Genomic DNA, 909,886 nt, shown 5'->3' with positions numbered 1-909,886 from the left:
AGCAGGTGCAGGGAGGTCGCGGCGACGACGCCGCCCTGGAAGCCGCCGCCGGGGCTGAGCTGGCCGTGGGCGACGACGTAGAGGCCGGTGAGCAGGGCGACGGGGAGCACGGCGAGGGCGTAGCGGCGCACCGGGAGGGCAACAGGCTCGGGTTCGGGGCGGGCGCGGTGTTCGTCGCGGGTCTGGCGCAGCAGGACCACACAGCCGAGGACGGCCGCGAACAGGATGCTGATCTCGCCTAGGGTGTCGAAGGCCCGCTGGTCGAAGTTGATCGAGGCGATGGTGTTGGCGGTGTGCCGGGCGAGGGACTCGCGCACGGCCCGGTCGCCGTACGGGTGCCGGGTGCCGCCGAAGGCCGGCAGATCGAGGCAGGCGGCCACGAGCAGCGCGGCGAGGGCGCCGCCGCCGACGGCCACGAGCCACAGCCGGGCGCGCCGGCTCACTCCTGGCGCTCCTCGCCTCGGGCGCGCCGTCTGACCTTGCGGACCGTCAGCAGCAGCAACAGCGGGGTGAGCGCGGAGCCCACGGCGAGCTGCGACAGGCCCACGTCGGGCGCCTGGAGGACGGTGAACAGCACGGCGAGGACGACGCCGAGGACGGACAGCACGAGCGCCTGGCGCTCCGGGTCGCGGACCGCGACGGCCGTGGTGGCGGTGGCGCCGACCAGCAGGAGGACGACGGCGATCACGGCGTCAGCCACGGCCGGCCCCGGGGAACCCGCCGGACAGCGCGCGGGAGGCGACGACGTTGCCGGCGATCAGCAGCGCCCCGATCACGAGGAGCTTCACCATGGCCCGGCTCGGCCCGGTGGCCGCGCACACGATCCCGACGACCACGGCGCCGAACCCGGCGACCACCCAGGTCACGCCCCAGGCGCGGGGCGGGTCGTCGGCCAGTTCGCCGGCGAGCAGCCGGGCGAAGACGAGGGTGCCGACGGGGCCGAGCAGCGCGAGCACCAGGGCGAGATCGACGTACGACGGCCGGGTGTATCCCTGGGAGAGCAGCAGGAGGGCCGGGCAGGCCAGCGCGGTCGACATGTTCTGGGCCACCACCCGGCGGCGCAGCGGGCCGGTGGCGACTCCCCACAGGGTGGTGCCCAGGCCCGCGCCGAGCGCGACGGTCGCGGCGAGGATCCAGCCGTTCACCGGGCGCTCACCACCCGCCGGGCGGCGGTGGCCGCGAGCGCCGCCACGCCCGCGGCGCTCGCGCCGACCACGCGTTCCAAGGTGTCCACGGTGCTGATGAGGACCAGCCACAGCGCGGCGAGCACGCACCACCAGGCCAGGGCCTCGGCCGCGATGAGGAGTGTCGTACGCCGGTTCATGCGCCACCTCCTCGGGACCTGCCGGCACGGCTTGCGCGCCATCCAAACACCGTCCCGGGGACGGGTGGCGGCGGCGCGCGCGGGTCTCAGCCCGGAGTGCCCCGCCCGTACGAAGGGAAACCGCGGGCGTCCACGACCGGACCGGGCGGCACCGCATTCTCGGCGGGTTCGGGGGTAATCGCCTTACGACACAGGGAAGTTGAAGACTGGAGGATCGCATGGCCAGAGCAGCGCTACGTCCGCGTTCCGCGTTCCGCCTGCGCACCTCCAAGTCCGACAAACCCGACCCCGAACCGGCAGCCGAACCGCGGCGCAGCCCCCTCGCGGTCGTCCGCCGCCTGGTGGCGATGGTGGCCGCGTTCGCCTTCATGGTCGCGTTCGCGGTGGTGCTGGCCCGGCTGACCCTGGAGCCGTCGCCCGCGTCGGAGGCGCTGACCCACACCAATCTGCACCCGGGCCGCTCCCTGCGGGCCTATCTCGACCAGCCCGAACTGCGGGACGCCGTCAAGCAGATCGGCGGCAACCTGCTGCTGGGCGTTCCGTTCGGCGTCCTGGTGCCGATCGTTGCGCCGCGGACGCGCGGGGTGCTGCGGGTGCTGCTGCTGACGGCCGTCGTGATGCTGATGGTGGAGTTCGCGCAGGGCGCGCTGATCACGGGGCGGGCCTTCGACATCGACGACGTCATCCTGAACACCACCGGCGCGCTGATCGGGTATCTGCTGCTGGGGCGGCGGCTGAGCCGGGCGGTGCACCGCTGAGGGTCAGCGCGTCGACAGCTGGACGATGGCCACGGTGCCGACCACCACGATGAGGGTGCGCAGGACCGCCGGACGCAACCGGCGGCCTGCCGCGGCCCCGATCTGACCGCCGGCGGCGGACCCGACCGCGAGCAGCGCGACGGCCGTCCAGTCGAAGTCGGCGGCGAAGAGGAAGAAGAGCGCGGCGACGGTGTTCACCAGGGCGACGAGGACGTTCTTGACGGCGTTGAGGCGTTGCAGACCGTCGTCGAGGCGCAGGCCCATCAGGGAGACGTAGATGATCCCCTGGGCGGCGGAGAAGTAGCCGCCGTAGACACTCGCCAGGGTCAGCCCGACGAGCAGCGGCGGACCGCCGTCGGCCCGCACCGCGGTCCGGCCGGTGCGGGCGCGGCGGTCGCGGAGCTGTCGGCCGATCAGCGGCTGGAGGGCGACCAGCACGAGCGCGAGGCCCACCAGCACGGGCACGATCGTCTCGAACGCCGCGGCCGGCAGGACCAGCAGCAGCATGGCCCCCGTCAGTCCGCCGAGCACGGCGCCGGCGCTCCACTTGAGCACCCGGCCGCGCTGTCCGGCGAGTTCCCTGCGGTATCCGATGGCGGCGCTGATCGAGCCGGGGACCAGGCCGAGCGCGTTGGAGACGGTGGCGGTCACCGGGGGCAGGCCGGTCGCGAGCAGCACCGGGAAACTGATGAGCGTGCCCGACCCGACGGCGGCGTTGACGGCACCGGCGCCGACGCCCGCGGCGAGGACGGCGAGTATCTCTCCGAGGCCTTCCATGGGGCGATCTTAGGAACCGGAGGCTTCGGCGCCGGCCGAAGTGTCCCGGCAACGGGGGCCACACCTTTCAACTCCTGGTCCGTACCAAGGTATTGACGGGCTCTTATCTCACTTCTTAAATCAAGAGGCGACGCCTTCACCCCCACCTCTGAAGGGAGAGCCGTGGCAGCCCCACGCCTGCTCCGGAAGTGCCTGCTCGCCACCCTGTCAGCCGTCCTCATGGCCTCCGCCGCCACCGCGCAGGCGCGCACGGAGGAGCCGGCCGCGGCAGCCGCGGCGGTGGTCTTCTCCGACACCTTCGACGGCCCCGCCGGCGCTTCCGTCGACACCTCGAAGTGGCAGATCGAGACCGGCGACAACGTCAACAACCACGAACGGCAGTACTACACGGCGGGCAACCGGAACGCGGCCCTCGACGGCCAGGGCCATCTGGTCATCACGGCCCGCCGCGAGAACCCCGCCAACTACCAGTGCTGGTACGGCACCTGCCAGTACACCTCGGCCCGGCTGAACACCTCGGGGAAGTTCACCGCGCAGTACGGGCACGTCGAGGCGCGCATGAAGATCCCGCGCGGGCAGGGCATGTGGCCGGCGTTCTGGATGCTCGGCACCCCGGTCAACTGGCCGGACTCCGGCGAGATCGACGTCATGGAGAACGTCGGCTTCGAGCCCGCCACCGTGCACGGCACGATCCACGGCCCCGGCTACTCCGGCTCGGGCGGCATCGGCGCCGCGTACTCCCTCCCGGGCGGGCAGGCCTTCGCGGACGCCTTCCACACCTTCGCCGTCGACTGGGCACCGGACTCGATCACCTGGTCCGTGGACGGCACCGTCTACCAGCGGCGCACCCCGGCCGACCTGGGGGGCCGCACCTGGGTGTTCAACAAGCCGTTCTTCCTGATCCTGAACCTCGCGGTCGGCGGCTACTGGCCCGGCGACCCCGACGGCTCCACCGCCTTCCCGCAGCAGCTGGTGGTGGACCACGTCTCGGTGACCACCGGCGACACCGCCACCGGCGCCGCGATCAGGGGCCTCGCCGGCAAGTGCGTCGACGTCGCCGGCGCGAACCCCGCCAACGGCACCCCCGTACAGCTCTACGACTGCAACGGCACCGCCGCCCAGCAGTGGACCGCCGGCGCCGACGGCACGCTCCGCGCGCTCGGCAAGTGCCTGGACGTGACGGGCGGCGGCACCGCGGACGGGACCGCCGTACAGCTCTACGACTGCAACGGCACCGCCGCCCAGCGCTGGACCGTCACCGCCGCGCACGACATCGTCAACCCGCAGGCCGACAAGTGCCTGGACGTGACCGGCAACAGCTCGGCCAACGGCACCCGGCTGCAGATCTGGACCTGCACCGGCGGCGCCAACCAGAAATGGACGGTCGGCTGACCGTCAGGGCCGGTGCCGGGTCCAGGTGAACTTGTCGCCGCCCACCCAGCGGACCACGTCCGGGTCGTCCAGGTCGTGGACCGTGATGCCGAACGCGGCGGCGGCCTCCAGGACGTCGGTGACGGTCTTCGCCTCACCGACCACTTCTCCGTCGATCTCCACGATGCGGAACGGCGGCGTTCCGGGCTGGACCCCGAGCACCAGGATCCGCGGATGGGAGATGTGCGGGCTCGCGACTTCGGTCATGCAATAGAGCGTAGAACGCATTCCGGATCGGCGAACCGTACGGGATCCGTACGAGTTGTCCTGGATGTCCCGAAGGGCTCGCCGTGCGCTCTCCTGCGGGCCGGGGAACCCTGGAAGGGACCGCGGCCGAGGAGGTGGCGATGGAGCCCGTGGCGGCGCTGGACCGGATCGCCTTCCTGCTGGAGCGGTCCCTCGCGCCCTCGTACCGGGTGCGTGCCTTCCGTACGGCCGCCCGGGTGCTGGCCGGCCTGCCCGAGGCGGAGCTGCGCGAGCGGGCGGCCGCGGGGACGCTGGAGGCGCTGAAGGGAGTCGGCCCGAAGACCGCGCAGGTGGCGGTCGAGGCGCTGGCCGGGCGGGTGCCCGGATACCTCCAGAAACTGGAGGACGAGGCGGCGAAACGGCCGGCCGTCCGGGGCGGCGAGGAGCTGCGGGCCCAGCTGCGCGGCGACTGCCATCTCCACTCCGACTGGTCGGACGGGGGCAGCCCGATCGAGGAGATGGGCCGGACGGCGGCGGAGCTGGGCCACGAGTGGGCCGTGCTCACCGACCACTCCCCGCGCCTCACCGTGGCCCGCGGCCTCTCCCCCGAGCGGCTGCGCGAGCAGCTGGACGTGGTGGCGGAGCTGAACGCGAGCTGGGCGCCGTTCCGGCTGCTCACCGGCATCGAGTGCGACATCCTCGACGACGGCTCGCTCGACCAGGAGGAGGAGCTGCTGGAGCGGCTCGACGTGGTCGTGGTCTCCGTGCACTCCAAGCTGCGCATGGACGCCCGCTCGATGACCCGCCGCATGGTGGCCGCCGTACGCAATCCGCACGCGGACGTCCTCGGGCACTGCACCGGACGCCTGGTCACCGGGCGCGGGCGGCCGGAGTCGGAGTTCGACGCGGACGAGGTGTTCGCCGCGTGCGCGGAGTCCGGTACGGCGGTGGAGATCAACAGCAGGCCTGAGCGGCTCGACCCGCCCCGCCGGCTGCTGCGCCGGGCCGTGGCCGCGGGCACGCTCTTCTCGATCGACACCGACGCGCACGCACCCGGGCAGCTCGACTGGCAGATCCTCGGCTGCGCCCGCGCCGAGGAGTGCGAGGTGCCCGCCGAACGGGTGATCACCACATGGTCGCTGGAGGAGCTGCTGGCCTGGACCCGGGAGCGCCGGACGCCGTCCCGAGTGATCGGCTCGTGAGGTGGTACCCGTGCGGTGAAGCGAGGAAAGGACGGGGCGCATGGAACGGGCGGCCGTGTTCGACGTCGACGGCACACTCGTCGACACCAACCATCTGCATGTGACGACCTGGTGGGAGGCCTTCCGCCAGGCGGGACACCAGGTGCCGATGCACGCCGTGCACCGTGCGGTGGGGCTCGGCTCCGAGGATCTGATCGCGCATCTGCTCGGCGACGACCGGGACAAGGACCAGGACGAGCAGCTCAGTGCCGCGCACAAGGCCCTCTACGGCCAGTACTTCGACCGGCTGCCCGCGCTGCGGGACGCCGGACGGCTGCTGCGGCGCCTGGACCACGACGGCTGGACGGTGGTGCTCGCGACCTCGGCCGGCGGTGCGGAGCTGTCCGCGCTGCGCCGCGCGATCGGCGCGGACGACGCGATCAAGGCGACCGCCAGCGCCGACGACGTCACCGAGGGCAAACCCGCCCCGGAACCGGTCGAGCACGCCCTGGAACTGGCGGGCGTCCCCGCCGAGCGGGCGGTCTTCGTCGGCGACACGGTCTGGGACATGCAGGCGGGCAGCCGGGCCGGGGTGCGCTGCGTGGGCGTCCTGTGCGGCGGCATCCCGCGCGCCGACCTCGTCGGGGCGGGCGCGGAGGCGGTCTACGACGACCCCGCCGACCTGCTCTCCTCGCTGGCGGACAGCCCGTTCGCCTGACTCCCGTTCGGCCAGTGACGCACCTCACGCCATAACGCGACAGCCCGGGGAACACCCAAGGGTGGTTGCCCGTTGAACGACACGTGGGTACGGACGGGACAGTGTCCCCGGGCCTCACCTTTTGCCCACAGGGACGATCGTTCGGCTGAAGCCCTGTGGAGCCTTTCGCCGAGAGGCGACCACCGTCCGTGCCCACCACAGACCGCCCCGACCGTGATTCCCCCGTCCGGTCGGGGCTTCCTCTTGCCCGATGCCCGTACCGGTCCGGCGCGCGCTTGACTTCGAGCGCACTCCAATTCGTAGCGTTCCGAGCATGAGCACTGCACAGCACAAGATCGGTTCGGGATACGACGCCCACAGCACGGCCGACGACGTCCTCGCCGGCATCGACCTCTCCGGGAAGCTCGCGGTCGTCACCGGCGGCTACTCGGGACTCGGCCTGGAGACCACCCGTGCGCTCACCAAGGCGGGCGCCCGCGTGGTCGTCCCGGCCCGCCGCCCCGACACCGCCCGTGAGGCCCTGGCGGTCATCGACGGCGCCGAGGTGGACACGCTCGACCTCGGCGACCTGGACAGCGTCCGCGCCTTCGCCGAACGCTTCCTCGCCTCCGGCCGCACCATCGACCTGATGATCGACAACGCCGGGATCATGGCCTGCCCCGAGACCCGGGTCGGCCCCGGCTGGGAGGCCCAGTTCGCCACCAACCACCTCGGTCACTTCGCCCTCGTCAACCGGCTGTGGCCGGCGATCGCGCCCGGCGGCGCCCGCGTGGTCTCGGTGTCCTCGCGCGCCCACCACTTCTCCGGGATGCGCTGGGACGACGTCCACTGGCGGCAGGGCTACGACAAGTGGGAGGCGTACGGCCAGGCGAAGACCGCGAACGTCCTGTTCGCCGTCCACCTCGACCGGCTCGGCGCCGACCAGGGCGTGCGCGCCTTCTCCCTCCACCCGGGCGGCATCCACACCCCGCTCCAGCGCCACATCCCCAAGGAGGAGATGATCGAGCGCGGCTGGATCGACGAGGACGGCACCCTCCTCAACCCCGGCTCCTTCAAGACCCCGGAGCAGGGCGCGGCCACCCAGGTGTGGGCGGCGACGTCGCCGCAGCTGGACGGCATGGGCGGGGTCTACCTGGAGGACTGCGACATCGCCGAGCCCGCCGTCGACGGCGATGTGAGCGGCGGCGTCAAGGCCTGGGCGACCGACCCGGAGCAGGCGGCGCGCCTGTGGGAGCTGTCGGCGGAGCTGACGGGCGTGAACGCCTTCTAGGCAACCTCAGTCGTCCTCTCCCGCGGCCGCGGGGTCGGGTTCCTCGCCGACGGTGTACGTGTCCTTGACCTTCACCTCGGAGACCCCGCGGCCCTCCGGGAAGACCCGCCGCCAGTCACCGATCACATGGAGCTCGTCGGTGCCCATGGCGCGGACGACCGTGAGGCCCTCCTCGTGGGCCTTGAACGCCTTCATCCAGAGGTTGGCGAAGGCCTGCGAGCGGATGAGGTGCATCCAGTCGGGGCGGTACAGCTCCCGGTTGTAGTTCGACTCCCCCATGGTGGAGACGAACTTGGAGTACATCGCCTTCACGTACTCCAGCGTCACGTCGTCGCCCTCGGCGATCGCCCGGTCCCGGGCCTCCTTCAACGCGACCCGGAACTTCTCCAGCAGGCCCTCGGTGGCGCCCGAGGTGAACGACTCGTGGATCTCCGGCGGGTCGCACAGCCCGTACTTCGGCCCCGACAGGCGCAGCAGCAGCCGCAGGGTCGGTTCGGTGACCCAGAGCGGGCCGGGCTCGTCGCGGTTGCCGATCGGGTTCGGCAGCTCGGCCTCGTGGTCCCAGGCCGGCGGGGTGATCAGATGGACGCCCGCGCGGCGGCGGTCGTGGTCGAAGCCGGTGGAGTGCTCCAACTGGCCGATCGGCAGATGGGTCTTGAGCGCCGACAGGTACGCGCCGTTGATGTCGAGCGCGGTCACCTCGTGCAGGCCCGGGGGGAGTTCGGTGCGGGCCCACTTGGGGCGGGCCTCCCAGATGCGGTCGGCGCCCCGGGCGGTCTGCTTGCGCAGGATGTCCGGGATCCAGGGGTGCGCGACGACGTCGTACCGGCCGCCCTTGCGGGTCTCGTCCAGCAGCGCCATGGCGTCCGGGATGGCCTTCTTCACCAGCGCCGCGGTCGCGGCCTCCAGGTCCCCGCCGTGCTGGGCGAGGGCGCCCGCGACGGCGGAGGCGATGAGGTCGGGTTCCTGGGAGGCGGCCTGCATACGGCGTCCTACGGGGACGACGCGGACGGGCTTGGCGGCGTGGGCTGGCTTGGTGGCGTGGGCGGGCTTGGCGGCGTAAGCAGGTTTGGCGGCGTGAGCGGGCTCGGTGGCTTGGGCGGGCTCTTTCTCCGGCTCGGGTTCCGGAGCGGGCGCCGCCGGTGTCGTCGTACCGCAGTCGGCCGGATCGAGATGCTGCGGGAATCCGGCGACCTCTTGGTGGGCGGGCGTGCCGCACAGAACGCAGGGCCGGGGCGCGGCGAGGGCCTCGACCTCGTCGGACTCGACGTCGTCGGACTCGCCCGTCTCGTCCTCGGCGGTCGCGGGCTCCACGTCCTCCTCGGCCGCCGCCTCCTCCGACCGGTCCGCCAGCTTGGCCTGGGCACCTTCCAGGAAGTACGCGTACTTCTCGCGCACCTCCCCGCTCGGGTCCCGCCCCGCCTCCCAGCCGCCGACGGTCGAGGGGCTCACCCCGAGGGCCTGGGCCACCTGGGCGCGGGAGAGGCTGAGGCCTTCGCGCAGGGCGCGCCGTACGTCGACCGGCGGCAGCGGCACTTCCTGGCGGGCGCCGGCCAGCAGGGCGTCGATCGCGTCGAAGTCCGTCATCGGGCCACCGCCCTCGGGCCACCGGCGCGGCGCTTGCGTACGGGCAGGGTCTCGCAGGCCCGGGTGGGTCCGGCGAGGAGGTCGAGGACGTCGATGCCGAAGTGCGCGGCGAGCGCGTCGCAGTCGGCCAGGCTCCAGGCGGCGCTGCCGGACTGGCGGCGGCTCACCTGGGCCTGGCTCACGCCGAGCGCGACGGCGACGTCCGCCTGTGACTCACCCGTCGCGTGCATCAACGCGGCCACCGACGACCTCACCCGTTCTCCCAAGGACAGTCCCACCCCGCCAACCCTACCCGGCCTCATGCGTTCATCGTATGAAGCATGCCATTGGCGCATGAGCGCGTCGGGTGCGGCTGCCCGGGTACTCGGGTGCTCCCCCGCAGCGCAGGCCCGAGAGGAGCCGAAGGTGAGCAGCACAACGGGCAGCAGGATCGTCGTCACGGGCGCCACCGGCAACGTCGGCACCAGTGTGGTGCGGCTCCTGTCGGAGGATCCGGACGTCGGTTCCGTGGTGGGGCTGGCGCGTCGGGCCCCTGAGTGGTCGCCGCCGAAGACGGACTGGGTCACGGTCGACCTGTCCGCCGAGGAGACGGATCTGGCGGCGGAGTTCACCGGTGCGTCCGCCGTGGTGCATCTGGCCTGGGCGTTCCAGCCGACGCACGATCCGGCGGCGACCTGGCGCACCAACGTCCTGGGGTCCATCCGGGTGTTCGAGGCGGTGGCCGCGGCCAAGGTGCCGACGCTGGTGCACACGTCGTCGGTCGGTGCGTACTCGCCGGGTCCGAAGGACGAGGCCGTGGACGAGTCGTGGCCGACGCACGGCTGGCCGGACGCCGCGTACTGCCGGGAGAAGGCCTATCTGGAGCGGGCCCTGGACACGTTCGAGCGCGACCACCCGGAGGTGCGGGTGGTGCGGATGCGGCCGGCGTTCCTGTTCAAACGGGAGTCGGCGAGCGAGCAGCGCCGCATCTTCGGCGGCCGTTTCCTGCCCGGGCCGCTGGTCCGCCCGGAGCTGCTGCCGTTCCTGCCGGACATCCCGGGCCTGCGGGTGCAGGCCCTGCACACGGACGACGCGGCCAAGGCGTACCGGCTCGCCCTGCGCTCAGAGGCCCGAGGCGCCTTCAACCTCGCGGCGGAGCCGCTGGTGGACGCGGAGCTGCTGGGCGAGCTGCTCGGCGCCCGCCCGGTCCGCCTGCCCCGCACCGCGGCCCGCTCGGCGATCGCCGCGGCCTGGGGCCTGCACCTGCTGCCCGCCTCCCCGCACCTCTTCGACGCGGTCCTGCGCCTGCCCCTGATGGACTGCACCCGCGCCCGCACAGAACTCCGCTGGCGCCCGGACCACACGGCGACCGAGGTGCTGGAGGAGTTCCTGAAGGGGCTCCAGCAGGGAGCCGGCGCGGGCACGGAGCCGATGCGGGGGCGCAAGGCGGGCTGAGCCCGTACCCGCCCCGCACGGGCTGACGGCCGCCCTCAGCCCGAGGGCTCCTGCGGTTCCGGATGCTCGGGGTGGACGTTGGTGGAGTGCGGGGCGCCCTGGCGGCCCGTGCCCGCCTCGTCCGTGTCGGGGACGTCGGTGGCGGGTTCGTCCTCGTCGGACAGGTCGGGGGTCGCGTCCCAGCGGTCCTCGCCCTCACCGGCCACCTGGTCCGGCAGATCCCTCGGGACGGGTTCGCCGTCCGGACCTCGGCGGTGCTTGTCGGCCATGGCGTCCTCCCTTCGCGTCGTACGGAGACACGCGAGTACCTCCGCCGGTCGCCGGTGAAACCCGGTGACCGGCCCGCGGGCCTCAGTGCGGGGCAGCTCCCCCAGGTGACCGGCGTACGGGCCGTCAGTGCGGACTCCGCTCCTCCAGGGCCGTGCGCCAGGCGGGGTGCGGGCCCTCGGGGGCGGGTTCGGGGCGGCGCCCGCCGCGGGCGAAGAAGTCCGCCAGCGGCAGGATCGCGGCGCCGACGGTGACCGCGTCGGGGCCGAGCCGGCCGAGGTCGATGGTGACCTTCTCGGCCGGGTGCCGCAGGGCGTACGAGGCCGCGTGGCGGCGCACGGCGGGCAGGAAGCGGGTGCCCAGCTGGAGGCCCGCCCAGCCGCCGATGAGGATGCGCTCGGGCTGGAAGAGGTTGATCAGGTCGGACAGGCCCGCGCCCAGGTACTCGGCGGTCTCCTCCAGCACGGCCAGCGCGACCGGGTCGGCGGCGCTGTCGTCGGCCGGGTAGGCGGCGGCGAGCATCGCGGTCAGTGCCGTCTCCTCGTCGGTGCCCTCGGGGGGCCGGCCGCCCTCCTCGCGCCAGCGGTCGAGCAGCGACTCGGCGCCCGCGTACGCCTCCAGGCAGCCGAGCGCGCCGCACCGGCAGCGGCGGCCCCGCACCCGTACCGTCAGATGCCCCCACTCGACCGCCCGGCCGTTCTCCACCTCGGGCGTGACCAGGCAGGCGCCGACGCCGGAGCCGAAGAGGACGACGACCGCGTTGTGCGCGCCGCGTCCGCCGCCGAACCACATCTCGGCCTGGCCGAGGGTCTTGGCGCCGTTGTCGATGAAGTAGCGGACGGTGTCGGGGAGTCGGGAGGTCGAGCGCAGCAGTGCCTCCAGCGGGACCGCGTCCCAGCCGATGGTCTGGCCGTGCACCACCGCTCCGCGCTCCGGGGTGCGCTCCACGATGCCGGGGACACCGATGCCGACGCCGAGGAGCTGCTCGGGGGCGATGCCCGCGTCGGCGAGGACCTCGGCGACGCCGTCGCGGATGTGGCCGACGATGACCTCGACGTCGTAGCGCTGCTGGGTCAACGGCCGTTCGGCGCGGGCCAGTTCGGTGAGGGTCAGGTCGAACAGCTCGACGCGGACCCGGGTCTCGCCGACGTCGACGCCGATCATGTGGCCGCTGCCGGGGGCCACGCGCAGCAGGGTGCGGGGGCGGCCGCCGTCGGAGTCGACGCTGCCCGCCTCCTCCAGCAGGCCGTCGGCGACGAGATCGGCGACGACGTTGCTGACCGAGCCGGAGCTGAGGCCGGTCGCCGGGCCGAGTTCGAAGCGGCTGAGGGGCCCGTCGAAGTAGAGCCGTTGCAGCACGGCTGTCCGGTTGGCCCGCCTCAGATCGCGTACCGTACGCCCGTTCCGCCCCGCCATGTGGCTCCCCTCCGACCCCTGTCCGACCTGCAACATACCGCTGCGGGGGCACGGAAGGCGACTTTCCCCACCCTCTTAATTCACGATGTGAACTATGACGGGGGCCTCCGGGGTGGTGCCGTCCGGGGTGTGGCCGGCCGACGCGCGGTCGTCACCGACGCCGCTGGCGGTGCCCGCACCCTCCGGGGCGCCGTAGCGGGCGAGGGTGTGCCAGACCATCTTCAGGTCCTGGAGGTCGTGGCCGCCGGTGCGGGCGGCGTCGCCGATGAGCCTCGGGTCGATGTGGCCGCCCTCGGCGATCCGGGCGCCCAGTTCCGCGTACTCCTCACCCCGGTAATGCGCGCGCCGGCGCAGCTCCGGCACGCTCAGCCGGTATCCGGGGTGCCACTCGACGGGGCAGGGCAGCAGCCGGGCCGCCGCCTCGACGGGCGTGCCGCGGTAGCAGGCGTCCAGCACTAGCGCCTCCACGTCCCCGGCGAGGGTGACGCCGCCGTGGATCTGGGCCTCGATGTAGTCGTTGAGGGCGTCCTGGTCGTCCGCCTCGGCCAGGGCGATCAGGGACATCCCGGCGGCCACACCGAAGTGGGCGGGCTCGGCGGCACTGTCGGGGTAGCAGAAGGTGGCCCGGGGCAGCGCGGCGCCGGTCAGCCGGAAGTGCGAGGAGCCGAACCGCGGGGCCGCGCCGACGACCTGCCGGCGAAAGTTCAGCGCGCCGTACACGGGCCGGTCGTGCGGCGCGGCCTCGTCGTAGGCGCCGCCGAAGATGCGGCTCTCCCAGCGCCAGCGGTCGCCGCCGGGGTGCGCAGTCAGGCCGCCGTTGCTCGTGCCCGTCACGAACTGGGAGTGGTAGGTGCCGTCCCGCAGCAGCGCCTCCAGGATGGGCAGCCCGCCGGTCAGCCGGTCGGGGTGGAAGTTCAGCGTGATGCGTACGTCGGGGTCGACGGCCGGCCCCGACGACAGTGCCGCCACGTGCCGCAGCGCCGCCCGCGCCCGGGGTGACCGAACGCCCTCGAAATTCACTGGCTCCTCCTCGGTGGGGTCGACTACCCTGGCAGAACCTAGGGTCACTAGGCAATTCGCCCCCACATTTCACCTAAAGCAAGACTCCCAAGGAGGCTCTTCCATGAGATCACTGACCGAGCACGACATCCGCAATGCTTTCGTCAACTGCTCCAAAGGAGAGGCCAAGCGCCTGGCCGTGCCGCGCGATCTCGACGAACGCCCTTGGGACGACCTGGACTTCCTCGGCTGGCGAGATCCCGGAGCGCCGGACCGCAGTTACCTGGTCACCGAGCGGCGAGGGCGGCCCGTCGCCCTGAGCATGCGGCTCGCGTCCGCGCACCGCGGCTTCCTGCACCGCAGCATGTGCTCGCTGTGCCTGACGACCCACCCGGGCGGCGGCGTCGCGCTGATGACCGCCCGCAAGGCGGGCGCGGCCGGCCGCGACGGCAACTCGGTCGGCCTGTACATGTGCTCCGACCTGGCCTGTTCGCTCTACGTCCGGGGCAAGAAGGTGCCGCAGAGCACGCTGCGGATCGAGGAGAGCCTGACGCTGGAGGAGCAGATCGCCCGCACCACGGGCAATCTGTCCGCCTTCCTCGACAAACTGGACGCCTGACTCAGTCCAGGGCGCCCACGGCCAGCACGATCTTGCCGCGGTTCGCCCTGTTCTCCAGCCGCTCGTGCGCCGCGCGCGCCTGCGCGAGCGGCAGCACCGTCTCGACCGGCACGCGGTAGACGCCCGCGGCGACCCGGTCGGCCAGTTCCCGCAGGTCGGCCCGGGGGTCGTAGCCCTGCAACTGCCGGTTGGTGAGCTGGAAGCCGTGGATCGTCACGTTCTTCGGGTAGAAGTCGCGGGTGTCGATCGTGCTGGGCTCCAGCGCCACGTTGGCGAGCGCGACGACCCGGCCGCCCTGCGCGACCTGGCGCAGACTCCGGCCGAAGGACGCGCCCCCGACGGTGTCGAGGACGACCTCGGCACCGCGCCCGTCGGTCAGCCGCAGCACCTCCTCGACCTCGGCGTCACCGGGGTGCACGGAGGTGTCGACGACGGCGTCCGCCCCGAACTCCGCCGCCCAGGCGGCCTTCTCGGCCGATCCGGCGAGCGCGATCACCCGGGCCCCCGCGTCGGCGGCGATCTGCACGGCCGCGGTACCGACCCCGCTCGCCGCCGCCTTCACCACCACGGTGTCGCCCTTGCCGACCTGGGCGAGATGCCGTACGCAGTACCAGGCGGAGAGCCACGCGACGGGCAGCGCGGCCGCCTCGACCAGGCCCACGCCGTCGGGCAGCACGACCACCTGGGTGGCGGGCACCACAGCCAACTCGGCATAGAAGCCGGGGGACTTCCCGGCGTCCAGGGCGACGACCCGCTGCCCGACCGCGAGCCCCTCCACCCCCTCCCCCACCTCGGCGATCACACCGGACGCCTCGGCGCCCGGAATCAGCGGGGGCTTGCCGGCGCGATGGTAGACACCCCGCCTCACGAGGGCGTCGGCGCGGTTCACGCCGGCCGCCGCGACCCGTACGAGCACCTCCCCCGGTCCCGGCACCGGCTCCGGCACCTCGACCTCGACCAGCACCTCGGGCCCGCCGAACTCGTCGATCCGCACCGCACGCATACCCCACCGCTTTCACACGTCGCTGACACCACTTGAACAGGTGTCACCCTGCGACACTGGTTCAAGGGGTGTCAAGGGCTGGTCCGCTGCGGGTAGGCTCGACGTCGTGACCGCCCACAGCCCCGACCCCGATCTCGTCTTCCCGTTCATCGGGGGCCGCCCCTGTCTGAACTTCGTCGCCACGCTCGGCAAACGGCACGCCACGCCCAAGGAGCGGCTGCCGGACACCGCCGCCCTGGCGCGCTGGCTGACCCAGGCGGAGCTGGCCGCGGGCGAGGAGCCGGTGCGGGTGAGCGCGCGGGATCTCGCGGACGCCCGGCTGCTGCGCGAGGCCGTCCATCGCTTCGTGCGGGCCGCCATGGCGGGGCAGGCGCCGGACGCGGCCGACGTCGAGCTGATCAACGCCACGGCGGCGCGCCCGGATCTGGCCCCCCAGTGGGGCGCGGTGCGCTGGACGGCGAGGCATCCCGCGCGCGCGGCCCTGGCCACCGTCGCGCGGGACGCCGTACTGCTGGCGAGCGGGCCGCTGATGGCGCGGGTCAAGGAGTGCGAGAACCCGGAGTGTTCCCTGCTGTTCCTCGACGACTCCCAGGCCCGGCGGCGGCGTTGGTGCTCGATGGAGCGGTGCGGCAACCTCGCGAAGATCGCCGGCTACCGGTCCCGCAGCCGGGCCGTCGGCAGCGCCTGACCTCGGGGGTTCAGGGCTTCCAGTGCGGGTCGCGGCCGAGGAAGGCGAGCAGGGACTCGGCCTGGCCGGCGCCGGCCGGCACCTGCCGGGCGGGGGCGAACACCTGGTAGGAGTCGCGGAGATGGTCCACGAGGTGGTCCGCGAGCGGCCGGATGCCCTCGGCCAGCTCCTCCGTGAGCGGTAGGTCCTGGCCCGTCGCGACGGCGATGTCCCAGGCGTGCACGGCCGCGTCCATCGCGGCCGCCGCGGCGGCGAACGGCAGGGGCAGCGGGCCGAGGGGCGTGGGCACCGCCTCGCTGTCCGCGGGCAGCCCCGCGTACGCGGCCGCCACCATCCGCAGCACCTCGTCGAGCTGCGCGGACGGGTCCGCGGCGAGGGCGTCCTCGGGGTGGAAGGGGTCGGAGTCGGGGCGCCCGCCGGTGATCGCGAGACCGTAGCCCTGCTGGTCGATCCGCGCGTGGTTGAGCACCTGGCGTGCCGTCCACTCGCTGCACGGCGTCGCCGCTCCCCAGGCCCCCGCCGGCACCCCCGCGACCACCTCACGGAGATAGTCGTGCGCACCTGTGAGAACCTCGAACCCTCGGGTGTCCGCCATCACTGGTCTCCCCTCTTGCCGCCGACCTGCTGGTACCAACAATCTAGGCATCCTTGCGGACAGCTACGGTCCGCAATGGGTACCACCCCGCACATGTGGAAGAGGAACAGCCTGAGGATGCTGGATGTACGTGAGTGGATGACGTCCCTGGTGCGCTTCGTGAAGCGCCGCAGGGACCCCGCGGTCGTCCATGCGCTGCGGTCCGCTGCCGCGGCGACGATCGCGTACGTCATCGCGCTGCGCCTGAGCCCGGAGCCGGCCCCGCTCACCGCGCCCCTGACCGCGCTGCTGGTCGTCCAGGTCACCCTCTACGCGACGCTCACCAACGGCATCCGCCGGGTCAACTCCGTGGTGGCCGGTGTGCTGGTCGCCATCGCCTTCAGCCTGCTGGTCGGCCTGACGTGGTGGAGCCTCGCGCTGCTGATCCTGGCCTCGCTGGCGGTGGGGCATCTGGTGAAGGTCGACGAGTACGTGCCCGAGGTGGCGATCAGCGCGATGCTGGTCCTCGGGGTGACGACGGTCGGGGACACCGCGTGGGCGCGAGTGCTGGAGACCCTGATCGGGGCGGTCGTCGGCCTCGGCTTCAACCTGCTGTTCGCGCCGCCGGTGTGGGTGGACGAGGCGGGCGAGTCGATCGAGGGGCTGGCCCGCCGGGTACGGCAGTTGATGCTGCGCATGGGCGAGGAGGCCGCGGGCCGCACCCCCGTGGAGCGCGCGAGGCAGCGGCTGCACGAGGCACGCCAGCTCGACCACGACATCGTCGAGGTGGACGCCGCGCTGCGGCAGGCCGAGGACAGCCTGCGGCTCAATCCGCGCGTCCGTGAGGGGCTGCTGCACCGGGTGGTGCTGCGCACCGGCCTGGACACGCTGGAGATCTGCACGGTCGTGCTGCGGGTCCTCGCCCGCACCTTCGCCGACCTCGCCAAGGAACGCGACCCCGAGCCGCTGTTCGGCGCGCAGTCGGGCGCCGCCGTGGACCAGTTGCTGTCCGAGATCGCGGACGCCATCGTCAGCTTCGCGGTGCTGGTCACCGCCCATGTCAGCCAGAGCGCCGAGTCGGCCGAGGAGCGGCTCGCCTCCGAGCTGCGGCAGGCCGCGGCCACCCGCGACAAGCTCGCCCAGCTGCTCCTGGAGGAGGTGCAGCGCGACGCCCGCCAGTGGCAGCTGCACGGGGCGGTGCTGACCGAGGTCAACCGCATCCTCGACGAGCTGGACACCGAGCACCGCTCGCGGCGGCTCCTGGAGGAGCTGGACCGCACCTCCCAGGAGCAGCGCGAACGGCTGCCGCGGCTCACCAAGTTCCAGGAGCGCGTACGCAGGAACCGGCTCGCTCCCGCCAGGCGCTCCAGGTGAGGTGACCGACAGTGGCGTGCCCGTGTTTGCGTACGGGACGCCGTCCGGGTCATGGTGGCTTGCGACCGAGCAACCGACCTGAGGTGCGTGCATGGGCAGGGGCGACTGGAGCAGGCGCCGGTTCGTCGGCGCGCTCGCGGGGACGGCCACGGTGACGGTGCTTTCCTCGTGCGACGACGCCGGGCCGGAGGCGGCCCGGAGCCCTCGGTCCGTAGCACCGGAGGCAGGTCCGAGCACCGCCACCACGGCACCCTCCCCCACCCCGTCCGGCCCCCGCCCCCTGGCCCTCGGCACGTACACCTCCGTCGAGGACGGCGGCACCGGCATCGCCTTCGCCACGTACGACACCGAGACCGGCGAAGTGACCCGGGGCGGCACGCTCACCGGCGTCGGCGACCCGTCGTATCTCGCCCTGCACCCCGACGGCCGCACGCTGTACGCGGTGAACGAGCGCGAGAAGGGCGCCGTGACCGCCGTACGGCTCTCCGACCGCGAGGTGCTGGGCAGCCGGAGCACCGGCGGCGGGGCGCCCTGTCATCTGTCGGTGCATCCTGGTGGACGCTGGCTGCTGAGCGCGAACTACGGCGACGGCAGTGTGGCCGTGCATCCCCTCGACGCCTCGGGGGCGATCGGCGAGCGCGCCGACCTCGTCACGCACTCCACACCCGAACCGGGGCCGGGGCAGGAGGGCCCGCACGCCCACCAGTTCGTGACCAGCCCGGACGGCCGTCATCTCCTCGCCGTCGACCTGGGCACGGACACGGTCTACACGTACCGCCTCGACGAACGGACCGGACGGCTCACCCAGGTCGCGCAGGCCCACACCCGGCCGGGGGCCGGTCCGCGGCATCTCACGTTCCATCCCGGCGGCCGGTACGCCTACCTCGCCAACGAGGTCGACAACACCGTCGCCGTCTGCGCCTACGACGCCGACACCGGGCGCCTCACCATCGGCGGGGCGCAGTCCACGGGGACCGGCTCGGGGACCAGCTATCCGGCGCAGTTCGCGGTGACGCCGGACGGCCGGTACGCCTACCTCGCCAACCGCGGCCACAACAGCCTCACGCGCTACGCGGTGGAGGCGGACGGCGCCCGGCTCAGGCTCCTCGACACGGTGCCGGTGGCCGGCGACTTCCCGCGGCAGATCGCCCTGTCGCCGGACGGCACGCTGCTGTTCGCGGCGAACCAGCGGTCGGGCACGGTGAGCGTGTTCCGCGTGGACACGGGCAGCGGTCGGCTGCGGCTCGCGGGCAGGCCGTTCGCGTCACCCGTCGCCGTCTGTGCGCTGCCGCTGTAGCGCACGCGGGCAGGAGGCCGAGGCGGCCTGGCCGAGCAGGACGTGCATGCGCTCGGTGAGCTGTCCGACGTCGTCGGCGGGCCGGTGGAAGGGCAGGCGTACGTCGCCGTGGGCGCGGGCGCGTTCGATGCGCAGGGTCAGTCCGTGCCGGTCGATCGCGACGGGCTGGACCTTGACGGCGCCGTGCAGGCTGTCGGCTTCGACGAGCCGGGTGAGGCGCTCGACCGCGTCGGAGTGGCAGTCGGCGAGATGCGTCAGCAGCCGGGCCTCAGCCGTGGCCAGGGGGTCGGGCGCGGCGGCGGCGAACTCGTCGAGGCCGACGACGACGGCGCCGGACGGCTGCCGCAGCACGACCCGGGTCGCGGTGAACGCCAGCCGGTCGTCCTCTGGGGCGAACCAGCCGGCGAGCCACAGCCGGGCCCGGATACGGTTGCGCACGGGAACGGGCGAGACGTCGGCGAACTCCAGCACGGCGGACGGCTCTCCGCGCGGCGCGCAGATCGCGGCCGCGAGCAGCGCGCTGTCGTCCGGGACGTCGAGGTGCACCCGGCCGTCCTCGGCGACCGTGTGCGCGCCGACGAGCTCCTCGCGACCGCCGTCCGCGGTCACGGCGCACGACCACGCGGTGGCGAGCACCGAGCGCGCCCGCTCCGCCGCGGAAGGCGCGGCCGCCCAGCTGTGGCTGTCACCCATCCCAGCACCCATTCCAGACCTCCTTAGGTAAGCCTTGCCTAACCTATCGGAGATCGGGGTGCACGCCAACCACCACCCCCTGCCCCTTCGCGAAAGTTCAGACGCCGAGGACGCCCAGCAGCGCGCGAGCACACAGGTCGCGCACCTGCTCCCGGGACAACTCCGAACCTCTCAGCCACTCCAGACAGACCGCCGTGATGAACGCCAGCCAGCCGCGCACGGCGAGAGTGGTCTCGGGCCGCGCCTCGAACCCGGCGCCGAACTCGGGGTCCGCGGCCAGCGCCGCCAGGATCTGGCGCTCCTGCGCGGCCAGCGCCTGCTGATAGACCTTGCGCACGGCCTGGTCCCCGGCCGCGTCGGCCCGGTGGAAGGCACGGAAGCCGTGCGCGTGGGCCTCGACGTACTCCAGGAACGTGTCGAGCCCCGCGGCCAGTTGCTCGCGCACCGGGACACCGGGGACCGCCGCGGTCATCCGCAGCATCCGGCCGCTCTCGCGCTCGACGACGGCCGCGAAGAAATCCCGCTTGGTCGGGAAGTAGTGGTAGAGCAGCCCGCGCGAGACACCGGCGATCTCGGCGACGCGCTCGATCCACACGTCGTCGTACGGGCTCTCCGAGAACAGCCGCGCGCCGACGGCGAGGAGTTGCTCCCGGCGCTCCTCGGTGCTGAGCCGGCGGCGGGTGCGCTCCCCCTGGTTGGCGGCCATGACCGCACCTTATCCCGACCACGGTTCCTTTACTTGACGCCGGTTCAACAGCGGGACCAGACTTGAGCACGTTATTGAACCGACGTACAACACGCCCCAACCCGCCCCCGTACCAAGGGAGATCGCGTCATGGCGGAGACGAGCAACCAGGCGGCGCTGCCGAAGGGGTTCCGCAGCGCCGAGCAGGGCTGGCCCGAGCTGCACCGCATCCCGCATCCGCCGCGGCGGCTGCCCCTTCTCGGCGATGTGCTCGGGGCGAACCGGCGCACCCCGCTCCAGGACTCCCTGAAGTACGCCCGTCAGCTGGGGCCGATCTACCGGCGCAAGGCCTTCGACCGGGAGTTCGTGTTCGTCTGGGGCGCGAAGTTGGCGGCCGACCTCGCGGACGAGACGCGGTTCGCGAAGCATGTGGGGCTCGGGGTGGCCAATCTGCGGCCGGTCGCCGGGGACGGGCTGTTCACGGCGTACAACCACGAGCCGAACTGGCAGCTGGCGCACGACGTGCTCGCGCCTGGCTTCAGCCGGGAGGCGATGGCGGGCTACCACCCGATGATGCTGGCCGTGGCCGGGCAGCTCACGGACCACTGGGACGCGGAGCTGGCGGCGGGCCGCACGGTGGACGTGCCCGGCGACATGACCAAGCTGACACTGGAGACGATCGCGCGGACCGGTTTCGGCCACGACTTCGGCTCCTTCGAACGCTCGCGTCCGCATCCGTTCATCACCGCGATGGTGGGCACGCTGACCTATGCGCAGCGGCTCAACTCGGTGCCGTGGCCGGGGTTGTTGCGCCGGGCGGGCCGGCGGAACGAAGCCGACATCTCCTATCTGAACCGCACGGTCGACGACCTGGTGCGGGAGCGCCGCAAGACCGACGGCGGCGACGGGGATCTCCTCGACCGGATGCTGCGGACCGCCCATCCGGAGACCGGTGAGCGGCTGTCCGCGGAGAACGTCCGCCGTCAGGTGATCACGTTCCTGGTGGCCGGGCACGAGACCACCTCGGGCGCGCTGTCCTTCGCCCTGCACTACCTCTCCCGCCACCCCGACGTCGCGGCGCGCGCCCGCGCGGAGGTGGACCGGGTGTGGGGCGACGTGGAGTCACCCGGCTACGACCAGGTGGCCCGGCTCCGCTACGTCCGCCGGATCCTCGACGAGTCGCTGCGGCTGTGGCCGACGGCGCCCGCCTTCGCCCGGGAGGCCGTCGAGGACACGGTGCTGGCCGGGGAACACCCGATGCGACGGGGCGCGTGGACGCTCGTCCTCACGCCGATGCTGCACCGCGACCCCGAGGTGTGGGGCGCGGACGCCGAACGGTTCGACCCGGACCGCTTCGACCCGAAGGCGGTACGGCAGCGCGCCCCGCACACCTTCAAGCCGTTCGGCACAGGCGCGCGGGCCTGCATCGGCCGCCAGTTCGCCCTCCACGAGGCCACGCTGGTGCTGGGCCTGCTGCTGCGCCGCTACGACCTGCACGCCGACCCGGCCTACCGGCTGCGGGTGACGGAGCGGTTGACCTTGATGCCGGAGGGATTGCGGCTGGGGTTGGAGCGGCGACGGGTGGGGGTGCCGGTTGGCTTGGGGAGTGAGGCGAACTCGGGGGTTGGGGCGGCCTCGGGGACCGAGGCGGAGGTGGCGTCGGGGGCGGAGGCGGAGGTGGCGTCGGGGGCGGAGGCGGAGGTGGCGTCCGGGGCGGAGGGGCGGTGCCCGGTGCACGGAGTGGGGGACTGAGGCTGGGGCGGGGGTGCCGGTTGGCTTGGGGGGTGAGGCGAACTCGGGGGCCGGAGCGGGGGTACCGGTTGGCTTGGGGATTGGGGCGGCCACGGAGGCCGAAGCGGCCTCGGGGGCCGAGCGGGCGGAGACGGCACAGTCGGCGGAAGCGGGGGCTCGCGGGGCCGAGAGCCCGGGTGCGGGGCCGCGGTGTCCGGTGCGCGACGTGCGTGACTGATACGAGGGACGGGGCCGCGGCCGCCGGGCACGTCCGGAAGCCGGGGCGGGCTCGGCCGGGGCCGGCGGGTCGCCTGGGTGTGGGCGGTGTGACCCCCGGACGGCCGGCAGGCACGCCTGGGTACGGGCGGCCGGACCCCGCCGCGGTGGCTCATGCGTCCGCGGCCCCGTCCGGCCTCACCCGGCGTCCCGACGCCGACCGGCCTCAGATGGGCATCCCGGTTCGGCGGGACTCAGATGGGGATTCCGGTCCGGGGACTCAGCCCTGCGTCCAGTGCCCCGGGCGCGTGACCGACGTCGGCAACCGGGTGCCCGCGCTGCCCCGTGCCGCGTTGACCTGCGGCTGGGTCAGGAAGAAGGCGTCGGTGAGGTCCGCGTCCGTGAGGTCGGTGTCGCGGAGGTCGGCGCCGATCAGGTCCGCGCCGCGCAGGTCGGCGCCGGTGAGGTCGGCGGCGATGAGGTAGGCGCCGCGGAGGTTCGCGCCGCGCAGGTCGGCGTTGCGGAGGCGGGCGCCCATGAGGTCCGCGCCCCGGCGGTCCTTCTTCTTGCCGCGGGTGCCGGCCCGGACCAGTTCGCTGGTCCGCAGCAGGAGCACGTTGACCTCCTGGCGATGCGCGCCCACATCCAGGGCGCCCAGCTCCTCGGGGCCCCGGAGGGTGAGTTCCTCCGTCCGCTCCAGCATGCGGCGCAGGTCGGCGTGGACCGGGCGGGCGGCGGGGAGGGTGAGCGCCTCCGTGAGATACCAGAGCAGTTCGTGCAGCTGGCGCACGACCGGGAAGACGTCGAACATGCGGCGCGCGTGCTCACGCCCGCCGGTCCGCCAGTCCGCGCCGCCGAAGGTCACCTGCGAGACCTTCTGGCCGGCGCCGAAACAGTCGTAGACCGTGCAACCGGTGAAGCCCTGCTGCCGCAGCCGGGCATGGATGCCGCACCGGTGGTCGTCCTGGAGGTTGGCGCAGGGCTTGCCGGCCGGCTTGTCCACGGCGAAGTCCGTCGAGGCCGTGAAGGGCAGGGCGACGCAGCACAGCCCGAAGCAGTTCCCGCAGTCCCCGCGCAGGGCTGTGTGATCTTGCATGTGTCCAGGATACGGAACGAAAACTCACCGATGAATTTTCCGCGGTGTGGGGGTCTCCACATACAGAAGAAAACAAACTCGGCTACCACTGAGATGCAGCCGACGGAAGCAGGAGCCACACCGCATCGAGGAGAGACGTCATGTGCAGCCACCAGCCCGCGTGCCCCACCGCCGAGAGCCCCGACCACCACGCCGCGGTGATCGTCTCGGCCCACCCCGAACAGGGCTGGAGCCTGCTGTGCAACGGCACCATCGTCTTCGACGACACCGGTGAACTCCTCCCGGACGGGCGGGCGGTGAGCCCGCACCGCCCGGTCGGCGCGACGCTGGTGGCCGCCTGACTCAGCCCTCGGTGCCCGGCACGTCGAGACGGGCGAGCCGCTCGGGGTCGGCCAGGATGTGCAGTTCGGTGATCCGGCCGTCCACGACGGTGACGCCCATGACGGAGAGCAGCTGCCCCTCCTGCGCGTTGAACACCCCGATCGCGCCGTTGACCAGCGCCAGCTCCGCGAACTGCGCGAACTGCCGGAAGAGCATGGCCTGTTCGGCGACCGGCCTGGCACCGCGCACCAGCTTGGACACCGCCGCCCCGCCGACCAGCGCACCGGAGTCGGCCCGCAGCACGACATCCGGGTCCAGGACCGCGAGCAGGGCCTCGAAGTCCCCGCCGCGGGCGGCGCTCATGAAGGCCTCGACGACCTGCCGCTGCCGCCCGAGGTCGGGCTCGGCGGACGGGGCGGCGCCCTTGACCCGGCGCCGGGCACGGCTGGCGAGCTGCCGGGTGGCGGCCGGAGTCTTCTCCACGATCGCGGCGATGTCGTCGAACGGCACGGCGAACATGTCGTGCAGCACGAACGCGAGCCGTTCGGCGGGCTCCAGCGTCTCCAGGACGACGAGCAGGGCGAGGCCGACGGAGTCCGCCTGGAGCACTTCCTGCTCGGGGTCGATGCGCGACAGGGGTGTGAGGAGCGGGTCGGGGACGAAGGTGTCGTCCAGCGGGTCCTCGCGGCGCGTGGTGCGGGAGCGCAGCATGTCGAGGCAGACCCGGCCGACGACCGTGGTGAGCCAGCCCCCGAGGTTGCGGATGTCGTCGGCCTCGCTCCGGCCGAGCTTCAGCCAGGCCTCCTGCACAGCGTCCTCGGCCTCGGCGAGCGAGCCGAGCATCCGGTAGGCGACCGCCTTGAGATGCGGCCGGTACTCCTCGAAGCGGTCCGCCAGGACGTCGGTGTCGGTCATGTTCTCCCCCGTTGTCATCGTCATCCGCTGAACAGCGTCGGCTGCTCAACTGCTGTCATCTGCTGAACAGTTCGAAAGCCACGGCAGGTGTCCCGCCGAAGCGTTCCGCGGTCTGCTCCGCCACTCCGGTGAGGAATGTGCGGGCGTACGTCTCCGGATCCTCTGTCGTCAACGCCTCGATGTACGCGCGGTGTTCGAGGAGCGAGCGCACCGCGCGTTCCATGCCGGGCGTCGCGTCCACGGCGTGGGTGGGTGAGGACGAGCCGGCCACGGCCACCCAGCGGACGCCGTTCCACGGCTCCAGGCCCTGTTCCGTCAGCTCTGGGAAGATCCAGCGGTTGCCCGCGTCGCCGGCCGCGTCGAGTGTGGCCCGGCCCACCGCGACATGGTCAGGGGTGTTCCAGGCGACGCCTCCCCAGGTGTCGCGGTGGTTGAGGGTGATCACCAGCTCGGGCCGGTGCCGGCGGATCGCGGCGGCGATGTCGCGGCGCAGGGCGAGGCCGTACTCGATCACGCCGTCCTTGTGGTCGAGGAACTCGACCGTCGACACCCCCACGACCGCGGCACTGGCCCGCTGCTCCTGCTCGCGCAGCGGGCCGCACTTCGCCGGCTCCAGGGTGTCGATGCCCGCCTCGCCACGGGACGCCAGGACGTAGGCGACCTCGCGTCCGGCGTCGGTCCAGGCGGCGATCGCCGCGGAGCAGCCGTACTCGAGGTCGTCCGGGTGGGCCACGACGGCGAGGGCGCGCTGCCAGTCCTCGGGCATGGGCTGGAGCTGAGTGATCGTCGGCTCGGTCATGCCCGCACAGTAACGTCACACCTCGTCGCGCGTCAGCGCCAGCAGCCGGTCGAGGACGCGCGGGCCGCCGGCCCGGACGCCGTCGTGCTCGAACTCGTCGGTGACCCAGGTGCGCAGGCCGCGGATGGCGCGGGCGGTCTGGAGGGAGTGGGTCGTGTCGACGTACATGTCGTCGTGGTAGACCGCCGCGGCGACCGGGACCGCGTTGGCGGCGAGGCGGGCGCTGTCGTAGAGCGGCTTCCAGTCGGTGCGGGCGGCGAGGAGTTCGGCGGTCTCCCGCAGGGGGCGCAGGGCCGGGTCCGTCTCGAACATCCAGGGGTGGATCGACTCGCCGGTGAACAGCAGCGGTCCGTCGCCCGTGAGCGTCTTCGCCGCGTCGAACTGCGGGAACTCGGCGCGGACGCGTTCCGCCGACCATGCGGTGGGGCGGTCGTCCTGGCCGTAGATCGCCTCGTGGACGAGCGCGTAGAGGGGATGGCCCGCGAACGACAGGAGGCCCTGGACCTCTTCCTGGAAGGCGTCGGAGAGAGCCGGGCCCTGCGGGGTGCGGACGAAGGCCTCTTCCAGGAGGAAGTGCAGGCGGTGGCTGCCCTCGCCGCCGCCGAGGAGGATGCCGAGGGACTGGAAGGCCTCGACGGTGAGGCGATAGCCGTTGGGGAGGACCACCTCGTGGTTGAGGAGGTGGTCGGCGATACGGCGGGCGCGCTCGACGTCCTGCGGGTAACGGGCGTAGTGGGCGGCGACCTTGCGCTCGATGCGCGGGTAGGCCGCCCGGTAGACGTCGTCGGCGTGGGCGTCGAGGGAGGGCAGGCCGCCGGTGATCACGGCGGCGCTGAGGCCCTCGGGGGCGGTCGAGAGGTAGTTGACCGCGCAGAAGCCGCCGAAGCTCTGGCCGAGGACGGTCCAGGGGGCGCCGCCGGTGAGCTGCGGGCGGATGGTCTCGCAGTCGCGGACGATCGAGTCGGAGCGGAAGTGCGTGAGGTAGTCGGCCTGTTCGGCGGGGCCGCCGCGCAGCGGGAGCGTCTGCCGGTTGGCGGGCGTGGAGTGGCCGGTGCCGCGCTGGTCGAGCAGGAGGACCCGGAACTCCTTCAGGGCGCGGCCGAGCCAGGCCGGCCTGCCGACGAAACGGTTGGCGCCGAAGCCCGGGCCGCCCTGGAGATAGACCAGCCATGGCAGGTCCTGCCGCGCCTTGTCACCGGCGACCACCTCACGGGCGTAGAGCTCGATCGTCTCCCCCTCGGGGGTGTCGTGGTCGAGCGGCACGGTGAAGTGGTGGTCGGTGAGGACGACGCCGGGCTGGCGGTAGGTCGCGGTCAACGGGGCTCCCGGGACGGACGGACGTGCGGACGCGTCCCAGTTCAGCACATGCCCGTCCGATATCCGATGCCTGGGATCATGAAATCGGACTGAACGGCGGATCAGCGGGCGGACAGGCTGGAGCGGCGTACGACCAGTTCGGGCTGGAGCACGACCCGGCGGTGCTCGTGCCGGCGCGGCGCGGTCTCCGCTTCCGTCTCCTCCAGCAGCAGTTCGGCGGCCAGGGCGCCCATGGTGACGGCGGGCTGGCGGACCGACGTGAGCGGGACGGCCGCGGCGGCGGCGAACTCGATGTCGTCGTAGCCGACGATGGCGAGGTCGTCGGGGACGTTGATCCCGGCCGCGTACATGGCCTGGAGGACGCCCAGGGCTAGCAGGTCGTTGGCGCAGAAGACGGCAGTGGGGCGGTCGGCGAGGCCGAGCAGGCGGGCGCCGGCGTCGCGGCCCGCGGCGACGTCGAGGCGCTCGGTGGGCAGCTCGCGCAGCACGTCGGGGCTCAGGCCGGCCTCGGCGAGGGCGTTGAGGGCGCCGGTGCGGCGGTCGCGGACCTGGTTGAAGCCGGGCGGACCGCTGACGTACGCGATGGTGCGGTGTCCGGCGTCGATGAGATGCCGTACGGCCAGGGCGCCGCCGGCGACGTCGTCGACGGAGACCGAGCACTCGGTGGTGCCCTCGGCGACCCGGTCGACGAGGACGAAGGGGATGCCGTGGCGCCGGAAGCTCTGGATGTTGCGGCCGGTCGCGTCGGCCGGGGTCAGCAGCACGCCGCGGACCCGCTGCTCGGCGAAGAGCGAGAGGTACTCGGCCTCCTCCCCCGCGCTCTCCGCGCTGTTGCAGACCATCACGCCGAGCCCGGCGTCGCGGGCGGCCCGTTCGGCGCCGCGCGCGACGTCGACGAAGAAGGGGTTGCCCATGTCGAGGACGAGCAGCCCCATGATCCGGCTGCGTCCGGCGCGCAGCTGGCGGGCGGACTCGCTGCGGACGTAGCCGAGCCGGTCGATCGCGGAGAGCACGCGCGCGCGTGTCTCGGTCGCGACGGAGTCCGGGCGGTTGATGACGTTGGAGACCGTGCCCACCGACACTCCGGCGGCGCGGGCCACGTCCTTGATACCCACCGACTGGGCCATCGGACAGGAACCTCCAGGTGAAAGAGGGGCGGCGGGCAGGCCATCACATTACCGGCACGCCGCCCCGAATCGATCCCGGTCAGGCGGGCAGCGCGAAGTCGACGACATGGAGCGCCGACGGCGTCGTACCGGTGGACTTCTCCTGGTACATCACCGACAGGACGTTGTCCTGGGCGATGCGCGTCTCGTCGATCACGACCTCGCCGAAGGCGTTGAGGCCGCTGCCGTCGTACAGGAGCGTCCAGTCGGTGTGGCCGGACGCCTTGGAGGCGCCGGCGATCCGGCCGAACGGGAAGATCGCGTAGGCGTTGTCGTACTTGTCCAGGACCAGTTTGGTGCGCTGGCTGGAGTTGAGCGGGACCGGGATCTCGGTCTTCTGCCAGGTGCCCGCGGAGTTCTTGCGGACGTGGAAGGCGCGGCCGTTGGCGGTGCGGTCGGTGACGTAGTTGGTGGTGCACTGGCCGAAGCGGCCGGGGACGTAGCTGATGATCGCGTGCGGCAGGCCGGCGGAGTCGGTGAACTGGCTCTCCTGGTTCATCAGGGAGTGGTCCGGGTTCAGCGCGTCGATCACCAGGCCGCTGTCGGTGACGGCGACCTTGTCGGCGCCGCCGGTGGTGCCGACGACGGTGCCCGCGTTGTTGCGCCAGGTGCGGCCGCGGTCGTCGGAGTAGACGTAGCCGGTGTCGTGGTTGGTGATGCCGCCGGAGGAGCACATCACGGCGCCGTTCTGCTCACGCCAGGTGAAGAAGGAGTGCAGCCGGCCGTTCCTGTCGTAGTCGATGCCGTGCAGATACATGTTGCGGGCCGTCGAGGAGCCGTGCTCGCTGGTGTAGGTGCCGGTGGAGCTGGACCACTCCCCGAGGTCGGTCCAGGTCGAACCGTCGTACTCCGCGAGGGCGTTGCGGCCGTTGCCGGAGACCGCGACCCGGTAGCTGAGCTGGAGCTTGCCGTCGGGGGTGGAGATGAACTGGGGGTAGGTGAACTGCGACGTGAGGGCGAGACCGTCGAGCGTGGACTGGGGCGCGCCGAAACGGGCGGCCGTCCAGCTCAGTCCGGACGGGTTGTCCATGAGGCCGGCGACCGACTTGACGTAGGTGAAGCCGTCGCTGTGCGAGTCCATGTTGAGGTGGAGGCGGCCGTCCACCTTGGAGACGCCCATGGAGATGACGTTGTGGGAGTCGCTCGCCTTGAGGGTGTGGCCGACCTGGACGGTGGACCAGGTGCTGCCGCCGAGGACGCGGCGGCCGACGACGGCGTTCTTGTCGGCCGTGTACCAGACGGCGTACTGGTAGCCCTTGTAGGTCAGCAGGCCGTTCTTCTGGAACGAGTTGTTGTTGACCAGGCCGTCGTAGGACACGAAGAAGACGGCCTGGCTGTCGAGCGTGGTGGTGCCGGCCTTGGTGACCGAGGGGCCGGGGACGGCGGCGCGGGCGGTGCCGCCGGTGAGTGCGGAGGTGGACATGGCGGTCACGATGGCACCGGTGAGCAGGGTGCGTCTTCTCATGGCGCGGCTCCAGATGATCCTGAGGGGGAAGTCAGGCGAGGTGGAACACTTCGGTGAGCGGTTTCATGGCCTCGTCGGGGCGGGCGCCGTCCAGCGACTCGAAGAACGGCGCCATCTCCCGCTGCCAGCGGGCGTTGACCTCGGTGGCCTCCATGCCGGCCTGGGCGGCGGCGAAGTCCTCGGTCTCCAGATAGCCGACCAGCAGGCCGTCCTCTCTGAGGAAGAGCGAGTAGTTGTGCCAGCCGGTGGCCGAGAGCGCGTCCAGCATCTCCGGCCACACGGCGGCGTGCCGCTCGCGGTACTCGTCCAGGCGGTCCGCACGGACCTTCAGAAGGAAGCACACGCGCTGCATCAACGACCCTCCAGGGCCTAGAAGTTGAACTGGTCGATGTTCTTGGCGTCGAACACGGTCGGCTTGCCGAGGTTGATCACGCCGTCCTTGCCGATGGTGTACGTGGTGTCGCCGGCCTTGAAGGTCTCGCCCTCCTTGCCGGTGATCTGACCGGACGCCAGGGCGACGGCGGTGCGGGCGGCGAGGTCGCCGAGCTTCGCCGGGTCCCACAGCTCGAAGCCCTCGACGGTGCCGTTCTTGACGTACTTGCGCATGTCGTTGGGGGTACCGAGGCCGGTCAGCTTGACCTTGCCCTTGTACTTGGAGCCCGACAGGTACTGGGCGGCGGCCTTGATGCCGACGGTGGTCGGGGAGATGATCCCCTTCAGGTTCGGGTACTCCTGGAGCAGGCCCTGGGTCTGCTGGAAGGACTTCTGGGCGTCGTCGTCGCCGTAGGCGACCTTGACGAGCTTGATGTCCTTGTACTTCGGGTCCTTCAGCTCCTCCTTCATGAAGTCGATCCAGACGTTCTGGTTCGTCGCGGTCTGCGCGGCCGACAGGATCGCGATCTCGCCCTTGTAGCCGATCTGCTCGGCGAGCAGCTGCACCTCGGTGCGGCCGAGGTCCTCGGCGGAGGCCTGCGAGACGAAGGCGTTGCGGCACTCCGGCTTGGTGTCGGAGTCGTAGGTGACGACCTTGATGTCGTTCTTCATGGCCTGCTTCAGCGCGGTGCACAGGGCGCCCGGGTCCTGCGCGGACACGGCCATCGCGTCGACCTGCTGCTGGGTGAGGGTGTTGACGTAGGAGACCTGGCCCGCGGTGTCGGTGGCGCTGGAGGGGCCGACCTCCTTGTAGCTGGAGCCGAGCTCCTTCAGGGCCGCCTCGCCGCCCTTGTCGGCGGAGGTGAAGTAGGGGTTGTTGACCTGCTTGGGCAGGAAGCCGACGGTCAGGCCCTTCTTGGTGGCCGCGTTCGGGTCGGCCTTGGCGGTGGTGGCCGCGGAGGCGCCCTCGTTCTCCACGTCCTTCTTGGTGGTGCCGCCACAGGCGGTGAGCGCCAGGGCGAGCGAGGTTCCGGCGGCGAGGGCCGCGCAGGCACGGCGGAGGGATGACTTGCGCATGGCGAGGGTTCCTTTGGAAGAAGGGTGAGTGGAGATACCTAAGGGGCGCGGGGAACTACGCGAGCAACCACAACGAGCCCGCAGTCTCAAGACGGCCTACGACGTGAGCCTTCGTGCCCTGGCCACTGCGATCTGCTTGGCAACTCGCGGCCCAAGCACGGACAGCACCAGCAACACACCCGTGACGACGATCTGCGACTGCGCCGAGACGTCCTGGAGGCTCATCACGTTCTGCAAAGCCCCCAGCAGGAACACCCCGGCAATGGCCCCGCCGAGCGTCCCCTTGCCCCCGTCGAAGTCGATGCCACCGAGCAACACTGCCGCGATGACGGACAGTTCAAGCCCGGTCGCGTTGTCATACCGAGCGGACGCGTAGTGCAGCGCCCAGAAGACGCCGGTGAGCGAGGCCATCAGGCCCGTCACCGTGAACAGGATGAGCTTCTGCCGCTTGACACGGATGCCGGCGAACCGCGCGGCCTCCTCGCTCGCGCCGATCGCGAACGTGGCCCGCCCGAACGCCGTGGCGTGCAGAACGATCACGGCGATCACGAGCAGCACGAGGAAGGGCACGAAGGCCCGCGGGACGAACGTGTCGCCGATCCGGCCGGCCGCGAAGTCCAGGTACTGGGTGGGGAAGTCGGTCACCGAGTCGGAGCCGAGCACGATCTGCGCGATGCCCCGGTAGGCGGCGAGGGTGCCGATGGTGACGGCGAGGGAGGGCAGCCCGAGCCGGGTGACGAGCAGGCCGTTGACGAGGCCGCAGACCACGCCGAGCAGCAGGCAGATCGGGATGATCGTCTCGATCGTCATGCCCTGGTTCCACAGGTAGCCCATGACGGCGCCGGAGAGTCCGGCGGTGGAGGCGACGGAGAGATCGATCTCGCCCGAGACGACCAGAAGGGTCATCGGGAGGGCGACCAGGGCGATCGGAAGGGTGTTGCCGATCAGGAACGACAGGTTGAGAGCGTTCCCGAAACCGTCGACCGTTCCGAAGGACAGCAGGAGCACGACGATCAGAACGGCACCGACGACCGTGTCCCAGCGGACGGCTCGCGTCAGAGACTCAGGCATGGCGGGCGTTCCTCTTCTTCAGGGCCGAGGCCACGCGCAGCGCGACGATCCGGTCGACCGCGATGGCGAGGATGAGCAGGATGCCGTTGATGGCGAGCACCCACACGGAGCTGACGCCGAGCGCGGGCAGCATGCTGTTGATGGAGGTCAGCAGCATGGCGCCGAGGGCCGCTCCGTAGACGCTGCCGGAGCCGCCGGTGAAGACGACGCCGCCGACCACGACCGCGCTGACGACGGTCATCTCGTAGCCGGTGCCGGTGCCGGAGTCGACGTTGCCGAACCGGGCCAGGTACATCGCGCCGGCGAGACCGGCCAGGGCCCCGCAGAAGGTGTAGGCGGCGAGGATGCGCTTGCGGACCGGGATGCCGGCGAGGCGGGCGGCCTCGGGGTTGGAGCCGAGGGCGTAGAGCTCGCGGCCGCTGCCGAAGTGCTTGAGGTAGTACGCGGTGACCACCAGGACCACCAGCGCGATCAGTGCGAGGTAGGGCACGGCGGAGATGCCGCCGGAGCCGAAGTCGATGAAGCCGTCCGGGAGGCCCGCCGCGGTGATCTGCCGGGAGCCGACCCAGATCGAGTCGATGCCGCGGATGATGTAGAGCGTGCCGAGGGTGACGACGAGGGCGGGCACCTGGCCGAGGCTGACCAGGAGGCCGTTCAGCAGGCCGAACCCGATGCCCATGAGGACGGCGAGGGCGATCGCCACGACCGGGTTCCCGCCGCCCTGGAGGTAGTCGCCGGCGGCGAAGGCGCTGATGCCGAGGGTCGAGCCGACCGACAGGTCGACGTTCCGCGTGATCACGACCAGGGACTGCCCGGTGGCGACCAGCACCAGGATCGTCGCGTTGAGCAGCAGGTCCTTGATGCCCTGTTCGGACAGGAACTCGCTGTTGCCGGCCTGGGTGATGACGATCATCACCAGGAAGACGACCAGGATGGCGAGTTCGCGCATCTTGAAGACGCGGTCGACGAGCCGGGTGCCGCTGGACCTGGGCACCTCGGCGACGGGCGCCTTGTCGGGGGTGGTGACCGTCATGCGGCGGCCCTCCGCAGGACAGGGGACGTCGTGGTGGGCCTCATGCGGCGGTCCTCCCGGTGGCTGCGGCCATCACGGTTTCCTCGGTGGCTTCGGAGCGCGGGATCTCGGCGGTGAGCCGGCCCTCGTGCATGACGAGCACGCGGTCGGCCATGCCGAGGATCTCGGGCAGGTCGGAGGAGATCATCAGTACGGCGACGCCGTCGGCGGCGAGTTCGCTGAGCAGCCGGTGCACCTCGGCCTTGGTGCCGACGTCGATGCCGCGGGTGGGCTCGTCGACGATCAGCACCTTGGGGCCGGTGGCCAGCCACTTGGCGAGGACGACCTTCTGCTGGTTGCCGCCGGACAGGGTGTTGACCGTGTCGGCGATACGGGCGTACTTGACCTGGAGCTTGACGGCCCAGTCGAGGGACCGGCTGCGTTCGGCGCCGCGGTCCATCAGGCCGGCCTTCACGGTCGTACGAAGTCCGGTGAGGCCGATGTTGCGCTCGATGGACATGTCCATCACCAGGCCCTGGGCGCGCCGGTCCTCGGGGACGAGGGCGAGGCCCGCGGCCATGGCGGTGGAGGGGGCGCCGTTGGTCAGTGGCTTGCCGTCCACGGAGACGTCGCCCGCGTCCCAGCGGTCGATACCGAACACCGCCCGGGCGACCTCGGTGCGGCCCGCCCCGACGAGCCCGGCCAGTCCGACGATCTCTCCGCGCCGCACCTGGAAGGAGACGTCGGTGAAGACACCCTCCCGGGTCAGGCGGTTCACCGTCAGGGCGACCTCGCCGGGGCGTACCTCCTGCTTGGGGTAGAGCTCATCGAGGTCGCGGCCGACCATGCGGCGCACGAGGTCGTCCTCGGTCATGCCGTCGATGGGCTCGCTGGAGATCCAGGCGCCGTCGCGGAGGGTGGTGACCCGCCGGCAGATCTGGAAGATCTCCTCCAGGCGGTGGGAGATGAACAGGACGGCCGCGCCCTGTTCGCGCAGGGTGCGCACGACGCCGAAGAGGCGGGCGACCTCGCTGCCGGTGAGGGCGGCGGTCGGCTCGTCCATGATCAGGACGCGGGCCTCGAAGGAGAGCGCCTTGGCGATCTCGACGATCTGCTGGTCCGCGATGGACAGGCCGCGCGCGGGGCGGTCGGGGTCGAGCTCGACGCCGAGGCGCCGCATCAGGGCGGCGGTGGCCGCGTGGGTGGCCTTGTGGTCGATCCGGCCGAGGGCCTTCCGGGGCTGACGCCCCATGAAGATGTTCTCGGCGATCGAGAGGTCGGGGAAGAGCGTGGGCTCCTGGTAGATCACGGCGATACCGGCGTCGCGGGCGTCACCGGGGCCGTGGAAGACGACGGGCTCGCCGTCGAGGAGTACCTGACCGGCGTCCGGTCGGTGCACCCCCGCAAGGGTCTTGATGAGAGTCGACTTGCCCGCGCCGTTCTCGCCGGCGAGGGCGTGGACCTCACCGGGAAACAGCTCCAGGGAGACGTCCCGCAGGGCGCGTACGGCTCCGAAGGACTTCGAGATGGCCTTGAGCGCCAGCACCGGGGCCGGTCCCGCGTCGGACGGGTGGGTCATGAGGGACTCCTCGACAACGCCCGGGGACTGCCCTCACGGCGTCGTGAAAGGTTTCAACTTGGTTGCCGGGACGTTAGGCACGGCGCCCATGTCACGTCAATGGGTTCGTGTCGAAAAAATTTCGAGACTCATAGGTCACAGCCGGGTCACGGGCAACAGCCTTGGTCGCAGGGGTTGACACCTCACCAGGCGGCTCATACTTTCCCGTCTTGAATCGTTTCACAGTGAACCTGTTCGGAAACCCTTCGGACCCGACGTCACAGGAGCCCTCAAGTGACCGAGCTCGCCGCGGTGAAGGCCGCGCTCAAGACACAGGCAGTCGAGACGCCGTCGTGGGCGTACGGGAACTCGGGAACGCGCTTCAAGGTGTTCGCGCAACAGGGCGTCCCGCGCGATCCCTGGGAGAAGCTCGACGACGCCGCACAGGTGCACGCGTTCACCGGGGTCGCGCCGACCGTGGCGCTGCACATCCCGTGGGACAAGGTGGAGGACTATGCGGCGTTGGCGAAGCACGCGCAGGAGCGCGGGGTGAAGCTCGGCGCGATCAACTCCAACACCTTCCAGGACGACGACTACAAGCTGGGCAGCATCTGCCATCCGGATGCGGCGGTGCGCCGTAAGGCCGTCGATCATTTGTTGGAATGCGTCGACATCATGGACGCGACCGGGTCGAGGGACCTGAAGCTGTGGTTCGCGGACGGCACGAACTATCCCGGGCAGGACGACATCCGGGCCCGCCAGGACCGGCTCGCCGAGGGCCTCGCCGAGGTGTACGAGCGGCTGGGTGACGGGCAGCGGATGCTGCTGGAGTACAAGTTCTTCGAGCCGGCCTTCTACTCGACGGACGTGCCGGACTGGGGCACCGCGTACGCCCACTGCCTCAAGCTCGGCGAGAAGGCGCAGGTCGTGGTCGACACGGGCCACCACGCGCCGGGGACCAACATCGAGTTCATCGTCGCGACGCTGCTGCGGGAGGGGAAGCTCGGCGGGTTCGACTTCAACTCCCGGTTCTACGCCGACGACGACCTCATGGTCGGGGCCGCCGATCCGTTCCAGCTGTTCCGGATCATGTACGAGGTGGTGCGCGGGGGTGGGTTCACGCCCGAGGTCGCGTTCATGCTCGACCAGTGCCACAACATCGAGGCGAAGATCCCGGCGATCATCCGGTCGGTGATGAACGTGCAGGAGGCCACGGCGAAGGCGCTGCTGGTCGACCGGGATGCGTTGAGCGCGGCGCAGGCTTCCGGGGATGTCCTTGAGGCCAACGCCGTGATCATGGACGCGTACAACACGGATGTGCGGCCGTTGCTTGCGGAGGTGCGCGAGGAGATGGGACTCGACGCGAACCCCATCGCCGCGTACAAGCGGTCCGGGTGGGCCGAGAAGATCGTGGCCGAGCGGGTTGGGGGGCAGCAGGCCGGGTGGGGGGCGTAAGCGTCTGCCTGGTTGCTGTCTGACGCGGGGGGCGGGCCGGATGTGGCTGGTCGCGCAGTTCCCCGCGCCCCTAGGGAAACCTCCCCACTCTTCTCCAGATAGGAACTGAAAGTCATGGCTACCCATCACGAAGCCGCCGCCCTGCTGGCCCGCTCCCATCGCCTGGGCTCCGACCCCCGCAACACCAACTACGCCGGTGGCAACGCGTCGGCGAAAGGTATCGACAGTGACCCCGTCACCGGGGGTGATGTGGAGCTGATGTGGGTCAAGGGGTCCGGTGGGGATCTCGGGACGCTCACCGAGGCGGGGCTTGCCGTGTTGCGGCTGGACCGGCTGCGGGCCCTCGTCGACGTCTACCCGGGTGTCGAGCGCGAGGACGAGATGGTCGCCGCGTTCGACTACTGCCTGCACGGCAAGGGCGGAGCCGCCCCCTCCATCGACACCGCCATGCACGGGCTCGTCGACGCCGCCCATGTCGATCATCTGCACCCGGACTCCGGGATCGCGCTCGCCTGTGCCGCCGACGGCGAGAAGCTGACCGCGGAGTGTTTCGGCGACACCGTGGCCTGGGTGCCGTGGCGGCGGCCCGGGTTCCAGCTGGGGCTGGACATCGCCGCGATCAAGGAGGCCAACCCGCGGGCGATCGGTGTCGTCCTGGGCGGACACGGGATCACGGCGTGGGGTGCGACCGCCGAGGAGTGCGAGCGCAACTCGCTGCACATCATCCGTACCGCCGAGAAGTTCCTGGAGGAGCGCGGCAAGGCCGAGCCCTTCGGGCCGGTGATCGAGGGGTACGAGGCGCTGGGCGAGCGGGAGCGGCGGGAGCGGGCCGCCGCGCTCGCTCCCCATGTACGGGCCATCGCCTCGCAGGACCGGCCCCAGGTCGGGCACTTCAACGACTCGGACGTGGTGCTGGAGTTCCTGTCCCGTGCCGAGCACCCGCGGCTCGCCGCGCTGGGCACCTCCTGCCCGGACCACTTCCTGCGCACCAAGGTGGCCCCGCTCGTCCTCGACCTGCCGCCGGCCGCCCCGCTGGAGGAGGCGATCGCGCGGCTGAAGGAACTGCACGCCGCCTACCGCGAGGAGTACGCCGCCTACTACCAGCGGCACGCCCTGCCCGACTCCCCCGCGATGCGCGGTGCGGACCCGGCGATCGTGCTGATCCCCGGTGTGGGCATGTTCTCCTTCGGCAAGGACAAGCAGACCGCCCGGGTGGCCGGCGAGTTCTACGTCAACGCCATCAACGTGATGCGGGGCGCGGAGGCCGTGTCGTCGTACGCCCCGATCGAGGAGTCCGAGAAGTTCCGGATCGAGTACTGGGCACTGGAGGAGGCCAAGCTTCAGCGGATGCCGAAGCCGAAGCCGCTGGCCACCCGGGTGGCGCTGGTGACGGGTGCGGGCAGCGGGATCGGCAAGGCGATCGCGCGGCGGCTGGTCGCCGAGGGTGCGTGTGTCGTGGTCGCCGATCTCAACGGTGACAACGCGGCCGCGGTCGCGGAGGAGCTGGGCGGGCCGGACAAGGCCGTCGCCGTGACCGTCGACGTGACCTCCGAGGAGCAGATCGCCGAGGCCTTCAAAGCTGCCGCGCTCGGCTTCGGCGGGGTGGACCTGGTCGTCAACAACGCCGGCATCTCCATCTCCAAGCCGCTGCTGGAGACGACGAGCAAGGACTGGGACCTCCAGCACGACATCATGGCCCGCGGCTCCTTCCTCGTCTCGCGCGAGGCGGCCCGGGTGATGATCGCGCAGCAACTGGGCGGCGACATCGTCTACATCGCCTCGAAGAACGCCGTGTTCGCCGGGCCCAACAACATCGCCTACTCCGCCACCAAGGCCGACCAGGCCCATCAGGTGCGCCTGCTGGCCGCCGAGTTGGGTGAGCACGGCATCCGCGTCAACGGCGTCAACCCGGACGGCGTGGTGCGCGGTTCCGGGATCTTCGCCGGTGGCTGGGGTGCCCAGCGGGCGGCCGTGTACGGCGTGGAGGAGGAGAAGCTGGGCGAGTTCTACGCGCAGCGGACCATCCTCAAGCGCGAGGTGCTGCCCGAGCACGTCGCCAACGCCGTTTTCGCGCTGACCGGTGGGGAGTTGACCCACACCACCGGTCTGCATGTCCCCGTCGACGCCGGCGTCGCGGCCGCCTTCCTGCGGTGAGCGCGCCCGTGAAGTCGTACTCCGCGGTCGACCTCGGCGCGTCCAGCGGACGTGTCATGGTCGGCCGCGTCGGCCCCGACAGCCTGGAGCTGGCGGAGGCGCACCGGTTCGTGAACCGGCCGGTGCGGGTGCCGGAGGGGCTGCGGTGGGACGTTCTCGCGCTGTACGCCGGGGTGTTGGACGGGCTGAAGGCGGCGGGGCAGGTCGACTCCGTCGGCATCGACAGCTGGGCCGTGGACTACGGCCTGCTGGACGCCGACGGGGCACTGCTCGGCAACCCGGTGCACTACCGCGACTCCCGCACCGAGGGTGTCGCGGAGAAGGTGTGGGCGACCGTGCCCGCAGCCGATCTCTACGCCGCGACCGGGCTCCAGTACGCGCCCTTCAACACGCTGTACCAGCTCGTCGCCGAGCACGTCACCGGCGCGGAGCGGCTGTTGCTCATCCCCGACCTGCTCACCTACTGGCTGACCGGCGAGCAGGGCACCGAGCTCACCAACGCCTCGACGACCCAGCTCATCGATCCCCGGACGCGCGACTGGTCGTACGACATCGCCTCCCGGCTGGGGATCGACCTCGGGCTGTTCGCGCCGCTGCGGCAGCCCGGTGACCCTGCCGGGGTGCTGCGGCCCGAGGTGCTGGAGGGGACCGGGCTGAGCGGGCCGGTGCCGGTGACCACGGTGGGTTCGCACGACACCGCGTCCGCGGTGGCCGCCGTCCCGGCCGCGGCCGGCGAACGGTTCGCGTACATCTGCACCGGCACCTGGTCGCTGGCGGGGCTCGAACTCGACGCCCCCGTGCTGACGGAGAAGAGCCGGGCCGCCAACTTCACCAACGAGCTGGGGCTCGACGGTACGGTCCGGTATCTGCGCAACATCATGGGGCTGTGGCTGCTCCAGGAGTGCGTACGGGCCTGGGGCGAGCCGGAGTTGGGGGCGCTGCTCCTCGACGCGGCGAAGGCGCCGGCGCTGCGGTCGGTGGTGGACGCCTCCGACCCGGTGTTTCTCGCGCCGGGCCGGATGCCGGAGCGGATCGCCGAGGCGTGCCGTGCCTCGGGGCAGCCGGTGCCTCGGACGCCCGGGGAGACCACGCGCTGCATCCTCGACTCGCTGGCGCTCGCGCACCGCAGGGCGATCGAGGAGGCCCAACGGCTTGCCGACCGTCCCGTCGACGTCGTCCACGTCGTCGGCGGCGGCACCCGCAACGCGCTGCTGTGCCAGCTCACCGCCGACGCCTGCGGGCTGCCGGTGGTGGCGGGCCCGACGGAGGCCGCGGCTCTCGGGAACGTGCTGGTCCAGGCGCGGACGCACGGGCTGGTCGGCGACCTCGCGGACGGGCGGACGCTGCTCACCCGTACCCAGCCGCTGACCCGGTACGAGCCCCAGGGTGACACGGCGCCGTGGCGCGCGGCGGAGGCCCGGCTCGCCACAGGGTGAGCGAGGGTCTCCCCTCGGCCGCGCGTCCGCATTACCCTGCACTCATCCGATGATCGATCACAAGGAGCCGCGATGCGTGTCGCCCTGTTCCTGACCTGCGTCAACGACACGCTCTATCCGGACACCGGGCGCGCCGTGGTGAAACTGCTGACCAGGCTGGGCGTCGAGGTCGACTTCCCGATGGCCCAGACCTGCTGCGGGCAGGCCCACTACAACACCGGATACCGGCATGAGACGGAGCCGATGGCCCGGCATTTCTCCGATGTCTTCGGGGAGTACGAGGCGATCGTGACGCCGTCCGGTTCGTGCGGGGCGATGGTGCGGGAGCTGTATCCGCGGCTGGGTGAGCGGGCGCGGGCGGAGGGGCGCGGGGACGGGCTCGCGACCGCGCTGGCGCCCGTGGTGCCGAAGACCTACGAGCTGACCGAGTTCCTGGTGGACGTGCTGGGGGTGACCGACGTGGGCGCCTGCTACCCGCACAAGGTGACCTACCACCCGACCTGTCACGGACTGCGCGGGCTGGGGCTCGGCGACCGGCCCCGGCGGCTGCTCCAGGCCGTGAAGGGGCTGGAGTTGGTGGAGCTGCCGGGGGCGGAGGAGTGCTGTGGTTTCGGTGGCACCTTCTCCCTGAAGAACGCCGACGTCTCGGCGGCGATGGGCGCGGACAAGGTGCGCAACGCCGAGTCGACCGGCGCCGAGGTGCTGTGCGCGGCCGACAACTCCTGTCTGATGCACATCGGCGGGACGATGGCCCGGCTGAGCACCGAGATGCGGCCGGTGCACATCGCGGAGATCCTGGCGAGCACCGAGGAGGAGCCGGCGGCATGAGCGGCACGTTCGTAGGAATGCCGGCCTTTCCGAAGGCCGCGCACGAAGCCGTCAACAACCCGACCCTGCGCGGCAATCTGCGGCATGCCACGCACACCATCCGCGCCAAGCGCGAGAAGGCCGTCGCCGAGGTCTCCGACTGGGCCGAGCTGCGCGAGGCGGGCAAGCGGATCAAGGACCACACGCTGCGCCATCTCGACGACTACCTCGTCCAGTTGGAGGAGTCGGTGACGGCGGCGGGCGGCATCGTCCACTGGGCGGCCGACGCCGACGAGGCCAACCGGATCGTCACCGAACTGGTCAAGGCCACCGGCGAATCGGAGGTCGTGAAGGTCAAGTCGATGGCCACACAGGAGATCGGGCTCAACGAGGCGCTGGAGGCGGCGGGCATCCACGCCTACGAGACCGATCTCGCCGAACTCATCGTGCAGTTGGGCAAGGACCGGCCCTCGCACATCCTCGTTCCCGCCATCCACCGCAACCGGGGCGAGATCCGGGACATCTTCGCGAAGGAGATGAGCGAGTGGGGGCGCCCGGCCCCCGAGGGCCTGACCGACACGCCCGCCGAACTCGCCGAGGCCGCCCGCCTCCACCTCCGTGAGAAGTTCCTGCGTGCCAAGGTCGGCGTCTCCGGCGCCAACTTCATGGTCGCCGAGACCGGCACCCTGGTGGTCGTGGAGTCCGAGGGCAACGGACGGATGTGCCTGACCCTGCCCGAGACGCTGATCTCGGTGGTCGGCATCGAGAAGATCGTGCCGACCTGGCGGGACCTGGAGGTCTTCCTCCAGACCCTCCCCCGCTCCTCGACCGCCGAGCGCATGAACCCGTACACGTCGACGTGGACCGGCACCACCGACGGCGACGGACCGAAGACCTTCCACCTGGTACTGCTCGACAACGGCCGCACCGACACCCTCGCCGACGAGGTCGGCCGCCAGGCCCTGCGCTGCATCCGCTGCTCGGCCTGTCTGAACGTCTGCCCCGTGTACGAGCGGGCCGGCGGCCACGCCTACGGCTCGGTGTACCCGGGGCCGATCGGCGCCATCCTCAGTCCCCAACTGAGGGGCACGGCAAGCGAGATCGACGCCTCGCTGCCGTACGCGTCGTCGCTGTGCGGTGCCTGCTACGAGGTGTGCCCGGTCGCCATCGACATCCCCGAGGTGCTGGTGCATCTGCGGGAGCGGGTCGTGCAGGGCGGCGAGGTGACCCGCGAGGGCAACAAGGTGGTGCTCAAGCCGGCCAAGGGGCATGCCGCCGAGCGGGCGGCGATGCGGGCGGCCCGCTGGGCGTTCGCGCGTCCCGGCGCGGTGCGCGCGGGCCAGCGTCTCGCCTCCCGCACCCGTCGGCTGCATCCGCGCCGTCTGCCGCTGCCGGGGCCCGGCAAGGCGTGGAGCGAGACACGGGACCTGCCACCTGTTCCCGCGGAGCCGTTCCGTGACTGGTGGCAGCGGACTCAGGGCGGTGCCAAGTGAGCAGCAGGGAACGGATTCTGGGCCGGGTGCGGCGCGCGCTGGCCGACGCCCCGGGCGAGGACACGCCGATCGAGCGCGCGTATCTGCGTGAGCATGGTGATCGCTCCGTCGAGGAGACCACCGATCTCCTCGCCGAGAACCTCGCCGACTACCGTGCGATCGTGCACCGTTGCTCCCCGGACGACCTCGCGGTGACGCTCGCCGGGATGCTGGCCGCGCGCGGCGCGAAGACGGTGCTCGTGCCGCCGGGACTCGACCCGGCGTGGCTCGCGGACGCCGACGCCGAGCAGGTCCCCGACCGGCTGGAGAGCACCCCGCACGAACTGGACCGGATCGACAGCGTGGTCACGGCCTGCGCGGTGGCCGTCGCCGAGACCGGCACGATCGTGCTGGACGGCGGCCCGGACCAGGGCCGCCGCCGGATCACGCTCGTGCCCGACCACCACATCTGTGTCGTCCGGGTCCCGGACCAGGTCGTCGGCTCGGTGCCGCAGGCCCTCGAACGCCTCGACCCGGTCCGCCCGTTGACGTGGATCTCCGGTCCTTCGGCGACCAGCGACATCGAACTGGACCGGGTCGAGGGGGTGCACGGTCCGCGCACCCTGGAGGTGGTGCTGGTCGGCGCTCAGCCCAGCGCTGAGGCCAACTCGTAGCGCCCGGAGGGAAGTCGGTAGGAGGCGGTGCCGTCCGCGAAGTCCAGGAACCGCACACCCCGGACGCGTGCCAGCGGGGTGCGGCCCTCGCGGACGGTGTCCGGGTCGGACGCGGGGATGAGCAGGGTCGCGGTGCTGTTCGCGGGCACCGTGGCCCGGTAGGTCAACTCCCCGCCCCGGACCGACCATTGGCTGACGATCTCGCCGTACGGCGAGAGGTGCGAGCCCTTGACCCGGGTGATCCTGCCGGTCGGGTCGAGATGCGGCCTGAGGAAGAAGTGCCGGAAACCCGGGTGGGCGGGGTCCTTGGCGATCCCGGCCATGCTCTCGTACATCCACTCCATGATCGCGCCGTAGGAGTAGTGGTTGAACGAGTTCATCTCCACCGGCCCGAAGCCGTCCTTCGTCGAGTACGAGTTCCAGCGCTCCCAGACCGTGGTGGCGCCGTTCCTCACCGAGAACAGCCAGGACGGCATCGCGTCCTGGTGCAGCAGCCGGTACGCGAGGTCGGCGCGGCCGGCGTCGGTCAGCACCGGCGCGAGCACGTTCACGCCGAGGAAGCCGACGGAGAGGGTGTTCTCCGGGTAGTTCACCCGGGTGCTGTCGGGGTGGGCGGCCTTGTAGGCGGCGTCGTTGCCGATGTTCTCCGCCAGCATGGTGATCAGTTGGCGGCGCTGGGCCTCGGTGTCGTGGAAGCCGAGTTTGAGGATCCACAGCAGCGCGGTCTGGGTGTTGTCCTCGGTCTTGGTGGGGGTGTCGCCGGGGGTGGGCGGCGGGTCGCCGAGGCTGGAGCGGACGGTGAGGGTGCCGTTCTCGGTGCTCAGGTACTTGGCGATGAAGGCCCGTTTGATGCGGGCGAAGAGCTCGTCGTAGGCGCGGCCCTCGGCGGTGCGGCCGGTGGCGCGGGCCATGTCGGCCATGAGGCGGGCGCTGTAGCCGTAGTAGACGTCGCTCATCAGCTGGGTGCCGGTGTTCTGGAAGGCCAGCCAGTCGCCGAAGATGGCGCCCTGTCCGGCGTAGGTGTCGCCGGTGCGCCGCTGGATCCAGTCCAGGTACTTGGTCATCGCCGGCCAACTGCGGTCGATGACGGTCGGGTCGCCGGACATCTGCCACACGGTCCACGGCACGACGACTCCGCAGTCCGCCCAACCGCTCGCCGGGACGGGGTGGTTGTAGCGGTTGCCGGGGGCGACCCAGGTGAACTGGGCGCCGTCCTGGCCGTAGATGCGCTGCGAGTCGATGAGACTCTCCTCGAAGTGGCTGAGGAAATTCACCGCGTCGGCGTTGTAGAGGCCCGTGTTGGAGAACAGCTGGGTGTCGCCGGTCCAGCCGAGCCGCTCGTCGCGCTGGGGACAGTCGGTCGGCACCCACAGGTAGTTGCCGCGCTGGCCCCAACGGACGTTGCTGATCAGCTGGTTGACGTCGGCGTCGTCCGTGGTGACCGCGCCGATGTCACGGATGGCGGAGGTGGCGACCCGGCCGGTGAAGCCGGTCAGGGTCACGGTGTCGGTCGTGGTGACGGACACGTAGCGGAAGCCGTAGAAGGTCAGGGAGTCCTGGTGGGTCTCGCCCTCCGGGGCGCCCTTCAGGATGTAGGTGCTGGTGGCCTTGGCCGAGCGGAGGTTGGCGCGGTAGACGGAGCCGACCGGGCCATCGGCACCCGCGCTGTCGTCGTTGAGCATCTCGCCGGGCTTGAAGGCGACTTGAGCACCCGCAGGGCCGCGCAGCGCGTAGCGGGGGACGCCGACCATGTTCTGGCCGAGGTCGATGACGGCCGTCTCGCCCGGGCGGAGGGTGACGGGCAGGGTGGCGGCCTTGCGGTGCTCGCCGGTGTACACCGTGACCGACTCCGGGGTGCGGTCCCACTCCGGGATCAGCCGGGCGCTCTCGCCCGGGTAGGCCACGAGCCGCGAGTCCGGGAACTCGGCGGCGAAACCGTGCTCCTCCACACCGGCCCAACCGGCCGTGTCGAAGCCGTTCCCGGTCCAGCCGGGCAGTTCCTTGCGGGCGTCGTAGGTCTGCCCGTCGTAGATGTCGTCGGCGCGGTAGGGACCGGTGTCCGTGGCCTTCCAGTCGGCGCCGGGAGCCGTCACCACGGTCTGGGTCGAGCCGTCGGTGTACCGGATCAGCAGCTTGGCCTTGAGGGCGAGCCGGTTGCCGTCCGCCGAGTAGTACGAACTCGCCTCCGAGACCCGGCTGTTGTACCAGCCGTTGCCCAGCACGGCGGCGAGGGTGACCTGCCGCTCCCCCGCGACGAGGGACGTGACGTCGTAGGTCAGGTAGCTGACGCGGGCGTCGTAGTTCGTCCACCCGGGGGTGAGCAGCTCGTGGGTCGATGACGTGCCGTGCGGCACCGCGACCCGGCGGCCGTTGACGTAGGCGTCGTACACGCCGAGCGCGGACACGTACAGGCGGGCCTCGCGCACCCGGCGGCCGGTCAGCTCCGTCTGTCGCCTGAGGAGGGGCGCGCCGGGGCTGTTCGGGGCCTTGCCGGCCATGGTGATCCAGCGGGCGCCGTCCCAGCCGGTGACGCCGTCGGTGCCGAGGAGGCCGGTCTCGAAGTGGGCGGCCGGGGCGCCCGGGAGCGCGCGGCCGGTCTCGTCCCAGACCCGCACGGTCCAGTGGTAGCGGGTCGAAGGGCGCAGCTCGGGTCCCGCGTAGCGCACCGCCACCGAGTCGGCGGACGCGACCCGGCCGCTGTTCCACACGTCCGCGTGGCCGGCGGTGAGGCGGTCGGGGGTGGAGGCCACCAGGATCTGATACGCCGTCTGGCGTCGGCCACGAGTGGCGGAGGCGGTGCGCCAGCCGAATCTCGGCCGGGGGGCGTCCACGCCGAGCGGGTCGGTGCGGTGCTCGACGGTGAGGCCCTCGACGGTGTCGCGGTCCCCGGCCGGTGCCGCCGAGGCCGGTCCCGCACCGGCGGTCCCGCCCGCCATGGCCACCGGTACGGCACCCAGCGCCGTGGTGAGCACCGTCCTGCGGCGCACCGCCCTGCCGTTTGTGCTGTCGTTTGTGCTGTCGACTCCGTCTGTCATGCCGTTGTCCCTTCGGCGTTCGGAGTTGTATCGATTCAGCTCACTCGGCGGTTGAAGTTAGTGGCGGATGGGACGGGTGTCTACCGCCGCAGCGTCGCGAGTTCCTGCCAGATTCCAACAGAACCGCCCAGCTGCGATGCATGGCGTGAAGTCGATTTTTGAAACCGTTCAAAACTGGAATCGCCAATTCACCAACCGGTGGGACCCTGCTGGAGGGCGTGATCGGACGCGCGCCCTTAGCGTGAGGTCATGATCCGGTTCGAGCAGGTCAGCAAGCGGTATCCGGACGGTACGACGGCCGTGGACGACCTCAGCTTCGAGGTGTCCGAAGGGGAACTCGTCACGCTCGTGGGCCCGTCCGGCTGCGGGAAGACGACGACCATGATGATGGTCAACCGGCTGATCGAGCCGACCTCGGGCCGGATCTTCGTCGACGGCGACGACATCTCCACGGTCGACCCGGTACGCCTGCGGCGCCGCATCGGCTACGTGATCCAGCAGGTCGGGCTCTTCCCGCACCGCACGATCCTCGACAACACGGCGACCGTGCCGGCGCTCGTCGGCTGGAAGAGGACGAAGGCGCGGGCGCGCGCCGCCGAACTGCTCGACCTGGTGGGCCTCGACCCCAAGCGGTACGGGCCGCGCTACCCCGACCAGTTGTCCGGCGGCCAGCGGCAACGGGTCGGCGTGGCGCGGGCGTTGGCCGCCGATCCGCCGGTGCTGCTGATGGACGAGCCGTTCGGCGCCGTCGACCCCGTGGTGCGGGAGCAGTTGCAGGACGAGTTCCTGCGGATGCAGGCCGCCGTGCGCAAGACGGTGCTGCTGGTCACGCACGACATCGAGGAGGCGGTGCGGCTGGGCGACCGTATCGCCGTGTACGGGCAGGGCCGCATCGAGCAGTTCGACACGCCCGGGGCGGTGCTGGGGGCGCCGGCGACGCCGTACGTGGCCGAGTTCGTCGGCGCCGACCGTGGGCTGAAGCGGCTGTCGGTCACCGAGATCGAGGCCGCCGACCTGGAGCAGCCGCCGCTGGCCCGCCTGGACGAGCCGACCGGGGAGGCGGCGCGACGGCTCGGGGCGGAGGGGGCGCGCTGGGCCGTCGTGCTCGACGACAGCGGCACCCTGCACGGCTGGGTCGGCGCCGACGACCTCGCGGCGGACGGGACGGTCGGTGACCACGCGCACCGGATGAACGCCTGGGTGCCGGTCGGAGCGCCTCTCAAGCAGGCCTTCGGCGTGATGCTCCAGCACGACGCCGGGTGGGTCGCGGTCCTTGACGGGGCGCGCTTCCTGGGCGTCCTCACCCCGGCGAAGCTGCACGAGGCGCTGCGACGGTCGGTGGACGCGGACGCGCTGGGAGTGGCGCGGGATCAGGTGCGGTTCGATTCGGTGGCGGACGCGTAGGCGGAAGCGGACGGGCCCGGCCGGCACACGCAAGGCAGGCCGACACACGAAAAGCAGGCCGACACACGAAAAGCAGGCCGACATACGAAAGGCAGGGAGTTCATCAACTCCCCGCCACTATCAACCTATAGCGCACTGGGGGGCTTGCCGCAAGGCCCCCCTCATGCCGCAGAATCTCCGGCCTGACCGCCTGGACCAGCGGAAACGGGAGTGTCGAAGTGCGTGTGTTGCTGATGTCGTACGGGTCGCGTGGGGACGTCGAACCGCTTGCGGGGCTGACGGCGGCGCTGCGGGAGCTCGATGTGGAGGTGCGGGCGTGTGTGCCTCCGGACGAGGAGCTCGCGGCGCTGTTGACCGGTGCCGGGGCGGAGGTGGTGTCGTTCGGCTCGTCGGTGCGGGCGCTGGTGACGGGGGCGCGGGGGCCGTCCCCCGATCTCGCGTTCAAGGTCGCGGCCGAGTTGGTCGCCGGTCATTTCGGGGAGGTCGCCAAGGCGGCCGAAGGGTGTGACGCGCTGCTGGCGACCGGCCTGATGCCGGCCGGGGCGCGGTCGGTGGCCGAGCATCTGGGCATCCCCTACGTGCTCGCCTGTTTCCATCCGTGCGGGCTGCCGTCGTCGCGGTACGCGCCGCTGAAGCGGCCGGGCAAGCCGAACCCGCCGGGCGTGACCGACCTCAAGGAGCTGTGGCGCCTGGACGCGGAGCGCGTGAACGCGCTGTACGGCGAGGCCCTGAACACCCACCGGGCCGCCCTCGGGATGCCGCCGGTGGACAACGTCCGCGACCACGTCCTCACCGAGCGGCCGTGGCTGGCGGCCGACCCGGCGCTGGGCCCGTGGCAGGAGATGACGGACCTCGAACTCGTGCCGACCGGCGCGTGGATCCGGCCGGACGACCGGCCGCTGCCGGCCGACCTGGAGGCGTTCCTCGCCGCCGGTGCGCCGCCGGTGTACGTGGGGTTCGGCAGCATGGCCATGCATGCCGCGAGCGATGTCGGACCGGTGGCGATCGAGGCGGTCCGCGCGCAGGGCCGCCGGGTGCTGGTGGGGCGTGGCTGGGCCGAGCTGGCGCTGGTGGACGGCCAGGACGACTGCTTCGCCGTCGGTGACGTCAACCACCAGCTGCTCTTCCCCCGGGTGGCCGTCGTCGTCCATCACGGTGGCGCGGGGACGACCACGACGGCGGCGCGGGCGGGCGCTCCGCAGGTGATCGTGCCGCAGGTCGCCGACCAGCCGCTGTGGGCGGCCCAGGTGGCCGAACTGGGCATCGGCGTGGCGCACGACGGTCCGAAGCCCACTCTGGAGTCCCTGTCGGCCGCGTTGGAGACGGCGCTGTCCCCGGAGACCCGCGAGCGGGCCGAGGCCGTGGCGGGCAGGATGCGCACCGACGGGGCGATGGTCGCGGCGAAGCTGCTGATCGAGGAGATCGGCCGGGAGAGGCCGCCCGTGCCGGCGTGAGGGACGCCGGTACCGGGCCGGTGCGGTCGTCCGTGGTGTCCCGAGGCTGTCGCGAAGGGCCGTTGTCAGTGGGCCGTCCTAGGCTCGGGACATGAGAGCTTCGGGAACGTTCAAGGTCGCGGACTTCACACCGGCCCCGGTGCCGGCGCCGGGCATCGAGACGGCGGTGCCGGTCGGGGTCGCCACGATGGAGAAGACGTACGAGGGTGAGGTCGCGGGGCGCTCGGCGACCCTGTTCACCGCCGCGTACGACCAGGGCACCGGGGTCGGTACGTATGTCGCGATGGAGTCCTTCGAGGGCTCGCTCGGCGGCCGAGCGGGCGCGTTCAACTTCGCCCACTCGGCGACGACCCTGGGCACGGACCGAGAGAGCGAGTTCTTCGTGATCGTCCCGGGCAGCGGCACGGGTGCGCTGGCCGGGATCACCGGTTCGGGCGGCATGGCGATCGACGCGGACGGCACCCACCGGGTGTGGTTCGAGTACGACCTGGACGCTCAACGGACGTCCGACGCCTAGCCCTTGCCCGACCCGATCCCAACGGCCCTCTGCGACCTACCCCTTGCTCTGCCGCCGCGCCGCGTCCCGCCCCAGGATGCCGAACGCCCACCGTTCGTTGAAGCCCGCCACGAAACCGACGGCACACCAGAAGCCCCAGAAGTCCGTGCCCTTGACCGGGGACCCCGGCTTCCCGGGCGCCGGGCAGATGTCGGCCGCCGTGGCGGGCACCTCGAAGATCGGCACGATTCCGCCGCTGAACAGGAAGTACACGGCCAGGGCGAGCACCCAGCCGACGAACACCCGGTAGAGGCCCTCGTGCCGCATGCTGCGGGCCATCTGCCCCGGGACGGCCACGCCCTCCCGGCCGTCCGTCTGCCGCCGCGCCAACTGGTCCGCGCTGCCCCGCAGCCGTACCAGCACACTGAGCACCGCGCCGAACGCGCCGACCCCACCGCACACCACGGCACCCAACAGGCTCCAGCGATTGGTGCAGTTGAGGGTGACGTCGAGCGCGCCGAGCAGACCGACGCCGCCCAGCAGCGGCACCGCGAGCAGCACGAGGCTCGCGGCGGAGCCCAGGCCGAGGCCGATGTTCAGGCCCCGGCTGACGGCCGTCGCGCTGTCCTGCGCCAGTCGGCCCCGCAGGTCGGCGATCTCCTGGTCGAGATACTCGGTGAGGTGCTCGTTGGGCTTGGCGTCGCCGAGCCGTGGGTCGCTCAGCGCGTTGCCGAGCACCCGCAGCACGGTGACGCGAGCCGACACTCTCGTGTGCGGCTCGAAGGCGCTCTGCGAGGCGCCGTAGAGCAGTTGAAGCTGAAGCTGCTGTTCGGGATAGAGATCACCGAACTGCACATAGGCCCGGTCCAGTCCGACCGGCACCACATCCATGAGTCCCTCGGGCCGCAGCTCGCTGTCCGCCCGGACGACCGATGTACGCGTTCCCCGCCACCACGGGTGACGGTATCCCCCGTTGTCCCCCATGGACTCGGTGTACCCGCCCGGGCGGGCGTCGGGAAGGCCCGCCGCCGCACCAGTACGGTCACCGACGTCACGGACCCGTCACGTCAGCTGAAGACGATCGGGCAGCCGCGGCGCAGGGAGTGCTGGGCGGCGCGGAGGTAGAGGGCGACGTAGAAGGCGGCGTCCAGGTCCTCGGCCCAGGGGCCGGGGCGGGCGGCGGCGGTCTCCTCGGCCTGCCCGTCGAGGAACCAGTTGGTCAGGTCGAGGTTCGCGCGCGAGACGGGCGGCATCGGCGGCAGCCCGATCGCCGCCGCCAACCGCTGGGCGAGGGCGAGGACTTGGGGCGCTCCCGCGACCACGGTCATATCGGTGTAGGCGGAACCCACGGGCAGTTCGACCGTCTCGTCGAGCGGGACCGGCACCAGCACCGACCAGCCGCAGAGCGTCTCCTCCTCGTCGCGGGTCAGATGCGCGCGGCACAGCTCGACGAAGCCGTCCATGGAGGGGCTGAGCTTCTCCCCGAACTCCAGCCCCCTCCATGCCGCCGGAACCTCGTACGCCGGCAGGCCTCGCGCGGTCAGCTTCTCGTCGAGGGCGGAGGCGATCTCGCCGTACCCGCCCTCGTACTCGGCGCGCCAGTCCGCCGCGCCGACATCCACCAGATAGACACCCATGGCGGCAATCTACGACGCCCCACTGACACTTCACTTCAGCAGCCCTTTGTCCTCCAGATAGGCCCGCGCCACGTCCCGGGCCAACCGCCGCCAGCTGTCGACCTGTTGGTTCATCGACGCGAGGTCGGCCGTCGTCAGGACGTCGTTCAGTCCGCCCAGCGCCTTGGTGACGCCCTCGCTGCCGGCGCGGGCGCGGTTGACGACCGGCACCACGTAGTCGGCGTTCTGGAGATGCTTGTCGTCGGCCAGCAGCACCAGCCCGAAGTCGCCCAGCGTGGCGTCGGTCGTGGTGGTCAGCACCATCTGGTCGTGGCCGCTCTGCACGGCCCGCTTGGCCTGCGTGGTGCCGACCCCCTTCGGGTCGACGCCGGTGATGTCGATGCCGTAGGTCTTCTTCAACCCCGGTTCGCAGTACGGCCGTTGGACGCACTCGTCGCCCGCGGCCAGCCGCACCTTCAGTCCCGAGGCGCCGAGGTCGCTCAGGGTCTTCAGGTCGTGCTCGCGGGCGTACGCCGCGCTCACCGCGAAGGCGTTCTGGTCCACGGCCCTGCCGGGGTCGAGGACCGTCAGACCGCGGGGCGTGGCCAGCCGGCGCAGGGCGGTCATCGTGGCGTCGAGGTCCGGTGAGCCGACCGGGGCCGCGTCGGCGCCGTTGGTCTTGGCGTTGAGCCAGTCGGCGAAGGTGGCCGCGTATTCGGGGACGACGTCGATCTGGCCGGACTCCAGGGCGGGTTCGTACAGTTCGCGGTTGGCGACGGTCAGCAGGGACGTCCGGTAGCCGGCCTGGTCCAGCAGCAGGGCGTACATCTGGGCGAGCAGGTCGCTCTCGGTGAACCCGGCGGAGCCGATGGTCAGATGGTGACTGTCGCCGGGTGCGGCGGTGACGGCGTCCTGGTTCTCCAGGGACGGGCCGGTGGAACAGCCCGCCAGGAGCAGCGCGACCAGTACTGCCCACAGCCGCCTCATCGGCTGCCCCTCGCCCAGTGCGGCGCGAGCCGTTCCGCGATCTCGAAGACGCCCTCGACGATCAGCGCGAACGCGGCGACCAGCACCGCGCCGGCCACCACCTGCGGCGTACTGGCGAGGTTGAAGCCGGCCGTGATGATCCGGCCCAGTCCTCCCCCGCCCGCCAACGCGGCGATCGTGGCGGTCGCGACGAGCTGGACGGCGGCGATCCGGACCCCGTTGAGGATCATCGGGAGCGCCAGGGGCAGTTCCACCTGGACCATCGTCTGCCGCCCCGTCATGCCCATGCCGCGCGCGGCCTGGACGACGCTCCGGTCCACCTCGCGCATGCCGACGTACGCGTTGGTCAGCAGCGGCGGCAGGGCGAACAGGACGAGCGCCACGACCGTGGGGCCTTCTCCCCAGTCGCCGATCGGGGTCAGGAGCAGCAGGACCAGCACGGCGAAGGTGGGGACCGCGCGGCCGATGTTGGAGATGTTGACCGCGAGCGCGCCGCCCTTGCCGAGGTGGCCCAGCACCAGGGCGATCGGCAGGGCGATCAGACAGCTGATCACCAGGCAGACGACCGTGAGGACGAGGTGTTGCAGCAGCCGGTGCCAGATGCCGTCGTCGCCCGCCCAGTGCGCGGAGTCGGTGAGCCAGTCCCAGGCGTCGGTGAGGGTCGTCATCCGCGCGTCGCCCTCGTCCAGGGGGTGAGCAGGCGCTGCACGCCGAGGAGCAGGACGTCGGCGAGGATCGCGATGACGACGCACAGGACGGAGGCGGTCAGGACCTGGGCCTTGAAGTAGGTGTTCATACCGGCGTAGATGAGGTTGCCGAGTCCGCCGTGGCCGACGATCGCGCCGACCGTCACCAGCGACACCGCGGACACCATGGCGATGCGGAGTCCGGCCATCGCGGCGGGCAGGGCGAGGGGGAGTTCCACGGTGAGCAGGAGGCGGATCGGACCGTAGCCCATGCCCCGCGCGGCCTGCCGGGTCTCCTCGGGAACGGCCCGCAGGCCGGCCAGGATGTTCCGGACCAGCAGGGTGAGCGAGTAGAGGACGAGGCCCGCGACGACCAGGCTCGCGGAGAGCCCGTACACGGGCAGGAGCAGGGAGAACATCGCCAGGGACGGGATCGTGTAGAGGATCGTCGTGACGGCGAGGACGGGTCCGGCCGCCCAGCCCCAGCGGCGCGCCAGGACGGCGAGCGGCAGGGCGATGACGAGGCCGATGAGCACCGAGACCGCGGTCAGTTGGAGGTGCTGGACGACGGCGTCCATGAGGATCTGGCGGCGGGTGCTCAGATACTCGCCGCAGATCCACTCGTTGCGCGCGAGGCAGTCGTCCGGGGGCGCGGTCATGGGGCCATTGGACCGGGCCGGGCCAGGGGTCGGCGCGTTGTGGTGACCCGTACGGGGTGGTGCTGAGTACACCCTCGGATACGGGTTCTGCGCCCCGTGTGGCCTGGCCTTCGTCTCCGTAGCTTCGTTGGCGGGGCACACGGGGTGTCCGACCGAGAGGTGATGACGATGTTTCGCACAGGCTCGCGACGCAGGCACGACACGGGACCCGCCGCCGAGGCGCTGCGGCTGGTGAAGGTCAGCAAGACCTACGGCAGCGACGACAGCGCCGTGACCGCCCTGGACGGGGTCACGCTCGGGCTGGCCCGGGGCACCTTCACCGCGGTGATGGGGCCGTCGGGATCGGGGAAGTCCACGCTGCTCCAGTGCGCGGCCGGACTCGACCGGCCCGATCACGGCATCGTGGTCGTGGACGGCACCGAGCTGACCGGCGGCACGGAGGCGGAGCTGACGAAGTTCCGGCGCGGGCGGGTCGGCTTCGTGTTCCAGCAGTACAACCTGTTGGACACGTTGACCGTCGCGCAGAACACGGTGCTGCCGCTGAAGCTGGCCGGGCGGCGCTTCGACCGCGGGCGGGCCCGGGAGATCCTGACCCAGGTCGGGCTCGGCGACCGGCTGGGCCACCGCCCCGACCAGCTGTCCGGCGGTCAGCGGCAGCGGGTCGCGATCGCCCGGGCGCTGGTCTGCGAACCCCGGGTGATCTTCGCCGACGAGCCGACGGGCGCTCTGGACACGCGCAGTGCGCGCACGGTGCTGCGGCTGCTCCAGGAGGCGGTACGGGTGCACGGGCGGACCGTGGTGATGGTGACGCACGACCCGGTCGCGGCCAGTTACGCCGACTCGGTGCTGTTCCTCGCGGACGGCCGGCTGGCCGGTCAACTGCACGCGCCGACCGCGGACGCGGTCGCCGAACGTCTCGCGCACCTGGGCGACGACGTGACGGCGGGGGTGTGAGCGATGTTCGTACTGGCCCTGCGGTCGATCCGGCGACGGCCCGGACGGTTCCTCGCGACGCTGCTGTCCGCCTTCCTCGGCGCGGCGATCATCATGACGTTCAACTCGATGCACGACACGGCGGCCGGGAGCGGCGTCGACTCGGTGAGCTCGAACACGCTGACGACCGCGGCGAGCGTGGTGGGCGGTTACGGCTCGCTGCTGGTGTTCTTCGCCGTCGCCTCCACGCTGACGGTGAACGTCCGTCAGCGGGCCGCCGAGCTGGAGCTGCTGCGCTGCTCGGGGGCGACTCCGGCGCAGCTGAAGCGGATGGTCGTCGGTGAGGCACTGGCCGTCGCCCTGGTGGGCGCGGCGCTGGCGATCGGACCCGCGATGCTCGGCGGGCGGGCGCTGCTGGAGGTGTTCCAGGACAGCGGGCAGGTGGCGGAGTCGGTGGACTACTCGTTCGGCCCGATCGCGCTGCTGACGGGCGTCGATATCACCCTGGTCGCGGCGGTGGGCGCCGCGTTCCTCGCCGTGCGGCGGGCGACGCGGGGGCAGCGGCGACGGGGCGGGGCGCGGACGGTCCTCGCGTACGCCGCACTGGCGACCGGCACCCTGGCGGTGTGCAGCACCTTCCTCATGAAGGCGACGGACGAGGCGCTCATGGCGCCGCCCGCGTACGGGGCGATCCTGCTGTCGGTGGGCTTCGCGCTGCTGTCGCCGCGGCTGCTGAAGGGGCTGCTGGACCGGCTGGCGCTGTCCGGGGCGAGCGGCTGGCTCGCGGTGCGCAATCTGCGGGAGCGGGCCGGGGAGCTCGCCGGGATCCTGATGTCGCTGATCCTGTTCACGGCGGTGGCCACGACCACGCTCACCGTGCAGGCCGTGGAGAGCGACGAGGTCGCGGCCTCCGGGCTGGTGAAGTCGGTGGACGCGAAGAACCTGGAGACGCTGAACTTCACGGTCGTCGGGATCATCGTGGTCTTCGTCTGCGTGATGCTGGTCAACTCGCTGTACGCGGCGACCACGTACCGCAGCCGGGAGTTCGGCCAGCAGCGGCTGGCGGGTGCGACGCCCGGTCAGGTGCTCGGCATGGTGGGCGCCGAGGGGCTGGTCCTCACGGTCGCGGGGGTCTTCTTCGGCACGGTCGCGGCGCTGGCGGGGATCGTCCCGTTCACCATGGTCCGCAGCGACGGGGTGCTGCCGGGGCAGGTCGTCGGCATCTGGCTCGCGGTCGTGTCCGTCGCGGCGGCGGTGACGGTGGGGACGGGCCTGGCGACGGCCCGGAAGGTGCTGCGCACACCGGCGACGGAGGCCGTGGCGCTGGCGGCGTGAGCGGTGTGCGGGCGAGGAGGGGCGGCTGCTTCGGTGGCCGCCCCTCCTTCTGCGCCTCGGGACACCGGGTGACAGGAGCGGTGAACAAGCGCTTAGATAGGTGGACCACCGCATGGTCCAGGAACCTCGCCACCGCCCAGGAGGCCCCGTTGTTCACTTCCGTCGACGACGTCTCCGCACGCCTCGCCGAGACCGGCTACCTCGCCTCGCCCGCGGTCGCCACCACCGTCTTCCTCGCGGACCGCCTCGGCAAGCCGCTCCTGGTCGAGGGCCCCGCCGGGGTCGGCAAGACCGAGCTCGCCAAGGCCGTCGCCGAGATCGCGGGGGCCGAGCTGGTGCGGTTGCAGTGCTACGAGGGCGTCGACGAGTCCCGGGCGCTGTACGAGTGGAACCACGCCAAGCAGCTGCTGCGCATCAGCGCGGGCCGCGACGAGACCTGGGACGAGACCCGCACCGACATCTTCAGCGAGGAGTTCCTGCTCACCCGCCCGCTGCTGACGGCGATCCGGGGCGACGAGCCGAAGGTCCTGCTGATCGACGAGACCGACAAGGCGGACGTCGAGGTGGAGGGCCTGCTCCTGGAGGTGCTCAGCGACTTCCAGGTGACGGTGCCCGAACTGGGCACGATCACCGCCACCCGGCGCCCCTTCGTCGTGCTCACCTCCAACGCGAGCCGTGAGCTGTCCGAGGCGCTGCGCCGCCGTTGTCTGTTCCTCCACATCGGCTTCCCCGAGGAGGAGTTGGAGCGCCGGATCGTCCGGCTGAAGGTGCCCGGCCTGGACGCGGCGCTGGCCGAGTCGGTGGTCCGCGTGGTCGGTGCGCTGCGCGCGATGGACCTGCGCAAGGTGCCGTCGGTCGCGGAGACCATCGACTGGGCGCGCACCCTGCTCGCGCTCGGCGCCGACGCGTTGGACGAGACCGTCGTACGGGACACCCTGGGCGTCCTGCTCAAGCATCAGGACGACGTCCTGAAGGCGGCCGCGAAGCTCGACCTGGACGCGCTGTGACCACGCCCGTCGCCGAGCGGCTCACCTCGCTCGTCGCCGCGCTGCGCGCCCACGGCATCCGGGTCGGGACGGGCGAGACCGTGGACGCGGCCCAGGCCATGGCGGCGCTCGGGTTCGAGGACCGGGAGCTGCTGCGCGAGGGGCTGGCCGCGACGCTGCTGCACGGCACCGCCCAACGGCCGGTGTTCGACCCGGTCTTCGACCTGTACTTCCCGCGCGGTGTCGGCGCGCCGGAGCCCGGGACGGCGGACCGGGACGACCTGCGTGACCGGCTCGCGGCAGCGCTCGCGGCGGACGACGAGGCGCTGCTGGCACGGCTCGCGGCCGAGGCCGTCGACGGCTTCGGCGGCTACGGCTCCTCCCCCGGCTCGGACGGCTGGTCGTCGTACCAGACCCTCGACCGGGTCCGCCCGCAGACGCTGCTCGCGCGGGTCCGGGCCGACGTCCGGGCACAGAACGGGAGTTCGGGGTTCGCGGACCGGCTGCTCGACGACGAGATCCGGCGCCGGATCGAGGCGTTCCGGGGGCTGGTGGCGACGGAGGCGCGGCGGCGGGTCGCCGAGCGGCGCGACCGGGACCAGATCGCCCGCCGCGCGGTGGCGCCGACGGCGGACCGGGTCGACTTCCTGTTCGCCGGGAAGGACCGGCTGGCCGAGCTGCGCCGGACGGTTCAGCCGCTCGCCCGGAAGCTGGCGACGCGTCTCGCCGCCCGCCGGCGTCGGGCCGCCCGGGGCAGCATCGATCTGCGGCGGACCCTGCGCGGCTCGCTGTCCACGGGTGGGGTGCCGATGCGGCCGGTACTGCGCCGGCGCCGGCCGGCCCGGCCCGAACTGGTGCTGCTGTGCGATGTCTCGGGCTCGGTGTCCGGGTTCTCCGACTTCACGATGCTGCTGGTGCAGGCGCTGCACGACCAGTTCAGCAAGGTGCGGGTGTTCGCCTTCGTCAACCGCATCGACGAGGTGACGGGGCTCCTGGAACACGGCGCGGCCGACGCGGCGGGACTCGGCGCCCGTATCCAGGCGGAGGCGACGCTCACCGGCTGGCACGGCAGCAGTGACTACGGCGTCGCCCTCGGGGAGTTCGCGGAGCGGCACGGCGACGCCGTCGGGCCCCGTACGACGGTGTTCGTCCTCGGTGACGCCCGGACGAACATGAGCGACCCGAACCTGGCGGCCGTCCGGCACATCACCGAACGGGCCCGCCGAGTCTACTGGTTGAACCCCGAGCAGCGCTCCCAGTGGGGCACGGGCGACTCCGCGGCGCCCGAGTACGCCGAGCTGGTGGAGATGCACGAGTGCCGCAACGTACGGCAGTTGGGCGCGCTGGTCGGACGACTGCTGCCGATCTAGCCGGCAGCAGCCCTTCTTCCGTCCGGCGGGCCGCGCCCGTCACCCCTCGGCGGGCTTGGCGTACTCGTTGGCCATGCTTCCCGCGAAGTCGTAGACCACGCACTGCTCGTCGCCGACCACCCAGGCGTCGTGGCCGGGCGAGATCACGAAGACGTCGCCGGGTCCCACCTCGGTCTCGCCGCCGCCGTCCATGACGACGTGCATGCGGCCCTGGACGACGTAGCCGTTGTGGTGCACTTCGCAGCTCGTGGTCCCGGCGAGGGGTGCCACGGACTCCGACCAGCGCCATCCCGGTTCGAAGGTCCCCACCGCGAAGTCGAGGCCGGTGAGGTGGACCGCTTCCAGATGGCCTCGGGGGAAGTCCCGCCGCTCGTCCGGCTTGTCGAGGGTTTTCGTCTCCAGCATGTCGGCTCTCCCTTCACCACACGCCCCACTCCATCGTCCGCCTGTCCACTCGGCGCCGCCATTCGAGTGAGGCGTCACTCCCCCGCGGTGCCGCAGAGCTCGGCGAACCGCGCCGCGTCGACGTTCCCGCCGGAGACGATCACCCCGACGCGGCGCGGCAGCCCCGCCACCCGGCCGGACAGCAGCGCGGCCAGCGGTGTCGCGCCGCTCGGCTCGACGACGATCTTCAGATGCTCGAAGGCGAAGCGCATCGCGTCCCGGATCTCGTCGTCGGTCACCAGCGAGATCCCGTCGACCAGCCGCTGGTTCACGGGGAAGGTCAGCTCCCCGGGGATGTGGAGGGCCTGCCCGTCGGCGATGGTGCGGGGCACCGGGATCTCGACGCGCCGCCCCGCCTCCAGCGACCTCTTGGTGTCGTCCCCGGCCTCCGGCTCGACGCCGACGATCCGGACGCCGGGATGCAGGCCCTTGGCCGCCGTGGCACACCCGGCGATCAGCCCGCCCCCGCCGACGGGCACCAGCAGGGCGTCCAGCCCCCCTGTCTCCTCCAGGAGTTCCAGGGCGGCCGTGCCCTGCCCGGCCATGACGTGCGGATGGTCGTACGGCGGGATCAGGGCGAGCCCGCGCTCGGCGGCCAGGGCTTCGGCGATGGCCACGCGGTCGCCGGTGTAGCGGTCGTACGAGACGATCTCGGCGCCGTAGCCGGCGGTGGCGGCCCGCTTGGCGGGCGGGGCGTCCTCCGGCATGACGATCACCGCGGTGCTGCCGAGCTCACGGGCGGCGAGGGCGACCGCCTGGGCGTGGTTGCCGGAGGAGTAGGCGGCGATCCCGCGGGCGAGCTGCTCGGGGGTGAGGCGGGAGGCCGCGTTGTAGGCGCCGCGGAACTTGAAGGCGCCCACCCGCTGGAAGTTCTCGCACTTGAGGAAGACCTCGGCGCCCACGCGCGCGTCGAGCGTGCGCGAGCGCAGTACGGGGGTGCGGTGGGCGACGCCCTTGAGCCGGTCGGCGGCGGAGCGGATGTCGTCGAGGGTGACGGGCGGGGGCGTGGCGGTCACGCGGATCCTCCGGGAGTCGTGGCGCGGGCCTGGGAGAGGTAGCTGTAGGCGGAGGCGCGGGAGATGCCGAGGCGGGCGGCGACCTGCTCGATGGCCCGGCGCACGGCGAATACGCCGCGTTCGTCGAGGCTGCGGAACAGCGCGAGCCGGCCGGCGCGGTCGAGCGCGCCCCACGGCTGGTGCCGGTGGCTTTCGAGGATGACGTCGACGACGGAGTCGATGTCGTCGCCGAAGGTGGTGACCGGCAGTTCGGCGGGGGCGGGGGCTGAGGCGCCCCGGGCCAGGGCGCCGAGCAGGGCGTGCGCCTCGCTGACCGCGGTCACGTCGAGGTTGACGCACAGGGCACCGAACACGGTGCCCGTGGAGTCGCGCAGCACCATCGTGGACGACTTGACGGTGGTGCCGGTCCCTGTGCGCGTGACGTAGTTCAACTCGTCGCGTGCCTCGTCGCCGCGGGCCACGATCCGCAGGCCGATCTCGCTCATCGCCCCGCCCACCGCGCGCCCGGTCACCGATCCGGCGAGGGCGACCACGGACTTCTCGGGGTTCCGGTAGTCGTGCAGCACGACTTCGCACAACGGCCCGAACGTCGCCACCAGCCCGTCGACGACCGGCGTCAACGCGGCGACGATCGCGTCCCGCTCGGCTTCCAGGGCTCGCTCGGACGTCATGACGTACTCCCGGTTCTCGCGACCGACCAGCACGCCTAGACTACGGGTCTAACCCCTGGACGTACAGTCCAATACGCTTCACCGCACCCGTCCGCGTGGCTTCAACGGCAACGGGGGCAGTTCCGGAGCCGGCAGCGGCGCCCCGTCGTACCCCTTCACCTCACCGAAGCGCGATCCCTCCATCCAGTCCCGGCGCGCCTGCTCGATCTCCTCCTGGGACCGTCCGATCCAGTTCCAGAACATGATCAGTTCCTCCTCGAACGGCTCACCGCCCAGCAGCATCAGACCCGCGTCCGACGCGGCGCGCAGCGGCAGTTCGGTGCGGCCGCAGCCGAGGTAGAGCATGGAGCCGGGCAGGACCGGGACACCGTCCACGTGGGCCTCGCCGGACATGGACAGCACGGCGTACTCGAAGTCCGGTTCCAGCGGGAGGCGTACGTCCGCGCCGGCGGCGAGCGCCAGGTCGGCGCCGACGATCGGGGTGTACGTCGTCCCGGGCGAGGTCGCGCCGTCGAGGTCGCCGAGGATGAGGGTGGCGGTCAGGCCGGGCGCGCTGATCTGCGGCAGCTCGGCGTGGTGCTCGAAGCGCGGGTCGGTGTGGCGGTGGCCGTCCGGGAGGGCGACCCACAGCTGGGCGCCGTGCAGGAACCGGGCGTGCGACTTGGGGCTCTCCTCGGAGTGGCTGATGGCCCGTCCGGAGGTCATGAGGCCCAGTTCGCGCGGGCGGATCGTCTGGAGGCTGCCGGTCGAGTCGCGGTGCAGGACCTCGCCCTCGTGCAGCCAGCTGACCGTCTGGAGGCCCATGTGCGGGTGCGGGGGCACCTGCATGCCGGGCTCGTCGGCGATGTCGTCGGGGCCGTAGTGGTCGACGAAGCACCAGGCGCCCACCATGCGGCGCCCCAGGTTGGGCAGCAGTCGACGGACCTCGCTGGACTCGCCGAGTTTGACGGTGCGCGGGCTGAGGAGTTCGCGAACAGGCTCCGCCACCACGAAGCCGCGGCCGCCGCACAGGGCGGGAGCCGCCTCGCGATCAAGATTGCTCATGCCGCCCAACCTAGCCCTGCGGACGGCGTCGCGTCAGTCCGTCGTCCGGGCTGGGGACGCTTCCAAAAATAGTAGCCATGAACATAGTAGCTATAGACATAGTAGCCATGTACTGTATCCGTCATGAGCAAGGAGTACGAGAAGGCGACACCCGGCTTCCTGGTGTGGCGACTGTCGATGAAGTGGCGGACCGCGGTCGACCGCGCCGTGGCCCCGCTGGGCCTCACGCACGCGCAGTACTCGCTGACCGCGTCCCTGTACGGCATGCAGCGCGCCGGCGAGCGCCCCAGCCAGCGGCGCCTGGCCGACCGGACCGGCCTGGAACCGCTGTACGTGTCCAAGCTGGCGCGCTCCCTGGAGTCGGCGGGCCTGATCGAACGCACCCGGGACCCGCGCGACCCGCGCGCCGTCCAGCTGGCGCTGACCGAGCAGGGCCGCGACACCACCCGGCAGGCCATCAAGGTCGTCCAGGGGCTGCTGGAGCAGCTCCTCGCACCGCTCGGCGGGCTCGACAGCCCACGCACCCGGGAGTTCAGCGCCGAACTCGCGACACTGCTCGACGCACCTCTCGATCCACTCGCCGGCATCAGTGAGTCCGACAAGGAGCAGTCATGACCACCACCACACCTCCCCTGCTGAACCCGCGCGTCATAGCCCTGGCGCACTACGCGGCCCGAGCGGTCCTGGAGCAGGTACTGGCCCGCCACGACGTGACGTTCCAGCAGTCCGTCTCCCTCCGCCTCGCCGCCGTTGCCGACGGGCCGATGGAGCGGGAACACCTCGTCGACGGTGTCGTCGGCTCGCTGAAGATCGACGCCGCGGAGGCCTCGGCCGTCGTCGACGAGCTGATCGCCGCGCAACTACTGGCCCCCCAGGAGCCCTCACGGGTGCGGATCACGGACGCCGGACGGGAGCTGTACGACACGACGTCCGCCGAGACCGCCCCCATCAGCGCCCGCGTCTACGCCGACATCCCAGTGGAGGATCTCGCCGTCGCCGGACGGGTGCTGACGCTCATCACCGAGCGGGCGAACACCGAACTCGCCACCCTGAACGGTTAGTGGAATATTCAATCACCGCGCTCCGTTGACGGCGTCGAAGGAGGTCAGAGTGGACATGACGTACTACGACCACGGAACGCCGGCGGAGCGCTGGGAGCGCGCGCGGATGTTCTTCGACGCCAAGGACTACGCCGCCGCGGCGCGCGTCCTGGGCAAGCTGGTCGAGGAGGTGCCGGAGCAGACCGGACCGCGGCTGCTGCTGGCCCGCTCCTACTACCACTCGGCCCAACTGCGCCGTGCGGAGGCGGAGCTGCGCATCATCGTGGAGCGCGACCCGGTGGAGCACTACGCCCGTCTGATGCTGGGCCGCACGCTGGAGCGGCAGAGCCGGCACGAGGAGGCCGAGCCGCATCTGCGCCTCGCGTCCGCGCTGGCCGGCGACTTCGACGAGCTGTAGACGAACCCGCACCACCTGACCGGGGCCCGGTTCCGTGAAAGGAACCGGGCCCCGTCGTCGTACCCGCGTCAGGCGTGGCTCTGCCGCCGGTGCGCGATCTCGCCCAGCACGACGTCGACGACGAGGAACGCGGCCAGCGGAATGCCGAGCAGCGGCACGAAGTAGCCGAGGACCGCGATGACCGCGACGCACGGCAGCAGGATCTGCGGGGGCACCTTCTGCCAGGCGCCGCGCGGGATCGGACGGCCGAAGGCGTTGCCGCGACCGCGCATCCACCACATGCGGTAGCCCCACACGATCAGCAGGATCAGGGAGAGCGCCACGAGCATGAGGACGATCTGGTTGCCGAGGCCGAAGAGGGTGCCGGTGTGCAGGTCGATGCCCCAGCGGGTGAGCTTGGCGAGCACCGGGTAGTCGTCGAACCGCAGCACGTCGGTGACCTGGCCGGTGGCCGGGTCGACGGCGACCGCGTCCTGCTTCTCGGGCCAGCCGCGCTGGATCTGCTTCACGACGTACGCCGACGACGCGTCGGCCGGCGGCACGATCTCGACGGGATCGCCGAGGCCTTCGGCACGGGCCGCGGCCAGGACCTTGTCGAGGCCGACGCCGTGCTCGGCGGCCCCGGTCGAGGTGGCGGCGCCGTGCCCGGAGTGGTCGCCACCGGCGGCCGCCGACACCGAGGGTGTGGTCTGGCCGAGCGAGCCGCGCAGGTCGTCGATGCTCGCGCCGGCGTAGGTGGACCAGGTCAGACCGGTCACCGACAGGAAGAAGAAGCCGAGGGCGGCCCAGGCGCCGACGGTGGCGTGCAGCCCGAGCGTGCGGCGCCGCCCTTCGGTGCCGCGCACCTTGCGCCGGGCCCGGCGCCGGGTGAACCACAGCACCAGGCCGGCCCCGGCGATGACCCACAGCCAGCTCGCCGCGAACTCCGAGTAGAGGCGGCCGGTTTCGCCGAGGTGCAGATTGCGGTGCAGCTCGGAGATCCAGGTGCGCAACGGCAACGCGCCCGTGGAGCCGTACTGTTCGAGGGCGCCCTCGACCTTGCCGGTGTACGGGTCGACGAAGACGGCGAGGGTGTGGTCGGCGTCGACGCCCTTGACGCCGGACAGCAGGACCCTCGTGGTCGCGTCGTCCGTCGGGGAGGGCCGGACGGCCGCGACGGAACCTTCGGGGTGGGCCTCGCGGGCGGCGGTGACCTGCTCGGATATCGGCAGCTTGGCGTCGCCGACGGCGGAGACGGTCATCTCGTCGGCGTACAGGATCTTCTCGGCCTGGAACGAGGTGGCGTACAGGAATCCGGTGACCGCGGCCACCAGCAGGAAGGGCGCGACGAACAGCCCGGCGTAGAAGTGCAGGCGCAGCACCAGCGGGCGCAGCGGCGCCCAACTGCCGGGTTTCGGCGGCGGGTCGGCGGCTTTCGGGGTCTCGTCGGCGGTCGTCGGGGGAGCGGAGGTCATCGGCGGTGTACTCCGGAGGGTGGGGACGTGCGTGGCTTGTTCCGGTCGGTGCAGTAGTCGGAGGAAACCCGCCCTGAGTTCCCGGAGGTTGAAGTGGTCTGCGTCACACCGGTGGACGGCATGGCATCCTGGCGCGATGGCAACTCCCCCTGATGACCTGCCCCTTGCCGAGCTGGTCGAGGAACTCCTCGCCACCGGCGGCCCGCTGCCGATCGTGGCGGCCGGCGATCCGGTGCTGCGGCGCGGCACCGAGCGTTTCGAGGGCCAGCTGGACTCCGCGCTGCTGGCCCGGTTCGTCGAGGCGATGCGCGTCACCATGCACGCGGCCCCCGGCGTGGGCCTCGCGGCGCCGCAGGTGGGGGTGCCGCTGCGGATCGCGGTGATCGAGGACCCGGCGCCGGTGCCGGACGAGGTGCGCCTCGCGCGGGGGCGGGTGCCGCAGCCCTTCCGGGTGCTGGTCAATCCGTCGTACGACGGGGTCGGCGCCGTGCGGGCCGCGTTCTTCGAAGGTTGTCTCAGCGTGCCGGGCTGGCAGGCGGTCGTGGAGCGGTTCGACCGGGTGCGGCTGACGGCCGAGGACGAGCACGGGCGGTCGGTGGACGAGGTGTTCTCCGGGTGGCCCGCCCGGATCGTGCAGCACGAGACGGACCACCTGGACGGCACGCTGTACCTGGACCGGGCGGAGCTGCGCTCGCTGTCCTCGAACCAGGCGATGGCGGAGCGCTGGACCCAGCCGACCCCCAGGGAGGCGGCTGCCTCCCTGGGGTTCCGGCTGCCGGAGTGACGGTCAGCTGTCCACGAACGGCTCCGGCTGCCGGGCGGAGGCTCAGCTGTCCCCGAACGGCTCCGGCTGCCGGGCAGGGGCTCACTAGCCCCGAAAGGTCACCAGCTGCCGGGCACAAGCTCACCCGCCCCCGAACAGTCACCGGCTGCCGGGCTGAGCGTCAGCTGTCCCGGAACGTCTCCAGCAGGCGCAGCCACACCTCGCTGATCGTCGGGTAGGCCGGGACGGCGTGCCACAGCCTGCCGATCGGCACCTCGCCGGCGACGGCGACGGTCGCTGAGTGGATGAGCTCGCCGACGCCCGGGCCGACGAAGGTGACGCCGAGAAGGATCTCGCGTTCGAGGTCGACGACCATGCGGGCCCGGCCGCGGTAGCCCTCGCCGTACAGGCCGGCGCCGGCGACGTTGGCGAGGTCGTAGTCGACCGCGCGGACGCGGTGGCCGGCCTGTTCGGCCTCGGCGAGGGAGAGGCCGACGGCGGCCGCCTCCGGGTCGGTGAAGACGACCTGGGGCACGGCGGAGTGGTCGGCGGTCGCGGTGTGCGCGCCCCACGGGTCGGCCTGGACGTCGGTCCCGGAGGCGCGGGCGGCGATGGCGGCGCCGGCGATGCGGGCCTGGTACTTGCCCTGGTGGGTGAGGAGCGCGCGGTGGTTGACGTCGCCGACGGCGTAGAGCCAGTCGGTGCCGGTGACGCGGAGGCTGTCGTCGACGTCGAGCCACGAGCCGGGTTCGAGGCCTACGGTGTCCAGGCCGATGTCGTCGGTGCGCGGGGCGCGACCGGTGGCGAAGAGGATCTCGTCGGCCTCGATGCGGTCGCCGGCGTCGGTGACGGCCACGACGGTGCCGTTCTCCCGGGTCACCGACTGGACCGAGGTGCCGGTGCGGACGTCGACGCCCGCCTCGGTGAGCGCCTCGGCGACCAGTTCGCCGGCGAAGGGCTCCATGCGGTTGAGCAGCCCCTTGCCGCGCACGAGGAGGGTGACCCGGGAGCCGAGGGCCTGCCAGGCGGTGGCCATCTCGGTGGCGACCACTCCCCCGCCGACGACGATCAGCCGGCCGGGCGCGGCCTTGGCGCTGGTGGCCTCGCGGCTGGTCCAGGGCTTGACCGCGTCGAGTCCGGGCAGGCCGGGCAGCACGGCGCGGGTGCCGGTGCAGACGGCGACGGCGTGCCGGGCGGTGAGGACCTTGTCGCCCACGGTCACGGTGCGCGGGCCGGTCAGGCGGCCGTGGCCGCGGTAGAGGTCGGCCCCGATGCTGTCGAGCCACCGGATCTGGCCGTCGTCCTTCCAGTGGGAGGTGTACTCGTCACGGCGGGCGAGGACCGCGGCGGTGTCGAGGGGGCCCTGTACGGCGGGGGCGAGGCCCGGCAGTCGGCGGGCGTCGGCCTGGGCGATGACCGGGCGCAGCAGGGCCTTGCTGGGCATGCACGCCCAGTACGAACACTCGCCGCCGACCAGTTCGCTCTCCACGACCGCGGTGGAGAGGCCGGCCGCGCGCGTGCGGTCGGCGACGTTCTCCCCCACGGGCCCGGCTCCGAGCACCACTACATCGTAGGAGGAGTACACAGTGGATTCCGTTTCCGTCATAGGGGCCAGTCTGCTGGGTGGTGTGCGCTCGGGCCACATGGGTACGCGCGCGGAATACCTACCCGGCAGGCCGTGTTTGTGCGCATGGCTAGGCCCCGACATCAGGAAGAGGGATGCACGCCATGAGCAACACCGTGGAGCTCACCAAGGAGAACTTCGACCAGACGGTCACGGACAACGACTTCGTCCTGATCGACTTCTGGGCGTCCTGGTGCGGGCCGTGCCGTCAGTTCGCGCCCGTGTACGACAAGGCCGCCGAGGAGAACCCGGACCTGGTCTTCGGGAAGGTGGACACCGAGGCGCAGCCGGAGCTGGCCGCGGCCTTCGGCATCCAGTCGATTCCCACGCTGATGATCGTCCGTGACCGGGTGGCCGTGTTCGCGCAGCCGGGCGCGCTGCCGGAGGCGGCCCTGACGGACGTGATCGGTCAGGCCCGCAAGCTGGACATGGACGAGGTCCGCAAGGCGGTCGAGGAACAGCAGGCCAACGCGGAGCACAACGGCCAGTAGTGCGGCGGGACTTGCCCTGGGGTGCTCACCGCTCCAGGGGAAGTCCCGTGTAGTTCGCGGCCAGTTCGGCGGCGGCGTGCCGGGACGCGGTGATCCGCCGCAGCCGGGCGAGCTGGAGCCGGTCGTCGAAGGGGTCGGCGTCCGGGCGGGTGTGCAGCATCGTCGTCATGTCGTACGAGAACCGGGTGGCCTGCCAGACCCGGGCGAGGCAGGACGCGGAGTAGCGGTCGAGGAGTTGCTCGGAGCCGGTGCGGTGCAGTTCCGCGAAGGCGCGGGCGAGCAGCCGGACGTCGGAGACCGCGAGGTTGAGGCCCTTGGCGCCGGTCGGCGGGACGATGTGGGCGGCGTCGCCCGCGAGCAGGAGCCGGCCGTGCCGCATGGGTTCGTGGACGTAACTGCGCATCGGGGTCACGGACTTGGCGGTGATCGGGCCGCGGTTCAGCGTCCAGTCGGCGTCGATGGCGAAGCGCGCGGCGAGTTCGTCCCAGATGCGGTCGTCGGGCCAGTCCTCGGGGTCGGTGCCGTTGGGTACCTGGAGGTAGAGGCGGGACACCTGCGCCGAGCGCATGCTGTGCAGGGCGAAGCCGCCTTCGCCGCGCGCGTAGATCAACTCGTCGCAGGACGGGGCGACATCGGCGAGAACGCCGAGCCAGGAGTACGGGTAGTCGTGGGCGTACGTCCGTCCCGTCCCGGCCGGGAAGGTGTCGCGGGCGATGCCGTGGAAGCCGTCGCAGCCGACGACCCAGTCGCAGCTCAGAGTCTGCTCATGGCCCTCGTGCCGGAACCGTACGACGGGCGTCCCGGACTCCGGCTTCTCGATCGTGAGCGCCTCCGCCTCGAACAACAGCGGCGGCCCGTCGGCCAGTTGGAGCGCGACGAGGTCCTTCACGATCTCGGTCTGGGCGTAGATCGTGACGGTGCGGCCGCCGGTGAGGACCGGGAAGTCGATGTGGTGGCGTTCCCCGTCGAAGCGCAGCTCGATGCCCTGGTGGACCAGGCCCCGCGCCGCCAGCCGGTCGGCCGCGCCGCACGCGCGCAGGGCGTCGACCGTGCCCTGCTCCAGCATCCCGGCCCGCTGGCGCCGCTCGACGTAGTCCCGTGCCCTGGCCTCAAGGACGACGCAGTCGATGCCCTCTTGGTGCAGCAGACGGGCGAGGAGCAGTCCGGCGGGGCCGCCGCCGATGATGCCGACCGTCGTGCGCATGGGCCCACCTCCCGTGGCTGCGACCCAGATTGTCAGCTGGACTCGCGGTGCACCACCGTGGCTTCCAGCACCTTGTGGGTCTCGGGGGCGGCGGCGGGGTTGCGCACCGCGCGGTCGACGAGTTCGGCGAGGTCGCGGCCGGAGGGCAGCTCCAGGCGGACCGTGCTGAGCCGGGGACGCAGCAGCCGGCCGAGCATGAGGTCGTCGGCGCCGATCACGGCGGTCTCGCCGGGGACGCCGATCCCCTGGTCCAGCAGGGCGCGCGTCAGCAGCATCGCGTACTCGTCGTTGTACGCGAACACCGCGTCGAGGCCGAGCTCGCGCCAGCGGGCGGCGAGCCGGGCGCCGGCCTCCTCGGTGTACGCGAGGGGCAGGTCGGTGACGGTGGCGTCGGTGCCGCGCAGGGCGGCGCGGACGCCGGCGAGGCGGGGCTGCGAGAAGGCCTCGAGGCCCGTCTCCTCGGGGACGACCACGCCGATCCGGCGCCTGCCGCGCTCGTACAGATGGCGTCCGGCGCGGTGGCCGACGACCTCGTGGTCCATGAGCAGGGCATGGGCGCCGTCGACGGTCTCGGGGCCGAGGGTGACGACGGCCCGGGCGCCGGAGCGCTTGAGGACCGCGACGCCCTTCGGGCCGAGTCCGGCGCCGGGCACCAGGACGGCGACGGGCCGCAGCTCGGCCCAGGCACGGGCGGCCTCGTCGCCGTGGAGGCCGACGCTGCCGTGCTGGACGACGGTGTAGTCGAGGCGGCTGAGGGCCCACTGGAGCTCGTTGATGAACTGGCCGTAGAGCCGGCCGACGGGGATGGTCGGGGCGGGCATCAGGACCAGGCGGCTGTGTCCGGCGCGCAGGCTGCGGGCGGCCGCGTGCGGCACGTATCCCAGCTCCTTGGCGGCCTCGTGGACCCGGCGGCGGGTGGGTTCGCTGATCCGGACGGCGCTGGTGTTGTTCAGGACGTAGGAGACGGTCGCGCGCGAGACGCCTGCCAGGCGGGCCACATCGGCGCTCGTGGGCACGGAGCGCGGTGCGGGGGCCCCGGGGGCGGGCGTTTTCGGTATCTGCACCATGACGTACGGCATCTTTGCAGAACCTGTGGAGACCGCTCCCGGCGGGGCTCTCAGGCGGGCGGCGCGGTCCGGGTGACCCGGGCGACGAGGTCGGTCCAGCCGGCCTCCAGCCGCTCCATGGGCATCCCGCACTCCCTGGTCAGGTGATGGATCTGGGCCGGGTCGAGGTACGCCAGCAACGTCCGGGCCAGCAGCTCGCAGTCGGCGTCCGGCACGATCTGGCGCAGCAGGATCGCCACATGCATGCCCATGGCCCGGTACGTGGGGTGGGAGTACCGGCGGGTGGGCTCCGGCTCGGCGGCCAGCTGGAGGTCGAGCTGCTCCTCCAAGCGGTACAGCAGGGCCATGCCGAAGGCGCGCAGCCGCTCCAGGGGCGGTGCGCCGGGCCCGAGGGGCGGCGGGCCGCTCATGAAGTCCGCCTGGAGCTGCCGCGCCGAGTGGTCGAGCAGCGCCATGAGCAGTCCGGTGCGGTCGCCGAAGCGGCGGAAGACGGTGCCCTTGCCGACCTGGGCGGCGGCGGCCACGGCCTCCATGGTGACCCCGGCCGCGCCGTGCTCGGCGATCAGTTTGGCGGCGGCCTCCAGCAGCCGGGCCCGGTTGCGCGCGGCGTCGGCGCGCAGGCACTGCTCCTCCTCGCGGGTACCGAGCTGGAACAACTCGGTCTCCCGAAGAGGATCTTGGGACCGCGGGAGCGGTGGCAGATCGGCGGACATGACGACAGCGTAAAGCATCGGGAATGAAACTGGACCGCGGTCCGGTTAGGGTGATACACAATAAACGGACCCCGGTCCGGATTGTGACGGCAGTGTTTCAGCATCCCTGGAGTTAGCATGTCTGTTCGTATCCTTGCGCTCGTCGGCAGCCTTCGCGCCGGTTCGCACAACCGTCAGCTCGCCGAGGCGGCCGTCAAGTTCGCTCCCGAGGGTGCGACCGTGGAGCTCTTCGAGGGCCTGGCCGACATCCCGTTCTACAACGAGGACATCGACGTCGAGGGCAACGTCCCGGCCCCCGCCGCCAAGCTGCGTGCCGCCGCCCAGGCCGCCGACGGCTTCCTGTTCTTCGTCCCCGAGTACAACGGCACCATCCCGGCCGTCCTGAAGAACGCCATCGACTGGCTGTCCCGCCCGTACGGCGCCGGCGCCTTCGGCGGCAAGCCGGCCGCCGTGGTCGGCACCGCGTTCGGCCAGTTCGGCGGCGTGTGGGCGCAGGACGAGACCCGCAAGGCCCTGGGCATCGCCGGTGCCAAGGTGCTGGAGGACGTCAAGCTCTCCATCCCCGGTTCCGTGGTCCGCTTCGCCGAGACCCACCCGGCCGACGACACCGAGGTCGCCGAGCAGCTGACCGAGGTCGTCGCCCGTCTGCACGGCCACGCCGGCGAGACGGTCGCCGCCTGATCGTCCGCACACCTCGCGGGGGCCGGAGCCGCTGAAGCTCCGGCCTCGTCCGCACCACCTCGCAGGGGGCCGGAGCCGTCGAAGCTACGACCTCCTCCGCACCACCTCGAAAGGGGCCGGAGCCATTTGGCGCTCCGGCCCCTCGCGCATGCCCTTCGGCACCTCAGGCGACCGCCGTCGGGGCCAGTTCCCTGAGCTGGGCCAACGCGGCCTCCACCGCGGGACGCTCATGGCCGCCGCGCCGGGTGCAGGTCAGGAACCTGCGGTGCGGGTTGCGCGTGCACGGCACCCGGGTGATGGGCAGGTGCGGGGTGAGCTGGGCCAGCCGCGGGATAAGGGCGACGCCGAGCCGATGGGCGACGAGCTGGGCGGTGACGTTCCAGTCCACGGCTTGGTGCACCACCTCGGGGCTGAACCCGGCCTCCCCGCAGGCGGAGATGACATGGGTACGGCAGGGGCTCTCCGGCACGGGCGCGATCCAGTCCTCGTGCGCCGCCTCCGAGAGGTCGACGCGTTCCCTGCCGGCCAGCGGGTGATCGGCGGGCACGACGAGGTCGAACGGGTCGTCCAGGAGCGGCCGTTGATCGAAGCGGGCGTCGCTCAGCGGCGGGTTGGACGGGGTCGCCTCCACGATCGCCAGGTCGGCCTCCCCCTCGAAGAGCAGGTCGAAGCTCTCCGGCACATCCGCCTCCCGGATACGCACGGCCAGCCGCGGATACCGCTCCTGGAGCCGGACCGCCATCGGCGCCAGCAGCACCGAGATCGCCACCGGGTACCCGCTCACCCGCAACGGCCCGGCCGGGGCGCCCCGTTCGGCACGCAGATCGAGCTCGGCCTGCTCCCAGCGGGCCTGGATGGCGTCGGCGTGCGTGAGCAGACTCTCGGCGGCCGGGGTGAGACGTACCCCCCGGCCCTGCGGTTCGAGGAGGTCGACGCCCAGGTCGCGGGCGAGCTGACGGATCTGCTGCGAGGCGGCGGACGGCGTGAAGTGCAGGGCGCGGGCGGCCGCGGTGACCGTGCCGTAGTGCGCGACCGCTCGCAGGACATGAAGCCGGCGCAGGTCAATCATGAAGCCCACGCTTCAAGGTGCCGTCCAGAAAGTCAACCTGGACGTGTACGAAAGCGATGCCGCACCCTGGATCGTGTCGCGACGGTCCCATCCGCGCCGGCCAACCGGCCACGACGTACGAGGAGTTCCCATGACCAGCACGACCCGCACCGGCTGCCCGCACTGCGGATGGCCGGACGACGCCGAGCCGTTCCAGGTGGTGTCCCGGCACGCGACCGCCGCGGGCAGCACGCTGTGGACGCGGTGCGGCTGCGGTTCCCTGCAGGTCCGCACCGTCGACGACCGCGGGACGCGCATCGTCTCGCGCAGCGGCCCCGCCCAGTAGTGCTGCGCCGGGTTCAGTCGAGGCCGGCGAGCCGCTCGACGGCCTGGGCCGCGAAGCGCTCGATGAACGCCGCCGGTTCGGCGGTCCGGGGCGAGAGGATCACCGTCTCGATGCCGAGTTTGGTGTAGCCGGTGATGTCCCGGGTGAAGGCGTCCAGATCGCCGGTGGCCAGCGCCTCGCCGGAGTAGGCGACGGTCTTGCGGATCGTGTCGTAGTCGCGGCCCTCGGTCTCGCAGTGACCGCGCAGGACGTCCAGCTTGTGGGCGACCTCCTCCGGGGTGGTGGTGAAGAGGTTGCAGGCGTCGCCGTACCGGGCGACCAGCCGGAGCGTCTTCTTCTCACCACCGCCGCCGATCATGATCTCGGGGCGCGGGCTGCTGACCGGGGCCGGGACGCACAGGGTCTCGGCGAGCCGGTAGTGCTTGCCCTCGAAGGGGCCGTTCGCCTCGGGGTCCCACATCTGGAGGCAGATCCGCAGGGTCTCCTCCAGCCGCTCGAAACGCTCGGCCACCGGCGGGAACGCCACCCCGAGGCCCGCGTGCTCCCGGTCGTACCAGGCCGCGCCGATCCCGAGGGTGGCCCGGCCGCCGGACAGCACGTCCAGCGTGGTGGCGATCTTGGCGAGCAGGCCGGGGTGGCGGTAGGTCACCCCGGTGACCAGGGCGCCGAGCCGCACCGTGGAGGTACGGCCGGCGAGATAGCCGAGGGTGGTGTAGGCCTCCAGCATCGGGTCCTCGGCGCCGCCGTTGAACTCCATCTGGAAGTAGTGGTCCATCACCGACAGCCAGCTGACCCCCGCGGCCTCGGCGGCGGCGCCCGCCGCGCCGAGCTCGGCGGCGAGCGCCGGGCCGCCTCCGGGGTGGTCGAACCGGTTGATGTGCACGCCGACCCGCATGGCGGTCTCCGTTCCACTGGACCTTCGTCGTCCTTGCCGACGCTAGAACTTCGAGCGCTCTCGAAGTCAAGGGCTACGACCGGGCGACGCGCTCCTCCCGCTGCTCCTGCTTCTTGGAGGCGCGCAGGCTCGTGAAGGTGGTCACCGCGAGGACGAGCACGATGAAGCCGAGGGAGAAGGGGATGCCGATCTCGGGCACGTGCACGCCGGACTCGTGCAGCGCGTGCAGCAGCAGCTTCACGCCGATGAAGCCGAGGATGATCGACAGACCGTAGCTGAGGTGGACGAGCCGCTTGAGCAGGCCGCCGATGAGGAAGTACAGCTGGCGCAGGCCCATCAGGGCGAAGGCGTTCGCCGCGAACACGATGTACGGCTCCTCGGTGAGCCCGTAGATCGCGGGGATGGAGTCGAGGGCGAACAGCAGGTCCGTGGAGCCGATGGCCAGCATCACCACCAGCATCGGGGTCATCACCCGCTTGCCGTTCTCCACGATCCACAGCTTGGTGCCGTGGTAGCGGTCGGCGACGCCGAAGCGCTGCTCGACCGTCCTGAGCATCTTGTTCTCCTCGTACTCCTCCTCGTGATCCCCCTTGCGGGCGTCCTGGACCAGCTTCCAGGCGGTCCAGATCAGGAAGGCGCCGAACAGGTAGAACACCCAGGAGAACGCCGAGATGACGGCCGCGCCGACCGCGATGAACCCGGCGCGCAGCACCAGGGCCAGCAGGACGCCGACCATGAGCACCCGCTGCTGGTACTGCGAGGGCACCGCGAACTTGGACATGATCAGGACGAAGACGAAGAGGTTGTCGACGCTCAGCGACTTCTCGGTGATGAACCCCGCGAAGAACTCCCCGGCCGGGCCTCCCCCGCTGAAGGCGAGCAGACCGAGCCCGAAGAGACAGGCGAGCAGGACCCAGACGACGGTCCAGACACCGGCTTCCTTGACGGACACGTCGTGCGGCTTGCGGCCGATGAAGAAGTCGACGGCGATCAGCGCGCACAGGGCGGCGACGGTCACCAGCCAGGTGGTGAGGGAGACGTTCACGTGATTGCTCCTGGGGCGGGTGGGGCCGCGCGGGTGGGGCCTTGACAGCGTTGTCTCAGGTTCCGATCCCTTCCACCACCGGAAGGTGAACAACGGGTCACGACCTGGCAAGATCGGCGTTCACGCCGGTGCCACCCGCCGTTCGGCGGACAGGTTCCGCCGGACGGCGGCATCCACAGCGCGGGACACGAGGCCAATGATGGGCACTCGAGCCGCCGCATCCCCGCGTGAGGAGAAGAAATGAGCCTGGTCCCGCCGCCCTTCGATCCCGAGCTGGCCGCCGCCCTGGAACTGATCAAGGACGTGATCTCCCCCGGCCTCACACTCGACCAGATCGACGAGATACGCCAGGGGCCCGGGATCGCGCTGCTCGCCGAGCTGGACCTCACCCTCGACGGCTTCTTCGAGGTCGAGGACCGCAAGGTGCCGGGCCCCGAGGGCGCCCCCGAGATCTCGCTCCTGATCTGCCGCCCCACCGCTCCGCCCGCCTCGGGTCCGCGGCCCGTCGTCTATCACGTCCACGGCGGCGGCATGGTCATCGGCACCAACAGGGTGGGCGTCGACGTCCCGCTGGCCTGGGCGAAGGAAGTGGACGCGGTCGTGGTGTCGGTCGAGTACCGGCTGGCTCCCGAGCATCCGCATCCCGCACCGGTGGAGGACGTGTACGCCGGGCTGGTGTGGACGGCGGAGCACGCGGCGGAGCTGGACGCCGATCCGGAGCGGATCGTCATCGCGGGCGCCAGCGCGGGCGGCGGCCTGAGCGCGGCGCTGGCCCTGCTCGCCCGGGACCGCAAGGGGCCGCGGGTGATCGGGCAGGTCCTGATGTGCCCGATGCTGGACGACCGCAACGACACTCCGTCCGCCCACCAGATGGCGGGCGTCGGCGTCTGGGACCGTACGGCGAACGAGACCGGCTGGACGGCCCTGCTGGGCGAGGCGCGCGGCGGCCCGGACGTCCCCGCGTACGCCGCGCCGGCCCGCGCCGAGGACCTGTCCGGCCTGCCGCCCGCCTTCCTCGACGTGGGCTCCGCGGAGACCTTCCGGGACGAGGTCGTCGCCTACGCGTCCCGTATCTGGCAGGCGGGCGGGGTGGCGGAGCTCCACGTCTGGCCGGGCGGCTTCCACGGCTTCGACGGCTTCGCCCCGCAGGCGGCGGTGTCCCAGGCCGCCCGGGCGGCTCAGCTGCGGTGGCTTCGACGGTTGCTGGAGAGCTGAGGGGAGGCGGTTCGCCTCCCCCTCCTCACGCCCCCGGCCCTCCCCATTCCGCACCCTCATCCCGCACCATGGACCCATGAAAGAGCTGGCCGGGCGCCTGACCGCGCTGGACCCGGATGCCGGGGCCGCGGTGCAGGTCATCGCCTACTTCGATCGGCTGGCCGAGTCGCGGGCCGGGCTGGAGGCGTTGGTGCGCGGCGCCGCCGTGCTGGCCGGGGTGCCCGCGCGGCTCGTCGACGGGGAGCGGCGGGTACAGGTGCGCATCGAGGCCGACGGCACCCGGCGGGACTCCCCCATGCCGCCGGACCCGGCGTGGCCGTCCGCCGCGCTGTCGCCGGGCGGCGTTCCCGCGCTGTGGCTGGAGCGGGCCGGGGCGGAGCCCAGCGTGGTGGACGCGGTGATCCTGGAGCGCGCCGCCGGTGCCGTACGACGGGTGCTCGACCGTACGCGGGGACGGGCCCCGGCGGACGATCCCGCGTTGGTGGAGACGCTGCTCGACGCCACGGCCCCCGAGTCGGCGCGGCTGCACGCGGCACGCCGGCTGGGCCTGGCCCCGGAGGCACGCGCGCGTGCCCTCGCCCTGGCCGACGGTCCGCCCCGGGTCGTCCCGGAACAGACGCCGGACGAACCGCCCGCTGGGCGAGTCGGCGGCGCAGGTCCGGGCGTCCCGCCCGCGGGAAGGGTCGGCGCAGGTCCGGGCGTCCCGCCCGCGGGAATTGTCGGCGTGGGCCCCGCCGTCCCGGTGCTCCGGTTGCCCGAGTCCTGGGGGGCCGCCCGTATCGCGCTGCGGTTCGCCTCGGAGGAGCCGGGTCGTCGTGTCGTGCACGCCGAGGAGCTGGGCAGCCTCGCGCTGCTCGCCGACCTCGTCGCTCCCGGCGCCGAACCCCCGGCCGACGTACGGGCGTTGGAGGCGGCCGCGGGCACGGCACCCTGGCTGCTCGCGACGCTGGACGCGGTCGCCTCGACGACGAGCCTCAGGGCGGCCGCGACGGAGATCAACGTCCACCACTCGACACTCCAGGACCGCCTGGCCCACGCGGAGCAGCTGCTGGGCTGGCCGGTCCGCACCCCGCAGGGCCGCTTCAGACTGCAACTGGCGCTGACACTGCGCCACTTGGCCCGCGCCTAGTTCCCGGTGCGAAGCTCCTCGTGACAGGCTGGGAGCATGTTGGGCGGACCGGCCGAGTACCCAGAGCTCTGGGCCTTCCTGGAATCACTGCGCCTCGGCGAGTTCCTTTCCGGCACCGTCGCGGCGATCGAACCGTTCGGTGTGTTCGTGGCGCTGGACGACGGCCCCGCCCATCCGGTCTTCCCCGGCGTCGGGTTCGTCTCCGGCGCCGAACTGTCCTGGCACCACTTCGAGGCGGTCTCCGATGTCGTGCGGGTGGGACAGCGTGTGTCGTGCGAGTTCCTCCAGTTCGACACGTGGAACCTGGAGGCCCGCCTGTCCTTGAAAGCCGGACAGCCGGACCCCTTTCAGGCCTTCGCCGACACCGTCACCGTGGGGCGGACACTGTCCGGCCAGGTCACCAAGCTGATCCCGTTCGGCGCCTTCGTCCAGGTCGCCGACGGGCTGGAGGGGCTGGTTCACCTGCGGGAGCTCGCCTGGACACCGGTGGAGACCCCGTCGGACGTCGTGCGGGCCGGCGACGAGATCACGGTGGTCGTCACCGGGATCGACCGCGAGCGCCGCAGGATCACCCTCTCCCGGCGACGAGTCACCGGAACTCGTGGACGACCTCGATCTCCCCGATGATGTGGGCGTTGAACTCGTCCAGCTCCTCCGCCGGTACCCACAGCTCCAGGATCGTCCGGCCGCCCGCCTGCTGGACGGGGTAGCGGCGCACGAACTCCGCGTCGACCTCGAAGCGGGTGACGTATCCGACGCCGCTGTGCTTGACGTTCCAGTCGCGGGCGATCTTCACGGCGTAGTCCTCGTTCAGGACGGGGTAGAAGATCGGCTGCTCGGGCAGTCGGGGCGGCCACGCGCGCCAGTTCAGCTCGCGCACCAGGGCCAGCTCCTCGGGGCCGGTGGGGCGCCAGAGGGTGGTCGTGGTGGGGCGGGGGCTGGTCATGGGTTCACTTTCGGTCGGGCAGAGCTGGGCCGAGTCGACACTCGACGGTCGTTGTCGTGAACGTATCCGCTGATCAGGCACCTGGGCACATTATTTTCGTCACCACATACCCGCGTTTGCACTTAACCCGCGTCTGCAACTACAGTCGCCTGCATGAGTAAGCCCTTCCCCACCGTGACCCTCAACAACGGCATCGAGATCCCGCAGCTCGGCTTCGGCGTCTTCCAGGTCCCCGACCCCGAGACCGCCGCCGCCGTCACCTCGGCCCTGGAGGCCGGCTACCGCAGCATCGACACGGCGGCGATCTACGGCAACGAGGCGGGTGTCGGCCAGGCGCTCGCCGCGTCCGGCATCGCCCGCGACGAGCTGTTCGTCACCACCAAGCTGTGGAACGCCGACCAGGGCTACGACGCCACCCTCAAGGCCTTCGACGCGAGCCTCGCCAAGCTGGGCCTCGACTTCGTCGACCTCTATCTGATCCACTGGCCCACCCCCGCCCGTGACTTGTACCGCGAGTCGTGGCGGGCCATCGAGAGGCTGGCCGGCGAAGGGCGTGTCCGTGCCGCGGGCGTCTCCAACTTCCAGCCCGCCCATCTGAGGCGGCTGCTCGACGGCAGCCCGCTCGTCCCGGCCGTCAACCAGATCGAGCTGCACCCCGGCCTCCAGCAGCGTGAACTGCGCGAACTGCATGCCGAGTCGGGCATCGTCACGGAGGCCTGGAGCCCGCTCGCGCAGGGCGCGGTGCTGGGTGAGCCGGTGCTGACGTCGATCGCCGAGCGGTACGGCAAGTCGCCCGCCCAGGTGGTGCTGCGCTGGCACCTCCAGCTCGGGAACGTCGTGATCCCGAAGTCCGTCACCCCGTCCCGTATCCGCGAGAACGCCGATGTCTTCGACTTCGCCCTCACCGACGAGGAGATGACGGCGATCGCCGGACTCGACCGGGGCCTGCGGACGGGTCCGCACCCCGACACCCTCAACTAGGGACGTCCCGACGCGCGGCCCGGACAGGTTCCGGGAGGAGTCGCCGCTCAACGCCCTGGGCAAGGTGTTGGAGGACCGATCGCGATGAGGCTGGTCGCGCCACCGCGGGAGAGGAGAAGCATCGTGACGACCCACCACGCCGCCGACCTGACGACGGACCCTTCACCGGCACCGATAGAGCGACTGGACGAGGAGATCATCGCCCTGCTGGCGCGTCGCCGCGCCATGGCCCAGGAGCTGCCCCCTCCCGCGCGTGCCCGCGCCGTGGACCCCGAGTTCGCCGAGACCGTCAAGGAGATCACGGACCGCTACCGCCAGGAACTGGGCGGCGCCGGCGAACTCGTGGCCCGCGCGGTGATGGTGCTCTGCCATCCGAGCCGCCGGTCGTGAGCACGTGAGAGGGGAAGGGACGCGTACGGGACCGCGCGTCCTTCCCACGAGTCCGTCACGGCCGGTGTGTGGTGCGAGCCTCACCGGGGGCGGGTTGGCAGGGGCGGAAGCCGGGCCGTACAAATGGGCCGCATGAGCGTACCGAAGCTGCCCCTCGCCGGGATCACGGTCGTCAGCCTGGAACAGGCCGTCGCCGCGCCCTACGCCACCCGGCAGCTGGCCGACCTCGGGGCCAGGGTCATCAAGGTGGAGCGCCCGGGCGACGGCGACTTCGCCCGCCGGTACGACACGACGGTGCACGGCCACTCCAGCTATTTCGTCTGGCTGAACCGCTCCAAGGAATCGCTCACCCTGGACCTCAAGGACCCTCGGGGACTGGAGATCCTGCACCAACTCCTCGACGACGCCGACGTCTTCGTACAGAATCTCGCCCCCGGGGCGACCGACCGGCTCGGCCTCGGCACGGACGCGCTCGCCGAGCGGTACCCGCGGCTGATCCCGTGCACGATCTCCGGGTACGGCACCGACGGACCGTGGGCGGACCGCAAGTCGTACGACCTGCTGGTGCAGTGCCAGACGGGGCTGGTGTCGCTGACCGGGACGCCCGAGGAGTCGGCGCGGGTCGGGATCTCCGTCGCGGACATCGCCGCCGGGATGTACGCCTACACCGGCGTCCTCGCCGCCCTCTACACGCGCGCCACCACCGGGAAGGCGCACGCGGTGGAGGTGTCGCTCTTCGAGGCACTGGCCGAGTGGATGAGCCAGCCGGCCAACTACACCCGCTACGGCGGCTCCCAGCCCCCGCGCCTGGGCACCCAGCACGCCACCATCGCCCCGTACGGCGCCTTCACCGCCGCCGACGGCAAGGACGTGCTGTTCTCGATCCAGAACGAGCGCGAGTGGGCCGCCCTGTGCGCCGAGTTCCTCGGCGACCCCGGGCTGACCGAGGACCCGCGCTTCGCCACCGGTTCCGACCGGGTCGCCCACCGCGACGCGATCAACGCGATCGTCGCCGAGCGCTGTGCCCGGTCCGACGCCGCGGAGATCCTCAAGGACCTGGAGGACATCGGGATCGCGTGCGCCGGGGTCAACGACGTGGCCGCGTTCCTCGACCACCCGGTGCTGGCGGCCCGCGGCCGCTGGCGCGAGGTGGACGTGCCGGGCGCCACCGTGCGGGCGCTGCTGCCGCCGGCCGACCTCGCGGGGCTGCCCGCGCGCATGGACCCGGTACCGGCCGTCGGTGAGCACACGGAGGCGATCCTGGGGCAGTTGGGCCGTACCGCCGACGACATCGAGGCGCTGCGCGCCGACGGTGTGGTCTGAGCCCCCGGTCAAGTCCCGGCGAGGGGCGGGCGGGTGGCGGTCCGCTGTTCGAGGCGTTCGAGGGCGATGTCGGCCCACCGGAGGTTGCCGCGCTCGAAGGCCATGCCGCCGAGGAGGGTGAGGTAGGGGCCGATGCGGTCGGCCTCGGCGAAGTACTCGTCCTCGGTCCGCCCGGCCAGCATGCGTTCCTGCATGCGCTCGTAGCGGGCCAGCTTGGCCGCGGAGCGTTCCCTGCGCTCGGCGACCGCTTCCCGTACGGCACGGATGTCGTCGCGGTCGGCGATGTCGAGGCACTGGACCTTGACCATGAGCTCGTCACGGATGGCCGTCGGCTTGGCGGGCGCGTGGGCGACGTAGGACCGCAGGACGTCGAGCCCGGCGTCGGTGAGGGAGAAGAGCCGCTTGTTGGGGCGGCGTTCCTGCTGGACCACGCGGGCGGAGACGAGCCCTTCGCTCTCCATGCGCTCCAGCTCGCGGTACAGCTGCTGCGGGGTGGCCATCCAGAAGTTGGCGACGGAGGCCTCGAAGCCCTTGGCGAGGTCGTATCCGGAGGCCTCGCCCTCCAGGAGGGCCGCCATCACCGCGTTGCGCAGAGCCATGCACTCAACCTAACAGCCGGTTCGATCAGTCCAGGGCGAGGACCGGGAGCAGCTCGGGGCGCTTGGCCCGCCGTCCGTCGCCGGAGGACCGGCCCCGCACCCGCCGTGCCAGCCACGGCCCCAGGAAGGAACCGGCCCAGCGCAGTTCACCGCCGAGCGCCCGCAACCCCGAGGCCGCGCGCGGGTCGGCGGGCAGGTCCCGGGCCCAGCTGTCGTCGCTGCCCGGCAGGGCGAGCGCGTGGGCGACCGCGGCGGCGATCCGGGCGTGCCCGAGGGGACTGGCGTGCAGCCGGTCGGGGCTCCACAGGCGGGGGTCGGTGACGACCGGGGGGTCGGCGGTCTCGGCGACCAGGACGCCGTGCCGGGCCGCCGCCTCCCGGATGCGGGCGTTGAGGGCGGCGACGCGGGGGCCGACGGGGCGGGCCAGCGGGGTGATCCGGGAGGCGTCGGGGAAGGTCAGCGTCGCCACCCGGGCGCCCTGGCCGGTGAGCGCGGCGAACATCGCCTCCAGGTGTCCGGCCACCTCGTCGGCGTCGAAGCGGGGCCGCAGCAGGTCGTTGACCCCGGCGACGACCGTGGCCAGGTCGGGCTGCAACGCGAGGGCGGGCGCGAGCTGTTCGGCCCGTACCTGTCCGGCGAGGCGTCCGCGGACGGCGAGGTTGGCGTAGAGCAGTCCCGGCGACTGTCGTACGAGCTGCTCGGCGAGCCGGTCCGCCCACCCGCGCAGTCCCTGTACGTCGTCGCCGTCGCCGAGCCCTTCGGTCTGGCTGTCGCCGAGGGCGACGTACCGCGCGTACCGGCTGTCCTCCATGATCGCCTCGCTTCGTCGTCGAGCATCACTGAACTACACACCTACTCGCATTATTGACTATAGAGGGCCGGTGCGGGCACGGAACCGCCCCGTTCGGACGAGGTCGCGTTGCGCGGGGACCTGTGCTGTGCTGGAAGCAGTCGCGGGAGAGCACGCCGATGCGTCACAGCCGTCCGTCCGTCGTCCCCTCCGCTCCGCCGGTCGCGCCGACCGGAGCGGGCGGCGGGCTGCTGCCGGCGAGGGATCTCGCGGCCGCCTGGTTCCTCGTGGTGCTGATCGCGGTGCCCGCCTGGGTGCTGACGATCGGCCAGGCCCGGGACATGGGCGTCGAGCCCGGCACGATGGGGATGGCGCTGCCGCTGTTCCTGCTGCTCTGGGTGACGATGATGGCGGCGATGATGCTGCCCTCCATGGCGCCGGTGGCCATCACGTGGGTCCGGGGCATCGGCCGGCAGTCCTCCGGCTGGGTCCGTACCGCCCGTACCGTCGCGTTCATCGCGGGATACCTGCTGGTGTGGACGGCGTTCGGGCTGCTCGCGTACGTGGCCCTCGCTCTCACCGGCAGCCTCGTCGACGACCACCCCACCGCCGGCCGCTGGATCGGCGCGATCGCCTATCTGCTCGCGGGCCTGTACCAGCTCGGCCCGCTGAAGTACGTCTGCCTCCGGCACTGCCGCGACCCGCTGAGCCATCTCGTGCGTTACTCGGGCTTCCGGGGTCCGGTCCGTGATCTGCGGGTGGGCCTGCACCACGGCGCCTACTGCGTCGGCTGCTGCGCCGGGCTGATGGTCGTCCTGGTGCCGCTGGGCGTCATGAACGTGGCGGCGATGGCCGGGCTGGCCGTGGTGATCTTCCTGGAGAAGCTGTCGCCCCGGGGTGTGCTGCTGGGGCGCTTCGTGGGCGTCGCGTTCCTCGTCCTGGCCGTGCTCGCGCCCTTCCAGGACTGGCTGCTGCCGGGACTGCGGGACTCGATGCCGGCGATGGACGACGGCATGTGATCCCTCGCGCGTGACCGGGCGGGTTCCCTGCGCGGGGCGGGAGGTGCAAGCTGGAAGGGAGACCGTCTCCCGATCCCGGGACGACCGGACTCGGCACACGCGGTCTCGCCACTCCGAGTGAGCTCCCCGGGGCTCGGCAGGAGGGAAGCGAGATGACTGAACAGGCCACCACCACCGCGCCGCGCTGGCATCTGACCGGCGACTGGTTCGACGTGTGCAAGTGCGCCATCCCCTGCCCGTGCACGTTCGCGCAGCCCCCGACGTACGGCGACTGCGAGGGCGTCCTGGCCTGGCACATCCGGGAGGGCAGCTACGGCGACGTCCGGCTCGACGGCCTCAACGTCCTGATGCTCGGCTCCTTCACCGGCAACGTGTGGGCCGGCGAGCACACCGACCCCTACGCCGCGGTCTTCCTCGACGAACGCGCCGACGAACAGCAGCGGGCCGCGCTCGGTGCCGTCTTCGGCGGCGAGGCGGGCGGCTGGCCCGCGCAGTTCGGGGAGATGTTCCACCCCGAGATGCGCGGCATGGACGTGGCCCCCGTGCACATCGAGGTCGACGAGGACCTCGCCACCTGGCGGGCCGAGGTGCCGGGCCGGGTCACGGCGGTCGCCGAGGCCCTCGGCGGCCCCACCACCCCTGACGGCGCCCGCGTCCAGGTTCACAACGCTCCTGGCGCCGAGGTCGGTCCGGGCCAGGTCGCCACGTGGGGCCGGGCCACCACCGACCGCGCCAACGCCTTCGGCTTCTCCTGGGACCGCTCGGGGAAGTCGAGCAAGCACTTCCCGTTCGACTGGAGCGGCCCGGACTGACCCGGGTGGGCCGACCCGTTCCCTGGATCAGCTCGGCTCAGCTCAGCGCGGCGACGCCGTACGACGCTCCCAGCGCGGCGGCCAGTGTGCCGAGCAGGAGGCACAGTGCGGTCTCCGGGACATGGGGCTGGAGGTGGGCGCCGAGGTAGCCGCCGATCAGGCCGCCGAGGCCGCAGGCCAGGCCGAGGGACCAGTCGGGGGCGACATCTCCCGAGCCCGTCAGGGACAGCAGGGCGAAGGCGCCGGCGCCGGCCAGCGAGGTCACGAAGGTGGAGGCCAGCGCGGCCGGTGCGACCTGGGCGACCGGCAGTCCGCGGCCGACCAGGAGCGGGCCGAGCAGCGAACCGCCCCCGATGCCGTAGACCCCGCCGACGATCCCCACCGCCAAAGCGAGACCGGTCACCGTGCGTGGGGACGGCATCGCCGCCGCGGTGACCCGGGCCGGACGCAGGGTCCTCGTGATCAGCCACAGGCCGAGCGGCAGGAGCAGCAGCGCCACCAGGACGCGGAACACACCCGGCCCCGGCACCGCGAAGACCCGCACGACAGCACCGATCAGCACCCCGGGCAGCGTGCCGGTCACCAGCAGCCGCGTCAGCGGACCGCGCAGTCGCCCGGCCCGGTGGAAACGCACCAGCGCTCCCGGCCCGGCCACCACGTTGAACAGCAGGTTCGTCGGCGTGACGGCCGGGCTGGGCACGCCGAACACGCTCAACTGCACCGGCAGCAGGAACACCGCGCCGGACACCCCCACGGGCGAGGTGACCACCGCGATCAAGAGCCCGGCGACCAGCCCGCCGATCTCCGGCTCTCCCAACCGTGCCCCCTTGCCGAGCCGCGCCCCCTACGAACACCGGACACCCTGCCCCAACTGCCTCCCCCGGCGCACCCTCACCTACCCTGAGACCTCGAAAGGGCGGGGAATCGACGATGTGGGCGCGGCGGCGGACCGGAGCCGTGGTGTGGGGCCTGGTGGTGGCCCTGGCCACGCTGCTCGGCGTGGCCTGCCTGTGTGCCCGGGGCGCGCCGCCGTCGGCCGGGCACGCCCCCACGACTGTCGTCCTCGACATGCCGGACCAGCAGGTGCGGGAGCACGTCTGCGTCTCCTCCGGCCACGACCGGTGCGGCGGCAAAGCCGTCGTCGGCAAGCCGAGCACCGCACCCGGCCCGCACCCCCAGCCGCTCGCCCCGCCGAGCCGCGTGGACACCCGGCCGGCCCTCGCCGTGCCCGCCCGCGCCCCGTACACCGCGGAGCCCCGCGCCCCCGACCTCCACGCCCTCCAGGTGCTGCGGACCTAGACCGGACGCCGATCCCCGTCCGTCCACCGGCGTCCGCCGGTCTCCGCTGCCCACAAGGGACTTCACCATGGCTTCCGCAAACTCCAAGAGCACCAGAACGAACCCGAAGAAGAACAGGAACTCCGCCGCCTCCAAGGCCGAGGCGCGCCGCGCCCGCGTCGAGGAGCAGCGCCGTGCCGAGCAGGCCCGCGAGCGCCGCAACCGGATCATCACCGTCACCGTCTCCGCCGCGATCCTCGCCGGGCTCGTGGGCGGCGGCTGGTATCTGCTCGACGCCGCCGACGCGAAGGAACAGGCCCAGGCGGCGCCGGTCTCCGGCGAGAAGACGTGGGCGAAGCTGAGCCAGACCCACGTCGACACCGCGGTCGACTACCCGATGACACCGCCCGTCGGCGGCGACCACGCCCCCGTCTGGCAGAACTGCAACGGCGACGTCTACACCGACCCGATACAGAACGAGAACGCCGTGCACTCCCTGGAACACGGCGCGGTCTGGATCACGTACAACGACAAGGCCTCGGACGCGGACGTCAAGGCGCTCGCCGACAAGGTCGCCAAGACGCCGTACACGCTGATCAGCCCGTACCCCGACCAGTCCTCGCCGATCACGCTCTCCGCCTGGGGCCACCAGCTGAACGTGACGAGGAAGTCCGATCCCCGGGTGTCCGAGTTCCTGGAGAAGTACGTCCAGGGCAGGCAGACCCCGGAGCCGGGCGCCGCCTGTACGGGCGGCAAGTCCGCGTGAGCACGGCCGCCTGACGCCCGGACGGCCGGGTGCCACGCCACCCGGCCGTCCGGGCATGCTTGCCCCCTCCTGCGAAACCCGCCACCACCACTCAGGGAGATGACACCGGTGAGCGACGACAGCCCCCGCACGTACGCTCCGCTTCCGGACCGCCCGGACGACCGCCGTGCCGCCTTCCACCGGCACGTGGCGGAACTCATCGAACTCCTCGGCGCCGAGCCGCCCGCCCCGGCGGGCAGTGACCGGGAGTGGGAGCACGAGGCACGCACGATCGTCCGGCGCACCCTGCGCGCGGCGGAGGCGCCCCCGGAGGGGCTCTTCGAGCAGCTGGTCCGCACCGGGGTGCACGACCCGAACCCCAGCTTCAACCGGCAGTTCATCGAACCGGCCGTCCGTCTCTACGGCCGTCGACGGGTGAAGGCGGCGCTGATCGACGTGCTGCGCACCGGAAGCGACGCGGAGCGGGCCGGAGCCGCCCGCGCCTGGTACTGGACGGGGGTGCCCGTGCGCTGCCTCGACGGGGAGACCCGCGTCATGACGCCCGAGAGCCGGGCCGAGGTCGACTCGGTGGCCGATCTCGGGGCCGAGTGGCAGGAGGCGGCGCTCCGGGAGTTCATCGCCAACGAGGACCTCGACGTCCGCCGCTGCCTCCTCCCGGGCCTCGTCCTGAACGCGCGGCGTCGACCCACCGAGCTCCAGGGCCTGGTGGCCGAGGCGGTGCGCATCGCCCGCGGCCATCCGGACGCATACCTGCGGCAGCGTGTCGAGATCCAGGTCGGAGAGTAGGGGCAGGGGCCACTCATGCCGCCCCGGGGCGGCCGCTCAGGCCCGGCAGCGCAGCATCACCAGCGGTGGGTGGGCGAGCAGGTCCGTCCAGAACTCCTCGCCGAACTCCCGGATGCCGGCCTCGGACACGCTCAACGGCACCCACTCGATCCCGCCGAACCCGGCCGCCCGCAGCGACTCCTCGTAGACCTCGCGGCGCGGGACCGTGCCGAGGATGCTGATCGGCTCGGGTTCGAGGAGGGCGGTGACCCTGCACCGCGGACCCGCCTCCGCCTCTTCGCCCGTCGGCTCGCAGCGGAAGCCGTACGTGTCGAGGGACGCGCAGTCGAAGCGGTAGTCGGGCCGCTGGCAGAGCACGAAGAACGCGCCGCCCGGCACCAGGTTCCGGTGGATGTTGCGGCACATCCGGTCCAACTCGGCGATGCTGTCCGCATAGTTGAGGCACTGCACGCCGAGAGCGACATCGAACTTCGGCTCCAGCGGCGGCAGTTCGGCCACGTCGCCCACCTCGTAGCGCACGCCGAGCGGTTCGCGCCGCTCGATGTCCCGCGCGGCGGCGATCATCTCGCCGGAGATGTCGACCCCGAAGACGTCCGTGGCGCCGCGCCGCTTGAACTCCCGGCTGTAGAAGCCGGTTCCGCACGCCAGATCCAGAACCGACTTGCCGCGCACGTCCCCGACCAGGGCCAGGAAGCTGGGCACTTCGCCGAAGCGCGTCAACGGCAGGGCCTTGAACCCCTCGAAGGCCTCACCGATCGCGTCGTACTGCTGGACGGTCATATGTCTCCACCTTCCGCTGCGGATCGTCCGCACGCGGCAGCGAGTCTCCCTCCGCCCGGTCCGGCGCCCGTACTGGCGGATGACACGAAGAAGCCGGCCGCCGACGCTCGTATCACCCAACACGTCCGGGAACAGGGATCGGCCCCGCGGGCGTTGAAGGCGGGGTTCTGTCCCGACTCCGAGGTGCGGTGGTCAAGTGATGAAGGCGGTACGGTTCCACGCGTACGGCGAGATCGACGTGCTCCGCGTCGAGGACGTCCCACGCCCGTCCCCCGGGCCCGGGCAGGTGCTCGTCGAGGTCCGCGCGGCCGGCATCCAGCCCGGCGAGGTGATGATCCGCAGAGGCGCGCGGCACGGCCGCTGGCCGGCGACGTTCCCCTCCGGGCAGGGCAGTGACCTGGCCGGTGTGGTGGTGGAGCTGGGCCCCGAGGTGCGCGGTTTCGCGGTGGGCGACGAGGTGCTGGGTTTCACTCATCGGCGGGCCAGCCACGCGGAGTTCGTGGTGGTCGACGACGTGAACCTGGTCTCCCGGCCGCAGGGGCTGGCCTGGGAGGTGGCCGGGTCCCTGTACGTGGCCGGAACGACCGCGTACGCCACCGTGTTCGCCGTGGACCCCGGCCCCGGGGACACCGTCGTGGTGTCCGGCGCGGCGGGCGGCGTCGGGTCGCTGGCCGTGCAGTTGGCGCGGCGGCGGGGCGCCACGGTGATCGGGCTGGCGAGCGGACGCAACCACGCCTGGCTGAAGGAGCGCGGGGTCGTCCCGGTCGCGTACGGCGAGGGGGTGGCCGATCGGGTCCGGGAGGCGTCCGGCGGGCGGGTCGACGCGTTCATCGACACGTTCGGCGACGGATATGTGGACCTGGCGGTGGAGTTGGGCGTGCGGCCCGAGCGGATCAACACGATCCGTGACTGGCAGGCCGCCGCCAGGGTCGGCGCGCGGACCTACGGCGAGGGCTCGGCGGCCTCCGCGGTCGTCCTCGGCGAACTGGCCCGCCTGGCCGCCCGCGGGGAGCTGGAGGTCCCGGTCGCCCGCACCTACCCGCTGGAGCAGGTGCGGGAGGCGTTCCAGGACCTGGAACAGGGGCACACCCACGGCAAGATCGTGCTGCGCCCCTAGGGCCCGTCCGGCGGTCAGGCCCAGGCCGTCACCGGGGTGAAGGAGCTGTCCTGGCGGAACAGGGCCGTGCCGTCCGAACGCTCCACTCTCAGTTGGTAGTTGTAGTGGCGCAGGTAGTAGCCGGGGTAGTTGTACGACTCGAAGCGGAGCGAGCCGGTCGTCGTGCCCGTGCGGGCGATGAAGGTGGCGTCCTTGGCGAACGTCGAGGTGCCGTCGTTCGCGTCGAAGCGGGACCGGAAGTCCCAGTGGCGCAGGTAGTTGCCGGACGAGTCGCGGAAGGAGTAGCCGTTGGAGTCGGCGAGGCCCGCGACCACCGTGAAGGTGGAGGCCGTCTTCTCGGCGGAGGTGCTGGAGCCGGTCACCACCGGCAGGTTGAGCAGGGCGGACTGGTTCTGCCAGTAGCGGGTGGTGTAGTTGGCGGACTGGAAGGAACGGGTGACGTTCTTCGCGAGGGCCGGGCCGCCCGAGACGGTCTCCTTGATGACCGTGAAGTGCCGTGCCGTACCGGAGATCGCGGGCAGAGCCGTCGGCGCGGACCAGGTGGCGAAGGTGTCGTAGCTGTCGCTGTAGTAGTAGTTGCCGTCGCCGTAGCCGTCGAAGAACAGCCGCCAGGCCCCGTTGTCGAGCTGCACCAGCGCCGGGCCCTCGCGGTAGCTGCCCCAGCCCGCCCAGTCGCCGGTCTTGGAGATGGTGTAGGGGCCGGTCAGGGACGAGGCGGTGGCGTACTCGATGTACTTGGTCGTCTCGTTCTTCGTGAAGGCATGGTAGGTCGAGCCGATCCTCACGACGAACGTGTCGATGTGGTTCGCACCGATGCCGGACAGGGCCACCGGTGAACTCCACGCCGTGAGCGCCGCGTTGGTGGCCCTCAGCCGATACGGCGTGAAGATCCACTCGTCGCTGGTGAGCGAGCAGGACACGATGACGTTGACACTGCCGTCGCTGTCGACGAACCACTCCGGCGCCCATGCCCGGGACAGGTTGGCGATGGGGACCGTGTAGTCGTACAGGAAGGTCCAGTTGACCCGGTCGGAGCTGCGGGCGAAGCCGATGGTGGTGCTGACGTCCTGCCAGGTGTGCGTGGTGTAGGTGATGTAGTAGTAGCCGTCGGTGTGCTTGAAGACGCTGGCGTCGCGGATCCTGTTGCTCGGCGGGGTGTAGGCGGACGCCTGGACGAGCCGGAAGTCGGTGGCGTCGTCGGCCTGGTAGACGTTCACCGTGCCGTCGTCGCTGTTGAGGAACGGCACGATCGTGTAGCGGGTGGCGGAGCCGCTCGGCGGGGCCGCGGCGAAGGCCGCGCCGGGCAGTTCGCCCAGCAGGACGGCCGAGGCGGGCAGGGCCGCCATGGCGCGCAGCAGGGTACGGCGTGACGGCATGGGGGGTCGTGTGGTCACGGGCGGCTCTCTCTCGGACAGGACGCGGCTCAACGTCCGGAATGCCGAACAAGGTTCGGAAAGTCGATCAGAAGGTAGGGGTGAGGCCCGTGCACGTCAATGGTTTGCGCACGACCTGACGTGCGCCGTGAGGCAGCTGTGGCGAGCGCCGAACGGCCGCCCCCGCGAGGGGTGTTCCGGCGAAGCGCTTACAGACGTTACCGTTCGGTAGGCAACGTCACCGGAGGTGTCCCGTATGACGCACGACCGTTCCGCCGGCCTGGTGGAGACCGCACGCGCGCTGGCCGACGGCACCGTCACGGCACGGGGGCTCGTCGAGCGGACGCTCGCCAGGATCGAGGCCGAACAGGGCTCGCTGAACGCCTTCCGGATCGTGCGTGCGGAGGCCGCCCTCGCCGAGGCCGACGCGGCCGACAAGGAACTCGCGGCCGGGGTGCGCAAGCCCCTGCTCGGGGTGCCGGTGGCCGTGAAGGACGACATGGACGTGGCGGGCGAGCCCACCGCGTTCGGCTGCCGGGGCGAGTTCCCGCCGGTCGCCGAGGACGGGGAGGCGGTACGGCGGCTGCGGGCCGCCGGGGCCGTCGTCGTGGGCAAGACCAACACCTGCGAGTTCGGGCAGTGGCCCTTCACCGAGGGGCCAGCCTTCGGGGCCACCCGCAACCCGTGGAACGCGGACCACACGCCCGGCGGGTCATCGGGCGGTTCGGCCGCCGCCGTCGCCGCCGGACTCGTCCCGGCCGCGCTCGGCTCCGACGGAGCGGGATCGGTACGCATCCCGGCGTCCTGGACCCATCTCATCGGCATCAAGCCGCAGCGCGGCCGCATCTCCACCTGGCCGCGCGGCGAGTCCTTCCAGGGCATCACCGTCAACGGCACCCTGGCTCGTACGGTCGCCGACGCCGCCCTCCTGCTCGACGCCGCCAGCGGCAACCACGCCCTCGACCCGCACCGCCCGCCGTCCGTCGACGCCTCGGCCGCCGCCCGCCGCGACCCCGGCCGCCTCCGTATCGCCCTCGCCCTGAAGCCCCCGTTCACCGCCCTGCCGGCCCGGCTCCACCCGGCGGTACGGGCCAAGGTCGTCCAACTCGCCGATCAGCTGGCCGCGTTGGGCCACACGGTCGAGGAGGCCGACCCGCCCTACGGCCAGATCGGGCTCACTTTCATCCCACGCGCCACCGCCGGTCTCGCCGAGCGTGTCGGCGAGGCGCCCTTCCCCGCACTCCTCGACCGGCGCACCCGCGACGCCGCCCGGCTCGGCCGGCTCCTCGGCGGGGCACCGCTGCGTGCGGCCCGGCGGGCGGAGGCGGTCCTGCACCGCCGTATCGGCGGCTTCTTCAGGTCGTACGACGTCGTCCTCGCCCCCACCACGGCCGCTCCCCCGCCCCGCATCGGCTCGATGCTCCCGCTCAGCGGCTTCGCCACCGACCGCGCGATGATCGCGGCCTGCCCCTACGCCTGGCCGTGGAACGTGCTGGGCTGGCCCGGCGTCAACGTCCCGGCGGGGTTCGTGGCCGGCGGCCTGCCGGTGGGGGCGCAGTTGCTCGGTCCGGCCAACAGCGAGCCGCTGCTGATCTCGCTCGCCGCGCAGTTGGAGGCGGAGCTGCGCTGGCACGAGGCGTGGCCGCCAGTGGCGGTCGACGCCGACTCGTCCGCCGCGTGACGCCGTCGGGCCCGTACCCTGTGACCATGGACGATGCGTCGATGGTCGGGCTCATGGGGCGGGTCACCGGAACGGTCGGGCCCGGGCTCGTCGGCGAGGTGATCGTCCGGGTGCGCGGCGGCGCCGAGCACTTCCTCGCCTATCCGGCCACCGGCAGCGACCGCATCGAGCGGGGCACGGTCGTCATGGTGGTGGAGTACCAGCCGCCGAGAACGGTCTACGTGCAGGCGGCGTACGACAGTTGAGCAGGCTTTGTCGCAGGTGAGAGCCGTTTGCGTCAAGGTTGCGACAAGAGTTCGTCAGGGTCTGTACCCCGACTGCGCCGAGGCGCACACTCCCTTCGTTCGGTGCCGAAAGGGCACCATGCAAAGGGGGCGTATGCCGATGGTCATCGGCGTCGTTGCGGGGATCGCGGTAGGTGCGGTCCTCGTTCTGATCGGTGTGTTCAAGATGATGTGGCGGGTGGCCGAGCCCAACGAGGCGCTCATCATCTCGGGTTCCAAGCACAGGACCGAAGGCCTCGAAGAGGGCATGGGATTCCGGATCGTCACGGGGCGCGGCACGCTGGTGCTGCCCGGCGTGCAGGCGGTGCGCAAGCTGTCCCTCGACCTCAACGAGACCGAGCTGCACGTGGACTGCGTGACCCACCAGGGCATTCCGCTGAAGGTGCGGGGGGTGGTCATCTTCAAGGTGGGCGACGACTTCGTGTCGATCGCCAACGCGGGGCGCCGCTTCCTCGACCAGCAGAAGCTGATGTCGGAGCGGGTGCACAACGTCTTCGCCGGTCATCTGCGGTCCATCGTCGGCGGGTTGACGGTCGAGGACATGATCCGCGACCGGGAGAAGCTGACCGGGCAGACCCGGGCCGCGTGCGGCACGGAGATGGAGAAGCTGGGGCTGATCGTGGACTCGTTGCAGATCCACGAGATCGAGGACCCGACCGGGTACATCCAGAACCTCGCGATGCCGCACGCCGCCGCCGTCCAGCGGGACGCGCGGATCGCGCAGGCCGAGGCGAACCGGCTGGCCACGGAGGCCGAGCAGCAGTCGTTCGCGCGGATGGCGGAGGCCACCCGGGACAGCGAGATCCTCCAGGCCGGCTACCAGGCCGAGCGCGACAAGGCCGCCGCCAAGGCCCAGCAGGCCGGACCGCTCGCGGATGCCGCGGCCCGGCAGGAGGTCGTCGTGCAGATGACCCGGGTCGCCGAACTGGAGGCGCAGCGCACCGAGCAGCAGCTCCAGGCGGACGTGCGCAAACCCGCGGACGCGAGGGCGTACGAGAAGCGCACGATCGCCGAAGCCGAGCGCGACGCGCGTATCTCGGCGGCTCAGGCCAAGGCGAAGGAGACCGAGCTGGCCGCCGCGGCCGAGGCGACGCGGGTCAAGACGGCCGCGGCCGCCGAGGCCGAGGCGACCAAGGCGCGCGGTACGGCGACGGCTGCCTCGACCCGCGCCACCGGTGAGGCCGAGGCCGCCGCGGCCCAGGCCAAGGGCCTCGCGCAGGCCGAGGCGACGAAGGCCAAGGGACTCGCCGAGGCGGAGGCCATCAAGGCGCGGGCCGCCGCCCTCGCCGAGAACCAGGAGGCCGTGGTCGCCCAGCAACTCGCCGAGAACTGGCCGGAGATCGTGCGGGCCGGGGCGTCCGCGTTCGGGAACGTCGACAACATGGTGGTGCTCAACGGCGCCGACGGCATGGCGGACATGTTCGCCAAGGCGCTCACCATGGGCGGCACGGGCCTCGGCCTGGCCCGCCAGCTGCTCGCGTCGATGAACCAGAACGGTCAGGCACCGGCCGGGACTTCGTCCCTGAACGGGCTCGCGCCGCAGCCGCCGGCGCAGAAGGTGTCGGTCCAGGAGGACTGACGCAACGGCTCACGGGGGCACCCTCTAAGGTGCCCCCGTGACTGCGTTTACCGATGAGAACGTCCCCGGCCGCTTCGGCGCCACCGCCACCACCGAGGCCGACCCCCGCGAGGTGGGCCGGGTGCGCACCGAGTACTCGCCCGCGCGCGACGGCGACCCGGACCCCGGGGAGATCGTGTGGACCTGGGTGCCCTTCGAGGAGAACGACGGGCGCGGCAAGGACCGGCCGGTGCTGGTGGTGGCCAGGGAGGCGGCCGGGACCTTCCTCGCCGTGCAGTTGTCGAGCAAGCGGCACGACGGCGACCGCGAGTGGGTGGCGATCGGGAGCGGGCCCTGGGACCGGTCGGGCCGCGACTCGTGGGTGGACGTGGACCGGGTCCTGCGGCTGCACGAGGACGGCATGCGCCGTGAGGCGTGCGCGCTGGACCGCGGCCGGTTCGACCTGGTCAGGAGGCGGCTGCACGAGCGCTACGGCTGGACCTGAAAGCACGTTCACCACGGCTGGACCTGAAACACCTTCGCTACGGCTGGACCTGGAACACCTTCGCTACGGCTGGACCTGGAACACCTTCTCGAAGGCGCCGCGCACCACACCGCCGGGCGTGCGGTCCAGGACCCCGAAGACGACGTGCTCGAACGCCGTGTCGAACCGCCCTCCGGGGGCCAGCAGCGCGTGGAAGGCACCGGCCACCTGCACCGGGTCGTTCTGGAACACCCCGCACCCCCATGCCCCGAGCACCAGCCGCCGGTACCCCTCGGCCGCCGCCACCTCCAGCACCCGCTCGGCGCGGACGGCGAGGGCTCGCGGCAGCTCGTCGGCCCGCTCCGGCGCCGTACGGCGGACGACACCGGCGTTGGGCGCGGCGGCCGTCAGGAAGCCGCAGCGGTACGGCTCGTCCAGGAGTCGGCCGCGGTCGTCGCGGAAGACGGGGACGGCCGGTGAGTGGATGACCCGGTCCGTGTAGAAGGGGTCGCGGTGGGCCCGGTGGTGGTCGTAGAAGTCCCGGGTCTCCCGCACGCACGCGTACAGCGCGGAGGCCCGGCACAGGGCCTCCTCCTGGGCCTGGGCGCCGTTGAGATAGCCGCCGCCCGGGTTGCGGGCCGAGGCGAAGTTCAGGACGGCCGGGGCGCCGCCGAGCCGGCGCGCGGCCTCCAGGCTGCTCTCGCCGGTGACCTCGACGAACAGCTCCGCCGGTGTCCAGGACGGCACGGCCACCGGCTCCGGCCCGTACAGCCGCGTCGCCGCCCGGGCCGCCTCGGTCGCCGCCGCGATGGACACCTCGCGCCCGTCGGAGGCGCGGTAGAGACCCGCCTCGACGATCTCCTCGGTCTGCTGCGCGATCCCGCGCAGGCGCGCGCTCAGGGCGCCACCCCCGTGGGCGCCTCGATCGCGCGCGCTGCGCGCTTCCCCGTCGTGCTCATGCACGCATCGTGGGCGATGCTGGTCATACGGTGCAACGGAGTTTCCCCGCCTCGAGAACGCCCAGGAAACACGCAGGAAACAGAGATCCTCGGCCCCGAATGCGCGAAAGTGCACTCTTGTGCGAATCGCCGCGAGGGTTTTGGGTGGGACGAGCAATGCCGGTCCGGCCAACATCATCCGGGCCGGTGGCATGGTGGAATCTCAGGAGGATCCCGACATGTCCGATTCGGTTACCGACTGTAGCGACTGTACGGAGCCCCGCACCGCTCTGTCCGCCGCCGAGGTGGAGGCCCTGGTCAGGGGCATCTGCTTCAAGACCGGACCGCCCCGCACCGTCGGGGTCGAGGTGGAATGGCTCGTCCACGAGCTGCGCACACCGCAGCTCCCCGTCACAACCCGCCGACTCGAAGCGGCCTACGCCGCCCTGCGGGCCGTGCCCCTGAGCTCGGCGCTCACCGTCGAGCCCGGCGGCCAGCTGGAGCTCAGCTCGCCGCCCGCCGCCTCCCTCATGGAGTGCATCGGCACCGTCTCCGCCGACCTCGACGCCGTCCGCACGGCGCTCGCCGGGCACGATCTCGGCCTCGTCGGCCTGGGCCACGATCCCTGGCACTCGCCCCGCCGGTATCTCCACGAACCCCGCTACGACGCCATGGAGGCGTGCCTCGACCGCACCGGTCCGGCCGGCCGCGCCATGATGTGCACCTCCGCGTCCGTGCAGGTCTGCCTGGACGCCGGCTACGAGGAGCCGGGCCCGCTGGGGCACGGGCGGCGCTGGTGGCTCGCGCACCAGCTGGGCGCGGTCCTGGTCGCCGCGTTCGCCAACTCCCCGCTGGTCGGCCGCGAACCCACCGGCTGGCTCTCCACCCGGCAGCTGCTGTGGATGGAGATCGGCGCGGGCCGCGCGGGCGCGCCCGCGCTGGACGGCGACCCCCGCGCGACCTGGGCGCGGCATGTGCTCGACGCCCCGGTGATGTGCATACGGCGAGACGACGGCGCCTGGGACGTCCCGGACGGCATGACCTTCCGGGAGTGGACCCGCTCCGGCGTGCCGAGGCCGCCGACCCGCGAGGATCTCGACTACCACCTCACCACCCTGTTCCCGCCGATCAGACCACGGGGCCACATCGAGCTGCGCATGATGGACGCCCAGCCCGGCGAGGACGGCTGGATCGTGCCGCTGGCGGTGACGACGGCGCTGTTCGACGACCCGGAGGCGGCCGAGACCGCCTACCGCGCGGTGAAGCCGCTGGCGGAGCGGGCGCAGGGGCTGCCCGCCCCGCACAACCCGCTGTGGCTGGACGCGGCACGCACCGGCCTCGCCGACCCGGAGCTGCACGAGGTGGCCGTGCAGTGCTTCACGGCCGCCCTGGACGCCCTGCCGAGGCTCGGCGCAACCGTCGGGGTCCAGGACGCCGTCGCCACGTATCTGGAGCGCTACGTCCGCCGGGGCCGCTGTCCCGCCGACGACCTGCTGGACCAGCTGCGAGGCACGGACCCCGCCGACGACCTGCTTGTCGGCGCCCTTGAGGGCCGCGTCGGTCCGGACCGGCGTCACGGCAAGGACCCCGCCTCCGATCCACTGGACCGGTCGCACCGCAACAACCTCGCCGACGGACCACTGGACCGGCCGCACCGCAAGAACCCCGCCGACGACCCGCTGGACCGGCCGCACGGGAAGGACCTCCGCACATGACCGACGACGCCGAGACGCTCCGCGTACGGGCGCTGACCACTCTCACCACGGCCCGCGACCGCACGACGCTGCTGACCAGCTGCGTCGACGACCCCGACCTCACCGCCCAGCACTCGCCGCTGATGTCCCCGCTGGTGTGGGACCTCGCCCACATCGGCAACCAGGAGGAGCTGTGGCTGCTGCGGGGGGTCGCGGGCCGGGAGGCGATGCGCCCGGAGATCGACGGCCTGTACGACGCCTTCGAGCACCCGCGCGCCGAACGGCCCAAGTTGCCGCTGCTGCCGCCCGTCGAGGCCCGGCAGTACGCGGCGGAGGTGCGCGGCAGGGTCCTGGACCTGCTGGAGTCGACCGACTTCCACGGCACCCGGCTCACCGAGGCCGGTTTCGCCTTCGGGATGATCGCCCAGCACGAACAGCAGCACGACGAGACGATGCTGATCACCCATCAGCTCCGCAAGGGCCCCCAGGCCCTGACCGCGCCCGACCCGGCCCCGGCCCCGCTGTACACCGGTCCGGCCGAAGTCCTCGTCCCCGGCGGCCCGTTCATGATGGGCACCTCGGACGAGCCCTGGGCGCTGGACAACGAACGCCCCGCGCACCGGCGTGAGGTGGCGCCGTTCTGGATCGACACCGCTCCGGTCACGAACGAGGCGTACCAGGAGTTCATCGAGGACGGCGGCTACTGGGTCGACCGCTGGTGGTCGCCGGCCGGCTGGGCGCACATCCGGGAGCACTCGATCGACGCCCCGCTGTTCTGGCGCCGGGACGGCGACCAGTGGCTGCGCCGGCGGTTCGGCGTCACCGAGGTGGTCCCGCCCGACGAGCCGGTGGTGCACGTGAGTTGGTACGAGGCCGAAGCGTACGCCCGCTGGGCGGGGCGCCGGCTGCCGACGGAGGCCGAGTGGGAGAAGGCCGCCCGGCACGACCCGACCACGGACCGCTCGATGCGTTACCCGTGGGGCGACGCCGACCCGGCGCCCGAGCACGCCAACCTCGGCCAGCGGCATCTGCGCCCGGCCCCGGCCGGCAGCTACCCCGAGGGTGAGTCGCCGCTGGGGGTACGCCAGTTGATCGGCGACGTGTGGGAGTGGACGGCGAGCGACTTCCTGCCGTACCCGGGCTTCCGGGCGTTCCCGTACAAGGAGTACTCGGAGGTGTTCTTCGGCCCCGAGTACAAGGTGCTGCGCGGCGGCTCGTTCGCCGTGGACCCGGTGGCCTGCCGGGGCACGTTCCGCAACTGGGACTACCCGATCCGGCGGCAGATCTTCTCCGGCTTCCGCACCGCCCGGTCCGCGGAGGGCGTCTGATGTGCCGTCACCTGGCCTACCTGGGGCCCGAGGAGCCGCTCGGCAGACTCCTGGTGACGCCGGCGCACGGCCTGTACCGGCAGTCGTGGGCGCCGCGGCGCCAGCGGTACGGTACGGTCAACGCCGATGGTTTCGGGGTCGGTTGGTACGCACCGGGCGACCCGGTACCGGCCCGCTACCGGCGGGCGGGCCCGATCTGGGCGGACCAGTCCTTCGCCGACCTCGCGCGAGTCGTCCGCGCCTCCGCCCTCCTCGCGGCGGTCCGGGACGCGACGCTCTCGGGCGCGGACGCCGAGGCGGCTGCGGCCCCGTTCGCGAGCGGGCCGTGGCTGTTCAGCCACAACGGCGCCGTCAAGGGCTGGCCCCGCTCCCTGGCACCGCTGACGGAGACCCTTCCGGCAGCGGACCTGCTGGCGATGGAGGCCCGCAACGACTCGGCGTTCGTGTGGGCGCTGGTCCTCGCCCGGCTCCGGGCGGGCGACGAGGAGGGGCAGGCGCTGGCCGACACGGTCCTGGAGGTCGCCGAGGCGGCCCCCGGGTCCCGGCTGAACCTGCTGCTCACCAACGGCGAGTCCATCGCCGCGACCGCCTGGGGCGACACGCTCTGGTATCTCGCGAGCCCCGGCCGCAGCACGGTCGTGGCCTCCGAGCCGTACGACGACGATCCGCACTGGCAGGAGGTCCCCGACCGCACCCTGCTCGCGGCCAGCGGCACGGACGTGCTGCTCACGCCGCTCAAGGAACCGTCCATGGAACCACCGAAGGAGCCCCGCACGTGAGTCCGTTCCTTCTCACCCGCACCCTGCCCGAGGACGCCACCGAGGCCGCCCTGCGCGCCGACGTCCTCAACGGCCTGACCCGCACCCCGAAGACGCTCCCGCCGAAGTGGTTCTACGACGCCCACGGCAGCGAACTCTTCGACCGGATCACCGAGTTGGAGGAGTACTACCCCACCCGCGCCGAGCGCGAGATCCTCGTCGCCCGCGCCGGGGAGATCGCCGCGGCGACCGGGGCCCGCACCCTGGTCGAACTGGGCTCCGGCTCCTCGGAGAAGACGCGGTACGTCATCGACGCGCTCACCGAGCTGCACACGTACGTGCCGGTCGACGTCAGCGAGAGCGCGCTCACCCAGGCCGGTCACGCGCTCATCGCCGAGCGGCCGGCGCTGAGCGTGCACGCGCTCATCGCGGACTTCACCGCCGAACTGGCCCTGCCCGAGACGCCGGGCCCCCGGCTGGTCGCCTTCCTCGGCGGCACGATCGGCAACCTGCTGCCGGCCGAGCGGGCGGTATTCCTGGCCTCGGTCCGCGCCCTGCTCTCCCCCGGCGACGCCCTGCTGCTCGGCACGGACCTCGTGAAGGACGAGAAGGTGCTGGTCAGGGCGTACGACGACGCGGCGGGCGTGACGGCCGCGTTCAACAAGAACGTCCTGACCGTCGTCGACCGCGAGCTGGGCGCCGACTTCGACCCCGGCGCCTTCGACCATGTGGCGCTGTGGGACGCGGAGCACGAGTGGATCGAGATGCGGCTGCGGTCCCGCACCGCACAGACGGTGAAGATCCCGGCGCTGGACCTCGCCGTGGACTTCGCGGCGGGCGAGGAGCTGCACACCGAGATCTCGGCGAAGTTCCGCAAGGAGGGCGTGCGGTCCGAACTGTCCGCCGCGGGGCTTGAGTTGTCCCACTGGTGGACGGACGAGGAGGGCCGTTTCGCGTTGTCGCTGAGCCGGGTGCGGTGACGGACGGCTCGCGCTCGGCCGTCGCCTGGGGCACGGTGGTTCCATGACGAATCACACCTATCGGGTGACCGAGATCGTCGGCACCTCGCCCGACGGCGTCGACCAGGCGATCAGCAACGGGATCAGCCGCGCCTCCCAGACCCTCCGCAACCTCGACTGGTTCGAGGTGACGCAGGTGCGGGGCCAGATCGAGAACGGTCAGGTCGCGCACTGGCAGGTGGGCCTGAAGGTCGGCTTCCGCCTGGAGGAGTCGGACTGAGCGTCCGCTCTCAGGTCCGCCCCTCCCGCTCCTGCGCGTTCTTCAGCGCGGCGGAAGGGGCGGTCCAGCGGGCCCGTACCACCGTGAAACCGGCCTGCTCGGCGTCCGCGCAGACCAGTTCGTCGTCGTCGACCAGCACCCGGACGTCCCGGGTGCGACCGAGGCGGCGGAGGGTCTCCAGCTTGGTGCGCCGGGCGGGCCTGCGGTCGTTGTCCCGCCGCATGTAAACGCGGCCGTCGGGCAGCCCCTGCGCGGCCAGCCAGTCCCGCGTGTCCTGGCGGCAGCGCTCGGGCCGGCCGGTGAGGTAGACGACCTCGCACTCCGCCGCGTGCTCCAGGACCAGCGCGATGCCCTGCGGGAGGGGCGGGTCGGCGGGCGCGGCGGCGAAGAAGCCGTCCCAGTCGCGCGGCTGCCGTTCCAGGAAGTGCTGCCGGTGGGCGGTGTCCGCGAGGGTGTTGTCGAGGTCGAACACGGCCAGGGGGCGCTCGCTGCTGTCGGTCACGGCACTCACCCTAACCAAGAAGCGCCAATTGTTAATGAGATCCATTTTCATGTAGCGTCCTCGGTGCTCGCTGCCCCACCGAGGAGGTCCCTGTCATGGCTGTCCCCAAGCGGAAGATGTCCCGCAGCAACACCCGCCACCGCCGCGCGCAGTGGAAGGCGGCCACGCCGTCGCTGGTGCCCGTCACGATCGACGGCGTACGTCACCTCGTACCGCAGAACCTGGTCAAGGCGTACGAGCGCGGCCTGCTGCGCCCCGAAGGCTGAGCGCCCGATGCCTCCCCACGACCGCCTGCCGGTCACCGTCCTGTCCGGGTTCCTCGGGGCGGGCAAGACCACGCTGCTCAACCATGTGCTGGCCAACCGCGAGGGCCTGCGGGTCGCCGTGATCGTCAACGACATGAGCGAGGTCAACATCGACGCCGCGCTGGTGCGGGGCGGCGAGGCCGCGCTGTCGCGCACCGAGGAACGCCTGGTCGAGATGACCAACGGCTGCATCTGCTGCACGCTGCGCGACGACCTGCTGGAGGAGGTCGACCGGCTGGCCCGGGAGGGCAGGTTCGACCACCTGCTCATCGAGTCGTCGGGCATCTCCGAACCCCTGCCCGTCGCGGCCACCTTCGCCTTCGCCCGCGACGACGGGGCCACGCTCGGGGACGTCGCCCGCCTGGACACCATGGTCACGGTCGTGGACGCGGCCAACTTCCTGCCCGAGCTGGACAGCGGCGACGAACTCGCCGAGCGCGGCCTCGCGCCCTTCGAGGACGACGAACGCACGGTGAGCGATCTGCTCGTGGACCAGATCGAGTTCGCGGACGTCCTGGTCCTCAACAAGCTCGACCTGGTCGACGCCGACGCCGCGGCCCGCCTGCGCGCGACCCTGCGCCGCCTCAACCCCGTCGCCCGGATCGTCGACGCCCGCCACGCCCGCGTGGACCTCGGACAGGTCCTGGGCACCGGGCTGTTCGACCTGGACCGCGCACAGCAGGCGCCGGGCTGGGTCCAGGAGCTCAACGGCGAGCACGTCCCCGAGACCGAGGAGTACGGCGTCTCCTCCACCGTCTTCCGCTCCGAACTCCCCTTCCATCCAACCCGGTTGTGGGACTTCGTGACGCAAGACCTCGACGGCGGCGCCCACGGCCGCGTCCTGCGCTCGAAGGGCTTCTTCACCCTCGCGAGCCGCCCGCTGGTGACGGGCCTGTGGTCCCAGTCGGGCTCGGTGGCCCGCTTCGAGCCCTCGGCGGCACGCGACGAGGAGGCGCCGTACGCGCAGGAGCTGGTGTTCATCGGCACGGGCTTGGACCACGCGGGTCTGCACAGGGCACTCACGACCTGCCTCATGACGCCGGACGACTGCGCGCCCTTCCCTGACCCCTTCCCCGCATGGGACACGTACGGGATCGACGACTCCTGCGAGCACGAGCACACCCTGACGGCCTGAGACAGAGACGGAGACGGAGACGGCCGGCGGAATACCGGACCCCCGCACAGCGTCATGACAGAGGTGAGCCTCAGCCAGCAGACCGTCCGGTTCTCCGTCCTCGACCGTTCCCGCACCCGCGAGGGGCACTCGAACGCCGAGGCGCTGCGGGACACCGTGCGGTTCGCGCGGGAGGTGGAGGCGCTCGGCTATCACCGGTTCTGGGTGTCGGAGCATCACGGCGTGCCCGGTGTCGCCGGTTCCGCGCCGACGGTCCTGGCGGCGGCCGTGGCGGCGGCGACGGGGCGTATCCGGGTCGGCACGGGTGGTGTGATGCTGCCGAACCACCGGCCCCTGGTCGTGGCCGAACAGTTCGGCGTGCTGGAGTCCCTCTTCCCCGGCCGCATCGACATGGGCCTGGGCCGCTCGGTCGGCTTCACGGACGGCGTCCGCAAGGCGCTGGGCCGCGACAAGGACGACGCCGACGCCTTCGCCGCCCAGCTCGACGAACTGCTCGGCTGGTTCACCGGCACCTCCCCGACCGGGGTCCACGCCCGCCCCGCGGAGGGCCTGAGCGTCCCGCCCTTCGTCCTCGCGATGGGCGAGGGCGCCGCCATCGCCGCCCGGGCGGGCCTGCCGATGGTCATCGGCGACCTCAGGAACCGCGAGAAGATGCGCCGCGGCATCGACCACTACCGCGCCCACTTCCGCCCCTCCCCCTGGGCGAGCGAGCCGTACGTCGTCATCTCCGGCACGATCGCCGTGGCCGCGACTCCCGAGGAGGCCCACCACCTCCTGATCCCCGAGGCCTGGTCGATGGCCCACTCCCGCACCCACGGCACGTTCCCGCCCCTGCCCCCGGCCGACCGCGTCGCCTCCCTCCCGATGTCCCCCAGGGAGCGCGGCTTCTACGAGTCCGGCCTCACCGGCCACATCGCGGGCACCGAGGACCAGGTCGCCCACGAGCTGGAGACGGTACTGAAGGAGACGGCCGCCCAGGAGGTCCTGGTCACGACGAGCACGTACGACCGCGACGCCCTGCTGGACTCCTACCGACGGCTGGCCTCGATCGTCTCCGACTAGAGTTCCCCCTCATGCGCACCCCACATGACCCGTATGTCCGTGTCCGCGGTGCCCGGGAGCACAACCTGAAGAACGTGGACGTCGACATCCCACGGGACGTGCTCGTCGTCTTCACCGGGGTCTCAGGGTCCGGGAAGTCGTCGTTGGCGTTCGGGACCGTGTACGCGGAGGCTCAGCGGCGGTATTTCGAGTCGGTGGCGCCGTATGCGCGGCGGCTGATCCATCAGGTCGGGGCGCCGAAGGTCGGGGAGATCACCGGGCTGCCGCCGGCCGTGTCGCTGGAGCAGCGGCGGGCCGCGCCGACGTCGCGGTCGTCGGTCGGGACGGTCACCAACCTGTCGAACTCGCTGCGGATGCTGTTCTCGCGGGCCGGCGACTACCCAGCGGGGGCCGAGCGGCTCGAGTCGGACGCGTTCTCGCCGAACACGGCCGCCGGGGCCTGTCCGGAGTGCCATGGGCTGGGGCGCGTGCACCGGACCAGTGAGGAGCTGCTCGTACCCGACCCCTCGCTGTCCGTCCGGGACGGGGCGATCGCCGCCTGGCCCGGGGCCTGGCAGGGCAAGAACCTGCGCGACATCCTCGACGCGCTCGGGTACGACGTGGACCGGCCCTGGCGTGAACTCCCCGCCGAGCAGCGGGAGTGGATCCTGTTCACGGACGAGCAGCCGGTCGTCACCGTGCACCCGGTGCGGGACGCCGAACGCATCCAACGGCCCTACCAGGGCACGTACATGAGCGCGCACCGGTATGTCATGAAGACCTTCTCGGACTCCAAGAGCCCGACCCTGCGGGCGAAGGCGGAGCGGTTTCTGAGCAGTGCGCCCTGTCCGGCGTGCGGGGGCAGCCGGCTGCGGCCGGAGGCGCTGGCGGTGACGTTCGCGGGGCGGACCATCGCCGAGCTCGCCGCCCTGCCGTTGACCGATCTGGCCGGGCATCTCGTCGCGGACGGTGAGACCGCCCGTGTCCTCACCGACGACCTGCGGTCCCGTATCGCCCCCGTCCTCGAACTCGGCCTCGGCTACCTGAGCCTCGACCGGGCCACCCCCACCCTCTCCGCGGGTGAACTCCAACGCCTGCGCCTGGCCACCCAGTTGCGCTCGGGCCTGTTCGGTGTGGTGTACGTCCTCGACGAACCGTCCGCCGGACTCCACCCGGCCGACACGGAGGCCCTTCTCACCGTCCTGGCGCGGCTGAAGGCGGCGGGCAACTCGGTGTTCGTGGTGGAGCACCACCTCGACGTCGTGCGGGGCGCGGACTGGCTGGTGGACGTGGGGCCGCTCGCCGGTGAGCACGGTGGCCGGGTGCTGCACAGCGGACCGGTGGCGGACCTGGCCTCGGTCGAGGAGTCGGCCACCGCCCGGTATCTCTTCGACCGCTCGCCCGTCCCGGTGCGTGAAGTACGCAGCCCCGGCGGGCAGTTGAAGGTCGGCCCCGTCTCCCGGCACAACCTGCGCGCCGTGACCGCGGAGTTCCCGCTCGGCGTCCTCACCGCCGTGACCGGCGTCTCGGGTTCGGGCAAGTCCACGCTCATCGGGGAGATCACGGAGGACCTCGCGGGCGTGGGCCGGCTCGTCTCGGTCGACCAACGGCCCATCGGACGTACTCCGCGCTCCAACCTCGCCACCTACACCGGCCTGTTCGACGTCGTCCGCAAGGAGTTCGCGGCGACGGAGGAGGCCCGTCGGCGCGGCTTCGGTGTGGGGCGGTTCTCCTTCAACGTCAGCGGCGGGCGCTGCGAGACCTGCCAGGGCGAGGGGTTCGTCAGCGTGGAGCTGCTGTTCCTGCCGAGCACCTACGCCCCGTGCCCGGACTGCGGCGGCGCCCGCTACCACCCCGAGACCCTCGAAGTGACGTACCGGGGGCGGAACATCGCGCAGGTGCTGGACCTCACCGTGGAGTCCGCGGCGGACTTCTTCGCGGACACCCCGGCCGTCGCGCGCAGCCTGCGCACCCTGCTCGACGTGGGCCTCGGCTATCTGCGCCTCGGCCAGCCCGCCACCGAACTCTCCGGCGGGGAGGCACAGCGCATCAAGCTCGCGAGCGAACTCCAGCGCGGCCGCCGCGGCCACACCCTCTACCTCCTCGACGAGCCCACCACCGGCCTGCACCCCGCTGACGTCGACGTCCTGATGCGCCAACTGCACGGCCTCGTCGACACCGGGAACACCGTCATCGTCGTCGAGCACGACATGTCGGTCGTCGCGGGCGCGGACTGGGTGATCGACCTGGGCCCGGGCGGCGGCGACCAGGGCGGGCGGATCGTCGCGGCCGGACCGCCGACCGAGGTGGCACGCACGGAGGGCAGCGCGACAGCGACCTATCTGGCCCGCGCCCTGGGCTGAACTCCCTGCGCAGGCCCCACCGGCGGTGGCAGCACGACAGCCGCCCATCTGGCCGGCGTCCTGGGCTGAACAGGCCTCAGCGCTGGGCTCCCGGTCTCTCCTCCAGCACCGCGTACGCCGGGCCGCCCGCGTGGTGCAGCCGCCAGAGGCGGTCGGCGACACGGTCCGGGTCGTGGGTCCGGGCGGGGCCGGTCAGCGCCAAGTGGGCGACGTGCAGCGGACTGTCGGCGAGCGACTCGGCCAGCAGCGCCACGTACGCCCGCTGTGCCGATCCGACGACCGCGCTCGCCGCCCGCTCCGGATGCGCGTGCGCCGCCTCGGCGCCGTCGGTGACGAACAGCAACGTGCCGCGTCCGGCCGTCCGCATGGCGGGCAGCACGGCCTGTACGGCGGCCGCGGCACCGACGACGTGCGATGCCGACGCCCGCTCCAGCTCGGCCGCTCCGGTCTCCGGCACCGACTCGCTCAGGACCGCCCCCGGCGCTGGGCCGAAGCACAACACCTCTGCGGGGCCCTGCCGTTCGGCGAGCACCGTCAAGGCTCGCGCGAGTTCGACGGGGTCGCTCGCGTCGGCCGGGTACGACTCCGTCGCGACGGCCTCCGCGATCAGGTCCAGGGTCAGCGCGGCCAGCCGGGCGGGGTCGGGGGCGACGAGACCCACCGGGTGCCCGGCGCGGGCGAAACGTCGGGCCACCGCGGCGCCGACCCCCGGCCCGGCGCCGACGACATGGACCGGTCCGGGGTGTGCGCTTCTCATGTCCACTCCCTCGATGGCGAGTTCGCCGGCACAGGCATGGCCTGCCGAGGAAGAGTCTCAGGGTGGCTCACGGGTGTCGACCGGCCTGCGGTACCTACACGTTCTACGCCACCAACGCCGAGTGGATCCAACCCGGTTGAGACGTCGCTCCCGGCTGCACGGCCAGCGCGAGCGAGCGCCGGTCGGGGTGGCTGCCGTACGGAATGGCCTCCCGTATCTCCACCTCCGCCACCAGCCCCCGCGCCGACACCACCCGCCACACCGAGGCGAGCAGACTGTCCTCGCCGACGAACGCGGGCGCGGTGCTGGCCGTACCGCCGTCCAAGCGGTAGCGCAGCCGCACCGGCTGGACCGGGACCCGCGCGTCCAGGGCGGCCTGGAAAGCGGCGCGGCGGAAGGTGCCCTGGGCGCGTCCGCACCAGGTGCTGCCCTCGGGGAAGACGCCGACCGCCTGGCCGGCGCGCAGCACGCGGGCGATGTGGTCGACCGTGTCCGGGAGGGCGCGCAGCCGGTCCCGGTCGATGAACAGGACCCCGCCCCTGGCGGCGAGCGCGCCCGCCACCGGCCACCGCCGGATCTCGGCCTTGGCGACCATCCGCGCCGGGCGCACGGCGCCGAGCAGCGGGATGTCCAGCCAGGAGATGTGGTTGGCGACCAGCAGGGTGCCGCCGGTGGGCGCGGCGGTGCCGGTGACACGGACCCGGACCCCGGCGGCCCGTACGATCCACCGGCACCACCGCCTGACCACCTCGGCGGGGATCCGCCCGCCGAGCGGCAGCAGCGCGACCCCGGCGAGCACCAGGGCCACGACCGCCACGAGCCGCAGCACGGCACGCGGTACGGCCGTGGCGGACCCCGTCGGCTCCACGCACGTCCCCGGGGTGCAGGGCGCGCTCGGCAGCCAGACGCTCATCAGGCCGGCACGAGGGAGAGGAAGTGCCGCAGATAGCGCGGGTTGACCCGGCGCATCGACAGCAGCACGTACAGGTCGGCGACCCCGAAGTCCGGGTCGTGGGCGGGCTCCCCGCAGACCCAGGCGCCGAGCCGGAGGTAGCCGCGCAACAGGGCGGGCAGCTCGCCGCGTCCGGCGGCGGGCTCGCCGGGGACCCACGGCAGCAGCGGGCGCACCCGGAACTCCTCCGGCGCCAGGTGCTTGGCCCGCACCCGGTCCCAGGTCGCGGAGGCCAGTGCGCCGCCGTCGGCGAGCGGGATGGAGCAGCAGCCGGCCAGCCACTCGTGGCCGCGGTCGATCATGTAGCGGGCGATGCCGGCCCAGATGAGCGAGATGACGGCGCCGTCCCGGTGGTCGGGGTGCACGCAGGAGCGGCCGACCTCGACCAGGCCGGGGCGCAGCGCGTCGAGCGGGGCGAGGTCGAACTCGCCCTCGGAGTACAGGCGTCCGGCGATCGCGGCCCGCTCGGGCGGCAGCAGCCGGTAGGTGCCGACGACCTGTCCGGTGCTCGTGTCGGTGACGAGCAGGTGGTCGCAGTAGGCGTCGAAGGCGTCGACGTCGTGCCCCGGCTGGGGGCTCGCGAGCAGGGCGCCCATCTCGCCGGCGAACACGTCGTGCCGCAGCCGCTGGGCGGCGCGCACGTCGGCCTCGTCACGGGCCAGGGAGACGGTGTAGCGGGTGGGGGTGGCGGAGAGGGGCGGGGAGTCCAGAGCGGATACGGCGGTCATGGCTCACTCCAGGTCACGGGCCGGTCGGCCTGAGGGGAAGAACAGGCCGGCGGGAACGACCTGCGCGTACCTGTTCTTCCGATGCCGTCTGGCCGGTACATGACCGGGGGCGGGAGCCGGGATGTGGGGTTGTTGAACGCCGTGGTCCGTGACCGTCACGTGGCCGGGACGCAACCTTCCAGCCAGTAGCGCGTCTCCGCCTCGTCGAGGACGCGCTCCAGGACGAGGTCTCCGGTCATGTTCGGGAAGAACCGGCCCGAGGGCCAGCTGCGCTCGTAGGCCGGCGGGTCCAGGACGAGCAGGCGTACGCCGTCGACGACGGGGATGTCGGCCGGGGTGCCCTCGTTCCACACCCACTCCCCGCCGGGTGTCATGAGGTTGAAGGAGCCCACGGTGTGCACCTGTCCGGGCGCGTCCCGGCACACGGCGACCTCCTGCGGCGACGGGGCCCGGCCGGGCACGTGACCGCCGCCGACGAGGAGGTCCGCGAGGAGGGTGTGCAGCTGGAAGTTGTCGCCTATGCCGCCCATGCGCATCCGGTAGCCGGTGCCGGACGGGCGGTGCAGGACGACCAGCGGTTCGTCGTCGAGGACGAGCAGCGCGTACTTCAGGCACTTGAACTGGTGCCCGGTCGTCTCCTCGACCGCGGTGACCGCCCGCACCAGCCGGGCGCGCAGCGACCTGTCCAGCGCGGTGCGCACGCCGGGGTCGTTGAGCAGGGCGAGGCAGGCCATCTCGAACTGGGGCAACGACAGCCAGGCCAGGGCCGCTTCGGGGCCCACCCGCTCGAAGAGGGCCGGGTGGGCGTCGCTGTCGTCCGGGTGGGGGTGGTCGCCGCCGCCGGTCTCCTGCCAGCGTTCGCAGAACTCCCCGATCTCGGCGAGGGTTTCGGCCAGCTCCACGAAGACATACGGGGCGCAGGGCCGCGGGTCCGCGCCGCGTTCCACGCACGCGCCGACGATCACCGCCACGACGCCGCGCGGCCCCGGCGGCACCTCGGGGAGCAGCGCGGCGAGCCGGGGTGCGGCCTGCGCGGTCTCGTGCGGGCCCGCCTCGCCGAGGCTGCGGTGCAGCTCCTGGAACGCGCGCTCGGCCCCGTCCGGGTCCTGTCCGCGCACCGCGGTCTCGAATGCGGTGACGGCCTCGAGGAACCGCTCCCCCGTCTGTGTTCCGAAGATCATGCGCACAGGCTATCGAGGCCGGGAACGCGAGACGGGGCCGGGGAGCACCACTCCCGGCCCCGCCCGTCCGCACCCTGTCGGCGAACGTCCTTGTGCGGTCTGCCTCTTGGCGACCTCGCCAGTGACCGGCGGGTCTACCTCTTGGCGACCTTGCGCGTGGCCCGCAGCCACTCCTTGTTCATGCTCGTGATCGACATCAGCGGGATGCCCTTCGGGCAGGCGGTCGCGCACTCGCCGGTGAGGGTGCAGCCGCCGAAGCCCTCCTCGTCCATCTGCGCCACCATGTCCAGGACCCGCGTCTCCCGCTCGGGCGCCCCCTGCGGCAGCACGTTCAGGTGGTTGACCTTGGCGGAGGTGAACAGCATCGCCGCCCCGTTGGGGCACGCGGCGACACACGCCCCGCAGCCGATGCACTCGGCGTGCTCGAAGGCGAAGTCGGCGTCCGGCTTGGGCACCGGCGTGGCATGCGCCTCCGGCGCGGCACCCGTCGGCGCGGTGATGTAGCCGCCCGCCTGGATGATCCGGTCGAAGGCCGACCGGTCCACGACCAGGTCCTTGATCACCGGGAACGCCGACGCCCGCCACGGCTCGATGTCGATCGTGTCGCCGTCCTTGAAGGACCGCATGTGCAGTTGGCAGGTGGTGGTGCGCTCGGGCCCGTGGGCGTCGCCGTTGATGACGAGTGAGCAGGCGCCGCAGATGCCCTCGCGGCAGTCGTGGTCGAAGGCGACGGGGTCCTCACCGCGCAGGATGAGCTCCTCGTTGAGCGTGTCGAGCATCTCCAGGAAGGACATGTCGGAGGAGATGCCGTCCACCTCGTACGTGGACATGGCGCCTTCGGCGTCGGCGTTCTTCTGCCGCCAGACGCGCAGGGTGAGCTTCATGCGTAGCTCCGCTGGGTGGGGTGGACGTACTCGAAGACCAGGTCTTCCTTGTGCAGTACGGGAGATGAGCCGGTGCTCGTGAACTCCCAGGCGGCCGCGTAGGCGAACTCCTCGTCCCGGCGGGCCGCTTCGCCGTCCGGGGTCTGGGACTCCTCGCGGAAGTGGCCGCCGCAGGACTCGGCGCGGTGCAGTGCGTCGAGGCACATGAGCTCGGCGAGCTCCAGGTAGTCGACCACGCGATTCGCCTTCTCCAGCGACTGGTTGAACTCCTCGCCGGTGCCGGGGACCTTGATGCGCCGCCAGAACTCCTCGCGGATCTGCGGGATGCGCTCCAGGGCCTTGCGCAGTCCGGCGTCGGTGCGGGCCATGCCGCAGAACTCCCACATGAGTTCGCCGACCTCGCGGTGGAAGGAGTCGGGGGTGCGGTCGCCGTCGACGGCGAGCAGCAGGTTGAGCCGGTCCTCGGTCTCCGCCAACACCTCCTGGACGACGGGGTGTTCGACGCTCACCTCGCCCTGGTCCGGGTTGCGGGCGAGGTAGTCGTTGATGGTCGCCGGGAGCACGAAGTAGCCGTCGGCGAGCCCCTGCATCAGCGCCGAGGCACCGAGCCGGTTCGCGCCGTGGTCGGAGAAGTTGGCCTCACCGATCGCGAACAGGCCGGGGATGGTGGTCTGGAGGTCGTAGTCGACCCACAGCCCGCCCATCGTGTAGTGCACGGCGGGGTAGATCCGCATCGGGACCTGGTACGGGTCCTCGTCGGTGATCCGCGCGTACATGTCGAAGAGGTTGCCGTACTTGGCCTCGACCGCCTTGCGGCCCAGGCGCTTGATGGCGTCGGCGAAGTCGAGGTAGACGCCCTGCCCGCCGGGTCCGACCCCGCGCCCCTCGTCGCAGACGTTCTTCGCGGCGCGGGAGGCGATGTCACGGGGGACGAGGTTGCCGAAGGAGGGGTAGATGCGCTCCAGGTAGTAGTCGCGCTCGTCCTCGGGGATCTTGTTCGGCGGCCGGTCGTCGCCCTTGGCCTTCGGCACCCAGATCCGGCCGTCGTTGCGCAGCGACTCGCTCATCAGCGTCAGCTTGGACTGGTGGTCGCCGGTGCGCGGGATGCAGGTGGGATGGATCTGCGTGAAGCAGGGGTTGGCGAAGTACGCGCCGCGCCGGTGGGCCCGCCAGATGGCGGTGGCGTTGGAGTTCATCGCGTTGGTCGACAGGTAGAAGACGTTGCCGTAGCCACCGCTGGCGAGGACGACGGCGTCCGCGAAGTAGGTGGAGATCTTCCCGGTGATGAGGTCCCGGGCCACGATCCCGCGGGCCCGCCCGTCGACGACGATCAGGTCGAGCATCTCGGTCCGCGGGTGCATCTCGATGTTCCCGGCGGCGATCTGCCGGCTGAGGGCCTGGTAGGCGCCGAGCAGCAGCTGCTGACCCGTCTGGCCACGGGCGTAGAAGGTGCGCGAGACCTGCACACCGCCGAAGGACCGGGTGTCGAGCAAGCCGCCGTACTCCCGCGCGAACGGCACGCCCTGCGCCACGCACTGGTCGATGATCTCGACGGAGATCTGCGCGAGCCGGTGCACGTTCGACTCCCGGGCCCGGAAGTCGCCGCCCTTGACGGTGTCGTAGAACAGCCGGTGGATGGAGTCGCCGTCGTTGCGGTAGTTCTTCGCCGCGTTGATGCCTCCTTGCGCGGCGATGGAGTGGGCGCGGCGCGGGGAGTCCTGGTAGCAGAACTGGACTACGTGGTACCCCTGTTCGGCGAGCGTGGCACCCGCCGAACCACCCGCCAGCCCCGTCCCCACCACGATCACGGTGTGCTTGCGCCGGTTGGCGGGGTTGACCAGCTTGGCCTCGAAACGGCGCTTGTCCCAGCGCTCGTTGACCGGGCCGGACGGGGCCTTGGTGTCGACGACCGGTTCGCCGGTCGCGTACTGCGCGTAAGAGGTCATGTTCAGCTCACCACTCCGGTCATGACGCCCACGGGTACGGCGATGAAGCCGGCCGTGAGCAGCAGTGCGAGGACGTTGGCCGTGGCCTTCAGGGCGCGGTCGCGGGTGCGGCTGCCGGCGCCGAGGGTCTGGGCGGCGCTCCAGAAGCCGTGCCGGACGTGCAGGCCGAGGGCGAGCATCGCGACGATGTAGATGACGTTGCCGTACCAGGTGGAGAAGGTGTCCACGACGTTCTGGTAGGGGTGCCCCTCCTGGAAGCCGCCCGAGTGCACAGTGCCGGTCGTCAGGTCCAGGATGTGCCAGACGATGAAGAGGCCGAGGATGATGCCGCCCCAGCGCATGGTGCGGGTCGCGTAGCTGGCCCGCGGCTTGCCGTGGACGTACTTGGTGGGTCGCGCCTTGATGTCGCGGCGGCTGAGCTGGTAGGCGGAGACGGCGTGCGCGACGACCGCGACGACGAGGACGACGCGGATGACCCACAGCGTCCACTCGTAGTGCATGAACGGCTCGCCGAGGGTGCGCAGCCAGTGCGCGTAGTGGTTGAACTCGCCGGCCCCGAAGAAGATCTTCAGGTTCCCGATCATGTGGACGACCAGGTACGACAGCATGATCAGCCCGCTGACGGCCATCACCGTCTTCTTGCCGACGGAGCTGTCCCACACGGTGCGTGCCATGGACGGCCGTCGGTCCGTCCGCGTTGCCAGTGCCATGTTCATGAACGCTAGGGCCGTGCGGCCCCATCGGTCCAAGACATGGTCCGCCTTGTTTCCATAGGCTGTGGCTATCGAGCGGTTATCGTACGGCCATGCAGTTCACGCAGCTCCAGTACTTCGTGGCGGTCGCCGAGACCAGGCACTTCACCCGGGCCGCGGACCTGGTCCACGTCGCCCAGCCGTCGCTGTCCCAGCAGATCAAGGCGCTGGAGCGGGAGCTGGGCGCGGACCTGTTCCTCCGGGCCCGGGGCAACATCACCCTCACCGACGCGGGCGAGGCCCTGCTCCCGCTCGCCCGCCGCATCCTGGCCGACGCGGACACCGCCCGGTACGAGGTGCAGGAACTGGTCCAGCTGCGCAGCGGCCGGGTCCGCCTGGGCGCGACCCCCAGCCTGTGCACCGGTCTCCTCCCGGACGTCCTGCGCGCCTTCCACGACCGCTATCCCGGCATCCGGCTCCTCATCGAGGAGGGTGGCTCCCACGACCTGGTCCGCGAACTGGCCCGTGGCGCCCTGGACCTCGCGCTGGTCGTGCTCCCGCTCCCGACACCCTCCCCCGCGCTGACGACGGTGGAGCTGCTGCGGGAGGACCTGGTGGTGGTCTCGTCCCCGGAGGCTCCCAAGCCGGGCGACGGCCGCCGCACCGTACGCATCGCCGACCTGGAGGGCGAACGTCTGGTGATGTTCCGGCACGGCTACGACCTGCGCGAACTGACGGTCGCCGCCTGTCGTGCCGAGGGCTTCGAGCCGGACTTCGCGGTGGAGGGCGGGGAGATGGACGCGGTGCTGGGGTTCGTGCGCGCGGGGCTGGGGGTGGCCGTCGTACCGCGCATGGTCGCGGCGCGTTCCGGCCGGGGCCTCCGGGTCACGCCGCTCGCCCGTCCCGGTCTGCACCGCACGATCGCCTTGGCCCACCGCAGCGACGTGGCACCGCCGCGCGCCGCACGGGAGTTGCAGCGGATGCTGCTCGAAAGGTGACGGCCCGCTAGCGCGCCCTACGCTCCGCCGCTGCCTGCCGTACGGCGTCCAGCGGGATCCTCGCCTGTTCGCACAGCGTGGCCAGGTCGAAGTAGATCGTCTCGCCGGCCATGAGGCCCTGCTCGAAGGGGACGACGTTGGCGAAGGGCACCTCGAAGGAACCTCCACCGGGCGGAACCCCGAGCCAGTCGCCCCGGCTCGTGCCGCGCAGCGTCCCCCACACCACGATGACCTGGTCACCGAAGGCGATGCCCTCGTCCTGCGGAGTGAGGTCCGGGAAGGCGATGAAGTACTGCTGTTCGTACGCGGCTCGCACCGCGTCCCGCCCCTGACTGCGCAGCCCCAGGGCCTGGGTCTCCAGGAAGCAGTCGTCGACGAAGGTCTGGAGGATCGAGTCGATGTCGCGCGCCGCCTCGGCCTCGCGGTGGGCCTCGAAGAGGCGACGCATGTTGGTGACGTCCATGTCCGCGCTCCCTCCGCTCAGGGTGCCGGTGGCCCCTCTTCGATCGTAGGAAGGGGGACACCGGCCAGCCACCGCAACGGTTCACCGGACAGCCACCGCACGGATCACCGCGCGGCCACGGTCCTCACCCCGTCGCGTCCACCAGCGCCAGCTGGTGCAGCCGCTCCGGCGGGCCGGGCCGGGCGTAGTACCAGCCCTGGGCCGTGTCGCAGCCCAGTATCCGCAGCTGCTCGGCCTGGGCGCCGGTCTCCACGCCCTCGACCGTGACCGCGAGGTCCAGGCTGTGCGCGAGCGAGACGATGCCCTCGACGATCTTCAGGTCGACGGGGTCGGCCGGGAACTGCTGCATGCTCTGGGTGAAGGAGCGGTCCAGCTTGAGGATGCTCACCGGCAGGCGGCGCAGGTTCGCCAGGTTCGAGTAGCCGGTGCCGAAGTCGTCCAGGGCGATGTCGACGCCCATCTCGGCCAGCCGGCGCAAGGGCTTGAGCAGGTCGTCGTCCGCGCCGATCAGCGCCGACTCGGTGACCTCCAGGCAGAGCGCGTCGGGCTCGACGCCCGTGCGCTCCAGGATGTCCACCGTGTCCTGCACCAGGCCGGGGTGGGTGAGCTGGCACGGCGAGAGGTTGACGTTGATGCGCATCGGCCCTGCGTCCGCGTGCCGCTCGCGCCAGTCACGGGCCTGCCGGACGGACTGTTCCAGGACCCAGCGGCCCAGCGGGACGATCAGACCGGTGTGCTCGGCGAGCGGGATGAACCGGTCGGGGCCGAGGACGCCGTGCTGCGGATGCAGCCAGCGGACCAGGGCCTCGGCGCCGCGGACGCTGCCGTCGCCGAGGTGGACCAGCGGCTGGTACTCGATGAAGAACTCGCCCCGGTCCAGGGCCGTGGGCAGCGCGGTCGTCAGGCCGTGCCGGGTGATCGCCCGCGCGTCCGCCTCCGCGTCCGCCAGCTCGAAGCGGTTGCCGCCCGAGGCCTTGGCCCGGTACATCGTGATGTCGGCGCTGCGCAGCACCTCCGCCGCGCTGCGCTCCCCGGCCGGGCCCTCGACGATGCCGATGCTGCCGCGCACGGTCAGCTCACGGCCGTCGACGCTGACCGGGGCGACCAGCGCGTTCATGATCCGCGAGGCGAGCTCGTCGACCCCGCGCTCGGTGTCGGTCCCCGTCGTCAGCGCCACGAACTCGTCACCGCCCAGACGAGCGACCATCTCACCGGGCGCGGTCGTGCAGGACTGGAGCCGGTCGGCCACCTCGACGAGCAGCCGGTCGCCGGCCGCGTGGCCGAGGCTGTCGTTGATGGTCTTGAAGCCGTCGAGGTCGAGGTAGCACAGCCCGAACCGCTGACCCTTGCCCGCGCCGAGCGCCTTCTCCAGGCGTTCGAAGAAGAAGGTGCGGTTGGGCAGGCCGGTGAGCGCGTCGTGGGTGGCCTCGTAGCGCAGCCGGAGGTTGAGGAGCCGGCGCTCGGTGGTGTCCTCCATCAGCGCCAGCTGGTACTGCGGGTTGCCGTCCGCGTCGCGCAGCAGGGAGACCGTGAGGTTGGTCCACAGGACCGTTCCGTCAGGGCGGGAGAACGCCTTCTCCACGTGGTAGTGCTCGCGGTCGCCGCGGACGAGTTCGTCGTAGAGGGTCCAGGTCTGCGGCGCGTCCTCGGGGTGGGTCCACTCCGCCACGTTGCGGCCCAGCATCGCCTTCTCGGTGATGCCGAACATCCGCAGCAGCGCCTCGTTGACCTGGAGGATGTTGCCGTCGAGGTCGGCCATGCCGATCCCTATGGCGGCGCCCTCGAACACCGCGCGGAAGCGGGCCTCACTCGCGTGCAGCGCCTCGGCGACCACGCCCTGCGCCTTCAGCGCGGCCGCGGAGATCGCCTCCTGCTCGGCCAGCGTCCGCTCACGCAGCGCCTGCGCGAACCCGGCGGCCATGGCGTGCTGGATACGGGAGGCGCGCACCCGCAGGTCCTGCTGGTCGCCGTCGCCGCCGCAGTACAGCACCAGATAGGCGTCGACGCAGTCCAGCGTCCGGCTGAGCGCCTCCGGGTCGGTGCAGTGCACCGTGACGAGCGCGGCGCCGACGGCCCTGCCCTCGTCGGCGTCGAAGGTCCTGGCCCGCAGCGCCTCGCTCAACCGGCGGGCCAGCGGCAGGAGTTGTTCCTCGAACTCGGGCCGGGTCGAGGACGTCGTGGTCACCGGGAACACCGCCCGGCTCCAGATCGTCGCGAACCGGCGCAGTCTGTCCTCCGGCCCGTCCGGCTCGGCGATCACGCGGTACGCCCCACGCCGGCGAACCCGGAGAACGCCCAGGGATCCTCGTCCTCAGGGTCCCAGGTCTCCGTCTCCGGCCGCCAGTGCGGCATCGGCACCAGTCCCGGTTCCACCATGTCGTACCCCTCGAAGAACCGCGCGATCTGTTCGCGCGAGCGCATGATCAGCGGGTTGCGAATGTCCTTGTACACGTCCACCGCACCCCCGGCCCGCTCCGCGGGCAGCGGGATTCCCTCGTACGAGGCATGCGTGAGCACCAGCAGGCTGCCGGGCGCGAGCGCGTCGCGCAGCTCGGCCACGGCCTCGTACGGGTCGTCCTCGTCTTCCACGAAGTGCAGTATGGCAACGAGAAGCAGGGCCACCGGCCGGTTCAGGTCGATCAGTTGCTGTACTTCGGGGCTCGCGAGGATCTCCTGCGGCTTGCGCAGGTCCGCCGCGACGACGCCCGCGCGCTCGTTCCCGGCGAGGACGGCCTGGCTGTGGGCGACGGCCACCGGGTCGTGGTCGACGTAGACGACGTGCGCGTCGGGCCTGGCGGCCTGGGCCACCTCGTGGACGTTGCCGAAGGTGGGGATGCCCGAACCGATGTCCAGGAACTGGGAGATGCCCTGCTCGGCGGCGAAACGCACCGCCCGCCGCATGAACGCCCGGTTCGCCTGCATGATCTTGGGCAGTCCCGGCATGAACTCCATTGCCTTGCGAGCGGCTTCCCGGTCGACCTCGAAGTTGTGCGAGCCGCCCAGGTAGTAGTCGTAGATCCGCGAGACACTGGGCACCGAGATGTCGATGCTCCGTGGGGCCCAGGCGGGACGCTCCATCTAGCTCTCCAAGGCTTCAGGCGATCCGGTGTTCGAGCTGAGGCTACTGATCGCCTGCCAAACGAGCGAGCTGAAACGGAAATTGACCGTCCGTTCCCGGTCACTGCCTGCGGCACGTGCCGAGTTGACGTTGCCACAGAAGCGGTGATTCACGGCAAACCGGTCCGCCCCCTGTGTGCGGTCACAGGGGGCGGACCGGTGGGTCGCGCACGCCGGCCGTTCGTCCGGCATTCTCGCTGAATCCTCGCGCCTCCCTTCCGCGATGCGTCACTGACGGGAGTCGGGCGGTCAGCCCTGGGGAGTTGACCTTCGGGTCGGCCGGGAGGGGCGACCCTTCTTCCTGCTCACTGCTTCGGCGCGCCGACCGGCTTTCCGTCGGGCGAGACGGCGTACCAGGTGCCGCCGACGCCCTGACCGTTGGTGTCGCCCGGCTCCTTGTCCTGGGCGAAGGTGTAGATGGGCCAGCAGTTGATGGTCTGCTGCTTGACCCCGTCGGGCCGGGTGAAGCTCATCAGGCCCTTCTTCTGGACACCCTTGGTGTCGTTCGCCCCGACGGGGCCGACGGCCGGCCACTTCTCCAGGCAGGCCCCGGTGCACCGGGAGATCGGGTCGGGCCAGGCGGTGTCCTTCAGGAAGCGGTAGACCGTCATGCCGTTCTTGTCGACGACGATCTCGCCCAGGTTGGGGTCCTCGCGGGTGGACAGTCCGGGCAGCGAGGCCAGCGAGGCCTTCTTGCCGGTGGGGGCGAGCGCGTACCACTTGCCGCCCACGCCCTGACCATTGACATCGCCCGCGTTGACGTCCTTCGCGTAGCGGTACGCCGGCCAGCCGGCGATCGTCAGCTGCTTGCTGCCGTCGGCGCGGGTGACCTCGCCGAGCAGCGCCTTGTCGATGCCCTCGCCGGCCGAGGCGTCGTCGGCCGGCACCGGGGGCCAGGTCGTCGCGCAGTCGCCGTCGCAGTTGGACTTCGGCGGCTCGGCGGTGTCCGTGTCGAAGCGGTAGAGGGTGAGTCCGGCGTTGTCGGTCAGCACCTTGCCGAGCTCGGGGTTGGTGACCACGGCCAGCTTGCCCGCGGACTTGGCCGGGGACTCCGGGGCGCTCGCCGAGGGGCTCGCACCGGCGTTGCCGATGCCGGAACCGATGCCGGAACCCGCGTTTCCGTAGTCACCCGCCGCGGCCGTCGCGCCCACGTTCTGACTGCTCGCGGACGGGGCTGCTTCCTGGCCGCACGCCGTCGTCAGCGCCAGCACCGCCGCAGCGCTCGCCACGAGCGATGCACTCCGCCAGGAGGTCTTCATCGTCAACTCCCCATATTCGTACCGGTGTTGCAGCGCCCTGCTGCGCTGCCGCACGACCATGGGTACGGACGGAAGTGGCTGTTGTGTTCAACCGGGGCACATTTTTCTTTCCGGAAGCTGTGACAGCGGTCCACCGCGAGGCACGAAAACCCCTCCTCAAACCCCTGCGCGGCTCGCTCACTCCTTCGGGGCAATCACCCGCCACCCCAGCCCACGCCGGCGCGTTCTGGGTTCATGATCTGCGTCGTGCATCGACCCGAACCGGCCCAATACGCCTCTGCCATACGGGTGTTGACCGCCCTGGCTCTGGCATGGCTGTGCGTCGGCGTACCGGCCGGCACCGCGCGGGCCGACGCCTGCGCGTCCGCGTCGACCGGTCCGGACGGCACGGTCGCGGTGGCGGTCGCCGGCAGCGGCCTGACCTGGCCCACCCCGCCGGGGTGCCCCACGCCCACTCCCCCGCCGTGCCCCACGCCGACACCGACCCTCACCCCGACCCCGACACCCACCCCGAAACCGACCCCGACGCCCACGCCCACTCCACCCAAGCCGACCCCCACACCGAAGCCCCCGCCGAAACCGACGCCGCCACCGCCGGCCCCGCAGCCCGCGGCCCCCGCACCGCGCCCGACACCCACGCCCACGCCCACCCCTACACCGACCCCGACGCCCGAGCCGTCGCCGAAACCGACCCCGCGACCGACTCCGACCCCGACCCCGACCCCGACTCCGGTGACCTACCCGGCGTACCACGCACCGGCCCCGCACCGAACCGCGCACCACAGCACCTCGCCGCTCACCTTCGTCCTGCTCATCGCGGTGCCCGCCATCGCCGCCGTCGCCGCGCTGCGTCCGCGCTGATCCCTGGAGGCCTCCCTTGCCGGAATGGCTTGTTCTCACCCTCGCGATGCTGGCCGCCTGTGCCGTGGTGGTCGTCATCGTCGTCGTCCGCCACGGGGCGGCGTCGGAAGACGAGGACCCCGACGAGACCCCGGACGTCATCGAGTACATGACGATGTGGATCGGCGTGGTGTACGCCATCGTCCTGGGCCTGGCCATCGCCGGGGTGTGGGAGGGTCGCAGCGCGGCCCAGGACCACGTCCAGGCGGAGGCGGTCGCCCTGCACGAGGTCTCGGAGCGGGTCCGGGTCTACCCGGCCGACGCCCGTGACCGTATTCGGGAGGATGTCAACGCCTATGTCGGACACGTCGTGAACACCGAGTGGAAGACGATGGCAGACAAGGGCGAGGTCACCGAGCGCGGCACCCAGCTGCTGGAGAAGCTCCGCCAGGACGTCACCGACTACGAGCCGGCCAACGACTTCGAGGCCCAGGCCTACCAGCCGCTGGTCGACCAGGTGGCCGCGGCCGACACGGCGCGCACCTCCCGGACCAACGCGATGGGCGCGACGATGCCGGGGGTGGTGTGGTTCGGGCTGATCACCGGGGCCGTCATCACCATCGGCATGGTCCTGGCCCTCCAGATCCGCAGAACTCCGCGCGAGCTGATCCTCGCCGGGCTGTTCTCCGCCCTGATCGCCTTCCTGCTCTTCCTGATCTGGGACTTCGACGCGCCCTACAGCCGGGGCATCACGGCTTCCGCAGAACCGTTCCTGAACCTGTTCCCGAACATCAAGGGCTGACAGCCCCTCACCTGACGGGCACCCAGCGGGGACGCCGCCACGCCGTCGGCGTCCCCCGACCGGCCCACAACCGTGCCCCATTCGCCCGACAGCGTTCGCGCAGGTGTGCGCACCTTCCTAGCGTTCCGATCATCGAGGTGCATTTCCGGCAAAGGCGGAAAAGGTCCGCAGCTGCTCCTCGGGGACCCGGAGGACTCACCATGCGCGCGATACGCGTAGCTTCGGCCGCACTGCTGGGCGTAGGCGCCCTCGCCCTCTCCGCTCCGGCCGCCGTGGCGTCCGGCGGCGGCAACATCACGCCGTTCGGCTTCAGCGTCATGCCCTCCACGATCGCCGCGGGCGGCCAGGTCACCCTGCAACTGGACCGGGACAGCGGCGGCTGCACCGGGTCCGCGACCGTCAGCTCGGGGGTGTTCGACACGATCACCATCCCGGGCAACCGCTCGTCGGCGACGGCGGTGGTCGACTGGGACGCCAAACCGGGCGCGGTCTACAAGGTGACGTTCTCCTGCAACGGCGTGAGCGGTTCGACGGAGCTGACCATCGCCACCGGCCGCACCACCCCGACCAACCCGACGCCGTACCCGTACCCCGACCGCGGGGTGCACGCCGGCGAGGGCGGCAGTGTCGCCGGGTTCGACCTCAAGGAGATCGGACTGGGCGCGGCGCTCATCGCCGGGTCGGTCGGGGCGGCGTACCACTTCTCGCGGCGCCGCACCGGCGAGGACGGCGCCTGACCGCACCTCGGCGGCACCGCACAGGCCTTCGCCCCGGACCTTGGAAGAGGTTCCGGGGCGAAGGCCTGTGCGTGCGGTGCGCGTCCGCGCGGGAAACGGCGATCAGATCCGCTTCTCGGAGCGGCGGCGCATCCAGAAGAGCCCGCCGCCGATGACGGCCGCCGCGACGAGCCCGCCGCCGATCGCCATGTCGGTCGGGGTGGCACCGGTGGAGCTGCTGCCGCCGAGACCGCCGCGGACGCCTCCGATGACCGTGAAGACGCCGTTGAACGTCTTCGTCTGCCCCTCGCAGGTGGTCGTGACGTTGTACGAACCGGGGTTGGCGTTCGCGTTGACGGTCACGGTCGCGGTGGAGGTGTTGCTGTTGCCGCCCTGCGAGACGAGCTGGGTGGTCGGGAAGGCGTTGGAGCTGATGGTGCTGCCGGCCATCGTGCAGGCGGAGCCGCCGGTGACGGTGAGCACCAGCTGGCCGCCCCGGGCGATGACGCTGGGCGCGGCGCTGACGCTCGTGGGCTGGCTCCAGGCCGAGGCCGTGGGGGCGGCGAGCCCGACGGCGGCGATCGCGGCGCCGGCGGCCGCCAGGGCACGGGTAGTACGCATGTGATCCTCCGCGGAAGGCGCCCCGGGAACCGTCCCCGGTGGATCGGCGAGAAAACGCCTCCCAGAAAGACCCTCAGATGCCGTGCACGCGGGCGCATTTCGGCGATGGTCCGTCCTGGTGAGAGGACACGCCGACCGAAAAGCGCACAATCGGATATTGCCGCAGGTCACGGACCGTCAGAAATTTCCTGTGACCGTCAACTCGGATGGCGCACCCACACCGGTGGCGGCCACCCGTTCGCCTTTGCCCCGTCGCCGGTTCCGGGCCGGGCACTTAGCGTGCTCGTATGCGCGAATGACGTGGCGACGGCCGCGTCGAGAGGGGAATGCGAATGTCTGCGTCCGAGCTGGCCGATCTGGCCGAAGAGGAGGAGCAGCGGAAGAGGCGCGCTCCTTGGGGCGTGATAGCGCTTGTTCTGCTGACCGGCCTCGCGCTCATTCGGAACGGTTCGGGAGAGTTCGACGTGGGTCCGCCGCAGCCGGCGACGGCGGCTGCGGCGGACAGTCGTGTGCCCGGGACCTTCTCCGGGTCGGCGGCGCCGCTGTCGTTCTCCGAGCCCGAGCGGGTACGGATTCCCGCGATCCAGGTGGACGCGCCGGTCATGCCCGTCGGTCTGGACACCGAGGGCTGGGTGGGCGCGCCGCCGCCGGAGGACCCGAACCTGGCCGGCTGGTTCACCGGCGCGGTCTCGCCCGGTGAGAAGGGCACCGCCGTGGTGGTGGGCCATGTCGACAACAAGTCGGGCCCCGCCGTGTTCTACGGGCTCGGTGCGCTGAAGAAGGGAAATCGCGTCGAGGTGCGGCGCAAGGACGGGAAGACGGCCGTTTTCGAGATCTACGGCATCGAGGTCTTCGAGAAGCAGAACTTCCCGGGCGACCGTGTCTACGGCTCCAAGGGCACTCCCGAACTGCGGGTCATCACCTGCGGGGGCGGTTTCTCGAAGCAGAACGGTTATGCCGGGAACGTCGTCGCGTTCGCCCGCCTGGTCGAGGTCCGCTGAGCGTTCCCCGACCGGGCGGGCCGGCGATCCGGCTTATGCGTAATGCCGTCTCGGGACGGTGACGTGATATCCGGAGTCCAGGAGTTGCGGCAGGTATTCACGCAGCGCCCGGACGCTCTGGGAGCGGTCGCCCCCGGCGTCGTGCGAGAGCACCACGACGCCGGGGGCGGCGCCGTTCTCGACGCGTCGCTCGATGGTGCGGGCGCCTGGGGTGGTCCAGTCGAGGGTGTCGACGGTCCAGGCGAGGGGTTCCATGCCGAGTTCGGCGCCGAGCTGGAAGGCGGCGCGGTTCCAGGCGCCGTAGGGCGCGCGGAACCACTGGGGGCGTTCGCCGTAGGCCTCCTCGATGACGTCGCTGGTGCGTTCCATCTCGGAGCGGATGCGGCCGCGGCTCAGGCGGGTCAGCAGGGGGTGGGACCAGGTGTGGTTGCCGACGATGTGCCCCTCGTCGGACATGCGTTCCAGCAGGTCCTTGTTGTTCACGGCCATCTCGCCGCAGACGAAGAACATCGCGCGGACGTCGTACTCGGCGAGGGTGTCCAGGACGGCGGGGGTGTAGCGGGGGTCCGGGCCGTCGTCGAAGGTCAGCACCATGGTCCGGCCGCGGCCGTGCACGCGCAGCAGCGGTTCGCGGCGGACCGGGGTCCGGCCGGGGGCGGTGCGGGGCGGGCCGTATCCGGTCAGGGGCTGGAGCCGGTAGGCGGAGGGCTTGAGCGGGCGGCGGGCCGGGGGGCCCGCGGCCGGGAGCGGGGGCTTGACCGGGTCCTCGCCGCCGAGCGCCGCGAACAGCCCGGCGGTGCCGGCCGCCCCGACGGCGGCGGCACCGGCGAGCAGGGCACGGCGTCGGGTGAGCAGCCGGGTGAGCAACTGATCCTTCGTCATGACTCATCAGTCGCCCCAACCATGGCCGACGCACCAGGACAGCACCGGTGCGGCGGCAGGAATACACCCGCCCGGCCTATGACGGACCGTCAGTGGCGGCGCACGAGCGGGAACGGGAGGGTCTCCCGGATCGTCAGCCCGGTGAGGAACATGACCAGCCGGTCGACGCCGATGCCGAGCCCGCCGGTGGGCGGCATGGCGTATTCGAGGGCGTCGAGGAAGTCCTCGTCGAGCTCCATCGCCTCGGGGTCTCCGCCGGCGGCGAGCAGCGACTGCGCGGTGAGGCGGCGGCGCTGTTCGACGGGGTCGGTGAGTTCGGAGTAGGCGGTGCCGAGTTCGGTGCCGAAGGCGACGAGGTCCCAGCGCTCCGCGAGCCGCGGGTCGTCCCGGTGCTGGCGGGTGAGCGGGGAGACGTCGGTCGGGAAGTCCTTGTAGAAGGTGGGCAGCTGCGTCTTCTCCTCGACGAGGCGTTCGTACATCTCGAGGACGACGTCGCCGCGGCCGTCGTCGGGGGTGTACGGCACTCCGGCGCGGTCGCACAGCCGGTGCAGCCGGGCGAGTTCGGTGTCGGCGGTGACCTCGTCGCCCAGGGCCTCGGAGATCGCGCCGTAGACGGTCTTGACCGGCCAGGGACCCGAGATGTCGTACTCCCGCCCGTCCTTGCGGGCGACGGGTGTGCCGAAGGCGGCTGTCGCGGCGCCCTGGATCAGCTCGCGGGTGAGGTCGAGCATCACGTCGTAGTCGGCGAAGGCCTGGTAGGCCTCCAGCATCGTGAACTCGGGGTTGTGCTTGTAGGAGACGCCCTCGTTGCGGAAGGTGCGGCCCATCTCGAAGACCTTCTCCAGGCCGCCGACGCAGAGCCGTTTCAGGTACAGCTCGGGGGCGATGCGCAGATACAGGTCGAGGTCGTAGGCGTTGATGTGGGTGGTGAAGGGGCGGGCGTTGGCGCCGCCGTGGATCTGCTGGAGCATCGGCGTCTCGACCTCCAGGTAGCCGCGGTCCAACAGGCCCTGGCGCAGGGCCTGTACGGCGGTGGAGCGGGCGCGGACGACGTCGCGGGCGTCGGGACTGGCGACGAGGTCGAGGTAGCGCATGCGGACCTTGGTCTCGGGGTCGGTGAGGCCGCGGCGTTTGTCAGGCAGGGGGCGCAGGCACTTGCCGATGAGCTGCCAGGAGGTGACGAAGACGGTCGGTTCGCCCTTGTCGCTGGCGCCGGCCGTGCCGGTGGCGGTGATGTGGTCGCCGATGTCGGTGTCCGACCTGAAGCGGTCCACGCCGTCCTGGGTGAGGGCCAGTTGGTGGTCCCCGGACCAGTCGCGCAGCGTGACGAAGACGATGCCGCCGAAGTCCCGCACCCGCATGATCCGCCCCGCGACGGTGACGTGTTCGCCGTCGCGGATGTCGGCGAGGGCATGGGTGCGGGCGGGGATGCCCACCGGGTAGGGGTCGATGCCCTCGGCCCTGAGGCGGGCCAGGGTGCGGCGGCGGACGCGGGCCTGTTCGGGCAGGCCCGCGTCCGGATCGGCGGCCTGGGCCTCGTCCCCTCCGGCGAGGCCGAGCGCCGACAGCGACGGCAGGCCTTCGGTGGTGGCCGGCCGCGGCCCGGCCTTCGGGTGCCCCTTTCCCCAGAGTTTGCGCAGCGACGGTACGGAGACGAAGCCCTCGGCGATTCCGGAGGCGAGACCGATGCGGGCGAGGGCGCCGGTCTCGCCGTAGCAGATGAAGCGGGGGTACCACTCGGGCTTGTACTTGGCGTTGGAGCGGTACAGGGCCTCCAGTTGCCACCACTTGGAGAAGAACAGCAGCAGGCGGCGCCACAGGCGCAGCACGGGTCCGGCGCCGATGCGGGCGCCCTCCTCGAAGACCGAGCGGAAGACGGCGAAGTTGAGGGAGATCCGGCGGACGCCCAGTTTCGGCGCTGCGGCGCACAGTTCGGCGACCATGAACTCCATGACGCCGTTGGGAGCGCTGCGGTCACGGCGCATCAGGTCCAGGGAGACGCCGTCGCCGCCCCAGGGCACGAAGGAGAGCAGGGCGAGCAGTTTGCCGTCCTCGCCGAGGGCTTCCACGAGGAGGCAGTCGCCGTCGGCCGGGTCGCCCAGGCGGTCCAGGGCCATGGAGAAGCCGCGTTCGGTCTCGGTGTCGCGCCAGGCGTCGGCCTTGTCGACGATCTCTTCCATCTCGGCGTCGGTGAGGGCGGCGTGGCGGCGGATGCGGCAGTGGGCGCCGGTGCGGCGGACCCGGTGCACGGCCTGCCGGGTGACGCGCATGTCGCGGCCGTTCAGGTCGAAGTCGGCGACGTTGAGGATCGCCTCGTCGCCGAGTTGGAGGGCGCCGAGTCCGGCGCGGGCGAAGGCCTTGGCGCCGTCCTCGGAGGCGCCCATCGCGGCGGGCGCCCAGCCGTGCCGGCGGGCCGCGTCGAGCCAGGCGGCGATGGCGTGCGGCCAGGCCTCGCGGTCGCCGACGGGGTCGCCGCTGGCGAGGCAGACGCCGGCTTCGACGCGGTAGGTGACGGCGGCCTTGCCGCTGGCGGAGAAGACGACGGCCTTGTCGCGGCGGGTGGCGAAATAGCCGAGGGAGTCCCGGTCGCCGTAGGCCCCCAGCAGGGCGCGGATGCGGTCCTCCTCGTCGCCGTGCAGGGCGGCTTCCATGCGCTGGGAGCGGAAGAGGGTGGCGGCGGCGTTGAGCAGCGCGAGGGCGCCGAAGAGGCCGAGCAGGAAGTACAGGGCGCGCGGCGGGCCGCCGTCGAAGGAGCGGCCGGAGACCAGGCCGCCGCAGACCCGGTTGGCCGCCCAGAGCAGCCGTTGGCCGCGCGGCAGCGTGCCGGGGAAGAGTTCGACCAGGCCCCAGCCGACGAGGATGCCGAGGACCAGGCCGAGGATCAGCACCCCGACGGCCCGGCGGACCGCGCCCCGGCGTGAGTCGGCGTAGAACTCGCCGCGGGCGACGACGAGCAGGGCGAGGGCCAGGCAGCACACCACCAGGGACGGGATGGAGTCGGCGTACAGGCCGACGGCCACACCCAGCGCGTCGACGAGGACGAGCAGGCCCAGGTAGACGACCACCAGCCACCAGGCGACCCGTTTGCGGGCGGCCGTGGCGCCGGCGAGGAGGAAGAGGAAGACGGCGTAGGCGAGGTTGGCGCTGACCGGGACGATGAGGACGTCGAGGAAGCGCACGACGGGACGCAGCGGTCCGCGCAGCGGCGGAATGAAGGCCAGCAGCAGACAGAGCAGTCCCAGGGCGCCGAAGAAGGTGGCGAAGCCTTCCGGGACCCTGCTGAGGTGGCCGCTGCCGGGCCGTCGTATCGGGCCCCTGGTGTCCTTCGCCGCAGCGGCCTCGACGGTGGCGGTCATGTTCCGACTGTAGGAACTGCCCGGCGACCTCGCCCGTCGGACGGTCCCGCATGGCGGCGGGCCCTGTGCCGTCCGATAGCCTCCGTGCCGTGACGGAACAGCACTCGCCCCAGTTCGAGCGGGGCACGGACGGGCCGAAGGTCATCGTCGTGGGAGTGGACGGCTCCGATTCCTCCCTCCGGGCCGCGGCATATGCCGGTGGCCTGGCCCGCCGCCAGCACGCGCTCCTCGCCGTCGTGTACGTACGGCCGGTGATGGCGGCGGGTGCGGCGATGGGCGCGCCGGTCGCCGAGACGACCGACGAGATCGCCGAGGACCTGGTCGCCCAGATCAGGGAGGCCACCGAGCGCACGAAGGGGATATTCGACGTGCGCTGGGAGTTCCACACCTTCCGCGGCGACCCGTACAGCGGCCTGGTGAAGGCGGCGGACGAACTCAAGGCGGACGCGGTGGTGGTGGGCGCCTCGGAGCAGGCGGGACACCGGATCGTCGGCTCGGTCGCGGTCCGCCTGGTCAAGGCCGGGCGGTGGCCGGTGACGGTGGTGCCGTAGCCGGCGGCCGGCCGGCTCAGAGGCCGCCGAGGAAGTCCAGCAGGAGGCTGTTGAACTCCTCGGGCTTCTCCAGGTTCGGGAAGTGCGCGGCGCCCTCGACGATGACCGAGCGGCCCTTCCGGGCGGTGTGGGCGTAGAGTTCCGCGTCCGCGATCAGGTCCGGTGAGTCGAGCGCGCCGTTGACCATGAGCACCGGTATGTCGAGCTTGCGCACCCGGGGCCAGGTGTCGGTCATGGGGACGTGCCAGTTGCGCTCGCCGGGGGTGTGCTTGGCGATGGTGTGCAGGGCCATCTCGCGCAGCCGGTCCTGGATGGCGGGGTCCGTGTCCGCCGCCTCGCGGAAGGGGCCCGCCATGGCCCGCAAAAACACCTTCAGCCAGGCCTCGATGTCGCCCGAGTGCAGGGTGCGGGCCGACTCGGCGACGATCTCCCTGGTCTTGTCGTAGCTGTACTCGAAGTCGCTGACCGAGGCGCCGCTCAGCACGGCCCCCCGGACCAGTTCCGGGTACTCGATCGCGGTGTCGCCGGCGATCGCCCCGCCCATCGACACACCGACCAGGACCGCGGGACCGGCGTCGAGGTGCTTGAGCAGGCAGGCGAGGTCGTCGGCCCAGCGGAAGGGCTCGCTCGCGTTGGCGGACCAGCCGTGACCGCGGACGTCCGCGGCGACGACCCGGTACCCGGCTTCGACCAGGGCCGGGGTCTGGGCCTCGAAGAGGCGGTGGTCGACGTAGCCGGAGTGCAGCAGGACCACGAGGTCGCCGCTGCCGGTGTCGCGGTAGGCGAGGTCGCCGTCGGTGGACGGGAAGAAGCTCAGTTCCGAAGCAACTGTCATGACAACCAAGGTGTCATCTTTCGGCGACTTTGACAACCGGGTTGTCATGATGAGCGGGTGCATGATGACTCCGTGAACGACGACGACACCCCGCTCTCCCCCGACGACCTCGGCGACCGTGTCTCCGAGGTGTTCGATCTGATCGGCGCGCTCTACCGGCGCGGCCTGCGCAAGCTCGAACAGGCCGAGAAGGAGGAGGGAGTCTCCGTCGGCGTCCGCTCCGTCCTCGTCCTGCTGCGCCGCTACGGGCCCATGACGGTGCCCCAGATGGCCCGGATCATGGCGCTGACCCGGCAGTTCGTGCAGCGGATGGTCAACGACGCGGTGACCGAGGCCTGGGTGGAGGTCACGCCGAATCCCGCGCACCAGCGGTCCTCACTGATCCGGATCACCTCCGAGGGCGAGGCGGTGATCGACGCGATCCTCGCCCGCGAGCACGCCCTGAACCGGCAGGTCGGCGGGGACCTGACCGAGGCCGAGCTCACGGCGTGCAGGCGCGTACTGAAGGAGATGCTCCGGACCTTCACCGACCCGGACTGAGCTACTCCCCCATCGTCAGCCCGTCCTTCGCCGCCCCCCGGCTCAGCACCACCTCCCGGATGCGGTCGCGCACGCCGCTCAGTTCGGCACCCCCCTCGATCGCCTTGTTGAGGTTGACCACCCGGCCGGCGTCGATGTCGAACAGCTGCGGAACGAACTCCGCCTTCCGCACCTCCCAGCGGCCACCCGGCCGCGTCGGCGGGGCGAAGGTGAAGCGGCCGATCGTGGACTGGTTGCCGCGCGGGTCCTGGGCGCCCTCGTAGTTGAACATCTCGCCGGCGATCTGGTCGCCCATGCCGTAGATCACCCAGGTGCCGTTGACCTTCTCGTAGGCCTGCGGGATGTGGGCGTGGGTGCCGAGGATCAGGTCGATGTCGGGGCGGTCGCCGGTGCGGGCGGCGGTGAGCGAGCGGGCCAGCGTGAGCTGGCGGTCGTCGGGGGCGTCCTGCCACTCCGTGCCCCAGTGCACCGAGACCACGACCACGTCGGCACCGGCCGCCCGGGCGGCCCGCGCGTCGTTCACGATCTTGTTCTCGTCGATGAGGTTGACGGCCCAGGGCTGACCGGCGGGCAGCGGATAGCCGTTGGTGTCGTAGGTGTAGGAGAGGTGGGCGACCTTCGCGGCGCCCGCGCGCAGGATCGTGACCGTGCGCGCCTCGTCCTCGGTGCGGGCGGTCCCGGCGTGCCGTACGCCCTCGCGGTCGAGGGCGTCGAGGGTGCGGCGGATGCCGTCGGCGCCGTCGTCGAGGCTGTGGTTGGAGGCGGTGGAGCAGCCGTCGTAGCCGGTGGCGGCGAGACCCTTCGCGACCTCGGGCGGGGACTTGAAGGCGGGATAGCCGGTGTAGTCGCCGTTCGCGCCGTAGACGGTCTCCATGTGACACAGCGCCAGATCGGCGCGGGAGACGAGCGGTTCGACGCCGGAGAGCATCGGGCGGAAGTCGTAGCCGGTGCCGCCCGCGTCGAAGCGGGCGCGGTCGATGATGGAGGAGTGCGGGAGGACGTCGCCGGAGGCGACGAGCGTGAAGCCGCGGGCGGCGCCGGCGGCCGGGGCCGGGTGGCCGCTGCGGGCGGGCGGACCGGGTTTCTCGTGGCCTTGGGCCTGGCAGGCGGCGCCCGCGGCGAGGAGCGCGGTCAGGGCCAGCGCCACTTGTCGACTGCGTGCAATCATCAGCTCACCCCACTGTGATCATATTTACCCACAAATAGGTACGGAGCTGAGCACAGCCGCAAACTGACCGGCGGTCATTTCAACCGTTGGGCGAGGCGGAGGGGACCGTTCGTCGTACCGTTCGTCGACGCGATCGACCGCCCGCCGCAGATCCGCGCGCACGCCCTGTCCCTCACCGTCACCCTGCGATGCCATACGGCCATGACGGCCGGAACCACGCTCACGAACGGGACGACCGCCGAGCACGAGCTCGCCGCACTTCAGCGGGAGCACGGCCGGCCTCTCTTCGCGCTGCTCCTCCGGCTGTGCGACGGAGACCGGCAGCGCGCCGAGGACCTGGTCCAGGAGACCCTCGTCCGCGCCTGGCAGCACCCCGAGGCGCTGCGCGCCGACGACTTCGACTCCGTACGGCCCTGGCTGCTGACCGTGGGACGGCGGCTCGCGATCGACGCGCGGCGGGCCCGGCAGGCACGCCCGGCGGAGGTCGGGGACGCGGTCCTGGAGAACGCGCGGGTGTGCGCCGATCACGCCGAGCGGGCCGCCGCGGCCCTCGATGTGCGCGAGGCTGTGAAGACACTCACTCCGGAGCACCGTGAAGTCCTGGTGCTCGTGTACTTCCAGGGGGCGAGTGTGGCGGAAGCCGCGGAAACCCTCGGAATTCCTCCCGGTACCGTGAAGTCCCGCGCGTACTACGCGCTGCGCGCCCTGCGCCGAGTCCTTCCGGGCTACGCGGCCGACCTGCGATGAAACTCATGGTGAAGCAAAGCCTTCGCAAAGCGCCTTGCTGAGGACCATGGTTGAGTAATCGGCTGTCTTCATCCGTGTTCCCGGATGGGGGCCTGGCGCAGGATTCGCACCAGCCGCCGCGCTGCAGGTGGGAATCCTGCGCCAGGCCCCCAGGCCCGGCGACGGGCGACGCGCACGCACCGGAGGAAGGCAGGAAGGGATGCTGCACAGAGGTCAAGAGAGCACGGACGGCGCCGGCGGCGGTGAACTCACCGTCCCCATGGCCTGGTTGTACGCCGAGTACATCGCCGACGAGCTGCTGCGGACCGGCGATCTCATGCCGCCGACGTCCTTCGAGTTCCGCGCGGGCCGGGACGCCCTCGCGCTGACCATTTTCCTGTCCGACACCGACGGCGAGCTGTCCGGCATCCGGGTCGTCTCCCAGCTGGAGACGTGGCTGTCGCTGACGGCGTACGACCAGCCCTGGCAGGACTGGGTCCGTGACCGCATGGCGCGGCTCACGGCCGAGGCCCACGACCGCGGCGGGCCCGCGCCTGATCTGGACCTCGCGGAGGCGGCCTGGCGCTGGCTCCAGGAGACCGAGCTGCTCGCCCCCGATCTCAACGCGGTACCGGGCGGCGGCCCGGTGATCGGCGAGGACGAGGGCCCGAAGGTGTGGACGCCGGCCTGGCAGCTGGGACTGCCGCTGGGGCATCTGGCCATCCACCTTTTCTAGCCACACCCTGCCCGCGTTCAATCCGTCCCGGACTTTTTTCGAACGGGACCAATCCTCGTACCCGGCCGCTCCGAATCCCTTGGTTGCGATTCTGTCTGGGGCTTGAGTGATTCGGCGGTCCGGTGCGTACCGGTGGGAGCAAGGAGTAACCCCACCCGCACCCAACGGCACGAGGATTCCGCATGAGGTCCCAGGAGAGGCATCGCGACGTCGCCGCGTACGCGCTCGGCGTGCTGGACGAGGCGGACGCGTTCCGTTTCGAGGACCACCTCATGGAATGCCCGAGGTGCGCCGCGGACGTCACCGAGTTCGGCCCGATCACCCGGCAGTTGCTGCTGTACCGGCGTTCCACGCCGCAGTTCGTGCACCCGATGACCCAGCCGGGCCCGCGGCTGCTGGACCGGCTGCTCTCGGAGGTCGGGGCACGGCACCGGGCCGGACGCCGGCGCTTTCTCTGCGCGGTCGCGGCCACCGTCGCCTTCGCGGTGGCCGGACCGGGGCTCGTGGTCCTCGCGGGCGGCGGCGAGAGCGCCGTGCGGATCGACGCGACCGACGCGCGGTCCGGCGTCTGGGCACAGGTGACCGCCGAGGACTACACCTCGGGCAGCCAGCTGGAGCTGAAGGTGAAGGACGGGGCGGGCCCCCGCACCTGTCGTCTGGTCATCGTCGGCACGAACGGCTCCGAGGAGACCGTCACCACCTGGAGCGTCCCCCGCCACGACGCCCGCGAACTCACCATGCAGGGCTCGTCGTCACTGCACCCCGACCAGATCGCCCGCTACGAGGTGCGCTCCTCGGACGGCGAGCATCTGGTGACGCTGAAGTCCCGCTGAGCCCGCGCGAACGCGGGGCCCGCTTCCCGCGTCTCAGGAGCGACACGGTCCGTCCGTCGGCTCCTGGGGGAACACATGCGTGCACACTTCGCGCGAACCGCCGCCGTCCTCGTACCACTCGCCCTGTTCGCGGCCGGGTGCGGCAGCGAGCGGGCCGACACCGGCGCCCGGTCCGCCGAGCCCGGGGACCGCGCACGTGAGGTGGCCGCCGCGTGGGACGGTTCGAAGGCCGCCGAGGTGTGGCGCGCGGGGTACTACCCGCTGTCGGACGTCGTCCAACTCCCCGAGCACGCCTTCCGCAACGAGGACGACAAGATGGCGTACGCCGCCGGGAACTACGTCCTGGACGCCGAACTGCCCACCGGCTCACCGGAGAAGGGCAAGGTCGAGTGGGAGAGCGGGAGTTCGCTCAGCCTGCCGCTGGTGGACGCGCGGAAGGCGTACGACAGTGTCGCCCGCGGTGGCGACGACGGACCGCATCTGACCGTGACGGCGGTGAAGCTCGGCAAGGCGACCCTCGTCACCAGCCGGGGACCGGCCACCGTACCGGCCTGGCTGTTCACCCTGGACGGTTACGACACCCCGCTCAAACGCGTCGCGTTGGAGCCCTCGGTCCTGCCGGAGTCACCCATCGAGCCGCTCGGGAACGCCACGGACGATCTGATGGAACTCCAGCAGCTGGTCGAGGTCGGCCGGGACGGCCGGTCCGTCACGGTCCTCGCGGGGCACGGCGCCTGCGACGACGGGGCCGCCGTGGCGGTACGGGAGACGGCCGGCAGCGTGGTGCTGTCGGGGTCGATCGTCGGGGCGAGCGACGGTGACTGCACCGCCCAGTTGCTGTTCCAGAAGGTCACGGTGAAGCTGAAGCGGAAGCTCGGCGACCGGGTCCTGCTGGACGCCTTCACGGGCGCGCCGGTCGCCCAGCGCCGCGTCCCCACTACTTGAGCAGCCGCGACATCCTGCGGTCCGCGAGCGGCTTGCCGCCGGTCTGGCAGGTGGGGCAGTACTGGAGCGAGGAGTCGCTGAAGGAGACCTCGCGGATGGTGTCGCCGCACACCGGGCACGGCTCGCCGGTGCGGCCGTGGACGCGCAGGCCGCTCTTCTTCTCCGCCTTCAGGCGCCCGGCGGCCACACCGTGCGAGCGTGCGACGGCCTCGGTGAGCGTGTCGCGCAGGGCCGCGTAGAGGCGGGCCGTCTCCTCGGGGGTGAGGGACGCGGCGAGTTTGAACGGGGACATCTTCGCCGCGTGCAGGATCTCGTCGCTGTAGGCGTTGCCGACCCCCGCGATGAGGCTCTGGTCGCGCAGGGCGCCCTTGAGCCGGCGCCGTTCGGTCGCCAGGAGTCCCGCGAGGCGCGCCTCGTCGAAGTCGTCGGCGAGCGGGTCGGGGCCGAGCCGGGCCACGCCCGGGACCTCCTGGGGGTCGTGGACGACGTACACGGCGAGGCGCTTCTGCGTCCCGGCCTCCGTCAGGTCGAACCCGGCGCCGGTCTCCAGGGCCACCCGCAGGGCGAGGGGGCCCTTGCCGGGGCGGGGCATGCCGCTGGGCAGCTCGTCCTTCCAGTGCAGCCAGCCCGCGCGGGCCAGGTGGGTGACGAAGTGCGGGCCGCCGTCCGTGACCAGGTCGAGGAACTTGCCGTGCCGGCGCACCGCGGTGACCTCGCGGCCTTCCAGGGCGGCGAGCGGTGGATCGTACGTCTTCAGGACACTGATCGCGACGGGCAGCACCCGGACGATCTCGTGGCCGACCAGGTGCTCGGTGAGGAAGTCCTTGAGCGCTTCCACCTCGGGGAGTTCCGGCATACGTCCAGGGTGCCATCCCCCGTCACGCGCGTCCCGGGACGACGAACTCGCACCACACGCACTTGCCGCCGCCCCGCGCCTCCACACCCCACACGTCCGTGAGCAGGTCGACCAGGAGCAGACCGCGTCCGGACACCCCCGACTCGCCCGCCTCCCGGCGGCGCGGCAGGGCGCTGGAGGAGTCCTCGACCTCGACCCGCAGCCGGCGTTCGGAACCGGCCAGAACCCGCAAGGTGACGATGGCGGAGCCCTCGGTGTGCATGAGGGCGTTGGTGATCATCTCGTCGGCGACCAGCTCGATCTCGTCGGCCCGGTCGCCCGAGCCCCAGGCCCGGACGGCGGCGCGGATCATGTGCCGGGCCTCGGCCAGCGCCTCCGGGTCGCCGGGGGCGACGTGCTGCTGGAGCCGTCCGCCGGACTGGGGGGCGTCCAGGCCCCGGCGGCGCAGCAGGAGCAGGGCGACGTCGTCGTCGCCGCCGCGCTCCTCGGCCACGTCGATGAGCTTGTCGGCGAGGTCGCGCACGTCGGCGGGGCCGGAGCCGATGAGCGCGGTGAGGGTCTGCATGCCGTCGTCGAGGTCGGCGCCGGGCTGTTCGACCAGGCCGTCGGTGCAGAGCAGCAGGGTGTTGCCGGGGTCGAGTTCGATGGTGGCGACGGGGTATTCGAGGCTGCCGAACTCGGCGGACAGGCCCAGCGGCAGCCCGCCCTCGACGGGGACCCGGCGGCAGCTGCCGTCGGCCTGGCGCACCAGCGGGTCGATGTGGCCGGCCCGGACGACCTGGACGACCCCGGTGGCGAGGTCGGCCTCGGCGTAGAGGCAGGTCGCGAAGCGGTCGGTGTCCAGTTCGTGGAGGAAGACGGAGGCGCGGGCCATGACGGTGGCGGGCGTGTGGCCCTCGGCGGCGTAGGCGCGCAGCACGATCCGCAGCTGGCCCATGACGGCGGCGGCGTGGGTGTCATGGCCCTGGACGTCGCCGATGACCGCGCCGACCCGGCCGCCGGGCAGCGGGATGAGGTCGTACCAGTCGCCCCCGATGTCCCGGCCGAGGGAGCCCGCGGCGGAGCCGGCGCGGTAGCGGACGGCGACGTCGGCGCCGCGCACGCTGGGGATGGTGCGCGGCAGCATGGCCTGCTGGAGTCCGGTGGCGAGGTCCTTCTCCTGCTCGTAGAACATGGCGCGTTGCAGGCTCTGCGCGATGCTGCTGACGAGGGCGACCAGGACGTTGCGGTCCTCGGGCGAGAAGCCGCCCCGGTCGCTGTAGAGCAGGCCCATCGCGCCGATCGGTCTGGCCTGCGCGATCAGCGGCAGGTAGGCGGCGGCGGTGATGTTCAGGCCGGTGAGGTGCGGCCACAGCAGCGGGTAGCGCTCGGCGAACTCCTCGGGTGACTCGATGAAGCGCGGGGTCAGGGTCCGTACGACCTCGCTCATCGGGTACTGCTCGTCGATGCCCGTGACGTCGGTGCCGGGCACGAAGCTGCCCGCGGGGCCCTCGGCGATCAGCCGGATGCGGCCCGCCTCGACCAGGCCCATGACCAGGCTGGTGGCGCCCAGGTGGGTGAGGCCGTGGGTGTCCTTGAGGACCTCGATGACGTCGTCGACCGAGCGGGCGTAGGCGAGGGCGGCCGTGGTGAGCTGGACGACGTTGGTCTGCTCCTGGCGGGCGGCGTCCTGGCTGGCCTGTTCGCGGCGGGCGGCGAGGTCGTCGAGTTCCTGGGTGGCGTCGCGGACGATGCCGACGATCCGGCGCGGGCGGCCCGTCTCGTCACGCCGGATGTAGCCCTGGGTGTGGGTCCAGCGCAGCGAGCCGTCGCGGCAGCGGATGCGGAAGTAGGTGCCGTAGTTCTCGCTGCCGTCCTTCATCGCCTGGGAGACCAGGGTGTCCAGCCGGTAGCCCTCGGGCGCCGGGACCCGGATCGCGAGGGTCTCGGGGTGGCCGTCGTATTCGTCGGGGCGCAGGTCGAAGACCTCGTGGGCCTGCGCGTCCATGTGGAACAGACCGGTGTCCAGGTCCCAGTCGAAGCTGCCCATGCGGTTGAGCGCCAGAATCGGGTCCGGGTGGGCGGGCCAGTCGTCCGGGAGTGACAGGGCGCTCGCTCCCCGATCAACCATGGGCCCACCTTGCCAGGATTTGTCCGATTCTTCGACTGGGGGCTGACTGAGGACGGTCCGTGGGGCACCGCGGGCGATCAGCCTCCGACGCCCCGGGCGATCAGCCTCCGACGCCCCGGGCGATCAGTCTCCGAACACGTCCGTGGGGCTGTCGAAGATGCTGTCGGTGGCGGCGGGCTCGTCGGCCCCGGTCGGCTCGTCGGGGCTGTCCGGGATGAGCCCCCCGCCGTCGGGCAGGTCGGGGGTGTCCGGGACGGTCTCGGGGCCGATGTCCTGCCCGGTGTCCGTGGGCTGCGCGGCCGAGGGCACACCGGGGACGGTCTGGGTCTCCGGCGCGGTCGTCGGGGGCGGCGCCGTGACGGTGGCGGCGGGGCAGGCGGAGGCGGGGTCCTGCGGGCCGGGGGGCGCGGTGACGGGTGTGCCGGGAGTCGCGGTGGCGGGGTCCTGCGGGCCGGGGGGCGCGGTGGCGGGCGTGCCGGGGGTGACAGTGACGGTCGCGGTGACGCAGTCGGGCGTCAGGCGCTGTTCGTCGGAAGGGGAGGCGTGGTCCTCGCTCCTGTCGGGCGTCAGGCTCACGCTCGGCCCGGTCGTCGAGGCGCTGGTTGTCGGGGGTGGCGTCGGGGTCACCGGCTCGGGCCGGGGTACGACGTGGTCATGGCGTACGTCGTGGCCGCAGCGCCGCTCGATCCAGGTGTGGTCGACGACGTCGAGGATCGTGATGTGGGTGGCGGCCTGGGGCGCGGGGGTCACCACGATCACCCGGTCGGGCCGGTAGCCGGACCAGGACTGCCCCTTGGTCCCGGGGTTCGAGCTGCGCACCGCCGAGGGCGTCAGCGGGTTGCCGCAGGCGCAACGGACCCGCGGTACGCCCCGGTTGTCGACGAGGACGGCGGTGCCGGTCTGGAGGACGGCCGGGAAGCTGGTGGCCTGTCCGGCCCGGTAGCCGTGGTTGGTGACGCGGGTGTCCGCGCGCAGCACGACCGAGGTGAGGGAGCGCAGATAGGTGGGGATCGAGGCCTGCGCGACGCCCGCGACCTGCGCGAAGGCGCGCCCCTTGGCCGGGTCGGCGGCCAGGTGCGCGATCTGCCGGTTCACGTCACAGCTGCCGGTGCGCGCGGTGCCGCCGTAGAGGCCGGGTGTGGCGCCGGAGACGGCCCGGACGCCCGACCGCTGTGGTTGCTGTGCTTGCTGCGGTTGCTGCGTTCGGGTGACGGACGTGGGGGTGGCCGTCGCGGTCGCCGTGGACGCGGTGAAGGGGTCGGGCCCCTGGGCCGCGACGGGCTGGAGGAAGAGTTCCCCGCTCGCCTGGGTGTCGTTGCCGCCTGCGCAGCCGGCGACGATCAGCGCCGCCGAGAGCGCGCAGGACGTGACGAAGGTTCCGGTGAAGGTACGCACCGTGGTCTCCCGCCTCACATGCCGGGCAGTTCGTCACCATTGTTTGCTTCACTCACTTGGGTTACGCAAGCGGAGGTGCGGTACACGGAGAGTGACCTAGGCTTCCCGCGCGACAATGGCAGGGAGGAGCACCTGGCCGTGGACTGGTTCACCGCATCCGACTACTGGCTGAGTCGGCTGGTCTTCCAGCGGGCTCTGGCCGGCGTGTATCTCGTCGCGTTCCTCACCGCGGCCCTCCAGTTCCGCGCACTGCTCGGCTCACGCGGGATGCTGCCGATCCCCCGCTACGTCGAGCGGATGCCCTTCAAGGCGGCCCCGAGCCTGTTCCATCTCCACTACTCCGACCGCTTCTTCGCCGCCTGCGCGTGGACGGGCTGCGCGGTGTCGGCGGCCCTGCTCGCCGGCCTGGACTCCCGACTCCCGTTGGGGGCGGGCATGCTGCTGTGGCTGCTGCCCTGGCTGCTGTACCTGTCGATCGTCAACGTCGGCCAGACCTGGTACGCGTTCGGCTGGGAGTCGCTGCTGCTCGAAGTCGGCTTCCTGGCCGTCTTCCTGGGCAACGACGACGTGGCGCCGCCGGTCGTCGTGCTGTTCCTGCTGCGCTGGATCCTGTTCCGGGTGGAGTGCGGGGCAGGGCTGATCAAGATGCGCGGGGACGCGTGCTGGCGGAAGCTGACGTGCCTGGACCACCATCACGAGACCCAGCCGATGCCGGGCCCGCTGAGCTGGTTCTTCCACCATCTCCCGCGCCCGCTGCACCGGGTCGAGGTGGCCGCGAACCACATCACCCAACTCGTCGTCCCCGTCCTCCTCTTCACCCCGCAGCCGGTGGCCACGGCCGCCGCCGTGCTGATGGTCGTCACCCAGCTGTGGCTGGTCCTGTCGGGCAACTTCTCCTGGCTGAACTGGATCACCATCGTGCTGGCCCTGTCCGCGGTGGAGTTCCCGTACGACGCCCCGCCGACGCCCGACGCGCCGCTCTGGTACGAGATCGTCGTCCTGGCCGTCGCGGCGCTGCTCGTGTACCTCAGCTACCACCCGGTGACGAACATGGTCTCCCGCCGCCAGATCATGAACCGCTCCTTCGACCCGCTCCATCTGGTCAACACCTACGGCGCGTTCGGCAGCGTCAGCCGCATCCGCTACGAGGTGGTGGTCGAGGGCACGGCCGACGACGTGCCGCGGGCGGACTCGGACTGGCGGGAGTACGAGTTCAAGGGCAAGCCCGGGGACCCACGGCGCTGGCCACGCCAGTTCGCCCCGTACCACCTGCGGCTGGACTGGCTGATGTGGTTCGCGGCCCTGTCGCCCGGCTACGCGGGGTCGTGGTTCGGGACCTTCGTGGAGCGGCTGCTGGAGAGCGACCGCGACACCCTGAAGCTGCTCCGCCGCTCCCCGTTCCCGCCCGACGCCCCGCCCCGCTATGTCCGCGCCCGCCTCTTCCGCTACCGGTACACGAGTTGGCGTGAGCTGCGGGAGACGGGCGCGTGCTGGGAGCGGACGTACGTGCGGGAGTATCTGCCGCCGACTCGGCTGGCGGGGGTGGCTCAGCGGTCGTAGAGGCGTTTCAGGGCGATGCTCAGGACGGCTCCGCCAGCAGTCCCGTCTCCCGCAGCTCCTGCCAGAAGGCGTCCGGTACCGGGGTCGCGAACTGGTCGGCGCCGTCGTGGACTTCGGCCGCCGAGCGGGCCCCGATCAGCACACTCGTGACGGCGGGGTGGGCGGCGCAGAAGGCCAGGGCGGCGGCGCGCAGGGTGATGCCGTGCCGCTCGGCGACCTCCTTCATGCGCAGCGCGCGGTGCAGCACCTCCTCGGGCACCTGGGTGTAGTTGTACGTCGCCCCGGGTTTCGGGTCCGCCAGCAGACCGGAGTTGAAGGCACCGCCGACGACGACGGAGGTGCCGTTGGCGAGCGCGGCGGGGAGCAACTCGGTGGCCGCGCTCTGATCGAGCAGGGTGTAGCGGCCGGCGCACAGCACCACGTCGACGTCCGTGTCACGGACGAAGCGGGTGAGCATCCCTGCCTGGTTCATGCCGGCGCCTATCGCGCCCACGACGCCCTCGGCGCGGAGCTTCTCCAGGGCCGGGTAGCCCTCGCGGAAGGCCTGCTCGGCGTGGTCGTCGGGGTCGTGCAGATAGACGAGGTCGACGCGGTCGAGGCCGAGACGTTCGAGGCTGGCGTCGAGCGTGCGTCGGATGCCGTCCTCGGTGAAGTCCCAGACGCGGCGGTGGGTGGCGGGGACGGCGAAGCCGTCCGCCAGATCGTCGCCGCCGTCGGCCGACGGTTCCAGGCGGCGGCCCACCTTGGTCGAGATCAGGTACGCGTCGCGCGGGTGCTCGCGCAAGGCCGCGCCGAGGCGGCGTTCGGACAGGCCGAGGCCGTAGTGGGGTGCGGTGTCGTAGTAGCGGATGCCGCGGTCCCAGGCGGCGGTCACGGCCGCGTGCGCCTGCTCCTCGGGGACCTCCGAGAAGAGGTTGCCCAGGCCGGCGCCTCCGAAGCCGAGCCCGCGCGGGGTCCTCACCGGCCCACCGGACGCAGTCGCAGGCCCTGCACGCCGCCGTCGACGGCGAGGGAGGTGCCTGTGGTGGCGCCGGAGAGGGGGCTCGCCAAGTAGGCGATGGCACCGGCGACCTCGTCGGCGGAGACGAGGCGGCCGATGGGCTGGCGGGCCTCCAGGGCGGCGCGCTCGGCCGCGGGGTCCGGGGCCTTGTCGAGGAGGCGGCCGATCCACGGGGTGTCCGCCGTGCCGGGGTTGACGCAGTTGACGCGGATGCCCTCGCGGACGTGGTCGGCGGCCATGGCGAGGGTCAGTGAGTACACCGCGCCCTTGGTCGCGCTGTAGAGGGCGCGTTGCGGGAGGCCCGCGGTGACGGCGATGGAGCCGGTGTTGACGATCGCCGCGTGGGACGACCGGCGCAGATGCGGGAGGGCGGCGCGGGTCACCCGGACCATGCCGACGACGTTCACGTCCAGGACGCGGTGCCATTCGGCGTCGTCGTTGTCCTCGACGGTGCCCTGGGCGCCGATCCCCGCGTTGTTGACCAGGACGTCGAGGCCGCCGAGCTCGGCGACGGCGGCGGCGACCGCCTCGCGGACGGAGGCGTCGTCGCTGATGTCGGCCCGGAACCCGAGCAGGGGCTTGGTCACGGGCGACGGGTCGAGGTCGAGGACGGCGACCTGGGCGCCGCGCGCGGCCAGGAGTTCCGCGGTGGCCCGGCCGATGCCGGAGGCGCCGCCGGTCACCAGGGCCTTGAGACCCTCGAAGTCGGTCATGCCGCGTGTCCCTTCGTGTTCGGTTCGCCGGCGAGATCTTCTGCCCAGAAGGCGCCGTCCGGGAACGTGTAGCGCGCGATCGACTCGGGCCGCATGGCGGCCGAGAAGCCCGGCGCGGTGGGGGCCGTGTAGTGACCCTCGCTGATCACCACGGGGTCGAGGAAGTGGTCGTGCAGATGATCGACGTACTCGATGACACGGTCCTCGGTGGTGCCGGTGACGGCGACGTAGTCGAACATCGACAGGTGCTGGACGAGTTCGCACAGGCCCACGCCGCCCGCGTGCGGGCAGACCGGCACGCCGAACTTGGCGGCGAGCAGCAAAATCGCGAGGTTCTCGGGGACGCCGCCGACGCGGGCGGCGTCGATCTGGACGACGTCGACGGCGCCCGCCTGGAGGAGCTGCTTGAAGACGACCCGGTTCTGGACGTGTTCGCCGGTGGCGACCTTGACCGGGGCGACGGCCTTGCGGATCGCCGCGTGGCCGAGGACGTCGTCGGGGCTGGTGGGTTCCTCGATCCAGTACGGGTCGAACTCGGCGAGGGCCTTGGTCCAGCGGACGGCCTCGGCGACGTCCCAGCGCTGGTTGGCGTCGATCGCGATGCGGATGCCGGGGCCGACGACGGCGCGGGCGACCCGGCAGCGCCGCAGGTCGTCGTCGAGGTCGGCGCCGACCTTCAGTTTGATCTGCCGGAAGCCGTCGGCGACGGCCTCGGCGGCGAGGCGGGTGAGCTTGGCGTCGTCGTAGCCGAGCCAGCCCGGGGAGGTGGTGTAGGCGGGGTAGCCGCGTTCCAGCAGCGTGCCGATACGTTCCTCCGCGCCCGTCCTCCCCCGGCGCAGGATCTGGAGCGCCTCCTCCGGTGTGAGGGCGTCCGTGAGGTACCGGAAGTCGATCTGGCGGACCAGCCACTCCGGTTCGGCGTCGGCGAGCAGCCGCCACAGGGGTTTCTCCGCGCGTTTGGCGGCGAGGTCCCACACGGCGTTGACGACCGCGCCGATCGCCATGTGCATCACGCCCTTCTCGGGACCGAGCCAGCGCAGTTGGCTGTCGCCGATCAGGTCGCGGTTCAGGGTCCCGGGGTCGGCGCACAGCTCCTCGACGGACCGTCCGACCACGTGGTGCCGCAGGGCCTGGATGGCGGCCACCTGGACCTCGTTGCCCCGCCCGATGGTGAAGCTGAAACCGTGCCCCTCGTGCCCGTCACCGGCGTCGGTGCGCAGCACGACGTACGCGGCCGAGTAGTCGGGGTCCGGGTTCATCGCGTCGGAGCCGTCGAGCTCGCGCGAGGTCGGGAAACGGATGTCGTGGGTCTCGAGCGCGGTGATGCGAGCAGGGGGGCCGGGGGTCGGTGACACTGAGGGCCTTTCGGTCGGGGTCCTGGGAACGGTGCTAGTCCTGGGCGCGGCCGGTGGTGACGCGGGCGATCATGAGGGCGAGGAGGATGATGCCGCCGTAGATCGCCTGGATCCAGAAGGACGGCACCTGGGCGAGGGTGAGCAGGTTCTGTACGACGCCCAGCAGGAGTACGCCGGTCAGCGCGCCGAACATGGTGCCCCGGCCGCCGTCGAGGCTGATGCCGCCGATCACCGCGGCCGCGAACACGGTGAAGATCATGTTGTTGCCCTGGTTTGCGCTGATCGCGCCGACGTAGCCGGTCTGGATGATCCCGCCGACCGCCGCGAGGGCACCCGCGACGACGAACACCCCGAGCATCACGCGCTCGACGCGGATGCCGGCCGCGCGGGCCGCGTCCGCGTTGCCGCCGATCGCGTACAGGGCGCGCCCTACGCGGTGGTACTTGAGCACGAACCCGGCGACCGCGAAGGCCGCCGCCGCCAGCCACACGGACATCGGGATGTTCAGGAAGGTGGTGGTGGCCAGGGAGTAGAAGCTGTCCGGCATGCCGAAGAGGGTCTTGCCCTTGGTCGCGCCGACCAGCAGACCGCGCAGGACGATCAGCATCGCGAGCGTCACGATGAACGCGTTGAGCTTGAACTTGACGACGAGGACGCCGTTGAAGGCGCCGACCGCCGCGCCGACGAGGACGACGGCCAACAGGGCGAGGGCGGCCGGGAGTTCGGTGCCCCAGCCGGACTGGGCGGCGGGCAGGACCAGGAGCGCGCCCACCGCAGGGGCGATGCCGACGACGGACTCCAGCGACAGGTCGAACTTGCCGGTGATCAGCACCAGCGACTCGGCGAGCACCACCATGGCGAGCGCGGCGGAGGCGCCGAGGATCGAGATCAGGTTGCGTTCGGTGAGGAAGGAGTCGTTGACGACCGCGCCGAGCACCATGAGCAGCAACAGGGCGGGGACGAGGGCGAGTTCGCGGGCGCGGCGGAGCAGGACGGTGCGGGCGGCCCGGGCCTCGGGAAGGTTGATCGCCTTCACCGGCGGAGCCTTGGTGTCAGCCATGGTGGTGGTCCACTCCTTCGATGGAGGCGATCAGCTCGTGGTCGCGCCAGCCGGCCGCGTGCTCGGCGACCACGCGGCCGTGGAAGAGAACGAGCACACGGTCGCAGCGGCGCAGGTCGTCGAGTTCGTCGGAGACGACGAGGACGGCGGTGCCGTCGTCGCGGGCGCTGTCCACGTGGGCGAGCAGCGACTCCTTGGACTTCACGTCGACGCCCGCGGTGGGGTTGATGAGGACGAGGAGAGTGGGGTCGGAGGCGAGGGCGCGGGCCATGACGACCTTCTGCGCGTTGCCGCCGGACAGGTCGGAGACGGGCTGGTCGGGGCCCTCGGTGTGGATGTCGAGGCGGTCGATCAGCTCGGCGGCGAAGCCCCGTTTGCGGTCGCTGCCGACGAAGCCGAAGCGGCCGAGCCGGTCGAGGACGCTCATGGTGGCGTTGTCGCCGATGCTCATGCCGAAGACCAGGCCCTGGCCGTGCCGGTCCCGGGGGACGCAGCCGACGCCGGCGCGCAGGGCCGCCTGGACGTCACCGAACGGCAGCTGTTTGCCGTCGAGTCGAGCGGTGCCGCTGGTCGGCGTGTGCAGTCCCGTGAACGACTCCGCCAGCTCGATCTTCCCGCTGCCGCTGATGCCGGCCAGCCCGACGACCTCGCCCCGCCGGACGGTCAGGTCGATGTCCTGGTAGGCGTCGGAGGTGAGCCCCCGGGCGTCGAGCAGGACGGGGGCCTTCTCGTCGACGTCCCTGCCGCGCACGGCCTGTTCGGTGACCGTCTCCCCCGCCATGGCCTCCACCAACGCGGCCCTCGGCAGGTTCGCCACGGGTGCCGTGGTGATCCAGCGGGCATCGCGCAGGACGGTGACGGTCTGGCAGACCTCGTAGACCTCCTGGAGGTGGTGGGAGATGAACAGGAAGGTGACGCCGGACTCCTGGAGGGCCCGCATCCGGGTGAAGAGCCGTTCGATCTCGCGGTTGTCGAGTTGCGCGGTCGGCTCGTCGAGGACGATGAAGCGGGCGCCGAAGCTCAACGCCCGTGCGATCTCCACCATTTGGCGGTCCTCGACCTTGAGGTCGGAGGTACGGGCCTCGGGGTCGACGTGGACGTCCCAGGTGCCGAGGAGTTCGGCGGCGTCCCTGCGGAGGGTGCGCCAGCTGATGAATCCGCGGTGCAGGGGCTGGCGGTTGATGAACAGGTTCTCGGCGACGGTGAGTTCGGGGACGACGGTCGGCTTCTGGTAGACGCAGGCGACCCTGCGCCGCCAGGCGTCCCGGTCGGCGAGCGCGGGTGCCGGTTCGCCGTCGAAGCGGACCGTGCCCTCGTCGGGCGACTGGAGGCCGGTGAGGATGCTCACCAGCGTCGACTTGCCGGCGCCGTTGCGGCCGACGAGGGCGTGGGACTCACGCGGCAGGACGGTGAGCCGGCCGTCGGCGAGGGCGGTCGTGGGGCCGTACCGCTTGACAATGCCCTGGGCTTCTACGAGTGCCGTGGTCATGTGACGGTGTTGCCCCACAGGTCGGGGTCGTCGACGTTGTCCTTGGTGACCAGCGGCGCCGGCAGCTGGTCCTCCAGGATGCCGTTGGGCAGCTTGACGATCGTCGAACCGTGGTCCGTGGGGCCGGGCTCGAACGTCTTCCCCTGCATCGCGGCCTTGATGTAGTACATGCCGTACTTGGCGTAGAGGTCCGCGGGCTGGGAGACGGTGGCGTCGATCTGGCCCTTGCGGATGGCGTCGTACTCCTGCGGGATGCCGTCGTTGGAGACGATCGTGATGTGCCCGTCCTGTCCGGCCGTTTTGAGCATGCCCTTGGACTTCAGGGTCTGGAGGGTCGGCGCGAGGTAGACGCCGCCGGCCTGCAGGTAGATGCCCTTGATGTCGGGGTTGGCGTTCAGCAGGGTGTCGAGCTTGGAGGCGGCCGTGTCGGACTCCCACTTGGCGGGGATCTCCAGCACCTTGAGCTTGGGGAAGTTCTTCTTCACACAGGCACGGAACGCCTCCGAGCGCTCCCGGCCGTTGACCGAGGCGAGGTCGCCCATGATCTGCACGACCTTGCCGGAGGGGATCTGCTTGCCGAGGTACTGGCAGGCCTTCTCGCCGTAGGCGACGTTGTTCGCGCGCACGACCATGGCGACCTTGCCCTTGTCGGGGGCCACGTCGACGGCGACCACGGGGACGCCCTTGCGTTCCGCCTGGTCCAGGCCGGCTTCGATGGCGGCACTGTCCAGCGGGGCGACGACCAGGCCCTCGACGCCCTGGTTGAGTTCGGTGTTGATGTCGGTGATCTGCTGCGAGGGGTCGCTGTTGGAGTTGACCGTCTTCAGCGCGTCGACGCCTTCGGACTTCGCCATCTTCGGGACGTAGTCGTTGTACGACTGCCAGAACGGCGAGGTCAGCAGGGGCAGGATCACCCCGACCTTGCCGTCCCCGTCGCCTCCGGCGCTGGTGGAGCCGCCGGTGTCCTTGGTGCTGCCGCATGCCGTGAGCGCGAGGCCGGCGCAGGCGGCCGCAGCCGTCGTACGCACCGCCCACGCGGATATTCGCCTGTTGTGCCATCCGTTCCGCACTGTCCTGCGGGGCATCTCTCAGCTCCTCATCGAGCGTGATCGAGCAGTTGCCCGCATATTTATCAGACCACTTCGCCTCCACAACACCCTTCGACGCCGAATTTTGCCGCGTTCGAGCCATAGTGGTCGGACCACTTCGGTGATTAGACTTCCGCGCACGGCAAGTGGAGGAGTGGTGGCGTGGAGGAGACCCCGCAGAAGGGCACGGTGACCCAGCGGGCGATCGAGCAGATCAAGGCGATGATCGCCCAGGGCAGTCTGGAGCCCGGGCAGCGGCTGCCCACGGAACGGGATCTGGCCGTGCAGCTGGGGATCTCGCGCAGCTCGATGCGGGAGGCGATCCGCGCGCTCACGGTGCTGGGCGTGCTGGAGGCCCGGCACGGTTCGGGCATCTACGTCACGCAGCTGGAGGCGGGCGACCTGCTGGAGACGTTCGGTGTGGTGGCCGATCTGTCCCGGGGGCCGCGGCTGGTGGAGCTGCTGGAGGTGCGGCGCATCCTGGAGTCGACGGCCACCGCACTGGCGGCGGCCCGGATCACCCCGGACCAACTGGCCGAGGTGGAGAAACACCTCACCGCGATGAACGCCACCGACGATCCCGAGGTGATCCTCGCCCACGACCTCGCCTTCCATCGCGAGATCGCCCTGGCCGCGGGCAACGAGACCATGGCCGCGATCCTGGAGGGCCTGTCCTCACGCACCTTCCGGGCCCGGGTCTGGCGCGGCTACCAGGAGGAGGGCGCCTTCGAGCGCACCCGCCGGGAACACGCGGCCATCCATCGCGCCCTGGTCGCCCACGACCCCGAGGCGGCACGGGCCGCGGCGGCGGCGCATGTGGGCGAGGTGGAGCAGTGGCTGCGGTCGCAGATCACGGAAGCCTAGGCGAAGGCAACGGTTCAGTCGCCTGAGAAGCCGAAGATCCCCAGGTGGGTCGGCTCGGCGCCGGTGTGCAGGACGACGTACAGGCCGGTCCATCGCATGCGGCACTCGTCCAGGAGTGTCCCGGCGGGACCGGGCCCCTGTCCGAGGGCGGCGTAGTCCCGGGTCAGCGCCGCCCGGAACTGGGCGGGTGTGGGGTGCTCGGTGCCGAAGTGGTGTCTGACGCGGTCGGGCGCGAGCGGGCGCAGGGTCCCGTAGTCCTGGGCGTCACGGTCCGAGGGCGCGGCGGTCGTGTGGACGACCCGGTCGATGTCCAGGATCGTGTGCGTCCCCTCCTCGCCCATGAACTCCTCGTCCTCCCAGAGTTCCTCGATGCTCCCGTACGTGTCGTCGTCGCCGTACTCCTCCTGGAACACCTGCGCGTGCAGCGCCTTCAGGGACTCCTCGACGGTCCCCTTGAACGGCGTGACGTAATCCCAACCGCTGGCACCCATGGGCGCCCACCTCCCGATGCGACATCCGCAAGATCGATGCCACCTTAGGGGTGGGCACTGACATCGGCGGTCACGGAGGCTAGCCGGGGAGCACCCGTGCCAGTCCCGCGGGCAGCTTGGTCCACCAGTGGGCGTAGCGGCGGTAGACCGACGGGTCCCGGTCCGCCAGGAACGCCAGCAGGACGCGCGCCTCCTCGGCCAAGGCGTCCCACGTCGCGTCCGGGAGATCATGGAAGGCGGTCGCCTCGATGCCGCCCGCCAGGGGGCGCCAGACACCGGCCACGTACCCGTCGACCAGCAGCGTCGGCAGGACGTCGCCGTTGACGCGGGTCACCAGCTTGCGGTAGTCGGGCGGGATCACCCGGCCGCGGTCGTCGTACGCCAGCAGGACGCTGTCCCACATGGGGAGGAGGCGGGGTGGGGCGGCGGTGTCGGCGGGTGGGCGCGGGCCGCCCTGGACGTCGTACAGCGTTCTGCCCTCGGGTCCGGCGATCACCTCCAGTGTCTCCCCGAGTTCCTTCAACGCCGTCCGGACGCGCGCCCGTTGGACCATCGCGAACTGGGCGATGTCCGCCGCCGACGCGGGTCCGAAGCCTTCCAGGTAGCGCAGGACGAGGGTTCGCAGCGCCGCTTCCGGCGCCGGCTCGCCGGTGAAGCGGCCTTCGGGGGCGGCGATGTACGACGGCGCGTACTCGAACGACCAGGGTCCGCCGGTCGGTACGTGCACCAGCGGGGCGTACGAGCGCAGTCCCCACCACGCGCCGTCCTTCTTCTCCGCCCCCACCCGCTCCGTCAGCCAGCCCGCCAGGTCGCCGTTCGAGCGGGGTTGCCGCCCGGCGAACTCCAGGAAACCCGGCTCCAGTTCGGCGGCGTCCGCCGGGGTGAGCCCCGCGGCGGCGAAGCGGTAGCCGAGCCGGGAGGCGTACAGCGTCGGCTGCATCGCCTCCCGGACCGTGCGGTAGTCGTCGCGGTGGACCGTGTGCAGGGTGATCCGCAGGAGGGTCGCCTTGACGAGCGTGCGGTCGGCGAAGGCCGCGTCCAGCTCGGCCGGGTCGAAGCCGTCGAGCCGGTTCCACAGCGCGAGATACGGCGACGCCGGCTGCTGCGCCTGGAGGGCGAGGAGCCGCCGCACGGCATCGGCGACTCCCAGCGGCTCGCGGCGCAGCAGCAGCTGGCGGGCGAGGGTGGCCCGGTTGAGTTCCCGCGCGCTGATCGTCGGGGGGCTCGTCGAGGTGCTCGTCACACCCCGGATTCTGCCCTCCGCAAGCGCAGGGTGACGAGCTGGAAGGGGCGCAGGCGCAGCGGGACGCGGTTGCCGTCCCGTTCCGGGGTTTCCGGCAGGGGCCGCTCCAGGAGGTCCGTCGCCGTCACGTCCGCCACCTCGAAGCCGGCGGTCAGGGTGGCGCGCACCCGCCCGCCGTGGGCCTCGTGCAGACGGACCACCACATCGCCGCTGCCGTCGTCGGCCAGCTTCACCGCGGTGATCACGACGGCGTCCTGGTCGACCGTGACCAGCGGCGCGACCTCGCCGGCGCCGGTGAGCCGTCGTTCCGGCAGGTTGATCCGCCAGCCCTCACGGACCGCGTCGCCGATGTCCGCGCCGGGGATCAGCGCGTGCCGGAAACGGTGGACGCCCTGGTCGGTCTCGGGGTCGGGGAAGCGCGGGGCGCGCAGCAGGGAGACCCGGACGGTGGTGGTCGTACCGCCGTCGCCGTCCGTCCGTACCGTGCGGGTCACGTCGTGGCCGTACGTCGAGTCGTTGGCGACGGCGACGCCCCAGCCCGGTTCCTCCAGGTGGACGAAGCGGTGGTTGCAGGCCTCGAACTTGGCCGCCTCCCAACTGGTGTTCGTGTGGGTGGGGCGGTGGAAGTGCCCGAACTGGGTCTCCGACGCGTACCGTTCGGCGTGCACGTCCAGCGGGAACGCCAGCTTCAGGAACTTCTCCGTCTCGTGCCAGTCGACCTCCGTGACAAGGAGCAGCCGCCGCTCCCCCGGTGCGAGGGACAGCAGTTGGGTGACGCGGGAGGAGCCGAAGGTGCGGACGATCCGCACGCCGGTCCCGCCGTCGGCGACGACCTCGTCCGCGGCCGTCAGGTCGGTGACCGTGTTGCGGTAGAACTCGTCGACGTCCCAGGCGTCCCACATGTTCGGGAAGTCGGGGTGGAGTTGCAGGAGGTTGGCGGCCGTGCCCGGGGCGATGGTCTCCCGGTCGGCATCGATGTCGTGGGCCGAGACGACCAGTCCGTCGCCGTCGATCTCGATGCGCAGGAGGCCGTTGTCGAGGATGTGCCCGCCGGCGGGGCGCGGGGTGATCCGGGTGCGGCCTTGGACGGCCGGGGTGGCGGCGCCGCCCGCCGGGACGCCGGCACGGGTGTGCGGGGTGGCGTTGAAGACCAGCTCCCGGTCCCCCTCTCCCGCCAGGCTGCGCTGGGCGGCGTCGATGATCGCGGTCAGTTCCTCGGCGATCCGCTCGTACGTCTTCCGCGCCTCGCGGTGCACCCAGGCGATGGAGGAGCCGGGCAGGATGTCATGGAACTGGTGGAGCAGGACCGTCTTCCAGATGCGGTCCAACTCCTCGTAGGGGTAGGGGAATCCGGCCCGCACGGACGCGGTCGCCGCCCACAGTTCGGCTTCCCGCAGGAGGTGTTCGCTGCGGCGGTTGCCCTGCTTGGTCCCGGCCTGGCTGGTGAGAGTGGCACGGTGGAGTTCGAGGTACAACTCCCCGACCCACACGGGCGGTTCCGGGTACTCGGCCTCGGCCTTCGCGAAGAACTCCGCCGGGGTCTCCCACACGACCGTCGCCGAGCCTTCCAGGTCGCGCAGCCGGGCCGCCTTGGCGATCATCTCGCGGGTCGTGCCGCCGCCTCCGTCGCCCCAGCCGGTCGGGGCGAGGGAGTGCCGGGCGACGCCCTTGTCCTTGAAGTTGCGGGCCGCGTGGGCGATCTCGCTGCCCTTCATGGAGCAGTTGTAGGTGTCGACGGGCGGGAAGTGCGTGAAGATGCGGGTGCCGTCGATGCCCTCCCAACGGAACGTGTGGTGCGGGAACTTGTTCGTCTGGGACCAGGAGATCTTCTGGGTCAGCAGCCACTTGGAGCCCGCCGCCTTGATGATCTGCGGCAGACCGGCCGCGAAGCCGAAGGTGTCCGGCAGCCATGCCTCGTCGTTCTCGATGCCGAACTCGTCGAGGAAGAACCGCTTGCCGTGCACGAACTGACGGGCCATCGCCTCCGAGCCCGGCATGTTGGTGTCCGACTCCACCCACATGCCCCCGGCGGGCACGAACCTCCCGTCCGCCACCGCCTTCTTCACCCGCGCCCACACCTCGGGCCGGTGGTCGCGGACCCAGGCCCACTGCTGGGCCTGCGACATGGCGAAGACGAACTCCGGTTCGTCCTCCAGCAGCGCGGTCATGTTGGAGGTCGTGCGGGCCACCTTGCGCACCGTCTCGCGCAGCGGCCACAGCCACGCCGAGTCGATGTGCGCGTGGCCGACCGCGCTGATGCGGTGGGCGGAGGGGGCGGCGGGCTCGGTCAGGACGGTCTCCAGGCGTACCCGCGCCTGCGCGGCGCTGCCGTTCACGTCCTGGAGGTCGACGGCGTCCAGGGCCCGGTCCACCGCCCGCACGATGTCCCAGCGGCGCGCCGAGTCCATCGGCAGCTCGTGCATCAGCTCGCCGAGCACCTCCAGGTCGAGGACGAGCTGCCACACGGTCTCGTCGAAGACGGCGAGGTCCATGCGGGTGAGCGTGTACTGGGGCTCGCTGCCCGCGGTCTCCTTGTCGCCCAACTGCGTGGGCAGGAAGGGGTGGTAGTCGAGGATGACGGGGTTGGAGGCGGCCTCGACGTGCAGCCGCACCTCCTCGCCGCCCTCGACGGGCGCACCGATCCTGACCCACTGGTTGCGCGGGTTGAGGCCCTTCACCGGGGTGCCGTCGGGCCGGTAGACCAGGCCCTCGCACTGGAAGCCGGGCATGTTCTCGTCGAAGCCGAGGTCGAGGAGGGCCTCGACGGTCTTCCCGGCCCACGTCTCCGGGACCGTCCCGGAGACCCGGAACCAGCTGGTCCCCCAGGGAGCGCCCCAGCGGGCGCCGACCTCGATCGGTACGGGCTCGGCCGCCAGCCCTTCGGCGACCGGCACCGGCTCGCCGGGGGCGTGCCAGACCGCCACCTCCAGCGGCACGGACTCGGGGTACACGGCGGGGCGGATGCGCTCGTCGAGGACACGCTTGAGCCGGGCCTCGACCAGACGGCGGTCGTCATGCATGAGGGCACTCCAGGTGAGGGTGGTGGATTACCAGGTGTGGGTGACGGAGACGGGCGCCGACGACGTGTACAGCTCCCCCACGGCCCGCAGTTCGAACCGCGCCGCCCGCTCGCCCTGTTCGGGCTGGAGGCCGCCGACGAAGTACGCGCTCTGGCAGGTGCCGCCCAGGAAGCGCCGGGTGCCGTCGGGGAGGACGCGGTGCAGGGTGCAGTGGCGTACGGCGCCGGGGGCGGGGTTCCAGGCGAGGCGCAGGTCGCCGCCGGACGCGGCGGTCACGCGGAGGCCGGTCGGAGCGGCGGGGGTCTCGACCGCGTCCCTGACGGCGATGCCGCCCAGCCGCCACCGCACGGGGCCGCCCTCGGCCGCGGTCAGCCGCACGCCGAGCGCGTGGATCGTCCCGGTCAGGCCGGTGAGCCGTACGGTCGCCGTCTGCCAGTCGTTGACCGAGTTCACAGGCAGATAGACGTACGGCGGTGTCGACCCGGCAGAACCGGGCTCACCCGTCGCCACCGCGAGCTCGACGTTCACCGCGCCCGCATCCGTCCGGTGCGTCAGCTCGACAACCGTGTCGCCACCGATCGGCAGCCGTGTCGCATACACGTCCAGCACCGTCGGCGCGTCCAGTTCACCGTCCACCAGCACACTGCTCCCACCGCGCCACGCGTCCGCGAAGTCGAAGCCGACCGACGGCCGCGCGCCACCGCTCCCGTCCCCGCCCTCCGTGCGGACCACCCACTGCCGCGACGGCAGCCGGTCCTGGAGGCCGAGGTGGTTCCAGGGCCTGTCCGAGGTGACCGTGCCCTCCTCATACCATCGCAGCCCGTGCCCGGTGTTGAACACGCTCGCGAAGGGCACCGCGGTCACCGTCGACCGGTCGGCGACGGACACGGCCGGCGCCCGCCAGGAGTCCGTCGCGTCCGGCTGTGACGGGTCGAGTGAACGGCCGCTCCAGAAACGGTCGTCGGCCGCGTGGAAGTCCTCGGGCGTACGGGTCGCGGGCAGGTGGTTGCGGGTCCACTCGGGCCGGTACAGGCCGAGCGAGGTGATCTGGGTGCGCCCGCTCGGCACGATCGCGTCCCAGTTCACCGACTTGTTCCAGCCGCTCGCCTCCACGTCGACGCCCGCCCACAACTCGTAGCGGCTGCGCCCCAGTTGCTCGGCGCACGTCCCCGAGGAGGCGAGGCTGCTCGCCGTCCAGCGGAAGTCCACGAACATGTCGTCGGCCGCCTCGAAGAAGGCCTGGTTGCTGCTGTTGAGGGCGCCCTGCCAGCTCACCGACCCGTTCACCGTCATCGAGTCGTACCAGGTGACCCGCTGTCCCCTGGCCGCCGCCAGGGACTTGAGCTCCCGCACGAAGCCGAGCATGGCGGCCCCGAGCGCGCTGTCCCCGCCGCCGGTCTCGGCGTTCACGAACCACCCGTCGAAGCCGTACGCGGCGGCGACGGCCACGAGCCGGTCGGCCAGCGGGTAACGCCCCGCCGCGTCCTTCTGCACCAGATCCCGCGTCCACCGCAACTGCCCGCCGTACGCGACCGGCGGCAGGAAGACATTGCCGAGGACGGGCACACCGTGCCGATGCGCGGCGTCCACGATCGGCGCGTTCGGCGCCAGGATCAGGCCCTCGCCCGACGAGCCGCCCCAGAACACGAGTTCGTCGACGTACGCCCAGTGCGCGAACGCGTAGTAGTCCGCCGTAGCCGCACCCTGCGAGGGGTTGCTCGACGTCGGCCCGAACGACACCAGGGACTGGATACGGGCCTGCCCGGAGCGGGCCGTCGGGTTGGCCGGGGTCGGCGTGAAGCGTGGGGCGAGCGGCACGGACGCCGCGTTGAAGGCGAGGTCGGGGTCGTCGGCGGCGCGCCAGGACTTCAGGCTGCGCCAGGTGATGCCGGTGCCGGGGCTGCCGGAGGGCAGGGAGTCCGGGTACCAGTAGGACGCGTACGGCTGGAGTGCGGCGGCCGCTTTCGGGGCCGCCGTGGCGCGCGACGCGGGCAGCATGGTCGCCGCGGCCGCCGCGAGCAGGACCGTGCGTCTGGTGGGGTTCACGAGCGGGTGCCTCCTTGTGGGGTGGGGAGTACCTGGTCGGACGTGACGGTTTCGGTGATGCCGCGGGCGGCGAGGTGGTCGGCGTCGGCGGCGCGGGTGTCGAGGACGGTGGTGGGCCGGGCGCCCTCGGCGACCAGCCGGAAGAAGGCGTCGTAGACCGGTCCGCCGGGGGCGCACAGGGACCGTCTCGACGGGTGCGCGGGGACGACCAGGGCCGTGGTGCGCGGGGCCGGGGCGTAGGTGTGCTCGCGCGCCGCCCTCGCCAGGACGTGCGCGAGGTCCTTGGGACGACGGTCGTTGGTGAGGAGCCCGAGCCCGTATTCGAGCGGCGGGAAGTCGGCCAGTTCCCGTGACACGTCGTGCGAGCACCACCAGGTGATGCCCCACAGGTCGGGGCAGTCCAGGGCGCCCGCGACGGTCGCCTCGGTGAAGGCGGCGGCGTGCTCCGGCGGGACCAGGGGCGCGGGGGCGCCCACCTCCTGGAGCCAGACGGGGCGGTGCGGGTCGTCGGCCCAGGCCTTGCTCAGCTCGACGAGGTAGGCGGCGTGGTGTTCGGCCGGCACGGAGGTACGGCCGTGCCGCTGGGCGGTGCCGTTGAACACCCAGGAGTGCACGGCCGTGACACCGCCGAGGCGGGCGGCCTGGGCCGGGGTGAAGGGCTGGTCGTCCTGGTACCAGGTGGCGTCGTACTCGGCGTGCAGATGCAGCCGGCCCGGCGCGCCCTCCTCGCACGCGGCCAGCAGCCGCGTCAGCCAGGCGTCGATCTGGTCGGACGTGGCCCGGTCGGGGTCGGGGTGGGGGCCGGCGGAGAACTGGTTGATCTCGTTGCCGAGGGTCATGCCGATGAAGTTGGGCCGGTCGGCGAGCGCGGCGGCGAGCGTCCGCAGATAGGCCGCCTGGCCCTCGACGACGTCCGGGTCGGTGAACAGGTTGCGCCGGTGCCAGGTCCTGGTCCACGCCGGCACGAAGTCGAAGCTGCTCAAGTGCCCTTGCAGGCCGTCGACGTTGACGTCCAGGCCGCGTTCGGCGGCGGCGTCGGCCAACCGCACCAGCTGGTCCACGGCGGCGGGACGGATCAGGGTGCGGTTGGGCTGGAAGTACGGCCACAGCGGAAAGACCCGGATGTGGTCGAGGCCCAGCGCGGCGATCGAGTCGAGGTCGGCCCGGACGGAGTCCAGGTCGAAGTCGAGCCAGTGGTGGAACCACCCTTCGCTGGGGGTGTAGTTGACGCCGAAGCGCACGGCAGAAGGCATGCGGGTCCTTGGGACGGAGGTACCGGAGTCGGGTCAGCCCTTGACCGCGCCCTCCCCCACCCCGCGGAAGAAGTACCGCTGGAGGCAGGCGAAGAGGGCGATCAGCGGGGCCACGGCGATGACCGTGCCCGCGGCGACGAGGCGTTCGTCGTTGGCGAAGGTGCCGTGCAGATAGTTGAGGCCGATGGTGAGCGTGAACTTGGACGGGTCGCTCAGCACGATGAGCGGCCACAGGAAGTCGTCCCAGGCGCCCATGAAGGCGAAGATCGCGACGACGGCGAGCGTGCCCTTGACCGAGGGGACCGCGATCCGCAGGAACCGCTGCCACACGTTGGCGCCGTCGACGTAGGCGGCCTCCTCGATCTCGTACGGCAGGTTGAGGAAGGCGTTGCGCATCAGCAGGACGTTCATCGCGCCGATGCAGCCCGGCAGCACCACCCCGATCAGGGTGTTGTTCAGGCCGAGCTCCCGCATGGTCGTGAACTGGGCGATGATGATGCCCTCCACCGGCACGAGCATCGCCAGGACGAAGGCGAGGGTGGCGACCCGGCGGCCCCGGTAGCGCAGGCGGGCCAGGGCGTACCCGGCGAGGGCGGCGCCGACGCAGTTGGTGACGACGTTGGCGGTGGCGACCTTCAGGGAGTTGAACGCGTAGTCCCAGACGGGAATGGTCTCCGAGACCCGTGCGTAGTTGTGCAGGGTGGGGTGCCGGGGCAGGAAGGTCGGCGGGGAGCTGTAGATGTCCTCGGTGGGGCCCTTGAGGGAGGTCGCCAGCTGCCACAGGAACGGGCCCACGGTCAGGGCGAGTACGGCGAGCAGCAGCACGTACCGGAGGACCAGCTCCCCTGTGCGTACTCGGGTCATGACTCGCTCCTGCGGTCGGCCCGCAGCACGAGCAGCATCAGCGCGACGGTGACGACGAAGACGACGACGGAGATCGCGGAGGCGTAGCCGACGCGTCCGGTCAGTCCGGTGCCGGTGCGCTGGACGAGCATCACGAGCGTGGTGTCCTCGCCCGCCGGGCCGCCGCTCGGGCCCGCCATCAGGTACACCTCGGAGAACACCTTGAAGGCGGCGACCGAGGACAGCGCCCCGACCAGGGCCATGGTCGAGCGGACGGCCGGCACGGTCACCGTGACGAAGCGGCGCACGGCACCGGCCCCGTCCACGGCCGCGGCCTCGTGGAGTTCGCGCGGGACGTTCGCCAGCGCCGCCAGATAAATGATCATGTAGTAGCCGAGGCCCTTCCAGACCGTGACGGCCATCGCGCTCATCAGGAGCAGCCACTGGTCGCTCAGGAAGCCGACGCGGCCCACGCCGATCGTCTCCAACAGCGAGTTGACCAGGCCGCGTTCGTCGAGGAGCCACACCCAGATCAGGCCGACCACGACGATCGAGGCGACGACCGGGGTGTAGAAGGCGGACCGGAAGAAGGTGATGCCGGGGATGTTCTTCTGCACGAGCAGGGCGAGCAGCAGCGGCAGGATCACGAGGGCGGGGACGACTCCGAGGACGTACAGCGCGCTGTTGCGCAGCCCGATCCAGAACATGTCGTCGTGCAGCAGCTCGCGGAAGTTGGCGAGCCCGACGAACTCGCCGGGGATCAGGGTGCGTCGGTCGGTGAAGGCGTTCACCAGGGTCGACACGAACGGGTACAGGATGAACGCGCCGATGACCAGCAGTCCGGGCGCGGCGAACAGCCAGGGGCTGGTGGGCAGTTGGCGCCGGACACGCACCGCACGTGTCCGGGGCCCGGTCGACGGCATCAGCATGACTAGCCCTGCTGCCGGAGCAGCGTGTCGCAGGCCTTGACAGCGTTGTCGAGAGCTTCCTTCGGGCTCTCCTTGCCCTGCAACGCCTTGGCGACCTCGTTGCGCAGCGCCGTCTTCATCTGCTCGCTGAACAGCACCGGCGTGTAATTGACCGCGTTCTTCAGCGACTTGGCGGCGGCCACGCGCACCCGCGTCTCGTCGGTCCCGTCCTCCTCGGTGAAGTACGGGTCGTCCAGGGAGCCGGCGGTGCTCGGGAAGATGGCGACCTGCTTGGCGAAGGACATCTGGTGCGCGGCGTCGGTGACGTAGTGCGCGAAGGCGACCGCGGCGGGCTTCCTCTTGCTCTGGGCGTTCACCATCACGCCCATCACGTACATGTTGACGTGGCCGGTGCTGGTGATCTGGTCGGTGATGCCGATGTTCTTGTACAGGTTGGGCGCCTGCTTCTTGAAGTTGCCGAGGTCGAGGGCGCTGCCCGGGTTCATGGCGACGGCCTCGGTGAGGAACTTCTTGCCGGACGATTCGGGGGTGGCGGTCAGCGCCTGCGGGTCGAGGGCCTTGGCGTCGTACAACTCCTTGTACTTCGTGAGGAGTTCGACGCCCTTCGCGTCGTTGAAGGCGAAGGCGGTGCCGGCCGGGTTCATGAGCTCGACGCCGTAGCGGCCGAAGTCCTCGATGGTGGGGACGTTGGCGAGGGTGGAGACCTCGCCGTCGCTGTTCTCGGCGATCCGGAGGGCGTCGGCGAAGAGTTCGTCGTACGTCTTCGGCGGCTGGTCGGGGTCGAGGCCCGCCTTCTTGAACAGGGACTTGTTGTAGAACAGCGGCCCGGTGTTCAGGTACCAGGGGAAGGCGTACGTGCCGGTCATGCCCGGTATCCGGTGGCTGGCCCACGCCCCCTCCAGATACTCCTTCCGGTACTGCCCGGCCGCCTTGTCGAGGTCGAGCGCGAGGCCGGCCTTGGCGAGCGGGGCGACGAGGTCCGGGGAGACGTTGACGACGTCGGGCAGGGTGCCGCCGGCGGCGTCGGCGCTGATCTTGTCGGCGTAGCCCTCGGCGGGCTGGTCCACCCACTTGACCTTGGTGCCGGGGTACTTCTTCTCGAAGTCGGCGATCAGCCCTTCGAAATACGGCTTGAAATTGGCCCTGAGGTTCCAGGTCTGGAAGATGATGTCGCCCTCGACCTTGCCGGAGGCGTCGGTCGAGCCTCCGTCGTCGCCTCCGGAGCCGCAGGCGCTCAGCGGCAGGACGAGACAGACGGCGGCGGCGACCAGGGCTCTGCGGGAAACGGGCACGGCGAACGGCCTCCTTGGGCAACGGGTCGGTGCGGCGGAGTCGGGTCGGTGGGTCGGCCGACGACGCAGACCCTGCACGCCCCGCGGAGGGCCCGTCAATAACTCGCACAGGGCTAATCTCATTAGTGACTAATGCGGTTTAGCTACTTGAGTGCTGAACCGCATTAGTGCATGCTGGCGCGAAATCCTTCGCAGGAATGGGGAAGCACGTTGTCAGGCAAGCGCTCACCGGCCCGCCGGCCCACGATGAAGGACATCGCGCGGCATGCCGGCGTCTCCCAGAGCGCGGTCTCCTTCGCCCTGAACGGCCGGCCCGGGGTCTCCGAGGACACCCGCGACCGGGTGCGGCAGGTGGCCGAGGAACTGGGCTGGCGGCCCAGCACGGCGGCCCGCGCCCTGTCCGGCGAGGGCGCGGCCACGGTCGGCTTCGTGCTCGCCCGCCCCGCGGACACACTCGGCGTGGACTCGTTCTTCCTCCAACTCGTCTCGGGCATCCAGGAGGTGCTCGCGGAACGCCATCTCGGGCTGCTCTTCCAGGTGGTGGAGGACATCGCCGACGAGTGCGCGGTCTACCGGCGCTGGTGGGCCGAGCACCGGGTGGACGGGGTCCTGGTGGTCGACCCGCGCACCGCCGACCCGCGCCCCGACCTCCTCGACGAACTCGGCCTGCCCGCCGTGGTGATCGGCGGCGCGCCCGACGAACGCCACCCCGGTCTGTCGACGGTGTGGGCGGACGACGCGGGCGCGATGGCCTCGGTGGTGGACGGGCTCTACGCCCTCGGCCACCGCCGGATCGTGCACATCGCGGGCCTGCCCGGCCTCGCCCACACCGAGCGCCGTATCCGCACCCTGCGCGCCGAGGCCGAGCGGCGCGGCCTCACCGGGGTGCGGTCGGTGACCACCGACTACTCCGACGCCGAGGGCGCCGCCGTCACCCGCCGGGTCCTGGAGTCCGCCGACCCGCCGACCGCGCTGATCTACGACAACGACGTGATGGCCGTCGCCGGCGCCGCCGCCGCGACCGAACTGGGCCGGTCCGTGCCGGCGGACGTGTCCGTGGTCTCGTGGGAGGACTCGGCGCTGTGCCGCATGGTCAAGCCGTGGCTGTCCGCACTGTCCCGGGACAGCGTCGAGTTCGGCCGCACGGCGGCCGGAGAACTGACCGCACTCCTGGACGGCGGCCCGGCACGGACCGTACGGGTGCCGGTACCGCAACTGATCGAACGGGGCAGCACGGGCGCGGCCCGGGAGCCCTGACGGGGCGGTCCCGAGATCGCCGGCGTTCCGGTGATCGTCCCGCTCAACTACCTCCTCAGCCTCGCGACTTGTACAGCCCGAACGCCGCCACGTGCACCGCGCCCCGGGCCGCGGTGACCCTCAGCCGCCACCGTCGCGCCCGAACCGCAGCCGGCAGCAGCAGAATCCGGCTCGCCCCGACCGTTCCGGCCGTCACGACCTCCCGCCAGCCGCCGTCGCGGTACGCCTCCACCACGAAGCCCTCGATCTGCTGACCGTGCCGGATGTCCTCCGCCAGCCGGACCCGGTCAACGGCGCGGGCGGCACCGAGGTCGACGGTCACCACGCCGTCCGAAGTGGTCGTGCGGGCGCCCCGTGCCAGATCCTCCGGAAGTTCCCGGTCGATCCGCTCCCGGAACTCACGCAGCCGGGTCACATCGGCGGCGGGCAGCAACCCGTCCGTGTCCGGCGGGACGTTGAGCAGGAGCACCGCGTTGCGGCCGACGGACCCGAAGTAGATGTCCGTCAACTGCTGGACGCTCTTGGGCTGTTGGTCGGGGTGGTAGAACCAGCCGTCCCGGATGGACACATCGCACTCCGCGGGCCACCACTGGAGGTAGTCCGTCGTCGGCTGGGCGGCGACCAGCGCGGCCCGGCTGCCCTCGTCCGGCGTGTCGTAGGACAGCGCCCAGTCGGTGCGCCCGTACTGGTTCTCCTTCACCGGGACGACACTCCACTCGTCCTCACGGGCCAGCCCGCTCTCGTTGCCGACCCAGCGCAGGTCGGGGCCGGTGACGGCGATCGCCGCGTCCGGGGCGAGGGCACGGACCAGGGTGTACCAGCTGTCCCAGTCGTAGCTCTCCACCTTGTCCGGCGGGATGTGGCCCTGGGCGCCGTCGAACCACACCTCGTCGACCGGGCCGTACTCGGTGAGGACCTCGTAGAGCTGGTTGAGCATGTGGGCGCCGTAGTCGGTGGCGTCCAGCGTGTAGGTCGCCGCAGGTGTGCGGTCGTCGCCGTCGACGAGCGTGGGGACGGTACGGGTGGCGCGGGCGCTGCCGTTGGCGTAGACGCCGTGCAGGTACTGGTTCTCGTCGGCGGGCGAGATGTAGACGCCGACCTTGACCCCGTACCGGCGCATCGAGTCGGCGAACGACCGCAGCACGTCGCCCCGCCCGTCCCGCCAACTGCTCGAAGCGACGGTGTGGCCGGTGTAGCGGGACGGGTAGAGGACGAAGCCGTCGTGGTGCTTGACGGTGAGGATGGCGAGCCTGAAGCCGCCGTCGCGCAGGGCTCTGGCCCACTGGTCGGTGTCGAGGCCGGTGGGCTGGAAGACGTCGGGGTCCTCGTCCCCCGTGCCCCATTCCAGGCCGGTGAAGGTGTTGACCCCGAAGTGCAGGAAGGCGGTGCGTTCCAGCTGCTGCCAGGCGATCTGCCGTGCGGTGGGCCGGACTTGGGAGGCCTTGCGGACGAGCTCGTCGGGGGTGTCGTCACGGCCGACGGGGATGCGGTACGCGGGCTCGGCCGGCAGTGGGGTGCCGTGCGCCGAGACGGTGGTGAGGCCGGTGGCGACGAGGGCGGAGACCGAGCCGGCGACGAAGGTGCGTCTGGAGACGGTCATGAGGTGTGGGCTCCTCGGGTCAACTGCCATACGGCGGGCGGGTGCTGGTCGGGCGGGTACTGCACGATCCGGCCGTCGCCGGTCGCGCTCATCGCCATCTGCGTGATGACGTTGACGAGGCGGTATCCGCCCGCGGTCTCCTGCACCTGCCAGCGCTGCAAGGTGTTCGAGGCGGCGCAGCTGTCCCAGGTCGCCTGGACGCCCGGCTGGAGCGGCACGTTGAGGGTGAGCTTGCCGCCGCTCACCGCCAGGCAGCCGGACGGGCCGCGCAGGGTGACATAGCCGTCCGCGGTGCGCGCGAGGTGGGCGTCGAAGGTGACGCCGCCGGTCCTGAAGGTGTACGACCCGTCCGGCACCGGCACCGAGGTCAGGTCCCGCCGTCCGGGCGCGTGCCCCACGGCTGTGCCGCGCGCGGCGAACTCGGCGTACGTGGCGTCCGGGTGCGGGTCGCCCCAGGTGGCCTGGGCGATGTGGCGCAGGGCGGGCCAGAGTCGTACGGCGACCTCGTTCTCGGTCTCGCCGCGCCCGTTGTCCGGCCACAGGCTGATCTTCGCGCCGGTGACGCCCTGGGCGGAGGCGAGCTTCTCGCCCTCGAAGCTGCGCGGGTCCCAACTCTGGTCGTACAGGCCCTCGGTGTCGCTGTGGAAGCCGCCGCGGATGAGGTAGAGGGAGTAGGAGGCGTTCATCAACGGGTAGCCCGCGGCGATCAGTTGGCTGGGTCTGGTCGCCACGTTCAGCCAGTGCTCGACGGTCGTGCCCGCCGTCACCGGGACGGTGTTGGCGCCGGTGAGCCCGTCGTTCCAGATGCGCAGTCTCTTGCCCTTGCCGGCCGCGTAGGCGTGGACGCGGTTGACGAAGTCGATGAAGGCGTCCTGCGGGGTGGCTCCGGAACCGTACTTGTCCTGGGCGTACTTGAGGATCTGCGGATACTTGGCGAAGTCGGAGCCGAGCATGTACTCGTCGGCGCCCATGTGCCAGGCCGGTGCCTTGAAGACCTGCGCGTACTCGTCGATGAGGCTCGTGTAGTAGGCGAAAGCGGCGGGCTGGGTGATGTCGAGCCGCGAGGGCTGCCTGGCACCGTCGGAGTCGGTGAGCTGGAGGTCCGGGCGGTTCTCGATCCACGGGTCCATGTGGCCCGGGGAGTTGATCTCCGGGACGATCTCGACATGGTACTTCTCGCCGAGGGCGACGAGCCGGCGTATCTCGTCCTTCGTGTAGTAGCCCCAGGTGTCGGCCTCGGGATGGGCGTCGCTCTTCACCTTCAGCTCCAGGAGCAGCTGGTTGAGCTTGTGGTACGCCATCTCGCGGACCAGGTTCTCCAGCCAGGGCAGGGAGACGTGGATGTAGCAGGCGCAGACGCCGACGCCCCGCTCCTTGTAGCGCGGTACGTCGACGGCCCGTCCGGCGGGGACACGGCCGCCCTGCGCGAGGAGTTGCAGGAGGGTGCGGGTGCCGTAGAAGGCGCCGGTCTCGGTCGCGCCGGTCACCGACAGGCGCTTGCCGGCGCGGAGTTCGTATCCCTCGGTGCCGAGCGACTTCCTGGCCGGCCGGATGTCGACAACGATGTCTCCGGTGCGCGCCGCGCCGCCGACCACCGGGACGGTGCCGTGCCCGGCCGCCCGCAGATCGTCGGCGAGAGTGTCGGCGACACGGATCTCTGCGGGACTGTCCGCGACGAGCCGGGCGCCGGGCCCGAAGCCATAACCGCCGGACTCCGGGGTCCAGTCGGTGAGGGCCGGGACGGTGACGGGCGGCTTCTCGGCCTGCTGACGCGCGAGGGCCGGAACAGGCGACAGGAGCAGGGCCAGTGCCGCGGCGACACCCACGAACCGGCGTCTGGGAAACGTACTCACACGCCCCTCCAATTCATCGGATGGCTGATCATTGGACGACCCCCAGGACGTGTCAATGGGACTGAGAGTCAGCCAAGTTGAGCCATTGATCGGATGACCTGCGGGTCTTCGGGAGTCGTCGCGCGAAAAGTCCAACAACAGCGGCGCGATTGTCCAAGAGCGTCGCCCTCTCGACTCCGCGACCGAGCCGGGGCACAGTTCTCCCTACATACTCGCCAGTACGAGGAGAGACCCGTGACCAGCTGGACCGGCCGGAGCGCCGCCGAGATCGCCGCCGCCGTGCGGGAGAAGCGGGCCACGCCCCGCGAGGTGGTGGCCGAGCACCTCGCCCGGATCGAGCGGCTCGACGGCCGCGTCGGCGCCTTCCGGACGGTACGGGCCGAGGCGGCGCTCGCCGAGGCCGACGAGGTGGGCGCCCGTGCCGACCTGGCCGAACTGCCCCTCGCCGGGGTGCCGGTGGCCGTCAAGGACAATCTCGCGGTGCGCGGCGAGTCCAAGCGCGTCGGCTCGGCGGCCACGCCCGACACACCGTCGGAGCAGGATCATGTGACGGTCGCCCGCCTGCGTGCCGCGGGCGCGGTGGTCGTGGGCCTGACGAACGTGCCCGAGCTGTGTGTCTTCGGTACGACCGAGGGCGTGCACGGCACCGCCCGCAACCCGTGGGACACCTCGCGCACGGCGGGCGGCTCCTCCGGCGGCAGCGCGGCCGCCGTCGCCGCCGGCCTGGTCCCGATCGCCCTCGGCAACGACGGCATGGGCTCGCTGCGCATCCCGGCGGCCAACTGCGGCCTCGTCACCATCAAGCCGGGGCACGGCGTGGTTCCGGCGGGCGTCAGCGACGGCGACTGGTTCGGCATGTCCGAGAACGGCCCGCTGGCGACGACGGTGGAGGACGCGCGGCTGATGCTGGGCATCCTGGCGGACGCCGAGTTCGTACGGCCGCCCGACTCCGGGATGCGCAAGGTCGCCGTCTCCCTGCGCAGCCCGCTCGCCGGCATCGCGATCACCGCGCCCTACAAGGCCGCGGTCCGGGACGCCGCCGAGGTGCTCATGAAGGCCGGCCACCAGGTGCGTCGCGCCGACCCGTCGTACCCGATGTCGCTGAGCCTCACCTCGCTCGCCCACTGGACGGCGGGCACGGCGGAGGACGCCCAGGGCCTGGACGGCTCCCTGCTGACCCGGCGGACCCGGGTGCACGCGGCGGTGGGCCGCCGTTTCGTGAAGAGTGTCGGCACCGGCAAGGCCCGGGAGGAACTCCGCCGCCGCCTGGAGCCGTTCTTCGAGGAGTACGACATCCTGCTCACCCCGGCGCTGGCCCGCCGCTCCCCCGCCTCGGCGCCCTGGCACGAGCGCGGCTGGCTCCGCAACATCCTCGCCAACACCACCTACTCGCCCATGACCCCGCCGTGGAACCTCACCGGCTGGCCTGCGATGGCGGTCCCGTTCGGCACCCTGCCGTCCGGCGCCCCCACCGCCGTACAACTGGTCGGCCGCCCGGGCACGGAGGCGGTGCTGCTGGAGACGGCGGAGCAACTGGAGAACCTGCACCCGTGGCAGCGGACGGCACCGCTGGCCTAGGGCCTGTCCGGCGGAGCAGGTCGCGGGAAAGCAACGGTGTCGCGTCGCGCGGCAGGCGCCACCGTCGCAACAGGCCCTGGGCGCGCGGTACTCGGCCGGAAAGGCGACGCCCGGTTCCCGTTCGGCGTCGGCCACGTCGGTCTCGGTCAGTGGCGGTGACATCGGCGCCGGCTACGGCGCCCTGTGCCGCGTCCGCGGCCGGTGACCGGCCGCGGTTCCTCTGAGCGGCATGGGCGTGCGGGTCGCACGCCCATGCCGTCGGCGATCGCGAAGGGGACCGACCGCGTCAGTCCACGCTGGGCAGGATGTGGGGCTCGGCCAGGTCGTCTTCGTAGCCCGCGAGGCGGATGGGGGCGGACCGCGCCCACACGTCGAGGCTGCCGAGCTGGCCGGGCCTGCGGCCGGCGCGCTCGGGACGTTCCTTGGGGCGTTGCTCGCGATTCGTCTTCTCCGGTGTCACCGCGCACTCCTTATGTGTCGGGTCACCCTCGGGGCGTACCAGCCAGGATGCGGCCTGGCGCCGGACGCCCGCTCGGGTCTGAGTCAAATCAGTTCGGACGCGGTGGCGCCGGTAACTCTGGTGAGTGCAGGCCGTGGTGACCGGCTTGCCCCAGGACGGACCGTGGGTGTGGGTGGGACCCCGTACTGCTGTCCGTCCGCTACAGATTAACCAAATGAGCGGAGCGCCGCTCGATGGGGCTGAAAACAAGGGGTAACCATTACAAGTCCCCTGTGTTCATTGGTTCCTTTATGCAGGCATTTACCCCGATATGCCCTGTCGGCAAGCTCACCCGTTCGGCCTACATCCCTGTCGACTGACGGTCCGTCATGAGACGGTACGCCGATGACGTCGTCGTACGGACTGGACGGGAAGGCCGCCGTCGTCACCGGTGGGACGCGTGGGATCGGGCGCGAAGTAGCCCGGCAGCTGGCCGACGCCGGGGCGCTGGTCTGTGTGACGGCGCGGGACGCGGCGGACGTCCGGCGGACCGCCGCCGAGCTGGGCGGCGTCGGGGTGGCGGGCAGTGTGGCCGACCCCGCTCATCTGTCGGAGGTGACCGACCTCGCCCTGCGCGCGTTCGGACGGATCGACGTCGTCGTCAACAACGCGGCGACCAACCAGCCGTACGGCCCGCTGATGGACGCCGACCCGGACGCCTGGCGCACGGCGTTCACCGTCAACATCGAGGCACCGCTGCGGCTGGTGCAGTACGCGTGGCGGGCGTGGATGCGGGAGCACGGCGGCTCGGTGATCAACGTCTGCACGGAGGGTGCCACCCATGTCGGGCCGAACGTCGGCGCCTACGGCACCAGCAAGGCGGCGCTCCTCCACCTGACGCGGCAGCTCGCCGGGGAGCTGTCCCCGCGCGTCCGCGTCAACTCCGTCTCGCCCGGACTCGTCCGCACCGAGATGGCCCGTTTCCTATGGGAGCCGGGCGAGGCGGAGGTCGCCGCGGGGCTGCCGCTCGGCCGGATCGGGGAGCCGGCGGACGTGGCGCGGGCCGTCGTGTGGCTGGCCTCCGACGCGGCCGAGTGGATCACCGGTGCGGATCTGCTGGTGGACGGCGGGACGCGGGTCAGGGCGGCGCACCCGGGCGGGTACGCCGTCCACGACCGGCTGCGGTCGTACCCGCCGCCGCAGCCCTGAACAGGCTCTTTACGGGAAGAGCGCGATCCCCATGAGGACGATCAGCACGATGAACGCGACGAGCGCGATCGTGCCCCAGGTCCAGGGGTGTTTGTAAGGATCGTGGGCGCCGCCGCGGGGCCGGTCCTCAGGGAGGACGGGATGCGCCGGGCGGTCGCTCGCGTAGAACTGCTCGTCGGTGAGGTAGTGGTTGCGCGGGTCACCGAGAGCGCGCGGATCGATGTGGTGCGGACTGGCCATGACTCACTCCTGGCGCGGTGGTCACCAGGGTCCGGGTTCCCTTCGGGCGCCACGTGACACGTCACGGCCGGCGCGTCACCACTTCCCGGGCGCGTAGTCCTTGAGGAAGACGCCGTACAGGTCCTCGCCCTGTTCACCGCGCACGATCGGATCGTAGACCCGCGCCGCGCCGTCCACCAGGTCCAGCGGGGCGTGGAAGCCCTCCTCGGCGAGGCGCAGCTTGTCGAAGTGGGGGCGCTCGTCGGTGATCCAGCCGGTGTCGACGGACGTCATGAGGATGCCGTCGGTCTGGAACATCTCCTGGCCGCTGGTCCGCGTGACCATGTTCATGGCGGCCTTGGCGGCGTTGGTGTTGGGGTGGCCCGCGCCCTTGTAGCCGCGGCCGAAGACGCCCTCCATCGCGGAGACGTTCACGACGTAGGCCCGTCCGCTCGCCGCCTTCTTCGCGGCCTCGGCCATGCTCGGGCGGAGCTTGCTGATCAGGATGAACGGCGCCGTGTAGTTGCACAGCTGGGTCTCCAGCAGCTCCACCGGGGAGATCTGCTCGATGGTCTGCACCCAGGTGTTGGTGTCGACGACGTCGGGGACGAGGCCGCCCGCGTCGATGGCGGTGCCGTCGAGGTGCCTGGCGACGCTCGCGTTGCCCGCGACGAGCGCGAGGTCGGCGACCTGCTGGGCGTCGAGGCCGGAGATCCCGGCGGGCAGCGAGGCGAGGCCGTCGACGGCGCCGGAGCCGAAGGCGCCGATGACGTGGTGGGCGGGCAGCTCACCGGCGGGCAGCGGGGCGCTCTCGCCCTCGACCAGGGCGGCGTACGCCGAGGGCAGGCGCCGTACGGTCTGGGTCGCGTTGTTGACCAGGATGTCGAGCGGGCCGGCCTCGGCGACCTGGTCGGCGAGGGCGACGGCCTGGGCCGGGTCGCGCAGGTCGATGCCGACGACCTCAAGGCGGTGCATCCAGTCCCCGGAGTCGTCCATGGCCTTGAAGCGGCGGATGGCGTCCTTGGGGAAGCGTGTGGTGATGGTGGTGTGGGCGCCGTCGCGCAGCAGCCTGAGCGCGATGTACATGCCGATCTTGGCGCGGCCGCCGGTGAGCAGGGCACGCTTGCCGGTGAGGTCGGCGCGGACGTCGCGCTTGGCGCGGTTCAGCGCGGCGCAGTCCGGACAGAGCTGGTGGTAGAAGTAGTCGACTTCCACGTACCGGGTCTTGCAGGTGTAGCAGGAGCGGGGGCGCTGGAGTATCCCGGCGATCCTGCCGGCCTCGGTGACGGACGACGGCAGGATGCCTTCGGTCTCGTCGTCGATGCGCTGGGCCGAGCCGGTCGCGGTGGCCTCGGTGACCGCCTTGTCGTGGGCGGTCTTGGCGGCCCGGCGCTCCTGGCGGCGGCGCTGCTTGACCGTGCGGTAGATGCCGGCGGTGGCCCGGCGCACGGCGATCGCGTCGGGGTGGTCGACCTCCAGCTTGTCGAGCTCGTCGAGCACGCTGAGGCAGACGGCCAGCCGCTCGGGGTCGATCCCGGGGCCGTACACGACCTCGTCCACGGCCTCGTCCGTGATCGCCGAGCCGTCCTCTGTCACCGTCATCGCGCTGCCGTTTCCCTGCTGCCCCGTGCGGCGCTCCGACCGCGTCCGCTTTCGAACGGGGAATTCTACGGAGCGCCGGGCCGGTCCTCCAAAAAACGTGAGGGTCAACCCTCGCAGGCGGTGATGAGCGTCTCCACCTCCTCGGTGAGAGCCCTGGCCAGCAGGTCCAGATCCGGTACGGCTTCCGCGTCGGCGACCAGGCCGTAGTGGACATGGCCGCGGTACGTGGAGACGGCGATCGCCAGGGACTGGCCGCGGGCCAGCGGGGCGAACGGGAAGACCTGGGTGACCGGGTTGCCGCCGAGCTTAAGGCCGAGGCTGGGCAGCGGCACGCTGGTGACGAGGATGTCGAACCAGAGCCGGGCGGCCTGGCTGACCAGGGGTCCGCCGAGCCGGTGGCCGAGCGCGGGGACGTGGTCGGCGAGCAGGGCGACGGCACCGGCGCCCCGGTTGGGCCCGGCGTCCTTCTTGCGGTCCATGGCCGTGCGGACCGTGTCCAGCCGGGCGAGCGGGTCGGGGTCGTCGACCGGGAGCCTCACCAGGTAGCCGGAGAGCCGGTTGCCCTGCGGGTGTGCGGTGCGCGGGCGGCGCTTGGAGACGGGGATGAGGGCGCGGGGCGCGACGCCGTCGCTGCCGTCGCCGCGCTCGTCGAGCCAGCGCCGCAGGGCGCCCGCGACGACGGCGATGAGGACGTCGTTGACGGTGCCTCCCCGGATCTTGCGGACGCGGTGCACGTCGTCGAGGTCGATGACCACGCCGGCGGTGCGACGGGTGCCGCTCGGCTCGGCGGTGAGGGCCGCCGAGGAGCGCACGCCGACCGTGGAGAGCGCGACGGACGCCCCGATGTCGAGGGCCCGGCCGACGTCGGAGACGGCGCCGCGGACCAGCCCGGGCAGCTTGCGCACATCCGGGAGGAAACCCTTCGACGGCTCCTCGGGGCGCGGCTTGCGGGCCGGCAGGTCCATCGGGTCCAGGATCGCCGCGGCCAGCGTCAGGGCGCGCAGACCGTCGGCCAGGGCGTGGTGGAACTTGAAGAGCACGGCGAAGGAGGCGCCGTCCTCCCCCGGCAGGACATGCGCCTCCCACGGCGGCCGGCCGCGTTCCAGCGGGCGTTCCATGAGCCGGCCGGCGTCGGCGTGGAAGTCGGCGGTGGGCGCGTGCAGCCGGACGTGGTCCAGGGGGTCGAAGTCGGGGGCGGGCTCGCGCGTCGCCCCTCCGAAGGACAGCGGCTGCCAGACGTCCCGGATGCGCATCCGCAGGCCGGGCACCGCGACGGCCCGGGCCGCGAGCAGGTCGGCCGCGTGGGCGCCCGCGGTGGGCGAGTGCGCCGAGAAGACGCCGAGGGCACCCAGGTGCATGGGGTGCTCGGCGGACTCGATGTTCCAGAACGCCAGGTCGAGAGGGGCGAGCAGATCTGAAGTCAATGGCTTGCCTCGCGTCGACGACGGGTGAGCAAGCAGTCAACCGCCCTCGGGCGATTACGGTCAAGTACGATCAAGCTACGCACAGTTAACAGCAGATTAAGTCCGGCCCTCCGCGCCCCAGGGTTCACAGGCGCACCGGATGCCGAGCTCAGGACACCCGCTGGCCCTTCCCGAGTGCGATCACCCCGCCCTTGGAGACCGTGTAGAGCTCGGCGTCCCGCTCCGGGTTCACCCCGATCGTGGCGCCCGGCGGCACCTCCACGTTCTTGTCGAGGACCGCGCCCCGCACCACCGCGCCCCGACCGATCTTGACGTTGTCGTGCAGCACCGACCCCTGTACGACCGCCCCCGGGTCGACCACCACCCCGGGCGACAGCACCGACCGGGTGACCTGCCCCCGGATGAGGCAGCCCGCGCTGATGATGGACTCGCTCGCCATGCCGCCGGCGTTGAAGCGGGCCGGGGACAGCTGGCCGGAGTGGGTGTAGATGGGCCACTGCCGGTTGTAGAGGTTGAAGGCGGGGCGCTCGGCGATGAGGTCCATGTGGGCGTCGTAGTACGCGTCCAGGGTGCCGACGTCCCGCCAGTAGCCGCGGTCGCGGTTGGTCTCGCCGGGGACGTGGTTGGCGCTGAAGTCGTACAGCTGGGCCTCGCCGCGCTCGGTGAGCTGGGGCAGGATCGAGCCACCCATGTCGTGCACCGAGTGCTCGTCCTCGGCGTCCCGCTGGAGGGCCTCTATCAGGGCCTTGGTGGTGAAGATGTAGTTGCCCATGGAGGCGAACACGCACTCCGGGTCGTCGGCGAGACCGGGCGGGTCGGCGGGCTTCTCCAGGAAGCGGTCCACCGTGAGCCCGTCCGAGCCGGGGGTGATCACCCCGAACTGCGAGGACTCCGAGCGCGGGACGCGGATGCCGGCCACCGTCACGCCCGCGCCGCCCTCGATGTGCTGGGTGAGCATCTGGCGCGGGTCCATGCGGTAGACGTGGTCGGCGCCGAACACCGCCACGTACTCGGGCCGTTCGTCGTAGACGAGGTTGAGGGATTGCAGGATCGCGTCCGCGCTGCCCAGGTACCAGCGGGGGCCGAGCCGCTGCTGGGCCGGGACGGGGGTGACGTAGTTGCCGAGCAGGCTGGACATCCGCCAGGTCGTGGTGATGTGCCGGTCGAGCGAGTGCGACTTGTACTGCGTCAGCACGCAGATGCGCAGGATGTCCCCGTTGACGAGGTTGGACAGGACGAAGTCCACCAGGCGATACGTTCCGCCGAAGGTGACCGCGGGTTTCGCGCGGTCACCGGTCAGGGGCATCAGGCGCTTGCCCTCTCCGCCCGCCAGTACGATCCCGAGCACCGAAGGTCCACCACGACGCATGGTCGCTCCCCTCACCCTGGTTGTGACCCATGCCTGCCCCTGCCCGGGGCGCACTACGCCTGTTTGAGGATCTCCTCGTAGAGCCGCACCGTCCGCCGGGCGACCGCGTCCCAGCCGAACTCCCCCACCGCGCGCTCCCGTCCGGCCTCGCCCATCCGCCGGGCGCCCTCCGGATCACCGAGGACCGCGTCCAGCGCGCGGGCGAGGGCGGGCTCGAAGTCGTCGTCCACCGGGACGAGCAGCCCGGTCTTGCCGTCGTCGACGACCTCCGGGATGCCGCCGATCCGCGAGGCCACCACGGGAGTTCCGCACGCCATGGCTTCGAGGTTGACGATGCCGAGGGGTTCGTACACCGAGGGACAGACGAACACGGCCGCGTGGGTGAGCAGTTGGATCACGTCGGGGCGGGGCAGCATCTGCGGGATCCAGTGCACGCCCTCGCGGACCCGGCTCAACTCCTCGTACAGCTCCCGGAATTCACGGTCGATCTCCGGGGTGTCCGGCGCTCCGGCGCACAGCACGACCTGTGCGGCGGGGTCGATGTCGCGCACCGCGCGCAGCAGATGGGGCACGCCCTTCTGGCGGGTGATGCGGCCGACGAACAGCACGAAGGGCCGGTCGCGGTCGAGGCCGATGCGGGTGAGGGCATCGGTGCCGTGGTCGGGGCGGTAGAGGGTGGTGTCGATGCCGTTGTGCACGATGTGCACCCGGGCCGGGTCGAGGGCCGGGTAGCAGGCGAGGATGTCCTCGCGCATGGCTCCGGAGACCGCGATCACCGCGTCGGCGGACTCGATCGCGGTGCGCTCCGCCCAGCTCGACAGGGCGTATCCGCCGCCGAGTTGCTCCGCCTTCCAGGGGCGCAGCGGCTCCAGGGAGTGGGCGGTCATCACATGCGGGATGCCGTACAGGAGCTTGCCGAGGTGGCCGGCGAGGTTGGCGTACCAGGTGTGGGAGTGGACGAGTTCGCGGCCTTCGAGGCCCGCGGTCATCGCGAGGTCCACCGAGAAGGTGCGCAGCGCGTCGTTGGCGGTGTCGAGCACGGACCAGGGGCGGTGGCGCAGCACGCCCACTCCGCGGCCCTCGCCCCAGCAGTGCACCTCGACGTCGGCCAGGGCGGCCAACTCCCGGGCGAGGAACTCGACATGGACGCCCGCGCCGCCGTACACGTCCGGCGGGTACTCCCGGGTCAGCAGTCCCACTCGCACCCGGAACCCCCTGTTCTCAGCGCCTGGTTGCCCTTCATGGTCACCCAGATGCGGCGCGCGGGGAAGAGCGCGGGGGTCGTGTGAAGCAACAGTCGCCGCAGACGCCTCCGCCGGGGACCCGGTAGTAGAGGCAGCAGCTGCGGCGCCGGAAGGCGGTGCCGGCGAGAGTGCCGGTGCCGGCGAGGAGGGGGTGGGCGAGGAGTTCCGTGGTGAGGGCCCGGGTGCGGGCGGCCACCTCGGTGCGGCCGTTCGCGCGCGCCCAGCCCGACAGCTGGCGGGCGGCACCGACGAGCGCGGAGGCGGCGTTGCCGCGCAGCAGGCCGGGGGCGAGGCGGTGACGGGCCCGCAGCGCCGCCGTCAGCGGCTCCAGGTGCCCTTCCAGGACGACCGCCGCGAGGGTTCCGGCGTCGCCGGGCAGCGCGTGCACCTCGGTGAGCCACAGGTCGTCGGGGGCGCTGCCGTCGGCGTCCCAGCGCACCAGCCGGGCGTCGAGGTCGGGGACGCGGCCGTAGAGCACGGCGCAGCCGAGGGCCGCGGACCACAGGCGGGCGGCGAGGCCCTGCTGGGCGATCGAGGCGGCGATCCGCAATTCCGGCGCCTGAAGGGAATCGGCCACCTTGCGGATACGAAAAGTCACGGATTCTTCGTAAACGTCCGACTTTTGGATGTCGTACGCCCGTGCGAGGGTCGGCAGCGTTGAACGCGGCGGCGCACCCGTGCGTAGTAGGAAGAAGCCGCCGAGCGGGCGGAGGGCGGCGAGATCGGCGTCGAGGTCCACGAGGAGCAGTAGTACCAAGGCCCCTAGGGGGCGGCATCAGGGGGCGCGGGGCAGTGTCACCCACCCTGGGGAGGACTGACCCTCCGTAGTACTCCATCGGCAGTAGGACCCATTGCGTGCTCAGGTACGACGACGGGAATGGCATTCCACGGCATCGTGTTGCACATGGAAGCCGACCGTTCGCCGCGCCGGGGTCACCAGCCCCGCTTCACGCAGAGGAGCTGCTGATGAGCGCCCTCGCGTTGTCCGTCGTCCTGTCGCTCGTCTCTGCCGTCGCCTACGCGGGCGGGGCGATCGTCCAGGAGCAGGTCGCGGTGTCCTCCCCCGAGCAGCAGTTCGCGCCGCTGCGCCGGCCCAGCTGGTGGGCGGCGGTCGCGCTGAACGGCCTCGGCGGGCTGCTGCACGTCGTGGCGCTGGCGTTCGGCCCCCTCAGCCTGGTCCAGCCGCTCGGCGCCCTGACCATCGTCTTCGCCCTGCCCATGGCCGCGCTGTTCGTCGGCCGCAAGGCCGGGGCGACCGCGTGGCGCGGCGCGATCATGGCGACGGTCGGTCTCGCCGGTCTGCTGTCCCTGGTCGGCGCGTCCGACGCGCAGTCCCTGGACACCGCCCAGCGGGTGGCCGTCGCGACGGTCACCGGCATCGCGGTCGTCGCCCTGATGATCGCGGGCCGGGCGGCCCACCGGCACCCGGCGGTGCGCAGCATCCTGCTCGCCACCGCGTCCGGTATCGCGTTCGGCATGTCCTCGGTGTTCACCAAGACCGTCGCGGTCGACTGGACCGGCGGCGTCTCGGCGGCCGACGTGCCCTCCCTCGCCGTGATCGGCGTCCTGGCCACGGCCGGCATGCTGCTCTCCCAGGCCTCCTACCGGGGCGCCGGGCTCGCGGCCCCGCTGGCCACGCTGACCGTCGTGAACCCGGTGGTCGCGGCCGTCGTCGGCATCACGATGTTCGGCGAGACCTTCCGTCACGGCACCACCGGCACCGCGCTCGCCCTGAGCTGCGGTGTGGTGGCGGCGGGCGGCCTGATCCTCCTCACCTCGGAGCGGATCGCCCGCACCGAGTCCGTACCGCAGGAGCCGGTGCGGCTGCCGGCCCAGTCCGGGGACCCGGAGCCGGCCGCGGACCCGCGGGCGGACGAGCTGCGGGTGCAGGTGCCCGCCTCGGCAGCGGAACTGCTCGCGGCCCTGCCTGGGCAGGCCCGCGAAGAGGTCCTGGTGGCGGCGGCCGACACGGCGGTACGGGAGGACGACCTCGTCGCGAGGGCCGAGGCGGCCCTGGAGGACGTCCTCGTCCCGGCACCGCAGCCGGACGACACCGCCGCCCCGGACACCGAGGAGCGCCCGATCTTCTACGTCGGGCCGCTCTACGGCGCCTCCTACATCCCGATGCCAGTCCTCGACCGACACCGTACGAGGGTCAAATCCTGAGGGGCGGGTCCTGATCCCGGGATCAGACCCTGACCCCTCCGGCCCGGAGATAGGCGACCGGGTCGACATCGGTACCGAAGCCGGGCCCCGTCCGCACCTCGAAGTGCAGATGCGGGCCCGTGCTGTTGCCCGTGGACCCCGAGCGCCCGATGCGCTGTCCGGCGCTCACGCTCTGCCCGGTCTTCACCGAGATCGCGGAGAGGTGGGCGTACTGGGTGTAGCGGCCGTCGGAATGCCGGATCACCACCTGGTACCCGAACGACCCGGCCCACCCGGAGGCAACCACCCGCCCGGCGGCGACCGCCTTCACGGACGTGCCCGTGGGGACGGCGAAGTCGACGCCCGTGTGATAGCCCTTCGACCAGGCGGAACCGGCCTTGTGGTACGGGGTGCCGGTGGGGGCGTCGACCGGGGCGACGAGGCGGTGACCGGTTTCCTCGGTGTCCTTCGCCTTCTTCTTCTCGGTGGCCGGCCTGGTGGACGTCTGGGTCGTGACCGTGGCCGCCTTGCCGCGCAGGCTGAGCCGCTGCCCCGGCAGGATGAGGTCCGGATCGGCGCCGATGGCCTTCCGGTTGGCGGCGTACAGGCCGCGCCAGCCGCCCTTGACGTCCTCGCGGTCGGCGATGCCGGAGAGGGTGTCGCCGTGGACCACGGTGTACATCTCGGCGGAACCGGCCCTGGACTGGGGCGTGGTCTGCGGCTGTACGTCCGGGACGGCGGCCTTGGTGCCCCCGGCCGGATGGATGTCGGGGGTGTCCCCGCCCCGGGTGAGCCCGGCCCGCACCGAACACACCGGCCAGGCGCCCGGCCCCTGCCCGTCCAGCACTTTCTCCGCCACGGCGATCTGCTGGTCCTTGGTGGCGAGATCGGCGCGCGGGGCGTACCGGGTGCCGCCGAAGGCCTCCCAGGTGGACTGGGTGAACTGGAGCCCGCCGTAGTAGCCGTTGCCGGTGTTGATGCTCCAGTTGTTGCTCGACTCGCAGGCGGCGACCTTGTTCCAGGTGTCCACGTCGGCCGCCTGGGCGGTGCCGGCACCGATGAGCGGGATCGCCATTGAGGCACCGCCGGCCGTGACGGTGAGCGAGGCGCGGTTGATCCTGTTCGGCTGATACCGGCGGTGCCGGCCGCGTACGGCCATGGAGCTCCCCCTACGACGTACGTCAGGAGGGCCAAAAGTAAGCGCCCCGAACAGGCCATGACAAGACGGCAATCGGCCGCCTCTTGCCGAATGCTGTTCCCGCAAAGGGCTGTTGAGGGGCGCACCGACGGTTACACTCCGTCCCGTCTGGGGGACTGCGCAGGTGAACGGGGCGGCGGTGGAGTACGAGTTCGACGTGTTCGTCAGCTACAGCAGAAGCGCGGGGAACGTCTGCGAGTGGGTCTGGAACCACTTCTATCCGGCCCTCAAACGCTGCCTGGAGGACGAGATCGGCAAGGCCGACATATTCATCGACCGCCAGCTGGACGAACACATCGGCAAGCCGTGGCCCGACCAGCTCGCGCACTCGCTCGGCAGGAGCAAGCTGCTGGTTCCGGTGCTGTCCGCACCCTATTTCCGCTCGCCCTGGTGCACGGCGGAATGGGCGACGATGGAGAAGCGGGAGGAACAGGTCAACGACAGCGGGCTGATCTTCCCGGTGGTCTTCGCGGACGGCACGAGTTTCCCGGCCGCGGTGCAGCAGCGCCAACTCCACAAGGAATTCAAGAACTACAACGTGCCGTACCCCAAGTACGTGGAATCCGCGGCGTATCCGCACTTCCACCAGGAGGTACAGCGCCTCGCGGAGCTCATCGCCGTCCGCCTGGGAGAGGTCCCCGAGTGGCGCGCCGACTGGCCGGCCCTCAGACCACCGCCGCCTGGCACGCCCGTCCGCGGCCGACTCCCCCGCTTTGGAGCATGATGAACGCCGGACAGATCGTGACGTTCTACTCCTACAAGGGTGGGGTGGGCCGCAGCTTCGCGCTCGCCAACACGGCGGTGGTGCTGGCGCGTTGGGGCTATCGCGTGCTGTGTGTGGACTGGGACCTGGAGGCACCCGGGCTGTCGTACTACTTCGACAGGCATCTGACCGAGCCGCCCCGGGCGGGCCTGCTGGAGATGATCGAAGAGGCCCGTACGGCGCCGGACACGGCCCGCGCGACCGCCTTGCGGCACCGCACCCCGGTGCGGTTCCCGGAGGGCGCCCGCCTGGATCTGATCACCGCCGGCCGCAAGGACGACGACTCGTACATCTCGCGGCTGCAACAGGTCGACTGGGAGGCGCTGTACGAGAAGCACGACTTCGGCGCGACGCTGGAGACGTGGCGGGAGGAGTGGATGAGGCAGTACGACCTCGTCCTGGTCGACAGCCGCACCGGCATCACCGACTCCGGCGGCATCTGCACCGCGCAGGTCCCCGACGTCCTGGTCTTCGCCTACACCGCGAACGACCAGAACGTGGACGGGGTGCTGCAGATCGTCGACCGAGCCATGAAGGCGCGGGACGGGCTGCCGTACGACCGGCCCCGGCTGCTGACCGTGCCGCTGCTGAGCCGGTTCGACGCGCAGCCCGAGTACAAGGAAGGGGAGAAGTGGCGGCGCAGGCTGGCCGACCGGATGGAGCCACGGCTGCGGGACTGGGCGCCGCGCGGCAGCTCTCCCGGAGAGTTGCTCCAGCGGGTGACGATCCCCTACTTCCCCGTCTGGTCCTTCGGTGAGCTGCTGCCCGCACTCAGCGAGAGCCCCCGCAACGCCGAGCAGGTCACCTACAGCATCGCAAGCCTCGCCGCGCTGCTGGCACGCCGGCTGGAGGACGCGGGCCTGCTGATCGAGAACCGCGACTCCTATGTGGAGGGCGCTGAGCAGGCCGCGCATCGGGACTTCGAAGCGGACGTGTTCATCAGCCACACCCGCGCGCAGTCAGCGCTGGCGCGGGCGTTCGGTGACCTGTTGCGGGAGAACGGCGTGACGAGCCGGACCGCTGCGGACAACCTGGAAAGCCGCGCCGACTTCATCGACCGATGTCGTCACCTCGTCATGATCGTGGACGAGACGGGCGAGGACCCGGTCCAGAACCGTGACACCAGCCTCTTCCTGCGCCGCTCCGTCAACGCGGCGACCGAACGGCTCACCCTGCCGGTGGTCACCTCGTCCGCGGCCATCGCACAACTGCCGCGCCTCGCCGCCTCCTTGCAGGTGTTCAACCTGGAGGACGGCAGCCTGTCGCAGGCCGCCCGCGCCATCGCCGCGCGCATCCGGCAGGACTCCCACAGTCTGCGGCCGCACTCCTCCCGAGGCGGCGGCTACGACGTCTACCTGTCGTACGCCTCCGCCGATTCGAACTGGGCCCTGGCACTCGCGGAGAACTTCAAGCGAGTCGGACTCACCGTCTTCGTGGACGTGTGGGAGCTGCAGCCGGGAGACCATTGGCCGTCGCGGCTGGATGCCGGTCTCAACAGCGCCGACACGGTGGTGGCAGTGGTGAGTCCGGCTTGGATCCAGTCGGAGCACGCTCGCCGCGAGTACGACCTGGCCATGCAGAAGGAGGGACGGCAGCGGGTGATCCCCGTCCTCGTGGGCGATGTCGTCCCCCCGTCGCACATGGCCGAGCTGGTCTACGTCGACTTCCGCCACGTCGAGACACCGCGCGAGTACCTGGGCCAGGTCCAGTCGCTCACCCGGAAGATCCTCCACCTGCGCGACGACGAACCCGTCCCGTCCAGCGGCTCCGTCGTCCTCCCGGACACCCTGTTCTAGGTGGTGAACACGACAGGGCTCCCGAGCCGTATCTGCGTAGGCTGCTAACCAGCACGAGCGGCAGCACCGATAACGACCTACGCGATCCACCGGATCTTTGGGAGCAGACGGTATGAGCACTACAGCGCAGATCGGCGTCACGGGCCTCGCGGTCATGGGCAGTAACCTCGCCCGCAACTTCGCCCGCAACGGCTATACGGTCGCGGTGCACAACCGGACGGCCTCCCGTACGCACGCCCTCGTCGAGGAGCACGGGAGCGAGGGCGACTTCATCGCCGCCGAGACCGCCAAGGAGTTCGTCGCCGCCCTGGAGCGGCCGCGCCGGCTGGTCATCATGGTCAAGGCCGGTGACCCGACCGACGCGGTGATCCAGGAGTTCGCCCCGCTCCTGGAGCCCGGCGACATGATCATCGACGGTGGCAACGCGCACTTCGCCGACACCCGGCGCCGCGAGCGCGAACTCCGCGAGAAGGGCATCCACTTCGTCGGCACCGGCATCTCCGGCGGCGAGGAGGGCGCGCTCAACGGGCCCAGCATCATGCCCGGTGGCTCGAAGGAGTCGTACGACTCGCTCGGCCCGATGCTGGAGAAGATCTCGGCGAAGGCGAAGGACGGGGCGCCCTGTGTGACGCACGTCGGTGCCGACGGCGCCGGGCACTTCGTGAAGATGGTGCACAACGGCATCGAGTATGCCGACATGCAGCTCATCGGTGAGGCGTACCAGCTGCTGCGCGATGTCGCCGGCTACTCGCCCGCCCAGATCGCGGAGATCTTCCGGACCTGGAACACCGGCCGCCTCGACTCCTACCTGATCGAGATCACCGCCGAGGTGCTGTCCCACGTGGACGCGGCCACCGGCAAGCCGTTCGTGGACGTGGTGGTGGACCAGGCCGAGCAGAAGGGCACCGGCCGCTGGACCGTGCAGATCGCCCTCGACCTCGGTGTCCCGGTGTCCGGCATCGCCGAGGCCGTCTTCGCCCGGTCGCTCTCCGGCCACGCGGCGCTGCGCGAGGCGTCCCGCGGCCTCGCCGGGCCCTCGGCCACGCCGCTGAGCGAGGCGGAGGCGGGCGCGTTCGCCGACCGGGTCGAGCAGGCGCTGTACGCCTCGAAGATCGTGTCGTACACCCAGGGCTTCCACGAGATCGCGGCCGCGCGCGAGGAGTACGACTGGGACATCGACCTCGGTGCCGTCTCCGCCATCTGGCGCGGCGGGTGCATCATCCGGGCCGCGTTCCTGGACCGCATCCGCGCCGCGTACGACGCCCGGGCCGATCTGCCGAGCCTGCTGTCCGACGAGACGTTCGCCCGGGAGATCGCCGACGCGCAGGACGACTGGCGCGAGGTGATCGTGGCGGCGACGCGCCAGGGAGTGCCTACGCCGGGCTTCTCGGCGGCGCTCGCGTACTACGACGCGCTGCGCGCGGAGCGGTTGCCCGCGGCGCTCACGCAGGGGCAGCGGGACTTCTTCGGAGCGCACACGTATCGGAGGACGGACCGGGACGGGTCGTTCCACACGCTGTGGGGTGGCGACCGGTCGGAGGTCGGCGCCTGAGGGGCAGGGCGGTTTCGGTGGTACGGCGGGAGCGGCTGAGCGGGGGTTGATCGCGCAGTTCCCCGCGCCCCTCGGGGCGTTCAGCCGCCCTCCGCTGTCACGTGCCGTCCCTCAGCTCAACGGCGGGCCCGGTTCCGGGTTCGGGACCGGTTCCGGGCCCGGCGGGATCGGGGACGGTGACGGGTCCGGGGTCGGCTGCGGCCCCGGGCCGGGTGGAGGCGTCGGGGGCTGCGGCGGCTCCGGCGTCGGTCCCGGGCCCGGTGGTGGGGTCGGGTTCGGGGGCTGCGGGGGTTCCGGAGTCGGGCCCGGGGTAGGCGGCGGACCCGGGGTCGGGTCCGGGTGGACCGGGTCCGGGTAGGGGGTCGGGGGATTCGTCATCGTGTCCTCCAGCCAGGTGGGACGTCGGCTCTGGACTTCTCCCCCGCCTACCCGGTCCGCGGCGGGCCAGTCACCCGTACGGCGGGATCAGAAGCCGTCCGGGTGGGCCCTCAGCCACTCCTTCGCCGCACGCAGCAGCTCGGGGGCGGCGGCCGGGGCCTCGTCGGGGTGGCGCTCGGCCCACTTGACGACGTACGGGCACAGGGGTGCCACGACCACGCCCTCGCGCGCGGCGATGGTGTAGAGCTCGCGGGCCAGGGAGCCCGCGATGCCCTTCCCCTCGTGGGCCGGTTCCACGATCGTGTGGACGGGGACCAGGGCGCGCTCCGGTGCCTCGAGGACGAAGTACTGGATGTGGCCCACCACTTCGCCGCCGCCCACCGCCTCCAGGCGGCCGGCCGGCCGGTCGTCGCGGATCTCGATGTCGTCGCTCATGGGCACGCTCCTGGTGTCGGCCGTCTCTGGCTCAGGCCGGTACGGCCTGCGGGCTGCGCTCCTGGTCCGAGCCCGGCACCGGCTCCGAGGGGTCCGCGCCCAGGGCCACGATGCGGTTGTCGTGGTCCACGTGCACGACCCGGGGTTCCAGTGCCCGCGCCTCGGCGTCGGTCACCTGAGCGTAACTGATGATGATCACCAGATCACCGGGGTGGACGAGATGGGCGGCGGCCCCGTTGATACCGATCACCCCGGAGCCGCGCTCACCCTCGATGACGTACGTCTCCAGCCGGGCGCCGTTGGTGATGTCGACGATGTGGACGAGTTCACCGGGCAGCAGGTCGGCGGCGTCGAGCAGGTCCGCGTCGATGGTCACCGATCCCACGTAGTGCAGGTCGGCCTGGGTGACGGTGGCGCGGTGGATCTTGGACTTGAACATGGTGCGCAGCATGTTGGACTCCCGAAAGACGGCTCCCTGCCCGCTTTTTGCAGGTCAAGGGCGTTCTCCGGAGCGTACAGCCATTCGCGTGCCCGGTCAGCCGTCCCCAGGTGTTCCGGGGCTCACACCGACTCCTGACGGCACCTGCTGTGACGGCCGCCACTTCCAGTGATTTACTAGGACGTCCTAGTATTCTTTCGTCCCGCTCCTCTCCGCCCCGCCCGGGAAGGCCCCCATGAGCGCTCTGCATCGACCCGTGCACCCCGTCCGCCTGGTCACCGCTTCGGCGCTGTTCGACGGGCACGACGCCTCGATCAACATCATGCGGCGCATCTTCCAGTCCCAGGGCGCCGAGGTGATCCACCTCGGACACAACCGGTCGGTGCGGGAGATCGTCGACGCGGCGCTGGAGGAGGACGCGCACGGCGTGGCGGTCTCCTCCTACCAGGGCGGGCACGTCGAGTACTTCGAGTACCTGGTCGAGTCGCTGCGCTCACGGGGAGCGGGGCACATCCGGGTGGTGGGCGGCGGAGGCGGCGTCATCGTGCCCGACGAGATCGCCCGGCTGCGCGGGAGCGGGGTGACCATCTTCTCCCCGGAGGACGGGCAGCGGTTGGGCCTCGCCGGGATGGTCAACTCGGTGGTGCGGGACTGCGACTTCGACCTCTGGGACGGCGGGCCGGCCGATCCGGCCGCCGTGCTCGCCGGTGACCGGTTCGCGATCGCCCGCGCCATCACCGGCGCCGAACTCGGCAAGCTGCCCACGGGATTCCTGGAGCGGCTGCGCGCCGCCGCGGACCGGGTCGTACCGGTGCTCGGAATCACCGGCACCGGCGGCTCGGGCAAGTCCTCGCTGACCGACGAACTGGTGCGCCGGTTCCGCGTCGACCAGCAGGAGAAACTGCGGATCGCGGTGATCGCGGTCGACCCGACGCGCCGCCGTGGCGGTGGCGCCCTGCTGGGTGACCGGATCCGGATGAACTCCCTGGACGGGGACCGGGTGTTCTTCCGGAGCCTGGCCACCCGCGGCAGCCACGAGCTGCCCGGGCACCTGTCCGAGGTGATCGACGTGGTGAAGGCCGCCGGGTTCGACCTGGTGATCGTCGAGACGCCGGGCATCGGCCAGGGTGACGCGGCGATCGTGCCGTTCGTCGACACCTCGCTGTACGTGATGACGCCGGAGTTCGGCGCCGCCTCACAGCTGGAGAAGATCGACATGCTCGACTTCGCCGACGTCGTGGCGATCAACAAGTTCGAGCGGCGCGGCGCCAAGGACGCGCTGCGCGACGTGGGCCGCCAACTGGTCCGCAACCGCGAGGCGTTCGGCATGCGGCCCGAGGACATGCCGGTGTACGGCACCTCGGCGGCGACCTTCAACGACGACGGCGTGACCGCGCTCTACCAGCATCTGCGGACCGCCCTGGCCGAGAAGGGGCTGCCGCTCGTCGAGGGCGCGCTGGCACCGGTCGACGTGCGCCACTCCTCGGGCATCCGGCAGGTGGTTCCCGCGGACCGGGTGCGCTACCTCGCCGAGATCACCGACACCGTCCGCGCGTACCACGCGGAGACCGGGCGGCTGGCCGAGGCTGCCCGGCGCGTGCAGCGCCTGGAGGCCGTCAAGGGCGAGCTCGTCGCGGCGGGCTCCGACGCCGGGAACGTTCAGGCACTGCTCGACGACGCCCACAAGCGGCTCCCGCTCGACGTGCGGGAACAGATCGACCACTGGCCCGCTGTCGTCGCCTCCTACTCCGGCGACGAGCAGGTCGTGACGATCCGCGACAAGGAGATCCGCACCCGGCTCACCCGCGAGTCCCTGTCCGGCAACCGGATCCCCCGCGTCGCCCTGCCTCGCTTCACCGACCACGGCGAACTGGTGCGCTTCTGGCGCGCCGAGAACCTGCCGGGCCGTTTCCCCTTCACGGCCGGGGTCTTCCCCTTCAAACGCGACGGCGAGGACCCGGCACGGATGTTCGCCGGCGAGGGTGACCCGTTCCGCACCAACCGCCGCTTCAAGATGCTCTCCGAGGGCCAGCCGGCCACCCGGCTGTCCACCGCCTTCGACTCCGTCACCCTCTACGGCCGCGACCCCGACGAACGCCCCGACATCTACGGCAAGGTCGGCACCTCCGGTGTCTCGGTGGCCACCTTGGAGGACATGAAGGCGCTCTACGACGGCTTCGACCTCGTCGCGCCGACGACCTCGGTCTCCATGACCATCAACGGACCCGCGCCGACCCTCCTGGCGTTCTTCCTCCACACCGCGATCGACCAGCAGATCGAGAGGTTCCGCACCACGGAGGGCCGGGACCCGTCGCCCGAGGAGGCGGCCGAACTGCGCGCCCACGCACTCGCCACCGTGCGCGGCACGGTGCAGGCGGACATCCTCAAGGAGGACCAGGGCCAGAACACCTGCCTGTTCTCCACCGAGTTCAGCCTGCGGATGATGGCCGACATCCAGGAGTGGTTCATCGCCCACCAGGTCCGCAACTTCTACTCGGTGTCCATCTCCGGCTACCACATCGCCGAGGCCGGCGCGAACCCCATCAGCCAGCTCGCCTTCACCCTGGCCAACGGCTTCACCTACGTCGAGGCCTACCTCGCCCGGGGCATGCACATCGACGACTTCGCCCCCAACCTGTCGTTCTTCTTCTCCAACGGCATGGACCCCGAGTACTCGGTGCTCGGCCGGGTCGCCCGCCGGATCTGGGCGGTGGCGATGAAGGAGAAGTACGGCGCGAACGACCGCTCCCAGAAGCTGAAGTACCACGTCCAGACCTCGGGCCGGTCCCTGCACGCCCAGGAGATGGACTTCAACGACATCCGCACCACGCTCCAGGCGCTCATCGCGATCTACGACAACTGCAACAGCCTGCACACCAACGCCTACGACGAGGCGGTCACCACCCCCACCGAGGACTCCGTGCGCCGCGCCCTGGCCATCCAGCTCATCATCAACCGCGAGTGGGGCCTGGCGATGAACGAGAACCCCCTCCAGGGCTCGTTCGTCATCGACGAGCTCACCGACCTCGTGGAGGAGGCCGTCCTCACCGAGTTCGAGCGGATCAGCGAACGCGGCGGTGTGCTCGGCGCCATGGAGACCGGCTACCAGCGCGGCCGTATCCAGGACGAGTCGATGCTCTACGAGCAGCGCAAGCACGACGGCACTCTGCCCCTCATCGGCGTCAACACCTTCCGCAGCCCGCACGCCGACACCGCCGAGCCGGCCGTCGTCGAACTCGCCCGCGCCACCGAGGAGGAGAAGCAGTCCCAGCTGGAGCGCGTGCGGGACTTCCAGGCCCGCCACCACGAGGGCGCCCACGCCGCCCTGACCGCCCTCAAGGAAGCGGCGGTCAGCGGGGAGAACGTCTTCGCCGTACTCATGGACGCCGCCCGCGTCTGCTCGCTTCAGCAGATCACCGAGGCGTTCTTCGAGGTCGGCGGCCAGTACCGCCGCAACGTCTGACCAGGGACCGGACAACAGACGGACACCGTCACCCGGCTGGGAGCCGTCGGCCGGCTGGGAGCCGTCGGCCGGCCGCCGCCGATGTGCCGGTCCGCGGTCAGCCGAACAGGCGCCGCTGGATCTCCCGCCGGTAGTCCTCCAGGGTCCGGTCGAGGTGGACGGCCGTGGCCTCCGCGGCCTCGTCCGGCCGGCCGTCGCGAATGGCCCGGTAGATCGCCTCGTGCTCCTCCACCGCCGCCGCGGTCCCCTCATTGAAGCTGTCGTGAATGCCGATCGCGCTGGACTGGCGCTGGAGCCGGCGGGCGTCGCGCACCGCGCTGCCGAGGAAGGTGTTGTGGGAGGCCGCGGCCAGCGCCGCGTGGAAGTCGTCGTCGGCCTGGTTGAAGACGTCGACGTCACCATGGACGTACCCGTGCCGGCACTGCTGCATGGCGACCTCGATGGCGCGCAGTTCGGCGGGCGTGGCCCGGGTGGCCGCGAGTCTGGCGGCGGCCATCTCCTGCACCCTGCGGAACTCGAACAGCATGAGCACGTGGTCGAGGTCGACGGGCCGGAAGAAGCCGCCCCAGCGGCTGGTGATCAGCATGCCCTCGTCGTCCGCGACGAACAGTCCGCGTCCCTTGTGCGCCCGGACCCGGCCGAGCGCCGAGAGGATCTTCACCGCTTCGCGGACCACCGCTCGACTGGTGTCCAGCTGCTGGGCCAGGTCGTTCTCCGTGGGCATCCGGTCGCCGGGGACCAGGCGCGACTCCGCGATGAACTCGAGGATCCGCTCCGCCACGATCTCGTATCCGGGCCGGTAGTCGCGCCGCTCGTCCGCGCCGTTCACCACTGCTGGCACGGCGGGCGTGTCGTTCATATGTCCTGCCTCCGGGTGACTGCGACGAAGGTGGCTGATCAGGTTTGAAGCCGGTGCTCATCGTACCTCAGGCCAGTATGAGTCGTACTCATTTCTCCCGAGCTTGATCACGACGTTCGGGCAACTTGCCACCTTTCATTCGTATTTACCCAGGTTAAGCCGCCACGGGAGCAGCCCTGACGCACCCGCTGGACTCTGAAAAAAGCCGTACACACCCCTTGACGCGCCCTTCGATGTGGCGGCTAATTTCATCCGCAGCGGCAATGACAGAGCCGTCAGCCTCACGCAAACCGAGTGGAGTCGCACATGTCCGTCTACAGGCCTTCGGTCGCCCGGGAGACAGGGACCAGCAGGAGACGTGCCGCGTTGCTGGCCGGCTGTGCCGCCACGGTGCTGTTCACCATGACCGCGTGTGGCGGCGGCGGGACCGGCGGCACGACCAACAAGGACGGATTCGCCCAAGCCGCCCAGAACGACGGGGCGTTCACCGTCTGGGTGGACGCGACCCGCATGGACGCCGCGAAGCTGTACAAGGCGTCGCACCCGGGCGTGAAGATGGACATCGTCAGCTACGACGGCGACGCCAACGGGTCCAACTACCTCCAGACGAAGGTCCAGTTGTTCAACCGCACGGGCAAGGGCTGGCCGGACGTCGTCTTCAGCTCCCAGAACAACGAGGCGAGCTGGGCCGTCGACGCGGGCTTCGCGGCCCCGCTGAACAAGGGCCTGATCCCGCAGGCGACCCTCGGCGGGTTCGCCAAGGGCGCCAACGACGTCTGCACGGTCGACGGCACCCTGTACTGCCTGCGCAACGACCTCTCCCAGGCGGTGCTCTGGTACAACGCGCCGCTGCTGAAGAAGTTCGGCTACGCGGTCCCGACGACCTGGGAGGAGTACCAGGCGCTCGGCGAGAAGGTCGCCAAGGAGCACCCCGGCTACCTCGTGGGCGACGCGGGCGACTCCTTCACCCCCGAGATCTATCTGTGGGCGAGCAAGTGCGGCGCCAACCACATCACCGGCCCCAAGGCCGTGTCGGTGAACACCACCAGCGAGGCCTGCACCAAGATGGCCAAGCTGTTGGACGTACTGATCAAGAACAAGTCCATGTCGATCACCGGCGTCTTCAGCACCGACTTCGCCAAGAACAAGGCCGACAAGGTGCTGCTGATGCCCGGCCCGGCCTGGTACGGCGGCGCGGTGTTCAAGGACGGCCTCAAGACCCCGGCCAAGCAGATCGCGGTGGCGCCCATACCGCAGTGGCAGGGGGACAGCTCGCCGTCCACCGGCAACGTCGGCGGCGGCACCTGGCTGCTGTCCAAGCACTCCGCCCACATCAAGGCGGCCACCGACTTCCTGAAGTGGGTGACCACCGACAACGCCTACCAGGGCGAGAAGGCCCCCGGCTTCCCGGCGTACGCGCCCGCCGCCGAGAACTGGCTGAAGGCTCAGGCCGCCTCCGGGTACTACGCCAGTGACCTCACGGCCCTCAAGGACGCCTCCTCGCAGGTGTGGTCCGAGTGGGGCTCGGGCCAGTTCAGCCAGGAGGCGATCTGGGCCGCCACCGTCAAGCCCGGCCTGACGCAGGGCAAGACCATCGAATCCCTGCTGCCCGCCTGGCAGGACTCGATCGTCAAGTACGCCAAGTCCAACGGATACAAGGTCTCCCAGTGACCCTCACGCACTCCTCGGCCGACTCCGCCCGGGGGCGCCCTCGCGGCACCTCCCGGCAGAGTCGGGCCGGCGTGGCATTCGTCGCCGGCTACACACTGCTGCTGCTCGCCTTCGGCGTCCTTCCGACCTGTTACGCGATCTACTTCGCGTTCACCGACGCCGGAGGCACGTTCACCGGGTTCTCCAACTTCGTCACCACGGCACAGGACTTCCGCTTCGTCGACTCCCTGGGCCATGTGGCCCTGTACCTGGTCTTCTGGCTGTTGTCCCTCGTGGTGTTCGTGGTGGTCCTGGCGCTGCTCCTGCACCGGCTGTCCGCCGGGCCGGTCAGCCAGGCACTGCGCTTCCTCTACTACATCCCCGGAGCCCTCGCGGGCGCCGCGAGCGTCCTGGTGTGGCTGTTCATGCTCGACCCGACGGTCAGCCCGGTCAGCTCCCTGCTGGAGACGCTGGGCTTCCACACCTTCGGCGAGGTCATCGCCCCCGGGAACCTGGCGCTGCTGTTCACGATCATCGCGTTCTGGACCGGCGCGGGCGGCTGGATCGTCGTCATGTACGGCGCGCTCAACAACATCCCCAAGGACGTCATGGAGGCCGCGCGCATCGACGGCGCGAACGGCTGGCAGACCGCCTGGCGGGTGCAGATCCCCATGCTCCGCAAGTGGATCGTCTACATGGTGATCCTGGCCTTCGCGGGCGGCGCCCAGCTCTTCGTCGAGCCGCAGCTGCTCTCCCTCGCCAGCACCGGAGTGGCCGGCCGCGACTACTCGCTCAACCAGCTGACGTACGACTTCGCCTTCCAGATGAACAACATCAACGGCGCCGCCGCGGTCTCGGTGGAGCTGCTGGTCGTCAGCCTGTCGGTCGCCGGTGTCTTCGTCGCACGATCGGGGTTCTTCGATGCCGACTGAGACCCGCCCCACTCCCCCTCTCACCGCCCCGGGTGCGCACGTGCCGAGCCGAACCCGGCACGGTGAAGCGCGGCAACGCCGCCGGCCCCCGCGGAACGTGGCCTCCCGGCTGCTGGCGGGCTCGGTGCTCACCGTCTTCGTGGTGTTCTTCGTGCTGCCGGTGGTCTGGCTGCTGCTCGCGGCGACCAAGACCGACCAGCAGCTCGTCCACGACAACCCGCTGTCCTTCGGGTCCTGGCACGCGCTCAAGGCCAACTGGCACGCGCTCACCGCCTTCCAGGACGACGCCGTCCTGCTGTGGCTGCGCAACTCGGCCGTCTACGCGGCGATCTCCCTCGTCATCACCCTGTGCCTGGCCGTCCCGGCCGGCTACGCGCTGGCGATGACCGAGTTCCGCGGCCGGCACACACTGCTGATCGCGACCCTCGTCGTGATGCTGATGCCGAACGCCACGCTGGTGGTGCCGCTGTTCCTGGAGATCAACGCGGTGCATCTGATCGGCACGATGTGGTCGATCATCCTGCCGTACTCGTTCTACCCGTTCGGCGTGTACCTGACGTACATCTACTTCACCACCGCCGTGCCCAAGGACCTCCTGGCCGCGGCGCGGATCGACGGCTGCTCCGAGTTCGGCGTCTTCCGTCATGTGGCGCTGCCGCTGGCGACGCCCGTCATCGCGCTGGTCGGGTTCTTCAGCTTCGTCGCCAACTGGACGAACTACTTCCTGCCGTACGTGATGCTCCCCGAGAGCGACCAGATGCCGATCCAGGTGGGCGTCGGCAGTCTCCTCAGCAATGTGCCCTCGTTCAACCCGACCGTCGGCACCCTCGCGATCGAACGCCCGCAGCTGGCACTGGCGACGCTGGTCGCCATCACCCCCGTCCTCGTCGTGTTCCTGTTCGCCCAGCGCTTCCTGGTCAGCGGAATGCTCGCCGGCGCCACCAAGGAGTAACCGCTCTCATGCCCTTCAGCCCGCACCCCGACGCCTCCGGCGACTCGACACCCGAGGTCCAGGCCACGGTCCCATTGCTCGAACCCCCTGGCTGGGCCGTCGCCCAGCGCGCCCTGTTCGACCTGCTCGACCACGCCTGGCGGCGCTTCGCCCGCGACTTCACCGGCCCGGACGGACGCCTGAACTACACCAGGCGACTGACCACCCGCGACGGTGTGGACGATTTCTACGAGGTCTTCTTCAACTGGCCCCAGCTCTACCTCCTCGGCGGCGCCGACGACCTGCTGCCCGCCAGCGAGAGGCACTGGGAGGGCGTCACCAGGCAGCTGACCGAACTGGACATGCTGCGTGACGAGTACGAGCGCGGCTACGACTGGTTCCACCAGGGCGAGAGCCTGCTGCTGCTCTACTTCCTGTGCATGGCCGCCCCCGACCGGTGGGCCGAACGCGCGCTGCGCTTCGCCGAGTTGTACGTCGACCCCGCCAAGGGCAACTACGACCCCGAGCACCGCATCATCACCCGCCCGCACAACGGCAGCGACCCCGAGCGCACCGGCCTGTTCGACGGTGACGTGTACCCGTGGCTGCCCAAGGAGGCCGAGACCTACGGCTACCCGCTCGACTGGCTCCCCGAGGCCCAGGACGGTCCGTACCCGCTCTCGGCGGACCCGCGGCTCGGCGACCAGATGCGGGACCGGATGGGCGTCGGCGACACCGCGCTCAACCTCGCCGCGGCCGGACTGGTCCTCAACGCCTGGATCCTGACCGGCGAGGAGCGCTACCGGGACTGGATCGTCGAGTACGTCAGCGCCTGGCGCCGCCGCACCGAGGCGAACGGCGGTCTCCTGCCGGACAACGTCGGACCGGACGGCGTCGTCGGCAGCCTGCTGGAGGGCCGCTGGTACGGCGGCCACTACGGCTGGTCCTGGCCGCACGGCTGGCACAGCGTCGGTCACGCGGCCTGCGTGGCGGCGCTCGCGGCGGCGACGGTCACCGGGGACGACGACCACCTCTCCCTGGTCACGAGCTCGCTCGACGCCCTCATCGACCGCGGCAAGGTCATGCCCCACTCGGAGGCCGACTCCAGCCTGCCCTCCAAGTGGGCGGTCGAACTCGGCCCGGACCGGGACACGCCCACGCTCCATCTGCCGTTCCGGCACAACGACTCGGGCTGGTTCGACTACAACCCGGCCACGCCCCCCGTGCCGGTGGCCCTGTGGCACCACACCTCCTCGGACGCCGACCGCGCCCGCCTGGAGCGGCTGCGCGAGGCCGACGGCGTCGACTGGCGCACGGTGCGGCCGTTCCGCGCCAAGGAGGAGTCCGGTCACGAGAAGGCGTGGTACGCCTTCCTCGCCGGCGAGGACCCCGGCTACCCCGAGCGGATCCTCGCGACCGCCCAGGCCCAGATCCGCCACCGGCTGCGGCGCATCGACCGCTACCGCGACCTGGACGTGCCCGAGGCCGACATCCACGTCTGGCAGCAGAGCAACCCGGTGGCCACCGAGGCCCTCGTCCAGCTGACCTGGGGCGGTCCCCAGGTGCTCTACAACGGCGGCCTTCAGCAGGCGCGGCTGCGCTACCACGACGCGGACGCCCGCCGGGCGGGCCTCCCCGCGGACGTCGCCGCCCTGGTCACCTCCATAGACCCCGAGGCGACCACCGTCGAACTGGTGAACCTCGCCCCCGAGACGGACCACACGGTCATCGTCCAGGCCGGCGCGTTCGCCGAGCACACCATCACCGGCGTCCGCCACACGACCTGCGAGGACGACGGCTGGATCGGGGACATGTACGACTACGGTCACACCGAGCCGGTGGTATCCGAGGCCGAAGTCCCCTACAACGGACCGTATCTGACGGTCCGGCTGCCCGCCTCCACGCGCATCCGGCTCACCCTGAGGCTGGGGCTGCGGACCCGCAGACCCAGTTACCGCACACCGTTCGACGCGTCCAACTCCCGTGACACGACAGGGGAATCGGCATGAAGCGCATCGCCCAGACCATCAGGCTCCGGCCCGAGCACCGCGAGGAGTACCTCCGGCTGCACTCCGCCGTGTGGCCCGGCGTGGAAGCCGCCCTGCGCCGGGCGAACATCCGCAACTACAGCATCTTCCTCCACGGTGACGTGCTGTTCGCCTACATGGAGTACCACGGCGAGGACTTCGAGGCGGACATGGCGTCCATCGAGGACGACCCCGAGACCCAGCGCTGGTGGAAGCTCACCGACCCGTGCCAGGAACCCTTCCCGGACCGGGGCGAGGGCCGCCAGTGGAGCGAGCTCCCCGAGATCTGGCACCTGAGCCCGCCCAGCGACGACACCACCGCCTGAGCCGACGTGGATACCCTTGTGAACACACCCTTGCTGATCGACGCCCACCACCACCTCTGGGATCTCTCCCAACGCGCGCAACCCTGGCTCGACGACCCCGCCGTGGCGTCGATCCGCCGCACCTTCACCCCCGAGGACCTCCGCTCCACCGCCACCCACCCCGTCGCGGGCCGCCGGCTGCACGGCACGGTGGTCGTCCAGTGCATCGCGGACGTGCCCGAGACCGAGGACCTGCTCGCGCTCGCCGAGCGGGAGCCGCTGATCCAGGCCGTGGTCGGCTGGACCGACCTGACCTCCCCGGCGGTCGGTGACGTGCTCGACAAGCTCCTCGCCGGGCCGGGCGGCCGGTATCTGCGCTCCCTGCGCCACCTGGTCCAGGGCGAGACCGACCCCGACTGGCTGCAACGACCCGATGTGGAACGCGGGTTGGGGGCGGCCCGCGATCGCGGACTGCGCTACGACGTGCTCGTGCGCGCCCATCAGCTCGATCAGGCGGTCCGGCTCGCGGAGCGCTTCCCCGACCTGCCCCAGGTACTCGACCACGCGGGCAAGCCGGACATCGCCCGGCAGGACTTCGCGGAGTGGGAACGCCGGATCCGGCGGCTGGCCGCACACCCGCACGTGGTGTGCAAGGCCTCCGGGCTGATCACCGAGGCCGACCACACCCGCTGGACCAACGCCGACCTCCGCCCCGTCTGGGACGTCCTGGTCTCCGCCTTCGGCCCCGAGCGGCTGATGTTCGGCTCGGACTGGCCGGTCGCCAACCTGGCGGGCGGCTGGAACCGGTGGGCCGCCACCGTGGACGAACTGGTCACCGGCTGGAGCGACAGCGACGTCCACGCGCTCCTCGCCGGCACCGCCACCGCGTTCTACGGCCTGGCCTCCGCCGCCGGAGCGAGCGACACGACGACCCGCACGACGACGTGACCCCGCCGGGCCCCGGCGAGGTGGAGCCGGCCCCCGCCTACGTGGGTATCTGCGGGACCGACCTGCACATCTTCCACGGCGACATGGACGCCCGGGTCGCCGCGCCCGCCATCCCGGGGCACGAGATGGCCGGCCGTGTCGTACGAGGGCCCGGCTCCGGTGGCGCCTTCGCCGGCGGCTCGGCCCACGTCCGATGCTGAACGACCCTCTCAGGAGCCTCTCTTGCACCGCCGGAAGATCCCTCACACCCCCGTCGAGATCACCGAACTCGGCTTCGGCGCCTCGGTGATCGGCAACCTCTACCGGGTGACCGAGCCGCAGGACGCGGCGGCCGCCGTCGACGCCGCCTGGGACGCGGGCGTCCGCTACTTCGACACCGCACCCCACTACGGCCTCGGCCTCTCCGAACGCCGGCTCGGCGCCGCCCTGCGCGACCGGCCCCGCGACGAGTACGTCGTCTCGTCCAAGGTGGGCCGCCTCCTCGTCCCCAACGAGCACCCGCGGGGCGTCGACGACCAGGGGTTCGTCGTGCGGGACGACCTGCGCCGGCAGTGGGACTTCAGCCGTGACGGCGTACTGCGCTCCCTGGAGGAGACGCTGGAGCGCACCGGCCTGGACCGCGTCGACGTCGTCTACCTCCACGACCCCGACGAGCACTGGCGGCAGGCCGCCGACGAGGCCATGCCCGCCCTGGCCGACCTGCGCGACCAGGGCGTGATCGGAGCGATCGGCGCCGGCATGAACCAGTCCGCCATGCTCGCCCGCTTCCTGCGCGAGACCGCCGCCGACGTGGTGATGCTGGCCGGCCGCTACACACTGCTCGACCAGTCCGCCCTCGACGACGTCCTGCCCGCCGCACGGGAAACGGGCAAGAGCGTCGTCGCGGTCGGTGTCTTCAACTCCGGCCTGCTCTCCCAGGACCGGCCCGCCGAGGGCATGAAGTACGACTACCGGAACGCCCCGACCGACCTGGTGCGGCGGGCCCGGGCCATCGCCGAGGTCTGCGAGCGGCACGGCACCACCCTGCCGGCCGCCGCCATCGCCTTCCCCTTCGCCCACCCCGCCGTCGTCAACGTCACCCTGGGCATGCGCACCGCGGAACAGGTCCGGCGCAATGTCGGACTGCACGCTCGGGCCGTCCCCGACGGCCTCTGGGCGGAGCTGCGTGAACAGGGCCTGATCAGGGCTGACGTCACTCCGCCGCCGTCGGCCGCCGGGACAGCTCCGTCGCCGCGGTGACGTCCGTGATCGGGCGCAGCCGGTAGGTGTAGGTGTAGTCGCGGTCGGCGAAGAGCTTGTACTCGTCGTGCGTGTGGGCGCCCCAGCTGTCGTCGCCGCCGACTCCCATCTGCCGGTGGTTCACCCGCAGGACGACCTCCTCGCGCGGGGTGAGCTGGTAGTCGTGGCGGGCGCCGACCGAGAGGTCCTCCGGGGTGAAGTGGGAGGCGTTGACCTCCAGCAGCGGCTCGCCGCTCACCAGCAGGCCGGTGCCGTCCCGGCCGGTGAGGGCGGCCCAGCGGACGTCGGTCTTGTTGCCGTTCTCCTGCGGGCGGATATAGGAGGTCCACTGGTCGGCGACGGGGCCGGAGTAGAGGCCGACGTCGGTGCCGTCGTTGCGGTCCCAGTGGTTCTCCTCGGGGCCCCGGCCGTAGTAGTGGATGCGGTCCAGCCGGCCGGGGAGGAACAGGAGCGTGCCGATCTCCGGTATGTACGGCAGTGAACTCGCCCCCGGGTGCAGGGTGTTGTCGACCTTGATCTCTCCGTTGCCGAAGACCGTGTAGGTGGTCGTGTACGTCGATTCCGTGGTCGTGGGCAGCGTGCCGCCGACCTTGATCCTGACCGCCCTGTCCCGTACGGCGGTCACGGTCACGTCGGTGACCTTGCGGCGGGCGCCCGCGTCGCGCCAGGTCTGGTTGCGGGTGTGCTGGCCGTTGCCGTGGTCGTTGTCGGTGGGCGCCCGCCAGAAGTTGGGGACGGGACCGGAGGCGATGAGCCGGCTGCCGCGGGCCTTGTACGACGTGATGATGCCGGTCTTCTTGTCGACGGTGACGGCGAAGTCGGCGCCGGTGACGGTGACGGCCGTGGCGCCGTCGTCGTAGGTCAGCGTCGGGACGTCGTCGAGCGGTACGGGGGTGACGGCGGGGCTGCCCGCGTCGAGCGGGAGTTGGACCTTGGCCACCTCGAAGCCGGGCCCGGCCCACGGCGTGCGTTCCTTGGTGGTGAAGGACAGCTCCAGGAAGTACTCCGTGCCGGGCGCCGGGTCGGCCGGCAGCCGTACGGGGACGGTGATCTCCTTGCTGGACAGGGGGGCGACGTCCAGCTGGTCGCGCGTCAGCCTGCCGCGCCGGACCGGCTCGCCGTCCGCCACGAGCGTCCAACTCCCGGAGAATTCACGGAGGTTGGTGAACAGGTACTCGTTGGTCAGGGTCACCGAGGCCGCGTCGCCGGTGGCGTTGATCGCCTGGTAGATCCGCTTGATCTCCGCCGCCTTGCCGGTGTGGCCCCGGTCGGCGGTGATGATGCCGTCGGCCACGAAGTTGCCGTCGTTGGGGTTGTCGCCCCAGTCGCCGCCGTACGCCAGGAAGGTCTTCTCGCGCGGGCGTTGGGCCGTGAGGCCGACGCTCGCCGCGTCGAACCAGAACCGGACGCCCTCGTCACCGGGGCCCCGGCTGTCGGAGGCCAACTCGGCGGCGCTCAGGGCCCGGGCGTAGACCCGCGCCCTGCGGATGGTGCCGCTGAACTCGCGGGTGATGTTGTCGACGTCGGTGGCGAGGGCGAGCGGCGCGGTGTTGCTGCTGGGCCGTCGTGTGGTGGTGCGGGTGGCCCGGACCGTGCCGTCGACGGACAGGGTCAGGGTGCCGGCCTCCGCGTCGAAGACTCCGGCGACGTGGTGTTCGCCGCCCGTCCAGTCGCTCGGCAGGGCCCAACTGGTGGACACCCACTGTCCGCCGCCGTAGATGAAGAACTCCAGGTTGCGGCCGTTCTGCTTCAGGGCGTACTGGGTGTCGCCCTTGGCGATGATCGGCTGGTGGTAGCCGAGCACCTGCGGGGTGAACCAGGCTTCCAGGGTGAGGGAGCCGGTGAGGTCGAGGCGGTCGTCGCGGGCGAAGACCGTGCCACCGGAGAGACCCTTGGCCCGGTCGAACGAGCCGCTGGGGGCGATGAGTTCGCCGCGTATCGCGCCGGGGCCTTCCTCGGTGAACCGCTGTCGCGCGGGCGTCGGCCAGTACAGGGACTGGTCCACGAAGTCCCAGATCCAGCCGCCCTGGAGGACGTCGTGAGCGCGGATCACGTCCCAGTACTTCTTGAAGTTGCCGTTGGAGTTCCCCATCGCGTGGCAGTACTCGATCATGACGTACGGCCGGGTGTCCGCGGTGTCCTTGGCGCGGGCCTCGACGCGGGCGGGGCTCTCGTACATCTCGGAGCGGATGTCGCTGACGCCCGGGCTGTCGTCGCCCTCGTACTGCACGACGCGGGTCGTGTCGTAGGACTTGATCCAGTCGTGCATGGCGACGAACGTGCTGCCGGCGCCCGCCTCGTTGCCGAGGGACCAGATGACGACCGAGGCGTGGTTCTTGTCGCGGTGGACCATGTTCTGGGCGCGGGCGACGCAGGCGGCGGACCAGTCGGCGTGGTTGCCGGGGTACTCGCCGCGGATGCCGTGGGTCTCCAGGTTGGTCTCGTCGACGAGGTAGAGGCCGTACTCGTCGGCGAGTTCGTACCACTGCGGGTTGTTGGGGTAGTGCGAGGTGCGGACCGAGTTCATGTTCATCCGCTTGATGATCTTCATGTCCCGGATCATGTCGGCGCGGGTGAGGGCGGTGCCGCGGTCGGGGTGCATCTCGTGGCGGTTGGTGCCGCGGAACGACACCGGCCGTCCGTTGATGCGCATCAGGCCGTCCTTGAGCGCGAACTCACGCAGTCCGACCCGGTGGGAGAGCGTCTCGGTGACCTGGCCCGAAGGGTCGCGCAGCCGCAGCACCGCCGTGTAGAGGTACGGGTGTTCGGCCGACCAGAGGCGCGGCTCGGGCACGGCTCTCGCCGCCTGTACGGTCGCGTCCTCGCCGACCGCCTTCACGTCGGCGGACTGCTGGAGCGGCCGGGACCAGACGGGGTGGCCGTCGGCGTCGTACAGCTGGGTCTCGACGGTGTAGGCACCGGCGTGGCCCGCCGCGTAGGCGCGGACGCTCGCGGTCACCGACAGGCGGGCCGCGCGGTAGTCGTCGCTCAGCGGGGTGTCCAGCTTGAAGTCGCGCAGGTGCACGGACGGCGTCGAGTAGAGGTGGACCGAGCGGAAGATGCCGCTCAGCCGGATCATGTCCTGATCCTCCAGCCAGTCGCCGTCGGAGTAGCGGTAGACCTCGACGGCGATCTGGTTGGTACCGGGCCTGAGGTGGTCGGTGATGTCGTACTCGGCGGGGGTGAAGGAGTCCTCGTGGTAGCCGACGAGTTCGCCGTTGATCCACACGTAGTGGGCCGACTTCACGCCCTCGAAGTGCAGGAAGGTGCGCCGCCCGGACCAGCCGCGGGGCACGGTGAAGGTTCTTCTGTACTGGCCGACGGGGTTGTAGCGGGTCGGCGCGGCGGGCGGCTGCGGCTCCTCGCCCAGGCCGTTGGGGCCCCAGTAGGGGTAGGTGATGTTGACGTAGATCGGGCGGTCGTAGCCGTGCTTCTGCCAGACGGACGGGACCGGGATGGTGTCCCAGTCGCTGTCGTCGACGCCGGTGGCGTAGAAGTCGGGGTCGCGGTCGTCGGGGCGCTCGGCGTAGGCGAACTTCCACGTGCCGTCGAGGCTCAGCCGGTACGGCGAGTCGGTGCGGTCGGCGGCGAGCGCCTGGCCGAGGGTCGCGTACGGCATCAGGGTGGTGTGGGGCGGCTGGGTGCCGAGCCGGAAGACGTCGATGCGGCCGTTCCACTCGGGGGACTCGGCGGCGGCACGGGCCGTGCCGGCGGTCCAGGAGGGGAGGGCCAGGGCGCCGACGAGGGCGGCCCCGCCCTCCAGGAGCCGGCGGCGGCTGACGGGCGCCCAGGCGGGGGACTCGGAAGTGTGCGACATGACCGTTGCCTTCCTCACTACGGCCGGGTGACCGTGCGGCTTTGAGGGAGCGTCAGATCCTGTTCGGTGATGTTGGGAAACCGAACGCACACTAGGTTGTGAGTCAGATGGTGGCAATGATGCTGTCGAGCTTTGTGTCCTTCTGATCGTTGTCATGGCCGACCTTGGCCGAATCCCGTTCCTCGAACTGGGTCCGGTGCAGCTCGGCGTAGCGTCCGCCGGCCGCCAGCAGCTCGTCGTGCGTGCCGCGTTCGACGATCTGCCCGGCCTCGACGACGAGGATCTGGTCGGCCGCGCGGATCGTGGAGAGCCGGTGGGCGATGACGATCGCGGTCCTGCCCTCCAGCGCCTCCGTCAGCGCCTCCTGCACCGCCGCCTCCGAGGTGTTGTCGAGGTGGGCGGTGGCCTCGTCGAGGATCACGACACGCTGGCGGGCCAGCAACAGCCGGGCGATGGTCATGCGTTGGCGTTCGCCGCCGGAGAGGCGGTAGCCACGCTCGCCGACCACGGTGTCGAGGCCGTCGGGCAGGGACCGTACGAGAGCGTCGAGGCGCGAGCGGCGCAGGGCGTCCCACAGGTCGTCCTCGGTCGCGGTGGGGCGGGCCAGCAGCAGGTTGGCGCGGACCGTGTCGTGGAAGAGGTGGCCGTCCTGGGTGACCATGCCGATCGTCGCGCGCAGGGAGCGGGCGGTCATGTCGCGGATGTCCTCCTCGCCCACGCGCACGGCGCCCTCGTCGACGTCGTACAGGCGCGGCAGCAACTGCGCGATGGTCGACTTGCCGGCGCCGGAGGAGCCGACGAGGGCGACGGTCTGGCCGGGTTCGGCGCGGAAGGAGATGCCCTTGAGGACCTCTTCGCCGCCGCGGGTGTCGAGCGAGGCGACCTCCTCCAGGGAGGCCAGGGAGACCTTGTCGGCGGACGGGTAGCCGAAGCGGACGTCGTCGAACTCGACCGCGACCGGGCCGTCCCCGAGCTCGCGGGCGTCCGGCTTCTCCTCGATGAGCGGCTTCAGGTCGAGCACCTCGAAGACCCGCTCGAAGCTGACCAGCGCGCTCATGACCTCGACGCGGGCGCCGGCGAGGGCGGTGAGCGGGGCGTAGAGCCGGGTCAGCAGCAGGGCGAGGGAGACGACGGCGCCCGGTTCCAGGGTGCCGCGCAGGGCGAACCAGCCGCCGAGGCCGTAGACGAGCGCGAGGGCGAGGGCGGAGACCAGGGTGAGGGCGGTGATGAAGACGGACTGGGCGGTCGCCGTGCGCACGCCGATGTCCGCCACCCGCCGCGCCCGGGCCGCGAACTCCTCGGACTCCTGCTCCGGGCGGCCGAACAGCTTGACCAGGGTGGCGCCGGGCGCGGAGAAGCGCTCGGTCATGCGGGTGCCCATCGCCGCGTTCAGAGCGGCCGCCTCGCGCTGCATGCGGGCCATCCGGCTGCCCATGCGGCGGGCCGGGATCACGAAGACCGGCAGCAGGGCGAGCGCGAGCAGGGTGATCTGCCAGGACAGGGTGAGCATGACGGCGAGCGTCAGCAGCAGGGTGACCAGGTTGCTCACCACTCCGGAGAGGGTGTTGCTGAACGCCCGCTGCGCCCCGATGACGTCGTTGTTGAGTCGGGAGACCAGTGCTCCCGTACGTGTCCGTGTGAAGAACGCGACCGGCATGCGCTGCACATGATCGAACACAGCCGTCCGCAGATCGAGGATGAGTCCCTCCCCGAGCGTGGCCGACAGCCGTCGTCCGAGGATGCCCAGGGCCGCTTCGGCGACCGCGATGAGCGCTATGAACAGGGCCAGCCGGACGACGGTGCCCTCGTCGTCGCCCGTCACGATCGCGTCCACGACATGGCCGGCGAGGACCGGGGTGGCGACGGCGAGCAGCGCGGTGGCCACCCCGAGCACCACGAACTGGGCGATGCGGGTGCGGTGCGGGCGGGCGAACGCGCCGATGCGGCGCAGCGTCGCGCGGGCGAAGGGGCGGCTCTCCGTCTGCGCGTTCATCACGCTGTGCAGCTGGGTCCAGGCTGTGGTTTCCATGCTCATGGGAGCGAACGTAGGACCTCAAGCGTTGTTGAGGTCAACGTTCCCGAAAGAATCTCTCCCCGTACGTCCCCCTCCCCCGCCGCGTCCCGCTCCCCGAAGGATCCGATGACCGTCAGCAATGCCCCGTCCCCCCTGCCGCAACCCGCAGTTGGTGCGGCGCGGAAAACCTCTCCGGACGTGAGTCCCCGCCGCGTCCCCCTCCCCCTTCCCGGTCGCAGAGTCCGGCAGATCCTGTGTCTGCTGCCGCTGCTGCTCGTCTCCGTGGTCGCCGTGCAGCACCGCTCGGTGCTCGCCGAGGGCTTCGGTCATCTGCGGTCCGCCGAGTGGCCGTGGCTGCTGGTCGCGGTCTGTGCCACGTGTCTGACGTGGGTCGCCGCGGCCTGTACCCGGCAGGGCGCGGTGGTGGAGCGGCTGCCGAAGCGGCGGTTGCTCGCCACGCAGTTCGCGGCCGGTGCCGCCAACCATCTGCTGCCGACGGGGCTCGGCGCGAGCGCGGTCAACCTGCGGTTCATGACGGTGTGCGGGGTGCCGCTCGCCCGCTCCTCCGCCGCCCTCGCGCTGTATCTGCTCGCGGAGTCGATCGGCCGGCTGGGTCTGCTGGCCGTGCTGCTGCTGACGTTCCCCGACGCGCTGAGCCTCGGTTCACTCCTTCCCGAGCAGGCGGTCGGCGCGCTGCTGCCCGCGCTGGGGGCGGTGCTGCTGGTGGCGGCCGTGGTGCTCGTCCTCGTACGTCGGGTACGGACGACCGTGACGGCGTTCCTGCGGACCGCGCTCGGCGAGCTGCGCGAGGTGCACACCCGGCCGTGCCGGGCGCTGGCGCTGTGGGGCGGGTCGTTGGCCTTTCCCGCGCTCCAGGCGGCGGGGCTGGCCGCGGTGGGGCAGGCGCTGGGGCTGCCGGTGCCGCCGCTGCACATGGCGGTGGCGTACCTGGCGGCGACGGTCGCGGTCGCCCTGGTGCCGACACCGGGCGGGCTGGGCTCGGTGGAGGCGGCGCTGGTCGTGGCGCTGGTCGCGGCGGGCGGACCGGCGGCGGTGGCGACGGCGGTGGTGCTGGCCTACCGGATCATCACCGTGTGGCTGCCGCTGCTGCCGGGGGCGCTGACGCTGGGGGCCCTCGTGCGGCTGAAGATCATCTGATCGACCGCGCCCGAAGATCGTCTGCGGTACAACGGCCGCATGGACATCACCGCTCTCTCCGAGGTCCTCGACCAGATCGAGGACCGCGCCCTCGTGCACCACGGCTACACCGACTACATGCGGGACTACGAGGTCGTCGTCCACATGACGGCCGATCCGCGCACGGGCATCCCGCCGGCTCATCTGCGCTATCTGTTCCGGTACTGCGTGGAGGCGCGGTGCGAGACGTCCCTGGAGCCCTGGCTGTGGAAGGAGTCGCTGGACGACCGCCTCATCGACCACGGAACGGCCGAGGGTCTCGACGGCTACGTCTGGGGTGTGAAGTGGCAGAACGTGGAGAGGATTCGGGTGCTGCCCACGTCGGACACCGCGCACCGATGGGCCCGGGAGCTGGGGATCGACTTCCACGCGGTGCGTATCGAGCTGAACGCGCATGACCTCTCCCTGGTCTTCTCCGATCTGGAGATCACCGAACTGCCGGGGGACTGGGAGAAGTAGCCTCGGCCGGGCCCGTCGCCGTCAGGAGGCCCACGATGTCCGTCCGGACCGAACGCAAGGGACCCGTCACCACGGTCGTCCTGTCCCGCCCCGAGGCCCGCAACGCGGTCGACGGTCCGACCGCCGCCGAACTCGTCGCCGCCTTCCGCGAGTTCGAGGCGGACGAGGCGGCGCGGGTGGCGGTGCTGTGGGGCGAGGGCGGCACGTTCTGCGCGGGTGCCGACCTCAAGGCCCTCGGCACCGAGCGCGGCAACCAGGTGACGGAGGACGGCGACGGCCCGATGGGCCCCACCCGGCTGCGGCTGTCCAAGCCGGTGATCGCGGCGGTCGCCGGGCACGCGGTGGCGGGCGGTCTGGAGCTGGCACTGTGGTGCGATCTGCGGGTCGCCGAGGAGGACGCCGTGTTCGGTGTCTTCTGCCGCCGCTGGGGCGTTCCGCTGATCGACGGCGGTACGGTACGGCTCCCCCGGCTGATCGGCACCAGCCGCGCCCTGGACATGATCCTCACGGGACGTCCGGTACCGGCCCCCGAGGCCTACGAGTTCGGCCTCGCCAACCGTGTCGTCCCCACCGGCACCGCCCGCACCGCCGCCGAGGAACTGGCCGCCGAGCTCGCCGCCTTCCCGCAGGCGTGCCTGCGGGCCGACCGGGCGTCCGTGCTGGATCAGGAGGGCCTGGACGAACCGGCCGCCCTGCGCGGCGAACTCGGCCATGGCAGGGGCGTGTTGACCCAGAGCCTGGAGGGCGCGGCCCGGTTCGCGTCCGGGGCGGGGCGGCACGGTTCGTTCAAGGACGCATGACCTCGGCGCCGGCCTGGACACCCGAAGGACGCATGACCTCGGCGCCGACCTGGACACCCGAAGGACGCATGACCGCGGCGGCGGCCCGGGCACCCGAGCGGGCGGCCCTGGCCGCCCGCTCCCCCGGGTGCGTCAGGCCTCCGGCGGCGAACACCCCGGGCCGTGACGTCGTCCCGGCGTCGACGGTCAGCCCGCCCCGCCGCACCAACTCGTTCTCGGGCACGAAGTCACCGGTGAACACGACGGTGTCACAGGCGAGTTCGGCCGTACGGCCGTCCCGGCGCCGGACGCGGACGCCCGACAGGCGTCCGTGGCCGAGGAGTTCGGCGACGACGGTCCCGGTGAGGAGCGGGACCCGGCGACGGAGGCGGGCGTCCTGGGCACGGACGAGGGACGCCTGGGCACGCTCGGCCTCGGTGACCAGGGCGACGACCTCCGCTCCCGCCGCGCGTACGGTGTCGGCGGCCCGGTACGACACCGGCTCCGCGCCCACGATCACCGCACGGGTGCCGATCCGCTGCCCGAACAGATGCACCGCCTGCTGGAGTTCACCGGTGGTGTAGACGCCGGCGGGGCGGGTCCCCGGTACCAGGCGGGCGGCGCGGGGGCGTTCGCGGGCGCCGGTGGCGAGAATGATCGCGCGGGCCTCGATCGCCTCCGCGCCGCCCGGGCCGACGGTGCGCAGCGCGAGGGGGCCCGCCCAGTCGAGGGCGCTCACGCCGGTCCGTACGACCGCCCCGGCGCTCAGTGCGGTCTCGACGAGCCGTCGGGCGTACGCCCGACCGGTCAGGGGACGCCGCCAGGAGCCGAAGCCGCCGTGCGCGCAGTGCCGTGGCACTCCCCCGGCCCGCTGCTCCCGCTCCAGTACCTCGACCCGTCCGGCGCCGGAGGCGGCGAGTCGGGCGGCGGCGGTGAGCCCGGCGGGGCCCGCGCCGACGACGAGGACGTCGACCCGCCGCGTCACCCGCGGGCCTCCTCGAACAGCTGTCGCACCGCGGCCCCGCAGTAGAACCCCTGACAACGCCCACCCCGCGCCCTGGTCCGGCGCCGGAGTCCGTCGAGGCTGCCCGGCGGGACGGTACTGGCGAGGGCGTCACGGATCTCGCCCCTCGACACGCGTTCGCAGTGGCAGACGAGGGTGCCGTACTCCGGGTCGGCGGCGATGAGGTCGGGACGTTGGTACGGGCGCGGGAACGCCTCGCCCAGGTTGGGCACGCGCACCGGCTCCAACGCGCGTGACGGCCCCAACTCCAGTCCGTTCGCTCGCAGTTGGCCGACCACGTACTCGGCGATGGCGAGCGACGCCGTCAGCCCGGTCGAGCGGATGCCGCCCACCGTGAGGTACGCCTGCTCGGGGTGGGCCGTGATGCGGTAGTCGTCGTGCTCGGTGGCGGCCCGCAGGCCGGCGTAGACGGCGGTGACCTCCTCGTCGAGCAGCTCGGGCAGGATGCGGCGGCCCTGTTCGCGCAGGCGTGTCAGGCCGTCGGCGGTCGACTGGGTGGCCCGTTTGTCGTCGAGGTCCTCGGCGGTGGGGCCGAGCAGGACGTTGCCGTACACGGTGGGCGCGACCAGGACGCCCTTGCCGAGTGCGGTCGGGACGGGCAGCAGGATGTGCCGGACGAGGGCGCGGGCGAACTTGTCGAAGACGACGAGCTGGCCGCGGCGCGGGGTGACGGTGAAGTCGTGGTGGCCGAGGTCGCGGTCGAGGGTGTCGGCGTGCAGGCCGGCCGCGTTGATGACCCAACGGGTGCGCAGGTCTCCCCGTTCGGTCGACAGCAGCCCCTGACTCACCTTCTCCACACGGCAGTTGAGGTGCAGGTCCACGCCGTGCCGGACGGCCTGGGTGGCGTACGCCAGGGTCGTCGTCCAGGCGCAGATGATGCTCTCGCCGGGGACGTGGAGGGCGCCGAGCGCGCCGGGGCCGAGGTGCGACTCGCGGTCGTACAGTTCGGCCGGTCCCAGCAGGCGGGTCTCTGTGCAGTCGTTGCGTGCGGCCTTCTCGGCGAGGCGGGGCAGTTCGGCGCGTTGTGCCTCGTCCCAGGCGACGAGCAGGGCGCCGACCGGTTCGACGGGGATGCCCGACTCGGCGGCGTACTCGGCGAGTCGGCGGGAGCCCTCGCGGACCAGCCGGGCCTCCAGGGAGCCGGGGACGGCGTCGAAGCCGGTGTGGAGGATGGCGGTGTTGGCCTTGGAGCTGGCCTGGCCGACGTCGTCCTGCGCCTCGACGACGGCTGTGCGCAGCCGGGGATGGCGGGCCAGTTCACGGGCGAGGGCGCTGCCGACGACTCCGGCACCGATGACGATCACGTCGTACGGCGTGCCGGGCAGGGGTCCGTGGGTGGTGACCGTCATGCGGGGGTCCGGTCGAGGAGGGCGGTGACCTCGGCGCGGAAGCGGGCGCGGCGGTCGGCGGCCTCGTCGGCGGTGATCCGCGGCTCGTGGACGGCGGCCGGTTTCCAGTCCGGCAGGGCCGTGGCGGCCGTGCGGCCGGGCTCCGCGCCGAGGCGGGCGAGGGCGGCGACGCCGAGGGCGGTGGCGTCGGGCAGGGCGGACACCTCGACGGGGCGTTGCAGCAGGTCGGCCTGGGTCTGCATGAGCAGGGCGGAGCGGGTCAGGCCGCCGTCGACGCGCAGGGTCTCCAGCGGGGACTCCAGGGCGTCCACGAGCTCGGCGACCTGCGCGGCGATCCCCTCGCACAGCGCCCGCACCAGATGGCCCGCGGTCGTGTCGAGGCCGAGCCCCGTCAGCGAGCCGCGCAGGTCACCGCGCCACCAGGGGGCGGCGAGGCCGGCCAGCGCGGGCACGAAGGTGACCCCGCCGCTGTCGGGCACGGAGCCGCCCACCGCGTCGAGGTCCGCGGCGCCCTTGATGACGCCGAGGTCGCTGAGCCAGCGCACGGCGGACGCGGCCGTGTACACCTGGCCGTCGAGGCAGTAGCTGGTCCGGCCGGCGAGGTTCCAGGCGACGCAGCTGACCAGTCCCGAGCTGCCGCGTCTGGGGGTGTCGCCGGTGTGGGCGAGCAGGAACGCGCCGGTGCCGTAGGTGCATTTGGCGGCGCCGGGCGCGGTGACGCGCTGGGCGAGGAGGGCCGCCTGCTGGTCCACGGCCAGTCCGGTGACCGGGATCTCCTGACCGAACTCCTGTGCCGTGCCGACCGGTTGGGCGTTGCCGACGATCCTCGGCAGTCGTTCGCCGGTGAGTCCGTACAGGTCGAGGGCGCGGGGTGACCACTGTGCGCGGTCCAGGTCGAGGAGTTGGGTGCGGCTCGCGGTCGCCGCGTCGGTGACGTAGGCGCCGGTGAGGCGGTGGACGAGCCAGGCGTCGGTGGTGGTGACGACGCCCTCGCGGGTCAGGTGACGGCGGATCCACGCCATCTTGGGGGCGGCGAAGTACGGGTCGAGCGGCAGGCCGGTCAGTGCGCGCAACTCGTCGGCGTGCGGGGCGAGTTCCGCGCAGACGCTCTCGGCGCGGCGGTCCTGCCAGACGAGGGCCGTGGTGAGCGGGCGGCCGGTGGCGGGGTCCCAGGCGAGTACGGTCTCGCCCTGGTTGGCCAGACCGAGCGCCACCACGGGTTCGCGGGCCTCGGCGAGGGCGCGCCGGCCCGCCTCGACGACGGACGCGTACAGCTCCTCGGGGTCCACCTCGACGAGACCGCCGGACAGGTACCGCGGGCGCACCTCGGCGAACCCGGTCCCGATCACTCCGCGTTCGGGGCAGACGACGAGCGCCTTGGTGCCGGACGTGCCCTGGTCGACGGCCAACACCGGACCGGTCATCGAGCCCCTCCCTCGGCGATCACCACGGCGCCAGCCTGCCGCCGCCCGCCGCACCGCGTCAAGCGACCTCAGCCGTCGGTGAATCTTCAACCACCGTGACCCTCAACTCCCTTTCAGATCAACGGAGTTCGAAGAGATCGGGAAACCGGAGGAGATGCGGAACCACCGCCTCTATAGTGGCCGCCGACCGGCACGAGCTCCTCGACCGCCGCCCGGAGGAGGGCTGTTGTTACTCCACCCTGCCGTCCCGCCCCGTCCGCCGACCGGGACGGACGGCTGATGGCCAGAGAAGGAGCACGCCCCGGCTACGACCCCGCCGGCCACGACGCCGCCCTGCGGGCCACCCTCCAGGAGGTGCGCACCGGACGCTGGATGTCGATGCGCCGGCTGCTCGGCGAGACGACGGCCTGGTGGCAGTGGACGCAACGCACCCAGGTCCTCGCCGCGGCCGCCGCGGGCACCGACGTGGTGCGGACCTGGCTGGCGGAGGAGCCGTACAGCGTCCCGGGCACGGTCATGCGGGCCAGGGTCGCCGTCGAGCGGGCGTTGCGCGCCCACCGCGAGCAGCACGCCCGGACCCTCGACCTGTGGCGGGAGGCCTGGCAGGCGAGCCACACGGCGACCCAGGCGGCACCCCAGGACCCGGTCCCGTGGGTGTGCCTGCTGGCGCTGGCCCGGCTCGACCGGGAGCGGCGCTGGGAGGAGCACCGGCTGGCACCGCCCGGGCCGATGCTGCCGCCGGGGCCGTGGGGCCTGCTGGCGGAGGCCGATAAGCGGGACCCGTACAACCGCGAGGCCCACCACCGGATGCTCCAGTTCCTCTACGAGCACGGCACCTCGGGCCGGCTCGCGGAGGCGGTCGGCTACGCCCACTGGGCCGCCGACACCGCGCCGCCGGGCTCGGCGCTGCACGTCCTGCCGCTGTACGTCCGGGTCGAACGCTACCGGCGCTCCGGCGGCCGCGACGCCGCGCTCGACCTGCACTGGGTCGCCGAGGACGCCACCCGGGAGGCACAGCGGGCGCGGTACGCCTGGTTCGAGCAGACCTTCGAAGCCGAGCGCTCCCCGCTGGACCTGAACCATCTCGCGCACGCCCTGTGGGGCGCGCTCCAATTCCCGGAGGCGGCCCGGGTGTTCGACGCGCTCGGCCCGTACTGGACGCCCCTGCCCTGGGCGTACCGCAGCCCCGAACCCGGTGACCGCGGGCAGGCCCTGGAGGTGTTCCTCCAGGCCCGGGCGCGCTGCCGCCCCGCGTGACCCCCCACCACCCCGTCCTCTTCCGGAGGTTTCCGCATGTCCCGTACCAGCAACGGTCCGTCGACACCGCACGACGAGGAACAACGCCTGCGGGAACTCGGCTACCGGCCCGTCCTCGCCCGCCGCATGGGCGGCTTCGGCAACTTCGCGATCAGCTTCTCGGTGATCTCGATCCTGTCCGGCTGCATGACCCTGTACGGCTTCGGCCTCGGCGCGGGCGGCCCCGCGGTGATGCTGTGGGGCTGGGCGGGCGTCGGCCTGTTCGTGCTCTGCGTGGGCCTCGCGCTCGCCGAGGTCACCAGCGCCTATCCGACCTCCGGCGCCCTGTACTACATGGCCGACCGGCTCGGCGGGCGCCGCTGGGGCTGGTACACCGGCTGGCTCAACCTGCTGGGCCTGCTGGGCGCGATCGCCGGCATCGACTACGGGGCGGCCCTGTTCACCGGGGCGTTCATGAACCTCCAGTGGGGCTTCGAGCCGACACCGGAGAAGACGATGCTGATCTTCGTGGTGATCCTGCTGCTGCACGCCGTGCTGAACCTGTTCGGTGTCCGGCTGGTCAGCCTGCTCAACTCCGTCAGCGTCTGGTGGCACCTGGCCGGTGTCGCCCTGATCGTCGGCGCGTTGGCGATCGTGCCCGACCACCACCAGTCGCCGTCCTTCGTCTTCACCGAGTTCGTCAACGACACCGGCTGGTCAAGTCCCTTGTACGTGGCGGCGATCGGCCTCCTGCTCGCCCAGTACACCTTCTCCGGCTACGACGCCTCGGCCCATCTGTCCGAGGAGACCTCCAACGCGTCGGTGTCGGCCGCGCGCGGCATCGTGCGCTCCATCTGGGTCTCCTGGATCGCCGGCTTCGTCCTGCTCATGGGGCTGACCTTCGCCATCCAGGACTACGACGCCACGCGGGCCACCGACACCGGGGTGCCGCCCGCGCAGATCCTCCTCGACGGCCTCGGCACGGACGGGGCGAGCGCGCTGCTCGTCGTGGTCATCGTCGCCCAGCTGTTCTGCGGCAACGCCGAGGTGGCCGCCGCCAGCCGCATGGTGTTCGCGTTCAGCCGGGACGGGGCGCTGCCGGGCTCCGGGCTGTGGCGCAAGGTCAGCGCCCGCACCCAGACACCGGTCGCGGCGGTGTGGCTGTCGGTGGTGGTCGCGGGTCTGCTCGCGCTGCCCTCCCTGTACTCGGCGACGGCGTACGGCGCGGTGACCGCCATCAACGTCATCGGCATCACCCCGGCGTACGCCATTCCCGTGCTGCTGCGGCTGCGCGCCGGGGACCGTTTTCAGCCGGGTCCGTGGAGCCTCGGCAGGTGGAGCAGGCCGATCGGCTGGACGGCGGTGACGTGGGTGGCGTTCGTGACGGTCCTGTTCTGCCTGCCGCAGTCCTCGCCGGTGACGGTCGACACGATGAACTACGCGTCCGTCGCCCTGGCCGTCGTACTGATCCTGGCCACGGTGTGGTGGTACGCCGCCCGTCGTTCGTACGGAACTCCCACCACCGCCGCCTACTCCGACCAGGAACAGGCCGAACTGGCCGAGGGCATCGTCTGAAACCCCGCCGTCCGGCCCCGCACCGGCTACGAACTCCTGTGCCCGATACGGCAGGATGAGCGGTCGCGTCGACCACGGAACCCGCGCGGTCGGCGCGAGCGCACATCCAGCAACTCGAACAGGTGGCAACGTGACGGCATTTCAACGGGATCTCACCATGGACGACCTGGTCGTCGCCGGAATCCCCGTGGTCGCGGGCTTGGTGGCGGCGTTCCTGCTGCGCATGGTGCTCAAGTGGCTCGGCAAGCACGCCGACCGCACCAAGTGGACCGGTGACGACGTCATCGTGGCCGCGCTGCGGACGGTGGTGCCCTGGGGTGCGATCGTCGGCGGGATCGCCATCGCGGCGGCCGCGCTGCCGCTGCGGTCCGGGTTCCAGCGCAACACCAACAACGTGCTGACCGTAGTGATGATCTTCGTGGTCACGGTCGCGGCGGCCCGGCTGGTGGCCGGTCTGGTGCGGACGGTCACGCAGTCCCGCTCCGGGGTCGCCGGCTCGGCCACGATCTTCGTGAACATCACCCGGGTGCTGGTCCTGGCCATCGGCTTCCTGGTGGTGCTCCAGACGCTGGGCATCTCGATAGCGCCGATGCTCACCGCCCTCGGCGTCGGCGGTCTGGCGGTCGCCCTCGCCCTCCAGGACACCCTCGCCAACCTCTTCGCGGGCATCCACATCCTCGCCTCCAAGACCGTCCAGCCCGGCGACTACATCCGGCTGAGCAGCGGCGAGGAGGGCTATGTCGAGGACATCAACTGGCGTCAGACGACCGTGCGCGCCCTCTCCAACAACCTGGTCGTCATCCCCAACGGCGAGCTCGCCAAGTCGAACATGACCAACTTCATGCGTCCCGAGCAGCAGTTGACGATCCTCGTCCAGGTCGGTGTCGCCTACGACAGTGACCTGGAGCAGGTCGAGCGGGTCACCTGCGAGGTCGTCACCGAGGTGATGACGCAGGTCGAGGGCGCCGTCCCGGAACACGAACCGCTGGTCCGCTTCCACACCTTCGGCGACTCCCGTATCGGCTTCACCGTGATCCTCGGCGTCGGCGAGTTCAGCGACCAGTTCCGCATCAAGCACGAGTTCATCAAGCAACTCCACAAGCGCTACCGCCAGGAGGGCATCCGCATCCCGGCGCCCGCACGGACGGTGGCCCTCCAGCAGGGGTCGGTGACGATCCCGCAGCAGCGGGTCGCCGAAGAGGCGGGCGAGGTCACCGCCGCCCGCCTCGACTGACGCGACGTCTCAGAGCGTGGCCGAGTTGTCGTGGTGGCCGCTCGGCCGGCTCTGCGGGCGGCGCAGGGACGAGGTCACCGGCGTGACCGTCCAGTCAGGGTGGCCGGGCATGCGCGGGGTCTTCGTGCCGTAGAGCCACTCCCGCAGGAAGCCGGACTGGTCCTGGCCGGAGATCTCGGAGGCGACGGCGATGTAGTCGGCGGTCGACGCCGAGGAGTTGCGGAAGCGGTCGAGGAAGGTGCGCTCGATCGAGGCGAACACCGTCTCGCCGACCTGCTGGCGCAGCGCGTACAGGACGAGGACGCCGCCGAGGTAGCGCTGGTTGTCGAAGAGGTTGGCCTCGTTGGGGGCCGCGACCGGGCCGGAGGACTGACGCCACAGGTCGCCCTTGGCGTAGGTGTCCTTCATCCGGGCTTCCATGGTGGTCAGGCCGATCGAGTCGGCCCAGCCGCGCTCGTAGCGGTAGAGCAGCCCGTAGAAGTCGGCGTGGCCCTCGTTGATCCACAGGTCGGCCCAGGTGGCGGGGCTGACACTGTTGCCGAAGTAGGAGTGGACCAGCTCGTGCATCATGTGCGAGCCGATCTTCGGCTCGGCCTGGAGCAGGTAGTTCGGCTTGTAGAGGGTCAGGGTCTGGGTCTCCAGGCCCGTGAAGTCGAAGGCCGTCGAGGAGTCGTTGTTGCACGGCAGCAGGCCGTACGTCTCGAAGGGGTAGGCGCCGAGCCGCTGCTCGATCCAGCTCACCAGGTTCGGGGTGAGGGCGAGCGCGGGCTCCAGGGCCTCGGCGCGGGCGACGGGGACGACGTCCCGCAGCGGCAGGCCGTTCGGGCCCTGCCGGTCCTTGACCACGTAGTCGCCGACCGTGACCTGGACCAGCTCGGTGGCTATCGGCTCCCGGGAGCGGTAGCTGTACGCGGTGCGCCCGTCGCCGAGGTCCTCGGTACCCGTCAGGGAGCCGTTCGCGACGCCCTTCAGGCCTGCCGGGACGGTGAGACGGAAGGTGAAGTCCGCCTTGTCCACCGGGTGGTCGTTGCACGGGAAGACGGTGTGCGCCGAGTTCGGCTGGGGGCAGACCGCGAAGCCGTCCGGGGTGGGCACCCAGGCGGTGTGCGCGAGGGTGCGGCGCGGGTCCGCGGAGTACGTCACGGTGACCGTGGCCCGGCAGCGGGCGGGCAGACAGCGGGCCGGGGTGATCCGCAGCTTCTCCTCCGCCTGCTCGAAGGCGGCGGCCCGTCCGCCCACGGTCACCGTGCGTATGTCCAGGCCGAGCGCGTCCAGGGAGAAGCGGGTCAGGGCCTCGGTGGTGGTGATCCGCAGGGTGACGGTGGCGTCGACGAGCCTGGTCGTGGCGTCGTAGGCGAGGTCCAGGTGGTAGGACGACACGCGGTAGCCGTCGTTGCCGAGGGCCGGGTAGACGGGGTCCCCCAGGGTCTCCGGGCCCGCGACGCCGCTCCTGGCGGCGGCCTGCGCCGGGGCTCCCCCGATGGTCAGGGCCGCGGCGGTACCGATCAGGGCGGCGGGTGCCGTCACTCTGGTGCGATATCTCATGGTCCGCTTTCGCTCGGGCGGCCGGGTGGTCGGTCCGGCCGCCGAATGGGTGTGATCACCCTCCATCACTCAAGATCGGGCGTTCGGGTTGCATGAGAAGGCACACGAAATCCGACAGCGCGTGCGAGGACCCCTGTCGAGCCGGGCTCGGTCACGAGATATCTTGATGTCGAGCAATGTTGCAGACGTGGAGCGGAGCACCCGGTGACTGACTCGACCATCATCTATACGCACACTGACGAGGCCCCGGCCCTGGCGACGTATTCCTTCCTGCCGGTGGTCCAGGCGTACGCCTCGCAGGCGGGTGTCGCCGTGGAGACGCGGGACATCTCGCTGGCCGGCCGCATCATCGCGGTGTTCCCGGAGTACCTGACCGAGGACCAGCGCATCCCGGACGCCCTGCACGAGCTGGGCGAGCTGGCGAAGACGCCCGAGGCCAACATCATCAAGCTGCCGAACATCTCGGCCTCGATCCCGCAGCTGAAGGCCGCGATCGCCGAGTTGCAGGCGCAGGGCTACGCGCTGCCGGCCTACCCGGACGACCCGAAGACCGACGAGGAGCGGGACATCCAGGCCCGCTACGACAAGATCAAGGGTTCCGCCGTGAACCCGGTCCTGCGTGAGGGCAACTCCGACCGCCGCGCCCCCGCCTCGGTCAAGAACTACGCCAAGACGCACCCGCACCGCATGGGCGCCTGGTCCTCGGACTCCAAGACCAACGTCGCGACCATGGGGCAGAACGACTTCCGCTCCACCGAGAAGTCCGTCGTGATCTCCGAGGCCGGCTCGCTGCGGATCGAGCTGGTCGCCGAGGACGGCGCCACCACGGTGCTGCGCGAGTCCGTACCGGTCCTGGAGGGCGAGGTCGTCGACGCGTCCGTGCTGCACGTGGCCGCGCTGCGCGAGTTCCTCACCGCGCAGATCGCCGAGGCCAAGGCCCAGGGCGTGCTGTTCTCCGTGCACCTGAAGGCCACGATGATGAAGGTCTCCGACCCGATCATCTTCGGTCACGTGGTGCGCGCGTTCTTCCCGAAGACGTTCGCGAAGTACGGCGAGGTCCTCGCCGGCGCCGGTCTGTCCCCGAACGACGGTCTGGGCGGCATCTACAAGGGCCTGGAGACGCTCCCGCACTTCGGCGAGGAGATCAAGGCCTCCTTCGACGCCGAGCTCGCCGAGGGCCCGGCCCTGGCGATGGTCGACTCCGACAAGGGCATCACCAACCTGCACGTGCCGTCCGACGTCATCGTCGACGCCTCGATGCCGGCCATGATCCGCACCTCCGGCCACATGTGGGGCCCGGACGGCCAGGAGGCCGACACCCTCGCGGTGCTCCCGGACTCCTCGTACGCCGGTGTCTACCAGGCCGTGATCGAGGACTGCCGCGCGCACGGCGCCTACGACCCGTCGACCATGGGCTCCGTCCCGAACGTCGGCCTCATGGCGCAGAAGGCCGAGGAGTACGGCTCGCACGACAAGACCTTCGAGATCAAGGCGGCCGGTACGGTCCGTCTGGTCGACCAGGCCGGCAACGTGCTCATCGAGCAGCCGGTCGCCGAGGGCGACATCTTCCGCGCCTGCCAGACCAAGGACGCGCCGATCAAGGACTGGGTGAAGCTGGCCGTCACCCGCGCCCGCGCCACCGGCGACCCGGCCGTGTTCTGGCTGGACGAGACCCGCGCGCACGACGCCAACCTGATCGCCAAGGTCAACGCGTACCTGCCGGAGCACGACACCGAGGGCCTGGACATCCGCATCCTCGCCCCGGTCGAGGCCACCAAGCTCTCCGTCGAGCGCATCCGCCGCGGCGAGAACACCATCTCCGTCACCGGCAACGTGCTCCGCGACTACCTGACCGACCTCTTCCCGATCCTGGAGCTGGGCACCAGCGCCAAGATGCTGTCGGTCGTCCCGCTGATGGCGGGCGGCGGCCTGTTCGAGACCGGCGCCGGCGGCTCCGCGCCGAAGCACGTCCAGCAGCTGGTCAAGGAGAACTACCTGCGCTGGGACTCCCTCGGCGAGTTCTTCGCGCTGGTCCCGTCCCTGGAGCAGTACGCGACGGCCACGAACAACCCCAAGGCCAAGGTCCTCGCCGACACCCTGGACCGCGCCACGGCGACCTTCCTCAACGAGGACAAGTCCCCGACCCGTCGCGTCGGCGGCATCGACAACCGCGGCAGCCACTTCTTCCTGTCCCTGTACTGGGCGCAGGAGCTGGCGGCCCAGACCGACGACGCCGACCTGGCGAAGGCCTTCGCGCCGCTCGCCGAGACGCTCGCCGCCAACGAGCAGAAGATCGTCGACGAGCTGAACGCCGTCCAGGGCCGGCCGGCCGACATCGGCGGCTACTACCAGCCCGACCCGGCGAAGGCCGCGGCGGTCATGCGCCCGTCCACCACGTGGAACGAGGCGCTGGCGTCCCTGAGCTGACGCACCCCCGCTGAACGACGTCCGCCCCGGTCGGCAGCTGCCCGGCCGGGGCGGACGTCTGTCCGTGGAGGCCCGCCCGTACGGCCAAGAGACTTCCGGTACGCAATTGCGTGCGCCACATGTCTCGACTCAACTCCTCGCGGGTACAAGTACGTTCAGTGCGAGGCACAATTGCGTCGAGCAATACTCCGCGGCGCCGATTGCGAGGGGTGAGGCGATGGCCACGGCAGGGGGGCCCACGGTACGACGGCGTCAACTCGGCGCGGAGCTGCGGCGCTTGCGAGAACAGGCGGGCAGGCGGATCGAGGATGCCGCCACCCACCTGGAGTGCTCGATGTCGAAGATCAGCCGGGTGGAGACGGGCCAGGCGCCGATCAAGGCCCGGGACGTGCGCGACCTGCTGGAGTGGTACGGGATCGCCGACCCGCAGCGCATCGAGACCGTGATGCAGATCCACAAGGACGCGCAGCAGCAGGGCTGGTGGGCCCACTACGGCGACGTGCTGCCCTCGGGCATGGCCACCTACGCGGGCCTGGAGGCCGACGCCCAGGTCCTGAGGTCCTACGAGTCGATGGTGGTGCACGGCCTGCTCCAGACCGAGGACTACGCGCATGCGGTGATCGCCGCGTTCCAGCCCAACCGGCCCGACGAGACGGACCAGTTGGTGCGCTTCCGCAAGGAGCGTCAGGCGCTGCTCACCCGGCAGCCCGACCCGCTGGAGCTGTGGGTGGTGATGGAGGAGAGCGCGCTGCGCCGGCCCGTCGGCGGCAAGGAGGTCATGACCGCCCAGCTGCGCCACCTCGCGGAGGTCACCGCCCTGCCCAACGTCACCCTCCAGATCATGCCGACGTCCAAGGGCGCCCACGCGGCCCTGTCCGGCGCCTTCTCCCTCCTGGAATTCGAACCGCACACCCCCACGGTCGTCTACGTCAACTCCATGGCAGGCAACGTCTATCTGGAGAAGGAACGCGACGTCCGCTCCTTCATCCAGACCTTCGACCTGCTCCGGGCCGCGGCTCCGGACCCGCAGGAAGCGGCCGTCCTCCTGGAACAGATCACAAGGGAGATGCAGGACTCATGAACCCGCACGCCATATGGCACAAGAGCAGCTACAGCGCGGGCAACGGAGCATGCGTCGAGGTCGCCCTCATCGAGGGGGCGGTCGCGGTCCGGGACTCCAAGGACACCGGCCTGCCGGTGCTGGCCTTCACGCCACAGGGGTGGCGCGCGTTTCTCCGAGCGGCCGGCGACGACCGCCCGCACCGAAGCTGACCGACCGACCGGCCAGGGGGGCTGCCCGTGTACGACGTCTTGTCCGCTCAGACCACCGCGTCCGACTCGTTCTACGCGGCGGACACCGTGGTGGCCGCGGCCGGGGTCGTCGCCACCGTCGTCGTCGGCTGGTTCGGGATCTGGGCCGTCCTGCACGTGGCACACCCCCGGCACCGGCTCACCTACACGGTCACCTGCGCCCCGCTGGTCCCGGGCGTCCACGACGGGAGCCTGGTCATCAGCCACAACGGCACCCCGCTGGCCGACCCGCACATGGTCACGGTGGTGCTCACCAACCCCGGGCGGCGGGACATAGCCAGCAGCGCCTTCGACCGCGGCGAGCCGTTCCGCATCCGGCTCGCCGTGCCGTACGCGAAGCTGACGACGACCGCGTCCGAGCCCAGCGACGCCCAGGCGCCACCGGCCCGGGTGCGCGACGCCGAGCTGCGCATAGGCCCCGGGCGCCTCGGTTCCGGGACAACGGTCACCTACCAGGTACTCGTCGACACCGTCCCCACCCACGAATGCCGGCACTCCCTCCTGGACGTCCAGGTCCAGTGCGTCAACGCCTCCTCGCCGAGCATGGTGTGATCGTGCTCCACACCGTCCGCGACGCCCCTGGAGCAGCCGCATGTCCTTCGCCGCATCGCCCTTCGTGCTCCGGACCGGCGCGGCCCGCTCCCCCGTGATCCTGCATGTGCCGCATTCCGCGCGGGGGATACCGGCCGACGTGCGCGCGGGCATCGTGCTGGACGACGCCGCGCTGGAGCGGGAGCTGGACCACATCGTCGACGCGCACACCGCGGAGCTGGCCGAGCGGGCGGCCGGGCTGTCGGCGGTGACGCCGTGGCGGTTCGTGAACCGGCTGTCGCGGCTGGTCGTCGATCCCGAGCGGTTCCCGGACGAGCGGGAGGAGATGCTCGCCGTCGGGATGGGCGCCGTGTACACGCGAACCACCGACCGGAAGGTGCTGCGGCCCGCGGACACCGACCCCGAGCCGCTGCTCGCGCGGTACTTCCGGCCGTACGCGCGGGCCATGACCGAGGCCGTCGCCGAGCGGCTGGCCGCGGCCGGACGGGCCGTGATCGTCGACGTGCACTCCTATCCCAGCGCGGCCCTGCCCTACGAGCTGCATGGCGACGGTCCGCGACCGCCCGTCTGCCTCGGCACGGACGCCTTCCACACGCCGCCGGAGCTGCTCGCCGCGGCGCGGAAGGCCTTCGGGGAGACGGGGGTGGACAGTCCGTTCAGCGGGACGTACGTGCCCCTCGCGTTCTACGGACGTGATCCGCGGGTCTCCGCGCTGATGGTGGAGATCCGGCGGGACACGTACATGACCGAGCCGGGCGGGCCCGCCGGTCCCGGCCTTGAGCGGCTCGCCTCGGCGCTCGCGGCGCTCGTCGACGCCGTGTCCGGCTGACCTCCGGCTGGAGCACTCCCGCGCGACACCCGGCCGTAGCGCGGTGAGGGTGGAGGGCATGACCGAGGAGACCACCACGCTGACCGGCCCTCCCGTACGGGAGTGGCCCGCACTCGACCTGGCCGGGACGGAGTTCGACCCGGTGCTGGCGGAGCTGATGCGGGAGGGGCCGCTGACCCGGATCCGGCTGCCGTTCGGAGTGGGGTGGGCGTGGCTCGCCACCCGCTACGAGGACGTCCGGCAGATCACCAACGATCCGCGGTTCAGCCGCACCGCCGGCATGGACCGCCAAGTCACCCGGCTCGCCCCGCACTTCAGCCCGCAGCCGGGCTCCCCCGCCTGGGCCGACCAGCCCGACCACAACCGGCTGCGCAAGGCCGTGGCCGGAGCGTTCACGGTCAGCGCGATGAAGCGGCTGCGGCCTCGCGCGCAGGAGCTCCTCGACCCGCTGGTGGCGGGGATCGTACGGGACGGTCCGCCCGCCGATCTCGTCGAGCGGGTCCTCGAACCCTTCCCGGTGACCCTGATCTGCGAGGTCATGGGGGTGCCCGCCGCCGACCGGCCCCAGATGCACGCCTGGGCGGCGCAGATCGTCTCCATCAAGGGCGGGGCCGAGGCGTCCGCCGAGGCCAAGAAGGGCATGTTTGGCTGGATCGCGGACACCGTCCGGGCCCGCGCGGACAGTGCCGGCGACGACGTGTACTCGCTGATCGGCGCGGCCCTGCGGCGGGGCGAGATCAGCGAGGCGGAGGCGGTCGGGCTGGCCGCGCCCTTGCAGATCGGCGGCGAGGCGGTCACCCACAACTGCGGCCAGACGCTGTACCTGCTGCTGACGCGCCCCGAGCTGATGGAGCGCATGCGGCACCAGCCCGAGGCGCGGGCGACCGCCCTGGACGAGCTCATGCGCTACGTCCCGCACCGCACGGCGGTCGGGCTCGCCCGGATCGCCCTGGAGGACGTCGAGGTGGGCGGGCAGCTGATCCGCGCGGGCGACCCGGTGTACGTCTCCTATCTGGCCGCCAACCGTGACCCGGACGTCTTCCCCGACCCGGACCGCATCGACCTCGACCGGGACCCCAACCCGCACCTGTCCTTCGGCAACGGCCCGCACTACTGCACGGGCGCGGTGCTGGCGCGGCTCCAGATCGAGCTCATGGTCGGCACGCTCCTGGACCGGTTGCCCGGGCTGCGGCTCGCGGTCCCGGCCGACCAGGTGGCCTGGCGCCGCAAGACGATGATCCGCGGACCGCAGTCCCTGCCCGTCACCTGGGGATGAGTCAGACCGTCAGCCAGTCGGTGACGATCGCCTCGCCGCCGGTCCGCAGCCGCAGTGCGAAGGGGCCGGCGGGCGGTCCGCCGTAGGTGAAGCGCCCCATGGCGTCGGTGGTCAGCGGGGCCCCGGTCTGCGGCCCGCTGAGCACCTCGACCGACGCCTGCTGGGGCGGCAGCACCTGCCCCATCAGGCCCTCCCCCGTGACCTCCACGTCCACGGTGACCTCACCCGCGCGGAAGGTGAGCATCCGCGGCACGTCCGTGGCTCCCCTGACGGGGATGGCGTCCACGACCGAGTCGAAGGTCAGCTCGGCGATCCGGGCGTCGAGGTCATGTAAGGCATAGGCCTCCACGGCGATCTGCCGCAGCTGGGCCGGTACCGGGTCGAGGATGCCGGCGGCCCTGCGGAGCTCCTCCTCCAGCAGGTCCGCGTCGGCGTCCTGACCGTCGTAGGCCTCGTCGAACGTCTCGTCGTCGTCCATCTCGTCCCTCACACCGCCCCCCGTGCCTCGAGTCGGGCCCGCAGCCGGCGCAGACAGCGCTGGCGCAGCGGTCCGATGCTGCCCACCGCGATGCCCAGCGCGGCGGACACCTCCTGGTAGCTCGGCGGCGGCGACGCCATCAGGATGCGCAGCAACTGCCTGCACCGCTCGCCGAGTTCCTCGAACTCCTGCCACAGATGCCGGACGCGCTCGCTCTCCACGGCCGCCTCCTCGGAGTCGAGGAGGGACTGCTCCGGCGTACGGTCCTCGCTGACCCGGTCGAGCAGCTGCGGATCGTCGGTGGGCGTCAGCCGCCTTAAGCTCTTCAGCACCTTCAGGCACTCGTGCCGCGCGGTGCTGGCCAGCCACGCACCCGCCTTCTGCGGTTCACGGATGCGGCCGAGGTGCTGGGCGAAGCGGAACCACACGGTCTGGTACACCTCGTGCGCGTCGGCGTCGCTGAGCCGGTGCGCGCGCACCACGGACCACACCAGCGGGCTCAGCCCTTCCACGAGCGCCTTCCAGGCCGCCGCGTCGCCGTCGACGGCGGACTGGACCAGCGCGCCGACATCTGCTCGGTCCACGTCCCCACCCCTCGTGTACGGCAAGTCATCGTACGCCGTGGAGGGGGCGAGTTCGGCCCTCATGCCCCAGGAGGGAGCTGTACGACCGTCCCCTGGCGCCAGGTGGGCGGAATGAGCGCCGGTACGTGCGCCCCGCGCACTTCCGCGAACTCGGTGTTGGCGGCGAGCAGTTGCCCCCGCGCGGCTCGCGGGTCGGTCTCCTTGTGGGCGGTCATGTGGGCCGCGACCAGGGCGGCGGCGGCCGGGGTGGCGAAGGAGGTGCCGCTCCAGTGCGCGTACCCGTCGAACATCACCTGGTCCGGCTTGGCGGAGCTGCCGTCGTCGCTCAACACGCCCGTGTGGCGGGGGTGTTGGCAGGTGCAGAGGTAGGTGAAGTTGAAGCGGCAGGCGTCGTAGGTGGAGTGCTGGTAGACGTACGGGATCGGCGCGTCGAAGCCGGTGAGGGTGCTGGTGAGGCGCTCGCCGGGGGCGTAGGCGTTGACCCAGGAGCCGTGGTTGCTGAAGCAGGCGCCGTGGTCGCCGTCGGTGCGCAGGGCGCCGATCGACAGGACGCTGTCGGCGTAGTCGGGCAGGGAGGCGTAGGCGGCGGGCCAGAAGGGCGTCGCGCTGGCGTTGTTGCCGGCCGCGGCGACCAACAGGGTGCGCTGCTGCCGCAGTTCCCGCATGAAGGCGTCCACGCCGAGCAGGCCGTCGGTGCGGCCGTTGGAGGTGCCGGCGGACAGGCTGATGATGTCGGGCCAGCCGTCCCGGTCGACGGCGGCGAACAGGGCCTCGCCGAAGTCGGATTCGAGGATCGCGCCGGCGTCGTTGAGGGTGTTGCGCACGGTGATGTTCGTGTTGGGCGCCACGGCCGCGAGGATGCCCGCGATGAACGTGCCGTGCCCGACGTAGATCTTGAGGTTGCCCTGGTCGTCGGTCTCGGTGCCGTGCAGATCGCCCTGGACGTGCGAGAGCAGCGGGACCAGGGTGTGGTCGTGGGTGAGGCCGTTGTCGATGACGAGGACGCCGACCGCGGTGCCGGCGTCGTAACCGGCCTCCGCGGGGGCCGGGTTGGTGCCGCCGGTGAGGGGGGCGGGCACGGGCTCGTCGCCGGGACAGGAGTTGACCGCGATGGACACCACGTGGTTGCGGCTGACGAGCCGGCGTCCGGCGCGCCCCTCGGGTTCGCGCATGGCGCGCAGGGCGTTGGCCACGGCACGGTCGGCGCGGCGGTCGCCGTGGCCGGGGTCGCCGACCTGGATGCGGGTGATGCCCGAGCGGTTGGTCTCCGGGCCCGCGCGGCGGACCTGGTCGCCGCTGAGGCCGGTGGCCGCGGTGAAGTGGTCGCGGACGGTGTTCTCGACGAGAGCCGCCTCCTCACCGTCCCGGGCGAGGACCACACCCTTCTCGTAGATGAACTCGGCCGCGTCGTCCGGTCCCATCGCGAGGGGGACGTCGGGCATCGAGCGCTGGATCTGGTCGAACTGCTCCGGGAATCGCTGAGGTGCCATGGCGTGTCCTCCCACTTGAGCGACGGTCGTCAGTCAGAGTCTCGGGGCCGGCGATTGATACAGCGCCAAACCTGTGTGGCACCCGACCCGGAGCACTACCATCCGTGGAGTGACAGCGGGAAGCGACTCGGTTCTCGAACTGCTGCCCATGGTGTTCGCCGCGCCCAAGCAGGCGGTGGCGAGGGCAGAGGAAGTACTCGGCTCCGCTCCCTCACCGCTGCACGCCTCCGTGGCCCACCAGGTGATCGGCATCTGGCAGCGCGACTGGGGCGACATGAAGCTCGCCCTGCACCATCTGCGGCGCGCCCGCGATCTCGCCGTACGCGCCGAGTCGACCGACCGGGAGGGCGACGTGCTGGCCGCGCTCGGCGTGGCGCTGGTGACCGCGGGCCGCACCCGGCAGGGCCTGGACGCGCTGGAGCGGGGCGTCACGGTGAGCAGCGGGCACACCCGCGCCCGGGTGCTGTACCGGCGCGCCTACGCCTCATGGGTGCTCGGCCGGCACCGGGAGTCGCTGGAGGACGTACGCCGGGCGATTCCCGTGCTGCGACAGATGGACGACGTGATCTGGACGGCGCGGGCGCTGACGCTGCGCGCGACCGTGCATCTGGCGGTCGGTGCGGTGGAGCGGGCCGAGGCGGACTTCGCGGCGGCCGAGTCGCTGTTCGACACCACGGGCCAGGAGCACGACAAGGCGGACGGGGTGGAGAGCCGGGGGCTCGCCGCCTTCCGGTCCGGCGACATCCCGGCGGCGCTGCGGCTGTTCGACGAGGCCGGGGACCGGTACGCCAAGCTCGACACGCCCTCGTTCATGCTCTACATCCGGCGCTGCGAGGTGCTGATGGCGGCCGGTCTCGCGCCGGAGGCGCTGGCCGAGGCGGACGCGGCGATCGCCGTGCTCGACGGGATCGGCGGACAGTCCACCCTCAAGGCCGAACTCCTGCTGGCCGCGGCGCGGGCGGCCCGTCGCGCGGGCGATCCGCACACCGCTATCGCGCGCGCGGCGCTCGCGGTGCGGCTGTTCGCCGCACAGCGGCGGCCTTGGTGGGAGACGCACGCCCGGCTGGTGCTGGTCGAGGCGCGGCTCGCCGCCGGGCGCGGCTCGGGACGGCTGGTCGCCGACGCGGCCGAGGTAGCCGAACGGCTCGCCGGGTTCGGCGCGCCGGCCGCGCCGGAGGCGTCGCTGCTCGCGGGCCGGATCGCGCTGCGCCTGGGCTGGACTGCGGACGCGGAGCGGCATCTGGCCGTCGCCGCCCGCAGCCGGCACAGCGGTCCGCCGCTGGCGCGGATGACCGGCTGGGCGGCACAGGCGCTGCGGGCCAGGGCGGCCGGGTCGCAACGGGGCGTGCTGGAGGCCTGTCGCCGGGGCCTGGACGTGCTCGACGATCACCGGATGACGCTGGGCGCCTCGGAGTTGCGGGCCCGGGCCACCGAACAGGGCGCGGAACTCGCCGCGTTGGCGCAGCGGGCCAGCCTCGACTCGGGCCATCCGCGCCGGCTCCTTGTGTGGAGCGAGCGCTGGCGGGCGACCGCGCTGGCGGCGCCGCCGACCCGCCCGCCGGCCGACCCGGAGCTGCTCGGCGATCTGACGGCGTTCCGGGAGATCGCGGCCCGCGCGGAGGCCGCCCGTATGGAGGGCCGGCCGATCCCGGCGCTGGAGCGTGAACAGCGGCGTCTGGAGCGGGAGATACGTGGCAGGACCCTGCACATCCGCGGGGACGCGCCCGGCTTCGGCAGCCGCTTCGACCCCGGCAGGCTGCTGGAACGCCTCGGGGACGACGTGCTGCTGGTCGAACTGGCCGTGCTCGACGGGCGTGTTCAGGTGCTGCTGTGCGGGCAGGGGCGGGTGCGACGGTTCGAGGCCGGACTGCTCGCCGAGGCGGAGACCGAGGCGGAGCACGTGCAGGCCGGGCTGCGACGGCTCGCCCACCCCGGGGCGGAGGCGCGGCTGCCGGTGGTGGAGGCCATGGGTGGCCGTCTGGAGGAGCTGCTGCTCGGCCCGGCGGCGGCGCATCTGGGCTCCGGTCCGGTCGTGGTCGTACCGCCGGGCCGGCTGCACCGGGTGCCGTGGGCGCTGCTGCCGTCGCTGCGGGAGCGGGTGCTGAGCGTGTCGCCGTCGGCGAGCAGCTGGCTGCGGGCCCACGAGACCGAGCCGCCACCCGGGGGACGTCACGTGCTGGTGCGCGGGCCGGGGTTGGCGACCGAGGGCGCCGAAGTGCCCGAACTGGCGGGCCGGTACGGCGGATCGACGGTGCTGGAGGCGGACGAGGCGCGCGTGCCCCGGGTGTTGGAGGAGCTGGACGGGGCGGCACTCGCGCACATCGCCGCGCACGGCACCTTCCGGGCCGACAGTCCGCTGTTCTCCTCGCTACGGATGGCCGACGGTCCGATCGTCGTGCACGACTTCGAACGCCTCGACCGCAGCCCGTACCGGATCATCCTGTCCTGCTGCGACACCGCCCGCTTCGCCTCGGTCGGCGCGGACGAGCTGCTCGGCCTGGTCACCGCGCTGCTGCCGCTGGGCACGGCGGGCGTGGTGGCGTGCACCGCGCCCGTGAACGACGCGGCGGTGGTGCCGCTGATGCTCGCGCTGCACAAGGGGCTGAGCAGCGGGCTGTCCCTGGCGGAGGCACTGCGTGATGCGCGGGCGGCGCTGCCGGCGGATGCGACGCATCAGGCGACGGGGTGGGCGTTCTCGGCGTTCGGCGCCGCATGACTGTGTACAGAGAGGTCGGCGGCCTGACCCCTCCCCCGATAACGGGGGTCAGACCGCCGGTCGGTGGGTCGGCTCAGGCCGACTGGGCGTCGGGCAGTTCCACCAGCCACGGCAGCGCGCCCCGGTCGTTCGCGCCGAGCCGGGCGTACGCGCTGTAGAGGTGGTTGCCGACAGTACGGATGGACAGCGTCAGCTTCTCCGCGATCTGCCGGTTGCTGAGTCCGGCGGCGGCGAGGGTGACGATCTGCCGCTGACGGGCGGTGAGTTCGCCGAGGACCAGCCCGGACAGCGCCGGTGTGCGGGCACCCTGGCAGCGGCGGGCGAGGGCGACCGCGCGGGTGCGTGAGGTGCGGGCGGCGCGTGGGTCGCGGTGGGCGCGCACGGCCTGCGCGTGCGCCTCGGCGGCGAACAGCAGGAACCCACGCTCCTCCAGCCGCTCGGCGGCCCGGTCCAGTGCGGGGCCGTCGCCGCGGGCGAGCGCGTCGGCGTGCAGGGCGAACACACCGGTGCCCGGCCGGTCACCGGGAGCGCCGAGGCGTACGGCGTCGTAGGCGTCGGTGACAGCTTCGCGAGCGGTGTCGATGTCGCCCCGCGCCGCCGCCAGCCATGCCGCCACGGCGCCGTCGGCATCCGCGTCGAAGCCGGTCGCCTCCCCCGACTGCGCGGCCGCCAGGGCGAGTTCGGTACGGCAGGCCGGGTCGGCCGCCGTCTCCCGCAGTCCCTCCCTCGCCCAGGCCGCCGCCTCCCGCAGCTCTCCGCGCAGCCGCGCGTACCGCGCGCGTACGGCGGCGTAGCGGGCCGGGACCGGCCGGCCCTCCGCCACCAGCCACTCCCCCACGGGCGCGTCCGTGGTCCGTACGTCGCCCCGCTCGATCTTCGCCGTGAGCGCGGCGGCCTCCGCGGTCAGCGCCGCCGTGCACTGTTCCGGCCTGCGGGCCAGCCGCCTCGCCCGCAGCCTGCCGGCCGCGGCCCGCAGCACCGGGCCGTGCAGGGGGTGGGCGAGGCGCACGGCCCCGTCGTCGTCGACGCGGACCAGCTCGTCGGCTTCGAGGCGTTCGAGGGCGGGCAGGTCGAGCCCGTCCATGGGCAGCGGCAACGGCTCGGCGAACGCCAGGAGTTCGAGTGTCCCGCGGTCCGCGCACTCCAGGGCCTGCGCCGCCTGTTCCCGCACGGCCGCCGTCACCGGCACCGGCCCCCGCCACGCCCAGTCGTCGGTGCCGGGCAGCCGCGTGAGCAGCCCGCCCTCGCGGACCGCGCCGAGCAGCTCGCGCAGCAGCCGCAGATCGCCGCGGCACAGCCGGTGCAGCCGGTTGACGGTGAGCGGTTCGAGGCCGCCCCCGACGCCGGCCGCGGCGAGCTGGGCGGTCTCCTCCTGCGGCAGCGGCTCCAGCACCAGGCGCGGCAGCAGCTCACCGGTCCACAGCCGGGAGACGGCCGAGGGCACGGCGGTGCCGTCGGTGGTGACGACCAGCAGCCGGGTACGGCCGTGCACGGCGAGCTGGTGGACGAGCGCGGCCGAGGCGTCGTCGAGCAGATGGGCGTCGTCGACCAGCAACAGCCGTACGGCGGCGAGGAGTTGGACCGCCCGGTGCAGGGACACCGTCTCGGGCAGCAGATGGGCGAACGCGGCGAACGGGATGTGCCGGGTCTCGGGTGTCCCGGCCACCCTGGCGCAGTCGGTGCCGCGGACGGCCTCCGTGACGAGCCGGGTCTTGCCGCAGCCCGCCGGGCCGGTGACCACGATGCCGTGGTGACCGGCCGACGACGACCGGCGGATCAGCTCGAGTTCGTCCTCCCGGCCGGTGAACGGCCAGGGCAGTTCCAGGGTTTTCGCGTCCCGTTCGAAAGTCATCACACCTACAAGAGGCCGAGTACTCACTCCTGATACACGGGGACTTGAGTAGCCCTCGACTCAGGCGCCCGGAGGCGGCCGACGGCACTCTTGGCGCATGGCTTCCCGCTACTGCTCCCTCGCGCAGCAGTCGGCCCCCGTCTTCGCCCCGGGGTTGACCGCCGAGCGGCTGAGCGCGCTCGTCAGCGGAAGCCGGATGTGGGTCAACAACACCGTCCTGCACTACTACTTCTTCGACGGCGACTCGGACGCCTCGGTGATCGCGGTTCCCGGCAGCGGGGCGACCCGGCGGGTGTCGTGGGTGGGCGCGGAGGAGCAGCGGGACGTCGTACGGGAGTGCTTCCTGGAGTGGCAGGACCTCGGCATCGGTGTCACGTTCGCCGAGGTGCGCGACCGTTCCGAGGCGGAACTGCGCATCGGGTTCCAGCTCGGCGACGGCTCCTGGTCGACGGTGGGCAAGGACGCCCTCCAGGTCGGACTGCACGAGCGCACCATGAACTTCGGGTGGGACCTGACCGCGCCGGGGGAGCGCGGGACGGCCCTGCACGAGATCGGGCACGCGCTGGGCATGCACCACGAGCACCAGAACCCGTTCGCCGGGATCCACTGGGACGACGAGGCCGTCTACGCAGAGCTGGCGGGCGCGCCGAACTTCTGGACCCGGGACAAGACGTTCTTCAACGTTCTGCGCAAGCTCGACCCCAACGAGGTGAGCGGCTCCGCCTGGGACCCCCAGTCGATCATGGAGTATCCGTTCTCGGCGGGGCTGATCCTGGAGCCGGAGCAGTTCCGAGCGGGACTGACCCCGCCCGGGACGCTCTCGCCCTCGGACAAGGAGTACGTCCAGCGCTGGTACCCGTCGGTCGGTCCCACACTGCCGCCCGCGCTGGTGCCGTTCCGCTCGGCGCCGCTCGGGCTCGGTCCGGGCGAACAGGCGGACTTCAGCGTCCTGCCGCCGGAGACCCGCGAGTACAGCGTGGGCACGTTCGGCGACAGCGACACCGTGGTCGTGGTCTTCGAGGAGCGGGACGGGGAACCCCGCTACCTCGCCGGCCAGGACGACGGGGGAACGCCGCACAACGCCACCGTCAAGGCCCGTCTCGTCAAGGGCCGCCGCTACTTCGTCCGTGTGCGCCTGTACTCCGCGTGGGGTTCGGGGGAAACCGCGGTCATGTGCTGGTGACAGCACGTACGGACCGCACACGGGCGGGGCTGGACCACTGTCCGGCGCCGGGGGAATGGCCGGCGCTCGTTGCCTTCGGGGGAGGGAAACGAGCGCCGGCCACGCGGCGTGCCCCGGGTCTCGCGTAGCGCGACGGTCGCGGTCTACGATCCGCTCATGCTTGCGACGGAAGGCAGCACGGTCCCGGAGCTGGAGCACCAGCTCCGCCTGATCCTCTGGCTGTTGCCGATCACCGCGGTGCTCTGTGCCGCCTTCTGCGTCTCCTTCCTCGGCGCGATGCGACGCTCCCGGGCCGCCGGCGCGGCTCACGTCGCCACCGCCAAGGGGCGTCAGGCGATGGCGACCGCACTGCTCGCCGTGTTCCTGGCGGCGTGCTGGGGTGGCGCCGCACTGCTGATGCAGTAGCGGTCGGCCGTAGCGTCAGCTCGGCTGGAAGGAGTGCCCCCGTCGACGCCACTCGGTGGCGAGCAGCTCGTAGGAGCGCACTCGGTCCGCATGGCCGTGAGTGATGGTCGTGATGAGCAACTCGTCGGCGTCCGTGGCCTCTTGGAGCTGTTCCAGACGGTCCGCGACCTGGGCGGGTGAGCCGACGAACTGGGTGTCGAGGCGGTCCTGGACCAGCTCCTGGTCCGCCTCCGTCCAAGGGTGGGCGCGGGCCTCGTCCGGGGTCGGGAACGGGATGGCGCCCTCCGCGGTGCGGATGCTGCGCACCCACGGGCCGTAGCCGGTGGCCAGTTCGCGTGCCGTGGCCTCGTCCTCGGCGACCACGACGTCGGCGGAGACGCTGACGTAGGGCTTGTCGAGCACGTCGGACGGCTGGAAGAAGGACCGGTAGCCGTCCACGGCTTCCAGGACCGTCGCCGGGCTGACGTGGTAGTTCGCGGCGAAGCGCAGGCCCCGCGCGCCCGCGACCTGCGCGCTGGTCCCGCCGCTGCTGCCCAGGATCCACACCTCCACCTCGGCGCCCTCGCCCGGCACCACATGCGCCTCGACGCCGTCCGGGGTGCGGTAGCTGCCGGCCAGCAGGGCGAGGAGGTCGTCGATCTGCTCGGCGTACTCCTGCGATTCGGCGCCGGGGAGCAGCAGCAGTGTGCGCTGGAGGGCGATACGGGGTGAGCCCAGGAGGCGCTCGAAGGAGAAGCGGGGTGGGATGACGAGGCCATTGGAGGCGTTCCCCGGAGCGGGCGGCTCGGCGGCCGGCTGTCCCGGTGGGCGTCCGCCCGAGCGGCCGACGCCCAGGTCGAGGCGGCCCGGGTGCAGGGCGTCGATGAGGCCGAACTCCTCGACGGTGTTCAGCGCGGTGCGGTGGCCGAGCTGCACGGCCCCGGAACCGAGCCGGATCGTGGAGGTCGCGGCGGCCGTCAGCGCGAGGACGACCGCCGGGGACGTGCCGGCCACGCCGGGGTTGAGGTGGTGCTCGGCGAACCAGTGGCGGGCGTAGCCCAGTTGCTCGCCGCGCCGGGCGAGGTCGATGGAGTTGCGCAGCGCCTCGGCGGCCGTGGAGCCGCTGGAGATCGGGACCAGGTCGAGGATGCCGAGGGGGATGTCAGGCATCGGCGGACTCCTCCCGTACCGGTCCCCACGCGAACGGCGGGTCCGGGATGTCGCGCCGGAGCACGGGGGCGACCTGGGACTGGAACAGCTCCAGCGAGTCCCGGTGCTGAGTGTCCGTCAGTCCCGAGGCGTCGGCATGCAGATGGAGGACGGTGTGGCCGAACTGCTCGTGGTAGCGGTGCACCTTGTCGATGATCTGCTCGGGGCTGCCGATCAGGGCGGAGCTGCGGTCGACGAAGTCCTCCAGGGTCTCGAAGACGACGGGCAGGCCCGCCTTCTCGAAGAAGGCCAGGTTCGCCTCGAAGAGCGGCCGGTAGACGTCGAGCGCCTCCTGGGAGGTGCGGGTCACCAGGAGCCCGGCCGTCCCGGCCCCGACCGCGATGTCCGCCGGGTCGTGCCCGTAGTGCTGCCACCGCTCGCGGTAGTACCGGATCAACTCGGCGTACGGCTCCATGGGGTGGGTGACGTTCGCCGAGAACAGCGGGTCGCCGTAGCGGGCGGCCAGGTCCACCGACTCCTTGCTGGTGGCGCTGCCGTGCCACACCCGGATCGGGTGCTGGTACGGCCGCGGCCACACCTCGGCGTCCTTCAGCGGCGGCCGGAAGCGGGTGTCGGCGGTGACCTTCTCCTGCCGCCAGATCTGCCGGAACACCTCGTAGCTCTCGGCGTTGCGGTCCCACTGGTCCTCGGGGGTGACGTGGAACAGCTCGCGCTGGGCGGCGCCGTTGCCCTTGCCGATGATCAGGTCGAGGCGGCCCTCGGAGAGGTGGTCGAGGGTGGCGTAGTCCTCGTAGGCGCGCACGGGGTCGAGCAGGCTGAGGGTGGTGACCGCGGTGAACAGGCGGATGCGCCGGGTCAGGGCGGCGACATGGCTGAGGACGACGGTCGGCGAGGAGGAGAGGAACGGCCGCTCGTGCCGCTCCCCCACCCCGAACCCGTCGAAGCCCAGCTCCTCGGCCAGCACGGCGTTGTCGAGCACCTCACGGAACCGCTCGTGCGTCGACTTCAGCTCGCCGGTGACCGGGTCCGGGCGGTGCACGATCAACGTGATCGCGAGGAACTTCACGACGCCGCCCGCTCGCCGCGCGCGTGGTCCGGGTGGGCGAGGCCGAGGTGGTCGCGCAGGGTCGTGCCCTCGTACTCGGTGCGGAAGACGCCCTGTTCCTGGAGGAGCGGGACGACCTTGTCGGCGAAGGTGTCGAGGCCGGTCGGGGTGATGTGCGGGACGAGGATGAAGCCGTCGCTCGCGTCGGCCTGGACGTAGTCGTTGATGGTCCTGGCGACGGTCTCCGGGGAGCCGACGAAGGTCTGCCGGTTGCCGGTGTTGATGACCAGGTCGCGGATGGACCAGTTGTTGGCGGCGGCCAGTTCGCGCCACTCGCGGGCGATGGCCAGCGGGTCGCGGTACATGCGGACCTGGGCGCGGCCCTTCGAGATGTGGTTCTCGCTGACATCGGGGTCGATGTCCGGGAGCGGGCCCTCCGGGTCGTACGACGACAGGTCCCGGTTCCAGACGAACTCCAGGTGCTTGAGGGCGGTGGCGCCGCTGACCTGCTGTCGGCGGACCTCCCTCGCGAGTTCCTCGGCCTCGGCGTCGGTGTCGCCGAGCACGAAGGTGGCGGCGGGCAGGATGAGCAGGTCGCGGTGGCCGCGGCCGTACTTGGCGAGGCGGTTCTTGACGTCCGTGTAGAAGGCCTGGCCGTCCTTGAGGGTGGCGTACCGGCTGAAGATGGCGTCGGCGGCGGAGGCGGCGAACTCGCGGCCCTCCTCGGAGTCGCCCGCCTGGAAGATCACCGGGCGGCCCTGCGGGGAGCGGGGGACGTTGAACTGGCCGTGGATGTCGAAGTGTTGCCCGGTGTGGACGAAGGCCCCGGCCTTCGCGTCCCGCAGGAAGACGCCGGTTTCCTGGTCGGCCACGATCTCGTCGCCGTGCCAGGAGTCGAAGAGCTCGGTGGCCGTGGTGAGGAACTCCTTGGCGCGGGAGTACCGCTCGTCCTGCGGGAGGAAGCCGCCGCGGCGGAAGTTCTCGCCGGTGAAGGCGTCCCAGGAGGTGACCACGTTCCAGGCGGAGCGGCCGCCGGAGAGGTGGTCGAGGCTGGCGAACTGGCGGGCCACTTCGTAGGGCTCGTTGAAGGTGGAGTTGATGGTGCCGGTCAGGCCGAGGCGGTCGGTGACGGCGGCGAGCGCGGCGAGGATCGTGAAGGTGTCGGGGCGGCCGACGACGTCCAGGTCGTATATCTTGCCGCCCTGTTCGCGGAGCCTGAGTCCTTCGGCGAGGAACAGGAAGTCGAACTTGGCGCGCTCGGCGGTCCGCGCGAAGTGGGCGAAGGAGCTGAACTCGATGTGGCTGCCGGCCTCGGGGTCGCTCCACACGGTGGTGTTGTTGACGCCCGGGAAGTGGGCGGCCAGATGGATCTGCTTCAGCGGCTTGGTCATGGCTTCTGCGGTCCTTCGCGTCTCAGGCGGCGGCGTAGCGGTTGGCGGGGCGGGCGAGGCCCAGCAGTCCGCGCAGGGTGTCGGCCTCGTAGGCCTGCCGGAAGGCGTCTCGGCGCTGGAGTTCGGGGACCAGGCCGCGGGTGATGGCCGGCAGGTCGTGGCCGAGGACGGCGGGCCGCAGCCGGAACCCGGTCAGCCCGGTCGCCTGCAACTCCTGGAGCAGATCGGCGAGTTGGTCGGGGCTTCCGGCGAAGACGCGCGCGTCGCTGTCGTACGGCTCCCCCGCCGCCTCGTCGAGGCGTTCCCGGCGGGCCGTGGCCGCCGCGGGGTCGTCGTCGAGGAAGACCACCAAGTCGCCGAAGACATGGACGGGTTGGCCGGCGCGGCCCGCCGTCTCCTGCTCGGCGCGGATCTCCGCGACGATCTCGCGGGCGTGCTCGGCGTCGCGCGGAGTCACGTAACCGACGTCGGCCTGGCGGGCCACCAGCCGGTAGGGCACGGTCTGGTGGGCGAGGGCCGTGACGAGGGGCTGGCCCTGCGGCGGGCGCGGGGTGATGGACGGGCCCTTGACGCTGAAGTGGCGGCCCTCGAAGTCGATGTAGTGGAGCTTGTCGCGGTCGATGAAACGGCCGGTGGCGGCGTCCCGGATCTCGGCGTCGTCCTCCCAGCTGTCCCAGAGCCGGCGGACGACCTCGACGTAGTCGGCGGCCTCGTCGAAGAGGTCGGTCACCACCGGGCTGTCGTAGGACTCGATGCGCGGGATCGCGCGCCGGCCGAAGTGCTCGGCCTCATGGGGACGGGCGGTGATCTGGACGCGGACGCCCGCGCGGCCGGTGCTGACGTAGTCCAGGGTGGCGATCGCCTTGGAGAGGTGGAACGGCTCGGTGTGGGTGACGACCGCGGTCGGGACCAGGCCGATGTGCCGGGTCAGCGGGGCGATGCGGGCGGCGAGGAGCACGGCGTCGAGGCGGCCGCGGACCTGGTCGGTGCGGTCGTCGGGCGCGAGGTGGTGGGAGGACTGGAGGCCGAGGCCGTCCTCGAAGGTGACGAAGTCGAGCAGTCCGTGCTCGGCCTCGGCGACCAGGTCGGCCCAGTAGCCGGCGGTGAACAGCTCCCGTGGGCGGGCGACCGGCTCACGCCAGGAGGCGGGATGCCAGCCGGTGCCGTCGAGGGCGACCGCGAGATGCAGCGGGGAAGAAGGGGACACGAGGGGTGCCTTCCTGGAGATCCGTACGAGAACACCGGCCCGGGCGCACGGCACTCGGGGCACGGCGGGGAGAAAACGGGTCAGGGGCGACAGAGAGCGCCGGCGACGCGCTGGAGGTCGATGTGCAGGCGGAGGTAGGGGATACACACGTCCCTGCCTCCCGTTCTGCCGGCGCGCACCTCGTCACGACGCACAACGCCTGCGCCCCGGCGTCTGTTCCTGTGCAGGAACGGGGTCTCGCCGCGTTCCTGATGCCCGCGGCGACCGCGCGGACCAGCCGGGGCGGTCCAACAGGCGGGTGCCCAGGGCGGCCTGGTGGACCACGACGGCCTTTCCGGGAAACGGATCAGGAGTTGGTGAGCGGCAGCCCGGGCGGGTTGATCTCGGACTTGGCGACGGCCTCGCCGGAGAGGTTCCAGGCCTTGAGCCACTTCGCGTACTGCCCGTTGTCGATCAGGTAGTTGATCGCGGCGGCCAGCGGCTTGGCGAGGCCGCTGTCCTTCTTGGCGGTCGCGGCGATCAGGCCCTGGAGGGACTCACCGGCACCCGAGAACTGGCCCGCGATCCGGGTCGCCTGGGGCGTCTTCGCGGTCTGCGTGGTGTGGTACGAGAGGTTCGGGCTGGGGCCGAAGTAGGCTTCGATCTTGCCGCTGTTGAGGGCCAGATAGAGGCTGTTGGTCTCCTGGAAGTACTTGACCGTGAGCTTCTTGCCCTCCTTCGCCAGCTTCGCCTTCCACTCCAGGAGGATCTTCTCCTGGTTGGTGCCGTTGCCGACGGAGACGGTCTTGCCGGCGAGGTTCTCGTAGTTGTTGTCGAAGTTCCAGGTGTTGTCCTTCTTCACCTCGAAGGCGAGGTCGTCCTTGCGGTAGGAGGCGAACTCGTACTTCTGCTTGCGCTCCTCGGTGTCGGTGACGTTGGAGAAGGCCACGTTCACCTTGCCGCTGTCGAGGCCGATGAAGAGGTTCTCCCATGTGGAGCGCTGCACCTCGGGCTTGACGCCGAGGACGGCGGAGACCAGACGGGCGAGATCGATCTCGGAGCCGGTGAGCGTCTTCTGGTCGCTGCCGATGAAGCCGAGCGGCGGGGCTCCGGAGGGCAGGGTGCCGGAGCCGATGACCAGCTTGCCGCTCTTCTTGATGTCGGCGGGGAGCAGGGCGCTGATGGACTTCACCTCGCCGACCTTCAACGCGGTCTCGGTGGCCGCGCCGTTGGACAGCCGGCCCACGGTCACCGTGCCTGCCGCGTCGTTCGTCCGGGTGGCGGCGTCGCTGTCGCCCCCGCAGGCGGCGAGCCCGGTGGCGAGGGTGGCGACGGCGGTGGCCGCGGTGAGGCCTCGTATCAGGCTGCGTCGGGTGAGGTGCGTGCGCATGGCTGTCCTTGTCGTGTGACGTGATGGGAAAGGAGGGAAGGAAAAAGAGGGGGGTCAGAGGACCTTGCTGAGGAAGTCCCGGGTCCGCTCGTGCCGCGGCTTGTCCAGCACTTCGGAGGGCGGTCCCTGTTCGACGATCTTTCCGCCGTCGATGAAGACGATCCGGTCGGCGATCTCGCGGGCGAACCCGATCTCGTGGGTGACGATCACCAGGGTGGTGCCGCTCTTCGCCAAGTCCTTGATGACGGCGAGGACTTCACCCACGAGCTCGGGGTCGAGGGCGGAGGTGGGTTCGTCGAAGAGGATGACACCGGGCCGCAGCGCGAGGGCGCGGGCGATGGCGACGCGCTGCTGCTGTCCGCCGGACAGCTGCCGCGGGTAGGCGGTCTCCTTGTCGGCGAGGCCGACCCGGTCGAGGAGTTCACGGGCGAGTCTCCGGGCCTCGTCCCGGTCGAGCCTGCCGGTCGCGACCGGGGCCGCGGCGACGTTCTCCAGCACGGTCAGGTGCGGGAAGAGGTTGAAGTTCTGGAAGACGAACCCGATGTTGCCGCGCTGGGCGAGGATGGCCCGCTCGCTCAGCTCCTTGAGGTGGTCGCCTTGCTTGCGCACGCCGATGAGTTCGCCGTTGACGCTGACGTACCCGATCTCGGGCTTCTCCAGGTGGTTGACGACCCGGAGCAGGGTGGACTTGCCGGAGCCGGAGGGGCCGAGGATGACGGTGACCTCGCCGGCCCTGACGGTCAGGTCGACGCCGTCGAGGACCCGGTGGGCGCCGTACCACTTGTGCACGTCGTGGACCTCGACGGCGGCCGGCACGATCTGGAGGGTCTCGGTGCTCATACGGCGGTCTCCCTGCGGATACGGGCGCGCAGGTCGCTCACTCCGGTGCGCAGTCTCTGGAGCGGGGTCGGCGGCAGGCCGCGGGTGGCGCCCCGGGCGAAGTACCGCTCGACGTAGAACTGGACGACGGAGACGACGGTGGTCAGGATCAGGTACCAGACCGTGACGACGAGCAGCAGCGGCACGATGTCGCCGGGGTAGGTGGCGCCCATCGTCTGGGCGGCGCCGAACAGGTCCAGCAGCGACACGTAGAACACCAGCGAGGTGGCCTTGACCAGGTCGATGAGCTGGTTGACGTAGTTCGGCGTGATGGAGCGCAGGGCCTGCGGGAAGACGACCTTGCGGAACTGGTAGCCCTTGGGCAGTCCGAGGGCGGCGGCGGCTTCGTGCTGGCCCTGGTCGACGGAGAGGATGCCGCCGCGGACCGCCTCGGCCGCGTACGCCGCCTGGTTCAGGCTCAGGCCGACGACGGCTACCACGATGTCGGTGGCGAGCCGGGACTCGTCGAAGGTGAAGAACGCCGGACCGAAGGGGACGCCCACGCTGAGGGTCTGGTAGAGGGCGCTGAAGTTGTAGAGGAAGAGCAGGATGACGATCAGCGGGATGGAGCGGAACGTCCAGATGTAGATCCAGCTGACCGCCCGCAGGACGGGGCTCTTCGAGAGCCGGGCCAGGGCGAGCAGGATGCCGCCGAGGAGGCCCAACACCGCGCTGTAGGCGGTGACTTCGAGCGTGACGAGCAGTCCGTCGAGGATCGTCGGCCGCAGGAACCAGTAGCCGAAGCGGTCCCACTGGTAGAAGGGGTTGGTCACCAGGCCGTGCACGAACTGGGCCGCGAGGACCAGGACGACGGCGGTGGCGATCCACCGGCCGGGGCGGCGCAGCGGCAGAACGCGCTGGGCCGCGAGGGGTTTTGACGGGGCGTCGGGGACGGGCGGCGGTGCCTCGGTGAGGGACACGGCGGCGCCTGGGGGTTCGCTCATGGAGGGGCTCCGGCGGGAGTCGATTCCCCGGGTACGGCGAACGAGGCGGGTCACGACCGTGGAGGCGTGACCCACGAGGACGCACGGGCACCGGGGCTTGGTGGACAACGGCACACCGCGAGGGCGGTGTTCGTCTTCGGGGGCGGGGCTGCGGAGGTGGAGAGGTCAGCCCCGACAGCGGGCACGGCCCGGTGCGGTACACAGTGCGCTGTTCACGCGGAGCAGATCGACGGCCCGGTCGGCGACGAGCAGGTCCACGTACGGCAGTACGCAGCCGCGGGAGCGGCGCGGGGCCGTCCTGGGAGCTGCGTACATGTCCGTCACCGTGTTCTTCCGGCCCGTCGGGGGCCCTCGCGCTTACCGATATGTCGTCGGTCCGGTCGTCACCTGGGGCACCCCACCGCGGAGCGAGGGTTGCCGGTCAGCAAGCCAGGGCTTGTCGCTGACACTCATGACCGTTCTGGGGCGTAAGTTAAAACATGCGCCCGAACGGATGTCAACGCCGTTCCACCACGTGGGCGGTGTGCGCGGCCCAGTCCAGGATCTGTACGGCCGACCCGGCGGCCTCCAGGCCGCGACAGCGGGCGTGGTGGCGGCGGGCGATGCCGTCGAGGTCGAGGTGGGCGCCGAAGGCGGGGTGGGCGGCCAACCGGCGGGCGTACGCCCACAGTTCGGGGTGGTCGGCGATCCGCTGCACGGCGGAGGCGTCCAGGTGATGGCGGTGCACGGTGTCGAGCTGGACGAGCGTGCACCACAACTCGACGTCGGCCGCGGTGATCTGATCGCGGATCAGGTACGCGCGTCCGGCGAGCCAGCGCTCCAGCGCGCCGAGGGTCTCCAACAGCTTGTCGAGCGCGGCCGGGTCGCCGCCGGCCGATCCGGCGTTCTGGGCGGCCCGCTCGATGCCGTCCGCGCACAGCCGCTCGACGGCCTCGGTCTCCGACTCCGCGCCGCACGGGTACAGCGCCGCACGGCCGCCGCCGAAGTGCCGGGCCAGGTCGCGGGTGATGTCCGGGGCGTGGGTGCTGACGATGCGGCCCGACCAGTCGTCGCTGAGGACCGGCCCGGCGGCCGCCCCGGTGTAGCGGTGCGCGCTCGCCTCGTACAGCGGGCGCAGTGCGGAGTGTCCGCCGTCGGGACAGTCGGGGACGGCGTCCAGGAAGGTCACGGGGCAGGCCTCGGCGAGGCCGAGCAGGCTGTGGACGACGGCGATGCGCAGGCCGTCGGGACACGCGGTCGACAGATGGAGCCGGTAGCGGCGCGGCACGGCGTAGTGCCCGCTGCGCGCGTCCCGGCCGATCCGGCCCCGGAACGCGGGGGTGGGCTGCGTGGTCGGGACGGGGGCGAGCGGTGTGACGGACATGGATCTCCCCGGGGGTGGGCGCGCGGACGTACGCGCGGCGGAAGCGACGTCGGGCCAGAAGGAGGGGACGTGACCGTGCCCGGCGGCACGGCGGACGCGACAGGGAACGGCGACCGGGTCAGCCGCGGGCGCCGATGGCGCTGCAGACGCGCTGGAGGTCGATGTGCCGGCGGGAGGTGAGAAGAGGCGACGGCCGAGACGTGCGGCTCACGCGGCCGTCGACCGATTCAAGGCGCCTCATGCTTCCCTACCTGTTCACTAGGATTCCCATCTGGAGTGTCGATCGGCCGCCGCGCGACGTCAAGAGGGCGTCCACGGGCCGGTCACGGACCGGTGAAGGTCCCGCCCGAGGGCGCCCGGGGTTCCCGTACGCTGACGCCCCATGGAACTGGTCTTCACCGGTCGGGTGATCGAGTGGCACGGCCCGGCGCCGTACTACTTCGTTCCTGTGCCGGACGAGGAGTCCGCCGACATCCGCGAGGTGGCGACGGCGGCCTCGTACGGCTGGGGGGTGATCCCGGTCGAGGCGAGCATCGGCGAGGCCGCCTTCACCACCTCGCTCTTCCCCAAGGACGGCCGCTATCTGCTGCCGCTCAAGGCAGCCGTGCGCAGGCCCCGGAGCCTGACGACCGACGACGACGTGACCGTCCGGATGGCCGTGCTCCTCTGACTCCGGGACAGCTCGGGTGACGGCTCAGGCGACGCCTTCGGCCGACAGGTCGATCCGGTCCGGCCCCGATCCGGTCGGTACGAGGATGAGCTCGTCGCGGCCGGCCGCCTGGGCGCGGGCGTAGGGGGCCGGGCCGAGGCAGGCCGGCGACAGCGTGCGCGGCGAGCCCGCCCGGGCCGGGTCGGCAAACGGTCGGCAACGGGGCGGCGACCCGTCGGCAACTCCCTTCCCTCAAGGCTTACTTCACCCCTTGACGGAATTGGTCCAGACCTTTAGGTTCCGGGTCAGCAACACCCGTGTGACGCCCGCTCACCCCCCGACACCCCCCTCAGGAGCGTCCCCACCATGCCCTTCTCCCTTCGCGCGGCCCGACTCCCGGTCCTCGCCGCGCTGTTCGCCGTCCTCACCGCACTGCTGACCGTGACCCCGGCGCACGCCGCCAGCGGCTCGATATCCGGGCTCGCCGGCAAGTGCGTCGACGTGGCGGGCGCGAACGCCGCGAACGGCACCGCCGTACAGCTCTACGACTGCAACGGCACCGGCGCCCAGCTCTGGTCCAACTCCGGTGACGGCACGCTCCGGGCGCTCGGCAAGTGTCTGGACGTCGTCGACCGCAGCACCGCCGACGGGGCCGCCGTCCAGCTGTGGGACTGCAACGGTGGCGCCAACCAGCAGTGGGTGGTGAGCGCGGCCCGCGACATCGTCAACCCGGCCGCGAACAAGTGCCTGGACGTCCGCGACAACAACAGCGCCAACGGCACCCGGCTGCAGATCTGGACCTGCGCCGGCACGGCCAACCAGAAGTGGAACGCGCCCGCGAGCGGCGGGGGCGGCACCCCGTCCGGGTTCGTGGTGTCCGAGGCACAGTTCAACCAGATGTTCCCGAACCGGAATGCGTTCTACAGCTACAGCGGGCTGGTCGCGGCGCTGAGCTCGTACCCGGGCTTCGCGAACACCGGCAGCGACACCGTGAAGAAGCAGGAGGCCGCCGCCTTCCTCGCCAACGTCAACCACGAGACCGGCGGCCTGGTGTACGTCGTCGAGCAGAACACCGCCAACTACCCCCACTACTGCGACTGGAGCCAGTCGTACGGCTGCCCGGCCGGCCAGGCCGCCTACTACGGTCGCGGCCCCATCCAGCTCAGCTGGAACTTCAACTACAAGGCGGCCGGGGACGCGTTGGGCCTTGACCTGCTCAACAACCCCTGGCTGGTGCAGAACGACGCGTCCGTGGCCTGGAAGACCGGCCTGTGGTACTGGAACACCCAGTCCGGCCCCGGCACCATGACCCCGCACAACGCCATGGTCAACCAGGCCGGCTTCGGCCAGACCATCCGCTCCATCAACGGCTCCCTGGAGTGCGACGGCAGGAACCCGGCGCAGGTGCAGAGCCGCGTCGACGCCTACAACCGGTTCACCTCGATCCTCGGCGTCGCGCCGGGCGGCAACCTCTACTGCTGACAAGGAGCCCTCGTCATGCCCAAGTCGAGACCGCTCGCCTCGGCACTCCTCGCCGCCCTGGCCCTCGTCGTGACCGTCCCCACGTCCGCCCACGCGAACGTCCTCACCCTGCTCCCGCAGAACGCCGACGGCCTGGAGCAGACCTTCTCCCCGGCCTACGACTACGACGGCGACGGCTGCTACGCGACCGCCGCGATCGGCGCCGACGGCACCCTCAACCCCGGTCTGAAGCTCGGCGGCGACGTCAACGGCCACTGCCACGACTACGCCCAGCTCGCCAACGCCAACACCTACTCGCGCGCGAAGTGCGACAACGGCTGGTGCGCAGTGATGTACGCCAGCTACTTCGAGAAGGACCAGGCCACCCTCGGCCCGGCGGCCATCGGGCACCGGCACGACTGGGAACACGTCGTGGTGTGGATCAGCGGCGACCAGGTCCAGTACGTGTCCGTGTCCCAGCACAGCGGCTACCAGGTGGCCGCGCGCTCGTCGGTCCGCTTCGACGGCACGCACCCGAAGATCGTCTACCACAAGGACGGTGTCTCCACCCACTGCTTCCGCTTCGCGACCGGCAATGACGAGCCGCCGGAGAACGTCACGGGCGGCTGGTTCTTCCCCCGCCTCGTCGGCTGGAACGGCTACCCGGCCGGCTACCGCGACAAGCTCCTGAGCGCGGACTTCGGCTCGGCCACCCTCAAGATCGACGACGGCGACTTCCAGTACGCCCTCGCCGCGTCCAAGCCGTCCGGCATCCCCTTCGACCCGAACGCCTGAGTGCGGCAAGGGAACGCCTGAGAGCAACAAAGAAAGGGGCCCCGCGAGCTTTCGCCCGCGGGGCCCCTCGTCTGCCGTCGGGACGACAGGATTTGAACCTGCGACCCCTTGACCCCCAGTCAAGTGCGCTACCAAGCTGCGCCACGTCCCGGCCGCGATCGCCACGGGTGTTCCGTGTGAACGCGCAGGTAAACCCTACCTTACGCGCGCGGCCGGTCCGACTGGCGGGACGTCAGCCCCGGGTGGCGGCGGTCTCCCGGGGGGCCGGGGTGTCCACGATGACCTGCCGTACGGCCCGCCGGACGGGGACGAGCAGCGCGGCCAGGGACGCCGCGAGCAACAGCAGCGCCAGCAGCGTGAAGCCGTGGGTGTATCCGGACTCGTACGGCAGACCGGACGGCTGGAGGTGTCCGGTCACCAGGACGCTGGTGACGGCGGCGCCGATGGAGCCGCCGATGGTGCGGATGTTGGCGTTCATGCCGGTCGCGGCGCCCGTCTGGTCGGCCGGGACGCTGCCCACGATCAGGTTGGCCATGGAGGCGAAGGCGAGCCCGATCCCGAGGCCGAACAGGCCGGAGACGAGAGCGACCTGCCACTGCTCGTCGTGCCACAGGGCGAGCAGACCGACGGCCGCCGCACCGAGCGCGGCGCCCGTCACCAGCAGCGTCTTCGCCCCGAACACCGGCTCAAGGCGGCCGCCGAGCACACCGGAGAGGAACATCGCCACCAGCATCGGCAGCATCAGGAGCCCGGCCGCGGTGACGCTCGCGCCGAAGCCGTACCCGGCCGTCGTCGGCGTCTGGACGAAGCCCGGCAGGAAGGACCACAGCGCGTACATGCCCGCGCCGAACAGCAGCGCCACGGTGTTCGTGGTCCACACGGCGGGCAGCCGCATCACCCGCAGGTCGATCAGCGGGGTACGGGAGCGGGCCTCGGAGTACAGCCACAGCGCGAACAGGACGACGGCCAGGGCGAACAGGCCGAGTACACGGGCCGATCCCCATCCCCAGACGGCGGCCTGGCTGAGCGGCAGCAGCAGCGCCACCAGCCACGCCGACAGCAGCCCGGCACCGAGCCAGTTGACGCTGCCCTCGGCCCGGTTGGGCGACTCGGGCACATACCGTACGGCGATGAGTGTGGCGACCGCGACGACGGCGACCGGGATCCAGAACAGCCAGCGGTAGTCGAGCGCGGAGACGATCGGTCCGGCGGCGACGATGCCGACGCCACCACCGGCGGCGATCACGGCGGACAGGTTGCTGATGCTCCTGCTCACCTCGGACGCGGCGAACTCGTCCCTGATGATGCCGAAGGACAGCGGGAACAGGGCGCCGCCGACGCCCTGGACGACCCGGGCGACGATCAGGACGCCGATGCTGGGCGCCAGCGCGGCCAGCAGACAGCCGACCGCCACCGTCACCAGGACGGCGACGAGGGTGCGCTTCTTGCCGATCAGGTCGCCGACGCGGCCGAGGATCGGGGTGAAGATCGACGCGGACAGCAGGTACGCCGTCATCACCCAGGTCACGGTGGACTGCGAGGTGTGCAGGGCGTGCTGGACGGTCGGCAGGGCCGGCGCGATCAGCGACTGGAGCATGGCGAACACGCCGGCACCGGTCGCGAGGACCGCGAAGGTGAGACGGGTGGAATTGCGGGGCATGGAGAAGCCTCTCCGAGCACGAGGTGCGGCCGGAGCCTCTTGGGAGCGGTCGCGGAAAGGATGAAGGAGGCACCTCGACTGCTAAAGTGGAGGTACGCCTCCACTCTACCGGAGGCCCACCTCCGCTTCAACCCGTATCGGAGGTACACCTCCGCTTCACCTCCGGGAGGCGCCCGTGACCACCCAGTCCTTCCCCGTCACCGAGCTCGTCGCGGCGCGCCGCCCCACCCGGAAAGACGCCGCCCGCAACTACGACGCCCTGCTGGCCGCGGCGCGGGAGGCGTTCGCCGAGCACGGCGCCGAGGCGGCCCTGGAGGACATCGCGCGCCGCGCGGGTGTCGGCATCGGCACGCTGTACCGGAACTTCCCGACCCGGCGGCATCTCTTCGAGACGGTGTACGCGGACGAGGTCAACGCCTTGTGCCGGCTGGCGGTGGAGGTGGCGGACCGGGAGCCGTGGGAGGCGCTGACGGTCTGGCTCGACCGGTTCGCGGGGTACATGGTGACCAAGCGGGCGGTGCGGGAGGCTCTCGACGGGGAGTCGGAGGTGTTCGCCGCGTGCCGGGAGTCGATGTTCGCCGCGGGCGGTCCGTTGTTCACGCGGGCCCAGGAGGCGGGTGAGGTGCGGCGGGACATGGAGTTCGGGGATCTGCTGCGGATGGTCTCGGGGATCATGGCGACGGCTTTCGAGGACGAGGCGCAGCGGGACCGGGTGCTGGGCATCGCGCTGGACGGCGTACGCAAGCACCCGGGCGCCTGACCGCTCGGGCCCCCGTCGCCGTTCGCACGTCCAGCGGGCGCGCGAACGGCCCTGGTCAGGCGACCGGCGGGGTCCCGTGCGTGTGGAACGACTCGATGGTCTTCAGGCCCCAGGCCTGCCCCTTCTCGCGCTCCGCCTCGGTCCAGGTGATCAGCGGCCAGTCGGGCGCGAGCACCAGCCGGGTGAGCGGGTTGCACAGCTCGATCCGGTTGCCGCCCGGCTCGTAGACGTAGAGGAAGAACGTCTGCTGGATGGCGTGCTTGTGCGGGCCCGTTTCGATGAACACCCCGCTGTCGATGGCGAGATCGGCCGCCCGCAGGATGTCCTCGCGGGTGTCGGTCGCGAAGGCGATGTGGTGCAGTCGCCCGGCGCTCCCGGTCCGGTCCGAGGTGTGGACGACGTCGTACGACTTGTTCGTGTACGTCAGCCAGCGTGCCGCGATCTTCCCGCTGTCCAGCTGGATCTGCTCCGTCGGCCGGGCGCCGAGGACGTTCTGCTGGAACTCGGCGTTGGCGAGGACGTCGGCGGCGAGGAAGTTGACGTGGTCGAGCCGCCGTACGCCCACGCCTCGGTTGGGTTTGGCCTGGGGCTGGTTCTTCAGCGCGGGCCTGAACTCGTCCGGCGCCCGGTAGTGCTCGCTCTCCCAGTAGAGGGCGTGCTCGTGGCCGTCCGGGTCGGTGGTGACGTAGAGCTTTCCGAGGCCGGGTTCGTCCTCGGCCCACTTCCCGGTGCCGCCCGCCTCCTCGTTGGCCTTGATACGGCGGTGGAGGGCCTCCTCGCTGGAGGTGCGCAGGGCGAGGCGCCCGAGGCCGGGCCGCTCGCGGGCGGTGAGGACGAGGCTGTGGTGCTCGTAGTCGTCGAAGGTCCGCAAGTAGACGGTGTCGCCGTCCTGGCCGTTGACCGTGAGGCCCAGGTAGTCGGTGAAGAAGGCGACACTGGCGTCCAGGTCGGGGGTGAACAGCTGGGCGTGGCCGATGTGCGCGATGTCGCCGAGGGGCGGAGTCATCGGTGACCTCCTCGGGGTCGTGCGGCGGCCCGGGGGAAGACGGTGCCGTCGAAGATCTTGCGGGCCGTGCGCACCACGGCGGTGCGGCGGGCGCGGGGCAGGCCGTCGGGGGTGGTGCCGAGGCTGCTTTCGATGTCCAGGAATCCGGTGGGATGTTCTATGCGTATGCGGTCACTGTCGGGGGACAGCTCCGCCGGCTCCGCGCCCACCCCGCCGTCGATCCGCAGCCCGGCGGCGACACCGGCCGCGCCGAGCACACCGATCGAGGTGTGGCAGCGGACGGGTATGAAGGTGCGGGTGCAGATCGCGCCGCCCTCGCGGGGCGGGGCGAGCAGGGTCAGCTTGGGGACGGTCGTGTCCGACACGTCACCGAGCCCCATCAGCCGGCCGGCCGCCAGGCGGATCTCGCGCAGCCGTTCGGCGAGCGCCAGGTCATCCTCAAGGTCCTTGGGTGTCTCGTACCCGGTGACCTTCAGCTCACCGGCGGCGATCAGCACGGTCGGCATGCCGTTGTCCACGCAGGTGACCGGGATGCCGTCGATGACGTCCCGGGCGTTGCCGGTGGGCAGCAACTTCCCTGCTCCCGCCGGGAATTCGAGGACGACCGCGGCGGCCGTACCCGGCACTCCGGAGATCCGGGCCTCGCCCGTGTAGTCGACCCGACCGCCCGGGGTGGGGAAGGTCGCGGTGGCGAGGTCGCCGCTGTTGACCATCCTGATGCGGACGGAGGTGGCGTCCTCCCCCGCCGGCACCAGGCCCCGCTCGACGGCGAACGGGCCGACGCCGGCGAGGATGTTGCCGCAGTTCTGACGGCCGCTCACCTCGGCCCGGTCGACGGCGACTTGGAGGAAGAGATAGTCGACGTCGGCGCCCGGGGCGGACGAGGGCGAGACCACGGCCACCTTGCTGGTGAGCGGGTGCGCCCCGCCGAGGCCGTCGATCTGCCGTTCGTCGGGGCTGCCCATGACGCGCAGGAGCAGCTCGTCGCGTACGTCCGGGTCGGCGGGGAGGTCGGCGGCAAGGAAGTAGGCACCCTTGGAGGTGCCGCCGCGCATCAGCAGACAGGGCACCCCCTCGGGCACGGAGGGCGCGGAGGGCGCGGAGGGCGCTGTGGGCGCGGAGGGCGCTGTGGGCGCGGAGGGCGCTGTGGGCAGGGAGGTCACGGCCGCCCTCCCTCGTACTCCGCGTAGGTCCGGTACTCGACGCCGAGCCGCTGGAGGGTCTCCCGCAACCCGTAGCGGTCCAGCCCGAGTTGGCCGTCGAGGAAGGCGGCCCGGGTGGCTGCCTCCTTGGCCTCGCGGGCCTCGGACTTCTCGACCGTCTCGCGGACGCGCTCGCGCGGGACGACCACCACACCGTCGTCGTCGGCGAGGATCGCGTCGCCGGGGCGGACGACCTGGCCGTCGATGGCGATCGGCACGTTGACGGAGCCGCCGGTGGCCTTGACGGTGCCCTGCGAGGAGACGGCACGGGACCAGGCGGCGAAGCCCATGGCGCGCAGTTCCCGGGTGTCGCGGATGCCGGTGTTCAGCACGACGCCCCGAACTCCCCGCCGCCGCAAGGCGGTTGCGAACAGCTCGCCGAACAGGCCGTCCGTGCACGGGGAGGTGGTGGTGACGACCAGGAGGTCGCCCTCGCCGCACTGCTCGACGGCGGCGTGGATCATGAGGTTGTCGCCGGGCCAGCTGAGCACGGTGACGGCGGTGCCGGCGACCCGTACACCCTGCTGCACGGGACGAATCCCCGGGCCCAGCAAGCCGGTTCGGCCCATGGCCTCGCTCACCGTCGCCACGCCGAAGCCGGCCAGTGCGTCGACGTCCTTCAGCGCCGCCTTCGGCGGGTCGGTGACGATCACGCCGCTCATGCCAGCTCCTTCGCGATCTGCGGGTAGGGACGCATGTACGCCTCGGCCATGGTCCTGTGGGCCAGGCCCAGGTTCGGCCCGGCGTTGCGCTTGAGCTGGACACCGCGGCGGACGGCGAGGTCGGTGTAGTACTCCCACAGGTGCTGCTGGGCGCCGAGGCACTCCATGGCCGTGCGCTTGGTGTCCCACACCTCGGTGATGTCGAGGAGGACCTCGGGCCTGAAGCCGCTCATCTCGGGCTGGTGCGGCTCGAAGAAGAAGACCGGCGGAGCACCGATGATCTCGCCGGGGCCGGGGTAGCCGATGGCCTGGGCGAGGACCCTGGCCTCCAGGGCCATGCGGTGCGCGGCCGGGTGGTCGCCGTTGTACGGGTCCTCGGCGGGGTGGGTGAGCACGACGTCGGGCTGGGTGTCGCGGTACACCTCCACGAGCCGGTCGGTCAGTTCGGGGGTGACCAGCAGCGGGTAGTCGCCGGCGTCGAAGAAGCGGACCTCGGCACCGAGGGTGGCGGCGGCGCGCTCGGCCTCGTCCCGGCGTATCGCCTTGATCTCCTCCAGCTTCTTCCCCTCGCGCCACGCCTTGGCGGACTCGCCGCGCTCACCGAAGGTCAGACAGGCGATGGTGACCTTCTCGCCGCGGGACGCCGCGAGGGCGATGGCCCCGCCGGCCCGCCACACGAAGTCGCCGGCGTGTGCGGTGACGACGAGAGTGGACCGTGGCCCGGCGGGCGCGTTGGCCTGGGTCATTGCTGCGATCTCCCTTGGTCACAGGTGAGCGCCCGCCCCGGTCCGTGGTGATCAGTCGCGCAGCGCCTCGATCACGCTGGTGAGGTGGGCGCGGACGGCCGCTTCGGCCGCCTGCGGGTCCCTGGCCCCGATCGCCTCGATCATCGCCAGGTGCTCGTTCAGGGAGCGCTGCGGACGCCCGGGCCGCAGCGCCAACTGGAAGCGGTGGCGCACCAGTTGGGCGTTGAGCCGCTCCAGCAGTTCCACGGCCGTCCGCTGGCCGGAGAACTCCCGGACCTTGGCGTGGAGCTCCTGGTTGAGCTCGGAGTAGGTCATCGGCTCGCCGTCGGCGACGGCCTTGGTCATCGCCGTGCCCAGCTCGGTCAGCTCGGCGAGCTGCTCGTCACTGGCGGTGACGGCGGCCTTCGCCGCGCAGAGCCCTTCGAGGACCATCCGGCACTCGGTGATGGCGACCGCTTCCGCCACGGTCACCACCCGCACCCGGGAACCCCGGTTGCGGATCCGCTCGACGAGGCCCTGGGCCTCCAGATCGATGAGCGCGGCCCGGATGCTGGCCCGTGTCACACCGAACTGCTCGGCGAGTTCGTTCTCCACCAGCCGCTGCGCCGGTGCCATCTCGCCGTGCAGGATCGCCTGCCGCAGCTGCCCGAGCGCATGCTGTTTGGCCTGCTCCCCGGTGCTCGGACGGGCTTCTTTCGGCATCGTCGCCCTCCCTGAGTGCGTGCCTGTCGAACGTAAATCCACTCAATCAAGATTGTCAACAATCTTGTCCGCCGTATTGCTCACCCCTCCCGGTACAGCGTCGTGAGCAGCTCCATCACGGCCTGTGTCGCTGGGTGCGGGTCGTCCCGCCACCAGGCGAGCCGCACGGCGATCGGCTCCCCGTCACGCACCGGCCGGTAGACGACCCCGGGCCGCGGGTACTGGTTGGCGGTCGACTCGGCCGTCATCCCCACGCACCGGCCGGTGGCGATCACGGTCAGCCAGTCGTCGACGTCGTGCGTCTCCTCGGTGGCCGGACGGGCCTCCGCCGGCCACAGGTCGGGGGTGGTGGTGCCGGTACGGCGGTCCACCAGCAGCGTCCGCCCCGCGAGGTCGGCCATCCGCACCGACCGGCGCCGGGCCAGCGGATCGTCGGCGGCCATCGCGCACAGCCGCCGCTCCAGGCCGACGATGGCCGACTCGAACCGCCGGTCGTCCAACTCCCGGCGTACGACGGCCAGATCGCACGCGCCCTCGGCGAGCCCGGCGGTCGGCGAGTTGACGCGCACCAGGTGCAGGTCGGTCTCCGGACGCTCCCGGCCCCAGCGGCGCTGGAAGGGCAGCGTGTGCCGGCCGAGCGCCGCCCAGGCGTAGCCGATGCGCAGATGGGCGTGGCCCGAGATGGCCTCGCGGACCAGGTCGTCGACCTCGGCGAGCACCCGGCGGGCGTGCGCGACGACCCGTACCCCGGCGCCGGTCGGGGTCACCTCGCGCGAGGTGCGCCGCAACAGCCGTACGCCCAGCGAGCGTTCGAGCGAGGCCAGGGTGCGCGAGACGGCCGCCTGGGACACTCCGAGGGCGAGGGCGGCGTCGGTGAAGGTGCCTTCGTCGACGATGGCGACGAGGCAACGCAGCTGTCGAAGCTCCACATCCATAACTCAAGCGTATAGACAAAGAAGCAGATGCATTTTGCGCAAGCGTCGGGCGCACCGACGATCGGCGTATGCAAGGAGCCCCCGCACGCCCCGCCGCCCCTCCCCTGCCCGCCACCGGCGCCCGGCAGCGCTCCGGCGTCTCCGTCGCCGGGGTGGCCACGATGGCCGGCAGTGGACTGTCCAACCAGGTCGGCGCCGCGATCGGTTCGCTCGCCTTCCCCGTCATCGGCCCCGTGGGAGTCGTGGCGGTCCGTCAGTACGTGGCCGCTGCCGTGCTGTTGACGGTCGGCAGGCCGCGGCTGCGGTCGTTCACCTGGCGCCAGTGGTGGCCGGTGCTGCTGCTGGCCGTGGTGTTCGGGACCATGAACCTGTCCCTCTACACGGCCGTCGACCGCGTCGGGCTGGGGCTGGCGGTGACCCTGGAGTTCCTCGGCCCGCTCGCCATCGCCCTGGCCGCCACGCGGCGCCGGGTGGACGCGTGCTGTGCGCTGCTGGCGACCGCGGGGGTGGTGACGCTGATGCGGCCGCAGCCCTCCACCGACTACCTGGGCATGGGGCTCGGGCTGCTGGCCGCCGCCTGCTGGGCGTCGTACATCCTCCTCAACCGCACCGTCGGCAGCCGGCTGCCCGGAGCGCAGGGCTCGGCGGCCGCGGCCATGGTGTCGGCGCTGATGTTCCTGCCGGTCGGGATCGTGGTCGCCGTGCACCGTCCGCCGACTCCGGAGGCGGCCGGCTGTGCGGTGGCCGCCGGGGTGCTGTCCTCGGCGGTGCCCTACCTCGCCGACCTGTTCACGCTGCGGCGGGTGCCGGCCCCGGTGTTCGGCCTGTTCATGAGCGTCAACCCGGTTCTGGCGGCCGTGGTGGGGTGGGTGGTCCTCGGGCAGGGGCTGGGCGGGCCGGAGTGGGCGGGGATCGCGGCCGTCGTCGGGGCGAACGCGCTCGGCATCCTCACGGCGCGGCCGCGGCCGACCTGACGGACCACTCCACCCGGTTCATCCTGAAGAAGCCGACCGTGCCCGCCTACGCGAAGGCCTGAAGCCACCGACCGCGCCGCCCCTCGGAGCGAGGCACCCTTCCTGCCCTACGACCGCTCCGGCGCCGCGCCCTCGAACGCCGCCCGCAGCAGCGCCAGCACACCGTCCGCCGTGACCTCCCTCGGGTTGGGGTACGCCTGACCCGCCGCCTGCTCGGCCGCCACCGTCAAGTCGGCCTCCTTCAGGCCCAGTTCCGCGAGCGAGCGCGGCGCGCCCAGGTCTCCGGCCAGTCGCCACAGAGCCGTTGGGGCGTCGGCCGCGTCCAGGGCGCGGGCCACGGCGGTCGCCGCCTCGGGAGCCGCCGGGGCGTTGTACGCCAGGGCGTACGGCAGGACCACGGTGTGGGTCTCGGCGTGGGGCAGGCCGAAGGTGCCGCCGAGGACATGGCAGAGCTTGTGGTGCAGGCCCATGGTGGTGGCGCCCAGGCAGGAGCCGCAGAGCCAGGCGCCGTAGAGGGCGCGGCCACGGGCGTCCAGGTTCCGGGGATCGGCGGCCAGTCGGGGCAGCGCACCGGCCATGGCGCGGAAGCCCTCCTCGGCGGTCAGCGCGATCAGGGGTGAGGTGTCGGGGGCGTACAGGGCCTCGACGGCGTGGGCGATCGCGTTGACGCCGCTGGTGACGGAGAGCGGGACGGGGAGGGGGAGGGTGAGCTCGGGGTCGTAGACGATGCTGCGGGGCAGGACGGCCTGGTCGCGGCCGGTGCGTTTGGCGCCGTGCTCGGTCAGGCCCCACACCGGCGTCGCCTCCGAGCCGGAGTACGTGGAGGGGACGGCGATCAGTGGCAGGCCGGTGCGCAGCGCGATCGCCTTGCCGAGGCCGATGGCCGAGCCGCCGCCGACCGCGACACAGCCGTCCGCGTCCGCGGCGAGGGCCACCTGCACCGCACGGTCGGCGACTTCGACGGGGACATGCATCCTGGCCCCGGTGTGCAGGCCCGCGCAGGCCGGGCCGAGGGAGTCGGCGACCGCCTGTGCGGTGTCGGCGCCGTGCGTGCCGGAGACCACCAACAGCCTTCGCAGACCGAGCCGTTGGGCCTCCCCCGCGGTCGCCGACGTGGCGGCGTCGGCACGGAAGACGACCCGCATGGGTGGCGTCTCGTGGGTGAAGGAGGCCAGGGGGTTCACGCGCGCTCCAGTACGAGGTCGATGTGCGCGTGCCGGAAGGGGTTCGGCACGCCCGACTCCTGGGCCAGGGACGGGTCGTCGGTCGGGGTGAAGTCGCGGACCAGGCTCTGCTTGACGGCGAACACCGCGTCCGAGCCCAGGTACTTGTCGCCCGCCACGAAGATGTGCGTGGTGACCGGGGCGTGGTCGGGGGCCGAGGCGATGAAGTGGATGTGGGCGGGGCGATAGGGGTGCCGGCCGGTGGCCCGGAGCAGGTCCCCGACCGGGCCGTCCGTGGGGATCGGGTAGGAGCTCGGGACGCAGGTGCGGAAGCGGAAGCGGCCCTCGGCGTCGGTGGTGAAGAGGCCCCGGCCGTTTCCGGCCGGCTGTACGTCCGGCTGCTGGACGTCGTAGAACCCCTGGGCGTTCGCCTGCCACACGTCCAGGGTCGCGCCCGGCAGCGGGGTGCCGTCCGCGGACAGCACGCGGCCGCTCACCACACAGGGCTCCCCGTCGCCCACCAGGTCGATGTTCGCGCCGAGTTCACGGACCGGGGACTCGGTCATGTGGAAGGGGCCGAGGACGGTCGACTCGGTGGCGTCGGGCGTGCTGTGGCCGTGCAGGGTCTCCAGCAGCATCGACAGGCCGAGGACGTCCGACAGGAGGATGAACTCCTGCCGGGTGTCCGTGCAGGTCTGTCCGGTCGCCGTGAGGAAACGGATCGCCGCCTCCCACTCCCCCTGGGTCAGCCGCGTCTCGCGGGCGAAGTCGTGCAGATGGCGGATGAGGGCGGTGAGCAGGTCGCGCAGACGCGGGTCCGCGGTGTCGCGCAGGCTGGCGATCGCCTCGTCGGTGACGTCGGTGGTCATACGGGCTCCCTTCCCCCACATCGGTGGTCGTACGGGCCCTCTCCCCGGCAGGCCACTCCTCGGCAGGCCACTCCTCGGCAGGCCACGACCTTACGCTCCGTCACTTGATGACGGCGTTGGCCACGACCACCCCTACCCCCAGCAGCGCGTCCACCGCGCCGATCAGCAGGGCGGCGGCCCATGAGCGGTGGGCCCAGCGGGCCGTCACCAGACCGAGGGCGAACAGCAGGGTGATGTTCAGGGCGAACGCCGGGTACTCCACGCCCTTCGCGGGCCACCAGCCCCAGCCCGCGCCGGCCAGGACCGCGACGGTGGGCAGGACGGCCGCGATCAGGGGCCACTCGTCGACCAGGGTGCGCAGGGCGTCCCCGCGGCGGTGCGGGGTGCGTTCGGCGATGTAGTGGGCGTAGCCGTGGGCCAGGGCGGAGGCGAAGGCCGTGACCAGCAGCCACAGGGCGTCGTAGCGGCGGCTGTCCTGGGAGGTGTGGCCGTACTGGGTGAGCGCGGCGACCATCGAGCAGGCGAGGACGGCGCCGTAGACCCCGCCGAACAGGACGGCCTCGCGGGTGTCGTGCGGGTGCGGTGCGTCGGCGGTCTCCGCCGCGGCCTGTGCCATGTCTCCCACGATCACGCGCCTCGCGGCGGGCCGCCAGTCGCGACGAAGTGTCCTCCCACCTGGGCCGATACCCCACACCCTGTCCACGGCCGCGGAGCGTACGCGCTGGCTAGGGTCGTCCCATGAGCCACAGTTTCGTAGTCCACGTCCCCGACGCCGAGCTCGTACCCGAGCCCCTCGCCCCGGAACAGATCGTCTCCGGGACGCCGGAGGTGACCGGGAAGGTGGTCTGGGAGTCGGCGGACGGCAGGCAGATCCGCGGCGTCTGGCAGATCACCCCGGGCGTCGTCACCGACACCGAGGCGGACGAGCTGTTCGTGGTGATCAGCGGCTCGGCCACGGTCGCGGTGGAGGGCGGGCCGACGCTGGAGGTCGGGCCCGGCGACATGGCCGTACTCCGTGCGGGCGACCGTACGACGTGGACGGTGCACGAGACGCTGCGGAAGGCGTACGCGATCAACCTGCCGTAGCGACGGTGGGCATGTTGTACGGCGTCACGACCTGGATCGCGGACGGCAGTGTCGGTCCCGCCGGGGGCAGTGCGCCGTGCGCCCGCATGACGAGGTGGCAGGCCTCGCGCAGGTCCTGGCGCAGGTCGTGGTGGAGGACCGCGGAGAGGCGGTGCTCGCTCAGCAGGCGGGTGTTGTCGTGGTCGAGGTCGTGGGCGACGAACACCGCGCACTCCCGGCCGAGGTCCTCGAAGGCGCGCAGGGTCGCGATGTTGCCGCCGCCGATGGAGTACACCGCGCGGATGTCCGGGTCGCGGGCGAGGGCCGCGCGGACGAGGTCGTACTGGGTGGCGTCCAGGCCCTGGCCCTCGGCGATCTCGACCAGGGTGCGGCCCGGGTGGTGGGCCCGCATGGCGCCGCGGAAGCCCATCTCACGCTCCTCCTCGTTGCGGAAGAAGCCGCTGCTGAGGCTGGTGAGGACGTTGCCGGGCCGGTCGCCGAGCCACTGACCCATGAGGTACGCGGCCGTCGCCCCGGCCGCCCGGTTGTCGATGCCGACGTAGCCGAGGCGGGCGCTGGCGGGCAGGTCGGTGACCAGGGTGACCACGGGGATGCCGGCGGCGACCAGGCGGCCGACGGCCGCGGTGACCTCGGGGACGTCCGGGGCCTTGAGGATCACGCCCTGGGAGCCGCGCCGGGCTATCCGGTCCAGGGTGCGGACCTGCTCCTCGACCGGGCCGGTCTCCCGGAAATGGAAGCGGGAGCGCACGACCGCCGGATGCAGGGCGGGCAGTTCCGCCTCCAGCGCGGCCCGGACGGCGGTGCTGAACCGCTCGGGCGTCTGCATCACTATGTCGATCATGAAAGTGCGGCCCACCAGCCGGACCTGGGTGCGCTGCCGGTCGAGGTCGGCGATGGCCTGCCGGACCTCGCGGGCCGTGCTCTCCCGGACGCCGCCCCTGCCGTTCAGGACCCGGTCCACGGTGGCCTCGCTCAAACCCGCCTGACGTGCGATTTCCCGGATCGGGAAGGGGTGGCCCATGGGCAGGCTCCTTGAGGGGTTTTTGATGGCTCCGTGCCGGTTGTTCGACGGGTTTGTACTGACAAGAATGACAGCGCTGCGTCGCCCCTGTCACCCGAGCGCTGCGTCGCCCCGTCACCGAGAGGACACCGATGTCCTTCACCGCCGTACACCGCCGGGCCTGGCTGTCCGAGCAGGACTGCGACCTCGCGGCCCTGCGTCCGCTCGTCGAGCGGACCACCGACCCGGCCGACTACCCGTACGCCGACGCCGTGGAGCGCAACGTCCTGCTCTACGACAGTGAGCGCGTCGGGGCGGCCGAGGACCGACGTGCGGTCCAGGAGGAGCTGGTGCGGGCCCTCACCGACGGGCCCGGAGTCGTGGTGTTCCGGGGCGCGTTCCCCGATGCCGCGGTCGTGGACCGGGCCACCGCGGTCTTCGAGGCGCTGATCCGCGAACAGGACGCGGCGGGCGCCACCGCCGGCGACCACTTCGCGAAGCCCGGCGCCAACGAGCGGGTGTGGAACGCGCTGGAGAAGGCCGCCCTGTACGACCCGACGGCGTTCGCCGACTACTACGCCAACCCCGTCCTCGCCCTGGTCTCGGAGGCCTGGCTGGGCCCCGGCTACCAGGTCACCTCCCAGGTCAACGTCGTCAACCCGGGCGGCCTCGCGCAGACCGCGCACCGCGACTACCACCTCGGTTTCCTCTCCGACGAGGTCGCCGCCGCCTACCCGGCCCATGTGCACCGCCTCTCCCCCGTGCTCACGCTCCAGGGCGCGGTCGCGCACTGCGACATGCCGGTCGAGTCCGGGCCGACGCTCTACCTGCCGTACTCGCAGACCTTCGAGCCGGGCTACCTCGCGTGGCGGCGGCCGGAGTTCCAGGCGTACTTCAAGGAGCACCACGTCCAGCTGCCGCTGGCCAAGGGCGACGCCGTCTTCTTCAACCCGGCGCTGTTCCACGCCGCCGGCACCAACCGCACCACCGATGTCCGGCGGGTCGCCAATCTGCTCCAGGTGTCCTCGGCGTTCGGGCGGGCCATGGAGACCGTGGACCGGGAGACGATGGCCAACGCGGTCTACCCCGTGCTGCTGCGCCGCGCCACGGAGGGCGCGAGCGAGGAATGGCTGGCCAACGTCATCGCCGCCAGCGCCGAGGGCTACCCCTTCCCGACCAACCTCGACAGCGATCCGCCGGTCGACGGCCTGGCCCCGCCCTCCCAGGCCGATCTCGTCCGGCGGGCGCTGCGCGAGCGGTGGACACCGCGGACGCTGCGGGACGGACTGCGGGCGGCCGCCGAACGGCGCGAGAGCTGAAAGGGCTTGGGTTTCATGGGACTTCTCGACGACAAGATCGTCCTCGTCAACGGCGGGAGCCAGGGCGTGGGCGCCGCGATCGCTCGGGCCGCGGTGCGCGAGGGCGCGGTCGTGGCCGTGTCCGGGCGGCGCCCCGAGCCGGGCGAGGCGCTGGTGGCCGAGCTGACGGCGGCGGGCGGCAAGGCGATGTTCGTACGGGCCGACCTCGCGGACGCCGAGCAGGCGAAGGCGTCGGTGGCGTCCGTGGTCGCGGCGTACGGCCGGATCGACTGCCTGGTGAACTCGGCGGGGCTCACCTCCCGGGGCACGCTGCTCGACACCACGCCCGAGCTGTTCGACCAGCACATCGCGATCAACCTGAAGGCGCCGTTCTTCGCGATGCAGGCCGCGGTCGCCGACATGGTGGGGCGGGGCGCGCCCGGCACGGTCGTCAACATCATCACGTCCTCGGCGCACGGCGGGCAGCCGTTCCTCGCCCCGTACGTCGCCGCGAAGGCCGGGCTGATCGGCCTGACCCGCAACGCCGCGCACGCGCACCGCTGGGACCGGGTGCGGATCAACGGCGTGAACATCGGCTGGACGGCGACCGAGGGCGAGGACGCCACCCAGAAGGCCTTCCACGGCGCCGGCGACGACTGGCGTGAGCAGGCCGCCGCGAAGCTGCCGATGGGCAAGCTGGGCCAGCCCGACGAGATCGCCGACTTCGTGGTCCTGCTGCTGTCCGACCGGTCCGGCGTGGTCACCGGATCGGTGATCGACTGGGACCAGAACGTCCTCGGCGGACTCGACTAGCCCCGCTGATCCACGCAAGAACCCTCAAGGAGCTGCAACCCCCATGCGCATCGGAATCCTCGGCCTCGGCCGTATCGGCGCCTTCCACGCCGAGACCCTCTCCGGACTCGACGCGGTCGAGTCGCTGGTCCTCACCGACCCGTTCGCGGACGCCGCCAAGGCCGCCGCGGAGAAGTTCGGCGGCGAGGTCGTGGACTCGCCGGAGGCCCTGCTGGCGGCCGGCGTGGACGGCATCGTCGTCGCGGCGGCGACGGACGCCCACCCGGCGCTGATCCTGGCCGGTGTCGAGGCCGGCATCCCGGTCTTCTGCGAGAAGCCGGTCGCCAAGCACATGAGCGAGGGCGTCGCGGTCCTCAAGGCGATCCAGGGCACGGACGTGCCGATCCAGATCGGCTACAACCGGCGTTTCGACGCCGGGTTCGTGGCCGCGCGGGCCGCCGTGCAAAGTGGTGAGCTCGGCAAGCTGCACACCGTGCGCTCGACGACCCTGGACCCGGCGCCGCCGCCCGCCGCGTACGTCGCCGCCTCCGGAGGCATCTTCCGCGACTGTTCGGTGCACGACTTCGACATCATCCGCTGGGTGACCGGCCGTGAGGTCACCGAGGTGTACGCCGTCGGCGGCAACCGCGGCGCCGACTACATCAAGGCGGCCGGCGACGCCGACACCACCGGCGCGATCCTCACCCTGGACGACGGCACGATCGCGGTGATCTCCAACTCCCGCCACAACAAGCGGGGTTACGACGTCCGCATGGAGCTGCACGGCTTCGAGGACTCCATCGCGGTCGGTCTGGAGGACAAGCTGCCGCTGCGCTCGGTCGAGCCCGGGGTGACGTTCCCGGCCGGGACGCCGCACGACTTCTTCATGGACCGCTTCACCGCCGCCTACCGCGCCGAACTCACCGCGTTCACCGAGGTCGTGGCGGGCACCCGGCCCTCCCCGTGCACGGTGGAGGACGCCCTGGAGGCGGGCTGGATCGCCGAGGCGTGCACACTGTCCCTGCACGAGCACCGCCCCGTCACCATCGAGGAGGTACGGCAGGCATGAGCGAACCGGGCCGGGAACCCCTGCGCATCGGAGTCCTGGGGGCCGCGCGGATCACCGCGAGCTCCCTCATCACCCCGGCCCGGACGACCGGCCACCGCGTCGTCGCGGTGGCCGCCCGCGACCGGTCCCGCGCCGCGGAGTTCGCGCGCGAGCACGGCGTGGAGCGGGTCGTCGACTCCTACGCCGACCTGATCGCGGACCCCGAGGTCGAGGTCGTCTACAACCCCCTCGCCAACGGTCTGCACGGGCCGTGGAACCTCGCCGCCCTCGCGGCCGGCAAGCATGTGCTGTCCGAGAAGCCGTCGGCGAGCAACGCCGTGGAGGCCGCCGAGGTGCGGGAGGCGGCAGCGAAGTCCGGGACCGTCTTCATGGAGGCCTTCCACTACCTCTTCCACCCGGTCGCCCGGCGCCTGCACGAGCTGCTGGAGAGCGGTGAACTCGGCGACCTCCAGCGGGTGGAGACGATGGTCGCCATCGCCGCGCCCCCGGACACCGACCCGCGCTGGTCGCTGCCGCTGGCCGGCGGCGCGATGATGGACCTGGGCTGCTACAGCCTGCACGCGGTGCGCATGCTGGCCCCGTTCGGCGGCGGCGCGCCGCGGCTGGTCTCGGCGCGCGGCGGCGAGCGGGCGGGGGCACCGGGCGTGGACGAATGGCTGGACGTGGAGCTGGAGTTCCCGGACGGGGCCACGGCGTCCGCGCGCTGTCACATGGCGTACGACGGTCTGGACATGAGCTGCCGGATCGTCGGCAGCCGGGGTGAGGCGACGGCGACGAACTTCGTGCTGCCGCACCTCGACGACCGGGTCGTGGTCCGCACCGACGCGGGCGAGCGCACGGAGCGGCTCGGCACCAGGTCGTCGTACACCTACCAGTTGGACGCGTTCGCGGCGCGGGTCCGCGAGGGCACGCCGGTGCCGCTGGACGCGGACGACGCGGTGGCGACGATGGAGCTGATCGACGCGAGCTACCGCGCGGCGGGGTTCGAGCCGCGGCCCCGGTCGGCGGTGCCGCGCCTGTCATGATCGGCGGCATGGCCGCAGACATCGTTCCCGCCCGGGTCACCGACATCCAGCAGGTTCTCGCCGATCACTCCCGCTACTGGGGCGACCGGGACCTCAGATCCCTCCATCTCCTGGCGCTGGTCCAGGAGTTCGGGTCGACATGTCTGGTGGCCCGGGCCGAGGACGGCATCGTCGGCTATCTCGTCGGGTTCGTCACGCCCGACGCCACCGGGTACGTCCATCTGATCGCCACCCGCGACGACGCCCGCGGCACCGGGCTCGGCCGCCGGCTGTACGACGCCTTCACCGAGGCCGCGCGGAAGCAGGGCGCGGTCCGGCTGAAGGCCATCACCTCGGTGACCAACACGGGATCGGTCGCCTTCCACCGCGGCCTGGGCTTCGAGGCCCGCATCGTGGAGGACTACAACGGTCCCGGGCAGCCGATGGTGGTCTTCACGCGGGCGCTCCCGGAACCCGGTCAGGCGTGGAGCCCCGGCCGTCAGGCGTAGAGCCCCGGCCGCTCCACCAGCTCGACCGCCACCCGCCCGCCGTCCGTCAGCGCCCGTACCCCGGCCTCGCAGACGGCGGCGGCCGCGTAGCCGTCCCACACGCTCGGCCCGGTCACCTCGCCGCGGCGGGTGGCGTCGGCCCAGGCCTGGAGCTCGCGGTCGTAGGCGTCGGCGAAGCGGTCGGTGAAGTCCTGGGCGATGGTGCCGCCCCAACGCCCCGCCATGTTGGTGACCATGGCGTGGCCGTCGCCGATGCGGGCGGTGCCGCGTTCGCAGACCACCTCGGCCTGCACCTGGTAGCCGAACCCGCAGTTGACGAAGATCTCCACGTCGACGACCACGCCGGCGTCCGTCTCGAACACCACGAACTGCGGGTCCTGCAAACCGTCCGGCGCGTTGACCGAGGGTCTCGGCCGCAGCACGGTGACCGCGGTGATCTCCTGGCCGAGCAGCCAGCGGGTCACGTCCGTCTCGTGCGCCACCGAGTCGCTGATGAGCATCTCGCTGGTGAAGAAGGGCGGACTGGCCGCGTTGCGATGCCGGTGGTGCAGCAGCAGCGGACGGCCCAACTGGCCTGTGTTCAGCAGGGCCTTGAGGCGTACGTACTCGGGGTCGTAGCGCCGCATGAAGCCGACCTGGACGCGGCGGTGGCCCAGTCGCCGTTCGGCCTCCAGGACGCGCAGGGCCGAGGCCGCGTCCGGGGTGAGCGGCTTCTCGCACAGCACCGGGAGGTCGCGTTCGAGGGCGGCCAGCAGCGCGGCCTCGTGCGCGGGGCCCGGGGAGGCGATCAGTACGGCGTCGACGTCGTCCGCGGCCATCGCCGTGACCGGGTCGGTGTAGGCGGTGCAGCCGTCGACGCGCGCCGCCACGGCCTTGGCGCGCTCCGCGTCGACATCGACGACGGCGCTCACCCGAGCCCCGCTGACGACCCCCTGGATGCGCCGCACATGGTCGGCGCCCATCTTTCCCGTTCCGATGACGGCGACTCGGAGAGTGTCGCTCCGCGTCATGTCGTCGCCCCCTTCAGGCGCCGCAGGACCTCAGGAACTTGCGGGTGCGCACCGCGATCGGCAGTGGCTTGTCCGGCGCGCACGGGTACATGTCCTGCTCGACGATCGCGAACAGCTCCACGCCCAGCTGCTGCGCGGCCACCAGCACCGGCTCCAACTCCGGTACACCGGAGGGCGGTTCGCACATCACGCCGCGCTGGACGGCCGGTCCGAACGGCACCTCGTCGGCCACCACGTCGGCGAGGATCGCGGGGTCGACCTGCTTGAGGTGCAGATAGCCGATGCGTTCGCCGTACGTCTCGATCAGCTTGACGCTGTCGCCGCCGCAGTAGGCGTAATGCCCGGTGTCCAGGCAGAGGTTGACGAGTTCGGAGTCGGTCGAGTCGAGGAAGTGCTCGACGTGGTCCTCGGTGTCGAGGTGGGTGTCGGCGTGCGGATGGACGACGAGGTCCAGGCCGTACACCTCCTTGACCTCGTGTCCGAGCCGCTCCATGCCCTTGGTGAGGTGGGCCCACTGCTCGTGGGTCAGCTCCGGGGGTTCGAGGAGCTCGGCGGTCTTGTCGTCCCGCCAGAACGACGGGATGACGACGAGGTGCTTCGCGCCCATCGCCTGGGTGAGCGCGGCGACCTGGCTGACGTGCTCCCAGGTCGACTCCCACACCGAGGGGCCGCGGTGCAGCCCGGTGAAGACCGTGCCGGCCGAGACCTTGAGGCCCCGCCGGGCGACCTCGTCGGTGAGCCGGGCCGGGTCGGTCGGCAGATAACCGTACGGACCCAGCTCGATCCACGAGTAGCCGGCCTCGGCGACCTCGTCCAGGAACCTTTCCCAGGGCACCTGTCGGGGGTCGTCGGGGAACCAGACGCCCCAGGAGTCGGGCGCGGAGCCGACCCGGATGCGGTCCAGGGCGGTCACGGCGCGTCGTCCTTGGCCATCGCCACCGGCGCCTTGAGGTCGCCGGCCTCGGGGAGCTCCTCGACGTCCACGCCTCGCACCTGGGACAACTCGTGCTTGAGCGCGGCGAGTTCGGAGCCGCCCGCCATGTGGTTGGTGAGCTCCTCGAGGCTGACCTCGTCGCGGGAGGCGTTGAGTTCCATGGTGCCCAGGCGCAGCACGCTGAAGTGGTCGCCGACCATGTAGGCGTGGTGCGGGTTGTGGGTGATGAAGATGACGCCGAGGCCGCGGTCGCGGGCGGCGGCGATGTACTTCAGCACCACACCGGACTGCTTCACACCGAGCGCGGCGGTGGGCTCGTCGAGGATCAGCACACGGGCGCCGAAGTAGACGGCGCGGGCGATCGCCACGCACTGGCGCTGGCCACCGGAGAGCGTGCCGATCGGCTGCTCCAGGTCGTCGAGGACGATGCCCATGTTGCGCAGCTCCTCGTCGGCCGTCTTCTTCATCCGCTCGATGTCGAGGCGACGCAGCGGCCAGGGGCCCTTGGTCATCTCGGAGCCGAGGAAGAAGTTGCGCCACACCGGCATCAGCGGGACCACGGCGAGGTCCTGGTAGACGGTGGCGATGCCCTTGTCGAGGGCCTCGCGCGGGGTGGAGAAGCGCACCGGGGCGCCGTCGACGAGGAACTCGCCCTCGGTGTGCTGGTGCAGACCCGAGATGATTTTGATCAGCGTCGACTTGCCCGCGCCGTTGTCGCCCAGCACACAAGTGACCTTGCCGGGGTGGACCTTGAGGTCGACGCCGTGCAGGGCGCGGATGTTGCCGTACGACTTGCCCGCGTTGCGGAGTTCGACGATCGTGCCGTCGCTCCCCTCAGGGACGGTGTCGGCGAGGATGGCCCCATGGGTTCCCTGGGTTCCGTTGGATGTCATCACGTCACCTCCGGGTCGCCGTACGGCTGACCCACAGATTGATCAGGACGGCGCCGAGCAGCATCACGCCCAGGAAGGCCTTGAACCAGTCCGGGTTCCACCCGGCGTACACGATGCCCTGCTGCACCATGCCGAACATGAACGCCCCGAACACCGGGCCGATCGCGGAACCGGCACCACCGGTGAGCAGACAGCCGCCGATGACGGCCGCGGAGATGTAGATCAGCTCCTGCCCGACACCCTCGCCCGACTGCACGGTGTTGAAGGAGAACAGGTTGTGCATCCCGACGAACCAGGCGCCGAACCCGACCAGCATGAACAGCGAGATCTTCGTGAAGGTCACCGGGACACCGACGGCCCGCGCCGACTCCTTGTTGCCGCCCACCGCGAAGATCCAGTTGCCGTACTTGGTGCGCAGCAGCACCCAGGTGGCCAGCGCCGCGAACACCAGCCAGTACACGATCGTGATCTTGATCTGTACGCCGCCGACCTCGAAGGACGAGGCGAAGACCTTCTTGGCTCCGGAGAAGCCGTCCATGTCGCTGATGTCGTCGGTGGCGACGTTGCCGGTGACGAGCTTGGTGACGGCCAGGTTCACGCCCTGGAGGATCAGGAAGGTGCCCAGCGTGATCAGGAAGCTCGGCAGACCGGTCTTGACGACCAGCCAGCCGTTGAGGAACCCGATCGCCAGCGACACGACCAGGGCGGCGATGACGCCCGCCCACACGTTCAGCGTGAGCTGGTAGGCGAGCATGCTCGCGGTGAGCGCGGAGGTGATGACCGCGACGCCGGACGAGAGGTCGAACTCGCCGCCGATCATCAGCAGCGCGACCGGCAGGGCCATGATCCCGATGGTCGACGACTGGTAGAGGATGTTGGCCATCGAGCTGCCGTCGCGCACCGGCGGCGCGGCGATCAGGAAGAACACGTAGACGGCGACGGCGCCGAGGAAGACGCCCACTTCGGGGCGGGCCAACAGCCGCAGCGCCAAGGGACGTTGGGCGGTCCGGCCGTCGGTCTCCTTCGGGCCGGGGGCCGGCGGTGTGGTCACCGCCGGCTCGGCGTGCTGGGTCATACGGATCACCGGGTGCCCTTCGCGGCGTACTGCGCGACCGCGTCGACGTTGGACTTGTCCACGAACGCCGGACCGGTCAGCACCGGCTGTTCGCCGCCGCCCATGTAGTTGCCGTTGTTCTTGTAGAGCCACAGCGAGTCGACCGCCAGGTAGCCCTGGAGGTACGGCTGCTGGTCGACGGCGAAGGCGATGGTGCCCTTGCTGATGGCGCCGGTCAGGTCCTTGTTGAGGTCGAAGGTGGCGACCTTGGCCTTGCTGCCGGCGTCGGACACGGACTGCGCGGCGGTCAGCGCGATGGGCGCGCCGAGGGCGACGACGTAGTCGATGGACTTGTCCTGGCTGAGCTTGGCGGTGATGGTCGACTTCACGGACGGCATGTCGGCGCCGTTGACGTTGACCGTCTGGAACTTGCCCTCGAAGGTCTTCTTCACGCCGTCGCAGCGCTGGGTGAGACCGATGTTGCCCTGCTCCTGGATGACACAGACGGCGCTCTTGGCACCCTCGTCGTTCAGCCGCTTGCCGAGCGCCTCGCCGGCGACGGTCTCGTCCTGGCCGAAGAACTCCAGCAGGCCGAGCTTCTGCCATTCGCTGACACCGGAGTTGAGGCCGACGACGGGTATCTTCTGGCCCTTCGCCTTGGCGATGACGTCCTTCAGGGCGTCCGGCTTGGCCAGCGTGACCGCGATGCCGTCGACCTTCTGGTCGATCGCGTTCTGCACCAGGGTGGCCTGGCCGCCGGCGCTCGGGTCGTTGGTGTAGATCAGCTTGACGTTGTCCTTGGCGGCGGCGGCCTCGGCGCCCTTTCGGACGATGTCCCAGAAGGTGTCGCCGGGCGACTGGTGGGTGACCAGGGCGACCGTCATGCGGGGGGTGCTGGCCTTGCCGGCGGAGGCGCCGTCCGCGCTCTCCTCCGACTTCTTGCCCCCGGAACTGCTGGAGCAGCCGGCGAGGGTCAGGGCAGCGGCCGCCGCCAGCGCCACCACCGGGGCGAATCTGCGGGACTGAGAGCGAGAAGAGCGGTCCATCTTTCCTGCACCTCACTGTGCTTACGGGGGAAAGGAAGAGAGATCTCGGTGATCCGAGGCCCGGGATCTTGGCATGTCCGGGTCGCGGGCCGCAAATACGGCGGTTGTACTGGGACGGAATCAAATCCCTGGGCGTGCCCGCTGTCAATACTTTGTTAAGACATCATTTCACAATCAGGTCCGAATGTAAGTACAAAGTATTGACAGGGTCACCTCCCGCGTCCTACACCTGAGACTCGCAGGCCCCCGCGAGGGGCGCACGTCCAGCCGAGTCCGAGGAGCATCGCGCATGGCCGGATCCGCCCAGCCCTTCGACTTGATCACGATCGGCCGCATAGGAGTCGATCTTTACCCACAGCAGTCCGGCGTGCCGTTGAGCGATGTGCAGACCTTCGGGAAGTTCCTGGGCGGTTCTGCGGCGAACGTCGCCGTCGCGGCCGCGCGGCTGGGACGCTCCGCCGCCGTCATCACCCGTACCGGCGACGACCCCTTCGGCACCTTCCTGCATCTGGCGCTCAAGGAGTTCGGGGTCGACGACCGCTGGGTGACGCCGGTGGCCGGCCACCCGACGCCCCTGACCTTCTGCGAGATCTTCCCGCCCGACGACTTCCCGCTCTACTTCTACCGGCGCCCCAAGGCTCCCGACCTGGTGATCCACACCGACGACCTGGACTACTTCGCCATTCGCTCGGCCCGGATCTTCTGGATCACCGGCACCGGTCTGAGCGAGGAGCCGAGCCGCTCCGCGACCCTCGCCGCCCTCAAGGCCCGGGCGAAGGCGGGCCTGACCGTGTTCGACCTGGACTGGCGTCCGATGTTCTGGGGCGACCCCGAGGAGGCGCGCCCCTATTACGCGGAGGCCCTGCGCCACGCGACGGTCGCGATCGGCAACCTCGACGAGTGCGAGATCGCCACCGGGGTCCGTGAACCCCGGGCGTGCGCCGAGGCGTTGCTGGCGGCCGGGGTCGAACTGGCCGTGGTCAAGCAAGGTCCCAAGGGCGTGCTGGCCGTGCACCGCGACGGCCGCAGCGCCGAGGCGCCACCGGTGACCGTCGAGGTCGTCAACGGCCTCGGCGCGGGCGACGCCTTCGGCGGATCGCTCTGCCACGGTCTGCTGTCCGGCTGGGACCTGGACCGCGTCATGCGCTACGCCAACGCGGCCGGCGCCCTCGTCGCGTCCCGCCTCGCCTGCTCCTCCGCGATGCCGACACGCGAGGAGATAGAGGGCCTGCTGAGCGGAGCACTGTCGTGAACGTCCCGGCCACCCGTCGCCGCTCAGCAGTACACGGTCGCGAGCGTCCCGGCCACCCATGAACCGTCCCGCCCCCTACTTCCCCCTCCACAGAGCCCCGGAGACCCCCTGATGAGCACCCCCACCCGCCGCCTGACCGTCGCCCAGGCCCTGGTGCGTTTCCTGTCCGTGCAGTACACCGAGCGCGACGGCGTACGCCACCGGCTGATCGCCGGTACGTGGGGCATCTTCGGCCACGGCAACGTGGCGGGCGTCGGCCAGGCCCTCCTGGAGGCGGGCGAGGAGACGATGCCGTTCCACCAGGGCCGCAACGAACAGGCCATGGTGCACGCGGCCGTCGGCTACGCCCGCCAGCTGGACCGGCTCTCCGCGCAGGCGGTGACGACGTCCATCGGCCCCGGCGCCACGAACCTCGTCACCGGCGCCGCCTTGGCCACCATCAACCGCCTTCCCGTCCTGCTCCTCCCCGGCGACTACTTCGCCTCGCACGCCCCCGACCCGCTGCTCCAGCAGCTGGAGCACCCGACCGAGGCCGACGTGTCGGTCAACGACACCCTGCGCCCGGTCTCCCGGTACTTCGACCGCGTCACCCGACCCGAGGCCCTGATCCCGTCCGCCCTGAACGCCATGCGGGTCCTCGCCGACCCCGCCGAGACCGGAGCGGTCACCCTGGCCCTCCCGCAGGACGTGCAGGCGGAGGCGTACGACTGGCCGGAGGAGTTCTTCGCCGAGCGGGTGTGGCACGTACGGCGGCCCGCGCCCGATCCGTTCGAGCTGGCGGAGGCGGTGGCAGCGATCCGCGCGGCCGAGCGTCCGCTGATCGTCGCGGGTGGAGGCATCCACCACAGCCAGGCCGAGGAAGCACTCAAGGCCCTGGTGGACGCCACCGGCATCCCGGTCGCCTCGACCCAGGCCGGCAAGGGCTCGCTGCGGTACGACCACCCCGCCGACCTCGGCGGCATCGGCCACACCGGCACGGCGGTCTGCGACGACATCGCCCGTACGGCCGACCTGATCATCGGCGTCGGAACGCGCTACACGGACTTCACCACCGCTTCCCGCACGCTCTTCCAGCGGCCGGAGGTCCGGTTCGTCAACCTCAACATCGCCGCGTTCGACGCTCACAAGCTGGCGGCGCGGACGCTGGTGTGCGATGCGCGCGCGGGGCTCACAGCGTTGACGGAGGCCCTCGTCGGCCACCGTGTGAACTCGGCTTACGAGGCCGAGTACCGCGCCGGCAAGGAACGCTGGGAACAGGTGGTCGACGCCGCTTTCACCGCCGCCGACGAGAACGCCGTACCGACCCAGACCCAGGTACTCGGCGCGCTGGACGCGGTGGTCGGGGACGAGGACGTCGTCATCAACGCGGCCGGCTCGCTCCCCGGCGACCTGCACAAGCTCTGGCGGGCCCGCAGCCGCCGCCAGTACCACCTGGAGTACGGCTACTCCTGCATGGGCTACGAGATCCCGGCGGCGATCGGCGTCCAGCACGCCACCCCCGACACCCCCGTGTGGGCGCTGGTCGGCGACGGCACCTATCTCATGATGCCGACCGAGATCGTCACGGCCGTCCAGGAGGGCCTGCCGATCAAGCTGCTCCTCATCCAGAACCACGGGTACGCGTCCATCGGCGGCCTGTCCGAGTCGGTCGGCGGCGAGCGCTTCGGCACCGCCTACCGCTACCGCGCCGCCGACGGCACCTTCTCCGGCGCCCCGCTCCCCGTCGACCTGGCCGCCAACGCGGGCAGCCTCGGCATGGACGTGCTGCGTGCCAAGACGGTCCGCGAACTGCGCGAGGCGCTCGCCGCGGCCCGCGCCTCCGACCGCCCGACCTGCGTCTACGTCGAGACCGACACCGCCGCCGCCACCGCGCCCCCGGCCGAGGCCTGGTGGGACGTGCCGGTGGCCGAGACCGCGTCCCGCGAGGCCGCCGTACGGGCGCGGGAGGAGTACGACCGCGAGGTCACCGCCCGCCGCCCGCACCTGTGACGCTCCGCGCCCGCTCCACCGAGGGAGGTACCCCCATGGCGAAGACCGGCGGTCACCCGCGCACCGCTGCCGCCCCCGCGCTCGACTCCCTGGACTTCGCCCTGGACCGGGGCAGTCCGGTGCCGCTCTACTACCAGCTGGCCCAGCAGCTGGAGGCGGCGATCGAGCACGGGGCCCTCGCCCCGGGGAACCTGCTGGGCAACGAGATCGACCTCTCCGTACGCCTCGGCCTGTCCCGCCCGACGGTCCGGCAGGCCATCCAGACCCTGGTCGACAAGGGGCTGCTGGTCCGGCGGCGCGGGGTGGGCACGCAGGTGGTGCACAGCCAGGTCAAGCGCGGGCTCGACCTGAGCAGTCTCTACGACGACCTGGAGGCGGCCGGGCAGGGGCCGACCACGCGGGTGGTACGCAACGAGCACGTCCCGGCCCCCGCCGACGTGGCCGCCGCGCTCGGCGTCGCGGAGGGCGCCGACGTCGTCGTACTGGAACGGCTGCGCGCCACGCACGGACAGCCGGTCGCGGTCCTGTGCAACTACCTGCCCGCCACCCTCCTCGAACTCGACACCGCCCGGCTGGAGTCGACAGGCCTGTACCGGCTGATGCGTTCGGCGGGCGTCACGCTGCACAGCGCCCACCAGACCATCGGCGCCCGCTGCGCCACGGCGGAGGAGGCGGCCCGCCTCGACGAACGGGAGGGCGCCGCACTGCTGACCATGCAGCGCACGGCGTACGACGACACGGGCCGGCCGGTCGAGTACGGCACGCACATCTACCGCGCGTCCCGGTACGCGTTCGACTTCCAGCTGCTCGTCAGACCATGAGGTGTCTAGTGGACCCCGTCCAGGCGGGCCCGCTGGTCCTCGGTCAGTTCCAGGTCGACGGCGGCCAGGTTCTCCTCCAGCTGGGCCAGGGTCGACACCCCGGCCAGCGGGAGGATCGGCAGGGCGCCGCCGATCTGCCAGGCCAGGACGACCTGGTTGACGGTCGCGCCGGTCTCCCGGGCCACCTCCTCCAGGACCTTCAGCCGGGCCGGGGTGCCCGGGTGGTCGTAGTCGGCGGGGAGGCGGTCCGGGTGGGTGTAGGCGCCCTTGAGCAGGGGTGAGTAGGCGACCAGGGTGAGGGTCGGCTCCTCGCGCAGGTAGGAGAGGATTTCCGCGCCCGCGTGGCCGAGGCTGCCGTCCGGCCAGAAGTCGTCCGGCACGTCGAGACGGGGCCGCAGATGGCTGTGGGCGTACTGGAGCACCTCGTAGCCGGGCAGTCCCGCCGCGGCGGCGATCGCGCGGGCCCGCTCCACCCGCCACACGGCGTGGTTGCTGACGCCGAGCAGTCCGACGGTGCCTTCCGCGACGAGTCCGGCGAAGCCCTCCACGGTCTCCCGCAGGGGTACGTCGTGGTCCTCGATGTGCGCGTAGAGCAGGTCCAGCTTGTCCACGCCCAGCCGCTCCCGGCTGCGCTCGGCGGACTCGCGGATCACCTTCGCCGAGAGGCCCTCGGCGTTGTCGGCGTAGCCCGTGCCCGGTGCGAGGGGGCGGGCGCCGAGCTTGGTGGCGATGAAGACCTCCGCGCCGATGCCGCGGCTGCGCCGCCAGCGGCCGAGGAGTTCCTCGCTCTGGCCGCCCTGTCCGCCGTCCTCCCAGTAGGCGTAGTTGTCGGACGTGTCGATGAAGTTGCCGCCGGCCTCCACATAGCGGTCGAGGAGGGCGAAGGACGTCTCCTCGTCCGTGCGCGAGCCGAACAGCATCGCGCCGAGGGCGAGAACGCTGACCTCGCGGCGGTTCTTCGGATCGGTGCCGATGGTGCGGTACTTCATGGGGTTCCCCTCCCGTTCACGCACACCCGGGTCGGGGTGCGCGAACGGGAGTCTTCCTGCTGGAGCGCACTTCAAGTCAAGAGGTCACGTCACGCGTCACGAACGCGCGAACGGCCCTTCCAGTGCGGCCCATTGGAGCAACATGATCGTCTTGGCGTCGGCGATCTCGCCGGTGCGGATCATCTCCAGGGCCCTGCGGAAGGGCAGTTCGAGGATCTCGATGTCCTCGCCCTCCTCGTCCAGGCCACCGCCCTCGTGGGTGCGGGTCGACGGGCCGTACGCGGCGGCGTAGAAGCTGACGCGCTCGGTGACGGAACCGGGGCTCATGTAGACGTCGAAGACGTGCCGGACCTCGCCGATGGTGTGCCCGGTCTCCTCGACCACTTCCCGGCGCACGGCGATCTCCGGGTGCTCGTCCTCGTCGTCGAGCAGCCCGCCCGGGGTCTCGACGAGCATGCCGTCGGGGTGGCCGTTGACGTACACGGGGAAGCGGAACTGCCGGGTGAGCAGGACGGTTTCGCGGTCGGTGTCGTAGAGGAGCATGGTCGCGCCGTTGCCGCGGTCGTGCGTCTCGCGCTGCTGGGTGCTCCAACTGCCGTCGGCGCGCTGGAGGTCGAAGGTGGTGGCCCGCTCGACGTACCAGTGGCTGGAGAGCAGTTTCACGTCGCGGACCTTGACCCGGGGGTTGCCGGTCAGGTCCAGGCCGGTGCGGTCGAGCCCGGTGCGGCCGCGGCTGTCCGGGGTGTCGATGCCGGCGGTCATCGGGCACCGGCCGGCTGGAGAAGAAGGATGTGCGAGGTGGTCATGCTCGCCTTCTATCACCCCCGGGCGCCGGGCGGCGCGACGTGTTATGATCTCAGAGTTGCAGTTGTGGTACCCATGAACCTATGTGCGCCTGACGGGAATGTTTATCCTCAGGCGCATTATTTGTTTTTCCGGCATCTCCGGATGGGGCCTCTGCCTACTGAAGGAGAAAGTCATGGCACAGGGAACCGTCAAGTGGTTCAACGCTGAAAAGGGTTTCGGCTTCATCGAGCAGGACGGCGGCGGCCCCGACGTCTTCGCCCACTACTCGAACATCCAGTCCCAGGGCTTCCGTGAGCTGCAGGAGGGCCAGCGGGTCTCCTTCGACGTCACGCAGGGCCAGAAGGGCCCCCAGGCGGAGAACATCGTTCCCGCCTGATCGCCCGACGCGTATTCCGCTCACCGGGGTCCGCACCGTCTTGGTGCGGACCCCGGTTTGTGCTGTTTCCAGGAAGGCAGACCACCGCATGTCCCGCAGGCCCCAGAAGTCGAACCGGCGCGCCTCGTCCCCCTCACCGTCCGCGTCGCCGTCGAAGGAATTCCGGCTGCCGGAAAGCACCACTCCCGCACTTCCCGCCGTCGAGGACTTCGCCGACCTGGACATGCCCGCGGGGCTGCTGAAGACCCTCACCGCACAGGGCGTGACCACGCCGTTCCCCATTCAGGGCGCCACCCTGCCGAACTCGCTCGCCGGCCGTGACCTGCTCGGCCGCGGCCGCACCGGTTCCGGCAAGACCCTGGCGTTCGGGCTCGCGCTGCTGGCCCGTACGTCCGGGCTGCGCGCCCAGCCCAAGGCGCCGCTGGCGCTCGTGCTGGTGCCCACCCGGGAACTCGCCCAGCAGGTCACGGACGCGCTGACGCCGTACGCGACGGCCGTCAACCTGCGCATGGCCACCGTGGTCGGCGGGCTGTCCCTCACCAAGCAGGCCGCCACGCTCCGGCGCGGCGCCGAAGTGCTGGTGGCGACGCCTGGCCGGCTCAACGACCTCGTGGAGCGCGGCGACTGCGTGCTCGACCAGGTCGGCATCACGGTGCTGGACGAAGCCGACCAGATGACCGACATGGGGTTCCTGCCGCAGATCACCAAGCTGATCCAGCAGGTACGGCCGGACGGGCAGCGGATGCTCTTCTCGGCCACCCTCGACCAGAACATCGACCGTCTGGTGCAGCGGTTCCTCACCGACCCGGTGGTGCACTCGGTGGACCCGTCCGCGGGCGCGGTGAGCACCATGGAGCACCACGTCCTGCACGTCCTGGACGAGACCGACAAGAAGGCCGTCACCACGCGCATCGCGGCCCGCGACGGCCGGGTCATCCTCTTCCTCGACACCAAGAGGTCCGCCGACCGGCTCGCCAAGCGGCTGCTGTCCGTCGGGGTCCGCGCTGCGGCCCTGCACGGCGGCCGCTCCCAGCCGCAGCGCAACCGCACCCTGGAGCAGTTCAAGAACGGCCAGGTCACCGCGCTGGTGGCGACCAACGTCGCGGCCCGGGGCATACACGTCGACGACCTCGACCTCGTCGTCAACGTCGATCCCCCGACCGACCACAAGGACTACCTCCACCGAGGCGGCCGCACGGCCCGCGCCGGCGGTTCCGGCAGCGTGGTCACTCTGGTCCTGCCCGACCAGAAGCGGGACGTCACCCGGCTCATGTCGGACGCGGGCATCCGCCCCCGGACGGCCCGTGTCACGTCGAGCGACGCCGCGCTGACGACCATCACCGGCGCCCGCGAGCCCTCCGGCGTGGCCGTCACGATCGAGGTGCCCCAGCCGGCGGCACCGGCGAAGTCCCGCCCAGACCGGAAGACCGGAGCCACGCCCGGGGGCCGGCCCGGTCGCCGGCGCCGTGGCGGCGGTGGCGACGGTCAGTCCCAGGCCGCGGCCGGCGGTGCCCCCAGGGCGGGAAGCGAAGGCTCCACCCGCCGCTCCGGCGCCGGCAAGGCCAAGAGCGGCACCCCCGCGGCGGGCGGCCGGACCTCCGCCACCCGTCGCTCCGCGGCCGGCGGTACCGCGAGCCGCGCGTCCGGCAGCCGCCGCACGGCGCCCCGCAGGGCCACGGGGGGCGCCGCCTAGAACGAGGGGCCGGTCCGTTGCCGGCCCCTCCACACCCGGCTGTCGGAACGCATACGACGCGGGCGTTGTACGCCTCGCACAACGGGCCGCTCTCCATGTGCCCGGGACACCTGGCGCTTGCGGCAGCTCAACCCGCTCGGGTACGCGGGGTCCGCGCGGCGCCAGAAGGCGTAGGAGTGCGGTTCCCGATCCCGGCGAGCGCGAACGCGGTCTCGGCGAGGGCGAGGTGGCTGAACGCCTGGGGGGCGTTGCCCAGTTGGCGGCCGGCGACCGGGTCCCACTGTTCCGAGAGCAGCCCCACGTCGTTGCGCACGGCGAGGACCCGCTCGAAGGCCTCCCGGGCCTCGGTGACACGGCCTGTCGCGGCGAGGGCATCGGCGTACCACAGGGTGCAGGAAATGAACGAGCCGTCGTGGCCCGGCAGTCCGTCGACCTCATGCACGCCCTCGCCACCGCGCGCGTACCGCCGCAGGAACCCGCCGTCGACAAGCCCGCTCATCGCGCGGACGGTGCCGCGCACCCGCGGGTCCTCGGCGGGCAGGAAGCCCACCTTGGGCAGCAGCAGGGCGGAGGCGTCCAGCGCGGACGATCCATAGGCCTGGACGAAGGAGCGCTGGGCGGGATCCCAGCCCTCCCGGCAGACCTGTCGGCGGACCTCGTCGCGCATGGCCCGCCAGCAGTCCGAGGAGCCGTTGCGGCCGAGGAGTTCGCCCATGCGCAGGGCGCGGTCGGCGGCCACCCAGGTCATGACCTTGGAGTGCACGAACTGCCGACGCGGTCCGCGCACCTGCCAGAGCCCTCGGTCGGGTTCGCGCCAGTGCCGCAGCAGGAAGCCCATCATCGCCTCGACCAGGTTCCACACATGGGCGGGCATGGGAATGCCCGCGAGCAGGGAGAGGCAGAGCGTGTCCAGGACCTCGCCGTAGACGTCGAGCTGGAACTGGCCGACGGCCGAGTTGCCGAACCGTACCGGCCGCGAGTCCTCGTAGCCGGACAGCCAGGGCGCCTCGGTCTCCGGCAGCAGGCGCTGGCCACCGACGCCGTAGACGGTCTGGAGATCGGCCGGGTCGCCCGCGATGGCCCGCACCAGCCAGTCCAGCCAGGCCGTCGCCTCCTCGTGGTAGCCGCAGCGCAGCAGGCAGGACAAGGCGAGGGTCGAGTCGCGCAGCCAGCAGTAGCGGTGATCCCAGTTGCGTTCGCCGCCGAGACAGCCCGGCAGCGAGGTGGTGGGGGCGGCGACGATGCCACCGGTGGGGGCGTAAGTCAGCGCCTTGAGGGTGATCAGGGACCGTACGACGGCATCCCGCCAGGGCCCGTCGTAGCGGCAACGGCCGGTCCAGCGCCGCCAGTAGTCGACGGTCTCCTTCAAAACCGTCTCCGCCGGAACCATCAGCGGCGCGGGCGGTCCCAGCAGATGCGAGGGCGACCAGACGAGGGTCAGCGCCAGCCGGCGTCCGGCGGTGACGGTGAACTCGCCGACGGTGGACGGCTTCCCGCCGAGCGCCCGTACGGGTCCGTCGGCGCCCACCCACACCGCGTCGGGCCCCGCGACCGCCACCGTGCAGTCACCGTCGGCCCGGGCCCAGGGCACGACCCGCCCCTGATGGAACCGCAGCCGCAGCTCGCTGCGCAGCGTCACCGAGCCCGACAGCCCCTCGACCACCCGGACCAGACAAGGCAGTTGGGTGCGCGGGGGCATGAAATCGGTAACGTGGACCGTTCCGGTCACGGTCTCCCAGTACGTGTCCAGGACCAACGTGTCCCGCCGGTACGCCCTCCTCGTGCAGGGCCCCCCGGCGAGCGGCGCGAGCCGCCAGAAGCCGTTGTCCGGGGTACCGAGCAGCGCGGCAAGGCAGGCGGGCGAGTCGAAGCGGGGCAGGCAGAGCCAGTCGATGGAGCCGTCGCGGCCCACCATGGCGGCGGTCTCCAGGTCGCCGAGGAGGGCGTAGTCTTCGATCGGTGCGCTCCTCGCCCTCATAGCGGTTCGCTCACCTTTCGGTGTCCGGTGGGTGCCCCGTCTCGATGGCGTGGCACAGACTCCGAAGGCCTGCACGGTCGAGAATGAGCACCGACTGGCGGTCGATCATGTCCGAGCGCACCACCGGCGCGGTGCTGAAGTAGGCGTCGTCAGAGTTCAGATGGCGCAGGTCGAGCACGAGGTCGCGCAGGTCGGCGTTGGACAGCTGGTCGTCAACGCTCACGGTGTCGGTGAGCGCGTTGAGCGTGCGGTTGATGTGCCAGGGCTGGGTGACACTCATGTCGCCCCGGATCTTCGAGACGAGGCTCCGCAAATACTGCTGTTGATGTTCGATCCGGTCCAGGTCACCGCCGGGCAGACCGTGCCGCTGGCGAACGTAGACGAGCGCGTCCTCGCCGTTCATGGTGTAGGTGCCCGCCTTGAAATGCCGATGCTGCACGGAGTCGTACGAGTCCTGCTCGATGGTGATCGGCACACCGCCGACCGCGTCGGTCAGGGACCTGAAACCGTGCCAGTCGATGATCCCGAAGTGATCGACCCTGACGCCGGTGAGCTGTTCGACCGTCTCGACGAGGAGAGCCGGTCCGCCCCAGGAGTACGCCGCGTTGATCTTCGCGGAGCCATGGCCGGGGATGGGGACCCAGCTGTCCCTCGGTATCGACACGATGGAGGCCGTGTCCGCGCCGGGATCGAGATGTACCAGCATCAGTGTGTCGCCGCGCTGCGCTCCGTACTTCCACAGGGCGGCTTCGGCGTCGTTTCCGGTCGTCGGCTTTTCGGAGCGGCTGTCGAGGCCTGCCAGCAGGAAGGTGGTTCCATCGGTGGACTCGGGACGCGGGCCGTCCGGGAAGGAGTTCGGTATCCGCTGGATCTGGTCGCCGTAGTGGTCGGTGGCCCACCACACGCCACCCGCCGCCAGCCCGGCCGCGGCGAGCACGGCGACCGCCGCGAAGATCAGCAGCCGGCGCAGCCAACGGCCGCGCGGTCGCCCGCCGGCCCCGCGGGACCGGCGCGGCTCCCATCCTGTCCATACGCGGCGCGGAGACATCACATACTTCCACTCCACTAGTGTATATTTACACCGTATACATACACCATGCGCTCCTGTTGCCCTAGAGTCAACACGAGCGCAGAACGACACGGCCAGACCGTCTGGAGGCGCCTCGTGGCCAAGGAACAGGACGAGCAATCCGGTCCGGCGCGACGTGCCAGCGACCGGGGCCGGTACGGACGACTGAGCCGTGAGCGCGTGCTGGCCAGCGCGCTGGAACTGGTGGACCGGGAGGGGCTGTCCGCGCTGAGCATGCGTCGGCTCGGCGCCGAGCTCGGGGTGGAGGCGATGGCGCTCTACCGGTACGCGGCCAGCAAGGACGCTCTCCTGGACGGCCTGGTCGAGGCTCTGTACCTCGAACTGGAGGAGCGCCTGACGGCCGACGCCCCTCCTGCGGCGACGGGCGGCACGCCCGCGTGGCAGGAGGAGCTGCGTGGCGTCGCACGGACGGCCTACGACGTCTGTCTCGCCCACCCGCAGGTGGTGCCCCTGCTGGCCACCCGCATGCTGGCGGTTCCGCTGGCGCAGCAGCCGGCCGCCGTACTGCGCCATCACGAGCGGGTACTGGCATCGCTGCGGCATGCCGGACTGGAGAGCGCCCGAGCGGCGGCCGTTTTCCGCGCTTTCACCGCCTGGCTGCTCGGATACGTGACCGTGGAGCTTCGGCCCATGGTGGACAACCCCGACGAGCCCGATCCAGCCTTCCGTCTCGGTCTGCACCGTCTGTCGTCCCAGGAGTTGCCCACGCTCCGGGAGACCGCTCCCGCCCTGGCCGAGAGGGGCGGTCCGGAAGGTCTGGCGGCCGGTCTTGACGTTCTCCTCACAACGTTCGGCGATTAGCACGGCGAGGCGATCCGCGCCCTCACAGCAATGCCGCGCCCGAGCGGGTACAGCCACGGGTGTCCAGGGTGAGCGGTGCGGCGGCGACGATGGCTTCCAGGTCATACGCCGCGTGGGGCTGGAGCAGGATGGTGAGGTCGGATGCCGCCGCGGCCCGCGCGATGTCCGTCACCCGGGCGACGGGCTCGCCGTCCACGGAGAAACGGGGCACGTACGGGTCGTGGTACACGACGTCCGCCGCCTCGGCCCGAAGCCGGCGGACGATCGGGCGCGCGGACGTCTCGCGCAGATCGGAGACGTTCTCCTTGTACGTTACGCCGGCCAGCAGGACCGTGGCGCCGCGCAGCGACCGCCCGGCACCGGCCAGCACGTCGGCGGCGCGCCGGACCACGTACTCGGGCATGCCCCGGTTGATCTCCTGTGCCAGTTCCACCAGCCGCACCCTGCTGCCGGCGGTACGCGCCCGGTGGACGAGATAGTCCGGGTCGACCGGGATGCAGTGCCCGCCGACACCGGGCCCGGGACGGAAGGACTGGAAGCCGAACGGTTTGGTGGCGGCGCACTCGATCGCGTCCCAGAGGTCGACGCCCAGGTCGTGGGCCACGACGGCGAGTTCGTTCACCAACGCGATGTTGACGTTCCGGTAGGTGTTCTCCAGCAGCTTGGCCATCTCCGCCTCGCGGGTCCCCTTGGCCACCACCACCGTGTCGCAGATCTTGCCGTAGAACGCCGCGGCGGCCTGGGCGCAGCCGGGGGTGAGTCCGCCGACGACCTTGGGGGTGTTGCGCAGGCCGAACCCCCTGTTGCCCGGGTCGATGCGCTCCGGTGAGAAGGCCAGGTGGAAATCGGCGCCGGCGGTGATGCCCGCGGTCCGCTCCAGGAGAGGGCGGACCACCTCTTCGGTCGTGCCCGGGTAAGTCGTTGACTCCAGCACCACCAGCATGCCCGGACCGACGTGCGGGGCGAGCGCGGTGGCGGCCCGGCGGACCGGGGCGAGGTCGGGGTTTCCGTCGGAACGCAGGGGCGTGGGCACGCAGATGACCACGGTGTGCGCGCCGGCGAGCACGGACGGCTCGTCCATGGCGGTGAAGCCCGCGGCGAGCATGCTCCGGACGTCGGCGTCGGGCACGTCGTCCACATGGGACCGGCCCGCGTTGAGGCCGGCCACGACCCGGGGGTTCTCGTCGTACCCCGCCACGCACAGCCCGGACCTGACTGCTTCACGGGCCAGCGGAAGGCCGGTGTAACCAAGGCCGATCACGGAAAGGTCCCTCATCTGGACTCCCTGTTACGTGACGTGGGCGCGATGTGTGCCGCTGCCGCCGGCGAATCCCGCCGGGAGCCTTGCTCGCCGGTCGGCCGCGACGGCCGCGATCACCTCGTAGAGGCTCGTTCGAGGTCTGAATCCGATCAGTTCGCGGGCCCTGGTCGTGTCGGGCGCCCGGCGTGCCATGTCCTCGAAACCGGGCCCGTACGCCTCCGCGTAGGGAATGTGCACGATCGGACTGCGCGAACGGGTCACCCGTACGACCCGCTCGGCGAGTTCCCGGATGGTGACCTCTTCCCCGCTGCCCAGGTTGAACACCCGGCCGTGAGCGCGTTCGTCCGTGGCCAGCGCCATCAGGGCGGGAACGATGTCGTCGACCGCGCAGAAACACCGGCGCTGGGTGCCGTCGCCGTGGACGGTGAGCGGGCGGCCGGTCAGCGCCTGTTCCACGAAGGTGGGCACGACCATGCCGTAGTGGCCGGTCTGCCGGGGACCCACGATGTTGAACGGCCGCACGATGACGGCACGCAGGCCGTATCGCTGCCAGTAGCAGTACGCCATCAACTCGTCGAGCCCCTTTGCAGCGGCGTACGACCAGCGGCTCTTGAGGGGCGATCCGAGGACCCGGTCGTCCTCCTCGCCGAGACGGTCCTTCGTGTTCTTGCCGTACACCTCGGACGACGAGGCGAGCAGCAGCCGCGCCCCCCGGCGCGTCGCGGCGTCGAGGACTGTCTCGGTGCCCCGCAGGTTCTTGTGCAGGGACTCCAGCGGCCGGTCCACGATCGTGCGGACGCCGACCGCGGCGGCCAGGTGGAAGACGGTGTCACAGCCGTCCGTCGCCGCCGCCACGGCGGCCTCGTCGAGGATCGAACCCCGGATCACGGTCACGGCGCCCGCGGACCGCGCGAGGTTCGCCATCGAACCGGTGCTGAAGTCGTCGAGCACGACCACCTCGCGCCCCAGGCCGAGCAGATGATCGACGAGATGGGAACCGATGAAACCGGCGCCACCGGTGACGAGAGCCTTCAAGGGGATCGCCCTCCACGTCCACATGGAGATCGTCCTGTACGTTTACACCGTAAGCATACGACGATTGGACCGCAGCAGCCAGCGAACGAACTCCCGGTACGCCACCGCCGTGTCCTTGATCTCCGACCGGCTTCGGCGCAGCCCTCCCCTGGCGAGCCGACCGGGCAGCTCGACCAGGAGGGTCAGGGCCACGAGGACACGGGCGTCGCGACGCGGCCAGTACCGGAACGCATAGAGGGTCCGGCTGCACAGCAGATGACCGAGGCCCCGACCACCCGTTTTGTCCGAGCTGACATGTTCGGCGTGGTAGACACGCGCATCGGCGAGAAAGTACGACGCCCAGCCGAACCGACTGGCCCGCAGAGCGAAGTCCACTTCTTCGAAGTAGAGGAAATAGCGCTCGTCGAAGCCCCCGAGCTCGACGAACAGCGGCCGGCGCACAAGGTAGAAGGCGCCTATGACCTGGTCGACGGATCTGTCCGAGGGGATGTCATCGGCACGGAGGTGATGAGGCGGGAAGAGACCGGGGAACGGCCGGTACAGGCCGGTCATGCCGCCGAGGACGACCCGCAGGGTGGGAAATCTCGAGCAGGAAATGGCGGTTCGGCCCTCGGCGTCCACGATCCGGGCGCCACAGATGCCGACCCTCCGCGCCGCCTCCGTCCGCAGGAAGGCACCAGCAGCCCTCAGAGTGTCCCGGTACAGCCTGGTGTCCGGGTTGAGGAAGAGCAGGTAGTCCGCGTCACAGAGCAGCGCCCCCTGGTTGCAGGCGGCGGCGAATCCCCGGTTGCGGCCGTTCCTGATCACTCGAAGCCGGAGTCCGGGAACGTCCAAGGCGCGGGCGGAGTCGTCGCTGGAGGCGTTGTCCACCACCACGACCAGACCGACGGACAGCTCGGATCGATCGGTGCGCGCGATCGAGTGCAGGCACTCGCGCAGATAGTCCCCGGTGTTCCAGTTGACGATGACGATGTCGACCGCCGTTGGCCGTCGACCGGCCCCGGTCATCGCTCCACCGGCCCGGGTTCGACGGCCGCCTCCCAGCGGGAGAGCCACGCGTCGTACGAGTACCGTCGGCACACCACGTCACGGGCCCGGCGCCCGAGCCGCTCGCGGGCGGCCGCCGAGCCGTCCAGCAGGCCGGTGATCGCATCGACCCAGTCGGCCGTGGTGCGCGCCGCGGGCATCCCGAACAGCGACAGGATCTCGGTGTTCACCCCGAGGGGACTGGCCACGGCCGGTGCGCCCGCGGCACCGTACTGGAGAAGCTTGTAGCCGCACTTCCCGAGACTGTAGGTGACCTCCGGCAACGGCATGAGTCCGACGTCGATTCCGGCGAGCACTGTCCGCTGCCGCTCGGGGGTCCACGCGACCCGGTCGATGAGGCTCTCCAGGCCGCCGAGGCTGGGATCACCGGTCCCGACGAGCGTCAGCCGGGCACCGGTCCGACGGTGCACCTCGGTCAACGCGTCGGCGATCAGGAGCAGGTACACCTCGTTGTTCGGCGAACCGACCCAGCCCAGCCGAGGCGGGTCGTGCAGGGCGTACGAGGGCTTCAGGGTGTAGTCGTACGGTTCGACGCAGCTCGGGATCACGACCACATCGCGGTGGTACTGGGAGGCCCAGTCGGCCAGAACGGCGTTCCCGGCGATGACTCGGTCGGCATAGCGCATGGCGATCCGCGCCTTCTCCGCCTTCGGTGCGAGGCGCCGCACCCACCCTCCGGCACCGTGATCCCATTGCAGGGCGTCGTCGAAGTCGTAGACGGCGAATTCCGATCGGGTGAGCAGTCGCCGCTCCCACCACCCCCGGCTGAGCGGTGACGCCTCTCGGTGCAGCAGCAGTCGTCGCGAGCGTCCCGCCGCAATCTCCCCCAGTCGCAGCTCCGCGCGAAGCAGGGACACCGGGCGCCGGACCAACCGCGAAGGCTGGGCGTCGTGGAGCGAGAGATAACTGCTGACGGTGAAGTCCATGCCCGTGCGGTCCAGCCATTCGAAGACACGGGCACGCGAGCTTCCGCAGATCCGGCCGTAAGGGGTGACGGCGCAGCGGTCCAGGTAGCGGCTCATGGAACTCGCCCCACAGAAGTGCGAACCTTGTTTACGACGTATACTGACAGCGTCGTCGATCGTGGAACCGAAGGCAAGTCGGCACCGCGACGGCACTGCGGCACAAGCAGCCACCCCGGGAGCGCGAAATGGCCTTGGCGACCCTGGACCGCATCAGCCCGTTTCTGAGATGTCCGCGCTGTCGATCAGCGCTGGCGAACGAGGCCGGCACGCTGCGCTGCACGTCACCGACCTGTCCGCACCACTCCCGTGACGCCTTTCCCGTGGTGGGGAACTGGCCCCTGCTCGTCGACTTCGAGTGCAGCGTCCTGCGCCGTGACGAACTGGTCCTGGCGACAGAGCGAGCCGGTACCGTCCTGCGCGGCGAGATTCCCGCCCCCGCGATAGAACGGCTGCCGACCGCGCTGCGCGGGCTGTGGCGACCGCTCAACCGGGTGGCGGCACGCAACCTCGACCGCCTGCTGGAGTCGCTGCCCGGCCGCTCCCCCCTGCTGCTCGTCGTGGGCGGCGGAACCATCGGCAACGGCGTGGCCTCCGCGTACACCGATCCTCGGGTCCAGGTGGTCGGCTTCGACATCGTCGGCAGTCCGCACACCCAGTTCGTGGCGGACGCCCACCAGATCCCGCTGGCCGACCGGAGCGCGGACGCCGTGCTGGTCCAGGCGGTCCTGGAGCATGTACTCGACCCCAGCCGGGTCGTCGCCGAGATCCACCGCGTGCTCAGGGACGGCGGACTCGTGTACGCCGAGACTCCGTTCCTGCAGCAAGTGCACGCCGGGGCCTACGACTTCCTCCGTTTCACAGCGAGCGGCCACCGCTATCTCTTCCGGCGCTTCGAGGAACTCGACGCCGGATCGGTCGCGGGTCCCGGCACCCAACTGCTCTGGAGCGTCGACTACCTGGTGCGCGGGCTGACCCGCTCCACGACCGCCGGACGGCTGGCCCGCGCCGCGTTCTTCTGGCTGCGCCTTCTGGACACTCTCGTCCCGCCGAGCCATCAGGCCGACAACGCGTCGGCGTTCTACTTCCTGGGTCGCAAGAGGGATCGTGTCATGTCGCCCGAGGAGATCGTCGAGTACTACCGCGGCGCGCAGACCGGCAGGCCCCGGCAGCGCCGCCGCCGGACGTCAGCGAGAGCCGGATCGCCGTGACCACCCGGCCCCATCTCAACTACCGAGGAGTGACCGTGCTGGTGGTCGCCCTGATGAGCACGGCCGCCGGAGCCGAGGTGGTCAGGAGGATCCGGCCGCGGACGAGGGGCGCGGACCACCGGCCCCCCGTACACGGTCCGGCCGGGCAGCGACCCGGTCACCGTCCGGTCCGGCTCAGGGGACGAGCCGGTACCGGGCCGGTGCCGAGGTCGCCGAAGCCAGGGCGTGCGGCCGGGGGGCACCGTATCGCTCTGATGCTGGTGCTTCTCGCCGCCGCCATGCCGATCCGCACCCTGGGTCCCAACTCCGTCATCCGCTCGATGTCCGTCCTGGATGTCCTGCTCCTCGTCGCGGCGGTGACGCTCGCCCTCGACTGTGCCGTGCGGCCGTTGAACATCGGCTACCCGCGGCTGTTCGGCCTGCTGTGTGTCCCGCTGCTGGTGTGCTGCCTGTCGCTGACGTGGTCCCAGGACATGGCGGCCACACTGCGCACCACCCTCGTCTACCTGGAGGGGATCGTCGCTTATCTCTTCGTGGTGCGAGAGCTGGAAGGGGTGCCGCCGAGTCGGGTGATGACCTACATCAAGCGGTACAGCTACCTGGTCATCGTCCCGGCGGTGCTCCTGCTGCTGCACACCCCGGGATTCGCTCCGGCGCAACCTGGTCTCGACCCCACGTCGGGCGACTACCTGTCGTACTACAGCCGGCTCTCACATCCGGTGATCGGCAGGTCGAACAACCTGGCGACCGTGCTGGCGTTCTTCGTGCCCGTTCTCTTCTACTGGGGCCACAAGCACCACGACCGCCGCTTCACCAGGGCGGGCTGCATCACGCTCATCGCCGTGGTGCTCACCCTGTCGCGGGGTGTCATGCTCGCCCTGCTCATCATGGCGCTGCTCGCCGCGCTGGGCGGTGTCGTCCGCACGCACCGGATCGAGCGCCGCACACTGGGCACAACACTCACCGCGGTGGCGGTCGCGGTCGCGGGAGTGGCGCTGCTGCAGCAGTTCAATCCCTCCACACGTGAGTTCTTCGGCGACCGGTTCAGCGGTTCCAACGTCTTCATGCGGTCGGATCTCGCGGAGAAGGCCATGGCCAAAGTCGCCGAGCGGCCCGTCCTCGGCTTCGGGGGCGGTGTGACACCCGATCACGATCCCTATCTGGCCATCGGCGTCCACAACACCTATCTCCAGCAGGTGGTGTACTTCGGCCTGCCGCTGGGGCTGCTGGTCTCCTTGTCGCTCGTGGGCGTGGCGCTCTTCTTCTTCTCCCGTTGGCGGCTCGGTGGCGTCAATCGGGTCATCGGTTTCGCCCTGCTCGCCCAACTGCTCATCTTCGTCACCGAATCGAGCTTCGAGGGCACCGACCTAAGGCTGATCTTCTACCTGTCGATCGGACTGGTCACCGCTCTCGCGCGCGCCTGCGACGCGCAGGAACCTCACCTGCGGTGCTGACGCCGGGCGGCGGCGCGCGTGGCAGCGGCGGCGAACCGCCAGGTGTCCGCCAGCAGTTGACGGTCGAACACGGCCATGCCGAGGACGAACAGGCACAGGGCGGATCCGCCGCCCAGGCATCCCGACCGCAGGTCGGCGCCTTCCCGCAGCGCGATCATCCACCCTGCCGCGGCCGAACAGATCCCCACCGAGACGGGGACGAGCAGAGGGCGGACCAGTCGCACGTTGATCCGCCGAGTCGCCGCCCTGCCCAGGACCACCGCCTCCACCGCCGCGGACGCACCCCAGCCGATCCCGATGGACACCGGGCCGATGACGGGAAGCAGCGGCAGCGTCACCGCGAACCAGAGGACGGTCTGCACAAGGGTCGCCCGCAGCACCGCCGTGGCGTCGCCCACCGCGTAGAGGTAGCCCTGCGTGGCCACCGAGACGCAGCCGCCGATCGCCAGCGCGAGAGACGCTCCCGGGATGATCGTGCTCGCCTCGGTCCACTGCTCTCCGAAGACCCCGGGCACCAGCCCGGGAGCGGCAGCGGTGAGGCCGGTGAGGACGAAGCCCGTGCCCACTGCTGCGATGCCCAGCGCCCGCTCCATCAGAGGAACGACGTTCTCCTTCTGCGAGACCAGCCGGGACATGGTGGGGAACGAGACCCGCCACAGTGCCTGAAAGATGAGGTCGGGGACCTGCATCAGCCGTTGGGCGAGGACCCAGAGACCGAGCGTCGCAAGACCGCTGATCGCCGCGACGGAGGCGTTGAGCGCCTGGCCACGCACCAGCAAGGTGGCGTCAACCGCCTGGAAGCGCAGGCCGAAGCCCAGCAGCGGCTTGATCAGACGGAAGGACGGCCGGGGCCGTACCAGGCCCTCGGGGCAGGCCCAGGCCATGGCGATGCCACCGGCCAGGGCGCGCACGACGGTCGCCGTCGCCAGGCCCCAGACGCCGAAGCCGGCGAGCACGGTGCCCACAGCCCATGCCTGGTAGAAGGTCACCTCCGCCACTTCCACGACCACCAGGCGGCGAAAGAGCAGAGCCCGCTCCAGCAGGATCCGGCCCGGCAGTTGAAGCGCGGCGAACGGCAGGGACGTCATCATGACCGCCGTGACCCAGCCGACCCGGCCGAAGGACGGCGCGGCAGCGACGGCGGCCACGACCATCACACCGGTCACGGTGGTCTGGAGGGCGGTCAACGCGCCGAGTTCGGCGGGGGTCGGCGGCTCGGCCCGTCGGATGAGGCCGATGCCGAGGCCGCCCTGGGACAGCATCCCGGCGAAGAGCACGAACGACATGCCGATCGCGACCACGCCGAAATCCCGTGGGTCGAGCAGCCGGGCGACGACGATGTTTCCCGCGAGCGCGAGGAGCATGATGAGTGCGCCCCGCGTGGCGACGACGATCACCCCGGCGTTCGCGCGGTCCGCCAGTTCGGCTCGCGTGAGGTCGACTTGCTCCTGAGGTTCGTCGGAGCCGGGCCTGGACTCATGCCGCATGCCGCATGCCCAGGCGAGCCAGTCGCGACCGGATCCGGAACCTGCCCAGTTGGCGTCTGCCGTTGTCGCGGACGAAGGCGGCCGTACCCGCACGGCGACGGTCGGCGGCGGCGGCCCAGCCCTGGCGCAGCCGAAGCGGCAGTTGCCCGGGATCCAGACGGAGCGTCACATCCGGTGCCAGGAGCAGTCGGCTCAGCAGCGTCGAGTACACCGTGTTGGGCGTCGCCTTCAGCCATGGCTTCGCGAGTACGTGATGGAGCAGGTACGGCTCGGCGCCGTCGCCGTACCGACAGGCGAGGGTCCGTTCATCGACGAGGCTCACCCCTCGAAACGGCGGATGCGGGGCAAGTCGGTGCTCCAGGAAGAGCAGTTCGCCGGATCCGAACCGGGCGGCGAGTATCGCGTTGAGCACGTCCTGGTCGGCGAAATAGAAGGGGTCTTCCAAGGACCCCCGCCCATATCGCGTGCCCTCCACGCCGATCGCGTTCTGCCCCTCGGTCCACTCAGGCAGCAGCCGGCTGCTCAGCGCAGCGGGGAACGCTACGAAACCCGCGTTGAGATATGGCTGTCGGCGTAGTGGGCCGAGGCCGAGAGCGGGACCCCACTCGGGGTGGAAACGGACGTCGTTGGGCGGATCGTTCACGAAACCCACGACACGGCCCGCCCCTGCCGCTTCGACGAGTTCGGAGAGATGTCTGGTGACGATGATATCCGCGTCGATCAGGATCGCGACTTGGGACGGGCGCTGCACCGGACCCGCCGGGGCGAGAAAGACCGGGTGCTGTTCCGAAGCGGGGGCCCGGAGCAACTCGACGTGATCGGCAAGGAGTTCTCGCTGGCCGGGGGTGAGCCCGGCATCCACCACGATGAGCGGCTCATCGTGACCCACCAGGCGGAGTGAGTTCAGCAGCGCGACGAGGCCGGGAAAGAATCTCCGATCGGAGACGGAGTAGAAAGCGGTGTCCGATTCGGGCGCGATAGAGACATCCATCGTCCGTCCCTTTCTTCCTGTCATGGTAATGCGTGTCGCGCCCCTTGTCGCTTCGGGCTAGCCTGGTTCCATGGCAATCGAGCGGGTGGTCGTTTTCCAGTTCCATCACAGTCCGCTGGTTTGCAGAGCCAACGTGGACATGCTCCGCCGACTCAACCCAGGAATCGCCATCCACGGAATTCTCGGCACGCCTGCCGGGCCCCGTCAAAGGGTGCTTCGGCTGACGAGTGAAAGACTCGTGGGGCTTGACAGTCTGTACACGTCCCGCCATTCCGGTTACTTCAATTGGAAGAACTGCGATCTGGTCGTTCTGGACTGGTTCCGCGAGGTGGGTCGGCACGAGACCTTCGACGTCGCCCACGTCGTCCAGTGGGATCTGTTGCTCACCGAGCGGCTCGACCGCGCCTATGCGCATGTGCCGCCCCAGTCGCTGGGACTGACCGCCCATGTTCCGCTCTCCGAGGTCGATGCCGACTGGCGCTGGATCAGCGAACCGGAAGAGGCACGCCAGTGGAGCGAGTTGCTCGCTCATGCCCGCGACCGCTACGGCTACGACGGCGTCCCGCACGCCTGCATCGGCGGGGGCGTATGTTTCCCGAGGGCCTTCCTTGAGGATTACGCCGCCGCCGATCCCCCGGACCTGTGCATCGAGGAACTGCGGATGCCGCTGTTCGCGCAGTTGCTGGGCCACCCGGTGACGGACACCGGGTTCTGGCGCCGGAACGACCCGGGCCTCGACCGGTTCTTCAACCTCGGCGGGCCGCCCATCGAACCGGCCACCATCACCGCCGAGTTGGCGAAGCCAGATGGTCACCGTGTCTTCCATCCCGTGGTTCAGCGGGTGAACGGTCTGCCCCGAGGGACGTGACCGGCGATGCGCTGCGCCGGCCCTCATGGGCGTCGGTCGGCGTCTGCTCCCGGTGGGCGGACCAGTTCGGGGTGGTTCGGCGGGCGGGATCGCTGAGGACGGCGCCCACCACGGTCACGCCGTGCGCCCGCAAGCTCAGTACGGACGCGTCGAGTTCGTCGCCGCGGGTCACCTTCGCCCTGATCACGATCAACGCCTGCCCGGCCACGCGCGCGACGACGGCGGCATCGGCCCGCGTCAGCACGGGAGGTGCGGCGAGGACCACGACGTCCGCACGATGTCCGAGCTCCTCGCACAGCGCGTCGAGTGCCCGTTCCTGAAGCACCACCGTGTCACGGGTCCCGTCGTCCGGCCTGCTGTCGGCGAGTACGCGCAGCGGCAGGCCCTCGCGCCACTGGCGGAGGGCGCGGTCGAGCGCGACCCGGCCGTTCAGCGCGTCTTTGAGACCGGCCGCTCCAGGAAGGCCCAACGCCTTGGCGAGGCGCGTCGAGTGGAGATCGGTGTCGACCAGGATGACGGAGTCCCCGCCCTGCGCAACGGCGATCGCGATGCCCACAGCGGTAGTGGCCACCTCCCCGCCGTCCCTCGGTGCCGTCACCGCGTAGACGCCGCCGGCGCCGGCCGACCGAAGGCTGACGGCCGCCAGCCTGTAGTCCTCGACCACCGGCAGCGAGCGGCGTGCGTCCTGCGGCGCAGCCTTCCTCCGGCGTTCTCCGGCGCCGGGAACGACACCGAGCACCGGGATGTCCGAGGCTCTGGCCACGTCCTCGGCATCGTGCACCCGCCGGTCGGTGATCTCACGGATCACCGCCCATCCGATGCCCAGGACGAGCCCGACGACCAGTCCCAGTACGACATCCAGGGCCCTGTGCTGCGGCACCAGTTGGGCCGGTGCCCGCTCGGGCTGGAGCGCCTCCACCCCGACGTCGGGGTGGCCGCCAGCGGCGCCCGTCGCGTTGTCGGTGTCGTCGGTCGCGACCACGACATCGGCGAACACGGGCCCGATGGACTCGGCGATCTCAGTCGCCCGCTGTGCCGACCTGTCCTCGACGGTGACCTTGATGATCGCTGTGCTCGCCGGGTTGGACGCGGTGATCCGGGACCGGAGGGTGTCGACCGAGTAGGGCAGTCCCAACTCGTCTATGAGCGCTTCGAGTACCTGCTCACTGGTGATCAGGGTCGAGTAGGACTGGGCACGCTCCTCGGCGAACAGCGCGCCCTGGTATGCCTGGGCGAGATCGGATCCCGGGTTGCCGACCGTCACGATCATCTCGGTCTTGGCGGCGTACGACGGATCCTTCAGCCAGGCGACGGCGGCACCTCCCGCCGCACCGAGAGCGGCGAGCAGCACGATGGCGACCCAGTGCCTGAGGAACATCCGGAAATACGCTCTGAGGTCCATGTCGCTCCTTCACCACGCTTGTCGGTGGACCGGGATGTCTTCGAGGAGGTCTTCCAGCGGGCGAAGGACGATGTCCCAGGTGAGTTGCCTCGCTTGGGCATACGCTTCGTCGCTGAGTTCTCGCCACCGCCGCTCGTCGGTCAGGCTGCCGATCACCGAGCCGAAGGTCCGCTCGGTGTAGACGACGGATCCGCGCAGGTTTTCCAGATGACGCCGCCACGCGGGCACCAGAACGGGAAGTCCGGCGGCGAGGTATTCCAGGTGCTTCGCGGAGAATCCCGCCCGGCGCAGTGGGTCGTCGGTGCAGGTGATCAGCCCCAGCTGGTACCCGCTCAGGATGTCCGGCGAGGTGTGGCCGAGGTAGTTCAGGCCCAGTCGCGGATCCGGCGCCGGTCCGCCGTAGACATCGATGTACGGGTATGCGCGGGCCAGCCGGGCGAGAAGAGGCAGGTCGATGAACCGGGATCCCAGGGAGCCGAGATACACCACACGCGGTGGCCTGCGGAATCGAGCCCGCTCGGCCGCGAGAGTGCAACCGAAGTTCATGACCATCACGTTGTCGCCGGTGAGTCCGTAGCGCTCTCGGGCGTAGCGGGCGTACGACTCCCAGTGGAAGGTGAGATGGTCGACGCCCTCGAAGAGCGTTTTCTCCCGCCGCCTCAGCTTCGCGTGCTGACGCTCGGTGAGCCGCTCCTCGTAGAAGAGTTCGTCCGCCCACGGAGTGGGGCAGTCGTAGAGCGTCTCGGCGGCGGTGTCAGCGGTCAACACGTCGGCGTCATGGGGCGTTTCACAGATGACGAGGTCGAAGTCGTCGAGGGGCAGGGACGACTTGAGGATGCCGCGCCGCATCCGGTGATTGGCCAGCAGCAGGTGGTACGAAAGCCGCCGCCGCCCGAACCCCCACCGCCCGGTCAGCGACTTCGTCGCCGCCTCGACCGCGTAGAGGGCCATCTTCCTGGGGCGCGCGGCGGGGAGTCTGCGCCCGAGGGAACCTGCCGCGCTGGACGCCCGGCTCAGTGAGTAGGTGTCGACGAGCCGGACCTCGTGCCCCCGTTCGCGCAGGAAGTGCTCGATCGCGACCGGCTTCAGGCTGTTGGCGTAACCGTCCAGTTCGCCTATGACGAGGACGCGCCGGGGGTGGTCGTTGCGCCGCTCCATGGCACTCAACCACCCTTCTGCACGGCCCATGTGGCACAGGCCCTGTCGTACACGTCACTCATGCGCTCGACGACCTGGTGCACGCTGTGGTGGCGGCAGACATGGTCATGGGCCTGCTCGCCGCGGCGACGGCAGCGGGCCCGATCCGCCAGGAGACCGGCCACGGACGCAGCGAGCGCTCCTGGGTTCTCCGGGGGCACCAGGGCGTCCGACCGCTGCTGTGCGGGCAGGGATTCCGCCGCTCCCGGCACATCGGTGACGACGACGGGGCAGGAGCACGCCATGGCTTCGAGGGGGGCGAGGGCCATTCCCTCCCAGCGTGAAGGCAGCACCAGCAGGTCAGCGGCGCGATACCAGTCGAGCGGGTCGTCGACGTCTCCGGTGAACCGGACGGTCGCAGGTGCCCGCGCCGCGAGGGCCGTGTGATCGGGCCCGTCCCCCACCAGAACCAGCTGGGCCTCGGGCACCCTCTCCGTGATCCTCGGCCACGCTTCCAGCAGCACGTCCTGCGCCTTCTGGCGGCAGAGGCGGCCCACGCACACGGCCACCGGCGCGTATGGGGGTACCCCGAGCCGGGCCCGGGCCCGGGTCTGCGCGGAGGTCTCGGCTGCGGCGAAGTGATCGAGATCGACTCCGTTCGGTACGACCGTGTAGCGGGCCGTGACTCCGGCGGCCCGCCCCTCAGCCCGTTCGCCCTCGCTCACACAGACCAGCTGGTGCGCCCACCTGCTCCCGAGCCGCTCCCACTCCACCGAGGCCCAGCGCAGGGCTCCCGAGACCGCGTCGAAGGACCATGCGTGCGGCTGGAAGACGGTGGGAAGCGATCCGCGCAGCGCGAGCCGTCCGGCGAGACCCGCCTTGGAGCTGTGAAGGTGCACCAGGTCCGGGCCGATCGAGATGACGATGCGGTGCACGGCGGCCACCTCCCGGGCGACGGTGGGGCCGGGTGCCGCGGACGCCTCCCACGCGATCGTCTCGGCTCCGTTCTCCACGGCCGCCCGTGACAGCCGGCTGAAGGGCCGGCAGGCGACGATCACGCGATCGCCCCTCGCCCTCTGCCCGACGGACAGCGCGGCGACGAAACTCGCCACCCCGCCCTCACTGGACTGCGCGATGTGCAGGACCGTGCGTCCTCCACGGGAGAAGTCGGGGGCACCGGTCGCGGACGGCATCAGTAAGCACCGGATCCACGCACGACTGCGGGCGGCGTCCGCAGCAGGATCTTGACGTCGAGTGCGGGCGTCCAGTTCTCGACATAGCTCATGTCGAGACGAGCCCGGTCCTCGGCGGAGAGCCGGGACCTGCCGCTCACCTGCCACAGCCCGCTCAGTCCGGGCTTGACCAGCAGCCGACGGCGGCCTTCGACGCCGAGGGCCACGATCTCCTCGGCCAGCAGCGGCCGTGGGCCCACCAGAGACATCCGGCCCGCGACGACATTGAACAGCTGCGGCAGTTCGTCCAGCGAGCAGCGCCGCAGGACCAGGCCCACCCTGGTGACTCGCGGGTCGTCGGTCATTTTGAAGAACGGGCCGTCGCCGTACTGGTTGAGGCTGACGAGTTCGGCCTTCCGCCGCTCCGCGTCCTGGTACATCGTGCGGAACTTCAGCAGGGTGAACGGACGGCCGCCGAGACCGATCCGACGGTGGCAGAAGAGCGCGGGGCCGGAACTGTCGATCCGGATCGTCAGCGCGATGGCCAGCATCAACGGGGACAGCAGGACGAGCAGGAGCGCGGCGAGCAACCGGTCGGTCAGTTCCTTGGGGATCCGACGGACTCTGGAGAGCGTGGGTCCGCGCACGTGCAACAGCGGTACTCCGGCGACCGGCCAGACCGCCAGGCGCGAGGGCACCACGTCGGCGAGCACCGGTGCAAGGACCAGGGCGACCCCCTCCCGGTGCAACTGCCAGGACAGCTCCCGCACTTCCCCGGCACCGATCTCGGGGTTCGGTACGACGACGACCGCGTCACAGCGAGTCCGCCGCACTGTGTCCATCAGCCCGTCCATGCCTCCGTAGACCTGGACGCCGAACCCCGTCACGTCAGGAGGGGTGGGGTCCGTCAAGCAGACGCCGACGACCCGAAGACCGGTCGCGTTGCTTCGACGCAGCACCATGATGAGCTCGACGGCCCGCCGGGCGGCCCCCACCACGAGAACCCACTGAGGGTCCCTCCCGACGGGTGTCCAGTGCCGCTCCCCCGAGCGCACGGCGAGTGTCAGCGCGGCGGTGACCGGCAGCGCCACCGCCGCATCGCGCAGCATCTCGTCGCCCTGGACGACCCACCACACCGCGACGGCCCCCACAAAGGCCGCCCCTAGGGCCCGCCACACCCGGCCGAACTCCTCGGTGCCGGTGCGCACGCGGTACGGCTCGTACGCACCGCATGTGCCGAGACACAGGAGCCAGACGCCGGGCAGGGCTGCTGCAACCGCCCACTCGCCACCGAGCGGCCCCAGAGCGACGGAGACGATCCCCGCGGCAACCGCATCGCCCATCAAGACGGCCAGGATCACGTTTCCGGAACCGTGCGAGCGATGCGTCCGCCCGGCCCGGGGCACAGTCTTGTGGCTTGCCAACAGGGACATCTCAGCCCTCCGAGCCCTCCACAACGTAGCTCGTATACTTACGCTGTATATGTCGATATTGCGCCGATATGTTCAGACCGTCAAGCCGCCCACGCGATGCTCCCTACCTGCGAAAAAGGGGAACATCCCGCCCAGTGCACCGCGTCCAACCGAGCCCGCCGCGCCGCGCGCCATGCCTCGGGGCTGATCCAGGTCCGGGCGAACGGGGACGTCCGGCTCGCCCACGGGCTCGGCACCATGTTCGACAAGCGCCGGATACTGCTGGTCAGCATCGTGCTGCTGGTATCCGGCTCGGTGGTCTGCGCACGACCACCCGCCCGCAGGTGCTGTTCACCAACCTCGCCTCGGCCGCGCTCGGCTTCTCGATGTTCGCGATGTCTCCGGCGTCGGCATCCCCGTCGTCGGCCTCAACTCCGGTGTGGCGATGCTGCTGCTCTCCCAGCCGCTCGGCGGGCAGGAGGCCGGTCTGGCGCCGCGGTGCGCCCGGTACGGCGCTGGGGGACGAGGCGGTGGCGCTGACCGGCCGGGCCGCGAGCACGGACCGTGCGCCGCTCGGCACGATCAAGCAGAGCCTGCGGGAGAGCAGGTCGAGGCGATATGACGCGATCAGCGGGTCTGCCTGGAGAGGCAGACCCGCTGATGTACACCGTCGGGACGACAGGATTTGAACCTGCGACCCCTTGACCCCCAGTCAAGTGCGCTACCAAGCTGCGCCACGTCCCGGTGCGTTGCGTGCGACAAACCGCGTGATCACGCGAACAGTACTTTACCCCACGTCGGGGGCCGCCTCGAAGAGAGTCGGTGGAGCGCGGGACAATCGACGTATGGGCAGCACATCCTCAGAGCGTCCGGCCGGCACCCGAGACCGGGACATCGAAGGGCGGGCGCGCAATGCCCGGCCGCGTGACGGGCTCGGGCGGCCACTGCCGTACGGGGCGGACGGGGTGGAGCGGCAGCCCGAGGGCGTCGTCCGCACCCCGGAGCAGACCGTCGCGGAGGCGCAGGCGCTGCTGGACGCCGGGAAGCCGTTCCATGCGCACGAGGTCTTGGAGGACGCCTGGAAATCGGGGCCCGAGGAGGAGCGTGCGCTGTGGCGGGGCCTTGCCCAGCTCGCGGTGGGGCTCACGCATGCGGCGCGGGGCAATGTCACGGGCGGGGCGCGGCTGCTGCGGCGCGGGGCGGGGGCCGTGGAGGAGTGGGCGTCGCAGGCCGGGCGCGGGCAGCCGTACGGGATGGATCTGGCGGGGCTGGCCGAGTGGGCCCGGGGCCTGGCCGGGGACGTGGAGCGGGCCGCAGCATCCGTGGACGCGCGGGCACGGGCACCACGGCTGTGCCGCTGACCTCGGACGCGGTGCCGTCACTGTCAGTGGCGTACGGCAGACTCGGGGCGTGCGAAAGATTCATGTCATCGGTATCGGCGCGGGCGACCCCGACCAGCTGACCCTCCAGGCGGTCAGGGCGCTGCGGGACACGGACGTGTTCTTCGTCCTCGACAAGGGCGAGGTGAAGAGCGATCTCACGGACCTGCGCCGGGACATGCTGCACACGCACATACCGGAGGGGACGTACCGCGTCGTCGAGGCGCGTGACCCCGACCGGGACCGGACGGCCGGCGGCGCGGCCTACTCCCCCGCCGTCGGGGACTGGCGCAGCGCGCGTGCGGCCATCTACGAGCGGCTGATCGCCGAGGAGCTGGGCGAGGACGAGACCGGCGCGTTCCTGGTGTGGGGCGACCCGGCGCTGTACGACAGCACGCTCGGCATCCTGGAGGAGATCCTGGAGCGCGGCGCGGTGGCGTTCGAGTACGACGTCATACCGGGCATCAGCAGCGTCTCCGCGCTCGTGGCGCGGCATCGGACGGGGCTGAACCGGGTCGCCCGCCCGGTGCAGATCACCACCGGGCGGCGGCTCGCCGAGGGCTTCCCGGAGGGGGTGGACGACGTGGTGGTCATGCTGGACGCGCACCAGACCTTCCGGCAGTACGCGGACGACGACATCGACATCTACTGGGGCGCCTACATCGGCACCCCGGACGAGATCCTCGCCGCCGGGCCGATCGCCGAGGCCGGGCCGCGGATCGAGCGGCTGCGGGCGGAGGCGCGGGAGCGCAAGGGCTGGATCATGGACACGTATCTGTTGCGCCGCAACCCACGACAGGCGTAGGGCACCCGAGCGGACCCGCCCCGCATGCATGCGTAGGCCACCGGTGTGATCGTGGCCTCGTGACGATCACCGAGGAAACCGCGCCACCTGCCGCCGAACCGCCAGTGCTGGACAGGCGTCAGCGGAACGTCGTCTTCGTGACGATCATGCTGGGGATGCTGCTGGCGGCCCTGGACCAGACCATCGTGGGCACCGCACTGCCGACGATCGTGTCGGACCTCGGTGGTGCCGCGCACATGTCCTGGGTCGTCACCGCCTATCTGCTCGCGGAGACCGTCTCCACCGCCCTGGTGGGCAAGTTCGGCGACCTGTTCGGGCGCAAGGTGGTCTTCCAGGTCTCGGCGATCGTCTTCATCACCGGCTCGTTCCTGTGCGGTCTCGCCGGGAACATGACCCTGCTGATCGCCTGGCGGGCCGTGCAGGGCGTCGGCGCGGGCGGACTCATGGTGACGGCGATGGCGCTGATCGCCGACGTCATCCCGCTGCGCGAGCGCGGCAAGTACCAGGGCGCGATCGGCGCCGTGTTCGGGGTGGCCACCGTCATCGGCCCGCTGCTGGGCGGGCTGTTCACCGACCATCTGACCTGGCGCTGGGCGTTCTACGTCAACGTCCCGATCGCGATCGTCGTCGTGATCGCCGCGGCCCGCACGATCCCCGTGGTGAAGTCGGCGTCGCGGCCGGTCATCGACTACCTCGGCATCGCCCTGGTCGCGGCGGGCGCCAGCGCCCTGATCCTGGCGACGAGTTGGGGCGGCAACGAGTACGCGTGGGGCTCCGGCGTCATCGTCGGCCTGTTCGTCGGCGGCGCGATCGCGCTCGGCCTGTTCTGCTGGGCGGAGACCCGGGCGAAGGAACCGATGCTGCCGATGCGGTTGTTCGCCAACCCGGTGTTCACGGTCTGCTCGATCCTCAGCTTCATCGTCGGATTCGCCATGCTCGGCGCGATGACGTATCTGCCGAGCTACCTCCAGTACGTCGACGGCGACTCGGCCACCGTCTCCGGTGTCCGCACCCTGCCCATGGTCATCGGCCTGCTCATCGCGTCCGTCGTCAGCGGCAACGTGGTGAGCAAGACCGGGCAGTACCGGCTGTTCCCGATCGCCGGCTCCCTGGTGATGGGGCTCGGGCTGTATCTGATGTCGCTGATGGGGCCGGACACCGGGGCGTGGCTGGAGTCGCTGTACATGTTCGTGCTGGGCACCGGCATCGGCCTGTGCATGCAGGTACTGACGATCGCCGTGCAGAACACCGTCGAGTACGCCGACCTCGGCACCGCGACCTCCGGCGTCACCTTCTTCCGTACGCTGGGCAGTTCGTTCGGCACCGCCGTCTTCGGCACGATCTACGCCAACACCCTCGCCCCGAACCTCAAGGACGCCGTCGCCGAGGCCGCACGGGCGGGCAGCGGCGTCGCTCCCACGACCATCGCCAAGGCGGCGACCAGCCCGGAGGGCGTGCACCAACTGCCGTCGGCCGCGGCGGCCCCGATCATCGACGCCTACGCCGACACGATCCAGACCGTCTTCCTGTGGACGGTGCCGGTCGCGGCCCTCGGCTTCGTCGTCGCCCTGTTCCTCAAGCAGGTGCAGTTGCGCGACAGCGCCCGGGCCGCCTCGACCGACATGGGTGAGGGGTTCGGACAGCCGTCCGGGGCGGACTCGCAGCGGGTGCTGGAAGCGGCCGTCGGAAAGATCATCGGCGGTACGGACCTCAACACCGCGCGCCGGATCATGGCGGACTCCGACACCCGCCTTGACATCGCGGGCGCGTGGGCCGTGATGCAGGTGGAGCTGTTCACGCGGCTGGTGGGGCACGCCGGCCTCGGGCTGATCGCCGCCCGCCGCCACATGCCGCCCGAGGTGCTGCTGCCGGTCTTCGACCGGATGGTCGACGAGGGCTATCTCAGTCGCGCGGGCTCGCTGTTCTCGCACACGGAGGCGGGCGCCCGCGAGGCCCGGGTCATCAGCAAGGCCTGGGCGAGCTGGCTGGAGGAGCGGGTGCAGCAGGACATCGGCCGCCCGCCGGGCACGGATCTGCGGGCCGCGGTGGACACGATCTCCAAGCGGCTGCTGGTGGAGGACCTCAGCAGCGGACTCCCGCAGCGGCAGCCGGAGTTGGCCGCGAGCCACTGAAAACCGGGTGCCGGGCGAGGCAGGCCGCCGTCACACTCCGGGCATGCCTCCCGTCCGCTTCCACGATCCCGGCCTGACCTCCTACGACTTCGCCGACGCGGCGCTGGTCCGCTGCCCGCGCTGCGACCGGGTCGCCCACTACGAGCGGCACACCCGTCCCGAGGCACGGGTGGTCTGCCGGTCCTGCGGACTGAGCCGGACCAGTGGCCGCTGTGGTCGGCCGCCGCTCTGGCTGCGGTCCGAAACCAGACACGGCGAGATCTGGGCGTACAACCTCGAACACCTCGACCTGATCCGCCGGTTCGTGGCGGCGGACCTGCGGGAGCGGGACCCCTGGTACGAGCACGGCCGGAAGATGACCGCCGTCGGGCGGCTGCCCACCTGGATCAAGAGCGCCAAGAACCGCACCGAGGTGCTGCGCGGGATCGACCGGATGCGGGCCTCGGTCATCGCGGGCTTAGGCCGAGCCGCTCCAGGACGGCGGGCACATCGGGCACGGCCGTCACGTCGGCGGGCAGTGCCGGACGACGTACGACCACGACCGGCAGCGCGAGTCGGCGGGCGGCCGTGAGTTTGGCGGCCGTCGCCGCTCCCCCGCTGTCCTTCGTCACCACGACGTCGATGCAGTGCGTGGTGAGGAGGGTGGTCTCGTCGTCGACGGTGAACGGGCCGCGTGCGAGCAGGACTTCGGTGCGCGGGGGCATGGGCGGCTCGGGCAACTCCACGGACCGTACGACGAAGTGAAGCTCCGTCAGGTGGGTGAAGGCGGCGAGGCCGAGGCGGCCCGTGGTGAGGAACACCCGGGGGCCGAGCAGGGGGAGCAGACCGGCGGCCTCCGCCAGGGAACCGACCGGGTACCAGCGGTCCTGCGGGCCGGGGCGCCAGCCCGGGCGGCGCAGGACCACCGCCGGCACGCCGGTCGCCGCGGCGGCACGGGCGGCGTTGGCGGTGATCGCCTCGGCGAAGGGGTGGGTGGCGTCGACGAGGGCGTCCACGCGCTGCTCCCGCAGCCACGCGGCGAGCCCGTCCGCGCCGCCGAAGCCGCCGATGCGGATGTCCCCGGTGACCGTGCCCGGCCGGGTCACGCGGCCCGCGAGGGAGGTGGTGACGCGGACGCCGGGCAGTGCGGTGAGCGCGGCGGCGAGTTCCCGGGCCTCGGTGGTGCCGCCGAGGATGAGCACGTGGGGGGACATGGGGTAGAGCGTACGAAGGGACAGGGCGGGCCCGGTCAGGGGGCTCCGCACCGTCGCGGATCCGACACCACGCCGCTACACTGCGTGAGTGCCGGGGCTTTCGTGGATATGTTCACGCGCGTTTCGAGTGGCCGGGGCAGCGTTCCTGGCATTGTCCGCAACCTACTTGTGTTACCGGGTCATGCCCGAGGTGAACTGGACCGTCGACGCCTTCGGAAAGGCTTTCACGGCGCCTGCGGAAATTCCCGACGACACCGCCTACTGGCTCGGTTTCACCGAGGGGCAGGACCGGCGTTCGTCGTCCTACTCACTGGCCTTCGACGAGAACAGCGACGGGAAACTCGAAATCAGCGGTGAGGAAGTCCTCAGGATGCCGCTGAACGATCCGCTGGCCGCGGAACTACGGCAGGGGGCCGTCACCTCCGGGTGGTCAGGGTGGGTGCAGGCGACTTCCTGCGCGGTCTTCACGCCCGGCTCGGGCCTGGTCTTTCCCGGTACCCCCCGGATCACCGTCGGCGAGGAACAGGTCGTCGCTCGTTTCCCGGTACCGCCCACCACGCTCGATCTGACGGACGCCACCTCGATCCAGATCCAGTGCTCGTACGAAAGCGGCGCCAAGTACACGCCACCGTTGGGGGCGAAGGATTTCACCTTCACCGCCCGGGGATATTCCTTCACCGGCATTTCGGAGGTGAACCCCTATGTCCAGGAGCCGCACTCGATCAAATTCCGCACACCGGACGCCGACATCTGGTTCGACCTCTACCTGGCTCCGGACGGAGACGGCGCCGGCCTCGCCACTTCCCAGAAGCCGGAGCCCGAGGACCCGCTCCGCAACGAACTGGCACTGTTCATCGTGGCAGCGGTCATCGGCCCCTTGCTGGCGGGTTCCTGGCTTCCCCACATCCCCGTCGAGGTCGTCGGCACGGTGACGGGGATCAGTGCGACGGCCGGCTTCGTTCTCGGCGTCTCGGACAGTTCCTTGCTGGGTGCGGGAACGCCGGCCGCGTTTCTGACGGCTCTCTCCTTCGCCTGGTGGAGCCTGCTGCTGCCCGCCCTGCTGATCATCGCCGTCGCCCAGCGGCCGGAGCGGGAGGACGAGCCGCCGTCACCGCGTTTGCCGACGTACGGCGCGGTCGTGCCCTTCGCCCTCGTGGTGCTGGCCGTGGCGGCGGTGATCGTCCGGTACGCCGTCCCGGAGGACGGTCCGGCGCTCGCCACCTCATGCCTCGGGTCGGCCCTGCTGGTGTCCCTGGCCTTCTTCGTGCTCGGGCGCGATCGGTGGGTGGACGCGGCGCTGGGCGTCCTGCTGTTCGCCGGTCTCTGGCTCGCGCCGCTGCTCGACGCGCCGCTTCCGGCCGGGTTGAACTTCGCCCTGGTGGTGGGCTGTTCGCTGCCCTGGGCCGGCGCGTTGATGTTCTGCGTGTGCGGCGCCGGCGGTCGGCGGGCCGGTGCGCTGGTACTGACCGGCTTCACGGCGGCCCTGTGCCTGTTTCCCGCGAGCAAGTACCTCACCTTGAGCGGGGACGACGCGCTGTTCAGGGCCGTGGCCGACATCACGCCCGCTTCCGTCGGCTACGGTCTGATCCAGCTCGCGGCTCTGGCCGCCGCCGCGGTGTGCGCCGTCCTCGTCTTCCGGCGGGGCGCGGATGCCGAAGCCGTGCGGGACGACGACATCCGTCTCTGCGGCGTTCTTCTCGTCGGCCTGTCGATCAGTCCGCTGATGGCCGGCGTGCCCTTCATGGCCAGTGACGTGATCGCCTGCGTTCTCGGAATGATCACGTTCTGGTTCCTGTTGCCGGACGCCAAGGCGGATTTCGCCTACCGCCTCTCCCGGCTGAGCACCGGGGCGTATGTCCGCCTGATGCACGCGGAGGCGCGCAATCGCCTCCATCGCCAGGCCTGGTTCGGTTTCCACAGGTCGGCCGCCGGTTCCCTGAGTACGGAGGAGACCGGGACCCGGGATTTCGAACTGAAGTGGCGGGCTTTCGCGGACCGGGCGGTTCCCGTCACAGGCGGGAGTTCCCGTTCGACGAACCCCGCGATAGCCAGCAGTGCCGCTCGGACGCCGCGTCAGAACGGGATGGAGACCGGACTTCTGGGCCTTGTCTTCGCCATCCCGGTGGTCGTCATCGACCTGCGGTCCTGGGAATCGATCTATCCCGGCGTGTCTCTCTCCGAACTCGCCATGCTCGCGATGCACATCCTGCGCTGGGTGATCTACGCGGCGTTCTACGGGTACTTCTATCCGAGGCTTCCCGGCCATGTCCCGGTCGCCAAGTCGACGTACTTCCTGGCGGCGGTCCTCCTGCCCGAACTGACCCTCATCCCTCTGACCGCGCCGTACTCCACGCGGGAAACGCTCACCGTTCTGCTGCTGCGCACCGGGGAGATCGTCGTCTTCTGCTACGGCCTGGGGCTGTCCTGGGAGATCAGGCTGGCCCGGCTGGCGGGCCTGCCGTGGAGCGGTCTGCGGGATCTGCGCAGGCTGTCGGCGGTCACCGCGCCGGCTGCCACGGTGATCGTGGCGGCGGCCACGACCATCGCGACCGCGCTGGCGGGTGCGGCGACCGTGGCGATGCTCCAGTCCGGTCCGGCCGGTTCCGAGTCTCCCCCCGTTCCGCCGAGCGGGACCTCCGTGGCGAGCCCGGCCGCGACCCCTTGAGTCGCCGCCGCGGCACGCCGGGGGCCGGGCGTCAGCGCAGGAGCAGTTGCAGGCCGCCGACGATCGTCGCCGCGATCACCAGTTGTTCGAAGAGTCGCTGGTTGATCCTGTTCACGGCCCATTTGCCGATGAGCGCGCCGGGCACGACGAACGCCACGAGTGCGGCGTCGAGGAGCAGCGAGTTCCCGTCGATCAGCCCGAGCCCCACGCTGAAGGGCACCTTGGACGTGTTGACGATGAGGAAGAAGAAGGCGGAGGTGCCCAGGAAGCCGAGCTTCCGGAAGCCCGCGGACAGCAGGTACATCGACATCACCGGGCCGCCCGCGTTCGCGACCATCGTGGTGAAGCCACCGAGGACACCGTAGGAGCGGGCCTTCACGCGGCCCGCCCTGGTCGTGACCGCGTCCGGGTCCTCGTCGGCGTCGGCGGTGCGGCGGCGCCAGATCGTCACGCCTGCCATCAGCAGCAGGATCGCGCCGATCGACGTCCGGACGATCGCGTCGTCCGCCCACACCAGGAACAGCGTCCCGAACACCACGCCCGCCGCGACCGCCGGGAACAGCCGCCACAGGGTGGGCCAGTGGGCGTGCCGGCGGTAGGTGAGGACGGCGAGCACGTCCCCGGCGATGAGGATCGGCAGCAGCACGCCGGTGGAGGCGCGGGCGGGCAGGACCGCGGCGAAGACGGCGAGGCTGACCGTGTTGGCGCCGCTCACGGCGGTCTTGGAGAAGCCGACGAGCAGCGCCGCGAAGGCGAGTGCGGCGAACCCCCAGCCGGAGATGCCCCAGAGTGTCATCGTGTTCATGCGGAGACCGATGCTATGCGCAGCTATCCGGCCGCCGTAAGGAGGGTCTCGGTGGGTGGGCCTACGCGGTTACGCGGCGGCAGCCCACCCGCCCTGCCCGGACGCGGTTCAGTGTCGTTCCACCAGGACCGCGCTCCCCTGCCCCACCCCGACGCACATCGTGGCCAGCCCGCGCTCCGCTCCCGTGCGGCGCATGCGGTGCAGGAGGGTCGTCAGGATGCGGGCGCCCGAGCAGCCGAGCGGATGACCGAGGGCGATCGCGCCGCCGCTCGGGTTCACGAGGTCGGGGTCGATGCCCAGCTGGTCCACGCAGGCCAGCGCCTGGGCGGCGAACGCCTCGTTGAACTCTGCCTCCTGGACGTCCCCGATGCCCCAGTCGGCACGGGCCAGCACCTTGCGCGTGGCGGGGACGGGGCCGATGCCCATGACGTCCGGGTGCACGCCCGCGGAGGCGCCGGCGACGTAGCGGCCGAGCGACTCCAGCCCGAGGTCGTTCAGGGCCTCTTCGCTGACCAGGAGCAGGCCCGCCGCGCCGTCGTTCATCGGGGAGGCGTTGCCCGCGGTGACAGTGCCGTCCGGCCGGAACACCGGCTTGAGGCGCCCGAGTTTCTCGACGGAGGTGTCCTCGCGGATGCATTCGTCGGTGTCGACGACGACTCCGTCCGGGCGTTCCACGGGCAGGAGTTCGTCGTCGAAGTGGCCGTCCTTGCGGGCCCGGGCGGCGAGTTGATGGCTGCGCAGGGCGAACTCGTCCTGCCGGGTACGGGAGATGCCGTGGCGGGTGGCGACCTCCTCGGCGGTCTCGCCCATGGAGAGGAGGCCGTGGAGTTCCTTCATCGCCGGGTTGACCAGGCGCCAGCCGAGGCGGGTGTCGACGGTCTCGATGCGGTGCGGGAGGGCCTCGTCGGGGCGGGGCAGCACGAAGGGGGCGCGGCTCATCGACTCGGAGCCGCCGGCGAGCACGATGTCGGCCTCGCCGGCGGCGATGGCCCGGGCGGCGGTCGTGACGGCTTCGAGGCCGGAGGCGCACAGCCGGTTCACCGTGGCACCCGGCACGGAGTCGGGCAGGCCGGCGAGGAGCGCGGCCATGCGGGCGACGTTGCGGTTGTCCTCGCCGGCCTGGTTGGCGGCACCCCAGTAGACGTCGTCGACACGCGCCGGGTCGAGCGCGGGCACGTCGGCGACGAGACCGCGGATGACGGTCGCGGCGAGGTCGTCGGGGCGTACGGAGGACAGCGCTCCGCGCAGCTTGCCGAGGGGGGTGCGGCGGGCTGCCGCGAAGTGGACGGGGCGCACGACGGGACTCCTGACGGCTCTGACCTGTTAATTAGCGCTGCTAGTTTTGGACTATAGACCGCCTCTCACTCGCCTGGGAAGATCTCCGGGGACCTTCATCGACGCAGCTGGAGGAGACATGACCGAGGCCCGCGAGCACACGCTTGCCGGGATCGTCGTACGGGAGTGGCCGCACCCGGCGCCCCGCTACCTGGCCCTGGTGGTGCACGGGTACGGGGAGCACAGCGGACGGTACGAGGAACTCGCCGACGTTCTGGTCGCGCACGGCGCGGCCGTCTTCGGGCCCGATCACCGGGGCCACGGGAAATCGGCGGGCGAGCGGGTGCTGGTCGAGGACTTCGAGGACGTGGTCACCGAGGTGCACGCGGTGGCCGACCTGGCCCGCGCCGGCCATCCGGGGGTGCCACTGGTCCTGATCGGTCACTCCATGGGCGGTCTGATCGCCGCCCGCTTCGCCCAGCGGTACGGCGCCGAGCTCACCGCGCTCGTCCTGTCCGGGCCGGTCATCGGGGACTGGTATCTGCCCCGGCAGCTGCTCGCCCTCGACGAGATCCCGGACACGCCCATCAGCACGGCCTCGCTCTCCCGCGACCCGGCGGTCGGGACGGCGTACGCGGCGGATCCGCTGGTGTGGCACGGGCCGATGAAGCGGCCCACGGTGGAGTCGTTCGTACGGACCCTGGAGACCGTGGCCAAGGGCGGGGACGTCGGCCCGCTCCCGGTGCTGTGGCTGCACGGCGACGACGACCGGCTGGTGCCGCTGTCGGGCAGCCGGGGCGGGGTGGAGCAGCTCAGCGGGGGCAGGCTGACCGAGCGGATCTATCCGGGCGCCCGGCACGAGGTGTTCAACGAGACGAACCGGGCGGAGGTGTTCGCGGACCTCACGCGCTTCCTGGAGGGCGTGTTCCACGGTTGATCGTCACGGCGTTTGCACCGGTTCGCCCTGGGCACCCGCGCCCGCATGGAGTGGTGGCGGCACGCGGCCTGCGTGGGAGAGGACCCCGAGCTGTTCTCTCCCGTGGGCACGGAAGGCCCGGGAACGCGCCGCGCCGCTCCGTACCGGCCGGACCATGCCCCAAGGAGGAGCACCGTATGACTGTGGTGAAGAGCACCCTTCCCGACGCCGCCCGCGAGGTGGCCGGAGAGGCGTTGCAGAGCACCCTCGTGGATCTGCTCGGGATCTCGCTCGTCGGCAAGCAGGCGCACTGGAACATCGTGGGCCCGCGCTTCCGGTCCATCCACCTCCAGCTGGACGAGGTGGTAGCGACGGCCCGCACGTACTCCGACACGGTGGCGGAGCGCGCCGCCGCGCTCGGCCTGCCGCCCGACGGCCGGCCCGAGACGGTCGCCGCCGCCTACGCGCTGCCCGGCGCGAAGGAGGGCTGGCTGCGGGACGACGAGGTGGTGCGGCTGATGGTCGAGACGCTGGAGACCGCGATCGGCCGGCTGCGCGACCGCATCGACGCCACCGACAAGGCCGACCCGGTCACCCAGGACCTGCTGATCGGCATCACCGCCGAACTGGAGAAGCAGCGCTGGATGTTCGAGGCCGAGAACTGGCCCCGCGACTGACCGCGTACGCACGAGGAAGGAGGCCGGCCCATGACGGACGCCCTCGAACTCGACGCGCTGTGGGAGGACTTCCACCGTGTCGTCAACATGACCTCGCAGGAGCTGGCCGCCTGGCTGCGCGTCAGCGACGCCTCCGAGGAGACGGAACCCGTGCCGGAGCACGCAGGCACACCCACCGGACAGCATGTCCTGGCGATCCTGCAGAAGCGGCGCACGGACCTCACCGACGACGACATCGAGGTGATGTACGAGGTGGTGGACGCCGTCTCCGCACAGGCGGACGTCGAGAACGAACCCGAGCCCGAGGAGACCCGGCGGCGGCACCGGCTGATGACGCTGGGGCACGATCCGCTCAGGCCGTAACGCCCGCGAACGGCACCGGCGTTGACGCGAAAGAGGTGGCCGAAGACCGACTGCGGCCCGCGCGGATGATCGTGAAACACTGCTCGCAGTCCTGCCGAGCGAGCAGAGGAGTCACACGTGCCCGGGACCGAGCCGGCCGCCCCGCTGATCGACACGACCAGGCCGCACCCGGCCCGGGTCTACGACTGGTATCTCGGCGGCAAGGACAACTACCCGGTCGACGAGGAACTCGGCCGCCGGATCGCCTCGTTGAACGGCGACGCGCCACGGGCCGCGCGGGCCAACCGGTGGTTCATGCACCGGGCCACGCGCCGGCTCGTGGCCTCCGCAGGCATCCGCCAGTTCCTCGACATCGGCACCGGCATCCCCACCGAGCCCAACCTGCACCAGATAGCGCAGCGGGTCGCCCCGGACGCCCGGGTCGTCTACGTCGACAACGACCCGATCGTCCTCGCCCACGCCGGCGCGCTGCTGCGCGGCACCGAGGAGGGCGTGACGGAGTACGTCCAGGCCGACGCCCGCGACCCGCAGCAGATCCTCGAACGGGCGGGCGAGATCCTCGACTTCGGGCGTCCGGTCGCCCTCTCGCTGATCGCGCTGATGCACTTCATCGCGGACGAGGACGGCGCCTACGACATCGTCGGTACCCTGGTCGACGCGCTGGCGCCGGGCAGTTGTCTGGTGCTGTCGTGCATGACCGCCGACTTCGAACCGGAGCAGGTGCGCGAGGGCATCGCCGCCTACCAGGCGTCGGGCGTCACCCTCGTCGCCCGCGACCGGGCCCAAGTGGGCCGCTTCTTCACGGGACTCGACCTCGTCGAGCCCGGGATCGTGTCCGTACGGGACTGGCGTCCCGAGCTCGCGGAGGACGAGTCGGACATCGGCCCCGGGCCGGTCTCGCTCTACGGAGGCGTGGGCATCAAGCCGTGAGGCGGCTCAGCGCCGCCGACACCAGCGTCCGTACGCCGGGCGCCAGCACCGACAGGTCGGGGGCGAAGAACGGGCTGTGGTTGTCGGGCACGTTGCCGAACCGCTCCGCGTCCGTCTCCCCCGGGACCGTCTCCCACACCTCGTGCGGTGTCGACGTCACGTACCAGTAGTCGTACGGCACTCCCGGGGGCGCGAGCAGGGAGAAGTCCTCGCTGCCCATCTCCGGGCCGAAGTCGAACACCGAGTCGGCGCCGAACAGTTCGCGGTGCACGGCCGCGATCTCCCGGTCGAGGGCGGCGTCGTTGACGGTGTTCGGATAGCCGGGGACCACGGTGATGTCGGGCGGCACCGGGCAGCCCGCCGCCTGGCACTCGCCCTCGACGATCCGCCGCACGGCGGTGAGGATCCGCTCGCGCACCCGGTCGTCCTGGCTGCGCAGGTTCAGCGCGAGCCGCGCCTCGGCGGGGATGATGTTGCTCTTCGTGCCGGCGTGGAACTGCCCCACCGTCAGCACCGCCGAGTCCTTCGCGGCGACCTCCCGGGAGACCACGGTCTGGAGCCGGGTGACGATGTGCGCGGCGGTGACGACGGGGTCGACGGTGGACTCGGGGCGCGAGCCGTGGCCGCCCACGCCCGGCACCACGACCTCGACCCCGTCGGACGCGGACATGATCAGGCCGGGGGTGTGCGAGTAGCAGCCGGTGCGCCCGGGGACGACATGCTGGCCGAAGACCACGTCCGGGTAGGGGAAGCGCGCGTGCACCCCGTCCGCGGCCATCACGCCCGCTCCCCCGCCGGCCTCCTCGGCGGGCTGCCCGACCGCCACCAGCGTCCCGGACCAGGCGGCGCGCCCGGCGGCGAGCGCCTCGGCGGCCCCGGCGAGCCAGGTGACGTGGCAGTCGTGCCCGCAGGCGTGCATCACGCCGTCGACCGTCGAGGCGTACGGCAGTCCGGTCGCCTCCCGCACCGGCAGCGCGTCCATGTCGCCGCGCAGCCACACCACGGGCCCGTCCCCGTTGGCCAGCACACCGACGACGCCGGTGCGGCCGACGCCCTCGGTCACCGTGAACCCGGCCGCGCGCAGCCGGGCCGCGAGCCGGGCGGCGGTGCGGTGTTCCTGGAAGGACAGCTCGGGGTGGCGGTGCAGGTCGCGGTAGAAGTCCTCCAGGTCGCCGGTCTTCAGCCCGGCGGTCAGGTCCTCGGTGAGCCGGGCGACTGCGGCGGGGTCGGTCATCGCGCTCCCTCTCTCCTCGAAAGTGGGCCTGGTGGACGGGTTCCCCGCCCCGGCGACTCCACGGCTTCACGGCGTGGAATGCGCCGGGACCGGGGCTCACCCCAGCAGCCAGCCCCCGTCGACGGCGAGCCCCAGCCCGTTGACGGACCGGTTGCGCAGCAGGAAGTCCACGGCGTCCACGACGTCGGCCATCGCCGCGAGCCGCCCGGTCGGGGTGCGCTCCCGCAGGTCCGCCAGCACCTCGTCCGGCTTGTCCCGCCAGTAGGGGCTGTCCCCGACCACTCCGGGGTGGACGGCGTTGACGCGGACGGGCGCGAGCTCGACGGCGAGCGTGTGCACGAGGCCGGTCACCCCCGCGTTGACGGTCGCCACGGTCGTCGCGCCCGGATAGGGCCGCTCCTTGGCCTGCCCGCCGAACACAACGATCGCGCTGTCGGCGTGCAGGCCGGGCCGCAGGGTGTGCACGGCCTCGGTGTAGCCGACGAGCTTGAGGGTGACGAGGTGGACGGCGGCGTCGACGTCGTAGGCGGCCACCCGGTTGTCGTCGCGGGAGATCCCGGCCAGCACCAGATGGTCCACGCGTCCGACACCGGCCAGTGCGGCACCGATCTCCCGGGGGCGGGAGAGGTCCAGGGCGAGGCCGCGGGCGCCGATCTCCTTGGCGGCGGTGTCGGTGCGGTGCGGGTCGCGGCCGGTGATCAGCACCTCGTCGCCGCGTCCCGCGCGCGTCCGGGCGAACTCCCGGCCGATGCCCGAGGTTCCGCCGATCACCACGACCCGGTTCATCGCACGCCCCTCAGATAGTCCCAGTCCCGGGTGAAGCGGTAGGAGTGCCGGGACGGCGGCTGCGGGGCCTGTGTCTCCAGCCAACGCACCGGCCCCGCACCGGCGTTGGTGAATCCGTGCACGCAACCGGCGCCCGCCCAGGCGAGATCGCCGGGGCCGAGGGGGTAGCGCGCGTCGTCGAAGGTCGCCTCCACGACCCCTTCGAGGATCAAGTACGTCTCCTCGAAGGGGTGGTCGTGGGTGCCCGCGACGCCGTCGACGGCGTACTGCACCATGAACATCGTCGAGGCGACCGCGCCCAGGTCGGCGTCGACCATCATCTTGACGGTGATCCCGCTGTAGACGAGCAGCGCGGTCCGCATGCTCGCCGACACGGCCAGCAGGTCCTGGGACTGTTTGCCGGGGTCCATCTGCGCGGGCTCGAAGTGTCCGAAGGAGCGGGTGCGGGGGTCACGGACGTCGATCCGGACCGGGTCCCGGGCGGGCAGGTCGGGCACGGGCTGGGTGTCGTACCCGTAGCGGGCGCGCGGCACGGGGGCGAGCATGTCGGCCCAGCGTGCGCCGGTGTCCCCCACGCCCCGCCAGGCGTGCGGGACACCGGTCGGCAGCAGGCCGTAGTCGCCCTCTTCGAGGAGGTACGACCCCTCGGGCACGTCGAGGATCACGGTGCCGTCGAGGAGGTGGAAGCTCTCCTCGTACGAGTGCACATGGGCGCCGACCCGGCCGCCCGGCCGCAGCTCGCAGACGCCGAAGCCGGTGTGCACGCTCCCGTCCGTCTCACCGACCAACTCCCGCCGCCGGTAGCCGTGTTCGTCGTGGTCCGGCGCCGGGACGTCGGCGGCGCGACGCACCAGGTGCGCGGTCACCGGGCCGCCTTCGCCGCCAGGAGCCGGTCGCGGGACTCCTCCACGAGGCGCCGGGCGCGGGCCACGTCGGCCGTCAGCCTGCCGTCCCGCTTGCGGATCACGCCGTCGACGATGACGGTGTCCACGTTGGAGACGTCGGCGGACAGGGTGACGGCGGCGGCGGGGTCGTGCACGGGGGCGACGTTCAGGGCGGTGGCGTCGATCGCGACGACGTCGGCACGCTTGCCGGGGGTCAGGGAGCCGGTGCGGTCCTCCAGGCCCGCCACATGGGCGCCGTTGCGGGTGGCGATCTCCAGCATCTGACGTGCCGTCAACATCGTGTCCGGCACCGGCATGTTGGCCTGCCAGCAGTCCGCGTTGAGGCGGGCGCGCTCGGCGCCGAAGGCCGCGCGGATCTGGGTGAACATGTCGCCGGGGACGGTGGTGACGACGTCGATGCTGAGCGAGGGGCGCAGTCCGTGTTCGATCGCCTTCATCACCGGTGGCCAGCCGTGTCCCATCTGCGTCTCGACCTGCGGCGCGATGGACACCGTACCGCCGCTGTCGGCGACCATCCGCCACTCGTCCTCGTGGAGGTAGCAGCAGTGGATGTAGGTGGTGTCCGGGCCGAGGAGCCCGAGGTCGTGGAGTTGCTTCACCATGCCGAAGCGGCCCGCGAGGCGGCCCATCGCCACGTGCACGGTGATCGGGATGTCCAGGTCGCGGGCGAGGGCCCATTCGGCGGTGACGACGTCGTTCACGCAGAAGCCGGGGCCGCGGGTGGCGAGGGCCAGGGTGAGCAGGCCGGTGTCGGAGGCGAAGTACCGGGTGCGGATGCGGCGTACGTCGTCCCCCGGTATCGCGATCTTGCTCTCGAACCAGTAGTCGGCGAGGGAGGTGTTGGCGCTGCCGTACGCGTACTGCGCCCGGATGCCGGACTCGGTGAGGGCCTGGATCGCGGCGTCGGGGTGGGCGGGGGTGTTGTTGATGTGGGACCAGTCGACGAGCGTCGTGATACCGGCGTTGAGGCACTCCAGGGCGCCCGCCAGGTTCGCCGCGTACACGTCCTCCGGGGTGTAGAGCGGGGCGAAGGTGTCGAGGATGTCCACGAAGTAGTCGTCGAGGGTGGCGTCGGGGGCGACGCCGCGGATGGACGCCTCCCAGGTGTGGCGGTGGGTGTCGACGAAGCCGGGGATCACGATCCGGCCGGTCATGTCGAGGACTTCGGCGTCCGCGTCGATCCGCGGTGCCACGGCCTCGATCCTCCCGTCCTCGATGAGGACGTCGCCCTGGGGAAGGTCCCCGATGTCGGGGTCCATCGAGATCACCTGACCTGCGCGCAGGAGTGTCCGCACGGTCATCGCCCTTCCTCCTTCGGGGTGTTCGGTACGCGGTGGGGTCCTTCGGCTGTTCAGTACGCGGTGAGGTCGCGGACGGCCGCCACGACCTTGTCGACGGTCGGGATGACCCGCTCCTCCAGCGCGTCGGCGAACGGCAGCGGCACGCACTCCCCCGCCACCCGGCGCACGGGCGCGTCCAGCAGGCCGAAGCCCTCGTCGGCGACGACCGAGACGACGGTGGCGCCCCAGCCGCCCTGGTACGGGTTCTCCTCGACGGTGACCAGCCGCGAGGTGCGGGCGAGCGAGGCGAGGACGGTACGCATGTCCAGCGGCACCAGACAGCGCAGGTCGACGACCTCGGCCTCGACGCCCTCCTCGGCGAGCAGCGCGGCGGCCCGCAACGCCAGCGGGACCATGGCGGCGAGGGCCACCAGGGTCACGTCGGCGCCTTCGCGCACGACGGCCGCACGGCCCAGCTCGACGACATGGTCCGGCGGCGCGGGCGCGCCCTTGGACGCCAGCAGGCCCTTGTGCTCGAAGAACACCACCGGGTCGTCACTGCGGATCGCCGCGGCCATCAGGCCGACCACGTCGGCGGGCGTGGCGGGCGCGGCGATCTTCAGCCCCGGGACGGTCAGCGCCCAGTTCTCGGTGGCCTGCGAGTGCTGGGCACCGAAGCCGAGCCCGCCGCCGTTGGCGGTGCGAACGACGAGGGGCACGGTGACCTGACCACCCGTCATGTAACGCACCTTGGGTATCTCGTTGGCGAGGTAGTCCCAACAACAGGCCAAAAAGTCCGAGAACATGATCTCGGCGACCGGCCGCATCCCGGTCATGGCGGCCCCCATCGCGGCGCCGACGATGGCCTGTTCGGAGATCGGCGTGTCCCACACCCGCTCCGGCCCGAACTCCTCGATCAGCCCGGCGGTGGTCTTGAACACGCCGCCCGCCGCACCGATGTCCTCCCCGAGGCAGACCACGGCCGCGTCCCGCCGCATCTCCCGCGCGATGCCCTCGGCGACGGCCTCCCGATAGGTGATCACGTCCGCCATGCGGCACCTCCGTCCGCCCACACGTCGGTCAACGCGGCACCCGGCTCGGGCGCGGGAGCGTTCTTCGCCGCGTCCACCGCCTGCCGTACGGCCTCCCGTGCGCGCTCGTCGGCCGCGGTGACCGTCTCCGCGGGCACCCCCAGCTCGGTCAGCCGGCCGCGCGCGATGTCCAACGGGTCGTGCTTGAGCCAGCGTTCGACCTCCTCGGCCGGGCGGTAGGCGGCCGGGTCGGACCTGCTGTGCCCGAAGTGCCGGTAGGTGGCCGCCTCCAGCAGCGCGGGCCCGTCTCCTGCCCGGGCCCGTTGCGCGAGCCGGGCCACCGTGTCGCGCACCGCCACGACGTCGTTGCCGTCGACGCTCTCGCCGGGGATGCCGTACGCGGGTGCCCGGTCGGCCGCCGGGCGGGCCACCGCGGTCACGTCGGCGATCGGCGTGTACTCCATGTAGAGGTTGTTCTCGCAGATGAACAGCACGGGCAGCTTCCACACGGCGGCCAGGTTCAACGCCTCGTGGAAGGCGCCGATGTTGGTGGCGCCGTCCCCGAAGAAGGCGACCGCGATCTGACCGGTGCCGCGCAGCCGGGCCGACCACGCGGCACCGGCCGCCATCGGGAGGTGGGCGCCGACGATGGCGTAGGAGCCGAGCATGCCGGTGGCGGCCTTGGTGAGGTGCATGGAGCCGCCCTTGGCGCCGCACAGCCCCGTTGCCCTGCTCATGAGTTCGGCGAGGCACTCCTCCGGGCCGGCGCCGCGGGCCAGCGCGTGGTGGTGGCCGCGGTAGGTGGCGAAGACGTAGTCGTCGGCGCGCAGGGCCGCGCTCGCGCCGACGGCGATCGCCTCGTGGCCGGCGGCGAGATGGGTGGTGCCCTTGACGAGGCCCTGGAGGAACAGGTCGTGGGCGGCCTTCTCGGTGCGGCGGATGAGGACCATCTGCTCGTACATCGCGAGGAGTTCAGCGGTGTCCATCGCCGGTTCCTGTGGTGTTGAGATGGGACTGCGACTCCCGTCGCGTGTTCAGTTCGCCGCCGACCGTCCAGTACTTGCGGCCCGCGACGAGGAGTTCCTCGGCCGGGAACTTGGTGATGACCTCGCAGCCGTCCGCGGTGACGACCAGTTCCTCCTCGATACGGGCCGCGGACCAGCCGTCGGCGGCGGGCCAGTAGGTCTCCAGGGCGAACACCATGCCCTCTTCGAGGACTTCGGGGTGGTCGAGGGAGACCAGGCGGCTGAAGATGGGCTTCTCCCAGATGGACAGGCCCACCCCGTGGCCGTACTGGAGGGCGAACGCGGCGGTCTCGTCGGCGAAGCCGAACTCCTCGGCGCGCGGCCAGACCTGGACGATGTCGGCGGTGGTGGCGCCGGGGCGGACGAGGGCGATGGCCTGGTCCATGTACTCCCGGCAGCGGACGTAGGCGTCGCGCTGGGCACGGGAGGCGCTGCCGACCGCGAAGGTGCGGTAGTAGCAGGTGCGGTAGCCGAGGTGGCTGTGCAGGATGTCGAAGAAGGCCGGGTCGCCGGGGCGGATCAGGCGGTCGCTGTAGACGTGCGGGTGGGGTGAACAGCGTTCGCCGGAGATGGCGTTGACGCCTTCGACGTACTCGCTGCCGAGGTCGTACAGGACCTTGCTGACCAGTCCGACGCACTCGTTCTCCCGCACCCCGGGGCGCAGATGGCCGTACAGCTCCTCGTAGGCCGCGTCGACCATCGCGCAGGCCTGGGTGAGCAGGGCGATCTCGTCGTGGGTCTTGGTGCGGCGGGCCTCCAGGAAGACCTGCTGGCCGTCGACGACGTCGATGCCCTCGGCCCGCAGCGCGGCGAGGACCGGCATCTCGGCGACGTCGATGCCCAACGGCTCGCCCGCCAGGCCGTGTTCACGCAGTTCGGCGGCGATCTTCGCGGCCACGTCGGCGGCGATGCCCGCGTCCGGGTGGAAGGCGCCGCGCAGGGTGGAGATGCCGGCGCGGGCGCCGGTGGGCGGGCCCTCCTTGCCGCCGCTGTAGTCCAGCCACGGGTTGTACAGCTGGTGGTGGCGGGCGGCGGAGCCGAAGTCCCAGACGACCGGGTCGCCGCCGCGCACCAGCAGGGCGAAGCGGATCAGCTTGTCCATCGCCCAGGTGCCGATGTGCGTGGCGGTCATGTAGCGGATGTTGGCGAAGTCGAAGCTGAGCACGGCGCCGAGCGAGGAGCGGTTCAGGGTCTCGTGGAGCCGGGCCAGCCGCTGCCGGCGCAGCCGGTCGAGGTCGATGCGCTGTTCCCAGTCGACGGCATTGGGTCCGAATGTGCGGATCGCCATGGCGACCACCCCCATTGCGGAGTGAACGACCGCGCGGGGAAGGTGTCAAGTGTCACTGAACACAAACCATACCCCGATGGCTGGTTCCTCTCCATCGTTGCAGTAGCGGTGCGGGGTCGTCGACTCGAAGCAGACCGCACCGCCGGGACGCAGTGTGTGCGTTTCGAAACCGAGGGTGAGAGTGAGTTCGCCGGAGATCAGATAGCCGTACTCAGTGCCCGCGTGGCGCATCAGGCCGCCTGAGGTGGAGGAGGAGCCACCGGGCCGGTAGGTGACGAGCAGGAAGTCCACGTCCGTGCCCGGGACATGCCCGAGCCGCTCCCACACGACACCGGAGTCCAGCTCCAGCACCTCGCGCTCACCGGGCGTGATCAGTGGTCCGATGCGCCGCGCAGGGTCGGCCGCGAAGGCGGCGAGGGCGTGCGCCACCAAGGCACTGCCGGTCGCGGCGACCGTCTCCCGCTGCTCGAAGAGAGCCTCCACGGAGATGTCCAGGACCGTGGTGATCGCGTACAGCGTGCTCACCGACGGCTGACTCTTGCCGGTCTCGATCTGGGAGACCAGGCTCGCGGAGACGCCGACCTCGCGGGCCAGGCCGCGCAGACTCACGCCGCGCTCCTGGCGCGCCTGGCGGATGCGGGCACCGACGGGCGGCACGTCGGCTGGGGACACGGGCGGCACCTCTCGTGGACGGTCGTGTGCAGTCTCATTGAACAGCCGTGGCTCACTTGCCGTCCAGCAACCGCTCCAGCCGGTCGAAGCGTTCGTGCAGCGCGCGCACCGCCTCCTCGCCCAACTCATGGGCGCCATGGGCCAGATGATGCCGACGCTGCTGCTCCCGTCCGACGAACCAGGTGGCCAGCGCGGCGGTGACCATGCCGTACGTGGTGATCCCGACCACCATCACGACCGCGCCGACCACCCGGCCCCACGGGGTCACGGGGAAGAAGTCGCCGTACCCGACGGTCGTCGCGGTCTCGATCGACCACCACAGGGCCTTCGGGTACGACGTCAGATTCGCGCCCCGCGCCCCCTCTTCGGCCCCGACCACGGCCCATGAACCGGCGAGCATCACCACGGCCAGCACGGCCGTCGCCGCGCCCGCCGCCTTCAGATGCAGGGACCGCCCCTCCCGGCCGAGCAACACCGCGACCGCCCTGGTGAGAAATCCGGGCAGCATGACGACTCCTTGGGACGCGGACAGGGACGCGGACAGGGACACGGACGGGCCATGGGCCCAGTGTCGGCGCCGCCTGCGGGGCGGGCATGCCGGGCGGGGCGTTCGAGTTGCCTCGCGGCCACGGCCGATGTGGGCTGGGAGGGCCCCTTGGAGAACCCCGGAGGACCCGTGAACCCCCAGCCCCGATCCGTGCCGGAGACCTTCGCGTTCGCCTGCGGGGACTGCGGGCACGGCTGGGAGGCCACCTTCCAGGTCATGTTCTTCACCGACCCGCTGGCCCCCTCGGGCCTGGCCACCCAGGAGTACGTCGACGAGGCGGGCCGGGCCGTCAGATCGCCACTCGACGAAGCGGTCTGCCCGCGGTGCGGCGGCCGGAAGGTGCACGTCCTGGAGGCGGGCCTCGCCGAGCGGGCCCGGAAGGCGGAACACGAACGCGCCGCGCACCCGCCGCGCCACCGCCCCCATTTCCCCCACCGCTCGCCCGGACGGCCGGACTGAGCCGCGGGCGGCCCCGCTCCCCCTCCCCTCCGCCGATTCCCGGGACAGCGTGATCACCGGGCGGCACAATGGCACCGGCGGTCGGCGGTGCCTCGATCGCGGGATCGCGGGATCGCAGGGGCGAGGAGAGGACGGACGACGTGAGTGACACCCCCTCCAGCGGGTCGTCGAGGCTCAACACCGCCGTCGCGCACAACGCGCGCGTGTGGAACTACTGGATCGGCGGCAAGGACAACTACGAGGTCGACCAGCAGGTCGGCGAGCACGTCGCCGGCATGTTCCCGATCATCCGGGACATCGCCCGCGCCGACCGGGAGTTCCTCGGCCGCGCGGTGACCCATCTGGCCACCGAGCGCGGGGTACGGCAGTTCCTGGACATCGGCACCGGTCTGCCCACCGTCGACAACACCCACGAGATCGCCCAGCGCATCGCGCCGGACGCGCGGATCGTCTACGTCGACAACGACCCCATCGTCCTGGCCCACGCCCGCACCCTGCTGACCAGCACCCCCGAGGGCGTCACCGACTACATCGACGCCGACGTCCACGACCCGGCCGCGATCCTCGAACGGGCCGGAGGCACCCTGGACCTCACCCGTCCCGTCGCCGTGATGATGCTGGGCATCCTCAACTTCGTCCTCGACTACGACAAGGCCCGCGACATCGTCCGCCAGGTGCTGGCCGCGGTCCCGTCCGGCAGCTACCTCGTGCTGACCCACCCCACGTTCGACCACGAGCTCGGCGGCGCGGGCCAGATCCCGGCGATGAAGTTCTGGAACGAGAACGCCACCCCGCCGATCACGGCCCGCAGCGGCACGGACATCGCCGCGTTCTTCGAGGGCCTCGACTTCCTCGACCCGGGCCTGGTGTCGTGCTCGCGGTGGCGGGCCGACGTGAACTCGCCTGTCGTGGTGCCGCAGTTCGGCGCGGTGGCCGTGAAACCCTGACGCGGGACCCGTACCGGCAGCCCCGTCGTGGAGGACGTATGACCACCCTTGCCGACCCCGTACCCGGCGGACGTCCCGGTGACGTCGACCGCGCCACCGCGCTGAGCGGCGAGCTGTCCGGGAGAGGCGTGCACGGGGTGGTGCTGGCGTACGTCGACACCGCGGGCGTCGGCCGGGTGAAGACGGTCCCCACGGCGAAGCTCGCCTCGGCGGCGGCCTGGGGCGTCGGCATGTCCCCCGTGTTCGACACCTTCCTCGCAGGCGACTCCATCGTGACGACCGACGTCCTCGGCTCGCCCGACGGCGACCTTCGCCTCTACCCCGACCTCGACCACCTGGTGGTCCTGGCCGGGCAGCCCGGCTGGGCGTGGGCGCCGGTCGACCGGATCACCCAGGAGGGCGAGCGGCACCCCGGCTGCACGCGCACGCTGCTGCGCCGGATCGTCGCGGACGCGGAGCTGCGGCACGGTCTGGCCTTCAAGGCCGCCGTCGAGGTCGAGTGGGCGGTGGGCCAAGGCCCGGCGGCCCAGGGCGACTTCACGCCCGCGCTGTCGGGTCCGGCCTACGGGGCCGTCCGCCAGGTCGAGTTGAGCGACTACACGGCCGACCTGCTGGCGGCGTTCGCGGCGCAGGGCGTGGAGGTCGACCAGCTCCATCCCGAGTACGCGGCAGGGCAGTTCGAGGTCTCGGTCGGCGCCCTGGACCCGGTGGCGGCGGCCGACCGGAGTGTGCTCGTACGCCAGACGATCCGCGGGGTGGCCCAACGGCACGGTCTGGTCGTGTCGTTCGCCCCGGCCGTCTTCGCCGAGGGGGTCGGCAACGGCGGCCACCTCCATCTCTCCGCCTGGCGCGAGGGCGCCAACCTGCATACGGGCGGCGAGGGCCGGTACGGCATGACGGCCGACGCGGAGGCGTTCGCGGCCGGCGTCCTGGCCCACCTCCCCGCGCTCACGGCCGTCACCGCCCCGAGCCCGGCGAGCTACCTGCGCCTCAAACCCTCCCAGTGGGCCGGGGTGTTCACCGCGTGGGGCCGCGAGACCCGCGAGGCCGCGGTCCGTGTCGTCACCGGCACGGTGGGCCTGCGCGACCAGGCCGCCAACCTGGAGGTCAAGCCGGTCGACCTGGCGGCGAACCCGTATCTGGCGCTCGCCTCCGTCATCGCGGCGGGCCTCGACGGCATCGCCTCGGCCGCCGTGCTCCCCGAGGAGATCACCGGCGACCCGGCCCGGCTCGACGCCGACCGGGCGGCGGCCCAGGGGGTGCGCCGGCTGCCGACCTCGCTCGCCGAGGCGGTCGCCGAGTTCCGCGAGGACGCGTGTCTGCGGGGCGCCCTGGGCCCGGTCCTCGCCGACGCGGTGATCGCCGTACGGGAAGGCGAGACCGCGTCCGTGGCCGGCCTTGACGACGCCGGGATCGCGGCGGCGTACCGCTGGAAGTACTGACATGACCGCGGTCCACGAGGCGCTCGCGCGACTGAGCCTGGTCGACCACCATTGCCACGGCGTGGTCACCGAGGACCTCGACCGGGACGGCTTCGAGGCCCTCCTCACCGAGGGCGGCCGGTGGCCGGGCAGCGGCATCTCCCCCTTCGACACCCCGGTGGGCGTCTCGGTCCGCCGCCACTGCGCCCCGCTGCTGGACCTGGACCGGCACGCCCCGCCGGAGGAGTACCTGGCGCGCCGGGCGGAGCTGGGCGCGCGGGAGGTGAACCGGCGCTTCCTGGCCGCGGCGGGCACCGGCACCTACTGCCTGGACACCGGCTTCGGCCCGACCGAGCTGGCCGCGGACGACGTGTTCGAGGTCGTACGGCTGGAGAGCGTGGAGGAAGCGCTGGTGGCGCGGGGCGTCGAGCCCGACGACTACGCCGACGCCTTCCGCGCGGCCGCTCTCCGGGCCGTCCGGCGCCCGGGTGTGGTGGCGGTGAAGTCGGTGGCGGCCTACCGCACGGGGTTCGACCTGGACCCGGCCCGTCCGTCGGCCGCGGAGGTGGAGCGGGCGGCCCGGGAGCGGCTGGCGGCGGGAGGAAGGCTGGCGGACCCGGTCCTGGTACGGCACCTGCTGTGGACCGCCGTCGACCTGGGTCTCCCCCTCCAGCTCCACACGGGCTTCGGCGACAACGACATCCGTCTGCACCGGGTCGACCCCACCCACCTCACGGACTGGCTGCACCTGACCGCCGGCACGATCCCGGTCCTGCTGCTGCACTGCTGGCCGTACCAGCGGCAGGCCGGTTATCTGGCCGCGGTCTTCGAACAGGTGTATCTGGACGTCGGCCTCACCCTGCACCACGTGGGCCCGGCGCGGGCCCGGGCCGTCCTGGAGGAGGCACTGGAGATCACACCGTTCCGCAAACTGCTGTACAGCTCCGACGCCTACGGTCTGGCCGAGTTCTACCGGCTCGGCGCGCTGGCGTTCCGCCGGGGACTGGGCGAGCTGCTCCAGGACCGGGTGGACGCCGACGAGCTGAGCCGGCCCGACGCGCTGCGGCTCGCGGAGTGGGCGGGAGCACACAATGCGCGTCGGGTCTACCGCCTTACCGGCCCCTCCTGAAAGTATGATCAAGCAATGTCTGACATGACCGAAACCACGCCCGGCTGGCTGACGACCGACGACCTGGAGCAGGCGCGCGCCCGGATGCCGATCCTGTACGTCGAGGCGGTGCCCGTGCGCGTCGACGACAGCGGGGAAGTCACCAGCGTCGGCCTGCTGCTGCGCATCGGCCCCGACGGAACGGTCAGCCGGACGCTGGTCTCCGGACGCGTGCTGCACCACGAGCGCGTCCGCGACGCCCTCATGCGCAACCTGGAGAAGGACCTCGGCCCGGTGGCGCTGCCCCGCATCCCGACCGCCCCGCAGCCCTTCACGGTCGCCGAGTACTTCCCGACGCAGGGCATCACGCCGTACCACGACCCCCGTCAGCACGCGGTGTCGCTGGCCTATGTCGTCCCGGTCACCGGCGACTGCCGGCCCCGGCAGGACGCTCTCGACCTGGTCTGGTTCAGCCCCCAGGAAGCGCTGTCGGAGGCGGTGCAGAGCGAGATGCCGGGCGGGCACGGGGTGCTGCTGAAGCAGGCGCTGGCGCATGTGGGGTGCGTGATCTGACCTTCGGCGGCGCCGTGCCTTGACGCCCTCGCCGAATGAGGGGACAGTCGTAGATAGTAGATATACGCCGTAAACATACGACGTTACGTCCCGCGTACTCGGGAGCGTCATGCCATGACGCGCAGCGGCCCCGGCCCCCCGTCCACCGTCCTCGTGACGGGCGGAGCCGGATTCATCGGTTCCCACGCCTGCGTCGAGCTGCTCGACCACGGCTACGAACTGATCGTGGTCGACGACTACTCCCACAGCACGCCCGAGGTCCTCACCCGCGTGGAGCGGATCGCCGGCCGGTTCGTCGGCGCCGTCTACGAACTCGACGTGCGGGACCGGCGCTCCCTGTCGGCCGTCTTCGACCGGCACGCCGTCGACGCCGTGGTGCACTTCGCCGCGCACAAGGCGGTCGGCGCCTCGATGCGCAGGCCCGCCGAGTACTACGACACCAATGTCGGCGGCACCACTTCGCTGCTGGGCACCATGCACGAGCACGGCGTGCACCGCCTGGTGTTCTCCTCCTCCTGCGCGCTGTACGGCGAGGCCGGCCCCGGCCCCCTCGACGAGTCCACGCCCGCCCGCCCCACCAACCCCTACGCCGCCTCGAAGTGGCTGTGCGAGCAGATCCTCGCCGACATCTGCCGGCGCTGCCCCGAGTGCACGGTGCTGAGCCTGCGCTACTTCAACCCGGCCGGCGCCCACCCCAGCGGGCTGCTCGGCGAGGACCCCCGCGGCGAGCCCGACAACCTGATGCCGTACGTCGCCCAAGTGGCCGCGGGTCGACGGAAGTTGCTGCGGGTCTTCGGCGGCGACTGGCCCACGCGCGACGGGACCGCGGTCCGCGACTACCTCCACGTCATGGACACCGTCGAGGCGCATCGGACGGCGCTGGACCACCTGGTCGACGGGCCCGGCATGCGGGTGTTCAACCTCGGTGTGGGCCGGGGCAGTTCGGTGCTGGACGTGGTCGCCGCGTACCGGCACGCGGCCGGCCGGGAGGTGCCGTACGAGATCGTGGCCCGGCGTCCCGGCGACGTGGCCGAGCTGGTCGCCGACGCGTCCGCGGTGGAGCGCGCCTGGGGCTGGCGACCCACCCGGGACCTCGCGGACATGTGCCGCGACTCGTGGCGGTTCCAGCAGCTCAACCCGCAGGGGTACGCGGGGTCGGCGCGGCGTCCGAACGGGAGACGGTGAGCGCCTCGGCGGACGGGGACGTGAGCATGAACGCCGTCTCGACGAGCGCTATGTGGCTGAACGCCTGGGGGGCGTTGCCCAGTTGGCGGCCCGCGTCCGGGTCCCACTGCTCGGACAGCAGGCCCACGTCGTTGCGGACGGCGAGGACACGCTCGAACGCCGCCCGGGCGCGGGGCAGTTGACCGGTGGCGGCGGGCGTGCGCGCCGGGGCGTCCAGGGCCGGGGAGCCGTAGGACTGGACGAAGGCCTTCCAACGCGGGTCCCAGCCCTCCTTGAGGATCTGCCGGCGCACGTCGTCGTGCAGGGACCGCCACCGGTCCGACGTGCACCGAACGGGGTGGGCCGGAGGGGAAGGCGCGTACGCCGTACAACCGTTCGGCGCCGACGGACGTCTGATCTTCGGAACCACGTACTCCGAGGTTCATCCGCCCGTCACTGTCCCCCCACCGCCGCGAAGGACCCTTCATGCGCCACGCCGCCCCCGGCATCCGTACACTCCGACAGGCCACCGGCGCAGTCGGCGCCCTCGCGCTGATGGCACTGGGCGCCGCGCCCGCCGTCGCCGCCGACCCCGCCCCCACGCCCCACCTGGTGCTGGGCGACATGGCGCCGAAGGTCGACGGACTGAAGCCGGGCGGCACCTACGACGTCGCCCCGGTCTCCTTCACCAACACCGGCACCGCGGCGCTCGACAAGGTCTACCTCCAGTACTCGGTGACCCGCGGGCTGAGCCACACCGAACTGCCCTCCAACTGCGTCCGCTACGACGTCGGTTCCTACGACGAGCTCCCGGAGAAGTCGTACGCGATATGCGAGTTCGACCAGACGGTCGAGCCCGGTGTCGTCTACGCCCCCGAGAAGGCCCTGACGCTCAACGTCCTCGACTACGCGCTGCACGACGAACTCCGCGTGGTCGTGGACGTCGACGGCTCGCTCCCCGGCGACGAGACCGGCCGGCCGGTGCCCGGCACCGGTCCCGCCGTGAAGCTCGTCGAGAAGCCCGACGCGACCCCGGCCGAGCCGGGCAGCGGCGAGCACGAGGGCTGGGACGACGCCAACATCTCGGTGAACGCGGCCAACACCGCCGACCTCCAGCTGACCGGCAACAAACTGAGCGGCAAGGTCGGCGACACGGTGTCGCTGGAGGTGAAGCTCACCAACGCCGGCCCCGGCTGGGTCCTCGGCGAGCTGGACAACTCCGTGACGAAGATCCGCGTCACCATCCCGGCGGGCACCACCGTCACCAAGGAGGCGCCCTGCACCAAGGTCCGCGCCGGGGTCTACGAGTGCGGCACCGCCCAGCGCTGGCTCAAGGAGAACGCCGTCGAGAAGCGCACCTTCAAGCTGCGCATCGACAAGGCCGTCACCGGCGCCAAGGCCTCGGCGAAGCTGACGGGGCAGGCCCGGCCGTACGACAAGAACCCGGAGAACGACAGCCTCACCATCCCGCTCGACGTCACGGGCGGCTCGTCCGACAACGGCGGCGGGTCGGCCGGCACCGACGGCGGCTCGTCGTCCACGGGCGGTGACTCCGGCACCTCCACCTCCGGCGGCTCCGGCTCCGGCGGCTCGACCACGTCCGGCGGCTCCTCGTCCGCCGGCACCTCCGGGTCCTCCACGACCGCCGACGGCGACCTGGCCAGCACCGGTTCCGGCGCGACGCTGCCCCTCGCGGGCGCGGCCGCGGCAGCGGTCGCCGTGGGCGCGGGCACGGTCCTGGTCGTACGACGCCGCCGGACGGCCCAGTAGTAACGCCCCCCACACACAGACGCAGGGCGCCCCCGCCGCAACACCCTCACCCCAAGGGAGGGAGCCCGCACCCGGCGCGCTCCCTCCTATCCACCCTCACCGCCCTCCCACCCGCACCGCCCCCACACTCGCCACCACCACCATCCCGATCGCCCCGCACTGCGCCGGCGACAACCCCTGCCCCAGCACCAGCCAACCCGCCGTCGCCGCGAGGGCCGGCGCCAGGCTCATCAGGACCGCGAACGTCGCCGCGGGCAGTCGGCGCAGGGCCAGGAGTTCGAGGGTGTACGGCACTCCGGAGCTCAGCACCGCGATGGCGAGGCCCAGCCCGAGCACGCCCGGCGCCAGCAGCGCCGCCCCCGACGCCCCGATGCCCAGCGGCAGGCTGACGAGCGCGGCGACGCCCATCGCGATCGCGAGGCCGTCCAGGCGCGGAAAGCGGGCGCCCGCACGGGCGTTGAGCAGGATGTACGCCGCCCACATCGCCCCGGCGCCCAGCGCGAACGCCACTCCGCCCATGTCGAGGCTCGCGAAGTCGCCGCCGCTCAGCAGGCACACTCCGGCCAGGGCGAGGCCTGCCCAGAGGAAGCTCGCCGCGCGCCGCGAGACCAGCACGGACAGCAGGAGCGGGCCGAGGACCTCCAGGGTGACGGCCGCGCCCAGCGGGATGCGGGCGATGGACTGGTAGAAGAGGAGGTTCATGCCGCCGAGGGCCAGGCCGAAGCCGGTGACGACCGCCCAGTCGGTGCGCGAGTGGCCGCGCAGCCGGGGCCGGGTGACGGTCAGGAGCAGCACCGCGGCGAAGGCGATCCGCAGGGCCACCGTGCCGAGCGCCCCGGCGCGCGGGAACAGGAGTGCGGCGCAGGCCGATCCGAACTGCACCGACACCGAACCCGCCAGCACGAGGCCGACGCCGGCGAGGCTGCCGCGCCCCGCGGGATGCCGTACGAGAGGGAGTGAGCGGGTCACCGTGGTGGTCATGGCGTTCACGCTAGGCAGCCGACGGCTCCGCGTGAAATGCCGATTTCCCTGCGGTTATGCTCTGGAAGCATGACCGTGGAACTGCGGCACCTGCGGGCCTTCCTCGTCATCGCCGAGGAGGGCAACATCACCCGTGCCGCCGCCCGCCTCCATGTGAGCCAGCCCGCGCTGTCGCGCACCCTGCGCCGGCTGGAGGACCATCTCGGCGCCCGTCTGGTGGACCGCTCGACCCATCATCTGGAGCTGACCACGGAGGGCCGCGTCTTCCGGGACAAGGCCGCCGCCGCGCTGTCCGCCGTGGACACCGCCCTGGACCCGGGCGGGCTGCGGAGCTGGCCGCTGCGCCTCGGCCATCCCTGGGCGGCGCTCGGCGACCACACCGTCGCGCTGCTGCGCCGCTGGGACGAGGCCCACCCCGGCACCCCTCTGGAACTGCTCCGCGTCGACGACCGCACGGCGGGCCTCACCCAGGGCAAGGTCGACGCGGCCCTGCTGCGCGGGGCCGTCACCGCGCCCGGGCTCCGCACCGAGCTGCTGACCTGGGAGGAACGGGTGGTCGTCCTCCCGTCGGACAGCCCGCTGACGGACCTCCCCCGGGTCACCCTGGCCGATCTGGTGGACCGTCCGATCGCCGTCAACGTCGTGTCCGGTACGACGACGATGGACCTGTGGCCGCCGACGGCCCGCCCGTCCGCGACCATCGAGGTGACCAACACCGACGAGTGGCTCATGGCCATCGCGGCCGGCCGGGCCGTCGGCATCTCCACGACGGCGACGCCCGGCAACCACGCCCACCCCTCCCTGGTCTACCGTCCGCTCACGGACGCCCCGCCCGTCCCCGTCGTCCTCGCCTGGCGGGAGGGCGCGGGACATCCGGCCCTGCCCGACCTGGTCACCCTCGCCCACGAGGTCCTGGCCGGCCCACGGCCCTGATCCCGGCCGGCCCACCACACGGCCGTATTGTTCGGCGCGTGGTCGACAACACCCTGATGCGGCTGCCCGACATGCCGCTGCACGATCCGTTCGTCGTCGCCGACGAAGAGACCCGCACCTACCACCTCTACACCTCCAACGACCCGTCCGTGTCCGGCGTCGAGGGCACCGGCACGATGGTCTACCGCAGCCACGACCTGCGGGACTGGACGCCTCCGGTGCCGGTCTTCCTGACCGCCGAACAGAAGAACCTCTGGGCGACGGACGGCGGTTGGGCCCCGGAGGTACACAAGTGGGCAGGCCGCTACTACCTGTTCACCACCCTCCACGACGAGAGCCAACCCCTCCCCGTACCGCCGCCCAACCGATGGGGAACCCCCTTCCCGCTCAAGAACCACCTGCGCGGCACCATCACCGCCGTGTCCGACTCCCTGCTGGGCCCGTTCACCGTCGTCGCCCCCGAACGCCCCACCCCTCCCCCGCACTTGATGACCCTCGACGGCACCCTCCACGTCGACCGGGACGGGCGGCCCTGGATGGTCTACGCGCACGAATGGCTACAGACGATCGACGGCACCATGGAGGCGATCCGGCTGGCCCCGGACCTGACGGAGACCATCGGCGACCCGGTGTTCCTCTTCAAGGCCTCCGACGCGCCCTGGCTCGGCGAGCAGATCCCCGCCGGCGTCCCGGGCCGGCTTCCTCCGTACATCACCGACGGCCCCCAGCTGTACCCCACCCCGGACGGCTCGTTGCTCATGCTGTGGTCGACCTACGAGAAGAACCTCGTCGGCCCGGACGGCAACATCAGCGGCGGTTACGTCCAGACGTACGCCGTCTCCGAGTCCGGTGACGTGCGGGGCCCGTGGCTCCAGCGGCGGCCGCTGGTCCGTGACGACAGCGGCCACGGCATGCTGTTCCGCACCTTCGAGGGCCGGCTGACGATGATCCTGCACCGGCCGTTCGAGAACGCCCGCGGGAAGCTGTACGAGATGGAGCTCAACGGTCATGAGCTGCGGGTCGTCCGCCGGTGCACCGACCTCGACGGCGGCGGCTGACCGTCTACGGTGAGGGCATGACCGCACCGCGCTGGCTGGACGAGGAGGAGCGCCGCGCCTGGTACGCCTTCGTGGCCGCCGGGGCGCTCATCGACCGGCGGCTCGACCAGCAGCTCAAGGACGATGTGGGGATCACGCACCTCCAGTACGAGATCCTCGTCCGTCTGGAGGCCGCGCCGGGCCGCGAGATGCGCATGAGCGCGCTCGCCGACGCGCTGTTCCACACCAAGAGCGGACTGACGTACCAGATCGGCCAGTTGGAGAAGGCGGGCCTGGTGAACCGCCGTTCCTGCCCGAGCGAGCCCCGCGCGGTCTACGCCGTCCTGACCGCCGCCGGCCGCCGCATGCTGGAGCGGGCGGCGCCGGGCCATGTGGCACTCGTCCGCGAGCTGCTCATCGACGTGCTGACCCCGGAGCAGCTGACGTCCCTCGCCGACGGGCTGGGCGAGGTCAACCGCCGTATGCGGGCGGACTAGCGGGGCGGTGCCGTGGTGCCGCGCACCTCCAGGACGGGCGCGGCGAGTTCGACCTCGCGCGGCCGGTCCGGGTCCTCGATCCGGTCGAGCAGCCGCTGGGCCGCGCGCCGGCCCACGTCGCGGCTCGCGTTGTCCACCGTGGTCAGCCACAGATGGCGCAGCCGGGACAGATAGGTGTTGTCGTAGCCGACGAGGGACAGGTCCCGCGGCACCCGCAGGCCGCTCTCCTCGGCGGCGGACAGCGCGCCGACGCAGGTCATGTCGTTGGCGGCGAAGATCGCGGTGGGCCGCTGAGGGCGGTTGAGCAGTCGTACGGTGGCCCGGTAGCCGCCCTCTTCGGTGAGGTCGCCCTGCTCAGTGACCCCGTTCAGCCCGTGCTCCCGCATCACCGCCTCGAAGCTCCTCCGCCGCAGCTCGCCCACGGCTCCCTGCGCGGCGATGTGCGCGATGTGCCGGTGGCCGAGCCCGATGAGGTGCTCGGTGGCGAGGCGGGCGCCGTGTTCGTCGTCGTTGGCGACGACGTCCACGCCGGGCAGCTCCGGTTCACGGGCGCCCGCGACGACGGTCGGGACCTGCCCGGCGGCGGTGCGCAGCGCCCCGGGGTCCTGGAGCGTGCCGACCGCGATCAGGCCGTCGACGCGCAGTTCGGTGAAGGTGCGGGTGAGGTCCTCGCCGAGCCGGCGGTTGAGGTGCCCGTCGGCGAGCAGGGTGTGCAGTCCGCTGTCGTAGAGGCGGGAGTTGAGCCCGTCGAGGAGTTCCACGAACCAGGGGTTGCGCAGGTCGTTCAGGAGCACGCCGACCGTGCGGGTGCGACGCTCGCTGAGGCTGCGGGCGGCGGCGTTGGGCCGGTAGCCGAGTTCCTCGACGGCGGCGAGGACGGCCGCGCGCTTCTCGGGACGTACGCCCTCGGAGCCGCGCAGCACCAGCGAGACCAGCGACTTGGACACGCCGGCGCGTTCGGCGACGTCACGGATGGTCGGGGTCCTCATGCCTGGACCGTTCCACACCTGCTGTTCGCCTCGCAAGCCCTTGACACTCAACGTGAACGGCTCCATCGTGAGCCACCGGAGCTTTGGAACGGTCCAAAACTCCAGGACAGGCATGAGGAAGGGCGGTCATCGTGGACAGGCTCGGCATCGCCGTGGTGGGTTTCGGCTGGATGGGGCGGGTGCACACCCAGGCCTACGCCCGGCTGCCGCACCATTTCCCGCAGCTGCCGCTGCGACCGGAGCTCGTGACCGTCGCCGACGAGGTGCCCGGCCGCGCCGAGCAGGCCGCGGACCAGTACGGCTTCGCGTCCGCGACCCGCGACTGGCGCGAGGTCGCCGCCGACCCGCGCGTGCGGGCCGTGAGCATCACCGCCCCGAACTTCCTGCACCGCGAGATCGGCGTCGCGATGGCCGAGGCGGGCAAGCACATCTGGATCGAGAAGCCGGTCGGCCTGACCGCCGAGGACGCCGGCGCGGTGGCCGACGCGGTCGCCAAGGCAGGCGTCCAGGGCACGGTCGGCTTCAACTACCGCAACGCGCCCGCCGTCCAGGCCGCCCGGGAACTGATCGCCGCCGGCGAGATCGGCACCGTCACCCACATCCGCATCCGCCTCTTCAGCGACTACGCCGCCCATCCCGAGGGTGCCCTGACCTGGCGGTACGAGCTGGAGCGCGGCGGCAGCGGAGTGCTGGGCGACCTCGCCTCGCATGGCGTGGACCTCGCCCGCCACCTCCTCGGGGAGATCGAGTCGCTCACCGCCGACACCGCGATCTTCGTCCCCGAGCGGGCCCGCCCCTCCGGCGCCACCGCGGGCCACACCCGCGCGACGGGCGGCGAGCTGGGCCCGGTCGAGAACGACGACTACGTCAACTGCCTCCTCCGCTTCTCCTCCGGCGCCCGAGGCGTCTTGGAGGCCTGCCGGGTCTCGGTCGGCGAACAGAACAACTACGGCTTCGAGATCCACGGCACCACCGGCGCGGTCTTCTGGGACTACCGGCGCATGGGCGAACTCGGCGTCAGCCGCGGCACGGCCTACCAGGACCAGCCCGTCAGCACGCTCTACGTCGGCCCGGGCGCGGGCGAGTTCGGCGCCTTCCAGCCAGGCTCCGCCAACACCATGGGCTACGACGACCTGAAGGTCATCGAGGCGTACGGGTTCCTCCGTTCGATCGCCGAGGGGACCCCGTACGGCGCGACGCTCCAGGATGCGGTGGCGAGCGCGGCGGCCCTGGACGCGATGACGCGGTCCGCGGAGCGGCGGACCTGGGTGGACCTCGCGTCAGCGCAGGCGTGAACGCGCCGCCTTCCCTCGCCGGGAAAGCCGCGCGATGAGCCATGTCACAGGCCCCTCCTCGGCGGTCGGGACACGGCACGGAGTAGGTTGGGTTCAAATTTGAACGACTAGGACGCACGACCCCAGCCTGGGAGGACGCCATGCGCGTCGCGATCACCGGTTCCACCGGACTCATCGGTTCCGCCCTCACCCGCTCGCTCCTCGCCGACGGCCACGGCGTCCTCCGCCTCGTGCGCGACCGCTCGGCCGTCACCCCCGGGGACGGTGGCGAGTCGGCATGGTGGGACCCGGTCGGCGGCGTGGTCCAGCCCGGCGCGCTGGACGGGGTCGACGCGGTCGTGCATCTGGCGGGCGCCGGGATCGGGGACCGGCGCTGGAACGCCGCGTACAAGGCGGAGATCCGCCGGAGCCGGACCGCCGGGACCGAGACGATCGCGCGGGCCTGCGCCGAGGCGGCCACTCCCCCACGCGTGCTCGTCTCCGCGTCCGCGACCGGCTACTACGGCGACACCGGTGACCTGGTCATCGAGGAGAGCGCACCCGCGGGGGACGACTTCCTGGCGGACGTGTGCGCCGCCTGGGAGGCCGCCGCCGACCCGGCCCGGGAGGCCGGGGTCCGGGTCGTGCATCCGCGTACCGGCCTCGTGGTCTCGGCGAAGGGCGGCGCCTTCGGCCGTCTGCTGCCGTTGTTCCGCTTCGGTCTGGGGGGTCGGCTGGGCTCGGGCGAGCAGTACTGGCCGTTCATCTCGCTCACCGATCACCTCGCGGCGCTGCGTTTCGCGATCGCCGCCGAGGAGCTTTCAGGTCCGGTCAATTTCACGGCCCCCGAACCGGTGACCAACCGTGCCGTCACCGAGGCGCTGGGCCGGGCGCTGCACCGGCCCACGTTGGCCGCCGTGCCCGCGTTCGCGCTCCGGGCGGTGCTCGGGGAGTTCGCGACAGGCATCACGTGCAGTTGCCGTGCCGTACCGTCGGCCCTGCTCAAGGCCGGCTTCGACTTCGCCCACCCGACGGTCGACGAGGCGCTGGGGTCCGTGCTCGGGGCGAACTGACGGCACGAAGAAGGGCCTTCACAGGCTGTCGCCTGTGAAGGCCCTCTCACACCGTCGGGACGACAGGATTTGAACCTGCGACCCCTTGACCCCCAGTCAAGTGCGCTACCAAGCTGCGCCACGTCCCGGTGTCCGTCTGACCTGGGGTTTCCCCCGGCCGAACGTGCAGTGAAACAATACCGCACTCGGGTCGGTGGTCGCGCACCCGTTTATCGGGAAGGCGAAGCCACGGCGTCGGCGCGTACCAGGTCGCGTATCGCCGGCACCGAGAGCAGGGCACCGCAGACGACCAGGCTCATCACCCCCGCGACCAGCAGCACATGGTCGGCGCCGAGGGCCCCGGCGGACGGGCCCGCGAGTGCCTGGCCGACCGGCATCAGGGCGAGGGAGCCCGCGACGTCGTAGGCGTGGATGCGGTTGAGGGCGTCGGGCGGGACCTGGGTCTGGATGCTGGTCGACCACATCACGCTCCAGAACGCCATGCCCGTCCCGGCGACGGCGGCTCCGGCCATCATGGCGGGCACGCCGAGGCCCGCGCCGACGGCCGCCGGGAAGGCTCCGAAGCCGACCAGGGCGATCGATCCGGCGCGCAGCATCCGGCGCGGGCGCAGCCGCAGGGCGAGGAGTCCGCCGACGACGGTGCCGGCGCCGAGCGCGGAGTTCACCAGGCCGTAGGCGCGCGGGCCGTGGTCCTGGACGACCTCGGTGGCGACCAGCGGGACGGTGGGGCCGGACACGGAGATCATGTACAGGCCCCAGATGGCTATCACTCCCCACAGCCAGGTGCGGCCCCTGAACTCCCGCCAGCCGGTGGCCAGATCGGCCCGGAAGGTGCTGGCCGCGCGCGGCGCCGGTCCGTCGTCCGGGGCGCGCGGCGGCAGCCGGAGCGCCAGCAGGCACAGGGCGCTGACCGCGTACATGGCGGCGTCCACGGCGAAGACGCCGCCGGCCGAGGCGAAGCCGACGAGCAGTCCGGCGAGGGCGGGGCCGGCGAGCTGGGCGCCGGCCTCCGCGATGCGTATCGCGCCGTTCGCGCCCTGCACATCGGCGGCCAGCCGCGGAACGGTGCTGGCGACACCGGGCTGGAACAGGGCGCCCGCCACGCCGTTGACGAAGCCGATGGCGCAGATCTGCCACAGCACCACATGCCCGGAGAAGAAGAGCGCGGCGGCGAGGGTCTGGGTGCCCAGCCGCACCACGTCGGCGCCGATCATCACCTTGCGGGTGTCGAAGCGGTCGGCGATGACACCGCCGAAGACCACGAGCCCGGCGAAGGACGCGGCCGAGGAAGCCATCGCGAGGCCCACCGCGCCCGCCCCGTAGCCGTGCTCCAGCAGACCGGCGGCCAGGGCGACCGGGAGGATGGTGTGGCCGAGGGCGGCGACGGCCCGCGCGACGAAGAACAGGGCGAAGTCCCGTGACCAGACGGCGGGCACGGCCGCCTCGCTCGCCCGGCGAGGGCCGATGTCCTCGGCGCTCGCGCCGTACGCCTCCCCCTTCGACGACACCCCGGTCATCCCCACACCCCTCCCGGCACCACCCGCACCCGCAGGCTCCCCAGCCGCCACGCCTCCGGATCATGCCACGGGGCACTGACAGCGCCCGGGGAATTTCACTCGCCGACCGGACGCCCCAACTCCGGATAGCTGTCGAGGAGTCGGGGCGGGGCGGCCTGGCGCCAGGAGTCGGCCAGGATGTCCCGCAGTTCGTCCTCGTCCTCCAGCGCGGCGAGGCGGGCCCGGACCCAGGCGAACTGCGCCTCGTGGTCGGCGATCCAGAACTTCTCCGGCTCGGCGAGCACCAGTTCGTCCCGCTCCTCCTTGGGGCAGCGGACCGCGAGGGAGGTCTCCTCCTCGGGGAGCGTGGCGAACATCTTCCCCGCGACCCGGAACGTGGGCATGCTCCAGGCGATCTTCTCCGTGGTGTCCGGCAGGGACAGGGCGATACGGCGTACGTCTTCGGCATCCGGCATGACACGCACCGTAGCGGCTGCCACTGACAATCACCTGGTGGGAGCGGTTGTCCCGAGCTCCTTGTAGTAGAGGGTGGTGCCCCGCAGGACCCCGCCCGGGTCGGCCGCGTAGTCGGGGATCACGCCGACCCTGGTCCAACCGGCCGAGGTGTAGAGGCGCTCCGCCGGGCTGTCGGTCTCGGTGTCGAGGTGGAGCAGGGTGATGCCGGCGTCGGCGGCGGCCTGTTCGGCGGCCGTCAGGAGCCCGCGTCCCAGACCGCGCCCGCGCGCGTCCCGGTGGACCATCAGCTTGACCAGTTCGGCGCGGTGGCAGCTGTTGGGCTTGTCGGGGAAGGCCAGGCTGACGGTGCCGAGCGTCCGGTCGTCGGCACGGGCGATCCAGACGGCGAGTTGTCCGGACGCCACCGCGGCCGCCCGTTCCTTCCACCAGGCGACGGCCGTCGCGCGGTCGAGGGGTGCGAGGAAGCCGATGGAGGCGCCGCCGTCCACGGTGTCGGCCATCAGGTCGGCCAACTCCTCGACGTACAGCTGCACTTGGTCGGCGTCGAGTCGGGTGACGATCACGGCAGCACCACCGCCAGCACGTACCGCACCGGCTCCGGCCCGGCGCACCGGAACCGTGTCGGCCCCCACACCCGCAGCCGCAGGCAGTCCCCCGTGTCGAGTCGGTGCTCGACGTCCTGCGCGGTCATGTCCAGCGCGCCTTCCAGGACCCAGATGTGCTGTTCGAGCCCGGGCACGGGCGGCCTGTCGTACGCGATGTCGGAGCCCGGGGCGAGCCGTCCCTCGACGAGTTCGCCGCGCAGCCCGCTGTGGGGCGGTGACACGGAGCGCCGTACGAAACCGGAGGCCCGGTCCTCCCACACGGGCTGCTCGGCGGCCCGGACCAGGAGCGGGGGCTCGGTCTCGACCTCGCTGAGCAGCTGGGACATGGTCCGTCCGTGGACCGCGCACAGGCGGTTCAGCAGGGAGGCGGTGGGGCTGATCTCGGCGCGCTCGGCCCGCGACAGCGTCGACTTGCTCACTCCGGCGCGCTCGGCCAACTCCCCGAGGGACCAGCCGCGTTCGGCGCGCAGTTCGGCCAGCCGGGCACCCAGTCGGGCGTCGACGGGGTCCGGGACGGTCTCGGCTTCCGCTTGTTTCATATCCGGGACACTATCCCGGATATGAAACGGCCAGGTTACGTCCCGCTCTCCGCCACCCCCGCCAGCGCCTCGATCACCGGCCGGATCAGCGGATGCCCCTCCGCGCCCCGCCGTACCGCCGCGAACACCCGCCGGGTGGGTGCGACGCCGTCGACCGGTCGTACGACGACACCCGTGAGGTCCATGCCGATCAGCGCCGAGCGGGGTACGAGCGCCACACCCGCGCCGGCCGAGGCGAGGGCGACGACCGCGCGGAAGTCGTCCGAGGAGTGTTCGAGACTGGGCTGGAAGCCCGCGTTCTCGCAGGCCAGGACGACGACCTCATGGCAGGGGTTGCCCGGGTAGGGGCCGATCCACGGGTCCTTGGCCAGCTCCGCCAACGGCACCTCGCCCGCCTCCGCCAGCCGGTGGCTCACCGGGACGACCGCGTCGAAGGGCTCGGCGTACAGGGAGACGTGGGTCAGACGGGGGTCGTCGGCCGGGGGTGCCCCGCGGTACTCGACGGCGACCGCGACGTCGACCTGCCGGTCCAGGACCATCGGCAGGCTGGCGTCGCCCTCGGCGTCCTGGACGCGGATGCGGATGCCCGGGGAGGTCACCGCGAGCCTCGCCACCGCGGGCGCGACGACCAGGGCGATGCCGGTCGCGAAGGAGGCGACGGTGACCGTGCCGGCCTCGCCCGAGCCGTACGCGGCCAGTTCGGCCTCCGCGCGCTCCAGCTGGGCGAGAACGGCGTTGGTGTGGTTCAGCAGGATCTCGCCGGCCGCGGTCAGCCGTACGCCCTTCGCGCCGCGCTCGACCAGGCGGTGCCCGGTTTCCTGCTCCAGGGCCGTGAGCTGCTGGGACACCGCCGAGGGCGTGAGATACAGCGCGGCGGCAGCCGCCGTCACCGTACGGTGGTCGGCCACCGCCCGGAGGATGTGCAGCCGCCGCGCTTCGATCATGGGATCGATTGTCTCAAATGCCCCCGTGTGCTCGGGCTCAGCCAGCCGCCTCCGCCTCCAGCTCGTCCCGGGCCGCGACGAAGGCGTCCACCGCGCGGTTCACGTCCTCCGTGGAGTGGGCCGCGGAGAGCTGGACGCGGATGCGGGCCTGGCCCTGGGGCACCACCGGGTAGGAGAAGCCGATCACGTACACGCCGCGCTCCAGGAGCAGCTCCGCGAGGCGGCCCGCCTTGGCCGCGTCGCCGATCATCACGGGGGCGATGGCGTGGTCGCCGGGGAGGATCTCGAAGCCCTCCTCGGTCATCCGGCGGCGGAACAGGGCCGTGTTCTCGTTCAGCCGGACCCGCAGGTCGTCCGCCGACTCCAGCAGGTCGAGGACCGTGAGGGAGGCGGCGGCGATCACCGGGGCGAGGGTGTTGGAGAACAGGTACGGGCGGGAGCGCTGGCGCAGCAGGGCGACGATCTCCGCGCGGGCCGCCACATAGCCGCCGGACGCGCCGCCGAGCGCCTTGCCGAGGGTGCCGGTGATGATGTCGACGCGGTCCATGACGCCGTGCAGCTCGGGGGTGCCGCGGCCGCCGGGGCCGACGAAGCCGACGGCGTGCGAGTCGTCGACCATGACCATGGCGTCGTAGCGGTCGGCGAGGTCGCAGATCTCGCGCAGCGGGGCCACATAGCCGTCCATGGAGAACACGCCGTCGGTGACGATCAGGCGGCGGCGCGCGTCGGAGGCGTCCTTCAACTGCCGTTCCAGGTCGGCCATGTCGCGGTTGGCGTAGCGGAGGCGGCGGGCCTTGGACAGGCGGATGCCGTCGATGATCGACGCGTGGTTGAGGGCGTCGGAGATGACCGCGTCCTCGGGGCCGAGGAGGGTCTCGAAGACACCGCCGTTGGCGTCGAAGCAGGAGGAGTAGAGGATCGTGTCCTCCTGGCCGAGGAAGGCCGAGAGTCGGGCCTCCAGCTCCTTGTGCACCTCCTGCGTACCGCAGATGAAGCGCACGGACGCCATGCCGTAGCCCCAGCGGTCGAGCGCCTCGTGGGCGGCGGCGACGACCTCGGGGTGGTCGGCGAGACCGAGGTAGTTGTTGGCGCAGAAGTTGAGGACCTCACCGGGGCGGCCGCCCGCGGTGACGTTCACGGTCGCGGACTGCGGGGTGCCGATGACGCGCTCGGGCTTGTGCAGACCGGCGGCGCGGATCTCGTCGAGGGTGGCGCGGAGATCGTCACGGACAGAGTCGAACATGGGAGGGGCTCCTAAAGGGTTACGCGGTCCGGAGTTACGCAGTCCAGTCGAGGATGACCTTGCCGCCGCGGCCGCTGGCGGCGTCCGCGAACGCCGCCTCGTAGTCGCGGTAGCCGTAGCGGCCGGTGATCACGGGGGCGAGGTCGAGACCGCCCTCCAGGAGGACCGACATCGCGTACCAGGTCTCGAACATCTCACGGCCGTAGATGCCCTTGATGGTGATCATCGAGGTGACGATGCGGGCCCAGTCGACCGGGAACTCCTGCGCGGGCAGGCCGAGCATGGCGATCCGGCCGCCGTGCGTCATGTTGGCGATCATGTCGCGCATCGCGGTCGGGTTGCCGGACATCTCCAGGCCGATGTCGAAGCCCTCGCGCAGCCCCAGGGAGCGCTGGCCGTCGGCGATCGAGGACTCGGCGACGTTGAGCGCGAGGCTGACGCCGATCTTGCGGGCGAGGTCGAGGCGCTCCTCGCTGACGTCGGTGACGACGACGTTGCGGGCCCCGGCGTGCTTGGCCACGGCCGCCGCCATCAGGCCGATCGGCCCGGCCCCGGTGATCAGCACGTCCTCGCCGACCAGCGGGAAGGACAGCGCGGTGTGCACGGCGTTGCCGAACGGGTCGAAGATCGCGGCCACGTCGAGGTCCACGGGGACGCGGTGCACCCACACGTTCGAGGCGGGCAGGGCGACGTACTCCGCGAAGGCCCCGTCCCGTCCGACGCCGAGCCCGACCGTGGCCCGGCACAGGTGGCGGCGGCCGGCGAGGCAGTTGCGGCACTTGCCGCACACGAGGTGCCCCTCGCCGCTGACCCGGTCGCCCACGGCGATGTCGACGACGTCACGGCCGGTCTCGACGACCTCGCCGACGAACTCGTGCCCGAGCACCAGCGGCGTACGGATCGTCTGCTGCGCCCAGCCGTCCCAGGACCGGATGTGCAGATCGGTGCCGCAGATGCCGGTGCGCAGCACCTTGATCAGTACGTCGCCGGGTCCCACGGCGGGCTCGGGCACGTCCGCGAGCCACAGTCCGGGCTCCGCCTTCTCCTTGACCAGCGCCTTCACCGCTACGGCTCCTGAGGGTGCGTTCCCGCGCGCGGGCACGCCGAAGCGGCCCGCAGCCGGGAAGAGGGGTGGAATCGCGTAGCAATCTGCCGTACGACGCCCCCTCAGGTCCATCGAGGTTTTCTTAAGCGCCGCCGCAGATCTTCTTCACGCCACCCGTGGGTGGGGAACACCGCCGCCCACCGGCCCGTTGGGAGGGGCGAGGATGCCTGCGACCGATGTGGAGCCGCCGATGAACACCGCACGTGATCTCGCGATCGTCGCCCTGGCGGCGGCCCAGGACCGACCCCTGGAACAGGGCGATCTGTCGCTCGCGCTCGCGGCCTCCGAGCTGCTCGACCTCGTGGAGGCGGGCGCGCTGGCGGTGGACGGCGACCATGTCGTGCCGGGCGCGCAGTCGGTGCCGGTCGACCCCCTGCTGACGGAGGCTGCCGCCACCGTCGTACGACAGGAGCCGTACGAGTCGGTAGAGGACTGGCTGTGGCGCCGGGGCCGCGGGCTCTCCGCGGCGTACGACTCCGCGCTGGAGCAGGAGGGGCTGAGCGCCCGCCCGCGCGGGCTGCGGATCGCCCAGCGGGCCGGACACGCCGAGCTGGTGGACTCGCCGGAGCGGCATCGCGCCGAGGCGCGCCGGGCCTCGGGCGAGCCGGTGTTCGCCGCCCTGGCCGCCGCGGCCGGCATCCAGGACGAACCGGCCGGTGACGCGGCGGACCTCACCGACGACACCGTGACGACCGTGCTGGCGGCCGTCGGGGACGCGGTGATGGAGCTGGAGGCGGTGCGGCAGCGGCGGGCGATCGAGAGCGCCGCGTTCGACAACGTCTGGCGGGGCGGGGTGTGAGCGACGACGGGGCGTCAGGGCGTACGAAGCCGGCACACGTTCACAGGGGCAGGCCGTCCGCCTCCATCCGCTCCACGCGCGCGACGAGTTCCGCCGCCGCCGACTTGATGGTCTCCAGACCGCTCTTCCCCCAGGGCCGCGGCTCCACATCGGCGACGCACACCGTGCCGAGGACCATGCCGCCCCGGTCGACGAGCGGTGCGCCCAGATAGGAGCGGATGCCGAACTCGTCGACGACGGGATTGCCGGCGAACCGCGGATAGTCGCTGACGTCCTCCAGGACCAACGCCTTGCGCCGCACCACCACATGCGGGCAGAAACCGTGGTCGCGCGCCAGCCGGCGGCCGAGCTCCGGCTTGGTCCCGTCCGCGTCGACGAGGACCGGCCGGACGGCGGGGACGTGCAGCCCGGCGAAGAACTGCCCGTACTCGTCAAGGAAGTTGACCATGGCGTACGGCGCCCCGGTCACCTCGGCGAGCCGGTCGGCGAACGCGTCGAGCGCGGGCTCCGGGCGCTCCCCCAGGCCCAGCCCGTGCAGTCGGCGAGCCCGGGCGGGGGCCTCCTTGTCCTCGGGGGTGAGCAGCAGGCGACCGGCGGGACGCACCGGGTCGTAGCTCATCGGCGGGTTCCGGCGCGGTGGGCGAAGGTCATATGCGGCTCCGTGGAGTGGTGGGCGACAAGATGTGCACGGCGATCACCTGTGGGCGCCGTGGCTCGGCGCGGGCGCCGGGGCGTGGGCGATGAGGTGGCGTACGAGGGTCAGCAGGGTCTGGACACCCGAGCTGGAGATCCGGGCGTCGCAGCGGATGACGGGGATCTCCGGGGCGAGGTCGATGGCGGCGCGGACCTCCTCGGGGTCGTAGCGGTACGAGCCGTCGAACTCGTTGATCGCGACGATGAATCCGAGGCCGCGCTGCTCGAAGAAGTCGACGGCCGCGAAGCAGTCCTCCAGGCGCCGGGTGTCGGCGAGGATGACCGCGCCGAGCGCGCCCTCCGAGAGCTCGTCCCACATGAACCAGAACCGCTCCTGCCCGGGCGTGCCGAACAGGTACAGCACATGTTCCGGGTCGAGGGTGATACGGCCGAAGTCCATGGCGACGGTCGTCTCGACCTTGTTCTCGATGCCGTCCAGGTTGTCGGTCGCGGCGCTGACCGTGGTGAGCAGTTCCTCCGTGCTGAGCGGGGCGATCTCACTGACCGCGCCCACGAAGGTCGTCTTGCCTACTCCGAAGCCTCCGGCCACCAGGATCTTGAGTGCGGTGGGGAAGGGGTCAGAGCTGTCGTCGTAGTCCATCGAGCACTGCCTCCAGAAGAGCCCGGTCAGTGGGGTTGTGGTGGAACTCCGGGGGTTTGGTGGTGAGCGCCCCGCAGTCGACGAGGTCCGACAGCAGCACCTTGGTGACCGCGGCCGGCAGCTTCAGATGTGCGGCGACCTCGGCGACCGAGACGGGCGCGCGACACAGGTCGAGCGCCTGCGTGTGCTCGGGGCCGAGGTAGCCGAGAGGGGTGGCGCCGGTGGCCATCACCTGCGACAGGAGGTCGAGCGCGACGGTGGGCCGGGTACGGCCGTTGCTGACCGTGAAAGGGCGCACCAGGCGTCCGGCCGCGTCGTCGAGCCAGGGCCCGTCGCCGGCCGCCGCCACGCTCAAGGCCTCATCACCGGGGACGCCGGGGACTCGACGGCGTGCTGCCGGGGTGCGGTCACCAGATAGGGGCGAACGCTCTTGACCAGCATGGCCATCTCGTAGCCGAGGACGGCCGCGTCGGCCTCGCGGCCGGCGAGCACGGCGAGACAGGTGCCGGAGCCCGCGGTGGTCACGAACAGCAGCGTCGAGTCGAGCTCGACGACCACCTGACGGACGTCTCCGCCGTCACCGAAGCGGACGCCCGCGCTGCGTCCGAGGGAGTACAGGCCGGAGGCCAGGGCGGCCATGTGGTCGGCGCTGTCGGTGTCGAGCCCGTGGACCGACTTCACGAGCCCGTCGCAGGACAGCAGGACCGCGCTGGTGGTGTGCGGTACGCGCTGCACGAGGCCGCTCATCAGCCAGTCGAGATCGGATACCTGGCCGGTCGGCGCTTCGCTCGCCATGGTGGATCGACTCCTTGAGGTACGAAGGTCTGCGGGAGCGCTGGGGGTTGGCGTGGGGGTGGGGGTGGGGGTGGGGGTGGAGAGGGGGGCGTGGGCGGTGGCAGGGGTGGTCATCCGGCTGATGCGCTCCCGTCGTGCCGGGTGGGGGTGTGGTCGGGGCGGGCGTGAGCCGGGCTGGTGTGACCGGGGGTCAGGTGACTCGGGCCCGTGGGGGACGGACCGGTGCCGGTCAGGCCCGTATGCGTCGCGCGCGCGTCCGTCAGGCCTGTTTCGGTCAGGCCCGGGTCCGTCAGACCCACGTCCGTCAGGCCTGTTTCCGTCAGACCCGCACGGCTCCGATCGGCGTCGGTGATCGAGCCCGTGTACATGTGCAGTGCGCCCGTGTGCGGCGGCGTGTCCGTGTGCGATGCGTCGGTGTCCGGCGCGTCCATGTGGGACAGCTCCATGTGGGCCGTGTCCACGTGGTCCACGTGGTCCATGTGAGACGGCTCCACGTGGGCCGTGCCCATGTGCGCTGCCCCCATGGCATACGCGCCGAGGTCCGTGCCCCCGATGGCCTCCGCCTCCATGTGCTGCTGGGCCTCGGCGAGGCCGATGCCGCGTTGGAAGGCCGCCATGAGCCCCGGGTCGTGGCCGGCGAGATACTCGGCGTCCGGCCGCGGCGCCGCCGGGCCGTCGCGGAGTTGGGGTGCGATGTGCTCCTGGGCACGGCGCCTGGGCAGTTGGGGCTTGCCCATGGTGCCGCGGACGGTGCCGGTGCGCGGGGTGGGCGGCATGGCGGCGCTCTGCGCGACGAGCCGCCGGTCGTCGGGCCGGATGCCCGGCACGGCCTCCGCCGGGTTGGGCCGCTCCTGGTGGCTGCCGCGCACGGGCAGCGGTACGACGGGCTCACCGCCGTTCGCCGCGGGTCCCGAGCCGCGCGGAGCGTCCGGCTGCCGAGCGGACCGTACGCCGGGACCGGCGCCGGGAACGACCCGCTGCGGACCAGTGTCTCCCAGGGCCCCCGGCCCAGCCCCCTCCTGCGGATACTGCCGCGGCGGCACGGAGGTGCCCGGCGCGCCCGGCACCGGCATGGACGGCCGTACGTCTCCCGCAGGACCGCGAGCCGATCGCGGCGCCCCGGCCGGCGCCGGGGGCACACCCGCTCCCCCGCCAACCGGCCCCGCGCCCCCCGTCCCGTCCGAGGCCCCGGGTACGACCCCGGGCACCCCCGGCTCCGCGCCCAACAGGCCTTGCGGTACGACGAGTACGGCCTGGACACCGCCGTAGATGTTGGTCTGGAGCCGGACGTGGATGCCGTGCCGCCGGGCGAGCTGCGAGACGACGAACAGTCCGATACGGCCGTCCGCCAGCAGGCTCCCCACGTTGACCTGGTCGGGGTCGGTGAGCAGGGCGTTCATCTTGTTCTGCTCGGCGACGGGCATGCCGAGGCCGCGGTCCTCGACCTCGACGGCGAGCCCGGAGGTGACGAGGTTGGCGCGCAGCAGTACTTGGGTGTGCGGGGCGGAGAACACCGTGGCGTTCTCGACCAGTTCGGCGAGCAGGTGGATGACGTCGGCGACGGCGTGCCCGCGCAGGGTGCCGTCGATGGGCGGCACGAGCTTGACGCGGGAGTACTGCTCGACCTCGGCGATGGCCGAGCGCAGCACCTCGGTCATGGATACGGGGTGGCTCCACTGCCGGCGCGAGACGGCGCCGCCGAGCACGGCGAGGTTCTCGGCGTGGCGGCGGATGCGGGTGGCGAGGTGGTCGACGTGGAAGAGGCCCTTGAGCAGGTCGGGGTCCTCGATCTCGTTTTCCAGCTCGTCGAGGATGGAGATCTCCCGGTGCACCAGCGATTGCAGGCGCCGGGCGAGGTTGAGGAAGACCTCCAGCTTCTGCTCGCTGCCCGCCTGGCTGGACAGTTGGGCGGCCTGGACGACGGCGGTGACGGCGCCGTCGTGGGCGCGGGCCAGGTCGGCGGCGAGCAGGTCGAAGTCGTCGGCACCGTCCGGTGGACCGCTGCGCGGGGTGCGCTGGGGCGGCCCGTCGCCACGCCGCAACGCCTCGACGAGGGCCCGCAGATCGGCCTCACCCCGTGCGGTGGTGCGGCGCAGGGCGCCGATGCGGTCGCTGACCGACTTGGCGGCGCGGTCGGCGGCGACGGCGGCGATGAGGATGGCGGCGAGCGCGACCGAGACGGCGCCGGCGAGGACACCCCAGAAGGTGAGGCCGGGCCGGGCGCCGGTGGAGCGGACGGTGAAGAGGACGGCCGCGGAGGCGGCGAGGGCGACCGCGATGGGCGGCAGCACGGCGAGCCGCAGCAGCTGAGGCCGTATGTGGGTCTCGGGCAGCGCGGTCACGGGCCGGACGGCCGGCTTGCCGTGCCGGCCGCCTTCGCGGCGGTCGGCGCGCGCCGCCGGTGCGCGGAGCTGAGACATCGGTGTCCTCGTGCTGGTCCGGGTACTGGCCCGGTGGGCGGCCTGGTCGCCGGGCGGGCTCGCCGGTCCCCGCCCGGGCTGGCTCCGTCCACGGCTGGGCTGGCCCGTCTGTCCACGGCCGGACTGGTTCGCGGGCCCACGGCCGGGCTCCCGGGGCCCGGTGCGCGTTCCCGCCGGTTCCCGGGTGCGCTCGCCACGGGTGGCACGCACTCCGACGCGGTCGTCGGTCACCGGCTTCCCCCGGCTCCCGGTCGCGGTCGAGCTGGGGGGATTCCCATCGCGTCGACTCCCTCCTCCGGTCTGGTCCTCACGACACGGTGTCGGTCGAGAGCGCCGGGATTTCGGCCCTGCGTCGCCCGACGACCACTCACAGTAGTCGCCAACGCATCATGTGCGGTGGGCAGTTGACAAACTCGTACGGGGAGCGTCCCGCTCTGGTATGAGGGCTCGTACTACAGCCCGATAAGCCCGCGGACAGCTCGTACAGTTCACTTCAGGGATCGATCAGTGCTGGTCAGAGGCGGTCAGAATCGGAGCGCCCGAATCAGCGCCTCGCCATCCCCGGCTACAGCCTCCGGCCATGGGGGTGTCATTCCACAACGACCCTGGGCACGGACAAGTGCTCCCATGCGCTTCACTCTCCGTAGCGACTCGCGAGCACCGCAGGCGGGTGACCCACCCCGGGTCAACGCCCGGTCAGGACAGCCTCCGTGCGGATCCCCGGACTCGCCGTGGCGATCAGCGCCGGGAAGGGTCGACACGAAACCCGCGACACCCGCCTTGCTCGCCGATCCGGTCATCGACAGGACGAGCAGCGGGAGGGCGACCGAGGACATCCTGGTGCCCAGCGTCGAGAGCACCTGGCCGGTCCACAGCGGCAGGAAGTCCCTGTTGTGCCACAGGGACGCGGGTGCCACCGCCTCGGTCCGGTCGGCCGACTCGGCCTCCCTCTCCGCCACCTGTCCCTCGCTTTCCGCGCGTGGCAACCGTCGGCTTCGTGTCGTCCTGCCGTCACGCTCCACGCGATCACGAAAAACCGTTCACACGCCACTGGTTCAGGAAGCTACGATCGACCGATCGCGGTGATCCCCATGAGCGAGGGGAAATGATGAGTGACCGTGCAGGGCCGCCACACGCGACCGATCAACCCCTCTCCCGCTCGGCACCGCGCACCCGCGTACTGTTCCTCAGGCACTGCCAATCCGTGGACAACGCCGCGGGCATCCTGTCGAGCGAACCTCCCGGAGCCGGGCTCACCGACCTCGGCCGGGAACAGGCCGAAGCCGCCCTCGCTGGCTTGAGATCCGAGCCCGTCACCGCCGTCTGCTCCAGCCCGGCCAGACGCGCGGTCGAGACGGCCGACATCGTCGCGAAGGGCTTCACCCTGGACCTGCCGGTGCAACGCGACCACGGTCTGACCGAGTACGGGGTCGGCGTACTCGAGCGATCCTCGGACGCAGCGGCCGGCCGCAGGTCCCAGGACGTCCTTCGTCGGTGGATCGTGGACGGCGACCTGGACGCGAAACTCCCGCTGGGCGAGACGGGCGGATCGGTCGTCGCGCGCTTCCAAGCCTCGATGGAACGCATCGTCGAAGCCCACGCCGGGGGCACCGTCGTGGTCGTCACTCATGTCGGCACAGTGACGGTCGGCTTGGTTTCCCTGTGTGCCGACCTCTCCGCGGAGCGGGTGTGGGGTCGCCCCCTGCCCCATGGGACCGTGGTCGAGGTCGGCGTGGCGGCGGGTGAGTGGTCATGTCCCGTCTGGCCGACCGAGAACCCGGGTGGGTCGAGTCGGCCCGCTTGACGCGGGGTTCCTGGGGATCAGCCCGCCGGCACCGCCGCCGGCTCCCCGCTCCCCTCACCTTCCGAACCCACCGACCCCGCCGCGTCCTCCTGGGCCCGCGCCGCCGCCTCCGACGTCGTCTTGATCCCGGCCTCCGTGACGAGCTCCGCCGTCGGCCAGCCCCCGGCGGGCGCCGCCGCGACCCCGCGCCACCACGGCTCGACCGGCACGCCCTCGCCGGTCGGCTCGAAGGGCTCGCCCGGGCGCGGCAGGGCGATGCGCGTGCCCTCCGCGCGGGCCGCCGCGATCGTGCCCTCGCCCGGCTCCGCCCACGCGTGCGTGGCCAGGTTGAAGGTGGCCCAGTGGATCGGCAGCATGAGGCCGGCCGACGGGCCGCCCTGGAGGTCGAGGTGGGCGCGCATGCCCTCCGCCGGCGTCATGTGGATGTCCGGCCAGAAGTCGCTGTACGCGCCGATCTGGATCATCGTGGCGTCGAACGGCCCGTGCTCGGCGCCGATCTCCTTGAAGCCGTCGAAGTAGCCGGTGTCACCGCTGTGGTAGACCCGGTGGGCCTCCCCTTCGACGACCCAGGACGCCCAGAGCGTGTGCTGGGTGTTGCGCAGACCGCGGCCGCAGAAGTGGCGGGCCGGAGTGGCGGTGAGGGTGAGCCCGCCGACCTTGGTCGCCTCGTGCCAGTCCAGCTCGCGCAGCCGGCCGGCGGAGACGCCCCAGTGTTCGAGGTGGGCGCCGACGCCGAGCGGCACGGCGAACAGGGTGTCCGTGTCGGCCAGCGCCTTGATGGTGGGCATGTCCAGGTGGTCGTAGTGGTCGTGGGAGATGACGACGACGTCGACCGGGCCCAGCGCGGCCAGTGGCAGCGGCACCGGGTGGAGCCGCTTCGGGCCCGCGAAGGGGAACGGGGAACAGCGCTCGCCCCAGACCGGGTCGAAGAGCACCCGGTGTCCGTCGATCTCGGCGAGCACGCTGGAGTGGCCCATCCAGGTCAGCCGCAGCCCGGTGACCGGCGGCTTCGCGATGTCGGCCAGGGTGGTCGGGTGCACCGGGATCGTGCCCTTGGGCGAGCGGCGGGGGCGCTCCTCCTTGTCGAAGAAGACCTTCGCGAGCTCCAGCGTCGAGCCGGAGGGCCGGATCCGGGCCTCGCCACCCGGGTTCTGGAAGACGCCGTCCTTGAAGTGGGGCGACCTGCGGATGCGGGCGAGGCGCTCACCGCTCGGGTCCACACCGAAGGCCTCGGGCTGCAGGGCGCGGAGCCCGGAGCTCAGGGAACCGAAAACGGACACGGTACCTCCAGGTGGAGTCGGTGAGGTCTTCCATTATGGTCGGCCTCTCCGACAAACCCGGATCGCCGTGGTCACGGGCGTATGAACTACACCTCGGCCGGGTGCGGCACCTCGGCCTCGCCCCACGCCGTGACGTCCACCTCGTCGCCGACCGCCACCTTCCCCGGTCGCGGCACGGAGAACTTCACGCCGAACACCGTGCCGGCGGCTCCGCGCCGGTATCCGGCCAGGGTGCGGATGGGTTCGGGGCCGTCCTTGGCGCCGTGTTCCTGGTCCACCAGGGTGACGGCGCAGCGGACGGCGAGCTTCGCGTAGGCCAGCTCGGTGTCGCCGATCCGTATGCGGTGGGCGCGGTCCTCGGTGTGCGGGACGTCCCAGCCGCCGATCACGATGTTGGGGCGGAAGCGGTTCATGGCCAGGGGTTCCGCGCCGCGTTCGGCGAGCTTGCCGTTGAGCAGGTCGAGGCTGGACCGCGACAGGACGTGCAGGGCGCCGCTGTCCGCCCAGCCCGCGGTTCCCGGTGTCCGGCCGTCGGTCACCCTGTCGTGCTCCGGTGGCACCCGCACGAGCCTGCTCGGGGCGCCGAGCACCTCGGAGAGCCACTGCGCGACGGTGTCGCCCTGGTCGATGCCCCGGTACGGCGTCCCGAACAGCTCGACCGGCCGCCGTACGCCGGTGGTGTCGACGTCGACGGCCACTTCGCCGTGGTCCGGCGCGCGGAGCGTGAGCCGCTCGCCGGCGCTGTCGACGCCGGGCAGGATCAGCGCGAGCCGGGGGTCACGCCGCTGCGTCCGGAACACCCCCTCCTCACTGACGACCATGAAGGAGCGGTCGTGCGCGAGCCCGGCCGGCGTCACCGCCGCCTCGCTCGCCGGGATCCCGGCACACCCCTTCACCGGGTAGTACGTCAACTCGACGACCTTGGCCATCCCCGTCCCCCTTCGCGATCAGTACGTTCCCAAAGGGAACCTATCGAGGGCGCGCGGTGTGCTGTCAATCGCGTTTCGGTTCGGATTGACACCACGCCGGACATGTCAAGAAGATACTGACTCGTTGTTCAGTAACCGCCCCAGGAGCCCCCATGACCACCCCCTTGCTCTCGCTCACCTGGACCGACCACGTCACCGGTCGCCAGGGCTTCCTGGTCGTCGACCGGCTGGTGCGCGGAGTCTCCAGCGGCGGGCTGCGGATGCGTGAGGGCTGCACCTTGGAGGAGGTCACCGGGCTCGCCCGCGGCATGACCATGAAGGAGGCGCTGCACTACAACCCCCAGGGCCGTTACGTCCCGTTGGGCGGCGCCAAGGGCGGCATCGACTGCGATCCCCGGGACCCGGCGGCGTACACCCTGCTCGTGCGCTTCCTGCGCGCGATGCGACCGTACGTCGAGAGTTTCTGGACCACGGGCGAGGACCTCGGCCTGACCCAGGACCTGGTGGACCGGGCGGCGGCCGAGGCGGGGCTCGTCTCATCCGTCCAGGCCGTCTATCCCCTGCTGGACGACGAGAAGGCGGCTCGGAAGCGGCTCGCGGACGCGTTCGCCGTCGAGGTGGACGGCATCGGGCTCGACGAACTGGTCGGCGGCTGCGGGGTCGCCGAGTCGGTGCTCACGGCCCTGGACCGGGCCGGCGTGCCGCACGCCGGGACGCGAGTCTGCGTGCAGGGGCTCGGCACGATGGGCGGAGCGACGGCGAGGTTCCTCGCGCGCGCGGGCCTGACGATCGTCGCCGTCGCCGACATCAAGGGCACGATCGCCAACCCCGAGGGCCTGGACGTCGAGGCGCTGCTCGCCGCTCGGGACGCCTACGGCACCGTCGACCGTGCCGTGCTCCGGCCCGGCGACCGCGAACTGCCGGGCGACGCCTGGCTGTCCGTCGACGCGGAGGTGCTGGTGCCGGCCGCCGTGTCGTACGCGATCGACGTCGCGAACCAGGAGCGTGTCACCGCCCGCTGGATCGTCGAGGCGGCCAACATGCCCGTCCTGCCCGCGGCCGAGGCCCTGCTGGCCGCGCGCGCCGTCACCGTGCTGCCGGACGTGGTCGTGAACTCCGGCACGAACGCCTGGTGGTGGTGGACCCTGTTCGGCGACATCGGCGCCGACGCGGAGGAGGCGTTCACCCACACCCGCCGCTCCATGCGCGCCCTGGTCGAGCAGATGCTGGCCCGCGCGGAGGCCGACGGGACGTCCCCGCGGGCCGCCGCCCACGCGATCGTCGCGGAGCGGCTGCCGGCGATCGCCGAGCGGTTCGGGTGGTACCGGTAGGGGTGGAGGTCCCATCTCCCCGGGCACCGGCACTGGTACCGGTGCGGACGGAGGTCCCATCTCCCCGGGCACCGCCACTGGTACCGGTAGGGGCGGAGGTCCCATCTCCCGGGCACCGCCACTGGTACCGGTAGGGGCGGAGGTCCCATCTCCCGAGCACCGGCACTGGTACCGGTGCGGACGGAGGTCCCGTCTCCCCGCGCACCGGCACGGATTAGGGTGGCCGCGTGGCGAGAGTGCGGTTGAGCGTGGCGGAGCGGCGCGAGGAATTGCTGCGGGCCGCCATCGGGCAGATCGAGGAGCGCGGCGTGGCGGCGGTCAGGATCGCCGACGTGGCCTCGTCGCTCGGGGTGAGCAACGCGCTGGTGCTGTACCACTTCTCGACCAAGGAGAAGCTGGTCGCCGCCGCGTTCACGTACGCCGCCGAGGACGACCTCGCCCAGCTGCGCAAGCTGCTCGGCCGCCGGACCACGGCGCTGCGCCGGCTGCGGTCGGCCGTGCGCTGGTACGCGCCCACGGGTCAGGCCAAGGGCTGGCGGCTGTGGATCGAGGGCTGGGCGGCCTCCTTGCGCGAGCCCGCCCTCCAGGAGGTCACCCGCGAGCTCGACAAGCAGTGGAAGGCGGCGATCGCCGAGGTCATCGCGCAGGGCGTGGCCGCGGGCGAGTTCCGGTGCCCGGACCCGGCCGCCTCGGCCCTGCGGCTGACCGCCCTGCTCGACGGACTCGCCGTCCAGCTGACGTCGTACCCGGGCGCCGTGTCCCGGGCGCGCGCCCAGGAGTGGGCGGACGAGGCACTGGCCCGGGAACTCGGGCTGGGAGCCGGCACGTTGAGCGCCCAGGAGCGCTGAAGGCGGCGGCCCTCGCGGCGGGCCTCGCTCAGGTCAGTTCGTACACCGCCGTGACCGTAGCCGTGGCCTTGATCTCCCCCGGCGCCAGCGGTACCGCGCCGAAGCCGGCGGGCGCGTCCGCGGACACGGGTGGGGACGGGGCGAAGTAGCCGGTGCCGCCCTCGTTCAGGGAGACGAGGCGGCCGAGGTGGAGGCCGGCGAGGCGGGCGTACTGGGCGGCCTTGGTGTGGGCGTCGTCGTGCGCGGCCTCGCGGGCGCGGGCCTGGAGCGGACGGCGGTCGTCGAGGTCGAAGACGACGGAGGTGATGCGGCCCGCGTCGCCGGTGGCGTCGGTGACGGCCTGGAGGAGCGCACCGGTGGCGGCCGGCTCGCGGACCTTGATCGAGAAGGACTGGGCGGCCTGGTAGCCCTTCAGCGTGGACTCGCCGTCCGTGTAGTCGTAGACGGGGCTGAGGGACACGTTCTCGGTCCGGATGTCCCGGTCGGCGACGCCTTGGGCACGGACCGCCTTCAACAGCGCGGCGGACGCCGTGTTCTGCGCCTCGAGCGCGGCCTGCGTCGTCTTGGCGACGGCCTCCACCCCGGCGCCGACCAGGGCGATGTCCGGCTCGCCGACCGCGCTGCCCTCACCGGTCACGGTGACGGTGGCGGGAGCCGCGGCGACGGCGATCGAGGGAGCGTGGCCGCCGGTGCCGGCCGCGAGGGCCGCCGGGGCCGCGACGGTGGGCAGGCCCAGGGCGAGGAGGGTCACGGCGACCGCCGTGACCGGCGTACGGGGAACGGGCATGCGCGTCCGGTCCTTCCGGGGTGGGGCGACAGTGCGGTCATCCCAGCACCACGTCATGAACCGGACCGCGCACCACTCCCGCGCGGTCACCTCACTGGTGGAGCACGCGCCCGGTCAGGCCACCTTGCCGATCCGCATCTTGATGTCGTCCGGCGACAGCGCCCCCTTGGCCGTCACATGGTCGCCCGAGGACTCACCGCGCAACCGCCGCCCGATCCACGGCACCAGGTACTCCCGCGCCCAATGGACGTCGTCCCGCCGCACCTCCAGCGTGCCGCGGGGCGGCAGCGGGGGCCACGGCTGGTCGGGGTCGGCCGGGACCGCCAGGCCGAGCACCTGGCCCGCCCGGAGCGCCACGCGCGTGTGCCCCTCGGGAGAGAGGTGGAGCCGGTCGCCGTCCCAGGCCCGGCGGTCCTGGACCGTCTTCAGCGACCACAGGTCGAGCACGGGACAGCCGTACCGGTCGGCGATGGCCCGCACATGTCCGTTGTACGTCGCGATCTTGCCGCGCAGATGCTTGAGCACCGGCACGCCACGGGTGTCGAAGCCGGTCGTCACCATGACGGTGCCGGCGACGGCGGTGAGCCGCTCGATCGCCCGCTCGAAGCGCTCGGCGACCTCGTCGGGGTCGGTGCCGGGCCGGATGATGTCGTTGCCGCCCGCGCAGAAGGAGACCAGGTCGGGGGCGAGCTCCAGGGCCTTCGGAAGCTGGTCCTCGACGATCTGGTCGAGGAGCTTCCCGCGCACGGCGAGGTTGGTGTACCGGAAGTCGCCCTCGGGCAACCGGTCCGCGAGAAGCACCGCGAACCGGTCGGCCCAGCCGACGAATGCCCCGTCGGGGCCGGGATCGCCCACGCCCTCGGTGAAGCTGTCCCCCACCGCAACGTACGACCCGATCACTGCTCTGCTGTCACTCTTCGAATCGTCTGCCACATCGGCCCATGATTCCCCTTCGAATGTGACCTACGCGACCGTAAGGAGGGCTTGACGTGCGGTGATATAAGCCACTCCTAAAGTGTTGGCCAAGCCTGGAATACCTCTCCGTTCAGGGATGTTGTGGGCTCAACCGCCACACCCGGAAGTCGCTGAAGCGGAAGTGGCTCCATGTGGTGCGGAAGGCGAAGTGGCCGCTGGTGTACGGCTCCGGGTCGCTGTAGTCGAAGACCAGCCGCCCGTTGACCCACCACCGCTGGGTGGAGCCGTCGGACACGATCCGGACCCGGTGCGGCTGATCGGGCACGAGCAGCGGCTCCGTGTAGTCGTAGACCAGCGGCCGCACCCCGGCCTCGCCGACGTACCGGCGCAGCCGGGTGGTGGTGTTGGTGTTGGCGCCGTAGCCGACGTAGTAGGTCTTGAGGTAGTCGTACTCGGCCAGGGCGCCGCCACGCTGGGTGGCGAAGAGGTCGTCGGGGGACCGGACGTCGGTCGCGTTCCAGAAGTTGTTGAGGTCGGAGACCCGGTCGTTGACGCCGCCCGCGGAGACGGGGGTCGCCGTGTACTCGATGACGTACGGGCCTTCGAGGCGCTTGCGGAACCAGATCGTCGCGCCGGCGGGGACGTCGGACTCCAGGACGCCGCGGGAAGCGGTGACGGTGCCGCCCTTCTCCAGTTCGACGGCCCACTGGCCGAGGCCGTGCCGGAAGTCGTCGTGGGCGAGGAGACGGCGGTGGCGCGGGGTCGCGCTCGCGCCGGCTGCGGGGGCGAGGGCCGCGAGGGCGACGCCTGCGGCGAGGGCTCCGAAGGCTCTACGCGTGGTGGTCATGGGAGACGGCTCCTTCCAGAAGGGCGATCAGTCGGTCGGCCACCTTGCGATGGCCTTGGGCGCTGGGGTGGACGTCCCCGTTGAAGTCGCCCTCCGCCGGGGAGAGCCAGCCGCTGGTGTCGACGAACTCGACGCGCCGGTCCGCGAGTTCGGCGACGACGGCCGCGATGTCGTCGGCGTGCGCCCCGGTGAGGGGCCGCAGCGCGAGGATGCGGGCGTGCGGTGCGGCGGCCCGCAGCTCGTCCAGGTAGGCGCGGTAGGCGGCACGGAACTCCGCCGGGCCCCACGCGGTGTCGTTGGTGCCCTGGTTCACCACGATCACATCGGCGTGCCGGTCCGAATCCGCCCTGGAGCCGGCGTAGTTCCAGCCATAGGCGTCGGATGCCGTCGGCACTCCCCCGTTGCCCGTCCGGAGCACCCCCTGCCGTCCGAAGCCGACCTGGGTCAGGGAGGCGTGCAGGGCGTCGGCGACCAGCGTGGGGTAGGCGGCGGTGCCGTCGGCGCAGTCCGAGGTGTTGACCTCGCACAGGGCCATGACGCCCTGCGTGACGGAGTCGCCGTAGAAGGCGAACCGCGGCTCGTGCACGGGCCGTTGCGGCAGCAGCCGCCCGCGCACGCCGGTCAGCACGACGCCGGTCTCCAGGGGCGGGGTCCACCGGTTCGCGCGGGAGAACACGTCCTTCACCGACAGCTCGACCCGGTGCGGGCCGCGCCCGGCTGCGGTGATCTCGATGTCCTCGCGGTCGACGGCGTACAGCCGCTTCGGGCCGCCGTCGACCGACACGTGGATCTGCGCGGGCACGGTGATCGACGAGACGTCGAACAGGGCGTGGACGCTGTCCCCGGTGAAGCGGAAGCCCAGCCGGGAACCGGAGGTGACGGTGACCGCCGCCTCCGCGGTGCGCCCCCAGTGGCCCTCGTAGGCGAGGCGCCGGTCATCCGGTCGCACGAGGTCCCCGGAGGCCGCCACGGGTTGTACCGCCCCCATGACCAGGCCCGCGGCCACCGCCGCGATCAGTGCGGCACGTCTCATGACGGGATCCGATCGCCGATCAGGGCGAGGTTCTGGATGGCCGCGAGCGCCCACTGGGCCGAGGAGTTGGTGGAGATCCAGGGGATCTCCTCGGTCGTCCGCAGCACCGCCGGCGCCTTGATCGTCACGGGGTTCCAGTCGTTGGACGGGAAGTAGGTGTCGCTGCCGGTGAAGAACTCCTTCCACGCGCGCGTGGCGAGCGTCGGGTCGTTCCTGCGCTGGGCCGCGTAGGCGGTGATCCGCGAGTGCGCGGCGGGCAGCGCCGACTTCCAGGTGGAACCGGTGAGTTGCTTCTTCTGGGCGTCGGTGGCGTTGTAGTACTGCGCGTAGTTCAGCCAGGTGGTGCGGAACTCGGGCTCCTCGTCGCCGAACAAGGACACGAGTTCGCTGTTGGTCTCGACGAGGCCGAACACGGCACTCAGGTGCGACACGCTCACGGCCGTGCTCGTGGTGATCGCGAACTTGCCGGTGTCCGCGTCGAGCAGACCCGTGCCGGTGAAGAAGCCGGCCGGCTGCGCGGCGATCGTCCGCAGCGAGTTGACCAGCTTCGCCTTCGCCTTCTCGGCGTTGGGGCCCCGCCGCTCCCACTCGGTGAGCCAGGCCGCCGAGATGCCGCCCCAGTCGGTTCCGAAGCCGACGGACAGCGCGTGCCGGTCGTCGGGCGTGTAGCCGTCGGTGCGGACCTTGCGCTGCGGGTCGACCGCCAGGAACGTCCGCTCCACGTCGACGAGTTCGGACAGCAGGTCGCCGGTGCGTTCGTCGCCGGTGAGGAAGTAGAGGAAGCGGCGGTTGGCGGCCGTGGAGATGCGGACCTGCTTGGCGCTGTCCGCCCAGTGCTGCACGCCGTGCCGGGTGCCGAGGCCCGCCCACTTGCCGAGGTGGTAGACGTCGACCTCGCCGGTGTGCCGGGTCATCGCCTCCGCGAACCGGAACACCTCGGCGGACCCGGTGCGCAGGAAGTGGTACCAGAGCCAGAGGTCGGTGCCCAACTCCGAGTTGTCCCAGGCGTATCCGCCGACGTCGTACCGCCAGACGTGCCGGTCGTTGTCGTAGGTGTGCTGGACGTCGCCGTAGTCGAGGAAGCCGTACCAGCGGTGCTGTTCACGCTGGTCGCGGTAGTAGGCGAACAGGTCGTCGAGGTGGTCCTCGATCGCCGAACGCGCCGCGCTGGACCGGTCGACGGGCGCCCAGTCGCCGAACACCCCGGCAGCATGCAGTCGTTGGGGCGTCGCGGCGAGCAGCGGCGGGGTCGCGACGGCGGCGGCCTGCGCGGCGAGAACATCGGCGGAAGGGGTCTTCTCGACGGCCCAGAAGGTCAGTTCACTCGTCCGCGCGATGCCGTACGGGGTGCCGAAGCCCGGCTCGTAGTCCTCGTACGTGATCTCCAGTCCGCCGTCGGACTGCTCCTCGTACGTGTCCTGCCCCAACCCGTCGTGGTAGAAGCGCAGGTCGAGCGGCTGGGCCTCCGGCGAGTACAGCCATACGGTGGCCTCGGCGGCGTCTCCCGCCGCTCCGCGTACGTCCAGCTGGGCCGGGTGGCGCTGCCAGAAGTCCCGTAGTCCGAAGGAGAGTCCGCCGCTCGCACCGCCGACGTAGCCGAGGCCTCCGGCACGGCGGCCGGCCGCGGCGTGGATCCAGCCGTAGCCGGCCTTGGTGCGCTTGCGGACGGTGTAGCCGTCGGCGTTGGGCTGGGTCAGGGTGTAGTCGCCCCAGGCCGGGATGTAGGCGAGGCGGTCGGCGACCCGGGGGTCCCAGGTCGAGGTGGCGGGCAGCCGCTCACCGGCGATCTGGGCCGCGCGCACCGCCGCTCCGGGGTCGCGGCGCAGCCCGGTGATGCCCTGGACGGCCTCGCTGAACAGACCGCCGCCGGAGTCGGCGAACCGCACATGGCGGTCGTAGGGCCGGTCGCTCAGCGGCACGGTGAAGCGGACGCCCAGACCGCGCAGGAAGTCCCCCTGATCCGAGCCCGGCGTCTGCTCGCCGTCCCAGACGAAGGTGTGCACCAGACGGAAGGAGTCGGCACCGGCGAAGAAGGAGAAGCGCAGGGTGTACGGCAGCCAGGCCCGCCCGCCGTCGCGGTGCCGGCCCTCGACGCGGACGACGGCCCGGACCGGACCGTCCTGCTCCACCTCGACCTTCTCGACCCGGCCGGCGAAGTGCGAGAGGTCCGCGCCCTCCCGCACCGACTCCTGCCGCAGGGCGACCAGCTTGCCGTTCCGGGCGATCTCGGCCGACCCGCGCCGCACACTCCGTACGACGGTGTCGGAGCCCTTGGCGCCGAACACGGCGGTGATGACGCCGGTCGACACCTCGACGCGGCCCGCGGACCGGGTGACCGTGACCTGCTGCTCCGGCGCGGCCGGAGTGCCCGCCGCGAGCTTGTAGGCGGAGGCCTTCGGCGCGCCGGGTGCGAGGGCGTGCGCCGTCCACTTCACCGAGCCGTCAGGCCAGTAGCCGGTGACCCAGCTCTGGACGGGGACGTCGTCGCCCGCGGCGGTCGTCAGCCGGAAGGACTGCTCCGGCCGGTACGCCCCGCGCGCCCACGGCACGCCCCAGGTGGCACCGGCGTGGACGTCGGGCGCCGAGCCCTCCAGCCAGTGCAGTTCGGTGTCGTCGGCGTCCGCCGCGGCGGCGGTGCGGGACAGTGCCCAGGAGAACTGGGCCGCGGCGGCCGCGGCTGCGGCGCCCTTGATGACGGTGCGTCGGTCGACGCCGGGCACGGGGACCTCCGGATGCGGGTGCGGATGCCATGACGGTCAGAAAGCGCTTGCATCGCTTCGGAGATCACTGTGGTCCCACCCTCGCCTCCCTGTCGACGCTTTGGGCAGCCGCGCCACAAGACCGCAATGAACCGATCATGAAACGGCAAGACCCGACACCGAAGGCCGGACCCGGGGATCGGGATCCGGCCTTCGGTGGCATCGGGGGGAGCGTCAGCCGACGGCGACGCCCTTCGAACGGAGGTACCCGACCGGGTCGATGTCCGAGCCGTAGTCCGGCGTCGTCCGGATCTCGAAGTGGAGGTGCGGACCCGTCACGTTGCCGGTGGCACCGGAGAGGCCGACCTGCTGCCCCTCGGTGACGGTCTGGCCGGCCGAGACCGAGAGCGCGGACAGGTGGGCGTACTGCGCGTAGTAGCCGTCGGCGAGCCGGATGACGACCTGGTTGCCGTACGCGCCGCCCCAGCCGGCGGAGACGACGGTGCCCGCGCCCACGGCCTTCAGCGAGGTGCCGGTCGGGACGACGAAGTCGACGCCCGTGTGGTAGCCGCTGGACCACATGCTGCCGGCCACGTGGTAGCCCGTGCCGACGGTGGCGCCGGAGACGGGCAGGGTGAAGCCGCTGGAGCTGCCGGTGCCGGCGGACTCGCTGCTCTGGGTGGCGGTCGTCGCGTTCGAGGAGGACGAGGACTTCTCGGTGCTCGTGGACTTCTCGGAGCCGGCGGACCTGTCCGTGCTCGCCGCCGCCTTCTTGCCCAGCGTGAGCTTCAGGCCGGGGTGGATGAGCGAGGGGTCGGAACCGACGGCCTCACGGTTGTCCGAGTACAGCTTCTTCCAGCCGCCGGTGACGTTCTGCTCGTCGGCGATCTTCGAGAGGTAGTCACCGGCCTTCACCGAATAGGTGCGCACGGTCGCGGTGTTCGCGGCGCCCTTCTTCTGCGTGGCCTTCTCGGTGGCCGTCTTCGCGGCGACCGGAACGGACCGGACGGCCTTTTCCGAAACCGACTGCGCCACGGACTGACCGGTGGCCGCGTGGGCGCCTGCGGCCCCCATCAGAGGCAGGGCGAGTGCGGCGCCACCGGTTCCGGCGACGGCGATCGAGCGGGTGAGGCGCTGGGACTTCGGACGGCGGTGCTTACCCTTCGCGGGCATGGCGAATTCCTCTCCGGCGCCTGCGAGGTGAGCTGTCGGGTGCGGACTGGAGATGTCCGGACGCACCGAGGTGCGACTTAACCCCAAGCCTGTTCCGGAAGACCGGTCCAGGCGGTTGTACCTGTGGGTCCCCCGCTCCTGCCGTTCACGGGTGAGTTGTGCGGATTCCGGTCGGCGGCAGGATTGGGCGTCCGTCCGGATTGGTGGCGAACGTAAGCGAGGAAGACGCAAAGGGACAAGTAAGAGGTTCCAGGGTGATTGCGTTCCTCTTGATCCGCCGCGAAATTCACGGTCACCCTCCGTGTTTTGGCGGGCCTTCCCGGAACGCAATCACCCAGCTTTTGACAGCGAATTACGTGAACATGACGAACGACTCAGGGTCACCGATATGACGCTGCTCACGTGCCGTTCGCACAGCTTCCCTTATTCCAGAGCGAGTTGGAATGAAGGCTACGGAAGCCACCAATTCGGACAGAAAGCTCAGATGCGACGCAGCCGTAGAACTGCCGCATCCAGATCGCCCCGCAATCCCACCCGCAGCCCGTGATGCAGCAATACGGCACCTCTGTGAATTTCGCCCGTTTCACGGCATTCATACGACGCCTTCGGGTCGAGCCCGCGCAGCCGCAGCGCCGGAACGGGTTCGCCGTACCGCTGCGACTGGAGCCAGGCCAGGACGACGGTCTCGTCCCCGAGGACGTACTGCACGGCGCTCAGGCCGTCGCCCTGCGGCGCCCGGAGCCGGTACTGGTCGCCGCGCTGCACGAGCGGCCGGATGTCCTTGTAGAGCTCCACCCACTCGCGGGCCTCGGCGAGCTCCTCCTCGCTCCACCGGGTGAGGTCGCCGCCGACACCGAGCACCCCTGCCATGGCGCTGACGAAGCGGAAGCGCAGCGAGCTGACCCGGCCGTTGAGCATGGCGTTCGGACTGTCGGTGACCCAGGCCGCCATCACGCGCGCGGGGTGGATCTGACTGAAGCCGTGCTGGATGGCGAGCCGGTCGAGCGGGTCGGTGTTGTCGGAGGTCCACACCTGGTCCGTACGGCCCAGGACGCCGAGGTCGATGCGGCCGCCGCCGCCCGAGCAGGACTCGAAGGCGACGCCGGGGTGGGCGGCCCGCAGCCGGTCCAACAGGGCATAGAAGGCGTGCACATGGTCGACCCAGAGCCGCTGCGGATAGGCGTCGCCGGGCCAGCCCGCGTCGGTGAAGCAGCGGTTGAAGTCCCACTTCACGTAGTCGATCGGGGCGCTGGACAGCAGGGCGTCGAGCTGCCCCCACAGGTACTCCTGGACGTCCTCGCGCGCGAGATTGAGGACGAGCTGATTGCGCAGCTCCGTCCGCTTTCGTCCCGGCTGGAACTGCACCCAGTCGGGGTGTGCCCGGTACAGGTCGCTGTCCGGGTTGACCATCTCGGGCTCGACCCAGATGCCGAACTGCATCCCGAGCCCGTGCACGTAGTCGGCGAGGGGCTTCAGGCCGCCCGGGAAGCGGTCGCGGTTGACCGTCCAGTCGCCGAGTCCGGCGCGGTCGCTGGTGCGGGCGCCGAACCAGCCGTCGTCCACGACGAACAGCTCGACGCCGATGGCCGCGGCCCGCCGCGCGAGGTTCCCCTGCTGCTCCTCGGAGATGTCGAACTCGGTGGCCTCCCAGGAGTTGAACAGCACCGGACGGTCCTGCTCGGCGTCCGGGACGACGTACGTCCGCTGGTAGGCGTGCCACGCGCGGCTGGCGCCGCCGAAGCCGCCGTCGCTCCACAGCCCCGCGAAGACGGGGGTCGTGAACGACTCACCCGCCGCCAGCCTCAGCAGCCCCGACTCGTCGTACCCGGCACCGCCGGTGATCTGCACGCGCGCGTCGGGGAGTTGGGCCACCGCGATCCGCCAGGAGCCCGACCAGCCGAGCGCGCAGGCGTAGACCTCGCCGCGCTCCTCACCGGCGTCGGTGTCGAGGGCGACCCAGGGCAGGTGCTGGTGGCTGGTGTGGCCGCGGCGGCTGCCGATGACCTTCTCACCGTAGGTGAGGGGGGCGCGCACGAGCCGGGACTCGGCGGCCCAGCGGCCGTGCAGCTGGGAGAGCCGCCAGTCCTCGCGGTCGGGCAGCGTCCAGGTGGCGGAGTCGGCGCGCAGCAGCTCCAGGGCGTCGTCGCCCTGGTTCTCCAGGGTGGTCCAGCGCTCCACCACGTCGCCGCGCATCCGGTAGTGCAGCGTGACGAGGAGACCGCCGTCCCGGAACCGCAGCCTCAGCTCGTCGGCGTCGGCGTCGGTCTCGTACGCCTCGAAGCTCCACTCGGTGCCGCGGCGCTCGTCGGTGCGCACCGAAAGGGCGGGCCGGACGAAGCGGGGGCCACCCTCGACCGGGTACTCCTCGCGCCCGTCGAGCGGGGACTCGAAAGGCCAGTAGTCGGGCAGCGGACGGACCGCGAGCGCCTCGGCGTCCGCAAGGGCGATGGTGGGGCCCCAGTGCAGATGCAGCAGCTCGTCGCCCTCGGTGAGGTGGACGGCGTAGCTGCTGGCGGGCCCGGTCAGGAGCCAGGTGCGGCCGTTGGGGGCGATCTCCAGCATGGAACCTCACAGATACAAACAGGGGCGAACAGTGGCACTCAAGTATCAACATCATCGAGGCCTGAGGTGCCCGGATGCAACGCCTGTGGACAACTCATTGCCCCAGGAACCCATGTCGTATCGTCAAGAGCGTGCCCGTCGGCGAGCCGCGGCGACGGGGCCGGCTGGGAGGAGCCCCCGTGACGCAGCAGATCCCGTCGACCGAGCCCGAGCTGGCCGGAGTCCGCAACTTCCGTGACGTGGGCGGCCTTCCGACCGAGGACGGCCGGCGGGTGCGGTACGGAGTGCTGTTCCGCAGCGGCCATCTCGCGCACGCGACCGACGAGGACGCCGCGTTCCTGGACTCCCTGGGGCTGCACACCATCTTCGACTTCCGCAACGCCTCGGACCAGAAGCTGGAGGGTCCGGACGTCGAGCTGTCGGGGGTGCGCAATGTGAACCTGCCGCTGAGCGACCCGGCGGACGGCGCGGAGTTCTGGAAGATGGTCCGGGACGGCGAGATCGAGCAGCTGCGCGAGATCCTCGGCGACAACAAGGGGGCGAACCGGATGATCGCCTCGTATCGGAAGATCGTGAAGGAGCGCACCGCCGAGCACGCGCGTGTGCTGCACTCCCTCGCCGAGGACAGCGTCCCGGCGCTGATGCACTGCGCGGCGGGCAAGGACCGCGCGGGCCTGTCGATAGCGGTGACGCTGCTGGCGCTCGGCGTGGAGCGGGAGGCGATCGTCGCCGACTACCTGGAGTCCAACGCCAAGCACCGCCGCTACAAGGTGCACCGCAGCAGCAGCTCGGCCGCCGCCTACTCCCCCGAGGTCATGGAGCTGCTCGCGCCGCTCTTCGACGCGCGCGCGGAGTATCTGGAGGCCGCCTTCGAGACCATCGAGGAGACCTGGGGCGGCGTCGACGCCTATCTGGAGCAGGGGCTCGGCATCACGCCGGAGATCCGGGAGCGGCTGCGCGAGCGCCTGCTCGACTAGGGCCGGTCCCGTGACTCACTGCCCGGCGCCCACCTCGAACAGCAGGTAGATGAAGGCCGCGAACACATGGCCGACGGCGATGTAGATGATCAGCCGCACCCACAGGGCTCGCGGGAACTTCTCCTCCATGTCGGTCATGGCGTCTCTCCAGGGGTCGGGCCCAGGCACAGGGTGGCCGTGGGGCTTTGCAGCAGGGTGTGGACGAAGAGCAGCTCGGTCCCGTCGGGGTCCTGGGCCGCGATGCGGTGCGGGGTGAGCGAGTCGAAGTGCGCGCTGTCGCCGGGGCCGAGCCGGTGCGTGGTGTCCCCGAGCCGCAGCCGGAGGCGGCCGCGCAGCACGTACAGCCACTCCTCGCCGGGATGGACGCGCACGATGTCGCCCTGTGAGCCGTACGGCACCTGCACCCGCAGGGCCTGCATGCCGCGTCCGGCCGCTCCGGCCTGCCAGTAGGTCCAGCCTCCGGCGGCGGTCGGTTCCATGTCGGCGGCGCGCACCACGGCGTCCCGTTCGGTGACCGTCTCACCGAGCAGTTCGGAGACGGTCGTACCGTAGACACGGGCGAGCGCGAGCAGCATCGGCAGCGAGGGCTGGCGCTGCCCGGTCTCCAGCCGGGAGAGGTGGGCGGGCGAGAGCCCGGCGCTGCGGGCGGCGGCCTCCAGCGTGAGGGAGGCGCGGCGGCGCAGCGCCCGCAGCTGCGGCGCGACGGCGGGCAGGGAGTCGGCCGGGCCCGGCTCGGATTCCGGAGAGCTCATGCTCTCCATTCAGCCCGAGGTTTGCCTCTGCGGCAAATTTCTTGCCTCAGAGGCAAAAATCCTGGGGAAGACTGCTACCGGTTGGCCACCGCCTGCTTCACGAGCGTCTTGCCGAAGTCCCAGATCAGCCCGCCCCCGCCGTGAGCGTCGTCCATGATCTCCGTGAAGGCGTCGACGAAGCGGTCCACCTCCCGCTCCCCCACCGTCAGCGGCGGAATCAGCTTGATCACCTCCAGGTGGTCGCCGGACACCTGCGTCAGAATCCGGTGCCGCTGGAGCAGGGGTACGACGACCATCTGGGCGAACAGCCCCTTGCGCGCGGCCTGGAGCATGGTCCAACGGCTGCGCAGCGCCAGCGACTTGGGCCGCCCGAACTCGATGCCGACCATCAGGCCCCGGCCGCGCACGTCGGCGAGCAGCTCGTACTTGTCGACGAGCGCCCCGAGCCGGGACTTCAGCAGCTCACCCGTCGCCCGGGCGTTGGCGACGATCTGCTCGTTCTCCATGACGGACAGCACCGCCAGGCCGGCCGCCATGGCCTGCGCGTTGGACCCGAAGCTCGCCGAGTGCACCAGGACGCGGTCGATCGACGAGTAGACCTTCTTGAAGATCCAGTCCTTGCCGAGCGTGGCGCCCACGGGCACATACCCGCCGGACAGTGCCTTCGCCACGCACACCAGGTCGGGTTCGACACCGTCCTCGTGCTGGTAGGCGTAGAAGTCGCCGGTGCGCCCGAGCCCGGTCTGCACCTCGTCCGCGACGAGCAGCGCCTTGTGCTTGTGCAGCAGTTCCTGGGCGGCCCGCAGATAGCCGGGCGGCGCCTCGTGGACGCCCTTGCCCTGGATCGGCTCGACGATCAGGGCGGCTACGTCGCCCTTCTTCAACTCCCGTGCCAGGGCGTCGAGATCACCGAGGGGGACGGCGGTGTCGGGCAGCAGCGGGGCGAAGCCGTCGCGGAAGCCGTCCTCGCCGTTGACCGACAGCGAGCCCGTGGTAAGCCCGTGGAAGGCGTGCTCGCAGTACAGGACGCGGGGCTTGCCGGTGGCACGGCGGGCGAACTTCAGCGCGGTCTCGACCGCCTCGGTGCCGCTGTTGCCGAAGAACACCCGGTCCAGATGCGGGCTGTGCGCGAGCAGCTTCTCCGCCAGCAGCCCGGGCAGCGGCTGGCAGTCGAAGCGGGTGAGGTCCGCGAGGCCGGCGTCGAGGACGTCGTGCAGCGCCTTGCGGACGACGGGGTGGTGGCGCCCCAGGCCCATCACCCCGAATCCGGCGAGCATGTCCAGGTAGTCGTTGCCGTCCGCGTCCCAGAAGTAGGCGCCCTCGGCCCGCTCGTAGACCTTGTCGAAGCCGATGGTGTGCAGCATGCGCGGGAGCTGGTGGTTGAGGTACCTGGTGTGCAGCTCGTAGCGCTCGGCTCCGCGCTCGGCGAGGAGTCTGCCGAGGTCGAACTCGGTGGTCATTCAGCCTTCTCCTTCATGGGGCCGTCGGCTTGCTCCTCGACGGCCAGGGTCTCCTCGGCCTCCTTGACGGTCAGGCTCGCGCTGATCCGTCCGGCGATCTCGACCGGCGTGAGACCGATGTCGGCGAGCACCTCGCCGCGCTTGGCGTGCGCGAGGAACTGCTCCGGGATGCCGAACCGCCGTACCGGTACGTCGACTTCGGCGTCGCCGAGGGCCAGCGCGACCGCGGCGCCGACGCCTGCCGCGCGGCTGTTGTCCTCGACGACGGCGACCAACCGGTGCTCGGCGGCCAGGCCGGGCAGCGCCGCATCGACCGGCTTGACCCAACGGGGGTCCACGACCGTGCAGTTGATGCCCCGCGCCGCCAACAGCTCGGCGGCCTGGAGGCAGACGGGTGCCATGACACCGACGGCCACCATGAGCACCTCGGGCCGTTCCCCTCGGTGCAGCACGTCCATGCCGCCCACATGATCCACCGCGGGGACCGCGGGGCCGACCGACTCCTTCGGGAACCGCACCAGCGTCGGCGCGTCGTCCACCGCGACGGCCTCCCGCAGCTGCGCCCGCAACTGGTCGGCGTCGCGGGGCGCGGCGATCCGCAGGCCGGGGACGACCTGGAGGATCGACATGTCCCACATGCCGTTGTGGGAGGCCCCGTCGACGCCCGTGACCCCGGCCCGGTCCAGGACGAAGGTGACTCCGCAGCGGTGCAGGGCGACATCCATCAGCAACTGGTCGAAAGCGCGGTTCAGGAAGGTGGCGTACACCGCGACGACGGGATGCAGCCCGCCGGTCGCGAGCCCGGCCGCCGACACGGCCGCGTGCTGCTCGGCGATCCCGACGTCCCACACCCGGTCCGGGAAGCGTTCGGCGAACTTGCCGAGCCCCACCGGGTGCAGCATGGCCGCCGTGATCGCCACGACGTCCTCGCGCTCCTGGCCGATCCTGACGATCTCGTCGCCGAACACCGAGGTCCAGGACGGCCCGTTGGACGGTGAGAGGGGCTCGCAGGTGAGCGGGTCCATCACGCCGACGGTGTGGAAGTGGTCCTCCTCGTGGGCGAGGGCGGGTTCGTAGCCGCGCCCCTTCTCGGTGAGGCAGTGGATGAGGACGGGCCCGTGGAAGCGTTTCGCGCGCCGCAGCGCCGACTCGACGGCCCCGATGTCGTGTCCGTCGATGGGGCCGACGTACTTCAGCCCCAGGTCCTCGAAGAGCCCCTGCGGCGCGAAGGCGTCCTTGAAGCCCTTCTTCGCCCCGTGCAGCGCCTCGTACACCGTCATGCCCACGACCGGCGTGCGCTGGAGCACGTCCTTGCCCCAGGCCAGCACCTTCTCGTAGCTGTCGGTCGTGCGCAGGGTGGCCAGGTGGTTGGCGAGGCCGCCGATGGTGGGCGCGTAGGACCGTTCGTTGTCGTTGACGACGATGATCAGCGGCCGGTCCTTGGCGGCCGCGATGTTGTTCAGCGCCTCCCAGGCCATGCCGCCGGTGAGCGCGCCGTCGCCGATGACCGCGACCACGTGCCCCTTCTCGCCCTGCACCTGGCGGGCCTTGGCGAGTCCGTCGGCCCAGCCGAGCGCGGTGGAGGCGTGGCTGTTCTCGACGATGTCGTGCTCGGACTCCTCGCGCGAGGGGTAGCCGGACAGGCCGCCCTTGCCGCGCAGCTTGGAGAAGTCCTGACGCCCTGTCAGGATCTTGTGGACGTAGCTCTGATGGCCGGTGTCCCACACGATGCGGTCGACCGGCGACTCGAAGACCCGGTGGAGCGCGATGGAGAGTTCCACCACCCCCAGGTTGGGCCCGAGGTGTCCGCCGGTCCTGGCGACCGAGTGCACCAGGAACTCTCTGATCTCTTCGGACAGTTCACCGAGTTCCGTCTCGGACAGCGCCTTCAGGTCGCGTGGTCCCCGGATGTTCTCCAGAATCGTCACGCTCGGGCCCCCTTCGGTCCGTGCTGTTCAGCTCACGGTGACGGCCGGCTCCCCCGACGCGACGCCGTCCTGCTCCATCTGTTCGGCGATCTTCATCGCTTCCTCGATGAGGGTCTCCACGATCTTCGACTCGGGGACGGTCTTGACGACCTCGCCCTTCACGAAGATCTGCCCCTTGCCGTTGCCGGAGGCGACCCCGAGGTCGGCCTCCCGCGCCTCTCCGGGGCCGTTGACCACACAACCCATCACGGCTACCCGCAGGGGCACTTCCATGCCCTCCAGGCCCGCCGTGACCTCGTCGGCCAGCTTGTAGACGTCGACCTGGGCGCGCCCGCAGGACGGACACGACACGATCTCCAGACGGCGTTGCCGCAGCCCCAGGGACTCCAGGATCTGGATGCCGACCTTCACCTCCTCGGCGGGCGGCGCGGACAGCGACACCCGGATGGTGTCGCCGATCCCCCGCGACAGCAGCGCCCCGAAGGCGACGGCCGACTTGATCGTCCCCTGGAAGGCGGGGCCGGCCTCGGTGACGCCCAGGTGCAGCGGGTAGTCGCACTGCTCGGCGAGCAGTTGGTACGCCCGCACCATCACCACGGGGTCGTTGTGCTTCACGGAGATCTTGATGTCCCGGAACCCGTGCTCCTCGAAGAGCGACGCCTCCCACAGCGCCGACTCCACGAGCGCCTCGGGCGTCGCCCTGCCGTACTTCTGGAGCAACCGCCGGTCCAGCGAACCGGCGTTGACGCCGATCCGGATCGGCGTGCCGTGATCGCGGGCGGCCCGGGCGATCTCCTTCACCTTGTCGTCGAACTGCTTGATGTTCCCGGGATTGACGCGTACGGCCGCACAGCCGGCCTCGATCGCCGCGAACACGTACTTGGGCTGGAAGTGGATGTCCGCGATCACCGGGATCTGGGACTTGCGGGCGATGGTGGCCAGCGCGTCCGCGTCGTCCTGCGTGGGACAGGCGACGCGGACGATCTGGCAGCCGGACGCGGTGAGTTCGGCGATCTGCTGGAGGGTGGCGCCGATGTCGGAGGTGCGGGTCGTCGTCATCGACTGCACCGACACCGGGGCGCCGCCCCCGACCGCCACCGGCCCGACCTGGATCTGCCGCGACATCCGTCGCTCGGCGATCGGCCGGACCGGCAGCTCGGGGACGCCGAGGGAGACGGCGGTCATGACCTCACTCCCGGTTCCCGGAGACCGTCTCGCGCATCGCGCGCAGCGACTCCTTGAGCGAGCCCATGGTGGCGAGGACGGCGGTGGGCTCGTAGCCGCAGTGCGCCATGCAGTTGGCGCAGCGCGGGTCCTTGCCGCGGCCGTACTTGTCCCAGTCGGTCTCCTCGATGAGTTCGCGGTACGTCGGGACGTACCCGTCGCTCATCAGGTAGCAGGGGCGCTGCCAGCCGAACAGGGAGTAGTTCGGGATCGCCCAGGCGGTGCACGGGAAGTCGACCTTGCCCTCCAGGAAGTCCAGGAAGAGCGGGGAGTGGTTGAGCCGCCACTTGCGCCGGTTGCCGCCCGCGAAGGCCTTCTTGAACAGCTCGCGGGTCTGCTCCACGCCCAGGAAGTGCTCCTGGTCGGGGGCCTTCTCGTAGGCGTAGGCGGGCGAGATCATCATCTCGTCGACCTTGAGGTCGTCGTTGAGGAAGTTGAGCACCTCGATGATGGTCTGCGGGGTGTCGGTGTTGAAGAAGGTCGAGTTGGTGGTGACCCGGAAGCCGCGCTTCTTGGCCTCCTTGATCGCCTCCACCGCCTCGTCGAACACGCCCTCCTTGGCCACGGACTCGTCGTGCCGCTCGCGCAGCCCGTCGATGTGCACGGCGAAGGCGAAGTAGGGCGAGGGCTTGAACTTGTCCATCTTCTTGCGCAGCAGCATGGCGTTGGTGCAGAGGAAGACGTACTTCTTCTTCGCCACCAGCTGCCGCACGATCTCGTCGATCTGAGGGTGCATCAGCGGCTCACCGCCGGCGATGGACACCATCGGCGCACCGGACTCGAGGACCGCCCCGACGGCCTGCGCCACCGGCATGCGCTGCTTGAGCACGCCCGCCGGATGCTGGATCTTGCCGCAGCCCTCGCATTTCAGGTTGCACGCGAAGAGGGGTTCCAGCTCCACGATCAGCGGGAACTTGTCCCGCTTGCGGAGCTTCTGTTCGGCCAAGTATGTAGCGACCTTGATGGACTGACGCAGCGGCATGGCCATCTGGCTCACCTCCTGGGGAGCAGCAAGGAACGGTGCCATTCGTAGAAAGCGGGAAGGACGGAACGAAGGACGCGGAAAGCCGATATTCCACCGCGCACCGTGCCGATCCGGACGAGTTCATGTTCTGGAGCGTCCACGACCACCCGGACGGCCGCAACGGGGCGTGGGCCCGCGCGCACGGCGCTGTGGAGCGTGGCCGCTGACTCCATGTCGACGGCGATCGCGCCGGTCGCGAGCAGATCGGAGCGTTCATGACCGCGTACGACGTGATCGGAGCCGGTGAGGGGTCCGGTGTGGACGGTGCGTCCGGGCAGGGCCCGCACCAGCTCCTTGACGAGTAGGTCGGTTCCCACGCACGGAACGGTTCCCGCCGCATCCCGGGTCTCGTCGGCGACGACGAGGTCGCCCGGGTGCATGCCGGGCGCGAGCCCGGCGCAGAAGCCGGTGGCGAGCACGGCGGCGTCGGCGAGTGCCGGCTCCGCGAGAGCCCGGGTGACGGCCCGCTGGGCCGCCTTGGGACCCATGCCCGTGCGGAGCACGGTGACCGGACCGTCGGCGCCGCCCCGGTCGCCGCTGCGCAGGGCCAGGTGCTCGATGCCGAGCGCGCAGGCGATCAGCAGCGGGGCCGGGGCGGGCGGGGTGCTCATCTCATGCCTCCCCCGCTTGGGAGAACGGTTCTCCGTGGACGTAGCGGCCGAGTGCCGTGAGCGGGAAGACCTGTCGGTAGAGGTGGTAGTTGATGGAGAAGTCCCAGGGGAAGCCGGTCCCGGTGAAGTAGGGCTCGTCCCACGAGCCGTCCGCGCGCTGGGTGGCGGCGAGCCACTCGACGCCCCGCTCGACGGCCTTGGAGTCCTTCTCGCCGGCGGCCAGCAGGGCCATCAGCGCCCAGGCCGTCTGCGAGGCGGTGGAGGCGCCGCGGCCGCTCCACTCCTTGGAGTCCTTGTAGGAGCGCAGGTCCTCACCCCAGCCGCCGTCGTCGTTCTGGACGGTCTCCAGCCAGGTCACGGCCCGGCGGATCGCCGGGTGCGCGGCGGGGATGCCGGCGGCGACCAGCGCGGGGACCACGGACCCCGTCCCGTAGATGTAGTTGACGCCCCAGCGCCCGAACCACGAGCCGTTCGGCTCCTGTTCGGCGAGCAGCCACTCGATGCCGCGCCGGGTGCGCGGGTCGTGGGCGAGTCCCTCGACGGCCAGCATCTCCACCACATGGGCGGTGACATCGGCGGACGGCGGGTCGATGACCTCGCCGAAGTCGCAGAACGGCAGCCGGTTGGGGAAGGGGCTGGTGTTGTCGACGTCGAAGGCACCCCAGGCCCCGTTCCTGGACTGCATGCCGAGGTTCCAGCGCACCCCGCGTCCGATGGCGTTCTCCACCCGATCCGGGTCGTGGTGCCGGACCCGGCGCAGCGCGAGGACGACCTCGGCGGTGTCGTCGATGTCGGGGTAGTTGTCGTTGTGGAACTCGAACGCCCAGCCGCCCGGCGGCAGTTGGGGACGCTTCACGGACCAGTCGCCGGGCCGGACGATCTCCTCGCCCAGCATCCAGTCCGCCGCCTTGACGAGCTGCGGATGATCGGGGGCCACGCCGGCGTCGACGAGGGCGATGGTCGCGAGGCAGGTGTCCCACACCGGCGACTGGCAGGCCTCGATCATCCGGGCCCCGTCCTCACGCCAGACGGCGAAGCGGTCCAGGGACGCCAGCCCCTCGCGCATCACGGGGTGTTCGAGGTCGTAGCCGAGCAGGTGCAGGGCGATGACCGAGTACACGGCCGGCGGCTGGATGCCGCCCCAGCAGCCGTCGTTCTCCTGCCGCTCGATGATCCAGCGGGCGGCGGAGTTCATGGCCGCCTTCCGCAGTCGGCGCGGGGCGACCTTGCGCAGCTGGTGCAGCGCCTTGTCGAGCCGCTGGAAGGCGCCGTCCCAACTCGCCACCGGGGCGAGGGGCTTGGCCGGGTTGGGGTGGGCGGGGTCGGTGTGCAGCTCGTCCAGCGGGAAGGGCGCGGGCCGCACCGGCCGCTTGGCGGAGACGATCGTCAGCGGGACGATGGTCTGCCGGGCCCAGCAGCCGAAGTCGTAGATGTTGAGCGGCATCCACTTCGGGAAGTAGATGAGCTCGGGCGGGAGTTCGGGCAGGTCCTCCCACTTCCACCAGCCGAACAGGGCGAGCCAGATCCGGGTGAAGACCCGGGCCGAGGCGATACCGCCCTGCTCGCGGATCCACGCCGCCGCCTTCGCCATGTGCGGGGCGTCGGGGGCGTCCCCGGCCAGCCGCAGCGCGACGTACGCCTCGATGGTGGTGGAGAGTTCGCCGGGTCCGCCGTAGAAGGAGGCCCAGGTGCCGTCCTCGCGCTGCTCGCCGCGGATGAAGAGTCCGGCGGCGCGGGTGGTCGACTCGTCGCGGATGCCCAGGAACTGACGGAGCAGCAGGTCCTCGGCGTCCATCGTGACGTTGGTCTCGAGGTCGCCCTTCCACCAGCCTTCGGCGTCCTGCCGCGCCAGCAGGTGGTCGGTGGCGCGCCGGACGGCCGACGCGGCGGCTTCGCGCACCCCGGCCGCCACGGGGGTGTTGATGTCGGTGTCGCTGGCCGCGGCAGCGCGGGGCGGCAGTGCCCCGGTGCTTCCGTCGGTCGTCGCTGTCATGGCTTCCCCTTCGTGCAGTGTGCAAGTGGTGCTCTGCTGTGGGTCCGCCGTCGGCCGGTGCGCCCAGTGGTGCCTTCGGCACCGGCCGGCGACTACGCGAGGGATATTCGACCGATAGTGATCATCTCTTTCGAACGACGACGAAGTCGGCGAGGGCCGTGAACTGCGCCCGTACCCGGTCGGGCATGTCGATGGCGTCCAGGGCCTCGACCGCGATGGTGTGCTGACGGCGTGCTTCCTGGGCCGTCCAGTCCCGGCCGCCCGCCTCCTCGATGAGGGCGGCGCGGGCCGCGAACTCCTCCTCGGAGAAGTTCTCGAAGTCGCTGCTCTTGGCGTCGGCGGCGAGGATCTCGCCGAGCCGCTCGGCGGCCGGACCGTCCGCCGCGAGCGCGGCCACGACCGGCAGGGACTTCTTGCGCTGGCGCAGGTCGCTCCAGGTCTGCTTGCCGGTGGAGACCGGGTCGCCCCAGATGCCGAGGAGGTCGTCCACGGCCTGGAAGGCGAGGCCGAGGTGGTAGCCGTACTTCTCCAGGGTGTCGGCGGTGCGGTCGTCCGCGCCGCCGAGCACGGCGCCGATGGAGCTGGCGCAGGCCAGCAGGGCGCCGGTCTTGTTGCCCTCCATCTCCAGGCACTCCTCGACGCTGACGCGGTCGCGGTGCTCGTAGGAGATGTCCTGGGCCTGGCCGTCGATGAGGGCGCGGGTGGCGGCGGTCAGGCGGCGGGTGGCGCGGCCGGCCTCCACGGTGCCGAGTTCGAGGAGGACCTCGTTGGCGAGCGCGAAGAGGGCGTCGCCGACGAGGATCGCCTGGGCGGGGCCGTGCACCTTCCACACGGTGTCGCGGTGGCGGCGCTGCTCGTCGCCGTCCATCAGGTCGTCGTGCAGCAGCGAGAAGTTGTGGACCAGCTCCACGGCGACGGCGCCCGGGATGCCGGCCTCGGGCTCGGCGCCGGTGACCTCGGCGGAGAGCACGGCGAGCGCGGGACGTACGGCCTTGCCGCCGTCGCCGGCCGTGGGGTTGCCGTCGGCGTCGATCCAGCCGAAGTGGTAGGCGGAAACGGTGTCCATGGGAGCGGCCAGGCGGTCGATCGCCGCCCGCAGTACCGGTGTGGCCAGGGTCCGGCCGCGCTCCAGGAGCGCGGTCACGTCCACCGCGTCGGCAGCCTTCGAGGCCGGGGGCACAGTGGGCACAGTCTCTCCTCTTGTTGCGGTACCGGGGGTGCGGGGGCCTGCCGCATGCTGATCGAGCATCACGCCGCCTCCTCTACGTCGAAGAGGTGACTCGGGCGGGGCCGGCCCAGGGCGCTCAGCGCGGCGTCCGCCGCACTCACGCCACTGCGGACCGCACTCTCCATGGTCGCGGGCCACCCAGTGGCGGTCCACGCTCCGGCCAGGTAGAGGCCGGGGGCTCTGGTACGGGCGCCGGGCCGCAGCCGCCCGACGCCGGGGGCGGGATCGAACGTCGCCGTCCGCTCCCTGGTCACGAAGAAGTCCTTCACCTCGGCACCCCGGGTGCCGGGCAGCAGTCGCTCCAGTTCCGGGAGGTAGCGCTCCCGCAGTACGGCGACGGGCTCGTCGATCTCGTCGTGCGCCGCCGACTGCGACAGCGCGAGGTACTGGCCCTCCCGCAGCCCGGAGGCGTCGGTGCGGTCGAAGACCCACTGCACCGGGGTGCCGAGGGCCGCGAAGAAAGGCTTTTCCAGCACCTTGCGGTCATAGACCACGTGCACGTTGAGGATCGGCGCGGTGCCGATCCGCAGAAGATTTTCCGGAGCGTCCAGCGCACCCTCGGGCAGCAGGTCATGGGCCTCGCGCTGGGGTACGGCGAGGACCACGGCGTCCGCCCGCAGCGTCTCGCCGGGAACCTGGACGGTCCACGTCCCGTTCTCGTCAGTGGAGATGGAGGTGACGCGTGTACGGACCTCGGTACGCACGCCCGCTGAGTCGAGCGCCTTGCGGGCGAGCCGGTCATGCAGTTCGCCCAGCGGGACGTGCGCCCATCCGATGTCGGCCGCGCCCGGGTCGGACAGCAGACCGGTCTTGAACACCATCGCGGCGAGCCCCAGCGAGGCGTCGCCCGCGACCGCGTTGAGGGTGGCGACCCCGACCAGGTCCCACAGGGCCTCGACGGCACGCGCCGACTGACCGTGCGCGGTCAGCCAGCTGCCGAAGTCCTGCGAGTCCAGGTCCGGATCGGCGAGGTCGAGCCCCTTGAGCGCGAGCGCGGCCCGGCCCACCTTGGCGCGGTCGGCGAGCGAGAGATGCGGATACGTGGCGAGGCTGCGCCCCAGATGCAGGGGCACCGGCAGCGCGTCCCGCCGCAGCCTGCCGAGCCGCCGTCCCGCGGGCTTGTCGACGTCGACCACGGGCACGTCGAGACGATCCTGCAACGGCGCCAGCGCGGTGCCCTCGATCCGGTCGAGGAACCAGCGGTAGGCGGTGCAGCAGCGCAGATAGACGTGCTGTCCGTTGTCGACGGTCAGGTCGCCGCGCTGGAAGGAGAAGGCGAGGCCGCCCAGGCGGGGCCGGCCTTCGAGCAGGGTGACGCGGACACCCGCGTCGGCCAGAGCGAGCGCGGAGGTGATGCCGGCGAGCCCGCCGCCGATCACGACGGCGTCCCGCCCGGACTGCTGGCCGTCGGTCATCGTGCACCCTCCCCTGCGCGGCGGCCGCGGTGCTTGATCGGTGCGCGGCCGGCCGTTGCAGTCAGGGACGCATCGCCCTGCCGGAGGGTTGCCTGCCACTTTTCTCCGGTGGCATCACCTTGGACCGTTTTGTCCATCAGGCGCGCCTCCTGACGGCTCTACGGGTGACATGCCGGGCGTCCAGCCCGGACAGCCCGCGTACGGCGACGTACGCCTTCTCGCGCCCGGGCAGCGACACCCGGCCGCGCAGCACGGCCTCGGGGTCGCGCTCGATGCGGTCCAGGAGGCGGCGGTAGATGCCGGCCATGGCGGCGACACAGGCGCCGCTGCGCCGGTCGAGCATGGGGAGCAGCCGGTAGCCCTCGGCGAAAAGGGCGCGGGCCCGTCGCACTTCGAAGTGGACGAGGCCCGCGAAGTCGGAGCCCTCCGGTGGGGTCGGCCCGCTGAACCCGGCCGAGCAGCCGAACTTCGCGAGGTCGTCGGCCGGGAGATAGGTGCGCCCGTCCCCGGCGTCCTCGCGGACGTCCCTGAGGATGTTGGTGAGCTGAAGCGCGAGCCCGAGCGTGTCGGCATACTCCGGCGCGCGCTCGACGCCGCGCGCCCCCGGTTCCGTACCGAACACGCCGAGCGAGAGCCGCCCGATGGCGCCCGCGACACAGCGGCAGTAGACCTTCAGGTCGTCCCAGGTCTCGTAGGTCTCGCCGCGGACGTCCATCAGGACGCCGTCGATCAGCTCGTCCAGGCCGCCGAGCGGGATCGGGAACGCCGTCGCGGCATGCGTGAGGGCGACCGCGACCGGGTCGGTGTCGTCCTCGTCGACCGCGCCCTCGCGCACCCGGGCCAGCATCGCCCGGGTGTCCTCGAGTCTCGCGGCCTTCACGTCGGGCGCCAGCGAGCCGTCACCGATGTCGTCGACGCGGCGCGAGAAGGCGTACAACGCCGACATCGCGCGGCGCTTGGACACCGGCAGCAGCCTGATGCCGTACGCGAAGTTCCGTGCCTGCTGTCCGGTGACGGCCTCGCAGTAGCTGTAGGCGGCGAGTACCGGTGCGGACACGTGTGGTTCGGCCTCCACGGTCCGGATCACCCCTCTCCTCGCAGAGTCACGCCCGCCTCGCGCAGCAGCTGGAGCTTGCCGGGCTTGGGCGGGCCGGGAAGTACGTCGTATTCGGCGGCGGCGATCGCTCGGATCGCCGCCCTTCCCCCCGCCACGAACCCCGCGAGCAGCAGCTTCAACCTGCCGTGGACGCTACCCACCAGAGGGGCGCCTTCATTCAGGAGACAGCGGGCGTGTTCTGCTTCGTACGCAACCAGTGCGCGCACCGATGCGCCTGCGGTCCCCGTGGCGAGATCCGCCTCCTGGACATGGAAACGCTTCATGTCCGCGGCGGGCAGATAGATGCGGTCGCGGCCGAGGTCCTCGGTCACGTCCTGGAGGTGTTCGACGATCTGCAGCGCCGTGCAGATCGCGTCGGAGAGGCGGACCCGCTCCGGGGTCGAGGTGCCGGTGACGGCGAGGACCAGGCGGCCGACGGGGTTGGCCGACAGTTCGCAGTACGCGAGCAGGTCGTCGTAGGTCTCGTACCGCGTGACCAGCTGGTCCTGGCGGTTCGCGGCGATCAGGCCGAGAAACGGTTCGGGGCTGAGCGCGCGGCGGCGGACCGTGGGTTGCAGGCGGCGCAGCAGGGGGTGGCGGGGCTCGCCGGTGAAGACCCGGCCGAGGTCGGCCTCGAAGGCGTCCAGCATCACCAGACGGTCGTCGGCCTCCTCGGGGGAGACGCCGAGGAGCCGGGCGTCGGCGCCGCCGGGGGCGAGGTCGCCGTCGCCGATGTCGTCGACGAGGCGGGCGAAGCCGTAGACGGCCATGAGGTCGGTGCGCCAGGCCCGGGGCAGGAAGAAGGGGGCCACGGGGAAGTTCTCTCCCGCGGCCTTGTCGAGTGTGCCGCGCTCCGGATCCGAGGCGCGGGCCCTGTCGGTCCCCGTCACCGCCGACTGCCCGGGGCGCGGACGGCACATGCGTTGAGCTGGGGAGTCTCCGTAGCCATAGCCGTCACATCTCCCGTTCTACACCGCCGACCCAATGCACACTATTTCGGACACGCCGCCCGGCCTTCCACGCGGCGGCCCTGACTGAGGGTGTCGGGCATTATCGCCCCACTTGCCGCGATTCGGGACCGGTACAGCTTACGTTGTACAGCGCCGCTGGGATCGCCGGGGTGTCCTGCACATCACAACAACACACCGATTGACTTCAAGATTCCTGCGGGGTACCGAAGTTGACGTTTCCTTTGCAGACGCAGGGCCCCGCCGGAGCAGTTCCGGCGGGGCCCCGCGAAGCGTCATGACCCGGTTCGTCCACGCTCGCGTGGACTACTTGCCCGTGAACTTCTCGTACTCCTTGAGGACCTCGTCGGTCGGACCGTCCATGCGCAGCTCGCCGCGCTCCAGCCACAGGACACGGTTGCAGGTGTCACGGATCGACTTGTTGTTGTGGCTGACGAGAAACACCGTGCCGGCCTCCTTGCGCAGTTCCCGGATGCGCGCCTCGGAGCGCTTCTGGAACTTGCGGTCGCCGGTGGCCAGCGCCTCGTCGATCATCAGGACGTCGTGGTCCTTGGCCGCGGCGATGGAGAACCGCAGGCGGGCCGCCATACCGGAGGAGTAGGTGCGCATCGGCAGGGTGATGAAGTCGCCCTTCTCGTTGATACCCGAGAAGTCGACGATCTCCTGGTAGCGCTCCTTGATCTGCTCCCGGGACATGCCCATGGCGAGCCCGCCCAATATGACGTTCCGCTCGCCGGTGAGGTCGTTCATCAGGGCCGCGTTGACGCCGAGCAGCGAGGGCTGGCCGTCGGTGTAGACCCTGCCGCTCTCGGCGGGCAGCAGACCGGCGATGGCGCGCAGCAGCGTCGACTTGCCGGAGCCGTTGGAGCCGATGAGGCCGATGGCCTCGCCGCGGTAGGCGACGAAGGAGACACCGCGCACGGCGTGCACCTTGCGCACCCCGCGCTCCTCGCCGCGCTTGACGATACGGCTGAGGGCCGCGGTGGCGCTGCCCTTGCCGGACTTGGCGCCGTTGACGCGGTAGACGATGTGCAGGTCGTCCGCGATGACGGTGGGGCGAGGGTCCTGGGGGACCGCCTTCTGCTCGGTGTCAGCCACGGCCGTACCTCTCTTCCGCCTTCCAGAAGTAGACGAACCCGGACGCGCCGGCGAGCACGGCCCAGCCGACGGCGAAGAGCCACACGTGCGGGGGCAGGTACTCGGAGCCGTAGCCGTCGATCAGCGCGAAGCGGATCAGGTCCATGTAGATCGCGGCGGGGTTCCATTGCAGGACCTCGGTGACCCAGCCCGGCACGTCCTTGTCGGCGAGCATGGCCGGGATGCTGAACATGACGCCGGACGCGTACATCCAGGTGCGCAGCACGAAGGGCATCAGCTGGGCCAGGTCGGGGGTCTTGCTGCCCATGCGGGCGAAGATCAGCGCGAGGCCGGTGTTGAAGACGAAGTGCAGGACCAGGGCCGGGACGACCAGCAGCCAGGACAGGCCCGGGTAGCTGCCGAACGCCACCATGACCACGACCAGCACGATCATCGAGTACAGCAGCTGCTGGAGCTGCTGGAGCGCGAACGAGATCGGCAGGGACGCCCGCGGGAAGTGCAGGGCCCGCACCAGGCCCAGGTTGCCGGAGATCGCGCGCACGCCCGCGAGGACCGAGCTCTGGGTGAAGGTGAAGACGAACACGCCGGTCACCAGGAACGGCACGTAGATGTCGTGCGGGATGCCCTTCCGGGCGCCCAGCAGCAGGCCGAAGATGAAGAAGTAGACCAGTGCGTTCAGCAGCGGGGTGGCCACCTGCCAGAGCTGGCCGAGCTTGGCCTGGCTGTACTGGGCGGTCAGCTTCGCCCGCGAGAACGCGAGGATGAAGTGGCGCCGGTCCCAGAGCTGACGGACGTACTCGGCGAGCGAGGGGCGGGCACCGCTCACGGCCAGCCCGTACTTGGCGGCGAGCTCTGCCGCCGTGAGGCCCTCGTCGGGCGACGGAGGCGCGGTCACCGCGACTCCGCCGTCATGCGTTGTCTCACTCACTGGTGGAAACTTTCGTCTTCGAGATGCGCAGCCTGTGCGGGCTTGGGCATGAGCCAGGGCCGGGTGTCGGCCCGGCCGCTCTCTGGTTCGAGCTTGTCAGATGACCGGGGGCCGGCCCAGTCGGGTCAGCCGCCACACGGTACGCCACTTCATGGGCTTGCGTGGGCCGCACGCGGTGGTCCAGCCTTCCCGGAATCCGCCGAACCATGCCTTGAGCGCGGGCCGCGAGGGGCGGCGCAGCAGGGTGAGCAGCATCCAGACCCCGAGGTAGACGGGGACCAGGAGGGCGGGGAGGTTGCGGCGGGCGAGCCAGACGCGGTTGCGGGCGACCATGCGGTGGTAGACCGCGTGCCGCGAGGGCGCGGTCGTCGGGTGGTACAGCACCATGTCGGACCGGTAGTCGATCATCCAGCCCGCGTCGAGGGCCCGCCATGCCAGGTCGGTTTCCTCGTGCGCGTAGAAGAATTCGTCCGGGAGGCCGCCGACTTCGGCGAAGACCTGGGTGCGGACGGCGTTGGCGCCGCCGAGAAACGTGGTCACGCGCGAGGAGCGCATCGGGTCCGCCGCGCGCAGCCGCGGGACGTGACGGCGCTGGGTGACGCCGGTGTCCGGGTCGGCGATGCGGAAGCTGATGATGCCGAGCTTCGGGTCCTCGGCGAACGCGGTGCGGCACAGCTCGGCGGTGTCGTGGTTCGCGAGGAGGCCGTCGTCGTCGAGGAAGAGCAATATGTCGACATCGCGACCGCTGGGACCGAAGGCCTCGATGCCGACGTTGCGGCCGCCGGGGATGCCGAGGTTCTCGGGCAGCTCGATCGTGCGGACGCCCGCGGGGACGTCCGGGACGGGCGAGCCGTTGCCGACGACGACCACCTCGACGCGGTCACCGTCCTGCTTGGCGACCGAGTCGAGCAGGGCGCGGAGTTCCTCGGGCCGGTTGCCCATCGTGATGATGACGGCGCCGACCTTCAGGGGCGCGCTGGCGGGGGCGCTCACTTCAGCCTGCTCGACGCGAGGATGGACACCAGGTGCAGCAGCGTCTGGAGCAGCGCGATGCCGGCCAGTACGGCGACACCGAGGCGGGACCAGAACAGGTCGCCGCGCAGGTGGTCCGCGACGGCCAGGACCAGGATCAGCAGGGACGCCTCGATGCCGAGGATGAGGCGGTGGAACTTCAGCAGGGACGCGGCCTTGCGGGCCAGCGCCATGCCGGAGGAGCGCATCTCGGCCGCCGACTCCTGCACGGGCGGCTTGCCGGCCTGGTGCCGGGCGACGCCGACGAGGTCGGTCTCCGCCTTGATCAGGATGGCGCCGAGCGCGGCGAGCGTGCCGAGGAACGCCCACAGCCAGTCGATACGGCCGCTGCCGAACAGGTCGGCCGAGCGCAGCCCGAAGCCGACGAGGACGGCGGCGTCGGTCAGATAGGCGCCGACCCGGTCGAGGTAGACGCCGTTGAGCGAGTACTGCTTCTTCCAGCGGGCGATCTCGCCGTCGACGCAGTCCAGCAGCAGATACATCTGCACGCAGACCACACCGAGCACGGCCCCCGGGATCCCCGGCACGATCAGTGCCGGGGCCGCGAGGACGCCGAAGACGGTCATCAGGTACGTGAGCTGGTTGGGCGTGACCCTGGTGTTCACCAGGTAGCGGTCCACCCGCAGGGACACCTCGCGCATGTAGAGGCGCCCCATCCAGTGCTCACCGCTGCGCCGGTCCTTCACCCCTGCGGGGTGCACGACCGGACGGAGTTCAGCTACCGATGGTCTTGACATAGTCGACGTAGAGATCCTTGATCTGGTCGGTCTTGAGGTCGAGGTGTTCGAGGATCGTGTACCGGCCGGGCCGGGTCTCGGGGGCGAACTCGACGGCGCGGACGAACTCGTCCACGCTGAAGCCGATCTCCTCCGGGAGCACCGGCAGGCCGTGCCGGCGCAGCACCTCCGCCATGTACGCGGACTCCTCGTGGGCGCCGCGCAGGAACATCGCGAAGGCCGCGCCGAGGCCGCACTGCTCGCCGTGCGCGGCGGCGCGCTTGGGGAACAGCAGGTCGAAGGCGTGGTTGATCTCGTGGCAGGCACCGGAGGACGGGCGGGAGTCGCCCGAGACCGACATCGCGATACCGCTGAGCACGAGCGCCTCGGCGAGCACCTGGAGGAAGTCCGTGTCCCCTATGCCGCCGGGGTGCCTGAGGACCGCTTCACCGGCCTGGCGGGCGATCGCGGCGGCCAGGCCGTCGATCTTCTCGCCCTTGACCCGGTTGGCCAGCTCCCAGTCCGCGATCGCGGAGATGTTGGAGATGGCGTCGCCGATGCCCGCGCGCACGAAGCGGGCCGGGGCCTCGTGGATGACGTCGAGGTCGATGACGACCGCGATCGGGTTCGGTACGCCGTAGGAGCCGCGGCCCGCGTCGTTGTCGAGGGTCGCGACCGGGGAGCACAGGCCGTCGTGGGCGAGGTTCGTCGGGACGGCGACCAGCGGCAGGCCGACGCGCGCCGCGGCGAACTTGGCGCAGTCGATGATCTTGCCGCCGCCGAGGCCCACGACCGCGTCGTAGTGGCCGGCCTTTATGTCGCTCGCCAGCCGGACCGCGTCGTCGAGGGTGCCGCCGCCGACCTCGTACCAGGTGGCGCCGGGGAGCGAGGGTTCGAGCCGCTGGCGCAGCCGGGCGCCGGAGCCGCCGCTGACGGCGACGGCGAGCCTGCCGGAGTGCGAGATGCGCTCGTCGGCGAGGACGCCGACCAGGTCGTCGAGGGCACCCGGGCGGATGTCGACGACGACCGGCGCGGGGATGAGCCGGGTCAGTAGAGGCACGCGATCTCCCGTCCGCGGGCGAGATCGTCGTGGTTGTCGATCTCCACCCACTGCACGTCACCGATCGGCGCGACGTCGATCCTGAAGCCACGGTTCACCAGTTCCTGGTACCCGTGCTCGTAGAACTGCTGCGGGTCGGTCTCCCAGACCGTCTTCAGCGCGTCGGCCAGCTCGGGGGCGGCGTCGCCCTCGATGAGCGTGACACCGATGTACTCGCCGGTGGCCTCGGCGGGGTCCATCAGCTTGGTGATCTTCGTGACGCCCTTGGCGGGGTCGACGACGACCTTCATCTCCTCGTCCGCGAGCGACTTCACGGCGTCGAGGGCGAGGATGATCCGCTTGCCCTCGCCACGGGCGGCGAGCAGCGTCTTCTCGACGGAGACCGGGTGCACGGTGTCGCCGTTGGCGAGGATCACGCCGTCCTTGAGGGCGTCACGGCCGCACCACAGGGAGTAGGCGTTGTTCCACTCCTCGGCCTTGTCGTTGTCGATGAGGGCGAGCTTGAGGCCGTACTTCGCCTCCAGCGCCTCCTTGCGCGCGTACACGGCTTCCTTGCGGTAGCCGACGATGATCGCGACCTCGGTCAGCCCGATCTCGGCGAAGTTGCCGAGCGTCAGGTCCAGAACCGTGGGCTCGCCCTCTATGCCCGCGGGGCCCACCGGCACCAGAGCCTTGGGAAGGCTGTCGGTGTAGGGGCGCAGACGCCGTCCGGCGCCGGCCGCCAGCACGAGGCCGATCATGCGGGTTCTCCTTCATCGTGTACGGCGGGCGCCCCGGAGGACACCCAGAAGCGGATGCTCTCGAAGAGCACCACCAGGGCCACGGCCACGGCGAGAGCCGTGAGCGCGACCGTGAACTGCGAGGCGGTGAGCAGCGCGGCGAGGACGGTGACGAGCAGCGTCCGTCCTTCGTGCCCCCCGATGGCGCGCACCAGCCAGGCCGGGGACGCGCCGGCGTTGCCGCGGATGCGGTACACCGTGTCGTAGTGATGGTAGGCGACCGCCGCCACCAGCCCGAAAGCCGCAGGAAGGGCTCCGTTCACGTCCGCTTTGGCCGCGAGGATGAGGACGGTGCCGTATTCGGCGGCGCGGAAGAAAGGCGGGATGAGCCAGTCGAGGGCGCCCTTGAGGGGGTGGTTGACGGACTCGCCGGCCAGCACGACGTAGAGGCCGGCCGCCGCGACGACCTGCCAGCTGGGCCCGAACACGGCGGCCGTGACCGCCAGGAGCGCCCCGCCGAAGGCCGCGTTCAGCGGCGCCAGACCGTGGACCTTGTCGGGCAGGCCCCGGGTGAGCAGTTCGGCCAGCGGCCCGCTGTCCGCCAGGTCCGCCAGCGCCTTCGCCGCCCGGTCCGTGCGCTGGGCCTTGCGGGTCAGCGAGCGCAGCACCCGGCCCGCCGTGGTGTAGGTCGCCGCGAACGCGCAGCCGATGAGGAGCGCGTAGAAGGTGATGCGGGGGGTGGTCAGCGCCGTGAGGACCGCGATTATCGCCCAGCGCTCGCCGATCGGCAGCACGATCATGCGCCGTATCCACACCGTCCAGCCGACGCTGTCGAGCTTGTCGGAGAGGGCGGCGGTGGGGCTGGTGTTGGCGGTGGCGTCGTGGTTGGCCTCGTTGAAGGAGAAGTCGACGACGTGCCGGCAGGTCTGGAGGACCATCGCGCCGAGCGCGAGCGCCCATACGTCGTCGCCGCCGCGGGCCGCTCCCAGCGCGAGGCCCGCGTAGTAGGCGTACTCCTTGGCCCGGTCGAAGGTGGCGTCCAGCCAGGCGCCGAGCGTGGAGTACTGGAGGGAGTAGCGGGCGAGCTGGCCGTCGGTGCAGTCGAGGACGAAGGAGGCGATCAGCAGGACGCCCGCCGCGACGAAGCCGCCGCGGGTGCCGGTGGCCGCGCAGGCCGCCGCGATGAGGGCGGTGATCAGGGAGGCGGTGGTGACCTGGTTCGGGGTCAGGCCCCGGCGGGCGCACCAGCGGGCGATGTAGCGGGAGTACGGGCTGATGCAGTACGTGGTGAAGAAGCCGTCGCGGGACTTCACGGCCGACTTCAGGCGTACGGCTTCGTCGTCGACGGCGGCGACGGCCTGCCGTGCCTCGTTGCGGGCCTGCGGGTCGGCCGGGACGACGGCGACCAGGCTGCCGAGCTCGGGGTGGTGGACGCCGGCGTCGTCCGCGTCCAGCGCGGCGACGACGCGGTCGGCGAGGTGGTCGACGGCGACCGCCGTACCGCCGCCGGCGCTGTTCTCCCGGGCCATCGCGCGGGTCAGGGCCTGGCGGCCGGCCGGCTGGGCGGTGACGGCGCCGGGGATCGCGGCGAGCGGGAAGCGCGGGTCGGTCAGGCCCAGGCGCAGGGCGTGCAGGTGGCCGACGAAGCCGGCGTCGACGACGGCGACGCGTTGGTCAGCGGGCACCTGGGCGAGGAGCGTCTCGGTCTCGGCGGCGTCGGTGGCGGTCCGGACGTCGAAGCCGAGGGACCGCAGATCGCCCTCGATCGACGATCCGGGGACCGGCTGACCGGTGAGGATGGCGGTCGACAACCGAACTCACTCCCTGGGTGCCGACGTCTGCACGCCGGCGAGTACACGGTGGGGGCGCCCCTTGCCGGTGACGGCCGGGCGGCATGTCGGCAGAGGCTATCGGATGCCGGGAAGCCCGCGTTCACCGCCCGTTCACGGGCCGATCGACGGCGGCTCCCCCGGCCTTTGCCGCGATCATCATGGGCGATCACGGGCCCCGCCCACAAACCGCGTCCCGCAGGATCGGGCATCTGGGACATAGCGTCGGCCGTCCCGGCCTCGGCATAGGGTGGGCGACCATGACATGGCTGATCACAGGCGGAGCGGGATACATAGGGGCCCATGTGGCGCGGGCCATGACGGAGGCCGGTGAGCGCGTCCTCGCGCTGGACGACCTCTCGGCCGGGGTTCCCGCGCGGCTCCCGGCGGACGTACCGCTGGTGCGGGGGTCGTCGCTCGACGCCGGGCTGCTGAAGCGGGTCCTCGCGGAGCACGACGTGACCGGGGTGGTGCACCTGGCCGCGCGCAAGCAGGTCGCCGAGTCGGTGGCGCAGCCGACGCGCTACTACCAGGAGAACGTCGGCGGTCTGGCGACGCTCCTGGAGGCGGTCGCCGAGGCCGGTGTCGGCCGGTTCGTGTTCTCCTCGTCGGCGGCCGTGTACGGCAATCCGGACGCGGGGCTCATCACGGAGGACACGCCGTGCGCCCCCGTGAACCCGTACGGCGAGACGAAGCTCACCGGCGAGTGGCTGGTGCGGGCCGCCGGGCAGGCGCACGGGATCTCCACCGTATGTCTGCGCTACTTCAACGTGGCGGGGGCCGCGGCGCCCGAGCTGGCCGACACGGGTGTCTTCAACATCGTGCCGATGGTCTTCGACCGGCTCACCCGGGACGACGCCCCGCGGATCTTCGGCGACGACTATCCGACGCCGGACGGCACCTGCGTCCGCGACTACATCCATGTCGCCGACCTGGCCGAGGCACATCTCGCGGCCGCGCGACGGGTCGGGGACCGCGACGGCGACCTGACCGTCAACATCGGGCGCGGCGCGGGTGTCTCCGTTCGGGAGCTGGTCACGGTCATCGGCGAGGTCACCGGCGACCGGCGGGAAGCCGTCGTCGAGCCCCGGCGCCCCGGTGACGCGCCGGTCTCGGTCGCCTCGGCCGAGCTGGCCGCCCGGGAGCTCGGCTGGAGGGCCCGGCGCGGGGTGCGGGAGATGATCGAGTCGGCGTGGGCCGGCTGGCAGCTGCATCACGGCAAGTAACTGAGGCTGCCCTGACCTGCGCTTCGTTTACGCAGGTCAGGGCACATGACAACGGTGTTCAGTGCCGCGTTGCCCGATACCCCCCACCCGTAGTTCACTGTGAAGCCAGGCGGCGATCACAGGAGGCGGCTTCCATGGGGGCAGGGCACGATCACGGGCACGCGCACTCGCATGCGCCGGCCGGCGGTACGGCGACCGCGGCGTACCGCGGCAGGCTGCGGGTGGCCCTGTCGATCACGCTCACCGTCATGGTGGTCGAGATCGTCGGCGGCATCATGGCGGACTCGCTCGCGCTGGTCGCGGACGCGGCGCACATGGCGACGGACGGACTGGGCCTCGGCATGGCGCTGATGGCGATCCACTTCGCGGGTCTCCCGCCGAGCGGGAAGCGCACCTTCGGGTACGCCCGCGCCGAGATCCTCGCGGCGCTCGCCAACTGTCTGCTGCTGCTCTGCGTCGGCGGGTACGTCCTGTACGAGGCGATCCAGCGGTTCATCACGCCCGCCGGCACCGAGGGCGGGCTGACCATCGTGTTCGGCGCGATCGGTCTGGTCGCGAACATGATCTCGCTGTCCCTGCTGGTACGCGGCCAGAAGGACAGCCTGAACGTCCGGGGCGCGTTCCTGGAGGTCGCGGCGGACGCACTCGGCTCGCTCGCGGTGATCATCTCGGCGGTGGTGATCCTGACCACGGGCTGGCAGGCCGCCGACCCGATCGCCTCGCTCGTCATCGGCCTGATGATCGTCCCCCGCACCTGGAGGCTGCTGCGCGAGACCCTCGACGTGCTCCTGGAGGCGGCCCCCGAGAACGTCGACATGGACGAGGTGCGGGCGCACGTCCTGGCCCTGGACGGCGTCGAGGACGTCCACGACCTGCACGCCTGGACCATCACCTCCGGGATGCCGGTGCTCTCCGCGCACGTGGTGGTGCGCTCCGACGTCCTGAACGCGATCGGCCACGAGAAGATGCTCCACGAGCTCCAGGGCTGTCTCGGCGACCACTTCGACGTGGAGCACTGCACCTTCCAGCTGGAGCCCGGCGGGCACGCGGAGCACGAGGCGCGACTGTGCCACTGAACGTCCGGTAAGTCCGCCTACATCCCGCGGTGGACGGAATGCAGCGATCCGGTGCAGGGTTGCGTCCTTGACCTCACAGCGCCGCGCCGGACGGTTCCCCGTCCGCCGCGCCGGGCACGATCAACGGCCGGGAGTGTCGTGTCCGTACGGCACACTTGGGGCGCGTAAGACCGATGCGAAGGATGGGTATGCCGATCACACCTGCCACCGCGACGCACAGTTCGTCGAACGGCACCGCTGACCCGATTCTGCTGGAACTGGTCGACGAGGACGGCGTCACGATCGGCACCGCGGAGAAGCTCGCCGCCCATCAGCCACCCGGGCAACTGCACCGCGCCTTCTCCGTGTTCCTCTTCGACGAGCAGGGCCGACTGCTGCTCCAGCAGCGGGCGCTGGGCAAGTACCACTCCCCCGGCGTGTGGTCCAACACCTGCTGCGGCCACCCCTACCCGGGCGAGGCCCCGTTCGCGGCGGCGGCCCGGCGGACGTACGAGGAGCTGGGCGCCTCCCCGTCGCTGCTCGCGGAGGCGGGCACGGTGCGCTACAACCACCCGGACCCGGAATCGGGCCTGGTGGAGCAGGAGTACAACCACCTCTTCGTCGGCATGGTGCAGGCACCGCTGCGCCCCGACCCGGAGGAGATCGGCGCGACGGCCTTCGTGACGCCGGCCGAGCTGGCCGAGCGGCACGCGAAGGACACCTTCTCGGCCTGGTTCATGACGGTCCTGGACGCGGCCCGGCCCGCGGTGCGGGAGCTGACCGGCCCGAACGTCGGCTGGTAGCGGCTCCTACACGGCACCCGCTGGTAGCGCCTGCTACGGCACCCGCACGGACGCGAGCGGCAGGGCGGCCCAGATCACCTTGCCGCCGTTCGCCGTGTGCTCCACGTCGCACACGCCGCCCGCCTCGCGCGTGACCTCGCGCACCAGCAGCAGTCCCCGCCCGCCCTCGCCGCTGTGGTCGGCCTCCAGGGCGGTCGGGCGGTAGGGGTGGTTGTCCTCGACGGACACCCGCACCCACTCGGCGCCGACGGCCACCTCAACGGCGAGCATCGGCGACAGCAGGGCCGCGTGCCGCACCGCGTTGGTGACCAGCTCGGAGACGATCAGCAGGAGCCCCTGCACGAGCTCGTCCGAGACCGGCACCCCCTGTCGCAGCAGCAGATCCCGTACCGCGTGCCGTGCCTGCGGGACCGAGGCGTCCACGGCGGGGGCGGTGAACCGCCAGACGCCCTCGTAAGGCAGCGGGTGCGGATCCGCGCCGCCTGGTGGGCGCGGGCCTGACCCGCGCCCGTGGTTCTCCATCGTCCGGTCGCCACCCTCGCGCTCGATTGTCACCACACGTCGAGTGTTGGTAACGCACCGCTCCACCCCGGATGACTGAACAGAAGTCAGCAGGTATCGAGCGTTTGCGACCACCCACGCAAGATCCGGGCACATACGGGATCGCTCCTGCCCCGGTTGTGCCGCGTTTGCGAACTATTCGGGTTGTACGGGTTTGGCGGGCGACCCGCTCGTTCCGCTCCGTGCGTCGTCCTCGGCGGCGAGCCGGTCCGAGACCATGCCGACGATGCGCCGGCCGCCGTAGCCGGTGGCGATCAGGCCGAGACCGTCGAAGAGGAGCGCGAGGGAGAAGAAGCAGCCGATGACGTACTTGCTGCTGCTCGGCCAGGAGGCCAGCACGAGGATGCCGAGGAGCAGCCCGAAGGCGCCCTGCACCAGCGTCCAGCCGAACTGCGGTCCCCGTACCACCAGGCTGCCGACCAGCCGGAACACCCCGCCGGTCAGGAAGAGGAGCGCGGCGAACATGGTCAGCGCCTCGGCCGCCGCCTCGGGCCTGCGGATGACGACCACGCCGGCCGCGATGTTCAGGGCGGCGACGACCACGCCGAGCCAGAAGAAGTTGGTGCCGCGGGCCTGGATCGCGTGCAGCAGCCCCACGATGCCGCCGATGAGCAGCAGCCAGCCGAACAGGAGCATCGAGGTGAGGGTGGCCACGCCGGTGTAGATGAGGCCGACGAGTCCGGCGACGACCAGGATCACGCCGAGTGCGGCGATCCAGCCGAACCCGCGGCGCAGTTTCGCGGTCTCGCTCGTGCCCTTGCCGTCGCTCGCCATCGGCGCCTCCTCGCCCGGGGCCCCTCCCCGATCGTACGGTCGGCGGGTGCGGTTAGCATCCGGCCATGGAGCCCCAGTTGCAGCACCGCGTGACCGACTCGGTCGCCACCGTCGTCATCCGCCACCCGGCCAAGCGCAACGCCATGACGGCCGCGATGTGGCGGTCGCTGCCGCCGCTGCTCGGCACGCTGGCCGCCGATCCGGACGTACGGGCGCTGGTGCTGACCGGTGCGGGCGGGACGTTCTGCGCGGGGGCCGACATCTCCACGCTGCGGGAGTCGCCGGAGGAGGCGCAGGGGCTGGCGGTCGCGGCCGAGGAGGCGCTCGCGGCGTTCCCGAAGCCGACGTTGGCGGCGATCCGGGGGCACTGTGTGGGCGGTGGCGCGCAGCTCGCGGCGGCCTGTGATCTGCGGTTCGCGGAGGAGGGCGCGCTGTTCGGGGTGACGCCGGCCAAGTTGGGGATCGTGTATCCGGCGTCCTCCACGCGGCGGTTGGTGGCGCTGGTGGGGCCGGCCGCCGCCAAGTACCTGTTGTTCTCGGGCGAGTTGATCGACGCGGAGCGTGCGCTGCGCACCGGGCTCGTCGACGAGGTGCTGCCGGAGGGTGAACTGGACAAGCGGGTGGCCGAGTTCACCCGGATCCTGGTGTCCCGCTCGCAGTTGACGCAGGCGGCGGCGAAGGAGTTCGCGGGCGGGCTCACGGACCGGGACGGTCACTGGGTGGAGCAGGCACGCGGCAGCGGCGACACCGCGGAGGGCGTCGCCGCGTTCCTGGAGCGCAGGCAGCCGCGCTTCACCTGGACGACGTCCGGGTGAGACCTACGTGAGGATGAAGCGGCTCTTGGTGCGGAACTCCTCGACGAGGTGGGCCGGGGCCTTCTCCGGCGAGCCGGCGTCGTAGGGCGGCCGCGGGTCGTACTCGGTCAACAGCTGGACGGCCTGGGCGTGTTCGTCGCCGGCGATCCGGCCGAGCAGGGTGAGGCCCATGTCGATGCCGGAGGAGACGCCGGCCGCGGTGACGTACTTGCCGTCGAGGACGACCCGCTCCCCCGTGGGCTCGGCGCCGAACTCCTTCAGGAAGTCCAGGGCCAGCCAGTGCGAGGTCGCGCGACGCCCCTCCAGCAGTCCGGCGGCGGCCAGCAGCAGGGAGCCGGTGCACACCGAGGTCGTCCAGGTGCTGCCGGCGTCCGCGGCACGCAGCCAGTCGAGCAGCACCGGGTTCTCCATCTGCGGGGTCTGCCCCGGCCCGCCGGGGACGACGACGATGTCGGGGTGCGGCACCTCGGCCAGGGACTTGTCGGCGGTGATGGCGAGGTTCCCGGTGTCGGTGCGCACCGGTCCGGTCCGCTCGGCGACGAAGACGGTCTCCGCGTCGGGGAGCCGGCCGAGGGTCTCGTAGGGGCCGACGGCGTCGAGGGCGGTGAAGCGGTCGAAGAGGACGATGGCGATCTGCGTGGTGATGGCGGTGCTCCCTTCAGTGGGCCGGTACCGGGTGGAACCGGCGGCGGTACTCGGCCGGTGACGCGCCGAGGGTTCTGACGAAGGCGCGGCGCATGGCCTCGGGGGTGCCGTAGCCGCTGGCGCGGGAGATCTCCTCGACGCCGTCGGTGGTGTCCTCCAGCAGGCGCCGGGCGTGTTCGAGGCGGACCCGGTCGACGTAGCGGCCAGGGGTCGTGCCGGTCTCGGCCCGGAAGGCGCGGGCGAAGTGGCGTGGGGAGAGCCGGGCGCGGGCGGCGAGGGACTCGACGCCGAGGTCGCCGTCCGGGTGCTCGGTGATCCACTGCTGGACCTCGCGCAGCGGCTCGCGCCGCGCGGTCTGGGTGGCCAACTGGGCGCTGAACTGGGCCTGGTTGCCGGGTCGGCGGAGGAAGACGACCAGGTGGCGGGCGATGGTCAGGGCGACGTCCCGGTCCAGGTCCTCCTCCACGAGGGCGAGGGCCAAGTCGATGCCGGCGGTGACTCCGGCGGAGGTGGCGACGCGGCCGTCCCGGATGTAGATCGGATCGGGTTCGACGTCGACGGCCGGATGGTCGCGGGCGAGCGTGTCGCTGTACGCCCAGTGGGTGGTGACGCGGTGACCGTCCAGGAGGCCCGCCGCGGCGAGCAGGATCGCGCCGGTGCACACCGAGACCAGCCGCTCGGCACGCGGCCCGTTCTCACGCAGCCAGTCGGTGAGGCGGGGGTCGGGGCCGCGGGTGCCCTGCCCGCCCGGGACGAGAAGGGTGTGCGGGACGGGGGCGTCGGGGAGGGCGAGATCCGGTACGAGGGTCAGGCCGCTGGAGGTGCGCACGGCGGCGCCGTCCAGGGAGGCGGTACGGATGCGGTAGGTGCCCGGCGTGTGGCTCTCGGCCCCGGCGAACACCTCCAGGGGGCCGGTGACATCAAGGCTCTGCACGTCGTCGAAGAGGACGACGAGGACGGTTCGCTGCGTCATACCGTCGATTCTTGGCGGGGCACGGGATGGCCGCAATGACGAGCACCCCACCTTTCCTGCCATGGCCCGCCAGGCCACGGGCGACGTACCAAGCGGTTGGTAACCTGCCGGGCATGACTTCTGCCGCCCTTGCGTCGCGGTCCGGCCGCCGCTGTCACAACGTGCTCAACTCCCTGCACGCCACGTCCTACTTCGCGCCCGAGACGGACGCGGAACTGGCGGGGATCGGGATCACCCACCCCCGCGCCGTCAACTTCGCGGTGCGGGCCGCCGCGATGGGCCCGGTGGCGGCCGGGGCGGTGACGGCGGCCTTCTACAACTACAAGCACGAGCTGGTCGCCCGGCATGTCCCGGCGGTGTGGTCGATCGCCTCGCCGGAGGCCGTGCTCACGGCACGCGCGCGTGCCGTGGACGCGTCCCTCAGACGGCTGCTCGGCGCGGAGACGGTGACGTCCCCGGAGATCGCGGAGGCCGCGGAGCTGGCGCTGCGGGCCGCCGAGGCCTGTTCGCGCAGTGGCCGCCCGCTGTACGCGGCGCACGCGGACCTGCCGGTGCCCGAGGAACCGCACCTGGCGTACTTCCACGCCACGACCCTGCTGCGCGAGCACCGGGGCGACGGACACCTCGCGGCGCTGCTGGCGGCAGGGCTGGACGGACTGGAGGCCCTGGTCACGCACACCGCGACCGGCCGGGGCATGACCCCGAAGTGGATCTTCACGACCCGTGGCTGGACCCAGGAGGAGTGGGACGCGGCGAGCGGCCGGCTCCGGGACCGGGGGCTGCTGGACGAGGCGGGCGAGCTGACCGGGCGGGGCGTGGCGCTCCGCGAGGAGATCGAGGACATGACGGACCGCCTGGACCGGGCACCGTACGAACACCTGGGCGCGGAGGGCGTGGCACGCCTGACGGAACTCGGCACCGGGTTCGCACGGGCGGCCGTGGCGGCGGGGGCTTATCCGGCGGATCTGATCGGTAAAGGCTGAGACCAGGGCATGGCAGGGCACGGGTGAGGTACCCGGGGGCTGTCCGGTCACCGTGGCCGGACGGGAAAGGAGACCCCCGTGTTCCGTGCCATCGCTGATGTACTGCGCCAGATCGGCGGCGCCATCGCCACCGTCGTGACGCTGCCCTTCCGCGCCCTGGCCCGGCTCTTCGGCGGAGCCTCGGGTTCCACCCGCAGTCGCCGGGCCTGATGGCCGCGCCCTGATCCCCGGGTGTCCGTGCCACCTGCCACAATTGCCGCGCAACCTCAGTGAGAAGGCGGTACGGGATCGTGACGACAGGCACCCCCATCGGCGTTGGATCCATCGAAGGAAGGATCGCCGAGGAGCTCGGCGTACGGGAGCGGCAGGTCAAGGCCGCCGTGGAGCTGCTCGACGGCGGTTCGACGGTGCCCTTCATCGCCCGCTACCGCAAGGAAGCGACCGAGATGCTCGACGACGCGCAGCTGCGCACCATCGAGGAGCGGCTGCGCTATCTGCGGGAGCTGGAGGAGCGGCGGACGGCGATCCTCGACTCGGTGCGTGAGCAGGGCAAGCTCACCGAGGAGCTGGAGGCGCAGATCCGGGGCGCCGAGACCAAGGCGCGCCTGGAGGACATCTACCTGCCCTTCAAGCCCAAGCGGCGCACCAAGGCACAGATCGCGCGCGAGGCCGGGCTCGAACCGCTCGCGGAGGGCCTGCTCGGCGACCCGACGGTCGACCCGCTCGCCGCGGCCGCCGCGTTCGTCGACGCCGACAAGGGCGTCGCCGACCCGCAGGCCGCGCTGGACGGCGCCCGCGCGATCCTCACCGAGCGCTTCTCGGAGGACGCCGACCTGATCGGTGAACTGCGCGAGCGCATGTGGGTGCGCGGGCGCCTCGCCGCGAAGGTGAAGGACGGCAAGGAGGAGGCGGGCGCCAAGTTCGCCGACTACTTCGACTTCTCCGAGCCGTTCAAGGAGCTGCCCTCGCACCGCGTCCTGGCGATGCTGCGCGGCGAGAAGGAGGACGTCCTCGACCTCGTCCTGGAGCCCGAGGAGCCCACGGACGGTCCTTCGTCCTACGAGGGGATCGTCGCCCACAAGTTCGGCATCGCCGACCGCGGCCGCCCCGGCGACAAGTGGCTGAAGGACACCGTCCGTTGGGCCTGGCGCACCCGCATCCTCGTGCATCTCGGCATCGACCTGCGGCTGCGGCTGCGCACGGCCGCCGAGGACGAGGCGGTCGACGTGTTCGCGAAGAACCTCCGCGACCTGCTGCTCGCCGCCCCGGCCGGCACGCGCGCGACGCTGGGCCTCGACCCGGGCTTCCGTACGGGTGTGAAGGTCGCCGTCGTCGACGCCACCGGCAAGGTCGTCGCCACGGACGTCATCTACCCGCACGTCCCGGCCAACAAGTGGGACGAGGCGCTCGCCAAGCTGGCCGTGCTCGCCGCCCGGCACTCGGTCGAGCTGATCGCGATCGGCAACGGCACGGCGTCCCGCGAGACCGACAAGCTCGCCGGTGAACTCATCACCAAGCACCCGGAGCTGAAGCTCACCAAGGTGATGGTGTCCGAGGCGGGCGCGTCGGTGTACTCGGCCTCCGCGTTCGCCTCCCAGGAGCTGCCCGACATGGACGTGTCGCTGCGCGGCGCGGTCTCCATCGCGCGCCGGCTCCAGGACCCGCTGGCCGAGCTGGTGAAGATCGACCCGAAGTCGATCGGCGTCGGCCAGTACCAGCACGACCTGTCCGAGGTGAAGCTGTCGCGTTCGCTGGACGCGGTGGTGGAGGACTGTGTGAACGGCGTCGGCGTGGACGTGAACACCGCGTCCGCCCCGCTGCTCGCCCGCGTCTCCGGCATCACCTCCGGGCTCGCCGAGAACATCGTCTCCCACCGCGACGCCAACGGCCCCTTCAAGTCCCGTACGGAGCTGAAGAAGGTGGCGCGGCTCGGCCCCAAGGCCTACGAGCAGTGCGCGGGCTTCCTCCGCATCCGCGACGGTGTCGACCCGCTGGACGCGTCCAGCGTCCACCCGGAGGCGTACCCGGTCGTCCGGCGCATGGTGAAGACCTCCGGCCAGGAGGTCGCGTCCCTCATCGGCAACACGGGCGTGCTGCGCTCGCTGCGGCCGCAGGAGTTCGTGGACGAGACGTTCGGTCTGCCGACCGTGACGGACATCCTCAAGGAGCTGGAGAAGCCGGGGCGTGACCCGCGGCCCGCGTTCAAGACGGCCACCTTCAAGGAGGGCGTCGAGAAGATCTCCGACCTGGCCCCCGGGATGATCCTGGAGGGCGTCGTGACGAACGTGGCCGCGTTCGGGGCGTTCATCGACGTCGGTGTCCATCAGGACGGGCTGGCGCATGTGTCGGCGCTGTCGAAGACGTTCGTGAAGGACCCGCGGGATGTGGTCAAGCCGGGTGACATCGTCAAGGTGAAGGTGCTGGACGTCGACATTCCGCGGAAGCGGATCTCGTTGACGCTGCGGCTCGATGACGAGAAGGCTCCGCAGGGGCAGCAGGGTCAGGGTGGCGGGGGTGAGCGTCGGCAGCGCGGCGGTGGGCGACCGCCTCAGCAGCGCCAGCAGCAGCGCCAGGCTCCGCCTGCCAACGGCGCGATGGCCGACGCGCTTCGGCGTGCGGGGCTGTTGGACCCGAAGAAAAAGGGGCGGTAGCGGTTGGTGGGGAACTGCGGGCCGGTTGTGGCTGGTCGCGCAGTTCCCCGCGCCCCTTACGGCGTTTCGGTCACCTTGCCTTGACTGACCTCCAGGCGGCGCGTCACCCTCACCGCGTCCAGCATCCTGCGGTCGTGGGTGACCAGCAGCAGCGTGCCCTCGTAGGCGTCCAGGGCCTGTTCCAACTGCTCGATGGCCGGTAGGTCCAGGTGGTTCGTCGGCTCGTCCAGGACCAGGAGGTTGACGCCTCTGCCCTGGAGCAGTGCCAGTGCCGCACGCGTGCGCTCGCCCGGTGACAGCGTGGCCGCCGAGCGCAGGACGTGGTCCGCCTTCAGGCCGAACTTGGCCAGCAGCGTGCGCACTTCGGCCGGTTCCGGGTCGGGGACGGCCGCGCCGAAGGCGTCCAGCAGCGTCTCCTCGCCGTGGAAGAGCTTGCGGGCCTGGTCGACCTCGCCGACCAGGACACCGGAGCCGAGGGAGGCCGTGCCACTGTCGACGGGGACGCGGCCGAGGAGGGCCGCGAGCAGGGTCGACTTGCCGGCGCCGTTCGCGCCCGTGACCGCCACCCGGTCCGCCCAGTCGATCTGGAGGGAGACCGGGCCCAGCGTGAAGTCGCCGCGCCGCACCTCCGCGTCGCGCAGGGTGGCCACGACCGACCCCGAGCGCGGGGCCGACGCGATCTCCATGCGCAGTTCCCACTCCTTGCGGGGTTCGTCGACCACGTCGAGGCGTTCGATCATGCGCTGGGTCTGGCGGGCCTTCGCGGCCTGCTTCTCGCTGGCCTCGCTGCGGAACTTGCGGCCGATCTTGTCGTTGTCGTTGTTCGCCTTGCGGCGCGCGTTCTTGACGCCCTTGTCCATCCAGGAGCGCTGCATCTGGGCGCGATCCTGGAGGGCCGCCTTCTTGTCGGCGTACTCCTCGTAGTCGTCGCGGGCGTGCCGGCGGGCCACCTCGCGCTCCTCCAGATAGGCCTCGTAGCCACCGCCGTAGAGGTTGATCTGTCCCTGGGCGAGGTCGAGTTCGAGGACCTTGGTGACCGTGCGGGTGAGGAACTCACGGTCGTGGCTGACGACGACGGTGCCGGCGCGCAGGCCGCTGACGAAGCGCTCCAGTCGCTCCAGGCCGTCGAGGTCGAGGTCGTTGGTGGGCTCGTCGAGGAGGAAGACGTCGTAGCGGGACAGGAGCAGGGAGGCGAGGCCGGCGCGGGCCGCCTGGCCGCCGGACAGGGAGGTCATCGGCTGGTCGAGGTCCACGGCCAGGCCGAGGGAGTCGGCGATCTCCTCGGCGCGTTCGTCGAGGTCCGCGCCGCCGAGGTCGAGCCAGCGCTCCAGGCTGGTGGCGTAGGCGTCGTCCGCGCCGGGGGCGCCGTCGACGAGCGCCTGGGTCGCCTCGTCCATGAGCCGCTGGGCCTCGGCGACGCCGGTGCGGCGGGCCAGGAAGGCGCGGATCGTCTCGCCGGGGCGGCGCTCCGGTTCCTGCGGGAGGTGGCCGACGGTCGCGGTCGGCGGGGAGAGCCTGAGCTCGCCCTCCTCCGGTGCGGTCAGCCCGGCGAGCAGCCTGAGCAGCGTGGACTTGCCCGCGCCGTTGGCGCCGACCAGCCCGATGACGTCACCGGGCGCGACGACGAGGTCGAGCCCGGTGAACAGGGAGCGGTCGCCGTGGCCGGCGGCGAGGTTCTTGGCGACGAGGGTGGCAGTCATCAGGGGATCGATTTTAGCGAGGGCGGCCGGTCGGTCCGCCCCGGCCAGGCAGTGGCTCTCCCAGGCGGCCGGTCGGTCCGCCCCGGCTGGTCAGCGGCTCCCCCAGACGGCCGGTCGGTCCGCCCCGGCTGGGCAGTCGCTCCCCCAGACGGCCGGCCGGTGCGCCCCGGCTGGTCAGCGGCTCTCCCGAGCCGCCCGTCAGTGCGCCATCGCCTCCACCAGCACGCTCCCCGCCGTCCGCGCCACCACGAACGCCTCCCCCTTCACCGCCCTGGCGTCCAGGGCGATCCGGTGCCGGCCCGCCTCCAGGACGCCGTCGAAGACCTCCTGGGCGTGGGTGCGGAAGAGCCGGTCGAGCCGGTACGCGGTGAGGCGTACCCGGCAGGGCGAGGTGACCTCGACGCCCGCCTCGCCGTCGGCGGCGACCAGGCGGGTCAGCCGGCGCTGTTCCTCGGGGCTGCGGTCGAGGGCGTGTTCGATCTGGGCGACGAGGAGGGGGACGATCGGGGCGAGTCCGTTCACGTACGTCACCTCCACGCCGGCGCGGTCGAAGGCGCGGCGCACGGCGGCACGTTCCTCCTCGCCGATCGCCCGGCCGAAGGCGACGGCTCCGTAGCCGCGCAGTTCGTCGGCGGGGACGCCGTCGGCGTCGTGGGCGATGTCGGCGCCGATGCCGATGGTGCGCAGGGCGGCGGCGAGCTTGGCCAGCAGGGCGACGCGGGCGCCGATCAGCAGGACGCGGCGGCGTGGGCTCGCGGTGGCGGAGGTGAGCAGGGAGTCGAGGGCGGCGCGGTAGTCGGTGCCGCGGAACCGGAAGGGTCCGATGCCGTGGTAGCCGTTGAGCTCCAGGTCGGCCCGTTCGTCGGTCTGCCAGGCGAAGTCCCGCCAGATGTAGTCGGTGCCCTCCTTCTCGATGACGGCGGTGACGGCGCCGCAGGCGAGGTCCTCGCACTCGGGGCAGCCGTAGATGACATAGCGCCCGCCCGGAAGCGGGGCCTCCGTCTCCAGCAGGAGGCTGCGGACCTGGGCGGTGAAGATCGAGGGTGGTACGTCCGAGGCGAGTGGGGAGACGGCGTCGAGGTCGGAGAGCTGGAAGAGCAACGGTCGTCCGTCGACGATGAAGTCCACGAAGTCGCGGTGGACTTGGTAGTCACCGTTGACGAGGACGCCACCGGCACGCATCGCCGGTGCCAGGCCGAAGGTCGCGTACTCGGCAGACATGCTGCGAGTATTCCCGCAGCAAGCGCCCTCTGAGCACGGCATGACACATTCCGCTACGTTTCGGCCGTGGAGAGTGAGCTGAGCGGTGAAGTCGTGGTGGTCGGCGGGGGCGTGATCGGGCTGACGACGGCCGTGGTGCTGGCCGAGCGCGGGCGCCGGGTGCGGGTGTGGACGCGGGATCCCGTCGAGCGGACCACCTCGGCGGTTGCCGGGGCGCTGTGGTGGCCGTACCGGATCAGGCCGGTCGCGGCGGCGCGGGCGTGGGCGCTGCGCTCGCTGGACGTGTACGAGCAGCTGGCGGCGGACCCGGACCGTACCGGCGTACGCATGGTCGAAGGGGTACTGGGCGAGGAGGAGCTGGACGACGGGTTCGACTGGCTGACCACCCGGCTGCCCGGACTGCGGGCGGTCACCTCCGAGGAGTACGCCGGGACCGGGCTGTGGGCGCGATTGCCGCTGGTCGACATGGCGGCCCATCTGCCGTGGCTGCGGCGGCGGTTCACGGCCGCGGGAGGGGTGGTCGAGACGCGTACGGTGTCCGATCTGAAGGAGGTCGAGGCGCCCGTGGTGGTCAACTGCACGGGGCTCGGGGCGCGTGAGCTGGCGGCGGACGCGTCCGTGGTGCCGGTGCGGGGGCAGTTGGTCGTGGTGGAGAACCCGGGCATCCGGACGTGGGTGGTGTCGACGGGGGCCGACGGGGAGATGGCGTACTTCTTCCCGCAGCCCGGGCGGCTGCTGCTGGGCGGCACGGCGGTCGAGGACGCGTGGTCGACGGAGCCGGATCCGGCCGTGGCCGAGGCGATCGTACGGCGGTGTGCGGCGCTGCGGCCGGAGATCGCGGGGGCGCGGGTGCTGGGGCATCGGGTGGGGCTGCGGCCGGCGCGGGACGCGGTCCGGCTGGAGCGTGAACTCCTGTCGGACGGGCGGGTGTTGGTGCACAACTACGGGCACGGCGGGGCGGGTGTGACGGTGGCGTGGGGGTGTGCGGAGGAGGCCGCGGGGCTGGCGGCCTCCGCCTGAACCTCCTGATCAGCCGTGGTCGTGACCCAGTGGGTCGCCCTCCGTCTCCGTGCCCGCTCCCGGGCCGACCTTGATCTCGAAGTCGCCGTCGTACTTCCTGTGGCCCTCGATCACGGCGAGTTCGACGGCCTCGGAGCCCATCTCGCCGCGCACGATGACCGGGTCGCGGCGCAGGTCGCGCATGAGGGCGACGCACATGCCGATCATCACGAGGACGAAGGGCGCGGCGGCGAGGATCGTGAGGTTCTGCAGGCCGGTGAGGGCGTCGCCCTGGCCGCTGCCGACGAGCAGCATGATGGCGGCGACGGCGCCGGTGACGATGCCCCAGAACACCACGACGAACCGGCCGGGTTCGAGGGCGCCCTTCTGGGAGAGGGTGCCCATCACGATGGAGGCGGCGTCGGCGCCCGAGACGAAGAAGATGCCGACCAGGATCATGACGAGCAGGCTGGTGGCGGTGGCGATGGGGAACTCCTGGAGCACACCGAAGAGCTGGCCCTCGGGGGTGTCCTCGCCGGCGAGCGCGCCGCCCTCCTTCAGCTTCATCGCCGTACCGCCGAAGACGGCGAACCAGATGAGGCTGACCGTGCTGGGGACGAGGATGACGCCGCCGACGAACTGGCGGATGGTGCGGCCGCGGCTGATGCGGGCGATGAACATGCCGACGAACGGCGTCCAGGAGATCCACCAGGCCCAGTAGAAGACGGTCCAGCTGCCGAGCCAGTCGGCGACGCCCTTGCCGCCGCTCGCCTCGGTGCGGCCGGCGAGCTGGGGAAGGTCGCCGAGGTAGGAGAAGATCGAGGTGGGCAGCAGGTCGAGGACAATGATCGTGGGCCCGGCGACGAACACGAACACGGCGAGGATCAGGGCGAGCACCATGTTGGTGTTGGACAGCCACTGGATGCCCTTCTCGACGCCCGAGACGGCCGAGGCGACGAAGGCCAGGGTGAGCACGGCGATGATCGCGACGAGCAGTCCGGTGCTGACGTCGTCCATCCAGTCCAGCTCCTGGAACCCGGAGCCGATCTGGAGCGCGCCGAGCCCGAGGGAGGCCGCGGAGCCGAAGATGGTGGCGATGATCGCGAGGATGTCGATGACCCGGCCGACGCCGCCCTCGGCGTGCCGCTCCCCGATGAGCGGGGTGAACACCGCGCTGATGGTCTGGCGGCGGCGCTTGCGGTAGGTGCTGTAGGCGATGCCGAGGCCGACCACCGCGTAGATCGCCCAGGGATGCAGCGTCCAGTGGAAGAGGGTGGTCGCCATCGCCGTCTCCATGCGGTCACCGGAGTCGGCGGGGTTCGTGCCCGGCGGCGGGCTCGTGTAGTGGGCGAGGGGTTCACTCACGCCGTAGAACATCAGTCCGATGCCCATGCCCGCGCTGAACATCATGGCGACCCACGACACCGTGCGGAACTCGGGCTCCTCGCCCTCGGCGCCGAGGTGGATGCGGCCGTAGCGGCTGACCGCGAGCCACAGCGCGAAGACGACGAAGCAGGAGGCGGCCAGCATGAAGGCCCAACCGCCGTTGTGGATCAGGCCGTTGAGCATCTTCGTGGAGACGCTCTCCAGCGAGTCCGTCGCCGTGGAACCCCAGATCACGAAGGCCACGGTGATGACGGCGGTGACACCGAACACCACGCGGTCGGTGGTGTGGTCGCGGGGAAGGCCTGCCACGCCTTCCCCGCCACCCCTTTTCTTCACGTCTTCCGTCATGTGCGGCACCTTCTCCCGAAACCCATGGATACGGCCTACCACAGGTACCGCGCATGACTCGGTCTTCAACAGCCGATGTCGGATTACTCCGGGACGCGCTGGATGGATCGCGGCGCCTGGACGCCGTCGAGTTCCGTGCCTTCCGGTACGACGGTGGCGGCGCCGTCGGTGGCGTGCGCGAAGGCCGGGGCGCCGCCGACCAGCGGGACCCTCGCCTTCGTGCGGGACAGGTCCAGCGTGAGGGTGGGTGTGGTGGACGGCGGGTCGATCAGGTCCTTGTCCGTGCCCGCGACGATCAGGGCGAGCCGGTGGCCGGCCGGGACGACGTGGTCGGTGGCGGCCAGGTCGAGGGTGATCGTGTACGCCTTGCCCGGGGTGAGCGGGACGCCCTTGCCGGGGTTCGCGTAGGTGCCGAGGTCGGCCCAGCCGCGGCTGACGACCTCGTAGTCGACGTCGGCGGTCTTGGCCTGGGTCACCTTGAAGCAGGCGCTGTCACCCGCGGTGCTGACGCCCCAGCAGGTGCGGTCGGTGAGCGTGCTGATGCCCTCGCCGCTCGCCGCGTAGTCCCGGATGGTGTTCGGGCCGAGGTCCACGAGGACGGCGGAGAGGTGGGCCGTCGAGGTGGTGGGCGTGGCGGTGACGGTGACGTTGGAGGAGCCGGAGATGCGCAGGTCCTTGGTGAGCGCGCCGGTGGTGAAGCCCGCCTTGTCGGGGGTGGCGCTGTCGATCTGCGCGGCCCAGTCGGTCTCGCTCAGCGCCGGGTTGTCGGTGAAGGTCGCGGTGCCGGAGCCCTTGGCGAGGCCGAGGGTGCCGACGCCGGGCTGGGTGCCCTGAGCGGGGCGCAGCGTGGCGGTGGCGGTGGCGCGCGGGGGCCACACCTTCGACGTCACCCACTGGTCGGGGTGGCGTTCGATGTCGGCCATCGGCTCGCGGTCGATGCCGTTGTCGTAGCCGAGGAGTTCGTGGTCGAACCAGCGGTGCAGGGTGTCGACCCAGGTGGCGCGGCGGAAGTCGAAGGGGTCGACGTGGCCGGTCTGGGAGAGCCAGATCTTGCGCTCGACGCCGTTCTTGGCGAGCGCGTCCCACCACTGGCCGAGGTGCTTCATGCGGACGTTGAGGTCCTGCTGGCCGTGGATGGCGAAGACGCTGGCCTTCACCTTGCGCGCGTCCTTGACGTAGTCGCGCTCGGTCCAGAAGCCGGTCCAGTCGCCGGTGCGCGGGGCGCCGTCGACGATCTTCTGCTGGACGGCGGCGCACTTGGCGCGGGCGTCGGGGCTGTCGACGTAGTCGGAGAGCCAGTCGGGGCCGGAGTCGTAGAGCGGGGCGCCCTGCTGGAAGTAGTAGTCGTACCAGGAGGAGATGGCGCTGATCGGGACGATCGTCTTCAGGCCCTTGACGCCGGTCGCGGCGACGCCGTTGGCTATGGTGCCGTCCCAGCTCTTGCCGATCATGCCGGTCGCGCCGTTGGTCCAGGTGGCCTTGGCCGTTGTGGTGCCCGTACGGCTGGTGTACGCCTTGGCGCGGCCGTTGAGCCAGTCGACGACGGCCTTGGCGGAGAGGATGTCCGAGCGGCCGCCGACGTCCACACAGCCGTCGGAGCGGTTGGTGCCGGCGAGGTCGACGCCGACGAAGGCGTAGCCGCGCGGTACGAAGTAGTTGTCGTAGAACAGCGGCATCTGGACGACGTTGCCGTTGGTGTCGTACGTCTTCTTCTGGCTCTCGTTGCCGCGCCCGCAGCAGGAGTAGTACGGGCTGGCGTCCATGATGACCGGAACCTTGCGGCCCTGTTGGGCGGGTTCGCGGGGGCGGACGATGTCGACGGCCACGCGGTCCTTCTTGCCGTCGCCGTCCCCGTCGAGGCCGGTGTCCACCCAGACGGCCTCGCGTACGGCGTTGGCGTAGGAGTAGACGGGTTGGCTCTCCCGGGGCTTGGCCTGTGCGGCGGCGGGGGTGAGGAACGTGGCCAGCAGGGCGGCGGTGGCCGCGGTCGCGAGCGGTCTCCAGATCGTGAAGCGCGTGCGTATCGGCATGGCGCGGACGGTACATGGGTCAACTCCTGTGGAAAAGGGGGCCGTTCGACGCGCGCAGGGGCGTGGGGTCGCTCATGACGGCCGAATGGCGATCGTGTGACAGGAGGGGGCGTGGACACGCCCGGGTCCACAGGTGATGAATAGGCTTCGAACAGACTTCGTGCCCCTACGACTTGGAGCTTTCGTGCACCGCAGAATCATCGCGCCGGGCGCACTCGCTGCCGCGTCCGTCCTGCTGGCGATCCCGGCATCGGCCGCGAGCTACTCCCCTGGCGCCCCGGGCATCGGCGACCCCTACTACCCGGCCTACGGCAACGGCGGATACGACGTCTCCCACTACGACCTGCGGCTGAAGTACCAGCCCGCGACGGACGAGCTGGAGGGCACGGCCACCCTACTGGCCCGCACCACACAGGACTTGTCCCGCTTCGACCTGGACTTCCTGCTGGAGGTCTCCGAGGTGCGGGTCAACGGCGCGAAGGCGTCGTTCACCACGTCCGGCGAGCACGAGCTGGAGATCACGCCGAAGTCGCCGTTGCCGAAGGGGACTTCGGTGACGGTCGTGGTCCGCTACAGCGGGGTGCCGTCGTCGAAGCAGGCGTACGGCTTCACCAGCTGGCACCGCACCCCGGACGGCGGGGTGGGCGCCAACGAGCCCGAATCGGCCTGGTGGTGGTTCCCGAGCAACGACCACCCGCTCGACAAGGCCACCTACGACGTGTCCGTGCTCGTGCCGGACGGCAGCCAGGCCATCTCCAACGGCACGCTCCAGTCGACGAGTTCACGCCTCGGCTGGACCCGCTGGAACTGGCGTTCCGACAAGCCGCAGGCCACGTATCTCGCGACGCTGGCCGTCGGCAAGTTCGACATCACGACCGGGACGACCGAGAGCGGGATTCCGGTCATCAACGCCTACAGCAAGGATCTCGGCGCCAACGACGGTGCCGCGCGGGCCAGCATCGAGCGGACCGGGGAGGTCGCCGACTGGCTGAGCGAGTACTTCGGGCCGTACCCCTACAACGCGCTCGGCGGGTACGTCCCCGACACCACCACCGGATACGCGCTGGAGACGCAGACCCGGCCGTACTACAGCCCGCGGCAGTTCGCGAACGGCTCCAACGTGTCGGTGGTCGTGCACGAGCTGGCCCACCAGTGGTACGGCGACCTGGTGTCCGTGTCCGGCTGGAAGGACATCTGGATCAACGAGGGCTTCGCGCGCTACGCGCAGTGGCTGTGGTCCGAGCACGAGGACGAGGGCACCGCGCAGGAACTCGCGGACTACGTGTACGACTCGCACCCGGCCGACGACCCGTTCTGGACGGTGAAGCCCGGTGACCCGGGGCCGGAGAACCAGTTCGACATCGCCGTCTACGACCGGGGCGCGCTGGCGATCCAGGCGCTGCGGAACGAGATCGGCGACGACGCGTTCTTCGCGGTCCTGAAGGGCTGGCCGCAGAAGTACGCGTACGGCAACGCCTCGGTCGCCGACTTCCAGAAGTACGCGGAGGACGTGTCCGGGCAGTCGCTGTCGGCGCTCTTCGACACCTGGCTGTTCCAGCCGACGAAGCCGGCCGCACCGGCGGCGCGGGCCGCCTCGATCGCCAAGGCGTCGGCCGCTCCGCAGCAGCCGAAATCGTGGAAGAAGATCGCGGCGACGAACGAGGTGCACGCGCACTAGGCGCTGGGCAGGAAGTGCCGTCATGGGTCGTCGCTCGTCTGCGGCGCCGCTGTCGCTGGTCGCGCCCACGCGGCGGAGCCGCAGATCGGCACAGCCCCGCGTCCCTTAAGGGCGCTGCCGAACCGCACTGAACATCGCTCGGCCCGCTGAGAGGGGGTACTCGGTAGGCGGCGTAGGGCGCCTCGCCGGGTGTCGGCGCTGCCGCGCTCCGCGCCCTGGCGCGGTCTACGGTGGGCCCACGTCGCCGGACGCGTGGGCCGACCGGCGCCGCCTGACGAGGGAGTCGGAGTGCGGGACGTCGCGATCATCGAGGCACCGTCCGTGCTGGGGCTGCGGCCGACCGGCGTCGAGGAGCTGCCCCGGGCACTGCTCGACGCCGGTCTGGCCGACGGCCTCGGCGCGGTGTCGGCGGGCAGGGTGGAACCCGGCCCCTACGACCCGGAGCGGGACCCGGAGAGCGGGGTGCTCAATCCGGCCCGGATCGCCGAGCACGCCGTACGGCTGGCGGACGCGGTGGGCCGGGTGCTGGACGACGGGCGGTTCCCTGTGGTGCTGGGCGGCGACTGCAGCATTCTGCTCGGCAATCTGCTCGCGCTGCGCCGCCGGGGGCGTCACGGCCTGCTGTTCCTCGACGGCCACACCGACTTCTACCAGCCCGAGGCGGACCCGGTCGGCGAGGTCGCCTCGATGGAGCTGGCCCTGGCCACGGGGCGCGGGCCCGCGATCCTCGCCGACCTGGAAGGGCTGGGGCCGCTGGTGCGGGACGGGGATGTCGTCGCGCTGGGCTTCCGGGACCAGGCGGAGATGGCGGTGTTCGGGGTGCAGCCGCTGCCGGAGGAGCTGCACGCGCTGGATCTCGACAGGGTGCGGGAGCTGGGGGCGGGTGAGGCGGCGCGGCATGCGGTGGAGTCGCTGACCGGTGAGGGCGGCGGCGCCGGGTACTGGGTGCATCTCGACGTCGATGTGCTGGACGACGCGGTCATGCCCGCCGTGGACCACCGGCTGGACGGCGGGCTGAGCTGGGAGGAGCTGGAGTCCGTCCTGCGCACGGCCCTGACCGGCACCGGCGCGGTCGGCCTCGACGTCACGATCTTCAACCCGCGTCTCGATCCGGACGGGAGCATCGCGAGCCGCCTCACGGAGTGCCTGCTACGGGCGCTCGCGGCGCGCGGCTGATCCGGCTACGGCGCCGCGTCCGACGCGGGCGCGTCGGTGTCGCGCACCGGGGCCGCTCGCCAGGCCGACCGCGCTCGGTGTCGCGCACCGGGCCCGCTCGCCAGGCCGACCGCGCTCACGAAGCGTCCGCCGCTCGTGTCGGTACCCCGGGGCCGATCGGCTCGCCCAGGATCCCGCTGGCCAGCTTCGCCGCCAACTCCGGCAGATACTCCTGGAGTTCGGCTTCCGCGGCCGCCAGGTCGGAGTCGATGCGGGCGGCCGCCCGGGCGAGGAGCTCGGCGCGTTCGCGTAGGCCCTCGGCGCGGGCCTCGGCGATGAGCGCGGCGCCCTCCGCCTCGGCCCGCTGGCGGGTACGGGCCGCGTCATGGCGGGCGTCGGCGCGTTCGGCCTCGATCTCGGCGCGCTTCTCCTCGGCCAGCCCGCGCAGCCGCTCGGCCTCCGCCGCGACCCCGTCCGTGGCCTGCTGGCGCGCCTCCAGGACCCGGTTCATCCGGCGCAGCAGCGGGACCAGACAGAGGAAGCAGACGGCGAACAGCACCACCCCGACCGCCAGGTCCTGGACCTGGGGGTTCAGCGGGCCGATCTCCACCGGAATGAGGTCCATGCCGCCTCCCTGGCGTCCCGTCAGTCGCCGTGGTCGTAGACCGTGACGGCGATCCCCCGTCGTACGAGCCGCTCGGCGATCAGCGGTTCGACGCGGGACCACTTGCCCCCGGCCAACCCGCACCCTATCCGGGGCATGTGGACCGAGGCCCCGAGTTCCACGGCCTTGTCGGCCAGCCGCGCCAGCGCCGCGTCGATCGCCTCGTACCGGACGGGGACGCCCTTGCTGCCCGTACGGATGCCGCGCTGGCCGACCAGGTTGGCCACCCAGACGTAGGGCTCGACCTGGACGAACTGGGCGGCACCCAGCCCGAAGTCGTTGGCGGACCGGCCGCGGTGCCAGGCGCGGTACGCCGCCTCCGGCTCCGGCCAGCGGCGTGACAGTGCCAGCACGAAGCCCTTTCCCCATCCCCCGATGTCGTTGCAGACATGGGCGATCACCTTGACGCCCTTCACCGACGGAACCGTGGCGTCACCCCGGACATACGTGATCCCCGACATGACGCCACCGTAGAGGCCGCCACTGACAACGGCCCCTGGATCTACTTCGTGAACTCGGTCAGCTCCCGGTCCGTCGACCGCTCCACCCGGCGCCGGACCGCGTACCAGCCGGCGACCAGCATCGCCGCGATCACCGGGATCAGCAGCAGGGTCTTGCGGCCGACCTCGGGGTCGTTCGCCATCATGCCGAGGCAGGCCAGCAGGAAGGCGATCGTGGCGATCTCCGTGACCGGGCTGAACGGGAGCCGGAAGGAGGGGCGGGTGACCAGGCCGGCCCGCGCGCGGCGGACGAAGACCAGATGGCAGACCATGATGATCACCCAGGTGCTGATGATGCCGAGGGAGGCGACGTTCAGCACGATCTCGAAGGCCTGGCTCGGCATGAGGTAGTTGAGGCCGACGCCGAGCACGCACACCGCGCAGGTGAGCAGGATGCCGCCGTAGGGGACCTGGCTGCGGTTCATGCGGGCGGTGAACTTCGGGGCCGAGCCCGCCACCGCCATGGAGCGCAGGATGCGGCCGGTGGAGTAGAGGCCCGAGTTCAACGACGACATCGCGGCCGTCAGGACGACCAGGTTCATCACGTCTCCCGCGCCTCCGACGCCGATCTTCGACAGCACCGTGACGAAGGGGCTCTCGTCGGCCGAGTAGACCGAGCCGGGGAGCAGGAGGGCGAGCAGGACGACCGAGCCGACGTAGAACAGGCCCACCCGCCACATGATCGAGTTCACCGCGCGCGGGACGACCTTCTCCGGCTCGGCGGTCTCGCCCGCGGCGACGCCGACCAGTTCCAGGGCGGCGTACGCGAAGATCACGCCCTGCATGACGAGGACGACCGGCATGAGGCCGTGCGGGAAGACGCCGCCGTTGTCGGTGATCACGTGCACGCCGGGGGTCGTACCGCCCACCTCGTGCTGGGTGGCCAGCAGGAAGATGCCGACGAGCATGAAGCCGACCAGGGTGGCGACCTTGATGATCGCGAACCAGAACTCCATCTCGCCGAAGATCTTCACCGAGATCAGGTTCACGGCGAGGACGACCGCGAGGGCGATCAGGGCCAGCGTCCACTGCGGGATGTCGGTGAACAGGCTCCAGTAGTGCGTGTAGAGCGCGATCGCGGTGATGTCGGCGATGCCGGTCGTCGACCAGTTCAGGAAGTACATCCAGCCGGCGACGTACGCGCCCTTCTCGCCGAGGAACTCGCGCGCGTACGACACGAAGGAACCGGAGGAGGGGCGGTAGAGGACGAGTTCGCCGAGGGCCCGGACGACGAAGAAGGCGAAGATCCCGCAGACCAGGTAGGCGATCGCGAGCGCCGGGCCGGCGTTGTGGAGGCGTCCTCCGGCGCCGAGGAAGAGGCCGGTGCCGATCGCGCCGCCGATGGCGATCATGTTGACGTGGCGCGCCTTGAGGTCCTTGCTGTAGCCGGCGTCACCCGCGTCCGCGGGCGTCCGGGCCGCCTCGGTGGCTGTTGCCGTGTCCACGGCGTCCTTGCTCACAGGTGGTACCACTCTCTGGTGCTGGGGGCGCCCGAGCGGGTCGCGCTCGGTGTCCTGACGTACGTATGGCCTGTGCGCTCGGGTGGAGGCACAGACCAAGGGGCCACCTTCCCCTGAACCACGCGGGTCACGCGGTGGCGGACCTCACACAGCGGGACATGTCACATGATCGGGGAGGGTGTGTGGGAGTGATCGAGAACGGTGCTCGCGAGTGATCGGGAAGGGTGCTCGCGAGTGATCGAGAAGGGGGCTCGCGAGGTTTCACAGCACTGGTGAGACAGCGATACTGCTGCACATGACGACCGACACCGGGAAGCCGACCCTCACCGTCGATGAGCTGGCGGCGCGTGCGGGCGTCACGGTCCGCACCGTGCGCTTCTACAGCACCAGGGGGCTGCTGCCGCCGCCGGTGATCGGCCCGCGCCGCGTGGGCCACTACGGCAGGGAGCACCTGGCCCGCCTGGAGCTCATCGAGGAACTCCAGCACCAGGGGATGACGCTGGCCGCGATCGAGCGGTATCTGCGGCAGCTGCCGCCCGATCTGAGCCCGCACGACCTCGCGATCCACCGTGCGGTCGTCGCCTCCTGGGCTCCCGACACCGTGGAGACGGCCGACCGGCGGGAGCTGGAGGAGCGCACCGGCCGGCCGCTCACCGAGGAGGACGTCGAGCGGCTCGCGGCGATGGGCGTCGTACAGCCGGACGGCGACGGCTACCGCTTCGACGCCGGGCTGCTGCGGCTCGGCGTGCGGCTGCTCGACGTGCCGCTGTCCCAGGAGTCGATCCTCGCCGCGCGGAACGTGCTCGTGGAGCACGCGCGCGTGGCGGCGCACGAACTGGCGGAGCTGTTCCGCGGGGAGGTGTCGGAGCGGGACACCGAGGACGTGCGGTCGCTGTCGGCCCATATGCACCCGATCGTGGTGCAGGCGCTGCTGACGACGTTCCAGCGGTCGCTCAAGGAGGAGCTGAGCGGGTGGGGTGCCCCGTCGCAGGCGGGCGGGTCCTCCTCCTGACACGTTGAGGCCGCTGGGCTCGGTGGGGACGGGCACCGGGTCGCAGGTCTGCGTCGGGCACCGTCCCCCCGAGGGGCGAGCGGGTCGTGTCACTCAGCGGTACGTCACCGCGCGTCCGTGAACGTCTCCCCCTTCTCCGCCTTCTCCACCAGCAGCGCCGGCGGCGTGAACCGGTCCCCGTAGCGCTCGGCCAGCTCGCGCGCCCGGGCCACGAAGCCGGGGAGACCGCCCTCGTAGCCGTTGATGTACTGGAGCACGCCGCCGGTCCAGCCCGGGAAGCCGATGCCGAAGATCGAGCCGATGTTGGCGTCGGCGACCGAGGTCAGGACGCCCTCCTCCAGGAGCTTCACGGTGTCGAGGGCCTCGGAGAAGAGCATGCGTTCCTGCATGTCCGCGAAGGGGATCTCGTGGCCGGCCTTGGTGAAGTGCTCGCGCAGGCCCGGCCACAGGCCAACGCGCTTGCCGCTGTCGTCGTAGTCGTAGAAGCCCGCGCCGCCGCTGCGCCCCGTACGCCCGAACTCGTCGACCATGCGGTCGATGACGGCCTCCGCGGGGTGGGTCGGCCAGGTGCCGCCCGCCTCCTCGACGGCCCGCTTGGACTCGTTGCGGATCTTGCGCGGCAGCGTCAGCGTCAGTTCGTCCATCAGGGAGAGGACCTTGGCGGGGTAGCCCGCCTGGGCCGCCGCCTGTTCGACCGAGGCGGGCTCGATGCCCTCGCCGACCATCGCGACGCCCTCGTTGATGAAGTGGCCGATCACGCGCGAGGTGAAGAAGCCGCGTGAGTCGTTGACGACGATCGGCGTCTTCTTGATCTGCCGGACCAGGTCGAAGGCGCGGGCCAGCGCCTCCTCCCCCGTCCGCTCACCCTTGATGATCTCGACGAGCGGCATCTTGTCGACCGGCGAGAAGAAGTGCAGCCCGATGAAGTCGGCCTGGCGCTCCACGCCCTCGGCCAGGGCGGTGATCGGGAGGGTGGAGGTGTTGGAGCACAGCAGGGCGTCCGGGGCGACGATCTGCTGGATCTCCTGGAAGACCTTGTGCTTGAGCTCGGGGTTCTCGAAGACGGCCTCGATCACCGCGTCGCAGCCGGCGACGTCCTGCGGGTCGGCCGTGGGCGTGATGCGGGCCAGCAGGGCATCCGCCTGCTCCTGGGTCGTACGGCCCCTGCCGACCGCCTTCGCGCAGAGCTTCTCGGAGTAGGCCTTGCCCTTGGCGGCCGCCTCCGCCGACACGTCCTTCAGGACGACGTCGATGCCCGCGCGGGCGCACGAGTACGCGATGCCCGCGCCCATCATCCCGGCGCCGAGGACGGCGACCTTGGTCACCTGGCGCGGCTCGATGCCCTTGGGGCGGTTGGCGCCGGAGTTGACGGCCTGGAGGTCGAAGAAGAACGCCTGGATCATGTTCTTCGAGGTCTGGCCGGCGGCCAGTTCGACGAAGTAGCGGGCCTCGATGACCTGCGCGGTCTCGAAGTCGACCTGGGCTCCTTCCACCGCCGCGGCGAGGATGTTGCGCGGGGCCGGGTAGGGGGCGCCGCCTGTCTGCTTGCGCAGGCTGGCCGGGAAGGCGGGCAGGTTGGCCGCGAACTTGGGGTTGGCCGGAGTGCCGCCGGGGATGCGGTAGCCGGGCTTGTCCCAGGGCTGCTGCGAGGCGGGGTTGGCCTCGATGAAGGCGCGCGCCTTGGCGAGCATCTCCTCCTGGGTGGCGGCCACTTCGTGGACCAGGCCGTTGTCCAGGGCGCGCCGCGGGCTGTATTGGGTGCCCTGGAGCAGCACCTTCAGCAGGGCGTCGGTGATGCCGAGGAGGCGGACCGTGCGAGCCACACCGCCGCCGCCGGGCAGGAGGCCCAGGGTGACCTCGGGGCAGCCGATCTTGGAGCCGGGCGCGTCCAGGGCGACGCGGTGGTGGCAGGCGAGGGCGATCTCGAAGCCGCCGCCGAGGGCCGCGCCGTTCATCGCCGCGACGACCGGCTTGCCGAGGGTCTCGATGCGGCGCAGGTTCCGCTTGATGGCGAGGCCGCCGTCGAACAGCTCCTGTGCGGTCTCCGGGGTGACCCGGATGAGGTCGCGCAGGTCGCCGCCCGCGAAGAAGGTCTTCTTGGCGGAGGTGATGATGATGCCGCGGATGGAGTCCTTCTCGGCCTCCAGGCGGTCGGTGACGTGCGCGAGGGAGTCGCGGAACGCCTGGTTCATGGTGTTCGCGGACTGGTCGGGGTCGTCGAGGACGAGCGTGACGACGCCGTCGCGGTCCTGCTCCCAGCGGATGGTCGTGGACTGAGTGCTCATGTGGAGGTGCTCCGTGTGATCCGTCGTGTCCGTCGGGAGGGGGGTCAGATGCGCTCGACGATGGTGGCGATGCCCATGCCGCCGCCCACGCAGAGGGTGGCGAGGCCGTACCGCTTGTCCTGGCGCTCGAGTTCGTCGATGAGCGAGCCGAGGATCATGGCACCGGTCGCGCCGAGCGGGTGGCCGAGGGCGATGGCGCCGCCGTTGACGTTGACCTTGTCCAGGGACAGGCCCATGTCCTTGACGAAGCGCAGGACGACGGCCGCGAAGGCCTCGTTGATCTCGACGAGGTCGATGTCGTCGATGGTCAGCCCGGCCTTGGCGAGGGCCTTGCGGGTCGCCGGGGCGGGGCCGGTGAGCATGATGGTCGGTTCGGAGCCGGAGACGGCCGCGGAGATGATCCGCGCGCGCGGGGTGAGGCCGTAGCGCTCGCCGACCTCCTTGGAGCCGATGGCGACCAGGGAGGCGCCGTCGACGATGCCGGAGGAGTTGCCCGCGTGGTGGACGTGGTCGATCTTCTCGACCCAGTGGTACTTCTGGAGGGCCACCGCGTCGAAGCCGCCGAGTTCGCCGATGTCCGCGAAGGACGGCTTGAGCTTCGCGAGGGAGTCGGCGGTGGTGCCGGGGCGCGGGTGCTCGTCGTGGTCGAGGACGGTCAGGCCTGCGCGGTCCTTGACCGGGACGACGGACCGCTCGAAGCGGCCCTCCTTCCAGGCCGTCGCCGCGCGCTCCTGGGACAGCGCCGCGTACTCGTCGACGTCCCGGCGGGAGAAGCCCTCGATGGTGGCGATGAGGTCGGCGCCGATGCCCTGCGGCACGAAGTTCACGGCGAGGTTGGTCATCGGGTCGTTGAACCACGCGCCGCCGTCGGAGGCCATCGGCACCCGGGACATGGACTCGACGCCGCCCGCGAGGACCAGGTCCTCCCAGCCGGAGCGGACCTTGGCGGCGGCCAGGTTGACGGCCTCCAGGCCCGAGGCACAGAAGCGGTTCTCCTGGACGCCCGCGACCGTGTCCGGCAGTCCGGCCGCGATCGCGGCGATGCGGGCGATGTCGGAGCCCTGGTCGCCGACCGGGCCGACCACGCCGAGGACGATGTCGTCGATCGCGGCCGGGTCGAGGCCCGGGAAGCGGGCGCGGATCTCGTGGATGAGTCCGACGACCAGGTCGATGGGCTTGGTGCCGTGCAGGGCGCCGTTCGCCTTGCCGCGTCCGCGCGGGGTGCGGATCGCGTCGTACACGTACGCTTCGGTGCTCACAGGGAGGCCTTTCGAGGGTGGGTCGAGGGTGAGGGTCAGCCCAGCAGGGAACGTCCGATGATCTCCTTCATGATCTCGGTCGTGCCGCCGTAGATGGTCTGGATGCGGCCGTCGGTGAAGGCCCGGGCGACCGGATATTCGCTCATGTAGCCGTAGCCGCCGTGCAGTTGCAGGCAGCGGTCGGCGACCCGCTTCTGGAGTTCGGTCGCCCACCACTTGGCCATGGAGGCGTGGACCGCGTCGAGCTCGCCGTTCGAGTGATCCTCGATGCAGCGGTCGAGGAACGTGCGGGTGACGGCGCACTCGGTGGCCATCTCGGCCACTTCGAACCGGATGTGCTGTTTGGTGGCGAGCGGCCGGCCGAATGCCTCGCGTTCCTTCACGTACTCCGTGGTGATCTCCAGGAGGTGCTCGGCGGCGGCGATCGCGGAGACGGCGATGCTCAGGCGCTCCTGGGCGAGGTTGGTCATCAGGTGGAGGAACGCGCCGTTGAGCTCGCCGAGGAGGTTCTCCTTGGGCACGCGCACGTCGTGGAAGAACAGCTCGGCCGTGTCCTGTGCCTTCTGGCCGATCTTGTCGAGGTTGCGGCCGCGCTCGAAGCCGTGCATACCGCGCTCGACGACCAGCAGCGACAGGCCGTGGGCGCCGCCCTCCGGGGTGGTCCTCGCGACGACGATCACCAGGTCGGCGAGGATGCCGTTGGAGATGAAGGTCTTGGAGCCGTTGAGCACCCAGTGGTCGCCGCGGTCCTCCGCGTGCGTGCGGATGCCCTGGAGGTCGGAGCCCGCGCCGGGTTCGGTCATGGCGATGGCGGTGATCAGCGAGCCGTCGCAGAAGCCGGGCAGCCAGCGGCGGCGCTGCTCCTCGGTGGCCAGCCCGGTCAGGTACGGGCCGATGATGTCGTTGTGCAGGCCCAGGGCGAGTCCGGGGGCGCCCGCGCGCGTGAACTCCTCGGCGAGCACGGCGGCGTACCGGAAGTCGGGGGTGCCGCCACCGCCGTACTCCTCGGGCACGGCGAGTCCGAGCAGGCCCTGCTTGCCTGCCGCGCGCCAGGCCTCGCGGGAGACGATGCCGTCCTTCTCCCACTGCGCGTAGTGCGGCAGCACCTCGCGGTCGAGGAAGGCGCGCACGGTGTCGCGGAACGCGTCGTGCTCGGGGGCGAAGATCTGCCGTTTCATTCCGCGTCGGGGCCTTTCATGGGTTCCTGGCCGTTCATGGGCTTCTGCACCTTCATCGGATGCCGGGGCCCGAGCGGTTCGCGGCCCTTCACCGGCTGCCGGGACCCGATCGGTTCGCGGCCCTTCACCGGCTCTGGTCCTTGATCAGGTCCGGTACGTCCCAGTCGCGGGCCACGTCCGCGGTGTCGGCGCCGGGCCTCGCCGGGCCGGTCCGTACCGCCGTCGGGGTCGCGGAGAAGCGGGGTGCGGGGGCGGGCTGGGTGATGCCGCCGTGGTCGGTGAAGGTGCCGCGGGCGGCGAGGTGCGGGTGGTGCGGGGCCTCGGCCAGCGACAGGACGGGCGCCACGCAGGCGTCGGTGCCGTCGAAGGCGGCCGTCCACTCGTCCCGGGTGCGGGACTTGAAGCGGGCGGCGACGGCCGCGCGCAGCTCGCCCCAGCGGGTCCAGTCCTTGCGGGCGTCGGCGTGCTCGGGGATGCCGAGGACGCGGACGAACTCGTCGTAGAACTGCGGCTCCAGGGCGCCGACGGCCATGTACCGGCCGTCGGCGGTCTCGTAGGTGCCGTAGTACGGGCAGCCGCCGTCGAGGAGGTTGGCGCCGCGCCGGTCCTGCCAGCCGCCGGCCGCGACCATGCCGTGGATCATCGCGGCGAGGTGGGAGGTGCCGTCCACGATGGCGGCGTCGACGACCTGGCCGGCGCCGGTCACGCGCGCGTGGTGGAGGGCGGCGAGGACGCCGACGACGAGGTACAGGGAGCCGCCCGCGTAGTCGCCGAGGAGGTTGGCGGGGACGGCCGGGGGTGCGTCGGGGTCGCCGATCATGCCGAGGGTGCCGGTGAGGGCGATGTAGGCGATGTCGTGCCCGGCGCGCTGGGCGAGGGGTCCGTCCTGGCCCCAGCCGGTCATCCGGCCGTAGACGAGCTTGGGGTTGCGGGCGTGGCAGGCCTCCGGACCGACACCGAGGCGTTCGGCGACGCCGGGGCGGTAGCCCTCGACGAGGATGTCGGCGTGCGCGGCGAGGTCGAGGACGCGGGCGGCGCCGTCCGGGGCCTTGAGGTCGACGATCACCGAGCGCTTGTTGCGGTTGGTGACGTCGTACGCCGGGTCGATGGCGAGGCCGGGTCCGCCGGGCCGGTCGACGCGCACCACGTCGGCGCCGAGGTCGGCGAGGAGCATGGCGGCGAACGGGCCGGGCCCGATGCCGGCGAGTTCGAGTACGCGCACGCCGGTCAGCGGGCCCTGCCCTGGCGTCGTTGCCGTGGTCATCCAGCCCCCATGCGGTCCAGCCCTGCCGGGCGTGACACAACTGATGTAACACCATTGATGCTAAGAAGCCGCTCCACGGGACACAAGACCCGAACGAGCAAGCGCTTAGCCAATTTACCGATGGGTCACCGTCCGCGCCTTCCTGCTGTCACGCTAGCCTCGGCCACCGACAACGGCGTGCCGGCGGACGAGAGGTGTCATGAGCAGGCTGAACAGAACGGACCGTCCGTACGACATCGTGCTCTTCGGAGCGACCGGTTTCGTGGGGACGCTCACCGCGGAGTACCTCGCCGCGCACGCACCCGAAGGGCTGCGCTGGGCCGTCGCCGGGCGCAGCGAGGAGAAGCTCCGGGCGCTGCGGGAGCGGCTGCCGGGCGGCTCGGAGATCGGGGTGCTGCGGGCCGACGTGGCCGATCCGGCCTCGCTGCGGGCGCTCGCCGAGCACGCGCGCGTGGTGGCCACGACGGTGGGCCCCTACGTGACGTACGGCGAGGAGCTGGTCGCCGCCTGCGCGGAGGCGGGGGCGGACTATCTCGACCTCACCGGTGAGCCGGAGTTCGTGGACCTGATGTACGTCCGCCATGACGCACGCGCGCGGGAGACCGGGGCGCGGCTGGTGCACGCGTGCGGTTTCGACTCGGTGCCGCACGACCTCGGCGCGTACTTCACGGTGCGGCAGCTGCCGGAGGGGGTGCCGCTGCGGGTGGACGGGTTCGTGCAGGCGGACGCGATGTTCTCGGGCGGTACGTTCGCCTCGGCGCTGAACCAGTTCGCGCGCGGCCGGCAGATGCTGGCCGCCGCGCGGGACCGGGGACGCCACGAGCCGCGCCTGGTGGGGCGCCGGGCCACGACGCCGAACGGCGCTCCGCGGTTCGCCGGGGAGGTCGGCGCCTGGGCGCTGCCGTTGCCGACGATCGACGCGCAGATCGTGGGCCGGTCGGCCAGGGCGCTGGAGCGTTACGGTCCCGACTTCCGCTACCGCCACTACGCGGCCGTGCGCCGGCTGCCGGTGGCGGTGGGCGGGGTCGCCGCGGTCGGCGCGCTGTTCGCGGCGGCCCAGGTGCCGCCCGCGCGGCGCTGGTTGTCGGGCCGGGTCAGGCCCGGGGACGGGCCGAGCGCGGAGAAGCGGGCGAAGAGCTGGTTCTCGGTGCGTTTCGTGGGCGAGGGCGGCGGCCGTCAGGTGTTCACGGAGGTCTCGGGTGGCGATCCGGGGTACGACGAGACGGCGAAGATGTTCGCCGAGGCGGCGCTGTGCCTCGCCTTCGACGAGCTTCCGGCGACGGCCGGCCAGGTCACGACGGCTGTCGCGATGGGGGACGCGCTGATCGAGCGGCTGCGGGCGGCGGGGATCGTGTTCCGGGTGGCGAAGAGCAGGTAGCACGCGAAGAGCGGGTGGCCGTGGCCCGGCCCGGAACCGGCTTCCGGGTGGCGAGGAGCGGGTAGCGGCGACTCAGCCGAGGATCAGCGGCAGCCTCTTGTCCAGCTCGCCCAACTCGGCCAGTTCCGCGTCCGTCGGCGCCCGGCGTCCGGTGCCGACGAGCAGGGCGTCCGTGTCGGTGAAGGAGGCGGGGAACGCGACGCCGGCGATCTGCTCCAGCAGCGCGCGGGACCTGGCCAGTCCCGCGCTCGGCGGTGCCGCCGCGTCGGGGAGGTGGGCGATCAGGTCGAGGTGGTGCAGCGTCCATTCCAGGACGTAGGCGCCGAGGTAGTCGCCGACGGTGAGGACCATGTCCTGGGTGCTCACCAGGGCGGCGGGGTCGGCGAGTTCAGCCGCGCGCCCGGCGGCGGAACCGACGTCGTCCAGGTGGAACCTGAGCAGGTGCGGCTCCTCGTAGGCGGCGGCGAGCCGGACGATCAGCGCGTCCAGCGGGTCGTCCCCGGTGGGCGCCTGGTCGGCGACGTGCCAGTAGGTGACGGCGTCGGCGGTGGGCTGCGTGTCGGCGGGGGTGACGAGGGTGATCAGGACGTCCTGCGCGTCGATGACCAGATGGCACACGAGGTCCCGCACCAGCCACCCGGCACAGCCGGACGGCTTCTCGAAGTCCTGGTCCGGCAGTTCCGCGACGGCCTTGCGCAGCGCCGCCCACGTCCACGAGAAGAGATCCACCCTCGGCAAGCTAGTGCGCCGCCCAAGCGCCCCACAAGCGCATGGCCGGTCCCGCACGCCCTACAGCGGCCAGGTGGCGACCGTGTAGATCATCCCGCAGATCCAGGCGAGCCCCGCGAGCACGGCCAGGACGAGCGCGGCCATCACCGCCCGCTCGACGGGCCGGTTGGGGTCGGCGAGGGGCTTCGGGGAGCGGTGGCGGGGCATACGGTGCGTCGTCATGCGGCACAGCCTGCCGATCATGACGACACGCCACATCCGTACAGATACTCAGTTCGCGTACTCAGAAGCCGAGTACGGCCGCCACGCGCGCGTGCGTCTCGGGATCGTCGGCGGCGATCAGACGGGCGAGGGGGCCGATCTGCCAGCCCGCGTGATGGTCGAAGTACGGGGGCGGCCCGGCCGCGTTGTGGGCGACCTTGGCGACGAGTTCGGCGAGACGGAACAGTGACCGCTGCTCCGTCGTGAGCCCGTCGAGCGGAGTGCCGGAGCGGATCAGTTCGAACACCTCGCGACCGCGGTGCCACTGCTCGCGGTCGCCCGCCAGCGCCACCGCCGCGTCGATCTCCGGCGTTCGGGCCGACCCGCGCGCCACGGCTTCCAGCACGCGGCCCGCCCAGCTCACCGGGTCGGCCTGGCGCTCGTACACAGCACGGCCCCAGCTTCGCTCCGGATCGGCCGCCGCCCGATCGGCCTGCGGGTTCCTGACCCGCGTCGCCTCCTTCAGTGCGCTCCGGCACAGTGCGTCCGCGCGGCGGGTGGTTTCCGGGAGGCGGTACTCGGGGGTCAGGGCCAGGGTGTGGGCGCAGGCGTTGTCGAGGGTGACGCGGTGGCCCACGGAGACGAAGACCGGCTTGACGGAGTCTCGGGTGCGGACGGCGCGGCCGACCTCCTCGGTGTCCGCCAGGAGCGGGCTGGTGCTGCCGCGCGGGGTGGCCGGGTCGTCGTACGTGAAGGTGAAGGGGTTCTTCGCGACGCCGATCGTGGGGAGGTCCGTGAGGACGCCCAGGTGGCTGGCGAGGCCGAAGCGGCGTGGGTGGGCGAGGCCGTAGCCGTCGCAGACGATCAGGCCCGGCGGGCAGGGCAGGGCCTGCAAGGCCGCCAGGACCGTGGGGATCTCGCGGAAGGCGAGCAGGCCGGGGACGTACGGGAAGGAGACGCGCCCGACCGCCGTGGCCTCCGCGACGACCTCCAGGGTCGCCGCGTCCAGGACGACCGCCGCGGCCGCGACGACGTCCCGCTCGTCGTCGTAGGCCACGTCGACGCCGGTCACCCGGCCGGTTCCGGGCGGTGGCCCCGGTTCGTCCAGCACCACCTTCGTCCGCAACTCGTCCTGCACGGCGCGGGCTTCGTCCTCGGTCGCGGGCGAGCCCGCGGGAATGCGTACGGTCGTCATGATGTCGACGAGCGTACGCATTCCCCTACGGGCTCCGGTCAGCCCTTTCCGCCCAGCGCCTGCTTCAGCTGGCTCTTGTTCATGTCCGAACGGCCGCTGATGTTGCGCCGCTTGGCCTCCTCGTAGAGCTGGTCGTAGGTCGGGCCCTGCGCACCCTTGCCGGACCGCTGGCCGCCCCGCTTGCCGGACGACATGTCCTGCGTGGAGGTGCGGCTCGCGGACTTGGACTCACCGGAGCGGGCGCGTTCCTTGTTGACCGTGCGCGCGGCGATCTCCTCCGCGCGCTTCGTGCTCTCGCCCCGGTCCTGGGCGCTCTTCTTGATGTGCTCGTACTGGCGTTCCCTCTTCGGGCTCGAACCGCGTGGCATGGGCTCACTCCTTTCGCGCTCGGCGACCGGGTACCCACATCCGCGCTCAGCTCTCCAGCCGGGCCACCCGCCCCTTCTCGCCGGCCGCCCAGCAGCCCAGGTCGGGGGTGCAGTCCACGGTGTCGTACGAGCCCGTGTCGACCGTGCGCCAGGTGCGGCCGCCGTCGGTCGTGAGGTCGGTGCCGGTGGGGCCCACGGCGAGGGCCGCGGTGCGGCTGTGCGGGAACCAGGCGACACCGGAGCGGTAGCCGGGCGGCGGGGTGGCGGCGGGCTGCCAGGTGCGGCCGCCGTCCCCGGTCACCGCGGCCGCCTGCGGGGAGGCCTGGTCCGCGCGGTAGTCGCCGCCGACCGCGAGACCGTGCGTGCGGTCGCGGAAGGCGAGGGCGAAGACGCCCTTGGCGGGGTCTCCGGCCGGGATCGGGGTGTCGGTGGCCGTCCAGGTCAGGCCGCGGTCGGCGGAGTGGAGCACGCGCGCGTGTGCCGCGCCTCCGGTGGCGAGCCAGACGTCCTTGGGGCCGGAGGAGACCAGGCACTGGCCGCTCGCGGCGAACCCGGCCTCGCCCTCCAGCGCGGCCGGCATGCCGTCGTTCGGGAGCACCTTCCAGGAGCGGCCGCCGTCGTTCGTCGACAGGATGCGGAACTTCCCGTCCACGGGGTCGCTCATCGCCAGGCCGTGCCGGCGGTCGAGGAAGGTGAGGCAGTCGTAGAAGGCCCGCGCGTCGGTGTTGCGGAAGGACTCGGTCCAGGTGGCCCCGCCGTCCTCGGTGCGGTACACCCTGGACGCCTCGCCCTCGCCGATCGCCAGGACGACGGCCCGCCGTGCGTCGAAGGCCTCGATGTCCCGGAACTGAAGCTCCTCCGCGCCGGGTGGCGACACGTTCCGCCAGGTCGCGCCGCCGTCCGTGGTGCGCAGCACGGTCCCCTGGGTGCCGGACACCCACGCGGTCGTCCGGCTGACCGCGGACAGGCCCCGGAACCGTACGTCGGGAGTGCCGCTGTCCTTCAGCTCCCAGTGCGGCGCCCGGTGCTCCGCTCCGTGCGCCTGCGCCGGTACGGCCGTCAGGGCGGCCAGCGCCGCCGCGCAGGCCACCCCCGCGGCCATCCGGGTACCGGCTCGCATCCTGCGGCTCGTACGTCTCGTCCGTCGCGTGTTCCCCAAGCGCCTCATGGCGGGCGAAGCTAGCCCACGCGCGCGTGGGCGTCCAGATGGGGTCCTGGGCGTCACAAGTGCCCTTCGCGGCACGGCAGGTCGGCTGCGTCACTCCCGTGCATGAAACGCGGTGACCGAGGTCACTCGATTCCGGTGTGCACGGATGGGCCCGTTCCGACGTCTCTTCCAGTGTCCGGCCCCGACCGCCCGGAGGTCGGTCCGGCCGTCCAGCCGTCCGTCTCGGCCGTCCGTCCAGCCGTCCGTTCAGTCGTCACAAGGGAGCAAGGCGTTGTCCACCGTCATCGAGCAGCCCGTAGAGGCCCGCCTCGTCGCCGCCGCGCCGCGGATGCCGAGCATTCCCGCCACACTGCACTACGACCGGCGCGACCCGTTCGCCGTGCGGATGACCTTCCCGGCCCCGGCCACCCTGGAGGGCGTGGACGTCTGCTGGACGTTCTCCCGCGAACTCCTCGCCGCGGGCATGACGGCCCCCGAGGGCCATGGCGACGTCCGCGTGCGGCCGTACGGGTACGACCGCACCGTGCTGGAGTTCCACGCCCCCGAGGGCACCGCCGTGGTGCACGTCCGCTCGGGCGAGGTGCGGCGCTTCCTGGAGGCGACGGCCGAGCTGGTGCCCGTCGGCCTGGAGCATCTCCAGCTCGACCTGGACCAGCAGCTGGCCGAGCTGATGCGGGACGCCTGCTGACCTACCGCTGACGGCCCCCGCCCAGGAGCGCGTTGAGCTCGCCGTAGTCGAATCCGCCGGCCAGCGAGTCGTACGTGCCCGCGTCCAGCAGCTCCCGCGCGGCGCGGTGCACCAGGGCGTGCACGGCCATGGGGATGCCCGCGCCCGCGCTCACCCGCGCGACGCCGAGCGCCGCCAGGTCCGCGACCGGTGGGGCGCCAGGGCCCACCATGATGTTCACAGGGCCGTCGACGCCGTCGACGAGCTCCTTCACGATCCCCGGGTCGACGGCCCCGGGGACGAAGATCCCGTCGGCGCCCGCGGCCCGGAAGGCGGCGGCCCGCTCCAAGGTGAGGTCCACTCCCCCGGCGCCGCGCAGAAACGTGTCGATCCGGGCGTTGACGAACAGCGGCACGTCCGCCGCGTCGGCGGCGGCGCGGGCGGCGGCGATCCGCTCGGCCTGCTCGGCGACGTCCCGCAGCGGTCCCGCGCCCTCCCCGTACAACGCGTCTTCGATGTTCACGCCGACCGCGCCCGCCGCGAGGACCGCGCGGATCGTGTCGGCGACGCCTTCCGGGTCCTCGGCGTAGCCGCTCTCGACATCCGCGCTGACGGGGACGTCCACGGCGGCGGCGATGTCCGCGACGACCCCGAGGGCCCGGTCCCGGTCCACCCGGTCGCCGTCCGCCGCGCCGAGGCCCCAGGCGAGCCCGGCGCTGGTGGTGGCGACGGCCGCGGCTCCGGCGTGCGCGACGATCCGGGCGCTCGCGGTGTCCCAGGCGTTCGGCAGGATCAGCGGGCGCCCGGGGACGTGCAGGGCGTGGAAGGCGAGGGCGCGGTCGCGGAGCGAGGTCTGCTTGGTCATGCGTTCACCCAAGCAGCGGGGGCGGGCAGGCGCTGGCAGGAAATCGACATCGACGTGACGGATGCCGGCCCCGGCCCGGCCCGAACGTGGCAGAGGCCCGCCTCACCTCTCAGGCTCCCGCCGGCGCGGCCGCGCGCGTCAGCGCGGCCCTCAGCTCCTCCCCCGCCTTCCGCGTCCCCGGCCCCGCCGCCCCGCCGCGCTCGGCCAGTTCCGCCAGCCGGTCCTTGTACCGGCCGCGCTCGTCCCGGCTCATCAGGGTGCGCAGTTCGGCCGCGGCGGCCAGGGTGACGACGGCCGCGTCCCGGTCGGAGACCTCCGCGGTCGGCACCGGGCCTTCGAGGATCCGCCGGGCCTCCGCGCGCAGCGCGTCCACGACGGCGACGCGCTCCAGGGCGTACTCGACGGTCGGGAACACCCCCAGGGCCCGCCGCTTCTCCGCGCGGAGGTACCCGTCGGCGGCCAGCTGCTCCCGTACCGCGTCGAGCGTCACGCGCGCGTGCAGCGGCACCCAGCTGTGCCAGTGGTGGGGGCGGGACTCCCGTACGAGTTCCAGGAGCCCGTCGAGGACGGCGTCCCCGGTGTCGGAGTCCAGGTCGACCGGGGTGGCGATGCCGTCGTCGTCGAGGAGGAGTCCGCGCCGGGCCAGTTCGGTGAGGGCGCCGGCCCGCACGAGGTGGTCGACGTGGACGGTGTCGGTGAGTTCGTCGCGCGTGGTGTCCCAGGCCAGCAGGTAGAGCCGGGCGGGCAGGGACAGCGAGCCGTCGGGCACGGGGCCTCCTCCAGATCGGGCTTCACATTAATTCGATTGACGGTCTCGGCGCCGCTGCCTACCGTGGGGAACGCTTCTGCTGCCGTCGATCGGAGAAGGACGTTGCTCCTCTGAGGTCATGAGACACCGCGTCACACACCTGAGGTGTGTGCGCCGCGTGCGACCTCGGCGTTCGAGCCGTCCTCCGGTGCAGGGTTCTTCTCGTACCCCTCTTCTGCCCGCGGAGCCTCCCTGTGGTCGCAGGTGTTCTCGATACGCGTTTGCCCCTGACCGCACCGAGCAACCGCGAGGCCTGTATGTCCGCTTCCCTCACCTGTACCTCCCTTGCCTTCTCCTGGCCCGACGGCACCCCCGTCTTCGAGGACCTCGACATCGCCTTCGGCCCCGGCCGCACCGGCCTCGTCGGCGTCAACGGGTCCGGAAAGTCCACCCTGTTGAAGTTGATCGCCGGTGAACTCACCCCGGCCGACGGCACCGTGCGGGTCGCCGGCGAGGTCGGCCATCTGCCGCAGAACGTCACGCTCGACACCACCCTGCGGGTCGACGAGGTGCTCGGCATCGCCGCCCAGCGGGCCGCGCTGCACGCCATCGAGGCGGGCGACGTGTCCGAGGCGCACTTCGAGACCGTCGGCGACGACTGGGACGCGGAGGAGCGCGCCCTGGCCACCCTCGGCGAACTCGGCCTCGGCCACATCGGGTTGGACCGCACGGTCGGCGAAGTGTCCGGCGGCGAGTCGGTGCTGCTGCGGCTGGCCGCACTGCTGCTGTGCCGCCCCGACGTGCTGCTCCTGGACGAACCGACCAACAACCTCGACCTGTACGCCCGCAGGCGCCTGTACGCGGCCGTCGCGTCCTGGTCCGGGGTCATGGTCATCGTCAGCCACGACCGTGAACTGCTCGAACTCGTCGACCAGATCGCCGATCTGCGCTCCGGCGAGGTCACCTGGTACGGCGGCAACTTCTCCGCCTACGAGGAGTCCCTCGCCACCGAACAGGACGCGGCGGAGCGGATGGTGCGGGTCGCGGAGGCCGACCTGAAACGGCAGAAGCGTGAACTCGTCGAGGCGCACTCCAAGTTGGCGCAGCGCACGCGGTACGCCAACAAGATGTACGACAACAAGCGCGAGCCCAGGGCGGTGATGAAACTGAAGAGGCGCTCGGCGCAGGTCTCCGCGGGCAAGCACCGCATCATGCACGAGGGGAAGCTCGCCGAGGCCAAGGAGCGGCTCGACGAGGCGGTGGAGGCCGTACGGGACGACGACGTGATCCGCGTCGACCTGCCGTACACGTCCGTGCCGCCGGGCCGTGACGTGCTGACCCTCATGGATCTGGAGCTGGCTTACGGCGCGCGCGTGAAGGGCGGCTTCGACCTGCGCGGTCCCGAGCGGGTCGCGCTGATCGGCCGCAACGGCGCGGGCAAGACGACGCTGCTGCGGACGATCGCCGGGGAGCTGGCGCCGGTGTCGGGCGAGGCGCGCGCGCATGTGCCGCTGCGGTTCCTGCCCCAGCGGCTCGACGTCCTCGACGACGAGCTGTCCGTCGCCGAGAACGTGGCCCGGTTCGCGCCGGCCGCCACCAACAACCGGGTCCGGGCGCGGCTGGCCCGCTTCCTGTTCCGGGGCGCCCGCGCCGACCAGAAGGCGGCGACCCTGTCCGGCGGCGAGCGCTTCCGGGCGGCCCTGGCGGCGCTGATGCTGGCCGAGCCGGCCCCGCAGCTGCTGATGCTGGACGAGCCGACGAACAACCTCGACATGGCGAGCGTGCGACAGCTGACGTCCGCACTGGAGTCGTACGAGGGAGCGCTGATCGTGGCCAGCCACGACCTGCCGTTCCTGGAGTCGATCGGCATCACGCGCTGGCTGCTGCTGGACGGCGAACTCCGGGAGACGACGGCGGAGGCCGTCGCCGAGCCCGCCTAGGCAGAACCCGGCGCCGGCGGCCCCAGAGGTGGAGGTCGCCGGCGCCGTGGTTACTGCCGCGTATCTCAGGAGGGCCACAGCCTGGCCACGGGGGTTTTGTGGGCGCGGGCCCGCCCTGCATGATGGCGGACCGGCGCCGCTTTTTTCGGGGCGCCGCCACCTGCCGCCGTTACGGAGTTCCTCGTGCCCAGCAAGAAGGCCCTCATCCGCCGCCCCAGCCCGCGCCTCGCCGAAGGCCTGGTGACGCACATCGAGCGCGAGAAGGTCGACGTCGACCTCGCGGTCGAGCAGTGGGAGGCGTACGCCGAGGCCCTGCGCGCACACGGCTGGGAGACGATCGAGGTGGACCCGGCCGACGACTGCCCGGACTCGGTGTTCGTCGAGGACACGGTCGTCATGTACAAGAACGTCGCCCTGATCACCCGGCCCGGCGCCGAGTCGCGGCGCCAGGAGACCGCCGGGGTCGAGGAGGCCGTGGCCTCGCTGGGCTGCTCGGTGAACTGGATCTGGGAGCCGGGCACCCTGGACGGCGGCGACGTCCTCAAGGTCGGCGACACCATCTACGTAGGCCGTGGCGGCCGCACCAACGCGGCGGGCATCCAGCAGCTGCGGGCCGCCTTCGAACCGCTCGGCGCGCGGGTCGTCGCCGTACCCGTGAGCAAGGTGCTGCACCTGAAGTCGGCGGTGACGGCGCTGCCCGACGGGACGGTCATCGGCAACATCCCGAAGGTGGACCGGCCGTCCCTGTTCCCGCGCTTCCTGTCGGTGCCGGAGGAGGCCGGCGGTCACGTCGTGCTGCTCGGCGGTCACAAGCTGCTGATCTCGGCGAGCGCGCCGAAGACCATCGACCTGCTGGCCGACCTCGGCCACGACCCGGTGGTGGTCGACATCAGCGAGTTCGAGAAGCTCGAGGGATGTGTGACATGCCTCTCGGTCCGCGTACGGGAGCTGTACGCCTGACGAGTGAGCGGATCATCCGTTCAGCCCCGGGACCTGCGGTCCTGGGGCTTTTGTGCAGGCCCCGTAACACCGTGGGAACACTGGCTGATCAGGGATCTTTACGTCACGCTTAACCTACGGCTTCGTAACCTACGGGTTCGTAGCCTACGCTCACGTAGGTTCGGCAACCGCTCGCCGGTTACCCGACTCTCCCCCGCTTTGTTACGCGTCCCCCTGGAGTTCCCGTGACGATCACTTCCCCGCACCTCGGCAGCCCCGCCGTCTGGACCGACGCCAAGCTGCTGTACGCCCTGGAGGAAGTCGTCGAGACCGAGCTCAACCGGCACCTGAAGGTCGCCAAGGACTGGATGCCGCACGAGTACGTGCCGTGGAGCGACGGCCGCAACTTCCCCGGCCTCTTCGAGGACGGCGAGGCCTGGGACAAGGAGCAGTCCAAGGTCACCGAGATCGGCCGCATCGCGCTCGTGGTGAACCTCCTCACCGAGGACAACCTCCCCAGCTACCATCACGAGATCGCCTCCCTGTTCGGCCGCGACGGCGCCTGGGGCACCTGGGTGCACCGCTGGACCGCCGAGGAGGGCCGGCACGGCATCGTGATGCGCGACTACCTGCTCGCCTCGCGCGCGGTGGACCCGGACAAGCTGGAAGCGTTCCGCATGCAGCACATGTCGGAGGGCTTCGAGTCCGACAACCGCCACTCGATGCTGCACTCGGTCGCCTACGTCGCCTTCCAGGAACTCGCGACCCGTATCTCGCACCGCAACACCGGTCACCAGTCCGGCGACCCGGTCTGCGACCGCATGCTCGCGCGTATCGCGACCGACGAGAACCTCCACATGGTCTTCTACCGCAACCTCCTGAAGGCGGCGTTCGAGCTCGCGCCCGACCTGACCATGCAGGCGGTCCGGGACGTGGTCGTGAACTTCCGGATGCCCGGCCACGGCATGCCCGGTTTCGAGCGCTTCGCCGCACAGATGGCCATCGGCGAGGTCTACAACATGCGGATCCACCACGACGACGTCCTCCAGCCGGTCCTGCGCCACCTGAAGGTCATGGAGATCGACGGCCTCGGCCCCGAGGGCCGGCAGGCCCAGGAGGAGCTCGGCATGTTCATGGGCGGCCTGGACGCGGAGGCCCTGAAGTTCGACGAGAAGCTGGCGGCCCGCAAGGCGCGCATGGCGGCACGCGCGGCGGGCTGACCGCGGCCGGGGTCCTGCCGATTTTCCGGTGCGGTCCGGCCCCGACCAGCGGCATCATGCCGCCATGCGAGAGAACACCAGGGCGGAGAGGGCGGTCGGGTTCCTGCTCGGCCTCGTCGACGAGGAGATCGCCGTACGGGTCCGGGCCCGGACCGGCCTGCCGGAGCCCGAGAGCCCCGCGCAGGCCCGGGGTCGCGTCACGCGCGCGTGGACCTGGGCCCAGAACCTCGAGGCCTCTGTCGCGCTGTGGATCCTGGAGAACGACGACCCGCAGCTCAACGCCGTGCTGTGGCGGCACATCCCGACCGACGCGGGCCTGCGCCGCGCCATCGCGCGCGGCGTGCCGTTCACACCCGGTCGCATCGGTCCGATACCGGTCGACGCGACCCTGCCCGGGCAGGAACCCGAGGTTCCCGAGGCCTACGTCCGCCACGGCCTCGTCGGTGCGTTGCGCGAGGTCGGCACATGGAGCGACGGGCGCACCGCCGCGTCCATGGTGCTGACCCGCGCCGACTGGGAGAGGGTCGGTGCGGCGGACCGCGAACGCCCGCTGCCGGGTTACGCCCGCTGGGCGCTCTCCGTCCGCCCGGACTGCCCGCCCTGGGTGCGGGCCGGTTTCGGCACGCACGCGAAGTTCACCCACCGGCTGCGCCGGGCGGGCGTGTTCGACAGCCCCGCCGACTACGTCGCCTCCGACGGCCCGGCGCTGCGTGTCCTCGAAGTGCTGTCGCTGGGGCGACTCCTGTTCCCGGCACGGCTGAAGGAGGCCGAGGACGCCCTGCGGCCCCTCGTCCGGGAGCACTTGGGCGACCGCGAGGACGCGTGGGCGGTGCTGGCGCAGCTGGCGGAGACGTTCCACGGGAACGCTCCGGAACTGGTCGTCACGGCGGGCGCCATCGCGTAGCGGGCAGGGGGCGGGGCGGCTGGAACGGGGGGCGGGGCGGCTGAAACAGGGGGGCGGGGCGGCTGGATTCGAACCAGCGTGCTCCGGTTTTGGAGACCGATGCGCCTGCCTCTGCGCTACGACCCCGCCCTTGGCGCCCGATCGTAATGCCTTGGCGCGATGTCAGTGGGCCCTGGTACCAATGAGTCACGGGGGAAACGCATTTCGGGGGCGGGACATGGCGTACGGGGAGCGGGGGCGGCGTCCCCCGGTGGTCGACCTGGCCGACCGGCGGGCGCTGGAGGCGTACCGCCCGGCCGATCCGGAGGTCGTGGCTCAGGCGCGGCGGCTCAAGGAGGCCGCGCTGCTGGACTTCGGGCTGACGGAGTCGGCGGTGGCGTCCTGGCTGTACGCCAAGTGCCATCACCAGATCCCGACGACCGCGATCGACACGGCGGCCGTGGTGGCGTCCGGCGACGGCAGCTGCCTGCTGCTCTACAACCCGGGCTTCTTCACCGGACTCGGCCTGGAGGGCGTCAAGTTCGTCCTGTTCCACGAGGCACGCCATCTGGTGCACCGCCATCTGTTCGCCGACCCGGAGCTGCGGGACGACCCGGTCTTCGAGCTGGCCGCCGAGGTGTCCATCAACCATGTGGCGCTGGTCCGGCTCGGCAGGACCGAACTCCCCCTGCTGGACGGCCGGCCGACGGGCATCGACCCGCGCAAGGTGTACGAGCACTACCGCGCCGACCTGACGGCGCACGGCCTGGAGCCCGTCGCGTACGAGACGTTCACCGAGACGGACATGCGGGTGTACGGCGAGCTGAAGCGCGTGCACCGCCCGCCGGTCCCGGAGCACCGGCTGTGCGTGCGGCTCCAGGCCGGTCTCGTCCCCGCCGACCAGGAGACCGTCGACGCGGTGACGTCGTCCGCGCTGCTCAACTCGCTGCTGGCGGCCCGGCGTGGGCACGCGGGCGCGGAGCGGGAGCTGCTCGACCTGATGGGCCGCACCGAGGACGGCAACGCGCGGGCTGCCCGGATCTGGGGAAACCTGGGCGCGGGCCTGCTGCGCGGCGAGACCGCGCGCACGCGCACGGTCGACTGGTGGCAGCGCTGGCTGGTGGACGTACTCGGCTCCAAGCTGCGCGACGGCGAGCGGCTGGTCTACCCGAAGAAGCGGGGTGCGCTGCTCGCCGCCCTCGGCCAGGACCCGATGCTGGCGCGACGCGGCCCGGTACGGGACAAGGTGCTGGTCATCGCGTACGACACCTCGGGTTCGATGCCGCAGCACGTGATCACCTGGCTCACCGAACTGGTGGGCCGCATCGACGGCGTGGAGGCGCACTGGCTGTCCTTCGACGCCTTGGTGATGCCCTTCAGGCCGGGCGAGCGGGTCTACGGCGGGGGCGGTACCAGCTTCCAGGCGGTCGCGGACTACGTGGAGGGGCGCACGGAGGTGAACGGACGCCGTTTCGACGTGAGTCCGGACGCTGTCGTGATGCTGACCGACGGGTATGCGCCACCGATCACGCCCGCCGAGCCGGAGAAATGGATCTGGCTGATCACCGAGGGCGGCAGCGAGTGGCCCGAGACGCACACACCGGCGATGGACTGCCATCGCGTCACCACCGGATCGCGGTAGCACACGACGGATCGCGGCAGAACCTCACAGGATCACGGCACATGACCACGGACACACAGCAGTTGACCGTCTCGCGGCTCGAGTCCTTCATCGACGCGATGATCGACATGGGGCAGACGGGGCAGATCTTCGGCGAGCACGGCATCGGCAAGACGGCGACGTTCTTCTCGCACATCGGCCGCGCCCACCCCGGCACGAGCCTGGTGTACGTCCCGGCGGCGAACCTGACGCCGGACGACCTGCTCGTCAACGCTCCGGTGCGCGATCCGCACACCGGTGAACTGGTGCTGCGCCAGCTGGTGATGAGCCAGTTGAAGCCGGGCACGCCGTTCGTGCTGCTCATCGACGACTCGTTGCAGGCGGGCGACACCATCCAGTCGCAGCTGATGCAGATCGCCTGCAACTGGACGCTGGGTGAGCACGATCTGCGGGCGCTCGGCTGCGTCGGCGTCTTCCTCACGGACAACGAGTCGCTGTCGGAGACGTCGTCCCGGCGCGGTGACCTGGCGCTCCTGGACCGTATGGTCACGCTGCGGATCACGGCCAACGACACGTCGTGGCGGCGGCATCTGGCGGCCAAGTACCGCCCGTGGGACCTGCGGCCGGTGTTCTCGCTGTGGGCGTCCCTCTCCCCCGCCCTGCGGGAGCTGCTGTCCCCGCGCACGCTCGACCATGTCCTCGCCAACGCGAAGGAGGGTTTCCCGCTGCGCTGGGGCCTGCCGTTGGTCGACGGCGACCGGTTGCGCCTCGCCGAGCCGGGCCCGGACGGAAAGCCCGGGCAGAACCGGACGCGGGAGATCCTGGACCGGATCGCCGAGGCGGTGGGCGTGGCCAATCCGTCCACGATTCCCGACCCGGTACGACAGGTCGTGCGCGCGGCGCTGCGCAACCGCTGGACGGTGCTGCTCCAGGGGCCGCCCGGCTGCGGCAAGACGGAACTGGTGCGGGAGACGGTGCGGGCGGGTCTGGGCCGGGAGCCGCTGTACTTCTCGCTGCCGGTGACGAACGTCGAGGACCTGTGCGCGCCGATCCCGTCGGCGGACGGCACCCTCGACAACCTTCTCGCCGCGCACTTCACCGGTCCCGAGCCGAAGGCGATCGTGTGGGACGAGTACAACCGGCCCAAGGACAAGGCCGCGTTCGCCAAGCTCATGGAGATCACCCAGGAGTGGTCGCTGGCCGGGCGGCGGATCGAGAACCTGCGCGCCCAGATCGCGGTGCAGAACCCGCCGTACCATCTGGGCCGCAAGCTGCTGGTGTCGCGGAACAACATCGCGCAGGCGACGCGTTTCACGGCCTCCCTGGAGGTGGCGCCGGAGGACATCCCGGCCAACGAGTGGTTGCTGGCCCGCTACGGCGCGGACGCCGAGACGGTCCTGGAGTGGTGGAAGCACGACATCGACGACGACGGGCGCGCCTGGATCACCAAGCGCACCCTGGAGCGGCTCATCAAGCTGCACCGGCGCGGGCTGCCGCTGGAGATGGGCACGGTCTATCTCGGTGACGGCGAGTACGCGCCGGTGCCGCTCACCGCGCTCCTCGACCGCCTCAAGGGCCGCGAGGTCACCGGGCTGCGGGAGCTCGCCCGGGACGCCGACGTCTGGGAGGCGAGGCTGCGGCGGGCCGCCGAGCAATCCGGGGAGGGCGGCAACGACAGTGACGTGGTGCACCAGATCCTCGCCAACGCGGAGCTGTCGCAGTTGAGGAAGCACCGCGCGGTGGTGGCCCGGCTGGTGGCGCTGCTGCCGGCCAAGCTGCGGGCGACGTATCTGGTGGGGGCGTCGGAGAAACAGCAGCGGTTCTGGACGGAGGTCTTCATGGGGTTGCGGAGACGGTAGGTGTCAGGCCTCGGGCGGGGCCGTGCGGTGCACACTGCGGACGGCGGCCACGTCGGCGGGGACCGCCGGTCGCGGTACGTGCGCGCTGTGCGCCTCCAGGCGCCGTTTGACGCTCGCCGCGATGCCCTGTCCCAGTACGAAGCGGGTGGCCGTGACGGCGTGGGGCGCGGTGTCGAGGAGGCGGTGGGCCTCACGGCTGCGCATGCCGGTGTGGGTGAGGACGAGGTGGGTGAGGCGGTGCCGTTCGGCCGCCAGGGTGTCGGCGATGGTGCCGGCGGCGGCCAGGTCGATGTGGTTGTCCGCCGCGCCGAGGACCGCCGCCGCGCGCACCCGGCCGAGGTCCAGCAGGGTGAGCCCGGCCGCCTTGGCTGCCGTCACCAGCCGGGCGGCGGCCCGCGGTCCGATGCCGTTGCTGGCGGCGGCGAGCCGGGTGAGCCGCCCGTACGGCGCCCGTTCCAGCGCGTCGGCCAGCCGGTCGGCGCCCGCATCCCCCAGCCGGGCGGCGGACACGTACAGTTCGTCGATCGCCCCGGCGGCGACCACCGCGCCGAGCGTTTCCGCGCCCGCCTGGCCCAGCGGGTTGCCGCCGACGAAGAGGCGCTCGATGCGGCGACCGTTGTCCGCGGCGGCGAGCAGGGCGTCGGCGAGGACCAGGGCGCCGCTGGCGTCGAGGCCGGTCTGGACGAGGTCGAGGGTGCGCAACGACCGTGCCGACTCGACGAGTTCGGCCGCGGCGCGGCCTCCGCCGGAGCCCAGCGGGTTGCGTTTGAGCCACACCCCGGTGACGACCTGCGGCGAGGCGCGCAGCTGGTCGGCGATCCGGCAGGCGCCGCCCGCCGTGATCCCGTTGCAGCCGAGGTAGAGCGTCTCGACCTCGGCACTCGCTCCGGCCACCATCTCGGCCCCGGCGTCGCCCAGCCCGTCGGTGCCGAGCAGCAGATGCCGTACCGGAGTCGGGCCCTGTCCCAGCGCCTCCGCGACCAAGGACGCCCCCTCGGCGCCGAGTTCCTGCTTGCACAGGTCGAGGCGCCCGTCCGGCAGGGCCGTACCGGCCGGGAAGTCCAGCCGTTCCCCGGCGGGGCGCCCGGCCCTCAACCAGTCCAGCAGCGGGGCGAGTTCGGCGGCCGGGCGCGGTACGACGGACGGCACTCCGGCGAAACCGCTCGTCTCCTCCGTCACCACTCCGCCTCCTGGTAGTCCTTGAGGAACACCCCGGACAGGGGCTCCCCCGCCTCCCCGCGCACGATCGGGTCGTACACCCGCGCCGCCCCGTCCACGATGTCCAGCGGCGTCCGGAACCCGGCCTGTGCCATGCGTGCCTTCTTCGGTGCCGGGTTCTCGTCGGTGATCCAGCCGGTGTCGACGGCGCACATGTGCACGCCCTGGTCGGCGAGTTCGGCGGCGCTGGTGCGGGTGAGCATGTTGAGGGCGGCCTTGGCCATGTTGGTGTGCGGGTGGCCCGCCATCTTGTTGCGGACGGCGAAGCGGCCCTCGACGGCGGTCACGTTGACCACGTACCGGCGCGGCTGCGGCGAGGCCAGCAGCAGCGGCAGCAGCCGGTCGCACAGCAGGGCCGGGGCGAGGGCGTTGACGAGCTGGGTCTCCAGCACCTCCGCCGGGTCGAGCGCGCCGAGCCGGGCCGACCAGGAGTTCTCCGGGGCCGGGTCGGGCAGCAGCCCGGCCTCGTCGGCCTCGCGCAGGGCGACGGGCAGGGACGCGGCACCGCTCTCCAGCATCCGCATCGGCGTGAACCCGGGTGCCTGCCGGGCCCCTTCGGGCAGGGCGTCGTACTCCCCGGCGGCGAGCAGCGCGTACGACTGCGGCGGCCTGCGGACCGTCTGGGCGGCGTTGTTGACGAGGATGTCCAGCGGCCGGCCCTCCTCCCGCAACTCCTCGCACAGGCCCAGCACTTGGCGGGGGTCGCGGAGGTCGACGGCGAGGACGGTCAGCCGGTCGAGCCACTTCGGGCTGCCCGGCTCGGCCCGGAAGCGGCGCAGGGTGTCGTGCGGGAAGCGGGAGGTGACCAGCAGCTCGGCGCCGTCCCGCAGCATCATCAGGGCCAGTTGGAAGCCGATCTTCACGCGGCCGCCGGTGAGCAGCGCGCGGCGCCCGCTGAGGTCGGTGCTCAGGGCGCGGCGGGCGGTGTTGTCGGCGGCACACGACGGGCAGAGCCGGTGATAGAAGGAGTCGACCTCTCGATAGGGCGACTTGCAGACATAGCAGGTACGGGGCTTGCGGAAGACGCCCGCGGTGCCCGGCCGGGCCAGTGGGGCGTCCTCGCGGCGCTCCGGGGCGCCGGTCGCGGTCGCGGCCATCGCCGCCGCGTCGGCGGCCGACACCTCGGCACCCCGTGTCCTACGGCGGCGGAGGCGTCCGTCGCGAGCGAAGGAGGCGGCGACCTGCTCGGCGCGCAGCCGCACCGGGTCGTCGACGGGCAGGGCGCGCAGCTTGCCCACGACCTGGTGGAAGGCGGCCAGTTCCGCCTCGCTGATCGCCTCGCCCATGTGCCGTCCCCGCCCCGTGTTCGCCGTACCGTGGTCCCGACCGGATTCGAACCGGCGTATCCGCCTTGAGAGGGCGGCGAGTCTGCCTCTGCTCTACGGGACCCCACGCACGCATCCGGACGGCCGGATTCGAACCGGCGTGTTCGCCTGCGCACGGCGGTGCGTCTGCCTCTGCGCTACGTCCGGGTGCGCCCCCGGATCTTAGCCGCCCTCCGATCGGCCGGTCGCACGGATTTACGGGAGGCCCGCGCGGTGCAACGGTGCCCGCAGGGGGTGACACACCATGGCCCAGACCCATGAGTGGATGTTCTACGAGGTCATGTGGCGCGGCTGGGCGGGTCGGGACCGGGTCCCGTATCCCGTTCCCTGGTGGGCGCAGCAGGCCTTCCGGCGCTGGAGCGACGACTTCGACTCCGGCACGTACGACTCGAAGGAGGCGGCCTTCGCGTCCAACGCCCTGTACCGGTACTGGCACATGGTCGGTGTGAAGGACCATCGCCAGGAGTCACTGATCGGGCAGGCGGGCGAGATCGAGCCCGTCTACGACAAGTACAGCCTCTGTTTCTTCCTGCACGACCCGGCGACGGGTGCCCTGCGGCTGCCCCAACTCCCGGACGGGGGAAGGGTGGAGCAGCGGATGGAGGCACCGCATCTGCCGGTGGTCCTGACGACGTTCCGTACGCCGGACGACGTGGAGTTCGTGCAGCGCACCTTCGCGACGACGGTCGGCGCGAACCAACGGGACCTCGTGGTCACCCGGGTGACCGTCGGCAGTCCCACCGGGCAGCCGCGCGAGGGCCTGTTGTGCGCGGCCGTGCTGCCGGCCGGGCCGAGCGGCTTCCAGCGGCACGACCGCAACGGCCGCCAGATCACCGACCGGCGGCTGACGTATCTGCGTCATCTGCCGGACGAACAGCGGGTGGAGACCAACTCGGGCTGGGGTCCGGTCTTCGACACCGCGCCCGAGCAGTACGGGGTCTACGGCAACCCGGACTTCTCCTTCGACCCGGACGGCTATCTCACCCGCAGCCCGTTCCACGACCTGGTCGTCGGCGGCAAGCTCAACGGCGCCCTGGAGGCGCAGGACCAGGTGGCGGGATTGTGCAGCGCGGTGTTCGCCTGGCCGTTCCGGGTGGCGGACAGCGAGGTCTTCGAGATCGACGTACGACTGCCCGTCGACCTGTTCAGCGGCGCGGCCGACCTCGCGGAAGTGCGGGGCACGCCGGTCGCCGAACTGGAGGCCGCCAACCGGGAGTTCTGGACGTCGAAGATCCTCGGACAGGGCGTGCAGCCGGGCCTGCCACACCCGGTGGCCCACCTCACGGACCTGTTCCGGCAGGCCCGTACCCAGCTCCTCGTCCTCTCCGACCACGGCGAGATCCACCCGGGCCCCACGGTCTACGACTCCTTCTGGATCAGGGACTCCTCCGTCGAGGCGACGGCCTGCGCGCTGGTCGGCGACTCCGCCCTGGTCGAACGGCAGTTGGGCACGCACTACCCACTGAAGTTCAACCTCGGCACGGGCCGGATCGGGCCATGTGCCGAGTACGGCTTCTACGGCGGCCCGCACGAGAAGGAGGACCGCGAGTGGGACAGCAACGGCCAAGCGCTGTGGGCGATCGGCCGTTTCGACCGCACGATCGGGCGACAGACGGCCTTCGGCGCCAAGTTGTACGTCCCCTATGTGCGGGACGCGGCACGCTGGCTGCGCGACAACCGCGACCAGTACGGTCTGCTGCACAGCGGGTGGAGTGCCGAGCACCTCGGTGAGCGCGACAAGCCGCACTACTGGGACGACTTCTGGGCGCTCGCCGGGCTCTACGAGGCCGCACGTCTCGCCGAGCGGATCGGGGCGCCGGAGGTCGGCGAACTCTGGTCCGTCTTCGACGACTTGAAGCGGGCCACGGGCGACTCGATCCGCTGGGTACTGGGCGAGCAGCGTCGCCGTGGCGCCTGGGAGACGTACATCCCGACGGGGCCCGGCGACGTCGGACGCCTCGACTCGACGATGATCGGGGCGGCCGCGTACTTCCACCCGCTGCGCCTGCACATGGGCAGCAAGCTGGGCGACGACATCGACGGGGCCGCCCGCTGCACGCTCGACACCATGTACGCGCACTTCGTCACCGGCGGCTACCGGCACGAGGCCGCCTGGCAGGCGTACGGGCCCTATCTGACCCTGCAGTTGGCGCACGCCTACCTGCTCGCCGGGGACCCGGAGCGGATGGACGCGCTGCTCGGCTGGACGGTCGCGGCGGGGTTCCCGAGCGTGGCGGAGCGCGCGGTGGCGCTGGGCGCGTGGAACGAGCAGCACGCGTTCCCGATCGCGTCCGACTTCCGCGAAGTCCCGTACAGCCGCTGGTACATGGGTGACATCCCGCACGGCTGGGCGGCCGCCGAGTATCTGCTGCTGATCCGCGACATCCTCTTCTTCGAGGCCGACGAGGACCACGACCCACACCTGTACATCGCTCCGGGGATACGGCCGCACTGGGTGCCCGGGGATGAACCGGTGACCGTGGACGCGGCACCGACGCTCTTCGGCTCGCCCTTCGGCTACCGGCTCGCGCACGACCCGGCGGAGCGGAGGGTGACGGTGGACATCACACAGGCGCCGGAGGAGGTGAGGTTCGTCTACCCGTGCCGCTTCGGCGAGGTGCGGTCGGTGGCGGCGGACGGGCAGGAGCTCGGCCGGACGGGCCAGGACGTAGAGGTGCCGGCGGGGACGCGGCGGTTCAGCGTGACGTACGGGTGATCCGAGTCTACGCCGTGCTCAGCGGGACGTGCGCCGGATCTCCAGCCGCTCTTTCTCCGACAGGCCGCCCCACACGCCGAAGCGCTCGTCGTTGTCGAGGGCGAACTCCAGACAGGCGGAGCGGATCGGGCACAGACCGCAGATCCGCTTCGCCTCCCGTACGGAGCTGCCCGGCTCGGGGAAGAAGAAGTCCCCGCCGGTCTGCGCGCACAGTGCCTCGTCCTGCCAGTCCAGGTCGGGTGGCGTGATCGTCTCGATGAGCATGTGCAGGATCGTGCCGGGCGGCGCAAAACGTTCGATCAACGCGGGATCAACGCCGCGCTCCCGGGCCTCCGGCCGCCCCGATCCTGCTCCGCCGCGGTCCGTGGCGCACGGCGGCGCGCGGTATTGCGGGGCGATTGTCGGTGGGCGGTGCAAGACTCGGCAGTGCAGTGGAACGTGACCCCCCGGAGGAGGGCAAGGATGCTCACCACCCGTTATGTCACCGGCGCACCGAACTGGGTCGATCTCGGCACCCCCGACATCGACGGCGCCGCTTCCTTCTACGGAGCGCTCTTCGGCTGGCGCTTCGAGCCCGGGCCGCCCGAATCCGGCGGCTACGGCTTCTTCCAGCTGGACGGGAGGACGGCCGCCGGCGGTATGCAGACCTCCGCGGAGGACGGCCCGCCGTCCTGGACGGTGTACTTCCAGACGCCCGACGCGGACGCCACGGCGAAGGCCGCCGAGCAGGCGCACGGCAAGGTGCTGATGCAGCCCATGGACGTGATGGACCAGGGCCGGATGGCGATCCTCGCCGACAAGGCGGGCGTTCCCTTCGGCATCTGGCAGCCCGGCCGCCTCAAGGGGCTGGACGTGACCCAGGAGCCCGGCTCGCTGTGCTGGGTCGAGCTGTACACGGCGGACCAGCCGATGGCCGCGTGGTTCTACAACGCGGTGCTCGGCCTGGAGACGTACGGCGTCGACTTCCCGGGCGGCACGTACACGACGATCAACCCGGCCGGCACCTCCGAGGACGCCATGTTCGGCGGCATCATCCCGCTCGCCGAGGCCCCCACGGAGGCGGAGGGCGCCCCCTACTGGCTGCCGTACTTCGAGGTCACGGACGTGGACGCGGTGGTGTCCAAGGCGGAGGAAGGGGGCGGCCGGGTCCGGATGCCGGCGACCGACATCCCGGGGGTGGGCCGGGTCGCGCGACTGGCCGATCCGTACGGGGCCCGCTTCGCGGTGATCAGGAGCGCACCGGCACAGGGCTGACCTGGCGGGGCCCGCGGGGAGGCGACCGCGGGCGCCTGGCGTGGCCTGGCCTGTCGGGATGTTCGCCCCGCACACCGACGAGCCTGCGGCCCTGGTGCGCGCGTGGACAGCATTCATGGCGGAGCACGGGGCGGGGGCCGCTCTGGAGGCGGTCGAGGACGAAGTGGCCGCCGAGGTGGCTCACCGGATGCGGCGGGTGGGCGAGCGGGGCTGAAAGCCCTCCGCCTCCGAGCTGCCCGGCAGGACCGCGGACAGCTTCACCCCCCGCTCGCGTCTAGGCGGACGCCCGCCGCACCAACGTCGTGGGCAGCACCACCCCGGACATCGCGTCCCCGGAGCCCTTCAGCAGCAGGCGGGCCATCAACCGGCCCATCTCCTCGATGTCCTGGCGGATCGTCGTGAGGGGCGGGTCGGTCTGTTCCGCGATCGGCAGCATGTCGTCGAAGCCGATGACGGCGACGTCGTCGGGGACGCGCCGGCCGTGCTCGCGCAGGACGCGCAGGGCCCCGGACGCGGTCAGGTCGTTCGCGGCGAACACGGCGTCGACGTCCGGGCAGCGGTCGAGGAGCTCACGCATCGCCCGCTCCCCGCCGGCCGGTGTGAAGTCACCCTCGACGACGAGCCGCGCGTCGACGTCTCCCACGACGTCCCGGAAGCCCTCCAGCCGGTCCACCGCCGACGTCTGGTCGAGGGCGCCGGTGATGTGGGCGACCCGGCTGCGGCCGAGGCCGACGAGATGCCGTACGGCGTCCCGGGCGCCGCCGCGGTTGTCGCTGTCGACGTACACCACCTCCTCCCCCGTGCCGTCGCGCCAGCCGGGCCGGCCGCCGAACACGGTCGGGATTCCGGCCCGTTGGATCAGACCGGGCAGCGGGTCGTCGAGGTGGAGCGAGAAGACGAGCGCTCCGTCGACATGGCCGCCGGCGAGATAGCGGCCGACGCGGGCGTGGTCGTCCCGGCCCTCGGTGAGCAGCAGGACGAGTTGGTTGTCGTGGGCCGTCAACTCCTTGCTGATGCCGCGGAGTTGCAGCGCGAAGAAGGGGTCGGCGAAGACCCGGGTCTCCGGTTCGGCGACGACGACGGCGATGGCGTCGTGCCGTCGCGTCACAAGGCTGCGGGCGGCCTGGTTGGGAACGTACCCCAACTCCTCCACTGCTCGCCGCACCCGCTCGACGAGCGGCTCCCTGACCCCGTCGCCACCGTTCACCACCCGGGACACGGTGGCCCGCGAGACCCCGGCCCGCGCGGCCACGGCCTCCAGCGTGGGACGCGGCGCTGTCTCACTCACTTCGGGGCCCTCCTCCTGGTTGCGGCCCAGGATAGCCCTGGTCGGGGGCGGGAGTGAGAGCGCTCTCGGGAGGGCGGAAAGGTGGTTGCGGCGGCGCGCGTGACAGCAAGAGGATCACCGTATGACTTCGAGAAGAGCCCATGGCCGCTGAGCCCCGCCTCACGTCGTACGCCCGGCTGCCCAGCGCGTACCAGGGCCGGGACGTGCTGCACAGCACCGTCGACGCGTTCGGGCGGGCGCACTGGCTGCTGCGCGACTCGGCGCGGCGGGGCGATGCGTACGACGCCCTGCTCGTCACGGTCGAGGGCGGGCGCGACCGTACGACCCGTCTGCGGTCCGTTCCCGCCCGCTTCCCGCGGGTGGACGCACTGCCTGACGGCGGTTTCGTGGTGGCCGACGCCCGCCGGCAGGACGGGGTCGAGCAGATACAGGTGTTCGACTCGTCAGGACGATCGTCACACGGCTTCGATGTCGGCGACGCCATCGAGCACCTGCTGACCGACGAGTCCGGCGACCTGTGGGTGGGCTACTTCGACGAGGGCGTCGGCAGCGACCCGCTCTGCGATCCGGGGCTGCGGTGCTGGAGCCGTACCGGGGAACCGCTGTGGGAGTACCACCAGCCCTCGGAGGCCGGATGGTTCCTGGACTGCTACGCCCTGAACGTCGACCGCCGCTGCACCTGGGCGTACCCCTACACGGACTTCCCGCTCCTGGAGATCCGGAACAGACGCCGGGCGAGCATCCGCACCACGCCCGTCCGGGGCGCGAAGGGGGTGATGGTCCACGGGCCTCGTGTCGCGCTCTACGGCGGGTACGGCGACGAGCACGACCGGCTCCTCCTCGGCACCCTCACCGACTCGGCGGTCGAGCCCGTCGAGGAGACCCGGCTGCTCCGCGCCGACGGCGCGCGATCGGGTCGCCGGCGGGTCGTCTGTCGCGGTCCCCGCCTTTACGTACAGGAGGAGCCCGGCATCGACTGGGCCCTGTACGACCTCAGTTGCCCCCTCGCCTCCTCAATGCGCGTGCCCGTCGCTGTGCTCGTGCGGCTCATACCCAGGAATCGTCCCGTCCGTCTTCTTCACCAGGAACAGCCCCACCATCCCCATGTCCGAATGGCTCTGGACATGGCAGTGGTACATCCACGCGCCCGCTCCGACGCCCTCCCCCGCGATCACCTGGAAGCCGAAGGAGTCCGCCGGGCCCACGATCTTGTTGTCGATGACCTGGCTCGGGTCGTCGGGGCCGGTGAGGGTGCCGGTGCGGTTGTCCGCCCAGCGGTGACCGTGCAGGTGGAAGGTGTGGTAGTACTCGCCGTGCGTGATCATCACGAACTCGACCCGATCGCCCACCGTCGCCTCGAAGTCGGGGCCCGAGTGGGCGGGCCCGTTGTTGATGAGCATGTCGTTGAAGACGATCGCGTGGGTCGCGTCCGGGAGGACGTCGCCCTTGCGGCGGACGATCACCGGGCCGTACAGGCCTTTGCGGATGCCACCCGTGCCGTGTTCCGTGCCGACCACGTGGTCGTGGTAGTGCCAGTAACCCGCGCTGCCCGCCCGCCAGGTGCCGTCCTTGCGGCGGCCGGGGGCGTGCGTGCGCCAGGTGTAGGTGCGGGTGCTGCCCGGTTCGACGTCGCTCTTGTTCAACTTCGTGCCGTCGCTGGAGATTTCGTAGTCCAGGCCGTGCACGTGGAGGCTCGCCGCCACGTCCATCGTGTTCTCGAACTCGATGTGCAGCGTGTCGCCCTCGTTGAGCTCGATCAGCGGGCCCGGGATCGTCGCCTTGCTCTTCGCGAAGCCGTAGCCCATCTGCCCGTCGGCGAGCTTCTCGGCGTACAGCTTGATGTGCCGGACCTCGCCGCCCGCCGGAGCCGTCCTCGCCGGTGTGTCGGCGCTCGCGGCCTCCGGTGCGACCGACAACGATGTCGCGACGGTTCCGGCGCCCACCACCGCCGCGCCGCCCAGCAGCATCCTCCGATTGAACCCGCGTCTGTCCATGCGGAACTCCCCAGCCTGGTAAGGAATTTGCAGAGACGTACCTGTGATGAACCTGTGAGACGGTACCGGCCGTTCCGCTGTTTATCCACACTCAGGACAAAGTTGACCCCAACTCGGTCATAGGTATTGGCGAGGTGCGCAAAGACGTCTAGCTTCCTTGGCGCTGTCGCTGTGACCGAGGAGGTGCCCATGCACTTACGAGGGTTGAGCACGAGAAGACGGATCGGTGTGGCGGGCGTGACCGCCGGGGTCGTCGTGGCCGGGCTGCTGTCCGGTCCCGCCGCCACCGCGCGCCCGGCGCCCGAACCACCGCTGACAACGATGTCCGTCAAGTCGCCGCCGGGCGGCGCGAATGTACGGGTGCTGCTCTTCTACGGGTCCGCCGCGGCCGGCGAGGAGTCGCCGGTGGTGAACGCCGGGATCGAGGCGATCGAGAAGATCGGACTGTCCGGCCCGGCCGACCAGCGGTTCAGGACCGTCGCCACGGACGACGCCTCGGTGTTCACCGACGAGACCGAGCTGGGGCGTTACAACGCGATCGTCTTCCTCACCGGGGGCGGCGACATCCTCGATCCCGAGCAGGAGGCGGGACTCGAGGCCTATATGGAGGCGGGCGGCGGGTTCGTCGGCATCCATGACGCCGCGCGCGCCGAGCCGTACTCGGACTGGTTCACCGGGCTCGTCGGGGCCCGCCCAGCCGCTTCCAGCCCGACCGCCGTACAACGGGCCGTGGTGGAAGTCGGTGATCGACAGCATCCGGCCACCAGGGATCTGCCCGTGCAGTGGAAACGGCCCGATCAGTGGTTCAACTGGGCCAAGAACCCCTCGGGTTCCGTGCACACCGTGGCCCGCGTGCGCGAGTCGACCTATCAGCCCGGCGACGGGAAGAACGGCTGGGACCACCCGGTCAGTTGGTGCCGTGACTACGACGGCGGGCGTTCCTTCTACACCGGCATGGGCGGCACCGTCTCCTCCTACGACGAGACCGACTTCCGGGCTCATCTGCGCGGCGCGCTGCTGTGGACGACGCGGCTGGTGCGGGCCGACTGCAAGGCCACCATCACCGGCAACTACAAGGCCGAGCGCCTCACCCAGCCCAACCAGCCGGGCCAGAACGACCAGATCGGCGAGCCGCACGGCCTGGTCACCGCACCGGACGGACGCGTGCTCTACATCGGCCGGGGCGGCGCCGACTCCTCCCAGCCGGTGGTCACCGACTGGAACAACCCCGACATCGGCAAGGGCAAGGGCGAGATCCACGTCTACGACCCGAGGACCAAGAAGGTGACCCTCGCGGGCGCCCTGACCGTCTTCGGCAACAAGGGCGGCGGCGACGAACTGGTGAAGGTCGAGGAGGGGCTCCTCGGCATCGAACTCGACCCGCGGTTCGAGGAGAACGGGTGGGTGTATCTGCACTACACCCCGCACTCCCAGATCAACCGCGAGACCAGGATGGCCGAGCGGCGCGTCTCCCGCTTCACCCTCGACCTCGCCACGAACAAGCTGGACCTGGGCAGCGAGAAGGTGCTGCTCAAGTGGCCGGTGCAGATCCACAGTTGCTGCCACGCGGGCGGCGGGATGACCTGGGACTCCAAGGGCAACCTGTACATCGCGACCGGCGACAACAACTCCAGCCGCTTCAGCGACGGTTACTCGGGCAACAACCCGGAGCCGAACTACAAGGGCGTCTCCTTCGCCGACGCGCGCCGCACCGCCGGCAACACCCACAACCTCAACGGCAAGATCCTGCGCATCCACCCGGAGGCCGACGGGACGTACACCCTGCCCGCCGGGAACCTCTTCACCGGGCAGGAGACCGACGAGGGCGGCGGCAAGACACGCGGCGAGATCTATGTGATGGGTGTCAGGAACCCCGCCCGCATCTTCGTCGACAAGAAGACCGACATCCTCTACGCCGGCTGGGTCGGCCCGGACGCCTCGGCGCCCTCCACCACCTGGGGCCCGGCGAAGTACGACACGTTCGCCGTCATCACCAAGGCGAGCAACCGGGGTTGGCCGTACTGCATGGGCAACAAGCAGCCCTACCGCGACCGCAACCTCCCCGACCCGACGAAGCCGCTGGGCTGGTACGACTGCGACCACCCGAAGAACGAGTCCCCGAACAACGACGGCCTCGTCAACCTCCCGCCGGTCACCGGCAACAACATCTGGTACTCGCCCCAGGGCGGCGCCCCGGACTTCCCCCGTGACGCGAACGGCATCCCGTCGTACAAGCAGGAGGAGTCCACGTATCTGCTGCCCTGGCTCAAGGGCGGCGGGCAGGCCGCGATGAACGGGCCCGTCTACCGCTACGACGCCACGAGCGCCAGCACGGTCAAATGGCCCTCGTACTGGGACGGCAAGTGGTTCGTCGGCGACTTCTACGACGCCGACCAGCCGCGCAACGCCGTCATCACCGACCCGAAGAACCATGGTGAGGGTGGACTGCCCGTGCACTCCGAGTCGTTGAAGAAGATCGTCCCGATCGGCAACGACGGCATCAAGAACCTCATGGACTGGAAGTTCGGTCCGGACGGCTCGCTCTACGTCCTCGACTACGGCCGCGGGTTCTTCACCTCGGACGCCAAGTCGGCGCTGTGGCGGGTCACCTACACGGGCGGTGGCCCGACGCCCGCCGCCGACCAGCTGGCGAGGGGGGCAGCGCAGTGACACGGCAACGAAGGGTCCTCACCGCCCTGTTGGCGGCGGTGCTGATGCTGCTCGGCCTCCAGGCCGTACCGAGCACGGCACAACCCGAACAGGCCGCCGCCGCCCAGACCCTCACCTGGACCGCCGGCGACGACATCACCAAGTACACCTCGGCGCCGACGACCGCGGTGGCCGGTCAAGCCACGATCGTCTTCGAGAACAGCGCGGCCACCGGCAACACCACCGGCATGCCGCACACGTTGACCTTCGTGACGAGCGATCCCGAGTTCAACAGCGACGTCCAGCTCAACATCCTGGCCAACCCGAACGACGACATGGGCGGCCGGCACACCGCCGAGGTCACGCTCACCCCGGGCCGCTACTTCTACCACTGCACGATCCCGGGCCACGGCTCGATGCAGGGCATCCTCGTGGTGACGGAGGGCGGCGGTTCGGACACCACGCCGCCGCAGACGTCCGCGCAGGTCACCGGGGCGCAGAACGCCCAAGGCGAGTACGTCGGTTCGGCGAGCGTGGCCATCAGCGCCACGGACGAGGGCGGCTCCGGGGTCGACAGCGTCCAGTACGCGATCGGCGACTCCGGCGACTGGCTGCCGTACACCACGCCGGTCGTCGTCGACCAGGTCGGCAGTCACACGATCCGTTACCGGGCGCTCGACAAGGCGGGGAACGTCTCCGCGGAGAAGAGCGTCGAGTTCACGGTGGTGCCCCCGGCCTCCGACGACACCACCCCGCCGGACACCTCGGCGACGGTGACCGGTGAACAGGACGCCGACGGGGCCTACTTCGACATGGCGACGGTGACCGTGTCGGCCTCCGACACCGGCTCCGGGGTCAACAGCATCGAGTACGCCGTCGACAGCGGAACCTGGCAGGCGTACACCGCGCCCGTGATGGTGCACCAGCTCGGCACCCACAGCGTGCGCTACCGGGCCACCGACAAGGCGGGCAACGTCGCCGCCGAGAAGAGCGTCCAGTTCAAGGTCGTCGCGACGCCCACGCCGGACACCACACCGCCGGTGACGGGTGTGACCGTCGAGGGCACGAAGAACTCGGACGGGGCCTACATCGGCAATGCCAAGGTGACCGTGAGCGCGACGGACGAGGGAGGTTCGGGCGTCGACCGGGTCGAGTACTCGATCGACGGCGGGCCGTATCTCGCGTACACCGCCCCGGTCGTCGTGGATCGCGCGGGCACCCACACCCTCGCCTACCGGGCCACCGACAAGGCGGGCAACACCGCCGCGGCGCGTACCGTGACCTTCACGGTGGTGTCGAGCCAGGTACCGGCGCCCAACTGCCCGGAGTTCGACGAGCGGTTGACGGTGATCGTCGGTGACGTCGACTCGGGGGTGCCGAACCGGCTGACCAACAACCGGTGCCGGATCAACGAGTTGATCGAGGACGAGAAGGAGTGGACGTCCCACGCGCTGTTCCTCAAGCACGTGAAGACCGTCCTGGACAAGCTCCTCAAGGAAGGCGTCGTCGACCAGCGCGAGTACAACGCCGTCCAGAAGGCCGCCCGTCAGTCGGGGATCGGCAGGCCCGGGCAGACCGAGGGCTACCGGAAGATCCTCGACGGCAGCCCCGCGTCGTTCGCCAAGTGGCAGCAGGTGGGCGGGGGTTCGTTCGGGCTGAACGCCGACGGGTCCATCACGTCCGGGACCACCAAGGGCGGGCTCGGCATGCTGTGGTTCCCCGAGCGCAAGTACGGCGACTTCTCGCTCCGCCTCCAGTGGCGCGACGACGCACCCGGCACCGGGAACGCCAACGCCGGTGTGTTCGTGCGCTTCCCGTGGGTCCACGACCACCCCGAGGAGTCCCGCCCGGAGTGGGTCGCCATCAAGTACGGCCACGAGGTGCAGGTCCTGGACCGGCCCGACGGCGACATGTACAAGACCGGGTCGATCTACGGGTTCGACCGCGTGGGTCTGGCCGGCGCGGGCGTGACGCAGAAGGGCACCTGGAACGACTACGAGATCCGGGTGGTCGACCAGCACTACTCGGTCTACCGCAACGGCGTGCTCATCAACGAGTTCGACAACACCGGCGGCCAGGACTTCGTCCCGCCCCGCTCGGACGACCCGGGCACGGACGGCAGGCGGTTCGCCTCCGGCTACGTCGGACTCCAGGTGCACGGCACGACGGACGTCATCTCCTACCGGGACGTGCGGATCAAGGAGTTGTAGTCCCGTCCTACGAAGTCCCGTCCTACGAAGTCCCGTCCTTACGGGCTCGGCTCGGCTGTACCCGCTTGGGTTCCCCCGGCATCTTCGGATACTCGGGCGGGTACGGCAGATCGCCGAGGCCGTGGTCGTGCTCGTCCCGGCGGGCCAGTTCCAGCAGGGCCTCCAGTGAGAACGCGTGATCGTCCATGTCCGCGTGCACATCGCCGAGTTCGGCGAAGCGCGCGGGCATGGTCGCGAGATCGAAGTCCTGTGGGTGCGCCACGCCCACCTCGTCCCAGCGCAGGGGCGCGGAGACGGGGGCGTGCGGGCGGGGTCGTACCGAATAGGCGGACGCGATCGTGCGGTCCCGGGCGGTCTGGTTGTAGTCGATGAAGATGCGCTCGCCGCGCTCCTCCTTCCACCACTTGATCGTCACGTGGTCCGGCATCCGGCGTTCCATCTCCCGCCCGACCGCGATCGCGGCCCGCCGCACCTGGGTGAAGGTCCAGCGGGGTTCGATCGGCACGAAGACGTGCAGGCCGCGTCCGCCGGACGTCTTGGGCCAGCCGCGCAGGCCCCCGAACTCCTCCAGTACGGCCCGGAGTTCACCGGCGGCCCGGACGGCGTCGTCGTAGTCGGTGCCGGGCTGCGGGTCGAGGTCGATGCGGAGTTCGTCGGGGCGGTCGACGTCGGCGCGCCGTACCGGCCACGGATGGAAGGTGAGCGTGCCGAACTGGGCGGCCCACAGGACCGCGGCCTCCTCCGTGGGGCACATCTCGTCCGCGCTACGGCCGCTCGGGAAGGTGATGTGGGCGGTCGGGATCCAGTCGGGCATGTTCTTCGGCGCCCGCTTCTGGAAGAAGTTCTCGCCCGTCACGCCGTCGGGATAGCGCTCCAGGGTGGTGGGGCGGTCGCGCAGGGCGCGCAGGATGCCGGGGGCGACGGCGATGTAGTACCGGGCCAGGTCCAGCTTGGTGAAACCGCGCTCCGGGAAGAAGATCTTGTCCGGGCTGGACAGCCGTACGGTCCGCCCGCCCACCTCAAGCTCCACCGCGTCACCCATGCGAGCCACGGTAGGCCAGCCAGACAACCCTCGCATACCGGGCGAAATCCATCAGGGGCCAGCAGAATCGGAGGCATGGATCTGCCGGTCATGCCTCCCGTGAAGCCCATGCTCGCCAAGTCGGTCGCGAAGATCCCGCCGGGCATGCAGTACGAGGCGAAGTGGGACGGGTTCCGGGCCGTGGTGTTCCGGGACGGGGCCGACATCGAGCTGGGCAGCCGCACCGGCAAGCCGCTGACCAGGTACTTCCCGGAGCTGGTGGAGGCCCTCAGGGAGCGGGTGCCCGAGCGCTGTGTGCTGGACGGGGAGATCGTCATCGCCCGCGACGGACGGCTCGACTTCGACGCGCTCACCGAGCGCATCCACCCGGCCGACTCCCGGGTCCGCACCCTCGCCGAGCGCACCCCGGCGTCGTTCGTGGCCTTCGACCTGCTGGCGCTCGCCGACGAGTCGCTCCTCGACGTCCCGCTGACCGACCGGCGGGCCCTGCTGACGACGGCCCTGTCCGAGGTCACCCCGCCGGTCCACCTCGCGCCGGCGACCACCGACATCGACGTCGCCCGGAACTGGTTCGAGCAGTACGAGGGGGCCGGCCTCGACGGTGTCATCGCCAAGCCGCTCGGCCTGCACTACCTCCAGGACGAGCGCGCCATGTTCAAGATCAAGCACGAGCGGACCGCGGACGTGGTCGTCGCCGGCTACCGCCTCCACAAGAGCGGGCCCGTCGTCGGGTCCCTGCTGCTGGGGCTGTACGACGACCGGGGCGCCCTCCAGCACGTGGGCGTGTCGGCCGCCTTCACCATGAAACGGCGGGCCGAGCTGGTCGACGAGCTGGAGCCGCTGCGCATGGACGACGTCACGGGACATCCCTGGGCGGCCTGGTCGGACGAGGCCGCCCACGAGACGGCGCGGCTGCCGGGGGCGCCCAGCCGCTGGTCGGGCAAGAAGGACCTGTCCTGGGTGCCGCTGCGGCCCGAGCGGGTCGCCGAGGTGGCGTACGACCACATGGAGAACGGGGCGCGCTTCCGGCACACGGCCCGCTTCCGGCGCTGGCGCCCGGACCGCACGCCGGAGAGCTGCACGTACGGGCAGCTGGAGGAGCCGGTGCGCTACGACCTGGACGAGATCCTCGGCACGGCCGGCTGACGCGGGGCGCCTACGGCTTCATATCCGCGGCTTCACGGCTTCATCAGCGCCGTTACCGGCTTCACCAGTGCCTTCACGGCTTCATCAGCGCCGTTACCGGCTTCACCAGTGCCTTTACGGCTTCATCAGCACCTTCACCGCGCCGTCCTGCTTGCGCTGGAACATCTCGTAGGCGTGCGGCGCCTCGTCGAGCGGCACCCGGTGGGTGGCGAAGTCCTCGACGCCGAGCACGTCCTCGTCGGTGAGGTGGGGGAGGATGTCGTCGACCCAGCGGCGCACGTTGGCCTGGCCCATGCGGAGCTGGATCTGCTTGTCGAACAGGGTGAGCAGCGGCAGCGGGTCGGCCATGCCGCCGTAGACGCCGGACAGGGAGATGGTGCCGCCGCGGCGGACCAGGTCGATGGCGGTGTAGAGGGCGGCCAGGCGGTCGACGCTGAAGCGTTCCGCGAAGGGGCCGCTCAGCTTGCGCGGCAGCAGGGCCGTGGCGTTCTGGGCGAGCCGGGCGGCGGCGCTGCCGTGGGCCTCGGTGCCGACCGCGTCGATCACGGCGTCGGGGCCGCGGCCGTCGGTGCGGTCGCGGATCGCGGCGACGAGTTCCTTCTCGTCGTCGAAGTCCCGCAGGTCGAAGACCTCCACGCCGCGCTGCCGGGCCCGGCGCAGCCGCTCGGTGACCAGGTCGACCCCGAACACCGTTCCGGCACCGCGCAGTCGGGCGACCCGGCAGGCCATGTCGCCGATCGGCCCGAGGCCGAGCACGGCGACGCTGCCGCCCTGCGGGACGTCCGCGTAGGCGACCGCCTGCCAGGCGGTGGGCAGCACGTCGGAGAGGTAGACGAAGCGGTCGTCGGGCGGTCCCTCGGGCACCTTGATCGGGCCGAACTGGGCCTGCGGGACGCGCAGATACTCGGCCTGGGCGCCCGGCACGGACCCGTACAGCCGGGTGTAGCCGAAGAGCGCGGCGCCCATGCCCTCGCCGGTGACCTGGGTGGTCTCGCACTGGGTCGGCAGGGAGTTCTCGCACATCCAGCAGCTGCCGCAGGCGATCTGGAAGGGGACGACGACCCGGTCGCCCGCCTTGAGGTCGGGCACCCCGGCGCCGACCTCCTCGACGATGCCCATGGGCTCGTGACCGAGGATGTCGCCCGGTGTCATGAACGGGGTGAGCACCTCGTACAGGTGCAGATCGGAGCCGCACAGCCCGCTGGAGGTGATGCGGATGACGGCGTCCGTCGGCTCCTGGATCTTCGGATCGGGCACGTTCTCCACTCGTACGTCCCGCTTGCCCTGCCAGGTCACTGCCTTCATCGCGGCGCGCTCCCTTCCCCTCTGCTTCCCCCTTCGGAGGCGCCCCGGGTACCCGGCCGGACCCCGCCGAACCGCGTGCTGGGCCGCTCGGCGTAGCAACGCGCTCCTCAGAGGTATTCAGCCGGGCCGATCAAATCCGAGCGGGTATGGCCACCAATGAACAAATAAGCGCACAATCAGTGAAACGAGACTTGGGTGGCGACGGTGGGCATGGGACGACGGGCGCGCACGCGACGCGCCGGCACTACGGCGGCGCTCCTGGCCGCCGCGCTGACGGTTTCCCTGGCGGCGGGCTGCACGGGCACGAACGGGTCCGGGCCGTCGGACGACGGACGGGCGCCCGAACGGACGCACGGCGAGAGCCGGACCCCGGACGAGAGCCAGGAGCCGTCGGAGAGCGGGCTGGCCGGCGCCTCCGTGCTCGCCGTGAAGATCGACAACGCCCGGGCGGCCCGGCCGCACACGGGCACCGACTCCGCGGACATCGTCTACACCGAGCAGGTCGAGGGCGGTCTGAGCCGGCTGATGGCGGTCTACGCGACCAAGCTCCCGAAGGTCGTCGGGCCGGTGCGCAGCGCCCGCGAGTCCGACCTGGAGCTGCTGCGCCAGTTCGACCACCCGACGCTCGCCTTCTCCGGCGCCCAGGGGAAGCTGATGCCGCTGATCAACAAGGCGCCGCTGAACTCGCAGACGCCCGGCAAGACCTCCGGCGCCTACTTCCGCGGCACCGCCAAGCCCGCCCCGCACAACCTCTATCTCCGGCCGTCCCGGCTGCTGCCCGCCGCGCCCGGCGCGGACGCCCTGACCACCGGCTTCACCTACGGCTCAGCCCCGTCCGGCGGCAAGAAGGACACCTCGGAGACCGTGCGCTACCCGGCGGCCACCTACTCCTTCACCTGGTCGTCGAGCCGGGACCGCTATCTCGTCTCGATGGACGGCACCGCGGCGGTGACGACCGGGGGCAAGCGGCTCGCCCCGGCGACGGTCGTCGTGCAGTACGTCAAGATCCGCAAGTCCGACTTCCACGACTTCCTCGGCAACAACACGCCGTACACGGAGACCGTGGGCTCGGGCAAGGCGAAGGTGCTGCGCGGCGGGAAGGCGTACGACGCCCGCTGGGAGCGCGACCGGCCGACGGACGGCACGACGTTCACGACGAGCGACGGGGACCCGGTGAACTTCGCCGAGGGTCAGGTGTGGGTGCTGTTCGTGAAGGCCTGACGCTGTTCGGCAGGGGGCTCCGCCGGGTTGCGGAGTTCCTCGGCCGCGTCCGCGACCCGCTGGATCAGTTCGCAGAAGACGGACTGCTCGGCGGCGGAGAGCGGGGCGAGGAAGACCTGGTTCATGCGGGCCGTGCGGACGGTCAGCTTGCGGTGGGTGCGCAGCCCGTCGTCGGTCAGGCGCAGCAGGAAGCGGCGGCCGTCCTGCGGGTCGCGCACCTTGTCGAGCAGCCCGCGGCGGCCGAGCCGGCTGATCACCTCGGCGATGGTCGACCGGTCGAGCCCCACCCGCTCCCCCACCGTGCGCTGGTCCAGACCCGGCTCGGCGACGAGCGCGTTGAGGACCGCGAACTGCGGGGAGGTGATCTCCTCCGAGACCATCGTGTTCCACAGCAGGTAGTGCGCCTGCTGCAGGCGGCGGGCCAGGTGCCCGGGGTGGGTGGTGAGGTCCACCGCAGCCATGTGCGCTCCCGAGAGTCGGATTCGTACGTGTACTGAACAATACCGGGGTGGCACCCGGACTGTCTCCAGGTCCGCGTGCGCGACCGACCTCGCATTTCCCCTGGGTCTTGACGCGCACCGCGTCCGGTGGCAGCGTGAAGGAAACTTCACCGAAATAGTCAGTGCCCTGAGCAATCGGCGGGGCGGAGCTTCACGCATGGGATTCCTCATGACTCTCACCCAGCACGACATCGACCAAGAGATCGCGGCCGAACACGCCGCCTACGAGAAGCGCCTCGCCGACGGCGGCCCCGTGGAGCACCAGCCGCGCCGCGACTACGCCCCGTACCGCTCCTCGGTCCTGCGCCACCCGAAGCAGCCGCCGGTCACCATCGACGTCTCCAAGGACCCGGAACTGGTGGAGCTGCACTCCCCCGCCTTCGGGGAGCGGGACATCACCGACATCGACAACGACCTCACCCGGCAGCACAACGGCGAGCCGATCGGCGAGCGCATCACCGTCTCCGGGCGGCTCCTCGACCGTGACGGGCGTCCGATCCGCGGTCAGCTCATCGAGATCTGGCAAGCCAACTCGGCGGGCCGGTACGCCCATCAGCGCGAGCAGCACGACGCCCCGCTCGACCCGAACTTCACCGGCGTCGGCCGTACCCTGACCGACGCGGACGGCCAGTACCACTTCACGACCGTCCAGCCGGGCCCGTACCCGTGGCGCCAGCACCTCAACGCCTGGCGCCCCGCCCACATCCACTTCTCGCTCTTCGGCACGGCGTTCACCCAGCGGCTCGTGACGCAGATGTACTTCCCGGCCGACCCGCTGTTCCCGTACGACCCGATCATCCAGTCGGTGACCGACGACGCGGCCCGCCGGCGCCTCGTCGCGACGTACGACCACAACCTGTCGGTGCCGGAGTTCTCGATGGGCTACCACTGGGACATCGTGCTCGACGGACCGCACGCCACCTGGATCGAAGAGGGACGCTGACCCGCCATGACGAAGATCGACACCAGCCGTCCGGAGACGGTCCTGCCGACCCCCTCGCACACGGTGGGCCCCTTCTACGGCCACGCCCTGCCCTTCCCGGGCGGCGAGGACATCGCCCCCGTCGGCCACCCGGACACGATCGCCGTGCACGGCTGGATCCACGACGGCGCGGGCAACCCGCTGCCGGACGCGTTCGTGGAGCTGTGGGGCCCGGACCCGGACGGCAACATCCCGCGGGTCGACGGCTCGATGCGGCGCGACGGGGCCAGCGGTGGGTTCATGGGGCGCACCGGTGTGGAGTTCACCGGCTGGGGGCGCAGCCAGACGGACGCGAGCGGGCACTGGTCCGCGCGGACGCTGCGCCCGGGTGCGCGCGGACAGAGCGCGCCGTACCTCAGCGTCTGTGTCTTCGCGCGCGGTCTGCTGGTGCACCTGTACACCCGTATCTACCTGCCCGGCGACGACGCGGCGCTCGCCGCCGACCCGCTGCTGTCCCGGGTGGACGAGGCGCGCCGGGGCACGCTGATCGCGACGGACGGCGGCCACGGCACCTACCGTTTCGACATCCGCCTTCAGGGCGAAGGCGAGACGGTCTTCCTGGAGTTCCAGTGACATCTGAGGCAGAGGTCGGCCTGCTCGCCCCCGGGTGGGCCGACTCCCCGGCCGCCGCCGCGACGAGCGACGCCGCGTATCTGCGGGCGCTGCTCGACGCGGAGATCGCGCTGACCCGCGCCCAGGCGGCCCTCGGGCTGGCTCCCGAGGGCGCGGCTGCCGCCGTGGCCGCGGTCGGTGGTCTCGACGCCGGGGACATCGCCGTACGCGCGCGGGCGGGCGGCAATCCGGTGATCCCGCTGGTCGCCGACCTGACGACGGCGGTGGGGGCGGAGTACGGCCCGTACGTCCACCGGGGCGCGACCAGCCAGGACATCCTCGACACGGCGATGATGCTCGTCGCCGTGCGCACCCTCGACCTGGTCCGCGCCGACCTCGGGCGGACGGAGGCGGCGCTGGCCCGGCTGGCCGCCGACCACCGGGACACGGCCATGCCGGGACGCACGCTCACCCAGCACGCGGTGCCGACGACCTTCGGCCTGAAGGCCGCCGGCTGGCGGTCCCTGGTGGTGGACGCGCGGGACCGGGTGACCTCCGTACGGAACTCGCTCCCCGCCCAACTCGGCGGCGCGGCCGGGACGTTGGCCGCCTTCACCGCGTACGGCGCGCAGGACCCGACCGCGCTCGTCGCGGCGTACGCGCGCGAACTCGGCCTGCGCGAACCCGACCTGCCCTGGCACACGCTGCGCACCCCGATCGCCGATCTCGCGGGGTGTCTGGCCTTCGCGGCCGGGGCCCTCGGCAAGATCGCCACGGATGTGCTGACGCTGGCCCGCACCGAGATCGCCGAGCTGGCGGAGGGCAGCGGCGGCGGCTCGTCGGCCATGCCGCACAAGGCGAATCCCGTACGGTCCACCCTCGTCGCCGCTGCCGCGCGGCGGGCGCCGCAGCTCGCCGCGACGCTGTACGGCTCGCTGGCCGCCGAGGACGAGCGGCCGGCCGGCGCCTGGCACGCCGAGTGGGAGCCGCTGCGGGACCTGCTCCGGCTGGTCGGCGGTGCGGCCCGCGACGCCGCCGAACTGACCGAGGGACTGCGGGTGAACGCGGACGCCATGCGCGCACACCTGGATCTCACCCACGGGTTGATCGTCTCCGAGCGACTCTCCGCCGACCTGGCCCCCGTCCTCGGCCGGGCCCGCGCGAAGGCGCTGCTGACCGAGCTCGCGCAGCGCACCTACGCAGAGGGGCGCTCCTTGGCGGAACTCCTGGCGGAGCAGCCGGAGTTGGAGAAGGCCGTCGACCTCGACCCCGCCCACTACACCGGCGCCGCTACAACCCTCACCGACCGTGCTCTGGAGCGACGTTGACCGCCACACTCCTCAACCACCGCGCCGAAGGCCCGACTTCGGCGCCCCCGCTCCTGCTGGGCCCGTCCCTCGGCACGTCGTACGCCCTGTGGGACAGGATCGCGCCGGAGCTGTCGATCACCCACCGGGTGGTCCGCTGGGATCTGCCCGGGCACGGCGGGAGCGCGGCCGACCTGATCGGCCCCGGCGCCACCGTCGCCGACCTCGCCGACCTGGTGCTCGCGCTCGCCGACTCGCTCGGCATCGAGCGGTTCGCCTACGCGGGGGTGTCGCTGGGCGGTGCGGTCGGTCTGCAACTGGCCGTCCACCACCCCAAGCGGCTGTCCTCGCTGGCCGTGATCTGTTCCTCCGCCCACTTCAACGGGGCGAAGCCCTGGGAGGAGCGGGCCGCGCGGGTGCGTTCCGAGGGCCTTGACTGGCTCGTGGAGAGCGCGGACGCCCGGTGGTTCACGCCCGGATTCACCGTGCCCCGGCTGGTTCAGGACCAGCGCGACGCCGACCCCGAGGCCTACGCCGCCTGCTGCGACGCGCTCGCCGCGTTCGACCTGCGGGAACGGCTGGCGGAGATCGCCGCGCCGACGCTGCTCGTCGCCGGCCGGGACGATCAGGCGACGCCGCCCGCGCATCTGCGGGAGATCGCCGACGCGGTGCCCGGTGCCGCGCTCGTCGAGCTCCCGCGCGCCGCGCACCTGGCACCGGCGCAATGCCCGGAGGCCGTCCTGACGGCCCTGCGCGCGCACCTCGACGGCGGGGCCAAGCGCGGCATGGAGGTACGGCGCGAGGTGCTGGGCGACGCCCACGTGGACCGGGCGCAGGCCCGGCAGACCGCGTTCACCGCCCGCTACCAGGACTTCATCTCGCGCTACGCCTGGGGCGAGATCTGGACCGACCCGACGCTCAGCCGCCGCGAACGCAGCATGATCACACTGACCGCGCTGGTCGCACACGGCCACTACGACGAGCTGGCCATGCATGTGCGGGCGGCCCGGCGCAACGGGCTGACGCCGGACGAGATCGGGGCCGTGCTGTTGCAGACGGCCGTGTACTGCGGGGTTCCGGCGGCGAACTCGGCGTTCGCGGCGGCCCAGCGGGTGCTGGCGGAGGACGGCGAAGCCTGACCCTGCTGGTCGTATCATCGCCGGTATCTGCCACATGCCTCCGCCGGGCGCCTACGGTGGAGGCATGTCGACTGTTCTGATCACCGGCGCCACCTCCGGGCTCGGCCGCTACGTCGCCTTCGAGCTGGTCCGCTCCGGGCATGTGGTCCTCGCCCACGGCCGTGACCCGGGCCGTACCGAGCGACTGGTCGAGGAGCTCCGCGCGGAGGGCGACGCCGAGGCGTTCGTCGCCGACCTGTCCTCGCTGGCGCAGGTGCGCGAGCTGGGCGACCATGTCGCCGGCGCGCATCCCGACCTGGACGTGCTGATCAACAACGCGGGGGTGGGCGCCGGTTCGCCGGGCGCGGCCCGCGAGCTGAGCGCCGACGGCCATGAACTGCGGCTCGCCGTCAACTACCTGGCGCCGGTGGCCCTGACCCGCGCCCTGCTGCCGACGCTGCGCGCCAACACCCCGGCCCGGATCGTCAACGTGGGCTCGGTGGGCCAGAACCCCGTCGACTTCGACGACATCGAGTTCCGCCGCGGCTACGACGGCTTCGCGGCATACTGCCGCGCCAAGTTCGCCCTGGCGGCCCATACGTTCGCCCTGGCCGAGGAGTTGGCGGACACGGGCGTCGCGGTGAACGTCCTGCACCCGGCCACGTTCATGGACACGGCGATGGTCCGCGAGGGCGGGGTCACTCCGTGGAGCACGGTGGCGGACGGCGCCCCGGGCGTACTGGCCCTGGCGACCCAGGACTTGGGAACGGGCGGCTACTTCGACGGCACGAACCGGGCGAGGGCGCACGAGGCGACGTACGACAGGGAGGTGCAGAAGCGACTGGCGGCGGTGACCGATCAGTTGCTCACCCTGTGAGCTAGCGCAGTCCCCGTCCCGTCTCCAACACCTCCCGCGCCTGCGCCACCAGCCCGTCCGCCCCGCACGACCGGGCCAGCGCCAGCCCCCGCTGGATCTCCGCCACCGACCGCGCCGCGATCCCGTACTCGACCCGGGCAGCGGCGTGTTCGTACTGGCACGGCGAGGCTTCCAGATAGGTCACCGCCTGCGACAGCAGCCGCACCGCCCGCTGCCCCGTCTCCAGCGCGGCGGAGCACCGCAGCGCCTCACCGATGGCGGTGTCGGTGCCGAACCGCTCGGCCCGTCGCCGTGCGTCCGTGGCGAGCTGGGCGGCGCGGGCCGGGTCCTGGGTGGCCAGGGCGCGGGCGAGGTCGAGGGCCCAGGGGACCATCACCGGGTTGTGGTGGCCGCGGGTCGCCGCCGCCTTCTCCGCGGCCTCCAGTTCGTTGACGCCGTCCTGGGTGCGGCCCACGGCCAGCAGCAGCCGGCCCCGTACCGAGCGCGGGTCGGGCAGCACGATCGTCGACGGGTAGGGCGGGGCGAAGCCGTACTGCTCGGCGATCTCCCAGGCCTCCTCGACATGCCCACGGGCGAGCAGCGTGTCGACGAGGTTGCAGGTGGCCGACCAGTACAGCGGCAGCCCGCGGGCGACCCGGTCGGCGATGCGCAGCGACTCGCGCAGTGACTCCTCGGCCTCCCTGAGGCGGCCGCGCCTGCGGTGGTTGAAGCCGAGGAAGGCGTGGGCGAGGGCCAGGTGGCCGCCGCTCCAGCCGGCGGACTCGTAGGTGCGCAGCGCGTCGGTGAACATGCTCTCCGCGCGGTCGAGCCGGTCGGTGTAGGTGTAGGAGCTGGCCAGCATCATCAGGATCTCCAGGCCCCACTCGGTGTCGGTCCAGCCGAGTCCGGGTGCCAGGCGGCCGTTGACGAGGGCGCGGTCGCTGAGTTCGACGACGACCTCGGCGTTCTCGCCGTGGGTCATGGCGTCGAAGCCGCGCAGGATGAGCAGGGCCCGCTCGGAGTTGTCCCGGCCGGTGCACTGCGAGGCGAGTTCGGCGAGCCGCTCGGAGCGGCCCGGGGAGCCGGCCTCGCCCGCGTGGATGCCCTCCCACATGTACTGCACGGCCTGGAGCCGGAGTCGGGACGGTCCGGGTTCGTGCCGGGCGGCCTCGGCCTCGACCGTGCGGACGGCGTCGTCCAGCTGGTCGTTGTGGATCAGTGCCTGGGAGAGGCGGACGACGGCGTCGACGCGCTCGGCGCCGTCGAGGCCCGGCATGGCGAGCGCGGACTGGAGGTGGTCGACGGTGGTGGCGGGTGCGGTCAGGAGGATGGCGCAGCCCAGTTCGTAGAGCACGCGCGCGTGGGACTCCTGCCGGGGCGGTTCCAGCAGGGCCCGCTCCAGACAGCGGCGGGCAGCGTCGGGCGCGCCGACGGCGAGGTGTTCGCGGGCGGCCTCGCGGAGCTGCTCGACGAGTTCCTCGTCGTCGTCCGGGTGGACCTGGAGGAGGTGCCGGGAGGCCATCGCCGCGCCGAGCCCGGAGTCGGTGACGACGCGGGCGGCGATGCCGTGCATCGCGGTGCACAGGGCGGGCGGGATGGAGTTGTAGACGGCGCTGGCGATGAGCGGGTGGACGAACTCCAGGTCGCCGTCGCCGGTCGGGGCGGCGGCGGGGTCGGGTTCGGTCAGGATGCGGGCGCTGCGCAGGAGCTCGGCGCAGCGGACGGCGTCCTCGGTGCTCATGGTGGCGAGCTTGGCGACGAGGCCGACGGAGATGCCGGTGCCGAGGATGGCGGCCGCCCAGGCGAACCGGGTGGCCTCGATGCCGAGACCTTCGAGGCGGGCGACGAGGCCGCTGCCGCGGGCGGAGCGGTTGAGGGCGCGCAGTTCGGGGGCCTGGGCCTCGACCGGTTCGAGTTCGCTGTCCTGGACCTTGGCGAGGAGTTCGACGGTCTCGTAGGGGTTGCCGCCGGTGACGGCCCACACCTCGCGGCAGAACGGGGCGTCGGCGTGCTCGCCCAGGGTGGCGCGGGTCAGGCGGGCGGTGGCGTCCGGGGTCAGCGCGCTGAGGGTGGCGACGGGGGCGTCCGCGGCGGTGGCGACGGCGTCGAGATGGCGGGCGCTCTCGCCGCTGACGTCTCCGGGTCGGCGGGCCACCACGACCAGGACGGACAGGTCGTCGAGGCGCTCGACGAACGCGGCGAGCCAGCGCAGCGTCTCCTGGTCGGCCCAGTGCGCGTCGTCGATGACGAGCACCAGTGGCCAGTCCCGGCGGGCGAGGCGGCGTACGGCGGCCACGAGGCCGTCGCACACGCCCTGCGGGTCGGCGTTGCGCTCGCCGGGCTCGGTCAGGCCGAGGGCGGGGCCGGCGATGTCGTACCAGTCGCCGAGGTACTCGCGCGCCTCCTCCGGCATCAGGGACACCAGGACGGGCTGGAGCAGCTGCCGCAGCACGTTGAAGGGGACGGACCGGAGGGTCTCGCCGCCGCGGGCGGACCAGACGGTGCAGCCGCGCGCTTCCGCCATACGTCGTGCCTCGGCCAGCAGCGCGGTCTTGCCGAGTCCGGCCTCGCCCCGGAACACCAGGACGCTGCCCGAGGACGAGCGGTCCGCGCGCAGGGTGCCGATCGCCCGGTCGACGGCGGCGACCTCCTCGTCGCGCTCCCACAGGGCGGCCGAGGCGGCCTGTGGGGGCCGTACCTCCGTCATCCCGTTACCTCCCCAAGTCGCCCGAACGACGTACAGACCTCGAGCGTAGCCGTCCGATCGGCCCGGTGGAGGGCGGTCCGGGCAGCTGTTCCCTCGACGGGTGACAGCGGGTGCGGGCGGGCGACGCGCCGGGCCTGTGACCAGTGTCCGCTTGTTTATTGACTGTCAGTCAGGAACCTTGTCCCGAACTGACCGGAAATCCGTACGGGCCCTCTCATACGACTTTCACCGACGCCTCATACGGTGGGGGCATGACGCAGGTGACTCCTCCCGGTTGGTATCCCGATCCCGGGCAGACAAGTGACGGTCCCGCCACCGAGCGCTGGTGGGACGGCAAGGCATGGACTGACCAGACCCGCCCCGCGGGGTCGGCCGCCGCGTGGGGTCCTCCGGCGCAGGTCCACGACGCGGGGGCGTATCCGGTCCACGACGCGGCGACGTATCCGGCGTACCCGGCATATCCGACCCAGCCGCCGGCCGGCGGGCGGCGCGGGTTGCGGACGGGCATAGCCGTCGCGGTCGCCGTCGCGGTCCTCGCCAGCATCGGCGTGGGCGTGTGGGCGCTGACCAGTGACGACGGCGGGGACGGCGGCACCGCCAACTCCCAGCAGGGCCCGGGCGGCAACGGCGGCACCGGGGGTGGTCCCGGCGGTCCCGGTGGCCAGGACGGCGGTCAGGGCGGGCCGGGCGGCAACGGCGGGTCCGGAGGCTCCGGTGGATCCGGTGGTTCCGGAGGCGCGTCGCCCTCGCCGCAGGAGTCGGAGGCGCCGAAGATCGAGAGCGGTGCGGTGTCCGACGCGATCAGCGGGATCAGCATCCCGATCCCGGACGGCTGGTACGGCCAGGAGATCCAGGTCGGCGCGTCGGTCACGTCCGACGACTCCTACCCGTGCCCCGGTGAGACGGCCAAGACGTGCACGAAGGGCGGCGCCTACTCCGCGCCCGCGACCGTGTTCGGCCACCAGGACAAGACGGCCGAGGCGGTCGCCAAGGCCGACATCAAGGCCAACGCCGACGAGTCCTACGGCGGCAAGACCTACGGCTCGATCACCTCCCACGACGTGCTCGCCTCCGAGGCGGTGACCGTCGCCGGGCAGAAGGGCTACCTGGTCCGCTGGAAGGCGGTCACCAGCAAGGGCGCCGACGGTTACGTCGAGTCGCTCGCCTTCCCCTCCCCCGCGAACGCGCAGCAGATCGTCGTCGTGCGCTTCGGCGTCGACGTCGGCGAGAAGCAGTCGGTCATCGACGAGATCACCAAGGGGATCAAGGTGTCCAAGGGCGGCGGCAGCGGCCAGGACGTCTGAGACACCCGCCGGACAGCAGTCGGCCGGGTGGGGCGCCTCTCCGCTCAAGAGGAACCCCACCCGGCCGGGGGGTGCGCGCCGCCCCCGTCCCCACGGTGCGGCGCGAGCAGGTCACCGTCCAGTCATCCCGTGGACGGCGGCCTGGGTCTTCGGGTCCTACGTCCTCATGTCAGGCCCAGTGCGGGCAGCACGACCGCGTCGACGAAGCGGACCAGATAGTCGGGATCGGCGTACTCCCCCTCCACCACGGGCCGCACCCGGATCACCCCGAACAACTGACACGGGATGTACTCCAGCGCCGGCTGGTCGGCGCTGATCTCGCCGCGTTCGACCCCGCGCTGGAGGATCTCGCTCAGCGCGGCGATCTCCGGGTGGACGAGCGCCTCGCGCAGCGCCGTCGCCAGTTCCGCGTCCTGGTTGACGGCGTGCCCGAGCGCCTGGAGCAGCTTGGTGTCGCCCGTCGACCACCGGCCCGCGGCCCGTGCGACCTCGCGCAGATCGTCCGCGAGCGACCCGGTGTCGATGCCCTCGAACTTCGACACCCGCCGGGAGCGCAGCGCGGCCACCACGAACTGGGGCTTGGTCTTCCACTGCCGGTAGAGCGTGGACTTGCTGCAACGCGTACTGGCGGCCACTCCGTCCATGGTCACGGCCTCGTAGCCGCACTCCCGGATCTGTTCGAGCACGGCGTCGAAGAACTCCTGCTCACGCTCGCGCGAGATTTTGGAGCGGCGCGAGGCGACGACCGTCTCCGGTCCGTCCGCGGCCTGCGACGTCATGGGCTCTTCTCCTCGTTTTCGAGTGCGGCTCGAGCGGCCGCGGCCAGAGTGCTGAGGGCTGCTTCCCAGTGTGGCGTATGTCTATCGATACTCGAGTGTACCGGTACTCGACCGTATCGGTACACTGGCGTATCGGTACGCACCCGTATCGATGAGTGGGAACCGAGGAGCGCGATGAGTTACGGGCGCTCCAGGAGTCACCAGCTCAGCCCGCACCACCGTCAGCGAAGGGGCCGGGGGATGAATGCCCGCACCGAGCCTTCAGAAGGAGAGACCGAGGCGATAGCCCGGCCTCCGCTCGTCCGTGAGCTCCTGCTCGTCGCAGGGCTCTTCCTCGTCTACAAGTTCGGCCGCCAGCTGGCGACGGGGCACACCGGCGAGGCCTTCGACAACGCGCACCGCGTGTGGGACCTGGAACGGGCCGTCCATCTGCCCGGCGAGGGCTCGGTGCAGAACCTGCTGCTGCACGGCGACACCCTCGTGCACATCGCGAACACCTACTACGCGACGATCCACTTCCCGGCCACCGCGGCCTTCCTGGTCTGGCTCTATCTGCGCCGGCCCGGGCACTACGTGTGGGCCCGCCGTGTCCTCGCCGCCGTCACCGCCGCCGCCCTGGTGGTGCACCTCGCGTTCCCGCTGGCCCCGCCGCGCATGCTCGCCGCGGCGGGCCTGGTCGACACCGCGAAGGTGTACGGGCCGTCGGTGTACGGCCCGCCGCAGACCGACCATCTCTCGAACCAGTTCGCGGCGATGCCCTCGCTGCACTTCGGCTGGGCCCTGATGGTGGCGATCGGCCTGATCGTGGCGACCAGGTCACGGTGGCGCTGGCTGTGGCTGCTGCACCCGCTGCTGACCCTGACGGTGATCGTCGGCACCGCCAACCACTACTGGCTCGACGCGATCGTCGCCGCCGCCATGCTCGGCATCGCGCTCGCGGTGATCCGCCCGCAGGCGGCAAGGACCGTGGCGGCCGCGACCGAGCCCGCCCAGGAGAGCCCGGCCCCCGCCGACGCGGACGCCGAGAAGAACGTCCTGGTCGGAGCGGGTCGATGAGCGCCACCGTCCTCGCCGTCGTCCTGTCCCTGTTCTCCGCCGTCGCCTACGCGGCCGCGGCGGTCGCCCAGGAGCGGCTGGCCGCCCGCGATCCTGGCTCGGGGATGGCACGGATGATCACCTCGGGCGCCTGGTGGTGGTCGGTCGTGCTGAACGCCTCCGCGGCGCTGCTGCACGTGGTGGCCCTGAAGTACGGCCCGCTCACCGTGGTGCAGCCGCTCGGCGCGCTCACCCTGGTGGCCGCCGTGCCGATGGGTGCGCGCGTCGCCGGGCGCCGGGTCAGCGCGACGGAGTGGCGGGGTACGGCGTTCACGCTGCTCGGGCTGGCCGCGATCCTGGTGACGGCCTCCGGGTCGGCGCCCGACGCCGTGCTGAGCACCCCCGAGGCGCTCGCCGTCGCCGGTGTGACGGCCGCGCTGATCGGTCTGCTGGCCCGCAGAGGCGCCCGCCCCGGACTGCGCCATGCGACCGGTTCCGGCTTCGCCTCCGGGGTCGCCTCGGCGCTCACCCAGACGGTGACGGTGGCGGCGACCGACCGCTCGGAGTCCCTGCTGAGCGTCCAGGTGATCGGCGTGGCCCTGCTGGTCGCGGCGTTCGCGGCGGGCGGTCTGCTGCTGTCGCAGGTCGCCTACCGGGGCGGCCTCGGCGCCCCGCTCGCGGTGGTGACCCTGGCGAACCCGGTGGCCGCCGCGGTGATCGGCCTCTCGCTGCTCGGTGAACGTCTCCAGGGCGGCGCCGGGGGTGTCCTGCTGGCGCTGGCCGGAGCGGGCGTGGCGGCGTGGGGTGTGGTGCTGCTGAGCCGGGTGGCACCGCAACCGGCGGCGACGCCCAGCAAGGTCGTCGCCTCCGGCGGGCCCACGACCGCCAACGGGGTCACCGCCGACCCGGTGGCCACCGCCACCGACCACCCCGTGACCACCGCCACCAACCACCCCGTGACCACCGTCACCGACCACCCGGTGGCCGCCGTACTCGCCCTGGAGTCCGCGAGGGCGGCGACCGAGCAGGGCCTGCTGCCCCGGCAGCCGAAGCAGCCGGGGCATCTCACGTCTCTCTGATCCGGCTGATCCGGCTACTCGGCGATGATCGCCGGGTCGCTCACGCCCGGCCGCCCGTTCTCGACGTGCCCGGCGAAGCCGCGCAGGAACGCGGGGTCGGCGTCGGAGGTGACGGTCAGGTCGTACCAGCGCCGGCTGGCGGCGAGGTCGACGGTGCGCTTGACGGTGGCGCCGGGCCGCACGGTCACGGACGTGGCGGCACCGCCGTACCCGTTGACGATCTTCAGGCGGACGCTCGCGGTCCCCTTGTTGCTGAGGATCAGCTCGACATCGTCACCGCAGTGCCGCGCGGTGACCTCGGGACCGGCCGTCTTGTTGGCACCCTTGAAGGAGCGCACGAACCCGTTGGGGCCGTGCACGGTCAGGTCGTAGGAGCCGTTGGAGTACGCCGAGTTCCAGGTGTCCGCGACGGACTTGCCGGCCTCGGTGGTGTAGGTCCAGGGCCCGTCGGTGCGGTTGCCGGACGTGACCAGGAAGCCCGCGCCCGCCTTGGCGCCGGAGGCGAAGGTCAGCGTGAACTTGCCGGCCGCCGCGTCGACGGAACCGTCCACGCGCGGGGCGTACTTCAGCGGGCGGGCCGGGCGCAGGCCGCGCTCCTGCTTCGGCAGCACCGGACGGGCCGGCGGGGTCGGCACGTAGTCGGGGTGGCGCAGGCGGTCCGGCGGTGCGTAGCCGGCGGTGTCCGGGAGGGCGACCGGCTTGGCGTCCGTGCGGGAGAAGTCGAAGGCCGCGGTCAGGTCGCCGCAGACGGTCCGGCGCCAGGGCGAGATGTTCGGCTCGTGCACCCCGAAGCGGCGCTCCATGAACCGGATGATCGAGGTGTGGTCGAGGGTCTCGGAGCAGACGTAACCGCCCTTGCTCCAGGGCGAGACGACGAGCATCGGCACCCGCTGGCCGAGCCCGTAGGGGCCGGCGACATGGCCGCTGTCGCCCTTGAAGAGGTCGAGCGCCGGGTCGACCGTCGACTTGCCCTGCGCGGCGGAGGCCGGCGGGAAGGCCGGGACGACGTGGTCGAAGAAGCCGTCGTTCTCGTCGTACGTGATGAACAGCGCGGTCTTCGCCCACACCTCCGGCACCGAGGTCAGCGCGTCGAGGACCTGGGCGATGTACCAGGCGCCGTAGTTCGCGGGCCAGTTGGGGTGCTCGGTGAAGGCCTCGGGGGCGACGATCCAGGAGATCTTCGGGAGCTTGCCGGCCTTGACGTCGGCGCGCAGCTGGTCGAAGTAGCCCTCGCCCTTGGTGTAGTCGGTGCCGGTGCGGGCCTTGTCGTAGAGCGGGTCGCCCGGCTGGGCGTTGCGGTACTGGTTGAAGTACAGCAGGGAGTTGTCGCCGTAGTTGCCGCGGTAGGCGTCGTTGATCCAGCCCCAGGAACCGGCCGCGTCGAGGCCGTCGCCGACGTCCTGGTAGATCTTCCAGGAGACGCCCGCCTGCTCCAGGCGTTCGGGGTACGTCGTCCAGCCGTAGCCGGCCTCGTCGTTGCCGAGGACGGGGCCGCCGCCCTTGCCGTCGTTGCCCGTGTAACCCGTCCACATGTAGTAGCGGTTGGGGTCGGTCGAGCCGATGAACGAGCAGTGGTAGGCGTCGCAGACGGTGAAGGAGTCGGCGAGCGCGTAGTGGAACGGGATGTCCTTGCGTTCCAGGTACGCCATCGTGGTGGAGCCCTTGGACGGCACCCACTTGTCGTACTTGCCGCCCGCGAAGGCCGCGTGGCCGTCGTTCCAGCCGTGCGGGAGGTCCTGGACGAACGCCAGGCCCAGGTCGTCGTGGTCGGGACGGAACGGCAGGATCTCCTTGCCCGCGCCGTCCTTCTGGTGCCAGACCGACTGGCCGTTCGCCTGCTTGACGGGCCGCGGGTCCCCGAAGCCGCGGACACCGCGCAGCTTGCCGAAGTAGTGGTCGAAGGAGCGGTTCTCCTGCATCAGGACGACGATGTGCTCGACGTCCTCGATCGATCCCGTGCGGTGGTTCGCCGGGAGCGCGGCGGCGCGCTGGATGCTGCTGGACAGCGCGGTGAACGCCGTGGTGGCGCCCGCGACTTGGAGGAATCTGCGCCGATTGACTTCGGGCATGGGTGAGGTCTGCCTCTCATCCAGGGGTGCGGATGGCCGGAACGTGACGGAAGGTGCGCGCTGCGAGTGTTCCAAGAGCACCAAACGTCAGGGAAGGGTCCGGTGACGCTGATGTGAAAGTCGCCGGTACGCGAGGTGTTCCGGGCAGGCTGCCGCCTCCTGTGACGAACGCCATGGGCCTGGCCGCTTTCGCCCGAATGGCTTCGCACGGCGTGCCGCCGCGCCCGCTGTCGGCGGAAATGGAGCAAGCACGCACCCCGAGCGTTGGAGACCCCATGAGTGGCCCGCCCGAGCCCAGCGGTTCCGCGCCCGCCCCGCAGGACACCACCCCCGCGGACGGCGCCGCCCGGCGCGGCTCCCGGCCTGGGCGGATCGCGCGGAGCACGGGCTCGGCCGTCCTCATCGTGCTGACCTGCCTCCTCGTGCCCGTCGCCCTGCTGACGGTGTGGGTGCACGACATCGCGCTCGACACCGACCGCTACGTCGCCACGGTCAAACCGCTGGCCAACGACCCGGCCATCGAGGACGCGGCCGTCCGCCGCATCAGCGCGGCCGCCGACGTACGCGTGGACGGTGACCAGGCCGCCGCGGACATCGCGAGCTGGCTGACCTCGCAGGGTCTGCCGCCGCGCGCCGCCGCGGCCGTGCGCAACCTCGGCCCGCAGCTGGACTCCGCCGTCGACAACACGGTGACCAAGGTCGCCACCCGGTTCGTCGAGAGCGACCGCTTCGAGAAGGTGTGGACGAACGCCAACCGGGCCGCCCACAACACCGTCGTGCACGCGCTCACCGGGGAGGGCCGCGGTGCCGTCGGGGTCAGCGGCGGCACGGTGACGCTCGACGTCGGCACGGCCGTCGACCGGGTCAGACAGGAACTGGTGGACGCGGGGCTGTCCCCGGCCTCGAAGATCCCCGACGTCGACAAGCAGATGGTGCTCTTCCACTCCGACCAGCTCGGCAAGATCCGCAAGGGCGCGCACCTGCTGGACGTGATCGGCGACTGGTTCCCCGTGCTCGTCGTGGCCCTCGGCGCGGCCGGGGTGCTGCTGGCCCACCGCCGGCGCCGCGCCCTCGCGCGCACCGCCCTCGGCGCGGCCTTCGCCTGCCTCGTCGTGGCCATCGCCCTGGTCGTCGCCCGCCACTACTACCTGGACCACCTCCCGCCCCAGATCCAGTCCCAGGCCGCCGCGGCGACGGTCTTCGACACCCTGCTGCACTTCCTGCGGGTCAGTCTGCGGACCGGCATCGTGCTCGGCGTCGTCATCGCGCTCGGCGCCTATCTCATCGGCCCCGGGCGGCTCCCCGTCGCCGTGCGCAGGGCGTCGGAGCGCACCGCGGACTCCGCGGCGACCTGGGCGTACGGCCACCAGGTGCGCACCGGGCGGGCCGGGACCTGGACGCAGGACCACCGGCGGTGGATCACCCTGGCCGCCCTGTTGATCGTGGCGCTGGTCTTCGCCCTCTGGAACCATCCGACCGCGCTGACGATCCTGCTCCTGGTGCTCGTCCTGCTGGCCGTGCTGGCCCTGGTCGCCCTGCTCGCCGCCTCGGGCCGGGCCACGCTGGCCGCCGAACAGGGGGCACCGGCCGGTCGGGACGACTAGCTGTACGCGTCCTCGACGGCGACTCGTCGCACCGTCCGCAGCGTCGTCCGCAGTCGGTCGAGGTCGGTGGAGCCCAGGGCGAGGCGGAGCGCCTGTGGTGTGTGGGTCGTGGTGGTGAAGGGCTCCGCGGTGCTCACCGAGATGTGCCGGCGCGCGAGGGTGGCGGTCAGCCGGTCGGCGCGGGCGTCGTCGGGCAGCGGCAGCCATACGAAGTACGACGAGGGGTGGCCGACCAGGGGCAGGCCCGCCAGCTCCTGTCGGGCGATCGCCTGGCGGGCCTTGGCGTCGTCCCGCTTCCGCGCCTCCAGGTGGTCGACCGTGCCGTCGTCGAGCCAGCCGCAGGCGATCGCGGTGGTGAGGGCCGGGGTGTTCCAGATGGTGGCCCGGACGGCGCGTTCCAGCGCCGGGACCCGGTGCGCGGGGGCGACGACGAAGCCGACCCGGAGGCCGGTGGCGAGGTTCTTGGACAGTCCCGTGACGTGGACGGTGACGTCCGGCGCGGTGGCGGCCAGCGGCGGCGGCGGGTCCTCGGCCAGGTAGGCGTAGGAGGCGTCCTCGATGAGGAGCGAGCCGTGCCGCCGGGCGATCTCGATCAGGCGGGTGCGCTCGTCGGCCGGCATGACCCGGCCGAGGGGGTTGTGCAGGGTCGGCATGGTGTAGATCGCGCGGACCGGGCGGCGCGCGCACACCTGGGCGAGGGCGTCGAGGTCCGGCCCGTCGGGGGTGACGGGGATGGGTTCCAGGTCCAGCCGGAAGGCTTCCGCGAGCACCTTGAAGCCCGGGTAGGTGAGCGCGTCGACCGCGACGACGTCACCGGCGCCGAGCGTGGCCATGACGGTGACGGCCAGGCCGTGCTGCGCGCCGTTGACGACGAGGATCTGGTCCGGGTCCGGGCTGAGGCCCCGGCGTCTCAGGTGCCGGGCGATGGAGGCTCTGTCCTGGGGGCGTCCGCGGTGGGGCTGGTAGCTGAGCAGCGAGTCGAGGTCGCCGGAGCCGGCGAGTCCGCGCAGGGCCTGCCGCAGGAGGTCGGCCTGCCCGGGCAGGGAGGGGTAGTTGAAGTTGAGGTCGACCGCGTCGGTGGCGACGACCTGTAGATCGATGCCGTGTCCGGCGGGTACCGCGATGTCCCGTACGAAAGTGCCGCGGCCCTGTTCCCGGCTGACCAGGCCCATCGCCTCCAGCTCGGCGTAGACCCGGGTCGCCGTCACCACGGCGATGCCCTCCCGCGCGGCGAGCCCGCGGTGGGTCGGCAGCCGCGTGCCCGCGGCGAGCCGTCCGGCGCGGATGTCGGACGCGAGCGCGTCGACCAGTGTCTTGTAGCGCGGGGCTGCCATGGGCCGAAGTGTATCCATGACAATTCTTTGACTGTCCTGTTCACGGGTCCCTACGGTCGTGAGCAGCCGGGCCTCACTCCTGTCGAAAGGACAGCCGCCGTGCACATCGCCATCCTCACCTTCGAGGGCTACAACGAGCTCGACTCCCTGATCGCCCTCGGCGTGCTCAACCGCGTGAAGACCGACGGCCGGCGCGTCAGCATCGCCACCCCCAGCCCCAAGGTGACGTCCATGAACGGCGTGACCATCGAGCAGATGTCGACGCTGGAGGAGGCGTGCGCCGCCGACGCCGTCATCGTCGGCAGCGGCATCGCCACCCGTGAGGTCGTCGAGGACGAGGCGATCATGAGCGTGCTGCGCGGCCTGGACCCCGCCCGCCAACTCATCGCGGCCCAGTGCTCCGGCGCGCTCGTCCTGGCCAGGCTCGGCCTGCTCCGTGACATCCCCGCCTGCACCGACCTCACCACCAAGCCCTGGGTCGTCGCCGCCGGCGTCGAGGTGCTCAACCAGCCCTTCTACGCCCGGGGCAACATCGCCACGGCCGGCGGCTGCCTCGCCTCGCCCTACCTCGCCGCCTGGATCATCGCCCGCCTCGAAGGCCACGACGCCGCGGAGAGCGCGCTGCACTACGTCGCCCCGGTCGGCGAGAAGGAGGAGTACGTCGAGCGCGCCCGAGGCGCCATCACCCCGTACCTGCCGGCCCTCGCGACGGCGACGGCCTGAGAGAGCGGGCTGGGCGGATCCCTCCCCCTCAACTGGCCTTCTCCACCGCCCCTTCCGTGAGGCGGAAGCCGTATTGCGCCCCCGCGACGCCCTTCCCGACGATGACACCGTCACCGACCGACGGGAGCCGCAACGATGCCGCACACGACCGCCTTCGCCCGCAACCAGTGGTACGTCGCCGCCTACAGCCATGAGGTGGGGCGCGAGGAGCTGCTGGGCCGCACGATCCTCGGTGAACCGCTCGTCTTCTACCGCACGGAGGAGGAGGGAACGCCCGTCGCGCTCGCCGACCGGTGCGTGCACCGCCGCTACCCGCTGCACGAGAAGCCCAGCCGGCTCGACGGCGACCGACTCGTGTGCGGCTACCACGGGTTCACGTACGACACGAGCGGCACCTGTGTGTACGTGCCGGGGCAGAAGCGCGTTCCGCGCACGGCCCGCGTCGCCTCGTACCCGATCGTCGAGCAGGACTCGCTGATCTGGGTGTGGATCGGCGACCCGGCGCTCGCCGACGCCGGCACCATCCCGCGGGCCCGGCACCTCGACTCCCCCGGCTGGGTCACCGTGCGCGGCATGGAGCCCATCGACGCCGACTACGGCCTCCTCGTCGACAACCTCCTCGACCTCTCCCACGAGACGTATCTGCACGGCGGCTACATCGGCACCCCGGAGGTCGCCGAGACGCCGATCACGACGGAGGTCGACGAGGGCGCGGGCATCGTCAGGGTGAGCCGGCACATGGACGACGCCGAGTGCCCGCCGTTCTACGCCAAGTCGACCGGGATATCGGGGCGGATCACGCGCTGGCAGGACATCGAGTACCACGCGCCCTGCCTCTATCTGCTGCACAGCCGGGTCGCGCCGGTCGGTGTGGTGCCCGAGGCGGACGGCAGCGACCCGGGCGGCTTCCACACCGAGGTCACCTACGCCATCACCCCGTCCGAGGACGGCAAGGTGTACGACTTCTGGGCGGTCTCGCGGGACTGGGCGACGGACGACGCCGACGTCACCGAGTTCCTGCGGGGCAACAACCACACCGTCGTCATGCAGGACGTCGACGCCCTCAACCTGCTGCAAAGGACGCTCGGTTCGGAGCGTACGGGGTACCAGGAACTCAGCATCAACATCGACACCGGCGGCCTCGCCGCCCGCCGCATCCTCGCCCGGCTGGTCGAGGAGGGCGACAAGCCCGTGGAGAAGGTCCTGTGAGCAACACCCCGACCGGCGAGATCTACCGCATCGACTGGCTGCCGGGCACGGACGTCCTGCACGGCACCTGTCACTGCGGCCGCGAGCACACCGCGCAGGACCCGATCGAGATGTGGGAGTGGATGCTGGCCCACCCGCAGGGGCACGAGGTGGCAGCCGATGACTGACGTGTACGAGACCGAACTCGTCGTCGAGCGACGGGAGTTCGCCGCCGACGGAGTGCTCGCCCTCACCCTGCGCCACCCGCTCGGCGAACCCCTCCCGGCCTGGGAGCCCGGCGCCCATGTCGACGTCGTGCTCGGTCCCGGCCTGGAGCGCCAGTACTCCCTGTGCGGCGACCCGTCCGACCCCACCGGCTGGCGGATAGCCGTGCTGCGCGAGCCGGACGGGCGCGGCGGATCCGCCCATGTGCACGAGCAGTTGGGGCAGGGCGACAAGGTCCGCGTGCGCGGGCCGCGCAACCACTTCGCCCTCAAGCCCGCCCCCCGCTACCGGTTCATCGCGGGCGGTATCGGCATCACCCCGATCCTGCCGATGCTGGCGGCGGCGGAGGCGGCGGGGGCGGAGTGGTCGCTGCTCTACGGCGGCCGGACGCGGCAATCCATGGCGTTCACCGAGGAGTTGAGCCGTTACGGTGATCGCGTCACCGTCGCTCCCCAGGACGAGTCCGGTCTCCTCGACCTCGCCCCGGTGCTCGACGGTGTACCCGAGGACACGCTCGTCTACTGCTGCGGGCCCGGGCCGCTCCTGGACGCGGTGCAGGCGCGCTGCCCGGCCGGGCTGCTGCATCTGGAGCGGTTCACGCCGAAGGAGCAGGAGACCGGCCAGGACACGGAGTTCGAGGTCGAGCTGGCGCGGAGCGGCAGGACCGTGACCGTCCCGGTGGACGTCTCGGTGCTCGACGCCGTGCGCGCCGCCGGTGTGGAGGTGCTGTACTCCTGCACCGAGGGCACCTGCGGGACGTGTGAGACCGACGTCCTGGACGGCACCCCGGACCACCGGGACTCGGTGCTCACGGACGAGGAGCAGGAGGCCGGGGAGACGATGATGATCTGTGTGTCCCGGTGCCGGGGACGGCGGCTCGTCCTCGACCTGTAGCGGGCTCCGCCACGGCAGCAAGTGTCAACAATATTGTCAGCCGGAGGCATTGACCAGGGCGGCCAAAGACTCTACTTTCGCGCAGTGCACCACTGTGCGCCACGCGCACAACCTGTCGGAACAACGAAGTCTGCACAGGAGGAGCCATGCGTCGCCCGCTCGCCGCTCTCGCGGCCGGAGCATTCCTGGTCACCGTGACGGCCTGTGGCTCGTCGGACGGATCGGGGTCGTCGGACGGTGCGTCATCGTCCGGCGGCACCACCAAGGTCAAGGTCGGGGTGATCCCGATCGTCGATGTGGCGCCGCTGTATCTGGGCCAGAAGAAGGGCTTCTTCAAGAAGCAGGGCCTGGAGCTGGAGATGACCCTCGCGCAGGGCGGCGCGGCGATCGTGCCCGGCGTGGCCAGCGGTCAGTTCCCGTTCGGCTTCTCCAACTCGACCTCGCTGATGGTCGCCCAGTCCAACAACGTGCCGGTGAAGGTCGTCACCAACGGCATCGCGTCGACGGGCGTGCAGGGCAAGGACTTCGGCGCGCTCGTCGTCAAGGGTGACAGCCCGCTCAAGTCGGCGGACCAGCTGGAGGGCAGGAAGGTCGCGATCAACACCCTGAAGAACATCAACGAGACCGCCGTGCGCGAGTCGGTGCGCAAGGCGGGCAGCGACCCGGACAAGGTCAAGTTCGTCGAGCTCGCCTTCGACCAGATGCCGGCCGCGCTCGACGGCGGGCAGATCGACGCGGCGATGGTCGTCGAGCCGGCGCTGGCCACGGTCAAGAGCCAGGGCGGCCGGGAGATCGCCTCGCCGCTGGTCGACGTCGCCCCGAACCTGACCGTGGCGATGTACTTCACCTCCACGTCGTACGCATCCCAACACCCGGACGTCGTCAAGAAGTTCAAGGCGGCCGCCGCCGAGTCGCTCGCCTACGCCGACGCCCACCCGGACGAGGCCCGCGCGATCGTGACGACGTACACGAAGATCCCGGCGGCCGTGCTGGCGAAGGTGACCCTGCCCGCCTGGCCCGCCGAACCGGACCGCGCCTCGCTGGACGCGCTGGCGAAGCTCGGCCAGGACGACGGCCTCTTCAAGACGGCCCCCGACCTCGACAAGCTGCTGCCGTGAAGGGACTGAACCTCGCGCTCGGTGCGGCCGGGCTCGCGGTCTTCCTGGCGCTGGGCGAGGTGGTGCCGCGGCTCGGCCTGGTCAAGGAGGCCTACTTCCCGCCCGCCAGCCGGATCGCCGACGCGCTGGCCGGCGAACTCTCCGACGACACCTTCTGGACGGCCCTCGGCGACACCCTCACCGGCTGGGGACTGGGCCTGCTGATCGCCTCGACCGCCGGCATCGTGGCGGGCGTCGTCATCTCGGTCGTCCCGTACCTGCGGGACGCCACCGCCTCCACCATCGAGTTCCTGCGCCCCATCCCGTCGGTCGCGCTGATCCCGCTCGCGGTCCTGCTGTACGGCACCGAACTGAAGTCGGTGCTGCTCCTCGTCGTGTACGCCTCCTTCTGGCAGGTGCTGATCCAGGTCCTGTACGGCGTCCAGGACGTCGACCCGGTCGCCGAGGAGACGGCACGGTCGTACGGTCTCGGCGCCTGGGCCCGGGTCCGCCATGTACTGTGGCCGACCGCACTGCCGTACGTCATGACCGGCGTACGGCTCGCGGCCGCCGTCGCGCTGATCCTCGCCGTGACCGCCGAACTCGTCATCGGGGCACCGGGGTTGGGGCAGCGGATCGCGGTCGCGCAGAACTCGCAGGCGGTACCCGAGATGTACGCTCTCGTCGTGGTCACCGGCCTGCTGGGCCTGCTCATCAACGTGGGTGCCCGCGCGGTGGAGCGGCGGGCGCTGGCCTGGCACCAGTCGGTGCGCGGGGAGGTGGCGGTGTGAGGCGCGTCCTGCTGCGGGTGTTCTTCGTGCTCGCGCTGCCCGTACTCCTGGTCGGCGTCTGGTGGCTGGCCTCGGACGGCAGCACCAACGTGTTCTGGCCGCCGCTGCGGACCACCCTCAAGACCTTCCCGGACGTGTGGACGGCCGACCGTCTCCGGGACGACGTCCTGCCCAGTCTGCTGCGCCTGACGGCCGGTTACGCCTGCGCCGCGGTCGTGGGTGTCGCGATCGGCACCGTCATCGGCTCGTACCGGAGGGTGCGGGCGTTCTGCGAACCGGTGCTGGAGTTCCTGCGGGCGGTGCCTCCTCCCGTACTGGTGCCGGTCATCATGCTGTTCGCCGGCATCGGCGACACCATGAAGATCGCCGTGATCGCCAGCGGCTGCGTCTGGCCGATCCTCCTCAACACCGTGGAGGGCGTCCGGGCGGTGGACCCGGTGATGGCGGAGACGGCGCGGTCGTACGGCATCTCCGGCGTCGCCCGGCTCAAGGACGTGGTGCTGCGGTCGGCGAGCCCGCAGATCTTCGCGGGGCTCCGCCAGGCGCTGTCCATCGGCATCATCCTGATGGTCATCAGCGAGATGTTCGCCGCCAGCAACGGCATCGGCTTCACCGTCGTGCAGTTCCAGCGGAGTTTCGCGATCCCCGACATGTGGACCGGCATCCTGGTCCTCGGTCTGCTCGGCTTCCTCCTCTCCGTGGTCTTCCAGGTGGTCGAGCGACGGGTGCTCGGCTGGTACCACGGTCTGCGGGCCTCGGCCCGGCGGTCCCCGTGACCCTCACGAAAGGGCGGTCCATGCACGCACTGGTCGTTTCCGGCCTGAAGAAGGTCTACGAGGGGTCAGGGCGCCGGGTGGAGGCGGTCCGCGACCTCACCTTCACCGTCGAGGCGGGCGAACTCGTCTGTCTCGTCGGCCCGTCGGGCTGCGGCAAGACGACCCTCCTGAAGTGCATGGGCGGTCTGCTCACCCCGACCGCCGGCGAAGTGCGGCTCGCCGGGGAGAAGGTGAGCGGTCCGCCGCTCGGGATGGCGTTCGTCTTCCAGGAGTACGGACGCAGTCTGTTCCCGTGGATGCGGGTCGGCGAGAACGTCGAACTCCCGCTGAAGCAGAAGGGCTTGAGCAAGGCGCGGCGCCGGGAGCTGGTCTCCGACGCACTGGCGTCGGTCGGTCTCGCGGACGCCGCCGGGGCCTATCCCTGGCAGCTCTCGGGCGGCATGCAGCAGCGGGTCGCGATCGCCCGTGCACTGGCCTACGAGCCCCAAGTGCTGCTGATGGACGAACCGTTCGCGGCCGTGGACGCCCAGACCCGGGCCGACCTGGAGGACCTCGTACGGGGGCTGTGGCGGGAGCGCGGGATCACGATCCTGTTCGTCACCCATGACATCGACGAGGCCGTGTACCTGGGCCAGCGGGTGATCGTGCTCTCCTCCTCCCCCACCGTCGTGCAGGAGCAGCTCAAGGTCGATCTGCCGGACGAGCGCGACCAGTTGCACACCCGGGTGGCCCCGCGCTTCGCCGAGCTGCGGACCCATGTGTACGAGCAGATCCAGTCGGCGAAGCGCGGGGCGCCGTCCCTCGCTAAGACAGATACGCCTCCACTTCACTGAACTGGCCGGCGGGCCAGCCGGTGTTGGCGCTCACCGACAGGCGCAGGTAGCGCAGGTTGGTACCGCTCGGCAGGGTGACCGTGGCGGTGTTCCCGGTGGCCGGGTCGAAGCGGTAGCCGGTCGCGCCGACGACCGTCGACCAGGCGGAGCCGTCGGCGCTGCCCAGCACGGTGACGGTCTGCGTGCGCGCGCCCCAGGCCGCGGACGGCGGCAGCTTCAGCACGAGTCGCCGGACCGCCGCCGACGATCCGAGGTCGACGGTCCAGGACTGCGGGAAGGCGTTGTTGGTGGACTCCCAGTAGCTGTTCGCGTCGCCGTCGACGGCCTTGCCGGGCGTGTAGACGTCCTGGGAGCCGGTCGCGGTGGCCGGGCGTCCCTTGGCGAGGTTGCGGGTCGGGTCCGGGTCCGGGTTGCCCTGCCCGGGCTGCGGCCAGGCCGAGCAGTCGGACCAGGTACTGCTCCAGCCGGAGTTGCCGCCGCCGTCGGTGAGCGTGAAGGTGCCGGAGCTCGCCGGGTAGGGGCAGTTGTAGACGCCCGCCGACCCGACCGAGGTCGCCGTGACGTTGCGGAAGGTGGCGGCGCCCTGGGCCTCCGCCTGGACGACGACCGTGCCCGTGTTGCGGACGGTCGCGCCGTCGACGGTGACGTTGCGCACCGGGTATCCCTGTCCGCCACCGGAGACGAACTCGAGGGCGCTGTACGGGCTGTCGGTGACGGTGGTGTTGGTGATGTTGACGGTGGCGTTGATGGCGCTGTCGTAGGAGTCGACGCGCAGAGCCCCCATCGGGTGGTTCCAGTTGGGGTTCATCGCGCCGGTGCGGACGAGGGTGTTGCCGTCGACCGTGATCGTGCCCGCGAGGGGTGAGAACGGGTCAAGGAACTTCTGGTTGGAGATCGCGATGCCGCTGCCGAGGGCGTTGGTGTCGGAGACCAGGTTGTTCTTCACGGCGATGTCGGTGCCGCCGTAGATCGCGATGCCGTTGGCCAGGTTCGGCTGGCTGATGGTGTTGTTCTCGAAGCTGCTGTTGGTGTCCGGCGCGTACAGCGACCACATGGCGAGCGCGTCGTCGCCCTGGTTGCGCAGGAAGTTGTTGCGGACGCGGACGCCACGGGCGTTGCCGTTGAGGTTGAGACCGTCGGCGGTGGTGTCGAGGAAGCGGTTGTTCTCGACGACGAGGTTGTCGTTGTTGCCCATCAGCCAGAGGCCGACCTTGAGATGCTGGAGCCACATCCCGGAGACCGAACTGCCGGGTCCCAGCGCCCCGTTGACGAAGTTGTCCGGGTTGGAGTCGACGCGTTCGGTGACCTCGCCGATGACCGCGAAGTCCTTGATGTGGACGCCGCCGGACGAGCCTGACTGGTCGATGAAGCGGGAGGTGTGCACGACGGTGTGCCAGCTTCCGGCCCCTTGCAGGGTCACGTTCTGCACCCCGCTCAGCGCGGACGTCACCTTGTAGTCACCGGGCGGGATCCACACCACTCCCCCCTGCGCGGCGGAGATGGCGTCCCGGAAGGCCTGCGTGGAGTCGCCGTTGCCGCTGGGGTCGGCGCCCTTGGAGGTGACGGAGACGGACCCGGCGGGCTGCGTGGCAGCGGCGGCGACCTGCTCGAAGTCGGCGACGTCCACGGTGACCTGCGTGCCGGTGGCCTGGAAGGCGACCTTGTCGCCCGCCTGGACGTTCTGGCCGAGCAACAGGCGGGCGTTGTCGAAGAAGTGGTGCTGTTTGGCGCCGGGGATCCAACTCGTGTCGATGTAGGAGTACTTGGAGGTGACGGCCAGGGTCCTGGCGAGCTTGGTGCCGTTGACGTACACGTCGAGCGAGCCGGACTGACCGTCGGGGACGCTGTAGGCGAGGTTCACGGCGTTGGCCGCGCGCGGCACGGTGAACTCGACACGCTGGCCGGAGGTCAGCCGTACCGCCTGCCGCCCGGACGCCTCGGAGGCGAGGGTGCCCTGGGTGTAGTCGGGGCCGATCTTCGTGCCGGTGGTGGTCGCGGACTCGGCCTCGACCGAGGTGAAGGGGAGGGAGGCGCCCGGGGCCGCGTGGGCGGTGGGGGTGATGGCTGTGAGGAGGCCGGCGGAGAGGGCGACGACCATGGCAGCCGAAGCAGCAGATGGCATGCTCCTGACAGATGTCTGCATGTGCTGATCCCTTCTTGGTGGGGGTGCGGGTTCAGGCTTGTTCGATGGGGGGCGGGTTCAGGCTTGTTCGATGGCGGCGGACTTCACGCACTGAGCCAGACCGCGACGTCCTTCGGAAGGCGTCCGGCGGAGTCCAGCGGGCCGCTGCCGAGGAGGAGCGCGCTGTGCGCCGGCAGTTCGGCTGGGGTGCCGGCGAGGTTCACCACGCACAACACGCCCTCGGCACGGGCGAAGGCGAGCACGCCCTCCGGCGCGGGCAGCCAGGTGAGGGGGCCGTCGCCGAACTCCGGCCGGAGTCTGATCGCCTCGCGGTACAGGGTGAGCATCGAGCCGGGGTCACCGGCCTGACGGTCGGCCGCGTAGGCCGCCCAGTCGTCCGGCTGCGGCAGCCAGGGCTCGCCCCCGAACCCGGCGTGGGGTGCCCCGGCCGCCCACGGCAGCGGCACCCGGCACCCGTCCCGCCCCGGGTCGGAGCCGCCCGACCGGAAGTGCATCGGGTCCTCGATGCGGTCGCGGGGGACGTCCACCTCGGGCAGCCCCAGCTCTTCGCCCTGGTAGACGTAGAGGGCGCCGGGCAGGGCCAGCGACAGCAGGGCGGCCGCGCGGGCCCGCCGGGTGCCAAGGGCGAGGTCGGTCGGGGTGCCGAAGGCCTTGGTGGCGAAGTCGAAGCCGGTGTCGGCGCGGCCGTAGCGGGTGACCGTACGGGTCACGTCGTGGTTGCACAGCACCCAGGTCGCGGGGGCGCCGACCGGGGCGTGCTCGGCGAGGGTCTCGTCGATGGCCGTGCGCAGCCGGCCCGCGTCCCAGGGGCAGGTCATGAAGGCGAAGTTGAAGGCGGTGTGGAGTTCGTCGGGGCGCAGATAGCGGGTGAAGCGCTCGGTGTCGGGGAGCCATACCTCGCCGACGAAGATCCCGTCGTACTCGTCGGCGATCGCCCGCCAGGAGCGGTAGACGGTGTGCAGTTCGTCGCGGTCGACGTACGGGTGCGGGTCGCGGCCCTGGACGAAGTCCGGCAGGCGGGGGTCCTTGACGAGGAGGGCGGCCGAGTCGATGCGGACCCCGGCGACGCCGCGCTCGAACCAGAAGCGCAGGATGTCCTCGTGCTCCTGGCGGACGGCGGGGTGGGCCCAGTTGAGGTCGGGCTGTTCGGGGGCGAAGAGGTGCAGGTACCAGTCGCCGTCGTCGAGCCGGGTCCAGGCGGGCCCGCCGAACTCCGATCGCCAGTCGTTGGGCGGCAGTTGGCCGTCGGCGCCGCGTCCGGGGCGGAAGTGGAACAGCTCGCGCTCCGGGCCGCCCGCGCGTGCCGCCCGGAACCAGGGGTGCTGGTCGGAGACGTGGTTCGGCACGATGTCGACGATGGTCCTGATGCCGAGTTCCCGGGCTTCCGCGATCAGCTTCTCGGCCTCGGCGAGGGTGCCGAAGGCCGGGTCGATCGCGCGGTAGTCGGCGACGTCGTAGCCGCCGTCCTTCAGCGGTGAGAGGTACCAGGGGGTGAACCAGAGCGCGTCCACCCCGAGTTCGGCGAGGTACGGCAGCCGGGCCCGCACACCGGCGAGGTCGCCGGTGCCGTCCTTGTCGCCGTCGGCGAAGCTGCGGACGTAGACCTGGTAGATGACGGCGGAGCGCCACCAGTCCGTGGGCTGTCCCACTGGGGGTTCCCTTCTGTAGGCGTACGGGCGGTGTCAGCCCTTCGTGCTGCCCGCGCTGATCCCGGCGATGATGTGCCGCTGGAAGACCAGGAACAGGGCGACCATCGGGATGCTGGCGATGACCATCGCGGCGATGAGCACGGTGAGTTGGATGTTCTGCGACAGCTGGACGAGGGCCACGCTGATGGGCTGCTTGTCGGTGTCGGAGAAGACCATCAGCGGCCAGAGGAAGTCCTGCCACACGGCGACCAGGGCGAAGATCGAGACAACTCCGAGCACCGGGCGGGACATCGGCAGCACGACCGACCACAGGACGCGCAGTTTCCCGGCGCCGTCGATCTCGGCGGCCTCCAGGACGTCGCGCGGGATCTGGTCGAAGAACCGTTTGAGCAGGTAGAGGTTGAAGGCGTTGGCGACCGCCGGGAGCCAGATGGCGAGGGGGTCGTTGAGCAGGCCGAGGTCGGCGACGGTCAGGTATTTCGGCACGACGAGGGCCTGCGCGGGCACCATGAGGGTGGCGAGGATGCCGCCGAGGATCAGCTTGCCGAAGACGGGCTTCAGCTTGGACAGGGCGTAGGCGGCGGCCGTGCAGAACACCAGTTGGAAGGCCCAGGCGCCGGTGGCCTGGACGACGGTGTTCCAGAGGTGGGTCGGCAGTTGCATCAGGTCCCAGGCGTCGGTGTAGCCGTCGAGATGCCACTGCTTCGGGACCAGGGTGGGCGGGGTCTGCGCGACCTCGTCGGGGGACTTCGCCGCGCCTGTGACCATCCAGTAGACGGGGAAGAGGAACGCCACCGCGAACAGGACGACGACTGCGGTGAAGACCGTCCAGTACACCGCCCTGCCGCGCGGGCGGGCCAGGGTCGCCGGGGAGACGAGGGTGCGGGTCGCGGCGCTCATGCGCCCTCCTCTCCGGAGCGGGTCAGGCGCAGATAGACGGCCGAGAAGGCGCCCAGCAGGATCAGGAGCATGACGCTGAGCGCGCAGGCGCCGCCGAAGTCGTTGTAGAGGAAGGCGTACTTGTAGATCAGGTAGAGGACGGTGACCGTGGCGTTCTCCGGTCCGCCGCCGGTGATGACGAACGGCTCGGTGAACACCTGCATCGTCGCGATGATCTGAAGGAGCATCAGCATGAGGATGACGAACCTGGTCTGAGGGATCGTCACATGCCGGACGCGTTGCAGCAGGCTCGCGCCGTCCAGTTCGGCGGCCTCGTACAGCTCGCCGGGAATGGACTGGAGGGCGGCCAGGTAGATCAGGACGGTGCCGCCGAGGTTGGCCCAGGTGGCCACGATCACCAGGGAGACCAGTGCGGTGTCGGCGCCGTTGGACCAGTTCGAGGTGGGCAGGTGCAGGAAGCGCAGCGCCTCGTTGGCGAGGCCGGCGCCAGGGTCGTAGAACCACTTCCACAGCAGGGCGCTGACCACCGGCGGGATCATCACCGGCAGATAGACGACGACCCGGAAGAACGCCTTCGCGTGCCGCAACTCGTTGAGCACCAGGGCCAGTACGAAGGGGACCGCGAAGCCGAGCAGCAGGGCGAGCAGGGTGAAGGTGAGGGTGTTGCGCCAGGCGGCGGTGAACTCGGGGTCGTGCCAGACGCGGGTGAAGTTGGCGGTGCCCACCCACTCGGCGCCCGAACCCGGCGTGTACTTCTGGAAGGCGATCACGATCGCGCGGATCGCCGGGTACCAGGAGAACAGGGCGAAGCAGAGCAGGCCGCCGATCAGGAAGGCGTGGGCGCGGAGCTGTTCGGCGAGGCGGCGCCGCCTCCGGTCCCCTGCCGGGGGCGGCGCCTTGACCGGTCGTACGGCGATGGCCTCGGCCGGTCGTCGATGTGCCGTCTTCGTCATGGTCAGCCCCGGGCGAGGATGCCGTCGATCTTGCCGGTGGCGTCCTTGAGGAGCTGGTCGATGTCGGCGTCCTTCTTGGTGAGGACGGCGGAGACGACGCCGTCGAGCACGGAGTAGATCTGCTGGGCGTGCGGCGGCTCGATCTTCATGTCGAGGGTGTGGTTGCCGTCGAGGAAGGCCTGGTAGTTCTCCACCGGGACATTGGCGTTGGCCTTCTTGACCTGCTGGTCCTTGGCGTCGGCGGCGCCGGTGAAGAGCCGGGGTTCGGGCAGGCCGACGGGGGCGTCGTGCTGCTTGGCGCGGGCGTAGTCGCCGAGGAAGCCGTCCCCGGGCGTCAGGAACATGTGGTCCAGCCACTTCAGGCCCGCGCGGATCTGGGCGGGGCTGGCCTTCTTGTTGAACATGTAGCCGTCGCCGCCGATGAGCGTGCCTTCGCCGCCGGGCATGGGGGCGAGCGCGAGGTCCTTGTAGTCGCCGCCCTTCTCCTTGACCAGGATCGGGATGTTGTCGGGGGCGGAGAGATACATGCCGAGCTTGCCCGAACCCATCATCTGCTGCACGTCGTTGATGACGAGGAGCTGCTTGCTGCCCATGGAGTCGTCGGTCCAGCGCATGTCGTGCAGGTTCTGGAGGACGGCCCGGCCCTGCGGGGTGTCGATCGTCGCCTTCGTGCCGTCGGCGCTGACCACGTCGCCGCCCTGGGAGTACAGCTCGGCGGTGAAGTGCCAACCGCCCTGGTTCTGGGCGCTGTAGTCGGCGTAGCCGACGGTGCCGTCGCCGAGGGCGGCGATCTTCTTGGCGTCGGCGCGCAACTCCTCCCAGGTGGCGGGGGGTTGCTCGGGGTCGAGGCCGGCCTTCGCGAAGAGCTTCTTGTTGTAGATCAGGCCCATCGAGTAGCCGGTGCGCGGGATGCCGTAGATCTTGCCGTCGACGGTGTAGATGTCGCGCAGTTGCCGCTGGATGGTGTCGTAGCTCTTCAACTCCTTGACGTACGGCGTGAGATCGGCCGCCTGGCCGATGTCGACGACATGCTTGGCGTCGGTGAAGTACGTGTAGAAGACGTCTTCCATCTGGCCGCCGGCGAGCTTGGCGTCGAAGGTCTTCGGGTCCTGGCAGGGGAAGGCGTCGTGGGCGACGACGTCGATGGTCGGGTTCTGCTTCTCGAAGGAGGCGATGTCCGCCTCGAAGAACGAGCGGTCGACCTTGGCGCTCTTGGGCGGCATGCAGTTGACCGTGATGCGGGTCTTGCCGCTGGCGGAGTCCTCGTCGCCGGACCCGCAGGAGGTCAGGGCGAGGGCGAGCGAGCTGACGCTGAGCGCGACGAACGTACGGCGGAACCCGGTGCTTCTCATCGGTGGACCCCTCTGGGCAGGAGCGGTGGGCGGGGCACACTCAAGCACCGGCGACATCCGTCCGCAAGATGTCGCGCACAATCTGAAATTATTTGACAGACGGGTGGATCTCAGGAACGGGGCGGTGGCGCCGTAGAGCCCCGCACCACCAGCTCGGGCTCGAACAGCAGCTCCTCGCGGGTCACGAAACCGCCGTTGATCTGCGTGTTCAACAGCTCCACGGCTGCCCTGCCCATGGCCTCGATGGGCTGCCGGACGGTGGTCAGCGGTGGTTCGGTGCAGTTCATGAACGCCGAGTCGTCGTACCCGACGACCGACACCTGGGAGGGGACGTCCAGGCCCTTGCGGCGGGCCGCCCTGATGGCGCCGAGCGCCAGCGGGTCGCTGGCGCAGATGATGCCGGTGACGCCCCGGTCGATGAGCCGGGAGGCCGCCGCGTGCCCACCCTCGATCGAGAACATCGCGCGGGCGACGTGCTCCTCGGGCAGCTCCCCCACGGCCCGCGCGGCGGCCAGCTTGCGCGCCGACGGCACATGGTCGGCCGGGCCCAGCACCAGCCCGATCCGCTCGTGCCCCAGCGAGGCGAGGTGCCGCCAGGCCTGCTCCACCGCCACCGCGTCGTCGCAGGAGACCCCCGGGAAGCCGAGATCCTCGATGGACGCGTTGACCAGGACCACCGGGATCTTGCGGTCGGCGAGCAGCCGGTAGTGGTCGTGCGGGGCGTCGGCCTGCGCGTACAGCCCGCCGGCGAAGACGACACCGGACACCTGCTGTTGCAGCAGCAGCTCCACGTAGTCCGCCTCGGAGACGCCGCCCGTGGTCTGCGTGCACAGCACCGGCGTCAGCCCCAGCTGTGCGAGCGCTCCCCCGATGACCTCGGCGAACGCCGGGAAGATCGGGTTCTGGAGCTCGGGCAGCACCAGGCCCACGAGCCGCGCGCGCTCACCGCGCAGCTGCGTGGGCCGCTCGTAGCCGAGCACGTCCAGGGCGGACAGCACCGCCTGCCGGGTGGACTCGGAGACTCCCGGCTTGCCGTTGAGCACCCGGCTGACGGTGGCCTCGCTGACCCCGACCTTCTTCGCCACCTCGGCAAGTCGTCGCGTCATGCGCGCAAGAATAGCGCAAGAAATGCAAGCCGCTTGCGTAATGACGGCAACGCGTGACCGGGGCCCTCAGACCCGGCTGCCGGTCGCCGTGTCCGCCGACAGCCGCTGTGCCACATAGATCGGGATCACCGACAGCAGCACCAGCACCGCCGCCACCACGTTGACCACCGGCGCCTGCTGCGGCCGGGTCATGTTGTTGAAGATCCAGATCGGCAGGGTCTCCACGCCCGGCCCCGCGGTGAAGGTGGTCACCACGATCTCGTCGAAGGACAGGGCGAACGCCAGGAGCCCGCCCGCGAACAGGGCCGAGCGCACGAGCGGGAAGGTGACGTCGGCGAAGGCGCGGAAGGTGTTCGCTCCGAGGTCCATCGCCGCTTCCTCGTACGAGCCGGAGGTGCGCCGCAGCCGGGCGACGACGTTGTTGAAGACGACGACGATGCAGAAGGTGGCGTGCCCGACGACCACCGTGAACAGCCCCAGCCCCACCCCCAGCGGCTCGAGTACCGTGCTGAAGGCCGAGTTGAGCGCGATGCCCGTGACGATGCCGGGCAGCGCGATCGGCAGGACGACCACGAAGGAGATCGCGTCCCGGCCGAAGAACCGGTGCCGGGCGACGGCGAACGCGATCAGCGTGCCCAGCGCAAGGGCGATGGCGGTGGCCCCGAGCCCCGCCTTCACGGACGTCCAAAGGGCCTGTCGCGCCCCGGAGTTGTCCCAGGCCACCGACCACCAGTGCAGGGTCAGTCCGGACGGCGGCCAGCTCGCGCTCCGGTCCGGGTTCAGGGAGTTGACGAGGACGAGCAGCAGCGGCCCGTAGATCACCACGAAGCCGAACCCGGCGGCGACGCGCAGGGCGATCCGCGCGGAGCGGGACAGTTGCACGGGGGCTCCTCTACAGGCTGCTCAGGGCGCCCGTGCGCCTCATCGCCAGCAGGTACAGCACGATGACGACGACGGGGACCGTGCCGAGGGCGGCGGCCATGGGCAGGTTGAGTTCGATGTTGGAGTAGACGAGGTTGCCGATGAGCTGGGTCTTGCCGCCGACGATCTGCACGGTGATGTAGTCGCCGAGGCTGAGCGAGAACGTGAACACCGATCCCGCCGCCACCGACGGCAGCACCATCGGCAGCACGACGGACCGGAAGGTGCGCCAGCCCTTCGCCCCCAAGTCGGCGGAGGCGTCGAGGAGGTTGGCGGGCAGCTGCTCCAACGCGGTGTGGATCGGAAGGATCATGTACGGCAGCCAGAGGTACGTCAGGGTCAGCACCGCCGCCGTCAGCCCGTACCCCGGCCCGCCCGTCCCGAAGGGCTTCAGCATCCAGTCGGCGAGCCCGCCCTCGGAGAGGATGAGCCGCCAGGCGTACACCTTGACCAGGTAACTCGCCCACAGCGGGGTGAGGATGGCGACGACGAGCAGCGGCCGCCACTTCCGCTTCGCGATCCGGGCGGTGTAGAAGGCGAGCGGGAAGGCGATCACCGCGCACAGGGCGGTGACGGCCAGGGCGACACCGACGCTCCGCAGGATCACCTGCCGGAAGACCGGCACGGTGAACAGCTCGTGGAAGTTGTCGGTCGACCAGACCTTCACCACCTCGGAGGTGAAGGAGTTCGTCGTCCAGAACGCGGAGACGAACAGCACGCTGAGCGAGCCGAGATAGAGCGCCGCGAGCCACAGCAGCGGGGCGGTCAGCAGGAGGGTGAGCCGCAGACGGGGGCGCCGGTGCAACGCCCCCGCGGTCCGTGTGATCAGGGCCATGCGTCAGCCCTTGATCTCGGTCCAGGCCTGGACCCACTTCGCGTACGGCACGCACGTGACGTCGGTGCGGCCGTCGAGGCACTGCTCGATGGGCGTGTTCCAGAAGGCGATGTTCTTCCAGTAGCTCTCGTCGGCGGCGTGGTAGGTCGTGCAGAAGTTCTTGTCGCTGGTCAGGGCGCAGGCCTTGGAGTTGGCCGGCGCCTCGCCGAAGTACTCGGCGACCTGGGCGTTGACCTTCGGGGAGACGATCCAGTCGAGCCATTTGTAGGCGCAGTTGGGGTGCTTGGCCCTGGCGGAGACCATCCAGGTGTCGGACCAGCCGGTCGACCCCTCCTTGGGCACGAAGGCCTTGACCTTGGCGCCCTCGTCCGCGGTGAGGTTGGCGATGACCTGCCAGGTGGTGCCGACGACGGAGTCACCGCTCTTGAAGGCGGAGATCTCCTTGAGGTAGTCGCTCCAGTACTCGCCGATGTTCGCGTTCTGCTGCTTGAGCAGGTCCACGGCGGCGTCGAACTGCTTCTGGTCCAGGGCGTACGGGTCCTTGATGCCGAGGTCGGGCTTGGTGGCCTTCAGGTAGAGGGCGGCGTCGGCGATGTAGATGGGCGAGTCGTACGCCGTGACGTGGCCCCTGTACTTCGAGGCGTCGTCGAAGACCGCCGCCCAGGAGGTCGGGGCCGGCGTGACCTTCTCGGTGTTGTACATCAGCAGGTTGGCGCCGCGGCCGTGCGGGATGCCGTACATCCGCCCGTCGACGGAGTTCCAGTCGCCGTCCTTCAACCCGCTGTAGATGTCCCGGTAGTTGGGGACGAGGTCGGTGTTGACGGGGGCCGCGTCGCCGGAGGCGATGAGGCGCAGCGAGGCGTCTCCGGAGGCGGAGACGGCGTCGTACTCCCCCGTCTTCATCAGTTTGACCATCTCGTCGGAGCTGGCGGCGGTCTTGGAGTTGACCTGGCAGCCGGTCTGCTTCTCGAAGTCGCTGACCCAGTCGACCTTGGGGTCGTTGGAGCCGTCCTCGACGTAGCCGGCCCAGGCGATCAGGTTGACCTGGCCCTCGGTCTTGCCGAGTTTCGAAGGGGCCTTCAGGTCAGGGGGGTTGAGGCCGGTCGCCGAGGAGCCTTTGCCGTCGTCGGAGGATCCGCAGGCGGTTGCGGCGAGGAGCAGTGCGGCGGCGGCTGCCGCCGCCTTGAGGGTAGAGCGCACGGCGTACTCCATACGTAAGGGGACGAAATCCAGGGTCAGTCGGGGACGGGCACGGCCACGGCGTGCCTTCGGTGCCACTGGAGGCGCACCCGGGTGCCGCGGTAGGCGGCGACGTCCTCGGAGGAGGTCTCCAGGTTCTGCTGGAGGGCGGTGAGCCGGCCGCCGGCGTCGAGGTCGACGAGGAAGCGGGTGGCGTCCCCGAGGTAGACGACCTCGGCGACGGTGCCGACGGCGGTGGAGTGCTCGGGCTGGTCGGCCTCGGCGGACTCCTTCAGGACGCGGATCTTCTCCGGGCGGATGCTGTAGGTGCCGGGGCTGCCGACGATCCGGTGGGCGGACTCACCCTCCAGGAGGTTGGAGGTGCCGACGAAGGACGCCACGAACGCGGTCGCGGGGCGTTCGTAGACCTCGGCGGGGGTGCCGACCTGTTCGATACGGCCCTGGTGGAAGACGGCGATGCGGTCGCTCATGGTCAGGGCCTCCTCCTGGTCGTGGGTGACGAAGACGAAGGTGATGCCGACCTCGCGCTGGAGGGCTTTGAGCTCGACCTGCATCTGCTCGCGCAGCTTGAGGTCGAGGGCGCCGAGCGGTTCGTCGAGCAGCAGGACGCGGGGGCGGCCGACGAGAGCGCGGGCGAGGGCGACGCGCTGCCGCTGGCCGCCGGAGAGCTGGGAGGGCCGCCGTTTGCCGAAGCCTTCCAGCCGCACCTCCGCCAAGGCCTTCCGGGCCCGGACCAGCCGCTCCGCCTTGGGCACCTTGCGGACCTTGAGCGCGTAGGCGACGTTCTGCTCGACGGTCATGTGCGGGAACAGGGCGTAGTCCTGGAAGACGGTGTGGACGTCCCGCTCGAAGGGGGCGAGCCCGGTGACCTCCTGCCCGGCGAGCTCGATCCGGCCGTCGCTCGGAGCCTCGAACCCGGCGATCATGCGCAGGACGGTGGTCTTGCCGGAGCCGGAGGGGCCGAGCATCGAGAAGAACTCGCCGTCCCGGATCTCCAGATCGACCCCGGCCACGGCGGTCGTCTCGCCGAACGACTTCCGCAGACCCTGCAACCGGATCGCCATTCCCTCCATGGGCGGGAACCTTCCTGGTGCTCTCGTGCGTTGACCTATTGACCGGAAACATATGAAGTCATAGTTCAAAGCTCAAGGCCCCCTTAGGGTAAAGCTTGAGTCAATGAGCAAGGTGGTGGCCGTGAAGCAGCAGCAGATGAACGGCGGCGCCCGGAAAGCCGTCTTCGCCCCGGTCGACAGCCGGGCGCGGGTCGACGCCGTGGTGCGCCGGATCGGCGACGCCATCGAGCTCGGCCTGCTCGCCGACGGCGAGCAACTCCCCGGCGAGACCGAGCTGGCGGGCCAGCTGGGCGTCTCCACGGTGACGCTGCGGGAGGCGCTCATGGCGCTGCGCCAGCAGGGCCTGGTCACCACCCGCCGGGGTCGCGGCGGCGGTTCCTTCGTCGCGCTCCCCGAGGTCCCCGGCGAGGAGCGCCTCAAGGTCCGGCTGCGCGGCTGGAGCACCGAGGAGCTCCGCGACCTCGGCGACCACTGGGCGGCCCTGTCCGGCACGGCGGCCCGCCTCGCCGCCGACCGCACCGAACCCGACGACCTCGGTCAACTCCGCCGTACGGCCGAGGAGTTGACGCAGGCCGCGGACGCGGCGGCGCGCAGCCGGGTGTACGGCCGTTTCCACGTCGAACTCGCGGCGGCGGCACAGTCCGCCCGCCTCACCCGGGAGCAGGTGGCCCTCCAGACCGAAGTGGGGGCGCTGCTCTGCCTTGTGCTCGGGGACGACGAATATCGTGAAGAGGTCTCCGAGCGACTCCGATTCGTAATCTCGGCCGTGCAGGATGGGGCCCACGAATTGGCCAGGGAACAGGCCGAGCGGTGCGTCCGGGAGTCGACGTCGCGGCTGATCGCCCTGCGTCTGACGCTGTAGCCGCACCGCTCGCGAGGTCCCCGTCCGCTGGAGGGCAGCCATGAGCCTCGCGACGGCAACGCGCGACAAGGCACCGGAGGAATCGGTCGCGGCCCGCGTCCGCTCGACACTGGAGGCCGTGTTCGACGCGGTCGCGGCGACCCGCGCCGACACCGCGGCCCTGCTGGCCCGGGTGGCCGCCGCGGGCCGTCGCCCGGCGACCGTGGACCTCGCCGCCCTGCGCCCCGGGCTGCACGGCCGTCTGGCCCGCGACGAGTTGGTGTCCGGCGTCGGCTTCGTGGCCGCGCCGGGCCTGCTGAGCGACGTACCGGCGTGGCTGGAGTGGTGGCAGACGGGCTCCGACGGCGACGTACGGCCGCTGCTGCTCGACCTCGACCCCGCGCACTCGGCGTACGCCGACTACACGCACTGGGACTGGTTCACCCTCCCCCGCGACACCGGGGAACGGGCGGTGGCGGGCCCGTACGTCGACTATCTCTGCTCGGACGAGTACAGCCTCACCCTGTCAGCGCCGGTGCAGGTCGAGGGCCGGTTCGCCGGGGTGGCCGCCGCCGACGTGTATCTACGCCACTTCGAGGCGGCGGTCATGCCGATGCTGCGCCGGTTGCCCGGCCCGGCACGGCTGGTGAACGCGCGAGGGCGGGTGGCGGCGTCCACCGACCCGCGCCATCTGGTGGGCTCGCTCAGCAAGGGCCCGGACTTCGGCCGGGTCCTGGCGACGGGCCGACCGGCACAGGCCGACGGGGTGCGGCTGATGCCGTGCGACGGGGTGCCGCTGGTGCTGGTGAGCGCGGCTCAGGGGTGAGCCCGCGCTCACTCGGCCGCGGGGACCACCCTCAGGTGCGCGGTCGACCGGCGTGCCCCACGCGCGCGTGCCGGGGCGCGGCGTTGCTCGCGCATCACCAGGGTCAGCCGGGTGTAGCCGAGCTCCCGGAGCGTGCCGGGTGTCTCGTCGACGACCCGGCAGTCGGTGGCGCCCCAGCGCGGGTCCGGGTGCAGCAGCGGCCGGACGGCGCCGTCGTGCGCGAAGGCGCGCTCGCCGACGACCCTGATCCAGTGCGGCAGGCCGTGCCGGTAGGCGGCGTCCATGATGGGGTCCTGGGCGATGTCCCGGCGGATCGCCTGGAGGGCGTGATCATGTCCGTCCCGCTCCACCGCGGCGGCGAAGTGGGCCAGCATCGGCAGACACCAGCTCGACTCGTGCTCCCCGAGCACGGTGCCGGCGTCCGGGTGGAAGAGGACGAATCTCAGGAAGTTGTCGTCCGGCATGGCGGTCGGATGCGGACCCACAGCGCGGAAAAGTGACGCGAAAGCAGCGTTGGACAGAACGACGTCCCACCGCTCGTCGATCACGAGCGAAGGAAAGGGAACGGCTTCCAGAAGGGTGGCGTAGTCCTGGAGATACGCCCGGGCCTCGGGACTGTCGGGGACGGCCCGCGGCTGCGGCCGCTGCCCTCCTGCCTGCTGTGCCATCGGGAGGTCACCCCTCTTGCCTATGCGGCCACGCGCGTGGCGCCCTGATCCTGCTGCCCGGACGCGAGCGGTGTCAACTATCGTGGCATTTCGTGACGGTTGACGGCTGAAATTGGCCACAGTTGTGGCGAGACCTGGATGTGCGTTCGAACAACGGCTACTCTCCCGGGAGTTCACGGCAACCGCTTGTGTTGAGCTGCTTGTGAGAAGCCTGTGAGAGACGTAGGAGATCTGGCGGTGGCGGATGGCTTCGCGAGTCCGGGTTCCCCGGTGACGACTGTGCTACCGGCCGTCGTCGCTCGCGTCACCGCACTCGCCGACCGGCTCGGTGTGCCGCACGCGGAGGTCTTCCACACCGGCCGCCTGTCGGTGGCCAGCGGGGTCCCCGAGTCCGTGGTCAAGGCCCTGCTGAGCGGCCGCCCGGCCGGCGAGCCGGACATCCAGGCCCGCTTCCTGCAACGCCTGGACCTCCTGCGCCGCACCCGTCTGAAGCCCAACGGCCGCAAGTACACCCAGCAGGAGATCGCCGACGGCGCCGGCATGTCGCGCCAGCAGGCGGGCGCCCTCATCAACGGCGACCGGCGTCCCACGATGGAGCACTGCGACGCCATCCAGCGCTTCTTCCGGGTGCACGCCGGTTTCCTCACGGCGGAGGACCCCGAGGCCCTGGCCGGCGCCCTGCAGCGCACCGAACAGGATCTCCTGCAGAAGCTGGCCGACCGGGAGAAGGAGGCGGTCGCCACCACGGGCGACCCGCTGGAGCAGCTCCTCCAGGACCACGGTGTCCGCGGAATCGCCTGGCGGGCCGCACAGCTGCCCACCGACCAGCATCGCGACAAGGTCGCCGAATGGCTGGACATGCTTCTGGAGAGCGTCAAACGGCCCGAGTCGTGAGCCGGGGGTTAACTGTGGGCATCGGTAGGGAAATGCGCCGCCTGTGCGGCGAGCTGGTCGCGGAGCTGCCCTTCCCGGCCCCCGCGGCGCATCCCACGGAGCTGTACACGGCCCTGTGCGAGGCGATGAGCCGCCGCCGCGGCCGCCCGGTCCACTTCCGTACGTCGGCCTTCCCGGTCGGCACCGCGAGCGGCCTGTGGCTGGACATGGCCGACCAGGATCTGGTCGTCGTCGAGGAACGCACCGCCCCCGACCACCAGTTGGTCATCCTCGGTCACGAGCTGTGGCACATGCAGGCCGGTCACAGCAGCCACCATGTCGAGGGCGCCGCCGTGGCGGCCCGGATGCTCAGCGACGACGCCGACCTCAGGGCGGCCGTCCTCAAGGTCGCCGCCCGCAGCCGCTTCGACCAGGAGGACGAGAAGGAGGCCGAGCGCTTCGGCCTGCTGCTGGCCAGCAAGTGCCGTACCTGGCTGGACGGTTCGTCGGTACGGGGCCCGGTGCAGCGGGACCGTCTGGCGGGCCGTATCGAGGCGTCGCTGGGCTATCTGGGCCCGCAAGGCTGAGCACGCCCGCGGCCCTCACGTGGCGCTGCGTTCGCTCACCTCCCGCAGCTCCCGCTCCACGGCCCGCTCACGGACGCTCCCCGCCCGTCCGCCGGCCGTCCCCGGCCGCCCCTCCCGCAGCAGCTCCCGCCAGCGCTCCCGGCTCCAGTCGGCCGGCGCGGTCTCCCTCGTGAACTCCTCCACCACCGCCACGAACCGCCCCGGGTCGGCGTGGAACGGGAAGTGCCCGGCGCCTTCGAAGATCTCCAGCCGGCTCCCCGGCATCGCCTCGTGCGCCCCGAACGCGTGCCGCACCGGCACCACGCTGTCCCGGTCGCCCCACAGCAGCATGGTCGGCATGCCCTCGGTGAGATAGCACCGGTCCAGCATCGTCACGACCTGCCCCCGCCAGTCCACCACGGCACGCAGGGTCCGGATGAACGCGTTCCGGGAGGTCTCGTCGGGCAACGCGTCGACCAGGTTCAGCAGATCGGGCGCGTCCTGCCCGAGATCGGTGTCCATGGCCTTCATCATCCGCACCGCGAGCCCCACTTGGAGCCGGGCGCCCGGCAACCGCAGCGCGGACAGCATCAGATGGGCGCCGGGCAGGGAGACGAGCCGCAGCATCGGATTGACCTCGCGGCCCACCCCGCCCGCGCTGACCAGGATCAGCCGCTCGGTCCGCTCGGGGAACTGGTAGGCGAACTGCATCGCCACGCCCCCGCCCAGCGAGTGCCCCACCAGGGTCGCCGACTCGATGCCGAGCGTGGTGAGCAGGTCCCGCACCCCGTTGGCGTACGCGGCCACCGAGTAGTCGGCGCGGGGTTTGTCGGAGGCGCCGTGCCCGAGCAGGTCGGGGGCGATGACGGTGTGCGTGCGGGCGAGGTCGGGGATGAGTTCGGCCCAGGTGGCCGAGGAGTCCCCGATGCCGTGGATGAGGACGAGCGCCGGGCCCTCTCCGGCCATGCGGAAGGCGCGCCGGTATCCGTGCACCACCCGGTACTGCAACTCGCGTTCGCCGTCGCCCACCGAGCGCAGCCTCACAGTGCGCGCGGGGACCCGGTGCGGGGCGTCGACCACGTACGTGCCTCCCGTTTCCCCAGCCGCCCGCCCGGCCGTTCCTGGCCGCCGGGTGCGGCTGAAAGCCCTTCCACTCCAGCGTAGAACTCTGTTCCCACCCGCGATTTCGATCAGGTTTCACCTCGGCTAAGCGGGCGAACGGACGTGGAGCGGGGCCGGATTGTCAGTGCCGGTTGGCAAGCTGGAGTCGGGCCCTCATTGGCGGGGCCGACCGACGAGCCGACTTGGGGAGAGCCGACCGATGCCCACCGCCGTACTCACCGACCGCGAGCGCACCGCCGTACAGGCCTACCTGCGGCTGCTGCACACCGTCCGGGCCGCGTTCGACGGTCCGCCGGACGGCAGGCGACCACCCGTGGTGCCGCCCGCCGTCCTCGCCGAGGCGGAGCAGGCGCTGGCGGAAGCGGGCCTGGCGGGCAACGAGGAGGCCTTCTTCCGGCTGCTCCAGAACTGGTGTCCGCCGACGCCGTAGGGAACCCGCCGGCGGGAGGCCGGGAAGCCGGCCGACACGGACCGGTCGTGCCGCACGCTCAGGCGTGCGGCACGACCACCGACGTGGCCACGAGACCGTCCCGGACGGTCCAGCGCCCTTCGAAGACACCACGCCGCTGCCCGCCCAGGACCGGTCCGGGGACGAGCAGTTCGGCGCGCAGGCGTCCACGGGGGAACTCGCCGGGGTCGACGAGGATGTCGATGTCGGCCTCGGCGAAGTCGAGCCAGATGCCGGTGAGCGGGAACCACGCCTTGTAGACGGACTCCTTGGCGCTGAACAGCAGCCGGTCCCAGTGGATGCCGGGCCGGCTCGCGGCGAGGTGGCGCAGCCTGATCCGCTCGTCGGGCAGCGACACACTGTCGAGGACGCCGTCCGGGAGCGGTCCGTGGGGTTCGGCGTCGATGCCCAGGGAGGCGAGGTCGGCCGCACGGACGAGGGCGGCGGCGCAGTAGCCGTCGCAGTGGGTCATGCTGCCGGTCAGGCCGGCGGGCCACTGCGGGGCGCCGCGTTCGCCGGGCAGCACCGGCTGCGGGGGGACCCCGAGCTTCTCCATCGCCCGCCGGGCGCAGGCCCGTACGAGGGCGAACTCACGACGGCGCTTGGCGACGGACCGCGCGACGAGCGCGGCCTCCTCGGGGTACAGGGTGATGTTCTCCGCGTCGGCCTGACCGTGGGTCTCCACGGCGACCACGGAGTCCGGCAGCAGGTCCTCGATCACAGCGCGCCGACCTCCCCGGGCGCGATGCGGCGCAGCCGTCCCGGCGGCTCGGGCCGCTTCTTCCACTCGCGCGGGTAGCCCACCGACACCTCCTCGAAGCGGACCCCGTCGAGCCAGGTGGTGCGGGGGATGTGGAGATGGCCGTAGACCATGGTCTCGACGCGGAACCGGCGGTGCCAGTCGGCGGTCAGGGTGGTGCCGCACCACATGGCGAACTCGGGGTGCCACAGGACGTCCGTGGGGTGCCGGTCCAGCGGGTAGTGGTTGACCAGGACGGTGGGCAGGTCGTCCGGCAGGGCCTCCAGCCGGCGCTCGGTCTCGGTGACCCGGGCGCGGCACCAGGCCTCGCGGCTCGGGTAGGGGTCGGGGTGCAGCAGGTGTTCGTCGGTGCAGACGATGCCGGTGCCGTACGCGTACTCCAGGCCCTGTTCCTTGGTCGTGCAGCCGGAGGGCAGGAAGGAGTAGTCGTAGAGGAGGAAGAGCGGGGCGACGGCGACCGGGCCGCCGGGTCCCTCCCAGACGGGGTAGGGATCCTCGGGCGTGAGGACGCCGAGGTCGCGGCAGACCTCGACGAGGTGCTCGTAGCGGGCCACGCCGCGCAGGGTGACGGTGTCGCTGGGGTGGGTCCACAGTTCGTGGTTGCCGGGGGCCCAGATCACCTTGCGGAAGCGGCCGGCGAGGGTTTCCAGCGCCCAGCGGATCGCGTCGACGGTCTCCGCCACGTCACCGGCGACGAGCAGCCAGTCGTCGTCCGTCTCCGGGCGCACGGCCTCCACCAGGGCGCGGTTCTCCGGGTAGCCGATGTGCAGGTCGCTGATGGCCAGCAGCTGTGCGGCGCCATCGGCCCTCGATGTCACGTCCCGCCCCCTCCGCGCACCGGATACGACCACGACAGGATAAGCGGGCGCCGCCGCGAGGGTGGTTCAAGATCGAAAAATCCGTAACACGCACGTTGCACGCGGGGGCCTCGGCAGGCCGTATGATCGCCCCAACACCACCGCCATGAACTTCCCTTCATACAGGGCGGTTTGGTGTCCCCTCTACCACCCTGGCCGGGCGCGGCCTGCTTCGCTGTGCCCGAAAACCCCGAAAGGCGGCCTGCATGATCTCTCGCGTACGCGTCTGGCTCAACCGCACGTACGCGGAGAACGTGTTCTTCATGGATCAGCTGCGGAAAAATCCCAGCGATCGCGCCGTCGAGATCCATGCCACGCACGGCGACGCGGACTCCCCCGTACTGGCCGCCGCCGACACGGCGGACCTGGAGCCGGAGGGCCTGTCCCCCGCCGGGTACGTGGAGTACGCGCTCGACCAGTGCCAGCGCCGCGGCATCGACGTGTTCGTGCCCCGGCTGCACCAGTCGGCGATCGTGGCGCACCGGGCCGAGTTCGCGGCGGTCGGGACGGCGCTGCTGGCGCCGCCGCCGGAGGCCGTGGCCGTCTTCGAGGACAAGGTGATCGCCTACGAGGCCGTGCAGGCGATCGGGGTCCCGGTGCCGCCGTGGTTCCGGGTCCGGTCCGCCGACGAACTCGTCGCGGCTGTCGAGGAGTTGGAGGCGGCCGGCCACAAGGCGTGCTTCAAGCCGGCGTCCGGTGCGGGCGGGGTGGGCTTCCGTGTGATCACGCGCGCCCCCTTCTCGCTCGTTCACCTCAACGGCTTCCCCAGCCCCTACGTCCCGCTGGACGTGGTCGTCGAGGCGTTGCGGCAGGCCGACGAGGCGGTGGACTGGCTGGTGATGCCGCGTCTTGAGCAGCCGGAGGTGTCGGTGGACTGCCTGACCGGGCCCGACAACCGGATTCGGCTGGCGGTGGGCCGTACGAAGAACGGGCGCCGGCGTGGGTTCACGCTGCACGAGCAGTGGCTGGAGCCCGCGCGGTTGATCGCGGAGGGGTTCGGGCTGCACTACCTGTCCAACATCCAGTTCCGGATGTTCGGCGACCGGCCTGTTCTCATGGATGTCAACACGCGTCCAGCTGGGGGATTGCACCAGCTGTCGCTGTGCGGGGTCAACGCGCCCTGGGCCGCCGTGCAGTTGGCGCTGGGTGAGGACCCGGGGGAGATGGTGCCGCCGTTCCTGGGGCAGGACTACACGGTGGTGTCGGGGCCGCGGCCGCTTCGGGCGGTTTCGCTGCCGCAGCAGCGTGAGGCGTCCGAGCCGTTGCCTGCCGTGCCGGCGCCTGTGGTGACTGAGCCTGTTGTGGTGGAGGCTGCGGCTTCTGTCCTGCCGCTTTAGGGTTCGTTGCCGGGTGCGGGTTCGCTGTGGCTGGTCGCGCAGTTCCCCGCGCCCCTTAGCAGCCTCACCCACACCGGTATGGACCAATTCCGTCAATCTCCTTGACAGGCCTATTGGTCCATACCAACTTTGTTGCGCACCCCCTGCACTCCCGAACACCCCCATTCCTTCAGGGAGATCGCGTGCGCAACCCACTCAGCAACCCCTCCAGACGTCCCAGACGTCGTCTCCTCGCTCTCCTCGCCACCGCCGGGCTCGCGCTCACCGGAGCCGTCGCTCTGCCCGGCACCGCTCAGGCGGCGAACATCCTGACCAACCCCGGCCTCGAGTCGGGCAGTCTCTCGCCCTGGTCGTGTACCGGGAACCTCGGCTCGGTCGTCTCCTCCCCCGTGCACAGTGGCTCCAAGGCCCTCGCGGGGGCGGTGAGTTCGAGTGACAACGCCAAGTGCAGCCAGACCGTCGCCGTCAAACCGAACACGGCGTACACGCTGAGCGGCTGGGTGCGCGGCAGTTACGTCTACCTCGGGGTGGACGGCGGCGCCTCCACCTGGACGTCGTCACCGTCGGCGTACGCCCAGCTCAGCGTCGGCTTCACCACCGGTGCCTCGCAGACCAGCGCCACGATCTACACCCACGGCTGGTACGCGCAGGGCACCTACTACGCCGACGACATCAGCCTCGACGGCCCCGGTGGCGGCGGCGGTTCGGACACGCAGGCGCCGACCGCGCCGACCAGTCTCCGGTCCACCGCGAAGACCTCCTCCACCGTGTCGCTGGCCTGGAACGCCTCGACGGACAACGTCGGCGTCACCGCGTACGACATCTACAGCGGCTCCAACCAGGTGCTGAGCGTCTCCGGTACGACGGCCACCGTCAGCGGGCTGTCCGCCGGCACCGCCTACACCTTCACCGTGAAGGCCCGGGACGCGGCCGGGAACACCTCGGCGGCCTCCAACGCCGTGAGCGTCACGACCGACACGGGCGGCGGTGGCGGTACCGGGTTCAAGCAGGCCGCGCCCTATCTGTACGAGGGCTGGGGCGATCCGCCGAGCGTGTCGACGGTGATGAGCTCGACCGGCATCAAGTGGTTCACGATGGCGTTCATGCTGGACGGCGGCGGCTGCAACCCCATGTGGGACAGCAACCGGCCGTTGACCGGCGGGGTCGACCAGACGGTCATCAACCAGATCCGCTCGGCGGGCGGGGACATCGTGCCCTCGTTCGGCGGCTGGCAGGGCAGCAAGCTCGGCGCCAACTGCTCCTCCGCCAGTGCGCTCGCCGCCGCGCTCCAGAAGGTGATCGACGCCTACTCGCTCAAGGCGATCGACATGGACATCGAGAACACGGACGAGTTCGAGAACGAGGCCGTGCAGGCGCGGATCCTCACCGCGCTGAAGACGGTCAAGGCCAACAACCCCGGCCTGAAGACCATCGTCACCTTCGGCACCTCGACCACCGGACCGACCTACTACGGCAACCGGCTGATCGAGCAGGCCAAGTCCATCGGCGCCGACATCGACGTCTTCACCATCATGCCGTTCGACTTCGGCGGCGGCTCCGACATGTACGGCAACACCGTGAACGCGACGGAGGGTCTGAAGGCCAAGCTGAAGTCCACCTTCGGCTGGGACGACGCGACCGCCTACGCCCACATCGGCATCTCCGGCATGAACGGGCTCAGCGACCAGCAGGAGCTGACGAGCCCCGCCATCTGGACGCAGATCCGCGACTGGGCGAACTCCCACCACATCGCCCGGCTCGCGTTCTGGTCGGTCAACCGCGACCGGCCGTGCGCGGGTGGCGGCGTGGTGAGCAACTGCTCCGGTATCAGCCAGAACAACTGGCAGTTCACCTCGATCACGGCCGGTTTCACCGGCTGAGTCGCGCCGCAGAAGGCCCCTGGTCACGGCCGCCCGGAACAGGGCCGTGACCAGGGGACCATCCGTCTCAGAAGCGGCCTGACCCCCGGTAGAGCTCCAGCTCCCCGTCCAGCTCCACCGCGAGCACGGTGGCGTACGGGTCGAGGTCCGTCCGGGCCGGCGGATCGATCCACAGCACGCCGACCGCCTCGTGCAGCCCGCCGACGACCCGGTGGCCGAGTTCGGTGCCGGTGCCGAGCACGGTGACCTTCCGGACCGCCGTCGCCAGGCCCCGGACGCCGATCTCGGCGCGCGGGATGTCGAACAGGGTGAGGTAGAGCGTGCGGCGATCGGCGGAGAGGGTGCTGGGACCGTAGTGGTGCCCGGCGGGCAGGCCGCGTACCGTCCCGTACACCGCCTCCGCGTGCTTGCGGATCCACTCCCCCAGCCCCTCCAGCCGCTCCACCTGCGGCTGCGGGATCGTGCCGTCCTCCATCGGGCCGACGTCGAGCAGCAGGTTGCCGCCGCCCCCGATGGTCTCGGTGAAGTAGCGGATGAGCTGGCTCAGCGACTTGTGGTTGTGGTCGGCGTGCTGGTAGCCCCACGAGTCGTTGATGGTGAGGCACAACTCCCAGGGCCCGTCCGGCGGTTCGATGGGCGCGCCCTGTTCGGGGGTGGCGTAGTCGCCCTCGCTGAGCATGCGGGCGTTGAACACGACGTCCGGCACGTACGACCGTATGAGCGCGGCCAGTTCCGGGATGCGCCACTGCTCCTCGCTGCGGTCCCACTCGCCGTCGAACCACATCAGGTCCGGCCGGTAGCGGGAGGCCAGTTCACGGATCTGGCCGTCGCGGTAGGCGATGAAACGCTCCCAGGCCTCCAGGTCCTCGTCCTCGGCGGCCACCTCGGAGTAGCGGTTGTCCTCCTGCTCCGGCGGGCGGCCCGGCTTGCGCGTGGAGGCATAGTCCGGGTGGTTCCAGTCGGAGTGGGAGTAGTAGAAGCCGACCTTCAGGCCCTTCTCGCGCAGGGCCTCGGCATAGGGGCCGACGTAGTCCTTACCGAGGTTGAGGTCGCCGAACTCCGTGTCCCACAGGGCCACTCCGTCGTGGTGACGGGTCGTCAGCACGGCGTACTTGGCGCCCGCCCGGGCGAACAGGTCGGCCCAGGCACGCGGGTCGTACTTGGCGCCGGTGAAGCGCTCCAGCTGGGACATGTACCGGTCGTGCGGGACGATGTCGTCGTAGAACGACCAGGACTCCTGGACGCCGTCGACGGCGTAGATGCCCCAGTGCACGAAGATCCCCAACTTGGCGTCGGTGAACCACGGTTGCATCGGCATGGTTCACCCCCTCCGCAGCCGGAGCGTCAGGATCTGGAAGGGCCGCAGCGCGACAGAGACAGCGCCGTCCGTGACGTTCGCGGTCTCCAGCGGGCGCTCCAGCAGGTCGGTCACCTCGGCGCCCGTGAGCGGGAAGCCGGTCCGCAGCAGCCCCTGCGCGCGGCCGCCGCGCGACTCGTACAGCCGCACCACCACGTCACCCGAGCCGTCGTCGGCGAGCTTGACCGCCTCCACGGTGATGCCGTCGCCGTCGACCGAGACGACCGGCTCGGGCGCGCCCGCGGCGTCGGCCACCCGGAGCGGAAGGTTGAGGGCGTAGCCCTCGGCGACCGCGTCCTCGATGCTCGCGCCGGGCAGCAGCGCGTAGGTGAAGCGGTGCTTGCCCTGGTCGGCCTCGGGGTCCGGGATGCGCGGGGCACGGACCAGGCTGAGGCTGACCTTGGTCGTCGTACCGCCGTCCTCGCGGACCGTGCGGGTGACGTCGTGGCCGTACGTCGAGTCGTTGAGGACGGCGACGCCGTAGCCGGGTTCGCCGATGTGCACCCAGCGGTGGCCGGAGACCTCGAAGCGGGCCGCCTCCCAGCTGGTGTTGGTGTGGGTGGGGCGCTGGATGTGGCCGAACTGGATCTCGGCGGAGGAGTGCGCGGCGCGCACGTCCACCGGGAAGCCCGCCTTGAGGATCTTCTCGGCCTCGTGCCAGTCGATCTCGGTCTCGAAGTCGATGCGGGGGCTGCCGGCGCGCAGGGTGATGGTCTGGACGAGCTTCGAGCCCTTGCCGAAGTCGCGCGTGACGCGGACGGCGGCGCGCAGCGGGTCCTCCTCGACGACCTCGACCGACGCTCCCTCCAGCAGGTCCGTGTAGCGGTTGCGGTAGTGCTTGTCGATGTCCCAGGCGTCCCAGTAGTTCGGGAGGTCGGTGTGCAGGCGGAGGAGGTTGCCGGCCTCGGCGAGGACCTCGCGCTGCGCCCGGAGGTCGTAGACGGACGACAGCGTGCCGTCCTCCGCGATCTCCACCCGCACCAGGCCGTTGTCGAGGACCCGGCCCTCGACCGTCACCGGCTGCGCGGGCTCGGACGGGGTCACGGCGGCGCTGCCGTTCGCGGGCACCGACACGTACGCCAGGGAGCCCTCGGCCGTGCGGATCACCTCGGCGCGGTCGTACGGGCTGGTGTTGAAGACCTGCGCGGTGCCGCCGCCCAGGGCCGCGACCGCCTCCGCCGTCAGCGCCTCCAACTCGTCGGCGACGCGGGCGTATTCGGCCTCCGCCTCGCGGTGCACCCAGGCGATCGAGGAGCCCGGCAGGATGTCGTGGAACTGGTGGAGCAGGACCGTCTTCCACAGCCGGTCGAGCTTGTCGTAGGGGTAGGCGTAGTCCGGTGCGTGCAACGCGGCCGTCGTCGCCCACAACTCGGCCTCGCGCAGCTTGTGTTCGCTGCGGCGGTTGCCCTGCTTGGTGCGGGCCTGGGAGGTGTAGGTGGCGCGGTGGAGTTCGAGGTAGAGCTCGCCGTGCCAGACGGGGGCGTCCTCGTACTCGGCGCGGGCCTTGGCGAAGAACTCGTCGGGGTGCTCGACGACGACCTTGGGCGAGCCCTCCAGGTCGGCGAGCCGGCGCGCGCGTTCCATGATCTCGCGGGTGGGGCCGCCACCGCCGTCGCCCCAGCCGAAGGGGGCCAGCGAGCGCGTACCGGCGCCCTTCTCGGCGTAGTTGCGGACCGCGCGGTCCATCTCCTCGCCGGAGAAGCGGGCGTTGTAGGTGTCGACGGGCGGGAAGTGGGTGAAGATGCGGGTGCCGTCGATGCCCTCCCACCAGAAGGTGTGGTGGGGGAACTTGTTGGTCTGGTTCCAGGAGATCTTCTGGGTCAGGAACCACTCGTTGCCGGCGAGCTTGGCGAGCTGCGGGTAGGCGGCGTTGTAGCCGAAGGAGTCCGGCAGCCAGACGCCCTTGGTCTCGACGCCGAAGTGCTCGATGAAGAACCGCTTGCCGTGGATGAGCTGGCGGGCGATGGCCTCGCCGCCGGGCAGGTTGCCGTCGGACTCGACCCACATGCCGCCGACCGGCGCCCACTGGCCCTTCTTCACGGACTCCTGGATGCGGGCCCAGACGTGCGGGTAGTTGTCGCGGACCCACTCGTACTGCTGGGCCTGGGAGCAGGCGAAGATGAAGTCGTCGTACTCGTCGGCGAGCGAGGTGACGTTGGAGAAGGTGCGGGACGTCTTGCGCTTGGTCTCGCGGATGGGCCACAGCCAGGCGGAGTCGATGTGGGCGTGGCCGACGCCGGAGACGACGTGGGCGCTGGCGTGGGCGGGCTTGGCCAGGACCGGGGCGAGGATCTCGCGCACGGCCGGTGCGCTGCCGGAGATGTCGTCGAGGTCCAGGGCGTCCATGGCCCGGTCGAGGGCGTGCATGATCTCGTGGCGGCGGGGCTCGTGGTCGCCGAGGTGGGTCATGACGCCGAGCAGGACCTGGATGTCGAGGTCGAGGTGCCAGACCTCCTCGTCGAGGACGGCGATGTCGGCGCGCTGGAAGGTGTACAGCGGCTTGTCGCCCGCCGTCAGGACATCGCCCAGCAGGGTGGGCTCGGAGAAGTTGTTCGCCAGGATGTCGGGGTTGGAGGCGGCCTCGACCAGGTAGTCGATCTGCTCGCCGCCGGTGGCCGGGTTGGCGATCGGGACGTACTGGTTGAGCGGGTTGACCGCCTTCAGGGGGCGCCCGTCGGGCAGGTGAACCAGGGCCTCGGCCTGGTTGCCGGGCCAGTCGCCGACGAAGCCGAGGTCGATGACCGCCTCGACGCGCCGCCCGGCGAACGCGGCGGGCACCTCGCCGCGCATCCGGAACCAGGTGGTGCCCCAGGGCGGGCCCCACGGGGTGTTCATGGCGAAGGGCTCGTAGCGGGCGGCGGCGGCCTCCTCGAAGGAGACCGGCTCCCCGGGCGCCTGCCACGCCTCGACCTCGAAGGGGACGGTGGCCGCGTAGATCGCGGGCTTGATGCGCTGGGTGTGGAGGCGCTCTACGCGCTCCTCGATCCGTCGGCGTTCGTCGTGCATGGGGAGTCTCCAGGAGGGAGCGGTCTGAAAGAGTTTGGAAAGCGCTTACCAGCAGGTGGTCACCTAAGGTACGCCAGGCCCGGATGGACCTCGCGATAGCCCTCCACCAGCCGACGGGCGACGTTCACGGAGTCCACGAGCGGATGCAGCGCGAAGGCCTTCACCGCGGTCTCGCGGGAGCCGGACCCGGCCGCGGCGAGCACCTCGCGCTCGACCGCCTTGACCGCGCAGACCAGGCCGGTGGCGTGGTCGGGCAGCGGGGCGACGGTGACCGGGTGGGCGCCGTTGGCGTCCACGAGGCACGGGACCTCGATCACGGCATCGTTGTCGAGCACCGAGAGGGTGCTCTGGTTGCGGACGTTCAGGATCAGGGTGGTGCGCTCGTCGCGGGCGATGGCCCGCATCAGGGCGAGGGCGACCTTCTCGTAGCCGCCGGAGAGGTCGTCGGCGTCGCGCTCGCCGGCGCCGGCGGTCTCGCGGTTCTCGGACATGTAGGTGGCCTCGCGCTCGGCGCGGGTGTGGTCCCAGACGTCCAGGGCCTTCGCACCGGGGGCGCCGACCTCGTCGTAGAAGCGGGCCTGCTGGTCGTGGAGGAAGGCGCCGCGGGTCTTCTCGGCCTGCTGGTAGGCGCGGACGGCCTCGCGGTTGAAGTAGTAGTAGTGCAGGTATTCGTTGGGGATCGCGCCGAGGGACTGGAGCCAGTCGACGCCGAAGAGCTTGCCCTCCTCGAAGGAGCCGAGGAGCTCCGGGTCGGCGAGCAGCCGCGGGAGCTCGTCGCGGCCCGCGACGCGCAGGCCACGCACCCAGCCGAGGTGGTTGAGGCCGACGTAGTCGATCCAGGCCTCGCGCGGGTCGGCGCCGAGCACGCGCGCGATACGGCGGCCGAGGCCGACCGGCGAGTCGCAGATGCCGATGACGCGGTCGCCGAGGTGGCGGGACATGGCCTCGGTGACCAGACCGGCCGGGTTGGTGAAGTTGATGACCCAGGCGTCGGGGGCGAGGCGGGCCACCCGCCGGGCGATGTCGACGGCGACCGGGACCGTGCGCAGGCCGTAGGCGATGCCGCCGGCGCCGACCGTCTCCTGGCCGAGGACGCCCTCCGCCAGGGCCACCCGCTCGTCGTTGGCCCGGCCTTCGAGGCCGCCCACGCGGATCGCCGAGAAGACGAAGTCGGCGCCGCGCAGGGCCTCGTCGAGGTCGGTCGTGGCGGTCACCACGGGGGCGTCCTCCGCCTGGGAGGCCTGCTCGGCGAGCACCCGGGTCACCGCGGTGAGCCGGCCGGCGTCGAGGTCGTGCAGGACGACCTCGGTCACCCGCCCCTCGCCGCGGTCGCCCAGCAGCGCCCCGTACACGAGCGGCACCCGGAACCCGCCGCCGCCCAGAATCGTCAGCTTCACGCTTGAGCCTTTCCTGCCGGTACGACCTCGACGCCCGCCTCCTCCAGGGAGGCCCGCGTCGCCGGGTCCACCGGCGCGTTCGTCACCACCACGTCCAGGTCCTCGGGACCGCAGACCTTCGCCATCCCCGTACCCGGGAACTTCGCCGCGTCGGCGAGCAGCACGACCTTGTCGCTCGCCTTGATCATGGCGCGTTTGACCGGCACCTCGACGACCGTCGTGTCCATCACCTGCCCACCGGGGCGCACTCCACTGGTGCCGAGGAAGAGCCAGTCGGCGTGCAGCTGGCGCAGGTTGTCCTCGGTGAGGAAGCCGACCAGGGAGCGGTACTCGCGGCGGACCATGCCGCCGAGCAGGACCAGCTCGATGCCCTCGTCGTCGGCGAGCTCCTCGTAGACCACCAGGTTGCTGGTGATCACCGTGAGACGGCGGCCGTGCAGCTGGCGGGCGAGGCGGTAGGCGGTGGTGCCGATGTCGAGGAGGACCGACTGGCCGTCCTTGACCATGGCCGCCGCATGAGCGGCTATGGCGTCCTTCTCGGCCACCCTGACCTCGGCGACCTCGGCGAAGGGCTGGTCGCCCTCCTCGGCGCGGGCACCGCCGTGGACCCGGGTGAGCAGCCCGTCCTCCTCCAGTTTGACCAGGTCACGCCGGATGGTGGCGGGGCTCACACCGAGCTGCTCGGAGAGGTCGGTCACAGCCGCGGGGCCGCCCGAGCGCAGGGCCCGCAGGATGAGTTGATGTCGTCGTTCCGCCAGCATGCCGTGAACAGTACTCGTCATCTTCAATCATTTCCATGCTCAGTTCTGCTCGGGTATTGACCAATCGTGCGGAGCGGCGCACGATTCCGGTCATCGAAATTGACGAGTTTTGACGAGAGGTGCCGAGTGTGGATGACGACAGGCCCGACGTACTCCTGACCGGGCTGCTCTTCTACGACCTCGTCCTCACGGGGCTCGGAAAGCCGCCGACGCCGGGCGAGGAGATCTGGACCGGCGGCATGGGGTGCGGCCCCGGCGGCATCGCGAACCTCGCGGTGGCGGCCTCCCGGTTCGGGCTACGCACCTCGCTGGCCACGGTCTTCGGCGACGACTTCTACGGCGAGTACTGCCGGGACGTGCTGTGCGACCAGGAGGACATCGACCTCTCCCTCTCCCGCACCGCGGACGGCTGGCCCACCCCCGTCACCGTCTCGCTGGCCCAGGGCCACGACCGGGCCCTCGTCACCCACGGCTCCGAGCCGCCGTTCTCGCAGGACGCGCTGATGGGCGACCCGCCCGAGGCGCGTACGGCCCTCGTGCACATCGAGGCCGAGCCCCGCGAGTGGATCGCCCGGGCCGCCGCGAACGGCACTCACATCTACGCGGACGTCGGCTGGGACCCCACCCAGCAGTGGTCCACCGACCTCCTCGACCAGCTGAAGCTGTGCCACGCCTTCCTCCCCAACGAGTCCGAGGCGATGGCCTACACCCGCACCGACAGCGCGCGGGCGGCCCTCGGCACGCTCTCCGAGCTGGTGCCGGTGGCCGTGGTCACACGCGGGGGTGACGGGGCCGTCGCGGTCGACCAGACGACCGGCGAGTACGCGGACGTCCCGGCCCTCGACATCGATGTCCTGGACGCGACCGGCGCCGGCGACGTGTTCGGCGCGAGCTTCGTCGCCGCCTCGCTCGGCGGCTGGCCGCTGGAGGAGCGGCTGCGGTTCGCCGTCCTCGCCGCCGGGCTCTCCGTCCAGCGGCCCGGTGGCGCGCTGGCGGCTCCCGGCTGGTACGGCGTCGACCGCTGGTGGCGCTCCCTGACCGACCCCGACCTGAAGTCGGCGTACGGCTTCCTGGCGGACCGGCTCCCGGACGATCCCGGGCCGCCCGTCGCGTACGCCCCCGTGACCCCACCCGCACGGCAGACCTGACGGCCCGAAGCAGTACTCCCCCCCACGACCCTTCCCTGCGAAGTCCCGAAAAGATCCGAAAGGCGGTGGGAGCTGTGCGGCTCTCACGAAGAGGCCTGCTCCGCGCGGGCCTGGCCGGTACGGCCGCCACGGCGCTCGGCGGCCTGGCGTCCGGCTGTGCCGTTCCGACCGGTTCGACCGGCCGGAACATGGTCCTGTGGTACTGGAGCGGCGGCCTGAGCGACACCGTCGTGAAGAACGCCAAGGCCCGCTACGACAGCTCGGTGAGCCTGGACGCCATCCAGATCGGCGGCCAGTACCGCTCCAAGCTCATCACCACCATCACGGGCCGCGCCCACATCCCCGACATCGCGGGGCTCAAGGGCGAGGACATGGCCGCGTACCTCCCCAACGCGGACCAGTTCATCGATCTGCGGACGCTGGGCGCGGAGAAGTACAAGGACCAGTACCTGTCCTGGAAGTGGGACCAGGGCATCGCCGACGACGGCACGATGGTCGGCTTCCCGATCGACTGCGGGCCGGTCGCGCACTACTACCAGTACGACATCTTCCAGAAGGCGGGGCTGCCGTACGAACCGGCGGACGTCTCCCGGGAGTTGAACACCTGGGAGAACTTCTTCGCCGCGGGTGAGCAGCTGAAGAAGCGGCTTCCGGGGACCATGCTCCTCACCGACGTCAACTCCGTCTTCGAGAACGTCGTGCAGCAGGGCTCCAAGCGGTACGTCGACAAGGACCGCCACTTCATCGGCGACCAGGAGCATGTGCGCCACGCCTGGGCGCTCGCCGTGGAGGCCAAGCGCCGCGGCATCGTCTCCGACCTCGTGAACGGCACCCCGGACCAGCTGTCGGCCAAGCAGGACGGCAAGCTGCCGAGCGAACTGGGGGCCTCCTGGGCGGCCTTCGACATCAAGAACGGTGTGCCGAAGACCAAGGGCCGGTACCGGGTCGCCGACATGCCGGTACGGCCCGCCAACAACGGCGGCTCGTTCCTGTCGATCACCAAGGCGTGCCGGGAACCCGAGAAGGCCTTCCAGATCATCACCTGGATGCTCAACGCGCCCAACCAGGCACAGGGTTACGTCGACGCGGGCCTCTTCCCCTCCACGCCCGCCTCCTACGACCTCAAGCAGATGCAGGAGCCGGACGCGTTCTTCGGCGGCCAGGTCACCACCGACGTCTTCGGGCCGGCCGCGCAGAAGATCGCGGTCGCCTACAACAGCCCGTTCGACGTCGCCCTCGGGCAGCCCATCAAGGACGAGATCAAGAACGTCGGTGTCCTCGGCAAGGACCCGAAGCAGGCCTGGAGTGACGCCATGAGCAAGTGCCGCCGGATCGCGAAGCACCTGGGGGTGAGCTACTGATGGCCGTCCTCGAACAGACCCCGCCGGCCGTGGCGCAACCGTCGACGACCAAGCCCAGAAGCGGCTTCCGCAAGTACTGGCATCTCTACGCCGCCATCTCGCCCTTCTACCTCATCTTCCTCGCCTTCGGCCTCTTCCCGGTCGGCTTCTCGCTCTACCTGTCCTTCCACCGCTGGGACGGCCTCGGCTCGATGGAGTGGGCCGGGCTCTCGCAGTACCAGTACCTGCTGAGCGACAGCGACTTCTGGAACTCGATCGGCAACACGATCATCATCTGGGCGCTGGCCACCTTCCCCATGATCTTCCTGGCGATGGTCACCGCCGTGATGCTCAACTCGGCGGTCCGCTTCAAGGGTCTGTACCGCGTCGCGTACTTCCTGCCGAACGTCACCTCGGTCGTCGCCATCGCGATCGTCTTCGGATCGATCTTCTCCACCAACAACGGCGTCGTGAACGCCGTACTGCACGGCGTCGGACTCGACCAGGTGGCCTGGCTGAACACCCCGTGGGGCATCAAGGTCACCATCGCCGCGCTGATGACCTGGCAGTGGACCGGCTACAACGCGATCATCTTCCTCGCCGGACTCCAGACCATCCCGAGCGACCTGTACGAGGCCGCCCGCATGGACGGCGCCGGCCCGATCCAGACCTTCTTCCGGATCACGCTGCCGCTGCTGCGGCCGACGCTGCTGTTCGTCCTGGTCGTCTCGACGGTCACCGGTCTGCAGAGCTTCTCCGAACCACAGGTGCTGCTCCAGACCTCGTCCAACGACTCCACGTTCGCGGGCGGTCCGGGCCACTCCGGCCAGACGATGGTCCTCTACTTCTTCCAGCAGACCTTCGACAACAACGACTTCGGGTACGGCGCCGCCGTGGCGTGGGGCATCTTCCTCGTCGTCGTCCTCTTCTCGATCATCAACTGGCGCCTCGTGCAGCGCCGCGGCGACTAGGAAGGGCGCACACCATGTCTTCCATCAAGGGGTCCCGCCGCAGAGGGATCGCGCTGCACCTCCCGCTGATCCTCGGCACGATCGTCTCGGCCTTCCCGTTCTACTGGGCCGTGATCATGTCGACGCACAGCTCGACGGAGATCTTCTCCTACCCGCCCAAGCTGCTGCCGGGCACGCACTTCCTGGAGAACGTCCGCCATCTCTTCGACGCCATCGACTTCTTCGGGTCGATGTGGAACTCGCTGCTGGTCGCGCTGTCGGTGACGTTCCTGGTCCTGCTCTTCGACTCGCTCGCGGCCTTCGTCTTCGCCAAGTTCGAGTTCCCCGGCAAGAACGTGCTGTTCGGGCTGCTGATGGTCATCTTCATGGTGCCGGCGCAGCTGTCCGTCATCCCGCAGTTCGTGATCATGGCGAAGATCGGCTGGATCGGCTCGATGACCGCGCTGATCGTGCCGGCCGCGGCCAACGCGTTCGGCATCTTCTGGATGCGCCAGTACATGAAGTCCGCCATCCACGACGAGCTCCTCGACGCCTCGAAGCTCGACGGCGCGAACTTCCTGCGCCAGTACTGGCACGTGGCACTGCCGGTGGTCCGCCCCGGTCTCGCCTTCCTCGGCATCTTCACCTTCATGGGCCAGTGGAACGACTTCGCCTGGCCCCTGATCGCCCTCACCAACCCCGACAACGTGACACTCCAGGTCGCCCTGTCCCAGCTCAACGGCACCCACGGCACCACGGACTACGGCATCGTGATGACGGGCGCGCTGCTCGCCCTCATCCCGCTGCTGATCGTGTTCGCGGTCGGCGCCAAGCAGATCATCGGCGACCTCGCGAAGGGAGCCGTCCGCGGATGACCCACGATCCGCTCATCGCCCTGCGCCCCTGGGAGGCACCCGAGGTGACCTCCTGGGGGCGGCTCCCCATGAACGCCGTCGACCGGCGCTCCGGATCACTCCCCCAGGACGGCGACTGGCGTTTCCAGCTGCTGTCCCGTCCGGACGCGCCGGTCGGCGGCTCCTGGTCCCCGGCGCCCGTCCCCGGCGTCTGGACGATGCAGGGCACGGACGACCTGCCGCAGTACCTGAACGTCCGGATGCCGTTCACGGAGTTCCCGCCGCTGCCGCCCGCCGAGAACCCGACAGGCGTCTACGAGCGGGAAGTGGACGTCCCCGCCGACTGGGCCGGCCGCCGGATCGTCCTCCAGGTCGGCGCGGCCGAGAGCGTGCTGCTCGTGCACGTGGACGGGCGGCCGGTCGGTATCTCCAAGGACTCCCACCTGGCGGCCGAGTTCGACCTGACGGGCCTGGTCGCCCCCGGTTCGTCCAGCACGCTCCGCCTCACGGTCGTCAAATGGTCCGACGCCTCGCACATCGAGGACCAGGACCAGTGGTGGCACGGCGGGATCACCCGCTCGGTGCTGCTGTACGCCACGGACCCGCTGCATCTCGCGGACGTGACCGTGCGGGCCGCGTACAGCGGCGAGCTGCGGGTCGACTGCCGGGTGCGGGAGGCGGGCGGGGCGCTGCCCGAGGGGTGGTACGTCAGCGGGGACCTCGACGGCCTCCCGCTGACGCAGGACGCGGAGTTCGACCGCCTGAACGCCGAGGACGAGCGCGTCTCCGACTTCCTCGGCGAGGCCCGGATGCGGACCGTCGTCCCCGACGTCCGCACCTGGAACGCCGAGACGCCCGAGCTGTACGGCCTCACCGTCCGACTGCACCGCGCGGACGGCACGGTCGCCGACACGTCGTACCACCGCATCGGCTTCCGTGACGTCGAGATCGTCGGCCGTGACCTCCTCGTCAACGGCGAGCGGGTCTACATCCGGGGCGTCAACCGCCACGACTTCCACCCGCTGACCGGGCGGACGGTGTCGTACGACGACATGCGCGCGGACCTGGTCCTGCTGAAGCGCTTCGGCTTCAACGCGATCCGCACCGCCCACTACCCGAACGACCCCGGTCTGTACGACCTGGCCGACGAGCTCGGCTTCTACGTCGTCGACGAGGCCGACATCGAGTCGCACGACCACGCCCACGAGATCGCCGACGACCCGCGCTATCTGAACGCCTTCGTGGACCGCGTCTCACGGATGGTGCTGCGCGACAAGAACCACCCCTCGGTGATCATCTGGTCCCTCGGCAACGAGTCCGACTACGGCGCCAACCACGACGCCGCGGCCGGCTGGGTCCGCCGGCACGACCCGACGCGGCCGGTCCAGTACGAGGGCGCGGCCAAGCTGGGCTGGGCGGATCCGGGGGTGGCCTCCGACATCGCGTGTCCGATGTACGCGCCGCTGGAGGACTGCGTGGCGCACGCCCTGTCCGGCGAGCAGACCAAGCCGCTCATCCAGTGCGAGTACTCGCACGCCATGGGCAACAGCAACGGCACGCTGGCCGACCATTGGGCCGCCATCGAGTCCACCCCGGGTCTTCAGGGCGGGTTCATCTGGGAGTTCTGGGACCACGGAATCCTTCAGCGTGTGAGCGACGGAAGACCGGTCGGGCGTGGGGGCGCCGGGCTCTATGACAACGGTGTCGCCGCGCCCGGGTATCGCTGGGCGTACGGCGGCGACTTCGGCGAACGCCTCCATGACGGGGCGTTCATCGCGGACGGCGTGGTGTTCCCGGACCGCACGCCCAAGCCGGTGATGTACGAACACCGCGAGATCGCGGCGCCGGTACGGATCGAGACCTACCGGCACGAGGGCATCGTGCTCGGCAACCATCAGCACTTCCGGGGCCTGGACTGGCTGTCCGGCACGTGGGAGCTGTCGTTGGCCGACGGCCGGGTGCTGACGGCGCCGGCCGAGCTGCCCGACCTGCGGCCGGGGCAGACCGCGGCCGTGCCGCTGCCCTTCGCACTGCCGGTGGACGGTGGGGAGGCGTGGCTGACGCTGCGGATCACCACCGCGCGGGACGAGGCGTGGGCGCCGGCGGGGACGGTGGTGTGTCTGCCGCAGGTGCGGTTGCGGGAGGCGGTACCGGGGGGTTCGGTGGATCCGGCGAACCGTTTCTCCTCGGCTCCCGTCGAGGTCGACTTCTCCTCGGCTCCCGTCCAGGTCGACTTCTCCTCGGCTCCCGTCCAGGTCGACGCCGACGGCCTGCTCGTCCACCCCCTCCTCACCGCCGCCCCCGCGCTCTCCCTGTGGCGGGCGCCCACCGACAACGACGAGCTGGGCGGCATGGCGTTGCGCTGGCGGTCCTGGGGGCTGGACGCCCTCGTCCGCAAGGTCGTCGACGTACGCCGGGACGGGGACCGGGTCACCGTGCTGGCCGAGTACGCCGCCGAGGTCGGTGTCGTACGGCATGTGCAGGTGTTCACGCCGGTCGAGGGCGGGGTGCGGATCGAGGAGTCGGCAGAGCTGCCGGACGCGCTCGCCGATGTGGCGCGGGTGGGCTCCGTGTTCGAGACGGTTCCTGGGCTCGACCTGATGGAGTGGTACGGGCCCGGACCGTGGGAGTCGTACCCCGACCGCTCTGGTGGTGCTCCCGTGGGTCACCACTCGGTGCCGGTGGACGACCTGTTCACCCCCTATCTGCGTCCGCAGGAGAGCGGCGGCCGACACGGCGTACGGCACTTCAGGCTGTCGGCACCGGACGCGACCGGGCTCACGGTCGCGCTCGACGAGCCGCGCCAGGTGTCGGTGACGCGTTACCGGGCCGCCGATCTGAGTGCGGTGGCCCACCATGACCAGCTGGTGCCGCGTCCCGGGTGCGTCGTGCACATCGACGCGGCCCACCGGGGGCTCGGCACGGCGTCGTGCGGCCCCGACACCTTCCCGTCCTATCTCGTCGCACCGGGTGTCCACCGCTGGAGCTGGGCCCTGCGCGTTCTCTGAACCCCCAGGGTTCTCACTTCTCGTACCTCTCTTACGGAGCACACGTGTGCACTTTGCCTGAACACGGGGCCGAGCATGCCCAGGCCGGCGCCGGACGGCGCAGCTTCCTGCGGGCCACCGCGCTGCTCGGCGCCGCCGCCACGGCCGGGGTCGCGCTGCCGACCGCGGCCGAGGCCGCCCCCTCCGCCTCGCACTGGCGACCCGACACCGACAGCCGCCGCTTCACGCTCGCCGTCATGCCGGACACGCAGTACCTCTTCGACGGACCGAGCATCGACAAGGCACCCGTCGAGGCCTCCCTGCGCTATCTGCTGGAGCACGGCAAGGAGGAGAACATCGTCTTCCTGTCGCATCTCGGCGACCTCACCCAGAACGGGGCGAGTGCCGAAGTCACCGCGATCAGCGAGGCGTTCAGGCTGCTCGACCGGCGCGGGGTCGGCTACAGCGTCCTCGCCGGCAACCACGACGTGAAGTCGTCGACCACCGACCAGCGCGGGGCGACACCGTATCTGGACGCCTTCGGCCCGGCCCGGTTCAAGGGTCACAAGACCTTCGGCGGTGCCTCCCCCGACGGCTACAACACCTTCCACCTCTTCCGGGCCGCAGGGCGCGAGTGGCTGGTCCTGGCACTGGACTGGCGGCTGTCGGACAAGGGGTACGCATGGGCGAAGGAAGTCCTCGCCGCCCATCCGAGGACGCCGGTCATCCTCACCACGCACGAGCTGGTCGTCGAGGACGACACCCTGTCCGACTACGGGCAGCAGCTGTGGGACCGGCTGGTCGCGGACCACGACCAGATCTTCCTCACCCTCAACGGCCACTACTGGCCCGCCGCCCGCGCGACGCGCAAGAACGCGGCGGGACATGACGTCCACCTCCATCTGACGAACTACCAGAACCGCTACTTCGGCGGCGCCGCGATGATCCGGCTCTACCGCTTCGACCTGGACCGGGGCGTCATCGACGTCGAGACCGTGTCGCCGTGGATCCTGGGCCGGGCCGGGAAGGGGCTCAACGAGCTGGAGCGGCAGGAGATCGAACTCAGCGGTGACGCCGACCGGTTCACGGTCGACATCGACTTCGCCGACCGCTTCTCCGGCTTCGCCCCGGTGCCCGCCCGTCCGGCCCGTCCGGTGTCGCGGATGCTGATACCGGGAACGGTGGCCTACTGGCGGTTCGACAGCGCGGTGACGGACAAGGTCCGTGACCTGTCCGGACGCGGCAACGACCTCGGTCTCGTCACGGTCGGCGGCGGCACCCTCGGCTGGTCCGCCGACCACCATCCCGACCAGCCCGGCCACGGCAGCCTGGAGTTCCAGGGCTACAAGTCCCCGCTGAAGGGCGCGTACCTGCGCACGGTCGACGGCGCCCCGCTCAACTCGGCGACCTTCAAGGCGGGTTACACCATCGAGGCGTTCTACCGCCTCCCCGCCGACTGGGACCCCGACCACCACGCCTGGTCCGGCATCGTCAGCCGTACCGGTACGGGCGGCGCCGCCGGCAAGACCGCCGACGACCCCGACGAGCCGCTGGCCACGCTGTCCCTCTCCAACGACCGTGAGCCGCAGTGGGCGATGCGTCCGCTGAACCAGGAGGGCATCGCCACCAACTGGGGCCAGGAGACGCCGCTGGAGACCTGGTGGCATCTCGCGATCGTCAACGACGGCCGGCACACCACTCTCTACGTCGAGGGCTGCCCGGTCGTCCGCAACCCGAAGGCGACCGCGATCGGCATCACCTCCGTGGGCCTGCCGTGGCTGCTCGGCGGCTACGAGTACGGCGGGAAGATCGACCAGATCCTGCACGGCCGCCTCGGCGACGTCCGCATCGTCGAACGGGCGCTGCCCGTCACGTCCTTCATGAACCACTGACCTGTCGAGGATCACCATGACCGAGCAGCAGCTGCCCTCCTGGGCCGACCCGTCCGTCTCCCCCGCCGAGCTCGACCCGCAGGGCCTGTCGAGGCGTGGACTCCTGCGCCGCGCGGGCCTGTTCGGGGCGGCCTTCGCCCTCGGCGGGGCGGCCGTACCCGCCGCGGCCGCCGAACAGCGCCTCGGCGGCCACGACCCGCATCTCGCCTACCTCGTCGGCGACCACCACGTCCACTCCGTGTACAGCCACGACGCCAAGTACACGTTCTCCCAGCAGGCGCAGGCCGCCGCCAAGTACGGCCTCGACTGGATGGTGTTCAACGAGCACTCCAACTTCGGGCACGCCAACTACGGTGCCAAGCTGGAGCACGCCGAGATCGTCAAGGCCCGTGCGGAGAACCCGCGTCAGCTGATCTTCCAGGGTCTGGAGTGGTACATCCCGGCCGCCGAGCACTGCACGATCTTCGCCGCGCCCGGCCCGCACGAGACCGATCTGCTCACCCAGTTCGAGCTCGCCTACGACGGCAAGCTGCTCGGCTACACCGAGGGCTCGGCCGGCGCGACCGACACCGCCCGCAACGAGGCCCACGCGGTCAAGGCCATCAAGTGGCTCGCGGAACAACGCCGTTCGGGGTACGTGGACGACGTCCTCGTCCTCGCCAACCACCCGCTGCGCCTCGGTATCGACTCCCCGCACGAGATGCGCAACTGGCGGGACGCGGCTCCCGAGATCATGATCGGCATGGAGGGCGCGCCGGGCGCCCAGGGCGCCGCCCTCCCCGGCTGGCGCGGCGCGAACTCGATCCGCGGCGAGTACGAGAACAAGCCGTCGGCGCAGTCCTGGGCGGGCTACCCGGCGGACGCGTATCTGACGTACGGCGGCTTCGACTGGGCGACGGCCACCGTCGGCGGCCTGTGGGACGCGCTGCTCGCCGAGGGCCGTCTCTTCACGATCACCACCAACTCCGACAACCACCGCACGGTCTTCGACACCTGGAAGAACGGCGACTGGCCCGCCGGCCAGAACTTCGACAACACCGGCAAGCTCCCCGACCCGGTGAACACCGACACCCCGCAGCCCGGCAGCGACTTCTGGCCCGGCGAGTTCAGCCGCACCCACGTCGGCGTCACCCGCTACGGCTACCGCGCGGTGATGGCGGGCCTGCGCGCGGGCCGCGTCTGGCTGGACCACGGCCATCTGCTCGACGGCCTCGACGTCCGCCTGAAGCGGGACTGCGACGCGGGCCGGGGCGTCACGCTCGGCGGCCGGCTGCGCGTCCGCAAGGGCGAGAGGATCAGCCTGTACGTGACGGTCACGACCGCGTCCCGCCCCAACCCCCAGGGAATCCTGCCGGAGTTGGCGCACGTGGACGTGATCCGGGGCGCGGTGCGCGGCCCGGTGACCGACCGCGACTCCTGGCGGGCCCCCGACACCAAGGTCGTCCAGACGAAGGACGTGAGCGGCCGGAAGGGGACGTACACCCTGCGCATCCCGCTGACCGCCGGGGACGAGTCCTTCTACGTCCGGCTGCGCGGCAGCGACGGCAACCGCCATGGTGCGGGCTACCTCGGCGCCGCCGTCGACCCCAACGGTCCGATCCCGCACACGCCCGGCGACGGTGACCCGTGGGCGGACACGTGGTTCTATTCGAACCCCATCTTCGTCGACGTGGCGGGTGCCTGATGAGACGTCATCTCACTGTCCTGGGCTGCTTATTCGGTGCCGCCGTGCTGGGCGTGGGCCCGGCTGCGGCGGCCGGTGAGCCCTCTTGGGCCGAGACCGGTACGACGTACACCGACACGCTCGGCGGCGGGCAGGGGCTCGCCGCCCGGGCGGACGGCTCCCTCCTGCACCGCGGACTGGCCGACATCCCGTTGTCCCTGCGCGTCGAGGGCTGGAACCACGTCGGCGACCCGGACATCGCGAACGGCTACGTCTTCGACGCCTACCAGGGCCCGGACACGGGCACGTCGAAGATGTTCGCGGTGACGACGCCGGCCGGGAAGCGCTACGAGTACGTCCACAGGCTCAACCCTGGGGAGAAGATCAACAACTCCTTCGCGAGCGTCTCTCCCGACGGTCAGTGGCTGGTGTCGGGCGAGTGGGGCGACCAGAACCGACTCCAGGTCTTCCCCACCCCCGTCCTCAACCCGGCGACCCCACCGACGGGCGGAGCACTGGCGGAGGCGTGGCAGATCACTCTCGACAAGCCGGTACGGGACGTCCAGGGCTGCGACTTCGTGACGGACACCCGCCTGGTGTGCGCGTCGAACGACGCCACGGGCACCCTGTTCCCGGAGCTCCGCCCCCTCCTCCAGGTGGACCTCCCCCGCGAGCTGGACGGGCAGCCGATCACCGGCACGGTGAAGAGCCTGTTCGCCCTGCCGCAGCGCAGCATCTGCGCGGACGGCGCCTTCGAAGCGGAGGGCGTCGACTACGACGCGCGCAGCGGCACGCTCCGCGCGGAGGTGATCCCGCCGGGGGTGTGCGCGGTGGCGACCGCCGTGTACTCGTACCGCCAGGTCACGGGCTGATCGGAGCGCGGTACCGGCGGCCTCGGGAGCGGCCGGGAGAGGTACCGTGGGCCGCGTGACCACGGAAGAGTCGCTGCGGCCCCAGTCCCTCATGCTCACGTTCCTGGGCGACCAGGTGCTCGGGCGTGACGTCTGCGTGTACTCCGGCAGCGTCATCGACGTGTTCGCCCGCGTGGGCGTCGGCGAACAGGCGACCCGCTCCACCCTCACCCGCATGGTGAACCGCGGCCTGCTGCGCCGCCAGCGCGAGGGCCGCCGCATGTACTTCGGCCTGACCGAGCACTCGGAGGCGGTCCTGCGGGACGGTGAGCGCCGGATCTGGCAGACCGGCGCGGTGAACCGCCACTGGGACGGCACCTGGACCCTCCTCGGCTTCTCCCTCCCCGAGTCCTGGCAACGCCAACGCCACGACCTGCGCTCCAAACTCACCTGGTCCGGCTTCGGCCCCCTGTTCAGCGGCCTGTGGATCGCCCCCGGCGAGGTCGACGTCGCGGACCTCGTGGGCGAGTTGGGCCTGTCCGCCCATGTGAAGGTCTTCCGCGCGCATGCCGACGCGGGCATGGACATCGGCGCGATGATCGAGGAGACCTGGGAACTGCCCGAACTCGCCGACCGCTACGAGTCGTTCGTACGCCGCTGGCAGCCCTGGGAGACCCGGGCCCCGCAGGCCGACGAGGCGCTGGCGCAGCGGCTGCTGTTGCAGGCGGAGTGGCTGCGCGTGATCCGCCGCGATCCGCGCCTGCCGGTGAAGCACCTGCCGGACGACTGGCCCGCGGAGCAGGCGGAGAAGACGTTTCGGGGGGTGCATGAACGGCTGACGCCGCTGGCCAGGGAGGCGGCACGCCGCGCCATCGAGGTGGTCGCCGTCAACGAGTGACGTGGCCTGGCGCGGGGTGGCACTTCACAATGTCGCAAAAAGCTCGTGCACCGGGATGATCTGAGCTTCACTGGGGAATGGCCGTTGCACAACAACCAGGCATACCGCAGTTGACGGGGGCTTTCGAGGAGGCCGCGGATGCGCAAAGAGGTGTATGCGGAGGATGGACGGCGATTAGCCGTCGAGGTATCGGGCGATCTCGCCGGTTCTCCGGTGTTCCTCCTGCACGGCACGCCCGGCAGCCGTCTCGGCCCCGCCCCCCGTCCGATGCGCCTCTACCACCAACAGGTGCGGCTGATCACCTACGACCGCCCCGGCTACGGCGCCTCCGACCGGCTACCCGGCCGTCACGTCTCCCACGTCTCGGCCGATGTCGCGGCCATCGCCGACGCCCTCGGTATCGAACGTTTCGCCGTGGTCGGCCGCTCCGGCGGCGGCCCCCACGCACTGGCCTGCGCCGCGCTGCTGCCGGACCGGGTGACCCGGGTCGCGGTCCTGGTGAGCCTCGCTCCCTGCGACGCCGACGGGCTCGACTGGTTCGCCGGGATGACCGCGTCCAACACCAACGAGTACACCAAGGCCCTGGCCGGGCCCGACCAGCTGGCCGCCAGTCTGCACGAGCGATCGGTCGGCATCCGCGCCGATCCGCGCCGGCTCCTCGCCGAGCTGCGCTGGGAGCTGACCGAGTCCGATCTGCAGGTCGTCGCCGACGCCGGCATCCGCGCCATGCTCGTACGCAACTACCGGGAAGCCCTGAGCGTTTCGGCCGACGGGTGGATCGACGACGCGCTGTCCTTCTGCACCCCCTGGGGCTTCTCCCTGGACGACATCTCGGTGCCAGTGCTGTTGTGGCACGGAGAACAGGACATGTTCTCGCCGGCCAGCCACACTCGGTGGCTGGCCGAACACATCCCCAGGGGCCGCGCCGTCCTGCATCCCAGGGAAGCCCACTTCGCCTCGCTGCGGGTGCTGCCGACCGTCATGACCTGGCTCCTGGGCGGCCGGGCCCGGCTGGCGACCCACCGCTCCTGAGGAGAGGCCGCTCAGACCGGCAAGGGTTCCAGGTCCCGGTGGATGCGCTTGCCCTCGCGCACGCTCACCGTGTGCGGATGGTCCTCCCCCAGCAGCCGCATGAGATCGGCATGGGCCTTCTCCCTGAGCTGGTCCGCCTCCGGGAGCCGGTCCAGTGCGCGCAGTGTCACGGCCAGGTTGGCGCGGGCCACAATGGTGTCGGGGTGATCCACCTCCAGGGCTCCCTGGAACCCGGCCACGGCCATCCGCTCGAGCTTCTCGGCCTCGTGCAGTTCACCCAGTTCGGCCTGGATGTTGGCGAGGTTCACCGCACAGGCCAGGGTGTAGGGGTGGCGGTCGCCCAGCACCTCACGCAGGGTGGCGAAGTTCTGTTCCATCAGCGCGCGCGCCGGGACCGTCTCCCTGCATCCGCGCAGGAAGATCCCGAGGTTGTTGATCGCGGCCAGCGTGGACGGATGCCGCTGGCCGGGTGCTGACTGGTACTGGCGTACCGTGTCCTGCGCCAGCGCGAGCGCCTCGGCACGGGACCCGATGGCGTACAGGTCCGTCGCGTAGTTCAGGGTGCAGTCGAGCACGTCCGGGGTCGTCTGTGCGGTGCCTCGCAGCCGGTAGTGGTCGCGGGTCTGCCGGGTCAGGTCCCGTCCCTCCTCGACCCGTCCGGCCTTGCGAAGCGACACCGCGAGGCTCTTCGCGGTACGCAGGGTGTCGGGATGGGAGTCGCCGAACCTGCGGAGGTACGACTCGTAACCGGTGCTCAGGAGCGCGATCGAGTCACGGTACTCACCGAGTTCCCGCAGATCCCGGCCCAGGTTGGTGACGCTGCTCAGCGTGGACGGGTGGTCGGCGCCCAGGTCGTTGCGACGGCGATCGTAGATCTCCTGGTCCACGTCGCGGGCTTCGGCGTAGCGGCCGAGCTGGCGCAGGCACAGGGCACGGTTGTTCTTGGCACTGAGAGTGCGGGGGTGATCCTCTCCGAGGGTCTCCAGGAAGCCCGAGTGCGCCTCCGTCGCCATCGCCAGGGCGTCGTCGAAGCGGCCGACGCTGCCGAGGTCGATCGCGAGCGCGCTGGCCGTCATGAGGATGTGCGGATGCCCCGGGGCCAGCAGAGCGCGTTGGCGGTCCAGGGTCTCGGAGCCCAGCTCCTCCGCCTCCACGTACTTGCCCATCGTCCGCAGCACGTTCCCGATGTGGAACCGCAGGTGGAGCAGTTGGGCCTCCAGGTTGTCGGCGTTGCGCCGCGCCAGCACGAGTTCGTCCCGTGAGCCGGCGGCCGCGTCACTCTCCGCGATCGCTCGTTCCAACTGCACGACGTCCGCACGGCGCCTCGCGAGCTGGCGCCTCCACAGTGCCTGCAGTTCCTCGCCGAGGGAGAATGCCGAGATCAGGTCACCACGTCGCCACAGATAGCGCAGTCGGTCGATGAGCAGCTGTCGCGTCTCGGTCTCGTCGCACGTACTCGCCTCGGAGGCTTCCAGGTGCGGCCAGATCGCCGCGAAGTCGGCCTGGTTCGACGGGTCGTCGATCGGCTCCTCGCCCGAGGGCCGCGCCCCGGCCAGGATGCGGTGGACGACGTGCTGGGCCTCTTCCTGCTCCTTCGCGCTGAGCTGGGAGCGGATGACGGCCTGCACCAACCGGTGCACCTGGATCGACTCGGTGGCCCGGTCGACCTTGGCCAGTGCGAACCGGCCGATCTCCCGGATCACCTGGCCGAGGACCATCTTCTCCTGCAGAGTGGGGTCCTCGCTGGCGAGGACGCGGATCATCTCGTCGCCGTAGAGCAGCTTCAGCGAAATGGGTTCGGCCGCGAAGAAGGCGCACAGTTGCAGCAGTCGTACGGCTGCCGGTGAACGCTGCTTGAGCCGTTCGATGGAGACGTTCCAGGTCGCCCCGACCGGCTTCGGGTAGTTGGCGGGCTGGCTCAGGGACAGGACCCGCTCGGCCTGCTGATCCAGTTCCGCCAGATAGGTGTCGACCGGCGTACCGGTCTCGGCGAGCCAGGCGCCGGCCTGGTCGAGAGCGAGCGGCAGGTCTCCCACCGCGGCGGCCACCCGGTCGGCGTCCTCGTCCGAAAGGTCCGCCGCCCGGCGTCGCAGATGCTCGACGCTCTCCTCGCGCAGGAACGGGTCGATCTCAAGGGCCTTGCCGAACTGGAGCCAGGTCTGGTTGCGCGAGGTCACCAGGACATGCCCGCTGCCTCCGGGGAAGTGCTGGCTGACCTCCTGCGGCTCGTCGGCGTTGTCGAAGACGAGGAGCCAGCGCAGGGTCGGGCTCGACTGCCGCAGATGGTCGCGCACCTCCTGCGCCACCTGCGCCGCCTCGTCGCCGACCCGCAGATCGAGCCGGCCGGCGAGCGTGGCCAGCGAGGAGACGATGAGTTCGTTCTGTTCGGAGGGGATCCACCACACCAGGTCGTAGTCGGCGGCGAACCGGTGCACGTACTCCAGAGCGATCTGCGTCTTGCCGACACCGCCCAGCCCGGACAGGGCGTACACCGGCGAGGATTCGGCGGAACCGCTGCCGGTGAGGCCGTCACGCAGCCGCTCCAGCAGCGCGGACCGGCCGGTGAAGGAAGCGTTGCGCGGCGACACGTTCCAGAACCGCGGCGTGTTGCCCGGGAACCGGGCATCGGGAGTCACCTCGTCATCGGGCAGGTCGGCCGGCAGGGACGGCTTGCCCAGTGCCCTCAGCAGGGTGGACGCGGCGTTCTTCTCCGTGGTGCGGACGAGGTCGACCGAGGCCGACTCACTGAAGGCGGGCGCCAGCCGGAAGTCGCCGACGCGGACCCCGACCACCTGACGGCGTCCCGTGGGGTCACCGCCGGTGGCGGCCTCCCAGACCTGGCGGGCTCGTCCGGAGCGCTGGTAGGCCGCCGAGACCACGACGACGGTACGGTCGGCCGGGTTCTCCGCGCCGTCGCCCTCGGCGCCGACGTATTTCGGCATCACCCGGAATCCCGCGCGGGTCAGCAGCGCGGCGATCCACTCGGCCCACATCCGGTCCTCGGAGACATAGCTGAGGTGCAGGTCCGTGGGAAGGTGTGAGCGCGTGCGGGTGAACATCTTGTTGATGCGCCGACGCTCCTCCTCGTCGACCGCGGGCAGCGAGGTGACGTCCCGGTCGCTGATGACGCTGCTGAGCCGTTCGAAGGCCGACAGCAGGGAGGTGGGGTTCGCGCCGGCCGCGTCACCGAAGGTGGCCAGTGTCTCCTCGTACCCGTAGTAGGGCCGGTACGGGACCTCCACGGCACCCCAGTACGCGGTGAGTTCCTCTTCGGTCATGCCGGCGGGGAAGCCGTCGAACTTCGCCCGGGCCAGCGACCGTCCGGCGTCGGCCTTCTCCTTCTCCCCTTCATCGATGCGCATGGGGACGGGCAGGATGCGTATACGGCGCCGGTGGAACCGTTCGTGGATGTCGCGGGCGACAAAGGAGGCGCCGTCGATGCTCTGACCGCTGAGAGTGAAGCAGTCGACCAGGATGTCGGGCAGGTGGGCGGTGCAGATGTCGGCGATGTCGGACAGACCGGTGCGGCTGTCGATGAGGACGTAGTCGTAGTTCTCGCGCATGTCCTCGCGTAACGCGTCGAAGAACTCGCCGCCACCGAGGCGTTCGTAGAAGTTGTCCCAGTCGAAGGTGCTCACGGTCGCCGAGTAGTCGCGGTCCTGCTGGCCGGCGGTCACCAGGTCGAGCGTGCCAGGCTCGGGGAAGGACCAGTCCAGCGAGACGGCGTGACGTTGGACGCGCGCGTAGTCGCGGTACCAGTGCGGCGGCCGATCCTCGGTCGCGCCTTCGCCGACCGCGGCCCACGCGTAGTCCTTCAGCAGGTCGATGACGCCGGTGGTGGCGCCGAGGGTCGCCGGGTCGAGAAAGGGATGGAAGAACCGGTGCAGGCCAGGGGCCTCCAGATCCCAGTCCACGGCGAGCACCCGTTTGCCGTTGGCGGCAAGGATCCAAGCGGTGTTGGCGAGGGCCATCGTCCGGCCGGTTCCGCCCTTGTACGAGTAGAACGTCACGATGCGACCCTGGCGGCCGTTCGGTTCGTCGAGGCTGCTCATCGCGGACTTCCTCCTCAAAGTCCCGGCCGTGCCCAAGTGGGGGACGCGCCCGGCGGCGGCCCGGCGGCGCCCAGCTTGAAGCGCGGAGTGCTCTCGCCGGGCAGTGCTGTCCCGGCGCTGGAGAGGTACGAGTTCGCCGCCGCTTCGACCACCTGCGGCAGCAGCGCCCTGAAGGATCCGAGGTCCGGGATGCTCAGGGCACCGGCCCTCCCACCCTGCCGTTGCAGGCTGGTGGCGCGCGGCAGGGCCTCGTCGACCGCGGCGGCCAGTTCGTGCTGCCCGGCACTGCCGTCGGGGTCCGCGCTGTTCCACGGCACCACCAGACCGGTCGACGAGCGGTGTTCTGTGTCCAGCTCCCGCAGCCGCGCGCGGTGCTTGGGGTCGCGGAGCACCCAGCGATCGAGCAGCAGGATCTCCGGACCGTCGACCAGGTCCGCTTCCTGGTCCAACTCACGCACGATCACACGGTAGTTGAGGCCTTCGACAATATTGGCGACCAGCGTGACCAGCGGGTAGGCGGACTCGGGGTGATAGGGGTTCCAGTGCAGCGGCGTGGGCCCGTAGTAGAGCGGGCTGCGTCTCTCCGGCAGCCTGCCCAGAGCGCCGGCGGCCACGGTGATCCGCAGCGTCGGCCCCGTCGGCAGCGCGGGCTCGGGGGCGAAGGCGTCGTCCGCCCCCTGCAGGTGCGCATGGGTACCGGGTTCCACGGCGACAGTCTCACCGATCTCGACGATACGGCGGGCCAGATGGAGTACGGCGCGCTGATAGTCGGCACGGAACGAGCTGACCTTTACCAGGCCGTACAGTCCGTACTCCTGATAGCGGTGCCCTAGTTCGGAGTGCGTGTACTGCACATTCCGCACACACAGGGGGAGTTGGTGATCGCGCACCGGCGACCAGAGGGCCGGGACCACCGCGCTCGTCGCACCGATGCGCCGCTCGCCCTGACCCGTGGCCTGCCGACGGCTGAACACTGTCCATTCCTTGCCGCACCAAGGGCTGATGAAGTAGCGCGGGGAGTACAGCGGCACGAACACCCGGCAGGCGGCGAGGGATTCGGCGAGCGCGGTGGGCCAGTCGTCACCGGTGCGTATCGAGGTGCTGTCCATGAACCCCGCCAGATCGCCCTGCACGGTCGTCATTTCCCTTATATGGGCGCACAGATCGCCGTAGAGGCGGCGGACCCATAAGTTGGGTTCGGACTTGCCCAGGCCGTCCGAGGGGGTGTGGGCGTAACTGAGAAAGAAGTAGGGCCCTTTGGACGCTGTCCCCATGGATTCCGTCGGCACCACGCGATCCCCCGATCCCGCCTCCGTCCCGCGAGGGGCGGACACTCAGTGTAGGAACCGTGCAGCGTTTTGTGATGGGTCCGTGTGAATGCCGAGTGGACGATTTCCGGCCAGCCATGTGACGGCGAAGTCCACGGCCTCCCGCACGGGGAACAGCCGGGCGTCCGCGTATCCGACCTGCCCGCGGCACACGACGGATCCGGCACCAGGGGCGTGGCGCGCCTCGAAGGCCTCTCCGAGCGCTCCGAAGTCCTCGTCGTCGAGGTCGACGTCCTTGTACGCCATCCAGTGCCGCGCCCCGTCCCGCAGCACCACACAGCGGTATTCCTTCCGGGGCGCGCCGTCGACGCGGTACTCGGCGAGATGGAAGGCGCTGCAGCTCTCGTACCCCACACCGAGGAACAGCACCTGGGCCCGGGTGTCGTACAGCCGGCCGAGCGGAGACCGCGGGCCGAGGTGACAGGTCTCGTCGTGCCCGGCCACCAACTCGGCCGCACGCGCGCCCAAGGCGGCGAAAGACGTCTGCGGGTGTCCGCTGCGCACCGCACCCTGCGCGCACCGCACGGTCTCAGCGAGCCGGCCCATGTCCTCGGAGGGCGTGACCGCCGGGTCGAACGCCGGCATCTCCGCCAGGTACGCGTGACGCTGACGCCTCGTCATGTGCCGAGTGGCTTCCCGGTACGCCCGTGAGGTGTCGGAGTTGCCGGCGGTGAACGTCGGCACGACCACCGTCCCTTCGGGGCCCAGCGCGTCGAGCAGAGCCGCCAGGACCGCGTCGGGCGCCGTGCCCAGCCGGCGCAGGGACGCGTGCACCAGAAGAGTCGCCCCGGGGCGAACGCCCAGCCTTTCCAGCCCCTCGACGAGCGACCGGTCGTCGGTCACAGTCCCCTCCCCATGCCGTCGACGAATCGCCGCCCGAGCGGACTCAGCGAGGCCGTGGCCGACAGCTGTGCCCACTGCGATCGGGTGCGGCGCACGGCCTCAGGATCGCTCCGTAGCGGGTCGGTGGCCAGTCGCGCGTAGGTGTCGGCGAGCAGTTCGGCGGTCCGGGTGTCCGCCTCGTCGTACAGTTCGCACACGTCCAGCAGGGCGTCCAGGAGACCCAGCCGGAACCCACGGACCAGGTCCACCGCCATGCGCACCGGATCGGGGGCGAAACGCAGCCCGAGGGCGGTGAACCCGCCTTCCGGGACAACGAGTTCGGGCGCGGGGTCGGCGACGAGCGGGGTGACGGTCCGTACGTGCGCCGCCATGGCGGTGGCGACGGCAGGCAGGGACGCGCGGATGTGCGCCCAGGATTGCGGCAGCACGTGCTGCCATCGTGCGACGTCCTCGTCCGGCAACCGCTCCGCGGCCAAGCCGCCGAAACAGTCCCGGTAGAGGTCGACGTCGTCCAGAGCGATGTCCACCCCGGCGACCTGGATCCGGCGTACGCCTTCCCAGCCCGCCGTCCCGTCGACCAGCTGGTCCCTGGTCACCCGCAGGTTCCCGGAGACGACGTTGCCGGAGGCCACGGGCGCGCGCAGGCGCCCGAGCATCGGCAGATGGGCGTACCCGTCGCGCACGGGCACCACCATCGCGTCGGCAGCTCCCGCCGGGAAGGCGACGGCCGCCACCAGAGAGGCCAGGTGATCGGGTGGAGCCGAGCCGTCCAGGCAGCGCACGGCCCAGGTGCGGGCATACGGATGGGCTACGAGAGGTGCGAGGAGCGCACCGTCTCGCGCGCCCAGGTCCAGGGCCAGCCGCCAGGCGGCGTCCCAGACCTCCCGGTCGTCCGGCGCCCGCTTCCGCTCGATCGAGGTGATCATTTCCAGCGTGACGGATTGCCTGGTCTCGAGGAGCACCCGCGCCGCGGTGCCGTCGTCCGAGCCGTCGGCGAGGGCGTCGAAGCCTTCGATCGGCCGGTCCATGCCGACAGCGGTGCGGGCGTCGAGCGAGCGGATCAGCTCCAGGAGGTCCGCACAATAGACTGACGGATTGTCAAATCCCGTCCCGTCGCTGCGATGTCGGTGGGCGAACAGCCCACCGCCGCAGGACCGCACCACCGGACAGGCGCGACACTGCTCACACAGGCCGTCCAGCCCCTGCTGTCGAGCGATCATCCCGGGATGGTCCGCCACCTCGTCGAAGGTGTGGCGGAAGACCGTCCGTCCGGTGGCGGGTGCCCCGTCGTAGGCGATCTTGAGCGAGTCGGCTTGTTCATAGCTGCCGTCGGTCTCCACCACGACGACGTCGGCGGACTCCAGCCCCATGGCCTCGGTGAGGCTCGGACCGCCGCCGAGCGTACTGATCACCGAATCGAACAGCCGCACCGGCATCGGACGGCCCTGTGCGCTCCAACGGTCGTGGACGGCCAGCAGCCAGCCCGCGTACGGGGTGGCCGCACCCTCCGGACGCAGGGGTGGGGTGTCCCACGTCGCGTGGGGCAGCAGGAAGTCGATGCGAGGCGCCCGAGTCTCGGCCAGCGCGTCATAGACGGCGAGTGGATCATTGCGTACGTCGACGGTGCAGAGGATGCCCTTGAACAGATGACGGTAGCGATCCTCGTTCAGCCGATCGATCGCTCTGAGCACTTTGTCGTAGCTGCTTCGGCCATCCGCGTAGACGCGGTATCGATCATTGGCCGACCGATCTCCGTCCAGCGAGATCCCCACCCCGACGCCGAACTCGGCGAACAGATCGAGGTAGCGCTCGCTCAGCTGAACGCCGTTGGTGTGGACACGGAGTTCGAGATCACACACACCGTCCAGGGCCGTGTGCAGCTGTTCGCAGATGTGACGTAAGCGGGTCGGGCCGACCAACAAAGGCTCGCCTCCGTGCAAAATCACCTGCACGGAGGCGAGCATATGGCGCTTGGCGTGTTCCGCCAGCCGGAGTGCCGTCCAGGAGATCGTCTCTTCCGAGATCGCCTTGGGCCGGTCGCTCCAGCTCTGATCGGCCCCCTCATACACGTAACAGTGTTTGCAGGCGAGATCGCACCTGCTGTGCACCTTGAGTACGAGCTGCCGTAGCGGAACGGGCGAACTGGTCACGATGGAAGTGGTTACTGCCGTCAGATGGAGGAGTTGAAGGTCACCCCGGCCTCTTTGGGCACATGGCGGGCCGACAGGGCGCGACGCATCCCTCGGACGCTCTTCGGGTCGTGCGGAGCGTCGAAACGCACCGAGGCCTTGGGCGGCTCGGTGACGCCTACCGACTGCACAGACGTGCCTGCAGTGGTTCTTGCTGGAATGGTCACGGCATTCCTTGTCGGAGTTTTGAGGCCCCGGAGGGCAGAGGTGAGGAACCCTTCGCCGATTCGACGAAGCGGCTTTTGGCTGCACAATAAGGCCAGGCAAGCCACCACGGATACACGCGACCCGAAACTGGCTCCTGTCGGGTGACCGATCTCTCCGGGGGTGGACAGCCTTGGTCAGATTAACGGGTGTGCGCCTGGAGCGCCCCTCGAATCAGCTTTGAGCCCGGCCGTCCGCCCCTCGCGTCCGGCTGCTCAGGCGTAGAACCGCGAAAGACTCTGCAACACCGCCGCCGGCTTCCCCCCGCCCTCGATCTCGATCGCCCCGTCGACCGTGATCTGGACTCCACCCGGCACGTCCTCGACGTCCGCCAGCTTCGCCACCAGTCGGATGCGTGAGCCCACCTTCACCGGGGACGGGAAACGGACCTTGTTCAGGCCGTAGTTGACCTTTGTCGTGACGCCCTGGACGTCCAGCAGTTCAGTGAACAGGGGGATGAACAGGGAGAGGGTCAGATAGCCGTGTGCGATCGGGGCGCCGAAGGGGCCCTCGGCCGCGCGTTCCGGGTCGACGTGGATCCACTGGTGGTCGCCCGTCGCGTCGGCGAAGGTGTTGATGCGGTCCTGGGTGACCTCGATCCACGCGCTGGTGCCCAGGTCGCTGCCGGCCAGCTTCTTGAGTTCGTCGAGGCCGTTGACGGTGATGCTCATGAGGTTCCTTCGCTGTGGCCGTACCGGGTACGGACGCGGGACTTGAGGAGTTTTCCGGAGGCGGTGCGCGGCAACTCGGCCGCGATGACCACCGACTTGGGGATCTTGTACTTGGCGAGGCGGCCGGCCAGGGAGGCCAGTACCGCGTCGGGGTCGAGGAAGGCGCCCTCGCGGGGGACCACGACCGCGCGCGGCACCTCGCCCCACTTGTCGTCCGGCACGCCGATGACCGCGCACTCGACGATGTCGGGGTGGGTGAGGAGCAGGTCCTCGATCTCGGCGGGGTAGATGTTCTCGCCACCCGAGATGATCATGTCCTTGATGCGGTCGACGATGAAGACATAGCCGTCCTCGTCGACACGGGCGGCGTCCCCGCTGCGGAACCAGCCGTCCGTGAAGGAGGCGGCCGTCTCCTCCGGCAACCCCCAGTAGCCGGGCATGACATGGGGGCCGCGGATCACCACCTCGCCGGTCTCGCCGACGTCGACCGGTGCCATGTCCGGACGTACGACCCGTACGTCGCTGAAGAAGTGCGGTACGCCCGCCGAACCGGCCTTGGCGACCGCGTGTTCGGCGTCCAGGAAGAGCGTGCCGGGGGCGGCTTCCGTCATGCCGTAGCCCTGGAGGAAGTTCAGGCCGCGTTCCTGGTATGCCGCGATCATCGAGGTGGAGACCGGTGAGCCGCCGCAGGTGAGGATGCGGAGGGAGGAGAGGTCCGCGTCCGGCCAGCGCGGGTGGCGGGCGACCTGCTCGAACATCGTCGGGACGCCGAACATGAAGGTGATCCGGTGGCGTTCGATCAGGTCGAAGGTCGCCGACGGGTCGAAGGCCTCCACCAGGACGCAGGTGCCGCCCTTCAACAACACCGGCAGGGTCAGCATGTTCAGGCCCGCCGTGTGGAACAACGGGGCCGAGACCAGGGCACGTTCGTCGGCGATCAGGTCGTGGTCGACCAGGACGTTGATCGCGTTCCAGGTCAGGTTGCCGTGGGTGAGCATCGCGCCCTTGGGACGGCCCGTCGTCCCCGAGGTGTACATGATGATGCAGGTGTCGTCGGGCGTCACCGGTTGGTCGATCGGCTCGCTGGAGGACCTCGCCAGCTCCTCCTCGTACTCGGCGCCCACCTCCACGTACGACCGTACGTCCGTGTCGCCCGGCAGGCCCGCGACCAGGCCCGCGTACTGGGGGCCGTAGACGAGCGCCTTGGCGCCGGAGTCGGCGAGCTGGTAGGCGATCTCCGGGCCGGCGAGGCGGATGTTGAGCGGGACGAAGACCGCGCCGAGGGTGCCCGCCGCGAACAGCGTCTCCAGGTAGGAGGGGTGGTTCGGGCCGAGGTAGGCGATCCGGTCGCCGCGGCGGACGCCCCGGGCCCGCAGGGCGTGCGCGAGGCGGGTCGTGCGCTCGTACAGCTGGGCGTACGTCCATGTCGTGTCGCCGTGCACCAGTGCGGTGCGGTGCGGGGTCTTGCGGGCCCGGCGTGCGGGCCACGACCCCAGTCCCTCGTTGCGCATGTACGGCCCCTTATGACTTTGTCAGCCCGAGCAGGCGGGCGGCGTTCTCCTTGAGGATCTTCGGCTTCACCTCGTCCTTGATCGACAGCTTCCCGAAGTCGGCGAGCCAGCGGTCGGGGGTGAGGACGGGGAAGTCGGAGCCGAAGAGGACCTTGTCCTTGAGCAGGGTGTTGGCGTACTGGACGAGCTGCGGCGGGAAGTACTTCGGGGACCAGCCGGAGAGGTCGATGTGGACGCCCGGCTTGTGGGTGGCGACCGCGAGGGCCTCGTCCTGCCAGGGGAAGGACGGGTGCGCCAGGATGATCTTCAGGTGCGGGAAGTCGGCCGCCACGTCGTCCACGTGGAGGGGGTTGGAGTACTTCAGGCGGATGCCGCCGCCCCCCGGGACTCCGGCGCCGATGCCCGTCTGGCCGGTGTGGAAGAGGGCGATCGTGCCGGTCTCCTCGATGACCTCGTAGAGGTCGTACGCCACCGAGCGGTCGTTGGGGAAGAAGCCCTGGATGCTGGGGTGGAACTTGAAGCCCTTCACCCCGTACTCCTCGACCAGGCGGCGGGCCTGCTTGACGCCCGCCTTGCCGCGGAAGGGGTCGATGGAGGCGAAGGGGATCAGGACGTCCGCGTTCGCGGCGGCCGCCTCCGCGACCTCCTCGTTCGGGACCGGCGCGGTGCCGGTCGCGGACTCGGCGTCGACCGTGAAGATCACGGCGGCCATCTTCCGCTCGCGGTAGTAGGCGGCCGTCTCCTCCAGCGTCGGCTTCCGCTTGCCCTCGACCTTGAAGTAGGCGGAGGAGGCGTCGTGCAGGTCGTCGTCGAGGGAGGAGTGGCCCTTCGACGAGACCTCCGCATGGGTGTGTACGTCGATGGCGACCAGTTCGTCGATGTCCATCACGCCTCCGGGAGCTTCGGGGCCGGGATGCCGACCGACTGGAGTTCGGCGCCGACCGAGGTGGGGAAGGCGTCGGCGAGGGTGTCCGGGGTCCAGCCGCCGTCGGCGTACGCCGCCTTGATCTCCTGCGGATGCGACCAGAGTGCCACCTTGTCGCCGCCGATGCCGATGGCCTGGCCGGTGATGGAGCGGGCGGCCTCGGAGGCGAGGAAGGGGACGAGGGCGGCGCAGTCCTCGGGGGTGCCGAAGCCCTCGCCCTTGCGCAGGAAGTCCGGGAGCGGCTCGCCGTTCCTCATGGCCTCGATGTACGGGGCGAAGGCGGGGATGGTCTCGGTCATCGCGGTCGCGGCGACCGGCACGATGGCGTTGACGGTGATGCCCGCGCGCCCCAGCTCCATGGACCAGGTACGGGCCATGGCGGCGATGCCGGCCTTGGCGGCGGCGTAGTTGGTCTGGCCGAAGTTGCCGCGCTGGCCGGCCGGGGAGCCGACCAGGATCAGCGAGCCGCCCTCGCCCTGCTCGCGCATGCGGACGGCCGCGGCACGGGCGCAGGTGAAGGTGCCCTTGAGATGGGTGGTGATCACCGCGTCGAAGTCGTCGTCGGTCATCTTCCACAGCACCTTGTCGCGCAGGATGCCCGCGTTGGTGACCAGGACGTCGAGCCGTCCGAACTCCGCCACGGCCCGGTCGACCAGGCGCTGTGCCGCCTCGCTGGTGCCGACCGGGACGACCTCGGCGACGGCCGTGCCGCCGGCCTCGGCGATGGACTTCACGGCCTGCTCGGCCACGGCCTCGTCGACGTCGTTGACGACCACGGAGGCGCCGTGGGCGGCGAGGGCGTGCGCATAGGCGAGGCCGAGGCCCCGGCCGCTGCCGGTGACGACGGCGACCTTGCCGGAGAGATCGATGCTGGGCACGGGGGAGGTCCCTTCACGAGCTGATGCGGGGGACGCGCCCTGGAGGCGCGTCGCTGCGGCTTCGAGATCGAAGCTAAGAGCAATAATTGTTGACGTCAATAGTTGTTGGCGACCCACGGGTGCGTCATGCTGGAATCTGCACGCCGGTACCGCGACCCAGGGAGCCCGCCATCACTCGCCAGCACGCCACCCCCAAGCCCATCGACGCGGACGAGCCGTGGATGCGCGGGCTGCACGCGGACACCGGCTATCTGCTCTACCGCCTGGGACTCCGCTCGGGTCAGCTCTTCAACACGTTCCTCCAGGAGTCCGGGCTGCGGCTGCGCCACTACGCGGTGCTGCGCTATCTCGCCGGTTCCGCGGGCGCCCTCCAGCGGGAGCTGAGCACCCGACTCGGTTACGACCCGAGCGCGATCGTCGGCCTGGTCGACGACCTGGAGAAGCTGGACCTCACCGAGCGCCGGCCCTCCCCCGACGACCGCCGCAGCAAGATCGTCGTCCTCACCGAGAAGGGCCGCGCCTTCCTCCGCGACACCGACGAGGCGGGACGGCGGGTGACCAACGACCTGCTGGAGCCGCTGGACGCCGGGGAGCGCGACGCGCTGCACGCGCTGCTGCTGAGGATCGCCGACCAGCCATGACCGGTCAGCCGAGGGTCCGCTCACGCGACGCCGCCACCGCGCCCGAGCGGCTGCTGTCCGTGCTGGGCGCGTTCGACCACGGGCACCCGGCGCTGAGCCTGACGGACATCAGCCGCCGGGCGGGGCTGAGCCTGACCACCGCGCACCGGCTCGTGGGCGCCCTCACCGAGTGGGGCGCCCTGGAGCGGGACGACTCCGGCGTCTACCACGTGGGCCTGCGGCTGTGGGAGGTCGCCGCCCTCGCCCCGCGCGGGCTCGCGCTGCGGCAGATCGCGCTGCCGTATCTGGAGGACCTGTACGAAGCGACGCACGAGAACGTGCAGTTGGCGGTCCGGGACGGCACGGACGTCGTCTACATCGAGTGGCTGTCGGGGCGTTCGTCGGTCGGCGTGCACATCCGGGTCGGCGCCCGCTGGCCGCTGCACGCCACCGGCGTCGGGCTCGCGCTGCTCGCCCATGACACCCCGGAGTTCCAGGAGCGGTACTGCGCGGGCACCCTCGCCTCCTTCACCCCGTACACGATCACGGACCCGGCACGACTGCGCCGGGCCCTGGCCGAGACCCGGCGCACGGGGGTGGCGGTGAGCGACCGCCAGGTCACCGACGACGCGCTGTCGGTGGCCGCCCCCGTGCGCGGGACCGGCGGGGCGGTGGTGGCCGCCGTGTCGATCGTGGTGCCCCAAGTCGCCGCGCAGGTACCGGTGTTGGTACCGGCGGTGCGGGTCGCCGCGCGCGGGATATCGCGGGCGTTGGGGTGGCGGCCGGAGAAGTGAGGGTCCGGGCCGGGGCAGTTGCCGGCGCCGGCGGGCCGGGAAGCCGATCATGACCGCGCCCCGCTGACTGGTGCGCGGATATCCCTCTCACCGGCGAGGCCGCGCCCCGGACCGCTCGCGATACTGGAACGGCCCCTGCCCCGAGGAGCCGCCGATGTCCGCTCACCCCTGGTTCGCACCGCTGGTCAAGCGGGTGCGTACGGCGAATCCGTACGTCGTCGACACCGCGCTCGCCGCCCTCGTGCTGTTCGCCGCCTCGCTTCAGTGGATCTTCCCCGACGAGGGGGACGACCGGCTGACCTGGCAGGGCTGGCTGCTCGGCGCCGCCACCGCCGTCCCCCTGATCTGGCGGCACCGGGCGCCGTTCGCGATGGCCTGCGCGGTGTCGGTGGCCACCCCCGCCCAGGCGCTGTACCACGCGCCGCCGCCGGACCTGATGTACGGCGGGTTCGTGGTCCTGTACACCATGGCCGCCCTCGGCACGCCCTGGCAGCGGCGCTTCATGCTGGTGGGCTGGACGATCGGGGTCACGCTCGTCATGACGCACAAGGAGAGCCCGGAACCCTTCGAGTACGCCTTCCAGCTGATGAGCGTGGCCTGCGCCTACGCGTTCGGTGTGCTGGCCCGGGTCCAGCGCGCCTACACCGCCGAACTGGAGGACCGGGCGCGGCGGTTGGAGCGGGAGCGGGCCGCGGACACTGCGCGGGCGACGGCGCAGGAGCGGGCCCGGATCGCCCGGGACATGCACGACATCCTGGCCCACGCGGTGAGCCTGATGGTGGTGCAGGCCGAGGCCGGTCCGGTGGTGGTCCGCAGTGATCCGGCGCGCGCGGAGGCCGCGTTCGACGCGATCGCGGGGGCGGGCCGGGACGCGATGGCACAGCTGCGCCGCATCCTCGGCGTCCTCAAGGAGGAGCAGCGCAACGGGACTTCACCGCAGCCCGGCATCCGGGCACTGCCGGCGCTGGTCCGACAGGTGGGTGAATCCACCGGCCTGCGGGTGCGGTTGAGCACGACCGGCGAGCCGCTTCCCCTCCCACCGGACACCGACATCGCCGCCTATCGGGTGGTGCAGGAGGCGCTCACCAATACCGTCAAGCACGCGTACGCTTCCTCCGCGACCGTCGAACTCGACTGGACGGAGGAGGCGTTGACGCTGACGGTGACGGACGACGGAGCCGGCCCCACAGGTTCGGCAGGGGGACCCCGCGGACACGGGCTGATCGGCATCCGGGAGCGGGCGGCCGCCTGCGGCGGCGAGGCTCGTGCCGGGCGCGGCCCGGACGGCGGCTTCCGGGTCGTCGTACGCCTCCCGGCCGGTGACCGGCAGGCGGCCCTCGGGTGAGCATCCGGGTGGTCGTCGCCGACGACCAGGAACTCGTCCGCAGCGGCTTCAGCATGATCCTGGAGGCGCAGGCGGACATCGAGGTCGTCGCCGAGGCCGGGGACGGCGCCGAGGCCGTCGCCGCGGTGCAGCGGCACGCGCCGGACGTGCTGCTCCTCGACATCCGCATGCCGGTGATGGACGGCCTGGAGGCGGCCCGCCGGGTGTGCGGGCAGTCCGCGTGCAAGGTCGTCATGCTGACCACGTTCGACCTGGACGAGTACGTCTACGAGGCCCTGTACGCGGGCGCCAGCGGTTTCCTGCTGAAGGACGTGCGCCGGGACGACCTGGTGCACGCCGTGCGGGTCGTCGCCGCCGGGGACTCGCTGCTCGCGCCCGCCGTGACCCGCCGGCTGGTCGCGGACATCGTGCGCCGCCGGCGGGAGGAGGCCACGGCCGAGGTCACCCCGGACCGCCTGGACGTGCTGACCGCCCGCGAGGTGGAGACGCTGCGGATGCTGGCGCGGGGGCTGTCCAACGCGGAGATCGCCACCACGCTGTTCGTCAGCGAGCACACCGTGAAGACCCATGTCAGCAATGTGCTGAGCAAGCTGGGACTGCGGGACCGGGTGCAGGCCGTGATCTGCGCCTACGAGACCGGGCTGGTGACGCCGGGCTCGGCTTAGGTCATGTCCCCGAGCTCTTCGAAGAGCGTCAGCTGCAACGAACCCGGTGCCTCCATACGGGAGTTGAGGGAGTTCCACGGGGTGCGGGTCGGCTCGGCGAGCACCTCGGCGCCCGCTGCCGCCAGCGTCGCCGTCGCGGCGGTGGAGTCGCCGACCTGGAAGGCGACGCGGATGTGCCCGGCGACCCGGCGGCCGACCTCCACGTCGTCGATGAACGCGGCATGGTGCGGATCGGTGATCTCCAGCGTGGCCCGGCCCGCCTCCAGGATCGTGACCCGGCCGTCGGGCGAGGAGAAGGCGGCCCGTTCGGGCAGGCCGAGGGCGTCGCGGTAGAAGCGCAGCGCCTCGTCGTAGTCATCGGCGGTGACGACGAGGCGGAGTTCACGGACGGCGGTTTCGTCGGACATGCGGGCTCCTTCACGATCGCGGGCACTGACATGGAGGGCAACTCGTCCACCGGTCCGTTGGTTCCTCCCCCTGAGGAGTGAGACCGGCGGCCGTCTCCCCCGTACGACGGAGTCCCGGAAACCGCTCCCTCCGGCGATCCGGCGCCACCCCCTCCCCCGCGAGTCTGAGGGCGTCAACCGACGTCTCGCCGGGAGGGACCGTGCTCTCCACACTCGCCCGGACGGCCACGCGCCGTCCGCTCACCGTCATCACCCTGTGGGTGCTCTTCCTGCTGCTCGGCTTCGGGCTCGGCACGGGTGTCTTCGGGCGCCTGTCGGACAACGTGCCCGAGGTGCCCGGCACCGAGTCGGAGGCGGCCGCGGAGTATCTCGACCGGGTCGACCCGTCCGGCGACTCGATCACCGCCGTCGTCGAGGGCACCGCCGTCACCGATCCCGCGTTGCGGACCCAGGTCGAGCAAGCCGTCGCCGACGTACGGAAGATCGCCGGGGTGGCCGCCGTACCGGACCCGTACACCACCCCCGGTCTGACCGCCGAGGACGGACGGGCGCTCCTCGTCCCCGTCGCCCTGAAGGGCGGCCTCGACGACGACGCCGAGGAACGGACCGTGAACGACGCGGCCGACCGCATCAGGGAGATCGACGCGCCCGAAGTCCACGTCAGCGGCGGCCCGTTGCTGGGCCTCCAGATCGGCGAGAGGGCCCAGGAGGACGTCCGGAACGCGGAGTTGATCTCCCTGCCCGTGGTCCTCGCGCTGCTGCTCGTCGTCTTCGGCGGACTGCGCACGGCCGCGCTGCCCCTCGTCATCGCGGTGAGCGGCATCGCGGGCGCGTTCCTGGCGCTGTTCCTGTTCAGCTCGGTCACCGACATCTCCGTGTACGCGATCCAGGTGACGACGATGCTGGGGCTCGGACTCGCCGTGGACTACGCCCTGTTGATGCTGGTCCGCTTCCGCGAGGAACGCCGGACGACGGAGGACGTCGTCGAGGCCGTGCACCGTACGGTCGCCGCGGCCGGGCGGACCGTGCTGTTCTCCGGACTCACCGTGGCGGTCAGCCTGACCGGGCTGCTGGTCTTCCCGAGCGTCTTCCTGCGCAGCATGGGCCTCGCGGTGGCCGCCGTGGTCGTCGTCGACATGCTCGCCGCGGTCACGCTGCTGCCCGCGCTGCTCGCTCGCTTCGGCCGGAAGATCCCGCCCGCGAAGGACCGGCCGGAGAACGAGGAGGGCCGGGTCTTCGCCCGCCTCGCCCGGTTCTCCGCGCGCAACCGCGTCGCCGTCCTGGCGGTGATCGTCCCGGCGCTGCTCGTGCTCACCCTGCCTGTCACGGGCATGCGGATCAACATCGGCGACGCCCGGCAACTGCCGTCGAGCACCGAGGCACGGCAGCTGTACGACACCGTCGACGCCCACTTCCCACCCGGCACCGGCGTGTCCACGGTCACCGTCGTCCTCAAGCCCGGCGCTGACGCGGGCACCGCCGACCGCATCCGCGCCCTGTCACCACGCGCCGAGTCCCGGGACCTGCCGAACGGCACCACCGTCGTGGAGCTGCCGCCGTCCGGCAGCATGGACGGGGACGCGGCCACCGACCTGGTGAAGCAGGTCCGTGAACTGCGCGGGGACGCGCCCGTCGAGGTCACCGGCCCCGCCGCCCGCCTCGTCGACTTCCGGGCCATGCTCGCCGACCGGGCGCCCTGGGCCGCGCTGACCGTGCTGGCCGGCATCTTCGTCCTGCTGTTCGCCTTCACCGGCTCGGTGCTGATCCCGCTGCGCACGATCGCGACGACGCTGCTCAGCCTGGGTGCCGCGCTGGGCGCGGTGGTGTGGGTGTTCCAGGACGGGCACCTGGCCGGGCTGCTCGGCGCCGAGGGCCTCGGGGCGCTGAGCCTGACGGCACCGCCGCTGATCATCGCGATCGCCTTCGGTCTGGCGATGGACTACGAGCTGTTCATCCTGGCCCGGATGCGGGAGGCCCGCCGGGTCACCGGGGACGACCGGGAGGCCGTGGTGACCGGGCTGCGCCGCTCGGGCCGGGTGGTGACCTGCGCCGCCCTGCTCCTCGCGGTCGTGTTCGGTGCCTTCATGACGGGCGGCTTCTCCCCCATCCTCCAGATCGGACTGGGGCTCACCCTCGCGGTGCTGATCGACGCCACCGTCGTCCGCATGCTGCTCGTGCCGGCGACGATGGCGCTGCTCGGGCGGCGGGCGTGGTGGGCGCCGAAGCCGCTGCGGCGGCTGCATGACCGGTTCGGGCTGAGGGAGGAGGCGTCGGCCGCGCCGAAGGTGCCGACGAGCGTCTGACGGGGGGGTGGGCGGGGCCCGGCTTTCGACCGGGTCCCGTTTCCCGTGCGACGGCTAGAGTCTTCTTCATGGGTGGGGACACGGGGGAACGGCCCACGCGGCCGTGCAAATGGTGCGGCAAGCCGGTCGAGCAGCCGCACGGCCGGTGGCGCCGGCGGAGTTTCTGCAGCAAGTCCCATCGGCGCAGGAACCGGGTGATGGACGCCGTCTTCGAGTTCCTGGACTTCTGGTAGTCCGCGCCCCCGCGCCCGTCCTCACCGGAATCTCAGGAAGCGGCGCGGGGATTCAAAGGATCAGCACATCTGCGCGACGCAGGATGCCCACGCAATGGCGGATATCTCAGGAAGGCCTGCCGTGGGCGTCTCGCACCGATCGAACCCGTCCGACCAATCGTCGCCGAGGTGGTCGCGGCGCGGAGTGCTCGGCGTGCTCGGCGTCGTCCCCGCCGCGGTGCTCACCGGGTGCGGCGGGACGGCGGACGCCACGGACGCGAAGGACACGGGGGCGACGGCGTCGGTGAAGTCCGCCGCGCCGAAGACGCCGGTCGTCACGGTCAGCCCCGCCGACGGCACCACGAAAGCCGCGTTCACCAGCCCCGTCGAGGTCACCGTGACCGACGGCACCCTCGCGTCCGTCGAGGTCAGCGGCAACGACGGCTCGACACTGAAGGGCACCTTCGACGACGCGAGGACCACCTGGACGTCGACACAGAACCCGTACTCGGGGACGAAGTACACGGTGACGGCGACGGCGCGGGGCGCCGACGCGCAGACCGCGACCTTCACCACCAAGGCGCCCGGCGAGACCTTCGTCGGCTACTTCACCCCCGAGGCCGGCTCCACGTCCGGCGTCGGCATGCCGGTCTCGATCAACTTCACGCACGCCGTGTCCGACAAGGCCGCCGTCGAGAAGGCGATCACGGTGACCGCGGAACCGGCCGTCGAGGTGGTCGGCCACTGGTTCAGCGACACCCGCCTCGACTTCCGGCCCGAGACCTACTGGGCGGCCGGCACGACCATCACGCTCGGGCTGCGCCTGAAGGACGTCGAGGGCACGGACGGGGTCTACGGCGTCCAGTCCAAGGACGTCACCTTCCACATCGGGCGCGAGCAGATCAGCACCGTCGACCTGTCCGCGAAGGAGATGGTGGTCAAGCGGGACGGGGCGACGTACGCCACCTATCCCGTCTCCGGCGGCGACGCCGAGCACACCACCTGGTCCGGGATCATGGTGATCAGCGAGCGGTTCAAGGAGACCCGGATGGAGTCCTCCACCGTCGGACTGGGCGACGAGTACGACATCTCCGACGTCCCGCACGCCCAGCGCCTCACCACCTCCGGCACCTTCATCCACGGCAACTACTGGGCGTCCACCTCGGTGTTCGGCAGCCGGAACACCAGCCATGGCTGTGTCGGACTGCATGACGCCAAGGGTGCGAACGACAGCTCGGTGCCGGGCTACCGGTTCTACAAGAGCTCGATGCTCGGCGATGTCGTCATCGTGAAGAACTCCGGTGAGAAGACGGTCGATCCGGCGAACGGGCTCAACGGCTGGAACCTGTCGTGGGCGGAGTGGAAGGCGGGCAGCGCGCTTTAGGGCGTATGCGCCGTTCATGAACTGAACTTGCCTGGAGTCAAAGGACTTTCCTTGTTTTAAGTCTTGACGGCCTCCCCGGCGGAGAGCACATTGGGCCCACTTTGAGAGCGCTCTCAAAGGTTCTCAAGAGGTACCCGCGCACCCATCTCCGTACCCGAGAGGCACCCCCATGAGCGACACCTCCGGCATACCCAGACGGCGACGGGCCCTGGTCGCCGTCCTCGCCACGCTCGGTCTGGCGGCGGCCGTGGCCTCGGCCGCGACCCTCCCCGCGAACGCCTCCGCGCCCACTCCCCCGTCGGGCTGGACCCAGGTCTTCCTCGACGACTTCAACGGCTCGGCCGGAACCGGCGTCAACACCTCCAACTGGCAGTACGCGACCGGCACTTCCTACCCCGGCGGCCCCGCCAACTGGGGCACCGGCGAGGTCGAGACGATGACGAACAGCACGTCCAACGTCGCGCTCGACGGCAACGGCAATCTGCGCATCACCCCGCTCCGCGACTCCGCCGGCCGGTGGACGTCGGGCCGCATCGAGACCAACCGCACCGACTTCCAGCCCCCGGCCGGCGGCAAGTTGCGCGTCGAGGCGCGCATCCAGATGCCGAACGTGACGGGCACGGCGGCCGAGGGCTACTGGCCGGCGTTCTGGATGCTGGGCGCGCCCTACCGCGGCAACTACCAGAACTGGCCGGGCGTGGGCGAGCTGGACATCATGGAGAACGTCCAGGGCATGAACCGCGTGTGGGCCACGATGCACTGCGGCACCAACCCGGGCGGCCCCTGCAACGAGACGACGGGCATCGGCAACAACGTCGCCTGTCCGGGCTCGACCTGCCAGTCGGCGTTCCACACGTACACCATGGAATGGGACCGCTCGGTGAGCCCCGAGACGATCCGCTTCTACGTCGACGGCACGCAGTTCCACTCGGTCAACGCGAGCCAGATGGACGCCACGACCTGGGCCAACGCCACCAACCACGGCTTCTTCGTCATCCTGAACGTGGCGATGGGCGGCGCGTTCCCGGACGCGTTCGGCGGCGGCCTGGACAGCGGCACCCAGTCCGGTGTGCCGATGACGGTCGACTACGTCCAGGTGCTGTCGGCCGGCGGGGGCGGTACCACTCCTCCGCCGTCGGGCGGCCGTGACGCCTACAGCACCATCCAGGCCGAGTCCTACAACAGCCAGTCCGGCACGATCACCGAGACCACCACCGACACCGGCGGCGGTCAGAACATCGGCGCGCTGGCCAACGGCGACTGGGCGCTCTACCAGAACGTCAACTTCGGCTCCACGGCGGCCACGCAGTTCGTCGCCCGGGTGGCGAGCGGCGCCGGCGGCGGGGTCAGCGGCCTGGTCGAGGTACGCCTGGACAGCCGCTCCAACGCCCCCATCGGCAGCTTCGCCCTGGCCAACACCGGGGGCTGGCAGTCCTGGCGGACGGTACCGGCGAACATCTCGTCGGCGACGGGGACGCACGACGTGTATCTGACGTTCACGAGCGGCCAGCCGGCGGACTTCGTGAACGTGAACTGGTTCAACTTCGGGCACTGACAGACCCGTTGACGAGGGGCTCCGCACGTGCGGGGCCCCTCAGCGCAGTTCCGCCCGGAACCCCACCGGGGTCTGTCCCGCGTGCAGTTGGAAGAACTTCGAGAAGTTCGCCGCGTCCGCGAAGCCCACCGCCGCGCCGACCCGTCCGATGGGCAGGTCCGTGTGGGCGAGGAGGCGTTTGGCCTCCAGGACGACCCGCTTGTCGATGAAGCCCTTCGGGGTCTCGCCCGTCGCCGCGCGGACCGCGCGGACCAGTGTCCGGCGCGAGTAGCCGAGGGCGTCGGCGTAGGCGCTGACGCTGTGGTTCGTGGCGAAGTCCCGCTCCACCGCGTCGCGGAACAGGGTGAAGGTCGTGTCCGCCTGGGCCCGCGCCGCCTCCTGCGAGCTCGCGGCGAGATGCGCGAGGCGGAGCAGGAACGCCGTCAGGGAGTGGCGGAGGACGGCCGTGTGCAGGCTGAGGGGGAGCGTCGTCGTGTCCTTGTACTCGCGTCGCAGCTGGGCGAGGGCCGCCCCCAGGCCCGCCAGCTGCGCCGCGTCGGGGTGCAGCAGCGGCGGCAGGTCGTAGCGGTACAGGCCCGTCGCCTCCACCGTCGCCCGGGGCAGGAAGCCCGGTTGCATGGTCAGGACCGTTCCGCGGTACCCGCTGAACTTCGAGAAGCGGTGGACCTGGCCCGGACGGATCCAGAGCACGTCGCCCGCGTACGCCTCGTACTCGGCGAAGTCGATCATGTGGCGGACGGGGCCCTTGTCGAAGAGCATCACGACATGGAAGTCGATCCGGTGGACGCGCTGGAGCGGGGCGTCGGCGTGCCAGGTGCGGTGCGGGCCCATCGGGCCGACCTGCATGCCGACGCCGCCTTCGCTCAGCTCGACCGGGAAGGGGAAGGTTCTGATCCCGTCACCGTCGCCGCCTTGGGATGTTCTGTCCGCCATGTCCTTCTCGCGTCGCCTCGAAGCCGCTGCCCGTGTCCCACTTTCACCACAGGCTGACACACCCCGACCTTCCTTCGTAAAAGTCAGACTTTTAGAGTCGAACGCGTCCCACCAGGAACGATGCACGAATCCATGAACTCTTGAAGAGGACTGGTCACAGATGAGCACGCAGACACCGGGCGGCGCGGACAGCGCGGACGGCTTCGAGTGGACCGATCTCGACCGGCGTGCCGTCGACACCGCCCGTCTGCTGGCGGCCGACGCCGTGCAGAAGGTCGGGAACGGGCACCCGGGCACCGCCATGAGCCTCGCCCCGGCCGCCTACACGATCTTTCAGAAGCTGATGCGGCACGACCCGGCGGACCCCGAGTGGACCGGCCGCGACCGCTTCGTGCTGTCCCCGGGGCACACCTCCCTCACCCTCTACACCCAGCTCTTCCTCGCCGGGTACGAGCTGGAGCTGGACGACCTGAAGGCGTTCCGGACGCAGGGGTCCAAGACCCCCGGTCACCCCGAGTACGGGCACACCGCCGGCGTCGAGACCACCACCGGTCCCCTCGGTCAGGGCGTCGCCAACGCCGTCGGCATGGCCATGGCCGCCCGCTACGAGCGCGGCCTCTTCGACCCCGAGGCGCCGCAGGGCACCTCGCCCTTCGACCACACCGTCTGGGCCATCGTCTCCGACGGCGACCTGGAGGAGGGCGTCTCCGCCGAGGCCTCCTCCCTCGCCGGGCACCAGAAGCTCGGCAACCTGGTCTTCCTCTACGACGACAACCACATCTCCATCGAGGGCGACACCGCGACCGCCTTCTCCGAGGACGTGCTGAAGCGGTACGAGGCCTACGGCTGGCACACCCAGCGCATCGAGCCCACCGGCGACGGTGACATCGACGTACCGGCCCTGTACGCGGCGCTGAAGACCGCGCGGGACGAGACCGAGCGGCCCTCGATCATCGCGATGCGCACGATCATCGCCTGGCCCGCTCCCAACGCGCAGAACACCGAGGCCTCGCACGGCTCCGCGCTCGGCGCGGACGAGATCGCCGCCACCAAGCGGGTCCTGGGCTTCGACCCGGAGCAGTCCTTCGAGGTCGCCGACGAGGTCCTGGCCCACACCCGTCAGGCCCTCGACCGCGGCGCCGAGGCGCACGCCGCCTGGGACAAGCGGATCGCCGAATGGCGAGCCGACCAGCCCGAGCGGGCCGCGCTCTTCGACCGGGTCGTCGCCGGTCAGCTCCCCGAGGGCTGGGAGGACGCGCTGCCCGTCTTCGAGGAGGGCAAGTCCGTCGCGACCCGCGCCGCCTCCGGCAAGGTCCTCCAGTCGCTCGGCGCGGTCCTGCCCGAGCTGTGGGGCGGTTCCGCCGACCTCGCCGGCTCGAACAACACCACCATCGACAAGACCTCCTCGTTCCTTCCGACGGGCAACCCGCTCCCCGAGGCGGACCCCTACGGCCGTACGGTCCACTTCGGCATCCGCGAGTTCTCGATGGCGGCCGAGATGAACGGCATCGCCCTGCACGGCAACACCCGCATCTACGGCGGCACCTTCCTGGTGTTCTCCGACTACATGCGCAACGCCGTCCGCATGGCCGCGCTCATGCAGCTGCCCGTCACCTACGTCTGGACCCACGACTCCATCGGGCTCGGCGAGGACGGTCCCACCCACCAGCCGGTCGAGCACCTCGCCTCGCTGCGCGCCATCCCGGGCCTGAACGTCGTACGGCCCGCCGACGCCAACGAGACCGCCATCGCCTGGGCCGAGATCCTCAAGCGGCACAGCACCAAGCCCGCCCCGCACGGCCTCGCGCTCACCCGGCAGGGCGTCCCGACCTACGCGCCCAACCCGGACGCGGCGAAGGGCGGTTACGTGCTTCAGGACACCGAGAAGGAGACCCTGGACGTCGTCCTCATCGCCACCGGCTCCGAGGTGCAGCTCGCCGTCGCCGCGCGGGAGCGGCTGGAGGCCGAGGGGATCGGCGCCCGGGTGGTGTCGATGCCGTCCGTGGAGTGGTTCGAGGAGCAGCCGCGCGAGTACCGCGACAGCGTCCTTCCGCCGTCCGTGCGAGCCCGTGTCGCAATCGAGGCCGGGATCGGTCTGACGTGGTACCGGTTCACAGGTGACGCAGGACGCATCGTCTCTCTCGAACACTTCGGCGCCTCCGCCGACGCCCAGACCCTTTTCGCCGAGTACGGCTTCACCGCCGAGAACGTCGCCGCCGCCGCGAGGGAATCCCTTGCCGCCGCGCGTGGTTGATCCGACCGCCAGAAAGAAGATGATCACTGTGACCGAAGCAACCGCGACCGCGGGAGCACTCAAGCGCCTGTCCGACGAGGGCGTCTCCATCTGGCTGGACGACCTGTCGCGCAAGCGGATCGAGTCCGGGAACCTCGCCGCACTCGTCGAGAACAAGAACGTCGTCGGCGTCACCACCAACCCCTCCATCTTCCAGGCCGCCATCGGCTCCGGTGAGGGGTACGAGGAGCAGCTCACCGACCTCGCCGTGCGCGGCGTGACGGTCGACGAGGCCGTACGCATGATGACGACCGCCGACGTGCGTGCCGCCGCCGACATCCTGCGCGGTGTGTACGACGCGACCGACGGCCGGGACGGCCGGGTCTCCATCGAGGTCGACCCGCGCCTGGCCCACGAGACGGCCGCCACCATCGCCGAGGCCAAGCAGCTGGCCTGGCTGGTGAACCGCCCCAACGTCATGATCAAGATCCCGGCGACGAAGGCCGGCCTCCCGGCGATCACCGAGGTCATCGGCCTCGGGATCAGCGTCAACGTCACGCTGATCTTCTCGCTGGAGCGTTACCGCGAGGTCATGGACGCCTACCTCGCCGGTCTGGAGAAGGCCGCCGCCAAGGGCCTCGACCTCGCCACGATCCACTCCGTGGCCTCCTTCTTCGTCTCCCGCGTCGACTCCGAGATCGACAAGCGGCTGACCGTCCTCGGCACGGACGAGGCCCTCGCCCTCAAGGGCAAGGCCGCCCTCGCCAACGCGCGGCTCGCGTACGAGGCGTACGAGGAGGTCTTCGCCTCGGCCCGCTGGCAGGAGCTGGACAAGGCCCAGGCCAACAAGCAGCGCCCGCTGTGGGCCTCGACCGGTGTGAAGGACCCGGCGTACAAGGACACCCTGTACGTGGACGAGCTGGTCGCGCCCGGCACCGTCAACACCATGCCGGAGGCGACCCTCAACGCCACCGCCGACCACGGCGAGATCACCGGCGACACGGTCACGGGCGGCTACGACCGGGCGCGCGCCGACCTGGCCGGCGTCGAGGCTCTGGGGATCTCCTACGACGAGGTCGTGCAGCAGCTGGAGGACGAGGGCGTCGCCAAGTTCGAGGTGGCCTGGAACGACCTGCTGGCCACCGTCTCGAAGTCGCTGGACAGCAAGGGGGTCGACGCGGAATGACCGACACCACCGCAACCGAGGCCGTCGCCTGGGAGAACCCGCTGCGCGACGCGCGCGACCGGCGCCTGCCCCGCATCGCCGGTCCGTCCGGGCTCGTCATCTTCGGGGTCACCGGTGACCTGTCCCGCAAGAAGCTGATGCCGGCCGTGTACGACCTGGCCAACCGCGGCATGCTGCCGCCGGGCTTCTCGCTCGTCGGGTTCGCCCGGCGGGACTGGGAGGACCAGGACTTCGCGCAGGTCGTGCACGACTCGGTGCGCGAGCACGCGCGGACGGAGTTCCGCGAGGAGGTCTGGCAGCAGCTCGCCGAGGGCATGCGGTTCATCCCGGGTGACTTCGACGACGACCAGGCGTTCAAGCAACTGGCCGAGGCCGTGGAGGAGTTGGACTCCTCGCGCGGCACCAGCGGCAACTACGCCTTCTATCTCTCCGTACCGCCGAAGTTCTTCCCGAAGGTCGTCCAGCAGCTGAAGAAGCACGGGCTCGCGGACGCTCCCGAGGGTTCCTGGCGGCGGGCGGTCATCGAGAAGCCGTTCGGCCACGACCTCGCCAGCGCGCGGGAGCTGAACGCGCTCGTGCACGACGTGTTCGACCCGGACCAGGTGTTCCGGATCGACCACTACCTCGGTAAGGAGACCGTCCAGAACATCCTGGCGCTCCGCTTCGCCAACCAGATGTACGAGCCGATCTGGAACCGGTCGTACGTCGACCACGTTCAGATCACCATGGCGGAGGACATCGGCATCGGCGGCCGGGCCGGGTACTACGACGGCATCGGCGCGGCCCGTGACGTCATCCAGAACCACCTCCTCCAGCTGATGGCGCTCACCGCCATGGAGGAGCCGATCGCCTTCGACGCGGACGCGCTGCTCACCGAGAAGCTGAAGGTGCTGAAGTCGGTGCGGCTGCCGAAGGAGCTCGGCAAGCACACCGTGCGCGGCCAGTACGCGACCGGATGGCAGGGCGGCGCGAAGGTCGCCGGCTATCTGGAGGAGGACGGCATCGACCCCAAGTCGAAGACCGACACCTACGCGGCCATCAAGCTGGAGATCGACAACCGGCGCTGGGCGGGCATCCCGTTCTACCTGCGCACCGGCAAGCGGCTCGGCCGCCGCGTCACCGAGATCGCGGTCGTCTTCAAGCGCGCCCCGCACTCCCCCTTCGACTCCACGGCCACCGAGGAGCTCGGGCAGAACGCGATCGTCATCCGCGTCCAGCCGGACGAGGGCATGACCGTGCGGTTCGGCTCGAAGGTTCCGGGCACCTCCATGGAGATCCGGGACGTGTCGATGGACTTCGCCTACGGCGAGTCGTTCACGGAGTCCTCGCCCGAGGCGTACGAGCGGCTCATCCTGGACGTCCTCCTCGGCGACGCCAACCTGTTCCCCCGCCACCAGGAAGTGGAAGAGTCCTGGAAGATCCTCGACCCGATCGAGGAGTACTGGGCACGGCACGGCAAGCCCGCGCAGTACGCGTCGGGCAGCTGGGGACCGAAGGAAGCCGACGAGATGCTCGCACGAGACGGACGGAGCTGGCGCAGGCCATGAAGATCGACCTGACCGACACCACGGCAAGCAAGATCAACAAGGCGCTGGTGCAGGGCCGCCGCGCCATCGGCACCCCTGCTGTGGGCATGGTCCTGACGATGGTGATCGTCACGGACGAGGAGAACGCCTACGACGCGATCAAGGCGGCCGAGGAGGCCTCGCACGAGCACCCCTCGCGCACCCTGGTCGTCATCAAGCGGCACGCCCGCACCCCGCGCGACCGCCAGCAGTCCAGGCTGGACGCCGAGGTCCGGGTGGGCGCCGACGCCGGCACCGGCGAGACGGTGGTGCTGCGCACCTACGGCGAGGTGTCCGACCACGCCGACTCGGTCGTCCTGCCGCTGCTGCTGCCGGACGCGCCGGTCGTCGTGTGGTGGCCGGTGGACGCGCCGGAGAACCCGTCGAAGGACCCGCTGGGCGCGCTGGCCCAGCGCCGGATCACCGACCTGTACGCGGTGGAGAACCCCCTGGAGGTGCTGGACACCCGGGTGCGCTCCTACGCGCCGGGTGACACCGACCTCGCCTGGACCCGGCTGACCCCGTGGCGCTCCATGCTGGCGGCGGCCCTGGACCAGGCCCGCGCGAAGATCATCTCGGGGGCGGTGGAGGCCGAGGCCGACAACCCGGCCGCCGAGCTGCTCGCGCGCTGGCTGGAGGCGCGGCTCAAGGTGAAGATCGACCGGGTCGTCACCGCCGGTCCGGTCGTCACGGCCGTGCGGCTGCGCACCGCGGACGGCGAGGTCGTCATCGACCGCCCCGAGGGCCCGCTGGCCACGCTGTCCCTGCCGGGCCAGCCCTCGCGGACGCTCGCGCTGAAGGTCCGCACCACCTCCGAACTCATCGCCGAGGAGCTCAGGCGCCTCGACGCGGACGAGATGTACGCCGTCGCCCTGCGGGGCGAGGGCCGCGCCAAGGAGACCCCCGCCCATGTCTGACTCACCCCTGTTGACCCGTCGCCCCGAGTGGACGGCTCTCGAGGACCACCGCGCCGAAGGGCTCACGCCGCTGCGGGAGTTGTTCGCGGACGACCCCGGGCGCGCCGAGCGGTACGTGGTGCGCGTGGGCGATCTGCGCATCGACTACTCCAAGCACCTGATCACCGACGAGACGCTGGCGCTGCTCCAGGAACTGGCCGCCGCCACCGACGTGTTCGGGCTGCGGGACGCCATGTTCCGCGGCGAGAAGATCAACCTCACCGAGGACCGGGCGGTCCTGCACACCGCGCTGCGCGCAGCGCGGGACGCGGTGGTCGAGGTCGACGGCGACAACGTCGTCCCGCAGGTGCACGCCGTCCTCGACAAGATGAGCGACTTCGCCGACCGGGTGCGCTCGGGCGAGTGGACCGGCCACACCGGCAAGCGGATCAGGAACGTCGTCAACATCGGCATCGGCGGCTCCGACCTCGGTCCGGCGATGGCGTACGAGGTGCTGCGGCCGTACACGGCACGGGACCTGACGTTCCGTTTCGTGTCGAACGTGGACGGCGCCGACCTGCACGAGGCCACCCGTGACCTGGACCCGGCGGAGACGCTGTTCATCGTCGCGTCCAAGACCTTCACCACCATCGAGACGATCACCAACGCCACCTCGGCCCGGTCCTGGCTCCTGGAGGGGCTCGGCGGCGACGACAAGGCCGTGGCCAAGCACTTCGTGGCCCTGTCGACGAACGCCGGGAAGGTCACCGAGTTCGGTATCGACCCGGACAACATGTTCGAGTTCTGGGACTGGGTCGGCGGCCGCTACTCCTACGACTCGGCGATCGGTCTCTCCCTGATGATCGCCATCGGCCCGGACCGCTTCCGGGAGATGCTCGACGGCTTCCGCATCGTCGACGAGCACTTCCGCACCGCCCCCGCCGAGGCCAACGCCCCGCTGCTGCTGGGCCTGCTGGGCATCTGGTACGGCAATTTCCTGGGCGCCCAGTCGCACGCGGTGCTGCCGTACAGCCACTACCTGTCCAAGTTCACCGCCTACCTCCAGCAGCTGGACATGGAGTCCAACGGCAAGTCGGTGCAGCGGGACGGCCGGCCCGTGGACTGGCAGACGGGTCCCGTGGTGTGGGGCACGCCCGGCACCAACGGGCAGCACGCGTACTACCAGTTGATCCACCAGGGGACGAAGGTCATCCCGGCGGACTTCATCGGCTTCGCCCGGCCCGTGGGTGAGCTGAGTGACGAACTCAAGGCGCAGCACGACCTGTTGATGGCGAACTTCTTCGCCCAGACGCAGGCCCTCGCCTTCGGCAAGACGCCGGACGAGGTGCGCGCCGAGGGGGTGCCCGAGGAACTGGTCGTCCACAAGACGTTCAAGGGCAACCACCCGACGACGACGATCCTCGCCCGTGAGCTGACGCCGTCCGTGCTCGGCCAGTTGATCGCGCTGTACGAGCACAAGGTGTTCGTGCAGGGCGCCGTCTGGAACATCGACTCCTTCGACCAGTGGGGTGTCGAGCTGGGCAAGGTGCTCGCCAAGCGGGTCGAACCCGCGCTGACCGAGGGCGCGGACGTCCCCGGTCTCGATCCCTCCACCGCCGCCCTCGTGGCCGCTTACCGTGAACTGAAGGAAGTGCACTGACATGCAGCTCGGACTCATCGGCCTCGGCAAGATGGGTGGCAACATGCGCGAGCGGATCCGCCGCGCGGGGCACACCGTCATCGGCTACGACCGCAACCCCGAGGTCTCGGACGTGGCAAGCCTCGCCGAGCTCGTCGACAAGCTCGAAGGCCCGCGCGTGGTGTGGGTGATGGTCCCGGCCGGCGCCCCGACCCAGTCCGTCGTGGACGAGCTGGGCGACCTCCTCTCCCCCGGTGACACGGTCGTCGACGGCGGCAACTCCCGCTGGACGGACGACGAGAAGCACGCCGAGGAGCTGGCGACCAAGGGCATCGGCTTCGTCGACGCGGGCGTCTCCGGCGGTGTCTGGGGTCTCCAGAACGGCTACGCGCTCATGGTCGGCGGCGACGCCGAGCACGTGGCGAAGGTGCAGCCGGTCTTCGACGCCCTGAAGCCCGAGGGCGACTTCGGGTTCGTGCACGCCGGCAAGGTGGGCGCCGGGCACTTCGCGAAGATGGTCCACAACGGCATCGAGTACGCGATGATGCAGGCCTACGCCGAGGGCTGGGAGCTCCTGGAGAAGGTCGACTCCGTCACCGACGTGCGCGAGGTCTTCCGGTCCTGGCAGGAGGGCACGGTCATCCGCTCCTGGCTGCTCGACCTCGCGGTCAACGCCCTGGACGACGACGAGCACCTCGACAAGCTGCGCGGTTACGCGGAGGACTCCGGCGAGGGCCGCTGGACCGTCGAGGCGGCCATCGACAACGCCGTGCCGCTGCCCGCGATCACGGCCTCCCTGTTCGCGCGGTTCGCGTCCCGCCAGGACGACTCCCCGCAGATGAAGATGATCGCGGCGCTGCGCAACCAGTTCGGCGGCCACGCGGTCGAGTCGAAGTAGGCGCACCGTGGGGGATCTCCTGCTGGTCCGCCACGGCGAGACGGAGTGGAGCGTGTCGGGACAGCACACCAGCTGGACCGACCTGCCCCTCACCACCCACGGTGAGGAACAGGCCAAGGCGCTCGCTCCGCTCCTGTCCGGACGGACCTTCTCGCTCGCGCTGACCAGCCCACTGGGCCGCGCGATACGCACCGCCGAACTCGCGGGCGTCACCGGGGCGTTGCCCTACGACGACCTGCACGAATGGGACTACGGCGGCTACGAGGGTGTCACCACCGTCGACATCCACCGCACCCGCCCCGACTGGTACCTGTGGACGGACGGCGTGCCGCCCGGCCCCGAAGGGCACCCGGGCGAGTCACCGGCCGAGGTCGGCGCCCGCGCCGACCGGGTGCTGGCCCGCGTGGACACGGCCCTTCCGCAGGGGGACGTGATCCTCGTGGCGCACGCCCACTTCCTGCGGGTGCTCACGGCCCGCAGACTCGGTCTCGAACCGGCCGACGGCCGCCTGTTCCAGCTGGCGACCGGCACGGTCAGCCGGCTGTCGACGGAACACGGCCGTCCCGTGATCGCCGAGTGGAACACCCGCGTCTGATCCGGTCCGACTGACGGCCCGGGCTACAGCACGTCACCGAACTCGCTCAACACCCCTGGTGGGGCGAGGGAGTTGACGTAGTGGCCCGGGCCGTGGTCGTCGAAGGAGTACTTGAACGGGATCGTGCGGGTCAGCGCCAGCCGGGTGGCGAAGAAGGCGAGCGGCGCGACGACCGCGAGGCCGGCGAGGCTGTCCATCTGGGGGTAGTGGAGGCCCGGTTCCGCCACCTCCGTCCAGCCCGGCGCGTGGCTCCGCAGCAGGGGCCGTAGCGAACGACGCGTCCCCTCTGTGACACGGAGGCCAAGGCCGCTCCAGTCGCGGTCCACGGCCGCCCGTACGACGTCGCCCGGCAGCGTGAGCGCCTCGATCGCCGAGTCCGCCGCGAGCGTGAGGGCCGTGTCCATGAGGTCGCGGGGCCTGCGGTAGTGGAACTCGCGGCCGAAGGGGGCGTACGGGCCGACCGGGCGGGGCGGCAGAGCGGGGACGACGTCCCGGTCGAAGATGTAGCGGAGCAGCCGGTCGCGCAGGACGTGGGTGCCGTCCGGGCCGGGTGTGTCCTCACAGGCGCGGGCGAGGTCGGGGCCGCCGACCATGGGCTGGCCGAAGGTGTAGACGCCCTTGAGCTTCTCGGCGAGGTGCCGGTAGCGAGGCTCGTGCACCAGGGTGATCGCCATGATCGCGGCCATCGCGGCGCCGAGGCTGTGCCCGGTGAGGTAGAGGGCCTCCAGGCCGTCGCCCTTCGTGCCGTGTTCGGCCGGGTTCACGGACTCGCCGCGCAGGGCGCGTTCCAGGGCCGCGATGACGAGGTGGCGGGTGGCGCGGACGTTGCGGTAGAAGCCGGCGTGCACCTCGTGCCGGCGGCCCTCCAGCTCCACGGAAAGCATCTCGGGGCGTACGTCGGCGTCGGTGAGGATGCTGATGATGTCCTCGGGCTGGGTGCCGCGGTAGCACAGGATCGCGACGCGCCGGTCCTTGTCCTGGACCAGGTAGGCGGCGGAGGCGATGTAGAGGGCGTCGACGCGCTGTTCGAAGACCCGGGTGTCGTTCTCGTCGAGGCCCAGCCTCGCCATGATCATGGCGACGGTGTCCGGGTCGCCGCCCTGCTGGAAGCCGGCGTAGGCGTAGGCCGAGCAGGTCGCCATGACGTGCGGCAGTACGCCGTCGGGGTCCGGGTGCTGCTTGGCCTCGACGAGCCGTTCCACCAGGTCGGGATAGACCGGGAAGCTGCTCGGATCGGTCTCGGGCTTGCAGGGGCGCAGGGCGGCGAAGCCGGGCCCCTTCACATGGCTGTCCCGCATGGACGGACCACACCACCGCGGCCGCTCGCCGTCAACCGGCGGGGCGTCGCTCCCCGGCCACTCCGGGTGCGTCCGGATGGGGCGGAGGGGGAACGGGAGTGGCACGGGTCCGGCTCCGGGGTCGCCGCGCCCCCTGCTGACATGCCCGATTGCCACTTTCGTGCAATTGTTCGCATGGGGGCGCAAGACGGCGCACATCGGCGCGAACCCGCGCTGCGGGTGCCCCGCGGCCGTCGGTAGCGTGCTGGCCCCTGTCCCGTACGCATCCGTACGAAGGAAGCGACCGATGACCGAGACTGCACGGCACGAACAGCTCTACGAGCGGTACGAAGGCGGCAGTCCCGAGGCGGAACGGCTCGTCTTCGAGCAGTTGGCCCGCGAGCTGATGAAGGTGCAGGTCAGGAACCGGCGGGCCGGGGGCGGCGGGATCTCCCGGGCCTTCCACGCCAAGGCGCCGGTGGCCGTGGAGAACGCGCGGCTGCGGTTCCACGACGACCTTCCGGCGGCACTGCGCGTCGGGTTCGCGCAGCCGGGCGCCGAGTACCCGGCGATCGTGCGGCTGTCGAACGCGAGTGGCATCCGGCAGGGCGACGGTTCGCCCGATCTGCGGGGCGCGGCGGTGCGGGTGCAGGTGTCGGACGAGGAGAGCCACGATCTGCTGGCGACGAGCTATCCGGTCTCGCACGCCCGCGACGCACGGGAGTTCGTCGCCTTCGCCAAGGCGATGGCGGGCGCGCGCAGCCCCTTGCAGAAGGCGTTCGGGCTGTTCGTGAAGCTGCCGCTGGCGGTGGGGCTCGGCACCGCGAACCGGATGCGGCGCAATGTGCGGGCGGCGACCCGGCACACCGTGGACTCCCTCGCCGGGGAGACGTTCTGGAGCCGCGGCGCGATGCTGTGGGGCGAGGCGGGACCGGTGCGCTGTCTGTTGCGGCCGGCCCCGGGCAGTCCGCCCGCGCCCACGTCGGATCGCCGTGAACCGGACCTGCTGTACCGGGAGTTCACCGAGCGGCTCGCGCGGGCGGACGTGAGTTACGACCTGTGCGTGCAACGGTTCGTGGACGAGCGGCGCACCCCGGTCGAGGACGCCTCCGTGGAGTGGAAGGACGCGGTGGCACCCGCGCTGCCAGTCGCGCGGCTCACCATCCCGAGCCAGGACCTCACCTCCGCCGAGGCCCGCGCCGCCGCCCGCCGGATCGAGGATCTCGCCTTCAACCCCTGGTACACGACGGACGAGTTCCGCCCGCTCGGCAACATCAACCGGGCGCGCAAGGCGGCGTACCAGGCAAGCAGCGCGCATCGGCTGGGCCTGCGCTTCGTCACCGAGGAACCGGTACGCAACCGCGTCCTCGGCCGGCCGATGGAGGCGGGATTCGCGCTCCTCAACCGGTACGTCCCCTGGCACCGGCTGCCGCTCCAGCTGAGCCTGCTGAACCTGGTGTTCCTGCGCAAGGTGCTGCGGCGCCGCAACCTCATCGACACCGAGCCGCGTGAGGCACCTCCGGCCGCCCAGCGGGTGCCGGCGCCGATCCCGGAGCGGCTGCGCACCGAGCGGTCGTACGACGGGACGCAGAACGATCTGTCGGCCCCGGCGATGGGTGCCGTGGGTTCGGCCTTCGGACGCAACCTGAAGCCGGTCTACCGCCCGGACCTCTTCGACACCCCGAACCCCGTCACGGTCAGCCGCCAACTCCTGTACCGCGAGAGCTTCGTGCCCGCGACCTCGCTCAATGTGCTGGCCGCGGCCTGGATCCAGTTCCAGGTGCACGACTGGGTCAACCACCGCCGGTACAAGGCCGGTGAGCGCAGTGTCGAGGTGCCGCTGCCGCCCGGGAGCGGGCCCTGGCACAACACCCCGGGCGGGCCCGCCGAGTCGGTGATGCGGTTCGCCGAGAACGAGGGCATCGAGCAGTCGGACGGCCGGCCGCCGATCCTGTTCGGCAACGCCGCCTCGCACTGGTGGGACGGCTCCGAGGTGTACGGCGCCGACGAGCAGACGGCGCGCTTCCTGCGCGAGCCGGAGGGCCGGGCCGAGCTCCGCCTGGAGGACGGGCACTTGCCTGCGGGCACCAACGGCTCGATCCCGTTGACCGGCTTCAACGAGAGCTGGTGGATGGGCCTGAGCGTCATGCACACCCTGTTCGCGCGGGAGCACAACGCGGTGTGCGCGGCGCTGCGCGCGGAGTACCCGAGGATGAGCGAGGAGCGGATCCACCACACGGCCAGGCTGGTCGTGTCGGCGCTGATCGCGAAGATCCACACGGTGGAGTGGACCCCGGCGATCCTCGCCACCGAGGCGATCGACATCGGGCTGAAGACCAACTGGCAGGGCCCGCCCAGGAAGTGGCTCAACCAGCTGGGTCTGTGGCTGTTCGAGGCGCACTCGCTGACCGGTATCCCGAAGACGCTGCCGGACCACCACACGGCGCCGTACTCGCTGACCGAGGACTTCGTCACCGTCTACCGGATGCACCCGCTGGTCCCGGACGACTTCGAGCTGCGCGAGCATCACTTCGGGCAGCGCCTGGAGACGGTCGGCTTCCTCGACATCCAGGGGGCGGCGGCCGAGTCGCAGATCCGCAAGACCGGGCTGGCGAACTCCCTGTACTCGTTCGGCATCGCCCACCCGGGCGCCATCACGCTGCACAACTTCCCGCGCGCGCTCCAGCAGTTCGAGCGGGACGGCGAGATCATCGACCTCTCGGTGGTGGACCTGGTCCGCACCCGGCGGCGCGGGGTGCCGCGCTACAACGACTTCCGCGAGGGGCTGCACAAGAAGCGCATCCGCTCCTTCGAGGAACTCACCGAGAACGCCGAGACGTTGGCGCGCCTCAAGGAGGTCTACGGCTCGGTCGACGAGATCGACACCGTGGTCGGCCTGTTCGGGGAGAACCCGCCGACCGGGTTCGGCTTCAGCGACACCGCGTTCCGCATCTTCATCCTGATGGCGACCCGGCGTCTTCAGTCCGACCGCTTCCTCACCGTCGACTACCGGCCCGAGGTGTACACGCCGCTGGGCATCGACTGGGTGGAGAGGAGCGGCATGAACTCGGTGATCCTGCGGCACTGCCCGGAGCTGGCGGCCCTGCTGCCCCGCGACGCGAGCGCGTTCGCGCCGTGGCGGGCGGTACGGCCCACGAGTGACGGAGGGGGTGAGTGAACGCGGCCGACGGCAGGGACGCGGGCCTGGACGACGTTCTCGCCCGCCCCTTGCTGGAGACGCTCTGGCAGCGCCGTACGCATCGGGTCAGCCGGGGCGCCTCCGTGCCGGCCGGCTCGATGAGCTACCGCTCGCCGCACTCCCCCGAGCCGCTGTCCGAGCTGGAGGAGGCGCTGCTCATCGCGGTGACCGGCTGTACCGGGCTGACCATGCCGGACCGCCCCTTCGAGGACCCCCGCGACGGCTCGCCCATCATGGCCAAGCCCAACCTGACCATGGCCGGACGCACCGCGGGCAGCCCCGACAACGCGCAGGGCACGCACTTCTTCCTCGTCAACGACACGGGCACCTACTACCTGCGCAAGCTCCCGCCGGCGCCGCAGGAGCCTTTCACGGAGGCCGCTCTGCTGGCGCGGGCCCGTGAGGCGAAGGTGCGGGTGCTCGACCACCGACTGGACGTCCCGAAGCGGGACTTCCCGGCGTACCTGGACTCCAACCGCTTCCTGTCCAACCTGCCGGGGACGACGGTCCTGTTCCCGGTCGTGGACCTCTCCCACCAGTACATCAACGCCCTGATGTACCTGCTGACCCAACCGGACGGCGCCCGCCCGACGTTGGTCGACGACCGCAACTTCTACCGCCCGGCAGGCGTGAAGAAGTGGGTCCGCAACGGCTTCCTCAACGCCGACCTGAAGCTTCCGCTGGGCGCGCTGGGCCCCATGCGCACCCAGATCGAGGCCGATCTGCTCCTCCAGAACCTCATGCTGACGGCGGAGGCGATGGGCCTGGGCGCCTGGATCCACGCGTCGATCAACCCCCAGATAGCCCTGGGCGACCCGAAGTTCTCCCGCGCCTACGGCAGGATGCTCGGCTTCACCTTCGTCACGCCGCGCTGGCGGCTCGCCGACGTCTGGCGCTGGCACGTCCCGCTGCCCAAGTACGCGGCCCTGCGCTCCCACCCGGTGGGGCTGACGTCACCGGAGGGCGAGCCCCTCATCGCGGCGGCCTGTCCCCCGGCGCACAAGTCCATGTCGGACGCGGTGGATTCGGTCATCGCGTCGAAGTTCGGCACCGGCGGGATCTACACCGACAAGGACGTCTTCACCCGCATCTACAAGGAGGACTACGAGCAGCGGTACCTGGCCGAGGCCAGCGAGTACGAGGAACGGGTCGTCGACTGCGCCCGCGACATCTGCGCGTACGTCCTGCGCACCCACCGCCGCTTCCCGGCCCACACCGACGCCATCCATGTGCCGGGGGTCTGGCTCCAGGCACATCACGTGGAGCGGGAGTACTACGAGCGGTTCTTCGTGCACGGGCTCACCGCGACACACCGGCGCCATGCGGAGGTGTGGCACTAGAGTCCCGCTTGATGGACCTCAATGATCTGACGCCGGCCGAGCTGCGGGTGTGGGAGGCGTACCCGACGGGGGCGGCCGTGGACTTTCACGGCAGCCCCGAACGGGTGGTGCGGGCGGTGGTGTTGCGGGCGCTGATGGTGAACGGGCCCCTTCAGGACGGGGAGATCGCCGCATTGAAGGTGGCGGGGGCGAGGATCACCGGCGTGCTCGACGTCCAGCACGGGACGGTGGAGCGGGTCGTGCGGCTGAGCCATTGCGAGTTCGACGAGGCCCCGCGGCTGTACGGCGGTCAGTTCCGGCAGCTCAATCTCCGGGGGTCGGTGCTGCCCGGCCTGGCGGGCGCGACCCTGCGGGTGGAGGGTGTGCTCCGGCTGACGGACTGCCGGTTCGAGGGGCCCGTGACGCTCGGCGGCGCCCATGTCGGCGGGGCTCTGTTCATGGACCGCGCCGAGTTCCGCGCTCCCGACGACTCCGACGAACCCGCCCTGCGCCTCAACCACGCCTCGGTGGGGGAAGACCTGGTGGCCCCCGGCATCCGGGTCCACGGCCGGATGGTGTGCAACGACGCCTCCGTCGACGCGTCCGTCAACCTCATGGACGCGGTGCTGGACAACCCCGGCGGCACCGCCATCGACGCCCAGACCCTCACCGTGGCCTCCGACGTGCACGCCAGACGCCTCACCGCCCGGGGCCGGATCGACCTGCGCGGGGCCCGCGTCACCGGCCGGCTCGATCTCGCCCACTCCCGGTTGTCGCACCCTGGCCACACCGTGCTCCAGGCGAGCAGCGCCGTGATCGGGGAGTTGTGGCTCAACGAGGCCGAGCCCCTTCAGGGTTCGGTGAACTTCCGGCAGACCCAGACCGACCTGCTGCGGGTGGCACCCGAGACCCTGGCCGGTGGGGTACGGCTCAACGGCCTCAGCTACACCATGCTGTCCCCGCACGTCCCCGCCGAGCGCTGGCTGCCCGTGTTGCGGCGGGACATCGACGGCTATGTCCCGCACGCCTACGAGCAGTTGACCGCGTTGTACCAGCGCATCGGCGACGACCACGCCGCCCGGCTGGTGCAGCTCGCCAAGCAGCGCCGGCTGCGCACCACCCGTGCCTGGTACGGCCGCCTGTGGGGTCACCTCCAGGACGTCACCGTCGGCTACGGATTCCGCCCCCTGCGTGCCCTGGCCTGGCTGCTCTCGCTCCTCGCCGTCGGCTCCATCGCGTACGCCGTGCACGAGCCGCCGCCGCTCAAGGCGTCCGAACACCCGGATTTCAACCCGGTGTTCTTCACCCTCGACCTGCTGCTACCGGTGATCGGCTTCGGGCAGGAGGGCGCCTTCGCCCCGAAGGGCGGCTACCAGGCGCTCTCCTACGCCCTCGTCATCGCGGGTTGGGTCCTCGCCACCACCGTCTTCACCGGCATCACCCGCACCGTCAGCCGCCAGTGACCGTGTGCTGCGCGGCCAGCCGCACCGGCGCGTTCTGGGCGCCGTAGCCCCGGTAGCCGCCGTCCCGCTGGGCGAGTTCGAAGAAGACGCGGCCGACCGTGCGGGTGTAGCAGTGCCGGAACTCGCCGTACGCGTCCCGGTCGTAGAGGATGCCGAGCTCGCGGTACGCCTCCAACTCGCCCTCGGCGAACTCGAATCGGGCGGCCAGGTCGTCGTAGTAGTTGGCCGGGATCGGCAGGACGCGACCGCCCGCCTCCCGGAAGCGGCGCGCCGCCGTCACCACGTCGTCCGTCGCCAGGGCGATGTGCTGTGCGTGCACGGTGTCGTCGCTCGGGGCCGCGCCCACCGACAGGGCGATCCGCACGCTGCCGTCCGCGTTCGTCACCGCGCGGCTGCGCATCAGGCCGTACGGGTCGGCGACGTCCACGCTCTCCTGGGCGTGCAGCCCGAGCACGCTGCGGTGGAAGAGCGCCGCCTCGTCGAACTGGTGCCAGGGCTGGGCGAGGGCGAGATGGTCGATCCCGCGCACGCCACCCGAGCTCCCGCGTACGCCACCGGGACCGCTCTCGTGCGCCACGTCCTCGAAGTCGGCGCGCCAGTTGGGCAGTTCGGCGCGGTCCGTCGCGCAGAAGAACAGCTCCGTGCCGTCCGGTGCCGCCACCGCGTCCAGCGGGGCGTCCGCCGCAGCTCGCCGCCGCGGCAGCACCGGCGCGAGGAGTGCCTCCGCCCGCAGGGCCGCTCCGGCCGGGTCGGGTGACTCCAGGCCGATCGCGGCGAGGCTCGTGCCGTCACGGCGGCCCGCCGGCCCCGTGTTCACGAGCACCCGCGCCTCGCCCTGCTGCCACAGGTCCACCGGCTTGCTGCGGTGCCGTGCCGTGCGGGTGAAGCCGAGCGCGCCGAGCAGCGAGGCGACCGGTTCGGCGTCCGGCGTGACCAGTTCGGCGAAGGCCACGCCCGTGGGGACGACGGGTGCTGGCGGGGCCGTGACGCCGACCGTCTCCTGGAGCAGGAGCAGCGAGCGGTGGGCGTCCACCGCCGTGGGGCCCGCCTCGGCCTGCCGGTAGACGTCGTTGAAGACCTCCAGGGACAGCGGCCCGGCGTACCCCGTGTGCAGGACCCGGCGGACCAGGTCCGCCACGTCGAAGCCGCCCTGGCCCGGGAAGCAGCGGTAGTGGCGGCTCCACTGGAGGACGTCCATCGCCAGCAGCGGGGCGTCGGCCAGCTGGAGGAAGAAGATCTTCTCGCCGGGGATGTCCTCGATGCCCTTGGGGTCGCTGCCGCGGGAGAGGATGTGGAAGCTGTCCAGGCAGGTGCCGAGCGCGGGGTGGTCGGCCGCCTCGACGATGTTCCAGGCGTGCTCGTACGTGCTCACGTGCCGGCCCCAGGCGAGCGCCTCGTAGGCGACCCGGATGCCGAACTCCTGGGCCAGACCGGCGAGTTCGCGCAGCTGCCCGGCGGCCAGTGCGTCGTCGTCCACCGCCAGCGGGTGCACGCTGGAGCAGACGAGGACGGTGTCGGCGCCGAGGCGGCTCATCAGCTCGAACTTGTGCCGGGCCCGGCGCAGGTTGGACGCGAACACGTCGGCCGGTACCGCCTCCATGTCCCGCATGGGTTGGTAGAGGTCGATGCGCAGGCCCAGGTCCGCGCACCTCGCCCGGATCTCCTCCGGGGCGAGGGGGCTGGCGAGCAGGTCGTTCTCGAAGATCTCCACGCCGTCGAAGCCGGCCCGGGAGGCGGCCGTGAGCTTCTCGGTGAGGGAGCCGCTGAGGGAGACGGTGGCGATGGACGTACGCACGGCGCTGCCCCTTCCTACTTCGGTGCGCTGACGGCGCCCGCCAGTTCCCCGATGTCCGCGAGCATGCGGGCCGCGTCGGGTTCCCGGCCGGTGAAGAGACGGAACGCGTCCGCGGCCTGGAAGGCGGCCATCCCGCCGCCGTCGAGGGTGGCGCAGCCGATCGCGCGGGCCGTGCCGAGCAGTTCCGTCTCCAGCGGGCGGTAGACGACTTCGGCGACCCACAGCCCGGGGTGCAGGAGCTCGGCGGGGAAGGGCAGGCCGGGGTGGGCGGCCATGCCGGTGGGGGTGGCGTGGACGATGCCGTCGGCGTCCGCGAGGAGCTGCGGCAGCCGGTCGGGGGTCGCGTGGGCGGCCCGGCCCGCGCCGAAGTGGCGGTCGAGGGAGGCGGCGAGGGCGGCCGCCCGGTCGGCCAGCGCGTCGACCACGGTGACCCGCTCGGCGCCGAGGGTGAGCGTGGCGTGCGCGACGGCCGCACCGGCCCCGCCCGCGCCGAGCTGCACGACCCGCTCCAGCGGTACGTCCGGCAGACCGCGGGCGAAGGAGGCGGCGAAGCCGGTGACGTCGGTGTTGTGGCCGACGGCCCGGCCGCCCTCGAAGACGACCGTGTTGACCGCGCCGAGCGCCTCGGCCTGCGCGGACAGCCCGTCGAGGTGCTCGATGACCAGTTGCTTGCACGGATGGGTGATGTTGAGCCCGTCGAAGCCGAGGTCGCGGGCGGAGCGCACCAGGTCGCCGACCGCCTCCGGCGGGACGCCGAGGACGTCGATGTCGATGAGCCGGTACAGGTAGCGCAGCCCTTGCCGGTCGGCCTCCCGCTCGTGCAGGGCGGGGCTGAGGGACGGGCCGATGCCCGCGCCGATCAGTCCGACGAGAAACGAGTCCTTGGCCACGCGGACCTCCTGAGCGGCTCACAATGTACGAACTAGTGAGTTAGTCATAGCACCGGGAGCATCCGCTTGGGAAGCCCTCACCCGCCGCTCGGGGGTGGGGGCCTTCTAGAATCTGCGGCACGCGGCCCCGCAGCCTCGCCCTACGCCCGAAGGAACCCGATGACCAGCGTCGAAGAACCGGCACGACCAGGCGGGCGCATCCGTGACGCCGCCCGCACCAAGGCCGAGATCCTCGACGTGGCCACGCGCGAGTTCGCCCGGGTCGGCTTCGCCGGGGCCCGCGTCGACGACATCGCGGCCCTCACCAGCACCACCAAGCGGATGATCTACTACTACTTCGGCGGCAAGGAGCAGCTCTTCACGGCCGTCCTGGAGCGGGCGTACGGCGTGATCCGCGAGGCCGAGCAGGGGCTGGACGTCGAGCACCTCGACCCGGTCGCGGCCATCCGGCGGCTGGCGGAGCTGACCTTCGACCACCACGAGGCGCACCCCGACTTCATCCGGCTGGTCAGCATCGAGAACATCCATGAGGCCGAGCACATCGCCGCCTCCGAGAAGCTCGGCAGGATCGGCTCGCCGGCCCTGGACGTGATCCGCCGCATCCTGAAGTCCGGCCAGGACTCCGGGCTGTTCACGGCCGACGTGGACGCCGTCGACCTGCACGCGATGATCAGCTCCTTCTGCTTCTTCCGGGTCGCCAACCGGCACACCTTCGGCGCCCTCTTCGGCCGCGACCTGGTCGACCCGGCGCAGCGGGAGCACTACCGGAACATGCTGGGCGACATGGTGATCGCGTACCTGACGGCGGACCGCATCGCGGACTGAGTTCGGCCTGCCCGACCTCTTGACAGCGGGGAAACACGCGCGCAACATCCCTACCCACCGGGACTAACTATCCAGTGGGTTAATTAGCCGGGGTTCACGAGACCCGGCCTCTCCCTCCCCGCCGCTCACTCCGCTTACGTTGGAGTTCCCCAAAGGAGCCGCCGTGTCCGTCCCCTCCCCCGCCACCGCGCCACCCGGCCAGCCGAACAAGGCGGCCACCGCCGCCTGGATCGGCAGCGCGCTGGAGTACTACGACTTCTTCATCTACGGGTCCGCCGCCGCCCTGATCTTCCCCAAGGTCTTCTTCGACGAGTCCGACCCGGCCACCGCGACCCTGCTGTCCCTGGCCACGTTCGGTGTCGCGTACGCCGCCCGCCCGGTCGGCGCGCTCTTCCTCGGGCACTTCGGCGACAAGCTCGGCCGCAAGAAGATCATGGTCTTCACGCTGATCCTGATGGGTCTGTCGACGTTCCTCATCGGCTGCCTCCCCACCCGCGCCCAGGTCGGCACGCTCGCCCCGGTCCTGCTGGTCCTGTGCCGGGTCCTCCAGGGCATCTCCGCGGCCGGTGAGCAGGCCAGCGCCAACTCCATGACGCTGGAGCACGCGCCGCCGCACCGGCGCGGCTTCTTCACCAGCTTCACCCTCAGCGGCACCCAGGGCGGCCAGCTGCTGGCCACGCTCGCCTTCATCCCGATCGCCGCGATGCCCGAGGACCAGCTGCTGTCCTGGGGCTGGCGGGTGCCGTTCTGGCTGAGCATCGCGGTGGCCGTCGTCGGCTACTTCATCCGCCGCAACCTGGCCGAGACTCCCGCCTTCGAGCAGCAGACGGTCACCGAGGGCGTCGTGAAGATGCCGCTGGCGATCCTGCTGCGCCATCACTGGGCGGACGTCCTGCGGGTGATCGCGGGCGCGGTCATCGCGTCGGTCTCGACGATCTTCACGGTCTGGGCGCTGGCCTACGCGACGAGCGACTCGGTCGGTATGAGCCGTTCCTCGATGCTGTGGGTGGGCGCGCTGGCCAACCTGGCCGCGCTGGCCGCGATCCCGCTGTGGGCGACGCTGTCGGACCGCATCGGCCGCCGTCCCGTCTACCTGGTCGGCGCGACGGGCAGCGCGATCGCGATGTTCCTGTACCTCTGGGCGATCTCCACGGGCAACTACCCGCTGATCCTGCTGCTCGGCATCATCGCCTTCGGCGTGGTCTACAGCGCGGCGAACGGCGTGTGGCCGTCCTTCTACGGCGAGATGTTCTCGACCCGGGTCCGGCTGTCCGGCATGGCCATCGGCACCCAGATCGGCTTCGCCGTGGCCGGGTTCGCGGTGACCTTCGCCGCGGAGATCGCCGGCCCGGACGGCGACGACTGGTTCTCGGTGGCGCTGTTCACCGCGGCCCTGTGCGTGCCGCCGGTCATCGCCGCGCTCTCGGCGCGCGAGACCCACAAGGTCCCGACGGAACTGCTCGGCGAGCGCACGCCGGAGACGGCGGCCGAGCGGGCGACCGTGACGGCCTGAACCGCCTCGGAGTCACAGGGTCCCCGGATGCCGCGACGGCTCCGGGGGCCCGGCGTGCGCGAGGCCTCTCAGGCGTTGGACCACGCCCGCTCGCACAGCACCAGCCGGTATCCGTCCGGGTCCTCGATCGTGACCCCCCACTGGTTCCAGTACGGGTTCGGCGAGGAGACCCGCTTGCCGCCGTGCTCTTCGAGCCTGGTCACCAGGTCCTCGGGGACGGGGCCGTCGACGTAGATCACCAGGAGGTCCTCCTCCGTGGGCCGTGGTTCGACCGGGTGCGCCGCTTCGTTGACCAGTTCCAGATGCCAGTCGGCATCGGGCCAGCCGAGCATGAGCAGGTCGTGCTCGCCGGGTTCCGTGCCGCCCTCGGCACGCCAGACGACGGAGAGTCCGAGCCCGTCCGCCCAGAAGCGCTCCGCCGCCGCGAGGTCACGGGACGGGCGGGCGAGGCGGATGTGGCTGCGGCCGTTGACGGGCATCGTGGTCTCTTTCCCCGCGGTGGACTTGACCTTCGGAAGCCTAGGCACCCGGGACGGTGCGGACCATCGGTCGTCCGGCCTGCACCCGTGGTCGTACGACCCGCGCGCGCGGTCGTACGACCCTCGCCCGCATCGCCCCGTTGACAGGCGGCGCCCGCGGCAAGACCATCGGCACCTACGACGAGTGAAGTGCGGCGCCGGCCAGGCACTCCGCACACGTCACCAGCCGGAGAGGGTGGCCCCCGTGCGTCCCGGCCGATTTCAGGGGCGGCCGGTGCGCGCGGTGCGGCCGATGTCCGTCACCGCCCGCGCCCTCAGCCCTGGTCGACCGCCGCCGGAATCCCGTACGCCCGCTCGACCTTCAGCCGCAGCACCAGCCGCCGGTCGCGGACCATCGCGGCCCGGTAGTCGTCCCAGTCGGGGTGCTCGCCCTGGACGTCGCGGTACAGCCGGACGAGCTCTTCCACAGTGTCGTCGTACGGGTCCTTCGCCACCGGGGAGAGCTCGGCCGTGCCCTCGACGACCGTGTACGCCCACCGGTCGGGGCTGGTGACGTGGTACGAGGCCCGGGCGTCGCGGCGCAGGTTGCGGGTCTTGGCGCGGTCGTCGGTGATCGACACCCGGATGACGCCCTCGTCCGGGTAGTAGGCGTGGGTGACGTTCGACAGCTGGGGCCGGCCGTCCTGTTTGAGGGTGACCAGCACCCCGCCGTGTCCGGTGCCGAGCAACTGGAGCAGCGCGTTCTGAGTCATGCCCGGATCAACCCCGCCACCGTCCGCGCCCATTCCTGGTAGACACTGTCTACCTCTACTGGTAGACACTGTCTATGCATGAACCCGAGACCGGGCTGCGGGCCCGGCTGGTCGAGGTCGGCGTGGAGCTGGTGGCCCGGGAGGGCGCCCAGGCGCTCACGCTCCGGGAGATCGCCCGCCGGGCGGGCGTCTCGCACGGGGCGCCACGCCGCTATTTCCCGACCCATCTGGAGCTGCTGTCCGCCATCGCGCGGCACGGCTTCGGTGAGCTGGCGGCGCGGGTGGCGACGGTGGCCGGTGACGGTACGGCGACCGCGCGCACCCAGCTCACCCGGCTCGCCGGCGCCTACCTGGCGTTCGCGCGGGAGAACCCCGGCATGTACGAGCTGATGTTCCGTCACGATCTGCTGGAGAGCGGCCATCTGGGCCTGCGGGACACCAGCCTGCCGCTCTTCGGGCGCCTGGTGGAGCTGGTCGGCCTCGTCCGCCCCGACCTGGACGCCCGCCTGGTCGCGGGGGCGTTGTGGGCGAACCTGCACGGCATCGCCCAGCTGTGGGGCTGGGGCAGCCTCCAACTGGCCACGGGCGCAGACGACTTCACACCCCTGCTGCGGTCGGCCCTCGACGCACACCTCGGTCGGGAGGGCGGATGAACCCGCGTCTCGCGCTCGCGAGCAGTGTCGTCGGTGCCGTGATCGTCGCCCTCGACGGCACCGTCCTCACTATCGCCCAGCCCACCCTGCAAGAGGACCTGGGGGCGTCGTACGCGCAGGTCCAGTGGACCAGCACCGGCTATCTCATCGCCGTGGCCGGGTTGTTGGTGTTCGCGGGGCGTCTCGGGGACCGGTACGGGCATCGGCGGCTCTACGCGATCGGCATGCTCGGGTTCGGGGCCGCTTCGGCGGGCATCGGGCTGGCGCCCGGGATCGGCTGGGTGGTCGGACTCCGGGTCGTCCAGGGGGTGTTCGGGGCGCTGCTGCAACCCGCCACGCTCGGCATGCTGCGGGCCGCGTATCCACCGGACCGGTTGCGCACGCCGATCGCGGTGCGGACCGCGGCCATCGGGGTGTCGGCGGCGGTGGGGCCGCTGGTGGGCGGGGTGCTGGTGGCCGGGCCCGGGTGGCGGGCGGTGTTCTTCCTCAATGTCGTTCCGGCGCTGGTGTTCGGGCTGCTCGCGCTGACCGGACGGGAGCCGGTGCGCGCGACGCCGGTACGGCTGGACGTGCCGGGTGCCCTGCTGCTCGCGGTGACGCTGGGCTTCCTGGTCCACACGCTGGTGTCGTCGCAGTGGCTCGGGCTGGCCGCTTCCCTGGTCGCCGGTGCGGCCTTCCTGCGCCATGAACGCCGTACCGCGAGCCCGCTCCTGCCGCGGGCCGTCGCCGGTCCGGCGCTCGGGGTCCTGGTCGCCGCGTCGGCCGCGCTGTCGGGCACCTTGTTCGTGAGCACGTACACCCTCCAGTACACGCTCGGACTCGATCCGCTCGAAAGCGCCCTGCGCTGCCTGCCGTTGGCGGTGCTGATGGTGGCCGCCGCGCCGGTGTGCGCGATCCTGCTGCGCCGGGTGGGGGCCCGGCGTACGGCGGTGACCGCGATGGCCGTCCTCACGGCGGGTGTCCTGCTCCTGGACCGGGCCGCGGGCACGTTCGCGCTCTGTGCCGGATTCGCCCTGCTGGGCGCCGGGTTCGGCACGGTGATGGTGGCGGCCACCCATGTCGTCGTACGGCACAGTCCCGTCGAGTCGGCCGGGGTGGCGGGCGGGCTCCAGCAGACCGCGATGAACGTCGGGCCCACGCTGGGCGTGGCCGTGGCGACGACCCTGATGGGGCACGGGGCGCTGGTGGTGCTCGCCGGGGTGGCGGTCGTCGGGGCGGTGGCGAGCGGGGTGCTGCCGGGCCGGCCGCCGCATGCCACGTCCGCCGATCTTGGCCGGACACCGGGACGTTCACGGCTCGCTGAGCGACGATGAGGTCTGAGGTCGCTACGGCTGGGTATGCCGGATCGCACCTCGACGAACGTTTCGGAGGAGAACGATGGCACAGCTGTGGCAAGAGGTGGACCCGAGTGAGGTCGGACTGGACGCGAAGGCGCTGGACCGCCTCGACCAGCACGTCGCCCACTACGTCGACGAAGGCCGCCTGCCGGGCTTCCTCGTAGCCGTCGCCCGCGGCGGCCGGGTCGCCCACCTCACCACGCACGGCCGGCGCGACCTCGCGGCCGGGCTGCCCGTCACCTCCGACACCCTGTGGCGGATCTACTCCATGACCAAGCCGGTCACCTCGGTGGCCGCGCTGCTCCTGGTGGAGGAGGGCAAGCTGTCGCTGGACGACCCGGTGGCCCGGTATGTGCCCGCCTTCGCCGGCATACAGGTCCACGAGAGCGGCTCGGGCGCCGACGTCCGCACCCGCCCCGCCGCCCAACCGGTGCTGATCCGGCATCTGATGACCCACACCGCGGGCCTGACCTTCGCCTCGTACCGCTGTCATCCGGTGGACGCCCTGTACCGGGAGGCCGGTCTGGAGTCGTCCGTGGTGCCGGGTTCGACGCTGGCCGAGACGGTCGACGTGTACGCGAGCCTGCCGCTCCAGTTCGAGCCGGGCACGCAGTGGAACTACTCGGTCGCCACCAATGTGCTGGGGCGCGTCATCGAGGTGGTGTCCGGGCAGCCGCTCGACGAGTTCTTCGCGGAGCGGATCTTCCGACCGCTGGGGATGCCCGACGCCGGGTTCTGCGTGAGCGGCGAACAGGCGGGCAGACTCGCCGAGTTGTACGGGGAGACCGACAGCGGCGGTATCGAGCCGATCGCCGGTCTGCCGCTGCGCGGGCGTCCCCGCTTCCTGTCCGGCAGCGGCGGCATGGTGGCCTCGGCGTACGACGTCCACCGGTTCATGGAGCTGCTGCGGCGCCGCGGCGAACTCGACGGCGTGCGGCTGCTGTCCCCCGCGACGGTGGACCTGATGGCCTCCAACCACCTCCCCGGCGGCGTCGACCTGCGCGCCTTCGGCAGCAGGCCGGCCCATGACGAACCCGGCAACGACGGCGTCGGTTTCGGCCTCGGCGTCTCCGTGGTGATCGACCCGGAGCGCACCAGGGTCCCCACGAGCCTGGGCATGTTCGGCTGGAGCGGGGTCGCCACGACGACGTTCTGGGTGGACCCGCGCCGCGATCTGACGGTGCAGTTCATGACGCAGGTCCGGCCCAAGGGCTCGCACACGCTCTATCCCGAGCTGAAGCGGCTGGTGCACGAGGCCGTGACGGACTGATCAGGCATCCACCCGCAGCGTGAAGTCGACTCCCTCCAGGGCGAGTTCGCGCAGCCACTCCTCCGACCGTGCCGCCGTCTCGGCGGCGCGGTTGAGACCCGGCGGCAGGGCGCCGTCCAGGACGCGGCGGACACCGAGGGCGAGGGTGCGGGAGACGCAGCGGGCCATCGCGCTCTCCTCCTCGTCCCCGGTCAGGTCGAGCAGATAGCTGCCGGACCAGGCCTGCCCCGCCGGACCGGCCACGTCCAGCGTCACGACGAGGACGACCCGGTCCCGGTCGGTGTCGGTGGTCGGGTAGGTGGCCGCCAACTCCTGGGCCAGGGCGGCGATCCGGGCGTCGTCCCCCGCCTTCAGCTCCTCGAAGACCTCGCCCCAGGCCTCCAGCCAGCCCTCCAGGCGCAGGGTGCCCCGGACGAACGTCTGCGGTTTCCAGGCGGGCGGCATGCCGTACTGCTCGACGAAGGGCACGCTGTCGCGGTTCGGGTAGACCTCGAAGGTCTCCCCGTCGACGACGTGCCGCCGGGTCGCCTCCCAGGGCCGCGCGGCGGTGGTCTCGGCGCCGTCCGCGAGGTAACGGGCGGGCGAGCGCAGGGCGTTGAGGACACCGAGGGGCGCCCAGCTGAAGCGGTACCTGAAGTCGTTCGGCACCGCGGGGATGCCGCCGCAGTAGGAGGTGAGGCGGTACGAGGCCGCCGTGCCGTCGCCGATCGCGTCCCGGGCGCGGGCCACGAGGCTGTGCGCGAAGAGGTGGTCGATGCCCGGGTCGAGCCCGGCCTCGGTGAGGACGACGAGCCCGGCCGCGGCAGCGGCGGGGACCTGCTCCAGGACCGCGTCCGACACATAGCTGGAGCAGGCGAAGTGGGCCCGCGAGGCGACGCACACCGCGAGGATGCCGGCGTGCTCGGGCGCGGGCAGCATCGAGACGACGACGTCGCCGGGCTGGAGGGCCGCCGTCAGCTTGTCCAGGGTGTACGCGCGCGGCTCGGCGCGTCCGGTGAGGCCCAGCCGGTCGAGGGCCTGGGCCGCGCGTTCCTCGGTGCGATGCCAGACCCGCACCCGCGGGGCGCTCTCGCACAGCTTCGCCAGTCCGCTGCCCGTGGACAGCCCGGTGCCGATCCAGTGGACGGTGCCGCTCGCGGGTACCAGGTCAGTCATGCGGCAACTCCCCTTCCGCGATGCCGTGTTCCCGGCTCGCCTGGTGGAACCGGTCCACAGCGCGCCCCCATGGCCCGCCGGCCCCGAAGTCGAGGAGCAGGGGCCGGAGCGAGCCGGAGAAGTCCTCGCTGGACTCCCTCGGCAGCAGCGAGGGCAGGTTGTCGATGGCGATCAGGTCGAGCGGGGGCTCCTTGCGCAGCCGCCGTACCGGGTCGTCCCACTCCGTGGTGCGGTCGTAGACCGGCAGGACGTTGAGCGGGGAGCCGACGTCGCAGGTGACGTCGGAGAGGGTGCGCAGCCGGCGGGCCGGGTCGTCGAGGTCGGCCTCGCGGACGAAGGGCGGGACGGGGGTCGTGGCGAGGACGCAGTTGACCAGGACGTCGTGGGCGAGGAGGGCCGGTCGGTCCAGGTTCCGGGTCTCGTCGAGGTCCCAGCAGGTCGGCTCGACACCGGCCGCCTGGAGGGCCGCGCGGGCGCCGCGGCCGCTGCGGCCGAGGGCGCCGATCACCAGCGCGGTGAAGTCCGCGTCCCCGGCGACGGGGCGGAGGCGGGCGTCCAGTTCCTCCTTCGAGGTGGGCGTCAGCGGCGCGCCGAGACGGCCCCGCTGCTGGAGCACCGCGAGGGCGGCGCCCAGGTATCCGGCCCAGTAGCCGAAGGCGGCGAGCCTGCGGCCCGTGTCGTCCACCAGGTACTCCAGGTCGAGGAGCGTCCCGCCCCCGGCGGCGAACCGGCGCAGCAGGCCGGCGGCGCCCGGCTGCCGCTTGTAGGCGTGCCCGAAGAAGATGTGCCGGTGCGCCAACCGGTCGGGACCGTCCGGGAGTTCCTTCAGGCCGAGGATCACGGCCTGCGGCGGCGCCGACACCCACGACCCCGCGGGCGCGACGCGGGCGCCGACCGCCTCGTACTCCTCGATCGGGAAGATCCGCTGCGGGGACTCCTCGACGGTCAGGGTCACCCCGCTCTCGACCAGCCGGCGGGCGTCGGACGGCACGATCGGCGTGCGTCGCTCGGTGGGACGGACCTCGTGGCGCAGCCACAGATGGAGATCGGTCATACGCAGTTGGCCTCCGGGCGCGGGGCGTCGGCCGCGAACCGGCCGGCGTTCAACGGGCTGACGTCCACGAAGGGTACGCGGCCCAGGACCAGGTCACGGACCACCTCGCCGACGGCCGGTCCCTGGAGGAAGCCGTGGCCGGAGAAGCCGGTGGCGTAGAGGAACCGGGAGACCGAAGTCGCCTCGCCGATCAGGGCGTTGTGGTCGGGGGTGACCTCGTACAGGCCCGCCCAGCCGCCGGTGCGGCGCAGGTCGAGGAGGGCGGGGGCGCGCTGTTCCATGGCGGCGGCCAGCCGCGGGATCCAGCGGTCGTGGGTGTCGGTGGCGAAGCCGGGGCGTTCGTCCGGGTCGGACATGCCGAGGAGGAGGCCGGGGCCCTCGCGGTGGAAGTAGAGGGTGGTGCTGAAGTCGATGGTCATGGGCAGGCCCGGCGGCAGGTCCGGGACCGGTTCGGTGACGGCGATCTGGCGGCGCAGCGGCTCCACGGGCAGGTCCACGCCGGCCATCCGGCCGACGGCCCGCGACCAGGGTCCGGCCGCGCAGATCACCGTGTCGGTGGCGATCCGGCCGAGGGTCGTCGACACGGCCGTGATGCGGTCGCCGTGGAGTTCGATGCCGGTGACCTCGGTGTGCCGCAGGACGCGGGCGCCGAGGGCGCGGGCCGCGGAGGCGTAGCCGTGGACGACGGCCTCGGGGGTGCAGTGGCCGTCGTCGGGCGAGTAGGCGGCGGCGAGGAGGCCCTCGGTGCGGATCAGCGGCGAGAGCTTGCGGGCCTCCTTCGGCGTGAGCAGACGGCTGGGCACGCCGAGCGCGTTCTGCAACCGTACGCCCGCCTCGAAGGAGGCCACGTCCTCGGGGGTCGACAGCAGGAAGAGGTAGCCGACCCGGTGCAGCCCGATGTCGTACCCGATCTCCTCCCGGAACCGGCCGAACGCGGCCAGGCTGCGCGCCCCGAGATGCACGTTGAGCTCGTCGGAGAACTGGGCCCGCACCCCGCCCGCCGCCTTCGAGGTGGAGCCGGAGGCCAGCTCGTCCCGTTCGACGAGCACGACGTCACGGACACCGGCGGCGGCGAGGTGGTAGGCGATGCTCGTGCCCATCACTCCGCCGCCGATCACGACGGCCTGTGCCTGCATTCTCACGGGCGAGCCTCCCAGGTGGGTCGGGGTCGGTCGGCCCCCTCTTCCTGTCCGGACCGCGCCACCCGTAATCAGGAGAGGTGGGCCACCGCGTCCAGATGGGGCAGATGGTGGTCGAGGCGCTCCCGCTTGGTGCGCAGGTAGGTGATGTTGCTCTCGCACGGCTGGATCAGCAGCGGCACGGTCTCGGTGACCTCGATGCCGTGCCGTACCAACGCCTCCCGCTTGTCGGGGTTGTTGGACATCAGGCGGACGCTGTTCACGCCGAGGTCGTGCAGCATGCCGGCGGCGACGCCGTAGTCCCGGGCGTCCACCGGCAGGCCGAGGGCGAGGTTCGCCTCGACGGTGTCCAGGCCCTCCGCCTGGAGAGCCATCGCGCGGAGCTTGGCGAGCAGACCGATACCGCGGCCCTCGTGGCCCCGCAAGTAGACGACGATGCCGCTGCCTTGGGCGACCACGGCCCGCATGGCGGAGTCGAGCTGCTCGCCGCACTCGCAGTGCCGGGAGCCGAAGGCGTCACCGGTGAGGCACTCGGAGTGCAGCCGGACGAGGACGTCCTCGGTGCCTATCTCGCCGTGGACGAGGGCCACTTGTTCGTCGCCGCGGTCGTGATCCAGGTAGCCGACCGCCCGGAATTGCCCGTACACGGTGGGCAGCGGGGCATTCACTATGCGTTCCACGCCGGTGCGCTGCGGGGACTTCTTGCCGAGGACGCCAATTTTGTCTGTCATGATTCTCGAGTTCCTAAGCAGAGACGAAAGGCCGTGAAAGAATGAGTGATTCGCAAGCGCGGTCGGCGGCATACGGTCCGTTGCCGGCGGACACCACGGAGGACGTACGGACGCGGGGCGCGAATGTCTCACGACAGGTCGCGGTTCTCCCCGTCGGCAGCTTCGAACAGCACGGCCCGTACCTGCCGTTGGCGACCGACACCCTGGTCGCCTGTGCCATCGCCCGGGAGATCGCCGCGGCGTACCCGGTGCACCTCCTCCCACCGGTGACGATCTCCTGCTCGCACGAGCACGCGGCCTGGGCGGGGACCGTCAGCATCTCCTCGGTGACCCTTCACTCGGTGATACGGGACATAGCGGCTTCACTCCGCCGTTCGGGCGTCGACGCCCTGGTCGTGGTCAACGGGCACGGCGGAAACTACGTACTGGGCAACGTCGTCCAGGAATCCTCCTCCCGCGGCGAGAAAATGGCACTGTTCCCGGCGGCGGAGGACTGGGAGTCGGCGCGCGAACGGGCGGGGGTGGTCACGTCTCTGCTCACCGACATGCACGCGGGGGAAATCGAGACCTCCATCCTTCTGCACGCTCATCCCGAATTCGTCCGACCCGGTTATGAGACCTCCGATTTCGTCGCCGACGACCGTCGTCATCTGCTCACTCTGGGCATGTCCGCCTATACCGATTCCGGTGTCATCGGCCGTCCCTCGCTGGGTTCGGCGGAAAAGGGCAAGGCGCTGCTGGAGAGCCTGGCGGACGCGTTCCGACCGTACTTGTCACTGCTCACCTCCGACAGCTCCGGTGACTCCTTGCGCGGGTAGCGGGCGAGCAGGACCAGCACACCGGGCAGGCTGGCCACGAGGCTGAGTACCCCGTACACGACGGCGACGGCCAGCCCGCTGCTCGCCCCGAGGCCGGCCGCGCCGAACGCCCAGGCGGTGACGCCCTCACGGGGTCCCCAGCCGCCGACGTTGAGCGGCAGTCCCATGGCGAGCAGCGCCAGGACGGCGATCGGCAGCAGTACGGCGACGGAGGCGGCGGACCCGGCGACCCGGGCGGCGAGCACGAACATCCCGATGTGCCCGGCGAGGACGACGAGGGACGACAGCGCGACGCCCGGGCCGTTGCGCCGGGACAGCAGCCCCTCACGCACCTCGGCCAGCGTCCGGCCGTACCGCGCGGGCGTCCGGTTCATCCGCAGGGCGAGTACGACGGCCAGCGCACCCACCAGGGCGAACAGCAGCACCGGCGCGAGGTCCCGGGCCTGGTTCAGCACCGGCGACGGCATGGTGAGCAGGATGCCGGCGCCGACGAACGCCAACGCGAGCTGCCCGGCGACCCGTTCGAGGACGACGGCCCGCACACAGCGCCCGAGGTCGCGGGTGCTCTGCCCGTGCCGCACCGCCCGGTGGACGTCACCGAGGACGCCGCCGGGGAGCGCCGCGTTGAGGAACAGCGCGCGGTAGTAGGCGGCGACGGCCGGCCCGAGCGGCAGCCGGATCTTCAGCCCCCGGGCCACCAACTGCCAGCGCCAGGCGCTGAACACGGTCGTGACGACACCGATCCCGACCGCGGCGATCAGCGACCCGCCGTCGATCCGCCGCAGCCCGTCCAGGAAGACCCCGGTACCGAGCCGCCACAGCAGGACGGCGAGGATGACGACGCCGACGGCACTGCCCACGTGGGTGCGCACGGCCGGTGACTTGAGGCGGGCGAGGGCGCGGCGCCACCGCGGGGTGTGGGGGGTGGCGGCTTCGGGGCGGGGGGTGGAGACGATCACGCCGATACGGGAGTCGGCGACGGCGACGTCCGGTGGCGGGACGGCCTTGACGGGGGGTACGAGGACGAGGCCGGCGGTGTCAGGGGTGCGGTCGGTGAGGGTGGCGGCGGCCTCGCCCTCGGCGGCGGAAACGTCCCTGCCCGTCACCTCGACCGGAAGGACCGACGCGGCGGCCCCCTGCCTCGTGCGGCCGCCCGACGGCGGCGTGCGCACCCCGTACGCCCGTACCGTCTCCACGCTCATGCCGCCCCGCCCGTCGGCCGGGACAGCGCCAGCAGGTCCGTGTGGTGGACCAGGACAGTCAACTCGCCCGCCTCACACGCCTCCAGGCGCTCCCGGAGATAGCCCTCGGCCCGCTCCTTCAGCTCCGGACGCTGCTCCACCGCCGCGCCGACCCAGCCGCGCAGCCACTGCGCGGTGAGCGCGGCCTCGGCGGGGCCGAGCCGCCAGGGGCTGGGGTTCAGGCGTACCGTCGCCCCGCGCTCGGAGAAGGCCTCGCAGGCCGCCGTGACCGAGTCCGGACCGAGGAGGCCGGCGCGGCGCTGGTGGGCGTTGAACGCCTCCATGATCTCCGTGTCCATCGGGTGGGACGGGGTGAGGTCGACGCGACCGGCCACCGACAGGGTGAGCAGGGCCGGGCAGCCGGCGCCGGTGCAGGCCTCGGCGAGGGTGTCGATCTCCTCGCGGGTGAGGACGTCGAGGAGCGCGGAGGCGGTCACCAGGGAGGCGCCCGAGAGGGCGTCCGGGGTGAGCCGGGCGACGTCGCCGCGCCGGGTCTCGACGGTGACGCGGCTGCCGTCGGCGGCGACGCGCGGGGAGGCGACGGCGGCGAAGTGCAGGAGGTAGGGGTCGCGGTCGTGCAGGACCCAGTGCTGGGCGCCGTCGAGGCGGGGGGCGAGCCAGCGGCCCATCGATCCGGTGCCGCAGCCGAGGTCGTGGATGACCAGGCCCGACTTTCCGGGCAGGTTCGCCAGGCGGATGCGCAGCGGGTCGAGCAGATCGTGCGCCCGCGCGGCCGCGTCGGCCGGCTCGCGCAGCTCCAGCCACTCGGGCGCGTACCGGGGCTGCTCGTCGGGACCGTCCTCGCGGAGCCGCACGGTGGGACGCTCACCCGGGCGGGCGGCGGTGGGCCCGGCACCGGGGATCACGGAGTCGGCGGCCGGGTCCGGCACCGCGGACGGCGTGGGCATGGGGGGCACCTCCGCGGTTCCGCTCGCGCTGATGGGGCGCAGGGGGGAGGCCTCCGCGCTGACGCCCGCGGTCAACGGGCGCATGGGGGACGCCTCCGCGCTGACGCCCGCACTCGCCGAGGGCAGGAGGGACGCCTCCCCGCCGGCCGAGGGCAGGAGGGACGTCTCCGTGCTCGCCGAGGGCAGGAGAGATGCCTCTCCGCCGGCCGAGGGCAGGAGGGACGCCTCCGTGCTCGCCGAGGGCAAGAGGGACGCGTCTCCGCTGCCGCCCGTCTCGGCTCGCGGCCCCGGCTGGGCCGGGATCCTGCCGCTGCGCTCCGTGGTAGCCGTCTTCCTCATGCCGCCCTCCTGGGTTCGTTCGGCAGTCGGCCCAGTACTCCGGCCAGGCTGCGGGCCGTGGTCGCCCAGCCGTCGAGGGCTGCCCGGCGGCCCCGGGCAGCCGCCTTCAGCCGGCGTCGTACGTCCGCCTCGTTGAACCAGCCGCGCAGTTCGGCCGCGAGGGCGGCGGGGTCCTCCGGCGGGACGAGGATGCCGGGCACTCCCCCGTCGGGGGCGCGTCCGACCGCCTCGGGCAGGCCGCCGACGTCGGTCGCGAGGACCGGGATGCCGCGGGCGAGGGCCTCGGTGACCGCCATGCCGTAGGTCTCGGCGTAGGAGGTGAGGACCATCAGGTCGGCGGCGGCGTAACTGGCGTCGAGCTGGGCGCCGGCCTGCGGTCCGGCCAGCTCCAGCCGGTGTTCCAGGCCGTACTTCGCGATCAGGGACCGGAGTCGGCCTACGTACTCGGGGTCCTGGCCGAGGCCGCCGACGCAGACGCAGCTCCACGGCAGGTCCCGTACCGTCGCGAGCGCCTCGATCAGCCGGTGCTGGCCCTTGCGGGGCGTGACAGCGGCGACGCACAACAGGCGGGAGACGCCGTCGGTTCCGGAGGCGAGCGGGGCGATGTCGGCGCCGGGGGCGGCGACATGGACGCGGTCGGGGGCCAGGCCGTGGTGGGAGACGAGGCGGCGGACCGCCCAGTCGCTGGTGGCGATGACCGCGGGGACCGCCCGCAGGACGGCACGCTCCTTGGCGTCCAGCTCGGCGGCCAGCAGGGGATCCAGGCCGGTCTCGTCGCCGAGCGGAAGGTGGACGAGGACGGCGAGCCGGAGGCGTTCCGCCTCGGGGACGACGATCTCGGGAACCCCGCAGGCGACCAGACCGTCCAGCAGGACGACCGTACCGTCCGGGAACTCGCGCAGGATGCGGGCGAGTTCGGCGCAGGCCGCGGCACCGGGGCGGGGCCACTCGCCGTCCACGGCGTGCTTGTGGACCTGCCAGCCGAAGCCGGGCAGGTCCAGACTGACCCGGCGGTCATAGGCGTTGCCGCCGCTGGGGGCGGCCGGGTCGTCGACACCGCCCGGCATGACGAAGTGCACGGAGCTCAGGGACATGGGGATGATGTCGGCGTTCTTGAGAGCGGAGTGCTGCACGGGCACGTAGTCGAGCGACGGTGCCGCGGTCTTCTCCAGGGTCGTGTCGGTCACAGCGCACGCTCGTAACTCGCCCAGGCGACGTGCGACTCGTGGAGCGTGACGCCGATCGCGGCGATGCCGCGGGCCCCTTCGCCGAGCGCGCCCTTCTCGATGCGCTCGGCGAGCCGGTCGGCGATGACCTTGGCGAGGAACTCCGTGGAGGTGTTGATCCCCGCGAAGTCGGGCTCGTTGTCGAGGTTTCTGTAGTTCAGCTCGGCGACGACGGCGCCGAGCTCCTGGGTGGCCAGTCCGATGTCGACGACGATGTTGTCGTCGTCCAGCTGTTCCCGGCGGAAGGTGGCGTCCACGAGGAACGTCGCTCCGTGCAGGCGCTGCGCGGGTCCGAAGACCTCGCCGCGGAAGCTGTGGGCGATCATGATGTGATCGCGGACGGTGACACTGAACAACGGACGACCCTCCAGGTGCGGCGCGTCTGATCCCCTCGGCCTGGTCGCCGCCGGGATGCCGTGTAGTACGGCTCTTCGCTTCCCCGTGTTCAGCCCGATCTCACTCTTTTCTCAGGTCAGGCGCTCTTGCCGTACCTGATGCGGTGACAAAGGGCCGGAATCTCCCCCGCCGCGAGCTTCGGCATCACAGCCGGCAACTCCTCGAACACGCTTTCCCCCGTGATGAGCGCGTCGAGTGACGGGTCGGCGAGCAGTTCGAGGGCGAGGGCGAGCCGGTCGGCGTAGCTGCGGCTGGCGCGGCGGGCCGGGGAGACGGTGCCGACCTGGCTGGAGCGGATGACGAGGCGGCGGGAGTGGAAGGCCTCGCCGAGCGGGAGGCTCACCTGCCGGTCGCCGTACCAGCTCAGTTCGAGGACGGTGCCCTCGGCGGTGAGGAGTTCCAGCGCGCGGGTGAGTCCCTGCTCGGTGGCGCTGGCGTGCACGACGAGGTCGCATTCGCCGAGCGCGTCCGGCGGCAGCGCGAAGCCGACGCCGAGCGCCTCTGCGGTCTTCGCGCGGGAGGGATCGGCGTCGACGAGTTGCACCCGTACACCGGGGAAGCGGGCCAGCAGCGCGGCCACCGAGCAGCCGACCATCCCCCCGCCCACCACCGCGATCCGGTCCCCGACCAGGGGTGCCGCGTCCCACAGGGCGTTGACGGCGGTCTCCACGGTGCCGGCGAGGACGGCGCGTTCGGCGGGCACGGCGTCCGGTACGACGGTGACGGCGGCGGCCGGGACGACGTACCGCGTCTGGTGCGGGTAGAGGCAGAAGACCGTGCGCCCCACCAGTTCCGCCGGCCCCTCCTCGACCTCTCCGACACTGAGGTAGCCGTATTTCACGGGGGCGGGGAACTCGCCCTCCTGGAAGGGTGCCCGCATCGCCGCGTGCTGGCTGGCGGGGACTCCGCCGCGGAAGACGAGCGTCTCGGTGCCGCGGCTGACGCCGGACCACAGGGCGCGGACCAGCACCTCGTCCGCGGCGGGGGCCGGAAGGGTGACCTCCCGTATCTCGCCTTCACCCGGACTGTTGAGCCAGAACGCCCTTGCGGTGCGGTTCATCGGCATCCTCCTGAACGATCGGGAAGTAGTTCACGTACCGAGGTGTGCACAGGTCGCGCACAGTACGCGGCGTTGATCGACTCTGTCACACGGCCGGAGGATGTTCGGTGGCCCTGAACCACACTTACGAGGCAAGGCTGGTCCAGCAGGAGACCGCGGTCGGAGCGGGTGTCCAGATCCTGTTGCTGGCGCTGCTCGGCACCGCGATCGGCATGGGGCCGGCGGGCTGGCTGACCGGCCTCGCCTTCGCCGTGGCCACCTGGGCGGTGCTCTCCCGGGCCCTGCACCGCACCCAGCCCCGCTCGTTCGGCCCCGCCAACCGGGTGACCCTCGGCCGCTCCATCCTGGTCGGCGGGGTGACCGCCCTGGTCGCCGACTCCTTCCAGAGCTCCCCGCCGGTCACGCTCTTCGTCGGCCTCACCGCGGTGGCCCTGATCCTCGACGGCGTGGACGGCAAGGTGGCCCGCCGCACCGGCACCGCCACCCCGCTCGGCGCGCGCTTCGACATGGAGGTCGACGCGTTCCTGATCCTGGTGCTGAGTGTGTACGTCTCGATGTCCCTGGGCCCGTGGGTGCTGTTGATCGGCGCCATGCGCTACGCCTTCGTGGCCGCCGCCCGCGTCTGGACCTGGCTCAACGCCCCGCTCCCGCCGAGCACGGCCCGCAAGACGGTCGCCGCACTCCAGGGCGTGTTCCTGCTGCTCGCCGCCTCGGGCCTGCTGTCGTACACCCTGGAGTTCGCGGTCGTGGCGACCGCGCTGGGGACGCTGGTGTGGTCGTTCGGCCGGGATGTGCTGTGGCTGCTGCGGACCTCGCGTGTGGAGACGCTCCTGGTGGAGGACGTGCGCGAGCTGGTCGCCGGATGACCTACGTGCCGCGCGGCAGCAGCGCGATCGCCGCGGCCGGTACGGCGGCCAGGACCAGCCACGGAACGGCCGCGGGCAGCCCGGTGTCGAGGAGGGTGCCCGTCGCCGAGCTGCCGGTCAGGACGATGAGGCCGGACACGGAGGACAGCGCCCCGGTGTAGAGGCCGAGGCGGCCCTTCTCGGCCAGGTCGGGGACCCAGGCGCGGGCGACCGGGGCGACGAGCATCTGGCCGAGGGTGAGCAGGACGACGAAACCGGCCGCGGGAAGCAGGCCCGCCGTCCCCGTCCAGCCGACGGGGCGGGCCAGGGCCACCACGGCGAACCCGGCGGCGATCAGGAGCAGTCCGGTGGCCATCGAGCGGCGTGGCTCCAGCCGTTCGCCCACCCAGCGGGTGACGGGCAGCTGGGCGGTCACCACCAGCAGGGACGACAGCGCGAACAGCCAGGCAAGCGGCGCCTGGGAGCCGGTGGCCCGCTCCACCTCCGCCGGGAGGGCGAGGTAGAGCTGGTTGTAGGCGAGGAGATAGGCGCCGTACGCGCAGCACAGCGCGAGGAAGCGCCGGTTGCGGAGCAACAGCCGTACGCCTCCCTCGAGTCGGACGCGCTCGCGGCCGGGGAGGTGCTGGGGCAGGAGCCAGGCGTGTCCGGCGAGCACCAGGACGAAGATGCCGGCGCCGGCCAGGCACACGGCCCGGAAGTCCACCGAGAGCAGCAGCGCACCGAGCAACGGCCCCACGAACGCGCCCGCTTGGCCCGCCACCGTGAACAGGGCGAGGACGCGGGTGCGCGAGGCGCCGGTGGCCTGCTCGTGCACCACGGCCTGCCGGGCGACCTCGGACTCGACCGCGGGTGAGAACAGGGCGGCGGCGAAGCCGATCAGCAGGACGGCGCCGATGACCGCCCAGGTCCGCGTCGCGTACCCGAGCCAGGCGAACCCGGCGATGCGCAGCACACAGCCCGCGAGGACGACGGGGCGGATGCCGTACCGGTCGGCCAGCGCGCCGCCCACCACGAACAGCCCTTGTTGGCTGAAGGTCCGCAGCCCCAGCACGAACCCGACGAGCCAGCCCGCCATGCCCACCGCCTGCCCGAGGTGCTCGGACAGGAAGGGCAGTACGGCGAAGAAGCCGATGTTGAAGGCGAGTTGGGTGAGGATCAGCAGGCGGAGCAGTGGCGTGAGCGGGGCGGTCTTGCGCAGGCCGACGGTGAGCGAGGTCATCGAGCCTCCACCAATTGCCTTGTACGAGGCTGCTGTTGGGGCTCGTCCACCGGCTCCCACCGCTTCCGCCGCGGCACCCGCGCCCCGCCCGCCGCCGTCACGGCCAGCGCGCCCAGCAGGGCGAGGACCGCGGCCGGGGCGAGGACGGCCCAGGGGGCGCGCTCGGCGTAGGGCTGGTTCTCGGCGAGCAGCAGGCCCCATTCCGGGGTCGGCGGCTGGGCGCCCAGGCCGAGGAAGGTGAGCGAGGCGAGCGCGAGGGCGATGCCCGGGAGCCGGAGCAGGGCGTGGCGGGTGACGGAGGGCAGCACGGCGGGCAGGAGTTCGTGCCGGAGCAGGTACCGGGAGCCCGCGCCCAGGCCGCGGGTGGCGGTGATGTGGAGGGCCGCCCGTTCCTGACGCAGCAGCGCGGAGGTGTGGGCCGCGAGGGGCGCCCAGGCCACGGCGCCGACGGCGAGGGCGGGGGTGGCCGGTCCGCCGCCGACGACCGCGGTGACGAGGAGGGCGACCAGGACCGGCGGCAGGGCGACGACCGTGTCCACGAGCGGGCCCGACAGACGGGGCAGCAGACCCAGCAGGACGCCGGTCAGCAGTGCGGCGGCGCTGATCGCGAGGGCGAGCAGCAGGGTGTCGAGGGCGCCGTGGCCGACGCGGGCTAGGACGTCCCGGCCGAGTCCGTCGGTGCCGAACGGGTGCTGGAGGGACGGGGGTCGGAGGCGTTCCCCGGTATCGAGGGCGAGCGGGTCGCGGGGCAGGCCGAGGGCGATGACCAGCGCGAGGAGGCCGCCGTACACGAAGGGCTGGAGCGTGCGTGCCGGGGGCTTCGGGCCGTGCAGGGACGGCAGGGCGCCGTCGCGCAGGGCGGGGCCGATGAGGAGGCGGGTGGTGAGAGCCGCGAGGCCCGCGGCGGCGGTTGCCAGCAGGACGAGGGCGAGGGTGCCGGCCTGGAGGACGGGGAGGTCCTGGGCGAGGGCGGCCTGGAGGGTGGTGCGGCCGAGGCCGGGGATGTCGAAGATCTGTTCCACGGCGACCGCGCCGCCGGTCAGGCCGACCGCGAACAGGCCGGTGTTCGGGAGCAGTCCGGGCAGACAGCGCCGGATCGCCTGGCGGGCGATGCCGCGGCCGGGCAGGCCCCGTGCGGCGGCGGCCAGCGCCCAGGGTTCGGCGAAGGCGCCGGGCAGCAGGTCGTCGAGGAGCCGGCCGAGCACCGCCCCGGCCGGTAGGCCGAGGGCGAGGGCGGGCAGGATCGTCCACCGTGGCCCGTACCAGCCGAGGGCGGGCAGCCAGCCGAGTTGGACGCCGACGACGGTGGCGAGCACGGACGCGGTGAGGAACTCGGGCAGCGCGGCGAGGACCGCGGAACCGCCGCCCCCCGCCCGCCGGCCGGCGAGCCGCCAGTGGGCGCCCAGCCACAGCGTGCGCGCGCAGATCAGCGCGGCGGTGACGGCGGCGACCGCCAGGGCGGCCGCCATCAGCAGCAGGGAGGCGCCCAGGGCTTGGAGGACGGCGGGCGTGACCTCGTCGCCGGAGATCCACGACCGCCCCGCGTCCCCGCGCACCCATTTCGCGAGGAAATGGAACGGGCCTTCGTCCAGCCCGAGTTGGGCGCGGATGTCGGCCAACACCGCGGGGTCGGGATCGCGTTCGGCCGAGCGCGCCTTGAGCACGGTGAGCGCCGGATCGGTGCGGGTCAGCCACGGCAGCAGGCCGATCGCGCACACGAGGGCGGCCGTGATCCCGGCCCGCCACAGCAGCGCGGCCGCTCGGTTCCGCATGCGTCAGCGCCGGGTGCCGGTGCCGACGAGGGTGCGCTCGTACGGGTCGAGGAGCGCGCCGCGGACGCCGGTGCCGACGCCGGTGATGATCCGCTGGTGGATCAGGGGGACGACGGCGTCGGTGCCGAGGATCTCCGCCTCGGCGGCCATGGCCGCGTCCTGCCGTTCGTCGGTGTCGGTGACCCGCTCGGCCTTCGCGACGGCCTTGTCCACGTCCTTGTCGCAGAGTTGGGCGATGTCGTAGCCGCCGTCGCAGGTGTAGTCACTGGCGAGGACGGAGACGGGGTCGCCGGTGTCGACGAGGGTGTTGCGGGCGAGGACGAACGCGTCGAACTTCCCGTCCAGCGCGTCGCTTTCGAGCCGCGAGTACTCGCGCACCTCCAGGTCGACCCGGAATCCCGCCTTCTCCAGTTGCTGCTTCAACACCTGGGCGACCTCCGGGAGTTCGGGCCGGTTGTCGTAGGTGGCGAGGGTGATCGTGGTCCCGTCGGCGTCGGCGGGCCGGGCCCGTCCGGTCGGTGCGGTCCGCTTGCCCTCGGCCCAGGTGACGGCCGGCCCGTAGATGCCGGTGCCGGCGTCCGCGTACCCCTCGTAGACGTCCTTGGCGAACACCGAGGTGTCCACGGCCTGGCGGGCGGCGGCCCGCAGACCGGCGTTCTCGAAGGGCCCCGACGCGGTGTTGATCAGCAGGCTGGTGGTGCGGGTCGTCGCCGTCGCCTTGCGCGTGCCCGGGTCGAGGGTGGCGGCCTGGGCGACGGGTATCGCCTCGGCGAGGTCGACCTGTCCGGTGCGCAGGGCGTTGGCGCGGGCGGTGCCGTCGGCGACGAACTTGACGTCGACACCGGAGGCTTGGGCCCGGCCGCCCCAGTAGTCGGCGAAGCGGTCGAGGGTGGCGGCGGTGGCGCCCATGACCTTGGTGAGCTCGAAGGGGCCGGTGGCGTGGCCGACCGGGTCGGCGCCGTCGTCGCCGGCGTAGGCCTTGGTGGAGAGCACGGCGAGGCTCGGGCTGGACAGGCGCAGCGGCAGGACGGGGTCGGGGTCCTTGGTGGTGACCCGTACTCCCGTGCTTCCCTCGGCCTTCGCGGTGAGGGTCACGCCGGCCAGGGCGGCCGGGGCCGGCTTGGCCTCGGTGGCGTGGGTGAGGGAGGCGGCGACGGCGGCCGGGGTGACCTCGGTGCCGTCCTGGAAGTCGGCCTCGCGCAGGGTGAACAGCCAGGTGCGGTCGTTCTCGCGCCGCCAGGAGGAGGCGAGCGCGGGGGCGGCGGCGCCGTTGGCGTCGAGGGCGGTCAGGCCTTCGGTGACGCCGAGGCGGCTGAGGATCGTGGCATCGGCGCCGTACGGCGAGAGGTTCTCGGCGGGCGGGAAGGCGAGCGCGACCCGCAGCCGGGAGCCGTCGCCGGTGTCGTCCGACGTCCCGTCGGCGCCCTCGGAGGCGAAGCAGCCGGTCAGGGCGGGGGCGAGCAGGAGTGCGGAGAGCAGTCGGAGGCGGCGCATCGGCCGGTCACCGTCCCATCGGAAGTTCGAAGTGCAGGACGCCGTTGCCGCCGTCCGGGTCGTCCCGCTCGTCGTGCACGAGCTTGCCGAGCGACCGCCAGAAGGCCTCGGCGCCGGGGACCGACGGATCGGTGTGCAGATATACGGCGCGGTAGGTGCCGTCCGCCGCGGCGAAGGTCAGCAGCTCGGCGACCATCCGGCGGGCGAGGCCGCGTCGGCGGTGCTCGGGGCGGACGTAGAGCCGCCGCACCTGGGCGGTCTCCCCGGAGGGGTAGCGCTCGGCGATGTGGCGGGGGTTCGGCGGGTGGGCGGGGCCGCGCGCGTCGAGGGCGCCGGTGGCGACGATCTCGCCGCCGTCCGGGTCGACCGCGACGAGAAGCGTGTGGCGGGGCGGGGTCAGATAGGCGGCGGCCGGGTCGATGATGTCGCCGTGCCAGCGGGGCACGTACCCGGTGCCGAAGTCGCGGTAGACGGTGTCGAGCATCACGGCTCGCGCACCGTCCAGGTCGTCCGGGCCCGCGGCCCTGATGCTGTAGTCACGCACTTGCACATCATATGCATTAAGGGCGGGTGCTTGATCAACAGGCGATTTGACAGTGATCGGGGACACCCCTAAAACCTATCGACATGACATCCATTTTCAAAAACGGCTTAGCTGTTCCGCCGGGGTGGTGCTGATGCGCATCGCCTTCGTCGGCAAGGGCGGCAGCGGCAAGACGACCCTGTCGGCCCTCTTCTCCCGCCACCTGGCCCGGGCCGGGGCACCGGTCCTGGCCGTGGACGGGGACATCAACCAGCACCTGGCCGAGGCGCTGGGCCACGACGGGCCGCCGCTCGACGCCCCTCCCCTGGGCGCACACCTGAAGGCCATCAAGGACTACCTGCGCGGCACCAACCCGCGCATCGCCTCGGCCGAGGCAATGATCAAGACGACGCCGCCCGGCCGCGGCTCACGCCTGCTGTCACTGCTCGGCGACGACGAACTCCACACCCGCCATGTCCGGCACGTGGGGGACGTACCGCTGATGGTGACGGGCGAGTTCGACGAGAGCGACCTCGGGGTGGCGTGCTACCACTCCAAGCTCGGCGCGGTGGAGCTCTATCTCAACCACCTGGTCGACGGACCCGGCGAGTACGTGGTCGTCGACATGACGGCGGGCGCGGACGCGTTCGCGTCGGGCCTGTTCACCCGCTTCGACATGACCTTCCTGGTGGCCGAACCCACCCGGAAGGGCGTCTCGGTCTACCGCCAGTACCGGGACCACGCCCGGGAGTTCGGGATCCGTATCGCCGTCGTCGGCAACAAGGTGACCGGCGAGGACGACCTGCTCTTCCTCAAGCAGGAGGTGGGCGACGACCTCCTGACCCACCTCACCCAGTCCCCGTACGTCCGGGCCGCCGAACAGGGCCGCGCCCAGGGCGAGTTGGAACCCCAGAACCACCACGCCCTGAACGTCCTGCGCGACTCGGTCGACGCCCACCCGCGCGACTGGCCCCGACTCCACCGCCACGCGGTCGAGTTCCACCTCCGCAACGCCCGCGCCTGGGCGGGCGAGGACCTGGCGTCCCAGGTGGACCCGGAGTACACGCCGGGCCACATCCCCCACTCCTGACCCCTGACCCCGACCACCCCCCTCACAGCACAGACAGGACCACCCCATGTCTCTCGACGTCTCCCCTCAGCTGCTCGCCGAAGCCGAACAGGGCGCCGTCCGCGAGGAGGACTTCGTGGACACCGTCCGCACGTCCCTCCCCTACGCCTACGACCTCATCGCGTCCCTCGCCACCGAACTCAAGTCCGGCACGGCCGACTTCACCGACAACCAGACCCCTCCCCCGTCCGAGAAGGAGCGCGGCCAGCTCCTGCGCGCCCTGGCCAGCGACGCGATCCGAGGCAGTCTGGAACGCCATTTCGGAGTGACCCTGGCCTTCCAGAACTGCCACCGGGTGGCGGCGTTCCGCCCCGGCGCGGAGACGAGCGAGACGTACACCCGCTTCACCTCACTCCGCTCGCAGATCCTGAACCAGTCACCCGAGTTCCGGGACTGCTGACGGCGTTCAGGCGGCTCGGTCGATCTGCGCGCGGATGGACGCGTCGGTTATCTCGGCGTCCGCCGCCAGCAGCATCGCCTTGCTGAGGATCACCGACAGGCGGTCGTCCTCGAAGGGCAGGAAGACCTTCGCGGTGACCCTGCCGCGTGCCGGGACGATGCACAGGTAGGCGTCGTCGGGCTGCATGAGGATGTTGGCCGAGCCGAGGTGGATGCGGTAGGTGCGCAGGTCGCCTCGGACGGTCAGGAAGCGGTCGTCCAGCGTGCAGCGGTCCGCGATCTTCAGGCGGGGCAGGATGCGGATGAGGGCGTCACGGCGGGCCTCGGCGGTCTCCGTGAGGTCGGCGAAACCGGCACGCTCCCAGTAGGCGCGGGCCGGGCCCTGCTCGGTCCAGTCGGGGTCCGCGGCGATGGAGGTCACGCCGACGAAGAGGTCGACATCCCGCATCGCCTCGCTGAAGACCAGCGGGGGTACCTCGGCCAGCGGGGCCTCCGTCCAGTGGCCGTCCAACCGTTGGTCGAAGCGGACCCAGTCCGTCGAGGCCACCGGGTCGTCGTCCGCCCAGTCCACGAAGGAGTGGAGGAAGCGGGCCCGCCAACGGCCCGACACCAGCACGCGCGTCGCCTCGTCGCCGTCGCCTCCGTCCCACGGGCCCAGCAGCCGGCTCGTCCAGCCCCGGGCCCGGAACAGCCCGCGCATCCTGCGGTAGTGGACGAGGTGGGCGGCGAAGCGGTGGGAGTGGAGGCGGGTCTCCTCCTCGGCCGGGGTGAGCCGGTAGATCTCGCGGAACGCCTGCTTGAACGGCTGTCTCACCTGTCCGTCCACCAGCCGGTCCCGCCAGGCGCGTACCGTCTCGGCATCGGCGCGGATCGGGTGCCACAGGCGTACGCAGGCGTCGTCGGGGGCGTCGGGGAGGTCGTCCGCGGCCGGGAGGAACGTCTTCCATGCGCCGGGCGCCGTCTCGATCTCCCAGATCAGTCTGCCGACAACCGTCCGGGCCAGCGGGTGCCCGGCCAGCTCCGTCCGCCACCAGCCGTAAGGGTGGCCGGTGTCGGCCGGCATCCCGCCCTCCAACGCCCGTGCCAGTGTGACCAGTTGGAGGTCCACCCGCTTGACCAGGTCCCGCAGCTCCTTCACCAGGTCACCGTGGTCACGACGGACGGATGCGGGGACGCTCCGCAGCGCACGGCCGTCCTTCTGCCACGTCAGCTGGGCGGTCTCGGTGACCCTGACGACGGCCGCGTAGCCGTCGCCCGCCGGTCTGCGCAGGACACCTTCCTCGTCGAAGCCCAGCCTCGGCAGGCGCAGGGCCACCTCCGTGCGCTGGGCCAGCGCCGCCTCCACCTTCTTCAGCAGCTTGTCGAGCTGCTTGGGGACGCCCGCGTGCCGGGTGACCGAGCGAGCGGTGCGGATGGCGGTGACCGCCTCCGGGGTCGGGAACTCCTTTGCGGCGCGGACCAGTTCATAGAGGAGCGCCTGCGACGGCACCGTCCTCGCCGGGGTCGGCGCGACCGCGATGCCGGGCAGCAGCCGCGCGCACACCTCCGGCAGCCACTCCTCGTCCCGCAGCAGCGCCACCCGCGCGGCCTGTCCGAGCACGGCGACCTCACGTGCCGTGAACGCCTTGTCGGCCAGGTAGGGGATCGCGCCGGACTGGATACCGTCGGCCCGGTCGGCCGCCGCTTCCAGGGCGCTTCGGGCGAAGTCGACGTACACCGGCAGGTCGGCCAGTTTCTGCCACACCTCGGGGGGCGACTCCGGCTCGATGTATGTGTTGACCAGGTCGAGTTCGGTCATCACGGCTCGATCCGCCGGGGTGAGCCCGGTGAGGAGGTTCATCTCGTCCATGGCGATGGGCCCCTCTCCGAGCCGCTGCGCGACCGCGCGCAAGGTCGCGTCGTCCGCGAGTCCGGCGATCAGGAACAGCGCGTACGGGTGCGCGATGGTCTTCCTCACCAACAGGCTCTCGGACAGGGCCCGGGCGGGCTCCGCCAGCTCGGGCCACGGGCCGGCGCACCCCACCAACGCCGCCACCCCCGGCGTCAGGTCGACCGCCCACTCGCTGTGCCGGCTGCGCACGACGAGCGCCTCGAACAAGCGTCGACAGGCGTCGGGGCTGACACGCGGTCGCCGCTCGTCGGCCGCTTGCCGCACCGCCATGGCTGTCCGCCAGGTCGCGGGCGTGACGTCGGCATGGTGCACCCGGTGGGCGGCCGGGAGCAGCTCACCGAGCTGCTCGTCGGTGAGCTGCGCCAGGTCGGCGGACCGGACGTCCCGTGCGAAGGCCGCGTCGGACAACGCCCGCGCCAAGTCGTCGTAGAGCATGCGAGCGATCATGGCAGGCGGCACTGACAGTGCGGCCTGGGCGGCGGCGCGACCGGCCCCGCCCACACTGACAGTGTGACCCTGTGCGGCATCGCGACCGGCGCCGCCCACACTGACAGTGCGGCCTGTGCGGCATCCCGACCGGCGCCGCCCACACTGACAGTGCGGTCTGCGCGGCGGCGCGACCGGCGCCGCCCAGGCGCTCGCGGTCAGCCGCCCCACAAGTCCCGCTCAGTCCTGCCAAGCCGCAGCGCCGGCCCAGCTCACGGCCCGGCCGGCGAGTCCGCGCGCGGCCCTGCGATCACCGCCTCCCCGCCATCGCTCCCACGCTCATCGCCGCACGCCCGGCTCTCCTGCACAGCCCGCTCTCAACCGCGCAGAAACCCCTCCACCGCCTTCACGAAGCTCCCCGCGTCGTCCAGCCACGGAAAATGCGCCGCCCCTGCCTGCACCGCCGACTCGGCCTTCCCGAACAGCCCCGCGTACTCCCCCATCGCCCGCGGCGGTGCCGCCACGTCCACCTCACCCGCCAGTACCAGCGCCCGCCCCTCGAACTCCGCCAGCGCCGCCCGCGTGGCCGCCGGATCGAAGGCTCCCTCCGAGCCGTACACCCCCGCCGCCTCGCCATTGCGCTGCTCCGCCTCGGCCGCCCGCACGGCTCGCGCCTGCTCGTCCCAGCGTGCGAACCAGAACGGGGCGATGGCCTCCCAGTCGTCACCCGCCGCGCGTCCTTCGGTCACCGCCTCCAGCGCCGCGTACGCCGCGCCGAACCACTCCTCGTCCCGGCGCAGCCGCGCGGCCCCCAACCGGTCCTCGGCGGTGATGTCGATGCCGACCGCGTACACACTCGGCGTGATGAGAGCGAGGCGCGCGACCCGGTCGCGGTGGTGGGCCGTGTAGAGGGTCGCAAGGTTGGCCCCGGCGCTGTGGGCGAGCAGGTCCACGCGCTCCAGGCCCAGTTCCTTCCGCAGCGCCTCCACGTCGTCGACCAGCCGGTCGCAGCGGTACGACGCCGGGTCCGTCGGCGTCGCGGAGTCGCCCGTCCCTCTCAGGTCCAGGCGGATCAGCGTGCGGTGGGCGGTGAGGCCGCCCAGGTCGCCGAGGTAGGCGGAGGCCTGCATGGGGCCGCCGGGGAGGCAGATCAGGGGCGGGCCGTCGCCGGTGGCGTGGTAGGCGAGGAGGGTGCCGTCGGGGGCGTGGAAGGTAGGCATGACGTGAGCCTTTCAGCGGACCTCACCTGCGGCAACGTAATAAGTCCCCGCCCCGGTACGGCTCAGCTCGGCGACTCCGCGCCCTCACGCGCGTAGTACCACCACGTCACGCCGATGCAGGTGACGTAGAAGGCCACGAAGCCCCACATCGCGCTGGTGACCGCGAAGTTGGCGAACAGGGCCGGGATGAAGAAGAAGCCGTAGGCGGCGACGGCGGCGGTGAAGCCGGTGACCGCGCCCGCCTCCATCTCGGTCTGCCGCAGGGCCCTGGTGTACTCCGGGGTGCCCTGGGTCAGGCCCTTGAGGTGCCGGTTGCGGAAGATGACGGGGATCTGGCGGAACGTCGAGCCGTTGCCGATGCCGGAGAAGAGGAACGCGGCGAGGAAGCAGCCGAAGAAGCCCGCGAAGTTGCCGGTGCTGCCGCCGGGGAGGAAGTTGATCACTCCGATGATCGAGGCCGCCATGCCGACGAACGACAGGATCGTGACGCGGGCGCCGCCCAGCTTGTCGGCGATCCAGCCGCCGGCCCAGCGGGCGAGGGCGCCGAGGGCCGGACCCATCCAGGCGTAGGTGGCGACGGAGTAGGCCGGGAAGGTGGTCTTGATCAGCATCGGCAGGGCGGCGGCGAAGCCGATGAAGGAGCCGAAGGTTCCGACGTAGAGCCAGGTCATCACCCAGGTGTGCTTGCGGCGGAAGATCACCTTCTGGCGGGCGAAGGACGTCGACGCCGTCTTGAGGTTGTTCTGGCCGAACCACGCGACGGCGGCGAGGACGATCAGCACCGGGACCCAGACGAAGGCCGCGTTCTGGAGGTACACCGTCTCGCCGGTCCTGGTGTTGGCCTGGCCGGAGCCGATCGCGATGACCGAGCTGGTGATGACGATCGGGGTCAGCAGCTGGACGACGGAGACACCCAGGTTGCCGAGGCCGCCGTTGATGCCGGTGGCGTTGCCCTTCTCGCGCTGAGGGAAGAAGAAGCCGATGTTGGCGAGGGAGGAGGAGAAGTTGGCGCCTCCGATGCCGCAGAGGGCGGCGATGGCGGCCATGGTGGTGAAGGACGTGGAGGTGTCCTGGATCGCGTACCCCAGCCAGATCAGCGGGACGATCAGGACGACCGTGGACAGCGCGGTGAAGGTGCGCTGGCCGGTCCTCGGGCCCAGGAAGGTGTAGATCATCCGGGCCGTGCCGCCGGTCAGGCCGGGTATCGCGGTCAGCCAGAACAGCTGCGAGGTGGTGAAGGAGAAGCCGACGTCGGCGAGGTTGGTGGCGGTGACGCTCCACACCTGCCATACGACGAAGGCCACGAGCAGGGCCGGGACGGCGATCCAGAGGTTCCGTTGGGCGACCCGCTTCCCCACGGAGTTCCAGAAGAGCTCGTTCTCGGGCTCCCAGTCGGTGATGTCCCGGCCGGGCCGGTACTGGGCGAGGTCGTACGACCGCCCGGCGACCGTGCTCGTCGCTTCTTGTACGGCAGGCATGGCTGTTCCTGGTGGTGAGGAGGCTGTCCTTGCTTCTTCAGCCTCCTCCGGCGACAAGGGGGACGGCAGGGTCCCAGGACGTGACCACGAACCGCCCTAGGACCCGATGAGCAGGGACTTCCGGCCCCGTCCGCCGCTTATGCCGCGTACCGCTCCCGTCCCCGGTGGGCCCGGATGATCTCCGCGTACCGGTGGCCTGAGCCCTTGATCGTGCGGGTCTGGGTGCGGTAGTCGACGTGGACCAGCCCGAACCGCTTGTCGTAGCCGTAGGCCCACTCGAAGTTGTCGAGCAGCGACCAGGCGAAATAGCCGGCCAGCGGGGCACCCTTGCGGGCGGCGGAGGCGCAGGCGGCGAGGTGCCGGGTCAGATAGTCCTGCCGCTCGGGGTCGTGGACGGTGCCGTCGGGGCGTACGACGTCCGGGTAGGCGGAGCCGTTCTCGGTGACGTACAGCTTGCGGGCGCCGTACTCGTCGGTGAGGCGCAGCAGCAGGGTCTCGATGCCGCTCGCGTCGATCTCCCAGTCCATGCCGGTGCGGGGTACGCCGTCACGGCGGACGGAACGGACGTACGGGGCCGGGCCGTTAGGGTCGTCGGCGACGGTCTGCGGGAAGTAGTAGTTCAGGCCGAGCCAGTCGAGCGGAGCGGCGATGGTCTCCAAGTCGCCTGGTTTCTCCGGGAGTTCGACGCCGTACACCTCTCGCATGTCCGCCGGGAAGCCGCGGCCGTGGACCGGGTCCAGCCACCAGCGGTTGGTGTGGCCGTCCATGCGGCGGGCGGCTCGCAGGTCCTGCGGGCGGCCGGTGGCCGGGTGGACGGTGGAGAGGTTGTTGACGATGCCGACCCGGGCGCCGGGGGCGGCCGCGCGGATGGCCTGTGCGGCGAGGCCGTGGCCGAGGAGCAGGTGGTACGAGGCCCGGACCGCCGCCGTGAGGTCGGTCCAGCCTGGGGCCATCGTCCCTTCCAGGTGGCCGATCCACGCCGAGCACAGGGGCTCGTTGAGGGTGGTCCAGTGGTGCACCCGGTCACCCAGGCGCTCGGCCACGACCGAGGCGTACGCGGCGAAGTGCTCGGCGGTCTCGCGCTCGGGCCAGCCGCCGCGGTCCTGGAGGGCCTGGGGCAGGTCCCAGTGGTAGAGGGTGACGGACGGGGTGATGCCGGCCGCGAGCAGACCGTCGATCAACTCGTCGTAGAACGCGAGGCCCTTGGGATTGACCGGGCCGTCGCCGCCGGGCACCACCCTCGGCCAGGCGACGGACAACCGGTAGGCGTTGGCGCCCAGTTGACGCATCAGGCCGATGTCCTCGCGCCAGCGGTGGTAGTGGTCGCAGGCGATGTCGCCGGTGTCGCCGTTCGCCACCTTGCCGGGGGTGTGCGAGAACGTGTCCCAGATCGACGGCGAACGGCCGTCCTCCGTCACGGCTCCCTCGATCTGGTAGGCGGCTGTGGCCGTGCCCCACAGGAAGTCGTCCGGGAGTGCGGCGAGATCGATGGTCACGAAAGTCCTTTCAGGAGTGGTCACTTGACGGTGTCCGAAGCGGTCACTTGACGGCGCCCGCCGTCAGCCCGGCGACGAGATAGCGCTGGAGGAGCAGGAAGCCGGCCACCACCGGGACGCTCACGACCAGCGAGGCGGCCATGATCTGGTTCCAGTACACGTCGTAGAGCGTGGAGTAGCCCTGGAGGCCGACGGCGAGGGTTCTGGTGGTGTCGTTGGTCATCACCGACGCGAACAGCACCTCGCCCCAGGCCGTCATGAACGCGTAGACGGTGACCGCGACGATGCCGGGGATGGCGGCCGGCACGACGACCCGGAAGAGCGCGCCGAGCGGCCCGCAGCCGTCCACGAGCGCCGCCTCGTCCAGGTCACGCGGCACCGAGTCGAAGTACCCGATGAGCATCCAGATCGAGAACGGCAGGGAGAAGGTGAGATACGTCAGGATCAGCCCGCCGCGCGAGCCGAACAGGGCGATGCCGGTGGCGTTGCCGATGTTGACGTAGATCAGGAACAGCGGGAGCAGGAAGAGGATGCCGGGGAACATCTGCGTCGACAGGACGGTGACCGTGAAGACGCGCTTGCCGCGGAAGTCGTAGCGGCTGACCGCGTACGCCGAGAACACGGCGATCACCACCGAGCAGACGGCCGCCGCGCTCGCCACGATCAGGGAGTTCACGAAGTACCGGGCGAGCGGGACCGTCGACCAGATGTCGACGTACGGCTGGAAGGTCAACTCACTCGGCATCCAGCGGAACTTGCCGGTCACGTCGGCGAGCGGCTTCAGCGAGCTGGAGATCATCACGTACACCGGCAGCAGCACGAAGCCCGCCAGCAGGGTGAGGAACACGCGCCGGGTCCACAGGAAGGACCGCGGCGGCGCCATGGGGGAACTAGGCACGCGACGCCCTCCGTCCGCGCGAGGTGACGGCGAGGTACACGCCCGTCACGAGGAGCAGGAACAGCAGCAGGAGCACGGACATGGCCGAGCCGGTGCCGAAGTTCCAGGTGACGAAGGAGGCTTGGTAGATGTGGACGGAGATGAGGTCCGCGGCCTCCGGGGCCGACTTGCCGAACAGCACGTACGGCGTGTTGAAGTCGTTGAACGTCCACAGGAACAGCACCAGGATCAGCACCTGGTTGACGGCGCCCAGCGACGGCAGGGTGATGCGGCGGATCTGCTGCCACATCCCGGCGCCGTCGAGGGCGGCGGCCTCGTACAACTCCCGTGGGATGTTCTGGAGTCCGGCCATGACGATGAGGAAGGCGAACGGCCAGCCCTTCCACACGGACACGACCAGCAGGGCGATGAAGCTGTTGTCGCCGATGAGCCAGAAGGACGGCTTGTCGGTGAGGCCGAGCTGGTCGTGCAGGACGTGGTTCACCAGGCCGTTGTCGTGCTGGAACATGAACACCCAGGTGATGACGGCCGCGTAGACCGGCAGGGCGTACGGCACCAGGAACAGGGCGCGCAGCAGGCCCCGGCCGCGGAAGGTGTCCTGCATGCAGATCGCGGCGGCCGTGCCGATCAGCCAGCACAGGCCGACCGAGGCGAGCGTGAAGCCGACCGTGACGAGGAAGGAGTGCAGCAGGGCCTCGCCGACCGGGGCGTCGAAGTCCACCGACATCCGGAAGTTGTCGAGGCCGGCCCAGGGCGCGGCGCCCCAGTCGCGGATGTAGAACTGGGTGAGTTCCTTGAAGCTCATCACGATGCCGATGACCATCGGCACGAGATGGACGAGGAGTTCGAGGATCAGGGCGGGCAGGAGGAGCAGATAGGGCAGTCCGACGCGGCGGATGCGGCCGGGGACGCGGCGGCGCGGTCCACGCGCCGCCTTGTCGCCCGACTCCCCCTTGCGCACCGGGAGTTCGACAGTGCTGGTCATCAGGGTCACGCCGCCGGCATCTGCGCCTGGGCCTTCTCCAGGGCCGCCTTCACCGACTCGGTGGTCACCGCGCGCCCGGCGGCCGCGTCGGCGAACAGGCCCTTGATGGCCGTGCCGACCGCCGTCTCGAACTGCGACTCGTCGGCGACCTGCGGGGCCGCGACCGCGCTGGTGGCGAGGGTGTTCTTCAGGACGCCGTTGGCGGGGGTGTTGAAGGCCGGGTCCGCCTGGGCGCCCTTCACCGGCGGGATGGAGCTGTAGGCGGTGTTGAGGATCTTCTGCTCGGCGTCGCTCGTCATGAACTTCACGAACTTCTTGGCGCCGTCGAGGTTGTCGGAGTTCTTGAAGACGGCCAGGTTGATGCCCATCACCATCGAGTTGACGCCGGTGCCGGTGCCGGGCGTGCCGGACTGCACGGGCACCGGGGCGATGCCGAAGGAGTCCTCGCTCATGCCCTGGGACTTGAGGTTCGCGGACGCCGACTGCCACAGCAGCATGGCCGTCTTGCCCTTGGCGAAGTCGCTGACCGACTGGTTCTGCGCGTACTCGGCGTTGCCCGGCGCGATGACCTTGTCCTTGGCCATCAGGTCGACGAACTCCTTGACGCCGGCGACCGCCCCGTCGTTGGTGAAGTCGGGCTTGCCGTCGGCGGTGAAGAAGTCGCCGCCGTGCTGCTTGGCGAAGACGACCGCGTGGTGGATGTTCTCGGAGGGGTTCGCGCCCTCGACACCGAGCGCCCACTTGCCGCCCTTGGTGAGCTTCTTGCCGTCCTCGACGAACTCGGCCCAGGTGGTGGGCGGTTGGGCGATGCCCGCGTCGGCGAACATCTTCTTGTTGTAGTAGAGGGCGTACGCCATCGAGTACAGCGGCACCGCGGCCGGGTCCTTGCCCTCGGCGCCGGTGGAGCCGAGCGCGGAGTCGACGAAGCGGTCCTTGCCGCCGATCGCCGCGAAGTTCTTCGCGTCCCACGGCAGCAGCGCGCCGGTGGCCTGGAGGGAGGCGCTCCAGGTGTTGCCGATGTTGAGGACGTCGGGGCCCTGGCCCGAGGTCGTCGCCGTGAGGATGCGGTTGAGGAGGTCCGACCAGGGCACGACCTCCACCTTCACCTCGATGCCGGTCTGCTTCTTGAACTTGTCGAGTTCCGGCTGGAGGACCTTCTTGTCGATCTCGACGCTCGCCCCCTGGTTGGAGGCCCAGTAGGTGAGCGTCTTGGGCGAGTCGTTGGACCCGCCCTCGGTCGACGAACCGCCTCCGCAGGCCGACGCGGCCAGGGCGAGAGACATGGTGACGGCGCCTACGGCCGCGGCTCGGATGCTGCGCATGGCTCCTGGTGTCCCTTCAGGGAATGCACTCACGGCTTAATTTAGGACGTGAGTTAAACGGCAGGCGTTCGGCGCGTCAAGGGGTTGAACAGCACTTGTTGAACTCGGCGACACCTCTTGACGTCCGCGTTTGAACCCTGAAGCATCCCTCGGCGAGAGAGCGCTCCCAACCCTTCCGTCGTTCACTTCCTGAACAAGGACTTCCCGAACAAGGAGCCGCCATGAGTCCGTCCCCGCTCAGCCGGAGAACCGTCCTGGGCGCCGCGGTCCCCACCGCCCTGGCCCTGTCCGCGACCCCGTCCTGGGGCCGCCCGAACGCCCTCCCCGGAGGCGGCGACCTCGGCCCGAACGTCCTGGTCTTCGACCCGAGCACCCCTGACATCCAGGCGAAGCTGGACGCGGTGTTCGCCCAGCAGGAGTCGGCCCAGTTCGGCACCGGCCGCTACGCGCTGCTCTTCAAGCCCGGCACCTACCACGGCCTCAACGCCCAACTCGGCTTCTACACCTCGATCGCGGGCCTCGGCCTCTCCCCCGACGACACGACCATCAACGGGGACGTGACGGTCGACGCGGGCTGGTTCGGCGGCAACGCCACGCAGAACTTCTGGCGTTCGGCGGAGAACCTGGCGCTGGTCCCGGCGAACGGCACCAACCGCTGGGCGGTCGCGCAGGCCGCCCCGTTCCGCCGGATGCACGTCCGCGGCGGCCTCAACCTCTCGCCCACCGGCTACGGTTGGGCCAGCGGCGGCTACATCGCCGACAGCCGCATCGACGGTCAGATCGGCCCGTACTCCCAGCAGCAGTGGTACACCAGGGACAGCGCGATCGGCAGCTGGCTCAACGGTGTCTGGAACATGGTGTTCTCGGGCGTCGAGGGCGCCCCCGCGCAGAGCTTCCCGAACCCGCCGTACACCACTCTCGACACCACACCCGTCTCCCGCGAGAAGCCCTTCCTGTACCTCAGCGGCAGCGAGTACCGGGTCTTCCTGCCGTCCCTGCGCACCAACGCACGCGGGGTGACCTGGGGCAACGGCACCCCTCGGGGCACCTCGCTGCCGCTGTCGCGGTTCTACGTCGCCAAGCCGGGCGTCTCGGCGGCGACGCTGAACCAGGCCCTCACCCAAGGGCTGCACCTGCTGCTGACGCCGGGGATCTACCACGTCGACCGGCCGATCCAGGTGAACCGCGCCAACACCGTGGTCCTGGGCCTGGGTTACGCGACCCTCGTGCCGGACAACGGCGTCACCGCGCTGAAGGTCGCCGACGTCGACGGTGTCCGGCTGGCCGGCTTCCTGGTCGACGCCGGCCCGGTCAACTCGGCGTCCCTGCTGGAGGTCGGCCCGAGCGGCGCCTGGCGGGACCACTCCGCCAACCCCACCACCGTGCAGGACGTGTTCCTCCGCATCGGCGGCGCGGGCCCCGGCAAGGCCACCACCTCCATGGTCGTCAACAACCGGCACACCATCGTCGACCACACCTGGGTGTGGCGCGCCGACCACGGCGAGGGCGTCGGCTGGGAGACCAACCGCGCGGACTACGGCGTGGTCGTCAACGGCTCCGACGTCCTCGCCACCGGCCTGTTCGTGGAGCACTTCAACAAGTACGACGTCCAGTGGTTCGGCGAACGCGGCCGCACGATCTTCTTCCAGAACGAGAAGGCGTACGACGCCCCGAACCAGGCCGCGATCCAGAACGGCGCGGTCAAGGGCTACGCGGCCTACCGGGTCGGCGAGGCCGTCACCACGCACGAGGGCTGGGGACTCGGCAGTTACTGCTACTACAACGTCGACCCCACGATCGTGCAGCACCACGGCTTCGCCGCCCCGAACCGGCCGGGAGTGCGCTTCCACGACCTGCTGGTCGTCTCGCTCGGGGGCAACGGCCAGTACGAGCACGTCATCAACGAGACGGGGGCGGCGACGTCGGGCACGTCGACCGTGCCGTCCACCGTGGTGTCGTACCCCTGACGGATCTTGACGACTCGTCAGGTGCGGGCGGCCACGACGGCCGCCCGCACCGCCGGGGCGGTCTCCCGCGCCCAGCGGCCGACGGCGCCGTCGACGGCGTGCCCCGCCCCCGGGGCACCCTTTCGGTTCGCGCCACGAACGTTGTTCGTTCGTGGCGCGAACCGGCAACGGGACCTGTGACCCAGGACCGCGGCCCCGGGACTACGCAGCCGTCACCCCGGACGGCGCCGGGGCGTACCCCGTCGGCCGGGCCGTGAACGTGCCGCGGCCCTGGGTCCGGCTGCGCAACCGGGTCGCGTAGCCGAAGAGTTCGGCGAGCGGCACGGTGGCCGTGACGACCGCCGAACCGGCGCGCGCGGCCGAACCCGTGACCCGACCGCGCCGGGCCGCGAGGTCGCCGAGCACTCCGCCGACCGCGGCGTCCGGCACGGTGACCGTGACCTCGGCGACGGGTTCGAGCAGCACCATGGCGCAGGCGCGCAGGGCGTCCCGGAGCCCGAACCGGCCCGCCGTGCGGAAGGCCGTGTCGGAGGAGTCCTTCACATGGGTCGCCCCGTCGGTGAGGGTGACGCGCAGCCCGGTCACCGGGTGACCACCGAGCGGCCCTTCGGCCAGGGCGTCGCGGCAGCCGGCCTCGACCGCCCGGACGTACTCCTGCGGCACCCGCCCGCCGACGACGGCCGAGCGGAACTCGAACCCGGCGTCCACGGGCAGCGGCTCCACATCGAGGACGACATGCGCGAACTGCCCCGCGCCACCGTCCTGTTTGACGTGCCGGAAGACGAACCCGGACACCCCGCGCCCGACGGTCTCCCGGAGCGCCACCCGCGGCCGCCCGGCGTTGACGTCCAGCCCCTGGTCACGCCGCACCTTCTCCAGTGCGACCTCCAGATGCAGTTCGCCCATGCCGGACAGCACGGTCTGCCCGGTCTCCGGGTCGGTGCGCACGACCAGCGACGGGTCCTCCTCGGCCAGCCGGGCGAGCGCCTGGGCCAGCCGGTCGGTGTCGGTGGACCGCACTGCCTCGACCGCCACGGACACGACGGGTTCGGCGGCACCGGGCGGTTCGAGGACGAGCGGGGCGTCCGGCGCGCACAGCGTCGACCCGGCGCGGACCGCCTTCAGCCCGACGACGGCCACGATGTCCCCGGCGACCGCCCGCTCCACCTGGGCGTGCCGGTCGGCCTGCACCCGCAGGATGCGCCCGATGCGCTCGGTGCGCCGTACGCCGGAGTCCCACACCGTGTCTCCCTTCTCGATCGTTCCGGAGTAGACCCGCAGGTAGGTGAGGCGCCCGGTCGGGGTGGCGTTCACCTTGAACACCAGCCCCGCGAACGGCGCCGCCGGGTCGGCGGGCCGCTCCTGCCCGTCGCCCTCGCCGGTGCCGCGCACGGCGGGCACGTCGAGCGGCGACGGCAGATAGGCCACGAGCGCGTCGAGCAGCGGTTCGACACCACGGTTGCGGTAGGCCGAACCGCACAGGACCACGACCCCGTCGCCGGAGTGCGTGAGGTCCCGCAACGCCTCGCCGAGCGTCCGCGCGTCGAGCGCCGACCGGGCACAGAACTCCTCCAGCGCGCCGGCGTGCAGTTCGGCCACCGCTTCCTCCAGCACCCGACGCCGCCGCGCCGCTTCCTCGGCGAGCGCCTCCGGGATCTCCTGTACGACCATGTCGTCGCCGTCGGCCCAGGTCAGCGCCCGCATGCCGACCAGGTCGACGACCCCGCGGAAGCCGTCCTCCGCGCCGATGGGCAGCTGCACCACGAGGGGCGCCGGGTGCAGCCGCTCCCGGATGGAGGCGACGGCGGCGTCGAGGTCGGCGCCCGCGCGGTCCATCTTGTTGACGAACGCGATCCGCGGAACGCCGTACCGGTCGGCCTGCCGCCAGACGGACTCGCTCTGCGGTTCCACGCCCGCGACGGCGTCGAACACCGCGACCGCGCCGTCGAGCACCCGCAGGGAGCGCTCCACCTCGTCGGCGAAGTCGACGTGCCCCGGGGTGTCGATCAGGTTGATGCGATGACCGTCCCAGGCGCAGCTGATCGCCGCCGCGAAGATCGTGATGCCGCGGTCGCGCTCCTGCGGATCGAAGTCGGTGACGGTCGTGCCGTCATGGACCTCACCGCGCCGGTGCGTGGTGCCGGTGGCGAACAGGATCCGCTCGGTGACGGTGGTCTTGCCGGCGTCGACGTGGGCGAGGATGCCCAGGTTACGGACGGTGGTGAGAGGGTTGCTGCGAGTACGCACGGCCCATGGCCTTTCGAGGTGTTCCGTGACAAAAGGGCAGCGCAATTCCCGTACGAAACACTCGTTTTGACGATGCGTCAGGAGTTCGTGACGGGCATCCGGCACCGGCCGCGCAGCGGGCGCCGGGCGGCCGGAGACACGAGGATCACCTCGTAGCGGGTACGGGAAGCGACGACAGCGGTGCGGTCACACACGGCCGGGCTCCCCTCGTTCGTCACGGATCTTGAGGTGAGTGTAGGGAGGGGGCGGGTGGGTCGGCACATGATTATTCGACGGCCGCGCACGCCACGGAAAACAGCTGTGCGGGTCGAGGAGATCCTCGACCCGCACAGCTGTGGTTACTCTCTGTGTCCGAGGGGGGACTTGAACCCCCACGCCCGATAAAGGGCACTAGCACCTCAAGCTAGCGCGTCTGCCATTCCGCCACCCGGACTAGGTGTCTGCCGCCTGGCCGGGGGTGTTCCCCGCGGCGACATGGACAACAATACCAAGCTTTCGGAGCGCCTTTCACCTGCATATCCGTCCGCTGGGCAGCCGTCCCCCGCCACCTGCGGAAGGCCGCTCGGGGCCGCACCGTGCGCGACCGGGCGGTTACCGTCGGCGCGGCCGGTTCCCTCGCTCGTGGTACATCTTCCGGGTCTGCTCGGTGTGGGTCCGCATGGCCTCGATCGCCCGCTGTTCGTCGCGGTCCGCGATCGCGGCGATCAGTTCGCGGTGCTCGGTCCAGGACTGCTGTCCGCGCTGCCGCGCGACCGGCGTGTAGTACCAGCGGACCCGCCGGTCGACCTGGGCGGCCAGCTCCGCCAGGACGTCGTTGCCCGCGAGCTCCATGATCTTCGCGTGCAGCCGGGCGTTCATCGCGACCGCGCCGTCCACGTCGTCGGTCGCGACGGCCCGCTCACCCTCGGCGCACAGTTCCTCGAGGGCGGCGATGGCCGTGCTGTCGGCGTTGGCCGCGGCGAGCCGGGCCGCCTCGGCCTCCAGGAGGGTGCGGACGGTGAGGAGCTGGTCGGCCTCCTCCTCTGTCGGTTCGTGCACGAACGCGCCCTGCGCCGGGCGCAGATCCACCCATCCCTCGGTGCTGAGCCGTTGCAGCGCCTCGCGCACCGGCTGACGCGAGACACCCAGATGCCCGGCGAGCTCGCTCTCCACCAGGTGCTGGCCGGGCTGGAGAGCGCGGGTGGTGATGAGTTCGAGGAGCGCCTCGTACACACGGTCGCGCAGCGGGCCGGGACGTTCGAGCTTGGGTACCGCACCCTGTGGCAGGCCAGTCGTCGACAACATCACGGCCCCTCCTCGTCAGCGTCGTCGCTGCGTGCAGGAGGCAATTATGAATTGGCTTTCGCCTACAGTCTACGGCGCACAAACGGGCCGGAGTCTTGCTGGCGCCAATCTCATCCTGTAGACAATATTTCGTCGACACGGTTCGTCGGCGGCGGGACCCTGAGTGGCGGGGAGCGCCCCCTGCGCCGCAAGGGTCCCGCCTCACCCATGCCAGTGACACAGCCCCTGCTCGGAGGCGACATGGAAGATCTGCATCCCGAGGTGGTCCTGGGAATGGCCGCCCAGGCGCCCGACGGCATCGTGATCATCGACGGCGACGGACTCATCCGGTACTGGAACCAAGGCGCGGAGCGTATCTTCGGGTTCTCGGCGGCCGACGTGGACGGGCGAAGTCTGGACGTCATCATCCCGGAGAAGCACCGCAAGCGGCACTGGGACGGCTTCCAGGGGGCCATGGACCGCGGCACCAGCAAGTACGGAGAGGCCGATCTGCTGAACGTGCCCGCGCTGGCCGCGGACGGGCGCAGGATCTCCATCGAGTTCAGCGTGGTCATGCTCCCGGCCGCCGACGGTGACATGTACTGCGGTGCGGTCATCCGGGATGTGACCGCGCGGCGCGAGCGGGAGCGGGAGTTGATGCGACGGCGTGCCGAGGCCGCCGTCTGAACTCCCTGAACGCACAGGTGAGTGGGGGCCGTTGCCTTTCAGGCAACGGCCCCCACTCACCTGTCCCTGCCTACACGATGACGCCGGTCTCCTTCAGGCGGCCGATGGTCTCCTCGTCGTAGCCGAGTTCGACCAGCACCTCGGAGCTGTGCTCGCCGAGCAGCGGGGCGCCGGTGATGTCGGGCTTGAAGGAGGAGAACTTCACCGGGCTGCCCACGGTGAGATAGGTGCCGCGTTCCTTCTGCTCGACCTCGACGACCGTGCCGCTCTTGCGCAGGTCCTCGTCGTAGGCGATCTCCTTCATGCTCATCACGGGGGCGCAGGGCACCTCCCACTCGCGCAGGATGTTCACCGCCTCGTACTTGGTCTTGTCGGCGAGCCACTTCTCGATCTCCGCGAAGATCTCGAAGATGTGCGACTGCCGGGCGCGCGCGGTGGCGTACTCGGGGTCCTCGGCCCACTCGGGGTGGCCGATCACCTCGGCCGTCCGCTTCCAGTTCTGCTCCTGGACGGTGAAGTAGATGTACGCGTTCGGGTCGGTCTCCCAGCCCTTGCACTTGAGCACCCAGCCGGGCTGGCCGCCGCCGCCCGCGTTGCCGCCGCGCGGGACGACGTCGGTGAACTCGCCGTTGGGGTACTGGGGGTACTCCTCCAGGTAGCCGACCCGCTCCAGGCGCTGCTGGTCGCGCAGCTTGACGCGGCAGAGGTTGAGGACGGCGTCCTGCATGGAGACGGAGACCTTCTGGCCCCTGCCGGTCTTGTTCCGGTCGATGATCGCGGTGAGGATGCCGATCGCCAGGTGCATCCCGGTGTTGGTGTCGCCGAGGGCGGCGCCGGAGATGGTCGGCGGGCCGTCCCAGAAGCCGGTGGTGGAGGCGGCACCGCCGGCGCACTGGGCGACGTTCTCGTAGACCTTGAGGTCGTTCCAGGACGACTGGTCGTTGAAGCCCTTCACCGAGCCGAAGATGAGGCGCGGGTTCAGCTCCTGGATGCGCTCCCAGGTGAAGCCCATGCGGTCCAGGGCGCCGGGCGCGAAGTTCTCCACCAGGACGTCGGCGTCTTTGATGAGCTTCTCCAGCACCTCCTTGCCCTCGGGGGTCTTGGTGTTGATGGCGAGGGAGCGCTTGTTGCTGTTGAGCATCGTGAAGTAGAGCGCGTCGAGGTCCTCGATGTCCCTGAGCTGACGGCGCGTCACGTCGCCGCCGTTGGGGCGCTCCACCTTCAGGACGTCGGCGCCGAACCAGGCGAGCATCTGCGTGCAGGCGGGACCGGCCTGGACCCCGGTGAAGTCGATCACCTTGATTCCGGCGAGCGGCTTTTCACTCATGTCTGCTTCCTTTTCGTGAAGTTGCGGGGGCTGGGCTGGGCGGTCACTTCTTGGCCGGCGTGATGTTGCCGACGGTGATGCCCTTGGGGTTGAGGTGCGAGATGTGGCCGCTCTCGGTGCCGGCCGAGGGGTCGATGACGCAGTCGATCAGCGCCGGGCCGCCGGAGGCGAGGGCCTCGGTGAGGGCGGCGGTGACCTCGGCGGGGGTGGTGGCGCGGTAGCCCTTGCCGCCGAACGCCTCGATGAGGAGGTCGTGGCGGGCCGCCGACATGAGCGTGGTGGGCGCGGGGGCGTCGTCGTACGGGTTGGTGTCGTCGCCGCGGTAGACGCCGCCGTTGTTCATGATCACGGTGACGACCGGGAGCCGGTAGCGGCAGATCGTCTCGATCTCGATGCCGCTGAACCCGAAGGCGCTGTCGCCCTCGACGGCCACGACCGGCTGTCCGCTCTCGACGGCGGCGGCGATGGCGTACCCCATGCCGATGCCCATGACGCCCCAGGTGCCGCTGTCGAGGCGGTGGCGCGGTACGTGCATGTCGATGACGTTGCGCGCGATGTCCAGGGCGTTGGCGCCCTCGTTGACGAGGTACGTCTCCGGGCGCGCGTGGATGACGTCGCGTACGGCCTTCAGGGCGCCCATGAACTGCATGGGGTGCGGGTCGGCCGCCAGCCGCTGGGCCATCTTGGCGACGTTCTGCGCGGAGCGCGCCCCGAGTTCGTCGCGCCAGGCCGAAGGGGCCTGGATCTGGCCGGGCTTGGTGCGTTCGGCGAGCGCGTCGAGCACCGACTCGATGTCGCCGACGAGCGGCGCGGCGATGGGCTGGTTGCTGTCCATCTCCTTGGGGTCGATGTCGATCTGGACGAACTTGGCGTCCGGGTTCCAGCCCGCCTGGCCATGGCCGAGGAGCCAGTTGAGGCGGGCGCCGATCAGCATGACGACGTCGGCCTTCTTCAGGGCCAGGGAGCGGGCGGTGGCCGCGGACTGCGGGTGGTCGTCGGGCAGCAGGCCCTTCGCCATCGACATCGGTACGTACGGGATGCCGGTGGACTCGATGAACTCCCGTACCTTGTCGTCCGCTTGGGCGTACGCGGCGCCCTTGCCCAGCACGATCAGTGGGCGCTCGGCGGAGGCCAGCAGCTCGATCGCGCGGTCCACGGCGTCGGGGGCGGGGAGTTGACGCGGCGCGGGGTCGACGAGGCGGCTCAGGGTCCGGTCGCCGTCCGCCTTGGGCATGATGGCGCCGAGCACCGCGGCGGGGATGTCGAGATAGACACCGCCGGGGCGCCCGGAGATCGCGGTGCGCAGGGCGCGGGCGATACCGCGGCCGATGTCCTCGACGCGGCTGACGCGGTACGCGGCTTTGACGAACGGCTGGGCGGCGGCCAGCTGGTCCATCTCCTCGTAGTCGCCCTGCTTGAGGTCGACGAGGTGGCGCTCGCTGGAGCCGGAGATCTGCACCATGGGGAAGCAGTTGGTGGTCGCGTTCGCCAGCGCGACGAGGCCGTTGAGGAAGCCCGGTGCCGACACCGTGAGGGCCACGCCCGGCTTCTTGGTGAGGTAGCCGGCGGCGGCGGCCGCGTGTCCGGCGTTGCTCTCGTGCCGGAAGCCGATGTAGCGGATGCCCTGGGCCTGAGCGAGGCGGGCGAGGTCGGTGATGGGGATGCCGACGACCCCGTAGATGGTGTCGACGTCGTTCATCTTGAGCGCGTCGACGACCAGGTGGTACCCGTCGGTCAGCTGCTCGGTCGGCACGTCGGCTGCTGCCGCGGTCTCCTGTGTCGAGGGGGCGGTCATGGTCCGGGGTCCTCCTTGGGCAGGTCCTGCCGGTGCGGCTACTCCTCTCACCATCCGCAGCGCGTTCGCCCACGTCCAAGACCCATCGGCGACCAGCCGATAAGCAACTTCTATCGAGGGCCGGCACGGGCCCTCACAGCTCCCTTGATAGGCGCCCGTTATCGGCCGGTCGGCAGTGCGTATTGGACGGCCGCCGAAGGTCGCCGCAGGCTCGCAGAGGACTGTTCCATCGGACCTGGCTAGGGGGTGGGGTCATGGCCGCTGTGGTCGCGGCAGCCGTGCGCGACGCGGATCGGTACCGGCCTCCGACGCTGACGGGCCTGGTCGATCTCCTCGACCGGCAGGCCCGGGAACGTCCGTACGCCCGTGCTCTGGTCGTCGGCGGTGAGCGGGTCCACCTGTCCTACCGCGCCCTCGCCGCCCTGGCCGACGACGTGGCCGCCCGGCTCGGCGGGGCCGGGCTGCGACGCGGTGACGCGGTCGGGGTGCTGTCCGCCAACACGGCCGAGTTCGTCGTGGCGTTGTTCGGGGCGGCTCGGGCCGGGCTGGTGGTCGCGCCGTTGGACCCGGCGCTTCCGATGGCCCAACTCTCGGCCCGGGTAAGTGCTTTGGGCGCCCGGGGCGTTCTGGTGGGGCCGCCCGTCGCGGACACCCGACTGCCGGTGCAGGCGTGGCCCTTGCGCGTCGGCGTCTCCCGGGCGGGCACGGCCTCGGTCACCCTCGACGTCGGCCCCGCGGCCCATCTGCCGCGAGCCGCCGCCGAGTTGTCGGGCGACGACGCCCTCGTGATGTTCACCGCCGGGACCAGCGCGCGGGCGAAGATGGTCCCGCTGACCCATACGAACGTCACGGCGTCCGTACGGAACATCTGCGCCACTTACGAGTTGGGCCCCCGGGACGCGACGGTCGCGGTGATGCCGTTCTTCCACGGACACGGGCTGTTCGCGGCACTGCTGGCCTCGCTGGCGAGCGGCGGCTGTGTGCTGCTGCCCGAGCGGGGGCGGTTCTCCGCGACGACGTTCTGGGACGACATGCGGGCAGTGGCCGCCACGTGGTTCACGGCGGTCCCGGCCCTGCACGAGATCCTGCTGGACCGGTCGGAGCAGGAGTACCCGGGGCCGCAGGCGCCACCGCTGAAGTTCGTCCGCAGTTGCAGCGCTCCGCTCAACACGGCCACCCAGCGGGCGTTGGAGCGCACGTTCGGCGCACCCCTGCTGTCCGCGTACGGGATGACCGAGTCCTCGCACCAGGCGACCAGTGAACCCCTGCCGGGGCGGGGGGAGTTGAAGCAGGGCTCGGTCGGCCGGCCGACCGGTGTCGAGGTCCGGGTCGTCGGACCCGGTGGGATTCCCTGCCCCGTGGGTGTGGAGGGCGAGGTGTGGGTGCAGGGGCCCACGGTCGCCCGCGGGTATCTCGGCGACGCGGACGAGACGTCGTACACCTTCGTCGACGGCTGGCTGCGCACCGGTGACCTGGGCCTGCTGGACGCGGACGGGTATCTGTCGCTGACCGGGCGGATCACGAACCTCATCAACCGCGGTGGCGAGAAGATCGCGCCCGAGCATGTGGAGGACATCCTCGCCGGCTGCCCGGGGGTGGCGGAGGCGGCCGTGTTCGCCGTACCGGACGCGACGTACGGGCAGCGGGTCGGGGCCGCCGTGGTGGTGCGCGACGGTGAGGGCGTGGACGCGGCGGAGATCCTGCGGTACTGCCGGGACCGGCTCGCCGCGTTCGAGGTGCCCGACCGGCTCGAAGTGGTCGACGCGCTGCCGTACACCGCCAAGGGAGGGCTCGACCGGAAGGCCGTACAGGCCCGGTACGCGCCGTGAGCGTCAGGGGACGGCGCGCACGAGGTGGTCGGCGGGCAGCGGGCGGGCGAAGACGTCGTCCAGGGACAGGCCCGTCGCCGCGTTGACGAAGGCGCGGGCGGCGACCGAGCCGGGGGTTCCGGCATGGATCGCCACCGAGACCTGGGCGCCGGCCTCCGGATCGACCAGGGGCACCGCCCGGGTGCGGCCGACGACCGGCATCGCGCGCAGCCAGGTGTGCGGGACGATGCTCGCCCAACCGCCGCCGCCCACATGCGCGTAGAGGGAGGCGATCGAGTCCGTCTCGATCTGCGGGGTCACCACGAACCCCTTCTCGGCGAAGACGGTGTCGACGATCTGCCGGATGCGCATGTCGGGTGTCAGCAGGGCGAGCGGCAGTTGGGCCGCGTCCGCCCAGGTGACGGTGGCGGACTGGGTGACCGGCTGGTCGTCCGACACCAGCAGCATGTACCGCTCCTGGTACAGGGGGACGACCTGGAGGCCCTCCTGGTCGCCGGGGTCGAAGTGGGCGATCGCCACGTCGAGTTCGAAGTCGCGGAGCTGGCGGTGGAGTTCCTTGGTCGACAGCCGGGAGCGCACCTGCACCTTGGCCAGCGGGTGGGCGGCGCAGAACGCGGCGACGGGCAGGGCCAGGGTCGTCGAGGCCGTGGGGTCGGTGCCGAGCCGCAGGGTGCCGGTGATGCCGGACTGGACCGCGGCCACCTCGGCCTTGAAGGCGTCCTGTTCGGCGAGGATCCGTTTGGCCCAGACGACGAGCCGCTCGCCTTCCGGGGTGAGGCCCTGGTAGGTGTGGCCGCGGTTGATGAGGGTGACGTTCAACTCCCGTTCCAGCTTGGCGATCGCCGCCGACAGCGCCGGCTGCGACACGAAGCAGGATTCGGCCGCCCGGGCGAAATGACGCTCCCGCGCCACCGCCACGAAGTACTCAAGCTGCCGGAACAGCATGAACGACTCCTCTCTCGCCGGGCAGGCCGGGGCTGTAGACGGCCGACGCAGATACTGTATGCAGTATCCGTTCGACGTGTACACCCCCGGGCACGCCGGAGACGCGGCCGCGACACCGCCTCAGCGCAGGAGCTTCACCGCGGCGACCACCAGGGGGTCGAGGCCGTCCGCGCCGGCGTCGACGTACGCGTCCAGCCGGGCGCGCATCCGCGGGTCCCAGAACCGGCCGATGTGCCCCGCGATCTCCTCCGCCGCCCGCTCCTGGGGCAGATGCCCGAGGTTCCTGGCGATGTCGTTCGCCATCCGTTGCTCGGACGGCACGGTCGCGGTCATCTCAGCTCCCCGCCGTCGCCAGGCCGACCTGCACGGCGGTGACCTTGTACTCCGGGCAGTTGGTGGCCCAGTCGGAGTTCTCGGTGGTCACGACGTTCGCGCCGGTCACCGGGTGGTGGAAGGTCGTGTAGACGACCCCGGTCGGCATCCGGTCGGAGATCTCCGCGCGCAGGGTGGTCTCACCGACCCGACTGGCCAGGGTGACCATGTCACCGTTCTTGATGCCCCGGTCCTCCGCGTCATGCGGATGCAGTTCCAGGATGTCCTCGGGGTGCCAGGCGACATTGCCGGTACGGCGGGTCTGCGCGCCGACGTTGTACTGGCTGAGGATGCGGCCGGTCGTCAGGACCAACGGGAAGCGCCTGGTGCTGCGTTCGTTGGTGGGGACGTACGACGTGACCACGAACCTGCCCTTGCCGCGCACGAATTCGTCCACGTGCATGATGGGCGTGCCCTCCGGGGCCTCCTCGTTGCAGGGCCACTGCACGCTGCCGAGCTTGTCGAGCAGCTCGAAGGAGACGCCGGTGAAGGTGGGGGTGACGGCGGCGATCTCGTCCATGATCTGACCCGGGTGGTCGTACGCCATCGGGTAGCCCATGGCGGTGGCGATCTCGCTCACGATCTGCCACTCGTGCTTGCCGGTCTTGGGCTTCATCACCGCGCGGACGCGGTTGATGCGGCGCTCCGCGTTGGTGAAGGTGCCGTCCTTCTCCAGGAAGGAGGCGCCGGGCAGGAAGACGTGCGCGAACTTGGCGGTCTCGTTGAGGAACAGGTCCTGGACGACGACCAGTTCCATGGCTTCGAGGGCGGCGGTGACGTGCTTCAGGTTGGGGTCGGACTGGGCGATGTCCTCGCCGTGCACGAACAGGCCGCGGAAGGAGCCGTCGATGGCCGCGTCGAACATGTTGGGGATGCGAAGTCCCGGCTCGGCGAGGAGGGTTCCGCCCCAGAGGTTCTCGAAGACGGTGCGTACCGCGTCGTCCGAGACGTGGCGGTAGCCGGGGAGTTCGTGCGGGAAGGAGCCCATGTCGCAGGAGCCCTGGACGTTGTTCTGGCCGCGCAGCGGGTTCACGCCGACACCGTCACGGCCGATGTTGCCGCACGCCATCGCGAGGTTGGCCATCCCCATGACCATGGTCGAGCCCTGGCTGTGCTCGGTGACGCCGAGGCCGTAGTAGATGGCGCCGTTGGGCGCGGTCGCGTACAGCCGTGCGGCGGCGCGGAGTTCGGCGGCGGGTACGCCGGTGATCTCCTCGACCGACTCCGGGCTGTTCTCGGGGCGGGCGACGAACTCCGCCCAGTCGTCGAAGCCTTCGCAGCGCGCGGTCACGAAGTCCCGGTCGACCAGGTTCTCGGTGACGACGACGTGGGCCATGGCGTTGACCACGGCCACGTTGGTGCTGGGCCGCAGCTGGAGGTGGTGCTCGGCCTCGATGTGCGGCGAGCGGACCAGGTCGATGCGGCGCGGGTCGACCACGATGAGCTTCGCGCCCTCGCGCAGCCGGCGCTTCATCCGGGAGGCGAACACCGGGTGCCCGTCCGTGGGGTTGGCGCCGATGACCATGATGACGTCGGCCTGCGCGACCGAGCGGAAGTCCTGGGTGCCCGCCGACTCGCCGAAGGTCTGCTTGAGGCCGTAGCCCGTCGGGGAGTGGCAGACGCGGGCGCAGGTGTCGACGTTGTTGTTGCCGAAGGCCGCGCGGACCATCTTCTGGACGACGTACACCTCCTCGTTGGTGCAGCGGGAGGAGGTGATGGCGCCGACCGCGCCCGAGCCGTGCCGGTCCTGGATCTCGCGCATCCGGCGGGCGACCGTGCCGATCGCCTCGTCCCACTCGACCTCGCGCCACGGGTCGGTGATCCGGTCGCGGACCATCGGCTTGAGCACGCGGTCGGGGTGGGTGGCGTAGCCGAAGGCGAAGCGGCCCTTCACACAGGAGTGGCCCTCGTTGGCGCCGCCGTCCTTGTACGGGACCATGCGCACGAGTTCGTCGCCGCGCAGCTCGGCCTTGAAGGAGCAGCCGACGCCGCAGTAGGCGCAGGTGGTGACAACCGACCTGGTGGGCATGCCGAGTTCGACGACCGAGCGCTCCTGGAGCGTGGAGGTCGGACAGGCCTGGACGCAGGCGCCGCAGGACACGCACTCGGAGTCCATGAAGGACTCCCCCGCGCCCGGTGAGACCTTGCTGTCGAAGCCGCGGCCCTCGATGGTGAGCGCGAACGTGCCCTGGACCTCCCCGCAGGCGCGCACGCAGCGGGAGCAGGCGATGCACTTGGACGGGTCGAAGTCGAAGTAGGGGTTGGAGGTGTCCTTCTCGGCGTCGAGGTGGTTGGCGCCCTCGTAGCCGTAGCGGACCTGCCGGAGGCCCACCACGCCTGCCATGTCCTGGAGTTCGCAGTCGCCGTTGGCGGGGCAGGTCAGGCAGTCCAGGGGATGGTCGGAGATGTAGAGCTCCATGACGCCCTGGCGGAGCTTCTCCACCTTCGGTGTCTGGGTGCTCACCTTCATGCCGTCGGCGCAGGGGGTGGTGCAGGAGGCCGGGGTGCCGCGGCGGCCGTCGATCTCGACCACGCACAGGCGGCAGGAGCCGAAGGCGTCCAGGCTGTCGGTGGCGCACAACTTGGGTATGTCGACGCCGGCTTCCGCCGCGGCGCGCATCACCGAGGTGCCCTCGGGGACGGTCACCGGCAGGCCGTCGATCTCGACGGAGACCGTGGCCGGGCCCGGTCGCTCCGGTGTTCCGAAGTCGGGTTCCTTGAGGAGCGTCATACCGAGCCCTCCGTCCTCGTGTTCACGGGGTGGATGTCCAGGAGCCTGCGCCCGCCGAGGAAGTCGTCGGGGAAGTGGGCGAGGGCACTGCGCACGGGCATCGGGGTCAATCCGCCCATCGCGCACAGCGAGCCGTCGGTCATCAGGTCGCAGAGGTCTTCGAGCAGGGCGAGGTTCTCGTCGCGGTGCGTACCGGCGACGATCTTGTCGATCACCTCGACGCCGCGTACGGCCCCCACCCGGCAGGGGGTGCACTTGCCGCAGGACTCCTCCGCGCAGAACTCCATGGCGAAGCGGGCCTGCGCCGCCATGTCCACGGTGTCGTCGAAGACGACGACGCCGCCGTGCCCGAGCATCGCGCCGGCCTCGGCGAACGCCTCATAGTCCATGGGCAGATCGAACTGCGACTCCGGCAGGTACGCGCCGAGCGGCCCGCCGACCTGAACCGTCCGCACGGGGCGTCCGGTGCGGGTGCCGCCGCCGTACTCCTCGATCAGCTCGCGCAGGGTGATGCCGAACGCGGTCTCCACGATGCCGCCGCGGGCGATGTTGCCGCCCAACTGGAAGACCTGGGTGCCGCGGGAGCGGCCGACGCCGAGGTCCTGGTAGGCCTTCGGGCCGTCGGCGAGGACGACCGGGACGGTGGTGAGCGTCAGGACGTTGTTCACCACGGTCGGCTTGCCGAACAGCCCCTCGATCGCCGGGATCGGCGGTTTCGCCCGGACCATGCCACGCTTGCCCTCCAGGCTCTCCAGCATGGAGGTCTCCTCACCGCAGATGTACGCGCCGGCGCCGACCCGGACGTGCAGGTCGAAGTCGAGCGGCGAGCCGAGGATGCCCTGGCCCAACCAGCCCTGCTGGCGGGCGAGTTCGATGGCCTCGCGCATCGTGGCGATGGCGTCCGGGTACTCCGAGCGGATGTAGACGTAGCCCTCGCTCGCGCCGACCGCGTGTGCCGCGATGGTCATGCCCTCGATGAGCAGGAACGGGTCGCCCTCCATGACCATCCGGTCGGCGAAGGTCCCGCTGTCGCCCTCATCCGCGTTGCAGCACACGAACTTCAGCTCGTCGGCGCAGTCCAGCACCGTCTTCCACTTGATGCCGGCCGGGAATCCGGCGCCGCCTCGGCCGCGCAACCCCGACTCGGTGACGGCGGCGACGACGTCGGCGGGGGCCATGTCGAGGGCGGCGCGGAGTCCCTTGAGGCCGCCGTGCTCGACGTAGTCCTGCGGGGAGAGCGGGTCGGTGACGCCGACTCTGGCGAAGGTGACCCTCGTCTGCCGCGCCAGCCAGGGGAGTTCGTCGACGAGGCCGAGCCGCAGCGGGTGCTCCGCGCCGTCGAGCAGGCCGGCGGCGAGAAGTCCGTCGACGTCCTCGGGGGCCACGGGGCCGTAGCCGACGCGGCCCTGTGGGGTGACCACCTCGATCATCGGCTCCAGCCAGAGCATGCCGCGCGACCCGTTGCGTACGACCTCGATCGCGAAGTCCCCGCGGGTGGCGGCGTGTTGGAGGGCGGCGGCCACCTCGTCGGCGCCGACGGAGCGGGCCGCCGAGTCGCGGGGGACGTAGACCGTCGCGGCGGAGTGGGCAGCGTTGTTCATGATCACACCGTCCCGTCGAGGATCGCGCCCAGGCGGGTCGGCCCCACTCGTCCGTACAGCCGTCCGTTCGCCTCCACGGACGGTCCCAGCGCACAGTTGCCCAGACAGAAGACCTGTTCGACGGTGACGGAGCCGTCGGCCGCGGTCTCCCCCAGAGGCAGTCCGGCTTCGCGCGTGTAGCTCACCAGGCGGTCAGCGCCCAGGGCCTGGCAGGCCTCGGCGCGGCAGATGCGCACCACGGTGCGGCCCGCCGGTTCGCGGCGGAAGTCGTGGTAGAAGGTCACCACTCCGTGGACGTCCGCCCGGGAGAGGTTCAGTTCGTCGGCCAGCACCGGGACCGCCTCCTGCGGCACATGGCCCAACTCGGCCTGTACGGCGTGCAGTACGGGGAGCAGCGCACCGCGCTGTCCCCGGTGGTCGGCCACCACCCTCCGGACCACGCTCTCGACCGTCATGTCACTCCCGCTGGTCGTCATGATCGCTTCGCCTTCCGTGACACGGGTCCCCGGCGAGGGCTGCGGAGACTGAGACAATACCTCATACAGGCTTCTGTATACAGACGACAGTCGCAGTGAGCCGGCAGAGCACCGCCCCTCGGAGACCGGGCGGGTCCCCCATCCACAGGTCACGCCATGTTGCATACCAAAACCTGTATTCTGAGGCCACCGTCGGCCCTCCCCGGCGGCCGATCCTCTCGGCGGCAGAACAGGACAACCATGCGCGAGGCACTCACAGCCGCTGCGACCCGGCGCGTCACCCGCCCGGCCCCCCTGCGCCAGGCCGTGTACGACGCCCTGACCGAGCTGATCGTCAACGGCTCCCTCAAGCCCGGCCAGCATCTGGTCGAGGCCGAACTCGCCGAGCACCTCGGGGTCAGCCGCCAGCCGGTCCGCGAGGCCCTCCAGCGGCTCCAGACCGCCGGCTGGGTCGACCTGCGGCCCGCCCAGGGCGCCTTCGTGCACTCCCCCACCGAGGAGGAGGCCGCCCAACTCCTCGGTGTCCGCGCGGTCCTGGAGACCTACTCGGCGCAACTCGCCGCGCAGAACGCCAAGCCCGAGGACGTCGAGCGCCTCTGGGAGCTCCACCAGGACGGCGTCGACGCGCTCGCCGAGGGTGACGTCGAGCGGCTGGTCGCCGCCAACACGGCCCTGCACTCCTTCCTCACCTCCGTCGCCGCCAACGACGTACTGGCGGAGATGCTCGGGCAGGTGGGCCAGAAGGTGCGCTGGTACTACACCCCCATCGCCAAGCCCCGCGGCAAGGAGGCCTGGAACGAGCACGCACAGCTCATCAAGGCCGTCGCCAAGGGAGACGCGGACCGGGCGGGCGAGGTGATGCGCAGGCACGCCGAGCGCACGGCCGACTTCTACCGCAGGCAGTTCGCCGCCAAGGCCGGTCGGGACTGACACAACTCGCCTCCTCCCCCGAGGAGTTCAGGACGGCGCCAAGGACGCGGCCGGTCGGGAGGTGGTGACACCGACGGCCTGCGGAGCCTGAACTCCGGCGCTCACGGCGGCCCGTAGCTCGCGCAGCCACGGCAGGACCGTACGCCGCAGGATGTCGAGCCCGGCACCGTCCGCGCCGAGCATCGCGTCGGCGGGGACGAGGACCGGGTCGGCGAACACCGTGGACGTCCCGCTCCCGCACGGACCCGCACCTCCCGGCCGGGCCGGCACGAACAGGTCCGGGGCGTGCGCCGGAACCCCCCACAGCGTGAGCCCGTCGAGCGCGGCGAGCGGGCGGGAGGACCACACATAACTGTCGGCCTCCCCTGCCGCCACCACCCGCTGCTTACGGGCCCGCAGCGCGACGACGTCACCGGAGCGGACGGCACGGGAGTGCGGCGCGAGGAGGCCGTCCTCCCCGAGCGCCTCCGTCTCCGCGAGGGCGAGGCTGCTCAGATGACGGCCCGCCGCGATCTCCGTGCGCACCCAGGAGCCGCCGTACGCCTCGATGACGGCGACCGCCGCGTAGTGCGACTGGAGGACGGCCCCCGTGGCCGGGCAGACGCGTGCGGTACGGGCCACCACGTCCGCGGCCTCCGGCAACCCCTGTCCCCCACCGCCGTACGCGGTGGAGACGGTGAGCCCCAGCAGCCCGGCGCGCCCGAGGGCCGTCACCGCACCGCGGGGGAACCGGCCCCGCACACCGGTCAGTTCGGCGGCGGGGGCGACGACACTGGTCAGGATTTCTGAGAGAGCGGTGCGGTACGACACGGGGCGACCCCCTCGGAAGTGGCCGTTGGGCCACTGTGGACTACTGTCGAGCGATGACTGCATACAGTATTCTGTATCCGTACTCCGACGCCAGAGGTCGGGACGGGGAATTTCCGATCGTGGAGGCAATCGCCGCCGGCGACGCCGACCTGGCCGAGGAGCTGATGCGAGGTCAGCGGATCTCCCGTACCAGGCCGGTCTTCACGTCGAAGACGAAGCCGCGCACGTCGTCGGTGTGCAGCAGGAACGGGTTGGTGCGCACCCGCTGCATGGACTGGCGCACGTCCTGGTCGACGTCCCGGAAGGCCTCCACGGCCCAGGCCGGGCGCTGGCCGACCGCCATCTCCAGCTCGGTGCGGAAGTCCTCGGTGATCGCCTCCAGACCGCAGCCGGTGTGGTGGATCAGCACGATGCTGCGGGTGCCCAGCTTGTGCTGGCTGATGGTCAGGGACCGGATCACGTCGTCGGTGACCACGCCGCCCGCGTTGCGGATGGTGTGACAGTCGCCGAGCTCCAGGCCGAGCGCCGCGTGCAGGTCGAGGCGGGCGTCCATGCAGGCCACGATGGCGACGTGCAGAACAGGGCGGGCGTCCATGCCGGGGTCGGTGAACGCGGCGGCGTAGTCCTTGTTCGACTTCACGAGCTGGTCGGTGACCGACATCAGATCACTCCCTGCGACTTGAGCAGCGGCAACTCGTCCAGGGTCAGCCCGAGTTCACGGACGTAGATCTCTTCGTTGTGTTGGCCGAGGAGGGGGGAGGGGGTGATGCGGGTGGGTGAGTCGGAGAGTTTGAGGGGGTTGCCCACGGTGGTGTAGGTGCCCCGTTCGGGATGCTCGACAGTGACGATCATGTCGTTCGCGGCGAGTGAGGCGTCCTCGATGATCTCCCGGGTGGACAGGATCGGCCCGCACGGAATGTTGTGCGCGTTGAGCTCCTCCAGCACCTGCCACTTGGGCAGGGTGCTGGTCCACTCCTCGATCAGCTGGAACATCTTCGCCAGCTTCGGCAACCGCGCCTGCGGCGTCGCCCACTCCGGATCCTCGACCAGCTCCGGCCGCCCGATCAGCTCCGCGATCGGCCGCCAGCCCACCGGCTGGACGATCACATACACATAGTCGTTCGGGCCGCCCGGCGCACACCGCACCGCCCACCCCGGCTGCCCACCACCGGAGGCATTGCCGGAGCGCGGCACCTCGTCACCGAAGTCGTCATTGGGGTATTCGGGCAGCGGGCCGTGCGCCAGACGCTGCTGGTCACGCAGCTTGACCCGGCACAGGTTCAGCACCGCATGCTGCATCGCCACGTTCACCCGCTGACCCCGCCCGCTGCGCTCCCGCTGCAACAACGCCGCCAGAATCCCGGCGACCGCATGGATGCCGGTGCCGGAATCACCGATCTGCGCACCCGTCGCCATCGGCGGACCGTCCGCATCCCCCGTGGTCGCCATCGACCCACCCATCGCCTGCGCCACCACCTCATACGCCTTGAACCCGGTGTATGGCCCCTCCCCGAAGCCCTTGATCGACGCATACACGACCCGCGGATTGATCTCCCTGATCCGCTCCCACGTGAACCCCATCCGGTCCACCGCCCCCGGACCGAAGTTCTCCACCAGCACATCCGAACCCCGGATCAGCTCGGTCAGGATCTCCTTGCCCCGCTCGGTCTTCGTGTTCAACGTGATGCTGCGCTTGTTGCAGTTGAGCATCGTGAAATACAGCGAGTCCACATCCGGCAGATCCCGCAACTGGCCCCGGGTGACGTCCCCGCCCGGCGCCTCCACCTTCACCACATCCGCTCCCAGCCACGCCAGCAACTGCGTCGCCGACGGACCCGACTGCACATGCGTCATGTCCAGGACACGCACACCCTCAAGAGCCATCGTCATGCTCGCCACCCCATCCCTCTTCGTTTTGCATAGTGCATACCGGCAGAGTGTTGTGTTCGCCGTTGGCGGGCGGCGCCCGTGTCAGGGCGCCGCCCGCCGCGTCGGCCTTACGGCATCAGCTGGTACTCCGGGAAGTTGCCGGGCAGGCGCTCGTCCGCCGGGCCCTGGGTCACCGCGCGCACCAGCAGCTCACCGCCGACGAACGCGCCGCGCCAGGACGCGCCGAAGCCGCCGAACAGCTCGTCGCGGTCACCGCGGGAGCGCGGCTTGCCGTGCCCGATCTTGAAGGCGCGGATCTGGGGTGCGAGCCGGTCGAAGGTCGACTGGTCGTCCGTGGACAGGGTGGCGACCAGGGCGCCGTTGGAGGCGTTCATGGCGGCCAGCAGCTCGGCCTCCGTGTCGACCAGGACGATGGTGTCGACCGGGCCGAAGGGTTCCGCGTGGTGCAGCGGGGAGGACGGGGGCGGGTTGAGGAGGGTGACGGGCTGGACGTACGCCGAGGTGTCCTGGCCGGGCAGGAAGCGGGCGTCGGCAGGCGAGCCGCGGTGCAGCGGGACGGCGCCGCGGCTGATGGCCTCGGCGATCTGGTCGTGCAGCTCCTTGGCCTTGGCCGCGTTGATGACCGGGCCGAAGTCCAGGGCCGGGTAGGGGTCGTCGGCGTGGGTGACCGCCAGCGGGTGCCCGACGCTGAGCGAGCGCACGGCCGGGAGGTACGCCGCGAGGAACGCGTCGAACAGCTCGCGCTGGACGACGAAGCGTGGGTACGCCGTGCAGCGCTGCTTGCCGTAGTCGAAGAGCTTGGGGATGACGGCTGTCAGCGTGTCCCAGTCCGAGTAGTTCCAGATGCCCCAGGTGTTGAGTCCTTCCTGTTCGAGGATGTGCCGCTTGCCGAGGTCGGCGACGGCCGTGGCGACGGCGGCGCCGGTGTCCCGGCCGCCGACGAAGGAGACGCAGCCGATCTCGGGCGCCTTGACCAGTGCCTCCGACAGCTCGCCGCCGCTGCCGCTGACGAGGGTCACGGGGATGCCCTCACGGGCGGCGAGGGCGCAGGCCAGGGTGAGACAGGCGACGCCGCCGTCGGTCGGGGTCTTGGCGATGACCGCGTTGCCCGCCAGTGCTTGGACCAGCAATGCGTGAACGAGCACGCTCATCGGGTAGTTCCAGCTCGCGATGTTGGACACCGGGCCGTCGAGGGGTGCGCGGCCCGCGACCATCGGTTCGATGCCGTCGACGTACCAGCGCACTCCGTCGATGGCCCGGTCGACGTCGGCCTGGGCGAGCCGCCACGGCTTGCCGATCTCCCAGACGAGGAGGAGCGCGAGCAGCTCGCGGTGCTGGGTGAGGGCGTCGAGGGTGGCCGCGACACGGGCGCGGCGCTCGGCGAGCGAGACGTGCCGCCAGGCGCGGTGCTGGTCGAGGGAGGCGCGGACGGCCCGGTGGGCGGCGTCACGGTCGAGGCGGGGCGGGCCGGCGATGGGGCTGCCGTCGACGGGGCTGGTGGCGGGCAGGGCCCGGCCGTCCGCCTGCCAGGCGGCGTTCCAGAGGTTGAGGACGCGGTCGTCGCGGAACGCCTCGGGGGCGACGGCGAGGCAGCGCTGCCAGGCGTCGGCCCAGTTCGTGCCGGACTTCACCACGAGGGGTGTGGCGTTGAGGGTGGATGTCATGCGGTGTCTCCGCTCTCGGTGCACAGTCGGGGGCGGGGGGTGATGTCTGCCGGATCGCGTGGGAACACATGTCCACGCGGCCGACAGCCGCTCATGCGGGGAGAATGCGGTGGCGCCGGATGTGCGCCCCGCGGTTACTCCGTTGTTCCCGGCAGGGTCTCCGTGTCAACCACCGAGTGGTGCCAGGTTCCAGCGTGGGTGGTGTCAGGCGCCCGTTTCCAGCCGGGCGAGCACAAGGCGGGCCGTCTCGGTCGGGGTGTTTCCGACCTTGACACCGACCGCCTCCAGGGCCTCCTTCTTCGCCTGCGCGGTGCCGGAGGACCCGGACACGATGGCGCCCGCGTGGCCCATGGTCTTGCCTTCGGGCGCGGTGAAGCCGGCGATGTAGCCGACGACCGGCTTGGTGACGTGGTCGCGGATGTAGGCGGCGGCCCGTTCCTCGGCGTCTCCGCCGATCTCCCCGATGAGAACGACGAGTTCGGTGTCGGGGTCGTCCTGGAAGGCGGCCAGGCAGTCGATGTGGGTGGTGCCGACGACGGGGTCGCCGCCGATGCCGACACAGGTCGAGAAGCCGATGTCGCGCAGCTCGTACATGAGTTGGTAGGTGAGCGTGCCCGACTTGGACACCAGGCCGACACGGCCGGACCTGGTGATGTCCGCGGGGATGATGCCCGCGTTGGACTGGCCCGGAGTGATCAGGCCAGGACAGTTGGGACCGATGATCCGGGTGCCCTTCTCCTTCGCGTACGAGGTGAAGGCGACGGAGTCGTGGACGGGGATGCCCTCGGTGATGACGACGGCCAGCCCGATGCCGGCGTCGGCGGCCTCGACGACGGCCGACTTGGCGAAGGCGGGCGGCACGAAGACGACGGTGACGTCGGCCCCGGTCGCCCGCATGCCCTCGGCGACCGACCCGAAGACCGGGACGGCCCGCTCGTCGAAGTCGACGCTCTGCCCGGCCTTGCGCGGGTTGACGCCGCCGACGATGTTCGTGCCGGCGGCGAGCATGCGCCGGGTGTGTTTCATGCCCTCGCCGCCCGTCATGCCCTGGACGAGGACCTTGGACTCCTTGGTGAGAAAGACGGCCATGTCCCGCTCCTTCAACTGGTGTTGGCGAGTTGGGCGGCGCGGCGGGCGGCACCGTCCATGGTGGTGGCCTGCTGGACGAGGGGGTGGGCGCGGCCGTCGAGGATCGCTCGGCCGCGGGCGGCGTTGTTGCCGTCGAGGCGCACCACGAGCGGCTTGGTCAACTCGACCGCGTCCAGGGCCTGCACGATGCCGTCGGCGACGGCGTCGCAGGCGGTGATCCCGCCGAAGACGTTGACGAACACCGACTTCACGGCGGGGTCGGAGAGGATGACGGACAGCCCGTCGGCCATGATGCGGGCCGATGCGCCGCCTCCGATGTCGAGGAAGTTGGCGGGCCGGGCACCGCAGCCGGCGACGACGTCGAGCGTCGACATGACCAGGCCCGCGCCGTTGCCGATGATGCCGACCTCGCCGTCCAGCTTGACGTAGTTGAGGCCCTTCGCGGCGGCGGCAGCCTCCAGCGGATCGTCGTGCGCGACACTCTCGTCGCCCCAACGTGCCTGACGGAAGCGGGCGTTGTCGTCGAGCGTGACCTTGCCGTCGAGGGCGAGGATCCGCCCCTGCCGGGTACGCACGAGGGGGTTGACCTCGACGAGGACGGCGTCCTCGCGGACCAGCACCTGCCACAGCCGTACGAGAACGTCGACGGTCTGGGCCGGCAGACCGGCCGCGTCGGCGATCTCTCCCGCCTTCGCGGAGGTGACGCCCTCGACCGGGTCGATGTGGAGGCGCGCGACCGCCTCCGGCCGGCTGGCCGCCATCTCCTCGATGTCCATGCCGCCCTCGGCGGAGGCGATGGCGAGGAATCGCCCTGCGGCGCGGTCGAGGACGTACGAGACGTAGAACTCGGCCTCGATGTCGACGGGTTGGGCCAGCATGACCTTGCCGACCGTGTGTCCCTTGATGTCCATGCCGAGGATCTGACGGGCCGTGAGCTCCGCCGCGGGCGGATCGGCGGCGAGCCGCACGCCTCCCGCCTTGCCCCGGCCCCCCGTCTTCACCTGCGCCTTGACGACCACGCGGCCACCGAGCCTGCGGGCGATCTCGCGGGCCTCCTGCGGCGAGTCGGTGACCTCCGCCCGCGGCACCGGAATGCCGTGCTCCTGGAAGAGTCCCCGCGCCTGATGCTCGTAAAGGTCCATGCTTCGGCTCCCGTCTTAAAAGTGGTGCACGCCCCCTGGACATCACCCATCGAATGCGGGATAACAATCTTCATACAGTATTCGTCGACTGTATGCAATGTGCCAAGCGAGGTGACCGTGGCAGCGATGGCTCTTGAGGGTGTGCGTGTCCTGGACATGACGCATGTGCAGTCGGGTCCGTCGGCGACGCAGTTGCTGGCGTGGCTGGGAGCGGATGTGGTGAAGGTGGAGGCGCCGGGCGGGGACGTCACCCGGGGCCAGTTGCGGGATCTGCCGGATGTGGACTCGCTGTATTTCACGATGCTCAACTGCAACAAGCGCAGCATCACGTTGAACACGAAGACCGAGCGGGGCAAGGAGATCCTGACCGAGCTGATCCGGGGTTCGGATGTGCTGGTGGAGAACTTCGGTCCGGGGGCGGTGGACCGGATGGGGTTCACGTGGGAGCGGATCAGGGAGATCAATCCGCGGGTCGTGTATGCGTCGATCAAGGGCTTCGGGGAGGGGCCATACACCGGGTTCAAGGCGTATGAGGTGGTGGCGCAGGCGATGGGTGGGTCGATGGCGACCACGGGGGATGCGGACGGTCCGCCGATGGCGACGGGTGCGCAGATCGGTGATTCCGGCACCGGCATCCATGCGGTCGCCGGGATTCTGGCGGCGTTGTTGCAGCGGGAGCGCAGCGGGCGGGGTCAGCGGGTGAACGTGGCGATGCAGCATGCGGTGCTGAACCTGTGCCGGGTCAAGCTGCGTGACCAGCAGCGTCTGGCGCACGGCCCGCTGCCCGAATACCCCAATGACGACTTCGGTGACGAGGTGCCGCGCTCCGGCAATGCCTCCGGTGGTGGGCAGCCGGGGTGGGCGGTGCGGTGTGCGCCGGGCGGCCCGAACGACTATGTGTATGTGATCGTCCAGCCGGTGGGCTGGCGGCCGATCGCGGAGCTGATCGGGCGGCCGGAGCTGGTCGAGGATCCGGAGTGGGCGACGCCGCAGGCGCGGTTGCCGAAGCTGGCGAAGATGTTCCAGCTGATCGAGGAGTGGACCAGCACCCTGCCCAAGTGGCAGGTGCTGGAGGAGCTCAACGCGCACAACATTCCGTGCGGGCCGATCCTGTCCACCCGGGAGATCATCGAGGACGCCTCACTCGCCGCGAACGACATGATCGTCACTGTCGAGCATCCCGAACGGGGCACCTACACCACCGTGGGCAACCCCCTCAAACTCTCCGACTCACCCACCCGCATCACCCCCTCCCCCCTCCTCGGCCAACACAACGAAGAGATCTACATCGGTGAACTCGGCCTGGGTGACGAGGAATTGCGCCTGCTGAAGACGAGCGGGGTGGTCTGACGTGACGTGAGTGAGCGAGGGGCCGACCGACGGTGCGCGTCGGCGAGGCCCCGGGATCCGTGTGCGCACGAAAGGCATTTGGACAGGGGGCGCTGGCCAGATCTTTCGACGCAAGGAGTGCTTGACCAAGATGACAACCATCGACTATTCGACGTCCGTCCCGTATCGGGAGGTGACGGACCGCAACGGCCGCGTGTACCGCATCGGTGAGACCGATGTGGACATCATGGGCCGCAGGCGCAGGTGGATGGTCATCCTGCCGTGGGTGGGCATGATGGGCATCAGCTCCGCCGAGTACGCGTTCACGTCGGCGGAGGACACCCTCCACGAGGCTCATCTGTGGAGCAGCGGGCACATCTTCTGGCTGATGGGCGTCTGGGTGTTCTTCCAGGCGGCCGTGGCCTTCCCCGCCGGACAACTGCGCGAGAGCGGCAAACTCCCGGCCCGTACGGCGATGATGCTCGGCGCGGTCGGCACGATGCTCGGCTATCTGTCGCTGGCCTTCGCGCCGAACGTGCTCGTGGCCTACTTCGGCTTCGGCATGTGCAGCGGTATCGGCGCCGGTCTCGTCTACGCGACCTGCGTGAACATGGTCGGCAAGTGGTATCCGGAGCGCAAGGGCGGCAAGACCGGCTTCGTCAACGGCGGTTTCGCCTACGGCTCGGTGCCCTTCGTGTTCCTGTTCACCTCGTACATGGACCTGAGCAACTACCAGACCGTGCTCGCCAGCGTGGGCGTCGGACTGTGCCTGGTCGTGGCGTCGGCCGGCTGGTTCTTCAAGGACCCGCCGAAGAACTGGTGGCCCTCGCACGTCGACCCGCTGAAGGTCACCGACGACCCGAAGATCCGCCGGGCGCTGGAGAAGAACCCGCCGTCCCCCAAGCAGTACACCCCGAAGGAGGCCTCTCGTCAGCCCGTTCTGTGGATGATGTGGTTCTGCCTGCTGTGCACGGCCGGCATCAACATCTTCGGTATCGCCTTCCAGGTGCCGTTCGGCAAGGACATGGGCTTCGCGGGCGGGATCGTGGCCACCGCCATGTCGTTGAAGGCGATCGTCAACGGCACCGGTCGTGGCGTCATCGGCTGGATCTCCGACCGCTACGGGCGCCGCAACACGCTGATCATCGTGTGTCTGGTGCTGGGCACCGCCCAGTTCGGTGTGCTGGTCTCGGGCCAGATGGGCAGCATGCCGTTCTTCCTGTTCTGCTCCATGGTCTCCGGCTTCGGCGGCGGCGCGATCTTCCCGCTGTTCGCGGCCATGACGGCGGACTACTTCGGTGAGAACAACAACGCCTCGAACTACGGCATGGTCTACAGCTCGAAGCTCATCTCCGGTCTCGTGGGCTCCGGAATGGGTGCGGTCGTCGTCGACGCATGGGACTACGAGGGCGCGTTCGTGCTGGCCGGCTCCATCGGCCTGTGCTCCGCCGTGCTCGCCGTGTTCCTGAAGGCGCCCGGCACACCGAGGACCAGCCGCGGCATCGCCCCCAACCCCCAGCCGCTCGGCGAGGAAATGGCCTGACAACCCCGGCCTGACACGGAGGAATTGCCCAGCAATGACGGCGGACCCCATCGCATCGAACAACTCGACCACCTCCCCCGACGCCGCACACCGTCCCTACCGAGAAGTGACCGACGCGCACGGACGTGTCTTCCGTGTCGGTGAGACCGACCGGGACATCCTCGGTCACTCCCGCAAGCTCATGGTGTATCTGCCGTGGATCGCCATGATGGCCATCAGTGTCTTCGAGTACGCGTACGGCTCGGCGGAGGACACCCTGTCCCACGCCCACGGCTGGACGCAGAGCAACACCTTCTGGATCCTCAGCGTCTGGATCTTCTTCCAGGCCGGCGTCGCCTTCCCGGCGGGCTGGCTGCGGGAGAAGGGCCTGCTGACGGCGCGCAAGGCCATGTACGTCGGCTCAGGACTGTGTCTGGTCGGGTTCCTCGCCCTGTCGCACCTGAGCAACGTCTGGCTGGCGATCCTGGGCTTCGGCGTCGTCGGGGGCATCGGCGCCGGGCTCGTCTACGCGACCTGCATCAACATGGTCGGCAAGTGGTTCCCCGAACGCCGGGGAGCGAAGACGGGGTTCGTCAACGGCGGCTTCGCGTACGGGTCGCTGCCGTTCATCTTCATCTTCAACTACGGCTTCGACACCGCGAACTACCACCGGGTCCTGGACCTGATCGGCTGCTACATCATGATCGTGGTCTTCGGAAGCGCCTTCTTCTTCAAGGACCCGCCGAAGAACTGGTGGCCCGCGGACATCGACCCGTTGACGTACGCGGGCAACGGGAAGAACGCGACGAGTCTCGCCAAGAACCCTCCGGCGGCACGGCAGTACGCGCCCAAGGAGGCCATCAGGACCGGCATGCTCCCCCTGATGTGGGTCCTCATCGTGATGACCGCGGGAGTGTCGATCTTCGGCATCTCCTTCCAGGTCGACTACGCGAAGGAGGTGGGCTTCGGCCCGCTGGTGGCGGCGTCCTCGATGGGTGTCATGGCGGTCATCAACGGTATCGGCCGCGGAGTCGTGGGCTGGCTTTCCGACAAGTGGGGCCGCAAGCAGGCCCTGGTGTTCGTGATCGTCGTGCTGGGCCTGGCCCAGTTCGGCGTGATCTGGGCGGGCGACATCAGGAGCGAGTCGCTGTTCCTGTTCTTCGCGTTCCTCTCCGGCTTCGGCGGCGGCGCCTTCTACCCGCTCTTCGCGGCGCTGACGCCGGACTACTTCGGGGAGAACTTCAACGCCACCAACTACGGCCTGGTGTACAGCGGCAAGCTGATCAGCGGCCTGTTCGGCGGCGGCCTCGGCTCCATGGTCGTCGCGGCCTGGGGCTACGACGGGGCGTACGCACTGGCCGGTGCCGTCTCCATGGTGGCGGCGGTGCTCGCCCTGCTGCTGCGGCAGCCGGGCCGGAGCACAGCGGTCTCCCGGCCCCCGCAGCCACAGCCGACGAGCTGACGGCACGACGCGGAATGCTCAGCCAGGCCCCCCTCGGACTACGGGGGGCCTGGCTGAGGTCACAGCGACGGTTGCGTGACGCAACTGGATTCAGGACGTATGCACAACACCCGTGTCCTTCGCGATCTCCTCGAAGAGATCAGCCGCGTGCGCCAGCAGCATGCGCTGATCGCCTGTCTCGATGAGCGGATCATTACCGAGGGAGGCAACCCGGCGAGCGAACTCCGCACGCGCGGCGAGACCTTCCGGCGTGAGGGCGGTCCCGAACGCGGCGTTGCGAGCCAGTGCCAGGCTGCCCCGGTGATCCGTGGTGCGCTGCCGAGGGCGGGGAAGACCGCCGTTCGGCTCTTGGGACGCGGCGCAGAACGTTGTCGGAAGGATCACCGACAGATAGTGGAACACCGTCTGCAGGTCCAGGTACTGCGGGCCGTCCGGAATGCCCTTGTCCAGGATGCGCAAGAGACTGCCCGTGAAGCCGGTATGCCGGTCTGTCAGCTCGTAAAGTGCGGGAGTTGTCTTGCCCGTCGCGCACAGGACATGGACGTCACCGACGCTCGGATCGTCCAGGGCCCGACTGGCGAAGCAGCAGTCGAGCACGGCTACGGACTGCTTGGCCCTCAAGTAGTGCAGACGACTGAAAACGGAGCTGATCGGCAGCCCCGTACGGACCGCCTCATTCCGCTCGTCTATCGATCCGGCAAGAGCGAGGAACAGTTCGGTACGCCCGCTCCCGTCACCGGCGAGCGAGGCCTGCATGCCATGCCCCACGTAGTAGAAGAGGACGACGTCCGGCTTCTCACCCGCGATGCGGTCGAGCGCGCCGAGGACCTCCTCTGTGCTCTTGGGGTTGCCGACGGGCAGGACGTGTTCCTCGTCGAACAGCCCCTGGGAGCCGGTCAGCGCCCGTGCGAGATCTTCGAGGCTGGACGCTGCCTGGGGAATGGCGGGCAGGTTACTCGGGTGCACCTGCTCAGACGTGCCCACCAGGACCGCCCAGGAGTTTTCCCGGTCGATCGGACGCGTAGGCCATGACAGGCTCATCCCATTCCCCTCACACCCCGCAGTCCCGCAAGATCTTCGCCTTGACCCGCGGAACATCCGCCTCGGACCGAGCCGTACCGGTGATCTCGACGCCGTTGGGGCATGTGATCCTTACGGCCACGTTTCGTGTCTTCACCCGCTGCAGCAACCAGTTGCAGTAAGCGGTCAGAGCGGCGGACAATACCGGCCCCGATTCGGCGAGCACGCGTACCGCCTCGTCAACGGCGCCCTGTCGCCCGTCAGAGGGCGGCCGAGAGACTCTGTTGATGTCCGCGCGAGCCAGGTTTTCAGTGTCACGGAACCAGGCTGTCAGGCTCTGCGCATTGTCCGCGACCGTTTGCTCGTCCCCGTCGAAGCCAAAGATCATTTCAGACAACGTGACCCCTTGCAGTCGGCAGAATCGTGACCCTTCGCGTGGCGCCTTTCCCGCACCGACCATCCGGCCCACCACTCAAGTGCCTTGAGTACGGGGCGAGTTGATCCCAATTACACCAAACATGACGAAGAACTGAGAGTAGCCCGTCTGTAGAAGGTTGACCATACGACGACACTGAGCTCACGAGGCGTGAGGGGGCGAGCGGCCCGACGCCCGCCGCACCGAGGTGCGGCGGGCGTCGGCTGTCTCATGTCAGCAGCCCTTGTCACGCAGGGAGTGCAGATACGCGCTGGACCGGCGGGCGAAGGTGAACGACTCGGTGGGCTGGTCGTGTTCGGCCTGCCAGTGGTGGGCCAGGCGTTCACCACGCAGCCGGGTCACGGCGGAGATGAAACGCTGGTAGTCGATGTCGCCGTCGCCGACGTCGGTCATGCGGTAGCCGTAGGTGTCGGCCGGGTCGCTGACGCCGTCCTTGACGTGGAACAGCGGGTAGCGGTGCGGCTGCCTGAGGACGTAGTCCAGCGGCTCGAAGGGGGCGGGGCTGCCGTCGGGGCGCTTGGAGAAGCGGAACTGGCCCGAGTAGGCCCAGAAGATGTCCATCTCCAGGAACACCAGGTCCGGGTCGGTCTCCGCGAGCAGCACGTCGTAGAGACGGACCTTGGGGTTGTCGGTGGCGAAGGAGAACTCCTCGGAGTGGTTGTGCTGGTAGAACTTCATGCCGCGCGCCTTGGCCGCCGCGCCGTAGGTGTTGAACTCCTCCGCCGCCCGCTTCCAGGCGTCCACGGTCGAGCCGTAGCGGAACGGGCCGGAGGCGGTGCCTATGTGCTTCAGACCGAGGGCCTGGGCGTCGTCGAGGACCTTGGTGAGGTTCTGGGCGAAGGTGTAGGCGTTCGGGTCGTCGGAGTAGTAGCCGACGTGGCTGCCGATCGGGTTCAGGCCGTGGTCCCTGGCCAGCCGCCTGAGCTGGGCGAGCGTGAGGGGACCGGCCGAGCCCTGGGTGTATCCGGCGAACTCGACCTCGTCGTAGCCGTACTTCTCGAGTTCGGCGAAGACGGGGGCGAAGCCGAGGGTGGAGACCTTGTCGCGGAGGCTGTAGAGCTGGATGCCGAGCCGGCCGGGCGGCAGGACGGGGCGGCCCCGGCCGGCGGTGGAGGACGCGGCGGTCGCCGGGGCCGCTGCGGCGCCGAGCAGTGCGGCGGCGGTCGCGCCCGCGGCCACGCCGAGCATGCCTCGTCTGCTGAGGCGGTGGGTGAGCTCGGGGTCTGGCTGGGAGATGCGGCTCATGTCTCGGTCTCCTCGGGGTCGGAGGGCGTTGTCAGTGGCGGGTGCTTCACTGGTGACCAGTCAGGAAAGTCCGGCCAGTCGCAGCAGGAGTGACTTCACGTCGGTGGCCGCGACGCGGTCGTCGACAGCTCGGGGGGTGGAGCAGATGAGGAGCGGACCTTCGTCGTCGCTCGCGGGGAGGCGACCGTGGCTGCCTCGAATAGGTGACGGGTCAAGGGGTACGACCGCCATCCGGTAGCGCAGGCCCAGCTTCTTGCGGGCGAGCGCCGTTGCCGCCTTGACCTTGACGTAGGGGTCGAGCGGATCCATGAACAACTCGACCGGGTCGTAGCCGGGTTTGCGGTGGATCTCGACGAGGCGCGCGAAGTCGGGCGCGTGGTCGTCGTCGAGCCAGTAGTAGTACGTGAACCAGGCGTCCGGCTCCGCGACGGCGACGAGCTCGCCCGCGCGCGGATGGTCGAGGTGATGGGTCTTCTTGCCCTCGTCGTCGAGGAGTTGCTCGATACCGGGGAGGTCTGCGAGGGCGGCCCGGGTCGCCTCCAGGTCTTCGGCTCGGCGTACGTAGACATGGGCGATCTGGTGGTCGGCGACCGCGAAGGCGCGGGAAGCCATCGGGTCCAGGTACTCCATGCCGTCCTGGGTGTGCACTTCGAGCAGTCCGGCTCGGCGCAGGGCGCGGTTGATGTCGACGGGCCGGTCCGCGCGCGTGATCCCGTACTCGGACAGGGCGACGACGGTACGGCCCTCCGCGCGGGCGTCGTCCAGGAGCGGGGCCATGGCCCGGTCCAGGTCGGCGGCCGCCTTCAGGGAGCGTGGATCGTCGGGGCCGAAGCGCTGCAAGTCGTAGTCGAGGTGAGGGAGGTAGCAGAGGGTCAGGTCGGGGTGGCGGGTGGCCATGATGTGGCGGGTCGCGTCGATGATCCACTGGCTGGAGACCAGGTCGGCGCCGGGTCCCCAGAAGTGGAAGAGGGGGAAGGTGCCGAGTTTCTCGGTGAGTTCGTCGTGCAGGGCCGGGGGCCGGGTGTAGCAGTCGGGTTCCTTGCGGCCGTCGGAGTAGTAGATCGGCCGGGGGGTGACGGTGATGTCGGTGTCGGCGCCCATGGCGTACCACCAGCAGATGTTGGCGACGGTGTAGCCGGGGTGGGCGCGGCGGGCGGCGTCCCAGAGCTTGTCGCCGGTGACCAGCCCGTTGTGCTGTCGCCACAGGAGTACGTCGCCGAGGTCGCGGAAGTACCAGCCGTTGCCCACGATGCCGTGCTCGGCGGGGTGGGTGCCGGTGAGGAAGGTGGACTGGGCGGCGCAGGTGACGGCGGGCAGGACGGTGCCGAGGGCGGCGTGGGAGCCCGCCTGGGCGAGCCGTTTGAGGTGGGGCATGTGGTCGAGGAGGCGAGGGGTGAGGCCTACGACGTCCAGGACGAGGAGCGGCGTGGGAGCCGGGTCGGTCCGATCGGTGCTCCGGGTGCTCATGGCAGCTCCTTCAAGCCGAGCCCGGTCAACAGGTCGCGGGCGAGGGTGAGTTCGGCGGCGATGCCGTCGGCGAGCTGGGTGCGGGCGCGGGGGCGCAGCTCGGGCGGAAGGGCCTGCCAGGTATAGGTCTCGACCTCCAGGTGGCGGGTGAGCGGGTGCGGGCCGCCCACGAGTCGCGTCAGCGTGTCCTTCAGGACGGGGAGGGTGGAGGTGAGGGGTGCGGCGGGGGCCGCGTGCAGGGGGACGTGGAAGTGGGCGCGCCAGGGTGCGCCGTCGGGGAGCGCCTCGCCGGCGAGGGCTTCGCCGAGGTCGTCGGTGCCGCGCAGGCCGGCGGCGGTGGCCGTGCGGGTCTGGTGCAGGAAGCGGGGTTCGTCGAAGGCGGCGAGGGCGGAGCGGACCTCGGGGAGATGGGGGTGCTCGGCGTGCAGGGCGGCCGACAGCTGGGATTTGACGATGGTGACGCCGGCCGCGGTGAGGGCGTCGACGGCGGTGTGCGGGTCCTCGAAGGAGGTGGCGAGATGGCAGGTGTCGACGCAGATGCCGATGCGGGGGTGGGCGATCGCGGTGAGCGGGGCGAGCGCGTCACGGGTGGTCTCGATGACGCAGCCGGGTTCGGGTTCCAGGCCGACGCGCAGGGAGCGGCCGGTCAGCTCCTGGAGCGCGTCGAGGCGTTCGGCGAGGGTGCGCAGGGCCTTCTCGGTGCGGCCCGCGTCGTGGGAGGTGCGCCAGGCGAGCGGCAGGGTGGAGATGCTGCCCTCGGTGACGTCGTCGGGGAGGAGTCCGGCCAGGACCCGGGCGAGGGCGGTGGTGTGCTCCAGGCGTTCGGGGTCGGCCCAGTCCGGTTTGTAGACGCGGTACTTGACCTCCCCGGCGCCGAACCCTTCGTACGGGAAGCCGTTGAGGGTGACGACCTCCAGGCCGCGCCGGTCGAGTTCGGCGCGCAGGGTGCGCAGGGCGGCCGGGTCGGCGTCGAGGGTGCGGGCGGCGTCCGCGGCCAGCCACAGTCCGATGCCGAGCCGGTCGCGGCCGAGGCGGCGGCGGACGGGTTCGCAGTGGTCGCGGAGCTGGGTGAGGACGCCGTCGAGGGTCTCGGCGGGGTGGACGTTGGTGCAGTAGGCGAGATGGACGGTGGAGCCGTCGGGGTGGCGGAAGCGCATGCCCTACTCGCCCCCACGCAGGATGGAGTTGCCCTCGTGGGTGGCGCCGGTGGCCGAGGTGCCCTCGGGGTCGAGGGCGAGGCGGCCGCTGATCCCGTAGAAGGCGACGGGGTTGCGCCACAGCACCAGGTCGACGTCGTCCTCGGTGAAGCCGTTGGCGAGCATGGCGTCGCCGACCCGGCGGGTCTTGAGCGGATCGCTTCTGCCCCAGTCGGCGGCGGAGTTCACGAGCACCTTCTCGGAGCCGTACTGCCGGAGGATCGCGACCATCCGTTCCTCGTCCATCTTGGTGTCGGGATAGACGGAGAACCCGAGCCAGCCGCCGCTGTCCTTGGCCTCTTTGACGGTGGTCTCGTTGAGGTGGTCGAGAAGGACGTGCTCCGGGGGCAGTGCCGACTCCCGGACGACGTCGAGGGTGCGGCGCAGACCGGCGAGCTTGTCGCGGTGCGGGGTGTGGACGAGGGCGGGCAGTGCGTGGTCGGCGGCGAGCTGGAGCTGGGCGGCGAGGACGGTGTCCTCGGCGGGGGTCATGGAGTCGTAGCCGATCTCGCCGACGGCGACGACCTGGTCCTTGACGAGATACCGGGGCAGTTCGTCGAGGACGGGCACGCAGCGCGGGTCGTTGGCCTCCTTGGGGTTGAGGGCGAGCGTGCAGTGGTGGGCGATGCCGTACTGGGCGGCGCGGAAGGGCTCCCAGCCGAGGAGGGCGTCGAAGTAGTCGAGGAAGGAGGCGGGCGAGGTGCGGGGCTGACCGAGCCAGAAGGACGGTTCGACGACGGCGCGGACGCCTGCGGCGTGCATGGCCTCGTAGTCGTCGGTGGTGCGGGAGGTCATGTGGATGTGGGGGTCGAAGATGCGCATCAGGACTCCTCGCCGTCGGTGCCGCGCGGGCCAGGGGCGGTGGCCGGTGCGGGTGGGGTGGCCGGTGCCGGTGCGGGTGCGGTGGCCGGTGCGGGTGGGGTGGCCGTGGGGTCGGTCAGGGTCAGCACCCGGTGCAGGTCCGCGGGCACGGAACGGCCCGCGGCGGTGCGTTCGGCGGCGTAGTCGCCGAGCATGCGGGCGAGTTCGGCGTCGGCGTGGGCGCGCCGGTCCAGTTCGGCCACCGCCGCGACGGGCACGCCGGTGAACAGGCATTTCAGTACGGCGTGCCGCCACTGGTGGGGGTCGAGGTGCCGGGCCGCGTACGGGCCGACGGCGGCGGCGACGAGCCGGGTATCGTTGGTGCGCAGCGCGTCCTCGACGAGCGGGAGCGCGTCCGGGCCCGGCACGAGGTGGGGCAGGGCGTGCAGGACGGCGCGGCGTTCGGCGGCCGTGCCCTGCTGGTAGACGCGGGTGAGGGCGGCGGCGTCGGCGCGGGCCGCGTGCAGGATCAGGACGCGGGCGGCGTCGGCGTGCTCGGCACCGCAGCGCCGCCCCGCCTCGGCCAGCCGCAACTCCCACACGGAGATGGGGCCGTGCGTGCCGGGATGGGTGCCGGCCTCGTCGAGGGCCTGGTCGAGCCAGGCACGGGCGGCTCCGGTGAGGTGGGAGTCAAGGCGGCTGTGGAGGTCGGCGGGGTGGACGCGGGCGAGGTCGTCGCTGTCGACGGCGTCCACAGAGCTGGCGTTGTCGACAGAGCTGGCGTTGTCGACGCCGTCCACGGGACGGACGCTGTCGGTGGCGTCCACGGGGCTGTCGGTGGCGGCCACGGGGCTGTCGCTGTTGGCGGTGCCCGCGGGGTTCATGGGGCTGATGCGGCTCATGGGGTGCTCCCTTCTGGGGTGGCGGAGGGATCGCCGGGACGTGGTACGGGATCGGAGGAGGTGGTGGGGGCGGCTGCCGTGTGGAGGAACGGGAGGGACTGCTCGGCGTAGTGGGGGCCGGCGTGGGAGTGCCGGGGCAGTTCGACGACGGTGAGTCCCCGGTAGCCGGTGTCGGCCAGGGCGGCGAGGACGGGCGGGAAGTCGATCTCCCCGTCTCCGAAGGGGAGGTGTTCGTGGACGCCCCTGCGCATGTCCTCGATCTGGACGTGTCGCAGCCAGGGGGCGGCGGCGCGTACGCAGGCCTCGGGAGGGAGGAGTTCGAGGCACTGGCAGTGGCCGATGTCTAGGGTCAGGCCCAGCGGCTCCGGGTCGTCGAGCAGCCGGCGGAGCCGGTGGAAGTCGGCGAGGGTGGCGAGGAGATGGCCGGGTTCGGGTTCGATCGCGAGCGGCACGCCGGCGGCGGTCGCGGCGTCCAGGACCGGGGTCAGCGCCTCGGCGAGCCGCTTCCACGCCAGGTCGGTGTCGGTGCCGGCCGGGGTGATCCCGCTGAAGCAGTGCACGGCGTGGGCGCCCAGGTCGGCGGCGACCTGGACGGCGCGGACGAGGAGGTCGACGCGGCGGGCGCGGTCCTCGGGGTCCGCGTCCAGGAGGGACGGGCCATGCTTGCGGCGCGGGTCGAGGACGTAACGGGCCCCGGTCTCCACGGTGACGCCCAGCCCGAGTGCCCCGAGTCGCCGGGCGACGCTTCGGGTGCGGGCGGCCAGGTCGGGGGCGAGCGGGTCCAGGTGCATGTGGTCGAGGGTCAGACCGACGCCGTCGTAGCCGAGGTCGGCGAGCAGGCCGAGGGCGTCGTCGAGACGGAGGTCGGTGAGGCCGTTGGTGCCGTAGCCGAAACGGAGGGGGGTACGGGGCCGGTGGGCGCCGGGGACGGTGCGGGTCATGTGACGCTCACTTTTCTCGCGAACTTCCTGCCGAGCGGGGCGAGTGCGGCGACGAGCAGGGCACCGGTCCGGGCTCCGGAGCGGGCGGCGAGAGCGGCCTGGAGGGGAATGGTGGCGCGGATGCCGCTGCCGACGGCGCGTTGGGTGAGTGGAGGGGAGGGATTGAGGGCGGCGTGGAAGTAGGGGCGGACGACGGTGGCGGCGTAGGCGGCGGAGAGGGTGGTGCGGAGGGCGGCGGTGGAGATACGTAGGGCGGTGGCCGGGGTTGCGGTGGCCTGGGTGGCCGGCAAGCCGCGGGTGGTGGCCGAGGTGGCGGGCAAGCCGCGGGTGGTGGCAGGGGTGCCGCGCAGGAGTGGGGGGTCGGCCGGGACCGTGCGCAGGCCACGCAGGATGCCCGGGGCCGCGCGCGAGGCAGCGGCGCCGACCGGAGTTTCGGGCGGGCGACGGCGGGCGGCCTGAGCGGTGGCCGGTGTGGTGAGGGGGCTCAGGTCACTCAGGTCGGAGTCGATCGGGCCCGAGGCCGTGGTGCCCGGCAGGCCGAAGGCGGCTGCTGTTCCTCGGCCTGCCGGGAGACGCGGGGCGATCAGGTGGGTCAGCAGGGCCGTTGCGGCCAGGGCGGCCAGCGGCGGCAGGGGGGAGCCGTTCCGGGTCTCCTGGCGGGAGACGGTGGTCACCGCGAGGGTGTGGGTGCCGAGCAGGGCGGCGGAGGGGATGGCCTCACGGGCGCGGCCGGTCGTGGCCGCGGCCCCCAGGAGCAGGTCGAGGCCACGGGCCGCGGCCATGGCGAGGGGGCCCGCGGGGGTGTGCTTCAGGGCGAGGTCGTAGGCCCACACCGTGGTGGCCAGGGGTGCGGCCACCGCGAGGGCGGGGCGGCCGGCGCGGGCGGCGAGGCTCAGTCCGGCCGCCGTGAGGGCGCAGGCGGCCGTCAGTGCCTCGGCCGGTCGGACACGGCCGGACGGGATCGGCCGGTGGGGGCGCTCGGCCGCGTCCTCCGTCCGGTCCGCCCAGTCGTTGAGGGCCATGCCGGCCTCGTAAAGGCAGAGGGAGGAGCCGATGGCCAGCAGAGTGCGGGAGTTGACGCGGGCGGAGGTGGCCGCAGCACCGGCCAGGACGTCGCCGGGGACGGTGAACAGGGCGGGCAGCCGCAGGAGTTCGGCCCAGGCACGGGCACGGGCACGGGCACGGGCCGGCCGTCGGGAACCCACAGCACGCCCCGGCTTCACTGCGCCTCTCCCAGGAGCCCGGCTCGGCCCGGCTCGCAGACGCCGACACGGGATGGGGAAACGGGCGCGGACATGGGCAGCCTCCTTGTCGTACGCGTCACCGATGAACTCCCCGACGGGAAGACGTGTCGGGAAGGCGGGAAGGTGGGAAGACGGTGGGCGGGGGTCCGGCGTCCCCCGCCCACCGCCGCTCAGTCGCCCTGTGAGGTCGAGGCCTTCACGGGCAGCTCCTTGATCCGGACGTTCCGGAAGGACACCTGGTCGTCGGCGCCGTGGTTCTGGATGCCGATGTGTCCGTCACGCAGGCTCCGGGCCGGGTCGGTGTTGGTGAAATCGTTGATCTTCACGCCGTTGAGCCAGACGCGGAGTCGTTCGCCCTCCACGCGGATCTCGTACGTGTTCCACTCCCCCGGCGGGTTGAGCGCGCGGTCACGCTTCTTGAGGTCGGCGGAGCGGAAGCCGTAGACGGAGCCCGTGGTCTTCTCGGGCATGTCGGTGGCGTCGATCTGGATCTCGTAGCCGTTGTTCACGGCGGACCACGGGTCGTCCGAGGGCGGGAAGCCCACGAACACACCGGAGTTGTCGTCGCCGGCCATCTTCCAGTCGAGCTTCAGGGAGTACGAGGTGAAGCCCGACGCGGCGTACCAGAGCATGCCCATCCCGCCCGACGACGTGAGCGTGCCGTCGTCGGAGAGGGTGAAGGAGCCCGGACCCGCCTGCTGCCAGCCATCCAGAGATGTGCCGTCGAACAGCGGCCGGTAGCCGTTCTCCGGGCGGCAGTCGGCCTGGGCGTCGCCGATCGCGTAGCGGATGCCGCCCGCGAGGTGCCGGCGGAACAGCGGGTCCGCGTACGACTCCTTGGTGTGGCCGCCGCCGGTGTAGAAGGCGCGTCCGCCTTGGTAGTTCTGGCACCAGGCGATCGGATGGTCGCCGTTCATGGTGCCGCCGGTGTACGAGGACTCGTCGAGGGAGGCGAGGACGTGGGCCTTCTCCCGGGGGTTGGAGCGGTAGTTGTACCACTCGTCGGTCCGGTTCCAGGTCCGTGCCAGGCCCGAGGTGGCGGGGTGGGCGCTGTCCTCGACGGTGACCGTGGCGGGCTGGATCGCCGGGTGCGACTGGAAGTAGGCGCCGGCGAGCCCGCCGTAGAACGCCCAGTCGTACTCGGTGTCGGCGGCGGCGTGGATGCCGACGTAGCCGCCGCCGTGCCGGATGTAGCCCTCGAAGGCGGTCTGTTGGGCGGCGTCGAGGACGTCGCCGGTGGTGGACAGGAAGACGACCGCGTCGTAGCGGCGCAGGTTGCGGGAGGTGAAGGCGGCGGCGTCCTCGGTGGCGTCGACGGTGAAACCGTTGCTCTCGCCGAGCTGCCGCACGGCCGCTATGCCTTCGGGGATGGAGTCGTGCCGGAAGCCGGCTGTCTTGGAGAAGACCAGGACTCGCTTGCCGTCGTCGCCGCCCTGTGAGGCGGCCGGGCCGGAAACACAGCCCAGGAGCACCGCGGCTCCCGCAACTGCGGTCGCTGTACGTGTGGTTGCGCGCATCGTGTGTTCCTCCTCTCAGCCGGTGGTGAAGGTGAAGTCGTCCACGTCGAACAGGGCGCCGTTTCCGGTGCTGCCCTTGAAGACGAGGTAGAGCGAGGTCGTTCCGCGGGGCGCGCGGGACAGGTCGGCGGTGACGTCCTGGAAGTTCTCCCAGCCGCCGGTCACGGGCACGGTCGCCGTGCCGAGCAGGGTGCCGGTCGAGGACCCCGCACGGACTTCGAGCGTGCCGCCCGCGCCGCCGGACGAGATGCGTGCCGTGACGGACTTGGCGTTGCTCAGCACGTACGGCGTGAACGCGATCCAGTCGCCGTTGTCGATGTCGCCGACGGTGTTGCCGCCGTGCGCCGCGGACTTGGCGATCACCGAGATGCCGCTGCTGGTGCCGAAGTGCTCGGCCTGGCGGTGCCGGGGCTGAAGCACGCTCTGGTCGTGGGTGGTGAGGGCGGTCTGGCCGCCGCCTCCGCCGTCGGTGTACTCGGCGTCCATCACGCCGAAGATGTTGGCGTCCTCGTCATGGCCGCCGTCGGCGCTGGTCTGGATGGTGCCGGTGCAGCCGTTGGCGGAGGTGACCGGGTGGCCGTGGCTGTCGTGGCCGAGGACGAAGGTGACCGTGACCTTGGAGCAGTCGATGGCCGTGTCCTCCGGGTCGGTGACCCTCACCTTGAACGGGATGGCGTCGCCGAAGCTGAACAGCTGCCCGTCGCGCGGGAGTTCAAGGGTGACCTTGGGCGCGGTGTTGCCGACGACGACCTGCACGCTCGCGCTGCCGGTGCGCCCGGAGGCGTCCTTGGCGGTGAGGGTCGCGGTGTAGGTGCCGTTCTTCGTGTACTTGTGGGTCGGGTTCGCCGCCGTGGACGTGCCGCCGTCGCCGAAGTCCCAGCTGTACGTGAGGGCGTCGCCGTCCTGGTCGGAGGTGCCCGCGGAGGAGAACTGCACCTTCAACGGCGCCTGCCCCGAGGTGCGGTTCGCGGCGGCCCGGGCGACGGGCGAGTGGCCGTCGGTGGCGTTCTCGATGCGGTACAGGGCGGAGTTCTCGTCGCCGCCGAACCAGGAGACGCCGTAGTCGAGGACGTACAGCGCGCCGTCGGGGCCGAAGGCCATGTCCATCACCTGGGTGCCGGTCCACGGCACGTCGTTGATCGACTGGACGGTGCCGGAGGCGTCGCTGGTGATGCGCTTGATCCAGCGGCGGCCGAACTCCCCGGCGAAGAAGTCGCCGTCGTAGGCCTCGGGGAACTTCACGGGCGAGTCGAGGGAGGCGTCGTAGTGGTAGACCGGGCCGCCCATCGGGGACTCGGAGCCGGTGCCGAACTCCGGTACGGAGCCGCCGTCGTAGGGGATCCAGGCGGCCTGCGCCGGGGGAAGGTCGGTGAGGCCGGTGTTGTGCGGGGAGGTGTTCTTCGGGGCGGCGCAGTCGAAGGACGCACCGGAGGTGCCGGTGGCGAAGTCGTAGTCGACGTAGGCATCGTTGTCGCCGGTGCAGTACGGCCAGCCGAAGTTGCCGGGGCCGGTGACGCGCGCGAACTCGACCTGTCCCGCAGGTCCGCGGGCCGGGTCGGCGGCGCCCGCGTCGGGACCGTAGTCGCCGACGTAGAGGATGCCGGTCGCCTTGTCGACGCTGAAGCGGAAGGGGTTGCGGAAGCCCATGGCGTAGATCTCGGGCCGGGTCTTCTCCGTGCCGGGGGCGAAGAGGTTGCCCTCGGGGACGGTGTAGGAGCCGTCGGCGGCGACCTTGATGCGCAGGATCTTGCCGCGCAGGTCGTTGGTGTTGCCGGCCGAACGCTGGGCGTCGAAGCCGGGGTTGCGGCCGGCGCGCTCGTCGATCGGGGTGAAGCCGTCGGACTGGAACGGGTTGGTGTCGTCGCCCGTCGACAGGTACAGGTTGCCGGCCGCGTCGAAGTCGATGTCGCCGCCGACGTGGCAGCACAGGCCGCGGGTGGCGGGGACGTCGAGGACCTTCTTCTCGCTGGCCTTGTCGAGGGTGCCGTCGGCGTTCAGCGTGAACCGGGAGAGCCGGTTGACGCCGTCGAAGGGGGCGAAGTCGGCGGCGGTGCCGGTCTCGGGGGCGTCGCCCGCGGGGGTGTTCAACGGGGGTGCGTAGTAGAGGTAGATGGCCCGGTTGGTGGTGAAGTCCGGGTCCACGCCGACGCCTTGGAGGCCTTCCTCGTCGTGGGAGTAGACGTCGAGCTTGCCGATCAGGCGCGTGGTACCCGCAGCGTCCGTCATCCGCAGCTCACCGTCGCGCGAGGTGTGCAGGACCGAGCGGTTCGGGAGGACGGCGAGCGACATGGGCTCGCCGACCTCCGGTTCCCCCTTGGCGAGGGTGACCTGCTGGAAGTCCTCGGCGGCCACCGAGGACGGCGCGGGCTCGGCGACGGCTGCGCCGGCCTGCGGGGCGGTGAGCGTGAGGGACGCGCCCGTCAGCAGGGCGCCGCCGAGGAACGCCACCGCCCTGCGAAAGGTGAGGCGTCCTCTGTGGGTCTCGGGTCTGTCGGATCTTGTGGTGCGGGGTTTCCCGTGCACGAAATGCCTCCAGAACGGGGCCGGTTGTACGGGCGGGTGCGGGTGCGCCGGGATGCGCCGTCATCCCGGAGAGCGTGGACGGAGAGTCAGTTGCCGAAGGCAGCGTCGAAGGAGGTGGTCGGGGCCTCGAAGTCGTACGCCTTGAGGCTGCGCAGCGCTTCGGGGGCGCCCTGGAGGCGGTCCATGCCTGCGTCCTCCCACTCCACCGAGATCGGCCCGCCGTAGCCGATCGAGCGCAGCATCCGGAAGACGTCCTCCCAGGGCACGTCGCCGTGTCCGGCGGAGACGAAGTCCCAGCCCCGGCGCGGATCACCCCACGGCAGATGCGAGCCCAGCCGGCCGTTGCGGCCGTCCAGGCGCTTGCGGGCCTCCTTGCAGTCCACGTGGTAGATCCGGTCGCGGAAGTCGTACAGGAAGCCGACCGGGTCCAGGTCCTGCCACACGAAGTGCGAGGGATCGAAGTTCAGCCCGAACGCCGGCCGGTGATCGACCGCCTCCAGGGCGCGCTGAGTGGTCCAGTAGTCGTAGGCGATCTCGCTGGGATGCACCTCGTGGGCGAAGCGCACGCCCTCGGCGTCGAAGACGTCCAGGATCGGGTTCCAGCGGGCCGCGAAGTCCTCGTAGCCGCGCTCGATCATCGCCTCCGGCGCGGGCGGGAACATCGCCACCAGATGCCAGATCGCCGAGCCGGTGAACCCGATCACCGTGTCCACCCCGAACGCGGCCGCGGCCCGCGCGGTGTCCGCGATCCGGGCCGCCGCCCGCTGCCGCACCCCCTCCGCGTCCCCGTCACCCCAGATCTCACCCGGCAGGATCGCCTGATGCCGCTCGTCGATGATGGCGTCACAGACCGCCTGCCCGACCAGGTGGTTGGAGATCGCCCAGCACTTCAGGCCGTACTTTTCCAGGAGTTGGTGGCGCGACTTCACATAGCCGGGGTCGGCGAGCGCCTTGTCGACCTCGAAGTGATCGCCCCAGCAGGCGAGTTCGAGACCGTCGTAGCCGAAGTCCCGGGCCAGTCGGCAGACCTCCTCCAGGGGGAGGTCCGCCCACTGACCGGTGAAGAGCGTGAACTGGCGCGGCATAGGGGAAAACCCTCCTCAGACGGCGATGGGCGTGTAGACGGAGTTCTTCTGCGCGCTCTCCTCCACGGCGGCGAGCACCCGCTGCACCTGGAGCCCGTCCGCGAAGGACGGGTCGGGGCGGCGGCCCTCGGCGACGGCGTGGACGAGGTCGCGGGCCTGATGGACGAAGCTGTGCTCGTAGCCGAGGCCGTGGCCCGGCGGCCACCAGCCCTCCAGATAGGGGTGGTCGGGCTCGGTGACGAGGATGCGGCGGAAGCCGGCGTGCGTGCCGGGTTCGGTGCCGTCGTGGTACGAGAGCTCGTTGAGGCGTTCCAGGTCGAACGCCAACGCGCCTTTGTCACCGTTGAGTTCGATGCGCAGGGCGTTCTTGCGGCCGGTGGCGTAGCGGGTGGCCTCGAAGGTGGCGAGGGCACCGGAGGCGAAGCGAGCGGTGAACAGGGCGGCGTCGTCGACGGTGACCGGGGCGGTTCCGCCGGCCGACACGGCCGACAGGCCCTTCACTCCGCCGGCCGGCAGGGGCCGTTCGTGCACGAAGGTCTCCGTCATCGCGGACACCCCGGCCAGCCGCTCCCCCGCCAGGTACTGGGCGAGGTCGATGATGTGGGCGCCGAGGTCGCCGAGCGCGCCGGAGCCGGCGTACTCCTTGCGCAGCCGCCAGGTGAGCGGGAACCCCGGGTCCACGAGCCAGTCCTGGAGGTACGCCACCCGCACGTGCCGCAGCTTTCCGACACGGCCCTCGGCGATCATGTTCCGGGCGAGCGCGGTGGCGGGCACCCGGCGGTAGTTGAAGCCGACCATCGCCAACTGACCGCGTGCGAAGGCCTCTTCGGCCGCCCGCGTCATCTTCTCGGCCTCCTCGACGGAGTTCGCCAGGGGCTTCTCGCACAGCACGTGCTTGCCCGCGGCGAGGGCGGCGACAGCGATGTCGGCGTGGCTGTCGCCGGGGGTGCAGATGTCGACGAGGTCGACGTCGTCGCGGGCGATCAGCGCACGCCAGTCGGTCTCGGCCGCCGCCCAGCCGTGTTTGTCGGCCGCCGCCCGCACGGCGTCCGGGTCGCGCCCGCAGATCGCGGACAGGACCGGCTGCCGGGGCAGGTCGAAGACGCGACCCGCGGTGCGCCAGCCCTGGGAGTGGGCGGCGCCCATGAAGGCGTAGCCGACCATGCCCACGCGGAGCGGCGGCTTGTCGGCGCCTTCTCCTTCTGACTGCTGCGGCTGTGCCATGCGCAATGTCCTCCTCGTCGTCGTGGCGCGGTGGGGGGTGCGGTCCGCCCGGCGGAGTCGTCTGGGGCCGGTCCGGCGGATCATGCCGTGGCCGCGGACGCGGGGTTCGGCACGCCGATCCGCCGGACAGGCCCCGGTCCGCCGGGCGGAGCGGCTCACTTGAAGCCGGTGGACATGTACTGGTCGACGTTGGTCTTGTCGACGACGGCCGAGTAGAGCGTGATCGACGCCGGGATCTCGAACTCGGCGAGGCCGCCGACACCCTTGCTCTGACCGAGGGCACGGGCGAGGTCGATCGCGGAGGCGGCCATGGTCGGCGGGTACAGGACGGTCGCCTTCAGGACGCCGTCGTCCTTCTTGATGGCCTGGAAGGCGGACAGGGCGCCCGCGCCGCCGACCATCAGGAAGTCGTCGCGCCCGGCCTGTTCGATGGCCCGCAGGGCGCCCACGCCCTGGTCGTCGTCGTGGTTCCAGAGGGCGTCGAAGTTCGACTGGGCCTGGAGGAGCTGGGCCATCTTGGCCTGCCCGGACTCCACCGTGAACTCGGCGGCCTGGCGTGCCACCTTCTTGACGTTCGGGTAGTTCTTCAGGGCGTCGTCGAAGCCCTTGGTGCGCTGCTGGGTGAGCTCCAGGTTGTCCAGCCCGGCCAGCTCGATCACCCGGGCGTCCGACTTCCCCTTGAGCTTCTCGCCGATGTAGTTCCCGGCGTTGAGGCCCATGCCGTAGTTGTCGCCGCCGATCCAGCAGCGGTAGGCCTGCGGGGAGTTGAAGATGCGGTCGAGGTTGATGACGGGTATCCCGGCGCGCATCGCCTTCAGGCCGACCTGGGTGAGGGCCTTGCCGTCGGCGGGCAGGATCACCAGGACGTCGACCTTCTTGTTGATGAGGGTCTCGATCTGGCCGATCTGTGCGGCGGTGTCGTTGGAGCCCTCGGTGATCTCCAGCGTCACGTCGGAGTACTTCTTCGCCCGGTTCTTGGCGTTGTCGTTGATGGCGTTGAGCCAGCCGTGGTCGGCCTGCGGGCCGGCGAAGCCGATGGTGACGGCCTTGCCGGGCTTGTCGTCGGCGGCCGGCTGGTCGTTCGCGGCCGGTTCGTCGTCGGAGTCGTTACTCGTGCAACCTGCGAGGACGGCACCCGCGGATACGGCGGCGGCCCCGAAGAGCAGTCCTCTGCGTGTGGGGAGCTGTGTCATGGCGGTGAACCCTTTCCTCAGGTCGTGCTTGCGGTACGGCGCTGGACCAGCACGGCGGCGACGATGATCGCGCCCTTGGCGATCTGCTGGACGTCGCTCTGAAGGTTGTTCAGGGCGAAGATGTTGGTGATCGTGGTGAAGATCAGGACCCCGAGCACGGAGCCGGTGATGGTGCCGCGGCCGCCGCTGAGCAGCGTGCCGCCGATGATCGCGGCGGCGATCGCGTCGAGCTCGTAGAGGTTGCCGTTGGTGTTCTGGCCGGAGCCGGACAGGATGATCAGCAGGAAGGCGGCGATGCCGCAGCACAGCCCGGACAGCAGGTAGAGGTAGAGGCGCTGGCGGCGGACGTCGATGCCGGCCAGGCGGGCCGCCTCCGCGTTGCCGCCGACGGCGACCGTGCGGCGGCCGAAGGTGGTGCGGTTGAGGACCAGCCAGCCGATGACGGTGACGACGGCGAAGACCATGACGAGCGGCGGGATGCCCAGCACGTACGCGTCGCGCAGCCCGAGGTCGAGGACGGAGTCGACGGTGACGATCTGGGTCTTGCCGTCGGTGATCTGGAGGGCGAGGCCGCGCGCCGAGGCGAGCATGGCGAGGGTGGCGATGAACGGGACCATCCCGCCGTACGCGATGAGCAGTCCGTTGACCAGGCCGCAGCCGAGGCCGACGAGCACGGCGGTGAGGAGGATGCCGCCGAAGCCGTACTCCTGGGTGGCGACCGTGGTGGCCCACACGGAGGCGAGGGCGACGATCGCGCCGACGGACAGGTCGATGCCGCCCGACATGATCACGAAGGTCATGCCGACGGTGACGACACCGATCACGGAGGCCTGGGTGAGGACGAGTTGGAGGTTGCGGGTGTCGAGGAACTCGTCCGGCTTGGTGATGCCGCCGACCAGGATCAGCGCGGCGAGCACCCCGAGGAGGGACAGGGTACGGACGTCGGCGTGGGCGAACAGGCCGCGCCAGACGGGGGGTTGACCGGCCGACGGCACCTTGCCGGTGTCGTCCCGGGGTGGGGAGGCATGCTGCGTCATGACGCCGGACTTCCTTCCATGACGAGGTCGAGTACGCGGTGTTCGTCGAGCTCGCGGGCGGGGGCGGTGTGGACGACGCGGCCCTCGCGCAGCACCAGGACACGGTCGGCGAGGCCGAGCACCTCGGGGACCTCGCTGGAGACCAGCAGCACGGCCAGACCCTCGTCGGCGAGGCGGCGGATCACCGCGTACAGCTCGGCGCGGGCGCCGACGTCAACGCCCCGGGTCGGCTCGTCGAGCAGCAGGACCTTGCAACCGCGCAGCAGCCAGCGGGCCAGCACGGCCTTCTGCTGGTTGCCGCCGGACAGGGTGCGCACCGGCACGGCGGGGTTGTCGGGCCGCAGCGACAGTTCCCGGGTGGCGGCCCGGGCCGCGCCCCGCTCGGCGCTCCGGTCGAGCCAACCGCCGCGCGAGAAGCGGGACATGGAGGAGACCGAGACGTTGCGGGTGACGGACTCCAGCATCAGCAGGGCCTGCGCCTTGCGTTCCTCGGGGGCGAGCCCGAGTCCGGCGCGGACGGCGGCGCGCACACTGCCGGTCTTCAACGGCCGTCCGTCGATGCTCACTTGCCCGGCCGAGGGCTTCCGCGCCCCGTAGATCGTCTCCAGGATCTCGGACCGCCCCGAGCCGACCAGTCCGGCGAGGCCGACGATCTCCCCGGGGTGCACGGTGAGGTCGAGCGGCTCGAACTCGCCCTCCCGGGCGAGCCCGCGCACCTCCAGGACCGGTGTGCCCTCGGGAGCGGCGGTGGGCCGGTCCGGGAAGACGTACTCGACGTTGCGGCCCGTCATCAGCGCCACGACCTCGCTGGTCGGCGTCGTCTTCGCGGGCAGTCCGCCGGCGACGGCGCGGCCGTCCTTCAGTACGGTCACCCGGTCGCCGATGCGCCGGATCTCCTCCAGCCGGTGGGAGATGTAGACGACGGCGACGCCGTCCGCGGTGAGGTCGCCGACGATGCGGAAGAGGTTGTCGACCTCGTCCGGGTCGAGGGCGGCGGACGGCTCGTCCATGACGATGAGCCGTACGTCGTGGGAGAGGGCCCGCGCCATGGAGACGATCTGCTGCTGGGCCGCCGACAACTCGCCGACCAGGCGCCCCGGATCGATCTCCGCGTGCCCGAGCCGCTTCAGCAGCTGGGCCGTCGAGGCCCGCGCGCTCCTCCTTCGTACGACGAAGCCGGCGGCCGTCGGTTCATGGCCGAGGTGGACGTTCTCGGCGACGGACAGATGCTCCACCAGGTCGAGTTCCTGGTAGATGGTGGCGATGCCGAGGCGCATGGCGGCGATGGGCGAGCGCAGGGTGACCGGCTCGCCGCGCCAGCTGATCACGCCGTCGTCGGGCTGGTGGGCACCGGCCAGCACCTTGATGAGGGTGGACTTCCCGGCTCCGTTCTGACCGAGGAGGCAGTGCACTTCACCGGCCTGGACGTCGAGGTCGACGCCGTCGAGGGCGCGGACTCCGGGGAAGGACTTGGTGATGCCGGACATGGTGAGCAGCGGAGGTTCTGGTGCCATGCGGGTTCCCCTTGGCGGGCGTGCGGGCCGGTTTCAGGGCAGGGCGAAGCAGCGGGTGCGGGGGCAGGGCGAAGCAGCGAGTCGTACGGGAGTGACGCGTGACGAGGTGGGTGGTGACCCGTGACGAGGTGGGTAGTGGCGCGTGACGAGGTGGGTTACGCGGGTGAGAACAGGTGGTCGCTGATCAGCCGGGCCGCGCCGATGACTCCGGCGGTGGGGCCCAACTCCCCCAGAACGATGGGCAGGTTGCCGGTCGCGAGCGGCAGTGACTGGCGGTAGACCTGGGTGCGGATCGCGGCCAGCAGGGTGTGGCCGAGGCCGGTCACGCCGCCGCCGATCACCACCAGGCCGGGGTTGAAGAAGCTGACCAGGCCGGCGATGACCTGGCCGGTGTGGTTGCCGCCCTCGCGGATCAGGTCGAGGGCGGTGGCGTCACCGGCGGCCGCCGCGGCGGCCACGTCGATGGCGGTGAGGGTGCCGTTGGCCTCCAGCCGGCCGGCGAGTTCCGCCGACAGCCCCTGTTGGGCCGCCTCCACGGCGTCCCGGGCGAGGGCCGCCCCGCTGAAGTGGGCTTCCAGGCAGCCCCGGTTGCCGCAGGCGCAGGGCCGTCCGTCCGGGACGGCCTGGATGTGCCCGATGTCCCCGGCGCTGCCGGTGACACCCCGATGGACACCCCCGCCGACCACGATGCCGCAGCCGATACCGGTACCGATCTTCACGCACAGGAAATCACCCACGGAACGGGCGACACCCGCGTGCTGCTCCCCCATCGCCATCAGGTTCACGTCGTTGTCGACCATCACCGGACAGCCCAGCTCCTGACTGAGCGCCTCCCGCACCGGGAAACCGTCCCAGCCCGGCATGATCGGCGGCGCGACCGGCACACCCTCCGGGAAGCGGACCGGCCCCGGCACACCGATACCGGCACCGTCGAAACCCTCCGCCAGCCCGGTCGCCTTCAACTTCGCCGCCATGGACAGGACTTGCTCGAAGACCGCGACCGGGCCCTCACGGACGTCCATGGGCTGGTTGAGATGGCCGAGGATCTCCAGCTCCGCGTTGGTGACGGCGACATCGACCGAGGTCGCACCGATGTCGACACCGAGGAACCGCAGCCCCGGGTTGAGCCGGATGTTGTGCGACCGGCGGCCACCGCGCGAGGCGGCCAGCCCGTCGGCCACGACCAGGCCCGTCTCCAGCAGCCGGTCCACCTCCACGGCCAGCTTGGACCGCGACAGGTCGACCTGATCGCCCAGCTGCGCCCGGGAGTTGGGACCCCCGTCGCGCAGCAGCTTGAGCAGCCGGGCCTGATGCGTGTTGGCGGGACGTGCCGTCATACGTCTCACATGCCCCTCCCCGCCTCGACCGGCCGACTGCCGTCGTGCTTTCGAGGGGAACGTAGCAGCGGCTGCCGTACCTGGGAAGAAGCTGTGCACGAATTGATGTCGACTTCTTCCACTCACAGGACAAAGGCACACCCCCCGCCCCCACCAGCGCCGCTCGGCGGAGCGCCCCCCATACGATCTGATCAACGTCGATACAGGGGGACCACATGCATGCCACCACGGAGGAACCGGACCGGGAACCGGACCGCAGGGTCACGACGCTCGAGCTGTTCTTCGACCTCGTCTTCGTCTTCACCCTCACCCAGCTCACCGTGCTGCTCGCCGGTGACCTGTCCTTCGCCACGGCCGGACGCGTCGCGCTCATCTTCCTCGTGCTGTTCTGGATGTACGGCGCCTACGCGTACCTCACCAACCAGGTCCCGCCGGACCGCCCGGCACGGCGGCTGGGGCTCATGCTCGGCATGGGCGGGTTCATGGTCTGCGCGCTGGCGATCCCCCGCGTCTTCGACGACACCGGCGTGGTCTTCGGGCTCGGCTTCCTGCTGGTGGTCGTCGTGCACACCGCGCTCTACACCCGCAGCCACGGGCGGGACTCGATCTGGTACGGCGTCCCGAACGGGCTCGCCGGCGTCTCGGTGACGGTCGCGGGCCTGCTGGACGGCCTGGCCGCGGACGGGCTGTGGGTTCTCGCGCTGGCCCTGCAATTCGTGACGCCGTACATCGCCGAGCGCGGTCCCGGCCGGGCGGACGGCCGCACTCCCGAGGCGCTGCGCGCCCAGCTCGGCAGTCTGAACCCCGCGCACTTCGTGGAGCGGCACGGGCTGCTGCTCATCGTCGCGTTCGGCGAGTCCGTCATCGCGATCGGCATCGGCATCGGCGATCTGCCGCTCACCGCGGGCCTGTTCGGCGGGGCGTTCCTGGCACTCGCGCTGGCGACCGCGCTGTGGTGGACGTACTTCGTCCGGGACGAGGAACGGGCCGAGGAGGTGTTCCGCGCCACGCCCGCGGCGGCCCGTTTCCGGCTGGCGATGAACGCGTACTACTACGCCTTCCTGCCGATGCTGCTCGGCATCGCCTTCCTCGCGGCGGGCGTGAAGAAGACCCTCGGCCACCTCACCGAACACCTCCACACCGGCCCGGCGTTGGCCCTCGCGGGCGGCGTCGCCCTCTTCCTCGCCGGCGACGTGGCCTTCCGCGCGACCCTGCGCCTGCACCCCGTCCGCTTCCGCGCGACGGCCGCGCCGGTGGCCCTGACGGCGGCCCTGCTGGGCGTGCGCACCTCGGCGGTGGTCGAACTCCTCGCCCTGGTGGCGGTGTTGGTGACGATGCTGGCGGTGGAGGCGCGATGGGGCGAGAAGGGCCGGGAGGTGGCGCGGGTTGGGGTGAGGGCCGTAGCAACCCCGGAATGAGGCCTCAGTACTCGGCGCGGGTATGGACCGGAGCCCCGCCCCGCCCGGAGCCCCGCCCCAACCCCCGTCGGATACCTACGACTTGGCGCGGGCGTGATACGAGCGGCGGGTGTGCTCCGTGTGTTCGCGCATCAGGCGGGTCGCCAGCGCCTCGTCCCGCGCCTCGATCGCGGCGATCAGGTCGCGGTGCTCGATCCAGGACTGCTGTCCGCGCTGCCGCGCCACCGGCGTGTAGTACCAGCGGACCCGCCGGTCGACCTGGGCGGCCAGCTCCGCGAGGACCGCGTTGCCCGCCAGCCGCATGACCGTGGCGTGGAAACGGGCGTTGAGGACGACGGCCGCGTCCACGTCGTCCGCGGCGACGGCCGCCAGGCCCTCCGTCAGGATGTCCCGCAGGGCCGCGACACCGGCACTGTCCGCGTTCACCGCGGCGAGCCGGGCCGCCTCGGCCTCCAACAGCGTGCGTACGGTGAGGAGTTGGTCAGCCTCTTCCTCGGTGGGCTCGTGCACGAACGCGCCCTGCGCCGGGCGCAGATCGACCCATCCTTCGGTGTTGAGCCGTTGCAGCGCCTCGCGCACCGGCTGGCGCGAGACGCCCAGGTGCCCGGCGAGCTCGCTCTCCACCAGGTGCTGGCCGGGCTGGAGAGCGCGGGTGGTGATGAGTTCGAGGAGCGCCTCGTAGACACGGTCGCGCAGCGGGCCGGGACGTTCGAGCTTGGGTACCGCACCCTGTGGCAGGCCAGTCGTCGACAACATCGGTCCGTCCCTCCGGGCAGCGCGGGCACTTGCAGCCGAAAGCCAGTATGAATTGGCTTTCGTCTACAGTCTACGGCGCATCCCGCCCTATCACGGATTTCCCCGCCCCCGGCTCCCTGTCACGGCTCCCGTCACGGGCACCGCACGACCTGCCCCGCGTACGACAGGTTCCCGCCGAACCCGAACAGCAGCACCGGGTCCCCCGAGGACAGCGCCCCCTGCTCGACCAGCTTGGAGAAGGCGAGCGGAATGCTGGCGGCCGACGTGTTGCCGGACTCGGCCACATCGCGGGCCACGACCGCGTTGACGGCGCCGATCTTCTGGGCGAGAGGCTCGATGATCCGCAGATTGGCCTGGTGCAGCACGACCCCGGCGAGGTCCTCGGGCGCGAGCCCCGCCTTCTCGCAGGCCCTGCGGGCGATCGGCGGCAGCTGGGTGGTCGCCCACCGGTACACGCTCTGCCCCTCCTGGGCGAACCGCGCGGGCTGCCCCTCGATGCGCACCGCGTGCCCCATCTCGGGCACCGACCCCCACAGCACCGGCCCGATACCGGCCTCCTCGCCCGGCGGGCACGCCTCGACGACCGCGGCCCCCGCCCCGTCCCCGACGAGGACACAGGTCGTGCGGTCGGTCCAGTCGGTGACCTCGGACATCTTGTCGGCACCGATGACGAGCGCCCGCGTCGCCGCCCCGGCCCGCACGGTGTGATCGGCGGTGGCAAGCGCATGGGTGAAACCCGCGCACACCACGTTGACGTCCATCGCGGCCGGCGAGGGGATGCCGAGCCGGGCGGCGACCCGGGCGGCCATGTTCGGGGACCGGTCGACGGCCGTCGACGTGGCCACCAGGACCAGGTCGATGTCACCGGGCACCAGCCCGGCGGCGGCGAGCGCCTTGGCGGCGGCGTGCGCGGCCAGCTCGTCGACGGGCTCGTCGGGCCCGGCGATGTGCCGCGTACGGATGCCCACCCGGCTCCTGATCCACTCGTCACTGGTGTCCACCATGCCCGCCAGGTCCTCGTTGGTGAGCACCTTGGCGGGCTGATAGTGACCGACGGCGGCGATACGCGAGCCGTTCATGGGGGGTCCCCCTCGTTAGCCTTGGGTAGCGGGATCGGGGCCTACCCGATGGACCACGCGGGAGACGCGGGGTCGGCACGCCCATCTGCCGCGTTGTCGTCGGTCGCCGACGCTCCGCGTCGACTCCCTCCTCCGCCTTGCAGCTGCACGCACCAGACCCCGCTCACCTGTGCCGACAAGGCGCCGCTGCTTTCCTCCCACGTGGTCCACCGGGCAGGCCCCAACCAGTCTGGTGAGTGACTCACGGGTACGGCGTCAGGTAAGGCGACAGGAATCGGGCGCCCGGGTTGTCGGCTTCCGTCAGCCCCTCGGACGCCCGAACACCTACCGAACAGTCACCCGGTGAACAGCTGCGTCGCCTTCTGTACGAGCTCGTACACCCCGTAGGCGAGCGGGGCCCCCACCCACAGCCAGGCGAAGGCGATCAGCGGCCGCCGGTCAGGCGGACTCTGCGGACTGCTGTCGTTCTGCGACATCGGCGGCCTCCCTCGGTGCGGGGATGTGGTGACGGGAGTGGACGGGCCGGACCAGCTCGTTGGCGACGAACCCGACCGCCAGCAGCCCGATCATGATGAACAGGGACAGGGTGTAGAGGGAGGAACCGCTCTTGCCGGCCTCCTCCTGCCGGTCGGCGATCCAGTTCACGATCAGCGGCCCGAGCACGCCGGCCGTGGACCAGGCGGTGAGCAGCCGCCCGTGGACGGCGCCGACCTGATACGTCCCGAAGAGGTCCTTGAGATAGGCCGGGATCGTGGCGAAGCCACCGCCGTAGAAGGAGAGGATCACCAGGGCGCAGAGCACGAACAGCGGCTTGGACGAGTCGCCGACCAGCGCGATGAGCAGGTACATCAGCGCGCCCGCGCCCAGGTAGAGGCGGTAGATGTTCTTGCGGCCGATCAGGTCCGACGTGGACGACCAGCCGATCCGGCCCGCCATGTTGGCCGCCGACAGCAGCGCGACGAAACCGGCCGCGGCGGACGCTGACACCGTTGTCGAACTGTCCTTGAAGAAGTCCGTGATCATCGGAGCGGCCTTCTCCAGGATGCCGATGCCCGCGGTCACGTTCATGCAGAGCACGACCCACAGACACCAGAACTGCGGGGTGCGCACGGCACTGCGCGCCGAGACCTGCGGCCCGGAGAGGACACTCGGCGCCCCCTCCACCGGCTTCTCGGTACGCGGTACCCGGACGAGCAGCACGCCGAGCGTCATGAAGACGGCGTACGACAGCCCGTGCACGAGGAACGCCAGCGCGATCCCGGAGCTGTCGGAGCCGAACGACTCCAGCATCTGCGCCGACCAGGGCGAGGCGATCAGCGCGCCGCCGCCGAAGCCCATGATGGCGATGCCGGTGGCCATGCCGGGCCGATCGGGGAACCACTTGATCAGGGTGGAGACGGGCGAGATGTAGCCGATGCCGAGGCCGATACCGCCGACGAAGCCGTAGCCGAAGACGATCAGCCAGTACTGCTCGGTGGCCGCGCCCAGCGCGGAGAGCAGGAACCCGGACGAGAAGCAGACGAGCGCGACGGTCATCGCCCAGCGCGGCCCGTTGCGCTCCACGAGCGTGCCGCCGAAGGCGGCGGACAGGCCGAGCATGACGATGCCGAGCTGGAAGGGCAGGGCGCTCTGGGTGCCGCTCAGACCGAGCGCGGACTCCAGAGGCGGCTTGAACACGGACCAGGCGTAGGCCTGGCCGATGGAGAGGTGGACCGAGAGGGCGGCGGGGGGAACGAGCCAGCGGCTCCAGCCGGCCGGTGCGACAGGGGGACTCATGATCCCGGACAGTAGGGAGATGGACGGGAGTTGAGAAGGCGGCACGTCGACCGTATGCGATGAGCGGTATGCGGGGCGCGCCGAACGGTCGGCCCACCCGGTTTCCGGGCGCGGTCGACAGCGGCCGGCTGCCGCACGGACCCTTGCCGCTCCGAGTTACATACTGTAGACAATATGTCGTCGACATACTTCGACGGTTCCGCGGTACACCCTCGACCGAACGGAGCTCGCCCAGCATGAAAGTCGCAGTCCTCGGCGCCGGAGCCATCGGCGCCTACGTCGGCGCCGCCCTGCACCGCGCAGGCGCCGACGTGCATCTGATAGCCCGTGGACCGCACCTCGCGGCCATGAGGCGACACGGCGTCCAAGTCCTCTCTCCCCGCGGTGACTTCACCGCCAGGGCACACGCCACCGACGACCCGGCGGAGATCGGCCCGGTCGACTATGTGTTCCTGGGGCTGAAGGCCACTTCGTACGCGGCGTGCGGGCCGCTCATCAAGCCTCTCCTCCACGACACCACCGCCGTGATCGCCGCCCAGAACGGCATCCCCTGGTGGTACTTCCATCAGCACGGCGGACCCCACGACGGCCGCCGGCTGGAGAGCGTCGATCCCGGCGGGGCGGTCAGTGCGGTCCTCTCCCCGGAGCGGGCCATCGGCTGCGTCGTCTATGCGGCCACCGAGCTCGAAGCCCCGGGGGTGGTCCGCCACCTGGAAGGCACCCGCTTCTCCATCGGCGAACCCGACCGCAGCATCTCTCCTCGCTGCAAGGACTTCAGCCAGGCCATGCAGGCCGGCCGGCTGAAATGCCCCGTCGAACCCGACCTCCGCAACGACATCTGGCTCAAACTGCTGGGCAACATCTCCTTCAACCCCATCAGCGCCCTCGCCCGCGCCACCATGCGGCAGATGTGCCACCACCACGGCACCCGCCACGTCATCCAGCAGATGATGGAAGAGACACTGGCCGTCGCCGCAGCCCTCGACTGCCACCCCGACATCACCATCGAACGCCGCCTCGCCGGCGCCGAAAAGGTCGGCGACCACCGCACCAGCACCCTCCAGGACCTCGAAGCCGGCAAACCCCTCGAACTCGACGTCCTCCTCACCGCCGTCCTCGAACTCGCCGCCCTCACCCACACCCCCGCGCCCACCCTCACCACCATCCACGCCCTCAGCGACCTCCTGGCCCACCAGACCGCCGCGTGAACGAATGCCGGACATGGGGGGATGAACCGGCACAGACCACCACGAACACGGTGTGCGGCCACTGCGGAGGGGGCTGCCGGCCGACCCGGCACGTGCAGGACAATGAGATCGTGAAGGTCACTTCCCCGCACGACGGCCCGGTGACCCGCGGCCCTCTCCGCATCAAGGGCCGCTTCGGCCACCAGTACATACAGAACCGGGACTGATCAGCCATGGGACGAGTCACGGAACGACGCAAGGTGATCCGCATCCGCGACGGGGCGGTCTCCACCCGGCCCGACACGCTCGTCGCCGAGGAGCCACTGGAGATCCGGCTCAACGGCAAACCCCTCGCGATCACCATGCGCACCCCCGGCGACGACTTCGCGCTGGCCGCGGGGTTCCTCGTCAGCGAGGGGGTCCTGGCCGAGCAGGGCGACCTCCAGAACATCGTGTACTGCGCGGGCGCCACGGTCGACGGCTCCAACACCTACAACGTGGTCGACGTACGGACCACGCCGGGCGTCAAGATCCCGGACATCACCCTCGAACGGAACGTGTACACGACCTCGTCCTGCGGGCTGTGCGGCAAGGCGAGCCTGGACGCGGTGCGGACCACGGCACGCTGGCCCATCTCCGACACTCCCCCGGTCCGGGTCGACCCCGAGCTGCTCGCGAGCCTCCCCGACCGGTTGCGCGCGGCACAGCGGGTGTTCGACCGGACCGGGGGCCTGCACGCCGCCGCGCTGTTCGGCGGGGACGGGGAGCTGCTGGACATCCGGGAAGACGTCGGGCGGCACAACGCGGTCGACAAGCTGGTGGGGCGGGCGTTGCAGAGCGGCGCCCTGCCGTTGTCGCAGGCGATCCTGCTGGTGTCCGGCCGGGCCTCCTTCGAGCTGGCGCAGAAGGCCGTGATGGCGGGCATCCCGGTGCTGGCGGCGGTCTCCGCCCCGTCCTCGCTGGCCGTGGACCTGGCCGCGGAGACCGGGCTGACGCTGGTGGGGTTCCTGCGGGGCCGGTCCATGAACGTGTACGCGGGTGAGGAGCGCATCGCCCTCCAGGCCGCGCCCGCCCAGGGGTGAACCCGGCGTTCACGCCGCCCCGGAGGTGACCGGGACGTTCAGGACGCCGTGAAGTGGACCTCCGCCGAGTGCACCACCGTGCCGAGGCGGGGGAAGTCCAGCCGTACCGACGCGTCGTGCTCCGCCGCCGTGAGCGCGGCCATCGCGTCCTCGACGAAGACCAGGTCGTAGCCGAGGTCGCCGGCGGCCCGGGCCGTGGACTCCACGCCCAGGTTGGTGGCGATGCCGCCGAACACCAGGGTGGTGACACCCCGTTCGCGCAGCCGCTCGTCAAGGCCGGTGCCCTGGAAGCCGCCGATGGTGCGCTTCACGACCTCGATGTCGCCGTCCCCGGCCAGGCCGGCCACCAGCGCGCTGCCGGGCGGCTGTTCGGGGACGCCGGGGCGCTCGACGCGGACGAGGACGACATGGGCGCCCGCCGAACGGAAGGAGGTCGCCAACTCCTGGGCGGTGCCGAGGACTTCGGTGCCCTTGCGGGGCTCCAGGGGCAGCGCGACGATCCGGTCCATCAGATCGACGAGGACGAGGGCGCTGCGCGCGGGGTCGAGCGCGAGGGGTGCGGTCATGACGGAACGTTATCTGCCGTCAGCCCTCCGTACCGGAAATCCGGATCAACAGGCCCATGAAATGGTCGCGTTCGGCCGGTGACAGCGAGGCCAGCAGTTCGTCGTTGGCCTTCCGGGCGGCCTTCTCGCAGCGCTTCAGCAGCCGCGCGCCCGCGTCGGTGAGCGAGACCGCGTTCTTGCGGCGGTCGCGCGGATCGAGGGCGCGGACGACGAGTCCCTCGGCCTGGAGGTCGTTGAGAACGCCCACCAGGTCCTTGGGGTCGAGTCCGACGGTACGGCCGATGTCGGCCTGGGCCACGGGGGCGAGATCGCGGACGGCGGAGAGCACGACGTGGTGCCACATCTTGATCCCCTCGGCGGCCAGCTCGTCGGCGACCAGGGCCCGCCCCCGGGCGGCGGCCCGGCCGAGCAGCCAGCTGGGGAGGGAGCGGATCTCGGCGAGGGGGGCTTCGGACATGGGCGCAGCCTAGCAAGAAATTCATGGGGCACCCCAACGAAAAAATCATGGGTCATCCCTATGAAAATCATTGGACGCCCCCACGACCTTCCCTATACCGTTGGGCCTCCCAACGACCCCTGTGCGAGCCCTGCACGACCTCTGGAGGTGCGATGCGCCGCATCCGGTACGAGTCCACCGGTGGCCCCCTGTTCCTGGAGCAGGTCGCCGTCCCGGAGCCCGGTCCCGCCGAACTCCTGGTCCGCTGCCAGGCGATCGGCGTCACGCTCCCCGTGGTCCGCAAGGTCACCGAGGCCGCCGAGCCGATACCGCTGGGCGGCGAGATCGCCGGGGAGGTGGTGGCGGTCGGCGCCGAGGTCACCCGGTTCCGCGCCGGCGACCGGGTGACAGGACTGTGCTTCGGGCACGGCTACGCCGACTACGCGGTGCTGCACGAGGCCATGGCCTCGCCGGTGCCCGCCGGCGCCTCCGCCGTGGACGCCGTCGCGCTCGTGCGCGGCGGGCTGGTGGCGTCCGGCGCGCTGGCTGCCGCGCGCCCCGCGAAGGGTGAGGCCGCGCTGGTCACCGCCGCGGCGAGCGGCGTCGGCCACCTGGCCGTGCAGCTGGCCCGGGTGCGGGGCGCGGGCCGCGTGGTGGCGGCCGTGTCGAGTGCGGCGAAGGCGGACTTCGTACGGTCCCTGGGTGCCGACGAGGTCGTCCGGTACGCCGATGAGCGCTGGGGCGAGCCCGTCGACTACGCCCTGGACGCGGTCGGCGGCGACCTGCTCACCCCGGCCCTCGCCGCCCTCGCCCCCGGTGGCCGGCTCGTCGCGTACAGCTCGGGCGGCGGCACCATCCAGGCGTACGACCTGCTCGTGGGCGCCAGGTCGGTGATCGGCTTCCAGATGGCGCGGATCGCGCGCGGGGAGCCGGAGCTGTACGAGCGGTGGCGGGCGGAGCTGTGGCGGCTGTTCGAGGAAGGGGCCCTGAGGCCGGCCGTGCACGCGGAGTTCGCGCTCACGGACGCGGCCGCGGCACACGCCGTGATCGAGTCGCGGAGCAACCTCGGGAAGGTCGTACTGCGCCCCTGACGACCGGGCGCCGTCGAGCCCTCGCGCGGAACCCTGCCCGCCGACCGCCCCATGGACCATGTCAGCGCCGGCCACTAACGTCCCGTGGGTGCCCGACGACCTACGAGCACGACAGCGGACGGGAACGGGGCTCGGCCTGGTGCTGGCCCTGGTTCTCGGGGCCGTGCTGCTCACGGCCCTGCCCGAGGACGAGGACCGGCCGGACGCGCGCGGCTGCGTGCCGCGCACCGTCGGATCGTGGTCGGCGGACGAGGGGCTCACCTCCGAGTTCGCCCGGTACGGCGACGACGCGACCCGCGCCGACGACTGGACCGGCGGCGACGGCACCCACTCGGTGCGGCTGCCGGACGGGCGGGTGCTGTGGCTGTTCTCGGACACCTATCTCGGGCAGGTGTACGCGCCGCCCAACCCGGTCGGCGAGTCGTACGCGTGGCGGGACACGGCGGCGCCGCTGGTGCGCAACTCGGCGGTGCTGATGCGGGACGGGCGGCTGGAGAGCACGCTCCCGGCGCCGCTGTTCCCCGACCCCGGGCCGAATCAGTGGCGGTGGCCGGTGGCGGCCCGGGTGGAGCCCCGGTCGCCGGGGTCGTCGGAGCAGGTCCTGCGGGTGGTGCTGTGGGTACGTACGGCGGCGGCCGCGCCGTGGATCTACGGGACGCCCACGGCCACCGAGGTGGCCACGCTGTCGCTGCCCGACCTGCGGGTGGAGTCGATCGTCAAGGTGCTGGACCAGCAGCTGGTCCCCGATCCGTCCCGGCGGGTGCTGTTCGGTACGACGCTCGTCGAGGAGGACGGGTGGACGTACGTCTTCGGCGGCGACGACGGCCAGGCGGCCTCCCGGCCGGTGTCGTCGGCGTACGCGGCGCGGGTGCCGGACGGCCGGCTCGGCGAGCCGGGAGCCTGGCAGTACTGGGACGGCTCCGACTGGCGTGCCGGGGCGAGACCGGCCGCGGTGCTCGGCGACGAACGCAGGCGCACGGGCGTGGGCAGCGCGTTCTCGGTGGTGCGGGCGGACGGGACGTATGTGCTGTTCACCATGGCGGCCGGGACGGCGGGGCTGACGACCGTCACCTCGTACTGGGCGTGCGAGCCGAGCGGGCCCTGGCACGGGCCGACGAAGGACTTCACTCCCGCGCTGCCGCAAGGGCAGGTGGCGGCCTACAACCCGCAGGTCCACCCCGCCCTGGGCGGCCGGCGGCTGGTGCTCAGCTACGACGTGAACTGGCTGGACCCGTCCGCCGCGGCCGCGCAGCTCAACCGGAACGTGTCCCTGTACCGACCGCGGTTCGTGACGCTGCGGCTGAAACCGGTGCCGTGACACCGGGCTCGGGGTCGTGGGCGCGGCGCTTGGCGATGACGGCGCAGACCATCAGCTGCATCTGGTGGAAGAGCATCAGGGGCAGCACGGCGAGCGAGGCGTGCGCGCCGAACAGGACGCTCGCCATGGGCAGTCCGGAGGCGAGGGACTTCTTGGAGCCGGCGAACTGGATGGCGATGCGGTCCTCGCGGCCGAAGCGGAGCGCCTTGGACCCGTACCAGGTCAGCGCGAGCATCACGGCGAGCAGTACCGCCTCGACGGCGAGCAGTCCGGCCAGCCGGAGCGGGCTGACCTGGTGCCAGATGCCCTGGACCATGCCCTCGCTGAACGCGGTGTAGACGACGAGGAGGATCGAGCCGCGGTCGACGAGGCCGAGGACCTTCTTGTGCCGGGCGACGAAGCCGCCGATCCAGCGCCGCAGCAACTGCCCCGCGACGAACGGCACCAGCAACTGGAGCACGATCTGCACCAGCGAGTCGGCCGAGAAGCCGCCCGCGCTGCTGCCGAGCAGGGCCGCGGCGAGCAGCGGCGTGATGACGATGCCGACGAGGGAGGAGAAGGAGCCGGCGCAGATCGCGGCGGGCACGTTGCCGCGGGCCATGGAGGTGAAGGCGATCGAGGACTGGATCGTCGAGGGGACGAGGGTGAGGAAGAGCAGGCCCTGGTAGAGGGGCTGGGTCAGCAGCACCGGGACGAGGCCGCGGGCGGCCGTGCCGAGCAGCGGGAAGACGACGAACGTACAGGCGAGGACCGTGACGTGCAGGCGCCAGTGCTTGAGGCCGTCCAGGGCCTCGCGGGTGGACAGGCGGGCGCCGTACAGGAAGAAGAGGAAGGCGATGGCGGCCGTGGAGGCACCGGAGGCGACGTCCGCACCCGTGCCGCGCGCCGGGAGGAGGGCGGCGAGGCCCACCGTCCCGAGGAGCAGCAGGATGTACGGGTCGATCGGCATCCAACTCGGCCATCGCAGGCGTTTCACAGTGCTCCACATACTCGTCGTGCTCTCGGCGGTACCGGGGCCGTGGGGCCCCCGCTCATCGTCCTCCTCTCTCCCTCGATCGGGAATCCGGCATACGGCTCTGACTGTCATCACGTACCGCGATAACGTGGGGGTCATGTACGACCCTTCCCAGTTGCGTACGTTCCTGACGGTGGCGCAGACCCTGAGCTTCACCCAGGCCGCTCGGCGGCTCGGGCTGCGCCAGTCGACCGTCAGTCAGCACGTACGGCGTCTTGAGGAGGCGGCCGGGCGGCAGTTGTTCACCCGGGACACCCACTCGGTGGAGCTGACGGAGGACGGCGAGGCGATGCTCGGCTTCGCGCGCCGCATCCTGGACGTGCACGAGCAGGCGTCGGCGTTCTTCACGGGTACCCGGCTGCGCGGCCGGTTGCGCTTCGGGGCGTCGGAGGACTTCGTGCTGACCCGGCTGCCGGAGATCCTGGAGCGCTTCCGCCACGACCACCCCGAGGTCGACCTGGAGCTGACCGTGGAGCTCTCGGGCACGCTGCACGAGCAGTTGGCGGCCGGGAAGCTGGACCTGGTCCTCGCCAAACGGCGGCCGGAGGACCCGCGCGGCGAACTGGTCTGGCACGACCGGCTGGTGTGGATCGGCGCGGAGCGCCTCCGCCTCGACCCGGACCGCCCTGTCCCCCTGATCGTCTATCCGCCGCCGGGCATCACCCGGGCGCTCGCCCTGGAGGCGCTGGAGCGGCAGGGCCGCGAGTGGCGGATCGCGTGCACGAGCGGCAGCCTCAACGGCCTGATCGCGGCGGCCCGCGCCGGACTCGGCGTGATGGCCCACTCCCGGGGCCTGATCCCCCCGGGCCTGGTACGCGTACCGGACCGCTTCGGCCTGCCGGAACTGGGCCGCGTCGACTTCGTCCTGATCCACGGCCACCGCCGCACCACGTCCCAGGGCGCGGCGGACGCCCTGGCGGCAGCGGTCCTGACGGGCGGCGACCGGCTGCACCGCGGCTAGCTACCGCCCCGGTCGGGGATAGGTGAGCTGCTTGACGCGGCGCAGAAAGGGCGACGCCTCCACGTGCTGCACGCCTTCCAGCCGTCCGAGGGGCCCGCTCAGGTAGGCGTAGAGGTCGGCGGCGCCGCGCACGACGGCGGTGGCGAGGATGTTGGAGGGGCCCGCCGTCGCGGCGGCGTGGGCGATCGGGTCGTGGGCGGCGAGAGCCCGTCCGACGGTGTGCAGGGCGCCCGGGGTGGTGGTGATCCACAAGGTGGCGGCGAGCGGATACCCGATGACCCCGGAGTCGTACTCCACGTCGATGTACACCGCTCCGGACGCGAGCAGCGCGCCGAGGCGGCGCTTGACGGCGGACTCGGACCGGCCCGTGACGCGCTGGAGTTCGGGGTAGGTGGCCCGTCCGTCGCGCTCCAGTGCGGTGACGAGGGCCTCGTCCTCGGGGTCGAGACGGGCCGGACCGGTGCTGGTGACCGGGTCGGGGCGCAGCTGGGCCTTCTCGTCGTCGTCGAGCAGACGGAACTTGCGCGTCCAGCCCCGCGGGCCGCCCTCGAAGCGGTGCAGCAGCTGGTACGCGCGGATCTCCAGGACGCGTGGGGTGCGGGGCAGTTTGCCGAGCAGCAGGTCGTCGCGGTCGCCCGGGTTGCGTGGACGCGTGCCGAAGACGACCTCGGTGCCGCCGGAGGCGATCCCGATCCAGTTGGTGTCGGCGCGCCGGGCGAGCGCGTCCGCGATGGTCTGCGCGCTGTCGGGGACGCACCGCAGCCGCAGTGTCCACTGGTCCTGCCCGAGACGATCGGCGTCCCGGACGGCCACGACCCGCAGCCCCGCCTGCGCGCACAGCTTGCGGTAGCGCCGCGCGACGGTCTGGTCGGAGACGCCCAGCACCGCGCCGAGCCGGCTGAAGGAGGCCCGGGCGTTCACCTCCAGGGCCGCCAGCAGGCGCAGGTCGAGGTGGTCCAGGATGTCGGATTCCATCGCTTGCATGACCGCTCCTGTCGGATTCCTGCAGTCGGACGCCCGAGACCGCCTCGATCGTCCGCGTCGAAGCCATCGTACGGAGGCATACGCATCCGACGGACGAGGAGTTGAGGACATGCGTACTTGGGGGCCGCTGACGGCGGTGTGTCTGGGCACGTTCATGTTGTTGCTGGACGTGACGATCGCGATCGTGGCGCTGCCGGACATGGCGAGCGCGCTGCACGCGTCGCTGAGCGATCTGCAGTGGGTGATGGACGCCTACGCGCTGGCCCTGGCCGCGTTGCTGCTGGGAGTGGGGGCCGCGGCCGACGTGCTGGGGCGGCGGCGGGTGCATGTGACGGGCGTCGTGGTGTTCGCGGGGGCCTCACTGCTGTGCGGGATGTCGTCCGGCCCGGCGATGCTGGTCGCCGCGCGGGCGTTGCAGGGCGCGGGGGCTGCGGCGACGCTCGCCACCGCGCTGCCGCTGCTGGCGTCGGTGTACCAGGGTCGGCGGATGTCGCTCGCCCTCGGCGTGTGGGGCGCGGTCGGCGGCGCGGCCGCCGCGGTGGGCCCGGTGCTGGGCGGACTGCTGACGGACGGGCCCGGCTGGCGGTGGATCTTCTACGTCAACCTGCCGGTGAGCGTGGTCGCGGTGTGGCTGACGCTGCGCGCGGTGCCGGAGTCGCGCGGTCGGGCCGGACGCCAGGTCGACTGGGCGGGGACGGTGACGTTCGCGGCGTTCGCGGGCGGGGTGACGTACGGGGCGGTGCGCGCCGGGTCGCACGGCTGGGGCGCCATGGGCACCCTCGTCTCCTTCGCGGGCGCGGCCCTCGCGCTGGTCTGCTTCGTGGTCGTGGAGCGGCGGGTCGCCGACCCGCTGATCGATCCGCGGCTGTTCCTGAAGCCGGCGTTCTCCGGGGTGATGGCGGGCGCGTTCGCCTTCAACGCGGCGGCGTTCGGTGTGATGGCGTACACCTCGATCTGGTTGCAGACCGTGCTGGGGATGTCTCCGGTGCGCGGCGGGCTGGTGTTCCTGTGGCTGTCGCTGGCCGCGTTCGTGGTGGCGGCGGCAGGTGGGCGGCTGCTGCACGGGGTGCCGGCCCGGTTCACGGTCGGGGGCGGGCTGCTGCTGATCGGCGCCGGGCAGTTCTGCATGGCGTTCCTGGACGCCGGTTCGACGTCGACGGCGCTGATCCCGGGGCTGCTCCTGGTGGGTGTGGGCACGGGCCTGGTGGCGCCCTCGGTCGCGGGGGCCGCGCTGGCGACGGTGGAGCGGGAGCGGTCGGGCATGGCGAGCGGTGCGGTCAACACCTTCCGGCAGTTCGGGTACGCGCTCGGCCTGGCCTTCTTCGGCACGGTGCTGACCTCCCGCATGGCGGACGCGCTGCCGCGCGACGCGGCCCACGCGCTGGCGGGCGGCGGAGCCGGGGCGCTGCGCGGCGCCTTCCCGGAGCACACGCTGCGGGCCGCGTTCGCCTCGGGGCTCAACACGGCGGCGGTGACGGCCGGCGCGGTGGCGGTGGTCGGCGGCGTGCTGGTCCTGGTCCTGCTCAGGACGCCGGGCGCGGTGCGGACGGGTGTGACGAAACCGGCCGCGACGACGCTGACGGAAGAGAGGGCGACACAACGGAACTGATCATTCCGACAGGTCGGGCACGGGGTAATCGGGTCGTACAGATTCGGTGGAGATTACGGGTCCGAAACTTACTCAACCGTCAGTTTTCTGTCCGACCCTTCCCCATGTGAGCGCATTTTCCGGCGCTGACCAGCCGCTACCTGAACATCGCTCGATCCCGCACCCCCTCCCGCCCCGTCGGCGGGTGGGGTAGCTTTCACGGCGCTGTGCGGAGCGTCGAACCAATGTCGAGGGAGCGGGGTTTGCGCGAGTTCACCAACCCTCCGTTGGCGTTGGCACCCCCGGTGGGCGGACTGGCCGACGTGGTGTTCGACCATGCCCAGGAGGACCCGCTGTGCGTGGCGCTGGGCCGCAAGGACGAGTCCGGTCGGTGGCGGGACGTGACCTCGGCCGAGTTCCGCGACGAGGTGCTCGCCCTCGCCAAGGGACTCCTCGCCCGCGGCGTCCGGTTCGGTGACCGGGTCGCGATCGTCTCCCGCACCCGCTACGAGTGGACGCTCTTCGACTTCGCCCTGTGGACGATCGGCGCCCAGGTGGTGCCGGTCTACCCCACCTCGTCGGCGGAACAGTGTTTCTGGATGCTCTACGACGCCGAGTGCACGGCCGCGATCGTGGAGCACGAGGACCACGCGATGACCATCGCCACCGTCATCGACCGGCTGCCGCAGCTGCGCGAGCTGTGGCAGCTGGACGCGGGCTGTGTACAGGAGCTGTACGACGCCGGCGCCCACCTCGACGACGACGTGGTCCAGCGCCACCGGCAGGCGGTCACCCCCGACTCCGTCGCCACCATCATCTACACCTCCGGCACCACCGGCCGCCCCAAGGGCTGCGTCATCTCGCACGGCAACTTCATGTACGAGGCGGACACCGTCATCGAGCGCTGGGAGCCGGTGTTCCACTCCAAGAAGGGCGACGAGGCCGCGACCCTTCTCTTCCTGCCGCTCGCCCATGTCTTCGGGCGGATGGTGCAGGTCGCCGCGATCCGCGGCCGGGTCCGCTTCGGCCACCAGCCGCAGATGAACGCCGCCGCCCTGATGCCCGACCTCGCCGCGTTCAAGCCGACGTTCTTCCTCGGGGTGCCGTACATCTTCGAGAAGGTGTTCAACGCCTCGCGCCGCAAGGCGGAGAAGGAGGGCAAGGCGGGCGCCTTCGAGAAGGCCGTCGACATCGCCGTGAAGTACGCGGACGCCATGGAGGCCAGGGCCTGGGGCATCGGGCCCGGCCCTTCGGCGGGGCTGCGCATGCAGCACCAGCTCTTCGACAAGCTCGTCTACTCCAAGATGCGGGCGGCGATGGGCGGCCGCATCAGACAGGCGATGACCGGCGGTTCGGCCATGGACCGCCGGCTCGGCCTGTTCTTCGCGGGCGCGGGCATCCACATCTACGAGGGCTACGGCCTCACGGAGTCGACGGCCGCCGCCACCGCGAACCCACCGGAGCGCACCCGCTACGGCACCGTCGGACAGCCCATCCCCGGCATGACCGTGCACATCGCGGACGACGGCGAGATCTGGCTGCGCGGTGACAACATCTTCCAGGGCTACCTCAACAACCAGAAGGCCACCGACGCGACCCTGCACGACGGCTGGCTCGCCACCGGAGACCTGGGCTCCCTCGACGAGGACGGCTACCTCACCATTACCGGCCGCAAGAAGGAGATCCTGGTCACCTCGGGAGGCAAGAGCGTCTCCCCCGGCCAGTTGGAGGAGCGCGTCCGCGACCACCCCCTGGTCTCCCAGTGCATCGTCGTCGGCAACGACCGCCCGTACATCGCCGCGCTGGTCACCCTCGACCAGGAGGCCGTCGAGCACTGGCTGGCGATGCGCGGCAAACCCCGGATGACAGCGGCCGAACTGGTGCGGGACGCCGATCTGGAGACGGAGGTGCGGCGGGCCGTGGTCGCCGCCAACACCCTGGTCTCGCAGGCCGAGTCGATCCGGACCTTCCGTATCCTGGCCCAGCCGTTCACCGAGGAGCACGGCCTGCTGACGCCGTCGCTGAAGCTGAAGCGCAAGGCCATCGAGAACGCGTACGTCAACGAGGTCGAGGCCTTGTACAGGGCCTGAGGCCGTTTCCGTGCCGGCCTGAGGCCGTTTTCGGGAGATTCGGGAGATTCCGTCGTCTTCCGCTCGATTCCGCCGTCAGGAATGCATCACGGCTCGTGATCGTTGACGATGGGAGTACCACCTGACGACAACCGTAAGGATCAAGAGCTCGTGAGCAGCAAGGTCCCCCCGATCATCCTGAACAACGGCGTCGAGATGCCCCAGCTGGGCTTCGGCGTCTGGCAGGTGCCGGACGACGAGGCGCAGCAGGCGGTCACGACCGCTCTGGAGGCCGGGTACCGCAGCATCGACACAGCGGCGATCTACGGCAACGAAGAGGGCACCGGCAAGGCCATCACCTCCTCCGGCATCCCCCGCGAGGACGTGTTCGTCACCACCAAGCTCTGGAACAGCGATCAGGGGTACGACGCCACCCTGCGTGCCTTCGACACCTCCCTGGAGAAGCTCGGCCTGGACTACGTGGACCTGTACCTGATCCACTGGCCGCTGCCGGCCCGGGACAAGTACGTCGACACGTACAAGGCGTTCGAGAAGCTGCACGCCGACGGCCGGGTTCGCGCGATCGGCGTCTCCAACTTCTACCCGGAGCACCTGCGGCGGCTCATCGCCGAGACCTCGGTCATCCCGGCGGTCAACCAGATCGAGCTGCACCCGCACCTCCAGCAGCACGCCTCCCGTGAGTTCCACGCGGAGCAGGGCATCGCCACCGAGGCCTGGTCCCCGCTCGGCCAGGGCAAGGGCCTCCTGGAGGTCCCGGCGATCGTCGCGATCGCCCAGAAGCACGGCCGCACCCCGGCCCAGGTCGTCCTGCGCTGGCACCTCCAGCTCGGCAACGTGGTGATCCCCAAGTCCGTGACCCCGTCCCGGATCAAGGAGAACATCGAGGTCTTCGACTTCAGCCTGGACACCGAGGACCTGGCCGCGATCAGCGCCCTCAACGAGGACCGCCGCATCGGCCCGGACCCGGCGACGTTCGACATCGGCTGAGACCCTGAACCGGCCAAGGCCCGGACGGCACCACCGTCCGGGCCTTCGTCATGTCCCCGGGTCGGGCTCGGGGAACACCCGCGCGACGGCCGCGGTACGGCTGGAGACGCCGAGTTTGCGGAAGGTGTTCTCCAGGTGCTTGCGGACGGTACTGGGGGCGACGACGAACTGCCCGGCGATCGCCTCGGTGGTCAGCCCGTTCGCTACCGCCCGCATGACGTCGAGTTCACGGACGGTGAGGCGGACGGGGGTCTGACGCCGGAGCGCGGCTTCCCGGTAGACGGCGTAGAGGTGAGGCCGCAGCAACTCCAGTGCGAGACGGTCGCGTTCGCTGAAGCGGCGGGAGTCCTCCCGCGAGAAGTTGTACGTGCGGATGCGACCGGGTGGGCTGGGCAGCATCACGAAGATCGTGTTGACGACCGGCCTCAGATACTCCGAGTAGAAGGCCTGGTTCCGTATCTCCCGTGCGGACTGGTAGTCCAGGTTCTGGGCGACCGGAAGGCGGCCGCAGCTCTGTTCGGCGAGCCGGCAATGCGGATGCTGGTGGCGCAGGCGCCAGTAGGCCTCGACGTGCGGGTCGCCGTAGTCGCCCGCGTAGAGCTCCTCCTGGAGGTACAGACACCGGCGGGTGGGGATGTCGACCTCGTCGAACCCGGCCAGGTCGCACGGGATCAGTCGACCCAACCCGCTCAGGAGGCTGCGCGGCGGGAACTCGTCCGCGTCGTCGCGGCGCGCCTCGTCCATGACGTCCAGCATCAGCTGCAGGTCTCGCGCAGTGATCGAGTGACGGTTCATGACCGCCCCCTCTCGCCAACCTCCCTCGACGGTACGCCTCTTCGCGCGGCGGGCCGCGGGGATTCGCCAAATGCCGAATAGCCGCCGGGACGCCGCGCGGCCACCGTGGACCCCACGTATCCGAACCACGAACGGGGTTCAGCAATGCAGACACGAACACGCACACGGACGTTCGCAGCGGCCTGCGCGGCGGTCGCCCTCGCGGGCGGCATGGTGGTCGCGGCGCAGACGGAGGCGGCGGCCGCACCGCCGCAGTGCTACGGCTTCTACGCCACGGCCTGGGGCAGCGCCAAGTCCGACTTCCTCAACACCGGCTCGGCCAAGGACGTCGTCGTCGGACTCGGCGGGAACGACACGATCTCCTCAAATGGCGGCAACGACGTCGTCTGCGGAGACACGGGCGACGACCGGCTCACGGGCGGCAACGGCAATGATCTGATGGCCGGGGAGAGCGGCAGCGACGTCCTCAAGGGGAATGGCGGCGACGACCTGCTGCGCGGGTTCGAGGGAAGCGACTCCCTGCGAGCCCACGAGGGCGCCGACACAGTGGACGGCGGCGACGGCCATGACTTCATCCGCAACTGGGGCGACGACGTGCTGACCGGCGGAACCGGGAAGGACACGCTCAGGGGCAGTGCCGGCAACGACACGTTCTACGCCCGGGACGGCGAGCGCGACATCGTCAGCGGCTTCAGGGGCCACGACCGCTGCTACGTCGACCGGCTCGACGTGGTCTTCGGCTGCGAGTACGTGCGGCGCGGCTAGCAGGTCACGAGGGGCGCCCCCGGCGGGGAGGGGCGCACCTGCGGCCGGTCACCGTGGCGTACGCGCTGACCAGGATCAGCACACACCCGGCCCACTGCGCGAGCGTCGGCCGCTCCCCCAGGACCAGCGCACCCAGCGCCAATGCCCCGACCGGCGTGAGCAGCAGCAGTACCGCGCCGATGTGGCTCGGCAGGTGTGGGGAGTTGAGGGCGACGAGGAGCCAGCCGATCATGCCGCTGCTCACCGCGGCCACCGCCAGCCAGCCGAGGGCGGCGGCGGGCGGGGTGAGGTCGAGGGCGCCCCAGGCCCAGCCGCCGAGGGCGGAGAAGACGGTGGCGGACACCACGACCACGGTGTACGTCGTCACCACATGGCCCTCGAAGCCGCCGCGGCGCAGCAGGAAGAGGAAGCCGGAGTAGCTCAGCGCCGCCAGCACCGCGTGGACGGTGCCCGCCGTCGGGTCGCTGCCGCTCGCGCCCTGCTCGAACAGCCCGCCGGTGAGCACCACCCCCGCGCACAGCACCGGCAGCCACAGCAGGAAGCGGCGCGGCACGTGCTCACGGTCCACCGCCCACGCCAGCAGCGGCACCAGCACGACCTGCACGTTCACCAGCACGGTGGACAGCCCCGCGCCCACCTCGGTGATGGCCCTGGACCACAGCAGCATGTCCCCGGCGAACAGCGCGCCGCCCGCGACGCCGTACAGCAGCTGACGCCGGGGCGGCGGGCCCTCGCGGCGGTGTTCCGGCAGGGACAGCAGCACCAGCACGGGCACACAGAGCAGACAGCGGTACACCGAGGCGGTGCCGGGCTCCGCGTCGGACAGTTCGATGCAGACTGGCGACAGCGACAGCACCACCGCCCCGATCGTCTGCCCCGCGCGCGGCCCGCCGGGCAGCCGGGCCGTGAGCGGCTGATCCTGCGCGGCATGAGTGCCGGTGCTGGTGCGTGCCATGGCGCGGTCCCTCCAACGGACACGGGACCGCCCGGCTACCCGCCCACCGGCGATGCATGCATCGGCCACCAACCCGCGCTCACCTCAGTTGGGCTGCCCGATCGGCCGTACGACGACCGTGTTGACGTCGACTCCCTCGGGCTGCCGGATGGCCCACACGACCGAGTCGGCGATCTGGTCGGCGGTGAGGAGATGCCCCGGCGGAAGGCTGCCGTAGCTGTCCCAGAACGGGGTCTCCGTCCGGCCCGGCGCGATGTGGGTCACGCCCACCCCCCACTCGGTGACCTGCCGCCGGGTGTTCTCGGCCAGCCCGGTCACCGCCCACTTGGTTGCCCCGTAGATGTTGCCGGGCCCGGGCACGAAGCCGGCGACACTGCCCACCAGCACGATCCGGCCGCGGGTCTCCTTGAGGGCGTCGATCGAGGCGCGGATCAGCAGGGCCGGGCCGAGGACGTTGGTCAGCACCATCTCGGTCCAGCCGGACGGGTCGCCCTCAGCCACCGTGTCATGGGTGGCGAAACCGGCGTTGGCGACGACCGTGTCCAGCCGGCCGAAGGACTTGAGTGTCGTGTCGACCGCGGCCTGGACGTCCCCGTACTCGGCCGCACTCCCGACGATCGTCAGCAAGCCGTCAGGATTGCCGAGCTCCTCGGCGAAGCCCCGCAGCCGCTCCTCCCCACGCCCGGTGACGGTGACCCGGTGCCCGGCATCCAGCAACTGCCGCGCGACCGCGGCCCCGATGCCGCTGCCGCCACCGGTGATCAGTGCGACCGGTGCATCACTCATGACTACCCCCTGTTTTCGGTGAACGTCGCGCAGTAGATCACTTGGAGCGTTCTCGAAGTCAAGGGCGGCAGGCGACGGAGAGGCGTCAGACCGGACGGACCGCCGTGTGCACCGTGCGGGCCGTCAGGACGAACACGTCCGGGCGGTGGTGCAGGCTCGCCTTGTCGTCGGGGTCGACGAGCCGGTCGAGGGTGGCGCGGTCGTCGGCGTCGAGGCGCTCGCCCAGCACGTCCCGCATCCGGGTGAAGGCGGTCACCGCGCACCGGCGGGCCCGGTCGGTGGTGGGGGCGGGCAGGTCGAGGAGGAAGCTGCGGGTACCGGTCGGCTTCAGCCCCACGGACGTCATCAGCGCCGCCCAGTCCTCGATCTCGTCGACCGAGCCGGGCAGCGCGGCCCGCATCTCGGTGAACCACTCCTCGTGCACCGCGTCGAGCCGGGCCTGGAGCCCCGGGCGGCCGATGCCGATGTCGCGCGGCAGATAGCGGGTGGGCAGGCTGCCCTCCAGCAGGGCGAGGGTGCCGCCGGGCGCGAGCCGCGCGGCGAACGCGGCCAGGGCCGCCTTCTGGTCGCCGAGGTGGTGCACGCTCCAGCTGGCCCAGAGCAGATCGGCGGGATAGTCCAAGTCGTCGAGCACACCGGGCAGTTCACCGGCGAGCGTGCCGAACCGGTCCGCGACGCCGAGCCGCCCGGCCCGCTCCCGGGCCCGTTCGAGCAGCGGCTCCGACCCGTCGACGGCGACGACCCGGGCGCCCGGGAACGTGTCGGCGAGCAGACACGACACGACCCCCGGCCCACTCCCCGCGTCGACGACCAGCCCTGGCTCGGTCTGCCGCTTGGCCAGCCAGGCCATGGCGTGCTCGTACAGGGGCGTGTACAGCTCGGCCTGGTCCTCCAGCATCGGGGCCATCTCGGCCCAGTCGATGTCGGTGTGGTCGTGGTGGCCGTGCGCGTGCTGGTGGTGGGTGTGGTGGTCGTTCGCCATGGTGGTCAGCCTCTCGTCCGTGTACGGACAGCGTGCGCCGACGCACCGGAAGGAGGCCAGTAGCGTTGCCGGGACGGCAAAAAACGGGGTACGGATGATGCCGCCGAGGCCTGTCAGAGCGGCACTGACAAACCCCGGCGGCCATCAACGCCCTGAAGGGGCGCGGGGCTGTATCGATGTGCGGCTACCGCCGCGCGGGCGCGACCAGCCCCATCGGACCCGCAGTCACCAACGCACCGTCACGGCAACGGCGGGTAGGCATTCTGCATCAGCTGCTGGAACTGCGCCGAGAACCAGTGACCGGACAGCGGCGCGTTCGGCAGGGCGCCGGACATGTGGTTGTTGTTGCGCGGGTTGCCGGTGTAGGTCGGGTCGCACATCCGGTCGAAGCCCTTGCCCTCGTCGTTCGGGATGGCGCTGCTGGCGCCGTCGGACTCGCCCGGAGGCTTGATCCAGACGTAGGCGTCGATCCCGGCCGCCGGGCTGGCCTGCGGACGCTCGCCGAGGCCGGCGCCGGACTGGTTGCACCAGTTGCCGGTGTTGAGGCGCCGGTCGAGACGGCCGCCGTCGACGTAGGTGTCCACATCGGTCTTGGCGCCGGGACCGGTCGGCCGGGCGCTGCCGCCCCAGCCGTTGCGGGAGGTGTCGATGAGCATGCCGACGCCCGAGGAGAAGCCCTGGCTCACGGCCTCCTGGCGGAAGGCCTGGGCGTAGGAGAGCTCGTCGACGTACCGGTTCCAGTCGACCCACTTGGACTCGCGCACGGACTTGCCGTTCACGGAGTCGTTGATGGTGTAGTACGGCTCCTTCAGCGCGCTGTAGTTGGCGGTGTTGGTGATGAAGCCGTGGACGTCGTTCACCGTGGCGCCCTCGGCGGTCGCCGCCTGCTTGATCGTCTGGACGGTCGCCGAGAAGTTGTCGTCCCAGCCGAGCCAGCCGTGGTGCCCGGCGTCCACGTAGTTGTAGACGTTGGGGACGTCACCGAGCTTGTTCAGCGCGTAGCCGACACCCTTGATGTAGTTGCCGTTCGACTTCATCGTGTCGCAGTTGGGGGTGGCGGTGTTCCGCGGCGAGACGTTGGTGACGAGGTTCGGCAGGGAGTCGAGCTCGACCGTGGTGACGATCCGCAGCGAGGCGTACTTGGGATCGGCGAGGATCGCGGCGATCGGGTCGATGTACTGCGTCTTGTACTTGTCGATGTCCGTCGGACCGAACTCACCGTTGGAGGCGAGCGCGGCGCAGTCGCGGCCCGGCAGGTCGTAGATCACCAGCTGGACGGCGAGCTCGCCGCTGCCCTTCTGCTTCAGGGCCTCGTCGAGGTGCGCCCGCAGGCCCATCTTCCCGCCGGCGCCGTTGATCGCGGCGACCCGGTCCAGCCACACGCCGGTGGGCTGGTTGGCGATCCGGCTGCCGCCGGGCTCGGCGGCGGCATTGGCGGACCACTCCGGGTTCACGTACACCTTGGCGCCGCTGTACGGGTTGTCGACCCGGCTGCCGGTGCCGGGGTCCGGCGGGTTCGTCGGGCCGCCGCCACCGTCGTCGACGTTGCAGGTCACACCGTCGAGGGTGAAGGTGGCCGGGACGGCGTTGGTGCCGCTGTAGGTGCCCTGGAAGCCGAAGCTGGTCGAACCGCCGGTGGCGAGCGTGCCGTTGTAGCTCTCGTTGAGCGCGGTGACGGCGGTGCCGCTCTGGCTGACCTTGGCGTTCCAGCCGCTGGTGACCTTCTGGTTACCGGCGTACGACCACTTCAGCGCCCAACTCGACTTGGGGGCGCTGTTGTTGGTGATCGTCACGTTGGCGGTGAAGCCGGTGCCCCAGTCGTTCTGCACCTTGTAGTCCACGGTGCAGGGGATCGCCGAGATGCCGACGTCCCCGGGATAGGCGGCGACCGCGGTGCCGGAGGCGCCGGCGACCAGGGCCATCGCTGCGAGGAACGCAGTTCTGGTACGACTCATGAGTGCGGGTTTCCTTCTCGGTTGCGGGTGTCAGCCGTTCAGGGCGCGCAGATGCTCACGGAGCCCGATGCGTCGATCAGGCCGAAGGGGCGCCGGAATGTGCCGAGTTGGTGCGGGGCAGGCCGATCCGGCGCCTCGTGCAGGGGAACGCGTCACGGCACCCTGACGGACCCGACGAGGGTCACGGCGCCGGCGACGGCTAAAAGTACTGAACGCGGGGGGTGTCGCATGAGCGACTCCTTGCAGATCAGCGGGCCGTGACGGCCGCGTCGACTGATGGAATCGCTCCCACTGGTGTCACCGAAGCTAGCGCCAAGTGACGTTGAAGAACAGAGGAGTCACTTGACTTTTCCTCGACCTCATTCATCGAATCTTTTCGACTCTTCAAGCACCTTGACCCTTCACACCCACGTCTCCACTATGGGAGCGCTCCCACTGGTTCAAGCCTTGACTTCTCCGAGCCGCAAGGAGGAACCAGCACATGGCACCGAGAAGGAGACGCCGGACTGCCCGGCGCTTATGGACGGCTGTCGTGGCCGCACTGGCCCTGCCGTTCACGATGCTGAGTACGGGTTCAACTCCCGCACAGGCAGCAGCAGTTCAGTGCAGCGTCGACTACAAGACCAACGACTGGGGCTCCGGCTTCACCACGGACGTGACGATCACCAACCGTGGTACGGACACCATCAGCGGCTGGACACTGACGTACGCCTACGCGGGCAACCAGAAGCTGTCCAACGGCTGGAACGGAACCTGGTCCCAGTCCGGTCAGAACATCACGGTGAAAGACGCCGGGTACAACGGGACCATCGCGGCCGGCGCCGCGGTCTCCACCGGCGCGCAGTTCAGCTACAGCGGCACCAACGCCGCGCCCACGTCCTTCGCGATCAACGGCACCGCGTGCGTCGGCGCCCACCAGCCGCCGATCACGGTGCTGACCAGCCCGGCCGCGGGGGCCGTCTACACCCAGGGCGACGCCGTCCCGCTCGCGGCGACCGCCGCGGCCGCGGACAACGCGACCATCAGCAAGGTGGAGTTCTACGACAACACCACGCTGCTGGGCACCGACACGACCGCGCCGTACTCTCTTTCGGTCTCAAGCTTGACCGTGGGCAGTCATTCACTGCTGGCGAAGGCGTACGACAGCCTGGGCGCGTCGGCGGAGTCGACCCCGGTCGGCATCACGGTCGCCTCGGGTCCCGCCGTGGTGGCCTCGACCACCCAACTCGCCGTCCAGCAAGGCAAGACGGCCACCTACGACATCAAGCTGTCGACCCAGCCGTCCGCCAACGTGACCGTCACGACGGCACGGGCGAGCGGCAACTCGGGCCTGTCCGTGACCGGCGGGGCTTCCCTGACCTTCACCCCGTCGAACTGGAACACGGCCCAGAAGGTGACCATCACCGCCGACTCCTCGGGCACCGGCGCGGCGACCTTCGAGTCGTCGGCCACGGGCCATGCGAAGGCGGCGGTGACGGTCACCCAGATCGCCGCGTCGAAGGAGTACGACGCCCGCTTCCTGGAGCTGTACGGGAAGATCACCAACCCGGCGAACGGCTACTTCTCCCCCGAGGGCATTCCCTACCACTCGGTGGAGACGCTGATCGTCGAGGCGCCCGACCACGGCCATGAGACCACGTCGGAGGCGTACAGCTACCTCCTGTGGCTCCAGGCCATGTACGGCAAGGTGACGGGCGACTGGTCCAAGTTCAACGGCGCCTGGGACCTCATGGAGAAGTACATGATCCCGACCCACGCCGACCAGCCGACCAACTCCTTCTACAACGCCTCCAAGCCGGCCACCTACGCGCCCGAGCTGGACACCCCGAACGAGTATCCGGCGAAGCTCGACTCGTCGGTCTCGGTCGGCTCCGACCCGATCGCGTCCGAGCTGAAGTCGGCGTACGGCACGGACGACATCTACGGCATGCACTGGCTCCAGGACGTCGACAACGTCTACGGCTACGGCAACGAGCCCGGCAAGTGCGAGGCGGGCCCGACGGCCACCGGACCGTCGTACATCAACACCTTCCAGCGCGGTGCGGAGGAGTCGGTGTGGGAGACGGTGCCGCAGCCGACCTGCGACGCCTTCAAGTACGGCGGCAAGAACGGCTACTTGGACCTGTTCACCGGTGACTCCTCCTACGCCAAGCAGTGGAAGTTCACCAACGCCCCGGACGCCGACGCGCGGGCCGTGCAGGCCGCGTACTGGGCGGATGTCTGGGCGAAGCAGCAGGGCAAGGGCAGCGACGTCTCCGCGACCGTGGGCAAGGCCGCGAAGATGGGCGACTACCTGCGCTACGCGATGTACGACAAGTACTTCAAGAAGATAGGGAATTGCGTCGGGCCGTCGGCCTGCGCGGCCGGCAGCGGCAAGAACTCCTCGATGTACCTGCTGTCCTGGTACTACGCGTGGGGCGGAGCGACGGACACCAGCGCCGGCTGGGCCTGGCGCATCGGTTCCAGCCACGCGCACAGCGGCTACCAGAACCCCCTGGCCGCCTACGCGCTCAGCTCGTTCGCCGACCTGAAGCCCAAGTCCTCGACGGGCGCGGCGGACTGGAACACCTCGCTCACCCGGCAGCTGGAGTTCTACCGCTGGCTGCAGTCGAACGAGGGCGCCATCGCGGGCGGTGCGACGAACAGCTGGGCGGGCCGCTACGCGACCCCGCCGGCCGGAAAGTCCACCTTCTACGGCATGTACTACGACCAGCAGCCCGTCTACCACGACCCGCCGTCCAACCAGTGGTTCGGCTTCCAGGCGTGGTCGATGGAGCGGGTGGCCGAGTACTACCAGCAGACGGGGAACGCGCAGGCCAAGGCCGTCCTCGACAAGTGGGTCGACTGGGCGCTGTCCAAGACCACGATCAACCCGGACGGCACCTACCAGATCCCCGCCACCCTCCAGTGGTCGGGCCAGCCCGACACCTGGAACGCGTCCAGCCCAGGCTCCAACAGCGGGCTGCACGTCACCGTCGCCGACTACACCAACGACGTGGGGGTGGCCGCCGCGTACGCCAAGACCCTGACGTACTACGCGGACCGCTCCGGTGACACCGAGGCCGCGACGACGGCGAAGAAGCTCCTCGACGGCATGTGGGGCAACTACCAGGACAGCCTGGGCGTCGCCGTGCCGGAGAACCGGGCGGACTACGACCGGTTCGACGACAGCGTCTACATCCCGTCCGGCTGGACCGGAACGATGCCGAACGGCGACGCGATCAGCTCCTCGTCCACCTTCGAGTCCATCAGGTCCTTCTACAAGAACGACCCGGCCTGGTCGAAGATCCAGGCGTATCTCGCGGGCGGCGCGGTGCCGTCGTTCACGTACCACCGTTTCTGGGCCCAGGCGGACATCGCCCTGGCCATGGGTTCGTACGCGGAGCTTCTCGAATAGCCCCGCCAGGCGCTCCGCCTGAGGAGCACCGCGTACCTGGTCCTGTCACCTGACGACGGGACCGACCGGCCGGGTGGCCCCTTCCCGCACTGGGGGCCGCCCGGCACCTCTCACACCGCACGGAAAGCGCTTACCCCCACCCTCCCCTCCCCGGCACGTCCCCTCCGTCCTCCCCCCTCCCCTCCACCCCCACATCCCGGAAAGGACACCTCCGTGCGAAGAACCCGCATCCTCACGGCCGTCCTCGCTCTCGCGGCCGGTCTGCTCGCGGGCACCCCGCCCGCGCTGGCGACCGACAGCGCGTCGCAGGTGACGCTCGCCGCGGACACGTACACCTGGAAGAACGCCCGCATCGACGGCGGCGGTTTCGTCCCCGGCATCGTCTTCAACCGCTCCGAGAAGAACCTCGCCTACGCCCGCACCGACATCGGTGGCGCCTACCGCTGGCAGGAGTCGAGCAGGACCTGGACGCCACTGCTGGACTCGGTCGGCTGGGACGACTGGGGGCACACGGGCGTGGTCAGCCTGGCCTCCGACGCGGTGAACCCGGACAAGGTGTACGCGGCCGTAGGGATGTACACCAACAGCTGGGACCCGAAGAACGGCGCGGTCCTGCGCTCCTCGGACCGCGGCGCGAGCTGGCAGAAGGCGGACCTGCCGTTCAAGCTGGGCGGCAACATGCCGGGCCGCGGCATGGGCGAGCGGCTCGCCGTCGACCCGAACAAGAACAGCGTGCTGTATCTGGGCGCGCCGAGCGGCAAGGGACTGTGGCGGTCCACGGACTCCGGCGCGAGCTGGTCGCAGGTCACCAACTTCCCCAACGTCGGCAACTACGTGCAGGACGCCGGTGACACCTCGGGCTACGCCAGCGACAACCAGGGCATCGTCTGGGTCACCTTCGACGAGAAGACGGGTACGTCCGGCAGCGCGACGCAGACGATCTACGTCGGGGTCGCCGACCTTCAGAACTCGGTGTACCGCTCGACGGACGGGGGCGCGACCTGGTCGCGGCTCGCCGGTCAGCCGACGGGATACCTGGCCCACAAGGGCGTGCTGGACGCGACGAACGGCTACCTCTATCTGGCCTACAGCGACAAGGGCGGCCCGTACGACGGCGGCAAGGGCCAGTTGTGGCGGTACGCGACGGCGACGGGCACCTGGACGAACATCAGCCCGGTGGCGGAGGCGGACACCTATTACGGCTTCAGCGGTGTGACGGTCGACCGCCGGCACCCGGGAACGCTGATGGCGACGGGCTACAGCTCCTGGTGGCCCGACACGCAGATCTTCCGCTCGACGGACAGCGGCGCGACGTGGACCCGGGCCTGGGACTACACCTCCTACCCCACCCGCTCGAACCGCTACACGATGGACGTCTCCAGCTCCCCCTGGCTGACCTGGGGCGCGAACCCCTCGCCTCCCGAACAGGCGCCGAAACTGGGGTGGATGACGGAGTCGCTGGAGATCGACCCGTTCAACTCGGACCGGATGATGTACGGGACGGGCGCGACGATCTACGGCACGGAGAACCTCACCAACTGGGACTCCGGGAGCCAGTTCACCATCAAGCCGATGGTGCAGGGCCTGGAGGAGACGGCGGTCAACGACCTCGCCGCTCCGCCGTCGGGCGGGGCGCAGTTGTTCAGTGCGCTGGGTGACATCGGCGGCTTCCGGCACACGGACCTCACCAAGGTCCCGTCGATGATGTACACCCAGCCGAACTTCACCACCACGACCAGCCTGGACTTCGCGGAGACCAACCCGAACACGGTCGTCCGGGTCGGCGACCTCGACGCGGGCCCGCACATCGCGTTCTCGACGGACAACGGCGCCAACTGGTTCGGCGGGACCGACCCTTCGGGCGTGAGCGGCGGCGGCACGGTCGCGGCGGCGGCGGACGGCAGCCGCTTCGTGTGGAGTCCGACGGGTGCGGGTGTGCAGTACACGACGGGCTTCGGTACGTCGTGGTCGGCTTCGTCGGGCATCCCGGCCGGCGCGATCGTGGAATCGGACCGAGTGGACCCGAAAACTTTCTACGGCTTCAAGTCGGGGAAGTTCTACGTCAGTTCGGACGGCGGAGCCACCTTCACGGCCTCCTCGGCCACCGGCCTCCCTTCCGGCGACAGCGTCCGCTTCAAGGCGCTGCCCGGCACGAAGGGGGACGTGTGGCTGGCGGGCGGCGCGAGTGACGGCGCGTACGGCCTGTGGCACTCGACGAACGGCGGAACGACGTTCACCAAGCTCGCCAACGTCGAGCAGGCCGACGCGATCGGCTTCGGCAAGGCGGCGACGGGTGCGTCGTACCAAACCCTGTACACCAGCGCGAAGATCGCGGGCGTCCGCGGCATCTTCCGCTCCACGGACCAGGGTTCGACCTGGACCCGCATCAACGACGACGCACACCAGTGGGGTTGGACGGGCGCAGCGATAACAGGCGACCCGAGGGTCTACGGCCGGGTCTACCTCTCGACCAACGGCCGAGGCGTCATCTACGGCGACACGAACAGCGGAGACAACGGTGGCGGCGGCACGGACCCGACCCCCACCGGCGCCTGCGCGGTGACCTACAAGATCACCAACCAGTGGTCGGGCGGCTTCCAGGCGGACGTCCAGCTCAGCAACACGGGCACGAGCGCCTGGACCGGCTGGTCCCTCCGCTGGACCTTCCCCAACGGCCAGACCATCGGCCAGCTCTGGAACGCCGACTACACCCAGTCGGGTTCGGCGGTGACCGCGAAGAACGTCGCGTGGAACGCCAACGTGGCGGCAGGCTCATCGGTGAGCTTCGGCTTCACGGGAAGCTGGTCGGGGACGAACGGCAAACCGACCGCGTTCAAGGTGGGTGACCAGAGCTGCGCGGTGAGTTGATCGCCCCCTGACGGGACGGGGCCCGCGCCTGGCCGGCGCGGGCCCCGTCCTACGTGCGCATCACGGTGTGTACACCGCCGGCCGAGGTGCCGTCGCCATCCCGTTGCCGATGAGGAAGCTCGGGTGGGGAGGCTGGTTGTACGCGGTGTTTTGCCAGGCCAGGCCCGTGCGGTACATCGTGTCGTGGAGCAGGGTCGTGATCTTTGTCGTTGTTTCGTACGGGGTTGAGTAGATGCGCAGCGCCGTGTTGTCCGTCGTCGGCCAGACGGCCTCCTCGCGCCAGTCGCCGAAGAGGTCGCCGGAGAGGGACGGGGTCGCCTTGGTGCCGTTGTTGGAGTGGACGGAGGCGGCGGTCAGGAGGCGGGTGTCGGACGTGGTGCCGTACTTGTCGATGTGGGTGCCGTCGAGGAGTTCGCGGGTGGTGTCGCCGTCCCACCAGGAGAGGAAGTTGACGGAGGAGGGTTCTCGGCCCTTCGTCGCGCCCGCTTCGTCGCGGAGGGAGGAGTCGGCGGCCGACCAGACCTCGGCTCCGTCGTTGCCCGCCCAGATGTCGCCCGCCACGCCTCGGCCGTTGTCGCAGCACGCGGCCAGGCTCCAGTTGACCGTGCCGTTCGCCGGGTTGATGTACAGCTCCGCCGGCTGGGAGGACGACTCGGAGACCTTGAAGTACTCCAGGCCCGGGTGCGAGGGGTCCAGGTCGCCCAGGTGCTGCGCGTCACCGTGCCCGGTCCTCGTGGTCCACAGCCCGTTGCCGTTGTCGTCCACCGCCATCGCCCCGTAGACGATCTCGTCCTTGCCGTCATTGTCGACGTCGCCGACGGACAGACTGTGCGAGCCCTGACCGTCGTAGCCCTTACCGGAGTTGGTGGAGGAGTTGGTGTCGAAGGTCCAGCGGCGGGTGAAGGCACCGCCTCGCCAGTCCCAGGCCGCGATGACCGTACGGGTGTAGTAGCCGCGGGCCATGATCAGGGAGGGGCGGGCGCCGTCCAGGTAGGCCGTGCCGGCGAGGAAGCGGTCCACGCGGTTGCCGTACGAGTCGCCCCAGGACGACACCGTCCCGCGCGCCGGGACGTAGTCCACCGTCCCCATGGCCTTGCCCGTCTGGCCGTTGAACATCGTCAGGTACTCGGGGCCGGACAGGACATAGCCGCTGGAGTTGCGGTGGTCGGCGGAGGAGCTGCCGATCACCGCGCCCGTGCCGTCGACCGTGCCGTCCGCCGTCTTCATGGCGACCTCGGCCTTGCCGTCGCCGTCGTAGTCGTACGCCTGGAACTGCGTGTAGTGGGCGCCGGAGCGGATGTTGCGGCCGAGGTCGATGCGCCACAGCCTGGTGCCGTCGAGCTTGATCCCGTCGAGGATCGTGTTGCCGGTGTAGCCGGACTGGGAGTTGTCCTTGGCGTTCGTGGGCTGCCACTTGAGGACGAAGTCCAGTGCGCCGTCGCCGTCGAGGTCGGCGACGGACGCGTCGTTGGCCTCGTAGGTGTAGGCGACGCCGTCGGGGGTGGTGCCCCCTGCCGGTGGGCTGATCGGGACGTCCTTGTAGCCGCTGCGGAACTGGATCGCGTGGACCGAGTCCGCCTGCTCCACGCCGCCGACGATCGCGCGGACCGTGTAGTCGGCCTGGGCGGGTGCGCCGGAGTGGAAGTAGTTCGTCGAGCCGGTGATCGGCGTGGAGTTGACCTTCGTACCGGCCCGGTAGACGTTGAAGGAGACGTCGCCCGGGTCGGTGCCGAGCCAGCGCCAGCTGACCAGGTTCCCGGCGTCGGTGTGGACGCTGACGACGCCCCGGTCGAGCTTCTCGACCTGCCGGGCGGTCGCCGCCTGCGCCGTTCCCGGGGCGGCGAGTTGGGTGAGCCCGGCGGCGACGAGCGCCGCGGCGACGCCCAGCGCGGGGAGTACGGCCCTTCGTCTGCGGTGCCTGTCGGACTGCGCATGAGGGTGCGGGTGCGGGTGCTGCACGAGACGTACCTCCTGAGAGGACGGACGGGTTTCCTTCCTGCGTCGCCGCCCGGCACCGGAAGGTTGCCGCTCATCCGGCGTATCGCGCCGCCAACTCCCTTGCCGTCGCGTCGAGTCGCTCGCGCAGCTCCGGCGGCTCCAGCACCTCGATGCCGGCACCCATCGACAGGAACTCACCGAGCGCGCGGTCCATCGACTCGATCGGCACCGTGGCCTGCCTCCAGCCGTCGCCGTCCACCGGCCCGTACGACGTCGCCCTCGCGTGCGTCACCCCCGGCGCCAGCCGGACCAACGCCTCCTCCCGGTACAGGCGTTCATGGAAATCACGCTGGTACGCGCTCCAGTACGCGGGCAGGTCGAAGTCGTCGGGGCGGCTGAACTCCTCGTCGGAGGTGGCGAGTTCGAGGATCTGGTCGACGCGGAACGTGCGCGGCCCCGGTCCCGCGACCACGTACCAACGGCCCGCCTTCAACACCAGCCCGTACGGCTCAAGGCGCCGCTCCACATCCGTCGGCCGGGCCCAGCGGCGGTACCGCACGTGCAGCACCCGCCCGTTCCAGACCGCGTCGGCCACCGCGGGCAGGTACGGCGCCTCGTCGGCCCGCGCGTACCAGCCGGGCGCGTCCAGGTGGAACCGCCCGCTGATCCGGTCGGCATGAGCACGCAGCTCCGCCGGCAGCGCGGCCCGCACCTTCAGCTGGGCGGCCGCCAGCACCGACCCCAGCCCCAGCTCGGCGGCCGGACCGGGGGCGCCCGCCAGGAAGAGGGCCTCCGCCTCGTCGGCGGTCAGGCCGGTCAGCCGGGTGCGGTAGCCGTCGAGGAGGCGGTAGCCACCGGCGTGACCCGCGTCGCCGTACAGCGGGACACCGGCCGCGCCCAGCGCCTCCACGTCCCGGTACACCGTGCGCACCGAGACCTCCAGCTCCTCGGCGAGCTGGGCGGCGGTCATCCGGCCCCGGGTCTGGAGCAGCAGGAGGATCGAGACGAGTCGGCTGGACTTCACTGACATAGGATGTCAGGGAAGTCGCCCTACCGTCCCTCCCATGAGCTTCACCGAGAAACTGCTGACCGTGCCGCCGCCCATCGAGGTCGCAGGCCGGCACATCAAGCGCTACCACGTCACCACCGACCCGTCCGGCATCGCGCCCGACGTCGAGAAGGCGGCGTACGAGATCCTCCCGGAGCTGCTGCCGGAGCCGGACGGCACGCCGCCCGCGACCTTCGTCGTGCTGCACCGGGGCGAGGACTCCGGCGCCTATCTCAACGCCTACAGCTGGGTCTGGGACAACGTGCTCCACTTCCGGGGCGCCGCGGCCGGGCAGCCGGCGCTGCGGTGCCCGGACACCGATCCGACCCACTTCGTCAAACCCGAACTGCCCTGGATCGGCTGCGTCTGGGAGCTGCCGCCGATCCTGCACGAACGGGACGCCTGGGTACGGCACCTGCTCGCACCCGAAGTCCCGGACCTTGACGCCTACTTGGCCGACTCGCTGCCCGCAGGAACCACAGGAGACCGCTCATGAGCAGCCCGCACGACTTCGACTTCCTCCACGGCGACTGGCAGGTGCTCAACCGCCGCCGCACCGGCTTCCTCGACCCGGACAGCGACTGGGAGGAGTTCCCCGCCACCAGCCGCTGTTGGCCGCTGTTCGACGGCGCCGCGAACGTCGACGAGATCGACATGCCGCACCTGGCCGCCAAGGGGGCGACCCTGCGGCTGTTCGACCGGGAGAGCCGGCTGTGGTCGCTCAACTGGGCGTCCAGCCGCACCGGCACGCTGTTCCCGCCGGTCGTCGGTCGATTCACCGAGGGACGCGGGGAGTTCTACGGCGACGACAGGCACGACGGCAAGGACGTACGGGTGCGGTTCGTCTGGTCCGGCGTCTCCGACACCGGCGCCCGCTGGGAGCAGGCGTTCTCGCTCGACGGCGGGGAGACCTGGCTGACCAACTGGGTCATGGAGTTCACCCGGGCTTCCTGAACGCCCGCAGCGAGAAGACGGGGTCGGCGCGCGGCCGGTCCTGGTCGGGCAGGGCCTGAAGGCGTACGGCGAGTTCCTCGGTGCGCGGGTCGCCGGGCGGCAGCATGGTGAACCAGCCGCGCCGCAGGTCGGCGGCGGTCCGCCGGGGGCTGCGGCCCTGCCCGAGGCCGGTGAAACGGGCCCGCCCGGCGGCGACCAGGCCCTGCGCGGCGGCGTACGACTCCACGCGGCGCGCGGCGTCCGGGGCGGGCCGGCGCGGGCGCGGGGCGAGGACCGCGTCGATGTCGCTGCCGACGTCGTGCGCGGCGGCCTTGTCGACGGTGGTGACGTACACGCCGCCGGGCCGCAGCACCCGGGCGCACTCGGCGACGATGCTGCGGGCGTCGTCCGGGTCGTGGATGAGGTGCAGCAGCCACACGCTCGTCACCGCGTCGAACACCCCGTCGGGGAACGGCAGTCGGCGGCTGTCACCGAGCACGATCGCGCCGGGCAGCCGCACCGCGGCCATCCGGGCCATGCCGTACGTCAGGTCGGCGCCCGTCACCCGCAGCGCGGGCCGCGCGGTCGCGAACCGGCGGGTGACGATGCCGGTGCCGCAGGCCACGTCGAGGAGGCGGCGGGCGTCCGGCGGGACCAGGCCGAGCACCGCGTCGGCGGCCGCGGCGGCGCGGGGTTCACCGCCGCGGGTGGCGTCGTAGGCGTCGGCTTCCTTGTCGTAGTCCAGCACGCCGTCACTGGGCTCCGTGCCCGGGGGCGAGCGCCGCCACCCGCTGGGCCAGCTCGAAGTCCTTCTCGGTGACGGCGCCGCCGACACTGTGGGTGTTCACGCTCAGGGCGACCGTGTTGTAACCGAGGGTGAGGTCGGAGTGGTGGTCGAGCTCCTCCTGGACCTGGGCGATGTGGACGACCATCGCGGTGGCCGCGAAGTGCGAGGGCAGCCGGTAGGAACAGGTGAGGCGGTCACCGTCGGCCGACCAACCCGGCAGTTCCGCGAGCCGGTCCTCGATCTCCTTCTGCGACAGCGGTTCCACGGCCATGTCGCCGCTCCTTCCTGGACTGCGGGTGCGGTGGGGGTGTTCTCTCAGCGTGCCACAGGCGGACCGCGGAAGTCCTGGTCAGAAGGGGCTCCGCCCTCCGGTCACGTCGGATTTCTCTTCGCGGGCGTCCCCCGGCTTCGTCTACGGTCGTCCTATGACCACCACCACTGCCGACGACCGGGCCGTGGGCCCGCTGCTGCGGGCCTGGCGGGAGCAGCGCCGGGTCAGTCAGCTGGAGCTGGCGTTGCGGGCCGACTCCTCCGCGCGGCACATCAGCTTCATCGAGACGGGGCGTTCGCGGCCGAGCGAGGAGATGGTGCTGCGGCTGGCGGAGCATCTGGACGTGCCGGTCCGGGAGCGCAACGCGCTGCTGCTGGCGGCCGGTTACGCCCCGCACTACTCGGAGACCCCGCTGGCCGCCCCCGAGCTCGACGCCCTGCGGGACGGCATCGAGCGGCTCATCCAGGGCTACGAGCCGTACCCGGCACTGGTGTTGGACGCCATGTACAACGTGGTCGCCGCCAACCGCGGCATCCTGATGCTGCTCGACGACATCCCGGAGTCGTTGCTCGCACCCCCGCTCAACGCCATGCGGCTGACCCTGCACCCGGAGGGCATGGCGCCCCGCATCCGCAACCTGCGGGCCTGGCGCGGGCATCTCCTGGAACAGATGGAGCGGCAGATCGCCCTGCGCCGCTCGGAGCCGCTGCGGGCGCTGTACGAGGAGGTGGCGGCGTATCCGCTCGCCCACGAGGACGACGACGGCGAGGAGCCGGAGGCGCCCGCGTACTTCGCGCTGCCGATGCGGATCGAGCACGAGGGCCGGGTGCTGTCGTTCGTCTCGTCCATCTCCACCTTCAACACCCCCATGGACGTGACCGTCGCCGAGCTGGCCATCGAGACGTTCCTCCCGGCCGACCCGGCGACGGTCAAGTACCTTCAGGGGTTCGTCTCCTGACGCGCCCTCAGGGCGGCGTACTGGAGTGCGGCGAACCCGGCGACGGTGAGGGCCTGGAGGACGGTCCACACCGCACCCGCGGTGCTCGGCGAGAGCCACAGCGCCAACGCGACACAACTCAGGACCGCCCAGGCGAGGTTGGCCTCGACGACGGCACGGACCGGCAGTGCGGCCGGACGGGGACGCGAGGCGAGCCATGCGACACCGGCCGCGTACAGCACCAGGAACGCGCCGAGTTCGAGCAGAAGTGTCGACCCGACGCCGAGGAACCGGCCGAGCGGTCCGGACGCGGCGAGGTAGGCGAGGCCGTTCGCGCCCGTGACCAGCGTGTCCAGGGCGAGGAAGCGGCGCAGCGCGGTGTGCGGGTCGGAGGTGCGGGCGAGGGCGGACAACTGGGCTGCGGACATGGCGAATCAGCCTCCGTCGAGGTAGGTGCGCGACACGGGAGAGGGGAACCCGGGTTCCGGACCGGAGTGCGCCGCCCCGGAACCCGGTGACTCCACCCTCCCGCGCCCGCCCTGAACGGTCGATTACACGCGGGGTAATTGCGTCGCCCACGCGCCGGCCGGCGCCTTTCACCGCCTCGCGTGGCGAGCGCTCGCCCGCGCGCGGACCGGCGCCCCCACCGCCCCGCGTGGCGAGCGCCTCACCTCCGATCACGTGAGACTGACAGCGGAACATGACACACTGCCCCGGATACTTCGGCGCGTAGGGGAGGCGTGGCGTGAGTGAGCGGCGGCCTGCGCCCACGGTGGGTCAGGTGGTGCTCGGCAAGCGGCTCCAGGAGCTGCGGGAGGCGGCCGGGCTGAAGCGCGAGGAGGCCGCGAAGGTCCTGCGCGTGGCTCCGGCGACCGTGCGGCGCATGGAGATGGCCGAGGTCGCCCTGAAGATCCCCTACGTGCAGCTGCTGTTGTCGACGTACGGCGTCTCCGAGGAGGAGACGGACGCGTTCGTCGCGCTGGCCGAGGAGGCGAACCAGCCGGGCTGGTGGCAGCGGTTCCACGACGTGCTGCCGGACTGGTTCAGCCTGTACGTGAGCCTGGAGGGCGCGGCCCGCATCATCCGCTCCTACGAGCCGCACTTCGTGCCGGGCCTGCTCCAGACCGAGGCGTACGCGCGTGCCGTGATGGAGGCGGGGACGATCGCGCAGGCCGGCCCGGACACCGTCGAGCGGCATGTGGCCCTGCGGATGACCCGCCAGCAGCTCCTGGAGCGCCCCGACCCGCCCCACCTGTGGGTGATCATGGACGAGACGGTGCTGGCCCGGCCGGTCGGCCACGGCGGCGAGGTCATGCGGGAGCAGCTGGACAAGCTGCTGGAGTTCGCCGAGCGCGACCGGATCACGCTGCAGATAGCCGAGTTCGCCGCGGGCCCGCACCCGGGGACGTACGCCCCCTTCTCCCTCTTCCGCTTCGCCGAGCCCGAACTGCCCGACATGGCGTTCACCGAGTACCTGACCGGCGCCCTGTATCTGGACTCCCGCAAGGAGGTCTCCCTGCATCTGGAGGTCCTGGACCACATGACGGCGCGCGCCGCGTCGGCCGAGCGCACCAAGAAGATCCTCAGGGAACGTCGCGCCACCTATTGAGCCCTTCGAGCACCGAGGAGACACCGCCGCATGACCGGACCGGAAGCCGCGCCCACCATCCTCGACACCACCCGGCCGCATCCGGCCCGCGTGTACGACTGGTGGCTCGGCGGCAAGGACAACTACCCGGTGGACGAGGAGCTGGCCCGCCGGATCCTCGCCTCGGACGGCACGGTGGTGCGCGGGGCGCGCGCCAACCGCCGGTTCATGCACCGGGCGGTCCGGACGGCCGCCGAGGCGGGCATCCGCCAGTTCCTCGACATCGGCACCGGCATCCCGACCGAACCGAACCTCCACCAGGTCGCCCAGGAGGTCGCCCCGGACGCGCGCGTCGTGTACGTCGACAACGACCCGATCGTCCTGCGCCACGCCCAGGCCCTCCTGCACAGCACCGCCGAGGGCGCCACGAACTACGTGCACGCCGATGTCCGCGACCCGGACACCATCCTGCGCCTGGCCGCGGACACCCTGGACTTCTCGCGGCCCGTCGCCCTGTCCCTGGTGGCGCTCACCCACTACCTCGGCGAGGACCCGGACGGCGACGACGTGTACGGCCTGCTGGAGCGGTACACCGCCGAGCTCGCCCCCGGCAGCTACGTGATCCTCTCCCAGGTCACCCCCGACCTGAGCCCGGAGGCCGTCGGGAAGGCCGCCGAGCACTTCCGGGCGAGCGGTACGCCGTTCCACCCGCGCTCGCTGCCCGAGTTCTCGCGCTTCTTTTCCGGTCTGGAGCTGCTCGGCCCGGGCGTGATCCCGGTGACCGGCTGGCGTCCGGAGCCCGTCGACGTCGAGGCTCAGGCCGAAGGCGTCGTACCGGTCTACGCGGGGGTCGCCCGCAAGCCCTGACCCGTCGTACGCGTACCCGTACGGGTGCCGTGAACAGGTGCGTTCCCGCCCTCGCCCCTAGCTTCGAAAGCACGGGCAAGCAAGGGAGCGCATGTGACCGACACCCAGACACCGCCCACCGAGCCGGGTGCGGCGCTGCTGAAGGCCGGGCGTTTCTTCCGGCCCGGCGTGCCCGCACCGGACCTGCACAGCATCGAGCTGAGCGGCGGGCGCGAGGCGGACGCCTTCTACCGGGACCGGTGGAGCCACGACAAGGTCGTGAACTCCACCCACGGGGTGAACTGCACGGGTTCCTGCCGGTGGAAGGTGTATGTCAAGGACGGCATCATCACCTGGGAGACCCAGCAGACCGACTACCCGAGCGTCGGCCCGGACCGCCCCGAGTACGAGCCGCGCGGCTGCCCCCGGGGCGCCGCGTTCTCCTGGTACACGTACTCCCCCACCCGGGTGCGCTACCCGTACGTCCGCGGGGTCCTGCTGGACCTGTACCGCGAGGCGCTCGCGAGGACCGGCGACCCGGTGCTGGCCTGGGCGGACATCCAGAACGACCCCGAGCGCCGCCGCCGCTACCAGCAGGCCCGCGGCAAGGGCGGCCTGGTCCGGGCGACCTGGGACGAGGCGGTCGAGATCGTCGCCGCGGCACACGTCCACACGATCAAGACGTACGGCCCCGACCGCATCGCCGGCTTCTCGCCCATCCCGGCGATGTCGATGGTGTCGCACGCGGCCGGAGCGCGCTTCCATTCGCTGATCGGCGCGCCCATGCTGTCGTTCTACGACTGGTACGCCGACCTTCCCGTCGCCTCCCCGCAGGTCTTCGGCGACCAGACGGACGTCCCGGAGTCGGGCGACTGGTGGGACGCCGCGTATCTGATGATGTGGGGCTCGAACGTCCCGGTGACCCGCACCCCGGACGCGCACTGGATGGCGGAGGCCCGCTATCGGGGCCAGAAGGTGGTCGTGGTCGCCCCGGACTACGCGGACAACGCCAAGTTCGCCGACGAGTGGCTGCACCCGCACCCCGGCACGGACGGGGCGCTGGCCCTGGCGATGGGGCACGTCGTCCTCAAGGAGTTCTTCGTCGACCGTGAGACACCGTTCTTCACGGACTACGTCAAGCGGTTCACCGACCTGCCGTTCCTGGTCACCCTCACCGAGAAGGACGGCGCGCTCGTCCCCGCGAAGTTCCTGCGCGCCACCGATCTCGGCCAGGAGGGCGAGGGCGCGGAGTGGAAGACGGTCGTACTGGACGCGGCGAGCGGCCGCGCGGTCGTTCCGAACGGCTCCCTGGGCTTCCGCTGGACCGAGTCGGGCAAGGGCCGCTGGAACCTCGAACTCGGCCCGATCGAACCGACGTTGACCCTGCACGGCCAGAACATCGCGAGCGGCGTCGAGGTCCTGCTCCCCCGCTTCGACACCGAGGGCGGCGAGCACGGCCAGGGCCGCGGCGACGTCGTACGCCGTGGTGTACCGGCCACCCGGCTCGGTGGTCCGGACGGTCCGCTGGTGACGACCGTGTACGACCTGCTGCTCGCCCAGTACGGCATCGAGCGCCCCGATCTGCCGGGCAGTTGGCCCGCCTCCTACGAGGACGCCGAGGCGCCCGGCACCCCGGCCTGGCAGGAGGTGCACACGTCCGTTCCCGCCGCCAAGTGCGTCAAGATCGCCCGGGAGTTCGCGCGGACCGCCGAGCGCTCCAAGGGCCGCTGCATGATCCTGATGGGCGCGGGCACCAACCACTGGTTCCACTCCGAGACCATCTACCGCGCCTTCCTGGCCCTGCTCCAGCTCACCGGCTGCCAGGGCCGCAACGGCGGCGGCTGGGCGCACTACGTCGGCCAGGAGAAGTGCCGCCCGGTCACCGGCTGGGCGACGCTGGCCGCCGCGTCGGACTGGTCGCGGCCACCGCGGCAGATGATCGGGACGGCGTACTGGTTCCTCAACACCGATCAGTGGCGCTACGACCACTTCACCGCCGACGTGCTGTCGTCGCCGCTCGGCGAGGGGCGGTTCAAGGGCATGACGGGCGCCGACTGCCTCGCCCTGTCGGCGCGTTCGGGCTGGATGCCGTCGTACCCGACCTTCGACCGCAACCCCCTGGAGCTGGGCGAGGCGTTCGGCGACCCGGTGGCGAAGGCGGTGGCCGAACTCCGCGCGGGCACCCTCAACTTCGCCTGCGAGGACCCGGACGCCCCGGAGAACTGGCCGCGCGTGCTGACGCTGTGGCGGGCCAACCTGCTCGGCTCGTCGGCGAAGGGCGCCGAGTACTTCACCCGGCATCTGCTGGGCACGCACTCGTCGTTGAGCGCCCAGGAGGCCGAGCCGCACGAACGCCCCCGGGACGTGACCTGGCGGGACGAAGCCCCCGAGGGCAAGCTCGACCTGCTGCTGTCGCTGGACTTCCGGCAGACCTCGTCGACGCTGCTGTCGGACGTCGTCCTGCCGGCGGCGACCTGGTACGAGAAGCACGACCTGTCGTCCACCGACATGCACCCCTACGTGCACTCCTTCACCCCGGCCGTGGACCCGCCCTGGCAGGCCCGCACCGACTTCGACACCTTCAGGGCGCTGGCCGACCGGCTCAGCGAGATGGCGGTCCTGCATCTGGGCACCCGCAAGGACCTGGTGGCGTCGCCGTTGCAGCACGACACCCCGGGCGAGACCGCCCAGCCCGGCGGGGTGGTCCTGGACTGGAAACGCGGCGAGTGCGACCCGGTACCCGGGAAGACGATGCCGAACCTGACGGTCGTCGAGCGGGACTACACGATGATCGGCGCCAAGTTCCGGGCCCTCGGCCCGCTGGTCGAGCAACTGGGCCTGCCCTGCAAGGGCATCGCCCTCGAACCGGACGAAGAGGTCCGGCACCTGGCCGAGTTGAACGGCACCGGCTACGCGGGCCGTCCCTCGATCGACACCGCCGTGAAGGCCGCGAACACCATCCTCGCCCTGTCCGGCACCACCAACGGCCGCCTCGCCACCCAGGGTTTCCACACCCTGGAGGCGCGCACCGGGCAGGAGATGGCCCACCTGGCCGCCGAGCACGAGGGCAAGCGGATCACGTACGCCGACACCCAGGCGGCGCCCGTCCCGGTCATCACCTCACCGGAGTGGTCGGGCAGCGAGTCCGGTGGCCGCAGGTACACGGCGTTCACGCTCAACACCGAGCACCTCAAGCCCTGGCACACCCTCACCGGCCGCCAGCACTTCTTCCTCGACCACGACTGGATCCACGAGCTGGGCGAGGCGCTCCCGGTCTACCGGCCGCCCCTCGACATGAACAGGCTGTTCGGCGAACCACAGCTGGGCCCGGACGGACAGCGTGAGGTGACGGTCCGTTACCTCACCCCGCACAACAAGTGGTCCATCCACTCCGAGTACCAGGACAACCTGTTCATGCTCGCCCTCTCCCGCGGCGGCCAGTCCATCTGGATGTCCCCGCAGGACGCCGACGCCATCGGCGTCGAGGACGACGACTGGATCGAGGCCGTCAACCGCAACGGCGTGGTCGTGGCCCGCGCGATCGTCTCGCACCGGATGCCGGCCGGCACGGTCTACATGCACCACGCGCAGGAGCGCACGGTCAACGTGCCGACGACGGAGGCCACCGGCAAGCGCGGCGGCATCCACAACTCGCTGACCCGGCTGATCCTCAAGCCGTCCCATCTCATCGGCGGCTACGCCCAGTTGAGCTGGGCGTTCAACTACCTGGGCCCCACGGGCAACCAGCGCGACGAGGTGACGGTCATCCGCCGCCGCAGCCAGGAGGTCGAGTACTGACATGCCCCGTGACGAAGTCACTATTGGACGCTGCATGGCTCAGATCGCGATGGTCATGAACCTCGACAAGTGCATCGGCTGCCACACCTGCTCGGTGACCTGCAAGCAAGCGTGGACCAACCGGCAGGGCATGGAGTACGTCTGGTTCAACAACGTCGAGACCCGCCCCGGGCAGGGCTATCCACGCCGCTACGAGGACCAGGAGAAGTGGCGCGGCGGCTGGGAGCTCAACAGACGGGGCGCGCTGAAGCTCAAGGCGGGCGGCCGCTTCCACAAGCTCCTCGGCATCTTCTCCAACCCCAGGCTCCCGGAGATCAAGGACTACTACGAGCCCTGGACCTACGACTACAAGAACCTCACCGACGCCCCGCTCGGCGACGACTTCCCGGTGGCCCGGCCGGTGTCGCAGATCGACGGCAAGCCGATGAAGATCGAGTGGTCGTCGAACTGGGACGACAACCTCGCGGGCGCCCCCGCCTACGGCGACCTCGACCCGATGGTCGAGCGCACCCGGCAACAGGCAGCGGAGAAGGTGAAGTTCGAGTTCGAGCAGACCTTCATGTTCTATCTGCCGCGCATCTGCGAGCACTGCCTCAACCCGTCCTGCGTCGCCTCGTGCCCGTCCGGCGCGATGTACAAGAGGGCGGAGGACGGCATCGTCCTGGTCGACCAGGACCACTGCCGGGGCTGGCGGATGTGCGTGACCGGCTGCCCCTACAAGAAGGTCTACTTCAACCACCGCACCGGCAAGGCCGAGAAGTGCACGCTCTGCTACCCGCGCGTCGAGGTGGGGCTGCCGACGGTCTGCTCGGAGACCTGCGTGGGCCGTCTGCGCTATCTCGGCGTGATCCTCTACGACGCCGACAAGGTGACGGCCGCGGCCTCCACACCCGACGAACAGGGCCTGTACGAGGCCCAGTTGGGAGTCTTCCTCGACCCGGACGATCCCGCGGTGCAGCGGGCGGCCGAGGCGGCGGGGATCCCGTACGACTGGATGGAGGCGGCCCGCCGCTCCCCCGTGCGCGCGCTGATCAGCAAGTACAAGGTCGCCCTGCCGCTGCATCCCGAGTACCGCACGATGCCGATGGTCTGGTACATCCCGCCGCTGTCGCCGGTCGTGGACGCGCTGACGGAGACCGGGCACGACGGTGAGGACGCGGGCAACCTCTTCGGCGCGATCGACACGCTCCGCATCCCGCTGGAGTACCTCGCCGAGGTCTTCACCGCGGGCGACACCGCGCCCGTGCGGGCGTCCCTGGAGAAGCTCGCCGCGATGCGCGCCCACATGCGCGCCATCAACCTCGGCGAGGACCCCGACCCCGCCGTCACCGAGGCGGTGGGCATGAAGCCCGCCGAGATCGAGGAGATGTACCGGCTGCTGGCGATCGCCAAGTACGAGGACCGGTACGTCATCCCGACCGCCGCCGTGGGCGACGCCCGCCGTCTGGAGGAGTCGGCGCTGCCGGAGGGGTGCAGCCTCGAGTACGAGGGCGGGCCCGGCATGGGCGGCGACGGGCCGTTCGGCCAGGACTCCGGGCAGCGCAAGCTGCTGCCGGTGGTGTCCGTGGAGAACTTCCACGGACTGCGCCGCCGCCAGACGTCCGACGACCCCGCCGACGCCGAGGAGGTCTGATGCCGTCGTACGCCGTGCTGTACCAGGCAGCAGCGCTCTGTCTGACGTACCCCGACGACGACTTCCGCGCCCGGCTGCCGCTGCTGCGCGAAGCGGCCCCGCAGCTGCGGGAGTTCACGGACCACGCGGCGGTGACCCCGGCGCAGGAACTGGCCGCGCACTACGTCCAGGTCTTCGACTTCAAGAACCGGCACAGCCTGTACCTGAGTTGGTGGCAGGACGGGGACACCCGGCGGCGCGGCATGTCGCTGGTCCGCTTCAAGGACGTCTACCGGGCCGCCGGTCTCGAATTCACCGGCGAGGAGCTGCCCGACTTCCTGCCCGCGGTGCTGGAGTTCGCGTCCCGCACCGGAAACACCGACCTGCTCACCGAGCACCGGGACGGCCTGGAGCAGTTGCGCTCCCGGCTCACCGCCTTCGGGACCCCGTACGCGTCCGTCCTGGACGCCGTATGCGCCATACTGCCGACCCGCACCGGGGTGCGCTGATGACCACACTCCTCTGGGGCGTGCTGCCGTACGTCGCCATCGCCCTGCTCGTCGCCGGACTCGTCTGGCGCTACCGCTACGACAAGTTCGGCTGGACGACGCGCAGTTCACAGGTCTACGAGTCGAAGCTGCTCGACATCGCCTCCCCGGCCTTCCACTACGGCATCCTCTTCGTGCTGGCCGGGCACGTCGTGGGGCTGTTCATCCCGATGTCGTGGACCGACAAGGTCGGGATCAGCGAGCACACGTACCACCTGTTCTCGCTCTACGGCGGCACCGCGGCCGGTGTCCTCACCGTCGCCGGGATCCTGCTGCTCGTCTACCGCCGTCGGACGCGGGCCCCCGTCTTCCGCGCGACCACCGCCAACGACAAGCTCATGTACCTGGTACTGCTCGGCGCGATCGCGCTGGGCATGATCGCCAAACTCACCCACGCCTCCGGCGACGGCTACAACTACCGTGAGTCCGTCGCCCCTTGGGCCCGCAGCCTGTTCACCCTCCAGCCGGACATCGACCGCATGCACGGGGTACCGGTGCTGTACCAGGTCCACGCGGTGATCGGGATGGCCCTGATCGCGTTCGTGCCGTACAGCAGGCTGGTCCATATGTTCAGCGCGCCGGTGCGGTACCTGTTCCGGCCGTACATCGTGTACCGCAGCCGCGACCCCAGACAGCTGGGGCCGCGTCCGGAGCGGCGGGGCTGGGAGAAGACGGGGTCATAGGGCTCAGGCGGCCCCGCCCTTCTGCTCCTTGTCGTCGTCGACGATCTCCGCGTCCACCACGCCCTCCTCGTCGGGGGACGTGGTGGTCTGCTGTTCGGTGGCGTGCGGCTCCGGCTGCTGGGCCTGCGCGTACATCGCCTGGCCCACCCGCTGGCTGACGGTGGCCAGGTTCTCGACGCCGTTGCGCAGGGCCGTGGTGTCGGCGTTCTGCTCCAGGAGCGTCTTCAGCTCCGCGATCGCCGCCTCCACCTCCGCCTTGGTCTCGGCGGGGACGCGTTCGTCGTTCTCGCGGAGGAACTTCTCGGTCTGGTAGACGAGTTGCTCGGCCTGGTTGCGGGTCTCGGCGGCCTCCCGGCGTTTGCGGTCCTCCTCCGCGTACTGCTCGGCGTCCCGCATCATGCGGTCGATGTCGTCCTTGGGGAGGGCCGAGCCGCCGGTGACGGTCATCTTCTGCTCGCGGCCGGTCGCGAGGTCCTTCGCGGAGACGTGCATGATCCCGTTGGCGTCGATGTCGAAGGCGACCTCGATCTGCGGGACACCGCGCGGCGCGGGCGGCAGGCCGGTGAGGTCGAAGACGCCGAGCTTCTTGTTGTAGGCGGCGATCTCGCGTTCGCCCTGGTAGACCTGGATGCCGACCGAGGGCTGGTTGTCGGTGGCGGTGGTGAAGATCTCCGAACGCCGGGTGGGGATCGTGGTGTTGCGCTCGATGAGCTTGGTCATGATGCCGCCCTTGGTCTCGATGCCCAGGGACAGCGGGGTGACGTCGAGGAGGAGGACGTCCTTCACGTCACCGCGGACGACGCCCGCCTGGAGCGCGGCGCCGAGGGCGACGACCTCGTCCGGGTTGACGCCCTTGTGCGGGTCCTTGCCGGTGAGTTCCTTGACGAGGTCGGTGACGGCGGGCATCCGGGTGGAACCGCCGACGAGGATGACGTGGTCGACCGCGGCGAGCTTGATGCCGGCGTCCTTGACGGCCTGGTGGAAGGGGGTCTTGCAGCGGTCGAGCAAGTCGGCGGTGAGCTCCTGGAACTGAGCGCGCGTCAGTTTCTCGTCGAGGTGCAGCGGGCCTTCGGCGGAGGCGGTGATGTAGGGGAGGTTGATCGTGGTCTCCGACGAGCTGGACAGCTCGATCTTGGCCTTCTCGGCGCCCTCGCGCAGGCGTTGCAGCGCCATCTTGTCCTTGCCGAGGTCGATGCCGTACTGCCCCTGGAACTTCTTCACCAGGTGCTCGACGATCCGCTGGTCCCAGTCGTCGCCGCCGAGATGGGTGTCGCCGTTGGTGGCCTTGACCTCGATGACGCCGTCGCCGATCTCCAGGAGCGACACGTCGAAGGTGCCGCCGCCGAGGTCGAAGACGAGGACGGTCTGCTCCTCGCCCCGGTCCAGGCCGTAGGCGAGGGCGGCGGCCGTCGGCTCGTTGATGATCCGCAGCACCTTCAGGCCCGCGATCTCCCCGGCCTCCTTGGTGGCCTGCCGCTGGGTGTCGTCGAAGTACGCCGGGACGGTGATCACCGCGTCGGTGACGTCCTCGCCGAGGTAGGACTCGGCGTCCCGCTTCAGCTTCTGAAGCACCCGCGCCGACAGTTCCTGGGCCCGGTAGCGGGTGCCGTCGACGGACCCCTGCTCCGGGAAGCGCCAGCCGCCGTCCCCCATGTACCGCTTCACGGACCGGGCCGTCCGCTCCACGTTCGTCACGGCCTGCCGTTTGGCGACCTCTCCGACGAGCACTTCCCCGTTCTTGGCGAAGGCCACGACCGACGGTGTGGTCCTGGCCCCCTCCGCATTGGCGACGACCGTGGGGTCGCCGCCCTCCAGGACGGCCACCACGGAGTTCGTGGTCCCCAGATCGATCCCGACCGCGCGTCCCATCGCTGTCCCCTTCCGCCAGGGCACTTCCCGGACTCCAGCACAAAACTTGAGTGGGCTGTTGTCAATGCCGCGTACCCCGAAAGCCGCCTGCGCCGGAATCCGGGTACCCCGAAACGGCGGATGCCGCGCCCCCGAGGGGGACGCGGCATCCGGGAACGTACGGCTGTCAGGCCAGCTTCGCCGACAGGGTGATCGGCACGGCCTTGAGGGCCTGGCTGACCGGGCAGTTCACCTTGGCCTCCTCGGCCGCGGCGACGAAGGCGTCCTGGTCGATGCCGGGGACGGTGCCCTCGACGGTGAGGTGGATGCCGGTGATGCCCTCGCCCGGCTGGAAGGTGACGTCGGCGGAGGTGGTGAGCTTGGTGGGCGGGGTGCCGGCTCCCGCGAGGGCGTGCGAGAACGCCATGGAGAAGCAGCTGGAGTGGGCGGCCGCGATCAGCTCTTCGGGGCTGGTCTTGCCGTTCGCCTCCTGGGCGCGGGAAGCCCACGTCACCGGCTGCTGGGCGATGGCGCCGGAGGAGTCGAAGGAGACGACTCCGTTGCCCTCGAGCAGGTTGCCTTCCCAGACGGTGTGTGCGGAGCGCGTGGTAGCCACGGTTCTTCCTTTCAGACATGGGCCCATGTAGGGGTTCCGGGTCTCATCCGATCACATTCGGGCGCACCGCACCCGCCTAAGCCGCCCGCTGTTCGTCCTGGCGTTCCGGCAACGGCACCTGGGGGCCGCCCGACTCGTCCAGCCACCGGCGCAGGACGCGGTGGACGTGTTCGGCGCCGACGAGTTCCTCCGCGTCGGCGACCGGTGCGGAGAGGGCCACCGGCGACAGCAGGAACGGCCGTCCCTGCGCCCCGCCGAGCCCGCCGTGCGAGCCGATCTGCTCCTCGAACGCGAGCACCTCGCCCTCGCCCGGGTCGTACCAGGAGTTGACCATGATGTCGGCGGTGTGCGCGAAGCCGTGCGTGCGGCGTACGGCGTCGGCGGCACCCGGCCCGAAGGCGGCCAACGGGCCCGGATTCTCGTCCAGTTGGTCGACCGGGATCTCGGTGCCGAACGGCCCGAGCACCACCCCGCCGTGCTCCTCGCTGCGCACGAGGAGGAAGCCGATGCCGGGATGGTTGGCGAGCGTCGTCAGCAGCGCCGGGTGGCGGGCGTCGATCTCCTCCTTGCTCATCCGGTGCGGCACGTCCGGGAAGGAGACCAGCCCGAGGTTCCCGGACGCCAGCACGAGCGGCTCCGAGCTGCGGCGCGCGGGGCGGTGCTGCTCGCGGCCCTCCTCGACCGGCCGGCGCAGGGCGGCGCGGACGGCCGCGCGGGCCTCGGCGCCGCTGTGGGTGCGCTGCGCCTTGCGCGGCACGGGCAGTCCGCAGCCGGCCCGCACCAGGTCGCCGAGGGTGAGGCCGTAGCGGGCCCGGAAGGTCTCGCCAGGGCTCTGGCCGTGGTCGGACAGGACGACGATCCGGTACGGGCGGGGGGCGTGTTCGGCGACGTTCTCGATCAACGCCAGGGAGCGGTCGAGGCGTTCGAGGACCTTCTCGGCGTCCCGGCTCGTCGGCCCGGAGTGGTGGGCGACCTCGTCGTAGGCGACCAGGTCGGCGTAGACGGCGGTGCGGCCGGCGAGCATGTCGCCCATCACCGCGGCGACCACGACGTCCCGTTCGACGACGGTCGCGAAGGCGCGGATGAAGGGGTAGAGCCCGCCGCGTCTCACGCGCGGGCGGACCCGGTGGACGCGGCCCCGGGTCGACTGGCCGATCTCCCGCCCCACTTCCGCGACGAAGGACAGGGCGGTGCGCACGGCGTTGGCCGGGTCGGAGAAGTAGGCGAAGTAGCCCGCGCGGGACCGGGTCTCGCGGCTGCGGCGGCGGGTGGCGATGGACAGCACGAGCGCCTGCTCGTCGGCGCCGCCGCTGAAGAGGTTCCCGCGGCTGGCCCCGTCGACGCCGAGCAGCCCGTCGTCACCGGTGCGTTCGACCGCCCGGCGCTGGAGTTCGGCGGCGCTGGTGGGGCGGTTGCAGACCATCACCTCCCGGCTGTCCTTCTCGTACCAGCGGAAGGCCGGCACGTCCTCGTTGCTGCCGTGCAGGATGCCGAGCTGGCTGGCGCCGGTCTGGCTGGACCAGTCGGTGCGCCACGGGGTGAGCCGGTGGGTGCCGCCGTCGAGCCAGCGGGCGAGGGTCGGCATGACGCCCGTACCGACGGCGACCCGCAGGACGTCGTACCCGACGCCGTCCAGCTGGAGGAAGACCACCCCCGGGGCGGACGGGGCGGCGGGGCCGCCTCGGCGGCGGCGGTCGGCGAGCCGGTAGAGGCGGCGCCGGTAGGCGTCGTCGTCCCGCACGGCCAGGGCGGCGCCGGTCGCGGAGGCGACGGCCGACATCACGGCGGCGACCACGACCGCGGTCTCCCACGCGGCCGCGCCCCGCTCGGTCGGGTTCAGCCGCAGCGCCAGCAGGAGCAGGAAGCCGTTGAGGACGAAGACCAGCAGCCCGAGCACCAGGGCGGGCACGAGCAGCAGGAGGCGTACGAGGAGCGGCCAGACCAGCGCCGACAGGACACCGAAGGCACCCGCGCCGAGAGCCGCGGTGACGGCGATGTCGGTGGCGCTGTCGCCGTCCGCGGACCTGAGCTGGAAGTCCGGCAGGATGCCGGCGAGGACGAGCATGGTGATCGTGGAGACCGCCCACACCGCGACGCTCCGCCCCGCCTGACTGGCGACCCGCCGCCAACGCCCGCCTCGCACGCCCCGCACACCTCACGTCCCCGGCCCGTCGTCGGTGCGGGCCTGTACCCACCCTGTCACAACGGACGGAGGTTCCCCGGAGTCCCGGTGGGGCGGCTACCGGCCGTCGTACCCGGCCGTCGGCATCGACAGCCGGCGGTGGATGCTGGCCTTCATCTGGGCGTCGTACGACGGTTCCGCCGACCCCACCGTCTCCACGCGCACCCCGCGGCGGGCGCACTCGGCGAGGAACTCCTCGGTGGAGGACAGGGCGCTGTCCAGGACCCGGCGGCTGGGCGCGACGAACAGGTCGGTCCCGGGGCGGACCCCGTCCCAGAGCACGCAGTGGTCGGGGCGCAGGCCTCGGACGAGGAGTTCCCGGCTGACGATGTAGCCGCGCTCGGCGGCCCAGCGGGCACACATGGCGTGCTGGCTGCGGGAGTCCACCAGGAAGGGGTCGGCCTCCAGCTCCTCCAGCGGCGTCAGACTCGCGATCGCCGTGACGCGGACCGGTCCCATGGCGTCCCCCTCACCTCCGGGTTTCGCCGCCGACCCTACTCCTGCCCGTAGGCTTCGGGGAGTCGCGCGAAGGAGGCAAAGAGGTGCCGGTGGAGATCACCTGGTGGGGGCACGCCACCTGCACGCTCCAGGACTCGGACGTCCGTGTGCTGACCGACCCTCTGTTCGCCCGTCGTCTTGCCCATCTGCGCCGCCGTCGAGGCGCGGTGCCGCCGCCCGGCGCCTGGCGCGCGGACGTGGCGCTCGTCTCCCATCTGCACTCCGATCATCTGCACATTCCGTCGTTGGAGCGACTGGCCCCGGGCACGCGCCTGCTCGTGCCCCGGGGCGCACCCCGTGCGGTCCCCGGGCTCCGCCGGCTCACCCATCTCCAGGTCACCGAGGTGGCGCCGGGCGACGAGACGGTGATCGGCGACGTGGTCGTCCGCACGGTCCCGGCCCGGCACGACGGGCGGCGGCTGCCCGTGGGACCGCATCGCTCCCCCGCGCTCGGCTATGTCGTCGAGGGCGAGGCGCGGACCTACTTCGCCGGGGACACCGGCCTGTTCGACGACATGGCCAAGGAGGTCGGGCCGGTCGACGTGGCGTTGCTGCCGGTGGGCGGCTGGGGACCGTACCTCGGTGAGGGGCACCTGGACGCGGGGCGCGCCGCGGAGGCGCTGGCCCGTCTTGACCCGGTCAGCGCGGTGCCGGTGCACTACGGCACCTACTGGCCGATCGGGATGGACGCCGTACGCCCCCATGAGTTCCATGCCCCCGGCGCCGAGTTCGTGCGGCTCGCCGCCGAGCGTGCGCCCGGTGTGGCGGTGCATCTGCTGGAGCACGGGGAGAGCGTGCGCCCGGAGGTGGCCCGTTGACCGGGACATGGCTGGCGGCGGCCGTCAGGACGGTGCCGCCCGAGTCGACGCAGCAGGCGCTCGGGTATCCGTCGCTGTTCCTGCTGGTGCTGATCGGGGCGCTGGTACCGGTGGTGCCGACGGGGGCGCTGGTGAGTTCGGCGGCCGTGGTGGCGTTCCATCAGACGGCGCCGTTCGCGCTGGCGTTGGTCTTCGTGACCGCCTCGCTGGCGGCGTTCCTCGGGGACATCGCGCTGTACTGGCTGGGGCGGCGCGGGATGCGGTCGAAGAACGGGTCGCGGTGGCTGGAGGCGATCCGGTCCCGGGCGCCGGAGGACCGGCTGACGCAGGCGCAGGAGAAGCTGGCCGAGCACGGGGTGGCGGTGCTGGTGCTGTCCCGGATGGTGCCGGCGGGGCGGATCCCGGTGATGCTGGCCTGTCTGATGGCGAAGTGGCCGCTGCGGAGGTTCGCGCGGGGCAATCTGCCGGCGTGCCTGGCGTGGGCGGTGACGTACCAGTTGATCGGGATTCTGGGCGGGTCGCTGTTCGACGAGCCCTGGGAGGGTGTGGTGGCGGCGATCGTGCTCACGGTCGCGGTCAGCGTGGCGCCGAGCGTGTGGCGCCGGGTGCGCGGGACGGCGACGAAGGCCAAGGCCTGACGTCATCGCGCTCCGGCGGCGACAAGGAGTTCGGCGGTCCTGGGGTGCGGGCCGTGGTGCGCCCAGTCCAGAGGTGACCACCCCGTCCCGTGGTCCTCACGGAGGTTCGGGTCGGCGCCGTGCGCCAGCAGTTCTCGTACGGTCTCCACGTGGCCCCAGCAGGCGGCCGCGCACAGCGGCGTGCCCTGCGAGCCGTCGCCCGCGCTCTCCGTGTCGGGGGCGGCCCCGGCGCGCAGGAGCACGCGCGCGACCCCGGCCTCCCCCTGCACCGACGCGAGATACAGCGGGGTGGCGCCGTCGTCGTACGGTCGCTCGGCATCCGCTCCCCGCTTCAGCAGCGCCCGCACGCGGCCGGCGTCTCCCGCCAGGGTCGCCGCGAAGAGCTGACGGGAGAGCTTCTTCCGCTGTCGTCGCTTCATGGTGGGCGAGGCTAGCGATCACGAGGCCGGCGCGGCCATCGACTTTCGACCGCGGTCAGGCCCGGTCCAGCACCCGTGAACCGCCCACCGGCAGGTCCCACAGGTCCTCCCGCGCGAGCCCCGCCTTCTCCCAGGCCGCCCGCACCCGCGTCAGCGGCTCCAGCACCGGCTCCGCCGACAGCACGAACGTGCCCCAGTGCATCGGGGCCATCCGTCGCGCCCCGAGATCCTGGGCCGCCCGCACCGCCTCCTCCGGGTCGCAGTGCACGTCGCTGAGCCACCAGCGGGGGTCGTAGGCACCGATGGGCAGCAGGGTCAGGTCGATGCCGGGGTAGCGGCGGCCGATGCGGGCGAACCAGTGGCCGTATCCGGTGTCGCCGGCGAAATGGACCCGCCGGCCGTCCGGGTCCGTGAGGACCCAGCCTCCCCACAGGCTGCGGCAGGTGTCGGTGAGGGTGCGCTTGGACCAGTGGTGGGCCGGGACGAAGTCGAAGCGGACGCCCTTCAGTTCGGCCGCCTCCCACCAGTCGAGCTCGGTGACCTGGGTGAACCGGCGGCGCCGGAACCAGCCGGCCAGTCCCGCGGGCACGAACACCGGGGTGTCGCGCGGGAGTCGGCGCAGGGTGGGGGCGTCCAGATGGTCGTAGTGGTTGTGGCTGATGACGACCGCGTCCACGCGCGGCAGCGCGCTCCAGGCGATGCCGACGGGGGTGATGCGCGCCGGGGTGCCGAGGATACGACGGGACCAGACGGGGTCGGTGAGGACGGTCAGGCCGCCGATCCGGACGACCCAACTGGCGTGCCCCGCCCAGGAGACGGCGACGGTACGGGCGTCCACGCGGGGCAGCGGCGCGGGTGCGAACGGCAGCTTCGGGATGTCGGCGAGACCCTCGCGGCCGGGCCGCACGGAACCCTCGCGGGCGAACCGGGCCATGGCCTTGAGGCCGGGAAGCGGGGCGGTGAGCCGGTCGTGGAAGGTACGCGGCCAGAACCGGCGCTCGCCGAGGGGGCGGGGTTCGGCGAGCGGCGGGAAGGGCGGTGCGAAGGAGGATGCGGCCGTGGGAGCGTCGGGTTCCCGGACGGTGGTGGCGGCCGTCGGAGCGTCGGTTTCCCGGACGGTGGTGCGGGAACCGGCTGCGCTCGAACCGGCCGTACTCGTGGACTGCTGCGTCATCGAGGAGGCTCCCATCGCTGAGCGTCGTCGCGGAGATCGTCGAAGACCGACTTCAAAGTGATCAACGCACGGTGCACGTGTGGCAGTTCCAACGGTGTGGTCGAACTGAGGCATTCCTCGAGTTCCCCGTTCGTCCCGGCGAGCAACGCCCCGGTCGACAACCGCACCCGCAGCGCCCCCAGGTCGTCGCCGAAGCGATGACCGCCGGGGGCCGGCATCCCGAGCCGGGCGGCGAGGAACTCCTCCAGGTCCTGGGCGTCGCCGACGCCGTGCGCGCCGAGCGCGGAGCGCAGCGGGCCGAGGTCGACGTAGAGATGGCGGCCGGCCTGCGGGGGCCGGGCCAGGGCGCCGGCCGAGACGACGGCGGTGTGCGCGGCGGCGGCCACGCGCGCGTGCAGGCGTACGGCGGCGCCGACGCGGTCGGTCACGGGCGCGGGCTCCGGCAGCGCGTAGCAGGCCGCGGCGGCCACGGGGGCGGCCACCCGGGCGCCGAGGGCGGTGAGCACGTCGAGCACGCGCGCGTGGAGGCCGTCACCGACGTCCCCTTCGGGGAAGCGGGCGATCGCGGCGGGCCAGCCCGGCGGCAGCAGGGCGCCGGCCAGGTCGGTGACGACGGTGACCCGGTCGGGCAGCATCTCGGCGGGGCTCAGCCACATGGTGTCGTGCGGTGCGTGCACGGTGTCGCGCCAGGTCTCGTCACTGACCAGGTGCAGGCCCTCACCAGCGGCGGCCTCCACGGCCTCGTGCAGCACCTCGGGCGGCGCCACGGTGGCGGTGGGGTCGTCGGCCACGGACAGCACGAGCAGCCGCGGGTCACCGCCCTCCTCCCGCACCCGGCGCACGGTCTCCAGCAGGGCGTACGGGTCCGGGACACCGCCGCACTCCGCCGGTGTCGCCACGTGGAAGACGGGTCTTCCCAACAGGCGTGCGTACGGCGCCCACCAGGCCGCGCAGGGCCGGGGCACCAGGACGTCACCGCCGAGGGCGGCGGTCAGCGCGAGCAGCAGGGACGGGGCGCCGGGGGCCGCCACGACGCGCTCGGGCCCGGCGGACAGTCCACGCCGGGCCCAGTAGCCGCACGCCGCGTCCAGCAGCCCGGAACCGCCCCCTACGGGTTCGCTGCCGCCCTGAGCCGCCGCCGCGGCGAGCACGGCCGACAGCTCGGGCAGCACGGGCAGCCCGTCGTCCGGCAGCGGCGGGCCGTAGCGGACCGGGCCGTGGCCTTCCGGGTCCGTGCGCCGCATCCGTACCTCCGGGTGAGCTGCTGTGTCGCGGGGCCGTGGGGGGTCCTGTCCTTTCGGCGGGTACGGCGAGGGGCGTGCGCCGCCACGCTTCGCGTACCCAGGGTGGCGCACGCCGATGGGGTTCCGCTCAAGTTGCGCCGGTCACACCGGCCCCGCGGGACCGCCTCAGGCCTCCCCGCGCGGCGTCCTGCGGCGCACCCGGTACACGGCACCGCCGAGGGCGCCCGCGATGAGCACACCGCCCGCGACCAGCGCCGGCACGGAGTCGGTGAAGGCCCCGCCCGTGCCGGCGTGCACGCCTCGCTGGACCGGCGCGCTGGTACTGGCGCACGGCTCGACCCGCGGCTCGGTGCAGCCGTGCCCCGTACCGCCGCCGTCGGTCACGTCGAAGGTGGCGCTCCACGGCCTGCCCTGCGCCCCGGCCTCCGCCGGACACGCCCCGTCCACGGTCCACGCCGAGTCGTCCCCGTAGTCCTCCCCGGACGCGATCCGCGCGGTCCCCCGATAGGCGGGCCCGGCCGCGGCGTCGTTCCCGGGCACGCGCTGGAGCTGCACTGCCTCTTCGCCGAAGGCCTGGGACGTGGCCTCGATGGTCGCGGGCGCGGTACCGCCGACCGGGTCGCAGGAGACCGAGACGGTGACGCTGCCTTCCGGCTCGACGCTGGCGGGGCTGACCTCGGCAGCGGGGTCCGCGACAGCGACGGGCACGACACCGCCGAAAGCGGCACCCGCCAGAACGACGACGGACAGGGCACGCACGGTGCGGCGCATGAGGGGGGCTCCTTAGACCGCGGACAGGGTCACTGCACCCATCACAGCCCGCACACACGGAGGACGCGCGCGCCGGAGCCCCATTAGCGGGACAGATAGACGCCGACTGGGTGAACTCCCCCAGGGGCGCGGGGGTCTACACCGCGTCCCTCAGAACCTGCTCCCGCACCTTCCCGCAACACCGGCTGATCAGCCGCGACACATGCATCTGCGAGATCCCCAACTGCTCGGCGATCCGGCTCTGCGTCATGTCCCCGAAGAACCGCATGTACAAGATCGCCCGCTCCCGCTCAGGCAGCGCGGCGAGTCGCGGTGCGACCGACTCCCGGTCCACCACCGTCTCCAGCGCCGGATCCGGCGACCCCAGCGCGTCGCTCAGCGAGTACCCGTCCTCGCTGCCGGGCAGCTCCGCGTCCAGCGACAGCGCCGTGAAGCTCTCCAGCGCCTCCAGCCCGACCAGCACGTCCTCCTCGCTCATCCGCGCGTGCTCGGCGATCTCCGCGACGGTGGGCCGGCGGCCGGGGATGGTCTGGGACAGGTCCTGGCTCGCGAACCGCACCCGGTTGCGCAGCTCCTGCACCCGGCGCGGCACGTGCAGCGTCCACATGTGGTCGCGGAAGTGGCGCTTTATCTCGCCGGTGATGGTGGGCACGGCGTAGCTCTCGAAGGCGTTGCCGAGCTCGGGGTCGTAGCGGTCGACGGCCTTGACCAGGCCGAGGGCCGCCACCTGGCGCAGGTCCTCGAAGCTCTCGCCGCGGCTGCGGAACCGTCCCGCGAGCCGGTCGGCCATGGGCAGCCAGGCCTCGATGATCTCGCCGCGCAGGGTGTCGCGCTCGGGACCGTCGGGCAGTGCGGCCAGCCGCCGGAAGGCGTCCGCGGTGTCGGGGGCGTCGTCATGCGGGTGATGCTTCGCGCTCGTACGCGTGGACATGATGCGTCGCAACTCCCTTGGTCGTGCGCTGGGTTGCACGGTCACCGCGGGAAGGCCGGCCCGGACAGGCGCAGCCGTGGCGGCGAGTGGCCGCTCCCACGGACGTGCCTCCTGTCCGAAGCACTGACCGTGCGCCTGCCCCCGGCCCCCGCCCGCAAACCCGGGCGCAGGTTTTCCCGGGCGCCCTGGGGTGACTCGGAAGGCGCTGCCTGTGCATGTCCGACGTCCGGGAGGTTTTCTCCATGAGCACCAAGGTCTCCGACCACATCCTCGAGCGGCTGCGCGAATGGGGTGTGGAGCATGTGTTCGGCTATCCCGGCGACGGCATCAACGGCCTGCTCGCCGCGTGGGGCCGGGCCGAGAACCAGCCGCGGTTCGTGCAGTCGCGGCACGAGGAGATGTCGGCGTTCGAGGCGGTCGGTTACGCGAAGTTCAGCGGCCGCGTCGGAGTGTGCGCGGCGACGTCGGGGCCCGGCGCGATCCATCTCCTCAACGGCCTGTACGACGCGAAGCTGGACCATGTGCCGGTGCTGGCGATCGTCGGCCAGACGCACCGCACCGCGATGGGCGGCTCGTACCAGCAGGAGGTCGACCTGCACACGCTGTTCAAGGACGTCGCCTCGGACTTCGTGGAGACGGTGACGGTCCCCGAGCAGCTGCCGAACGTGCTGGACCGGGCGCTGCGCACCGCGTACGCCCGCCGCGCACCCACGGCGATCATCATTCCGGGCGACGTCCAGGAGCTCGACTACTCGCCGCCCACGCACGAGTTCAAGATGGTCCCCTCCAGCCTGGACCGCAGCGCGTGGACGGCCGTGCCGTCCGAGGAGTCCCTGAACCGGGCCGCCGAGATCCTCAACTCCGGTGACAAGGTCGCCGTGTTGGTCGGTCAGGGCGCGGCGGGGGCGCGGGCGGAGGTGGAGCGGATCGCCGAGCTGCTGGGCGCCGGCGTCGCCAAGGCGCTCCTCGGCAAGGACGTGCTCAGCGACGAACTCCCGTACGTCACCGGCTCGATCGGGCTGCTCGGCACGCGTCCGTCGTACGAGCTGATGCGGGACTGCGACACCCTGCTGACCATCGGATCGTCCTTCCCCTACACGCAGTTCATGCCGGAGTTCGGCAAGGCGCGCGGGGTGCAGATCGACATCGACCCGCACATGGTCGGGATGCGTTATCCGTACGAGGTGAATCTCGTCGGCGACGCGAAGGCGACGCTGGAGCGGCTGATCCCGCTGCTGAACGGCGCGGAGCGCGGGCGTCAGTGGTACGACACGGTGTGCGACAACGTGCGGCGCTGGCGTGAGGTGATGGGGCGGCGGGCGGAGCTGTCGGCCGACCCGATCAACCCGGAGTACGTGGCCGCCGCCCTGGACCCGCTGCTGCCCGGCAACGCGATCGTCTCCTCCGACTCGGGGTCGGCGGCCAACTGGTACGCCCGCCATCTGACGATGCGGCCCGGCATGCGCTCCTCGCTGTCCGGCACGCTGGCGACGATGGGCTGCGGGGTGCCGTACGCCATCGGCGCGAAGTTCGCGCATCCCGACCGGCCGGCGATCGCGCTGGTCGGGGACGGGGCGATGCAGATGAACGGCCTCGCGGAGCTCATCACCGCGGCGAAGTACAAGGACCTGTGGGAGGACCCCCGGCTGGTGATCGGGGTGTTCAACAACCGCGACCTCAACCAGGTCACCTGGGAGATGCGGGCCATGGAGGGCGCCCCGTCCTTCCTGCCCTCGCAGGAGCTGCCGGACGTGCAGTACGCCGCGTTCGCCCGCTCGCTCGGGCTGACCGGCATCCGGGTGGAGAAGCCCGAGGACGTCGAGGCGGGCTGGCGTGCGGGTCTTGAGGCGGACGGGCCCGCGGTGATCGAGTTCCTCACCGACCCGGCCGTACCGCCGATCCCGCCGCACGCGACCTGGGACCAGATGGAGGCGACGGCCGCGTCGATCCTCAAGGGCGACGCGGACCGCGGGTCGATGATCAAGCAGGGGCTGAAGGCGAAGGTGCAGGAGTTCCTGCCGGGCCGGGACAAGAAGTAGACGGCGTCACGAGAACAGCGCCTGGATGTCCGGCTTCTTGTCGCCGAAGAGGCCGTCCTGTTCGCCGAGGGAGGCCAGCTTCTCCAGGGAGGCCGTGTCGACCTCGGCGGGCCAGGCGGGCAGGGTGAGCGTGTCCAGCAGGCTCGCGTCGATCTTGGTGTAGGTGGTGAGGATCTGCCGCGCCTCGTCGGGATGCCGGGAGGCGTACTCCAGCGACTCGGCCATCGCCTCGGTGAACTTCTTCACCAACCCGGGGTTGCGCTGGGTGATCTGGGTCGAGGTGAAGTACGTCGCCACGGTCAGCTTCGGGTCGGTCTCGGCGAACGGGGACGCCACGATACGGGCGCCCTGCTGTTCGGCGATGGACTTGGCCGGGTCGCCCATCCAGGCGGCGTCGACGCGTCCGCCGTCGAGGGCGGCGGGCATCTGGTCGAAGGGGATCTCGACGAACTTCACCTTGTCGGGGTCGCCGCCCGCCTTGCGCACGGACTCCCTGACCGTCGTACTCCCGATGTTCTGAAGGGTGTTGACCGCGACGGTGTGTCCGGCGAGGTCCTTCGCCGACTTGATGGAGCTGTCCTTCTTGACGAGGACACCGGTGACGTCGGCACCCACCTTGCCGTTGGAAGCGGCGCCGTTGACCACGGACTTGACCGGGACGCCCTTCGTCTGGGCGATCATCAGCGACGTGGTGTTGCTGAACCCGAACTGGAACTGCCCGCTCACCACGCCGGGGATGATCGCGGCGCCGCCCTGCGCGGTCACGGTCTTCAGCTCGATGCCGCGGTCGGCGAAGAAGCCCTTCTTCTGCCCGAGATACAGGGGTGCCACGTCGATGATGGGGATGATGCCGACGGTCACCTGCGTGGTCTTGCCTCTACCGGCGGGCGAGGCGGTGCCGCTGCCGGAGTCGGAGGAACCGCAGCCGGCGGCGCCGACGAGCATCGCCGCGAGGAGAAGTCCGAGTGTGCGCCGCCGTTGCATGGGCTCCCCCTGGAGACTCGGACGGTCGAACCACCAATGGTGCGCAGATTCTTGACGCCCGCAATCTACACGCCCACCTTGACCGTGTCAGTCCCCTGGACCGAGGGGAAACCGCGCGGAGTTCAACTCTCCCGCGGCTCCGCGAGCGGCACCAGCTCCCTCACCTCGTCCCGCTTCTCGGGCAGCAGCAGCTCCTCGTAGCGGCCCAGTGCCAGCACCACGCCGAGCATGACGAACGGGATCAGCACAGCGAACATCGCCATGACGGTTCCTTCCCCGGGATGGCGTGGGGGGCGTTGGGGGGTGTCCGGCGGGTCTCCCCCGAACCGGAAGGCAAACCCCCGTGTCGGCGGCGCGTGCTCGGGTACGCGGTGGCCACCCCCGAACTTCTGGAGGGAAAGTCATGCAGCGAGGCAGCGACCGACTGAGCCGCCACCGCGACGACGAGATGAAACACGAGCTCCAGGGGCTGCTCCGATCCGGACACCCCACCCGCACCGAGGAATGGCACGACCCCGAGCCGACCGCCGACGACGATCCCCAGCTCGCCGGCGGCCCGGTGGCACCGGGCGGCTCCGGCGCGTCCCTGGGCACGGTCCGCCAGGAACTGGCCCGCCATCTGACGCGCAGCGCGTTCCCGGCGCCCCCGAGGCACCTGGCCGGCGCCCTGCGCCGCGCGTACGCCCCGGACCCCCTGGTCGAGGCCGTGGAACAGCTCCCTTCCGGGCAGCACTACGGAACCGTCCAGGAACTGGCCGAGGCGCTGGTGGCGGAGCAGGCGTAGCGGCGCACGCAGGGGGCTCATCGCCGCCCCGCGTACGCGTGCCGACCGACGCCCCCCGGAACGGCGTGCCACGCCGCGAGCCCCGCCGAGCAGGGCGCTCGGGCCCCCGGTGAATCGCGGCGGCGCGAACTCGTCGCGTCAGCCGGGCGGCGCGCATAGGGGCTCGGCCCAGGGGTACTGCGGGCGGCGTCGGGTCGGCTCCGGCCGCGGTGTCCCCGTCGGCCGGGAAACGGACGGAGGAAGGTCCCCAGTGATGGCTGAATTCGTGAGGGACGTCATGACACCGGGGGTGGTCGCGGTCCGCCCCGACGCCTCGCTCGTCGAGGCGGCGCAGCTGATGCGGGCGCAGGACATCGGCGATGTCGTGGTGGCCGACGGCCAGGAGATCGTCGGGGTGCTCACCGACCGTGACATCACGGTACGGGCGGTCGCCGAGGGCGCCGATCCGCTGACGACGAGCGTGCGCTCGGTGTGCAGCGCCGAGCCGGTGCTGGTCGCCCCGCAGGACCCGGTGACGGCCGCGTCGGCGCTGATGCGGGCGCATGCCGTACGCCGGTTGCCGGTCGTCGAGGACGGGCTGCCGGTCGGCATGGTGAGCCTGGGCGACCTGGCGGAGGCGGAGGCCCCCGGCTCGGTGCTGGCCGACATCAGCCGAGCCGACCCGGACAGCAGGCCGGGCACCCCGCCCGACTCCGGGAGCTACGGCGGAAGCCCGCCCGGAGTCCGGTCCGAGCGGCAGGGACGGGGCGGCCTGTGAGCCGGGACCGCGCCGCCGAGATCAGCGCCTACGGCAACGCCGTGGACGTCCGCGAGGCCACCACCCGCTATCTGCTCTACGGACTGCTGCCCAGCTGGTTCGTGCCCGGTCTCGCCGACTGGGTCATGCACCGGCGGACCCGCATCGAGGACACCGCGGGCACCAAGGAGTCACTGATCCACTCCCTGATGATGGCCGAGGTCGGCATCCCGATCGCGGCCACCCTGCGCTACGAGGTCAACCCGGCGCTGCTCGCGGTGCAGTTGGGCGGCGCCGCGGTGCACGAGGCCACCGCGCTGTGGGACGTACGCACGGCCGTGCGCAGCGAGCGTGAGGTCAGGCCGGTCGAGCAGCACATCCACAGCTTCCTGGAGTCGCTGCCGTTCGCCGCGCTGGCCTCACTGATGTGTCTGCACGCGGACCAGGTGAAGTCGCTGCTGCGCGGCGGGCGCGGCGATCCGGACGCCTGGCGGCTGGTGCCGCGCCGCCCGCAGCTGTCCCGCGGCTACATCGCGGGCATCACGGCCGCGATCGGCGCCTGTGTGCTGCTGCCGTACGGAGAGGAACTGCTGCGCTGCCGGCGCGCGGCGCGGCGGAGCAAGAAGCGCGCGACGAGCGACGAGGCTCACTGGCGTGCCACCGGCCAGGGACGTCGAGGCACCGCCCTCCGGCGTGCCATCGGCAGGTGCCGTTGAGGCGTCACTCATCGACTCGCCACGAAAGGACGGAGACATCATGCGTATCGCATTCCTGACCGCACCCGAAGGCGTCGAGCAGATCGAGCTCACCGACCCGTGGCAGGCCGCCGTGGACGCGGGGCACGAACCCGTGCTGGTGTCGACGAAGGCCGGGGAGATCCAGGCGTTCGAGCACCTCGACAAGGCGGACACCTTCCCCGTGCAGGAGGTCGTGGGCGAGACGTCCGCCGACTCCTTCGACGGCCTGGTGCTGCCCGGCGGGGTCGCCAACCCGGACTTCCTGCGGACGGACGAGAAGGCGGTCGGTTTCGTACGGGACTTCTTCGACCAGGGCCGCCCCGTCGCGGCGATCTGCCACGCCCCGTGGACGCTCGTCGAGGCGGACGTGGTCCGGGGCCGGGTGCTGACCTCCTGGCCGAGTCTGCGGACCGACATCCGCAACGCGGGCGGCAGTTGGGTCGACGAACAGGTCAAGGTCTGCGACCACGGCCCGAACAAGCTGGTCACCAGTCGCAAGCCGGACGACCTGAAGGCGTTCTGCGAGACCTTCCTGGACGTCTTCACCAGGGAGGCCGCCTGATGACGGACCGCAAGCAGCAGCAGCGCGAGGGCTTCCGGGCGGACGACCCCACGGCAGGACCGCTCACCACCGACCAGGGTGTGGAGGTCGACCACACCGACGACTCGCTCGCCGCCGGGGAGCGCGGTCCGACCCTGATGGAGGACTTCCACTTCCGGGAGAAGCTCACCCGCTTCGACCACGAGCGCATCCCGGAGCGGGTGGTGCACGCGCGGGGCGCGGGCGCCTACGGCTACTTCGAACCGTACGAGTCCTGCGCGGAGTTCACCCGGGCGGCCTTCCTCCAGGACCCGGCCGTGCGCACCCCCGTCTTCGTGCGGTTCTCGACCGTGCAGGGCCCGAAGGGCTCCGCGGACACGGTGCGGGACGTGCGCGGCTTCGCGACCAAGTTCTATACGTCCGAGGGCAATTACGACCTGGTCGGCAACAACTTCCCGGTCTTCTTCATCCAGGACGGCATCAAGTTCCCGGACTTCGTGCACGCGGTGAAGCCGGAGCCGCACAACGACATCCCGACCGGCGCGTCGGCCCACGACACCCTGTGGGACTTCGTGTCGCTCCAGCCGGAGACGCTGCACGCGATCATGTGGCTCATGTCGGACCGGGCGATCCCGCGCAGCTACCGCATGATGCAGGGCTTCGGTGTGCACACCTTCCGGTTCGTGAACGCGGAGGGGCGCGGCACGTTCGTGAAGTTCCACTGGAAGCCGAAGCCGGGCGTGCACTCGCTGGTGTGGGACGAGGCGCAGGAGTGCCAGGGCCGCGACCCGGACTTCAACCGGGGTGACCTGTGGGACGCGATCGAGGCGGGCGAGTACCCGGAGTGGGAGCTCGGCGTCCAACTGGTGCCGGAGGAGGACGAGTTCGCCTTCGACTTCGATCTGCTGGACGCCACGAAGCTCATCCCGGAGGAGCAGGTGCCGGTACGGCCGATCGGCCGGATGGTGCTGGACCGCAACCCGGAGAATTTCTTCGCCGAGACCGAGCAGGTCGCCTTCCACACGGCCAACGTGGTCCCCGGCATCGACTTCACCAACGACCCGCTGCTCCAGGCCCGCAACTTCTCCTATCTGGACACCCAGTTGATCCGGCTCGGCGGCCCCAACTTCGCGCAGCTGCCGGTGAACCGGCCGGTGGCACCGGTGCGGACGAACCAGCGCGACGGGTACGGGCAGAGCAGGATCCACAGCGGTACGAACTACTTCCCGAACTCTCTCGGCGGCGGCTGCCCGGCCCACGCGGGCGCGGACGGTCACGCGTACACGCACTACGCGGAACGCGTCGACGGCGCCAAGATCCGGCGCCGCAGCCCGAGTTTCCAGGACCACTACAGCCAGCCGGCGATGTTCTGGCACAGCATGGCGCCCTGGGAGCGGCAGCACATCGTGGACGCCTTCCGGTTCGAGCTCGGCAAGGTCGACGCGATGAGCGTGCGGACCCGTACCGTCGAGCAACTCGCTCATGTGAACGGCGAGTTGGCGGCCGCGGTGGCCCGGGGCATCGGGGTGCCGGAACCGACCCCCGCCGAGGCGGCCCCGAACAAGGTGCTCTCCCCCGCGCTCAGCCTGGAGTCGCTGCGCGGCGACGGCTCGATCCGCACCCGGCGGATCGCGGTGCTGGTGGCCGACGGCGTGGACGGCGAGCAGGTGACGTCGGTGAAGGAGGCGCTGACCGCCGAGGGCGCGATCGTCGAGGCGCTGGCCGCGCGGGACGGCACGGTCACCGGCGCCGACGGCGAGCCGTACCAGGTCGACCGGGCGCTGCCGACCGTGGCCTCCGTGCTGTACGACGCCGTCCTGGTGCCCGGCGGTCCGGTGGGCACGCCGCCGACCGTCTCCGACCAGGACGCGATGCGCTTCGTGCGGGACGCCTACCGGCACGGCAAGCCGGTGGGCGCGCTCGGCTCGGGGGTCGGGGTGGTGACGGCCCTGGAGCCGGAGGGGGTGCGGCTGTCCGCACAGTTCCAGGAGGTGGTCGCCGACCAGGGCGTGGTCACGGACACCTCCCCCGGCCCAGCGAATGGGGAGTTCCTGCGGGCCTTCGTCACCGCGGTCGCGGCCCACCGCCACTGGGACCGGCCACCGGCCCACCACTAGGGCCCGTCCGGCGGATCAGGTCGCCGGCGCGGCCCGGCCGGACCCCGGCCCGGGCCGCGTCGGCGGGCAGGTCAGACGCGGGGCGACTCCGCGGGCCCGCGACCCCGCTCCCGGGCCCCCGCGCGCGTGCGGCCCGCGGCGATCAGGCGCTGCGGGTTGCGCCGCAGGTACTCGCCCTCCAGCTCGGCCATCCGGCCGTTGTGGGCGCGCAGTGCGTCGCCCGACCCGTAGAGGAGGGTGTCGTGGCGCGTGCGGTGGATGTTCTCCAGCTCTTTCATGAGCTGCTGATCGTCCAGGCGGCTGGGGTCGACTCCGGTCATGGCGGTGTCCCACTCTTCGTGTTCGTTCATGGGGTTCGGGTACCCGCCCGGTGAAGCACTACTGAGCACTGCCTCCGAGCGGAATCCGGGAGAGAACCATGGATCTCGCCTATCTGCACCCACTCTACGAACATCCGGGCCCCTGGGCCTCCGTATACGTCGACACCTCCCGGCACGCGGAGGACACCGCCCACGCGCTGCATCTGACGGCCGCCGCGATGGCCCGCGAGCTGGCCGGGCAGGGCGCGGACGACGCCACCTGCCGGGCCGTGGAGGGCGCGATCGAGGATCTGCGCCACTCCCCCGACCGGTACGGCAGGGCCCTCTTCGCCCGGGCGGGCGAGGTGGTCCTCGATCCCGTGCTGGCGCAGGCCCCGCCGGGCGGCAGCACGGCCCACTGGGCGCCGCTGCCCCGCACGACACCGCTGCTGGAGCCGGCCGGGGAGAACCCGGTGTGCGTCGTCGCCTACGTCAACCGCAAGGGCGCCGACTTCGAGCTGCGCAGCGCGGTGGAGCGGCGGCCGGCCGGCGCGGTGGCGGGCCGGCAGTGGCCGGTGCACCGCACGAGCAGCGTGGACTGGTCCGAGCGGCACTTCCAGCTGAAGGTGGAGAACACCTGGGAGCACAACGCCGCGGAGATCGCCGACGCGCTCACCGTCTGCCAGGAGGAGACCGGCGCCGACCTGCTGGTTCTGGTCGGGGAGCGGCGCGAGTGCCGTGAGGTGCACGATCGGCTGCCGCAGCGGATCAAGGACCTCGTGGCGGAGACCGAGCACGGCACCGGCAGCCGGCTCCTGGACGACGACGTCGAGCAGATCCGCACCGATCATGTGCGGCGGCGTGCCGAGGCGGAGCTGGAGCGCTTCCTCGGGGCCCGCACCCCGGACGAGGGGGGCCGTGCCGCCGCCGTCGAGAGCCTGCCCGAGCTGGTGGCGGCGGCCCGGGAGCACCGGATCGCGGAGCTCCTGATCCGCCCGGAGGGCCCCGACCTGCACCGGGACGTGTGGATCGGCGAGGAGCCCGACCAGCTGGCCACGCGCCGTACCGAGCTGAAGATCCTCGGTGAGCAGAACTCGTGGGCGGCCCGCGCGGACGACGCCTTGATGCGGGCGGCGGTCACGACGGACGCCACCGCGCTCGCGCTCCCCGAGCCGCGCGACGAGGTGCTGCCGGGCGGCATGGGCGCGCTGCTGCGCTGGAAGTGACCGCCCCGGTGGGCTACCGCGCCCGCTCCACCCGCCGCTCGTCCCACACCGGCTCCGGTGTCTCGCGGACGCGGCCGTCGCTGCCGAAGACCAGGTAGCGGTCGAAGGAGCGGGCGAACCAGCGGTCGTGGGTCACCGCGAGGACCGTGCCGTCGAAGGCCTCCAGGCCCTCCTGGAGGGCCTCGGCGGACTCCAGGTCCAGGTTGTCCGTGGGCTCGTCCAGCAGCAGCGCGGTGACGCCCTGGAGCTCCAGCAGGAGGATCTGGAAGCGGGCCTGCTGGCCGCCGGAGAGGCGGTCGAAGCTCTGCTCGGCCTGGTTCGTCAGCTCGTAGCGGCGCAGCCGGGACATCGCCGCGCCCCGGTCCTGGGAGTGCTCGGTCCACAGGATGTCGAGCAGGGTGCGGCCCAGGAGCTCGGGGTGCGCGTGCGTCTGGGCGAAGTGCCCGGGCACGACTCGCGCGCCCAGTTTCCACTGCCCGGTGTGCGCGACCTCCTCCCCGGCCAGCAGCCGCAGGAAGTGCGACTTGCCGGAGCCGTTGGAGCCGAGCACGGCGACCCGCTCGCCGTAGAAGACCTCCAGGTCGAACGGCTTCATCAGGCCGGTGAGTTCGAGTCCCGCGCAGGTGACGGCCCGTACGCCGGTACGGCCGCCCTTGAGGCGCATCTTGATGTCCTGCTCGCGCGGCGGCTCGGGCGGCGGGCCGGCCTCCTCGAACTTGCGCAGGCGGGTCTGGGCCGCCTGGTAGCGGGAGGCCAACTCGTGGCTGATGGAAGCCGCCTGACGGAGGCTCAGCACGAGCTTCTTCAGCTGGGCGTGCTTCTCGTCCCAGCGGCGCCTGAGCTCCTCGAAGCGGGCGAAACGCTCCCGCCGCGCCTCGTGGTACGTGGCGAACCCGCCGCCGTGCACCCAGGCGTCGGCACCCGCGGGCGAGGGCTCCACCGAGACGATCTTCTCGGCGGCGCGGGCGAGGAGTTCGCGGTCGTGGGAGACGAAGAGGACCGTCTTGCGGGTCTCCTTCAGCCGCTCCTCCAGCCACCGCTTGCCGGGCACGTCGAGGTAGTTGTCCGGCTCGTCGAGCAGGAGCACCTGGTCGGTGCCGCGGAAGAGGGCCTCCAGCACGAGCCGTTTCTGCTCACCGCCGGAGAGCGTGCGCACCTCACGGAACTGCGCCTTCTCGTACGGCACCCCGAGCGCGGCCATGGTGCACATGTCCCACAGCGTCTCCGCCTCGTACCCGCGCACCTCCGCCCAGTCGGCGAGGGCCTGCGCGTACTTCAGCTGGGCGGCCTCGTCGTCGACGGTCATGATCAGGTGCTCGGCCCGGTCGACGGCCTGCGCGGCCTCCCGGATGCGGGGCGAGGCGACGGACACGAGCAGGTCGCGTACGGACGTCTCGTCGCGTACGGAACCGACGAACTGGCGCATCACGCCGAGGCCGCCGCTGACGGTGACGGTGCCGCCGTGCGGCTTCAGCTCGCCGGAGATCAGGCGGAGCAGGGTGGTCTTGCCGGCGCCGTTGGGCCCGACGAGAGCCACGGCGGCCCCTTCGCCCACGCGGAAGGACACGTCGCCGAGCAACGCCCTCCCGTCAGGGAGGTAGTACTCGAGGTGCGCCGCTTCCAGATGTCCCATGAGGCCGCATTGTGCGGGCCCGGGCGCACGCTGGGCAAACCGTTATTCGACCTCGTCGAGGGGCCTGCCCGCGGGCCCGCCCTCGGTGCCGGGTCCGGCACCGGCCACCACGGCGCCCGCCCACGACAGCGCCTTCCAGCCGTCGGCCGGCGAGCCCTCCAGGATCACCACGCCGGTGTTGTCGAGGGGGCGGGCGGCGGCGAAGTCGATGTCGACGTTGTCGGCGCGGGCCGCGACCCACATCCGGATCGCCGCGCCGTGGCTGACCATGGCGACGGTCCCGGCGCCACCGCCGGCGGCCTCGGCGATCACGGCGTCGTAGCGGGCGAGGGCCTCCACGCCGTTCTCGCCGCCCGGCATCCGCCGCTCGACGTCCCCGGCCGACCAGGCGAAGACGGTCTCCATGTACGTGCGGCCCGCCTCGGAGTGGCCGTCCAGCATCTCCAGGTCCCCGGCGGAGATCTCCCGGATGCCGTCACGGACGAGGACGTCCAGGCCGCGGGCGGCGGCCAGCGGGGCGGCGGTGAGCTGGGTGCGGACCAGGGTGGAGGCGTAGAGGGCCTCGATGTCCTCGTCGGCGAGGGCCTCGGGCAGCGCGGCCGCCTGCCGCTCACCGAGCGGGGTCAGAGCCGCGCCGGGTATCGCGGTGTCGAGGAGGAAGTCGACATTGGACGGGGTCTGGCCGTGCCGGACGAGGAGCAGTCGCATGCGGTGAGCCTCCGTTGTCGTGACCGCTCCGGGACAAGAAACGGCCACTTCAGGGTACCCGCCGACGCATGACCCCTGACGTGGACCTCACCGCCCCGAAGCCCGGCCGGCACGCCGTGCGCGACGCGCTGCTGGCCCTCGACTGCCGGCTCTTCGAGTTCGCCGCCGAGCGGAACTGGCCGCTGGCCGAACCCGTCCTGCCGCGGCTGAGCCGCAGCGCGAACCACGGTGTGCTGTGGTTCGCGGCCGGCGCCGTGATGGCGGCCGGCCGTACCCCGCGCGCCCGCCGGGCCGCCGCCCGCGGCCTGGCCTCGCTGGGCCTGGCCTCACTGACGATCAACACCCTCGGCAAGCGGTCCGTACGCCGCCCCCGGCCGGTCCTCGACCCGGTGCCGCTCGTACGGCAGCTGAAGCGGCAGCCGATCACCACGTCCTTCCCGTCCGGGCACGCCGCGTCGGCGGCCGCCTTCGCGACGGGCGTCGCCCTGGAGTCGCCGGCCTGGGGCGCGGCGGTGGGCCCGGTCGCCTGGTCGGTGGCGCTGTCCCGCGTCTACACCGGGGTGCACTTCCCGAGCGACGTGCTGGCGGGCGCCGTGCTGGGGGCGGGCGCCGCGTTCGCCGTACGGGGTCTGGTGCCGACCCGCGCGCAGCTCGGCACTCCGCCCCGGCCGCGCGCGGAGGTGCCGGCGCTGCCCGAGGGCGAGGGGCTGGTGATGGTGGCGAACAGCGCGGCCGGGACCGCCGAGCGGGTGCGCGCGCTACAGGCCGCGCTGCCGCGGGCCGAGCTCGTCGAATGCCAACCCGCCGACATGCGGGCGGAGTTGGAGAAGGCGGCCACGCACGCGCGCGTGCTCGGCGTGTGCGGTGGGGACGGCAGTGTGAACGCGGCCGCCGAGGTCGCCCTGCGGCACGGACTGCCGCTCGCGGTGCTGCCCGGCGGCACACTCAACCACTTCGCCTACGACCTGGGCGTGGAGGGCGCCAACGATCTGGGCCGGGCCGTCCGCGGCGGCGAGGCCGTGCGGGTGGACGTGGGCCGCTTCCACAGCGCCGGGACTCGGGGCATCTTCCTCAACACGTGCAGTCTGGGCGTCTATCCGGAGCTGGTGCGGGTGCGGGACCACTGGTCGAAGCGGATCGGCGGCTGGCCGGCCGGGGTGCTGGCGGCCCTGCGCGTGCTGCGCGCCGACCGGCATCCGCTGGAGGCCGAGTTCGACGGCCGCACCCGTCCGCTGTGGCTGCTGTTCGCCGGCAACGGCACCTACCACCGGGTGGGCCTGGCGCCGGGCCGCCGCCTCGACCTCGCGGACGGGCAGCTGGACGTCCGGGTCGTGCACGGCGGCCGGCGCCCCGCAACCCGGCTGCTCGCCGCCGCCCTGGCCGGCCCGCTCACCCGCTCCCCCGTCCACGCGGCGGTCCAGGTCGGCCGGCTGCGCCTGGCGGGCGTGGCACCGGGCACGCTCCTCGCCTACGACGGTGAAGTCACCGAAGTGGCAAGCGAGGTGACGCTGGAGAAGCTCCCCGAGGCGCTCACGGTGTACCGCCCCCTGCCCGGCAGCTGACCACCCGTCAGTCCATATGGCGAAACGCGGGTCTCATCATTCGACATGCGCGCGTACGGTGAAGGCGTACCGATCACCCGGTACCGGCACCGCGTCGAACAGGGGAGTTCAGCCATGTCGAGAGCCAGGTCGAAGCCGCAGGAGACCGCCGTCTACACGCACGGACACCACGAGTCGGTGCTGCGCTCGCACACCTGGCGCACCGCCGCCAACTCCGCGGCGTACCTGCTCGGTTCGCTGAAGCCCCACATGAGGATCCTGGACATCGGCTGCGGCCCGGGCACCATCACCGCCGACCTGGCGGAGCTGGTCCCCGACGGCCATGTCACCGGCGCCGACCACGCCTCCGGCATCCTGGACCAGGCCCGCGCCACGGCCGCCGCACGCGGTCTGACCAACGTGGACTTCACGGTCGCCGACGTGCACGCCCTGGACTGGCCGGACGACACCTTCTGCGTGGTCCACGCCCACCAGGTGCTCCAGCACGTCGGGGACCCGGTGCAGGCGCTGCGCGAGATGAGGCGGGTCACCAGGCCGGGCGGCCTCATCGCCGTCCGCGACTCCGACTACGCGGCCATGACCTGGTACCCGGCGTCCCCGGGCATGGACGACTGGCTGGACCTGTACCGGCGGGTGGCCCGCGCGAACGGGGGCGAGCCGGACGCCGGGCGCCGGCTGAAGTCATGGGCGCTGCGGGCGGGGCTGACCGACATCACCGCGACCTCCGGCACCTGGACCTTCGCGACCGCCGAGGAGCGGGCCTGGTGGAGCGGCCTGTGGGCCGACCGCACGGTGGCGTCGGCGTACGCGGAGCGGGCCGTCGAGGGCGGGCACGCCACGGCCGGGCAGCTGGCGGCGATCGCGGACGCCTGGCGGGAGTGGGGGAAGCGGGAGGACGCGTGGTTCAGCGTGCTGCACGGTGAAATTCTGTGCCGAAAAGACGTCTGAATCCCTGTTTTCTGGAAACCCGGAATTCAGGAGGTTCACATTATGGTTGCCATTCTTCTGGTGCTGCTTCTGGCATTGATTCTGTTCGGTGCCGGATTCGCGGTGAAGATTCTCTGGTGGATTGCGCTCGCGGTACTGGTTCTCTGGCTGCTGGGATTCCTCATGCGGGGCACGACCGCAGCCGGAGGCCGGGGCCGCTGGTACAGGTGGTGAGTTAGTCCCGGGGCAGCAACGGTCCCAGCGGCCCGAGGTCCAGATTCAGGTCCTCGGGCCGCAGTCCGTACCGCTCGCGCAGTTCGGTCATGCGCTCGTCGAGCAGCATCAGGGTCAGCCCGATGCGCTCCTCCTGCTCCTCGGTCAGTCCCCCGTCGTCGAAGCGGCGCAGCGCCTGGCGTTCCATGAGCTGCCGCAGCAACTCGACGACGGTCAGGACGAGTTTGACGAGGTCGCGTTCGACGGTGTCCGGTTCGAGGTCGAGCCGGTTGCGGGCACGGGTCACGTCAACTCTCCCCAGGGTGAGGGAACCTGTTCGTTCACGGAACTGATCAGGGCGTTCAGGTCGATGCGGACGAGGTCGACGTCCGCGATCCGCAGGGTGATGTCGCCCGTGATGACGACCCCGCCGGCCAGCAGCCGGTCGAGCAGGTCCACCAGGGCGATCTCTCGGCGTTCGACGACGGTCAAGGTTTCTCCCCCGCGAAGGAATAGGCGGCCCACGGACCGGTGAGTTCCACTCGGAAATCGGTTGTCTCGTCCTTCGTCCGGTCGACGAGTTCCACGAATTCCTCGGACCGGGACCGCGGCACCAGATAGGCCGCATTCAGCACGTTGCGGCCCGCCGCGCCGGAGAGCGTGGCATTCTGCGGCGGATGCAGTCGCGTATCCTCGGCGACGGCGGAAAGCGTTTCGTGCAGCCGGGTCGCGAATTCCTCGGCGCGCTGCCACAGATCCTCGTGGGCGCGCACACTGGAGCGCCGCTGCCGCAGATAGTCCCGGCCCGACGCGGGCTTGGCGGCCGGTGCGCCGGTGTCCGCGGACGGCTCGTCGGCGTAGAGCTTCACCCCCCACTCCACCCGCCCTTCCAGCCGGTCGAGGGTGCGCCGGAAGTCGGCCTCCCTGGCCTGGAGCATCGTGCGGACGCCGCTGTCGTCGCGGAAGACGGTCGCGAGGCGCAGCGGCAGCGGGGTGGTGACGACGGTGAGGGCGTCGATCACGCCCTGGTGGGCGCGGGCCGTCGCCGTCAGCCAGTCCAGGTCCTCCAGACGGGACCGGAGCGGCTCCTCCGCGAAGTCCCGCTCCGGCACATGGCTGACGACGGCGACGAGGCCGTGGTGGGTGAGCAGTCTGGGCGGATCACCGGCCACGCCGGTCAACTCGGCCTGCAACGGCGTGCCGAAGGGGCGGCAGACGGCGTACACATAGCGCAGCCCGGTCATCAGGCCTCCTTCTCCTGCCGGTCCCGCCCGGGCTCGAGCTGCGCGATCCGCTCGCGCAACTCGGCGTTCTCCCGGGCGAGTTCCTTGCGACGGGCACCGGAGGACAACGCGGGGTCGTCCTCCCACCAGTCGATGCCCATCTCCTTCGCCTTGTCGACGGACGCGACGATGAGCCGCAGCTTGATGGTGAGGAGTTCGATGTCGAGCAGGTTGATCCGGATGTCACCGGCGATGACCACACCCTTGTCGAGCACCCTCTCCAGGATGTCGGCGAGGTTCGCGCCGCCGCTGTCCCGGCCGTAGGGGTCGGGCAGCCGGCCGGGGGTCGTCATCGACGGCTCCCGCCCTCGGCGTACTCGTACTCCTCCTCGTCGGCCCCTTCGTCCTCGTCCTCGTACTCGCCCTCAGGCTCCTCGGGCTCTTCCTCGTCCTCGTACTCCGCCTTCTCGTTCTCCTGCTCGTCCTCCTCCTCGGCGTAGGGGCCCTCCTCCTCAGCTTCCTCTTCCTCGCCCTCGTACGCCTCCTCGTCCGCCGGCTCGTTCCCCTGTTCGTCCTCCTCCTCGGCCACCGCGTCCTCGTGGCTGCGGACGACCTCGCCGTCGCGGATCTCGCCGCGCCAGCCGTCCTCGGCCTCTCCCTTGAGGGTGACGTAGCGGACGTAGTTCTTGAGGTCGAGACGGGCCCGGCGGCCCTGGGCACGCCAGATGTTGCCGGTCTTCTCGAACAGGCCCTTCGGGTAGTACTCGATCACCAGCAGCACCCGCGTCAGGCTGTCGGCGAGCCGGTGGAAGGAGACGACACCCTTCGTGGTGCCCTTGGCACCCTCCGACGTCCAGGCGATGCGGTCGTCGGGGATCTGCTCGGTGGTGTGCGCCTTCCAGCTGCGGTTGGACCAGAAGACCTTCATCTGCCAGTCGGACGTCGTGTCGTCGGCGCGGTTCGCGCTCTTGACGCCCTTGGCGAAGGTGCTGAAGTCCTGGAACTGCGTCCACTGGTCGTAAGCCGTGCGCAGAGGGACGCCGACATCGACGTACTCCATGATCACGGTGGGCTTCTTGCCCGCCCCGCCCTTGCGCTTGCCCTTGCCGCCCCCCAGGTTCTGCAGTGCGCCCATGACGTTCTCCTTGGCGCGGGAGGCGCCCACCTCCAGGGCGGAGCGCAGTGGTCCCTTGCCCTCGGCGATCTTCCGGCCGCCGTCGAGGGCGAGCTTGGCGAAGCCGGGGCTCTTGCCCTCGGCGATGTCGTTCAGTTTCAGCGTGGTCTCGCCGAGCTTGCGGCCCGCGCCGATCAGCAGACGCTGGGCCTGGGCGGCGAAGTACTCCTGCGCCTCGGCCTTGAGCCGGTCGGCGGCCTCGCTGTGCGCGACCCCGCCGAGCGGGCTCGCCTTCGCGGCGCCGCCCGCGGCGGAGGTCGCGGATCCGACGGTGTCGGTCATCGGTCACCGCCTCCCTTCGACACACGTGAGCGGGCGCCGCGGGCGGTGCTGCGGGCCGCGGCCGTCTTCTTGGCCGCCGTCCTGCCCGTGGTCTTCTTGGCCCCGGCCGTGGCCTTCTTCGCGGGGGCCCTCGCCGCGCTCTTCTTGGCGGGTGCCTTCTTGGCGGCCGTCTTCTTCGCGGGCGCCTTCTTGGCCGCCGCCTTCTTCCGGGGCGGCTCGGACTCCTCCCGCTCGGCCTCGGGCTCGTCGCCGCTCTCGTCGTACGCCTCGTCCTCGTCGTACTCGTCGGTCTCCCGGTCGTTGTCGTCGTCGGCCTCGTCCTTCTCGAACCCCAGGTCCGAGCCGTCCGGCAGCGCGCCCGCGAGCTGGTCGCGCACCTGGGCGGTACGGCCGTGCAGACGGTCGGCGAGGGCGTCGAGCTGCCGCTCGACCATGGCGCCGGAGGCTGCCTTCCCGACCCCGCGCAGGTCCTCGCGGAGCTGGTCGCCGATCTCCTTGAACTGCGGGTTGTCCCGCAGCTGTCCGGAGACCAGGTCCGCGAGCGCCCGCGGGCTCAGCTGCATCCGCTTGCCGGCGACCAGGGTGCCGACGGCGAAGGCCAGTTTCATCTTCTTGGTACGCCCGAGGACGTATCCGGCCCCTACCGCGAGGCCCAGTCCCACTCGGTTCATCAACTCGTCCAGTCGTTGGTTGCCGCGCTCGAGCGCAGGCCGGTCTCCAGCCGGTCGAGGAGTTCGTCCTCCAGCCGGTCGAACTCCTCCTCGTCGATCTCGCCCGCCTCCAACCGCTCTTCCAGCCGGGCCAGTTCGGCCCGGACCGTGGCCGGGTCGTAGTAGATGCGCTCCGCCTCGCTCAGCACCTGTCCGATGACCCAGGCGCTTCCGCGCACGGGCGCGAACGGCAGGAGCAGTACCTCGCCGATCAGTCCCACGCCCTCACCTCACTCCCCGGAGCTCTCGGCGCCGGCCGTGCTGCCCGCGGGCTCGGCGGAGCCGGGCTCGACGAAGCTGTACGGCGGCAGCGGGCCGTTGACCCGCAGTTCGAGGTGGGGATGGCTCTTGCGGACCTGCTCGACCGAGGCGAGGAACGTCTCGGCGTCGTCGCGGTCCACCAGGAACGACACGTTGGCGAGCCAGCCGCTGGACTCCGGCCCGTTGCTCACCGCCGCGGCGGTCGCCTCCAGGGCCTGCTGCACCTCGGCCGCGTCCTCGACCTCGCGCGCCTTGACGGCCGCGACCACCATCTCGCCGAGCCGCAGCTTCTCCTCGTAACTGCCGCCGCCCGCCTGCCGGTTGGCCTCGGTCAGGGACCGCAGCTCGGGGTTCTCGGCCATCACGCGATGGAGTACGGCCTCCTCGTCGTGGGTGGCCTTGACGTTGTACTCGACCTTGCCGTCCAGCGCCCGCAGGCGTTCCTTGTAGTGCTCGGCGCGCTCGGCGAGCACCGCGGTGACGGTCTCGTCGTCGGGCGCCACGCTGCCGAACCGCATGGGCAGCACACAGCCGTCCGCGCCGGCCTCGGCGAGCACGTTCTGGTGGGCGAGCAGGTCCTTGCGCTTGGGCCGCAGCCCCTCGGGCGCATCGCTGACGACGGCCGCCAGACCGCTCTCCTTGAGGACGCGCACGGGCCGCTGCGGGTCGCCGACGCCGACCGTGTCCTCGGACAGCGAGGCACGGGAGCCGTCGATGATGCCGTACACGTACGTGCTCACTCCTGCTCCTCCTTCCTGCGGGCGGCCGTCGACTTACGCGCCCGCGGCCGCTGCTGCTGCTGTTCGGGCTCGCCCTCCTCGCGCGCCTGCTTGAAGGCGTCCGAGATGGTCTGCGCGGCGCCGGACAGCGCACCCTTGGACTTGCCGCGGGCGCCGGACTCGGTGATCTCGCCGACGAGGTCGGGCAGGCCCGGGTCCTTGCGCGGCCCTGCTTCCAGGTCGAGGCGGTTGCACGCCTCGGCGAAGCGCAGATACGTGTCCACGCTGGCCACGACGACCCGGACGTCGATCTTGAGGATCTCGATACCGACCAGGGAGACCCGCACGAACGCGTCGATGACGAGACCCCTGTCGAGGACTAGTTCCAGAACGTCGTAGAGGCCACTGCTGCCGCCTCCGCCGCCGGTCTGCTGTGCCGGGACAACGGTCATGCCGACCGCGCCTCCTTCTCTGCTGTGGCTGCTGTGACTGCTGTGTCGGGTGGGACGTCGGTGCGGCGGTCTACCGGCCGCCGGACCTGTGTGCGTCGGCACGTCCGCGTTCGTAGCGGCGGACACGCCGGTAGCCGGTGAGCTGCCCGTCGAGGTCGAGGTCGACGTGGTAGCTCGCCATCAGGCTCATGGTGTCGGGCACGCGGGCGAGTTCGAGGACCTCGACCTCCAGCGACCAGCCGTCCTCCGTCTGCTCGAAGGACGACACCGACTCCGCGGCCATGCCGGTCAGCTCCTCGAGCTGGGTGCGCGCATCGCGCAGCAGCTGCATGGGGCTCGGCCGGTCCTCCGTCGTGTCGCTTTCCGCCCGCTTGGGGGATTTCTGTGAATCCTGCGTGTCTGATGTGTTTTTTGTGTTCGTCATGGCCACCTCTTGCTCCGGGTGGCCGCATGTTCGCGGGCCAAACCTTTTGAGGTGCGCGGACGGACGTGGGGCGGGGCTGAGCGAGCTCCCGTCAGCCCCGCATCGCGTTCAGCCGGCGCCGGGCCGGTCCGAGGGCGCGGCCCTTGCTCATCACCCCGGCCCAGGGGTTGCCGCGGGCCTGGTCGACGGCGTCGGCGATGGTCCAGCGGCGGGCGTCGAGGCCGGGGTCGTCCAGCTGGGACCAGGACAGCGGGGTGGCCACGGGGGCGCCGGGCCTGGCCCGGACGGTGTAGGGAACGACCGCGGTCTGGGCGTACGCGTTGCGCTGGACGTCGAGGTAGAGGCGGTCGCCGCGGTCCTTCTTGCGGGCAGCGGTGGTGAACCGGTCGGGGTGCCCGGCGACGAGGAGGTCGGCGACGTCCTTGGCGAAGTCGCGCACCTCGTCGAAGTCGTCGTGGCCGTTGACCGGCACCACCACGTGCAGCCCGCGGGAGCCGGTCGTCATCAGCGCCGACGGCAGTTTCAGCTCGTCGAGCAGCTCCGCCAGCAGCAGGGCGGCGGTGCGCACCGGGGCGAAGTCCTCGCCCTCGCCGGACGGGTCGAGGTCGAAGACCATCCGGTCGGGGCGCTCCAGCCGTCCGACCCGGGACAGCCAGCGGTGCAGGGTGAGGCTGGCCTGGTCGGCGAGGTACACGAGGGTGGCGGAGTCGTCGCACACGGTGTGGCAGACGGTGCCGCCCTCCTTGGCCACCTCGACGCGGGTGATCCAGTCCGGGTAGTTCTCCGGGGTGTTCTTCTGCATGAAGCGGGGGCCGTCGAGCCCGTCCGGATGCCGTTCCAGCATCAGCGGGCGACCGCGCAGGTGCGGCAGCATGAAGGGGGCGACGGCCCGGTAGTACTCGACGAGATCGCCTTTGGTGTACTCCTTCGTCTCCCCGCTCCCCGGGAAGAGCACCTTGCCGGGCCGGTGCACCTCGACCGCACGGCGTCCGGCCCGCACCTTCCGGACGTCGTCCGTCATCGCACGATCGCCTCCTCGACCAGCAGCTTCACGGCCGCCGCGACGCCCTCGGCGTCGATGCCGGCGGCGTGCAGCTGCTCCTCGGGGGACGCGGAACCGGGCATCGTACGCACCGCCAGCCGCACCAGGCGCGGTACGGGCCGCCCGTCGGTGAACGCGTCGAGCACGGCGTCGCCGAGGCCGCCCTCCTCGTGGTGGTCCTCGACGGTCACCAGAGCGCCGGTCTCCTCGGCGGCCCGGCGCAGGGTGTGCCGGTCGACGGGCTTGACGGAGTACAGGTCGACGACCCGGACGTGGATGCCGTCCCGCGCGAGGGCGTCCGCGGCGGCCAGCGCCTCGTGCACGGTGACGCCCGCGGCGACGACGGTCAGCCGGTCGTCGTCGGAGGACCGCAGCACCTTGCTGCCGCCGACCGGGAACTCCTCGTCGGGGCCGTAGATCACCGGGCTCTCGCCGCGCGAGGTGCGCAGATAGCGGACGCCGTCGAGGTCGGCCATCGCCGCGACGAGCCGCGCGGTCTGCTGGGCGTCGCACGGGTACAGCACGGTCGAGCCGTGCACGGCCCGCATCATCGCCAGGTCCTCCAGGCCCATCTGCGAGGGCCCGTCCTGTCCGATGGCGACCCCCGCGTGGGAGCCGACGAGATTGATGCCGGCGCCGCTGATGGACGCCATGCGGACGAAGTCGTAGGCCCGGGTGAGGAAGGCGGCGAAGGTGGCCGCGTACGGCACGAAGCCGCGCGCGGCGAGCCCCACCGCGGCGGCGACCAGCTGCTGCTCGGCGATGTAGCACTCGAAGTAGCGCTCCGGGTGCTCCTTGGCGAACAGCTCGGCGCGGGTGGAGTCACCGACCTCGCCGTCCAGGGCGACGACGTCGCCGCGCGCGGTGCCGAGCGCGGTGAGGGCGTGTCCGTAGGCGTCACGCGTGGCGGTCTCCTCGCCCAGGTCCCAGGTGGGCAGGTCGAGGTGTCCGGCGCGTACGGCGTGCAGCACACGGGCGGCGAGCGGCTCGTGCACCTCGATGCGCAGGTCGCGGGGGCCACCGAGCTCGGCGATCGCCTCGTCGGCGTCGGGCAGCGGCTTGCCGTGCAGTCCCTCGCGGTCCTGGTCAGCCTCGACACCCTTGCCCTTGAGGGTGCGGGCGAGGATCGCGGTCGGCTGTCCGGTGGTGGACAGGGCCTCGCCGTACGCCCGGTCGACGGCGTCCACGTCATGGCCGTCCACCTCGACGGTGTGCCAGCCGAAGGCCTGGAAGCGGCGGGCGTAGGCGTCCAGGTCGTGGCCGTGCCGGGTGGGGCCGCGCTGGCCGAGCCGGTTGACGTCGACGATCACGGTGAGGTTGTCGAGATGCTCGTGGCCCGCGTGTTCGGCGGCCTCCCACACCGAGCCCTCGGCGAGTTCGCTGTCGCCGCACAGCACCCACACCCGGTACCCGGAACGCTCCAGCCGCTGGCCGGCCAGCGCGATCCCGACCCCGACCGGCAGCCCCTGCCCGAGCGACCCCGTGGCGGTCTCGACCCACGGCAGCTGCCGGGGCGTGGGGTGCCCTTCGAGTCGGCTGCCGCGTTCCCGGAAGGTGAGCAACTCCTCGTCGTCGATGGCGCCGACGGCCTTGTAGGCGGCGTACAGCAGCGGGGAGGCGTGTCCCTTGGAGAGGATGAAGCGGTCGTTGCCGGGGTGGGCGGGGCGGTCGAAGTCGTAGCGGAAGTGATGGGCGAGAAGTACGGCCATCAGGTCGGCGGCGGACATCGACGACGTCGGGTGACCCGACCCCGCGGCATCGGCCGCGCGCACACTGTCGACACGCAACTGCTGGCCCAGGTCGGCGAGTTCGGCGGACTTCATGAGTCTCCTTCCGCGGGGTTGTCAGGGGTACCGGGGCGCTTGACCGGGCCCGGGGGTTCGGCGGGTTCGCCGCCGGGTTGGTTCTTGGCGGGTTCACCGCCGGGTTGGTTCTTCGCGGGCTCGGGGCCCGGCTGGTTCTTCGCGGGCTCAGGGCCCGGCTGGTTCTTCGCGGGCTCGGCGGGCTCGGCGGGCTCGTCCGGCGTTGCGGTGTCTGCCGCGTCTGCCGTCTCTGCCGTGTCTGCCGTGTCTGCCTCAACGGCCGCTCCCGGTCCGGAACTCACCGCGGCGCGATCCCTCTCCGTCTCCTTGTCCCGCCGTTCGGGCGCCCCCGGCACCCGTGCCAGTTCCGGGGAAGCCGTGTCCAGTGGCACCGACCAGGACCGTACGAGGCCCAACTGGACGGCCTGGCGAGGGAGTACGGCGTCCAGCAGCCAGTCCGCGGCCACCCGGACGCGGTTGCCGGGCATCGCGGCGAGGTGGTAGCCGCGGGCGACCGGCCCCGCCAGCGGCCCGGGCAGCGGCACGCCGAGCGGGTTCGCCGCGGCCTTCGTGCCGCCCAGGTCGACGACGAAGCCCAGGCCCCGGTGCCGGTAGGGGCGCCGCTCGCCGACACCGAGCGAGGCGGCGACGTTGCGGGCCGCGACGTGGCCCTGCCGCCAGGCGTGCTGGGCGGTCATCGGCGTGAAGGAGCCGGGCTTGTCCAGGTCGGGCACGGCGGCCGCGTCCCCGCACGCGAACACCTCGGGCCTGCCGGGCACTTGGAGGTACGGGTCGACGATCAGCCGCCCCCGCTCCAGGGGTTGGCCGACGCTCTCGACGAGCGGATCGGGCCGTACGCCGACGCACCACACCAGCGTGCGGGTGGGGACGAACTCCCCGTCGGTCAGCAGTACCCCGTCGTGCGTGGCCTCCTTCACGGAGGTGCCCATGCGCACGTCGACGCCCCGCTCCCGCAGCACCCGGTCGGCGGTGCGGGAGAGCCGTTCGTCCATCTCGGGCAGGACGCGCGGCGCGACGTCCAGCAGCATCCAGCGCGGCCGGACACCTTCGCGCAGCGGCTGCCTGCGGAGCTGGGCGTCGGTGTACAGCTGCCCGTGCGCGGCCACCTCGGTGCCGGTGTACCCGGCGCCGACCACCACGAAGGTGCAGCGGGCCGAGCAGCTCTTGGGGTCGTCGGCCGCGGCCGCGAGCTCCATCTGGCGGGTGACGTGGTCGCGCAGGTACAGCGCCTCGGGCAGCCCGCGGAAGCCGTGCGCGTGCTCGGCGACGCCCGGGATCGGCAGCAGCTTGTTGACACTGCCGACGGAGATCACCAGCCGGTCGTAGGACAGGGTGCCGGTCTCGCCCTCGGGGTCGGTGTAGTGCACGGTCCGCCCGTCGAGATCGATGCCGTCGGCCTCGCCCAGCACCGGCCGCACTCCGGGCAGGGTGCCCGACAGGGAGACGGTGACCCGGCGTGGTTCCAGGATCCCGGCGGCGACCTGGGGCAGCAGGGGCAGGTACAGGAAGTAGTCGGTCGGGTTGAGCAGGGTGATGTCGGCCTGGTGCCGGGTGAGCCTGGACAGGGTGCGGGCGGTCCGGTACCCGGCGAAACCGGCGCCGACGATCACGATGCGGGGTCGACTCACGGTGCGCCTCCGGGGCTGTCGCGTACCTCGGGAGCCTTCCGCGTCCCCCTGGTCAGGGTGGCCAAACGTCCGCCGGTTTCCGTGGGCGCCGCCGGGTACCCGGAGCGTGCCGTCGTACCACCGTCATTGGAGGTCCCTCATGCCCGAGTACGGCTACTTCCTGTCCTGCGAGGAGTTCGGTCCCGCGGACCTGATCGAGCAGGCGCGCATGGCCGAGCAGGCCGGGTTCCGCTCCCTGTGGATCTCCGACCACTTCCACCCGTGGAACGACGCGCAGGGCCAGAGCCCGTTCGTCTGGTCGGTGCTCGGCGCCCTCTCGGAGGCGGTGTCCCTGCCGGTGGAGACGGCGGTGACCTGTCCGACCGTCCGCACGCATCCCGCGGTGATCGCCCAGGCCGCGGCGACCACGGCGGTCATGACGGAGGGCCGGTTCCGGCTCGGCGTGGGCAGCGGCGAGGCGCTCAACGAGCACATCCTGGGCCATGTGTGGCCGCCCGCGAGCGTGCGCCTCGAAATGCTGGAGGAGTCGATCCAGATCATGCGCCGGCTGTTCACCGGCGAGGAGGTCAGCCACCACGGCACCCACTACACGGTGGAGAACGCCCGCCTCTACACCGTCCCCGACGAGCCCGTGCCCATCGACATCTCGGGCTTCGGCCCGGCGGCGACCGCGCTCGCGGCCCGGGTGGGCGACGGCTACATCACGATGATGCCGGAGGCGTCGATGGTGGAGCAGTTCCGCAAGGGCGGCGGGGGCGCCAAGCTCGTGAGCGGCGGCACGAAGGTCTGCTACGGCACGGACCGCGACGAGGCGATACGCACCGTCCACCGGCTGTGGGCCAACCAGTTCCTGCCGGGCGAGCTGGCCCAGGTGCTGCCCTCGCCGAGCCACTTCGAGCAGGCGCAGACCCTGGTCACCGAGGACATGGTGCGCGACAAGGCGGTCTGCGGCGACGACGTCGACGAGCATGTGGCGGCCCTGTCCGCCTTCGCCGACGCGGGCTTCGACCGGATCTACGTCAACCAGATCGGCCCCGACCAACGCGGCTTCTTCGACTTCTACCGTACGAAGGTGCTGCCGCAGCTCACGCAGGACTGACCATGAGGCTGCACCGTCCGGCGGTGTCGGTCTACACGGTGCCGACCGACGCGCCCGAGGCCGACGGCACCCTGGCCTGGGAGACCACGACGATCGTGATCACCGAGGTGACGGCGGGCGACGCGACCGGCACGGGCTGGACGTACGGTCCGCAGGCGGTCGGCGACTTCCTGCGCGAGCACCTCGCCCCGCTCGTCGAGGGCCGCAGCGCGCTGGACATCCCCGCGACGCACGAGGCGATGTGCAGATCGGTCCGCAACGCGGGCCGCCCGGGCATCGCCGCCTGCGCGATCTCGGCGCTGGACATCGCCCTGTGGGACCTCAAGGCCCGCCTCCTCGAACTCCCCCTCGCCCACCTCCTGGGCACCGTCCGCGAACGGGTCCCGGTCTACGGCAGCGGCGGCTTCACGACGTACGACGACTCCCATCTGGCCGCGCAGTTGGGCGGCTGGGTGCACGGGCAGCAGATCCCGCGGGTGAAGCTGAAGATCGGCGAGAGCTGGGGCCGTTCGGTCCGGCGCGACCTCGGCCGCGTCCGCTCGGCCCGCCAAGTGATCGGCGAGGAGGCCGAGTTGTACGTCGACGCGAACGGCGCGTACACCCGCAAGCAGGCGGTCCGGGTCGGCGAGGCGCTCGGTGAGCTGGGGGTGAGCTGGTTCGAGGAGCCGGTGTCGTCGGACGACCTGACGGGGCTGCGGCTGGTCCGGGACGCGCTGGTGTGCGACGTGACGGCGGGCGAGTACGGCTACGACCTGCCCTACTTCGCCCGCATGATCGCCGCCGGCGCGGTCGACTGCCTCCAGATCGACGCGACGCGCTGCGGTGGGCTGACGGAGTTCCTCCGCGCGGCCTCGCTGGCCCAGGCCCACGGCCTGGACGTCTCCACCCACTGCGCCCCGCACGCCCACGCGGCGGCCGCCGCCTCCCTCCCCAACCTCCGCCACATGGAGTGGTTCCACGACCACGTCCGCATCGAGGACATGCTCTTCGACGGCGCCCTGGACCCGAAGGGCGGCACGATCCACCCCACGACGGGCCTCGGCCACGGCCTGACCCTACGGGCCGAGGAGGCCCTGGAGTTCAGGGTGGCGTGAAGGACGTACGGCGGGAAGGACGTACGGCGTGAAGGACGTACGGCGTGAAGGACGTACGGCGTGAAGGACGTACGGCGTGAAGGACGTACGGCGTGAAGGACGTAAAGGGCGAGCCGACCACCGGCCCACCCCTCGGCTAATCGACTAACCGCGCCGCCGCACCGCCCGGGCGGTCAGGACCCCCGCTCCCACCAAGAGCGCGGCGCCTGCCCGTCCACGGTTGCGTGAGAGCCACTCCTGTGAACTCCCCGCCAGCGACTCCTCGTCGAACCGCCCGTGCGCCCCGAAGTCCCGTCCGTGAGGACCGTCGGCCGGGCTCCACAGGTTGCCGACACCGCTTCCGGTCTCGTCGTCCTGCTGTGCCGAGAACGCGTTGCGTGCCAGATACCGGTCGAGCAACCCCGGCGCCACCGCGTTGGCGAGCAGTGTCGCCACCGTCGATCCGCCGACCCAGTACTCCCGCCGCCGCCCGTGCGCGGCGGCGTGCACGATCGCCCGGGCCGCCACCTCCGGCTGGTACACCGGCGCCACCGGCCGGGCCCGGCCCGGCATACGGCTCAACACCCAGTCGAACTGCGGGGTGTTGACGGCGGGCAGCTGCACCATCGTCGTCCGGACGCCACTGCCCGCGTGCAACAGCTCGCAGCGCAGCGACTCGTTGAAGCCCTGGATGGCGTGCTTCGCGCCACAATAAGCGGATTGCAGCGGGATGCCGCGGTACGCGAGTGCCGAGCCGACCTGCACCACGGTGCCGCGGTCGCGTGGCAGCATGTGCCGCAGTGCGGCCCGGGTGCCGAACACACAGCCCAGGTACGTCACTTCGGTCACCCGCCGGAACTCGTCCGGGGTGACGTCGGTGAACGGCGCGAAGACCCCGGCGAAGGCGTTGTTGACCCAGACGTCGATGCCGCCGAACGTGTCGGCGACCTTCTGCGCCGCGTCGTCGACGGCCTTGGCGTCGGACATGTCGACGGGGACGACGAGCGCCTCACCGCCGGCGCGCTGCACCTCGTCCGCCGCCGCGGCGAGACCTTCGCGGCCCCGGGCCAGCAGGGCGACCCGGTCGCCCCGGGCGGCGAAGGCCAGGGCCGTGGCCCGCCCCACGCCGCCGCTGGCCCCGGTCACCACCACGGCCCTGCCATGCCGGGAGAGCGCGCTCCAAGGCCGGCCCACCGCGCATCACGCCCGGTGGTGCGGCTGCTCGGGGTCGATGTCGTCGGGGCGCGGCGCCGCGCCGCCGCCGGGGATGCCGGTCGCCGGCGTGCCCGCGCCGGGTGCGCCGGTCGCGCCGCTCACGCCACCGGGCGCGGTGGGCGGCATCGGCGGATACGGCATGCCGAGCCCGCTCGGCGGTGCGCCGGGTGCCGTTCCGCCCACGACACGGTCGCGGCCCGTGGCGAGTTCGGCCTCGCGCTCCGAGGTGGGCCGGGAGTGGGACGGCCGGGCCATGCCGCGCAGCACGAACGCGACGACACCGAGAACTGCCGCGGTGATCAGCGCGGCGGCCCAGTCCGGCAGCCCGAGGGCGAGGGCCAGGCCCAGCGTGAGGGCGAGGGCGGCGCCCGCGTACAGGGCGACGGCGCCCGACGCGGCGTAGAGCATGGCCGTGCGGCGCTGCTTGCGAGTCTGTTCGCGCAGTTCGTCGCGCACGGTCTCGCGCGCCACCTGCGCCAGCTCGTCGACGAGGTGCTTGTCCAGATGCTCAAGATGATCCAAGCGGTCCATGGCCGCCGGGTACCCGCACACCCGTGCGCATAACGCGGTCCGTAACGGCCGATTACCGCCGGGTAGGGCCCGGGGCGCCGGGTACCCGCCCGGCTCGCAGTCCCCTATCGGGAGGGAAGAGAAGAGGATGACCGCACGCACCGACGTAGTGGAGCTGCTCAAGGGGCAGCACGCACGGATACGGGAACTGCTCGACGAGGTGGCGGCCACCAAGGGCGACGAGCGGAAGCATGCCTTCCATGATCTCGTCCGTCTCCTCGCGGTGCACGAGACCGCGGAGGAAGAGGTCGTCCATCCCTTCGCCCGCAAGCACATCGACGGCGGTGAACTCGTCGTCAAGGACCGGGTCGAGGAGGAGGAGCAGGCCAAGCGGGCGCTGTCGCGCCTGGACGACATGGACCCCGACTCCCCCGAGTTCCTCGACCAGTTCGCGGCGCTGCGACAGGACGTGCTGGCGCACGCCGACAACGAGGAGCGCTACGAGTTCGCGCACTTCAGCCGGGTCGCCGATCGCGGCCGGCTGGAGAACCTGGCCCGTGCCGTGCAGGCGGCCGAGGCCCTGGCGCCGACCCGCCCGCATCCCGGGACCGACACCGCGCTGAAGAACGTCGCGGTGGGCCCCGTCGCGGCCGTCGTCGACCGCACCCGGGACGTCGTACGCAAGGCCATGGGCTGATCCCTGCCCGCTGAGCGGCCGGGGCGAGGAGATCAGGTGAAACGATCTCCTCGCCCCGGCCGCCGCGACTAGGCTCGTCCGCATGGACATTCTGGGAGCCACGCTGCGTGTCTGCGTCGACGACCTGGAGACCGCGGTCCCCTTCTACGAACGGCTGGCGGGCGGCCCCGCGCTCCGCTTCGAGCGCGGCGGTGTCCAGGTGGCCGCCGTGGGCTGCTTCCTCCTGATGAGCGGCCCCGAGGCGGAGTTGGAGATCCTGCGCAAGGTCGCGGCGACGATCGCGGTCAAGGACGTCGACGAGGCCCATGCGGTACTGACCGAGCTGGGCGCGCGCGTGATCGCGGGCCCGGTGGGCACTCCGGCGGGCCGCAATCTGATCGCGGTGCATCCGGACGGGGCGGTGTACGAGTACGTGGACCGGCGGGTCTGAGGCCCGGTCATCGCATGCGGAAGTCGTAGCGGGCCGGCAGCGGTTCATCGCTGATCCGCTCCCACAGCCGCCCGACGGCCTCCGCCCCCTCCCGCAGATCCGCGACCTCGAAGCCTTCCTCGAACACGGCCCGCGCCTCGTCGCGCTTCCCCTCGGCGCACAGCAACTGGGCCTCGACGAACCGGAATCGACCGCGCTGCCGCGTCGCCGGATGCAGCCGTTCCCACACCGCCCGCGCCTGCGCCGTGCGCCGCACCGCGAGCAGCGCGTCGATCGCCTCGCGGCCCAGCGCGGCCGTGGCCGCGGTCCACCGCTCGCCCGCGTCGCGCCGCTCCCGGCACAGGTCGTCGAAGGCGTCCACGTACCGGTCGGCGGCCCGCTCGTGGTCGCCGATCTCCCGGTCGGCCACCGCGAGGCAGCGCAGCAACGGCCAGACGGACGGCGCGAGTTCGAGGGCCCGCTCCCAACTGCGCACCGCCTGCGCCCGGTCCCCGGCGTGCCACTGGGCGATGCCGAGGTGGTACTCGGTGAGCGGAGTGGCGGGCGCGGTCTCCAGCATGTCCCGCCAGTGCGGGGCGACCAGCGCCGCGCCGGGCGGCCGCACCCGGCGCGGCTCGGGCAGTGCGCCGACCCGGAGCAGGTGCACCCACGGTTCCTGCTCCTCGCCGAGGGTGGACTCGTCGAAGGGCGTGCCGGGCAACTTCCAGTCGGCGCGCAGCACTTCGAGCGCACCCCAGCCGGAACCGGTGGCGAGGGTCTCCCCGGGTTCGGTGTCGGCGTACGGTTTCCACGCGGCGTACGCGGCGTCGACCTCGGCGCGCGGCAACACGGCTTCGAGCCGCGCCTCCGCCTCCCCGGTCTCGGGCGCCGAGCTCAGCGACCCGTACGCCTCCAGCCAGGCCACCTCGCTCTCCGCCTCCAGCCGCACATGCTCCAACTGGGTGCGGGCGAGCCCCGCTTGGATCTCGCAGTAGCCACCGGTACCGGGTTCGGTGAGCCATTCCTGCCAGCGCCGCCCGCCCCGTCCCGTGCCCCAGATGAACAGCTTGCGCCCGCGCAGCACGTCGGTGGACGTCTGCACCAGCCCGTGCCCGTCCGCGTCGAGGGCGGCGATCCAGCGGCGCCGGCCGTCGGGAAGGTCGTAGAAGTAGTCGGCCGCGTACGGGTGTTGCCGTAGCTCCTCGTACGACGGGACCGGCACCCGGCGCAGCCGGCGCTCGTACCCGAAGTGATAGGCCTCGTCGGCGGGAGCCAGGACCCGGCGTTCCTCCGGTACGGCGATGTTGGACCACCAGTAGATCGGCACCGGCTTCTCGTGCGGATTGCGGACGCGGACCCCGACGTACAGGAAGTCGGAGCCCTCCGGCAGCCAGAGGTCGACCTGGAAGGGCAGGTCCCGGAGCCGTTCCCACTCCCACAGCCGCAGCATCTCGCCGCCGTCGGGGGCGGGGACACGGGCGGCGTGCAGGGGTGAGCAGGCGAGGGTGGTGTGGCCGGTGGCGCCGATGTTCCATTCGATGCCGCCCGAGAACCAGGCGCCGTTGAGAGCGAAGTCGGCGGGCTGGAACACCGGGTTGCGGTACAGGAGTTCGCGGCCGGTCGGCTTGTGCAGGAGGGAGGCGATCCGGCCGCCGAGGCCCGGCAGCACGGTGACCCGCAGCCGGTCGTTCTCGATGACGAGCGTGTCGACGGCGCGCGGCTCGCGCACCCGCTCGTAACCGTCCCGCAGGGGGGCGGGCAGCAGGCTGCGCAGCGGCTCGTACCCCATCTGCCGCGCCATCTCGCGCGGCAGGCCGTCGCGGTCCTCGACGCGGTGGAGTTCGTCGAGCGGCCGGAGCGGAGGAAGGGGGTTGTCGGGTCCCAACTCCGCGGCGGGCAGCGTCAGTACGTCACGTCGGATCGTCGTCACGATCACCATGGAAGCCGCTCGCCGGGGAGCTGAACAGGGGCGCTACCGGTCAGGATTGGGCAAAGGCGGACACGACGATGTCGGCGAGGAGAGCACCTGCCGTGCCGTCCGGGTCGAGGTCGGGGTCGTAGATGGTGACGTTGAGGCCGACGCAGTGCGGGGACGCGAGCAACGGCCGGAGCAGGGACACGAGTTCGTCGGGCAGCAGCCCGTCCGGGTCGGGGCTGTCCACCGCCGGCATCACGGTCGGGTCGAGGACGTCGGCGTCCAAGTGGAGCCAGAAGCCGTCCAGTTCGGGGGTCGCGAAGGCCTCGGCGGTGGCTCGCGCCAGCGCCTCGGCGCCCCACTCCCGGATGTCTCCGACGGTGACGACGGGGATCTTGAGGGCGGCGAGTTCGGCGCGGTCGTCCTCGAACGCGTCCCGGTTGCCGAAGAGCCGTACGTCCTCGTCCCGCAGATACGGCTTGAGCCCCTCCAGGTTCGTGAGGTCGTCCTGTCCGCGCCCGGTCCCGAGGGCCACCTCCTCCCCTCCCGCGGCCCCGATCCGGTCGGAGTTTCCGGGGTGCCGGAAGTCGGCGGAGGCGTCCACCGCGACCAGCCCGTAGCGGCCCAGGCGGCGCAGCGCGAGGGAGGCGCCGAGCTGGATCGAGCAGTCGCCGCCCAGCACCACCGGGAACTCCCCGGCCCGCACATGCCGTTCGACGCGGTCGGCGAGCTTCACGGTGTAGGCGGCGAGGGCGGCCGCGTTGAAGACGCCGTCGCCCTCCTGCCAGTCGCCCCGGTCGTAGCGCGGCGGCACCACCACACCGCCCTCCAGGGCACCCAGCCGCTGCACGATCCGCTGCTCGCGCAGCGCCCCCGCCAGCTTGTAGCAGCCGGGGACGGTACCGGGCGCGGGCGGCCGCAGCCCGAGGTTGGAGGGGGCGTCCAGTACTACGCGGGTACGCATCGCCGCCGTCACTTCGCTTTCCGGATCATCTCGGCGGTGATGGCCCACCGCTCGTGGTCCCGCCAGGCTCCGTCGATGTAGAGCATGTCGGGCGAGTAGCCCTCCAGACGGAAGCCGCAGGAGCGGGCGAGGCCGATCGAGGCGGCGTTGGCGGGCTGCACGTTGATCTCCAGCCGGTGCAGCCGCATCCCGCCGAAGGCGTACCGCACGACGAGCCCGAGCCCCTCCCGCATCAGCCCCCGCCCGGCGGCATGGGCGAAGGCCCCGTACCCGAGCGCACCGCTCAGGAAGGCGCCCTCGACGATGTTGTTGATGTTGATGTACCCGGCGATGGCCCCGCTGTCCTTCTCACAGACGAGGAACCCCACCTTGGTCGGGTCCTCGATCAGCCGCTGCGCGAAGGAGGCGAAGCCGTTGGCGCTGTCCGGCGGGAACAGCCACGGCTGATGCAGTTCCTTGCTCTCCCTGGCCCGGGCGGTGAACTCCGGACCGTCCTCGTAGGTGATGTGACGTATGCCCACGCGGGGGCCCTCGGCAAGGAAACGGGATGAGGTGTGCGGCATCCCGCCACCCTACGACGGCCTAGCTCCTGCGCCTCATGAAATACGCCCCGCACAGGGCGCCGATGACGCCCGTGGCCAGCAGTGCCGTCCACAGGGGCATGGTCACCTCGGGGATCAGCAGTCTGATCTTGGTCTCGCCGGTGTTCTCGAAGATGAAGATGAGGGCGAGGACGGCGAGCAGCAGGACGACGATCCTCGCGGGCGTCACCGCGCTCTGCTTGCCGCCGGCGGTGCCGCCGCTCGCGGAGGTCTTCGGGCTCATGCGACCAGCGTGGGCCAGAAGGGGGTCTCCCGCCCGGCGGACACCGCCCACCGGGTGACTCAGCCGCCGGCCACCGGCAGCTCCAGCACCCCGGTGTCGCCGGGCGCGCTCACCACGGTCACCGGCTTGATCCCCCGGTTGCCGAAGTACGCGTCGTCGCTCGCCGCCACCACGAACCGCAGCCGGTGCCCCTGCTCGTACCGGTGCACGATCCCCGGCAGCGTCACCGTGAAGCTCCGGGTCACGTCGGGCACCCGGACCGGCGCGACCAGCCGGTGCACCAGCGTCTGGGTGCCGTCGGGCGCGACGTCGTACAGCTTGGCGAACAGCACGAGCTTGTCGGCCGCGTTCCCGGAGTTCTGGGTCCGCTCCGCCTTGGGCGAGACGACCTTCAGGGTGGCCTTCGGCGCCCCCACGACGTCGGTGGCGCGGGCGAGCGGTTCGCTGGTCCAGCCGAGGTAGGTGCCGGCGGTGTCGTACGGCGCCGGGTCGGGCAGTCCGACGATCCCGGCCAGCGAACTCTCGGAGTGGCTGGTCGGCACGAGCCAGTTGCTGTACGTCCGGCTGCCGCGGGTCACCTTGCCCCGGTTGTCGACGAGCTTGCCGTCCCCGGACAGGTAGAGCCTCTGGCTGAGCACGGGCAGGCTGCCGGCGGTGGCGTAGGTGCCGTTCGGGTCGGTGATCCAGTCGCGGTAGTAGGCGAACGCCGGTCCGGTGTCGGTGTTCTTCTGCTTGCGCAGATAGCGGTCGAACCAGGCGAGGACGCGCTTGCCGACGTAACTGGACTCCAGGTTGCCCTGGCTCAGGTTGAGTTCGCCTGCGGCCTGGCCCCCGCTGTGCCCCCAGGACTGCCAGATCATCTTGGCGGTCGTGCCCTGCGCCTTGAGCGTCTTGTACGTGGCTGTCGCCTCGTTGAGGTTGAAGAGGCTGTCGGCCTGTCCCTGGACGAGGAGCGTGGGCGCCTTCACCAGGCTCAGGTAGCTGACCGGGGAGACACTGCGGGCGTAGGCGAGCAGCTCGGCGGTGTCGGCGGCGGGGTAGCTGCCGGAGTTGAGGGTGCGGACGGTGTCACAGGCGTCGGTGACGAAGTGCAGACAGCCGAGGGAGTTGATGCGGGACGGGTCGAGGTTCGGTGTCGTCAGGGGCTGGCTCTCGCCGATGAGGTAGAAACCGTTGGCCCACTGCCACTTGAAGGCGCCGGGCACCTCGCGGGCGGCGTTGTTCGGGTCCAGGGAGTACGCCAGGTCGTGCCAGGTGATCATCGGCACGAGCGCGTCCACGCGGTGGTCGACGGCGGCCGTCGCCAGCTGGATCGCGCCGCCGTAGGAGCCGCCGATCATGCCGACGCGCGGGTCGCCCTTGCCGTCGAGGGTGACGAAGTCGGCCTTGGTTCCGTCGTCGGCGGCCCGCTTCCCGGCGAGGAAGTCGATGAGCCCGGAGGCCGCGGTGCCGTCGATGTCCGGGTCGTCGAGGGAGATCAGACAGCCGGAGTTGCCGAAGCCGAGCCCGGAGTAGACGAGCGAGACATAGCCTCGTTCGGCGAAGGCCTTGCCGATCACGTCCGTCGAACCGTCGGACTTGCTGCCGCCGAAGCCGTTGGTGGCGAGCACCGCGGGTGCCCGGTCGACGCCGGTGGGCCGGTACAGGTCGGCGTCGATCGTGCACGCGCGGCCGCCGGCCCGGACGGTGAACTTCAGGGCGGTGACGGTGTACTGCCCGCTGGCGGGGGCGGGTGTGGCGAGGGTGGCACCGAGCAGGAGAGCGAGCGGAACGCTGTAGCCGAGCACACGACGGGACACGAGACCTCCACGCTGAGGACAACCCGACCTACCGACCGGTAAGTACCGGCCGGAAGTCATGGTGTGACACGTGTCAGACGCGGTCAATCACCGGGACGAGTGTTTCTTGACAGAAATTCAGCGGAGGGCCGGTTCCGCCAGCGTCAACGTGCCCGAGCCGGCGTCGAGTTCGGCCGCCACCCCGAACGGGATCGTCAACGCCCCTTCGCAGTGCCCGAATCCGAACTCCTCCACGACCGGCACCCCGAGCCCGCCGAGCCGGTCGACGAGCAACGCCCGCACCAGCGGGTACGGATCGCAGTCCTGCCAGGACCCGAGCAGCACTCCCCGCACCCCGTCGAGCCACCCCGCGCGCAGGAGTTGGGTGAGATAGCGGTCGAGGCGGTACGTCTCCTCGCCGACGTCCTCCAGACACAGCAGCCCGCCCCGCGCGGAGGGCCGGGCGTGCGGGGTGCCCAGGTCGGCGGCGAGCAGGCAGAGGCAGCCGCCGAGCGTGACGCCCTGTGCCCGGCCGGGGACGAGGGCCGTACCGCCGGAGGCGATCGTGCGGACCGTCTCCGGTGCGAAGAGGGTGGCTCTCAGGTGCTCCTGCGCCCGCGCGTTCTTGATGAAGTCGATCCCGGCGGCCATCGGCCCGTGCAGTGTGACGAGGCCGAGCCGGTTCGCGAACGCCTCGTGCAGGGCGGTGATGTCACTGAACCCGACGAAGACCTTCGGCCCGGCCGCCCTCATGGCCTCCCAGTCGAGCAGGTCGATCATCCGCTGGACGCCGTAGCCGCCGCGGGCGCACAGCACCGCGTCCACGGACGGATCGCACCAGGCGGCCTGGAGATCGGCGGCCCGGTCCGCGTCGCTGCCCGCCAGGTAGGGGAACTCGTCGTGCCGGTCCAGCACATGGGGGGCCACCACCGGGTCGAGGTCCCAGCCGCGCAGCACGTCGAGCCCGGCCTGCAACCGCTCCTCGGGCACGGGCCCGCTGGGCGCGACGACGGCGACGCGGGCTCCGGGCGCGAGTCTGGACGGCCGGACGAGTTCTTTCACTTGCTGTGCTCCTGGGTCGGGGGGCCGGCGAGTTCGTTCACTTGTCGAGCTCCAGAGTCGGGATGCCCGGCGGGTTGAGCGCGAAGACCTGTGCGTACAGGGAGAGTTCGGACTCCAGGGCCCTGATCATGGTCTCAGCCCGCCGGAACCCGTGCCCCTCCCCCTCGAAGGCGATGTACGCGTGCGGCACCCGCCGCCCCTCCATCCGGGCGAGGAACCGCTCGCACTGGGCGGGCGGGCAGATCACGTCGTCCAGCCCCTGGAGCAGCAGGAAGGGCGCGGTGATCCGGTCGGCGTGCTCGGTGGGCGAGCGCTCCGCGTACCGCGCGGGCACCTCGGCGAGCGGCCCGACGAGCGTCTCCAGGTACTGCGACTCGAAGTCGTGGGTCTCCCCCTCGCCCCAGCCGGCCAGGTCGAGGATGGGATAGACGATCGTGCCGCAGGCGTACACGTCGGTCACGGTGAGCGAGGCGGCCGCGGTCCAGCCGCCCGCGCTGCCGCCGCGGATCGCCAGCCGGTCCCGGTCGGCGGTGCCCTCGTCGGCGAGGGCGAGCGCGACCGCGGCGCAGTCCTCGACGTCGACGACGCCCCACTGCTCGCGCAGCCGGTTGCGGTACTCCCGGCCGTGCCCGGTCGAGCCGCCGTAGTTGACCTCGGCGACGCCGATGCCCCGGGAGGTGAAGTAGGCGATGGACAGGTCGAGGACGAGGGGCGCCCGGCTGGTCGGACCGCCGTGCGCCCACACGACGTACGGCGGCAGCTCGTCGCCCGGTGCGACACAGCCGGGGTGGTGGGGCGGGTAGACGTGGGCGTGGATCTCGCGTCCGTCGGGCCCGGTGAAGGTGCGGATCTGCGGTTCGGGGTAGTAGGCGGGGTCCACGGAGTCGTCATGGCCGGCGCCGATCACCCGCGCCCTGCCGATGGGGGCGCCCCCGCGCGAGTCTGTTCGAGCGTGGGGGAGGGTGTCCAGCTCCACCACTTCGTGGGCGCTGCGCGGGCTGGCCCCGACGCCGACGACCCGCTCGCCGTGCACCGCGAGGGTGGAGGCGAACTCGGTCCAGGGGCCCGCCGCGTCGACGACCTCCCCGGTCTCCGGGTCCAGCACCCCGAGCGCGGTGGCGCCCCGCCCGTGCACCACGGCGATCAGACCGCTCTCCAGCGGCGCGAACCAACGCTGTCCCAGCTTCCACAGCGGCCCGCCGAACTCCTCCTCGCGCGGGCACACCGGCTCGCCGTCGCGGTAGAGGTTCCACCAGCCGGTGCGGTCGCTCGCGTACAGCAGGGCGCCGTCCCGGGCCCAGTCGACCTGGGCGATGGACTCCTCGGGGCCGCCGGCGACCGTACGCGGTTCCCGCAGGGCGCCGTCGTCCGCGACCGAGGCGAGGACCAGCTCCGTGCCGTCCCACGGCATCCGCGGATGATCCCAGCCGAGCCAGGCCACATGCCGCCCGTCGGGCGAGATCCGCGGCCCGGTCACGAACCGGTGCCGGGCGTCGGTCAGTTCACGGAGGGCGTCCCGGTCCTGGGCGGCCGAGCCGTCCAGCGGCACCGCGGCCAGGACGCGGCGGACGTCGGTGGGGCCGTCGCCGGTGAACTCCTCCAGGACGCACCACACCTCACCGAGGTCGAGGCGGAGCACCGGGTCCGCCCAACGCAGGCCACCGCCCACCGGGGAGACGGGGGTCAGGGGACGCGGGTCGCCGCCGGGCTCGTACCGGTACAGGCGCTGGTCGGCGAAGTTCACGAAGACGACGAGCGGCCGGTCGCCGGCGCCCATGGTCCCGGCCCAGGGCCGGCCGCCGTACTCGATCACCCTGCTGCGGACGTTCCACGGCGCCGGGAGCACCGACTCCTCGCTGCCGTCCGTGCGGCGCCGCACCAGGGTGCGCCGGCCGCCCTCGGTGGGCCGCGGCTCGGTCCACCACGCCTCGTCGCCGACGAAGCCCACCCACTCTGGGTGCCCGTCGTGCGCGGCGGCGAGGGCCGCGTCGATGGGCGAGGGCCAGGAACCGTAGGGCAAGGTCTGCACGTCGTCCCCCATGTGCCTAGGCGCTCCGCAGGAACCGGTCGAGGACGTGGACGCCGAAGTGCAGCGCCTCGACCGGGACCCGCTCGTCCACGCCGTGGAAGAGCGCCTGGTAGTCGAAGCCCTCCGGGAGCTTCAGCGGCGCGAATCCGTAGCCGGTGATGCCGAGGCGCGAGAACTGCTTGGCGTCCGTGCCGCCGGACATGCAGTACGGCACCACATGTCCCTCCGGCGCGAACTCCTCGACGGCCGCCCGCATCGCCGCGTACGTCGGTGAGTCCACCGGCGCCTGGAGCGCGACCTCACGGTGGTGGAACTCCCACTCCACGTCCGGTCCGGTCAGCAGGTCAAGGGTCGTGCGGAACTCGTCCTCGCCGCCCGGGAGATAGCGTCCGTCGACGAACGCCACGGCCTCCCCGGGAATCACGTTGAGCTTGTAACCGGCGTCCAGCATGGTCGGGTTGGCGCTGTTGCGGACGGTCGCCTCGACGAGCTTCGCGGCCGGGCCCAGCTTCTCCAGCAGGGCGTCGACGTCGGTCAGGTCCGGCTCGATGCCGTACAGGGCGGCGAGTTCGGTGAGGGCGGCCCGGACGGTCGGGGTGAGCCGCAGCGGCCACTCGTGCTCGCCGATGCGGGTGACGGCGGCGGCCAGGCGGGTGACCGCGTTCTCCTTGTTCACCTTGGAGCCGTGTCCGGCCCGGCCGCGCGCGGTGAGCTTCAGCCAGCCCGTGCCCCGCTCACCGGCCGCGATGGGGTAGATCTGGCGCCCGGCGCCGTCGTGGAACGTGAAGGCCCCGGACTCGCTGACGCCCTCGGTGCAGCCCTCGAACAGCCCCGGATGCCGGTCGGCGAGAAAGCCCGAGCCGTCCTCGGCGCTGGCCTCCTCGTCGGCGGTGAACGCGACGACGACGTCCCGCCGGGGCCGGACACCCTCCCGCGCCCAGGAGCGGACCACGGCGAGGATCATCGCGTCCATGTTCTTCATGTCGACCGCGCCCCGGCCCCACACGACGCCGTCGCGGATCTCCCCGGAGAACGGGTGCACGCTCCAGTCGCGGGCCTCGGCCGGCACCACGTCCAGATGACCGTGCACCAGCAGCGCGTCCGCCGACGGGTCGGTGCCCTCGATCCGGGCGACGACGTTCGTCCGGCCCGGGACGCGCTCCAGCAGCACCGGCTCCAGGCCCGCCCCGGCCAGCTGCTCCGCCGCGTACTCGGCGGCGGGCCGCTCCTGGCAGTCGCCGCCGCCCCGGTTGGTGGTGTCGATACGGATCAGGTCCGAGGTGAACGTCACGACCTCGTCCAGCGCCTGCCCGTCAGCCATACTGCTCCTCCACCGCGGCCGAGACGATCGTGGTGACCGCCTTGAAGGCGCGGATTCCCTCGTACATCGTGGCGCTGGTGTACGCCACCTTCCGCTCACCGATCCGCCGCACGCCGGGCACGACGGTCGCGGCCATGGCCAGGTGCTCGGCGTCGAACTCGAGCGCGATCGTGAACGGCCCCGCGTCGACCGGTTCGTGACGCACCGCCAGGGCCGCCGCCTCCTTGGCCGCCGCGCGGATGTCGGCCGCGGTCCTGGCCGGTGTCCGGCACACCGCCGCGTACCGCGACACATGGTCCTTGACCGCGACCTTCAGTGCCTCCGGCGCGTACCCGAGCGCGTCCTCGCAGGCCACGTCGTCGCCGGTGACGAGGATCACGGGTACCCCGTACTCGGCGACCACGCGCGCGTTGAGGAGCCCTTCGCTGGCCCGTTCGTCGTTGACCCACACCCCGGTGATGGAGTTGGCGAGGTACGTGTGCGCGAGGACGCCCTCCATGCCGGCCCCGGCGTGATAGCCGACGAAGGCGATGCCGTCCACGTCGCCGTGCTGCACGCCCTCCACCATCGACAGCGACTTGTGCCGCCCGGTGAGCATCTCGGCGCGATCGTCGAGGCGCTCCAGGAGCAGGTTGCGCATGGTCCAGTGCGCCTCGTTGATCAGTACCTCGTCGGCTCCCCCGTCGAAGAAGCCCAGCACCGCGGCGTTCACGTCGGACGTGAACATCGCGCGGCACCGCTCCCACTGCGGAGTCCCCGGCAGCACGTCGGCCGGCCAGGTCACGCCGGTGGCGCCCTCCATGTCGGCGCTGATGAGGATCTTCATGCCGCCTCACGCTACGCGGTTCCGGCGGCTCACGGCAGCCCTGTGGAAAACCCTCACCGGCACAGACCAGTGAAGGTCACACCCCTCAGGCCGTACGCCCCACCACCTGCCACTTCGACGGCAGTTCGATGCGCACGCCGTCGGCGGTGTACTCCGTGGTGGTGAGCGGCAGTTCACCGCTCGCGAGGACGCTGAGACCGGCCGCGCGCAGATACTCGGGGACGGCGGCGTCGGAGACCTCGCCGGGCGCGATGCCGTGCCGGAAGACCGGCGCCAGCTTGGGCGGCGGGCCCGAGGGGCTCTGGGCCAGGCCCATCAGGACGGGCTTGGCGTCCTCGGAGAGCTCGACGAGGAAGGCCCGGCCGCGCTCGCCGAGCAGGGCGGCGAGCCCGTCGACGAAGGGCTGCCGGTCGTCGGGCTCGCACTGGTGCAGCACGCCCCGCACATAGACGTTGGCGTCGCCGAGCTCCGCGTGCAGCGACTCCGCCTCGCCCTTCCCGGCGGCGTCGAGCACCCGGTAGCCGGCCTGGCCCGCGGGGTCGGCCTGCCGGGCGTGCTCGACGGCCGCCTCGGACAGGTCGACGCCGAGGACGCGCGGGAAGCGGTCGGCGAGGAACCGGGTCTGGGTGCCGTTGCCGCAGCCCAGGTCGACCAGGGGCAGGCCGGGATCGATCAACTGGGGCTCGAAGAGGGCGAGATGGAGACCGGCGGTGAGCACGGGCTCCGCGTCCCAGAACACCGCCCCTTGTTCGTCGGGGGCCTCCCGCCAGAAGCCCTCCCAGGCCTCCCGGTACCGACTCGTCACGCTCATGCCCAACTCCCCAGGATGCGTAGCCGACCCGTCGTAAGTGACGGGCCAGTACGGTCTATCGCGCCCTGGTTACGGCGACAAGCGCGGAGCGCATTCCTTCACCCCTCGTACGAGCTGTGTACGCCCCCGGGCGCCCCGCGCGCCCCCCGCGCCCCGGTGGACCCGGACATGTGTCAGCGTCGCGGCAGCGTCTGTTCGAACCAGACGGTCTTGCCGGCGTTCGTCCGGCTCGCGCCCCACTCCCGCGCCAGCGTGCTGACGACGCGCAGACCGCGCCCGAACTCGTCATCGGCACCGGCGTTGCGCAGCGTGGGCAGCTCGTGGTCGTCGTCGTCCACCTCGCACAGCAGCGTCTCGCCCCGCACGAGCCGCAGCTCGACGGGGCGGCTGTGGGAGTGCCGTACGGCGTTGGTGACGAGCTCGCTGACCATGAGCTCGGTGGTGTCGGCCAGCCGTCCGAGCCCCCATTCGTGCAGCTGTTCCCGGACGGTGGCGCGGGCCCGGCCGACCTCGATCGGGTCGACGGCGAGCCGCCACTCGGCGACGTCGTCCGGTGCGATGCCGTTCAGCCGGGCCATCAGCAGGGCGACGTCGTCCTTGCGTCCGCCGCAGGTGTTGAGGGCGCGGATGATGGTGTCGCAGGCGTCGTCCATGGAGGCGGCCGGGTGGGCGGCGGACTCGCACAGCGTGGCCAGTCCCACGCCGATGTCCTCGCCGCGCACCTCGACCAGTCCGTCGGTGCACATCACGAGCCGGTCGCCGGGCTGCACGCGCACGCGTACCGCCTCGAACGGCACCCCGCCGACGCCGATGGGCGCGCCCGTCGGCAGGTCGAGCAACTCGCTGCGGCCGTCCGCCGCGTGCACGATCACCGGCGGGATGTGGCCCGCGTTGGCGATGTGCACCTCACTGGCGATCGGGTCGTACACGGCGTACAGACAGGTCGCGAGGTACGTGTCGCCGAGGCGCTGGGCGAGGTCGTCGAGGTTGCGCAGCAGCTGGGCCGGCGGCAGGTCCATGGCGGCCATGGTCTGCACGGCCGTACGCAACTGGCCCATCATCGCGGCCGAGTTGAGGCCGTGTCCCATGACGTCACCGACGACGAGGGCGGTGCGGGCGCCCGGCAGCTTCACGGAGTCGAACCAGTCGCCGCCGACGCGGCCGAGCAGGGTGCCCGGCAGATAGCGGGTGGCGATGTCGCAGCCCGCCATGCGCGGCGGGATGTGCGGCAGCATGCTGTCCTGGAGGGTCTCGGCGACGCTCTCCTGGTAGGTGTACATGCGCGCGTTGTCCAGCACCAGGCCCGCGCGGGCGGCGAGTTCGGCGCCGGTGACCCGGTCCATGTCGTTGAACTCGACGCGCTCCGGGTGCCGCAGCAGGATCATGAAGCCGAGGACCACATTGCGGGCCTTGAGCGGTACGACCAGCATCGAGCGGTGCGTGATCAGGGGCCGGATGTCGCGCTTCTCGAACTGCGCGGCGATGGCGTGGCCCATCTCCTCGCTGATGCGGGGCACGAGGACGGGTTCGCCGGTGGTCATGCACTGGAAGAACGGCGTGTGCGCGGGGAACGGCATGGCCTCGCCGACCGGCACCACGTCGTCCCAGCGGCCGGGTTCGTCGGTGTGCTCGACGGCGACCCGGTGCCACATGGTGGTGGTGTCCGGCACGCCTTCGGGGAACCCCTCGCCGGCGACGACCTGTTCGCGCAGATACGTGCCGGCGACGTCGGTGAAGCGGGGGACGACGGCGCGGCTGACCTCGATGATGGTCTTGGACAGGTCGAGGGAGGTGCCGATGCGGCCGCTGACCTCGTTGAGGAACTCCAGACGCTCGCGTACGGCGGCGTACTCGAGGTCCTCGGCGTCCTCGCCGTCCTGCTCCGCGATGTCCCGCGGCAGCGGCAGACCGTCGGCCGCGGCGCGCGCGGCCCGCTCCCGGCGTGCCCTGCGCTCGGCGCGGCGCGGGACACCCCAGTCGGGGGTCACCGGCACCCGGTCGTTCTGGCTGAACTCCAGGACGGGATAGCCCAGTTCCAGTATCTGGGAGACGATCCGGGCGCCTTCCCCGACGCTCATGCTGGGCAGGATCTCGGGGAGCCTGCGGGCCAGCTCCTCGGCGCCGGGGAAGTCGGTGTGCAGCGCGAAGGCCGGGGCGATGCGCTCGACGGCGATCTCGTCGTCGGGGGCGTCGGCCTTGAGGGCGTCCGCGTCGGCGGCCAGCACCAGCAGCCGCTCGTCGCCGGGGCCGATCAGAGGGTAGGCCCACCAGAGCACGTCCAGCCGGTCGCCGCCCTCGGCGACCGTGAGCCGGGCGCGGCCCGCGGCCGGGTAGGCGAGCCTGCCGCCGAGGGAGGACTCCAGGTCGGGTCCGAGGCCGTCGTAGCCGTCATACACCCCGTAGGCCACGGTGTCTTCCTCGTCGGGCAGCGCTCCGGAGACGGGCAGCAGATCGACCGCGGCGCGCCCGATCGCCTCCTCCTTGGCGGCGCCGAACAGGCGGCGCGCGCCCCGGCTCCAGTGGGACACGAGTCCGGCGCGGTCCACCACGACCACGGCCAGCGGGATGCGTCCGACCGCGGCACTGTCCGCCGCTCCGCTCTCAGCGCCGCGGCTGGGAGGTGTGTCCCTCGCACTGCCACGGTCCATGGCCCAGGCCCTCTCTCCCACGGCTCCGCAAAGATCTGTGCCGACCGTTCCACCGTACGGCCGCGGCCGGTGGTGATGTGCGGCAATGCGGGAATTGACCCCGCCGGATCGCACGCCACGCGCCCCGCGTGCGCCCCGGCCGGACGGAAACGGCCGGTTGGGGGCACCGTGGGGTTACTGACGGGTTTTCCGCCGCCGTATCCGGCTTGCTCAGTCCTCGTGCCCGAGCTGGAGGTCCCGCTCGGTGCGGCCGCCGCCCGCGACCTGGAGGACGGTGGCGATCGGCGGGTAGCCCGCGGCGATGACCGTGTACTCGCCGGAGGACAGGTCGACGAACCGGAACGTTCCGTCCGCGCCGGTGGTGAGCGTGTCCACGACGTTGCCCGCCGCGTCCAGCAGCGTCACGCGCGCGTCCTCGACGGGACGGCCGCCGCTCGCCCGTACCGTGCCGCGCAGCACGGCGCCGCCGGCGAGCTCGATGTCCTGGCGGGTCTCCCGGGCGGCCTGGACGGTGACGGGGAGCGCGGCCGGGCGGAAGGCGGGGGCGCTGGCGGCGAGGGTGTACTCCCCCGCCACGAGTTCGGTGATGACATAGCCGCCCTCGCGCCCGCTGCGGGTGGTGGCGACGACCTCGCCATGCACGTTGGTCAGGGTGACGGTGGCGTCCCGCACGATGGCGCCGTCCGCGGTCACCACGCTCCCGGCCAGGCGCCCGGCGCCGCCGAGGACGACGTCGAGTTCGACGGGCCGCTCGCCGACGGTCACGGAGACGGCCTGCGGCTGGTGCCCGCCCGCCGCCGCGATCAGGACGTACGCCCCCCGTCCCGGCGTCGACAGCGCGTACCGTCCGTCCTCGCCGCTCGCGCCCCGGCCGATCTGCTGCCCGGCGACGTCGATCAGCGTGAGCGCCGCGCGCGGGACGACGGTCCCGTCCGGGTGCTGCACGGTGCCGCACACCGGGATGCCGGCGGTGTACGGCGAACGGGCTTGCGGGATCGGCGTGTTCAGGGGCGCGGGCTCGGTTTCGGCGGCGTTGTGGGACGCTGCGCTGGTCACGAGGGGTTTCTCCTTGAGGAAGAAGGCGATGAGCAGTCCGAGGACGAGGACCGGCACGAGGTAGAGGAAGATCCGCGGCATGGCGTCGGCGTACGCCTGGATGTAGGCGTCGCGCAGCCGCGGGGGCAGCGCGTGGACGAGCTGCGGAGTGATGGACTCGGCGTCGGGCAGCCCCGCGGTCGGGGGCAGGCGCTTCGCGAGGGCGTCGGCGAGCCGGTCGGCGAAGAGCGTGCCGAAGATCGCCGCGCCGACCGAACCGCCGATCTGGCGGAAGTAGTTGTTGGCGCTCGTCGCCGTGCCGAGGTCGGCGGGGCGGACCGAGTTCTGCACGGCGAGGATGAGGACCGGCATCACCATGCCGATACCGGCGCCGAGGACGGCCATCCAGAGGCTGTAGTGCAGCCGGGGCGTGTCGACCTCCAGCCGGGACAGCAGCCACATGCCGAGGACGGAGAGCGCGCCGCCGAGGACGGGCCAGAGCTTGTAGCGGCCGGTGTGGCTGATGAGCTGTCCGGCGATGATCGAGGCGCCGACGATGCCGCCCATCATGGGCAGCATCAGCAGCCCCGACTCGGTGGCGCTGGCCCCGTCGACCATCTGCAGGAAGGTGGGCAGATAGCTGGCGGCCCCGAAGAGCGCGACGCCGACCACCAGGCCCACCAGACCGGTGATGTTGAAGACCGAGTCCCTGAACAGCCGCAGCGGGATGAGGGGTTCGGCCGCGAAGTGCTCGGCGACGAGGAAGAGGACGGTGGCCGCCGCCGCGCCCGCGCCGAGCCCGAGGATCACCCGGGAGCCCCAGGCGTACTCGGTGCCGCCCCAACTGGTCAGCAGCACCAGGCAGGTGGAGGCGGCGGCGAGCAGCAGCACGCCCAGGATGTCGAGGCGGGCCCTGGTGCGCGGCTTGGGCAGTTTGAGGACGACGGTGACGACGGCGAGGGTGACCAGGCCGAAGGGGATGTTGATGTAGAAGCACCACCGCCAGGAGAGGTGGTCCGTGAAGTAGCCGCCCAACAGGGGTCCGGCGACGGAGGCGAGGCCGAACGCGGCGCCGATGAGGCCCATGAACCGGCCGCGCTCCCGGGGCGGCACGATGTCGGCGATGATCGCCTGCACGCCGATCATGAGGCCGCCCGCGCCGATGCCCTGCACCGCGCGGAAGGCGATCAACTGGTCCATCGTCTGGGCCCGTCCGGCGAGGGCGGAGCCGATGACGAAGACGACGATCGCGAACTGGAAGACGCCCTTGCGGCCGAGGAGGTCGCCCAGCTTGCCGTAGACCGGCAGGCCGATGGTGGCGGTGAGGAGGTAGGCGGTGATCGCCCAGGACATCTTGTCCAGGCCGTGCAGCTCGCCGACGATCCTGGGGAGCGCGGTGGCGACGATCATCTGCTCCAGCGCGGCCAGCAGCAGCGCGAGCATCAGCCCGACGAAGACCAACCGCACCCGGCGCGGGCCGAGTTCGACGCTCCCGGCGGGTGCGGGGACGGCGAGCCCTGGGGTGTCCGGGGCCGGTTCGCCCCGGAGGTCCTCCTGCACCAGAGTGGTCCCGCCCACGTGTCCTCTCCCCTCGCCGCGCCCTCACAATTCCCGCTTAATGCGACAACTGCGAGCAAGCGCGACGAGTTACGGCAGACCGGCGCGGCGGACGGAGATCCACTCGATCCGGTGAGGGGAGCAACGCCCCCCGTTCACCAGGGACTTACTTCTCGACCTCGGTCGCGAGGTTGGCGAGCAGCGCGTCGTAGATCCGGCCGAGGCCCTTGGGGGCGAAGGTCTTCTCGAAGAAGCCGCCGATGCCGCCGGCGCCGTTCCAGACGGTGCTCACGACGACGCGGGACTTGCCCTCACCGGCCGGGGTGACCCGCCAGGTGGTGACCATGGAGGAGTTGCGGTCCTTCTCGACGAGCTCGCCGTCGGTGGGCTCGCTGACCTCCAGGAGGCAGTCGCGCACACGCTTGCTGGTGGCCTGGAGCTTCCAGTGGACGAGGGTGCCCTCGCCGTCGCCGCCCTCGCGCACCTCGTACTCGCTGAAGTGCTCGGGCAGCAGCTTCTGCCGCGTGCCGCTGTAGTCGGCGAGGGCGTCGAACACCTTCTCCGCGTCGGCGGCGACGACCCGCTCGGTGGTGGCCTCGACCTGCGCCATTGGAATCCTCCAGGACCTGGATTTCGGGGGTGGGGCCAAGCCAACCACCCCGGTCCCCGGGCGCCCAAATCGGGGCCGCGCGCGACACGCGGGAGCGCCCCCGGGAAAGACAGTCGCACGATCAAGGGAACATGTGTTCTATTCTCTGCTCAGTGCTACCGAGGAGGCCTCATGCGCTGGGAGAACCTCACACAGTCCGCCGAACACGGCAGGGCGGACGCCGCCCTGTTCGGCGCCGACGCGGTGACCAGCCGGACGTTCGACACGCCCGAATTCGCCGGCATCACCTTTCACGAGATCCGGGCCCGGTCGATCATCAACCGGGTGCCCGCGGTCTCCCGGATGTCCTTCCAGTGGACGGTCAACCCCTATCGGGGCTGTTCGCACGCGTGCGTGTACTGCTTCGCGCGCAAGACGCACAGCTATCTGGACCTCGACACCGGCCTCGGCTTCGACTCGCAGATCGTGGTCAAGACGAACGCCCCGGAGCTGCTGCGCCACCAGCTCGGCTCACGCCGCTGGCAGGGCGAGCACATAGCGATGGGCACGAACGTCGACTGCTACCAGCGCGCGGAGGGCCGCTACCGCCTGATGCCGGGCATCATCGGCGCCCTCACCGACCACGCGAACCCGTTCTCGATCCTGACCAAGGGCACGCTGATCCTGCGCGACCTCGACCTGCTCAAGCGGGCGCACGAGGTGACGGACGTCGGCATCTCCGTCTCGGTCGGCTTCACCGACCCCGACCTGTGGCGGACCGTGGAGCCGGGCACGCCCGCGCCCGAGCGCCGCCTGGACGTCGTCCGCACCCTGTCCGAGCACGGCATCGGCTGTGGCGTCCTGATGGCGCCGGTGATCCCGTTCCTGAGCGACGAACCGGCCCAACTCCGCGCCACCGTGCGGGCGATCGCGGCGGCCGGGGCGACCTCCGTCACCCCGCTGGTGCTGCATCTGCGCCCCGGCGCACGCGAGTGGTTCATGTCCTGGCTGGACCGGCACCACCCGTACCTGGTGCGCCGCTACGAGCGCCTGTACGCCGACGGCTCCTACGCGCCCAAGTGGTACCAGCGCCGGATCACCCGTCAGGTCCACGAGCTGGCCAGGGAGTACGGCATCGGCCCCGCCGACCCCGGCATGCCGCGCCGGCTACCGGAGCCGGAACCCGAGGCGGTCGCGCCCGACTTGCCGGGGGGAACCCAACTCACGCTGCTCTGAGAGCGTTCGAGCGCATCTGGCGGCCCAATTGGGTCAAGTCTCACCAGAACGCGTTCTTCCGGGCGCGCTTTCCGGGACGATGCGGCGAGGACCGTGAAACCCGCGGTCCGAAACCTCCGTCCTGGGAGGACTCCATGAGAAAACGCGCAGCCGTGCTGTGCGGCGCCGCCGTCGTCATGGCCGGGAGCTTCACCGCCCTGCCCGCCGACGCGAGCACTCCGCGCACCGCGGACACCGCTCCGGCCGCGAAGCTCACCTGGAAGAGCTGCGGCACCACGAACTACCCGACGCTCCAGTGCGCGTCCCTCAAGGTCCCACTCGACCACGACCAACCGCACGGGCGGCAGATCACGCTCGCGCTGTCCCGTGTCCCGCACACCGCGAAGAAGTCCCAGGGCCCGCTGCTGGTCAACCCCGGCGGTCCCGGCGGCAGCGGTCTGACGCTGGCCGGCTTCGTGGCCGGTTCGCTGCCCAAGGCGGTCGCGGCCCAGTACGACGTCATCGGCTTCGACCCGCGCGGGGTGGGCAAGAGCAAGCCGGCGCTCGACTGCAAGCCCGGCCACTTCAACCCCGTCCGCCCCGACTCCGTGCCGAGCACACCCGCGATCGAGAAGGCCAATCTCCAGCGGGCCACGTCCTTCGCGGCCGCGTGCGGCAAGAAGTACGCCGACCTGCTGCCGTACATCAACACGGTCCAGACCGTGCGGGACATGGACTCGATCCGTGCCGCCCTGGGCGCGAAGAAGATCAATTACTTCGGTTACTCGTACGGCACCTATCTGGGCGCGGTCTACGCCAAGCTCTTCCCGGAGCGTGTACGGCGCCTGGTCCTGGACTCGATCGTCGACCCGACCGGTGTCTGGTACGACGACAACCTCGGCCAGGACTACGCCTTCAACGACCGCCATCTCGCGTTCATGGCCTGGGTCGCCAAGTACAACGCCACCTACAAGCTCGGCACCGATCCGGCGAAGATCGAGGCCAAGTGGTACAAGGTGCGGGCCAAGCTGGCGAAGAAGCCCGCGGGCGGGAAGGTCGGCGCCTCGGAGTTCGAGGACACCTTCATCCCGGGCGGCTACTACAACGGCTACTGGCCCTACCTGGCGGAGGCGTTCGCGGCCTACGTGAACGACAAGAACGCCGACCCGCTCGTCGAGGCGTACGAGAACTTCGCCGCCGTCGACGCCTCCGGCGACAACGGCTACAGCGTCTACACCTCGGTGCAGTGCCGTGACGCCGACTGGCCGCGCGACTGGAGCCAGTGGCGCGACGACAACTGGGCGGTGTACAAGAAGGCGCCGTTCATGGCCTGGAACAACGCCTGGTACAACGCGCCGTGCGCGTTCTGGCCGACCGGCTCGCTGGAGCCGGTGGACATCGCCAACGGCGACCTGCCGCCGGTGCTGCTCTTCCAGGCGACCAACGACGCGGCCACCCCGTACCAGGGCGGCGTGATGGTCCACCGTCTGCTGCACGGCTCCAGCCTGGTCGTCGAGCAGGGCGGCGGGAACCACGGCATCACGCTGAGCGGGAACGCCTGCCTGGACAAGCACCTGGCGGCGTACCTGACGGACGGCACGGTGCCGCGCAGCGGCGGCGAGGTCGACGCGGTGTGCGACGCGCTGCCCGACCCGAAGCCGCTGAGCTCGTCGGCGTCGGCGTCGAGGGGCTCGACGCTGCACGGCATGCTCGGCTTCCGCGGCTGAGCGGCCTCGTCTGACGGCCCGTCGGGGGCGTTGTCAGACCCATGGTCCACCATGGACGCATGAGTGAGCTGACCAGGATTCCCGCCCCCGACGGGCTCGCCCCCGCCGCGCAGTACTCCCATGTCGTGCTGGGCACCGGCACGTTCGTCGCGATCTCCGGCCAGCTCGCCCTGGACGAGGACGGCAAGCTCGTCGGCGAGGGCGACCCGGCGGCGCAGGCCCACCAGGTCTTCGAGAACCTCCGCCGCTGTCTGACCGCCGCGGGCGCGACCTTCGACGACGTCGTCAAGCTCACGTACTTCGTCACGGACGTGGCGCACCTGCCCGCGATCCGCGCCGCCCGCGCCGCGCACATACCCGACGACCGGCTGCCGGCCGCCTCCGCGGTCCAGGTCGCGGCACTGGTGCGGCCCGAGTTCCTCATGGAGGTCGAGGCTTTCGCGGTGACCGCCGGGTGATCCAGGTCAGAGAGATGACCCTCGCCGACTGCGACCGCGTCGCGGAGATCCGCATCCGGGGCTGGCAGACCGCGTACCGGGGGCTGATGCCGCAGCCGTACCTGGACGCGCTCAGCGTGACCGAGGACGCCGAGCGCCGCCGCGAGCGGTTCCGGCGGTCCGACGGCAGCGTGGTGAACCTCGTCGCGGAACAGGACGGCGAGCTTGTGGGCTGGGCCGCGCACGGCCCGTACCGGGACGGTGAACAGCGCACGTCCGACGCCGAGTTGTACGCGATCTACGTCGACGCAGCGCGGTTCGGCGGTGGCGTCGGCCACGCGCTGCTCCAGGAGTCGGTACGCCGGTGCACGGCCGCCGGTCATCAGCGGCTGTACCTCTGGGTCCTCAAGGGCAACACCCGCGCCCGTGCCTTCTACGAGCGGGCGGGGTTCCACCCCGACGGCGCCGAGGAGCCGTTCGAGGTGGACGGGGTCGCGGTGCCGGAGGTGCGGTACGTCAAGAGCCTCCGCGCGGGCTAGGAATCCGCGCCAGCGCGTGCACGGCCGCCTCCGCCAGCGCCGGATGCGCCAGGGCCTCGTTCAGTACCGGTCGGGCGCGGGCGTCGCCGAGGGTGCCGAGGCCCTCGACGCAGGCGAGGGCCACCCGGCGGTAGGGGTCGTGCGGGCGCAGGCGCCGCGAGAGCGTGGTGATGAGGGCCGGGACCGACTCGGGCGCGCGCAGTTCGGCGAGCAGCCTGACCGGGTGCAGGGCGTAGGCGACCCGCAGTTCGTTGGTGGCCAGGGCCGCCGCCGCGCGGGCCGTGCGCGGGTCTCCCAGGCGGGCCAGGGCGTGGGCGGCGGAGGCGCAGCGCTGCGGGTCGCGGTGGTTGAGCAGCAGGACGAGGGCCTCGAAGGCGCGGGGGTCGCCGGCGACTCCCAGGCGGAAAGCGGCCAGCTCCCGCGCCCACAGCGGCTGCCCGGATTCGGTCAGCACCGCCGCCAGTTCGTCGAGGTCCTTCGTCCCCGCCAGCCGCTCATAGGCCGCCGACGCCCCGGACTCCTGCCGTAAGCGCTCCGTGAGCGATCGCAACTCTTCGTCCATGACGGCAGCCTAGGCGGGGCACAGGGGGCGAGGGACGTACATCACAAAGACCGGGGGCTGGCGCGCTCGTTACCCGCGGGTTAAGCTCAATCGAGCGAGTTACCCACTCGCGGAACTCCTTGCGGTGGCCTGGTGACGCAGCCATCACAAGAGCAGTCGGTTCGGTACCCGTTGTTCGGTACCTCAGTACGACGCGGCTTGGGACAGGGCCGGTCGGCTTCACCGTTCTCCGGGCGTGTGCACGCCCGTGACGACGGCTTCGCACCACCGGGCGTGTGCGCAAGTAGCCCGGCAACACCCGCATCTCGCAGTGTCCACGCACCCGGTGCGCCCTTCGGCGTACCGGGTCGCGCTCCCAGTCGTCACCCTCATTCCTGGAGTCCCGCGATGGCCGCTCCCCTGTCCGACACCCCTCTGTCCCCGATCCAGACCGTCGCCGTCGTCGGCCTCGGCACCATGGGCACCGGCATCGCCGAGGTCCTCGCCAAGGCCGGCCGCACGGTCCTCGGCATCGACATCAGCGAGGCCGCGGCCGCCCAGGCCGTCGCCGCCCTGGAGACCTCCACCGGCCGTGCCGTGACCCGTGGCCGGCTGACCGAGGAGCAGCGCGCGGACATCCTCGCCCGGATCCGCACCTCCACCGACCTGCGCACCGCGGCCGACGCGGACCTGGTCATCGAGGTGGTCCCGGAGTCGTACGAGATCAAGCACCAGATCTTCCGCGAGCTCGACGGCATCGTCCGGCCCGGGACGATCCTGGCGACCGGCACCAACGCCCTGTCCGTCACCCGGCTCGCGGCCGACTCGGCCCGTCCGGAGCGCGTGCTCGGCCTGCACTTCTTCAACCCGGCGCCGGCGATGAAGCTGGTCGAGGTGGTCTCCTCGGTGCTGACCGCGCCGAACGCCGTCACCGCCGTCACCGATCTCGCGCTCGACCTGGGCAAGGAGCCCGTCGCGGTCGGCGACCGGCCCGGCTTCGTCGCCGACGGGCTGCTGTTCGGCTACCTCAACCAGGCCGCCGCGATGTACGAGGCGAAGTACGCCTCCCGTGAGGACATCGACGCCGCGATGCGGCTCGGCTGCGGACTGCCGATGGGCCCGCTCGCGCTGCTCGACCTGATCGGCATCGACACCGCGCGGACCGTCCTGGACGCCATGTACGCCGAGTCCCACGACCGGCTGCACGCCCCCGCCCCGATCCTCAAGCAGCTCAGCGAGGCGGGCCTGACGGGCCGTAAGTCGGGCCGCGGCTTCTACTCGTACGAGGCCCCGGGCAGCGCGACCGTCGTCCCGGACGCCCTGACGCCCGCCGAGGGCGGCTCCCGGGCCGAGGGCCGCTCGGTCCGTTCCGTCGGTGTCGCCGGTTCGGGCACCATGGCGTCCGGCATCGCCGAGGTCTTCGCCAAGGCCGGGTACCAGGTCGTCCTGGCCGCCCGCAGCGAGGAGAAGGCGCAGGCCGCCAAGGCCCGTATCGGCAAGTCCCTCTCGCGCTCGGTCGACAAGGGCCGGATGACCGCCGAGGCCGCCGCGCAGACCCTGGACCTGATCACGCCGGCGGGCTCCTACGACGCCTTCGCCGACGTCGACCTGGCGGTCGAGGCGGTCGCCGAGGACCTGGAGATCAAGCAGCAGCTGTTCCAGACGCTGGACAAGGTCTGCAAGCCGGGCGCGGTCCTGGCCACCACCACCTCCTCGCTCCCGGTCGTCGCCTGCGCCCGCGCCACCTCGCGCCCGCAGGACGTGATCGGCATGCACTTCTTCAACCCGGCGCCGGCGATGAAGCTGGTCGAGGTCGTGCGCACGGTCCTCACGGCGGAGGACGTCCACGCGACGGTCCGCGAGGTCTGCGGCCGCATCAGGAAGCACGCGGTGGACTGCGGGGACCGGGCCGGGTTCATCGTGAACGCGCTGCTGTTCCCGTACCTCAACAACGCCATCAAGATGGTCGAGGAGCACTACGCCTCCCTCGACGACATCGACGCCGCGATGAAGCTCGGCGGTGGCTACCCGATGGGCCCCTTCGAGCTGCTGGACGTCGTCGGACTGGACGTGTCGCTCGCCATCGAGAAGGTCCTGCACCGCGAGTTCCGGGACCCGGGCCTGGCCCCGGCCCCGCTCCTGGAGCACCTGGTGGCCGCGGGCTGCCTCGGCCGCAAGACCGGCCGCGGCTTCCGCGAATATGCCCGCCGCTGACGCGTCCGGCGACTGGTTCAGAGCGAACGACGACTGGGGCGGACTGCTCGACCCCCACGGGAACCCCCCGCCCACGGCGGGCGGGGGCTCCCTGGGACAGGAGCGCCAACCTGCGCACATGCAGTACGTTCGGGTCATGTCCCAGCCCGCCAAGTCCTCACGTACACCAGCTACGCCCGACGCGCCGGAGAGTGCCGCAGGCAGCCGCGCGGCCGCCCAACGGCTCAAGATGCGCCGAGAACTGGCGGCCGCGGCGATGGAGCTGTTCTCGACCAAGGGGTACGAGGCGACCACCGTCGACGAGATCGCGGCCGCGGCCGGAGTCGCGCGCCGTACCTTCTTCCGTCACTTCCGCTCCAAGGAAGAGGCGATCTTCCCCGATCACGACGACACCCTGATCCGCGCCGAGGCCGTGCTCAACGCGGCTCCCCCGCACGAGCACCCGCTCGACACGGTGTGCAACGGCATCAAGGAGGTCATGCGGATGTACGCGGCCCGGCCGGAGATCTCGGTCGCCCGCTACAAGCTGACCCGTGAGGTGCCGACCCTGCGCGAGGCGGAGATCGCGTCGGTGGCCCGCTACGAGCGCCTGTTCACCCGCTATCTGCTGGGCCACTTCGACGAGCACGCGCACGACGACGACGCCAACGACGACCCGCTGCTCGCGGAGGTCGCCGCGTCCGCCGTGGTCACCGCGCACAACCACGTGCTGCGGCGCTGGCTCCGGGCCGGCGGCCAGGGCGACGTGGAGGCCCAGCTGGACCACGCCTTCGCGATCGTACGGAAGACGTTCGGGACCGGCATCGGCGCCGGGCGCACGGCAACCCCGCAGCCGTCCGCCGCGACGGTCTCCACCCACGGCGAGGTGCTGGTGACGGTCGCGCGCACCGACGCCCCGCTGGACCAGGTGATGCGGACCATCGAAGAGGCGCTCAAGGACCGCTGAGCCCTCCCCTCCGCTGTGATGACGGCCACCCTTCGGGGTGGCCGTTTTGGCATGTCAGAGCCCCTTTTCGAGGGGAATTCAAGCCGCGTTCGATCGATCATCGCTCATTTGTTACGTAAAGATTTCACCTGAGAGCGGTTGCTGGCACTCAGTGCCTTGCCAGGTGACACGCGGTGTCATACGTTGAAGGAGTCCGGGCGGCCGGCGTGCAGAGACCTTTCGCACGTCGGCTGTCCCAACAAGTCATCGACTTGCCCGCCCGGACGCCTGCGTCACAGGCAACCTCCCGCGCCACAAAGCGCTGCCGCACACCAAGACCGCCGAACCGACGGCACCGACGTAACCCTCAGCGTCCCTCCCTCAGGACGCGTATCGCCGGAGGCAACACCGTGACCACGAAGGACATCCTGGACGCGATCCAGTCGCCGGACTCGACTCCGGCCGACTTCGCCGCCCTGCCGCTCCCCGAGTCGTACCGCGCGATCACCGTGCACAAGGACGAGACGGAGATGTTCGCGGGCCTGGAGACCCGCGACAAGGACCCGCGCAAGTCCATCCACCTCGACGAGGTGGCCCTGCCGGAACTCGGCCCCGGCGAGGCGCTGGTCGCCGTCATGGCCTCCAGCGTCAACTACAACTCGGTGTGGACCTCGATCTTCGAGCCGCTGTCCACCTTCGGGTTCCTGGAGCGCTACGGCCGCACCAGCGACCTGGCCAAGCGCCACGACCTGCCGTACCACATCATCGGCTCCGACCTCGCGGGCGTCGTCCTGCGCACCGGCCCGGGCGTGAACTCCTGGAAGCCCGGCGACGAGGTCGTCGCACACTGTCTCTCCGTCGAGCTGGAGTCCTCCGACGGCCACAACGACACGATGCTCGACCCCGAGCAGCGCATCTGGGGCTTCGAGACCAACTTCGGCGGCCTCGCCGAGATCGCGCTCGTCAAGTCCAACCAGCTGATGCCCAAGCCGGGTCACCTGTCGTGGGAGGAGGCGGCGGCCCCGGGCCTCGTCAACTCCACCGCCTACCGCCAGCTGGTCTCCCGCAACGGCGCCGCCATGAAGCAGGGCGACAACGTCCTGATCTGGGGCGCGAGCGGCGGCCTCGGCTCGTACGCCACGCAGTTCGCGCTGGCCGGCGGCGCCAACCCGATCTGCGTCGTGTCCTCGCCGCAGAAGGCGGACATCTGCCGGGCGATGGGCGCCGACGCGATCATCGACCGCAACGCCGAGGGCTACCGGTTCTGGAAGGACGAGAACACCCAGGACCCCAAGGAGTGGAAGCGCTTCGGCAAGCGCATCCGCGAGCTCACCGGCGGCGAGGACATCGACATCGTCTTCGAGCACCCCGGCCGCGAGACCTTCGGCGCCTCGGTCTTCGTCACCCGCAAGGGCGGCACCATCACCACCTGCGCCTCGACCTCGGGCTACATGCACGAGTACGACAACCGCTACCTGTGGATGTCGCTGAAGCGGATCATCGGCTCGCACTTCGCCAACTACCGCGAGGCCTGGGAGGCCAACCGGCTCATCGCGAAGGGCAAGATCCACCCGACGCTGTCGAAGACCTACTCCCTGGAGGAGACCGGTCAGGCCGCGTACGACGTGCACCGCAACCTCCACCAGGGCAAGGTCGGCGTGCTGTGCCTCGCCCCCGAGGAAGGCCTCGGCGTGCGCGACGAGGAGATGCGCGCCCAGCACATCGACGCCATCAACCGCTTCCGCAACATCTGAGACACCCGGGGTCATAGATGACTGAGCGTCAGCCCGCCGAAGGCGCGCGGGAGAAGGACCGGCCGTGGCTCATGCGCACGTACGCCGGCCACTCCACGGCCGAGGCGTCCAACGAGCTGTACCGGCGCAACCTCGCCAAGGGGCAGACAGGGCTCTCCGTGGCCTTCGACCTGCCGACCCAGACCGGCTACGACTCCGACCACATCCTCGCCCGCGGCGAGGTCGGCCGGGTCGGTGTGCCGATCGCGCACCTCGGTGACATGCGCCGGCTGTTCCAGGACATCCCCCTGGAGCAGATGAACACCTCGATGACGATCAACGCCACCGCCATGTGGCTGCTGGCGCTCTACCAGGTCGTCGCCGAGGAGCAGGGCGCCGACATCACCAAGCTCCAGGGCACGACCCAGAACGACATCGTCAAGGAGTACCTGTCCCGAGGGACGCACGTCTTCCCGCCGGGACCGTCGCTCCGGCTGACGACCGACATGATCGCGTACACGGTCTCCCACATCCCGAAGTGGAACCCGATCAACATCTGCAGCTACCACCTGCAGGAGGCCGGGGCCACGCCGGTCCAGGAGATCGCGTACGCGATGTCGACGGCGATCGCCGTCCTCGACGCCGTCCGGGACTCCGGCCAGGTGCCGGCCGAGAAGTTCGGCGACGTCGTCGCCCGGATCTCCTTCTTCGTGAACGCGGGCGTCCGCTTCATCGAGGAGATGTGCAAGATGCGCGCCTTCGGCCGCATCTGGGACAAGATCACCCGCGAGCGGTACGGCATCGAGAACCCCAAGCAGCGCCGCTTCCGGTACGGCGTCCAGGTCAACTCCCTGGGCCTGACCGAGGCGCAGCCCGAGAACAACGTCCAGCGGATCGTCCTGGAGATGCTGGCCGTCACCCTCTCCAAGGACGCACGCGCGCGTGCCGTCCAGCTGCCGGCCTGGAACGAGGCCCTGGGTCTTCCCCGGCCCTGGGACCAGCAGTGGTCGCTGCGGATGCAGCAGGTGCTGGCCTACGAGAGCGACCTGTTGGAGTACGAGGACATCTTCGCGGGCTCGCACGTCGTCGAGGCGAAGGTGAACACGCTCGTCGAGGAGTCCCTCACCGAGATCGAGCGCATCCAGGAGATGGGCGGCGCGATGGCCGCCGTCGAGTCCGGCTACCTCAAGTCGCAGCTCGTCTCCTCGCACGCCGAACGCCGGGCCCGGATCGAGTCGGGCCAGGAGAAGATCGTCGGCGTCAACATCTTCGAGACGACCGAGCCGAACCCGTTGACGGCCGACCTGGACACCGCGATCCAGACGGTCGACCCGGCGGTCGAGGCCCGTGTCATCGCCGGCCTCCGGAACTGGCGCGACACCCGCTACCAGCCGCCCTTCAACCACCCGCGCCCCTGCAAGGCGCTGGAGAAGCTGAAGGAGGCCGCGAAGGGCACCGGCAACCTCATGGAGGCCACCCTGGAGTGCGCCCGCGCCGGGGTCACGACCGGCGAGTGGGCCGGGGCGCTGCGCGAGGTGTTCGGCGAGTTCCGCGCCCCGACGGGCGTGTCCTCCGCACCGGTGGCCGTCCCCGCCGAGGAGGGCTCGCCCATGGCGGACGTCCGCCGCAGGGTCGACCTGACGGCCAAGGACCTCGGCGTCGGCAAGCTCCGCTTCCTGGTCGGCAAGCCGGGCCTGGACGGGCACTCCAACGGGGCCGAGCAGATCGCCGTGCGGGCCCGGGACGCCGGGTTCGAGGTGGTCTACCAGGGCATCCGGCTCACCCCGGAGCAGATCGTGGACGCCGCCCTCGCGGAGGACGTGCACGCGGTCGGCCTGTCGATCCTCTCCGGCTCGCACGCCCAGCTGGTGCCGGACGTGCTGGAGCGGCTCCATGTGGCCGGTGCCACAGATATCCCGGTGATCGCCGGTGGCATCATCCCGAATGGCGATGCCGAGCAGCTCAGGGCCGCCGGAGTGGCCGCCGTCTTCACCCCGAAGGACTTCGACATCACCGGAATCATCGGCCGCATCGTCGACGAGATCCGGAAAGCGAACAAGCTCGACCCCCTGGAGGTCCCCGCATGACCGTCAACCGTCTGCGTCCCCGCCGCTCGTGTCTCGCGGTGCCGGGAAGCAACCCCCGCTTCCTGGAGAAGGCGCAGGGCCTCCCGGCGGACCAGGTCTTCCTGGACCTGGAGGACGCGTGCGCCCCGCTCGCCAAGCCCGAGGCGCGGCACACGATCGTCAAGTTCCTCAACGAGGGCGACTGGACCGGCAAGACGCGGGTGGTCCGCGTCAACGACTGGACGACGGAGTGGACGTACCGCGATGTCGTGACCGTCGTCGAGGGGGCCGGCCAGAACCTCGACTGCATCATGCTGCCGAAGGTGCAGACGGCCGAGCAGATCGTCGCGCTCGACCTCCTCCTGACGCAGATCGAGAAGACGATGGGCTTCGAGGTCGGCAAGATCGGCATCGAGGCGCAGATCGAGAACGCGCAGGGCCTCAACAACGTCAACGAGATCGCGACGGCCTCCCAGCGCGTCGAGACGATCATCTTCGGCCCGGCCGACTTCATGGCGTCCATCAACATGAAGTCGCTGGTCGTGGGCGAGCAGCCGCCCGGCTACCCGGCGGACGCCTACCACTACATCCTGATGAAGATCCTGATGGCCGCCCGCGCCAACAACCTCCAGGCGATCGACGGCCCCTACCTCCAGATCCGCAACATCGACGGCTACCGCGAGGTCGCCCAGCGTGCCGCGGCGCTCGGTTTCGACGGCAAGTGGGTGCTGCACCCGGGCCAGGTCGAGGCGTCCAACGAGATCTTCTCGCCCTCCCAGGAGGACTACGACCACGCCGAGCTGATCCTGGACGCGTACGACTACTACACGTCCGAGGCGGGCGGCAAGAAGGGCTCGGCGATGCTCGGCGACGAGATGATCGACGAGGCCAGCCGCAAGATGGCGCTGGTCATCTCGGGCAAGGGCCGGGCGGCGGGCATGCAGCGCACGTCGAAGTTCGAGATCCCGGAGGCCTGAGCGCGATGCAGTTCGGACGCACCTACGAGGAGTTCGAGGTCGGGGCGACGTACAAGCACTGGCCGGGAAAGACGGTCACGGAGTACGACGACCACCTGTTCTGTCTCCTCACCATGAACCACCACCCGCTCCACATGGACACCAACTATGCGGAGAAGACGACGGACTTCGGCAAGAACGTCGTCGTCGGGAACTACATCTACTCGCTGCTGCTCGGCATGTCCGTCCCGGACATCTCCGGCAAGGCGATCGCCAACCTGGAGATCGAGTCGCTGAAGCACGTGGCGCCGACCTTCCACGGCGACACGATCTACGGCCAGACGACGGTCCTCGACAAGTGGCCGTCGAAGTCGAAGAACGACCGCGGCATCGTCTACGTCGAGACCAAGGGCTACAAGCAGGACGGCACGCTGGTCTGCGTGTTCCGCCGCAAGGTCATGGTGCCGACCGAGACCTACATCAAGGAGCGCGGCGGCGAGCAGCCCGGCCGCCCGGAACTTCAGGAGGGCTGAGCCCGATGGCACGCCTCGCCCAGACCGCCGGTCTGACCGACATCCAGCAGGAAATCCTCGCCACCGTCCGCGACTTCGTGGACAAGGAGATCATCCCGGTCGCGACCGAGCTGGAGCACCGCGACGAGTACCCGCAAGCGATCGTCGACGGGCTCAAGGAGTTGGGCCTGTTCGGGCTCATGATCCCGGAGGAGTACGGCGGTCTGGGCGAGTCGCTCCTGACGTACGCGCTGTGCGTCGAGGAGATCGCCCGCGGGTGGATGTCGGTGTCCGGCATCATCAACACCCACTTCATCGTGGCGTACATGCTCAAGCAGCACGGCACGCAGGAGCAGAAGGACCACTTCCTGCCGCGCATGGCGGCCGGCGACATCCGGGGCGCCTTCTCGATGTCGGAGCCGGGCCTGGGTTCCGATGTGTCGGCCATCACGTCCAAGGCGGTCAAGGACGGCGACGAGTACGTCCTCAACGGCCAGAAGATGTGGCTGACGAACGGCGGGACGTCAAGTCTGGTCGCCGTTCTCGTCCGAAGTGATGAAGGACACCCCGAGGGCACCGCGCCCCACAAGTCGATGACGACCTTCCTCGTCGAGAAGGAGCCCGGCTTCGGAGAGGTCCGCCCCGGCCTCACCATCCCCGGGAAGATCGACAAGATGGGCTACAAGGGCGTCGACACCACCGAACTGATCATGGACGGCCTGCGAATTCCGGCCGATCGCGTGCTCGGCGGGGTCACCGGCCGAGGTTTTTACCAAATGATGGACGGCGTCGAGGTCGGCCGCGTCAATGTCGCGGCGCGTGGCTGTGGCGTCGCTCAGCGTGCCTTCGAACTGGGTGTCCAGTACGCCCAGCAGCGTCACACTTTCGGCAAAGCGATCGCCCAGCACCAGGCCATTCAGTTCAAGCTGGCCGAGATGGCTACCAAGGTCGAGGCCGCGCATGCGATGATGGTCAACGCGGCACGCAAAAAGGACTCCGGGGAGCGAAACGACCTTGAGGCTGGGATGGCGAAGTACCTCGCCTCCGAGTACTGCAAGGAGGTCGTGGAAGACGCCTTCCGGATCCACGGCGGCTACGGCTTCTCCAAGGAGTACGAGATCGAGCGCCTCTACCGAGAGGCACCGATGCTGCTCATCGGTGAAGGTACCGCCGAGATCCAGAAAATGATCATCGGTCGCAGGCTGCTCGAAGAGTATCGATTCCAGGGCTAGATGTCCGGATACGGGGTGTTTTCTTGGAGAAGAAGATCACACCCCGTCAACACTCTTCAGCCGCCGACTCGGCTTCCTGGCTTGCCCAGTTGTGGTCACCGACCGGTACGATCCCCGGAAAGCCGCCGTCCCCCGTCACTGCGCGGCATCATCCGCTACGAAGGTCATCCATGCCCCACAGCCAAACCTCTGCACCTCGCGACAGCCAGGTCGGCGTACGCCTCGCGCGCGGAGCATCGCCGTGGCTTCTTCCGACCGTCGCCACCGCAGCCCTCAGCCTGGTGCGCGCGCGCAAGTCCGGCGCCGCCAAGGCCGTCGCCGTGCCCGCCACCGCGCTCGCGGCGGGCATGCTGTGGTTCTTCCGCGACCCCGAGCGCGAGATCGCCACGGGCCGCGTCATCTCGCCCGCCGACGGTGTGGTGCAGAGCATCATGCCGTGGAAGGACGGCCGCACCCGCGTCGCGATCTTCATGAGCCCGCTCAACGTCCACGTCAACCGCGCGCCCCTCTCCGGCACGGTGACGTCGGTCGAGCACATCCCCGGTGGGTTCGTGCCGGCGTTCAACAAGGAGAGCGAGAACAACGAGCGCGTAGTCTGGCATTTCGACACCGAACTCGGTGACATCGAGATGATCCAGATCGCCGGCGCGGTGGCCCGTCGCATCGTCCCCTACATCCCGCAGGGCACGAAGGTCGAGCAGGGTGAGCGCATCGGTCTGATCCGCTTCGGTTCGCGCGTCGACATCTACCTGCCCGAGGGCGTGGATGTCGCGGTCGAGGTCGGTCAGAAGACCGTGGCTGGGGTGACTCGCATTGACCGTGATTGATCCTGAGACACAGGCGGGCTGGGTGCCCGAGGCCGACGAGGTGGACGACGAGGAGGAGATGCCTCTTTCTCTCCGCCTCTCAATAGCGGACACCCTCACCCTCGGCAACGCCACGTGCGGCTTCATGGCGGTGTACTTCACCACCACCGGCATCCTGATCCCGGACCTCACCGGCAGCCCGGCGACCGGCATGACCCGCCACAGCGCGGCCACGGCGGTCATCCTGATGCTGTGCGCGGCGGTCTTCGACCTGTTCGACGGCCTGGTGGCGCGCAAGCTGCGCTCCTCCCCCATGGGCGCCGAGCTGGACAACCTCTCGGACCTGATCAGCTTCGGTCTGGCTCCGGCGTACTTCGTCCTCGTCTACGGCATGGTCGCGGACGACGCGCACCAGCGGGTGGCTGCGGTCGGGGCAATCGTGGTGCTCCTGGCCGTGGTGCTGCGTCTGGCCAGATTCTCCTGCGTGACCGTCCCGAACGGCATGTTCCAGGGCATGCCCTCGCCGTTCGGCGCGCTGACGGTGGTCTCGATCGTCCTGCTGGAGCTGCCCTTCGTGGCGACGCTGCTGGCGATCCTCGGCACCGCCTGGCTGATGGTGAGCCGGGTCGAGTACCCGAAGCCGCGGGGCCGCCTCGCGGTGGCGATGCTGACCTGGATCGTCGTGTCCATGGGCCTCCTGGCCGCCTGGGCCTTCGACGCCCCGAGCGGTCAGCTCCTCCTCCAGACGGGCTGCGCGCTCCAGCTGGTCACCGGCGCGGTCATCCCGCTGTTCGCCACGGCCCGCCGGGTGAACAACTTCCGCGACAACCGTCGCGAGGCGCGGGCGGCACAGCTGCCGTAACGGCTTGGCAGAAGGCCCGAACCGGATCATCCGGTTCGGGCCTTCTCCGTTTTTCAGGGGCTGTACGTCTTTTTCAGGGGCTGTACGTCTTCGCAGCCTCCGAGGCCTCCGCCTCGCGTACGACCTTCATGCCGCCCGTGACGTTCTTGTCGGGCTGGAGGATCACGCTCTCCCGGGAGGACGCGGACTTCGGGTCCGTGAAGTCCTGGACGGGGCCGAAGCCGAGGTCGAAGTCGTTGATCGTGAGCAGGGCGCGGTCGACGCCCTCGCGGGTGAGGTCCTTGTTCTTGCAGGCCTTCTTCAGGGCCTCGCCGAAGGCGGACGCGGCGGTCCAGCCGGCGACGATGCCGTTGTCGAGCGCGTCGTTCGGATAGGCCGCCCGGTAGTCGGCGACGAGCTTCTTGGCCTCCGGCGTGTCCGCGCCGATGGGGAGCGAGGGCGAGGCCACGTAGTAGTTCTTCATCAGGGCCGGGGCCGCCTGGGTGGCGAGGAGCTGGGGTGCGAAGGCGGAGTTGTTGCCGATGACCGGCACGTCGAAGCCGCCGGCCGCGGCGACACCGACGAGCGAGGCCGCCTGGCGCGGGCCCGCGCTGAGGACGATCGCCTTGACGCCGGCCTGCTTGAGGGCGGCGACCTGGGCGGTCATGTCGTTGTCGGTGGGTTTGATCTTCTGCTCGACGACGGTCAGCCCGGCCTCCTTCGCCATGTGCTTCGAGCCGACGAGCGCGCTCTCGCCGTAGTCGCCCTCGAAGTACACGTGGCCGATCTTGTCGCCCTTCTTGATCCCCTTCTCCTTGATCAGGAAGTCGACGGCGTTGATCGTCTCGATGTCGTACGTGGAGCCGATGACGCGGATGTACGGGCTGCCGAGCAGCGCCGCCGACCAGGCCTGCGGCAGCACCAGGCCCTTGTCCTGGCCGTCGACGCGCTGCTTGACCGCGGCGACGAACGGGGAGCCGATGAACTGCGCGAAGCCCAGGACCTTCGGCTCCAGCTCGGTGTAGCCGGAGACGGCCTTCTGCGGGTCGTAGCCGTGGTCGCGGACGGTCAGGGCGGCCTGGTAGCCGCAGACGCCGCCGGCGGCGTTCAGCTGCTTCACGTACAGCTGCTGGGCCTGGGTGACGCTCTTGCCGAGGGTGGCGTAGACGCCGGTCATGTCGGTGAGGGCGCCGAGGGTGATCGTCTTCCCGGAGATGCCCTCGCCCGTCTTGATCCCGCCCGCGGACTGCTTGCCGTTGTCCCCGTTCTCGGAGTCCTTGGCCTTGGAGCTGCACCCGGCCAGCAGGAGCAGCGCGGCGAGGGCGCCGGCGGCGGTCCTGGTCACGTACGTCGTCGTGGTCATCGTTCCTCCGTGAGGGTTCTGGTGCGGCGCCGGGCGGCCACCCTGGCCAGGCCGCCGGGCAGGAACAGCACCACCAGCACGACGGCGGCGCCGTAGAGGTACCGGGACGCCTCGCCCGGTGCGATCCCGCCCGTGCCGGGGGCGGAGACCAGGGGCAGCGCGTCGCTGTAGCGGGTCAGCAGCTGCGGCAGCAGGGAGACGAACACGGCCCCGGCGACCGCGCCGGAGACCGAGCCGAGCCCGCCGATGACGATCATGGCGAGGTATTCGAGGGACAGCGTGATGCCGAAGTAGTCCGGCACGGTCCGCTGGAAGACCAGGGCGAGCAGGACGCCCGCGAGGCCCGCGTACATCGACGACAGCACGAAGACGGCGGCGCGGTACCGGGCCACCGGCACGCCGATCACGCCGGCGGCGATGCGGTGGTCGCGGATCGCGTTCATGGCCCGGCCCGGACGGCCGCGCAGGACGCCCCGGGCGAACAGGGCGCCGGCGAGGAGGGCGAGCAGTCCGGCGTACCAGAGCTTCTCCGCCGAGCCGAACGGGACGGCGGCGACGAGGAGTTCGCGGTCGTCGAAGGTGAGGCCGAAGAGGTTCAGCGGCGGTACGTCGCGGCCGTTGGCGCCGCCGGTGAGGTCGTGGGCGTTGAACATCACGTGCTGGCCGATGAAGACGAGGGCGAGGGTGGCGATGCCCAGATAGGCGCCGCTGAGACGGCCGGAGATGGGGCTGAAGAGGCCGCCCGCGATTCCGGCGACGCCCACCGCGAGCACGGCCGCGAGCCAGGTCGGCAGGCCGAGGCCGGTCAGTCCGTCGTCGCCGTCGGCCGCGAAGACGCAGTAGCCGTAGGCGCCGACGGCGAGGAAGAAGGCGTGGCCCATGGAGAGTTGGCCGGTGGCGCCGGTGAGGAGGTTGATGCCGATCGCGCCGAGGGCGGCGGCCATGGCGAAGAGGCCGGCCTGGAGCCAGAAGCGGTCGAGGTAGAAGGGGAGGGCGAGGAGGAGGACGGTCACGGCGGTCCAGAGGTACGTGCGTGTGCCGAGGACCTTGAGCGGTCTCACCAGGGCTTCAGACACGGGCGAGCTCCTTCGTGCCGAACAGCCCGGCGGGCCGGACGAGCAGGATCGCGACCATGACCAGGTAGGGGGCGAGATCGCCCAACCCCCGTCCCAGGAAGGTCAGATCGCTCTGGTAGCCGGTGGCCAGCGACTCCGTGACGCCGACGAGCAGTCCGCCGACCAGCGCACCGGTCGTCGAGTCCAGGCCGCCGAGGATCGCCGCCGGGAAGGCCTTCAGCGCGGCCAGTGACGTGGCCCGTTCCAGGCCCGGCGTCGGGAACACGGTGAGGAACAGCGCGGCGACGGCGGCCAGGCCCCCGGCCACCGCCCAGGCGCCCAGCGACACCCGGCCCAGCCGTACGCCCATCAGCGCGGCCGTCTCGGCGCTCTCCGCCGCCGCACGCATGGCCACGCCCCACGAGGTGTACCGGAAGACCAGCAGGAACGCGGTGATGAGCAGGGCCGCCGCCACGAACGCGGCGATCCGGGTGTGGGCCAGGGAGACCGGCCCGACCTTGAGGACCGCGTCGCCCCACGGGTCGCCGAGCGCCAGGACGTCCGTGCCGATCCGGCGGGTCAGTTCGGTGGTGAGCAGGATGTCGACGCCGATCGTGACGATGGCGAGGACGCTGGGGTCGCTGCCCCGGTAGCGCCGCATGACGAGGAACTCCACGGCCGCCCCGACCAGCGCGGCCCCCGCGATCCCGACGAGCAGGGCGGGCCAGAAGCCGAGGTCGTCGTGGAGGCTCGCGGTGACGTAGCCGCCCGCCAGCAGGAGGGACGCGTGGGCGAAGTTGACGACCTCGGTGGCGCGGAAGATCACCACGAACCCGAGGGCGATCAGCGCGTACACCGACCCCAACGAGACGCCGTTCAGCAGGATTTCGGCGAAGGTGCTCATGTTCCGGCTCCCAGGTAGGCCTGTACGACGGCCGGGTCGTTCTGTACGTCGGCGGGGGCGCCGTCGGCGATCCGGCGCCCGAAGTCCAGTACGGTCACCGCGTCGGCGAGCCGCATCACCACCCCCATGTCGTGTTCCACCAGCACGATCGAGATGCCGAGGCCGTCCCGGACGCCCGCGATCACGGCGGCGGTCCGGCGGCGTTCGCCGGCGGTCATCCCGGCGACGGGTTCGTCGAGGAGCAGCAGGCGCGGCTCCATGCAGAGCGCGCGGGCGAGTTCGGCGAGCTTCTGCTGCCCGTACGGGAGCGAGCCCGCCGGGCGGTCCAGGCAGTCGGCGATGCCGACGAACTCGGCGATCTCGCGGACGCGTTCGCGGTGGACGCGTTCCTCGCGGGCGGCCGACGGCAGACGAAGTCCGGCCGCGAGGAAGCCGGTTCGGGTGAGCCGGTGACGGCCGAGGAGCAGGCTGTCCTCGACGGTGGCGCGGGGCGGCAGGGCGAGGTTCTGGAAGATGCGGGCGATCCCGAGAGCGGCGATGCGGTGTGCGGGCATGCCGGTGAGTTCGTGGTCGCCGAAGCGGACGCTGCCGGAGGTGGCGCGGTAGACGCCGGACAGGACGTTGAAGCAGGTTGACTTCCCTGCCCCGTTGGGGCCGATGAGGGCGTGGACGGTGCCGGGGCGGACGGTGAAGGAGACGGCGTCGAGGGCGGTGAGCCCGGCGAAGCGGACGGTCAGATCACGTACGTCGAGGGGGTCCACCGGGTCATCCCTCCCACCGGGTGAGGGTCCTCGCGCCGGTCGTCTCCGCGTCGGCCGCCGCGTCCTCGTCGACCACGCCCAGGTAGCGGCGGCGGACCTCGTCGGTGGCGGCCAGTTCCGCCGCCGGGCCTTGCAGGGTCACCTCGCCGACTTCGAGGACGTAGGCGTGGGTGGCCAGGCGCAGGGCGAGGGCGGCGTTCTGTTCGACGAGGAGGACGGCGGTGCCCTGGTCGTTGATCTCCCGGACGGTGTCGGCGATCCGCTCGGCCATGAGCGGGGCGAGGCCGAGGGAGGGTTCGTCGAGGAGGAGGAACCGGGGGGCGGCCATGAGGGCGCGGGCGACGGCGAGCATCTGCTGTTCGCCGCCGGAGAGCAACCCGGCGCGTTGGTGGGCGCGTTGGGCCAGGACGGGGAACAGTTCGCGGACGCGGGCGAGGGACTCGGCGCGGCCCGCCCGTGCGCCGCCGAGGGCGCCCGCGCGCAGGTTGTCGGCGACCGTCATGCGGGCGAACACCCGCCTGCCCTCGGGGACTTGGCAGACCCCGGCGGCGACCACCCGGTCCGGTGGCAGCCGGTCGATTCGTCGGTCGCCGAGCAGCACCTCGCCCTCGGTGACCGCGCCGCCCTGGAAGGACAGCGTGCGGCTGATCGCGCGGAGCAGCGTCGACTTGCCCGAGCCGTTGGCGCCGAGGACCGTCACCACGGCTGCCTCGGGCACCTCCAGGGACACCCGGCGCAGGGCGCGTACGGGACCGTATCCGACCGACAGGTCCCGCACCACGAGTCCGGATCCGACCATGGACTTCCCTTCTGTCCTCACTCGGTGTGGCGCTCACCCCAGCACCGGCGGGGGCGCCCGTCCACGGCCCGCGGCGGAATCGCTGCGGGTGCCCAGCGGGCCGGTGCCGCCGTTGTGCGCGTGCACAACACCGCGTGTCAGGGGCCTGTGCGAAGGCCGGACGCGATGGCATGCTCCGGCCATGGGAGCGCGACGGCCGCGTACCGGTCATGACTGGAAGCTGCTCGCGGAGTCCTGCACGGCTCTGCTGGAGCGGGTGCCGGAGCTCGTCGACGAGCACCTCAGACAACTCTTCGACCACTCCCCCGTCTACGCGCAGGTGCTGCCGTACGACCAGCAGTGGCGGGAGGCGGAGGAGGCGATCCGGATCGGGATCGAGACGATCTCCGCGCCCCGGGACTCGCCGCGCCGCGACCTGGAGTACGCCGAGGACGCGGGGCGGCGGCGGGCTCGGCAGGGGCTGCCCCTGGACCTGCTCATCCACGCCTACCGGAACGCCGGCTATCTGGTGTGGGACGCGCTGGTGGAGGGCGCCGGCGGGCGGGAGCCGGAGCGGCTGGCGGCGCTGATGCGGTCGACGACGATGGTGTGGTCGGCGGTGGACGCGCAGGCGGAGGCGGCGTCGGAGGCGTACCGGGCGACGGAGGCGGAGCTGCGGCGGCGGACGGACGAGCAGTTGCAGGCGCTGCTCGACGCGCTGCTGGAGGGCCAGGCGACGCCGGGGCTCGCGGCACGGGCCGCCGCCGGGCTCGACCTGCCGGAGCACGGGCCGTACGCGGTGGTCGTGCTGCGGGCCGAGCGGCGGGACGCGGCCGAGCGGCCGGTGCGGGGGGCCGGGTTCCGGTTCATCTGGCGGATGCGGGCCGACGGCGAGGTGGGGGTGGTGGCCCTCGCCCCCGGTCAGGGCCTGGACGGGGTGGCGCGGGTGCTCGACGGGCGGTGCTCGGGGCCCGGCGGGATCAGTCCGGTGGTGCCGGGCCTCGCCGAGCTGGGGCGGGCCCGGCGGCTGGCCGAGCTGGCGCTGCGGACCTGTCCGCCGGACGGCACCGCCGTCGTACGCCTCGATCAGCGCATGCCCACGGCGCTCGTGGTGAGCCAGCCGGAGCTGGCCGACCGGCTGGTGTCGGACGTGTTCGGCGGCCTCCTCGAACTGGAGCCCGCCGACCGGGCCGTACTGCTGGAGACCCTCGATGTGTGGCTGACCTGCGAAGGGTCGGCGGGCCGGGCCGCCGCGCGGCTGTACTGCCACCGGAACACGGTGTTCAACCGGCTGCGGCGCCTGGAACAGCTGACGTCACGGTCGCTGGCCCGGCCGCGGGACCTGATCGAGATGACGCTGGCGCTGGACGCGTACCGCCTCTCCGGGACCCGGAGGTGAGGGATGCGGGCCCGGCTCGGCAGGTGAGTGCGCTGCGGCTCAGCTCAGGAAGTCCCGCGCGATCTGTTCCGCCACCCGCTCCAGGATCGGGCCGGCGTCCGCGATGCACTTCGCCACGTCCGGCTCGACCTCGGTGAGCGGGTACGCGCGCCGGATGCCGGCCTTGCCGAGCGCCTCCGGGGGCAGGGCGAGGCGGCCGCACACCGCGACGACCTCCTTGCCGGCGGCGCGGGCCGCGGCGGCGACGCCCGCGGGGGCCTTGCCGTGCAGGGTCTGCTCGTCGAGGGAGCCCTCGCCGGTGATGACGAGGGTCGCCCGCTCCAGCGCGGGGGCGAAGCCGAGGACGTCCAGCATGACCTCGATGCCGGCGCGGAACCGGGCGCCGACGAGGAGCGCGCCGTAGCCGATGCCGCCTGCCGCGCCCGCACCCGGCGACGCGGCGTACGCGGCGGCCTTGGCGCCGACCGCGTCCTCCAGCACGCGCGCGTAGTGCGCGAGAGCGGCGTCCAGGGTCGCCACGTCGTCCGGGGAGGCGCCCTTCTGCGGGCCGTAGACCGCGGGCGCGCCCTTCGGGCCGGTCAGCGGGTTGTCGACGTCGCTGGCGAGGACCAGTTCCACATCGGCGAGGCGCGGGTCGAGCCCGGACAGGTCGGCCGAGGCCAGCTCGGCGAGGCCGCCGCCGCCCGGGGCGATGGGCTCGCCGTCCTTGTCGAGGAACCGGGCGCCGAGCGCGGTGAGCATGCCGGCGCCGCCGTCGGTGGTGGCGCTGCCGCCGACGCCGAAGACGATGGTGCGGGCGCCCGCGTCGAGCGCGGCCCGCAGCAGCTCGCCGGAGCCGTAGGTGGACGAGGTGAGGGGGGCGAAGACACCCTGGGGAAGCCGCTGGAGCCCGCTGGCCTCCGCCATCTCCACGACGGCGGTGTCGCCGCGCAGCGCGAACGCGGCCGTCACCTCCTGGCCGAGCGGCCCGGCGACCTTGACCTCGTGCCGTACGAAACCGGCCGCGACCGCGGCGTCCACGGTGCCGTCGCCGCCGTCGGCCACCGGCAGCGCGGCCACGTCGAGGCCCGGCACGACCCGGCGCAGCCCGGCCGTCACCCGCTCGGCGACCTGCACGGCCGTCAGCGATCCCTTGAACTTGTCCGCGGCGACGAGCACCCGCTCGGTGCCCCTGCCTCCAGCGTCAGCCACTTGCCATCCCCTTGCTCTCAGGCCCCGACGCATGTCAGGGCCAGTCGCGCCGCTGCGACCTTAACCGGAGCCCGCCCTCCCCGTCATGCCCTGCCCGGACCTTGAGAAGCCGCTACGACCCCACTGTGCGACCTCGCGAAATCGGGTAAACCGGTCCTATGACCCCTGTGGGCAGTGAGCCAGAGCTCGCCGACCGCGTTCTCGGGGGCTGGCTGGGCCGGATCGCGGGCAACATGCTCGGCAAGCCGGTCGAGCAGGGCGACCTGTGGACGCGGGACCGGATCGACCGCTATCTGAGGCAGGCCGCCGCCCTGCCGCTGACCGACTATCTGCCGGAGCCGCCGAGCGAGAGCGACGGCTTCGAGCTGCGCCCGGAGTGGCGCCAGTGCGTGCGCGGCCGCATCCACGGCAGCTGCCGCGACGACGACGTGGACTACGCCATCCTCGGCCTGGACCTCCTGGAGACCCACGGCTTCGGCTTCAGCACCGAGCAGGTCGGCGGCCTGTGGCTGCTGAGGCTGCCGTACCTCCAGACGTTCACCGCGGAGCGGGCCGCCTACCGCAACCTCGCCAACGGGCTGAAGCCGCCGCTGACGGCGACGTACGACAACCCGTACCAGGAGTGGATCGGGGCGCTCATCCGCGCCGACATCTACGGCTGGACCTGCCCGGGCGCGCCGCGCCGGGCGGCCTCGCTGGCCCGCCGGGACGCGGTGCTCTCGCACACCGGGAACGGGGTGTACGGGGCGATGTGGGCGGCGGCGCTGGTGTCGGCGGCGTTCACCGCGGCGACCGTGCGGCACGCGCTGGACCAGGCGCTGGCCGTCGTACCGGAGAGCAGCCGGCTGGCCCGGACCGTGCGCCGGGTGATCTCCCTGCACGACACCCGGATGACCTGGGAGGACACGCTGACGACGGTGGCCGAGGAGACCGCCGGGCTGGGCTGGATCCACACGATCCCGAACGCCGCGGTGCTCACCGCCGGGCTGCTCTACGGCGACGGCGACTTCACCCGGACCGTCACGCTGACCGTCCGCGGCGGTCTGGACACCGACTCCAACGGGGCCACGGCCGGTTCGGTGGCCGGGGTGCTGACCGGTGCGGAGGCGATCCCGGAGCAGTGGAAGGACCCGCTGGAGGACACGGTGCGCAGCGCGGTGTTCGGGTTCGACCGGGTGCGGATCAGCGAACTCGCGGAGCGCACGGTGCGGTTGATCGGCGGTGAGTGAGCCTCCGTCTCGACGGTCAGGGGCTCTCCCTCCGGGAACTACCCTTCAGGGATGACCAGCGCTCAGGACTTCGCCACGTACATCGCCGGCCTCCCCCGCATCCTCGCCGGTGCCGCCGCCCTCTTCCGTGACCGCGAGGGGCGGGTGCTCCTCGTCGAGCCCAACTACCGTGAGGGATGGGCGCTTCCGGGCGGCACCATCGAGTCGGACGACGGCGAGACACCACGTCAGGGGGCGCGCCGCGAGACGCTGGAGGAGATCGGCCTGGACCGTGAACTCGGCCGGCTGCTGGCGGTGGACTGGGTGTACCGGCCGGGCATTCCGCCGCTGGTGGCGTACCTGTACGACGGTGGCGTGCTCGGCGAGGACGAGCTGAAGGCGATCCGGCTCCAGGAGGAGGAGCTGCTGTCGTGGCGGCTCGTGCCGCGCGAGGAGCTGGACGACTATCTGCTGGGTTTCCTGGGCGGCCGGGTGCGGGTCGCGCTGGACGTGCTCGCGGAAGGCGCCGGGACGGCGGAGCTGGAGAACGGTCGGCGGGTTTCCTGACGCCTGTTGTTCCGGGTGTCGATTCCCGTCAATTCCCCTGCGGAAATGTGCTCTTGAAGCTACGCCCTTGCGCGTATGGACCCCCTGTACCCGCGCCAATAGCGTGCGAGTCCTCGCCTCATCCGCGAGTACCGGTGGCACGCGGTTCTCCGTGCCGCCGGATTCCATTGCAGGGGGAAACATGCGGGTAATCGTTCAGATGCGCCCGGAACACGATGTCGTCCAGGCAGTCGTGGATCCGTCCGTCAGCACTCCGTCGGCCTCCGACGTCGCCGGCTCACTCCCCGGCATCGACCTGGACGCGGACTTCGTGCCGGTGCCGGTGCCGCAGCCCAAGCCGGTGTACTCCGACGGCGATCCGCTGTCGCTGGACCAGCCGCTCACCTTCTCGCTGGCCGCGGAGGACGCGAGCGTCCTGGTGCGCGGCGAGATCCAGGACCGCGACGGCTCCGCCCGGCTGGCGCTGCTGAGCTCCCAGCGGGCGGACATCGTCGGGATCGCCGCCGACCCGGCCGTCGAGACGACGCCCACCTGCGGCAACACGCCCCCGGTCGGCGACTGGCACGACGTCCAGCGGTTCGTCACGGACGCGCTGAAGAGCGAGGGCCTCGACGGTTCGGGCGTCCCGCTGGCGATCGTCGACACCGGCATCAACCTCGCGCATCTCGGCCAGGTCCTCGGCTCGCCGGTGACGGTCGACGCGGCACGCAGCTGGAAGCCGCCGGGGGTGAACGGCAACTTCGGCCAGTTCCCGGTGAACCACGGCACGATGTGCGCGTTCGACTCGCTGATCGTGGCCCGCAAGGTGTCCCTCCTCGACATTCCCGTGCTGCTCTCGCAGCGGCAGGGCTCGACCGTGATGGAGGGCCTGCTCTCCGACGCGATCTCCGCGTACGCCCACCTGTGGGGGCTGCTGGAGCAGATGCCGCGCGAGCGGCGCAGGATGGTCATCAGCAACAGCTGGGGGTCGTTCAAGCCGACGTGGGACTTCCCGCCGGGGCACCCGGGCAACTACTCCGACAACCGCGCCCACCCGTTCAACCTGATCGTCGCCGCCCTTGAGGTGTCCGGCGCCGACATCCTGTTCGCCGCGGGCAACTGCGGTGTCGAGTGCCCCGACGGGCGCTGCGGCTTCCCGAACCGGCCCATCAACGGGGCGAACTCGCACCCCAGCGTGCTGTCCGTGGCCGGTGTGGACACCCATGACGCCCGGGTCGGCTACTCGTCCCAGGGTCCGGGGCGGCTCGCCGTGCGCAAGCCGGACATCGCCACGTACACGCACTTCAGCGGGTCGAAGGCGTTCGGGCAGAACAGCCCCGACTCGGGGACCTCGGCGGCCTGTCCGGTCGCGGCGGGGGTCGTCGCCGCGGTGCGCAGCAAGCTGTCGGTGCAGGACCTGTCACCGTCCCGGCTGCGTACGCTGATCCGCCGGTCCGCACACGACGCGGGCGGGCACGGCTACGACTTCGACTACGGGTACGGCATCATCAACACCCCGCAGCTCGTCGACGCGGTGCGCCGCGTCGGCAAGAACAACGCCGGCCCGTAGGAGACCCATGGCTCCCGAGCGCCCCACCGTCCTGATCACCGTGACCCTTCCGGTGCGGTCGACCATCGAGGACGCCCAGCGCCGTCTCGGCCTCGCCGACGACGAGGTCGACACGGCGTACGGCCTGGTCCCGGTGGACCCGGCGCGCGGCACCTACGCACTGCTGGTGACCGAGGCGGCCGGGGCGAGGCTCCAGGGAGCACCGGAGGCGCGGGGGTCGCACCAGGGCCCCTTCGCCAACCCGAAGATCGAGCCGTTCGGGCCGGTGCAGTCGAAGGACGACGAGGACTGATAACCGTTCGCCGCGGTGCGTCCTGCGATCTAACCTCGGCCGCATGAACAAGCCTCTCGTCGCCGTCCTCAGCGGGGCCGGCATTTCCACCGACTCAGGGATCCCGGACTATCGCGGCCCGAACGGGTTGTGGCGCCGGGATCCCGAGGCGGAAAAGCTCGTGACGTACGACTACTACATGAGCGATCCGGATGTTCGGCGACGGTCGTGGCTGATGCGCAAGGAGAATCAGTCGCTCGCGGCAGAGCCGAATGCCGCGCATTACGCGGTGGCCGAGCTGGAGAGGTCCGGGGTGCCGGTGCGGGTCGTCACCCAGAACGTCGACGGACTGCACCAGCTCGCCGGGCTGCCGGCCCGCAAGGTCCTCGAACTGCACGGCACCGCACGGCAGGTGGTGTGCACGCGGTGCCACGCGCGCGGCCCCATGGAGGACGCGCTGGCGCGGCTCGACGCCGGGGAGGACGACCCGGCCTGCCTGGACTGCGGCGGCATCCTGAAGTCCGCGACCGTGATGTTCGGCGAGCGCCTCGACCCCGTCGTCCTCGGCGAGGCCGTCGCCATCACCAAGGCCTGCCAGGTCTTCATCGCCGTCGGCAGCAGCCTCCAGGTGCAGCCCGCCGCCGGGCTCGCCGGCGTCGCCGCCGATCACGGAGCCCGGCTGATCATCGTCAACGCCGAGCCGACCCCGTACGACGACCGCGCCGACGAGGTCGTCCGCGAACCGATCGGCACGGCCCTGCCGCAGCTGCTGCGCCGGCTTCAGGGGTAGCGGCCGGCCAGGGCTTTTCCGGCGGAAGGCCCTAGAACAGCGCCGCTCCCCGCTCGAAGTCCAGCAGGCGCTGCTTGCGTTCCAGGCCGCCGCCGTAGCCGGTCAGGCTGCCGTTGGAGCCCACGACGCGGTGGCAGGGGACGATGATGCTGACCGGGTTCTTGCCGTTGGCGAGGCCGACCGCGCGGGAGGCACCGGGGTTGCCCAGGGCCGCGGCGAGGTCGCCGTAGGAGCGGGTCTCGCCGTACGGGATGCGCAGGAGCTGCTCCCAGACGCTGCGCTGGAACGGGGTTCCGTGCAGGTGGAGTTCGAGGGTGAACTCCTTCAACTCGGAGGCGAAGTAGGCCTCCAGCTGGTCGATCGCCTCCCCGAAGGGGCGGTCGTCGCGTACGCCGAACGTCTCCTGCGCGGGACGGTGGCGCTGGTCGGTCATGTAGAGGTTGCTCAGGATGCCGTCCGTCGCGACCAGGGTCAGCGGGCCGTACGGGCTGTCGAGCACAGTGTGTTGCTTCAGTGTTTTTGCAGAACTCACGGAACGTCCTTATACCGGAAGGAAGTTGATCGGGTGGCTGTCGGTCGCCCACAGGTACTGCACCGCGTACGCCCGCCACGGCCGCCAGGCCGCCGCTCGCGCGGTCAGCGCCGCCGGGGTCGAGGGCAGGCCCAGCTCCTGGGCGGCCTTGCGGATGCCGAGGTCGGTGGGGAGGAAGGCGTCGGGGTCGCCGAGGGCGCGCATCGCGATGACGTCGGCGGTCCAGGGGCCGAAGCCGGGGAGGGCGAGGAGGCGGGCGCGGGTCTCGGACCAGTCGGTCTCGACGCCCAGGTTCAGCGTTCCGTCCGCCAGTTGGCCGACCAGGGTGGTGAAGGTCGTGCGGCGGGTGCCGGGCATGGCGAGCGACTCGGGGTCCACGGCGGCGAGTTGCTCCGGGGACGGGAAGAGGTGGGTGAGGCCGCCCTCGGGGTCGTCCACCGGGTCGCCGTGGGCCGTCACCAGTCGGGCGGCGTGGGTGCGGGCCGCGGCGGTCGAGACCTGCTGGCCCAGGACCGCCCGGACGGCGAACTCGGCCTCGTCCACCGTGCGCGGCACCCGTCGCCCGGGCGCCTTCGCGACCAGCGGCGCCAGCACCGGGTCCGTGCGCAACTGGTCGTCGATCGCGACCGGATCGGCGTCCAGGTCCAGCATGCGCCGGCAGCGGCTGATGGCGACGGTCAGATCGCGCAGGTCGCTCAGGGTGAGGCGGCAGGCGACGTGGTCGGGGTTCGGGGTCAGCGCCACGATGCCGTGGCCGTACGGGAGTCGGAGCGTGCGGCGGTAGGCGCCGTCCCGCCACTCCTCCACCCCGGGCACGGCGGTGGCCGCGAGGTGGCCGAAGAGGTTGTCGGGGTTGAGGGGGGCGCGGAACGGCAGCCGGAGCGTGAGAACGCCGGGGGTCACCGCGCCCGCGTTCCTGCGCGGCACCCGGGTGCGCAGTTCGCTGGGTGAGAGGGCGAAGACCTCGCGGACGGTGTCGTTGAAGGTGCGGATCGAGGAGAAACCGGCGGCGAACGCGATCTCCGCCATCGGCAGGGCCGTCGTCTCGATCAACAGCCGTGCGGTCTGGGCGCGTTGGGCGCGGGCCAGCGCGAGCGGGCCCGCGCCCAGTTCGGCGAGGAGCTGGCGTTCGACCTGCCGGGTGCTGTAGCCGAGGCGGGCGGCGAGTCCCGGCACGCCCTCGCGATCCACGATCCCGTCGGCGATCAGCCGCATCGCCCGGGCCACCAGGTCCGCGCGCTCGTTCCACTCGGGGGAGCCGGGGCTGGTGTCCGGGCGGCAGCGCTTGCAGGCCCTGAACCCGGCCTGCTGGCAGGCGGCCGCGCTCGGGTAGAACGTCATGTTCGCGGGCTTGGGCGGCACGGCCGGGCAACTGGGCCGGCAGTAGATCCGGGTCGTCAGGACCGCCGTGAAGAACCACCCGTCGAACCGGGCGTCCTTCGACTGGACGGCGCGCACGCAGCGCTCGGTGTCGGTGTGCATCCCCTTCTGCATGGCACCAGCATGGTGCAGCGGCGGACCGGCGGCTGGCGGGAATCCGACATCAACCTCGCGCTGGCTGCACCGGCCCGGATCGCCGGCGAGGGCCAGGAGGCCGTCCGCGTGGAGGCCGGAGTCGGGTGCCGGGCGCGGGCACCTGGGGCCGGGGCGGCCTCAACCGCCGTCACACCCCCCGCGCCCGAGCCGCCAGCAAGGCGATGTCGTCGTGGACCGAGCCCGTGGCCGCGTGGGCCAGGATGCCGTCGAGGATCTCGTCCAGGTCGCCGCCGGGTGGCAGGCGCAGGTCGGTCAGGCGGCTGAGGGACGTGTCGATGTCCTCGTCGCGGCGTTCCACCAGGCCGTCGGTGTAGAGGAGCAGGGTGCCGCCGGGCACGCCGGGGCGGGTGACGGTCTCGTAGGCGCCGAGGCCGGTGCCCAGTGGGGGGCCGGCGGGCAGCGGGACCAGTTCCACGTGGCCCTCGGGGGTGATCCGCAGCGGAGGCAGATGGCCGGCGTTGGCGTAGCTGATCGTGTCGGTGGCCGGGTCGCCGAGGGCGAGCAGGCAGGTGGCGACGCGGTCGAAGCCGGACGCGGCGATCATGCGGTCGGCGGCGTGGAGCATCTCGTGGAGCGGCAGCCCCGAGGAGGAGGCGAGTGCCCGGAGCATCGACCGGTAGTGGCTCATCGCGACGGCCGCCTCCACCCCGTGGCCCATCACGTCGCCGATGACGAGCAGGTTGCGGCCCTGCGGAAGCGCCAGCGAGTCGTACCAGTCGCCGCCCACCACCGCGCTGTCGTCGGCGGGGAGATAGCGGGAGGCGGTCTCCAGGTCGGGGTGCGGGAGGGTCGGCTCGCTGAGCAGGGCCCGCTGGAGCTCCAGGGCCATGGTGTGTTCACGGGCATAGTGCCGGGCGCGTTCCAGGGCGCGGGAGGCGCGACCGGCGAGTTCCTGGGCGACCACGCCGTCCTCGACCGTGAAGGCCGGTGAGGAGCCCGCCCGGACCATGGCGAGGACGCCCACGCTCCGGGAGTCGGTGGTGAGCGGCACGACGAGGCCGGAGTGGATGCCGGCGGCCCGGTACTCCGCCAGCCGGTCCGCGTACGGGCCGCGCAGCCCCGGCGGGCGTCTGCCGGGCACGGTCGTCAGCAGCGGTCTGCCGCGTTCCAGGACCCGCCGCACCGGGGACGCCGGGCCGTGCTCGTTGACCTCGCCGAGCACGGGCGGCCTGCCGAGCCGCCGGTCCAGCTCCGGACTGCGGCTCACCACGGCGCGCCGCAGCCGTACCACCCCGCCGGGCGGCGGTCCCGGCGGGCCGTCCTCGACCACCAGGTCGACGGAGGCCCCGTCCGCCAGGTCCCGCACCGCGAAGTCGACGAGTTCCCGGCAGGTCCGCTCCAGGTCGAGGGTGGTGCCGATGCGCAAAGTGGCCGCGTGGACCATCGCCATCCGGCCGTGGGCCCGCTCCAGCTCGGTGACGTAGCGGCGCGGCTCGGTCACCTCCACGCCGACGGCCACCAGGCCGATGACCTCGCCCCGCTCGTCGTAACGCCGGTGGTAGGTGCACTGCCACTCCCGGCGCACCCGGTGGACGCCGGTGCCCATGCTGCCGGAGACGACGACGTCACGGGGCCGGCCGTCGCGCAGCACCGCCAGGGGCACGTCGACGGGCCGCTCCACGCCGGGCATGACCTCGGTGAGGGTGCGGCCCAGGTGCTCCCGCACCGGTACGCCGTTGATCCGGGCCATGTGGGGATTGACGTACACATAGCGCAGCCGGGTGTCGAGGACGGCGACGGCCGCCGTGCCGCCCTCCACGATGTCCCGCAGCAGCCGGTACTCCCGTCCCAGATCCCCGCCCACGCCCGTCGGCAGCGCGTCGACGTCCGCGGACAGCAGGGTCCGCGGGAGAGGGGGGTCCGTCCCCACGGGCACCTCCCGTTCTCCGGGACAGGGGGTTCCATGATCGGGCCGGACGGTGCGCGGCGCATGTCGCGGAGCTCGGCGGACGGGTCCGGTGGAGGCCGTGCGGTCGCCGGCGTGACGGCCGGTGTACGGCTGGGCCGCACCCTGACGGGCGAACGCGGCGCCTTGCCCGGATGGCGCTGCCTCGGCGGCGAAACAGCCTGGTCAGGGTCATCGCGCCGAGGGGGCGGGGTGGCCGTGGAGCCGCTCGATCGGTTTGCGGGGCGTCTGACCCGTTCTCACCGTGGGCGCAAGGACTGCAGTTTCGAGCGCTTCGAAAGGAACTTCATGCGCGCCCTTGTCTCCCGCGGCCTCCTCGTGCCGCCCCTGGTCTGCGCCGCCCTCGTCTTCGGCCAGGCCGGCACCGCCGCCGCCGTCGGTGACGTGGGCCGGGCCGTGCCGGGCCCGAGCATCGCGGAGGCGGCTGTGCGGGCCGACGCCGGGATGGACACGTTCCTGGACTCGCTGCTGGCGGAGAGCACCCTGCCGGACGGCACCCGGCTCGATCCCGCGTCGGCCGGTACGCGCCTCGACCCGGCCGTGACGGACGGCGCCCGGCTCGACCCGGCCGCGGCCACCTCGTACGCGGCGGAGATCCGTGCCTGGGGCGCCACCGTCCAGGAGCGTCTGCGCGGCCTCGACACCCCGGCCGAGCGGACCGTGGCCCGGGCCGCCGGCCCCGTGGACGACCTCGTCGCCCAGGTCCAAGCCGCGGTCAGCAGCCTGCTCAGCTCACTGACCTCGCTGGACCTGGGCGGGGTGCTGAGCGCGGTGACCGGGCTCCTGTCGCCCGTGCTCGGCCTCATCACGGGGCTGCTGGGCAGCGCGGTGCCGAAGCTGCCCGACGTTCCCGTGTCCTGATCAGCCGGCCTGCGCGGCGAACACTTCGTACGCCTGCTCGCCGAAGAGGACGAACCGCACCTCCGTCACCGAGGTCCGCGCGGCCCGCACCGTCTGCACGGCGATGCGGGCCGCGTCGTCCATCGGCCAGCGGTAGACGCCGGTGGAGATCGCCGGGAACGCGACCGTACGGGCACCGAGCTCGTCGGCGACCTTCAGCGACTCCCGGTAGCAGGAGGCGAGCAGGTCGGAGCGGTCCTCGTGCGCGCTGAACACCGGGCCGACCGTGTGGATCACCCACCGCGCGTCCAGTTCCCCGGCCGTGGTGGCGACCGCCTGGCCCGTCGGCAGCCCCTTGCCGTACCGCGAGGCGCGCAGCGCGCGGCACTCCGCGAGGATCGCCGGGCCGCCGCGCCGGTGGATGGCGCCGTCGACTCCTCCCCCGCCGAGGAGGGAGGAGTTCGCCGCGTTGACGATCGCGTCGACGCTCTCGCGCGTGATGTCGCCCTGGACGAGCGTGATGGTGGTGTCGGTCATGGGACCCACTCTCGCCCGAGGCGGTTCACCATGCCACGGGCAGCGCCACGACCACACCTTCCCCTGCCCTGATCCGTACGCCGCCCAGCTCGACGTCCTGCGTCGCGATCCGCCGCATCAGGGTCACGCCTGCTGCTGCCGCAGCCGCCGCCACACCGCCTTCGCCGCGTTGTGCCCCGACATGCCGTGCACACCGGGGCCCGGCGGGGTGGCCGAGGAGCAGATGAAGACGGCGGGGTGCGGGGTGCCGTACGGGGACAGGGAGAGCTTGGGGCGCAGCAGGATCTGGAGGCCGGTGACCGCTCCGGAGCCGATGTCGCCGCCGACGTAGTTGGCGTTGCGGGCGGCCAGTTCGGGCGGTCCCGCCGTGGCGCGGGCCAGCACCCGGTCGCGGAACCCGGGGGCGAAGCGCTCCAGTTGGCGTTCGAGGGCGTCGGTGAGGTCGCCGTCCCAGCCGCTGGGGACATGGCCGTAGGCCCAGAAGACCTGCTTGCCCTCGGGTGCCCGGTCGGGGTCGACCACACCCGGCTGCACGGTGATCATGAACGGCCTGTCGGGGGCCCGGCCCTCCCGGGACGCGGCCCGCAGAGCCGTGCCGATCTCCGCGCTGCTCGCACCGATCTGCACGGTTCCGGCGACGCGGGCCTCCGGCGCGGTCCAGGGCACCGGGCCGTCGAGCGCGTAGTCGACCTTGAAGACGCCCGGGCCGTACCGGTAGCCGTCGTAATAGCGGCCGAGGCCGGCGATCCGGGCCAGGGCGGTGGGCGAGGTGTCGAAGACGTACGCGCGCGCGGGCGGCAGGTCGTCGAGGCGCTTGACCTCGTAGTCCGTGTGGACGGTGCCGCCGAGGTCCTTGAGGTACGCGGCGAGCGCGTCGGAGATCGACTGGGAGCCGCCGCGGGCGACGGGCCAGCCCCGGGCGTGCGCGGCGAGGGCGAAGACCAGGCCGATGGCGCCGGTGGCGAAGCCGGACAAGGGGGCCATGACGTGGGCGACGAGGCCGGAGAACAGGGCCTTGGCCCGCTCGTCGCGGAAGCGGCGCATCAGCCACGTCGACGGCGGCAGCCCGACGAGCCCGAACCGGGCGAGGGTGACCGGGTCGCGGGGCAGCGCGGTCAGCGGCAGGGACATGAAGTCGCGGGCCAGGGTGTCCCAGTGGGGCAGGAACGGCTCGACGAGCCTGCGGTACGCCCCCGCGTCGCGCGCCCCGAAGGAGGCGGCCGTCTCGGCGACCGACCGGGACAGCACGGCGGCGGTGCCGTCGGTGAAGGGGTGGGCCATGGGCAGCTCGGGCTGGAGCCACTCCAGGCCGTACCGCTCCAGGGGCAGGGCGCGGAACGCCGGGGAGTTGATCCCGAGGGGATGGGCCGCGCTGCACGGGTCGTGCCGGAAGCCGGGGAGGGTGAGTTCCTCGGTGCGGGCTCCTCCACCGACGGTGTCGCGTGCCTCGAAGACGGCCACGGAGAAGCCGCGCCGGGCCAGCTCCACGGCAGCCGTCAGTCCGTTCGGCCCCGCACCCACCACGACCGCATCGAGCATCGACGGCACCTTCGGACCCCTTCGTCAGCCGATGGCCACTGGATCAGGATATGACGGGGTACTGACAGCGCCGGGGCGCGGGGGCGGTTCGGGGGTGCGGGGTGTCCGCGCCGTTCCCGCCCGCTGGGACAGTTCGGCCGTCATCCGAGCAGCCGACCGTCGGCCCCATGACACCCATCCGACCAGCCGCCCCTCGTGCCCGGCTGGACTTCAGACCGTGCCCGCCAGCACCTCCGCGATGCGCCGGGCCGTCGCCGTGTCCCTGGCGGCGGTGAACGGCAGGGTGTTGCCGCCGGTGATGCGGAACGGCTCGCCGTCCCGGGTGAGGTGGGCGCCGCCCGCCTCCTCGACGAGGAGCAGCCCGGCGGCGTGGTCCCACGCGGCCTCCCAGGAGAACGCGGTGGCGTCCAACTGCCCGCGGGCGATGGCCAGATACTCCAGTCCGGCCGAGCCGCAGGGCCGCGGCGCGAGTCCGTCCCTCCACAGTCCGCGCAGGGCCTGCTTCTGCTCGTCTGTCGTGTAGTCCGGGTGGGACGTGGCCACTTCGAGGTCGCGGCCGGGCTCGGGCGGCCCGGCGTACAGCCGCTCCCCGTCGAGGAACGCGCCCTGGCCCCGTACGGCCGTGGCCAGTTGGTCGCGGGCGGCCGCGTACGTCCACGAGGCGCGCACGACGCCGCCCTGCGCCAGCGCGATCAGCGTGCAGAATCCGGGGTCGCCGTGCACGAACTGCCGTGTCCCGTCGACCGGGTCGACGATCCAGACCGGAGCGTCGCCGCGTATCGCCTCGTACGAGGCCGGGTTGGCGTGCACCGCCTCCTCGCCGACCACGACCGAGCCGGGCAGCAGCGCGCTCAGCGCCTCGGTCAGATACTGCTCGGCGAGCCGGTCGGCGTCGGTCACCAGGTCGTGCGGTCCGCTCTTCTCGTCGACCTCGTGGGCGGCGAGCCGGCGGAAGCGGGGCATGATCTCGGCCGCGGCGGCCTTGCGGACCGCCTCCTCCACGTCGGCCGAGTGGCGGGCGAGAAACTCGTCGATGGTTTCCGTGTCTTCGATCATGACTCCATGAGAGCACGCGCCACTGACAATCCCCACCCGGCGGGTGGATGCCGGGTGGAATCGGGATGAACTCACGAAAGCGCGGGCGCAGGCCCAGGCCCGGGGCTCATCGCCCCACGGCGTACCCCTGCATCCCGCGGGGGTTCGCTGCCGCCGACAGCACGCCGGTCTCCGGGTCCCGCGCGACGGCGCACAGGCGCCCTTCCGACCAGGCGTCCCCCACGGTCACCTCATGCCCGCGCCGCCGCAGTTCGTCGACGACCTCCGCGTCCATGCGCGCCTCGACCGTGACGCTCCCGGGCCGCATGCCGCGCGGGTAGAAGGAGCCGGGGAAGCTGTCGTTGTGCCAGTTCGGGGCGTCGACGGCGCCTTGCAGATCGAGCCCGCCCCGCACCGCCGGCCTCAGCGCGACGGCGAGGAAGAAGTGCAGCTGCCACTGGTCCTGCTGGTCCCCGCCGGGCGTGCCGAACGCCATGACGGGCACCCCGTCACGCAGCGCCAGGGAGGGCGTGAGGGTGGTCCGGGGCCGCCGGCCGGGAGTGAGCGAGTTGGGGAGGCCCTCCTCCAGCCAGGTCATCTGGAGCCGGGTGCCGAGCGGGAAGCCGAGCTCGGGCACGACGGGGTTGGACTGGAGCCAGCCCCCGCTGGGGGTGGCGGCGACCATGTTGCCCCACCGGTCGACGACGTCGAGGTGGCAGGTGTCGCCGCGGGTGGCACCGTCGGCACCGACACCGGGCTCCCCCGGCACGGGAGAGGTGGGCGGTTTGGCGACGGTCGGCTCGCCGACGCCCATGGGGCTGAACCCCGGATCGTCGGACACCACCAGCTGCGCCTGGGCACACAGCCGAGGAGCCCGCCCTCCGGGGCTCCCGGGCCGCAGCTCGTACGAGGCCTTCTCCCCCACGAGCCCCCGCCGCCCGGCGTTGTACCCGTCCGACAGCAGCTCCCCGAGCGGCACCTCACCGGCGTCCCCGTACCAGGCCTCCCGGTCGGCCATGGCGAGCTTGCACCCCTCGATGAGCAGGTGCACGTACTCGGCGGAGCCGTACGCCGGAAGCTCCCCCGGCAGCAGGGCGAGCTGCTGCAACAGCACCGGCCCCTGGCTCCAGGGCCCGGCCTTGCACAGGGTCCAGCCGTTCCAGTCGTACGTCGCCGGCGCCTCGTAGGTCGCGGACCAGCCGGCGAGGTCGTCGGCCGTCAGCGTCCCGGCGTGCCGCTCCCCGCTGGTGTCCAGGGTGGGCCGTGCGGCCTGCCGCACGAGCGCCTCCCCGATGAACCCGGTGCGCCACACCTCCCGCGCGGCCTCGATCTGCGCGACCCGGTCACCGGCCCCGCCGACCTCGTCGAGCAGCCGCTTCCAGGTGGCGGCGAGGGCGGGATTCCGGAACAACTCACCGGCCCTCGGTGCCTTCCCACCCGGCAGATACACCTCGGCGGAAGAGGTCCACTCCGTCTCGAACAGCTCCCGCACGGTCTCGACGGTGGCGCCGACGTTCTCCACGGGCGCGTGGCCGTGTTCGGCGTACCCGATGGCGTACTTGAGGACATCGGCGAGGGGCTTGGTGCCGTGGTCCCGCAGCAACACCATCCAGGCATCGAAGGCACCGGGGACGGCGGCGGCGAGGGGCCCGGTGCCGGGGACGAGGTCGAGCCCGAGCGACCTGTAGTGCGCGACGGTCGCCCCGGCGGGCGCGACTCCCTGCCCGCACAGCACACGCACGTCGCCACCGGCGGGCGCCAGCAGGATCGGCACCTCTCCGGCGGGCCCGTTGAGATGCGGCTCCACGACATGCAGCACGAACGCCCCTGCCACGGCGGCGTCATAGGCGTTGCCGCCGTCCTCCAACACGGCCATCGCCGACTGCGAGGCCAGCCAGTGCGTGGAGGAGACCATGCCGAAAGTGCCTTGGAGGGTGGGGCGGGTGGTGAACACGGGCGGACTCCTCACAGCGCGGTGACGGTTCGATGATCGTATGCAGCCACTCCCGGCCCTGAGCCTCCCGGCCCTGAGCCTCCCGGCCCTAATCCACCCGTCGCCCCGCCGTCAGCAGATGGCCGCTCGCGCCGAGCAGCGCCGGTTCCGACTCGATGTGCCGGGTCGCGGCCAGAACGGCCTCGCGCCGTGCGGGATCGTCCAGCCAGCTCTCGACACCGCCCATCAGCCAGGCGACACCCTCGACGCCGTACTGGCGCTCGACGGTGAGCCCGGCCTCGGTGAACTCTCCTGGCACCTCGTCGGGTTGGGCGAAGTGGGCGACCGTGAAGAATCCCTCCTCATGGTAGGGGTGGCGGCCGTCCTCCAGTACGGCGTCGGTACGTTCTCGGTTGAGCGGGGTGAAGTAGCGCTCCTCACGCAGCAGGTCGTGCAGTTGCGCGTACCGGTTGATGGTGGCCGCGACCACCACCCCGCCCGTCTTCACCACCCGCCGCGCCTCGGCCAACGCACGCACCCGGTCCGTCCGTTCGGGCAGGTGGTAGAGCGGGCCGAGCATCAGCACCACGTCGTACGCGGCCTCCTCGGCGGGAAGGTCCCGGGCGTCCCCGACGAGCGCGGTGACACCCGCGAGCCGGGATGCCTGTTCCACATGCAGCGGTACGGGATCGACGAGGTCGACCTCGAGCCCGTCGGCCGCGAGCCACTCGGCGTGGACCCCGCTCCCGCCGCCGACGTCCAGCACGCGCGCGGGGGCCGTGGGCAGCAGCCGGCGCAGCACGTCCTGCGTCCGCCAGAACTCCAGCCGTCCGGCGGGGGCACCGCCTTCTCTGAGGCGGGCATCCTCCTTGCCGCGGCCGTAATAGGCGAGAATCTCCGCAGGGACAGCAGGGACAGCAGGGACAGCAGGGACAGCAGGGACATTGGGCCGTCGCGGTGGCGTCGTGTGGGTCATCGGCTCATCCTGACGTTCCGCCTCGGGCCGTCACCAGCCCCGACTCGTACGCGAACACCACCAACTGCGCCCGGTCCCGCGCCCCCAGCTTCGTCATCGCACGGCTCACATGCGTCTTCGCCGTGAACGGGCTGATCACCATGTGCTCGGCGATCTCCTCGTTGCTGAGCCCGCGTGCGGCCAGCGCGGTGACCTCCAGTTCGCGCCGGGTGAGGCATTCCAGGCCGGGGGCGGTGGCGCGGTCGGGTGGGCGGGAGACGAACTCGCCGATCAGGGTGCGGGTGACGGACGGGGACAGCAACGCCTCGCCGCCCGCCACCACCTCGATCGCCTGCAACAGCTCCGCCGGTTCGGTGTCTTTGAGAAGGAAGCCGCTCGCCCCCGCCCGCAGCGCCTCGAAGACGTACTCGTCCAGGCCGTAGTTGGTGAGGATCACGACCCGGACGGCCGCGAGCGCCGGGTCCGCCGCGATCCTGCGTGTCGCCTCGATGCCCGTCATCACCGGCATCTGCACGTCGATCAGCGCGATGTCGGGCACCTGGGCGCGCACCAGCTCCACGCCCCGTTCCCCGTCCGCCGCCTCCCCCACCACCTCGATACCGTCCTCGGCATCGAGCAGCGCCCGGAAGCCGGCACGCATGAGGGCCTGGTCGTCGACGAGCGCCACTCGGATCACGCGGCCACCGCCAGCGGCAGCTCGGCCCGCACGCGGAACCCGCCCTCCGCCCGGGGAGCGGCGGTCAGCGTGCCGCCCAGTGCCGTGACGCGTTCGTGCATGCCCCGCAGGCCGATGCCGGGCGTCACCGGGCGGCTCGGGTCGGCGTTGCCGTCGTCCTCCACCACCACCGTCACGCACTCCTCCCCGTACGCCAGCCGCACGCCCACCTTCGCCGCCCCCGCATGCCGCGCCGCGTTCGTCAGCGCCTCCTGGACGATGCGGTACACCGCCCGGTCCACCGTGGCCGCCAGCGGCTTCTCCTCCCCCTCCACGGCCAGTTCCACCGCGAGGCCGGCGGCCCGCGCCCGCTCCACCAGCACCGCCGGCGTTCCCGTGGGCTCATCCGTGCGCAGCACCTCCAGCGTGGCCCGGAGTTCGCGCATGGCCTCGCCGCTCGCCTCCTGGATGGCGAGCAGGGCCTCCGGCACCTCCTCGCCGCGCTTGCGCGCCAAGTGCACCGCCACGCCCGCCTGGAGCTTGACGATCGAGATGCTGTGGGTCAGGGAGTCGTGCAACTCCCTTGCGATACGCAGGCGTTCCTCGCCCGCGCGGCGCAGCGCGACCTCCTCGCGGGTGCGTTCCGCCTCCAGGGCGCGCTGTTCCGTCTGGCGGAGGTAGGCCTGCCAGTTGCGGTCGGCCAGGCCCGTCACGACCGCGCACAGGAACCAGCCCATGAGCAGCGCGGCCTGCTCGACGATCTGCCGGGTCGTCGGGCCGGTCGCGAGATACGCCACCAGGAACACCCCGCCCGCGACGGCCGCCCACGCGCGGTGTCCCACACGGGCCGCCACATGGCTCGCGGCAATGACAGGGAGGGCGGCAGGCGGGCCCGGGTGGGCATGCAGGACGTACGCCGCGCCACTCGCCGTCGCCACGGCCAGCACCGCCCTGGGCGCCGTGCGGTACAGCGCCAGGACGGCCGACGCGACGCCGATCAGCACGTAGTCGACGACGGTCGTGTCCGTGTCGAAAGCCGCCGTGACCCCGACGAGGGCGCCGACGAGGACCGCGAGGACCACATCGACGAGCCGCTCACGCGCGGCCACCCGCGAACCCGGCCCCGCACCCGCCCCCATCCCCGGTGCCCCTCCCGAGGCCGCCCCTGACGCCGTACCCACGACCGTCCCGTCGGCCGCCCCTGACACCGTCCCTACGACCTTGCCGTCGGCCGTCCCTGACCCCGTGTCTACGGCCGTCCCGCCCTGGATCCCACTCATGTCGGCACACTAGACCGCCGTTCCGACACCCGCGTCAGCCCTGTGGACAACTCCGCGGCTACTCCCCCCGTAGTAGTCCGGCACCCCCTCCCGCCTCGGCGGCGCAGCGGCAACTCCCTTCCGCCGTACGACGACCGGAGCCCCGTCCCCGGCGCACGCTGTCGCCCATGTCCACTTCATTCCGCTACACCGAACCCCTGCCGCCCAAGGCGGCCACCGGACGCACCGCCGCCGTCTACACGCAGCTCTCCCGCGACTTCGGCATCGACGAGCCGCCCACCTTCGTGGTGCTGTCGTCCGCTCCGGAACTCCTCGCCGCCACCTGGGCGTTGACGCGCGAGTCCCTGATCGCCGGCCCCGGTGGCCGTACCGGCAAGGAGTTGGCCGCGCTGGGGGTGTCGCTCGCCAACAAGTGTCCGTTCTGCGTGGACGCGCACACCGTGCTGCTGCACGCCACCGGCGACCACGCCATGGCCGAGCGCATCGCCAAGGGACATCGACCGGAGAACGTGGAGCACGCGCGCGTGCTGGACTGGGGCAAGCGGACCAGGGTGCCCGGCGCGGCCTTCGGCGACGGATCCCCGCCCTTCTCCCGCGAGGACGCCCCGGGCTATCTCGGCACCGTGCTCGCCTTCCACTTCATCAACCGCGTCGTGTCCGCCCTGCTGACCGAGAAGATGCTGCCGGGCAACCTCCAGCGGTTCCGCACGGTGCGCAGTCTCGCGGGCCGTACCCTCGCCCGGACCGTGCGCCGCACCGCGGTGCCCGGCGAGAGCCTCCCGCTGCTCGACCGCCCGGACCCCGGCGAGGCCCCCGCGTGGGCGGGCGGCACACCCGTCGGCGTCGCGTACGCGGCGCTGCTCAGGGCCGCCATGGCGGGCGCGAGCCTCCTCACCCGCGAGGACCAGGACGTGGTCGAGGAGGTTCTTCAGGACTGGGGCGGGGAGCACCCCTCGCTCGCCCTCCCCGGCGTCCCCGGCCGGGACGAGCGGCCCGGGGCGCGGCTCGTGCTGCTGGCCGCGCTGGCGCCGTACCGGATCACGGACGAGGACGTGGCGGCGTGGCGCCGACCGGAGCACACCGACCGCTGCCTCGTGCACCTCGTGTCGTACGGGGCGTTCCTCGCGGTCGACCGGATCGAGTCGGCGTTCCACCACGACATCGCGCGGACGTGAAAGCGCACGGGCATGAGGCGCAGGGGCATGAACCGCACGGACATAACGGGACACTCAGCGCGTCTGGTGTGCGTCAACCACAGGCCTCAGTCACCGCACATGCACGGAGCGAGTTGGCACTACCGCCCCACAGGGACTCGTGTGACACTGGCGTCCCGTCCACAGTGCGGACACCCTCCGCACCGCCTCCCGTCCACCGTGCGGGCGCCCCCGCAAAGCCCACGCCGCCCCCTGTCCGCTGTGCGGACCCGTTCCGCACCCATCCCCCACGAGAAGTGCGCCTGTGCGTTCCCTGCCTCTGCCGCTCGCCCTGACCGCACGTCTGTCGCCGGTGGTCGTGCTCGCCGCCGTCGGCTGGACCCTGTCGTCCGGCCCCGCCTCCACCGGCGACCACGAGTCCGCGTCGAACGACGGTGGCGGCGGCACCAAGTCCGCGTCGGCCCCCGCCACCGCGGCGGCCTCGAAGACGTACGCCGCCTCTCCCGCCCCCTGCGGCAGCATCACGGTGAAGAACATCAAGTCGCTGGTCCCGGGCGCCAAGACGGCCGGCAAGGAGATCCCGTCGACGGACACGAAACTCCGCCGCACCTGCTCCTGGAACGCGCTCAAGGGCTACGACTACCGCTGGCTCGACGTGTCGTACGAGATCACGGACTCGGACGAGTCGGCGGCGAAGACGTACAAGGATCGCATCGAGGAGAAGAGCGGCGGTGGGGTCGTCCCGGGCCTCGGCAACCAGGCCTACTCCGTCGTGAACCTCACCACGGAGGACAAACAGCAGACGCGCGAGGGCGTGGTGATCGTCCAGGCGTCCAACGCGCTGGTGGTCGTCACGTACAACGGCAGCGACTTCGAGTCGAAGAAGGCACCCGACACCGACGTCATCAACAAGGGCGCCATCAAGGCGGCGAAGGACGCGGTGGCGGCGCTGGAGGGCGGCCAGTAGGCCAATTGGCCAGTAGCTCAACCGGCCGCCCTCCGACGCCATGACCGTCACACGCTCTCCTGCTCCCTCCCCAGCGGCAGCATCAGCGCGACGTACAGCACCAACGAGGCCCCGAGGCCCACGGCCCAGCCGTAGTCGGCCAGCGGCTTGAGGAACGGGATCAGTCCGTCGGTCGGGAACGGTCCCGTCTTGGATCCGTCGGCGCCGACGCCGGAGTACGAGCCGCCGACCGCGAGCAGGCCGCCGACGACGAAGGCGAGGATCGCCCGCCAGTTCCAGCCGTTGGAGTACCAGTAGCGGCCGCCCGGCGTGTACAGGTCCGCCAGGTGCAGGACCGTACGGCGCACGATCCAGTAGTCGGCGATGAGGATGCCCGCGACCGTGCCGAGCAGGCCGCCGACCACGCCGAGCCAGGTGAAGATGTAGAACTCCGGCGTCGAGATCAGCTTCCACGGGAAGATCAGGATGCCGACGACACCCGTGATCAGCGCGCCCGTACGGAAGTTGATGAGCTTCGGCGCGAGGTTCGCGAGGTCGTACGCCGGGGACACCACGTTCGCCGCGATGTTCACCGAGATGGTGGCGACCAGCACGATGACGAGCGCGAAGAGCAGCCCGAAGGCGTTGTCCGTCTTGGCGGCGAGGGTGACCGGGTCCCAGATCGCCTCGCCGTAGACCACCTCGGAGCCGGAGGTGACCAGCACCGCGAGGACCGCGAAGAGGGTCATGGTGGTCGGCAGGCCGAGGGACTGACCCCAGGTCTGCGCCTTCTGGCTGGCGCCGAAGCGCGTGAAGTCGGGGATGTTCAGCGACAGTGTCGCCCAGAAGCCGATCATGCCCATCAGCGACGGGAAGAAGACCGGCCAGAAGTCGGGACCCCAGCCCAGCTTCGACGGCTGGTCGAGCAGTGCGCCGAAACCGTCCGCCTTGACCGCGATCCACACCAGCAGCACCAGCGCGCCGACGATCACGAAGGGCGCGGCCCAGTTCTCGAAGTGCCGCAGGAAGTCCATGCCGCGGTAGATGATCGCGATCTGCAAGGCCCAGAACAGCAGGAAGCACAGCCACAGCGGCCACGGGTTCCCGGCGATCTTCCCCGCGTTCTCCCAGTGCCCGCCGGTGAGTTTGGAGCCGAGGGCGAAGATGCCGCTGCCGCCGATCCAGGTCTGGATGCCGAACCAGCCGCAGGCCACGGCCGCCCGGATCAGCGCCGGGATGTTGGCGCCGCGCAGCCCGAAGGAGGCACGCGCCAGCACCGGGAAGGGGATGCCGTACTTGGGTCCGGCGTGCCCGGTCGCCAGCATCGGCAGCAGCACGATGACGTTGGCCAGGGCGATGGTGAACACCGCCTGCTTCCAGTCCATCCCGAGCGCGACCAGGCCGGAGGCCAGGGTCCAGCTGGGGATGCAGTGGGCCATGGAGATCCACAGGGCCGCGAAGTTGTACGTCGTCCACTTGCGTTCGGAGACCGGTACGGGTCGCAGGTCCTCGTTGGCGAAGGGGCTGTCGGCGGGGAAGGCCTCGGGGCTGAGTTCGATACGGCCGCCGGCGTCGGCGGACTGGGATATGTGCGACCCCGTGGGGACTGTGTCGGTCATGGGCAGGCCAATCAGTGAGCGGGACGGGAGAGGCCGTGCGGGGGCCTTGGGCCCCTCTCCGCCCCGGGACGGCGGGGGGAGAGGGGTGTCAAGGTGTGGGGGGTCGGGGTGGTGCCGGTCAGGCGTTGACCGCGGGGATCACCTTCGCGCCGTAGGCGTCGATGGTCGTCTCCTGCGCGTCGTGCATGTCGTAGACGGCGAACTGGTCGACGCCCAGCTCACGCAGGGCGTTGAGCTTCTCGATGTGCTTCTCGACGGGGCCGATGACGCAGAACCGGTCGACGATCTCGTCCGGCACGAACGCGGTGTCCGGGTTGTCGGCGCGCCCGTGATGCGAATAGTCGTACCCCTCACGGGCCTTGATGTAGTCCGTGAGTTCGTCCGGTACGGCGGCCGAGTGCTCGCCGTACTTCGACACCAGGTCGGCGACGTGGTTGCCGACCATCCCGCCGAACCAGCGGCACTGCTCGCGCGCGTGGGCGAGCGCCTCGGGCGAGTCGTCCTCGGTGACGTAGGCGGGGGCGGCCACGCAGATCTTGACCTCGGACGGGTCGCGGCCGGCGGCGACCGCCGCGTCCTTCACCGCCTTGACCATGTACTCGGTGAGATACAGGTCGGCGAGCTGGAGGATGAACCCGTCGGCCTCCTCCCCCGTCATCTTCAGCGCCTTCGGGCCGTACGCCGCCATCCATACGGGGAGTTCGGCGTCCTCCTTGATCCAGGGGAACCTGATGACCGTGCCGCCGAGGTCGGCCTCCTGGCCGGAGCCGAGGGCGCGGATGACCTTCATGGCCTCGCTGATGCGGGCCAGGGTGTTCGGGGTGCGGCCCGCGACGCGCATCGCGGAGTCGCCGCGGCCGATGCCGCAGACGGTGCGGTTGCCGAACATGTCGTTGAGGGTGGCGAAGGTGGAGGCGGTGACCTCCCAGGTGCGGGTGCCCGGGTTGGTGACCATCGGGCCGACCGTCAACTTCGTGGTGTTGGCGAGGATCTGACTGTAGATCACGAACGGTTCCTGCCAGAGCACCGCGGAGTCGAAGGTCCAGCCGTAGGTGAAGCCGTTGCGCTCGGCGCGCTTCATCAGGCTGACGACCTTCGAGGCCGGCGGGTCGGTCTGCAGGACGAGTCCGAAGTCCATGGGCGCCACTCCTAGTTGAGGTACTGACAGGTGGAACGGGGGGTGTAGACGCCGTGCCCTGCGTGCCCGGTGTACTCCCGCTCGGTGATGACGAGTTCGCCGCGCGAGAGCACCGACTCGACCCGGCCGGTGATGCGCTTGCCCTCGTACGCCGAGTAGTCGACGTTCATGTGGTGCGTCTCGACGGACAGGACCTGCTCGGCGTGCGGGTCGTAGATGACGACGTCCGCGTCGGCGCCGGGGGCGATGGTGCCCTTCTTCGGGTACATGCCGAACATCCGGGCCGGGGTGGCGCAGGCGATCTCGATCCAGCGGCGGCGGGTGATGTGTCCGTCGACGACGGCCTGGTGGAGCAGGTCCATGCGGTTCTCGACGCCGGGAAGGCCGTTGGGGATCTTGGAGAAGTCGCCGCGGCCGAGTTCCTTCTGGCCGACGAAGCAGAAGGGGCAGTGGTCGGTGGAGACGACCTGGAGGTCGTTGGTCCGCAGGCCCTGCCAGAGCTTGGCCTGGTGCTCCTTGGGGCGAAGGGGCGTGCTGCACACGTACTTCGAGCCCTCGAAGTCCGGCTCGGCGAGGTTGTCGGTGGACAGGAACAGGTACTGCGGGCAGGTCTCACCGAAGACGTTGAGCCCCTCGTCGCGCGCCCGCGCCAGCTCGGCCACCGCCTCCATGGCCGAGACGTGCACCACGTACAGGGGGGCGCCCGCGACCTGCGCGAGCTTGATGGCCCGGTGCGTGGCCTCGGCCTCCAGGAGGGCCTTGCGCACTTCGCCGTGGTAACGCGGGTCGGTCTCGCCGCGGGCCAGCGCCTGCTCCACCAGGACGTCGATCGCGATGCCGTTCTCGGCGTGCATCATGATCAGGCCGCCGTTCTCGGCGGAGCGCTGCATGGCGCGCAGGATCTGGCCGTCGTCGGAGTAGAAGACGCCCGGGTAGGCCATGAACTGCTTGAAGGAGGTCACCCCTTCCTCGACCAGCAGGTCCATCTCCTTGAGCGTCTCCTGGTTCACGTCGGAGACGATCATGTGGAAGCCGTAGTCGATCGCGCAGTTGCCCTCCGCCTTGGCGTGCCAGGCGTCGAGGCCCTCGCGCAGGGAGTGGCCGACGCTCTGCACGGCGAAGTCGACGATCGTGGTCGTGCCGCCCCAGGCCGCGGCCCGGGTGCCGGTCTCGAAGGTGTCGGAGGCGAAGGTGCCGCCGAACGGCAGCTCCATGTGGGTGTGGGCGTCGACGCCACCGGGGATGACGTACTTCCCGGTGGCGTCGATGGTCCGCTCGCCGGTGAACGCTTCGGCGGCGGACGTGCCCGAGGCGGCGAGGGCGGCGATGCGGCCGTCCTCGATCAGCACGTCGGCGTGGATCTCGTCGGACGCGGTGATGACGAGACCACCGCGGATCACGGTACGGCTGCTCATGCTCCCTCTCCTGCCAGGGTGGACGATGTGATCAGGGTGCGGTCAGCGGCGGGTACGCGTCGGGGCGGCGGTCCCGGTAGAACTGCCAGCGGTCGCGGACCTCGCGCAGCTTGTTCAGGTCCAGGTCCCGTACGACGAGTTCGGTCTCCTTGTCGCTCGCCACCTCGCCCACGAACTGGGCCTCCGGGTCGACGAAGTAGGTCGTCCCGTAGAAGTCGTTGTCGCCCAGCTCCTCGACGCCCACCCGGTTGATCGCGCCGACGAAGTACTCGTTGGCGACGGCCGCCGCCGGCTGCTCCAACTGCCACAGGTAGGCGGACAGTCCACGCGAGGTGGCCGACGGGTTGAAGACGATCTCGGCACCCGCGAGGCCCAACGCCCGCCAGCCCTCGGGGAAGTGGCGGTCGTAGCAGATGTAGACGCCGATCTTCCCGACCTTGGTGTCGAAGATCGGCCAGCCCAGGTTGCCCGGGCGGAAGTAGAACTTCTCCCAGAATCCCGGGACTTGGGGGATGTGGTGCTTGCGGTACTTGCCGAGGTACGAGCCGTCGGCGTCGATCACGGCGGCCGTGTTGTAGAGGACGCCGGGCTGCTCCTCCTCGTACATCGGCAGGATCAGGACGATGCCCAGCTCCTTGGCCAGCGCCTGGAACCGCTTGACGATCGGCCCGTCCGGGATCTGCTCGGCGTACTCGTAGAACGCCTTGTCCTGGACCTGGCAGAAGTAGGGCCCGTAGAACAGCTCCTGGAAGCACAGGACCTGAGCACCCTGCGCGGCCGCGTCGCGGGCCGCCTGCTCGTGTACCTGGATCATCGATTCCTTGTCGCCCGTCCACGCGGTCTGGAAGAGGGCGGCACGGATCACTCTGCTCATCGGGACCTCCGGTCGCTCGGTGTGCTGGGGCGGGCGTCGGAAGTGCCGTCGTCCGCCCGAAGGGCGGGCCCTGCGGCGTCCGGTGCGTGCTCTCGGCGTGCCGCGCGCAAGCCCTCGTACTGGATGTACTTGGGCTTGTGCGCGGTGCGTCGAGAGTGCGTGCCGGGCGTCGCGGGGCAGACGGAACTTCCGACGCCCGCCCCAGAAGGCTAGGAAGTCCGAAAGCGGGCTTTGAGTTGCAGCGTGTCACGTCTGCGGGCGTGCGGCGTGTCACGGTGTCACCCTCGCGCGATCCCATGTTTCACCGCCGTTTTCCCAGGTCATGGCATGTTTCAGCTCTGTTGCGCGTCATGCGCGAGGAGCGCGATGTGCACCGAGGCGGCCTGCTCGAAATCGTCGAGGTCGACGCCGAGCCGGGTCTGTATCGCTTCGAGGCGCCGGTACAGCGCGGGGCGCGAGACGTGGTGGAGCTGGGCGGTGCGGGACTTGTTGCGGCCGGTGGCGAGATACGTCCGCAGGACGGCCAGCAGCCCCTCCCCCGGGCCCGAGTCGCACAGCAGCCCGTCCAACTCGCGCTCGGCGAAGGACTGCACATACGGGTCGTCGCGCAACAGCCGTATCAGGCCCCGCAGATGGACGTCCTTGAGGCGCACGACGGCCGGGAGGTCGAGCGCCCCGGAGGCGACCGCGTCGGCGACGTGCTGGGCCTCGCGCATCCCGGCGGGGACGTCGTCCCAGGCGGTGCGCGGGTCGGCCGCCGCCACGACGGTCTGCGTCAGCCGCGCCGCGAAGTTCGCCGTCAGGACGGCCGCGTCCTGGTCCCGGGCCAGGCTCAGGAGTACGGCGGTGACCCCGTCGGCGAGCTCGGCGACGAGCCCCGGCAGCCCCAACAGCCGCAGCACCCGGTCGAGTTCGGCCGGATCACCGTCCCGTACGACCAGCGGCACGAACGTCCGCCGGTTGACGGGCAGTCCGGCGGCCCGCGCCCGCGGCAGCAGCTGGCGCGCCGGTACGACCCCGCTGACGAGGTCGGTGAGCAGGCTCTGCGCGGACTGCTCCTCCCAGGTGTGGGCGGAGTTGCCGCCGAGCATGCGGTGCAGGACGAGGGCCTCGGCGGCCCGGTCGGCGAGCAGCCGTCCGGAGGCGGTGTCGCCGCGGTAGCCGCAGAGCAGGATCTGCCCCCAGCGTTCCCCGCGTCCGCCCAGTTCGGCGCGGATCCAGCCGTCGCCCTCGGTGCCGCCGGCCTGTCGGGCGATACGCTCCCAGTCGCGCAGCACGTCGTCCACGGCCGGCCGCTCCCCCGCGGTGGCGAGGACGCGGTGGGCGAGGTTGGTGACGACGACCGGGCAGGCGCTGTGCTGGGCGACCTCGTCGAGCAGCCGCTGGAGCGGGGCGCCCGCGGTGATGAGGCCGGTGAGGGCGGTCCGGACGGCCTCGGAGAGGCTCACGGCCGCGAACTTCCGCCGGACCAGCCGCGATTGCACCTCCTCGGTCAACTCCGCGAAGGGGAACGGCCGGTGGAGGACGACCATGGGCAGCCCGCACCGCTCGGCGGCCCGGCGCATGACGTCCGGCGGGGCCGGGAAGGCCCGGCCCAGACCGAGGACGACGGCCGCGGCCTCCGCGCGGTGCAGCGACTGGATGTACTCGGCCTGCGCGCCCTCGTCACCGGCGAGCAGCACCCCGGTGGTGAGGACCATCTCGCCGCCGCTGAGCATGACGCCCACGTCGGCGGCCTCGGCGACATGCACCCAGCGCACGGCCCGGTCGAGCTGGGCCGCGCCGGCCACCACCTCGGGCTCCCCGGCGAGCACCCGTTCCAGGGTGAGGACCTGGCGGACGGACAGGGCCGGTGCCAAGTGGTCCAAGGTGGTGGTCATGGCGTACATCCCTTGCTGTGTACTGCTACTGAATGCCCCTCAGAGCGTTCTCGAGGATCGCGGCGCCCTCCTCGGCCTCCGCGACGGTGAGGGACAGCGGCGGGGCGACCCTGAGGGCACTGGTGTTGTGGCCGCCGCCCTTGCCGATGAGCAGCCCGCCCGCGCGGCACGCCTCCAGCACCGCGCTCGCCGCGTCCGGGTCGGCCTGGTCGGTGCCGGGTTTCACGAGCTCGATGCCGAGCATGAGCCCGCGGCCACGGACCTCGCGTACGCCGGGCACCTGCGCGGCGACGGCCCGCAGCCGTTCGATGAGGAGTCCGCCGACGCGCCGGGCGTTGCCCTGGAGGTCGTGTTCCAGGAGGTACGACAGGTTCGCGAGCCCCGCCGCCATGGTGATCTGGGTACCGCCGAACGTCGAGATGCTGTTGGCGTCCAGGCAGTTCATGATCTCGGCGCGGGCGACGACACCGCCGATGGACATGCCGTTGCCGATGCCCTTGGCGAAGGTGAGGATGTCGGGCGGGCCGTGCTCGCCGTGGGCCTGCCAGCCCCAGAAGTTGTCGCCGGTGCGGCCCCAGCCGGTCTGCACCTCGTCGGCGATCCACAGGATGCCGCGCTCGCTGAGCACCTCGCGGAAGGCGGCGTACAGCCCGTCCGGCGGGGAGGTGAAGCCGCCGACGCCCTGGATCGGCTCGGCGATCAGGGCGGCGGGCGGGCGGGTGTGGCCGAGGAGATCCTTCAGGTCCTCGACGCAGGCCGCGATGAAGTCGTCGTCGCTCAGGTCCGCGTACGGACCGCGGGTGCGGACGCCGCCGTGGACGTACAGCGTCTGGAGCGGGGACAACGAGGTCGGGGACCAGCCGCGGTTGCCGGTGATGCCGACCGCGCTGAAGGAACGGCCGTGATAGCTGTTGCGCATCGCGAGGATCGTGTTGCTGCGGCGGTACGTCGTCGCGAGCAGCAGGGCGGTGTCGTTGGCCTCGGTGCCGGAGGTGGTGAAGAAGACGCGGGCGTCCGGGATGCCGGACAACTGGGCGATCCGCTCGGCCAGTTCGACCATGGGGCGGTTCAGGTAGAGCGTGGACGAGTGGATGATCCTCCCGGCCTGTTCGCTCACCGCCTTGGTGACCTCCGGCAGCGCATGGGCGGTCATCGTCGTGAGAATGCCGCCGAAGAAGTCGAGGTACTTGTTGCCCTCGGCGTCCCACACGTACCGGCCCTCGCCGTGCGTGATCTCCAGCGGGTCCTCGTAGTAGAGGGCGAGCCAGTCGGGGAGGACGGAACGATGGCGTGCGAACAGGTCGTTCACGGCTGCACCAGCCCCTCGTAGGCGTCGGGCCTGCGGTCGCGGTAGAAGGCCCACTGCTGCCGTACCTCTTCGATGAGGTCGAAGTCGAGGTCCCGGACGAGGAGTTCCTCGACCTTGTCGCTGGCCGTGTCCCCGACGAACTGACCGCGCGGGTCGACGAAGTAGGACGTCCCGTAGAAGTCGTTGTCGCCGTACTCCTCGACGCCGACGCGGTTGATCGCGGCGACGAAGTACTCGTTGGCGACGGCGGCGGCCGGCTGTTCGAGCCGCCAGAGGTAGGAGGACAGGCCGCGGTGGGTGGCGGAGGGGTTGTAGACGAGCTGGGCGCCGTTCAGGCCCAGTTGGCGCCAGCCCTCCGGGAAGTGGCGGTCGTAGCAGATGTAGACGCCGACCTTCCCCACGGCCGTGTCGAAGACCGGCCAACCCGCGTTGCCCGGCTTGAAGTAGTACTTCTCCCAGAAGCCCTTCACCTGCGGGATGTGGTGCTTGCGGTACTTGCCGAGGAAGGTGCCGTCGGCGTCGATCACGGCGGCGGTGTTGTAGTAGAAGCCGGACTGCTCGACCTCGAAGACCGGCACGACGATCACCATGCCGGTCTCGCGGGCGAGGTCCTGCATACGGCGCACGGTCGGCCCGTCGGGCACCGGCTCGGCCCACCGGTAGTGCTCCGGCTCCTGGACCTGGCAGAAGTAGGGGGCGTTGAACACTTCCTGGAAGCCGATGATCTTCGCACCCTGGCGGGCCGCCTCGCGGGCGTGCTCCTCGTGTTTCGCCACCATGGACTCGGTGTCGCCGGTCCAGGTGGCCTGGACCAGAGCGGCACGAACGACGTTGGCCATGAGCTGCTCCTTCGACGGGACCTCAGAGCCTCTACGCCCGTAGATGCGGGCCGTAGAGGGTCGAAAGTAAGCCTCTCCGGCAGCCTTGCCAAGACCATCGTCGTTAACCCGCGGAGTCGATCACGTTTCACACTCACGTGGGTGAGCGCGGGCCGGTCCGGCGGGCCCGCTCAGCCGGTGTGACCGGCGACCCGGAGGGCGTGGACGAGGTCCCAGTGCCGTTCCTCCGAGACCCCCCGGGCGGCCTCCAGGAGCAGCGGTACGAGGGTCTGCGGGCCGGGGGCGGCGCTGCGGGCGGCCTCCTCCGGGGTGCGGACGCGGACGTAGGCGTCGAGCAGTGCGCGCACCTCGCGCCGGCGCCCCTCGTGGACGAGCCCGAGCACGGCGTGCCCGACCTCCTCGGCGGGCCGTACGACGCCCTGCCGCAGCACCTGCTCCCCGTCCGCGCCGCGCCCCGCCTCCACCAGCGCGTCCGCCGCCGCGACGAGCCGCTCCGCGGGCAGCGAGGCGGCCTCCCACAGCAGGGTCGCCCAGTCGGCGCCGAGCCCGGCGTGCTGGAGTTCGGCGGCGAGCAGCGGGAAGCGGGCGGCGGGCCAGTAGGCGGCGTCGACCAGCAGGGCGTGCGCCTCCCCGCTACGCCCCTCACGACGCAGTCGTACGAGCTGCTCGACGGCCTGCGCCACCTCACGCCGGTCCCCGTTGTCCAGCGGCTCGGCCTGCGGCTCCGGCGCCTGCGCCGCGGCACCGGCCCCGGCGAACCGGGCCCCGCGCGGGATACGCCGACCGGTCGCGGCCGGGGTGGGCAGCGCCGGCTCGACAGCGGGCGACACGACGACCGGAGCGGCGTCCTCCTCGACCATCCCGGCGAACCGCGCACTACCGCGGCGCCGTTTGCGCTGCTTGGAGGTGGGGGCCGGTTCAGGGTCCTGCTCGGGGGCAGCCGTCGGGTCGCCGGAGGGGGCGTGGGAGGCGGGGGCTACGCCGTCGAAGGCGGGGGCGGCGCCATCGAAGGCGGGGGCGGCGCCATCGAAGCGCGGGGCTACGCCCTCGAAACCCGTGGCAGCGCCGTCGAAGCCGGGAGCGGCACCGTCGAAGCGTGGGGCGGCGCCGTCGAAGCCGGGAGCGACGCCGTCAAAGCCCGAGGCACCGCCCTCGAAGCTGGGGGCAGCACCGTCGAAGCCGGAGGCAGCAGCGCCGTCGAAGCCGCGCGCCCCGCCGGACGCCATGTCCCGGCCCTCCCGACCGTCCCAGCCCGCCCGACCGTCCCAGCCCGCCCGACCGTGCCGGCCCTCCCGACCGTCCCGGCCCGCCCGGCCCTCCCGACCGTCCCAGTCCTCCCTGCCGTCCCGCCCCGCCGCGTCCCCCGGCCACCCGGTCCCGCCCGCCTCCGCGGCGGTGCGCGCGTCGCGCTGCTGCGGCATGCGCGTCGTCCCGTCGCCGAAGGCGTCACGGCCGGGGCGCTGCCCAGCACCACGTCCCGTCTGCCCCGCGCCACGTCCCATCTGCCCCGCGCCACGTCCCGTCTCCGTCTGCCCCGCGCCACGTCCCATCTGCCCCGCACCGCCGCTCACCCCGGCCCCGCCGGGGTCGGCCTGTCCTCCCCCACGGACCGCCTGAGCGGCACCGCCCCGCTGCCCCGGCGCTCCGCCGCCCGGGTCGGGCTCGTCGTCGACACGGAACACGGGCTGCCCGCGCCGGACCACCTGGACCTGGCCGCTCCCCGTACGGCGATCCAAGTCGGCCATGCGGGTGCGGAGTTCGGCGCAGCGGGCGGTCGCCCGTTCGTGGTCGTCGCGGGCCCAGGCGAGGTCGAGGCGGATCGCGTCGGCGGCTTCCCGGGTGGTGGCGGTGGCGAGCAAGTGGCCGAGTTCCGCCTGGCGTTCGGCGGCGTAACGCTGTTCGCGGAGCATGACGTCGAGGCGGTCGCCGAGCGCGTCACGGGCGCCGGGCCGGGCGTCGTACGCGGCGAGGGCCTGGGCGTGCAGGGTCCGGGCCCGTTCGACCTCCGGGGCGGCGACGGCGGGACCGTACTCCGTGACGAGGTCCTGGAGGAGTGCCTCCACCACGTCCCAGGGCGGTACTTCGCGCCCTTCGAGACAGGCCTGCATCCCCTCGGGGTCGCGCTGCCAGAACACCGCGCACCAGCCGCCGCCCTGATCCAGGCGCGCCAGCAGAGCGTCCAGGTAGTTCACGAACTCCCGTATCCGCCCCGGGAGTTGATCCACCGCCATCGTTCAACTCCCGCCAGACCGGAGCACTCCGGTCCGTAAGACAACACGAGCCGTGTTACGAACGCGCTACGAAGAGTTTTCGGACTGGACGCAGAGTACGCCGGACCTTCCGGAACGTGACGTGCGGCCCGCACGGCCGCCGTTCACACGACGACGAGCGCGCACCTCTCCACGATCTCGTCCATCGACAGTCCGAGCGTCCGCGCCAGCGCCGCCACCGTGAAGAACGCCGGGGTCGGCGCGCGGCCGGTCTCGATCTTCCGCAGGGTCTCGGCCGAGAGGCCCGCGCTCGTCGCGACGTCGGCCATGCTGCGGCCGCCGCGCGCCTCGCGCAGCAGCCGGCCGAGCCGCTCGCCGCGTTCACGCTCTTCGGGGGTCAGGGGGGTGCGCACCATGCCCCCATTCTAATACCGGTATAGTAATTGGCATGGTGGAGCTGAAGACAGACACATCGATCGACGCCATGCACGAGGCCGGGCAGGTCGTCGGACGTGCCCTCACGGCCGTGCACAAGGCCGCCGACGTGGGCGTTTCCCTGCTGGAGCTGGACGAGGTGGCGCATGAGGTGCTCCGCGAGGCGGGCGCGACCTCGCCGTTCCTCGGTTACCGGCCCTCCTTCGCGCCCACCCCGTTCCCGGCCGTCCTGTGCGTCTCCGTGAACGACGCGATCGTGCACGGCATCCCGACCCGCTACCGGCTGCGCGACGGCGACCTCGTCTCCGCGGACTTCGGCGCCGAACTCGGCGGCTGGGTCGGCGACTCGGCGATCAGCTTCACGGTCGGCACCCCGCGCGAGGCGGACCTGCGCCTGATCGAGGCGGCGGAGCGGGCGCTGGACGCCGGGATCGCGGCGGCCGTCGTCGGCAACCGCATCGGCGACATCGCGCACGCGATCGGCACGGTGTGCCGCGCGGCCGGCTACGGCATCCCGGACGGCTTCGGCGGACACGGCATCGGCCGCCGGATGCACGAGGACCCGGGCGTCCCGAACGAGGGCCGCCCCGGCCGCGGCATGAAGCTGCGGCACGGCATGGTGCTGGCGATCGAGCCCATGGTGATCGGCGGCGGCACGGACGGCTACCACGCCGACTCCGACGGCTGGACCCTGCGCACGAACGACGGCTCCCGGGCGGCCCACGCCGAACACACGGTGGCGATCACGGACGCGGGCCCCCGTGTCCTGACGGCGCGCATCTGACGGCGGCGCCGACCCGCGTATCGCGCACGGCACCCCCGCCGACACCGAGCGGATCGCCGCCCTCGCCCCGGACCAGCTGCCGCTGACCGCGGAGGAGGACGGCGAGCTGTGCGGGTTCGCCCACGTGCGCACCACCGCCGACGGTCCCGTCCACGTCGACGACCTGCATGTGCGCCCGGACGGTGTGGGCACCCGGCCTCGGCCGTCGTCTTCCGCGCGCCGGCCTCGCCTGGGCGTCCGGCACGCGGCCGGGCCGGGACGTCGGGCTGGAGGTGCTGCGGGGCATCGATCGTGCGATCGTGTTCTACGAGCGTGAAGGCGGCCTGCGCACGGCCGAGCGCCCGCTGCGGCCGGCGCCCGGCCTCGTGGTGGGCGAGATCGAGTACACCTGGCCCGCCGCCCTGGTGGGTCGCCTGGCGAAGGAGTGGTCACAGGTGTAGCGGGCCGCGGCCCGGGTTACCCGACTCCGGCACGTCGATCAGCGAGGGCGTCCCGGGCCCCGCAGGGACGCCGGATGGGAACGGCCATGACCAGCGGCTTCAGCGGACCCGAAGGCTACGACCCCTTCGGCGAGTTCCTCGCCCGTTTCTTCGGCGGGCCCCGCCCCGGCCCCCGGCAGATCAACATCGGCCAGCTGCTGAGCCAACCGGCCCGGGAGCTGGTCCGGGGTGCCGCCCAGTACGCCGCCGAGCACGGCAGCCGGGACCTGGACACCCAGCATCTGCTGCGGGCCGCGCTGTCCGCCGAGCCCACCCGGAGTCTGCTCAGCCGGGCCGGCGCGGATCCCGACGAACTGGCGACGGAGATCGACGAGCGGTCGGGCCCGGTGCTGCACCCGCCGGGCGAGGTCCCGCCGCCGACCTCGCTCTCGCTGACCCCGGCCGCGAAGCGGGCCCTGCTCGACGCGCACGACCTCGCCCGGTCCCGCGGCGCCGGTCACATCGGCCCCGAGCACGTCCTGAGCGCGCTGGCCGCCAACCCCGACTCGGCGGCGGGCCACATCCTCAACTCGGCCCACTTCGCGCCGACCGGCCTGCCGCCCGAGGCCGCGCCCGACGGCGGCACCGCCCGCACCGACGCGCCGCGCGACACCGGCACCCCGACCCTCGACAAGTACAGCCGCGATCTCACGGACCTGGCCCGGCGGGGCGGCATCGACCCGGTCATCGGGCGGGACGAGGAGATCGAGCAGACCATCGAGGTGCTGTCCCGGCGTGGCAAGAACAACCCGGTCCTCATCGGTGACGCGGGCGTCGGCAAGACCGCCATCGTGGAGGGGCTCGCCCAGCGCATCGCCGACGGGGACGTGCCCGACGTGCTCATCGGACGGCGGGTCGTCGCCCTCGACCTGACGGGCGTGGTCGCGGGCACCCGCTACCGGGGCGACTTCGAGGAGCGCCTCAACTCGATCGTGTCCGAGATCCGCGCGCACTCCGACCAGTTGATCGTCTTCATCGACGAGCTGCACACCGTGGTCGGCGCGGGCGGTGGCGGCGAGGCCTCCTCCATGGACGCCGGCAACATCCTCAAGCCCGCCCTCGCGCGCGGTGAGTTGCACATCGTCGGCGCGACCACGCTGGAGGAGTTCCGCCGGATCGAGAAGGACGCGGCGCTGGCCCGCCGCTTCCAGCCCATCCTCGTGCCCGAGCCGTCCGTCGCGGACGCGCTGGAGATCCTGCGCGGGCTGCGCGACCGCTACGAGGCCCACCATCAAGTCCGCTACACCGACGAGGCGTTGACGGCGGCCGTCGAACTGTCCGACCGCTATCTCCCCGACCGCCGCCTGCCCGACAAGGCGATCGACCTCATCGACCAGGCGGGCGCCCGGGTACGGCTGCGGGCCCGCACCAAGGGCACGGACGTACGCGCCCTGGAGCGCGAGGTGGAGCAGCTCGTCCGGGACAAGGACCAGGCCGTCGCCGACGAGCAGTACGAGCAGGCCATGCAACTGCGCGACCGCATCACGGAGTTGAAGCAGCGCATCGGCGAGGCGTCCGGCGGCGGCACGGCCGACGAGGGCCAGCACCTGGAAGTCACGGCGGAGGCGATCGCCGAGGTGGTGTCCCGGCAGACGGGCATCCCGGTCGCCAGCCTCACCCAGGAGGAGAAGGACAAGCTGCTCGGCCTGGAGGAACACCTGCACCAGCGGGTCGTCGGCCAGGAGGAGGCGGTCCGGGTCGTTTCCGACGCGGTCCTGCGCTCCCGGGCCGGGCTCGCCAGCCCCGACCGCCCGATCGGCAGCTTCCTCTTCCTCGGCCCGACCGGCGTCGGCAAGACGGAGCTGGCCCGCGCGCTCGCCGAGGCGCTGTTCGGCAGCGAGGAGCGGATGGTCCGCCTGGACATGAGCGAGTACCAGGAGCGCCACACCGTCAGCCGTCTGGTCGGCGCCCCGCCCGGATACGTCGGCCACGAGGAGGCCGGCCAGCTGACGGAGGTCGTCCGCCGGCATCCGTACTCGCTGTTGCTGCTGGACGAGGTGGAGAAGGCGCACCCGGACGTCTTCAACATCCTCCTCCAGGTCCTCGACGACGGCCGCCTCACCGACTCGCAGGGCCGCACGGTCGACTTCACCAACACGGTCGTGGTGATGACCAGCAACCTCGGCTCCGAGGCGATCACCCGGCGCGGCGCCGGCATCGGCTTCGGCGCGGGCGGCGCGGAGGCCGACGAGGAGGCGCGGCGCGAACAGATCCTGCGCCCGCTGCGCGAGCACTTCCGCCCCGAGTTCCTCAACCGCATCGACGAGATCGTCGTCTTCCGCCAGCTCACGGAGGAGCAACTCCGCCAGATCACCAACCTGTTGCTGGACCGCACCCGCCGCATGCTGCACGCCCAGGGCATCACGGTCGACTTCACGGAAGCGGCAGTCGACTGGCTCTCCCGCAAGGGCTACCAGCCGGAGTACGGCGCCCGCCCCCTGCGCCGCACGATCCAGCGCGAGGTCGACAACCAGCTGTCGCGGCTGCTGCTGGACGGGAGGATCACGGAGGGCGGTCAGGTGACGGTGGACGTGGACGACGGGCGGCTCGCCTTCCGCGCGGAAGCCGAGCCGCCCGCCCCCGAACTATGACGCGGGGTACACCACCTGCGCCGAGCCGCCGCCGCGCCGTACGGTCTCAGCGGCCGCCAACCACTTCCCGCCCGGCAGCCGCTGCACCCCGGTAGCCGCACCGATCTCGGCGTTCAACCGGAACCCGTGCCCGAGCGCCTCCAACTGTTTCCTCAGCTCACCGTTGTAGAGCGCCGGTTCGAGCTCGGTCGTGGTCTGGTTGCGCTGACTCGCCCGCGGCGCGGCGATCGCGTCGACGAGCGGCAGCCCCCGGTCGACGAACTCGGTCAGCACCTGGAGCGCGGTCGTGATGATCGTCGCCCCACCCGGCGAACCCAGTGCCACCACAGGCTTGTTGTGCTGGTCGAGCACGATCGTCGGCGAGATGGACGACCGCGGCCGCTTCCCCGGCCCCGGCAGGTTCGGGTCGTGCACGGCCGGGTTCGCGGGCACGAAGGAGAAGTCGGTCAGCTCGTTGTTGAGAAGGAACCCGCGACCCGGCACGGTGATCCCGCTGCCACCGGTCTGCTCGATGGTGAGGGTGTAGGCGACGACGTTGCCCCACTTGTCGGCGACCGTCAGATGCGTGGTGTTCTCGCCTTCGTACGTCGTCGGCGCCGCCGTGCCCGTGGAGCCGGGGTTGCGCGGGTCGCCGGGCGCCACCGGGCTGGTGAGCACCGCGTCGTCCTTGATGAGCGCGGCCCGCTCGTCGGCGTACCGCTGCGAGAGCAGCCCCTTCGTCGGTACGTCCTCGAAGGCGGGGTCGCCGACCCAGCGGCCGCGGTCCGCGAAGGCGATCCGGCTGGCCTCGATGTAGTGGTGCAGGTACTGCACCTCGCTCGCCTTGGAGAGGTCGGTGTTCTCCAGGATGTTGAGGGCCTCACCGACCGTGGTGCCGCCGGAGGAGGAGGGGGCGATGGAGTAGACGCCGAGGCCGCGGTAGGAGGTCTTCGTCGGCTTCTGGAGCTTGGCCCCGTAGGCCGCGAGGTCCTTCTCCGTCAGCTTGCCCGGGCGGGCCTTCCAGCCCGAAGCCGGGTCCACGGGAGGCTTGTTGACGGTGTCGAGGATGTCGTCGCCGAGGTCGCCGTGGTAGATCGCGCCGACGCCCTTCTTGCCCAACTCGGCGTAGGTGCGGGCGAGATCGGGGTTCTTGAAGGTGGAGCCGACGACAGGGAGGGCACCGTTCGGCAGGAACAGCTTGGCCGTGTCGGGGAAGTAGCGGAAGCGGGTCTCGTTGGAAGCGGTCTGCGCGCGGAAGGTGTCGTCGACGGTGAAGCCGTCACGCGCGAGCTTCTCGGCCGGTTTGAGGACCGTGCCGAGTCTTCTGCTGCCCCACTGGTCGAGGGCGGTGGCCCAGGTGTCCGGGGTGCCCGGGGTGCCGACGCTCAGGCCGCTGGTCACCGCGTCGGCGAAGGCGAGGGGCTGACCGTTCTCGACGAACAGGTCGGAACCGGCGGTGAGCGGGGCGGTCTCACGGCCGTCGATGGTGTGCACCGTACGGGACTTGGCGTCGTAGTAGACGAAGTAGCCGCCCCCGCCGATGCCGGAGGAGTAGGGCTCGGTGACGCCGAGCGCGGCGGCCGTGGCGACGGCGGCGTCGACGGCGTTGCCGCCCTTCCTCAGCACCTCGATGCCGGCGGCGGAGGCGTCCGCGTCGACGCTGGCCACGGCGCCGCCGTAGCCGACGGCGACGGGCACCTTCGGTGGTGTCGTGGCGGTCGGCGGTGGCGCCGCCGCCCCGACCGAGACCACGGCTGCCGAGACCGCGAGCACCGACAGTTTCCGCGCGACAGGGCGACGCATCCGCACCTCCAGGCCAGGACCGTCCGCGCAGCGTAACCACAACACCCGAGGCTCGACAGCCCCCTTCAGGGCAGCTGTCATGAGATCGCCACACCTCGAACACGGGTACGTACCGGCAATCCGGGCCCGCTAGCATGCGCGCCCATGAATGACGACGTGCGCAACATCGTCCTGGGCGTGGTGGCCGCCGGCATCAGCGCCACGCTCGGCTGGCTGGCCCGGACCTATCTGTGGAAGCGGAAACTCCGGCGCAAGCAGGCCTTCTTCGGGCTGCCCGACCACTCGGAGTCGCTGCTCGTCGTCAACCGGGACGCGGCCGGCCCCGACCTCGCGGTGCACCGCTACGACGTCTTCGCGCTGCTCGAACTCTCCGCGCTCATCAAGGACTGCGGCGCGCACGCCGACGTGATCACCCAGGACGCCGCACGGCAGGGCTTCGGGGAACGGACGGAGTTCTGCGTGGGCGGCCCCGGGTCGAACCGCCGGATGCAGGCCCATATGCAGGCCATGCTGCCCGGGGTGCGGGTCAACCTCGATCCGGAGCCGGGGCCCGACCGGCTGGCCTTCCAGATCGGCAGCGAGCGCTACCGGATGGAGAAGGGGCAGAGCGAACACGTGCTGCTGGCGCGGCTCACCGCCGGCCAGCCGGGCCAGAGCAGGCCGGTGTTCCTGTTCTGCGGCCAGACCGCCATCACCAACCAGGCCGCGACCCGCTATCTGGCCCGCAACCACGAACGTCTGGCCCGCAAGCACGGGAACAACTCGTTCGTGCTGCTGCTGAAAGTGGTCAACTCACAGGCGTACGGCCCGGACGTCGCCGAGCTGGTCGCCGACGTGACCCGGGCGGCACAGGCCCCGCCGCCGACCGCTCCGGCTCCCCGTAACGCGCACCGTGCGTCCTGAATTCATTCACACGACAACAATCGTTACTCCCGCGTAACTTACCGACGGGTTACCTCCAGTAAGGAGCCGAGGTTACCGTTCGGTCACTTTGCACTGACACAAGTGAGGAGTGACCCGTGGGACACCATCGCAAGGCCCTGCGCACGACCGCCGTGGGCGCCGTCTCCGCGACGCTGATCGCCGGGAGCGCCCTCGGGTTCGCTCCGGCCGCCCAGGCCTCGACGGGCGGCATACGATTCGTCGACATCGCCGGCGACGGCGGCACCGTCCTCAAGGCGAACGTCATCACCCCGGCGGGCGCGGACGGTTCGCGACGCTACCCGCTGATCGTGTTCCCCACGAGCTGGGGCCTGCCCCAGGTCGAGTACCTGGCGCAGGCGCAGAAGCTCGCGAACTCCGGCTACGTCGTGGTCAGTTACAACGTGCGCGGCTTCTGGCAGTCGGGCGGACGGATAGAAGTGGCGGGCCCGCCCGACATAGCCGACGCCTCCAAGGTCATCGACTGGGCGCTCGCCAACACCCCCGCCGACGCACAGCACATCGGCATGGGCGGGGTCTCGTACGGCGCCGGCATCAGCCTCCTCGCCGCCGCGCACGACCAGCGCGTCAAGGCGGTCGCCGCGCTCAGCGGCTGGGCCGACCTCATCGACTCGATCTACTCGGGCCGCACCCAACACGTCCAGGCGGGCGGGCTGCTGGACGGCGCGAGCATCGTCACGGGACGGCAGAGCGCCGAGATCCGGGAGATCTTCGACAACTTCTACGCCTCCAACCTGTCCAAGGAACAGGACATGATCAATTGGGGGAAGAAACGTTCTGCCATCACCTATGTGGACCAACTGAACAAGAACGGCACGGCGGTCATGATGGCCAACGCCTGGGGCGACTCGGTCTTCCCGCCCAACCAGTCCGCCCACTTCTACGAGAAGCTGACCGGCCCCAAGAGACTGGAGTTCCGCCCCGGCGACCACGCGACCGCCGAACTGACGGGCCTGTTCGGGCTCCCCAACGACGTCTGGACGGACACCGAGCGCTGGTTCGACCGCTACCTCCAGGGCGACGACAACGGCATCGACCGCGAGCAGCCCGTCCAGCTCAAGTCCCGTTCCACCGGCGGCTACGAGGGCTACCCGGACTGGAAGTCGGTCGGCGCCACGACGAAGAAGCTGGCCCTGTCCGGCACGACCACCCTGCACACCAACGTCGACTCGGGCGCGGACGGCGGGGTCGTCTTCCTCTCCAGCATCCTCGACCAGGTCGCCCGGATCCCCCCGGTCGCCTCGATCCCCCTGCTCCCCCGCCGCTGGGCGGCCGTCTGGCAGTCGGAGAAGTACGGGACCGCCCAACAGGTGCGCGGCACCACGACGTTGCACACCACCGTCACCCCGACCGACGAGAGCGGCACCCTCGTCGCCTACCTCTACGACGTGGGCCCGCTCGGCCTCGGCAAGCTGGTCACCCACGCGCCGTACACCTTCCACGGACGGACGCCCGGCACGGCGTTCGGCCTCGACCTGGAGCTGTACTCCACGGCCTACGACGTCCCGGCGGGGCATCGTCTCGCCCTGGTCGTCGACACGGTCGACCCGCTCTACATCGAGCACAACCCGTCCGGCGCGCAGCTGACCTTCTCCTCACCGGCGGACGACCCGTCGTACGTGTCGATTCCGCTGCGTGAGCAGTGATCTCCGGCCTACGCGCCGGGCGGGTATGGCTCTTGTGAGCTGCCGCCCCCTACGGTCCCGGGGCCGTGGGGGGTTCCCCACCGGGCAGCGGCGAGATCGCCTTCATCACAGGGATGAACGGCACATCGTAGTCGAGGCGCGGCACTCCCCCATCAGTGCCGTCAGTGCTTGAGGATCTTGGACAGGAAGTCCTTGGCGCGGTCGCTCTCGGGGTGGGTGAAGAACGCGTCGGGGGCACGGTCCTCGATGATGCGGCCGTCGGCCATGAAGGCCACGCGGTTGGCGGAGGCACGGGCGAAGCCCATCTCGTGGGTGACGACGACCATGGTCATGCCCTCGCGGGCGAGTTGCCGCATGACTTCGAGGACCTCGTTGATCATCTCCGGGTCGAGGGCCGAGGTCGGCTCGTCGAACAGCATCGCCTTCGGCTCCATGGCGAGGGCGCGGGCGATGGCCACGCGCTGCTGCTGGCCGCCGGAGAGCTGTGCCGGGTACTTGTCGGCCTGGTCGGCGAGGCCGACGCGGTCCAGGAGTTGGCGCGAGTGCTGGTCGGCGTCGTCCTTCTTGCGTTTGCGGACCTTGACCTGGGCCAGTGAGATGTTCTGCAGGACCGTCTTGTGGGCGAAGAGGTTGAACGACTGGAAGACCATGCCGACCTCGGCGCGGAGCCCCGCGAGGGCCTTACCCTCCTCCGGCAGCGGCTGGCCGTCCAGTTGGATCTCCCCGGACTGGATGGTCTCCAGGCGGTTGATCGTCCTGCACAGTGTCGACTTTCCCGACCCTGACGGGCCGATGACCACGACCACCTCCCCCTTGCCGACGGTGAGGTTGATATCCCGCAGGACATGCAGCTCCCCGTAGTACTTGTTGACGTCACGCAGCTCGATCAACGGATCGACGGCCATGCCCAGCCCTACCCACTCTCAGCTGTGTCGCGGTTGCCGCAACCTATCCAGACAACAGTGGAGTTAATACACGACACGCACTTTTCGGGCATTAGCCGTATTTACGCCCCGCTTATGTACGGGCCCGCATCAGGCCTCCGCCACCTCGCCGTAGACCTGGGACAGTTCGGGCACTCCGCTCGCCGCCCAGTCATGGCCGTCGGCGACCACGTCGAACTCCCGGCCGGAGGCGAGCCGGATCACCGGCTGGCCGTCGGCCCGAATCCCCCACACGGCGCCCGGTACGGTCCGCACGATCACCGTCCCGAGATACAGCCCGGCGTCGTTGCCGAGCCACTCCAGCACATCGGCGTCGTCCCGCCATCGCGGCACCAGCTGGTCGAGGTCCTCCAACGAGGCGACGGTGTCGTCCAGTTGGACACCGGACCGGGCCGCCTGATGACGCAGCAGCTCACACTCGGCGAGGAGTTCGGCGATGCCCTCGGCGTCGTGCGCCCCGGGTTCCTCGCGCCGGTTGCCCAGAAAAGGGATCTTCATACGTCCAGCGTGTCATTCGCACCGGCGTGCGCACCACAGGCGCGCGGGCAGTCGATTCCGGGGGACTTCGCGCCGAGTTCGCGCATGGCACGTTGACGGGTCACCCAGGGCGTCCCTACCTTCACCGTGCGTCACGCGTCTCGTCCTGACCGGTCGTGAACGGGGGAATCAGGTGCGCCGAGGTGTCCGCATGTCCCTGCTCGTCCTCTCCCTGTTCGGCGCCTTGACGCCGACCGCTCCCGTGCGGGCGGCGCCGGTGCGCAGCGCCACGGAACCCCTGCCGCTGGAGCGGCTCTTCGACAACACGGCCGTGAGCGACGACGCCCGGCCCGGCGAGGCGGACTTCGACGGCACCGGCGCCTCGCTGTCGGCAGCCGACCTGGCGGCGGCGGGCTGGACGCCGGGCCGGACACTGACCGTGCAGCGGGCCCGGCTGGCCTGGCCGCGCCGGGAGCCGGGCGATCCCGACAACGTGCGCGCCGCGGGCCAGTCGGTACGCGTGACCGGCCGCGGCGACGCGCTCGCCTTCCTGGCAGCGGGCACGGACGGCGTCGACGTGACGGGCACGGGCTCGGTGTCGTACGCGAACGGCACGACCTCCTCGTACCGCCTGACCGCCCCCGACTGGCGCACCGGCCCGCTCGCCACGAAGGCGGTGGCACTGCCGCACGTGAACACGCCCGGCGGCCAACTCGCCGCGCAGGCACGGCTGTACGTCGTCACGGTGCCGCTCGTGCCCGGAGAGCAGGTCGCGTCGGTACGGCTGCCCGACTCGCCGGGCCTGCATGTGTTCGCCGTGTCGGTGCGGGGCGATACGCCCGGCTGGTCGGGGAGTTGGGCGGCCGCGACCGCCGGATACCCGGCGGTGGGGCCGTGGCGCGACCGTACGCTGCGGCTCGTCGTGCACACCTCGGTGGGCGGGCCTCGGGTGCGGCTGCGGTTCGACAACACCTTCGCGGCGGCGCCGGTGCGGATCGGGAGCGCCACGGTGGCGGTGCAGGCCGCGGGCGCGGCGGCGCGGGAGGCGCCGGTGGCGGTGGCCTTCGGGGGTGCGGCGGGCGTCGAAGTGGCCGCCGGGGCACAGGTGTTCAGCGATCCGCTCGACTTCGAGGTACCCGCGGACAGCAGTCTGCTGGTGAGCTTCCATCTGCCGGGGACGGTGACGGCGGCGCCCGTGCACCGGCTCGCGCGGCAGCGGTCGTACGTCAGCGCGGCGGGCGACCACACGGCGGACGTCTCGGCGACGGTGTACACCACCGTCCTGACCGGCTGGCCGCTGCTCACCGGGGTGGACGTGGGCGGCGGGCCGGGGTCGGTGGTGCTGCTCGGGGACTCGATCACCGACGGGGAGGGGGCGACGGCCGACGCCGACCGGCGCTGGCCGGACGTGCTCGCGGACCGGCTGCTCGCCCAGGACGAGGTCCCGCACTACGGCGTGCTCAACCAGGGGATCTCAGCGAACCGCGTGGTGAGCGACCGCTATCCCGGCGACGGCGTCGCCACCGACACCGGAGGGGTGAGTGCCCTGCACCGCTTCGACCGGGACGTCCTCGCGCAGACCTCGGCGCGCACGGCGGTCGTCTTCCAGGGCGTCAACGACGTGCGCTGGGGTGCCACGGCCGACGAGGTGATCGGCGGGCTGCGCGAGCTCGCCGACCGGGGGCATGCGCGGGGGCTGCGGATGCTGGCGGCGACGATCCTGCCCTGCGAGGGCGAGGCCCGCTGCACGGCCGCGGTCGACGCCGAGCGTGCCGAGGTGAACGCCTGGATCCGGGACGCCGGCCTGTTCGACGGCGTCCTCGACTTCGACGGGGTCGTACGGGACCCGGACCATCCGGCGCGGATGCTGCCGGCGTACGACAGCGGGGACCATCTGCATCCGGGGGACGCGGGGCTGGCCGCCCTCGCGGAGTCCGTGGACCTGTCGCTGCTGTGAGCTACGGCACGTCGAGGTCCACGACCACCGGCGCGTGGTCCGAGGCGCCCTTGCCCTTGCGCTCCTCACGGTCCACGTAGGCGTCGGTGACGGCCTTCGCGAACGGCTCGTTGCCGTACACCAGGTCGATGCGCATGCCGCGGTTCTTGGGGAAGCCGAGCTGGCGGTAGTCCCAGTACGTGAAGGGGTGGTCGTACTTCAGGGGGCGCGGGACGATGTCCGAGAGGCCGGTCTCGCGCAGGGCGGCGAGGGCCGCGCGCTCGGCCGGGGTGACGTGGGTGAGGCCCTCGAAGGCGGCCACGTCGAAGACGTCGTCGTCCGTCGGCGCCACGTTGTAGTCCCCCATCACCGCGAACGGGCGGCTGCCCGCCGCGTCACCGGCGACGGCCGCCTTGAGGGCCTCGAACCACTGGAGCTTGTAGGCGTAGTGCGGGTGGTCCACCTCGCGGCCGTTCGGCACGTACACCGACCACACCCGGACGCCGCCGCAGGTCGCGGAGATGGCGCGGGGCTCGGGGGCGCCGTCGTAACCGGGGTCGCCGGGCAGGCCCTTCACGACGTCCTCCAGGCCGACCCGGGAGAGCACCGCCACGCCGTTCCACCTGCCGGTCGCGTGGACCGCCGCCTCGTAGCCCAGCTCGCGCAGCTGGTCGAACGGGAACTGCTCCTCGGCCAGCTTGGCCTCCTGGAGGCAGAGCACGTCGGTGCCGCTGCTCTCCAGCCAGGCCAGGAGCCTCGGCAGGCGGGCGGTGATCGAGTTCACGTTCCAGGTAGCGATGCGCATGCCTGACAACCTACCGGGCCCCACTGACACTCACAGCGACGTGCTCTCCCCGGGCGCCAGACGCAGGTGCTCGGCGCCGCCGAGGGCGCCGATCTGGTTGTCGTAGATCGGCCGGGCGAGGTCGGTGAGCAGGGCGTCATGGACGTCGTAGGCCCGTTGCGGCTTGACCTCGCGGACGTAGTCGATCACCTCGGAGATCTTGCTCCAGGGCGCCATGACCGGCAGCATCAGCGTCTCCACCGCGTGGTCGGGGACGGTGAGGGCGTCGCCGGGGTGGAAGACACGGCCGCCGTCGATCAGGTAGCCGACGTTGGTGATGCGCGGGATGTCCGGGTGGATGACAGCGTGCAGCTCGCCGTGGACCTGGACGTCGAAGCCGGCGGCGGTGAAGGTGTCGCCGTGGCCGACGGTGTGCACACGGCCGGGGAAGGCGGTGGAGATCTTCTCCGCGACCGACCTCAGGGTCCAGATCTCGGCGGCCGGGTTCGCCTCCATCGCGGCGCGCAGCCGCTCCTCGTTGAAGTGGTCGGGATGCTCGTGCGTGATCAGGATGGCGTCCGCGCCGAGCGCCGCGTCCTCCTCGCTGAACACGCCCGGGTCGAGGACGAGCGTGCGCCCGTCCTTCTCCAGGCGGACGCAGGCGTGCGACTTCTTCGTGAGCTTCGTGGTCATGGCACCATCCTGCCTCCTGGCAGGGATTCCTGGGCGGCTCACCCTGGTGGTCCCGCTGCCCGGCTGAGGTGCTCACTCCTCGGGGGTCGTCTCCTCACGGATGACCTCCTGGGCGACCTTGAAGGCGCTGTTGGCCGCCGGTACGCCGCAGTACACGGCCGCCTGGAGGAGCACCTCCTTGATCTCGCCCGGGGTGAGGCCGTTGCGCAGGGCGGCCCGGACGTGGAAGCCGAGCTCGTCCAGGTGGCCGCCCGCGACCAGCGCGGTGAGCGTGACACAGCTGCGGGAGCGGCGGTCGAGGCCTGGGCGGTCCCAGATCTCGCCCCAGGCGTAGCGGGTGACGAACTCCTGGAAGTCGCCGGAGAACTCGTCGGCCTGCGCCAGCGCCCGGTCCACGTGCGCGTCGCCGAGCACCTCGCGGCGCACCTTGAGCCCGGCGTCGTACGGGTCGGGCCGCCCGCCCAGGGCCTGGGGCGCCGGTGCGGGCGGGGCGATCTCGGCGATCGGGACGGCCTGCGGCGGCGGTCCCGCGGCGGCCAGGACCGGCTTGACGGGGGCCGCGGGGATCGCGATCTGGCCGGTGGTGGAGTCGTAGGCGGGCTGCCAGGCGGTGGAGAAGTGCCGGACCAGGAGGTCGGTGACGGCCGCGGGCTGTTCCACCGGTACGAGGTGGGAGGCGCCCGGTACGACGGCGAGCCGCGCGTCCGGGATGCCGGCGACGAGCGTACGGGCCTCCGCGGGGCCGGTGACCTGGTCGTCGGAGCCGACGAGGACGAGGGTCGGCACCCCGACGTGGGCGAGTTCGGCCCGGACGTCGAACGCGGCGAGGGCCTCGCAGGCGGCGATGTAGCAGCCGGGGTCGGTGGTGCGGACCATCTGCACGGCCCAGTCGGTGATCGCGGGCTGCGCGGCGGCGAACCCGCCGGTGAACCAGCGGTCGGGGGACGTACGGGCGATGGGGTCGAGGCCGTTCGTCCGCACGATCACACCCCGCTGCCGGAACTCGTCCGGCGTCCCGAACCGGGGCGAGGCGGCGATCAGCGCGAGCGAGGCGATCCGCTCCGGGTGCCGCAGCGCCAGCTCCAGGCCGATCGCGCCGCCGAGCGCACAGCCCGTGTAGCCGAAGCGCTGCACGCCGAGGCCGTCGAGGGTGGCGAGCAGCCGGTCGGTGAGGTCGCCGACCGAGCCGGCCGGGTACGCGGGGGCGCCGCCGTGGCCCGGCAGGTCGAATCGGAAGACCCGCCACTGCTTGGCCAGTTCGGGGACCTGGCGGTCCCACATGTGCCAGGTGGTGCCGAGCGAGGGCCCCAGGATGAGGACCGGGGCGTCGTCCGGGCCGTCGAGGCGGTACTGGAGGGCGGGGGTCTGCTTCTCACTCACCGCTCCACGCTAACCGCCGTTTCCGAGGGCCCGAACCCTGGGCCCCCAGTCCCCACACCTCGCACCCGCACATCGACGGCGAACCCTCACAGGGCCTTCACCGAAGGGCGCGCTACTGGAAGCCGGGCGCCGGGGCGGGGGCCTGGCCACGGACCCGGACGCCGTAGCGGGTGCGCATCCGCCGCAGTTCCCACAGGCCGACGATCGTCACGGACACCGGGCCGCCCAGCAGCGAGCAGAGCTGCACGCCGGGCGGGCCCTGCGCCGGCATCCCGCTGTCGATGAAGTTGAAGATCGCGAACACCCACACGAACACCATCGTCACCACGGGCGGCAGCATCGGATGGACGTGACCGGTGTTGAAGGCGCTGCGGGCGGAGTAGAGGGAGGCCAGGACGAAGAAGGGCAGGCCCCAGGCCAGCGCGACCAGCCCCACGATGCCCACACAGAACCCCTGCCAGCCGCTCAGGTCGGTCTTGGCCAACAGGGAGATTCCGAAAAGGGTTCCACCGAGGACGGCAACGGTCGCCACGTACCAGCCGACCGCCTTCAACGGCACCCGGAGCCGGGAGCGCAGGTGGGGCCGCAGGTGCGGGGGCGCGTAGTAGATGAAGCCGAGGATGATCAGGGGGCCGCCGACGATCAGCAGGACCGGGGCGACGAGCGCCTGCGCGGCGCTGCCGGCCGCCGCGTCCTGCCAGCCACCCTTGTCCGTGCCGTAGACGAGGAACAGGACGACGGTGGCGGCGGCGCCGAGGACGGTGCGGGCCGTCTGGACGCGGTCCACGGTGCGGTCCTGGATGTGATCCTGGCCCGCCCGCACGAAGAGCCGGGTGGCGACGCGGTGCGCGGAGCGGATGACACCGCCGGTGAGGTAGGGCACAGAGAAGAACCACAGCCGGCTGCGGCGGCGCGGCGCCCGGCCGCGCGTGGGCACGGGGGCCGGGGGCACGTAGGGGTACGGGTTCTGCGGCGGGTACGGGTTCTGCGGCGCCGCCGGCCCGTAGGGGCCTCCCTGGGGCGGCAGACCGTAGGGGTTGGTCGCCGGTTGCCCGGGCGGCGGGCCCCAGCCCTGGCCACCGCCCCCGTCGCCGCCGGGATGTCCGGTCTGTCCTCCCGGGCCCGTGCCGGGGCCCCATCCGCCCGTTGCCATGTCTTGTCCCCCGAGGTGTTTCTCTGTCAGTTCGCTGTGTCGCGCGGCGACATCGCGGCAGTGTAATGGCTCAGGTGCCGACCGCTGTCACGCGCTTTGTGGCGACTTGGTGCACGATAGGTGTCAACTCTCCGGCGAGGCCCCGAGTCCGGTCAGGGCACCGACCGGGTCGAGGTCGGGCGTGCCGCGGGGCCACCAGTCGTCGGCGCCGGGGTCGGACTCGTAGGCGTACCACAACCCGTCGCGGCCCAGGCGGAGTTGGACATGGCCGCGGGGGTGGGTGAGGCGGTTGCGCCAGGGGCGGAAGGCCGGGAGGTCGGCGGCGAGGAGGAGCGGGCGGGCGCGGTCGAAGCGGCCGGCCGGCGGGTCCCAGGGTTCTTCCAGTACGGCGAGCCCCTCGAACCCGCCCTGGCGCCAGGCGGCGACCGCGCGCGCCAGATCGGACGGGGTGCGGTCGGCGGCGGAGGCGAGAGAGGCGTACAGCGAGCGGGTGGCGGCGGTGAGGCCGGAACCGGGGCGGGCCGCGGCGAGCCGCACCGCGTCCTGCCACAGCGTCAGTTCGGCGACCGGGTCGCGGCCGGTGGCGAGCAGGGCGTGGGCGCGGGCGGCGGCGTCGGTCGCGAGCTGGTCCAGCGCGAAGGGGTCCGGGCCGCCCGGGGCCGCCGGATAGACCGGGGGCTGCTCGGGGTGCGCCGGTACGGGCAACGGGGCCGGGAGAGGCGGGAGTTGCCGGGGGGCGAGGGCTTCGGTGGCGCGTACGCCGGGCAGGGGGGCCGGGCCCTTCTCCTGGGCGGCGCGGGCCGCGCGCGCGGCGCTCAGCCGGGAGAGGGTGTCGAGGAGTTCGCGCTCACCCCGGCCGCGCAACAGGAGCAGCACGAAGGGGTCGGCGTCGAGCAGACGGGCCGTCTGGTAGCAGAGCGCGGCGGCGTGCTTGCAGGGGTGACCGCGGTCCGGGCAGCTGCAGTGCGGGTCGAGTTCGCCGGGCCCGGGGAGCAGCCGCACCCTGCCTTCGGCGAGCGAATGCGGCATCTCCTTGTCCAGCAACGCCGCGATGTGCCCGGGCCGTTCGGCGGCGGCATCCAGGAACCACTGCCATTCCGCGTCGTCCAGCGTCCGCAGCCGTACCTGGACCCGGTAGGGGCGAGGACGGCTCCCCTGGACGTATGCGAGCACCAGCCCGGGGGTCACGGTGATGGCGTCGACGTTGCCCTGCTCGGCGTACCCGCGGCCGCGCGCGAGCCGTTTCGCGTCCAAGGCGCCCTCCTCCAGCGCCCTGACCCAGGCGTTGCCCCACCAGGTCTCGGCGAAGCCGTGCTCACCGTCCGCGACTCGGGGGTCGAACGCCGGGAAGGTACGCCGGAGTTCGCCGTCCCGGCCGGGGGCGGCCATGGAGCGGGGGTGGTGGAGGGCTGTGGTTGTGGCTGTCGCTGTGGTGGGCGGGTGCGGCTCGGCGTTGCCGCGGGGTGGAGGGGTGGGAGGCGTCGAGGGCGTCGGCCAGGTGGGAGTGGGGGTGGTGTCCGGCTCGGTCTCCGGGTCGGTGCGGGGTGCGGAACTGGTGGCTGGTGCTGCCGGCGGGGTGGCGGTGTGGGGGGCCGCGGGGTCGGCCGAGCTGCCGTGGGCGGACGCCGAGTTGGCCGAACTGCCGTGGTCTGCCTGGCTGTCGGCGTCGTCGCGCCCGGTCGGCTCGTCCTCCTCGCGGGGCATGCTGAAGGCGTCACCGATGAGTGCCCGGAGGTCACGGGCCCGCACACCGGCGCCTCGACCGCCACGCGGGGAGTGGCCGGATGCCCCCGGCGTCGACCGCGGTGCCGGGCGCCTGGCCCGGGCGGCCTCGACCGCGTCCTCCTGCTGAGCCCGCCGCGCTTCCTCGCGGGCGGCGCGCAAGGCTTCCCGCACGCGGTCGGCAGCCCGGTCCGGAGCGGCCCGGTCGGCCGTCCCCATGCCGAGGGCGCTGTCGGGTTCAGTCGGGTCCAGGGCTCCCTCAGCGGCGGCGCCTTCGGGCCTCGACTGGTCCGGAGCTGGTTGGCTGTGGCTGCCAGGCTGACCGGGGGCAGCTTCGCCGTGGCTCCCGGACTGACCCGGAGCAGACTCCCCGTGCCACCCAGACCGACCCGGAGCAGCTCCACCGAGCCTCCCAGGCTCGTCATGACCGAGTTTCCTGGGGCGCCCGCCCCCCTCGCCCGGGACACCAGCAGCCTCCGGCAGACCGCGCTCAGGTCGGCCCTCTCCCCCTGGCGCACCCCGCCGCTCCGACCGCGCGCGCCGCAACGCCGCGCGTGCCGCGTCGCCCGGCCGGGCCTCCCGGCGCTCCCCCGTCGCCTCGCCAGCCGGTCCGCCGCCCGCGCTCCCCGGCGCCTCGCCAGCCGTGCCGGACGCGCTCCCCGTCGCCTCGGCAGACGGTCCGGACACGGTCCCCGGCGCCTCGGCAGACGGGCCGGGCGCGGTCCCCTCGGTCGCCGAACCGGCAGCCCCCGAGCCCTCCGTCTGCTCCAGGGCCTTCCGCTCCCGTGCCTCGCGCAGCGCGCGCCGGGCCTCGTCCGCCGGGCGCCCGGTCATGAGGTCCTCCGCAAGGAGACCAGGTCCGTCAGTTCGCGGTCCGTCAGTTCCGTGAGGGCCGATTCGCCGGAACCCAGGATCGCGTCGGCGAGGGCTCGCTTCGCTTCGAGCATCTCGGCGATGCGGTCCTCCACCGTGCCCTCGGTGATGAGGCGGTGGACCTGGACCGGCTGGGTCTGGCCGATGCGGTAGGCGCGGTCGGTGGCCTGTTCCTCGACGGCCGGGTTCCACCAGCGGTCGAAGTGCACGACATGACCCGCGCGGGTGAGGTTGAGGCCAGTGCCCGCGGCCTTCAGGGACAGCACCAGGACCGGGGTCGTGCCCGCCTGGAAGCGGTCCACCATGCGCTCACGCTCCGGCACCGGGGTGCCACCGTGCAGCAGGTCCACGGGCACCGCGCGGGCGGCGAGGTGGGCGGTGATCAGGCGAGCCATGCCGACGTACTGAGTGAAGACCAGCGCCGAGCCGTCCTCCGCGAGGACGGTGTCCAACAGCTCGTCGAGCAGGGCGAGTTTACCGGAGCGGAGCACCAGCCGCTCGGCCGCCCCGGCCTCCTCCTTGAGGTACAGCGCGGGGTGGTCGCAGATCTGCTTCAGCGCACCCAGCAACTTCAGCACCAGGCCCCTGCGGGCGATGCCGTCCGCCGTCTCGATGACGTGCATCGACTCGCGGACCACCGCCTCGTAGAGGGAGGCCTGTTCGCGGGTGAGCGGGACAGGGTGGTCCGTCTCCGTCTTGGGCGGCAGTTCGGGGACGATACCGGGGTCGGACTTCTTGCGGCGCAGGAGGAAGGGGCGGACCAGGCGGGCCAGCCGTTCCACCGCCTCCGTGTCCTCGCCGTTCTCCACGGCACGCGCGTGGCGGGCGCGGAAGGACTTGAGAGGGCCGAGGAGCCCGGGGGTCGTCCAGTCGAGCAGGGCCCAGAGTTCGGAGAGGTTGTTCTCGACCGGTGTGCCGGTGAGGGCCACGCGCGCGGGGGACGGGATCGTGCGCAGCGCCTTCGCCGTCGCCGAGTACGGGTTCTTGACGTGCTGGGCCTCGTCCGCGACGACCATGCCCCAGTGCTGCTCGGCCAACCGCGCGGCCGTCGACCGCATGGTGCCGTAGGTGGTCAGGACGAAACCGCCGTCGAGGTCGTCCAGGGTGCGGTCGGGGCCGTGGAAGCGGCGGACGGGGACGCCGGGCGCGAAACGGGCGATCTCCCGCTGCCAGTTGCCGAGGAGCGAGGCCGGGCAGACCACCAGGGTCGGCTCGCGGCGGGCGCGCTTGAGGTGCAGCGCGATCACGGTGATGGTCTTGCCGAGGCCCATGTCGTCGGCGAGGCAGCCGCCGAGGCCCAGGGTGGTCATGAGGTCCAGCCAGGCCAGGCCGCGGAGTTGGTAGTCACGCAGGGTGGCGTGCAGGCCCGGGGGTGGCTCGGCCGGCCGGACACCCGTCGTCAGGCGGTCGCGCAGGGCGGCCAGCGCGCCGACCGGTACCGCCTCGACGGTCTCCCCGTCGACCTCCGCGCTGCCGGTGAGGGCGACGGAGAGGGCGTCGACCGGGTCGAGGAGGCCCAGTTCGCGCTTGCGGGCCTTGCGGACGAGCGCCGGGTCGACCAGCACCCACTGGTCGCGCAGCCGGACGACGGGCCGGTGCGCCTCGGCGAGCGCGTCCATCTCGGCCTCGGTGAGCGGGTCGCCGCCGAGCGCCAACTGCCAGCGGAACTGGAGGAGTTCCTCGCTCTCGAAGAACCCGGTGCCGTCGGTGGCCGAGCCGGGGGCAGGGCGGACGACGGCGGCGGCGCTGAGGTCCTGCGCCAGGTCCCGGGGCCAGTGCACGGCGACCCCGGCGGCCGCCAGCCGGGTCGCGGCGACGCCGAGCAGTTCGCCCAACTCGTGCTCGGACAGGGCCAGTACGTCGGGCACGTCCTGCTCGGCGAGCCGGTCCAGGGGTGGCCAGACCCGAGCCGCGCGCCGCACGGCGAGGGCCGCGTCCACGCGCGCGCGGGGGCCGAACACCGCGTCCGCCTCGCCCGCCCACAGGGCCGCCGCGTCGGCGACGAGGGTGGGGTCGGCGAGGCTGTGCACCTGGACGATGGCGGCACCGGCGCTGCGGACCTGCTCGTCGGCGTCGAACAGGTCGTAGGCCGACAGGTCGAGGCGGAGCGAGATCCGCACGCCCGCGTCCATGCCGGCGGCGACCTCCGCGGCCCAGTCGTGCGCACCCGGCAGATGCTGTGGGCGGCGGTCGGCGAAGGGCCTGCCGGAGGCGAAGGGGGCGGCGGGGGTGCGCGGGAGGGTGTCGGCGACGGCGTCCAGGAAGGCGCGCAGCAGCGCTTCCGGCTCGGGCAGCCGCAGCGGGCCGGGGCCGGGCAGGGGCACCGCATGGCCTTCGTACGGCAGGGCGGCGGCGATGGCGCGCAGGTGCGCGATGTCGTCGGGGTCGAGGGGGCCGGCCCGCCAGGCGTCGTGGCCCGTGGCGGTCAGGCCGGGGAGCAGGCGGCCGCGGGCGGCGAGCCGCAGGGCGTGCAGTGCGGCGGCGCCCCAGCAGGCGGTGGCGGGGTGGGCGGCGGGGTCGCGCCGGGCGCGCGCGAGGAGGGGCAGGGCCTCGACCAGAGGGACGGTGAGCGCGGGGGCGGTGCGGCGGCGGACACCGGCGCCGTGAGGTCGTACGACCGTCAGGTCCGTGAGGCTCGCGGAGGCCTCCGGCAGCGGGCCGTCCTCGGGGTCCCAGAAGGCCATGCGGCCCTCGCGCGGGAGGGGTGCGGGGAGGAAGACGGCGGCGAGGCGCGCGGAGAGCGGCCGGGTCGCCCGCTCGGCCACCGCCGTGGCCGTGTCACTCATACGTCCTGCCACCTCCCCACCCGTGTGTCGGATCAGACGTCTACGACTCTACGGGCGGGGTCTGACAATCGGCTCCGGCGACGGGCCGCACCCCCTGCCTACGGGACCGTGCGCGAGACGACGTACACCATCGGGTTGGCCGGGTCCGCGGTGTTCACGACGATGTCCTGGGTCGGCGCCGGGTTCTTCTGCTTGTGGACCAGGCCCGCCCAGGGGCCGGGGCCGGTGAAGGTCCAGCCGGTGATCTTCTGGTCGCGGGCGCTGATGGTGATGTCGCCCTTCTCGAGATCGTCACGGCCGACGCCGACGCCCGCGAGGAAGGTGTCCAGGCCCGCGTTGGAGGTGCGGAACTGGACGTAGAGGCGGCTGGTCCGCCAGTTGTTGGTCTCGTAGTAGGCGATCTGGTCCGCGGGGTGCGGGACCGGCACCTGGTACAGCCGGCGCTGGACCTTCGACGGGTACCCGGCGCTGAGGCCGGTCGCCGAGTACTTCTCCTCCTTGTCCTTGCCGCTGTTGCGGCTCTGGTTGGCGGAGATCACCAGATAGCCGGCCGGGACGCCGATGAGCAGCACGATGATGAGCAGCGTGAGTGCCCGGCGGCGGTTGCGGTGGCGGCGGTCCTCGGTCGGTCGGGGCGGCTCGTCCGGGGAGTGGGCGGCCTGGCGGGGCAGCGAGGCCGTCACAGGGACTCCCGGGTGGTGCGGCGGGCCTCCGTGTACTTCGCGTAGCGCTCGTACCGCTCGACGCGGCGTCGGTTGGCGCGCCGGAAGCGGCGGGCGACCAGCCGCGCCAGGTCCGCGGCGCCGACCATGCCGGCCTCGGGGCCGAGCTGGGCTCGGACTATGCGTGCCTCGGGGCGGTAGCCGCGGCCGGTGAGCTGGCGCTTGAACGCGTCCCGCGCGGGGCCGATCAGCAGCTCGTCGGCGGCCGAGACACCGCCGCCGATCACGAAGCAGGACGGGTCGAGGGCGGCGGCGAGGTTGGCGATGCCGACGCCGAGCCACTGGCCGATGTCCTGGAGCAGCTCGATGCACATCGCGTCGCCCTCACGGGCCAGCTCCGTGATCATCGGGCCCGTGATGTCGCCGATCTGGCCCTTGACGTGCTCGATGATCCCGTACGCCACCGGGGAGTCGGCGGCGGCCAGTTCCTTGGCCTCGCGGACCAGCGCGTTGCCGGAGCTGTACTGCTCCCAGCAGCCGCGGTTGCCGCACGGGCAGCGGTGCCCGCCGGGAACGACCTGCATATGGCCGAACTCGCCGGCGACGCCGTACTTGCCGCGCTTGACCTGGCCGTCCTCCAGGATCGCGCCGCCGATGCCGGTGCCGAGCGTGATCATGACGAGGTGGTCCTCGCCGCGGCCGGCGCCGAAGCGCCACTCGGCCCAGGCGGCGGAGTTGGCGTCGTTGTCGACGAGGACGGGCACGGCGAGACGGCCCGCGAGGCGGTCGCGCAGCGGCTCGTTGCGCCAGGACAGGTGGGGGGCGAACAGGATGCGGTTGCGGTCGGCGTCGACCCAGCCGGCCGCGCCGATGCCGACCGCGTGCACGTCGTGCCGGTCGGAGAGGTCCAGGACCAGCTCGACGATGGTGTCCTCGACGACCTTCGGGCTCTTGGACTTGTCCGGCGTCTCGGTCCGGAGCTTCTCCAGGATGTTGCCGTCGGCGTCGACGACTCCGGCCATCACCTTGGTCCCGCCGATGTCGATGCCCACGGTGGGCACGCGGGGCGCGGTGAGGTGGGAGCGGCGCTCGCGGGTGCCGACCGTGCGCAGGGCCGGGGCGCGGCGGGAGCCGATCGGGGCGCTGAAGTTGCCGTAGGTGCTCATCGGCCTCGATTCTGCCTCACCGCCGGTATGGGTGCCGTACGGGGAAACACCGGGGCGGTTCCGGGCGGCCACAATGTCCTGACATTGCGACCAAGTCGGTCCTGTCCCAGCGGCCTTCCAGCGCCCCGCCGGACCCGCTCAGACCGTTCTCTACGGCCGCACGAGCAGCTGGAACTCGAACGAATAGCGGGTCGGCCGGTAGGTGTGCGTGCCGAACTCGACCGCGCGGCCGGTGTCGTCGAAGGTCACCCGCTGCATGGTGAGCAGCGGGGCGCCCTCCTCCTCGGCGAGCCGCTCGGCCTCGGCGGCGGTGGCGGCGCGGGCGCCGATGGACTGGCGGGCGCTGTGCAGGGTGATCCCGGCGGAGCGCATCAGCCGGTACAGGCCGGTGGACTCCAGCTGGGCGGTGTCCAGGTCGAGCAGGCCCGGCGGGATGAAGTTGCACAGGTAGGCCATCGGCTCGCCGTGCGCGAGGCGCAGCCGCTCGACGCGATGCACGTCACTGTCCTCGGCCACGCCGAGCGCGGCGGCGACCTCGGCGGAGGCCGGGACGACGGTGTTGACGATGACCTTGGTCGCCGGGCGCTGGCCGGCCGTCTCCAGGTCGTCGTAGAGGCTGCTGAGTTCCAGCGGGCGCTTGACCTGGCTGTGCACGACCTGCGTGCCGACGCCGCGGCGGCGTACGAGCAGGCCCTTGTCGACGAGCGACTGGATGGCCTGGCGGACGGTCGGCCGGGACAGGCCGAGGCGCGCGGCGAGCTCGATCTCGTTGCCCAGCAGGCTGCCCGGGGTGAGCGTTCCGTGCTCGATCGCGGCCTCCAGCTGCTGGGACAGCTGGAAGTACAACGGCACCGGGCTGCTCCGGTCCACACTGAGGTCGAGTGTCACGGTCGGGTCCACATCTGGTTTCGGCACGGGCCGAGCGTAGCTCCGCGGCCGGTTGACGGGAAGTTGTGTAGTCAGATTGTCCAGACATATGCATTGACAGCGGGAGGTCCGCGACCACACTTTGTTCACATGCGCATCGGGGTCATCGGGACGGGCCGGATCGGCACCATTCACGCCAACACGCTCAGCCGGCATCGCGACGTCGGGTCCCTCATCCTCACGGACGCGGACGGGGCGCGGGCCCAGGAGCTCGCGCACCGGCTGGGTGAGACGGCCGCGCCGGGGGTGGACGAGATCTTCCAGTGGGGCGTGGACGCCGTGGTGATCACCACGGCGACGTCGGCACACGCCGAACTGATCGGTCGGGCAGCACGCTCGGGGCTTCCGGTCTTCTGCGAGAAGCCGATTGCTCTCGACCTGCCCGGCACCCTGCACGCCATCGAGGAGGTGGAGACGGCCGGGACGGTCCTCCAGATGGGCTTCCAGCGCCGCTTCGACGCGGGGTACGCGGGCGCGCGGGAGGCGGTGCGCTCGGGACGGCTCGGGCGGCTGCACACCGTACGGGCGCTCACCTCCGACCAGGCGCCGCCGCCCGCCGCGTGGCTGCCGGTGTCGGGCGGGCTGTACCGGGACACGCTGATCCACGACTTCGACGTGCTGCGCTGGGTGACCGGGCGCGAGGTGGTGGACGTGTACGCGGCCGGGTCCGACGCCGGGCCCGCGATGTTCCGCGAGGCGGGCGACGTCGACACGGCCGCGGCGGTCCTCACCCTCGACGACGGCACGCTGGCCACGGCGACGGCGACCCGGCTGAACGGGGCGGGCTACGACGTCCGCATGGAGCTCGCCGGAGAGCTGGACCAGATCGTGGTCGGCCTGGACGACCGCACCCCGATCGCGTCCACCGAGCCGACGGGCCCACCGGCCGCGGACAAGCCGTGGGCGGGGTTCCTGGAGCGGTTCGGACCGGCCTACGAGGCCGAACTGAACGCGTTCGTCGAGGTGGTACGAGGTGAGCGCGCCAACCCCTGCGACGGGCGCGAGGCGTTGCAGGCGCTGCGGATCGCCGAGGCGTGCGAGGTGTCACGGCGGGAGCGGCGGCCGGTGCGGTTGGCGGAGGTGCCGGGCTGACGCCCGGCGGGGCCGCGGTGTCGCCCCACCGGATTCACCACCGCGATGGACCGGTACCGCAGCCCACCGGATTCACCACCGCGATGGACCGGTACCGCAGCCCACCGGATTCCACCGGATTCCCACCGCGATAGGCCGGTACCGCAGTCCGCCGGATTCACCACCGCACCGGCAGACTCCGCATCCCCCGCATCAGCATCCCCGGCAGCCACTCCCCCGTGGGGCCGTCGAGGGCCAGTTCCGGTGCCCGCTCCAGCAGCGTGCGGATCGCCGTGCGGCCCTCCAGGCGGGCCAGGGGTGCGCCCAGGCAGTAGTGGATGCCGTGGCCGAAGGCGAGGTGGCCGCGGGTGTCTCGGTGGAGGTCGAAACGGTCGGGGGCGGGGTAGCGCGCCGCGTCGCGGTCGGCGGCGGTGAGGCCGACCATCACCGCGTCGCCCCGCGCTATGTGCGTACCGCCGATCTCCAGGGGCTCGGCGGCATAGCGGAACGTGCCGTTCTCCACCGGGCCCTCCCAGCGCAGCGTCTCCTCGATCGCGCCGTCGATCAGGCTCATGTCTGCGCGCAGGTCGGCGAGTTGGCCCGGGTGCGTGAGCAGGGCGTACACCCCGCTGGTGATGAGGTTGACGGTGGTCTCATGGCCCGCGATCAGCAGGACGAAGGCCATGCCACGCAGTTCCTCCGGGGAGAGGCGGTCGCCGTCCTCGGCGGTGGTGCGGATGAGGTCGCCGAGGAGGTCGCCGCTCGGTCCGGCGCACCGCTTGTCCTCGATGAGGCCGGTGAGGTACTCGGCGAGCCGGACGAACGCGTCGTACTCGCTCTCGGCGCTGGTGGGGGCGACGGCCTCGCCGGAGATCTTGCGGAACTCCGTGCGGTCCAGCTCGGGGACGCCGAGGAGTTCGCAGATGACGGTCAGGGGCAGCGGGTAGGCGAGGGACTCCACGAGGTCGGCGCGGCCCTGCGGGAGCATCGCGTCGAGCAGGTCGTCGGTGATCCGCTGGATCCTGGGCCGGAGTTCCTCCACGCGGCGCATGGTGAAGGCACGGGAGACCAGCGAGCGCAGCCGGGTGTGCTGGGGCGGGTCGGCGACCAGGAGGTACTTGCCGATCAGCTCCTCGTCGAGGAACGTCACGCCGATCTTGCGGCCGTCCTTGGACAGGCGCGGGTCGGTGAGGGCCGCGCGTGCCTCCTCGTATCCCACGATCAGCCAGGTCTCGTGGTGGGCGTCGGGTGACGGCAGTCGGACCCGGTGCACCGGTCCGCGGGCGCGCAGGCGCGCGTACACCGGATGCGGGTCCGTGCGGAACGCCGCGCCGTACTCCCCCAGGTCGATCACTTCGCTCATCCCGATCCCCTCCCCGTCGCCCCCACAACGCGCGGGACCGCCCGCTAGTGCCCGTCCTCCTCCAGTTCCTCCAGAAGCCCCGCGTCGTACGCAAGGAGGGCGACCTGCACCCGGTTGTTGAGGTCGAGCTTGGCGAGGACGCGGGAGACATGGGTCTTGACGGTGGCCACGCTCATGTAGAGCTCCGCGGCGATCTCGGCGTTCGACAGGCCGCGGCCGACGGCCACCGCCACCTCGCGCTCACGGTCGTTGAGAGCGGCGATGCGCTCCCGCGCGCGTGCGCGGCGCGTGTCGGCGGCGGTGCCGGCCGCGTGCCGCATCAACTGGCGGGTGACCGTGGGCGACAGGACGGGGTCGCCGGCCGCGACCCGGCGCACCGCGTCGACGATCTCGGCGGGCGGTGTGTCCTTCAGGACGAACCCGGCGGCACCCGCGCGCAGCGCGCGCAGCACCTGGTCGTCGGCGTGGAAGGTGGTGAGGAGCACGACCTGCGGGGCGTCGGGGCGGGCGCGCAGCCGCTCGGTGGCGGTCAGGCCGTCCATGGACGGCATCCGGATGTCCATGAGGACGACGTCCGGGCGGCTGCGGTCGACGAGCGCCTCGACATCGCTTCCGTCGGCGGCCTCCCCGACGATCTCGATGCCGTCGGCACCACCGATCATCAGGGACAGGCCGGCCCGCACCAGCGGATCGTCGTCGACGAGGAGCAGTCTGATCGCGGTCATGGGGCTTACGTAATCACGGTTTCGAGGGGCGCACTTGCCATGCCGTCAGCCGCGCAGCCGCACTCCGTGCCGGGTCTGGAGCCGGTGAACCTCCCACCAGGCCACCGCGCACACCGAGGCCGGGCCGCCGACGAACGCCAGGACCGAGACGAGGGGCGGTCCGGGCGGCGGTCCGCCCGCGGCCAGGCTGATGATCGCGAACTCCCAGACCAGCACGCAGGTGAGCAGGGCGGGCAGCGCCGCGTGCACCTCGGCGGAGTTGAAACCGCTGCGCACGGCGGGGCCGGTGGCGAACGCCAGGAAGAACAGCAGCCAGAACAAGGACACCATGAACGGGATGACGAGCCAGGGCACGTCGTCGGTGGCCAGTCCCTTCCATTCGAGCAGCGCGAATATGCTGATGATCAAGGAAATCGCCGTCACCGCGCCGACGTACCACAGGGCGGCCTTGCCCGCGGCGCGCACCCGCTGACCCATGTACGGCCTGGCGTGCGGCGGCGCCCAGCGGTACACCACCGCGATCACCAGGGGGGCGCTCAGGAGCAGCAGCGGCGGGGTGACCATGAGCCGAATCACGTACTGCTGCTCGACCTCGCCGAAGTCCTCCGGCTTGCCGTAGGCAACGAGCAGGGCGAGGGTCATGGCGGCCGCGCTCAGGGCCCGCGCCTTCTGAAGGCGTGTCACCTGCGGGTCGTGGTAGAGGCGGTGGGCGCGCGGCGGGAAGAGGCGGTGCGCCCTGACGCGGGCCGAGCGGGCGAACACGTACGCCACCATCAGGCCGGGCACCACGAACCAGGTGCACGGCAGCAACAGGAACAGCCATGCGCAGCCGTGCATCCGCTGCCGTCCGCTGCGCAACAGGTCGCGCAGGGGCGGCCATTCGGCGCCGCGCAGACCGCCCAGCAGGCCACCCGGGCGCGGCCGCGGGACGTACGGCGGGAAAGGATTGGGGTACGGGTAGGGGTTGGGGTACGGATACGGCTGGGGCGGGACGTAGGGCCCGGTGTTCGGGGGTGGTGGAGGCGGGCCGTACGGACCGGGGTTGGGAGGTGGTGGCTGGTACGGGTTCGTCGGTGGTGGTTGATACGGCGGCTGGTACGGATTGTTGGGTCCCCCGAAGCTCACGCTGCTGTTCCTTCCGGTGTTCGCGGTGCCGCGCCCGCGCGAGGCGGCCGAGCGGTGCGCTCCAGTCAACTCGCTTCGCGCCGCCGGGTCAGGGGGTTGCGCGGATCCGACCCGCTCACGCCCCGTGAACGCCCCGTATGCGCCCTGTCATTGCTGGCAAGATCGCCGTATGCGCACCGTGTACGCCTTGTTCGTGGGCATCGACGACTATCCCGGACGCCATCGGCTGCGGGGCTGCGTCAACGACGCGAGAGAAGCGGAGCGTTGGCTGCGGCGGCAGACCGGGGCGCTGACGCCCGTGGTCAAGGCCCTGCACGACAAGGAGGCCTCCAGGGCGGCCGTGCTGGCGGCCGTGGAGCGGCATCTCGGGCAGTGCGGGCGGGACGACACCGCGCTGTTCTGGTTCAGCGGGCACGGCAGCGAGTACCGCACCGACGATCCGCGCGAGGCGACCGGCTGGGCGCAGGCGCTGGTGTGCCAGGACAGTCTGGGGCCGGGCGGCCGGCCGATGCTCCAGGACAGCGAGCTCGGCGCGCTGCTCGACGGCATCGCGGCGCACGGCAGCCATGTCCTCGCGGTCCTCGACTGCTGCCACGCGGGCGGCGCCACCCGCGACCTCGGCTTCGGGCCGCCCGGCGGGACGGGGCGGGGAGTCGACTGGCAACCGTGGTGGCGGATCCCGGCCCGGGTCCGTGAGGCCGGCGGCGCGGATGCCGAGGCGGCGCGGCATGTGCTGCTCGCGGCCTGCCGTCCGGACGAGCGCGCGCACGAGAACGACATCGACGGACGGTACCGCGGCTACTTCAGTCACGCGCTGCTGGGCGCGCTCGACCGGCTGGGGCCCGCCGCCGCGTACGGCGCGCTGCACGCGCTGGCAGAGGAGGGGGTGCGCGCGAGGACGCCGTTCCAGCATCCCCAGCTGCGTGGCCCGGAGAACGGCGGCTTCCTGTCGGGGGATCCGGTCTCGGCCGGGCCGTTCCTGCTGCGGCACACGACGTCCGGCTGGGAGGTCAACTGCGGCCGGGCGCACGGGCTGCGGGCGGCCGGCGCGGAGTTCACTCTGATGGGCGGGCTCGCGTCACGCAAGGTTGTCGTACGCCATGTGCTGCCCGAGTCCTGTCTGGTGGACCCGGACGGCTGGCAACCCGGGCCGCGCGACCGGCACTTGGCGCATCCGGTGACACCGACCGCGCTCGCGTTCACGCCCGCCGCCGTGACGCTCGCCGGGGACGCCGGGGCCGTACGGCTGCTGTCGGCGGCCATGGCGCCGGTGCCGGTGCTCGCCGACGGCGGGGAGGGGCTGCCCTTGCGGGTGGACGTGGCGGGCGGATGGGCTCGGGTGTCGGGCGGAGCCGGGTATCCGGTGCCCGATCTGCCGTTGCGGACGCGGGCGGACGCGGAGCGGGTCGTCGACTGCCTGGCACATCTGGCCCGTTGGCATCACATCCTGGAGCTGCACAATCCCGACGCCCTGCTGTCGTCGCTGGTCCGGGTGACCGTCGAGGGCACTTCCGCGGGGCGGGTGGAGCACTGCGCGGACGGCGAGATCGTCTGCGGGTACACCCCGGACGGCCGGGAGCCGCAGGTGATGGTCCGCGTCCACAACGACTCCCACCGTCAACTGTGGTGCGTATTACTGGATCTGACGGATGGTTACGCGTGCTCGCCGCATCTGTACGAGGGTGAGTTCGTCGCGCCCGGCAAGGCCGGTTCAGCGCGGCACGGAGAACCGGTGTGGCTGCGGCTGCCGCCGGGGCGGGCGTTGCTTCGGGGAGCCTTCGCGCGGGACTGGCTGAAGGTGATCGTGACCGAGAATGAGCTGAACCTCGCCCCGTTCCGGCTGCCCGCCTGGCCTCCCACCGGCCCCGCCGCGGGGCCCCGCGAGAGCGAAGCGGGCGGTGACGGCGGCCTGTTGCGGCTCACTTCGCCGGTGCACAGGCGGGACGCGGGCGGGCCGGCGGGCCATGTGGGCCGCTGGGGAACGGCCCAGGTCGTGGTGCGCACCCAGGTCACCTGAACCCGGTTCACCAGCCCAGGTGGGTGAAGCCGGCCCAGGCGGTCAGGTCGGCTCCGCTGATCCGGCGGACGCGGCCCTGGAGTTGGGCCGGCATGCCGGGCGGGGCCGTGCGGTGGTCGTCCAGCATCCACAACTGCGCGCTGCGCAGGGCGGGTCCGGGCGCGAGGCCGTCGCGGCTCATGAAGTGGTGGGTCATGTACATCAGCAGGGAGGTCGCCTCGTCGGGCACCGGCCACAGCGAGCCGATCACCGAGCGGGCACCGGCCACGAGGAACGCGGTGGACAGGCTGTACGCCTCGTCGTAGCCGCGCCCCGACACGTTGGTGCGGCACGCGGCGAGGACGACCAGCTCCAGCTCCCGGAAGCGGCTGCTGCCCTCGGTGAGTTCCTCGGCCGCCAACTCGCCGCCGGACAGGGCGAGATAGGCGCTGTGCCGCTCGCCCTGGCGCACCACGCCGTGGCAGGCGAGATGCAGCAGTCCGCCGCGCTGCCCGCGCAGCCAGTCGGTGACGGCGGCAGGCGTGGCCCGGCCGGGGCCCAGCAGTTCGCCCTTCGGGTGGAAGGCGCGGTGGATGGCCTCGGCCTCCTCGCCCGCGTGGTGCAGGTCGCGGGTGGGGTTGCCGACGACGAGGGCCTGCCTGACCCGGGTGGCGGGCCGGGCGGCCACCTCGCACAGCAGCCGGGCCGAGGGCAGATAGGAGATGTCCGCCTCGTGACAGGCGCGACGGCCGTGCCTCCCGGGCATCCGGGCCGCGTGCCAGGGCACGGCGCCGAGTTCCGCCATGGGCACCAGCACGACGGAGGGGACCCGGCCGTAGCCGCGCGGGAGGTGCTTGAGGAGCGGTTCCATCACCGCCGTACCGGCCCAGTCGCAGAGCCGTTCCAGGGCGGCCCGGCTCACCTCCGGGCGGGGCGGCGGGGTGAGGGTGGGGGTGGGGTCGGTGGGCGGGCCGCCGGCGTCGCGGCCGGGGGTGCCGGTGGCACGGTAGGAGGCCAACTCCGGTGCCTCGACGAGGAGTCGGGGCAAGGGCAGGGCCCGGGTGCTGCCGTCGGCCGAGACGATGAGCGCCTGACCTTCGTCGGCGTACCGGCCGAAGACCACCCGGTCCGTCAGGCTCACGTCCTCCGCGCTGCCGGGGACGAGGTAGACGAGAGCGGTCGCCCCCATGGCGCGCAGGGCCGCGCCGATCTCCTCGGGGGAGGGCGCGTCCAGCAGCCGCTGCCGCAGCGGGGACGCGGAGAGCACCTTAAGGACCCGGCGGCGTAACCGGCTGGACGGGCCGGAGACGGGCAGCTGCCCCGCGAGGGTCAGCCCGGCCTCCGGCTGGGGTGCGACCACGGCCCCGGCACGGCGCCATTCGTCGGCGAGTTCCGGCTGCCCCGCGGCGGCCAGCAGGTCGGGCACGGTGGTCGCCACCGTCGCGGCATGCAGGGCGAGTCCGCGTCCGGCGTCGAGGGCGCGGACGGCGTCGGCGTGGGCGCCGTCGGCGATGCACCAGCGGGCCACGTCGAGCGCGTTCTCGCCGGCCCGCCGGGCGGTCTGGGCGGCGTGGGCGGTACCGGACTGGAGGATGCCCTGCCAGGCCGCGGACCGCAGCGCGTCGAGGCCGACGCGCCGGGACTCCTCGTGGTTGCGGCGCTTGGCGTGGCGGTCGCGTGGATGCAGGTAGTCGCCGCGCACCCGGTACGCCATGGCGAGCGCCATCCCGGTGTTCCCCCAGATCGGGTGATCCGGTCCGCCGGTCAGCTTGTGGGTGTGCCGCAGCCAGGAGATGCCCTGGTCCAGGAGGTGGGGGCAGTCGGCGCGGGGGGCGATGGCGTTCATGGCGAGCATGCAGTGGGCCATGCCGAGGGTGCCGGCGTTGCGCAGCCACCGTTCGTCGTCGGGCTCCAGCAGGTCCATGGCCTCCTCGACCAGGGCGAGCGCCTCGACGGTGCCCCGGTGGTCGCCGGCGAGCATGGCGCGCGTCGCACGGGTGAGACCGACGTCGCCGAGCCGGTCGATCCGCGTGTTCTCCGGGACCGGTCCGAGTTGCCGTCGCACCTCGTCCAGGGGAGTCGCGGGCGGGAAGTCCGCCGCGGTGAGGTCTTCGCCGGTACGGCGGGCACGGAGGACCAGCAGGTTGCCGCGGGCGGCGTCGAGGTAGGCCTCCAGGTTGGGCCGGTCCATCTGGTTCGGCGACAGTTGCGCCAGGGTGGACTCCATCTCCCTGATTCGCAGGGCGAGTTCGTCCTCGTCCTCGCGCCGGGTGGCCTGGTGGGCGCGGTATCCGGCCAGCTGCACGGCCAGGACCACGCGCTGCTGTTCGCCTAAGGCCGGGGAGTCGGCGAGCCGGGCCAGGTCCTCGACGGCGGAGTCGAAGTCGTCCTCGCCGCCGCCGAGTTGGGCCAGGTGGATACGGGCTGCGGCATGGGACACCTCGACCGCGTCCCGCTGGGGGCTGCCGGGCGGCAGCATGTCGCGGGACGCCTCCAGACGGGCCAGCGACGCCTCCAACTCCGCGGGATCGCCCAGGTGCTGCATCGCCTGCATGCCGCTCGCCCCCAGGACGCCGGCCTGCCAGGCCTGTTCCTGCGGCCCGTACTTCCGTGCCTCGTCCAGGAGTTCCCGGTGCCGCCCCGCGTCGGCGACCGGCCGGTCGAACATCAGGTGGGGAAGGATGCTGATGATCTGCCCCGCGCGCAGACCGGACATCGTGGTGCCCCGGGGCAGCGCCTTCCAGTCCTCGTACAGCATGTCGTACGCCTCGCGGCCCGAGGCGCAGCCCAGATGGTCGAGCACCAGGGAGGTGAGCCGGACCATGTCCTGGGCGTCGTTCAGCCCCTGGCGCGCGCTCTGCTGGACCTCGTAGATCAGTGCGTGCAAGTCATAGGCGTGCTGCGGCACTTCAGATCGTCCGTTCCGGCCGCCGTGGCGCGGCCTGAGTCCAGTACGACGCGAGGACGCCGTTGAGCCGACGCTCGCCCTCCTCGGTCCCGGAGCCGACCGACAGCACCCCTGTGATCACCGGCCCGCCGCATCGGCCCCAAGTACCGCACAGCGGACCACGCTAGCGGGTTCGAAGGGCGGCGAAGGGGGTGTTGATGGGACGTCACCTGGTCGTGGACGGGGCGGAGTTGGGGCGCATCGGGGCTGGTCGGTGCGGCACGAGGCGAGCCCGGGGAGCGGGAACGAGGCGTCGGCAGAGTGTCACCGGCTCCTCCCTCACCCCCAGGGCAGCCAGGCCCGTACCCCGAAGCCCCCGTCCCCCTCCGGGCCGTGTTCCAGTCGGCCGCCGGCCAGGGTGGCTCGTTCGGTCAGGCCGATCAGGCCCTGGCCGGAGCCGGGTACGGGGGCCACCTCGCCGTCGGGTGCCGGGTTGTGGACGGAGATGGTGAGGCCCTCTCCGGGGGCGCCTTCGACGGAGACGGTGACCTCGGTGCCGGGGGCGTGTTTGCGGGCGTTGGTGAGGCCCTCCTGGGCGATGCGGTAGGCGGTGCGGCCGACGGAGGCGGGGACGACCGCGGGGTCGGTGACGCGGGTGTCGAGGACGACCTTCATGCCGGCCTCGCGGGACTCGGCGACCAGCGCGTCGAGGGCGGCGAGGGTGGGCTGCGGGCGGCCCGTGTCGTCCTGGTCGCCCGCCCGCAGGACGCCGATGATCTCCCGCAGGTCCTGGAGGGCCTCGTGGGCGCTCTCCCGGATCACGCCGGCCGCCCGGGCGACCTCCTCCTGGGGTGCGTCGGGCCGGAACTCCAGCGCGCCCGCGTGCACGCTGAGCAGGGTCAGCCGGTGGGCGAGGACGTCGTGCATCTCGCGGGCGATGGCCTCGCGGGCCAGCCGCTGCGCCTGCTCGGCGCGCAACCGGGCCTCGGTCTCGGCGCGCCGGGCGCGGTCCCGGAGGCTCAGCATGAGCTGCCGCTTGGAGCGCACGACCAGACCGCAGGCGACCACCACCGCGACCATCAGCACGGTCATGACGACCGAGGCGAGGTACGGCAGGTCGACGTCGGGGCGCATCCAGTAGTAGAGCGGGATCAGCGCGATGTTGATGCCGCCCAGCCAGGCCACGTACCGGAAGGGCCGGTGCACGGCGAGGGTGAACAGGGCGATCAGACAGGCGCCGCCCGCGGTGTCCGAGACCAGCCCCACGGGGACCGTCGCGACGGCGAGGCCGAGCGGCCAGCGGCGGCGCAGCCAGACCGCGCCGCAGGCGACCGCGCCGATCAGCTGGTCGAGATGGGCGAGGTTCTCGGAGACGTGGGGGTTGCGGGCCAGGCTGTCCGCGCCGATCAGGCCGATGGTCACGGCGACGACGAAGCAGCTGAAGTCGACGAGCCAGTCGCGGGCGGTGCGCCGGGGCCGGCGGCCGGCGCGGTCGGCGTCCGGGTCGAGTTCGTTCAGGACGGCTGAGGGCAGCAGCCAGCGCCGGCCCGCGAAGAACTGGGGCACCGCCGTCTGCTTGTCACCGCTCACGGTCGACAAATCTACGCACGGAATCCCGGCGGCACCTCCACGCGGACGGCATCACCTACCAAAGTCGCGGGAGAGGCGACTTTCGGCGTGGCGGGGTCGCGCGCTCCGGGTACTTCCGGCGGACGTGGCTCGCCCCGCGGCCGATGACTGTGGGGGGACCGCGGGGCGAGGGTCGTGCCATGAAGCACTTGCTGGAACTGATCGGATTTCTCGCCCTGGTGCAGGGCGTCGCCGGCCTCGTGAACGAGTTCACCGACTGGCACTGGGGACTCGTGCAGAAGCTGGGCTTCCTCGACGGCCACGAGCTCTACGCGAGCATCGCCCTGGTGGTGCTGGCGATCGCGCTGTTCGCCGCCGCGGAGAGCCGGAAGTCCGGCTGAACGCGGACCGGACCTCCGGCTGGTCGCACTGTTCCTCGACGCCTCGGTGGGGGTTTCGACCCGTCGGCTCAGCAGCCGTAGTCGATCAGGTCGAACGTGGCGTAGTGGTCCGCGGTGTAGTAGTCCTCCTGGTACTCCTCACCCGTCACGATGCGGCGCGCGCCGCGCGTGGAGGAGCCGGGCGTCTTGACCGTGTACTCGTGGTAGTACCCGGTGGACTGCGAGGGCAGGACGCCTTCCCGGTTCTGGAAGACGGCGCCGTCCTGGGAGTACGGGTAGGGGCCGCCCTGGTCGATCAGCCTCAGGGTGTCGTACGCCTGGGAGGGCAGGTCGCCGTAACAGATGCTGCCGACCGCTGCGGCCGCGGGGGAAGCCGTGGCGACGGTTCCGCCGACGAGGAGAGCGGACAGGACGGCGGCTGCGGCGCCGATGCGAGTGATTCGTGGGGGGAATCTCATGCGCTCATGATGACGCGCGTAGACAGTGGCATGTCAATGACAACTCCGGAGATTTTCCCGTCAAGTCCGATGAGTTTTCCGGGAGTTAACTTGCGGCCCTGCGCCCCCACGCGGTCCCCACAAGCACCAGCGCACCGCCCGCGAGACCGAGCGCGCCGAGGTGTTCGCCGCCCAGGGCGATGCCCGCGAGGGCGGCCCACAGGGGCTCGGTGCCGAGCAGCAGGCTGACCCGGGACGGGGAGGTGCGGCGGACCGCCCACATCTGCACGAAGAACGCGAAGAGCGTGCAGAACGCGGACAGGAACAGCAGCCCGGCCCACTCCCGCGGCCCGAAGTCCGCGGCCGTCCCCCACGGCGTGGCGTCGGCGCCGGTCGACAGCAGCGCGAACACCGCCACGGCGGCGCCGAGTTGGACGGTGGTCAGGGACAGGGCGTCGGCGCCCTCCACCGCCTTGATACGGGACATGGCGAGCACGTGGACGGTCCGGGCGAGCGCGGCGAGCAGCATGAGCAGGTCGCCGAGGGAGGGCGGGGTGAAGCCGCCGCCCTGGGTGAGCAGGACGACGCCGAGCACGGAGAGGGCGGCGGCGCCGAGGAAGGCCCGCGAGGGGCGGGTGCGGGTGACGGCGGCCTCGGCGAGCGGCGTGAAGATCATGGTGAGGCTGATGATGAGGCCGGCGTTGGTCGCCGAGGTGTGGACGACGCCGTACGTCTCCAGCAGGAAGATCCCGCTGAGGATCAGCCCGAGCACCCCGGCACCCCGCCACTGGGCGGCGCTCAGGGCGCGCAGCGCGCGCCGTCCGGCGACGGCCAGGACCGGCAGGACGATCGCGAAGCGCAGCACCAGGACCGCGATCACGGTCCGCGCGGTGGTGATGTCCTTGGCGGCGAGATAGCTCGCGCCCCACACGACCGCCACGAGCAGGACCGGCAGGTCGGTCAGCCAGGTGCGGCGCGGCGCGAGGGCGCCGGGTACGGCGATCGAGGACATCGGTGCGGCTCTCCCGGTCTCCGTCTGGGGTGTGGAGACGTCGGTGGCTCGCACGTGGAGCGATCACCGTACCCGCGTGGCTGAACTGGGGCTAGGCGTTTTCCGGGAGGTCGAACGTGCCGTACTCGGGGCGGCCCGCCTTGTCGTACGTCTGGATGGAGACGCCCTTGGAGGTGATGAGCCCGCCGCGGTGCGCGAAGGCGGTCGGGAGGCTGCCCTCGGCGAAGAGGCGGCGGCCGGCGCCCAGGACGACCGGGACGGTGATCACGTGGAAGGTGTCGATCAGGTCCAGGTTCAGCAGGGACTGCACGAGGGCTCCGCTGCCGTGGACCTGGAGCTCGCCGTCGGTGCGCTCCTTGAGGGCGGTGATCTCCTTGGCGAGGTCGCCGCCGATCACGGTGGTGTTGTGCCACTCGGGGGCGGTGAGCGTGGCCGAGGGGACATACTTCGGCAGGGCGTTGAGCCGGTCGGCGATGAGGTTGTCGGGGTCGGTCACCTTCGGCCAGTACGCGGCGAAGATGTCGTACGTACGACGGCCGAGGAGGAACGCGCCGACCTGGCCGAAGACCTCGGTGACGAAGCGGCCGAAGTCCTCGTCGTCGTACGGGACCATCCAGCCGCCCTGCTCGAAGCCGCCCCTGGGGTCCTCCTCGGGGCCGCCGGGGGCCTGGTAGACGCCGTCGAGGCTGACGAAGATCTGGGAGACGAGCTTGCCCATGGCGGGTGCCTTCTCTCGTGGGTGGGGTCTGTTGTCATCAGCTCAGACCCCACCGGCACCCGCAACTCATCGGTGGCGCCGCGCGGCCTCAGCCCGCGTGCGTGGAGAACAGGCCGCCCGTCGGGCCCTGCTTGTCGCCGCCCTGCGCCTTCTTCAGGGCGTTGGCGAGGCTCTCGATGGTCAGGGACTGGAGGATGACGCGTCCGTTGCCCTCCAGGGTGGCCAGGGAGAGGCCCTCGCCGCCGAACACGGCGTTCATCAGGCCCTGGCGGTTGAGGCCGCCGACGCGCTGGACGCCGTACTGGATGCCCTCCTCGAAGGCGACGACGCAGCCGGTGTCGACCTCGATGCGGCCGCCGAAGTCGGCCGGGTTGAGGTCGATGAAGTTTCCGGCGCCGGCGATGATCACGGTGCCGCGGCCGGTGAACTTCTCCAGGATGAAGCCCTCGCCGCCGCTGCGGCCGGTCCGGCCGCCCTGGAAGGCGATACCGAAGTCGACGGTGGACTCGGCGGCGACGAACGCGTCCTTCTCCGCGAACCACGCGCGCGTGCCGTCCAGCTCCAGGGCGCGCATCTCGCCGGGCAGGACGCCCGCGAAGCCGACGGTGCCCTCGCCGCCGGTGGACGTGAAGTACTGGAACGCCAGGGACTCGCCCGCGAGGGCGCGCTGGCCCACCTGCATGGCGGTGCCCATGGCCTGGCGGAGCATGCCGCCCATGCCGCCGGCGCCGCCCTGGGGCTGCTGTCCGCCGGGGTTCGACGGGCCGCTCAGGCGGGTCTCCATGGTGACGTTCGTGGTCTTGAACAGGAACTTTCCGGCCTCGCAGTACACGGTCTGGCCGGGCTGGAGGCTGACGACCGCCATCTGCATGGCGTTGCCGACGATGTCTTGCTGAAGGGTCACGGGAGGAGAACGCGGGAGGCGGAGGGAAGAGTTCCGGGTTCGGGTTCCGGGGTGCGAGTTCGGTGTCCGTTCGCCGCCAGCACGCGCGGGTGCGCACCGCTGAGATGGAGGCATGACAACGACTGACGGAACTCTGCACGGCAAGGTCGCCCTCGTCACCGGTGGGAGCCGGGGGATCGGGGCGGCGACGGTACTGCGGCTCGCGCGGGAGGGCGCGGACGTGGCGCTGACGTACGCGAACGGCAAGGAGGCGGCGGAGGACGTCGTACGGCGTGTCGAAGCGCTGGGGCGGCGTGCGGTCGCCCTGCGGGCGGACTCGGCGGACCCGCAGGAGGCGGCGGGGGCCGTGGCGGGTGCGGCGGAGGCGCTCGGCGGTCGCCTGGACGTGCTGGTGAACAACGTGGGTGTGGGGGTGCTGGGGCCGCTGGAAGGGCTGTCGCTCGCCGACGTGGACCGGGTGCTGGCCGTGAATGTGCGCGGGGTGTTCCTGGCCTCGCAGGCAGCGGCAGCGGTGATGGGGGCCGGCGGGCGGATCATCACGATCGGTACCTGCATGACCCAGCGGGTGCCGGGGCCCGGCGGCACGCTCTACGCGATGAGCAAGTCGGCGCTGGTCGGGCTGACGAAGGCGCTGGCCAGGGAGCTGGGCGGGCGGGGGATCACGGCGAACATCGTGCATCCCGGGCCGACGGACACCGACATGAACCCGGCGGACGGGCCGTATGCGGCGGGGCAGGCGGCGATGACGGCGCTGGGGCGGTTCGGGACGGCGGAGGAAGTGGCGGGGACGGTCGCGTATCTGGCGGGGGCGGAGTACGTGACCGGTGCGGAGTTCGCTGTGGACGGGGGGCATGCGGCGTGAGGCCGCAAACGCCGGACGGGCTGAGTGAGTCGGACCGTCCGGCGTTCACACAGAGAAGAGCAGCGGGTCAGCCGCCCAGCTCCTGATGCCTCGCCCGCAGCGTCGCCGCGCCGGTCTCCGTCAGCGACCCGAACAACCGCAGCCGCGAGATGCCGCCGTCCGGGAAGATGTCCACGCGCGCGTGGGTGCCGATCGCCGGGGCCGGGAGGACGAAACGGTGGTTGGTGTCGGGCTGGAGGCGGGTGCGGGGCAGGATCTCCTGCCAGGCACCCGTCTCGCCGTCCTGGACCGACACCGACGCCCAGCCCGCGCTGTTGCCCTTCAGATACGCCGTGTCGATCTCGATCGCGCGGATCTGGGACTGGGCCACCAGGCGGTAGCGGATCCAGTCGTTGCCCTGGTCGCGGCGGCGGCGGGTCTCCCAGCCGTCGTCCATCTTGCGGGAGCGGCCCGGCTGGATGGTGTTCGACGCCGGGGAGTAGAAGAGGTTGGAGGCGTCCTCGGCCCGGCCGCCGTTCTCCAGGGCGACCACGTCGAAGGTGCCGAGGACCGACAGCCACTCGGGGTCGGGGACGACCTCGCCGTACACGCGCAGGCGCGCGATGCCGCCGTCCGGGTGCTGGTTGACGCGCAGGTGCGTGAAGCGCTGCTCGACCGCCACCTCGAAGCCGTTGGCCGCGTGGCCGCCCACCGGCGTGCGCGGGACCAGCGTCGTCCACTTCACGTCGTCGCCGAGGAGTTCCTCCGGGGAGGGCGAACCCGCCACCGACGTGCCCTCGACCGACACCGCCTGCGGGTAGTTGCCGCGGAAGTGGGCCGTGTCGACGACGATCCCGCGGATCACGCCGGGCGCGCCGAGGCGGACCAGTGCCCAGTCGTGGTCCTCGGCCGTCGGCCACGGGTGCTCGGCGGACGCGCCGCGGCGGCGCCGCGTCTCCCAGCCGTCCATGATCTTGCCCTTGTGCCCGAAGTGCTCGGGGTCGAACTCGGCGCGCTCGGGCAGCAGCAGGTTCTCGCGCTGGGCGAAGAACTCGTCGTTGGCGGCGATGACTCCGGCGCCGAGCTGCCGGGCGGCGAGGTCGGCGTACTGGGTGAAGGGGAAGTCGGCGGTGCGGTAGTCGGCGTACGGGTCACCGCCGCCGTACGGGTGCGCATCGCCGGTGAAACTCGGAATCGCCGTCACGAAGAATGCCTTTCTGAAGAGTCGGCCGCTGCGGGTGCGGTGGTGAGAGTCAGGGTTTGCGGTGGTGAGAGCCAGGGGGTGCGGTGGTGAGAGTCAGGGGGTGCGGGTGAGGAGTCGGCCCTTCGGGTCCGTGAACTCGCCGTCCGCGACGATGCGTTCGCCGCGCAGCCAGGTCGACTTCACGACGCCGTACAGGGTCTTGCCCGCGTACGCCGTCACGCGGTTGCGGTGCTGGAGTTCTGCCGGGTCGACGGTGAACGTCTCGTCGGGTGCGAGGACGGCGAAGTCGGCGTCGCGGCCGGCCTCGATGGCGCCCTTCTGGTCCAGGCCGACCAACTCCGAGGTGCGCGTGGACATCCAGCGGACGACGTCCTCCAGCCCGTGGCCGCGCTTGCGGGCCTCCGTCCAGACCGCCGCCAGGCTCAGCTGGAGGCCCGAGATGCCGCCCCACGCCGTCGCGAAGTCGTCGGTCTTCAGGTCGGCCGTGGACGGGGAGTGGTCGGTGACGACGCAGTCGATGGTGCCGTCGGCCAGCGCCTGCCAGAGCAGGTCCTGGTTGGCGGACTCGCGGATGGGCGGACAGCACTTGAACTCGCTGGCGCCGTCCGGGACTTCCTCGGCCGTCAGGGTCAGATAGTGGGGGCAGGTCTCGACCGTCAGGCGGACGCCTTCGGCCTTGGCCGCGGCGACGAGCGGGAGGGCGTCGCTCGACGACAGGTGCAGGACGTGCACGCGCGCGTCCAACCGCTTGGCCTGGGCGATGAGTTGGGCGATCGCCGTGTCCTCGGCGTCGCGCGGGCGGGAGGCCAGGAAGTCGGCGTACTTGGGGCCGCCCTGCTGCGGGGCCGCCTCCAGGTGGTGCGGGTCCTCGGCGTGCACGATCAGCAGGCCGCCGAAGGAGGCGATCTCGGCCAGGGACTGGGCGAGCCGGTCCTGGTCCAGGTGCGGGAACTCGTCCACGCCGGACGGCGACAGGAACGCCTTGAAGCCGAAGACCCCGGCCTCGTGCAGCGGCCGCAGGTCCTTGACGTTGTCCGGCAGGGCGCCACCCCAGAAGCCGACGTCGATGTGCGCCTTGTCGGCGGCGACGTCCTTCTTGGTGCGGAGGTGGTCGACCGTGGTGGTCGGCGGGAGGGAGTTGAGGGGCATGTCGACGAGGGTCGTGATGCCGCCGGCCGCCGCCGCGCGCGTGGCGGTCCAGAAGCCCTCCCACTCGGTGCGGCCGGGGTCGTTGACGTGCACGTGGGTGTCGACCAGGCCGGGCAGGACGACGTGGTCGCCGACGTCCTCCAGGCGGGCGCCGGCGGGTACTTCGGCGTCGTACGGGAGTACGGCCGTGATCTTGCCGGCGGCGACCGCGACCGAGGCGGCGCGCGTCCCTTCCGGAGTGATGACGCGCGTCGAGCGCAGCACCAGTTCAGCGTCGGACACCCGAACCCCTCTCTGACACCGGTTTACTTCCGCGTAACGGAATTCAACTTTCTGTTGAAGGAGTCTTCACTCCCGTTCTCGCGCCGTCAAGGGCACACTTCCCCACAGCACCCTTGGCGCCCACACTCTGGACGTTTCCATAAAGCGGAATTAGAATTCCGACAGGCAGAACGTAGCTACGCACAACAAGGGAGTCAACCGACTGCCGGGTAGGCTTCTGCCCTTCCTGCCAGGTCCCGAAAGGAACGCGCCGTGCCGACGTCCAGCGCCAGCACCACCGACTCCGCCAAGTCCGCCGGCGGCGGGGTCCAGTCCCTCGAGCGCGCCTTCGATCTGCTGGAGCGGATGGCGGACGCGGGCGGCGAGGTCGGCCTCAGCGAGCTCTCCGCGACCAGCGGGCTGCCACTGCCCACCATCCACCGCCTCATGCGCACGCTCGTGGCCTGCGGATACGTCCGCCAGCAGCCCAACCGCCGCTATGCCCTCGGCCCCCGCCTGATCCGCCTCGGCGAGTCGGCCTCCCGGCTGCTCGGCACCTGGGCCCGCCCCTACCTCGCCCGGCTGGTCGAGGAGACCGGCGAGACGGCGAACATGGCCCTGCTCGACGGCGACGAGATCGTCTACGTCGCCCAGGTGCCGTCCAAGCACTCGATGCGCATGTTCACCGAGGTCGGCCGCCGTGTCCTGCCGCACTCCACCGGCGTCGGCAAGGCCCTCCTCGCCGACGTCCCGGACGCCGAGGTGCGCGCGCTGCTCTCCCGTACCGGCATGCCGGCCGCGACGGAGAAGACGATCACCACCCCGGACGGCTTCCTCGCGGCGCTGGCCGACGTACGGCAGCTCGGGTACGCGGTCGACGACAACGAGCAGGAGATCGGCGTCCGCTGCCTCGCGGTGTCCGTGCCCAACTCCCCCACGGCAGCGGCGATTTCCATCTCAGGCCCGGCGGGCCGCGTCACCGAGTCGGCCACGGACAAGATCGTGCCGGTGCTCCAGCAGGTGGCGACGGAACTCTCGGAGGCACTGGCCAGCCAGAGCCCTGCGTGAATCCGCCGGCCAGCCAGAGCCCTGCGGGAATCCGGCCGAGCCTCAGCCCCGCCCCGGCCCCCCGAACAGCTCCACCGCGTCCCGCACCTCCGCCAGCCCCCGCGACAGCGCGCTGACCGAGCCGATCGCGCCCGCGATCAGCAGCAGTGAGCGGCGCAGTCGCGGGATCTCCGGGGCGCCGTCGGTCGTCATCGCGGCCAGTGCCGCCAGCTCGTCCTCGGCGATCGCCCGGTCGGGGAACTCGGCCGGGTGCGCGGCGAGTTCGCGGCGCAGCCGGGAGACCGCGGCGCGCAGTCCCGCCACTCTCGGATCGTCCTCGTCGCTGCCGCTCACCGGCCTCTGCCCCAAGCTCCGCAACACAGCTCTCCCCCCGGCGCACCCCGTCGTGCGCCCCACCTCGTGATCCCGCCCGAAACAGCCCCGTGACGCTGGTCGGGCGCCGGGGGACGCGGGTCAGTAAACGCCACCCCGGGCGCGCCGCGCCACTGCGCGGACCGAAATTCAGCCCCTCGAAACCGGCCACTCCCCCGGGCGTCGGGTATGCAGGACGCATGACGGACAACGAGGACCAGATCGCCGGACTCCTGCTCGCCGCGGGCGGCGGGCGTCGGCTCGGCGGGCGGCCCAAGGCGCTGCTGGATCATCGCGGCAGGCCACTGGTGGAACACGCGGTGAGCGTCCTGCGCGCGGCGGGCTGCACGCGCGTGCACGTGGTGCTGGGGGCCGCCGCCGACGACGTACGGCGGCGGGCCGATCTCGACGGGTGCGTGCTCGTCGAGAACCCGGAATGGGCCGGCGGTATGGGGTCCTCGCTTCGAGCCGGTCTCGAGTCGCTCTCCGGCACGGGCGCGCGGGCGGCACTGGTGTCGCTCGTCGACCAGCCCGGTATCGGGGCGGAGGCGTTCGCACGGGTGCGCGCCGCGTACACCGGCGAGACGGCGCTCGTCTCGGCCGCCTACGACGGCGTACGCGGGCATCCCGTGCTGTTCGGGTCCGCGCACTGGGCGGGGATCGCCGCGACTGCGACCGGGGACCGGGGGGCACGCGCGTATCTGAAGGAACACGCCGCACAAGTCGCGCTCGTCGAGTGCGGTGACATCGCCCGGCCCTACGACATCGACACCGTCGCGGACCTGCACCACCTTGAGTGAACGGGGTGGCACTGAGCGCCACGTTTCCTCGACTCGGAGAATCTCGACATCAACAAACCATTGAACTTCCACGATGAGGAAACTAGTATCCACAGATCAGAAGCGCCCTACCGCTCCGGGGGCGTTCCTCGCCGTACCCGGTTCGACTGGCACCCGGTGCCACGCTCGCTGAAGGAAGTGACAGCTCATGTCCGCACCAGCGCCGTCCCCGCTGGCCATCGTCGACGCCGAGCCCCTGCCCCGGCAGGAGGAGGTCCTCACCGACGCGGCCCTCGCCTTCGTGGCCGAGCTGCACCGCCGGTTCACGCCCCGGCGTGACGAACTCCTCGCCCGCCGTGCCGAGCGCCGCGCCGAGATCGCCCGCACCTCCACCCTCGACTTCCTCCCGGAGACGGCCGCGATCCGTGCGGACGACTCCTGGAAGGTCGCCCCCTCCCCCGCCGCCCTGAACGACCGCCGCGTCGAGATCACCGGCCCCACCGACCGCAAGATGACCATCAACGCCCTCAACTCGGGCGCCAAGGTCTGGCTCGCGGACTTCGAGGACGCCTCGGCACCGACCTGGGAGAACGTGGTCCTCGGCCAGGTCAACCTCGCCGACGCCTACACCCGGAACATCGACTTCACGGACGAGAGGTCCGGCAAGTCGTACGCCCTGCGCCCGGACGAGGAGCTCGCGACGGTCGTCATGCGCCCGCGCGGCTGGCACCTGGGCGAGCGCCACCTCGTCGACGCCGGCGGCTCCCAGGTCCCCGGCGCCTTCGTCGACTTCGGCCTCTACTTCTTCCACAACGCGCAGCGGCTGCTCGACCTCGGCAAGGGCCCGTACTTCTACCTCCCGAAGACCGAGTCGCACCTCGAAGCCCGGCTGTGGAACGACGTGTTCGTCTTCGCGCAGGACTACGTCGGCATCCCGCAGGGCACCATCCGCGCCACCGTCCTCATCGAGACGATCACGGCGGCGTACGAGATGGAGGAGATCCTCTACGAACTCCGCGACCACGCCTCCGGGTTGAACGCCGGCCGCTGGGACTACCTCTTCTCCATCGTCAAGAACTTCCGTGACGGCGGCGCCAAGTTCGTCCTCCCGGACCGCAACCTGGTCACGATGACGGCCCCATTCATGCGCGCGTACACCGAACTCCTCGTCCGCACCTGCCATAAGCGCGGCGCGCACGCGATCGGCGGCATGGCGGCGTTCATCCCGTCCCGCCGGGACGCCGAGGTCAACAAGGTGGCCTTCGAGAAGGTCCGCGCCGACAAGGACCGCGAGGCCGCCGACGGCTTCGACGGCTCCTGGGTCGCCCACCCCGACCTGGTGCCGATCGCCATGGAGTCCTTCGACAAGGTCCTCGGCGACAAGCCCCATCAGAAGGACCGGCTGCGCGAGGACGTCCACGTCGAGGCCGCCGACCTCATCGCCATCGACTCGCTGGACGCCAAGCCGTCGTACAACGGACTGGTCAACGCCGTCCAGGTCGGCATCCGTTACATCGAGGCCTGGCTGCGCGGGCTCGGCGCGGTCGCCATCTTCAACCTCATGGAGGACGCGGCCACCGCGGAGATCTCCCGCTCGCAGATCTGGCAGTGGATCAACGCGGGCGTCGAGTTCGAGAACGGTGAACTCGCCACCCCGGAGCTGGCCCGCAAGGTCGCCGCCGAGGAACTCGCCGACATCCGCGCGGAGTTGGGCGAGGAGGCGTTCGCCGCCGGCCACTGGCAGCAGGCCCATGACCTGCTGCTCGAAGTGTCGCTGGACGACGACTACGCGGACTTCCTCACGCTGCCCGCGTACGAGCAGCTCAAGGGCTGACCTACTCCTGAACCGCCTTGTCCGAGTGGCCCAGGGACTTTCCCGGGGCCACTCGGTCGCGTACGGCCTGCTTCACGGCCGTGGGCTCCGGGAAGCCCTGCTCGCGCCGGTCCCAGACCACCTCGTCGTCCACCCGGACGACGAAGACGCCGCCGGTGCCGGGCTTGAGGGACAGCTCGCCCAGCTCCTGCTCGAAGGTGGTGAGCAGCTCCTGCGCCAGCCAGGCCGCGCGGGGCAGCCAACGGCACTGGGTGCAGTACTCGATCTGTACGACGGGGCTCGCGGGGCTCATCCGAGGTGCACCGACCAATCCTGTTCCGCCGCGGGCTTGCCGTGCAGATCGGGGACCTGCTTGAGCCACGCGGGACGTCCTCTCTGGTTCTTCGCCGCCCGGAGGGCCTCCTCGGCGGCGAGTTCCTCCCGGGTGGGGAAATCGGTGGGCAGCCAGTCCGCCGACGCCTGCACGCGCGCGTGGAGGTACGCCACGTACGCCTCGCGTGCCTCGTCGGGGGTGGCGTGGTCCGTGAGCCAGGCGTCGGGGACGGCCGCGGTGACCTCGCGCAGCAGGTCGAGCGTCACCTTGGGGACCAGCTCCGTGTCGGCGGCCCGGACGTCGGGGGCGTAGTGGCCGAGGGCGTGGTGGCGGAAGTCGTACCGCTTGGCGGGGTCCGTGCCGTCCCAGCGGTGGTGGAAGACGAGTGCGGCGCCGTGGTCGATCAGCCACAGGCGCGGCGGCGCGACCCCGAGGGTGGGCCACACCATGAGGTTCGAGCTGTGCACCGTACGGTCCACGTTGACGGTCAGCGCGTCGAGCCAGACGATCCGGCCCGCCTCCACGGAGTCGACCGGGAAGCTCTTGGCGACCTCCGGGGTGAAGTCCCGGGCGCCCGGCAGATAGTCCATGCCGAGGTTGAGGCCCGCGCTGGCGCTGTGCAGCTCGCGCACCTCCTGGTGGGGCTCGCTGTCGGCGATCGCCGGGTCGAAGTGCACCAGGACCAGTTCGGGGAAGCGCAGCCCGAGCGCGCGGGCCAGCTCGCCGACGATCACCTCGGCGACCAGCGCCTTGCGGCCCTGCGCGGAGCCGGTGAACTTCACGACATACGTCCCCAGGTCGTCGGCCTCGACGACGCCGGGCACGGAGCCGCCGGACCGCAGCGGGGTCACGTATCGAACAGCAGTCACTTCGCGCAGCACACCCGCCAGGGTATGTCAGGGCTCACGGTGCCAGTGGGTTGGGCAGCGGCAGGTAGCGGGCGTCCGCGCCGTCCGCCTCGGTCCAGCGCAGCAGCAGGTTGGTCTTGCCGGGGAGGGTGGGTGCGGTGAGCAGGGCCGTGATCTCGGGGAGGTCGTGCCGGGCCAGTTCCCGGCGTACGGCAGGCCAGGGGTCCAGGCCGGGCCGACGCTCGGCGAGGACGGCCGCGACCTCGCACAGGTGGTTCACGACGAGCGTGTACACCAGCCGCTCCCACCCGGCCGCCCGCTCCACGTCGGCCAGCAGCTTCACGCCCTCCGCGTCCCGGAACAGCGCCTGCACGGGCATGCCGTCGGCGTCCACGGCGACCAGCGTGTTCTGCAGGTGCGCTTCGAGTACGACCCCGTGGTCGGCGAAGGCCGCGAGGGCGGGCGGTACGACGGCTCGCAGATACGCCTCCCACCAGGCCGCACCGCCGGACGGGGCGCCCTCGAAGCCCTCCACCAGCCCGGCGGCGAGCAGCGGGGTGGCACCGGGGCGGAGGTGCCCCTGGAAGCCGTCGCGGACCAGGACCGCCAGTTCCTCGAAGGCGAAGTCGGCGGTGCGGTAGCCGCGGTCGGACAGCCAGGCCGCGGGGCCGGTCGCGAAGGCGCGGGACGCGGCCGCGTCGGTCCGCCGGAGTTTGGCCAGGTCGTGACGCCACAGGCGCCGGATGTCGTTGGTGATGCGCACGTCCAGGCTGAACTTCAGGAAGAGGTCGCGCTCAGGGGCGTACAGGGTGCGGATCGCGGCCGTGGGCCAGGCGTCGAAGCCGGTCGTGCCCAGCCGGATCAGCCGGCCGTCGGCGAAGGCGTCCGTGAGGTCCACGAGGTCGAGCTGCCAGGGGTGCGCGGGCAGCAGCCGGTAGCCGGGCGGGGCCTCGCCGAGGGCGTCCAGGGCGGAGGTGTCGCCCTCCTCGACGACCGTGTCCTCGCGCACGCCGAGCAGCGTCAGCGGGAAGCGGGCGTGCGCCTCGGGCGCGTAGGGCAGCCAGCCGGCGGCCGGGCCGCCGCCGCGCGCCTTCGGGGCGGGGTGGTAGGGGTGGCCGGTGAGCAGGGACTGCTCGGAGAGCAGATACGGGTCGGTCGGCGGCGTCGCCCGCGCGCGTGCAGTGAGCAGGGCGGCCACCGCGTCCCGGCTGTCGATCATCTCGGCCGGCAGCTCGTGGTTGGGCAGGCCGGTGTGGCGGGTCAGCTCGTCGGCGACGAGCTTGACGAGTTCGGTGTGGCCGATGCGGTGCCAGCGGCCGCCGGTGTGCACCTCGGGTGCCGCGGGCCGCCGCTCGCCCCGCACCCGCAGCAGGCGGCCGCTGGGCAGCCGGTGCGTGCGCGGCTCGCCGGAGCCCGGGAGCGCCTCGGCGACCTCCCGCAGCAGGCAGTTCAGCAGCGGCGCGGCAGCATAGGCGTCGGCGGCGGCCGGGGGGATGAGGTCCACGCGTTTCACTCGTTCTCTACGTGCGGGCGGAGACGATCAGTATCTCTGTCGACGGCCGCCCGCCGTGCCACCTATGTGTACCCGAGGAGCCCACCCGTGCACCGTTCCCCCACCGCCGAGGCCGAGGTCGCCCAGGAGCTGGCCGAAGCGCGCCCCGACCTGGTGTCGCGGTACGCGGCCGAGCTGCCGGGCGCCCGGGCTGCCGTGCTGACCCGGTTGTGGCGGGCGCTGGCGTACGAGCCGCTGCCCTGGATCACCGGTCGGGACGGTCTCACCCTGCGTCTCAAGGACGGACGCCGGCTCGAAGGCCCGGCGGCCGACCCCTACGCGACGGCCGCGTACGTCTCGGTCGTACGGCTCGACGGCACCGCGTACGACGATCCCGCGCGGCTCATGACCGACCTCGGCGTGCCGCACGGCACCGGCCTCGCGGCCGAACTCGGCCACAGCGTCGCCTCGCTGGCGCTGTCGCGGGCCGGGCAGCCGGCGGCCGACCCGGACGCGTGGCCCGCGACCGACTGGGAGTGGGAGCAGCGGGTCGTGGACGGGCATCCGTTCCACCCCAACTGCCGTTCCCGGCCCGGCTTCTCGGTGCCGGAGCAGCTGGCGTACGGGCCCGAGCACCGGCCGCTGGTCGGGCTGCGGCTGATGCCGGTCCGGGCGGACGAGTGCCTGGTGACCGGGGACTGGCCGGCCGGGATGCGGGACGGGGCACGGCTGTTGATCCCGGTGCATCCGTGGCAGGCGGCGCATGTGCTGAAGCGGGCGGGCGACGCGGGACCGGCCGCGCATCCGCTGATGTCCCTGCGCACGCTGGCCCTGACCGGCGAAGGGCCGCATGTGAAGACCGCGTTGAGCGCTCGGCTGACGTCGTCGGTGCGGGACATCTCGGTGTACTCGATCGGCATGTCGGCGACGTTGTCGGCCTTCGCGGAGTCGCTGGCGGCCCGCACGGACGGCCTGCTGCACTTCACCCGCACCCTGGGCGCGGCCACCGCCGACTCCCCCGACCTGGCCGCCGTGGTGCGCGAGTCGCCGCAGGTGTACGCGGGGAGCGGGGAGCGGGTGGTGCCGGTGGCCGCGCTCGCCACGACCGATCTGCCGTCCAGCGCTTCCTGGCTGGCGGACTTCACGCGGCTGGCGCTCACCGTCGGGCTGCGGCTGCTGGACCTCGGGGTGGCCCTGGAGGCGCACGGCCAGAATCTCCTGGTCGTGCTGTCGGCGACGGGTGCGCCGCTGCGGCTCGTCTACCGCGACCTGGCCGACATCCGGGTCAGCCCGGCCCGGCTGGCCCGACACGGGGTCCCCGTACCGGAGTTGAGCGGCCGGGTCGTCACCGACGACGAAACGGCCCTGCGGCGCAAGCTGTTCGGGGCGCTGGTGGGGGGAGCGCTGGCCGGGACGGCGGGGTCCGGGGCGGCGTTGGGCCGGGCACTGGAGACGGTCGTACGCGACCTTCCGGCCACCCCCGATCTCGTGGCACTCCGTGAGAACCCGCTGCCCACCAAGGCGTTGACGCTGATGCGGCTGTCGCCGGGGACGCCCGGGGACCAGTGGGCACAGCTGCCGAACCCGGCTCGTTTTGGAGGCTGACACCTCCGTTCCATAGGATCCGCCGATGATCACAAGACAACGGCTGGCGGCAGGAGTGTGCGTCCTGTTCGCCGCCCTGACGGCCGGGATCGCCTTCCCGGTCGCGGCGGTCGCCGGTGAGCCCACGGGCGGGACCGCGCCCCAGGTCGACCTCGTCCTCGACGTGAGCGGCTCCATGCGGACGGCGGACATCGACGGCGGCACCCGCATGGCGGCGGCGAAGCAGGCCTTCAACGAGGTGCTGGACGCGACCCCGGAGGAAGTGCAGCTCGGCATCCGGACCCTGGGCGCCAACTACCCCGGCGACAACCAGAAGACGGGCTGCAAGGACACCGCGCAGCTCTATCCGGTGAGCACGCTGGACCGCACCGAGGCCAAGACGCAGGTGGCGACCCTCTCGCCCACCGGCTGGACGCCGATCGGCCCGGCGCTGCTGAAGGCCGCCGACGACTTCACCGACAGCGCCTCCTCCAAGCGGATCGTGCTGATCAGCGACGGCGAGGACACCTGCGCCCCGCTCGACCCGTGCGAGGTGGCCCGGGAGATCGCGGCCAAGGGCATCGGCCTGACCATCGACACGCTCGGCCTGGTCCCGAACACCAAGATGCGGCAGCAGCTGAGCTGCATCGCCGAGGCGACCGGCGGCACCTACACGTCGGTCGAGCACAGCGAGGAACTCACCGACAAGGTCAACCAGTTGGTGGACCGCGCGGCCGACCCGGTGGTGACGCCGGTGGCCACCGAGGGTGCCGGGCAGTGCGCCGACGCGCCCGCGCTGAAGTCCGGACTCTTCACCGACCGCGAGGAGTTCGGGCAGCAGCGCTGGTACCGGGTGGACGTCGAACCCGGGCAGGAGCTGCGGGCCTCGGTGAGCGTGGCGGCCGACCGGGCCGTGAACCCCTCCTACGGGGTGCTGCTGCGGGCGGTGACCGTGCACGGCCGTGAGATCGTGCGCGGCGAGGCGTCGGGCAACGGCCGTACGGACGTGATCTCGACGGGTCTGCGCTACCCGAAGGCGGACAGCGACGAGGACGACCCGGCCGCCGAGACCGTGTGTCTCCAGGTCACCCACTCCTTCTCGGCGGCCGCCGGGGTGAAGACCACGCCGGGCATGCCGCTGGAGCTGACGGTGGACGTCGTGGACGCGCCGTCCTCGTCCAGCGACGTGGCCTCGTTCGGTCTCGGGCGCGGCTGGTGGCTGCTCGGTCTGCTCGTACTGGTCGGGTTCCTCGCCGGGCTCGTCTGGGGCTGGGTGTCACGCTGGCGGGTCGCGGTCTGGAGGACCAACTGATGCGGATCACACGAGTGTTGGGTGCGGCGCTGCTGATGCTGGGGCTGGCCGTGGCACCCGCGGCGGCCGACTCCTCGCCGTCGCCGTCGGCGTCCTCCGACGGTGAGGCGCCGACGTCCGCCGGTACGTCCTTCCGTACGGCGACCGAGTTCGAGCAGGGGCAGCAGGCCACCGCGAGCGGTTCCACCGGCGACTACCTGTACTGGTCGTTCCCGGCGGACGCCGGTCAGCGCCCCACCGTCGAGGCGACGGTGAAGCTGCCCGAGACGCATGCCGGGCAGACCTGGCAGGTCGACGTGTACGACGGACTGCGGCGCCGCCAGGCCTGCCAGTACGGGGCGCAGACCCGTACCGCGGCGGCCGACGCCACGACCGTGGAGCTGGCCTGCGTGCTGCGCACGGTGCGCGCCTGGTCGGAGCCGTGGGCGAACGACCCGCTGCCGGGCACGTACTACGTCCGGCTGACGGCCGTCGGCCTCACGACCGCCGACCTCGGCCAGCCGGTCGACGCCACGGTCGAGGTGAACTCCAAGGACATCGGCGGCGCGGCGGCGGTGGACGGCTCGCTGGCGAAGCCGCTGGTGCCGGGCATCGCGATGAAGTCGGAGGCCTCCTCGGAGGACGACTCGTCCGCCTCGGCCGTGCTCTCCAGCATCGAACCGGAGGACGGCTGGTCCGGCGGCTGGTGGTCCGACCGCTGGGTGTGGACGGCGGTGGGCGGTGTGCTGGCCGCGCTCGCGGGCGTCGGCGGGTACTCGCTGACGCGCGGGGCGGGACGGCCGTCGCGGGTGCCGCCGGGCGCCTGACGCCTCATCAAAGGGCCCGCTGCGTCACGGCAGCGGGCCCTTTTTCACGCGTTCCTGAGCCCCTTGGCCAGCGTCTTTTCACGCGTTCCTGAGCCCCTTGGCCAGCGTCCCGTCGCCGCCCACCTCGATGCGCCCGTCCCGCACCGCGTCGGCCACGCTCAACTCCCCGCGCCCGATGGCCGTACAGGTGTCGACATCCATGGAGAGCCGGGCGTCGGGCTCCCCAGGGGCGCGCCCGTGGCCGTAGACCGGGCCGTCCTCGGCGCCGACGTACAGATGGAAGTCCCCTTCCTCCAGCCGGACTTCGACCACGCCCTCGCCCTCCAGCGCGCGAAGCAACGGCAGCGCGAACCAGTGCGCCCGTACCGCGTCGGTGGGCCGCCGCTCCCCCAGCTCCGCCTCGCCCCACGCCCCCAGCGCCTGGATCACGGGCAGCAATTCCCTTCCACGGCCGGTGAGTTCGTAGACGTACGCCGCACCGGGCGGCGGCAGCCTGCGCCGGGTCGCGAGGCCGTCCCGCTCCATGTCCTTCAGCCGGGAGGCGAGTACGTCCGTGCTGACGCCCGGCAGGTCCGCGTGCAGGTCCGTGTAGCGGCGCGGGCCGGTGAGCAGCTCACGGACGATCAGCAGGGTCCAGCGGTCACCCACGGCGTCCAGCGCGCGGGCGGCGGAGCAGTACTGGTCGTAGCTTCGGCGAGGTGACATGCGACGCAGTCTAGACAAGTCGTTGGACTTTCCAAGCGGCCACTTGGTAAAACCAAGCAACACACGAAACCGGAGAGGCAGCAGCGCATGGAGTTCCGGCAGTCCAGCAAGCTCAGCGACGTCTGTTACGAGATCCGCGGCCCGGTGATCGAGCACGCCAACGCGCTGGAGGAGGCGGGCCACAGCGTGCTGCGCCTGAACACGGGCAACCCGGCGCTCTTCGGTTTCGAGGCGCCCGAGGAGATCGTCCAGGACATGATCCGGATGCTCCCGCAGGCGCACGGCTACACGGACTCCAAGGGCATCCTCTCCGCCCGCCGGGCCGTCGCCCAGCGCTACCAGACGCTCGGCCTGGAGGTCGACGTCGACGACGTCTTCCTCGGCAACGGCGTCTCCGAGCTGATCTCGATGGCCGTACAGGCGCTGATCGAGGACGGCGACGAGGTCCTCATCCCGGCCCCCGACTTCCCGCTGTGGACGGCGGTGACGACGCTGGCGGGCGGCAAGGCCGTCCACTACATCTGTGACGAACAGGCCGACTGGAACCCGGACCTCGCCGACATGGAGTCGAGGATCACGGACCGGACGAAGGCCGTCGTGATCATCAACCCCAACAACCCCACCGGCGCCGTCTACCCGAAGGAGATCGTCGAGGGCATCCTCGACCTCGCCCGCCGGCACGGCCTGATGGTCTTCGCCGACGAGATCTACGACCAGATCCTGTACGACGACGCCGTGCACCACTCGGCCGCCGCGCTCGCCCCGGACCTCGTCGTGCTGACGTTCTGCGGGCTGTCCAAGACGTACCGCGTGGCCGGCTTCCGCTCGGGCTGGCTGGTGGTGACGGGCCCGAAGCAGCACGCCAAGGACTATCTGGAGGGCCTGACCATGCTGGCCTCCATGCGGCTGTGCGCCAACGCCCCGGCCCAGTACGCCATCCAGGCCGCACTCGGCGGCCGCCAGTCCATCCGGGAACTCACCCTGCCGGGCGGCAGGCTGCACGAACAGCGCAACGTGGCCTGGGAGAAGCTCAACGAGATCCCCGGGGTGTCGTGCGTGAAGCCCAAGGGCTCCCTCTACGCCTTCCCCCGCCTGGACCCCAAGGTCTACAAGATCCACGACGACGAGAAGTTCGTCCTGGACCTCCTCCTGCGCGAGAAGATCCAGGTGGTCCAGGGCACCGGCTTCAACTGGCCGACCCCCGACCACTTCCGCATCCTGACCCTCCCCTACGCGGACGACCTGGAGGCGGCGATCGGCCGGATCGGCCGGTTCCTGAGCGGGTACCGGCAGTAGCGGCACCGGCGGCGCGGTCCGGCCCGGGCTCCTAGCCTGGAGCCATGGGTGATCTCTTTCTCGTTCGGCACGGGGAGACCGCGTGGTCGCGGTCCGGGCGGCACACCGGGTGGACGGACGTTCCGCTGACCGAGCACGGGCGGGAGGAGGCGCGGCGGCTGGTGCCGCTGATCCGGTCCCATCGGATCGGCGCCGCGTTCGTCAGCCCGCTCCAGCGCGCGCGGGAGACGGCCGAACTGATCGGGGTGCCGGACGCCCAGGTGGACGTCGACCTGCGGGAGTGGGACTACGGCGGCTACGAGGGGATCACCACCGTCGAGATCCAGCGCACCCGGCCCGGCTGGTTCCTGTTCACGGACGGGGTCGCGCCCGGTCCGCCGGAGCATCCCGGGGAGACGCCGGAGGAGGTGGGCGAGCGGGCCGACCGGGTCCTGGCCAAGGTCGACGCGGCCCTCGCCAACACCGAGGGCGTGGTGCTGCTGGTGGCGCACGGCCACTTCCTGCGGGTGCTGACGGCCCGGCGGCTGGGGCTGCCCGCGGCACATGGAGCGCTGTTCCAGCTGGCCACGGGGACGGTGTGCCGGCTGGGGACGGAGCACGGGCGGCCGGTGATCGCCGGGTGGAATGTCAGACCCCCGGCTTAGTCTCGGAACAGTCCGGGCTCGGAACACTCCGGGCTCGGAACAGTCCGGGCTCGGAACAGTCCGGGCTCGCAAGAGTCCGAGGGGGACTTCGGGATACGAAGGGGGAACGTCGTGACTCGTCCGCCCACCGCCGCGCAGCGCCGCGTCATCGACGCCGCCGATCACGTCACCGGGCGGCTGAAGGGTACGGAGGCGCAGCTCGCGGCGCTGGTCAGGCACGGCCTGGCGTTCCGGCACGCGCGCCCGCCGCACGACCACTTCCTCACCCCGGCGGGGCATCGCCTGCGGGACGCCGAGCCCGTGCCGCCCGCGCCGGAGACGCCCTCGGCGTCCGGGGGGTTCGCCGCCCGCATCGGCGGTGAGGAGGATCCGCCGGCCGCGGGTCCCGCCCGGGTGCGGGAGGTGCACAGTGCCTGGCAGGGGCTGCTGGAGCTGCGCCGGATGACGAATCCGGACGGGGCGACGGACCGTCCGTGCGGCTGGGAGCGGGCACATCTGGTGCAGGCCGCCGCGCTCGCCCTGGAGGCGGCCGGGCATGTTCCGGCGGGGGCCGACGGCGGGCGGGGCTACCGGGTGCGGGCGACCCCGCAGCCCGAGGCCGTCGCCGTGCGCGAGCCCGACGCCGCCGCGCTGCGGGCCTGCTCGGCCACGCTGGAGGCGGCGGGCTGGCAGGTCGGCGAGTACACCGAGCCACGGACCAGAGATCGCTATCTGCTGGCCTCGCCGAGACGCGTGTAAGGCGCACGTGTCAGGATCTGGTCCATCAACTGCCGTGGCACGAGAGGTGATTGACGTGACCGAGCCGTTCGCCGTTCCGGTGACCGTCCGCGGGTACGAGACGGATGTGCAGGGCCATCTGAACCAGAGCGTCTACATCAACTACGCGGAGCACGCCCGCTGGTCGCTGCTGCGGGCGGCCGGGATCACCCAGGCCGGCCTCATCGGCAGCGGCGTGGGACCGGTGGCCCTGGAGACCACGATCCGCTACCGGCGGGAGCTGCTGGCGGGCGACGAGGTGGAGGTGAGCTGCGGCTTCGAGTGGGGCGAGGGGAAGACCTTCCGCATCCAGCAGACCATCCGCAAGAAGGACGGCACGGTGGCGGCCGAGATCACGGCCGTCGGCGGGCTGATGGACCTCAAGGAGCGCAGGCTGGTCACGGACCCGCGGAAGTACTTCAAGGAACTGGCGGCGGATCCGGCCCTGTTCGGACTGTGAGGCGCCCCCGGCCCGCGGGTCAGACGTCGACCAGCTCCGGCTGGTGCTCGGTGTCGTAGGCCGCGCGCGACTCGGCGATGTAGACCCTGTTGCGCTCGGCCCAGTCGGTCAGGCGTTGCAGGGTCTCGTGCAGCTCCGTGGCGACGGGCGTGAGGGCGTACTCGACCTTCGGCGGGACCGTCGGGTGGACCGTGCGCGTCACGAGGCCGTCGCGTTCCAGGTTGCGCAGGGTCAGGGTGAGCATGCGGCGGCTGATGCCCTCGATGCTGCGCTCCAACTCGGTGAACCGGATGGGTCCCTGGGCGGCGGCGACCAGGATCTGGACGCTCCATTTCCCGGCGACCCTGTCAAGAACTTCCCGGACCGGGCACGCGTGCGCGTTCACTGCCTCGATGGTTACACCGGTGTTCCTCTGGGACATCGAACTGCCTCCTTACGGCTCTCCTCATGGTCACCCAGGATGCACTCAGTTACAAGTCGTGCACCTAAGGAGAGCGAAGGTCATGTCGACCACGATCGAGTCACCGACGAAGGCGGGGCCGTCGTCCCGAACGTACTCCCGCTGGGCGTCCCTCGTCGTCCTGTGCGCGGGCACGCTGATGACGATCCTGGACGGCAACATCGTCACGGTCGCCATGCCGGCCATCCAGAGCGACCTCGGCTTCACGGCGCCGGGGCTGGCCTGGGTCGTGAACGCCTATCTCATCCCCTTCGGCGGGCTGTTGCTGCTCGCCGGGCGGCTGGGTGACCTGGTCGGGCGCAAGCGGATGTTCACCGCCGGGCTGGTGGTGTTCACCGCGGCCTCGGTGCTGTGCGGGCTGGCGACCGGGCAGGGCGTGCTGATCGCGGCGCGGGCGTTGCAGGGCGTGGGCGGGGCGATGACCTCGGCCGTGGTGCTGGGCATGCTGGTCGCGTTGTTCCCCGAGCCGCGTGAACAGGCCCGTGCCATCGCGGTGTTCAGCGCGGTCGGCGCGGCGGGCGGGGCGCTCGGCACGTTTCTCGGCGGGGCGCTGACCGAGGCGCTGAGCTGGCACTGGATCTTCCTGATCAACCTGCCGATCGGGATCGTGGCGTGGCTCGCGGCCGTGCGGGTGCTGGCGGGGGAGGCCGGGGAAGGACTGGGCAAGGGCGCCGACTACCCGGGCGCCGCGCTCGTCACCGGGGCCCTGATGCTCACGGTCTACGTCATCGTCGGCGCCGGCGACCGGGAACTGACCGCCACCTTGCTCCTGGCGGCCCTCGCGCTCGCGCTCTTCACGGGCTTCACCCTCCGCCAGGCCCGGGCCGCCCGCCCGCTGCTGCGGCTGCGCCTGTTCCGCTCCCGGCTGCTCAGCGGCGCGAACGCCGTGCAGATCCTGATGATCGCGACGATGTACGGCTTCCAGTTCATCGGCGCGCTCTATCTCCAACGCGTGCTGGGCTACGGCGAGTTGCTCACCGGCACCGCGTTCCTGCCGGCGCCGATCGCGATCGGCCTGCTGATGCTCGGCCTGTCGGCCCGGACGATCGGCCGCTTCGGCGCCTACCGGGTGCTGCTCGCCGGGCTCGCCCTCATCGTCGCCGGCATGGCCCTGCTGGGCCGCGCCCCGGCCGACGGTTCCTATCTCACCGACGTCCTCCCGCCCCTGCTCCTCCTCTCCGCCGGGTTCGCCGCCGCGATGCCCGCGTTGACCGGGCTGGCCATGTCGGGGGCCCGGGAGGAGGACGCGGGGCTGGCGTCGGGCGTCTTCAACACCACGCAGGTGGTGGGAGGTTCACTCGGCCTGGCGGTCCTGTCGGTCCTGGCGGCGAGCCGGACGGAGGCTCTGCTGGACGCCGGCGCCACCACCCTGACGACGGCGACCGCGCAGGGATACCAGCTGGCGTTCCAGGTGGGCGCCGGGATCGCGATCGCGGCCCTGGCCATGGCGGCGGTCGTCTTGCGGCCGCGGGGCGAGTGAGGGGCGGCGGCGGTCGCCTTGCGGCCATGCGACGGGTGAGGGGCGGCGGGGCGCGGTGAAGGCTTGGCGCGACGGCGGCTGAAGGTGCGGAGCGCGGTGGGGGTCACTCAGAACCCCACCGCGCGCCGCGGGGTTCTGAGTGACCCCCACCGCGCGGCCCCCGTTGCCGGCCGCCACACCGCCGCGTCTCACCCCCCGGCGAACACCCCCTGGTGATCCTCGGCCCACTCCCGGTACGACCGCGCCGGTCGCCCCAGCGCCTCTCGCACGTCGTCCGTGACGGTCGTGTTCCCGTTGTCGCGGGCGAACTCCAGGCCGCCGAGGACGCCTTCCACCGCCTGGTCGGTCAGCCCGGACGCCGCCAATTGCTCCCGCAGCTGATCCCGCGAGGGGGTGATCGTCTCCACCGGGCGGCCGAGCACCTCGGCGAGCACCGCGGCCTGGTCGTGGACGCTGATCGCCTCGGGGCCGGTCAAGGTGTACGTCCGTCCCGCGTGCCGGGCGTCGGTCAGGGCCGCCACCGCCACCTCGGCCACGTCACGCGGGTCGACGACGCCCTGTCGCCCCTCCCCCGTCATGTTCGGCACGGGTTGGCCCGCCGCCAGGGCCCGCGCCCAGCCCAGGGTGTTCGAGGCGAAGGACGAAGGGCGGAGGATCGTCCACTCCAGGCCGGAGGAGGCCCGCAGGGCCTGTTCGCCGGGCAGGTGCCACCTGCCGAACGGGCCGAACTCGGGCGCGCCGGTGCCGATGGCGGAGAGCTTCACGATCCGCCGCACCCCCGCCGCCCGCGTCAGCTCGATGAGCCGCACGTCCCGCCCGCCGTCCTCCGGCCCGAGCACCCCCACCAGGAACGCGGCGTCGACGCCCGCCAACGCCGCCTCCAGGGAAGGCTGGTCGAGGAAGTCCCCGCGCACCACCTCCACGCCCTCGGGCACCACCGCCCGCCCGGGGTCGCGGGTCAGGGCGCGGACCTTCTCGCCGCGTGCCGCGAGCTGTCGTACGACTTCACTGCCGATGGTGCCGGTCGCACCCGTCACTAGGATCATGTCCTCCACGCTGGCGGACCGCCCGGCGGCAACTCTTGGAAATTCCGGCACGGTTGGCCGGCCCACTCGGCCACGCCACCCGCTTACCGTGGAGAAGTGACGACGATCGCCCACGAAGTACGCGCGGTGCCCGACGCACTGCGCCCCTGGATCGCCGAGATCGCCACGGTGACCGGCGGCGAGTCGGTCGCGCACGCCCCGGACACCGCGACGAAGCTGGTCGTGCGGGTCGGCGAGGACGGTCGGCGCGACGCCCTGGTCGTCGGCCCGCGGACCCGCGCCTCGTACCACCGGGCCGGGACCGAGCGCCTCGCGTCCTGTGTGCAGCTGCATCTGGCGCCGGGGACGGCACGTCCGCTGCTCGGGGTGGCGGCGGCCGACCTCGTCGGCCGGGCGGTGCCCCTGAGTGAGCTGCCCACGCGTACGGCACGGCAACTGGCGTACGACAGCGCCGACTTGGAGACGGACGCGTTGATCGACCGGCTGACGCACACCCTGGGCCGGCTCCCGGTCCCGGACTCGCGGGGGAGGCTGCTGCGGGCGGCCGTCGACGCCCTGTCGATGCGCGGCGACCGGCCACCCGCGCAGGTGAAGGACGTGGCACGGGAACTCGCCGTCAGCGAGCGGCAGTTGCGGAACCTCTTCGCGGAGGGCGTCGGCCTCTCCCCCAAGCACTACGCGCGCATCGACCGCGTCCGCGCGGTGCTGGCGCAGGCGCCGACCGCCAAGTGGGCCGATCTCGCGGCCACCACCGGGTACTACGACCAGGCCCACATGACGTCCGACTTCCGCACCCTGATGGGCGTCCCACCGCGCTCCTTCTTCACCGGCCGCCTCCCCGAGGCCCGCCCCTGCCAGGCCTTCGACCGGCTCTGAACTCGGTGCAGGTGGGGGGCGGCCGGCAACAGCCACCCCCTCCGTCAGTGCGCCGCGGCGATCTCCTCGCCCGCTTCCATCGGGTGCGTCACGTCCTGGGCGTCGTGCTGTTTGCCCAGATGGTTGAAGACCAGGTTGAGCGCCACGGCCGCCACGCAGCCCGTCGAGATCCCCGAGTCGAGCACGATCTTCGCCGTCTCGGGGAACGCGTGGTAGAACTCCGGCGCCGTGATGGGGATGATCCCGACGGCCAGCGAGACGGCGACGATCAGGACGTTGTTGTCCTTGTCGAGGCCGGCCCGCACCAGGGTCTGGATGCCGCTCGCCGCGACCGACCCGAAGAGGACCACGCCGGCGCCGCCGAGCACCGGGCGCGGTACGACGGCGATGAGCGAGGCGGCCATCGGGCACAGGCCCATCAGGACCAGGAAGGCGCCGCCGGTGGCGACGACGTACCGGCTGCGGATCCTCGTCATCGCGACCAGGCCGATGTTCTGGGCGAAGGCGCTGCACATGAAGCCGTTGAAGAGGGGGCTGAGCGCGGAGCCGAGGGTGTCGGCGCGCAGGCCCGCCGCGATGGTCCGCTCGTCGGCCGGGCGGTCCACGATCTCGCCCAACGCCAGCATGTCCGCGGTCGATTCGGTCATGGAGACCACCATCACCACGATCATCGACACGATCGCGGCGACCTGGAACTGCGGGGCACCGAAGTGGAACGGCGTCGGGAAGCCGACCACGTCCGCGTCCGCGACCGGCCCGAAGTCCGTGACGCCGAAGGGGATCGCGACCAGCGTGCCGATGACCAGGCCGAGCAGCACGGCGATCTGCTTGACGAAGCCGCGGGTGAACCGGCGCAGCAGCAGCACGATCACGAGCGTCGTGGCGGCGAGTCCCAGGTAGGTCGTCGAACCGTAGTCGTCCGCCCCGGGGTTGGGCCCTTGCGCCCAGCCGAAGGCGACCGGCAGCAGGGAGACGCCGATGAGCGTGATCACCGTGCCGGTGACGACCGGCGGGAAGAAGCGGACCGCCTTGCTGAAGAAGGGGGCGGCGAGGAAGCCGAGCAGACCGGCGACGATGACCGCGCCGAAGATGATCGGCAGGGCGTCGGACTTGTCGTCGGTGGAGGCGACGATCGCCGTCATCGGGGCCACGCCCGCGAAGGTGACGCCGTTGACGAAGGGCAGCCGGGCGCCGATCTTCCAGACGCCGAGCGTCTGGAGGAAGGTGGCGAGGCCCGCGGTGAAGAGGCAGGCGCCGGTCAGGAAGGTCAGTTCGGTGCCGGAGAGGCCGACGGCCGCCCCGACTATCAGGGGCGGGGCCACGACTCCCGCGTACATGGCGGCCACGTGTTGGAGGCCCGTGGTGGCCATTTTGACTGCGGGGAGTTTTTCGTCGACGGGGTGTATGTCGTCGGCTCGTTGGGCGGTCACGGCGGTTCCTCCGGGTCAGCTAACACGTCGGCTCTGACGTGGGTTTCTTGGAGGTGGTGCGCGGTCGTGCGGGACCGGAGGACGGGTGGGGTGCATGGGGGACATGCACGGTGACCGTTCCGGGGCGCACACGTGTGGCATGCGCCCCGGAGACGGCCGCCATGAACCCCGCTCGGGTTCACGGCTACCGGTCGAGGGCCGTCCCCCTCGACCGGAGATCTTCAGATCGTCAACCGGTCAGCTCTGCGCGGCGATCCGCGCCAGCCGCTGCGCCTGCTCCCGCGTGGAGCGCGCGATCGCGTCCTCGTCGACGTGCAACAGGCGGTTGTCCTCGACGATCTGACGGCCGTTCACGAAGGAGGCCGTGACCGGGGCCGCCGCGCCGAAGACCAGTGCGGTGACCGGGTCCGCGATGGAGGCGTGGGCGAGCGTGTCCAGCTTCCACAGCACCAGGTCGGCGAGCTTGCCGGCCTCCAGGGAGCCGATCTCGGCGGCACGGCCCAGGACCTGGGCGCCGCCGTACGTTCCCAGGCGCAGCGCCTGACGGGCGTTGAGCGCGGCTTCCCGGTGGGCGCCGAGGCGGTTGATGAGGAGGGCGTTGCGCAGCTCGGTGTGGAGTTCGCCGGACTCGTTGGAGGCGGTGCCGTCGACGCCGAGGCCGACCGGGACGCCGGCGGCGAGCATGTCGGGGACGCGGGCGATGCCGGCGGCGAGGCGGGCGTTGGAGGACGGGCAGTGGGCGACACCGGTCTTGGTACGGGCGAAGGCGGCGATGTCGGAGTCGTTCATGTGGACGCAGTGCGCCATCCACACGTCCTCGCCGAGCCAGCCGGTGGACTCGAAGTAGTCGGTCGGGCCCATCCCGAACAGTTCCTTGCAGAACTGCTCCTCCTCGACGGTCTCCGAGCCGTGGGTGTGCAGGCGCACGCCGAGACGGCGGGCCAACTCGGCGCCCTCCCGCAGGAGTTCGGTGGAGACGGAGAAGGGCGAGCAGGGGGCGACGGCCACCTGCGTCATCGCGTCGAAGGAGGCGTCGTGGTGCTCCTTGACGGTGGCCTCGGTCGCGGCGAGGGCGCCTTCGAGGGTCTCGACGGCGAAGTCCGGGGGCAGGCCGCCGTCCTTCTCGCTGCGGTCCATCGAGCCGCGGGCGAGGGTGAAGCGGACGCCCATCTCGCGGGCGGCGCGGATGATCGAGCCGGACAGGTCGCCGGAGTTCTGCGGGAAGACGTAGTGGTGGTCCATCGCGGTGGTGACACCGCCGCGGGCCATCATGGCCAGCGAGCCCTGCGCGGCCGAGTAGGTCATCCGCTCGTCGATGCGCGCCCAGGTCGGGTACAGCGCGACGAGCCAGTTGAAGAGGTTGTGGTCGGTGGCCAGGCCCCGGGTGATCCACTGGTAGAAGTGGTGATGGGTGTTGACCAGGCCGGGGGTCACGAGATGGCCGGTGGCGTCGATGCGGCGTACGACGTTCTCCAGGCCCTCGGGGGCCTTGCCCGCGCCGAGCGCCTCGATGCGGTTGCCGGCGATGACGACGTATCCGCTCGCGTACTCGGTGTCGTGGGCGTCGACGGTCGCGATCGAACAGTTCTCGATGACGATGCGCTGGGCTGCTGCTGCCATGGTTTCGTCCTTTGCGCTTCGGTGGAGAGGGCACGGCAGGACCCGGGAGATTTGAGTGCCGCGGCCCGCACAGGCGGGCCGCGGGTGCCGCGAATGGAGTTGATCAGAGGTTGGTGAGGTCCACCGGGATCTTCGGCTCGCAGCCGTCCCGCAGGATCGTCGCCTCGATCAGGCCGTAGGGCCGGTCCGCGGCGAAGTACACCTCGTTGTCGTTCTTGAGCCCGAACGGCTCCAGGTCCACCAGGAAGTGGTGCTTGTTCGGGAGGGAGAAGCGGACCTCGTCGATCTCGCTGCGGTTGTTGATGATCCGCGAACCCATCTGGTACAGGGTCTGCTGGAGCGAGAGCGAGTAGGTCTCGGCGAAGGCCTGGAGCATGTGCTTCCTGGTCTGCTCGTAGGACTTCTCCCAGTTGGGCATCCGCTGCTCGTCGTCGGTCCAGTTGAACCGCCAGCGGCCCGAGACCTGGGTCGCCAGGATGCGGTCGTACGCCTCCTGGAGCGTCGTGTACTTGTCCTTGACGTAGCCCCAGAACTCGGAGTTGGTCGAGTTCATCACGACCAGGTCCTTCAGACCCGAGATGACCTCCCATGACGAGCCGTCATAGGTGATCTGCGTGACCCGGGTCTCCTGGCCCTTGCGCACGAACGAGTGCTTGACCTCGTCCGCGCCGATGAACTGGGAGTTGGCGTCGGAGGCGGCGATGCGCTCCCACGCGTACTCCTCGATCCGGATCCGGGCGACCTTGATCGGCTCCTGCGAGGTCACGAAGTGCCGGGCGAGGTGGATGCCGAACTGCTCGGCCGACTCGATGCCGTGCTCCTTGGCGAACGCGTACACCGTGTTCTTGGTGGTGTCGGTCGGCAGCACGTTGGCGTTGGAGCCGGAGTAGTGGACCTCGTCCATGTCGCCGCTCAGCGCGACGGACACGTTCAGGTCCTTGATGTGGTGGGTGGCGCCGTCCCGCGTGATCTTTACGACTCGGTTCTCGGCCTTGCCGTACTGGTTCTGTCCCAGAATCGTGGGCATTTAGCTAGCTCCCTCGGTAAACGGAGTAGCCGAACGGGTTGAGCAGCAGCGGTACGTGATAGTGCTCCCCGGGCTCGACGGCGAAGGTGATCGCCACCTCCGGGAAGAACACTGCCCCTGCACCGCTGTCCCGATTCGCGGGGGCGTCCTGCTGCGCATCGGCTTGCTTCTTCTCGAAGTACGGCTCCACCGCGAAGTCGAGCCGTACGTGTGTGGTGCCCTCCGGCAGGGCCGGCAGGTCCTTGCACCGCCCGTCCGCGTCGGTCGCGCTGCCGCCGAGCGCCTGCCAGTCCGCCTCCGCACCCTGTCGGGCGGACAGCTGGACGGCGACTGCCTCGGCGGGGCGGCCGATGCTGGTGTCCAGGATGTGGGTGGACACCGAGGCGGTGGTGCTGGTGCTCATGCTGCGTCAGTCCTCTTCGACGAGTCGGGCGAGCCGGATGCGGTTGATCTTGCCCAGCTCGGTGCGGACGATCTCCCGCTCCTGCTCCGGCGCGTTCCCGATCCGCTCCTTGACCGCGTCCCGCATCTGCTCGCCGGTCCGGCCGGTGGCGCAGATCAGGAAGACATGGCCGAACTTCTCCTGGTAGGCGAGGTTCAGCTCCAGCATCTCGGCCTTGAGCTCCTCCGTCGCGCCGGCCATGCCACGCTGTTCACGGGCGGAGGTCGGGTCGCCCTCCTTGGGGCGGCCGATGGGCGGGTGTCCGGCCATCGCCTCGGCGAGGTCCTCGGCGGTCAGCTCGGCCATGGCGGCGTCGCTGACGGCGTAGAGCTCGTCGCTGGTGGTGTAGGGGCGGGCGGCGAGCAGTCGCCGCGCCCATGCCGTGGAGGCACACGCCTCGTGGAGGGCGGCGAAGGCCGCGTGCTCCTCCAGGGCGTTGAACCGGGTCAGGCCCGGCGGCGTGGAAGTCGAAGTCACGGGAGCCTCCGTGGCCATGTTGCTGAACGGGCTGCCGCTAGCTAACGCCCTTCGAAACACCACGTCAACACTTTGTTGAAAATTCGGGGTTACAACAGCGCCGCCTTGAAGGATCAGCCCTTGTCACGGTTCAAGTAGTTGTAGACCGTGAACCGGCTGACCCCGAGGGCGCTCGCCACGGTCTCGACGCCGTGCCGTACGGAGAAGGCGCCACGCGCCTCCAGTATGCGCACCACCTCCTGCTTGGCCTTGCGGTCCAGGTCGGCCAGCGGCTTGCCCTGCTTGCGCTCCATGGCGGCGAGGATGTGATCGAGGGAGTCCGCGAGCTGCGGCAGGCGTACGGCGACCACGTCGGCGCCCTCCCAGGCCAGCACGACATCGTCGGGGCCGGCCTCGTCCGGCGGCACCATCTCCCCGCCCATGGCGTCGACCAGCGGCTTCACGGCCGTGATGAAGGGTTCGTCCCCGGTGCCGGTCACTTCTCGCCCTCCCCGATCACGTTGACCTGAAGCGAGATACGGGTGGCACCGGCCGCCAGACTCCCCCGCAGCAGCGCGTCGACAGCGGAGAGCACGGCCTCGGCACCACCTTCCGCGGTGTTGCCGAACGGGCCGACGTCGACCGCGTCCAGCTCGGCCGCCTCGACCACCTCACGGGCCGCGACCGCGTGCGCGGGCGCCTCGTCCAGGTCGAAGGGCTCGGTCGTGAACTCCACTCTCAATCGCACGCGCACAACCTAACGCGCGGCGCCGACTTCCGCCGAGCCCTCTTGACAAGCGACGAGACCCGACGGCAATCTTCCATTAAGCAGAAACGAACTTCCGCAATACGGAATCACTCGACACGGAAGGGAGCGCGGCGGCCCATGGGATTCGCAGACCAGCGCTTCAACGTCAACCTGTCGATCCTCTTCACGGAACTCCCGCTCCTGGAGCGCCCCGCGGCCGCCGCCGCGGCGGGCTTCACCGCGGTCGAGCTGTGGTGGCCCTGGGTCGACTCCCCCACCCCCGAGCAGTCCGAGCTCGACGCCCTCAAGCAGGCGATCGAGGACGCGGGCGTCCAGCTCACGGGCCTGAACTTCTACGCCGGCCAACTGCCCGGCCCGGACCGCGGCGCCCTGTCGATCCCGGGCGAGGAGTCGGAGAAGTTCCGCGCCAACATCGAGGTGGCCGCGGACTTCGCCCGGTCGCTGGGCTGCAAGGCGCTCAACGCCCTGTACGGCAACCGCGTCGACGGCGTCGACCCGGCCGAGCAGGACGCGCTCGCCCTGGAGAACCTGGTCCTCGCGGCCCGCGCGGCCGACCGGATCGGCGCGATCCTGCTGATCGAGACGCTGAACAAGCCCGAGTCGCCGCGGTACCCGCTGGTGTCGGCGCCCGCCGGGATCGGGATCGTCGACAAGGTCAACGAGGCGACGGGCCTCGGCAACGCCAAGTTCCTCATGGACCTCTACCACCTGTCCATGAACGGCGAGGACCTGCCGGCGGTGATCGAGGAGTACGCCGCCAGGACCGGCCATGTGCAGATCGCCGACAACCCGGGCCGCGGTGCTCCGGGGACCGGCTCGCTGCCCCTCGAAGACCTCCTCGACCAGCTGAGGAAGGCGGGTTACGACGGCTGGGTCGGCCTCGAGTACAAGCCGGGCGACCGCCCGAGCGCCGAGGCCTTCGACTGGCTGCCCCGCTGACCCCCTTTACGTGAAAGGCACCCCCATCATGAGCAACCTCCCCAAGATCGCGTGGATAGGCCTCGGCATCATGGGCTCCCCCATGTCCGAGAACCTGATCAAGGCGGGTTACGACGTCACCGGCTTCACGCTGGAGCAGGACAAGCTGGACCGCCTGGCGGCCGCCGGCGGCACCGTCGCCGGCTCGATCGCCGAGGCCGTGAAGGACGCCGATGTCGTCATCACCATGGTCCCGGCCTCCCCGCAGGTCGAGGCCATCTCGTACGGCCCCGACGGCATCCTGGAGAACGCCAGGTCCGGCGCCCTGCTGATCGACATGTCCTCGATCACCCCGCAGACCTCGGTGGACCTCGCGAAGGCCGCCAAGGACAAGGGCATCCGCGTCCTGGACGCCCCGGTGTCCGGCGGCGAGGCCGGTGCCATCGAGGCCGTGCTGTCGATCATGGTCGGCGGTGAGCAGGCCGACTTCGACGCCGCCAAGCCGATCCTGGAGGCGCTCGGCAAGACCATCGTGCTGTGCGGTCCGCACGGCTCGGGGCAGACCGTGAAGGCCGCCAACCAGCTGATCGTCGCCGTGAACATCCAGGCGTGCGCCGAGGCCGTGGTCTTCCTGGAGAAGTCCGGCGTGGACCTGAAGGCCGCGCTCGACGTCCTCAACGGCGGCCTCGCGGGCTCGACCGTGCTGACGCGCAAGAAGGACAACTTCCTCCAGCGCGACTTCAAGCCGGGCTTCCGCATCGACCTCCACCACAAGGACATGGGCATCGTCACCGACGCCGCCCGCAACGTCGGCGCGGCCCTGCCCGTCGGCGCCGTGGTCGCCCAGCTGGTCGCGTCGCTGCGCGCCCAGGGCGACGGGGGCCTGGACCACTCCGCGCTGCTGCGCGCGGTCGAGCGCCTCTCCGGCGCACAGATCTGACGCGCGGCACCTGAACCCCGGGCGGCGCCGCTGCTGACACCTGTCCTGTCGCGCCCAAGCGGCGGCGCCGCCCGGAATCCACTTCAACGGCACGTTGAGCATCTCTTCAACAAACTGTTGACGTCCAGATCGCCCCAAACCTAGGCTCCACGAAGCGGAAGTCCTTTTCCGAAGCCTCCGCTGACTCTCGTACGGAAGGTCCCCGATGTCGAAGCGCGTGCTGACGACCGAGTCCGGCGCCCCGGTCGCCGACAACCAGAATTCCGCCTCCGCCGGTGTCGGCGGTCCGCTCCTCCTCCAGGACCAGCACCTGCTGGAGAAGCTCGCCCGCTTCAACCGCGAGCGCATCCCGGAGCGCGTGGTGCACGCCCGTGGCAGCGGCGCGTACGGCTACTTCGAGGTGACCGACGACGTCACCGGGTTCACGCACGCCGACTTCCTCAGCGGCGTCGGCAAGCGCACCGAGGTCTTCCTGCGCTTCTCCACCGTGGCGGACTCGCTCGGCGGCGCGGACGCGGTGCGTGACCCGCGCGGCTTCGCCGTGAAGTTCTACACCGAGGAGGGCAACTACGACCTCGTCGGCAACAACACCCCGGTGTTCTTCATCAAGGACCCGATCAAGTTCCCCGACTTCATCCACTCGCAGAAGCGCGACCCGTTCACGGGCCGTCAGGAGCCGGACAACGTCTGGGACTTCTGGGCGCACGCCCCCGAGGCCACGCACCAGATCACCTGGCTGATGGGCGACCGCGGCATCCCGGCGTCGTACCGCCACATGAACGGCTACGGCTCGCACACCTACCAGTGGACGAACGCCGACGGCGAGGCCTTCTTCGTCAAGTACCACTTCAAGACCAACCAGGGCATCCGCTGCCTGTCCGCCGAGCAGGGTGCCGAGCTCGCCGGCAAGGACCCCAACTCGCACCAGACGGACCTGTTGCAGGCCATCGAGCGCGGGGTGAACCCGTCCTGGACCCTCTACGTCCAGCTGATGCCGGCGGCCGAGGCGGCGGACTACCGCTTCAACCCGTTCGACCTCACCAAGGTGTGGCCGCACCAGGACTACCCGTTGCAGCGCGTGGGCCGGCTGGTCCTCGACCGCAACCCGGACAACGTGTTCGCCGAGGTCGAGCAGGCCGCGTTCTCCCCGAACAACTTCGTGCCGGGCATCGGCCCGTCGCCGGACAAGATGCTCCAGGGCCGCCTGTTCGCCTACGCGGACGCGCACCGCTACCGGCTGGGCGTCAACCACACCCAGCTCGCGGTGAACGCCCCCAAGGCGACCGTCGCCAGCAATTGCGGCCGGGACGGCCTCATGGCCACCAACTCCCAGGGCCGCGCGGCGAAGAACTACGAGCCCAACTCCTACGACGGCCCGGCTCAGACCGGCCGCCCGCTCTCCGCCCCGCTGGCGGTCAGCGGCTGGACCGGCACCCACGAGGCCCCGCAGCACACCAAGGACGACGACTTCTTCCAGGCCGGCGAGCTGTACCGGCTGATGTCGGAGGACGAGAAGGCGCGTCTGGTCGCGAACATCGCCGGCGGCCTGTCCCAGGTCTCCCGCGACGACGTGATCGAGAAGAACCTGGCTCACTTCCACGCCGCCGACCCTGAGTACGGCAAGCGCGTGGAGGAGGCGGTCCGCGCCCTGCGCGAGGACTGAGCCGGGCAGCCGGTTTCCGGCGAAGACTCCCTGTTCGCGCCCGAACACTGAGCGACCCGGATGAGGGGTGGTCCCTCGGTACGGGGCACGGGCAGGGTGATGGACCGCGGCGGCGTGCGAGCCAGTGCGGTGGTGAAGGACCGGAGATCCTCTTCTCGACCTGAGGGAAGGGCTTCTCGGGCTCCGTCGCCGCCGCCGCGGTCCCAGCAGGACGGCAACACCCGAAGCACCGGATACGGACGGTCCCGTATCCGGTGCTTCTCGCTGTGTCCGGGGTGCGGTCGGCGTCTCCCGGCGGGACGCTGAAGGCATGGCACACGCATCGCACCACCCGCATGTCGTGGTGCACTCGCCGGGCCTGGACGGCTCCCGGCGGGTCACCGCGGACGACCACAACCTCGGCGTCGCCTCCCACCTGGACGACGTCGTGGAGCTGCTGCGCCTCGCCGATCTCGACCGGATCGAGGTGGAGGACGAGGACATCGTGGAATGGCAGGGCGGCGGCCCGGACGACTGGCCGGGCCTGTCCGAGCACCACGAGCAACACGAGCACTGAGCCCCGTACAGCAGTGTGCGTACGCGGGCTACGGAACCCTCAAATCAACCTCTGAACCCGTCCCCGGAGGCTTCAACCGCCCCCGAGGACGGGCACATTGTCGTCACGCGGCGCCCGCCGGCACGGGGGCGGCGGGCGCCGCGTGACGGGGGGAACGGGGGAAACGGGGGAACGGACACCCGGGGGGACGGGGCATGCCGAAAGGGCGGCCCATCCCCCCGGATGGACCGCCCCTTCAGCAGTGCGGCTGCCTCAGACCTTCAGCGTCCTGATCGCCGTCGGCGCGTGCCCCGGCTCGGTCGCGAGCTCCTCGAACTCGGTGACGTCGCTGATGTCGGCGGTCTTGCTCATCGCGATGTTGGTGACCCGCTCCAGGATCGCCTCGACCACGACCGGCACCCGGTACTCGGCGGCCAGCTTCTTGGCCTCCTCGAAGGCCGGCAGCAGCTGGTCGGGCTCGGTGACGCGGATGGCCTTGCAGCCGAGGCCCTCGACGACCTTGATGTGGTCGACGCCGTAGACGCCCAGCTCCGGGGAGTTGATGTTCTCGAACTCCAGGTTGACCTGGAAGTTGATGTCGAGACCGATCTGCGCCTGCCGGATCAGGCCCAGGTAGGCGTTGTTGACGAGGACATGGACGTACGGGATCTTGTGCTGCGCGCCGACGGCCAGCTCCTCCAGCATGAACTGGAAGTCGTAGTCGCCGGAGAGCGCGACGACCTGGGCCTCCGGGTCGGCCTTGGCGACGCCGAGCGCGGCCGGGATGGTCCAGCCGAGCGGGCCGGCCTGGCCGCAGTTGATCCAGTGCCGCGGCTTGTAGACGTGCAGCATCTGGGCGCCCGCGATCTGCGACAGGCCGATCGTGGTGACGTACCGCGTCTCGGGGCCGAAGGCCTTGTTCATCTCCTCGTAGACCCGCTGCGGCTTCAGGGGCACGTCGTCGAAGTGCGTACGGCGCAGCAGCGTGGCCTTGCGCTCCAGGTGGGAGGCGATCCACGCGGAGCGGTCGGGGAGCCTGCCCGCGGCCTTCAGCTCGCGCGCGACCTCGACGAAGAGCTCCAGGGCGGCCTTGGCGTCGGAGGTGATGCCGTAGTCCGGCGGGAAGATCTTGCCGATCTGGGTGGGCTCGATGTCGACGTGGACGAACTTGCGGCCCCGGCGGTAGACGTCGAGCTTGTAGCCGGTGTGCCGGTTGGCCCAGCGGTTGCCGATGCCGAGGACGAAGTCGGACTCCAGGAAGGTCGCGTTGCCGTAGCGGTGCGAGGTCTGGAGGCCGACCATGCCGGCGTTCAGCTCGTGGTCGTCGGGGATGGTGCCCCAGCCCATCAGGGTCGGGATCACCGGGGTGCCGGTGAGCTCGGCGAACTCCACGAGGAGGTCAGAGGCGTCGGCGTTGATGACGCCGCCGCCCGCGACGATCAGCGGGCGCTCGGAGGCGAGCAGGAACTCGATCGCCTTCTCGATCTGGGCGCGGGTGGCCGCCGGCTTGTAGACCGGGAGCGGCTCGTACGTCTCCGGGTCGAACTCGATCTCGGTGAGCTGGACGTCGATGGGCAGGTCGATGAGGACCGGGCCGGGGCGGCCGGAGCGCATCAGGTGGAACGCCTGCTGGAAGACGCCGGGGACCTGGGCCGCCTCCAGGACGGTGGTGGCCGCCTTGGTGACGGGCTTGGCGATCGACGCGATGTCGACGGCCTGGAAGTCCTCTTTGTGGATGACGCTGACCGGCGCCTGGCCGGTGATGCACAGGATCGGGATCGAGTCGCCGATCGCCGAGTACAGGCCGGTGATCATGTCGGTGCCGGCCGGGCCCGAGGTGCCGATGCAGACGCCGATGTTGCCCGGGTTGGCGCGGGTGTAGCCCTCGGCCATGTGGGAGGCGCCCTCGACGTGCCGGGCGAGCGTGTGGTCGATGCCGCCGCCCTCCTTGAGGGCGCGGTAGAAGGGGTTGATCGCCGCGCCGGGCACCCCGAACGCGTTGGTGACGCCCTCGCGCTTGAGGATCTCAACTGCCGCGCGGGCAGCGGTCATACGTGCCATCGAGTACTCCCTGCTTCGGCTGCCGGATTCGTACTCCCGTCGCGCCCCGCGGCGAGCACTTTCCGTATCCATATTCCGCATTGCGGAAACTAACTTCTACGATCTGGAATCAATGTAAGTGGAGGGGTGAAGGCCGTCAAGAGACGGACAAGCGGGGGTCGACTGGAGGACGATGGGAGCGCTGTCCCGACGTGGGGTCGTTCTGGAGTGGGCTATGTCCGAGAACGTGTCGGTGCGCTGCCCGGTCTGCCGGCGCGAGCACTTCTATGCGGCACCGTCCTATCCGTGCGCCTGCGGGGCGCCGGTGACACCGCCGCTGGACCGGCGCGCGCGGGCGACGGCGGTGACGCACCGGTCCTGGGAGGACGACTGGGTGACGGTGCTGTGCGCGCGCTGCGGGCGCACGGGCGAGTGGCCGCATCCGGAGGTGGGCTGCGCGTGCGGGACGGTGCTGCGGGTCCCGGTCGCGGCGGAGGCGGTCGGCATCCCGACGGCCCGCCGCGTCGAGCAGTCCCGGCGGCGCACGTTCCAGCCGGTGACGATCCGCACGGCACGCGACGCGGTGACGGCCGCGGCCCTGTATCTGCGCTGGCTCGGCTACGCGGACATCCGCCGCGCCGACCAACGCCCCCCGAACGGCATCGGCCTCGCCGCCCGCGGCCTCCTGGCCCAGGTCGACCCCACGGTCCGCCCGGCCTCCCTCCGCGACGTCGAATGCCTGTGGCTGACGGCGATGACGGAGTCCGCGGACTGCGTCTACTTCTCCCTGGCCGGCTACGCCACGGACGCCCGGACGGTCGCCGACTCCCTGGCCGTCCCCCTGTTCGTCCTCGACCTCACGGGCACGCCCCAGCCGGTGAACAGCAGGGCGGACGAACTGGACGCAACCGGAGCGGAGGCCTCCGGCGGTTGAGCGGGGTCGCCGGGTGCGGGGGCGTGAGGTGAGGCGCGCGGTCTATGAGCCGGGGCGGGGCGCGGTGGCGTGAGGTGAGGCGCGCGGTCTATGAGCCGGGGCGGGGCGCGGTGGCGTGAGGTGAGGCGCGCGGTCGATGGGCCAGGGCGGTGGCGGCGGGGCGCGCGATCGATGGGCCGGGGCAGTGGCGATGGCGCGAGGTGAGGTGCAGCGAGGCGCACGGTCTATGAGCTGGGGCGGTGGGGTGAGGTGCGGCGAGGCACACGGTCGATGGGCCGGTGCGGTAGCGGGGCATGAGGGTCACCGAGGCGCGGATCGGATGGCGCGCGGGGCGCAGCGGACGCGAGGCGACTGAGGGGCGGGGCCCAGCCAGGCACGGGCGGCCGACACCCAGGGCCCACCGAGGCACGGGCCGGCCGACGACCAGGCCCACCAAGGCACGGCGCCGCTCGCCCCCAGGGCCCACCGAAGCGCGGCACGGCTCGCGCCCCGGCGTCGGAAATCCGGTGCGGTCGGGTGCCGTGATCGTCATACTCGCCCGATGCGCATCCGCCCCGTCGCAGCCGACGAACTCACCGCCCTCCAGGACATCGAGCGCGCCGCCGGTACCGTCTTCCACGCGGTCGGCATGACGGCGATCGCCGAGGACGAGCCGTTCCCGGTGGACGTTCTGGAGGGGTACCGCAGCCAGGGGCGGGCCTGGGTCGCGGTCGGCGACGAGGATCGCCCCGTCGGCTATCTGATCGGTGAGCCCGTCGACGGTGCCCTGCACGTCGAGCAGGTCTCGGTCCACCCGGACTTCGCGCACCGGCGCATCGGTGAGGCCCTCCTCGCCCACGCCGCCGAACGCGCCCGCGACGAGGGCCTCACCGGTCTCACCCTGACCACCTTCACCGAGGTGCCCTGGAACGCCCCGTACTACGAGCGCCTCGGCTTCCGCGTGCTCGGCGAGGCCGAACTCACCCCCGGGCTGCGGAAGATCCGCGCCCATGAGGCCGAGCTCGGCCTCGACCGCTGGCCGCGCGTGTGCATGCGCCGGGACTGAACCCCCTGTTCCGCTGCGGCTCAAGGACGCCCTATTCCGCCGCGTACGTCTCCCGCAGTTCCACCTTGCGTACCTTCCCCGACACCGTCATCGGGAACGACTCCAGCACCTGGAGCCTGCTCGGCACCTTGTAGTGCGCCAGCCGGCCCTCGCAGAAGGCGCGTACCTCCTCCAGGGTCGGCGGGTCGGCCGGGTCGCGGGGGATGACGCAGGCCAGTACCTCCTCGCCGTACCGCTCGTGGGGTACGCCGACGACCTGCACGTCCGCGATCTTCGGGTGGGCGTAGAGGAACTCCTCGATCTCGCGCGGGTAGATGTTCTCGCCACCCCGGATGATCATGTCCTTGATGCGGCCGACGATCTCGACGTAGCCGTCCTCACGCATCACGGCCAGGTCGCCGGTGTGCATCCAGCGTCCCGCGTCGATCGACTCGGCGGTCTTCTCGGGCTCGTTCCAGTAGCCGAGCATCACGCTGTAGCCCCGGGTGCACAACTCCCCTGCCGTGCCCCGGGGTTGGGTCACCCCGGTCGCCGGGTCGACGACCTTGACCTCGATGTGCGGCAGGACCCGGCCGACCGTGCCGGTGCGGTGTTCCAGGTCGTCGTCGCGGCGCGTCTGCAAGGACACGGGGGACGTCTCCGTCATGCCGTAGCAGATGGAGACCTCCGCCATGTGCATCTCGGCGACCACCCGTTTCATCACCTCCACCGGGCAGGGCGAGCCGGCCATGATGCCGGTGCGGAGGGAGGAGAGGTCGTACGTCGCGAAGTCCGGGTCGTTCAACTCCGCGATGAACATGGTCGGTACGCCGTACAACGAGGTGCAGCGCTCCTGCTGCACCGCCTCCAGCGTGGCCTTCGGGTCGAAGGACGGGGCCGGGATCACCATGCAGGCGCCGTGCGAGGTCGCCGCCAGGTTGCCCATCACCATGCCGAAGCAGTGGTAGAAGGGGACCGGGATACAGATCCGGTCCTGCTCTGAGTAGGCGATCAACTCACCTACGAAGTAGCCGTTGTTGAGGATGTTGTGGTGGGAGAGTGTCGCCCCCTTCGGGAAGCCCGTCGTCCCCGACGTGTACTGGATGTTGATCGGGTCGTCGCAGGACAGCTCCGGATACGGCGCCGGGGTCGCGCGGGCGAGCAGCGCGTCCCAGCTCGGGTCCCCGATGAACACGGTCTCCCGCAACTGCGGGCACTTCCCCCGCACTTCCCCGACCATCGCCCGGTAGTCGCTGGTCTTGTGGCCGACGGACGCGAACAGCAGGGAGATCCCGGCCTGGTTGAGGACGTACTCGACCTCGTGGGTGCGGTACGCCGGGTTGATGTTCACCATGATGGCGCCGATGCGGGCGGTGGCGTACTGGACCAGCACCCACTCGGGGCAGTTGACCGCCCAGATGCCCACCCGGTCGCCCTTGGCGACCCCGCTCGCCAGCAGCGCGTACGCCAACTCCTCGACGTCCGCGGCGAATTCACCGTACGTCCAGCGCCGCCCGGACGGTACGTCGACCAGCGCCTCGCGCTCCGGCCAACGGGCCACCGCCCGGTCGAGGTTCGCGCCGATCGTGTCCCCGAGCAGTGACGTCCCGCTCGTGCCATGGCTGTAGGAGCTCATCGGAAGTCCTCCTCGCGGTACTCGGCGTCCGAGCCCTCGGCCGTGGCCTCGCGCAGCTCGATGCGGCGGATCTTGCCGGAGACGGTCTTGGGCAGCGGCGCGAACTCCAGCCGGCGGATGCGCTTGTACGGGGCGAGCACCTCCCGCGAGTGCTCGAAGAGGACCTTCGCGGTGTCCGGGCCGGGCTCCCAGCCCTCCGCCAGCACCACGTACGCCTTCGGCACCGCGAGCCGCAGCTCGTCCGGCGCGGGCACCACGGCCGCCTCGGCGACGGCCTCGTGCTCCAGCAGCGCGCTCTCCAGCTCGAAGGGGCTGATCTTGTAGTCGCTGGCCTTGAAGACGTCGTCGGCCCGGCCGACATACGTGATGTATCCGTCCTCGTCCCGCGAACCGATGTCGCCCGTGCGGTAGTAGCCGCCGGCCATCGCCTCCGCCGTACGGTCCGCGTCGCCGTGGTAGCCGGTCATCAGGCCGACGGGACGGGCGGACAGGTCGAGTGCGATCTCGCCCTCGGCCGCGCCGGGCGCTCCCGTCACCGGGTCGAGCAGCTCCACCCGGTAGCCGGGGCTGGGCCGTCCCATGGAGCCGGTCTTCAGGGGCTGACCGGGGCTGTTGGAGACCTGCACGGCCGTCTCCGTCTGCCCGAAGCCGTCCCGGATCGTCACGCCCCACGCCCGCCGCACCTGCTCGATGACCTCGGGGTTCAGCGGCTCGCCCGCCGCCACCACCTCCCGCGGCGGGGTCCGCAGCTGGGTCAGGTCGGCCTGGATGAGCATCCGCCACACGGTCGGCGGCGCGCAGAAGGTGGTGACTCCCGCGCGGTCCATCTCGGCCATCAGGCGGGCCGCGTCGAAGCGCGTGTAGTTGTGGATGAAGACGGTGGCTTCCGCGTTCCAGGGCGCGAACAGGTTCGACCAGGCGTGCTTGGCCCAGCCGGGCGAGGAGATGTTCAGATGCACGTCGCCGGGCTTGAGGCCGATCCAGTACATGGTGGCCAGGTGCCCGATCGGGTACGAGGTGTGGGTGTGCTCGACCAGCTTGGGGCGGGCGGTGGTGCCCGAGGTGAAGTACAGCATCAGCGGGTCGTCGGCACGGGTGGGGCCGTCGGGCGTGAACGAGGCGTCGGCCTCGTACAGGTCGTCCAGCGCCAGCCAGCCCGCCACCGGGTCGCCCGCCGCGATCCGGGTGTAGGAGCCGGGCACCTCCGCGAACTTGTCCGCGTCCTCGGAGCGCACGATCACATGCCGCACCCGCCCGCGCTCGACACGGTCGCGCAGGTCGGCCGGGCCGAGCAGCGGGGTGGCCGGGATGACGACGGCGCGCAGCTTCATCGCGGCCAGCGCCGTGATCCACAGCTCGGCCTGGTTGCCCAGCATCACCAGGATGCGGTCCTCGGCGGCCACCCCCCGCTCCCGCAGCCAGTTCGCGGCCTGGTCGGAGCGGACCGCCAGCTCCCCGAAGGACAGCTTGGTCTCCCGGCCGTCCTCCTCGACGATGTGCAGCGCGGTCGCGGCGTTCCCGTGCGCGATGACGTCGAACCAGTCGAGCGCCCAGTTGAAGCGCTCGGGACGCGGCCAGGCGAAGCCCTCGTAGGCCGTCGCGTAGTCCTCGCGGTGGGCGAGCAGGAAGTCCCGCGCACCGCGGAACAGCTCCGTCGTCATCTGTCCTCCTCGTGACCGGCACCATTGCCGAGCGGCTCCCTGTCATCGTTTACTCCGTGATGCAGGTCTCACTACCCCCGAACGGGGGTGTGCGCCGCGGCGAAAGGACGAACAGGTGAGCACGGACGCTGCGGAGATCCGGAACGCGCTGGTGCGGCTGCGGCGCACGACCGGGCTCCCGGTCGCCTTCGGCGGGCTGGTGGAGGCCGGCCGGCCGCAGATGCGCATCAGCGAACTGAGCGGTACCTCGACGGTCGCGCTGCGCGCGCTCGCCGTGGTCTCGGGCAGCGGCCTGGGCGGCAAGGCCGTCGCGCTCGCCCGGCCCTGCGCGGTGACCGACTACTCGTCCTCACGGCAGATCAGCCACGAGTACGACGCCCCGGTCGCCGCCGAGGGCCTGCGCTCGATCGTGGCGGTGCCCGTCGTCGTACGGCGCCGGGTGCGGGGTGTCCTGTACGGGGCGCTGCGCACCGTACAGCCGCTCGGTGACCGGGTGCTGAGCGCGGCGATGGAGGCGGCGCGGGACGTGGAGCAGGCGCTGGTGGTGCGCGAGGAGGCGCGGGAACTGGTGGCGGCGGCCGGGCCGGCCGAGGTGGACCCGGTGTCGCGGGAGCAGGTCCGGGAGGCGCACGCGGCGCTGCGCGCGCTGGCGCCGCGGATCACCGACCCGGAGCTGCGGGCCGAACTCCTCGACGCCTGCGGGCTGCTCACGCCCCGGCAACCGGAGCGGGCCACGCTCACCCCGCGGGAGCTGGACGTCCTCGCCTGTGTGGCCGCGGGGGCGACGAACGCGGCCGCCGCCCGGCGGCTGGGGCTGCGGCCGGAGACGGTCAAGGGATACCTGCGGTCGGCCATGCGCAGGCTCGGCGCGCACACCCGAGGAGAGGCGGTGGCGGCGGCGCGCCGGGCGGGGCTGCTGCCCTAGCCGGGCCGGCCGGACGACCCGGAAACGTTGGCCATCCATTCATTCAGCTGTGCTTTGAATTTCCCCATGCTGTGAGGTTGTTATTTCCCTCACCGCGTCTCCCCTCCGGATTTCAAAGAATCGTTGCCTAGAATTTGGCCCGGACACGACACGAGGGGAGCGGCGACCGTGCAACGGGACTTCCAGGAGCCTGCGAGATGCCGCCCTGACCTGGTGATCGGCCGTGAGGAGGTGTTCGGCCAGGCCCGCGAGCAGCTCGCCCGGGGCGGCAGCGTGCTGCTGCACGGCCCCGCCGGAATAGGAAAATCCACCGTCCTGCGGGCATTGGCCGCCGATAACGGCGGCTCGGCGCACACCGTGTTGCGCTGCTCGGCCACCGAGTCCGAATCGCATCTCCCCTTCCTCGCCCTCGCCGACCTGCTCGGTCTGGTCCTCGACGAGGTCTCCGGCAAGCTGCCCGTCGCCCAGCGCACCGCGCTGGAGTCGGCGCTCACCGGCCGCGGCGAATCCACCCTCCAGCGCGACGGCCTCGCCCTGCGCCTCGCGGTGCTGTCGGCGCTGCGCGCGCTCGCCGCCGAGGGCCCGGTGCTGATCGTCGCCGACGACGTGCAGTGGCTGGACTCGGCCAGCGCCGAACTCCTCGGCTTCGCCGCCCGCCGCCTCGGCGGCACCCCGGTGCGGATGCTGTGCGCGGTGCGGACCGAGGGCCAGGAGTACGACCGTCACCTACGCGCGTCACCCCCCGACACCCTCGCCCTGCGCGTCAACCCGCTCTCCCGCACCCAGGTCTCCGAGCTGCTCGGCCACCGCGGCTACACCGGCCTGCCCCGCTCCACGGTCCGGGACATCCACCGCACCAGCGGCGGCAACCCGCTCTTCGCCCTGGAACTCGGCCGCGCCCTCAGCGAGAACCCGACCCCGCCCCGCCCCGGCGAGCCGCTCCCGGTGCCCACCTCGCTGCGCACCCTGGTCCTCAACCGCCTGGAGATGCTCTCGGACGAAGCCCGCCGCACCCTCCTCGTCGCGAGCGCCGGCGCCCGCCCCACCCCCGCCCTGCTGCGCGCGGCCGGCCGGGAGAACGCCGAGGCGGAGACCGCCCAGGCCGCCGCCCTCGGCCTGCTGGCCACCGACCCCGAGGGTCCCGCCGTACGGTTCGCGCATCCGCTGATCTCGGCCGCGCTGTACGCGGAGGCGCCCGCGCACGAGAGAAGGGCGGCGCACGCGGCGCTGTCGAAGGCCGCCTCCGACCCCATCGAGCGGGCCCGGCATCTCGCCCTGGCCACCACCGGCACCGACCCGGACACCGCCGACAGCCTCGCCGAGGCGGCCTCCCTCGCCCGGGACCGCGGCGCCCCCTCGGTCGCCGCCTCCCTCGGCCTGCTCGCCGCCCGCCACACCCCCGCCGAGGGCAACCCCGACGCACGGCGCCTCCAGGCCGCCGAGGACGCGATCACCGCCGGTGAGCTGGACCTCGCCCGGGACATCGCCCGGGACGTACTGACCCGGGCGACCGTGCCCGCGGACCGGGTGCGGGCCTGGATCATCGTGATCGACACGGCGGGCCACGCCATGACCGAGGTCGACTCGGTCTTCCCGCAGGCCCTCGCCGACGCGGGCGACGACCCCCAGCTGCTCGCCCTGATCCACTACCAGCTGACCTGGCGGGCCGTGCTGGTGGACGGCGACTTCGACCGGGCCCGGGAGGAGGCGGCGCACTCGGCGGCGCTCGCCGCGCAGGCCGGCGACCGCTACAACGAGCTGATGGCGCTGGCCTTCCAGGCCCAGATCGAGACCCTCATGGGCCACCCGGACGCCCCCGCGACCATCAAGAAGGCCCTGAAGGAACCCCAGGACCCGCGGGTGTCGTGCCATCACAACGGCGCCGGCTACTCCCGGTTCCGCTGGCTGATCATGAGCGACCAGCTGGCCGAGGCCCGTACGACGGTCACCGCGCTGCTGCGCGAGGTGCAGCGCACCGGGGCCGTCGAGAGCGAGGTGCACTTCCTGCGCGGGGTGGCCGAGACCGAACTGCGCTCCGGGCACTGCGGCCGCGCCCTCGACCTCGCCCGGGAGAGCCTGATGATGGCCCGGGACACCGGCATCGGTGAGGTCGCCTCCGCGGTCCTCACCTCGCTCGGCGAGGCCTCGGGCGGCGATGTGGAACGGGCGCTGGAGCTGGCCCGGGAGGCCGTCGCCCACGCCGAGGAGGACGGCGACCAGATGTACGTCTCCCGCGCGCTGACCGCCCTCGGCTACGCCCAGCTGGTCGCCGGGGACGCCGAGGGAGCCGTCCGCTCGCTGCGCCGGGTGCGCGAGCTGGAGCACGGGCTCGGCATCACCGACCCGGCCCGCGGCCGCTGGCAGGGCGATCTCGCCGAGGCCCTCGTCCGGACCGGCGAGCTGCGCGAGGCCCAGGACGTCATCGACGTCACCCGGGAACAGGCGCTGCGGCTCGGCCGGGAGAGCGTGCTCGCGGTGCTGGACCGCGCCGAGGGGCTGCTGCGCGCCGCGCGCGGTGAACACGAGGCCGCGCTCGCCCAGTTGACCTCGGTGCAGGACCGGCTCGCCAAACTCGGGTACGGCCTGGAGGAGGCCCGCACCGCCTTCGCGCTGGCCCAGCTGCGCACCCGGCGCCCGGGGCCGACGTCGTACGACGAGGCGGCCCGGCTCTTCCGGCGCTGCCGGGCGCTGCCCTGGCTGCGGCAGGTGGACGCGGCGAGCGTCGTACCGGCGGCCGAACCGGAACCGGCCGCCGTGCCCGCGCCGGCGTCCGACGCCCTCGAAGGGCTCGCGGCGATGGAGCGTCAGGTCGCCGCGCTCGTCATGGAGGGCGCCACCAACCGGGAGATCGCCGCCCGGCTGTTCATCAGCGTCAAGACGGTCGAGGCGACGCTGACCCGGGTCTACCGCAAGCTGGGGATCCGCTCGCGGGTGGACATCGTCCGACTGGCGGCGGGGCGCCGTACGAAGTGAGGGGGCGCGGGCTTTACTGACCCGCGTGGTGTCCGCCTGCGGCCGACCGAGGGTTTTCCCTGCCCAACTCCCCTAGGGGGTTCCCTCATTGGGATGGGGAACTTCCCGGTTCTAGGTTATGAACGTGCCGCTCGCCCGGGCATACGGGGGTCGGTCCCGCGACCCCCGTGCTCAACCCCCCACACCCGCGCGTCCCCCCACCGGCAACCCCCCACTGAGGAGACTCATGTTCGGGCTCAACCGCGCAAGAAAGACCGCGGCCGTCATCGCGGCCGGCGCTGCGGCCGCAGCGACCGCGCTGCTCGGCGCCCCCACCGCCGTAGCCGCTCCCCAGCCCATCGTCGGCGGTTCCACGACCACGACCACCTCGTACCCGTTCATGATGCAGATCACGGACGCCTCCCAGAACCAGTTCTGCGGCGGCACCCTGGTCTCCTCGACCAAGGTCGTGACGGCGGCCCACTGCATGGTCGGCGAGACCACGAGCAGCGTCCGCGTCGTCGGTGGCCGGACCTACCTCAACGGCACCAACGGCACGGTCAGCCGGGTCAGCAAGATCTGGATCAACCCCGGCTACACCGACGCCACCAACGGCGACGACGTGGCCGTCCTCACCCTCTCGACGGCGATGTCGTACACCCCGGCGTCGTACGTCTCCTCGTCCCAGACCAGTGTGTACGCGGCCGGCACCACCGCGCGCATCCTCGGCTGGGGCACCACCTCGGAGAACGGCAGCTCCTCCAACCAGCTGCGGACCGCGACCGTGCCGATCGTGTCCGACTCCAGCTGCGCGAGCTCCTACGGTTCGGACTTCGTCCAGTCCGACATGGTTTGCGCCGGATACACCTCTGGCGGCGTTGACACCTGCCAGGGCGACAGCGGCGGTCCCCTGCTCATCGGGGGCGTCCTGGCAGGGATCACTTCTTGGGGCGAGGGCTGCGCGGAGGCCGGTTACCCGGGTGTCTACACCCGGCTGACCACCTTCTCCAGCCTGGTGACCGCGCAGGTCAACTCATAGGTCCCAGAAGTTCTCCTGAGCACCCCTCAGGTGAAGTACCAGGGGGCGTTGCGGGCCTCCACGAGCGGCCCGCAGCGCCCTCTATCCATGCGTGCGCTACTTGTCGGCGGTGAGCTTCCCGGCCGCGCCCCAGCTGTCGGTGGGCACCTCGTGGATCCAGACCTGGACGGTCTCGGCGGGGATCTTGTACGCGTCCACGAACGCGTCGGTGATCCGCTTGACGAGGTCCCGCTTGAGCTCGGTGTCGCGCGGGCCCTGCTGGACGGTGACGATCGGCATGACTGGACTCCCTTGAGTGGTCTTCCTCTTCGGTGGTCCCAGTCCATCGCTTCCGGCGTCCGTGACCAAGAAGCAGCCCGCGACCGCAGCGATCAGTTCTCGTGATCGCCGCAGGCCAGGAGCAGTTCCTCCAGATACGGCGGGGGCTCCGACGCCCGCACGGCCAGTCCCGTGGACAGGGCGAGCCCCGGCGCGCGGAACGGTACGAAGGCCACCCTCGGGGTGTGCAGCACGCGCGCGTGGGAGGCGTAGACGACCGTCCACAGCGGGCGGGTGCCGATCGTGGCGAGGGTGTCCTGGAGGGAGCCGTTGACCGGTCCGGGCAGCGGCTCGAACCCGGCCTGGTGACAGGCACCGACGACGAGGTCGACCAGGGCGGGATTGTGGCGCCGCTCGGTGAGGGCCAGCGGCAGTCCGGCGAGTTCCCCGACGCCGATCTCGGGGCGGGCGGCGAGCGGATGCGCGGCGGGCAGCGCGGCCACCAGGGGGTCGGACCACAGCGGCAGGACGCGTACGCCGGGGACGGGCTCGACGGCTCGTACGAACGCGGCGTCGAGCTGCCCGCCGGCGACCCGGGCCAGCCGCGCGGAGACGGGCAGGGACACCAGCTCGACCGGCACGTCCGGCGCCCGCCGGGTGAACGCGGCGAGGACCCGGTCCAGGTGCTCGCCGAGCCCGGTGCTGGTGCCGAGCCTGAGGCCCGGCGGCGGGGCGACGGCCGCCCGGGCCCGCTCGGCGGCCGCCAGCACGGCCCGCGCCTCGGGCAGCAGCCGCTCCCCGGCCGCCGTCAGCCGCACCCGCCGGGGCGAGCGGTCGAACAGGCCGGCCCCCAACTCCCGCTCCAGCCGCTGGATCTGCTGACTCACCGCCGACTGCACGATGTGCAGCCGCTCGGCGGCCCGCCCGAAGTGCAGTTCCTCGGCGACGGTGACGAAGTAGGTGAGCTGGCGCAGTTCCATGAGGGGACTCTAGGAGGGGCGTACGACGGTCCCGAACCGGATGTCGTACGAGGTCCCGGGGTGCATGGTGGCGAGCATGCGGGCCCCCTCTTCCGTGACCTCGTCCCGCTGGGCCCTGGTGAGCTTCCCGAAGGGCTCGATGACCAGGGACTCCTCCTCCAGCCTCCACACGCCCGCCAGGAAGCCGTCGACGAGGAAGGTGGCGTACACCATGTTCCCGACCCAGCTGCGGCCCCGGTACTCGGCCGGGATGACGCGGGTGCGGTCGGCGTGGGAGAGGAGGAGGTTGTCGAACTCGGGGAGGAAGCGGGGCGGGGCCGGGGTGTCGGCGGCGGGGCGCGGGGCGTCGGGGAGGTCGAAGAGCTCGACGCCGTGCTCGTCGCGGAAGGTCAGCAGCCGAGGGCGCAGGCGCTCGAAGGCTTCGCGCAGGCGGGTCAGGCCGGACCAGGTCTGCATGTCCTTGACGGAGGCGGGGCCGAAGGCGGCGAGATAGCGCAGGACGGTGGCGTCCGGCGCCGGGACGGGTTCGGCCGGGCGGCCGAGCCAGTGCTCGGCGGTGGTGAGGGCGACCTGGCCGCTCTGCCCCCACAGTCCGCGCGGGGTGACCTGGACGAGGGGGAGGCGGCAGCGGGCGGCGATCGCGAGGGACTGCGGGTCGGCGTCCGGCCACTCTTCGAGCAGGGCCTCGCGCAGCTGCTTCATGGTGCGCGGCTCGGCCTCGACGAGGTCGCGGGCGACGGCGGCGAGCCGGTCCAGGTCGACGCCGACGAGCCCCTTGCGGAAGTTGGTGAGCTCGCGGTCGCGGGCGGCCTGGACGAGCGGGCGCAGGGTGAGGGCGTCGTCGGCGGTGTGGGTGTGGATGGTCGAGCGCATGGTGACGATCCGGACCACCTCGCGGTCGGCCATCAGCGTGGACAGCGCCTCGGTGCGGAAGCCGTCGAGGCGGGCGGCGAGGGCGTAGTACGGCGGCTTGACGTTCTGTGCCTGGAGCCCGAGCAGATGCTCCACGGCCGCCCGCGCCGTGAGGTGCGAGCGCTTCAGCAGCAGCTGCCGGTCGAGGGTCGCGCGGTTGAGTGCGCGGGTGCCGAGCACGGGGTCCGTCTTCGTCATGCTTCGCACGGTAGCCGCCGTTGCGGACACCTTCTGTCCGCAAGGCTCACCGGATCCACGGCCACCCGCCCCCGCCGACGTCGTTTGCCCCGTATATCCTGCTCGGTGATCACGCAGCCATGGACTCGACCTGAGAGGCAGCCGTGATGTCCGAGCGACGTGCCCGACCGAACGGGAAGGGCCGGGGCAGGTCCGCCTGGCTTCGGTCCCTGGCCGCGGCGGCCACCCCGCCGACGCCGGAGCGGCGCCCGGCGCCCGAGGCGGAACCGGCGCCCCCGGAGGCGGAACCGGCGAGCATCGTCCAGGCGGCCCTGTACCAGGACGGCGTGCGGGTGTCCTCCCCCGCGACCCTCGCCGAAACGTTCCGCGAGCTGCGCCTCCAGCGTTCCGGTATGGCGTGGATCGGACTGGCCCGGCCCACCGAGGCCGAACTGCTCTCCCTGGCCGCCGAGTTCGATCTGCATCCGCTGGCGGTCGAGGACGCGATGGAGGCCCACCAGCGGCCCAAACTGGAGCGGTACGGCGAGACGCTCTTCGTCGTGCTGCGGGCGGCCCGCTATCTGGACGCCCCCGAGGAGGTCGACTTCGGCGAGCTGCACGTCTTCGTCGGCCCCGACTTCGTGATCACGGTCCGGCACGGCGCGGCCCCCGACCTGTCGGCGGTCCGCAACCGCATGGAGGCGTCGCCGGACCTGCTGAAGCTCGGCCCGGAGGCCGTGCTGTACGCCATCCTCGACGCGGTGGTCGACGGCTATCTCCCGGTCGTGACGGGCGTCCAGAACGACATCGACGAGATCGAGACGGAGGTCTTCCGCGGCGAGCCGGAGGTCTCCCGCCGCATCTACGAACTCTCCCGCGAGATGGTCGAGTTCCAGCGCGCCACCCGCCCCCTGGTCGGCATGCTGCACGGCCTGATGGCCGGCTTCTCCAAGTACGGCACGGACGAGGAGTTGCAGCGCTATCTGCGGGACGTCGCCGACCACGTCACCCACACCAGCGAGCGCGTCGACGGCTTCCGGCAGGCCCTCACCGAGATCCTCACGGTGAACGCGACGCTGGTCACCCAGCAGCAGAACGCGGAGATGCGGGCGCTGGCGGAGGCGGGGTTCGAGCAGAACGAGGAGATCAAGAAGATCTCATCCTGGGCTGCGATTCTGTTTGCTCCCACGCTGGTCGGAACTATTTACGGCATGAACTTCGAGCACATGCCTGAGTTGGGATGGAGTTTCGGATACCCCTTCGCGATCGGCCTGATGGGGGTGGTTTGCGTCAGTTTGTACGTGATTTTCAAGCGACGGGACTGGCTCTGAGTCCCTCTTGCCGAGCTCAGTTCTTGTGCGGCCTTTGCTCTCGCACCGGTCACGGGTCGGGGCGAAATCAGCCCTGGGGAGTCTCTGGGGAGAAGTGATGCGGGCGATCTCTTCTACCTTCCTGCGCTGCGCCTCTGACCAGCACTTTTCACCCTCCGGGATCCGCTGGGGAGAATTCGGGGAGAACCAGCCGACGACACGGGCCCTGCGCCGGCGACTCCATCTCTGTCCCGTTCCCCATCATGCCTGTCACCGAGCACCGTTGCCCATCTGCGACGGACACAGACAGTGACATTGACTCCTTGGCTGAAGCCACAAGCCCCCGCCCCTGTGCGGCCGCCATAATGGAGGCATGGCCTCCCACCCGCAGCACACCGGACCCGGGCCGAGCAACCTCTCGGGCGCAGACGCCGAGGACCTCGCGCTGTACCGGGAAAAATTTCGGCGCCGTCTACCGGAGTCACTGGACGAGCTGCACGGACCGACCCACGGCGTCGTGGAGCTGCCGCTGCACCTGGCGTGGTCCGGGATGACCTCGTACGACCTGGACAAACCCCGCCAGCGCATGGGCCTGTACCGCACCGTCCTGCACGAGGGCCTGCACGACGACCTCCCCCGCTACCTCAACCGGGATCTGCTTCTCCAGCTGTGGCCAGTGCTGCGCACCCTCGCCGGTCGCACCGTGCGCACCGTGTGGGAGGACGCCTTCCCCGAGCTCGCCTCCCGCACCCGGGCAGCCGCGTGACGGACATGCCGGAGCTGCACACGCGGCTCCTGGCGGATGTGATCGCCCTTGGCTCGCCGTATCCCCTGGTCCTCACCGGCGGGTATGCGGTGAGGGCACACCGCCTCGTGAACCGCCCCAGCCAGGATCTCGATGTCGCCACCGAGAACCCGGCGCCCATGGCCGACATCGCGGCCGCACTCTGCAGCGGTCTGACAGCCCGCGGCTGGGAGGTGCAGGCGCTGGAGACCGCCCCGCTGTCTGCCCGCTTCACCGTGACGGACGCCGCCACCGGGCAGGAATGCGAAGTCGACATCCTCAAAGAGATCTTCTGGCGGCCGGTCGCCCAAAGCCCGTACGGACCCGTCCTCGCCGAGGAGGACGTGATCGGGACCAAGGTTCGCGCCCTGGCTGACCGAGGAGCACCACGCGATCTGATCGACGTGTACGCGGCCTCCCACCGCTGGAGTAACGCTGAGCTCGAAGAGTTCGGCCGCCGCCACGCCCGCGGCCGCTTCGAGCGCGAGGACCTCCAAGCGAACCTCACCGGCGCCGAGTGGACCGACGACGATGCCTTCACCGCCTACGGCCTGGACGATGCCACCATCACCGCCCTGCGCGCCTGGGCCGTGGAGTGGGCCGACGACCTCGCGACCCGGCTCCTCGAAGAATCTGACGCCCCGGACAGCGACTGATCCCACCCGGCCAAGACGGCATCTGCAAGTTGGCGCCAACGGACCGCGGCAGCACGCCAACCGCTGTCACCGATCAGGTGTGGAGGAAGTCTGCCAGGGCCTGGGTTCGCTCGTCGTTCGTCCGGTAGGGCCGCTGGTAGGCCCATTCGTCGAGCAGGGTGCGGTTGAAGCGTTCGACCTTGCCGTTGGTCTGCGGCCGGTAGGGCCGGATCTTCTTGCGGGTGATGCCGGGGGCGGCGAAGAAGGCGTTCGCCCGCTGCCAGAAGCCGGCGGCGGTTTCTTTGCGCTCGTCGGTGAGGACCTCGCTGCAACTGCGGCGTCGGTCGGTGGTGGCGAGTTTGTCGTCCATCGCCTGGCGGCGCTCCATGACCTTGTGGCCGCCGCCGTCGGGAATGTTGCCGAGCTTTTTGATGTCGACGTGGACGAGTTCGCCCGGCCGGGCGCGTTCGTAGCGGCGGACGATCGCTCCGGTGGGCCGGTCCAGCCAGGCCAGGCGGTTGAGGCCGTGGCGGGCCAGGATGCGGTGCAGGGTGGAAGCGGGCAGGCCCAGAACCGGTCCGATGCGGGCCGGGTCGAGCTTGCGGTCGGTCCGCAGACGGCAGACTCGGGCCTCGACCGCGGGTGGTGTGCGGTGGGGTGTGGTGCGGGGCTTGCTGGGCCGGTCGTGCAGCCCGGCCTCGCCCTCGGCCCGCCAGCGGCGGATCCACTTGTGGGCGGTGGGCCGCGATATGCCCATCTCAGCCGCCACATGCGCGACGGGCCGGCCGGACAGCACGCGCCATGATCAAGACCCCGCCCCTGTTAACAACGCTCGTGATCAATACACCTAGGGGACCGCCCCTTGGCGCGCAGTAGGTGGCGGACGACGGAGACACGGCTATGCAAGGAAGGCGGGTACGGATGGCGACGATTCCGAGGGGCGTCCTTGCCTGCAAGGCGGGGGAAATAGCAGGGCTCAGCAGTACAGGGATGGGTGTTGGTTGTGGTGCCGTCATGTCCTCCGCGGTACGTCGTGGCGAGCGGGTTCTGCCCGTCTGGGCCTCCGCGACAGGCACAGAGACAGTCGGCGAGGAGGCATACCGGGACATGAGGCCGGCACCCCGTATTACCCCTGCTCGGGATTGACGGCGGGGCAGGCGGACAGCGCGCCCAGCGATGGCAGCCGCCCGTGAACGTGGCACGCGGAAATGAGAGTGAATGCCTCAAACGGAGGTCGCGGACCTGACGGGGCTGCGTCTTCGAGGCGTTTCTGCGGATGTCCGGTCCCCGGTGACCGGGGGTGCGGTGCGATGAGGCGGCCCGGCGGGATTGTGTCCGCGGAGACAGGTGTCCAGAGCAGATGGTGGATGCGTTGGTACCCGTCGGTATGTGAGGGCGGGTCGCTGAACGTGGGGGCAGTGCTCTCCACGGGGGCAAGGCGCGATCGCCCTCGCCGGCCCGGGAGTGGGTGGAGGTGTACGGCAGCCGGGCGTCCCCGCGCCGCCTACTGGCGTCGCGGGGACCAGGGCGGTTGTGGTGGCAGTTGTCGTGTGCCGCGAGCGCCGGGGAACGCTGCTGGATGCGGGCGCAGTTCCTCTTCGGCCGCCCAGGTGACCGCCCGGCGGTGCGTGAACCTGCGGGCCGTGCTTCGGCGGCGTCGCAGTGGGCCGGCCGCATCAGGTGCCTGTGCGACGAGGCCCGGCTGTGTCCTTGTCAGGGGTGGCGGGGGCGAGGCAGCAAGGCGAACGCGCTCTCCGCTATCGAGGTCAGGCGGTCGGGAGTGTGGCCGTACGCGCCCACGACATCGCTCCCCCGGATGATGGTCAGCAGAAGGTACGCGAGGTCGTCGGGATCCGCGTCGGGGTCGATGTCGCCGTTGCGTTGGGCCGCTCGTAGGCAGTCGGCCACCGCTGTGCGGACTACGGAGAAGCAGTCGTTGGCCAGGCGTTTGACCTCGGGGTCGGAGGCGCCGATCTCCAGGGCCATTTTGGCGGCGAAGCAGGCTGCGGCCGTCCGGTCGGGGGCGGGGGGTACGTCGGGGGCGAGTGGCACTCCGTGGACGGCGCGCAGCAGGTAGGCGTGCAGTCGTTCCAGGGCGCCCTCGTCCGGTCCGTCGAGCATCTTGCGCGGACCCTGCGCCAGCCGGGCGAAGTAGCCGGCCATCGCCTGCAGCAGCACGCCGTGTTTGCCGTCGAACGCGGCGTAGAGGCTGCCGCGGCCCAGGCCGGTGGCGGCGCTGATGTCATCGACGCTGGTGCCGTTGTAGCCCGAGGTGCGGAACTGCCGCTCTGCGGCGTGCAGGACGTGGTCGGGGTCGAAGCTTCGTGGTCTGGCCATGCATCGAAGGTAAAGCCGCCCCACCCTTCTTGACAACCCAGTACAGAACCATCTAGGTTCCTTACCGTTCAGTACACAACCATCCTGAGCTCACCGAACAGGCTTGGTCCGGGCTTGCAGGACCGGTGCGAATGTGTCGACCTGAGCACAGGCGACCCCACACAGGGCACGACGAAGTCATGTCCACAACCGAAGGAACCGATATGCAGACAGCTTCCCCAGTGGCCCTCGTGACGGGTGCCTCCTCCGGGATCGGGCGGGCGGCGGCGCTCGCCCTCGTGGGCGCCGGCTTCGCGGTGGTCGGCACGAGCCGCAACGCGGCGAACGCCAAGCCGATCGCCGGGGTGACGTTCCTCGATCTCGACGTGGCCAGCGACGAGTCGGTCCGCTCCCTGGTCGGAGAGGTGATCGATCGGTTCGGCCGGATCGACGTCCTGGTCAACAACGCAGGCGTGGGCGCGGTCGGCGCCGGCGAGGAGAGCTCCATCAACCAGGCCAAGGACGTCTTCGACATCAACGTCTTCGGCCTGATGCGGATGGCGAACGCAGTGCTGCCCCAGATGCGCGCCCAGCGCAGTGGCCGGGTGGTCAACGTCTCCTCGGTGCTCGGTCTGATCCCGGCCCCCTTCATGGCCGTCTACGCCGCCACCAAGCATGCGGTCGAGGGTTACTCCGAATCCGTCGACCACGAGCTTCGCGAGCACGGCGTGCGGATGCTGCTGGTCGAGCCGGCCTACACAAACACGAGTTTCGAGGCGAGCAGCATGGCACCCGACTCGCCCCTGCCGGTCTACGCCGCACAGCGAGAGGTCTCCCGAGACGTGCTGGCCACGGCCGTGCGCAACGCCGACGCCCCGGCTGTTGTCGCGAAGGTGATCGTCGCGGCCGCCACCGATTCCAAGCCCAAGCTCCGTTACACCGCCGGCCCGATGGCCAGACGTGTCAGCCTCCTGCGCCGGATCGTGCCCTCGCGCGCCTTCGACCAACAAATCCGCAAGCTCAACCGACTGGCCGGCTGACCCCGCACTACACCCGGCGCCCGAAAAGACGCACATGTCCAAAACCAGAGACACTGAAGCCAGCATCAGCCTCTGTCGTCCGACCGCTCTTGGAAACGGCTGACACCCATGGAATTCGAACACGTCACCTTCGACCTGCCGCACGGCACCTTTCACGCGCTGCAGGGTGGTGACCCCGATGGTCAGCCGACGGTCGTCCTGCACGGCTTCCCGGACCACCCGCCGACCGCGAAGCCCTTCCTCGCCGAGCTCGCCCGCCAGGGACGTCACGTCATCGCACCCTGGCTTCGCGGTTACGCGCCGTCCCCGACGGCCGGGCCGTTCGACTTCGCCTCCCTCACCGGCGACGTGCTCGCGCTGATCGACCGCTGGTCTCCGGGGCGAGCCGTGGAGCTGGTCGGCCACGACTGGGGCGCCCTGATCACCTACGACGCCGTCGTTACCGCGCCGGAGCGGATCGAACGCGCGGTCACGCTCGCAGTCCCCCACCCCGTCACGTTCCTGAGCCGGCCGCGCCTGGCTCAGCTACGCCGGATCTGGTACATGGGGCTCTTTCAACTGCCGGGAAGCGGCTGGGTGGCCAGCGCCCGCGATCTCGCCTTCATCGACCGTCTCTGGCGTCAGTGGTCGCCCGGCCTCTCGCTCGATCCAGCTCTCCAGGCGGAGCTGCACGAGGACCTGCGGGCGAGCATGCCCGCGCCCATCAAGTACTACCGGGCGATGATGCGGCCCGGCATGATTGGGGCGACGCGCCGCCTGTCTCATCCGATCGAGGTGCCCCTGCTGCAGCTTTACGGTGCCGACGACGGCTGCTTCCTCCCCCCGAAGGTCGACGACCGACATCGGTTCGCCGCCCCGCACGCGATGGAGGTCGTCCCCGGTGTCGGTCACTTCCTGCACATCGAGGCCCCCGAGGCGATCGCGGAACGGATCGCAGCATGGGCCAAGTAGCGGACCACATCACTCGAGGTGGGGGACGTACGGCACAGACCGCGGAGGCTGCGCGGACCGTCATCCTGACCGTGGACGACGACCCCGGGGTGTCCCGTGCCGTCGCCCGTGACCTGCGGCGGCGCTACGGCCAGGCGTACCGGATCGTGCGCGCGGAGTCCGGCCAGTCCGCGCTGGAGGCGCTGCGGGAGCTGAAGCTGCGCGGTGATCTGGTCGCGGTGATCCTGGCCGACTACCGGATGCCCCAGATGAACGGCATCGAGTTCCTCGAACAGGCCCTGGACCTCTATCCGGGCGCCCGTCGCGTGCTGCTGACCGCTTACGCGGACACGGACGCGGCGATCGACGCGATCAACGTCGTCGACCTCGACCACTACCTCCTCAAGCCCTGGGACCCGCCGGAGGAGAAGCTCTACCCGGTGCTCGACGACCTGCTGGAGGCGTGGCGGTGCAGTGACTTCCGGCCGATGCCGAGCACCAAGGTCGTCGGTCACCGGTGGTCGGCCCGCTCGTCGGACGTCCGGGAGTTCCTGGCCCGCAACCAGGTGCCGTACCGCTGGTACTCCACCGACGAGCCCGAGGGCCAGCGGCTGCTGGCCGCGGCGGGCGAGGACGGGCAGCGGCTGCCGGTGGTGATCACGGCGGACGGTACGGCACTCGTCGAGCCGGAGGTGCCCGAACTGGCCGCGCACGTGGGCCTGGCGACGACCCCGACCGCCGACTTCTACGACCTGGTCGTCATCGGCGGCGGGCCGGCCGGTCTCGGCGCGGCCGTGTACGGGGCCTCGGAGGGGCTGCGGACGGTGCTGGTGGAGCGGTCGGCGACAGGCGGGCAGGCCGGGCAGAGTTCACGGATCGAGAACTATCTCGGCTTCCCGGACGGCGTGTCCGGCGCCCAGCTCACCGACCGGGCGCGACGCCAGGCCACGAAGTTCGGCGCCGAGATCCTCACCGCCCGTGAGGTGACCGGTCTGGAGAGCAGCGGGGCGGCGCGGCTCGTACGGTTCGCGGACGGGTCGCAGATCGCGGCGCACAGCGTGATCCTGGCGACCGGCGTGTCCTACCGGAAGCTGGAGGCGCCGGGTGCCGACGAACTGTCGGGCCGCGGGGTGTTCTACGGGTCCGCGCTCACCGAGGCCGCCGCCTGCCACGGCCACGACGTGTACATCGTGGGCGGCGCCAACTCGGCCGGCCAGGCGGCGATGTACCTGTCCCGGGGCGCCAAGTCGGTCACCCTGCTGGTGCGCGGGCCGGACCTCACCGCGTCCATGTCCCACTACCTGATCCAGCAGATCGCCGAGGCACCGAACATCTCGGTGCGGGCCCACACGGCCGTCGAGGCCGCGCACGGCGACAACGACCTGGAACAGCTGACGCTGCGCGACACGACGAGCGGGCAGACCGAACGGGTCGACGCGCAGTGGCTGTTCGTGTTCATCGGGGCGGCACCGCTGACCGACTGGCTGGAGGGCACGGTGCTGCGGGACGAGCGCGGGTTCATCCTCGCCGGGCCCGACCTGACCGCCGACGGACGGCCACCGGCGGGCTGGGAGCTGGACCGGCCGCCGTACCACCTGGAGACCAACATTCCGGGCGTGTTCGTCGCAGGCGACGCGCGTGCCGAGTCAGCGAAGCGGGTCGCGTCCGCCGTCGGAGAGGGAGCCATGGCCGTGATGCTCGTCCACCGGTATCTGGAGCAGTCATGAGCGGGCAGCCGATGCCGTGCGACGCTGCGGAGATCCGTTCCCTCTTCCTGTTCGAGAAGCTCAGCGCCCAGCAGCTCGACAGGTTGTGCGGCGAGGGACGGGTCGAACAGTTCGACCCCGGGCCGGTGTTCACCGAGGGTGACCCGGCGACCTGCCTGTACGTGATGATCGAGGGCACGGTCATCATGTCGCGCCGCGTGGGCAGCGACGACATCGAGGTGAGCCGCACCTCCCAGCCAGGGGTGTACGCGGGGGCCGTGATGGCGTACCTCGGGGACGGGAAACCGCAGCGGTACATGAACTCGGTGCGGGTGCCGGAGCCGACACGGTTCTTCGTCCTGCCCGCCGAATCGTTCGCGAACCTCATCCACGAGTGGTTTCCGATGGCGGTCCATCTCCTGGAGGGGCTCGCCCTCGGTTCGCAGACCTTTCAGCGGGCCGTCGGGCAGCGCGAACGGCTGCTGGCGCTGGGCTCGTTGTCCGCGGGTCTCACCCATGAGCTCAACAACCCGGCCGCGGCGGCCGCACGGGCCACCTCCTCACTCAGGGACCGGGTCGCGCACATGCGCAACAAGCTCGGCGCCATCGCCTCGGGCCCCTACCACGGCGACGCCCTGAAGGCCCTGGTCGAGCTCCAGGAGCGTACGGCCGAGCGGGTCTCCAAGGCGCCGGCACTGAGCCCGCTCGAAACGTCCGACCGGGAGGATGAACTCGCCGACTGGCTCGGCGACCACGGTGTCCAGAACGGCTGGCAGATCGCGCCGGCCTTCGTGCAGGGCGGTCTCGACGTCGACTGGCTGGAGCAGGTCGCGGTGGCCGTCGGCGAGCAGGAACTCCTGCAGAGTGCCATCGAGTGCCTCAACTACACGGTCGAGGCCGAGCTGTTGATGTCCGAGATCGAGGACTCCACCACCCGTATCTCGCACCTCGTCGACGCCGCCAAGCAGTACTCGCAGCTGGACCGCGCGCCCTACCAGGTCGCCGATGTGCACGAACTCCTCGATAGCACACTGCTGATGCTGTCGGGCAAGATCGGTCCACAGGTCAAGGTCGTGAAGGAGTACGACCGTTCGGTGCCGAGGATTCCGGCCTACCCGGCCGAACTGAACCAGGTGTGGACCAACCTGATCGACAACGCCGTCTTCGCCATCAAGAGCGCGGGCGGCGAAGGGACGTTGACCGTACGCACCGCTCGGGTGCATGACCGGCTGCTGGTGGAGTTCCGCGACACAGGCCCGGGAGTGCCGGCCGAGATCCGCGGCCGGATCTTCGACCCGTTCTTCACCACCAAACCGGTGGGCGAGGGCACCGGGCTGGGACTCGACATCTCCTGGCGGATCGTCGTCAACAAGCACCACGGTGACCTGAAAGTCGAGTCCGTACCCGGCGACACCCGCTTCCAGGTGCTGCTCCCTCTCACTGCCACCGACCTCGACACCGGGCCCGATGCTCTCTCCGACCCGGCCCAGGAGCCCTCATGAACGCCGGGGTGTGCGCGGCGGGCCTGGACATCCCCGACGACGTCGGCATGAAACCCACGCATTACACCGTCCACGTCGGCCCGGGAACACGGTCACCGCGAAGGACACGGTGTTCCACGTCAGCGATCACTCCTCCTACAGGGACCCCGCACGAGGACGACGCTTGCGAGCTCCTGGCGACCCTCCTCGAAGACCTGAGCGCCCCGTGGTGACGACAGCCCTGTACGAGATCGAGACCAGCGACACCGACTGCCGCCAGTTGGGTTGCTGGTCGAGGGGCGGGCATGGGTTCCTCGGGCAGGGCTGAGAGGCGGGTGAATGCGCCATGTCACGCCAGTCCGGCGTCGCCGTCGGGGGACGGCGTGCCTAAGGTCGGACAGCTGTGGTGCATGAGATGGGTGTGGATCATGAGGTGGGTGTGGTTCATGGGGTGGGTCATCCTCGTGTGTTCCAGACGAGGGGGGCTTTGCGGATCCAGGTGTCGTCCTCGACCGTCTGGACGAGGAACTGGGCGAGGTCGGCGCGGTTGATCCGGGCGCCGGGCTTTTCGGTGCCGGCCTCGGCGGCCCGTACGGGGCCGCTGAGGGGCTTGTCGGTGAGGGCAACGGCGCGGGCCAGGGTCCAGTCGATGCCGGACGAGGCGCGGATGGCCTGGTCGAGGCCGGTGTGGTCCGCGAAGCCCGCCTTGATGTTCGACAGCTTGATGAACGCCTTGACCAGCGGGTTGAGCCGGGCCCAGTCGTCGCCGGCGCCCTGCGTGGACGTCAGCACGATGCGGCGGATGCCCTGTTCGCCCATGACGGTGAGCGTGTCGCGGGCGGCGTCGGTCATGAACATCGGCGGGCTGACCGGCTTGGCCCACGGGTTGTCGGAGGCGCGGGCGTTGGACAGCGCACTGATCACCGCCTGGGTGCCTTCGGCGGCCTTGCGGATGTCGTCGATGTTCGCGGGGCTGCCCTGGATCAGTTCGACGCCGGCCGGTGTCTGCACCCTGTCGGGGTCGCGGACGAGGGCGCGGACGTGGTGGCCGCGCCGGGCCGCGTGCTCCAGGACGTGAGCGCCGGTGCGGCCGCTGCCGCCGAGGACCAGAAGGTTACTCATGGTGATCAAACGCCTTTCGGGCAGTTCAGGGGTGGATCAGGCGGCCGGTCGGCCGGTCAGGGCAGAGCCCAGGCGGCGGGCCTCGTCGTGCGCCTGGGTCATCGACGCCTCGTGCATCGGCAGCAGCGGAGCCATCATCGGCACGTACGGGGCCATGGTCAGTTCGGGCAGCACCGTCGTCAGGTCGAGGCCGAGGTTGGCTGGGTGGCCCAGGACGGTTTCCAGTGCCGGTACCAGGTGGTCCATGCCGTGCTTGGGGGCGCCGGGGCCGTAGCTGCCGCCGCGTGCGGAGATCACCGTGGCGGGGCGGCCGAGGGTGGGAGGGGGTCCGTCGAAGTTCAGGGTGCGCCCGGCGACCATGATCTGGTCCAGCCATGCCTTGAACACGGACGGCATCGTGAGGTTGTACATCGGCACGGTGAACAGGTAGGCGTCGGCGCCGAGGAATTCGTCGATCAGCTCGTTCTGGATCGCCAGGGCCTTCGCCTGCTCGGGGGTGTGCTCGGCGCGGTCGGTGGTACGGGCGGTGATGCCGGCCGCGCTGAGGTGCGGGGCGGGGGAGGCGGCCAGGTCGCGGTGGACGACCGCGCCCTGCCACGCGTCACGGAAGGACCGGGCGACCTGACGGGAGACGGATGCCTCGTCGAGCGAGGAGGCGTCGATGTGCAGCAGGTAGGACATGGGGAAGTCAGCCTTTCGAAATGATCAAGGGTGTGTCGTGGGGTGACCGGCGGAGGTCAGTTGCGGGCCGGTACGGCGCAGCCGTCGGGGCCACAGACCGCAGCATCGCCGTCGGTCGTCAGGGTGAGCGGGTGGGATGCGTCCCAGGCCGTGCGCAGCACGTCGAGAAGGCCGTCGCTGTCCTGCGCGCCGGGGATGCCGTACTGGCCGTCGACAACGATGAAGGGCGCGCCGGTGGCACCCAGGCGCTGGGCGCGGGCGGCATCGTCGCGGACCTGCCGCTGGTAGCGGTGCTCGGTGAGCGCTCGGCGGGTGCCCTCCCGGTCCAGGCCGAGCTCCTGGCCCAGGTCGAGCAGGTCGTCCAGGCTGAAGACGGGGCGGGCCTGACCGAAGTAGGCGCGGAAGATCGCGTCCCAGGCTTCGCGGTTCCTGCCCTCGGCGGAGGCATGGGCGAGGAACTCGTGCGCCAGGTCGGTGTTGCCGACCAGGTTGTCCAGCACCCTGTAGGGGCGGAGTCCCTCGGCTGCGGCCAGCGCCTCGATCCGACGCGTGGACGCCTCGGCCTGGGAGCCGCCCATGCCGTGCCGGCGCAGCAGCGCGTCACGGACGCTGAACGTCTCATCCACGGGGAAGGAGCTGCTCAGCGGGAACGAGTGGTGGACGACCTCCACCTCGTTGCCGTGCTCAAACCGCTCCACTGCCCGGTCCAGACGGTGGCTGCCAAGTCCGCACCAGGGGCAGGTGACCTCGGCCCAGATCTCGATCTTCATGACGCGCGCCTCCCGTGCCTGCGCTTTGATTCCTACGTTTTGTTCGTAGCGCCATGATGGGCCAGTATGGAAGTCGATACAAAAGGCACATTGGTGTTCGTGCCGGAGAGGAATGTGCGTCATGGAGGTCACCGGCAGTTCGGGCGGCGCGGCGGCGGTGGGGCCGTGTGCCCGCATCCCCGCCGAGCACATGGAGTTCATCCGGCAGGTCCTCGACCGCGTCGGCGACAAGTGGAGCCTGCTGCTCATCGCGGTCGTGGAGGCGGGCCCGCTGCGCTACACCGACCTGCAGCGCCAGGTCCCCGGGATCTCCCAGCGGATGCTCACCCTCACGCTGCGCCAGCTCCAGCAGGACGGTCTGATCACCCGCACCGCATACGCGGAGGTTCCACCGCGTGTCGAGTACTCCCTCACCCCGCTGGGGCGCGGCCTCCACGAGATCGTGACATCCCTGATCGGCTGGGCCACCGACCACCACGACGAGATCCGCGCGCACCGGGCCCGCGCCGCGGCACCAGCAGCCCGGTCCTGACCGCAGGATCAGCGATCGGCTGTCGGCGCCGGGTGCAGCGCGGATGCCCGACGCATCGTCGAGGAGACATCAGGCAAGGCGGCGGAGCTTAAGCCGCGTGTCGGTGTGACGCCTTGTCTGGCAACGGTGCTGGTGGGTGAAGATCCGGCTTCGGTGACGTACGTACGGATGAAGCGGGCGTGTTGCGCGAAGGCGGGCATCGAGTCTCGGCTTGTCAGTCTGCCGGCCACCACGACAACGGCTGAGCTGGTGGAGACCCTCCAGTCCCTCTCACGGAACGCCGAAGTGCACGGCATCTTGCTTCAGCACCCCGTAGGCCCTCACATCGATGAGCGGGCAGAGTTCGAGGCCATCGGGCCGGAAAAGGACGTCGACGGAGTCACGACATGCCGTATATGCCGTTGTCGGCGGTCGAAGCGCGATCCTCGGCAACCCCGCCGGAATGCTCCTGCTCACCCGGGACGCCACGGTCACCTACTGCCACTCCCGTACGACTGATCTGGCCGCGGCCGTGCGGGAAGCGGACGTTGTTGTGGCGGCCGTGGGGACGGCCTCGGCTTGTTCGCGGCGAAGACGTCAAGCCTGTTGGCTCATAGGGTCGACGCGGCATCCATCCAGCTCGGCCTGGCCAGCCACTGAGTGAGGAACGCCGTTGAGTTTGGAGCCATCCTGGTCGAGCTGGAGCAGTCCCTCCTGAATCGCCTTCTTCCCGGAGCGGGCCGTTCGGAGCCGTGAGGCCGATGCGCGGCAGCACGCACTCCTCAGGGCACCCGCTCACCGCTGCAGCTGCATGCGGGCCGAAGATGGCCTTGGGTCATGCCGAAGGGGCGGGTGCGTAGGCCACACCGGTCAGCTCCTCGGACAGCCCCCACAGGCGGCGTGCGGTGTCAGGGTCCTCCGCCGCAGGGTCGGGGCGGACGACCGTGGGATGTCCGCGCAACTCCTTCCATCCGTCGGGGCCGAAGAACTGCCCGCCCTCGACGTCCGCTGCCGTCGCGGCGTGCAGTTGGGGAAGCGCGCCGATCTCGACGTCCTGGGCGAACAGCCGGTTGACGAGGGCGCCTCCCACCCGGAACAGGCCGGTCGGGCCGGTGCGCTGGAGGTTGGTGGCCGTGATCCCGGGGTGGGCGAGCAGGCTGCGCACCGGACTGCCGGCCGCGCGGAGCCTGCGGTCGAGTTCCAGGCCGAAGAGGACGTTGGCGAACTTCGACTGGTCGTAGTACTTCACGCGCTGGTACTTCCGGGCGCCGGAGAGGTCGTCGAAGTGGATCTGCCCGCCGTGATGCCCGATCGAGCTGACGGTCACCACACGCGGGTCACGCCCCTGCTGCAGCAGGTCCATGAGCAGGCCGGTGAGGGCGAAGTGGCCGAGGTGGTTACCGGCGAACTGTGACTCGTGGCCCTGGGGGCTCAGCGTTCGGGGTGGCGTCATGACGCCCGCGTTGTTGATCAGGACGTCGAGCTGGAGGGCGTCGACGTGCGCGCGGGCGGCGAACGCCTTGACCGAGTCCAGATCGGCGAGGTCGAGATGGCGTATCTCCAGGCTTGCGTCGGGATCGGCGCCGCAGATGTCGGCGGCGGCCCGGCGGCCCTTGGCCTCGTTGCGTACGGCCATGACGACGTGCGCACCGTGCCGCGCCAGGTGGCGGGTGGTGGCCAGGCCGAGGCCGCTGTTGGCTCCGGTGACGACGAAGGTCCGGCCCGTCAGGTCGGGGATGCGGGATGCGGTCCATTTGCTGTCTGACATGAGACCCAGACTGCCGTCAATGGCACAGTGAGTCAATTAAGACCTGGAGGGACTCATCTGGCTCGGACTAGCATCGTTGTCGTGGGAGATGCGAAGACGGCCCCGGCGGCCAACATGGCGGAGCGCAAGCGCCAGCTCGTGCGCAGCGAACTGGCGGAGGCCGCGGTCAAACTGCTGGCCGACCAGGGATTCGACGAGACGACGGTCGACCAGATCGTGGCCGCCGTGGGAATGTCACGCCGTACGTTCTCGCGCTACTTCGATTCCAAGGAAGACGTGATCGTGCACATGCTGGCGGAAGCCGGCGTGAGGTTGTGCGCGGAGCTGAACGCCCGGCCCGCCGACGAGCCGACCGCGGTGGCGTTGCGTCGTGCCCTGTCGGTGTTCACCTCGATGAGCGTCGGCAATCCGGCCAAGATGCTGCGCGTGAGCAGGCTGATCCTCGACACCCCGCCCCTTCTGGCCCGCTTCCTGGAGCGGCAGTCCCAGTGGCAGGCCGAGATGACCGGCATCCTCGCCCTGCGTGCCGGACTGGACCCCGACGTCGACCTGCGTCCTGCCGTCGCTGCTGGTGTCGCCCTGACGGCCTTCCAAGCCGCCCTGCGCCGCTGGGTGGACAGCGACGGCAGCGAAAGCCTGGACGAGGTCGTCGATCAGGCTCTTGCCCTGGTTGGACCGGTGATCGAACTCGGAGTCGATGCGGGCTGACCGACTCCCGAACTGCATATCGGCCCGTCACACGGCGACTGGTCAACGCGCAGAAACACCCGGCTGTGGGCTGGATCCGCGGCCTTCTCGCCCCGGCTGTGCCTGATCACCCAGGGCAAGATCCTCTACGTCAGGTCCTCGAACTTCCCCGGCTACAAGATCGCCCAGGCCACCGAGATCGCCGCCCGGCTCGACGGCACCATCGGCCTCGTCAGCTGTCGTCGGCCGCATGAACCGGCCGAGGTCACCACAGCACCACCCGGAGAACGACCAGCAGCTCAAATAGCAGGGCCCCGGCCGTGAGATACCTCACCGCCCGGGCCCTGTCGCATCCCTGTCCGGGCCGGTTCCGGCCCGACAACGAGGAACGGGCCCCCACCGGTGACTTTCGTCACTGGTGAAGACCCGTCCGTCGGTTCTTCTCTGTACCCGGCCGGGGGCGTGCCCCGTGCCGCGCGGCCGCAGCCGACGCAACGCGCTGGTGAAGGCGCTGGTCAGCCCGGTGATTTTGGCTGGATCGGCCGACAAACGGGAGTCGACATGGCTGACCACCCCGCGACCGTCGGCCGAGACGACGACTCGGGGACGTGACCCGGTGGTGTGCACGCGGAAAGCGCCTTCCCCCGCGAGACGACAGGAGCCTTGGACAAGCCCTGTCGTCCCAGGTCAGAAGGCACTTTCGCTGTACCGCTCATGATCCGGACACGACCCCGAGTGAAACGCGCGGGCCAGGGCGTGTTTCCGTGCCCGTTGCCTCGCCGCCGGGCTCAGAAGCCGGGGAAAATCCTGCGCAGGTCGTCGAGGGTGACGGTGTCGCCGGTGAGGGTCACGGAGGGCGGGGTGTGGGCGGGGGCGTGCCGGCCGGCGACGAGTCGCAGCCACCACTCGGCGGGAGCCGTCAGCACGGCGTCGGCGTTCTCGGGTTCGCCGGTGAGCGCGACCGTCTCGCCGACCGAGAGACCGAAGGCGCGCTCGGGTGCGGTGGTGTGCACCGCGACGGCGACGGGGCGGTTCGCCAAGGCGTCCGCCTTTCCGAGGAAGCCCAGCATCATGCCGGCCTGGTCGAGGAGCGGCCCGGTCGCGGCGGACGCCAGGGGCGTCGACGGGGCGAAGGCCACCTCGACGTCCCACGAGTGGTGGGCGAGCTCACTGAGCCGGAGCCCCGCCGCGGTCGCGACGTCCACCGGCGCGGGCAGGAAGCCGAGGTCGATCCGGAGGTCGCTGCGGGCCCCCGCGTCGAGGCCCTCGTAACGTTCGACCAGCGCCTGGTCGGCGGTGACGAAGCCTTCGGCGCGCTCGGCCGGGGTCATCGCGTCCCAGCGGGCCCACACCGACTTGTTGAAGTCGCCGTCGGGGACACCCGTACCGTCCGTCGCGCCCTCCAGCGCGGCCAGGCCTATTTCGGCGCCGCTGCCCAGATGGCTGAGCACCTGGGAGACGTCCCACTCCGACGCGCCGGACGGGCGGGTGAGATCGGCGGCGGTGAGTCCGTGCACCACGGCGGCGAGGTGGTCGTGCCCGCTGCGCAGGGCGTCGATGATTCGGTCGGTGGCTTCGGTCATGGTCGTTTCCTCAATGAAGGTGATCTGATTCGGTGTTGTCGTCACACGGCTGCCGGTGTCACACGGCGGTCGGTGTCACAGGGCGGTCTGGAACGAGCGCTTGGAGAAGCCGATCGTGCACCCCTCGACGGTGGTCCGCACCGGCCGATCGGGGTGCGCGGCGGCGCCCAGGGTGATGACAGCGGGATGCAGGGATCGACGGTCGGATGGGCGTACGGCGTACCGGGCGCCCTCGTCCGGAACGCGGCGAGTTCGTCCCCGGCGCCACGCGCGAGGGCGTCGGCGGCCCAGGCGTCGGTGTGCGTGGCCGGTCCGGACAGGGACAGCAACCAGGTAGTCATGTGACGCGGGCCGGAGAGGTCACACGAGCCTGACCGGTCCGGCGTCGATCGGCAGGCGGACCAGGAGATAGGGCTTGCGGCGCAGATCCTCGCCCTCGTGGAAGAGCGACATCCGGTTGAGTTGGTTGGCGGTGGCGTACAGGTGCCGGTCCGAGGCGACGGACAGGGTGTCGACCCAGATGAGATCGGCGCCCTGGGCGAGGGTGCGGTAGGTGCCGTCCGGATTCCTGCACCAGATGGAGTTGTGTTCCAGGTCGCCGCCGTAGAGCCGTCCCTTGTCGTCGCTCTCCAGGCCGTCGGCCATCGGCTTGAACCCATGGTCCTCGACCGTCACCGCCACCTCGGCGTCGGTGGCATCGGGGTCGGCGAGGGCGTCGGTGGCCACGCTGTGCAGTCGGCGGCTGGACAGGGGGGAGTAGTAGAGGCGCTTGCCGTCGGCGCTGAGGGCGATGCCGTCGGAGCCGGTCTCGTAGTGCATGGGTTCGCTTCCCGCGGGGCGGATCATGAGGGGTTCGCCCTCGATGAGGGGAAGGAACTGCTCGTCGGGGAGCACTGAGGGCCGCCCGGTCAGTCGCCGCCAGGCGCGGCCTGTGGCGAGGTCGACCACGATCACGCCGTTCGAGCCGCCCGAATCGGTGATGAACGCCATGCCCTCGGCGCCGCGACGCAGGTCGAAGCGCACGTCGTTGGGGTAGCTGTTCGACGGCACCACCTCGGGCGGGAAGAGGATCTTCCGTACGATCCGGTCGGTGCGCAGGTCGACCGCCACGAGCTTCGGGCCGCCGTAGGAGGACCCGGCGAACAGCGGGTTTCCGGTGTCGAGGATCCACAGCCGGTCGGCCGGGTCGACGACGACGCTCTGCACCGACTGGAAGTGCCCGGCCAGGTCGGAGGCGTCCTCGCGGTTCACCTCGGCGTCGGGGTACGCCACCGGCTTCCCTTGCCGCAGTTCGGCGACGGTGAACGGGACGTCGTCGCCCCAGCGGGGGAAGTTGACGAAGATACGGCCCTGGCGTGAGACGGTGACACCTGTGGGCATCGAGCCCCAGAAGCGGGCGACGACCGTGTACTGACCGGCGGTTGGGCCGGCGGTTGAACTGGTGGCGTGGGCGGGCCCGGCGAGTTGGGTGGCGGCCAGCGATGCGGTGGTCGCGCCGAGGAATGTACGTCGTTTCATGCGAGTGCCTCCTGCTGGGTCTGGTTGCACCATGGACTTCGCCGTGGACAGCGGTTCTCTGGTGCGCGGGTGGCGGGTGGTGAGGTCCATCGCGGAGAAGGCCCTGTCATGGATTCGCGGGGCGAGACGGTCGCGGTGGAACCCTGGAGATGCGCTGCTTTCCTGTGCTGGTTCGTGACCTGAGAACATTCGCGACCTGAGAACAACAGTCATCGCAGGTGGCAGGGCATCTGTGGGGTGGATCCAGGCTCAGTGGGCCATCACGGGCTCACCCTCGGACGGCGCCAGAGCCCGATTCGGGATCAGGAACGCGGCGATCACCGCACCGACCACGAAGAACCCGGAGCCCCACGCCAGGGTGGCCGTGTAGCCCTCGACCCCGGCCTGCGCCGCGGCCAGTGCGCCGGGCTTGTGCGAAGTCAGGTAGTCAGTCGCTGCTGACGAGGCAATGGTCGTCAGCAGCGCCGTGCTGATGGAACCGCCGATTTGCTGACCGGTGTTGATCAACGCCGAGGCGACACCCGCGTCCTCGTGGTGAATGCCTGAGGTCGCCCCCTGGATCGCGGTGCTCATCACGGCGCCGATGCCGAGACCCAGCAGGATCAGGCCGGGCATGATGTGGGCGGCGTAGGTGCTGTCCAGCTCGAGCCGGGTCAGCAAGGCCATACCGGAGGCGGCGACCAGGAAGCCGGAGCTGACGACGATCTTCGGGCCGACCCTGGGCAGCACCAGCGAAGGCATCGTGGTCGACGACGCGACGACGCCCGCGACCATCGGCAGGAACGCAAGACCGGTCTTGATCGGCGAGTAGCCGAGGCTGGCCGCGAAGTAGTAGGTCAGGAACAGGAAGATCGAGAACATCCCCATGCCCAGGACGAACACCGCCGCGAACGAACCACCGCGGGTCCGGTCCAGCACGAGGCGCAGCGGGAGCAGCGGATGCGCGACTCGGGACTCCAGCCAGACGAACACCGCGAGCAGCACCGCACCGACGATCATGGAGCCGAGAGCGACCGGGTCGGTCCAGCTGGTGGACTCGACGTGCGCGAACCCGTAGACGATGGCGAACAGCGCGGCGCTCACCACGACGATGCCCGGAATATCGAGTTTGGGCTTCTTGCTGATCACGGGCTTGGCCAGCAGCAGCAAGGCACCGATCAGAGCGGGGACCGCGAAGGCGACATTCACGTACATCACCCAGCGCCACGACGCCCATTCGGTGAGCATGCCGCCGACCAGCAGCCCGACCGCGCCGCCCGCACCACCCAACGCGCTGAAGATACCGAAGGCCTTCGCCCTTTCAGACGGTTCGGTGAAGGTCACGCTGAGCAGGGAGAGTGCCGCGGGCGCGAGCACCGCGGCAAAGAGGCCCTGGGCCACCCGTGCCGCGACGAGGATCTCGAAGCTGCCGGCCGAGCCGCCGACGACGGACGCGGCCCCGAAACCTGCCAGGCCGATCACGAAGAGGGTGCGTCGGCCCAACAGGTCACCGAGCCGACCGCCGAGCAGCAGCAGGCTGCCGAACGCCAGCGCGTACCCCGTGATGACCCACTGCCGGCTGCCGTCGCTGAAGCCGAGGTCGTGCTGCGCTTCGGGCAGCGCGATGTTCACGACGGTGGCATCGAGCATGACCATGAGCTGTGCCACGCCTATGACGACCAGCACCCACCAGCGCACGGCATGTGAGCCGCGAAGGCCCGAGTCTCTTTTTCCGGAGGCGGGCGCCCCGCGGTCGATGCTGGTACTCATTTTTTTCCTTGCTTGCTCGGCATGACGGAAAGCCGTCTGGAATCTGATCGATTTCCTCACCGACGAAGGTGAGGCGAGCGGATGACGGGCTGAGATCTCAGGGCTTCAAGATCATCGTGCGGCCGCTTCGGGGCTTGCCTCGGCGATCCTCTGGAGGCCGTGTCGGCGTCCGCAGTGGCCGGCATTCTGTTGATGTCGGCGCCGGCCAGTCATCGCGCCAGGCGTGCACGCACCCTGTTCGGTGAGCTCAGGATGGTTATGGACTGAACGGTAAGGAACCTAGATGGTTCTGTACTGGGTTGTCAAGAAGGGTGGGGCGGCTTTACCTTCGATGCATGGCCAGACCACGAAGCTTCGACCCCGACCACGTCCTGCACGCCGCAGAGCGGCAGTTCCGCACCTCGGGCTACAACGGCACCAGCGTCGATGACATCAGCGCCGCCACCGGCCTGGGCCGCGGCAGCCTCTACGCCGCGTTCGACGGCAAACACGGCGTGCTGCTGCAGGCGATGGCCGGCTACTTCGCCCGGCTGGCGCAGGGTCCGCGCAAGATGCTCGACGGACCGGACGAGGGCGCCCTGGAACGACTGCACGCCTACCTGCTGCGCGCCGTCCACGGAGTGCCACTCGCCCCCGACGTACCCCCCGCCCCCGACCGGACGGCCGCAGCCTGCTTCGCCGCCAAAATGGCCCTGGAGATCGGCACCTCCGACCCCGAGGTCAAACGCCTGGCCAACGACTGCTTCTCCGTAGTCCGCACAGCGGTGGCCGACTGCCTACGAGCGGCCCAACGCAACGGCGACATCGACCCCGACGCGGACCCCGACGACCTCGCCTACCTCCTGCTGACCCTCATCCGCGGCACCGATGCCATGGGCGCGGCCGGCCACGGCCCCGACCGCCTGACCTCGATCGCGGAAACCGCGTTCGCACTCCTGCCCCGCCCCCGCCGCCCCTGACAAGGACACAGCCGGCCCCGTCGTACAGGCATCGCCCCCGACGTCGGTCACTTCCTGCACATCGAGGCCCCCGAGGCGATCGCGAAACGGATCGCGGCATGGGCCGAGTAGCGGATCACTCGACCCTCACGGCGAGACCGCTGGGATGGGCGGAGCGGGGCGGACTCTGGCATGGCGTTGTTGCGGACTGCGGACTCCGGGATGGGGTGGATCTCCACCCGGTGGCCAGCGTGCAACCTTCAACCCAGTCGGCCAGAAACGTCAGTTGAGCGGTGTTCGTCGATGAAGGACACGCAGCCGGCGGATCTCCTCGTTCTCTCGATCGCGACCCCGGGCGCCTCGCCACCGTCAATCTCGGCCTGAGCGCCCCATGGCCACTCGGCTGGCGCTACAGCACCAGCCGGACGGCTCGGGCCCTCAGCTCGGGAACCACCTTCTTCGGCATGACACGCGTCCTTCCAGCTCAGAGAGATGCGGCCCAAGCCGACCGCACTTGACAACTCAGTACAGAACCGCCTAGGTTTCTGACTGTTCAGTACATAACCGTCCTGAGCTAACCGGACAGGCTGCGTGCACGCCTGGCGCCTCACCGTCCCGTCGCTCTACCTGTACGGGGCCATGACCCGGTGCAGGGCACTTCCTGCACCTCGAACAGCCCAAGACGGTCGCCGACCACATCCTCGGCTTTCTGAACAGCTGACCCCCTGCAACCACCCGGAACTCGAAGGGCTGACCGAACCATGACTGACAAGGAAAGGCTGGAGACCATGGCTGTGGCGACTCCTCCGTACGCGAGCGACGCACTGGCCGAGGGGACCGTTGACGCGGTGGTGATCGGCGGGGGCGCCGCGGGGCTGAACGGTGCACTGATCCTCGCCCGCTCCCGCCGCTTGGTCGTCGTGATCGACAGCGGCGCCCCGCGCAACGCCCCCGCCGAGGCCGTGCACGGCCTGCTCGCCCTGGACGGCACCCCGCCGTCCGAGATCCTGCGACGGGGCCGGGAGCAGGTGCGCCAGTACGGCGGACGCGTCGTGCACGGCGAGGTGGTCTCGGCCGAGCCCGCCGCCCCGTCGGCGGACGGGGACCTTCGGTTCACCGTCACCCTGGCCGACGGCCGCCACATCACCGCCCGCCGCATCCTGATCGCCACCGGCCTCACGGATGTGCTGCCTGATGTGCCCGGGCTCGCCGAGCACTGGGGGCACAGTGTGGTGCACTGCCCGTACTGCCACGGCTGGGAGGTGCGCGACGAGCCCATCGGCGTCCTCGCCACCGGCCCCGCCTCCATCGGCCACGCATATCTGTTCCGTCAGCTGACCGAGGACCTGACCTACTTCACGCACGGCACCGACCTGGATGAGGACAGCCGCGCTCGCTTCGCCGCCCGCGGCATCCGCGTCATCGACACCCCGGTCACCGAGGTCGTCAACGACGAGGACGGCGCCCTCGCCGGGGTGCGCCTGGCCGACGGGCAGGTCGTGGCCCGCCGCGTCGTCGCGGTCGCCGCGCCGATGCAGGCCCGCACCCAGGGCCTGGAGGGTCTGGGCCTGCCGGTGCAGGACCTGCCGAAGGGCCGCGGGTTCGCCTCCGGTACGACCGGCGTCACCGAGGTGCCGGGTGTGTGGGTGGCCGGCAACGCCACCGATCTGGTCGCCCAGGTCGGAGCCTCCGCAGCGGCCGGCGCACTGGCCGGCGCCGACATCAACAGCAGCCTGGCCACCGCCGACACCGACGCGGCCCTCCACGCCGTCGCCGAGGCAAGCCCCGAAGCGGCCACACGATGATCTCGAAGCCCTGAGATCTCAGCCCGTCACCCGCTCGCCCCACCTTCGCCGGCGAGGAAACCGACCTGTTCTCCCGTCTGGAAGCTGATCAGTTTCCAGACGGTTCTCAGCCATGCCCGGCAAGCAAGCAGCAGGAGCGTCCCACCGAGGTCAACGCCCCCTTCTCGACCTCCTCGCCCGCCTCGACGACTCCACATCCTCGGCTTCCTGAACGGCCGCCCCCCACGAGATGAAGGACACGACAATGTCGGAGCGCAATCCGATGGACAAGAACACGGCATCGCGACAGCGGGCCCTGGTGGTCGGCCTCGGGATAAGCGGGATCACCTCCGCTCTGCGACTGCATCGCGCGGGCTGGGACGTGGTGGTGCTGGAGAAGGCCCCCGAGCGGCGCCGCGGCGGATACTTCCTCGCCCTGTTCGGGGCCGGGCTCGCCGCCGCCGAACGGCTGGGCTTCGCCGATGCGGTGTCGAATCGCGTCGCTCCGGACAGCGTGAGCTACGACGTCGACCGCACGGGCCGGCGCCGCCGCGGTGTGGGCTACGCCGATGTGTTCCCCGGGTCTCGACTGACGGTGCGGGGCGACATCGAAGACGCGGCCTTCACCGCCCTGCCCGACGAGGTCGAGATCCGGTACTCGACCGTGCCGGTCGCGCTGGACCAGTACCCCGACGGGGTGGACGTCGTGATCCGCGACCTGACGACGGAGACGACGACCGTCGAACGGTTCGATCTGGTGGTCGGGGCAGACGGACTGCGCTCGACGGTGCGCCGGCTTGCGTTCGAGCCCGAGCCGAGCCCGATCCGTCGACTGAACTACATGATCGCCGTGTACAGCCTGCCCGAGCCGGTACCCGGCTACCGCCCGCAGGACGGGCTGACCATGGCCGAGGCGGGCCGATCGGTGTGGGTGTTCCCGTTCGCCGACCGTCCGCCGTCGGTGCTGTTCTCCTACCGCACCGACGACGTGGACGCCGAGTTCACCCGGACGGCCATCGACTCGCTGCGCGCCGCCTACGGCGCCGAGCCCACCGGCTCCACGCTCGGTTGGCTGCTCGACCAGTTCGAGAAGGCCCCGGACCACCTGTTCGACTCCACCGAGCAGGTGCACCTCGACCACTGGTACCGCGGCCGAGTCGTGCTCGTCGGCGACGCCGCGTGGTGCCTGACCCTTTACTCCGGCATGGGGGCATCCGCCGGCCTGGCCGGGGCGGACCTGCTCGGCACCATGCTGGAACGCCACCCGCACGATGTGCCACGAGCGCTGCAGGACTGGGAGGACCACCTGCGCCCGTTCATCGACTACCACCTCGGCAGCGGTGTGAGCCAGCGCGGTTTCCTCACCCCGGGCAACCGCGCCGAGTTGCTGCTTCGGTCCGTGATGATCCGCCTCGGTCGGCTACCGATCGCCGGCCGGCTGCTCGCCAGGACGAGGGCCAAGAGTGCGCGGATGAAAGGTCTGGATATCGCCGCCGCAGCGTGAGTGGAGTTCCTCGAATACGAGCGGGAGAACGAGGTCGTCCGGGCCCGCAACTTCGTCGACGAATGCTTGGACGCAGGTTGCGGGGATGGCCGGGAGAGGCATGTACCGGAGAGCAGGCTGTTATCCGCTGCATCGGGGGTCACCCGAGCTGCTTGCTCCACACGTTGCAGCAGCCGCGGTCGACGAGCCTGGTCCAGTCCGCGTCGAGGGCGGCGACTACCGAGGTCTGGCTGCGCGTGCCGCACACGACGCGGTTGGCGAAGCTCGTCATCGGCGCCGCGGCTTGTTCGTGGAAACGCCGCCACCGAGTCTGCCGCGGACGGCGACGGAGCCGGGTCCGATGCTGGTGCGTGCGTTCAAAAGTTGACGTCGGCGTGGTGGCTGGGTCAGATGCGCGCCAGCAGCTCATCGTCGATGGGCCGGCCGGCACGACGCAGCGCGCTCACCGCCAGGGGTGCAGGACGTGGTCGGGGTCGAAGCTTCGTGGTCTGGCCATGCATCGAAGGTAAAGCCGCCCCACCCTTCTTGACAACCCAGTACAGAACCATCTAGGTTCCTTACTGTTCAGTCCATAACCGTCCTGAGCTCGCCGGACAGGCGTGGTCCGGGCTTGCAGGACCGCGATGCGACGCAGGCGGCTTGGACGTTGAACTCATGACGTTCAGGGCGTCGCACGCAGCTCGGCGCAAGAGCGAGCCAGCGATGAAGGCCGCTTCAGAACCAAATCCTTCGGAGGAGCTCATGACCGCGGTCAGTACGTACAACACCGCACTGGAAGGCACGATGTCCCGTGATTGCTGCTGACGAGACGTTCGACGGCACGTGGCCGTATCCCGCCCGCTTCAACGAGGCGGCCGGCTTCCGCCAGCACTACGTCGACGAGGGCCCCGAGCGGCCCGGTCAGACGATCGTCATGCTGCACGGCGAGCCCACGTGGGGCTACGAGTGGCGCCACCTGATCGGGCCACTGTCACGTCACCATCGCGTGGTCGTTCCGGACCACATGGGCTTCGGCAAGAGCGAGACGCCCCAGGACCGCACATACGACGCGAGCGAACACATCCTCAATCTCGAATCGCTGCTCGTCGACACGCTCGACCTCACCGACATCACCCTGGTGGTCCGTGACTGGGGCGGCCCCATCGGCACCGGGTTCGCACTGCGTAATCCCGGCCGGATCTCCCGGATCTTCGCGGTGAACACCGTGCTGCCTCTCGCCCAGGGCATCGAGGATCTGATGAAGGCCAACGGCGCCGAGAGCCGGTGGTTCCAGTGGGCCCAGTCGGCGCTCGCAGACGGTTCGTTCGAGCAGATCCTCGGAAACGCGGGTCACACCATCGCCCAGCTGATGATCGACCTGCAGCATGTCGCCCGACCGGAGATCGCCACGCCGACCTGGATCCGCGCCTACTCCAGCCCCTTCCCCACCCCCGCCGAGTCCCGCGGTGTCATCGCCTTCCCCCGGCAGGTCCTGGAGGGCCCGCAGGGATCCCCGCCCGGCCCGCCGCCCATGGAAGCCATCGCCGCACTGCGCGCCGTGCCGGCAATGCTGGCCGTCGGGATGCGCGACACCGCACTGCTGCCCCAGTACGTGATCCCCTCGTTCCGGCTCAGCTACCCCGACGCACCCGTGGTCGAGATCCCGGGCGCCGGTCACTTCCCGACCGAGGACGCTCCCGAGACGCTGCTGGCACTGCTGGAGCTGTTCCTGCAGACGACGCCCGCCCGCACCTGAACCCTCAACGCCGAACGGGCAGTTCCGCGCGCGAGAAGCCGCCCGTTCACCGTGCGGCAGGTCGTGGCTACGAAGCCGAGCCGCCGCCGGGACGACGGTGCCCGGCCACGACGCTCCGTCGTCGACGGCTTTCCCCCGTCCTCCGGCAGGAGCGTCGCGCCGAGGTCAACGCCACCTTCCTCGACGTCCTCGCCCGCCTCGACGACTTCACATCCTCGGCTTTCTGAACGGCCGACCCACCCCCCACCAGATGAAGGACACGACAATGACGGAACACAATCCCATTCTGATCACCGGCGCCGGCGGCCAAGTCGGTGGCGTGAGCAGGCTGATGGTCGAGATGCTGCTCGAACAGGGCCACCCGGTGCGCGCGTTCGTGCGACGGGACGACGAACGCGCGCAGTCGCTGCGCGAGGCCGGGGCTGAGGTCTTCGTCGGCGACCTGCTCAAACTCGCGGACGTGGCCGCCGCGCTGAAGGGTGTCAAGCGCATCTACTTCAGCATGACCCCGCAGCCGTACTACGTCGATGCCCTCACCGTGATGGCCGCGGCGGCGCGAGCCCAGGGCGACATCGAGGCCTTCGTGCACCTGTCCAACTACGAGCAGTCGTACATGACGCTCGAGAAGATGACCGCACCGGATGAGGAGCGGCATTCCTGGCTCGGCGGAGTGGTCACGGACTGGTCACCGCAGCAGCGGGCCCACTGGGTCTGCGAGCGGGTGCTGGACTGGTCCAGCCTGCCGACCATCAACGTGCGTCCGACTCTGTTCGCCGAGAACCCCCACCTGACCTGGATGCAACAGGGCCCGCTGAGCAACGGTGAACTGCGCCTGCCCTTCGGCAAGCAGCGGCTCGCGCCCATCGCCGTTCACGACGTGGCAGAGGTGTGCGTGAAGGTGTTGGTCGACCCCGCACCGCACATCTCGAAGTCCTACGCGCTCACCGGCCCGGAGCTGAAGGACATGTACGGGTTCGCTGAGGACTACGCAGCCGTGCTGGGACGCCAGGTCACCTACATCCCTGAGGAAGTGGAGGCCTGGAACGAGGCCTTCCTCGACGAGACCGTCCTGCAGGAGTCCCTGGGCGATCCGGGTGCGGCCCGGCACGTGGCGGCGCACCTGAGGATCCAGACCAGGCTGATCGCCAGCGGGCGGTACGACGCCCTCTCCGACCAACTGGAAACCCTGCTCGGGCACCCGCCGCGGACCGTGCGGTGGGCGCTGGAGAACAATACGCGCCTGCGCGAACTGGCGGGTGCTCCGAGCCACTGAGCGCTCCGGAGCAGAACCTGACGCCACGCGATGGGCAATCCAGAGCTTCCGCTCGTCCGCCCACCCTCCTTAGGAACTACTGATGCCCTTCCTTGCACATACCCCCGTGGAGAAGATGACCGGGCCTTACGCGCGGCGCTGGTGGGCGCTGCTCGTGCTGTGCCTGAGCCTGCTGATCACGGTGATGGCGAACACGTCGCTGATCGTCGCCGCCCCCGACATGACCACCGACCTGGGTCTGAGCAGCAGTGATCTGCAGTGGGTCGTCGACAGTTACACCGTTCCGTACGCGGCGCTGATGCTGGTGCTGGGCGCGATCGGCGACAAGTACAGCCGGCGCGGCGCGCTGGTGCTGGGACTGCTGATCTTCGCCGGCGGTTCGGTGATGGGGAGCCTGGTCGACGAGACCTCGCTGGTCATCGTGGCCCGCGCGATCATGGGCATCGGTGCCGCGGTCGTGATGCCGGCCACGCTGTCCCTGGTGGTTGCGACCTTCCCCCGGAGCGAGCGGGCCAAGGCCATCACCGCCTGGGCCGCAACTTCCGGGGTGGCGGTAGCCGTCGGCCCGCTGGTCTCCGGCTGGCTGCTCGAAGACCACGCCTGGGGCTCGACCTTCCTGATCAACGTGCCGATCGCCGTGGCCGCCGTGTTCGGCGCGCTCGCCCTGGTACCGCCGTCCAAGGCGGAGGGCATGAGCCGGATCGACTACGTCGGTGGTCTGCTGTCGATCCTCAGCGTCGGCTCCCTGATCTACGCCGCCATCGAGGGCCCGCACGCCGGCTGGGGCGTCGGCCCCGTCACCGCCGCCGTGGTCGCCGGTGCCGGTCTGGTCGCCTTCGTCGCCTGGGAGCTGCGGCACCCGCACCCGATGCTGGACGTCCGAAAGTTCGCGCTGCGGCCCTTCACCGGCTCGATGCTCGCGGTGATGTTCTTCTTCTTCGGCATGTTCGCCGTGATCTACTACTCGACGCAGTTCCTGCAGTTCGTCCTCGGCTACGGCGCCCTGGACACGGGTGTACGGCTGCTGCCGCTGGGCGGTGCGGTCTTCCTCGGGTCCGCGGTGACCGGGGTGCTCGCCCCGAAGCTGGGGGTGAGGGTGATGGCCGTGACCGGCATGACCATCGGCACGGCGGGCATGTTCCTGCTCACCCAGATCGACAAGGGGTCGACGTACGGGGACTTCCTGGCGCCGCTGATGATGCTGGGCCTCGCTCTCGGACTGGCCATCTCCCCGGCGACCGACACGATCATGGGCTCCTTCCCCGAGTCCGAGCTGGGCGTCGGCGGCGGTGTCAACGACACCGCGCTGGAGCTGGGCGGGGCGCTGGGCATCGCGGTGCTGGGCTCGCTGCTGGGCACGGCCTACCGCGACGAACTGACCGACCTGGTCGGCAACCGGCTCCCGGCGGAGGCGATGGAGACCGCCAAGGACTCGGTCGGCGCCGGCCTGGCCGTCGCGCAGCGGGTCGCGCAGGATCCCTCCGCCGGGCCCCAGCAGGCCCAGGCCGCCGTGGACGCCGTCCACCAGGCCTTCGCCCACGGAGTCGCCCAGACCAGCCTCATCGGCGGCATCATCATGGCCGCCGGAACCCTGATCGTCCTCGCGGTCCTGCCGGGCCGGCGCGGGTTCGCGAAGCAGAGCGCCGAGCCGGAAGCCGCGACGACGGCGAGTGAGGCGGCGACTGCGCGGGAGCACACCGGGTCCCCCCGCTAGATCGCCGACGGGGCGTCCACCGGATCGCCGGGCTGCTTCGCGAACCCGCGTCGGGCAGCAGCCCGGCGGCGCGAGACGCGCAGGGCGCGGGCGTGGTCCAAAGTCCACGGCCAGCGGGTTTCCTGCCGGAACACCTCACCGTCCTTGGCCTCCGGGCCGCCCCGGGGCTCTCCTGAGGGGCGGCTCGGAGGCCAAGGGCCGTGAGGTGACAGCGGCGGTCGCCGCAGACGCCGCGCTGCGACGACAGGCGACCGCCGCTCTCCTCCGCTACGCCGCACTCCGCTACGCCGCACCCGACGCTGCTCGCACCCCCGCAGCGGAGCCGGATGCGCCGCCCCGTTCTGCGCCCTGCGCTCGATCTCGTGCGCCTCCACAACCTTCTGTGCCGCAGTGGACGACGCAGGGCAGGCACTGGCCTGGAACGGAGCCGATTGGACACCGCCCCAGATGATCACCCCGAAGCACGATCTCACCGGTATCTCCTGCGGCACCGTCGATTTCTGCGCGGCGGTGGGCAGCGAAGGTGACGAATTCTTCGCCACCCGCTGACTGACGAGCTCGTGCACGGTCGGCGCTGGCACGCCGAGGGGGGTGAACTGGCCGTACATTCGCACTTGTTCACCGGTCGCGAAGGTGGCCGCCTGTTGGTGAGAGAGCAGCGCAGCGACCGCCTGGATGATGGCACTCATGTGCTCACGACGACCGTGGGGCGGGCGAAGGCTCGCCAGTCAAAGCCGGAGGCCGGGAGCGATGGTGCAGCCCTGAACTGAAAGCCCCCTCGAGCCATCTCGCAACGATCACGAACGGGCTTTCACCCCTGCCTTCATGCGCGTATCGCCGATAGGACACCCGAACAGGCCTTGTTCGATTGATCACTTCGCCTCATCAGGCGGCCACGGATACTCTGTGGCTCCGCATCACCCGAGGGACCTCCGGTGGGGAGAATCTGGGGAGTACGGGCGGTGCTGGGGGAGCGCGTGGGGAGAATCAGCTGTGTAACGCGGCACGCCACTGAAAGACTCAGAAAGAGCCATCCGTGCAGGTCAACGGCGTCTGGAGCCACATCGCCGCAGGTCAGCACCACCAAGTAGACAACTTCAAGAAGATCTCATCCTGGGCTGCGATTCTGTTTGCTCCCACGCTGGTCGGAACTATTTACGGGATGAACTTCGAGCACATGCCTGAGTTGGGATGGAGCTTCGGATACCCCTTCGCGATTGGCCTGATGGGGGTGGTTTGCGTCAGTTTGTACGTGATTTTCAAGCGACGGGACTGGCTCTGAGTCCCTCTTGCCGAGCTCAGTTCTTGTGCGGCCTTTGCTCTCGCACCGGTCACAGATCGGGCCGGAATCGGCTCTGGGGAGTCCCTGGGGAGAAACGATGCGGGTGATCTCCTCTACCTGCCTCCGATATGCCTCTGACCAGCACTTATAGCCTCCTGAGGCCGCTGGGGAGAATCCGGGGAGAATCAGCCGACGGCACAGGCCCTGCGCCAGCGACTCCACCCCTGTCCCGTGCCCCGCAAAGCCTGCTGCCGAGCGACGTTGCCCCCATCTGCAACGACACAGACAGTGACATCGTCTCCTTGGTTGAAGCCACCAGCCCCGACCCTGTGCGGCCGCCATAATGGAGGCATGGCCTCCGACCCGCAGCACACCGGACCCGGGCCGAGGAACCTCTCGGGCGCAGACGCCGAGGACCTCGCGCTGTACCGGGAGAAGTTCCGGCGCCGTCTGCCGGAGTCACTGGACGAGCTGCACGGACCGACCCACGGCGTCGTGGAGCTGCCGCTGCACCTGGCGTGGTCCGGGATGACCTCGTACGACCTGGACAAACCCCGCCAGCGCATGGGCCTGTACCGCACCGTCCTGCACGAGGGCCTGCACGACGACCTCCCCCGCTACCTCAACCGGGATCTGCTCCTCGAGCTGTGGCCCGTGCTGCGCACCCTCGTCGGTCGCACCGTGCGCACTGTGAGGGAGGACGCCTTCCCCGAGCTCGCCTCCCGCACCCGGGCAGCCGCGTGACGGACATGCCGGAGCTGCACACGCGGCTCCTGGCGGATGTGATCGCCCTTGGCTCGCCGTATCCCCTGGTCCTCACCGGCGGGTATGCGGTGAGGGCACACCGCCTCGTGAACCGCCCCAGCCAGGATCTCGATGTCGCCACCGAGAACCCGGCGCCCATGGCCGACATCGCAGCGGCGCTCTGCAGCGGCCTGACAGCCCGGGGCTGGAAGGTGCAGGCACTGGAAACTGCCCCGCTGTCCGCCCGCTTCACCGTGGCGGACCCCGCCACCGGGCAGGAGTGCGAGGTCGACATCCTCAAGGAAATCTTCTGGAGGCCCGTCGCCCAGAGCCCGTACGGGCCCGTCCTCGCCGAGGAGGACGTGATCGGGACCAAGGTTCGTGCCCTCGCCGACCGCGGAGCGCCACGCGACCTGATCGACGTGTACGCGGCCTCCCATCGCTGGAGTAACGCCGAGCTCGAAGAGTTCGGCCGCCGACACGCCCGCGGCCGTTTCGAGCGCGAGGACCTCCAGGCGAACCTCACCGGCGCCGAGTGGACCGACGACGAAGCCTTCACCGCCTACGGCCTCGACGAGACCACCATTACCGCCCTGCGCGCCTGGGCCGTGGAGTGGGCCGACGACCTCGCGACCCGTCTCCTCGAAGAGTCTTGTGACCGCGACATCGACTGATCACCCGGCTCAGCGTCCGGATTCTCGCTTTCGGCTCGTCCGAGATCCTCGAAGACCGTCTGCCCGCGATGCCGTTGGAGAGTGAACCCGGTGGGTCGGTGTGAGGGACCACGGAGGCAGAGGCGGACAGCGTACGTCGATCGCCGTCCGTTACAGCGGCTGGCATCGAAGACGCGACCTCAGGCCGACTGCGCCCGTCGGCCCCCATGGCGCTTGGGGGCCTGTACGCGTGATCCGGTGGGTCATGGCAGCCCTGGAGGTCGCCGGTGAGGAACTGCGGGCCGACGCCACGCACGCAGGGGCTAGGGATGCGTCAGCCGACGAGGTTCTCCTCGACCCACTGACGGAGGCCGGTCACGGGGATCGCGTGGCGTGCGTTGTAGGTGTCGTCCTTCGCCCACGCGACGCCGCGGCCCTGCGCGAAGACCGCCCGGTACTTCCGTGTCATGTTGTCCGGGTCGGCGGCCAGCTCGTCGAGCAGCGACGGAACCGTCCACACCACTCGGCGGAACGGACGCTCCAGCACGGTCTCGAGCGTCTCGGCCAGCGCGCCGTAGGTGATGGTGTCACCGGCGAGGTAGACGATCTCGTTACGGATGCGAGGTTCGGCGAAGAGGATGTCCGCAGTCAGGACGCCGATGTCTTCGGGCGTCGTCACGGTGACCGCCGTCTCGAGACTTCCCAGCGCGTTGACGGTGTCGTTGGGCAGGTCCACCATGCCCGAGCCGGGCTCGAAGAGGTAGTTCATGAACATGCCGGTGGAGATGATGACCCACTCGGTCTGATCCTGGGACCGGAGCAGGTCACGGACGTCCAGCTGGGAGTCGAAAATGTCCTGCGGGCTCCCTCGGCCGATGACGTCGAAATCGACGCCGAACTGCCACGGGAAGTACCGCGGAACCCTCGCCTGGAGGGCGGCTTCGGCGACCTTCATCGGGGTTTCGAGGCCGGCGGTGATGCCCGTGCACCCGATGACCGTGTCGTAGTCGGCGAAGAGGGAGGCGAGCTCGTCGACGGTGTTCTTCACGAGGTCCCCTTCGACGATCTTCACGCCCAGGTTCTTGATCTCAGCGACGTCGCGCTGCTTGTCGGGTGCCGTGGACGCGATGGCGCCGGCCCGCAGGAGCACGCTGACGGACGAGCCCTCCACGTCCTTCGCTCGTCGGACGACGTTGCGGATGACGGGCATGCCGAGCTCCCCGGCTCCGATGATGAGGATGTCCCGGGATGTGCGGATCGAACTGTCGTTGGTCATCTGAAGATCGCTCTCGTGTTCGCCTTCCCCAGCGTGATCTGGTCGCTGGGGCCTTGAGAGTGACCGTAAACTTTGACATCAATGTCAAGGTCAAGTCGGCGACCTGCGAGGAGGAACGAGTGATGAAGATCAGTGAGGCCGCCCAAAAGGTGGGAGCACCGGCTCGGATGCTCCGCTACTACGAGCAGCAGGGGCTCATCGAGGCGGCACGGTCGACCAACGGCTACCGCGACTACTCCGAGGACCAGGTCGAGCATGCACGTCACGTCCGGGCGCTCGTCGAGGCTGGTCTGTCGACGAGGATGATCAAGATCGTGCTGGACATCGAGGCTCCCTCGGCCCAGGACGCGGGAGGCGCGTGCACCCAGCCCCTGGTAGAGGAGCTCGCTCGCGAGCTGCGCGTCGTCGAGAACAGGATCGTGTGCCTGGAGAAGAGCCGAGACGCGGTGATCGACTACCTCCGGCGAACGGGCCACGCAGACCTACTGACCCCAGCGTGACCCGCAATCCCCGGGACCCGAGGGTGGAGGGGCATGGCTCCCCGACCTGTGGGCGACCTCGTCTGGACCGTTCACACCCTACTGACCTGCGGCTACAGAGGATGAAAGAGCCTCACTGGATCTCCCACCCGATGCGGATACCCGTGGGCCCAGTGACGAGGGCATCGGGGACACTCCGCCGATTCGCATTGGAGACTTCAGCATCTGCGTCCAGACCGCAACGGCGAGGCTGCCACGATGATCCGCTCTTTGGTGGCCTTGTGTTGTGCGCTCTCCGCCGGAGTCGCCTTGTGTGTGACCGGCAGATGCGCGGCGACAAGAGGGGTGCGCCCGCCGACACGAGCACGCCTGATGAACATCCAGGGCGACTTTCCGCCTGCTTCTGACGCGCATTCTTTTCCCTGGTGGTGTGCAAGGCACTCCACCAGCTGCGGGTTTCGATCGGAGACGCGGGTCATGATCTCTTCGAGCAGACCGGGGTAACCGTCCACTCCAAGGTCAGGTCTGGTCAGGTAGATCTCGATGCCGTACTCCGTGTGACACACGCCATTGGCCATCCGTCCAGCATAGAAATTACCCACTGACAATCAGAGAGGGCGCACAATCGCCTGAGGAGTCCACTATCGACGGCGAACATGGGCGACCTGAGGGATGCAGTATTGGACCGCACCGCTCGCCGCAGCCACGACCAAGGTGGCTTTGGCTGGACGGTAGCCCCCGAGGAACGTTTCGCCGCCCGTCGCGGTCGGCGAAAAATCGCCCATGCACAGCGCGAGTGCGTCACCATCCCGACATGAACCGGGGAGGAACGGGTGGGTAAGCGCCAACGCCGTCGCAAGCGGGAACGAGCCAAGAAGAACCAACCGCCACAGCAGTCGGCTGCCCCGCAGCCGATCATCCGGGAATTTCCCGTAGATGCCGCCCGCATCCGAGTGGTGATCAATCACGATGCCCCCGAAGATGCCCAGCGGATCAGCACCCTTTACTGGGAGATCAAGGATGACGGCACATGGGCGCGAACCGTGAACAGCATCGGCGTGGCCGGCGCTGTCGGCGCGGTGGCGACAGCGCACTCTCACGCCATCCTGCTGAACTGCCCTTGCGCCAACTGCTCCGAACCGATCAGCGTCACCAACCGGTCCTGGGCCAACAAGGTCGGCGGCAAATACCTGGACGCCGAAGCCCCCTCCTACCTCTGCGGCGACTGCTCGGCGATCCAGCAGCGCGAGAAGGCGGAGCGGCAGCGGCTCGCCGCTGAGCAAAAGCGTGCCGAGCAGGAGCGTGAGAAACAGGAGGCCGAAGAATTCGAGTGCCTGGTTGCCGCAGCCATCCAGGACGAGGAGGCGAAGACTGCGTCCAGCAGCCGCCTCCAGGATGACACCCCTCAAGCCATGGCCCTCTACGTGGCGTTGGCCAGCTATGCCACCCGAAATCCTGGCAGGCCGCTCCCGAGCATCACGGGTGTCGGCGCGATGGGCTGGACCGGCGACACCGCAAGGGACAGAGAACTTCTGCTGGCGCTCTACTATTCACACCTCATCGCCATCTCCCGGGAAACCCCACCGCAAGCTTTCGGCCTCTCCAAGAACAGGGACGACATCACGTTCGCCGCCGACGAGGTCGTATGGCGACTCATCGGCGACCGATCAGCCGTTCAGGAACGCGTGAAGGAGATCACGAACAGCTTCAAGACCCGGCCTGGCCCTCAGGGGGCCGCGGCTCGCGAAGCCTTCACGGCGTTGGCGGACGAGATGGAGGTGACCAATGTCGCCTCATACCTCAACGGCCTGCTCACCAAAAAGTACGACTACCCCGAAGTGCCGGAGACCCGGCGGGAAGAACTCACGGACGTCATTCGCCGAGGGTTCGGGCACGGGTACACCCCTGGGCAGATGATTTGTTTCGCCTGGCGCGCCGCAGACTCCGCCGCGGCGTGGAAAGAGCGCAACGCACCGATGGGGCCGCCGGAGGCAGCCTCTGCCTCGGTGACCACTCTCAACGGGAAGATCGACAAGGCTGTCGAACTCCACCACGCTATTCCTGGGTACGAGGTCCCCCGCTGGCATGAGGCCCCGCTGACCACCATGGCCTCAAGGAAACCGTTCACCCCGAGACCGGGGCGCCGGCCATGAAGCGCTGCACCCATCCCGTCGAGATCCCGGATCAGGTGCAGGAGGAAGAGCCGAACTGGTGGGACGACGCGCCCGATCCAGCCGACGTCTGAGACCGAGGCTCGTCGGCCGACCTCCGGAGTTCAGTGATGTCGGCCGGATCACCCCACGACGGCCACGGGTGATCTGACAGACCCACCAAATCCAGACCGGGCAACGCACTCCTGCGTCCCTCGGGGGATCGCCCTACGAGGCTTTCAAGGCGCGGCATTTCCCGTCCTCGACGCACGCCAGGCATCCCGGTCTGCGTGTTCCACCTCACCATCCGAGATCTCGATGGCATCCGCAGTACCGAAGGACTGCCGTAGGCTGGCCTGTGCAGCTGGTTCACCCCGTCCACCAGGCGGGATGCGCCGTAAGAGGGAACCCGGTGGGAATCCGGGACTGCCCCGCAGCGGTGAGTGGGAGCGACCGCCGTCATACGCACTGGGTCCGACGTACAGGGCCTGGGAAGCGACGGCCAATAGGTGTCCTCCGACCAAGGAGGGCGTGCCCGCGAGTCCGAAGACCTGCCAACTGCCCGTGTACGACCGGCTCGTACACGGATATCCCGGTGACCTCGTGGGCGGGTCGGCGTACATACCAGGCGGACGACCGCGCCATGCCGCGCGGATCGGTTCCCGCCCGGTCCGTCACCCCTTCGCGCTCTCGTCCCGTCACCAGGGATCTCAGGGATTCATCTCGCGAAGGAGATCTCCGTGACCACCAAAACCGCAGCCACGGCAGCACGGGCCACCGTGTACGGCTACCCCCGCCAAGGCCCTGACCGGGAACTGAAGAAGGCGATCGAGGGCTACTGAAAGGGCCGAGTCACCGCCGAGGCTCTACAGGCCGTCGCCGCCGAACTGTGCCGCACCAACTGGCGGGAGCTGGCCGCCGTCGGCATTCACGAAGTGCCGACCGGTGACTTCCCGTACTACGACCATGTCCTGGACACCACCGTCCCGGTCGGCGCGATCCCCGCCCGCCATCGCGCCGCCGTCGAAGCGAACGCCTTGGACGGCTACTTCGCCATGGCACGTGGCACGCATGACGTGGCGCCGCTGGAGATGACGAAGTGGTTCGACACCAACTACCACTACCTGGTGCCGGAGTTGGGACCCGACACCGTGTTCACGGCCGACCCGGCCTAGCAGGTCGCGGAGTTGAAGGAGGCCCTCGCGCTCGGACTGACCGGCAGCGCGGCGAACAGCGCGAGGCGGCGCGCGTACAGGGGTGTCACGTCCTTTCCTCGTTCATGGCGGGGGCCCAACGTCCCTTACTGGCAAAGGAGTTGAGGCATCGAGCTTCTTATTCCAATTAACATGCAGTTACTTAACAAATGCAGAACAAGTCGAGGGTGTTCAACGGCGGTGGCACCGATCAACTCGTCAAACTGGATGCGTGAGCCCTGACGCGCCCCCTCCACCCGTTCGTCACCCCGAGCCGACCAGAGCGACCATCAAGGAGCTGTACGCAACGGCGTTGGCGTGCGGAATTCCGGATTGCCGCGAGCCGCTGTACCGGGAGAGCGCCTCGACCGGCGAGCGCGTGCTCAACAGCCGGGTGGCACACATCCACGCTCGTAGCGAAGGCGGGCCTCGCTGGGCCCCGGCCATGAGCAAGGAGGCCAACCAGGGCTTCGACAACTTGATCCTTCTGTGCGAGCGCCACGCTTCCGAGATCGACATCACGCCTGAGCACTATCCGGCGGAGGTTCTGCGCGAGTGGAAGCAAGTTCAGGTCGAGGCGCACTCCAAGGCGCGGCATCTGTCCCTCTCCGACACCGAGGCGGCAGAAGTCGCCAAGGCTTCGTTCGGTTTGGGCGATCTCATGGACCGGCTGACCGCCGTGCTGCCCTTCTCGGTCCGCTCGCGCTCACGTGCCGAAGCTCTGGTGCTAGCGTCCAGGAGCTGCATAGCCCGCAGCAAGATCCGCCTGCGCAGCACTCCGGCCGACCGCGTCGAGGCTGCGCTGGCCTGGAAGGCCCGGCAGGCTACCCCTGAAGTCGAGGTGCCTCAGGGGGCATTGCGGGTGCTCGTCGCGCCCATGGGCGCCGGCAAGAGCGAGAAGGCCGAGCAGTGGTGGAGCGATGGGCTGACCGCTGCCTGGCGGGATGCCGACGTGGAGATTCCGGTATGGCTGGAAGCACGGGACATCCCGGCGACACTGACCGCCGCGCTTCAGGACGCCATGGGCGGCGATCCACTACGTGAGTGCCGGGTTGTCCTGGACAACCTCGACACGGTCAGCCCCCAGCAAGGCGACCGACTCCTCGACGAGGCTCGCCGCCTCGTCCTGACCTGGCCGCTGATGAGCGTGCTGGCGACGACCCGCCCAGGAGCGGGCACGGTGGACAAGGCTGAACGCATCGACGTCGAACCGTGGCCGCCCTCACGAGGATGGGATCTCCTGCGGGCGGTGACGACCGACGACCACTTCCGGACCCTGGAGGTCTACGAGGTGGAGCAGTTACTCACGAGTCCCCTGCAAGTCCACGCCCTGGCAACCTGGTTGGGCGCGGGCCGGGGCGGCCGCGTCTCCACGCACGAGCTGCTGTCAGGACTGGCCGCGTCCATCCTGCAACACGAACGCCCAGAGGCTTCACCGCAGGTGTGGGACAGCCTGCCGCGCCTGGCGGTACGCATTCTGGACGTGGAGGGCGCGGTTACAGCCGATTCGTTCGCCCGTCGCCATGTCATCTGGGAACTGGAGGAGACCGGTCTCGTCGTTCACGATCACGGGCTTCTCCGATTCGCGCTCCCGCTGTTCGAGCAGCACTTCGCCGCGCAGGCACTGCAAGACGGGTACACGTCGATCGAATTCGCCGCCGGCCCACGCCAGTTCCCCCGCTGGCGCTATGCGCTCGCGTTCGCCCTCAAGGGCTCGATACCCGAGGCCGCCGAGGAGCTGATGCTTCGTATGGCCCGCACGAATCCGGCAGCGGCCGCCTGGGTCCTGAAGGAGACGGATGACCGATCGCGG

816 protein-coding genes, 7 tRNA genes, 11 pseudogenes and 3 riboswitches (2 of these 837 cut by a window edge) are annotated in these 909,886 nt (G+C 71.3%); of the genes and pseudogenes, 358 read left to right on the top strand and 476 right to left on the bottom strand.

Annotated elements, in window-relative coordinates; all coding sequences use genetic code 11:
- The 4 genes in view from mbhE to EJC51_RS41200 are tightly spaced (each overlapping or abutting the next) and all read right to left on the bottom strand, a layout consistent with a single transcriptional unit that may run on beyond the window.
- Window positions 1–443, bottom strand: the 5' portion of a protein-coding gene (gene mbhE, locus EJC51_RS41215; RefSeq protein ID WP_126275767.1) for a hydrogen gas-evolving membrane-bound hydrogenase subunit E. 292 nt of this gene lie to the left of the window's left edge; 443 of the gene's 735 nt are visible here — the first part of the coding sequence; the start codon lies at window positions 441–443; its stop codon lies off the left edge, out of view.
- On the bottom strand, window positions 440–700 hold the full coding sequence (locus EJC51_RS41210) for a hydrogenase subunit MbhD domain-containing protein (protein WP_126275766.1): 261 nt from the start codon (window positions 698–700) through the stop codon (window positions 440–442). Before EJC51_RS41210 ends, mbhE begins: the two co-directional genes overlap by 4 nt.
- Window positions 693–1,145: a monovalent cation/H+ antiporter complex subunit F gene (locus EJC51_RS41205; RefSeq protein ID WP_126275765.1), complete on the bottom strand. Its 453-nt coding sequence runs from the start codon at window positions 1,143–1,145 to the stop codon at window positions 693–695. Before EJC51_RS41205 ends, EJC51_RS41210 begins: the two co-directional genes overlap by 8 nt.
- Window positions 1,142–1,324, bottom strand: a complete 183-nt coding sequence (locus EJC51_RS41200; protein ID WP_126275764.1) for a hypothetical protein — start codon at window positions 1,322–1,324, stop codon at window positions 1,142–1,144. Before EJC51_RS41200 ends, EJC51_RS41205 begins: the two co-directional genes overlap by 4 nt.
- A 218-nt stretch (window positions 1,325–1,542) precedes the next feature.
- Between EJC51_RS41200 and EJC51_RS41195 the strand changes: the two genes are divergently transcribed.
- Window positions 1,543–2,082 (top strand): VanZ family protein, encoded by a 540-nt coding sequence (locus EJC51_RS41195; RefSeq protein ID WP_126275763.1) that lies wholly within the window; start codon window positions 1,543–1,545, stop codon window positions 2,080–2,082.
- Window positions 2,083–2,085: 3 nt separating this feature from the next.
- Here EJC51_RS41195 and EJC51_RS41190 read toward each other — a convergent pair whose 3' ends face one another.
- Window positions 2,086–2,859, bottom strand: a complete 774-nt coding sequence (locus tag EJC51_RS41190; RefSeq protein ID WP_126275762.1) for a sulfite exporter TauE/SafE family protein — start codon at window positions 2,857–2,859, stop codon at window positions 2,086–2,088.
- 162 nt (window positions 2,860–3,021) lie between these two features.
- On the opposite strand from EJC51_RS41190, the gene EJC51_RS41185 reads away from it, so the two are divergent.
- A complete protein-coding gene (locus EJC51_RS41185) occupies window positions 3,022–4,251 on the top strand; it encodes a glycoside hydrolase family 16 protein (protein ID WP_126275761.1) in 1,230 nt (409 codons plus the stop codon).
- A gap of 3 nt (window positions 4,252–4,254) precedes the next feature.
- Here the strand turns inward: EJC51_RS41185 and EJC51_RS41180 are convergent, their stop codons facing one another.
- Window positions 4,255–4,497 (bottom strand): hypothetical protein, encoded by a 243-nt coding sequence (locus tag EJC51_RS41180; protein WP_126275760.1) that lies wholly within the window; start codon window positions 4,495–4,497, stop codon window positions 4,255–4,257.
- 140 nt (window positions 4,498–4,637) lie between these two features.
- Here EJC51_RS41180 and EJC51_RS41175 point away from each other — a divergent pair, with 140 nt between their 5' ends.
- The 3 genes from EJC51_RS41175 to EJC51_RS41165 all read left to right on the top strand — a co-directional run bounded on the left by EJC51_RS41175 (window position 4,638) and on the right by EJC51_RS41165 (window position 7,645).
- Complete coding sequence (locus EJC51_RS41175; protein ID WP_126275759.1) at window positions 4,638–5,678, top strand: PHP domain-containing protein; 1,041 nt, start codon at window positions 4,638–4,640, stop codon at window positions 5,676–5,678.
- 40 nt (window positions 5,679–5,718) lie between these two features.
- A complete protein-coding gene (locus EJC51_RS41170; protein ID WP_126275758.1) occupies window positions 5,719–6,375 on the top strand; it encodes an HAD family hydrolase in 657 nt (218 codons plus the stop codon).
- Window positions 6,376–6,688: 313 nt separating this feature from the next.
- The gene (locus EJC51_RS41165) at window positions 6,689–7,645 is read left to right on the top strand and encodes an SDR family NAD(P)-dependent oxidoreductase (protein WP_126275757.1); all 957 of its coding nucleotides are present in this window, start codon (window positions 6,689–6,691) and stop codon (window positions 7,643–7,645) included.
- A gap of 6 nt (window positions 7,646–7,651) precedes the next feature.
- On the opposite strand, the gene EJC51_RS41160 is transcribed toward EJC51_RS41165, so the two are convergent.
- Both EJC51_RS41160 and EJC51_RS41155 read right to left on the bottom strand, forming a co-directional pair.
- A complete protein-coding gene (locus tag EJC51_RS41160) occupies window positions 7,652–9,232 on the bottom strand; it encodes a helix-turn-helix domain-containing protein (RefSeq protein WP_126275756.1) in 1,581 nt (526 codons plus the stop codon).
- Window positions 9,229–9,534 (bottom strand): helix-turn-helix domain-containing protein, encoded by a 306-nt coding sequence (locus tag EJC51_RS41155; RefSeq protein ID WP_126275755.1) that lies wholly within the window; start codon window positions 9,532–9,534, stop codon window positions 9,229–9,231. The genes EJC51_RS41160 and EJC51_RS41155 overlap by 4 nt, the downstream gene beginning before the upstream one ends.
- Before the next feature lie 103 nt (window positions 9,535–9,637).
- On the opposite strand from EJC51_RS41155, the gene EJC51_RS41150 reads away from it, so the two are divergent.
- Window positions 9,638–10,666, top strand: coding sequence for an SDR family oxidoreductase (locus EJC51_RS41150; protein WP_126275754.1), 1,029 nt, complete (start codon window positions 9,638–9,640; stop codon window positions 10,664–10,666).
- Window positions 10,667–10,701: 35 nt separating this feature from the next.
- Here EJC51_RS41150 and EJC51_RS41145 read toward each other — a convergent pair whose 3' ends face one another.
- From EJC51_RS41145 to EJC51_RS41135, 3 genes are all read right to left on the bottom strand, one after another.
- The gene (locus tag EJC51_RS41145) at window positions 10,702–10,935 is read right to left on the bottom strand and encodes a hypothetical protein (protein ID WP_126275753.1); all 234 of its coding nucleotides are present in this window, start codon (window positions 10,933–10,935) and stop codon (window positions 10,702–10,704) included.
- A 124-nt stretch (window positions 10,936–11,059) separates the two neighbouring features.
- Window positions 11,060–12,349 (bottom strand): ROK family transcriptional regulator, encoded by a 1,290-nt coding sequence (locus EJC51_RS41140; RefSeq protein WP_059194692.1) that lies wholly within the window; start codon window positions 12,347–12,349, stop codon window positions 11,060–11,062.
- Window positions 12,350–12,424: 75 nt separating this feature from the next.
- A complete protein-coding gene (locus EJC51_RS41135; protein WP_126275752.1) occupies window positions 12,425–13,369 on the bottom strand; it encodes a DUF3626 domain-containing protein in 945 nt (314 codons plus the stop codon).
- Between the two features lie 103 nt (window positions 13,370–13,472).
- Here EJC51_RS41135 and EJC51_RS41130 point away from each other — a divergent pair, with 103 nt between their 5' ends.
- Complete coding sequence (locus tag EJC51_RS41130; RefSeq protein ID WP_126275751.1) at window positions 13,473–13,967, top strand: FBP domain-containing protein; 495 nt, start codon at window positions 13,473–13,475, stop codon at window positions 13,965–13,967.
- Window position 13,968: 1 nt separating this feature from the next.
- Here EJC51_RS41130 and EJC51_RS41125 read toward each other — a convergent pair whose 3' ends face one another.
- Complete coding sequence (locus EJC51_RS41125) at window positions 13,969–14,970, bottom strand: quinone oxidoreductase family protein (protein WP_126275750.1); 1,002 nt, start codon at window positions 14,968–14,970, stop codon at window positions 13,969–13,971.
- A gap of 106 nt (window positions 14,971–15,076) precedes the next feature.
- Between EJC51_RS41125 and EJC51_RS41120 the strand changes: the two genes are divergently transcribed.
- Window positions 15,077–15,658 carry a CGNR zinc finger domain-containing protein gene (locus tag EJC51_RS41120; protein WP_126275749.1) on the top strand — a complete coding sequence of 194 codons (582 nt, stop codon included), beginning with the start codon at window positions 15,077–15,079 and terminating at the stop codon, window positions 15,656–15,658.
- A gap of 10 nt (window positions 15,659–15,668) precedes the next feature.
- Here EJC51_RS41120 and EJC51_RS41115 read toward each other — a convergent pair whose 3' ends face one another.
- Window positions 15,669–16,253, bottom strand: a complete 585-nt coding sequence (locus EJC51_RS41115) for a TIGR03086 family metal-binding protein (protein ID WP_126275748.1) — start codon at window positions 16,251–16,253, stop codon at window positions 15,669–15,671.
- Window positions 16,254–16,370: 117 nt separating this feature from the next.
- On the opposite strand from EJC51_RS41115, the gene EJC51_RS41110 reads away from it, so the two are divergent.
- Both EJC51_RS41110 and EJC51_RS41105 read left to right on the top strand, forming a co-directional pair.
- Window positions 16,371–17,606: an FUSC family protein gene (locus tag EJC51_RS41110; protein WP_126275747.1), complete on the top strand. Its 1,236-nt coding sequence runs from the start codon at window positions 16,371–16,373 to the stop codon at window positions 17,604–17,606.
- A 91-nt stretch (window positions 17,607–17,697) separates the two neighbouring features.
- Entirely contained in the window at window positions 17,698–18,903 is a 1,206-nt protein-coding gene (locus EJC51_RS41105) for a lactonase family protein (RefSeq protein WP_126275746.1), read from the top strand.
- Here EJC51_RS41105 and EJC51_RS41100 read toward each other — a convergent pair.
- Window positions 18,871–19,596, bottom strand: coding sequence for a DUF2470 domain-containing protein (locus EJC51_RS41100; RefSeq protein ID WP_126277325.1), 726 nt, complete (start codon window positions 19,594–19,596; stop codon window positions 18,871–18,873). The genes EJC51_RS41105 and EJC51_RS41100 overlap by 33 nt on opposite strands.
- Window positions 19,597–19,693: 97 nt before the next feature.
- Entirely contained in the window at window positions 19,694–20,302 is a 609-nt protein-coding gene (locus EJC51_RS41095) for a TetR/AcrR family transcriptional regulator (RefSeq protein WP_126275745.1), read from the bottom strand.
- Between the two features lie 129 nt (window positions 20,303–20,431).
- On the opposite strand from EJC51_RS41095, the gene EJC51_RS41090 reads away from it, so the two are divergent.
- The gene (locus tag EJC51_RS41090; RefSeq protein ID WP_126275744.1) at window positions 20,432–22,033 is read left to right on the top strand and encodes a cytochrome P450; all 1,602 of its coding nucleotides are present in this window, start codon (window positions 20,432–20,434) and stop codon (window positions 22,031–22,033) included.
- A 475-nt stretch (window positions 22,034–22,508) separates the two neighbouring features.
- Here the strand turns inward: EJC51_RS41090 and EJC51_RS41085 are convergent, their stop codons facing one another.
- Window positions 22,509–23,324, bottom strand: coding sequence for a pentapeptide repeat-containing protein (locus tag EJC51_RS41085; RefSeq protein WP_126275743.1), 816 nt, complete (start codon window positions 23,322–23,324; stop codon window positions 22,509–22,511).
- A 140-nt stretch (window positions 23,325–23,464) separates the two neighbouring features.
- Between EJC51_RS41085 and EJC51_RS41080 the strand changes: the two genes are divergently transcribed.
- A complete protein-coding gene (locus EJC51_RS41080) occupies window positions 23,465–23,665 on the top strand; it encodes a DUF5999 family protein (RefSeq protein WP_126275742.1) in 201 nt (66 codons plus the stop codon).
- A 1-nt stretch (window position 23,666) separates the two neighbouring features.
- Here EJC51_RS41080 and sigJ read toward each other — a convergent pair whose 3' ends face one another.
- The 10 genes from sigJ to EJC51_RS41030 form a co-directional block, all read right to left on the bottom strand.
- Window positions 23,667–24,560 carry an RNA polymerase sigma factor SigJ gene (gene sigJ, locus EJC51_RS41075; protein ID WP_126275741.1) on the bottom strand — a complete coding sequence of 298 codons (894 nt, stop codon included), beginning with the start codon at window positions 24,558–24,560 and terminating at the stop codon, window positions 23,667–23,669.
- 55 nt (window positions 24,561–24,615) lie between these two features.
- Complete coding sequence (locus EJC51_RS41070) at window positions 24,616–25,359, bottom strand: PIG-L deacetylase family protein (protein ID WP_126275740.1); 744 nt, start codon at window positions 25,357–25,359, stop codon at window positions 24,616–24,618.
- A 15-nt stretch (window positions 25,360–25,374) separates the two neighbouring features.
- Window positions 25,375–26,676: an alpha/beta fold hydrolase gene (locus tag EJC51_RS41065; RefSeq protein ID WP_126275739.1), complete on the bottom strand. Its 1,302-nt coding sequence runs from the start codon at window positions 26,674–26,676 to the stop codon at window positions 25,375–25,377.
- A 101-nt stretch (window positions 26,677–26,777) separates the two neighbouring features.
- A complete protein-coding gene (locus tag EJC51_RS41060; protein WP_126275738.1) occupies window positions 26,778–27,803 on the bottom strand; it encodes a LacI family DNA-binding transcriptional regulator in 1,026 nt (341 codons plus the stop codon).
- A gap of 79 nt (window positions 27,804–27,882) precedes the next feature.
- The gene (locus EJC51_RS41055) at window positions 27,883–29,307 is read right to left on the bottom strand and encodes a BNR repeat-containing protein (RefSeq protein ID WP_126275737.1); all 1,425 of its coding nucleotides are present in this window, start codon (window positions 29,305–29,307) and stop codon (window positions 27,883–27,885) included.
- Window positions 29,308–29,338: 31 nt separating this feature from the next.
- Entirely contained in the window at window positions 29,339–29,659 is a 321-nt protein-coding gene (locus EJC51_RS41050; protein WP_126275736.1) for an L-rhamnose mutarotase, read from the bottom strand.
- A gap of 17 nt (window positions 29,660–29,676) precedes the next feature.
- Window positions 29,677–30,756 (bottom strand): rhamnose ABC transporter substrate-binding protein, encoded by a 1,080-nt coding sequence (rhaS, locus tag EJC51_RS41045; RefSeq protein WP_126275735.1) that lies wholly within the window; start codon window positions 30,754–30,756, stop codon window positions 29,677–29,679.
- Window positions 30,757–30,852: 96 nt separating this feature from the next.
- Window positions 30,853–31,827, bottom strand: a complete 975-nt coding sequence (locus EJC51_RS41040) for an ABC transporter permease (RefSeq protein ID WP_126275734.1) — start codon at window positions 31,825–31,827, stop codon at window positions 30,853–30,855.
- Window positions 31,820–32,860, bottom strand: a complete 1,041-nt coding sequence (locus EJC51_RS41035; protein ID WP_126275733.1) for an ABC transporter permease — start codon at window positions 32,858–32,860, stop codon at window positions 31,820–31,822. Before EJC51_RS41035 ends, EJC51_RS41040 begins: the two co-directional genes overlap by 8 nt.
- 40 nt (window positions 32,861–32,900) lie before the next feature.
- Window positions 32,901–34,418 (bottom strand): sugar ABC transporter ATP-binding protein, encoded by a 1,518-nt coding sequence (locus EJC51_RS41030; protein WP_126275732.1) that lies wholly within the window; start codon window positions 34,416–34,418, stop codon window positions 32,901–32,903.
- Window positions 34,419–34,691: 273 nt separating this feature from the next.
- Here EJC51_RS41030 and rhaI point away from each other — a divergent pair, with 273 nt between their 5' ends.
- The 6 genes from rhaI (at window position 34,692) to EJC51_RS41000 (ending at window position 42,395) form a co-directional block, all read left to right on the top strand.
- Entirely contained in the window at window positions 34,692–35,852 is a 1,161-nt protein-coding gene (rhaI, locus tag EJC51_RS41025; protein ID WP_126275731.1) for an L-rhamnose isomerase, read from the top strand.
- A gap of 114 nt (window positions 35,853–35,966) precedes the next feature.
- Window positions 35,967–38,006 carry a bifunctional aldolase/short-chain dehydrogenase gene (locus EJC51_RS41020; protein ID WP_126275730.1) on the top strand — a complete coding sequence of 680 codons (2,040 nt, stop codon included), beginning with the start codon at window positions 35,967–35,969 and terminating at the stop codon, window positions 38,004–38,006.
- Between the two features lie 8 nt (window positions 38,007–38,014).
- On the top strand, window positions 38,015–39,442 hold the full coding sequence (locus EJC51_RS41015; protein WP_126277324.1) for a rhamnulokinase: 1,428 nt from the start codon (window positions 38,015–38,017) through the stop codon (window positions 39,440–39,442).
- 72 nt (window positions 39,443–39,514) lie between these two features.
- Window positions 39,515–40,270 carry a (Fe-S)-binding protein gene (locus tag EJC51_RS41010; protein ID WP_126275729.1) on the top strand — a complete coding sequence of 252 codons (756 nt, stop codon included), beginning with the start codon at window positions 39,515–39,517 and terminating at the stop codon, window positions 40,268–40,270.
- The gene (locus tag EJC51_RS41005) at window positions 40,267–41,742 is read left to right on the top strand and encodes a LutB/LldF family L-lactate oxidation iron-sulfur protein (protein ID WP_126275728.1); all 1,476 of its coding nucleotides are present in this window, start codon (window positions 40,267–40,269) and stop codon (window positions 41,740–41,742) included. The genes EJC51_RS41010 and EJC51_RS41005 overlap by 4 nt, the downstream gene beginning before the upstream one ends.
- On the top strand, window positions 41,739–42,395 hold the full coding sequence (locus tag EJC51_RS41000; RefSeq protein WP_126275727.1) for a LutC/YkgG family protein: 657 nt from the start codon (window positions 41,739–41,741) through the stop codon (window positions 42,393–42,395). Before EJC51_RS41005 ends, EJC51_RS41000 begins: the two co-directional genes overlap by 4 nt.
- Here the strand turns inward: EJC51_RS41000 and EJC51_RS40995 are convergent.
- The gene (locus EJC51_RS40995; protein ID WP_126275726.1) at window positions 42,368–45,430 is read right to left on the bottom strand and encodes an alpha-L-rhamnosidase; all 3,063 of its coding nucleotides are present in this window, start codon (window positions 45,428–45,430) and stop codon (window positions 42,368–42,370) included. The genes EJC51_RS41000 and EJC51_RS40995 overlap by 28 nt on opposite strands.
- Window positions 45,431–45,679: 249 nt before the next feature.
- Here EJC51_RS40995 and EJC51_RS40990 point away from each other — a divergent pair, with 249 nt between their 5' ends.
- The 3 genes from EJC51_RS40990 to EJC51_RS40980 all read left to right on the top strand — a co-directional run bounded on the left by EJC51_RS40990 (window position 45,680) and on the right by EJC51_RS40980 (window position 48,805).
- Window positions 45,680–46,834: an ABC transporter ATP-binding protein gene (locus tag EJC51_RS40990; protein ID WP_126275725.1), complete on the top strand. Its 1,155-nt coding sequence runs from the start codon at window positions 45,680–45,682 to the stop codon at window positions 46,832–46,834.
- Window positions 46,835–47,052: 218 nt separating this feature from the next.
- Window positions 47,053–48,288: a glycosyltransferase gene (locus EJC51_RS40985; protein WP_126275724.1), complete on the top strand. Its 1,236-nt coding sequence runs from the start codon at window positions 47,053–47,055 to the stop codon at window positions 48,286–48,288.
- Between the two features lie 91 nt (window positions 48,289–48,379).
- A complete protein-coding gene (locus tag EJC51_RS40980) occupies window positions 48,380–48,805 on the top strand; it encodes a DUF3224 domain-containing protein (protein ID WP_126275723.1) in 426 nt (141 codons plus the stop codon).
- A 36-nt stretch (window positions 48,806–48,841) separates the two neighbouring features.
- Here the strand turns inward: EJC51_RS40980 and EJC51_RS40975 are convergent, their stop codons facing one another.
- From EJC51_RS40975 to EJC51_RS40955, 5 genes are all read right to left on the bottom strand, one after another.
- Entirely contained in the window at window positions 48,842–49,768 is a 927-nt protein-coding gene (locus EJC51_RS40975; protein ID WP_126275722.1) for a hypothetical protein, read from the bottom strand.
- Between the two features lie 83 nt (window positions 49,769–49,851).
- The gene (locus EJC51_RS40970) at window positions 49,852–50,421 is read right to left on the bottom strand and encodes a hypothetical protein (RefSeq protein ID WP_126275721.1); all 570 of its coding nucleotides are present in this window, start codon (window positions 50,419–50,421) and stop codon (window positions 49,852–49,854) included.
- Window positions 50,422–50,451: 30 nt separating this feature from the next.
- Window positions 50,452–51,387, bottom strand: a complete 936-nt coding sequence (locus EJC51_RS40965) for an ABC transporter substrate-binding protein (protein WP_126275720.1) — start codon at window positions 51,385–51,387, stop codon at window positions 50,452–50,454.
- Window positions 51,384–52,055, bottom strand: a complete 672-nt coding sequence (locus EJC51_RS40960; RefSeq protein ID WP_126275719.1) for an ABC transporter permease — start codon at window positions 52,053–52,055, stop codon at window positions 51,384–51,386. Before EJC51_RS40960 ends, EJC51_RS40965 begins: the two co-directional genes overlap by 4 nt.
- Window positions 52,052–52,732: an ABC transporter permease gene (locus tag EJC51_RS40955; RefSeq protein WP_126275718.1), complete on the bottom strand. Its 681-nt coding sequence runs from the start codon at window positions 52,730–52,732 to the stop codon at window positions 52,052–52,054. Before EJC51_RS40955 ends, EJC51_RS40960 begins: the two co-directional genes overlap by 4 nt.
- 168 nt (window positions 52,733–52,900) lie before the next feature.
- Here EJC51_RS40955 and EJC51_RS40950 point away from each other — a divergent pair, with 168 nt between their 5' ends.
- From EJC51_RS40950 to EJC51_RS40935, 4 genes are all read left to right on the top strand, one after another.
- Window positions 52,901–53,686, top strand: coding sequence for an ABC transporter ATP-binding protein (locus EJC51_RS40950; protein ID WP_166682956.1), 786 nt, complete (start codon window positions 52,901–52,903; stop codon window positions 53,684–53,686).
- A gap of 3 nt (window positions 53,687–53,689) precedes the next feature.
- Window positions 53,690–55,000 (top strand): FtsX-like permease family protein, encoded by a 1,311-nt coding sequence (locus EJC51_RS40945; protein ID WP_126275716.1) that lies wholly within the window; start codon window positions 53,690–53,692, stop codon window positions 54,998–55,000.
- 149 nt (window positions 55,001–55,149) lie between these two features.
- Window positions 55,150–56,007, top strand: a complete 858-nt coding sequence (locus tag EJC51_RS40940; RefSeq protein ID WP_126275715.1) for an AAA family ATPase — start codon at window positions 55,150–55,152, stop codon at window positions 56,005–56,007.
- Window positions 56,004–57,356: a vWA domain-containing protein gene (locus EJC51_RS40935; protein ID WP_126275714.1), complete on the top strand. Its 1,353-nt coding sequence runs from the start codon at window positions 56,004–56,006 to the stop codon at window positions 57,354–57,356. Before EJC51_RS40940 ends, EJC51_RS40935 begins: the two co-directional genes overlap by 4 nt.
- Window positions 57,357–57,395: 39 nt before the next feature.
- On the opposite strand, the gene EJC51_RS40930 is transcribed toward EJC51_RS40935, so the two are convergent.
- From EJC51_RS40930 to EJC51_RS40915, 4 genes are all read right to left on the bottom strand, one after another.
- A complete protein-coding gene (locus EJC51_RS40930) occupies window positions 57,396–57,761 on the bottom strand; it encodes a cupin domain-containing protein (protein WP_126275713.1) in 366 nt (121 codons plus the stop codon).
- Window positions 57,762–57,835: 74 nt separating this feature from the next.
- Entirely contained in the window at window positions 57,836–58,816 is a 981-nt protein-coding gene (locus EJC51_RS40925; RefSeq protein WP_126275712.1) for a threo-3-hydroxy-L-aspartate ammonia-lyase, read from the bottom strand.
- Window positions 58,813–59,487 carry a helix-turn-helix transcriptional regulator gene (locus tag EJC51_RS40920; RefSeq protein WP_126275711.1) on the bottom strand — a complete coding sequence of 225 codons (675 nt, stop codon included), beginning with the start codon at window positions 59,485–59,487 and terminating at the stop codon, window positions 58,813–58,815. The genes EJC51_RS40925 and EJC51_RS40920 overlap by 4 nt, the downstream gene beginning before the upstream one ends.
- A gap of 78 nt (window positions 59,488–59,565) precedes the next feature.
- Entirely contained in the window at window positions 59,566–60,531 is a 966-nt protein-coding gene (locus EJC51_RS40915) for a pirin family protein (RefSeq protein WP_126275710.1), read from the bottom strand.
- A gap of 123 nt (window positions 60,532–60,654) precedes the next feature.
- On the opposite strand from EJC51_RS40915, the gene EJC51_RS40910 reads away from it, so the two are divergent.
- From EJC51_RS40910 to EJC51_RS40900, 3 genes are read left to right on the top strand one after another with little or no spacing between them, the layout of a single operon-like run.
- On the top strand, window positions 60,655–61,146 hold the full coding sequence (locus tag EJC51_RS40910) for a MarR family winged helix-turn-helix transcriptional regulator (RefSeq protein WP_126275709.1): 492 nt from the start codon (window positions 60,655–60,657) through the stop codon (window positions 61,144–61,146).
- The gene (locus EJC51_RS40905) at window positions 61,143–61,592 is read left to right on the top strand and encodes a winged helix DNA-binding protein (RefSeq protein WP_126275708.1); all 450 of its coding nucleotides are present in this window, start codon (window positions 61,143–61,145) and stop codon (window positions 61,590–61,592) included. Before EJC51_RS40910 ends, EJC51_RS40905 begins: the two co-directional genes overlap by 4 nt.
- A gap of 49 nt (window positions 61,593–61,641) precedes the next feature.
- Entirely contained in the window at window positions 61,642–61,989 is a 348-nt protein-coding gene (locus tag EJC51_RS40900) for a tetratricopeptide repeat protein (RefSeq protein WP_059194731.1), read from the top strand.
- A 68-nt stretch (window positions 61,990–62,057) separates the two neighbouring features.
- Here EJC51_RS40900 and EJC51_RS40895 read toward each other — a convergent pair whose 3' ends face one another.
- On the bottom strand, window positions 62,058–63,443 hold the full coding sequence (locus EJC51_RS40895; protein WP_126275707.1) for a PepSY-associated TM helix domain-containing protein: 1,386 nt from the start codon (window positions 63,441–63,443) through the stop codon (window positions 62,058–62,060).
- 136 nt (window positions 63,444–63,579) lie between these two features.
- Between EJC51_RS40895 and EJC51_RS40890 the strand changes: the two genes are divergently transcribed.
- Entirely contained in the window at window positions 63,580–64,227 is a 648-nt protein-coding gene (locus EJC51_RS40890) for a peptide deformylase (protein WP_126275706.1), read from the top strand.
- Between the two features lie 160 nt (window positions 64,228–64,387).
- Here EJC51_RS40890 and EJC51_RS40885 read toward each other — a convergent pair whose 3' ends face one another.
- On the bottom strand, window positions 64,388–65,812 hold the full coding sequence (locus EJC51_RS40885) for a dihydrolipoyl dehydrogenase family protein (RefSeq protein WP_126275705.1): 1,425 nt from the start codon (window positions 65,810–65,812) through the stop codon (window positions 64,388–64,390).
- 122 nt (window positions 65,813–65,934) lie between these two features.
- Here EJC51_RS40885 and trxA point away from each other — a divergent pair, with 122 nt between their 5' ends.
- Entirely contained in the window at window positions 65,935–66,321 is a 387-nt protein-coding gene (trxA, locus tag EJC51_RS40880) for a thioredoxin (protein WP_126275704.1), read from the top strand.
- Window positions 66,322–66,346: 25 nt separating this feature from the next.
- Here the strand turns inward: trxA and EJC51_RS40875 are convergent, their stop codons facing one another.
- Genes EJC51_RS40875 through EJC51_RS40865 form a run of 3 tightly spaced genes read right to left on the bottom strand, consistent with a single transcriptional unit; the run spans window position 66,347 to window position 69,323 of the window.
- Complete coding sequence (locus EJC51_RS40875; protein WP_126275703.1) at window positions 66,347–67,525, bottom strand: 4-hydroxybenzoate 3-monooxygenase; 1,179 nt, start codon at window positions 67,523–67,525, stop codon at window positions 66,347–66,349.
- 32 nt (window positions 67,526–67,557) lie between these two features.
- Window positions 67,558–68,604 carry a LacI family DNA-binding transcriptional regulator gene (locus EJC51_RS40870; RefSeq protein ID WP_208870773.1) on the bottom strand — a complete coding sequence of 349 codons (1,047 nt, stop codon included), beginning with the start codon at window positions 68,602–68,604 and terminating at the stop codon, window positions 67,558–67,560.
- Window positions 68,605–68,642: 38 nt separating this feature from the next.
- A complete protein-coding gene (locus EJC51_RS40865) occupies window positions 68,643–69,323 on the bottom strand; it encodes a TetR/AcrR family transcriptional regulator (protein ID WP_126275701.1) in 681 nt (226 codons plus the stop codon).
- Window positions 69,324–69,422: 99 nt separating this feature from the next.
- Here EJC51_RS40865 and EJC51_RS40860 point away from each other — a divergent pair, with 99 nt between their 5' ends.
- Window positions 69,423–69,986 (top strand): NAD(P)H-dependent oxidoreductase, encoded by a 564-nt coding sequence (locus EJC51_RS40860; RefSeq protein WP_097271572.1) that lies wholly within the window; start codon window positions 69,423–69,425, stop codon window positions 69,984–69,986.
- A gap of 163 nt (window positions 69,987–70,149) precedes the next feature.
- On the opposite strand, the gene EJC51_RS40855 is transcribed toward EJC51_RS40860, so the two are convergent.
- Window positions 70,150–71,055 (bottom strand): LysR family transcriptional regulator, encoded by a 906-nt coding sequence (locus tag EJC51_RS40855; RefSeq protein WP_126275700.1) that lies wholly within the window; start codon window positions 71,053–71,055, stop codon window positions 70,150–70,152.
- Between the two features lie 130 nt (window positions 71,056–71,185).
- Between EJC51_RS40855 and EJC51_RS40850 the strand changes: the two genes are divergently transcribed.
- The gene (locus EJC51_RS40850) at window positions 71,186–71,380 is read left to right on the top strand and encodes a hypothetical protein (protein WP_097271570.1); all 195 of its coding nucleotides are present in this window, start codon (window positions 71,186–71,188) and stop codon (window positions 71,378–71,380) included.
- Window positions 71,381–71,393: 13 nt separating this feature from the next.
- Here the strand turns inward: EJC51_RS40850 and EJC51_RS40845 are convergent, their stop codons facing one another.
- Together EJC51_RS40845 and EJC51_RS40840 are read right to left on the bottom strand one after the other, a co-directional pair.
- The gene (locus EJC51_RS40845; RefSeq protein ID WP_126275699.1) at window positions 71,394–72,275 is read right to left on the bottom strand and encodes an LLM class F420-dependent oxidoreductase; all 882 of its coding nucleotides are present in this window, start codon (window positions 72,273–72,275) and stop codon (window positions 71,394–71,396) included.
- Window positions 72,276–72,348: 73 nt separating this feature from the next.
- The gene (locus EJC51_RS40840; RefSeq protein ID WP_126275698.1) at window positions 72,349–73,320 is read right to left on the bottom strand and encodes a TerC family protein; all 972 of its coding nucleotides are present in this window, start codon (window positions 73,318–73,320) and stop codon (window positions 72,349–72,351) included.
- 240 nt (window positions 73,321–73,560) lie between these two features.
- Between EJC51_RS40840 and EJC51_RS40835 the strand changes: the two genes are divergently transcribed.
- From EJC51_RS40835 to EJC51_RS40825, 3 genes are all read left to right on the top strand, one after another.
- A complete protein-coding gene (locus EJC51_RS40835) occupies window positions 73,561–74,535 on the top strand; it encodes an alpha/beta hydrolase (protein WP_126275697.1) in 975 nt (324 codons plus the stop codon).
- Window positions 74,536–74,611: 76 nt separating this feature from the next.
- Complete coding sequence (locus tag EJC51_RS40830; protein ID WP_126275696.1) at window positions 74,612–75,664, top strand: helix-turn-helix domain-containing protein; 1,053 nt, start codon at window positions 74,612–74,614, stop codon at window positions 75,662–75,664.
- Between the two features lie 36 nt (window positions 75,665–75,700).
- A complete protein-coding gene (locus tag EJC51_RS40825) occupies window positions 75,701–76,291 on the top strand; it encodes a S1 RNA-binding domain-containing protein (protein ID WP_126275695.1) in 591 nt (196 codons plus the stop codon).
- Here EJC51_RS40825 and EJC51_RS40820 read toward each other — a convergent pair.
- Window positions 76,254–76,610 (bottom strand): hypothetical protein, encoded by a 357-nt coding sequence (locus EJC51_RS40820; RefSeq protein ID WP_126275694.1) that lies wholly within the window; start codon window positions 76,608–76,610, stop codon window positions 76,254–76,256. The two genes, EJC51_RS40825 and EJC51_RS40820, sit on opposite strands and share 38 nt — an antisense overlap.
- Before the next feature lie 153 nt (window positions 76,611–76,763).
- Between EJC51_RS40820 and EJC51_RS40815 the strand changes: the two genes are divergently transcribed.
- From EJC51_RS40815 to EJC51_RS40805, 3 genes are all read left to right on the top strand, one after another.
- Entirely contained in the window at window positions 76,764–77,591 is an 828-nt protein-coding gene (locus EJC51_RS40815; RefSeq protein ID WP_126275693.1) for an aldo/keto reductase, read from the top strand.
- 123 nt (window positions 77,592–77,714) lie between these two features.
- Entirely contained in the window at window positions 77,715–77,981 is a 267-nt protein-coding gene (locus tag EJC51_RS40810; protein ID WP_126275692.1) for a hypothetical protein, read from the top strand.
- 132 nt (window positions 77,982–78,113) lie between these two features.
- Entirely contained in the window at window positions 78,114–79,304 is a 1,191-nt protein-coding gene (locus EJC51_RS40805; RefSeq protein ID WP_126275691.1) for a CaiB/BaiF CoA transferase family protein, read from the top strand.
- 8 nt (window positions 79,305–79,312) lie between these two features.
- Here EJC51_RS40805 and EJC51_RS40800 read toward each other — a convergent pair whose 3' ends face one another.
- Together EJC51_RS40800 and EJC51_RS40795 are read right to left on the bottom strand one after the other, a co-directional pair.
- The gene (locus EJC51_RS40800) at window positions 79,313–79,903 is read right to left on the bottom strand and encodes a PadR family transcriptional regulator (protein WP_126275690.1); all 591 of its coding nucleotides are present in this window, start codon (window positions 79,901–79,903) and stop codon (window positions 79,313–79,315) included.
- Window positions 79,904–79,928: 25 nt separating this feature from the next.
- Window positions 79,929–80,714 (bottom strand): SGNH/GDSL hydrolase family protein, encoded by a 786-nt coding sequence (locus EJC51_RS40795; RefSeq protein WP_126275689.1) that lies wholly within the window; start codon window positions 80,712–80,714, stop codon window positions 79,929–79,931.
- 158 nt (window positions 80,715–80,872) lie between these two features.
- Here EJC51_RS40795 and EJC51_RS40790 point away from each other — a divergent pair, with 158 nt between their 5' ends.
- Together EJC51_RS40790 and EJC51_RS40785 are read left to right on the top strand one after the other, a co-directional pair.
- Window positions 80,873–81,712, top strand: coding sequence for a DUF2182 domain-containing protein (locus EJC51_RS40790; protein WP_126275688.1), 840 nt, complete (start codon window positions 80,873–80,875; stop codon window positions 81,710–81,712).
- 152 nt (window positions 81,713–81,864) lie between these two features.
- On the top strand, window positions 81,865–82,524 hold the full coding sequence (locus EJC51_RS40785) for a DUF1326 domain-containing protein (RefSeq protein ID WP_126275687.1): 660 nt from the start codon (window positions 81,865–81,867) through the stop codon (window positions 82,522–82,524).
- A 37-nt stretch (window positions 82,525–82,561) separates the two neighbouring features.
- On the opposite strand, the gene EJC51_RS40780 is transcribed toward EJC51_RS40785, so the two are convergent.
- Complete coding sequence (locus EJC51_RS40780) at window positions 82,562–83,341, bottom strand: sulfite exporter TauE/SafE family protein (protein ID WP_126275686.1); 780 nt, start codon at window positions 83,339–83,341, stop codon at window positions 82,562–82,564.
- Between the two features lie 113 nt (window positions 83,342–83,454).
- Here EJC51_RS40780 and EJC51_RS40775 point away from each other — a divergent pair, with 113 nt between their 5' ends.
- From EJC51_RS40775 to EJC51_RS40765, 3 genes are all read left to right on the top strand, one after another.
- Window positions 83,455–83,823, top strand: a complete 369-nt coding sequence (locus EJC51_RS40775; protein WP_126275685.1) for a hypothetical protein — start codon at window positions 83,455–83,457, stop codon at window positions 83,821–83,823.
- 67 nt (window positions 83,824–83,890) lie between these two features.
- Window positions 83,891–84,568 carry a DUF3105 domain-containing protein gene (locus EJC51_RS40770; protein ID WP_126275684.1) on the top strand — a complete coding sequence of 226 codons (678 nt, stop codon included), beginning with the start codon at window positions 83,891–83,893 and terminating at the stop codon, window positions 84,566–84,568.
- 108 nt (window positions 84,569–84,676) lie between these two features.
- Window positions 84,677–85,354 carry a hypothetical protein gene (locus tag EJC51_RS40765; protein WP_126275683.1) on the top strand — a complete coding sequence of 226 codons (678 nt, stop codon included), beginning with the start codon at window positions 84,677–84,679 and terminating at the stop codon, window positions 85,352–85,354.
- Window positions 85,355–85,390: 36 nt separating this feature from the next.
- Here EJC51_RS40765 and EJC51_RS40760 read toward each other — a convergent pair whose 3' ends face one another.
- A complete protein-coding gene (locus EJC51_RS40760; protein WP_126275682.1) occupies window positions 85,391–86,134 on the bottom strand; it encodes a class I SAM-dependent methyltransferase in 744 nt (247 codons plus the stop codon).
- A 199-nt stretch (window positions 86,135–86,333) separates the two neighbouring features.
- On the opposite strand from EJC51_RS40760, the gene EJC51_RS40755 reads away from it, so the two are divergent.
- Window positions 86,334–87,251 (top strand): NADP-dependent oxidoreductase, encoded by a 918-nt coding sequence (locus EJC51_RS40755; protein ID WP_126275681.1) that lies wholly within the window; start codon window positions 86,334–86,336, stop codon window positions 87,249–87,251.
- Window positions 87,252–87,265: 14 nt separating this feature from the next.
- Here the strand turns inward: EJC51_RS40755 and EJC51_RS40750 are convergent, their stop codons facing one another.
- Entirely contained in the window at window positions 87,266–88,645 is a 1,380-nt protein-coding gene (locus tag EJC51_RS40750; protein ID WP_126275680.1) for a glycoside hydrolase family 43 protein, read from the bottom strand.
- Window positions 88,646–88,880: 235 nt separating this feature from the next.
- On the opposite strand from EJC51_RS40750, the gene EJC51_RS40745 reads away from it, so the two are divergent.
- The 4 genes from EJC51_RS40745 (at window position 88,881) to EJC51_RS40730 (ending at window position 92,652) form a co-directional block, all read left to right on the top strand.
- Window positions 88,881–90,305, top strand: coding sequence for an amidase (locus tag EJC51_RS40745; protein ID WP_126275679.1), 1,425 nt, complete (start codon window positions 88,881–88,883; stop codon window positions 90,303–90,305).
- 26 nt (window positions 90,306–90,331) lie between these two features.
- The gene (locus EJC51_RS40740) at window positions 90,332–90,550 is read left to right on the top strand and encodes a hypothetical protein (RefSeq protein WP_244363070.1); all 219 of its coding nucleotides are present in this window, start codon (window positions 90,332–90,334) and stop codon (window positions 90,548–90,550) included.
- Between the two features lie 133 nt (window positions 90,551–90,683).
- A complete protein-coding gene (locus tag EJC51_RS40735; RefSeq protein ID WP_126275678.1) occupies window positions 90,684–92,168 on the top strand; it encodes a flotillin family protein in 1,485 nt (494 codons plus the stop codon).
- Window positions 92,169–92,205: 37 nt separating this feature from the next.
- Window positions 92,206–92,652: a type II toxin-antitoxin system PemK/MazF family toxin gene (locus EJC51_RS40730; RefSeq protein WP_126275677.1), complete on the top strand. Its 447-nt coding sequence runs from the start codon at window positions 92,206–92,208 to the stop codon at window positions 92,650–92,652.
- Window positions 92,653–92,715: 63 nt separating this feature from the next.
- Here the strand turns inward: EJC51_RS40730 and EJC51_RS40725 are convergent, their stop codons facing one another.
- Window positions 92,716–93,531 (bottom strand): TIGR02452 family protein, encoded by an 816-nt coding sequence (locus EJC51_RS40725; protein ID WP_166683042.1) that lies wholly within the window; start codon window positions 93,529–93,531, stop codon window positions 92,716–92,718.
- Between the two features lie 277 nt (window positions 93,532–93,808).
- Here EJC51_RS40725 and egtA point away from each other — a divergent pair, with 277 nt between their 5' ends.
- From egtA to EJC51_RS40700, 5 genes are read left to right on the top strand one after another with little or no spacing between them, the layout of a single operon-like run.
- Window positions 93,809–95,284 (top strand): ergothioneine biosynthesis glutamate--cysteine ligase EgtA, encoded by a 1,476-nt coding sequence (egtA, locus tag EJC51_RS40720; RefSeq protein WP_244363068.1) that lies wholly within the window; start codon window positions 93,809–93,811, stop codon window positions 95,282–95,284.
- A complete protein-coding gene (egtB, locus tag EJC51_RS40715; RefSeq protein ID WP_126275676.1) occupies window positions 95,281–96,591 on the top strand; it encodes an ergothioneine biosynthesis protein EgtB in 1,311 nt (436 codons plus the stop codon). Before egtA ends, egtB begins: the two co-directional genes overlap by 4 nt.
- Window positions 96,591–97,370: an ergothioneine biosynthesis protein EgtC gene (egtC, locus tag EJC51_RS40710; protein WP_126275675.1), complete on the top strand. Its 780-nt coding sequence runs from the start codon at window positions 96,591–96,593 to the stop codon at window positions 97,368–97,370. Before egtB ends, egtC begins: the two co-directional genes overlap by 1 nt.
- A complete protein-coding gene (egtD, locus tag EJC51_RS40705; RefSeq protein ID WP_126275674.1) occupies window positions 97,367–98,329 on the top strand; it encodes an L-histidine N(alpha)-methyltransferase in 963 nt (320 codons plus the stop codon). Before egtC ends, egtD begins: the two co-directional genes overlap by 4 nt.
- A gap of 43 nt (window positions 98,330–98,372) precedes the next feature.
- Window positions 98,373–98,588, top strand: a complete 216-nt coding sequence (locus EJC51_RS40700) for a dodecin (protein ID WP_059194767.1) — start codon at window positions 98,373–98,375, stop codon at window positions 98,586–98,588.
- A 10-nt stretch (window positions 98,589–98,598) separates the two neighbouring features.
- Here EJC51_RS40700 and EJC51_RS40695 read toward each other — a convergent pair whose 3' ends face one another.
- On the bottom strand, window positions 98,599–99,090 hold the full coding sequence (locus tag EJC51_RS40695) for a phosphatase domain-containing protein (RefSeq protein ID WP_126275673.1): 492 nt from the start codon (window positions 99,088–99,090) through the stop codon (window positions 98,599–98,601).
- 95 nt (window positions 99,091–99,185) lie between these two features.
- On the opposite strand from EJC51_RS40695, the gene rpmF reads away from it, so the two are divergent.
- Genes rpmF through EJC51_RS40675 form a run of 4 tightly spaced genes read left to right on the top strand, consistent with a single transcriptional unit; the run spans window position 99,186 to window position 103,934 of the window.
- Window positions 99,186–99,356 (top strand): 50S ribosomal protein L32, encoded by a 171-nt coding sequence (gene rpmF / locus EJC51_RS40690; protein ID WP_097271518.1) that lies wholly within the window; start codon window positions 99,186–99,188, stop codon window positions 99,354–99,356.
- 7 nt (window positions 99,357–99,363) lie between these two features.
- Window positions 99,364–100,530: a GTP-binding protein gene (locus EJC51_RS40685; protein WP_126275672.1), complete on the top strand. Its 1,167-nt coding sequence runs from the start codon at window positions 99,364–99,366 to the stop codon at window positions 100,528–100,530.
- 54 nt (window positions 100,531–100,584) lie between these two features.
- A complete protein-coding gene (locus tag EJC51_RS40680) occupies window positions 100,585–101,592 on the top strand; it encodes an LLM class flavin-dependent oxidoreductase (protein WP_126275671.1) in 1,008 nt (335 codons plus the stop codon).
- Between the two features lie 11 nt (window positions 101,593–101,603).
- Entirely contained in the window at window positions 101,604–103,934 is a 2,331-nt protein-coding gene (locus EJC51_RS40675) for an ATP-binding cassette domain-containing protein (protein ID WP_126275670.1), read from the top strand.
- A 76-nt stretch (window positions 103,935–104,010) separates the two neighbouring features.
- Here the strand turns inward: EJC51_RS40675 and EJC51_RS40670 are convergent, their stop codons facing one another.
- From EJC51_RS40670 to EJC51_RS40640, 7 genes are all read right to left on the bottom strand, one after another.
- Entirely contained in the window at window positions 104,011–104,691 is a 681-nt protein-coding gene (locus EJC51_RS40670; RefSeq protein ID WP_126275669.1) for an SDR family NAD(P)-dependent oxidoreductase, read from the bottom strand.
- A 103-nt stretch (window positions 104,692–104,794) separates the two neighbouring features.
- Window positions 104,795–105,604 (bottom strand): lysophospholipid acyltransferase family protein, encoded by an 810-nt coding sequence (locus tag EJC51_RS40665; protein WP_126275668.1) that lies wholly within the window; start codon window positions 105,602–105,604, stop codon window positions 104,795–104,797.
- On the bottom strand, window positions 105,604–106,371 hold the full coding sequence (locus EJC51_RS40660) for a GNAT family N-acetyltransferase (protein ID WP_126275667.1): 768 nt from the start codon (window positions 106,369–106,371) through the stop codon (window positions 105,604–105,606). The genes EJC51_RS40665 and EJC51_RS40660 overlap by 1 nt, the downstream gene beginning before the upstream one ends.
- A gap of 155 nt (window positions 106,372–106,526) precedes the next feature.
- Window positions 106,527–107,552, bottom strand: a complete 1,026-nt coding sequence (locus EJC51_RS40655) for a hypothetical protein (protein ID WP_126275666.1) — start codon at window positions 107,550–107,552, stop codon at window positions 106,527–106,529.
- Window positions 107,553–107,686: 134 nt separating this feature from the next.
- Complete coding sequence (locus tag EJC51_RS40650; RefSeq protein ID WP_126275665.1) at window positions 107,687–108,436, bottom strand: succinate dehydrogenase/fumarate reductase iron-sulfur subunit; 750 nt, start codon at window positions 108,434–108,436, stop codon at window positions 107,687–107,689.
- Window positions 108,433–110,382 (bottom strand): fumarate reductase/succinate dehydrogenase flavoprotein subunit, encoded by a 1,950-nt coding sequence (locus EJC51_RS40645; RefSeq protein WP_126275664.1) that lies wholly within the window; start codon window positions 110,380–110,382, stop codon window positions 108,433–108,435. The genes EJC51_RS40650 and EJC51_RS40645 overlap by 4 nt, the downstream gene beginning before the upstream one ends.
- A 2-nt stretch (window positions 110,383–110,384) precedes the next feature.
- Window positions 110,385–111,056 (bottom strand): succinate dehydrogenase, encoded by a 672-nt coding sequence (locus EJC51_RS40640; RefSeq protein WP_126275663.1) that lies wholly within the window; start codon window positions 111,054–111,056, stop codon window positions 110,385–110,387.
- 131 nt (window positions 111,057–111,187) lie between these two features.
- On the opposite strand from EJC51_RS40640, the gene EJC51_RS40635 reads away from it, so the two are divergent.
- Complete coding sequence (locus tag EJC51_RS40635; protein ID WP_059194780.1) at window positions 111,188–112,072, top strand: LysR family transcriptional regulator; 885 nt, start codon at window positions 111,188–111,190, stop codon at window positions 112,070–112,072.
- Window positions 112,073–112,079: 7 nt separating this feature from the next.
- Here the strand turns inward: EJC51_RS40635 and EJC51_RS40630 are convergent, their stop codons facing one another.
- The 5 genes from EJC51_RS40630 to EJC51_RS48000 all read right to left on the bottom strand — a co-directional run bounded on the left by EJC51_RS40630 (window position 112,080) and on the right by EJC51_RS48000 (window position 117,444).
- Complete coding sequence (locus EJC51_RS40630) at window positions 112,080–112,535, bottom strand: ester cyclase (protein WP_126275662.1); 456 nt, start codon at window positions 112,533–112,535, stop codon at window positions 112,080–112,082.
- Between the two features lie 124 nt (window positions 112,536–112,659).
- Window positions 112,660–114,795, bottom strand: coding sequence for a putative bifunctional diguanylate cyclase/phosphodiesterase (locus EJC51_RS40625; RefSeq protein ID WP_126275661.1), 2,136 nt, complete (start codon window positions 114,793–114,795; stop codon window positions 112,660–112,662).
- On the bottom strand, window positions 114,792–115,613 hold the full coding sequence (locus EJC51_RS40620; RefSeq protein ID WP_126275660.1) for an SAM-dependent methyltransferase: 822 nt from the start codon (window positions 115,611–115,613) through the stop codon (window positions 114,792–114,794). Before EJC51_RS40620 ends, EJC51_RS40625 begins: the two co-directional genes overlap by 4 nt.
- 344 nt (window positions 115,614–115,957) lie before the next feature.
- Window positions 115,958–116,911 (bottom strand): SCO0930 family lipoprotein, encoded by a 954-nt coding sequence (locus EJC51_RS40615; RefSeq protein WP_126275659.1) that lies wholly within the window; start codon window positions 116,909–116,911, stop codon window positions 115,958–115,960.
- A gap of 194 nt (window positions 116,912–117,105) precedes the next feature.
- On the bottom strand, window positions 117,106–117,444 hold the full coding sequence (locus EJC51_RS48000) for a hypothetical protein (RefSeq protein WP_166682954.1): 339 nt from the start codon (window positions 117,442–117,444) through the stop codon (window positions 117,106–117,108).
- A gap of 199 nt (window positions 117,445–117,643) precedes the next feature.
- Here EJC51_RS48000 and EJC51_RS49290 point away from each other — a divergent pair, with 199 nt between their 5' ends.
- The 3 genes from EJC51_RS49290 to EJC51_RS40600 all read left to right on the top strand — a co-directional run bounded on the left by EJC51_RS49290 (window position 117,644) and on the right by EJC51_RS40600 (window position 119,290).
- Entirely contained in the window at window positions 117,644–117,772 is a 129-nt protein-coding gene (locus tag EJC51_RS49290) for a hypothetical protein (RefSeq protein ID WP_257041471.1), read from the top strand.
- 16 nt (window positions 117,773–117,788) lie between these two features.
- A complete protein-coding gene (locus EJC51_RS40605; protein ID WP_126275658.1) occupies window positions 117,789–118,553 on the top strand; it encodes a bestrophin-like domain in 765 nt (254 codons plus the stop codon).
- 200 nt (window positions 118,554–118,753) lie between these two features.
- Entirely contained in the window at window positions 118,754–119,290 is a 537-nt protein-coding gene (locus EJC51_RS40600) for a hypothetical protein (protein ID WP_059194786.1), read from the top strand.
- A 102-nt stretch (window positions 119,291–119,392) separates the two neighbouring features.
- Here the strand turns inward: EJC51_RS40600 and EJC51_RS40595 are convergent, their stop codons facing one another.
- A complete protein-coding gene (locus EJC51_RS40595; RefSeq protein WP_126275657.1) occupies window positions 119,393–119,890 on the bottom strand; it encodes a hypothetical protein in 498 nt (165 codons plus the stop codon).
- A 332-nt stretch (window positions 119,891–120,222) separates the two neighbouring features.
- Here EJC51_RS40595 and EJC51_RS40590 point away from each other — a divergent pair, with 332 nt between their 5' ends.
- Window positions 120,223–120,891 (top strand): class F sortase, encoded by a 669-nt coding sequence (locus tag EJC51_RS40590; protein WP_126275656.1) that lies wholly within the window; start codon window positions 120,223–120,225, stop codon window positions 120,889–120,891.
- 33 nt (window positions 120,892–120,924) lie between these two features.
- On the opposite strand, the gene EJC51_RS40585 is transcribed toward EJC51_RS40590, so the two are convergent.
- Both EJC51_RS40585 and lysX read right to left on the bottom strand, forming a co-directional pair.
- Window positions 120,925–121,773, bottom strand: a complete 849-nt coding sequence (locus EJC51_RS40585) for a polysaccharide deacetylase family protein (protein ID WP_126275655.1) — start codon at window positions 121,771–121,773, stop codon at window positions 120,925–120,927.
- Window positions 121,774–121,862: 89 nt separating this feature from the next.
- Complete coding sequence (gene lysX, locus EJC51_RS40580) at window positions 121,863–125,129, bottom strand: bifunctional lysylphosphatidylglycerol synthetase/lysine--tRNA ligase LysX (RefSeq protein ID WP_126275654.1); 3,267 nt, start codon at window positions 125,127–125,129, stop codon at window positions 121,863–121,865.
- Between the two features lie 89 nt (window positions 125,130–125,218).
- On the opposite strand from lysX, the gene EJC51_RS40575 reads away from it, so the two are divergent.
- Window positions 125,219–125,680, top strand: a complete 462-nt coding sequence (locus tag EJC51_RS40575; protein WP_126275653.1) for a universal stress protein — start codon at window positions 125,219–125,221, stop codon at window positions 125,678–125,680.
- A 16-nt stretch (window positions 125,681–125,696) separates the two neighbouring features.
- Here the strand turns inward: EJC51_RS40575 and EJC51_RS40570 are convergent, their stop codons facing one another.
- Window positions 125,697–126,515 (bottom strand): alpha/beta fold hydrolase, encoded by an 819-nt coding sequence (locus EJC51_RS40570; protein ID WP_126275652.1) that lies wholly within the window; start codon window positions 126,513–126,515, stop codon window positions 125,697–125,699.
- Window positions 126,516–126,587: 72 nt separating this feature from the next.
- Here EJC51_RS40570 and EJC51_RS40565 point away from each other — a divergent pair, with 72 nt between their 5' ends.
- Window positions 126,588–127,055, top strand: a complete 468-nt coding sequence (locus EJC51_RS40565; protein WP_126275651.1) for a MarR family winged helix-turn-helix transcriptional regulator — start codon at window positions 126,588–126,590, stop codon at window positions 127,053–127,055.
- A 1-nt stretch (window position 127,056) separates the two neighbouring features.
- On the opposite strand, the gene EJC51_RS40560 is transcribed toward EJC51_RS40565, so the two are convergent.
- Window positions 127,057–128,223 carry a CapA family protein gene (locus EJC51_RS40560; RefSeq protein ID WP_126275650.1) on the bottom strand — a complete coding sequence of 389 codons (1,167 nt, stop codon included), beginning with the start codon at window positions 128,221–128,223 and terminating at the stop codon, window positions 127,057–127,059.
- 201 nt (window positions 128,224–128,424) lie between these two features.
- Here EJC51_RS40560 and EJC51_RS40555 point away from each other — a divergent pair, with 201 nt between their 5' ends.
- The 4 genes from EJC51_RS40555 to EJC51_RS40540 all read left to right on the top strand — a co-directional run bounded on the left by EJC51_RS40555 (window position 128,425) and on the right by EJC51_RS40540 (window position 131,463).
- Complete coding sequence (locus tag EJC51_RS40555; RefSeq protein WP_126275649.1) at window positions 128,425–128,970, top strand: sigma-70 family RNA polymerase sigma factor; 546 nt, start codon at window positions 128,425–128,427, stop codon at window positions 128,968–128,970.
- 199 nt (window positions 128,971–129,169) lie between these two features.
- A complete protein-coding gene (locus EJC51_RS40550) occupies window positions 129,170–129,685 on the top strand; it encodes a hypothetical protein (RefSeq protein WP_126275648.1) in 516 nt (171 codons plus the stop codon).
- 182 nt (window positions 129,686–129,867) lie between these two features.
- Window positions 129,868–130,518: a zf-HC2 domain-containing protein gene (locus EJC51_RS40545; protein ID WP_126275647.1), complete on the top strand. Its 651-nt coding sequence runs from the start codon at window positions 129,868–129,870 to the stop codon at window positions 130,516–130,518.
- A 75-nt stretch (window positions 130,519–130,593) separates the two neighbouring features.
- Window positions 130,594–131,463: a hypothetical protein gene (locus EJC51_RS40540; protein WP_126275646.1), complete on the top strand. Its 870-nt coding sequence runs from the start codon at window positions 130,594–130,596 to the stop codon at window positions 131,461–131,463.
- On the opposite strand, the gene EJC51_RS40535 is transcribed toward EJC51_RS40540, so the two are convergent.
- From EJC51_RS40535 to EJC51_RS40525, 3 genes are all read right to left on the bottom strand, one after another.
- Window positions 131,456–132,319, bottom strand: a complete 864-nt coding sequence (locus EJC51_RS40535) for an Fpg/Nei family DNA glycosylase (protein WP_126275645.1) — start codon at window positions 132,317–132,319, stop codon at window positions 131,456–131,458. The two genes, EJC51_RS40540 and EJC51_RS40535, sit on opposite strands and share 8 nt — an antisense overlap.
- A 22-nt stretch (window positions 132,320–132,341) precedes the next feature.
- Window positions 132,342–134,429 carry a SpoIIE family protein phosphatase gene (locus EJC51_RS40530; RefSeq protein ID WP_126275644.1) on the bottom strand — a complete coding sequence of 696 codons (2,088 nt, stop codon included), beginning with the start codon at window positions 134,427–134,429 and terminating at the stop codon, window positions 132,342–132,344.
- A gap of 123 nt (window positions 134,430–134,552) precedes the next feature.
- Window positions 134,553–135,824 (bottom strand): DUF6777 domain-containing protein, encoded by a 1,272-nt coding sequence (locus EJC51_RS40525; RefSeq protein ID WP_126275643.1) that lies wholly within the window; start codon window positions 135,822–135,824, stop codon window positions 134,553–134,555.
- Between the two features lie 138 nt (window positions 135,825–135,962).
- On the opposite strand from EJC51_RS40525, the gene EJC51_RS40520 reads away from it, so the two are divergent.
- A complete protein-coding gene (locus EJC51_RS40520) occupies window positions 135,963–137,384 on the top strand; it encodes a lipase maturation factor family protein (RefSeq protein ID WP_126275642.1) in 1,422 nt (473 codons plus the stop codon).
- 19 nt (window positions 137,385–137,403) lie between these two features.
- On the opposite strand, the gene EJC51_RS40515 is transcribed toward EJC51_RS40520, so the two are convergent.
- Genes EJC51_RS40515 through EJC51_RS40490 form a run of 6 tightly spaced genes read right to left on the bottom strand, consistent with a single transcriptional unit; the run spans window position 137,404 to window position 144,086 of the window.
- Window positions 137,404–138,345 carry an aldo/keto reductase gene (locus EJC51_RS40515; RefSeq protein WP_126275641.1) on the bottom strand — a complete coding sequence of 314 codons (942 nt, stop codon included), beginning with the start codon at window positions 138,343–138,345 and terminating at the stop codon, window positions 137,404–137,406.
- On the bottom strand, window positions 138,342–139,097 hold the full coding sequence (locus tag EJC51_RS40510) for an SDR family NAD(P)-dependent oxidoreductase (protein ID WP_126275640.1): 756 nt from the start codon (window positions 139,095–139,097) through the stop codon (window positions 138,342–138,344). Before EJC51_RS40510 ends, EJC51_RS40515 begins: the two co-directional genes overlap by 4 nt.
- Complete coding sequence (locus EJC51_RS40505) at window positions 139,094–140,452, bottom strand: L-fuconate dehydratase (RefSeq protein WP_126275639.1); 1,359 nt, start codon at window positions 140,450–140,452, stop codon at window positions 139,094–139,096. Before EJC51_RS40505 ends, EJC51_RS40510 begins: the two co-directional genes overlap by 4 nt.
- Before the next feature lie 34 nt (window positions 140,453–140,486).
- Window positions 140,487–141,512, bottom strand: a complete 1,026-nt coding sequence (locus EJC51_RS40500) for an ABC transporter permease (RefSeq protein WP_126275638.1) — start codon at window positions 141,510–141,512, stop codon at window positions 140,487–140,489.
- On the bottom strand, window positions 141,505–143,001 hold the full coding sequence (locus EJC51_RS40495) for a sugar ABC transporter ATP-binding protein (RefSeq protein WP_126275637.1): 1,497 nt from the start codon (window positions 142,999–143,001) through the stop codon (window positions 141,505–141,507). The genes EJC51_RS40500 and EJC51_RS40495 overlap by 8 nt, the downstream gene beginning before the upstream one ends.
- Window positions 142,998–144,086, bottom strand: coding sequence for a sugar ABC transporter substrate-binding protein (locus EJC51_RS40490; protein WP_126275636.1), 1,089 nt, complete (start codon window positions 144,084–144,086; stop codon window positions 142,998–143,000). Before EJC51_RS40490 ends, EJC51_RS40495 begins: the two co-directional genes overlap by 4 nt.
- Window positions 144,087–144,251: 165 nt before the next feature.
- Between EJC51_RS40490 and EJC51_RS40485 the strand changes: the two genes are divergently transcribed.
- A complete protein-coding gene (locus EJC51_RS40485) occupies window positions 144,252–144,953 on the top strand; it encodes a FadR/GntR family transcriptional regulator (protein ID WP_126275635.1) in 702 nt (233 codons plus the stop codon).
- 14 nt (window positions 144,954–144,967) lie between these two features.
- Here EJC51_RS40485 and EJC51_RS40480 read toward each other — a convergent pair whose 3' ends face one another.
- The 8 genes from EJC51_RS40480 to EJC51_RS40445 all read right to left on the bottom strand — a co-directional run bounded on the left by EJC51_RS40480 (window position 144,968) and on the right by EJC51_RS40445 (window position 156,070).
- A complete protein-coding gene (locus EJC51_RS40480) occupies window positions 144,968–145,444 on the bottom strand; it encodes a hypothetical protein (protein WP_126275634.1) in 477 nt (158 codons plus the stop codon).
- 79 nt (window positions 145,445–145,523) lie between these two features.
- Window positions 145,524–146,687, bottom strand: coding sequence for a winged helix DNA-binding domain-containing protein (locus EJC51_RS40475; RefSeq protein ID WP_244363066.1), 1,164 nt, complete (start codon window positions 146,685–146,687; stop codon window positions 145,524–145,526).
- The gene (locus EJC51_RS40470) at window positions 146,684–149,707 is read right to left on the bottom strand and encodes an alpha-mannosidase (RefSeq protein ID WP_126275633.1); all 3,024 of its coding nucleotides are present in this window, start codon (window positions 149,705–149,707) and stop codon (window positions 146,684–146,686) included. The genes EJC51_RS40475 and EJC51_RS40470 overlap by 4 nt, the downstream gene beginning before the upstream one ends.
- Before the next feature lie 27 nt (window positions 149,708–149,734).
- A complete protein-coding gene (locus tag EJC51_RS40465; protein ID WP_126275632.1) occupies window positions 149,735–151,753 on the bottom strand; it encodes an endo-beta-N-acetylglucosaminidase in 2,019 nt (672 codons plus the stop codon).
- Entirely contained in the window at window positions 151,750–153,006 is a 1,257-nt protein-coding gene (locus EJC51_RS40460; protein ID WP_126275631.1) for a glycoside hydrolase 5 family protein, read from the bottom strand. The genes EJC51_RS40465 and EJC51_RS40460 overlap by 4 nt, the downstream gene beginning before the upstream one ends.
- 33 nt (window positions 153,007–153,039) lie before the next feature.
- Window positions 153,040–153,870: a carbohydrate ABC transporter permease gene (locus EJC51_RS40455; RefSeq protein ID WP_126275630.1), complete on the bottom strand. Its 831-nt coding sequence runs from the start codon at window positions 153,868–153,870 to the stop codon at window positions 153,040–153,042.
- Window positions 153,867–154,772, bottom strand: a complete 906-nt coding sequence (locus EJC51_RS40450) for a carbohydrate ABC transporter permease (protein ID WP_126277320.1) — start codon at window positions 154,770–154,772, stop codon at window positions 153,867–153,869. Before EJC51_RS40450 ends, EJC51_RS40455 begins: the two co-directional genes overlap by 4 nt.
- An 8-nt stretch (window positions 154,773–154,780) precedes the next feature.
- On the bottom strand, window positions 154,781–156,070 hold the full coding sequence (locus EJC51_RS40445) for an ABC transporter substrate-binding protein (protein WP_126275629.1): 1,290 nt from the start codon (window positions 156,068–156,070) through the stop codon (window positions 154,781–154,783).
- 246 nt (window positions 156,071–156,316) lie between these two features.
- Between EJC51_RS40445 and EJC51_RS40440 the strand changes: the two genes are divergently transcribed.
- Window positions 156,317–157,327 (top strand): LacI family DNA-binding transcriptional regulator, encoded by a 1,011-nt coding sequence (locus tag EJC51_RS40440; protein ID WP_207924713.1) that lies wholly within the window; start codon window positions 156,317–156,319, stop codon window positions 157,325–157,327.
- Window positions 157,328–157,382: 55 nt separating this feature from the next.
- Here EJC51_RS40440 and EJC51_RS40435 read toward each other — a convergent pair whose 3' ends face one another.
- Together EJC51_RS40435 and EJC51_RS40430 are read right to left on the bottom strand one after the other, a co-directional pair.
- Window positions 157,383–158,927, bottom strand: coding sequence for an alpha-L-fucosidase (locus EJC51_RS40435; RefSeq protein WP_126275627.1), 1,545 nt, complete (start codon window positions 158,925–158,927; stop codon window positions 157,383–157,385).
- Window positions 158,924–160,780, bottom strand: coding sequence for a family 20 glycosylhydrolase (locus EJC51_RS40430; RefSeq protein WP_126275626.1), 1,857 nt, complete (start codon window positions 160,778–160,780; stop codon window positions 158,924–158,926). Before EJC51_RS40430 ends, EJC51_RS40435 begins: the two co-directional genes overlap by 4 nt.
- A gap of 234 nt (window positions 160,781–161,014) precedes the next feature.
- Between EJC51_RS40430 and EJC51_RS40425 the strand changes: the two genes are divergently transcribed.
- Window positions 161,015–162,358 (top strand): amidase, encoded by a 1,344-nt coding sequence (locus tag EJC51_RS40425; RefSeq protein ID WP_126275625.1) that lies wholly within the window; start codon window positions 161,015–161,017, stop codon window positions 162,356–162,358.
- Between the two features lie 286 nt (window positions 162,359–162,644).
- On the opposite strand, the gene EJC51_RS40415 is transcribed toward EJC51_RS40425, so the two are convergent.
- The gene (locus EJC51_RS40415; RefSeq protein WP_101924606.1) at window positions 162,645–162,818 is read right to left on the bottom strand and encodes a hypothetical protein; all 174 of its coding nucleotides are present in this window, start codon (window positions 162,816–162,818) and stop codon (window positions 162,645–162,647) included.
- A gap of 384 nt (window positions 162,819–163,202) precedes the next feature.
- Here EJC51_RS40415 and EJC51_RS40410 point away from each other — a divergent pair, with 384 nt between their 5' ends.
- Window positions 163,203–164,006, top strand: coding sequence for an SDR family oxidoreductase (locus EJC51_RS40410; protein WP_126275624.1), 804 nt, complete (start codon window positions 163,203–163,205; stop codon window positions 164,004–164,006).
- Window positions 164,007–164,015: 9 nt separating this feature from the next.
- Here the strand turns inward: EJC51_RS40410 and EJC51_RS40405 are convergent, their stop codons facing one another.
- The 6 genes from EJC51_RS40405 to EJC51_RS40380 form a co-directional block, all read right to left on the bottom strand.
- On the bottom strand, window positions 164,016–164,246 hold the full coding sequence (locus EJC51_RS40405; RefSeq protein WP_126275623.1) for a hypothetical protein: 231 nt from the start codon (window positions 164,244–164,246) through the stop codon (window positions 164,016–164,018).
- Window positions 164,247–164,321: 75 nt separating this feature from the next.
- Window positions 164,322–165,827, bottom strand: a complete 1,506-nt coding sequence (locus EJC51_RS40400) for an SDR family NAD(P)-dependent oxidoreductase (protein WP_126275622.1) — start codon at window positions 165,825–165,827, stop codon at window positions 164,322–164,324.
- A gap of 104 nt (window positions 165,828–165,931) precedes the next feature.
- Window positions 165,932–167,251: a wax ester/triacylglycerol synthase family O-acyltransferase gene (locus EJC51_RS40395; RefSeq protein WP_126275621.1), complete on the bottom strand. Its 1,320-nt coding sequence runs from the start codon at window positions 167,249–167,251 to the stop codon at window positions 165,932–165,934.
- Window positions 167,252–167,399: 148 nt separating this feature from the next.
- A complete protein-coding gene (gene glgC, locus EJC51_RS40390; protein WP_126275620.1) occupies window positions 167,400–168,620 on the bottom strand; it encodes a glucose-1-phosphate adenylyltransferase in 1,221 nt (406 codons plus the stop codon).
- Window positions 168,621–168,673: 53 nt separating this feature from the next.
- The gene (glgA, locus tag EJC51_RS40385) at window positions 168,674–169,825 is read right to left on the bottom strand and encodes a glycogen synthase (protein ID WP_126275619.1); all 1,152 of its coding nucleotides are present in this window, start codon (window positions 169,823–169,825) and stop codon (window positions 168,674–168,676) included.
- Window positions 169,826–169,865: 40 nt separating this feature from the next.
- Window positions 169,866–170,621, bottom strand: a complete 756-nt coding sequence (locus EJC51_RS40380) for a (2Fe-2S)-binding protein (RefSeq protein ID WP_126275618.1) — start codon at window positions 170,619–170,621, stop codon at window positions 169,866–169,868.
- A gap of 209 nt (window positions 170,622–170,830) precedes the next feature.
- Here EJC51_RS40380 and EJC51_RS40375 point away from each other — a divergent pair, with 209 nt between their 5' ends.
- On the top strand, window positions 170,831–172,030 hold the full coding sequence (locus EJC51_RS40375; RefSeq protein WP_208870772.1) for a DMT family transporter: 1,200 nt from the start codon (window positions 170,831–170,833) through the stop codon (window positions 172,028–172,030).
- 22 nt (window positions 172,031–172,052) lie between these two features.
- Here the strand turns inward: EJC51_RS40375 and EJC51_RS40370 are convergent, their stop codons facing one another.
- Window positions 172,053–173,168: a transglycosylase family protein gene (locus EJC51_RS40370; protein ID WP_126275616.1), complete on the bottom strand. Its 1,116-nt coding sequence runs from the start codon at window positions 173,166–173,168 to the stop codon at window positions 172,053–172,055.
- Between the two features lie 163 nt (window positions 173,169–173,331).
- Between EJC51_RS40370 and EJC51_RS40365 the strand changes: the two genes are divergently transcribed.
- The 3 genes from EJC51_RS40365 to gndA all read left to right on the top strand — a co-directional run bounded on the left by EJC51_RS40365 (window position 173,332) and on the right by gndA (window position 177,318).
- The gene (locus EJC51_RS40365) at window positions 173,332–173,931 is read left to right on the top strand and encodes a TIR domain-containing protein (protein WP_166682953.1); all 600 of its coding nucleotides are present in this window, start codon (window positions 173,332–173,334) and stop codon (window positions 173,929–173,931) included.
- Window positions 173,928–175,766, top strand: a complete 1,839-nt coding sequence (locus tag EJC51_RS40360) for a KGGVGR-motif variant AAA ATPase (RefSeq protein ID WP_166682952.1) — start codon at window positions 173,928–173,930, stop codon at window positions 175,764–175,766. Before EJC51_RS40365 ends, EJC51_RS40360 begins: the two co-directional genes overlap by 4 nt.
- A gap of 112 nt (window positions 175,767–175,878) precedes the next feature.
- Window positions 175,879–177,318, top strand: a complete 1,440-nt coding sequence (gndA, locus tag EJC51_RS40355; protein WP_126275614.1) for an NADP-dependent phosphogluconate dehydrogenase — start codon at window positions 175,879–175,881, stop codon at window positions 177,316–177,318.
- A 465-nt stretch (window positions 177,319–177,783) separates the two neighbouring features.
- Here gndA and EJC51_RS40345 read toward each other — a convergent pair whose 3' ends face one another.
- Together EJC51_RS40345 and panD are read right to left on the bottom strand one after the other, a co-directional pair.
- A complete protein-coding gene (locus EJC51_RS40345; protein WP_126275612.1) occupies window positions 177,784–178,131 on the bottom strand; it encodes a GNAT family N-acetyltransferase in 348 nt (115 codons plus the stop codon).
- A 31-nt stretch (window positions 178,132–178,162) separates the two neighbouring features.
- Window positions 178,163–178,582, bottom strand: coding sequence for an aspartate 1-decarboxylase (gene panD, locus EJC51_RS40340; protein WP_126275611.1), 420 nt, complete (start codon window positions 178,580–178,582; stop codon window positions 178,163–178,165).
- 223 nt (window positions 178,583–178,805) lie between these two features.
- On the opposite strand from panD, the gene icmF reads away from it, so the two are divergent.
- Complete coding sequence (gene icmF / locus EJC51_RS40335; protein WP_126275610.1) at window positions 178,806–182,033, top strand: fused isobutyryl-CoA mutase/GTPase IcmF; 3,228 nt, start codon at window positions 178,806–178,808, stop codon at window positions 182,031–182,033.
- A 97-nt stretch (window positions 182,034–182,130) separates the two neighbouring features.
- On the opposite strand, the gene EJC51_RS40330 is transcribed toward icmF, so the two are convergent.
- Entirely contained in the window at window positions 182,131–182,892 is a 762-nt protein-coding gene (locus EJC51_RS40330) for a FadR/GntR family transcriptional regulator (RefSeq protein ID WP_126275609.1), read from the bottom strand.
- A 306-nt stretch (window positions 182,893–183,198) separates the two neighbouring features.
- Between EJC51_RS40330 and EJC51_RS40325 the strand changes: the two genes are divergently transcribed.
- The 8 genes and pseudogenes from EJC51_RS40325 (at window position 183,199) to EJC51_RS40290 (ending at window position 190,924) form a co-directional block, all read left to right on the top strand.
- A complete protein-coding gene (locus EJC51_RS40325; protein ID WP_126275608.1) occupies window positions 183,199–184,563 on the top strand; it encodes an ABC transporter substrate-binding protein in 1,365 nt (454 codons plus the stop codon).
- Window positions 184,560–185,474 (top strand): carbohydrate ABC transporter permease, encoded by a 915-nt coding sequence (locus tag EJC51_RS40320; RefSeq protein ID WP_126275607.1) that lies wholly within the window; start codon window positions 184,560–184,562, stop codon window positions 185,472–185,474. The genes EJC51_RS40325 and EJC51_RS40320 overlap by 4 nt, the downstream gene beginning before the upstream one ends.
- A gap of 97 nt (window positions 185,475–185,571) precedes the next feature.
- Window positions 185,572–186,426: a carbohydrate ABC transporter permease gene (locus EJC51_RS40315; protein WP_126277318.1), complete on the top strand. Its 855-nt coding sequence runs from the start codon at window positions 185,572–185,574 to the stop codon at window positions 186,424–186,426.
- Between the two features lie 8 nt (window positions 186,427–186,434).
- A complete protein-coding gene (locus EJC51_RS40310; RefSeq protein ID WP_126275606.1) occupies window positions 186,435–188,414 on the top strand; it encodes a DUF8034 domain-containing protein in 1,980 nt (659 codons plus the stop codon).
- Window positions 188,411–188,758, top strand: a complete 348-nt coding sequence (locus EJC51_RS40305) for an L-rhamnose mutarotase (protein WP_126275605.1) — start codon at window positions 188,411–188,413, stop codon at window positions 188,756–188,758. The genes EJC51_RS40310 and EJC51_RS40305 overlap by 4 nt, the downstream gene beginning before the upstream one ends.
- Before the next feature lie 18 nt (window positions 188,759–188,776).
- Window positions 188,777–189,685 (top strand): amidohydrolase family protein, encoded by a 909-nt coding sequence (locus EJC51_RS40300; RefSeq protein ID WP_126275604.1) that lies wholly within the window; start codon window positions 188,777–188,779, stop codon window positions 189,683–189,685.
- Window positions 189,682–189,840, top strand: a pseudogene (locus EJC51_RS40295) (alcohol dehydrogenase catalytic domain-containing protein); the annotation flags it as partial. The gene EJC51_RS40300 and the pseudogene EJC51_RS40295, both read left to right, overlap by 4 nt.
- Before the next feature lie 67 nt (window positions 189,841–189,907).
- Window positions 189,908–190,924 (top strand): aldo/keto reductase, encoded by a 1,017-nt coding sequence (locus EJC51_RS40290; protein ID WP_126275603.1) that lies wholly within the window; start codon window positions 189,908–189,910, stop codon window positions 190,922–190,924.
- Here EJC51_RS40290 and EJC51_RS40285 read toward each other — a convergent pair.
- Both EJC51_RS40285 and EJC51_RS40280 read right to left on the bottom strand, forming a co-directional pair.
- On the bottom strand, window positions 190,878–194,741 hold the full coding sequence (locus EJC51_RS40285; RefSeq protein ID WP_126275602.1) for a glycoside hydrolase family 2 TIM barrel-domain containing protein: 3,864 nt from the start codon (window positions 194,739–194,741) through the stop codon (window positions 190,878–190,880). The genes EJC51_RS40290 and EJC51_RS40285 overlap by 47 nt on opposite strands.
- A 103-nt stretch (window positions 194,742–194,844) precedes the next feature.
- Complete coding sequence (locus tag EJC51_RS40280; protein WP_126277317.1) at window positions 194,845–196,770, bottom strand: ABC transporter ATP-binding protein; 1,926 nt, start codon at window positions 196,768–196,770, stop codon at window positions 194,845–194,847.
- Window positions 196,771–196,881: 111 nt separating this feature from the next.
- On the opposite strand from EJC51_RS40280, the gene EJC51_RS40275 reads away from it, so the two are divergent.
- The 3 genes from EJC51_RS40275 to EJC51_RS40265 are packed head-to-tail and all read left to right on the top strand — an operon-like array spanning window position 196,882 to window position 199,211.
- Window positions 196,882–197,913: a lysylphosphatidylglycerol synthase transmembrane domain-containing protein gene (locus EJC51_RS40275; RefSeq protein ID WP_126275601.1), complete on the top strand. Its 1,032-nt coding sequence runs from the start codon at window positions 196,882–196,884 to the stop codon at window positions 197,911–197,913.
- A 39-nt stretch (window positions 197,914–197,952) separates the two neighbouring features.
- Window positions 197,953–198,411, top strand: coding sequence for a YxiG-like protein (locus tag EJC51_RS40270; RefSeq protein ID WP_126275600.1), 459 nt, complete (start codon window positions 197,953–197,955; stop codon window positions 198,409–198,411).
- A 35-nt stretch (window positions 198,412–198,446) separates the two neighbouring features.
- Window positions 198,447–199,211, top strand: a complete 765-nt coding sequence (locus EJC51_RS40265; RefSeq protein ID WP_126275599.1) for a crotonase/enoyl-CoA hydratase family protein — start codon at window positions 198,447–198,449, stop codon at window positions 199,209–199,211.
- A 67-nt stretch (window positions 199,212–199,278) separates the two neighbouring features.
- Here the strand turns inward: EJC51_RS40265 and EJC51_RS40260 are convergent.
- The 3 genes and pseudogenes from EJC51_RS40260 to EJC51_RS40250 all read right to left on the bottom strand — a co-directional run.
- Window positions 199,279–200,175: pseudogene (locus EJC51_RS40260) on the bottom strand (NAD(P)/FAD-dependent oxidoreductase); the annotation flags it as partial.
- A complete protein-coding gene (locus EJC51_RS40255) occupies window positions 200,172–201,563 on the bottom strand; it encodes an FAD-dependent oxidoreductase (RefSeq protein WP_126275597.1) in 1,392 nt (463 codons plus the stop codon). The pseudogene EJC51_RS40260 and the gene EJC51_RS40255, both read right to left, overlap by 4 nt.
- Window positions 201,560–202,987 (bottom strand): FGGY family carbohydrate kinase, encoded by a 1,428-nt coding sequence (locus EJC51_RS40250; protein WP_126275596.1) that lies wholly within the window; start codon window positions 202,985–202,987, stop codon window positions 201,560–201,562. Before EJC51_RS40250 ends, EJC51_RS40255 begins: the two co-directional genes overlap by 4 nt.
- Window positions 202,988–203,266: 279 nt before the next feature.
- Here EJC51_RS40250 and EJC51_RS40245 point away from each other — a divergent pair, with 279 nt between their 5' ends.
- The 3 genes from EJC51_RS40245 to EJC51_RS40235 all read left to right on the top strand — a co-directional run bounded on the left by EJC51_RS40245 (window position 203,267) and on the right by EJC51_RS40235 (window position 207,032).
- Complete coding sequence (locus tag EJC51_RS40245) at window positions 203,267–204,244, top strand: hypothetical protein (RefSeq protein WP_126275595.1); 978 nt, start codon at window positions 203,267–203,269, stop codon at window positions 204,242–204,244.
- Between the two features lie 36 nt (window positions 204,245–204,280).
- Window positions 204,281–205,798, top strand: a complete 1,518-nt coding sequence (locus EJC51_RS40240) for an amino acid permease (RefSeq protein WP_126275594.1) — start codon at window positions 204,281–204,283, stop codon at window positions 205,796–205,798.
- Window positions 205,799–205,955: 157 nt separating this feature from the next.
- Window positions 205,956–207,032: a mechanosensitive ion channel family protein gene (locus EJC51_RS40235; RefSeq protein ID WP_126277316.1), complete on the top strand. Its 1,077-nt coding sequence runs from the start codon at window positions 205,956–205,958 to the stop codon at window positions 207,030–207,032.
- 9 nt (window positions 207,033–207,041) lie between these two features.
- On the opposite strand, the gene EJC51_RS40230 is transcribed toward EJC51_RS40235, so the two are convergent.
- Window positions 207,042–208,577 carry a M1 family metallopeptidase gene (locus EJC51_RS40230; RefSeq protein WP_126275593.1) on the bottom strand — a complete coding sequence of 512 codons (1,536 nt, stop codon included), beginning with the start codon at window positions 208,575–208,577 and terminating at the stop codon, window positions 207,042–207,044.
- A 204-nt stretch (window positions 208,578–208,781) separates the two neighbouring features.
- Here EJC51_RS40230 and EJC51_RS40225 point away from each other — a divergent pair, with 204 nt between their 5' ends.
- The 6 genes from EJC51_RS40225 to EJC51_RS40200 all read left to right on the top strand — a co-directional run bounded on the left by EJC51_RS40225 (window position 208,782) and on the right by EJC51_RS40200 (window position 214,972).
- Window positions 208,782–211,004 (top strand): NADP-dependent isocitrate dehydrogenase, encoded by a 2,223-nt coding sequence (locus EJC51_RS40225; RefSeq protein ID WP_126275592.1) that lies wholly within the window; start codon window positions 208,782–208,784, stop codon window positions 211,002–211,004.
- Window positions 211,005–211,221: 217 nt separating this feature from the next.
- A complete protein-coding gene (locus tag EJC51_RS40220) occupies window positions 211,222–212,085 on the top strand; it encodes a helix-turn-helix domain-containing protein (RefSeq protein ID WP_126275591.1) in 864 nt (287 codons plus the stop codon).
- Window positions 212,082–212,276 carry a DUF397 domain-containing protein gene (locus EJC51_RS40215; RefSeq protein WP_126275590.1) on the top strand — a complete coding sequence of 65 codons (195 nt, stop codon included), beginning with the start codon at window positions 212,082–212,084 and terminating at the stop codon, window positions 212,274–212,276. Before EJC51_RS40220 ends, EJC51_RS40215 begins: the two co-directional genes overlap by 4 nt.
- 27 nt (window positions 212,277–212,303) lie before the next feature.
- Window positions 212,304–212,867 (top strand): hypothetical protein, encoded by a 564-nt coding sequence (locus tag EJC51_RS40210; protein WP_126275589.1) that lies wholly within the window; start codon window positions 212,304–212,306, stop codon window positions 212,865–212,867.
- A gap of 40 nt (window positions 212,868–212,907) precedes the next feature.
- A complete protein-coding gene (locus EJC51_RS40205; RefSeq protein WP_126275588.1) occupies window positions 212,908–213,696 on the top strand; it encodes an N-formylglutamate amidohydrolase in 789 nt (262 codons plus the stop codon).
- 58 nt (window positions 213,697–213,754) lie between these two features.
- Window positions 213,755–214,972 (top strand): cytochrome P450, encoded by a 1,218-nt coding sequence (locus EJC51_RS40200; RefSeq protein ID WP_126275587.1) that lies wholly within the window; start codon window positions 213,755–213,757, stop codon window positions 214,970–214,972.
- A gap of 1 nt (window position 214,973) precedes the next feature.
- On the opposite strand, the gene EJC51_RS40195 is transcribed toward EJC51_RS40200, so the two are convergent.
- From EJC51_RS40195 to EJC51_RS40185, 3 genes are read right to left on the bottom strand one after another with little or no spacing between them, the layout of a single operon-like run.
- A complete protein-coding gene (locus EJC51_RS40195; protein WP_126277315.1) occupies window positions 214,974–215,450 on the bottom strand; it encodes a hypothetical protein in 477 nt (158 codons plus the stop codon).
- A gap of 8 nt (window positions 215,451–215,458) precedes the next feature.
- Complete coding sequence (locus EJC51_RS40190; RefSeq protein WP_126275586.1) at window positions 215,459–216,034, bottom strand: RNA polymerase sigma factor; 576 nt, start codon at window positions 216,032–216,034, stop codon at window positions 215,459–215,461.
- A 59-nt stretch (window positions 216,035–216,093) separates the two neighbouring features.
- Window positions 216,094–217,524, bottom strand: a complete 1,431-nt coding sequence (locus tag EJC51_RS40185) for a S8/S53 family peptidase (RefSeq protein WP_126275585.1) — start codon at window positions 217,522–217,524, stop codon at window positions 216,094–216,096.
- A gap of 148 nt (window positions 217,525–217,672) precedes the next feature.
- Between EJC51_RS40185 and EJC51_RS40180 the strand changes: the two genes are divergently transcribed.
- On the top strand, window positions 217,673–220,240 hold the full coding sequence (locus tag EJC51_RS40180) for a CHAT domain-containing protein (RefSeq protein WP_126277314.1): 2,568 nt from the start codon (window positions 217,673–217,675) through the stop codon (window positions 220,238–220,240).
- A gap of 73 nt (window positions 220,241–220,313) precedes the next feature.
- Here the strand turns inward: EJC51_RS40180 and EJC51_RS40175 are convergent, their stop codons facing one another.
- Entirely contained in the window at window positions 220,314–222,092 is a 1,779-nt protein-coding gene (locus EJC51_RS40175) for a LuxR family transcriptional regulator AbsR2 (RefSeq protein WP_126275584.1), read from the bottom strand.
- Between the two features lie 97 nt (window positions 222,093–222,189).
- Between EJC51_RS40175 and absR1 the strand changes: the two genes are divergently transcribed.
- Window positions 222,190–223,275, top strand: a complete 1,086-nt coding sequence (gene absR1, locus EJC51_RS40170) for a beta-glucuronidase AbsR1 (RefSeq protein ID WP_126275583.1) — start codon at window positions 222,190–222,192, stop codon at window positions 223,273–223,275.
- 156 nt (window positions 223,276–223,431) lie between these two features.
- Complete coding sequence (locus EJC51_RS40165; protein ID WP_126275582.1) at window positions 223,432–223,680, top strand: hypothetical protein; 249 nt, start codon at window positions 223,432–223,434, stop codon at window positions 223,678–223,680.
- A 15-nt stretch (window positions 223,681–223,695) separates the two neighbouring features.
- Here EJC51_RS40165 and EJC51_RS40160 read toward each other — a convergent pair whose 3' ends face one another.
- From EJC51_RS40160 to EJC51_RS49435, 11 genes are all read right to left on the bottom strand, one after another.
- Window positions 223,696–224,829 carry an LLM class flavin-dependent oxidoreductase gene (locus tag EJC51_RS40160; RefSeq protein WP_126275581.1) on the bottom strand — a complete coding sequence of 378 codons (1,134 nt, stop codon included), beginning with the start codon at window positions 224,827–224,829 and terminating at the stop codon, window positions 223,696–223,698.
- The gene (locus EJC51_RS40155; protein WP_126275580.1) at window positions 224,822–225,895 is read right to left on the bottom strand and encodes an LLM class flavin-dependent oxidoreductase; all 1,074 of its coding nucleotides are present in this window, start codon (window positions 225,893–225,895) and stop codon (window positions 224,822–224,824) included. The genes EJC51_RS40160 and EJC51_RS40155 overlap by 8 nt, the downstream gene beginning before the upstream one ends.
- Complete coding sequence (locus tag EJC51_RS40150; RefSeq protein WP_126275579.1) at window positions 225,892–227,265, bottom strand: NtaA/DmoA family FMN-dependent monooxygenase; 1,374 nt, start codon at window positions 227,263–227,265, stop codon at window positions 225,892–225,894. The genes EJC51_RS40155 and EJC51_RS40150 overlap by 4 nt, the downstream gene beginning before the upstream one ends.
- A gap of 22 nt (window positions 227,266–227,287) precedes the next feature.
- On the bottom strand, window positions 227,288–228,472 hold the full coding sequence (locus tag EJC51_RS40145; protein WP_126275578.1) for an LLM class flavin-dependent oxidoreductase: 1,185 nt from the start codon (window positions 228,470–228,472) through the stop codon (window positions 227,288–227,290).
- A gap of 80 nt (window positions 228,473–228,552) precedes the next feature.
- Window positions 228,553–228,621: a putative leader peptide gene (locus EJC51_RS49640; protein WP_399578017.1), complete on the bottom strand. Its 69-nt coding sequence runs from the start codon at window positions 228,619–228,621 to the stop codon at window positions 228,553–228,555.
- Window positions 228,622–228,818: 197 nt separating this feature from the next.
- On the bottom strand, window positions 228,819–229,841 hold the full coding sequence (locus EJC51_RS40140) for a transporter substrate-binding domain-containing protein (RefSeq protein ID WP_126275577.1): 1,023 nt from the start codon (window positions 229,839–229,841) through the stop codon (window positions 228,819–228,821).
- A 54-nt stretch (window positions 229,842–229,895) separates the two neighbouring features.
- Window positions 229,896–230,681: an amino acid ABC transporter ATP-binding protein gene (locus tag EJC51_RS40135; protein ID WP_126275576.1), complete on the bottom strand. Its 786-nt coding sequence runs from the start codon at window positions 230,679–230,681 to the stop codon at window positions 229,896–229,898.
- On the bottom strand, window positions 230,678–231,664 hold the full coding sequence (locus EJC51_RS40130; RefSeq protein ID WP_126275575.1) for an amino acid ABC transporter permease: 987 nt from the start codon (window positions 231,662–231,664) through the stop codon (window positions 230,678–230,680). Before EJC51_RS40130 ends, EJC51_RS40135 begins: the two co-directional genes overlap by 4 nt.
- Window positions 231,665–231,829: 165 nt before the next feature.
- A complete protein-coding gene (locus tag EJC51_RS47995; RefSeq protein WP_165951096.1) occupies window positions 231,830–231,979 on the bottom strand; it encodes a hypothetical protein in 150 nt (49 codons plus the stop codon).
- Between the two features lie 33 nt (window positions 231,980–232,012).
- Window positions 232,013–232,121: riboswitch (SAM riboswitch) on the bottom strand.
- Window positions 232,122–232,160: 39 nt separating this feature from the next.
- Window positions 232,161–233,027 (bottom strand): glutathione S-transferase C-terminal domain-containing protein, encoded by an 867-nt coding sequence (locus tag EJC51_RS40125; protein ID WP_126275574.1) that lies wholly within the window; start codon window positions 233,025–233,027, stop codon window positions 232,161–232,163.
- Window positions 233,028–233,145: 118 nt separating this feature from the next.
- Entirely contained in the window at window positions 233,146–233,268 is a 123-nt protein-coding gene (locus EJC51_RS49435; protein WP_341870704.1) for a putative leader peptide, read from the bottom strand.
- Window positions 233,269–233,409: 141 nt separating this feature from the next.
- On the opposite strand from EJC51_RS49435, the gene EJC51_RS40120 reads away from it, so the two are divergent.
- The 3 genes from EJC51_RS40120 to EJC51_RS40110 all read left to right on the top strand — a co-directional run bounded on the left by EJC51_RS40120 (window position 233,410) and on the right by EJC51_RS40110 (window position 235,932).
- Window positions 233,410–233,697 (top strand): DUF1905 domain-containing protein, encoded by a 288-nt coding sequence (locus tag EJC51_RS40120; RefSeq protein WP_126275573.1) that lies wholly within the window; start codon window positions 233,410–233,412, stop codon window positions 233,695–233,697.
- A 345-nt stretch (window positions 233,698–234,042) separates the two neighbouring features.
- Window positions 234,043–235,158, top strand: a complete 1,116-nt coding sequence (locus EJC51_RS40115) for a chitinase (protein ID WP_126275572.1) — start codon at window positions 234,043–234,045, stop codon at window positions 235,156–235,158.
- A gap of 15 nt (window positions 235,159–235,173) precedes the next feature.
- Window positions 235,174–235,932, top strand: a complete 759-nt coding sequence (locus EJC51_RS40110) for an NPP1 family protein (protein WP_126275571.1) — start codon at window positions 235,174–235,176, stop codon at window positions 235,930–235,932.
- Window positions 235,933–236,009: 77 nt separating this feature from the next.
- Here the strand turns inward: EJC51_RS40110 and EJC51_RS40105 are convergent.
- Together EJC51_RS40105 and EJC51_RS40100 are read right to left on the bottom strand one after the other, a co-directional pair.
- Window positions 236,010–236,083: transfer RNA gene (locus EJC51_RS40105), tRNA-Pro, on the bottom strand.
- Between the two features lie 81 nt (window positions 236,084–236,164).
- On the bottom strand, window positions 236,165–237,592 hold the full coding sequence (locus EJC51_RS40100; RefSeq protein WP_126275570.1) for an MFS transporter: 1,428 nt from the start codon (window positions 237,590–237,592) through the stop codon (window positions 236,165–236,167).
- Window positions 237,593–237,767: 175 nt separating this feature from the next.
- On the opposite strand from EJC51_RS40100, the gene EJC51_RS40095 reads away from it, so the two are divergent.
- Window positions 237,768–238,352 (top strand): TetR/AcrR family transcriptional regulator, encoded by a 585-nt coding sequence (locus tag EJC51_RS40095; RefSeq protein ID WP_126275569.1) that lies wholly within the window; start codon window positions 237,768–237,770, stop codon window positions 238,350–238,352.
- A gap of 55 nt (window positions 238,353–238,407) precedes the next feature.
- Here EJC51_RS40095 and EJC51_RS40090 read toward each other — a convergent pair whose 3' ends face one another.
- From EJC51_RS40090 to EJC51_RS40065, 6 genes are all read right to left on the bottom strand, one after another.
- A complete protein-coding gene (locus EJC51_RS40090; RefSeq protein ID WP_126275568.1) occupies window positions 238,408–239,358 on the bottom strand; it encodes a VOC family protein in 951 nt (316 codons plus the stop codon).
- Window positions 239,355–240,440, bottom strand: coding sequence for a 4-oxalomesaconate tautomerase (locus EJC51_RS40085; protein WP_279631447.1), 1,086 nt, complete (start codon window positions 240,438–240,440; stop codon window positions 239,355–239,357). The genes EJC51_RS40090 and EJC51_RS40085 overlap by 4 nt, the downstream gene beginning before the upstream one ends.
- Window positions 240,441–240,517: 77 nt before the next feature.
- Window positions 240,518–241,222, bottom strand: a complete 705-nt coding sequence (locus EJC51_RS40080) for a 4-carboxy-4-hydroxy-2-oxoadipate aldolase/oxaloacetate decarboxylase (RefSeq protein ID WP_126275567.1) — start codon at window positions 241,220–241,222, stop codon at window positions 240,518–240,520.
- Entirely contained in the window at window positions 241,219–241,968 is a 750-nt protein-coding gene (locus EJC51_RS40075; protein ID WP_126275566.1) for a PIG-L deacetylase family protein, read from the bottom strand. Before EJC51_RS40075 ends, EJC51_RS40080 begins: the two co-directional genes overlap by 4 nt.
- A 51-nt stretch (window positions 241,969–242,019) precedes the next feature.
- Entirely contained in the window at window positions 242,020–242,670 is a 651-nt protein-coding gene (locus EJC51_RS40070; protein ID WP_126275565.1) for a GntR family transcriptional regulator, read from the bottom strand.
- 80 nt (window positions 242,671–242,750) lie between these two features.
- The gene (locus tag EJC51_RS40065) at window positions 242,751–243,605 is read right to left on the bottom strand and encodes a LysR family transcriptional regulator (RefSeq protein ID WP_126275564.1); all 855 of its coding nucleotides are present in this window, start codon (window positions 243,603–243,605) and stop codon (window positions 242,751–242,753) included.
- Window positions 243,606–243,673: 68 nt separating this feature from the next.
- Here EJC51_RS40065 and EJC51_RS40060 point away from each other — a divergent pair, with 68 nt between their 5' ends.
- Window positions 243,674–244,579 (top strand): EamA family transporter, encoded by a 906-nt coding sequence (locus tag EJC51_RS40060; RefSeq protein ID WP_126275563.1) that lies wholly within the window; start codon window positions 243,674–243,676, stop codon window positions 244,577–244,579.
- A gap of 107 nt (window positions 244,580–244,686) precedes the next feature.
- On the opposite strand, the gene EJC51_RS40055 is transcribed toward EJC51_RS40060, so the two are convergent.
- From EJC51_RS40055 to EJC51_RS40045, 3 genes are all read right to left on the bottom strand, one after another.
- Window positions 244,687–245,724, bottom strand: coding sequence for a maleylacetate reductase (locus EJC51_RS40055; RefSeq protein ID WP_126277312.1), 1,038 nt, complete (start codon window positions 245,722–245,724; stop codon window positions 244,687–244,689).
- A 35-nt stretch (window positions 245,725–245,759) separates the two neighbouring features.
- Complete coding sequence (locus EJC51_RS40050) at window positions 245,760–246,611, bottom strand: intradiol ring-cleavage dioxygenase (protein WP_126275562.1); 852 nt, start codon at window positions 246,609–246,611, stop codon at window positions 245,760–245,762.
- Between the two features lie 100 nt (window positions 246,612–246,711).
- On the bottom strand, window positions 246,712–247,227 hold the full coding sequence (locus tag EJC51_RS40045; protein WP_126275561.1) for a hypothetical protein: 516 nt from the start codon (window positions 247,225–247,227) through the stop codon (window positions 246,712–246,714).
- 122 nt (window positions 247,228–247,349) lie between these two features.
- On the opposite strand from EJC51_RS40045, the gene EJC51_RS40040 reads away from it, so the two are divergent.
- Window positions 247,350–247,697 carry a cupin domain-containing protein gene (locus EJC51_RS40040; protein ID WP_126275560.1) on the top strand — a complete coding sequence of 116 codons (348 nt, stop codon included), beginning with the start codon at window positions 247,350–247,352 and terminating at the stop codon, window positions 247,695–247,697.
- Here EJC51_RS40040 and EJC51_RS40035 read toward each other — a convergent pair.
- Window positions 247,684–248,718 carry a LacI family DNA-binding transcriptional regulator gene (locus EJC51_RS40035; RefSeq protein WP_126275559.1) on the bottom strand — a complete coding sequence of 345 codons (1,035 nt, stop codon included), beginning with the start codon at window positions 248,716–248,718 and terminating at the stop codon, window positions 247,684–247,686. The genes EJC51_RS40040 and EJC51_RS40035 overlap by 14 nt on opposite strands.
- Window positions 248,719–248,849: 131 nt before the next feature.
- Between EJC51_RS40035 and EJC51_RS40030 the strand changes: the two genes are divergently transcribed.
- Genes EJC51_RS40030 through EJC51_RS40010 form a run of 5 tightly spaced genes read left to right on the top strand, consistent with a single transcriptional unit; the run spans window position 248,850 to window position 253,369 of the window.
- Window positions 248,850–250,016 carry a phytanoyl-CoA dioxygenase family protein gene (locus EJC51_RS40030; protein WP_126275558.1) on the top strand — a complete coding sequence of 389 codons (1,167 nt, stop codon included), beginning with the start codon at window positions 248,850–248,852 and terminating at the stop codon, window positions 250,014–250,016.
- Window positions 250,017–250,031: 15 nt separating this feature from the next.
- Entirely contained in the window at window positions 250,032–250,808 is a 777-nt protein-coding gene (locus EJC51_RS40025) for an SDR family oxidoreductase (protein WP_126275557.1), read from the top strand.
- A gap of 43 nt (window positions 250,809–250,851) precedes the next feature.
- Window positions 250,852–251,856, top strand: a complete 1,005-nt coding sequence (locus EJC51_RS40020) for a Gfo/Idh/MocA family protein (protein ID WP_079307365.1) — start codon at window positions 250,852–250,854, stop codon at window positions 251,854–251,856.
- The gene (locus EJC51_RS40015; RefSeq protein ID WP_126275556.1) at window positions 251,853–252,881 is read left to right on the top strand and encodes a Gfo/Idh/MocA family protein; all 1,029 of its coding nucleotides are present in this window, start codon (window positions 251,853–251,855) and stop codon (window positions 252,879–252,881) included. Before EJC51_RS40020 ends, EJC51_RS40015 begins: the two co-directional genes overlap by 4 nt.
- A gap of 8 nt (window positions 252,882–252,889) precedes the next feature.
- The gene (locus EJC51_RS40010; RefSeq protein ID WP_244363064.1) at window positions 252,890–253,369 is read left to right on the top strand and encodes a GNAT family N-acetyltransferase; all 480 of its coding nucleotides are present in this window, start codon (window positions 252,890–252,892) and stop codon (window positions 253,367–253,369) included.
- On the opposite strand, the gene EJC51_RS40005 is transcribed toward EJC51_RS40010, so the two are convergent.
- Genes EJC51_RS40005 through EJC51_RS39985 form a run of 5 tightly spaced genes read right to left on the bottom strand, consistent with a single transcriptional unit; the run spans window position 253,360 to window position 258,306 of the window.
- Window positions 253,360–254,379, bottom strand: a complete 1,020-nt coding sequence (locus EJC51_RS40005) for a Gfo/Idh/MocA family protein (RefSeq protein ID WP_126275554.1) — start codon at window positions 254,377–254,379, stop codon at window positions 253,360–253,362. The two genes, EJC51_RS40010 and EJC51_RS40005, sit on opposite strands and share 10 nt — an antisense overlap.
- Before the next feature lie 13 nt (window positions 254,380–254,392).
- Entirely contained in the window at window positions 254,393–255,292 is a 900-nt protein-coding gene (locus EJC51_RS40000; RefSeq protein ID WP_126275553.1) for a sugar phosphate isomerase/epimerase family protein, read from the bottom strand.
- Window positions 255,289–256,206 carry an ATP-binding cassette domain-containing protein gene (locus EJC51_RS39995; RefSeq protein ID WP_126275552.1) on the bottom strand — a complete coding sequence of 306 codons (918 nt, stop codon included), beginning with the start codon at window positions 256,204–256,206 and terminating at the stop codon, window positions 255,289–255,291. Before EJC51_RS39995 ends, EJC51_RS40000 begins: the two co-directional genes overlap by 4 nt.
- A gap of 4 nt (window positions 256,207–256,210) precedes the next feature.
- On the bottom strand, window positions 256,211–257,287 hold the full coding sequence (locus EJC51_RS39990) for an ABC transporter permease (RefSeq protein ID WP_165951118.1): 1,077 nt from the start codon (window positions 257,285–257,287) through the stop codon (window positions 256,211–256,213).
- Window positions 257,287–258,306 (bottom strand): sugar ABC transporter substrate-binding protein, encoded by a 1,020-nt coding sequence (locus EJC51_RS39985; RefSeq protein ID WP_126275550.1) that lies wholly within the window; start codon window positions 258,304–258,306, stop codon window positions 257,287–257,289. The genes EJC51_RS39990 and EJC51_RS39985 overlap by 1 nt, the downstream gene beginning before the upstream one ends.
- 289 nt (window positions 258,307–258,595) lie before the next feature.
- Here EJC51_RS39985 and iolC point away from each other — a divergent pair, with 289 nt between their 5' ends.
- From iolC to EJC51_RS39970, 3 genes are all read left to right on the top strand, one after another.
- Window positions 258,596–259,558, top strand: coding sequence for a 5-dehydro-2-deoxygluconokinase (iolC, locus tag EJC51_RS39980; protein WP_126275549.1), 963 nt, complete (start codon window positions 258,596–258,598; stop codon window positions 259,556–259,558).
- A gap of 111 nt (window positions 259,559–259,669) precedes the next feature.
- Window positions 259,670–261,547, top strand: a complete 1,878-nt coding sequence (gene iolD, locus EJC51_RS39975) for a 3D-(3,5/4)-trihydroxycyclohexane-1,2-dione acylhydrolase (decyclizing) (RefSeq protein WP_126275548.1) — start codon at window positions 259,670–259,672, stop codon at window positions 261,545–261,547.
- Window positions 261,548–261,582: 35 nt separating this feature from the next.
- Complete coding sequence (locus EJC51_RS39970; RefSeq protein WP_126275547.1) at window positions 261,583–262,368, top strand: GntR family transcriptional regulator; 786 nt, start codon at window positions 261,583–261,585, stop codon at window positions 262,366–262,368.
- 5 nt (window positions 262,369–262,373) lie between these two features.
- On the opposite strand, the gene EJC51_RS39965 is transcribed toward EJC51_RS39970, so the two are convergent.
- Both EJC51_RS39965 and EJC51_RS39960 read right to left on the bottom strand, forming a co-directional pair.
- Window positions 262,374–263,357: an aldo/keto reductase gene (locus EJC51_RS39965; protein WP_126275546.1), complete on the bottom strand. Its 984-nt coding sequence runs from the start codon at window positions 263,355–263,357 to the stop codon at window positions 262,374–262,376.
- Between the two features lie 96 nt (window positions 263,358–263,453).
- Window positions 263,454–264,119 (bottom strand): NUDIX domain-containing protein, encoded by a 666-nt coding sequence (locus tag EJC51_RS39960; protein ID WP_126275545.1) that lies wholly within the window; start codon window positions 264,117–264,119, stop codon window positions 263,454–263,456.
- A 217-nt stretch (window positions 264,120–264,336) separates the two neighbouring features.
- On the opposite strand from EJC51_RS39960, the gene EJC51_RS39955 reads away from it, so the two are divergent.
- Window positions 264,337–264,540 (top strand): cold-shock protein, encoded by a 204-nt coding sequence (locus EJC51_RS39955; RefSeq protein WP_059194910.1) that lies wholly within the window; start codon window positions 264,337–264,339, stop codon window positions 264,538–264,540.
- An 88-nt stretch (window positions 264,541–264,628) separates the two neighbouring features.
- Window positions 264,629–266,233 carry a DEAD/DEAH box helicase gene (locus tag EJC51_RS39950; RefSeq protein ID WP_126275544.1) on the top strand — a complete coding sequence of 535 codons (1,605 nt, stop codon included), beginning with the start codon at window positions 264,629–264,631 and terminating at the stop codon, window positions 266,231–266,233.
- 127 nt (window positions 266,234–266,360) lie between these two features.
- Here EJC51_RS39950 and EJC51_RS39945 read toward each other — a convergent pair whose 3' ends face one another.
- Together EJC51_RS39945 and EJC51_RS39940 are read right to left on the bottom strand one after the other, a co-directional pair.
- The gene (locus EJC51_RS39945; RefSeq protein ID WP_126275543.1) at window positions 266,361–268,211 is read right to left on the bottom strand and encodes a glycoside hydrolase family 15 protein; all 1,851 of its coding nucleotides are present in this window, start codon (window positions 268,209–268,211) and stop codon (window positions 266,361–266,363) included.
- Window positions 268,212–268,221: 10 nt separating this feature from the next.
- Window positions 268,222–269,259 carry an LCP family protein gene (locus EJC51_RS39940; protein ID WP_126275542.1) on the bottom strand — a complete coding sequence of 346 codons (1,038 nt, stop codon included), beginning with the start codon at window positions 269,257–269,259 and terminating at the stop codon, window positions 268,222–268,224.
- 117 nt (window positions 269,260–269,376) lie between these two features.
- On the opposite strand from EJC51_RS39940, the gene EJC51_RS39935 reads away from it, so the two are divergent.
- On the top strand, window positions 269,377–270,102 hold the full coding sequence (locus EJC51_RS39935) for a TetR/AcrR family transcriptional regulator (protein WP_244363061.1): 726 nt from the start codon (window positions 269,377–269,379) through the stop codon (window positions 270,100–270,102).
- A 22-nt stretch (window positions 270,103–270,124) separates the two neighbouring features.
- On the opposite strand, the gene EJC51_RS39930 is transcribed toward EJC51_RS39935, so the two are convergent.
- The 4 genes from EJC51_RS39930 to EJC51_RS39915 are packed head-to-tail and all read right to left on the bottom strand — an operon-like array spanning window position 270,125 to window position 274,467.
- A complete protein-coding gene (locus tag EJC51_RS39930; RefSeq protein ID WP_126275540.1) occupies window positions 270,125–271,378 on the bottom strand; it encodes a nucleotide sugar dehydrogenase in 1,254 nt (417 codons plus the stop codon).
- A 12-nt stretch (window positions 271,379–271,390) separates the two neighbouring features.
- Window positions 271,391–272,398, bottom strand: coding sequence for an NAD-dependent epimerase/dehydratase family protein (locus tag EJC51_RS39925; protein ID WP_126275539.1), 1,008 nt, complete (start codon window positions 272,396–272,398; stop codon window positions 271,391–271,393).
- Between the two features lie 42 nt (window positions 272,399–272,440).
- Window positions 272,441–273,406, bottom strand: a complete 966-nt coding sequence (locus EJC51_RS39920; protein WP_126275538.1) for a glycosyltransferase family 2 protein — start codon at window positions 273,404–273,406, stop codon at window positions 272,441–272,443.
- Entirely contained in the window at window positions 273,403–274,467 is a 1,065-nt protein-coding gene (locus tag EJC51_RS39915; protein ID WP_126275537.1) for a glycosyltransferase family 4 protein, read from the bottom strand. Before EJC51_RS39915 ends, EJC51_RS39920 begins: the two co-directional genes overlap by 4 nt.
- A gap of 266 nt (window positions 274,468–274,733) precedes the next feature.
- On the opposite strand from EJC51_RS39915, the gene EJC51_RS39910 reads away from it, so the two are divergent.
- The gene (locus EJC51_RS39910) at window positions 274,734–275,618 is read left to right on the top strand and encodes a class I SAM-dependent methyltransferase (RefSeq protein ID WP_166682951.1); all 885 of its coding nucleotides are present in this window, start codon (window positions 274,734–274,736) and stop codon (window positions 275,616–275,618) included.
- Window positions 275,619–275,872: 254 nt separating this feature from the next.
- Complete coding sequence (locus EJC51_RS39905; protein ID WP_166682950.1) at window positions 275,873–277,072, top strand: O-antigen ligase family protein; 1,200 nt, start codon at window positions 275,873–275,875, stop codon at window positions 277,070–277,072.
- Here EJC51_RS39905 and EJC51_RS39900 read toward each other — a convergent pair.
- Together EJC51_RS39900 and EJC51_RS39895 are read right to left on the bottom strand one after the other, a co-directional pair.
- Window positions 277,057–278,559 (bottom strand): oligosaccharide flippase family protein, encoded by a 1,503-nt coding sequence (locus EJC51_RS39900; protein WP_126275534.1) that lies wholly within the window; start codon window positions 278,557–278,559, stop codon window positions 277,057–277,059. The two genes, EJC51_RS39905 and EJC51_RS39900, sit on opposite strands and share 16 nt — an antisense overlap.
- The gene (locus EJC51_RS39895) at window positions 278,549–279,550 is read right to left on the bottom strand and encodes a hypothetical protein (RefSeq protein WP_126275533.1); all 1,002 of its coding nucleotides are present in this window, start codon (window positions 279,548–279,550) and stop codon (window positions 278,549–278,551) included. The genes EJC51_RS39900 and EJC51_RS39895 overlap by 11 nt, the downstream gene beginning before the upstream one ends.
- Window positions 279,551–279,620: 70 nt before the next feature.
- Between EJC51_RS39895 and EJC51_RS39890 the strand changes: the two genes are divergently transcribed.
- Entirely contained in the window at window positions 279,621–280,418 is a 798-nt protein-coding gene (locus EJC51_RS39890) for a hypothetical protein (RefSeq protein ID WP_126275532.1), read from the top strand.
- Here EJC51_RS39890 and EJC51_RS39885 read toward each other — a convergent pair.
- The 6 genes from EJC51_RS39885 to EJC51_RS39860 form a co-directional block, all read right to left on the bottom strand.
- The gene (locus EJC51_RS39885; RefSeq protein ID WP_126275531.1) at window positions 280,333–281,820 is read right to left on the bottom strand and encodes a Wzz/FepE/Etk N-terminal domain-containing protein; all 1,488 of its coding nucleotides are present in this window, start codon (window positions 281,818–281,820) and stop codon (window positions 280,333–280,335) included. The two genes, EJC51_RS39890 and EJC51_RS39885, sit on opposite strands and share 86 nt — an antisense overlap.
- A 9-nt stretch (window positions 281,821–281,829) precedes the next feature.
- Window positions 281,830–282,978 (bottom strand): glycosyltransferase, encoded by a 1,149-nt coding sequence (locus EJC51_RS39880; protein ID WP_126275530.1) that lies wholly within the window; start codon window positions 282,976–282,978, stop codon window positions 281,830–281,832.
- 5 nt (window positions 282,979–282,983) lie between these two features.
- Window positions 282,984–284,150 carry a glycosyltransferase gene (locus tag EJC51_RS39875; RefSeq protein ID WP_126275529.1) on the bottom strand — a complete coding sequence of 389 codons (1,167 nt, stop codon included), beginning with the start codon at window positions 284,148–284,150 and terminating at the stop codon, window positions 282,984–282,986.
- On the bottom strand, window positions 284,150–285,472 hold the full coding sequence (locus tag EJC51_RS39870) for a sugar transferase (RefSeq protein WP_166682949.1): 1,323 nt from the start codon (window positions 285,470–285,472) through the stop codon (window positions 284,150–284,152). Before EJC51_RS39870 ends, EJC51_RS39875 begins: the two co-directional genes overlap by 1 nt.
- Window positions 285,473–285,827: 355 nt before the next feature.
- On the bottom strand, window positions 285,828–286,121 hold the full coding sequence (locus EJC51_RS47990) for a hypothetical protein (protein WP_166682780.1): 294 nt from the start codon (window positions 286,119–286,121) through the stop codon (window positions 285,828–285,830).
- Window positions 286,122–286,211: 90 nt separating this feature from the next.
- Window positions 286,212–286,285, bottom strand: a tRNA-Pro gene (locus tag EJC51_RS39860).
- A 101-nt stretch (window positions 286,286–286,386) separates the two neighbouring features.
- On the opposite strand from EJC51_RS39860, the gene EJC51_RS39855 reads away from it, so the two are divergent.
- The 4 genes and pseudogenes from EJC51_RS39855 to EJC51_RS39840 form a co-directional block, all read left to right on the top strand.
- On the top strand, window positions 286,387–286,902 hold the full coding sequence (locus EJC51_RS39855) for a DUF309 domain-containing protein (protein ID WP_126275526.1): 516 nt from the start codon (window positions 286,387–286,389) through the stop codon (window positions 286,900–286,902).
- A 49-nt stretch (window positions 286,903–286,951) separates the two neighbouring features.
- Window positions 286,952–287,725 carry a precorrin-6A synthase (deacetylating) gene (gene cobF, locus EJC51_RS39850; RefSeq protein ID WP_126275525.1) on the top strand — a complete coding sequence of 258 codons (774 nt, stop codon included), beginning with the start codon at window positions 286,952–286,954 and terminating at the stop codon, window positions 287,723–287,725.
- 59 nt (window positions 287,726–287,784) lie between these two features.
- Entirely contained in the window at window positions 287,785–289,857 is a 2,073-nt protein-coding gene (locus tag EJC51_RS39845; protein ID WP_126275524.1) for an MDR family MFS transporter, read from the top strand.
- Between the two features lie 43 nt (window positions 289,858–289,900).
- Window positions 289,901–290,308 (top strand): annotated as a pseudogene (locus tag EJC51_RS39840) (hypothetical protein); the annotation flags it as partial.
- Here EJC51_RS39840 and EJC51_RS39835 read toward each other — a convergent pair.
- Window positions 290,304–291,050, bottom strand: a complete 747-nt coding sequence (locus tag EJC51_RS39835) for a cobalt-precorrin-6A reductase (RefSeq protein ID WP_126275523.1) — start codon at window positions 291,048–291,050, stop codon at window positions 290,304–290,306. The pseudogene EJC51_RS39840 and the gene EJC51_RS39835 overlap by 5 nt on opposite strands.
- 181 nt (window positions 291,051–291,231) lie before the next feature.
- Between EJC51_RS39835 and EJC51_RS39830 the strand changes: the two genes are divergently transcribed.
- Window positions 291,232–293,715: a hypothetical protein gene (locus tag EJC51_RS39830; protein ID WP_126275522.1), complete on the top strand. Its 2,484-nt coding sequence runs from the start codon at window positions 291,232–291,234 to the stop codon at window positions 293,713–293,715.
- Between the two features lie 31 nt (window positions 293,716–293,746).
- On the opposite strand, the gene EJC51_RS39825 is transcribed toward EJC51_RS39830, so the two are convergent.
- Both EJC51_RS39825 and EJC51_RS39820 read right to left on the bottom strand, forming a co-directional pair.
- Complete coding sequence (locus EJC51_RS39825; protein WP_126275521.1) at window positions 293,747–294,520, bottom strand: sulfite exporter TauE/SafE family protein; 774 nt, start codon at window positions 294,518–294,520, stop codon at window positions 293,747–293,749.
- A 108-nt stretch (window positions 294,521–294,628) separates the two neighbouring features.
- On the bottom strand, window positions 294,629–295,816 hold the full coding sequence (locus tag EJC51_RS39820; RefSeq protein ID WP_126275520.1) for a thiolase family protein: 1,188 nt from the start codon (window positions 295,814–295,816) through the stop codon (window positions 294,629–294,631).
- Between the two features lie 118 nt (window positions 295,817–295,934).
- On the opposite strand from EJC51_RS39820, the gene EJC51_RS39815 reads away from it, so the two are divergent.
- From EJC51_RS39815 to EJC51_RS39795, 4 genes are all read left to right on the top strand, one after another.
- A complete protein-coding gene (locus tag EJC51_RS39815; protein WP_126275519.1) occupies window positions 295,935–296,732 on the top strand; it encodes an alpha/beta hydrolase in 798 nt (265 codons plus the stop codon).
- Between the two features lie 176 nt (window positions 296,733–296,908).
- Window positions 296,909–297,388 carry a Dps family protein gene (locus EJC51_RS39805; RefSeq protein WP_126275518.1) on the top strand — a complete coding sequence of 160 codons (480 nt, stop codon included), beginning with the start codon at window positions 296,909–296,911 and terminating at the stop codon, window positions 297,386–297,388.
- Between the two features lie 30 nt (window positions 297,389–297,418).
- Window positions 297,419–297,751, top strand: coding sequence for a DUF3140 domain-containing protein (locus EJC51_RS39800; protein ID WP_126275517.1), 333 nt, complete (start codon window positions 297,419–297,421; stop codon window positions 297,749–297,751).
- A 117-nt stretch (window positions 297,752–297,868) separates the two neighbouring features.
- Window positions 297,869–298,681 carry an SAM-dependent methyltransferase gene (locus EJC51_RS39795; RefSeq protein ID WP_126275516.1) on the top strand — a complete coding sequence of 271 codons (813 nt, stop codon included), beginning with the start codon at window positions 297,869–297,871 and terminating at the stop codon, window positions 298,679–298,681.
- Here EJC51_RS39795 and EJC51_RS39790 read toward each other — a convergent pair.
- The 9 genes from EJC51_RS39790 to EJC51_RS39750 all read right to left on the bottom strand — a co-directional run bounded on the left by EJC51_RS39790 (window position 298,671) and on the right by EJC51_RS39750 (window position 307,410).
- The gene (locus tag EJC51_RS39790; RefSeq protein ID WP_126275515.1) at window positions 298,671–299,915 is read right to left on the bottom strand and encodes an amidohydrolase; all 1,245 of its coding nucleotides are present in this window, start codon (window positions 299,913–299,915) and stop codon (window positions 298,671–298,673) included. The genes EJC51_RS39795 and EJC51_RS39790 overlap by 11 nt on opposite strands.
- A 96-nt stretch (window positions 299,916–300,011) precedes the next feature.
- The gene (locus EJC51_RS39785) at window positions 300,012–300,701 is read right to left on the bottom strand and encodes an SDR family oxidoreductase (RefSeq protein ID WP_126275514.1); all 690 of its coding nucleotides are present in this window, start codon (window positions 300,699–300,701) and stop codon (window positions 300,012–300,014) included.
- Window positions 300,698–301,567, bottom strand: a complete 870-nt coding sequence (locus EJC51_RS39780) for a cupin domain-containing protein (protein ID WP_126275513.1) — start codon at window positions 301,565–301,567, stop codon at window positions 300,698–300,700. The genes EJC51_RS39785 and EJC51_RS39780 overlap by 4 nt, the downstream gene beginning before the upstream one ends.
- The gene (locus EJC51_RS39775; protein ID WP_126275512.1) at window positions 301,564–302,907 is read right to left on the bottom strand and encodes an amidohydrolase family protein; all 1,344 of its coding nucleotides are present in this window, start codon (window positions 302,905–302,907) and stop codon (window positions 301,564–301,566) included. The genes EJC51_RS39780 and EJC51_RS39775 overlap by 4 nt, the downstream gene beginning before the upstream one ends.
- 50 nt (window positions 302,908–302,957) lie before the next feature.
- A complete protein-coding gene (locus EJC51_RS39770; protein WP_126275511.1) occupies window positions 302,958–303,938 on the bottom strand; it encodes an alpha-ketoacid dehydrogenase subunit beta in 981 nt (326 codons plus the stop codon).
- Complete coding sequence (locus tag EJC51_RS39765; RefSeq protein ID WP_126275510.1) at window positions 303,926–304,903, bottom strand: thiamine pyrophosphate-dependent dehydrogenase E1 component subunit alpha; 978 nt, start codon at window positions 304,901–304,903, stop codon at window positions 303,926–303,928. The genes EJC51_RS39770 and EJC51_RS39765 overlap by 13 nt, the downstream gene beginning before the upstream one ends.
- Complete coding sequence (locus EJC51_RS39760) at window positions 304,890–306,230, bottom strand: M24 family metallopeptidase (RefSeq protein WP_126275509.1); 1,341 nt, start codon at window positions 306,228–306,230, stop codon at window positions 304,890–304,892. Before EJC51_RS39760 ends, EJC51_RS39765 begins: the two co-directional genes overlap by 14 nt.
- 45 nt (window positions 306,231–306,275) lie before the next feature.
- Window positions 306,276–306,902: a helix-turn-helix domain-containing protein gene (locus EJC51_RS39755; protein ID WP_126275508.1), complete on the bottom strand. Its 627-nt coding sequence runs from the start codon at window positions 306,900–306,902 to the stop codon at window positions 306,276–306,278.
- 52 nt (window positions 306,903–306,954) lie between these two features.
- On the bottom strand, window positions 306,955–307,410 hold the full coding sequence (locus EJC51_RS39750) for a potassium channel family protein (protein WP_126275507.1): 456 nt from the start codon (window positions 307,408–307,410) through the stop codon (window positions 306,955–306,957).
- Window positions 307,411–307,578: 168 nt separating this feature from the next.
- Here EJC51_RS39750 and EJC51_RS39745 point away from each other — a divergent pair, with 168 nt between their 5' ends.
- The 6 genes from EJC51_RS39745 to galE (EJC51_RS39720) all read left to right on the top strand — a co-directional run bounded on the left by EJC51_RS39745 (window position 307,579) and on the right by galE (EJC51_RS39720) (window position 313,142).
- A complete protein-coding gene (locus EJC51_RS39745; RefSeq protein WP_126275506.1) occupies window positions 307,579–307,908 on the top strand; it encodes a hypothetical protein in 330 nt (109 codons plus the stop codon).
- A gap of 140 nt (window positions 307,909–308,048) precedes the next feature.
- On the top strand, window positions 308,049–308,855 hold the full coding sequence (locus tag EJC51_RS39740) for an SAM-dependent methyltransferase (RefSeq protein ID WP_244363058.1): 807 nt from the start codon (window positions 308,049–308,051) through the stop codon (window positions 308,853–308,855).
- 38 nt (window positions 308,856–308,893) lie between these two features.
- Window positions 308,894–310,297 carry a glutamine synthetase family protein gene (locus EJC51_RS39735; protein ID WP_126275504.1) on the top strand — a complete coding sequence of 468 codons (1,404 nt, stop codon included), beginning with the start codon at window positions 308,894–308,896 and terminating at the stop codon, window positions 310,295–310,297.
- Window position 310,298: 1 nt separating this feature from the next.
- Window positions 310,299–311,405: an amidohydrolase family protein gene (locus tag EJC51_RS39730; protein WP_126275503.1), complete on the top strand. Its 1,107-nt coding sequence runs from the start codon at window positions 310,299–310,301 to the stop codon at window positions 311,403–311,405.
- Window positions 311,406–311,429: 24 nt separating this feature from the next.
- Entirely contained in the window at window positions 311,430–311,957 is a 528-nt protein-coding gene (locus EJC51_RS39725; RefSeq protein ID WP_079307412.1) for an NUDIX hydrolase family protein, read from the top strand.
- A gap of 114 nt (window positions 311,958–312,071) precedes the next feature.
- A complete protein-coding gene (galE, locus tag EJC51_RS39720) occupies window positions 312,072–313,142 on the top strand; it encodes a UDP-glucose 4-epimerase GalE (protein ID WP_126275502.1) in 1,071 nt (356 codons plus the stop codon).
- Here the strand turns inward: galE (EJC51_RS39720) and EJC51_RS39715 are convergent.
- Window positions 313,090–313,434, bottom strand: a complete 345-nt coding sequence (locus EJC51_RS39715; protein WP_244363055.1) for a glycoside hydrolase family 15 protein — start codon at window positions 313,432–313,434, stop codon at window positions 313,090–313,092. The genes galE (EJC51_RS39720) and EJC51_RS39715 overlap by 53 nt on opposite strands.
- Before the next feature lie 173 nt (window positions 313,435–313,607).
- On the opposite strand from EJC51_RS39715, the gene EJC51_RS39710 reads away from it, so the two are divergent.
- Window positions 313,608–314,891 carry a hypothetical protein gene (locus tag EJC51_RS39710; protein ID WP_126275500.1) on the top strand — a complete coding sequence of 428 codons (1,284 nt, stop codon included), beginning with the start codon at window positions 313,608–313,610 and terminating at the stop codon, window positions 314,889–314,891.
- A gap of 96 nt (window positions 314,892–314,987) precedes the next feature.
- Here the strand turns inward: EJC51_RS39710 and EJC51_RS39705 are convergent, their stop codons facing one another.
- Window positions 314,988–315,872 carry an EamA family transporter gene (locus EJC51_RS39705; protein ID WP_126275499.1) on the bottom strand — a complete coding sequence of 295 codons (885 nt, stop codon included), beginning with the start codon at window positions 315,870–315,872 and terminating at the stop codon, window positions 314,988–314,990.
- A gap of 69 nt (window positions 315,873–315,941) precedes the next feature.
- Here EJC51_RS39705 and EJC51_RS39700 point away from each other — a divergent pair, with 69 nt between their 5' ends.
- From EJC51_RS39700 to EJC51_RS39690, 3 genes are read left to right on the top strand one after another with little or no spacing between them, the layout of a single operon-like run.
- A complete protein-coding gene (locus tag EJC51_RS39700; RefSeq protein ID WP_126275498.1) occupies window positions 315,942–316,805 on the top strand; it encodes a LysR family transcriptional regulator in 864 nt (287 codons plus the stop codon).
- Between the two features lie 56 nt (window positions 316,806–316,861).
- The gene (locus EJC51_RS39695; RefSeq protein WP_126277311.1) at window positions 316,862–317,863 is read left to right on the top strand and encodes a glycoside hydrolase family 43 protein; all 1,002 of its coding nucleotides are present in this window, start codon (window positions 316,862–316,864) and stop codon (window positions 317,861–317,863) included.
- 17 nt (window positions 317,864–317,880) lie between these two features.
- On the top strand, window positions 317,881–318,339 hold the full coding sequence (locus EJC51_RS39690; RefSeq protein WP_126275497.1) for a MarR family winged helix-turn-helix transcriptional regulator: 459 nt from the start codon (window positions 317,881–317,883) through the stop codon (window positions 318,337–318,339).
- Here EJC51_RS39690 and EJC51_RS39685 read toward each other — a convergent pair.
- Window positions 318,336–319,328 carry a LacI family DNA-binding transcriptional regulator gene (locus EJC51_RS39685; protein WP_126275496.1) on the bottom strand — a complete coding sequence of 331 codons (993 nt, stop codon included), beginning with the start codon at window positions 319,326–319,328 and terminating at the stop codon, window positions 318,336–318,338. The genes EJC51_RS39690 and EJC51_RS39685 overlap by 4 nt on opposite strands.
- A 128-nt stretch (window positions 319,329–319,456) precedes the next feature.
- Here EJC51_RS39685 and EJC51_RS39680 point away from each other — a divergent pair, with 128 nt between their 5' ends.
- Window positions 319,457–320,623: a Gfo/Idh/MocA family protein gene (locus EJC51_RS39680; RefSeq protein WP_126275495.1), complete on the top strand. Its 1,167-nt coding sequence runs from the start codon at window positions 319,457–319,459 to the stop codon at window positions 320,621–320,623.
- A 140-nt stretch (window positions 320,624–320,763) separates the two neighbouring features.
- Window positions 320,764–321,675: a TIGR01777 family oxidoreductase gene (locus EJC51_RS39675; RefSeq protein WP_126275494.1), complete on the top strand. Its 912-nt coding sequence runs from the start codon at window positions 320,764–320,766 to the stop codon at window positions 321,673–321,675.
- Window positions 321,676–321,729: 54 nt separating this feature from the next.
- On the opposite strand, the gene EJC51_RS39670 is transcribed toward EJC51_RS39675, so the two are convergent.
- From EJC51_RS39670 to tdh, 8 genes are all read right to left on the bottom strand, one after another.
- A tRNA-Pro gene (locus EJC51_RS39670) sits at window positions 321,730–321,803 on the bottom strand.
- Between the two features lie 81 nt (window positions 321,804–321,884).
- Window positions 321,885–323,192 carry an MFS transporter gene (locus tag EJC51_RS39665; protein WP_126275493.1) on the bottom strand — a complete coding sequence of 436 codons (1,308 nt, stop codon included), beginning with the start codon at window positions 323,190–323,192 and terminating at the stop codon, window positions 321,885–321,887.
- Window positions 323,193–323,287: 95 nt separating this feature from the next.
- Window positions 323,288–323,647, bottom strand: coding sequence for an MmcQ/YjbR family DNA-binding protein (locus EJC51_RS39660; protein WP_079308418.1), 360 nt, complete (start codon window positions 323,645–323,647; stop codon window positions 323,288–323,290).
- Window positions 323,648–323,677: 30 nt separating this feature from the next.
- Window positions 323,678–324,211, bottom strand: a complete 534-nt coding sequence (locus tag EJC51_RS39655; RefSeq protein ID WP_126275491.1) for a GNAT family N-acetyltransferase — start codon at window positions 324,209–324,211, stop codon at window positions 323,678–323,680.
- Window positions 324,208–324,792, bottom strand: a complete 585-nt coding sequence (locus tag EJC51_RS39650; protein ID WP_126275490.1) for a helix-turn-helix domain-containing protein — start codon at window positions 324,790–324,792, stop codon at window positions 324,208–324,210. Before EJC51_RS39650 ends, EJC51_RS39655 begins: the two co-directional genes overlap by 4 nt.
- 35 nt (window positions 324,793–324,827) lie before the next feature.
- Window positions 324,828–325,736 carry a LysR family transcriptional regulator gene (locus tag EJC51_RS39645; RefSeq protein ID WP_126275489.1) on the bottom strand — a complete coding sequence of 303 codons (909 nt, stop codon included), beginning with the start codon at window positions 325,734–325,736 and terminating at the stop codon, window positions 324,828–324,830.
- Between the two features lie 37 nt (window positions 325,737–325,773).
- Complete coding sequence (locus tag EJC51_RS39640) at window positions 325,774–326,979, bottom strand: glycine C-acetyltransferase (RefSeq protein ID WP_126275488.1); 1,206 nt, start codon at window positions 326,977–326,979, stop codon at window positions 325,774–325,776.
- Between the two features lie 34 nt (window positions 326,980–327,013).
- Window positions 327,014–328,042 carry an L-threonine 3-dehydrogenase gene (gene tdh, locus EJC51_RS39635; RefSeq protein ID WP_126275487.1) on the bottom strand — a complete coding sequence of 343 codons (1,029 nt, stop codon included), beginning with the start codon at window positions 328,040–328,042 and terminating at the stop codon, window positions 327,014–327,016.
- Between the two features lie 232 nt (window positions 328,043–328,274).
- Between tdh and EJC51_RS39630 the strand changes: the two genes are divergently transcribed.
- Window positions 328,275–328,883, top strand: coding sequence for a GPP34 family phosphoprotein (locus tag EJC51_RS39630; protein ID WP_126275486.1), 609 nt, complete (start codon window positions 328,275–328,277; stop codon window positions 328,881–328,883).
- 40 nt (window positions 328,884–328,923) lie between these two features.
- Here EJC51_RS39630 and EJC51_RS39625 read toward each other — a convergent pair whose 3' ends face one another.
- The 5 genes from EJC51_RS39625 to EJC51_RS39600 all read right to left on the bottom strand — a co-directional run bounded on the left by EJC51_RS39625 (window position 328,924) and on the right by EJC51_RS39600 (window position 333,392).
- Window positions 328,924–329,502 (bottom strand): GAF domain-containing protein, encoded by a 579-nt coding sequence (locus EJC51_RS39625; protein WP_126275485.1) that lies wholly within the window; start codon window positions 329,500–329,502, stop codon window positions 328,924–328,926.
- Between the two features lie 75 nt (window positions 329,503–329,577).
- Window positions 329,578–330,177 carry a GTP-binding protein gene (locus EJC51_RS39620; protein ID WP_097271158.1) on the bottom strand — a complete coding sequence of 200 codons (600 nt, stop codon included), beginning with the start codon at window positions 330,175–330,177 and terminating at the stop codon, window positions 329,578–329,580.
- Window positions 330,155–330,526 carry a DUF742 domain-containing protein gene (locus EJC51_RS39615; RefSeq protein ID WP_059194968.1) on the bottom strand — a complete coding sequence of 124 codons (372 nt, stop codon included), beginning with the start codon at window positions 330,524–330,526 and terminating at the stop codon, window positions 330,155–330,157. The genes EJC51_RS39620 and EJC51_RS39615 overlap by 23 nt, the downstream gene beginning before the upstream one ends.
- A gap of 2 nt (window positions 330,527–330,528) precedes the next feature.
- Window positions 330,529–330,972: a roadblock/LC7 domain-containing protein gene (locus EJC51_RS39610; RefSeq protein WP_126275484.1), complete on the bottom strand. Its 444-nt coding sequence runs from the start codon at window positions 330,970–330,972 to the stop codon at window positions 330,529–330,531.
- A 110-nt stretch (window positions 330,973–331,082) separates the two neighbouring features.
- Window positions 331,083–333,392 carry a sensor histidine kinase gene (locus EJC51_RS39600; protein WP_208870771.1) on the bottom strand — a complete coding sequence of 770 codons (2,310 nt, stop codon included), beginning with the start codon at window positions 333,390–333,392 and terminating at the stop codon, window positions 331,083–331,085.
- 580 nt (window positions 333,393–333,972) lie between these two features.
- On the opposite strand from EJC51_RS39600, the gene EJC51_RS49430 reads away from it, so the two are divergent.
- Entirely contained in the window at window positions 333,973–335,196 is a 1,224-nt protein-coding gene (locus EJC51_RS49430; RefSeq protein ID WP_341870701.1) for a histidine phosphatase family protein, read from the top strand.
- A gap of 17 nt (window positions 335,197–335,213) precedes the next feature.
- On the opposite strand, the gene EJC51_RS39585 is transcribed toward EJC51_RS49430, so the two are convergent.
- A complete protein-coding gene (locus EJC51_RS39585; RefSeq protein ID WP_126275482.1) occupies window positions 335,214–336,476 on the bottom strand; it encodes an MBL fold metallo-hydrolase in 1,263 nt (420 codons plus the stop codon).
- 86 nt (window positions 336,477–336,562) lie between these two features.
- Entirely contained in the window at window positions 336,563–337,405 is an 843-nt protein-coding gene (locus EJC51_RS39580) for an MOSC domain-containing protein (RefSeq protein ID WP_126275481.1), read from the bottom strand.
- Between the two features lie 152 nt (window positions 337,406–337,557).
- On the opposite strand from EJC51_RS39580, the gene EJC51_RS39575 reads away from it, so the two are divergent.
- Both EJC51_RS39575 and EJC51_RS39570 read left to right on the top strand, forming a co-directional pair.
- Window positions 337,558–338,736, top strand: a complete 1,179-nt coding sequence (locus tag EJC51_RS39575) for a Glu/Leu/Phe/Val dehydrogenase dimerization domain-containing protein (RefSeq protein WP_126275480.1) — start codon at window positions 337,558–337,560, stop codon at window positions 338,734–338,736.
- A 227-nt stretch (window positions 338,737–338,963) separates the two neighbouring features.
- Window positions 338,964–339,584 carry a TetR/AcrR family transcriptional regulator gene (locus tag EJC51_RS39570; RefSeq protein WP_207924695.1) on the top strand — a complete coding sequence of 207 codons (621 nt, stop codon included), beginning with the start codon at window positions 338,964–338,966 and terminating at the stop codon, window positions 339,582–339,584.
- Window positions 339,585–339,612: 28 nt separating this feature from the next.
- Here EJC51_RS39570 and EJC51_RS39565 read toward each other — a convergent pair whose 3' ends face one another.
- The 7 genes from EJC51_RS39565 to EJC51_RS39535 form a co-directional block, all read right to left on the bottom strand.
- Window positions 339,613–340,371, bottom strand: coding sequence for an SIMPL domain-containing protein (locus tag EJC51_RS39565; protein WP_126275479.1), 759 nt, complete (start codon window positions 340,369–340,371; stop codon window positions 339,613–339,615).
- 114 nt (window positions 340,372–340,485) lie between these two features.
- Complete coding sequence (locus EJC51_RS39560; RefSeq protein ID WP_126277309.1) at window positions 340,486–341,271, bottom strand: SGNH/GDSL hydrolase family protein; 786 nt, start codon at window positions 341,269–341,271, stop codon at window positions 340,486–340,488.
- A gap of 145 nt (window positions 341,272–341,416) precedes the next feature.
- Window positions 341,417–342,133, bottom strand: coding sequence for a DUF6250 domain-containing protein (locus tag EJC51_RS39555; protein WP_126275478.1), 717 nt, complete (start codon window positions 342,131–342,133; stop codon window positions 341,417–341,419).
- Window positions 342,117–343,166 (bottom strand): GDSL-type esterase/lipase family protein, encoded by a 1,050-nt coding sequence (locus EJC51_RS39550; RefSeq protein ID WP_126275477.1) that lies wholly within the window; start codon window positions 343,164–343,166, stop codon window positions 342,117–342,119. The genes EJC51_RS39555 and EJC51_RS39550 overlap by 17 nt, the downstream gene beginning before the upstream one ends.
- A complete protein-coding gene (locus tag EJC51_RS39545; RefSeq protein WP_126275476.1) occupies window positions 343,163–345,886 on the bottom strand; it encodes an exo-rhamnogalacturonan lyase family protein in 2,724 nt (907 codons plus the stop codon). The genes EJC51_RS39550 and EJC51_RS39545 overlap by 4 nt, the downstream gene beginning before the upstream one ends.
- A gap of 213 nt (window positions 345,887–346,099) precedes the next feature.
- Entirely contained in the window at window positions 346,100–347,038 is a 939-nt protein-coding gene (locus tag EJC51_RS39540; protein WP_126275475.1) for a M23 family metallopeptidase, read from the bottom strand.
- A gap of 2 nt (window positions 347,039–347,040) precedes the next feature.
- Window positions 347,041–347,211, bottom strand: a riboswitch (cyclic di-AMP (ydaO/yuaA leader).
- Window positions 347,212–347,518: 307 nt separating this feature from the next.
- Window positions 347,519–349,600, bottom strand: coding sequence for an alpha-galactosidase (locus EJC51_RS39535; protein ID WP_126275474.1), 2,082 nt, complete (start codon window positions 349,598–349,600; stop codon window positions 347,519–347,521).
- 179 nt (window positions 349,601–349,779) lie between these two features.
- On the opposite strand from EJC51_RS39535, the gene EJC51_RS39530 reads away from it, so the two are divergent.
- A complete protein-coding gene (locus EJC51_RS39530) occupies window positions 349,780–350,577 on the top strand; it encodes a tyrosine-protein phosphatase (protein WP_126275473.1) in 798 nt (265 codons plus the stop codon).
- Between the two features lie 15 nt (window positions 350,578–350,592).
- On the opposite strand, the gene EJC51_RS39525 is transcribed toward EJC51_RS39530, so the two are convergent.
- The 20 genes from EJC51_RS39525 to EJC51_RS39435 all read right to left on the bottom strand — a co-directional run bounded on the left by EJC51_RS39525 (window position 350,593) and on the right by EJC51_RS39435 (window position 371,640).
- Window positions 350,593–350,715 carry a DUF6126 family protein gene (locus tag EJC51_RS39525; protein ID WP_079308396.1) on the bottom strand — a complete coding sequence of 41 codons (123 nt, stop codon included), beginning with the start codon at window positions 350,713–350,715 and terminating at the stop codon, window positions 350,593–350,595.
- Window positions 350,712–351,329 carry a helix-turn-helix domain-containing protein gene (locus tag EJC51_RS39520; RefSeq protein ID WP_126275472.1) on the bottom strand — a complete coding sequence of 206 codons (618 nt, stop codon included), beginning with the start codon at window positions 351,327–351,329 and terminating at the stop codon, window positions 350,712–350,714. The genes EJC51_RS39525 and EJC51_RS39520 overlap by 4 nt, the downstream gene beginning before the upstream one ends.
- Before the next feature lie 74 nt (window positions 351,330–351,403).
- Window positions 351,404–352,789 carry an aspartate aminotransferase family protein gene (locus tag EJC51_RS39515; protein ID WP_126275471.1) on the bottom strand — a complete coding sequence of 462 codons (1,386 nt, stop codon included), beginning with the start codon at window positions 352,787–352,789 and terminating at the stop codon, window positions 351,404–351,406.
- Complete coding sequence (dxs, locus tag EJC51_RS39510; RefSeq protein WP_126275470.1) at window positions 352,786–354,717, bottom strand: 1-deoxy-D-xylulose-5-phosphate synthase; 1,932 nt, start codon at window positions 354,715–354,717, stop codon at window positions 352,786–352,788. Before dxs ends, EJC51_RS39515 begins: the two co-directional genes overlap by 4 nt.
- A 27-nt stretch (window positions 354,718–354,744) precedes the next feature.
- On the bottom strand, window positions 354,745–355,902 hold the full coding sequence (ispG, locus tag EJC51_RS39505; RefSeq protein WP_126275469.1) for a flavodoxin-dependent (E)-4-hydroxy-3-methylbut-2-enyl-diphosphate synthase: 1,158 nt from the start codon (window positions 355,900–355,902) through the stop codon (window positions 354,745–354,747).
- 4 nt (window positions 355,903–355,906) lie between these two features.
- A complete protein-coding gene (hpnH, locus tag EJC51_RS39500) occupies window positions 355,907–356,929 on the bottom strand; it encodes an adenosyl-hopene transferase HpnH (RefSeq protein WP_126275468.1) in 1,023 nt (340 codons plus the stop codon).
- Between the two features lie 5 nt (window positions 356,930–356,934).
- Window positions 356,935–357,576 (bottom strand): phosphorylase family protein, encoded by a 642-nt coding sequence (locus tag EJC51_RS39495; protein ID WP_126275467.1) that lies wholly within the window; start codon window positions 357,574–357,576, stop codon window positions 356,935–356,937.
- A 1-nt stretch (window position 357,577) separates the two neighbouring features.
- Entirely contained in the window at window positions 357,578–359,569 is a 1,992-nt protein-coding gene (shc, locus tag EJC51_RS39490; protein WP_126275466.1) for a squalene--hopene cyclase, read from the bottom strand.
- 121 nt (window positions 359,570–359,690) lie between these two features.
- Window positions 359,691–360,818 (bottom strand): polyprenyl synthetase family protein, encoded by a 1,128-nt coding sequence (locus tag EJC51_RS39485; protein WP_126275465.1) that lies wholly within the window; start codon window positions 360,816–360,818, stop codon window positions 359,691–359,693.
- Window positions 360,818–362,212 carry a hydroxysqualene dehydroxylase HpnE gene (gene hpnE, locus EJC51_RS39480; RefSeq protein WP_126275464.1) on the bottom strand — a complete coding sequence of 465 codons (1,395 nt, stop codon included), beginning with the start codon at window positions 362,210–362,212 and terminating at the stop codon, window positions 360,818–360,820. Before hpnE ends, EJC51_RS39485 begins: the two co-directional genes overlap by 1 nt.
- Window positions 362,209–362,349: a DUF6380 family protein gene (locus tag EJC51_RS48945; protein WP_244363053.1), complete on the bottom strand. Its 141-nt coding sequence runs from the start codon at window positions 362,347–362,349 to the stop codon at window positions 362,209–362,211. Before EJC51_RS48945 ends, hpnE begins: the two co-directional genes overlap by 4 nt.
- The gene (gene hpnD / locus EJC51_RS39475; protein WP_126275463.1) at window positions 362,349–363,299 is read right to left on the bottom strand and encodes a presqualene diphosphate synthase HpnD; all 951 of its coding nucleotides are present in this window, start codon (window positions 363,297–363,299) and stop codon (window positions 362,349–362,351) included. The genes EJC51_RS48945 and hpnD overlap by 1 nt, the downstream gene beginning before the upstream one ends.
- The gene (hpnC, locus tag EJC51_RS39470; RefSeq protein ID WP_425276821.1) at window positions 363,296–364,228 is read right to left on the bottom strand and encodes a squalene synthase HpnC; all 933 of its coding nucleotides are present in this window, start codon (window positions 364,226–364,228) and stop codon (window positions 363,296–363,298) included. The genes hpnD and hpnC overlap by 4 nt, the downstream gene beginning before the upstream one ends.
- 354 nt (window positions 364,229–364,582) lie before the next feature.
- Window positions 364,583–365,374: an ABC transporter ATP-binding protein gene (locus EJC51_RS39465; protein WP_097271099.1), complete on the bottom strand. Its 792-nt coding sequence runs from the start codon at window positions 365,372–365,374 to the stop codon at window positions 364,583–364,585.
- Entirely contained in the window at window positions 365,367–366,302 is a 936-nt protein-coding gene (locus tag EJC51_RS39460) for an ABC transporter permease (protein WP_126275461.1), read from the bottom strand. Before EJC51_RS39460 ends, EJC51_RS39465 begins: the two co-directional genes overlap by 8 nt.
- Before the next feature lie 96 nt (window positions 366,303–366,398).
- Window positions 366,399–367,244: a glycosyltransferase family 2 protein gene (locus EJC51_RS39455; protein WP_059195201.1), complete on the bottom strand. Its 846-nt coding sequence runs from the start codon at window positions 367,242–367,244 to the stop codon at window positions 366,399–366,401.
- A 47-nt stretch (window positions 367,245–367,291) separates the two neighbouring features.
- Entirely contained in the window at window positions 367,292–368,035 is a 744-nt protein-coding gene (locus EJC51_RS39450) for a CDP-alcohol phosphatidyltransferase family protein (protein ID WP_126275460.1), read from the bottom strand.
- Between the two features lie 13 nt (window positions 368,036–368,048).
- On the bottom strand, window positions 368,049–369,110 hold the full coding sequence (locus EJC51_RS39445; RefSeq protein WP_126275459.1) for an iron-containing alcohol dehydrogenase family protein: 1,062 nt from the start codon (window positions 369,108–369,110) through the stop codon (window positions 368,049–368,051).
- Window positions 369,098–369,850 (bottom strand): phosphocholine cytidylyltransferase family protein, encoded by a 753-nt coding sequence (locus tag EJC51_RS39440; protein ID WP_126275458.1) that lies wholly within the window; start codon window positions 369,848–369,850, stop codon window positions 369,098–369,100. Before EJC51_RS39440 ends, EJC51_RS39445 begins: the two co-directional genes overlap by 13 nt.
- Window positions 369,847–371,640, bottom strand: a complete 1,794-nt coding sequence (locus EJC51_RS39435; RefSeq protein WP_126275457.1) for a DUF5941 domain-containing protein — start codon at window positions 371,638–371,640, stop codon at window positions 369,847–369,849. Before EJC51_RS39435 ends, EJC51_RS39440 begins: the two co-directional genes overlap by 4 nt.
- A 278-nt stretch (window positions 371,641–371,918) precedes the next feature.
- Between EJC51_RS39435 and galE (EJC51_RS39430) the strand changes: the two genes are divergently transcribed.
- The 3 genes from galE (EJC51_RS39430) (at window position 371,919) to idi (ending at window position 374,742) form a co-directional block, all read left to right on the top strand.
- Window positions 371,919–372,884 carry a UDP-glucose 4-epimerase GalE gene (galE, locus tag EJC51_RS39430; protein ID WP_126275456.1) on the top strand — a complete coding sequence of 322 codons (966 nt, stop codon included), beginning with the start codon at window positions 371,919–371,921 and terminating at the stop codon, window positions 372,882–372,884.
- Between the two features lie 134 nt (window positions 372,885–373,018).
- The gene (locus EJC51_RS39425) at window positions 373,019–373,960 is read left to right on the top strand and encodes a cation diffusion facilitator family transporter (protein WP_126275455.1); all 942 of its coding nucleotides are present in this window, start codon (window positions 373,019–373,021) and stop codon (window positions 373,958–373,960) included.
- A gap of 188 nt (window positions 373,961–374,148) precedes the next feature.
- Entirely contained in the window at window positions 374,149–374,742 is a 594-nt protein-coding gene (idi, locus tag EJC51_RS39420) for an isopentenyl-diphosphate Delta-isomerase (protein ID WP_097271083.1), read from the top strand.
- Between the two features lie 33 nt (window positions 374,743–374,775).
- On the opposite strand, the gene EJC51_RS39415 is transcribed toward idi, so the two are convergent.
- Together EJC51_RS39415 and EJC51_RS39410 are read right to left on the bottom strand one after the other, a co-directional pair.
- Window positions 374,776–375,264 carry an ATP-binding protein gene (locus EJC51_RS39415; protein WP_079308422.1) on the bottom strand — a complete coding sequence of 163 codons (489 nt, stop codon included), beginning with the start codon at window positions 375,262–375,264 and terminating at the stop codon, window positions 374,776–374,778.
- A gap of 174 nt (window positions 375,265–375,438) precedes the next feature.
- On the bottom strand, window positions 375,439–376,077 hold the full coding sequence (locus EJC51_RS39410; RefSeq protein ID WP_126275454.1) for an HdeD family acid-resistance protein: 639 nt from the start codon (window positions 376,075–376,077) through the stop codon (window positions 375,439–375,441).
- A gap of 65 nt (window positions 376,078–376,142) precedes the next feature.
- Between EJC51_RS39410 and EJC51_RS39405 the strand changes: the two genes are divergently transcribed.
- On the top strand, window positions 376,143–376,892 hold the full coding sequence (locus EJC51_RS39405; protein WP_126275453.1) for an enoyl-CoA hydratase/isomerase family protein: 750 nt from the start codon (window positions 376,143–376,145) through the stop codon (window positions 376,890–376,892).
- Between the two features lie 3 nt (window positions 376,893–376,895).
- Here the strand turns inward: EJC51_RS39405 and EJC51_RS39400 are convergent, their stop codons facing one another.
- Window positions 376,896–377,537 (bottom strand): DJ-1/PfpI family protein, encoded by a 642-nt coding sequence (locus tag EJC51_RS39400; RefSeq protein WP_126275452.1) that lies wholly within the window; start codon window positions 377,535–377,537, stop codon window positions 376,896–376,898.
- Window positions 377,538–377,550: 13 nt separating this feature from the next.
- Window positions 377,551–378,510, bottom strand: a complete 960-nt coding sequence (locus tag EJC51_RS39395; protein WP_126275451.1) for a GlxA family transcriptional regulator — start codon at window positions 378,508–378,510, stop codon at window positions 377,551–377,553.
- Window positions 378,511–378,623: 113 nt separating this feature from the next.
- Here EJC51_RS39395 and EJC51_RS39390 point away from each other — a divergent pair, with 113 nt between their 5' ends.
- The 3 genes from EJC51_RS39390 (at window position 378,624) to EJC51_RS39385 (ending at window position 382,144) form a co-directional block, all read left to right on the top strand.
- Window positions 378,624–379,493, top strand: a complete 870-nt coding sequence (locus tag EJC51_RS39390; protein ID WP_126275450.1) for an SCO6745 family protein — start codon at window positions 378,624–378,626, stop codon at window positions 379,491–379,493.
- Between the two features lie 78 nt (window positions 379,494–379,571).
- Entirely contained in the window at window positions 379,572–379,703 is a 132-nt protein-coding gene (locus EJC51_RS49285; protein WP_252100555.1) for an LPFR motif small protein, read from the top strand.
- A gap of 80 nt (window positions 379,704–379,783) precedes the next feature.
- Window positions 379,784–382,144, top strand: coding sequence for a Tex family protein (locus EJC51_RS39385; RefSeq protein WP_126275449.1), 2,361 nt, complete (start codon window positions 379,784–379,786; stop codon window positions 382,142–382,144).
- A 56-nt stretch (window positions 382,145–382,200) separates the two neighbouring features.
- Here the strand turns inward: EJC51_RS39385 and EJC51_RS39380 are convergent, their stop codons facing one another.
- Together EJC51_RS39380 and EJC51_RS39375 are read right to left on the bottom strand one after the other, a co-directional pair.
- The gene (locus EJC51_RS39380) at window positions 382,201–383,844 is read right to left on the bottom strand and encodes an ABC-F family ATP-binding cassette domain-containing protein (RefSeq protein WP_126275448.1); all 1,644 of its coding nucleotides are present in this window, start codon (window positions 383,842–383,844) and stop codon (window positions 382,201–382,203) included.
- A 198-nt stretch (window positions 383,845–384,042) separates the two neighbouring features.
- Window positions 384,043–385,065, bottom strand: coding sequence for an oxidoreductase (locus EJC51_RS39375; RefSeq protein ID WP_126275447.1), 1,023 nt, complete (start codon window positions 385,063–385,065; stop codon window positions 384,043–384,045).
- 66 nt (window positions 385,066–385,131) lie between these two features.
- On the opposite strand from EJC51_RS39375, the gene EJC51_RS39370 reads away from it, so the two are divergent.
- Window positions 385,132–386,085 carry an FAD-dependent oxidoreductase gene (locus EJC51_RS39370; protein WP_126275446.1) on the top strand — a complete coding sequence of 318 codons (954 nt, stop codon included), beginning with the start codon at window positions 385,132–385,134 and terminating at the stop codon, window positions 386,083–386,085.
- 9 nt (window positions 386,086–386,094) lie between these two features.
- Here the strand turns inward: EJC51_RS39370 and EJC51_RS39365 are convergent, their stop codons facing one another.
- Window positions 386,095–387,798, bottom strand: a complete 1,704-nt coding sequence (locus EJC51_RS39365) for a BCCT family transporter (RefSeq protein ID WP_126275445.1) — start codon at window positions 387,796–387,798, stop codon at window positions 386,095–386,097.
- An 83-nt stretch (window positions 387,799–387,881) separates the two neighbouring features.
- A complete protein-coding gene (locus EJC51_RS39360) occupies window positions 387,882–389,828 on the bottom strand; it encodes a Xaa-Pro dipeptidyl-peptidase (RefSeq protein WP_126275444.1) in 1,947 nt (648 codons plus the stop codon).
- 184 nt (window positions 389,829–390,012) lie between these two features.
- Here EJC51_RS39360 and EJC51_RS39355 point away from each other — a divergent pair, with 184 nt between their 5' ends.
- Entirely contained in the window at window positions 390,013–391,506 is a 1,494-nt protein-coding gene (locus EJC51_RS39355) for a M1 family metallopeptidase (protein ID WP_165951101.1), read from the top strand.
- Between the two features lie 288 nt (window positions 391,507–391,794).
- On the top strand, window positions 391,795–392,682 hold the full coding sequence (locus EJC51_RS39350) for an arginase family protein (protein WP_126275442.1): 888 nt from the start codon (window positions 391,795–391,797) through the stop codon (window positions 392,680–392,682).
- A 115-nt stretch (window positions 392,683–392,797) separates the two neighbouring features.
- On the opposite strand, the gene EJC51_RS39345 is transcribed toward EJC51_RS39350, so the two are convergent.
- Genes EJC51_RS39345 through EJC51_RS39335 form a run of 3 tightly spaced genes read right to left on the bottom strand, consistent with a single transcriptional unit; the run spans window position 392,798 to window position 395,285 of the window.
- Window positions 392,798–393,286 carry a F0F1 ATP synthase subunit B family protein gene (locus EJC51_RS39345; protein WP_126275441.1) on the bottom strand — a complete coding sequence of 163 codons (489 nt, stop codon included), beginning with the start codon at window positions 393,284–393,286 and terminating at the stop codon, window positions 392,798–392,800.
- 20 nt (window positions 393,287–393,306) lie between these two features.
- Window positions 393,307–393,786 (bottom strand): macro domain-containing protein, encoded by a 480-nt coding sequence (locus EJC51_RS39340; RefSeq protein WP_126275440.1) that lies wholly within the window; start codon window positions 393,784–393,786, stop codon window positions 393,307–393,309.
- A gap of 41 nt (window positions 393,787–393,827) precedes the next feature.
- The gene (locus EJC51_RS39335) at window positions 393,828–395,285 is read right to left on the bottom strand and encodes an amino acid permease (RefSeq protein ID WP_126275439.1); all 1,458 of its coding nucleotides are present in this window, start codon (window positions 395,283–395,285) and stop codon (window positions 393,828–393,830) included.
- 295 nt (window positions 395,286–395,580) lie between these two features.
- Between EJC51_RS39335 and EJC51_RS39330 the strand changes: the two genes are divergently transcribed.
- Entirely contained in the window at window positions 395,581–396,297 is a 717-nt protein-coding gene (locus EJC51_RS39330; RefSeq protein WP_126275438.1) for a MerR family transcriptional regulator, read from the top strand.
- A 104-nt stretch (window positions 396,298–396,401) separates the two neighbouring features.
- On the opposite strand, the gene EJC51_RS39325 is transcribed toward EJC51_RS39330, so the two are convergent.
- The 4 genes from EJC51_RS39325 to EJC51_RS39310 form a co-directional block, all read right to left on the bottom strand.
- On the bottom strand, window positions 396,402–398,582 hold the full coding sequence (locus tag EJC51_RS39325) for a 3-hydroxyacyl-CoA dehydrogenase NAD-binding domain-containing protein (RefSeq protein WP_126275437.1): 2,181 nt from the start codon (window positions 398,580–398,582) through the stop codon (window positions 396,402–396,404).
- Between the two features lie 44 nt (window positions 398,583–398,626).
- The gene (locus EJC51_RS39320) at window positions 398,627–399,841 is read right to left on the bottom strand and encodes an acetyl-CoA C-acetyltransferase (protein ID WP_126275436.1); all 1,215 of its coding nucleotides are present in this window, start codon (window positions 399,839–399,841) and stop codon (window positions 398,627–398,629) included.
- A 35-nt stretch (window positions 399,842–399,876) separates the two neighbouring features.
- Window positions 399,877–401,019 (bottom strand): acyl-CoA dehydrogenase family protein, encoded by a 1,143-nt coding sequence (locus tag EJC51_RS39315; protein WP_126275435.1) that lies wholly within the window; start codon window positions 401,017–401,019, stop codon window positions 399,877–399,879.
- A 124-nt stretch (window positions 401,020–401,143) separates the two neighbouring features.
- Window positions 401,144–402,283, bottom strand: a complete 1,140-nt coding sequence (locus EJC51_RS39310; RefSeq protein WP_126275434.1) for a CaiB/BaiF CoA transferase family protein — start codon at window positions 402,281–402,283, stop codon at window positions 401,144–401,146.
- Between the two features lie 199 nt (window positions 402,284–402,482).
- Here EJC51_RS39310 and EJC51_RS39305 point away from each other — a divergent pair, with 199 nt between their 5' ends.
- Window positions 402,483–403,661, top strand: coding sequence for a saccharopine dehydrogenase family protein (locus tag EJC51_RS39305; protein ID WP_126275433.1), 1,179 nt, complete (start codon window positions 402,483–402,485; stop codon window positions 403,659–403,661).
- 72 nt (window positions 403,662–403,733) lie between these two features.
- Here the strand turns inward: EJC51_RS39305 and EJC51_RS39300 are convergent, their stop codons facing one another.
- From EJC51_RS39300 to EJC51_RS39280, 5 genes and pseudogenes are all read right to left on the bottom strand, one after another.
- Window positions 403,734–404,390 carry a maleylpyruvate isomerase N-terminal domain-containing protein gene (locus EJC51_RS39300; RefSeq protein ID WP_126275432.1) on the bottom strand — a complete coding sequence of 219 codons (657 nt, stop codon included), beginning with the start codon at window positions 404,388–404,390 and terminating at the stop codon, window positions 403,734–403,736.
- Window positions 404,391–404,450: 60 nt separating this feature from the next.
- Window positions 404,451–404,612, bottom strand: coding sequence for a morphogenic membrane protein MmpA (gene mmpA / locus EJC51_RS39295; protein ID WP_171139720.1), 162 nt, complete (start codon window positions 404,610–404,612; stop codon window positions 404,451–404,453).
- A 490-nt stretch (window positions 404,613–405,102) separates the two neighbouring features.
- Window positions 405,103–405,786, bottom strand: a pseudogene (locus EJC51_RS39290) (endonuclease V); the annotation flags it as partial.
- Window positions 405,787–405,824: 38 nt separating this feature from the next.
- Window positions 405,825–406,154 (bottom strand): plasmid stabilization protein, encoded by a 330-nt coding sequence (locus EJC51_RS39285; protein WP_126275430.1) that lies wholly within the window; start codon window positions 406,152–406,154, stop codon window positions 405,825–405,827.
- A gap of 46 nt (window positions 406,155–406,200) precedes the next feature.
- Entirely contained in the window at window positions 406,201–407,256 is a 1,056-nt protein-coding gene (locus EJC51_RS39280) for a WD40/YVTN/BNR-like repeat-containing protein (protein ID WP_126277308.1), read from the bottom strand.
- Window positions 407,257–407,593: 337 nt separating this feature from the next.
- Here EJC51_RS39280 and ssgD point away from each other — a divergent pair, with 337 nt between their 5' ends.
- Entirely contained in the window at window positions 407,594–408,010 is a 417-nt protein-coding gene (ssgD, locus tag EJC51_RS39275) for a spore wall synthesis regulator SsgD (protein WP_097271035.1), read from the top strand.
- A 1-nt stretch (window position 408,011) separates the two neighbouring features.
- On the opposite strand, the gene EJC51_RS39270 is transcribed toward ssgD, so the two are convergent.
- Both EJC51_RS39270 and EJC51_RS39265 read right to left on the bottom strand, forming a co-directional pair.
- Window positions 408,012–408,854 carry an isocitrate lyase/PEP mutase family protein gene (locus EJC51_RS39270; protein ID WP_126275429.1) on the bottom strand — a complete coding sequence of 281 codons (843 nt, stop codon included), beginning with the start codon at window positions 408,852–408,854 and terminating at the stop codon, window positions 408,012–408,014.
- A 109-nt stretch (window positions 408,855–408,963) separates the two neighbouring features.
- Window positions 408,964–409,623 (bottom strand): GOLPH3/VPS74 family protein, encoded by a 660-nt coding sequence (locus tag EJC51_RS39265; protein WP_126275428.1) that lies wholly within the window; start codon window positions 409,621–409,623, stop codon window positions 408,964–408,966.
- A gap of 296 nt (window positions 409,624–409,919) precedes the next feature.
- On the opposite strand from EJC51_RS39265, the gene EJC51_RS39260 reads away from it, so the two are divergent.
- The 4 genes from EJC51_RS39260 (at window position 409,920) to EJC51_RS39245 (ending at window position 414,605) form a co-directional block, all read left to right on the top strand.
- Entirely contained in the window at window positions 409,920–411,542 is a 1,623-nt protein-coding gene (locus EJC51_RS39260; RefSeq protein WP_126275427.1) for an ABC-F family ATP-binding cassette domain-containing protein, read from the top strand.
- Between the two features lie 183 nt (window positions 411,543–411,725).
- A complete protein-coding gene (gene ddaH / locus EJC51_RS39255) occupies window positions 411,726–412,502 on the top strand; it encodes a dimethylargininase (protein WP_126275426.1) in 777 nt (258 codons plus the stop codon).
- Between the two features lie 224 nt (window positions 412,503–412,726).
- Entirely contained in the window at window positions 412,727–413,701 is a 975-nt protein-coding gene (locus EJC51_RS39250) for an acyl-ACP desaturase (protein ID WP_126275425.1), read from the top strand.
- A gap of 64 nt (window positions 413,702–413,765) precedes the next feature.
- Window positions 413,766–414,605: a hypothetical protein gene (locus EJC51_RS39245; protein WP_126275424.1), complete on the top strand. Its 840-nt coding sequence runs from the start codon at window positions 413,766–413,768 to the stop codon at window positions 414,603–414,605.
- Window positions 414,606–414,657: 52 nt separating this feature from the next.
- On the opposite strand, the gene EJC51_RS39240 is transcribed toward EJC51_RS39245, so the two are convergent.
- Window positions 414,658–414,733, bottom strand: a tRNA-Trp gene (locus EJC51_RS39240).
- An 89-nt stretch (window positions 414,734–414,822) separates the two neighbouring features.
- On the opposite strand from EJC51_RS39240, the gene EJC51_RS39235 reads away from it, so the two are divergent.
- A complete protein-coding gene (locus EJC51_RS39235) occupies window positions 414,823–416,226 on the top strand; it encodes a DUF2201 family putative metallopeptidase (protein WP_126275423.1) in 1,404 nt (467 codons plus the stop codon).
- Between the two features lie 41 nt (window positions 416,227–416,267).
- Window positions 416,268–418,064 (top strand): AAA family ATPase, encoded by a 1,797-nt coding sequence (locus tag EJC51_RS39230; protein WP_126275422.1) that lies wholly within the window; start codon window positions 416,268–416,270, stop codon window positions 418,062–418,064.
- A gap of 3 nt (window positions 418,065–418,067) precedes the next feature.
- Here EJC51_RS39230 and EJC51_RS39225 read toward each other — a convergent pair whose 3' ends face one another.
- The 4 genes from EJC51_RS39225 to EJC51_RS39210 form a co-directional block, all read right to left on the bottom strand.
- On the bottom strand, window positions 418,068–419,243 hold the full coding sequence (locus EJC51_RS39225) for a leucine-rich repeat domain-containing protein (protein WP_126275421.1): 1,176 nt from the start codon (window positions 419,241–419,243) through the stop codon (window positions 418,068–418,070).
- A complete protein-coding gene (locus EJC51_RS39220; protein WP_126275420.1) occupies window positions 419,240–420,568 on the bottom strand; it encodes an SDR family NAD(P)-dependent oxidoreductase in 1,329 nt (442 codons plus the stop codon). The genes EJC51_RS39225 and EJC51_RS39220 overlap by 4 nt, the downstream gene beginning before the upstream one ends.
- A gap of 31 nt (window positions 420,569–420,599) precedes the next feature.
- A tRNA-Glu gene (locus EJC51_RS39215) sits at window positions 420,600–420,671 on the bottom strand.
- Window positions 420,672–420,682: 11 nt separating this feature from the next.
- A tRNA-Arg gene (locus EJC51_RS39210) sits at window positions 420,683–420,754 on the bottom strand.
- Window positions 420,755–420,851: 97 nt separating this feature from the next.
- Here EJC51_RS39210 and EJC51_RS39205 point away from each other — a divergent pair.
- Window positions 420,852–423,323 carry a prenyltransferase/squalene oxidase repeat-containing protein gene (locus EJC51_RS39205; RefSeq protein WP_126275419.1) on the top strand — a complete coding sequence of 824 codons (2,472 nt, stop codon included), beginning with the start codon at window positions 420,852–420,854 and terminating at the stop codon, window positions 423,321–423,323.
- Between the two features lie 18 nt (window positions 423,324–423,341).
- Here EJC51_RS39205 and EJC51_RS39200 read toward each other — a convergent pair whose 3' ends face one another.
- Entirely contained in the window at window positions 423,342–423,587 is a 246-nt protein-coding gene (locus EJC51_RS39200) for a WhiB family transcriptional regulator (protein WP_179143289.1), read from the bottom strand.
- A 198-nt stretch (window positions 423,588–423,785) separates the two neighbouring features.
- On the opposite strand from EJC51_RS39200, the gene EJC51_RS39195 reads away from it, so the two are divergent.
- Window positions 423,786–424,577: a VOC family protein gene (locus tag EJC51_RS39195; RefSeq protein ID WP_126275418.1), complete on the top strand. Its 792-nt coding sequence runs from the start codon at window positions 423,786–423,788 to the stop codon at window positions 424,575–424,577.
- Window positions 424,578–424,617: 40 nt separating this feature from the next.
- Complete coding sequence (locus EJC51_RS47980) at window positions 424,618–424,791, top strand: hypothetical protein (protein WP_166682947.1); 174 nt, start codon at window positions 424,618–424,620, stop codon at window positions 424,789–424,791.
- A gap of 60 nt (window positions 424,792–424,851) precedes the next feature.
- Here the strand turns inward: EJC51_RS47980 and EJC51_RS39190 are convergent, their stop codons facing one another.
- Together EJC51_RS39190 and EJC51_RS39180 are read right to left on the bottom strand one after the other, a co-directional pair.
- The gene (locus EJC51_RS39190; RefSeq protein WP_126275417.1) at window positions 424,852–425,865 is read right to left on the bottom strand and encodes a LacI family DNA-binding transcriptional regulator; all 1,014 of its coding nucleotides are present in this window, start codon (window positions 425,863–425,865) and stop codon (window positions 424,852–424,854) included.
- A gap of 1,013 nt (window positions 425,866–426,878) precedes the next feature.
- The gene (locus tag EJC51_RS39180) at window positions 426,879–427,859 is read right to left on the bottom strand and encodes a multicopper oxidase domain-containing protein (protein ID WP_126275416.1); all 981 of its coding nucleotides are present in this window, start codon (window positions 427,857–427,859) and stop codon (window positions 426,879–426,881) included.
- 189 nt (window positions 427,860–428,048) lie between these two features.
- On the opposite strand from EJC51_RS39180, the gene EJC51_RS39175 reads away from it, so the two are divergent.
- Window positions 428,049–430,529 carry a ThuA domain-containing protein gene (locus tag EJC51_RS39175; RefSeq protein ID WP_244363050.1) on the top strand — a complete coding sequence of 827 codons (2,481 nt, stop codon included), beginning with the start codon at window positions 428,049–428,051 and terminating at the stop codon, window positions 430,527–430,529.
- Between the two features lie 44 nt (window positions 430,530–430,573).
- Window positions 430,574–432,718, top strand: a complete 2,145-nt coding sequence (locus EJC51_RS39170) for an OmpL47-type beta-barrel domain-containing protein (RefSeq protein ID WP_126277306.1) — start codon at window positions 430,574–430,576, stop codon at window positions 432,716–432,718.
- A 22-nt stretch (window positions 432,719–432,740) separates the two neighbouring features.
- On the opposite strand, the gene ligD (EJC51_RS39165) is transcribed toward EJC51_RS39170, so the two are convergent.
- On the bottom strand, window positions 432,741–433,760 hold the full coding sequence (ligD, locus tag EJC51_RS39165; RefSeq protein ID WP_126275415.1) for a non-homologous end-joining DNA ligase: 1,020 nt from the start codon (window positions 433,758–433,760) through the stop codon (window positions 432,741–432,743).
- Window positions 433,761–433,835: 75 nt separating this feature from the next.
- Between ligD (EJC51_RS39165) and EJC51_RS39160 the strand changes: the two genes are divergently transcribed.
- Window positions 433,836–434,906: an ATP-dependent DNA ligase gene (locus tag EJC51_RS39160; RefSeq protein ID WP_126275414.1), complete on the top strand. Its 1,071-nt coding sequence runs from the start codon at window positions 433,836–433,838 to the stop codon at window positions 434,904–434,906.
- A 114-nt stretch (window positions 434,907–435,020) separates the two neighbouring features.
- Here EJC51_RS39160 and EJC51_RS39155 read toward each other — a convergent pair whose 3' ends face one another.
- Window positions 435,021–436,211, bottom strand: a complete 1,191-nt coding sequence (locus tag EJC51_RS39155) for a zinc-dependent alcohol dehydrogenase (RefSeq protein ID WP_126275413.1) — start codon at window positions 436,209–436,211, stop codon at window positions 435,021–435,023.
- Window positions 436,212–436,421: 210 nt separating this feature from the next.
- Between EJC51_RS39155 and EJC51_RS39150 the strand changes: the two genes are divergently transcribed.
- Window positions 436,422–437,432 (top strand): DUF3048 domain-containing protein, encoded by a 1,011-nt coding sequence (locus EJC51_RS39150; RefSeq protein ID WP_126275412.1) that lies wholly within the window; start codon window positions 436,422–436,424, stop codon window positions 437,430–437,432.
- Here EJC51_RS39150 and EJC51_RS39145 read toward each other — a convergent pair.
- On the bottom strand, window positions 437,402–437,893 hold the full coding sequence (locus EJC51_RS39145) for a MarR family winged helix-turn-helix transcriptional regulator (protein ID WP_126275411.1): 492 nt from the start codon (window positions 437,891–437,893) through the stop codon (window positions 437,402–437,404). The two genes, EJC51_RS39150 and EJC51_RS39145, sit on opposite strands and share 31 nt — an antisense overlap.
- A gap of 208 nt (window positions 437,894–438,101) precedes the next feature.
- On the opposite strand from EJC51_RS39145, the gene pcaH reads away from it, so the two are divergent.
- From pcaH to EJC51_RS39120, 5 genes are all read left to right on the top strand, one after another.
- A complete protein-coding gene (gene pcaH / locus EJC51_RS39140) occupies window positions 438,102–438,875 on the top strand; it encodes a protocatechuate 3,4-dioxygenase subunit beta (protein ID WP_126275410.1) in 774 nt (257 codons plus the stop codon).
- Between the two features lie 6 nt (window positions 438,876–438,881).
- Window positions 438,882–439,487 carry a protocatechuate 3,4-dioxygenase subunit alpha gene (pcaG, locus tag EJC51_RS39135; RefSeq protein ID WP_126275409.1) on the top strand — a complete coding sequence of 202 codons (606 nt, stop codon included), beginning with the start codon at window positions 438,882–438,884 and terminating at the stop codon, window positions 439,485–439,487.
- Window positions 439,484–440,794 (top strand): 3-carboxy-cis,cis-muconate cycloisomerase, encoded by a 1,311-nt coding sequence (gene pcaB, locus EJC51_RS39130; protein ID WP_126275408.1) that lies wholly within the window; start codon window positions 439,484–439,486, stop codon window positions 440,792–440,794. Before pcaG ends, pcaB begins: the two co-directional genes overlap by 4 nt.
- On the top strand, window positions 440,791–441,912 hold the full coding sequence (pcaDC, locus tag EJC51_RS39125) for a bifunctional 3-oxoadipate enol-lactonase/4-carboxymuconolactone decarboxylase PcaDC (protein WP_126275407.1): 1,122 nt from the start codon (window positions 440,791–440,793) through the stop codon (window positions 441,910–441,912). The genes pcaB and pcaDC (EJC51_RS39125) overlap by 4 nt, the downstream gene beginning before the upstream one ends.
- Window positions 441,913–441,976: 64 nt before the next feature.
- The gene (locus EJC51_RS39120) at window positions 441,977–442,768 is read left to right on the top strand and encodes an SDR family NAD(P)-dependent oxidoreductase (RefSeq protein WP_126275406.1); all 792 of its coding nucleotides are present in this window, start codon (window positions 441,977–441,979) and stop codon (window positions 442,766–442,768) included.
- Between the two features lies 1 nt (window position 442,769).
- On the opposite strand, the gene EJC51_RS39115 is transcribed toward EJC51_RS39120, so the two are convergent.
- Window positions 442,770–445,454: an ATP-binding protein gene (locus EJC51_RS39115; protein ID WP_126275405.1), complete on the bottom strand. Its 2,685-nt coding sequence runs from the start codon at window positions 445,452–445,454 to the stop codon at window positions 442,770–442,772.
- 251 nt (window positions 445,455–445,705) lie between these two features.
- Between EJC51_RS39115 and EJC51_RS39110 the strand changes: the two genes are divergently transcribed.
- On the top strand, window positions 445,706–446,758 hold the full coding sequence (locus EJC51_RS39110; protein ID WP_126275404.1) for a DUF2510 domain-containing protein: 1,053 nt from the start codon (window positions 445,706–445,708) through the stop codon (window positions 446,756–446,758).
- Window positions 446,759–446,922: 164 nt separating this feature from the next.
- Here EJC51_RS39110 and EJC51_RS39105 read toward each other — a convergent pair whose 3' ends face one another.
- On the bottom strand, window positions 446,923–447,537 hold the full coding sequence (locus EJC51_RS39105) for a TetR/AcrR family transcriptional regulator (protein WP_126275403.1): 615 nt from the start codon (window positions 447,535–447,537) through the stop codon (window positions 446,923–446,925).
- A 240-nt stretch (window positions 447,538–447,777) separates the two neighbouring features.
- Between EJC51_RS39105 and EJC51_RS39100 the strand changes: the two genes are divergently transcribed.
- Together EJC51_RS39100 and EJC51_RS39095 are read left to right on the top strand one after the other, a co-directional pair.
- Window positions 447,778–448,593 carry a phosphatase PAP2 family protein gene (locus tag EJC51_RS39100; protein WP_126275402.1) on the top strand — a complete coding sequence of 272 codons (816 nt, stop codon included), beginning with the start codon at window positions 447,778–447,780 and terminating at the stop codon, window positions 448,591–448,593.
- Window positions 448,590–449,651: a DMT family protein gene (locus EJC51_RS39095; protein ID WP_126275401.1), complete on the top strand. Its 1,062-nt coding sequence runs from the start codon at window positions 448,590–448,592 to the stop codon at window positions 449,649–449,651. The genes EJC51_RS39100 and EJC51_RS39095 overlap by 4 nt, the downstream gene beginning before the upstream one ends.
- 14 nt (window positions 449,652–449,665) lie before the next feature.
- On the opposite strand, the gene EJC51_RS39090 is transcribed toward EJC51_RS39095, so the two are convergent.
- A complete protein-coding gene (locus EJC51_RS39090; protein ID WP_126275400.1) occupies window positions 449,666–451,720 on the bottom strand; it encodes a phosphocholine-specific phospholipase C in 2,055 nt (684 codons plus the stop codon).
- Window positions 451,721–451,995: 275 nt separating this feature from the next.
- On the opposite strand from EJC51_RS39090, the gene EJC51_RS39085 reads away from it, so the two are divergent.
- Window positions 451,996–453,324 carry a hypothetical protein gene (locus EJC51_RS39085; RefSeq protein WP_126275399.1) on the top strand — a complete coding sequence of 443 codons (1,329 nt, stop codon included), beginning with the start codon at window positions 451,996–451,998 and terminating at the stop codon, window positions 453,322–453,324.
- Here the strand turns inward: EJC51_RS39085 and EJC51_RS39080 are convergent.
- Window positions 453,321–454,658: an aminotransferase-like domain-containing protein gene (locus EJC51_RS39080; RefSeq protein ID WP_126275398.1), complete on the bottom strand. Its 1,338-nt coding sequence runs from the start codon at window positions 454,656–454,658 to the stop codon at window positions 453,321–453,323. The genes EJC51_RS39085 and EJC51_RS39080 overlap by 4 nt on opposite strands.
- Window positions 454,659–454,757: 99 nt before the next feature.
- On the opposite strand from EJC51_RS39080, the gene EJC51_RS39075 reads away from it, so the two are divergent.
- From EJC51_RS39075 to EJC51_RS39045, 8 genes are all read left to right on the top strand, one after another.
- Window positions 454,758–455,381 (top strand): DJ-1/PfpI family protein, encoded by a 624-nt coding sequence (locus tag EJC51_RS39075; RefSeq protein WP_126275397.1) that lies wholly within the window; start codon window positions 454,758–454,760, stop codon window positions 455,379–455,381.
- A gap of 135 nt (window positions 455,382–455,516) precedes the next feature.
- Window positions 455,517–456,590, top strand: coding sequence for an aromatic ring-hydroxylating oxygenase subunit alpha (locus tag EJC51_RS39070; RefSeq protein WP_126275396.1), 1,074 nt, complete (start codon window positions 455,517–455,519; stop codon window positions 456,588–456,590).
- Window positions 456,587–456,757: a hypothetical protein gene (locus EJC51_RS47975; protein WP_165951103.1), complete on the top strand. Its 171-nt coding sequence runs from the start codon at window positions 456,587–456,589 to the stop codon at window positions 456,755–456,757. The genes EJC51_RS39070 and EJC51_RS47975 overlap by 4 nt, the downstream gene beginning before the upstream one ends.
- Window positions 456,750–457,688, top strand: a complete 939-nt coding sequence (locus tag EJC51_RS39065; RefSeq protein ID WP_126275395.1) for a PDR/VanB family oxidoreductase — start codon at window positions 456,750–456,752, stop codon at window positions 457,686–457,688. Before EJC51_RS47975 ends, EJC51_RS39065 begins: the two co-directional genes overlap by 8 nt.
- A 146-nt stretch (window positions 457,689–457,834) precedes the next feature.
- Window positions 457,835–458,806: an ABC transporter substrate-binding protein gene (locus tag EJC51_RS39060; RefSeq protein ID WP_126275394.1), complete on the top strand. Its 972-nt coding sequence runs from the start codon at window positions 457,835–457,837 to the stop codon at window positions 458,804–458,806.
- Window positions 458,803–459,576, top strand: a complete 774-nt coding sequence (locus EJC51_RS39055; RefSeq protein WP_126275393.1) for an ABC transporter permease — start codon at window positions 458,803–458,805, stop codon at window positions 459,574–459,576. The genes EJC51_RS39060 and EJC51_RS39055 overlap by 4 nt, the downstream gene beginning before the upstream one ends.
- Window positions 459,573–460,352 carry an ABC transporter permease gene (locus EJC51_RS39050; protein ID WP_126275392.1) on the top strand — a complete coding sequence of 260 codons (780 nt, stop codon included), beginning with the start codon at window positions 459,573–459,575 and terminating at the stop codon, window positions 460,350–460,352. Before EJC51_RS39055 ends, EJC51_RS39050 begins: the two co-directional genes overlap by 4 nt.
- Window positions 460,353–460,372: 20 nt before the next feature.
- Window positions 460,373–461,185, top strand: a complete 813-nt coding sequence (locus EJC51_RS39045) for an ABC transporter ATP-binding protein (protein ID WP_207924698.1) — start codon at window positions 460,373–460,375, stop codon at window positions 461,183–461,185.
- Here the strand turns inward: EJC51_RS39045 and EJC51_RS39040 are convergent.
- The 10 genes from EJC51_RS39040 to EJC51_RS38995 form a co-directional block, all read right to left on the bottom strand.
- Window positions 461,157–463,307, bottom strand: coding sequence for a galactose-binding domain-containing protein (locus tag EJC51_RS39040; RefSeq protein ID WP_425276820.1), 2,151 nt, complete (start codon window positions 463,305–463,307; stop codon window positions 461,157–461,159). The two genes, EJC51_RS39045 and EJC51_RS39040, sit on opposite strands and share 29 nt — an antisense overlap.
- Window positions 463,308–463,411: 104 nt before the next feature.
- Window positions 463,412–464,977 (bottom strand): glycoside hydrolase family 13 protein, encoded by a 1,566-nt coding sequence (locus tag EJC51_RS39035; RefSeq protein WP_126275390.1) that lies wholly within the window; start codon window positions 464,975–464,977, stop codon window positions 463,412–463,414.
- A 33-nt stretch (window positions 464,978–465,010) separates the two neighbouring features.
- Window positions 465,011–465,877 (bottom strand): carbohydrate ABC transporter permease, encoded by an 867-nt coding sequence (locus EJC51_RS39030; RefSeq protein WP_126275389.1) that lies wholly within the window; start codon window positions 465,875–465,877, stop codon window positions 465,011–465,013.
- A complete protein-coding gene (locus EJC51_RS39025) occupies window positions 465,874–466,830 on the bottom strand; it encodes a carbohydrate ABC transporter permease (protein ID WP_126275388.1) in 957 nt (318 codons plus the stop codon). Before EJC51_RS39025 ends, EJC51_RS39030 begins: the two co-directional genes overlap by 4 nt.
- 2 nt (window positions 466,831–466,832) lie before the next feature.
- Entirely contained in the window at window positions 466,833–468,182 is a 1,350-nt protein-coding gene (locus tag EJC51_RS39020; protein ID WP_126275387.1) for an ABC transporter substrate-binding protein, read from the bottom strand.
- A gap of 110 nt (window positions 468,183–468,292) precedes the next feature.
- Window positions 468,293–469,288 carry a LacI family DNA-binding transcriptional regulator gene (locus EJC51_RS39015; protein WP_126275386.1) on the bottom strand — a complete coding sequence of 332 codons (996 nt, stop codon included), beginning with the start codon at window positions 469,286–469,288 and terminating at the stop codon, window positions 468,293–468,295.
- A gap of 66 nt (window positions 469,289–469,354) precedes the next feature.
- Window positions 469,355–470,170: an ABC transporter permease gene (locus tag EJC51_RS39010; RefSeq protein WP_126275385.1), complete on the bottom strand. Its 816-nt coding sequence runs from the start codon at window positions 470,168–470,170 to the stop codon at window positions 469,355–469,357.
- Between the two features lie 10 nt (window positions 470,171–470,180).
- Window positions 470,181–471,044, bottom strand: a complete 864-nt coding sequence (locus tag EJC51_RS39005) for an ABC transporter permease (protein WP_126275384.1) — start codon at window positions 471,042–471,044, stop codon at window positions 470,181–470,183.
- A gap of 3 nt (window positions 471,045–471,047) precedes the next feature.
- The gene (locus EJC51_RS39000) at window positions 471,048–472,256 is read right to left on the bottom strand and encodes an ABC transporter substrate-binding protein (protein WP_126275383.1); all 1,209 of its coding nucleotides are present in this window, start codon (window positions 472,254–472,256) and stop codon (window positions 471,048–471,050) included.
- Between the two features lie 23 nt (window positions 472,257–472,279).
- A complete protein-coding gene (locus EJC51_RS38995; protein ID WP_126275382.1) occupies window positions 472,280–473,317 on the bottom strand; it encodes an ABC transporter ATP-binding protein in 1,038 nt (345 codons plus the stop codon).
- A gap of 103 nt (window positions 473,318–473,420) precedes the next feature.
- On the opposite strand from EJC51_RS38995, the gene EJC51_RS38990 reads away from it, so the two are divergent.
- Entirely contained in the window at window positions 473,421–474,179 is a 759-nt protein-coding gene (locus EJC51_RS38990; RefSeq protein ID WP_126275381.1) for a FadR/GntR family transcriptional regulator, read from the top strand.
- A 40-nt stretch (window positions 474,180–474,219) separates the two neighbouring features.
- Entirely contained in the window at window positions 474,220–474,984 is a 765-nt protein-coding gene (locus EJC51_RS38985; RefSeq protein ID WP_126275380.1) for a cache domain-containing protein, read from the top strand.
- Window positions 474,985–474,992: 8 nt separating this feature from the next.
- Here EJC51_RS38985 and EJC51_RS38980 read toward each other — a convergent pair whose 3' ends face one another.
- Entirely contained in the window at window positions 474,993–475,652 is a 660-nt protein-coding gene (locus EJC51_RS38980) for an MmyB family transcriptional regulator (protein ID WP_126275379.1), read from the bottom strand.
- Between the two features lie 237 nt (window positions 475,653–475,889).
- Here EJC51_RS38980 and EJC51_RS38975 point away from each other — a divergent pair, with 237 nt between their 5' ends.
- Both EJC51_RS38975 and EJC51_RS38970 read left to right on the top strand, forming a co-directional pair.
- Entirely contained in the window at window positions 475,890–476,546 is a 657-nt protein-coding gene (locus EJC51_RS38975; protein ID WP_126275378.1) for a helix-turn-helix domain-containing protein, read from the top strand.
- 32 nt (window positions 476,547–476,578) lie between these two features.
- On the top strand, window positions 476,579–477,112 hold the full coding sequence (locus tag EJC51_RS38970) for a toxin-antitoxin system, toxin component (protein WP_126277304.1): 534 nt from the start codon (window positions 476,579–476,581) through the stop codon (window positions 477,110–477,112).
- A 15-nt stretch (window positions 477,113–477,127) separates the two neighbouring features.
- Here EJC51_RS38970 and EJC51_RS38965 read toward each other — a convergent pair whose 3' ends face one another.
- Window positions 477,128–478,171: an alpha/beta fold hydrolase gene (locus EJC51_RS38965; protein ID WP_126275377.1), complete on the bottom strand. Its 1,044-nt coding sequence runs from the start codon at window positions 478,169–478,171 to the stop codon at window positions 477,128–477,130.
- Between the two features lie 241 nt (window positions 478,172–478,412).
- On the opposite strand from EJC51_RS38965, the gene EJC51_RS38960 reads away from it, so the two are divergent.
- A complete protein-coding gene (locus EJC51_RS38960) occupies window positions 478,413–478,643 on the top strand; it encodes a hypothetical protein (RefSeq protein ID WP_126275376.1) in 231 nt (76 codons plus the stop codon).
- A gap of 58 nt (window positions 478,644–478,701) precedes the next feature.
- Here the strand turns inward: EJC51_RS38960 and EJC51_RS38955 are convergent, their stop codons facing one another.
- A complete protein-coding gene (locus EJC51_RS38955) occupies window positions 478,702–479,382 on the bottom strand; it encodes a 4'-phosphopantetheinyl transferase family protein (protein ID WP_126275375.1) in 681 nt (226 codons plus the stop codon).
- Window positions 479,379–480,239: a metallophosphoesterase family protein gene (locus EJC51_RS38950; protein WP_126275374.1), complete on the bottom strand. Its 861-nt coding sequence runs from the start codon at window positions 480,237–480,239 to the stop codon at window positions 479,379–479,381. The genes EJC51_RS38955 and EJC51_RS38950 overlap by 4 nt, the downstream gene beginning before the upstream one ends.
- A gap of 245 nt (window positions 480,240–480,484) precedes the next feature.
- Between EJC51_RS38950 and EJC51_RS38945 the strand changes: the two genes are divergently transcribed.
- Window positions 480,485–481,615 carry an ATP-grasp domain-containing protein gene (locus EJC51_RS38945; protein WP_126275373.1) on the top strand — a complete coding sequence of 377 codons (1,131 nt, stop codon included), beginning with the start codon at window positions 480,485–480,487 and terminating at the stop codon, window positions 481,613–481,615.
- Between the two features lie 182 nt (window positions 481,616–481,797).
- Window positions 481,798–483,495, top strand: coding sequence for a fibronectin type III domain-containing protein (locus EJC51_RS38940; protein ID WP_126275372.1), 1,698 nt, complete (start codon window positions 481,798–481,800; stop codon window positions 483,493–483,495).
- A 67-nt stretch (window positions 483,496–483,562) separates the two neighbouring features.
- Here EJC51_RS38940 and EJC51_RS38935 read toward each other — a convergent pair whose 3' ends face one another.
- The 4 genes from EJC51_RS38935 to EJC51_RS38920 are packed head-to-tail and all read right to left on the bottom strand — an operon-like array spanning window position 483,563 to window position 490,016.
- Window positions 483,563–484,813: an alpha-L-fucosidase gene (locus EJC51_RS38935; protein WP_126275371.1), complete on the bottom strand. Its 1,251-nt coding sequence runs from the start codon at window positions 484,811–484,813 to the stop codon at window positions 483,563–483,565.
- Window positions 484,814–484,816: 3 nt separating this feature from the next.
- Window positions 484,817–487,858, bottom strand: coding sequence for an alpha-mannosidase (locus EJC51_RS38930; RefSeq protein WP_126275370.1), 3,042 nt, complete (start codon window positions 487,856–487,858; stop codon window positions 484,817–484,819).
- Window positions 487,859–487,917: 59 nt separating this feature from the next.
- Window positions 487,918–489,255 carry a 6-phospho-beta-glucosidase gene (locus EJC51_RS38925; RefSeq protein ID WP_126275369.1) on the bottom strand — a complete coding sequence of 446 codons (1,338 nt, stop codon included), beginning with the start codon at window positions 489,253–489,255 and terminating at the stop codon, window positions 487,918–487,920.
- A complete protein-coding gene (locus tag EJC51_RS38920) occupies window positions 489,252–490,016 on the bottom strand; it encodes a DeoR/GlpR family DNA-binding transcription regulator (RefSeq protein ID WP_126277303.1) in 765 nt (254 codons plus the stop codon). The genes EJC51_RS38925 and EJC51_RS38920 overlap by 4 nt, the downstream gene beginning before the upstream one ends.
- 128 nt (window positions 490,017–490,144) lie before the next feature.
- Between EJC51_RS38920 and EJC51_RS38915 the strand changes: the two genes are divergently transcribed.
- The 10 genes from EJC51_RS38915 (at window position 490,145) to EJC51_RS38870 (ending at window position 503,631) form a co-directional block, all read left to right on the top strand.
- Complete coding sequence (locus tag EJC51_RS38915; RefSeq protein ID WP_126275368.1) at window positions 490,145–491,164, top strand: carbohydrate kinase family protein; 1,020 nt, start codon at window positions 490,145–490,147, stop codon at window positions 491,162–491,164.
- A gap of 74 nt (window positions 491,165–491,238) precedes the next feature.
- A complete protein-coding gene (locus tag EJC51_RS38910; protein ID WP_126275367.1) occupies window positions 491,239–492,525 on the top strand; it encodes an ABC transporter substrate-binding protein in 1,287 nt (428 codons plus the stop codon).
- On the top strand, window positions 492,525–493,475 hold the full coding sequence (locus EJC51_RS38905; RefSeq protein ID WP_126275366.1) for a carbohydrate ABC transporter permease: 951 nt from the start codon (window positions 492,525–492,527) through the stop codon (window positions 493,473–493,475). The genes EJC51_RS38910 and EJC51_RS38905 overlap by 1 nt, the downstream gene beginning before the upstream one ends.
- 14 nt (window positions 493,476–493,489) lie before the next feature.
- A complete protein-coding gene (locus EJC51_RS38900) occupies window positions 493,490–494,329 on the top strand; it encodes a carbohydrate ABC transporter permease (protein ID WP_126275365.1) in 840 nt (279 codons plus the stop codon).
- Window positions 494,326–497,316: a glycoside hydrolase family 2 TIM barrel-domain containing protein gene (locus EJC51_RS38895; protein WP_126275364.1), complete on the top strand. Its 2,991-nt coding sequence runs from the start codon at window positions 494,326–494,328 to the stop codon at window positions 497,314–497,316. The genes EJC51_RS38900 and EJC51_RS38895 overlap by 4 nt, the downstream gene beginning before the upstream one ends.
- A 44-nt stretch (window positions 497,317–497,360) precedes the next feature.
- Window positions 497,361–499,187, top strand: coding sequence for a LamG-like jellyroll fold domain-containing protein (locus EJC51_RS38890; protein ID WP_126275363.1), 1,827 nt, complete (start codon window positions 497,361–497,363; stop codon window positions 499,185–499,187).
- A gap of 16 nt (window positions 499,188–499,203) precedes the next feature.
- Complete coding sequence (locus EJC51_RS38885; RefSeq protein ID WP_126275362.1) at window positions 499,204–500,871, top strand: PHP domain-containing protein; 1,668 nt, start codon at window positions 499,204–499,206, stop codon at window positions 500,869–500,871.
- Window positions 500,871–501,722 (top strand): hypothetical protein, encoded by an 852-nt coding sequence (locus EJC51_RS38880; RefSeq protein ID WP_126275361.1) that lies wholly within the window; start codon window positions 500,871–500,873, stop codon window positions 501,720–501,722. The genes EJC51_RS38885 and EJC51_RS38880 overlap by 1 nt, the downstream gene beginning before the upstream one ends.
- A gap of 55 nt (window positions 501,723–501,777) precedes the next feature.
- The gene (locus EJC51_RS38875; RefSeq protein ID WP_244363047.1) at window positions 501,778–502,599 is read left to right on the top strand and encodes a PaaX family transcriptional regulator; all 822 of its coding nucleotides are present in this window, start codon (window positions 501,778–501,780) and stop codon (window positions 502,597–502,599) included.
- 138 nt (window positions 502,600–502,737) lie between these two features.
- Window positions 502,738–503,631, top strand: coding sequence for an alpha/beta fold hydrolase (locus EJC51_RS38870; protein WP_126275360.1), 894 nt, complete (start codon window positions 502,738–502,740; stop codon window positions 503,629–503,631).
- 11 nt (window positions 503,632–503,642) lie between these two features.
- On the opposite strand, the gene fxsT is transcribed toward EJC51_RS38870, so the two are convergent.
- The 9 genes from fxsT to EJC51_RS38830 form a co-directional block, all read right to left on the bottom strand.
- Window positions 503,643–507,683, bottom strand: a complete 4,041-nt coding sequence (gene fxsT, locus EJC51_RS38865; protein WP_126275359.1) for an FxSxx-COOH system tetratricopeptide repeat protein — start codon at window positions 507,681–507,683, stop codon at window positions 503,643–503,645.
- A 14-nt stretch (window positions 507,684–507,697) separates the two neighbouring features.
- Window positions 507,698–508,957: a TIR-like protein FxsC gene (locus EJC51_RS38860; protein ID WP_126275358.1), complete on the bottom strand. Its 1,260-nt coding sequence runs from the start codon at window positions 508,955–508,957 to the stop codon at window positions 507,698–507,700.
- 60 nt (window positions 508,958–509,017) lie between these two features.
- Window positions 509,018–509,854: an AAC(3) family N-acetyltransferase gene (locus EJC51_RS38855; RefSeq protein ID WP_126275357.1), complete on the bottom strand. Its 837-nt coding sequence runs from the start codon at window positions 509,852–509,854 to the stop codon at window positions 509,018–509,020.
- On the bottom strand, window positions 509,851–512,004 hold the full coding sequence (locus tag EJC51_RS38850; protein WP_166682946.1) for an FxsB family cyclophane-forming radical SAM/SPASM peptide maturase: 2,154 nt from the start codon (window positions 512,002–512,004) through the stop codon (window positions 509,851–509,853). Before EJC51_RS38850 ends, EJC51_RS38855 begins: the two co-directional genes overlap by 4 nt.
- A 20-nt stretch (window positions 512,005–512,024) precedes the next feature.
- Window positions 512,025–512,174 (bottom strand): hypothetical protein, encoded by a 150-nt coding sequence (locus EJC51_RS47970; protein WP_166682945.1) that lies wholly within the window; start codon window positions 512,172–512,174, stop codon window positions 512,025–512,027.
- A 288-nt stretch (window positions 512,175–512,462) separates the two neighbouring features.
- Window positions 512,463–512,918, bottom strand: a complete 456-nt coding sequence (locus tag EJC51_RS38845) for a MaoC family dehydratase (protein ID WP_126275355.1) — start codon at window positions 512,916–512,918, stop codon at window positions 512,463–512,465.
- On the bottom strand, window positions 512,915–514,429 hold the full coding sequence (locus tag EJC51_RS38840) for an acyl-CoA synthetase (RefSeq protein ID WP_126275354.1): 1,515 nt from the start codon (window positions 514,427–514,429) through the stop codon (window positions 512,915–512,917). Before EJC51_RS38840 ends, EJC51_RS38845 begins: the two co-directional genes overlap by 4 nt.
- Window positions 514,430–514,439: 10 nt before the next feature.
- Window positions 514,440–515,315 carry an amidohydrolase family protein gene (locus EJC51_RS38835; protein ID WP_126275353.1) on the bottom strand — a complete coding sequence of 292 codons (876 nt, stop codon included), beginning with the start codon at window positions 515,313–515,315 and terminating at the stop codon, window positions 514,440–514,442.
- A complete protein-coding gene (locus EJC51_RS38830; protein ID WP_126275352.1) occupies window positions 515,315–516,232 on the bottom strand; it encodes an SDR family NAD(P)-dependent oxidoreductase in 918 nt (305 codons plus the stop codon). The genes EJC51_RS38835 and EJC51_RS38830 overlap by 1 nt, the downstream gene beginning before the upstream one ends.
- Before the next feature lie 221 nt (window positions 516,233–516,453).
- Here EJC51_RS38830 and EJC51_RS38825 point away from each other — a divergent pair, with 221 nt between their 5' ends.
- The 4 genes from EJC51_RS38825 to EJC51_RS38810 all read left to right on the top strand — a co-directional run bounded on the left by EJC51_RS38825 (window position 516,454) and on the right by EJC51_RS38810 (window position 519,656).
- Entirely contained in the window at window positions 516,454–516,873 is a 420-nt protein-coding gene (locus tag EJC51_RS38825; RefSeq protein ID WP_126275351.1) for a MarR family winged helix-turn-helix transcriptional regulator, read from the top strand.
- Window positions 516,870–517,646: an IclR family transcriptional regulator gene (locus EJC51_RS38820; RefSeq protein WP_126275350.1), complete on the top strand. Its 777-nt coding sequence runs from the start codon at window positions 516,870–516,872 to the stop codon at window positions 517,644–517,646. Before EJC51_RS38825 ends, EJC51_RS38820 begins: the two co-directional genes overlap by 4 nt.
- A 154-nt stretch (window positions 517,647–517,800) precedes the next feature.
- The gene (locus EJC51_RS38815) at window positions 517,801–518,991 is read left to right on the top strand and encodes a sensor histidine kinase (protein WP_126275349.1); all 1,191 of its coding nucleotides are present in this window, start codon (window positions 517,801–517,803) and stop codon (window positions 518,989–518,991) included.
- On the top strand, window positions 518,988–519,656 hold the full coding sequence (locus EJC51_RS38810) for a response regulator (RefSeq protein ID WP_126275348.1): 669 nt from the start codon (window positions 518,988–518,990) through the stop codon (window positions 519,654–519,656). Before EJC51_RS38815 ends, EJC51_RS38810 begins: the two co-directional genes overlap by 4 nt.
- On the opposite strand, the gene EJC51_RS38805 is transcribed toward EJC51_RS38810, so the two are convergent.
- Entirely contained in the window at window positions 519,653–520,063 is a 411-nt protein-coding gene (locus EJC51_RS38805; protein WP_126275347.1) for a VOC family protein, read from the bottom strand. The genes EJC51_RS38810 and EJC51_RS38805 overlap by 4 nt on opposite strands.
- Window positions 520,064–520,263: 200 nt before the next feature.
- Here EJC51_RS38805 and EJC51_RS38800 point away from each other — a divergent pair, with 200 nt between their 5' ends.
- The 4 genes from EJC51_RS38800 (at window position 520,264) to EJC51_RS38790 (ending at window position 525,517) form a co-directional block, all read left to right on the top strand.
- Complete coding sequence (locus tag EJC51_RS38800; protein ID WP_126275346.1) at window positions 520,264–522,366, top strand: MMPL family transporter; 2,103 nt, start codon at window positions 520,264–520,266, stop codon at window positions 522,364–522,366.
- A 68-nt stretch (window positions 522,367–522,434) separates the two neighbouring features.
- Entirely contained in the window at window positions 522,435–522,599 is a 165-nt protein-coding gene (locus tag EJC51_RS47965) for a DNA gyrase inhibitor YacG (protein ID WP_165951105.1), read from the top strand.
- Window positions 522,600–522,720: 121 nt separating this feature from the next.
- The gene (locus EJC51_RS38795; protein WP_126275345.1) at window positions 522,721–523,962 is read left to right on the top strand and encodes a L,D-transpeptidase; all 1,242 of its coding nucleotides are present in this window, start codon (window positions 522,721–522,723) and stop codon (window positions 523,960–523,962) included.
- A gap of 169 nt (window positions 523,963–524,131) precedes the next feature.
- Entirely contained in the window at window positions 524,132–525,517 is a 1,386-nt protein-coding gene (locus EJC51_RS38790; protein WP_126275344.1) for a glycoside hydrolase family 16 protein, read from the top strand.
- 39 nt (window positions 525,518–525,556) lie between these two features.
- Here EJC51_RS38790 and EJC51_RS38785 read toward each other — a convergent pair whose 3' ends face one another.
- The gene (locus EJC51_RS38785; RefSeq protein ID WP_126275343.1) at window positions 525,557–526,450 is read right to left on the bottom strand and encodes a helix-turn-helix domain-containing protein; all 894 of its coding nucleotides are present in this window, start codon (window positions 526,448–526,450) and stop codon (window positions 525,557–525,559) included.
- 160 nt (window positions 526,451–526,610) lie between these two features.
- On the opposite strand from EJC51_RS38785, the gene tkt reads away from it, so the two are divergent.
- From tkt to EJC51_RS38750, 7 genes are read left to right on the top strand one after another with little or no spacing between them, the layout of a single operon-like run.
- Window positions 526,611–528,704 (top strand): transketolase, encoded by a 2,094-nt coding sequence (gene tkt / locus EJC51_RS38780; RefSeq protein WP_126275342.1) that lies wholly within the window; start codon window positions 526,611–526,613, stop codon window positions 528,702–528,704.
- 19 nt (window positions 528,705–528,723) lie between these two features.
- Entirely contained in the window at window positions 528,724–529,869 is a 1,146-nt protein-coding gene (tal, locus tag EJC51_RS38775) for a transaldolase (RefSeq protein ID WP_126275341.1), read from the top strand.
- Entirely contained in the window at window positions 529,866–531,416 is a 1,551-nt protein-coding gene (gene zwf / locus EJC51_RS38770) for a glucose-6-phosphate dehydrogenase (RefSeq protein ID WP_126275340.1), read from the top strand. The genes tal and zwf overlap by 4 nt, the downstream gene beginning before the upstream one ends.
- Window positions 531,413–532,351, top strand: coding sequence for a glucose-6-phosphate dehydrogenase assembly protein OpcA (gene opcA, locus EJC51_RS38765; RefSeq protein WP_097270868.1), 939 nt, complete (start codon window positions 531,413–531,415; stop codon window positions 532,349–532,351). Before zwf ends, opcA begins: the two co-directional genes overlap by 4 nt.
- Window positions 532,344–533,990: a glucose-6-phosphate isomerase gene (pgi, locus tag EJC51_RS38760; RefSeq protein ID WP_126275339.1), complete on the top strand. Its 1,647-nt coding sequence runs from the start codon at window positions 532,344–532,346 to the stop codon at window positions 533,988–533,990. The genes opcA and pgi overlap by 8 nt, the downstream gene beginning before the upstream one ends.
- A 1-nt stretch (window position 533,991) precedes the next feature.
- Window positions 533,992–534,867, top strand: a complete 876-nt coding sequence (gene gnd, locus EJC51_RS38755) for a phosphogluconate dehydrogenase (NAD(+)-dependent, decarboxylating) (protein WP_126275338.1) — start codon at window positions 533,992–533,994, stop codon at window positions 534,865–534,867.
- Window positions 534,868–534,874: 7 nt separating this feature from the next.
- Window positions 534,875–535,462 (top strand): histidine phosphatase family protein, encoded by a 588-nt coding sequence (locus tag EJC51_RS38750; protein ID WP_126275337.1) that lies wholly within the window; start codon window positions 534,875–534,877, stop codon window positions 535,460–535,462.
- Window positions 535,463–535,485: 23 nt separating this feature from the next.
- Here EJC51_RS38750 and EJC51_RS38745 read toward each other — a convergent pair whose 3' ends face one another.
- Window positions 535,486–536,760 (bottom strand): lipase family protein, encoded by a 1,275-nt coding sequence (locus EJC51_RS38745; protein ID WP_166682944.1) that lies wholly within the window; start codon window positions 536,758–536,760, stop codon window positions 535,486–535,488.
- A 286-nt stretch (window positions 536,761–537,046) separates the two neighbouring features.
- Between EJC51_RS38745 and EJC51_RS38740 the strand changes: the two genes are divergently transcribed.
- Genes EJC51_RS38740 through EJC51_RS38730 form a run of 3 tightly spaced genes read left to right on the top strand, consistent with a single transcriptional unit; the run spans window position 537,047 to window position 542,720 of the window.
- Window positions 537,047–539,917: a peroxidase family protein gene (locus EJC51_RS38740; protein ID WP_126275335.1), complete on the top strand. Its 2,871-nt coding sequence runs from the start codon at window positions 537,047–537,049 to the stop codon at window positions 539,915–539,917.
- Window positions 539,914–541,278 carry a hypothetical protein gene (locus EJC51_RS38735; protein ID WP_126275334.1) on the top strand — a complete coding sequence of 455 codons (1,365 nt, stop codon included), beginning with the start codon at window positions 539,914–539,916 and terminating at the stop codon, window positions 541,276–541,278. Before EJC51_RS38740 ends, EJC51_RS38735 begins: the two co-directional genes overlap by 4 nt.
- Before the next feature lie 11 nt (window positions 541,279–541,289).
- Window positions 541,290–542,720: a membrane-associated oxidoreductase gene (locus tag EJC51_RS38730; RefSeq protein WP_126275333.1), complete on the top strand. Its 1,431-nt coding sequence runs from the start codon at window positions 541,290–541,292 to the stop codon at window positions 542,718–542,720.
- Here EJC51_RS38730 and EJC51_RS38725 read toward each other — a convergent pair.
- A complete protein-coding gene (locus EJC51_RS38725) occupies window positions 542,707–544,515 on the bottom strand; it encodes a bifunctional sugar phosphate isomerase/epimerase/4-hydroxyphenylpyruvate dioxygenase family protein (RefSeq protein WP_126275332.1) in 1,809 nt (602 codons plus the stop codon). The genes EJC51_RS38730 and EJC51_RS38725 overlap by 14 nt on opposite strands.
- Window positions 544,516–544,529: 14 nt before the next feature.
- Entirely contained in the window at window positions 544,530–545,405 is an 876-nt protein-coding gene (locus tag EJC51_RS38720) for a shikimate dehydrogenase (protein WP_126275331.1), read from the bottom strand.
- A 159-nt stretch (window positions 545,406–545,564) separates the two neighbouring features.
- Here EJC51_RS38720 and EJC51_RS38715 point away from each other — a divergent pair, with 159 nt between their 5' ends.
- The gene (locus EJC51_RS38715; protein WP_126275330.1) at window positions 545,565–546,230 is read left to right on the top strand and encodes a TetR/AcrR family transcriptional regulator; all 666 of its coding nucleotides are present in this window, start codon (window positions 545,565–545,567) and stop codon (window positions 546,228–546,230) included.
- A 163-nt stretch (window positions 546,231–546,393) separates the two neighbouring features.
- On the top strand, window positions 546,394–547,743 hold the full coding sequence (locus tag EJC51_RS38710; protein ID WP_126275329.1) for an MFS transporter: 1,350 nt from the start codon (window positions 546,394–546,396) through the stop codon (window positions 547,741–547,743).
- 68 nt (window positions 547,744–547,811) lie between these two features.
- Here the strand turns inward: EJC51_RS38710 and EJC51_RS38705 are convergent, their stop codons facing one another.
- Window positions 547,812–548,222 (bottom strand): VOC family protein, encoded by a 411-nt coding sequence (locus EJC51_RS38705; RefSeq protein ID WP_126275328.1) that lies wholly within the window; start codon window positions 548,220–548,222, stop codon window positions 547,812–547,814.
- Between the two features lie 56 nt (window positions 548,223–548,278).
- On the opposite strand from EJC51_RS38705, the gene EJC51_RS49280 reads away from it, so the two are divergent.
- Window positions 548,279–548,410 (top strand): hypothetical protein, encoded by a 132-nt coding sequence (locus EJC51_RS49280; RefSeq protein ID WP_279631380.1) that lies wholly within the window; start codon window positions 548,279–548,281, stop codon window positions 548,408–548,410.
- A 126-nt stretch (window positions 548,411–548,536) separates the two neighbouring features.
- On the opposite strand, the gene EJC51_RS38700 is transcribed toward EJC51_RS49280, so the two are convergent.
- Complete coding sequence (locus EJC51_RS38700) at window positions 548,537–548,974, bottom strand: PPOX class F420-dependent oxidoreductase (RefSeq protein WP_126275327.1); 438 nt, start codon at window positions 548,972–548,974, stop codon at window positions 548,537–548,539.
- Between the two features lie 74 nt (window positions 548,975–549,048).
- Here EJC51_RS38700 and EJC51_RS38695 point away from each other — a divergent pair, with 74 nt between their 5' ends.
- The 3 genes from EJC51_RS38695 (at window position 549,049) to EJC51_RS38685 (ending at window position 552,234) form a co-directional block, all read left to right on the top strand.
- Entirely contained in the window at window positions 549,049–549,627 is a 579-nt protein-coding gene (locus EJC51_RS38695; RefSeq protein WP_126275326.1) for a TetR/AcrR family transcriptional regulator, read from the top strand.
- Window positions 549,624–550,940 (top strand): MFS transporter, encoded by a 1,317-nt coding sequence (locus EJC51_RS38690; protein WP_126275325.1) that lies wholly within the window; start codon window positions 549,624–549,626, stop codon window positions 550,938–550,940. Before EJC51_RS38695 ends, EJC51_RS38690 begins: the two co-directional genes overlap by 4 nt.
- Window positions 550,941–551,004: 64 nt before the next feature.
- Window positions 551,005–552,234 carry a serine hydrolase domain-containing protein gene (locus EJC51_RS38685; protein WP_126275324.1) on the top strand — a complete coding sequence of 410 codons (1,230 nt, stop codon included), beginning with the start codon at window positions 551,005–551,007 and terminating at the stop codon, window positions 552,232–552,234.
- Here EJC51_RS38685 and EJC51_RS38680 read toward each other — a convergent pair whose 3' ends face one another.
- The 4 genes from EJC51_RS38680 to ribA all read right to left on the bottom strand — a co-directional run bounded on the left by EJC51_RS38680 (window position 552,235) and on the right by ribA (window position 556,313).
- Window positions 552,235–553,389: a saccharopine dehydrogenase family protein gene (locus EJC51_RS38680; RefSeq protein ID WP_126275323.1), complete on the bottom strand. Its 1,155-nt coding sequence runs from the start codon at window positions 553,387–553,389 to the stop codon at window positions 552,235–552,237.
- A complete protein-coding gene (locus EJC51_RS38675; protein WP_126275322.1) occupies window positions 553,382–554,443 on the bottom strand; it encodes a saccharopine dehydrogenase in 1,062 nt (353 codons plus the stop codon). Before EJC51_RS38675 ends, EJC51_RS38680 begins: the two co-directional genes overlap by 8 nt.
- Window positions 554,440–555,579 carry an NAD(P)/FAD-dependent oxidoreductase gene (locus EJC51_RS38670; RefSeq protein ID WP_126277301.1) on the bottom strand — a complete coding sequence of 380 codons (1,140 nt, stop codon included), beginning with the start codon at window positions 555,577–555,579 and terminating at the stop codon, window positions 554,440–554,442. Before EJC51_RS38670 ends, EJC51_RS38675 begins: the two co-directional genes overlap by 4 nt.
- Before the next feature lie 74 nt (window positions 555,580–555,653).
- A complete protein-coding gene (ribA, locus tag EJC51_RS38665) occupies window positions 555,654–556,313 on the bottom strand; it encodes a GTP cyclohydrolase II (RefSeq protein WP_097270851.1) in 660 nt (219 codons plus the stop codon).
- A 41-nt stretch (window positions 556,314–556,354) separates the two neighbouring features.
- Here ribA and EJC51_RS38660 point away from each other — a divergent pair, with 41 nt between their 5' ends.
- Entirely contained in the window at window positions 556,355–557,131 is a 777-nt protein-coding gene (locus EJC51_RS38660) for a creatininase family protein (protein WP_126275321.1), read from the top strand.
- Window positions 557,132–557,214: 83 nt separating this feature from the next.
- Here EJC51_RS38660 and EJC51_RS38655 read toward each other — a convergent pair.
- From EJC51_RS38655 to EJC51_RS38635, 5 genes and pseudogenes are all read right to left on the bottom strand, one after another.
- Window positions 557,215–558,333, bottom strand: a pseudogene (locus EJC51_RS38655) (lysylphosphatidylglycerol synthase transmembrane domain-containing protein); the annotation flags it as partial.
- The gene (locus tag EJC51_RS38650; RefSeq protein ID WP_208870845.1) at window positions 558,330–559,280 is read right to left on the bottom strand and encodes a methyltransferase domain-containing protein; all 951 of its coding nucleotides are present in this window, start codon (window positions 559,278–559,280) and stop codon (window positions 558,330–558,332) included. The pseudogene EJC51_RS38655 and the gene EJC51_RS38650, both read right to left, overlap by 4 nt.
- A 335-nt stretch (window positions 559,281–559,615) precedes the next feature.
- A complete protein-coding gene (locus EJC51_RS38645; RefSeq protein WP_126275320.1) occupies window positions 559,616–560,806 on the bottom strand; it encodes a glycosyltransferase family 4 protein in 1,191 nt (396 codons plus the stop codon).
- Window positions 560,803–561,201: a 6-pyruvoyl trahydropterin synthase family protein gene (locus EJC51_RS38640; protein WP_079309409.1), complete on the bottom strand. Its 399-nt coding sequence runs from the start codon at window positions 561,199–561,201 to the stop codon at window positions 560,803–560,805. The genes EJC51_RS38645 and EJC51_RS38640 overlap by 4 nt, the downstream gene beginning before the upstream one ends.
- A 116-nt stretch (window positions 561,202–561,317) precedes the next feature.
- Window positions 561,318–562,301: a zinc-dependent alcohol dehydrogenase gene (locus tag EJC51_RS38635; RefSeq protein WP_126275319.1), complete on the bottom strand. Its 984-nt coding sequence runs from the start codon at window positions 562,299–562,301 to the stop codon at window positions 561,318–561,320.
- Window positions 562,302–562,408: 107 nt separating this feature from the next.
- Between EJC51_RS38635 and EJC51_RS38630 the strand changes: the two genes are divergently transcribed.
- On the top strand, window positions 562,409–563,167 hold the full coding sequence (locus EJC51_RS38630) for a CDP-alcohol phosphatidyltransferase family protein (RefSeq protein WP_126275318.1): 759 nt from the start codon (window positions 562,409–562,411) through the stop codon (window positions 563,165–563,167).
- A gap of 1 nt (window position 563,168) precedes the next feature.
- On the opposite strand, the gene EJC51_RS38625 is transcribed toward EJC51_RS38630, so the two are convergent.
- Genes EJC51_RS38625 through EJC51_RS38610 form a run of 4 tightly spaced genes read right to left on the bottom strand, consistent with a single transcriptional unit; the run spans window position 563,169 to window position 568,196 of the window.
- Window positions 563,169–564,386 carry an MDR family MFS transporter gene (locus EJC51_RS38625; protein ID WP_126275317.1) on the bottom strand — a complete coding sequence of 406 codons (1,218 nt, stop codon included), beginning with the start codon at window positions 564,384–564,386 and terminating at the stop codon, window positions 563,169–563,171.
- Window positions 564,383–566,158 carry an ABC transporter permease subunit gene (locus tag EJC51_RS38620; RefSeq protein ID WP_126275316.1) on the bottom strand — a complete coding sequence of 592 codons (1,776 nt, stop codon included), beginning with the start codon at window positions 566,156–566,158 and terminating at the stop codon, window positions 564,383–564,385. The genes EJC51_RS38625 and EJC51_RS38620 overlap by 4 nt, the downstream gene beginning before the upstream one ends.
- Window positions 566,159–566,161: 3 nt before the next feature.
- Complete coding sequence (locus EJC51_RS38615; RefSeq protein ID WP_126275315.1) at window positions 566,162–567,652, bottom strand: ABC transporter substrate-binding protein; 1,491 nt, start codon at window positions 567,650–567,652, stop codon at window positions 566,162–566,164.
- 7 nt (window positions 567,653–567,659) lie between these two features.
- On the bottom strand, window positions 567,660–568,196 hold the full coding sequence (locus EJC51_RS38610) for a GNAT family N-acetyltransferase (protein ID WP_126275314.1): 537 nt from the start codon (window positions 568,194–568,196) through the stop codon (window positions 567,660–567,662).
- Between the two features lie 133 nt (window positions 568,197–568,329).
- Here EJC51_RS38610 and EJC51_RS38605 point away from each other — a divergent pair, with 133 nt between their 5' ends.
- Together EJC51_RS38605 and EJC51_RS38600 are read left to right on the top strand one after the other, a co-directional pair.
- The gene (locus tag EJC51_RS38605) at window positions 568,330–569,265 is read left to right on the top strand and encodes an ATP-binding protein (protein WP_126275313.1); all 936 of its coding nucleotides are present in this window, start codon (window positions 568,330–568,332) and stop codon (window positions 569,263–569,265) included.
- 46 nt (window positions 569,266–569,311) lie between these two features.
- The gene (locus EJC51_RS38600) at window positions 569,312–569,704 is read left to right on the top strand and encodes an SCO5389 family protein (protein ID WP_126275312.1); all 393 of its coding nucleotides are present in this window, start codon (window positions 569,312–569,314) and stop codon (window positions 569,702–569,704) included.
- Between the two features lie 6 nt (window positions 569,705–569,710).
- Here the strand turns inward: EJC51_RS38600 and EJC51_RS38595 are convergent, their stop codons facing one another.
- The 7 genes from EJC51_RS38595 to EJC51_RS38565 all read right to left on the bottom strand — a co-directional run bounded on the left by EJC51_RS38595 (window position 569,711) and on the right by EJC51_RS38565 (window position 579,419).
- Complete coding sequence (locus EJC51_RS38595) at window positions 569,711–572,029, bottom strand: DUF4132 domain-containing protein (protein WP_126275311.1); 2,319 nt, start codon at window positions 572,027–572,029, stop codon at window positions 569,711–569,713.
- A 368-nt stretch (window positions 572,030–572,397) separates the two neighbouring features.
- Complete coding sequence (locus EJC51_RS38590; protein ID WP_126275310.1) at window positions 572,398–573,240, bottom strand: alpha/beta fold hydrolase; 843 nt, start codon at window positions 573,238–573,240, stop codon at window positions 572,398–572,400.
- Between the two features lie 62 nt (window positions 573,241–573,302).
- The gene (locus EJC51_RS38585; RefSeq protein WP_126275309.1) at window positions 573,303–574,718 is read right to left on the bottom strand and encodes an MFS transporter; all 1,416 of its coding nucleotides are present in this window, start codon (window positions 574,716–574,718) and stop codon (window positions 573,303–573,305) included.
- 137 nt (window positions 574,719–574,855) lie between these two features.
- Window positions 574,856–576,214 carry a GH1 family beta-glucosidase gene (locus EJC51_RS38580; protein WP_126275308.1) on the bottom strand — a complete coding sequence of 453 codons (1,359 nt, stop codon included), beginning with the start codon at window positions 576,212–576,214 and terminating at the stop codon, window positions 574,856–574,858.
- 43 nt (window positions 576,215–576,257) lie between these two features.
- Entirely contained in the window at window positions 576,258–577,097 is an 840-nt protein-coding gene (locus EJC51_RS38575; protein ID WP_126277299.1) for a carbohydrate ABC transporter permease, read from the bottom strand.
- Between the two features lie 7 nt (window positions 577,098–577,104).
- Window positions 577,105–578,097 (bottom strand): carbohydrate ABC transporter permease, encoded by a 993-nt coding sequence (locus EJC51_RS38570; RefSeq protein WP_126275307.1) that lies wholly within the window; start codon window positions 578,095–578,097, stop codon window positions 577,105–577,107.
- A gap of 5 nt (window positions 578,098–578,102) precedes the next feature.
- The gene (locus EJC51_RS38565; RefSeq protein ID WP_126275306.1) at window positions 578,103–579,419 is read right to left on the bottom strand and encodes an ABC transporter substrate-binding protein; all 1,317 of its coding nucleotides are present in this window, start codon (window positions 579,417–579,419) and stop codon (window positions 578,103–578,105) included.
- Window positions 579,420–579,640: 221 nt separating this feature from the next.
- On the opposite strand from EJC51_RS38565, the gene EJC51_RS38560 reads away from it, so the two are divergent.
- The gene (locus EJC51_RS38560; protein WP_126275305.1) at window positions 579,641–581,386 is read left to right on the top strand and encodes a coagulation factor 5/8 type domain-containing protein; all 1,746 of its coding nucleotides are present in this window, start codon (window positions 579,641–579,643) and stop codon (window positions 581,384–581,386) included.
- Window positions 581,387–581,587: 201 nt separating this feature from the next.
- Here the strand turns inward: EJC51_RS38560 and fusA are convergent, their stop codons facing one another.
- From fusA to EJC51_RS38545, 3 genes are all read right to left on the bottom strand, one after another.
- Window positions 581,588–583,633 carry an elongation factor G gene (gene fusA / locus EJC51_RS38555; RefSeq protein WP_126275304.1) on the bottom strand — a complete coding sequence of 682 codons (2,046 nt, stop codon included), beginning with the start codon at window positions 583,631–583,633 and terminating at the stop codon, window positions 581,588–581,590.
- Between the two features lie 348 nt (window positions 583,634–583,981).
- Window positions 583,982–584,066 (bottom strand) — tRNA-Leu (locus EJC51_RS38550).
- A gap of 158 nt (window positions 584,067–584,224) precedes the next feature.
- Window positions 584,225–584,917, bottom strand: a complete 693-nt coding sequence (locus tag EJC51_RS38545; protein ID WP_126275303.1) for a GntR family transcriptional regulator — start codon at window positions 584,915–584,917, stop codon at window positions 584,225–584,227.
- A 240-nt stretch (window positions 584,918–585,157) separates the two neighbouring features.
- Here EJC51_RS38545 and EJC51_RS38540 point away from each other — a divergent pair, with 240 nt between their 5' ends.
- Window positions 585,158–585,583 (top strand): PAS domain S-box protein, encoded by a 426-nt coding sequence (locus tag EJC51_RS38540; protein ID WP_126275302.1) that lies wholly within the window; start codon window positions 585,158–585,160, stop codon window positions 585,581–585,583.
- Between the two features lie 70 nt (window positions 585,584–585,653).
- Here EJC51_RS38540 and frc (EJC51_RS38535) read toward each other — a convergent pair whose 3' ends face one another.
- A complete protein-coding gene (frc, locus tag EJC51_RS38535) occupies window positions 585,654–586,910 on the bottom strand; it encodes a formyl-CoA transferase (protein ID WP_126275301.1) in 1,257 nt (418 codons plus the stop codon).
- A gap of 43 nt (window positions 586,911–586,953) precedes the next feature.
- A complete protein-coding gene (gene oxc, locus EJC51_RS38530) occupies window positions 586,954–588,705 on the bottom strand; it encodes an oxalyl-CoA decarboxylase (RefSeq protein ID WP_126275300.1) in 1,752 nt (583 codons plus the stop codon).
- A 254-nt stretch (window positions 588,706–588,959) separates the two neighbouring features.
- Between oxc and EJC51_RS38525 the strand changes: the two genes are divergently transcribed.
- A complete protein-coding gene (locus EJC51_RS38525; protein WP_126275299.1) occupies window positions 588,960–590,534 on the top strand; it encodes a FadD7 family fatty acid--CoA ligase in 1,575 nt (524 codons plus the stop codon).
- A 3-nt stretch (window positions 590,535–590,537) separates the two neighbouring features.
- Here the strand turns inward: EJC51_RS38525 and EJC51_RS38520 are convergent, their stop codons facing one another.
- The 5 genes from EJC51_RS38520 to EJC51_RS38500 all read right to left on the bottom strand — a co-directional run bounded on the left by EJC51_RS38520 (window position 590,538) and on the right by EJC51_RS38500 (window position 596,659).
- Complete coding sequence (locus tag EJC51_RS38520) at window positions 590,538–591,479, bottom strand: LysR family transcriptional regulator (RefSeq protein WP_126275298.1); 942 nt, start codon at window positions 591,477–591,479, stop codon at window positions 590,538–590,540.
- Window positions 591,480–591,599: 120 nt separating this feature from the next.
- Window positions 591,600–591,812, bottom strand: coding sequence for a formate dehydrogenase subunit delta (locus EJC51_RS38515; RefSeq protein WP_244363043.1), 213 nt, complete (start codon window positions 591,810–591,812; stop codon window positions 591,600–591,602).
- A 1-nt stretch (window position 591,813) separates the two neighbouring features.
- Entirely contained in the window at window positions 591,814–594,582 is a 2,769-nt protein-coding gene (gene fdhF / locus EJC51_RS38510) for a formate dehydrogenase subunit alpha (RefSeq protein WP_126275297.1), read from the bottom strand.
- Window positions 594,579–596,183 carry a formate dehydrogenase beta subunit gene (locus EJC51_RS38505; protein ID WP_126275296.1) on the bottom strand — a complete coding sequence of 535 codons (1,605 nt, stop codon included), beginning with the start codon at window positions 596,181–596,183 and terminating at the stop codon, window positions 594,579–594,581. Before EJC51_RS38505 ends, fdhF begins: the two co-directional genes overlap by 4 nt.
- Before the next feature lie 2 nt (window positions 596,184–596,185).
- Complete coding sequence (locus tag EJC51_RS38500; protein WP_126275295.1) at window positions 596,186–596,659, bottom strand: formate dehydrogenase subunit gamma; 474 nt, start codon at window positions 596,657–596,659, stop codon at window positions 596,186–596,188.
- Window positions 596,660–596,899: 240 nt separating this feature from the next.
- On the opposite strand from EJC51_RS38500, the gene EJC51_RS38495 reads away from it, so the two are divergent.
- Window positions 596,900–597,589, top strand: coding sequence for a GntR family transcriptional regulator (locus tag EJC51_RS38495; RefSeq protein ID WP_126275294.1), 690 nt, complete (start codon window positions 596,900–596,902; stop codon window positions 597,587–597,589).
- 27 nt (window positions 597,590–597,616) lie between these two features.
- Here the strand turns inward: EJC51_RS38495 and EJC51_RS38490 are convergent, their stop codons facing one another.
- From EJC51_RS38490 to sucC, 6 genes are all read right to left on the bottom strand, one after another.
- The gene (locus tag EJC51_RS38490) at window positions 597,617–598,399 is read right to left on the bottom strand and encodes an acyl-CoA dehydrogenase family protein (protein ID WP_126275293.1); all 783 of its coding nucleotides are present in this window, start codon (window positions 598,397–598,399) and stop codon (window positions 597,617–597,619) included.
- 172 nt (window positions 598,400–598,571) lie between these two features.
- On the bottom strand, window positions 598,572–599,060 hold the full coding sequence (locus EJC51_RS38485; protein WP_126275292.1) for a beta-class carbonic anhydrase: 489 nt from the start codon (window positions 599,058–599,060) through the stop codon (window positions 598,572–598,574).
- Window positions 599,060–600,289, bottom strand: coding sequence for a formyl-CoA transferase (gene frc, locus EJC51_RS38480; RefSeq protein ID WP_126275291.1), 1,230 nt, complete (start codon window positions 600,287–600,289; stop codon window positions 599,060–599,062). Before frc (EJC51_RS38480) ends, EJC51_RS38485 begins: the two co-directional genes overlap by 1 nt.
- 107 nt (window positions 600,290–600,396) lie before the next feature.
- Window positions 600,397–601,953 carry an aldehyde dehydrogenase family protein gene (locus tag EJC51_RS38475; protein WP_126275290.1) on the bottom strand — a complete coding sequence of 519 codons (1,557 nt, stop codon included), beginning with the start codon at window positions 601,951–601,953 and terminating at the stop codon, window positions 600,397–600,399.
- A 204-nt stretch (window positions 601,954–602,157) separates the two neighbouring features.
- Entirely contained in the window at window positions 602,158–603,042 is an 885-nt protein-coding gene (gene sucD / locus EJC51_RS38470) for a succinate--CoA ligase subunit alpha (protein ID WP_126275289.1), read from the bottom strand.
- 11 nt (window positions 603,043–603,053) lie between these two features.
- A complete protein-coding gene (gene sucC, locus EJC51_RS38465) occupies window positions 603,054–604,184 on the bottom strand; it encodes an ADP-forming succinate--CoA ligase subunit beta (protein WP_126275288.1) in 1,131 nt (376 codons plus the stop codon).
- 117 nt (window positions 604,185–604,301) lie between these two features.
- Between sucC and frc (EJC51_RS38460) the strand changes: the two genes are divergently transcribed.
- The 3 genes from frc (EJC51_RS38460) (at window position 604,302) to EJC51_RS38450 (ending at window position 608,497) form a co-directional block, all read left to right on the top strand.
- Window positions 604,302–605,534, top strand: coding sequence for a formyl-CoA transferase (gene frc / locus EJC51_RS38460; RefSeq protein ID WP_126277297.1), 1,233 nt, complete (start codon window positions 604,302–604,304; stop codon window positions 605,532–605,534).
- Between the two features lie 130 nt (window positions 605,535–605,664).
- A complete protein-coding gene (locus EJC51_RS38455; protein ID WP_126277296.1) occupies window positions 605,665–607,056 on the top strand; it encodes an OFA family MFS transporter in 1,392 nt (463 codons plus the stop codon).
- 34 nt (window positions 607,057–607,090) lie between these two features.
- The gene (locus tag EJC51_RS38450) at window positions 607,091–608,497 is read left to right on the top strand and encodes an OFA family MFS transporter (protein ID WP_126275287.1); all 1,407 of its coding nucleotides are present in this window, start codon (window positions 607,091–607,093) and stop codon (window positions 608,495–608,497) included.
- A 90-nt stretch (window positions 608,498–608,587) separates the two neighbouring features.
- Here EJC51_RS38450 and EJC51_RS38445 read toward each other — a convergent pair whose 3' ends face one another.
- The 17 genes from EJC51_RS38445 to EJC51_RS38365 form a co-directional block, all read right to left on the bottom strand.
- A complete protein-coding gene (locus EJC51_RS38445; protein WP_165951370.1) occupies window positions 608,588–609,538 on the bottom strand; it encodes a caspase, EACC1-associated type in 951 nt (316 codons plus the stop codon).
- A 10-nt stretch (window positions 609,539–609,548) separates the two neighbouring features.
- The gene (locus EJC51_RS38440; RefSeq protein ID WP_126275285.1) at window positions 609,549–609,905 is read right to left on the bottom strand and encodes an effector-associated constant component EACC1; all 357 of its coding nucleotides are present in this window, start codon (window positions 609,903–609,905) and stop codon (window positions 609,549–609,551) included.
- A gap of 261 nt (window positions 609,906–610,166) precedes the next feature.
- On the bottom strand, window positions 610,167–611,198 hold the full coding sequence (locus EJC51_RS38435; protein ID WP_126275284.1) for a sugar phosphate isomerase/epimerase family protein: 1,032 nt from the start codon (window positions 611,196–611,198) through the stop codon (window positions 610,167–610,169).
- 60 nt (window positions 611,199–611,258) lie between these two features.
- A complete protein-coding gene (locus EJC51_RS38430) occupies window positions 611,259–612,665 on the bottom strand; it encodes an alkaline phosphatase family protein (protein ID WP_126275283.1) in 1,407 nt (468 codons plus the stop codon).
- A complete protein-coding gene (eboE, locus tag EJC51_RS38425) occupies window positions 612,662–613,822 on the bottom strand; it encodes a metabolite traffic protein EboE (RefSeq protein WP_126275282.1) in 1,161 nt (386 codons plus the stop codon). The genes EJC51_RS38430 and eboE overlap by 4 nt, the downstream gene beginning before the upstream one ends.
- A gap of 3 nt (window positions 613,823–613,825) precedes the next feature.
- Complete coding sequence (locus EJC51_RS38420) at window positions 613,826–614,683, bottom strand: TatD family hydrolase (protein WP_126275281.1); 858 nt, start codon at window positions 614,681–614,683, stop codon at window positions 613,826–613,828.
- Window positions 614,683–615,564, bottom strand: coding sequence for an EboA domain-containing protein (locus tag EJC51_RS38415; RefSeq protein ID WP_244363040.1), 882 nt, complete (start codon window positions 615,562–615,564; stop codon window positions 614,683–614,685). Before EJC51_RS38415 ends, EJC51_RS38420 begins: the two co-directional genes overlap by 1 nt.
- Entirely contained in the window at window positions 615,561–616,505 is a 945-nt protein-coding gene (locus tag EJC51_RS38410; protein WP_126275280.1) for a sugar phosphate isomerase/epimerase family protein, read from the bottom strand. Before EJC51_RS38410 ends, EJC51_RS38415 begins: the two co-directional genes overlap by 4 nt.
- Window positions 616,502–617,710, bottom strand: a complete 1,209-nt coding sequence (locus EJC51_RS38405) for an SCO3242 family prenyltransferase (protein WP_208870769.1) — start codon at window positions 617,708–617,710, stop codon at window positions 616,502–616,504. The genes EJC51_RS38410 and EJC51_RS38405 overlap by 4 nt, the downstream gene beginning before the upstream one ends.
- 209 nt (window positions 617,711–617,919) lie before the next feature.
- Window positions 617,920–619,266: a ThuA domain-containing protein gene (locus EJC51_RS38400; protein ID WP_126275278.1), complete on the bottom strand. Its 1,347-nt coding sequence runs from the start codon at window positions 619,264–619,266 to the stop codon at window positions 617,920–617,922.
- A gap of 15 nt (window positions 619,267–619,281) precedes the next feature.
- Entirely contained in the window at window positions 619,282–621,789 is a 2,508-nt protein-coding gene (locus EJC51_RS38395) for a PQQ-dependent sugar dehydrogenase (RefSeq protein ID WP_126275277.1), read from the bottom strand.
- A gap of 86 nt (window positions 621,790–621,875) precedes the next feature.
- Window positions 621,876–622,874: a sugar phosphate isomerase/epimerase family protein gene (locus EJC51_RS38390; RefSeq protein ID WP_126275276.1), complete on the bottom strand. Its 999-nt coding sequence runs from the start codon at window positions 622,872–622,874 to the stop codon at window positions 621,876–621,878.
- A gap of 15 nt (window positions 622,875–622,889) precedes the next feature.
- Entirely contained in the window at window positions 622,890–624,098 is a 1,209-nt protein-coding gene (locus EJC51_RS38385; protein ID WP_126275275.1) for a Gfo/Idh/MocA family protein, read from the bottom strand.
- 155 nt (window positions 624,099–624,253) lie between these two features.
- Window positions 624,254–625,291 carry a substrate-binding domain-containing protein gene (locus EJC51_RS38380; protein WP_126275274.1) on the bottom strand — a complete coding sequence of 346 codons (1,038 nt, stop codon included), beginning with the start codon at window positions 625,289–625,291 and terminating at the stop codon, window positions 624,254–624,256.
- Between the two features lie 17 nt (window positions 625,292–625,308).
- Complete coding sequence (locus tag EJC51_RS38375; RefSeq protein WP_079309428.1) at window positions 625,309–626,328, bottom strand: ABC transporter permease; 1,020 nt, start codon at window positions 626,326–626,328, stop codon at window positions 625,309–625,311.
- Window positions 626,325–627,842: a sugar ABC transporter ATP-binding protein gene (locus EJC51_RS38370; protein ID WP_126275273.1), complete on the bottom strand. Its 1,518-nt coding sequence runs from the start codon at window positions 627,840–627,842 to the stop codon at window positions 626,325–626,327. The genes EJC51_RS38375 and EJC51_RS38370 overlap by 4 nt, the downstream gene beginning before the upstream one ends.
- 155 nt (window positions 627,843–627,997) lie before the next feature.
- Window positions 627,998–629,179: an ROK family transcriptional regulator gene (locus EJC51_RS38365; RefSeq protein WP_126275272.1), complete on the bottom strand. Its 1,182-nt coding sequence runs from the start codon at window positions 629,177–629,179 to the stop codon at window positions 627,998–628,000.
- Window positions 629,180–629,394: 215 nt separating this feature from the next.
- On the opposite strand from EJC51_RS38365, the gene EJC51_RS38360 reads away from it, so the two are divergent.
- On the top strand, window positions 629,395–630,597 hold the full coding sequence (locus EJC51_RS38360) for a low temperature requirement protein A (RefSeq protein ID WP_126275271.1): 1,203 nt from the start codon (window positions 629,395–629,397) through the stop codon (window positions 630,595–630,597).
- A 75-nt stretch (window positions 630,598–630,672) separates the two neighbouring features.
- On the opposite strand, the gene EJC51_RS38355 is transcribed toward EJC51_RS38360, so the two are convergent.
- The 4 genes from EJC51_RS38355 to EJC51_RS38345 all read right to left on the bottom strand — a co-directional run bounded on the left by EJC51_RS38355 (window position 630,673) and on the right by EJC51_RS38345 (window position 634,208).
- A complete protein-coding gene (locus EJC51_RS38355) occupies window positions 630,673–631,350 on the bottom strand; it encodes a GntR family transcriptional regulator (protein ID WP_425276852.1) in 678 nt (225 codons plus the stop codon).
- Window positions 631,351–631,484: 134 nt separating this feature from the next.
- Window positions 631,485–632,432: a beta-ketoacyl-ACP synthase III gene (locus EJC51_RS38350; RefSeq protein ID WP_126275269.1), complete on the bottom strand. Its 948-nt coding sequence runs from the start codon at window positions 632,430–632,432 to the stop codon at window positions 631,485–631,487.
- A gap of 335 nt (window positions 632,433–632,767) precedes the next feature.
- Window positions 632,768–632,908, bottom strand: coding sequence for an MFS transporter small subunit (locus EJC51_RS47960; protein ID WP_165951368.1), 141 nt, complete (start codon window positions 632,906–632,908; stop codon window positions 632,768–632,770).
- Window positions 632,871–634,208: an OFA family MFS transporter gene (locus EJC51_RS38345; RefSeq protein WP_126275268.1), complete on the bottom strand. Its 1,338-nt coding sequence runs from the start codon at window positions 634,206–634,208 to the stop codon at window positions 632,871–632,873. The genes EJC51_RS47960 and EJC51_RS38345 overlap by 38 nt, the downstream gene beginning before the upstream one ends.
- Window positions 634,209–634,444: 236 nt before the next feature.
- Between EJC51_RS38345 and EJC51_RS38340 the strand changes: the two genes are divergently transcribed.
- From EJC51_RS38340 to fdhD, 3 genes and pseudogenes are all read left to right on the top strand, one after another.
- Window positions 634,445–635,416, top strand: coding sequence for a 2-dehydropantoate 2-reductase (locus EJC51_RS38340; RefSeq protein WP_126275267.1), 972 nt, complete (start codon window positions 634,445–634,447; stop codon window positions 635,414–635,416).
- Window positions 635,417–635,436: 20 nt separating this feature from the next.
- Window positions 635,437–635,622: pseudogene (locus EJC51_RS38335) on the top strand (2Fe-2S iron-sulfur cluster-binding protein); the annotation flags it as partial.
- 6 nt (window positions 635,623–635,628) lie between these two features.
- Window positions 635,629–636,477 (top strand): formate dehydrogenase accessory sulfurtransferase FdhD, encoded by an 849-nt coding sequence (gene fdhD / locus EJC51_RS38330; RefSeq protein WP_126275265.1) that lies wholly within the window; start codon window positions 635,629–635,631, stop codon window positions 636,475–636,477.
- A 38-nt stretch (window positions 636,478–636,515) separates the two neighbouring features.
- Here the strand turns inward: fdhD and EJC51_RS38325 are convergent, their stop codons facing one another.
- A complete protein-coding gene (locus EJC51_RS38325; RefSeq protein WP_126275264.1) occupies window positions 636,516–637,043 on the bottom strand; it encodes an isochorismatase family protein in 528 nt (175 codons plus the stop codon).
- Window positions 637,044–637,062: 19 nt separating this feature from the next.
- Window positions 637,063–637,500 carry a MarR family winged helix-turn-helix transcriptional regulator gene (locus EJC51_RS38320; RefSeq protein WP_126275263.1) on the bottom strand — a complete coding sequence of 146 codons (438 nt, stop codon included), beginning with the start codon at window positions 637,498–637,500 and terminating at the stop codon, window positions 637,063–637,065.
- Between the two features lie 152 nt (window positions 637,501–637,652).
- On the opposite strand from EJC51_RS38320, the gene EJC51_RS38315 reads away from it, so the two are divergent.
- Both EJC51_RS38315 and EJC51_RS38310 read left to right on the top strand, forming a co-directional pair.
- Complete coding sequence (locus EJC51_RS38315) at window positions 637,653–638,570, top strand: quinone oxidoreductase family protein (RefSeq protein ID WP_126275262.1); 918 nt, start codon at window positions 637,653–637,655, stop codon at window positions 638,568–638,570.
- 88 nt (window positions 638,571–638,658) lie between these two features.
- Window positions 638,659–639,888, top strand: coding sequence for a DUF4185 domain-containing protein (locus EJC51_RS38310; RefSeq protein ID WP_126275261.1), 1,230 nt, complete (start codon window positions 638,659–638,661; stop codon window positions 639,886–639,888).
- Here EJC51_RS38310 and EJC51_RS38305 read toward each other — a convergent pair.
- Window positions 639,824–640,837 carry a bile acid:sodium symporter family protein gene (locus EJC51_RS38305; RefSeq protein ID WP_166683036.1) on the bottom strand — a complete coding sequence of 338 codons (1,014 nt, stop codon included), beginning with the start codon at window positions 640,835–640,837 and terminating at the stop codon, window positions 639,824–639,826. The genes EJC51_RS38310 and EJC51_RS38305 overlap by 65 nt on opposite strands.
- Window positions 640,838–641,000: 163 nt before the next feature.
- On the opposite strand from EJC51_RS38305, the gene EJC51_RS38300 reads away from it, so the two are divergent.
- Window positions 641,001–641,864: a LysR substrate-binding domain-containing protein gene (locus EJC51_RS38300; protein ID WP_126275259.1), complete on the top strand. Its 864-nt coding sequence runs from the start codon at window positions 641,001–641,003 to the stop codon at window positions 641,862–641,864.
- Here EJC51_RS38300 and EJC51_RS38295 read toward each other — a convergent pair whose 3' ends face one another.
- Window positions 641,865–642,848 (bottom strand): Lrp/AsnC family transcriptional regulator, encoded by a 984-nt coding sequence (locus tag EJC51_RS38295; protein ID WP_126275258.1) that lies wholly within the window; start codon window positions 642,846–642,848, stop codon window positions 641,865–641,867.
- A 109-nt stretch (window positions 642,849–642,957) separates the two neighbouring features.
- On the opposite strand from EJC51_RS38295, the gene EJC51_RS38290 reads away from it, so the two are divergent.
- The 3 genes from EJC51_RS38290 to EJC51_RS38280 all read left to right on the top strand — a co-directional run bounded on the left by EJC51_RS38290 (window position 642,958) and on the right by EJC51_RS38280 (window position 647,513).
- Window positions 642,958–644,457, top strand: coding sequence for an MFS transporter (locus EJC51_RS38290; protein WP_126275257.1), 1,500 nt, complete (start codon window positions 642,958–642,960; stop codon window positions 644,455–644,457).
- A 242-nt stretch (window positions 644,458–644,699) separates the two neighbouring features.
- Window positions 644,700–646,526, top strand: coding sequence for an AMP-dependent synthetase/ligase (locus EJC51_RS38285; RefSeq protein ID WP_126275256.1), 1,827 nt, complete (start codon window positions 644,700–644,702; stop codon window positions 646,524–646,526).
- A 150-nt stretch (window positions 646,527–646,676) separates the two neighbouring features.
- Window positions 646,677–647,513, top strand: a complete 837-nt coding sequence (locus EJC51_RS38280) for an aldo/keto reductase (protein ID WP_126275255.1) — start codon at window positions 646,677–646,679, stop codon at window positions 647,511–647,513.
- 48 nt (window positions 647,514–647,561) lie between these two features.
- Here EJC51_RS38280 and EJC51_RS38275 read toward each other — a convergent pair whose 3' ends face one another.
- Entirely contained in the window at window positions 647,562–648,308 is a 747-nt protein-coding gene (locus EJC51_RS38275) for a helix-turn-helix transcriptional regulator (protein ID WP_126275254.1), read from the bottom strand.
- A 144-nt stretch (window positions 648,309–648,452) separates the two neighbouring features.
- Here EJC51_RS38275 and EJC51_RS38270 point away from each other — a divergent pair, with 144 nt between their 5' ends.
- Window positions 648,453–649,073, top strand: a complete 621-nt coding sequence (locus EJC51_RS38270) for a calcium-binding protein (protein WP_126275253.1) — start codon at window positions 648,453–648,455, stop codon at window positions 649,071–649,073.
- Between the two features lie 4 nt (window positions 649,074–649,077).
- Here the strand turns inward: EJC51_RS38270 and EJC51_RS38265 are convergent, their stop codons facing one another.
- The 4 genes from EJC51_RS38265 to EJC51_RS38250 form a co-directional block, all read right to left on the bottom strand.
- Window positions 649,078–650,028 carry a DMT family transporter gene (locus EJC51_RS38265; RefSeq protein WP_126275252.1) on the bottom strand — a complete coding sequence of 317 codons (951 nt, stop codon included), beginning with the start codon at window positions 650,026–650,028 and terminating at the stop codon, window positions 649,078–649,080.
- Between the two features lie 84 nt (window positions 650,029–650,112).
- A complete protein-coding gene (locus EJC51_RS38260; protein WP_126275251.1) occupies window positions 650,113–650,814 on the bottom strand; it encodes an SDR family oxidoreductase in 702 nt (233 codons plus the stop codon).
- An 85-nt stretch (window positions 650,815–650,899) separates the two neighbouring features.
- A complete protein-coding gene (locus tag EJC51_RS38255) occupies window positions 650,900–651,796 on the bottom strand; it encodes a class I SAM-dependent methyltransferase (RefSeq protein ID WP_126275250.1) in 897 nt (298 codons plus the stop codon).
- A gap of 239 nt (window positions 651,797–652,035) precedes the next feature.
- Complete coding sequence (locus tag EJC51_RS38250; protein ID WP_126275249.1) at window positions 652,036–653,751, bottom strand: glycoside hydrolase family 6 protein; 1,716 nt, start codon at window positions 653,749–653,751, stop codon at window positions 652,036–652,038.
- 481 nt (window positions 653,752–654,232) lie between these two features.
- On the opposite strand from EJC51_RS38250, the gene EJC51_RS38245 reads away from it, so the two are divergent.
- Together EJC51_RS38245 and EJC51_RS38240 are read left to right on the top strand one after the other, a co-directional pair.
- Entirely contained in the window at window positions 654,233–657,148 is a 2,916-nt protein-coding gene (locus EJC51_RS38245) for a glycoside hydrolase family 48 protein (protein WP_126275248.1), read from the top strand.
- A 213-nt stretch (window positions 657,149–657,361) separates the two neighbouring features.
- Window positions 657,362–660,016 carry a cellulose binding domain-containing protein gene (locus EJC51_RS38240; RefSeq protein ID WP_126275247.1) on the top strand — a complete coding sequence of 885 codons (2,655 nt, stop codon included), beginning with the start codon at window positions 657,362–657,364 and terminating at the stop codon, window positions 660,014–660,016.
- A 60-nt stretch (window positions 660,017–660,076) separates the two neighbouring features.
- On the opposite strand, the gene EJC51_RS38235 is transcribed toward EJC51_RS38240, so the two are convergent.
- Complete coding sequence (locus EJC51_RS38235; RefSeq protein WP_126275246.1) at window positions 660,077–661,975, bottom strand: rhamnogalacturonan lyase; 1,899 nt, start codon at window positions 661,973–661,975, stop codon at window positions 660,077–660,079.
- A gap of 70 nt (window positions 661,976–662,045) precedes the next feature.
- Window positions 662,046–662,978 carry a helix-turn-helix transcriptional regulator gene (locus tag EJC51_RS38230; RefSeq protein WP_126275245.1) on the bottom strand — a complete coding sequence of 311 codons (933 nt, stop codon included), beginning with the start codon at window positions 662,976–662,978 and terminating at the stop codon, window positions 662,046–662,048.
- A gap of 40 nt (window positions 662,979–663,018) precedes the next feature.
- Between EJC51_RS38230 and EJC51_RS38225 the strand changes: the two genes are divergently transcribed.
- On the top strand, window positions 663,019–663,498 hold the full coding sequence (locus EJC51_RS38225) for a hypothetical protein (protein ID WP_126275244.1): 480 nt from the start codon (window positions 663,019–663,021) through the stop codon (window positions 663,496–663,498).
- Entirely contained in the window at window positions 663,495–663,956 is a 462-nt protein-coding gene (locus EJC51_RS38220) for a hypothetical protein (RefSeq protein WP_126275243.1), read from the top strand. The genes EJC51_RS38225 and EJC51_RS38220 overlap by 4 nt, the downstream gene beginning before the upstream one ends.
- Here the strand turns inward: EJC51_RS38220 and EJC51_RS38215 are convergent.
- Together EJC51_RS38215 and EJC51_RS38210 are read right to left on the bottom strand one after the other, a co-directional pair.
- A complete protein-coding gene (locus EJC51_RS38215; RefSeq protein WP_126275242.1) occupies window positions 663,940–664,683 on the bottom strand; it encodes a class I SAM-dependent methyltransferase in 744 nt (247 codons plus the stop codon). The two genes, EJC51_RS38220 and EJC51_RS38215, sit on opposite strands and share 17 nt — an antisense overlap.
- A 4-nt stretch (window positions 664,684–664,687) precedes the next feature.
- Window positions 664,688–664,993, bottom strand: coding sequence for a 4a-hydroxytetrahydrobiopterin dehydratase (locus tag EJC51_RS38210; RefSeq protein WP_126275241.1), 306 nt, complete (start codon window positions 664,991–664,993; stop codon window positions 664,688–664,690).
- Between the two features lie 154 nt (window positions 664,994–665,147).
- Between EJC51_RS38210 and EJC51_RS38205 the strand changes: the two genes are divergently transcribed.
- Complete coding sequence (locus EJC51_RS38205) at window positions 665,148–665,951, top strand: helix-turn-helix domain-containing protein (RefSeq protein WP_126275240.1); 804 nt, start codon at window positions 665,148–665,150, stop codon at window positions 665,949–665,951.
- Here the strand turns inward: EJC51_RS38205 and EJC51_RS38200 are convergent.
- The gene (locus EJC51_RS38200; protein WP_126275239.1) at window positions 665,933–666,358 is read right to left on the bottom strand and encodes a hypothetical protein; all 426 of its coding nucleotides are present in this window, start codon (window positions 666,356–666,358) and stop codon (window positions 665,933–665,935) included. The two genes, EJC51_RS38205 and EJC51_RS38200, sit on opposite strands and share 19 nt — an antisense overlap.
- Before the next feature lie 317 nt (window positions 666,359–666,675).
- Between EJC51_RS38200 and EJC51_RS38195 the strand changes: the two genes are divergently transcribed.
- The 6 genes from EJC51_RS38195 to narI all read left to right on the top strand — a co-directional run bounded on the left by EJC51_RS38195 (window position 666,676) and on the right by narI (window position 675,005).
- The gene (locus EJC51_RS38195) at window positions 666,676–667,539 is read left to right on the top strand and encodes a helix-turn-helix domain-containing protein (RefSeq protein ID WP_126275238.1); all 864 of its coding nucleotides are present in this window, start codon (window positions 666,676–666,678) and stop codon (window positions 667,537–667,539) included.
- Between the two features lie 30 nt (window positions 667,540–667,569).
- Window positions 667,570–668,385, top strand: coding sequence for an SAM-dependent methyltransferase (locus EJC51_RS38190; protein ID WP_126275237.1), 816 nt, complete (start codon window positions 667,570–667,572; stop codon window positions 668,383–668,385).
- Window positions 668,386–668,478: 93 nt separating this feature from the next.
- Entirely contained in the window at window positions 668,479–672,162 is a 3,684-nt protein-coding gene (locus EJC51_RS38185) for a nitrate reductase subunit alpha (protein WP_126275236.1), read from the top strand.
- Window positions 672,163–672,196: 34 nt separating this feature from the next.
- Complete coding sequence (narH, locus tag EJC51_RS38180) at window positions 672,197–673,795, top strand: nitrate reductase subunit beta (RefSeq protein WP_126275235.1); 1,599 nt, start codon at window positions 672,197–672,199, stop codon at window positions 673,793–673,795.
- Complete coding sequence (gene narJ / locus EJC51_RS38175) at window positions 673,795–674,283, top strand: nitrate reductase molybdenum cofactor assembly chaperone (protein WP_126275234.1); 489 nt, start codon at window positions 673,795–673,797, stop codon at window positions 674,281–674,283. Before narH ends, narJ begins: the two co-directional genes overlap by 1 nt.
- Window positions 674,283–675,005, top strand: a complete 723-nt coding sequence (gene narI / locus EJC51_RS38170) for a respiratory nitrate reductase subunit gamma (RefSeq protein ID WP_126275233.1) — start codon at window positions 674,283–674,285, stop codon at window positions 675,003–675,005. The genes narJ and narI overlap by 1 nt, the downstream gene beginning before the upstream one ends.
- A 3-nt stretch (window positions 675,006–675,008) precedes the next feature.
- On the opposite strand, the gene dnaK is transcribed toward narI, so the two are convergent.
- The 4 genes from dnaK to EJC51_RS38150 form a co-directional block, all read right to left on the bottom strand.
- Window positions 675,009–676,874 (bottom strand): molecular chaperone DnaK, encoded by a 1,866-nt coding sequence (gene dnaK, locus EJC51_RS38165; RefSeq protein ID WP_126275232.1) that lies wholly within the window; start codon window positions 676,872–676,874, stop codon window positions 675,009–675,011.
- Between the two features lie 166 nt (window positions 676,875–677,040).
- Complete coding sequence (locus EJC51_RS38160) at window positions 677,041–677,469, bottom strand: OsmC family protein (protein WP_059195267.1); 429 nt, start codon at window positions 677,467–677,469, stop codon at window positions 677,041–677,043.
- A 76-nt stretch (window positions 677,470–677,545) separates the two neighbouring features.
- Window positions 677,546–679,621, bottom strand: coding sequence for a phage holin family protein (locus EJC51_RS38155; RefSeq protein ID WP_126275231.1), 2,076 nt, complete (start codon window positions 679,619–679,621; stop codon window positions 677,546–677,548).
- A gap of 87 nt (window positions 679,622–679,708) precedes the next feature.
- Window positions 679,709–680,110 carry a hypothetical protein gene (locus EJC51_RS38150; RefSeq protein WP_126275230.1) on the bottom strand — a complete coding sequence of 134 codons (402 nt, stop codon included), beginning with the start codon at window positions 680,108–680,110 and terminating at the stop codon, window positions 679,709–679,711.
- Between the two features lie 83 nt (window positions 680,111–680,193).
- On the opposite strand from EJC51_RS38150, the gene EJC51_RS38145 reads away from it, so the two are divergent.
- Window positions 680,194–680,967: an MBL fold metallo-hydrolase gene (locus tag EJC51_RS38145; protein ID WP_126275229.1), complete on the top strand. Its 774-nt coding sequence runs from the start codon at window positions 680,194–680,196 to the stop codon at window positions 680,965–680,967.
- A complete protein-coding gene (locus EJC51_RS38140; RefSeq protein WP_244363036.1) occupies window positions 680,964–681,605 on the top strand; it encodes a DedA family protein in 642 nt (213 codons plus the stop codon). Before EJC51_RS38145 ends, EJC51_RS38140 begins: the two co-directional genes overlap by 4 nt.
- Before the next feature lie 2 nt (window positions 681,606–681,607).
- On the opposite strand, the gene EJC51_RS38135 is transcribed toward EJC51_RS38140, so the two are convergent.
- From EJC51_RS38135 to EJC51_RS38115, 5 genes are all read right to left on the bottom strand, one after another.
- The gene (locus tag EJC51_RS38135; RefSeq protein WP_126275228.1) at window positions 681,608–682,024 is read right to left on the bottom strand and encodes an ankyrin repeat domain-containing protein; all 417 of its coding nucleotides are present in this window, start codon (window positions 682,022–682,024) and stop codon (window positions 681,608–681,610) included.
- Window positions 682,025–682,079: 55 nt separating this feature from the next.
- Window positions 682,080–683,198, bottom strand: coding sequence for an MBL fold metallo-hydrolase (locus EJC51_RS38130; protein WP_126275227.1), 1,119 nt, complete (start codon window positions 683,196–683,198; stop codon window positions 682,080–682,082).
- A complete protein-coding gene (locus EJC51_RS38125) occupies window positions 683,195–684,442 on the bottom strand; it encodes an aminotransferase class I/II-fold pyridoxal phosphate-dependent enzyme (protein WP_126275226.1) in 1,248 nt (415 codons plus the stop codon). Before EJC51_RS38125 ends, EJC51_RS38130 begins: the two co-directional genes overlap by 4 nt.
- Window positions 684,443–684,607: 165 nt before the next feature.
- Window positions 684,608–685,213, bottom strand: coding sequence for a hypothetical protein (locus EJC51_RS38120; RefSeq protein WP_126275225.1), 606 nt, complete (start codon window positions 685,211–685,213; stop codon window positions 684,608–684,610).
- Between the two features lie 136 nt (window positions 685,214–685,349).
- Window positions 685,350–686,144 carry an RNA polymerase sigma factor SigF gene (locus EJC51_RS38115; RefSeq protein WP_126275224.1) on the bottom strand — a complete coding sequence of 265 codons (795 nt, stop codon included), beginning with the start codon at window positions 686,142–686,144 and terminating at the stop codon, window positions 685,350–685,352.
- Between the two features lie 242 nt (window positions 686,145–686,386).
- Here EJC51_RS38115 and EJC51_RS38110 point away from each other — a divergent pair, with 242 nt between their 5' ends.
- Window positions 686,387–688,183: a thiamine pyrophosphate-requiring protein gene (locus tag EJC51_RS38110; RefSeq protein ID WP_126275223.1), complete on the top strand. Its 1,797-nt coding sequence runs from the start codon at window positions 686,387–686,389 to the stop codon at window positions 688,181–688,183.
- Between the two features lie 6 nt (window positions 688,184–688,189).
- Here the strand turns inward: EJC51_RS38110 and EJC51_RS38105 are convergent, their stop codons facing one another.
- Window positions 688,190–689,167 (bottom strand): ABC transporter substrate-binding protein, encoded by a 978-nt coding sequence (locus EJC51_RS38105; protein WP_126275222.1) that lies wholly within the window; start codon window positions 689,165–689,167, stop codon window positions 688,190–688,192.
- A gap of 122 nt (window positions 689,168–689,289) precedes the next feature.
- Complete coding sequence (locus EJC51_RS47955) at window positions 689,290–689,430, bottom strand: hypothetical protein (RefSeq protein ID WP_165951367.1); 141 nt, start codon at window positions 689,428–689,430, stop codon at window positions 689,290–689,292.
- A gap of 140 nt (window positions 689,431–689,570) precedes the next feature.
- Between EJC51_RS47955 and EJC51_RS38100 the strand changes: the two genes are divergently transcribed.
- The 5 genes from EJC51_RS38100 (at window position 689,571) to EJC51_RS38080 (ending at window position 694,082) form a co-directional block, all read left to right on the top strand.
- On the top strand, window positions 689,571–689,951 hold the full coding sequence (locus EJC51_RS38100) for a DUF2795 domain-containing protein (protein ID WP_097270670.1): 381 nt from the start codon (window positions 689,571–689,573) through the stop codon (window positions 689,949–689,951).
- Window positions 689,952–690,204: 253 nt separating this feature from the next.
- Window positions 690,205–690,708 (top strand): CBS domain-containing protein, encoded by a 504-nt coding sequence (locus tag EJC51_RS38095; RefSeq protein ID WP_126275221.1) that lies wholly within the window; start codon window positions 690,205–690,207, stop codon window positions 690,706–690,708.
- A complete protein-coding gene (locus EJC51_RS38090) occupies window positions 690,705–691,403 on the top strand; it encodes a diguanylate cyclase (RefSeq protein WP_126275220.1) in 699 nt (232 codons plus the stop codon). The genes EJC51_RS38095 and EJC51_RS38090 overlap by 4 nt, the downstream gene beginning before the upstream one ends.
- A 40-nt stretch (window positions 691,404–691,443) precedes the next feature.
- The gene (locus EJC51_RS38085) at window positions 691,444–691,986 is read left to right on the top strand and encodes a type 1 glutamine amidotransferase domain-containing protein (RefSeq protein WP_126275219.1); all 543 of its coding nucleotides are present in this window, start codon (window positions 691,444–691,446) and stop codon (window positions 691,984–691,986) included.
- Window positions 691,986–694,082 carry a catalase gene (locus EJC51_RS38080; RefSeq protein ID WP_126275218.1) on the top strand — a complete coding sequence of 699 codons (2,097 nt, stop codon included), beginning with the start codon at window positions 691,986–691,988 and terminating at the stop codon, window positions 694,080–694,082. Before EJC51_RS38085 ends, EJC51_RS38080 begins: the two co-directional genes overlap by 1 nt.
- Window positions 694,083–694,153: 71 nt before the next feature.
- On the opposite strand, the gene EJC51_RS38075 is transcribed toward EJC51_RS38080, so the two are convergent.
- Window positions 694,154–694,432 (bottom strand): DUF6158 family protein, encoded by a 279-nt coding sequence (locus EJC51_RS38075; RefSeq protein ID WP_126275217.1) that lies wholly within the window; start codon window positions 694,430–694,432, stop codon window positions 694,154–694,156.
- Between the two features lie 68 nt (window positions 694,433–694,500).
- On the opposite strand from EJC51_RS38075, the gene EJC51_RS38070 reads away from it, so the two are divergent.
- Window positions 694,501–695,607 (top strand): baeRF2 domain-containing protein, encoded by a 1,107-nt coding sequence (locus tag EJC51_RS38070; protein ID WP_126275216.1) that lies wholly within the window; start codon window positions 694,501–694,503, stop codon window positions 695,605–695,607.
- Window positions 695,608–695,620: 13 nt separating this feature from the next.
- On the opposite strand, the gene EJC51_RS38065 is transcribed toward EJC51_RS38070, so the two are convergent.
- Together EJC51_RS38065 and EJC51_RS38060 are read right to left on the bottom strand one after the other, a co-directional pair.
- Window positions 695,621–697,240, bottom strand: a complete 1,620-nt coding sequence (locus tag EJC51_RS38065; RefSeq protein ID WP_126275215.1) for an ABC-F family ATP-binding cassette domain-containing protein — start codon at window positions 697,238–697,240, stop codon at window positions 695,621–695,623.
- Window positions 697,241–697,282: 42 nt separating this feature from the next.
- A complete protein-coding gene (locus EJC51_RS38060) occupies window positions 697,283–697,948 on the bottom strand; it encodes a histidine phosphatase family protein (protein ID WP_126275214.1) in 666 nt (221 codons plus the stop codon).
- Between the two features lie 68 nt (window positions 697,949–698,016).
- Between EJC51_RS38060 and EJC51_RS38055 the strand changes: the two genes are divergently transcribed.
- The 3 genes from EJC51_RS38055 (at window position 698,017) to EJC51_RS38045 (ending at window position 700,671) form a co-directional block, all read left to right on the top strand.
- Window positions 698,017–699,510, top strand: coding sequence for a bifunctional phosphatase PAP2/diacylglycerol kinase family protein (locus EJC51_RS38055; RefSeq protein ID WP_126275213.1), 1,494 nt, complete (start codon window positions 698,017–698,019; stop codon window positions 699,508–699,510).
- Window positions 699,511–699,624: 114 nt separating this feature from the next.
- Window positions 699,625–700,458 (top strand): methyltransferase domain-containing protein, encoded by an 834-nt coding sequence (locus tag EJC51_RS38050; protein ID WP_126275212.1) that lies wholly within the window; start codon window positions 699,625–699,627, stop codon window positions 700,456–700,458.
- A gap of 42 nt (window positions 700,459–700,500) precedes the next feature.
- Window positions 700,501–700,671, top strand: coding sequence for a hypothetical protein (locus tag EJC51_RS38045; RefSeq protein ID WP_059195288.1), 171 nt, complete (start codon window positions 700,501–700,503; stop codon window positions 700,669–700,671).
- A gap of 1 nt (window position 700,672) precedes the next feature.
- Here EJC51_RS38045 and EJC51_RS38040 read toward each other — a convergent pair whose 3' ends face one another.
- The 13 genes from EJC51_RS38040 to EJC51_RS37980 all read right to left on the bottom strand — a co-directional run bounded on the left by EJC51_RS38040 (window position 700,673) and on the right by EJC51_RS37980 (window position 710,388).
- Window positions 700,673–700,957 (bottom strand): gas vesicle protein K, encoded by a 285-nt coding sequence (locus tag EJC51_RS38040; protein ID WP_059195289.1) that lies wholly within the window; start codon window positions 700,955–700,957, stop codon window positions 700,673–700,675.
- Window positions 700,954–701,142, bottom strand: coding sequence for a gas vesicle protein (locus tag EJC51_RS38035; protein ID WP_030936857.1), 189 nt, complete (start codon window positions 701,140–701,142; stop codon window positions 700,954–700,956). The genes EJC51_RS38040 and EJC51_RS38035 overlap by 4 nt, the downstream gene beginning before the upstream one ends.
- Window positions 701,139–701,894: a GvpL/GvpF family gas vesicle protein gene (locus tag EJC51_RS38030; RefSeq protein WP_126275211.1), complete on the bottom strand. Its 756-nt coding sequence runs from the start codon at window positions 701,892–701,894 to the stop codon at window positions 701,139–701,141. Before EJC51_RS38030 ends, EJC51_RS38035 begins: the two co-directional genes overlap by 4 nt.
- On the bottom strand, window positions 701,894–702,226 hold the full coding sequence (locus EJC51_RS38025; RefSeq protein ID WP_126275210.1) for a gas vesicle protein: 333 nt from the start codon (window positions 702,224–702,226) through the stop codon (window positions 701,894–701,896). Before EJC51_RS38025 ends, EJC51_RS38030 begins: the two co-directional genes overlap by 1 nt.
- Window positions 702,223–703,329 carry an SRPBCC family protein gene (locus EJC51_RS38020; RefSeq protein ID WP_126275209.1) on the bottom strand — a complete coding sequence of 369 codons (1,107 nt, stop codon included), beginning with the start codon at window positions 703,327–703,329 and terminating at the stop codon, window positions 702,223–702,225. The genes EJC51_RS38025 and EJC51_RS38020 overlap by 4 nt, the downstream gene beginning before the upstream one ends.
- Window positions 703,326–704,000 carry a DNA primase gene (locus tag EJC51_RS38015; protein WP_126275208.1) on the bottom strand — a complete coding sequence of 225 codons (675 nt, stop codon included), beginning with the start codon at window positions 703,998–704,000 and terminating at the stop codon, window positions 703,326–703,328. The genes EJC51_RS38020 and EJC51_RS38015 overlap by 4 nt, the downstream gene beginning before the upstream one ends.
- A complete protein-coding gene (locus tag EJC51_RS38010) occupies window positions 704,000–704,260 on the bottom strand; it encodes a gas vesicle protein GvpG (RefSeq protein WP_126275207.1) in 261 nt (86 codons plus the stop codon). The genes EJC51_RS38015 and EJC51_RS38010 overlap by 1 nt, the downstream gene beginning before the upstream one ends.
- 9 nt (window positions 704,261–704,269) lie before the next feature.
- A complete protein-coding gene (locus tag EJC51_RS38005) occupies window positions 704,270–705,040 on the bottom strand; it encodes a GvpL/GvpF family gas vesicle protein (RefSeq protein ID WP_126275206.1) in 771 nt (256 codons plus the stop codon).
- A complete protein-coding gene (locus EJC51_RS38000; RefSeq protein WP_126275205.1) occupies window positions 705,037–705,471 on the bottom strand; it encodes a gas vesicle structural protein GvpA in 435 nt (144 codons plus the stop codon). Before EJC51_RS38000 ends, EJC51_RS38005 begins: the two co-directional genes overlap by 4 nt.
- 70 nt (window positions 705,472–705,541) lie before the next feature.
- A complete protein-coding gene (locus tag EJC51_RS37995; RefSeq protein WP_126275204.1) occupies window positions 705,542–705,895 on the bottom strand; it encodes a gas vesicle protein GvpO in 354 nt (117 codons plus the stop codon).
- 91 nt (window positions 705,896–705,986) lie between these two features.
- Window positions 705,987–706,916, bottom strand: a complete 930-nt coding sequence (gene ligD / locus EJC51_RS37990) for a non-homologous end-joining DNA ligase (RefSeq protein WP_126275203.1) — start codon at window positions 706,914–706,916, stop codon at window positions 705,987–705,989.
- On the bottom strand, window positions 706,913–708,760 hold the full coding sequence (locus EJC51_RS37985; RefSeq protein ID WP_126275202.1) for a transketolase: 1,848 nt from the start codon (window positions 708,758–708,760) through the stop codon (window positions 706,913–706,915). The genes ligD (EJC51_RS37990) and EJC51_RS37985 overlap by 4 nt, the downstream gene beginning before the upstream one ends.
- On the bottom strand, window positions 708,757–710,388 hold the full coding sequence (locus tag EJC51_RS37980; RefSeq protein WP_126275201.1) for an NAD(P)/FAD-dependent oxidoreductase: 1,632 nt from the start codon (window positions 710,386–710,388) through the stop codon (window positions 708,757–708,759). Before EJC51_RS37980 ends, EJC51_RS37985 begins: the two co-directional genes overlap by 4 nt.
- Window positions 710,389–710,527: 139 nt before the next feature.
- Here EJC51_RS37980 and EJC51_RS37975 point away from each other — a divergent pair, with 139 nt between their 5' ends.
- Together EJC51_RS37975 and EJC51_RS37970 are read left to right on the top strand one after the other, a co-directional pair.
- The gene (locus EJC51_RS37975) at window positions 710,528–711,487 is read left to right on the top strand and encodes an LLM class F420-dependent oxidoreductase (protein WP_126275200.1); all 960 of its coding nucleotides are present in this window, start codon (window positions 710,528–710,530) and stop codon (window positions 711,485–711,487) included.
- A 2-nt stretch (window positions 711,488–711,489) separates the two neighbouring features.
- Window positions 711,490–712,581, top strand: a complete 1,092-nt coding sequence (locus EJC51_RS37970) for an enolase C-terminal domain-like protein (protein WP_126275199.1) — start codon at window positions 711,490–711,492, stop codon at window positions 712,579–712,581.
- Window positions 712,582–712,725: 144 nt separating this feature from the next.
- On the opposite strand, the gene EJC51_RS37965 is transcribed toward EJC51_RS37970, so the two are convergent.
- Together EJC51_RS37965 and EJC51_RS37960 are read right to left on the bottom strand one after the other, a co-directional pair.
- Window positions 712,726–713,754 carry an SDR family oxidoreductase gene (locus tag EJC51_RS37965; protein WP_126275198.1) on the bottom strand — a complete coding sequence of 343 codons (1,029 nt, stop codon included), beginning with the start codon at window positions 713,752–713,754 and terminating at the stop codon, window positions 712,726–712,728.
- 6 nt (window positions 713,755–713,760) lie between these two features.
- Window positions 713,761–714,306: a phage holin family protein gene (locus tag EJC51_RS37960; protein ID WP_126275197.1), complete on the bottom strand. Its 546-nt coding sequence runs from the start codon at window positions 714,304–714,306 to the stop codon at window positions 713,761–713,763.
- Between the two features lie 127 nt (window positions 714,307–714,433).
- On the opposite strand from EJC51_RS37960, the gene EJC51_RS37955 reads away from it, so the two are divergent.
- Together EJC51_RS37955 and EJC51_RS37950 are read left to right on the top strand one after the other, a co-directional pair.
- Complete coding sequence (locus EJC51_RS37955) at window positions 714,434–714,982, top strand: hemerythrin domain-containing protein (RefSeq protein ID WP_126275196.1); 549 nt, start codon at window positions 714,434–714,436, stop codon at window positions 714,980–714,982.
- An 82-nt stretch (window positions 714,983–715,064) separates the two neighbouring features.
- Window positions 715,065–715,412, top strand: coding sequence for a VOC family protein (locus EJC51_RS37950; RefSeq protein ID WP_079308518.1), 348 nt, complete (start codon window positions 715,065–715,067; stop codon window positions 715,410–715,412).
- Window positions 715,413–715,419: 7 nt separating this feature from the next.
- Here the strand turns inward: EJC51_RS37950 and EJC51_RS37945 are convergent, their stop codons facing one another.
- From EJC51_RS37945 to EJC51_RS37885, 13 genes are all read right to left on the bottom strand, one after another.
- The gene (locus EJC51_RS37945; RefSeq protein WP_126275195.1) at window positions 715,420–717,330 is read right to left on the bottom strand and encodes a DUF5107 domain-containing protein; all 1,911 of its coding nucleotides are present in this window, start codon (window positions 717,328–717,330) and stop codon (window positions 715,420–715,422) included.
- A 40-nt stretch (window positions 717,331–717,370) separates the two neighbouring features.
- Window positions 717,371–718,270, bottom strand: coding sequence for an arginase family protein (locus EJC51_RS37940; RefSeq protein WP_126275194.1), 900 nt, complete (start codon window positions 718,268–718,270; stop codon window positions 717,371–717,373).
- 8 nt (window positions 718,271–718,278) lie between these two features.
- Window positions 718,279–718,833, bottom strand: coding sequence for a GNAT family N-acetyltransferase (locus EJC51_RS37935; protein WP_126275193.1), 555 nt, complete (start codon window positions 718,831–718,833; stop codon window positions 718,279–718,281).
- Window positions 718,834–718,852: 19 nt separating this feature from the next.
- A complete protein-coding gene (locus EJC51_RS37930; RefSeq protein ID WP_126275192.1) occupies window positions 718,853–719,095 on the bottom strand; it encodes a LapA family protein in 243 nt (80 codons plus the stop codon).
- A 59-nt stretch (window positions 719,096–719,154) separates the two neighbouring features.
- The gene (locus tag EJC51_RS37925; RefSeq protein WP_244363033.1) at window positions 719,155–720,894 is read right to left on the bottom strand and encodes a CocE/NonD family hydrolase; all 1,740 of its coding nucleotides are present in this window, start codon (window positions 720,892–720,894) and stop codon (window positions 719,155–719,157) included.
- A gap of 117 nt (window positions 720,895–721,011) precedes the next feature.
- On the bottom strand, window positions 721,012–721,935 hold the full coding sequence (locus tag EJC51_RS37920; protein ID WP_126275190.1) for a S66 peptidase family protein: 924 nt from the start codon (window positions 721,933–721,935) through the stop codon (window positions 721,012–721,014).
- A gap of 37 nt (window positions 721,936–721,972) precedes the next feature.
- A complete protein-coding gene (locus tag EJC51_RS37915) occupies window positions 721,973–723,976 on the bottom strand; it encodes a S9 family peptidase (protein ID WP_126275189.1) in 2,004 nt (667 codons plus the stop codon).
- Between the two features lie 4 nt (window positions 723,977–723,980).
- Window positions 723,981–725,285 (bottom strand): M20/M25/M40 family metallo-hydrolase, encoded by a 1,305-nt coding sequence (locus tag EJC51_RS37910; protein WP_126275188.1) that lies wholly within the window; start codon window positions 725,283–725,285, stop codon window positions 723,981–723,983.
- Window positions 725,278–726,111 (bottom strand): M55 family metallopeptidase, encoded by an 834-nt coding sequence (locus tag EJC51_RS37905; protein WP_126275187.1) that lies wholly within the window; start codon window positions 726,109–726,111, stop codon window positions 725,278–725,280. The genes EJC51_RS37910 and EJC51_RS37905 overlap by 8 nt, the downstream gene beginning before the upstream one ends.
- Before the next feature lie 85 nt (window positions 726,112–726,196).
- The gene (locus EJC51_RS37900; protein ID WP_126275186.1) at window positions 726,197–726,922 is read right to left on the bottom strand and encodes a class I SAM-dependent methyltransferase; all 726 of its coding nucleotides are present in this window, start codon (window positions 726,920–726,922) and stop codon (window positions 726,197–726,199) included.
- Window positions 726,923–727,095: 173 nt separating this feature from the next.
- Window positions 727,096–729,570 (bottom strand): SpoIIE family protein phosphatase, encoded by a 2,475-nt coding sequence (locus EJC51_RS37895; RefSeq protein WP_126275185.1) that lies wholly within the window; start codon window positions 729,568–729,570, stop codon window positions 727,096–727,098.
- A 210-nt stretch (window positions 729,571–729,780) separates the two neighbouring features.
- Window positions 729,781–732,183 carry an MFS transporter gene (locus tag EJC51_RS37890; protein ID WP_126275184.1) on the bottom strand — a complete coding sequence of 801 codons (2,403 nt, stop codon included), beginning with the start codon at window positions 732,181–732,183 and terminating at the stop codon, window positions 729,781–729,783.
- A 145-nt stretch (window positions 732,184–732,328) separates the two neighbouring features.
- Window positions 732,329–732,772, bottom strand: a complete 444-nt coding sequence (locus tag EJC51_RS37885; protein WP_126275183.1) for an SRPBCC family protein — start codon at window positions 732,770–732,772, stop codon at window positions 732,329–732,331.
- Window positions 732,773–732,943: 171 nt separating this feature from the next.
- On the opposite strand from EJC51_RS37885, the gene EJC51_RS37880 reads away from it, so the two are divergent.
- From EJC51_RS37880 to EJC51_RS37865, 4 genes are all read left to right on the top strand, one after another.
- The gene (locus tag EJC51_RS37880) at window positions 732,944–733,987 is read left to right on the top strand and encodes an Rv2578c family radical SAM protein (RefSeq protein WP_126275182.1); all 1,044 of its coding nucleotides are present in this window, start codon (window positions 732,944–732,946) and stop codon (window positions 733,985–733,987) included.
- Window positions 733,988–734,121: 134 nt separating this feature from the next.
- A complete protein-coding gene (locus EJC51_RS37875; protein ID WP_126275181.1) occupies window positions 734,122–735,693 on the top strand; it encodes an alpha/beta hydrolase in 1,572 nt (523 codons plus the stop codon).
- A gap of 59 nt (window positions 735,694–735,752) precedes the next feature.
- Window positions 735,753–736,151, top strand: a complete 399-nt coding sequence (locus EJC51_RS37870) for a RidA family protein (protein ID WP_126275180.1) — start codon at window positions 735,753–735,755, stop codon at window positions 736,149–736,151.
- Between the two features lie 14 nt (window positions 736,152–736,165).
- Window positions 736,166–736,669, top strand: a complete 504-nt coding sequence (locus EJC51_RS37865) for a GNAT family N-acetyltransferase (protein ID WP_126277293.1) — start codon at window positions 736,166–736,168, stop codon at window positions 736,667–736,669.
- Here EJC51_RS37865 and EJC51_RS37860 read toward each other — a convergent pair.
- A complete protein-coding gene (locus EJC51_RS37860) occupies window positions 736,647–737,231 on the bottom strand; it encodes an adenylosuccinate lyase (protein WP_126275179.1) in 585 nt (194 codons plus the stop codon). The genes EJC51_RS37865 and EJC51_RS37860 overlap by 23 nt on opposite strands.
- A 387-nt stretch (window positions 737,232–737,618) precedes the next feature.
- On the opposite strand from EJC51_RS37860, the gene EJC51_RS37855 reads away from it, so the two are divergent.
- From EJC51_RS37855 to pssA, 9 genes are all read left to right on the top strand, one after another.
- The gene (locus EJC51_RS37855; RefSeq protein ID WP_126275178.1) at window positions 737,619–739,424 is read left to right on the top strand and encodes a 3-hydroxyacyl-CoA dehydrogenase family protein; all 1,806 of its coding nucleotides are present in this window, start codon (window positions 737,619–737,621) and stop codon (window positions 739,422–739,424) included.
- Window positions 739,425–739,560: 136 nt separating this feature from the next.
- A complete protein-coding gene (locus tag EJC51_RS37850) occupies window positions 739,561–740,370 on the top strand; it encodes a TetR family transcriptional regulator (RefSeq protein ID WP_194083264.1) in 810 nt (269 codons plus the stop codon).
- Window positions 740,371–740,759: 389 nt separating this feature from the next.
- A complete protein-coding gene (ccrA, locus tag EJC51_RS37845; protein ID WP_126275176.1) occupies window positions 740,760–742,103 on the top strand; it encodes a crotonyl-CoA carboxylase/reductase in 1,344 nt (447 codons plus the stop codon).
- A gap of 17 nt (window positions 742,104–742,120) precedes the next feature.
- Complete coding sequence (locus EJC51_RS37840; protein WP_126275175.1) at window positions 742,121–744,169, top strand: protein meaA; 2,049 nt, start codon at window positions 742,121–742,123, stop codon at window positions 744,167–744,169.
- Entirely contained in the window at window positions 744,166–745,125 is a 960-nt protein-coding gene (locus tag EJC51_RS37835; protein ID WP_031475710.1) for an HpcH/HpaI aldolase/citrate lyase family protein, read from the top strand. Before EJC51_RS37840 ends, EJC51_RS37835 begins: the two co-directional genes overlap by 4 nt.
- A 5-nt stretch (window positions 745,126–745,130) precedes the next feature.
- Window positions 745,131–745,637: a MaoC family dehydratase gene (locus EJC51_RS37830; RefSeq protein ID WP_059195327.1), complete on the top strand. Its 507-nt coding sequence runs from the start codon at window positions 745,131–745,133 to the stop codon at window positions 745,635–745,637.
- Between the two features lie 5 nt (window positions 745,638–745,642).
- Entirely contained in the window at window positions 745,643–746,848 is a 1,206-nt protein-coding gene (locus tag EJC51_RS37825) for an acyl-CoA dehydrogenase family protein (RefSeq protein ID WP_126275174.1), read from the top strand.
- A gap of 170 nt (window positions 746,849–747,018) precedes the next feature.
- On the top strand, window positions 747,019–747,675 hold the full coding sequence (locus tag EJC51_RS37820) for a phosphatidylserine decarboxylase (RefSeq protein WP_097270585.1): 657 nt from the start codon (window positions 747,019–747,021) through the stop codon (window positions 747,673–747,675).
- A gap of 22 nt (window positions 747,676–747,697) precedes the next feature.
- Window positions 747,698–748,516 (top strand): CDP-diacylglycerol--serine O-phosphatidyltransferase, encoded by an 819-nt coding sequence (gene pssA, locus EJC51_RS37815; RefSeq protein WP_126277292.1) that lies wholly within the window; start codon window positions 747,698–747,700, stop codon window positions 748,514–748,516.
- A gap of 73 nt (window positions 748,517–748,589) precedes the next feature.
- Here pssA and EJC51_RS37810 read toward each other — a convergent pair whose 3' ends face one another.
- Genes EJC51_RS37810 through EJC51_RS37790 form a run of 5 tightly spaced genes read right to left on the bottom strand, consistent with a single transcriptional unit; the run spans window position 748,590 to window position 753,377 of the window.
- Window positions 748,590–749,858, bottom strand: a complete 1,269-nt coding sequence (locus EJC51_RS37810) for an ABC transporter substrate-binding protein (protein ID WP_126275173.1) — start codon at window positions 749,856–749,858, stop codon at window positions 748,590–748,592.
- Entirely contained in the window at window positions 749,855–750,934 is a 1,080-nt protein-coding gene (locus tag EJC51_RS37805; protein ID WP_126275172.1) for a branched-chain amino acid ABC transporter permease, read from the bottom strand. Before EJC51_RS37805 ends, EJC51_RS37810 begins: the two co-directional genes overlap by 4 nt.
- A complete protein-coding gene (locus tag EJC51_RS37800; RefSeq protein WP_126275171.1) occupies window positions 750,927–751,817 on the bottom strand; it encodes a branched-chain amino acid ABC transporter permease in 891 nt (296 codons plus the stop codon). Before EJC51_RS37800 ends, EJC51_RS37805 begins: the two co-directional genes overlap by 8 nt.
- Window positions 751,814–752,578 carry an ABC transporter ATP-binding protein gene (locus EJC51_RS37795; RefSeq protein ID WP_126275170.1) on the bottom strand — a complete coding sequence of 255 codons (765 nt, stop codon included), beginning with the start codon at window positions 752,576–752,578 and terminating at the stop codon, window positions 751,814–751,816. The genes EJC51_RS37800 and EJC51_RS37795 overlap by 4 nt, the downstream gene beginning before the upstream one ends.
- Before the next feature lie 4 nt (window positions 752,579–752,582).
- Window positions 752,583–753,377, bottom strand: a complete 795-nt coding sequence (locus tag EJC51_RS37790) for an ABC transporter ATP-binding protein (protein WP_126275169.1) — start codon at window positions 753,375–753,377, stop codon at window positions 752,583–752,585.
- Window positions 753,378–753,558: 181 nt separating this feature from the next.
- Here EJC51_RS37790 and EJC51_RS37785 point away from each other — a divergent pair, with 181 nt between their 5' ends.
- On the top strand, window positions 753,559–754,755 hold the full coding sequence (locus EJC51_RS37785; RefSeq protein ID WP_126275168.1) for a PucR family transcriptional regulator: 1,197 nt from the start codon (window positions 753,559–753,561) through the stop codon (window positions 754,753–754,755).
- Window positions 754,756–754,794: 39 nt separating this feature from the next.
- Here EJC51_RS37785 and EJC51_RS37780 read toward each other — a convergent pair whose 3' ends face one another.
- Entirely contained in the window at window positions 754,795–755,979 is a 1,185-nt protein-coding gene (locus EJC51_RS37780) for a glycerate kinase (protein ID WP_126275167.1), read from the bottom strand.
- A 125-nt stretch (window positions 755,980–756,104) separates the two neighbouring features.
- Here EJC51_RS37780 and EJC51_RS37775 point away from each other — a divergent pair, with 125 nt between their 5' ends.
- The 5 genes from EJC51_RS37775 (at window position 756,105) to EJC51_RS37755 (ending at window position 760,331) form a co-directional block, all read left to right on the top strand.
- A complete protein-coding gene (locus tag EJC51_RS37775) occupies window positions 756,105–757,175 on the top strand; it encodes an ADP-ribosylglycohydrolase family protein (RefSeq protein ID WP_126275166.1) in 1,071 nt (356 codons plus the stop codon).
- Window positions 757,176–757,226: 51 nt separating this feature from the next.
- Window positions 757,227–757,721 (top strand): NUDIX domain-containing protein, encoded by a 495-nt coding sequence (locus EJC51_RS37770; protein ID WP_126275165.1) that lies wholly within the window; start codon window positions 757,227–757,229, stop codon window positions 757,719–757,721.
- Between the two features lie 181 nt (window positions 757,722–757,902).
- Window positions 757,903–759,270: a S8 family serine peptidase gene (locus tag EJC51_RS37765; protein WP_126275164.1), complete on the top strand. Its 1,368-nt coding sequence runs from the start codon at window positions 757,903–757,905 to the stop codon at window positions 759,268–759,270.
- Window positions 759,271–759,277: 7 nt separating this feature from the next.
- Window positions 759,278–759,562, top strand: a complete 285-nt coding sequence (locus EJC51_RS37760; protein ID WP_126275163.1) for a hypothetical protein — start codon at window positions 759,278–759,280, stop codon at window positions 759,560–759,562.
- Between the two features lie 43 nt (window positions 759,563–759,605).
- Entirely contained in the window at window positions 759,606–760,331 is a 726-nt protein-coding gene (locus tag EJC51_RS37755; protein ID WP_126275162.1) for an SIR2 family NAD-dependent protein deacylase, read from the top strand.
- Window positions 760,332–760,362: 31 nt separating this feature from the next.
- On the opposite strand, the gene EJC51_RS37750 is transcribed toward EJC51_RS37755, so the two are convergent.
- The 3 genes from EJC51_RS37750 to EJC51_RS37740 all read right to left on the bottom strand — a co-directional run bounded on the left by EJC51_RS37750 (window position 760,363) and on the right by EJC51_RS37740 (window position 764,269).
- Window positions 760,363–760,845 carry a methylated-DNA--[protein]-cysteine S-methyltransferase gene (locus EJC51_RS37750; RefSeq protein ID WP_126277291.1) on the bottom strand — a complete coding sequence of 161 codons (483 nt, stop codon included), beginning with the start codon at window positions 760,843–760,845 and terminating at the stop codon, window positions 760,363–760,365.
- 27 nt (window positions 760,846–760,872) lie between these two features.
- A complete protein-coding gene (locus EJC51_RS37745; RefSeq protein WP_279631376.1) occupies window positions 760,873–762,357 on the bottom strand; it encodes an AlkA N-terminal domain-containing protein in 1,485 nt (494 codons plus the stop codon).
- Between the two features lie 169 nt (window positions 762,358–762,526).
- On the bottom strand, window positions 762,527–764,269 hold the full coding sequence (locus EJC51_RS37740; protein WP_166682942.1) for a SpoIIE family protein phosphatase: 1,743 nt from the start codon (window positions 764,267–764,269) through the stop codon (window positions 762,527–762,529).
- Window positions 764,270–764,593: 324 nt separating this feature from the next.
- Here EJC51_RS37740 and EJC51_RS37735 point away from each other — a divergent pair, with 324 nt between their 5' ends.
- On the top strand, window positions 764,594–765,166 hold the full coding sequence (locus EJC51_RS37735) for a hypothetical protein (RefSeq protein ID WP_126275160.1): 573 nt from the start codon (window positions 764,594–764,596) through the stop codon (window positions 765,164–765,166).
- Here the strand turns inward: EJC51_RS37735 and EJC51_RS37730 are convergent, their stop codons facing one another.
- The 7 genes from EJC51_RS37730 to EJC51_RS37700 all read right to left on the bottom strand — a co-directional run bounded on the left by EJC51_RS37730 (window position 765,167) and on the right by EJC51_RS37700 (window position 772,959).
- Window positions 765,167–765,682: an O-acetyl-ADP-ribose deacetylase gene (locus tag EJC51_RS37730; RefSeq protein WP_126275159.1), complete on the bottom strand. Its 516-nt coding sequence runs from the start codon at window positions 765,680–765,682 to the stop codon at window positions 765,167–765,169.
- Window positions 765,683–765,805: 123 nt separating this feature from the next.
- The gene (locus EJC51_RS37725) at window positions 765,806–767,221 is read right to left on the bottom strand and encodes a phytoene desaturase family protein (RefSeq protein WP_126275158.1); all 1,416 of its coding nucleotides are present in this window, start codon (window positions 767,219–767,221) and stop codon (window positions 765,806–765,808) included.
- Between the two features lie 210 nt (window positions 767,222–767,431).
- Complete coding sequence (locus EJC51_RS37720) at window positions 767,432–768,277, bottom strand: inositol monophosphatase family protein (protein ID WP_126275157.1); 846 nt, start codon at window positions 768,275–768,277, stop codon at window positions 767,432–767,434.
- A gap of 106 nt (window positions 768,278–768,383) precedes the next feature.
- Window positions 768,384–770,210, bottom strand: coding sequence for a gamma-glutamyltransferase family protein (locus tag EJC51_RS37715; protein ID WP_126275156.1), 1,827 nt, complete (start codon window positions 770,208–770,210; stop codon window positions 768,384–768,386).
- Window positions 770,211–770,298: 88 nt separating this feature from the next.
- Window positions 770,299–771,165: a class I SAM-dependent methyltransferase gene (locus EJC51_RS37710; RefSeq protein WP_126275155.1), complete on the bottom strand. Its 867-nt coding sequence runs from the start codon at window positions 771,163–771,165 to the stop codon at window positions 770,299–770,301.
- A 4-nt stretch (window positions 771,166–771,169) separates the two neighbouring features.
- Entirely contained in the window at window positions 771,170–771,841 is a 672-nt protein-coding gene (locus tag EJC51_RS37705; RefSeq protein WP_126275154.1) for a response regulator, read from the bottom strand.
- Window positions 771,838–772,959 carry a sensor histidine kinase gene (locus tag EJC51_RS37700; RefSeq protein ID WP_126277289.1) on the bottom strand — a complete coding sequence of 374 codons (1,122 nt, stop codon included), beginning with the start codon at window positions 772,957–772,959 and terminating at the stop codon, window positions 771,838–771,840. The genes EJC51_RS37705 and EJC51_RS37700 overlap by 4 nt, the downstream gene beginning before the upstream one ends.
- Before the next feature lie 308 nt (window positions 772,960–773,267).
- Here EJC51_RS37700 and EJC51_RS37695 point away from each other — a divergent pair, with 308 nt between their 5' ends.
- Window positions 773,268–774,275 carry a carboxymuconolactone decarboxylase family protein gene (locus EJC51_RS37695; RefSeq protein WP_126275153.1) on the top strand — a complete coding sequence of 336 codons (1,008 nt, stop codon included), beginning with the start codon at window positions 773,268–773,270 and terminating at the stop codon, window positions 774,273–774,275.
- Between the two features lie 283 nt (window positions 774,276–774,558).
- Window positions 774,559–775,221 (top strand): hypothetical protein, encoded by a 663-nt coding sequence (locus EJC51_RS37690; protein ID WP_126275152.1) that lies wholly within the window; start codon window positions 774,559–774,561, stop codon window positions 775,219–775,221.
- A gap of 47 nt (window positions 775,222–775,268) precedes the next feature.
- Here the strand turns inward: EJC51_RS37690 and EJC51_RS37685 are convergent, their stop codons facing one another.
- The 9 genes from EJC51_RS37685 to EJC51_RS37645 all read right to left on the bottom strand — a co-directional run bounded on the left by EJC51_RS37685 (window position 775,269) and on the right by EJC51_RS37645 (window position 786,900).
- Entirely contained in the window at window positions 775,269–776,819 is a 1,551-nt protein-coding gene (locus EJC51_RS37685; RefSeq protein ID WP_126275151.1) for an NCS1 family nucleobase:cation symporter-1, read from the bottom strand.
- A 118-nt stretch (window positions 776,820–776,937) separates the two neighbouring features.
- Entirely contained in the window at window positions 776,938–777,957 is a 1,020-nt protein-coding gene (locus EJC51_RS37680) for a TIGR03842 family LLM class F420-dependent oxidoreductase (protein WP_126275150.1), read from the bottom strand.
- Window positions 777,958–777,968: 11 nt separating this feature from the next.
- Window positions 777,969–779,372, bottom strand: a complete 1,404-nt coding sequence (gene hydA, locus EJC51_RS37675; RefSeq protein WP_126275149.1) for a dihydropyrimidinase — start codon at window positions 779,370–779,372, stop codon at window positions 777,969–777,971.
- A 31-nt stretch (window positions 779,373–779,403) separates the two neighbouring features.
- A complete protein-coding gene (locus EJC51_RS37670; RefSeq protein ID WP_126275148.1) occupies window positions 779,404–780,246 on the bottom strand; it encodes a nitrilase-related carbon-nitrogen hydrolase in 843 nt (280 codons plus the stop codon).
- A 332-nt stretch (window positions 780,247–780,578) separates the two neighbouring features.
- Window positions 780,579–782,126, bottom strand: a complete 1,548-nt coding sequence (locus tag EJC51_RS37665; RefSeq protein ID WP_097274712.1) for a PucR family transcriptional regulator — start codon at window positions 782,124–782,126, stop codon at window positions 780,579–780,581.
- A 25-nt stretch (window positions 782,127–782,151) separates the two neighbouring features.
- Window positions 782,152–783,435, bottom strand: a complete 1,284-nt coding sequence (locus EJC51_RS37660; protein ID WP_126275147.1) for an aspartate aminotransferase family protein — start codon at window positions 783,433–783,435, stop codon at window positions 782,152–782,154.
- Window positions 783,432–784,274 (bottom strand): nitrilase-related carbon-nitrogen hydrolase, encoded by an 843-nt coding sequence (locus EJC51_RS37655; protein WP_126275146.1) that lies wholly within the window; start codon window positions 784,272–784,274, stop codon window positions 783,432–783,434. The genes EJC51_RS37660 and EJC51_RS37655 overlap by 4 nt, the downstream gene beginning before the upstream one ends.
- A 170-nt stretch (window positions 784,275–784,444) precedes the next feature.
- Entirely contained in the window at window positions 784,445–786,505 is a 2,061-nt protein-coding gene (locus tag EJC51_RS37650; RefSeq protein WP_126275145.1) for a hypothetical protein, read from the bottom strand.
- 143 nt (window positions 786,506–786,648) lie between these two features.
- Window positions 786,649–786,900 carry a helix-turn-helix domain-containing protein gene (locus tag EJC51_RS37645; RefSeq protein WP_097270529.1) on the bottom strand — a complete coding sequence of 84 codons (252 nt, stop codon included), beginning with the start codon at window positions 786,898–786,900 and terminating at the stop codon, window positions 786,649–786,651.
- A gap of 32 nt (window positions 786,901–786,932) precedes the next feature.
- Between EJC51_RS37645 and map the strand changes: the two genes are divergently transcribed.
- The 3 genes from map (at window position 786,933) to EJC51_RS37630 (ending at window position 790,773) form a co-directional block, all read left to right on the top strand.
- Window positions 786,933–787,703: a type I methionyl aminopeptidase gene (map, locus tag EJC51_RS37640; protein ID WP_126275144.1), complete on the top strand. Its 771-nt coding sequence runs from the start codon at window positions 786,933–786,935 to the stop codon at window positions 787,701–787,703.
- Between the two features lie 167 nt (window positions 787,704–787,870).
- Window positions 787,871–788,143 (top strand): hypothetical protein, encoded by a 273-nt coding sequence (locus EJC51_RS37635; protein WP_126275143.1) that lies wholly within the window; start codon window positions 787,871–787,873, stop codon window positions 788,141–788,143.
- An 86-nt stretch (window positions 788,144–788,229) separates the two neighbouring features.
- Window positions 788,230–790,773, top strand: coding sequence for an ATP-dependent Clp protease ATP-binding subunit (locus EJC51_RS37630; protein ID WP_126275142.1), 2,544 nt, complete (start codon window positions 788,230–788,232; stop codon window positions 790,771–790,773).
- Here the strand turns inward: EJC51_RS37630 and ggt are convergent.
- Window positions 790,768–792,555, bottom strand: coding sequence for a gamma-glutamyltransferase (gene ggt / locus EJC51_RS37625; RefSeq protein WP_126275141.1), 1,788 nt, complete (start codon window positions 792,553–792,555; stop codon window positions 790,768–790,770). The two genes, EJC51_RS37630 and ggt, sit on opposite strands and share 6 nt — an antisense overlap.
- A 144-nt stretch (window positions 792,556–792,699) precedes the next feature.
- Here ggt and EJC51_RS37620 point away from each other — a divergent pair, with 144 nt between their 5' ends.
- Window positions 792,700–793,458 (top strand): hypothetical protein, encoded by a 759-nt coding sequence (locus EJC51_RS37620; RefSeq protein WP_126275140.1) that lies wholly within the window; start codon window positions 792,700–792,702, stop codon window positions 793,456–793,458.
- Window positions 793,459–793,574: 116 nt separating this feature from the next.
- Window positions 793,575–795,143: a CocE/NonD family hydrolase gene (locus EJC51_RS37615; protein ID WP_126275139.1), complete on the top strand. Its 1,569-nt coding sequence runs from the start codon at window positions 793,575–793,577 to the stop codon at window positions 795,141–795,143.
- 161 nt (window positions 795,144–795,304) lie between these two features.
- Here EJC51_RS37615 and EJC51_RS37610 read toward each other — a convergent pair whose 3' ends face one another.
- Both EJC51_RS37610 and EJC51_RS37605 read right to left on the bottom strand, forming a co-directional pair.
- On the bottom strand, window positions 795,305–796,048 hold the full coding sequence (locus EJC51_RS37610) for an amino acid ABC transporter ATP-binding protein (protein WP_126275138.1): 744 nt from the start codon (window positions 796,046–796,048) through the stop codon (window positions 795,305–795,307).
- Window positions 796,049–796,177: 129 nt separating this feature from the next.
- A complete protein-coding gene (locus EJC51_RS37605; RefSeq protein ID WP_126275137.1) occupies window positions 796,178–796,585 on the bottom strand; it encodes a DUF6278 family protein in 408 nt (135 codons plus the stop codon).
- 190 nt (window positions 796,586–796,775) lie between these two features.
- On the opposite strand from EJC51_RS37605, the gene EJC51_RS37600 reads away from it, so the two are divergent.
- Window positions 796,776–798,521 carry an SGNH/GDSL hydrolase family protein gene (locus tag EJC51_RS37600; RefSeq protein ID WP_126275136.1) on the top strand — a complete coding sequence of 582 codons (1,746 nt, stop codon included), beginning with the start codon at window positions 796,776–796,778 and terminating at the stop codon, window positions 798,519–798,521.
- 1 nt (window position 798,522) lies between these two features.
- On the opposite strand, the gene EJC51_RS37595 is transcribed toward EJC51_RS37600, so the two are convergent.
- The 9 genes from EJC51_RS37595 to EJC51_RS37555 all read right to left on the bottom strand — a co-directional run bounded on the left by EJC51_RS37595 (window position 798,523) and on the right by EJC51_RS37555 (window position 810,607).
- Window positions 798,523–799,305: an exodeoxyribonuclease III gene (locus tag EJC51_RS37595; RefSeq protein WP_126275135.1), complete on the bottom strand. Its 783-nt coding sequence runs from the start codon at window positions 799,303–799,305 to the stop codon at window positions 798,523–798,525.
- A gap of 30 nt (window positions 799,306–799,335) precedes the next feature.
- Window positions 799,336–799,977 carry an MBL fold metallo-hydrolase gene (locus tag EJC51_RS37590; protein WP_126275134.1) on the bottom strand — a complete coding sequence of 214 codons (642 nt, stop codon included), beginning with the start codon at window positions 799,975–799,977 and terminating at the stop codon, window positions 799,336–799,338.
- 72 nt (window positions 799,978–800,049) lie between these two features.
- Entirely contained in the window at window positions 800,050–801,357 is a 1,308-nt protein-coding gene (pcaDC, locus tag EJC51_RS37585) for a bifunctional 3-oxoadipate enol-lactonase/4-carboxymuconolactone decarboxylase PcaDC (protein ID WP_126275133.1), read from the bottom strand.
- A gap of 112 nt (window positions 801,358–801,469) precedes the next feature.
- Window positions 801,470–802,510 carry a hypothetical protein gene (locus EJC51_RS37580; RefSeq protein WP_126275132.1) on the bottom strand — a complete coding sequence of 347 codons (1,041 nt, stop codon included), beginning with the start codon at window positions 802,508–802,510 and terminating at the stop codon, window positions 801,470–801,472.
- A 123-nt stretch (window positions 802,511–802,633) separates the two neighbouring features.
- On the bottom strand, window positions 802,634–805,066 hold the full coding sequence (locus EJC51_RS37575) for an SWIM zinc finger family protein (protein ID WP_126275131.1): 2,433 nt from the start codon (window positions 805,064–805,066) through the stop codon (window positions 802,634–802,636).
- Window positions 805,063–807,891 carry a DEAD/DEAH box helicase gene (locus EJC51_RS37570; RefSeq protein ID WP_126275130.1) on the bottom strand — a complete coding sequence of 943 codons (2,829 nt, stop codon included), beginning with the start codon at window positions 807,889–807,891 and terminating at the stop codon, window positions 805,063–805,065. Before EJC51_RS37570 ends, EJC51_RS37575 begins: the two co-directional genes overlap by 4 nt.
- Before the next feature lie 98 nt (window positions 807,892–807,989).
- Entirely contained in the window at window positions 807,990–808,574 is a 585-nt protein-coding gene (locus tag EJC51_RS37565; protein ID WP_126275129.1) for a sugar kinase, read from the bottom strand.
- Window positions 808,571–809,719 (bottom strand): ROK family glucokinase, encoded by a 1,149-nt coding sequence (locus EJC51_RS37560; RefSeq protein ID WP_126275128.1) that lies wholly within the window; start codon window positions 809,717–809,719, stop codon window positions 808,571–808,573. Before EJC51_RS37560 ends, EJC51_RS37565 begins: the two co-directional genes overlap by 4 nt.
- A 150-nt stretch (window positions 809,720–809,869) precedes the next feature.
- Window positions 809,870–810,607 (bottom strand): GntR family transcriptional regulator, encoded by a 738-nt coding sequence (locus EJC51_RS37555; protein ID WP_194083396.1) that lies wholly within the window; start codon window positions 810,605–810,607, stop codon window positions 809,870–809,872.
- 129 nt (window positions 810,608–810,736) lie between these two features.
- Between EJC51_RS37555 and EJC51_RS37550 the strand changes: the two genes are divergently transcribed.
- Window positions 810,737–811,738: a Gfo/Idh/MocA family protein gene (locus tag EJC51_RS37550; RefSeq protein WP_126275127.1), complete on the top strand. Its 1,002-nt coding sequence runs from the start codon at window positions 810,737–810,739 to the stop codon at window positions 811,736–811,738.
- A 157-nt stretch (window positions 811,739–811,895) separates the two neighbouring features.
- On the opposite strand, the gene EJC51_RS37545 is transcribed toward EJC51_RS37550, so the two are convergent.
- The 3 genes from EJC51_RS37545 to EJC51_RS37535 are packed head-to-tail and all read right to left on the bottom strand — an operon-like array spanning window position 811,896 to window position 814,930.
- A complete protein-coding gene (locus tag EJC51_RS37545) occupies window positions 811,896–813,080 on the bottom strand; it encodes a cytochrome P450 family protein (RefSeq protein ID WP_207924908.1) in 1,185 nt (394 codons plus the stop codon).
- A gap of 44 nt (window positions 813,081–813,124) precedes the next feature.
- Complete coding sequence (locus EJC51_RS37540) at window positions 813,125–813,805, bottom strand: response regulator transcription factor (RefSeq protein ID WP_126275125.1); 681 nt, start codon at window positions 813,803–813,805, stop codon at window positions 813,125–813,127.
- A 45-nt stretch (window positions 813,806–813,850) separates the two neighbouring features.
- The gene (locus tag EJC51_RS37535) at window positions 813,851–814,930 is read right to left on the bottom strand and encodes a hypothetical protein (RefSeq protein ID WP_244363030.1); all 1,080 of its coding nucleotides are present in this window, start codon (window positions 814,928–814,930) and stop codon (window positions 813,851–813,853) included.
- A gap of 169 nt (window positions 814,931–815,099) precedes the next feature.
- On the opposite strand from EJC51_RS37535, the gene EJC51_RS37530 reads away from it, so the two are divergent.
- Window positions 815,100–816,947 (top strand): caspase family protein, encoded by a 1,848-nt coding sequence (locus EJC51_RS37530; protein WP_126275124.1) that lies wholly within the window; start codon window positions 815,100–815,102, stop codon window positions 816,945–816,947.
- A 7-nt stretch (window positions 816,948–816,954) separates the two neighbouring features.
- Here EJC51_RS37530 and EJC51_RS37525 read toward each other — a convergent pair whose 3' ends face one another.
- Window positions 816,955–819,813, bottom strand: coding sequence for a CHAT domain-containing protein (locus tag EJC51_RS37525; RefSeq protein ID WP_244363028.1), 2,859 nt, complete (start codon window positions 819,811–819,813; stop codon window positions 816,955–816,957).
- A 339-nt stretch (window positions 819,814–820,152) separates the two neighbouring features.
- A complete protein-coding gene (locus tag EJC51_RS37520) occupies window positions 820,153–821,412 on the bottom strand; it encodes a sensor histidine kinase (protein WP_126275123.1) in 1,260 nt (419 codons plus the stop codon).
- A 170-nt stretch (window positions 821,413–821,582) separates the two neighbouring features.
- Between EJC51_RS37520 and EJC51_RS37515 the strand changes: the two genes are divergently transcribed.
- The gene (locus EJC51_RS37515; protein WP_126275122.1) at window positions 821,583–821,783 is read left to right on the top strand and encodes a hypothetical protein; all 201 of its coding nucleotides are present in this window, start codon (window positions 821,583–821,585) and stop codon (window positions 821,781–821,783) included.
- 68 nt (window positions 821,784–821,851) lie between these two features.
- Here EJC51_RS37515 and EJC51_RS37510 read toward each other — a convergent pair whose 3' ends face one another.
- The 4 genes from EJC51_RS37510 to EJC51_RS37495 form a co-directional block, all read right to left on the bottom strand.
- Window positions 821,852–822,241 carry a guanyl-specific ribonuclease gene (locus EJC51_RS37510; RefSeq protein WP_126275121.1) on the bottom strand — a complete coding sequence of 130 codons (390 nt, stop codon included), beginning with the start codon at window positions 822,239–822,241 and terminating at the stop codon, window positions 821,852–821,854.
- A gap of 85 nt (window positions 822,242–822,326) precedes the next feature.
- Window positions 822,327–823,232, bottom strand: coding sequence for a DMT family transporter (locus EJC51_RS37505; RefSeq protein ID WP_126275120.1), 906 nt, complete (start codon window positions 823,230–823,232; stop codon window positions 822,327–822,329).
- 91 nt (window positions 823,233–823,323) lie between these two features.
- Window positions 823,324–823,950 carry a dihydrofolate reductase family protein gene (locus tag EJC51_RS37500; RefSeq protein ID WP_126275119.1) on the bottom strand — a complete coding sequence of 209 codons (627 nt, stop codon included), beginning with the start codon at window positions 823,948–823,950 and terminating at the stop codon, window positions 823,324–823,326.
- Between the two features lie 88 nt (window positions 823,951–824,038).
- The gene (locus EJC51_RS37495; protein ID WP_207924906.1) at window positions 824,039–824,854 is read right to left on the bottom strand and encodes an AIM24 family protein; all 816 of its coding nucleotides are present in this window, start codon (window positions 824,852–824,854) and stop codon (window positions 824,039–824,041) included.
- A 112-nt stretch (window positions 824,855–824,966) separates the two neighbouring features.
- Here EJC51_RS37495 and EJC51_RS37490 point away from each other — a divergent pair, with 112 nt between their 5' ends.
- On the top strand, window positions 824,967–825,716 hold the full coding sequence (locus tag EJC51_RS37490) for an SDR family oxidoreductase (protein ID WP_126275118.1): 750 nt from the start codon (window positions 824,967–824,969) through the stop codon (window positions 825,714–825,716).
- Between the two features lie 67 nt (window positions 825,717–825,783).
- Here the strand turns inward: EJC51_RS37490 and alc are convergent, their stop codons facing one another.
- Both alc and allB read right to left on the bottom strand, forming a co-directional pair.
- Window positions 825,784–826,899, bottom strand: coding sequence for an allantoicase (alc, locus tag EJC51_RS37485; protein ID WP_126275117.1), 1,116 nt, complete (start codon window positions 826,897–826,899; stop codon window positions 825,784–825,786).
- A 93-nt stretch (window positions 826,900–826,992) separates the two neighbouring features.
- Window positions 826,993–828,330: an allantoinase AllB gene (allB, locus tag EJC51_RS37480; RefSeq protein ID WP_126275116.1), complete on the bottom strand. Its 1,338-nt coding sequence runs from the start codon at window positions 828,328–828,330 to the stop codon at window positions 826,993–826,995.
- 252 nt (window positions 828,331–828,582) lie between these two features.
- Between allB and EJC51_RS37475 the strand changes: the two genes are divergently transcribed.
- Window positions 828,583–829,377 (top strand): IclR family transcriptional regulator, encoded by a 795-nt coding sequence (locus tag EJC51_RS37475; protein ID WP_097270468.1) that lies wholly within the window; start codon window positions 828,583–828,585, stop codon window positions 829,375–829,377.
- A gap of 42 nt (window positions 829,378–829,419) precedes the next feature.
- On the opposite strand, the gene EJC51_RS37470 is transcribed toward EJC51_RS37475, so the two are convergent.
- Window positions 829,420–829,710 (bottom strand): DUF5955 family protein, encoded by a 291-nt coding sequence (locus EJC51_RS37470; RefSeq protein ID WP_244363025.1) that lies wholly within the window; start codon window positions 829,708–829,710, stop codon window positions 829,420–829,422.
- Between the two features lie 218 nt (window positions 829,711–829,928).
- On the opposite strand from EJC51_RS37470, the gene EJC51_RS37465 reads away from it, so the two are divergent.
- The gene (locus EJC51_RS37465; protein WP_126275114.1) at window positions 829,929–830,528 is read left to right on the top strand and encodes a nucleotidyltransferase family protein; all 600 of its coding nucleotides are present in this window, start codon (window positions 829,929–829,931) and stop codon (window positions 830,526–830,528) included.
- Between the two features lie 187 nt (window positions 830,529–830,715).
- Window positions 830,716–832,341: a malate synthase A gene (gene aceB / locus EJC51_RS37460; protein ID WP_126275113.1), complete on the top strand. Its 1,626-nt coding sequence runs from the start codon at window positions 830,716–830,718 to the stop codon at window positions 832,339–832,341.
- A gap of 1 nt (window position 832,342) precedes the next feature.
- Here aceB and EJC51_RS37455 read toward each other — a convergent pair whose 3' ends face one another.
- Genes EJC51_RS37455 through EJC51_RS37445 form a run of 3 tightly spaced genes read right to left on the bottom strand, consistent with a single transcriptional unit; the run spans window position 832,343 to window position 835,015 of the window.
- The gene (locus EJC51_RS37455; protein ID WP_097270460.1) at window positions 832,343–832,633 is read right to left on the bottom strand and encodes an Rdx family protein; all 291 of its coding nucleotides are present in this window, start codon (window positions 832,631–832,633) and stop codon (window positions 832,343–832,345) included.
- Window positions 832,630–833,535 carry a HipA family kinase gene (locus EJC51_RS37450; RefSeq protein WP_126275112.1) on the bottom strand — a complete coding sequence of 302 codons (906 nt, stop codon included), beginning with the start codon at window positions 833,533–833,535 and terminating at the stop codon, window positions 832,630–832,632. The genes EJC51_RS37455 and EJC51_RS37450 overlap by 4 nt, the downstream gene beginning before the upstream one ends.
- Before the next feature lie 22 nt (window positions 833,536–833,557).
- Window positions 833,558–835,015 carry an IucA/IucC family protein gene (locus EJC51_RS37445; RefSeq protein WP_126275111.1) on the bottom strand — a complete coding sequence of 486 codons (1,458 nt, stop codon included), beginning with the start codon at window positions 835,013–835,015 and terminating at the stop codon, window positions 833,558–833,560.
- Window positions 835,016–835,102: 87 nt separating this feature from the next.
- Between EJC51_RS37445 and EJC51_RS37440 the strand changes: the two genes are divergently transcribed.
- Genes EJC51_RS37440 through EJC51_RS37430 form a run of 3 tightly spaced genes read left to right on the top strand, consistent with a single transcriptional unit; the run spans window position 835,103 to window position 838,696 of the window.
- On the top strand, window positions 835,103–836,599 hold the full coding sequence (locus EJC51_RS37440; RefSeq protein ID WP_126275110.1) for an IucA/IucC family protein: 1,497 nt from the start codon (window positions 835,103–835,105) through the stop codon (window positions 836,597–836,599).
- Window positions 836,600–836,624: 25 nt separating this feature from the next.
- Entirely contained in the window at window positions 836,625–837,890 is a 1,266-nt protein-coding gene (locus EJC51_RS37435; protein ID WP_126275109.1) for a VWA domain-containing protein, read from the top strand.
- Window positions 837,890–838,696, top strand: a complete 807-nt coding sequence (locus EJC51_RS37430; protein WP_126275108.1) for a hypothetical protein — start codon at window positions 837,890–837,892, stop codon at window positions 838,694–838,696. The genes EJC51_RS37435 and EJC51_RS37430 overlap by 1 nt, the downstream gene beginning before the upstream one ends.
- A gap of 78 nt (window positions 838,697–838,774) precedes the next feature.
- Here EJC51_RS37430 and EJC51_RS37425 read toward each other — a convergent pair whose 3' ends face one another.
- Window positions 838,775–839,401, bottom strand: a complete 627-nt coding sequence (locus tag EJC51_RS37425) for a winged helix-turn-helix transcriptional regulator (RefSeq protein WP_126275107.1) — start codon at window positions 839,399–839,401, stop codon at window positions 838,775–838,777.
- Between the two features lie 87 nt (window positions 839,402–839,488).
- Between EJC51_RS37425 and EJC51_RS37420 the strand changes: the two genes are divergently transcribed.
- The 4 genes from EJC51_RS37420 (at window position 839,489) to EJC51_RS37405 (ending at window position 842,557) form a co-directional block, all read left to right on the top strand.
- Window positions 839,489–840,697 carry a pyridoxal phosphate-dependent aminotransferase gene (locus EJC51_RS37420; protein ID WP_059195409.1) on the top strand — a complete coding sequence of 403 codons (1,209 nt, stop codon included), beginning with the start codon at window positions 839,489–839,491 and terminating at the stop codon, window positions 840,695–840,697.
- Between the two features lie 44 nt (window positions 840,698–840,741).
- Window positions 840,742–841,341: a histidine phosphatase family protein gene (locus tag EJC51_RS37415; RefSeq protein ID WP_126275106.1), complete on the top strand. Its 600-nt coding sequence runs from the start codon at window positions 840,742–840,744 to the stop codon at window positions 841,339–841,341.
- A gap of 111 nt (window positions 841,342–841,452) precedes the next feature.
- Window positions 841,453–842,079: a hypothetical protein gene (locus EJC51_RS37410; RefSeq protein ID WP_126275105.1), complete on the top strand. Its 627-nt coding sequence runs from the start codon at window positions 841,453–841,455 to the stop codon at window positions 842,077–842,079.
- Between the two features lie 55 nt (window positions 842,080–842,134).
- Complete coding sequence (locus EJC51_RS37405; RefSeq protein WP_126275104.1) at window positions 842,135–842,557, top strand: acyl-CoA thioesterase; 423 nt, start codon at window positions 842,135–842,137, stop codon at window positions 842,555–842,557.
- Between the two features lie 19 nt (window positions 842,558–842,576).
- Here the strand turns inward: EJC51_RS37405 and EJC51_RS37400 are convergent, their stop codons facing one another.
- The gene (locus tag EJC51_RS37400) at window positions 842,577–842,978 is read right to left on the bottom strand and encodes a winged helix-turn-helix transcriptional regulator (RefSeq protein ID WP_126275103.1); all 402 of its coding nucleotides are present in this window, start codon (window positions 842,976–842,978) and stop codon (window positions 842,577–842,579) included.
- An 82-nt stretch (window positions 842,979–843,060) separates the two neighbouring features.
- On the opposite strand from EJC51_RS37400, the gene EJC51_RS37395 reads away from it, so the two are divergent.
- Window positions 843,061–844,497: an MFS transporter gene (locus tag EJC51_RS37395; protein ID WP_126275102.1), complete on the top strand. Its 1,437-nt coding sequence runs from the start codon at window positions 843,061–843,063 to the stop codon at window positions 844,495–844,497.
- Between the two features lie 188 nt (window positions 844,498–844,685).
- Here EJC51_RS37395 and EJC51_RS37390 read toward each other — a convergent pair whose 3' ends face one another.
- On the bottom strand, window positions 844,686–845,543 hold the full coding sequence (locus EJC51_RS37390) for an SDR family oxidoreductase (RefSeq protein ID WP_425276819.1): 858 nt from the start codon (window positions 845,541–845,543) through the stop codon (window positions 844,686–844,688).
- Between the two features lie 96 nt (window positions 845,544–845,639).
- Here EJC51_RS37390 and EJC51_RS37385 point away from each other — a divergent pair, with 96 nt between their 5' ends.
- Window positions 845,640–846,419 carry an AraC family transcriptional regulator gene (locus tag EJC51_RS37385; protein ID WP_126275100.1) on the top strand — a complete coding sequence of 260 codons (780 nt, stop codon included), beginning with the start codon at window positions 845,640–845,642 and terminating at the stop codon, window positions 846,417–846,419.
- Window positions 846,420–846,463: 44 nt separating this feature from the next.
- Here the strand turns inward: EJC51_RS37385 and EJC51_RS37380 are convergent, their stop codons facing one another.
- From EJC51_RS37380 to EJC51_RS37350, 7 genes are all read right to left on the bottom strand, one after another.
- On the bottom strand, window positions 846,464–847,849 hold the full coding sequence (locus EJC51_RS37380; RefSeq protein ID WP_279631375.1) for a nucleobase:cation symporter-2 family protein: 1,386 nt from the start codon (window positions 847,847–847,849) through the stop codon (window positions 846,464–846,466).
- 237 nt (window positions 847,850–848,086) lie between these two features.
- Window positions 848,087–849,469, bottom strand: coding sequence for an 8-oxoguanine deaminase (locus EJC51_RS37375; RefSeq protein ID WP_126275099.1), 1,383 nt, complete (start codon window positions 849,467–849,469; stop codon window positions 848,087–848,089).
- Between the two features lie 103 nt (window positions 849,470–849,572).
- Entirely contained in the window at window positions 849,573–850,496 is a 924-nt protein-coding gene (gene pucL / locus EJC51_RS37370; RefSeq protein ID WP_126275098.1) for a factor-independent urate hydroxylase, read from the bottom strand.
- 4 nt (window positions 850,497–850,500) lie between these two features.
- Window positions 850,501–850,899 (bottom strand): hydroxyisourate hydrolase, encoded by a 399-nt coding sequence (gene uraH, locus EJC51_RS37365; RefSeq protein ID WP_097270430.1) that lies wholly within the window; start codon window positions 850,897–850,899, stop codon window positions 850,501–850,503.
- Window positions 850,900–850,905: 6 nt separating this feature from the next.
- Window positions 850,906–851,415: a 2-oxo-4-hydroxy-4-carboxy-5-ureidoimidazoline decarboxylase gene (uraD, locus tag EJC51_RS37360; RefSeq protein WP_126275097.1), complete on the bottom strand. Its 510-nt coding sequence runs from the start codon at window positions 851,413–851,415 to the stop codon at window positions 850,906–850,908.
- Between the two features lie 113 nt (window positions 851,416–851,528).
- A complete protein-coding gene (locus EJC51_RS37355) occupies window positions 851,529–851,894 on the bottom strand; it encodes a helix-turn-helix domain-containing protein (protein ID WP_059195420.1) in 366 nt (121 codons plus the stop codon).
- Window positions 851,891–852,142, bottom strand: a complete 252-nt coding sequence (locus EJC51_RS37350; protein ID WP_079312282.1) for a hypothetical protein — start codon at window positions 852,140–852,142, stop codon at window positions 851,891–851,893. Before EJC51_RS37350 ends, EJC51_RS37355 begins: the two co-directional genes overlap by 4 nt.
- A 138-nt stretch (window positions 852,143–852,280) precedes the next feature.
- Here EJC51_RS37350 and EJC51_RS37345 point away from each other — a divergent pair, with 138 nt between their 5' ends.
- From EJC51_RS37345 to EJC51_RS37330, 4 genes are all read left to right on the top strand, one after another.
- The gene (locus tag EJC51_RS37345; protein ID WP_126275096.1) at window positions 852,281–853,102 is read left to right on the top strand and encodes a TIM barrel protein; all 822 of its coding nucleotides are present in this window, start codon (window positions 852,281–852,283) and stop codon (window positions 853,100–853,102) included.
- A gap of 28 nt (window positions 853,103–853,130) precedes the next feature.
- Window positions 853,131–854,021 (top strand): 2-hydroxy-3-oxopropionate reductase, encoded by an 891-nt coding sequence (locus tag EJC51_RS37340; protein WP_126275095.1) that lies wholly within the window; start codon window positions 853,131–853,133, stop codon window positions 854,019–854,021.
- Window positions 854,022–854,226: 205 nt separating this feature from the next.
- Window positions 854,227–855,684, top strand: coding sequence for a catalase (locus tag EJC51_RS37335; RefSeq protein ID WP_126275094.1), 1,458 nt, complete (start codon window positions 854,227–854,229; stop codon window positions 855,682–855,684).
- Between the two features lie 310 nt (window positions 855,685–855,994).
- Window positions 855,995–856,240, top strand: a complete 246-nt coding sequence (locus tag EJC51_RS37330; protein WP_097270419.1) for a hypothetical protein — start codon at window positions 855,995–855,997, stop codon at window positions 856,238–856,240.
- 252 nt (window positions 856,241–856,492) lie between these two features.
- Here EJC51_RS37330 and gcl read toward each other — a convergent pair whose 3' ends face one another.
- Complete coding sequence (gene gcl / locus EJC51_RS37325) at window positions 856,493–858,280, bottom strand: glyoxylate carboligase (protein WP_126275093.1); 1,788 nt, start codon at window positions 858,278–858,280, stop codon at window positions 856,493–856,495.
- A 214-nt stretch (window positions 858,281–858,494) separates the two neighbouring features.
- Between gcl and EJC51_RS37320 the strand changes: the two genes are divergently transcribed.
- Window positions 858,495–859,193 (top strand): hypothetical protein, encoded by a 699-nt coding sequence (locus EJC51_RS37320; RefSeq protein WP_126275092.1) that lies wholly within the window; start codon window positions 858,495–858,497, stop codon window positions 859,191–859,193.
- A 541-nt stretch (window positions 859,194–859,734) separates the two neighbouring features.
- Window positions 859,735–860,238 carry a GNAT family N-acetyltransferase gene (locus EJC51_RS37315; protein WP_126275091.1) on the top strand — a complete coding sequence of 168 codons (504 nt, stop codon included), beginning with the start codon at window positions 859,735–859,737 and terminating at the stop codon, window positions 860,236–860,238.
- Window positions 860,239–860,269: 31 nt separating this feature from the next.
- Here EJC51_RS37315 and EJC51_RS37310 read toward each other — a convergent pair whose 3' ends face one another.
- Window positions 860,270–861,853 (bottom strand): AMP-binding protein, encoded by a 1,584-nt coding sequence (locus tag EJC51_RS37310; protein ID WP_126275090.1) that lies wholly within the window; start codon window positions 861,851–861,853, stop codon window positions 860,270–860,272.
- Window positions 861,850–863,514: an AMP-binding protein gene (locus tag EJC51_RS37305; RefSeq protein WP_126275089.1), complete on the bottom strand. Its 1,665-nt coding sequence runs from the start codon at window positions 863,512–863,514 to the stop codon at window positions 861,850–861,852. Before EJC51_RS37305 ends, EJC51_RS37310 begins: the two co-directional genes overlap by 4 nt.
- Window positions 863,515–863,629: 115 nt before the next feature.
- Between EJC51_RS37305 and EJC51_RS37300 the strand changes: the two genes are divergently transcribed.
- The 3 genes from EJC51_RS37300 to EJC51_RS37290 all read left to right on the top strand — a co-directional run bounded on the left by EJC51_RS37300 (window position 863,630) and on the right by EJC51_RS37290 (window position 868,430).
- Window positions 863,630–864,439 (top strand): response regulator transcription factor, encoded by an 810-nt coding sequence (locus EJC51_RS37300; RefSeq protein WP_126275088.1) that lies wholly within the window; start codon window positions 863,630–863,632, stop codon window positions 864,437–864,439.
- A 213-nt stretch (window positions 864,440–864,652) separates the two neighbouring features.
- Window positions 864,653–867,412 carry an ATP-binding protein gene (locus EJC51_RS37295; protein ID WP_244363023.1) on the top strand — a complete coding sequence of 920 codons (2,760 nt, stop codon included), beginning with the start codon at window positions 864,653–864,655 and terminating at the stop codon, window positions 867,410–867,412.
- Between the two features lie 226 nt (window positions 867,413–867,638).
- Window positions 867,639–868,430, top strand: a complete 792-nt coding sequence (locus EJC51_RS37290) for a S1 family peptidase (protein ID WP_126275086.1) — start codon at window positions 867,639–867,641, stop codon at window positions 868,428–868,430.
- Window positions 868,431–868,526: 96 nt separating this feature from the next.
- On the opposite strand, the gene dmpI is transcribed toward EJC51_RS37290, so the two are convergent.
- The 3 genes from dmpI to EJC51_RS37275 form a co-directional block, all read right to left on the bottom strand.
- The gene (dmpI, locus tag EJC51_RS37285; RefSeq protein WP_126275085.1) at window positions 868,527–868,709 is read right to left on the bottom strand and encodes a 4-oxalocrotonate tautomerase DmpI; all 183 of its coding nucleotides are present in this window, start codon (window positions 868,707–868,709) and stop codon (window positions 868,527–868,529) included.
- 92 nt (window positions 868,710–868,801) lie between these two features.
- Window positions 868,802–869,668 (bottom strand): LysR family transcriptional regulator, encoded by an 867-nt coding sequence (locus tag EJC51_RS37280; protein WP_126275084.1) that lies wholly within the window; start codon window positions 869,666–869,668, stop codon window positions 868,802–868,804.
- 9 nt (window positions 869,669–869,677) lie between these two features.
- Window positions 869,678–870,778, bottom strand: coding sequence for a winged helix DNA-binding domain-containing protein (locus tag EJC51_RS37275; protein WP_126275083.1), 1,101 nt, complete (start codon window positions 870,776–870,778; stop codon window positions 869,678–869,680).
- Between the two features lie 146 nt (window positions 870,779–870,924).
- Here EJC51_RS37275 and EJC51_RS37270 point away from each other — a divergent pair, with 146 nt between their 5' ends.
- The 3 genes from EJC51_RS37270 (at window position 870,925) to EJC51_RS37260 (ending at window position 873,507) form a co-directional block, all read left to right on the top strand.
- Window positions 870,925–872,088 (top strand): magnesium and cobalt transport protein CorA, encoded by a 1,164-nt coding sequence (locus tag EJC51_RS37270; protein ID WP_126275082.1) that lies wholly within the window; start codon window positions 870,925–870,927, stop codon window positions 872,086–872,088.
- A 352-nt stretch (window positions 872,089–872,440) separates the two neighbouring features.
- Window positions 872,441–872,833, top strand: coding sequence for a hypothetical protein (locus EJC51_RS37265; RefSeq protein ID WP_126275081.1), 393 nt, complete (start codon window positions 872,441–872,443; stop codon window positions 872,831–872,833).
- 5 nt (window positions 872,834–872,838) lie between these two features.
- A complete protein-coding gene (locus tag EJC51_RS37260) occupies window positions 872,839–873,507 on the top strand; it encodes a nucleotidyl transferase AbiEii/AbiGii toxin family protein (RefSeq protein ID WP_208870768.1) in 669 nt (222 codons plus the stop codon).
- A gap of 76 nt (window positions 873,508–873,583) precedes the next feature.
- Here EJC51_RS37260 and EJC51_RS37255 read toward each other — a convergent pair.
- Both EJC51_RS37255 and EJC51_RS37250 read right to left on the bottom strand, forming a co-directional pair.
- A pseudogene (locus EJC51_RS37255) lies at window positions 873,584–874,282 on the bottom strand (helix-turn-helix domain-containing protein); the annotation flags it as partial.
- 917 nt (window positions 874,283–875,199) lie between these two features.
- Complete coding sequence (locus EJC51_RS37250; protein ID WP_166682941.1) at window positions 875,200–875,823, bottom strand: TetR/AcrR family transcriptional regulator; 624 nt, start codon at window positions 875,821–875,823, stop codon at window positions 875,200–875,202.
- Between the two features lie 203 nt (window positions 875,824–876,026).
- Between EJC51_RS37250 and EJC51_RS37245 the strand changes: the two genes are divergently transcribed.
- From EJC51_RS37245 to EJC51_RS37230, 4 genes are all read left to right on the top strand, one after another.
- The gene (locus EJC51_RS37245; protein ID WP_126275078.1) at window positions 876,027–876,842 is read left to right on the top strand and encodes an oxidoreductase; all 816 of its coding nucleotides are present in this window, start codon (window positions 876,027–876,029) and stop codon (window positions 876,840–876,842) included.
- A gap of 108 nt (window positions 876,843–876,950) precedes the next feature.
- Window positions 876,951–877,793 (top strand): alpha/beta fold hydrolase, encoded by an 843-nt coding sequence (locus EJC51_RS37240; RefSeq protein WP_126275077.1) that lies wholly within the window; start codon window positions 876,951–876,953, stop codon window positions 877,791–877,793.
- Window positions 877,781–879,499 carry an NAD(P)/FAD-dependent oxidoreductase gene (locus EJC51_RS37235; protein WP_126275076.1) on the top strand — a complete coding sequence of 573 codons (1,719 nt, stop codon included), beginning with the start codon at window positions 877,781–877,783 and terminating at the stop codon, window positions 879,497–879,499. The genes EJC51_RS37240 and EJC51_RS37235 overlap by 13 nt, the downstream gene beginning before the upstream one ends.
- A complete protein-coding gene (locus EJC51_RS37230) occupies window positions 879,496–880,980 on the top strand; it encodes an ATP-binding protein (RefSeq protein ID WP_126275075.1) in 1,485 nt (494 codons plus the stop codon). The genes EJC51_RS37235 and EJC51_RS37230 overlap by 4 nt, the downstream gene beginning before the upstream one ends.
- A 435-nt stretch (window positions 880,981–881,415) precedes the next feature.
- Here EJC51_RS37230 and EJC51_RS37225 read toward each other — a convergent pair whose 3' ends face one another.
- The 3 genes from EJC51_RS37225 to EJC51_RS37215 are packed head-to-tail and all read right to left on the bottom strand — an operon-like array spanning window position 881,416 to window position 883,532.
- Window positions 881,416–882,081 (bottom strand): NAD(P)-dependent oxidoreductase, encoded by a 666-nt coding sequence (locus EJC51_RS37225; RefSeq protein ID WP_126275074.1) that lies wholly within the window; start codon window positions 882,079–882,081, stop codon window positions 881,416–881,418.
- A gap of 36 nt (window positions 882,082–882,117) precedes the next feature.
- Entirely contained in the window at window positions 882,118–882,762 is a 645-nt protein-coding gene (locus EJC51_RS37220) for an FMN-dependent NADH-azoreductase (protein WP_126275073.1), read from the bottom strand.
- Window positions 882,763–882,818: 56 nt separating this feature from the next.
- On the bottom strand, window positions 882,819–883,532 hold the full coding sequence (locus EJC51_RS37215) for a DsbA family oxidoreductase (protein ID WP_126275072.1): 714 nt from the start codon (window positions 883,530–883,532) through the stop codon (window positions 882,819–882,821).
- 121 nt (window positions 883,533–883,653) lie between these two features.
- Here EJC51_RS37215 and EJC51_RS37210 point away from each other — a divergent pair, with 121 nt between their 5' ends.
- Together EJC51_RS37210 and EJC51_RS37205 are read left to right on the top strand one after the other, a co-directional pair.
- Complete coding sequence (locus EJC51_RS37210; protein WP_126275071.1) at window positions 883,654–884,064, top strand: winged helix-turn-helix transcriptional regulator; 411 nt, start codon at window positions 883,654–883,656, stop codon at window positions 884,062–884,064.
- 54 nt (window positions 884,065–884,118) lie between these two features.
- Window positions 884,119–884,648: pseudogene (locus tag EJC51_RS37205) on the top strand (tetrahydrofolate dehydrogenase/cyclohydrolase catalytic domain-containing protein); the annotation flags it as partial.
- Between the two features lie 230 nt (window positions 884,649–884,878).
- Here EJC51_RS37205 and EJC51_RS37200 read toward each other — a convergent pair.
- On the bottom strand, window positions 884,879–885,811 hold the full coding sequence (locus EJC51_RS37200) for an oxidoreductase (protein ID WP_126275070.1): 933 nt from the start codon (window positions 885,809–885,811) through the stop codon (window positions 884,879–884,881).
- Between the two features lie 114 nt (window positions 885,812–885,925).
- On the opposite strand from EJC51_RS37200, the gene EJC51_RS37195 reads away from it, so the two are divergent.
- Entirely contained in the window at window positions 885,926–886,519 is a 594-nt protein-coding gene (locus EJC51_RS37195) for an acyl-CoA-like ligand-binding transcription factor (RefSeq protein WP_126275069.1), read from the top strand.
- 102 nt (window positions 886,520–886,621) lie between these two features.
- Window positions 886,622–886,735 (top strand): annotated as a pseudogene (locus EJC51_RS37190) (aldo/keto reductase); the annotation flags it as partial.
- Window positions 886,736–887,286: 551 nt separating this feature from the next.
- Here EJC51_RS37190 and EJC51_RS37185 read toward each other — a convergent pair.
- The 3 genes from EJC51_RS37185 to EJC51_RS37175 all read right to left on the bottom strand — a co-directional run bounded on the left by EJC51_RS37185 (window position 887,287) and on the right by EJC51_RS37175 (window position 891,348).
- Window positions 887,287–888,081 carry a maleylpyruvate isomerase family mycothiol-dependent enzyme gene (locus EJC51_RS37185; protein ID WP_126275068.1) on the bottom strand — a complete coding sequence of 265 codons (795 nt, stop codon included), beginning with the start codon at window positions 888,079–888,081 and terminating at the stop codon, window positions 887,287–887,289.
- A 360-nt stretch (window positions 888,082–888,441) separates the two neighbouring features.
- A complete protein-coding gene (locus EJC51_RS37180) occupies window positions 888,442–889,599 on the bottom strand; it encodes an L-dopachrome tautomerase-related protein (RefSeq protein WP_126275067.1) in 1,158 nt (385 codons plus the stop codon).
- Between the two features lie 249 nt (window positions 889,600–889,848).
- The gene (locus tag EJC51_RS37175) at window positions 889,849–891,348 is read right to left on the bottom strand and encodes an MFS transporter (RefSeq protein WP_031053421.1); all 1,500 of its coding nucleotides are present in this window, start codon (window positions 891,346–891,348) and stop codon (window positions 889,849–889,851) included.
- A 335-nt stretch (window positions 891,349–891,683) separates the two neighbouring features.
- Here EJC51_RS37175 and EJC51_RS37170 point away from each other — a divergent pair, with 335 nt between their 5' ends.
- From EJC51_RS37170 to EJC51_RS37160, 3 genes are all read left to right on the top strand, one after another.
- On the top strand, window positions 891,684–892,307 hold the full coding sequence (locus EJC51_RS37170) for a TetR/AcrR family transcriptional regulator (RefSeq protein ID WP_166682940.1): 624 nt from the start codon (window positions 891,684–891,686) through the stop codon (window positions 892,305–892,307).
- Between the two features lie 767 nt (window positions 892,308–893,074).
- Window positions 893,075–894,091, top strand: coding sequence for an NAD(P)/FAD-dependent oxidoreductase (locus tag EJC51_RS37165; protein ID WP_126277283.1), 1,017 nt, complete (start codon window positions 893,075–893,077; stop codon window positions 894,089–894,091).
- 244 nt (window positions 894,092–894,335) lie between these two features.
- Entirely contained in the window at window positions 894,336–895,574 is a 1,239-nt protein-coding gene (locus EJC51_RS37160) for an FAD-dependent monooxygenase (RefSeq protein WP_244363020.1), read from the top strand.
- Window positions 895,575–895,713: 139 nt separating this feature from the next.
- Here the strand turns inward: EJC51_RS37160 and EJC51_RS49275 are convergent, their stop codons facing one another.
- Window positions 895,714–895,845 carry a hypothetical protein gene (locus EJC51_RS49275; RefSeq protein ID WP_279631374.1) on the bottom strand — a complete coding sequence of 44 codons (132 nt, stop codon included), beginning with the start codon at window positions 895,843–895,845 and terminating at the stop codon, window positions 895,714–895,716.
- Window positions 895,846–896,364: 519 nt separating this feature from the next.
- Here EJC51_RS49275 and EJC51_RS37155 point away from each other — a divergent pair.
- The 3 genes from EJC51_RS37155 to EJC51_RS37145 all read left to right on the top strand — a co-directional run bounded on the left by EJC51_RS37155 (window position 896,365) and on the right by EJC51_RS37145 (window position 900,296).
- A complete protein-coding gene (locus tag EJC51_RS37155; protein ID WP_126275065.1) occupies window positions 896,365–897,309 on the top strand; it encodes an alpha/beta fold hydrolase in 945 nt (314 codons plus the stop codon).
- A gap of 265 nt (window positions 897,310–897,574) precedes the next feature.
- The gene (locus tag EJC51_RS37150; protein WP_207924962.1) at window positions 897,575–898,582 is read left to right on the top strand and encodes an NAD(P)H-binding protein; all 1,008 of its coding nucleotides are present in this window, start codon (window positions 897,575–897,577) and stop codon (window positions 898,580–898,582) included.
- Between the two features lie 82 nt (window positions 898,583–898,664).
- The gene (locus tag EJC51_RS37145) at window positions 898,665–900,296 is read left to right on the top strand and encodes an MFS transporter (protein WP_126275064.1); all 1,632 of its coding nucleotides are present in this window, start codon (window positions 898,665–898,667) and stop codon (window positions 900,294–900,296) included.
- Here EJC51_RS37145 and EJC51_RS47950 read toward each other — a convergent pair.
- Entirely contained in the window at window positions 900,293–900,430 is a 138-nt protein-coding gene (locus tag EJC51_RS47950) for a hypothetical protein (protein WP_165951262.1), read from the bottom strand. The two genes, EJC51_RS37145 and EJC51_RS47950, sit on opposite strands and share 4 nt — an antisense overlap.
- Window positions 900,431–900,686: 256 nt before the next feature.
- On the opposite strand from EJC51_RS47950, the gene EJC51_RS47945 reads away from it, so the two are divergent.
- From EJC51_RS47945 to EJC51_RS37125, 4 genes and pseudogenes are all read left to right on the top strand, one after another.
- Window positions 900,687–900,845: a hypothetical protein gene (locus EJC51_RS47945; RefSeq protein WP_165951263.1), complete on the top strand. Its 159-nt coding sequence runs from the start codon at window positions 900,687–900,689 to the stop codon at window positions 900,843–900,845.
- Between the two features lie 529 nt (window positions 900,846–901,374).
- Window positions 901,375–901,578, top strand: a pseudogene (locus EJC51_RS37135) (CorA family divalent cation transporter); the annotation flags it as partial.
- A gap of 351 nt (window positions 901,579–901,929) precedes the next feature.
- Window positions 901,930–902,322 carry a hypothetical protein gene (locus EJC51_RS37130; RefSeq protein WP_126275063.1) on the top strand — a complete coding sequence of 131 codons (393 nt, stop codon included), beginning with the start codon at window positions 901,930–901,932 and terminating at the stop codon, window positions 902,320–902,322.
- A gap of 5 nt (window positions 902,323–902,327) precedes the next feature.
- Complete coding sequence (locus EJC51_RS37125) at window positions 902,328–902,996, top strand: nucleotidyl transferase AbiEii/AbiGii toxin family protein (protein ID WP_166682939.1); 669 nt, start codon at window positions 902,328–902,330, stop codon at window positions 902,994–902,996.
- Between the two features lie 313 nt (window positions 902,997–903,309).
- On the opposite strand, the gene EJC51_RS37120 is transcribed toward EJC51_RS37125, so the two are convergent.
- Complete coding sequence (locus EJC51_RS37120; protein WP_126275061.1) at window positions 903,310–904,251, bottom strand: aromatic alcohol reductase; 942 nt, start codon at window positions 904,249–904,251, stop codon at window positions 903,310–903,312.
- A 122-nt stretch (window positions 904,252–904,373) separates the two neighbouring features.
- Between EJC51_RS37120 and EJC51_RS37115 the strand changes: the two genes are divergently transcribed.
- A complete protein-coding gene (locus tag EJC51_RS37115; RefSeq protein WP_126275060.1) occupies window positions 904,374–904,751 on the top strand; it encodes a MerR family transcriptional regulator in 378 nt (125 codons plus the stop codon).
- 197 nt (window positions 904,752–904,948) lie between these two features.
- Here EJC51_RS37115 and EJC51_RS47940 read toward each other — a convergent pair whose 3' ends face one another.
- Window positions 904,949–905,308: a hypothetical protein gene (locus EJC51_RS47940; RefSeq protein ID WP_244363017.1), complete on the bottom strand. Its 360-nt coding sequence runs from the start codon at window positions 905,306–905,308 to the stop codon at window positions 904,949–904,951.
- A 255-nt stretch (window positions 905,309–905,563) separates the two neighbouring features.
- Between EJC51_RS47940 and EJC51_RS37105 the strand changes: the two genes are divergently transcribed.
- From EJC51_RS37105 to EJC51_RS37095, 3 genes and pseudogenes are all read left to right on the top strand, one after another.
- Window positions 905,564–906,883, top strand: coding sequence for a hypothetical protein (locus EJC51_RS37105; protein ID WP_126275059.1), 1,320 nt, complete (start codon window positions 905,564–905,566; stop codon window positions 906,881–906,883).
- 345 nt (window positions 906,884–907,228) lie between these two features.
- A riboswitch (cobalamin riboswitch) is annotated at window positions 907,229–907,453 on the top strand.
- A gap of 167 nt (window positions 907,454–907,620) precedes the next feature.
- Window positions 907,621–908,052, top strand: a pseudogene (locus tag EJC51_RS37100) (uroporphyrinogen decarboxylase/cobalamine-independent methonine synthase family protein); the annotation flags it as partial.
- A gap of 253 nt (window positions 908,053–908,305) precedes the next feature.
- Window positions 908,306–909,886, top strand: the 5' portion of a protein-coding gene (locus tag EJC51_RS37095) for an NACHT domain-containing protein (RefSeq protein ID WP_126275058.1). The gene runs 1,194 nt beyond the window's last position; the window shows 1,581 of its 2,775 coding nt (coding positions 1–1,581); it begins with the start codon at window positions 908,306–908,308; its stop codon lies off the right edge, out of view.

The organism is Streptomyces aquilus, assembly GCF_003955715.1.
Lineage (GTDB): Bacteria > Actinomycetota > Actinomycetes > Streptomycetales > Streptomycetaceae > Streptomyces > Streptomyces aquilus.
The sequence above is the reverse complement of the archived record's forward strand: the minus strand, read 5'-3'. Positions and strand labels throughout refer to the sequence as shown.

Coding starts and splice junctions, on each gene's coding strand:
- EJC51_RS41200 (WP_126275764.1), bottom strand. CDS start 1,324: ATGAACCGGCGTACGACACTCCTCATCGCGGCCGAGGCCCTGGCCTGG.
- EJC51_RS41195 (WP_126275763.1), top strand. CDS start 1,543: ATGGCCAGAGCAGCGCTACGTCCGCGTTCCGCGTTCCGCCTGCGCACC.
- EJC51_RS41190 (WP_126275762.1), bottom strand. CDS start 2,859: ATGGAAGGCCTCGGAGAGATACTCGCCGTCCTCGCCGCGGGCGTCGGC.
- EJC51_RS41180 (WP_126275760.1), bottom strand. CDS start 4,497: ATGACCGAAGTCGCGAGCCCGCACATCTCCCATCCGCGGATCCTGGTG.
- EJC51_RS41175 (WP_126275759.1), top strand. CDS start 4,638: ATGGAGCCCGTGGCGGCGCTGGACCGGATCGCCTTCCTGCTGGAGCGG.
- EJC51_RS41170 (WP_126275758.1), top strand. CDS start 5,719: ATGGAACGGGCGGCCGTGTTCGACGTCGACGGCACACTCGTCGACACC.
- EJC51_RS41165 (WP_126275757.1), top strand. CDS start 6,689: ATGAGCACTGCACAGCACAAGATCGGTTCGGGATACGACGCCCACAGC.
- EJC51_RS41160 (WP_126275756.1), bottom strand. CDS start 9,232: ATGACGGACTTCGACGCGATCGACGCCCTGCTGGCCGGCGCCCGCCAG.
- EJC51_RS41155 (WP_126275755.1), bottom strand. CDS start 9,534: ATGAGGCCGGGTAGGGTTGGCGGGGTGGGACTGTCCTTGGGAGAACGG.
- EJC51_RS41145 (WP_126275753.1), bottom strand. CDS start 10,935: ATGGCCGACAAGCACCGCCGAGGTCCGGACGGCGAACCCGTCCCGAGG.
- EJC51_RS41140 (WP_059194692.1), bottom strand. CDS start 12,349: ATGGCGGGGCGGAACGGGCGTACGGTACGCGATCTGAGGCGGGCCAAC.
- EJC51_RS41130 (WP_126275751.1), top strand. CDS start 13,473: ATGAGATCACTGACCGAGCACGACATCCGCAATGCTTTCGTCAACTGC.
- EJC51_RS41125 (WP_126275750.1), bottom strand. CDS start 14,970: ATGCGTGCGGTGCGGATCGACGAGTTCGGCGGGCCCGAGGTGCTGGTC.
- EJC51_RS41115 (WP_126275748.1), bottom strand. CDS start 16,253: ATGGCGGACACCCGAGGGTTCGAGGTTCTCACAGGTGCGCACGACTAT.
- EJC51_RS41110 (WP_126275747.1), top strand. CDS start 16,371: ATGCTGGATGTACGTGAGTGGATGACGTCCCTGGTGCGCTTCGTGAAG.
- EJC51_RS41105 (WP_126275746.1), top strand. CDS start 17,698: ATGGGCAGGGGCGACTGGAGCAGGCGCCGGTTCGTCGGCGCGCTCGCG.
- EJC51_RS41100 (WP_126277325.1), bottom strand. CDS start 19,596: ATGGGTGACAGCCACAGCTGGGCGGCCGCGCCTTCCGCGGCGGAGCGG.
- EJC51_RS41095 (WP_126275745.1), bottom strand. CDS start 20,302: ATGGCCGCCAACCAGGGGGAGCGCACCCGCCGCCGGCTCAGCACCGAG.
- EJC51_RS41090 (WP_126275744.1), top strand. CDS start 20,432: ATGGCGGAGACGAGCAACCAGGCGGCGCTGCCGAAGGGGTTCCGCAGC.
- EJC51_RS41085 (WP_126275743.1), bottom strand. CDS start 23,324: ATGCAAGATCACACAGCCCTGCGCGGGGACTGCGGGAACTGCTTCGGG.
- EJC51_RS41080 (WP_126275742.1), top strand. CDS start 23,465: ATGTGCAGCCACCAGCCCGCGTGCCCCACCGCCGAGAGCCCCGACCAC.
- sigJ (WP_126275741.1), bottom strand. CDS start 24,560: ATGACCGACACCGACGTCCTGGCGGACCGCTTCGAGGAGTACCGGCCG.
- EJC51_RS41070 (WP_126275740.1), bottom strand. CDS start 25,359: ATGACCGAGCCGACGATCACTCAGCTCCAGCCCATGCCCGAGGACTGG.
- EJC51_RS41060 (WP_126275738.1), bottom strand. CDS start 27,803: ATGGCCCAGTCGGTGGGTATCAAGGACGTGGCCCGCGCCGCCGGAGTG.
- EJC51_RS41055 (WP_126275737.1), bottom strand. CDS start 29,307: ATGAGAAGACGCACCCTGCTCACCGGTGCCATCGTGACCGCCATGTCC.
- EJC51_RS41050 (WP_126275736.1), bottom strand. CDS start 29,659: ATGCAGCGCGTGTGCTTCCTTCTGAAGGTCCGTGCGGACCGCCTGGAC.
- rhaS (WP_126275735.1), bottom strand. CDS start 30,756: ATGCGCAAGTCATCCCTCCGCCGTGCCTGCGCGGCCCTCGCCGCCGGA.
- EJC51_RS41040 (WP_126275734.1), bottom strand. CDS start 31,827: ATGCCTGAGTCTCTGACGCGAGCCGTCCGCTGGGACACGGTCGTCGGT.
- EJC51_RS41035 (WP_126275733.1), bottom strand. CDS start 32,860: ATGACGGTCACCACCCCCGACAAGGCGCCCGTCGCCGAGGTGCCCAGG.
- EJC51_RS41030 (WP_126275732.1), bottom strand. CDS start 34,418: ATGACCCACCCGTCCGACGCGGGACCGGCCCCGGTGCTGGCGCTCAAG.
- EJC51_RS41020 (WP_126275730.1), top strand. CDS start 35,967: ATGGCTACCCATCACGAAGCCGCCGCCCTGCTGGCCCGCTCCCATCGC.
- EJC51_RS41010 (WP_126275729.1), top strand. CDS start 39,515: ATGCGTGTCGCCCTGTTCCTGACCTGCGTCAACGACACGCTCTATCCG.
- EJC51_RS41005 (WP_126275728.1), top strand. CDS start 40,267: ATGAGCGGCACGTTCGTAGGAATGCCGGCCTTTCCGAAGGCCGCGCAC.
- EJC51_RS40995 (WP_126275726.1), bottom strand. CDS start 45,430: ATGACAGACGGAGTCGACAGCACAAACGACAGCACAAACGGCAGGGCG.
- EJC51_RS40990 (WP_126275725.1), top strand. CDS start 45,680: ATGATCCGGTTCGAGCAGGTCAGCAAGCGGTATCCGGACGGTACGACG.
- EJC51_RS40980 (WP_126275723.1), top strand. CDS start 48,380: ATGAGAGCTTCGGGAACGTTCAAGGTCGCGGACTTCACACCGGCCCCG.
- EJC51_RS40975 (WP_126275722.1), bottom strand. CDS start 49,768: ATGGGGGACAACGGGGGATACCGTCACCCGTGGTGGCGGGGAACGCGT.
- EJC51_RS40970 (WP_126275721.1), bottom strand. CDS start 50,421: ATGGGTGTCTATCTGGTGGATGTCGGCGCGGCGGACTGGCGCGCCGAG.
- EJC51_RS40965 (WP_126275720.1), bottom strand. CDS start 51,387: ATGAGGCGGCTGTGGGCAGTACTGGTCGCGCTGCTCCTGGCGGGCTGT.
- EJC51_RS40960 (WP_126275719.1), bottom strand. CDS start 52,055: ATGACGACCCTCACCGACGCCTGGGACTGGCTCACCGACTCCGCGCAC.
- EJC51_RS40955 (WP_126275718.1), bottom strand. CDS start 52,732: ATGACCGCGCCCCCGGACGACTGCCTCGCGCGCAACGAGTGGATCTGC.
- EJC51_RS40950 (WP_166682956.1), top strand. CDS start 52,901: ATGTTTCGCACAGGCTCGCGACGCAGGCACGACACGGGACCCGCCGCC.
- EJC51_RS40945 (WP_126275716.1), top strand. CDS start 53,690: ATGTTCGTACTGGCCCTGCGGTCGATCCGGCGACGGCCCGGACGGTTC.
- EJC51_RS40930 (WP_126275713.1), bottom strand. CDS start 57,761: ATGCTGGAGACGAAAACCCTCGACAAGCCGGACGAGCGGCGGGACTTC.
- EJC51_RS40920 (WP_126275711.1), bottom strand. CDS start 59,487: ATGACGTCCGAGCGAGCCCTGGAAGCCGAGCGGGACGCGATCGTCGCC.
- EJC51_RS40915 (WP_126275710.1), bottom strand. CDS start 60,531: ATGAGCAATCTTGATCGCGAGGCGGCTCCCGCCCTGTGCGGCGGCCGC.
- EJC51_RS40910 (WP_126275709.1), top strand. CDS start 60,655: ATGAGCAAGGAGTACGAGAAGGCGACACCCGGCTTCCTGGTGTGGCGA.
- EJC51_RS40905 (WP_126275708.1), top strand. CDS start 61,143: ATGACCACCACCACACCTCCCCTGCTGAACCCGCGCGTCATAGCCCTG.
- EJC51_RS40895 (WP_126275707.1), bottom strand. CDS start 63,443: ATGACCTCCGCTCCCCCGACGACCGCCGACGAGACCCCGAAAGCCGCC.
- EJC51_RS40890 (WP_126275706.1), top strand. CDS start 63,580: ATGGCAACTCCCCCTGATGACCTGCCCCTTGCCGAGCTGGTCGAGGAA.
- EJC51_RS40885 (WP_126275705.1), bottom strand. CDS start 65,812: ATGACGGAAACGGAATCCACTGTGTACTCCTCCTACGATGTAGTGGTG.
- trxA (WP_126275704.1), top strand. CDS start 65,935: ATGAGCAACACCGTGGAGCTCACCAAGGAGAACTTCGACCAGACGGTC.
- EJC51_RS40875 (WP_126275703.1), bottom strand. CDS start 67,525: ATGCGCACGACGGTCGGCATCATCGGCGGCGGCCCCGCCGGACTGCTC.
- EJC51_RS40870 (WP_208870773.1), bottom strand. CDS start 68,604: ATGCCGTACGTCATGGTGCAGATACCGAAAACGCCCGCCCCCGGGGCC.
- EJC51_RS40865 (WP_126275701.1), bottom strand. CDS start 69,323: ATGCTTTACGCTGTCGTCATGTCCGCCGATCTGCCACCGCTCCCGCGG.
- EJC51_RS40860 (WP_097271572.1), top strand. CDS start 69,423: ATGTCTGTTCGTATCCTTGCGCTCGTCGGCAGCCTTCGCGCCGGTTCG.
- EJC51_RS40855 (WP_126275700.1), bottom strand. CDS start 71,055: ATGATTGACCTGCGCCGGCTTCATGTCCTGCGAGCGGTCGCGCACTAC.
- EJC51_RS40850 (WP_097271570.1), top strand. CDS start 71,186: ATGACCAGCACGACCCGCACCGGCTGCCCGCACTGCGGATGGCCGGAC.
- EJC51_RS40845 (WP_126275699.1), bottom strand. CDS start 72,275: ATGCGGGTCGGCGTGCACATCAACCGGTTCGACCACCCCGGAGGCGGC.
- EJC51_RS40835 (WP_126275697.1), top strand. CDS start 73,561: ATGAGCCTGGTCCCGCCGCCCTTCGATCCCGAGCTGGCCGCCGCCCTG.
- EJC51_RS40830 (WP_126275696.1), top strand. CDS start 74,612: ATGAAAGAGCTGGCCGGGCGCCTGACCGCGCTGGACCCGGATGCCGGG.
- EJC51_RS40825 (WP_126275695.1), top strand. CDS start 75,701: ATGTTGGGCGGACCGGCCGAGTACCCAGAGCTCTGGGCCTTCCTGGAA.
- EJC51_RS40820 (WP_126275694.1), bottom strand. CDS start 76,610: ATGACCAGCCCCCGCCCCACCACGACCACCCTCTGGCGCCCCACCGGC.
- EJC51_RS40815 (WP_126275693.1), top strand. CDS start 76,764: ATGAGTAAGCCCTTCCCCACCGTGACCCTCAACAACGGCATCGAGATC.
- EJC51_RS40805 (WP_126275691.1), top strand. CDS start 78,114: ATGAGCGTACCGAAGCTGCCCCTCGCCGGGATCACGGTCGTCAGCCTG.
- EJC51_RS40800 (WP_126275690.1), bottom strand. CDS start 79,903: ATGGCTCTGCGCAACGCGGTGATGGCGGCCCTCCTGGAGGGCGAGGCC.
- EJC51_RS40795 (WP_126275689.1), bottom strand. CDS start 80,714: ATGGAGGACAGCCGGTACGCGCGGTACGTCGCCCTCGGCGACAGCCAG.
- EJC51_RS40790 (WP_126275688.1), top strand. CDS start 80,873: ATGCGTCACAGCCGTCCGTCCGTCGTCCCCTCCGCTCCGCCGGTCGCG.
- EJC51_RS40785 (WP_126275687.1), top strand. CDS start 81,865: ATGACTGAACAGGCCACCACCACCGCGCCGCGCTGGCATCTGACCGGC.
- EJC51_RS40775 (WP_126275685.1), top strand. CDS start 83,455: ATGTGGGCGCGGCGGCGGACCGGAGCCGTGGTGTGGGGCCTGGTGGTG.
- EJC51_RS40770 (WP_126275684.1), top strand. CDS start 83,891: ATGGCTTCCGCAAACTCCAAGAGCACCAGAACGAACCCGAAGAAGAAC.
- EJC51_RS40760 (WP_126275682.1), bottom strand. CDS start 86,134: ATGACCGTCCAGCAGTACGACGCGATCGGTGAGGCCTTCGAGGGGTTC.
- EJC51_RS40755 (WP_126275681.1), top strand. CDS start 86,334: ATGAAGGCGGTACGGTTCCACGCGTACGGCGAGATCGACGTGCTCCGC.
- EJC51_RS40745 (WP_126275679.1), top strand. CDS start 88,881: ATGACGCACGACCGTTCCGCCGGCCTGGTGGAGACCGCACGCGCGCTG.
- EJC51_RS40740 (WP_244363070.1), top strand. CDS start 90,332: ATGGACGATGCGTCGATGGTCGGGCTCATGGGGCGGGTCACCGGAACG.
- EJC51_RS40735 (WP_126275678.1), top strand. CDS start 90,684: ATGCCGATGGTCATCGGCGTCGTTGCGGGGATCGCGGTAGGTGCGGTC.
- egtA (WP_244363068.1), top strand. CDS start 93,809: ATGTCCGATTCGGTTACCGACTGTAGCGACTGTACGGAGCCCCGCACC.
- egtB (WP_126275676.1), top strand. CDS start 95,281: ATGACCGACGACGCCGAGACGCTCCGCGTACGGGCGCTGACCACTCTC.
- egtC (WP_126275675.1), top strand. CDS start 96,591: ATGTGCCGTCACCTGGCCTACCTGGGGCCCGAGGAGCCGCTCGGCAGA.
- EJC51_RS40700 (WP_059194767.1), top strand. CDS start 98,373: ATGACGAATCACACCTATCGGGTGACCGAGATCGTCGGCACCTCGCCC.
- rpmF (WP_097271518.1), top strand. CDS start 99,186: ATGGCTGTCCCCAAGCGGAAGATGTCCCGCAGCAACACCCGCCACCGC.
- EJC51_RS40685 (WP_126275672.1), top strand. CDS start 99,364: ATGCCTCCCCACGACCGCCTGCCGGTCACCGTCCTGTCCGGGTTCCTC.
- EJC51_RS40680 (WP_126275671.1), top strand. CDS start 100,585: ATGACAGAGGTGAGCCTCAGCCAGCAGACCGTCCGGTTCTCCGTCCTC.
- EJC51_RS40675 (WP_126275670.1), top strand. CDS start 101,604: ATGCGCACCCCACATGACCCGTATGTCCGTGTCCGCGGTGCCCGGGAG.
- EJC51_RS40670 (WP_126275669.1), bottom strand. CDS start 104,691: ATGAGAAGCGCACACCCCGGACCGGTCCATGTCGTCGGCGCCGGGCCG.
- EJC51_RS40665 (WP_126275668.1), bottom strand. CDS start 105,604: ATGAGCGTCTGGCTGCCGAGCGCGCCCTGCACCCCGGGGACGTGCGTG.
- EJC51_RS40660 (WP_126275667.1), bottom strand. CDS start 106,371: ATGACCGCCGTATCCGCTCTGGACTCCCCGCCCCTCTCCGCCACCCCC.
- EJC51_RS40655 (WP_126275666.1), bottom strand. CDS start 107,552: ATGATCTTCGGAACACAGACGGGGGAGCGGTTCCTCGAGGCCGTCACC.
- EJC51_RS40650 (WP_126275665.1), bottom strand. CDS start 108,436: ATGAAGCTCACCCTGCGCGTCTGGCGGCAGAAGAACGCCGACGCCGAA.
- EJC51_RS40645 (WP_126275664.1), bottom strand. CDS start 110,382: ATGACCTCTTACGCGCAGTACGCGACCGGCGAACCGGTCGTCGACACC.
- EJC51_RS40640 (WP_126275663.1), bottom strand. CDS start 111,056: ATGGCACGCACCGTGTGGGACAGCTCCGTCGGCAAGAAGACGGTGATG.
- EJC51_RS40635 (WP_059194780.1), top strand. CDS start 111,188: ATGCAGTTCACGCAGCTCCAGTACTTCGTGGCGGTCGCCGAGACCAGG.
- EJC51_RS40630 (WP_126275662.1), bottom strand. CDS start 112,535: ATGGACGTCACCAACATGCGTCGCCTCTTCGAGGCCCACCGCGAGGCC.
- EJC51_RS40620 (WP_126275660.1), bottom strand. CDS start 115,613: ATGGAGCGTCCCGCCTGGGCCCCACGGAGCATCGACATCTCGGTGCCC.
- EJC51_RS40615 (WP_126275659.1), bottom strand. CDS start 116,911: ATGAAGACCTCCTGGCGGAGTGCATCGCTCGTGGCGAGCGCTGCGGCG.
- EJC51_RS40600 (WP_059194786.1), top strand. CDS start 118,754: ATGCGCGCGATACGCGTAGCTTCGGCCGCACTGCTGGGCGTAGGCGCC.
- EJC51_RS40595 (WP_126275657.1), bottom strand. CDS start 119,890: ATGCGTACTACCCGTGCCCTGGCGGCCGCCGGCGCCGCGATCGCCGCC.
- EJC51_RS40590 (WP_126275656.1), top strand. CDS start 120,223: ATGTCTGCGTCCGAGCTGGCCGATCTGGCCGAAGAGGAGGAGCAGCGG.
- EJC51_RS40585 (WP_126275655.1), bottom strand. CDS start 121,773: ATGACGAAGGATCAGTTGCTCACCCGGCTGCTCACCCGACGCCGTGCC.
- lysX (WP_126275654.1), bottom strand. CDS start 125,129: ATGACCGCCACCGTCGAGGCCGCTGCGGCGAAGGACACCAGGGGCCCG.
- EJC51_RS40570 (WP_126275652.1), bottom strand. CDS start 126,515: ATGACAGTTGCTTCGGAACTGAGCTTCTTCCCGTCCACCGACGGCGAC.
- EJC51_RS40560 (WP_126275650.1), bottom strand. CDS start 128,223: ATGATTGCACGCAGTCGACAAGTGGCGCTGGCCCTGACCGCGCTCCTC.
- EJC51_RS40555 (WP_126275649.1), top strand. CDS start 128,425: ATGACGGCCGGAACCACGCTCACGAACGGGACGACCGCCGAGCACGAG.
- EJC51_RS40550 (WP_126275648.1), top strand. CDS start 129,170: ATGCTGCACAGAGGTCAAGAGAGCACGGACGGCGCCGGCGGCGGTGAA.
- EJC51_RS40545 (WP_126275647.1), top strand. CDS start 129,868: ATGAGGTCCCAGGAGAGGCATCGCGACGTCGCCGCGTACGCGCTCGGC.
- EJC51_RS40540 (WP_126275646.1), top strand. CDS start 130,594: ATGCGTGCACACTTCGCGCGAACCGCCGCCGTCCTCGTACCACTCGCC.
- EJC51_RS40535 (WP_126275645.1), bottom strand. CDS start 132,319: ATGCCGGAACTCCCCGAGGTGGAAGCGCTCAAGGACTTCCTCACCGAG.
- EJC51_RS40530 (WP_126275644.1), bottom strand. CDS start 134,429: ATGGTTGATCGGGGAGCGAGCGCCCTGTCACTCCCGGACGACTGGCCC.
- EJC51_RS40510 (WP_126275640.1), bottom strand. CDS start 139,097: ATGACCGACTTCGAGGGTCTCAAGGCCCTGGTGACCGGCGGCGCCTCC.
- EJC51_RS40500 (WP_126275638.1), bottom strand. CDS start 141,512: ATGGCTGACACCAAGGCTCCGCCGGTGAAGGCGATCAACCTTCCCGAG.
- EJC51_RS40495 (WP_126275637.1), bottom strand. CDS start 143,001: ATGACCACGGCACTCGTAGAAGCCCAGGGCATTGTCAAGCGGTACGGC.
- EJC51_RS40490 (WP_126275636.1), bottom strand. CDS start 144,086: ATGCCCCGCAGGACAGTGCGGAACGGATGGCACAACAGGCGAATATCC.
- EJC51_RS40480 (WP_126275634.1), bottom strand. CDS start 145,444: ATGGGTGCCAGCGGTTGGGATTACGTCACGCCGTTCAAGGGGACCGTC.
- EJC51_RS40470 (WP_126275633.1), bottom strand. CDS start 149,707: ATGCATGACGACCGCCGTCTGGTCGAGGCCCGGCTCAAGCGTGTCCTC.
- EJC51_RS40460 (WP_126275631.1), bottom strand. CDS start 153,006: ATGCCTTCTGCCGTGCGCTTCGGCGTCAACTACACCCCCAGCGAAGGG.
- EJC51_RS40455 (WP_126275630.1), bottom strand. CDS start 153,870: ATGACCCGAGTACGCACAGGGGAGCTGGTCCTCCGGTACGTGCTGCTG.
- EJC51_RS40450 (WP_126277320.1), bottom strand. CDS start 154,772: ATGCCGTCGACCGGGCCCCGGACACGTGCGGTGCGTGTCCGGCGCCAA.
- EJC51_RS40440 (WP_207924713.1), top strand. CDS start 156,317: ATGAAGGACATCGCGCGGCATGCCGGCGTCTCCCAGAGCGCGGTCTCC.
- EJC51_RS40435 (WP_126275627.1), bottom strand. CDS start 158,927: ATGACCGTCTCCAGACGCACCTTCGTCGCCGGCTCGGTCTCCGCCCTC.
- EJC51_RS40410 (WP_126275624.1), top strand. CDS start 163,203: ATGACGTCGTCGTACGGACTGGACGGGAAGGCCGCCGTCGTCACCGGT.
- EJC51_RS40405 (WP_126275623.1), bottom strand. CDS start 164,246: ATGGCCAGTCCGCACCACATCGATCCGCGCGCTCTCGGTGACCCGCGC.
- EJC51_RS40400 (WP_126275622.1), bottom strand. CDS start 165,827: ATGACGGTGACAGAGGACGGCTCGGCGATCACGGACGAGGCCGTGGAC.
- glgC (WP_126275620.1), bottom strand. CDS start 168,620: ATGCGTCGTGGTGGACCTTCGGTGCTCGGGATCGTACTGGCGGGCGGA.
- EJC51_RS40375 (WP_208870772.1), top strand. CDS start 170,831: ATGAGCGCCCTCGCGTTGTCCGTCGTCCTGTCGCTCGTCTCTGCCGTC.
- EJC51_RS40370 (WP_126275616.1), bottom strand. CDS start 173,168: ATGGCCGTACGCGGCCGGCACCGCCGGTATCAGCCGAACAGGATCAAC.
- EJC51_RS40360 (WP_166682952.1), top strand. CDS start 173,928: ATGATGAACGCCGGACAGATCGTGACGTTCTACTCCTACAAGGGTGGG.
- gndA (WP_126275614.1), top strand. CDS start 175,879: ATGAGCACTACAGCGCAGATCGGCGTCACGGGCCTCGCGGTCATGGGC.
- EJC51_RS40345 (WP_126275612.1), bottom strand. CDS start 178,131: ATGAGCGACGACATCGAGATCCGCGACGACCGGCCGGCCGGCCGCCTG.
- panD (WP_126275611.1), bottom strand. CDS start 178,582: ATGCTGCGCACCATGTTCAAGTCCAAGATCCACCGCGCCACCGTCACC.
- icmF (WP_126275610.1), top strand. CDS start 178,806: ATGAGCGCTCTGCATCGACCCGTGCACCCCGTCCGCCTGGTCACCGCT.
- EJC51_RS40330 (WP_126275609.1), bottom strand. CDS start 182,892: ATGAACGACACGCCCGCCGTGCCAGCAGTGGTGAACGGCGCGGACGAG.
- EJC51_RS40325 (WP_126275608.1), top strand. CDS start 183,199: ATGTCCGTCTACAGGCCTTCGGTCGCCCGGGAGACAGGGACCAGCAGG.
- EJC51_RS40310 (WP_126275606.1), top strand. CDS start 186,435: ATGCCCTTCAGCCCGCACCCCGACGCCTCCGGCGACTCGACACCCGAG.
- EJC51_RS40305 (WP_126275605.1), top strand. CDS start 188,411: ATGAAGCGCATCGCCCAGACCATCAGGCTCCGGCCCGAGCACCGCGAG.
- EJC51_RS40285 (WP_126275602.1), bottom strand. CDS start 194,741: ATGTCGCACACTTCCGAGTCCCCCGCCTGGGCGCCCGTCAGCCGCCGC.
- EJC51_RS40280 (WP_126277317.1), bottom strand. CDS start 196,770: ATGGAAACCACAGCCTGGACCCAGCTGCACAGCGTGATGAACGCGCAG.
- EJC51_RS40275 (WP_126275601.1), top strand. CDS start 196,882: ATGACCGTCAGCAATGCCCCGTCCCCCCTGCCGCAACCCGCAGTTGGT.
- EJC51_RS40270 (WP_126275600.1), top strand. CDS start 197,953: ATGGACATCACCGCTCTCTCCGAGGTCCTCGACCAGATCGAGGACCGC.
- EJC51_RS40265 (WP_126275599.1), top strand. CDS start 198,447: ATGTCCGTCCGGACCGAACGCAAGGGACCCGTCACCACGGTCGTCCTG.
- EJC51_RS40255 (WP_126275597.1), bottom strand. CDS start 201,563: ATGACGGTCACCACCCACGGACCCCTGCCCGGCACGCCGTACGACGTG.
- EJC51_RS40250 (WP_126275596.1), bottom strand. CDS start 202,987: ATGACCGGTCCGGTGTTGGCCGTCGACCAGGGCACGTCCGGCACCAAG.
- EJC51_RS40245 (WP_126275595.1), top strand. CDS start 203,267: ATGGCCAGAGAAGGAGCACGCCCCGGCTACGACCCCGCCGGCCACGAC.
- EJC51_RS40240 (WP_126275594.1), top strand. CDS start 204,281: ATGTCCCGTACCAGCAACGGTCCGTCGACACCGCACGACGAGGAACAA.
- EJC51_RS40235 (WP_126277316.1), top strand. CDS start 205,956: ATGGACGACCTGGTCGTCGCCGGAATCCCCGTGGTCGCGGGCTTGGTG.
- EJC51_RS40230 (WP_126275593.1), bottom strand. CDS start 208,577: ATGAGATATCGCACCAGAGTGACGGCACCCGCCGCCCTGATCGGTACC.
- EJC51_RS40220 (WP_126275591.1), top strand. CDS start 211,222: ATGGCCACGGCAGGGGGGCCCACGGTACGACGGCGTCAACTCGGCGCG.
- EJC51_RS40215 (WP_126275590.1), top strand. CDS start 212,082: ATGAACCCGCACGCCATATGGCACAAGAGCAGCTACAGCGCGGGCAAC.
- EJC51_RS40205 (WP_126275588.1), top strand. CDS start 212,908: ATGTCCTTCGCCGCATCGCCCTTCGTGCTCCGGACCGGCGCGGCCCGC.
- EJC51_RS40200 (WP_126275587.1), top strand. CDS start 213,755: ATGACCGAGGAGACCACCACGCTGACCGGCCCTCCCGTACGGGAGTGG.
- EJC51_RS40195 (WP_126277315.1), bottom strand. CDS start 215,450: ATGGACGACGACGAGACGTTCGACGAGGCCTACGACGGTCAGGACGCC.
- EJC51_RS40185 (WP_126275585.1), bottom strand. CDS start 217,524: ATGGCACCTCAGCGATTCCCGGAGCAGTTCGACCAGATCCAGCGCTCG.
- EJC51_RS40180 (WP_126277314.1), top strand. CDS start 217,673: ATGGTGTTCGCCGCGCCCAAGCAGGCGGTGGCGAGGGCAGAGGAAGTA.
- EJC51_RS40175 (WP_126275584.1), bottom strand. CDS start 222,092: ATGACTTTCGAACGGGACGCGAAAACCCTGGAACTGCCCTGGCCGTTC.
- absR1 (WP_126275583.1), top strand. CDS start 222,190: ATGGCTTCCCGCTACTGCTCCCTCGCGCAGCAGTCGGCCCCCGTCTTC.
- EJC51_RS40165 (WP_126275582.1), top strand. CDS start 223,432: ATGCTTGCGACGGAAGGCAGCACGGTCCCGGAGCTGGAGCACCAGCTC.
- EJC51_RS40160 (WP_126275581.1), bottom strand. CDS start 224,829: ATGCCTGACATCCCCCTCGGCATCCTCGACCTGGTCCCGATCTCCAGC.
- EJC51_RS40150 (WP_126275579.1), bottom strand. CDS start 227,265: ATGACCAAGCCGCTGAAGCAGATCCATCTGGCCGCCCACTTCCCGGGC.
- EJC51_RS40140 (WP_126275577.1), bottom strand. CDS start 229,841: ATGCGCACGCACCTCACCCGACGCAGCCTGATACGAGGCCTCACCGCG.
- EJC51_RS40135 (WP_126275576.1), bottom strand. CDS start 230,681: ATGAGCACCGAGACCCTCCAGATCGTGCCGGCCGCCGTCGAGGTCCAC.
- EJC51_RS40130 (WP_126275575.1), bottom strand. CDS start 231,664: ATGAGCGAACCCCCAGGCGCCGCCGTGTCCCTCACCGAGGCACCGCCG.
- EJC51_RS47995 (WP_165951096.1), bottom strand. CDS start 231,979: ATGTACGCAGCTCCCAGGACGGCCCCGCGCCGCTCCCGCGGCTGCGTA.
- EJC51_RS40125 (WP_126275574.1), bottom strand. CDS start 233,027: ATGTCCGTCACACCGCTCGCCCCCGTCCCGACCACGCAGCCCACCCCC.
- EJC51_RS49435 (WP_341870704.1), bottom strand. CDS start 233,268: ATGAGGCGCCTTGAATCGGTCGACGGCCGCGTGAGCCGCACGTCTCGG.
- EJC51_RS40120 (WP_126275573.1), top strand. CDS start 233,410: ATGGAACTGGTCTTCACCGGTCGGGTGATCGAGTGGCACGGCCCGGCG.
- EJC51_RS40115 (WP_126275572.1), top strand. CDS start 234,043: ATGCCCTTCTCCCTTCGCGCGGCCCGACTCCCGGTCCTCGCCGCGCTG.
- EJC51_RS40110 (WP_126275571.1), top strand. CDS start 235,174: ATGCCCAAGTCGAGACCGCTCGCCTCGGCACTCCTCGCCGCCCTGGCC.
- EJC51_RS40100 (WP_126275570.1), bottom strand. CDS start 237,592: ATGCCCCGCAATTCCACCCGTCTCACCTTCGCGGTCCTCGCGACCGGT.
- EJC51_RS40090 (WP_126275568.1), bottom strand. CDS start 239,358: ATGACTCCGCCCCTCGGCGACATCGCGCACATCGGCCACGCCCAGCTG.
- EJC51_RS40080 (WP_126275567.1), bottom strand. CDS start 241,222: ATGAGCGGCGTGATCGTCACCGACCCGCCGAAGGCGGCGCTGAAGGAC.
- EJC51_RS40075 (WP_126275566.1), bottom strand. CDS start 241,968: ATGACCCAGGCCAACGCGCCCGCCGGGCCACGGTCCACTCTCGTCGTC.
- EJC51_RS40070 (WP_126275565.1), bottom strand. CDS start 242,670: ATGCCGAAAGAAGCCCGTCCGAGCACCGGGGAGCAGGCCAAACAGCAT.
- EJC51_RS40065 (WP_126275564.1), bottom strand. CDS start 243,605: ATGGATGTGGAGCTTCGACAGCTGCGTTGCCTCGTCGCCATCGTCGAC.
- EJC51_RS40060 (WP_126275563.1), top strand. CDS start 243,674: ATGCAAGGAGCCCCCGCACGCCCCGCCGCCCCTCCCCTGCCCGCCACC.
- EJC51_RS40055 (WP_126277312.1), bottom strand. CDS start 245,724: ATGCGGGTCGTCTTCCGTGCCGACGCCGCCACGTCGGCGACCGCGGGG.
- EJC51_RS40050 (WP_126275562.1), bottom strand. CDS start 246,611: ATGACCACCGACGTCACCGACGAGGCGATCGCCAGCCTGCGCGACACC.
- EJC51_RS40045 (WP_126275561.1), bottom strand. CDS start 247,227: ATGGCACAGGCCGCGGCGGAGACCGCCGACGCACCGCACCCGCACGAC.
- EJC51_RS40040 (WP_126275560.1), top strand. CDS start 247,350: ATGAGCCACAGTTTCGTAGTCCACGTCCCCGACGCCGAGCTCGTACCC.
- EJC51_RS40035 (WP_126275559.1), bottom strand. CDS start 248,718: ATGGGCCACCCCTTCCCGATCCGGGAAATCGCACGTCAGGCGGGTTTG.
- EJC51_RS40030 (WP_126275558.1), top strand. CDS start 248,850: ATGTCCTTCACCGCCGTACACCGCCGGGCCTGGCTGTCCGAGCAGGAC.
- EJC51_RS40025 (WP_126275557.1), top strand. CDS start 250,032: ATGGGACTTCTCGACGACAAGATCGTCCTCGTCAACGGCGGGAGCCAG.
- EJC51_RS40020 (WP_079307365.1), top strand. CDS start 250,852: ATGCGCATCGGAATCCTCGGCCTCGGCCGTATCGGCGCCTTCCACGCC.
- EJC51_RS40015 (WP_126275556.1), top strand. CDS start 251,853: ATGAGCGAACCGGGCCGGGAACCCCTGCGCATCGGAGTCCTGGGGGCC.
- EJC51_RS40010 (WP_244363064.1), top strand. CDS start 252,890: ATGGCCGCAGACATCGTTCCCGCCCGGGTCACCGACATCCAGCAGGTT.
- EJC51_RS40005 (WP_126275554.1), bottom strand. CDS start 254,379: ATGACGCGGAGCGACACTCTCCGAGTCGCCGTCATCGGAACGGGAAAG.
- EJC51_RS39995 (WP_126275552.1), bottom strand. CDS start 256,206: ATGACATCCAACGGAACCCAGGGAACCCATGGGGCCATCCTCGCCGAC.
- EJC51_RS39985 (WP_126275550.1), bottom strand. CDS start 258,306: ATGGACCGCTCTTCTCGCTCTCAGTCCCGCAGATTCGCCCCGGTGGTG.
- iolC (WP_126275549.1), top strand. CDS start 258,596: ATGGCCGGATCCGCCCAGCCCTTCGACTTGATCACGATCGGCCGCATA.
- iolD (WP_126275548.1), top strand. CDS start 259,670: ATGAGCACCCCCACCCGCCGCCTGACCGTCGCCCAGGCCCTGGTGCGT.
- EJC51_RS39970 (WP_126275547.1), top strand. CDS start 261,583: ATGGCGAAGACCGGCGGTCACCCGCGCACCGCTGCCGCCCCCGCGCTC.
- EJC51_RS39965 (WP_126275546.1), bottom strand. CDS start 263,357: ATGAAGTACCGCACCATCGGCACCGATCCGAAGAACCGCCGCGAGGTC.
- EJC51_RS39960 (WP_126275545.1), bottom strand. CDS start 264,119: ATGACCGCCGGCATCGACACCCCGGACAGCCGCGGCCGCACCGGGCTC.
- EJC51_RS39955 (WP_059194910.1), top strand. CDS start 264,337: ATGGCACAGGGAACCGTCAAGTGGTTCAACGCTGAAAAGGGTTTCGGC.
- EJC51_RS39950 (WP_126275544.1), top strand. CDS start 264,629: ATGTCCCGCAGGCCCCAGAAGTCGAACCGGCGCGCCTCGTCCCCCTCA.
- EJC51_RS39945 (WP_126275543.1), bottom strand. CDS start 268,211: ATGAGGGCGAGGAGCGCACCGATCGAAGACTACGCCCTCCTCGGCGAC.
- EJC51_RS39940 (WP_126275542.1), bottom strand. CDS start 269,259: ATGTCTCCGCGCCGCGTATGGACAGGATGGGAGCCGCGCCGGTCCCGC.
- EJC51_RS39930 (WP_126275540.1), bottom strand. CDS start 271,378: ATGAGGGACCTTTCCGTGATCGGCCTTGGTTACACCGGCCTTCCGCTG.
- EJC51_RS39920 (WP_126275538.1), bottom strand. CDS start 273,406: ATGACCGGGGCCGGTCGACGGCCAACGGCGGTCGACATCGTCATCGTC.
- EJC51_RS39915 (WP_126275537.1), bottom strand. CDS start 274,467: ATGAGCCGCTACCTGGACCGCTGCGCCGTCACCCCTTACGGCCGGATC.
- EJC51_RS39905 (WP_166682950.1), top strand. CDS start 275,873: ATGCTGGTGCTTCTCGCCGCCGCCATGCCGATCCGCACCCTGGGTCCC.
- EJC51_RS39900 (WP_126275534.1), bottom strand. CDS start 278,559: ATGCGGCATGAGTCCAGGCCCGGCTCCGACGAACCTCAGGAGCAAGTC.
- EJC51_RS39895 (WP_126275533.1), bottom strand. CDS start 279,550: ATGGATGTCTCTATCGCGCCCGAATCGGACACCGCTTTCTACTCCGTC.
- EJC51_RS39890 (WP_126275532.1), top strand. CDS start 279,621: ATGGCAATCGAGCGGGTGGTCGTTTTCCAGTTCCATCACAGTCCGCTG.
- EJC51_RS39885 (WP_126275531.1), bottom strand. CDS start 281,820: ATGGACCTCAGAGCGTATTTCCGGATGTTCCTCAGGCACTGGGTCGCC.
- EJC51_RS39880 (WP_126275530.1), bottom strand. CDS start 282,978: ATGGAGCGGCGCAACGACCACCCCCGGCGCGTCCTCGTCATAGGCGAA.
- EJC51_RS39875 (WP_126275529.1), bottom strand. CDS start 284,150: ATGCCGTCCGCGACCGGTGCCCCCGACTTCTCCCGTGGAGGACGCACG.
- EJC51_RS39870 (WP_166682949.1), bottom strand. CDS start 285,472: ATGGGCGATGCGGTTGCCGCGGGGATCGTCTCCGTCGCTCTGGGGCCG.
- EJC51_RS39855 (WP_126275526.1), top strand. CDS start 286,387: ATGGGCAGCACATCCTCAGAGCGTCCGGCCGGCACCCGAGACCGGGAC.
- EJC51_RS39835 (WP_126275523.1), bottom strand. CDS start 291,050: ATGTCCCCCCACGTGCTCATCCTCGGCGGCACCACCGAGGCCCGGGAA.
- EJC51_RS39830 (WP_126275522.1), top strand. CDS start 291,232: ATGCCCGAGGTGAACTGGACCGTCGACGCCTTCGGAAAGGCTTTCACG.
- EJC51_RS39825 (WP_126275521.1), bottom strand. CDS start 294,520: ATGAACACGATGACACTCTGGGGCATCTCCGGCTGGGGGTTCGCCGCA.
- EJC51_RS39815 (WP_126275519.1), top strand. CDS start 295,935: ATGACCGAGGCCCGCGAGCACACGCTTGCCGGGATCGTCGTACGGGAG.
- EJC51_RS39805 (WP_126275518.1), top strand. CDS start 296,909: ATGACTGTGGTGAAGAGCACCCTTCCCGACGCCGCCCGCGAGGTGGCC.
- EJC51_RS39800 (WP_126275517.1), top strand. CDS start 297,419: ATGACGGACGCCCTCGAACTCGACGCGCTGTGGGAGGACTTCCACCGT.
- EJC51_RS39790 (WP_126275515.1), bottom strand. CDS start 299,915: ATGACCGACCCCGCCGCAGTCGCCCGGCTCACCGAGGACCTGACCGCC.
- EJC51_RS39785 (WP_126275514.1), bottom strand. CDS start 300,701: ATGAACCGGGTCGTGGTGATCGGCGGAACCTCGGGCATCGGCCGGGAG.
- EJC51_RS39775 (WP_126275512.1), bottom strand. CDS start 302,907: ATGACCGTGCGGACACTCCTGCGCGCAGGTCAGGTGATCTCGATGGAC.
- EJC51_RS39770 (WP_126275511.1), bottom strand. CDS start 303,938: ATGGCGGACGTGATCACCTATCGGGAGGCCGTCGCCGAGGGCATCGCG.
- EJC51_RS39765 (WP_126275510.1), bottom strand. CDS start 304,903: ATGGACACCGCTGAACTCCTCGCGATGTACGAGCAGATGGTCCTCATC.
- EJC51_RS39760 (WP_126275509.1), bottom strand. CDS start 306,230: ATGGCGATCCGCACATTCGGACCCAATGCCGTCGACTGGGAACAGCGC.
- EJC51_RS39750 (WP_126275507.1), bottom strand. CDS start 307,410: ATGCTGCCCGGATTTCTCACCAGGGCGGTCGCGGTGTTGCTCGGCCGG.
- EJC51_RS39735 (WP_126275504.1), top strand. CDS start 308,894: ATGACCACCCTTGCCGACCCCGTACCCGGCGGACGTCCCGGTGACGTC.
- EJC51_RS39730 (WP_126275503.1), top strand. CDS start 310,299: ATGACCGCGGTCCACGAGGCGCTCGCGCGACTGAGCCTGGTCGACCAC.
- EJC51_RS39725 (WP_079307412.1), top strand. CDS start 311,430: ATGACCGAAACCACGCCCGGCTGGCTGACGACCGACGACCTGGAGCAG.
- galE (WP_126275502.1), top strand. CDS start 312,072: ATGACGCGCAGCGGCCCCGGCCCCCCGTCCACCGTCCTCGTGACGGGC.
- EJC51_RS39710 (WP_126275500.1), top strand. CDS start 313,608: ATGCGCCACGCCGCCCCCGGCATCCGTACACTCCGACAGGCCACCGGC.
- EJC51_RS39705 (WP_126275499.1), bottom strand. CDS start 315,872: ATGACCACCACGGTGACCCGCTCACTCCCTCTCGTACGGCATCCCGCG.
- EJC51_RS39700 (WP_126275498.1), top strand. CDS start 315,942: ATGACCGTGGAACTGCGGCACCTGCGGGCCTTCCTCGTCATCGCCGAG.
- EJC51_RS39695 (WP_126277311.1), top strand. CDS start 316,862: ATGCGGCTGCCCGACATGCCGCTGCACGATCCGTTCGTCGTCGCCGAC.
- EJC51_RS39690 (WP_126275497.1), top strand. CDS start 317,881: ATGACCGCACCGCGCTGGCTGGACGAGGAGGAGCGCCGCGCCTGGTAC.
- EJC51_RS39685 (WP_126275496.1), bottom strand. CDS start 319,328: ATGAGGACCCCGACCATCCGTGACGTCGCCGAACGCGCCGGCGTGTCC.
- EJC51_RS39675 (WP_126275494.1), top strand. CDS start 320,764: ATGCGCGTCGCGATCACCGGTTCCACCGGACTCATCGGTTCCGCCCTC.
- EJC51_RS39665 (WP_126275493.1), bottom strand. CDS start 323,192: ATGACCGGGGTGTCGTCGAAGGGGGAGGCGTACGGCGCGAGCGCCGAG.
- EJC51_RS39660 (WP_079308418.1), bottom strand. CDS start 323,647: ATGCCGGATGCCGAAGACGTACGCCGTATCGCCCTGTCCCTGCCGGAC.
- EJC51_RS39650 (WP_126275490.1), bottom strand. CDS start 324,792: ATGAAACAAGCGGAAGCCGAGACCGTCCCGGACCCCGTCGACGCCCGA.
- EJC51_RS39645 (WP_126275489.1), bottom strand. CDS start 325,736: ATGATCGAAGCGCGGCGGCTGCACATCCTCCGGGCGGTGGCCGACCAC.
- EJC51_RS39640 (WP_126275488.1), bottom strand. CDS start 326,979: ATGTTCGACTCTGTCCGTGACGATCTCCGCGCCACCCTCGACGAGATC.
- EJC51_RS39630 (WP_126275486.1), top strand. CDS start 328,275: ATGAACACCGCACGTGATCTCGCGATCGTCGCCCTGGCGGCGGCCCAG.
- EJC51_RS39625 (WP_126275485.1), bottom strand. CDS start 329,502: ATGAGCTACGACCCGGTGCGTCCCGCCGGTCGCCTGCTGCTCACCCCC.
- EJC51_RS39620 (WP_097271158.1), bottom strand. CDS start 330,177: ATGGACTACGACGACAGCTCTGACCCCTTCCCCACCGCACTCAAGATC.
- EJC51_RS39610 (WP_126275484.1), bottom strand. CDS start 330,972: ATGGCGAGCGAAGCGCCGACCGGCCAGGTATCCGATCTCGACTGGCTG.
- EJC51_RS39600 (WP_208870771.1), bottom strand. CDS start 333,392: ATGTCTCAGCTCCGCGCACCGGCGGCGCGCGCCGACCGCCGCGAAGGC.
- EJC51_RS49430 (WP_341870701.1), top strand. CDS start 333,973: ATGGGGGTGTCATTCCACAACGACCCTGGGCACGGACAAGTGCTCCCA.
- EJC51_RS39580 (WP_126275481.1), bottom strand. CDS start 337,405: ATGGCCAAGGTCGTCGAGTTGACGTACTACCCGGTGAAGGGGTGTGCC.
- EJC51_RS39575 (WP_126275480.1), top strand. CDS start 337,558: ATGACCACCCCCTTGCTCTCGCTCACCTGGACCGACCACGTCACCGGT.
- EJC51_RS39565 (WP_126275479.1), bottom strand. CDS start 340,371: ATGCCCGTTCCCCGTACGCCGGTCACGGCGGTCGCCGTGACCCTCCTC.
- EJC51_RS39555 (WP_126275478.1), bottom strand. CDS start 342,133: ATGACCACCACGCGTAGAGCCTTCGGAGCCCTCGCCGCAGGCGTCGCC.
- EJC51_RS39550 (WP_126275477.1), bottom strand. CDS start 343,166: ATGAGACGTGCCGCACTGATCGCGGCGGTGGCCGCGGGCCTGGTCATG.
- EJC51_RS39540 (WP_126275475.1), bottom strand. CDS start 347,038: ATGCCCGCGAAGGGTAAGCACCGCCGTCCGAAGTCCCAGCGCCTCACC.
- EJC51_RS39535 (WP_126275474.1), bottom strand. CDS start 349,600: ATGCTGGAGATCGCCCCCAACGGCCGCACCTGGCTCCTGACCGGGCCC.
- EJC51_RS39525 (WP_079308396.1), bottom strand. CDS start 350,715: ATGACCGACATGGAGGAGAAGTTCCCGCGAGCCCTGTGGGTGCGGCTG.
- EJC51_RS39520 (WP_126275472.1), bottom strand. CDS start 351,329: ATGAGCTCTCCGGAATCCGAGCCGGGCCCGGCCGACTCCCTGCCCGCC.
- EJC51_RS39515 (WP_126275471.1), bottom strand. CDS start 352,789: ATGACCACCGAGTTCGACCTCGGCAGACTCCTCGCCGAGCGCGGAGCC.
- ispG (WP_126275469.1), bottom strand. CDS start 355,902: ATGACCGCCGTCTCCCTCGGCGTCCCCGAGCTGCCGGTCCGGCCGATC.
- hpnH (WP_126275468.1), bottom strand. CDS start 356,929: ATGGCCATGCCGCTGCGTCAGTCCATCAAGGTCGCTACATACTTGGCC.
- EJC51_RS39495 (WP_126275467.1), bottom strand. CDS start 357,576: ATGAGCACCCCGCCCGCCCCGGCCCCGCTGCTGATCGCCTGCGCGCTC.
- shc (WP_126275466.1), bottom strand. CDS start 359,569: ATGACAGCGACGACCGACGGAAGCACCGGGGCACTGCCGCCCCGCGCT.
- EJC51_RS39485 (WP_126275465.1), bottom strand. CDS start 360,818: ATGCTCGATCAGCATGCGGCAGGCCCCCGCACCCCCGGTACCGCAACA.
- hpnE (WP_126275464.1), bottom strand. CDS start 362,212: ATGACCGACGGCCAGCAGTCCGGGCGGGACGCCGTCGTGATCGGCGGC.
- EJC51_RS48945 (WP_244363053.1), bottom strand. CDS start 362,349: ATGGACAAAACGGTCCAAGGTGATGCCACCGGAGAAAAGTGGCAGGCA.
- hpnC (WP_425276821.1), bottom strand. CDS start 364,228: ATGTGCCGTCCGCGCCCCGGGCAGTCGGCGGTGACGGGGACCGACAGG.
- EJC51_RS39455 (WP_059195201.1), bottom strand. CDS start 367,244: ATGGGCAACCGGCCCGAGGAACTCCGCGCCCTGCTCGACTCGGTCGCC.
- EJC51_RS39440 (WP_126275458.1), bottom strand. CDS start 369,850: ATGATCGGCCTCGTGCTGGCGGCCGGCGCCGGACGGCGTCTGCGCCCC.
- galE (WP_126275456.1), top strand. CDS start 371,919: ATGACATGGCTGATCACAGGCGGAGCGGGATACATAGGGGCCCATGTG.
- EJC51_RS39425 (WP_126275455.1), top strand. CDS start 373,019: ATGGGGGCAGGGCACGATCACGGGCACGCGCACTCGCATGCGCCGGCC.
- idi (WP_097271083.1), top strand. CDS start 374,149: ATGCCGATCACACCTGCCACCGCGACGCACAGTTCGTCGAACGGCACC.
- EJC51_RS39415 (WP_079308422.1), bottom strand. CDS start 375,264: ATGGAGAACCACGGGCGCGGGTCAGGCCCGCGCCCACCAGGCGGCGCG.
- EJC51_RS39410 (WP_126275454.1), bottom strand. CDS start 376,077: ATGGCGAGCGACGGCAAGGGCACGAGCGAGACCGCGAAACTGCGCCGC.
- EJC51_RS39405 (WP_126275453.1), top strand. CDS start 376,143: ATGGAGCCCCAGTTGCAGCACCGCGTGACCGACTCGGTCGCCACCGTC.
- EJC51_RS39395 (WP_126275451.1), bottom strand. CDS start 378,510: ATGACGCAGCGAACCGTCCTCGTCGTCCTCTTCGACGACGTGCAGAGC.
- EJC51_RS39390 (WP_126275450.1), top strand. CDS start 378,624: ATGACTTCTGCCGCCCTTGCGTCGCGGTCCGGCCGCCGCTGTCACAAC.
- EJC51_RS39380 (WP_126275448.1), bottom strand. CDS start 383,844: ATGACTGCCACCCTCGTCGCCAAGAACCTCGCCGCCGGCCACGGCGAC.
- EJC51_RS39375 (WP_126275447.1), bottom strand. CDS start 385,065: ATGTCTGCCGAGTACGCGACCTTCGGCCTGGCACCGGCGATGCGTGCC.
- EJC51_RS39365 (WP_126275445.1), bottom strand. CDS start 387,798: ATGACGGAAGACGTGAAGAAAAGGGGTGGCGGGGAAGGCGTGGCAGGC.
- EJC51_RS39360 (WP_126275444.1), bottom strand. CDS start 389,828: ATGCCGATACGCACGCGCTTCACGATCTGGAGACCGCTCGCGACCGCG.
- EJC51_RS39345 (WP_126275441.1), bottom strand. CDS start 393,286: ATGGACCTCATTCCGGTGGAGATCGGCCCGCTGAACCCCCAGGTCCAG.
- EJC51_RS39340 (WP_126275440.1), bottom strand. CDS start 393,786: ATGTCGGGGATCACGTATGTCCGGGGTGACGCCACGGTTCCGTCGGTG.
- EJC51_RS39330 (WP_126275438.1), top strand. CDS start 395,581: ATGACGACCGACACCGGGAAGCCGACCCTCACCGTCGATGAGCTGGCG.
- EJC51_RS39325 (WP_126275437.1), bottom strand. CDS start 398,582: ATGAGCACTCAGTCCACGACCATCCGCTGGGAGCAGGACCGCGACGGC.
- EJC51_RS39315 (WP_126275435.1), bottom strand. CDS start 401,019: ATGAAACGGCAGATCTTCGCCCCCGAGCACGACGCGTTCCGCGACACC.
- EJC51_RS39310 (WP_126275434.1), bottom strand. CDS start 402,283: ATGACCACGGCAACGACGCCAGGGCAGGGCCCGCTGACCGGCGTGCGC.
- EJC51_RS39305 (WP_126275433.1), top strand. CDS start 402,483: ATGAGCAGGCTGAACAGAACGGACCGTCCGTACGACATCGTGCTCTTC.
- mmpA (WP_171139720.1), bottom strand. CDS start 404,612: ATGACGACGCACCGTATGCCCCGCCACCGCTCCCCGAAGCCCCTCGCC.
- EJC51_RS39285 (WP_126275430.1), bottom strand. CDS start 406,154: ATGCCACGCGGTTCGAGCCCGAAGAGGGAACGCCAGTACGAGCACATC.
- EJC51_RS39280 (WP_126277308.1), bottom strand. CDS start 407,256: ATGGCCGCGGGGGTGGCCTGCGCGGCGGCGCTGGCCGCCCTGACGGCC.
- EJC51_RS39270 (WP_126275429.1), bottom strand. CDS start 408,854: ATGACCAAGCAGACCTCGCTCCGCGACCGCGCCCTCGCCTTCCACGCC.
- EJC51_RS39260 (WP_126275427.1), top strand. CDS start 409,920: ATGTCCGCTTCCCTCACCTGTACCTCCCTTGCCTTCTCCTGGCCCGAC.
- EJC51_RS39245 (WP_126275424.1), top strand. CDS start 413,766: ATGCGAGAGAACACCAGGGCGGAGAGGGCGGTCGGGTTCCTGCTCGGC.
- EJC51_RS39235 (WP_126275423.1), top strand. CDS start 414,823: ATGGCGTACGGGGAGCGGGGGCGGCGTCCCCCGGTGGTCGACCTGGCC.
- EJC51_RS39230 (WP_126275422.1), top strand. CDS start 416,268: ATGACCACGGACACACAGCAGTTGACCGTCTCGCGGCTCGAGTCCTTC.
- EJC51_RS39220 (WP_126275420.1), bottom strand. CDS start 420,568: ATGGGCGAGGCGATCAGCGAGGCGGAACTGGCCGCCTTCCACCAGGTC.
- EJC51_RS39205 (WP_126275419.1), top strand. CDS start 420,852: ATGGCCCAGACCCATGAGTGGATGTTCTACGAGGTCATGTGGCGCGGC.
- EJC51_RS39200 (WP_179143289.1), bottom strand. CDS start 423,587: ATGCTCATCGAGACGATCACGCCACCCGACCTGGACTGGCAGGACGAG.
- EJC51_RS39195 (WP_126275418.1), top strand. CDS start 423,786: ATGCTCACCACCCGTTATGTCACCGGCGCACCGAACTGGGTCGATCTC.
- EJC51_RS39180 (WP_126275416.1), bottom strand. CDS start 427,859: ATGGACAGACGCGGGTTCAATCGGAGGATGCTGCTGGGCGGCGCGGCG.
- EJC51_RS39175 (WP_244363050.1), top strand. CDS start 428,049: ATGCACTTACGAGGGTTGAGCACGAGAAGACGGATCGGTGTGGCGGGC.
- EJC51_RS39170 (WP_126277306.1), top strand. CDS start 430,574: ATGCTGCTCGGCCTCCAGGCCGTACCGAGCACGGCACAACCCGAACAG.
- ligD (WP_126275415.1), bottom strand. CDS start 433,760: ATGGGTGACGCGGTGGAGCTTGAGGTGGGCGGGCGGACCGTACGGCTG.
- EJC51_RS39160 (WP_126275414.1), top strand. CDS start 433,836: ATGGATCTGCCGGTCATGCCTCCCGTGAAGCCCATGCTCGCCAAGTCG.
- EJC51_RS39155 (WP_126275413.1), bottom strand. CDS start 436,211: ATGAAGGCAGTGACCTGGCAGGGCAAGCGGGACGTACGAGTGGAGAAC.
- EJC51_RS39150 (WP_126275412.1), top strand. CDS start 436,422: ATGGGACGACGGGCGCGCACGCGACGCGCCGGCACTACGGCGGCGCTC.
- EJC51_RS39145 (WP_126275411.1), bottom strand. CDS start 437,893: ATGGCTGCGGTGGACCTCACCACCCACCCCGGGCACCTGGCCCGCCGC.
- pcaH (WP_126275410.1), top strand. CDS start 438,102: ATGACTCTCACCCAGCACGACATCGACCAAGAGATCGCGGCCGAACAC.
- pcaG (WP_126275409.1), top strand. CDS start 438,882: ATGACGAAGATCGACACCAGCCGTCCGGAGACGGTCCTGCCGACCCCC.
- EJC51_RS39120 (WP_126275406.1), top strand. CDS start 441,977: ATGTCGACTGTTCTGATCACCGGCGCCACCTCCGGGCTCGGCCGCTAC.
- EJC51_RS39115 (WP_126275405.1), bottom strand. CDS start 445,454: ATGACGGAGGTACGGCCCCCACAGGCCGCCTCGGCCGCCCTGTGGGAG.
- EJC51_RS39110 (WP_126275404.1), top strand. CDS start 445,706: ATGACGCAGGTGACTCCTCCCGGTTGGTATCCCGATCCCGGGCAGACA.
- EJC51_RS39105 (WP_126275403.1), bottom strand. CDS start 447,537: ATGACGTCGCAGGCCGCGGACGGACCGGAGACGGTCGTCGCCTCGCGC.
- EJC51_RS39100 (WP_126275402.1), top strand. CDS start 447,778: ATGAATGCCCGCACCGAGCCTTCAGAAGGAGAGACCGAGGCGATAGCC.
- EJC51_RS39095 (WP_126275401.1), top strand. CDS start 448,590: ATGAGCGCCACCGTCCTCGCCGTCGTCCTGTCCCTGTTCTCCGCCGTC.
- EJC51_RS39090 (WP_126275400.1), bottom strand. CDS start 451,720: ATGCCCGAAGTCAATCGGCGCAGATTCCTCCAAGTCGCGGGCGCCACC.
- EJC51_RS39085 (WP_126275399.1), top strand. CDS start 451,996: ATGAGTGGCCCGCCCGAGCCCAGCGGTTCCGCGCCCGCCCCGCAGGAC.
- EJC51_RS39080 (WP_126275398.1), bottom strand. CDS start 454,658: ATGGCAGCCCCGCGCTACAAGACACTGGTCGACGCGCTCGCGTCCGAC.
- EJC51_RS39070 (WP_126275396.1), top strand. CDS start 455,517: ATGCCGCACACGACCGCCTTCGCCCGCAACCAGTGGTACGTCGCCGCC.
- EJC51_RS39065 (WP_126275395.1), top strand. CDS start 456,750: ATGACTGACGTGTACGAGACCGAACTCGTCGTCGAGCGACGGGAGTTC.
- EJC51_RS39060 (WP_126275394.1), top strand. CDS start 457,835: ATGCGTCGCCCGCTCGCCGCTCTCGCGGCCGGAGCATTCCTGGTCACC.
- EJC51_RS39045 (WP_207924698.1), top strand. CDS start 460,373: ATGCACGCACTGGTCGTTTCCGGCCTGAAGAAGGTCTACGAGGGGTCA.
- EJC51_RS39040 (WP_425276820.1), bottom strand. CDS start 463,307: ATGCCATCTGCTGCTTCGGCTGCCATGGTCGTCGCCCTCTCCGCCGGC.
- EJC51_RS39030 (WP_126275389.1), bottom strand. CDS start 465,877: ATGAGCGCCGCGACCCGCACCCTCGTCTCCCCGGCGACCCTGGCCCGC.
- EJC51_RS39025 (WP_126275388.1), bottom strand. CDS start 466,830: ATGACGAAGACGGCACATCGACGACCGGCCGAGGCCATCGCCGTACGA.
- EJC51_RS39020 (WP_126275387.1), bottom strand. CDS start 468,182: ATGAGAAGCACCGGGTTCCGCCGTACGTTCGTCGCGCTCAGCGTCAGC.
- EJC51_RS39015 (WP_126275386.1), bottom strand. CDS start 469,288: ATGACGCGACGACTTGCCGAGGTGGCGAAGAAGGTCGGGGTCAGCGAG.
- EJC51_RS39005 (WP_126275384.1), bottom strand. CDS start 471,044: ATGGCCCTGATCACACGGACCGCGGGGGCGTTGCACCGGCGCCCCCGT.
- EJC51_RS39000 (WP_126275383.1), bottom strand. CDS start 472,256: ATGGAGTACGCCGTGCGCTCTACCCTCAAGGCGGCGGCAGCCGCCGCC.
- EJC51_RS38995 (WP_126275382.1), bottom strand. CDS start 473,317: ATGGAGGGAATGGCGATCCGGTTGCAGGGTCTGCGGAAGTCGTTCGGC.
- EJC51_RS38990 (WP_126275381.1), top strand. CDS start 473,421: ATGAGCAAGGTGGTGGCCGTGAAGCAGCAGCAGATGAACGGCGGCGCC.
- EJC51_RS38985 (WP_126275380.1), top strand. CDS start 474,220: ATGAGCCTCGCGACGGCAACGCGCGACAAGGCACCGGAGGAATCGGTC.
- EJC51_RS38980 (WP_126275379.1), bottom strand. CDS start 475,652: ATGGCACAGCAGGCAGGAGGGCAGCGGCCGCAGCCGCGGGCCGTCCCC.
- EJC51_RS38970 (WP_126277304.1), top strand. CDS start 476,579: ATGCGCCGCCTGTGCGGCGAGCTGGTCGCGGAGCTGCCCTTCCCGGCC.
- EJC51_RS38960 (WP_126275376.1), top strand. CDS start 478,413: ATGCCCACCGCCGTACTCACCGACCGCGAGCGCACCGCCGTACAGGCC.
- EJC51_RS38945 (WP_126275373.1), top strand. CDS start 480,485: ATGATCTCTCGCGTACGCGTCTGGCTCAACCGCACGTACGCGGAGAAC.
- EJC51_RS38935 (WP_126275371.1), bottom strand. CDS start 484,813: ATGCCGATGCAACCGTGGTTCACCGACGCCAAGTTGGGGATCTTCGTG.
- EJC51_RS38930 (WP_126275370.1), bottom strand. CDS start 487,858: ATGCACGACGAACGCCGACGGATCGAGGAGCGCGTAGAGCGCCTCCAC.
- EJC51_RS38920 (WP_126277303.1), bottom strand. CDS start 490,016: ATGCTGGCGGAACGACGACATCAACTCATCCTGCGGGCCCTGCGCTCG.
- EJC51_RS38905 (WP_126275366.1), top strand. CDS start 492,525: ATGGCCGTCCTCGAACAGACCCCGCCGGCCGTGGCGCAACCGTCGACG.
- EJC51_RS38900 (WP_126275365.1), top strand. CDS start 493,490: ATGTCTTCCATCAAGGGGTCCCGCCGCAGAGGGATCGCGCTGCACCTC.
- EJC51_RS38895 (WP_126275364.1), top strand. CDS start 494,326: ATGACCCACGATCCGCTCATCGCCCTGCGCCCCTGGGAGGCACCCGAG.
- EJC51_RS38885 (WP_126275362.1), top strand. CDS start 499,204: ATGACCGAGCAGCAGCTGCCCTCCTGGGCCGACCCGTCCGTCTCCCCC.
- EJC51_RS38880 (WP_126275361.1), top strand. CDS start 500,871: ATGAGACGTCATCTCACTGTCCTGGGCTGCTTATTCGGTGCCGCCGTG.
- EJC51_RS38870 (WP_126275360.1), top strand. CDS start 502,738: ATGCGCAAAGAGGTGTATGCGGAGGATGGACGGCGATTAGCCGTCGAG.
- fxsT (WP_126275359.1), bottom strand. CDS start 507,683: ATGAGCAGCCTCGACGAACCGAACGGCCGCCAGGGTCGCATCGTGACG.
- EJC51_RS38860 (WP_126275358.1), bottom strand. CDS start 508,957: ATGGGGACAGCGTCCAAAGGGCCCTACTTCTTTCTCAGTTACGCCCAC.
- EJC51_RS38845 (WP_126275355.1), bottom strand. CDS start 512,918: ATGAGCATCACCGTCAACGGCCTCGACGAACTCAAGAAGCTGGCCGGC.
- EJC51_RS38840 (WP_126275354.1), bottom strand. CDS start 514,429: ATGCGCAACGAGGGACTGGGGTCGTGGCCCGCACGCCGGGCCCGCAAG.
- EJC51_RS38835 (WP_126275353.1), bottom strand. CDS start 515,315: ATGGACATCGACGAACTGGTCGCCATCGACGTACACACCCATGCGGAG.
- EJC51_RS38825 (WP_126275351.1), top strand. CDS start 516,454: ATGCGCGGGCTGCACGCGGACACCGGCTATCTGCTCTACCGCCTGGGA.
- EJC51_RS38820 (WP_126275350.1), top strand. CDS start 516,870: ATGACCGGTCAGCCGAGGGTCCGCTCACGCGACGCCGCCACCGCGCCC.
- EJC51_RS38815 (WP_126275349.1), top strand. CDS start 517,801: ATGTCCGCTCACCCCTGGTTCGCACCGCTGGTCAAGCGGGTGCGTACG.
- EJC51_RS38805 (WP_126275347.1), bottom strand. CDS start 520,063: ATGTCCGACGAAACCGCCGTCCGTGAACTCCGCCTCGTCGTCACCGCC.
- EJC51_RS47965 (WP_165951105.1), top strand. CDS start 522,435: ATGGGTGGGGACACGGGGGAACGGCCCACGCGGCCGTGCAAATGGTGC.
- EJC51_RS38790 (WP_126275344.1), top strand. CDS start 524,132: ATGAGCGACACCTCCGGCATACCCAGACGGCGACGGGCCCTGGTCGCC.
- EJC51_RS38785 (WP_126275343.1), bottom strand. CDS start 526,450: ATGGCGGACAGAACATCCCAAGGCGGCGACGGTGACGGGATCAGAACC.
- tkt (WP_126275342.1), top strand. CDS start 526,611: ATGAGCACGCAGACACCGGGCGGCGCGGACAGCGCGGACGGCTTCGAG.
- tal (WP_126275341.1), top strand. CDS start 528,724: ATGATCACTGTGACCGAAGCAACCGCGACCGCGGGAGCACTCAAGCGC.
- zwf (WP_126275340.1), top strand. CDS start 529,866: ATGACCGACACCACCGCAACCGAGGCCGTCGCCTGGGAGAACCCGCTG.
- opcA (WP_097270868.1), top strand. CDS start 531,413: ATGAAGATCGACCTGACCGACACCACGGCAAGCAAGATCAACAAGGCG.
- pgi (WP_126275339.1), top strand. CDS start 532,344: ATGTCTGACTCACCCCTGTTGACCCGTCGCCCCGAGTGGACGGCTCTC.
- gnd (WP_126275338.1), top strand. CDS start 533,992: ATGCAGCTCGGACTCATCGGCCTCGGCAAGATGGGTGGCAACATGCGC.
- EJC51_RS38745 (WP_166682944.1), bottom strand. CDS start 536,760: ATGCGGGACAGCCATGTGAAGGGGCCCGGCTTCGCCGCCCTGCGCCCC.
- EJC51_RS38740 (WP_126275335.1), top strand. CDS start 537,047: ATGACCGAGACTGCACGGCACGAACAGCTCTACGAGCGGTACGAAGGC.
- EJC51_RS38730 (WP_126275333.1), top strand. CDS start 541,290: ATGGACCTCAATGATCTGACGCCGGCCGAGCTGCGGGTGTGGGAGGCG.
- EJC51_RS38715 (WP_126275330.1), top strand. CDS start 545,565: ATGACCAGCGTCGAAGAACCGGCACGACCAGGCGGGCGCATCCGTGAC.
- EJC51_RS38705 (WP_126275328.1), bottom strand. CDS start 548,222: ATGCCCGTCAACGGCCGCAGCCACATCCGCCTCGCCCGCCCGTCCCGT.
- EJC51_RS38700 (WP_126275327.1), bottom strand. CDS start 548,974: ATGACTCAGAACGCGCTGCTCCAGTTGCTCGGCACCGGACACGGCGGG.
- EJC51_RS38695 (WP_126275326.1), top strand. CDS start 549,049: ATGCATGAACCCGAGACCGGGCTGCGGGCCCGGCTGGTCGAGGTCGGC.
- EJC51_RS38690 (WP_126275325.1), top strand. CDS start 549,624: ATGAACCCGCGTCTCGCGCTCGCGAGCAGTGTCGTCGGTGCCGTGATC.
- EJC51_RS38685 (WP_126275324.1), top strand. CDS start 551,005: ATGGCACAGCTGTGGCAAGAGGTGGACCCGAGTGAGGTCGGACTGGAC.
- EJC51_RS38680 (WP_126275323.1), bottom strand. CDS start 553,389: ATGACTGACCTGGTACCCGCGAGCGGCACCGTCCACTGGATCGGCACC.
- EJC51_RS38675 (WP_126275322.1), bottom strand. CDS start 554,443: ATGACCGATCTCCATCTGTGGCTGCGCCACGAGGTCCGTCCCACCGAG.
- EJC51_RS38670 (WP_126277301.1), bottom strand. CDS start 555,579: ATGCAGGCACAGGCCGTCGTGATCGGCGGCGGAGTGATGGGCACGAGC.
- ribA (WP_097270851.1), bottom strand. CDS start 556,313: ATGACAGACAAAATTGGCGTCCTCGGCAAGAAGTCCCCGCAGCGCACC.
- EJC51_RS38660 (WP_126275321.1), top strand. CDS start 556,355: ATGAGTGATTCGCAAGCGCGGTCGGCGGCATACGGTCCGTTGCCGGCG.
- EJC51_RS38650 (WP_208870845.1), bottom strand. CDS start 559,280: ATGCCCACGCCGTCCGCGGTGCCGGACCCGGCCGCCGACTCCGTGATC.
- EJC51_RS38635 (WP_126275319.1), bottom strand. CDS start 562,301: ATGAACCGCACCGCAAGGGCGTTCTGGCTCAACAGTCCGGGTGAAGGC.
- EJC51_RS38625 (WP_126275317.1), bottom strand. CDS start 564,386: ATGACCTCGCTCACCGTCGGCCTGCGCAAGACCGCCCCGCTCACGCCA.
- EJC51_RS38620 (WP_126275316.1), bottom strand. CDS start 566,158: ATGCGGAACCGAGCGGCCGCGCTGCTGTGGCGGGCCGGGATCACGGCC.
- EJC51_RS38615 (WP_126275315.1), bottom strand. CDS start 567,652: ATGCGCCGCCTCCGACTGCTCTCCGCACTCCTGCTCGCCCCCGCCCTG.
- EJC51_RS38605 (WP_126275313.1), top strand. CDS start 568,330: ATGCGCATCGCCTTCGTCGGCAAGGGCGGCAGCGGCAAGACGACCCTG.
- EJC51_RS38600 (WP_126275312.1), top strand. CDS start 569,312: ATGTCTCTCGACGTCTCCCCTCAGCTGCTCGCCGAAGCCGAACAGGGC.
- EJC51_RS38595 (WP_126275311.1), bottom strand. CDS start 572,029: ATGCTCTACGACGACTTGGCGCGGGCGTTGTCCGACGCGGCCTTCGCA.
- EJC51_RS38590 (WP_126275310.1), bottom strand. CDS start 573,240: ATGCCTACCTTCCACGCCCCCGACGGCACCCTCCTCGCCTACCACGCC.
- EJC51_RS38585 (WP_126275309.1), bottom strand. CDS start 574,718: ATGCCTGCCGTACAAGAAGCGACGAGCACGGTCGCCGGGCGGTCGTAC.
- EJC51_RS38575 (WP_126277299.1), bottom strand. CDS start 577,097: ATGGCGCCGCCGCGGTCCTTCCTGTGGACCCGGCGCGTGTTCCTCACC.
- EJC51_RS38570 (WP_126275307.1), bottom strand. CDS start 578,097: ATGACCAGCACTGTCGAACTCCCGGTGCGCAAGGGGGAGTCGGGCGAC.
- EJC51_RS38565 (WP_126275306.1), bottom strand. CDS start 579,419: ATGCGCAGCATCCGAGCCGCGGCCGTAGGCGCCGTCACCATGTCTCTC.
- EJC51_RS38560 (WP_126275305.1), top strand. CDS start 579,641: ATGAGTCCGTCCCCGCTCAGCCGGAGAACCGTCCTGGGCGCCGCGGTC.
- EJC51_RS38545 (WP_126275303.1), bottom strand. CDS start 584,917: ATGTTGTCGACGACTGGCCTGCCACAGGGTGCGGTACCCAAGCTCGAA.
- EJC51_RS38540 (WP_126275302.1), top strand. CDS start 585,158: ATGGAAGATCTGCATCCCGAGGTGGTCCTGGGAATGGCCGCCCAGGCG.
- frc (WP_126275301.1), bottom strand. CDS start 586,910: ATGAGTGAAAAGCCGCTCGCCGGAATCAAGGTGATCGACTTCACCGGG.
- oxc (WP_126275300.1), bottom strand. CDS start 588,705: ATGACCGCCCCCTCGACACAGGAGACCGCGGCAGCAGCCGACGTGCCG.
- EJC51_RS38525 (WP_126275299.1), top strand. CDS start 588,960: ATGGCCGCTGTGGTCGCGGCAGCCGTGCGCGACGCGGATCGGTACCGG.
- EJC51_RS38520 (WP_126275298.1), bottom strand. CDS start 591,479: ATGCTGTTCCGGCAGCTTGAGTACTTCGTGGCGGTGGCGCGGGAGCGT.
- EJC51_RS38515 (WP_244363043.1), bottom strand. CDS start 591,812: ATGACCGCGACCGTGCCGTCCGAGCAACGGATGGCGAACGACATCGCC.
- fdhF (WP_126275297.1), bottom strand. CDS start 594,582: ATGACGCTCCTCAAGGAACCCGACTTCGGAACACCGGAGCGACCGGGC.
- EJC51_RS38505 (WP_126275296.1), bottom strand. CDS start 596,183: ATGAACAACGCTGCCCACTCCGCCGCGACGGTCTACGTCCCCCGCGAC.
- EJC51_RS38500 (WP_126275295.1), bottom strand. CDS start 596,659: ATGACGACCAGCGGGAGTGACATGACGGTCGAGAGCGTGGTCCGGAGG.
- EJC51_RS38495 (WP_126275294.1), top strand. CDS start 596,900: ATGCGCGAGGCACTCACAGCCGCTGCGACCCGGCGCGTCACCCGCCCG.
- EJC51_RS38485 (WP_126275292.1), bottom strand. CDS start 599,060: ATGTCGGTCACCGACCAGCTCGTGAAGTCGAACAAGGACTACGCCGCC.
- frc (WP_126275291.1), bottom strand. CDS start 600,289: ATGACGATGGCTCTTGAGGGTGTGCGTGTCCTGGACATGACGCATGTG.
- EJC51_RS38475 (WP_126275290.1), bottom strand. CDS start 601,953: ATGACATCCACCCTCAACGCCACACCCCTCGTGGTGAAGTCCGGCACG.
- sucD (WP_126275289.1), bottom strand. CDS start 603,042: ATGGCCGTCTTTCTCACCAAGGAGTCCAAGGTCCTCGTCCAGGGCATG.
- sucC (WP_126275288.1), bottom strand. CDS start 604,184: ATGGACCTTTACGAGCATCAGGCGCGGGGACTCTTCCAGGAGCACGGC.
- EJC51_RS38455 (WP_126277296.1), top strand. CDS start 605,665: ATGACAACCATCGACTATTCGACGTCCGTCCCGTATCGGGAGGTGACG.
- EJC51_RS38450 (WP_126275287.1), top strand. CDS start 607,091: ATGACGGCGGACCCCATCGCATCGAACAACTCGACCACCTCCCCCGAC.
- EJC51_RS38445 (WP_165951370.1), bottom strand. CDS start 609,538: ATGAGCCTGTCATGGCCTACGCGTCCGATCGACCGGGAAAACTCCTGG.
- EJC51_RS38440 (WP_126275285.1), bottom strand. CDS start 609,905: ATGATCTTTGGCTTCGACGGGGACGAGCAAACGGTCGCGGACAATGCG.
- EJC51_RS38435 (WP_126275284.1), bottom strand. CDS start 611,198: ATGAGCCGCATCTCCCAGCCAGACCCCGAGCTCACCCACCGCCTCAGC.
- EJC51_RS38430 (WP_126275283.1), bottom strand. CDS start 612,665: ATGAGCACCCGGAGCACCGATCGGACCGACCCGGCTCCCACGCCGCTC.
- eboE (WP_126275282.1), bottom strand. CDS start 613,822: ATGCGCTTCCGCCACCCCGACGGCTCCACCGTCCATCTCGCCTACTGC.
- EJC51_RS38420 (WP_126275281.1), bottom strand. CDS start 614,683: ATGCGCATCTTCGACCCCCACATCCACATGACCTCCCGCACCACCGAC.
- EJC51_RS38415 (WP_244363040.1), bottom strand. CDS start 615,564: ATGAGCCGCATCAGCCCCATGAACCCCGCGGGCACCGCCAACAGCGAC.
- EJC51_RS38410 (WP_126275280.1), bottom strand. CDS start 616,505: ATGACCCGCACCGTCCCCGGCGCCCACCGGCCCCGTACCCCCCTCCGT.
- EJC51_RS38400 (WP_126275278.1), bottom strand. CDS start 619,266: ATGCGCGCAACCACACGTACAGCGACCGCAGTTGCGGGAGCCGCGGTG.
- EJC51_RS38390 (WP_126275276.1), bottom strand. CDS start 622,874: ATGCCGCGCCAGTTCACGCTCTTCACCGGTCAGTGGGCGGACCTCCCC.
- EJC51_RS38385 (WP_126275275.1), bottom strand. CDS start 624,098: ATGGCACAGCCGCAGCAGTCAGAAGGAGAAGGCGCCGACAAGCCGCCG.
- EJC51_RS38380 (WP_126275274.1), bottom strand. CDS start 625,291: ATGACACAGCTCCCCACACGCAGAGGACTGCTCTTCGGGGCCGCCGCC.
- EJC51_RS38375 (WP_079309428.1), bottom strand. CDS start 626,328: ATGACGCAGCATGCCTCCCCACCCCGGGACGACACCGGCAAGGTGCCG.
- EJC51_RS38370 (WP_126275273.1), bottom strand. CDS start 627,842: ATGGCACCAGAACCTCCGCTGCTCACCATGTCCGGCATCACCAAGTCC.
- EJC51_RS38365 (WP_126275272.1), bottom strand. CDS start 629,179: ATGACGGCACGTCCCGCCAACACGCATCAGGCCCGGCTGCTCAAGCTG.
- EJC51_RS38360 (WP_126275271.1), top strand. CDS start 629,395: ATGCATGCCACCACGGAGGAACCGGACCGGGAACCGGACCGCAGGGTC.
- EJC51_RS38350 (WP_126275269.1), bottom strand. CDS start 632,432: ATGAACGGCTCGCGTATCGCCGCCGTCGGTCACTATCAGCCCGCCAAG.
- EJC51_RS47960 (WP_165951368.1), bottom strand. CDS start 632,908: ATGTCGCAGAACGACAGCAGTCCGCAGAGTCCGCCTGACCGGCGGCCG.
- EJC51_RS38345 (WP_126275268.1), bottom strand. CDS start 634,208: ATGAGTCCCCCTGTCGCACCGGCCGGCTGGAGCCGCTGGCTCGTTCCC.
- EJC51_RS38340 (WP_126275267.1), top strand. CDS start 634,445: ATGAAAGTCGCAGTCCTCGGCGCCGGAGCCATCGGCGCCTACGTCGGC.
- fdhD (WP_126275265.1), top strand. CDS start 635,629: ATGGGACGAGTCACGGAACGACGCAAGGTGATCCGCATCCGCGACGGG.
- EJC51_RS38325 (WP_126275264.1), bottom strand. CDS start 637,043: ATGACCGCACCCCTCGCGCTCGACCCCGCGCGCAGCGCCCTCGTCCTC.
- EJC51_RS38320 (WP_126275263.1), bottom strand. CDS start 637,500: ATGTCCGAAGCCCCCCTCGCCGAGATCCGCTCCCTCCCCAGCTGGCTG.
- EJC51_RS38315 (WP_126275262.1), top strand. CDS start 637,653: ATGCGCCGCATCCGGTACGAGTCCACCGGTGGCCCCCTGTTCCTGGAG.
- EJC51_RS38305 (WP_166683036.1), bottom strand. CDS start 640,837: ATGCCGATCGACCCGTACATCCTGCTGCTCCTCGGGACGGTGGGCCTC.
- EJC51_RS38300 (WP_126275259.1), top strand. CDS start 641,001: ATGTACGACCCTTCCCAGTTGCGTACGTTCCTGACGGTGGCGCAGACC.
- EJC51_RS38295 (WP_126275258.1), bottom strand. CDS start 642,848: ATGCAAGCGATGGAATCCGACATCCTGGACCACCTCGACCTGCGCCTG.
- EJC51_RS38290 (WP_126275257.1), top strand. CDS start 642,958: ATGCGTACTTGGGGGCCGCTGACGGCGGTGTGTCTGGGCACGTTCATG.
- EJC51_RS38275 (WP_126275254.1), bottom strand. CDS start 648,308: ATGAACCGTCACTCGATCACTGCGCGAGACCTGCAGCTGATGCTGGAC.
- EJC51_RS38270 (WP_126275253.1), top strand. CDS start 648,453: ATGCAGACACGAACACGCACACGGACGTTCGCAGCGGCCTGCGCGGCG.
- EJC51_RS38265 (WP_126275252.1), bottom strand. CDS start 650,028: ATGGCACGCACCAGCACCGGCACTCATGCCGCGCAGGATCAGCCGCTC.
- EJC51_RS38260 (WP_126275251.1), bottom strand. CDS start 650,814: ATGAGTGATGCACCGGTCGCACTGATCACCGGTGGCGGCAGCGGCATC.
- EJC51_RS38255 (WP_126275250.1), bottom strand. CDS start 651,796: ATGGCGAACGACCACCACACCCACCACCAGCACGCGCACGGCCACCAC.
- EJC51_RS38250 (WP_126275249.1), bottom strand. CDS start 653,751: ATGAGTCGTACCAGAACTGCGTTCCTCGCAGCGATGGCCCTGGTCGCC.
- EJC51_RS38245 (WP_126275248.1), top strand. CDS start 654,233: ATGGCACCGAGAAGGAGACGCCGGACTGCCCGGCGCTTATGGACGGCT.
- EJC51_RS38225 (WP_126275244.1), top strand. CDS start 663,019: ATGAGCTTCACCGAGAAACTGCTGACCGTGCCGCCGCCCATCGAGGTC.
- EJC51_RS38220 (WP_126275243.1), top strand. CDS start 663,495: ATGAGCAGCCCGCACGACTTCGACTTCCTCCACGGCGACTGGCAGGTG.
- EJC51_RS38210 (WP_126275241.1), bottom strand. CDS start 664,993: ATGGCCGTGGAACCGCTGTCGCAGAAGGAGATCGAGGACCGGCTCGCG.
- EJC51_RS38205 (WP_126275240.1), top strand. CDS start 665,148: ATGACCACCACCACTGCCGACGACCGGGCCGTGGGCCCGCTGCTGCGG.
- EJC51_RS38200 (WP_126275239.1), bottom strand. CDS start 666,358: ATGTCCGCAGCCCAGTTGTCCGCCCTCGCCCGCACCTCCGACCCGCAC.
- EJC51_RS38190 (WP_126275237.1), top strand. CDS start 667,570: ATGACCGGACCGGAAGCCGCGCCCACCATCCTCGACACCACCCGGCCG.
- narH (WP_126275235.1), top strand. CDS start 672,197: ATGGCTCAGATCGCGATGGTCATGAACCTCGACAAGTGCATCGGCTGC.
- narJ (WP_126275234.1), top strand. CDS start 673,795: ATGCCGTCGTACGCCGTGCTGTACCAGGCAGCAGCGCTCTGTCTGACG.
- narI (WP_126275233.1), top strand. CDS start 674,283: ATGACCACACTCCTCTGGGGCGTGCTGCCGTACGTCGCCATCGCCCTG.
- dnaK (WP_126275232.1), bottom strand. CDS start 676,874: ATGGGACGCGCGGTCGGGATCGATCTGGGGACCACGAACTCCGTGGTG.
- EJC51_RS38150 (WP_126275230.1), bottom strand. CDS start 680,110: ATGGGACCGGTCCGCGTCACGGCGATCGCGAGTCTGACGCCGCTGGAG.
- EJC51_RS38135 (WP_126275228.1), bottom strand. CDS start 682,024: ATGAAGCGACGACAGCGGAAGAAGCTCTCCCGTCAGCTCTTCGCGGCG.
- EJC51_RS38130 (WP_126275227.1), bottom strand. CDS start 683,198: ATGACGCAGCAGTCCACGAGTACGGCCGGTTCGAGCGCAGCCGGTTCC.
- EJC51_RS38125 (WP_126275226.1), bottom strand. CDS start 684,442: ATGCGGCGCACGGACCCGGAAGGCCACGGCCCGGTCCGCTACGGCCCG.
- EJC51_RS38120 (WP_126275225.1), bottom strand. CDS start 685,213: ATGCGCCGCACCGTGCGTGCCCTGTCCGTCGTCGTTCTGGCGGGTGCC.
- EJC51_RS38115 (WP_126275224.1), bottom strand. CDS start 686,144: ATGTCCACGCGTACGAGCGCGAAGCATCACCCGCATGACGACGCCCCC.
- EJC51_RS38110 (WP_126275223.1), top strand. CDS start 686,387: ATGAGCACCAAGGTCTCCGACCACATCCTCGAGCGGCTGCGCGAATGG.
- EJC51_RS38105 (WP_126275222.1), bottom strand. CDS start 689,167: ATGCAACGGCGGCGCACACTCGGACTTCTCCTCGCGGCGATGCTCGTC.
- EJC51_RS47955 (WP_165951367.1), bottom strand. CDS start 689,430: ATGGCGATGTTCGCTGTGCTGATCCCGTTCGTCATGCTCGGCGTGGTG.
- EJC51_RS38100 (WP_097270670.1), top strand. CDS start 689,571: ATGCAGCGAGGCAGCGACCGACTGAGCCGCCACCGCGACGACGAGATG.
- EJC51_RS38095 (WP_126275221.1), top strand. CDS start 690,205: ATGGCTGAATTCGTGAGGGACGTCATGACACCGGGGGTGGTCGCGGTC.
- EJC51_RS38085 (WP_126275219.1), top strand. CDS start 691,444: ATGCGTATCGCATTCCTGACCGCACCCGAAGGCGTCGAGCAGATCGAG.
- EJC51_RS38080 (WP_126275218.1), top strand. CDS start 691,986: ATGACGGACCGCAAGCAGCAGCAGCGCGAGGGCTTCCGGGCGGACGAC.
- EJC51_RS38075 (WP_126275217.1), bottom strand. CDS start 694,432: ATGAACGAACACGAAGAGTGGGACACCGCCATGACCGGAGTCGACCCC.
- EJC51_RS38070 (WP_126275216.1), top strand. CDS start 694,501: ATGGATCTCGCCTATCTGCACCCACTCTACGAACATCCGGGCCCCTGG.
- EJC51_RS38065 (WP_126275215.1), bottom strand. CDS start 697,240: ATGGGACATCTGGAAGCGGCGCACCTCGAGTACTACCTCCCTGACGGG.
- EJC51_RS38060 (WP_126275214.1), bottom strand. CDS start 697,948: ATGCGACTGCTCCTCGTCCGGCACGGCCAGACCCCGTCCAATGTCGAC.
- EJC51_RS38055 (WP_126275213.1), top strand. CDS start 698,017: ATGACCCCTGACGTGGACCTCACCGCCCCGAAGCCCGGCCGGCACGCC.
- EJC51_RS38050 (WP_126275212.1), top strand. CDS start 699,625: ATGTCGAGAGCCAGGTCGAAGCCGCAGGAGACCGCCGTCTACACGCAC.
- EJC51_RS38045 (WP_059195288.1), top strand. CDS start 700,501: ATGGTTGCCATTCTTCTGGTGCTGCTTCTGGCATTGATTCTGTTCGGT.
- EJC51_RS38030 (WP_126275211.1), bottom strand. CDS start 701,894: ATGACCGGGCTGCGCTATGTGTACGCCGTCTGCCGCCCCTTCGGCACG.
- EJC51_RS38025 (WP_126275210.1), bottom strand. CDS start 702,226: ATGACGACCCCCGGCCGGCTGCCCGACCCCTACGGCCGGGACAGCGGC.
- EJC51_RS38020 (WP_126275209.1), bottom strand. CDS start 703,329: ATGACCGACACCGTCGGATCCGCGACCTCCGCCGCGGGCGGCGCCGCG.
- EJC51_RS38015 (WP_126275208.1), bottom strand. CDS start 704,000: ATGAACCGAGTGGGACTGGGCCTCGCGGTAGGGGCCGGATACGTCCTC.
- EJC51_RS38000 (WP_126275205.1), bottom strand. CDS start 705,471: ATGACCGTTGTCCCGGCACAGCAGACCGGCGGCGGAGGCGGCAGCAGT.
- EJC51_RS37995 (WP_126275204.1), bottom strand. CDS start 705,895: ATGACGAACACAAAAAACACATCAGACACGCAGGATTCACAGAAATCC.
- ligD (WP_126275203.1), bottom strand. CDS start 706,916: ATGACGGACGACGTCCGGAAGGTGCGGGCCGGACGCCGTGCGGTCGAG.
- EJC51_RS37985 (WP_126275202.1), bottom strand. CDS start 708,760: ATGAAGTCCGCCGAACTCGCCGACCTGGGCCAGCAGTTGCGTGTCGAC.
- EJC51_RS37975 (WP_126275200.1), top strand. CDS start 710,528: ATGCCCGAGTACGGCTACTTCCTGTCCTGCGAGGAGTTCGGTCCCGCG.
- EJC51_RS37970 (WP_126275199.1), top strand. CDS start 711,490: ATGAGGCTGCACCGTCCGGCGGTGTCGGTCTACACGGTGCCGACCGAC.
- EJC51_RS37960 (WP_126275197.1), bottom strand. CDS start 714,306: ATGGACCGCTTGGATCATCTTGAGCATCTGGACAAGCACCTCGTCGAC.
- EJC51_RS37955 (WP_126275196.1), top strand. CDS start 714,434: ATGACCGCACGCACCGACGTAGTGGAGCTGCTCAAGGGGCAGCACGCA.
- EJC51_RS37950 (WP_079308518.1), top strand. CDS start 715,065: ATGGACATTCTGGGAGCCACGCTGCGTGTCTGCGTCGACGACCTGGAG.
- EJC51_RS37945 (WP_126275195.1), bottom strand. CDS start 717,330: ATGGTGATCGTGACGACGATCCGACGTGACGTACTGACGCTGCCCGCC.
- EJC51_RS37940 (WP_126275194.1), bottom strand. CDS start 718,270: ATGCGTACCCGCGTAGTACTGGACGCCCCCTCCAACCTCGGGCTGCGG.
- EJC51_RS37935 (WP_126275193.1), bottom strand. CDS start 718,833: ATGCCGCACACCTCATCCCGTTTCCTTGCCGAGGGCCCCCGCGTGGGC.
- EJC51_RS37930 (WP_126275192.1), bottom strand. CDS start 719,095: ATGAGCCCGAAGACCTCCGCGAGCGGCGGCACCGCCGGCGGCAAGCAG.
- EJC51_RS37915 (WP_126275189.1), bottom strand. CDS start 723,976: ATGGGGGACGACGTGCAGACCTTGCCCTACGGTTCCTGGCCCTCGCCC.
- EJC51_RS37910 (WP_126275188.1), bottom strand. CDS start 725,285: ATGGCTGACGGGCAGGCGCTGGACGAGGTCGTGACGTTCACCTCGGAC.
- EJC51_RS37905 (WP_126275187.1), bottom strand. CDS start 726,111: ATGAAGATCCTCATCAGCGCCGACATGGAGGGCGCCACCGGCGTGACC.
- EJC51_RS37900 (WP_126275186.1), bottom strand. CDS start 726,922: ATGAGCGTGACGAGTCGGTACCGGGAGGCCTGGGAGGGCTTCTGGCGG.
- EJC51_RS37895 (WP_126275185.1), bottom strand. CDS start 729,570: ATGGACCGTGGCAGTGCGAGGGACACACCTCCCAGCCGCGGCGCTGAG.
- EJC51_RS37885 (WP_126275183.1), bottom strand. CDS start 732,772: ATGGCGCAGGTCGAGGCCACCACCGAGCGGGTCGTCGCCGCCGACGCG.
- EJC51_RS37880 (WP_126275182.1), top strand. CDS start 732,944: ATGCGCTGGGAGAACCTCACACAGTCCGCCGAACACGGCAGGGCGGAC.
- EJC51_RS37875 (WP_126275181.1), top strand. CDS start 734,122: ATGAGAAAACGCGCAGCCGTGCTGTGCGGCGCCGCCGTCGTCATGGCC.
- EJC51_RS37870 (WP_126275180.1), top strand. CDS start 735,753: ATGAGTGAGCTGACCAGGATTCCCGCCCCCGACGGGCTCGCCCCCGCC.
- EJC51_RS37865 (WP_126277293.1), top strand. CDS start 736,166: ATGACCCTCGCCGACTGCGACCGCGTCGCGGAGATCCGCATCCGGGGC.
- EJC51_RS37860 (WP_126275179.1), bottom strand. CDS start 737,231: ATGGACGAAGAGTTGCGATCGCTCACGGAGCGCTTACGGCAGGAGTCC.
- EJC51_RS37855 (WP_126275178.1), top strand. CDS start 737,619: ATGGCCGCTCCCCTGTCCGACACCCCTCTGTCCCCGATCCAGACCGTC.
- EJC51_RS37850 (WP_194083264.1), top strand. CDS start 739,561: ATGTCCCAGCCCGCCAAGTCCTCACGTACACCAGCTACGCCCGACGCG.
- EJC51_RS37840 (WP_126275175.1), top strand. CDS start 742,121: ATGACTGAGCGTCAGCCCGCCGAAGGCGCGCGGGAGAAGGACCGGCCG.
- EJC51_RS37835 (WP_031475710.1), top strand. CDS start 744,166: ATGACCGTCAACCGTCTGCGTCCCCGCCGCTCGTGTCTCGCGGTGCCG.
- EJC51_RS37830 (WP_059195327.1), top strand. CDS start 745,131: ATGCAGTTCGGACGCACCTACGAGGAGTTCGAGGTCGGGGCGACGTAC.
- EJC51_RS37825 (WP_126275174.1), top strand. CDS start 745,643: ATGGCACGCCTCGCCCAGACCGCCGGTCTGACCGACATCCAGCAGGAA.
- EJC51_RS37820 (WP_097270585.1), top strand. CDS start 747,019: ATGCCCCACAGCCAAACCTCTGCACCTCGCGACAGCCAGGTCGGCGTA.
- EJC51_RS37810 (WP_126275173.1), bottom strand. CDS start 749,858: ATGACCACGACGACGTACGTGACCAGGACCGCCGCCGGCGCCCTCGCC.
- EJC51_RS37800 (WP_126275171.1), bottom strand. CDS start 751,817: ATGAGCACCTTCGCCGAAATCCTGCTGAACGGCGTCTCGTTGGGGTCG.
- EJC51_RS37790 (WP_126275169.1), bottom strand. CDS start 753,377: ATGGTCGGATCCGGACTCGTGGTGCGGGACCTGTCGGTCGGATACGGT.
- EJC51_RS37785 (WP_126275168.1), top strand. CDS start 753,559: ATGGGAGCGCGACGGCCGCGTACCGGTCATGACTGGAAGCTGCTCGCG.
- EJC51_RS37780 (WP_126275167.1), bottom strand. CDS start 755,979: ATGCGTCGGGGCCTGAGAGCAAGGGGATGGCAAGTGGCTGACGCTGGA.
- EJC51_RS37775 (WP_126275166.1), top strand. CDS start 756,105: ATGACCCCTGTGGGCAGTGAGCCAGAGCTCGCCGACCGCGTTCTCGGG.
- EJC51_RS37770 (WP_126275165.1), top strand. CDS start 757,227: ATGACCAGCGCTCAGGACTTCGCCACGTACATCGCCGGCCTCCCCCGC.
- EJC51_RS37765 (WP_126275164.1), top strand. CDS start 757,903: ATGCGGGTAATCGTTCAGATGCGCCCGGAACACGATGTCGTCCAGGCA.
- EJC51_RS37760 (WP_126275163.1), top strand. CDS start 759,278: ATGGCTCCCGAGCGCCCCACCGTCCTGATCACCGTGACCCTTCCGGTG.
- EJC51_RS37755 (WP_126275162.1), top strand. CDS start 759,606: ATGAACAAGCCTCTCGTCGCCGTCCTCAGCGGGGCCGGCATTTCCACC.
- EJC51_RS37745 (WP_279631376.1), bottom strand. CDS start 762,357: ATGCAGAAGGGGATGCACACCGACACCGAGCGCTGCGTGCGCGCCGTC.
- EJC51_RS37735 (WP_126275160.1), top strand. CDS start 764,594: ATGCGCGCCCTTGTCTCCCGCGGCCTCCTCGTGCCGCCCCTGGTCTGC.
- EJC51_RS37730 (WP_126275159.1), bottom strand. CDS start 765,682: ATGACCGACACCACCATCACGCTCGTCCAGGGCGACATCACGCGCGAG.
- EJC51_RS37725 (WP_126275158.1), bottom strand. CDS start 767,221: ATGCTCGATGCGGTCGTGGTGGGTGCGGGGCCGAACGGACTGACGGCT.
- EJC51_RS37720 (WP_126275157.1), bottom strand. CDS start 768,277: ATGATCGAAGACACGGAAACCATCGACGAGTTTCTCGCCCGCCACTCG.
- EJC51_RS37710 (WP_126275155.1), bottom strand. CDS start 771,165: ATGACCCACACGACGCCACCGCGACGGCCCAATGTCCCTGCTGTCCCT.
- EJC51_RS37700 (WP_126277289.1), bottom strand. CDS start 772,959: ATGGGGGCGGGTGCGGGGCCGGGTTCGCGGGTGGCCGCGCGTGAGCGG.
- EJC51_RS37695 (WP_126275153.1), top strand. CDS start 773,268: ATGTCCACTTCATTCCGCTACACCGAACCCCTGCCGCCCAAGGCGGCC.
- EJC51_RS37685 (WP_126275151.1), bottom strand. CDS start 776,819: ATGACCGACACAGTCCCCACGGGGTCGCACATATCCCAGTCCGCCGAC.
- EJC51_RS37680 (WP_126275150.1), bottom strand. CDS start 777,957: ATGGACTTCGGACTCGTCCTGCAGACCGACCCGCCGGCCTCGAAGGTC.
- hydA (WP_126275149.1), bottom strand. CDS start 779,372: ATGAGCAGCCGTACCGTGATCCGCGGTGGTCTCGTCATCACCGCGTCC.
- EJC51_RS37670 (WP_126275148.1), bottom strand. CDS start 780,246: ATGAGCAGAGTGATCCGTGCCGCCCTCTTCCAGACCGCGTGGACGGGC.
- EJC51_RS37665 (WP_097274712.1), bottom strand. CDS start 782,126: ATGACCACCACCTTGGACCACTTGGCACCGGCCCTGTCCGTCCGCCAG.
- EJC51_RS37655 (WP_126275146.1), bottom strand. CDS start 784,274: ATGGCCAACGTCGTTCGTGCCGCTCTGGTCCAGGCCACCTGGACCGGC.
- EJC51_RS37650 (WP_126275145.1), bottom strand. CDS start 786,505: ATGGCGGTGGATCAACTCCCGGGGCGGATACGGGAGTTCGTGAACTAC.
- EJC51_RS37645 (WP_097270529.1), bottom strand. CDS start 786,900: ATGGTGCGCACCCCCCTGACCCCCGAAGAGCGTGAACGCGGCGAGCGG.
- map (WP_126275144.1), top strand. CDS start 786,933: ATGGTGGAGCTGAAGACAGACACATCGATCGACGCCATGCACGAGGCC.
- EJC51_RS37635 (WP_126275143.1), top strand. CDS start 787,871: ATGTGCGCCCGGACGGTGTGGGCACCCGGCCTCGGCCGTCGTCTTCCG.
- EJC51_RS37630 (WP_126275142.1), top strand. CDS start 788,230: ATGACCAGCGGCTTCAGCGGACCCGAAGGCTACGACCCCTTCGGCGAG.
- ggt (WP_126275141.1), bottom strand. CDS start 792,555: ATGCGTCGCCCTGTCGCGCGGAAACTGTCGGTGCTCGCGGTCTCGGCA.
- EJC51_RS37620 (WP_126275140.1), top strand. CDS start 792,700: ATGAATGACGACGTGCGCAACATCGTCCTGGGCGTGGTGGCCGCCGGC.
- EJC51_RS37610 (WP_126275138.1), bottom strand. CDS start 796,048: ATGGCCGTCGATCCGTTGATCGAGCTGCGTGACGTCAACAAGTACTAC.
- EJC51_RS37605 (WP_126275137.1), bottom strand. CDS start 796,585: ATGAAGATCCCTTTTCTGGGCAACCGGCGCGAGGAACCCGGGGCGCAC.
- EJC51_RS37600 (WP_126275136.1), top strand. CDS start 796,776: ATGTCCCTGCTCGTCCTCTCCCTGTTCGGCGCCTTGACGCCGACCGCT.
- EJC51_RS37595 (WP_126275135.1), bottom strand. CDS start 799,305: ATGCGCATCGCTACCTGGAACGTGAACTCGATCACCGCCCGCCTGCCG.
- EJC51_RS37590 (WP_126275134.1), bottom strand. CDS start 799,977: ATGACCACGAAGCTCACGAAGAAGTCGCACGCCTGCGTCCGCCTGGAG.
- EJC51_RS37580 (WP_126275132.1), bottom strand. CDS start 802,510: ATGGCAACGGGCGGATGGGGCCCCGGCACGGGCCCGGGAGGACAGACC.
- EJC51_RS37575 (WP_126275131.1), bottom strand. CDS start 805,066: ATGACCGGGCGCCCGGCGGACGAGGCCCGGCGCGCGCTGCGCGAGGCA.
- EJC51_RS37570 (WP_126275130.1), bottom strand. CDS start 807,891: ATGAGTGACACGGCCACGGCGGTGGCCGAGCGGGCGACCCGGCCGCTC.
- EJC51_RS37560 (WP_126275128.1), bottom strand. CDS start 809,719: ATGAGCACCTACGGCAACTTCAGCGCCCCGATCGGCTCCCGCCGCGCC.
- EJC51_RS37550 (WP_126275127.1), top strand. CDS start 810,737: ATGCGCATCGGGGTCATCGGGACGGGCCGGATCGGCACCATTCACGCC.
- EJC51_RS37545 (WP_207924908.1), bottom strand. CDS start 813,080: ATGAGCGAAGTGATCGACCTGGGGGAGTACGGCGCGGCGTTCCGCACG.
- EJC51_RS37540 (WP_126275125.1), bottom strand. CDS start 813,805: ATGACCGCGATCAGACTGCTCCTCGTCGACGACGATCCGCTGGTGCGG.
- EJC51_RS37530 (WP_126275124.1), top strand. CDS start 815,100: ATGCGCACCGTGTACGCCTTGTTCGTGGGCATCGACGACTATCCCGGA.
- EJC51_RS37515 (WP_126275122.1), top strand. CDS start 821,583: ATGAAGCACTTGCTGGAACTGATCGGATTTCTCGCCCTGGTGCAGGGC.
- EJC51_RS37510 (WP_126275121.1), bottom strand. CDS start 822,241: ATGAGATTCCCCCCACGAATCACTCGCATCGGCGCCGCAGCCGCCGTC.
- EJC51_RS37505 (WP_126275120.1), bottom strand. CDS start 823,232: ATGTCCTCGATCGCCGTACCCGGCGCCCTCGCGCCGCGCCGCACCTGG.
- EJC51_RS37500 (WP_126275119.1), bottom strand. CDS start 823,950: ATGGGCAAGCTCGTCTCCCAGATCTTCGTCAGCCTCGACGGCGTCTAC.
- EJC51_RS37490 (WP_126275118.1), top strand. CDS start 824,967: ATGACAACGACTGACGGAACTCTGCACGGCAAGGTCGCCCTCGTCACC.
- EJC51_RS37465 (WP_126275114.1), top strand. CDS start 829,929: ATGACGGACAACGAGGACCAGATCGCCGGACTCCTGCTCGCCGCGGGC.
- aceB (WP_126275113.1), top strand. CDS start 830,716: ATGTCCGCACCAGCGCCGTCCCCGCTGGCCATCGTCGACGCCGAGCCC.
- EJC51_RS37455 (WP_097270460.1), bottom strand. CDS start 832,633: ATGAGCCCCGCGAGCCCCGTCGTACAGATCGAGTACTGCACCCAGTGC.
- EJC51_RS37435 (WP_126275109.1), top strand. CDS start 836,625: ATGATCACAAGACAACGGCTGGCGGCAGGAGTGTGCGTCCTGTTCGCC.
- EJC51_RS37430 (WP_126275108.1), top strand. CDS start 837,890: ATGCGGATCACACGAGTGTTGGGTGCGGCGCTGCTGATGCTGGGGCTG.
- EJC51_RS37425 (WP_126275107.1), bottom strand. CDS start 839,401: ATGTCACCTCGCCGAAGCTACGACCAGTACTGCTCCGCCGCCCGCGCG.
- EJC51_RS37420 (WP_059195409.1), top strand. CDS start 839,489: ATGGAGTTCCGGCAGTCCAGCAAGCTCAGCGACGTCTGTTACGAGATC.
- EJC51_RS37415 (WP_126275106.1), top strand. CDS start 840,742: ATGGGTGATCTCTTTCTCGTTCGGCACGGGGAGACCGCGTGGTCGCGG.
- EJC51_RS37400 (WP_126275103.1), bottom strand. CDS start 842,978: ATGTCCCAGAGGAACACCGGTGTAACCATCGAGGCAGTGAACGCGCAC.
- EJC51_RS37395 (WP_126275102.1), top strand. CDS start 843,061: ATGTCGACCACGATCGAGTCACCGACGAAGGCGGGGCCGTCGTCCCGA.
- EJC51_RS37390 (WP_425276819.1), bottom strand. CDS start 845,543: ATGATCCTAGTGACGGGTGCGACCGGCACCATCGGCAGTGAAGTCGTA.
- EJC51_RS37375 (WP_126275099.1), bottom strand. CDS start 849,469: ATGGCAGCAGCAGCCCAGCGCATCGTCATCGAGAACTGTTCGATCGCG.
- pucL (WP_126275098.1), bottom strand. CDS start 850,496: ATGCCCACGATTCTGGGACAGAACCAGTACGGCAAGGCCGAGAACCGA.
- uraH (WP_097270430.1), bottom strand. CDS start 850,899: ATGAGCACCAGCACCACCGCCTCGGTGTCCACCCACATCCTGGACACC.
- EJC51_RS37345 (WP_126275096.1), top strand. CDS start 852,281: ATGGGATTCGCAGACCAGCGCTTCAACGTCAACCTGTCGATCCTCTTC.
- EJC51_RS37340 (WP_126275095.1), top strand. CDS start 853,131: ATGAGCAACCTCCCCAAGATCGCGTGGATAGGCCTCGGCATCATGGGC.
- EJC51_RS37335 (WP_126275094.1), top strand. CDS start 854,227: ATGTCGAAGCGCGTGCTGACGACCGAGTCCGGCGCCCCGGTCGCCGAC.
- EJC51_RS37330 (WP_097270419.1), top strand. CDS start 855,995: ATGGCACACGCATCGCACCACCCGCATGTCGTGGTGCACTCGCCGGGC.
- gcl (WP_126275093.1), bottom strand. CDS start 858,280: ATGGCACGTATGACCGCTGCCCGCGCGGCAGTTGAGATCCTCAAGCGC.
- EJC51_RS37320 (WP_126275092.1), top strand. CDS start 858,495: ATGTCCGAGAACGTGTCGGTGCGCTGCCCGGTCTGCCGGCGCGAGCAC.
- EJC51_RS37315 (WP_126275091.1), top strand. CDS start 859,735: ATGCGCATCCGCCCCGTCGCAGCCGACGAACTCACCGCCCTCCAGGAC.
- EJC51_RS37310 (WP_126275090.1), bottom strand. CDS start 861,853: ATGAGCTCCTACAGCCATGGCACGAGCGGGACGTCACTGCTCGGGGAC.
- EJC51_RS37305 (WP_126275089.1), bottom strand. CDS start 863,514: ATGACGACGGAGCTGTTCCGCGGTGCGCGGGACTTCCTGCTCGCCCAC.
- EJC51_RS37290 (WP_126275086.1), top strand. CDS start 867,639: ATGTTCGGGCTCAACCGCGCAAGAAAGACCGCGGCCGTCATCGCGGCC.
- dmpI (WP_126275085.1), bottom strand. CDS start 868,709: ATGCCGATCGTCACCGTCCAGCAGGGCCCGCGCGACACCGAGCTCAAG.
- EJC51_RS37280 (WP_126275084.1), bottom strand. CDS start 869,668: ATGGAACTGCGCCAGCTCACCTACTTCGTCACCGTCGCCGAGGAACTG.
- EJC51_RS37275 (WP_126275083.1), bottom strand. CDS start 870,778: ATGACGAAGACGGACCCCGTGCTCGGCACCCGCGCACTCAACCGCGCG.
- EJC51_RS37270 (WP_126275082.1), top strand. CDS start 870,925: ATGTCCGAGCGACGTGCCCGACCGAACGGGAAGGGCCGGGGCAGGTCC.
- EJC51_RS37265 (WP_126275081.1), top strand. CDS start 872,441: ATGGCCTCCCACCCGCAGCACACCGGACCCGGGCCGAGCAACCTCTCG.
- EJC51_RS37260 (WP_208870768.1), top strand. CDS start 872,839: ATGCCGGAGCTGCACACGCGGCTCCTGGCGGATGTGATCGCCCTTGGC.
- EJC51_RS37250 (WP_166682941.1), bottom strand. CDS start 875,823: ATGGCCAGACCACGAAGCTTCGACCCCGACCACGTCCTGCACGCCGCA.
- EJC51_RS37245 (WP_126275078.1), top strand. CDS start 876,027: ATGCAGACAGCTTCCCCAGTGGCCCTCGTGACGGGTGCCTCCTCCGGG.
- EJC51_RS37240 (WP_126275077.1), top strand. CDS start 876,951: ATGGAATTCGAACACGTCACCTTCGACCTGCCGCACGGCACCTTTCAC.
- EJC51_RS37235 (WP_126275076.1), top strand. CDS start 877,781: ATGGGCCAAGTAGCGGACCACATCACTCGAGGTGGGGGACGTACGGCA.
- EJC51_RS37230 (WP_126275075.1), top strand. CDS start 879,496: ATGAGCGGGCAGCCGATGCCGTGCGACGCTGCGGAGATCCGTTCCCTC.
- EJC51_RS37225 (WP_126275074.1), bottom strand. CDS start 882,081: ATGAGTAACCTTCTGGTCCTCGGCGGCAGCGGCCGCACCGGCGCTCAC.
- EJC51_RS37220 (WP_126275073.1), bottom strand. CDS start 882,762: ATGTCCTACCTGCTGCACATCGACGCCTCCTCGCTCGACGAGGCATCC.
- EJC51_RS37215 (WP_126275072.1), bottom strand. CDS start 883,532: ATGAAGATCGAGATCTGGGCCGAGGTCACCTGCCCCTGGTGCGGACTT.
- EJC51_RS37210 (WP_126275071.1), top strand. CDS start 883,654: ATGGAGGTCACCGGCAGTTCGGGCGGCGCGGCGGCGGTGGGGCCGTGT.
- EJC51_RS37200 (WP_126275070.1), bottom strand. CDS start 885,811: ATGTCAGACAGCAAATGGACCGCATCCCGCATCCCCGACCTGACGGGC.
- EJC51_RS37195 (WP_126275069.1), top strand. CDS start 885,926: ATGGCGGAGCGCAAGCGCCAGCTCGTGCGCAGCGAACTGGCGGAGGCC.
- EJC51_RS37185 (WP_126275068.1), bottom strand. CDS start 888,081: ATGACCGAAGCCACCGACCGAATCATCGACGCCCTGCGCAGCGGGCAC.
- EJC51_RS37180 (WP_126275067.1), bottom strand. CDS start 889,599: ATGAAACGACGTACATTCCTCGGCGCGACCACCGCATCGCTGGCCGCC.
- EJC51_RS37175 (WP_031053421.1), bottom strand. CDS start 891,348: ATGAGTACCAGCATCGACCGCGGGGCGCCCGCCTCCGGAAAAAGAGAC.
- EJC51_RS37170 (WP_166682940.1), top strand. CDS start 891,684: ATGGCCAGACCACGAAGCTTCGACCCCGACCACGTCCTGCACGCCGCA.
- EJC51_RS37165 (WP_126277283.1), top strand. CDS start 893,075: ATGGCTGTGGCGACTCCTCCGTACGCGAGCGACGCACTGGCCGAGGGG.
- EJC51_RS37160 (WP_244363020.1), top strand. CDS start 894,336: ATGTCGGAGCGCAATCCGATGGACAAGAACACGGCATCGCGACAGCGG.
- EJC51_RS49275 (WP_279631374.1), bottom strand. CDS start 895,845: ATGACGAGCTTCGCCAACCGCGTCGTGTGCGGCACGCGCAGCCAGACC.
- EJC51_RS37150 (WP_207924962.1), top strand. CDS start 897,575: ATGACGGAACACAATCCCATTCTGATCACCGGCGCCGGCGGCCAAGTC.
- EJC51_RS37145 (WP_126275064.1), top strand. CDS start 898,665: ATGCCCTTCCTTGCACATACCCCCGTGGAGAAGATGACCGGGCCTTAC.
- EJC51_RS37130 (WP_126275063.1), top strand. CDS start 901,930: ATGGCCTCCGACCCGCAGCACACCGGACCCGGGCCGAGGAACCTCTCG.
- EJC51_RS37125 (WP_166682939.1), top strand. CDS start 902,328: ATGCCGGAGCTGCACACGCGGCTCCTGGCGGATGTGATCGCCCTTGGC.
- EJC51_RS37120 (WP_126275061.1), bottom strand. CDS start 904,251: ATGACCAACGACAGTTCGATCCGCACATCCCGGGACATCCTCATCATC.
- EJC51_RS37115 (WP_126275060.1), top strand. CDS start 904,374: ATGAAGATCAGTGAGGCCGCCCAAAAGGTGGGAGCACCGGCTCGGATG.
- EJC51_RS47940 (WP_244363017.1), bottom strand. CDS start 905,308: ATGGCCAATGGCGTGTGTCACACGGAGTACGGCATCGAGATCTACCTG.